The organism is Bradyrhizobium sp. WSM471 (genome assembly GCF_000244915.1).
Lineage (GTDB): Bacteria > Pseudomonadota > Alphaproteobacteria > Rhizobiales > Xanthobacteraceae > Bradyrhizobium.
This window is the reverse complement of record NZ_CM001442.1, coordinates 952,204-1,874,949: the sequence shown is the minus strand read 5'-3', so window position 1 is coordinate 1,874,949 and position 922,746 is coordinate 952,204. Positions and strand designations below refer to the sequence as shown.

At 61.7% G+C, this 922,746-nt stretch carries 735 protein-coding genes, 1 tRNA gene, 1 other RNA gene, 79 pseudogenes, 1 riboswitch and 1 other annotated feature (2 of these 818 cut by a window edge); of the genes and pseudogenes, 354 read left to right on the top strand and 462 right to left on the bottom strand.

Annotated elements, in window-relative coordinates; all coding sequences use genetic code 11:
• Both BRA471DRAFT_RS08240 and BRA471DRAFT_RS08235 read right to left on the bottom strand, forming a co-directional pair.
• On the bottom strand, positions 1–1,167 hold the 5' portion of the coding sequence (locus tag BRA471DRAFT_RS08240) for a carboxyl transferase domain-containing protein (RefSeq protein WP_007606149.1). Its footprint begins 2,232 nt before the window's first position; 1,167 of the gene's 3,399 nt are visible here — the first part of the coding sequence; the start codon lies at positions 1,165–1,167; its stop codon lies off the left edge, out of view.
• Between the two features lie 172 nt (positions 1,168–1,339).
• Entirely contained in the window at positions 1,340–2,914 is a 1,575-nt protein-coding gene (locus BRA471DRAFT_RS08235; RefSeq protein WP_007606148.1) for an ABC transporter substrate-binding protein, read from the bottom strand.
• A 609-nt stretch (positions 2,915–3,523) separates the two neighbouring features.
• Here BRA471DRAFT_RS08235 and BRA471DRAFT_RS39555 point away from each other — a divergent pair.
• From BRA471DRAFT_RS39555 to BRA471DRAFT_RS39550, 3 genes and pseudogenes are all read left to right on the top strand, one after another.
• Positions 3,524–4,145: pseudogene (locus BRA471DRAFT_RS39555) on the top strand (amidase).
• 171 nt (positions 4,146–4,316) lie between these two features.
• Positions 4,317–4,667: a hypothetical protein gene (locus BRA471DRAFT_RS36555; RefSeq protein WP_198287872.1), complete on the top strand. Its 351-nt coding sequence runs from the start codon at positions 4,317–4,319 to the stop codon at positions 4,665–4,667.
• A 145-nt stretch (positions 4,668–4,812) separates the two neighbouring features.
• Positions 4,813–5,067: pseudogene (locus tag BRA471DRAFT_RS39550) on the top strand (acetoacetate--CoA ligase); the annotation flags it as partial.
• Positions 5,068–5,462: 395 nt separating this feature from the next.
• Here the strand turns inward: BRA471DRAFT_RS39550 and BRA471DRAFT_RS36550 are convergent.
• From BRA471DRAFT_RS36550 to BRA471DRAFT_RS08145, 20 genes and pseudogenes are all read right to left on the bottom strand, one after another.
• A pseudogene (locus BRA471DRAFT_RS36550) lies at positions 5,463–5,661 on the bottom strand (ATP-binding protein); the annotation flags it as partial.
• A pseudogene (locus tag BRA471DRAFT_RS36545) lies at positions 5,638–6,148 on the bottom strand (IS21 family transposase); the annotation flags it as partial. The pseudogenes BRA471DRAFT_RS36545 and BRA471DRAFT_RS36550, both read right to left, overlap by 24 nt.
• Positions 6,149–6,376: 228 nt before the next feature.
• Complete coding sequence (locus BRA471DRAFT_RS08220; RefSeq protein WP_007606145.1) at positions 6,377–7,348, bottom strand: ABC transporter ATP-binding protein; 972 nt, start codon at positions 7,346–7,348, stop codon at positions 6,377–6,379.
• A gap of 5 nt (positions 7,349–7,353) precedes the next feature.
• Entirely contained in the window at positions 7,354–8,334 is a 981-nt protein-coding gene (locus tag BRA471DRAFT_RS08215) for an ABC transporter ATP-binding protein (RefSeq protein WP_007606097.1), read from the bottom strand.
• The gene (locus BRA471DRAFT_RS08210) at positions 8,331–9,218 is read right to left on the bottom strand and encodes an ABC transporter permease (protein ID WP_035973686.1); all 888 of its coding nucleotides are present in this window, start codon (positions 9,216–9,218) and stop codon (positions 8,331–8,333) included. Before BRA471DRAFT_RS08210 ends, BRA471DRAFT_RS08215 begins: the two co-directional genes overlap by 4 nt.
• Before the next feature lie 8 nt (positions 9,219–9,226).
• Positions 9,227–10,141 (bottom strand): ABC transporter permease, encoded by a 915-nt coding sequence (locus BRA471DRAFT_RS08205; RefSeq protein WP_007606092.1) that lies wholly within the window; start codon positions 10,139–10,141, stop codon positions 9,227–9,229.
• A gap of 241 nt (positions 10,142–10,382) precedes the next feature.
• Entirely contained in the window at positions 10,383–11,957 is a 1,575-nt protein-coding gene (locus BRA471DRAFT_RS08200) for an ABC transporter substrate-binding protein (RefSeq protein ID WP_007606144.1), read from the bottom strand.
• Between the two features lie 988 nt (positions 11,958–12,945).
• Positions 12,946–13,218, bottom strand: coding sequence for an IS66 family insertion sequence element accessory protein TnpB (gene tnpB, locus BRA471DRAFT_RS08195; protein WP_007606143.1), 273 nt, complete (start codon positions 13,216–13,218; stop codon positions 12,946–12,948).
• On the bottom strand, positions 13,215–13,646 hold the full coding sequence (locus BRA471DRAFT_RS08190; RefSeq protein ID WP_007606135.1) for a transposase: 432 nt from the start codon (positions 13,644–13,646) through the stop codon (positions 13,215–13,217). Before BRA471DRAFT_RS08190 ends, tnpB (BRA471DRAFT_RS08195) begins: the two co-directional genes overlap by 4 nt.
• 419 nt (positions 13,647–14,065) lie before the next feature.
• Positions 14,066–14,239: a Rieske 2Fe-2S domain-containing protein gene (locus BRA471DRAFT_RS40250; protein WP_341850299.1), complete on the bottom strand. Its 174-nt coding sequence runs from the start codon at positions 14,237–14,239 to the stop codon at positions 14,066–14,068.
• 531 nt (positions 14,240–14,770) lie between these two features.
• Complete coding sequence (locus BRA471DRAFT_RS08185) at positions 14,771–15,541, bottom strand: SDR family NAD(P)-dependent oxidoreductase (RefSeq protein WP_007606133.1); 771 nt, start codon at positions 15,539–15,541, stop codon at positions 14,771–14,773.
• A gap of 19 nt (positions 15,542–15,560) precedes the next feature.
• Positions 15,561–16,043, bottom strand: a complete 483-nt coding sequence (locus BRA471DRAFT_RS35670) for an HIT family protein (protein ID WP_007606132.1) — start codon at positions 16,041–16,043, stop codon at positions 15,561–15,563.
• Positions 16,033–17,052: a Gfo/Idh/MocA family protein gene (locus BRA471DRAFT_RS08170; protein WP_007606131.1), complete on the bottom strand. Its 1,020-nt coding sequence runs from the start codon at positions 17,050–17,052 to the stop codon at positions 16,033–16,035. The genes BRA471DRAFT_RS35670 and BRA471DRAFT_RS08170 overlap by 11 nt, the downstream gene beginning before the upstream one ends.
• Before the next feature lie 17 nt (positions 17,053–17,069).
• Positions 17,070–17,786: an FAD-binding protein gene (locus BRA471DRAFT_RS36535; protein WP_083843181.1), complete on the bottom strand. Its 717-nt coding sequence runs from the start codon at positions 17,784–17,786 to the stop codon at positions 17,070–17,072.
• 14 nt (positions 17,787–17,800) lie between these two features.
• The gene (locus BRA471DRAFT_RS08165) at positions 17,801–18,121 is read right to left on the bottom strand and encodes an FAD-dependent oxidoreductase (RefSeq protein ID WP_035973693.1); all 321 of its coding nucleotides are present in this window, start codon (positions 18,119–18,121) and stop codon (positions 17,801–17,803) included.
• A gap of 258 nt (positions 18,122–18,379) precedes the next feature.
• Positions 18,380–19,975: a 5-guanidino-2-oxopentanoate decarboxylase gene (locus BRA471DRAFT_RS08160; RefSeq protein WP_007606130.1), complete on the bottom strand. Its 1,596-nt coding sequence runs from the start codon at positions 19,973–19,975 to the stop codon at positions 18,380–18,382.
• A 282-nt stretch (positions 19,976–20,257) separates the two neighbouring features.
• Positions 20,258–20,521 carry a non-heme iron oxygenase ferredoxin subunit gene (locus BRA471DRAFT_RS08155; protein ID WP_231171057.1) on the bottom strand — a complete coding sequence of 88 codons (264 nt, stop codon included), beginning with the start codon at positions 20,519–20,521 and terminating at the stop codon, positions 20,258–20,260.
• A 375-nt stretch (positions 20,522–20,896) separates the two neighbouring features.
• Positions 20,897–21,349, bottom strand: coding sequence for a Rieske (2Fe-2S) protein (locus BRA471DRAFT_RS36525; RefSeq protein ID WP_007606127.1), 453 nt, complete (start codon positions 21,347–21,349; stop codon positions 20,897–20,899).
• Positions 21,350–21,362: 13 nt separating this feature from the next.
• Entirely contained in the window at positions 21,363–22,499 is a 1,137-nt protein-coding gene (locus BRA471DRAFT_RS08150; RefSeq protein WP_007606116.1) for an amidohydrolase family protein, read from the bottom strand.
• A gap of 627 nt (positions 22,500–23,126) precedes the next feature.
• Complete coding sequence (locus tag BRA471DRAFT_RS08145; RefSeq protein WP_007606114.1) at positions 23,127–24,332, bottom strand: NAD(P)/FAD-dependent oxidoreductase; 1,206 nt, start codon at positions 24,330–24,332, stop codon at positions 23,127–23,129.
• 397 nt (positions 24,333–24,729) lie between these two features.
• Here BRA471DRAFT_RS08145 and BRA471DRAFT_RS08140 point away from each other — a divergent pair.
• The 7 genes and pseudogenes from BRA471DRAFT_RS08140 to BRA471DRAFT_RS37390 all read left to right on the top strand — a co-directional run.
• Positions 24,730–25,347, top strand: a pseudogene (locus BRA471DRAFT_RS08140) (helix-turn-helix domain-containing protein); the annotation flags it as partial.
• A gap of 84 nt (positions 25,348–25,431) precedes the next feature.
• Complete coding sequence (locus BRA471DRAFT_RS08135) at positions 25,432–25,821, top strand: transposase (RefSeq protein WP_007591026.1); 390 nt, start codon at positions 25,432–25,434, stop codon at positions 25,819–25,821.
• On the top strand, positions 25,818–26,165 hold the full coding sequence (tnpB, locus tag BRA471DRAFT_RS08130; protein WP_007591027.1) for an IS66 family insertion sequence element accessory protein TnpB: 348 nt from the start codon (positions 25,818–25,820) through the stop codon (positions 26,163–26,165). Before BRA471DRAFT_RS08135 ends, tnpB (BRA471DRAFT_RS08130) begins: the two co-directional genes overlap by 4 nt.
• Positions 26,166–26,237: 72 nt before the next feature.
• Positions 26,238–27,837, top strand: a pseudogene (locus BRA471DRAFT_RS08125) (IS66 family transposase).
• On the top strand, positions 27,837–28,130 hold the full coding sequence (locus BRA471DRAFT_RS08120; RefSeq protein ID WP_007605829.1) for a hypothetical protein: 294 nt from the start codon (positions 27,837–27,839) through the stop codon (positions 28,128–28,130). The pseudogene BRA471DRAFT_RS08125 and the gene BRA471DRAFT_RS08120 overlap by 1 nt, the downstream one beginning before the upstream one ends.
• 49 nt (positions 28,131–28,179) lie before the next feature.
• Positions 28,180–28,524 (top strand): annotated as a pseudogene (locus tag BRA471DRAFT_RS36520) (integrase core domain-containing protein); the annotation flags it as partial.
• A gap of 711 nt (positions 28,525–29,235) precedes the next feature.
• Positions 29,236–29,952 carry an IS630 family transposase gene (locus tag BRA471DRAFT_RS37390; RefSeq protein WP_050992568.1) on the top strand — a complete coding sequence of 239 codons (717 nt, stop codon included), beginning with the start codon at positions 29,236–29,238 and terminating at the stop codon, positions 29,950–29,952.
• 277 nt (positions 29,953–30,229) lie between these two features.
• Here BRA471DRAFT_RS37390 and BRA471DRAFT_RS08110 read toward each other — a convergent pair whose 3' ends face one another.
• Positions 30,230–31,654 carry a PLP-dependent aminotransferase family protein gene (locus BRA471DRAFT_RS08110; RefSeq protein WP_245266045.1) on the bottom strand — a complete coding sequence of 475 codons (1,425 nt, stop codon included), beginning with the start codon at positions 31,652–31,654 and terminating at the stop codon, positions 30,230–30,232.
• Positions 31,655–32,079: 425 nt separating this feature from the next.
• Here BRA471DRAFT_RS08110 and BRA471DRAFT_RS39535 point away from each other — a divergent pair.
• Positions 32,080–32,646 (top strand): annotated as a pseudogene (locus tag BRA471DRAFT_RS39535) (SMP-30/gluconolactonase/LRE family protein); the annotation flags it as partial.
• A 156-nt stretch (positions 32,647–32,802) separates the two neighbouring features.
• On the opposite strand, the gene BRA471DRAFT_RS08100 reads toward BRA471DRAFT_RS39535, so the two are convergent.
• Complete coding sequence (locus BRA471DRAFT_RS08100; protein ID WP_007606109.1) at positions 32,803–34,233, bottom strand: aldehyde dehydrogenase family protein; 1,431 nt, start codon at positions 34,231–34,233, stop codon at positions 32,803–32,805.
• 208 nt (positions 34,234–34,441) lie between these two features.
• The gene (locus tag BRA471DRAFT_RS08095) at positions 34,442–35,404 is read right to left on the bottom strand and encodes a D-2-hydroxyacid dehydrogenase (protein ID WP_007606108.1); all 963 of its coding nucleotides are present in this window, start codon (positions 35,402–35,404) and stop codon (positions 34,442–34,444) included.
• Positions 35,405–35,492: 88 nt separating this feature from the next.
• On the opposite strand from BRA471DRAFT_RS08095, the gene BRA471DRAFT_RS38095 reads away from it, so the two are divergent.
• On the top strand, positions 35,493–36,239 hold the full coding sequence (locus tag BRA471DRAFT_RS38095) for a hypothetical protein (protein WP_157234014.1): 747 nt from the start codon (positions 35,493–35,495) through the stop codon (positions 36,237–36,239).
• A 171-nt stretch (positions 36,240–36,410) separates the two neighbouring features.
• Here the strand turns inward: BRA471DRAFT_RS38095 and BRA471DRAFT_RS08085 are convergent, their stop codons facing one another.
• The 8 genes from BRA471DRAFT_RS08085 to BRA471DRAFT_RS08050 form a co-directional block, all read right to left on the bottom strand.
• Positions 36,411–37,190 carry a class II aldolase/adducin family protein gene (locus BRA471DRAFT_RS08085; protein WP_007606107.1) on the bottom strand — a complete coding sequence of 260 codons (780 nt, stop codon included), beginning with the start codon at positions 37,188–37,190 and terminating at the stop codon, positions 36,411–36,413.
• A 1,560-nt stretch (positions 37,191–38,750) separates the two neighbouring features.
• Positions 38,751–39,926, bottom strand: coding sequence for an alpha-hydroxy acid oxidase (locus BRA471DRAFT_RS08080; RefSeq protein WP_007606105.1), 1,176 nt, complete (start codon positions 39,924–39,926; stop codon positions 38,751–38,753).
• Positions 39,927–40,549: 623 nt separating this feature from the next.
• Entirely contained in the window at positions 40,550–41,521 is a 972-nt protein-coding gene (locus tag BRA471DRAFT_RS08075) for an ABC transporter ATP-binding protein (protein WP_007606099.1), read from the bottom strand.
• A 5-nt stretch (positions 41,522–41,526) separates the two neighbouring features.
• Positions 41,527–42,507 carry an ABC transporter ATP-binding protein gene (locus BRA471DRAFT_RS08070; protein WP_007606097.1) on the bottom strand — a complete coding sequence of 327 codons (981 nt, stop codon included), beginning with the start codon at positions 42,505–42,507 and terminating at the stop codon, positions 41,527–41,529.
• Positions 42,504–43,391: an ABC transporter permease gene (locus BRA471DRAFT_RS08065; protein WP_035973686.1), complete on the bottom strand. Its 888-nt coding sequence runs from the start codon at positions 43,389–43,391 to the stop codon at positions 42,504–42,506. The genes BRA471DRAFT_RS08070 and BRA471DRAFT_RS08065 overlap by 4 nt, the downstream gene beginning before the upstream one ends.
• Before the next feature lie 8 nt (positions 43,392–43,399).
• Positions 43,400–44,314: an ABC transporter permease gene (locus BRA471DRAFT_RS08060; protein ID WP_007606092.1), complete on the bottom strand. Its 915-nt coding sequence runs from the start codon at positions 44,312–44,314 to the stop codon at positions 43,400–43,402.
• A 241-nt stretch (positions 44,315–44,555) separates the two neighbouring features.
• On the bottom strand, positions 44,556–45,950 hold the full coding sequence (locus BRA471DRAFT_RS08055) for an ABC transporter substrate-binding protein (RefSeq protein WP_231171054.1): 1,395 nt from the start codon (positions 45,948–45,950) through the stop codon (positions 44,556–44,558).
• 486 nt (positions 45,951–46,436) lie between these two features.
• Entirely contained in the window at positions 46,437–46,736 is a 300-nt protein-coding gene (locus tag BRA471DRAFT_RS08050; RefSeq protein ID WP_035973684.1) for a helix-turn-helix domain-containing protein, read from the bottom strand.
• Positions 46,737–47,093: 357 nt separating this feature from the next.
• On the opposite strand from BRA471DRAFT_RS08050, the gene BRA471DRAFT_RS08045 reads away from it, so the two are divergent.
• The 6 genes and pseudogenes from BRA471DRAFT_RS08045 to BRA471DRAFT_RS36515 all read left to right on the top strand — a co-directional run bounded on the left by BRA471DRAFT_RS08045 (position 47,094) and on the right by BRA471DRAFT_RS36515 (position 55,076).
• The gene (locus BRA471DRAFT_RS08045; RefSeq protein WP_007606084.1) at positions 47,094–48,377 is read left to right on the top strand and encodes an IS256 family transposase; all 1,284 of its coding nucleotides are present in this window, start codon (positions 47,094–47,096) and stop codon (positions 48,375–48,377) included.
• 804 nt (positions 48,378–49,181) lie between these two features.
• Positions 49,182–50,300: an amidohydrolase family protein gene (locus tag BRA471DRAFT_RS08040; RefSeq protein WP_007606090.1), complete on the top strand. Its 1,119-nt coding sequence runs from the start codon at positions 49,182–49,184 to the stop codon at positions 50,298–50,300.
• Positions 50,297–51,415, top strand: a complete 1,119-nt coding sequence (locus BRA471DRAFT_RS08035; protein WP_007606088.1) for an amidohydrolase family protein — start codon at positions 50,297–50,299, stop codon at positions 51,413–51,415. The genes BRA471DRAFT_RS08040 and BRA471DRAFT_RS08035 overlap by 4 nt, the downstream gene beginning before the upstream one ends.
• Positions 51,375–51,821: a Rieske (2Fe-2S) protein gene (locus tag BRA471DRAFT_RS08030; RefSeq protein ID WP_341850298.1), complete on the top strand. Its 447-nt coding sequence runs from the start codon at positions 51,375–51,377 to the stop codon at positions 51,819–51,821. Before BRA471DRAFT_RS08035 ends, BRA471DRAFT_RS08030 begins: the two co-directional genes overlap by 41 nt.
• A gap of 333 nt (positions 51,822–52,154) precedes the next feature.
• Positions 52,155–53,438: an IS256 family transposase gene (locus tag BRA471DRAFT_RS08025; protein ID WP_007606084.1), complete on the top strand. Its 1,284-nt coding sequence runs from the start codon at positions 52,155–52,157 to the stop codon at positions 53,436–53,438.
• A gap of 575 nt (positions 53,439–54,013) precedes the next feature.
• Positions 54,014–55,076, top strand: a pseudogene (locus tag BRA471DRAFT_RS36515) (IS630 family transposase).
• Positions 55,077–55,387: 311 nt separating this feature from the next.
• Here BRA471DRAFT_RS36515 and BRA471DRAFT_RS08010 read toward each other — a convergent pair.
• The 5 genes and pseudogenes from BRA471DRAFT_RS08010 to bioB (BRA471DRAFT_RS08000) all read right to left on the bottom strand — a co-directional run bounded on the left by BRA471DRAFT_RS08010 (position 55,388) and on the right by bioB (BRA471DRAFT_RS08000) (position 60,049).
• On the bottom strand, positions 55,388–56,260 hold the full coding sequence (locus tag BRA471DRAFT_RS08010; RefSeq protein ID WP_007606082.1) for an SDR family NAD(P)-dependent oxidoreductase: 873 nt from the start codon (positions 56,258–56,260) through the stop codon (positions 55,388–55,390).
• 477 nt (positions 56,261–56,737) lie between these two features.
• Positions 56,738–58,001 (bottom strand): annotated as a pseudogene (locus BRA471DRAFT_RS08005) (adenosylmethionine--8-amino-7-oxononanoate transaminase).
• A pseudogene (gene bioD / locus BRA471DRAFT_RS36510) lies at positions 57,998–58,623 on the bottom strand (dethiobiotin synthase). Before bioD (BRA471DRAFT_RS36510) ends, BRA471DRAFT_RS08005 begins: the two co-directional pseudogenes overlap by 4 nt.
• 11 nt (positions 58,624–58,634) lie before the next feature.
• Positions 58,635–58,811 (bottom strand): annotated as a pseudogene (locus BRA471DRAFT_RS39530) (8-amino-7-oxononanoate synthase); the annotation flags it as partial.
• Positions 58,812–59,053: 242 nt separating this feature from the next.
• Complete coding sequence (bioB, locus tag BRA471DRAFT_RS08000) at positions 59,054–60,049, bottom strand: biotin synthase BioB (protein ID WP_007606081.1); 996 nt, start codon at positions 60,047–60,049, stop codon at positions 59,054–59,056.
• A 994-nt stretch (positions 60,050–61,043) separates the two neighbouring features.
• On the opposite strand from bioB (BRA471DRAFT_RS08000), the gene BRA471DRAFT_RS07995 reads away from it, so the two are divergent.
• The 3 genes from BRA471DRAFT_RS07995 to BRA471DRAFT_RS07985 all read left to right on the top strand — a co-directional run bounded on the left by BRA471DRAFT_RS07995 (position 61,044) and on the right by BRA471DRAFT_RS07985 (position 66,000).
• Positions 61,044–62,528 carry an AMP-binding protein gene (locus BRA471DRAFT_RS07995; RefSeq protein ID WP_007606079.1) on the top strand — a complete coding sequence of 495 codons (1,485 nt, stop codon included), beginning with the start codon at positions 61,044–61,046 and terminating at the stop codon, positions 62,526–62,528.
• 261 nt (positions 62,529–62,789) lie between these two features.
• Positions 62,790–63,893, top strand: a complete 1,104-nt coding sequence (locus tag BRA471DRAFT_RS07990; protein WP_007606077.1) for a phosphotransferase — start codon at positions 62,790–62,792, stop codon at positions 63,891–63,893.
• Positions 63,894–64,677: 784 nt separating this feature from the next.
• A complete protein-coding gene (locus BRA471DRAFT_RS07985; protein ID WP_007606076.1) occupies positions 64,678–66,000 on the top strand; it encodes an acyl-CoA dehydrogenase family protein in 1,323 nt (440 codons plus the stop codon).
• 958 nt (positions 66,001–66,958) lie between these two features.
• Here BRA471DRAFT_RS07985 and BRA471DRAFT_RS07980 read toward each other — a convergent pair.
• From BRA471DRAFT_RS07980 to BRA471DRAFT_RS07965, 4 genes are all read right to left on the bottom strand, one after another.
• On the bottom strand, positions 66,959–67,789 hold the full coding sequence (locus BRA471DRAFT_RS07980; RefSeq protein ID WP_007606075.1) for an ABC transporter permease: 831 nt from the start codon (positions 67,787–67,789) through the stop codon (positions 66,959–66,961).
• A 5-nt stretch (positions 67,790–67,794) separates the two neighbouring features.
• A complete protein-coding gene (locus BRA471DRAFT_RS07975; RefSeq protein WP_007606074.1) occupies positions 67,795–69,045 on the bottom strand; it encodes an ABC transporter permease in 1,251 nt (416 codons plus the stop codon).
• A 66-nt stretch (positions 69,046–69,111) separates the two neighbouring features.
• Positions 69,112–70,161 (bottom strand): ABC transporter substrate-binding protein, encoded by a 1,050-nt coding sequence (locus BRA471DRAFT_RS07970; RefSeq protein WP_007606072.1) that lies wholly within the window; start codon positions 70,159–70,161, stop codon positions 69,112–69,114.
• 19 nt (positions 70,162–70,180) lie between these two features.
• On the bottom strand, positions 70,181–71,359 hold the full coding sequence (locus BRA471DRAFT_RS07965; RefSeq protein ID WP_198287894.1) for an ABC transporter ATP-binding protein: 1,179 nt from the start codon (positions 71,357–71,359) through the stop codon (positions 70,181–70,183).
• Positions 71,360–71,873: 514 nt separating this feature from the next.
• On the opposite strand from BRA471DRAFT_RS07965, the pseudogene BRA471DRAFT_RS07960 reads away from it, so the two are divergent.
• A pseudogene (locus BRA471DRAFT_RS07960) lies at positions 71,874–72,739 on the top strand (IS481 family transposase); the annotation flags it as partial.
• Positions 72,740–73,272: 533 nt separating this feature from the next.
• Here BRA471DRAFT_RS07960 and BRA471DRAFT_RS07955 read toward each other — a convergent pair.
• Positions 73,273–74,157, bottom strand: coding sequence for a MaoC/PaaZ C-terminal domain-containing protein (locus tag BRA471DRAFT_RS07955; protein ID WP_007606067.1), 885 nt, complete (start codon positions 74,155–74,157; stop codon positions 73,273–73,275).
• A gap of 1,263 nt (positions 74,158–75,420) precedes the next feature.
• Between BRA471DRAFT_RS07955 and BRA471DRAFT_RS38085 the strand changes: the two genes are divergently transcribed.
• From BRA471DRAFT_RS38085 to BRA471DRAFT_RS07940, 4 genes are all read left to right on the top strand, one after another.
• A complete protein-coding gene (locus BRA471DRAFT_RS38085; protein WP_157234012.1) occupies positions 75,421–75,690 on the top strand; it encodes a hypothetical protein in 270 nt (89 codons plus the stop codon).
• The gene (locus BRA471DRAFT_RS07950) at positions 75,677–76,858 is read left to right on the top strand and encodes an acyl-CoA dehydrogenase family protein (RefSeq protein WP_007606063.1); all 1,182 of its coding nucleotides are present in this window, start codon (positions 75,677–75,679) and stop codon (positions 76,856–76,858) included. Before BRA471DRAFT_RS38085 ends, BRA471DRAFT_RS07950 begins: the two co-directional genes overlap by 14 nt.
• Positions 76,859–76,861: 3 nt before the next feature.
• Positions 76,862–77,998, top strand: a complete 1,137-nt coding sequence (locus BRA471DRAFT_RS07945) for an acyl-CoA dehydrogenase family protein (protein ID WP_007606062.1) — start codon at positions 76,862–76,864, stop codon at positions 77,996–77,998.
• A 230-nt stretch (positions 77,999–78,228) separates the two neighbouring features.
• Positions 78,229–79,401 carry an acetyl-CoA C-acyltransferase gene (locus tag BRA471DRAFT_RS07940; RefSeq protein ID WP_007606056.1) on the top strand — a complete coding sequence of 391 codons (1,173 nt, stop codon included), beginning with the start codon at positions 78,229–78,231 and terminating at the stop codon, positions 79,399–79,401.
• 107 nt (positions 79,402–79,508) lie between these two features.
• Here the strand turns inward: BRA471DRAFT_RS07940 and tnpB (BRA471DRAFT_RS36500) are convergent, their stop codons facing one another.
• The 10 genes from tnpB (BRA471DRAFT_RS36500) to BRA471DRAFT_RS07890 form a co-directional block, all read right to left on the bottom strand.
• Positions 79,509–79,943: an IS66 family insertion sequence element accessory protein TnpB gene (gene tnpB, locus BRA471DRAFT_RS36500; protein ID WP_083843169.1), complete on the bottom strand. Its 435-nt coding sequence runs from the start codon at positions 79,941–79,943 to the stop codon at positions 79,509–79,511.
• Between the two features lie 513 nt (positions 79,944–80,456).
• Positions 80,457–80,813 (bottom strand): hypothetical protein, encoded by a 357-nt coding sequence (locus BRA471DRAFT_RS07930; protein WP_035973675.1) that lies wholly within the window; start codon positions 80,811–80,813, stop codon positions 80,457–80,459.
• A 271-nt stretch (positions 80,814–81,084) separates the two neighbouring features.
• A complete protein-coding gene (locus tag BRA471DRAFT_RS07925) occupies positions 81,085–81,975 on the bottom strand; it encodes an acyl-CoA thioesterase II (protein ID WP_007606048.1) in 891 nt (296 codons plus the stop codon).
• Positions 81,976–82,338: 363 nt separating this feature from the next.
• Entirely contained in the window at positions 82,339–83,823 is a 1,485-nt protein-coding gene (locus BRA471DRAFT_RS07920; protein ID WP_007606046.1) for a carnitine 3-dehydrogenase, read from the bottom strand.
• Between the two features lie 14 nt (positions 83,824–83,837).
• Positions 83,838–84,734, bottom strand: a complete 897-nt coding sequence (locus BRA471DRAFT_RS07915) for a 3-keto-5-aminohexanoate cleavage protein (protein ID WP_007606045.1) — start codon at positions 84,732–84,734, stop codon at positions 83,838–83,840.
• Positions 84,735–84,878: 144 nt separating this feature from the next.
• A complete protein-coding gene (locus BRA471DRAFT_RS07910) occupies positions 84,879–86,933 on the bottom strand; it encodes an ABC transporter ATP-binding protein (RefSeq protein ID WP_007606044.1) in 2,055 nt (684 codons plus the stop codon).
• Positions 86,926–87,783, bottom strand: a complete 858-nt coding sequence (locus BRA471DRAFT_RS07905; protein WP_007606043.1) for an ABC transporter permease — start codon at positions 87,781–87,783, stop codon at positions 86,926–86,928. The genes BRA471DRAFT_RS07910 and BRA471DRAFT_RS07905 overlap by 8 nt, the downstream gene beginning before the upstream one ends.
• The gene (locus BRA471DRAFT_RS07900; protein ID WP_007606041.1) at positions 87,776–88,732 is read right to left on the bottom strand and encodes an ABC transporter permease; all 957 of its coding nucleotides are present in this window, start codon (positions 88,730–88,732) and stop codon (positions 87,776–87,778) included. Before BRA471DRAFT_RS07900 ends, BRA471DRAFT_RS07905 begins: the two co-directional genes overlap by 8 nt.
• Positions 88,733–88,800: 68 nt before the next feature.
• Positions 88,801–90,465 (bottom strand): ABC transporter substrate-binding protein, encoded by a 1,665-nt coding sequence (locus tag BRA471DRAFT_RS07895; RefSeq protein WP_007606039.1) that lies wholly within the window; start codon positions 90,463–90,465, stop codon positions 88,801–88,803.
• 623 nt (positions 90,466–91,088) lie between these two features.
• Positions 91,089–91,778: a hypothetical protein gene (locus tag BRA471DRAFT_RS07890; RefSeq protein WP_007606036.1), complete on the bottom strand. Its 690-nt coding sequence runs from the start codon at positions 91,776–91,778 to the stop codon at positions 91,089–91,091.
• Between the two features lie 695 nt (positions 91,779–92,473).
• Here BRA471DRAFT_RS07890 and BRA471DRAFT_RS07880 point away from each other — a divergent pair.
• Positions 92,474–93,862, top strand: coding sequence for a M20/M25/M40 family metallo-hydrolase (locus BRA471DRAFT_RS07880; RefSeq protein ID WP_007606034.1), 1,389 nt, complete (start codon positions 92,474–92,476; stop codon positions 93,860–93,862).
• Between the two features lie 160 nt (positions 93,863–94,022).
• On the opposite strand, the gene BRA471DRAFT_RS38070 is transcribed toward BRA471DRAFT_RS07880, so the two are convergent.
• On the bottom strand, positions 94,023–94,211 hold the full coding sequence (locus BRA471DRAFT_RS38070) for a hypothetical protein (RefSeq protein ID WP_156948671.1): 189 nt from the start codon (positions 94,209–94,211) through the stop codon (positions 94,023–94,025).
• A 191-nt stretch (positions 94,212–94,402) separates the two neighbouring features.
• Between BRA471DRAFT_RS38070 and BRA471DRAFT_RS07875 the strand changes: the two genes are divergently transcribed.
• On the top strand, positions 94,403–94,879 hold the full coding sequence (locus tag BRA471DRAFT_RS07875) for an Lrp/AsnC family transcriptional regulator (protein ID WP_007606032.1): 477 nt from the start codon (positions 94,403–94,405) through the stop codon (positions 94,877–94,879).
• A gap of 566 nt (positions 94,880–95,445) precedes the next feature.
• On the opposite strand, the gene BRA471DRAFT_RS36495 is transcribed toward BRA471DRAFT_RS07875, so the two are convergent.
• Positions 95,446–95,820, bottom strand: a complete 375-nt coding sequence (locus tag BRA471DRAFT_RS36495) for a cupin domain-containing protein (protein WP_007606030.1) — start codon at positions 95,818–95,820, stop codon at positions 95,446–95,448.
• A 26-nt stretch (positions 95,821–95,846) separates the two neighbouring features.
• Positions 95,847–97,238, bottom strand: a complete 1,392-nt coding sequence (locus BRA471DRAFT_RS07870; RefSeq protein WP_007606028.1) for an FAD-dependent oxidoreductase — start codon at positions 97,236–97,238, stop codon at positions 95,847–95,849.
• 142 nt (positions 97,239–97,380) lie between these two features.
• Between BRA471DRAFT_RS07870 and BRA471DRAFT_RS07865 the strand changes: the two genes are divergently transcribed.
• Positions 97,381–97,857, top strand: a complete 477-nt coding sequence (locus tag BRA471DRAFT_RS07865; RefSeq protein ID WP_007606019.1) for an Lrp/AsnC family transcriptional regulator — start codon at positions 97,381–97,383, stop codon at positions 97,855–97,857.
• Positions 97,858–97,997: 140 nt separating this feature from the next.
• On the opposite strand, the pseudogene BRA471DRAFT_RS36490 reads toward BRA471DRAFT_RS07865, so the two are convergent.
• Positions 97,998–99,393, bottom strand: a pseudogene (locus BRA471DRAFT_RS36490) (ISL3 family transposase).
• 140 nt (positions 99,394–99,533) lie between these two features.
• Between BRA471DRAFT_RS36490 and BRA471DRAFT_RS07850 the strand changes: the two are divergent.
• Positions 99,534–100,556, top strand: a pseudogene (locus BRA471DRAFT_RS07850) (IS110 family transposase).
• A gap of 511 nt (positions 100,557–101,067) precedes the next feature.
• Here the strand turns inward: BRA471DRAFT_RS07850 and purU are convergent.
• The 9 genes from purU to BRA471DRAFT_RS07805 form a co-directional block, all read right to left on the bottom strand.
• Positions 101,068–101,931 (bottom strand): formyltetrahydrofolate deformylase, encoded by an 864-nt coding sequence (gene purU / locus BRA471DRAFT_RS07845; protein WP_007606018.1) that lies wholly within the window; start codon positions 101,929–101,931, stop codon positions 101,068–101,070.
• A gap of 46 nt (positions 101,932–101,977) precedes the next feature.
• Positions 101,978–104,485, bottom strand: a complete 2,508-nt coding sequence (locus BRA471DRAFT_RS07840) for an FAD-dependent oxidoreductase (protein ID WP_007606017.1) — start codon at positions 104,483–104,485, stop codon at positions 101,978–101,980.
• Positions 104,486–105,182: 697 nt separating this feature from the next.
• Positions 105,183–106,283: an ABC transporter ATP-binding protein gene (locus BRA471DRAFT_RS07835; protein ID WP_007606016.1), complete on the bottom strand. Its 1,101-nt coding sequence runs from the start codon at positions 106,281–106,283 to the stop codon at positions 105,183–105,185.
• 12 nt (positions 106,284–106,295) lie between these two features.
• Complete coding sequence (locus tag BRA471DRAFT_RS07830) at positions 106,296–107,096, bottom strand: ABC transporter permease (RefSeq protein ID WP_007606015.1); 801 nt, start codon at positions 107,094–107,096, stop codon at positions 106,296–106,298.
• Between the two features lie 4 nt (positions 107,097–107,100).
• Positions 107,101–107,967: an ABC transporter permease gene (locus tag BRA471DRAFT_RS07825; protein ID WP_007606014.1), complete on the bottom strand. Its 867-nt coding sequence runs from the start codon at positions 107,965–107,967 to the stop codon at positions 107,101–107,103.
• A gap of 91 nt (positions 107,968–108,058) precedes the next feature.
• Complete coding sequence (locus tag BRA471DRAFT_RS07820) at positions 108,059–109,111, bottom strand: PotD/PotF family extracellular solute-binding protein (protein WP_007606012.1); 1,053 nt, start codon at positions 109,109–109,111, stop codon at positions 108,059–108,061.
• Positions 109,112–109,636: 525 nt separating this feature from the next.
• Complete coding sequence (gene folD, locus BRA471DRAFT_RS07815) at positions 109,637–110,620, bottom strand: bifunctional methylenetetrahydrofolate dehydrogenase/methenyltetrahydrofolate cyclohydrolase FolD (RefSeq protein WP_007606010.1); 984 nt, start codon at positions 110,618–110,620, stop codon at positions 109,637–109,639.
• Between the two features lie 198 nt (positions 110,621–110,818).
• Positions 110,819–112,216 (bottom strand): aminotransferase, encoded by a 1,398-nt coding sequence (locus BRA471DRAFT_RS07810; protein ID WP_007606008.1) that lies wholly within the window; start codon positions 112,214–112,216, stop codon positions 110,819–110,821.
• An 11-nt stretch (positions 112,217–112,227) separates the two neighbouring features.
• Positions 112,228–113,706, bottom strand: coding sequence for an NAD-dependent succinate-semialdehyde dehydrogenase (locus BRA471DRAFT_RS07805; protein WP_007606005.1), 1,479 nt, complete (start codon positions 113,704–113,706; stop codon positions 112,228–112,230).
• Positions 113,707–113,892: 186 nt separating this feature from the next.
• Between BRA471DRAFT_RS07805 and BRA471DRAFT_RS07800 the strand changes: the two genes are divergently transcribed.
• Positions 113,893–114,369: an Lrp/AsnC family transcriptional regulator gene (locus BRA471DRAFT_RS07800; protein WP_007605998.1), complete on the top strand. Its 477-nt coding sequence runs from the start codon at positions 113,893–113,895 to the stop codon at positions 114,367–114,369.
• Between the two features lie 439 nt (positions 114,370–114,808).
• Positions 114,809–116,482 (top strand): MFS transporter, encoded by a 1,674-nt coding sequence (locus BRA471DRAFT_RS07795; protein ID WP_007605995.1) that lies wholly within the window; start codon positions 114,809–114,811, stop codon positions 116,480–116,482.
• Between the two features lie 319 nt (positions 116,483–116,801).
• On the opposite strand, the gene ald is transcribed toward BRA471DRAFT_RS07795, so the two are convergent.
• A complete protein-coding gene (gene ald / locus BRA471DRAFT_RS07790; protein ID WP_007605994.1) occupies positions 116,802–117,914 on the bottom strand; it encodes an alanine dehydrogenase in 1,113 nt (370 codons plus the stop codon).
• A gap of 325 nt (positions 117,915–118,239) precedes the next feature.
• Here ald and BRA471DRAFT_RS36485 point away from each other — a divergent pair, with 325 nt between their 5' ends.
• From BRA471DRAFT_RS36485 to BRA471DRAFT_RS07780, 3 genes are all read left to right on the top strand, one after another.
• Positions 118,240–118,962, top strand: a complete 723-nt coding sequence (locus BRA471DRAFT_RS36485; protein WP_007605993.1) for a LuxR family transcriptional regulator — start codon at positions 118,240–118,242, stop codon at positions 118,960–118,962.
• Positions 118,963–119,053: 91 nt separating this feature from the next.
• Positions 119,054–119,686: an acyl-homoserine-lactone synthase gene (locus BRA471DRAFT_RS07785; protein ID WP_007605992.1), complete on the top strand. Its 633-nt coding sequence runs from the start codon at positions 119,054–119,056 to the stop codon at positions 119,684–119,686.
• A gap of 69 nt (positions 119,687–119,755) precedes the next feature.
• Complete coding sequence (locus tag BRA471DRAFT_RS07780; protein ID WP_007605991.1) at positions 119,756–120,709, top strand: LysR family transcriptional regulator; 954 nt, start codon at positions 119,756–119,758, stop codon at positions 120,707–120,709.
• Here the strand turns inward: BRA471DRAFT_RS07780 and BRA471DRAFT_RS36480 are convergent.
• From BRA471DRAFT_RS36480 to BRA471DRAFT_RS07720, 13 genes are all read right to left on the bottom strand, one after another.
• Positions 120,682–120,924 (bottom strand): DUF2274 domain-containing protein, encoded by a 243-nt coding sequence (locus tag BRA471DRAFT_RS36480; RefSeq protein WP_007605990.1) that lies wholly within the window; start codon positions 120,922–120,924, stop codon positions 120,682–120,684. The genes BRA471DRAFT_RS07780 and BRA471DRAFT_RS36480 overlap by 28 nt on opposite strands.
• A 5-nt stretch (positions 120,925–120,929) precedes the next feature.
• Positions 120,930–122,135: a TrbI/VirB10 family protein gene (locus BRA471DRAFT_RS07775; RefSeq protein WP_007605989.1), complete on the bottom strand. Its 1,206-nt coding sequence runs from the start codon at positions 122,133–122,135 to the stop codon at positions 120,930–120,932.
• Positions 122,132–123,106, bottom strand: a complete 975-nt coding sequence (trbG, locus tag BRA471DRAFT_RS07770) for a P-type conjugative transfer protein TrbG (protein ID WP_007605988.1) — start codon at positions 123,104–123,106, stop codon at positions 122,132–122,134. The genes BRA471DRAFT_RS07775 and trbG overlap by 4 nt, the downstream gene beginning before the upstream one ends.
• A gap of 2 nt (positions 123,107–123,108) precedes the next feature.
• Positions 123,109–123,789 (bottom strand): conjugal transfer protein TrbF, encoded by a 681-nt coding sequence (trbF, locus tag BRA471DRAFT_RS07765; protein WP_007605987.1) that lies wholly within the window; start codon positions 123,787–123,789, stop codon positions 123,109–123,111.
• A 40-nt stretch (positions 123,790–123,829) separates the two neighbouring features.
• Positions 123,830–125,065: a P-type conjugative transfer protein TrbL gene (gene trbL / locus BRA471DRAFT_RS07760; RefSeq protein WP_007605981.1), complete on the bottom strand. Its 1,236-nt coding sequence runs from the start codon at positions 125,063–125,065 to the stop codon at positions 123,830–123,832.
• A gap of 3 nt (positions 125,066–125,068) precedes the next feature.
• Complete coding sequence (trbK-alt, locus tag BRA471DRAFT_RS07755; RefSeq protein ID WP_007605979.1) at positions 125,069–125,440, bottom strand: putative entry exclusion protein TrbK-alt; 372 nt, start codon at positions 125,438–125,440, stop codon at positions 125,069–125,071.
• A complete protein-coding gene (gene trbJ / locus BRA471DRAFT_RS07750; RefSeq protein WP_007605977.1) occupies positions 125,440–126,174 on the bottom strand; it encodes a P-type conjugative transfer protein TrbJ in 735 nt (244 codons plus the stop codon). The genes trbK-alt and trbJ overlap by 1 nt, the downstream gene beginning before the upstream one ends.
• Positions 126,171–128,612, bottom strand: coding sequence for a conjugal transfer protein TrbE (gene trbE, locus BRA471DRAFT_RS07745; protein WP_007605976.1), 2,442 nt, complete (start codon positions 128,610–128,612; stop codon positions 126,171–126,173). The genes trbJ and trbE overlap by 4 nt, the downstream gene beginning before the upstream one ends.
• A 10-nt stretch (positions 128,613–128,622) precedes the next feature.
• A complete protein-coding gene (locus BRA471DRAFT_RS07740; RefSeq protein ID WP_007600323.1) occupies positions 128,623–128,886 on the bottom strand; it encodes a VirB3 family type IV secretion system protein in 264 nt (87 codons plus the stop codon).
• Complete coding sequence (locus BRA471DRAFT_RS07735; RefSeq protein WP_007605974.1) at positions 128,886–129,212, bottom strand: TrbC/VirB2 family protein; 327 nt, start codon at positions 129,210–129,212, stop codon at positions 128,886–128,888. Before BRA471DRAFT_RS07735 ends, BRA471DRAFT_RS07740 begins: the two co-directional genes overlap by 1 nt.
• Positions 129,209–130,129, bottom strand: coding sequence for a P-type conjugative transfer ATPase TrbB (gene trbB, locus BRA471DRAFT_RS07730; RefSeq protein ID WP_198287870.1), 921 nt, complete (start codon positions 130,127–130,129; stop codon positions 129,209–129,211). The genes BRA471DRAFT_RS07735 and trbB (BRA471DRAFT_RS07730) overlap by 4 nt, the downstream gene beginning before the upstream one ends.
• A gap of 245 nt (positions 130,130–130,374) precedes the next feature.
• Positions 130,375–131,694 (bottom strand): nitrate/nitrite transporter, encoded by a 1,320-nt coding sequence (locus tag BRA471DRAFT_RS07725; RefSeq protein WP_007605970.1) that lies wholly within the window; start codon positions 131,692–131,694, stop codon positions 130,375–130,377.
• 10 nt (positions 131,695–131,704) lie between these two features.
• A complete protein-coding gene (locus BRA471DRAFT_RS07720; RefSeq protein ID WP_007605969.1) occupies positions 131,705–132,421 on the bottom strand; it encodes a hypothetical protein in 717 nt (238 codons plus the stop codon).
• Positions 132,422–132,835: 414 nt separating this feature from the next.
• Here BRA471DRAFT_RS07720 and BRA471DRAFT_RS07715 point away from each other — a divergent pair, with 414 nt between their 5' ends.
• Complete coding sequence (locus BRA471DRAFT_RS07715; RefSeq protein ID WP_007605968.1) at positions 132,836–135,268, top strand: hypothetical protein; 2,433 nt, start codon at positions 132,836–132,838, stop codon at positions 135,266–135,268.
• Here the strand turns inward: BRA471DRAFT_RS07715 and BRA471DRAFT_RS07710 are convergent.
• Positions 135,261–135,716, bottom strand: coding sequence for a hypothetical protein (locus BRA471DRAFT_RS07710; RefSeq protein WP_007605967.1), 456 nt, complete (start codon positions 135,714–135,716; stop codon positions 135,261–135,263). The genes BRA471DRAFT_RS07715 and BRA471DRAFT_RS07710 overlap by 8 nt on opposite strands.
• A gap of 61 nt (positions 135,717–135,777) precedes the next feature.
• Between BRA471DRAFT_RS07710 and BRA471DRAFT_RS07705 the strand changes: the two genes are divergently transcribed.
• Complete coding sequence (locus tag BRA471DRAFT_RS07705; RefSeq protein ID WP_157234009.1) at positions 135,778–136,716, top strand: hypothetical protein; 939 nt, start codon at positions 135,778–135,780, stop codon at positions 136,714–136,716.
• A gap of 277 nt (positions 136,717–136,993) precedes the next feature.
• Here the strand turns inward: BRA471DRAFT_RS07705 and BRA471DRAFT_RS07700 are convergent, their stop codons facing one another.
• The 10 genes from BRA471DRAFT_RS07700 to BRA471DRAFT_RS07650 form a co-directional block, all read right to left on the bottom strand.
• Complete coding sequence (locus tag BRA471DRAFT_RS07700) at positions 136,994–139,273, bottom strand: ATP-binding protein (protein ID WP_007605965.1); 2,280 nt, start codon at positions 139,271–139,273, stop codon at positions 136,994–136,996.
• A gap of 1 nt (position 139,274) precedes the next feature.
• A complete protein-coding gene (locus BRA471DRAFT_RS07695) occupies positions 139,275–140,498 on the bottom strand; it encodes a type II toxin-antitoxin system HipA family toxin (RefSeq protein WP_007605964.1) in 1,224 nt (407 codons plus the stop codon).
• Complete coding sequence (locus BRA471DRAFT_RS07690) at positions 140,491–141,069, bottom strand: helix-turn-helix domain-containing protein (protein WP_007605963.1); 579 nt, start codon at positions 141,067–141,069, stop codon at positions 140,491–140,493. Before BRA471DRAFT_RS07690 ends, BRA471DRAFT_RS07695 begins: the two co-directional genes overlap by 8 nt.
• Positions 141,070–141,113: 44 nt before the next feature.
• Positions 141,114–141,374: a hypothetical protein gene (locus BRA471DRAFT_RS38065; RefSeq protein ID WP_007605962.1), complete on the bottom strand. Its 261-nt coding sequence runs from the start codon at positions 141,372–141,374 to the stop codon at positions 141,114–141,116.
• A 261-nt stretch (positions 141,375–141,635) separates the two neighbouring features.
• Positions 141,636–142,085 (bottom strand): hypothetical protein, encoded by a 450-nt coding sequence (locus tag BRA471DRAFT_RS07680; protein WP_007605960.1) that lies wholly within the window; start codon positions 142,083–142,085, stop codon positions 141,636–141,638.
• Positions 142,086–142,094: 9 nt separating this feature from the next.
• On the bottom strand, positions 142,095–144,071 hold the full coding sequence (locus BRA471DRAFT_RS07675) for a conjugal transfer protein TraG (RefSeq protein ID WP_007605959.1): 1,977 nt from the start codon (positions 144,069–144,071) through the stop codon (positions 142,095–142,097).
• 92 nt (positions 144,072–144,163) lie between these two features.
• Positions 144,164–145,891 (bottom strand): VirD2 family relaxase/mobilization nuclease, encoded by a 1,728-nt coding sequence (locus tag BRA471DRAFT_RS07670; protein ID WP_007605958.1) that lies wholly within the window; start codon positions 145,889–145,891, stop codon positions 144,164–144,166.
• A 243-nt stretch (positions 145,892–146,134) separates the two neighbouring features.
• Entirely contained in the window at positions 146,135–146,827 is a 693-nt protein-coding gene (locus BRA471DRAFT_RS39525) for a lytic transglycosylase domain-containing protein (RefSeq protein WP_256379923.1), read from the bottom strand.
• Between the two features lie 207 nt (positions 146,828–147,034).
• Positions 147,035–147,541, bottom strand: a complete 507-nt coding sequence (locus BRA471DRAFT_RS07655; protein ID WP_007605956.1) for a S26 family signal peptidase — start codon at positions 147,539–147,541, stop codon at positions 147,035–147,037.
• Positions 147,541–148,005, bottom strand: coding sequence for a DUF2840 domain-containing protein (locus tag BRA471DRAFT_RS07650; RefSeq protein ID WP_007605955.1), 465 nt, complete (start codon positions 148,003–148,005; stop codon positions 147,541–147,543). The genes BRA471DRAFT_RS07655 and BRA471DRAFT_RS07650 overlap by 1 nt, the downstream gene beginning before the upstream one ends.
• Before the next feature lie 485 nt (positions 148,006–148,490).
• Between BRA471DRAFT_RS07650 and BRA471DRAFT_RS36475 the strand changes: the two genes are divergently transcribed.
• Both BRA471DRAFT_RS36475 and BRA471DRAFT_RS36470 read left to right on the top strand, forming a co-directional pair.
• On the top strand, positions 148,491–148,865 hold the full coding sequence (locus tag BRA471DRAFT_RS36475; RefSeq protein ID WP_050992564.1) for an IS110 family transposase: 375 nt from the start codon (positions 148,491–148,493) through the stop codon (positions 148,863–148,865).
• A complete protein-coding gene (locus BRA471DRAFT_RS36470; RefSeq protein ID WP_035973661.1) occupies positions 148,862–149,311 on the top strand; it encodes an IS110 family transposase in 450 nt (149 codons plus the stop codon). The genes BRA471DRAFT_RS36475 and BRA471DRAFT_RS36470 overlap by 4 nt, the downstream gene beginning before the upstream one ends.
• A gap of 587 nt (positions 149,312–149,898) precedes the next feature.
• On the opposite strand, the gene BRA471DRAFT_RS07635 is transcribed toward BRA471DRAFT_RS36470, so the two are convergent.
• From BRA471DRAFT_RS07635 to BRA471DRAFT_RS36460, 5 genes are all read right to left on the bottom strand, one after another.
• Positions 149,899–150,801 carry a replication initiator protein A gene (locus BRA471DRAFT_RS07635; protein ID WP_007605954.1) on the bottom strand — a complete coding sequence of 301 codons (903 nt, stop codon included), beginning with the start codon at positions 150,799–150,801 and terminating at the stop codon, positions 149,899–149,901.
• A 3-nt stretch (positions 150,802–150,804) separates the two neighbouring features.
• Entirely contained in the window at positions 150,805–151,083 is a 279-nt protein-coding gene (locus BRA471DRAFT_RS07630; RefSeq protein WP_007605953.1) for an AlpA family transcriptional regulator, read from the bottom strand.
• 124 nt (positions 151,084–151,207) lie between these two features.
• The gene (locus BRA471DRAFT_RS07625) at positions 151,208–151,738 is read right to left on the bottom strand and encodes a DUF2285 domain-containing protein (RefSeq protein ID WP_083843166.1); all 531 of its coding nucleotides are present in this window, start codon (positions 151,736–151,738) and stop codon (positions 151,208–151,210) included.
• A 49-nt stretch (positions 151,739–151,787) separates the two neighbouring features.
• On the bottom strand, positions 151,788–151,970 hold the full coding sequence (locus BRA471DRAFT_RS36465; protein WP_007605951.1) for a transcriptional regulator domain-containing protein: 183 nt from the start codon (positions 151,968–151,970) through the stop codon (positions 151,788–151,790).
• A gap of 158 nt (positions 151,971–152,128) precedes the next feature.
• A complete protein-coding gene (locus BRA471DRAFT_RS36460) occupies positions 152,129–152,407 on the bottom strand; it encodes a DNA -binding domain-containing protein (protein ID WP_007605950.1) in 279 nt (92 codons plus the stop codon).
• A 107-nt stretch (positions 152,408–152,514) separates the two neighbouring features.
• Between BRA471DRAFT_RS36460 and BRA471DRAFT_RS36455 the strand changes: the two genes are divergently transcribed.
• Positions 152,515–152,796, top strand: a complete 282-nt coding sequence (locus BRA471DRAFT_RS36455; protein ID WP_007605949.1) for a helix-turn-helix domain-containing protein — start codon at positions 152,515–152,517, stop codon at positions 152,794–152,796.
• A 162-nt stretch (positions 152,797–152,958) separates the two neighbouring features.
• Here the strand turns inward: BRA471DRAFT_RS36455 and BRA471DRAFT_RS07615 are convergent, their stop codons facing one another.
• Positions 152,959–153,279 (bottom strand): DUF736 domain-containing protein, encoded by a 321-nt coding sequence (locus BRA471DRAFT_RS07615; RefSeq protein WP_007605948.1) that lies wholly within the window; start codon positions 153,277–153,279, stop codon positions 152,959–152,961.
• Positions 153,280–153,904: 625 nt separating this feature from the next.
• On the opposite strand from BRA471DRAFT_RS07615, the gene ltrA reads away from it, so the two are divergent.
• From ltrA to BRA471DRAFT_RS39520, 3 genes and pseudogenes are all read left to right on the top strand, one after another.
• Positions 153,905–155,431, top strand: coding sequence for a group II intron reverse transcriptase/maturase (ltrA, locus tag BRA471DRAFT_RS07610; protein WP_007605946.1), 1,527 nt, complete (start codon positions 153,905–153,907; stop codon positions 155,429–155,431).
• A gap of 508 nt (positions 155,432–155,939) precedes the next feature.
• Positions 155,940–156,086: pseudogene (locus BRA471DRAFT_RS36450) on the top strand (DUF736 family protein); the annotation flags it as partial.
• A gap of 210 nt (positions 156,087–156,296) precedes the next feature.
• A complete protein-coding gene (locus BRA471DRAFT_RS39520) occupies positions 156,297–156,653 on the top strand; it encodes a hypothetical protein (protein ID WP_231171051.1) in 357 nt (118 codons plus the stop codon).
• Positions 156,654–156,722: 69 nt separating this feature from the next.
• Here the strand turns inward: BRA471DRAFT_RS39520 and BRA471DRAFT_RS07600 are convergent, their stop codons facing one another.
• The 7 genes and pseudogenes from BRA471DRAFT_RS07600 to BRA471DRAFT_RS07570 form a co-directional block, all read right to left on the bottom strand.
• Positions 156,723–157,646 (bottom strand): DUF2493 domain-containing protein, encoded by a 924-nt coding sequence (locus tag BRA471DRAFT_RS07600; RefSeq protein ID WP_007605944.1) that lies wholly within the window; start codon positions 157,644–157,646, stop codon positions 156,723–156,725.
• A 330-nt stretch (positions 157,647–157,976) separates the two neighbouring features.
• Positions 157,977–159,038, bottom strand: coding sequence for a toprim domain-containing protein (locus BRA471DRAFT_RS07595; protein WP_007605943.1), 1,062 nt, complete (start codon positions 159,036–159,038; stop codon positions 157,977–157,979).
• Positions 159,038–163,360, bottom strand: a complete 4,323-nt coding sequence (locus BRA471DRAFT_RS07590; protein ID WP_198287869.1) for a strawberry notch-like NTP hydrolase domain-containing protein — start codon at positions 163,358–163,360, stop codon at positions 159,038–159,040. The genes BRA471DRAFT_RS07595 and BRA471DRAFT_RS07590 overlap by 1 nt, the downstream gene beginning before the upstream one ends.
• 184 nt (positions 163,361–163,544) lie before the next feature.
• A complete protein-coding gene (locus BRA471DRAFT_RS07585) occupies positions 163,545–165,662 on the bottom strand; it encodes a ParB/RepB/Spo0J family partition protein (RefSeq protein WP_007605941.1) in 2,118 nt (705 codons plus the stop codon).
• Between the two features lie 107 nt (positions 165,663–165,769).
• Complete coding sequence (locus tag BRA471DRAFT_RS07580) at positions 165,770–166,726, bottom strand: ArdC family protein (protein WP_007605940.1); 957 nt, start codon at positions 166,724–166,726, stop codon at positions 165,770–165,772.
• A gap of 497 nt (positions 166,727–167,223) precedes the next feature.
• Complete coding sequence (locus tag BRA471DRAFT_RS07575; RefSeq protein WP_007605933.1) at positions 167,224–167,406, bottom strand: hypothetical protein; 183 nt, start codon at positions 167,404–167,406, stop codon at positions 167,224–167,226.
• 134 nt (positions 167,407–167,540) lie between these two features.
• Positions 167,541–168,061, bottom strand: a pseudogene (locus tag BRA471DRAFT_RS07570) (thermonuclease family protein).
• A 505-nt stretch (positions 168,062–168,566) separates the two neighbouring features.
• Between BRA471DRAFT_RS07570 and BRA471DRAFT_RS07565 the strand changes: the two are divergent.
• Positions 168,567–168,832 (top strand): annotated as a pseudogene (locus BRA471DRAFT_RS07565) (hypothetical protein).
• Positions 168,833–168,962: 130 nt separating this feature from the next.
• Here BRA471DRAFT_RS07565 and BRA471DRAFT_RS07560 read toward each other — a convergent pair.
• Entirely contained in the window at positions 168,963–169,148 is a 186-nt protein-coding gene (locus BRA471DRAFT_RS07560; RefSeq protein ID WP_007605926.1) for a DUF3606 domain-containing protein, read from the bottom strand.
• 109 nt (positions 169,149–169,257) lie between these two features.
• Here BRA471DRAFT_RS07560 and ligD (BRA471DRAFT_RS07555) point away from each other — a divergent pair, with 109 nt between their 5' ends.
• Positions 169,258–170,178 carry a non-homologous end-joining DNA ligase gene (gene ligD / locus BRA471DRAFT_RS07555; protein ID WP_007605925.1) on the top strand — a complete coding sequence of 307 codons (921 nt, stop codon included), beginning with the start codon at positions 169,258–169,260 and terminating at the stop codon, positions 170,176–170,178.
• 204 nt (positions 170,179–170,382) lie between these two features.
• On the opposite strand, the pseudogene BRA471DRAFT_RS39510 reads toward ligD (BRA471DRAFT_RS07555), so the two are convergent.
• Positions 170,383–170,998 (bottom strand): annotated as a pseudogene (locus tag BRA471DRAFT_RS39510) (cell envelope biogenesis protein TolA).
• Between the two features lie 143 nt (positions 170,999–171,141).
• Between BRA471DRAFT_RS39510 and ligD (BRA471DRAFT_RS07545) the strand changes: the two are divergent.
• From ligD (BRA471DRAFT_RS07545) to BRA471DRAFT_RS07540, 4 genes and pseudogenes are all read left to right on the top strand, one after another.
• Positions 171,142–172,088: pseudogene (gene ligD, locus BRA471DRAFT_RS07545) on the top strand (non-homologous end-joining DNA ligase).
• 330 nt (positions 172,089–172,418) lie between these two features.
• Positions 172,419–172,583, top strand: a complete 165-nt coding sequence (locus BRA471DRAFT_RS38060) for a hypothetical protein (RefSeq protein WP_007605917.1) — start codon at positions 172,419–172,421, stop codon at positions 172,581–172,583.
• Positions 172,584–172,650: 67 nt separating this feature from the next.
• The gene (locus BRA471DRAFT_RS38055; RefSeq protein ID WP_007605915.1) at positions 172,651–172,839 is read left to right on the top strand and encodes a hypothetical protein; all 189 of its coding nucleotides are present in this window, start codon (positions 172,651–172,653) and stop codon (positions 172,837–172,839) included.
• Positions 172,826–173,059 (top strand): hypothetical protein, encoded by a 234-nt coding sequence (locus BRA471DRAFT_RS07540; RefSeq protein WP_007605914.1) that lies wholly within the window; start codon positions 172,826–172,828, stop codon positions 173,057–173,059. Before BRA471DRAFT_RS38055 ends, BRA471DRAFT_RS07540 begins: the two co-directional genes overlap by 14 nt.
• 225 nt (positions 173,060–173,284) lie before the next feature.
• Here BRA471DRAFT_RS07540 and BRA471DRAFT_RS39505 read toward each other — a convergent pair whose 3' ends face one another.
• Entirely contained in the window at positions 173,285–173,845 is a 561-nt protein-coding gene (locus BRA471DRAFT_RS39505) for a metallophosphoesterase family protein (RefSeq protein ID WP_007605913.1), read from the bottom strand.
• Between the two features lie 35 nt (positions 173,846–173,880).
• On the opposite strand from BRA471DRAFT_RS39505, the pseudogene BRA471DRAFT_RS07525 reads away from it, so the two are divergent.
• The 3 genes and pseudogenes from BRA471DRAFT_RS07525 to BRA471DRAFT_RS07515 all read left to right on the top strand — a co-directional run.
• Positions 173,881–174,090: pseudogene (locus BRA471DRAFT_RS07525) on the top strand (hypothetical protein); the annotation flags it as partial.
• Positions 174,080–174,445, top strand: coding sequence for a DNA cytosine methyltransferase (locus tag BRA471DRAFT_RS40245; protein ID WP_157234008.1), 366 nt, complete (start codon positions 174,080–174,082; stop codon positions 174,443–174,445). The pseudogene BRA471DRAFT_RS07525 and the gene BRA471DRAFT_RS40245, both read left to right, overlap by 11 nt.
• Positions 174,446–175,118: 673 nt before the next feature.
• Complete coding sequence (locus BRA471DRAFT_RS07515; RefSeq protein WP_007605911.1) at positions 175,119–177,215, top strand: AAA family ATPase; 2,097 nt, start codon at positions 175,119–175,121, stop codon at positions 177,213–177,215.
• 864 nt (positions 177,216–178,079) lie between these two features.
• Here BRA471DRAFT_RS07515 and BRA471DRAFT_RS07510 read toward each other — a convergent pair.
• The 4 genes and pseudogenes from BRA471DRAFT_RS07510 to BRA471DRAFT_RS40235 form a co-directional block, all read right to left on the bottom strand.
• Positions 178,080–178,836: pseudogene (locus BRA471DRAFT_RS07510) on the bottom strand (hypothetical protein); the annotation flags it as partial.
• 436 nt (positions 178,837–179,272) lie between these two features.
• Positions 179,273–180,295 carry a cytochrome-c peroxidase gene (locus tag BRA471DRAFT_RS07505; protein WP_007605908.1) on the bottom strand — a complete coding sequence of 341 codons (1,023 nt, stop codon included), beginning with the start codon at positions 180,293–180,295 and terminating at the stop codon, positions 179,273–179,275.
• Positions 180,296–180,677: 382 nt separating this feature from the next.
• Positions 180,678–182,321, bottom strand: a pseudogene (locus BRA471DRAFT_RS40240) (PAS-domain containing protein); the annotation flags it as partial.
• 113 nt (positions 182,322–182,434) lie between these two features.
• A pseudogene (locus tag BRA471DRAFT_RS40235) lies at positions 182,435–182,671 on the bottom strand (hypothetical protein); the annotation flags it as partial.
• 329 nt (positions 182,672–183,000) lie between these two features.
• Between BRA471DRAFT_RS40235 and BRA471DRAFT_RS07495 the strand changes: the two are divergent.
• Together BRA471DRAFT_RS07495 and BRA471DRAFT_RS07490 are read left to right on the top strand one after the other, a co-directional pair.
• The gene (locus tag BRA471DRAFT_RS07495) at positions 183,001–183,456 is read left to right on the top strand and encodes a hypothetical protein (RefSeq protein WP_007605907.1); all 456 of its coding nucleotides are present in this window, start codon (positions 183,001–183,003) and stop codon (positions 183,454–183,456) included.
• The gene (locus BRA471DRAFT_RS07490; protein ID WP_007605906.1) at positions 183,429–184,715 is read left to right on the top strand and encodes a GMC oxidoreductase; all 1,287 of its coding nucleotides are present in this window, start codon (positions 183,429–183,431) and stop codon (positions 184,713–184,715) included. The genes BRA471DRAFT_RS07495 and BRA471DRAFT_RS07490 overlap by 28 nt, the downstream gene beginning before the upstream one ends.
• Positions 184,716–185,462: 747 nt before the next feature.
• Here the strand turns inward: BRA471DRAFT_RS07490 and BRA471DRAFT_RS07485 are convergent.
• Entirely contained in the window at positions 185,463–185,687 is a 225-nt protein-coding gene (locus BRA471DRAFT_RS07485) for a hypothetical protein (protein ID WP_035973652.1), read from the bottom strand.
• A 433-nt stretch (positions 185,688–186,120) separates the two neighbouring features.
• Here BRA471DRAFT_RS07485 and BRA471DRAFT_RS40230 point away from each other — a divergent pair, with 433 nt between their 5' ends.
• The 3 genes and pseudogenes from BRA471DRAFT_RS40230 to BRA471DRAFT_RS07475 all read left to right on the top strand — a co-directional run bounded on the left by BRA471DRAFT_RS40230 (position 186,121) and on the right by BRA471DRAFT_RS07475 (position 188,257).
• Complete coding sequence (locus tag BRA471DRAFT_RS40230) at positions 186,121–186,258, top strand: hypothetical protein (protein WP_198287867.1); 138 nt, start codon at positions 186,121–186,123, stop codon at positions 186,256–186,258.
• Positions 186,255–187,468, top strand: a pseudogene (locus BRA471DRAFT_RS07480) (CaiB/BaiF CoA transferase family protein). Before BRA471DRAFT_RS40230 ends, BRA471DRAFT_RS07480 begins: the two are co-directional and overlap by 4 nt.
• Before the next feature lie 189 nt (positions 187,469–187,657).
• Positions 187,658–188,257, top strand: a complete 600-nt coding sequence (locus BRA471DRAFT_RS07475; RefSeq protein WP_341850308.1) for an ABC transporter substrate-binding protein — start codon at positions 187,658–187,660, stop codon at positions 188,255–188,257.
• Positions 188,258–189,018: 761 nt separating this feature from the next.
• Here the strand turns inward: BRA471DRAFT_RS07475 and BRA471DRAFT_RS07470 are convergent.
• From BRA471DRAFT_RS07470 to BRA471DRAFT_RS38730, 6 genes are all read right to left on the bottom strand, one after another.
• Positions 189,019–189,801, bottom strand: a complete 783-nt coding sequence (locus BRA471DRAFT_RS07470; RefSeq protein WP_007605903.1) for a YggS family pyridoxal phosphate-dependent enzyme — start codon at positions 189,799–189,801, stop codon at positions 189,019–189,021.
• Positions 189,802–190,218: 417 nt separating this feature from the next.
• A complete protein-coding gene (locus tag BRA471DRAFT_RS38045) occupies positions 190,219–190,362 on the bottom strand; it encodes a hypothetical protein (RefSeq protein ID WP_157234005.1) in 144 nt (47 codons plus the stop codon).
• A 647-nt stretch (positions 190,363–191,009) separates the two neighbouring features.
• A complete protein-coding gene (gene panC / locus BRA471DRAFT_RS07460; RefSeq protein WP_007605901.1) occupies positions 191,010–191,861 on the bottom strand; it encodes a pantoate--beta-alanine ligase in 852 nt (283 codons plus the stop codon).
• 14 nt (positions 191,862–191,875) lie between these two features.
• On the bottom strand, positions 191,876–192,748 hold the full coding sequence (panB, locus tag BRA471DRAFT_RS07455) for a 3-methyl-2-oxobutanoate hydroxymethyltransferase (RefSeq protein ID WP_007605900.1): 873 nt from the start codon (positions 192,746–192,748) through the stop codon (positions 191,876–191,878).
• A gap of 420 nt (positions 192,749–193,168) precedes the next feature.
• On the bottom strand, positions 193,169–193,441 hold the full coding sequence (locus tag BRA471DRAFT_RS38735; RefSeq protein WP_035973649.1) for a phosphoribosyl-dephospho-CoA transferase MdcG domain-containing protein: 273 nt from the start codon (positions 193,439–193,441) through the stop codon (positions 193,169–193,171).
• A 5-nt stretch (positions 193,442–193,446) separates the two neighbouring features.
• Positions 193,447–193,755, bottom strand: coding sequence for a hypothetical protein (locus tag BRA471DRAFT_RS38730; protein ID WP_198287866.1), 309 nt, complete (start codon positions 193,753–193,755; stop codon positions 193,447–193,449).
• A 375-nt stretch (positions 193,756–194,130) separates the two neighbouring features.
• On the opposite strand from BRA471DRAFT_RS38730, the pseudogene BRA471DRAFT_RS36425 reads away from it, so the two are divergent.
• Positions 194,131–194,719: pseudogene (locus tag BRA471DRAFT_RS36425) on the top strand (IS5 family transposase); the annotation flags it as partial.
• Positions 194,720–194,925: 206 nt separating this feature from the next.
• Here BRA471DRAFT_RS36425 and BRA471DRAFT_RS40225 read toward each other — a convergent pair.
• Both BRA471DRAFT_RS40225 and BRA471DRAFT_RS07445 read right to left on the bottom strand, forming a co-directional pair.
• Positions 194,926–195,267 carry a transposase DNA-binding-containing protein gene (locus BRA471DRAFT_RS40225; protein ID WP_007605899.1) on the bottom strand — a complete coding sequence of 114 codons (342 nt, stop codon included), beginning with the start codon at positions 195,265–195,267 and terminating at the stop codon, positions 194,926–194,928.
• Between the two features lie 211 nt (positions 195,268–195,478).
• Positions 195,479–196,206, bottom strand: a pseudogene (locus tag BRA471DRAFT_RS07445) (outer membrane protein).
• A 644-nt stretch (positions 196,207–196,850) separates the two neighbouring features.
• Here BRA471DRAFT_RS07445 and sbmA point away from each other — a divergent pair.
• Positions 196,851–198,064: pseudogene (gene sbmA / locus BRA471DRAFT_RS07440) on the top strand (peptide antibiotic transporter SbmA).
• A 467-nt stretch (positions 198,065–198,531) separates the two neighbouring features.
• Here sbmA and BRA471DRAFT_RS07435 read toward each other — a convergent pair.
• Entirely contained in the window at positions 198,532–199,182 is a 651-nt protein-coding gene (locus tag BRA471DRAFT_RS07435; protein WP_007605898.1) for an N-acetyltransferase, read from the bottom strand.
• 340 nt (positions 199,183–199,522) lie between these two features.
• Here BRA471DRAFT_RS07435 and BRA471DRAFT_RS40220 point away from each other — a divergent pair.
• Positions 199,523–199,810: pseudogene (locus BRA471DRAFT_RS40220) on the top strand (aldehyde dehydrogenase family protein); the annotation flags it as partial.
• Positions 199,811–199,867: 57 nt separating this feature from the next.
• Complete coding sequence (locus tag BRA471DRAFT_RS39480) at positions 199,868–200,035, top strand: hypothetical protein (RefSeq protein ID WP_231171049.1); 168 nt, start codon at positions 199,868–199,870, stop codon at positions 200,033–200,035.
• 102 nt (positions 200,036–200,137) lie between these two features.
• On the opposite strand, the pseudogene BRA471DRAFT_RS07430 reads toward BRA471DRAFT_RS39480, so the two are convergent.
• From BRA471DRAFT_RS07430 to BRA471DRAFT_RS07390, 9 genes and pseudogenes are all read right to left on the bottom strand, one after another.
• Positions 200,138–200,368 (bottom strand): annotated as a pseudogene (locus tag BRA471DRAFT_RS07430) (type 2 isopentenyl-diphosphate Delta-isomerase); the annotation flags it as partial.
• Between the two features lie 19 nt (positions 200,369–200,387).
• Positions 200,388–201,290, bottom strand: a complete 903-nt coding sequence (locus tag BRA471DRAFT_RS07425; RefSeq protein WP_007605894.1) for a hypothetical protein — start codon at positions 201,288–201,290, stop codon at positions 200,388–200,390.
• Positions 201,287–202,837: a hypothetical protein gene (locus BRA471DRAFT_RS07420; protein WP_007605892.1), complete on the bottom strand. Its 1,551-nt coding sequence runs from the start codon at positions 202,835–202,837 to the stop codon at positions 201,287–201,289. Before BRA471DRAFT_RS07420 ends, BRA471DRAFT_RS07425 begins: the two co-directional genes overlap by 4 nt.
• A 280-nt stretch (positions 202,838–203,117) precedes the next feature.
• Positions 203,118–204,116, bottom strand: coding sequence for a polyprenyl synthetase family protein (locus tag BRA471DRAFT_RS07410; RefSeq protein WP_007605890.1), 999 nt, complete (start codon positions 204,114–204,116; stop codon positions 203,118–203,120).
• Positions 204,117–204,222: 106 nt separating this feature from the next.
• A complete protein-coding gene (locus tag BRA471DRAFT_RS07405; protein ID WP_007605888.1) occupies positions 204,223–205,566 on the bottom strand; it encodes a cytochrome P450 in 1,344 nt (447 codons plus the stop codon).
• Complete coding sequence (locus BRA471DRAFT_RS07400) at positions 205,566–206,411, bottom strand: SDR family oxidoreductase (protein WP_035974728.1); 846 nt, start codon at positions 206,409–206,411, stop codon at positions 205,566–205,568. Before BRA471DRAFT_RS07400 ends, BRA471DRAFT_RS07405 begins: the two co-directional genes overlap by 1 nt.
• A pseudogene (locus BRA471DRAFT_RS39475) lies at positions 206,398–206,705 on the bottom strand (ferredoxin). The gene BRA471DRAFT_RS07400 and the pseudogene BRA471DRAFT_RS39475 overlap by 14 nt, the downstream one beginning before the upstream one ends.
• Before the next feature lies 1 nt (position 206,706).
• Complete coding sequence (locus tag BRA471DRAFT_RS07395) at positions 206,707–207,996, bottom strand: cytochrome P450 (RefSeq protein ID WP_007605882.1); 1,290 nt, start codon at positions 207,994–207,996, stop codon at positions 206,707–206,709.
• A 94-nt stretch (positions 207,997–208,090) separates the two neighbouring features.
• Positions 208,091–209,293, bottom strand: coding sequence for a cytochrome P450 (locus tag BRA471DRAFT_RS07390; protein ID WP_007605880.1), 1,203 nt, complete (start codon positions 209,291–209,293; stop codon positions 208,091–208,093).
• Between the two features lie 265 nt (positions 209,294–209,558).
• Between BRA471DRAFT_RS07390 and BRA471DRAFT_RS36405 the strand changes: the two are divergent.
• Positions 209,559–209,648 (top strand): annotated as a pseudogene (locus tag BRA471DRAFT_RS36405) (recombinase family protein); the annotation flags it as partial.
• Between the two features lie 334 nt (positions 209,649–209,982).
• Here the strand turns inward: BRA471DRAFT_RS36405 and BRA471DRAFT_RS07380 are convergent.
• Complete coding sequence (locus tag BRA471DRAFT_RS07380; RefSeq protein ID WP_007605878.1) at positions 209,983–211,182, bottom strand: cytochrome P450; 1,200 nt, start codon at positions 211,180–211,182, stop codon at positions 209,983–209,985.
• A gap of 126 nt (positions 211,183–211,308) precedes the next feature.
• Between BRA471DRAFT_RS07380 and BRA471DRAFT_RS07375 the strand changes: the two genes are divergently transcribed.
• The 4 genes and pseudogenes from BRA471DRAFT_RS07375 to BRA471DRAFT_RS40215 all read left to right on the top strand — a co-directional run.
• Complete coding sequence (locus BRA471DRAFT_RS07375; protein ID WP_007605873.1) at positions 211,309–212,037, top strand: TetR/AcrR family transcriptional regulator; 729 nt, start codon at positions 211,309–211,311, stop codon at positions 212,035–212,037.
• Positions 212,038–212,612: 575 nt separating this feature from the next.
• A pseudogene (locus tag BRA471DRAFT_RS39470) lies at positions 212,613–213,223 on the top strand (DNA polymerase IV); the annotation flags it as partial.
• Between the two features lie 139 nt (positions 213,224–213,362).
• On the top strand, positions 213,363–213,563 hold the full coding sequence (locus BRA471DRAFT_RS39465; protein WP_035973643.1) for a hypothetical protein: 201 nt from the start codon (positions 213,363–213,365) through the stop codon (positions 213,561–213,563).
• Positions 213,564–213,579: 16 nt separating this feature from the next.
• A pseudogene (locus tag BRA471DRAFT_RS40215) lies at positions 213,580–213,832 on the top strand (hypothetical protein); the annotation flags it as partial.
• A gap of 403 nt (positions 213,833–214,235) precedes the next feature.
• Here BRA471DRAFT_RS40215 and BRA471DRAFT_RS40210 read toward each other — a convergent pair.
• From BRA471DRAFT_RS40210 to BRA471DRAFT_RS07335, 6 genes and pseudogenes are all read right to left on the bottom strand, one after another.
• A pseudogene (locus tag BRA471DRAFT_RS40210) lies at positions 214,236–214,633 on the bottom strand (TRAP transporter substrate-binding protein); the annotation flags it as partial.
• A gap of 223 nt (positions 214,634–214,856) precedes the next feature.
• Positions 214,857–215,600 (bottom strand): IS21-like element helper ATPase IstB, encoded by a 744-nt coding sequence (gene istB, locus BRA471DRAFT_RS07355; RefSeq protein WP_007605871.1) that lies wholly within the window; start codon positions 215,598–215,600, stop codon positions 214,857–214,859.
• Between the two features lie 11 nt (positions 215,601–215,611).
• Positions 215,612–217,144, bottom strand: a complete 1,533-nt coding sequence (istA, locus tag BRA471DRAFT_RS07350; protein ID WP_083843304.1) for an IS21 family transposase — start codon at positions 217,142–217,144, stop codon at positions 215,612–215,614.
• A 440-nt stretch (positions 217,145–217,584) separates the two neighbouring features.
• Positions 217,585–218,595 (bottom strand): transketolase family protein, encoded by a 1,011-nt coding sequence (locus tag BRA471DRAFT_RS07345; protein ID WP_007605868.1) that lies wholly within the window; start codon positions 218,593–218,595, stop codon positions 217,585–217,587.
• Positions 218,592–219,443, bottom strand: a complete 852-nt coding sequence (locus BRA471DRAFT_RS07340) for a transketolase (RefSeq protein WP_007605866.1) — start codon at positions 219,441–219,443, stop codon at positions 218,592–218,594. Before BRA471DRAFT_RS07340 ends, BRA471DRAFT_RS07345 begins: the two co-directional genes overlap by 4 nt.
• Positions 219,444–219,467: 24 nt before the next feature.
• Positions 219,468–220,216 (bottom strand): annotated as a pseudogene (locus tag BRA471DRAFT_RS07335) (SDR family NAD(P)-dependent oxidoreductase).
• Positions 220,217–220,326: 110 nt separating this feature from the next.
• Here BRA471DRAFT_RS07335 and BRA471DRAFT_RS07330 point away from each other — a divergent pair.
• On the top strand, positions 220,327–221,223 hold the full coding sequence (locus BRA471DRAFT_RS07330) for a LysR substrate-binding domain-containing protein (RefSeq protein WP_007605858.1): 897 nt from the start codon (positions 220,327–220,329) through the stop codon (positions 221,221–221,223).
• A 93-nt stretch (positions 221,224–221,316) separates the two neighbouring features.
• Here BRA471DRAFT_RS07330 and BRA471DRAFT_RS38030 read toward each other — a convergent pair whose 3' ends face one another.
• Positions 221,317–221,625 (bottom strand): hypothetical protein, encoded by a 309-nt coding sequence (locus BRA471DRAFT_RS38030; RefSeq protein ID WP_157234003.1) that lies wholly within the window; start codon positions 221,623–221,625, stop codon positions 221,317–221,319.
• A 406-nt stretch (positions 221,626–222,031) separates the two neighbouring features.
• Between BRA471DRAFT_RS38030 and BRA471DRAFT_RS07325 the strand changes: the two genes are divergently transcribed.
• Positions 222,032–223,564: a PLP-dependent aminotransferase family protein gene (locus BRA471DRAFT_RS07325; RefSeq protein ID WP_007605856.1), complete on the top strand. Its 1,533-nt coding sequence runs from the start codon at positions 222,032–222,034 to the stop codon at positions 223,562–223,564.
• Between the two features lie 281 nt (positions 223,565–223,845).
• Here BRA471DRAFT_RS07325 and BRA471DRAFT_RS07320 read toward each other — a convergent pair whose 3' ends face one another.
• Positions 223,846–224,490 carry an FMN-binding negative transcriptional regulator gene (locus BRA471DRAFT_RS07320; RefSeq protein WP_007605854.1) on the bottom strand — a complete coding sequence of 215 codons (645 nt, stop codon included), beginning with the start codon at positions 224,488–224,490 and terminating at the stop codon, positions 223,846–223,848.
• 62 nt (positions 224,491–224,552) lie between these two features.
• Complete coding sequence (locus tag BRA471DRAFT_RS07315) at positions 224,553–224,705, bottom strand: rubredoxin (RefSeq protein ID WP_198287892.1); 153 nt, start codon at positions 224,703–224,705, stop codon at positions 224,553–224,555.
• Between the two features lie 559 nt (positions 224,706–225,264).
• On the opposite strand from BRA471DRAFT_RS07315, the gene BRA471DRAFT_RS07310 reads away from it, so the two are divergent.
• Entirely contained in the window at positions 225,265–225,744 is a 480-nt protein-coding gene (locus tag BRA471DRAFT_RS07310) for a LysE family translocator (RefSeq protein WP_007605851.1), read from the top strand.
• A 689-nt stretch (positions 225,745–226,433) separates the two neighbouring features.
• Positions 226,434–227,632 (top strand): annotated as a pseudogene (locus tag BRA471DRAFT_RS07305) (diaminopropionate ammonia-lyase).
• Positions 227,633–228,658: 1,026 nt separating this feature from the next.
• Here the strand turns inward: BRA471DRAFT_RS07305 and BRA471DRAFT_RS39460 are convergent.
• The 3 genes and pseudogenes from BRA471DRAFT_RS39460 to BRA471DRAFT_RS07300 form a co-directional block, all read right to left on the bottom strand.
• On the bottom strand, positions 228,659–228,781 hold the full coding sequence (locus tag BRA471DRAFT_RS39460) for a helix-turn-helix domain-containing protein (protein WP_231171140.1): 123 nt from the start codon (positions 228,779–228,781) through the stop codon (positions 228,659–228,661).
• A gap of 122 nt (positions 228,782–228,903) precedes the next feature.
• Positions 228,904–229,304, bottom strand: a pseudogene (locus BRA471DRAFT_RS39455) (IS3 family transposase); the annotation flags it as partial.
• Positions 228,913–229,025: a sequence feature (AL1L pseudoknot), on the bottom strand. (Overlaps the previous pseudogene by 113 nt.)
• A gap of 740 nt (positions 229,305–230,044) precedes the next feature.
• A complete protein-coding gene (locus BRA471DRAFT_RS07300) occupies positions 230,045–231,283 on the bottom strand; it encodes a cytochrome P450 (protein ID WP_007605848.1) in 1,239 nt (412 codons plus the stop codon).
• Positions 231,284–233,453: 2,170 nt separating this feature from the next.
• Between BRA471DRAFT_RS07300 and hemN the strand changes: the two genes are divergently transcribed.
• From hemN to BRA471DRAFT_RS07290, 3 genes are all read left to right on the top strand, one after another.
• The gene (gene hemN / locus BRA471DRAFT_RS07295) at positions 233,454–234,812 is read left to right on the top strand and encodes an oxygen-independent coproporphyrinogen III oxidase (protein ID WP_007605841.1); all 1,359 of its coding nucleotides are present in this window, start codon (positions 233,454–233,456) and stop codon (positions 234,810–234,812) included.
• 264 nt (positions 234,813–235,076) lie between these two features.
• Positions 235,077–235,205 (top strand): hypothetical protein, encoded by a 129-nt coding sequence (locus BRA471DRAFT_RS39950; RefSeq protein ID WP_007605840.1) that lies wholly within the window; start codon positions 235,077–235,079, stop codon positions 235,203–235,205.
• A 1,295-nt stretch (positions 235,206–236,500) separates the two neighbouring features.
• The gene (locus BRA471DRAFT_RS07290) at positions 236,501–237,760 is read left to right on the top strand and encodes a carbohydrate porin (RefSeq protein WP_035973639.1); all 1,260 of its coding nucleotides are present in this window, start codon (positions 236,501–236,503) and stop codon (positions 237,758–237,760) included.
• 718 nt (positions 237,761–238,478) lie between these two features.
• On the opposite strand, the gene BRA471DRAFT_RS07285 is transcribed toward BRA471DRAFT_RS07290, so the two are convergent.
• Positions 238,479–239,408, bottom strand: a complete 930-nt coding sequence (locus tag BRA471DRAFT_RS07285; protein ID WP_007605838.1) for a TauD/TfdA family dioxygenase — start codon at positions 239,406–239,408, stop codon at positions 238,479–238,481.
• A gap of 424 nt (positions 239,409–239,832) precedes the next feature.
• Entirely contained in the window at positions 239,833–240,735 is a 903-nt protein-coding gene (locus BRA471DRAFT_RS07280) for a right-handed parallel beta-helix repeat-containing protein (protein WP_256379928.1), read from the bottom strand.
• An 850-nt stretch (positions 240,736–241,585) separates the two neighbouring features.
• On the opposite strand from BRA471DRAFT_RS07280, the gene BRA471DRAFT_RS07275 reads away from it, so the two are divergent.
• Complete coding sequence (locus tag BRA471DRAFT_RS07275) at positions 241,586–242,212, top strand: FMN-binding negative transcriptional regulator (protein ID WP_007605837.1); 627 nt, start codon at positions 241,586–241,588, stop codon at positions 242,210–242,212.
• 423 nt (positions 242,213–242,635) lie between these two features.
• On the opposite strand, the gene BRA471DRAFT_RS07270 is transcribed toward BRA471DRAFT_RS07275, so the two are convergent.
• From BRA471DRAFT_RS07270 to BRA471DRAFT_RS38725, 3 genes are all read right to left on the bottom strand, one after another.
• Positions 242,636–248,191, bottom strand: coding sequence for a trifunctional serine/threonine-protein kinase/ATP-binding protein/sensor histidine kinase (locus BRA471DRAFT_RS07270; protein WP_007605836.1), 5,556 nt, complete (start codon positions 248,189–248,191; stop codon positions 242,636–242,638).
• 511 nt (positions 248,192–248,702) lie between these two features.
• A complete protein-coding gene (locus tag BRA471DRAFT_RS07265; RefSeq protein WP_007605835.1) occupies positions 248,703–249,494 on the bottom strand; it encodes a HipA domain-containing protein in 792 nt (263 codons plus the stop codon).
• 63 nt (positions 249,495–249,557) lie between these two features.
• Positions 249,558–249,728 (bottom strand): hypothetical protein, encoded by a 171-nt coding sequence (locus BRA471DRAFT_RS38725; protein ID WP_198287865.1) that lies wholly within the window; start codon positions 249,726–249,728, stop codon positions 249,558–249,560.
• Positions 249,729–251,090: 1,362 nt separating this feature from the next.
• On the opposite strand from BRA471DRAFT_RS38725, the gene BRA471DRAFT_RS07260 reads away from it, so the two are divergent.
• From BRA471DRAFT_RS07260 to nolL, 5 genes are all read left to right on the top strand, one after another.
• Positions 251,091–251,774 carry a response regulator transcription factor gene (locus tag BRA471DRAFT_RS07260; protein ID WP_007605834.1) on the top strand — a complete coding sequence of 228 codons (684 nt, stop codon included), beginning with the start codon at positions 251,091–251,093 and terminating at the stop codon, positions 251,772–251,774.
• 84 nt (positions 251,775–251,858) lie between these two features.
• Positions 251,859–252,248, top strand: a complete 390-nt coding sequence (locus BRA471DRAFT_RS07255) for a response regulator transcription factor (protein WP_007605833.1) — start codon at positions 251,859–251,861, stop codon at positions 252,246–252,248.
• 258 nt (positions 252,249–252,506) lie between these two features.
• On the top strand, positions 252,507–252,710 hold the full coding sequence (locus tag BRA471DRAFT_RS07250; protein WP_035973637.1) for a hypothetical protein: 204 nt from the start codon (positions 252,507–252,509) through the stop codon (positions 252,708–252,710).
• 656 nt (positions 252,711–253,366) lie between these two features.
• Positions 253,367–254,629: a diaminobutyrate--2-oxoglutarate transaminase gene (gene ectB, locus BRA471DRAFT_RS07245; protein WP_007605831.1), complete on the top strand. Its 1,263-nt coding sequence runs from the start codon at positions 253,367–253,369 to the stop codon at positions 254,627–254,629.
• Between the two features lie 1,293 nt (positions 254,630–255,922).
• Positions 255,923–257,044 (top strand): nodulation factor fucose acetyltransferase NolL, encoded by a 1,122-nt coding sequence (gene nolL, locus BRA471DRAFT_RS07240; protein ID WP_371258305.1) that lies wholly within the window; start codon positions 255,923–255,925, stop codon positions 257,042–257,044.
• Between the two features lie 247 nt (positions 257,045–257,291).
• Here nolL and BRA471DRAFT_RS36370 read toward each other — a convergent pair.
• From BRA471DRAFT_RS36370 to bioB (BRA471DRAFT_RS07205), 9 genes and pseudogenes are all read right to left on the bottom strand, one after another.
• A pseudogene (locus BRA471DRAFT_RS36370) lies at positions 257,292–258,050 on the bottom strand (aminotransferase class III-fold pyridoxal phosphate-dependent enzyme).
• 191 nt (positions 258,051–258,241) lie between these two features.
• Entirely contained in the window at positions 258,242–258,535 is a 294-nt protein-coding gene (locus BRA471DRAFT_RS07235; RefSeq protein WP_007605829.1) for a hypothetical protein, read from the bottom strand.
• Positions 258,535–260,148: an IS66 family transposase gene (locus tag BRA471DRAFT_RS07230; protein ID WP_007605828.1), complete on the bottom strand. Its 1,614-nt coding sequence runs from the start codon at positions 260,146–260,148 to the stop codon at positions 258,535–258,537. The genes BRA471DRAFT_RS07235 and BRA471DRAFT_RS07230 overlap by 1 nt, the downstream gene beginning before the upstream one ends.
• 72 nt (positions 260,149–260,220) lie before the next feature.
• Entirely contained in the window at positions 260,221–260,568 is a 348-nt protein-coding gene (gene tnpB / locus BRA471DRAFT_RS07225) for an IS66 family insertion sequence element accessory protein TnpB (RefSeq protein WP_007591027.1), read from the bottom strand.
• The gene (locus BRA471DRAFT_RS07220; protein WP_007591026.1) at positions 260,565–260,954 is read right to left on the bottom strand and encodes a transposase; all 390 of its coding nucleotides are present in this window, start codon (positions 260,952–260,954) and stop codon (positions 260,565–260,567) included. Before BRA471DRAFT_RS07220 ends, tnpB (BRA471DRAFT_RS07225) begins: the two co-directional genes overlap by 4 nt.
• Positions 260,955–261,027: 73 nt before the next feature.
• Positions 261,028–261,410: pseudogene (bioD, locus tag BRA471DRAFT_RS38720) on the bottom strand (ATP-dependent dethiobiotin synthetase BioD); the annotation flags it as partial.
• Positions 261,405–262,056, bottom strand: a pseudogene (locus BRA471DRAFT_RS07210) (aminotransferase class I/II-fold pyridoxal phosphate-dependent enzyme); the annotation flags it as partial. The pseudogenes bioD (BRA471DRAFT_RS38720) and BRA471DRAFT_RS07210, both read right to left, overlap by 6 nt.
• Before the next feature lie 97 nt (positions 262,057–262,153).
• Positions 262,154–262,507, bottom strand: a pseudogene (gene panD / locus BRA471DRAFT_RS36365) (aspartate 1-decarboxylase).
• A gap of 53 nt (positions 262,508–262,560) precedes the next feature.
• Positions 262,561–263,305, bottom strand: a pseudogene (gene bioB, locus BRA471DRAFT_RS07205) (biotin synthase BioB); the annotation flags it as partial.
• Between the two features lie 2,504 nt (positions 263,306–265,809).
• Between bioB (BRA471DRAFT_RS07205) and BRA471DRAFT_RS07190 the strand changes: the two are divergent.
• The 5 genes from BRA471DRAFT_RS07190 (at position 265,810) to glmS (ending at position 274,951) form a co-directional block, all read left to right on the top strand.
• Positions 265,810–267,696, top strand: coding sequence for a hypothetical protein (locus BRA471DRAFT_RS07190; protein WP_231171048.1), 1,887 nt, complete (start codon positions 265,810–265,812; stop codon positions 267,694–267,696).
• A gap of 72 nt (positions 267,697–267,768) precedes the next feature.
• A complete protein-coding gene (locus BRA471DRAFT_RS38015) occupies positions 267,769–268,209 on the top strand; it encodes a hypothetical protein (protein WP_157234001.1) in 441 nt (146 codons plus the stop codon).
• Positions 268,210–270,864: 2,655 nt separating this feature from the next.
• Positions 270,865–271,950 carry a GDP-mannose 4,6-dehydratase gene (gene gmd / locus BRA471DRAFT_RS07185; protein WP_007605819.1) on the top strand — a complete coding sequence of 362 codons (1,086 nt, stop codon included), beginning with the start codon at positions 270,865–270,867 and terminating at the stop codon, positions 271,948–271,950.
• Positions 271,931–272,908, top strand: a complete 978-nt coding sequence (locus tag BRA471DRAFT_RS07180) for a GDP-L-fucose synthase (protein WP_007605818.1) — start codon at positions 271,931–271,933, stop codon at positions 272,906–272,908. Before gmd ends, BRA471DRAFT_RS07180 begins: the two co-directional genes overlap by 20 nt.
• Positions 272,909–273,124: 216 nt before the next feature.
• On the top strand, positions 273,125–274,951 hold the full coding sequence (gene glmS / locus BRA471DRAFT_RS07175; RefSeq protein WP_007605816.1) for a glutamine--fructose-6-phosphate transaminase (isomerizing): 1,827 nt from the start codon (positions 273,125–273,127) through the stop codon (positions 274,949–274,951).
• A 436-nt stretch (positions 274,952–275,387) separates the two neighbouring features.
• Here glmS and BRA471DRAFT_RS07170 read toward each other — a convergent pair whose 3' ends face one another.
• Positions 275,388–275,693, bottom strand: a complete 306-nt coding sequence (locus BRA471DRAFT_RS07170; protein ID WP_157234000.1) for a hypothetical protein — start codon at positions 275,691–275,693, stop codon at positions 275,388–275,390.
• Between BRA471DRAFT_RS07170 and BRA471DRAFT_RS07165 the strand changes: the two genes are divergently transcribed.
• A complete protein-coding gene (locus BRA471DRAFT_RS07165; protein ID WP_007605810.1) occupies positions 275,692–277,008 on the top strand; it encodes an MFS transporter in 1,317 nt (438 codons plus the stop codon). The genes BRA471DRAFT_RS07170 and BRA471DRAFT_RS07165 overlap by 2 nt on opposite strands.
• Before the next feature lie 548 nt (positions 277,009–277,556).
• Here the strand turns inward: BRA471DRAFT_RS07165 and BRA471DRAFT_RS07160 are convergent.
• Together BRA471DRAFT_RS07160 and nifA are read right to left on the bottom strand one after the other, a co-directional pair.
• The gene (locus tag BRA471DRAFT_RS07160; RefSeq protein ID WP_007605808.1) at positions 277,557–278,414 is read right to left on the bottom strand and encodes an electron transfer flavoprotein subunit beta/FixA family protein; all 858 of its coding nucleotides are present in this window, start codon (positions 278,412–278,414) and stop codon (positions 277,557–277,559) included.
• 416 nt (positions 278,415–278,830) lie between these two features.
• Entirely contained in the window at positions 278,831–280,636 is a 1,806-nt protein-coding gene (nifA, locus tag BRA471DRAFT_RS07150) for a nif-specific transcriptional activator NifA (RefSeq protein WP_157233999.1), read from the bottom strand.
• Here nifA and BRA471DRAFT_RS38010 point away from each other — a divergent pair.
• Positions 280,635–280,820 carry a hypothetical protein gene (locus BRA471DRAFT_RS38010; RefSeq protein WP_157233998.1) on the top strand — a complete coding sequence of 62 codons (186 nt, stop codon included), beginning with the start codon at positions 280,635–280,637 and terminating at the stop codon, positions 280,818–280,820. The genes nifA and BRA471DRAFT_RS38010 overlap by 2 nt on opposite strands.
• Position 280,821: 1 nt before the next feature.
• On the opposite strand, the gene BRA471DRAFT_RS07145 is transcribed toward BRA471DRAFT_RS38010, so the two are convergent.
• The 11 genes from BRA471DRAFT_RS07145 to BRA471DRAFT_RS07095 all read right to left on the bottom strand — a co-directional run bounded on the left by BRA471DRAFT_RS07145 (position 280,822) and on the right by BRA471DRAFT_RS07095 (position 292,902).
• Positions 280,822–281,658: an SDR family NAD(P)-dependent oxidoreductase gene (locus tag BRA471DRAFT_RS07145; RefSeq protein WP_007605802.1), complete on the bottom strand. Its 837-nt coding sequence runs from the start codon at positions 281,656–281,658 to the stop codon at positions 280,822–280,824.
• Between the two features lie 820 nt (positions 281,659–282,478).
• A complete protein-coding gene (locus BRA471DRAFT_RS07140; RefSeq protein ID WP_198287891.1) occupies positions 282,479–283,498 on the bottom strand; it encodes a nodulation protein NodZ in 1,020 nt (339 codons plus the stop codon).
• Positions 283,499–283,618: 120 nt separating this feature from the next.
• The gene (locus BRA471DRAFT_RS07135; protein WP_007605795.1) at positions 283,619–285,631 is read right to left on the bottom strand and encodes a carbamoyltransferase; all 2,013 of its coding nucleotides are present in this window, start codon (positions 285,629–285,631) and stop codon (positions 283,619–283,621) included.
• A gap of 132 nt (positions 285,632–285,763) precedes the next feature.
• Positions 285,764–286,552 carry an ABC transporter permease gene (locus BRA471DRAFT_RS07130; RefSeq protein ID WP_007605794.1) on the bottom strand — a complete coding sequence of 263 codons (789 nt, stop codon included), beginning with the start codon at positions 286,550–286,552 and terminating at the stop codon, positions 285,764–285,766.
• 3 nt (positions 286,553–286,555) lie between these two features.
• Positions 286,556–287,470, bottom strand: coding sequence for a nodulation factor ABC transporter ATP-binding protein NodI (gene nodI / locus BRA471DRAFT_RS07125; protein ID WP_007605792.1), 915 nt, complete (start codon positions 287,468–287,470; stop codon positions 286,556–286,558).
• Positions 287,471–287,474: 4 nt separating this feature from the next.
• Positions 287,475–289,187 (bottom strand): nodulation protein NodU, encoded by a 1,713-nt coding sequence (nodU, locus tag BRA471DRAFT_RS07120; protein ID WP_007605790.1) that lies wholly within the window; start codon positions 289,185–289,187, stop codon positions 287,475–287,477.
• Positions 289,188–289,198: 11 nt separating this feature from the next.
• Positions 289,199–289,828 (bottom strand): nodulation methyltransferase NodS, encoded by a 630-nt coding sequence (gene nodS, locus BRA471DRAFT_RS07115; protein WP_007605788.1) that lies wholly within the window; start codon positions 289,826–289,828, stop codon positions 289,199–289,201.
• Positions 289,829–289,851: 23 nt separating this feature from the next.
• A complete protein-coding gene (gene nodC, locus BRA471DRAFT_RS07110) occupies positions 289,852–291,210 on the bottom strand; it encodes a chitooligosaccharide synthase NodC (RefSeq protein ID WP_007605778.1) in 1,359 nt (452 codons plus the stop codon).
• A gap of 14 nt (positions 291,211–291,224) precedes the next feature.
• The gene (gene nodB / locus BRA471DRAFT_RS07105) at positions 291,225–291,884 is read right to left on the bottom strand and encodes a chitooligosaccharide deacetylase NodB (RefSeq protein WP_007605769.1); all 660 of its coding nucleotides are present in this window, start codon (positions 291,882–291,884) and stop codon (positions 291,225–291,227) included.
• Entirely contained in the window at positions 291,881–292,513 is a 633-nt protein-coding gene (locus tag BRA471DRAFT_RS07100; protein WP_007605764.1) for a NodA family N-acyltransferase, read from the bottom strand. Before BRA471DRAFT_RS07100 ends, nodB begins: the two co-directional genes overlap by 4 nt.
• Positions 292,510–292,902: a response regulator transcription factor gene (locus tag BRA471DRAFT_RS07095; protein WP_231171047.1), complete on the bottom strand. Its 393-nt coding sequence runs from the start codon at positions 292,900–292,902 to the stop codon at positions 292,510–292,512. The genes BRA471DRAFT_RS07100 and BRA471DRAFT_RS07095 overlap by 4 nt, the downstream gene beginning before the upstream one ends.
• Before the next feature lie 465 nt (positions 292,903–293,367).
• Between BRA471DRAFT_RS07095 and BRA471DRAFT_RS07090 the strand changes: the two genes are divergently transcribed.
• The 8 genes and pseudogenes from BRA471DRAFT_RS07090 to BRA471DRAFT_RS39450 all read left to right on the top strand — a co-directional run.
• A complete protein-coding gene (locus tag BRA471DRAFT_RS07090; RefSeq protein WP_007605762.1) occupies positions 293,368–294,312 on the top strand; it encodes a LysR family transcriptional regulator in 945 nt (314 codons plus the stop codon).
• Between the two features lie 2,280 nt (positions 294,313–296,592).
• Complete coding sequence (locus BRA471DRAFT_RS07085) at positions 296,593–296,796, top strand: hypothetical protein (protein ID WP_035973624.1); 204 nt, start codon at positions 296,593–296,595, stop codon at positions 296,794–296,796.
• 115 nt (positions 296,797–296,911) lie between these two features.
• On the top strand, positions 296,912–297,631 hold the full coding sequence (locus BRA471DRAFT_RS07080; protein WP_088930950.1) for a MerR family transcriptional regulator: 720 nt from the start codon (positions 296,912–296,914) through the stop codon (positions 297,629–297,631).
• 649 nt (positions 297,632–298,280) lie between these two features.
• On the top strand, positions 298,281–299,393 hold the full coding sequence (locus BRA471DRAFT_RS07075) for a branched-chain amino acid ABC transporter substrate-binding protein (protein ID WP_007605759.1): 1,113 nt from the start codon (positions 298,281–298,283) through the stop codon (positions 299,391–299,393).
• A gap of 671 nt (positions 299,394–300,064) precedes the next feature.
• Complete coding sequence (gene hisC, locus BRA471DRAFT_RS07070) at positions 300,065–301,141, top strand: histidinol-phosphate transaminase (RefSeq protein ID WP_050992558.1); 1,077 nt, start codon at positions 300,065–300,067, stop codon at positions 301,139–301,141.
• Positions 301,142–301,343: 202 nt separating this feature from the next.
• Positions 301,344–302,372 carry an LLM class flavin-dependent oxidoreductase gene (locus tag BRA471DRAFT_RS07065; protein ID WP_007605754.1) on the top strand — a complete coding sequence of 343 codons (1,029 nt, stop codon included), beginning with the start codon at positions 301,344–301,346 and terminating at the stop codon, positions 302,370–302,372.
• 1,275 nt (positions 302,373–303,647) lie between these two features.
• Positions 303,648–303,992 (top strand): hypothetical protein, encoded by a 345-nt coding sequence (locus tag BRA471DRAFT_RS07055; protein WP_007605750.1) that lies wholly within the window; start codon positions 303,648–303,650, stop codon positions 303,990–303,992.
• A 1,084-nt stretch (positions 303,993–305,076) separates the two neighbouring features.
• A pseudogene (locus BRA471DRAFT_RS39450) lies at positions 305,077–305,394 on the top strand (chitooligosaccharide deacetylase NodB); the annotation flags it as partial.
• Positions 305,395–305,619: 225 nt separating this feature from the next.
• On the opposite strand, the pseudogene istB (BRA471DRAFT_RS07045) reads toward BRA471DRAFT_RS39450, so the two are convergent.
• Positions 305,620–306,421, bottom strand: a pseudogene (istB, locus tag BRA471DRAFT_RS07045) (IS21-like element helper ATPase IstB); the annotation flags it as partial.
• Positions 306,418–307,965, bottom strand: a pseudogene (gene istA / locus BRA471DRAFT_RS07040) (IS21 family transposase). The pseudogenes istA (BRA471DRAFT_RS07040) and istB (BRA471DRAFT_RS07045), both read right to left, overlap by 4 nt.
• Positions 307,966–308,089: 124 nt before the next feature.
• On the opposite strand from istA (BRA471DRAFT_RS07040), the pseudogene nodC (BRA471DRAFT_RS07035) reads away from it, so the two are divergent.
• Positions 308,090–309,545, top strand: a pseudogene (gene nodC, locus BRA471DRAFT_RS07035) (chitooligosaccharide synthase NodC).
• A gap of 689 nt (positions 309,546–310,234) precedes the next feature.
• On the opposite strand, the gene BRA471DRAFT_RS07030 reads toward nodC (BRA471DRAFT_RS07035), so the two are convergent.
• From BRA471DRAFT_RS07030 to BRA471DRAFT_RS38005, 7 genes and pseudogenes are all read right to left on the bottom strand, one after another.
• The gene (locus BRA471DRAFT_RS07030) at positions 310,235–311,608 is read right to left on the bottom strand and encodes an IS30 family transposase (protein ID WP_007605747.1); all 1,374 of its coding nucleotides are present in this window, start codon (positions 311,606–311,608) and stop codon (positions 310,235–310,237) included.
• Between the two features lie 2,812 nt (positions 311,609–314,420).
• Positions 314,421–314,768 carry an IS66 family insertion sequence element accessory protein TnpB gene (gene tnpB / locus BRA471DRAFT_RS40205; RefSeq protein WP_083843144.1) on the bottom strand — a complete coding sequence of 116 codons (348 nt, stop codon included), beginning with the start codon at positions 314,766–314,768 and terminating at the stop codon, positions 314,421–314,423.
• Positions 314,769–315,011, bottom strand: a complete 243-nt coding sequence (locus tag BRA471DRAFT_RS39440; protein WP_035973622.1) for a hypothetical protein — start codon at positions 315,009–315,011, stop codon at positions 314,769–314,771.
• Positions 315,012–315,031: 20 nt separating this feature from the next.
• Positions 315,032–315,217: pseudogene (locus BRA471DRAFT_RS39435) on the bottom strand (transposase); the annotation flags it as partial.
• A 201-nt stretch (positions 315,218–315,418) separates the two neighbouring features.
• Positions 315,419–316,144, bottom strand: a complete 726-nt coding sequence (locus tag BRA471DRAFT_RS07015; RefSeq protein ID WP_007605739.1) for a LuxR family transcriptional regulator — start codon at positions 316,142–316,144, stop codon at positions 315,419–315,421.
• Between the two features lie 471 nt (positions 316,145–316,615).
• Positions 316,616–317,015: pseudogene (locus BRA471DRAFT_RS36350) on the bottom strand (transposase); the annotation flags it as partial.
• A gap of 707 nt (positions 317,016–317,722) precedes the next feature.
• Positions 317,723–317,875, bottom strand: a complete 153-nt coding sequence (locus BRA471DRAFT_RS38005; protein WP_157233996.1) for a hypothetical protein — start codon at positions 317,873–317,875, stop codon at positions 317,723–317,725.
• Positions 317,876–318,383: 508 nt separating this feature from the next.
• On the opposite strand from BRA471DRAFT_RS38005, the gene BRA471DRAFT_RS07005 reads away from it, so the two are divergent.
• Entirely contained in the window at positions 318,384–320,036 is a 1,653-nt protein-coding gene (locus BRA471DRAFT_RS07005) for a class I adenylate-forming enzyme family protein (RefSeq protein ID WP_007605738.1), read from the top strand.
• An 817-nt stretch (positions 320,037–320,853) separates the two neighbouring features.
• Here BRA471DRAFT_RS07005 and BRA471DRAFT_RS35645 read toward each other — a convergent pair.
• From BRA471DRAFT_RS35645 to BRA471DRAFT_RS06985, 6 genes and pseudogenes are all read right to left on the bottom strand, one after another.
• Positions 320,854–321,015 carry a hypothetical protein gene (locus tag BRA471DRAFT_RS35645; protein ID WP_157233995.1) on the bottom strand — a complete coding sequence of 54 codons (162 nt, stop codon included), beginning with the start codon at positions 321,013–321,015 and terminating at the stop codon, positions 320,854–320,856.
• Positions 321,016–321,817: 802 nt separating this feature from the next.
• Positions 321,818–323,002, bottom strand: a complete 1,185-nt coding sequence (locus BRA471DRAFT_RS06995; protein WP_007605737.1) for a Xaa-Pro peptidase family protein — start codon at positions 323,000–323,002, stop codon at positions 321,818–321,820.
• A gap of 316 nt (positions 323,003–323,318) precedes the next feature.
• Entirely contained in the window at positions 323,319–323,522 is a 204-nt protein-coding gene (locus tag BRA471DRAFT_RS39430; protein WP_231171134.1) for an oligopeptide/dipeptide ABC transporter ATP-binding protein, read from the bottom strand.
• Between the two features lie 275 nt (positions 323,523–323,797).
• Positions 323,798–323,953: pseudogene (locus BRA471DRAFT_RS39945) on the bottom strand (peptide ABC transporter substrate-binding protein); the annotation flags it as partial.
• Between the two features lie 89 nt (positions 323,954–324,042).
• Positions 324,043–324,102: pseudogene (locus BRA471DRAFT_RS39940) on the bottom strand (hypothetical protein); the annotation flags it as partial.
• A 206-nt stretch (positions 324,103–324,308) separates the two neighbouring features.
• Positions 324,309–325,184, bottom strand: a complete 876-nt coding sequence (locus BRA471DRAFT_RS06985) for a CmcJ/NvfI family oxidoreductase (protein ID WP_007605736.1) — start codon at positions 325,182–325,184, stop codon at positions 324,309–324,311.
• 75 nt (positions 325,185–325,259) lie between these two features.
• On the opposite strand from BRA471DRAFT_RS06985, the gene BRA471DRAFT_RS38000 reads away from it, so the two are divergent.
• From BRA471DRAFT_RS38000 to BRA471DRAFT_RS36340, 3 genes are all read left to right on the top strand, one after another.
• Positions 325,260–325,502, top strand: a complete 243-nt coding sequence (locus tag BRA471DRAFT_RS38000; protein WP_157233993.1) for a hypothetical protein — start codon at positions 325,260–325,262, stop codon at positions 325,500–325,502.
• A 386-nt stretch (positions 325,503–325,888) separates the two neighbouring features.
• Positions 325,889–326,206 (top strand): transposase, encoded by a 318-nt coding sequence (locus tag BRA471DRAFT_RS36345; RefSeq protein WP_007605735.1) that lies wholly within the window; start codon positions 325,889–325,891, stop codon positions 326,204–326,206.
• Positions 326,203–326,907: an IS3 family transposase gene (locus tag BRA471DRAFT_RS36340; protein ID WP_157234124.1), complete on the top strand. Its 705-nt coding sequence runs from the start codon at positions 326,203–326,205 to the stop codon at positions 326,905–326,907. Before BRA471DRAFT_RS36345 ends, BRA471DRAFT_RS36340 begins: the two co-directional genes overlap by 4 nt.
• Here BRA471DRAFT_RS36340 and BRA471DRAFT_RS06970 read toward each other — a convergent pair.
• The gene (locus BRA471DRAFT_RS06970) at positions 326,837–328,210 is read right to left on the bottom strand and encodes an IS30 family transposase (protein ID WP_007597145.1); all 1,374 of its coding nucleotides are present in this window, start codon (positions 328,208–328,210) and stop codon (positions 326,837–326,839) included. The genes BRA471DRAFT_RS36340 and BRA471DRAFT_RS06970 overlap by 71 nt on opposite strands.
• Before the next feature lie 46 nt (positions 328,211–328,256).
• On the opposite strand from BRA471DRAFT_RS06970, the pseudogene BRA471DRAFT_RS39225 reads away from it, so the two are divergent.
• Positions 328,257–328,526, top strand: a pseudogene (locus BRA471DRAFT_RS39225) (IS3 family transposase); the annotation flags it as partial.
• A 190-nt stretch (positions 328,527–328,716) separates the two neighbouring features.
• Here the strand turns inward: BRA471DRAFT_RS39225 and BRA471DRAFT_RS39935 are convergent.
• The 3 genes and pseudogenes from BRA471DRAFT_RS39935 to BRA471DRAFT_RS39415 all read right to left on the bottom strand — a co-directional run.
• Complete coding sequence (locus tag BRA471DRAFT_RS39935; protein ID WP_256379922.1) at positions 328,717–328,839, bottom strand: hypothetical protein; 123 nt, start codon at positions 328,837–328,839, stop codon at positions 328,717–328,719.
• A gap of 507 nt (positions 328,840–329,346) precedes the next feature.
• Complete coding sequence (locus tag BRA471DRAFT_RS37990; RefSeq protein ID WP_157233991.1) at positions 329,347–329,571, bottom strand: hypothetical protein; 225 nt, start codon at positions 329,569–329,571, stop codon at positions 329,347–329,349.
• 431 nt (positions 329,572–330,002) lie between these two features.
• A pseudogene (locus tag BRA471DRAFT_RS39415) lies at positions 330,003–330,346 on the bottom strand (transposase); the annotation flags it as partial.
• A 412-nt stretch (positions 330,347–330,758) separates the two neighbouring features.
• Between BRA471DRAFT_RS39415 and BRA471DRAFT_RS36330 the strand changes: the two are divergent.
• Positions 330,759–331,205, top strand: a complete 447-nt coding sequence (locus BRA471DRAFT_RS36330) for an SET domain-containing protein-lysine N-methyltransferase (protein WP_083843143.1) — start codon at positions 330,759–330,761, stop codon at positions 331,203–331,205.
• Between the two features lie 221 nt (positions 331,206–331,426).
• Complete coding sequence (locus BRA471DRAFT_RS06955; protein WP_007605733.1) at positions 331,427–332,155, top strand: hypothetical protein; 729 nt, start codon at positions 331,427–331,429, stop codon at positions 332,153–332,155.
• Between the two features lie 315 nt (positions 332,156–332,470).
• Here BRA471DRAFT_RS06955 and BRA471DRAFT_RS38715 read toward each other — a convergent pair whose 3' ends face one another.
• Positions 332,471–332,635: a hypothetical protein gene (locus BRA471DRAFT_RS38715; protein WP_198287918.1), complete on the bottom strand. Its 165-nt coding sequence runs from the start codon at positions 332,633–332,635 to the stop codon at positions 332,471–332,473.
• Here BRA471DRAFT_RS38715 and BRA471DRAFT_RS36325 point away from each other — a divergent pair.
• Positions 332,607–333,394 (top strand): annotated as a pseudogene (locus BRA471DRAFT_RS36325) (transposase); the annotation flags it as partial. The gene BRA471DRAFT_RS38715 and the pseudogene BRA471DRAFT_RS36325 overlap by 29 nt on opposite strands.
• A gap of 9 nt (positions 333,395–333,403) precedes the next feature.
• Positions 333,404–333,607 (top strand): annotated as a pseudogene (locus tag BRA471DRAFT_RS40200) (IS256 family transposase); the annotation flags it as partial.
• 45 nt (positions 333,608–333,652) lie between these two features.
• On the opposite strand, the pseudogene BRA471DRAFT_RS37380 reads toward BRA471DRAFT_RS40200, so the two are convergent.
• Positions 333,653–334,307 (bottom strand): annotated as a pseudogene (locus tag BRA471DRAFT_RS37380) (transposase); the annotation flags it as partial.
• 276 nt (positions 334,308–334,583) lie between these two features.
• Positions 334,584–335,072, bottom strand: coding sequence for a GNAT family N-acetyltransferase (locus BRA471DRAFT_RS36320; RefSeq protein WP_007605732.1), 489 nt, complete (start codon positions 335,070–335,072; stop codon positions 334,584–334,586).
• A gap of 267 nt (positions 335,073–335,339) precedes the next feature.
• On the opposite strand from BRA471DRAFT_RS36320, the gene BRA471DRAFT_RS06940 reads away from it, so the two are divergent.
• From BRA471DRAFT_RS06940 to BRA471DRAFT_RS40065, 8 genes and pseudogenes are all read left to right on the top strand, one after another.
• Complete coding sequence (locus BRA471DRAFT_RS06940; protein WP_007605725.1) at positions 335,340–335,858, top strand: GNAT family N-acetyltransferase; 519 nt, start codon at positions 335,340–335,342, stop codon at positions 335,856–335,858.
• Positions 335,859–337,061: 1,203 nt separating this feature from the next.
• Positions 337,062–337,229: a hypothetical protein gene (locus BRA471DRAFT_RS37985; protein WP_157233990.1), complete on the top strand. Its 168-nt coding sequence runs from the start codon at positions 337,062–337,064 to the stop codon at positions 337,227–337,229.
• A 338-nt stretch (positions 337,230–337,567) separates the two neighbouring features.
• Positions 337,568–339,013, top strand: coding sequence for a CoA-binding protein (locus BRA471DRAFT_RS06930; RefSeq protein ID WP_007605723.1), 1,446 nt, complete (start codon positions 337,568–337,570; stop codon positions 339,011–339,013).
• 223 nt (positions 339,014–339,236) lie between these two features.
• Entirely contained in the window at positions 339,237–339,380 is a 144-nt protein-coding gene (locus BRA471DRAFT_RS40195) for a hypothetical protein (RefSeq protein WP_371258304.1), read from the top strand.
• Positions 339,328–339,807, top strand: coding sequence for an IS66 family transposase zinc-finger binding domain-containing protein (locus BRA471DRAFT_RS40190; protein WP_371258303.1), 480 nt, complete (start codon positions 339,328–339,330; stop codon positions 339,805–339,807). The genes BRA471DRAFT_RS40195 and BRA471DRAFT_RS40190 overlap by 53 nt, the downstream gene beginning before the upstream one ends.
• 51 nt (positions 339,808–339,858) lie before the next feature.
• A pseudogene (locus tag BRA471DRAFT_RS40185) lies at positions 339,859–340,428 on the top strand (transposase); the annotation flags it as partial.
• A 69-nt stretch (positions 340,429–340,497) separates the two neighbouring features.
• Positions 340,498–340,842, top strand: a complete 345-nt coding sequence (locus BRA471DRAFT_RS40180) for a transposase domain-containing protein (RefSeq protein WP_371258335.1) — start codon at positions 340,498–340,500, stop codon at positions 340,840–340,842.
• Positions 340,843–341,160: 318 nt separating this feature from the next.
• A pseudogene (locus BRA471DRAFT_RS40065) lies at positions 341,161–341,481 on the top strand (tyrosine-type recombinase/integrase); the annotation flags it as partial.
• Between the two features lie 91 nt (positions 341,482–341,572).
• On the opposite strand, the pseudogene BRA471DRAFT_RS06920 reads toward BRA471DRAFT_RS40065, so the two are convergent.
• The 3 genes and pseudogenes from BRA471DRAFT_RS06920 to BRA471DRAFT_RS06910 form a co-directional block, all read right to left on the bottom strand.
• A pseudogene (locus tag BRA471DRAFT_RS06920) lies at positions 341,573–342,652 on the bottom strand (IS630 family transposase).
• A gap of 123 nt (positions 342,653–342,775) precedes the next feature.
• The gene (locus tag BRA471DRAFT_RS06915) at positions 342,776–344,044 is read right to left on the bottom strand and encodes an aminotransferase class I/II-fold pyridoxal phosphate-dependent enzyme (RefSeq protein ID WP_007605719.1); all 1,269 of its coding nucleotides are present in this window, start codon (positions 344,042–344,044) and stop codon (positions 342,776–342,778) included.
• 1,011 nt (positions 344,045–345,055) lie between these two features.
• Entirely contained in the window at positions 345,056–345,967 is a 912-nt protein-coding gene (locus BRA471DRAFT_RS06910; RefSeq protein ID WP_007605717.1) for a TauD/TfdA family dioxygenase, read from the bottom strand.
• A gap of 1,133 nt (positions 345,968–347,100) precedes the next feature.
• Here BRA471DRAFT_RS06910 and BRA471DRAFT_RS37980 point away from each other — a divergent pair.
• The 4 genes and pseudogenes from BRA471DRAFT_RS37980 to BRA471DRAFT_RS40170 all read left to right on the top strand — a co-directional run bounded on the left by BRA471DRAFT_RS37980 (position 347,101) and on the right by BRA471DRAFT_RS40170 (position 349,760).
• Positions 347,101–347,316 (top strand): hypothetical protein, encoded by a 216-nt coding sequence (locus BRA471DRAFT_RS37980; protein ID WP_050992691.1) that lies wholly within the window; start codon positions 347,101–347,103, stop codon positions 347,314–347,316.
• Between the two features lie 436 nt (positions 347,317–347,752).
• A complete protein-coding gene (locus BRA471DRAFT_RS36305) occupies positions 347,753–348,046 on the top strand; it encodes a hypothetical protein (RefSeq protein WP_007605714.1) in 294 nt (97 codons plus the stop codon).
• Positions 348,047–348,855: 809 nt separating this feature from the next.
• A pseudogene (locus tag BRA471DRAFT_RS40175) lies at positions 348,856–349,203 on the top strand (transposase).
• 338 nt (positions 349,204–349,541) lie between these two features.
• On the top strand, positions 349,542–349,760 hold the full coding sequence (locus tag BRA471DRAFT_RS40170; protein ID WP_035973607.1) for a hypothetical protein: 219 nt from the start codon (positions 349,542–349,544) through the stop codon (positions 349,758–349,760).
• Between the two features lie 157 nt (positions 349,761–349,917).
• Here BRA471DRAFT_RS40170 and tnpB (BRA471DRAFT_RS06890) read toward each other — a convergent pair whose 3' ends face one another.
• The 7 genes and pseudogenes from tnpB (BRA471DRAFT_RS06890) to BRA471DRAFT_RS39400 all read right to left on the bottom strand — a co-directional run.
• Entirely contained in the window at positions 349,918–350,283 is a 366-nt protein-coding gene (gene tnpB / locus BRA471DRAFT_RS06890; protein WP_371258302.1) for an IS66 family insertion sequence element accessory protein TnpB, read from the bottom strand.
• Positions 350,284–351,478: 1,195 nt separating this feature from the next.
• Positions 351,479–352,528, bottom strand: a complete 1,050-nt coding sequence (locus BRA471DRAFT_RS06885) for a 3-hydroxyacyl-CoA dehydrogenase NAD-binding domain-containing protein (protein WP_007605713.1) — start codon at positions 352,526–352,528, stop codon at positions 351,479–351,481.
• 13 nt (positions 352,529–352,541) lie between these two features.
• Complete coding sequence (locus tag BRA471DRAFT_RS06880; RefSeq protein ID WP_007605711.1) at positions 352,542–353,435, bottom strand: 3-keto-5-aminohexanoate cleavage protein; 894 nt, start codon at positions 353,433–353,435, stop codon at positions 352,542–352,544.
• Between the two features lie 1,370 nt (positions 353,436–354,805).
• Positions 354,806–355,858, bottom strand: a complete 1,053-nt coding sequence (locus tag BRA471DRAFT_RS06875) for a lysine 2,3-aminomutase (protein ID WP_035974709.1) — start codon at positions 355,856–355,858, stop codon at positions 354,806–354,808.
• Positions 355,859–355,979: 121 nt separating this feature from the next.
• On the bottom strand, positions 355,980–357,479 hold the full coding sequence (locus BRA471DRAFT_RS06870; RefSeq protein WP_007605709.1) for a condensation domain-containing protein: 1,500 nt from the start codon (positions 357,477–357,479) through the stop codon (positions 355,980–355,982).
• A gap of 1,779 nt (positions 357,480–359,258) precedes the next feature.
• A complete protein-coding gene (locus tag BRA471DRAFT_RS06865; RefSeq protein WP_231171045.1) occupies positions 359,259–360,305 on the bottom strand; it encodes a 3-hydroxyacyl-CoA dehydrogenase NAD-binding domain-containing protein in 1,047 nt (348 codons plus the stop codon).
• Positions 360,306–361,269: 964 nt separating this feature from the next.
• Positions 361,270–361,794: pseudogene (locus BRA471DRAFT_RS39400) on the bottom strand (IS21 family transposase); the annotation flags it as partial.
• Between the two features lie 477 nt (positions 361,795–362,271).
• Between BRA471DRAFT_RS39400 and BRA471DRAFT_RS36285 the strand changes: the two are divergent.
• The 4 genes and pseudogenes from BRA471DRAFT_RS36285 (at position 362,272) to BRA471DRAFT_RS06840 (ending at position 366,853) form a co-directional block, all read left to right on the top strand.
• The gene (locus BRA471DRAFT_RS36285; protein ID WP_007605707.1) at positions 362,272–363,297 is read left to right on the top strand and encodes a nitronate monooxygenase family protein; all 1,026 of its coding nucleotides are present in this window, start codon (positions 362,272–362,274) and stop codon (positions 363,295–363,297) included.
• Between the two features lie 382 nt (positions 363,298–363,679).
• The gene (locus tag BRA471DRAFT_RS06850; protein WP_035973602.1) at positions 363,680–364,180 is read left to right on the top strand and encodes a hypothetical protein; all 501 of its coding nucleotides are present in this window, start codon (positions 363,680–363,682) and stop codon (positions 364,178–364,180) included.
• A gap of 290 nt (positions 364,181–364,470) precedes the next feature.
• A complete protein-coding gene (locus BRA471DRAFT_RS06845; protein ID WP_007605702.1) occupies positions 364,471–365,643 on the top strand; it encodes an acyl-CoA dehydrogenase family protein in 1,173 nt (390 codons plus the stop codon).
• Positions 365,644–365,927: 284 nt separating this feature from the next.
• A pseudogene (locus tag BRA471DRAFT_RS06840) lies at positions 365,928–366,853 on the top strand (IS630 family transposase).
• A 145-nt stretch (positions 366,854–366,998) separates the two neighbouring features.
• Here BRA471DRAFT_RS06840 and BRA471DRAFT_RS39395 read toward each other — a convergent pair.
• The 7 genes and pseudogenes from BRA471DRAFT_RS39395 to BRA471DRAFT_RS06815 all read right to left on the bottom strand — a co-directional run.
• Positions 366,999–367,161: pseudogene (locus BRA471DRAFT_RS39395) on the bottom strand (DUF2274 domain-containing protein); the annotation flags it as partial.
• Between the two features lie 9 nt (positions 367,162–367,170).
• Positions 367,171–368,116 (bottom strand): annotated as a pseudogene (locus BRA471DRAFT_RS06835) (conjugal transfer protein TrbE); the annotation flags it as partial.
• 8 nt (positions 368,117–368,124) lie between these two features.
• Positions 368,125–368,377, bottom strand: a pseudogene (locus tag BRA471DRAFT_RS39390) (conjugal transfer protein).
• Positions 368,377–368,642 (bottom strand): annotated as a pseudogene (locus tag BRA471DRAFT_RS36275) (TrbC/VirB2 family protein). Before BRA471DRAFT_RS36275 ends, BRA471DRAFT_RS39390 begins: the two co-directional pseudogenes overlap by 1 nt.
• A gap of 46 nt (positions 368,643–368,688) precedes the next feature.
• A pseudogene (gene trbB / locus BRA471DRAFT_RS06825) lies at positions 368,689–369,600 on the bottom strand (P-type conjugative transfer ATPase TrbB).
• A gap of 626 nt (positions 369,601–370,226) precedes the next feature.
• Positions 370,227–371,522: a C4-dicarboxylate transporter DctA gene (gene dctA, locus BRA471DRAFT_RS06820; protein WP_007605698.1), complete on the bottom strand. Its 1,296-nt coding sequence runs from the start codon at positions 371,520–371,522 to the stop codon at positions 370,227–370,229.
• 529 nt (positions 371,523–372,051) lie between these two features.
• Positions 372,052–373,278, bottom strand: coding sequence for a TlpA disulfide reductase family protein (locus BRA471DRAFT_RS06815; protein ID WP_007605697.1), 1,227 nt, complete (start codon positions 373,276–373,278; stop codon positions 372,052–372,054).
• Positions 373,279–374,010: 732 nt separating this feature from the next.
• Here BRA471DRAFT_RS06815 and BRA471DRAFT_RS37965 point away from each other — a divergent pair.
• From BRA471DRAFT_RS37965 to BRA471DRAFT_RS06795, 5 genes and pseudogenes are all read left to right on the top strand, one after another.
• The gene (locus tag BRA471DRAFT_RS37965) at positions 374,011–374,178 is read left to right on the top strand and encodes a hypothetical protein (protein WP_157233986.1); all 168 of its coding nucleotides are present in this window, start codon (positions 374,011–374,013) and stop codon (positions 374,176–374,178) included.
• A gap of 169 nt (positions 374,179–374,347) precedes the next feature.
• Positions 374,348–374,659, top strand: a complete 312-nt coding sequence (locus BRA471DRAFT_RS06810; protein ID WP_007605696.1) for an IS3 family transposase — start codon at positions 374,348–374,350, stop codon at positions 374,657–374,659.
• Positions 374,660–374,858: 199 nt separating this feature from the next.
• Positions 374,859–376,111 (top strand): annotated as a pseudogene (locus tag BRA471DRAFT_RS40165) (IS110 family transposase); the annotation flags it as partial.
• Positions 376,112–377,076: 965 nt separating this feature from the next.
• Positions 377,077–377,709, top strand: coding sequence for an NYN domain-containing protein (locus BRA471DRAFT_RS06800; RefSeq protein ID WP_007605695.1), 633 nt, complete (start codon positions 377,077–377,079; stop codon positions 377,707–377,709).
• A gap of 2,348 nt (positions 377,710–380,057) precedes the next feature.
• Positions 380,058–381,404 carry an IS5 family transposase gene (locus BRA471DRAFT_RS06795; RefSeq protein WP_007605691.1) on the top strand — a complete coding sequence of 449 codons (1,347 nt, stop codon included), beginning with the start codon at positions 380,058–380,060 and terminating at the stop codon, positions 381,402–381,404.
• Positions 381,405–381,594: 190 nt separating this feature from the next.
• On the opposite strand, the gene BRA471DRAFT_RS06790 is transcribed toward BRA471DRAFT_RS06795, so the two are convergent.
• Positions 381,595–381,948, bottom strand: coding sequence for a hypothetical protein (locus BRA471DRAFT_RS06790; RefSeq protein WP_007605689.1), 354 nt, complete (start codon positions 381,946–381,948; stop codon positions 381,595–381,597).
• Positions 381,949–382,574: 626 nt separating this feature from the next.
• Between BRA471DRAFT_RS06790 and BRA471DRAFT_RS06785 the strand changes: the two genes are divergently transcribed.
• The 3 genes from BRA471DRAFT_RS06785 (at position 382,575) to BRA471DRAFT_RS40160 (ending at position 384,052) form a co-directional block, all read left to right on the top strand.
• Positions 382,575–383,036 carry a hypothetical protein gene (locus BRA471DRAFT_RS06785; RefSeq protein WP_007605687.1) on the top strand — a complete coding sequence of 154 codons (462 nt, stop codon included), beginning with the start codon at positions 382,575–382,577 and terminating at the stop codon, positions 383,034–383,036.
• A gap of 78 nt (positions 383,037–383,114) precedes the next feature.
• Positions 383,115–383,810, top strand: a complete 696-nt coding sequence (locus tag BRA471DRAFT_RS06780; protein WP_035973596.1) for a hypothetical protein — start codon at positions 383,115–383,117, stop codon at positions 383,808–383,810.
• Positions 383,807–384,052, top strand: coding sequence for a hypothetical protein (locus BRA471DRAFT_RS40160; protein WP_083843140.1), 246 nt, complete (start codon positions 383,807–383,809; stop codon positions 384,050–384,052). The genes BRA471DRAFT_RS06780 and BRA471DRAFT_RS40160 overlap by 4 nt, the downstream gene beginning before the upstream one ends.
• A gap of 573 nt (positions 384,053–384,625) precedes the next feature.
• Here the strand turns inward: BRA471DRAFT_RS40160 and BRA471DRAFT_RS37960 are convergent.
• From BRA471DRAFT_RS37960 to BRA471DRAFT_RS37955, 6 genes and pseudogenes are all read right to left on the bottom strand, one after another.
• The gene (locus BRA471DRAFT_RS37960; protein ID WP_231171042.1) at positions 384,626–385,225 is read right to left on the bottom strand and encodes a LysR family transcriptional regulator; all 600 of its coding nucleotides are present in this window, start codon (positions 385,223–385,225) and stop codon (positions 384,626–384,628) included.
• Positions 385,226–385,596: 371 nt separating this feature from the next.
• Positions 385,597–385,968 (bottom strand): alpha/beta hydrolase, encoded by a 372-nt coding sequence (locus BRA471DRAFT_RS40155; RefSeq protein WP_371258323.1) that lies wholly within the window; start codon positions 385,966–385,968, stop codon positions 385,597–385,599.
• Between the two features lie 58 nt (positions 385,969–386,026).
• Positions 386,027–386,416, bottom strand: a pseudogene (locus BRA471DRAFT_RS40150) (alpha/beta hydrolase); the annotation flags it as partial.
• A 113-nt stretch (positions 386,417–386,529) separates the two neighbouring features.
• Positions 386,530–386,946: a hypothetical protein gene (locus BRA471DRAFT_RS39375; protein WP_007605681.1), complete on the bottom strand. Its 417-nt coding sequence runs from the start codon at positions 386,944–386,946 to the stop codon at positions 386,530–386,532.
• A gap of 11 nt (positions 386,947–386,957) precedes the next feature.
• A complete protein-coding gene (locus tag BRA471DRAFT_RS39370) occupies positions 386,958–388,109 on the bottom strand; it encodes a serine protease (RefSeq protein ID WP_007605678.1) in 1,152 nt (383 codons plus the stop codon).
• Positions 388,110–388,129: 20 nt separating this feature from the next.
• Positions 388,130–388,504, bottom strand: a complete 375-nt coding sequence (locus BRA471DRAFT_RS37955) for a M12 family metallopeptidase (protein ID WP_050992552.1) — start codon at positions 388,502–388,504, stop codon at positions 388,130–388,132.
• A 115-nt stretch (positions 388,505–388,619) separates the two neighbouring features.
• On the opposite strand from BRA471DRAFT_RS37955, the gene BRA471DRAFT_RS37950 reads away from it, so the two are divergent.
• Both BRA471DRAFT_RS37950 and BRA471DRAFT_RS06745 read left to right on the top strand, forming a co-directional pair.
• On the top strand, positions 388,620–389,240 hold the full coding sequence (locus BRA471DRAFT_RS37950) for a helix-turn-helix domain-containing protein (protein ID WP_157233985.1): 621 nt from the start codon (positions 388,620–388,622) through the stop codon (positions 389,238–389,240).
• Complete coding sequence (locus BRA471DRAFT_RS06745) at positions 389,230–389,628, top strand: hypothetical protein (RefSeq protein WP_007605673.1); 399 nt, start codon at positions 389,230–389,232, stop codon at positions 389,626–389,628. The genes BRA471DRAFT_RS37950 and BRA471DRAFT_RS06745 overlap by 11 nt, the downstream gene beginning before the upstream one ends.
• A gap of 324 nt (positions 389,629–389,952) precedes the next feature.
• Here the strand turns inward: BRA471DRAFT_RS06745 and BRA471DRAFT_RS06740 are convergent, their stop codons facing one another.
• Positions 389,953–390,909 (bottom strand): response regulator, encoded by a 957-nt coding sequence (locus BRA471DRAFT_RS06740; protein ID WP_157233984.1) that lies wholly within the window; start codon positions 390,907–390,909, stop codon positions 389,953–389,955.
• A gap of 1,156 nt (positions 390,910–392,065) precedes the next feature.
• Here BRA471DRAFT_RS06740 and BRA471DRAFT_RS36245 point away from each other — a divergent pair.
• Positions 392,066–392,956 (top strand): radical SAM/SPASM domain-containing protein, encoded by an 891-nt coding sequence (locus BRA471DRAFT_RS36245; protein WP_007605668.1) that lies wholly within the window; start codon positions 392,066–392,068, stop codon positions 392,954–392,956.
• A gap of 91 nt (positions 392,957–393,047) precedes the next feature.
• On the top strand, positions 393,048–393,362 hold the full coding sequence (gene sugE, locus BRA471DRAFT_RS06730) for a quaternary ammonium compound efflux SMR transporter SugE (RefSeq protein WP_007600067.1): 315 nt from the start codon (positions 393,048–393,050) through the stop codon (positions 393,360–393,362).
• Positions 393,363–394,031: 669 nt separating this feature from the next.
• Here the strand turns inward: sugE and BRA471DRAFT_RS06725 are convergent.
• Complete coding sequence (locus BRA471DRAFT_RS06725) at positions 394,032–394,553, bottom strand: thermonuclease family protein (protein ID WP_007605661.1); 522 nt, start codon at positions 394,551–394,553, stop codon at positions 394,032–394,034.
• Positions 394,554–394,856: 303 nt separating this feature from the next.
• Complete coding sequence (locus BRA471DRAFT_RS06720) at positions 394,857–395,744, bottom strand: energy-coupling factor ABC transporter permease (RefSeq protein WP_007605660.1); 888 nt, start codon at positions 395,742–395,744, stop codon at positions 394,857–394,859.
• A 344-nt stretch (positions 395,745–396,088) separates the two neighbouring features.
• Between BRA471DRAFT_RS06720 and BRA471DRAFT_RS36240 the strand changes: the two genes are divergently transcribed.
• Positions 396,089–396,538 carry an RMD1 family protein gene (locus tag BRA471DRAFT_RS36240; RefSeq protein WP_341850307.1) on the top strand — a complete coding sequence of 150 codons (450 nt, stop codon included), beginning with the start codon at positions 396,089–396,091 and terminating at the stop codon, positions 396,536–396,538.
• A 772-nt stretch (positions 396,539–397,310) separates the two neighbouring features.
• On the opposite strand, the gene BRA471DRAFT_RS06715 is transcribed toward BRA471DRAFT_RS36240, so the two are convergent.
• The 4 genes from BRA471DRAFT_RS06715 to BRA471DRAFT_RS06705 all read right to left on the bottom strand — a co-directional run bounded on the left by BRA471DRAFT_RS06715 (position 397,311) and on the right by BRA471DRAFT_RS06705 (position 401,188).
• Positions 397,311–397,841 (bottom strand): hypothetical protein, encoded by a 531-nt coding sequence (locus tag BRA471DRAFT_RS06715; protein WP_231171041.1) that lies wholly within the window; start codon positions 397,839–397,841, stop codon positions 397,311–397,313.
• Positions 397,842–398,416: 575 nt separating this feature from the next.
• Positions 398,417–398,713: a ferredoxin family protein gene (locus BRA471DRAFT_RS36235; RefSeq protein ID WP_007600062.1), complete on the bottom strand. Its 297-nt coding sequence runs from the start codon at positions 398,711–398,713 to the stop codon at positions 398,417–398,419.
• Between the two features lie 40 nt (positions 398,714–398,753).
• Positions 398,754–400,061 carry an FAD-binding protein gene (locus BRA471DRAFT_RS06710; protein ID WP_007605657.1) on the bottom strand — a complete coding sequence of 436 codons (1,308 nt, stop codon included), beginning with the start codon at positions 400,059–400,061 and terminating at the stop codon, positions 398,754–398,756.
• An 11-nt stretch (positions 400,062–400,072) separates the two neighbouring features.
• Positions 400,073–401,188, bottom strand: coding sequence for an electron transfer flavoprotein subunit alpha/FixB family protein (locus BRA471DRAFT_RS06705; protein WP_007605656.1), 1,116 nt, complete (start codon positions 401,186–401,188; stop codon positions 400,073–400,075).
• Positions 401,189–401,921: 733 nt separating this feature from the next.
• Between BRA471DRAFT_RS06705 and BRA471DRAFT_RS38700 the strand changes: the two genes are divergently transcribed.
• Positions 401,922–402,197 carry a hypothetical protein gene (locus tag BRA471DRAFT_RS38700; RefSeq protein WP_198287863.1) on the top strand — a complete coding sequence of 92 codons (276 nt, stop codon included), beginning with the start codon at positions 401,922–401,924 and terminating at the stop codon, positions 402,195–402,197.
• Between the two features lie 137 nt (positions 402,198–402,334).
• Here BRA471DRAFT_RS38700 and nifW read toward each other — a convergent pair whose 3' ends face one another.
• The 3 genes from nifW to nifH form a co-directional block, all read right to left on the bottom strand.
• A complete protein-coding gene (gene nifW / locus BRA471DRAFT_RS06695) occupies positions 402,335–402,667 on the bottom strand; it encodes a nitrogenase stabilizing/protective protein NifW (protein WP_007605647.1) in 333 nt (110 codons plus the stop codon).
• A 695-nt stretch (positions 402,668–403,362) separates the two neighbouring features.
• On the bottom strand, positions 403,363–404,091 hold the full coding sequence (locus BRA471DRAFT_RS06690) for a nitrogen fixation protein NifQ (protein WP_007605646.1): 729 nt from the start codon (positions 404,089–404,091) through the stop codon (positions 403,363–403,365).
• Between the two features lie 66 nt (positions 404,092–404,157).
• The gene (gene nifH, locus BRA471DRAFT_RS06685) at positions 404,158–405,048 is read right to left on the bottom strand and encodes a nitrogenase iron protein (protein ID WP_007600043.1); all 891 of its coding nucleotides are present in this window, start codon (positions 405,046–405,048) and stop codon (positions 404,158–404,160) included.
• A gap of 529 nt (positions 405,049–405,577) precedes the next feature.
• Here nifH and BRA471DRAFT_RS06680 point away from each other — a divergent pair.
• Positions 405,578–406,132: a peroxiredoxin gene (locus BRA471DRAFT_RS06680; RefSeq protein ID WP_007605644.1), complete on the top strand. Its 555-nt coding sequence runs from the start codon at positions 405,578–405,580 to the stop codon at positions 406,130–406,132.
• A gap of 1,792 nt (positions 406,133–407,924) precedes the next feature.
• Here the strand turns inward: BRA471DRAFT_RS06680 and BRA471DRAFT_RS06675 are convergent.
• From BRA471DRAFT_RS06675 to BRA471DRAFT_RS06630, 10 genes are all read right to left on the bottom strand, one after another.
• A complete protein-coding gene (locus BRA471DRAFT_RS06675; protein ID WP_007605642.1) occupies positions 407,925–408,191 on the bottom strand; it encodes a hypothetical protein in 267 nt (88 codons plus the stop codon).
• Between the two features lie 10 nt (positions 408,192–408,201).
• On the bottom strand, positions 408,202–408,561 hold the full coding sequence (locus BRA471DRAFT_RS06670) for a hypothetical protein (protein WP_007605640.1): 360 nt from the start codon (positions 408,559–408,561) through the stop codon (positions 408,202–408,204).
• Positions 408,562–408,572: 11 nt separating this feature from the next.
• On the bottom strand, positions 408,573–408,812 hold the full coding sequence (locus BRA471DRAFT_RS06665) for a nitrogen fixation protein NifZ (protein ID WP_007600034.1): 240 nt from the start codon (positions 408,810–408,812) through the stop codon (positions 408,573–408,575).
• Positions 408,809–409,129 carry a nitrogen fixation protein NifZ gene (locus tag BRA471DRAFT_RS06660; RefSeq protein ID WP_035973589.1) on the bottom strand — a complete coding sequence of 107 codons (321 nt, stop codon included), beginning with the start codon at positions 409,127–409,129 and terminating at the stop codon, positions 408,809–408,811. The genes BRA471DRAFT_RS06665 and BRA471DRAFT_RS06660 overlap by 4 nt, the downstream gene beginning before the upstream one ends.
• A gap of 125 nt (positions 409,130–409,254) precedes the next feature.
• Positions 409,255–409,479 (bottom strand): 4Fe-4S binding protein, encoded by a 225-nt coding sequence (locus BRA471DRAFT_RS06655; RefSeq protein WP_007600032.1) that lies wholly within the window; start codon positions 409,477–409,479, stop codon positions 409,255–409,257.
• A 15-nt stretch (positions 409,480–409,494) separates the two neighbouring features.
• Entirely contained in the window at positions 409,495–411,048 is a 1,554-nt protein-coding gene (nifB, locus tag BRA471DRAFT_RS06650) for a nitrogenase cofactor biosynthesis protein NifB (RefSeq protein WP_007605630.1), read from the bottom strand.
• An 859-nt stretch (positions 411,049–411,907) separates the two neighbouring features.
• The gene (gene nifT, locus BRA471DRAFT_RS06645; RefSeq protein ID WP_007600030.1) at positions 411,908–412,132 is read right to left on the bottom strand and encodes a putative nitrogen fixation protein NifT; all 225 of its coding nucleotides are present in this window, start codon (positions 412,130–412,132) and stop codon (positions 411,908–411,910) included.
• Entirely contained in the window at positions 412,129–413,340 is a 1,212-nt protein-coding gene (gene nifS, locus BRA471DRAFT_RS06640; protein WP_007605628.1) for a cysteine desulfurase NifS, read from the bottom strand. Before nifS ends, nifT begins: the two co-directional genes overlap by 4 nt.
• The gene (locus BRA471DRAFT_RS06635) at positions 413,341–413,634 is read right to left on the bottom strand and encodes a NifU family protein (RefSeq protein ID WP_007605625.1); all 294 of its coding nucleotides are present in this window, start codon (positions 413,632–413,634) and stop codon (positions 413,341–413,343) included.
• Positions 413,635–413,673: 39 nt separating this feature from the next.
• Positions 413,674–413,994, bottom strand: a complete 321-nt coding sequence (locus tag BRA471DRAFT_RS06630; RefSeq protein WP_007605619.1) for an iron-sulfur cluster assembly accessory protein — start codon at positions 413,992–413,994, stop codon at positions 413,674–413,676.
• A gap of 325 nt (positions 413,995–414,319) precedes the next feature.
• On the opposite strand from BRA471DRAFT_RS06630, the gene BRA471DRAFT_RS06625 reads away from it, so the two are divergent.
• On the top strand, positions 414,320–414,910 hold the full coding sequence (locus tag BRA471DRAFT_RS06625) for a hypothetical protein (protein WP_007605617.1): 591 nt from the start codon (positions 414,320–414,322) through the stop codon (positions 414,908–414,910).
• Between the two features lie 742 nt (positions 414,911–415,652).
• Here the strand turns inward: BRA471DRAFT_RS06625 and BRA471DRAFT_RS37945 are convergent.
• From BRA471DRAFT_RS37945 to BRA471DRAFT_RS40145, 12 genes and pseudogenes are all read right to left on the bottom strand, one after another.
• Positions 415,653–416,515 (bottom strand): annotated as a pseudogene (locus BRA471DRAFT_RS37945) (Asd/ArgC dimerization domain-containing protein); the annotation flags it as partial.
• Positions 416,516–417,266: 751 nt separating this feature from the next.
• The gene (locus tag BRA471DRAFT_RS06615) at positions 417,267–418,427 is read right to left on the bottom strand and encodes a TlpA disulfide reductase family protein (RefSeq protein WP_083843299.1); all 1,161 of its coding nucleotides are present in this window, start codon (positions 418,425–418,427) and stop codon (positions 417,267–417,269) included.
• Positions 418,428–419,415: 988 nt separating this feature from the next.
• Positions 419,416–419,700, bottom strand: coding sequence for a ferredoxin III, nif-specific (gene fdxB, locus BRA471DRAFT_RS06610; protein ID WP_007605615.1), 285 nt, complete (start codon positions 419,698–419,700; stop codon positions 419,416–419,418).
• A 13-nt stretch (positions 419,701–419,713) separates the two neighbouring features.
• Positions 419,714–419,914: a CCE_0567 family metalloprotein gene (locus BRA471DRAFT_RS06605; RefSeq protein ID WP_007605614.1), complete on the bottom strand. Its 201-nt coding sequence runs from the start codon at positions 419,912–419,914 to the stop codon at positions 419,714–419,716.
• Positions 419,915–419,921: 7 nt separating this feature from the next.
• A complete protein-coding gene (locus BRA471DRAFT_RS06600) occupies positions 419,922–420,392 on the bottom strand; it encodes a NifX-associated nitrogen fixation protein (protein WP_007605612.1) in 471 nt (156 codons plus the stop codon).
• Positions 420,393–420,402: 10 nt separating this feature from the next.
• Positions 420,403–420,798 (bottom strand): nitrogen fixation protein NifX, encoded by a 396-nt coding sequence (gene nifX, locus BRA471DRAFT_RS06595; RefSeq protein WP_007605606.1) that lies wholly within the window; start codon positions 420,796–420,798, stop codon positions 420,403–420,405.
• Between the two features lie 22 nt (positions 420,799–420,820).
• Entirely contained in the window at positions 420,821–422,203 is a 1,383-nt protein-coding gene (gene nifN, locus BRA471DRAFT_RS06590) for a nitrogenase iron-molybdenum cofactor biosynthesis protein NifN (protein WP_007605605.1), read from the bottom strand.
• Between the two features lie 5 nt (positions 422,204–422,208).
• Positions 422,209–423,852: a nitrogenase iron-molybdenum cofactor biosynthesis protein NifE gene (gene nifE, locus BRA471DRAFT_RS06585; RefSeq protein WP_007605604.1), complete on the bottom strand. Its 1,644-nt coding sequence runs from the start codon at positions 423,850–423,852 to the stop codon at positions 422,209–422,211.
• A gap of 115 nt (positions 423,853–423,967) precedes the next feature.
• Positions 423,968–425,527, bottom strand: a complete 1,560-nt coding sequence (gene nifK, locus BRA471DRAFT_RS06580) for a nitrogenase molybdenum-iron protein subunit beta (protein ID WP_007605602.1) — start codon at positions 425,525–425,527, stop codon at positions 423,968–423,970.
• Positions 425,528–425,607: 80 nt separating this feature from the next.
• A complete protein-coding gene (gene nifD, locus BRA471DRAFT_RS06575; protein WP_007605597.1) occupies positions 425,608–427,110 on the bottom strand; it encodes a nitrogenase molybdenum-iron protein alpha chain in 1,503 nt (500 codons plus the stop codon).
• A 1,619-nt stretch (positions 427,111–428,729) separates the two neighbouring features.
• Entirely contained in the window at positions 428,730–429,083 is a 354-nt protein-coding gene (locus tag BRA471DRAFT_RS37940; protein WP_157233983.1) for a hypothetical protein, read from the bottom strand.
• 637 nt (positions 429,084–429,720) lie between these two features.
• The gene (locus tag BRA471DRAFT_RS40145; RefSeq protein ID WP_371258301.1) at positions 429,721–429,825 is read right to left on the bottom strand and encodes a hypothetical protein; all 105 of its coding nucleotides are present in this window, start codon (positions 429,823–429,825) and stop codon (positions 429,721–429,723) included.
• A gap of 2,171 nt (positions 429,826–431,996) precedes the next feature.
• Here BRA471DRAFT_RS40145 and BRA471DRAFT_RS40140 point away from each other — a divergent pair.
• Positions 431,997–432,134, top strand: a pseudogene (locus BRA471DRAFT_RS40140) (hypothetical protein); the annotation flags it as partial.
• 400 nt (positions 432,135–432,534) lie between these two features.
• Positions 432,535–433,602 (top strand): cytochrome-c peroxidase, encoded by a 1,068-nt coding sequence (locus tag BRA471DRAFT_RS06555; protein WP_007605594.1) that lies wholly within the window; start codon positions 432,535–432,537, stop codon positions 433,600–433,602.
• Positions 433,603–434,421: 819 nt separating this feature from the next.
• On the opposite strand, the gene metE is transcribed toward BRA471DRAFT_RS06555, so the two are convergent.
• The 3 genes from metE to BRA471DRAFT_RS06540 all read right to left on the bottom strand — a co-directional run bounded on the left by metE (position 434,422) and on the right by BRA471DRAFT_RS06540 (position 439,823).
• Positions 434,422–436,737: a 5-methyltetrahydropteroyltriglutamate--homocysteine S-methyltransferase gene (gene metE, locus BRA471DRAFT_RS06550; protein WP_007605592.1), complete on the bottom strand. Its 2,316-nt coding sequence runs from the start codon at positions 436,735–436,737 to the stop codon at positions 434,422–434,424.
• Between the two features lie 98 nt (positions 436,738–436,835).
• Positions 436,836–437,036, bottom strand: a riboswitch (cobalamin riboswitch).
• Positions 437,037–437,824: 788 nt separating this feature from the next.
• On the bottom strand, positions 437,825–438,028 hold the full coding sequence (locus tag BRA471DRAFT_RS36220; RefSeq protein ID WP_007600001.1) for a 4Fe-4S binding protein: 204 nt from the start codon (positions 438,026–438,028) through the stop codon (positions 437,825–437,827).
• 580 nt (positions 438,029–438,608) lie between these two features.
• Positions 438,609–439,823, bottom strand: a complete 1,215-nt coding sequence (locus BRA471DRAFT_RS06540; RefSeq protein ID WP_007605590.1) for an EAL domain-containing protein — start codon at positions 439,821–439,823, stop codon at positions 438,609–438,611.
• A gap of 617 nt (positions 439,824–440,440) precedes the next feature.
• Here BRA471DRAFT_RS06540 and BRA471DRAFT_RS06535 point away from each other — a divergent pair.
• Positions 440,441–440,899 (top strand): GNAT family N-acetyltransferase, encoded by a 459-nt coding sequence (locus BRA471DRAFT_RS06535; protein ID WP_231171040.1) that lies wholly within the window; start codon positions 440,441–440,443, stop codon positions 440,897–440,899.
• Between the two features lie 229 nt (positions 440,900–441,128).
• Here BRA471DRAFT_RS06535 and BRA471DRAFT_RS36215 read toward each other — a convergent pair whose 3' ends face one another.
• The 6 genes from BRA471DRAFT_RS36215 to BRA471DRAFT_RS06505 all read right to left on the bottom strand — a co-directional run bounded on the left by BRA471DRAFT_RS36215 (position 441,129) and on the right by BRA471DRAFT_RS06505 (position 447,126).
• Positions 441,129–442,157, bottom strand: coding sequence for an SMP-30/gluconolactonase/LRE family protein (locus BRA471DRAFT_RS36215; protein WP_341850296.1), 1,029 nt, complete (start codon positions 442,155–442,157; stop codon positions 441,129–441,131).
• 167 nt (positions 442,158–442,324) lie between these two features.
• Positions 442,325–443,152 (bottom strand): citryl-CoA lyase, encoded by an 828-nt coding sequence (locus BRA471DRAFT_RS06525; RefSeq protein ID WP_007605586.1) that lies wholly within the window; start codon positions 443,150–443,152, stop codon positions 442,325–442,327.
• Between the two features lie 55 nt (positions 443,153–443,207).
• On the bottom strand, positions 443,208–444,473 hold the full coding sequence (locus BRA471DRAFT_RS06520; RefSeq protein ID WP_007605584.1) for a CaiB/BaiF CoA-transferase family protein: 1,266 nt from the start codon (positions 444,471–444,473) through the stop codon (positions 443,208–443,210).
• A gap of 50 nt (positions 444,474–444,523) precedes the next feature.
• Positions 444,524–445,525: an ABC transporter substrate-binding protein gene (locus BRA471DRAFT_RS06515; protein WP_245266044.1), complete on the bottom strand. Its 1,002-nt coding sequence runs from the start codon at positions 445,523–445,525 to the stop codon at positions 444,524–444,526.
• Positions 445,526–445,577: 52 nt separating this feature from the next.
• The gene (locus BRA471DRAFT_RS06510) at positions 445,578–446,351 is read right to left on the bottom strand and encodes an ABC transporter permease (RefSeq protein ID WP_007605581.1); all 774 of its coding nucleotides are present in this window, start codon (positions 446,349–446,351) and stop codon (positions 445,578–445,580) included.
• Entirely contained in the window at positions 446,335–447,126 is a 792-nt protein-coding gene (locus tag BRA471DRAFT_RS06505) for an ABC transporter ATP-binding protein (RefSeq protein WP_007605580.1), read from the bottom strand. Before BRA471DRAFT_RS06505 ends, BRA471DRAFT_RS06510 begins: the two co-directional genes overlap by 17 nt.
• 163 nt (positions 447,127–447,289) lie before the next feature.
• Between BRA471DRAFT_RS06505 and BRA471DRAFT_RS06500 the strand changes: the two genes are divergently transcribed.
• From BRA471DRAFT_RS06500 to BRA471DRAFT_RS06490, 3 genes and pseudogenes are all read left to right on the top strand, one after another.
• Complete coding sequence (locus BRA471DRAFT_RS06500) at positions 447,290–447,979, top strand: IclR family transcriptional regulator (protein WP_007605579.1); 690 nt, start codon at positions 447,290–447,292, stop codon at positions 447,977–447,979.
• A gap of 428 nt (positions 447,980–448,407) precedes the next feature.
• The gene (locus BRA471DRAFT_RS06495; protein ID WP_007605578.1) at positions 448,408–449,271 is read left to right on the top strand and encodes a tyrosine-type recombinase/integrase; all 864 of its coding nucleotides are present in this window, start codon (positions 448,408–448,410) and stop codon (positions 449,269–449,271) included.
• A gap of 22 nt (positions 449,272–449,293) precedes the next feature.
• Positions 449,294–450,498 (top strand): annotated as a pseudogene (locus BRA471DRAFT_RS06490) (IS91 family transposase).
• Positions 450,499–451,112: 614 nt separating this feature from the next.
• Here the strand turns inward: BRA471DRAFT_RS06490 and BRA471DRAFT_RS36210 are convergent.
• A complete protein-coding gene (locus BRA471DRAFT_RS36210) occupies positions 451,113–451,418 on the bottom strand; it encodes a hypothetical protein (RefSeq protein ID WP_007605576.1) in 306 nt (101 codons plus the stop codon).
• Positions 451,419–451,826: 408 nt separating this feature from the next.
• On the opposite strand from BRA471DRAFT_RS36210, the gene BRA471DRAFT_RS06485 reads away from it, so the two are divergent.
• The 3 genes and pseudogenes from BRA471DRAFT_RS06485 (at position 451,827) to BRA471DRAFT_RS06470 (ending at position 455,619) form a co-directional block, all read left to right on the top strand.
• Positions 451,827–452,033, top strand: a complete 207-nt coding sequence (locus tag BRA471DRAFT_RS06485) for a cold-shock protein (RefSeq protein WP_007605570.1) — start codon at positions 451,827–451,829, stop codon at positions 452,031–452,033.
• A 1,191-nt stretch (positions 452,034–453,224) separates the two neighbouring features.
• Positions 453,225–453,534: pseudogene (locus BRA471DRAFT_RS36205) on the top strand (transposase); the annotation flags it as partial.
• 879 nt (positions 453,535–454,413) lie between these two features.
• Positions 454,414–455,619 carry an MFS transporter gene (locus BRA471DRAFT_RS06470; RefSeq protein ID WP_007605568.1) on the top strand — a complete coding sequence of 402 codons (1,206 nt, stop codon included), beginning with the start codon at positions 454,414–454,416 and terminating at the stop codon, positions 455,617–455,619.
• A gap of 1,259 nt (positions 455,620–456,878) precedes the next feature.
• Here BRA471DRAFT_RS06470 and BRA471DRAFT_RS37930 read toward each other — a convergent pair.
• Positions 456,879–457,103 (bottom strand): hypothetical protein, encoded by a 225-nt coding sequence (locus BRA471DRAFT_RS37930; RefSeq protein ID WP_157233981.1) that lies wholly within the window; start codon positions 457,101–457,103, stop codon positions 456,879–456,881.
• An 85-nt stretch (positions 457,104–457,188) separates the two neighbouring features.
• On the opposite strand from BRA471DRAFT_RS37930, the gene BRA471DRAFT_RS06465 reads away from it, so the two are divergent.
• Both BRA471DRAFT_RS06465 and BRA471DRAFT_RS06460 read left to right on the top strand, forming a co-directional pair.
• Complete coding sequence (locus BRA471DRAFT_RS06465; RefSeq protein WP_007605564.1) at positions 457,189–458,244, top strand: LysR family transcriptional regulator; 1,056 nt, start codon at positions 457,189–457,191, stop codon at positions 458,242–458,244.
• Positions 458,245–458,344: 100 nt separating this feature from the next.
• On the top strand, positions 458,345–459,745 hold the full coding sequence (locus BRA471DRAFT_RS06460; RefSeq protein WP_007605562.1) for an aspartate ammonia-lyase: 1,401 nt from the start codon (positions 458,345–458,347) through the stop codon (positions 459,743–459,745).
• Between the two features lie 828 nt (positions 459,746–460,573).
• Here BRA471DRAFT_RS06460 and BRA471DRAFT_RS37925 read toward each other — a convergent pair.
• The gene (locus tag BRA471DRAFT_RS37925; RefSeq protein WP_157233980.1) at positions 460,574–460,843 is read right to left on the bottom strand and encodes a hypothetical protein; all 270 of its coding nucleotides are present in this window, start codon (positions 460,841–460,843) and stop codon (positions 460,574–460,576) included.
• Between BRA471DRAFT_RS37925 and BRA471DRAFT_RS37920 the strand changes: the two are divergent.
• A pseudogene (locus tag BRA471DRAFT_RS37920) lies at positions 460,808–461,209 on the top strand (transposase); the annotation flags it as partial. The gene BRA471DRAFT_RS37925 and the pseudogene BRA471DRAFT_RS37920 sit on opposite strands and share 36 nt — an antisense overlap.
• A gap of 86 nt (positions 461,210–461,295) precedes the next feature.
• On the opposite strand, the gene BRA471DRAFT_RS06445 reads toward BRA471DRAFT_RS37920, so the two are convergent.
• Entirely contained in the window at positions 461,296–462,714 is a 1,419-nt protein-coding gene (locus tag BRA471DRAFT_RS06445) for an MATE family efflux transporter (RefSeq protein ID WP_157234121.1), read from the bottom strand.
• A gap of 706 nt (positions 462,715–463,420) precedes the next feature.
• On the opposite strand from BRA471DRAFT_RS06445, the gene queD reads away from it, so the two are divergent.
• The gene (queD, locus tag BRA471DRAFT_RS06440; RefSeq protein ID WP_007605559.1) at positions 463,421–463,783 is read left to right on the top strand and encodes a 6-carboxytetrahydropterin synthase QueD; all 363 of its coding nucleotides are present in this window, start codon (positions 463,421–463,423) and stop codon (positions 463,781–463,783) included.
• 1,374 nt (positions 463,784–465,157) lie between these two features.
• Here queD and BRA471DRAFT_RS06435 read toward each other — a convergent pair.
• Entirely contained in the window at positions 465,158–468,262 is a 3,105-nt protein-coding gene (locus BRA471DRAFT_RS06435; protein ID WP_007605558.1) for an efflux RND transporter permease subunit, read from the bottom strand.
• A 1,406-nt stretch (positions 468,263–469,668) separates the two neighbouring features.
• Here BRA471DRAFT_RS06435 and BRA471DRAFT_RS37915 point away from each other — a divergent pair.
• Both BRA471DRAFT_RS37915 and BRA471DRAFT_RS06425 read left to right on the top strand, forming a co-directional pair.
• A pseudogene (locus BRA471DRAFT_RS37915) lies at positions 469,669–469,829 on the top strand (IS256 family transposase); the annotation flags it as partial.
• Between the two features lie 765 nt (positions 469,830–470,594).
• Positions 470,595–472,298: a recombinase family protein gene (locus tag BRA471DRAFT_RS06425; protein ID WP_007605557.1), complete on the top strand. Its 1,704-nt coding sequence runs from the start codon at positions 470,595–470,597 to the stop codon at positions 472,296–472,298.
• On the opposite strand, the pseudogene BRA471DRAFT_RS39360 reads toward BRA471DRAFT_RS06425, so the two are convergent.
• The 7 genes and pseudogenes from BRA471DRAFT_RS39360 to BRA471DRAFT_RS06395 form a co-directional block, all read right to left on the bottom strand.
• Positions 472,280–472,351 (bottom strand): annotated as a pseudogene (locus BRA471DRAFT_RS39360) (acyl-CoA thioester hydrolase); the annotation flags it as partial. The gene BRA471DRAFT_RS06425 and the pseudogene BRA471DRAFT_RS39360 overlap by 19 nt on opposite strands.
• A gap of 77 nt (positions 472,352–472,428) precedes the next feature.
• The gene (locus tag BRA471DRAFT_RS06420; protein WP_007605556.1) at positions 472,429–473,346 is read right to left on the bottom strand and encodes a metallophosphoesterase; all 918 of its coding nucleotides are present in this window, start codon (positions 473,344–473,346) and stop codon (positions 472,429–472,431) included.
• Between the two features lie 128 nt (positions 473,347–473,474).
• Positions 473,475–474,527: a Holliday junction branch migration DNA helicase RuvB gene (gene ruvB / locus BRA471DRAFT_RS06415; protein WP_007605555.1), complete on the bottom strand. Its 1,053-nt coding sequence runs from the start codon at positions 474,525–474,527 to the stop codon at positions 473,475–473,477.
• Entirely contained in the window at positions 474,524–475,054 is a 531-nt protein-coding gene (locus BRA471DRAFT_RS06410; protein ID WP_007605554.1) for a hypothetical protein, read from the bottom strand. Before BRA471DRAFT_RS06410 ends, ruvB begins: the two co-directional genes overlap by 4 nt.
• The gene (ruvA, locus tag BRA471DRAFT_RS06405; RefSeq protein WP_007605553.1) at positions 475,051–475,668 is read right to left on the bottom strand and encodes a Holliday junction branch migration protein RuvA; all 618 of its coding nucleotides are present in this window, start codon (positions 475,666–475,668) and stop codon (positions 475,051–475,053) included. Before ruvA ends, BRA471DRAFT_RS06410 begins: the two co-directional genes overlap by 4 nt.
• Positions 475,665–476,192 carry a crossover junction endodeoxyribonuclease RuvC gene (gene ruvC / locus BRA471DRAFT_RS06400; protein ID WP_007605552.1) on the bottom strand — a complete coding sequence of 176 codons (528 nt, stop codon included), beginning with the start codon at positions 476,190–476,192 and terminating at the stop codon, positions 475,665–475,667. Before ruvC ends, ruvA begins: the two co-directional genes overlap by 4 nt.
• Positions 476,193–476,263: 71 nt before the next feature.
• Positions 476,264–477,010: a YebC/PmpR family DNA-binding transcriptional regulator gene (locus BRA471DRAFT_RS06395; RefSeq protein WP_007605550.1), complete on the bottom strand. Its 747-nt coding sequence runs from the start codon at positions 477,008–477,010 to the stop codon at positions 476,264–476,266.
• Positions 477,011–477,215: 205 nt separating this feature from the next.
• Here BRA471DRAFT_RS06395 and BRA471DRAFT_RS06390 point away from each other — a divergent pair, with 205 nt between their 5' ends.
• The 4 genes from BRA471DRAFT_RS06390 to BRA471DRAFT_RS37905 all read left to right on the top strand — a co-directional run bounded on the left by BRA471DRAFT_RS06390 (position 477,216) and on the right by BRA471DRAFT_RS37905 (position 481,329).
• Positions 477,216–478,964, top strand: coding sequence for a methyl-accepting chemotaxis protein (locus BRA471DRAFT_RS06390; protein ID WP_007605548.1), 1,749 nt, complete (start codon positions 477,216–477,218; stop codon positions 478,962–478,964).
• Between the two features lie 109 nt (positions 478,965–479,073).
• Positions 479,074–480,498, top strand: a complete 1,425-nt coding sequence (locus BRA471DRAFT_RS06385; protein WP_007605546.1) for a methyl-accepting chemotaxis protein — start codon at positions 479,074–479,076, stop codon at positions 480,496–480,498.
• A gap of 275 nt (positions 480,499–480,773) precedes the next feature.
• Positions 480,774–481,127, top strand: a complete 354-nt coding sequence (locus tag BRA471DRAFT_RS39355) for a hypothetical protein (protein WP_231171039.1) — start codon at positions 480,774–480,776, stop codon at positions 481,125–481,127.
• Between the two features lie 58 nt (positions 481,128–481,185).
• Entirely contained in the window at positions 481,186–481,329 is a 144-nt protein-coding gene (locus tag BRA471DRAFT_RS37905) for a hypothetical protein (RefSeq protein ID WP_157233978.1), read from the top strand.
• 534 nt (positions 481,330–481,863) lie between these two features.
• Here BRA471DRAFT_RS37905 and BRA471DRAFT_RS36185 read toward each other — a convergent pair.
• Together BRA471DRAFT_RS36185 and BRA471DRAFT_RS39350 are read right to left on the bottom strand one after the other, a co-directional pair.
• Complete coding sequence (locus BRA471DRAFT_RS36185; protein WP_083843135.1) at positions 481,864–482,112, bottom strand: hypothetical protein; 249 nt, start codon at positions 482,110–482,112, stop codon at positions 481,864–481,866.
• A gap of 108 nt (positions 482,113–482,220) precedes the next feature.
• Positions 482,221–482,484, bottom strand: a complete 264-nt coding sequence (locus BRA471DRAFT_RS39350; protein ID WP_007605545.1) for a hypothetical protein — start codon at positions 482,482–482,484, stop codon at positions 482,221–482,223.
• Between the two features lie 153 nt (positions 482,485–482,637).
• Here BRA471DRAFT_RS39350 and BRA471DRAFT_RS06380 point away from each other — a divergent pair, with 153 nt between their 5' ends.
• The 6 genes and pseudogenes from BRA471DRAFT_RS06380 (at position 482,638) to BRA471DRAFT_RS06360 (ending at position 489,818) form a co-directional block, all read left to right on the top strand.
• Positions 482,638–482,982: a hypothetical protein gene (locus BRA471DRAFT_RS06380; RefSeq protein ID WP_007605544.1), complete on the top strand. Its 345-nt coding sequence runs from the start codon at positions 482,638–482,640 to the stop codon at positions 482,980–482,982.
• A gap of 279 nt (positions 482,983–483,261) precedes the next feature.
• Entirely contained in the window at positions 483,262–485,151 is a 1,890-nt protein-coding gene (locus BRA471DRAFT_RS06375) for an ABC transporter substrate binding protein (protein ID WP_007605543.1), read from the top strand.
• A gap of 20 nt (positions 485,152–485,171) precedes the next feature.
• Positions 485,172–485,298 (top strand): annotated as a pseudogene (locus tag BRA471DRAFT_RS39345) (SOS response-associated peptidase); the annotation flags it as partial.
• Between the two features lie 529 nt (positions 485,299–485,827).
• Positions 485,828–486,292: a (2Fe-2S)-binding protein gene (locus BRA471DRAFT_RS06370; RefSeq protein ID WP_198287862.1), complete on the top strand. Its 465-nt coding sequence runs from the start codon at positions 485,828–485,830 to the stop codon at positions 486,290–486,292.
• 8 nt (positions 486,293–486,300) lie between these two features.
• A complete protein-coding gene (locus BRA471DRAFT_RS06365) occupies positions 486,301–488,478 on the top strand; it encodes a xanthine dehydrogenase family protein molybdopterin-binding subunit (protein WP_007605541.1) in 2,178 nt (725 codons plus the stop codon).
• Positions 488,475–489,818, top strand: coding sequence for a cytochrome c (locus BRA471DRAFT_RS06360; RefSeq protein WP_007605540.1), 1,344 nt, complete (start codon positions 488,475–488,477; stop codon positions 489,816–489,818). Before BRA471DRAFT_RS06365 ends, BRA471DRAFT_RS06360 begins: the two co-directional genes overlap by 4 nt.
• Before the next feature lie 158 nt (positions 489,819–489,976).
• Here BRA471DRAFT_RS06360 and BRA471DRAFT_RS06355 read toward each other — a convergent pair whose 3' ends face one another.
• From BRA471DRAFT_RS06355 to BRA471DRAFT_RS06340, 5 genes are all read right to left on the bottom strand, one after another.
• Entirely contained in the window at positions 489,977–490,801 is an 825-nt protein-coding gene (locus tag BRA471DRAFT_RS06355; RefSeq protein ID WP_007605532.1) for a TIGR00282 family metallophosphoesterase, read from the bottom strand.
• On the bottom strand, positions 490,779–491,375 hold the full coding sequence (locus tag BRA471DRAFT_RS06350; RefSeq protein WP_007605530.1) for a 5-formyltetrahydrofolate cyclo-ligase: 597 nt from the start codon (positions 491,373–491,375) through the stop codon (positions 490,779–490,781). The genes BRA471DRAFT_RS06355 and BRA471DRAFT_RS06350 overlap by 23 nt, the downstream gene beginning before the upstream one ends.
• 100 nt (positions 491,376–491,475) lie before the next feature.
• A non-coding RNA gene (gene ssrS, locus BRA471DRAFT_RS35875) (6S RNA) lies at positions 491,476–491,635 on the bottom strand.
• Between the two features lie 48 nt (positions 491,636–491,683).
• Entirely contained in the window at positions 491,684–492,067 is a 384-nt protein-coding gene (locus BRA471DRAFT_RS06345) for a cell division protein ZapA (protein ID WP_007599950.1), read from the bottom strand.
• Complete coding sequence (locus BRA471DRAFT_RS06340) at positions 492,064–492,384, bottom strand: DUF4164 domain-containing protein (protein ID WP_026232773.1); 321 nt, start codon at positions 492,382–492,384, stop codon at positions 492,064–492,066. The genes BRA471DRAFT_RS06345 and BRA471DRAFT_RS06340 overlap by 4 nt, the downstream gene beginning before the upstream one ends.
• Here BRA471DRAFT_RS06340 and BRA471DRAFT_RS37900 point away from each other — a divergent pair.
• The 9 genes from BRA471DRAFT_RS37900 (at position 492,353) to BRA471DRAFT_RS06300 (ending at position 502,255) form a co-directional block, all read left to right on the top strand.
• A complete protein-coding gene (locus tag BRA471DRAFT_RS37900; protein WP_156526966.1) occupies positions 492,353–492,499 on the top strand; it encodes a hypothetical protein in 147 nt (48 codons plus the stop codon). The genes BRA471DRAFT_RS06340 and BRA471DRAFT_RS37900 overlap by 32 nt on opposite strands.
• 184 nt (positions 492,500–492,683) lie before the next feature.
• Complete coding sequence (gene tkt, locus BRA471DRAFT_RS06335) at positions 492,684–494,669, top strand: transketolase (RefSeq protein ID WP_007605529.1); 1,986 nt, start codon at positions 492,684–492,686, stop codon at positions 494,667–494,669.
• A 146-nt stretch (positions 494,670–494,815) separates the two neighbouring features.
• Positions 494,816–495,823: a type I glyceraldehyde-3-phosphate dehydrogenase gene (gene gap, locus BRA471DRAFT_RS06330; RefSeq protein WP_007599946.1), complete on the top strand. Its 1,008-nt coding sequence runs from the start codon at positions 494,816–494,818 to the stop codon at positions 495,821–495,823.
• A gap of 150 nt (positions 495,824–495,973) precedes the next feature.
• Positions 495,974–497,170 carry a phosphoglycerate kinase gene (gene pgk / locus BRA471DRAFT_RS06325; protein ID WP_035973567.1) on the top strand — a complete coding sequence of 399 codons (1,197 nt, stop codon included), beginning with the start codon at positions 495,974–495,976 and terminating at the stop codon, positions 497,168–497,170.
• 67 nt (positions 497,171–497,237) lie between these two features.
• Entirely contained in the window at positions 497,238–498,305 is a 1,068-nt protein-coding gene (fba, locus tag BRA471DRAFT_RS06320; protein WP_007599942.1) for a class II fructose-bisphosphate aldolase, read from the top strand.
• 257 nt (positions 498,306–498,562) lie between these two features.
• Positions 498,563–499,588 carry a class I fructose-bisphosphate aldolase gene (locus BRA471DRAFT_RS06315; protein ID WP_007605527.1) on the top strand — a complete coding sequence of 342 codons (1,026 nt, stop codon included), beginning with the start codon at positions 498,563–498,565 and terminating at the stop codon, positions 499,586–499,588.
• Positions 499,589–499,591: 3 nt separating this feature from the next.
• Positions 499,592–500,281, top strand: coding sequence for a thiamine phosphate synthase (locus BRA471DRAFT_RS06310; RefSeq protein ID WP_007605526.1), 690 nt, complete (start codon positions 499,592–499,594; stop codon positions 500,279–500,281).
• An 8-nt stretch (positions 500,282–500,289) separates the two neighbouring features.
• Positions 500,290–501,384 carry a tetratricopeptide repeat protein gene (locus tag BRA471DRAFT_RS06305; RefSeq protein ID WP_007605525.1) on the top strand — a complete coding sequence of 365 codons (1,095 nt, stop codon included), beginning with the start codon at positions 500,290–500,292 and terminating at the stop codon, positions 501,382–501,384.
• An 85-nt stretch (positions 501,385–501,469) separates the two neighbouring features.
• Positions 501,470–502,255, top strand: coding sequence for an inositol monophosphatase family protein (locus tag BRA471DRAFT_RS06300; protein WP_007605524.1), 786 nt, complete (start codon positions 501,470–501,472; stop codon positions 502,253–502,255).
• Positions 502,256–502,279: 24 nt separating this feature from the next.
• Here the strand turns inward: BRA471DRAFT_RS06300 and BRA471DRAFT_RS06295 are convergent, their stop codons facing one another.
• From BRA471DRAFT_RS06295 to BRA471DRAFT_RS06280, 4 genes are all read right to left on the bottom strand, one after another.
• Entirely contained in the window at positions 502,280–503,431 is a 1,152-nt protein-coding gene (locus BRA471DRAFT_RS06295; RefSeq protein ID WP_007605523.1) for an AAA family ATPase, read from the bottom strand.
• A 298-nt stretch (positions 503,432–503,729) separates the two neighbouring features.
• Positions 503,730–506,888 (bottom strand): multidrug efflux RND transporter permease subunit, encoded by a 3,159-nt coding sequence (locus BRA471DRAFT_RS06290; protein ID WP_007605522.1) that lies wholly within the window; start codon positions 506,886–506,888, stop codon positions 503,730–503,732.
• A gap of 6 nt (positions 506,889–506,894) precedes the next feature.
• Complete coding sequence (locus tag BRA471DRAFT_RS06285) at positions 506,895–508,085, bottom strand: efflux RND transporter periplasmic adaptor subunit (RefSeq protein WP_088930948.1); 1,191 nt, start codon at positions 508,083–508,085, stop codon at positions 506,895–506,897.
• A 212-nt stretch (positions 508,086–508,297) separates the two neighbouring features.
• Positions 508,298–509,317 (bottom strand): cyclopropane-fatty-acyl-phospholipid synthase family protein, encoded by a 1,020-nt coding sequence (locus BRA471DRAFT_RS06280; RefSeq protein WP_007605520.1) that lies wholly within the window; start codon positions 509,315–509,317, stop codon positions 508,298–508,300.
• 195 nt (positions 509,318–509,512) lie between these two features.
• Between BRA471DRAFT_RS06280 and BRA471DRAFT_RS06275 the strand changes: the two genes are divergently transcribed.
• The 4 genes from BRA471DRAFT_RS06275 (at position 509,513) to BRA471DRAFT_RS06260 (ending at position 512,346) form a co-directional block, all read left to right on the top strand.
• Positions 509,513–510,535: a hypothetical protein gene (locus BRA471DRAFT_RS06275; protein WP_007605519.1), complete on the top strand. Its 1,023-nt coding sequence runs from the start codon at positions 509,513–509,515 to the stop codon at positions 510,533–510,535.
• A 4-nt stretch (positions 510,536–510,539) separates the two neighbouring features.
• Positions 510,540–511,568: a peptidoglycan -binding protein gene (locus BRA471DRAFT_RS06270; protein ID WP_007605518.1), complete on the top strand. Its 1,029-nt coding sequence runs from the start codon at positions 510,540–510,542 to the stop codon at positions 511,566–511,568.
• Positions 511,568–512,014 carry a GNAT family N-acetyltransferase gene (locus BRA471DRAFT_RS06265; RefSeq protein WP_007605517.1) on the top strand — a complete coding sequence of 149 codons (447 nt, stop codon included), beginning with the start codon at positions 511,568–511,570 and terminating at the stop codon, positions 512,012–512,014. Before BRA471DRAFT_RS06270 ends, BRA471DRAFT_RS06265 begins: the two co-directional genes overlap by 1 nt.
• A gap of 110 nt (positions 512,015–512,124) precedes the next feature.
• Positions 512,125–512,346 (top strand): hypothetical protein, encoded by a 222-nt coding sequence (locus BRA471DRAFT_RS06260; protein ID WP_007605516.1) that lies wholly within the window; start codon positions 512,125–512,127, stop codon positions 512,344–512,346.
• A 356-nt stretch (positions 512,347–512,702) separates the two neighbouring features.
• Here BRA471DRAFT_RS06260 and BRA471DRAFT_RS06255 read toward each other — a convergent pair whose 3' ends face one another.
• The gene (locus BRA471DRAFT_RS06255) at positions 512,703–513,272 is read right to left on the bottom strand and encodes an Ada metal-binding domain-containing protein (RefSeq protein WP_007605515.1); all 570 of its coding nucleotides are present in this window, start codon (positions 513,270–513,272) and stop codon (positions 512,703–512,705) included.
• A gap of 128 nt (positions 513,273–513,400) precedes the next feature.
• Between BRA471DRAFT_RS06255 and BRA471DRAFT_RS06250 the strand changes: the two genes are divergently transcribed.
• The gene (locus BRA471DRAFT_RS06250; RefSeq protein WP_007605514.1) at positions 513,401–513,820 is read left to right on the top strand and encodes a nuclear transport factor 2 family protein; all 420 of its coding nucleotides are present in this window, start codon (positions 513,401–513,403) and stop codon (positions 513,818–513,820) included.
• 118 nt (positions 513,821–513,938) lie between these two features.
• On the opposite strand, the gene BRA471DRAFT_RS06245 is transcribed toward BRA471DRAFT_RS06250, so the two are convergent.
• Complete coding sequence (locus BRA471DRAFT_RS06245; protein WP_007605508.1) at positions 513,939–514,310, bottom strand: nuclear transport factor 2 family protein; 372 nt, start codon at positions 514,308–514,310, stop codon at positions 513,939–513,941.
• Positions 514,311–515,017: 707 nt separating this feature from the next.
• The gene (locus tag BRA471DRAFT_RS06240) at positions 515,018–516,844 is read right to left on the bottom strand and encodes an ABC transporter ATP-binding protein/permease (RefSeq protein ID WP_007605505.1); all 1,827 of its coding nucleotides are present in this window, start codon (positions 516,842–516,844) and stop codon (positions 515,018–515,020) included.
• Between the two features lie 212 nt (positions 516,845–517,056).
• Between BRA471DRAFT_RS06240 and rpmE the strand changes: the two genes are divergently transcribed.
• Entirely contained in the window at positions 517,057–517,284 is a 228-nt protein-coding gene (rpmE, locus tag BRA471DRAFT_RS06235; RefSeq protein ID WP_007599895.1) for a 50S ribosomal protein L31, read from the top strand.
• A 154-nt stretch (positions 517,285–517,438) separates the two neighbouring features.
• Here the strand turns inward: rpmE and BRA471DRAFT_RS06230 are convergent, their stop codons facing one another.
• A complete protein-coding gene (locus BRA471DRAFT_RS06230) occupies positions 517,439–517,948 on the bottom strand; it encodes a DUF1465 family protein (protein ID WP_007605503.1) in 510 nt (169 codons plus the stop codon).
• Between the two features lie 558 nt (positions 517,949–518,506).
• Positions 518,507–518,698 carry a DUF1192 domain-containing protein gene (locus tag BRA471DRAFT_RS06225; protein ID WP_007605502.1) on the bottom strand — a complete coding sequence of 64 codons (192 nt, stop codon included), beginning with the start codon at positions 518,696–518,698 and terminating at the stop codon, positions 518,507–518,509.
• A gap of 111 nt (positions 518,699–518,809) precedes the next feature.
• Between BRA471DRAFT_RS06225 and BRA471DRAFT_RS06220 the strand changes: the two genes are divergently transcribed.
• Positions 518,810–519,808, top strand: a complete 999-nt coding sequence (locus BRA471DRAFT_RS06220) for an NAD(P)H-quinone oxidoreductase (protein WP_007605500.1) — start codon at positions 518,810–518,812, stop codon at positions 519,806–519,808.
• 154 nt (positions 519,809–519,962) lie between these two features.
• On the top strand, positions 519,963–522,839 hold the full coding sequence (locus tag BRA471DRAFT_RS06215) for an EAL domain-containing protein (protein WP_007605498.1): 2,877 nt from the start codon (positions 519,963–519,965) through the stop codon (positions 522,837–522,839).
• Positions 522,840–523,014: 175 nt separating this feature from the next.
• Here BRA471DRAFT_RS06215 and BRA471DRAFT_RS06210 read toward each other — a convergent pair whose 3' ends face one another.
• Positions 523,015–523,278, bottom strand: coding sequence for a hypothetical protein (locus tag BRA471DRAFT_RS06210; protein ID WP_007605493.1), 264 nt, complete (start codon positions 523,276–523,278; stop codon positions 523,015–523,017).
• A gap of 144 nt (positions 523,279–523,422) precedes the next feature.
• Between BRA471DRAFT_RS06210 and BRA471DRAFT_RS06205 the strand changes: the two genes are divergently transcribed.
• Positions 523,423–524,919 (top strand): diguanylate cyclase, encoded by a 1,497-nt coding sequence (locus tag BRA471DRAFT_RS06205; RefSeq protein ID WP_007605488.1) that lies wholly within the window; start codon positions 523,423–523,425, stop codon positions 524,917–524,919.
• A gap of 192 nt (positions 524,920–525,111) precedes the next feature.
• Here BRA471DRAFT_RS06205 and BRA471DRAFT_RS06200 read toward each other — a convergent pair whose 3' ends face one another.
• Positions 525,112–525,987, bottom strand: coding sequence for a UTP--glucose-1-phosphate uridylyltransferase (locus BRA471DRAFT_RS06200; RefSeq protein WP_007599884.1), 876 nt, complete (start codon positions 525,985–525,987; stop codon positions 525,112–525,114).
• Positions 525,988–526,190: 203 nt separating this feature from the next.
• Between BRA471DRAFT_RS06200 and BRA471DRAFT_RS06195 the strand changes: the two genes are divergently transcribed.
• On the top strand, positions 526,191–527,588 hold the full coding sequence (locus BRA471DRAFT_RS06195; RefSeq protein WP_198287861.1) for a lytic murein transglycosylase: 1,398 nt from the start codon (positions 526,191–526,193) through the stop codon (positions 527,586–527,588).
• 189 nt (positions 527,589–527,777) lie between these two features.
• Positions 527,778–529,466, top strand: coding sequence for an SGNH family hydrolase (locus BRA471DRAFT_RS06190; RefSeq protein WP_007605484.1), 1,689 nt, complete (start codon positions 527,778–527,780; stop codon positions 529,464–529,466).
• Between the two features lie 170 nt (positions 529,467–529,636).
• On the opposite strand, the gene BRA471DRAFT_RS06185 is transcribed toward BRA471DRAFT_RS06190, so the two are convergent.
• A complete protein-coding gene (locus BRA471DRAFT_RS06185) occupies positions 529,637–530,011 on the bottom strand; it encodes a CsbD family protein (protein ID WP_007605483.1) in 375 nt (124 codons plus the stop codon).
• A 73-nt stretch (positions 530,012–530,084) separates the two neighbouring features.
• Entirely contained in the window at positions 530,085–530,822 is a 738-nt protein-coding gene (locus BRA471DRAFT_RS06180) for an SDR family NAD(P)-dependent oxidoreductase (protein WP_007605482.1), read from the bottom strand.
• A gap of 98 nt (positions 530,823–530,920) precedes the next feature.
• Here BRA471DRAFT_RS06180 and BRA471DRAFT_RS06175 point away from each other — a divergent pair, with 98 nt between their 5' ends.
• Together BRA471DRAFT_RS06175 and BRA471DRAFT_RS06170 are read left to right on the top strand one after the other, a co-directional pair.
• Entirely contained in the window at positions 530,921–531,700 is a 780-nt protein-coding gene (locus BRA471DRAFT_RS06175; protein ID WP_007605481.1) for an SDR family NAD(P)-dependent oxidoreductase, read from the top strand.
• Positions 531,701–531,902: 202 nt separating this feature from the next.
• Positions 531,903–532,790 carry a TauD/TfdA family dioxygenase gene (locus tag BRA471DRAFT_RS06170; RefSeq protein WP_007605479.1) on the top strand — a complete coding sequence of 296 codons (888 nt, stop codon included), beginning with the start codon at positions 531,903–531,905 and terminating at the stop codon, positions 532,788–532,790.
• A gap of 147 nt (positions 532,791–532,937) precedes the next feature.
• On the opposite strand, the gene BRA471DRAFT_RS06165 is transcribed toward BRA471DRAFT_RS06170, so the two are convergent.
• Positions 532,938–533,582 (bottom strand): YqgE/AlgH family protein, encoded by a 645-nt coding sequence (locus BRA471DRAFT_RS06165; protein ID WP_007605477.1) that lies wholly within the window; start codon positions 533,580–533,582, stop codon positions 532,938–532,940.
• 142 nt (positions 533,583–533,724) lie between these two features.
• On the opposite strand from BRA471DRAFT_RS06165, the gene BRA471DRAFT_RS06160 reads away from it, so the two are divergent.
• The 3 genes from BRA471DRAFT_RS06160 to BRA471DRAFT_RS06150 all read left to right on the top strand — a co-directional run bounded on the left by BRA471DRAFT_RS06160 (position 533,725) and on the right by BRA471DRAFT_RS06150 (position 537,219).
• Entirely contained in the window at positions 533,725–534,564 is an 840-nt protein-coding gene (locus BRA471DRAFT_RS06160; protein WP_007605476.1) for a protein-disulfide reductase DsbD domain-containing protein, read from the top strand.
• A 265-nt stretch (positions 534,565–534,829) separates the two neighbouring features.
• Positions 534,830–536,197: a flippase gene (locus tag BRA471DRAFT_RS06155; protein WP_035974682.1), complete on the top strand. Its 1,368-nt coding sequence runs from the start codon at positions 534,830–534,832 to the stop codon at positions 536,195–536,197.
• A gap of 197 nt (positions 536,198–536,394) precedes the next feature.
• Positions 536,395–537,219, top strand: coding sequence for a sulfite exporter TauE/SafE family protein (locus tag BRA471DRAFT_RS06150; protein WP_007605473.1), 825 nt, complete (start codon positions 536,395–536,397; stop codon positions 537,217–537,219).
• A gap of 234 nt (positions 537,220–537,453) precedes the next feature.
• Here the strand turns inward: BRA471DRAFT_RS06150 and BRA471DRAFT_RS06145 are convergent, their stop codons facing one another.
• The 12 genes from BRA471DRAFT_RS06145 to cysG all read right to left on the bottom strand — a co-directional run bounded on the left by BRA471DRAFT_RS06145 (position 537,454) and on the right by cysG (position 548,741).
• Positions 537,454–538,242, bottom strand: a complete 789-nt coding sequence (locus tag BRA471DRAFT_RS06145; protein ID WP_007605472.1) for a 3-hydroxybutyrate dehydrogenase — start codon at positions 538,240–538,242, stop codon at positions 537,454–537,456.
• Between the two features lies 1 nt (position 538,243).
• Positions 538,244–539,419, bottom strand: coding sequence for a patatin-like phospholipase family protein (locus BRA471DRAFT_RS06140; protein WP_007605471.1), 1,176 nt, complete (start codon positions 539,417–539,419; stop codon positions 538,244–538,246).
• Between the two features lie 78 nt (positions 539,420–539,497).
• Complete coding sequence (locus BRA471DRAFT_RS06135; RefSeq protein ID WP_007605470.1) at positions 539,498–540,001, bottom strand: CAP domain-containing protein; 504 nt, start codon at positions 539,999–540,001, stop codon at positions 539,498–539,500.
• A 164-nt stretch (positions 540,002–540,165) separates the two neighbouring features.
• Positions 540,166–541,200, bottom strand: a complete 1,035-nt coding sequence (locus tag BRA471DRAFT_RS06130; protein ID WP_007605469.1) for a sulfate/molybdate ABC transporter ATP-binding protein — start codon at positions 541,198–541,200, stop codon at positions 540,166–540,168.
• The gene (gene cysW, locus BRA471DRAFT_RS06125; RefSeq protein WP_007605467.1) at positions 541,190–542,101 is read right to left on the bottom strand and encodes a sulfate ABC transporter permease subunit CysW; all 912 of its coding nucleotides are present in this window, start codon (positions 542,099–542,101) and stop codon (positions 541,190–541,192) included. The genes BRA471DRAFT_RS06130 and cysW overlap by 11 nt, the downstream gene beginning before the upstream one ends.
• 9 nt (positions 542,102–542,110) lie before the next feature.
• A complete protein-coding gene (gene cysT, locus BRA471DRAFT_RS06120) occupies positions 542,111–542,947 on the bottom strand; it encodes a sulfate ABC transporter permease subunit CysT (RefSeq protein WP_007605465.1) in 837 nt (278 codons plus the stop codon).
• Positions 542,948–542,983: 36 nt separating this feature from the next.
• The gene (locus BRA471DRAFT_RS06115) at positions 542,984–543,985 is read right to left on the bottom strand and encodes a sulfate ABC transporter substrate-binding protein (protein WP_007605463.1); all 1,002 of its coding nucleotides are present in this window, start codon (positions 543,983–543,985) and stop codon (positions 542,984–542,986) included.
• A gap of 120 nt (positions 543,986–544,105) precedes the next feature.
• Positions 544,106–544,837, bottom strand: a complete 732-nt coding sequence (locus BRA471DRAFT_RS06110; RefSeq protein WP_007605461.1) for a phosphoadenylyl-sulfate reductase — start codon at positions 544,835–544,837, stop codon at positions 544,106–544,108.
• Positions 544,834–545,349, bottom strand: coding sequence for a DUF934 domain-containing protein (locus BRA471DRAFT_RS06105; RefSeq protein WP_007605459.1), 516 nt, complete (start codon positions 545,347–545,349; stop codon positions 544,834–544,836). The genes BRA471DRAFT_RS06110 and BRA471DRAFT_RS06105 overlap by 4 nt, the downstream gene beginning before the upstream one ends.
• Positions 545,336–546,991 (bottom strand): nitrite/sulfite reductase, encoded by a 1,656-nt coding sequence (locus tag BRA471DRAFT_RS06100; protein WP_007605457.1) that lies wholly within the window; start codon positions 546,989–546,991, stop codon positions 545,336–545,338. Before BRA471DRAFT_RS06100 ends, BRA471DRAFT_RS06105 begins: the two co-directional genes overlap by 14 nt.
• Before the next feature lie 11 nt (positions 546,992–547,002).
• Positions 547,003–547,320, bottom strand: a complete 318-nt coding sequence (locus tag BRA471DRAFT_RS06095; protein WP_007605455.1) for a DUF2849 domain-containing protein — start codon at positions 547,318–547,320, stop codon at positions 547,003–547,005.
• On the bottom strand, positions 547,317–548,741 hold the full coding sequence (gene cysG, locus BRA471DRAFT_RS06090; RefSeq protein WP_007605444.1) for a siroheme synthase CysG: 1,425 nt from the start codon (positions 548,739–548,741) through the stop codon (positions 547,317–547,319). Before cysG ends, BRA471DRAFT_RS06095 begins: the two co-directional genes overlap by 4 nt.
• A 245-nt stretch (positions 548,742–548,986) precedes the next feature.
• Between cysG and cysD the strand changes: the two genes are divergently transcribed.
• The 3 genes from cysD (at position 548,987) to BRA471DRAFT_RS06075 (ending at position 554,282) form a co-directional block, all read left to right on the top strand.
• Positions 548,987–549,781 (top strand): sulfate adenylyltransferase subunit CysD, encoded by a 795-nt coding sequence (gene cysD / locus BRA471DRAFT_RS06085; RefSeq protein WP_035974680.1) that lies wholly within the window; start codon positions 548,987–548,989, stop codon positions 549,779–549,781.
• A gap of 19 nt (positions 549,782–549,800) precedes the next feature.
• Positions 549,801–551,738: an adenylyl-sulfate kinase gene (gene cysC / locus BRA471DRAFT_RS06080; RefSeq protein WP_007605440.1), complete on the top strand. Its 1,938-nt coding sequence runs from the start codon at positions 549,801–549,803 to the stop codon at positions 551,736–551,738.
• A gap of 378 nt (positions 551,739–552,116) precedes the next feature.
• On the top strand, positions 552,117–554,282 hold the full coding sequence (locus BRA471DRAFT_RS06075) for a malate synthase G (RefSeq protein ID WP_007605438.1): 2,166 nt from the start codon (positions 552,117–552,119) through the stop codon (positions 554,280–554,282).
• Positions 554,283–554,349: 67 nt separating this feature from the next.
• Here the strand turns inward: BRA471DRAFT_RS06075 and BRA471DRAFT_RS37355 are convergent, their stop codons facing one another.
• Entirely contained in the window at positions 554,350–554,505 is a 156-nt protein-coding gene (locus BRA471DRAFT_RS37355) for a Thivi_2564 family membrane protein (RefSeq protein WP_007599832.1), read from the bottom strand.
• A 275-nt stretch (positions 554,506–554,780) separates the two neighbouring features.
• On the opposite strand from BRA471DRAFT_RS37355, the gene BRA471DRAFT_RS06070 reads away from it, so the two are divergent.
• On the top strand, positions 554,781–556,874 hold the full coding sequence (locus tag BRA471DRAFT_RS06070; protein WP_007605437.1) for a methyl-accepting chemotaxis protein: 2,094 nt from the start codon (positions 554,781–554,783) through the stop codon (positions 556,872–556,874).
• Positions 556,875–557,034: 160 nt separating this feature from the next.
• Here the strand turns inward: BRA471DRAFT_RS06070 and BRA471DRAFT_RS06065 are convergent, their stop codons facing one another.
• Positions 557,035–557,703, bottom strand: coding sequence for a DUF2865 domain-containing protein (locus BRA471DRAFT_RS06065; RefSeq protein WP_007605436.1), 669 nt, complete (start codon positions 557,701–557,703; stop codon positions 557,035–557,037).
• A 17-nt stretch (positions 557,704–557,720) separates the two neighbouring features.
• Positions 557,721–558,527 carry a L,D-transpeptidase gene (locus tag BRA471DRAFT_RS06060; protein WP_007605435.1) on the bottom strand — a complete coding sequence of 269 codons (807 nt, stop codon included), beginning with the start codon at positions 558,525–558,527 and terminating at the stop codon, positions 557,721–557,723.
• Between the two features lie 209 nt (positions 558,528–558,736).
• Here BRA471DRAFT_RS06060 and BRA471DRAFT_RS06055 point away from each other — a divergent pair, with 209 nt between their 5' ends.
• The 5 genes from BRA471DRAFT_RS06055 to BRA471DRAFT_RS06035 all read left to right on the top strand — a co-directional run bounded on the left by BRA471DRAFT_RS06055 (position 558,737) and on the right by BRA471DRAFT_RS06035 (position 562,859).
• Positions 558,737–559,849 (top strand): AI-2E family transporter, encoded by a 1,113-nt coding sequence (locus BRA471DRAFT_RS06055; protein ID WP_007605434.1) that lies wholly within the window; start codon positions 558,737–558,739, stop codon positions 559,847–559,849.
• Between the two features lie 78 nt (positions 559,850–559,927).
• Positions 559,928–560,299, top strand: a complete 372-nt coding sequence (locus BRA471DRAFT_RS06050; protein WP_007599824.1) for a YqjD family protein — start codon at positions 559,928–559,930, stop codon at positions 560,297–560,299.
• 76 nt (positions 560,300–560,375) lie between these two features.
• A complete protein-coding gene (locus BRA471DRAFT_RS06045; RefSeq protein ID WP_007605433.1) occupies positions 560,376–560,831 on the top strand; it encodes a hypothetical protein in 456 nt (151 codons plus the stop codon).
• 189 nt (positions 560,832–561,020) lie between these two features.
• Positions 561,021–562,163: an OpgC domain-containing protein gene (locus BRA471DRAFT_RS06040; RefSeq protein ID WP_007605432.1), complete on the top strand. Its 1,143-nt coding sequence runs from the start codon at positions 561,021–561,023 to the stop codon at positions 562,161–562,163.
• 87 nt (positions 562,164–562,250) lie between these two features.
• A complete protein-coding gene (locus BRA471DRAFT_RS06035; RefSeq protein ID WP_198287889.1) occupies positions 562,251–562,859 on the top strand; it encodes a TetR/AcrR family transcriptional regulator in 609 nt (202 codons plus the stop codon).
• Positions 562,860–562,866: 7 nt separating this feature from the next.
• Here BRA471DRAFT_RS06035 and BRA471DRAFT_RS06030 read toward each other — a convergent pair whose 3' ends face one another.
• From BRA471DRAFT_RS06030 to urtA, 15 genes are all read right to left on the bottom strand, one after another.
• The gene (locus BRA471DRAFT_RS06030) at positions 562,867–564,525 is read right to left on the bottom strand and encodes an HWE histidine kinase domain-containing protein (protein ID WP_007605429.1); all 1,659 of its coding nucleotides are present in this window, start codon (positions 564,523–564,525) and stop codon (positions 562,867–562,869) included.
• Between the two features lie 296 nt (positions 564,526–564,821).
• Positions 564,822–565,445, bottom strand: coding sequence for an urease accessory protein UreG (gene ureG / locus BRA471DRAFT_RS06025; RefSeq protein ID WP_007605428.1), 624 nt, complete (start codon positions 565,443–565,445; stop codon positions 564,822–564,824).
• 158 nt (positions 565,446–565,603) lie between these two features.
• The gene (locus BRA471DRAFT_RS06020) at positions 565,604–566,332 is read right to left on the bottom strand and encodes an urease accessory protein UreF (protein ID WP_083843134.1); all 729 of its coding nucleotides are present in this window, start codon (positions 566,330–566,332) and stop codon (positions 565,604–565,606) included.
• Positions 566,313–566,924 carry an urease accessory protein UreE gene (locus BRA471DRAFT_RS06015; protein WP_035973561.1) on the bottom strand — a complete coding sequence of 204 codons (612 nt, stop codon included), beginning with the start codon at positions 566,922–566,924 and terminating at the stop codon, positions 566,313–566,315. The genes BRA471DRAFT_RS06020 and BRA471DRAFT_RS06015 overlap by 20 nt, the downstream gene beginning before the upstream one ends.
• Positions 566,925–566,938: 14 nt before the next feature.
• On the bottom strand, positions 566,939–567,238 hold the full coding sequence (locus tag BRA471DRAFT_RS06010; RefSeq protein WP_007599815.1) for a putative quinol monooxygenase: 300 nt from the start codon (positions 567,236–567,238) through the stop codon (positions 566,939–566,941).
• Positions 567,239–567,380: 142 nt separating this feature from the next.
• The gene (gene ureC / locus BRA471DRAFT_RS06005; RefSeq protein ID WP_007605426.1) at positions 567,381–569,096 is read right to left on the bottom strand and encodes an urease subunit alpha; all 1,716 of its coding nucleotides are present in this window, start codon (positions 569,094–569,096) and stop codon (positions 567,381–567,383) included.
• A gap of 37 nt (positions 569,097–569,133) precedes the next feature.
• The gene (locus BRA471DRAFT_RS06000; protein WP_007605425.1) at positions 569,134–569,673 is read right to left on the bottom strand and encodes an HD domain-containing protein; all 540 of its coding nucleotides are present in this window, start codon (positions 569,671–569,673) and stop codon (positions 569,134–569,136) included.
• A gap of 57 nt (positions 569,674–569,730) precedes the next feature.
• Complete coding sequence (locus BRA471DRAFT_RS05995) at positions 569,731–570,036, bottom strand: urease subunit beta (protein ID WP_007599812.1); 306 nt, start codon at positions 570,034–570,036, stop codon at positions 569,731–569,733.
• Between the two features lie 110 nt (positions 570,037–570,146).
• Positions 570,147–570,449: an urease subunit gamma gene (locus BRA471DRAFT_RS05990; protein ID WP_007605424.1), complete on the bottom strand. Its 303-nt coding sequence runs from the start codon at positions 570,447–570,449 to the stop codon at positions 570,147–570,149.
• Positions 570,450–570,473: 24 nt separating this feature from the next.
• Complete coding sequence (locus tag BRA471DRAFT_RS05985) at positions 570,474–571,304, bottom strand: urease accessory protein UreD (protein ID WP_007605422.1); 831 nt, start codon at positions 571,302–571,304, stop codon at positions 570,474–570,476.
• A gap of 30 nt (positions 571,305–571,334) precedes the next feature.
• A complete protein-coding gene (gene urtE / locus BRA471DRAFT_RS05980; RefSeq protein ID WP_007605420.1) occupies positions 571,335–572,030 on the bottom strand; it encodes an urea ABC transporter ATP-binding subunit UrtE in 696 nt (231 codons plus the stop codon).
• A gap of 3 nt (positions 572,031–572,033) precedes the next feature.
• Positions 572,034–572,795, bottom strand: coding sequence for an urea ABC transporter ATP-binding protein UrtD (urtD, locus tag BRA471DRAFT_RS05975; RefSeq protein WP_007605418.1), 762 nt, complete (start codon positions 572,793–572,795; stop codon positions 572,034–572,036).
• On the bottom strand, positions 572,792–573,970 hold the full coding sequence (gene urtC / locus BRA471DRAFT_RS05970; protein ID WP_007605408.1) for an urea ABC transporter permease subunit UrtC: 1,179 nt from the start codon (positions 573,968–573,970) through the stop codon (positions 572,792–572,794). Before urtC ends, urtD begins: the two co-directional genes overlap by 4 nt.
• Positions 573,967–575,574, bottom strand: coding sequence for an urea ABC transporter permease subunit UrtB (gene urtB / locus BRA471DRAFT_RS05965; protein ID WP_007605407.1), 1,608 nt, complete (start codon positions 575,572–575,574; stop codon positions 573,967–573,969). Before urtB ends, urtC begins: the two co-directional genes overlap by 4 nt.
• Positions 575,575–575,658: 84 nt before the next feature.
• Positions 575,659–576,981, bottom strand: coding sequence for an urea ABC transporter substrate-binding protein (gene urtA / locus BRA471DRAFT_RS05960; protein ID WP_007599797.1), 1,323 nt, complete (start codon positions 576,979–576,981; stop codon positions 575,659–575,661).
• A 479-nt stretch (positions 576,982–577,460) separates the two neighbouring features.
• Between urtA and BRA471DRAFT_RS05955 the strand changes: the two genes are divergently transcribed.
• From BRA471DRAFT_RS05955 to BRA471DRAFT_RS05945, 3 genes are all read left to right on the top strand, one after another.
• Positions 577,461–579,002, top strand: coding sequence for a DEAD/DEAH box helicase (locus BRA471DRAFT_RS05955; RefSeq protein WP_050992548.1), 1,542 nt, complete (start codon positions 577,461–577,463; stop codon positions 579,000–579,002).
• A 23-nt stretch (positions 579,003–579,025) separates the two neighbouring features.
• Complete coding sequence (gene infA, locus BRA471DRAFT_RS05950) at positions 579,026–579,313, top strand: translation initiation factor IF-1 (RefSeq protein ID WP_007599789.1); 288 nt, start codon at positions 579,026–579,028, stop codon at positions 579,311–579,313.
• 268 nt (positions 579,314–579,581) lie between these two features.
• On the top strand, positions 579,582–579,794 hold the full coding sequence (locus tag BRA471DRAFT_RS05945; RefSeq protein ID WP_007599788.1) for a cold-shock protein: 213 nt from the start codon (positions 579,582–579,584) through the stop codon (positions 579,792–579,794).
• 112 nt (positions 579,795–579,906) lie between these two features.
• Here the strand turns inward: BRA471DRAFT_RS05945 and BRA471DRAFT_RS05940 are convergent, their stop codons facing one another.
• The 4 genes from BRA471DRAFT_RS05940 to BRA471DRAFT_RS05925 form a co-directional block, all read right to left on the bottom strand.
• The gene (locus BRA471DRAFT_RS05940; protein WP_007605405.1) at positions 579,907–580,539 is read right to left on the bottom strand and encodes a TadE/TadG family type IV pilus assembly protein; all 633 of its coding nucleotides are present in this window, start codon (positions 580,537–580,539) and stop codon (positions 579,907–579,909) included.
• A gap of 5 nt (positions 580,540–580,544) precedes the next feature.
• Positions 580,545–581,117 carry a TadE/TadG family type IV pilus assembly protein gene (locus tag BRA471DRAFT_RS05935; protein ID WP_007605404.1) on the bottom strand — a complete coding sequence of 191 codons (573 nt, stop codon included), beginning with the start codon at positions 581,115–581,117 and terminating at the stop codon, positions 580,545–580,547.
• A 286-nt stretch (positions 581,118–581,403) separates the two neighbouring features.
• Positions 581,404–581,898, bottom strand: a complete 495-nt coding sequence (locus BRA471DRAFT_RS05930; protein ID WP_007605403.1) for a pilus assembly protein N-terminal domain-containing protein — start codon at positions 581,896–581,898, stop codon at positions 581,404–581,406.
• A 153-nt stretch (positions 581,899–582,051) separates the two neighbouring features.
• The gene (locus BRA471DRAFT_RS05925; RefSeq protein WP_007605401.1) at positions 582,052–582,879 is read right to left on the bottom strand and encodes a sterol desaturase family protein; all 828 of its coding nucleotides are present in this window, start codon (positions 582,877–582,879) and stop codon (positions 582,052–582,054) included.
• Between the two features lie 261 nt (positions 582,880–583,140).
• Here BRA471DRAFT_RS05925 and BRA471DRAFT_RS05920 point away from each other — a divergent pair, with 261 nt between their 5' ends.
• From BRA471DRAFT_RS05920 to BRA471DRAFT_RS05880, 10 genes are all read left to right on the top strand, one after another.
• On the top strand, positions 583,141–583,305 hold the full coding sequence (locus tag BRA471DRAFT_RS05920; RefSeq protein WP_007599783.1) for a Flp family type IVb pilin: 165 nt from the start codon (positions 583,141–583,143) through the stop codon (positions 583,303–583,305).
• Between the two features lie 67 nt (positions 583,306–583,372).
• The gene (locus BRA471DRAFT_RS38695) at positions 583,373–583,519 is read left to right on the top strand and encodes a hypothetical protein (RefSeq protein ID WP_007605397.1); all 147 of its coding nucleotides are present in this window, start codon (positions 583,373–583,375) and stop codon (positions 583,517–583,519) included.
• 122 nt (positions 583,520–583,641) lie between these two features.
• Positions 583,642–584,166 carry a prepilin peptidase gene (locus BRA471DRAFT_RS05915; RefSeq protein ID WP_035974674.1) on the top strand — a complete coding sequence of 175 codons (525 nt, stop codon included), beginning with the start codon at positions 583,642–583,644 and terminating at the stop codon, positions 584,164–584,166.
• Between the two features lie 127 nt (positions 584,167–584,293).
• Positions 584,294–585,091: a Flp pilus assembly protein CpaB gene (gene cpaB, locus BRA471DRAFT_RS05910; protein WP_007605393.1), complete on the top strand. Its 798-nt coding sequence runs from the start codon at positions 584,294–584,296 to the stop codon at positions 585,089–585,091.
• Between the two features lie 11 nt (positions 585,092–585,102).
• On the top strand, positions 585,103–586,578 hold the full coding sequence (locus BRA471DRAFT_RS05905) for a type II and III secretion system protein family protein (RefSeq protein WP_007605391.1): 1,476 nt from the start codon (positions 585,103–585,105) through the stop codon (positions 586,576–586,578).
• Between the two features lie 17 nt (positions 586,579–586,595).
• Entirely contained in the window at positions 586,596–587,333 is a 738-nt protein-coding gene (locus BRA471DRAFT_RS05900; protein ID WP_007605390.1) for a CpaD family pilus assembly protein, read from the top strand.
• Positions 587,330–588,598, top strand: a complete 1,269-nt coding sequence (locus BRA471DRAFT_RS05895) for an AAA family ATPase (protein ID WP_007605389.1) — start codon at positions 587,330–587,332, stop codon at positions 588,596–588,598. The genes BRA471DRAFT_RS05900 and BRA471DRAFT_RS05895 overlap by 4 nt, the downstream gene beginning before the upstream one ends.
• Positions 588,599–588,619: 21 nt before the next feature.
• Positions 588,620–590,083: a CpaF family protein gene (locus BRA471DRAFT_RS05890; RefSeq protein WP_007605388.1), complete on the top strand. Its 1,464-nt coding sequence runs from the start codon at positions 588,620–588,622 to the stop codon at positions 590,081–590,083.
• A 16-nt stretch (positions 590,084–590,099) separates the two neighbouring features.
• Entirely contained in the window at positions 590,100–591,077 is a 978-nt protein-coding gene (locus BRA471DRAFT_RS05885; protein ID WP_007605387.1) for a type II secretion system F family protein, read from the top strand.
• A gap of 9 nt (positions 591,078–591,086) precedes the next feature.
• The gene (locus BRA471DRAFT_RS05880; RefSeq protein ID WP_007605386.1) at positions 591,087–592,061 is read left to right on the top strand and encodes a type II secretion system F family protein; all 975 of its coding nucleotides are present in this window, start codon (positions 591,087–591,089) and stop codon (positions 592,059–592,061) included.
• A gap of 77 nt (positions 592,062–592,138) precedes the next feature.
• Here BRA471DRAFT_RS05880 and BRA471DRAFT_RS05875 read toward each other — a convergent pair whose 3' ends face one another.
• The 3 genes from BRA471DRAFT_RS05875 to BRA471DRAFT_RS05865 form a co-directional block, all read right to left on the bottom strand.
• On the bottom strand, positions 592,139–592,966 hold the full coding sequence (locus tag BRA471DRAFT_RS05875) for a tetratricopeptide repeat protein (RefSeq protein ID WP_007605385.1): 828 nt from the start codon (positions 592,964–592,966) through the stop codon (positions 592,139–592,141).
• 96 nt (positions 592,967–593,062) lie between these two features.
• Positions 593,063–594,598 (bottom strand): metallophosphoesterase, encoded by a 1,536-nt coding sequence (locus BRA471DRAFT_RS05870; protein WP_231171037.1) that lies wholly within the window; start codon positions 594,596–594,598, stop codon positions 593,063–593,065.
• Positions 594,599–594,830: 232 nt separating this feature from the next.
• Complete coding sequence (locus tag BRA471DRAFT_RS05865; RefSeq protein ID WP_007605381.1) at positions 594,831–595,034, bottom strand: hypothetical protein; 204 nt, start codon at positions 595,032–595,034, stop codon at positions 594,831–594,833.
• A 202-nt stretch (positions 595,035–595,236) separates the two neighbouring features.
• Between BRA471DRAFT_RS05865 and BRA471DRAFT_RS05860 the strand changes: the two genes are divergently transcribed.
• Together BRA471DRAFT_RS05860 and BRA471DRAFT_RS05855 are read left to right on the top strand one after the other, a co-directional pair.
• On the top strand, positions 595,237–596,610 hold the full coding sequence (locus BRA471DRAFT_RS05860) for a M17 family metallopeptidase (RefSeq protein ID WP_007605373.1): 1,374 nt from the start codon (positions 595,237–595,239) through the stop codon (positions 596,608–596,610).
• Positions 596,603–597,457 (top strand): C40 family peptidase, encoded by an 855-nt coding sequence (locus BRA471DRAFT_RS05855; protein WP_007605371.1) that lies wholly within the window; start codon positions 596,603–596,605, stop codon positions 597,455–597,457. Before BRA471DRAFT_RS05860 ends, BRA471DRAFT_RS05855 begins: the two co-directional genes overlap by 8 nt.
• Positions 597,458–597,463: 6 nt before the next feature.
• On the opposite strand, the gene BRA471DRAFT_RS05850 is transcribed toward BRA471DRAFT_RS05855, so the two are convergent.
• The 6 genes from BRA471DRAFT_RS05850 to BRA471DRAFT_RS05825 all read right to left on the bottom strand — a co-directional run bounded on the left by BRA471DRAFT_RS05850 (position 597,464) and on the right by BRA471DRAFT_RS05825 (position 605,952).
• Positions 597,464–599,101, bottom strand: a complete 1,638-nt coding sequence (locus BRA471DRAFT_RS05850) for an ABC transporter ATP-binding protein (RefSeq protein WP_007605369.1) — start codon at positions 599,099–599,101, stop codon at positions 597,464–597,466.
• 4 nt (positions 599,102–599,105) lie between these two features.
• Entirely contained in the window at positions 599,106–600,287 is a 1,182-nt protein-coding gene (locus tag BRA471DRAFT_RS05845; RefSeq protein WP_007605367.1) for an ABC transporter permease, read from the bottom strand.
• Complete coding sequence (locus BRA471DRAFT_RS05840; protein ID WP_007605353.1) at positions 600,287–601,396, bottom strand: microcin C ABC transporter permease YejB; 1,110 nt, start codon at positions 601,394–601,396, stop codon at positions 600,287–600,289. The genes BRA471DRAFT_RS05845 and BRA471DRAFT_RS05840 overlap by 1 nt, the downstream gene beginning before the upstream one ends.
• The gene (locus BRA471DRAFT_RS05835; RefSeq protein WP_007605352.1) at positions 601,393–603,273 is read right to left on the bottom strand and encodes an extracellular solute-binding protein; all 1,881 of its coding nucleotides are present in this window, start codon (positions 603,271–603,273) and stop codon (positions 601,393–601,395) included. The genes BRA471DRAFT_RS05840 and BRA471DRAFT_RS05835 overlap by 4 nt, the downstream gene beginning before the upstream one ends.
• 14 nt (positions 603,274–603,287) lie before the next feature.
• The gene (locus BRA471DRAFT_RS05830; RefSeq protein ID WP_007605351.1) at positions 603,288–605,189 is read right to left on the bottom strand and encodes an extracellular solute-binding protein; all 1,902 of its coding nucleotides are present in this window, start codon (positions 605,187–605,189) and stop codon (positions 603,288–603,290) included.
• Between the two features lie 208 nt (positions 605,190–605,397).
• Positions 605,398–605,952 (bottom strand): cytochrome c family protein, encoded by a 555-nt coding sequence (locus BRA471DRAFT_RS05825; protein WP_007605350.1) that lies wholly within the window; start codon positions 605,950–605,952, stop codon positions 605,398–605,400.
• Positions 605,953–606,170: 218 nt separating this feature from the next.
• Between BRA471DRAFT_RS05825 and BRA471DRAFT_RS05820 the strand changes: the two genes are divergently transcribed.
• Both BRA471DRAFT_RS05820 and BRA471DRAFT_RS05815 read left to right on the top strand, forming a co-directional pair.
• Complete coding sequence (locus BRA471DRAFT_RS05820) at positions 606,171–606,911, top strand: 3-deoxy-manno-octulosonate cytidylyltransferase (RefSeq protein WP_007605349.1); 741 nt, start codon at positions 606,171–606,173, stop codon at positions 606,909–606,911.
• 21 nt (positions 606,912–606,932) lie between these two features.
• Positions 606,933–607,778: a prephenate dehydratase gene (locus BRA471DRAFT_RS05815; protein WP_007605348.1), complete on the top strand. Its 846-nt coding sequence runs from the start codon at positions 606,933–606,935 to the stop codon at positions 607,776–607,778.
• A 45-nt stretch (positions 607,779–607,823) separates the two neighbouring features.
• Here BRA471DRAFT_RS05815 and BRA471DRAFT_RS05810 read toward each other — a convergent pair whose 3' ends face one another.
• Complete coding sequence (locus BRA471DRAFT_RS05810) at positions 607,824–608,837, bottom strand: LLM class flavin-dependent oxidoreductase (RefSeq protein WP_007605347.1); 1,014 nt, start codon at positions 608,835–608,837, stop codon at positions 607,824–607,826.
• A gap of 392 nt (positions 608,838–609,229) precedes the next feature.
• Between BRA471DRAFT_RS05810 and metF the strand changes: the two genes are divergently transcribed.
• From metF to BRA471DRAFT_RS05795, 3 genes are all read left to right on the top strand, one after another.
• Positions 609,230–610,150, top strand: coding sequence for a methylenetetrahydrofolate reductase [NAD(P)H] (gene metF / locus BRA471DRAFT_RS05805; protein WP_007605346.1), 921 nt, complete (start codon positions 609,230–609,232; stop codon positions 610,148–610,150).
• Positions 610,151–610,156: 6 nt separating this feature from the next.
• Entirely contained in the window at positions 610,157–614,020 is a 3,864-nt protein-coding gene (gene metH, locus BRA471DRAFT_RS05800) for a methionine synthase (RefSeq protein WP_007605343.1), read from the top strand.
• Positions 614,021–614,625: 605 nt separating this feature from the next.
• Positions 614,626–615,633 carry a DUF3592 domain-containing protein gene (locus tag BRA471DRAFT_RS05795; protein ID WP_088931321.1) on the top strand — a complete coding sequence of 336 codons (1,008 nt, stop codon included), beginning with the start codon at positions 614,626–614,628 and terminating at the stop codon, positions 615,631–615,633.
• Positions 615,634–615,849: 216 nt separating this feature from the next.
• Here BRA471DRAFT_RS05795 and BRA471DRAFT_RS05790 read toward each other — a convergent pair whose 3' ends face one another.
• Complete coding sequence (locus tag BRA471DRAFT_RS05790) at positions 615,850–616,479, bottom strand: glutathione S-transferase family protein (protein ID WP_007605339.1); 630 nt, start codon at positions 616,477–616,479, stop codon at positions 615,850–615,852.
• A gap of 154 nt (positions 616,480–616,633) precedes the next feature.
• Here BRA471DRAFT_RS05790 and BRA471DRAFT_RS05785 point away from each other — a divergent pair, with 154 nt between their 5' ends.
• Complete coding sequence (locus BRA471DRAFT_RS05785) at positions 616,634–617,581, top strand: threonine/serine dehydratase (RefSeq protein WP_007605338.1); 948 nt, start codon at positions 616,634–616,636, stop codon at positions 617,579–617,581.
• A gap of 166 nt (positions 617,582–617,747) precedes the next feature.
• Here the strand turns inward: BRA471DRAFT_RS05785 and BRA471DRAFT_RS05780 are convergent, their stop codons facing one another.
• From BRA471DRAFT_RS05780 to BRA471DRAFT_RS05745, 8 genes are all read right to left on the bottom strand, one after another.
• Entirely contained in the window at positions 617,748–618,353 is a 606-nt protein-coding gene (locus BRA471DRAFT_RS05780) for an N-acetyltransferase (protein WP_007605336.1), read from the bottom strand.
• A 265-nt stretch (positions 618,354–618,618) separates the two neighbouring features.
• The gene (gene glpK, locus BRA471DRAFT_RS05775) at positions 618,619–620,124 is read right to left on the bottom strand and encodes a glycerol kinase GlpK (protein ID WP_007605333.1); all 1,506 of its coding nucleotides are present in this window, start codon (positions 620,122–620,124) and stop codon (positions 618,619–618,621) included.
• Positions 620,125–620,346: 222 nt separating this feature from the next.
• The gene (locus BRA471DRAFT_RS05770; protein WP_007605331.1) at positions 620,347–621,120 is read right to left on the bottom strand and encodes an SDR family NAD(P)-dependent oxidoreductase; all 774 of its coding nucleotides are present in this window, start codon (positions 621,118–621,120) and stop codon (positions 620,347–620,349) included.
• Positions 621,121–621,266: 146 nt separating this feature from the next.
• Positions 621,267–622,409 carry a pimeloyl-CoA dehydrogenase small subunit gene (pimD, locus tag BRA471DRAFT_RS05765; RefSeq protein ID WP_007605330.1) on the bottom strand — a complete coding sequence of 381 codons (1,143 nt, stop codon included), beginning with the start codon at positions 622,407–622,409 and terminating at the stop codon, positions 621,267–621,269.
• Between the two features lie 132 nt (positions 622,410–622,541).
• The gene (pimC, locus tag BRA471DRAFT_RS05760) at positions 622,542–623,732 is read right to left on the bottom strand and encodes a pimeloyl-CoA dehydrogenase large subunit (protein ID WP_007605328.1); all 1,191 of its coding nucleotides are present in this window, start codon (positions 623,730–623,732) and stop codon (positions 622,542–622,544) included.
• A 139-nt stretch (positions 623,733–623,871) separates the two neighbouring features.
• On the bottom strand, positions 623,872–625,059 hold the full coding sequence (locus BRA471DRAFT_RS05755; protein WP_007605326.1) for an acetyl-CoA C-acyltransferase: 1,188 nt from the start codon (positions 625,057–625,059) through the stop codon (positions 623,872–623,874).
• Positions 625,056–626,750 carry a dicarboxylate--CoA ligase PimA gene (gene pimA, locus BRA471DRAFT_RS05750; protein ID WP_007605324.1) on the bottom strand — a complete coding sequence of 565 codons (1,695 nt, stop codon included), beginning with the start codon at positions 626,748–626,750 and terminating at the stop codon, positions 625,056–625,058. The genes BRA471DRAFT_RS05755 and pimA overlap by 4 nt, the downstream gene beginning before the upstream one ends.
• A gap of 205 nt (positions 626,751–626,955) precedes the next feature.
• Positions 626,956–629,052 carry a 3-hydroxyacyl-CoA dehydrogenase NAD-binding domain-containing protein gene (locus tag BRA471DRAFT_RS05745; protein ID WP_007605322.1) on the bottom strand — a complete coding sequence of 699 codons (2,097 nt, stop codon included), beginning with the start codon at positions 629,050–629,052 and terminating at the stop codon, positions 626,956–626,958.
• A gap of 128 nt (positions 629,053–629,180) precedes the next feature.
• On the opposite strand from BRA471DRAFT_RS05745, the gene BRA471DRAFT_RS05740 reads away from it, so the two are divergent.
• The 10 genes from BRA471DRAFT_RS05740 (at position 629,181) to BRA471DRAFT_RS05695 (ending at position 641,405) form a co-directional block, all read left to right on the top strand.
• Positions 629,181–630,047 (top strand): IclR family transcriptional regulator, encoded by an 867-nt coding sequence (locus tag BRA471DRAFT_RS05740; protein ID WP_007605319.1) that lies wholly within the window; start codon positions 629,181–629,183, stop codon positions 630,045–630,047.
• Between the two features lie 66 nt (positions 630,048–630,113).
• Entirely contained in the window at positions 630,114–630,911 is a 798-nt protein-coding gene (locus BRA471DRAFT_RS05735; RefSeq protein ID WP_007599710.1) for an ABC transporter ATP-binding protein, read from the top strand.
• Positions 630,908–631,621 (top strand): ABC transporter ATP-binding protein, encoded by a 714-nt coding sequence (locus tag BRA471DRAFT_RS05730; RefSeq protein WP_007599709.1) that lies wholly within the window; start codon positions 630,908–630,910, stop codon positions 631,619–631,621. Before BRA471DRAFT_RS05735 ends, BRA471DRAFT_RS05730 begins: the two co-directional genes overlap by 4 nt.
• Before the next feature lie 12 nt (positions 631,622–631,633).
• Positions 631,634–632,512 carry a branched-chain amino acid ABC transporter permease gene (locus tag BRA471DRAFT_RS05725; RefSeq protein ID WP_007599708.1) on the top strand — a complete coding sequence of 293 codons (879 nt, stop codon included), beginning with the start codon at positions 631,634–631,636 and terminating at the stop codon, positions 632,510–632,512.
• A 2-nt stretch (positions 632,513–632,514) separates the two neighbouring features.
• Entirely contained in the window at positions 632,515–633,531 is a 1,017-nt protein-coding gene (locus BRA471DRAFT_RS05720) for a branched-chain amino acid ABC transporter permease (RefSeq protein ID WP_007605316.1), read from the top strand.
• 31 nt (positions 633,532–633,562) lie between these two features.
• Entirely contained in the window at positions 633,563–634,798 is a 1,236-nt protein-coding gene (locus tag BRA471DRAFT_RS05715; protein ID WP_007605315.1) for an ABC transporter substrate-binding protein, read from the top strand.
• A gap of 120 nt (positions 634,799–634,918) precedes the next feature.
• Positions 634,919–636,145 carry an ABC transporter substrate-binding protein gene (locus tag BRA471DRAFT_RS05710; protein ID WP_007605313.1) on the top strand — a complete coding sequence of 409 codons (1,227 nt, stop codon included), beginning with the start codon at positions 634,919–634,921 and terminating at the stop codon, positions 636,143–636,145.
• Between the two features lie 239 nt (positions 636,146–636,384).
• Positions 636,385–637,614, top strand: a complete 1,230-nt coding sequence (locus BRA471DRAFT_RS05705; RefSeq protein WP_007605311.1) for an ABC transporter substrate-binding protein — start codon at positions 636,385–636,387, stop codon at positions 637,612–637,614.
• A gap of 192 nt (positions 637,615–637,806) precedes the next feature.
• Positions 637,807–639,090 (top strand): glycerate kinase, encoded by a 1,284-nt coding sequence (locus tag BRA471DRAFT_RS05700; protein ID WP_007605309.1) that lies wholly within the window; start codon positions 637,807–637,809, stop codon positions 639,088–639,090.
• A gap of 218 nt (positions 639,091–639,308) precedes the next feature.
• Positions 639,309–641,405: a bifunctional diguanylate cyclase/phosphodiesterase gene (locus tag BRA471DRAFT_RS05695; RefSeq protein ID WP_007605307.1), complete on the top strand. Its 2,097-nt coding sequence runs from the start codon at positions 639,309–639,311 to the stop codon at positions 641,403–641,405.
• A gap of 60 nt (positions 641,406–641,465) precedes the next feature.
• On the opposite strand, the gene BRA471DRAFT_RS05690 is transcribed toward BRA471DRAFT_RS05695, so the two are convergent.
• Complete coding sequence (locus BRA471DRAFT_RS05690; protein ID WP_007605305.1) at positions 641,466–641,987, bottom strand: MarR family winged helix-turn-helix transcriptional regulator; 522 nt, start codon at positions 641,985–641,987, stop codon at positions 641,466–641,468.
• 176 nt (positions 641,988–642,163) lie between these two features.
• Between BRA471DRAFT_RS05690 and BRA471DRAFT_RS05685 the strand changes: the two genes are divergently transcribed.
• Genes BRA471DRAFT_RS05685 through BRA471DRAFT_RS05675 form a run of 3 tightly spaced genes read left to right on the top strand, consistent with a single transcriptional unit; the run spans position 642,164 to position 645,709 of the window.
• Positions 642,164–643,204 (top strand): branched-chain amino acid ABC transporter permease, encoded by a 1,041-nt coding sequence (locus BRA471DRAFT_RS05685; RefSeq protein WP_007605304.1) that lies wholly within the window; start codon positions 642,164–642,166, stop codon positions 643,202–643,204.
• Positions 643,205–643,211: 7 nt separating this feature from the next.
• On the top strand, positions 643,212–644,981 hold the full coding sequence (locus BRA471DRAFT_RS05680) for an ATP-binding cassette domain-containing protein (RefSeq protein ID WP_007605301.1): 1,770 nt from the start codon (positions 643,212–643,214) through the stop codon (positions 644,979–644,981).
• Positions 644,978–645,709: an ABC transporter ATP-binding protein gene (locus BRA471DRAFT_RS05675; RefSeq protein WP_007605299.1), complete on the top strand. Its 732-nt coding sequence runs from the start codon at positions 644,978–644,980 to the stop codon at positions 645,707–645,709. Before BRA471DRAFT_RS05680 ends, BRA471DRAFT_RS05675 begins: the two co-directional genes overlap by 4 nt.
• Positions 645,710–645,894: 185 nt before the next feature.
• On the opposite strand, the gene BRA471DRAFT_RS05670 is transcribed toward BRA471DRAFT_RS05675, so the two are convergent.
• On the bottom strand, positions 645,895–646,530 hold the full coding sequence (locus BRA471DRAFT_RS05670) for a pyridoxamine 5'-phosphate oxidase family protein (RefSeq protein ID WP_007605296.1): 636 nt from the start codon (positions 646,528–646,530) through the stop codon (positions 645,895–645,897).
• A 120-nt stretch (positions 646,531–646,650) separates the two neighbouring features.
• Between BRA471DRAFT_RS05670 and BRA471DRAFT_RS05665 the strand changes: the two genes are divergently transcribed.
• Positions 646,651–647,535, top strand: coding sequence for a LysR family transcriptional regulator (locus BRA471DRAFT_RS05665; protein ID WP_007605294.1), 885 nt, complete (start codon positions 646,651–646,653; stop codon positions 647,533–647,535).
• A gap of 120 nt (positions 647,536–647,655) precedes the next feature.
• Here BRA471DRAFT_RS05665 and BRA471DRAFT_RS05660 read toward each other — a convergent pair whose 3' ends face one another.
• Positions 647,656–648,075: a PaaI family thioesterase gene (locus tag BRA471DRAFT_RS05660; protein ID WP_007605293.1), complete on the bottom strand. Its 420-nt coding sequence runs from the start codon at positions 648,073–648,075 to the stop codon at positions 647,656–647,658.
• A 252-nt stretch (positions 648,076–648,327) separates the two neighbouring features.
• Positions 648,328–649,497 carry a 4-hydroxybenzoate 3-monooxygenase gene (gene pobA / locus BRA471DRAFT_RS05655; RefSeq protein ID WP_007605291.1) on the bottom strand — a complete coding sequence of 390 codons (1,170 nt, stop codon included), beginning with the start codon at positions 649,495–649,497 and terminating at the stop codon, positions 648,328–648,330.
• 214 nt (positions 649,498–649,711) lie between these two features.
• On the opposite strand from pobA, the gene BRA471DRAFT_RS05650 reads away from it, so the two are divergent.
• The 11 genes from BRA471DRAFT_RS05650 to BRA471DRAFT_RS05600 all read left to right on the top strand — a co-directional run bounded on the left by BRA471DRAFT_RS05650 (position 649,712) and on the right by BRA471DRAFT_RS05600 (position 659,250).
• Positions 649,712–650,728, top strand: coding sequence for a TRAP transporter substrate-binding protein (locus BRA471DRAFT_RS05650; RefSeq protein WP_007605290.1), 1,017 nt, complete (start codon positions 649,712–649,714; stop codon positions 650,726–650,728).
• A 222-nt stretch (positions 650,729–650,950) separates the two neighbouring features.
• The gene (locus BRA471DRAFT_RS05645; protein WP_007605289.1) at positions 650,951–651,460 is read left to right on the top strand and encodes a TRAP transporter small permease; all 510 of its coding nucleotides are present in this window, start codon (positions 650,951–650,953) and stop codon (positions 651,458–651,460) included.
• 2 nt (positions 651,461–651,462) lie between these two features.
• Positions 651,463–652,782, top strand: coding sequence for a TRAP transporter large permease (locus BRA471DRAFT_RS05640; RefSeq protein ID WP_007599671.1), 1,320 nt, complete (start codon positions 651,463–651,465; stop codon positions 652,780–652,782).
• 12 nt (positions 652,783–652,794) lie between these two features.
• Entirely contained in the window at positions 652,795–653,256 is a 462-nt protein-coding gene (locus BRA471DRAFT_RS05635; protein ID WP_007605288.1) for a DUF3237 domain-containing protein, read from the top strand.
• Positions 653,257–653,323: 67 nt separating this feature from the next.
• Positions 653,324–653,620 carry a type II toxin-antitoxin system RelE/ParE family toxin gene (locus tag BRA471DRAFT_RS05630; RefSeq protein WP_007605287.1) on the top strand — a complete coding sequence of 99 codons (297 nt, stop codon included), beginning with the start codon at positions 653,324–653,326 and terminating at the stop codon, positions 653,618–653,620.
• Between the two features lie 3 nt (positions 653,621–653,623).
• Positions 653,624–653,923 (top strand): addiction module antidote protein, encoded by a 300-nt coding sequence (locus tag BRA471DRAFT_RS05625; protein WP_007605286.1) that lies wholly within the window; start codon positions 653,624–653,626, stop codon positions 653,921–653,923.
• Positions 653,924–654,103: 180 nt separating this feature from the next.
• The gene (locus BRA471DRAFT_RS05620) at positions 654,104–654,913 is read left to right on the top strand and encodes a crotonase/enoyl-CoA hydratase family protein (RefSeq protein ID WP_007605285.1); all 810 of its coding nucleotides are present in this window, start codon (positions 654,104–654,106) and stop codon (positions 654,911–654,913) included.
• Complete coding sequence (locus BRA471DRAFT_RS05615; RefSeq protein WP_007605283.1) at positions 654,910–656,796, top strand: feruloyl-CoA synthase; 1,887 nt, start codon at positions 654,910–654,912, stop codon at positions 656,794–656,796. Before BRA471DRAFT_RS05620 ends, BRA471DRAFT_RS05615 begins: the two co-directional genes overlap by 4 nt.
• A 20-nt stretch (positions 656,797–656,816) precedes the next feature.
• Complete coding sequence (locus BRA471DRAFT_RS05610; protein ID WP_007605280.1) at positions 656,817–657,578, top strand: SDR family NAD(P)-dependent oxidoreductase; 762 nt, start codon at positions 656,817–656,819, stop codon at positions 657,576–657,578.
• A gap of 10 nt (positions 657,579–657,588) precedes the next feature.
• Positions 657,589–658,020: a thioesterase family protein gene (locus BRA471DRAFT_RS05605; RefSeq protein ID WP_007605278.1), complete on the top strand. Its 432-nt coding sequence runs from the start codon at positions 657,589–657,591 to the stop codon at positions 658,018–658,020.
• Positions 658,021–658,098: 78 nt separating this feature from the next.
• Positions 658,099–659,250 (top strand): ABC transporter substrate-binding protein, encoded by a 1,152-nt coding sequence (locus BRA471DRAFT_RS05600; RefSeq protein ID WP_007605276.1) that lies wholly within the window; start codon positions 658,099–658,101, stop codon positions 659,248–659,250.
• Positions 659,251–659,519: 269 nt separating this feature from the next.
• Here the strand turns inward: BRA471DRAFT_RS05600 and BRA471DRAFT_RS05595 are convergent, their stop codons facing one another.
• Both BRA471DRAFT_RS05595 and BRA471DRAFT_RS05590 read right to left on the bottom strand, forming a co-directional pair.
• Positions 659,520–660,248: a glutathione S-transferase family protein gene (locus tag BRA471DRAFT_RS05595; protein WP_007605274.1), complete on the bottom strand. Its 729-nt coding sequence runs from the start codon at positions 660,246–660,248 to the stop codon at positions 659,520–659,522.
• 38 nt (positions 660,249–660,286) lie between these two features.
• The gene (locus tag BRA471DRAFT_RS05590) at positions 660,287–660,592 is read right to left on the bottom strand and encodes a hypothetical protein (RefSeq protein ID WP_007605273.1); all 306 of its coding nucleotides are present in this window, start codon (positions 660,590–660,592) and stop codon (positions 660,287–660,289) included.
• A gap of 112 nt (positions 660,593–660,704) precedes the next feature.
• On the opposite strand from BRA471DRAFT_RS05590, the gene BRA471DRAFT_RS05585 reads away from it, so the two are divergent.
• Positions 660,705–661,403, top strand: coding sequence for a YafY family protein (locus BRA471DRAFT_RS05585; protein ID WP_007605270.1), 699 nt, complete (start codon positions 660,705–660,707; stop codon positions 661,401–661,403).
• Between the two features lie 13 nt (positions 661,404–661,416).
• The gene (locus tag BRA471DRAFT_RS05580; RefSeq protein WP_007605268.1) at positions 661,417–661,746 is read left to right on the top strand and encodes a YkgJ family cysteine cluster protein; all 330 of its coding nucleotides are present in this window, start codon (positions 661,417–661,419) and stop codon (positions 661,744–661,746) included.
• 73 nt (positions 661,747–661,819) lie between these two features.
• Here BRA471DRAFT_RS05580 and BRA471DRAFT_RS05575 read toward each other — a convergent pair whose 3' ends face one another.
• Entirely contained in the window at positions 661,820–662,218 is a 399-nt protein-coding gene (locus tag BRA471DRAFT_RS05575; RefSeq protein WP_007599645.1) for a hypothetical protein, read from the bottom strand.
• A 276-nt stretch (positions 662,219–662,494) separates the two neighbouring features.
• Entirely contained in the window at positions 662,495–662,842 is a 348-nt protein-coding gene (locus tag BRA471DRAFT_RS05570) for a DUF3307 domain-containing protein (protein ID WP_018458457.1), read from the bottom strand.
• Between the two features lie 401 nt (positions 662,843–663,243).
• Between BRA471DRAFT_RS05570 and BRA471DRAFT_RS05565 the strand changes: the two genes are divergently transcribed.
• The 4 genes from BRA471DRAFT_RS05565 to BRA471DRAFT_RS05550 all read left to right on the top strand — a co-directional run bounded on the left by BRA471DRAFT_RS05565 (position 663,244) and on the right by BRA471DRAFT_RS05550 (position 667,212).
• Positions 663,244–664,689, top strand: coding sequence for a TAXI family TRAP transporter solute-binding subunit (locus BRA471DRAFT_RS05565; protein WP_007605266.1), 1,446 nt, complete (start codon positions 663,244–663,246; stop codon positions 664,687–664,689).
• A 266-nt stretch (positions 664,690–664,955) separates the two neighbouring features.
• The gene (locus BRA471DRAFT_RS05560; RefSeq protein WP_007605264.1) at positions 664,956–665,174 is read left to right on the top strand and encodes a hypothetical protein; all 219 of its coding nucleotides are present in this window, start codon (positions 664,956–664,958) and stop codon (positions 665,172–665,174) included.
• Positions 665,175–665,286: 112 nt separating this feature from the next.
• Complete coding sequence (locus BRA471DRAFT_RS05555; RefSeq protein ID WP_007605262.1) at positions 665,287–666,396, top strand: cyclic nucleotide-gated ion channel; 1,110 nt, start codon at positions 665,287–665,289, stop codon at positions 666,394–666,396.
• Between the two features lie 30 nt (positions 666,397–666,426).
• Positions 666,427–667,212 (top strand): enoyl-CoA hydratase/isomerase family protein, encoded by a 786-nt coding sequence (locus BRA471DRAFT_RS05550; protein ID WP_007605261.1) that lies wholly within the window; start codon positions 666,427–666,429, stop codon positions 667,210–667,212.
• Positions 667,213–667,303: 91 nt separating this feature from the next.
• On the opposite strand, the gene BRA471DRAFT_RS05545 is transcribed toward BRA471DRAFT_RS05550, so the two are convergent.
• The gene (locus BRA471DRAFT_RS05545) at positions 667,304–667,948 is read right to left on the bottom strand and encodes a glutathione S-transferase family protein (protein ID WP_007605259.1); all 645 of its coding nucleotides are present in this window, start codon (positions 667,946–667,948) and stop codon (positions 667,304–667,306) included.
• Positions 667,949–668,031: 83 nt separating this feature from the next.
• Here BRA471DRAFT_RS05545 and BRA471DRAFT_RS05540 point away from each other — a divergent pair, with 83 nt between their 5' ends.
• Together BRA471DRAFT_RS05540 and BRA471DRAFT_RS05535 are read left to right on the top strand one after the other, a co-directional pair.
• Positions 668,032–669,051 (top strand): YafY family protein, encoded by a 1,020-nt coding sequence (locus BRA471DRAFT_RS05540; RefSeq protein ID WP_007605257.1) that lies wholly within the window; start codon positions 668,032–668,034, stop codon positions 669,049–669,051.
• A 99-nt stretch (positions 669,052–669,150) separates the two neighbouring features.
• The gene (locus BRA471DRAFT_RS05535) at positions 669,151–669,384 is read left to right on the top strand and encodes a hypothetical protein (RefSeq protein WP_007605255.1); all 234 of its coding nucleotides are present in this window, start codon (positions 669,151–669,153) and stop codon (positions 669,382–669,384) included.
• A gap of 57 nt (positions 669,385–669,441) precedes the next feature.
• On the opposite strand, the gene BRA471DRAFT_RS05530 is transcribed toward BRA471DRAFT_RS05535, so the two are convergent.
• The 3 genes from BRA471DRAFT_RS05530 to BRA471DRAFT_RS05520 all read right to left on the bottom strand — a co-directional run bounded on the left by BRA471DRAFT_RS05530 (position 669,442) and on the right by BRA471DRAFT_RS05520 (position 672,380).
• Entirely contained in the window at positions 669,442–670,389 is a 948-nt protein-coding gene (locus BRA471DRAFT_RS05530) for a fatty acid desaturase (RefSeq protein ID WP_007605254.1), read from the bottom strand.
• A 15-nt stretch (positions 670,390–670,404) separates the two neighbouring features.
• The gene (locus BRA471DRAFT_RS05525; protein ID WP_007605252.1) at positions 670,405–671,421 is read right to left on the bottom strand and encodes an alpha/beta fold hydrolase; all 1,017 of its coding nucleotides are present in this window, start codon (positions 671,419–671,421) and stop codon (positions 670,405–670,407) included.
• 155 nt (positions 671,422–671,576) lie between these two features.
• Positions 671,577–672,380, bottom strand: a complete 804-nt coding sequence (locus tag BRA471DRAFT_RS05520) for a hypothetical protein (RefSeq protein WP_007605250.1) — start codon at positions 672,378–672,380, stop codon at positions 671,577–671,579.
• A gap of 191 nt (positions 672,381–672,571) precedes the next feature.
• On the opposite strand from BRA471DRAFT_RS05520, the gene BRA471DRAFT_RS05515 reads away from it, so the two are divergent.
• Positions 672,572–673,774, top strand: a complete 1,203-nt coding sequence (locus BRA471DRAFT_RS05515) for an MFS transporter (protein WP_007605248.1) — start codon at positions 672,572–672,574, stop codon at positions 673,772–673,774.
• Positions 673,775–673,919: 145 nt separating this feature from the next.
• On the opposite strand, the gene BRA471DRAFT_RS05510 is transcribed toward BRA471DRAFT_RS05515, so the two are convergent.
• From BRA471DRAFT_RS05510 to BRA471DRAFT_RS05490, 5 genes are all read right to left on the bottom strand, one after another.
• The gene (locus tag BRA471DRAFT_RS05510; protein ID WP_007605246.1) at positions 673,920–674,927 is read right to left on the bottom strand and encodes an NAD(P)-dependent alcohol dehydrogenase; all 1,008 of its coding nucleotides are present in this window, start codon (positions 674,925–674,927) and stop codon (positions 673,920–673,922) included.
• Between the two features lie 16 nt (positions 674,928–674,943).
• Positions 674,944–676,557, bottom strand: a complete 1,614-nt coding sequence (locus BRA471DRAFT_RS05505) for an acyl-CoA synthetase (RefSeq protein WP_007605245.1) — start codon at positions 676,555–676,557, stop codon at positions 674,944–674,946.
• 154 nt (positions 676,558–676,711) lie between these two features.
• A complete protein-coding gene (locus BRA471DRAFT_RS05500) occupies positions 676,712–677,200 on the bottom strand; it encodes a DUF2059 domain-containing protein (protein ID WP_007605242.1) in 489 nt (162 codons plus the stop codon).
• A 45-nt stretch (positions 677,201–677,245) separates the two neighbouring features.
• Positions 677,246–678,463 (bottom strand): OpgC domain-containing protein, encoded by a 1,218-nt coding sequence (locus BRA471DRAFT_RS05495; protein WP_007605241.1) that lies wholly within the window; start codon positions 678,461–678,463, stop codon positions 677,246–677,248.
• A gap of 316 nt (positions 678,464–678,779) precedes the next feature.
• Positions 678,780–681,722 carry an AAA family ATPase gene (locus BRA471DRAFT_RS05490; protein WP_371258300.1) on the bottom strand — a complete coding sequence of 981 codons (2,943 nt, stop codon included), beginning with the start codon at positions 681,720–681,722 and terminating at the stop codon, positions 678,780–678,782.
• Positions 681,723–682,113: 391 nt separating this feature from the next.
• On the opposite strand from BRA471DRAFT_RS05490, the gene BRA471DRAFT_RS05485 reads away from it, so the two are divergent.
• Complete coding sequence (locus BRA471DRAFT_RS05485; protein ID WP_035974672.1) at positions 682,114–682,605, top strand: hypothetical protein; 492 nt, start codon at positions 682,114–682,116, stop codon at positions 682,603–682,605.
• 171 nt (positions 682,606–682,776) lie between these two features.
• Positions 682,777–683,814 (top strand): thermonuclease family protein, encoded by a 1,038-nt coding sequence (locus tag BRA471DRAFT_RS05480; protein ID WP_007605236.1) that lies wholly within the window; start codon positions 682,777–682,779, stop codon positions 683,812–683,814.
• A 72-nt stretch (positions 683,815–683,886) separates the two neighbouring features.
• Here the strand turns inward: BRA471DRAFT_RS05480 and BRA471DRAFT_RS05475 are convergent, their stop codons facing one another.
• Positions 683,887–684,639 carry an SDR family NAD(P)-dependent oxidoreductase gene (locus BRA471DRAFT_RS05475; RefSeq protein ID WP_007605235.1) on the bottom strand — a complete coding sequence of 251 codons (753 nt, stop codon included), beginning with the start codon at positions 684,637–684,639 and terminating at the stop codon, positions 683,887–683,889.
• 95 nt (positions 684,640–684,734) lie between these two features.
• On the opposite strand from BRA471DRAFT_RS05475, the gene BRA471DRAFT_RS05470 reads away from it, so the two are divergent.
• A complete protein-coding gene (locus tag BRA471DRAFT_RS05470) occupies positions 684,735–685,046 on the top strand; it encodes a helix-turn-helix transcriptional regulator (RefSeq protein WP_035973552.1) in 312 nt (103 codons plus the stop codon).
• 118 nt (positions 685,047–685,164) lie between these two features.
• Here the strand turns inward: BRA471DRAFT_RS05470 and BRA471DRAFT_RS05465 are convergent.
• A tRNA-Met gene (locus tag BRA471DRAFT_RS05465) sits at positions 685,165–685,241 on the bottom strand.
• 311 nt (positions 685,242–685,552) lie between these two features.
• On the opposite strand from BRA471DRAFT_RS05465, the gene BRA471DRAFT_RS05460 reads away from it, so the two are divergent.
• Positions 685,553–687,034, top strand: a complete 1,482-nt coding sequence (locus tag BRA471DRAFT_RS05460; protein ID WP_007605231.1) for a coniferyl aldehyde dehydrogenase — start codon at positions 685,553–685,555, stop codon at positions 687,032–687,034.
• A gap of 98 nt (positions 687,035–687,132) precedes the next feature.
• Positions 687,133–688,731: a GMC family oxidoreductase gene (locus BRA471DRAFT_RS05455; RefSeq protein WP_007605229.1), complete on the top strand. Its 1,599-nt coding sequence runs from the start codon at positions 687,133–687,135 to the stop codon at positions 688,729–688,731.
• 189 nt (positions 688,732–688,920) lie between these two features.
• Here the strand turns inward: BRA471DRAFT_RS05455 and BRA471DRAFT_RS05450 are convergent, their stop codons facing one another.
• Entirely contained in the window at positions 688,921–689,682 is a 762-nt protein-coding gene (locus tag BRA471DRAFT_RS05450) for an SDR family oxidoreductase (RefSeq protein WP_007605228.1), read from the bottom strand.
• Positions 689,683–689,811: 129 nt separating this feature from the next.
• Here BRA471DRAFT_RS05450 and BRA471DRAFT_RS05445 point away from each other — a divergent pair, with 129 nt between their 5' ends.
• The 3 genes from BRA471DRAFT_RS05445 (at position 689,812) to BRA471DRAFT_RS05435 (ending at position 692,222) form a co-directional block, all read left to right on the top strand.
• Entirely contained in the window at positions 689,812–690,324 is a 513-nt protein-coding gene (locus BRA471DRAFT_RS05445; RefSeq protein ID WP_007605222.1) for a CvpA family protein, read from the top strand.
• A 129-nt stretch (positions 690,325–690,453) separates the two neighbouring features.
• Complete coding sequence (locus BRA471DRAFT_RS05440) at positions 690,454–691,236, top strand: SDR family oxidoreductase (RefSeq protein ID WP_007605221.1); 783 nt, start codon at positions 690,454–690,456, stop codon at positions 691,234–691,236.
• The gene (locus BRA471DRAFT_RS05435) at positions 691,233–692,222 is read left to right on the top strand and encodes an NADPH:quinone reductase (protein ID WP_007605220.1); all 990 of its coding nucleotides are present in this window, start codon (positions 691,233–691,235) and stop codon (positions 692,220–692,222) included. The genes BRA471DRAFT_RS05440 and BRA471DRAFT_RS05435 overlap by 4 nt, the downstream gene beginning before the upstream one ends.
• A 12-nt stretch (positions 692,223–692,234) precedes the next feature.
• Here BRA471DRAFT_RS05435 and BRA471DRAFT_RS05430 read toward each other — a convergent pair whose 3' ends face one another.
• Entirely contained in the window at positions 692,235–692,711 is a 477-nt protein-coding gene (locus tag BRA471DRAFT_RS05430) for a DUF3775 domain-containing protein (RefSeq protein ID WP_007605219.1), read from the bottom strand.
• 123 nt (positions 692,712–692,834) lie between these two features.
• On the opposite strand from BRA471DRAFT_RS05430, the gene BRA471DRAFT_RS05425 reads away from it, so the two are divergent.
• The 8 genes from BRA471DRAFT_RS05425 (at position 692,835) to BRA471DRAFT_RS05390 (ending at position 701,603) form a co-directional block, all read left to right on the top strand.
• Positions 692,835–693,683, top strand: coding sequence for an MBL fold metallo-hydrolase (locus BRA471DRAFT_RS05425; protein WP_007605218.1), 849 nt, complete (start codon positions 692,835–692,837; stop codon positions 693,681–693,683).
• 256 nt (positions 693,684–693,939) lie between these two features.
• Positions 693,940–694,782, top strand: coding sequence for a fumarylacetoacetate hydrolase family protein (locus tag BRA471DRAFT_RS05420; RefSeq protein WP_007599594.1), 843 nt, complete (start codon positions 693,940–693,942; stop codon positions 694,780–694,782).
• Positions 694,783–694,965: 183 nt separating this feature from the next.
• Positions 694,966–695,577, top strand: a complete 612-nt coding sequence (locus BRA471DRAFT_RS05415) for a glutathione S-transferase family protein (protein WP_007605217.1) — start codon at positions 694,966–694,968, stop codon at positions 695,575–695,577.
• 22 nt (positions 695,578–695,599) lie between these two features.
• The gene (locus BRA471DRAFT_RS05410; protein WP_245266043.1) at positions 695,600–696,796 is read left to right on the top strand and encodes a serine hydrolase; all 1,197 of its coding nucleotides are present in this window, start codon (positions 695,600–695,602) and stop codon (positions 696,794–696,796) included.
• 16 nt (positions 696,797–696,812) lie between these two features.
• Positions 696,813–697,682 carry an MBL fold metallo-hydrolase gene (locus tag BRA471DRAFT_RS05405; protein ID WP_007605215.1) on the top strand — a complete coding sequence of 290 codons (870 nt, stop codon included), beginning with the start codon at positions 696,813–696,815 and terminating at the stop codon, positions 697,680–697,682.
• Positions 697,683–697,707: 25 nt separating this feature from the next.
• Positions 697,708–698,859, top strand: a complete 1,152-nt coding sequence (locus BRA471DRAFT_RS05400; RefSeq protein WP_007605214.1) for an alpha/beta fold hydrolase — start codon at positions 697,708–697,710, stop codon at positions 698,857–698,859.
• Between the two features lie 62 nt (positions 698,860–698,921).
• Positions 698,922–699,893 carry an iron exporter MbfA gene (gene mbfA / locus BRA471DRAFT_RS05395; RefSeq protein WP_007605213.1) on the top strand — a complete coding sequence of 324 codons (972 nt, stop codon included), beginning with the start codon at positions 698,922–698,924 and terminating at the stop codon, positions 699,891–699,893.
• Between the two features lie 237 nt (positions 699,894–700,130).
• A complete protein-coding gene (locus tag BRA471DRAFT_RS05390; protein ID WP_007605211.1) occupies positions 700,131–701,603 on the top strand; it encodes an amidase in 1,473 nt (490 codons plus the stop codon).
• 142 nt (positions 701,604–701,745) lie between these two features.
• Here BRA471DRAFT_RS05390 and BRA471DRAFT_RS05385 read toward each other — a convergent pair whose 3' ends face one another.
• Positions 701,746–702,228, bottom strand: coding sequence for a CinA family protein (locus tag BRA471DRAFT_RS05385; protein ID WP_007605209.1), 483 nt, complete (start codon positions 702,226–702,228; stop codon positions 701,746–701,748).
• Positions 702,229–702,391: 163 nt separating this feature from the next.
• Between BRA471DRAFT_RS05385 and BRA471DRAFT_RS05380 the strand changes: the two genes are divergently transcribed.
• Genes BRA471DRAFT_RS05380 through BRA471DRAFT_RS05370 form a run of 3 tightly spaced genes read left to right on the top strand, consistent with a single transcriptional unit; the run spans position 702,392 to position 704,996 of the window.
• Positions 702,392–703,450 carry an amidohydrolase family protein gene (locus tag BRA471DRAFT_RS05380; protein ID WP_007605206.1) on the top strand — a complete coding sequence of 353 codons (1,059 nt, stop codon included), beginning with the start codon at positions 702,392–702,394 and terminating at the stop codon, positions 703,448–703,450.
• Between the two features lie 23 nt (positions 703,451–703,473).
• Positions 703,474–704,583, top strand: coding sequence for an amidohydrolase family protein (locus BRA471DRAFT_RS05375; RefSeq protein WP_007605198.1), 1,110 nt, complete (start codon positions 703,474–703,476; stop codon positions 704,581–704,583).
• Positions 704,583–704,996: a Rieske (2Fe-2S) protein gene (locus tag BRA471DRAFT_RS05370; RefSeq protein ID WP_007605196.1), complete on the top strand. Its 414-nt coding sequence runs from the start codon at positions 704,583–704,585 to the stop codon at positions 704,994–704,996. Before BRA471DRAFT_RS05375 ends, BRA471DRAFT_RS05370 begins: the two co-directional genes overlap by 1 nt.
• A 37-nt stretch (positions 704,997–705,033) precedes the next feature.
• On the opposite strand, the gene BRA471DRAFT_RS05365 is transcribed toward BRA471DRAFT_RS05370, so the two are convergent.
• Positions 705,034–705,933: a transcriptional regulator GcvA gene (locus tag BRA471DRAFT_RS05365; protein ID WP_007605195.1), complete on the bottom strand. Its 900-nt coding sequence runs from the start codon at positions 705,931–705,933 to the stop codon at positions 705,034–705,036.
• A 110-nt stretch (positions 705,934–706,043) separates the two neighbouring features.
• Here BRA471DRAFT_RS05365 and BRA471DRAFT_RS05360 point away from each other — a divergent pair, with 110 nt between their 5' ends.
• Entirely contained in the window at positions 706,044–706,247 is a 204-nt protein-coding gene (locus tag BRA471DRAFT_RS05360) for a DUF1127 domain-containing protein (RefSeq protein ID WP_007605194.1), read from the top strand.
• Positions 706,248–706,325: 78 nt separating this feature from the next.
• Positions 706,326–706,949 carry a GNAT family N-acetyltransferase gene (locus BRA471DRAFT_RS05355; protein ID WP_007605193.1) on the top strand — a complete coding sequence of 208 codons (624 nt, stop codon included), beginning with the start codon at positions 706,326–706,328 and terminating at the stop codon, positions 706,947–706,949.
• Between the two features lie 141 nt (positions 706,950–707,090).
• Here BRA471DRAFT_RS05355 and BRA471DRAFT_RS05350 read toward each other — a convergent pair whose 3' ends face one another.
• Both BRA471DRAFT_RS05350 and BRA471DRAFT_RS05345 read right to left on the bottom strand, forming a co-directional pair.
• Positions 707,091–707,921 (bottom strand): enoyl-CoA hydratase, encoded by an 831-nt coding sequence (locus tag BRA471DRAFT_RS05350; RefSeq protein ID WP_007605192.1) that lies wholly within the window; start codon positions 707,919–707,921, stop codon positions 707,091–707,093.
• A 123-nt stretch (positions 707,922–708,044) separates the two neighbouring features.
• On the bottom strand, positions 708,045–708,746 hold the full coding sequence (locus tag BRA471DRAFT_RS05345) for an SDR family NAD(P)-dependent oxidoreductase (protein ID WP_007605191.1): 702 nt from the start codon (positions 708,744–708,746) through the stop codon (positions 708,045–708,047).
• Positions 708,747–708,977: 231 nt separating this feature from the next.
• Here BRA471DRAFT_RS05345 and BRA471DRAFT_RS05340 point away from each other — a divergent pair, with 231 nt between their 5' ends.
• Both BRA471DRAFT_RS05340 and BRA471DRAFT_RS05335 read left to right on the top strand, forming a co-directional pair.
• Positions 708,978–710,762, top strand: coding sequence for an acyl-CoA dehydrogenase family protein (locus tag BRA471DRAFT_RS05340; protein ID WP_007605189.1), 1,785 nt, complete (start codon positions 708,978–708,980; stop codon positions 710,760–710,762).
• 43 nt (positions 710,763–710,805) lie between these two features.
• Positions 710,806–711,894: a Zn-dependent alcohol dehydrogenase gene (locus tag BRA471DRAFT_RS05335; RefSeq protein WP_007605188.1), complete on the top strand. Its 1,089-nt coding sequence runs from the start codon at positions 710,806–710,808 to the stop codon at positions 711,892–711,894.
• 21 nt (positions 711,895–711,915) lie between these two features.
• Here the strand turns inward: BRA471DRAFT_RS05335 and BRA471DRAFT_RS05330 are convergent, their stop codons facing one another.
• The 13 genes from BRA471DRAFT_RS05330 to BRA471DRAFT_RS05270 all read right to left on the bottom strand — a co-directional run bounded on the left by BRA471DRAFT_RS05330 (position 711,916) and on the right by BRA471DRAFT_RS05270 (position 726,812).
• The gene (locus BRA471DRAFT_RS05330; protein WP_007605186.1) at positions 711,916–713,295 is read right to left on the bottom strand and encodes a hypothetical protein; all 1,380 of its coding nucleotides are present in this window, start codon (positions 713,293–713,295) and stop codon (positions 711,916–711,918) included.
• Positions 713,296–713,534: 239 nt separating this feature from the next.
• Complete coding sequence (locus BRA471DRAFT_RS05325) at positions 713,535–713,810, bottom strand: DUF1488 family protein (RefSeq protein ID WP_026233404.1); 276 nt, start codon at positions 713,808–713,810, stop codon at positions 713,535–713,537.
• Between the two features lie 77 nt (positions 713,811–713,887).
• A complete protein-coding gene (locus tag BRA471DRAFT_RS05320; protein ID WP_007605183.1) occupies positions 713,888–715,366 on the bottom strand; it encodes an AMP nucleosidase in 1,479 nt (492 codons plus the stop codon).
• Between the two features lie 178 nt (positions 715,367–715,544).
• Positions 715,545–716,879, bottom strand: coding sequence for an HlyD family type I secretion periplasmic adaptor subunit (locus BRA471DRAFT_RS05315; protein WP_007605181.1), 1,335 nt, complete (start codon positions 716,877–716,879; stop codon positions 715,545–715,547).
• Positions 716,876–718,621, bottom strand: a complete 1,746-nt coding sequence (locus BRA471DRAFT_RS05310) for a type I secretion system permease/ATPase (RefSeq protein ID WP_007605179.1) — start codon at positions 718,619–718,621, stop codon at positions 716,876–716,878. The genes BRA471DRAFT_RS05315 and BRA471DRAFT_RS05310 overlap by 4 nt, the downstream gene beginning before the upstream one ends.
• A 260-nt stretch (positions 718,622–718,881) precedes the next feature.
• A complete protein-coding gene (locus BRA471DRAFT_RS05305) occupies positions 718,882–719,151 on the bottom strand; it encodes a GlsB/YeaQ/YmgE family stress response membrane protein (RefSeq protein WP_007605178.1) in 270 nt (89 codons plus the stop codon).
• A gap of 97 nt (positions 719,152–719,248) precedes the next feature.
• A complete protein-coding gene (locus BRA471DRAFT_RS05300) occupies positions 719,249–720,226 on the bottom strand; it encodes an ABC transporter ATP-binding protein (protein ID WP_007605177.1) in 978 nt (325 codons plus the stop codon).
• Entirely contained in the window at positions 720,223–721,638 is a 1,416-nt protein-coding gene (locus BRA471DRAFT_RS05295; RefSeq protein ID WP_007605176.1) for an Asp-tRNA(Asn)/Glu-tRNA(Gln) amidotransferase GatCAB subunit A, read from the bottom strand. Before BRA471DRAFT_RS05295 ends, BRA471DRAFT_RS05300 begins: the two co-directional genes overlap by 4 nt.
• Positions 721,635–721,832 (bottom strand): hypothetical protein, encoded by a 198-nt coding sequence (locus BRA471DRAFT_RS05290; RefSeq protein ID WP_007605175.1) that lies wholly within the window; start codon positions 721,830–721,832, stop codon positions 721,635–721,637. Before BRA471DRAFT_RS05290 ends, BRA471DRAFT_RS05295 begins: the two co-directional genes overlap by 4 nt.
• Positions 721,829–722,890: an ABC transporter ATP-binding protein gene (locus BRA471DRAFT_RS05285; protein WP_007605174.1), complete on the bottom strand. Its 1,062-nt coding sequence runs from the start codon at positions 722,888–722,890 to the stop codon at positions 721,829–721,831. The genes BRA471DRAFT_RS05290 and BRA471DRAFT_RS05285 overlap by 4 nt, the downstream gene beginning before the upstream one ends.
• Positions 722,891–722,892: 2 nt before the next feature.
• Positions 722,893–723,795: an ABC transporter permease gene (locus tag BRA471DRAFT_RS05280; protein ID WP_007605173.1), complete on the bottom strand. Its 903-nt coding sequence runs from the start codon at positions 723,793–723,795 to the stop codon at positions 722,893–722,895.
• 210 nt (positions 723,796–724,005) lie between these two features.
• Positions 724,006–724,959 (bottom strand): ABC transporter permease, encoded by a 954-nt coding sequence (locus tag BRA471DRAFT_RS05275; protein ID WP_007605172.1) that lies wholly within the window; start codon positions 724,957–724,959, stop codon positions 724,006–724,008.
• 194 nt (positions 724,960–725,153) lie between these two features.
• Positions 725,154–726,812, bottom strand: coding sequence for an ABC transporter substrate-binding protein (locus tag BRA471DRAFT_RS05270; protein WP_007605170.1), 1,659 nt, complete (start codon positions 726,810–726,812; stop codon positions 725,154–725,156).
• 211 nt (positions 726,813–727,023) lie between these two features.
• Here BRA471DRAFT_RS05270 and BRA471DRAFT_RS05265 point away from each other — a divergent pair, with 211 nt between their 5' ends.
• Positions 727,024–728,619: an ABC transporter substrate-binding protein gene (locus BRA471DRAFT_RS05265; protein ID WP_007605163.1), complete on the top strand. Its 1,596-nt coding sequence runs from the start codon at positions 727,024–727,026 to the stop codon at positions 728,617–728,619.
• Positions 728,620–728,817: 198 nt separating this feature from the next.
• On the opposite strand, the gene BRA471DRAFT_RS05260 is transcribed toward BRA471DRAFT_RS05265, so the two are convergent.
• Complete coding sequence (locus BRA471DRAFT_RS05260; RefSeq protein ID WP_007605161.1) at positions 728,818–731,049, bottom strand: CHASE2 domain-containing protein; 2,232 nt, start codon at positions 731,047–731,049, stop codon at positions 728,818–728,820.
• Positions 731,050–731,196: 147 nt separating this feature from the next.
• Positions 731,197–743,535: an Ig-like domain-containing protein gene (locus BRA471DRAFT_RS35615; RefSeq protein ID WP_007605159.1), complete on the bottom strand. Its 12,339-nt coding sequence runs from the start codon at positions 743,533–743,535 to the stop codon at positions 731,197–731,199.
• 728 nt (positions 743,536–744,263) lie between these two features.
• On the opposite strand from BRA471DRAFT_RS35615, the gene BRA471DRAFT_RS05245 reads away from it, so the two are divergent.
• Together BRA471DRAFT_RS05245 and BRA471DRAFT_RS05240 are read left to right on the top strand one after the other, a co-directional pair.
• Positions 744,264–744,995, top strand: coding sequence for a transglutaminase-like cysteine peptidase (locus BRA471DRAFT_RS05245; RefSeq protein ID WP_007605155.1), 732 nt, complete (start codon positions 744,264–744,266; stop codon positions 744,993–744,995).
• 213 nt (positions 744,996–745,208) lie between these two features.
• The gene (locus BRA471DRAFT_RS05240; protein ID WP_007605154.1) at positions 745,209–746,348 is read left to right on the top strand and encodes a lysozyme inhibitor LprI family protein; all 1,140 of its coding nucleotides are present in this window, start codon (positions 745,209–745,211) and stop codon (positions 746,346–746,348) included.
• 204 nt (positions 746,349–746,552) lie between these two features.
• On the opposite strand, the gene BRA471DRAFT_RS05235 is transcribed toward BRA471DRAFT_RS05240, so the two are convergent.
• From BRA471DRAFT_RS05235 to BRA471DRAFT_RS05210, 6 genes are all read right to left on the bottom strand, one after another.
• Positions 746,553–747,752: an ABC transporter substrate-binding protein gene (locus tag BRA471DRAFT_RS05235; RefSeq protein WP_007605152.1), complete on the bottom strand. Its 1,200-nt coding sequence runs from the start codon at positions 747,750–747,752 to the stop codon at positions 746,553–746,555.
• 79 nt (positions 747,753–747,831) lie between these two features.
• Entirely contained in the window at positions 747,832–749,670 is a 1,839-nt protein-coding gene (locus BRA471DRAFT_RS05230; protein ID WP_007605150.1) for a long-chain fatty acid--CoA ligase, read from the bottom strand.
• A 137-nt stretch (positions 749,671–749,807) separates the two neighbouring features.
• Complete coding sequence (locus BRA471DRAFT_RS05225; protein ID WP_007605149.1) at positions 749,808–750,596, bottom strand: ABC transporter ATP-binding protein; 789 nt, start codon at positions 750,594–750,596, stop codon at positions 749,808–749,810.
• A gap of 4 nt (positions 750,597–750,600) precedes the next feature.
• Complete coding sequence (locus BRA471DRAFT_RS05220; protein WP_007605148.1) at positions 750,601–751,359, bottom strand: ABC transporter ATP-binding protein; 759 nt, start codon at positions 751,357–751,359, stop codon at positions 750,601–750,603.
• Entirely contained in the window at positions 751,356–752,507 is a 1,152-nt protein-coding gene (locus BRA471DRAFT_RS05215) for a branched-chain amino acid ABC transporter permease (RefSeq protein ID WP_007605147.1), read from the bottom strand. The genes BRA471DRAFT_RS05220 and BRA471DRAFT_RS05215 overlap by 4 nt, the downstream gene beginning before the upstream one ends.
• Before the next feature lie 4 nt (positions 752,508–752,511).
• Positions 752,512–753,387, bottom strand: a complete 876-nt coding sequence (locus tag BRA471DRAFT_RS05210) for a branched-chain amino acid ABC transporter permease (RefSeq protein WP_007605146.1) — start codon at positions 753,385–753,387, stop codon at positions 752,512–752,514.
• Positions 753,388–753,650: 263 nt separating this feature from the next.
• Here BRA471DRAFT_RS05210 and BRA471DRAFT_RS05205 point away from each other — a divergent pair, with 263 nt between their 5' ends.
• The 5 genes from BRA471DRAFT_RS05205 (at position 753,651) to BRA471DRAFT_RS05185 (ending at position 758,588) form a co-directional block, all read left to right on the top strand.
• Positions 753,651–754,400: an ABC transporter ATP-binding protein gene (locus BRA471DRAFT_RS05205; protein WP_007605145.1), complete on the top strand. Its 750-nt coding sequence runs from the start codon at positions 753,651–753,653 to the stop codon at positions 754,398–754,400.
• Positions 754,397–755,953, top strand: coding sequence for a hypothetical protein (locus BRA471DRAFT_RS05200; RefSeq protein ID WP_007605144.1), 1,557 nt, complete (start codon positions 754,397–754,399; stop codon positions 755,951–755,953). Before BRA471DRAFT_RS05205 ends, BRA471DRAFT_RS05200 begins: the two co-directional genes overlap by 4 nt.
• Before the next feature lie 68 nt (positions 755,954–756,021).
• Positions 756,022–756,834, top strand: coding sequence for an MBL fold metallo-hydrolase (locus BRA471DRAFT_RS05195; RefSeq protein WP_007605143.1), 813 nt, complete (start codon positions 756,022–756,024; stop codon positions 756,832–756,834).
• Between the two features lie 65 nt (positions 756,835–756,899).
• Complete coding sequence (locus tag BRA471DRAFT_RS05190) at positions 756,900–757,421, top strand: hypothetical protein (RefSeq protein WP_007605142.1); 522 nt, start codon at positions 756,900–756,902, stop codon at positions 757,419–757,421.
• Between the two features lie 117 nt (positions 757,422–757,538).
• Positions 757,539–758,588 carry an amidohydrolase gene (locus BRA471DRAFT_RS05185; protein WP_007605141.1) on the top strand — a complete coding sequence of 350 codons (1,050 nt, stop codon included), beginning with the start codon at positions 757,539–757,541 and terminating at the stop codon, positions 758,586–758,588.
• A gap of 97 nt (positions 758,589–758,685) precedes the next feature.
• On the opposite strand, the gene BRA471DRAFT_RS05180 is transcribed toward BRA471DRAFT_RS05185, so the two are convergent.
• On the bottom strand, positions 758,686–759,141 hold the full coding sequence (locus tag BRA471DRAFT_RS05180) for a cupin domain-containing protein (RefSeq protein WP_007605139.1): 456 nt from the start codon (positions 759,139–759,141) through the stop codon (positions 758,686–758,688).
• A 235-nt stretch (positions 759,142–759,376) separates the two neighbouring features.
• Here BRA471DRAFT_RS05180 and BRA471DRAFT_RS05175 point away from each other — a divergent pair, with 235 nt between their 5' ends.
• The gene (locus BRA471DRAFT_RS05175; protein WP_007605137.1) at positions 759,377–759,931 is read left to right on the top strand and encodes a hypothetical protein; all 555 of its coding nucleotides are present in this window, start codon (positions 759,377–759,379) and stop codon (positions 759,929–759,931) included.
• 156 nt (positions 759,932–760,087) lie between these two features.
• Here BRA471DRAFT_RS05175 and BRA471DRAFT_RS05170 read toward each other — a convergent pair whose 3' ends face one another.
• The gene (locus BRA471DRAFT_RS05170) at positions 760,088–761,344 is read right to left on the bottom strand and encodes an aminopeptidase (RefSeq protein WP_007605136.1); all 1,257 of its coding nucleotides are present in this window, start codon (positions 761,342–761,344) and stop codon (positions 760,088–760,090) included.
• 113 nt (positions 761,345–761,457) lie between these two features.
• Complete coding sequence (gene pcaB / locus BRA471DRAFT_RS05165) at positions 761,458–762,819, bottom strand: 3-carboxy-cis,cis-muconate cycloisomerase (RefSeq protein ID WP_007605135.1); 1,362 nt, start codon at positions 762,817–762,819, stop codon at positions 761,458–761,460.
• Positions 762,820–763,093: 274 nt separating this feature from the next.
• Here pcaB and BRA471DRAFT_RS05160 point away from each other — a divergent pair, with 274 nt between their 5' ends.
• Positions 763,094–764,653, top strand: coding sequence for a winged helix-turn-helix domain-containing protein (locus BRA471DRAFT_RS05160; RefSeq protein ID WP_007605134.1), 1,560 nt, complete (start codon positions 763,094–763,096; stop codon positions 764,651–764,653).
• 45 nt (positions 764,654–764,698) lie between these two features.
• Here the strand turns inward: BRA471DRAFT_RS05160 and BRA471DRAFT_RS05155 are convergent, their stop codons facing one another.
• Together BRA471DRAFT_RS05155 and mddA are read right to left on the bottom strand one after the other, a co-directional pair.
• Positions 764,699–765,121 carry a GFA family protein gene (locus tag BRA471DRAFT_RS05155; RefSeq protein WP_007605133.1) on the bottom strand — a complete coding sequence of 141 codons (423 nt, stop codon included), beginning with the start codon at positions 765,119–765,121 and terminating at the stop codon, positions 764,699–764,701.
• A 226-nt stretch (positions 765,122–765,347) separates the two neighbouring features.
• Positions 765,348–766,133, bottom strand: a complete 786-nt coding sequence (mddA, locus tag BRA471DRAFT_RS05150) for a methanethiol S-methyltransferase (protein ID WP_007605132.1) — start codon at positions 766,131–766,133, stop codon at positions 765,348–765,350.
• A 134-nt stretch (positions 766,134–766,267) separates the two neighbouring features.
• On the opposite strand from mddA, the gene BRA471DRAFT_RS05145 reads away from it, so the two are divergent.
• Positions 766,268–767,818 (top strand): winged helix-turn-helix domain-containing tetratricopeptide repeat protein, encoded by a 1,551-nt coding sequence (locus tag BRA471DRAFT_RS05145; protein WP_007605131.1) that lies wholly within the window; start codon positions 766,268–766,270, stop codon positions 767,816–767,818.
• Positions 767,819–767,825: 7 nt separating this feature from the next.
• Here BRA471DRAFT_RS05145 and irr read toward each other — a convergent pair whose 3' ends face one another.
• Positions 767,826–768,308 carry a Fur family transcriptional regulator Irr gene (gene irr / locus BRA471DRAFT_RS05140; protein ID WP_007605130.1) on the bottom strand — a complete coding sequence of 161 codons (483 nt, stop codon included), beginning with the start codon at positions 768,306–768,308 and terminating at the stop codon, positions 767,826–767,828.
• Between the two features lie 178 nt (positions 768,309–768,486).
• Here irr and BRA471DRAFT_RS05135 point away from each other — a divergent pair, with 178 nt between their 5' ends.
• The 5 genes from BRA471DRAFT_RS05135 (at position 768,487) to BRA471DRAFT_RS05115 (ending at position 774,195) form a co-directional block, all read left to right on the top strand.
• Positions 768,487–768,798, top strand: a complete 312-nt coding sequence (locus BRA471DRAFT_RS05135) for a hypothetical protein (RefSeq protein WP_007605124.1) — start codon at positions 768,487–768,489, stop codon at positions 768,796–768,798.
• Between the two features lie 217 nt (positions 768,799–769,015).
• Complete coding sequence (locus BRA471DRAFT_RS05130) at positions 769,016–770,566, top strand: ABC transporter substrate-binding protein (RefSeq protein WP_007605122.1); 1,551 nt, start codon at positions 769,016–769,018, stop codon at positions 770,564–770,566.
• Positions 770,567–770,765: 199 nt separating this feature from the next.
• Positions 770,766–771,737 (top strand): ABC transporter permease, encoded by a 972-nt coding sequence (locus BRA471DRAFT_RS05125; RefSeq protein WP_007605120.1) that lies wholly within the window; start codon positions 770,766–770,768, stop codon positions 771,735–771,737.
• Positions 771,734–772,573, top strand: coding sequence for an ABC transporter permease (locus tag BRA471DRAFT_RS05120; RefSeq protein ID WP_018458168.1), 840 nt, complete (start codon positions 771,734–771,736; stop codon positions 772,571–772,573). The genes BRA471DRAFT_RS05125 and BRA471DRAFT_RS05120 overlap by 4 nt, the downstream gene beginning before the upstream one ends.
• Positions 772,574–772,575: 2 nt before the next feature.
• The gene (locus BRA471DRAFT_RS05115) at positions 772,576–774,195 is read left to right on the top strand and encodes an ABC transporter ATP-binding protein (protein ID WP_007605119.1); all 1,620 of its coding nucleotides are present in this window, start codon (positions 772,576–772,578) and stop codon (positions 774,193–774,195) included.
• A 15-nt stretch (positions 774,196–774,210) separates the two neighbouring features.
• Here BRA471DRAFT_RS05115 and BRA471DRAFT_RS39340 read toward each other — a convergent pair whose 3' ends face one another.
• Positions 774,211–774,480 (bottom strand): hypothetical protein, encoded by a 270-nt coding sequence (locus BRA471DRAFT_RS39340; RefSeq protein ID WP_007605118.1) that lies wholly within the window; start codon positions 774,478–774,480, stop codon positions 774,211–774,213.
• Between the two features lie 336 nt (positions 774,481–774,816).
• On the opposite strand from BRA471DRAFT_RS39340, the gene BRA471DRAFT_RS38690 reads away from it, so the two are divergent.
• Together BRA471DRAFT_RS38690 and BRA471DRAFT_RS05110 are read left to right on the top strand one after the other, a co-directional pair.
• Positions 774,817–774,981 carry a hypothetical protein gene (locus BRA471DRAFT_RS38690; RefSeq protein WP_007605117.1) on the top strand — a complete coding sequence of 55 codons (165 nt, stop codon included), beginning with the start codon at positions 774,817–774,819 and terminating at the stop codon, positions 774,979–774,981.
• Positions 774,978–775,187, top strand: coding sequence for a hypothetical protein (locus BRA471DRAFT_RS05110; RefSeq protein ID WP_007605116.1), 210 nt, complete (start codon positions 774,978–774,980; stop codon positions 775,185–775,187). The genes BRA471DRAFT_RS38690 and BRA471DRAFT_RS05110 overlap by 4 nt, the downstream gene beginning before the upstream one ends.
• Positions 775,188–775,233: 46 nt before the next feature.
• Here the strand turns inward: BRA471DRAFT_RS05110 and BRA471DRAFT_RS36160 are convergent, their stop codons facing one another.
• Positions 775,234–775,524: a hypothetical protein gene (locus tag BRA471DRAFT_RS36160; RefSeq protein WP_007605115.1), complete on the bottom strand. Its 291-nt coding sequence runs from the start codon at positions 775,522–775,524 to the stop codon at positions 775,234–775,236.
• A 209-nt stretch (positions 775,525–775,733) separates the two neighbouring features.
• Between BRA471DRAFT_RS36160 and BRA471DRAFT_RS05105 the strand changes: the two genes are divergently transcribed.
• The 6 genes from BRA471DRAFT_RS05105 to BRA471DRAFT_RS05080 all read left to right on the top strand — a co-directional run bounded on the left by BRA471DRAFT_RS05105 (position 775,734) and on the right by BRA471DRAFT_RS05080 (position 785,813).
• Positions 775,734–776,054, top strand: a complete 321-nt coding sequence (locus BRA471DRAFT_RS05105) for a hypothetical protein (RefSeq protein WP_007605113.1) — start codon at positions 775,734–775,736, stop codon at positions 776,052–776,054.
• A 223-nt stretch (positions 776,055–776,277) separates the two neighbouring features.
• Positions 776,278–777,003, top strand: coding sequence for an outer membrane protein (locus tag BRA471DRAFT_RS05100; protein WP_007605111.1), 726 nt, complete (start codon positions 776,278–776,280; stop codon positions 777,001–777,003).
• Between the two features lie 165 nt (positions 777,004–777,168).
• Positions 777,169–779,322, top strand: coding sequence for a methyl-accepting chemotaxis protein (locus BRA471DRAFT_RS05095; protein ID WP_007605108.1), 2,154 nt, complete (start codon positions 777,169–777,171; stop codon positions 779,320–779,322).
• 95 nt (positions 779,323–779,417) lie between these two features.
• Positions 779,418–780,479, top strand: coding sequence for an MBL fold metallo-hydrolase (locus BRA471DRAFT_RS05090; protein WP_007605106.1), 1,062 nt, complete (start codon positions 779,418–779,420; stop codon positions 780,477–780,479).
• Between the two features lie 200 nt (positions 780,480–780,679).
• A complete protein-coding gene (gene hemA, locus BRA471DRAFT_RS05085; RefSeq protein WP_007605104.1) occupies positions 780,680–781,909 on the top strand; it encodes a 5-aminolevulinate synthase in 1,230 nt (409 codons plus the stop codon).
• Between the two features lie 394 nt (positions 781,910–782,303).
• Positions 782,304–785,813: a PAS domain-containing hybrid sensor histidine kinase/response regulator gene (locus BRA471DRAFT_RS05080; protein WP_007605101.1), complete on the top strand. Its 3,510-nt coding sequence runs from the start codon at positions 782,304–782,306 to the stop codon at positions 785,811–785,813.
• A gap of 4 nt (positions 785,814–785,817) precedes the next feature.
• Here the strand turns inward: BRA471DRAFT_RS05080 and BRA471DRAFT_RS05075 are convergent, their stop codons facing one another.
• Both BRA471DRAFT_RS05075 and BRA471DRAFT_RS05070 read right to left on the bottom strand, forming a co-directional pair.
• Positions 785,818–786,849: an alpha/beta fold hydrolase gene (locus BRA471DRAFT_RS05075; RefSeq protein WP_007605099.1), complete on the bottom strand. Its 1,032-nt coding sequence runs from the start codon at positions 786,847–786,849 to the stop codon at positions 785,818–785,820.
• Between the two features lie 1,003 nt (positions 786,850–787,852).
• On the bottom strand, positions 787,853–788,524 hold the full coding sequence (locus BRA471DRAFT_RS05070; protein WP_007605097.1) for a response regulator transcription factor: 672 nt from the start codon (positions 788,522–788,524) through the stop codon (positions 787,853–787,855).
• Positions 788,525–788,868: 344 nt separating this feature from the next.
• Here BRA471DRAFT_RS05070 and BRA471DRAFT_RS05065 point away from each other — a divergent pair, with 344 nt between their 5' ends.
• On the top strand, positions 788,869–790,494 hold the full coding sequence (locus tag BRA471DRAFT_RS05065; RefSeq protein WP_198287860.1) for an MFS transporter: 1,626 nt from the start codon (positions 788,869–788,871) through the stop codon (positions 790,492–790,494).
• A 128-nt stretch (positions 790,495–790,622) separates the two neighbouring features.
• On the opposite strand, the gene BRA471DRAFT_RS05060 is transcribed toward BRA471DRAFT_RS05065, so the two are convergent.
• A complete protein-coding gene (locus BRA471DRAFT_RS05060; protein WP_007605094.1) occupies positions 790,623–791,102 on the bottom strand; it encodes a secondary thiamine-phosphate synthase enzyme YjbQ in 480 nt (159 codons plus the stop codon).
• A 30-nt stretch (positions 791,103–791,132) separates the two neighbouring features.
• Entirely contained in the window at positions 791,133–791,669 is a 537-nt protein-coding gene (locus BRA471DRAFT_RS05055) for a hypothetical protein (protein WP_007605091.1), read from the bottom strand.
• Between the two features lie 406 nt (positions 791,670–792,075).
• On the opposite strand from BRA471DRAFT_RS05055, the gene BRA471DRAFT_RS37895 reads away from it, so the two are divergent.
• From BRA471DRAFT_RS37895 to BRA471DRAFT_RS05030, 5 genes are all read left to right on the top strand, one after another.
• Positions 792,076–792,450, top strand: a complete 375-nt coding sequence (locus BRA471DRAFT_RS37895; RefSeq protein ID WP_007599457.1) for an AtpZ/AtpI family protein — start codon at positions 792,076–792,078, stop codon at positions 792,448–792,450.
• 114 nt (positions 792,451–792,564) lie between these two features.
• The gene (locus tag BRA471DRAFT_RS05045) at positions 792,565–793,314 is read left to right on the top strand and encodes a F0F1 ATP synthase subunit A (protein ID WP_007605089.1); all 750 of its coding nucleotides are present in this window, start codon (positions 792,565–792,567) and stop codon (positions 793,312–793,314) included.
• 53 nt (positions 793,315–793,367) lie between these two features.
• The gene (locus tag BRA471DRAFT_RS05040) at positions 793,368–793,598 is read left to right on the top strand and encodes a F0F1 ATP synthase subunit C (RefSeq protein WP_007599451.1); all 231 of its coding nucleotides are present in this window, start codon (positions 793,368–793,370) and stop codon (positions 793,596–793,598) included.
• Between the two features lie 60 nt (positions 793,599–793,658).
• On the top strand, positions 793,659–794,222 hold the full coding sequence (locus tag BRA471DRAFT_RS05035; protein ID WP_007605087.1) for a F0F1 ATP synthase subunit B': 564 nt from the start codon (positions 793,659–793,661) through the stop codon (positions 794,220–794,222).
• Between the two features lie 5 nt (positions 794,223–794,227).
• Entirely contained in the window at positions 794,228–794,713 is a 486-nt protein-coding gene (locus BRA471DRAFT_RS05030) for a F0F1 ATP synthase subunit B (RefSeq protein WP_007605085.1), read from the top strand.
• A gap of 196 nt (positions 794,714–794,909) precedes the next feature.
• On the opposite strand, the gene BRA471DRAFT_RS38685 is transcribed toward BRA471DRAFT_RS05030, so the two are convergent.
• From BRA471DRAFT_RS38685 to BRA471DRAFT_RS05005, 5 genes are all read right to left on the bottom strand, one after another.
• The gene (locus BRA471DRAFT_RS38685; RefSeq protein WP_007605083.1) at positions 794,910–795,584 is read right to left on the bottom strand and encodes a hypothetical protein; all 675 of its coding nucleotides are present in this window, start codon (positions 795,582–795,584) and stop codon (positions 794,910–794,912) included.
• 105 nt (positions 795,585–795,689) lie between these two features.
• A complete protein-coding gene (locus BRA471DRAFT_RS05020; protein ID WP_007605081.1) occupies positions 795,690–796,277 on the bottom strand; it encodes a GNAT family N-acetyltransferase in 588 nt (195 codons plus the stop codon).
• Between the two features lie 39 nt (positions 796,278–796,316).
• The gene (locus BRA471DRAFT_RS05015; RefSeq protein WP_007605079.1) at positions 796,317–797,606 is read right to left on the bottom strand and encodes a pitrilysin family protein; all 1,290 of its coding nucleotides are present in this window, start codon (positions 797,604–797,606) and stop codon (positions 796,317–796,319) included.
• A complete protein-coding gene (gene thrC / locus BRA471DRAFT_RS05010) occupies positions 797,603–799,021 on the bottom strand; it encodes a threonine synthase (protein ID WP_007605077.1) in 1,419 nt (472 codons plus the stop codon). Before thrC ends, BRA471DRAFT_RS05015 begins: the two co-directional genes overlap by 4 nt.
• Before the next feature lie 553 nt (positions 799,022–799,574).
• Positions 799,575–800,219, bottom strand: a complete 645-nt coding sequence (locus tag BRA471DRAFT_RS05005; RefSeq protein WP_007605075.1) for a response regulator transcription factor — start codon at positions 800,217–800,219, stop codon at positions 799,575–799,577.
• A gap of 85 nt (positions 800,220–800,304) precedes the next feature.
• Here BRA471DRAFT_RS05005 and BRA471DRAFT_RS05000 point away from each other — a divergent pair, with 85 nt between their 5' ends.
• Positions 800,305–801,645 carry a histidine kinase gene (locus BRA471DRAFT_RS05000; protein ID WP_035973549.1) on the top strand — a complete coding sequence of 447 codons (1,341 nt, stop codon included), beginning with the start codon at positions 800,305–800,307 and terminating at the stop codon, positions 801,643–801,645.
• A 93-nt stretch (positions 801,646–801,738) separates the two neighbouring features.
• Here the strand turns inward: BRA471DRAFT_RS05000 and BRA471DRAFT_RS04995 are convergent, their stop codons facing one another.
• The 9 genes from BRA471DRAFT_RS04995 to coxB form a co-directional block, all read right to left on the bottom strand.
• On the bottom strand, positions 801,739–802,104 hold the full coding sequence (locus BRA471DRAFT_RS04995) for a nuclear transport factor 2 family protein (protein WP_007605071.1): 366 nt from the start codon (positions 802,102–802,104) through the stop codon (positions 801,739–801,741).
• Positions 802,105–802,435: 331 nt separating this feature from the next.
• Positions 802,436–803,188: an SURF1 family protein gene (locus tag BRA471DRAFT_RS04990; protein WP_007605069.1), complete on the bottom strand. Its 753-nt coding sequence runs from the start codon at positions 803,186–803,188 to the stop codon at positions 802,436–802,438.
• Complete coding sequence (locus BRA471DRAFT_RS04985; RefSeq protein WP_007605067.1) at positions 803,185–803,586, bottom strand: DUF983 domain-containing protein; 402 nt, start codon at positions 803,584–803,586, stop codon at positions 803,185–803,187. The genes BRA471DRAFT_RS04990 and BRA471DRAFT_RS04985 overlap by 4 nt, the downstream gene beginning before the upstream one ends.
• A 100-nt stretch (positions 803,587–803,686) precedes the next feature.
• Complete coding sequence (locus BRA471DRAFT_RS04980; RefSeq protein WP_007599437.1) at positions 803,687–804,583, bottom strand: cytochrome c oxidase subunit 3; 897 nt, start codon at positions 804,581–804,583, stop codon at positions 803,687–803,689.
• Positions 804,584–804,661: 78 nt separating this feature from the next.
• The gene (locus BRA471DRAFT_RS04975) at positions 804,662–805,312 is read right to left on the bottom strand and encodes a cytochrome c oxidase assembly protein (RefSeq protein ID WP_007605063.1); all 651 of its coding nucleotides are present in this window, start codon (positions 805,310–805,312) and stop codon (positions 804,662–804,664) included.
• A 5-nt stretch (positions 805,313–805,317) separates the two neighbouring features.
• Entirely contained in the window at positions 805,318–805,494 is a 177-nt protein-coding gene (locus tag BRA471DRAFT_RS04970) for a hypothetical protein (RefSeq protein ID WP_007599435.1), read from the bottom strand.
• Positions 805,491–806,435, bottom strand: coding sequence for a heme o synthase (locus BRA471DRAFT_RS04965; RefSeq protein WP_007605062.1), 945 nt, complete (start codon positions 806,433–806,435; stop codon positions 805,491–805,493). The genes BRA471DRAFT_RS04970 and BRA471DRAFT_RS04965 overlap by 4 nt, the downstream gene beginning before the upstream one ends.
• Before the next feature lie 60 nt (positions 806,436–806,495).
• Positions 806,496–808,121, bottom strand: a complete 1,626-nt coding sequence (gene ctaD / locus BRA471DRAFT_RS04960; protein ID WP_007605061.1) for a cytochrome c oxidase subunit I — start codon at positions 808,119–808,121, stop codon at positions 806,496–806,498.
• Between the two features lie 87 nt (positions 808,122–808,208).
• Positions 808,209–809,048, bottom strand: a complete 840-nt coding sequence (gene coxB / locus BRA471DRAFT_RS04955; protein WP_007599432.1) for a cytochrome c oxidase subunit II — start codon at positions 809,046–809,048, stop codon at positions 808,209–808,211.
• A gap of 447 nt (positions 809,049–809,495) precedes the next feature.
• Here coxB and BRA471DRAFT_RS04950 point away from each other — a divergent pair, with 447 nt between their 5' ends.
• The 4 genes from BRA471DRAFT_RS04950 (at position 809,496) to BRA471DRAFT_RS04935 (ending at position 812,981) form a co-directional block, all read left to right on the top strand.
• Positions 809,496–810,041, top strand: coding sequence for an invasion associated locus B family protein (locus tag BRA471DRAFT_RS04950; protein ID WP_007605060.1), 546 nt, complete (start codon positions 809,496–809,498; stop codon positions 810,039–810,041).
• A gap of 118 nt (positions 810,042–810,159) precedes the next feature.
• Complete coding sequence (tldD, locus tag BRA471DRAFT_RS04945) at positions 810,160–811,587, top strand: metalloprotease TldD (RefSeq protein WP_007605058.1); 1,428 nt, start codon at positions 810,160–810,162, stop codon at positions 811,585–811,587.
• Complete coding sequence (gene lepB, locus BRA471DRAFT_RS04940) at positions 811,584–812,360, top strand: signal peptidase I (protein WP_007605057.1); 777 nt, start codon at positions 811,584–811,586, stop codon at positions 812,358–812,360. Before tldD ends, lepB begins: the two co-directional genes overlap by 4 nt.
• Positions 812,361–812,414: 54 nt before the next feature.
• Entirely contained in the window at positions 812,415–812,981 is a 567-nt protein-coding gene (locus BRA471DRAFT_RS04935; RefSeq protein WP_007605056.1) for a nucleotidyltransferase family protein, read from the top strand.
• Between the two features lie 124 nt (positions 812,982–813,105).
• Here the strand turns inward: BRA471DRAFT_RS04935 and BRA471DRAFT_RS04930 are convergent, their stop codons facing one another.
• The 3 genes from BRA471DRAFT_RS04930 to BRA471DRAFT_RS04920 form a co-directional block, all read right to left on the bottom strand.
• A complete protein-coding gene (locus tag BRA471DRAFT_RS04930; protein WP_007605055.1) occupies positions 813,106–813,678 on the bottom strand; it encodes a PAN domain-containing protein in 573 nt (190 codons plus the stop codon).
• A gap of 112 nt (positions 813,679–813,790) precedes the next feature.
• The gene (locus tag BRA471DRAFT_RS04925) at positions 813,791–815,161 is read right to left on the bottom strand and encodes a glutamate--cysteine ligase (RefSeq protein ID WP_007605054.1); all 1,371 of its coding nucleotides are present in this window, start codon (positions 815,159–815,161) and stop codon (positions 813,791–813,793) included.
• 99 nt (positions 815,162–815,260) lie between these two features.
• Positions 815,261–815,755 (bottom strand): MarR family winged helix-turn-helix transcriptional regulator, encoded by a 495-nt coding sequence (locus BRA471DRAFT_RS04920; protein ID WP_007599417.1) that lies wholly within the window; start codon positions 815,753–815,755, stop codon positions 815,261–815,263.
• A 126-nt stretch (positions 815,756–815,881) separates the two neighbouring features.
• On the opposite strand from BRA471DRAFT_RS04920, the gene gstA reads away from it, so the two are divergent.
• Positions 815,882–816,496 carry a glutathione transferase GstA gene (gstA, locus tag BRA471DRAFT_RS04915; protein WP_007605052.1) on the top strand — a complete coding sequence of 205 codons (615 nt, stop codon included), beginning with the start codon at positions 815,882–815,884 and terminating at the stop codon, positions 816,494–816,496.
• A 72-nt stretch (positions 816,497–816,568) separates the two neighbouring features.
• On the opposite strand, the gene BRA471DRAFT_RS04910 is transcribed toward gstA, so the two are convergent.
• The 4 genes from BRA471DRAFT_RS04910 to BRA471DRAFT_RS04895 form a co-directional block, all read right to left on the bottom strand.
• The gene (locus tag BRA471DRAFT_RS04910; RefSeq protein WP_007605050.1) at positions 816,569–818,782 is read right to left on the bottom strand and encodes an FAD-dependent oxidoreductase; all 2,214 of its coding nucleotides are present in this window, start codon (positions 818,780–818,782) and stop codon (positions 816,569–816,571) included.
• Between the two features lie 148 nt (positions 818,783–818,930).
• Positions 818,931–820,139 carry an acetyl-CoA C-acetyltransferase gene (locus BRA471DRAFT_RS04905; protein ID WP_007605048.1) on the bottom strand — a complete coding sequence of 403 codons (1,209 nt, stop codon included), beginning with the start codon at positions 820,137–820,139 and terminating at the stop codon, positions 818,931–818,933.
• Between the two features lie 68 nt (positions 820,140–820,207).
• Positions 820,208–821,998: an acyl-CoA dehydrogenase C-terminal domain-containing protein gene (locus tag BRA471DRAFT_RS04900; RefSeq protein ID WP_007605047.1), complete on the bottom strand. Its 1,791-nt coding sequence runs from the start codon at positions 821,996–821,998 to the stop codon at positions 820,208–820,210.
• 38 nt (positions 821,999–822,036) lie between these two features.
• Positions 822,037–822,423 (bottom strand): nuclear transport factor 2 family protein, encoded by a 387-nt coding sequence (locus BRA471DRAFT_RS04895; protein ID WP_007605046.1) that lies wholly within the window; start codon positions 822,421–822,423, stop codon positions 822,037–822,039.
• Positions 822,424–822,618: 195 nt separating this feature from the next.
• On the opposite strand from BRA471DRAFT_RS04895, the gene BRA471DRAFT_RS04890 reads away from it, so the two are divergent.
• The 4 genes from BRA471DRAFT_RS04890 (at position 822,619) to BRA471DRAFT_RS04875 (ending at position 828,998) form a co-directional block, all read left to right on the top strand.
• A complete protein-coding gene (locus tag BRA471DRAFT_RS04890; protein WP_007605045.1) occupies positions 822,619–823,209 on the top strand; it encodes a PadR family transcriptional regulator in 591 nt (196 codons plus the stop codon).
• A gap of 340 nt (positions 823,210–823,549) precedes the next feature.
• Positions 823,550–826,981 carry a tetratricopeptide repeat protein gene (locus BRA471DRAFT_RS04885; RefSeq protein ID WP_007605044.1) on the top strand — a complete coding sequence of 1,144 codons (3,432 nt, stop codon included), beginning with the start codon at positions 823,550–823,552 and terminating at the stop codon, positions 826,979–826,981.
• Between the two features lie 332 nt (positions 826,982–827,313).
• Positions 827,314–828,231 (top strand): sulfite exporter TauE/SafE family protein, encoded by a 918-nt coding sequence (locus BRA471DRAFT_RS04880; RefSeq protein ID WP_007605043.1) that lies wholly within the window; start codon positions 827,314–827,316, stop codon positions 828,229–828,231.
• Positions 828,228–828,998: a TIGR02186 family protein gene (locus BRA471DRAFT_RS04875; protein ID WP_035973546.1), complete on the top strand. Its 771-nt coding sequence runs from the start codon at positions 828,228–828,230 to the stop codon at positions 828,996–828,998. The genes BRA471DRAFT_RS04880 and BRA471DRAFT_RS04875 overlap by 4 nt, the downstream gene beginning before the upstream one ends.
• Positions 828,999–829,211: 213 nt before the next feature.
• On the opposite strand, the gene BRA471DRAFT_RS04870 is transcribed toward BRA471DRAFT_RS04875, so the two are convergent.
• Positions 829,212–829,985, bottom strand: coding sequence for an MBL fold metallo-hydrolase (locus tag BRA471DRAFT_RS04870; RefSeq protein WP_007605041.1), 774 nt, complete (start codon positions 829,983–829,985; stop codon positions 829,212–829,214).
• Positions 829,986–829,997: 12 nt separating this feature from the next.
• On the bottom strand, positions 829,998–830,909 hold the full coding sequence (locus BRA471DRAFT_RS04865) for a DMT family transporter (protein ID WP_007605040.1): 912 nt from the start codon (positions 830,907–830,909) through the stop codon (positions 829,998–830,000).
• A gap of 98 nt (positions 830,910–831,007) precedes the next feature.
• On the opposite strand from BRA471DRAFT_RS04865, the gene BRA471DRAFT_RS04860 reads away from it, so the two are divergent.
• The gene (locus BRA471DRAFT_RS04860) at positions 831,008–831,871 is read left to right on the top strand and encodes a LysR family transcriptional regulator (protein WP_007605039.1); all 864 of its coding nucleotides are present in this window, start codon (positions 831,008–831,010) and stop codon (positions 831,869–831,871) included.
• Between the two features lie 240 nt (positions 831,872–832,111).
• Here the strand turns inward: BRA471DRAFT_RS04860 and pdeM are convergent, their stop codons facing one another.
• From pdeM to BRA471DRAFT_RS04840, 4 genes are all read right to left on the bottom strand, one after another.
• A complete protein-coding gene (gene pdeM, locus BRA471DRAFT_RS04855; RefSeq protein WP_007605037.1) occupies positions 832,112–832,810 on the bottom strand; it encodes a ligase-associated DNA damage response endonuclease PdeM in 699 nt (232 codons plus the stop codon).
• Between the two features lie 115 nt (positions 832,811–832,925).
• Complete coding sequence (locus BRA471DRAFT_RS04850) at positions 832,926–835,502, bottom strand: ligase-associated DNA damage response DEXH box helicase (RefSeq protein ID WP_007605036.1); 2,577 nt, start codon at positions 835,500–835,502, stop codon at positions 832,926–832,928.
• A 210-nt stretch (positions 835,503–835,712) separates the two neighbouring features.
• Positions 835,713–836,942 carry an ABC transporter substrate-binding protein gene (locus BRA471DRAFT_RS04845; protein ID WP_007605035.1) on the bottom strand — a complete coding sequence of 410 codons (1,230 nt, stop codon included), beginning with the start codon at positions 836,940–836,942 and terminating at the stop codon, positions 835,713–835,715.
• A 114-nt stretch (positions 836,943–837,056) separates the two neighbouring features.
• On the bottom strand, positions 837,057–837,983 hold the full coding sequence (locus BRA471DRAFT_RS04840) for a methyltransferase domain-containing protein (protein WP_007605034.1): 927 nt from the start codon (positions 837,981–837,983) through the stop codon (positions 837,057–837,059).
• Between the two features lie 65 nt (positions 837,984–838,048).
• On the opposite strand from BRA471DRAFT_RS04840, the gene BRA471DRAFT_RS04835 reads away from it, so the two are divergent.
• From BRA471DRAFT_RS04835 to BRA471DRAFT_RS04815, 5 genes are all read left to right on the top strand, one after another.
• On the top strand, positions 838,049–839,086 hold the full coding sequence (locus BRA471DRAFT_RS04835; protein ID WP_007605033.1) for a ligase-associated DNA damage response exonuclease: 1,038 nt from the start codon (positions 838,049–838,051) through the stop codon (positions 839,084–839,086).
• On the top strand, positions 839,083–840,960 hold the full coding sequence (locus BRA471DRAFT_RS04830; protein WP_007605032.1) for an ATP-dependent DNA ligase: 1,878 nt from the start codon (positions 839,083–839,085) through the stop codon (positions 840,958–840,960). Before BRA471DRAFT_RS04835 ends, BRA471DRAFT_RS04830 begins: the two co-directional genes overlap by 4 nt.
• 321 nt (positions 840,961–841,281) lie before the next feature.
• Entirely contained in the window at positions 841,282–841,584 is a 303-nt protein-coding gene (locus tag BRA471DRAFT_RS04825; protein ID WP_007605031.1) for a DUF6460 domain-containing protein, read from the top strand.
• Positions 841,585–841,662: 78 nt separating this feature from the next.
• Positions 841,663–842,397, top strand: a complete 735-nt coding sequence (locus tag BRA471DRAFT_RS04820) for an MBL fold metallo-hydrolase (protein WP_007605030.1) — start codon at positions 841,663–841,665, stop codon at positions 842,395–842,397.
• Position 842,398: 1 nt separating this feature from the next.
• Entirely contained in the window at positions 842,399–843,730 is a 1,332-nt protein-coding gene (locus BRA471DRAFT_RS04815) for an MATE family efflux transporter (RefSeq protein ID WP_007605029.1), read from the top strand.
• Positions 843,731–843,829: 99 nt separating this feature from the next.
• Here BRA471DRAFT_RS04815 and BRA471DRAFT_RS04810 read toward each other — a convergent pair whose 3' ends face one another.
• Both BRA471DRAFT_RS04810 and BRA471DRAFT_RS04805 read right to left on the bottom strand, forming a co-directional pair.
• Positions 843,830–844,927 (bottom strand): quinone-dependent dihydroorotate dehydrogenase, encoded by a 1,098-nt coding sequence (locus BRA471DRAFT_RS04810; protein WP_007605028.1) that lies wholly within the window; start codon positions 844,925–844,927, stop codon positions 843,830–843,832.
• Complete coding sequence (locus tag BRA471DRAFT_RS04805; protein WP_007605026.1) at positions 844,924–845,268, bottom strand: DUF952 domain-containing protein; 345 nt, start codon at positions 845,266–845,268, stop codon at positions 844,924–844,926. The genes BRA471DRAFT_RS04810 and BRA471DRAFT_RS04805 overlap by 4 nt, the downstream gene beginning before the upstream one ends.
• A 289-nt stretch (positions 845,269–845,557) precedes the next feature.
• Here BRA471DRAFT_RS04805 and BRA471DRAFT_RS04800 point away from each other — a divergent pair, with 289 nt between their 5' ends.
• Positions 845,558–846,211: a helix-turn-helix transcriptional regulator gene (locus BRA471DRAFT_RS04800; protein ID WP_007605025.1), complete on the top strand. Its 654-nt coding sequence runs from the start codon at positions 845,558–845,560 to the stop codon at positions 846,209–846,211.
• Between the two features lie 139 nt (positions 846,212–846,350).
• Positions 846,351–847,103 (top strand): carbonic anhydrase, encoded by a 753-nt coding sequence (locus tag BRA471DRAFT_RS04795; RefSeq protein WP_007605024.1) that lies wholly within the window; start codon positions 846,351–846,353, stop codon positions 847,101–847,103.
• 132 nt (positions 847,104–847,235) lie between these two features.
• On the opposite strand, the gene BRA471DRAFT_RS04790 is transcribed toward BRA471DRAFT_RS04795, so the two are convergent.
• The 3 genes from BRA471DRAFT_RS04790 to BRA471DRAFT_RS04780 form a co-directional block, all read right to left on the bottom strand.
• Entirely contained in the window at positions 847,236–848,879 is a 1,644-nt protein-coding gene (locus tag BRA471DRAFT_RS04790) for a lysine--tRNA ligase (protein WP_007605023.1), read from the bottom strand.
• A gap of 179 nt (positions 848,880–849,058) precedes the next feature.
• A complete protein-coding gene (hrpB, locus tag BRA471DRAFT_RS04785; RefSeq protein ID WP_035974663.1) occupies positions 849,059–851,536 on the bottom strand; it encodes an ATP-dependent helicase HrpB in 2,478 nt (825 codons plus the stop codon).
• Between the two features lie 146 nt (positions 851,537–851,682).
• Positions 851,683–852,999: a UDP-glucose/GDP-mannose dehydrogenase family protein gene (locus tag BRA471DRAFT_RS04780; protein ID WP_007605020.1), complete on the bottom strand. Its 1,317-nt coding sequence runs from the start codon at positions 852,997–852,999 to the stop codon at positions 851,683–851,685.
• Positions 853,000–853,192: 193 nt separating this feature from the next.
• On the opposite strand from BRA471DRAFT_RS04780, the gene BRA471DRAFT_RS04775 reads away from it, so the two are divergent.
• The 3 genes from BRA471DRAFT_RS04775 to BRA471DRAFT_RS04765 all read left to right on the top strand — a co-directional run bounded on the left by BRA471DRAFT_RS04775 (position 853,193) and on the right by BRA471DRAFT_RS04765 (position 858,399).
• Positions 853,193–854,260 carry an acyltransferase family protein gene (locus BRA471DRAFT_RS04775; protein WP_007605019.1) on the top strand — a complete coding sequence of 356 codons (1,068 nt, stop codon included), beginning with the start codon at positions 853,193–853,195 and terminating at the stop codon, positions 854,258–854,260.
• 194 nt (positions 854,261–854,454) lie between these two features.
• The gene (gene polA / locus BRA471DRAFT_RS04770; protein WP_007605018.1) at positions 854,455–857,511 is read left to right on the top strand and encodes a DNA polymerase I; all 3,057 of its coding nucleotides are present in this window, start codon (positions 854,455–854,457) and stop codon (positions 857,509–857,511) included.
• A gap of 252 nt (positions 857,512–857,763) precedes the next feature.
• Complete coding sequence (locus tag BRA471DRAFT_RS04765; protein ID WP_007605017.1) at positions 857,764–858,399, top strand: LysE family translocator; 636 nt, start codon at positions 857,764–857,766, stop codon at positions 858,397–858,399.
• 122 nt (positions 858,400–858,521) lie between these two features.
• Here the strand turns inward: BRA471DRAFT_RS04765 and BRA471DRAFT_RS04760 are convergent, their stop codons facing one another.
• Positions 858,522–859,148 carry a glutathione S-transferase family protein gene (locus tag BRA471DRAFT_RS04760; protein ID WP_007605016.1) on the bottom strand — a complete coding sequence of 209 codons (627 nt, stop codon included), beginning with the start codon at positions 859,146–859,148 and terminating at the stop codon, positions 858,522–858,524.
• Positions 859,149–859,335: 187 nt separating this feature from the next.
• Here BRA471DRAFT_RS04760 and pyrE point away from each other — a divergent pair, with 187 nt between their 5' ends.
• Both pyrE and BRA471DRAFT_RS04750 read left to right on the top strand, forming a co-directional pair.
• Positions 859,336–859,899, top strand: a complete 564-nt coding sequence (pyrE, locus tag BRA471DRAFT_RS04755; protein WP_007605015.1) for an orotate phosphoribosyltransferase — start codon at positions 859,336–859,338, stop codon at positions 859,897–859,899.
• 297 nt (positions 859,900–860,196) lie between these two features.
• Positions 860,197–860,970: a DUF2865 domain-containing protein gene (locus BRA471DRAFT_RS04750; protein ID WP_007605014.1), complete on the top strand. Its 774-nt coding sequence runs from the start codon at positions 860,197–860,199 to the stop codon at positions 860,968–860,970.
• 122 nt (positions 860,971–861,092) lie between these two features.
• Here BRA471DRAFT_RS04750 and BRA471DRAFT_RS04745 read toward each other — a convergent pair whose 3' ends face one another.
• Together BRA471DRAFT_RS04745 and BRA471DRAFT_RS04740 are read right to left on the bottom strand one after the other, a co-directional pair.
• Positions 861,093–861,524: a hypothetical protein gene (locus BRA471DRAFT_RS04745; protein ID WP_007605013.1), complete on the bottom strand. Its 432-nt coding sequence runs from the start codon at positions 861,522–861,524 to the stop codon at positions 861,093–861,095.
• Between the two features lie 420 nt (positions 861,525–861,944).
• Complete coding sequence (locus BRA471DRAFT_RS04740) at positions 861,945–862,994, bottom strand: IS110 family transposase (RefSeq protein WP_007604958.1); 1,050 nt, start codon at positions 862,992–862,994, stop codon at positions 861,945–861,947.
• A 110-nt stretch (positions 862,995–863,104) separates the two neighbouring features.
• Here BRA471DRAFT_RS04740 and BRA471DRAFT_RS04735 point away from each other — a divergent pair, with 110 nt between their 5' ends.
• Complete coding sequence (locus tag BRA471DRAFT_RS04735) at positions 863,105–863,389, top strand: GIY-YIG nuclease family protein (protein WP_007605012.1); 285 nt, start codon at positions 863,105–863,107, stop codon at positions 863,387–863,389.
• A 62-nt stretch (positions 863,390–863,451) separates the two neighbouring features.
• Here BRA471DRAFT_RS04735 and BRA471DRAFT_RS04730 read toward each other — a convergent pair whose 3' ends face one another.
• Positions 863,452–863,685, bottom strand: coding sequence for a hypothetical protein (locus BRA471DRAFT_RS04730; RefSeq protein ID WP_088931313.1), 234 nt, complete (start codon positions 863,683–863,685; stop codon positions 863,452–863,454).
• A gap of 229 nt (positions 863,686–863,914) precedes the next feature.
• Here BRA471DRAFT_RS04730 and BRA471DRAFT_RS04725 point away from each other — a divergent pair, with 229 nt between their 5' ends.
• Entirely contained in the window at positions 863,915–866,431 is a 2,517-nt protein-coding gene (locus BRA471DRAFT_RS04725) for a glycogen/starch/alpha-glucan phosphorylase (protein WP_007605010.1), read from the top strand.
• Positions 866,432–866,525: 94 nt separating this feature from the next.
• Positions 866,526–867,341: an acyl-CoA thioesterase II gene (locus tag BRA471DRAFT_RS04720; protein WP_007605009.1), complete on the top strand. Its 816-nt coding sequence runs from the start codon at positions 866,526–866,528 to the stop codon at positions 867,339–867,341.
• 235 nt (positions 867,342–867,576) lie between these two features.
• Here BRA471DRAFT_RS04720 and BRA471DRAFT_RS04715 read toward each other — a convergent pair whose 3' ends face one another.
• The 3 genes from BRA471DRAFT_RS04715 to BRA471DRAFT_RS04705 form a co-directional block, all read right to left on the bottom strand.
• Positions 867,577–869,193 carry a phosphoenolpyruvate carboxykinase gene (locus tag BRA471DRAFT_RS04715; protein ID WP_007605007.1) on the bottom strand — a complete coding sequence of 539 codons (1,617 nt, stop codon included), beginning with the start codon at positions 869,191–869,193 and terminating at the stop codon, positions 867,577–867,579.
• 299 nt (positions 869,194–869,492) lie between these two features.
• Positions 869,493–872,087, bottom strand: a complete 2,595-nt coding sequence (locus BRA471DRAFT_RS04710) for a CHAT domain-containing tetratricopeptide repeat protein (RefSeq protein WP_007605002.1) — start codon at positions 872,085–872,087, stop codon at positions 869,493–869,495.
• Positions 872,088–872,151: 64 nt separating this feature from the next.
• Positions 872,152–872,901 (bottom strand): HugZ family protein, encoded by a 750-nt coding sequence (locus BRA471DRAFT_RS04705; RefSeq protein WP_007605001.1) that lies wholly within the window; start codon positions 872,899–872,901, stop codon positions 872,152–872,154.
• Between the two features lie 241 nt (positions 872,902–873,142).
• Here BRA471DRAFT_RS04705 and BRA471DRAFT_RS04700 point away from each other — a divergent pair, with 241 nt between their 5' ends.
• The 5 genes from BRA471DRAFT_RS04700 to BRA471DRAFT_RS04680 all read left to right on the top strand — a co-directional run bounded on the left by BRA471DRAFT_RS04700 (position 873,143) and on the right by BRA471DRAFT_RS04680 (position 877,136).
• Positions 873,143–873,844 (top strand): response regulator transcription factor, encoded by a 702-nt coding sequence (locus tag BRA471DRAFT_RS04700; protein ID WP_007597749.1) that lies wholly within the window; start codon positions 873,143–873,145, stop codon positions 873,842–873,844.
• Between the two features lie 116 nt (positions 873,845–873,960).
• Positions 873,961–875,766 carry a sensor histidine kinase gene (locus BRA471DRAFT_RS04695; protein ID WP_007604998.1) on the top strand — a complete coding sequence of 602 codons (1,806 nt, stop codon included), beginning with the start codon at positions 873,961–873,963 and terminating at the stop codon, positions 875,764–875,766.
• Positions 875,763–876,287, top strand: coding sequence for an HPr kinase/phosphorylase (locus BRA471DRAFT_RS04690; protein ID WP_007604997.1), 525 nt, complete (start codon positions 875,763–875,765; stop codon positions 876,285–876,287). The genes BRA471DRAFT_RS04695 and BRA471DRAFT_RS04690 overlap by 4 nt, the downstream gene beginning before the upstream one ends.
• 133 nt (positions 876,288–876,420) lie before the next feature.
• The gene (locus BRA471DRAFT_RS04685) at positions 876,421–876,822 is read left to right on the top strand and encodes a PTS sugar transporter subunit IIA (protein WP_007597752.1); all 402 of its coding nucleotides are present in this window, start codon (positions 876,421–876,423) and stop codon (positions 876,820–876,822) included.
• Entirely contained in the window at positions 876,819–877,136 is a 318-nt protein-coding gene (locus tag BRA471DRAFT_RS04680) for an HPr family phosphocarrier protein (protein ID WP_007604995.1), read from the top strand. Before BRA471DRAFT_RS04685 ends, BRA471DRAFT_RS04680 begins: the two co-directional genes overlap by 4 nt.
• 15 nt (positions 877,137–877,151) lie before the next feature.
• Here the strand turns inward: BRA471DRAFT_RS04680 and BRA471DRAFT_RS04675 are convergent, their stop codons facing one another.
• From BRA471DRAFT_RS04675 to BRA471DRAFT_RS04665, 3 genes are all read right to left on the bottom strand, one after another.
• Positions 877,152–878,777: a glycosyltransferase family 39 protein gene (locus tag BRA471DRAFT_RS04675; RefSeq protein WP_007604994.1), complete on the bottom strand. Its 1,626-nt coding sequence runs from the start codon at positions 878,775–878,777 to the stop codon at positions 877,152–877,154.
• An 86-nt stretch (positions 878,778–878,863) separates the two neighbouring features.
• Positions 878,864–879,634 (bottom strand): M15 family metallopeptidase, encoded by a 771-nt coding sequence (locus tag BRA471DRAFT_RS04670; RefSeq protein WP_007604992.1) that lies wholly within the window; start codon positions 879,632–879,634, stop codon positions 878,864–878,866.
• On the bottom strand, positions 879,631–880,989 hold the full coding sequence (locus BRA471DRAFT_RS04665) for a YARHG domain-containing protein (protein ID WP_007604990.1): 1,359 nt from the start codon (positions 880,987–880,989) through the stop codon (positions 879,631–879,633). Before BRA471DRAFT_RS04665 ends, BRA471DRAFT_RS04670 begins: the two co-directional genes overlap by 4 nt.
• Before the next feature lie 240 nt (positions 880,990–881,229).
• On the opposite strand from BRA471DRAFT_RS04665, the gene lepA reads away from it, so the two are divergent.
• Positions 881,230–883,041, top strand: a complete 1,812-nt coding sequence (gene lepA, locus BRA471DRAFT_RS04660) for a translation elongation factor 4 (protein ID WP_035973542.1) — start codon at positions 881,230–881,232, stop codon at positions 883,039–883,041.
• A gap of 254 nt (positions 883,042–883,295) precedes the next feature.
• On the opposite strand, the gene BRA471DRAFT_RS04655 is transcribed toward lepA, so the two are convergent.
• Positions 883,296–884,069, bottom strand: coding sequence for an SDR family NAD(P)-dependent oxidoreductase (locus BRA471DRAFT_RS04655; protein ID WP_007604978.1), 774 nt, complete (start codon positions 884,067–884,069; stop codon positions 883,296–883,298).
• 167 nt (positions 884,070–884,236) lie between these two features.
• Between BRA471DRAFT_RS04655 and BRA471DRAFT_RS04650 the strand changes: the two genes are divergently transcribed.
• Positions 884,237–884,575: a response regulator gene (locus tag BRA471DRAFT_RS04650; RefSeq protein WP_007604977.1), complete on the top strand. Its 339-nt coding sequence runs from the start codon at positions 884,237–884,239 to the stop codon at positions 884,573–884,575.
• A gap of 20 nt (positions 884,576–884,595) precedes the next feature.
• Here the strand turns inward: BRA471DRAFT_RS04650 and BRA471DRAFT_RS04645 are convergent, their stop codons facing one another.
• The 3 genes from BRA471DRAFT_RS04645 to BRA471DRAFT_RS04640 all read right to left on the bottom strand — a co-directional run bounded on the left by BRA471DRAFT_RS04645 (position 884,596) and on the right by BRA471DRAFT_RS04640 (position 886,467).
• Positions 884,596–884,805 (bottom strand): hypothetical protein, encoded by a 210-nt coding sequence (locus BRA471DRAFT_RS04645; protein ID WP_007604976.1) that lies wholly within the window; start codon positions 884,803–884,805, stop codon positions 884,596–884,598.
• 15 nt (positions 884,806–884,820) lie between these two features.
• The gene (locus tag BRA471DRAFT_RS38680; RefSeq protein ID WP_007604975.1) at positions 884,821–884,994 is read right to left on the bottom strand and encodes a hypothetical protein; all 174 of its coding nucleotides are present in this window, start codon (positions 884,992–884,994) and stop codon (positions 884,821–884,823) included.
• A gap of 72 nt (positions 884,995–885,066) precedes the next feature.
• Positions 885,067–886,467, bottom strand: coding sequence for a TAXI family TRAP transporter solute-binding subunit (locus BRA471DRAFT_RS04640; RefSeq protein ID WP_007604974.1), 1,401 nt, complete (start codon positions 886,465–886,467; stop codon positions 885,067–885,069).
• Between the two features lie 258 nt (positions 886,468–886,725).
• On the opposite strand from BRA471DRAFT_RS04640, the gene BRA471DRAFT_RS04635 reads away from it, so the two are divergent.
• The 5 genes and pseudogenes from BRA471DRAFT_RS04635 to BRA471DRAFT_RS04620 all read left to right on the top strand — a co-directional run bounded on the left by BRA471DRAFT_RS04635 (position 886,726) and on the right by BRA471DRAFT_RS04620 (position 893,071).
• Positions 886,726–888,351: an amidase family protein gene (locus BRA471DRAFT_RS04635; RefSeq protein WP_007604973.1), complete on the top strand. Its 1,626-nt coding sequence runs from the start codon at positions 886,726–886,728 to the stop codon at positions 888,349–888,351.
• Between the two features lie 162 nt (positions 888,352–888,513).
• On the top strand, positions 888,514–889,668 hold the full coding sequence (locus BRA471DRAFT_RS04630) for an acyl-CoA dehydrogenase family protein (protein WP_007604972.1): 1,155 nt from the start codon (positions 888,514–888,516) through the stop codon (positions 889,666–889,668).
• A 206-nt stretch (positions 889,669–889,874) separates the two neighbouring features.
• Positions 889,875–890,627, top strand: coding sequence for a hypothetical protein (locus BRA471DRAFT_RS04625; protein WP_007604971.1), 753 nt, complete (start codon positions 889,875–889,877; stop codon positions 890,625–890,627).
• A 48-nt stretch (positions 890,628–890,675) separates the two neighbouring features.
• Positions 890,676–890,904 (top strand): annotated as a pseudogene (locus BRA471DRAFT_RS37880) (acyl-CoA dehydrogenase); the annotation flags it as partial.
• A 202-nt stretch (positions 890,905–891,106) separates the two neighbouring features.
• Positions 891,107–893,071, top strand: a complete 1,965-nt coding sequence (locus BRA471DRAFT_RS04620) for a methyl-accepting chemotaxis protein (protein ID WP_007604970.1) — start codon at positions 891,107–891,109, stop codon at positions 893,069–893,071.
• A 40-nt stretch (positions 893,072–893,111) separates the two neighbouring features.
• Here the strand turns inward: BRA471DRAFT_RS04620 and BRA471DRAFT_RS04615 are convergent, their stop codons facing one another.
• The gene (locus tag BRA471DRAFT_RS04615) at positions 893,112–895,280 is read right to left on the bottom strand and encodes a bifunctional diguanylate cyclase/phosphodiesterase (protein ID WP_007604969.1); all 2,169 of its coding nucleotides are present in this window, start codon (positions 895,278–895,280) and stop codon (positions 893,112–893,114) included.
• Between the two features lie 466 nt (positions 895,281–895,746).
• On the opposite strand from BRA471DRAFT_RS04615, the gene mepA reads away from it, so the two are divergent.
• The 5 genes from mepA to BRA471DRAFT_RS04590 all read left to right on the top strand — a co-directional run bounded on the left by mepA (position 895,747) and on the right by BRA471DRAFT_RS04590 (position 900,365).
• Complete coding sequence (gene mepA, locus BRA471DRAFT_RS04610; RefSeq protein WP_007604967.1) at positions 895,747–896,691, top strand: penicillin-insensitive murein endopeptidase; 945 nt, start codon at positions 895,747–895,749, stop codon at positions 896,689–896,691.
• A gap of 229 nt (positions 896,692–896,920) precedes the next feature.
• The gene (modA, locus tag BRA471DRAFT_RS04605; RefSeq protein ID WP_007604965.1) at positions 896,921–897,703 is read left to right on the top strand and encodes a molybdate ABC transporter substrate-binding protein; all 783 of its coding nucleotides are present in this window, start codon (positions 896,921–896,923) and stop codon (positions 897,701–897,703) included.
• A gap of 11 nt (positions 897,704–897,714) precedes the next feature.
• Complete coding sequence (modB, locus tag BRA471DRAFT_RS04600) at positions 897,715–898,410, top strand: molybdate ABC transporter permease subunit (protein WP_007604962.1); 696 nt, start codon at positions 897,715–897,717, stop codon at positions 898,408–898,410.
• 2 nt (positions 898,411–898,412) lie between these two features.
• Complete coding sequence (gene modC / locus BRA471DRAFT_RS04595; RefSeq protein WP_007604960.1) at positions 898,413–899,075, top strand: molybdenum ABC transporter ATP-binding protein; 663 nt, start codon at positions 898,413–898,415, stop codon at positions 899,073–899,075.
• Positions 899,076–899,315: 240 nt separating this feature from the next.
• A complete protein-coding gene (locus tag BRA471DRAFT_RS04590; protein WP_007604958.1) occupies positions 899,316–900,365 on the top strand; it encodes an IS110 family transposase in 1,050 nt (349 codons plus the stop codon).
• A 290-nt stretch (positions 900,366–900,655) separates the two neighbouring features.
• Here the strand turns inward: BRA471DRAFT_RS04590 and BRA471DRAFT_RS40135 are convergent.
• The 3 genes and pseudogenes from BRA471DRAFT_RS40135 to BRA471DRAFT_RS04580 all read right to left on the bottom strand — a co-directional run.
• Positions 900,656–900,826, bottom strand: a pseudogene (locus BRA471DRAFT_RS40135) (GntR family transcriptional regulator); the annotation flags it as partial.
• Positions 900,827–900,844: 18 nt separating this feature from the next.
• On the bottom strand, positions 900,845–901,105 hold the full coding sequence (locus BRA471DRAFT_RS04585; protein ID WP_007604956.1) for a PepSY domain-containing protein: 261 nt from the start codon (positions 901,103–901,105) through the stop codon (positions 900,845–900,847).
• Between the two features lie 318 nt (positions 901,106–901,423).
• On the bottom strand, positions 901,424–903,217 hold the full coding sequence (locus BRA471DRAFT_RS04580; protein WP_007604954.1) for a potassium/proton antiporter: 1,794 nt from the start codon (positions 903,215–903,217) through the stop codon (positions 901,424–901,426).
• 435 nt (positions 903,218–903,652) lie between these two features.
• Between BRA471DRAFT_RS04580 and BRA471DRAFT_RS04575 the strand changes: the two genes are divergently transcribed.
• The 3 genes from BRA471DRAFT_RS04575 to radC all read left to right on the top strand — a co-directional run bounded on the left by BRA471DRAFT_RS04575 (position 903,653) and on the right by radC (position 906,734).
• Positions 903,653–904,969 carry a mechanosensitive ion channel family protein gene (locus tag BRA471DRAFT_RS04575; protein ID WP_035973541.1) on the top strand — a complete coding sequence of 439 codons (1,317 nt, stop codon included), beginning with the start codon at positions 903,653–903,655 and terminating at the stop codon, positions 904,967–904,969.
• 128 nt (positions 904,970–905,097) lie between these two features.
• Positions 905,098–905,916 carry a type I methionyl aminopeptidase gene (gene map, locus BRA471DRAFT_RS04570; RefSeq protein WP_007604952.1) on the top strand — a complete coding sequence of 273 codons (819 nt, stop codon included), beginning with the start codon at positions 905,098–905,100 and terminating at the stop codon, positions 905,914–905,916.
• 104 nt (positions 905,917–906,020) lie between these two features.
• Positions 906,021–906,734 (top strand): DNA repair protein RadC, encoded by a 714-nt coding sequence (gene radC / locus BRA471DRAFT_RS04565; RefSeq protein ID WP_007604951.1) that lies wholly within the window; start codon positions 906,021–906,023, stop codon positions 906,732–906,734.
• On the opposite strand, the gene BRA471DRAFT_RS04560 is transcribed toward radC, so the two are convergent.
• Positions 906,731–907,051 (bottom strand): glycine zipper domain-containing protein, encoded by a 321-nt coding sequence (locus tag BRA471DRAFT_RS04560; RefSeq protein WP_007604950.1) that lies wholly within the window; start codon positions 907,049–907,051, stop codon positions 906,731–906,733. The two genes, radC and BRA471DRAFT_RS04560, sit on opposite strands and share 4 nt — an antisense overlap.
• Before the next feature lie 163 nt (positions 907,052–907,214).
• Entirely contained in the window at positions 907,215–907,589 is a 375-nt protein-coding gene (locus BRA471DRAFT_RS04555; RefSeq protein ID WP_007604949.1) for a hypothetical protein, read from the bottom strand.
• Positions 907,590–907,840: 251 nt separating this feature from the next.
• On the opposite strand from BRA471DRAFT_RS04555, the gene BRA471DRAFT_RS04550 reads away from it, so the two are divergent.
• Positions 907,841–909,229, top strand: coding sequence for a peptidoglycan-binding protein (locus tag BRA471DRAFT_RS04550; RefSeq protein WP_007604948.1), 1,389 nt, complete (start codon positions 907,841–907,843; stop codon positions 909,227–909,229).
• A gap of 67 nt (positions 909,230–909,296) precedes the next feature.
• On the opposite strand, the gene BRA471DRAFT_RS04545 is transcribed toward BRA471DRAFT_RS04550, so the two are convergent.
• The 5 genes from BRA471DRAFT_RS04545 to BRA471DRAFT_RS04525 are packed head-to-tail and all read right to left on the bottom strand — an operon-like array spanning position 909,297 to position 913,656.
• A complete protein-coding gene (locus tag BRA471DRAFT_RS04545; RefSeq protein WP_007604946.1) occupies positions 909,297–909,989 on the bottom strand; it encodes an AprI/Inh family metalloprotease inhibitor in 693 nt (230 codons plus the stop codon).
• Complete coding sequence (locus BRA471DRAFT_RS04540; protein WP_007604945.1) at positions 909,989–910,978, bottom strand: 2-hydroxyacid dehydrogenase; 990 nt, start codon at positions 910,976–910,978, stop codon at positions 909,989–909,991. Before BRA471DRAFT_RS04540 ends, BRA471DRAFT_RS04545 begins: the two co-directional genes overlap by 1 nt.
• Positions 910,978–911,796 (bottom strand): ABC transporter permease, encoded by an 819-nt coding sequence (locus tag BRA471DRAFT_RS04535; protein WP_007604944.1) that lies wholly within the window; start codon positions 911,794–911,796, stop codon positions 910,978–910,980. Before BRA471DRAFT_RS04535 ends, BRA471DRAFT_RS04540 begins: the two co-directional genes overlap by 1 nt.
• Complete coding sequence (locus BRA471DRAFT_RS04530) at positions 911,793–912,623, bottom strand: ABC transporter ATP-binding protein (protein WP_007604943.1); 831 nt, start codon at positions 912,621–912,623, stop codon at positions 911,793–911,795. The genes BRA471DRAFT_RS04535 and BRA471DRAFT_RS04530 overlap by 4 nt, the downstream gene beginning before the upstream one ends.
• Positions 912,624–912,633: 10 nt before the next feature.
• Complete coding sequence (locus BRA471DRAFT_RS04525; RefSeq protein ID WP_007604942.1) at positions 912,634–913,656, bottom strand: ABC transporter substrate-binding protein; 1,023 nt, start codon at positions 913,654–913,656, stop codon at positions 912,634–912,636.
• A 138-nt stretch (positions 913,657–913,794) separates the two neighbouring features.
• Here BRA471DRAFT_RS04525 and BRA471DRAFT_RS04520 point away from each other — a divergent pair, with 138 nt between their 5' ends.
• The 3 genes from BRA471DRAFT_RS04520 (at position 913,795) to BRA471DRAFT_RS04510 (ending at position 917,364) form a co-directional block, all read left to right on the top strand.
• Positions 913,795–914,601 (top strand): creatininase family protein, encoded by an 807-nt coding sequence (locus tag BRA471DRAFT_RS04520; protein WP_007604941.1) that lies wholly within the window; start codon positions 913,795–913,797, stop codon positions 914,599–914,601.
• Positions 914,602–914,740: 139 nt separating this feature from the next.
• Positions 914,741–915,004, top strand: a complete 264-nt coding sequence (locus BRA471DRAFT_RS04515; protein ID WP_007597808.1) for a hypothetical protein — start codon at positions 914,741–914,743, stop codon at positions 915,002–915,004.
• Between the two features lie 395 nt (positions 915,005–915,399).
• Positions 915,400–917,364, top strand: coding sequence for a carbohydrate porin (locus BRA471DRAFT_RS04510; RefSeq protein ID WP_063826335.1), 1,965 nt, complete (start codon positions 915,400–915,402; stop codon positions 917,362–917,364).
• A gap of 21 nt (positions 917,365–917,385) precedes the next feature.
• On the opposite strand, the gene BRA471DRAFT_RS04505 is transcribed toward BRA471DRAFT_RS04510, so the two are convergent.
• A complete protein-coding gene (locus BRA471DRAFT_RS04505) occupies positions 917,386–919,461 on the bottom strand; it encodes a methyl-accepting chemotaxis protein (protein ID WP_007604939.1) in 2,076 nt (691 codons plus the stop codon).
• Positions 919,462–919,703: 242 nt separating this feature from the next.
• Here BRA471DRAFT_RS04505 and BRA471DRAFT_RS04500 point away from each other — a divergent pair, with 242 nt between their 5' ends.
• The gene (locus tag BRA471DRAFT_RS04500) at positions 919,704–920,999 is read left to right on the top strand and encodes a hemolysin family protein (protein WP_007604938.1); all 1,296 of its coding nucleotides are present in this window, start codon (positions 919,704–919,706) and stop codon (positions 920,997–920,999) included.
• Between the two features lie 214 nt (positions 921,000–921,213).
• Here BRA471DRAFT_RS04500 and BRA471DRAFT_RS04495 read toward each other — a convergent pair whose 3' ends face one another.
• Positions 921,214–921,456, bottom strand: coding sequence for a PilZ domain-containing protein (locus BRA471DRAFT_RS04495; protein WP_007604936.1), 243 nt, complete (start codon positions 921,454–921,456; stop codon positions 921,214–921,216).
• Positions 921,457–921,558: 102 nt separating this feature from the next.
• On the bottom strand, positions 921,559–922,746 hold the 3' portion of the coding sequence (locus BRA471DRAFT_RS04490) for an FMN-binding glutamate synthase family protein (RefSeq protein WP_198287859.1). Its footprint extends 534 nt past the window's final position; 1,188 of the gene's 1,722 nt are visible here — the last part of the coding sequence; its start codon lies off the right edge, out of view; its stop codon occupies positions 921,559–921,561.

The following is a 922,746-nucleotide window of genomic DNA, read 5'->3' as shown; positions in this document are numbered from 1 at the left end:
GAACCGCGGGTTGGTGCGATATCCGGCGTAGCCGTAAGCGTCCACGCGGATCCCGGGACCGCTCGGCGGCTCAAACACACTGAGCGTTCCACCACACGGACGCGCTTGTCCGTCGCCCGACATTGTCTCCATGTTGACGCGCATCTGGATGGCAATGCCGCGCGGTGAAGAAATTGACGCCTGATCGAGCCCGATATCGCCAAGCCGCGCACCACGCGCGATCTCGAGTTGCGCACGCACCAGATCGACGCCCGTGATCTCTTCAGAAACCGTGTGCTCGACCTGCAATCGCGCATTAGCTTCGATGAACGCAATTTTGGCAGCGCCTGAACCGTCGGACGCATCCACCAGGAATTCGAAGGTACCGACGTTGCGATACTTTACGGCCGAAGCCAGATTGACGGCCGCCTGTAGTAGCCGCTGCCGAACATCGCTATCAAGCGCCGGCGCCGGCGCGATTTCAATCAGCTTCTGCCGCTGCCGCTGCACGCTGCATTCGCGCTCCCAGATGTGACTGATCGCACCAGTGCCGTCGCCGACGATCTGCACCTCGACGTGCCGCGCCTTGGGAAATAGCTCCTCCACATACACGTCGGCATTGCCGAACGCCTGCAGCGCTTCCGCACGGCAGAGCTCATAGGCTTGCTCGAGCTCTTCGCGGCTATGCACTGGCCGCATACCGCGGCCACCACCACCAGCCACCGCCTTGATCATCAGGCCTCCGAGCGAGTCGAACATCCGACGCGCATCGGCCAATGTCGTCGCCTGCGACGTCCCGCGCATCACCGGCACGCCGCATTTCGCCGCCATCGTGCGAGCGGACGCTTTGTCGCCGAATACGTTCAGTGTCTGGGCCGATGGCCCGACGAACGTAATACCTGCATGACCGCAGGCGGCGGCGAAGTCGGCATTCTCGCTCAAGAAGCCATAGCCGGGATGAATGGCGTCGCAGCCCGCTTCCTTCGCAACGGCAATGATTTGCGTGGCATCGAGATAGGCCCTCGGCCCAGTACCCTTCAGCGCATGCACATCGTCGCATCGCCTTGTGTGCAGTGACGCTGCATCATCTTCAGAAAAGATCCCGACGGAACGGATTTTCAGGTCGGCAGCCGCGCGGGCAATCCGGATGGCAATCTCGCCGCGATTGGCGATCAGAAGGCTCTTCATATGGAGTACTCGATTTGTATCATGTATTCAGCACGGCATCGTTGCCAATCAGGCTCTGTTCGCTGAGTGCAATAAATTTCTCGACCGAAGGGCCGAGATCGCCGGCACGCGAAACGAGATGCGTACCGAACGCCGAACAGCATCCGGTACGCGCAGGTCGCAGGACCGTTAGCTACTTTTTGAAACTGACTTCCTGGAAAGCACGCCACTGTCCGGGCCATGGCCACGGTCGGAACGCGATGTTGTCCCGCCAGGCGAACGTGACGATCGGGCGATAGGTGGTCACGCCGCCGAGGACGTTGGCGTGCTTGTAGCGGGCGATCTGCTTGATCAGTTCCGCCCGATTCTCCGGGATCATGGTATTCTTCAAGTCCTCGATCATCGCGTCCGCTTTGGGATCGCTGGTATGGGAAAAGACGCCGAAGCCCTTGCCCGGGACGAAGCTGTGCACCATGCCGGTCCATGGCTCAGCCGGATCACCCGGCAGGCCGTGGCCCCACATAAACGGCAAGAGGCCGTCCATCTCGGGCGGGGCATGGCCGCGGCGGGCCAGAGCGACCCAGGCCGAATACTCAAGTCCTTGCACCTTGCAGCGAATGCCGACCGCGCCGAGATAGGCAAACACCGCCTCGCCCATTTCCTTTACGTTCGGCTCGCGCGGCGTGAGCAGGTTGTAGCACGGTGTCTCGAAGCCATTCGGATAACCCGCTTCGGCCAGCAGCTGCTTCGCCTTCTTCAGCTCGTAGGGATATGGTTTCAGGTCCGGATCGTAGCCGGTCTCGCCCTTGCCGACCTCGACATAGCGCTGGCCCTGCCCGAACAGTACGTTTTTGATGATGGCATCGACATCCACCGCGTGCGCCACCGCCTGCCGCACCTTCAGCTTACTGAAAGGCGACTCCGGCTTGTCGGCCGCCATATCGATGTAGAGGTTGTTGTTCGCTACGGGCGAGAAGGTCGTCACGCCCGGCATCTTCTTGAACTCGCCGACCGCCGACAGCGGCACCGTGTCGATCCAGTCAACAGCGCCGGACTTGAACGCCGCAACGCGCGTAAGGTCTTCCGGAATGACCTTCAGGACCAGGTTCTTGACCTTCGGCCGGGCATCCTTGTTCCAGTAATCCTCGAACGCCTCGAGCTTCAGATCTTCCTTAATCGAGCGCGAGACGAACTTCCACGGGCCGGTGCCGACCGGTGCCTTGGCAAAGCCATCCTCACCCACCTTCTCGAAATACTTCTTCGGAATCGCCCACAGCTGCAGCGCGTTGGGGATGTAGTTGCCGTCCGGCGCCTTGAAATGCAGCTTGAAGTGATGATCGTCGATGATTTCGAACTTTTCGATATTCGCCTGCGTGTAGGAATAGGGCGAGATCTTCGGATTCCTGAGCCGCTCATAACAGAATTCGAAGTCAGCCGAGGTCAATGGATCGCCATTGTGGAACCTCACCCCGTCACGAAGATGCACGTCGATGATCGGCTTGTCTGGTGTTCCCTCGATGGACCAGGATTCGGCCAGCCAGTTGACCATCTTCAAATCCGGATCATACCGGACCAGCTGCTCGTACATTTGCCCGATGTAATACTGATCGCCACCGCCAACCATCCTTGTGGGATCGAGCGTTGATGGTTCGGCGGCGAGCGCCGCGACGATCGTATCCCTGGTTTGTGCCGAGACTGTTGCATTGAGCGCGAGCAGACCCAATGCGGCCGCAAGAACACGCACGACGATCACACTTCTTTGCATCATGTTTTTTTCAATTCCCGATTTGTCGTACAAGCGTAAAGGCTGCTCAAGAATAAAAACGCCGAAGCTCGGCCCTGAATTAGAGAAATTCTGCAAAAACGAGGCTGCTCTTGAGAGTTAAACGCCCAGTCGCGTTTGCCAACTCGAATCCGAAAGCGCAGTCGATACGGCGTCGGTGCTGTCACGCCCGCGCCGCTCTAGCCGACCAGGTCTTGACTAAGGTAGAGCGTCGCAGGGCGACAGGGATCTATCTTGTGCCACCGGAAGCGAATGGCTCAGGCATTGCGGCTGCGTCGGTTGGTGTTTGCTGGTGAAATGAAGGCTGTCGACCCTGACGAAAACGTAATGCCGCCGGGCGAGGTCGGCGAGATCTACATGCACCGCCCGGAGGGCTCGCCGGCATGCCACCGCTCCACAGCGGCGCGACGGCTCGCAGCCTCCCAGGGGACGATCGTGGCAGGTGGATCGATCTTAAGAGCTTCGCGGTATCCGGTCTGTTATGCTAAGGAATTGACACCCGCAAATTAGCCCTGTGGTTGGATGACTCAATGTTTGTTGCGCCAACGGTGAATCGGTCGCGGTCGCACCGTAGGGGGAGAGGACGCGCTCTAAATGAAGGAACTCACCGCGCTCGATGCTGCTCGTTTGATCGCCCAGAGACAGCTGACGAGCGAAAGCCTGACGCGCGCGTGCCTCGAGCGTATTGAAGAGCGCGAGCCCGCCGTGAAAGCGTGGGAGTATCTCGATCCTGATCTCGCAATCGCGCAGGCCCGGCTGGCGGACCGATCGCCCATCCGGGGCCCACTGCATGGCGTGCCCCTGGTGATCAAGGATGTGATCGACACAGTGGATATGCCGACGACTTATGGCTCACGCATATATCGAGACTATCGGCCGGCGAGCGATGCGGCCTGTGTCGCCCTGGCCCGCGCAGGCGGTGCAGTCATTTTCGGCAAGACAGTCACCACCGAATTTGCGGGCGGCGCTCCGGGCAAGACCCGGAATCGGCACAACCCGCGGCACACCCCGGGAGGATCGTCCAGTGAGTCCGCGGCCGCCGTTGGATGCGATGGTGCCTTGGGCGCTCGGAACGCAAACCTACGGGTCCACGATCCGACCAGCTTCCTTCTGTGGCGTGGTGGGCTATAAGCCATCTTACGGTAAGGCAGAGGTGAGGGTATCAAGACCCTGGCCAGCGGCCTGGACACGCTGGGTCTTTTTGCCCGCACAGTAGCGGACGTCGCGCGCTGGTGTCGGTCGTTACAGGCGGTCGCGTTGGCGAGGTGGACGCATCGAGCGCACCCGTATCGGCTTTCTGAATACGTCGCCCTGGGGAGAGGTTGCGGATGCAACTCGACATCTCCTCGATGACTGCGTGCGCCGGCTGACTGGGGGCGGAGCGCAGGTGCGCGATCTTGCTTCGCCGTCCTGCATGGCGTCGTGGCGCGAGATCCAAGATGTCGTTTTCGGTTGGGAAATGCTGCAGGCACTCGCCTACGAACGCGTCTTTCGGCGCAACGACGTTGAACCACGAACGAAACAGATGTTCAAAGAGTACGAGCAGCGGTTGACGCCTAAAAACTACGAAATCGGTCTTGGGCACGCCCGTGAAGCTGGGAGGGAATGCGCCGACCTGTTCCACGATTGCGATGTGTTGCTCGTCCCTGCCGCGGTCGGAGAAGCCCCGGAAGGCATAGACCACACCGGTGACGGGCGTTTCAACGGGGTTGGTCGATGCTGCACTTGCCTTGCCTGACCCTGCCGATGGGCCGCGGCGCTGCAGGCCTACCGATCGGATTGCAGCTGGTCGCCCGACTAGGAAACGATGCGACGTTGCTACGCGCTGCCGCCTTCGTCGAGGCGTGTCTCGTAGCTTAGGGGCGGTCTTATTTGACCACTCCTGGCGCGGCGAGATCCAGGGGCATGGACTCGGTTTGGCGCTGAGCGGCAGGCTCGCGCGGCGAAAAGGGCGAACTCGGGCCTTTCCGTCGACGTCAATTATGTTCTGGAACGATCCCGAAGGAAGGAAATATCGAGCCGTCTACTTCGAGCGTCGACAATGTTGGTGCTATGACGATTTCGCTAAATGGACGAAGCACGACGGCATCATCTTGCACGGCCGGTCGGACGCGAGGCTCAATCCGGCCACCGTGCAATTTGTACTGCGCAGTTCGCACCGGTAGAGGAGCGGCGGCACCACGCGCGAGGCGAGACGCCGCAGTGGGTAGGGACCAGCGCCTGGCCCTCATCGACCGCGAGGAAGTTGGCCTAAATCGGCGGGGAAGGACGGGTCATCGAGCTTGACCGAGTGATGGACAGTATTAACCTTGGAGCTCCGCTGCGCAGCGACCTCTCCCGGCTTTATGTAGTGCATAATATAAAGCCGAGATTGGCACAGCCGGGGCGACGCTTTCAGAGGAAGGCCGCGACTACATTTTCGCTCAAGCTCCACGACCCGTCCTTCCTGGCGCCGATCTACGCGAACCTTTTGACCTACGAGGGTGGCGACGGTTACACCACACAGGAACGGGAAGTCCCCCCAGCCCCGCCAGATTGATCGGACGAGATCGGTGGTCCGGTGAAGAGGACGCGCGATCCGTTCTCGATTAGACCCAGGCCGATAGCTGCCGCCAAGTGGCTCTTTCCGCCACCGGGCAGCGGCGAGCGCGGTCACTTGCGCCTTGGAGAATCATCCGCATAGCCTCGAAGTCAAAGCTATCGAAGGTCTTTCCGGCAGGCAGCCGCGCCTCGGTTCGGCGATACGCATCGCGCGGGAACAGCCGATCACGGTAGACCAGATTGAGCGACGCCATTGGCTTGCGCCGCAAGGAATGTATCACGTGTCGATAATCGACGACCTGATCGTGCTTGCCGTTGGGATGCGGCCGCCCGCGCGGCAGGGTGACGAGATGGGTACCGCCGACGACCACATCGAGACGATCGGCGTAAATGTGTATCCGCAGCTGGTGGCCGATCAGGCGTGACGGCACGATGTAGAACACCTTGCGCAAGGTGAAGCCGCCGTTTGATCGCGCGGACAATCACCTCCGCGTAGTGCGAGGTGCGGCGATCTGGCAGCGGCTGCAGGGTGGCGCGCTCGTGCTCGATGCGCTTGGCATTGCGGGCATTGCGACGGCTGACGATCTCGTCGATGAAGCCGCGCTACGCGGCGAGATCATCGAAATCGGCAATGCCGCGCAACAGCAGCGCATCGGCGATCGACCGCTTGAGATGGCCTCCATCGCACAGACATTATGGACTTCATCAGCGAATGCCGATTCACGCCATTCCATTGTCCACCGACGGCATCCTCGCTAGAACGCTTGTGCTGTTACAGTACTCAAGCCGAGGCATCGTAATAGTCGTGAATTTCTGGTTCAGGACAGCTGTGTTCGCTGCCGACTTGATGGTGGAGGTGCAGCGAAAACACCTTCTGCATGGCAGATCTGTTTGTTTTCTGTTCTGTTATACTTGAGCCGGCGGCGGACCGCTGAGCAGATGGCATGCCGCCTCGCGGCCGTCGGCCAGTTTTATGAGCGGCGGGTTGTCGGTCTTGCACACCGCCATTGCGTGCGGGCAGCGCAGACGGAATTTGCAGCCGCTCGGCGGCTCCAGCGCGCTGCCGGTATCATCGAAACCCTCCGCCGCCTTCGGCACATAGTCCGGATCCGGGCGCGGCACCGCGTTCAACAGCGCCTGCGTGTAGGGATGCTTTGGCGCCGCGAAGATCTGCTCGCTCTCACCCGTCTCCACCACGCTGCCGAGATAGATCACCGCCACGCGGGTCGAGAGATGCTCGACCAGCGCCAGGTCGTGCGCGATCAGGAGGTATGTCAGGCCGAACTTTTCCTGGATGTCCATCAGCAGATTCAACACCTGCGCGCGGATCGACACGTCGAGGGCGGAGATCGGCTCATCGAGGATGATGATGCGCGGATTGAGCGCAAGCGCTCGTGCAATCGCGATGCGCTGGCGCTGTCCGCCGGAGAATTCATGCGGATAGAGATCGGCCGCCCTCGGCGGCAGGCCGACAATCTCCAGGAGCTCGGCGACGCGCGCGTTGAGCCTCGCGCGATCGCGCTTGTAGTGCGCAAGTATCGGCTCAGTGATGATCCGACGCACCGTAAGGCGCGGGTTGAGGGAGGCGTAAGGATCCTGAAACACCGCCTGCACCTGCCGTCGGTAATCCTTGATCTCCTTGCGCGACATCTCCTCGAGACTCTTGCCGTCGAAGGTCACGGCGCCGGAGGTCGGCGTTTCGAGTTTCAGCACGAGCTTGGCGATGGTGGTCTTGCCGCAGCCGGATTCTCCGACCAGCGCGATTGTCTGGCCCTCAGGAATATCGAGATTCACGCGCTCTACCGCACGCACTGTCGCCTTGCCGCGATCGCTGCGGACCGTGAAATGCTTGGAGAGGTCGCGAAGTTCGAGGCCCATGATCGTTACTGCTTCGCTGCGAGCCAGCAATTGACGACATGACGGTCGCCGAGGTCGGTCGCCGGCGGATAATCATCGCATACCGACATGCGTTTCGGGCAGCGCGGCGCGAAGCGGCATCCCTTAGGCAGATCCGTCAGGCTCGGCGGCTGGCCAGGGATGGCGGCAAGACGCCTGCGCTTCTGTCCAAGGTGCGGGATCGCCTCCAGCAGGGCTTGGGTATAGGGATGCTGCGGATTGCGGTAGATGTCGCGCACCTTGCCGGTTTCGATGATGCGGCCTGCATACATCACCGCGATACGATGGCAGAGACCGGCGACGATCGAAAGATCATGCGTGACCAGGATGATGCCAACCTTCGTGTCCTGTTGGATACTGCGCAGCAGGTTCATGATCTGGACCTGAATGGTGACGTCGAGCGCAGTGGTCGGCTCGTCGGCGATCAATAGACGTGGCGAGCAGGCGATCGCCATGGCGGTTACGACACGCTGGCGCATGCCGCCGGAAAACTGGTGCGGATAGTTCTTCAGCCGCCGCTCCGGTGAGGGAATGCGCACGCGACGCAAGCCTTGCGCGGCGGCAGCCATCGCCTCGCGAACGGTCCTGACCAGTTTGTGGTACAGGAACGGCCCGGAGACCTGGTCGCCAACGGGGTAGACCGGATTGAGCGAGGTCATTGGGTCTTGTGAGATCATCGCAACCTTCGGTCCGCGCACCCGGCTGGCCATGTCCTCTTCGCTGAGCTGCAGCAGGTCTTCGCCGTCGAGCTTCACACTGCCGTCCAGCCTGCCGTCACTGTGGATCGGCAGGAGGCGCAGGATCGATAGGCATGTCATTGTCTTGCCCGAGCCGGACTCGCCAACGATGCCTAGTGTCTCGCCTTCGTGCACTTCAAATGAAACGCCATCCACCGCCTTCACCACGCCGCGGCGTAGATGCAGGTGCATTTGCAGGTTCTCGACTTGCAGAAGGGGCGCCGCGGTCACAGTTGTCTCCGTTTCGGGTCGAGCAGGTCACGCAACCAGTCGCCGATCAGATTCGATGAGAGACAGGTGAGCATGATGGCGATTCCAGGTATGGTGATGCCCCACCACGCGTAAGTAATGTACTGCCGCGCGTCAGCGAGCATCAGTCCCCATGATGTGTCGGGCGGCTGAATGCCAACGCCCAGAAAAGAGAGCGAGGCCTCGAAGATGATCACTTGCCCGACCTGCAGCGTCATCAGCACCACGAGCGTGTTGAAGATGTTCGGCACGAGGTGCCGTAAGAAGATGGTCACCGGGCCGCAGCCGGCGACTTTGGCAAAGGCCACATAATCGCGCTCGCGCAGCGACAGGATCTCGCTACGGATAATGCGCGCGTACCAGCTCCAGTAGGTTAACACGATGACGATGATGACGGTGGAGAGCCCGGGATCCATTGTTGCGGTGAAAATCAACGCTAGCGCCAGGGTCGGAATGGCCATCATGATCTCGGTAATGCGGACGATGATCATATCGACGATGCCGCCGAAATAGCCGGCCATGATGCCAAGCATCGTGCCGATCGCACCGGAGAATCCGATCGCATACAGAACCACGATTGCGGATACCCGCGCGCCAGCAATGATGCGCGAGAAGATGTCGCGGCCGAGATTGTCGGTGCCAAGCAGATAGTCGTAACTACCGCCCGCTTGCCAGAACGGCGGCCGGAACGCCGCGCCGAGGTCCAGTCCGTTCGGGTCATGCGGTGCGATGCTTTCGCCGCCCATGGCTGCGACAATGATCAGCAACAAGATCAAAATCGGGATCCATGGCGTGCCCTTCAGGCGGAAACGGACCAAAAACGGTAGCTGCGGAGCGTCCGCCACGGTGACAGGTGTCGGTGCCAAGATTATAGTCACAGGCGGATTCTTGGATCAATAATGCTGTAGGACAGGTCGATAAGAAAATTGGACAGCACGAAAAGGATCGACGTAATGAGAACGCCGGCCTGCACCACTGGATAGTCGCGCGCAAATACCGCTTCGACGACCGTTCGTCCAAGTCCGGGCCAGGCGAACACCGTCTCGACCACGAACGAGCCGCTCAGCATATAGGCGAAGTAGACGCCCATGATGGTAACGAGCGGCAGCAGCGCGTTGCGGAAGGCATACTTCCAGATCAGTAGACGCTCCGGCGTGCCGACGGCACGCCCCATGCGAATGTAGTCGCTATCGAGCACCTCGAGCATGCCGGAACGGATGACGCGGGTCTGCGCTGCGACCGGATACCAGCCAAGCGCGATCGCCGGGAGGATCACGTGCTGGAAGCCGTCAGCACCGAAGGCGGGAAGCCACTGCAGGTTGACCGCGAACACCAGGATAAGGAGGAGCCCAACCCAGAACGACGGCACTGCCTGGCCCAGCATTGCAATGATCCGTGCGATTTGGTCGATCCACGAACCACGACGGACTGCCGACAGCACGCCGAGCGGAATCGCGAGCGCAAGGCTGAAGGCAAACGCCGCCATGGCCAGGTAGATTGTTGCCGGCAGCCGTTCGAACACGAGCTCTATCGCCGGCATCTGCCAGCGATAGGACCGGCCAAAATCGCCCTGGACCGCCTTCCACAGGAAGATCAGGTATTGATCCCACATCGGCCGATCGAGACCAAGCTCGTGCCTCATTACCTGCACCGCCGATTGCGGCGCGTCCATCGGCAGCAGCAGCGACAGGGGATCGCCGGACAGCCGCGACATGATGAAGATGATCAAACTGGCGCCGAGGATGCTGATCAGCGCATTGAGCAGTCCTTTGGCGAAGACGATTCTCATCGGCCGGCACTCCGGTTAGTGACAAACCTGTTGGCAGACACCGCCGCACGAGAAGCGGAGCCGCGACGCATCGCAGGCTTCCCCACCTGGGCGGCACCCGAGCGCCTGCCAGGGACATCTGCTGCCGTCATACTCATCACGTTTTTCACAATCATGTCCGAGGATCCACCCCACAAAGCGAAACGAGATGCGTACCGAACGCCGAACAGCATCCGGTACGCGCAGGTCGCAGGACCGTTAGCTACTTTTTGAAACTGACTTCCTGGAAAGCACGCCACTGTCCGGGCCATGGCCAGCCCCGGAACGCGATGTTGTCCCGCCAGGCGAACGTGACGATCGGGCGATAGGTGGTCACGCCGCCGAGGACGTTGTCGTGCTTGTAGCGGGCGATCTGCTTGATCAATTCCACCCGCTTCTCCGGGATCATGGTATTCTTCAAGTCCTCGATCATCGCGTCCGCTTTGGGATCGCTGGTATGGGAAAAGACGCCGAAGCCCTTGCCCGGGACGAAGCTGTGCACCATGCCGGTCCATGGCTCAGCCGGATCACCCGGCAGGCCGTGGCCCCACATAAACGGCAAGAGGCCGTCCATCTCGGGCGGGGCATGGCCGCGGCGGGCCAGAGCGACCCAGGCCGAATACTCAAGTCCTTGCACCTTGCAGCGAATGCCGACCGCGCCGAGATAGGCAAACACCGCCTCGCCCATTTCCTTTACGTTCGGCTCGCGCGGCGTGAGCAGGTTGTAGCACGGTGTCTCGAAGCCATTCGGATAACCCGCTTCGGCCAGCAGCTGCTTCGCCTTCTTCAGCTCGTAGGGATATGGTTTCAGGTCCGGATCGTAGCCGGTCTCGCCCTTGCCGACCTCGACATAGCGCTGGCCCTGCCCGAACAGTACGTTTTTGATGATGGCATCGACATCCACCGCGTGCGCCACCGCCTGCCGCACCTTCAGCTTACTGAAAGGCGACTCCGGCTTGTCGGCCGCCATATCGATGTAGAGGTTGTTGTTCGCTACGGGCGAGAAGGTCGTCACGCCCGGCATCTTCTTGAACTCGCCGACCGCCGACAGCGGCACCGTGTCGATCCAGTCAACGGCGCCGGACTTGAACGCCGCAACGCGCGTAAGGTCTTCCGGAATGACCTTCAGGACCAGGTTCTTGACCTTCGGCCGGGCATCCTTGTTCCAGTAATCCTCGAACGCCTCGAGCTTCAGATCTTCCTTAATCGAGCGCGAGACGAACTTCCACGGGCCGGTGCCGACCGGTGCCTTGGCAAAGCCATCCTCACCCACCTTCTCGAAATACTTCTTCGGAATCGCCCACAGCTGCAGCGCGTTGGGGATGTAGTTGCCGTCCGGCGCCTTGAAATGCAGCTTGAAGTGATGATCGTCGATGATTTCGAACTTTTCGATATTCGCCTGCGTGTAGGAATAGGGCGAGATCTTCGGATTCCTGAGCCGCTCATAACAGAATTCGAAGTCAGCCGAGGTCAATGGATCGCCATTGTGGAACCTCACCCCGTCACGAAGATGCACGTCGATGATCGGCTTGTCTGGTGTTCCCTCGATGGACCAGGATTCGGCCAGCCAGTTGACCATCTTCAAATCCGGATCATACCGGACCAGCTGCTCGTACATTTGCCCGATGTAATACTGATCGCCACCGCCAACCATCCTTGTGGGATCGAGCGTTGATGGTTCGGCGGCGAGCGCCGCGACGATCGTATCCCTGGTTTGTGCCGAGACTGTTGCATTGAGCGCGAGCAGACCCAATGCGGCCGCAAGAACACGCACGACGATCACACTTCTCTCCATCATGCCTTTTCCTCCCCGATTTGTCGGACGATCGTAAAGGGCCTCTCAAGAATAAAAACACTGAAAAGCGACCAAAAATTATGGAAATTCTGCAAAAATGACGCCACCCTTGAGAGTTAACCGCCGAGCGACGGTCGCTACTCGACTCCGACGCCGGGTGCTACCCGCAGCCGAAATAGCGCGTCGTCCCTGTGACAACACAGTCTCATCGGCTTGCGAGGTCTCCTCAACTAGCCGAACCTTCCCGTCGTAACTTCATCGGCGTCGACGTTCCGCGCCCAGTACGCTCACCTGCATTCGCCGCATGACGTTAAGGTTAGACTTAAGGCCATATCGTCGAATCAATTGCCACACCTCGCAAAGCGGTCCGACCGGCGTAGAGGCGATCTCCAAAGAACAACCGCCGGCATGGCATCCTGGCGGCCTTCGCGTGCTAGCCGGTGCCACGTGAACAACGGCTCGCAGAAACCCGTTGAGCCCCACCGTTACCGACACAAATCGTGGTCCGCTGTAGCTCTCGGGTACGCTCCGCTGCTTCTCTTCGAATGTCGAACGGCGCCGAGCGCCCGCAGGGCGGCATGGACCGCCGGCTGCCACAGCGTCCACCGCTGTCCTGATGCACCTGTCGGATCGCAGCCACGAGCGCGGCATTTCCGGGTGTGCTTGCACTCACTGGACGCGCCAAGCGCCGGCCGCCCAAAACCTCGAGCACGGCGCACATCAGCCGCACCGGATGAGCATCGCGATGGTCCTCGATGAAGCGAAAGCTTATGTCTGCCGTCCGGCAAACATCGCGATCGAGTTCCTAAGAAACAGCCGGATCGGAGGCGTCCGGAATGGCCTGTAAGACGAAGCCCAGAGATTTGGCTCGCGCTGAAGGTTAAAGAGGACGCGGCCACGATATGGTCCGCGCCGGGGTCTGTGTAGCTCTGAGTGCATGCCGTGCCGGAGGGTGTTTTAGAAAAGACTGCGATCTTGCGGGCGGTCGCGGTCACCGCCCTTGACTTGCCCGTACATCCTCGATCTTCGGCCAGCGGAAGACGCCGTCTTCGAGCCGCTTGGCGAACAGGCACAAACCCGTACGATCCCAGAAGATCAGCTTGATCCGGTCCGCCCGCTTGGCAGGGTACACATAAACAGCGCCCGAGAACGGATCGGCTTTCATGTGCTCACGTACCAACATAGGAAGCCCCTCCATTCCCTTGCAGAAGTCGACCGGCTTGGTTGCCGCCATCACCCGGACAGTTCCGGACGGGCCGATCACCGGCGTGCCTTCAGCGCATGGACGATGGCCGCAATCATCGCCACATCCGCGCCTCGGCCGACCCGGATAGTGACGCCCTCGGCTTCGATCTCGATGCCCCCGATATCCGGCTTGGCCTTGCGTCGCGCTGTCTTGCGCGCATGGCCAACAGCCACGGCCGGTACCAAGGCGTCTACCACCGCCGGTACAAACGGCGGATCGTCAGCCATCGTCGTCGGCAACCGGCGTGCTTGCCGGCGCCAGGTGAACACTTGTTGTGGGGTCAGCCGGTGTCGCCGGGCAATCTCGGAAACGACGGCGCCCGGGACCAGCGTCTCCTCGACGATCCGGGCCTTGTCGTCCTTCGAGAACCAACGACGGCGTCCCGTCTCCGTGATCACTTCCAGCCGGCGCGCCGTCACGTCCGATTTAAGCGTATGGTCAAGCATAGACACAAGCCGATCCCTTCAAAGAGATCGTGAAACTCGCCTATCCCATGTGCCGCGAGAAGGTGGGAGCGGAACGACGCTTACGATTTTGCTGCCGGTGCAGGAGCTAAAGTGCTTGGCGCTCGGCCATGCCCTCAGATCGCTGCCACACTCACCGACGATGAGACCGTGTCTAAGCTCACAGCGTGAGTACAATATAGTTGCGATCGATAGATACAGGAACCGTTTCGGCTACGTACGGTCCCTTAGCAAGGGATTCGCCCGATTCGACCGCAACTGCGAAAGTGCGTGCCTTCACAGTTTCAGGGTCGCACCATGACTGACCGGTGCGAATATCGAACTCCCAGCAATCTCAAGGACAGCGTAGCATTTCTCCATGGTGGGTCAGTTCATATTGGCCAGGCAGCTCCGATTCCGACCTACTGACAAGCATCCCCCTTGCAAAGCTCAGCCCCTTGATGGGGGCAGCGTTTTATCAATGCGAAAAACTCATCATGGATTCTGAAAACCCCTATCTCGCGCCCCCTAACGAGGACAATTTTGCAAGTGCCGTGCGCGATTTCATCAACCGTTGCAACAATATGGCTGCTCATCGGATGTCTAGCCCATACAGCGCACTAGCATTCTCGCGGAAAATCATCCGTTTCCAGTCTTCTGGAATAGCTATCTTGAACGCATAGCGTGGGTCATCTTGATCCCAGTGCGGAAAGAGGCTGACAATCCCCCTATGACCCGCCGCATGCTGCCGGCCGACGCGTCGACCTCACTGAAAAAGCGAACCTATCATCCCCGCCCGCCCCGTAATCGCAACAATGTTCTTGGCTTCGCAACATCGCTTCCGACAAATGTTTCTCTATAATCGTCCAAGGCTCGTCCTCCTGTGGTGAAGATCGGCTCGGCTCGCCGAGCAATCCTCACACGTGCAGTGTAGGGGAGCCGCCACCGGCAGAGGCGCAAATAAGCTCATACCAAACAAGCCTCCCGCGAGAATCATCACGAGAGTGTACCGTGCCCTTCACGGGATCGCAAAACACCGGGATTCAGCAGCCGTGGCAACGTCGATTGCGGCTCCGCCCTATCGAGATCGCATTCCCGGATCAATGAAAGCCGCTGCTCGCGAGTGACTACCGCTGGAGCCCCCAATCTGGAAACTCCAAAAGTTCTGCAGGTCGATCGGGTGACACCTTCATCGCTTGGCCAGCGAGAGTCTCATTTCCAATCAGTTCGACCGCTGCTGCAGCTATCCCTTCGGCGGGAATGAGCGTGAACGCCAAGTCTTTGGTTGAGGTGCCCGCAGCGCGATTGCGTAGCCGACTTTCCTGAATAGGTGGAGTATCCACCAGCTCAGGACACAAGCAGTTGACTGCGATGTTTGCAGATGTCTTTAAGGCTGAGAGCGATCGTGTAAAGCTGACAACGGCCGCTTTGGAAGCTGCGTAGATCGGCGAACTAGAGTAGGCCAGCAACCCCGCAACGGAAGCCGTCTGCAGAATTGCGCCGCCGCCGCGTCTTTTCAAAAGTGGTATTGCTGCATGAGTAGCGCGCACGACCGACAAAAAATTCACCTCGATCATCCGCACCCAGGCCTCAATGGGCTGATCTGCAAAGCCGCTTGGAAACATAACTCCAGCATTATTATGAAGTATGTCGAAGCCACCGTAGGTCGCTTCTGCATACGAAAACATCTCGGACAGAGATGTAGTCGAGGTGACATTTGCAACGAAGAAGCTGGCTTCCCCCCCCGCGTTTTCGATCTCGTCAGCAACTCGTTGTCCGATTGGATCAATGTCGACGACAACGATACGTGCGCCATTGGCTGCTAGTGCCATAGCTGTCGCGCGACCAATCCCTGAAGCAGCGCCAGTCACGATTGCTGTTCGGCCACCTATTTCCATCTTTCCTCCGATATCGCTATCAAGCCCTGACAAGCGTGGCAGGTGGCTCGATCTTAAGAGCTTCGCGGTATCGATCGGTCAGGCTTTTGACCGCGTCTGCATCAACCTGAATTTCGCCTGCGGCCGACGCACGAAAGAGGTCGAAGATTTCAAATCCCTGAGCATTCTTCGGCATTGTTCCGTAGCGCGGCACAAGGTGGCAATGGAAGTGGGGCACGCTTTCGTTCATCGAAGCCGTATAGATCCGCAAAGCGCCAGTTACATCCAATAATACTTTTTGTAAGTGTCGAAACGTTGGACCAAAGCTCAGCGCTTCGGCATCGTTGAAGAACGCTATGCCTGCAACATGGCGCTGAGTTTGAACCATCATCCAACCGGGCACCCCCCTGCCCGGCATCAAGTGGTGAACGAGCCAAAGATCGTCTTCATAAATGATTCCTCCTGGCACTGAGGAAACATCCATGTTGGCCTTGCAAATGGCACAGTTGGGATCATGCATCATCGCTTCGAAGTCCCCTATAATGTGCCAGTCGATAGGCGTCGTGGATTAGCGTGACAGCGCGAGCGCAGTCATGAGCTGTGATTGGGGGAGGCTTGCCGGCTGCCAAGCGCTCGAAGCACTCAACGAGCACGCGACGACAGCCGCCTACATAGCCAAGTGGCGCCGGGACCATTTCATCTCGATCTGGACCGAGAATGTGAACTCCACCAGCGACCTCGCGCACGATTGCGTTTTCTGCAGCAAGCTTTTGCTCGCTGTCAGTCGAATTATTCGGCCACGTCGGTAGTGTGTATCCGACTTCATTGTGAAAGATTATTCCTTTAGGCGTGCGTAGGGTTACGTGCGCATAGTCCTCGACTTCGGAGTTATGAACAACGTTGCTCAAGACCGCCGAAAGGACCGATGGCTCTTCCCCGGTGATGAATCGACAGATGTCAAAACCATGAGAGCCAAGGTTAAGCAGAGCACCGCCGCCAGCTTGATCCTTTCTGAGCATCCAAGGCGAGTCCCACGCGAGGTAACGTTTCATCGTGGGACGGATCATTCGGAAAACGATGTGTGAAATAGCTCCAAGCTCGCCGCTCTGTACCATTGAGCGTGCCATCTCTGCCCACTGCGTATAGCGAGTGAAGTAAGGTACGCTGACCCACGAATTGTGCCTTGATGCCAGGTCTGCAAGCTCCCTTACTGTTGTGTCATCAACGCCCCACGGCTTTTCCATCAAAAATGGAATCCCGGCTTCGACAAGATGGCGAAATATTTCCGGCATATCGACGTGGCGTCCTAGGGCGATGATAAAATCCGGTTGTGTCCGGTCAAGCATTTCCTTGTAGTCTCGAAATGGCTTAACCTCGAAACGCTCCGCGCGATTGCGAACAACTTTTTCGTTCTCGTCCGATATACCGACAACGTCCACATTCATAGCGCGCAGCAGCTCGACATATGCGGCATCATAGGTTGAATGCCAATGGCTCACTCCTATAACTGCTACACGCTTCGGATAGGACATCGGTCGCCCCGTTATAGCTAAGGTTTGTTATATTTTGCGTTGTACATTGCAGACGCTCCTGCAATCTGCCTTGTTACCAACGCTGTTGCTAAGCCGCCCAGATAACCACGAGTACTTATGCCGCCTAGATCGCAACCTGCGGCGTAAAGATTCGCCATCGGTGTGAGCGAGACTTCATCCCTATCCGCCTTTATCAGAGACAAGGTAGAAGACGTAAGCGACCTTCGCAGGACGCTCATATCAAGATCGGCTTGTAGCCCGCCGCAGGTGAAGGTGATGCCCGCTCGTACCATCACTGCGCTGAAGGGAGCGGTTACAAGGGGCACCGCATTCCTCTGTCTTGAGGGAAGAAGTGCCCTGCCGCGACCTTCGAGGTGGGAAAAACGAGCGGGAGGCGCCGCTAACGCATGGCCATAGAAACAGTTTAGATGTGTTGTGGCTGCTGCACCTGCCCTTGTGGCGGCAAGAAAGCCATCGCCGGTGCTCCAAGGATTGCTTCGAAGGTAGAGGGAGTCAGCGTGAGGTGTGATGTACTGTGTGATCAAACTCGTGTTGCCCTGAAATCCGCCGGTGGCAAGCACCGACGACTTCGCCTCGACGGCAAGAGGTCCTTCATCATCGAACGCAACCACACCCGCGACTTGATCGTCCGAAAGGAGCAATCTCTGCATGCCCGTCCGGAGACGGAGACGTCCACCTTTCTCGCCGAACCGCCGCATCAGCGTGGAGACCATGGTGCGAGGATCCGCTACTCGCCCCCGCCCGTACCACTCAAAGACGTTTCAGGCTCGAGTGGAACACCCAGCTCTTCTAGCCAAGTGTGAGCAGCGGTCAGGACATCTACGACAAATTCTTGGAGCGCTTCACTGCCGTCGGGAATCTCCTGCTTGAGTTGCCTCTTGTCGGAGAAGGTCCAGATTAGCCCATGTGAGAGCAGCATAGAGCCGCCGACCCTGCTCCCCTTTTCGAGGACGACAACGTCTGCACCCTCATCAATTGCGGTAAGCGCCGCGCAAAGGCCGGCCATGCCGGCCCCGACGACAACGACGTCTACCTGCTGCCTTCTCATCCTCTGCTCATCCTGTGACTATTGAATCTGCCAAGGTTTTCCAGGCTCGAGGGTGCGGGCTTTGCCGTTGAGGCCATCTTCCTGGATCAACATCATCACGGCCCGCGCGATATCGTCCGGTTCCAGAGCAGCCAGTGCTGCCCAAAGGGTCGGAATTCCCTGAACTTGCACCAGACCGGTCTGACTTTGAGCAGTCAGAAGAACGGGGCCGCCGCAACCAAGATCGCCCTCGAGGCTGGTCGTGCGAACCGCAGCTCTTCAGTCGACCACAATTTCAATGACGCGTGGCTTGCCGGCCGCTCGCGCGCGCTTCAGCGCATGGCCGAGGTCGCCAATGCTGGTCAGCCGCTCGCCCGCCATGCCATAAGCCTCGGCGAGCTTGCAGAAGTCCGGAGGCGCCGGCGACACGCCTACCGGCTCGACTCCCCGCTTGAGCATCGAGTTCTCGATCTCACGATAACCGCGATTGTTCCAGACGACGAAGATGACCCGCGCTTCTGCATCGAGCGCCGCGCCTAGTTCCGGCAATGTGAACTGAAAGCCGCCGTCGCCGGTCAGGCAAACGACCGGCGCTTCAGGTTCGGCGAGGGCCGCGCCGATCGCCGCGGGTGGGCCATAGCCCAGCGCACCGAAACCGGTTGCGGCATTGAACCAGCCAGCCGGACGGTCGTGGTCATAATAGAGATTGGCAGCGTAGATCGGCTGGGTCGAGTCGCCGACGATGATTGCGCCAGGCAGCGCGTCGCGGATTGCTTCCACCGCGCGAACTTGCGCAATATAGTCAGGCTTCAATTCAGCCAGTGCTGCGTCTCTTGCTGCGGCCGCGCGTGACTCGCCGTTTTTCGCAGCGACGTGAGCGGGATCAAGCTCGGTCAGCAGCGCACCAAGTGCCTCGGCGCAATCCGTCTGGATGGCAACGCTGATAGGATGACGGGCGATCTGATCGGCGCCAATATCGATGCGGATGAGGTTCTGCGGCAGCACGAACCCACCGTTGCCATAGGCGTCGTAGTCGGTCGGACCGAATTCGGTGCCGGCGGCTATCACTAGATCGGCGTCCGCCATCAGCGCGCGCACCGCCTTTAGGCTGGGACTCGCCGGCACGCAAAGGGGATGGCGATGCAGCAGGCCGCGCGCGTTGGCGGTCTCGACGACCGGCGCGCCGAGCGTTTCGGCGAAGCTCGTTAACGCCGCATCGGCCCGTTTAGCGCCACCGCCGGCGAGGATGAGCGGACGTCGGGAGGCCTTGATCAACCTTGCAGCTTCGGCGATCGCCGAAGCTGCCGGAGGCGGCGGCGCGGCATTGCTGAGTGCAGCCCCGATCCCACCGGCCGGCTTTACCATGACATCGGTCGGGATCTCGATGTGGACGGGGCCAGGACGCGCGGAGGAAAACAGCGCGAAAGCGCGGGCGAGCGCGTCCGGCAGTTCCGCGGCCTCGGTGACACGCTCGGAAAACAGCGCCACCTTCTCCATCATGCCGCGCTGGTCGGGCAATTCGTGCAGGAAACCTAATCCTTTGCCGAGCGTGCTGGTGGCGTTGACGCCGGAGATCACCAGCATCGGCACGGAATCGGCACGCGCCTGGCCCATGGCGGTTATTGTGTTCGTAAGCCCCGGCCCGGTGATGACGAAGGCGACGCCCGGCCGGCCGCTGGCACGTGCGTATCCATCGGCCATGAAGCCCGCCCCCTGCTCATGACGTGGCGTGATATGGCGGATCTTCGAACGCGCCAAGCCACGGTAGAGCTCAACCGTATGCACACCTGGAATGCCGAACACAGTGTCAACGCCATGCGCCTCGAGTAAGGTGATGAGCGCTTCGCCGAGCGTGGTCCCATGCATCTTGGTCATTGGCGCGGCACCTGACGTGTCAGACAGGTCGGGCCGCTCTCGCTGGAGATGCATAGCGCATCGGCTTCGAAGGTCGAGGCCATGCAGCCGGCGGGTTCGATGAGGACTGAAAGTCGTCCTCGGAGAATCGGTGAAAGATGCGGCTGTTCGCTCGAAGCAAACCTTGACGAACTTCGAGGCTGGGTCGCGTACACGCAGGATGGACGAAGGCGGCTCCCTCTCGCTAACTCAACCCGGCCAAAGTATAGATGCCCGCTCTCGGCAATTTGCATACCCTCACACTCAGTCATCAATCCGAACCTCGATAAGCCCATCCCGAATGCGGGTTTCGAAGACTGGAACTGCACAATCGGCAGGTCCTCTAACCACAGCTCCGGTCGTCACGTCGAACTGCGCGCCATGCAAAGGGCACTCGACGAGTCCGTCCTCAAGCCAACCGTCTGTCAGCAGAGCGAAAGCGTGGGTGCACACGTTGTCGGTCGCATAGACCTTCCCATCCAAGAGATAGACAGCCAGTTTCTTTGACCCAACCTCGTATGCGTACATTCCGTCGCCCGGCAAGTCGTCCAGGCGACATAGACCGATCCAATTTACTGTCATTGTCCTCACAAACGTTTATCCTCTTAACGTGGCGCGTCTGCCAACCCGGGGAATCCGCATCACGACGCCGACGCAGGCCCCGATTAGGGTAATCTCGTCGCTATAGTCGTCCTTGATGAGATCGATCTGATTCCTTTCGCCTCCGGACGAAATTCCCGGTCAGGGTTCGCCTGACAGTTCCTCCAAAGGAGACAATTGTCAGCTGATTGGGCCGAAAGTCCGAGCGGCATCAGCACCTTGTGATGAGACAGGTGACGGCGCCGACGACCTTCAACGGTGTCTGCATTCTTCCTTGATTTTTGTTCATTCTGGAACGCGTTTTCAGAGATGAATACAGAGAAGCCGCCGTTCGCCGGTATTGATTGCCTCGAGGGTTACTGGGTAGGTTTCAATCGATGGATCCGGCCCCTCGCAACTAGCGTTGGTCTGAACTGATTCCTCTGCATCGACACTGACAGCATATGTACGCACCCACACTTTGTGAGGGTTGAACACAGATTGACCCGTCTTGATATCGAACTCCCAGCCATGCCATGGGCAGCGAATGATCTCGCCTAATCGCTCGAATCGCGCATGACCGGGAGCGTCCCCCGTGACCATTCCGTCCAGCAATCCCCGGCAAAGCGGCGCGCCTTTGTGCGGACAGCTGTTGCGTATCGCAAAGTATTCATCGTTGACGTTGAATATCCCGACGCTGCGCCCAGCAATGTCGACGATCAGCCGACCGCCTGTAGGAATTTCGTCCGCGTAGCAGACCTGATACTTCTTGGACACTGACACGCGTCTCCTATGCGGCTTTTGAGATGGGCGGCAGACTCAGACGGAAGGTGTCAATTGCATTCTCCGAGAAGATGCGGCGCCGAAAGTCCTCGGGATAGTCGACAAGCGTTCTTGCTGGATCATCCCAGTCCCAGTGCGGGTAATCAGATGCAAACATCAGTACTTGCGATCCACCGATCCAGTCGATGATTTGCTTGAGCTGGCTGGGATGCTCTGGCTCTTCCATCGGTTGCGTAGCAAAGCGGATGTGCTCCTTGATGTACTGGCTGGGCAGCTTCTTGACCCAGGGCGTCTGCCTGCGAAGCCCCTTCCAGTCAAAATCCATTTTCCACATTAGTGGAGCCAACCACGAGAACCCTGCTTCGAGCATGCCGATTTTCAGGCTTGGGAACTTTTCGAAAACTCCCTCAAACACAAAACTCGCTACGTTGACGGAATACCAAGAGGACCGAATCTGACGCATCTCGATGTAGTGACTTGGGAAGCCCGCAGCTGAGATAGGCGGATTTACGCCCGTACCCTCCGCGCCGAAGTGCATCGCGACAGCTAACCCATTTCGGACGCAGGCTTCATAGATCGGATGGTAGAAACGATGCCCGAAGGGTCTCGGTGCGCCACAGCCCACCATCACCGAGCAAACCGCTGGGTGTGAGCCGAGCCGATCGATCTCGGCGGCGGCTCCATTCGGATCCTGCGAATTGATGTGAAGAGCAAGACGAAACCTCTCATCCTTGGCTATCCAATGCTCCAGCGAGAAGTCGTTAAACGCCCGGCACAGAGCGCTTGCGTAGTCCACATCAAACATTGCACTGGCGGCCTGACCTATCCCACCAGTAAGGATGGCCAAGTCGATGCCGCTACCATCTAGTAGTCGTACCCTAGTGTCCTCGACGTCGAAGGCAGAGGTGAAAAAGTTTTCCTTCGGAGGCGGGTTGTTTTCGTCCACCAATTCCGCACGACGCCCGCGGACGCCGCCGTTGAAGCCGAAACTAAACCCCGTCTCGATCCCGTATTCCGCAAACCGCTCCGCATTGAACTTACTCAAATACGGGAAGAGGTCCGACTTACTCCTGTAACCGTGATGCACATCGGTGTCCACAATGGTCATTTTTTTTCGATTCTTTTGATCGACCACGTTGTTCATTGCATTCTCCTCAGCTTACAGCGCACTGCATGTGAAACTCTATCACTCGCCTTCGGCAAACTAGAATAGACAGTTCGTTCCAAAGTTGGTCAGCACACGATGTGTAACCGCGCCACATCCTGCTTGATGTTTGCAGACTTGGACAGCCACGCAGCCCTTCATCGCAAGGATGGAGCGAGCCGGCATAGCCCTGAGCAGGGCGGCCGTTAGCGAGCGATATGTCAACGGCCTTGTCCTAATTCAGCGGTAAGCTCTTGGGCCAGCTAACCGGCGCCTGAAAAAAGCTCAGATGATCATGACCAGGATTCGCAATCATTCCTTGCGCACCGCAGGACTGCGGCGTCGGCCACTCGCGCCCCACTTGGAACTCGCGTAACCCCGCCCTCTTTCCCGGATCAGAACGGCCGCTATTGTGCGCCTGATCGCTCCTCTGCGGACCATGTGCAGCTGCGCAAGCGTTATCGCGCGAATCCTCTCAGCATAGCGAAGACATGGGTGGGAACATTATGTTGTCAGTGCCGAACGCGTGCATTCCGTGACGTAGAGGACACGGGCGAACGAGAACCTCGTTGTATTTGCGTCATGCACGTAAGTCGTCAAACCATGGTGCGGCTGCCCGCATGCGACTCATCGATTGACCGGCTCTATCCGAATCAACTGCTCGACAAGTGCTGCCGGAATCGATTGCCCGCTTCGACTAGCTCGTCGCAGTGCCGAAATGTCGCGCCCCCTGTTGACGCCCTCGGCCCCAATCACGTGGCCAGCGTCGTCAATTCCGACCTGGAGCCAGCTGTTGGAAGCCAAGTCGCCGATCTGAAGGAAGCGCGATGCCTTGGTTGGTAATCCTATACATTGGATATTGATGTCATACTGATCGGACCAGAACCATGGCAACTCGTTAAAGCAGCGATCTTGCCCCATCATGTTTTTTGCCGCAACGACTCCCTGAGCGCATGCCGAGCTCCACGATTCTGTGCGTGCCCGCAAACCATGCCGGCCAATCGGATAATTCGTCACTTCCCCGGCTGCAAATATTGCACCGTCGGAGGTCCGGCATTGTTGATCAACGAGAATTCCATCGGCCGTGGCGAGCCCGCACTGCGAACCAAGCTCCGAATTCGGAACAACGCCGATACCTACCACCAGGATGTCGGAACGGAGCTCCCCTCCGGGCCACCTCAAAATTATCTCACCGCTCTCTTCGAAAATCTCGCCCGCCTCGAGGTCAACCAAGACCTTGACGCCCCGTTTGATATGCAAGGCGCGCGCAAACTCTGAAAGCTTCGGCGTTGCTGCACGCGAAAGAAGCAGCGGCGCGCGTTCTAGAACTGTCACTGTACATCCGCGCACGCGTGCCGCCGCAGCTACTTCTAGTCCGATGAAGCCGCCTCCTATAATGGCAACACGTGGACTCTCACACAGAGCTCTTCTGAGCCGCTGAGCATCCTCAAGTGTGCGCAGGTAGAAAATACGCCTAGGGTCGACATGCGGAAGGTGAAGTTGTCGCAGACGGGAGCCCGTTGCAAGCAGCAACTTATCATAGTGAACCTGTGATCCATCCGCGAGAGTGACTGTCCGGTTCTGCCGATCAATGCTCGTTGCGCTTAGGCCGTCTCGCAGCGCCACGTTCGAGCCATAAATCTCGGACGGACGAAGCTCCGGGTGGACAGGTTCAGCTGTCAGTAGATATTCCTTGGAAAGCGGGGGCCTGTCATAAGGCCGGCCCAACTCTGCACCAACGACTTGGACATTGTGGCCAGGTGCCTTTCGGCAGAGCTCGGAAGCGGCGTGATGGCCAGCGATGCCACTGCCGATGATTATGAAATCGTCCATCCGTTCCGTTTCCGACTGCTCAAGTCATTTGGCATCAAAGCTCATCGTGTTCCTAGATACAGCTGATCTTAATTTTGATCAGCACAACCATCTTCATTTCGTACTCGTCTGATTGAAACCGTTCTGCTGCTGAGCGATGGTTTGGCGGAGCGTACGCAAGCGTCGCGCCGGTTTCTGCGACGACACGGAAAATTGGCCTCTCGCGCTCCTTGTTCAGTTGAAAAGCCTGGCTGGCATTTTGCGTTCGTGCGGCTGGATTGTCTTCGCGTAGATCCGAAAGGGGAAGTTGGTAGAGGCAGTAGTCCCGTTCTAGGTGTGGTCTCTCAGGAGGTTGTCCATCTGGTCTGAACCGAGGAAGCTGAGGTTGCGAAGCTTCAGTGTTCCAAGGAGAGACCAGATGAACGTCCACAAGAATGCGCCTTTGACGCCCAAAGGTCGAGAGGCGATGGTCCGAAGCGTGGTGGAGGGTGGGCTGAGCAAGGCCGACGCTGCCTACCAGTTCAACACGACACCGAAGACCGTTGCCAAGTGGGTCCAGCGGTTCCGCGAGGAAGGTGTGGATGGTTTGCGCGACCGCTCGTCGCGACCCCATTCATCGCCGAGCCAAACCCCGCCAGCCACGTGTGCAGCCATCGAGGCCTTGCGCCGGCAGCGCCACACCGGCAAGCAGATCGCAGCCGAGGTCGAGGTGTCGGCGGCCACCGTCAGCCGCGTCCTGCGCCGCTTGGGCTTGAACCGGATACGGGACCTGGAGCCGGCCGAGCCGGAACGCCGATACGAGCGCGACAACCCGGGCGAAATCATCCACATCGACATCAAAAAACTCGGGCGTTTCCAGCGTGTCGGCCACCGCATCACCGGCGATCCGAGTGGCCCGAACAAAAGCCGTGGCGCCGGTTGGGACTTCGTCCATGTCTGCATTGACGACCATTCCCGCGTCGCCTTCTCGGAGATCAAGCCCGATGAGACGGCGGAGAGTGCTGTTTCTTTCCTCAAGGCGGCTGTGGCTTATTACAGTATTCCTCCGGGGTGGGCCGCCTTGTTGAGTTGCAGGTATCCGACGAGGATCTAGCTTTAAGGCTAGCCTTAAGGTCGGTAGATGCGGGTAGAGGTCCTGGGCGGGGTTGAGCGTCGTCGTCGCTGGTCTCGCGACGATAAGATGCGGATCATCGAAGAGACGCTGGCGCCCGGCGCGGTTGTGACGGAGATCGCGCGGCGGCACGGCATTTCGACGAGTTTGGTGTTCACGTGGCGGCGGCGGGCGCGCCTGGCGAGTGTCGTTTCGGCGGGACCGAAGCTTGTCCCTGTTCAGCTCACCCCGGGTGCGACCGAAAGCGTTCCATCGATTGAAGCCCCAGCGGTGATTTCGCCCCGGAGGCGCCGGGGCCTGATCGAGATCGAACTCGGTGGCGGCAAGCGTGTCAGCGTTGACGAGAACGTCGATGCTGACGCGTTGGGGCGGGTCCTTGATGTTCTGAGCCGGCGATGATCCCGATACCGGGTGGCGTCAGAGTCTGGATCGCAACCGGCCACACCGACATGCGTCGCGGCATGCAGGGTCTGGCTTTGCAGGTTCAGGAGAGCCTGAAGCGGGATCCCCACGCCGGAGATCTCTATATCTTCCGAGGCCGGCGTGGCGATTTGGCAAAGATCCTCTGGCATGACGGGATCGGGCTGTCGCTCTATGCGAAACGCTTGGATCGCGGAAAGTTCATCTGGCCTTCGGCGTCAGGTGACGCGGTGTCGATCTCGGCGGCGCAGATGGCGTACATGCTCGAAGGGATCGATTGGCGCAATCCACAACTGACGTGGCGGCCGACAAGGGCGGGATGAGCGAAGAAAAATGTGGAAACCCGCGTATTTTGGGGTGCCGCAAATCACTAAAACTATGATTCACTTCGTCTCATGGATGCTGATCGCGCCGCTCTTGCCGAAGAAAACGCCGCGCTGAAAGCGGAGCTGGCGGTAGCGCGGGCAAAGGCGTCGGAGGACGCCGCGCTGATTGTGCAGCAGACCTTGCGGATAGCGAAGCTCGAGCGCCAGGTTTACGGCCAGAAATCGGAGCGCTCGGCGCGGTTGATCGACCAGCTGGCGCTTACCTTCGAAGAATTGGAAGCTAACGCGACGGAAGACGAATTGGCGGCGGAGCAGGCAGTCGCCAAAACGACTACGGTTGACGGATTTACGCGCAAGCGCGCTGAGCGCAACACGTTCCCAGACCACCTTCCGCGCGAGCGGGTGGTGATCGATCCGCCGACGGCGTGCGAATGCTGCGGCGGCAATCGCTTGCGCAAGCTCGGCGAAGATGTGACCCGAACGCTGGAATCGGTGCCGCGTCAGTGGAAGGTAATCGAGACGGTGCGCGAGAAGTTCTCTTGCCGCGACTGCGAGAAGATCAGCCAGGCACCGGCGCCATTCCATGTGATCCCGCGAGGGTGGGCGGGGCCTGCTGCTCTATGAGAAGTTCGGCCAGCATCAGCCTCTGAACCGGCAAACCGAGCGTTACGCGTTGGAAGGCGTGCCGATCAGTCTGTCGACCGCAGCCGACGCCGTCGGAGCGTGCTGCACGGTATTGGAGCCGCTGTTGCGTCTGTTGGAAGCCCACGTCATGGCATCCGAACGCCTCCACGGCGACGACACCACCGTGCCCGTGCTGGCCTTGGGCAAGTGCGATGTCGCTCGATGCTGGGTCTATGTAAAGGACGACCGCCCCTTCGGCGGCTCAGATCCGCCGGCGGCAATGTTCTATTACTCGCGCGATCGAAGGGGCGAGCATCCGCAGGCGCATCTGGCCAACTATAGCGGTATCCTGCAGGCCGACGCCTTCGGCGGATACACCAAACTCTACGAGCCCCCGCGAAGTCCTGGGCCTATCAGGGAGGCGGCCTGTTGGGTGCATGCCCGGCGCCCGTTCTTCGCCATGGCGGATCTTGAGGAAAACGCGCGACGTAAGGCTGCTGGCAAGAAGGAGATCGCCCTCTCGCCGATTGCGATCGAGATCGTGCGTCGCATCGACGCCCTCTTCGCAATCGAGCGCACGATCAATGGCCAAGGCGCCGACCACCGAGAGGCTGTCCGCCAGGCGCAGAGCGCTCCGTTGGTTGCCGATCTGGAAGCCTATATGCGTGAGCAGTGCGCCAAGCTCTCCCGCGGTCACGATCTGGCCAAGGCCATGAACTACATGTTCAAGCGCTGGGGCTCCTTCACACGCTTCCTCGACGATGGCCGCGTCTGTCTCTCGAACAACGCCGCCGAAAGAGCGCTGCGCGGCATCGCATTGGGCAGAAAGTCTTGGTTATTCTGCGGGTCCGACCGCGGAGGGCGTCGTGCCGCCGCCATGTATAGCCTCATCGTCTCTGCGAAGATGAACGACGTCGATCCTCAGGTCTGGCTTGCCGATGTACTCGCTCGCATCGCCATCCACCCCGCCCACAGGCTCGATGAGCTGCTGCCCTGGAACTGGAAGATTGCGCAACAGCAAGGCCTCGCGGCGCAGGCGGCTTGATGGGGCCCGTCAACAAAGTCAGCCACGTGTTTACCCTCGGCCATGTCGCCGAGATGCTTGGAGAAGACGAGGAATGGCTGTTCGAGGTCGCCGAAGAAATGGACCCCGAGGATGGCCAGCTATGGGTCGTGGGCGTCGATGAAGATGGGGTGATGGCGTTCACCGATGAGGGGATCGAGAACCTCAAAGAGCTGATCGCAATCCACAAAGAGGACCCTAGCATCATCGAAAAACGCCGCCAAGTGCTCGCTGCGACGATGAAGCCGAAAACCGAGGAGTCCGACGAGCTCTAACGGTTAACTGGAAAGATCAGCGCGCTGCGGCCTACCGCGTAGGGTTACTTATTACAAAACCCTCGGCGTCAACGTCACGCGCGTCATGACCGACAATGGGAGTTGCTACCAGTCCTTCGCATTCCGCGATGCTTGTCGGAATTTGGGCATCAAGCATATCCGCACCAAGCCCTACACGCCCAGAACAAACGGCAAGGCCGAACGCTTCATCCAGACCGCACTTCGGGAATGGGCTTATGCCAAAGCCTATCCAACGTCAGATCGGCGCGCCCAAGAACTGCCAATCTGGCTGCACCAATACAACTGGCACAGACCACATGGTGGTATAAACTCGCAGACGCCAATCAGCAGACTCGGTCTAACCGAGGACAACCTCTTGAGGCTCCACATCTAGGCCGCGCTAGTGATGAGGCCATGTTTCCTGGCGTTCTCTAAGACAGTATTGTGACTAGAGATGTACCTCGGCTTCTGCCGGTCGCGCCGAGCAGTGCATCAATCGCGACGGACGGCTGCCGTTGCTGCAGGTCGAGCTGACTTTGGGCAATGCGTTAGATATTTCCAGGTTTGCCACTCTTACATCCGTGACTGCTCGCGTTAGAGGCTGCGATCTATCCGCATAAGCATCGGGAATGCAGGCCAGTCAGTCCTCATTGTTTGGCGGACGATAAAATTCTTGGCGCCAATACTGCACCGCATAGTCGTTTACCCATAGACGCAAGCACCGGAGTCGCGCGCGCTGCGCCATCGATCGCATCAGCAGTCCGAAGACCGTGCACACTGTTGGTGCAGGCGAACGCTATTGACCTCGGAGCGCCGCTGCTCCGTCAAAACGTAGGTAGCCCATAACTAGACGACCGATTCCATGAACTTGGCGGTGATGGAACGGGACGTTTGTTTGTGGATTCCTCGTTTGCGATTGACTGAACGAGGAGTTTCATCATGGCAGGATGGCGGCAAGCGGTCGAGTTGGCGATGATGGATGAGGAGATCGAAACGTTGACGGCTCTTTCGCGGTCCAGGACCGAACCGGCGCGCCGGGTGTCGCGGGCCGCGATGCTGCTTGCCTACCGCGAGACCCCGTCGTTCTTTGCGGTGGGACAGAGACTTGGCGCTCGTCATCAGACGGTCCAGCGCTGCGTCGAGCGGGCGGCGGGCCGATGGCGCGCTGGCGGCGCTCGACGAGCGCCCGCGACCGGGCAAGCGGCCGGTGATCACGCCGGCGGCCAAGGCCTGGCTGGTGTCTCTGGCGTGCGACAAGGCCAGGGAGCATGGCTATCCGCACGAGTTGTGGACGACGCGGCTGTTGGCCCGCCATGCCCGCGAGCACGGACCAGAGGCCCGACATCAATGTCTCGCCCGTCTGGTTCAGGGCACGGTGTGCAAGCTTCTCGGTCAGGAGGACATCAAGCCGCACAAGGTGCGCTACTATCTTGAAAACCGCGACGCCGAGTTCGAGCAGATGATGGCGGAGGTTCTGTATGTCTATCGCGAGGTCCAGGTTCTGAAAAAAGCCGCTGGCCGGTCGAAGAAATCGGACACACCGGTCGCGATCGTCTCCTATGACGAGAAGCCGGGGATCCAGGCCATCGCGACGACAGCGTGCCGGGCGTGCACGCGACCTTCGCGCGATCATGAGTACAAACGTCACGGCACGCTCAGCCTGTTGGCGGGGATTGACCTGCTCACCGGGAAGGTCCACGCGCTCGTCAAAGACCGCCACCGCAGCCGAGAGTTCATCGAATTCCTCACGCTCCTCGATCCCGCTTATCCGGCCCGGACCGCAATCAAGTTCATTCTCGATACTCATTACGGGCATATCTAGAGAGAAACCAGAGCCTGGCTCGACACACGACCGGCAGGCCGCTTCCAGTTTACCTTCACGCCCAAACACGGCTCCTGGCTCAACCTCATCGAGGGCTTCTTCTCCAAGTCCGCCCGCTCCGTCCTGCGTCACATCCGGGTAACATCAAAGTATGAACTCAAAGAGCGCATAATGGCCAGAATTGACGACGTCAATCGCCATCCCGTCGTCCATACCTGGTCCTACAAACTCGCCGACGCCCCCTGATATGATTCGAACCAAGAAAACGCTGACCTAGTCAATGGGCGATTTCGGCAATTGAGTCGGCAATTTTGCCGATCTTGGCCTCATTGGTAGTCGTCCATGGAAAGGAGAAGTTCAGCGCGAATAAATTCTCGAAAGATCGTGCCGCTGCGGAAAATACCGGGCCGGGCAGAATGCTTACGCGTTGCTTGTGAAGCGCCCTTGCGGCTCTGCCTGACTTAAACCCTTGTGGAGCATGAACCCAGCACATATACCCGCCGTTCGGCCGGCTGATGGAGCAACCAGCTGGCAACCTCTCGCCAAGGAGCTGCAGCCCCCGCTCCATCCGCGAGGCGAGCGTATCCCGGATCCGGCGCAGGTGCCTGTCTTGGCTGTGGCACGATAGATATTCGGCAAGCGCCTGCTGAATCCGAAAGTCGTTGATCGCGTAACCTCCCAAACAAGAGGCGGCGAGAATGGGCTGTGCGTGTTTGCCCGCTATCACCCACCCAAGCCCGTATTCTGGGGCCAAGCTGCACTCAAAGCTGCTGAACTGCAGCACAGTCTCGCTCGAATCAAACTTTTTCAAGGACCTGGGATTGCTGATGCCGTAATAAAGATCGCCAAGCATATCATTTTCAATGATGGTGACGGTGTTCTTGTGCGCGGCGGCGACGATCCGCTTCATACCTTCCTCACCATAGGTGATGCCAGTAGGGAAGTGATTGTTCGCCATCAGCAAAGCAACCCTAATGTTGTTATTCTTAACTAGATATTCGAACTGGTCTGGATCGACGCCGGTTCTAGGATGGGAGTAGATCTCGACGACGCGGAGGTTCCGGTGTTTGATACTCGATAAGGCCGGGAAATATGATGGGCTTTCAACCAAGATGACATTACCGGGATCGGTCAGGGCGTCCAGGCAGAGATTGAGCCCCTGCGTAGCCGATCCCGTTACGATAATGTCCTGATATCGCGTAAATATGCCGCGCTGCGCGGCGCGCTTGGCTATCTGCAGGCGGAGATCAATATCGCCCATGACGGCGTCTTTGGCGGGCAGCTTCCGGCGGCGGAGAATGCGGCGCATCACGCTGTCAAGTTCTGCACAGTCGAAGAGATCGTCGCTTGGTTGCGGAGCACCGAACGCATTCAAGGTCCGATTCTGCCACGACAAAAGCAGGGCCTGCGGAAAGTCCCCGATGGAAATTGGTTCGACCGAGTTTTCGCCGTCTTGCGAGAAATCGCCTAGCTCCGACGAAATGCGCGTCAAATAATATCCTGATCGCGGGCGAGCCGTGCAGTAGCCTCGGCTCTCGAGCAGCTCATAACCGTGATGAATTGTAACTGCGCTGAATCCTGTCAAGAGGCTGAGTTGCCTAATCGATGGCAAACGGTCACCAACCTTGAGCGTACCGGCATCGACCCGCTTGCGGATGTGTTCAACGACGGCATTGTAGCGGTATGGCATATTGTTCAACAACGGCAGTGAACGTCACTCTCCAGCAGGACTGATAACAGAAAAGATCGCGGACCTGACAATGAGCCCTATTCCAGAAGCTCTGCTCCCTCACAGAGGGCCATCTTTTCACTATTTCGTAGACGAAGCATTAGGCGCATTCAATGCCGAATTCCTCTAATGTATGGACAGATTCAGCTGAAATTCTGCGTCCGATTAGAGCATCGCGCTGGGATCCGCGCGTTCTGCTCGCGCTCAGGACGCGCCACCGCGTGATCTCCTGTCTCGCTCACGTTCGCAATCCTTGGCGCGTGCGCTCGAATCTGCTCGACCATGGAGACTTTGCTCGCCATGAGCCGATCCGTATCAACGTACATCGCGCGCGAACGTTTGCCATTGGCGTGAGCCCGTTTTATCGGATTGTATTCACTCCTTCTGATGAACTCGTTGACGACAAGCGCCTGAACTCGCCGAACGACACCGTCGTGAAGTCCGACGGCTCGATTTGGTTCGCTGATCCCACCTTCGGCCCGCTCGGCAATTACGAACGCTACAAGGCCGAATCCGAGATTGATCCAAACGTGCAACGGCCCGATCCCGTGACCGGCAAGGCCACGATCGCCACCGAGGGCGGGCCGGGGCCGGACGGGCTCTGCTTCTCGCCGGACGAGAAGATCCTATGCGTCGCGGGATCCGGTGGCGTGCCGAACCGGAAGATCCTTGCGTATGGCGTGTCGCCGGCTGGCACGACGATTTCCAACAAGCGTGTGTTCATCGATGCCGGCCCGAGCACGCCGGACGGCATGTGTTGCGACGTCGATGGCAATCTCTGGTGCGGCTGGGGCATGGGTGATCCCGAGCTCGACGGCGTGGTCGGTTCGCGCCCGACGGCGTCATGATCGGCCGCATCGCGCTGCCCCAACCTCTGCTTCGGCGGACCGACGCGCAACCGTCTGTTCATGGCAGCGATCCAGTCGATCGATGCGCTCTATGTGAACGCCCAAGGCGCGCTAGGCGTTAGAGCGTTTTCAAGCGAAGTGGCCACCGGCTCGCGGGAAGATAACACGTCAGATCGAGAAGTCGCGATCCCGGTCAAGGGAAGTCCAGTCTCCAAACCTGACGCCGGAGCGGTGATCCGCCCGGCGCCAAAATCTTGTCAGTCGCGGATCGGCTTACGCCGCGTTGTGACCCGCGACGGCCTTGGCCTCGAGATACTCTTCCAGACCGTAGCGGCCCCACTCGCGGCCGTTGCCGGACTGCTTGTAGCCACCAAACGGCGCGGAGCTCTCGTTCGGCACGCCCTGCAGGTTGACGTTGCCGGCGCGGATCTGGCGGCCGACGCGGCGCGCGCTTTCCACGGTGTCGGCCGAGACGTAACCGGCGAGACCATAGGGCGTGTCGTTGGCGATCCTGACGGCGTCGGCTTCGTCCTTGGCGCCGATGATTGTCAGCACTGGTCCAAAGATTTCCTCCTTCGCGATCGTCATCTCGTTGGTGACGTCGGCGAAGATGGTCGGACGGACGTAGAAGCCCTTGTTGACGCCTTCGGGCAGGCCCGGACCGCCGGCGACGAGCGTTGCGCCCTCGTCGATGCCCTTCTTGATCAGAGCCTGGATCTTGTCCCACTGGCCGCGGTTGACCACGGGTCCGATCGTGGTGCCTTCGGCGCGCGGATCGCCCGCCTTGGTCTTGTCGGCGACCGCCTTCGCGATCGCGGCGACTTCCTTCATCTTCGAGGCCGGCACGATCATGCGCGAGGGCGCGTTGCAGGACTGGCCGGAGTTGTTGAACATGTGCATCACGCCGCCGGTCACCGCCTTCTGCAGGTCGGCGCCCTCGAGGATGACGTTCGGCGACTTGCCGCCGAGCTCCTGGCTGACGCGCTTCACGGTCGGCGCTGCGCGCTTGGCCACGTCGATGCCGGCTCGGGTCGAGCCCGTGAAGGAGATCATGTCGATATCGGGGTGCTCGCTCATGGCGGCGCCGACCTCGGGGCCGAGCCCGTTGACGAGGTTGAACACGCCCTTCGGCACGCCGGCTTCATGGAGGATTTCCGCAAAGATCAAGGCCGAGGTCGGGGTGAACTCCGATGGCTTCAGGATCATGGTGCAGCCAGCGGCGAGTGCGGGCGCGACCTTGCAGGCGATCTGGTTGAGCGGCCAGTTCCAGGGCGTGATCATGCCGACCACGCCGACCGGCTCGCGCAGCACCATGGCGGTGCCGACCGGTTCCTCGAAATGATAGTTCTTGAGCACGTCGAGCGTGGTCATGAGGTGGCCAAGACCGGCGCCGGCCTGCAGCTTCTCCGCCATTGGCAGCGGCGCACCCATTTCGTCGGAGACGGCGGCGCCGATCTCCTTGAGACGGCCCTTGTAGATCTCGATGACCTTGGTGAGCAGCGCAACGCGCTCGTCACGGCTGGTCTGGGAGAATGTCACGAACGCGCGCTTGGCGGCGGCGACGGCCTCATCCACGTCGGCCTTGGAGCCCAGCGCAAGCTCGTACATCGCCGCTTCCGTCGCCGGATTGACTACGGCGGTGGATTTCTTGACGGCGGGATTGACCCAGGCGCCGTCGATGTAGAATTGCATGCGATTGATCATAGTAAGCCTCTTCTTGAGTGAGCATTGGAGGGGCGCCTTTCGACCACGCCTAGGCTTCGCGGCCAAGCGGGCCGCGGTTCGGCATGCAGCATCGCGTTCGGCGTGGTCACATCAGGTTGCCTTTTGCCACGGAACACGATCGCGCCTGAAGGCTTAAGCGCCGCATGTCGCTGTGGCTGGCCGACCGCCCGAACCTGGAGCGCCGCAGTCAATAACCACGTCCCAGATCCACGACATTGGTCAAGGACTGTCCCCTGAGAAAACGTTCGATGTTATCGGCGAAGATGGAAAATACCCGCTCCGGATAGTTTGTCGCACTTCCTGAAACGTGCGGTGTCGCAATTACGTTCGGCATGTCCCACAACGGGCTTTCCTGAGGCAGCGGTTCCCGCTGGAACACGTCGAGCAACGCACCGGCGATCGTGCCCGCCTTCAGCGCCTGGATCAGTTCGGCCTCCACGACAACTTGGCCGCGGGCGATGTTGATCAAAAAAGCATTGCGGCGCATTCGCGCGATCTCAGCCGCACCGATGAGAGCCGCGGTGGTTGCCGTCGCCGGTACGGCCAGCACCACGAAATCGCAAAGCGGCAACATTTCGTCAAGGGCGCCCGAGGCAAACAGCCGGTCAACACCATCGACAGGCACTGAGGCATCCCGCTTCGAGCCGACCACAGTCATTCCCGCACTCTTCGCGCGTCGGCCGATCGTCGCCCCGATCGAGCCCAGACCCACGACGCCGAGCGTCTTCTCGGCCAATGGCGCGACAAAGCGCGGGCTCCATCTCCGCTCCGCCTGATCGCGCAGGAGTTTACGGAAATCCCAATGCAGCATGGTTACGCCGGCCATTACATAATCAGCGATGATATCACCATGAATGCCGCGCGCATTTGTTATGGTGATTTCCCCTATCGTTTCGCGAAACGGCATGATCGAATCGACGCCGGCGAAAGGGCATTGGATCCAACGCAGTTTTTTCGCGTGTTCAAATAGGTCGACGGGTAACGAAGATGCGAGGAGGGCATCCGCCTCGTTTATGCAGCGCGCGAGCTGATCAGGGCTTGGCGCGATGATCGTGCGAACCTGAGGGAAGCGATCCGCAACAAGCCGTGCATACAATTCAGCGTCAGGGTGGCACAGAACAATGGTAATGTCTGGTCTTTCAGCGGGCATGCTCATCTCCAAAGTAATAAGACTAGCTAAACCGAAGCTCTTCGAGATTGGTAGCAACGCAGCCGATTTGCCTACTTGTTAAGCGGTAATGATGAGCAAGTCGCTGCGCGTCCCAGGCATGCAGCAACAAACGATGTTCGACTGCCGCGTTTGCGAGATCCATATTCGTGACACTGTAGCGAACAACGTACGCGATTATCTCCCCAGTAGCCGGTCGACTAGAGTTTATTCGCTCATCCGCGCCCGTAACATCGAGAAGCCCGTTCTCAACGGCAAAATCGGGCGTGGCGGAGCCCTGCAGGCGCCCATCAACAAGATCAGAAGCAGCTGTGTCGAACAGTTTGGAGAGACCAATAAAGTTGCTGCGGGTCAATATTCAGCAAATAAACTCGCCGAGGGTTTCGCTGGTGCTTGCCAACTATGTCATCCTCGGCGGGTTGATCAGACAGGCGCGTGCCAACTCGGCGCTCGCCCTGCGGATCGAGAGAAGATCAACGACATGGTCGCGACCGCGCTTACTGATACTACTCTTGTCGAAACTAGGCGCCATCCGGATCGGGATCGGCAATTTCGGCCCGAAGGCGCGCACCGCGAGGTTGGGATCATCCGGCCGCTGCACGATCTGCGGCAACAGTTTCATGGCGTGAATTGTCATGCTATGGGCCTCTTCGCGATCGAACAAGCGCAAGATCGGCAACCAGCGAGGGCGACGTCATCATGGGTTTCGCCGGTACCGCAATTCCGACATGGCGACCAGGTGACGGTGCGCGTCGGCAACGAGGTGATGTCCAACGAGTTGAAAGCGCCGCACCGCCACATGCTGGAACTCGCCTGACTCAATCCGGCCTATGCCGACCGCAGGATGGAAGCATTGAGGCGCAGAGGCCCGCGCATCGTGTGAGCGAGCCAACAGCAGTCGGAACGTGGGTGGACGAAGCGCAGTGCCCACCACGTTTTGCGTTGCTCGGCATGGTAGCCGCCTGTCTTTCCACCCAACAATGCGCGGTTACGTCGCGTAATCGGGCTCTTTCCGGTCGAGTATCCGCTTCTGGGCATCGAAGTGCCGCTCGGCTGGGGACGGACTCGCTCGCACGACGCCAACACTGCGCGTCGTTTCGTCGATCACCTGTTGCGGGAGATGCTTCAGCGGCTGGTGGGTCCACATAGCGTAGAGCTGCACCTGTGCGGCACGCTCGATATAATAAAGCTTGTCGTAAGCCTCTGCGATTGTCTCGCCGACAGTCGTGATGCCATGATTGGCCATGAACAGCACTTTCTTCTCCCCAAGCACTTTGGCGAGCCGCACGCCCTCAGCTGGATCGCTCGCAGGCCCTGGGAAGGAATCATCATATGCGATTACCCCCGCCATCATGGTTTCGCCCTGACCGATTTGCTTAATGCGCGGATCTTCGAGGCGGGTAAGGGCACTGGCGAACGGCATATGGGTATGAAAGATCGCCTTCGATTTCGGCGCGGCTTTATGGATCGGCGCATGGATGCAATAGCAGGAGCGCTCGACCACGCCTTCTCCGCGCTTCACTTGGCCATCCTCGATGCCTACTTCCATGAATGAAGAAGCAGTTACTTCGGACCAATGCATCCCGAATGGAATCTGATAGTAGCGGTCGCTGCGGCCGGGCACCACATAAGTCAGATGATTGTAAATGCCCTCTGAGAAGCCCTGAAGGAAAGCTATTCGATGCGCAGCCGCTAGATCGACCCGCGCCTGCCACTCCTCGGCGCTGCAGCTCTCCCGCAGCGATTTCGGCGAAACCTTGAAGTCCATGCGCTTCCTCCTGTTTGTGCCGGCCCCTCGGAGACCGAGCAAATCAAGCTCCGGAGTCAATTTTAATCAGCACAAGCAAGCGAAAGGTTTCGAGTTTCCCCCGACAGCGCAGTTGAACTGCAAATAAATGCGATTATCGCAGGATTTGCGAACCGTTCCGTCACCCACGACTGGCTCCAGCGATTGCGACAGCGCGGAGCAATATCGAACTTAGATACACGCGCGAGCCTGAGGCGACCCAATAGAGAGAATGTAACCCTACCGGCGGTTATCCATTGGCAAGGCCTCCAAACACCTCAGGCCACGCCGCAGGTCCGGGTGCCGTCGACGCCTACATTACATCTCCAAGATAGACCATCGATCTCTTCGTCAGCAGGCGCAAACAGGAGACTGGCGACCGATGCGTAGCGCCGCTACCCCGCGTTCCGCCATACCAGACAACTGTGGAGATTGATTCGACAAATTTGGGGACCGTCCATTCGATGCTTACCTCGTGCTCTTTCGGTAGACATCGCACACCTCACCATCGCAACATCCTCGCTTGCTCCCCGCATGTGACCCACAACATGCGCAAATTGCCGGATGCGAAGGGGCTGTCCCAATATCCATGGATGGATGTTCATTATCATCAGGCGCGCGTTGCTTGTGCCGTCTTCACATATGCGGCAAGCAATCGCACTGTCCTAGACGACTCTCCGCACTCCGAGCCTTTCCATCCCAGAACGGTCTGGCCGACAGTCTCGGCAGGGCGTTTGATAGTGGACTGGTGAACGCGCGTTCCACCTCCTCGAACATGGCTCATCGATGAACATTTCACTGGAGAGGCCATGCCCGACGAATTCCGCTTCACCCGCCAAGCATTGGTCCACCAGCGGTCTGCCCGCCTGGCCACATCTAGGTCCATTGCAATCGTCGGTCGGACACCATTCCTACGAAGGACATCGAGTACTCTAAACCCGCCGACACGATTCCCATATTCATACGCGGACGTACTGTGGACGTCAGGAATCCGCGGGTACGGTGTGGCTTCAGCCGCGAAACTTGGAGGGACAACTACATCCGGACGTGGGTACCAATTGAAATGCTCGAAGTGCAGCATGAAGCAGACCGCTACCCCCTGGCCATTCGAGGCGAGGCCTGCTGGGATGGGCGACCAATCATAGTAGCCGTTGTCCATGCGAGCCACGGGCGATAGCTTGTCCGAGTTGCTCCTTCGGCGTCCTCTGGGATCAAACATCTAGCTCCCGTCTTCGGAGGGTGACGGGGACCGCTCCCGCGGTTGCCTTGAACGCGCAGCATCAAATCAGGCTGCTCAGATCCTCGAGCTCGTAGTCAGCGGGGGGTTTACGATGCCGAATTGCAGCGATAGGATCGGGGTGCTGGGCAAGGTCTGGCTCACAACGAGGCCTCCTGACGCGTGACTATTGTTTGCTGTCGTCGCTCACCACCAAACTAGTACGCGCCCTTCGCCTATTCTTCTCTGCCAGTTTTCGGCCGACGAGCCAATTATTAGGAATAGCGGCCGCTGAGGCCGGAATATAGGTCGATCGCCTAGATTCCTCAGCGCCCGTTGCGGCGCGAATCCTCCTCTTGTTTCCACATCAGAAAATGCGGGCCGAGATCGGCGATCTTGGTGGCTCCGATTTGAGCCATGCTGATGTCGATCTCGCGATGGAAGATCGCCAACGCCTTGGCTGCACCGGCTACTCCACTGGCAGTCACGCCGTAAAGAGTCGGCCGGCCTTGGAAGACGAACTTGGCACCCATGCAAATGGCGATCAGCGCGTCAACGCCACGGCGGATACCACCGTCGAGCATTACAGTCACTTTGTCGCCCACCGCGTCGCAGATCGCGGGCAGCACCTCCAGGGGGGACGGCGCCTTGTCGAACTGCCGCGCCCCGTGGTTGGAAACGATGATGCCGTCCAGGCCAAGCGAGCGCGCGCGGACTGCATCATCGGGGTGCATGATTCCTTTGAGCACGAAATTACCCTTCCACAGGTCTCGATAGCGCTCGACATGCTCCCAGGTCATCGGCGACTTTAACTGGTAGGCCACGAAATCGGCGACTTTTTCAGCGCTGGCCGTGGGTCCGGCGTACTTGACCCAGTTGTCAAAATAAGGACTGCCGTGCTGCAGCCAATGCATCATCCAAGTCGGATGGCGTAGCGCTTCGAACTTGATCTTCCATGTCGGCTTTGGCGGCCAGCCCCAGCCGTTCCTAATATTGCGCTCGCGGTTGGAGCCTTCCGGCGCATCGACAGTGAAGACCAGAGTCTTGAGCCTGGCGTCACTCGCCCGCTTGATGATGTCCTCAGAGATCGACGGGTCCTTGGCCGAGTAGAGCTGGTACCAGCCGTGGTCGGGTGCCAACCTGCCGAGATCCTCGATCGAGCCCGTGCTGGCGCCCGACATGACGAACGGCACGTTAGCTTCGCGCGCCGCCTCAGCCAGCATTATGTCAGCACCATGACGAAACATGCCTGCCAGGCCGGTCGGGGCGATGCCGATCGGACTAGAATAACTTCGGCCGAAGAGCATCGCAGACTGGTCGCGTACACTGACATCGATCAGGCGCCGCGGCACGATGCGCGCATGGCGAAAGGCCTGTTCGTTGGTGTCCAGCCCGACCTCGTCATCGGTACCGCCCTCGATGAAATCGTAAGCGGCCCTGGGGAGCCGCTTCTTCGCTAGCTTGCGCAGGTCGTCGATATTCACAACCCCTTTCATCGTCATTCTGCTTCCCCTTGAGAGACCATCGAGCCCATTTCTCATCCTCCGCGAAGTCGATATCTACTCGGCAGCAGGTCGCCCAGCAAAATGAATCCGGACCTGCCGCAAACAAGTTGTGCCTGTCCTAGAACCTGAGTGTAGAGAACTTTGCATATCGATCCGTGCACCGAGTAGCGTGCCGGCGCTTAAATACCGCGCTCGAAAGGTTATTTCCGATGGATTTCAACGGACTCTTTCTTGCAAAGGTCGATGAGGCGCGTAGAGCAGCGCTCGAGCGCAAAGCCGCCACGGGGCAGGCACGAACCTTGCGGAACAAGGTATCTCAATGCATGACGCACATAGAGCAGACGCAGGATTCGTCGATTTAATGGTGAAGGTGCAGCGGAGGCGCCTTCTGCTGGCAGATCTTGCTCAACCTAACGAGCAGGCCCACCCGTATCATATGACCGCGCGGAAGCGAAGCGAGGTAGTTCGATCGGGTCTCGACCTACCTGCTGAAGTTGCGCCGTGCGCTGCGAGCGGACATCCGCAGTAATGGGCCGCAATACGGTAGGGAGCTGAACGATTCATCAGCACGGAAAGCGCGCTGCTCATTGGAGCAGTTTCTCAATTGTTTTCTGTTCTCTTCATATTTGAGCCGGCGGCGGACCGCTGAGCAGATGGCATGCCGCCTCGCGGCCGTCGGCCAGTTTTATGAGCGGCGGGTTGTCGGTCTTGCACACCGCCATTGCGTGCGGGCAGCGCAGACGGAATTTGCAGCCGCTCGGCGGCTCCAGCGCGCTGCCGGTATCATCGAAACCCTCCGCCGCCTTCGGCACATAGTCCGGATCCGGGCGCGGCACCGCGTTCAACAGCGCCTGCGTGTAGGGATGCTTTGGCGCCGCGAAGATCTGCTCGCTCTCACCCGTCTCCACCACGCTGCCGAGATAGATCACCGCCACGCGGGTCGAGAGATGCTCGACCAGCGCCAGGTCGTGCGCGATCAGGAGGTATGTCAGGCCGAACTTTTCCTGGATGTCCATCAGCAGATTCAACACCTGCGCGCGGATCGACACGTCGAGGGCGGAGATCGGCTCATCGAGGATGATGATGCGCGGATTGAGCGCAAGCGCTCGTGCAATCGCGATGCGCTGGCGCTGTCCGCCGGAGAATTCATGCGGATAGAGATCGGCCGCCCTCGGCGGCAGGCCGACAATCTCCAGGAGCTCGGCGACGCGCGCGTTGAGCCTCGCGCGATCGCGCTTGTAGTGCGCAAGTATCGGCTCAGTGATGATCCGACGCACCGTAAGGCGCGGGTTGAGGGAGGCGTAAGGATCCTGAAACACCGCCTGCACCTGCCGTCGGTAATCCTTGATCTCCTTGCGCGACATCTCCTCGAGACTCTTGCCGTCGAAGGTCACGGCGCCGGAGGTCGGCGTTTCGAGTTTCAGCACGAGCTTGGCGATGGTGGTCTTGCCGCAGCCGGATTCTCCGACCAGCGCGATTGTCTGGCCCTCAGGAATATCGAGATTCACGCGCTCTACCGCACGCACTGTCGCCTTGCCGCGATCGCTGCGGACCGTGAAATGCTTGGAGAGGTCGCGAAGTTCGAGGCCCATGATCGTTACTGCTTCGCTGCGAGCCAGCAATTGACGACATGACGGTCGCCGAGGTCGGTCGCCGGCGGATAATCATCGCATACCGACATGCGTTTCGGGCAGCGCGGCGCGAAGCGGCATCCCTTAGGCAGATCCGTCAGGCTCGGCGGCTGGCCAGGGATGGCGGCAAGACGCCTGCGCTTCTGTCCAAGGTGCGGGATCGCCTCCAGCAGGGCTTGGGTATAGGGATGCTGCGGATTGCGGTAGATGTCGCGCACCTTGCCGGTTTCGATGATGCGGCCTGCATACATCACCGCGATACGATGGCAGAGACCGGCGACGATCGAAAGATCATGCGTGACCAGGATGATGCCAACCTTCGTGTCCTGTTGGATACTGCGCAGCAGGTTCATGATCTGGACCTGAATGGTGACGTCGAGCGCAGTGGTCGGCTCGTCGGCGATCAATAGACGTGGCGAGCAGGCGATCGCCATGGCGGTTACGACACGCTGGCGCATGCCGCCGGAAAACTGGTGCGGATAGTTCTTCAGCCGCCGCTCCGGTGAGGGAATGCGCACGCGACGCAAGCCTTGCGCGGCGGCAGCCATCGCCTCGCGAACGGTCCTGACCAGTTTGTGGTACAGGAACGGCCCGGAGACCTGGTCGCCAACGGGGTAGACCGGATTGAGCGAGGTCATTGGGTCTTGTGAGATCATCGCAACCTTCGGTCCGCGCACCCGGCTGGCCATGTCCTCTTCGCTGAGCTGCAGCAGGTCTTCGCCGTCGAGCTTCACACTGCCGTCCAGCCTGCCGTCACTGTGGATCGGCAGGAGGCGCAGGATCGATAGGCATGTCATTGTCTTGCCCGAGCCGGACTCGCCAACGATGCCTAGTGTCTCGCCTTCGTGCACTTCAAATGAAACGCCATCCACCGCCTTCACCACGCCGCGGCGTAGATGCAGGTGCATTTGCAGGTTCTCGACTTGCAGAAGGGGCGCCGCGGTCACAGTTGTCTCCGTTTCGGGTCGAGCAGGTCACGCAACCAGTCGCCGATCAGATTCGATGAGAGACAGGTGAGCATGATGGCGATTCCAGGTATGGTGATGCCCCACCACGCGTAAGTAATGTACTGCCGCGCGTCAGCGAGCATCAGTCCCCATGATGTGTCGGGCGGCTGAATGCCAACGCCCAGAAAAGAGAGCGAGGCCTCGAAGATGATCACTTGCCCGACCTGCAGCGTCATCAGCACCACGAGCGTGTTGAAGATGTTCGGCACGAGGTGCCGTAAGAAGATGGTCACCGGGCCGCAGCCGGCGACTTTGGCAAAGGCCACATAATCGCGCTCGCGCAGCGACAGGATCTCGCTACGGATAATGCGCGCGTACCAGCTCCAGTAGGTTAACACGATGACGATGATGACGGTGGAGAGCCCGGGATCCATTGTTGCGGTGAAAATCAACGCTAGCGCCAGGGTCGGAATGGCCATCATGATCTCGGTAATGCGGACGATGATCATATCGACGATGCCGCCGAAATAGCCGGCCATGATGCCAAGCATCGTGCCGATCGCACCGGAGAATCCGATCGCATACAGAACCACGATTGCGGATACCCGCGCGCCAGCAATGATGCGCGAGAAGATGTCGCGGCCGAGATTGTCGGTGCCAAGCAGATAGTCGTAACTACCGCCCGCTTGCCAGAACGGCGGCCGGAACGCCGCGCCGAGGTCCAGTCCGTTCGGGTCATGCGGTGCGATGCTTTCGCCGCCCATGGCTGCGACAATGATCAGCAACAAGATCAAAATCGGGATCCATGGCGTGCCCTTCAGGCGGAAACGGACCAAAAACGGTAGCTGCGGAGCGTCCGCCACGGTGACAGGTGTCGGTGCCAAGATTATAGTCACAGGCGGATTCTTGGATCAATAATGCTGTAGGACAGGTCGATAAGAAAATTGGACAGCACGAAAAGGATCGACGTAATGAGAACGCCGGCCTGCACCACTGGATAGTCGCGCGCAAATACCGCTTCGACGACCGTTCGTCCAAGTCCGGGCCAGGCGAACACCGTCTCGACCACGAACGAGCCGCTCAGCATATAGGCGAAGTAGACGCCCATGATGGTAACGAGCGGCAGCAGCGCGTTGCGGAAGGCATACTTCCAGATCAGTAGACGCTCCGGCGTGCCGACGGCACGCCCCATGCGAATGTAGTCGCTATCGAGCACCTCGAGCATGCCGGAACGGATGACGCGGGTCTGCGCTGCGACCGGATACCAGCCAAGCGCGATCGCCGGGAGGATCACGTGCTGGAAGCCGTCAGCACCGAAGGCGGGAAGCCACTGCAGGTTGACCGCGAACACCAGGATAAGGAGGAGCCCAACCCAGAACGACGGCACTGCCTGGCCCAGCATTGCAATGATCCGTGCGATTTGGTCGATCCACGAACCACGACGGACTGCCGACAGCACGCCGAGCGGAATCGCGAGCGCAAGGCTGAAGGCAAACGCCGCCATGGCCAGGTAGATTGTTGCCGGCAGCCGTTCGAACACGAGCTCTATCGCCGGCATCTGCCAGCGATAGGACCGGCCAAAATCGCCCTGGACCGCCTTCCACAGGAAGATCAGGTATTGATCCCACATCGGCCGATCGAGACCAAGCTCGTGCCTCATTACCTGCACCGCCGATTGCGGCGCGTCCATCGGCAGCAGCAGCGACAGGGGATCGCCGGACAGCCGCGACATGATGAAGATGATCAAACTGGCGCCGAGGATGCTGATCAGCGCATTGAGCAGTCCTTTGGCGAAGACGATTCTCATCGGCCGGCACTCCGGTTAGTGACAAACCTGTTGGCAGACACCGCCGCACGAGAAGCGGAGCCGCGACGCATCGCAGGCTTCCCCACCTGGGCGGCACCCGAGCGCCTGCCAGGGACATCTGCTGCCGTCATACTCATCACGTTTTTCACAATCATGTCCGAGGATCCACCCCACAAAGCGAAACGAGATGCGTACCGAACGCCGAACAGCATCCGGTACGCGCAGGTCGCAGGACCGTTAGCTACTTTTTGAAACTGACTTCCTGGAAAGCACGCCACTGTCCGGGCCATGGCCAGCCCCGGAACGCGATGTTGTCCCGCCAGGCGAACGTGACGATCGGGCGATAGGTGGTCACGCCGCCGAGGACGTTGTCGTGCTTGTAGCGGGCGATCTGCTTGATCAATTCCACCCGCTTCTCCGGGATCATGGTATTCTTCAAGTCCTCGATCATCGCGTCCGCTTTGGGATCGCTGGTATGGGAAAAGACGCCGAAGCCCTTGCCCGGGACGAAGCTGTGCACCATGCCGGTCCATGGCTCAGCCGGATCACCCGGCAGGCCGTGGCCCCACATAAACGGCAAGAGGCCGTCCATCTCGGGCGGGGCATGGCCGCGGCGGGCCAGAGCGACCCAGGCCGAATACTCAAGTCCTTGCACCTTGCAGCGAATGCCGACCGCGCCGAGATAGGCAAACACCGCCTCGCCCATTTCCTTTACGTTCGGCTCGCGCGGCGTGAGCAGGTTGTAGCACGGTGTCTCGAAGCCATTCGGATAACCCGCTTCGGCCAGCAGCTGCTTCGCCTTCTTCAGCTCGTAGGGATATGGTTTCAGGTCCGGATCGTAGCCGGTCTCGCCCTTGCCGACCTCAACATAGCGCTGGCCCTGCCCAAACAGTACGTTTTTGATGATGGCATCGACATCCACCGCGTGCGCCACCGCCTGCCGCACCTTCAGCTTGCTGAAAGGCGAATCCGGCTTGTCGGCCGCCATATCGATGTAGAGGTTGTTGTTCGCTACGGGCGAGAAGGTCGTCACGCCCGGCATCTTCTTGAACTCGCCGACCGCCGACAGCGGCACCGTGTCGATCCAGTCAACGGCGCCGGACTTGAACGCCGCAACGCGCGTAAGGTCTTCCGGAATGACCTTCAGGACCAGGTTCTTGACCTTCGGCCGGGCATCCTTGTTCCAGTAATCCTCGAACGCCTCGAGCTCCAGATCTTCCTTAATCGAGCGAGAGACGAACTTCCACGGGCCGGTGCCCACCGGTGCCTTGGCAAAGCCTTCCTCACCCACCTTCTCGAAATACTTCTTCGGAATCGCCCACAGCTGCAGCGCGTTGGGGATGTAGTTGCCGTCCGGCGCCTTGAAATGCAGCTTGAAGTGATGATCGTCAATGATTTCGAAGCCTTCGACATTCGCCTGCGTGTAGGAAAAGCGCGAGATCTTTGGATCCCTGAGCCGCTCATAGCAGAATTCGAAGTCAGCCGAGGTCAATGGATCGCCATTGTGGAACTTCACCCCGTTACGAAGATGCACGTCGATGATCGGCTTGTCTGGCGTCCCCTCGATGGACCAGGATTCGGCCAGCCAGTTGACCATCTTCAAATCCGGATCGAAGCGGACCAACTGCTCGTACATCTGTCCGATGAAGTACCGATCGGCGCCGCCGATAGATTTTGTGGGGATCTAGCGTCGTGACTTCCGTCGCAAGCGCTGCGACAACCGTATCCCTGGTTTGTGCCGAGACTGTTGCATTGAACGCGAGCAGGTCAAACAACGCGGCTGCAAGAACACGCGCGATGATCCCACTTCTTTGCGTCATGCTTTTCCTCCCCGATATGTCATACAATCGTAAAGGGCTGCTCAAGAATAAACGCGCTGAAAATCGACTCAGAATTAGGGAAATTCTGCAAGAATCAGGTCCTCTTGAGGGTTAAACGCCGCGCCACGGTCGCCAGCTTGAATCCGAAGGCGGCACCATTCGCAATCGACACGGCGCGTTCGGCGCTGCGACGCCCGCCCCGCTCTCGAAGAAGATCGCAACAACGTCGACCGGCTGGCGACGCCAGATGATTAGCGAGCCGAATGGCTGCCCGAGGCCGCGGCCGAAGGCTCGACAGCGCCTCACAGGCCGTCACCGGACGCCAAGCTGACGGGTGACTGGACCGTGGCCGGTGATACCTCGACCTCGGCCGCGATTTGCTTGCCGGTGTGGCGCTGCCGGCGCAACGTCTCGACGGCGGTGCAAGTGGCCGGCGGGATTTGGCTGGACGATGAATGAGGTCGCGACGAGCGGTCGCGCAAACGGTCCAGGCCTTCCCCGCGGAACCGCTTCACCCACTTCGCGATCGGCTTCGGCGTCGTATTGAACTGGTAGGCCGCGTCGGCCTTGCTCAGCCCGCCATCGACGACGCTTTGCACCATCGCCTCTCGACCTTGGGCGTCATAGGCGCATTCTTGTTGACGTTCATCTGGTCTCTCCCTGGAACACTGAAGCTTCGCAACCTCAGCTTCCTCAGTTCAGACCAGATGGGCAACCTCCTGAGAGACCACAGCTGGTGCGAGTCTGTTCGAGCGCACTGCGCGAAGCCTTGAACGTTTACAGCTTAGGAACTGCAGTTCATTATTGCGCAATGGTCAATACAAAAGGATCCAGCCGCACTCCTCGCTCCGAGATCGACCGGAGCTATCGCTGAAAGTTGGTGACGGCGGGAATCGGAAAGGCGGCATATCGTGGGGGTGCTTGACGCCTCCACTTCTCCACCGAAGGAGCGATATGCCGTGTCCAACGATAACGTCATCCAGCTGATTCAGCCAGGAATCTTCGACGATCAACTCACAGAAGTGTTGCGCAACGGGGCACGTGCCCTTCTCGCCAAGGCGATCGAGGCCGAAGTCGCGGACTTTCTCGGCCAGCATGCCGATTTGAAGACCGCGGACGGCCACCAGCGCGTCGTGCGCCACGGTCACCTGCCGGAACGCGAGGTGATGACCGGCATCGGTCCGGTCGCCGTCCGCCAGCCACGTGTACGCGATCGCGAGGCGGACGCCACCGACCCCGACCGCATCCGGTTCTCTCCGTCGATCCTGCCGCCCTACATGCGCCGCTCGAAATCGATCGAGACGCTGCTGCCGATCCTTTACCTGAAGGGTATCTCGACCGGCGACTTCTCGGAGGCGCTGGCTGCGCTGCTCGGCAAGGATGCTGCCGGGTTGTCGGCTTCCGCCATCGGTCGCCTGAAGGACGGTTGGCTCGATGAACACACCGCGTGGCAGAAGCGCGATCTGTCGGCAAAGCGCTACGTCTACATCTGGGCCGACGGCATCCATCTCGAAGCCCGCCTCGAGGACGAAAAGCAGTGCATCCTGGTGCTGATCGGTGCGACGCCGGAAGGCCGCAAGGAACTGGTCGGCTTCACCGATGGTTCCCGCGAGAGCGCGCACGACTGGCGCGAGCTGCTGCTTGATCTGAAGCGGCGCGGGCTCGCCGTGCCTCCGCGGCTCGTCATCGCCGATGGAGCGCTCGGCTTCTGGAAAGCTGCCGGCGAGGTCTGGCCGAAAACGCGCGAGCAGCGCTGCTGGGTGCACAAGACCGCGAACGTGCTCGCCAAGTTGCCGAAGAGCCAGCAGCCGAAAGCCAAGCGCGCGTTGCAGGAGATCTGGATGGCTGAAACGAAGGTCGCCGCCGAGCTGGCGTTCGACGCCTTCATCGAGAGCTACGCGCTGAAATACGAAAAGGCGGCCGACTGCCTGAACAAGGATCGGTACACGCTGCTGGCTTTCTACGACTTCCCGGCCGAGCACTGGAAACACTTGCGGACGACCAACCCCATCGAAAGCACCTTCGCCACCGTGCGCCACCGCACCATCCGATCGAAGGGCTGCCTATCCAACAAGACCGCGCTCGCGATGGTCTTTAAACTGGTCGAGGGCGCGCAGAGAAGCTGGCGCCGCCTCGACGGTCATAACCAGTTGTCAAAACTCGTTCTCGGTGTGACATTCAACGACGGGATCGAGGTCATCGCCAAGTCGACCGACCGCCAGCCCACAACCGCCGCCGCCTGACCGGCTCAGGCCGTCACCAAAATTTGGCGATAGCTCATCGACCGCCGGCCAACAACCAGATCTGGCTCACTAACTCTGCTGCAGTAGTCCCAATCCGGTGGGTCCAAGGTCAGCAGCCTCCCCAACTGGAGAGTTTTTCTGCGCGAATTGCAATGGTATCGTACAGGTACGGTAGTCAGTCACTCGGCAAGGAGCAACACTGCTGACACTGGCCAAGCCGCAACCTAAGCTTGGCTGCCGATATCGGGAAACGAAGGCCGGGTCGTTGATACGGCGTTCGTCGGAGATGGACAACATTGAACTTCTCAGCGGAGGTGGAAAAACGACCTTTCGCTGGTCACGCAATCTACGGCATGCCCGGAGATTTACAATCGACGGGGAACTAGGAAGTTCATTCGCCCAGACGCAGGAAAGTTGGCTAGACCGGCGTGCAGCACGAATTCAATCATAGTCCATGACAAACCAGAGTTCTCAGACCGCGTCAGCCTTAGAGAGGCTCAGAGCGCACATGGTGTTGGAGGGGGCGCGCAGTTGATGAAGACCTAGATCTTCATCGAGCCCGCCTACTTCCGCCCCTGCAGGCCCTTACCAATGCTCCGGGAACAAACATAAACCCGGCGCCGACGGATGGCGCGCCGAAGAAAGGGCGCATGCTTGAGGAAGCTTGTGCTAATCGTATTCGCTTTAACCTGTACATTGTGTCTAGGAGCAGCTTCGACGAAGCTCGCGCAGGTGAGAGCCGTCAGCATCTGTGTGTGGTCTTCTGGGGCGGCAGGTGATGCAACGTCTTACGGAGTTGTTATTATGCGATCTGATGGCCTTCCTTGCACCGCTGCTACGTCTAGCGTTGGCATGCCGGACATAGGTTGCATTGACTGCGACATTCACCCGGCAGTCCCGAATTTGAATTCCCTGCTCCCGTACATGGATGAGCATTGGCGAAGGCAAGTCGCCGAACGGGGACTTGAGCTTCAGGATTTTAATAGCTCAAGTTTCCCTCCGAACATCCCAGCTCTCTGCCGCTCTGACTGGCGTCGCTCAGGAGGGCTGCCAGGTTCACAGCCTGAGGAATTGATTACAAACGGAGTTGTGCCTTTCGGAACGCGGGCGGCGATACTGAATCCGCTATACGGCGTCCAGGCCATTGCAGATGAAGGAATGGCAGTCGCATTTGCGAGAGCCCTCAACGCGTGGATCGCGGAGGAGTGGTTGCCCTGCGATAACCGACTTTATGCGTCCATTGTGGTTACTCCGCAGGATCCCGGCGGGGCCGCCGAGGAAATCGAAAGATGGGCTCCAAATGAGCGTTTCGTTCAAGTGCTGATGCTCGCCTCGACTGAGCTGGCGCTTGGGCAAAAATTCTACTGGCCCATTTATGAGGCGGCGGCAAAGCACGGCCTGCCGATCGCGCTACACGCTGGGAGCAACTACAAACAAGCTCCTTCTTCTCTCGGATGGCAATCGTTTTTTCTCGCGGAATACGTTGATCATACCAGTATATTCCAGTCTCAGATATTAAGTATCATTACTCACGGGGTTTGTTCCAAATTTCCTGAGCTAAAGTTCGTGTGTTCTGAATCTGGCTTTCTCTGGCTGCCGGCTTTCATGTGGCGTGCGTTGAAATCTTGGCGGGGTATGCGGTGCGAGACTCCCTGGGTTGATAGATCCCCCGCTGACATTGTTCGCGACTGTTTTCGGTTCACGCTCCAGCCGATCGATGCTCCCCTCGAAGCTGCTATCTTTGATCGAGTCCTCGAGCAGCTTCGATCTGATGAGATGATCCTTTTTTCTACCGACTATCCGCATCATCATTTCGATGCCAACAGCGCGTTACCGGGAGGTATCTCGAATGAGTTAGCTAACAAAATCTGCGTCGACAATCCTTTGAAGACCTATCCTCGTTTGCGGAGACTTCAACAATGAACAAGCCGATCGAGCGGGCCGCTCTCCAAGGCGCTGCGAAGATCAAGCAGCGGCGAGTCGACTGTGACATCCATCCGGCGCTGCGCTCATACAGTGATTTGCATCCTTACCTAAGTCAGCGGTGGAAGCTGCATCTGGAAAATTATGGAATTCGCTTTCGGGTGCCTTTCGTCGGCGCGTCGAGGTTCCCGCAGGTAAACCCCGCCATTTCTCGGCGCGATGCCTGGCCCCCGGAAGGTGGACCGCCGGGATCGTCGCTATCCTTCATGCAAGAGCAATATCTCGACCCCTGCGGCATCGACTACGGCATTCTGTTCGTTTTGTCTCCGGACGGAATGATGGAAAGGAGTCTGGAGTTCGGAACGGCGCTGTGTAGCGCCGTCAATCAATGGCAGTATAGTGAGTGGACGCAAGAAGATCGGCGACTGAAGGGGAGTCTGCTCGTCAACGGCGAAGATGTAGAAGGCGCGATTGCGGAGATTGAGAGGTGGGCCGGTAAGACGGACTTCGTTCAGATCTCTATGACGTGCCGTGGGGTCGAGCCACTGGGCCGTAAACGCTATTGGCCAATCTATGAAGCGGCAGTTCGACATGGTCTGCCGTTGGGATTACATCTAAGTGGCGACAGCGGTTCTCCTGGCGGAGCCGGTTGGCCATCGTTCTATCAGGAGAGCCACCATCGGTTTAGCTTTGTTCATCGTGAGCTTCTTACGAGCTTTGTCTTCGAGGGAGCTTTCGAGCGCTTTCCGAAGCTGAAGGTGGTGCTCGTTGAGGGGGGATTTGCCTGGATTAATGCTTGGTGCTGGCGCGCAGATCGTCAGTGGCTTCGCATGCGTGATGAAGTACCGCATCTGAAGCGGCGTCCGTCCGAATACGTAAGGCAAGCGGTATATGTGACAACGCAGCCCATGGATGAGCCTGAGAGACCAAATGATCTGCGTGACGTGATGTCTTGGTTTGGTTGGGATCGGTTTCTGTTCGCATCTGATTATCCCCACTGGGACTGGGACGACCCCAATCAGGCGTTCAAATGTTCTCTCTCGGACTCGGAGCGCCGGATGATCTACTCCGCAAATGCGCAGGAGCTGTACCGGCTGGAGTTCGCCAATGACTAAGCATATCATCGGATCGGTGGGCGATATCCCCAATGGCGGGCGCCTCACAGTAACTGTCAGGGGCCGTCCAATCGTAGTCTTCAATCGAGACGGGCAATACTTCGCCTTGCTTGACCGATGCCCACACTCCGGGGCCAAATTGAGTCTGGGCCTACTTACAGGCATTCTTCAGTCCAACGCGCCGGGGTGCTTTCGATATTCGCGAGAGGGAGAAATCATCAAATGTCCCTGGCACGGCTGGGAGTTCGACATTCGCTCCGGACAGTCGTACTGCAGCCCACAATCTGTTAAGACGAGGTCGTATGATGTGAAGGTACAATCCGGCGCCGAGCTTGAGAACGGGCCGTATGTGGCAGACGCTTTCAGCGTCTCGGTGGAAAGTCAGTACATCGTTTTAGAAATGTAAACCAGTGCATTGCCAATTGGCAGAGGCAGAGCCTTAGCAATACTCTCTGATCAACATCTGTTTCCTCGTTTCCACCACGTAGTTTCCGCCCACGTCGCTGACGGAATCCCATGGGCAGGAAAGATTCAGCGCCAGAAATTGCGAAATGCGCCCGAATAAAGAGTGGCCCTGGAAGAATGCTTAGGTTGTGACAATGCGGCTTTGGCCTTGAGGCCATCGTAATCGGTATCCTTAGGAGCTATCGCTGAAAGTTGGTGACGGCGGGAATCGGAAAGGCGGCATATCGTGGGGGTGCTTGACGCCTCCACTTCTCCACCGAAGGAGCGATATGCCGTGTCCAACGATAACGTCATCCAGCTGATTCAGCCAGGAATCTTCGACGATCAACTCACAGAAGTGTTGCGCAACGGGGCACGTGCCCTTCTCGCCAAGGCGATCGAGGCCGAAGTCGCGGACTTTCTCGGCCAGCATGCCGATTTGAAGACCGCGGACGGCCACCAGCGCGTCGTGCGCCACGGTCACCTGCCGGAACGCGAGGTGATGACCGGCATCGGTCCGGTCGCCGTCCGCCAGCCACGTGTACGCGATCGCGAGGCGGACGCCACCGACCCCGACCGCATCCGGTTCTCTCCGTCGATCCTGCCGCCCTACATGCGCCGCTCGAAATCGATCGAGACGCTGCTGCCGATCCTTTACCTGAAGGGTATCTCGACCGGCGACTTCTCGGAGGCGCTGGCTGCGCTGCTCGGCAAGGATGCTGCCGGGTTGTCGGCTTCCGCCATCGGTCGCCTGAAGGACGGTTGGCTCGATGAACACACCGCGTGGCAGAAGCGCGATCTGTCGGCAAAGCGCTACGTCTACATCTGGGCCGACGGCATCCATCTCGAAGCCCGCCTCGAGGACGAAAAGCAGTGCATCCTGGTGCTGATCGGTGCGACGCCGGAAGGCCGCAAGGAACTGGTCGGCTTCACCGATGGTTCCCGCGAGAGCGCGCACGACTGGCGCGAGCTGCTGCTTGATCTGAAGCGGCGCGGGCTCGCCGTGCCTCCGCGGCTCGTCATCGCCGATGGAGCGCTCGGCTTCTGGAAAGCTGCCGGCGAGGTCTGGCCGAAAACGCGCGAGCAGCGCTGCTGGGTGCACAAGACCGCGAACGTGCTCGCCAAGTTGCCGAAGAGCCAGCAGCCGAAAGCCAAGCGCGCGTTGCAGGAGATCTGGATGGCTGAAACGAAGGTCGCCGCCGAGCTGGCGTTCGACGCCTTCATCGAGAGCTACGCGCTGAAATACGAAAAGGCGGCCGACTGCCTGAACAAGGATCGGTACACGCTGCTGGCTTTCTACGACTTCCCGGCCGAGCACTGGAAACACTTGCGGACGACCAACCCCATCGAAAGCACCTTCGCCACCGTGCGCCACCGCACCATCCGATCGAAGGGCTGCCTATCCAACAAGACCGCGCTCGCGATGGTCTTTAAACTGGTCGAGGGCGCGCAGAGAAGCTGGCGCCGCCTCGACGGTCATAACCAGTTGTCAAAACTCGTTCTCGGTGTGACATTCAACGACGGGATCGAGGTCATCGCCAAGTCGACCGACCGCCAGCCCACAACCGCCGCCGCCTGACCGGCTCAGGCCGTCACCAAAATTTGGCGATAGCTCTATCCTTAGCTACCCTAGGTATGTCCGGCCGAGACACTGAGCACGTTCTTGGGAAATGCTGACCGGTAAGGTTCATGGATCGCACCCGTTTTGACCGGGCAGGCAGCGTAGCTGGATAATGCATAGGCATACGCCTATGACTACGGGTATGCCGTCCGACCAGAATGCTTCTCCCCTCCACCGCGGGTCTAAGTGATCAACTCGGCGAGCGCCGACATCGGTGGCCGACTGCCGAGAAGATCCGACTGGTCGAGGAGATAATGCATCCGCCGCGCGGCACTCAGCCTTAGATTGTGCTCCACCCTAGTCCATGGCCACGCTCGAACGGCATCGCAGAAGCCTTCGTCAAACCTTCAAACGAGATTATGCGAGGGGTCCCGCTGGGCTCCGCGACAATGAATTGCTCGGCGTCGGATATCGGCAGCACGGAGGTGCTGTGGCGCATCCGAACCAAGGGGCAGAAAGAGAAGTGACCGAAGCCGCTGCTCAATGGCTAGTACCCACTTTTCTTGGAACGTGAGTCGTGATTCAAGGTCGGGATGATACCCGAAGCAAGAGAAGTCCACCTTTCGAGGAAAGATCGCAAGGTGCTTGAGGCGTGCTGCCGCTCACCGGTGACGTTGCAGCGCGATTTGAAGCGGGCACAGATAGTTCTGTTGGCGGCGGATGGGCGCAGCACCCGGTCGATCGCCAAGGAAGTTGGGGTCCAGCCGCGGATTGTCAGCCTTTGGCGGCATCGCTATGCCGACCATGGCCTTGAAGGGCTGCAAGACAAGCCGCGGCCTGGCAAGCAGCCGATCTATACGAAGACGACCGACAAGCGGATTCTGAAGCTGCTGGATAAGCCGCCACCACAAGGGTTTGCGCGCTGGACCGGCCCTCTGCTGGCCGAGGCGTTGGGCGATGTTGACGTCCAATATGTCTGGCGGTTCCTGCGCAGCCACAAGATTGACCTGGTGGCTCGCAGGTCCTGGTGCGAGAGCAACGACCCGAACTTTACGGCCAAAGCCGCCGATGTTGTCGGCCTCTATGTCGCGCCGCCGGCGAAGGCCATTGTGCTGTGCGTAGACGAGAAGCTCTCGATCCAGGCTTTGGAGCGAGCGCGGGGTTATCTGAAGTCGCCAATGGCCGCGCCTTGACCGGCCAAAGCCACGATTACAAGCGGCATGGCACCACAACATTGTTTGCGGCGCTCGAAGTCGCCACCGGAAAGATCATCGCGACCCCTTCAAAACGGCGGCGCCGCGTCGAGTTTCTTGATTTCATGAACAGCCTCACCGCGGCTTTTCCGGGCCGAAAGCTTCACGTCATCCTCGACAAGCTCAGCAACCACAAGAAGAATGAGACTGGCTCAAAGCCCATCCCAATGTGCAATTCCACTTCACGCCGACAAGTGCGTCCTGGCTCAACCAGGTCGAGGTATGGTTCTCAATCTTGCAGGGGCAGTCGCTCAGCGGCACCTCCTTCACAAGCCTCAAGCAGCTTCAGGAGCACATCGATGCCTACGTCAACGCTTACAACGACAAAGCCAAGCCATTCGTCTGGACCAAGAAAAAGGTCCATCAACGCCATTTCAAAGGCCGCCGTATCACTCAGCTCTGATTCCGGGTACTAGCTAGATCCGCAAGGCCTACGCCATCACTGAACTGAACATCGCCTCCTCGGCTGCCCAGAGCATCGCCACTATCGCAAAACTCATCGGTAAAGTGGCTGGACCCCGTTGATGCCTAACGCAATGTCGGCGAGAAGCTAGCAGCTCGTCGATGGCCATCGGCCGGGGCGTTGCCCCTTCACGCCAAGCGAATGGACAAGTCCTTCTGCGCCGCAGGATCTGTTGGCGAGCGCTCTGGTATGACGCAAGCGAGCGCCAGCGGACCTCCTTGCGGCCTCCGCCAGCGCCGGATTTTTCCACTCTAAGCCTTCGGGAGGGCCCGCTTCAGGTCTGCCGGAAAGAATACCGAGGACGAGCGCGCCGCAAGGTCCTGCGCTGTGTAGGGCCCTTTGGGATGGAAGCCCTCAGTCATGAGCATCTTGATCTCTGCGATCTCTTCGCCCGACACGGCGAGGACCTTGCCTGAATGGTCAGCCGCCAAATCGGAGGCCATGAAGAGCACGCCAGGAGCGACGTTCTCGGGACGCAGGACGGGATCGGGTTCGCCCTCCCGGGTGCTTGGAACGTCCGCCCACATGCGAGTGACCGCGTTTGGTGCCACCCCCATAACGCGGATTCCATATTTGCGGCCCTCGATGGAGAGAACTCGTATCAAGCCATAGATTCCCGCCTTGGCTGCTCCGTAGTTTGCTTGGCCGAAATTCCCGAAAAGCCCTGATGTTGAAGATGTCATAATAATCACACCCGGCCGACGATTATCTTTGAGCCAATTCCAAACCGGTAGCGAGCAGCAGTAGGTCCCCTTCAGATGAACCTTGACGACGAGATCCCAATCCTCCTCGGAGATTTTGGCAAACGTCCGGTCGCGCAAGATGCCTGCATTGCAGATCAAGATGTCGACGTGGCCAAAAGCATCGATCGCGGCTTTGAGGATATTTTCACCTCCGGCCAAGGTGGATACGTCGTCGTTATTGGCGACGGCGCGCCCGCCGGCCGCTACGATCCTAGCCACCACCTTTTCAGCTGCGCCGCTAGCGCCGGAACCATCCACTGAGCTGCCGAGATCATTGACGACGACAGCCGCGCCCTCATTGGCGAAAAGCGTTGCATAAGCCTCGCCAAGCCCGCCACCTGCCCCAGTGATGATCGCCACCTTGCCGTCCAACAATCCCATGCTGTGCTCTCCAAATCTCTGCAACGTGAGCGCGCGCGGCGCTACCGCTTAGTTATTCCTTGCTCGTCCGCTCTCGGCTCATACATACAAGCCCAAGCAGCTCGCAGGCGTGCAAAACACACCTTCATGCGAGAATTTCGCTAAGATAGAGCTGGCTCTATGAGCAAGCCTTCCAGCCTTTAAGACCGAAGCTGTGCCGTTTCAATTCCACCGACCCTCACTCGCGATGCTGAGCATTACGCCGCTCCATCGCAGTGTCGAAATTATAATCCGCCCACCTTGTCGCCACGTCTGCTGACTTGCTTGCCCGTCGCGCCCGCCGTACGCCGAGCACTTGCAGCAACAAAAGCTTACCTCTACCGCTAGGAAGAAAATCGGCCCAGTTTTGCCCAGGTGCGCGCATTCCGGACTATTTTCACGTTCTGGCGCAGAAGTTCATCGCGCAACTCAAACAGACAGCTGCCGATACAAGATCGGCTACACAGCGTCGGCGGCCTCGCTAATGGCGCAGTAGATTTCAGTCAGGTCTGCCGCCGTAACGCAATAAGGCGGCATCAGGTAAATCGTATTGCCGAGCGGCCGCAGCAGCAGAGATCGATCTTTGAAGAACGCTCCAAGCTTCGGACCGATGCCCGCCAGATAGCCCGGATCGGTCGTCTTCAGATCGAGTGCTGTAATGGTCCCGGTCCGACGAACATTTGCAAAGCGCGCGTCGGTGCGGAATGGCTCCAGTGCCTGCTCTTGCAACGTGGCGACCGACGCTGCGCGGTCGCGAGTGTTTTGGTGTCGCCAGAGATCTAGATTAGCCTTTGCGGCGGCGCAAGCGACTGGATTGGCGGTATATGAACTCGAATGAAAGAAAGTACGGGCACGATCCTTCGAATAATGCGCATCGAAAATGCCTGCGCGGCAGAGTGTCACTGCAAGTGGGAGCGCCCCACCGGTGAGACCCCTGGAATAGCAAGCGATATCGGGAGTGACATTGGCCTGCTCGCAAGCGAATAGTGTTCCAGTGCGGCCCCAGCCCGTCATGACCTCGTCCGCAATCAACAGAACGTCCGAGGCTTCGCAGATCTGCTTCATTTCTCTTAGCACCCAGGCTGGGTACATCAGCATTCCGCCCGCCCCCAATATTAGCGGTTCGACAATAAAGGCCGCCGGCCTTTCCTTTCGGCAAACAGAGTCGAGCGCATCGAGAGTCGCCTGCTCGCGGCTCTGCGCCGGGAATGGGATCTCGATGACGTCAAACAGGAGTGGGCTGTAAGCTGCATTGAACACGCCGCGGGCACCAACGGACATCGCCCCAATGCTGTCGCCGTGATAGGAATGTTCCATCACGACAATGCGCGATCGATGCTCGCCGATATTATGCCAATAGCCCAAGGCGATTTTTAGGGCGACTTCCACGCTCGTGGAGCCACTGTCAGAAAAGAAGACATGGTCGAGCCCGGCTGGTGTGAGTTTCAACAGCTGCGTCGCAACTTCTTCGGCCGGATCATGGGTATAGCCGGCAAAGATGATCTGGTTGAGCCTACCTGCCTGATCTTGGGCCGCGCTCACAATTTGCGGATGGCAATGACCATTTCGTTACTACCCACCATGATGAAATTGCATCGATAATGCGAGATCCATCTGCAGTGTAGAGGTAGGCACCGTCGCCGCGCACAATCCTCGTCATCTCGTCCTGAAGCGCGTGTTGCGTGAACGGATGCCAGACGGGCGACCTTTTCTTTGGTATCATCGCTTGAAATCATCTGGACGGAATGAGGCTTCGAATGCAGCCTGCAACGTGTCTGCCGTTAGAGGAGAAAGCCAGGGCAGCCGCCCTAAGCAACGCACTCTCCCGATCTCGCAAATTGCTCTCTCACTCTCAGAATTCTTTTCGCCGATGAATGCAATTCCGAGAATTCCGATCTGTCGCTTCTGCAGAGCCTCTATCGACAGGAGCGAGTGATTGATTGTGCCGTGCTCGCACAAAGGATGACCGGAAGCCGCCATCGCTCGAAGACGTCAATGTACAGAATATTCTGCGTCAGCGGCACCATCAACCCACCAGCGCCTTCGATCACGAGCGGCCGTTTCCCATTATCGGGGACATGGAGAGAATCTGTGTCGATCCGAACTCCGTCGAGTTCCGCGGATAGATGGGGCGAGGCAGGTGTTCTAAGGCAGTAGAGCTCCGGCACGATCTGATCGGGCGAGAGACATCCCAGGCGCGCGACGAGCTGGGTATCTGTTTCTCCTTCGAGGCCAGCCTGAACCGGCTTCCAATAGGTCGCGCCAAGGAGATTGGCGAGACCTGCAGAAAACACGGTTTTGCCAATTCCCGTATCAGTGCCCGTCGCCACGATGCGGTGGTCCACTGAGACCAGCTCCTCGACTCTTCTTTCAGCGCATCTAGCATTGATCGGACGTCGTCTTCCCCGACATTGAGTGTGATCGAAATTCGGAGGCGGGCCGTGCCCGCTGGCACGGTTGGCGGCCGGATACCGCGGATATCGAAGCCGCGAGCCTGCGACGCAGAGGCTAGGCCCATTGCACGGGCATTGTCTCTCGCACCGTTCAGACTTTGCACCATCCTGGAAGCATCGATCATGTAGAATGGCAAAGCGGTCTCTGGTTTCCATACTGCAGAGTTCGTCTCGTTTCTTGAGAGGGAAGCCTGTCGCATGCAGCATCGACCTTTAGATCTACGTCGGTCACGGAAGCGCTACCGATATTGGCCTTTCAGCGACGTGGTTTGCACCTTTGGACTAAGCTGAGGGTCCGCTGCGTACTTGTCGAGGTGCTTCGTTAAGCAAGACCGGAGGTGATACCGAGCCGGTGCAGCAAGTGCGCGTCGTGGTCGCGTTGCGGATTGGTGGTCGTTAATAACACATCGCCAATGAAGAGCGAATTGGCGCCAGCCAAGAAGCACAGAGCCTGGAGTTCATCGGTCATATATTGCCGTCCGGCCGATAACCGCACCACGCTCTTCGGCATCATGATCCGAGCCGTCGCTAGCAGCCGCACCAGCGCAATCGGATCGGGACGCTCCGCTGTCTCACTGACAGGGACGCCTTTGACCTCGCTCCATAGGTTAATCGGAACGCTTTCCGGATGGCTGGGAAGATTAGCCAGCAGCACGAGCATGGCGAGGCGATCCTCGACATGTTCGCCCATACCGAGAATGCCGCCGCAGCAGACCTTAATGCCGGCCCTCCTCACATGCTCAAGAGTGTCGATGCGATCCTGAAGAGTACGAGTGCTAATGATCTTGCCGTAGAACTCTGACGAAGAGTCGACGTTGTGATTGTAGAAGTCGAGCCCGGCATCAGCGAGTCGAGCGGCCTGCTTAGGTGTCAGCATGCCGAGCGTGACACAGGTTTCTATGCCGAGCCGTTTGACTGCCCTAATCATATCGCAGACTTGATCGAGGTCGCGATCTTTCGGAGTGCGCCAGGCCGCGGCCATGCAAAAGCGGGTCGCGCCAGCATCTTTGGCGCGCTGCGCGGCGGCGACAACATCGATCTGCTTCATCAGGCGGGTGGCTTTGACGCCTGTGTCGTAATGCGCGCTCTGCGAACAGTAGCCGCAGTCTTCAGGACAGCCGCCAGTTTTAATGCTGAGCAGGCTCGCGGTTTCCACGCGGTTGGGGTCAAAATTGTCGCGATGAACGCTCTGAGCCTGAAACATCAGGTCGGAAAACGGCAGAGTATAAAGCTCCCTGGCCTCCGTTATGTCCCAGTCACTACGCGCCCGCGCGCTCTTGCTACGATCGTCTTGCTGCACTCCAACCCCAGCAACCATAGGACTTATTCTCCAATCCACGTCCGATCGTAGCAATAGCTGATCATGGATCGAGGCTAGCGCTCGTGGCGGCTTCCAGTGACTTTCACCGACAGCCGCAAAGTAAAGCGGGTCGATACCTAAAGTTCGCGAAGATCAGTCCGAGGCTGCAGGAATCCTGCAAATTGAACGCCTCCTGAGATGTGGACATCGAACGGTCGCAGCGCATCGCTCGCCCGAGCCCGCCGATATCGAGTCCAAAGCAATCGTTCTTATCCTAGTAGATGATGACGGACGACGAGACCACGGCGATCGCGCGCCGCACATTGGGCTCAACCGGTGAGCGCGTTAGGCGGGGTGAGGCCGCAGTCACGCGCGGACCTGCTGCATCAGAACTCGCATTGCGCTTTCGCTCGACTTGCCAGCGCTACGCCAACCTACACTTCAGTGCACCACCATCTCGCGTGGTGATTGGTCCACACGACTTTTAGACCCATCGTCAAGTTCTTTAGTGGCGTTCAGAATGCGCGGCTGCCACATTGGCAATGCCATATTGCTAGTTGCAGACCGAGGTATTGATACGCTCGCGCTTGCGAGGCTCACCAACGATGCTATCTAGAGCCAACCGGGAGCACATGAGCCCGTTAGCTGTCTGGCTCTGGGCCACGACCTCGACGTCGGCTAAATCGTGGTTCGCCACAGGGGATATCTGTACTCAAACTCCATCGAGCCGCTACGCCGTCATCATCCCGCTCCGTTTGCTGGTTTGGCCAGTCCGGATGAGTAAGTGCCGACTTCCGAGGGAACGAACATTCGACTCCCCCATATCTGATCGGCGGCTCGATCCGGACGATAAGATTCTGCTCCAATCGCCGATATCCCGCCTGAAATATGCGTCGAACCGGAACAGGTTAGCGACTTTATTCTGAGCTTTGCGCTAATCACTCCGACGGTAGAGCAGGCGCAATGCTGACATGCTTTGGTCTGCCTGTAATATTTGCAGCGGAAACAGAAAATGGCTGAAAATCTGATTCCCTTGGGCGAGAAGCTTTTCCGCCGAGCTCGGATGACGCCGGATATCCCGGCGGTCAGTTGCTCCGAGGTCACCCTCACCTGCGAGCAGTTGGAGGCGCGAGCCAACCGCATCGCGCGGGCGCTAGAGGGGTTAGGGGTCAAGATCGGCGATCTTGTCACCATAGGGCTGCCAAACGGAGTCGAGTTCATTGAGGCGTCCTGGGGCGTCTGGAAGCTGGGCGCGACACCCCAGCCAGTCTCCTCCCGATTGACGAGCGTCGAGTTGGGGGCAATCGTCGACTTGGCCGACCCGCCAGTGGTTATCGCCTTGCCCGGCATGGAGGTTGACCGGCGACGGGTCACCGTCGAAGACCTCCTCGCACTGTCCGATGATGAGCGTCCGCTGGGGCCGCGCGTCGCTCCGGCGTTGAAGGCGATGACCTCGGGGGGCTCGACCGGGCGACCCAAGCTAATCCTTTCGAACTCGCCCGGCCTGACCTCGGCGGCACCGGTTGACCAGGGCGGCTGGCGCATCCGGGCGGGCGAGACGATGCTAATACCCGGGCCGCTCTATCACGCCGTCCCTTTCAGTTGCGCTCTAGAAGGCTTCGTCAACCACGCGCATGTGGTGCTGATGCCTCGCTTTGACCCCGAGGAGGTGCTGGCTGAGGTAGAGCGGCGCAGGGCGACTTGGATCTATCTCGTGCCGACGATGATGAACCGGATCTGGCGGTTACCGGAAGAGGTGCGAGGCCGGTATGATGTATCTTCGCTGAAAACGCTTTGGCACTTGGCCGCACCTTGCCCGCCCTGGCTCAAGGAAGCCTTCATCGGCTGGCTCGGGCCGGAGGTGATTATGGAGCTCTATGGCGGGACGGAGTCCCAAGCTTGGACCACCATCACTGGAAGCGAATGGCTCGATCATCGCGGCTCCGTCGGTCGTGTGATGGTTGGCGAAATGAAGGCCGTTGACCTCGACGGAAACGAATTGCCGGTGGGTAAACTCGGAGAGATTTACATGCGGCGCCTGGAGGACTCGCCGACACCCTACCAGTACCGCGGCGCGACGGCTCGCAGCCTTCCGGGCGGTTGGGAGAGTCTAGGCGATATCGGCTATTTTGACGCTGATGGTTATCTCTATCTCGCCGACAGGCGCTCGGATATGATCCTGGTCGGCGGCGCTAACGTCTATCCCGCTGAAGTCGAGGCCGCTATCGACGAGCACCCGCTCGTGCTCTCGAGCGCCGTGGTAGGCCTGCCGGACGAGGACATGGGTTCAACCGTTCACGCGATCATTCAGGCTCGACCAGGACTGACCGCGGACACGTTGCTAGCGCACCTCGAGCAGCGGCTGGTGGGCTACAAACGCCCGCGAACATTTGAGTTCGTGGATGAGCCCCTTCGCGATGATGCGGGGAAGCTCCGTCGGACCAAGCTGCGTGATGAACGAATTGCGCGAACAAAGTTGGCTGCTAGTCAAGGCTAGGCGGCTTCGGTTGGACCTACAATGTCCTACGGGAAGACTCGTAAGCGTCTTCGATTTGACGGGGCGCGTGGCAGTGATCCCGGGCGGTAATAGGTGGCACGAGACTAGCAGTCGGCGCAGGAAAGCGCGCAGCTGCTCGGGTCCCCGGCAGCGCGTCGACTAGGAATTAAGAGATGGAGCGCGAGCAAGTGATCCGCATGAGCGCGGCGGCTTGGCGGTCCGCAACAGCGAAATGCCAATGCGAATCGAGGAGACCGCCCTGTGAGCCAGTTAGACAATTTTGTGGGCACACGATCCGTGGCCGAGCAGCACCGCTTCGACGTCGAGGCGCTCACGGCGTGGCTGCACGCCAACATCGAGGGCTTCCAGGGGCCGCTCGCGGTGGAGATGTTCAAGGGCGGGCAGTCAAATCCCACGTACAAGTTGAACACGCCGTCGCGGAGTTACGTGATGCGCGCCAAGCCCGGGCCTATGGCCAAGCTGCTGCCATCGGCGCACGCCATCGAGCGCGAGTTTGCGGTCATGAGCGGGTTGGCGGGCACCGAAGTCCCCGTGCCGCGCATGTACGCCCTGTGCGAGGACGAGTCGGTTATCGGGCGCGCGTTCTACATCATGGAGTACATGCAGGGCCGCGTGCTATGGGACCAGTCCCTGCCCGATGCCACGCCTGCTCAACGCGGTGAGATTTACGAAGAGATGAACCGCGTGATCGCGGCGCTGCATACTGTCAGCATTGACGAGCGCGGCCTGGGGAACTACGGCAGGCCCGGCAACTACATCGAGCGTCAGATCGGCCGCTGGAGCAAGCAGTACAAGATGTCCGCCGACGGCGCGGGCCCAATGACACAGCCGATCCGCGAGATGGAGCGCCTAATCGAATGGCTGCCCACACACATCCCCGCTACTGCGCGCGGTGAAAGTAAAGTCTCGATCGTCCATGGCGACTTCCGCTTGGATAACCTGATGTTCCATGCCACCGAGCCACGGGCGATTGCCGTGCTCGACTGGGAGCTGTCCACGGTGGGCCACCCTCTCGCGGACTTCAGCTATCACTGCATGGCCTGGCACATCCCACACAGCTCCTTTGGCGGCATCGGCGATCTGAATTTGTCCGGGCTCGGCATCCCGCGTGAAGACAACTACATCCGCCGCTACTGCGAGCGCACGAAGCTGGCGACGCCCGATGCGCTCAAGGCGGACTGGAATTTCTACATGGCCTTCAACCTCTTCCGGGTGGCGGCGATCATGCAAGGCATCGCCAAGCGCGCCGAGGCCGGCATCGCCTCGAGCGCACAGGCGGCCTCTTCCGGCGCCAGCGCGCGAGCTTTCGCTCAGATGGCCTGGCGATTCGCCGAAAGAACCTGAACCGATTATTTCCAAGGAGAGCACGTTGGCTTTCGGCTACTCTCCCAACACCAAAGAAGTGAAAGCGAGCCTTCATCGACACATGGTGAGGGCCGTTCGCCAAGTTGTCCCGACAGCAGAGCGATTTGAAATCGGGGCTCTGCTCCCCAATCGTCTTGATGTGTGCGCGTCGGAGCTGGCCCAAGCGGGTGCCATAGCTGCGGCCGGTAATTGGGGGCGTGATACCAGCCCATTATCAACGGGTATCAGGCGGCGTTTTTTTCGGCGCTCGTCGGGCGTCCAGAGTGGTCAGGTGTCCCACGTCATCGTCGAGGCCGGCTTCTTGCGGGCGCATGTGAGTGCGTCGCGCGGCCCCCGGCCATAGGCCGCGCATCGATAAGGCTCGATGCGCGCCTGGACCCGTACCCCTCGGGTGGGGCTTTCAATTGCCCACACATTCAGCGGCCAAGCTTATGCCCAGGGCGATGTCGATCAGGCGTTTGAGCCTGCGCCAGACACGCTGTTGCCAGGCGGAGGGTCCGCTCTGCCGATGTGATAGCTACCGAGGCAAGCGGTCGCAGCGGGTTTGGCCTGCTGCAGGAGGTCCTGATATCGCCGGAAAAACCTGCAGACTGTGAGCGATGCCATTCGGCTGAAATTGAACAATGTCGCGGAAAATCTGGCGTGAACTCGCCGAATGAGACGATAATCGGCGTCTAAGTCTCAGTAGAATGACGGCTCACAATACCTCAAATTGCAGGCGATATGCCGCGTTGGGGCGCGTACTTTTTTTCAGAGGCAACTCATGACCATGAACGCCGAACGGCCGGAGACCGGCTTTGCCCTCAACCCGCAGGACGAGCTCAACGACCTGCGCATGTCCGACAAGGCGCTGCCGCTCTATAAGAAGGTCAAGCAGTTTATTCGCGAAGTGGGCGAGCCGGCGGATGCGGAGTTCCACCGCCTCGGCGAGGGCCGCGGCCCGGACATCTGGCAGTTCGCTCCTGGACAGCTCGAGGTGCTGGAGGCTGCCAAGGACAAGGCCAAGGCGCAGGGCCTGTGGAACTTCTTCCTGCCGAACGCCAAGACCGGGGAGGGCCTCTCCAACCTCGACTACACCTATATCGCCGTCGAGCTCGGCAAGAATCGGCTGACGTCTGAGATCATGAACTGCGCCGCGCCGGACACCGGCAACATGGAGGTGCTGGAGCGCGTCGGCACGCCGGAGCAGAAAGAGAAGTGGCTGAAGCCGCTGCTCGAGGGGAAGATCCGCTCGGCCTACTGCATGACCGAGCTGAACACCGCCTCTTCCGACGCCAAGAACATCGACACCCGCGCGGTCCGCGTCGGGGACGAGTACATCATCACCGGCGAGAAGCACTACATCTCCGGCGCCGGCGACCCGCGCTGCAAGGTGATGATCACCATGGTGCGCACCGGCGAGGAGAATGCCCCGCCGCACCTGCGCCAGTCGCAGATCCTCGTGCCACTGCCCTGCGAGGGCGTCGAGATCGTGCAGGGCCAGCAGGTGTTCGGCGATCCCCACGCGCCGCACGGCCACATGCACATCCGCTTCAACAACGCCCGCGTGCCGGCGTCGAATATGCTGCTCGGCGAGGGGCGCGGCTTCGAAATCAGCCAGCTGCGTCTCGGCCCGGGCCGCATCCACCACTGCATGCGCGCTATTGGCTTGGCGGAGAAGGCGCTCGACCTAATGGTCCAGCGCGGCATGAGCCGAGTGGCCTTCGGTAAGCCGATCATCCAGCTCGGCGGCAACCCCGAGAAGGTCAGCCGCGCGCGCATCGAGATCGAGGCCATGCGCCTGATGGTGCTGAAGGCCGCCAAGGCGATGGATGTGCTCGGCAACCGCGAGGCGCGGGTGTGGATCCATATGGTCAAGGCGATGGTCCCGGAGCGGGTGTGCCTGATCATCGACCAGGCGATCCAGATGCACGGCGCGCTGGGCCTCTCGCAGCACACGCCGCTGGCGCAGATGTACGCCTCGGCCCGCCACCTGCGCATCGCCGACGGCCCGGACGAGGTGCACCACATGGTAGTCGGCCGCAACGAGCTACAGCAACTCCGCGCCGAGGCCGACGCCTCCCTGGCGGCGGTGTTCCGGAATTAGAGTCGCTCGAGTTCTTCTCTCTTTACGGGCCCGTTCCGCAACGGCCGGGTGAGGCGGGCTCGCGCTTGGTAGCGTGGCGAGGCGGCGTCGGGCGGTCGATTTTGGAGCTCCTGACGGCGCGGAGTCTAGCGATGCGCCCGTCTCGGAGAGAGCTCGCTATGAACATGGGTCAAGGCTTGCTCTTCGTATCATGTAAATCGATCTGCACCTCAGCGGCCGCGGTCTCTTGGGAGGCCAACGTTGCACAAGCGGCGTGGGGCGAGGTAAATAGGCGAGGAAAAATCCGCGCGGCAGGTCTGGTGGCCAAGCGCGCAGGCCAATACCGGCAGAACCGATCAGAGATGAATTGCGGTCGAGGCCGCGTACGCTGTCTAAGAAGCGTCACTCCCGGACCGATAAGTTGATCCGCGCGGGCTCAATCGAGGAGATATTTGAGTTACCTCGGTCCTCTCTGCGAGAGGGCCGTGATGATGATTGCAGCGTAATGCACCCCGATAATTGATTTTCGGTTGCGGTGCGCCTAGCCGGTGCGGCTGCGCGATGACTTCGTGACAGTAAATATGACTTCTGCAAGGGATCCGGCTGGGCAGCAACCGTCAGGTGGTGCGAATGCCGCGCAGACGCTCTGAGCGCCGCGTCAACAGTTCGATTGTAGTTATCATGACGATGGAGAACAGGATCAGCACGGCAGAACCGATCAGAGATGAATTGCGGTCGAGGCCGCGTACGCTGCCTAAGAAGCGTCACTCCCGGACCGATAAGTTGATCCGCGCGGGCTCAATCGAGGAGATATTTGAGTTACCTCGGTCCTCTCTGCGAGAGGGCCGTGATGATGATTGCAGCGTAATGCACCCCGGTAATTGATTTTCGGCTGCAGTGCGCCTAGCCGGTGCGGCTGCGCGATGACTTCGTGACAGTAAATATGACTTCTGCAAGGGATCCGGCTGGGCAGCAACCGTCAGGTGGGGCGAATGCCGCGCAGACGCTCTGAGCGCCGCCTCAACAGTTCGATTGTAGTTATCATGACGATGGAGAACAGGATCAGCACGGTAGCGGCAGCCGAAATGGTGGGACTGATCTGCTCACGGATGCCGGAAAACATGACTTTCGGCAGGGTACGTTGCTCGGCGCTCGCGACGAAAAGAGCGATCACGACTTCGTCGAAGGAGGTGAGGAAGGCGAAGAGCGAACCAGAGATGATACCAGGAAGTATCAGCGGCAGGGTAACTTTGAAGAACGCGGTGATCGGCGGCGCTCCCAACCCGGCGGCTGCGCGGGTCAGAGCCTGATCGAAGCCTGTCAGCGTCGCGGTCACGGTGATAACGACAAACGGCGTGGCCAGCGTGGAGTGCGCCAGAATCAATCCTGCAAATGTATTGAGCAGCCCGACATCTGCATAGAAGAAATAAACCGCGACCGCTGTGATAACGACCGGCACGATCATCGGCGAGATCAGTACGGTCATCACCGCCGTTCGCCAGGGGAAGTTCGGCCGACTGAGCCCGAGCGCGGCTAGTGTACCCAGCAATGTCGATAGCAGCGTGACCGCTACCGCGACGAAAAACGAATTGTGCAGCGCGCCCTGCCATCGGTCAGTGAGAAAGAACTCCTGATACCAGCGCGAGGACACCCCCGGCATCGGGTAGGTGAAGAAGGGGACGGAATTGAACGAGAGCGGGACGATCACAAGGATCGGTGCGATCAAAAACAGCAGTACCGCCCCGCAGATTAGGCAGTGCAGGTAATACCAGCCCCTCTCCATTGGAGTAGCATAGGCCGAGACAGCCATTGTTTTCACCCCATCTTGATCCGGTCAATGCCGACCAGTTTGTTGAAGACAAAGTAGAGCAGCAGCGTCGCACTAAGCAGGATGGCGCCAAGAGCCGAGGCCATGCCCCAGTTAAGCTCCTCATTCGTATAATGGGCAACGAAGTAGCTGATCATTTGGTCAGCCGGCCCCCCGACGAGCGCAGGTGTTATATAATAGCCTAAGCATAGAATGAAGGTCAGCAGGCAGCCCGCGGCAATCCCCGGTAGAGTTTGTGGGAAGTAGACTTTCCAGAAGGCGTAGAACGGGCCGGCCCCGAGCGAGCGTGCTGCGCGGACATAACTTGGCGAGATCGTCTTCATCACGCTGTAAATCGGCAGCAGCGTGAAGGGCAACTGGATATGTGTCATGGCTACAATCGTCCCCACCCGATTGAAGATAAGCTCGGCCGGGTGTGAGATGACATGCAACGCGATCAACGTGTCGTTCACGACACCGTGCTGCTGCAGAAGTACGACCCAAGCGGTAGTGCGCACCAACAGCGAGGTCCAGAGCGGCAGCACGACCATGATCATCAGCAGATTGCTGGACCTGGGTGACAATGTCGCCAGGAGATGCGCCACTGGGAAGCCCAGCAGAAGGGTCGCGGCGGTTACGCTGATGCTAATGCCCAGCGTTCGCAAAAAGGCGTCGCGGAATATTGCGTTCTCCGGCGGCGATGCGACGATTTGGCTGTCCGGCCCGAACTCGTAATCGACAGACCGCAGCAGGTAAAAGGCCGTATAGGCCGAAGTTCCGCGCCTAAGCAGGCTCCATACGTCGTGCTGCCCCCAGAACGGATTGATCTCAATCAGGGCGGCCTTGTACGGGCCGGCTGAGAGCGTGCTCGCCTTCCGGGCACTCGACGCGACGAGGCTGCTAGCGCCGGGTAGCTCATAGTTTATTCGCTTACCGATCAGAGCCGAGGTCTTTTGAGTCCAGGACTCTTTCAGGTCGCTCGCGAGCGCAGCATAGACAGCCTCGTCGGGCAGGTCTTTGCCTTTCCAGGTGCTTAGAGCGGCCATCGTTCGCGGCATCAGCCTCAGCAGCGTCGTGTCATGGACCGCGTCGAGCATCATCCGGCCGATCGGAAAGACAAAGACGATCAGGATGAAGAGCAGAAGCGGCAGAACGAACGTGAAAGCCCTTAGCTTGCGACGGCGCTCGACCTGTTTCAGTTTGGTCCGCAGCGGAATATCATAAGGACTGCCGGCGATTTGGACGACAGTCGTCGCCATCGATTCTCTCCAAATTCAATGTTGGAGGCGACGAAGAGAAGCCTCGCCGCCTCATCTCCTTCGCCCTTACTTCGCGAGCCAGCCTGTAAAGCGTTGGCGCAACTCGTCGCCCTTCGCAGCCCAGAAGGCGGGGTCGACCTCGATGGCCTTGCCCATATGGTCGGGCGCAGTAGGCAAGTGGGGCAGAATCGCCGGATCGACAAGCGCGCTCCCATCTCTGTTGGCGGGTCCGTAGGTGATGAAGTGCGTCAGGTCTGCCTGCGCCTGAGGCGAAGCGGCGAATGCGATAAATTTGTAGGCATCGTCCAGCCGCGGACCGCCTTTGGGAATCGCCCACAAGTTAAAGCTTAGCGCCGCGGCATCCCACATGATCTCGAAATTCTTGCCGGAGTTCTTGACGGCGTCGTAGATTCGGCCGTTATAGGCCGCAGTCATGACGACCTGACCGTCAGCTAACAGCTGTGGCGGCTGAGCGCCGCTCGTCCACCAGACGACATCCTTCTTGATCGTATCAAGCTTCCTGAAGGCGCGGTCGACGCCTGCGGACGTGTTGAGGACCTTGTAGACATCCTTGATGGCTACGCCATCGGCGATCAGCGCCCATTCGACAATAGCGTATGGGTCCTTAAGCAGTCCGCGTTTGCCGGGGAATTTCTGCAAGTCAAAGAGGTCGGCGATGGTCTTCGGGCCGTTCGCGAGCTTGTCCTTGTCATAGGCGATAACCGTGGCGGAGACTTGATTCGGCAATCCGCAGTCCTGCTTTTCGGCCCCCATGAACTTGGCCCGGTCGAGGCCCAACTTCTTCCAGTCGATGGTCTCGAGGATGCCCTCGTCGCACAATCCTACGGCACCCGTTTGGGTAACATCGACCACGTCCCAGCTCACAGTCTTCGACTGGACCATGGCGCGGATCTTGGCGACACCATAGTCGTATTCGTCTTCAGTAATCTTGACCCCGGTCGCTCTCGAAAAGGGCTCGAATAAGGCCTTGCGCTCACTCATCTGGTAGGCACCTCCGCCGGAGGCGATCGTCAGTTGATCGCCCGCGAGAGCGGATGTTACCGGCATCAGAGCGCTCGTGGCCAAGCCTGTCACGGCCATTGCGCCAGCGATCATTAGGAATGTCCTCATCGACTTACTCTCTCCCCTGTAGCCCCCCAGATGGAGGCGCCGTTGCCGCAGATCTCACCTCGCTTGCGGTGAAGGCTCCACTCGTCGTCGCCGGCGCGTCGAGCGCGCGACAATCCTCTGCTTTCCAGCCGATAGTAATTTCCGCCCCGGGTTCGACCTGGACCACGCCATCCGAATTTGGCAGCTTGATCACGAAGTCATCATGACCGCACACCGAGACGCGGGTTCGCACATGGTCGCCCAGGTAAATCAGATCGGTAACGCGCGCGTTGAAAACATTCGGCAGCGAGCCCGGCACAGGATTCAGTGTTACCCGCTCCGGCCGTAACGACAGCACGGTCGGCCGGCCGACCGCCTGGACATTGATGGCTAGCGCCTGCACAATGCCGGCGCTCGGAATCTCCACGTTGCAGGTCGCCCCACTCATCGCCACGACGGTGCCGTTCAGTCGATTGTTCTCGCCGATGAACTGGGCGACGAACGCACTCTGCGGCCGCTCGTAAAGCTCGGCGGGGGCGGCCAGCTGCTGGATTACACCATCGTTGAACACCGCTACTCTGTCCGACATGGTCAGCGCCTCACCCTGATCATGCGTCACGTAGACAACGGTGACCCCGAGATCTTCGTGAATATGCTTGATCTCGAGTTGCATCTGCTCGCGCAGCTGCTTGTCCAGCGCGCCGAGGGGTTCGTCCATCAGCACAAGCTTGGGATCAAAGACGAGAGCGCGGGCGAGCGCGACTCGCTGCTGTTGTCCGCCGGAAAGCTGGCCGGGCCGGCGATTGCCGTAAGCGCGGAGCCGCACCATGTCGAGCGCCCGCTTAATTCGGGTTGCCGCCTCAGCCTTGCCGAACTTACGGACTTTGAGCGGGAACGCGAGGTTCTCCTCCACGGTCATATGCGGAAACAGCGCGTAATTTTGGAACACCATGCCGATGTCGCGCTTATGCGGCGGCATGTTATCGATTGGACGCCCGGCCAGCAGGATCGAGCCATGAGTGGGCGCCTCGAAGCCGGCGAGCATCATCAGGATCGTCGTCTTGCCGGAGCCCGAAGGGCCCAGCATCGTCAGAAACTCACCCCGAGCAATGTCCAGGTTGAGATTCTTAACAACCAGCGTTTCGCCGTCATAGGTCTTTTGAACGCCGGAAAACTCCACAAAGGCATTATTCGTGCCCGGGATCGCCCCTACTCCCGCGCGCCCTGGCGCTCCCGCAAGTGTGGCGCCCGCCGACGGCCGGATCAAGATCTTCTCCTTGATCGAAGTAGCTGCTTGCGCGTTTGAGATCGCATAGAAACGCGTGCGTGCGGCGCTTGCGGTTGACCCACTGTTCCCTCTGCTTGTATTTGACTCCGCGACCGTGCGATCGACATAATCTATTATCTTGCACGACAAAATGTATCGGGCTCACAGCGCTGGTTTTCACTTATATGGCCGGTCGGAGAGCCGAAATTCTGCGTAACTCAGGCAATACGAGCCATTGTCGCGGTCGCCTCTTCGACTGCAGAGGAGACCCAAAAGAAAGGGGCGCGAACTCGAGAGGACCTGTCTCGCTAAGCGGTTGCCCTTGCTGTTGATCGACCACATGTATGATTCGGTAAGATACTACGCATTTCGTGCGTTTCCTGGCCGCGCCGATCACATTTAAAAGGGCGTTTCGGCAGCGCCGCCCCTGACGCCCAAAGGTCGAGAGGCGATGGTCCAAAGCGTGGTGGAAGGTGGGCTGAGCCAGGCCGACGCTGCCTACCAGTTCAACACGACGCCGAAGACCGTCGCCAAATGGGTCAAGCGGTTCCGCGGGGAAGGTGTGGATGGTTTGCGCGACCGCTCGTCGCGACCCCATTCATCGCCGAGCCAAACCCCGCCAGCCACGTGTGCAGCCATCGAGGCCTTGCGCCGGCAGCGCCACACCGGCAAGCAGATCGCAGCCGAGGTCGAGGTGTCGGCGGCCACCGTCAGCCGCGTCCTGCGCCGCTTGGGCTTGAACCGGATCCGCGATCTGGAGCCGGCCGAGCCGGAACGTCGCTATGAGCGCGAGAATCCAGGCGAAATCATTCACCTCGACATCAAAAAACTCGGGCGTTTCCAGCGTGTCGGCCACCGCATCACTGGCGATCCGAGTGGCCCGAACAAAAGCCGTGGCGCCAGTTGGGACTTCGTCCATGTCTGCATTGACGACCATTCCCGCGTCGCCTTCTCGGAGATCAAGCCCGATGAGACGGCGGAGAGTGCTGTTTCTTTCCTCAAGGCGGCTGTGGCTTATTACAAAACCCTCGGCGTCAACGTCGCGCGCGTCATGACCGATAATGGGAGTTGCTACCAGTCCTTCGCATTCCGCGATGCTTGTCGGGATTTGGGCATCAAGCATATCCGCACCAAGCCCTACACGCCGAGAACAAACGGCAAGGCCGAACGCTTCATCCAGACCGCACTTCGGGAATGGGCGCTAACGAGTCCGGCGGGTGATCCCGAGCCGCGCGAGCGGATTCTTGATGGAAACATGTACATCGTTGGCAGCCTAGTGCCCGGAATCACGGTTTAGCGCTTACAGTAATTCCGGTAGTGCTTCATTCGACTCTCGAGTTTTCAGCGGCCATGAATCATGTTTCGACTAGAGCTGATTGCAAGCTACCCCATTGTCTTGAACAAAGGCCCGCTGCAACGAAATTCAGATTTGAAGGCCACGAATTTTCGGCAAGGCTGTGCCGCCCCCATCGACATGAGCGGGGCGAATGGATTTTCGGCGACAATTTACCCACTCGTGCGAGATGAATTTCCTGAGCTCGAGCTAAGAGTAAGTCTCCTGACAAAATCGGTCAAGCTTATCGCGGCTGTCGATCCGGGCGAAACGGCTCCTGAACTCGCCGCATCGACTTGATATCCCACTCTTCAAGGGCCATTCGGCGAAGATGGGGCGCCGTAGAGAGGCGTCGAGCTTGTGAGGGCTCGTGTTCTGCGCTTGCGGTTGCAGCCATAAGTAATGCCATTCTGGGATCTGCCTGCAAATCACGCCGTGCGATAGAACGACTAAGTCTCTTCTGCGACGGCAGCACGCGTTCACGCGGCATTTTGGCAGCCGCCGCCGTGCTGCGCGCCTAGACGCGCAGCACCGTCTTCCCGTTCTTGATCACAGTCGCATCGCGATCAATTACGCGAGCCTCGAAGGAGATCACACTGCGGTCTCGCCAGAGATCGATAGTGATGGCGTCGCCCGGGAACACTGGTGCCGAGAATCGGGCTTGGTGGCTCAGGATTTTTGCGGGATCGTAGTCGCAAAACTCTTGCAGCACGGCTCGGCAGGTGATCCCGAAGGTACACAGGCCATGCAGGATCGGTCGCGAGAAACCGGCCTGCTTAGCGACGTCGGGATCGGAATGAAGCGGATTGAGATCGCCGTTCAGTCGATAGAGCAGAGCCTGATCCGGTCGGGTCTCAATTAGGACTGATGATTCGGGCTTGCGTGTGGGCACACGGTGCGGTTCGGGCGCACCCTGCGACGGCCCGCCGAAGCCGCCGTCGCCGCGGGCGAAAGTGGACTCGGTGAGAGTGGCTACCTTCTCGCCTCCTTCGTCAATCCACACGGTCTCATCGACGACGACCGCACCTTTGTCCTTGCCCTTATCGTAAGCGCCGATCGTGCGAGTATTGGCTGTGATTGTGCCGGACGACGGCAGCGGCTTGTGCAGCTCAACCTTCTGTTCGCCATGAACCAGCATCAGGAGATTAAGCTCGCTGATCCGGAGGCCTGACTTCTGGTCCGACGCGGACGTGGCATACCCTCCCCTACCCGAAGCCAGCACTGTGGCCACTGTCGGCGCGACCTTGAGATTCTTCTCGTACACGAACGACAGCTCACGCTCATCCATTGGATCGCGGCCCATGCCAATCCCAAGCGCATACAGCATCACATCCTTCTCACCATAGGTAAAGGTACGTGGCTCGGTCTTCTGCTCCAGAATGTCAGGGTAATAGATCGGCATGGAATATCCTCCAGAATTTGGGTTAGATAAGGGTTTGATCAACCATGATTAGATCCGCCATTCGCTACGGCTCTGGAAATTCATGGGACATGTCTCGGCAGTCGGCGACTGCCGTTCGACCACTGCGGCGAAGACGGCCAATGCCATGTTCTTTGTGTGCACTTGTGCCACCATTTGCCATTACCCCGCCTAGGTTGACATGGCCGATACTTCGCGGCAGAGCCCGAGGCGAGAGAACCGAATGCTTTCCGGGAGAAACTGCCCAGCACTGTGACACAGCCTTCGCGGATCTGTTTAAGGATGCAAAGGCTGATGCCGACTTGAAGCAAGTGTCGTGCAGCAAAACGCGCGCGTATCGGCGAGATCGGATTAATATTCATCCCGCTCAAAGTGGCGGTCGACGACCAATATTCGTAAATGCCACGGTTGTGCACGAAGACTGAGCCCAACTCTGCTGGAGGCCTCCGAGGCGCCGCGGTCAACGTTCCCGGGTGTCAATGATGCGGCGAACGATGGCGAGTTGTGAGTCACGTCGCGGATAGCGCCGCGCTTGGCGCGAACAAGCAAGCCCCATCGCCAATCACTACAAATTTCGGTGCCTGAGAGGGTTGCACCCGAATACGACAATGGTGACCACAATACCTTCGACATCGGCCGGCCTTATCACTCGAAGCCGCAATTTGCGGTCAACTAGTGCAAAACGTCTCGCCCAACTTTGCTGACGCGAGCGCCCTCCTGTAAAGCGCTCGGCTCGTTCGTCGGAGCCTTTTCTGATCGCGACATTACCTTGCTTACCGCTCCGATATACCTCTTGGTTTTGAGCAGTTGGAGGGCATTCATGCATTCTTGGGACATAGATGCAGTTTTCCTGCTTAATTTCGGAGTGTCGATAGCCCAGCTTGGTTTTGTATCACTCTGCTTACGTCGGCACGGCAGGCACTCGCTTGCCACGGAGGTTGGCGTCAAGCTGAAGAACGGTAACGGGTTCAAACCACGCAAGCGCCGCCCCGAACCATCGTTGAAACCTAGGACCTATGATTAGAGAATCAAGCACGCTTGTGTCGGCTGGAATGCATCTTCTAGCAAGCGCGCAAGTCGGCTTCTGCTGCTATCTCGAGTAGCGCCGTGAAGCGCGACCGTCGGGTCTTTTTAGCCGGAAGGCTGCACGGAATCCCCAGAACTTAGCGATTTTCTTCACTGGGGTGCGGTAGCGTTGTTGATCCTAAGTTTCGATGTATTAGGCCAAGTGCAACGAGGCCATACTTGAAAGTCAAAGAATATCTGATGTTGAGCGAAGGATACGCCTTGCAGTGGGCCAGCCCCCAGAGTGCTATTGATGCCGAAATTGCTTCGACAAATCGCGATGGTTCGCCGTTCTACGTTTGGCGTTTGTTCTGCGACACGTTCTCCCTTCCGATGATTGCGCGCGGGCTGGAACGGCGCGCGCCACGGATTAGCAACACGCATAAAATGTCGAAGCAGCCGCTGAGCAGCCTCGCAAAGCGGAGGGACTTACAACGTGAGCGATCTTGAGACTTTCCGTCGGGAGACGCAAGCATGGCTCGAAGCGAACTGCCCGCCGGAAATGCGCCAACCGATTTGTTCGGAGGACGATGCCGTTTGGGGCGGCCGCCGAGCCGTTTACAAGGACCCCGCCCAAAAGGTCTGGTTGGACCTCATGGCTGAGAAGGGCTGGACAGCGCCGGACTGGCCCAAGCCATACGGTGGAGGTGGGCTTTCTCCCGAGGAGACAAAGATCCTCCGAAGCGAAATGAGCCGTCTCGGTTGCCGCATTCCGTTGAGTTCGTTCGGCCTTTACACGCTCGGTCCGGCCCTCCTCAAATATGGCAGCGAGGAACAGAAGCTTGAGCACCTGCCAAAGTTGGTCCGCGGCGAAGTTCTTTGGTGCCAAGGCTATTCCGAGCCGGGAGCTGGCTCCGACCTTGCGTCGCTGGCTACCCGGGCGGAGGATAAGGGTGACCATTTCTTGGTGAATGGCCAGAAGATTTGGACCAGCGATGCAGACAAAGCAGACTGGATCTTTTGTCTCGTACGGACAGATACCTCAAGCAAGCACAATGGCATCTCGTTTCTGCTGATCGACATGGAAACGCCTGGTGTCTCGGTTAAGCCGATCAGACTGATCTCCGGCTACTCGCCTTTTTGCGAGACGTTTCTAGACAACGTGAAAGTGCCGAAGAAGAACTTGGTCGGCGAGTTAAACAAAGGTTGGGATATCGCCAAATATTTACTCAGCCACGAACGTGAGAGCCTTTCTGGCACCGGTCTAGGGATTAGCCAGCTGTCGCTCGGGGAGATGGCCAAGCGGACGGTAGGTACGGAGGCGGACGGTCGGCTGGACGATCCCGTTTTGCGTGCTCGAATCGCTCTCTTCGAGGTCCGCGCTCAAGCGTTTGTGGCCACGTCGGAACGCGTTACCGACGAGTTGAAGCACGAGCGTGCGCACCCCGCCCAGGCTTCGGTGATAAAATATTTTGGGACCGAGCTGAACAAGCAGCGCTACGAGCTGATGATGGACGTCGGAGGCTCGGATTTTCTGGAGTGGGAGAGCGAGCGCTCTCTCGGCGGCGCCCACGCTCGCGCTTGGCTCCGCACCAAGGCCAATTCCATCGAAGGCGGCACCTCCGAGGTGCAGCTCAATATTATCGCCAAGCGCATACTCCAGTTACCCGGAGCCTAATACGTGCCCCTCTTCCACACCGAAGACCAGGCAATGCTCGCCGATACGGTGCGGCCGTTTCTTGCCGAGCAAGCGCCGGTCAGCCATATGCGCGCGCTGCGCGATGCGGACGACAGGACCGGCTTCTCGCCGGAGCTCTGGAAGCGCTTCGCTGAGCTCGGCCTGAACGGCGTCCTAATCGATGAGGCCGATGGCGGCTTAGGACTGGGTCACGTCGAGGCCGGGATAGTGCTGGAGGCGGTCGGCCGAAATCTCACGCCTTCGCCGTTCCTCGCAACAGCTGTGGGCGCGGTCACGATGCTAAAGGCCGGCTCGACGGCCCAACGGCAAGCCTGGTTGCCACGTATCCTTGCTGGCGAGGCGGTGGGCGTGCTTGCGGTCGACGAAACCGCCAGGCATCGGCCCGAGCGGATTGCGCTGCAGGCGCATCGGGTCGGCAACGGCTTTCGCCTGATCGGTGAAAAGCGTTTCGTGACCTACGGCCACGTCGCCGACTTCTTGATCGTCGCGGCTCGGACCAACGGCTCCTGTGACGAGGAGGTCGGCGTCACGCTCTTTCTAGTTGAGAAAGACGTAGCGAATCTCACGGCCGAGGCCGACCGGCTCACCGATGCGAGTCTCGCCGCGCGTCTGAAGTTCGATGGCGTGGAGGTCCTCAAGGAGGCAATCATCGGCGAAATAGATCACGGATTTCGCAGCCTGACGAAGACCCTGAGCTCATTGCGCGCCGGCGCGTCGGCTGAGATGGTGGGAGTGGGCTCGGCCGCCCTAGAAATGACCGTCGGTTATCTTAGGCAGCGGATGCAGTTCGGTCGCCTGATCGGCTCGTTCCAGGCACTGCAACATCGAGCCGCCCATCTATACTCGGAGATGGAAGTGGCTCGCGCCTGCGTGCTTAAAGCCCAGCAGCTGCTCGACTGTGGCGACGCCGGCGCGGAGCAGGCTGCGATGGTAGCCAAGGCTATGTCCGGTATGGCCAGCGCGCTCGCTGTTCAGGAAGGAATTCAAATGCACGGCGGCATCGGCATGAGCGACGAGTATGATATCGGCTTCTACATGAAGCGACAACGAGTCTTGGCTGAGCTGTTCGGCAACGCGGACTACCATGCGAACCGCTTGGCGAAACTTGCCGGGTACTAACGGCCGAAAATGCGGGCGACCAGATCGCCGCCAGACTCTGCGAGTCTGACTTGTCCTCGAGGCGAGCTTATGTACTAGGGGGTCAAATCGACTTTCGAAAATCGAGTAGGATCTTGCGCGAAACGCGGAACGCCTCGCTACGAACTTGGCGCGACTAGCCCAACTCGTACATGCGCCGCCAGCAGTAAGCATCCCCTGCCGCACCGATCATGATCAACAGGAGTTTTCGAATGCGCGAAGCGGTTATCGTTTCCACGGCCCGCACTCCAATAGGGCGAGCGTATAAGGGCGCCTTCAACATCACGCCTTCCCCCACTCTCGCAGCGCATGCGATTCGAGCCGCAGTTGAGAGGTCGGGAATCGATCCGGCTGAGGTTGATGACTTAATCTTAGGCTCCGCACTCCCACAGGGCGTGCAACAATCTATTGGACGAACGGCTGCCTTGCGCGCTGGCCTGCCGGTATCTGTCTCTGGCATGACAATTGACCGTCAGTGCTCCTCTGGGCTGATGGCAATAGCAACCGCCGCCAAACAGGTGATCCTAGATCGCATGGATGTGGTCGTCGCCGGAGGCGTCGAATCAATTTCCACGGTGGAAACCAAGGAGGTTCGCCTCGGATCGGACCCTGAACTGGTCGCGATGCATCCCGACATTCACATGCCCATGATACAAACAGCCGAGGTGGTGGCAAAACGTTATGGCATCTCCCGGGAGCGCCAGGACGCCTATGCACTGCGGTCGCAGCAGCTGACCGCGAAAGGGCAGGACACCGGTGCCTTTGATCGCGAGATCATTCCGGTTACGGCCACGATGGCTGTCGTCGACAAAGCGACTGGCGCGATCTCCAAGGAGGAAGTGTCGCTTACTAAGGACGAAGGTAATAGGCCTGGAACGACGTTCGAAGCGTTGGCATCGCTCAAGCCTGTTGTGGGGAACGGCGTTGTTACTGCCGGCAATGCCTCCCAATTGTCTGATGGCGCGTCAGCTTGTGTTGTGATGGAAGCAGAACTGGCCACTAAGCGTGGCATCGCTCCACTCGGACGCTATGTCGGCATGACCGTGGCGGGGATCGAGCCGGACGAAATGGGTATTGGTCCTGTGTTTGCCGTCTCCAAGTTGTTGCGCCTCTTTGGCCTGTCTTCTGACGATATCGGTTTGTGGGAGCTCAATGAGGCTTTTGCGGTCCAGGTACTCTATTGTCAGGATAAGCTCGGAATCCCCGATGAACGGCTCAACGTTAATGGCGGGGCGATCTCAATCGGCCATCCTTACGGGATGTCGGGCGCACGCATGGTAGGCCACGCGCTGCTTGAGGGCAAAAGGCGTGGCGCTCGATATGTCGTCGTGACGATGTGCATAGGGGGCGGCATGGGCGCTGCTGGACTGTTAGAAGTCTTGTAATGTGCAGATTTAAGGAGCTGCCGGAGGTGAACGACGGCAGCCTCTCGGAAAGCTTAATCTGCAGGCTTCGCGTTCGGTTTCCAGTCGTCGTGACGCGGCACATCGCATCAGGTGGGTGAATAAGTGGGATAAGCGCGGGCGAGCGGCCTTGTCAGAGAACTTGCGAGCGTCGGGAGCGACAGGGGCGCTCGTGGCGAAACCATCCACCGTACTGCCGAGGCCGTTGAATCGACGGCCACGCGCTCTTTGGCGAACAGCTTTGCATAGGTGGCATTGAAACCCGCCAGCGCCGGCAAAAGCCGCGACCTGCCATTCGACAACCCAGTCGATAGTTGCGCAACGCTGATCGTGACAACGCCATCAGCCAGCGATGGCCACAGAAAGCGGCCGCGCTCCAACCGCTTCATGAACAGGCACGCGCCCTGGCCGTCATGCCAAATGATCTTGATCAGGGTCGCCGCGGCGGCCCCTAAAAACATAGAGATCACCAGCGTGCGGATGAATCCGCGGAGCATATCGGTATGGCCGGTCGCAAGCCACACCCGCACATTACCCGGTATCGCAATCTTCGGCGTTCAAGCACCTCAATGACCCTCGCCAGCGCTTCCGGGTCAACGTGTGCATCCACCCGGATGCGTCGCCGGTTGCCAAGATCGATTTCGATAGAGTCCGTTGCGGGCGGCCGGTAACTGCCGCATCCACGGTGATCTTCGGACGGAGGCTTCGAATTCCTTCGGCCGTCTCTACCGCCGCGGCAATCTGCACCGGCGTAAGACATGGCACGACCCGCTGGGCCGTCCTTGCCTGTCGGCGCCAGGTGAACACCACGCTCGCCGCTACTCCATTGTGGCGCGCAACCTCCGTCACATTCGCCCTGGCGCCAATGTCTCCTCGACAATCCGCGCCTTGTCATCCTGGGACCAGCGCCGCCGCCGTTCCAACCCGCCCAAAACCTCGACCCGCATCGTCTGATGACCTTAAAGCTTGACCTAAGGTCACACGCTTCGCGAAATACCACGCGTCAGACAAGACGGCGCTCATCGGATGCGTACCTCTCAGGAGTTGGAGCCTCCGGCAAACCCGGGGCGGTTCATCGCCAGGTAAACCAGATCGGTAACTCGCGCGTTGACCGAATTCGGCAGTGAGCCCGGTACAGGATTCAGTATGACGCGTTCCGGCACGGTCGACCGCCCGAAGTGTTCGACATTAATGGCCAGCACCTGCAAGCTGCCAGCGCCCGGGATCTCCACCTTGCAAGTCGTCCCGTTCATCGGCACGACAGTGCCGTTCAGCCGGTTGTTCTCGTCGATGCACTGGGAGGCTGGCCTTCTGCTGGCGCGGTTAGCTGCTGGATTAAACCACCGTTGAACACCGCTATCCTGCACGACATACCAGCGCCCCACACTGTTCATGTGTCGGACGTATTGACCCAGAGATCCTCGTCAGTTCAGAGCCACGCCGTCAAGGCTGCGGATCGGGCGCAAAGTTCGAGCGGTGGCTACTGAACGGCAGTAGGCAACCAAGATCGACTCGGTTTCCAGACACTAACAGCCATATCAAGAGCGGCAACGCATTGCGCTTTAAGCAGACCGGCACAATGACCTTGGAGCCGTAGAAGATGCCTGACGCAAGAAACGGCACGCTCATTCGCTTCACAATCATTAGAAAATGTTCGTTGCTTAGTTAAGATCCGCGTCGCTCGCGCATCGACGCTTCCTGAACCACAGACGCAACTAACGTGCCATCGCGTTTGAATATCAGGCCGCGCGTGAAGGCGCGTCCGAGTTGCGCACTCGGCGAGTCTTGAGCGTAGAGCAGCCAGTCGTCGACCTGGAATGGTCGGTGAAACCAGATCGCGTGGTCGAGTGTTACCGGCAAGATCCGCCTGTCGAACAGCGAACGGCCACAACGTGCCATCGCCGCGTCTAGCAACGACCAATCCGAAGCATAGGCCAGCGCACCAAGATGGAAAGCCGGATCATCAGGCAGCTTCGCAGCAACTTTGAACCAGTAATGAACACGGCCATCGCCGCTCTTCTGTCCGATGTGGTGACCGATCTCGACCGGTCGCAAATCGATCGGGCGATCGGGAAGTTCCACGGGACTGCCTGGTTCATACCACCGGCGCATGCGTTCTGGCAGTTTGGCAAACGAGGGCTGCTTGGACAATTTCTCAATGGTCAAATCCTCCGGCGGGGGCACGCCGGGCATCGGGTCCTGGTGGTCAAGGGGGGGATTCTCATCCCCGGCATGAAAAGAGGCCACGGCAGAAAAAATCGGATTGCCATGCTGAATCGCGGTGACGCGGCGCATCGAATAGCTCTTGCCATCGCGCACGGCTTCTACCTTGTAGAGAATCGGCACGTGCGGCTCGCCCGGCATAATGAAATAGCCATGTAGCGAGTGCGCTATCCGGCTCTCTACAGTGCGACATGCTGCTACCATCGACTGCCCTATCAGCTGACCGCCGTAAACCGGCTGCAAGCCTGGATTCTGAGAGACACCGCGAAAACGATTTGCCTCGAGTGGCTCGAGATCTAAGATAGCGAGCAAGTCTTCTGAGAACTTGGACATTGATGTACTTTCAAGTTTTAATCGACGCCCCTGCAGGAGATGGCACAGCCGCGAACGCCAAAATCCCGAATGCTCGGGGCCGGCTTTTTCGAGCCTTAGTATGCGCGTGATGTGCGTTCGGTGGCGAGCAGCGCGCTCTATTTTGAAGTGCTTCGCCCAGACCAGATTTCGCGCCGCTTTGGTCCTAATTTGTGCACTAATAGCGAGGCGGTGGCTAGATCCTAGGTTTTGCGCTTTGATTGGTTCACGTGCTCCTTCTTACGGGGGGCGTCGGCCCCGGTGGCGACGGCGTGCACGCAATTTCGGAGGTCTGAGAAGGAGTACCGTCGCCGCCGTGGGTCGCGATCATTGCGTGCAGCCGGCTCAGCGCAGCCCAATGCTTGCGCCAGCGCGCTCCGGACGAGGCAACTCGGCATGCGATCGCGCGAGTTCGAGCAAGCGCTCGCGCACGTCTCCCTGCACCGACCCGCTCCGGCCGCTGCCCGACATAACGTGAACCAACATTTGTTCACCCGTGGCTGCTGGCTTGTCGTCCCCTTCGCGGGAGAGCACGTGAAAGAGATGCAGGCGCTTATCGTCGGCGCGCAGGACCTGCGTAACCACCTGCACGCGGTCTCCAGCGTGGAGTTCGCCGAGATGGGACAGATGCGTCTCGACAGTATAGTAGCTGCCGAATTTTGACCGGTATTGGGCGTCGATACCGACGTAAGTGAGCACATTGTCCGTGGCGATACCGCAGAGTTGTAGGTAGCGGTTCTCTGTGATGTGGCCGTTGTAGTCGACCCAGTCAGACGGCAATTCGAGTGCCGGCATCAGCAGCGGGCCAGACCCGCTGACGGCCTGCGGAATACGGTCGCGTAGCCCCTGTTCCCACCGCGCAAGCGTTTCGCCGGCACCATAGCGCTGTGAGCGCAACGCCTGCAGCACGGCAACGAAACAATCATCGCGCTGCCGTTCAAGCTCAGAGCCGGACGGGTTTTCGGTCCGCGCATCCGATTGCTCAGCAAGTTTGTTTAGGAACGTGTCCGTGAGATCTGGCACGTCGGTTAACTTCGACCACGGTCCCTTCAATTGAGGTCCCCATTTCTCGATGAAATGGCGCATGCCCTCCCCACCCCCGCCGACGCGGAAGGGGCCGATGATTGCCCGGCGCAGACCGAAGGAGTACCGGACTGCATCGTCGACCTCCTGCACCGTAGCCAAATCATCGTGGACAAGCCACAGCGCTTCGCGCCACATCGCTTCTTGCAGTCGGTTAGCAATGAACCCATCCACCTCCTTGCGTACAACGAGTGGATGCATCCCCACCGATTGGAAGATTTCTGCCGCGCGCGTCAGCATCTCGGGCGCCGTGCTCTGTGCGCCGCACAATTCAACCAGCGGCAACAAGTACACTGGATTGAAAGGGTGCGCGACGAGAAAGCGCTCGGGGTGGTCCATCCCCGCAGCCAGCAATGACGGCTTGAAGCCAGACGTTGAGGAACAGATCAGTGTCTCCGGCCGGGTCTCGCGACTGGCGGTCGCGAGCAGCTCCTTCTTGATATCCAAGCGCTCTGGAGCGGATTCTTGCACGAGATCCACATCGCGAACCGCGTCCGCGACTGAGTTTACCATCGTCAGCGAGCCCTCAGTGGGCAGCGGAACCCACGTTAGCCGTCTAAATGCTCGCCGCGCGCTGGCCAACGTCTCTTGGACGCGTTCGACTGCACCGGGAGCCGGATCATACAGCTTAACATCAAGTCCGTTGAGGACAAACCGAGCAGCCCAGCCACCGCCGATTACTCCACCGGCCAGCAGACCGATCGCTCGCGGTCGCCTCGCCTCGACTAATTTTGCATTCTTAGACATGAACCTTAACTCTCTCAGACATGAACCTTGAGGGCGAGCTTCTGGCGCACCTCTTCAGGTCTCATCACCCGCACTCCGATCCCGTCGAGAATCTCCGCCGCCCGCTTGACGAGTTCCGCGTTAGTCGCCAGCCGACCGCGAGAAAGGTACACATTATCCTCCAGCCCTACCCGCACGTTGGCGCCCACCAACGGTGCCAATGCCGCATAGGGAAGCTGCATCCGTCCGATCGAGAAGGCGGAGTAGACGGCTCGTGGCGGGAGCTGGTGGACCAGCGCCATCAGCGTGGTCAGATCGTCGGGAGCGCCGTAGCGAATTCCCATGCATAGCTGGATGAGCGGTGAGTCCCCGATCAGCCCTTCTTTCATCAGGTCGTGCACGGTGACCAGTTGTCCGGTATCGAAAACCTCAAGCTCAGGACAAACCCCGAGTTCTTTGACACGCGCTGCCATCGCGCGCAGCATTCCGTACGTATTGGTCATGATGTAATGCCCCCCGGCGGAGCTCCAATTCATCGTCCCGCAATCGAGAGTGCAAATCTCAGGACGCAATTCTTCGACGTGCGCCAGTCGCTCGATCACGCCTGGCAGATCCGTCCCCACCGGGTTCGGCGGCAAGGGAGTGTCGGCCCCACCGAGCGTAAGGTCGCCGCCCGCCCCCACGGTCAAGTTGATAACCGGATTGACATCCGACTTCCGTATGCGCTGGACCACTTCCCGAAACAGCGCTGGATTCCGCGAGCCTCGCTTGGTCTCGGGATCGCGGACGTGGAGGTGCACCACCGCCGCCCCCGCGCGCGCCGCCTCGATCGCCGAATCCGCAATCTGCTCCGGGGTCACCGGCACATGCGGGCTGCTCGGAGCCGGCCCTCCCCCTGTAACCGCACAAGTAATGAAAACCTCGGAAATCATTCTCGCCTTCTCCTCTTTGCCAAACGGCGATGCATTCCATTTGGCAGAAATAGTACCGGGCTCCCTATCTGAATTTGACTAATATGAGCTGCCGTGAAGGAGAAATTCGGCGCTTGATCGCCAGAACGCGAAGATTTTATCGCGTCAGTTGGCACTGACGCGAGCAGGCCAACCTTGCTCTCGACTTTGCGCCGCCTTTGTTTGCTGTTGAAGGCGCTCGAGGTCTGTGGGGCTGATGTGGCAGCGGATCACGTGGCCGGACCGCGCTTCTATCAGCGGCGGCTCGATGATCTCACAGATCGCTCCGATCTTACGCGGACATCGGCTCTGAAAGACGCAGCCCGACGGCGGATTCGCGGCGGAGGGGATTTCGCCCGTCAGACGGATGCGCGATTTGATGGTCCCGTCAAGGTCGGGGGCAGCTGAAAGAAGAGCTTCCGTGTAAGGATGGCTTGGACCTTCGAAAACCTGCTCTGATGGGCCCAGCTCCATGATGCGTCCGAGGTAAAGCACGGCAATTCTGTCGGAGAGATAGCGGACGACGCCGAGATCGTGCGATATGAAAAGGTAGCTGGTAGCGCGGGCGGTCTGAAGGTCGGCAAGAAGATTCAAGATCGCAGCCTGAACTGAGACGTCAAGCGCCGAGGTGGGTTCGTCGCAGACCACCACGCGAGGATCGCCGGCAAAGCTTCTGGCTATTGCCACCCGCTGTTTAAGCCCGCCTGAGAGCTGCCGCGGCCGGAGAGCTAGGTGTCGGGTAGTCAGCCGGACCGCCGCTACGAGTGCATCGAGCCGGTCCGCAAACTCGGTACCGCGCAAGCCCCCGAGCTTGCGCAATGCGCGACCAATGATGCGGCCGACAGAGTGGGAGCGATTCAGCGCCGCGTCTGGATTTTGGAAGATGATCTGTACCGCCTTCACCTCTTGATCCGTTCTGCGGTCGAGACTGGCAGCGAGGGGCTTGCCGTCGAGCTCGATCGTTCCGCCGGAATCGGGACGCACGAGGCCCAAAAGCATCCGGGCCAGGGTGGTTTTGCCTGAGCCGGACTCGCCGACCAGACCTAGTGTTTCTCCCTGGAGCAGGCTTAGGGAAACATCGACAACCGCGCGGACCGCATGGTTGCCTTGGCCATAAGTCTTCGAAAGATTGGCAATCCGCAGGACCGGCGCTGCCGCCAATGTGGGCTTTGGTACCCGCGCATCGGCCGGTGCGGCAGGGGGGTGATCAGCGGTCCGATCCGAGTAGTGGCAACGCACGAGCCGACCGTTAGAATCTCGCAGCTCAGGAATTTCCGTTCTGCAGCGATCGTCGGCGAGCAAACAGCGTTCGGCGAAGGGGCATCCCGGCAGCAGCGCGCCGGGCAAGGGTAGAAAGCCAGGAATCGTGTCGAGCCGTCCTTGGTCCTTGCGCTGCCCGCCTCGCGGCAGGCACCGCAGAAGCGCCCGAGTGTACGGGTGGCGCGGTGAACCCAGGATCTCTTGCGTCGGCCCTTCCTCGACCAGCATCCCCGCATAAAGGACACCGATGCGGTCGCATGTCTTCGCCACAACCGCGAGGTTATGGCTGATGAACAGGATCGAGGTACCAAACTCGCGCCGAAGATCGGTGATGAGGTCGAGGACCTCGGCCTCCACGGTAGCGTCCAGACCGGTCGTGGGCTCGTCCAGAATAAGCATTGCGGGATCGTTCGCCAACGCCATCGCGATCAATACACGCTGCAGCATTCCGCCTGAGAGCTGATGCGGATAGCGTTGCATGACTGAGCTGGGATCAGCGATTCGCACCTTTTTCAGCATCTCGAGTGCACGAGTTTCGCGTTGTGCCGGCGGGATGCGCGTCACCTCGAATACCTCGACCAACTGCCGCCCGACCTTCAGGGAAGGGTTCAGCGCTTTGCCAGGGTCCTGATAAACCATCGAGATTTTTTTTGCCCGCAAGTCCCTAAGCGCGTCGGGCCCGAGCCGCATCACCTCCGCGCCGTCGAGTATAACTGACCCGCCAGTAATTCGGCCGTTCCGGGGCAGATAGCGCACCGCTGTGAACGCCACAGTAGATTTGCCGCAGCCTGACTCCCCGACCAGCCCGTATGCTTCGCCGCAAGCGATCTCGAAACTTACGTCGCGCAGCACCGCACGGCTTTGCCCGCCAGCGCGATAGGCTACCGACAGTCGGTCCAGGCGAAACGCAGGCTCAACCATCGAGGGCTCCATGCAGCCCGTCGGCTAGCAAATTTACCCCAACTACGAGGCTAGCAATGGCCAGCGCGTCGAAAAGCACCGTCCACCAATATCCCCCGCTGGTCATCCCGTAGTTGGTCGAGATCGACAATCCCCAATCCGGCGAGGGTGGCTGCAGGCCAAATCCGATGAAGCTCAGCGTGGCGACGGCGAAGATCGCATAACCGAGGCGCACCGTTGATTCCACGAGAATGGGCGGGATTATGTTGGGTAGAATTTCGAAGAACATGATGTGTGCGGCATTCTCTCGGCGGAGAGCGGCCGCAGCGACGTAGTCGAGCTCCCGTTCCGATAGCACGGCAGAGCGGACGGTGCGGGCGATGAGAGTACCGAAGGAGAGGCCGATGACGATGATGACTGTCATATTGGAAGTCCCGAGCGCGACGATCGCAATTAGCGCGACAATGACCGACGGGATTGCCATCTTCGCCTCGATCAGTCGCGAGACGAGGTCATCGACGATGCCTCGGAAATAGCCGGCGAGAAGGCCAAGCACGGTTCCAACAACGGTGGCCAGGATCGTGGCGAGAGGCGCGACGGCGAGGATGTCGCGCGAGCCAACAATGACGCGGGAAAAGATATCGCGGCCGAGCTGATCGGTGCCGAACCAGTGTTCTTGCGAGGGGCGCCCGAGCGCATTCAGGATGTCCTCGGCTAAGGGATCGTAGGGTACGAAGCTGCGCCCGAAAAGGGCGCAGATCACCCAGAAAAGCACGATGGTCATGCCAACCAGAAACGAGCTCGAGCGGAACAGCCCGGAGAAAATCTCCTGGCGCCTGCTCGATGGTACAGCGGCGGCGAGGTTAGTCATTGGCATTCCCAATCCGAATGCGCGGGTTGAGAAGAGAGTAGAGGAGATCGGCGATCAAAGTCGCTACGGCATAGATAATGCCAATAGTCAGTACGCACGCCTCAAGCATCGGGAAATCCTTGCTCTTGGCCGCGTTGAAGATCAACGATCCGATTCCCTGGTATCGGAACAATGTCTCCACCACCACAAGTCCGCCAATGAGGTAGCCTGTTTGGCTGGCGATGACAGTGATTGTCGGCAGTAGGGCGTTCCTGAGGACGTGCCGCCAGATGACCCCTCGCCAAGGAAGGCCCTTCAGGACGGCGGTGCGGGTGTAGTCAGAGTCGAGCGCCTCGATCATTCCTGCACGTGCCATTCGGGCAATGTACCCAAACAGGACAAGGACGAGCGGCATCGCGGGCAAGATCAGATAGTAGACTTGGACCAAGGGCCCCGCGCCATCCGGCCAGGCGGCGGAGATTGGCAGCCAGCGCAGCCAGACGCCGAAGAGCAGGATCAGCACGATGCCGGTGACAAACTCGGGTAGTGCCGTCATCGACACACCCGCGATGCTGATAATGCGATCAATTGGCCGGTTCAAGTTCAGCGCAGCCAGCACCCCACCGAATATGCCGAGCGGCACGACGAAGAGAAAGGCCAGCGCCGCAAGTTTCAGTGAATGACCAAGCGCCTGCATTACGAAGGGCGCGACCGGGGTCCGATAGATGTACGACTCCCCCATGTCGCATTGAATAAGATGCCAGATCCACGTGCCATATTGTACGAGGAACGATCGATCGACCCCGAGCTGGTGGTTCAGCTCATCTACCGCAAGCTGATCGGCGAAGGGCCCGAGGATAGCGCGTCCAACGTTGCCGGGCAGAACCTGTCCGGCAAAGAAAACGAGCAGGCTCAGTAAGAAGAGAGTCATCAATGAAAACGCGAATCGTCGAGCAAGGAAGCGCTTCATGATGTTCTTTGGCTAAGTCGGTGGAACAATTGATCGTCGCTGGACCAATTCACGCGAGCCGAGCGAAGTTATCGCTTTCCCGCATTCTGAAGGAAGAGCTGCATCATGCCGGTCGGCTGGACCCCTGTGATGCCGCGCTTCACCACGGTCAATTTGTCGTAGAAATAACCGTAGAGCACCGGTGTTTCTTGCAGCAGTAGCCGCTGGATTTTCCCTGCGGCAGCTCGCTGCGCATCGAGGTCAAGTGCGGCGATATAGCTGTTGGCCAGGGTGTCAAACTCGGTGTTCTTGAAGTGTGCCGGATTCCAAGGGCCACTGCTCATCAACGATGATGTGAGGTAGACGTTTGGCACGCCGCGGTGGCCGAAGTCGGAGATGCTCATTGCTGAGTCCAAGTATGGCGATTTGCCGGGGACAAGACTGCCGTAAAAGGAGGCCCGGTCCATGACTTCGAGCTTTAGCTCGATGCCGATTTCCTTCACCCAACTCTGGATGAGCTGTGCGTAAGCCGGGACTTCAAGATATTGCATCGTGGTGAGCGTGACCTGGAAACCCTTCTCCATCCCCGCCGCCTTCATCAGCTCTTTTGCCTTGCTGATGTCCTGATTGCGTTGCCGGATCGTCGGGTCCATCGAGGGATAGATGGAGGCGAACGGGCTGTCATTGCCGACCACGCCGCGCCCCTTCAATAGACCTTTTGTAAGTTTTTCGCGATCCAGGCATAGCGCAACGGCCTGACGGACACGCGGATCTTTGAAGAATTCGCTGTCGCACCGCATATTAACCGGCTGATGCGCAACGGAATGTAGACTCATGACATCCACCGTCGGATCGTCCAGCAGCGCTACACCGGCAAGCGCGGAAACCGTATTAATGATATCGACCTGTCCGGCCTGAAGAGCAACGATTTGCGGCTGGATATCAGCAAAGAACGTGAATTCTGTCCGCGCTGGCAGCGCCTGCGCGCCCCAGTAATTTTCATTGCGCACAAAACTCGCACCAACGTTCCGGGTGTACTTGTCGATCTTGAACGGACCAGTACCGTCCCACGTCTCCTCAAAATTGCCGGAGTAGCTCGCGGGCAGGATAATAGCATTGGGGGTGTCAGACGAGACCAAGTAGGGGAAGTTGCCGTTCGGACTGTCGAGATGAAATTCTACGGTGTAGTCTTCCACCTTCCTGGCACCGCCGTTCTGGAGGATTCCCTTGAACGCCGAGAGCGCGCCTGAGGAATTTTTCGGATCGGTCAGCCGGTCGAAGGTCGCAACGACGTCGTCGGCCTTCATTTCGCCGCCCGAATGGAATTTGACGCCTTTGCGCAGCGCGAAGGTCCAGACGGTGCCATCCTCGTTAGGCTTCCAGCTTTTCGCAAGACAAGGCTTCGGCAGCAGGTCCGGTCCATCGATGCAGAGATACTCACCGACCTGCTGAAGCATCAGGTACAAGGGGGCGTTGGAAGCCTTCACAGGGTCGACGGCCGTCGACGGGGGGTAGCATGCGACCCGAATGGTGGCACCAGGCTGAGGGAGGGCGCCGGCTGCCGTCGGCGCTACACCGAAGCCAGCCGCCAATGCTACCCGCCCAAGGAACGGCAGCGACAGGCCAAGTAAGCTGCCGTGCCGCAAAAGCTCTCGACGGCTCACGCGGCCATCAACAAAACCGTCAATCAAATGGTTCTCGAGAGGCGTGAGGCCGGAGCGAAGATCGTCGAGCGTGGTGATAGCTCGGGTCATGGCGATTCCCCTTTCTGACAGAATGCGCTGCGCGTCATGCACATGAGATACGCAGCATCGGACGAAGAGAGCCTTTCGACCGAACTTTTCGATCTCTGCCCTCGACTTCGGCGTGACGGCGAACTGGGTAAAGCGACCCGACTAAGGGCCCGGAACCGTGCTAGTTTAAGATTAACCTGACGCTTACGCCTGAATCATGCGAATTCAGGCGTTGGCACGCATAATTGCCGCTCCATCTCGAAACGGAGCGCGGAAAGGCGGCAAGGTTTGGGTTTTTGATCTTCCTCGGTGCTTCCAATTATCTGAACGCGAACGTGTGATAAACGGGTTTACTTTTATTCAGAGCACTCATCTCCGACCGACGGAAACTTCATTCCGAAGGCACGCACAACACGCCTCGCTCGCTCCAGAGGAGGCCTCATGAAATCGCGTGGGTGCAGATGGCTTTCTGAGTCGCAAGGAGATTGGCATGCGCGCAGCTCTCGTGGTAGGTCAACCACAAGAGCTTCACGCCGCCAAATCGATGGCCGGGATCAGCCAGAGCGACCGACCCGCTCGCCCCCCCATACCGCATTGACAACTCAGAGTTCGCTTACGAACGTGGTTGAAGGGTCGGCTGAGACTTAGACTGGGACGTTGTATCTACTCATCAATAGCTTCGCGTTGGTAACGGCGTCATATACCGGCAGGCCGGTCTGCTCACGCACCTGCTGCGTCACTATTGGAAACCCCGCACATTCGAACAGGACGGCCTCGATATCGTCGTGTTGCTTTCGCATAAGTGCGATTGCGGCTCCCACGTCTCTGGCGACTTGTGGAATGGTGTAATTATTCTCAGGCCCCGACATGATGCGCCAGGTCTCAGAATTTTCAATGCCAGCAACCACGACACGATCGAGCGACACGACACCGGCGAGTTTTAGCAGATCAGTGCTCAGGGGCCTTGAATCGAACGTCATTACGCCGACTCGCCCCTTGATCGTGGCCATAAGATACGGCAGGAGCAGCAAAGAGGACATCGAAACAGGCACAGTTAGGGCCCGCGCCATAGCCTTCTGGTACTTAATCGTGAATCCGCAATTGCTCGTGATCGCGACCGCCCCCTCACGCACCAAATCCTTCGCTGCGCTTATGAATGCGGCTTCCATTTTGTCGTCCTCGCCACCGAAAACGACATTCTTCGTCCATGCGCCTGGAGCTTGGCGATAAAGCGTAGGAAACGGGAAGGTAGCAGGATTGCTGAGCGATCCCGCCATGGTCTGTGGAGTATTCTGTAACTGCAACACGCCAAGCGCCCCACTTTTCTGCGCCATGTCAGAATCTGCCTCCCTGAACCCTGGAATTCATTGCCGACTTCCACGTCACCAGCCATCTAGCAACGCCAAGCGGCAGTTATCTTCCTGTTGTCCATCCGTGAAACACCTGCCTGGAATCAGCTTGGCCAATTCACGAGATTCGGGCACGGATCTCAAGAAAGCATATTGCCGACCGGAGGTGCTTTTCTGTCGAATCAATCTACATTAGCGCCGAAATCCTGCACCAGTTCTCGAAAACGCGAAGACCTCATGAGATCGCACCCGCGATTCAAAATCAGAGGCTTGCGTGTAGTCAACAGTGACTATGGTCGCCAGCAAACTCGCTATGGGCGGCAACAAGCGCAGTGTTCGCGGCGTACGCCAAATGCAAAAACCACGCGCGCGGGACGAGCTTAAGGCAGATCCGTTGAAGAACTTAGGGGTCCGATCTCCGAACGATGCTCCAGGCGCTTCGGATCATTCACCTGAGTGGGCACCTGCTAAATCAGAGACAGTCAGCCCGCCCATTTACGTTCGATAGCATCTCGGTCAGCAACACCGAAAAACGGCGCAAGTCCGCTCGAATGTGCATAAATGTCGCTTTATATTGCGCCAACGAGATGATTTTCACCGCGTGATTGCCGCTATGATGAATTTCCTATTTAAGCAAAGTTGCGGTCGAATTTACAACTTTGAGAAAGCCATCGCCGCTCATGAATGCGCGCCCAGCAATGACGGTCGGCCCGGAACTATCCAGAGTGTTTGATCATATTGAGACGAACAAGGACAAGTTCGTCAGCCGTTTGCTTGAGTATTTGAGACATCCCAGTATTAGCGCCCAGAACGTGGGAATGGGAGAGGTCGTCGAGCTCCTCGTGAGCATGCTGCGCAGACTGGGGCTCGAAGCGAGCGCAATCCCCACCGCAGGGTATCCTGTGGTCATGGCAAGGTGGGAACGCGCGCCGGGAGCGCCGACGGTCTTGCTCTACGGGCACTATGACGTCCAACCTCCAGATCCCCTGGAAGCCTGGATTAGCCCTCCATTTGAACCGGTGGTTCGGGAAGAACGCGTCTATGCGCGCGGTGCCGGCGACAACAAGGGTCAACACTTCGCTCAGATCCTAGCCTTAGAGTCACATTTGGCCGTACATGGCTCCTTGCCATGCAACGTATTAGTTTTGCTAGAAGGTGAAGAGGAGATAGGAAGTCCGCACATTGCCGAGTTCGTTGACGCTCATCGGGATCTACTCAAGGCGGACTTAGTGATCACGGCAGATGGGCCTCTCCACGAGTCGGGACGCCCGATTATTGCATACGGAGTCCGTGGAATCGTAGCGTTCGAACTGCGGGCTCGTGCAGCCAGATCGGATGTTCATTCAGGCAATTTCGGCGGCCTTGTGCCGAACCCGATTTGGACGCTTGTGCACTTGCTAGCGACCATGAAAAATGCAGACGGAAACATTACGATTGATGGCTTTTACGATGATGTGGTCGCACCAACAGAGCTTGAGCGCGCCGCCGCAGCGCGATTGCCTCTAAATGCTGAGGACGTCCAGCGGGCTCTCGGCCTCGCAAAGCTCGATAATCCAACAGATCTGCCGCTCGCGGACAGGCTTATGTTTCGCCCGACATTGACCATTAACGGACTCCACGGCGGGTACGGCGGGCCCGGATCGAAAACAATCGTGCCGAATGAGGCCGTCGTGAAGTGCGACGCTCGGCTTGTCGATCGGCAAGATCCCGATGACATCCTTAGGAAGATAGAGGCTCACGTTAAGAGCCATGCTCCGGACGTGGAGTTCGTACGCATAGAGTCGACGCCTCCATCAAAAACCCGCCTCGACGCACCGTTCTCAACAGCTATTCAGTCCGCGGTACAGATTGCACACGGCGTAGAACCTCTGGTCTATCCCTCGCTTGGAGCAACCCTGCCCGACTACGTCTTTACAAAGATTCTAGGCACACCGTCCTTTGTGGTGCCTTATGCCAATGCCGATGAAGCCAATCACGCTCCGAACGAGAACATCGAGATTCGCTGCTTTCTGAATGGCGTTCGCACCGGAGCGGCCCTGTTGGATACGTTGGGGGGATCTGCACGCTGAAGCGGACATTCGCGCTCCCGTGGACAGTCGTCCAACCCACTTGTCACTCCAATGGCTCATGACCTGAAGCCGTATAGTTGCGGTGCTGGGCGAGGGCCGGCAGGAAGGATTTCCAAAATCTTATCAACGCAGAGTGACGACAACGTGAGAATTTCGGTCGTTAGGCGCAGTACGCAGCGAGCGCAACACCGGCAGCCACCGCCCCGCTGACGTCCAAAACGTTGGCCATTTCGTTGGCAGGCTGATCCTGAGGCGTTGAAGACCAGATTTCTTTCGTCTTTGAAGTCGAGTTGCCGATGACGAGCGCCGCCTCAGCTGCCTTTCCTTCGCGCCGCAGAACATCTTGCACGTACGTAGCAGCACCGAGCAGTGCCAGCGTCTGGAATGACCGACTTAAAAGTCGATTTGAAAGCGCATGCGGTTGGTTGAAATTGCTCGCCTATTCAGGATACTGCTATCACACAGATGTTTGCGCTGCACTTTATTGCCTGCATCGGGCGGGCATATTGCGGCGAAATAGACCTGAACTCTGGAGCGGATATGGAATACGATCGAATTGACGCCCGGATCCTTGAGATTGTGCAAAAGAACAACCGCTTAACTTCTGAGGTGATCGGTGAGTTGGCTGGGCTTTCCGCTACCGCGTGTCAACGAAGATTGAAGAGGCTCCGTTCGGAAGGCATCATCGAGGCTGATGTTTCCATCGTTTCGCCCAAGGCAGTCGGACGGCCTATTCAAATGCTCGTGCTGGTGAGTCTCGAGCGCGAGCGTTCAGATATCATCGACAAGTTCAAGAAGGCGATCAAATCATCAGTTGAAGTCGTGAATGGATTTTACGTTACAGGGGACGCTGACTTCGTCCTCTACATCACTGCGCGTAGTATGGAAGACTATGAACAGTTCACCCGCCGGTTCTTCTATGAGAACTCAGATATTAAGGGAATCAAAACGATGGTCATTATGGACCGCGTCAAGGCAGGGTTTGCCGTCCCCATTGAGGCTCCATCAGAAGATTAGTGTGTAATTTCAGCTTGCAAATCCGCGCGTCTACACGCTGTTTCGTCAGTCCCTCGTAAGAGATTGACTAAAGTTGAAGCGCTCGAACGTCTATTTTACACCTGGTCACGAATGGGTATTCGACCTCAAGCCCCAAACGGTAGTCTGTCTCGACAGTAGGCTCTGCCCGGGAGCTGAATGCTAACTAACGGAGGGTAGTGTCCGTGGCCACGTGCATTGCATAATGCTGGTGACCGAGACCCGTAACTCGAATACGCCGGGAGCACGGAGAGGTCTCAAGCTAACGCACGACGCGTTGCGACTAGACGCCCAAGCGGAGACCAACAATGGACAGCATGCGCCGCGAGATCGAGGCTTAGGTAAAGCGGATGTGCCGAGCGCCGCCTACTATAGCGCTCATACCGTGCGCGCAATCGGAACTTTTCATGCACTCTGTTGGTGAACAGGTGTCGGTTAGAGAAGCCGGTCACCTGTTTGATTCGAGACGCAGCCGAACTCTTATGGAGGCGACTAAGCGAAGGGCGCACGATCCCGACGTGGATTCTAGCTCTTCGTCCAGTGAGCGATCACACCGGCTGATGTGCTGTTGGAAGAATGACAAAGGCCTTCCGAACCGTTTCAATGATTTTCCATTCACCGTTGGTATTCGGGTGAAAATATATGGAATCGCCGGCTTCGAGGACAATCGTTGGCCCGCAGTCCGGCGTGAACGTACAGCGTCCTGACAGAAACGTTGAGAATTCCGCCTCAGCGACCTGACGGCGCCATTTTCCAGGCGAGCATTCCCAAATGCCGGCACTGGTTGAGTCGCTCGAAGACTTGAACGCGACTTTACTGCGCATAATGGAGACTGGCTCGCCGATCGGCCGGGCAACCGGGCTGATGCTATCGAGCTCATTGGTGGGAAGATTCGCGGACGCTTTGAGGACAACTGGGGTCATGATTGGTTCCTGTTCGGATCTTAATTTCAGTCACGCTTCGATGGCACATAGCCGACGGGAGCAAGGTTCGAGATCGCAAGAGTAAGCGGATCGGGGCGCCGGGAATGATCTTCCAGGCCCTCTTTGCGACGCAACGCTTCGCGGACAAGAACGGAGCCAACATATCGGAAGGGCTCGATCGGGAAATTGTCTACGCGCTCACGAACCAATCCGCAGTTGGACCAGTGGTCGTTTTGGTCAAGCGCGAGCGACGCAAGTATTTTTCCACCCAGAACAGTGGGCCCGACCCCCTGCCCAGAAAAGCCAATCCCGAAAAGAATGTCGGGGTGATTGTCTAGACGGCCGAAGAATGGCAGTCCGTCGACGGACCGATCAATCGGGCCAGTCCAGGACGATTCGATATCCATGTCATCAAGCATCGGGTAAAGCTTGCGGAAGCTTTCCTCGACTTCGCCAGCCCTATGCGACGGCCCCTCATAGTAGTTGGCGACCTGTCCTGCAAATGCGAAGTGTCCTAGCGATTTGCCGAAAACGATACGACCATCAGGCGTGTTCCGATAATAGTTCAGGAACATGCGAGAATCACATATTGCCATACCGTTTTCGAATCCAATCTCTCTCAGCTTGCCGGGGTTAGCCGTTGTCGCGATCATGTCACTGGAAACGATCGCCACCTTACGCCGAAGATAAGAGAACTTCGCTCCCCAGGCGTTCATGGCAAGAATGACTTTCTTGCTTGCAATTGAGCCTTGGTGCGTGATCACCTTTGGTGTTTTGGTCCGTTCCAATCTCACCATGGGTGAATGCTCGTAGATTGTCACACCCAGCTTCTGAGCGTGCCGTCGAAGGCCGAAGGCAAGGATGGCTGGCTGCACTGTGGCGGCATCTGGTTCGAACACGCCAGCCAAATTGCGACTAGTGCCGCTTAGCCGCGCCACATCCGCGTTGTCGACCACCTCGAAGGGCCGCACGTTGTGTTTGCCTAGTTCATCGATCAGGACGTTCCAGCAGCCAATTTGCGGAGGGGAAGTAGCGGTCCAAAGCCAACCATCGGCTCGGAAATCTGCATTTACGCCATTATCCCGACAGAAAGCTCCAATTTCCAATACTGCTTCCGCTGAGCTTTTCGCAATCCGGGTTGCTTCAGCTGTACCGCAAAGCTTGTGCAACGAGAGATACTTAGCCCAGAAGCTGGTGACAAATCCGCCATTGCGGCCGCTGGCGCCCGACCCGCACAGGTCTCTCTCCACTACCGCGACTTTTAACGAGGGCGACCGCTCTTTGATCCGGATTGCCGTCCATAGACCCAGATAACCGCCGCCGACGATCGTCACGTCGGCCGTGACGTGTGCCGATAAGGACTGCACTCGAGGCGTCCCTAACCGGTCGAACGCCTGTTTTAACCAAAAATTGTCCATTCTCCAGAGCCTATTGAAATTGCATTTACATTCAGAATAATGCGTTTGCTGGACTTTTTGCGTCGCACTTTCTTGCCGTTTGGACCATTTCCTGCATCATGCAGACATACCGCGGTGAAATTCACCTGAGGCCTGAGCCGACATGCAATACGATCGAATAGACGCCCGCATCCTCGAAATCGTGCAAAAGAACAACCGCTTAACTACTGACGTAATCGGGGAACTAGCAGGACTTTCAGCGACGGCGTGTCAACGACGACTGAAGAGGCTTCGTGCGGAAGGCATCATCGAAGCGGATGTCTCCATCGTTTCACCCAAGGCGGTAGGAAACCCGATTCAAATGCTCGTGCTAGTAACGTTGGAGCGGGAGCGTTCAGATATTGTCGACAGGTTCAAGAAGGCGATCAAAGCCTCAGCGGAAGTCGTCAATGGATTTTATGTCACCGGCGACGCCGACTTCGTGCTCTACATAACTGCGCGGAGTATGGAAGACTATGAGCAGTTTACGCGACATTTCTTCTACGAGAACCCGGATATCAAGGCGGTCAAAACGATGGTTATCATGGACCGCGTAAAGGCGGGCTTTGCCATGCCCATTGAAACTCCAACAGACGATTGATCTCGCGTGGGCTTCTGCCCGCTGTGCACTTTTTAGCGGTAGTTCGGTCCAGACGCCTCAAAAGTTGTCAATCGGCGTTCGACCGGGACCCCCTATCGGCATCCAAAAGGGGCTCTGACGCATTTTTGGTGCAGCACTGGTCACGTGGCGCCGATTAGCCGAGCCTGTAGCAAGTCGAGCTTGGCGCGTCCGTACATTTGGCGTTTGACCAGTTTGAGCTTGGTGATCTGGCCCTCGGTCTGTCCGTTGGACCATGACGTCGCGATCGCTGCGCTGACAGCGGCCTTGTCCTTGATGACGCCATTGGCGAAAGACATGACGAGGCTTGCGCGCCTCGTTCCAACCATGGTTCAAGCTCTACGTGAGCCTTCTTGCGGATCATCGCATGGAAAGCGGCTATGATCTCTCGAGCTTCCACCAAAAGAGGAACGCCTTGCTCGATCGCCGCAATGGTGACGGTTTCTGACTTTGATAGCGTATCGCGGCCATTGGTCATCAGGCGGGCGATCGTTCTCGCGGACGGTATGCGCTGCAGGCTCTCAGCATCGGGCATTTCGGCACGTCGACGGCGTGTCGTCCATTCGGTAAAGACCCGCAGCGAGCCTCTAAATCCCTGCGCCTTGAGGCAACGCCAAAGGTCGGCGCCATTACAATGGCCAGTAGCCCACTGAACGTCGAGCCACGGCAGGTAGTGCTCGAGCGAGCTCTCGCGGACCCTGAACACGTCGGATCGCTGACCTCGCAATACCTGCGGATGAGGCCCTGGCTATGGGCGGTGAGCCGGACGATCTCCTTTATGGAGATGCCCGTCTCAGCCTGTTTGAGGATTGCCGCGTTGGTGTCTTCTCGCCGAAGATAGCCCTCATATTGAATGCGCTCGGCGGCGGTCAACAAGCTGGGATTTATGGTGGCGGAGCCGACCGCGATGCGGACCTGGCGCATGGATCTGCGAACCGCATCCAGGAAGGCGTGGCTGGCGTTCTCCATGAGGTGCCAATGGTCGGCGACCTGGGTGGCGTGCGGGAGTGCCTTGACCGCAGCAAGGGCGTAACCACCGCCGCGGTCGCGCGCGACCACAGCGATCTGTGGCTGGCCCGCGAGCCAGGCCTGCGCAGTGGCTGGCTCTCTGTCGGGTAAGAGAGTGATCGGCCGTCGCCGCTCGAGGTCGCAGCGGCCCCCCAATGCAAGGCCAAGGTGATGGACGATTAGATCGAGCCGGGTCGTTCGCCGCGCCCACGGTGCTAGAGCGCCGTCATCGAAGCGCTCGGTGAAAATACGCCGACCGCAGAGAGCAGTAACGCAGCGGAAGCAGCGCGCCACGACCACCAGGCGAACCTGCCGCCCCGCCAGCGGCAGATCGGTGAGGCGCCGCTGATATCGGCTATGAATCCTCTCTGAACTGGTCCCGCAACCGGGACAGAGACTCGTCCTGCTCGTGGGATGTACGGTGATCACGGTTGTAGCGCCACTACAAAAGGCGCTTTCCACGTCAAATCCGCGAGGGACCAAGACCGACGGACGTAGGGCTCGCTGCATCATATTGATTCCTTTGTGAAACCAACGCGAGCCGGCCTTGAACTTCATTAAAAATGATGGTGTGGAACGGCCCTTCGGACCGGCATCAAAAGTGCCTAACGTAGTCGCGTAGAGAGGCGCCACAAAGGAAGGACCGTTCCATGGAGAAGATTATCACAGTGGGTTTGGATTTGGCCAAGTCGATCTTTCAAGTTCACGGCATCGCCGAAAACGGGAAAGTCTTGGTTCGTCGCACATTGCGGCGATCGCAAAGTTCTGCCCTTCTTTCGGAGCCTTCCAGCCTGCTTGGTAGGTATGGAGGCCTGTGCGAGTGCCCATCACTGGGCACGCGAGATAGCGGCGCTGGGCCACTCTGTCCGCATGATGCCGCCAGCCTACGTGAAGCCTTACGTCAAACGAAACAAGACCGACGCGGCGGATGCTGAAGCCATTTGTGAGGCGGTCAACCGCCCGACAATGCGGTTCGTGCCCGTGAAGACTGCCGAACAACAAGCAGCCAGCATGATTTTGCGAACGCGAGAGACGCTGATGAAGCAGCGCAGCCAGACTGCAAATGCCCTGCGTGCTCATATGGCCGAATTGGGCATTATCGCCGGCACAGGCATGGCAAGCATCGCAAAACTCCTGGTGCTTCTCCGGGACGAAAAGGACAATAGGATTCCCGGCGCCGCCCGCTTTGCCCTGATCCTATTCGCTGAACAGATTGAGCTGCTTATAACCCGCATAGAGAAGCTCGACAGAGAGATTTTGGTTGCCGTCAGAAAGGACCCTGATGCAAGGCGTCTGATGAGCATTCCGGGTGTCGGTTCTCTCATCGCGGCTACCGTTCGGACATCCGTCGTGGATGCTCGCGATTTTGCGACTGCACGAGATTTTGCGGCTTGGACGGGGCTCACACCGAGGGCACAGTCCAGCGGCGGGAAAGAAAGGCTCGGCGCGATATCAAAGCGTGGAAATCGGCAACTACGGACGCTCCTGATCGTTGGTGCGACCTCTATCATCAAGCTTGCTAGAAAGTCTCACTCTGGATTCGGACCATGCTGCAAAGACGGCCGGTCAAGGTCGTATCGGTCGCGCTCGCCAATAAGATTGCGCGCACGATCTGGGCCTTGCTGGTCAGAGGCGGCATCTATCAGGCTCCGGCCGCAATGCTGAAATCCTAATCTCAAGAGCTCTCCGGCGGAAGAAGAAAGCTGCCGAGGAGGCAAGGTGCAAATCTGGATGAACCCCGAATGACGTCATTCCCGGTCGCAATCAGACCGCCTGACTCACTGCGCTTCGAGCGCGAGAAATTGATTGGGCGATTGCTTCCGCGGATATCATCGTGGCCAGCGGCCAGGCGCCGCGTTCACAGGCCGAACATATGACCGCACCGTCATCCCTTGTTCTACCAGAGAAAGATCTTGCAGCCCGGGCCGTTCCACATATGAGTCAGAGCCCTTATTCCATGCCGAAACACAAAAGTTGTCACTTTCGCTTGCCGTGCCGCTTGCAACGAGGATCAGGAACTTTTCCTTTGGTGCTCGCAAGGGATATGGCGCTTCGTCACTCTTTCAGTCTGCAGGAATGACAAAAGTACTGGAGCGAGGGTCTGCGGCAGCTCCAAAGGATTTTCAGTCGGTGACAGCTGAGTAGACGCCAGTGTGCGTTGCATCAGACCATCAGACGTCCCGGTCAGCCGGTGAATACGACAGTTTTCTTTCCGTTCATCAACACGCGATCCTCGAGGTGATGCCTCACCGCGCGGGCGAGAACGCGCCGTTCAATATCACGGCCCTTCCGGACGAGATCTTCTGGCGTATCGCGATGCGAAATCCGTTCGACATCCTGCTCGATGATCGGTCCCTCGTCGAGATCAGAAGTCACATAGTGCGCTGTCGCTCCGATCAATTTGACTCCTCGTTCGTAGGCTTGGTGATACGGCTTGGCGCCTTTGAAGCCTGGCAAAAAGGAGTGGTGGATGTTTATGCAGCGACCCGACAGCTTGGCCGAAAAGCCGTCTGACAGAATCTGCATGTAACGGGCGAGGACAACAAGCTCTGTGTTGGTCTCCTGCACGAGTCCCCAAATCCGCGCCTCCTGCTCCATTTTGGTCTGCTTGCTAACCGGGAAATGATAGAAGGGCAGCTGGCCTAGATCTGTGGAAGCTAAGTGCTCGCGGTCATGATTGGAAACGATCGCGGTTAGTTCCATCGGCAGTTCACCGATTCGCCAACGGTAAAGTAAATCGGCCAGACAATGGTCGACTTTAGAGACGAGCAGCATCACACGTTTCTTTACGGAGCTCTGCCGCAGATTAAATGTCATGGAAAGACGCCCAGCGAGTTCGTCGATTGAGGCAGCGATGTCGGCTTCCGAGTTCGCATGCTCGAGGCGATTGAAGACAACGCGCATGAAGAATCGACCGGTCTCGTTATCATCAAATTGCTGAGCATCGATGATGTTGCAACCAGCTTCGAATAGGATCCGCGAGACTGCCGAAACGATTCCCGGGCGATCAGGGCAAGACAAGGTAAGAATCATGGAACGGTCGGACATGGCAGTCGCCGCCAGCGGCGGCCCTCGTAAAACACAGAGCTGAAAGTCATTTTTTAGAGCGTGCCATGAGCAGCTCCGGGGCGATTAAATCTTCGGCCTTTCGCAATTCGCCTTTCACTCGAGTGCGATTCGAATCGTAGAAAGGACGAAGCGATGCGATGGCAGCGTGCCTTTGGCCGGCGATCTCTATTTCGAAGTCTCCGTCAGACAGCCATTTGGCACTTACCCCACTCGCGCAATGCAAATATCCCATGCCGATACCGCAGCCAAGAGTATGGCCGAATCCCGCTGACCGCAGGTAACCAACGAGAGAACCATTGCGCCAAACGGGCTCTGTTCCAAACATGAGCGGCACCGCGCGGGGCGCAGCTAGCTGGACAAGGCGTCGGTGCGGGATTTGGCCGCGCTGAGACTCGAGAGCCGCGCGGCCGATGAAATCCTCCCCCTTGTCCCAAGCAATGGTGAAGCCCAGTCCTGCTTCGATCGGTGTGTCTTCATCACTTACGTCTGCCCCCCAGTCGCGGTAACCCGCCTCGAGGCGCAGCGTATTTAGGGCCACGTAGCCCGCGTGTTGCAGATTGAGATCGCGCCCAGCAACGATAAGTGCATCGTAGACACCCAACGCCTGCTCGGCAGGAATATGGAGCTCCCACCCGAGTTCGCCCACGAAGGTCATGCGGAACGCGAGCGCCATGCCATAACCAATTTCGATTTCTCGGGCCGTGGCGAACGGAAACGCAGCGTCTGAAAAGTCAGCTGGGCTGACGCGCATGAGCAGATCTCGTGAACGCGGCCCCATGACCGACAGACATGTGTAGCCCGATGACACATCGGTGACGAACACGTGGCCTGCATCTTTGGCATGGGTCCGCAACCACGCAAGATCTCGAATGCGCTGAACGGCTGCAGTTACGATGAGGAATTCGTTCTCGCCGGTTCGTGCGATCGTGACGTCTGACTCCATGCCGCCGCGGTCATTGAGCCACGGCGTATAGACGACACGCCCCACCGGAGCATCAATGTTGTTAGTCGAAAGGCGTTGAAGAAAGGTAGGTGCATCGCGGCCCTGCACAAGGAGATGTGCGAATGACGTCTGATCGAAGAGTGCAACTCCGGAACGAGCCGCCTCATGTTCCGCCCCGCTTGCCTTGAACCAATCATCGCGAGCAAATGTGCCGTGGCCGCTCGCCTCCATCCCGGGAGTACCAAACCACTGCGCTCGCTCCCACCCCGCGGCCTCGCCGAAGATCGCACCTGCGGCAGCTAGTCGATCATGCAGCGGCGACACTCGCACGTTGCGAGCTGTCATGGGGGATTTGTGAGGCCAGTGAAGGGCGTAAAGGAGTCCAACAGCTTCGCCTGTTCGGTCGCGCAAATATCGACGGTTGCGCTGGAAGGGCATGGCGCGTCGGACGTCCATTTCCCAATAGTCAGCCGCCGGCATACCGGTCGACATCCAGTCGGCCATCACTTTTCCCGCCCCGCCGGAGGATTCGATGCCACACGAGTTGAAGCCCGAAGCAACATAGAGGCCGGCGATATCGGGCGCAGGCCCTAGCAAAAATCGATTGTCGGGCGTGAAACTCTCCGGTCCGTTGAAGTTCAGTTGCAGTCCCACATCCGCAAGCGCCGGCATACGCCGCATTGCATTGATGAGGTGAGGCTCCATGTGATCGAGATCGTCAGGCAGAGACTCAAAACTGAACTTTGAGGGAATGCCTTCCATGCCCCACGGCTTGCCCTTCGGTTCGAAGAAGCCCACCAGCAATTTTCCTGCATCCTCCTTGGCATAGAAGCACGCATCAAGATCGCGCACTGTGGGAGTATCAGGCAGCAAGCCTGAAATGGCCTCGGTCACCACGTAGAAATGTTCTGCCGCATGGAGCGGCACGGTCCAATTAAGGTCAGCAGCCAGCGTCCGGGTCCACATCCCTGCGCAGATAACCACCTTTTCGGTACGCACGACGCCCTCGGCAGTTTCGACGCCGGCGATTCGCCCCTTCTCGACCAGGATACGGGTCACCGGCGTGCGTTCCAGGACTTTTGCTCCTCCCTGCCGCGCGCCAGTGGCGAACGCGCGCGCCGTGTCCACCGGATTCGTCTTTCCATCGGAGGCAATCCATGCCGCGCCAAGCACGTCGGTTACGTCGAGCAAGGGTACCCGTCGCCTAGCCTCCGCAGCGTCGATGATCTCAACATCGAGACCAAAGGAGCGCCCCATCGACGCGCCTCGCCTCAGCTCCTCGAAACGCGCAGGCGTCGCGGCGACGGTAATCGACCCACATTGCCGAAACCCGGTGTGCTGACCAGTCACCTGCTCAAGCTCTCGGAATAGGCCTGCGGTATACTGCGCCAGCTTCGCCATGTTTTCGCTGGCGCGCAGCTGGGTAACGAGCCCCGCCGCGTGCCACGTAGTACCGCAGGTGAGCTGGTCTCGTTCGAGCAGCAAAACGTCGCGATGTCCAAGTCGGGTGAGATGATAGGCGATGGATAGGCCAATGATGCCACCACCGACGATGACGTATTCAGCTTGGGAAGGCAGTTTGCTTTGCATTTGAACGACTCAGAGAAATGACCGCTGGCTGCCCGCGCCTTGCGCGGGATCAGCAGGTGAATAGCGCGGGATGTTTGGAGGCTTGGGCTGTGGGAGCCGATCTGCACATGCGCGAAATCAAACGTCGCTGTATCTTGTGTCTGATGGCTGATGCCGAGCGTGCAGCTATGCGCGATAACGGTAGGCTATCTTGAGCTTTGCAAATTCGGTCCCCCTCCCGCACGTTGTAATTCGGACTTGGTCAGCCGGAGCGTTCTATTTCTCACGCAAATAGTATCGGGCTGATGGAGTTGAATTAAACTGAAATGACGCTCTCAAAGCAGAAATACTGCACACTCTCCGCAAGGTCCGGCGATTTTATTCTGTCGACCTGACCTTACCTGAGCACATCAGACGCGATCCGGCGCGTGTAGCATGCCATGTTGGCTGCCACAGTTTCGCTGTGAGAGATCATCCTGACGAGAACGGAACCTGGCCGGCCAGTGCAAAACGGCGATGAGATCGTGCAGCGCGGCGTTCGCTTCACGCACGAGTTTACGGGCGTCTAGGCGAACATGGGGCCGTGCCGCCGATGAACCGGAGGCGAGTTGTTCAGACTACCCGTCGCCCACCGCATATCTGTCCCTCTGAATGGCACAACAGGGGCCTTTCTTGCACGCAGCAACAAAGACCACGGTATACCTCGTGCGATGATTGCCTATCGACGATCTTCTCCCGCGGGAATAACGCGAATGTCGTCCGTGCTTATTGCGACGTTGAGACGATCGCCGGTTTTCGGATGTTGCCCAAACGGAAAGCGCTCCTGCATCGTCAGCTGCTCTCCATTAAGGTCAAGCACGATTCGCGTCGCCCCACCGTAGTAGTGCGCCTGCAAGACGCGCCCTTGATAGGATGGTCCGCTACCGCCATCGGTCGATAGCCGGACGTGCTCCGGCCGGATCACCGCTGTAGCAGAACCAGCACTCCAATTTCCACCGAGGCGCAATCCAGCCGTCGACGTGAAACTGCCATCAGCCCCTACGGCTCCCTTCAAAAGAGAGCACCAGCCAATAAATTTGGCAACGAAAGGCGTTTCCGGCGACTCGTAAATCTCGCCAGGCGTGCCTATCTGCTCAACCTGACCGGCATTCATGACGACGATGCGGTCCGACATAGCCAGTGCTTCTTCCTGATCATGCGTCACAAACAGGGTCGTGACGTTGACGCTCCGCACTACTTCCCGCAACTCTTCTCGCATGCGTAGGCGCAGCTGCGCATCGAGATTTGAGAACGGTTCATCAAGAAGCAGTACTGCTGGTCGCATCGCAAGAGCACGCGCAAGCGCGATCCGTTGCTGCTGCCCGCCCGAAAGTTGCGCCGGAAGACGGTCAGCTAAATGAGGCAGCTCCACCAGCCTGAGCATTTCCTCAACCCGCGCTTTGCGCTTGTCACGCGGCCATTTGAGATTTTCGAGGCCAAATTCAATATTTTGCGCGACCGTCATATGCGGGAATAAGGCGTAGCTCTGAAATACCATTCCGGTATCTCGCCGATAGGGTGGCTGGCGCGTCATGTCGACGCCGTTTATCGTAATGCTACCCGACGTCGGTTCTATAAATCCCGCCACCATGCGCAGCGTTGTTGTCTTGCCGCAGCCTGACGGTCCAAGCAGGCAAAGTAGTTCGCCACGACGGACCCCAATCGAAGTGTTCGAAACTGCAGCAACGTCACCGTAGTATTTGGAAACAGAGCGCAATTCGACGACAAGATCATCTGCTTCAGGCACGAAGTTGTCACGCTCTTTCGATAAAGCCAGCATATTCACTCCTATCTACGCAAGTCTTTCCGCGCCAATCAGACGTTCAATTGTTAGGATAACGACCAATGTTACGACGATCATGAGGCTAGAGACGGCCGCCACTAGTGGGTCATAGCTGGTATCGACGTACGCAAAGATTTGTACCGGCAGAGTAACGTGGCCGCCGTAGGTGAGAAATGAGGAAACGGTCACGTTTCCAAACGATGTCACGAAAGCAAAGATCGAAGCAGAGAGTAAGCCGGGCATGATCAGCGGCAGCGTAATGCGTCGAATGACTCGGAATGGTGTAGCCCGGAGGTTCATTGCGGCCTGTTCGAGTTGCTGGTCGTGCAAAGTAAGGCTCGCGAGGATCGTACGTACGACGTATGGTATCGTAAGAACTAGGTGTCCCAGAAGTAACGGATACATTGTCTGTGTAAGATCGAGCCACGCGAACAGCTGCAACAATCCGATTCCGAGCACGACAGCCGGGACCACCAGCGGCGAGAACGCCAGGCCTTGCAAGAATGCCTTTCCTCGAAAAGAAAACCGGTTCATGGCGAATGCGCCGGCAAAGCCGACCAACAGCGCGACGATGGCAACTAGCACAGCCACGTAGGTACTCGTCCAGAGCGCGGCCATAAATAATTCGTTTGCAAATGCGACTTTATACCATCGTAGAGAAAACCCCATGGGAGGGAAGTTCATGGTGTCGCTGCTGGTGAACGATGATAGAACCACCAGGATCGCGGGCGAGGCAAGCATCAAGTAAACGAGCGCACGAATAAGCGTGCCGGACACGGCCATCAGACGATCAATTAGATCAGCGCGCATAGATTCATCCCCTGACGGTGAAACGCGAAGCAACCAACGCATTGAGCGCCACTGTGAAGGCAAGTCCGCTCACGAAAAGTACGAAAGCCATTGCCGCACCAAACGGCCAGTTCAGTTGCGCCATAATGGTCTCATAGATCAGGCTTCCGAGCATCGCGACGCGTGCTCCGCCGATTAGACGAGGCGTTATGAACGCCGAAATCGAGAGAACGAATACAATGTTAAAGCCAACGAGAATTCCAGGCACGGCAAGTGGAAGAATGACCTTTCGAAAAGTCACGAAGCGGTTGGCACGCAGATTCGAAGCTGCCTGCTCCAATACTGGATGTATTTGGGTGACTACGCTCATGACCGACAAGATCATGAATGGGAGGAACTGCTGTACCAAAACGATCAGCACCGCAGGTCGACTAAAGAGGAGCGTTTTTGGCGAGGAGAAAATGCCAAGGTATACGAATAGCGAATTGAGGAGACCATTACGACCAAGAATGATCAGCCAGCCAAATACAACGACGACGAGACTGAGCGTCAACGGGAGGATCACAACAATCATCCGCCACCTCCGCGCCGCAGACGTTAGACGGGCGAGCGAATATCCGGTGGGAAAGCCGATCAACAAGCAGACCAGACTGACGATAAGTCCGTCGACGAACGTCTCCACCAGAACAGACGAGTAGTAAGTATCTGAGAAGAAATGCACGTAGTGCTTAAGGCTGAAACCCGTACCATCTAGGAGATGGGTACTTGGCAAGAAGCTCGATCGCAGCAATCCTAGGACTGGAAGCACCAAAAAGCCTGCAAGAAGCAAGACCATTGGGGTCAGCAAGATCACCAGAGTTAGGCTTCGGCGCTTGAGCAATGACTGCTTCACGGCGTACCCTTCGTACTTCGATCGAGCGTTCTAGGTTGGCCCGGCGTTTGCGTACTCCCGAGAATCCGCGCCACACCGAGATGAAACACTCCTAGTTCCGGATCGTTTTATTGACCCGTTCGATCCAACCGCTGCGGTTTGCCCAGAGCTGTTGCCAATCGATCTGCTTTCTCAGGGCATTGCGCTCAGGAGAATTGAACAGGAGATCTCTGCGAAGATCTTCGGGCAGTTTGACATCCGTCGTTACTCCATACCGGAGCGCCTCAGGTATCGCGAGCATGCCTTGATCCGAGAGCAGCTGGTCAGCAAAGGCGTACGCGGCTTCCGGATACTTCATGCCCTTGACGACGTTGATATAACTGATTGTGGAGTAAACGCCTTGGGAGGGAAAAACCGTGACGATAGGAATGCCCTTGGTGCGCAATTCGTGAGCGCGGCCGTCCCAAAAAATACCGGCGTAGCCCTCTTCGCTTTGAAACATCTGCAGTTCGGCGACGTTCGTTTGTGCTAGCGCAACAATGTTGGGCTTCGCGGCACTTAGTATCTTCATCGCAGGCTCCATTTCCGAAATCGAACCTCCATTCTCCTCAGCCATGCCCAGAAGATATAAGCTGCTGGCGATTTGGTCCGGGGCAGGTAGGATCACGCGTCCGGTCAGGTCGGACCGGGCGATATCTGAGTATGAAGTAAGAGGCCGCTTGATATATTTGGAATTGAAAACCGGTACGACGGACGAAACGTTAAACGGAACACCATAGTCACCGAATTCGCGAAACCCCGGAAGAACACGTTTGATGTTGGGAACGTCTGACACCTTGATTTCTTCGACGATGTCGGCCTTAAGAAGCTCGACGACGTAAGAGCTGTCGCACATAAACAAGTCGTACGGCGGGCTGCTCTTATTCGCGATCAGTTTGACGAGGTCTGCTTGCGTCGCGCCAGCGGTAAATTGGACTTTTAGCCCGTACTTTTCTTCTAGCGGCCCGGCCACGCCTTTTCTAAGAGCTTCGTCGAACGCGCCGCCGAATCCGTTCACGCGCAACGTAACATTGGCGAATTTTTTCGTCTGAGCCTGGACGTAGGGAGCGGCCAGCACGCCAGCGGCAGCCGTAGTAGCAAATCTCAAAAATGCTCGTCTTTTCATTGCCGGATCTCCTCTCTTTTGTTCCCCTCAACAGATGATGAGTGGTTGTCCCTCAGTCTTTACGTTGGCCTTCAATACCGTGGAGAATGGGCCTCCAATTTAAGTATTGAGCCGTTCTCGAGCAGAAGATCACTGGTCGGTTTGTACGCAACTCGCTCCAAGCCTCTTTGCTCATTTCCTTGCGCCTCAGTCCGGAGCAATTTCGAGCGAAGTTCGCCGCCGCAGCATGCGGCGAACGCCCCCGGCTTCGCTAATGAGATCCGCGCGACTCCGCCGCTTTGATCTATTTCGTGGAAATAGTATCGGGCGATCCGCTCGAATATAACCAAAATTGCTCCTTTTGCGCATAAATTGCGCGCTCTGTCTGGTAAAGATGAAGCTTTCCTGCGAAGTTGAGGGCGAACATATTGGAACGCGGATTGGGCATTAGCCCTTATCGCCGACCGAGAGCATCTGTGCCGCGCCAGTGACAAGGGGATTCGCTTCATGAACCTTCGCATTCAGAAGCGATTGCCTAAAGCGCCGTCAACCGGCGGTGATGTCCAGCACCCTACGTGATTCCCGGTGCGGGTTGATTGTCGCCGGCCGATTCTCCAGCTCGGGCTGGTCGAATGTAAAACCCCCAGCATTCGTCAGCAGGGACAGTCCTCTGCGCGAAACTGCCGCAGTGATGGTGTTCGCGAGCAAGTAAGCGACAGTCATAGGCCCAACGCCCCCGGGCACTGGGGTTATGTAGCTTGCGCGCTTACTCGCTTCGACGAAAGCGACATCTCCAATAAGTCTGGCAGTGCCGTTCGAATCGATTGTACGGTTGATACCTACATCAATGACGATTGCGCCTGGTTTAAGCCAATCGCCCCGAACCAGTCCCGCGCACCCGGCGGCGGCGACGACAATGTCGGCCCTTCGACAGAGATCGGGTAGGTTTCGCGTCTGGAGTTGTGCACCTGTAACTGTGCATCCAGCATCGCCAAGCAAAAGCGCCAGGGGCTTTCCAACGACATTCGAGCGACCGATGACAACAACGTCCATTCCATTTAAATCGCTGACAACGGTCTTAATAAGATGAACAACACCGAGCGGAGTGCAAGGGGCGAGAGCGGGCCGACCCGCTGATAGTCTTCCAATGTTATACGGATGAAAGCCATCGACATCCTTGGCCGGATCAATGGCTTCTAGGACGCGCCAGTGGTCGATATGGCCGGGGAGCGGAAGCTGAACGAGTATGCCATCGATGGAATCGTTGGCGTTAAGCTCCTGGATTAATTTCAACAGCTCGTCTTCACCAATATGACTCGGCAGCACCAGTTGTTGCGAGTTGAAGCCTACCGCCTGCGCCTGTCTTGCCTTGGTCTTTACATAAATCGAACTCGCCGGATCTGTACCGACTAGCACCACAGCCAAACCAGGGGTGACATCACACCTGGATTGCAGCAATGCCACATTCTGCGTGACACGAGCCCGAATAGCCTCAGCAATAGCTTTTCCATCGATCTTGATGGCATCCATGGTTAGTTCCTGAGAGAGGAAATTGGGCAGCTTGTGGACGCGCCTGATTTGTCTCTCCAAGCGACATTCAATGCAACTTCAGGCCCGCTGGACGAGAGCAGTATCGGCCTGAACGAAAGTCTGTCAGTTGGGGCGTCGCGGGGCCGTCGAACATGGCTTACGAGTTAGCCGTCTCGGGCGCGACGTAACGAGAGTCTTTCAAGCAGCAGATTCCTTGGCGAGTTCGTCCATAACCTGCTTGGTCGCTCGATACGCTAGATCAACAATCTCGTCTATCTCAGCTTCGGATACGACTAGAGGTGGTGCAAAACCAAGAATGTCTCCGTGTGGCATCGCTCGCGCAATTAGCCCCCGATCACGGGCAGCTTTCGAAATGCGTGCTCCTACTTTGTGGTGCGGGTCAAATCGTCTTTTCGTCTGGCGATCTGCAACGAACTCAACGGCGCCAAGTAAGCCCACCCCACGAACTTCCCCGACGATCTCGAGCTGAGCGAATCGTTCCTTGAGTCGCTTCTGGAAATGCGAGCCGACGATCCTGGCGCGCTCGCTTAGTTGTTCCTTCTGGACGATATCAAGCACTGCATTGGCAGCTGCTGCCGCAATCGGATGGCCCGAATAGGTGTACCCATGCGAGAATGCCCCTACTCGTTCCGCAGCTTCCTCCATGACAGCGTAAACTCTCTCGCCAACGATGGCTCCCGAGAGCGGCACATAGCCGGAAGTCAGGCCTTTGGCGACCGTAACCAAGTCTGGCTCGATCTCGTACAGCGTGCTCCCGAAATCGGCGCCGGTTCGGCCAAATCCACAAATTACCTCGTCGGCGATGAGAAGAATGTCGTAGCGCCTGAGCACGGCCTGAATTTCACGCCAATAACCGGTCGGGGGCGGTGTGATGCCCCCCGTACCCAGCACCGGCTCGGCAATGAATGCGCCGATCGTTTCCGGCCCCTCTCGCAGGATCAGTGCTTCAAGCTCCGCTGCACGGCGCCGAGAAAAGGAGTCCTCTGTCTCACCTGGCTCTGCGCCCCAATAATGGTGCGGGGCGCCCGTATGCAGAATCCCGGCAAAGGGGAGATCCATGTGATCATGGTAGAACGACATGCCGGTCATCGAGCCGGAGACTACCGAACAGCCATGATAGCCTCGTTCGCGCGAGATGATCTTCTTCTTCTTGGGCTGACCACGTAGATTGTTGTAGTACCAGACGAGCTTGGCTTGGGTTTCATTAGCATCCGAGCCGGATAACCCGAAGAACACTTTGCTGGGCTTGCCAGGTGCCATGCGCACGAGACGATCTGACAAAATGGCGAGCTCTTCGGTCGTGTGGGCCGCGTACGTGTGATAGTATGCCAGCTTGTAGGCCTGTCGCGCAATTGCCTCGGCCACCTCGGTGCGACCGTAGCCGATATTTACACAGTAGAGGCCGGCAAAGCCGTCTATGTAGGTGCGCCCCTGGGCGTCTTCGATTCGAATACCTTTCCCTCCTGTAACGATCGTGGGATCGCCACTTTTGCCGCTAGCGAAATCCTTCAGCTGCGTGAAAGGATGCAAAACACTCGCCCGGTCTCGTTCGGAGATGGTCTTAATGTCTACCATATCGCTTCTCCCTAAGCCGCCAAATCGCCAAAGCAGACATATTTCAGCTCCATATACTCCGCCAATCCGTGCCGCGACCCTTCGCGACCGAGCCCAGACTGTTTCCAACCTCCGAACGGAATAGGAGGCCCTGTGAATGAAGCCGTATTGACGCCGACCATGCCGTACTCGATCTGCTCTGAAAGCCGGAGCGCGCGACGCAAGCTATCGGTGTAAATGTACGCCGCCAAACCCATTTCGCTGGCATTGGCTCGGGCGATGACCTCTTCCTCAGAGTCGAACGGAAGCACAGCAGCTACAGGCCCAAATGTTTCCTCACGTGCAATCAGCATGTCTTCGGTGACATCACTTAGCAACGTCGGCGGAACGAAATTCGGTCCCATAGCAACTCCGCGGGTTGCGGAAATAGCTCGCGCGCCCCTCTTCACTGCATCGTCGATTTGTGCCCTACACTTGTTGGCGACCGACAACTTAGTCATCGGACCAATTTCAGTGGCCGGTTCCAGACCATGGCCGACCCTGAGTTGCGCCACCGTCCTACCAAGCGCCTCGACAAAAGCAGCGTAGAGACCCCTTTGCACATAGATGCGGTTAGCCGCTAGGCAGTCCTGACCGGAAGTCGCAAATTTTGCGGCCATCACGCCTTTGACGGCCTTGTCAAGATCAACGTCATCAAAGATGAGGAACGGGGCATGCCCTCCGAGCTCGAGCGAGACCTTTTTCACCGTCTGCGCGCTGCCCCCAAGAAGCAGACGTCCAACTTCGGTCGACCCTGTAAACGAGAGAGCGCGTATTCTTGGATCACGCAAAAGCGGAGTCGAGAGATCGACTGGATCGCCAACGAGCACCTGGAGTACGCCGCGCGGCACGCCAGCCTCTTCGGCCAACCGAGCCAAGGCGAGAGCAGAAAGCGGCGTCTCCGGAGCAGGCTTTACAATTATCGGACAACCGGCCGCAAGAGCCGCACCCGCCTTTCGGGTGATCATAGCGACCGGAAAATTCCATGGCGTGATCGCCGCAGCGGCACCGATGGGCTGCATTCTGACTTGAAGCAGACTTCCATCTTTATGACTGGGAATCGTCTCGCCGTATGCACGCTCGCCCTCGGCCGCAAACCACTCAAGAAAGCCAGCACTGTACTTAATCTCGTAGCGCGCCTCATCGAGTGGCTTTCCCTGCTCGCTCGTAATCAGGATAGCAAGCTCTTCTGAGTGCTCGTTCATCAATGACGCCCAAGACCGAAGAAACGCTCCGCGCTGGGTCGGCAATAGTCCTCGCCACGTCTGGAAAGATCGTTCGGCGGCAGCGATGGCCAGATCCATGTGCGTAGGGTTGCAACGAACAACCTCCGCGATCCCTTCGCCAGTAGCGGGATCCACCACAGAGTCCCTCTCATCGCTCGCAATCCAGCGACCGTCGATGAGCGCGTTCCCCGCCAGAAAATCGCGACGACGGAGATTTTGCAGGTGCCTAGCAGCAATGCCGATCAAATCCGGACCCCTTGTGACGAGCAGCTTGAAAGTCCATTTGAACTCCATGCGGTCGCGTGGTGAAATCTCCGGTGCAGAATACTGTTGGCGCAGAGATATTTGCGTCGCAATTTCCGGCCATTTCGAGGATTTTCTGCAAGACGCAGGCGTTTGTGATGGAATGCAGCTGAAAGCTGGGAGCCAATTATGCCGTACGATCGAATAGATGCCCAGATCCTGAAAATCGTGCAAAAAAATAATAGGCTGACTTCTGGGATGATTGGCGAATTGGCGGGGCTTTCTGCTACCGCGTGTCAGCGACGGCTAAATAGGCTCCGTTCGGAGGGCATCATCGAGGCGGATGTATCCGTCGTGTCGACGAAAGCGATAGGACGTCCTGTTCAAATGCTCGTTCTCGTGAGTCTCGAGCGGGAACGCTTAGAAGTCATCGATAACTTCAAGAAGGCAATCAAATCGTCAGCCGAAGTGGTCAGCGGATTCTACGTTACAGGGGACGCTGACTTTGTTCTCTACATCACTACGCGCAGCATGGAAGAATATGAGCAGTTTACCCGACGCTTCTTCTATGACAAACCGGACATCAAGGGATTTAAGACCATAGTCATAATGGATCGAGCAAAGGCAGGTTTTGCCATCCCCATAGAGATTCCGCCTGAAGCTTGATACGAGTGCACGGTTCACAAAGCGGGCACATGTGTGTTTTTTCCTCGCTCGCCCGCGCGAAATGCAGAAAACAGGCAAGGTTCCTCCTTTACACTGTTCTCGATCAGAGAATCGAGGCGGGGCTTGCGCACCGAAGCGCGACGCAGCAACTTCCAAAAGGGAATTAGTGGACGTCGCCGCATCCTCGCCCGCGAGAACGGAGTTGCCATGCCGGCACAGTTCGGGGAGCGCGTGGAATGTCCGGCCACAGGCCGAGAGTCAAATTCCATCGCGCCGGGCCCTAATTCCGAACCTCGATCTGGCCCTCGGGAGCTTGGCGGAATCAATAAGCGCCCGGAAACGTGGTGCGCAAAAACGAAATCTGACAAGAAACGTTGGCCAGTATGAGAATCCAACTCTGCCTGGGCATGGCTGATGTGGTCTCGCCATGGGAGCAGAAGTGACGCATTCGTCCAAGTCCGTGCCGGCCAGTAGCGACGGCATCACCGCGCCGTTGCGCTATCCTGCCTTTCGTCGAATTTGGCTTGCGAGCTTGCTCACCAATCTCGGGATCCTGATCCAAGGCGTAGCCGCAGCCTGGGCAATGACACAGATGACATCTTCCGCGGATCAAGTCGCGCTGGTGCAGACCGCGCTCTTGCTGCCCGTGATGCTGATTTCGATGCCGGCTGGAGCGGTCGCTGACATGTATGACCGTCGGATCGTGGGGCTCGTTGCACTCTCGATTGAGCTTTGCGGCGCAACCGCGCTGAGCGTGCTCGACTGGTTCGGTCTCACCACTCCAAATCTCTTGCTGGTGCTTTGCTTTGCGGTCGGCAGCGGCATGGCGCTGATGGGGCCCGCTTGGCAATCCTCCGTGAGCGAGCAGGTGCCCTCCGAAGCACTTCCTGCCGCCGTGGCGCTGAATGGCATTAGCTACAATATAGCGCGCAGTATAGGGCCGGCCGTCGGCGGCATTGTCGTTGCGGCGGCCGGCGCGGTAGCTGCCTTCGCGCTCAATGCACTGCTCTATCTGCCGCTGATGTTCGCACTCTTCATGTGGAAGCGCATCTCCGAACCCTCTCGTTTGCCTCCTGAGAAGCTTAGCCGCGCCATCGTTTCGGGCGTGCGCTATATCGTCAATTCGCCCGCGATAAGGATCGTGCTCACCCGATCCATGGTCATGGGCGTGTTTGGCGGCGCGATTTTTGCACTGATGCCGCTAGTCACGCGCGATCTCCTGGGCGGTGGCGCCGAGACTTATGGCCTTATGCTCAGCGCCTTTGGTTTGGGCGCGGTGGTAAGTGCGCTCAACATCACTGAGGTACGTAAGCGCATGAGCGGAGAGGCAGCGATCCGCGCCTGTTCACTGTCTATGGGCGGAGCGGTTGCCGCAGTCGCTCTTAGTCGCGACTCCGCTATGACGGCGGTCGCACTGGTCTTGGCGGGAGCGGTGTGGATGATGGCCTGGGTTCTTTTTAGCATAGGCGTGCAACTGTCGGCCCCACGATGGGTCGCAGGGCGGTCGCTCGCGGCGTACCAGGCAGCGAGTTCGGGCGGGGTTGCCCTCGGTAGCTGGGGCTGGGGCCATCTGACGGATGTCGTCGGAGTTGATACTACGCTTTTGATCTCGGCTGGCCTGATGTTCGCTTCTCCGCTCTTGGGGCTTTGGCTACCTATGCCGCGTATCAGCGCTCGGAGCGAAGAGGCCGAGATGCTTGACGATCCTCAGGTGCGGCTGGCGCTGACTGGCCGCAGTGGCCCGCTTGTTGTGGAGATCGAGTATCGGATCGCGCAGGAGAATGCGCGCGCATTCCACATCCTGATGCAGGACATTCAGCTGTTTCGCAAGCGGAACGGTGCGTACGGCTGGTCGATTGCTCGCGACATCGCTGATCCCGAATCGTGGACTGAGCGCTATCAGTGCCCAACCTGGTTTGACTATTTGCGCCAGCGTAACCGCGCGACTCAGTCGGAACGCGCGCTGGACGAGAAAGCTTTGGCTTTCCACATGGGTCCCGAACCGGTGCGCGTCCGACGCATGCTGGATCGCCCATTCGGATCTGTTCGCTGGAAGGAAGACACTCCGGACAGAGATGTAAACCATGTCCTCCCCGGGAGGCTGTCGAGGTAGCGGGCGTTTAGAGCCACAGAGGGAATAATTGCGCTTGCAGCAAAGCGCCTCGCTCCATGCTTTGAATTTCAGCCAGTTCTCGCTTTCGCCACTGAGGACCGCGGCGATGCGGAAGTCAGCCAAGAGCGTGGCAGGAGCGACACCTCTCCCAGCACATCCTACCCTCTAGACTGCGCAAAAATGGGTCCGACCGAGCGGCGACCACGGCCCGTTTGAGGCCAGCCGCCTTGCGGACGCATCGAACAGAAAGAATGGGGCCACCCCGAAGAGTGACCCCATCAAGTCAGGGAGGAAATGTCCCAAGGAGGGACCTCTGGGATCAGGCTGCGGCCTGATCGATCGGTGAGAAGGGCAAACCGAGGCTCTCTGCCACGGCCCTGTAAGTGAGCCGCCCACGATAAACATTGAGCCCTGAGCGCAGGTGCGGACTTTCGAGCACGGCTGAGAATCCCCGGTTGGCGAGAGCCAGGCCAAAAGGCAGCGTCGCATTGTTCAGCGCTTGGCTTGAGGTGAGTGGAACAGCTCCCGGCATGTTTGCGACGCAGTAGTGAATCACGCCATCCACCTCATAGGTTGGATCGGCGTGCGTCGTCGGGCGCGATGTCTCGAAGCAGCCGCCCTGATCGATAGCCACATCAACCATTACGGAACCTTTGCGCATCGAGCTCAACATGTTCCGGCTTACAAGCTTCGGCGCGCTCGCGCCCGGAACGAGAACGGCACCGATGACGACGTCTGCCGCAAATACCTCCTGTTCAAGAGATTCTATAGTTGAGAATCTGGTACGAACTCGCCCGTTGAACACCTCGTCGAGTTCGCGAAGCCGAGGAATCGAACGGTCCAGGATAGTAACCTCAGCTCCGAGCCCCACTGCCATCCGGGCCGCGTGAGTGCCGACAACTCCCCCTCCGATCACCACGATGCGCGCGGGTTGCACCCCGGGCACGCCGCCAATCAGCAATCCTCGTCCGCCAGCGGACCGCTTCAGCGCCGCACCCGCTGCCTCGATCGCCAGCCTCCCCGCAACCTCACTCATCGGAGCAAGCAACGGAAGCCCACCCTGCGCGTCAGTGACTGTTTCATAAGCAATTGCGGTGCAGCCCGATTTGATGAGCCCTTTGGCCTGCTCCGGATCTGGAGCTAGATGGAGGTAAGTGAAGAGGATCTGGTTTTCGCGCAATTCTGTCCATTCGGACGGTTGTGGTTCCTTGACCTTCACTACCATTTCGCTCGACGCGAACACCTCGCGAGCAGATGCCGCGATGTTAGCGCCAGCTTTGCGATAGGCATCATCTGTAGCGCCAATGCCCGCACCGGCATTCGTCTCGACCAAGACGCTGTGGCCAGCGGCCACGTAGTCGCGAACGGCCCCGGGCGTCAGCCCCACGCGGTATTCGTGTGTTTTTATTTCCTTGGGAACGCCGACCTTCATTGCAATCTCCGTGGTGCGCGGCTCCTTGTAATCGGAAATGCGGTACAAACCTGCACCGCGGAGAGCCAAATGGCGCATTAATCCGGCGATCTTCGCCGCCTGCTTGCAGGATTTAGAACAGGAGAAGCGGGACCCGAGTTGCGGGGATGATACAACTGAGTGATCATGAGGTCCGCTGACCGATGCGGCCTTAACACCAGCAATTGTAGTGAGTTTGATCTAGCGGCAATCGGTCGACTTGTTCGTTGTTTTGCCCCATTCGCAGGGATGCTCAATTCGGCAATACGAGTAGCGCTTACGAGGGAGGCCCGCGGGTTCATCAACGATGGATCGGGTTTTTCAAATTTTTGCTGAGCGATTAACAGAAAGCAGACACCCAGATGCAGCTCAGCAGAGCATGGCTGATGTCACCGCTGCGCTGAACTTGTCTTGCTTCGCCTATCTTGCTCTTCCTCAAAGACGAGGGAGCAACCCCAACCTAATATCGACATATCCATCCTCTTGGACCGCCCTTTATTTGAAGCGCGGCTACGAATCCATCGATCCGGTAGTACGTCGGGCGATCCGCCAGTCTGACCCCTTCCGCTGGGGGCTTAATTTCGAAGCGCGAAATCGACCGGAATCTGAGCGTGAGCTGTTCGAAGAAGCTGCCGAATTCGGCATTCGGTGTGGGATCACCTTTCCAATCCACGATAACAAGGGCGCAACTGCCGCGCTGACCTTTGCGACTGATGCGCGTCGAACTGCTTTCGAACGCTCGATAGTCAAGCACGCCCAGAACCTGCGACTAATCGCGATTTTTTTCCATGCAAATGCGAGACGTTTCTGGACGTCCGATCGCGTTGTGGGTGGGGTTGTCTTGTCTCCTCGCGAGTTCGAATGTCTCGAATGGTCTTCTCGCGGCAAATCTGCGGGGGACATCGGGATTATTCTCGGCATCTCGGAGCGAACCGCTGGCTTTCACTTGGATAACGCTCGAGCGAAGCTCGGCGTTCGCTCGCTTCGTCAAGCCGCCGTGCTGTTAGCCGAATCTAAATTTCGAAGATAAGCGACGACACTTCATAAGCACCTGTGCAACTGCACAGGATGCGCTGCTTCGGCTTCTCTGCTTCATTGCCACCATAATCAGGGAGGCAAGAATGATGCAGCTCATCAGGCCAGAGTACTACGGCGAGTTCGTCGACGATCTCACCGAGATGCACCGGCTGCGGTATCGCGTTTTCAAACAGCGCCTGGACTGGAACGTCGAGGTCAGCGGCGAGATGGAAGTCGACGAGTTTGATGTCCTTCGACCCGTGCACCTCCTGAACCGCTCGAACGCTGGACGTATTCAGGGTTGCGTCCGACTTCTGCCTTCGACCGGCCCAACCATGCTGAGAGACACCTTCCCGATCCTTCTGGACGGGCAGCCGGCGCCACGAAGCGACCGGATTTGGGAGAGCAGTCGATTCGCGCTCGATGTTCCTCTGGATGCGCCGAAGTCAAGTGGTGGACTTGCTACTGCTACTTACGAGCTATTTGCGGGCATGATTGAATTCGGCCTTTCGATTGAATTGACCGAAATCGTTACCGTCACTGACGCCCGGATGGAACGCATTCTTCGGCGCGCGGGCTGGCCGCTCCGCAAAACCGGAAAAGCTCGTCCTCTCGGCAACACCACGGCCATTGCTGGATACCTGGAGGTCTCGCCCGATGCGTTGCGTCGCATCCTCAAAGCAGGACACATCTCAGGTCCGGTGCTCTGGGCTCCAGTCATCCGAGCGGCCGCCTAGGATCTGGAAGCAACTACAATCGGGGCATCGCTGCGCATGGAGCGGAAACCTATCTGCTTAAGACTTACGATGCACAAACCACGTCGATCAACACCCTCCGTTCAAGCCAGCAAGGCAATCGAACTGAAACACCTGCAATCGGTTGTGGCTGCGGCTGATTGTGGCAGCCTCCGTCAAGCGGCGGAATTGCTGAGAACCCAACAATCGAGTCTCAGCCGAAGAATCAGCGAGATCGAATATCACCTGGGAATTGCGGTTTTTGAGCGCTTCAGCGGTGGTGTGCGCCCCACGCAGGCAGGCCGCAGTGTTCTTCGCTTGGCAAGGACAATTCTGGAGGAGTTCGATGCGCTCATCGCGACCGCGAAGGCTGTACGGAACAGCGAGGCTGGCCGGCTGAGTGTCGGGCTCTGCACCTCACTTTCAATTGGAAACCTGCAGACGTCCTTGTTGGATTTCAAGCAGCGATTCCCGCAAATCGAGCTTGTGACGATCGAGAAATCGCGAACACGCCTCGCGACTGCACTTCGCAACGGCGTTCTCGATATCCTGATCGTCACTGGGAACCTGCCGTTACTCGACAACCGGGTGATGCCGCTGTGGAGCGAACGTGTTCTGGTCGCCTTACCCCATGATCATCCCCTCACCGCGCGCGACACAGTCTATTGGACTGACCTGCGCGGTGAGACGGTCCTGCTGAGCCATTACGATCCGGGAAAAGAGTTTGAAGATCTTCTCATTTCCAAGCTCGTGTCGCCTGAGGACCGTCCTAAACTCGAGCGCCACGACGTCAGCCGCGGTATCATCAAGAGCCTGATCAGGATGAACACAGGAATCAGCCTGGTGCTGGAATCCGACATGGGCATCAACTATGCAGGCCTCGTCTACCGCGAATTGCGCGATGGAGCGGGTCCGAGCCGATTCGACTTTTCGGCATACTGGCGAGACGACAATGAAAACCCTGCGTTGGCGGCCTTCTTGAACTTGCTTTCTGAGCGCTATCCCTCGCCTCCGCTCGGATGTTGACGGGCCCGTCGAGCCTTCCGAAAACTTCTGTCCGCTGCCATGAACCGTGCCAACATGGGTGCAATCAGTTTCGCCGGCTCCCCGATCGGCTGTCCGCTCTCTTGTGCAAGGATTTCGGAATATGCCACGAGATCCCTGTGCACGCTCGCCGGGAGTTCATGCGTAATCTTGATCGGCTTATCGTCTTCGATCGCTCCAAGTTTAAGCTTTGTCATCGTCTTCAGCCTCTGTATGGTTCGAGCACCAGGTCACGGTTGACGATCACCCGCACCGGAAATCCCGGACGAATCGTCAAAGTCGGCTGGATGTTGAGATTGCGGCGGACCACCTGCTGGCCCGTCTGGTTCATCGAGTCCCCCGCCCCGCGGCGGAGCGCAGCGATGAGGTCGCTGTTGATGCTACCCGTATCCGATCCGGAATTCACCTCGGTGCCGACGGCGAGCAGCGTCGAAAGCGCAGCGGCCCCCAACAGCTCCTTCCAATGGTTGTCGACCTCATCCTCAAGCCCAGAGTAGCCCGCGGCATCTGCGCCCGGCTGCCGCTCCAGCACGATCGACCGCCCATTTGGCATGATGAGGCGCGTCCACACCAGGAGCACGCGCGATTGGCCAAATGCGACTTGGCTATCATACGTCCCGATCAACCGGGCTCCTTGCGGGATAAGGCGAGCTCGTCCGGTAGGGGAATCGTATACCGCTTCTGTGACTTGGGCCGTGATCTGCCCAGGCAGGTCGGACCGAATCCCCGTGATAAGAGCGGCCGGAATGACCGTTCCCGCCTGGACCACAAAGGGAGAGACCGGTCTTGCCAGGCGATCGTGACTGGTGGTTCGACGGTCAACGGAAGCACTGACGAATGCAAGTTTTCGATCCTGACCATTCTGGGAAAATGCTTCGTCGGATGATGGCGCTGCATTTGATGGGGCTTCACTTGGCGATGTGACAGTGGCCTGTGCGCGGACGTTCGTGCTGGCAAACACCTTGCTGGTGCGTGCCGCCTCGCTCTCCTGATTGACGCGCTGCTGTTCCGCGTCAATACCCAGCGGGCTGGCCGTCGAAGAGCCCTGTGCTGCAACGATCGGCCGGCCAAGATCGCCGGGTAAAGGTGGTCCAAGGCGCGGCACCTCCTTCGGGATCTCAGCATAGTCCTTCGGCAAGGTTGCAAGCTGATCGGCGACGTTGTGGTGGTCGGTCGCGTAAAGCTCCTTGGCGGCCGGCGTGCGTGATCGCTTCTGCTGCAGAGCCCAGAAGACCGCACCAGAGATGAGCAGCAGCAAAAGGGCGCTACCACCCGCAAGCACCTTGCGCGATAGGCGCGTAACTTGCGGCCGTTCCGGCCGGAGCCGAAGGGTTTCGGCGATATCTTCCGGCGGTTTGACTCGCGGAGGGTTCTTGGGTGTGTCATTCGGCTGGCCAGTCTCTGTCATAGCGACCTCCCGTCGGTTCGGACGATCCTGACCTTCTGCTGGTGCTCCTCCCCCAACCTCAGTTCCGCGGCCGCGAACAGCCGATCGACGATCAGCACATTGCCGTAAGCGCGATAGTTGACGAGCTCGGTCTTGCCATCAGGCCCGATCACGAACAGCGGCGGCATCTCGCCCTGGCCGACGCCGGGCGAAAACTCGATGTAAACCTTGCGCCCATCGTCATAGGCATTGACAGGACGCCAGGGCGGGCTGTCTCCCTCGATGGCGTAGCGGTAACGGCGCTGCGCCTGATCCGGGATGACGGGTGTGGGCGGCAGAGCTCGACCACGCGCGGTCCGGTCCTCCGGATAGAACCACGCGACCTGTGGCATGTAGGGCTTTTCCCGGGAGCGCAGTTCCATCAGGTAAGTGCGGCGGTCGGTGTTGACGACGAGATTGGTCTCGATCGTCGGACGTGTCGGCTTCACCATGATGTGCACACGTCGCGTGTCGCCGCTGCCGCTTTCGGTGTCGCCGAACACCCAGCGGGCGGTGTCACCGGCGGCGACCGGTCCCGAGCCGATCAGCTGCTCACCGGGCTCCAGCGCAATGTCCGTGATCTGCCCCGGAGCGGCATAGACCTGATAGAGAGCGCCCGGACTATACGAAAACACCTGCACCGCATTGAAGTAGCCAGCCTTCCGCGGCTGCACACGTGCGGCGTCATTCGCGGTCTCAATCCGTTCAATCGGCTCCTTGGCTTCCGCGTTCTTGCCGCCGCGGGCCGCCTTCCAGGCCGGTGGGACATGCAGCGGCCGCGGCCGATCGTCGGCAAGCGCCGGCAGATCTGGAGCTGGCGGGACGTCGCTATCGTAACTAATTTGCGGCGGTTTGAACGTGGTGCAACCGCCAAGGGTGGACACACCAATCATGAGAGCCAGAGCCAGGCTCGGGCGGCCCCTCTGTGACGCAATAACGAGACCTGACGGCATGACTAGCCCAGCTCCTTCGACCAGTTGATGGCATTCACGTAGATGCCAAGGGGATTTTTGCGTAGGCGATCGAGATCGCGAGGCATCTCCACGATGACGCTGACGATCGCGCTCCACCGCTCGGTTGCAGCAAGCTGACCGTTGTCGTAGCGGCGTTCGACCCAAGCGAGGCGAAAGCTCTCAGGGGATGCCCGAATGACGCTCGAGACCTCGATCGCAATTTGCGTCTTGCCGAGCTTGGCGAATGGATCGTTGTTGCGGGCGTAGTCATTCAGTGCGGCCGCACCGCGATCGGTTGTAAAGTCGTAGGCGTGGAGCCAGTTTTCGCGCAGGACAATGGCGTCCATCGGCAGGCCACGCACATGCTCGATGAAGCGCGCCAGGTGAAAGGCTATTTGCGGATCGGTCGGTTGATAGCCTGCATTTGCCGGAGCAACGGCTTTCGCTTCCCCCAATTGATCGACCTCGACCACCCAGGGCGTGATCGTCCCGTGCGCGGATTGCCAGACCAGGGCGCCGGCAAAGCCGGCTGATAAGAAGAGGCAGCCAAAGGCCATCAGGCGCCAGTTCTTGGCCTGCACGCGCGCAGACCCAATGCGATCATCCCAGACCTGGGCTGCGCGTTGATAGGGAGTGATGGCTTCTGGCGTGCGGCCATAGTGAACAGCCGATCGTTTGAACATTGCTTGACCTCAAGAGATGGCGGGAATTCGAAAGGAGGCGTCAGTGATCCTCTTGCGAGAGGTCGACAGATCCGCCGCCGCCTCCGTGATCACCCGAACGGATCGCGTGCGTTGCCGCTGATGCGCCATGACTGATCGTCTGCGCTCTCTTCATGCGCCGAACCCAGGCGGGCGCACTGTCGGAAGCTCTCGAGGAATCCCCCTCCCCCTTACCGGCATCGCTCGCCGGTCCACCACGACCAGCTGCGACCGAACGCAAGGGACTTGCGGCGCCGGACGCGCTCGCCTCGGAGCCGGACTGACTTCCCGACCGAAACACGCTCATGGTGCCACTTGCAATCGCGCTTCCACCCCGTAGCGAGCCTGCAATCGCGCCGCCGGCGAGACCGGCAGCGCCGGCGGCAAGGCCAGCGCCAGCCGCGACGACTCCACCCGCGGCAAGTCCCGTCCCGACGGCGCTGCCTGCACCGAGCTGCGGACCTCCGGAGACGATGCCGTTGGCAATCCCGGGTCCGAAAATGCCGAGGCCCAACAAGGCGAGAGCGCCGAGCACCAGCGCCATCGCGTTCTCGATGCTCGGCTGATTGCCGCCGAAACCTGCCGTGAACTGCGAGAATAAGGTCGATCCGATGCCGACGATGACGGCGAGGACCAAAACCTTGATGCCGGAGGAGATGACGTTGCCCAGCACCCGTTCGGCCGCAAAGGCGGTCTTGCCGAACAGACCGAAGGGGATCAGGACGAAACCTGCAAGCGTCGTCAGCTTGAACTCGATCAGCGTGACGAAGAGCTGGATGGCGAGAATAAAGAAGGCCAGCAACACCACGATCCAGGCGAACAGCAGGACCGCGATCTGGACGAAATTCTCGAAAAAGCTGACATACCCCATCAGCCCCGAGATCGAGTCCAGGATCGGACGGCCGGCATCGAGCCCCACTTGCGCGATCCGGCCTGGCCGCAAGAAATCTGCCGATGACAGGCTCGTGCCCGAGGCCTTGAGGCCGAGACCAGCAAAGCTCTCGAAGATGATGCGCGCGAGGCTATTCCAATTGCTGATCAGGTAGGCAAAAACACCGACAAACAAGATTTTCTTGACGAGCCGGGCAACAATCTCCTCATCACTTCCGAGGGACCAGAACAGGCCGGCGAGGGTAAGGTCGATTGCAACCAAGGTGGTCGCGAGATAGCCGACTTCGCCCCCGACCAGGCCGAAACCGGAATCGATATAGCGGGTGAAGGTTTCCAGGAACTGGTCGATGACGGAGGTGCCGCCCATTGCTCACTCGCTTTGGCTTGGAATGGAGGGTGAGAGCGACGGGAGACGGCTTTCGTCCTTGCGCGGCACAGGCGAGGAAAATGGCGCGGCGCCTACCCCGCTATCACCGTCTACCGATCCACTTTTCCCAAAGAACTGGCTGCGCCGTTCCGCCCAGATCCTCTGGCATTCGAGCAGAGCCTCTCTCTGCTCGTAGGTGACGGAGCGGCATTGCTCGAGCTTTGCCGCCGTCGGATCGGGCTTCGCAGCGGGCGAGGCGGAAGATTGGGTCGCGCTATCGTCGCCGCGCAGGCGAATGGCGCAGGCGGCGACGACCAGGACTGTGAGGCTAACTGCCACCGCCATCGGCAGCCGTTCAAATCTGTTGTTCATCATCAGTGGAACATCTGCACGGTTGTCGGTTGATAGCCCTGACCTTGGGTCAGAAAGCGCCGCAGCTGCTCCCTGCCCTGATCCTGAGCGACGGCCCGTTGCGCGGATTCGAGCGATTGCGCACGCCCTTGCGCGGCAACGGTGGCCGTGAGGTCCGCAAGCTGCTGAGCTTGCAGCGCAAGGAGCTGGTTGCCGGCCTGACTTGCCTGCAGAGCCCCTGACGCGCTCTGGCTCGCCGTGACCAGGGCCGACATCTGGGTGCGGTTGGTATCGAGATTGCCGACGACGGTTGCCTGCACCCGCATGGCGTCCTGCAGGCCGGAAACCGCATTCTGCCAGCGTGTCTGGGCGTTGGCGACGAGGAGCCCATTGGACATGCTCGCGGATGCCGGCGCATAAGTTGTCGAGAACGCGCGATCGATCTGCTGGACATCGTAGGCAATGCGCTGCGCTTGACTAAGCAGCTGCTGCGTGCGCTGGACCGATTGCTCGAGCTGCTGCAAGGATGAGTACGGCAGGTTGGCCAGATTCTTCGCCTGATTGATCAACATCTGCGCTTGGTTTTGCAGCGAAGTGATCTGGTTGTTGATCTGCTGCAGCTCGCGCGCGGCCGTCAGCACATTTTGTACGTAGTTGTTGGGATCGAACACGATCCACTGTGCCTTTCCTTCCCGGGGCGCTTGGGTCAGGCTAATTGCGATGATACTTGCTGCCAGCAGCGGACGGAGACGTTTCATGACAAGCCACCTTCCTTGGCAAGCTGCGGAATGAGATTGCAGGCCCAGCCGAGGTCGCGCGCCTTGAGCCAGCCGGTGACGAAATCGTCTCGTCCGTGCTCCTCAAGAACCCGCTCGATGAGAGCCTGGTCGGTCTTGGACGACGCGGCCGCAAAAGCCAGCGCGATTTCGCCAAGACCAAGCTCGAACAGGCGGTTGCCCCGGCGCGACTGGCAGTAGTAGTCGCGCTTTGGCGTCGCGCGGGCGAGGATCTCGATCTGCCGGTCATTCAGTCCAAAGCGCCGGTAGACCGCCATGATTTGCGGCTCGATCGCGCGGTCATTGGGAAGCAGGATCCGGGTCGGGCAGCTCTCGATAATTGCGGGCGCAATTGCGGAGCCATCGATATCGGCCAGCGACTGGGTCGCAAATACGACGGAGGCGTTCTTCTTGCGCAGCGTCTTCAGCCATTCGCGGAGCTTGCCGGCAAAATCGGCATCGTCCAGCGCAAGCCAGCCCTCATCGATGATGAGAAGGGTCGGACGGCCGTCGAAGCGATCCTCAATCCGGTGGAACAAATAGGAGAGAACCGCCGGCGCGACACCGGTCCCGATCAACCCGTCAGTCTCAAACACCTGGACGGAGGTCTCTCCCAGCCGTTCACCTTCGGCATCCAGCAGCCGCTCAAATGGACCGCCGAGGCAATAGGGTTGCAGCGCGCGCTTCAAGGCATTGGACTGCAGAAGAACGGACAAGCCCGTCAGCGTCCGCTCCCGAACTGGCGCTGAGGCGAGCGAGGTCAAGGCCGACCAGACATGATCCTTGGTCTCGGGCGTGACCTCGATGCGCTCGCGCGCAAGAATCGATGCTATCCAATCGGCTGCCCAACCGCGCTCCGCGACATCGTCGATGCGCGCAAGCGGCTGGAGCGCCACGAATTCTGCCGAGTCTCCGCCAACCGCGCCGCCGAGATCATGCCAGTCGCCTCCCATGGCGATCGCCGCCGCGCGGATCGACCCGCCGAAGTCAAAGGCAAAGATCTGAGCGGCCGGATATCGCCGGAACTGCAGTGCCATCAGTGCGAGCAGCACCGATTTCCCGGCGCCGGTCGGTCCAACGATCAGAGTGTGTCCGACATCGCCGACATGGAGCGAGAAGCGAAAAGGGGTCGATCCTTCCGTCTTGCCGAAGAACAGTGGAGGCGCCTTGAAATGATGGTCCCTCACCTCTCCCGCCCAGACCGCCGAGAGCGGGATCATGTGGGCGAGATTCAGCGTCGACACCGGCGGCTGGCGCACGTTTGCATAGACCTGTCCCGGCAGGCTGCCGAGCCAGGCCTCAACGGCATTCACTGTCTCGGCCATTGAGGTAAAGTCCCGGCCCTGGATCACCTTTTCAACGAGGCGTAGCTTTTCGTCCGCCGCGTGCGGATCCCTGTCCCAAACCGTGACCGTTGCCGTCACAAAGGCCTCTCCAATCTGATCCGAGCCGAGCTCCTGGAGCGCGTGATCTGCATCCAAAGCCTTGTTGTGGGCATCGGTGTCCAGAAGCGTGGACGCCTCGTTCGTCATCACCTCCTTCAGGATCGCGGCAATCGACTTGCGCTTGGCAAACCATTGCCGCCTGATCCTGGTCAGGAGTTTTAGAGCATCGGTCTTGTCGAGCATGATCGCCCGCGTGGACCAACGGTACGGGAATGCGAGGCGGTTGAGATCATCGAGGATCCCGGGCGTCGTCGCGCTCGGAAACCCCACAACCGTCAGGACACGCACATGCGCGTCACCCAGCATCGGCTCAAGCCCGCCTGTCAGCGGCTGATCGGCAAGCAGCGCATCGAGATACATCGGGATTTCCGGCACCCGAACACGATGCCGCTTGGTCGACACCGTCGACTGCAGGTAGGTGAGCGTTGCCTCGTCATCGAGCCAGCCGCATTCCGGCATAAAGCCCTCAACGAGCTGCAGCACGCGGTTGGTCCGGTCGACGAAGCCACTCAGCACCTCGCGCGCATCCGCTCCCGCGCTGCGATGGCCGCCCTCGTACAGGAGACGCTCGGCCACAGCTGCACTCTCTGCAGGCGGCAGATAAAGGAAGGTGAGGTAGTAGCTCGATTCATAATGGCTGCCGGCCTCCTCGAATTGCGCTTTCCGCTCCGCATCCACCAAGGCGGATGCGACATCCGGGAATGTGTCGGGCGGATAGCGCCCTGCCGAATGCCGTTGCGCCTCGACGAAAACCGCCCAGCCCGATCCGAGACGCCGGAGCGCGTTGTTCAGCCGGCTTGCGACCGCAACAAGCTCAGCCGGCACGGAACTGTCGAGATCCGGTCCCCTGAACCGCGCCGTCCGCTGAAACGAGCCATCCTTGTTCAAAACAATTCCCTCGTCGACGAGCGCGGCCCAGGGCAGGAAGTCGGCAAGGCGCGTATTCGAGCGGCGGTATTCGGCAAGATTCATCATGGGACTATTCTCAAGCGCTGAGGTGACCGGGAACCCGAACGTGCCGGCGCACGACTTCGACGAATTCCGGATCGCGTTTTGCGGCCCAGACCGCGGCCATGTGGCCAATGAACGCCAGCAGGAGGCCGGCAAGCCACAAGCGCAGACCGAGGCCGAGTGCGGCGGCCAATGTGCCGTTGAGAATGGCAACCGATCGCGGTGCACCGCCCATCAGGATCGGCTCGGTCAGCGCACGGTGGACAGGGGCGACAAAGCCCGGGACTGGCTCATCCATCAGATCACCACCCCGCCGCCGAACGAGAAGAACGAAAGGAAGAAGCTCGAGGCGGCAAATGCGATCGACAGACCAAACACGATCTGGATCAGCCGCCGGAAGCCGCCCGAGGTGTCGCCGAATGCAAGCGAAAGACCGGTCACGATGATGATGATGACCGCGATGATCTTGGCGACGGGTCCTTCGACCGATTGCAGGATCTGGTTGAGCGGCTGCTCCCAGGGCATGTTCGAGCCGGCGGCCCAGGCCGGCACGCTGGCCAGGTACAGACAAGCGAATGCCGCAACTGATGTGAAACCTCGCCCGAGAGATGATCCTACGTTCATGATTGATCTCCGATTTTCGAAAGGGTGTAGTCGCCTGATGGTCCAAGCCCGGTGACAGAAGCGAGTTCGCTCAAATGCCGTTCGGCACCACGGCCAGAGAGCACGGCGATGACGTTGATGGTCTCGGCGATCAGCGCGCGCGGGACCGTGACGACGGCCTCCTGGATGAGCTGCTCGAGCCGGCGGAGCACACCAAGCGCGGTGCCGGCGTGGATCGTGCCGATTCCGCCGGGATGTCCAGTCCCCCAGGCTTTAAGCAGATCGAGCGCCTCGGCTCCGCGCACCTCGCCAATCGGGATACGATCAGGGCGCAGGCGAAGCGACGAGCGCACAAGTTCGGACAGTGAGACCACGCCATCCTTGGTGCGCAATGCCACGAGGTTCGGCGCCGTGCACTGAAGCTCCCGCGTATCTTCAATAAGAACGATGCGATCCGAACCTTTGGCCACCTCCGCCAGAAGCGCGTTCGTCAGCGTCGTCTTGCCGGTCGATGTGCCACCGGCGACCAGGATGTTCTTGCGCGCGGCAACCGCATCACGAAGCGCGTTCGCCTGCGCCGAGTTCATGATGCCGGCAGCGACATAGTCGTCCAGGCCGAAGACAGCGACCGCAGGTTTGCGGATCGCGAAGGCCGGCGCGGCGACGACCGGCGGCAACAAACCTTCGAAACGTTCTCCCGTTTCCGGCAGCTCAGCCGAGATTCGGGGCGAGCCGGCATGAACCTCAGCGCCCACATAGTGCGCGACCAGCCGTACAATTCGCTCGCCGTCGGCAGCTGATAGACTCTCGCCGGTATCGGTAAGGCCGCTCGACAGCCGATCGATCCACAGCCGGCCATCGGGGTTCAGCATCACCTCAACGACGGACGGATCTTCCAGAAAGCCTGCGATGGCCGAGCCCAGCGCTGTGCGGAGCATGCGCGCTCCGCGCAACTCGGCTTCCGAATGAAATGAATGGATCGCCACGACTGCCCCCCAGTTGAGTGAGGCAGCTAGCGTCTAGCCGCCTCACATGAGAACAACTAGAAAAAGCAGAACCTGCGCGACAGCAACAATGGGACCGTGTCAATCGTAGTCTGGCGTAGAAGAAGAAAGATTAGGGACGATCGCTTCTGACGCGCCGAGCATCATGACCGGGACATCAGCCCGGCGACAGGCGGGCTTCACCACTCCGCATGATCATCCGCCTCCAGGATGGCGAGCTCGGCTGGTGGAATAACGACCTCAACCGAGTTCCAGCCCCCAGCCGGTTGATGTGTGACCAAAGCGCCAGCCTTCCGTTTCCGGCGCTCGAGCCACGGGACGGTGGCGAACCAGACCAGCGCTGTCACCTGCAGCAAAACGTTCACACCGAACGCGGTCTGATAGGCCGTTAAAGGATAATGCCCCGTCTCTAGAGGCCATTGCCCCAGAATCAGTCCCGTCCCGTACTGCACGACGAAAGCCCAGCCAAATTGCAGGACATTCAGACCGCCATTGGCGCGCGCAACCAGCTCGGCCGGGAAATAATCCGCTATGATGGCGTAGGTCAGAGCAGTGGCTGATCCGCACACCGACACAACGCACCACGGCAGGAGTGATGGCCAGGGCGGATGCAGGATCAGCACAAGCTCCGCCACAATCAACATCGCCGCGACCAAGCCAAACAGAGCCTCGCTCTTCTTAGCCCGGCGGCGCACCCAGTTGGCAAGGACGCCCAAGACCAGAGCGCCGAGACTCAGAGCGACCGCCATCACGAACAACTCGTTGACGAGTCTCGTTCGATCCAGCCGCTCCACATCGGAAAGCCAGGGCGCCGCCCATAAGGATTGCAGTGCCCAAGCGGACCCGATGCAGGTCGCCGATAAGGGCGCCATTCTCCAGAACCGCGCATCCGAGTAGACGGTTTTCAGAGTGGCGGGCGTCCTGGTGCCCTGTGGCCCAGTGGTTCGTTCGGGAACCACGAGATAGATCAAAATGGCAGCAAGCGCGCTTGCGGCGGCCAGCACGCCGAATAGACCCCGCCATCCGATCCAGTCCAGCAGCACCTCGGCAGGAGCCGTTGCCGTAACGGCCCCCAATGAGCCCAGCATAATCATGTAGCCATTGATCAGCGCCATTCGTTCTCTTGGAAACCAGAGGACGATGATTTTCAGCCCGGACATCAGGGCTGCTGCACTCCCAAGTCCGACCATCGCGCGAGCAAAAAGAAGGGACAGGAATCCCGTCGATAGCCCAAAGAGCGCGGCCCCCCCTGCAGCAACAGCCAAGAGCACGCTCTGGACCCGGCGCGGCCCAAAGCGATCAAGTAACATGCCGATCGGAATCTGGGCCGCCATAACGACCAGAAAATAGATTGACGTGAGCAGCCCGATATCGGCAGCGCCAAGCCCGAGATCAGAGGCGAGGCGCCCAGCAATGAGCGTATTGATCGTCCGGAACAGGTACGAAAGGTAGTACCCGGCCGCGAAGGGAAGAAACACGCACGCGATGAGCCGCCACACAGGGATTGGCTCAACTCGTGCCACCGGCAATATTTGCGACCCAAGCTCCTTCCGCACGCTTCTGGCGGCCGGCGTAACAAAAGGAGTTGGGCAGGTTTCGAAAGTTTGGAGCGCTGCCGCCCTCCACGGCGGCAGCGCTCGGCTCGGAGTTTCCATCCGCCGCAACTGCTGACAGACCTTCCTGATGCTCTGCCGCGCGCTGTGACGCGCCGCCAAGAGCTTCACCGCCCGGTCGACTGCCCTTGCCCAGCCGATCGATCGTCTCCCGGATCAATGGCTGACCGAGCCGTACCCGCCGTTCGACCTGCTCCGCCAATACCTTGAAACGCTGCTGCCCGAGCAGGCACGCCTCTCGCTGGCCGGATGGCAGCATGGGCGGCGTCACGGTGAGGTGATAGCGCGCATGCAGGGCTACGATCTCGGCGATGATCGCGATCTCGTGCTCGAGCCTGGCCATCTGGCCACTTATCCGGTCCAGAGCCTGATGAACGCGCCCCTCGATGGGCGGTGAAGGATTCAGGAATCTTTCAAGCGCCGTCTCGACGACCATGCTCTTGCCGAGCCCCGGGCGTTCGGTCGCAACTTCAAGCCGCTGAAACATGCTCTCGGAGAGCTGAACGGTAACCTTCTTGGTTCGCGCTCCTTCGTTCGGGCTCGGCTGCGCATCGCTGTCGGCTTGATTCACAATCGAGTTAGGCTGGCCTCCAAGCTCTCCATCGACTTGCACTGCTTGTTCGCTCCCAATTAGCGGCCGCGACCTGCCCGCGCACCGCGGCACGCGCGGCGTCGATTTCGGAATCGAAACGGCTGAATCGCGCCCAGCGATGATGGACTTGACACAAGGGCCAATCCGAACGTCACTTCAACCGCACCGACTTCTGCGTCGTAGTGTGGCGTAGCCAAAGAAAGACAAGGCGGTCTCAAGAAGAGCTTGATTTGTAAGCCTGTGTCATTCGCGCGCAGCTAACGGGCTGTTGCAGCGGGCCCGGGCGCCTTGAGTGACGCGCCCATCGCTTGTTGCTTCATGGCGTGCTGCCGACCTGCAGTCTGCTTATCTGATTCAGCGCCGCACCCATTGCCAGGAACTGCCAGGGCGCATTGGGGCGCGCGTACTGATTACTCATGCTTGACAGAGGCGTGCATGTCGATGCTCACCTCTTTCAGGACGGTGGATCCGCTTGCAAGCCGCCGTCCGATCGCCTCAACAAAGCGATCGTACGTTCCGCGCCCTTGGCGCGCTCGGAGGGCGCTCGCATCTGCTGCGATTTCAACGACTTATCCCGATGATGCTGATCGAAAGGTTCCTTTCAATCACCAAAGGGGTTTTCAGCCCCGTTGCGCAAACCGTGGCATCAGCCGTTGCGCGGTCGCCTATTCAGGTTTAGTGGGTCGAACAATCTTGGCGCGCAGCTTGTCAGGATCGCCCGTAGAATGGTGTGGAATCTGCATGCCTTCCCGAACATTAAGCGAGAGTATCGTCAAGACGAGTTTAAAGAACTTGGATTGGCACAGACTTGAGCAACATCTTTCTACACTTGTATTGGATCAAGCTTGCGCGGCTCAGCTTCTCGGTCTTCTTCGCCGTAACGGCAACCTCTTTCAGAAGCGGCCGGCCCCGATCCGGAGCCGAGCTCGCGATGCGTTCCTAGCAAACGTCGAAGCGCACTTCTTAGAACATCTTGGGCAAGATTGGGCGCGCGAGGTCAATGAACTGACGGGACTTAGCCATCAGATAGAAGCGGGCTATGCAGAGATATTGAGGAGCCTTTCTGCGACCGACGCCGCCAAAATGGCTCCGGAGGTTCAGGCCGCGTCTGGGTTATCCTGGTCAGCTCATGCATTCGATGACATGATGAAGGAGTTTCACGCCGACCTGCTGCGCCGAAGACGCATAAAGTTGAGCCATTTCCGCGTACGGCGTCGGGATGGTACATCATTCAATCCGGACGGCGCGCTCGGCAATTTGGTCAACATGGCCACGATGACCCTGCTGTTGCTTGGCTACCAGCAGTCATGGTTCGACGTGGACGGGTTCCTTTTTTTGCCGGCGTTGCCGGAGCCCACGGATGTCGACAATGACCGGACCGCGGCCACTCTTGCGCTGGCGGCTTCTTGGCGTCTTTGGGAACGCTTGGAGCAACGTTGTCGATATTTTGGCCGCGGATTTCGTGTTATCGGCGAGCCCATGCCGAGATGGGTGCCGAAGGACGCCAAGCGAGCGATCGCGTATGAGCTCATTACGCCCGAAGAAGGACTCGACTACTACGCTAATGTACGTCTTACCGATCAGCTAGCGCGGACCTATCACGGGTTGCTGCAGAATACCAACTTGAAGACTTGGGCTTCAGGGATAGACGGTCCTCTTGAACTTCCGCCGAAAGGATACGTGTCGCCGGAGGAAGGCCATTCCTGTATTTCGCTCAGCGAAGTGCTTGGTTACTTTGTCCTCGACGATCAGGAGCGTCCGTGCGGGCTGAGGCTCGTCGAATGGATACGCGGATATTCTACGCTGCAAAGTCTAGCCGGCGAGCGCTACCGCACTCTCGGTTTGAAGGGACTATGCCACATCATCCCCCGCAGCGAGTTGCGCGCCCTTTTGGAGCGGGTCGGCCTGAAGAATGGCGCCGCAGACCTTTTTATCAACCAAGCATCAATGCGCAAAACCAGCCGCGATCTTTTTGACCAGCCGCTCGTGAGAATGCGAGACGGTTCCCTCATGCTCTTTGGCCCAGCGATCATATATTCTGAGCCTGGCCGCGTAACGCTTTCTGCTGTCGGAAAACAAGGCGAGCAGCTAGGGCGCAAAGGCAAGGCCTTCGAAAGGGAAATGTTGCGCTTTATCGCTGGTCAAGGATTGGCCGCGAAGGCCTTCAGGCTGAAGATCGCCGGAGAAGAGTTCGAGTACGACCTTGTCGTGCCTTGGAACGAATATCTTTTCGTCTTCGAATGCAAAAATCGAACATTGTCGGCCCATAATCCAGCGGCAGCTTACTATTTCGCCTTGGAGATGAACTCTGCCGTAAATCAGGTCACCCGTTTGGCTACTGCATTGCACGACCATGCTGACGCGGTTCGCGACGTATCTGGGATTGACGCAAAGAATATGATTATCGTTCCTTGCATTTTGAGTTCGTTGCCGTACGCAGCGGCTGACGCGCGGAATAACGTTCACATGACGGACGTGTCTCTTCTTAAGCGTTTCTTCTCCAACTCGCGTGAACCAGCGACAACCAAACGCAGAAGCTCTGCTACATCACTCTGGCTTGGGGATAAGCCCACGCCAGCCGACTTCCTTTCTTACCTGCAAGCGCCATCCCCACTACTGGCCTTAATCGCACGGACGCGCCACGCGCCGTTCTATTTCGATCTCGGCGAAGAGACCGCAGTCGCGGTGACGGACATAATGGACAAAGACACTCCTGTGATGAGCTTGGGAAGGCTCTTCTCAGCCGAATACGGATTCATCGAACGAGGCACCTCGCGTTCCGACTTAAACAAGAGGAGACTTGTGGAGCGACAAGCCGTTCGGGAGGCCGACAGAAAATGGCGGAAAGTTCAGACTCGCATCAAGTGAAACACTCGCAACCGGGGGGATCGATCCTCCCGTCGAAATCCACGTCGTAAAACGAGATGTCCCACCGCTGGTCCAAATTTCGATCCTCCGATACTCTGGCTGTCCGGCCCCCATAGATCTTCGCAGCTTTGCAGGTGGGCGGCGCCTTGACGTCAGGGATTGCCCGGCTTTGGCGAGAAAGGCTTGTACATCTGTGATGGAGATCGCGAAATTCAGCGCCTCCCCCTTGGCTCAATGGAAGCGCGACAAGGATGATCGGTTGTTTCTGCTGGAATGCCCAAGGCGACATCACGGGCTTGTCCTGCGCCGGAGCTTTTGGCGCTTCTTTGCCCTCAAGATAGAGGTCGATCAGCATTTTAAGCGCGAACATGTCGTCGCGCACCTCAACGGCCACTTTCTGCACGCAGACCAATTCCTGCGCCGGCCGCTCGCCCGGTGTGAAGCCCATAGCGACGACCTATCTCCGTTCTTGATTTATGGTGCGCTCGGAGGAACCGGACGGACTCAATTTGTCGCGTCGCGCAAAGATCATTTGGATCGTCGGAACGGCGCTGCTGCTGGTGCTGCTGCTGGTCCTCCGGTTTATCCCCTACCACGGCCAGATTTGCGAGCCAGCCGGGGAGGCCAAGGTCGCGAACTGCACCTCTTATCAGCTCCTTCCCTTCATCGTGTTCGAGGTTGCGCAATTCCTGGATAAAATGGGCGGCGCGATTACCGCCGTTGCGACCATTGCGATTGCCATCTTCACGTTCACGCTCAAGCGGGCGACAGACAAACTATGGGAGGCCGGAGAGCGCCAGCTACACCTGCTTGGGGAAACATCGGCCGCTCAGTCCCGGGACATGCAAGCCTCTATCCAGGCCGCCACCGACTCTGCGAACGCAGCAATCACGAGCAATCAGATCGCTGTGACCAATGCCGGACGGCAGTTACGGGCATACGTCACTGTGCAAGACATCAATATGGTGACCCACCGGCTTGCCGATCGCGTAGGCACCCTCCATGACAACATCGTTCCCGGCGCGGTACACACCTATCGATTTTCCGTCATTCTGAAGAACGGCGGCATGACTCCGGCGATCAACGCGCGAACCAACATAAGTCACAACACATTTAATAGCGAAATCCCAGCGGACTTTCATTTTCCTGATTCGACCACTTTCGGCAATGCTCTGATCGGTCCGCAACTGGTCTGGCACACGCCGTCGATTACAATCCAAGCGGCGGAGCTTGAAACACCCTTGGTAGGAGCGTTGCATTATCTTTGGGGATGGATCGAATATGACGATATCTTTTCCAGTACCACACGGCATCGAACGGAATTCTGCTTCAAGATAGAGTGCGAGCGCCTTCAGCCCACGAACGAGTTTTGGGTTAGCTTTGCTCCTCATTCCAAGTTCAACGCCGCCGATGAGGATTGTCTACGGCACATCGATCCTGCCGGTTAGCACCCAGAGGCTAATCATAATTAATCTTGAGAAGATTGAGCTGGTGAAGGCGAAACGTCGACTCTTCAGGCGCGTATCTCACTTCAAAGAATTCAAAATCGCTACGCCGTCCAGGCAGCATTTCTGGTCAATAATGCGCATGATCCTCAGCCTGTCCGCCAAATCGGTTCTTGCACCGAAGACTATCCCCGACAGATCTTCGAATTCGTATTGCAGGGTCCGCATCGGCTTCTCACGCAAATCGAAACCCGAATGCACTACGGCCACGTGGCGACAGCTATCGGCGAATGAGCGGCGCGAATAAATTCTGCAGGGCTGCATCGTCGAATTTGTCCGCTTCGGAAGTGGACGCGCGAACTGAAGGCGAACTTGATCTCGTCGATCTTCCTTCGACGACGGCGATCCGCTCCATTACCGTTTCCACTGCGCGAGAGACGACCGCTGTGCTTACACGCGTTCTAGTTGCTAATTTTTTAAGAGTCTCGATGTGCTCCGTAAGGGTCGATTCCGAGTCGATGCTTTCGACAGTCCTATCTATTTCATCGAACTCTCTTATAATGACCTCGTTAACAGCCTGAGGAATCTCGCTGCCTAAATGCAGCTTCCACTCTTCAACCGCATCTGAGATTTTCTCAAGATCGTCCGGAGCGCAATTGTGGATCATTCCAATCGCAGCGGTCTCAAGGCAATTGGCGAGCTCGCCTGCAACAGTGAACTCGTCAAAATAATCTCCGTCACGCAATTTGGCGATGAGCTCGATTACGTCGTCGCCGTCGCGCCAGGAGTCAAGCCCGTCTACCGGCGCGCGCGCAAGCGCGAGAGCAAGATCTGAAAATCGTTGATCGCCGCTGGATCGATGCCAGGCAATTAACAGCTCTATGCGTTGTGTGTTCGAGAGACCGGTTTGTTGCAACGAATCCCCGTGTTTTCCGGGCGTCTTGATCCATACCGGGAGGTGAAGAAAGTCACCCGCAATCTTGGCGAAGCACGTGGCCACAACTGCAAGGCTATCGGCTGGAAGCCTTATGGTCTTGCAATATGACCAGACCGCTCGTGCAAAGTCCGATTCGACGGCAGAGGCGGCGATCTCACGTAGAAGCGCATCGTCATTGAGATACTCCGTCAGATAATCTCGCAAAGAAGGATTCACAAAACTTACGAGCGGCCCGCTGATCTTAACGAACCCTCCCTCAAGGGTTCGCAGGGCCTCGTCAAAATCCTTGGGTCCGTGCTCTTCGCCATATTTCGCGCAGAGGCGCGGGTGTAGACTTTCATAGGAGAGCTTCAGCTCCTTGAGCCCAACCCCGTATTCGGAGCTAAAAAAGAGAGCGAGCAGGAGATGCTGGCACATCTTCGCGATGTGCGTGCGGAAGGCAATGTCCCATAACTGCTTCGGATTCGTGAGAGCATCGATAAACGCGGCCGGATAGATCTCCGGCAGAATGTCCCGCACACGGGTGCTATCCGTCATCCAATCGATAATGCGTGGGCTATAGTTCTTGTGATCGACGATCTTGGCGATATGACCGCTTCCGATGAGCGCGCTTATGTGACTCTGCGGCGTTCCCGCGACGAGCAGATGATTGTAGAGAATGCGCGCCTTGATCCGTCTGGTGTAAATGCCGACATCGAGCACATATTTGCTGATATCCAGGCGCTGATCGGCTAAGTACTCGGAAACCAGCCGGGCCTCCTCGAATATATAGGCCCGCGTGGTCAAAATGAACCGCGCATTTGGGGATTTCCGGACGCGCTTGATAAAGCGCGCGAGATCGGAGTCCTTGTGCGAAAGGGCACTCCGGTCTAGCGCCACCCTTCCGAGAAAATCATCGAAGAAGAAGACCTGTTTCTTCGAATCTTCGATGGCGGCAAAACCGTCATCGAGACTTCGGATCGCTACAAGCTCCCAATCCTCGGCGATATAGGCGTAAGATAGCATCTCGGCGAGCGTGGTCTTACCGACGCCCGGCGGGCCTGAAATGATCACAAGATGATGCGCTTCCAGCGTATCGCGGGCACCATTGAAGCTCGGGTTCGGCGCATAAACACGTACCTTGGCTTCGATTTCTTCACGGGTGATATTATTGACGGTATGCGCAGCCGACCGCAAGACGCGCTCCAATACACCCACGCCTGACAGCCAAAGCTTGATATGAGACTTCTCAGTATCAGGGTATTTCCTGATAAGCCCGTTCAGGTCCCCCGGCCCTAGAATGTCACCTTCGCTTTGGAGAGAGGGGCCTATCAGAGCCGCAAGTTCTGTTTTTCTGGGCGGCGTCAGCGCGCGCGATGTTGCAAGCACGTAGCGTTTAGGCGCGAGACGATCAATCGACGAACGCTCCCGTTTGAGTTCTGATTTGAGGCCGGGATAAGTTGAGCCAGCGTAATGTTTGGCCTGAAGGATGATCTTTGCGCCGCCTTTGGCGTGTCGGCCATCCATGCCGCCGTCTGGACCGGCCGCAAACGCCTCGAAACGGATACCAAGCTCGCGGCCGACGAGGTCACGGGCGAGGTCCTCGAAATCGGCTGGCGAAAGGTTTCCGAACTCGTAGGGCATCCTACAGCTCGCTGTAAATCGGGATGGAGACCGCGTGTGCATCGACGCTACCGACCACCTTTTTATCCAGCGGAAGCGTCTTCTTCTGGTCTGACCACACCTGCTTGAATCGCTGCACCGTTTCGGTGGCGGTATCGAGGACAAGCTTTTCAGAAATCTTCGCTTTCGCCGCAAGATGCTTGAGTTCATCTTTGGAAAACTCGGTCATTTTCTTGGTGCGTGAATAGTTCAACGCCATCTTGTCATCCGCAATATAGGGAATGGTCGAAAGCAGATCGTAAGCGGGCGACAATGCTGGCGTTCGCCGGTCGGGATAGATCAGCGACCAGTTCTTAAGGTGCATGTCGGTATTGCCGATCAGCGTACTGAAGACGAGCCTGCGAATAAATTCGGCGACGTCGGCATCACCGGTTTCAATGCCGAGCACACCTGCGATCCCCTTATAATTGACGTGCTCGTATTTCTCGTCCGGCGCGACGCCAAAGACCTGCGCGAAGTCTTCCATGTGAACAGGACCGTCGGCGGTCCGGTCAAACCGCTTGACGGCGAGCGCCTGTCCTTTGAATTCGCCGATGCCCTCGGGCAGTCCATCGATCGCGTTCACGTCGAGCAGCTGAAGGTCCGGTACGTCCATGCCCATGGCCTTCGCGATCGTCATCATCGAATATTCGTTCTCGGGCACGCCCGCGTACTGGTTGGACGGCAGTTTGACGATCCACGATCCGCCGACGCCTTCCACCGGGATGGTCAGGCCGCCCCTCTTGGAATTGCTCTTGAGCGCCGAGAATTTCAGCTGCACACCAGCCAGGGAAAACCGCAGCATGTTGTGCCGCTCGTCCGGCGTTAAGTCCTCTTCGACCTGCGGCGGCAGGGCCTCGCCTTCCGCCGGATGGACCGACAATGCGCCCGGAAGATCCTGACCCAGCATCCACAGCAGGAAGAATTCACGCTTTTCCTTTACGCCCGCGCGCTCTGCGAGATAACGGCGCAGCGGTCCTTCCGGCAACAGGTTAGAGAAAAACGGCGGAAGAACCATGCGGTAGGGCCTGAACGCGGTCAGGAGATTGCCGAACTGGTCTTTGAAAGACAGGCTCAGGGTCGGGCGATCTGGATCGTCGATATAGCTTTGATTGAAGGCAAAGAGCGTCCGGTCCCCCTGCACGAGCGTGAGGGTGGCGATGGGTTTGCCGTACAGATGAACGTCCAGAACCGAGACGTCAGGCATCGTCGTCCCCTCCATCAAAAGCATAGGCCGGACGCGGCGCTTCCACAGGATGCGCGATGCGGTTGCGAAGGCCCTGCAGTACGCCCGCAATATTATCTAGTACGGGCTTTGGTGGCGGGCTGGCCTTATCGTGACGCAAAGTCTCAATGACATCCGTAACGAGGGCGAGGTCGGACTTTGAAAGGCGGACTTGTTTTAGGAAGCGAAGATATTCTGCGATGCGGTCGAGCGCAGCTGAACTGCCGTACTGCTTCTTCTGTTTGGCGATGAGGCGTTCACCCTTGGCAAAAAGGACAGACTGCCCATCTTCCTGGAAGAATTCAGGGGCGGTCGAACGGAGTACACCCTCCACTGCGGGAAGAAGTTTTTTAGGCACAAGCACGACTTCGAGGTCGAGCGCCCGCGCCATTTGGATGAAGCTCGACAGGCCCGGTTCAAGGCGCCCGGTTTCGATCTGGGAAATGTGCGCCTGGGTCAATCCGGAGCGGGCGGCCAAAGCGCGCTGGCTGATAGCCTCCTTGACACGCTGGCCCTGCACTTCTCGGATAAGCTCCTCGCTTTGGTACGCCATGATAAGTATCCTGATCAAAATTGACTCTTGATAATGATATTATATCATTGTTGCAGCCGAGTCAAGGACCGATAATTATCCTTATCAAGAAGACTAAATGATAAGTATTCTATATCGCCTTGGTGAAAAATAGGGATATAGACCATGACGAGACCAGCGAGAAAGACACCAAAGCACAGCGCCGGAACGCCTTCAGGCCGGCCCTCGATGACGAGCATCTGATCGCAATAGGTCAGGTCGCCCTGCGTGGGGAGATGCTTGACAATCCGATCGATCTTACTGCCCAACAGGTGATCCAGCGCCACTCCCCGGTCGTCCGGAAAGAACTGAGCAAGTTCACGACCGCGAAGAAAATCGGCTTGGCCCAGGAAGCTCTACACAGGACATGCCCGAGAGCAGCAACGCGATTGCCGAGTTTTTCGGTGATCCGTCTGGGGCCGCAACACCGATGCTTCGCATGGATTGATGAGCAGTGACGGCGACAGAAAGGCAGCGACGCAACGATATCAAGCGACAGGAGACGGCGCTCGTGTTCTGGCGTAGGAAAAGAAAGGATGGTCGGTCGATCAATGAGAGCCGGGATCGCCTGTGACTGACGTCGTACTCCCAGGATCGCTTGATTCCATGCTCACTTCCTTAAGGACCGTCGATCCACTGGAAAGTCGTCGCCCGAGAGCTTCGACAAAGCGGTCGTAGCGCTCACCGCCCTTGGCACGCGCGGCTGGGCTCGACTGCTCGGGAAGGGCTGGGGTAGACGTCAGCCAGAAGCGGACGAACAACGCGATCGTCTCCAGCGTGACACCGTCATTCCGTTCGAGCCGTTCCAGTATGCGTACGATGCGGTCGAGCCGCTTGGCTATGGCCGCCTCCCGCCGGTCGGAGTCGTCCGGCGAGAGGAATGAAGAGATCGCGGCCTCGGCGACCAGAGACTTGGGCTTGCCGTGACGTTTTGCGAGAGCCTCGAGGCTACCGAAGATACCTTGATCGAGGTAGATGCTCAGCTGGACCTTTTTCATGACGACCGCTCAGAGGCCCATTTTGTCGTCAGGGTCGAGGCTGACAGTGCGTGCCATGCCCTGCATCGACCGGGTTAAGGCCGTTGCCTGCACGACCTCGGCGTCGGCATCATCCGGGGCAGTGTCGAACTCGTTTTCGGCAAGCGGGGAGCGGATCACAACTTCTTCATGCTGCGGTAGCTCAGGCTCGCGGCGAATACCGCCATTCGGATCGCGGGTCTTGCTCCTCAGCGAAGCGAGCAATTCGGCTGAAAGCGGAATCGGCTTCTGTCCCGACCATTCATCTGACCGTGTGGTCGATGTGACTGGCTTCGTGCGCGAGGGCGTCAGGATTCGGCGTTGGAGTTGTGGATCCTCATAATATCGAACCTTGCGGGCGCGTATCGGGTGCACCCCCGAAACCATCACAATCGCCTCATCGGGCGAGAGCTGCATGACCTCCCCAGGCGTGAGCAGCGGCCGGGAGGTCTCCTGCCGGCTCACCATGAGGTGGCCGAGCCATGGCGAAAGGCGATGCCCGGCATAGTTCTTCATCGCCCGCATCTCGGTCGCGGTCCCGAGCGCGTCCGACACCCGCTTGGCGGTGCGCTCATCGTTGGTCGAGAACGCGATCCGGATATGGCAATTGTCGAGAATGGCGTGGTTCGGGCCATAGGCACGTTCGAGCTGGTTCAGGCTCTGGGTGATCAGGAAGCTGCGGATGCCGTAGCCGGCCATGAAGGCGAGCTGGCTCTCAAAGAAGTCGAGCCGGCCGAGTGCTGCGAACTCATCGAGCATGAGGAGCAGCTGCTGCCGCCGCCGGCTGGGATCCAGGCTTTCAGTCAAGCGCCGTCCGATCTGGTTGAGCACGAGCCGCATCAAGGGTTTTGTGCGGGCGATATCGGATGGCGGCACCACCAGGTAAAGGGAGATCGGCCGATCCCCGTCCACGAGCTCGCGGATACGCCAGTCACATCTGCCGGTGACCTTGGCGACGACGGGATCGCGATAGAGCCCCAGGAAGCTCATCGTCGTTGATAGCACGCCGGAACGTTCGTTTTCGCTCTTGTTGAGGAGCTCCCGTGCAGCCGAGGCGACCACGGGATGACCCCGCTTTCCCAGATGCGGCGTCGCCAACATCGCGTTCAGCGTCGCCTCGATCGGGCGCGAGGGGTCCGACAGGAAGTTGGCGACACCGGCGAGCGTCTTGTCGGCTTCCGCATACAGGACATGGAGAATTGCGCCGACGAGCAGGGAGTGGCTGGTCTTCTCCCAATGATTGCGGCGCTCGAGGGCTCCTTCCGGGTCGACGAGGATGTCGGCGATGTTCTGTGCGTCCCGCACCTCGCAGTCGCCCTTGCGGATCTCGAGCAGCGGATTGTAGGCGGCACTTGCCGGATTGGTCGGATCGAACAGGAGCACCGGGCCAAAGCGGGCGCGCCAGCCCGATGTCAGCTGGAAGTTCTCGCCCTTGATGTCGTGGATGATGGTGGAACTCGGCCAGGTCAGAAGTGTCGGAATGACAAGGCCGACGCCCTTGCCCGAGCGCGTCGGAGCAAAGCACAGCACATGTTCCGGACCGTTGTGCCGCAAATAGTTGCGGCCAAAGCGGCCGAGCACGACGCCGTCGTGGCCAAGAAGCCCGGCACGCCGAATCTCCCGGGCATCCGCCCATTGCGCCGAGCCATAGGTCGTGACGTTCTGCGCTTCCTTGGCCCGCCAGACCGAGAGGAAGATGGCAACGCCAACGGCAGCTATTCCGCCTCCCGCCGCGATGCATGCGCCCTGCATGAAGATGACGGGCGCGTAGGCATCGAATTTGAACCACCAGATGAAAAACCCGGCTGGCTGATAGATTGGCCAGCGCCCGATCATGAACCAAGCGGGACCGAGCTGCGGCTGGAAGGCCAGACGCCAAGCCGTCCACTCGGTCGCTGTCCAGAGGAAGGCGAGCACGACCAACGAGACGACGATCAGTTGGCTCCAGACAATCTTTGTCGCGGACATGGACCGAGGCAATGCGGCAACGCCAGCTGGTAGCGCAACGGCGATCCGCTCGGCGTCGTAGTCGCGCGCAGATTGGCGCGGAGATCGGCGGGTCAGAGCGAGAGGTCGCGCTTGCGGCCGAAACTCCAATCCACCCCGCCAGGACCGGCGATGCCGCTCACCTGCCTGCCCAGTTCACGCTCCAGCGACGGTAACCAGGGCACGAGCTGGAAACCGAGGCCGTTGTCGATCATGGCGAAGCGGCCGGAGGCGAGCGATAGCCTCCGGCTGTAAACCCCCGAAACGGACTCTCCTGCCTCCGCGGGCAAATGCGCCAGCCCGGTTTCGGAGGCCAAGCGCCGCCCCACGGTCTCGAGCTCGCGGTTGCGTAGGGTGCCAATCAAGTTGCGACCGAGTGTGACCTTGTCGCCATCCCGGCTGGCGAGGCCCTTCTCTACGAGGGCGTCGATCCTGTGGTCGAGCGCGGCGCGGACTTCGGCGCCGAAACCGGCACGAGAGAAATCGGCGCCATCACGAGCGACCAGGCGCCGGTCGAGCCAGGTCGCCCCATCCGCCGTCACCTGCTGGTCAAGATTGAGGTCCGAGCGGACAGCCAGCGCGATCCGCTGCCGGCCCCTTGTATCCTCGAACCGCCGCAGCTCCATGATGCCACCGATAGGCCCGTCGCCAGCCGCTTCGACGTCCGGCAGCTTCAGATGATGCACGCGCCCATCGATCCCATCGACCACCGCGAAGGCCGTGCCCCTGAGCTCATCGTCAAGCCCACGGGCGATAAGGCGGCCGATCACGGGTTCGCCATGGCGCTCGCCTTCGAGTGCCCAGGATGACGGTGCGCGTGCGGCGCCATCCTTCGTGAGGCTCTTGTGCAGCCGCTTGATGATGTCGCCACGCTCGCCAAGCGCTCGCAGGCGCTGCTCCGCGTCAGCCGCCAGGACCCAGCGCGCCGGCCCCGCCGGCTCGGCCAGGCCCAGCCGCTCGAGGTTGCGCATCCTTCCGATCCGGATCTCACGCAACGGGTCGCGCGCGGCTTCCCGGTCCGGCCGCAGATCAATGACCCCGTCCGCCGCCCCTGCTTCCCGGGCCAGCACCCGATCGAGCCTGGTCCAACGTTCAGCCGTCACTTCCCTGTCCAGGTTTTGGCGGATCTCCAGCTCTGATCGCGGGCCGAGTTCACGCGTGACGAGATCCCCGGCTCGGGCGCGCAAGCCCTTCGAGATATAGTCCCGGCTGATGACAAGGTCCTTGTCGTCATCGCCACGGCCCCTCACGAGGACGTGGACATGCGGGTGCTCCGTGTTCCAATGATCAACCGCCACCCAATCGAGTTTGGTGCCAAGGTCCCGCGAAGCTTGATCCATCAGTTCGCGGGTGAAGGTTCGTAAGCTTTCCAGCTCAGTGGCATCATCGGGCGAGACGATGAATCGGAAATGATGCCGATCGTCCTCGCAGCGCTCGGCGAAGGCGCGGCCGTCGGCCTCATCGCCGCTAGCGTCAAAGAGCTTGCCGGGTGCTCCGTCGCGGGTGACGCCGTCGCGCTGGAGATAACCGATATGGGCACGCAGGGCGCCTGGCGAACGCATCCGGCGCACAACACGCGCCTTGACGATGGCGCTGCGGGCACGGTTGTTGAGGAGCCGGGTCGCGGCAAGGCTCGCCGCGCGGCCGCGCCCAAACGTGCTGCCATGGCTGCGGCCACCATGTGAGAGGCCGCCGGCCTTCTGCGCAGCTGTGAGGGCCTGCGCCAGGAACGGTTTTGTCCGAGCCGGGCGCGTCGAGCGGATGCGGCCGGGACGGATGCGGAAATCATCGTTACCGGCCATCGTCCGCTCCGAAGCGTGTCGAAAGCTGAACCAAAATAGCGCGTTGCCGAACGTCGCAAGGTTTGCTGGACATTGGCAATGTTTGCAGCGTGATTTGAATTTGCTGGAGATTCCTGCCCCGACCGACCGGCCGCACCTTGCGGCTTTTACCCTGCCTTCCCCGGTCGCTCACTCCCAGCTCTCTGCCGACCACTCTCAACGTTGCGACTGGCTTCGACATCATGCGACGAAATGCGATTGCGATCATCGGGACTGCACCTCGTCTGATCGCCGCGCAAACAGGCCCGTCCCGCGAGGCACGAGTGCAGTTGCACCCGCCCTAGGCGCTGCTTTCGACGAATTCATCGTGCGGATACCGGATGCCGAGTTGGTGTCAGCCGATAAGCTCTTGGACCGCTCAACAAGGAGTGGCGCTTGCTGCCACGCGGCGAAGCGTCTGCCAGCCGAACCACCGCTGTTGCGCTGCTCAATACCGATCAATGGTGCGAGTGTAGCGGTGTAGATCTGTGTTTCATCCGGAAGCGCTCGACCGGTGGCCAGATGCTCCTCGTACCGTCTTGGTCCAGCATTGTAGGCTGCGAGAAACCCTGCTGATCCGAAACGATCGAGCATCTCGCGAAGGTACGCTGTCCCAGCCATGATGTTGTCGTGAGGATCAAACGGATCGATACCGAGATCGTAACGAACGCTCAGTTCGACCCAGGTCGCGGGCATGATTTGCATCAACCCGAGCGCTCCGCGAGGTGATATGGAGTGCGCATCACCACCGCTTTCGGCCTGCATGACAGCACGGATCCAACGCTCCGGGATTGCGAACCGATGCGAGGCTTCGGTCACGAACGCGGCGTATGCAGGGCCTGGAAGCAGGTTTGAGGAGCGCGCAGCTTGTGCGCGCGATCCAGCCTCCGCTCTGCCGGCCGATGGCGCTCCGAACATCAGCAGAATTCCCAAGAAGCAAGCAGCGGCTCGAGATAGCAATGTGTGGACAGCCGCCAAGGACAGAGCTCTTCCCGGCCGGCACTGAGCCGGCGCGAGACGGCCGCGGCGCGCGCGGATTGCCGACAATTCGGCCGGGACGGAGGAATGACGGTGGGATCGGTCGAACAGAGAAACCGCAACCCAGTGGAGCAATGCCGGCATTTGTCAGTCCTCCCTGGTCCACGCCGGTACCGCTTGCCCGATGACGGCCGATATCGGGATCGGTCCGAAATATCTGCCGTCAAAGGACACCGCCGACTGCCAGTTCATGAGAAAGACCTCGTCCTCAGCGACGACGCGGCAGCCCTGCCAGGCCGGCAACGGCCTGCCACGGCCGTCGCGCTCACGTGCCTGACCCATTTCGATCCCGTCGACGACGATAGTGAGTCCCGTTCTGCAGACGGTTTGTCCGGGCAACGCCAGCACACGCTTGAGCATCGGAAGACCGCTCGGCAAATAGCCGTTGAAGTCGAGGAAGCTCGCAAGCGGCTCTGGTGGCCGAACGGCCACGAGCTCAGTGATGTGCAATCGTGCGGTCCCTTGCAAACGGTAGAGGCCGATCGGCACACTTTCGGAAGCGTTCCAGATGTACGACAGTGAGGTGTCGGTGACCGGCCAAAGCGCGAGCGTTGTGGCCCCACATATCGCAAGGATGATCCTTAGTCGTCCCATCAGAACACCAGCCTGCGCCGGTGGAGCCACGCCTGGTGGCGCGCACGCGTATAAGGTCGTGGCGTTTCGTTGACGGAAAGACGGTTGTGGATGTGATGCCAGTATTCGGGGGCTACATCGGCTGGATCGATACCGAGTGACTCCACGGCGTCGATCAACTGGAGAACGCGCTCGACCTTTCGCCAGCCAGCCAGTCGCAGCAGGCTTTCGCCGCCGGGGCTGACCCAAGGCACGGTCGAATAGCGCTGCCGCGGCGCGATCGCGCGCAGAATGTCGATGCGAGACAGGATGGTTCCGAAGTCATTGGAGGTCCAGCGCACGAACGCGAAGATGCTGCCGGGCACAAACGAGAGAATGCGCCGGTGCTGGTCAATGATCTTCTCCGATACCGGCTTGCCGAACCGGATTCGGTTCTCGATCCGCTTTTCGAGCCACAAGAGTTCAACAGTTGTGAGGTCGCTCACCTGGCCACTCCATAGTTTTGAGAGGAATTTTGGACATGCCAACGGGTGCGCTGTCGCCGGCGCATCGACGTCAGTGCCTTGGTTTCGGCAGGACGGTTGTGATGATGCGCCGATGATCGGCGTTGTCGAAGCGCCGCAACGTTCCTGCTGCTGCCGAGAATCGCAGCCGAGTAGCTCCAATTCGTTAGAAGGCGTCCGAAGGATTCCAGGCTTGCTGGGGTACTGACCGGCGCCCCATCGCCGGTCGCATTGCGACGATGATGCCTCGCGACAATTCGCGAACGGAACGCACGGTGCGTTCCGGCAGTCGGCAACGGAGGCGCATGATCGACTTCTATGTAGGGCTCGACGTGTCGCTGGAGGCGACGAGCATTTGTGTGGTTGACGGCGACGGCAATGTCGCCTGAGAGGCGAAGCTGGACACCGATCCGGATGCGATCGAACTGTTGCAGGCGGAATGACGAATTCATCTCAAGCGCGTCGGCGTGGAAGCGCTCTCGTTCAGCGCCTGGCTGTTCACGGCGGTTGCCGAAAAGGCCCTCCCGATGATCTGCATCGAGACCCGGCACGCTAAGGCGGCGATGAACGCGATGCTGAACAAGACCGCCCGCAACGACGCAAAAGACAATGCGCAGCTGATGCGCACTGGTTTGTTCCGCGCGGTTCATGTCGAGTCGGAGCGCGCACAGACGTTTCGGGCGCTGTTGGTCGCGCGCAAGGCGATGCTCGGCAAGGTGCTGGACATGGAGAACATGATCCGCGGCCTGTCGCGCCCATTCGGCCTCAAGGTCTCGGGGTTTTCTCGGTCGGGCGTTTTGATGCGTGGGTGCGCGATCGCTTGGCCGGGAAGAAGGATTTGAAAGCGATCGTCGCGCCGCTGTTGGACGCCCGCAGTGCCATGCGGCAGCAGTTGGCAGAACCGCACCGCGCGGCGCTGACGTTTCGCGCCACCGTCGATGATCCGCCGCGATTCAAGAAGTCCACGAACGTCGGCGCCCGTTTCGGGCTGACGCCGCGGTGCTATCAATCCGGCCAGACCTGCCGGATCGGCAGCATCTCCAAATGCGGCGATGAGCTGACGCGGGCGATGCTGTACGAGGCCGCGATCGCGATCCTGACGCGCATTCCGAAGAACTTTAAGCTGCGGCTGTGGGGCCTGCGGCTGGCCAGGAAGAAGGGTCTGAAGCGCGCGGCAACGGCCGTGGCGCGCGCCCTCGCCGTGCTGCTGCACAAGATCTGGATCGATGGCACCACCTTCCGCTTTGGCGCCGGCGGCAAGCGCGGCCGGGTCGCTGCGGCGCTGTAAGGGCCTCCGCGACCCGCCCGCTTCCACGCGCGCCTTTTCCTTCCGCCACGGCGGAGCGGCGTCTCCCGAGGAGACGGGGTTTTGGGTGAGATCGCAACTTTCCTTGCCGGCGGCTTCATGCACACCTTTGAAGCCATCATGCACGGCGCTGGTTAGCCTGACCGCCCATTCCTCAGATTCCGGCTTGTGGTGGTCATCGTGCCAACCACGGATGTTAGCGAGTTCTCCTCGACGAGCGAGCTGCCGCAAAGGAAAGCAACGATCGTGATGCGGTGCCCCCGTTTCCGATGATCGCGCAGATTTGCGCGCGATCGCGTGCGCGCGCATGCGTTGGCGAAAATAATCGTATTGCGGAGAAGTTTTACGCGTGAGAGAGTAGATGCATGCGGCATCCTCGTTGCACGCGCGGCCGACTTGTTCACAACGTACTGATTCACAACTGGAAGTTAGTGTCAGTATGTTAGTAAAGTTACGGGAGCAAAAAGTCTCGACGCCGCGGAAACTTAGCTCTGATTCCGGTCCCCGATAGCACGAGCATCGCGTCCCCGATGGCACGAGGGTTCTGGTCCCTGATAGCACGAGCGAATTCACAGCTTATCCCCAGCAGGAAGGACGACGCCGCGCTTGCGCAGTCGCTTGCTCGACGGGCCGATGAGGACTGGTGCGAAATTCAATCGCTCTGCGCCATTCCGATGATGCGTGATGATGAGCCGATAGCCTGGCAATGTCTGACGACGGACGATCTGACGCAGGTCGTAGGCAAAGTGTTTAAACGGCGACAGGCTCCCGGACTTCGCATGCAAGTGCACGAGATCGAAGCTCCAACCGCCATTCTGACGGCCGCCGTGCTTGCGGACGAGGCGATAGAGCCAGCGCTCCAGCCCGCCGGTCAGATTGAAATAGGTGCGGTCGATCGTCAGCACGAGTGCTTCATCGAGAACGCCCGTGTAGAACCAATCGGGCAGGATCAGCTCGATTCCACGGGCATGCCCGTGCAGATCGGCTGTCTCTTTCCATTCGTTGATCCAGGAGAAGCGATGCCGCCGCCGTTCGCTTGGCTGACGGATCGATGTCATCACAGTGGTCGATTGCAGCCGGTCGAGTGCGGCTTTCAGGCGGTCGTAGTCGCGCACGCTGGTGCCGCGGCCGACGAAGGTCAGGATCTCGTAAGGCGTCGCTGCCATCAGCCGGGACGTTTTCAGGCCGGCATCACGGGCTTCTACAATCTGCGAGGCAGCCCAGATCAGAACGTCCGCGTCCCAGATCGTCGCCATGCCATGTTCCGCCACGGCCTCAACACGAATGGTGACGGTGCCTGCGCGGAAATCGATCGGAACAATGCGCCTCGACTTTGCCAGCGAAAAGAACGGATACGCCATCAGGTCTTGCGCGTCCCGTGGCGCCAGATCGCCCGGGAGGGCGCGAAACAGATCGAGTTGGTCGCGCTCTGATCGCCGCCTGCTGCTTGCAGTGGAGTTGCTGTCCGGCATGGGTCAGCGCCGCTCCTTGCCGGCATACGGAATGGGTGTGTGCCGCTTCGCGGGCAGGACCGTGCCTGTGCCGGGATCGCTGGTGGACGTTTTGGCGCCACGGTCAACCCACGCCTTCAGGTCCTCGATCGCATACACAACGCGACCCCCGAGCTTGCGGTAGGTCGGGCCTGTTCCATAGGTGCGGTGCTTTTCCAGGGTTCGGCCGGAGAGTCCGAGAAAGCGCGCCGCTTCGGGCGTGCGCAGGTATCGCGGCGGCAGGCCGGCGTTCGGATCGGGCATTTGCGAGGCTCCGTGGTCGTCTGGAGCGCGGCCGGCTCGGCCCGCGCGTCGACGGTCACGATGGCGCACTCAGCGTGCTTAGAGGGATGCCGAAGATCGAGCGACGATTTTCGGCACCCCTGCTCTACTCCTTGCGAGATGAAGGACGTAGCAATGCGCTATAGCCGCCGCGCATCAGAGCCAAGCCCGCCTGCACGAGGCGGATGGTCCGGCTGCGCAATTCGTGGGTTTTCCAGGCGCGCTCAGGGATGCGTTTTCGGCCGAACAGCACCTCGGCGATGACGCGATAGGAAGCACCCTCCATGTGTCCATCGAGCGCTCGCAGCACCAAGACGAGTCGTTCGCGGCGCTGCGCCGAAAGCTGATGAAGGGGAGGTCCCGGCGGGCGGCCGTTGATTGCGCGCCACAGCCGATGTGAGGCGTGGGCGCGGATCTCAAAGTCCGCATCGAGCGGCAGTTCGGCCGCATAAGAGACACCAAACTGCGGCGCCTCTTTCAGCCAGAGATGATGTTGTGCCCCTTGAAGGCGCAATACGGCATGCCAGCCGTCAGATGCCTGTCTGATGGCGCCCGATGAAAGGTCGGCAAGCTGTAGCCCCGCGCCGACCGCTTTTGAGCCGGACGCGCTGCGAACGACCGGCACCACCGTCGGCAACGCCTCAGGAGCCCAGAAGATAGTCTGTTGGTGAAAGGACCCCTGCGGGTCATGGGCGAAAGCAGATGCCCCATCTCCTTCGGAATTCGGAAGTCATCTGCGATCGATTTTCACGATAGGAAGCCCGATAGTTGGAGCTGCGCCGCAGTGACTCCCAGGCGAAATCCGCCATCTCGCCCGACTTGATAGCGTGCTGATACGCCTCTGGTGAGCGCCAGTCGAACTCGGACATTGCTGTGATCCCCTGCTGTAAGACGATTGCGGCGCAATGTCTATGAAGCTTGGGATTGTTGGGGAAGTCGCCAATTATGCATTGCGTGATGCCCGCAGGCGATCACGCGTCAGCGGGGAAATCTGTTCTCGGGTGCGAATTCTTCATGACAGATTTTGCTATTTGGGCGCGCCGCCGCGAAGCAAGTCACGGTAGCCGTGGTCTGCCATCCATTTTGCGCGGGCCAGGTGACTATCAAACGCATTGCGGGCGCGAGCAGGTTCGCGATCCGGATCAATGTGCAACACGATCCGGGTCACCTCTTTCCAATCCGCGCCATCGGCTTCGGCATCAAGAAGTCGCCAATACGTCACGAGATGCTGCTCGTCATAGGTCGTCAACACCGGCTCATGCGGCGCGACATCCGCGACATCGGGATCTAATGGTGGCTTCGTCATGTAGGCTTATGCGCGCACTTCGCTAATCTGCATTGTACGCGAAACTTACCAAAATAGTTCGGTTATAGCCAGTGGTTTGATGGTCGGCCTAATGGCTGTTTGAGCGCATGAAAGCTCGTGCGCTCGTGGCCTGGAATGTGCGCCGGATCCGCGTGGATCGCGGTATTCCGCAAGAGCAACTGGCCTACGATGCCGGGATTGACCGCTCATATATGAGCGGCCTTGAGCGGCAATCTGAGAATCCGACAATTGATCTTCTCGACCGACTCTCCGAGACGCTGGGTGTTCATTTATCTGAATTCTTTGTTCAGCCACCCAAGGGAGCGGCGACACCCAAGACGTTGCCTAAGGGTCGCAAGTCAGCGCGTCCACGTTCCAAGAAGCAATAGCATTGGGCGAGTTCGCCACGCGGACAAGCGCCACGTAAGTGCGTGTCTTAAACTCGAAAATCAACTGACCAAGCCGGTCTAGCTGCAGCTTTGGTCAGTCGACTTTCCTCCAAGAGGAAGCCCCGCCCGAGCAGTTCGGGCGGGGCTTGGCGCTAATGAGTCTCACTCTCCGTTCTTGCGCGGCCGCGACCAGAGCAAGGTGTAGCCTTCGCCGCCTTCCTCATCGAACAGGTTCGCGTAGATCGGCGCGTTGAACGAGGGGTCGTCGAGCTTGAGCGAGAGGTAGTCGCGTCCCTCTTCGGAGCGCTTCGACCACGCTGCCCCGATCTCCGCCCGGCCCACATAGATGCGGTGGCTGGGAGCGTTGTCGTTGGAGCGGTTGGTCTCGGCGACGATGCGGACGCCCTTGGCCTGCAAGCTCAGGGTGATGATCTCGCCCTGGAAATCGTTACCGACCTTCTTGAAGGAACCGATGTTAGCCATGTCACTTCTCGTGCGCCAAGAGTGACGGGTGGAGTCCGTCACGCGCACTTGTTGCCCCTGCGGGGTGGGAGACCCCGCAGCCCACGTGCCGCAAGCACGGGGGTTGAAGCAGATGGGTGAGGTAAGCTGGGTGCCTCCGGCGAGCCATAAATGAGCAGAACCCGTCAAAGTCGGACGACCCGGGACTTCCGTCCGAGGCTGGTCCGGCGAGCGTACCTGCTACGGAAAGAGTTATCGAACCGATGTTTGAAGCCTCGTTGCAACATGGAATCCGCCGAACCGGAAGTGGGCGGATCGGTCGAAAGACCGGAGGAGTGCCGATCTCCGCTGAGTGGACGGAGATCAGGGACGTGCGTGATCGCGCACGTCAGTCAGCGGCCCAGCTTGCGGTGACCGTTGGCCGGAATCCTCACGGGGTAGAGTCGGTCCCTAAGGCAGGTGAAGGGACGACAGGTGAACTTGGGAACCTTGCCGTGTTCTCTCGCGCCGGATGGCGCGAGATGATCGAGGCGACCGATGATCGGCGCGGCAGGGGGCGGAGTCTTCGTAGTAGTCGGAGGGCGGGAAAGCCGTCCACATGGCGAAGGGAGACAGTGGGTGAAGCAAGCCGGCAGGAGGCGGGCCGATGAGGCCCGGCGCGGTGAATACCGCGTTCGTCCTCGACATGCAGCGCAAGCTTCACAGGTGGAGTGTCGCGAATGCCGAAAAGGTGTTCGCGGATCTGTTCAACATCGTATGCGACCGCAGGACGCTTTTGGAAAGCTGGCGTCGGTTGACCCGTAACAAAGGCAGCCGCACACCGGGTACCGATGGCGTCACGCGGAAGACGGTCGAAGAGCAGCTGGGCGGCGCAGTACGGTTCATCGAGGATATCCGCGGTGAACTACGTAGCGGCACCTATCGGCCCGAGCCTGTCCGGCAAAGGCTGATCCCCAAACCGGGTAAGCCCGGCAAGGTGCGTCCGCTCGGCATTCCGACGCTCAAAGACCGACTGGTGCAAATGGCTTTGAAGCTCGTGCTGGAGCCGATCTTCGAGGCGGACTTCTATCCGACCTCCTATGGCTTCCGGCCCGGCCGGAGCACCCATGATGCGCTGGCGAAAATCCAGCGACGACTGCACCCCACACCCAGCGGCACTTCCGAGTACCGCTTCGTGATCGAGGGTGACATCAAGGGCTGCTTCGATGCCGTCGATCATCATGTGCTGATGGAGCGTGTGCGCCGACGCGTCGGGGATCGCAAGGTCCTCAGGCTCGTGCTCGCCTTCCTAAAAGCCGGTGTCATGATCGAGGGCACCGTCCGCCACCCTGTTACGGGCACCCCGCAGGGCGGCATCATCTCGCCATTGCTGGCCAACGTCTATCTGGCGGCCATCGACGAGAGATACGGACGGTGGTCGATGCGCCCTCGCGAACGACCGCAGAATGCAGCCGACCGGCGGCTTTACGATCGCCGGAGAAACAGGCCTACATTCTACGCCGTACGTTACGCCGACGACTTCGTCGTGCTGACGGACGGGACCCGCGAGGAAGCAGAAGCTGAAAAGTTTGCGTTGGCGCAGTTCCTCAAAATGGAATTGCGCATGGAACTGTCGATGGAAAAGACCAGGATCACCGGTGTCGGGGAAGGCTTCGACTTCCTCGGCTATCGAGTGGTGCAGACCAAGGCACGCCGCACCGGTCGTATGGTCGGTAATCTCTTCATTCCGAAGAGCAAGCTGAAAGACCTGCGCCACAAGATCAAGGTCAGGGTGAGGGCGACGCCGACAGGCCAAGCCCTTGCCGATCTCATCGACGATCTCAACCCGGTCATCACCGGATGGCGAAACTACTACCGCTACGCCACGTGGGCCACGCGGGACTTCGCCAGTCTGGATTGGTGGCTGTGGGAGCGCATCGGGCGATGGCTGCACAGGAAGCATCCTAAGACGACGTGGCAAGAACTGCGTCGTCGCTTCCAGGCAACAGCGCCCGACAGCCGCTGGCGATGGGTCGACGGACCGAGATCGCTGCGGTTCTTCCGGGAAGGCGGATCACTCCACTTCCCACACCGGGGCATACGCATACCGAACGGATGGAACGATCCTGGCGAGAAGTTCCGTAAAGGAGCCGATCGCTTCTGGGCGTCGTTCAACACCCTCATGGACGCGTGAGGATCACACGCGGCGTAAGCCGCGCATGGAGAGCCGGTGGCTTGGAAACTTGCACGCCCGGTTCGGCGAGAGGGGCGCAGAAACCATCCGTCGCAAGACGGACAGGCGCTGTGCCCCTACTCTACCTGTTGTATTTCGAGCCCGCGACCACCGCGGCCTCGATGGCGATCTAAAGGCCGAGGACGATCGGCGACGCACCCGCTCGCGGGCCGCAGCGCAGCGGAGGACGTCGTTGTGGCGACTTTCTTGTCTCGCGAGGAATGGGCGAAGCCCAGGGGAAGAAAGTCGCATCAACGGCGTTGCGGCTCAGACGATCGAGGCGCAGCCGGTCTTCGGCCAGATCAAGCCATCAAAGAGGCCACGTGGTCTGCGTGCTGAACCGCAATCTTAAGGAGAAGACTGGCGAATCTCGGTTCTGCTGAACAAGGGTTGGTACGGTTCGGCGCAGAAAAAGAAACAATCTGCCGCAAAGGGCGGTATCGTCCTGGAACGAATGATCGAGCGCGGCGCGCCGCTCCACCGCAGCTATGTGGGCCAGACAGAGATTGGTAGGGCTCTTTTAAAGCGCTCCGAGGAGAAGCGCTGTTACTTCTCGCTCAAGCTCGACGACCCCTCGTTCAACGTGGCGCCCTGGGCGACCTTGCTCGACCGATGATGGCGACGAAGCGTCATAAATCATGCGTGGTGGTTGTGAGAACTGGTTGAGGCATATTCTCCACACCCCGCCCGACTCCGATGGGCGGGTTCCCGCGAAAACGGTCAAGCGCGTCCATGCCGTGCCGCCGATGCAAACCGCACCTCCGCAAGCGAAGGCCTCGCGCCAAGCCAGTGAAGGCACCCCGATCTGCGATAGGGCAAACACCACATGATAGCCGGCGATTACCGCAGGGATGGCGAATGCGGTCGCGATCGCGAACCGCAAGGTCAAGGACCGACTAAGTGCGACGGCGACCTGACCAGCGGCAAGCGTCAGCGCGCCAGAAGCAATTCCGATAAGCAGTGCGCCGAAGACGCCCGCGCCATCGCGAAACGCAAACATCCCGATGCTGAGTGCGGCAAAAAACGGCAAGGCATACACCGCGAGCGCAAAGATCGCCCAGCAGAACAAGCCAATGCCGAGTGTGTTGAGAACAAGCCCAAGCGCGAGCATGGTGGTGGCTCCATGTGCATAGATGTACCGGTCGCGCCTTCCACCACCACCACGGCGCAGTTTCGGTGGTAAAATCGAAACGAGGCGGAGTTGCGGCGTGCAACTCCGGCTCGGTTGTCTCGATGTCGAGTTCGACGGCGCTCACGCGCCGCCGAACCTCCAAACCGGGATGCCGAGGCGCTTCGCCTTATCGGCAAGGTTGTCCTGTATCCCTGTGCCTGGGAAGTGCATGACGCCGATCGGCAGGAGTTCGAGCATGGCATCGTTGCGCTTGAACGGCGCAGCCTTCGCATGCTTCGTCCAGTCGGGTTTGAAGGCGATCTGAGGCACCTTGCGGCTGGTCGCCCATTTCGAGGCGATCAGTTCAGCGCCCTTCGGGGAGCCGCCATGGAGCAGGACCATGTCGGGATGCTTGGCATGAACCTTGTCGAGCCGATCCCAGATCAGATGATGGTCGTTGAAATCGAGCCCGCCAGTGAGTGCGATCTTCGGCCCCGGCGGCAACATGACCTCAGTCTCGGCGCGGCGTTTTGCTGCGATGAAGTCACGGGAGTCGATCATTGCCGCGGTGAGCGTTCGGTGATTGACCAATGATCCAGACCGAGGACGCCAGGCCGAGCCGGTGTGGACCTCAAATCGCTCGATGGCCTGGTCGCGGAAGAGCTCCAGGCAGTTGCGGCGCTCGATCAGCGTGATCCCTTCGGCCGTCAGGCGCTCGAGTTCGACCGATCGCACTTCGGAGCCGTTCTGCTCGCGCTGGCTCTTGTGCTGAGCCTGCTCGTTGTCGTCGAGGTGGCGCTCGATGCGGTCGAGGGCCCGATGGAACAGGTTGACGGTCGACCAGAGCAGATCGTCAAGGTCCGGTTCAAGCCGCGTGTCGTTCAGGGTCGCAACAAGGGCGTCAAAGATATCGACCACGGCGCCGGCGATGATCTTGCCCTCGGGGAGTGGTCTTGGATCGGGCTGGTCGTCGAAGGGACGATGGCCGAAGAGTTGCAATTCGGTGAGGACGTGGTCGGTTGGGGAAGAGGCATGCGGCGGTTCGATGTCGTCATGGTCGGTCATGGGAAGAGGTCCTTTGCCGGATCGGCCGCGACCATCGCGGCCTTCGTGGCGATCCTCTGACGGCAGGAGGAACGGGCCAGAACCCGAAAGGGCCGCAGCGGCAGCGGAGGATGGCGGAGGCCGGCTATTTTGCTTCGCGATGCAAAGCGCGCTGCCAAACGCATGATGTGTCTTCACATCGCTGGCGCGCGGCGGAAAATAGCCGGACGCAGCCATTGCCGGCCCGGGCCGCTTGCCGTCCGATCGCCCTCTAGAAGGCCGAGGTCGCGTCCTCTTCCGGTATTGGCCTCGCCTATGACCGGCTTATCAACGTCGATCGAAGACCGGGAGCTATTCCGCGGCCACCGTCGACGAATGCAGGAAGCGAACGACGTCTTCTGGCACAAGCTGAAACCGCAAGGCTGCTCGGAGGGTATCGAGACCGAAGACATCCAGATCTTCGTTGAAGTCGCCCAGCCGCGGCGACAGCGCGATGGCTTCAATGCCGGCGTCTGCTGCGCGCTGGCTGAGAATAGCCTGCACCGCATCGCCGGCGGCATCGGCGTCGCGGGCGATATAGAGCCGACGCAGGCCAGATGGGAGCATCATGCCTGAGAGGTGATTGGCCGAAAGCGCAGCGGCCATGGGCATAGTCGGCAGCACGTAGCGCAACGACAGCATAGTTTCGATACCCTCGCCGGCAGCGAGCACGTCGTCCACCACGCTGAAGCGAACAGCGTTGCCGAGGAGATCGCCCATCGCGCGTCGTGGGGTATCGATCGGAGCCTTGCCGAGCCGAACACGATCAAAGCCATCCGGATCGAGCCATGTGCGGTGCACGCCAGTGATCCGTCCATCAAGGTCCGTGACGCAGGCGATCATCGCCGGCCAGGTCTCGGTCGGCAGATGATCGTCCGGTCGATAGTAGCAGCATGGATGGAAGCGCAGGCTGCCACCATGGTGGATGCGCCCTATTCCGCGACGCTGCAAATATGCCTCGGCTACTGTCCCCTCGATCGGGCTAGATATCGCAAAGAGCCGACGGGCAGCTTGCCGCGATCCGATCGGCACTATGGAACGAACAGGTTTCAGCGGCAGTTGCTGCTCGGAACGAGGCAGGTTCAAAAAGCGCCTCGCCTCCTCTGCGGCCTCATGAAAGCCTCGCAAGGCCAGACTTTCACGAATGATGTCGAGGAGATCACCATGCTCGCCGGTTGCGGCATCGGTCCACTTGCCCGCCGGCCCCTTCGGCGATTCCTTGAGCCGCACAAACAATGAGCGGCCCGGGGCGTTGTGGACGTCGCCGACCACCCAGTACCGGCCCGCCCGCTTGCCATTGGAGAGATAGTGTCGGCACACCGCCTCCGCCTCGCGCGCGAGGCGGCCTGCCAGTTCGGAAGCATCGCGGGGCATCAGGCGGCCTCCCGCTCACCGATGCGCGCAACCGGATAAGTATCGAGCACCTTCGACAGGATCTCGACGCCGCTTGCGGCCGTCGGCACGAACATGCGCAGCTTCCAGGAGATAATCTCTCCAAAGAGCCCGTAAGCCCGCAAGCGATCGCGCATGGTGTCGTTGAAGCCCGAGAGTTCGATGCGGTGTGCGCCCATCACTCGGACACGGCGAAGTTGGAGTCCCTCCGCAAGCTCGAGGACGGTCCGTCCCTCCATCAGCGCGGCGAAGGCAGCGTCCGGCGTCAACGCCGGCGCGTCCGCCGCAAGGGCGTTCGCGACCCAGGTCGCCGAGACCTTGCGACCGATGATGCGCTCGCCCGCGTCGGTCTGCAGCCGATAGACCCGGGTCGACTCGTTCGGCAGACGTTTCCAGATCGGCAGCAGCAAGCCGGCCACTATGTGGATCGTGCTTTCCGTGAACTCGGGTACGTCGGCAAGCTCCGCCAGCCAGGCCGCGGCGAAGCGTTCACGGTCCGCCTCGCCCCAATGGCTTTCCGCCATCATCTTCAAGGGAACGCTATGCTGCTCCATGGGGCGGATCAGGCGGACGCGCCGCTCGATCTCGCCATCATCAAGCATGAAGCTCGGAGCTGCGACTTGTACGGCGGCACGGCCCGAGCGCTCATTGATCATCAAGACAGCACGAAGATCGCAAAGACGACCGAGAGCGTCATCCAGGCTCACAGGATGATTGCGCTGGCGCTGGGTGATCGTGAGAAGCCGGGTCTCGGCGCTAGTGCCGGGATGGGTATAGATCGTCCGCCGGTCGATGACGGCAAAGCTCTCGGCGCGAAGCGTTTCCAGCCCGACGTCGTAGGTGCCGGAGGCGACCGCGCCTTCGATCCGGGCGGTCAATAGCTGCTCGAAGACGGTGAACAGGATATTCTGAAGCTCGATCGTGAGCGCCAGCAACCGGTTCAGGAAGGTCGTGATCGGCGGCAGGCCATCCCTGAGACCATTGGCATCCGTCAGCTTCAGGCCGGTCGCATCCTCAAACTGCTCCAGCGAGCAGCCCTCAACCTTGCCGCGCGCGAGTAGTGTATAGAGCTGCCGCAACGCGTCGCGGCCGTACTGGCTTTCGAGATTGTCCTCGGGCCGAAACAGGCCCTGCCCCCCGGTCTGGCGCTGGCCCCGCGTAATGGCTCCCAACGTATCGAGCCGGCGGGCAATGGTGCTGAGAAAGCGCTTTTCAGCCTTCACGTCGGTCGCGATGGGACGAAACAGCGGCGGCTGCGCCTGGTTGGTCCGGTTGGTGCGGCCGAGCCCCTGGATCGCGGCGTCCGCTTTCCAGCCGGGCTCGAACAAATAGTGGACCCGCAGGCGGCGATTCCGCGCCGACAGCTCGGCATGGTAGCTCCTCCCCGTGCCGCCCGCGTCGGAGAACACGAGGATCCGCTTGACGTCATCCATGAAGGCCGACGTCTCGGCGAGGTTGGCGGAAGCGGCCCGGTTTTCGACGACCAGCCGGTCTCCCTTGCGAACGATGCGACGCGAGCGGCCGGTCACTTCGGCGACCATGTCGGTACCGAAGCGCTGGACGACCTGGTCCAGCGCCCCAGGCACCGGCGGCAACGAGGCGAGCTTGTCGATCAACCGATCGCGACGTGCGACGGCTTCCCGGCTCTCGACCGGTTGGCCGTCGCGATAGACGGGCCGGGAGCAGAGATTGCCCTCCGCGTCCGTGAAGGGCTCGTAGAGCTGGACCGGAAAGGAATGGGCGAGATAGTCGAGAACGTACTCGCGTGGAGTGATGTCGACCTGGACGTCGCCCCAGTCCTCGGTCGGGATCTCGGCGAGCCTTCGCTCCATCAGCGCCTCGCCGGTCGAGACGATCTGGATAACGGCGGCATGGCCGGCGTCGAGATCGCGTTCCATCGAGCCGATCAACGACGGCGTTTTCATCGAGGTCAAAGGGTGGCCAAAGAAGCGCTGCTTGGCGCTCTCGAAGGCAGATCGCGCGGCCGATTTAGCCTGGCTGTTCAGCGTACCGGTCTCGCCGGTTATGTTGGCGGCCCGCATTGCCGCATCGAGGTTGTTATGGATGACGCTGAACGCGCCGGCATAAGCGTCGTAGATGCGAACCTGTTCGGGGGTGAGCTGGTGCTCGATGAGCTCGTACGCGACGCCCTCGTAAGATAGCGACCTCGCCGCGTAGAGACCGAGCGCCTTGAGGTCACGAGCCAGCACCTCCATGGCCGCGACGCCGCCCTCCTCGATCGCCTCGACGAACTCGGCGCGGGTGGCGAACGGGAAATCGTCACCGCCCCACAATCCCAATCGCTGGGCGTAGGCGAGATTGTGCACGGTCGTGGCGCCGGTCGCCGAGACGTAGACGACGCGAGCATTCGGCAAGGCGTGCTGGAGCCTGAGCCCCGCGCGCCCCTGCTGGGAGGCCGCCTGATCGCCACGCTCGCCTTTCTGGCCTGCCGCATTCTGCATCGCGTGGCTCTCGTCGAAGACGATTACTCCGTCGAAGTCGGAGCCCAACCATTTGACGATCTGCCGAACGCGCGAAAGCTTTTCGCCGCGCTCGTCGGTGCGCAGCGTAGCGTAGGTGGTGAATAGGACGCATTCGGCGAGCCGGATCGGTGTGCCCTGCCGGAAACGTGACAGCGGCGTCACGAGCAGCCGCTCCATGCCGAGCGCGGACCAGTCGCGCTGCGCGTCTTCGATCAGCTTGTCGGATTTACTGATCCAGACGGCACGGCGGCGGCCCTGCAGCCAGTTATCGAGCAGGATGCCGGCGACCTGCCGCCCCTTGCCAGCGCCGGTGCCGTCGCCCAAAAAACAGCCGCGGCGAAAACGGACAGCATTTTTCGCATCGTCCCGTGCGGCCGCGACAACATCAAAGGTCGCATCCACCGTCCAGGAGCCCGCAAGAAACTCGGAATGCGCCTCGCCGGCATAGATGATGCTCTCAAGCTGGGCATCGGACAGGATGCCATCCGCCGCGACATTGGCCGGCAGATGTGGCCGGTAAGACGGCTGCGGCGGCGCGACTGAGGCCATCGCGGCGGACTGCACGAGTTTGGTCGGATGCGCATGCGTGTCCGGAATACGGATCGCCTGCAGCGCGTATTCCTCATAAAGCGCGTCAGTCAGTCGAGCGCCTTCGGACGGCGTCCATCCGACCGTCTCGTAGGTGAGTTCGACGCCCTCGGTCTCGCCATCTCCCGAAGTCGACGATGGTCGTGGTGCAAAGGCGCCGGTCGGCCGCGACGTCGCAGGGCGCCTGATGACGTCGACCACGACAGGGGTGGCGATGGGCAACCTCGGCGGCACATGCTGGATCACCCAGCCGAGCAAGGTGGCGACATCGCTCGCGATGCCCAGTGAAGCGCCAAAGACCTTCGGGTCTGCGGCGGGCTGCTTGTCGATCACGACCAGCCTTGTGTCGGTCTGCGTTCCGTGTTTCGCGTAGACCACGCCGTCGATGGCGGCAGAAAACACCACCCGCCCGCATTGCTGGAGGCGAACGAAGGCATCTCGCCATGCCGGATTGTCCGGCGCAAGGCTGGCGCCGGTGATGGCCACGAGACGCCCGCCGTCGCAAAGCCGCGCCAAGGCTGATGCGATATGCCGGAGAGCCGCGTCCGCCATCCGCCGATCGACGTTCGCCAACGCCGAGAACGGAGGGTTCATCAGGACAACGCTCGGTACGACACCCGCATCGAGGTGATCATCGATCTGGGCGGCGTCGAATCGAGTGACCGTAACGTTGGCGAACAGTTGGTCGAGCAAGGCCGCGCGGGTCTCGGCCAGCTCGTTCAGTACCAAGGCGCCGCCGGCGAGCTCGGCAAAGATGGCGAGCAAGCCGGTCCCCGCGGACGGCTCCAGAACCCTGTCGGACGGCGTGATCCCGGCCGCGGTGCATGCAGCAAGCCCCAGCGGGATCGGTGTGGAGAATTGTTGAAGGGGCTGGCTATCCTCGGAGCGCCGCGTATGGGTCGGCAGACAGCGCGCGATTTTCGCGAGCATCGGCAGCATCGCGGCCGTTGACCCAGCCTTGGTCCGGAGAGCCGGGCCAAACTTGCAAAGGAACAGAACGGTTGCCGCCTCGCAGACATCATAGGCGGTCTTCCAGTTCCAGGCGCCAGTGGCGTCGGAAGCGCCGAAGGCAGCTTCCATGGCGCCGCGCAGGACAGCGGCATCGATGCGACGGCCGCGCTCGAGATCAATCACGAGCTGTCGCGCGGCCCTGACGGCGGCGGAGGTGAGACTTGCAGCGGCACGCATCGAGAGCGGCGCGGCGGCAGCGCCGCCAGCGAGAGATTCGGTCATGACCGGGTTCTTTCGGAGAGCAGGAATGGGTCGAACCATCAGGCGCTCTCCTTAAGACCCGACGGCTCAAACCCTTCCCGGCCCGGCTCTCCCTCTCAGCCCTCGCCCATAAGAATGGGGACCGGCGCGACACACCGGTCCCCAAGCAATTGCCGGACGGCCGGAGCCGTCCCTTTCTACGATGTCACTCAGCCGCGTCGAGCTGTTGCGGATCATCGTCGCCCGCGTTGTCCCGATCCTCGTCATCGGCGAGGAATTCGGGGAGCGGGCCCGCTTCACTCTCCTGCTCCCCTGACGCCGCATTGGGATCGACGAGACGCAGCGGCTCCGGCAACCAGCCCGAATCATCGAGCAGACGCTCAGCCTCCCTGGCCATGTCCGCCTTCTTCAGGTGGTCGATCAACTGCGCAGACGACTCGCCCTTGGCTTCCCGCACTGCCTCCAGAATGCGAGGCTTGGTGACCCGGCCGAGATAGTTGTCGACGGAGGCCTTCCACCCAGCCTGAACCATGTCGAGGCCGACCGCACGCGCCAGAACATCAGCTTGGTCGAGCCGGGTGCGGACGCCGTGGGCGGAGACGCGGCCCTGATTGTAGCGGCTGGCCGGCTCATAGACGGCGTTGACCGCAAATGACGCGCAGTGGGCGAACAGGGATGCCTGTGCGGCGTCGTCGAGGACTGTGAGCGCATCCCAGAGATCGTTCTCGCTGTCCGGCAATCGTGCTTTCCAGGATTCATGCCGCGCCTCAACGGACTTCGCGGACGCGCTATCCCTCAAGCCAGGCGCTTGAGCCGGAAAGGTCGGCGTGCGAAGTCCGATCTCAAGGCAGCTTCCGGATGAAGCGGACCGGTAAAAGGCCGTCAGCACGAAGTTGTGCAGCACCGCCTGGAACGCAATCGCAGGATTTTCCGCCAGCGCATCCCGCAACGCCAGCGTGCGATGCGCTGTCAGCTCGGTGATCAGCCGATCCGGCAGAGGTTTGGTCGCGTCCTCATCATCTTCTTCCGTGTCAGCAGCGCCGCCAGCCACCGCGATGACCGTGCGCTGGACGGAAGTACCAGCCGCCTTCCCCTCGATCGACTGTGTATCGGCGTCCTGCCCGACATCGGGCTCGGCCGCCGACACATCGTCTTCCGGCCGGACGTAACCCCGATCCACCGAGAGGCGCCCTTCGGAATCGATGCTGACGAAGACGCCAGCGCAGGCGATCTCGGCCGGCTCGTACATCATCGGCCGGTGTTCGAACGCGACCATCGCCGCCTCGATTTCGCCGAGGCGCCGATCGACCTCATCGGCCAACTCGTCCGCATCCTGATAATCGGATTCAAGCCTGGCTTGCTCCGCGTTAAGGGCGTCGATAGTGGCCTGCTCCTCGGGGGAGAGATCGACAGGTTTGCCATCGATTTCGCGCAGGCCCTCCGTGTGGCCGTAGGGGAATTCGACGGCGACCGAAATCCACTTCCAGCCTTCGGCTGCAATCGTCTCGGCTTCGGCTTTGAGCTTTTCTGTCACGAGACGGTCGAGCAAAGCAACGTCCTGAAGCCAGCCGCCATCATCGTGCTCGAACAGATCCCGCAAAACGCCGCCACCAGCCTGCTCGTAAGCATCCAGCCCAATGAACTGAACGCGGCGATCGGACGCGCGCACGGTATTTTCCGTGAGCATTCGCCGGATCTGATAGGGCTCATCATAGCCGGATCGGCTGACGTTCTCCCAGACTTGCTCCTGGCGGGCGTGATCGGCTGTGACCGAGAACGCCATGAGCTGCTCGAGCGTCATGCCGTCTTCGGCATAGACCTCATGCAGCTTCGGCGACACCGACGCCAGCCGGAGGCGTTGCTTCACGACGACCGGTGTCACGAAATGCCGGGCCGCGATATCCTCGTCGGACATGCCGGCGCTACTCAAGGTCTGGAATGCCCGGAACTGATCGAGCGGATGAAGCCCTATCCGCTCGTCATTCTCTGCAAGCGAGTCGTCTTCAGCGATGCCCCCCTCGCGCACGACACAAGGAACCGCCTGCGTCTTCGCCATGCGCTTCTGCTTTACGAGAAGCTCCAGCGCGCGATAACGTCGGCCACCCGCCGGCACCTCGAACATGCCGGTCTCATTGCCTTCGGCGTCCACAACCGCCCGCACGTTGAGACTTTGCAGGAGCGTACGCAGCGCGATGCTTTCGGCGAGTTGCTCGATGGAAACGCCCGCCTTCACATGCCGGACATTGGACTGGCTCAGGACCAGCTTGTTGAACGGAATGTCACGTGAGGGGGACAGCGTGATCTTTTGGACAGCCTTCGTCATATCGATTCTCCACGACGGGCAGCCGAGAGCCTCTCTCTCGACCTCCAACCCGTCGCGGAAACGCCCCTGCCCTCTCACTCTCGTGCTCGCGGTGACGGAGGAGAACCTCACGCCGCTTCCTGATCCGCTCTCTCCGTGGTGATGTCGACAACCACTTCCGGCAAGAATCCAAGGAGATAGTCCGCTACCTTGCTGGCCTGGGAAGCGGCCCGGACAATTGCACGATTGTCCTCGCGCAAGACTTCAAGCCACGAGCCGATATAGTCGGCGTGCCGCACCGTGGGCACCATACCGAGCGAGGCGCAACTGAACGCCGACGAGATTTCCGCAACCAACTCCTCGAAGGCGTACTTCCTGGTACCAAAGCTGCCCGACAAGTCGCGGTTGAGACGCGATGCATGGCCGCTGGCATGCGCCAATTCATGCAGGGCCGTTCGATGCCAATTGATCGGTTCGAAATAGGCTTGCGGCGGGGGCACCTGCACATAATCTTCCGTCGGCACGTAGAAGGCGCGGTTGCCGCCGATGCGGAAGTCGATGCCGGTCGCCTGGATCAGAGCATCGACCGTCGGCTCGATCATGCCGGGTGGCGGTGGTGGCGCAGCGGTTACGATGTCCGAAGCCAGCCCGTCGCATTGATCGAGATTGAAAACGTTGAAGCGCTTCAAGAACGGAACAGCTTGTGCCTCTTCGCCGGTCTCATGTGCGCGGCGCTTTTCGTCGACCGGCACAAAGCGGTCGGCATAGACGACGGTCGTGCCGCGTTCGCCCTTGCGGACGTGACCACCGAGCGACAGCGCCTGACGGAATGTGAGCCAGCTCTGCCCTGTGAATGCGCGCTCAGTGGCTGCTCCCCAGAGAATCAGAACATTGATGCCGCTATACTGACGGCCGGTCGCGGCGCTTTTCGGCATGGCCAAAGGCGCCTTCGCCGCCGCGGTACCCCAAGGCTGCACCCATGGCACTCGGCCAGCCTCCAGTTCGGCGATGATCTTGTTGGTGATTTCGTCATAAAGGTTTGCCCGGTCCTCACCGGTGCGCGCCCGAGTATGGTGTCTGGACATCGCGGATCTCCGCGACGGGCGCCGCGAGCTTCTCTCGCAGCCTGTAACCCGTCACGGCAAAACCCGGCCGACACTCTGACTCTCGCCTCTACCTGAGAGAATACGACATCTGCGAGGCAGCCCGCCTTCAATCGGTGTTCATGGGAATTGCGTTGAGCTCCCTAGGGCCGCAGGCCCGACCAGGCGTGCGCCAGGGGCGCATCGCCTCAAGGGAAAATAGCACCCGGAGAGCGTGAGCATAGCGACCCGAAGGGACACGCGGGTCCGAGTGCAGCGACGAGACCGGTTAAGAGGGCACCCGGGAACGGGGCAGTGATAGCGATCGCCGCAGGCGAGCCCCTTTTCCGAGTGCCCCGGCGAGGAGCTCCGCATCCCCTTGCGCGAGGGATTAAAGCCGGATGGCCGAGACGCAACGCGGCTCGGTTCACGAAAGCCCGATGCGGCGGAGCCGCACGCGCGCGAGCGGAAGAACTCCCCCAAAGCTTGAGTCGGAGAACCTAGATTTCCTCGCGCGCATGCGTCTGCGCGTCATAGATCCTGATCTGAAGCATGGGAAAACGCTTCTTCAGTTCTTCGCCTCCTGCCCTGGCGCCGTCTCTGGTTGTAAATTCGGCTTTGAGCCGGCCGTCGACTTCAAGCGCGTAACCAGAGGCCGGCAATTCACGGGTGGCAGCAACCATTTCATTCCCATTATGCAGTGAGGTGGTTCAAGAATGATGGGTAGCGTGAGTCGCCCAAACCGCGCCAGAGCCACCTGCGCAAGTGCGGTGATTGGCCAACGCACGTTGTGGATTGGCGCCTTGCCGGGATCGCATCAAGGATGGGCATTTGCATCATCCGAACAGGCGGACGGCTTTCCACTTGCGCGGATGCATGCACGATAGAGCCATGGCTCCACGTAACTGCCCTTCCAGAGACCCTGGCCGGTGCGCTCAGCCTCGCGCTGAGCTTCGCGATATCTGCCCTTCGAATATTGAGGCCAATCCAACGCAAGACCGTTGTGCACAAGCCATTCGCCGAGGTCCGTACCACCAACCGAGCAGGTCGCCACCGCGCGGCCATACGGGTCGAGGCTGACCGGGACACAATTGACGGGACGGCGGGCAATGAAGGCGTCAAGGTCGTTTGCGGCCTGCGCACCGCAACGGTATTGCAAGCTGTCTTCGCCGCGGCACAGCTGGCTGCTTTCCGGTGCATCAATGCCCAAAGCCGGATGCGCACGCCATGCATGTCCAGCGTGTCGCCGTCGATCACGCTGGCCTGTCCGACAAAATCATCGGCCAAGGCCCCGCTCGACAGAATTGTGAGAATCAATGCGACAGCGGTTCGACGCATTTCCAATGACCTTGTAGCTGCCGCAAATCTCGCGGATTGATTTCGGCCAGTTCTCAAGGGGGTTTCAGCGCCGGCGGAGCTCGGACCGCTCGGGATAGTGAAACTCCGCGCCGCGCAGCCAGCGTCCCTCGAAGCGAGCCCAGAACAGAATTGCATCCATCGGCCAGGTGGATTCATAAACCTTCCAGACCCATCATTCTCTAATAACTTCGCCGGTCGCGGTGAATGCCAGGCCCCTCAGCCGGCAAAAGCGCGTAAATTTCGTCCCGGCGCGCCCGTTGGGATGAGGCAAGGGCGCTGCAGCGCGCTTTGCCGGACAAGGCGCTGAAAGTCGTCATGCGCGAGGCGGACAAGGAAGACAAGATTGCAGCGTGCCTGGTTTTGCACAGGGCGGCGGAACAGGTAGAAAAGCACCTGCGCCGACGATATGGAATCCCTGCTCGGTATTAGCAGCCGGAACGAACCTAGGCTGCAAGGATTCGTCCCGCGCGGAGGAGCGATCTTGATGCTGATGACCAAGGAGAGGCGGGCGGCGATCCGCACGGTCCGGGGGTGGGCGATAGCCGCGCTGCAGGAAGCAGCCGCGATCCGCAAATGTGAGTACCACGGCTGGATGCAGGACCGCGCAGACCCGCACGCCCGTGAGCGGGTGTTCGAAATCGCCCGCCTGGATCCGCCACCGGGCTTTCGCCCGAGGCGGCCACCGGCGCGATGACCGAGGTCCTGGACTCTTCCGGCGATACCTGCCCCGAATGCCCGCCCGAGGTCTAGAGCCCCGTTCCGATGGAATCGGAACGGGGCTCTAGAGTCCAGTTTTGACGCGTTTTCTTTACGCGAACCGTTACCCACTTCGCTCGAAGACGCTCTAGGCAACGTGACGGACAATCGACGCGAGCAAAGATCAGCGCCCGAGACGCTTCTCGACCCGCTTCCGGCTGTTGCCGACCTTCTTGACAGCTTTCTTGACCGCCGACGCCGACCGACCTGTCTTCTTGGACTCGTACCCCACTTCATACTTTTGCCCGCCGGCCACACGGGCCCGGTCCTGCTTGCGCCCGCGCGCCATCTTCTTCTTCGCTGCCGCCATCGGCTCCTCCTGTCGGATTTGATGACAAACCAACGCGGCAAGGGATTCACGGGTTCCGGAACGATTCGAACTGTGTCAGTTTGAATCAGCTGTTGCGTGGAGTGCTTCAGTGGCGTTTCAGCGCAAAAGACCCGCGGCCATCGGCGTGAAGGCGCCGTTGCCCGGCTTCATCGAACCGGCCTTGGCGACCTCGATCGAGAGGGTACCCTCCGGTAGCCGATGGATTCACGAAATCAAGTTCGACGGCTACCGGGTGCAGGTGCATCTGGCCAACGAGGCGGCCAGGATCTTCACCCGGCGTGGCCACGACTGGACGCATCGCTTCAAGAAGGTCGCCGACGATGCCTGGCGCATCAAGGCGAGGTCCGCCGTCATCGACGGCGAGATCGTCGTTCCCGCCGCCGACGGCACGACCGATTTCTCGGTGCTGCAGAACGAGCTCAAAGGCAAGTCGACCAAGATCGTGCTGGTGGCGTTCGATCTGCTCTATCTGAACGGCCGCGATCTCCGGAAGCTGCCGCTCATTCAGCGCAAAGCCGAACTCAAGAAGATCCTAACCGGCACCGACGTCCAGTTCAGCGAAAGCTTCGAGATCGAGGGACGCGAGATGTTCGCGCACGCCTGCAAATTCGGCCTGGAAGGTGTTGTCTCGAAGGTGCGAGACGGTCCCTATCCGAAGGGCCGTACAAGCGACTGGGTGAAGAAAACCTGCATCCAGCGCGAGACGCTGACCATCGCCGGCTTCTCGCTCGACGAGGGAAAATGGGACGGCATCTATGTCGGCCGCCTCAAGGGCGACGATCTGATCTATGCGGGCAAGGCCGACCACGGCTTTGACAAGACGTTCGCCGCTGACCTCCAGAAAAGACTGAAGCCGCTGATCCGGAAGACGCAGCCGCACACCAAGCGGATCGCACATAAGGGCATCTGGGTCGAACCAAAGCTGCTCGCCGAGATCGAGTACCGCGCGAAGTCGGCCGAGGGAAAGGTCCGGCACCCGTTCTTCCGGGGCCTGCGGGAGGATTTGTGATGGATGCATTTGATCGGGCCAACAAGCCCCTGGAGAGTCAACTGACGATACCGGCCGAGCTACATCAGGCCGTCATGGAGCTCGCCCCTGAGAAGCGACGGGACCGCGCCGCAGTGAACCAGGCCGCAGCACGCGTATCAGATCCCGAACGATGAACGCTTGAAGGAGACCGCTGGCCTTTGCTCGTGAGTCCCACCACAGAAACTAACCCCGCGCCCGCCGCAACGCAGCTTCCAATCGCTCCTTCTCCTTATCCCAGCGGGCTTCTTCAGTTTGCGATCTCTTCTCAAGAGCCACGACCTCGACCTGGATGGCAGCCGCCCGCTTCGCGTGCTCCTGCTCGGCCTTGTCCAATGCAGCCTGCGCCTTATCGACCTCCTGCTGATGGCGTTCACGCTCCTTCTGCCTGGCGGCCTCTTCCTTCGCCCGTTCAAGCTCGCGGCGCCTTTGCTCCCGTTCGTAGGCGAGAGTGGCTTCCGCTCGGCAGCCCTGTCGACGGGGCGAGAGGAACGCTTCTTCGCCTTTGAGCCTTTCGACTTGCGGGCGGCTTTCGTTCGTTTTCCGCCCTCAAGATCGGTGGGCAGCACGGCATGCTCACTGAAAGGCCGGCCGGTTCCAACCGGACGTCTGAGAACGACGCCGGGCCTTGCCATAGTCGCGGCGATAACGTCCGGGTCGTCGCTCTCCTTCGCCGCGCCCTGATGGAAGAGATTGCTGTTAGCGCCCACGCCTCCAGCGCCACCTTCATCGATGGCGCGGCGATCGCCTGATCGAAGAAGCCCAGCGAAGTCTGGTAGTAGGTCTTCAGTTTTCTTGCCATCGGTTTGATCCGCCCTTTCCCGATCGATCGTCAACGTCGCGCACGCCACGGCGCCTGCGGAACACGACAAGGCCTCGAAGCGTTCCCTAATCCTTGAAGGACGTCCATGCATTTCGCAACGCGCTCTTAAGGATTGGCCTCGAATGAGCCGGACGTCGACCCTGCCCAAGCGCCTGCAGCCGATGCTCGCTACGCTCACCGACGCGCCGTTCGACGACCTCAGCTGGGTTTTCGAGGACAAGTACGACGGATTCCGAATGATCGCCGAAATCCGGCGGGGCAAGGTTGCGCTCTACAGCCGCAACGGCAAGATCATCAGCCGCAGCTATATCGAGGTTGCCAAAGCGCTGGAGGCGTGAAGGGCGACGCCGTGATCGACGGTGAGCTTGTCGCGATCGGTAAGGATGGCATCTCGCATTTCCAGTTACTTCAAAACGCGCTGCGCCACGAGGCCAAGCTGCTGTATTGCGCGTTCGATCTCATGTTTGAGAACGCAGCGGACTTGCGCAGCCACCCCCTCCTCGAGCGCAAAAAGCGATTGAAGGCAATTCTGCCGCGCGACAAGCTGATCGCCTTCAGCGCTCACCGTAAAGGGAACGGCACGAAATTCTTCGCCGAGGCCGAGCGGAAGGGTCTCGAAGGCATCATGGCGAAGCGCGCCGACAGCGCGTATGCGTCCGGAAGCCGGACCCCGGATTGGCTGAAGATCAAGACGGCAAAGCGACAGGAAGTGGTGATCGCAGGCTTCACGGCGCCCAGGCGCAACAGGCCGTTCTTCGGCGCCCTGGTCCTCGCCGTGCGCGAAGATGACGCTTGGCGCTACATCGGTCATGTCGGCACTGGCTTCAGTCACAAGGTCCTGGAAGACATCCATGCCAAGCTCATGAAGCTGACGGCCTCAAAATCACCCTTCCCTGCCAGAGTGAAGGATGAGGCCGCGACGACCTGGGTCAGGCCCTCGTTGGTGGCCGAGGTCAAATTTGCGGAATAGACCAGCAAGGGCGAACTGCGCCAACCCGTCTTCCTCGGGCTCAGGTCCGACAAGCGGGCGAAGGATGTCGTGCGCGAACGAGAACGTTCTCGAAAATAGCGCTTCCCTTCGTGCCCAACCGGCGAACGGAATTGAACCGGCGTCGCGTGAGCCGCCGCGAATCCGCCATGAATCGGGCGGACACAGAAGTCCGCATCAGAGCATAGTCAGACCCACAGCCCGGTGGCGACGATTGCTCGCACCTCGGATCGTAATACGGGGAGAATAGGGACTAGCGATCCCAACAATGGCTGCCGGCACGCCGCCGGCTCTAGAATGATCTTCCTGGTGCGCACGCTGTGCATCACGCGCAATGGGCCTCGATTGCGCAGGGATGATCCCAACACGTAACTCGCCTCGGCGAAAGCCTGGGCACGTGGGGATTGTCCTATGAAGACCATCGGCTGGGCTGCAATTATTTACACCATTCACGATGCCTACACCTTCGGAGCGCTCGTCCTTTTGGTCGCGGGCGAGCTTGCTGCTGCCTACGCGTCAGGCAAGCGGCTGAAACCGGATGTTCGCAAGAAATTAAGTTCTCGGCGTTTAAGTTGAATTTAACCATCTGCCCGTATGGTGATGGTGCCGAAATCCCGTTTCATCTGTAGTTTCAGAGGTATCGATGAGCGAATCACCAAAAAATGTCCAAAAAATTGACGTCCAAACATTGGACGTCATTCGCAAGGCGATGGCAAGCGGCCTGCACCGCCTGGTCGTGCGCACTCGTAAGGTCAAGCTGAATTGGTGGAGCGGCCATGTCGCCGCCGAGGAAACCGTCACGACGGTGGAGCCGACCGATGCTCGGCACTGAGCTCCCGGAATGGCGCAGCCGTAACCGATTCACCCAGGACACGTTGCGGATGGCGCTGGGCGTCAAATCGCGTCAGACCATCATCACCTGGGAGAAATCGACCGAGCCGCTGCCTCGCCTCGTTGAGCTGGCGTTGATGACGCTGGAGCGGTTTCCTGAGGAGCGGAAAGTGACGACGTTGGCGACGGTTCACCGAACCCCTCTCCCGGCGTCGTTTTAGCCTTTCTTGTTCGCGGCGAGCTTGGCTTCCGTAGCGATCACGATGAAGCCGCCGCAATGGCGCCAGCGGAATTCAAGAAGTACGATATCCGCCCTTCCGAGCCGGCGTCATGGCGGTCGTATCTGAAGGAGGCGCAATATCACCAGGCGCCTCCATCCGCGCGATCCTTCGCGACCGCCCTCACCTGTCTCTTCCTCAGCTGTGAATTCCCTCCCGGTCGTGTGTTCAGTCGCCTCCAAGGTCGTGGATTTCCGGTCGCATGCCCTCGGGCGTGACTTCGAGCGTCGCAAGCGTGATCGGCAGCTTGAAGCGTCGCCGTCCAGCGCTGCCGGGATTCAGGTAGAGAACGCCACCGACCGTGTTGATCTTCGGCACGTGGGAATGCCCGCAGACGATGACGTCAATGCCGGCACCAAGATCGTCCTGCAGCGTCTTCAGGTCGTGCAGAACGTAGATCGACTTTCCCGCCAAGCGCACGAGCGTCGTGTCGGGATATTGGCGGGCCCACTCGCCGCTGTCCACGTTTCCACGGATGGCCGTGACGGGCGCGATCCGGCGCCAGCGACGTCTTTCGGAAATCCAGCGCCACGTCCTGCGCATCTCCTGCCGCCGCTGCGAGCGGACCGTGGAAATCCAGACCGCCGATGCAGTCCGATTGTATGGCGGCAACGCGGTCTGGAAGGACGTCGCGCAGCGACTGCTCGACAACACCTGCCAGCAGCGCACCGGCAGGCATGAAGAAGATGGCTGCAGGCCGGCGCTCGACACGCCGTAACCCGCTTCCATATCGCCGATCCGATCTCTTGTGCCTGGATGTCCGGATGGCCCCGAAGTATCACCCTGCGCCCCTGCCGGGCGGCGATCGCAAGGCTCTGGCGAAAGAGCTTGGCAAAGCACGCGCGATGGCCAACATCCTGGCCGCCCAATCGGCCGAGATGCGGGCCAAAGGTGAGGCGATGATGCAGCAGGCCGACAGACTTCTTTGCGAAAGCTGGAACGAGCGGATGTGGAGCGACGGCGATGAGAGTGACTAAAGGCGACATGTGCGTGAACACCATCAAGTTGAAGCAAGGAAAGCAGGATGTGAAGCAAAGAGCTGCAGAGCCGAGCGGCATGTTCAAGAACTGGCGTGTCGTCGCCTGCAGGAATCCCGCCCGAGCTGCCACACAGAATGGGCTCGATACCCGCTTCTGCCGCACTCATGCTGAGCACTACGCCCGTCACGATATCTTGAACGCTGCGGACTGCGGAGTTCCTCAACTTCGACGAAGGATGTTCATTGTCGGGGCTCGTGACGGCGCCGCGTTTTGTTTCCCCGATGGGCTTGCGGACGAGCTGCTGCTTGGGGAGCCGCCGCGATCCAGACGAGTTATGGACGGTGGGTGATCGGTTCAAGACGGCTCGAGCTGTGGTCCACTGCTCCGAAGGGCGACCCCTCACACCTCCTTGGATAATGCCTGCTGGGGATCGTATCCGCATCGTTGGTGGGCACCATCGCCTTGCCGTATGCCGAGCGAAAAAGGCGACATCGATCCCGGTACTTGTTGAAAAGCGTCACTTGGATGAGGTCATGGCCATTCTCCGCCTGATACCTCATTCGTGAGCCTTCCCAGAACTACGTGCCAATTCTACATGAACGCCACAGCCGACGTGGGTACTCCGAGTGATTTCAGCTTGTAAATGAGGCGGCGGAGCGCCAGCATACTCAGGTACTCAGGTAGCCATCGGCCGCCTTCGTGGAATATTGGTTGAATAAGCCGCTGGTGAACAGCGGCGAACGCTTGGCAAACTTGCTGCCGACACTAGCAGACTATGCGCCATTTCCTCGTCAGCCAGGCTGAACCCGGTCCATTCCGCCTGTTGCAACTCGACAGGTCGCACAATGACCAGCGGAGCCAGCGTCAGCGCATACCTCGCTATGGCCGCCTGGCCGGCATTGAAAGGGGGGCTTATGCGCGGCTTCCTCTTGGACATACCAGATTGATGTTCTACACCCTTTAGTCGCGAGAACGTTTACAGCATTGAACGAAAATGCGCATTCTCAAGTGCCGGGGACCTTATGACTCAATTCAATATTGCCATCAGCAACTGCAACAGCGTGGACTGTGCCGAAGTAGTTCTCACGAAAGGCACGCTCAATATTAAGTATGGCCCGAATGGATTGGGCAAAAGCACATTGGCTAAGGCAATCGTCAGCAAGATCAGAGGGGACGGTGGCCTTCAAGACCTCGTACCATTCAAACACCGTGGCAATGCGGAGGCGGCACCTCCACAGGTTGAAGGCATCGACAGCTTGGCATCGGCCTTGGTCTTTGATGACGACTACGTTCAGCAGTTCGTATTCCAAAAAGACGAAGTTCTCAAAAATAGCTTCGACATCTTCATAAAGACCCCGGAATACGTCGCTGCGATGGTTGCTATCGACTCGCTGCTATCAGGGATTAAGCAGGCGCTGACGAACAACGCAGAGATCGAGCAGACCATCACCGATCTGAAGGAACTGCGCGATGCTTTTGGTAAGTCTAAACCAGGCAGCATTCCAAAAAGCAGCAAGATTCATAAGGCGTTCGGCACTGGCAACAAGATCGAAAACATTCCTGTGGCCCTTAAACCGTTCGAGACATTCATCCGGAGCAACGAGCCATCCAAGTGGATCGCTTGGCAGATCAAGGGCAACGACTTCTTGAAGCTGGGCGACACCTGCCCCTATTGCTCCACCGCGCTAGCAGGCGAGGGCCAGAAAGACACTGCTCTCGCTGTAGAGAAGGAGTACGATGCTACGGCGGTCGGCCATCTAAATACTCTGAAAGCGGTCATCGAAAGGCTCGGCAAATACTTCAGCGAGAAGTGCCGTGAAAACCTAGAAAAGGTCACGAAAACCAGGCTCGAGCTGACAGCGCAGGAACTCAGCTTCTTGACCGGACTAAAGGCTGAAATAGATGGGTTGATCACTCAACTGGAAGGCCTGCGGGCTATTTCGTTCTTCTCTTTGAGGGACGTTGAGCAAATCAGCGCACGGATTACGCCACTGAAGATTGACCTGGCGCTGATGGACAAGATGGACTCCGAGGACACAAGGAGCATCACGGATCCCGTCAATGCGCAGCTGGAAAGCCTCTTGTCGAAAGTTGGCGAATTGACCGGACAGATCAAAAAGCACAAAAGCAAAATCAAGAAGACTATTGAGTCTAATCAGGCAAGCATCAACGCGTTCCTAAAGTCCGCAGGTTATAAATACACGGTGGAGATCGTGCCGGAGGCCGAATCCTACAAAATGAAGCTGGTGCACCGTGATTTGGTTGGGCACCTCGAGACCGCCTCAAAACACTTGAGCTACGGTGAGAAAAACGCCTTTGCTCTGGTTCTTTTTATGTACCAGGTCTTCAGTGAGAATCCGGACCTAGTAGTGCTGGATGACCCAATATCCTCATTCGACAAGAACAAAAAGTTCGCCATTCTTCACGAGTTGTTCAAAGGCAAAGCCAGTCTCAATGGGCGAACGACCTTGATGCTCACGCACGATATCGAGCCTGCCATTGATGTCATAAAGAGCACTAAAGATGTTTTCCAAGCATCCAAGCCCTCGGCATCGTTTCTGTCGTCGCGGGGCGGTGTGGTGAGGGAAGTCCCCATTTCGAAGGAGGACATCCAAACGTTCGGGAAGGTCTGTAAAGCAAACATCGCCGCCCTGCAGGACCCGATTCTCGCAGCCATTTATTTGCGGCGCGATTACGAGCTGCGGGATGATGTCGGATTGGAATACAATCTTCTAGCTAGCCTGTTCAAGGGGCGAGCAGTGCCGACGCTGCAATCAAAAACCGAAAACCGGGATATGACGTCCGAGGAAAAGGGGGCAGCAGAAGCCAGCATCCGACAAGAGCACCTTCCCGGGTTTTCCTACGACGCACTTGTCGCGGAGGTGAACGATGTAAACTGCATCCGTGCGAAATTTTTGGCCACAGACGTCGGTTATGAGAAAATCCAGCTATTCCGGGTTTTCAACATTGATCACGACGACGACGTGATCCGGAAATTTATCAACGAGTCCTATCACATCGAGAATGAGTATGTGATGCAGCTCAATCCGCATAAGTTCGAGAGCATTCCTGAGTACGTCATCGAAGAGTGCGTACGACTGTTGCCCATGGCTAGCTAGTGATCACGACGATGGCGTTGCAGTGGCACACCGACATAGAAAAAACCATCATCAGAATATGACGGTCCCGCACCGAAAGTGTGCTGATACAGAACGAAGCTCTTTTTCGGAAATGAATCCAGAGCCAGAAGAAGAGGCGCTGGCGCCGAAATTAGGACGCAAGCTATCGGGCCGATAGAGCGTCGTCAGGCAACTCCTGCGAGAGCGGTGTCTCCCGAGCTGTCCAGCGGTTCAAGGACGGCTGGTACCCGATTGGTCATAGTGCGGTCCGTCTCATAGCGTGGATATCTGCTGGAACGTCGCTTAATACCGATATGGATTCCTGCAATGAGGCGCGCGATGAGCACAAATCCAGCGCTTGGATGAATTCTTTGACGAATTTCAACGCTTAATCGGGGCGATGGTGGTGCGGAGCACTCGCCTTGGTTCGTCAGCGTTCGCGGAACGCCGTCAGACGCGCGAGACGCCGTTTGCGTCTGGCCAGGGTTGCGGATTCCACTGCGTGAGCCGAACACAGCGCCATTAAGGCTTCGCAGAGAACATGCTGACGCCAGGCGAGCGTTCAATCATGCTCCCTATGTGCCGAAGTTCATTATTTGCTACGCGGATTTGTTCTGATGCCCTGCGGGCAATCAAACAATCTTTACTCAGCAGCTGATGCCATGAGGCTCCACTGTTTGTCTCCCCGCAAGGACGTGGCGACGACCGGCTATATTTGAGCTCAGACACCTTCGAATTCGATTCCGGCGATCAACAGCCGGGCAGCCAATTCGACGTCCTCTTTTCAGTGGCTGGTGATTACGCTGTGTTGTGCGGCATTCATCCCAAGATGAAGCTTGGCGTGCATGTCAAAAAGTAGCGCGCCTACAGAATTGAGGTATTGAAGATCACTGCATGCGACATAGTAGGCGAAGAGCGTAACCGTCAGCGCCGCACATAGGCCGGCCGGAGCGAGCCAGGGAGCGCGATAGTCGGCCTCACTCGGCTGGTTATCGGAAAGTATCGCGACCAGGACGACGATGATCGCCGAGTGCCCGATCAAATCAATCTTGCCGAATTCGAAGCACGCGCTGATGAACATTCCAAGCAGTATGGCAGCTGCAACGCGCCGGACCAGTGGCGTCCAAGCCAGGGCAAACGCGAGCGTGAATTCGACCATACCAGCGGCACGCATATAGAACTCACTGTCGAACCCAAGCGTCATGCCGGGGTGCTCGATCAGAAGTGGGAAGCTCCATTCCGGGTAGGCCCACTTTTCCACCGAGGCCCACATCAACGTGACGGCGGTTGCGTAGCGAACGACATCGAGCGGCGGAACGCCGAACAGATCTTTTTGCAAGCCAGTGAGCGCGAGGTAGGCCGCAAGGCCCAGAAAGATCGGATAATCAGCCAGCTGAAACGTTCCGTAGTCTCGAACGGCGAGCGCGAACAGCACGGCGATCCCCGCTGCGGAAAAGAGCATAGTGCGGCGCGATAGCAGGCCTGTGGCGATGGCGAGCTGCAAAGGCCCAACCATTGGCGAAGTCGTTTTCAATTCCGGAGTCAGCAAGATACCGCCCACCGCCCAAAGCGAGATGAAGAAAAATCCGCAGACAGCACGGATCATTTCCTCGGTGTTTAGCCAAAAAACTACCCCTCTTGGAAAAGCGCCCGCCTCTGACGATGTATTCAACTTAGCATAAGTTTTAAGGATATGACGGAGCCCGCATCCGACGGTTGTTCGCTGCGTAAATGGCGACACGCCAACAAGGATTTTGCGGCGAGACTATCGCAAGTCCCTTCAATTTTACCGATTTTGACGACGGGCCTTCAATGCAAGTGTCGTACTGAATGTAAGACAAAAACGGATGTCTGGAGTAGTCCATGTTCGGCGCGTTTCGTACGAAGAGAGTGCCCGTGGGCTCGGCGCTGGCCCGCACCGCAAAGCGGCTCACAGCATGCAGTGAAACCCTGGAGACGTGGGCGGGCGGTTTCCTCATCCTCGTGTTTGGCTTACTGGGAGCGGCATTGCCGCACTTTCCCTAAGAGCCTCCCCGACCGCGCGATCGGGGCGCCGGTCACCGCGCTAATTTGGGAAAAGGCGTATCCTTCGAGGATGCGGTGAGCGTCTGAAGAAAAGCGATCAAATCCGCTTTTTCGCTTTCCGTAAGAGATAGAGGCCTTATTGAAGGCGAGCGACTCGGACGGTCAATCCCACCCTTGTCATAGAGTTCGATGACCCCTTCGAGGGTCGCGACCGATCCATCATGCATGTAGGGAGCACGCCGCGCGACATCGCGCAATGTCGGCGTTTTGAATGCGTACCGCAGCTTTTGCGACGTCGGAAACAGCCGGCCGCGTCCAACGTCGTCGTTCTTTGCGACGCCAATATCGTGAAACGATCCGTCAGTAAAAGATGCTCCACCGTGGCAGTTTGAGCAATGGGCTTTGCCGTTGAAACTCTCAAACCCGCGTTTTGCCGCCGCGCTGATCGCTGTTTCGTCTCCCATGATCCATCGGTCGAATGGAGATTCGCCAGCAACGATGGTTCGTTCAAAAGTAGCCAAGGCGGCTTCGATCCTGGGTCGCGTGATCGCATCGTCCCCGAATGCGGCTGCGAATGCGTCAGTATAGGCCGGGATAGCGGAGAGACGCGCGATCAATTCTGATTCCGTCAAATTCATGTTGGCCCGGCCTGTGATCGGCCCGAGCGTGACGGCTTCGAGAGTCTTGAATTTGCCGTCCCACCCCAACGGTTCGGTGAACGCCACATCGATCAGGGTCGGCGCACGCAATGGCAGGCCCCTGGGATCCTCGCCGATCGCACGCGCAAGGCCATCCCCCCAGGAAAGCGACGGATTGTGGCATGTCGCGCAGGAACGGGTGCGGGACTTCGAGAGCAGCGCATCGAAGAAGAGTCTTTCCCCGAGAGCAGCTTTCGGCACCGTGTAGGGATTACGATCGGGAAAAGGGATCGCCGCCGGCCGACGATAGCTGGCGCGCGCCGTGGTATCGGCTGATGTCTCCGCCGCTACCGAGGCAAACGGCTGGCCCGGCGGAAAAAATGCCGCGAGCAAAGCTAAGCTGACCCAGACCCTCATCGGCTCCTCGACGATATATCGCCTTCTATATGGCCCCCCGGAAAAAAAGCCTTAATAGCAAGTATCGGGTACTGCCGATTTAGCGAACTCTCCTTCGGAAAACCTGTGCGCCTCCATGATTTGGGCGCGCCAACAATTGGTGCAGCGGATCCGTGTGAAGTTAAAATGGAAGCCTCGATGAGTTTCACTTCACAGCGCTCAACAAAACCGTAGGCTGGAGCTGCAGCGCGCTGATAGCGCCGCTGATTATGATCGCGCCCGACGATCGGAGTCTTTGTAGCCTCGGTCGCTAACATGCTACGCACGATGCGGATCCGGAACGCATTGAAACGCAACGGCGAGAGCGCACTCAGGACTGAACAAAAAGTCTTGGTTCGTCTTAGCCGGTCATCGCACTGCTCAACTGACGCTTTGCGAGGCCGCCTCTCAGGTTCAGGATCGTTGATGCTATTTCGGTAGCAGGGACCGGGCGGCTGAATAGGAATCCCTGCGCCTCGTTGCACCCTTCCGCTTTTATCTGATTCAACTGTTCAATCGTCTCGACCCCCTCCGCCGTTGTTGTTATGCCGAGACCTTTTCCGAGACTGGTAATGGCTCTTACGATTAATCTAGATCCATTTGTCGCTGTTGCGTCACGGACGAATGACTGATCGATTTTGAGCTTGTCAAACGGGAAGCTGCGCAGATAGCTTAGCGAGGAGTATCCAGTACCAAAATCATCTAAAGCGATGCTTAGCCCCTGCGCCTTCAACTTGTGCAGTGTTGCAATCGTCTCGGCGCTGTTTCCAAGGAGAACAGACTCCGTGATTTCCAATTCGAGCCTTTGCGGGGCCAGCGTTGAAGCATCAAGCGCGTTTGCGATAACCTCCGCAAATCTTGGATCGCGAATCTGAGTCGCCGAGACATTGACCGCAATCTTGAGCTCGCTCGGCCAACCGGCCGCCTGCTCGCAGGCGCGGTTGAGAACCCATTCACCCAGCGGAGTGATGAGACCAATGTCTTCTGCAATGGGAATGAATTGGTCAGGTGGCACCAGCCCACGCTTCGGATGAGGCCAGCGCAATAGTGCTTCGAAGCCGCTGATCCGGTCCATCCACAAGTCATAAATGGGTTGATAGAACAGAGTGAATTCGTCCTTGTCCATGGCCTCGCGAAGATCGAGTTCGAGCGCGCGGCGGCTCTGAAAACTTGCGTCCATCGCCGGTTCGACAAAGCGCCATGTTCCCCTGCCGCCCGCCTTGGACCGGTATAACGCCATGTCCGCATTTTTCAGGAGCATTTCGCGTGTCGTGCCGTCACCGGGCGCGAGTGCAATTCCGACGCTGCACCCGACGATGACGCGATGCCCATTTAGCTCATAAGGCGCTCCGATACATTCCACCACACGGCGGGCGAGACGTTCGGCATCTTCAGCGTTTTGGACATCAGATTGTATGATCGCAAACTCGTCGCCACCCAACCGGGCGACGGTATCAATCTCTCGGACGCACGCGCTCAATCGGTCGGCGACCGCGCAAAGCAGCCCATCACCGACCGGATGGCCAAGGTGTCATTGATCTGTTTGAAATTGTCCAGATCCAGGCAGAACACCGCAAAGCCAGAACCCCGGCCGGCCGCGGCGACGGCGTGTTCAATGCGCTCGGCGAACAATGAGCGATTAGGTAGTCGGGTCAGATCATCATGCCGCGCCATGAAGGTAATTTGAGATTGGGCTCTTTGTTGATCGGTCACATCTTCGCAACTGATGAGCCAGCCGCCGTCAGAAGTGAAGCGATGCCCAATAGAGACGACGGGTCCGTCGTTAAGGCGCTGGAGGTAGTTGCCGCGCTCGTGGTGAGCCAAACATTTCTCCCGCTCCGCCAGCAGATCGGCCACCGTCTGGCGCCCATGATTTCCAGCGGCAACACTCAAACCGAGTACTTCCTCGAAAGTCATGCCCGGAGCGACGAGCTCAGGCGAAAGATCAAAGATCTCACAGAAGCGTCGATTTACAACTTGCAGCCGTGCCTCACTATCGTAGAGGCAGAGACCATGAGACATGTGTGTCAGCGCCGCATCCAGTCTCAGATTCGTCGCATGCAACTCGGCTTTCTGACGCTTCAACCCGGTGATATCGCTATAAACGAGGATAACACCCCCCTCTTGGGTCGGGCTGCGGCTAACTCGCAGCCACCGTCCATCTGGGAGGCGGGCTTCGCCCGCCAATCCTTCGACGTCGTGAGAGACCTCTCGTTGAGTGATTTCCGCTCCGGTTGATTCATCGCTCGGCACCCGCTCGCCTCGAAAATCCGGATGAACAAGCTGCGAGGAGCAACCGATGAATTCGCTGGCTCGGGAATTGACCAATGCTATGTGCCCGTTCGCGTCCAGGAGCACGATGCCTTCTTGAGAATTTTCAAGCGCATCGGAAAGCCGCGCCTGCGCGGAGCGACGTTGCGCCACCTCTCGATCCGGTGGTGTGATGGGACGAGGCTACGTCTGCCATTGCCTTGCGACCAATATCGTGCGGCAGCGCAGCATGTCGCGACGACACTCCGGCCGCTTCGTCAGGACTCCTTTCAGACGTGACTGCTCGGCTTCCATGCGCTTCTTCACGCCGGAACGAATGAGAGAAGAAGCGCGGCCGGCAGATTGTGGGCACTCACGTTTTCGCTTATCTTTGGTTGCATATTTAATCCAGACAGGCAGGCTCGAGGAGTGTTGTCATGGGCGTATTTGATACTTTGGCCAAGCAACGCGGCGGCATTGAAAACACGACATTCAGTATGGACGCGATTGGAAGTCGGATTTGCAGTTCGTGGGATACAGTGGCTGCGCATCAGTTTGATGTGGTCATTATTGGAGCCGGCATGTTTGGCGCTTACTGTGCCGACAAGCTGTATCGGCGGGATGCCGACAATAAGATCAGAATTCTGGTGCTGGAGGCGGGCCCATTCTTTCTTTCAACCCATATCAACAACCTTCCTCTCGGCAACATGTCACAGGATGCTGTGTGGGCCCGCCCCTGGACGGGTGAGCCGCCCTTCGTGACAGAGGATGTTAATAACAAAAAAGCTTTGGCTTTCTGTGTAGGAGGCCGTTCGCTGTTCTGGGCGGGCTGGTCGCCGAAGTTAACGCCCGTTGATCTCGCGCAGTGGCCGGAAGATGTTCGGGATTCCTGAACAGCCCCGAGGGCTACGACCATACGGCAACTGAAATTGGCTCAAATCAAAAGACGGAATTCATTGAAGAGACAGACACCTACAAGACGTTGTACAAGGCATTTCAGACGGCCGAAGGAAAAGTCTTTGGCAAGGGCGGAAGCCGCATTGATCGCATCGAGCCGGCACCACTTGCCGTGATGGGCCGGCGGCCCACATCCGGCATTTTTACCTTCGATCAATACAGCAGCGTGACCTTTCTCATCGATGCGATCAATCAAGATGTAAATAACAACGCAAACACGCCATGGGACCGACGTTTGATGTTGCTTCCGCGCACGGAAGTCGTCGGCCTGACCCTTGATGACAAGAAACAAGCGGTAACGTCACTTGATCTGGAAGTAAGCGGAGATCGGAAGAGGCTTCGCCTCGCGCCCGGTGTTACCGTCGTCCTGGCCAACGGAACGGTCGAGGCTACTCGACTGGCTCTGGCGCATCTGGGGGTCGGCCAGCAAACCCAACCTCCCAAGGTAGGCAACTTCATGACGCATATGGGTAACAGCACCACGGTTCGAATTCGGCGCAAGGCACTCGGGCTCGGTCCGCCAAATCCGTCAGGGAACGACCTAGCTGCGTTCATGGCTCGCGGTGAACTACTTGGACGACGGTTTCATTACCAGATTGTCGCGGCCGCCCTTCGGCCCGAGAGCAGCAGCCCGTGGGATTTTGTGATGAGATTGATGCCGGACGTAGACCAGCTTGAGCGGTGGATAGGCGACCGTGACCAGGAGTGGATTTCGATCGTGTTTCGCGGGATCGGCGAAATGGAGGGCAATCGTCGCATAAAGCGACCGGATGAGTGGAAGAACTTTATCAGCCTCAAAGGGGATCTCGCTTACGCGAAGCTTGGCCCATCGCAGAGTGACACTCAGTTATGGGGGGCGCTCGACGAAGTGGCGATTGAGTTGGCCAAGCAACTTGCGGGAGACGCCGACAACATTCGGTACCCGGCAGAACCCAACCATAGCGACATTGGGACGATCTACCACGAGGGCGGCACCCTATTTATGGGCAATGCCGAAGAGTCGATAACGGACACGTACGGCAGGTTTCATCACCTTCCAAACGTCTACGTCGTCGGGCCTGCGGTGTTCCCGACTCTGGGCTCCGCAAATCCTTCACTCACTGGGCTCTCTCTGGCGCGCCGCACCGCCGACACCATTCTGCGGGCGCGCCGGACCACACCATCAACTTCCCAGGAGGAAATTCCTTCGGCGTGACATTGTCGAGGGAGGATGCGCGGCCGAGTGGCGGCTCTGCCGGCTGGCCATGAATCAATTGGGCAGCGCATGCAGATTGGCTGTACGCATCCGACGAGGCGGAGCTGCATCAGCTTCGGATGCGCATTCACCAAGGGGAGCGCCAGAAGGCAGCGCGGGGCGAACTGCGGCTGCCTCTGCCAGCGGGACTCGCCTACGATCGAGCGGGCATAATTCTTCCAAATCCCGATGAGGAGGTGCAGGCCCGTCTTCATCTCGTGTTTGCCAAATTCCGGGAACTGCAAAGCGCTCGCCGGAGTCGCGCAGTTCTCCGAACCGGATCGAAAGATCGACCCCCTCCTCCACTGGATCGACTATTCTGCGGTAAAGGTCACCACTAATCGCAAGGCTGGATAAGCTTTGGCTATATCGAGCAACAGAGGAAGCAGAACAAGCCTGCCAAAAGGCAGCTGGCATATCGATCCGTAACCTCCCGCTTGGTTTGCCATGCTTCGAGCTCAACGCGCGTTCAGCGTCGCCAGTTTCATCAAGGGCGTGAGCGCAACTGGCGAAGCACGCCTCACCGTCCGGCGTCAAACTGAGATGGCGGATGGTACGATAAAATAGCTCGATGCCCAGGCTGGGGCGGCGCCGACTTGCAGACGGCTGGGGCCGCCCGTGCGTCTTATATCGCAGCGCTCCAGGCGGCCGACAATCATGATCTCGGGCCGCTCATCGCTTTCGCACGATCATGAACTGGTCAAATCGTCACTCCGGCAAAACCTCGGCGAACTCTCGCATTGCAACGAAAAGCTCGTAACCGGATTTGTGCCAGAATGACTCGAAGGTAATCGCCTTGCCGTCCAGGTCAGCGGTCAAGGAAATGCCGCGCCAGGTGATCGGAAAATGCTCCGGCTTGTATCTTGAGAAAACCAAGCGGAAGTTGTGCGACACCGTATTTCGAATGGCGCGCGCGTAGTCGTACCAGTCCACATCGCGAAGCTTTTTGATCGCTTAGCAACTCGAACGGGACGCGAATGAAGGCATGAAGCTGGTTAAGTACAAAGTAGGTAGTGATCGAAAACCGCGACGCGTCTTGCTCAAGTAGCATTGCAAGATCGGAGTAAGGCGCCCACGTGTCGAGCACCTTCATCTGTAGGCCTCGCGCTTCTTCGACAGCACTTGGGTTATACTGAGCTCCGCCTTGAAGCCAATGGCTCGAGATGATGGCCAGCCGATAGGATCGGTCCTGCCCGGCGCAAACTCGTCGAGAATTTCCGATTTCATAAAGCGCATGACAACTCGGCTGACGATTGGCAGTATATTTGTGCCCCAATGACGCAGTGTCGGGCCTCGGCGGCTGCCCCTTTGCGCCAGGTGCACGCGGCAACATTGTTACCGAGGATCTCGTGTTCATGCTGGAGGCATGGGACTCTCCACCGGCATCGACCTCGATCGCCTGATGCAAACGCGCGAGATTCTCGCTCGCCATATCCCGGCAAAGCATCTGACGGGGCATCTGCATGAAACGGGCATTCCCAAGGTGCTGCGGAGGCCGGCATGACGGCGGCCGCGCCCGGGACCGCATCGGACCCGCGTCCGCTGGCCGGCCTTCGTGTCATCGAGTTCAGCCAGATGGTGATGGGGCCGAGTTGCGGCTTGATCCTCGCTGATCTCGGCGCCGACGTGATGAAGGTCGAGCCGCCCAAGGGGACCGCACCCGCTATTTCAAAGGTCCCGCCGCCGGCTTCTTCGCCACCTACAGCCGGAACAAGCGCAGTATCGCGCTGGATACGTCGACCGCGGAAGGCCGGGACATCGCACGCAGGCTGATCCAGAACAGCGACGTTCTGATCGAGAATTTCAGGCCGGGCTTGTTGAAGCGGATCGGTCTCGATTATGACACCGTCGCCGCCTTCGCGCCGCGCCTGATCTATTGCTCGCTCAAGGGCTATTTGCCTGGCCCTTACGAGAACCGCCTCGCGCTCGACGAGGTCGTGCAGATGATGGGTGGCCTCGCCTACATGACCGGCTCGCCCGACCGGCCGATGCGCGCCGGCGCCTCGGTCAACGATGTCATGGGCGGCATGTTCGGTGTGATCGCGATCCGGGCCGCGCTCGCCGAGCGGCAGCGGACCGGCCGAGGTCGCTATATCCAGAGCGCGCTCTACGAGAACAACGTCTTCCTGATGGCGCAGGCCATGATGTGCGAGGTGGTCAGCGGTCAGCCGTCGATCCCCTATTCGATCAAGGACAGCCCTTGGCCGGTCTACGACCTGTTCGACACCAGGGACGGCTCGAAGCTGTTCGTCACTATCGTGAGTGAAGAGCAGTGGGAGGCGTTCTGCCGTGCCTTCAATCGCGAATGCTGGCTTGCCGATCCGCGCTTTGCGACGAGCAACGACCGTGTCGATCAGCGCGATTGGCTGATCCCCGAAATCGTGAAGATATTCAGGCAATGGGACAAGGCCGATCTCGCCGCACGCCTCGACTTGCTTGACCTGCCCTACGCACCGGTGAACAAGCCCGGCGATCTCTTCGATGATCCGCATCTCAACCAGTCGGGCGGCCTGACCGACATTCGGCTGCCCGACGGCCGAACGGCAAGGACGCCGCTATTGCCGATTTCCATGGACGGCCGACGCCTGACCAACCGCTACGATCCGCCGCAGATCGGCGAGCAGACGAACGAGATCCTGAGCGAAATCGGCCTTTCTCCAAACAAAATCGAGACGCTGCGACAAGTAAGGACAATCAAAGTGGCGCCGTCCTGACCGATCGGCGCGATCAGAATAGAAGACAGGGACGAGCACATGAAATTTCACCAGGCGCTACGCGCTGATCGCGGGCTCCACATTGGCCGGCGCATCGCTGCTGCCGGGACGATTGCGCGCGGAGGCAAGCAGGTCTCGCTCGCCTTCGGACCGGTTTCGCCGGTCTACGCAATCGGCATGATCGCGGAGTTGAAGGGGTACTTCAAAGACGAAGGGCTCGACTCCAAGCTTATCACCAGCAATGCCGGCACGTTCGGTCGCCAGACACTGGCCGCAGGACAAGCGTTGTTCGCGCATGGAGATGCCAGCCATCCACTCCAGCTCAGCGCGCGTGGCAAGCCGTGCAAGATTCTGCTCGCCACCGAGATGATATGCTCCTATGCCAACATCATGGTCCGGCAGGACCTCTACCGAGAGCGGCATCAATTCCGTCGAGAAGCTCCCGAACTACAAGCGCGCAGATGGCGCCAAGCCGATCGTCGCCGCCACCGCACTGGGGTCAGGCACCTGGGTGTTCGGCACCTATGTGTTCGAGGTGCGCGGTCTCGGCCACAAGGTAAACTGGGTCGCCGGCGGCGGTCCCAACACGATGTTCCCATCGCTCCAGACCAAGCAGTTCGACGCCATCATGGCGCCGCCGAGCTGGATCGTCGAAGTCGAGAAGAAGGGTTTTGGCAGGACCGTCTACGACACCTCCAAGCCCGGCGTGTTCGAAAAGGATTTCAGCGGCACGCTACCCGTAGCCGCGGAGCTGCCGATGTATCGCGTAAACGGCGCCTTCGTGGCTAGGGCTGCCGCTGTCACAGGCGGCGGCCCCGCCCATGAGCGGACTAGTAAGCACGCCGTACTACTCGGGGCAGGACGGGCAGTCTCGGACAAACCGGTTGGCAAGCGCGAGCACTGCGGCTTCGTCGGTCTCGAGCGCGATCTTCTGAGCGAGCATCACGTCGCCGGCTACCGCGTTTGTTCGAGAACGAAACACCACCCGATCTTAGGCTGCATTTTTCATCAAGCTCCAAGACTATGGTGACCTGATGAATTTAATACCGTCGCCCGGTGTGCGCGAACAGAGCAGCGTCTCATCTGCAGTCGGATCAAATGCCCGTACGGGTTTAAGATCACCCGCCGCCGTCCGGTTGACAGCGATAATCCGCGGCCTGTCAGCTTGTTGAAGCGCGGCTCGGCCTAGCCAGACCCTTTAGGTCGCTTTGGTCAAAACAATGTCGACTGTCGCCTGTATGGTCCATCACGATCTGGATAGCCATGCAAGAGAACTTCGCAAGCCCTAGCCCTGACGCAGAAGAACCTCGCGGCGCACCTTAGGGTTCCTAGTCGCGGAGAAATTCGCCGTGTTTTCCGTTGGGCGGCCCGCCTGCAATCGGCGAGGCTCCGGCGTGTCGACTTAGAGTGGGTCCGCCATCGAGCCTGGTCAGCTCACAAGGGGCGTTATGCGGATCGTGACGGGGCGACTTGCTAGCATTGGTGTGGTGATTTCACTCTGCTGTTGGCAGGCGACGGACGCAACAGAACTCGCGGCAGGTCCCGCGGCCTCACTCGGATAGCGCGCTGGTGGGGAGAGGAAGCCCGGGCCAATACTGTCCGTCCTTGGTCGGCCGAGGTCCGAATATCGCCTGACCAACTCTTATGACATCGGCACCTTCCTCGATTGCTATCTCGAAGTCGCTTGTCATCCCCATTGAGAGGAGATCAAGTCGCGTCGATGTTCTATCGCGGAGTGCGTCTCGAAGCCCCCGCAGCAACTTGAAACATTCGCGAACCTTGTCCGCCTCTCCGCTCAGGACGGCGAGAGTCATCAAGCCGCGAGGGACAAGGGCTGGATAGTCGGACAGCCGAAGAACAAAATCCTCTACCTCGTTGGGCGGCAAACCGTATTTGCTCACCTCACCCGAGGTGTTGAATTGAACGAACACGTCGAGATGCCGGCCTTCGGCGCTCAGGCGGGCCTGGAGCGCTTCGGCCAATCTCAAGGTATCCAACGCATGAAACTCGTTCGCGAACTTGACCATCGATTTCACTTTGTTCGTCTGGAGGTGACCGATGACACTCCAGTTCAACGACAGGTCGGCCAAATCGCGGACCTTGCTCTCCGCCTCATGGACCTTGTTCTCGCCGAACTCGCAAAGGCCGAGTTCGGATGCGATACGGATAATTGCGGCGGGCACGGTCTTGCTGACAGGCAAAACACGAACTTCTGAGCGCCTGCGGCGAGCCCGCATACAAGCCCGATTTATGCGCTGCTCAAGCTCATCAAGATTGGCGCGCAATAACGAGCGCGGATCGTCCGTGAATCGGGCGCTATTCATCTGCGACATCGCGAATTCCTCGCTTCCACGTCCATGGTGTTTGACATGGCAAAGGCCAATGATTCGGTAGCACATAAAGCAGAGTCGAGTCCGGCTGGTTCGTCAGAACCTCTCCCATCGACGCATCATCCAGGCCGTATCCCCTCCTAGCGAGGATCCTAATCCCAGACAAGGTGCTCCGGATCTCGCGATCCGCCATCGCCCAACTCGCCGCTCTGGCTCAGGGAGGACAGCACGGAAAGTTCTGTGCTGCTCGGGAGAGACAATTCACGCCCCTCCATTCACGAGTAAGGCTCATATTCGTTCAAATCGGGGCAGTTCTGGTCTGACGATGAGCGCCTCACCATCAACGATGCAGAAACATGCGCTTGTCGGCAGGAACACCCACTACAATGGCGTCGAGAGCGGCCTTTATCGGTGCAGCCGTCACACCCGGACGACAATCGAGTATCTATGCGAGAGCCGCACTTCTTTCGGACGCAACATTTTCAGAAGCGGCCACCCCGATGGCAAAAAGGTCAGCAGCGCGCCGACCGCCGCTCCATACTGCACCGCATCGGCCTGCGCCATCACGCTCGTGCTGCAAATTGTTGGCAGGAGCTGGATGCGATCACCGAGTTTCGATAGGTTTCTCCGTGGAAAGCAGTTCGGGGATGTAGGCCGACAAAACGTGACCCGCCAGATCCGCCAAGGAGTTGGGCCAGCGGCGGTGTTTGACTCATACTTCCGACCCTTGAGATGGAGTGTGTAGTCAGTACGCTTTTGCGACGTCACCTGACCCGGGGCCTGCGTGTCCAGGGTCATCGCGATGTCGACTTCGCGCGTCGAGAGTGAATAAAGGCGCGGGAGGTAACAAGCTTGGTCCCAATGTGGAGTCGTGGATCCGAAGGCCGCGACTGTCATCTGACTGCTGTGCGCAAGTTGGAGATGGTCGACGGTGCCGAAGATGCTGGGAGCTGAGACGGCTTGCTTTTCGAGCGAACTAGCGGCGAATTCCGCAGAAGCACCGGGCGCGCACTCCATGTCCGACCCACATCCAGATGCTAAGGTTTGCGCTGCGTCGGTGGAACAAGGGTCGCGGAGTGCGCGACGCTCAAATCCCGGACCTGCACCGTCTCAAATCGCTGGGTTGGGCCCACGGCCTGAACAGGTGAATCGGTCGGCCGATCCGTGGTTTATAACGAAAAGATAGTTTATCGGTTTGGTTCTGAATTGCGCTACGGAGTTGGTAGTCCCAGTAGGACGTTGTCAATCAGTCGGGTCGAACCAACGTAGGCTGCGACACAGAGCGCCGCCGGAAACCGCAGGGGACTCTCGGCGCGCTTGAGCGTATCACCGTCGACAAGTTCAAGATATTGCAGCCGATCCACTGTCTCAAGTTGCCGCTCGGCGATCGCAATCAGCTTCTCCACCTCGCGCACTCCTGCGCGGAATTCTTCCGCCGCGGCGAACAGTCCACGACTGATGGCAACGGCTCGCCGACGTTCTTCCTTGCTGAGATACCGATTGCGGCTGCTCATCGCGAGCCCGTCCGGTTCCCGAACGGTTGGCACGGTGACGATCTTGATGGGAAGATTGAGATCTGTCGCCATGCGACGCACGACCGCGCATTGCTGAAAATCCTTTAGCCCGAAAAGCACGACGTCCGGATGCACCATGTTGAACAGCTTGCACACGACGGTCGCCACGCCCCGAAAATGCCCAGGCCTGAAAGCCCCGCAGAGTGGCTTCGCCAGTTCGCCCGGCTCGACGAAGGTCTCGAATTGAGCCGGATAGACTTCCTGTGCACCCGGCGCGAACACAATCTCAACACCGGCATCGCGGCACAATTTTTCATCGCGCACGAAATCGCGAGGATAGCTGCTGAGATCCTCGTTTGGTCCGAACTGAGACGGATTGACGAAAATGCTAACGACGGTGACATCGCATTGCGCTCGGCTCGCCTCGACCAGGGCCAGATGGCCATCGTGCAAATACCCCATTGTAGGCACTAACCCGACGCGTTTGCCCGCGCTGCAAGCCTTCGCTAGCTCACGACGAAGCTCAGCGACCGTGGTAATCGTCTGCATCGTTGCACCTTACATCAGGTTGGGTTGGGAGGAGCCCAGGTTGCGATAATGTCACTCAGGCTTTCAGGAAGCCGATAGCACTCCTGCGGCGCCGGGAACGCACCGGTGCGGACATCGGCAGCCCAGCGCGAGAGCGCCTCTTGTAACATCTGAAAACCATCTGCATAGGCGCGAACGAATTTGGGCCGATGACCTATGGTTAGCCCCAGCACGTCATGGAATACGAGCACTTGGCCCGAGCAGTCGGGCCCCGCGCCGATTCCGATGGTTGGTATCGATAGCGATTCGGTCGCTCGCTGGGCTAGCTCGGCCGGAATGCCTTCAAGCACCAACGCGAAGCATCCGGCCTCCTGCAGACGGTGAGCGTCATCAAGCAGCCGTAAAGCGTCATCGGCGTTCCGGCCCTGCACCTTGAATCCGCCCATGACATTGACGCTTTGCGGGGTGAGGCCGAGATGGCCCATGACAGGAATTTCGCTATCGACCAAGGCACGCACCATTTCCACGCGCTTGGCCCCGCCCTCGAGTTTCACGGCATCTGCGCCTCGCTGCAGGAACCCTCCAGCGTTACGTATCGTCTCCTCCGGACCAAGGTGAAAGCTAAGAAACGGCAGATCGGCCACGAGCAGAGCACGGGGCCTTGTGCGTGCAACAGCCTCCAGATGATGGTTCATCATTGCCATGCTGACCGGCAACGTGTTGTCGAATCCGAGACAGACATTGCCAACACTGTCGCCCACAAGAATGATGTCGACGACGGGGTCGGCGATGCCTGCCGTAACCGCATCATAGGCGGTGGTCATGGTGACACGCCGCCGCTCCTGCCTCCACCGCCGCAAGATTGGAATTGTGACCCGCTCAACTGACACTTCCGAAGCGTGGCTCATTTTTGATACGTTCCATCAACTAGGCGAACGGTAATCCGATGTTGCGAGCGACGCGGCTGAGTATTACGCGCATCCTGGGACCATGCTTTCGTATGGAGGACAAGAGAAAACTGTCAACAGTGAAAGGAAGAAAGAAACATATGTCTCCAAGGTCGCGACCGAGTGCACAAACATTCCAAATGGTCGCGCGACCACCAAGCAAGAATTTCCAAATTCAAATTGTCATGTGGAAGCACCTTGAGTCACGCCGCGCCTCAAGGCGCGCTGGGGCGGTCGGAGCCATTCCAGATGAGAGCGCACGGGACGACGCAGGGGGCGCTGATCTAGTCGTGCCGAAGCGCTGCGATTAGCTTATGGTCTTCCAGTGGCGGAAAGGTGAAGCTGTGGTCAGTCGGGGTCCGGGTCAGTGGTCCCGCGGACTCAGGTCATGCTGTCGACACCGCCTTGACGCTTCACCAGGAGTTCGGCCGTTTCCGCGGTTGTTGGCTCACGCCATTGCACGCTGCCCGCGGCACAAATGATCTCTTGGTCGAGCCGCATCAGCGCTTGGCGAGCGATGTCGGCGATGTCAGAGCGCAGGGTGCTGGCCTGCTTGGTTGCCGCCACCCTGCAAAGCAGGTCGAGGTCCGACCAACCCGCAAATGAATGACCCGCGATTGCGTTCTTCTTCACGTAGCCGAGGCCATTCTCCATCTTCTCTACGTGCGCGCCCGATACGTAGCGCGGGCGCGAGGACGGAAGCCCCAATGCTTCGCGAACGCAATGAGCTTGTTCTTAAATTGAACCGACCGACTCACTGCGTCATGGCGCACCACGAGCGCGCGTGGGTTACCGCACAAAAACGCCACCCATTCGTCGGCGCTGGCACCTACCGGATGTTGTAGTAGACGTGCGCTCTGCATGGCACCCGCGACTAATGCACGCGAGACTTCTTCTGACTTGTTATTTTTTGCATTTGTCGGCGCCTGGATAATGGTCTGGTGCTGCAGGTCGGCTGCGGCGCGCAAGCGATGACATCGATTGTGCAAGAACCGACCCAGATGCGTGGCCGGCGCTGTTCGCATGGCCGCTCAAGGCCAGTCGTCGAACATTTTGAGGCTCTTGCCTATACTGAGATAGATCGGGACTTAGCGGCACGTTGGGGATATTTCACAGGGCCGTGCAGTGTCGTGCTTGGCGTATTCGAACGTTCGATGGATTGCTGAATGTCCTTCAGTGCGGACTAGGGCTTGCAACATACTATGCCCCACCAACCCTAAGCCTCTTTCAGCAAGAGCAACGGCCCGATCAACCTGCGGCCGATCAAACCGCCTCCTCACCGCTCCGCCGATCGGTTGACCGCAGCCAACCATATTCGCACTTGCTGTTTTCTATTTTCCTTCCACAGCCCTTACACGACGATCTACAATCGCTTCATCGCTGGGCAAGCGAGGACGAGGGTGCGCAACTTCGAAGCGCTGGCCACGCCTGGCGAAGATGGGGTTGTGCTGTCGCTCGATTCGACCTCGATTAAAGCTCACCGGTGTGCCTCCGGCGGAAAAGGGGGAGCACAATCAAGCAATCGGCCGCTCGCGTGCAGGCCGTACGAGGAACCTCCATACGCTGAGCGATTCCTTTGCCGGCCAGTGGTCCTGCATCTGACGGCAGGCCAGGATGCCGATATCGCAGCGGCTCCCGATGTGCTGGCGCTCGCGCCACCTATGAGTGCGCTCCTCGCCGCAAAGGGTACGACGGCGACAAGCTTCGCGGCGAAATCATTCGTCGCGGCGCGAAACCCGTAATCCCCAATAAATCTAACCGTGTTGCCATCCAGCGCTTCAACAAATGCGCCTACAAAGGCCGAAACGTCTCGAACACTGCTTTTGCAGGCTCAAGGACTTCCGGCGCATCGCCCCGCGGTGCGACAAGCTCGGCCGGAATTTCTTGGCCGCTGCGCATCTTGCCGCTCTCGTCGCATATTGGCTCGATTGAATTTGGATCCTAGTCTTCTTGAGCGCGGCGGCCCCTTGAATTTCTTCTGGGTCCGGAATTTGACGGCGGCCAGCCCAAGCGGAGCCCTTCAGTCGTCACCGCCAGGCTCGAGTGCATCAGGATGCCGCAACCGTGTGCGAGCTCAGGCAGCCCGCCTTGTCCCCGGCCGCTGTTTATGCTCTTCGTGATTCGGATCGGTCGGAGTTCTATCTTTGATAGCTGAACTCGGTCGTATCATCGAGCACTAGAACCGGACCGCCGGCGGCAATCGTGCGCTCACGCGCCGATTGAAAGTGGCCCGCCAGAATGTCCGCTTCGCTGACCCGGTCATTAGAGAAGAAGCGATAAGCTGCCTTGGTATTCGCCCAATTGGCAGACGAGCGGAATACTTTGTCCGATGGCGCTTCCAATCTGCGTGAGCAGCGGAATCTGTCGCCGAGCCGCGCGTCCCTAAACTGGCATCCACTAGTCTCTCGATCAATCCAACATTCACCGCCTAAAAATCGCAAACGGCCTTTTGCCGATCGATCCCTCAATGTGAGCCCCATAGAGCACCCCCTCGCGCATCAGGTGCTCAGCAAGGAACACAAGTGATTCTTCAAGATTTTGCTGATCAGCGGATCAGCTCAAGCGGAGAAAGTTATGGGTAATTGAAAGCCGGTCAACCGCGCCAGTCGCGGCGCTCCGTGCCATGCCTGGCACACCAAAATAGGCCCCTGGCCATAGGCCAAGGCCTTATCCACCTTTTTGAACGATAGATCAATATTTGAGAAGAATCGGGCCGCCAAACTGATAGTTGAGCCGTGCAGTCATAAGATCGAGATCCTGGCGGATGCGGTCGACCCCACCAGCGGGCTCGGTGGAGCCGACCATGGTTGGCCGCATGAACAGGTGTGCGTACTCGAATCCAATCGAGGTGCGAAGCCGTACTCGAAACCGGCTGCCAACGCGGCGCCCCAAAGAACGTGCTTGCTTTCTCCACCTAAGTCGCCCGTCGTCCAGATGACCCGAAACGTATTGCTCGTCACCGCGGCGCCACCTTTGGCGTAAAGTAGTACGTTGTCGAAGGCATAACCGATCTGCCCCGTTACCAGGCCGAACGCATCAATCTTGGTCTGGTTGATATCCAAAAAAGCCACGCTGGGATTCCAACCAGTCAAATGAGCCCAGTTCCCCTGGCCTTCAACACCAAGCACGATCGGGCCCGTCTGCCATCGATAGCCGATCTGCCCGCCCACGCTTCCGCCGGTGGCATCATGGCAGCCCTCAGGCTTGCCACCATCGGAATCTCAGCAATTCGAGCTTGAACCAAAGCCGCCGTTCATACCGACGTTGTAGCCGCTCCAGTCGTAGATTGCAGCCGCGACGGGCCGCGGGGCATTAATGTAGAGAGGCTTGGCCGGCTGCGCAGCCAGATCCGCGCCGAATGCGGGCACCAACGCGCCAAGCCCCACAATGCTCACAGTCGCAAGCAACAAGTTCTTCATTTCTACTCTCATCTCTTCAGTGCCCCGAGCCTCATGCGTCTTAACCACGTCCGCGCGAATTGCTGTGACTGCATCGCAACATTTGCGCTGAAAGAAATGCGTGAACCGAACGCTGCGTCAGGTTGCGGTGCAGATCATCTCCAACAGAGTCGCAATCCACCTTCGCGTGCGAGCATAGATTGCGGCCGCTGATTTCAGCGGAGTAAGCGCACGCAAGTCAGATCGTCGCAAGCCACACCGCAAGTGAGAAGAGTGAAGCGGTTTGCAAAACTCTTGCTCTTGTCCCGTGCCGCCACTAAAGACCCCGTTACGACCATGCTCGTGTTGCACCCACCGGCTCCGAGAGATCAGATGAAGTCTATTCGATTGAATCAATGTCCTGCAGATGCTGACCCGTTCGTCGCAGATGCCGCTGTGTCCCACGGTCGACAGAGCATGCGAAACACAACCTCCGCCCTCGGCGGATGAAGGATGCGGCCCGAAGGATTTTGCTTATTGGTTGAGCGAGCCGTTCTCCACCCGAGGCTTCCTACCACACCGCCAATGCCCAGATCGCCGATAATGCTTGCCGACCGGTGGTGGCCAGCGGCCGCGGTGTGTTCATCTTCTGAGCTGAAGTTCTGAGTCGATAAAGGACAGCGAGCATGTTCGTTTCATTCTTCCCTCGACCAAAGTTGTTCTTTGCGTCGTCAATTCTTTGGACGGCGTTGGCGATGGCGTTTTGGTATGTATTTGCCGGCAATCTCTTTCAAGCCCCGGAGAAGCCGGTCGGGCTTGCGACGTTCTGGTCGGCCTCGGCGCTGTGGTTTGATCTCTATTTTGCGCTGGCCGTTACGGTGTTCGCGGCGGCATGGATGTTATTTGCCCCCCATCCCTGGGCGACGTGGTCCATTCTTGGTTCGGCGCTGATCCTGTTCACCTCTTACTTTCAGGTCCAGGTCTCGGTCGCGATCAACAGCTGGTATCGACCGTTCTACGACATGATCCAGGCTGCGCTTTCGAAGTCGGCGCCGGTCACAGTTGAGCAGTTCTACAACGAATTGTCGACCTTTGCCGGTATCGCGCTCGTGGCCGTCGTGGTCGGCGTGATGACGCGATTCTTCGTCAGCCACTACATCTTCCGCTGGCGCACAGCGATGAACGATTTTTATGTCGCCAACTGGCCGCGGCTGCGCACGATCGAAGGCGCCTCCCAGCGCATCCAGGAAGACACGATGCGCTTCGCCAGCACCATGGAAGGTCTAGGCGTCAACCTCATCAGCGCGGTGCTGACATTGGTGGCCTTCCTGCCGGTTCTGGTGAGGTTGTCCAGTAACCCACCGAGCTGCCTCTGTTCGGCTCGATTTCCTATCCGCTGGTGTTCGCCGCGGTGATCTGGTCGATCCTGGGCACCGGCGTTCTCGCGCTTATCGGCATCCGCCTGCCCGGAATTGAATTTTTCAACCAGCGGGTCGAAGCGGCCTATCGCAAGGAGCTCGTGCTCGGCGAGGATGATACGGCGCGTGCCAATGCGCCGACATTGAGCGTGCTGTTTAGCGACATTCGCAGGAATTACTTCCGGCTCTATCTGAACTTCATGTACTTCAATATCGGCCGGATCGTCTATCTGCAGACTGACGTCATCTTTCCTTATCTGCTGCTTGCGCCCACAATCATCGCGGGCAGGATCACCCTCGGCGCGATGAACCAGATCCTCAACGCGTTCACGCAAGTACGAACCTCGTTTCAGTATCTCGTCAACTCCTGGAGCACGATCGTCGAACTGATCTCGATCTGTCAGCGGCTGCGGAGCTTTGAGGCAAAGATCCACGGTGGGCCACTGCCGTCGATCGAGACACAAAAGGAGCCAGCCTCATGATTGGCGTAGCTGCAGGAGTTGACGAAACCCGGCCCTTGAGCCGCTTGCCGCACACCCTACCCGACGCCCCCACACTGCGGTCATCGCGTCCTTGATCGTAGCCCCATATCAACGCTTGTGCTCTCGCGGTGCCTCGACCGGCCTCGGTCCAACTGTTGCGCGTGCCCGAATTGCACGCACCGCATACTTGCGATGCCAGCCGGTCGTCGCGCATATCGCATCGAGATGCGCTTCTTTTCCGCCCGCGTGGCCGACCGGCAACGATCCCTTTCGGCCGACACCACCTGCCGCCGCGCGCCCATGCTGATCTTTCCCGCCATAGACGCCACCGGACCAATTCGATGGCAGCCACCCAATCACCCGCGAGAAGTTGTCCAGTAACAATCCGGATGGGGCAATGCGCTTCAGTTCGGCGTCTCCAAGGACGCTTCGGGAGCGGCAGCATGCGAAGCGTCTCCGAATTCCGTTCACCGCGTCTTTCGCAACATCGGCGTAAGTGGCGGTGAGCAACCGTGCTGTATCTCTCCAATGATCTTGAACCCGTGGCGTTGGTAAAAGGGAATGTTTTCAGGATTCGAGCTTTCGAGGTAGGCAGCGAGGCCCTGCTCATCACAGCGTTGAAGAGCGTACTTCATCAGAAATGTGCCAAGCCCTTGTCCGGCCCAGTTCGGATCGACAGCGATCAGGGGCAAATACCAATGTGGCTCGGAGGGATGATGTTCGGCCATTCCCTGGCGCAGGTGTGCCATATGTTCGCTGATTTCAGGGCGCAGGGACAGCGCCATGATTGCGTCCAGCGCATCCTCATCCTGCTGCACGCCCGGAGGCAGCCACAGGGCCGCCGCGCGAGTCTCTCCCGTGACGTATGCTGTGCCATGCTCGAATGCTCGTCCGCCACAGGCCTTGATGAACTGAGTCATGCTGCCAAGATATTGCCCAGGGTCCGGCCAACTCCAACGCATCAAAGGATCGGCCGCAAAGCCGAGGACAATCGTCCAGACGATTCTTGCCCGAATACTTGCGTTTGCCGAGGTGACGCCCGGCTCTCTTGTCATGATGCACCGCTTTTCGATCGCAGAGTTGAACGTGAGCGGAATGGATGTGCCCCGAACATTCATCCCCTTTAATTTCCCCCTCCGGCTCTCATCCCGCCTCAGAAGGCCGCCTTCGACGGCGGCTTCGGACGAAGGTTCCTCGCTGGGAGCCCCTGACCCTTGGACCTGCCGAGGACTTGTGCTTTTCGCCATGAGAGCGTCATCTGGATCCTGCCCTGTCCGAAAGGGCTCATTTTGTCGGCGTCGACAAGCCTGGCAGCCTTCCGAAGGAAGCGAGAAGGACGATTTGTGTTACAAGGTGATCTTGTTTCGCCAAACGTTGCGAGTTGCATTCGCTCGACGAGTCTAAGCACCGCAGTCTAATTTGGAACCTGCCAACCCAGGTAGGTGCTTGGGATTGTCTGCCGCAAGGATTGCCAACGACTTCCCCTTCAGCCTTGCCGCAGCGATCGCACCCGTGACGTCGCCCGCGCGGATCGAGTTGCCGCCTCCGTCGGCCGGCGTCGTCTGGGTCAACGATCATCACCGGCTCGACCCCGCCTCGCCCTGAGGCGGCCTCGCCGCCACCGGCCGCGAATGTGGCACCCAGACCTTCGACGACCACCTCGAGACCAAGAGCGTGATGATCGCCACGCACGAGCAGCCGTTCGACTGGTATCGCGACACGGCCAACCAGAAGCGGCTGAACTAACAGAACGACAAGCGGCAGACGTTCGAAGAAGGCGGGCCGCATCAATGGAGAGAGTCAATGTCGACATCCGTGAACGCAGGCACTCGTCTTGCTCGACTGCCGGTCGAGCCATTCTATCGCCGCATCATACTGCTGATCGGCATAGGAACGTTTTTCGACGGTTTCGACATCTACATTGCCAATACCGTGCTGAGCCTGATGCTGAAGACGAGCTTTTCGACCTAGCCCAGAATGCGGTCTTCATCTCCGCGACCTTCGTCGGCATGACGCTGGAAGGTTTGGTACCGGGTTTCTCGGTGACCGCTATAGACGCCGCGTCGCGCATAATCTTGCCAGCAGCCAGGCGGAGCGCTCGATCTGCGTCAGGTCCACGTCGGGCAATGCGCAGGGTTCGAAACCGATATACTTCCAGCCGCCGGCGAGCGTGGCCTTCGCCGTTCGCCGATCCAGCACGATGTCCAGATAGTCGTCCGTGCACCGGCTCAGGGCGGTGTCGCTCACGCTCGCTCCGTCGGGCGACGGCGTTGCGTCGGATCGGAGCGACGGCAGCGGGCGCACGCCGCCGCGTCCCGCAAGTTCAGCCCGGCGCACGCTGGCCTGCCCCCGCGGCGTCGCTGCGGTAGCGGCTGGTCGAGGTCTGGTAGTACTGCGCGCGGATGGCCACCATGGCCTCGATCAACGCTCCCCACGGCGCGGGAAAGCGTTCTTGCGCCATCAGGTGGTGCAGCATGCGCGTATGGCCGGCCAGCTCGTCCTTGAGGAACTCTACCACAGGCATAGCCGGATAGCGCTGCAGCAGCAGGATCGCCGCGTTGTCGGCCTCGCCGGCCGAGCTGTCCTTGTCGCGTCCATGCAGATCGTTCTGCAGACGCCCTATCGCGGAGATGAGCCGCAGGACTTGGCGAAACGCCGGACGCGCGCGCAAGGTCGCCATGTCCAGCCCCCACAGCAAAGACAGGCAACAGAACACATTCGCGTAGGCGATCGAATCGATGCCGTTGAGCAGGTACTCGGCGTAGGACCAGCGTTCCGCCCCTGCCGCCCGCACGTGTCCGGCGCGCAGCGCCGCGCAGTAGCGCCGGGTATCGTCGAGAAGCTGAGCATAGTCGCGATGATCGTAGGCGAGTGCGGCCAGAGAGGTGCGCAGCACAGCGCAGCCCTCGAATCCGGGGAGCGCGCACGGCACGCCCTGCCCCAGCGCCTGCTCCACAGCGGCGAGCTGCTCCGGCGCGATCAGGCCAACGTCGTTGCAATCGTCGAGCCAGAACAGCAGCGCCAGTTCGCGATAGAACGCCACGATCAGCGTTTCGTCGTGCGGATCGCGGCCGGTGCGGGCGCTGGTGTCGAGCAGGCTCGGGTGGATGCGCTGCAGGATGTACTGGCCGCCCCTGACCGCTTCCATGGCATGCTCGTCGGCGAACCCGTTCAGGGAATGCCCCCACTCCAGCACCCGCTGCAGCGCGCGTTCGGTCTGGATCATGGCGCCGCTCCTGCTCTCTCGGCCAGGGCGCGCCGCCCCCAATGAAGCGCCAGCCACAACCCGGCAAGTTCGGCCACACGCACGACCCGCGTGGGGCAATACAGTTCCTTACCGATCCACAGCGGCGTCTGCGGCAATGCATGCGCCGCATGGCGGGCGAGCATCCACTCCAGCGCATGCGCCACCGCCTCCGCGATGCGCCGGCGCCCTGTCGGCTGTTCGCTCCCGTCCATCACATGCAACGCGAACAGCGCATAGGCGGTTTCCTCGAATGTGGACGCGCGACCGGCGCCCCAGCCGCCGTCGTCGCGCTGCGCCTGCAGCAGCGCCGCCAGCGCGCGCTCGTCGCGCCACTGGGGGTTGCCTTGCGCCAGCGCAGCGATGGCATGCGCGGTGGGATACAGCCATGAAACGTGCCATTTTTCGTTGTCCCATACACCGTGCGGGTTGCAATTGGCCTCGACATAGTCGCTGGTGCCGGCGGCGGGCTTTCCCAACAGTCGCAACGCATGCAGGGCATGGATGTTGGTCGACACCGAGGCATTGCGCTCGCCGGGGAAGGTGACGAATAGCTCGCCGGTTTCGAAATGGCGCAAGGCATCGACCGCCGGCTCGCGGCCTGCAAGGCGCAGGACGCACAACGCAATGGCGGTGTCGTCCGCATCGGCCGCGAAATGCAACGCCGGGCCGAGACCGCGCACGCCCAGGCGGGCGTCGAGCTGCAAGACGATCACGCGCATCACCTCGGCGAGCGCGGGATGCGCGAACAGCCCGGCCAAATGCAGGGTGTACAGCGACCAGCATGGCTCGAACACATTGATCGGCCAGACGTTGGGAACGACACCTTCGATGCCGCTGCGCGTCGCCCGCGATGCTGCCTGCAGATACGCGTCGGCGCGCCCGACCTGCGTCGTGCTCCCCTGTGTCACGGCGTGCGCACGCCAGGCGGCGGTCGCCGCCGGACTGATGCCGATGCTGCCGTCGTCGTCCGGGCATGCGGTGGTCGGCGACGTCCCCCAACCTTCCCAGGAGTGCAGCAACGGATGGCCGCTCGGCAACCTCCCCAGCGCCCCCAGCTTGACCAGGCACGCTTGCCGCAACGGCACCAGCGCCGGGTGGCGCGGAAACGCCACGCCGCCCATCAAGGATGCGGCCTCGCCGCAAAATTGCGGCAAGATCAGCTCTGCGCCGATCGGCGCGTCTTCCGGCACCGCATGCGCGTAGGGATCGGGCTGGCGTTCGAGGAACCGGGTTGCAGCCTGGACTGCGTCGGCAGCGCCGGGAAGAGGATCGGCACACTGCAATGCCAGCAACGCCGCCCACGTGGGCGCATGACGAAACAGCGGGAAGTCCGCGCTTCCCCATCCACCATCGGCCTGTTGCTGCGAGATGAGCCACGCGTAGGCGTCCTGCCGACCGGTGACGTTGCCGTGGAATTGCAGAGCTCGCGCCGTGTCGTAGACGGACGGACCGACGCTGCCGCCATCGCTCATCTCGCTCAGCAGGTGGCGCAATTCGGAAAGGATCTGTTCGGACTGCGCGTTCACGCGAGATGTTCCTTCTGCAGACGGTTGACGAGAACCAGGATCGGGCAGACGCCGCGCACGTCGCCGCAGGTCCGTCGCGGCCCGGCCGATGGGCAGCGCCGGACGGCCGCACGCCACCGACGCTGGCGCCGGTCCGCCGCATAGGCTTGGCCGCAGCGCGCCGCGGCCGTGCAGGGCAACCGCTGCGATCGGCGCCGCGGACTCGGACACGGTGCAGCATGCACCGCTACCGCCGGCCGATCGCTGCGGCACAGGGGCGACTTCATGCGCACGGGCGCGCTCATGCGCATGGCGCGTGCTTGAAAAGGTGCGCGTTGGCCCGCTGCAGCATCTGCCCCAACCGTTCCGCACGCGGCCCCAGCGGGACGATGGCCTCTCCGGCGTCGCGTAGTAGATCGAGCGCGAACTGGCGCGCAGCCTGCAACCCCATGATCGACGCGCAGGTCGGCTTCTGCGCCGCCGCGTCCTTGCCGGGGGTCTTGCCGAGCGTCGCGGTATCCGCTGTCGCATCGAGAATGTCATCGACCACCTGCAACGCCAGGCCGAAACAGGCGCTGTAGCGATCGAGCGCACAATACAGCGCAGCGTGCGCGGCATCCTCCGCGATGGCGCATAGCGCGCCCATGCGAACGGACGCGCGCACTAGCGCTCCGCTCTTCATCCGGTGCATCGCGACGATCCTGTCCAGCTCGACGTGCTTTCCGACCAGCGACAGATCGATGGCCTGCCCGCCTGCGGCACCCTCGGCGGACACCGCCCGCGCCAGTTCGCGCACGAGCGCGATAGGATTGTCGCCCGGCGCATCCAGGCTCGCCAGGGTCAGGAAGGCGTGCGCCTGCAGCGCGTCGCCGACCAGGATCCCGGTGGCTTCGCCGAACTTGACGTGCACGGTCGGAAGGCCGCGGCGAAGCACGTCATTGTCCATCGCGGGCAGGTCGTCGTGGACCAGGGTACAGGCGTGCATCATCTCGATGGCGGCGCCGACGTCGTCGAGCATGTGCGCCGGCGTGTCGGCCAGTGCGCCGGCGGCCAGACAGAGCAAGGCGCGGGTGCGCTTCCCGCCATGCAAGGTGGCGTAGCGCATCGCCGCCATCAGCTCGGTCTCACCGTTGTCTTCGGCGCAGAGAAGGCGCGCGAGCGCTTGTTCGACCCGCTTTGCGCCGTCGTGCATCCAGATCTCCGGCAGCAGCCTGTCGGAAGCGCCGCGCGTCTGCGCGCCCAATCCGCCGAGCGCGGAAACGCCAGTTCGGTCGTCGTGTAGCGTGGAACCGGTCTGCATGCTGTTCATGTCCTTGTACCTGACAGGAGACGGCCACGGCGAGCGGCGGGCCGCCGCGGTGTTGCCGGTGTCGCTGCCTCGCCATACGGGCGCAAGCGATGCCAGCTCATGAGAATCCGATGCGGATTTTCATGGACGGATGTGCGGTCGGGTAATAGCGCCGGCCTTTTTCGGCGCTGCTCAACAACCGCGGCCGCACCCCGGCCTTGTGCATGGTCAGCGCCAAGGCGATGCAGAACTGCACCAGTTCGAGCCATACCAGGTGGTAGCCGATGCAGACGTGTGGGCCGGTACCGAACTGCAGCATGTCCACCCGCCGGATCGGCTCCGTGCGTTGCAGCCACCGCGCCAGGCGGAACTGATCAGGCGCCTCGTGCAGCAGCGCCGAGGTCGAGAAATGCAGCAGCGGGATGCACAGATGGGTGCCCGCGGGAATGCGCCGTTGGCCGAGTTGCAATTCCTGCAGCGCCCGCCGCGGCAGGAGCGTGGTTGTCGGATGCACGCGCAGCGTCTCGCGGAACAGGGCCTCGGCGACTGGACACTGCGCCAGGTCCGCGTGCCGGGTCGGCACCGCGCCCACGCGTTGCGCCTCCTCGACCAGGGCGTCCCACAGCACAGGCTGCCGCGCCAGCTCGATCACCATCCAGGCCATCGTCGAGGCGGTGGTGTCGTGACCGGCAAGCAGCAGCAATCGGATATTGGCGACCAGGACGTCATCGGAGAGCGCATCGTCGCTGCGATCGAAGGCGCTCACCATGTCGTTGATCAACCCGCTGCGCGCGGCATGCGCGCGCGCGTCGCGGACGAACTGGCGCAACTGCGCGTCGATCCAGTCGCGGGCGGCGCGGCCGCGCCGCAAGGGCAGACCGGGCAGGTCCACCGGGGGCGCGACGATCAACTGCAGCAGTTGCCGGTACTTGCGATGCCATCCCGGCAAGTCCTGCGCGGGGATACCCATGAGGCTGAAGATGAGATTGAGCATCAGGTCGCCGGTTTCGCGCAGGATGGTTACGTCGCCGCGGTCACGCCACGCCTGCACCCGCGCCCAGATGACGGGCGCGAACAGGTCGCCAATGCCGGCCTGAGTCAGCCCTTTGGGCAGGAACGCCGCCTTGATCGCATCGCGCGCCTGCCGGTGCGCGCCGCCGTCCTGGGCGACCAACGTTCCGCCAAGTAACTCGGGCGCGATCTCTTCGATCAGCGCCGAGGACACGTCCTTGTGCCGGAGCAGTGCGAACGCATCGGGATCCACGCACGTCATCAGGTGTCCGGCAGGGCCGAAATCCAGCCAGAAGTGGCTGCCCAGCATCCGTTCCGCGCGCCCCAGCAGGCGCGGCAGGTCGCAGACGATGGCGGGAAGATGCCCGACCAGGGGGAAAGCGCCGGGCACGACCGGGATGTCGTACCGCAGCCGGTGCCGACGAGCCAGGGGGTTGAGCAGCATGTCCATCAGCAGCGCGGCGCCGCAGGCGCTTCGGCGGTGTTGCCGGCAGGCCGCGCGGCGCGGCTGTTGCCACCGTCGGCGTACGTCGGCACATGCGCCAGCATGCCGCCGTCAATGCACACGACCTGGCCGGTGATGAACGCAGCATCCTCGGAAAGCAGGAACGCCACCAGCGCGGCCACGTCCTCGGGACGGCCGACGCGCGGCAGGAGCTGGTGCCGGCGCAGATGCCGCTGCATGCGCTCGTCCAGCTTGGCGAGGAGACGCTCGGTCATGATGAGACCCGGCGCAACCGCGTTGCAGCGGATCTGCGCATGACCGTACTGGGTGGCGAGCGAGGCCGATAGCATGTTCATCGCCGCCTTCGACGCGGCGTAGGACGTCTGCGCGGTGTCACCGCTGAGCCCCTGGCACGACGACATGTTGACGATGGCGCCGCCGCCGCGGGCGATCATCCGTGGGATGGCCTGCCGGCAGCAGAGCAGGCTACCGCGCAGATTGGTCGCCATGGTCTGATCCCAGACCGCCAGGTCCAGGTCGAGGATCGCTCGGTCGCGCGGGGTCAGATGCATGGCGCTCGCGTTGTTCACCAGCAGGTCGACCCCACCGAAGTGCCGCTCCGCCGTCTCGAACAGCGCTGCCACCGCCTGCGCATCGGCGATGTCCATCGCCAGCGCCAGCGCGTGGCCCGCTTCGGCCGCGATCTGCGCGGTGCAGGCGATGGCCGCCGAGCCATCAATGTCGGCCACCACCACTCTGCCGCCCTCGCGCGCGATGGCTAGGGCGCATGCCTTGCCGATGCCGGCGCCGGCGCCGGTCACCACGGCCACCTTGCCTTCAAACCGTCCGATCGTGTCCTCGTGGATTGCGTTGGTCTTTCGCGGCCTGCCGCTCGGCCTCGCCGGAGAAGGCGCGGGGTCGGCGGTGGCGCGCTCGTCATCGCCAGCGTCGCTTTCGATGACCCGAATGGCGGCGACCGGGCACTGGCTGGCCGCGAGCCGCACGCCGGCGTGCAGCACCTGCGGGACCGTCGCCACGCACACTTCGGCCACGCCGTCCGGTTCGCGCTGGCGAAAGGTGCCCGGCAGCGTCAGCACGCACTGCCCGGTGGTTCCGCACAGATCCTGGTCGACCACGACGCGCATCTCAGCCACCGTGCTCATGCAGCCGCACCGGCAGCGCGCGGAATGTCCTAAGGAACGCGGAGGGCTCCCGGGTGGGCTGCTCGGCCAATGCCAGCGTGGGGAAGCGCGCCTGGATCCGCGGCAGGCTCTCGGCCAACTGCACCCGGGCCAGTTGCGCACCGAGGCAGAAGTGGATGCCGTGGCCGAAGCTCAGCATGATCTTCCCGTCGGTCGACATGCCAGGACTGGTGCCGTAGAACCGCGCGGGATCGAAGCGGTCGGGGTCGGCGAAGGCGTCCGGGTCGCGATTGCCGGCCGCGATCAGCACGCGCACGTCCGCGTTCTTCGGGATCACCACGCCGCCTAGTTCGATGTCGCGCTGGGCGATACGCGGAATGGAGCTGAACATGGCGGGCGCGTCGCAGCGCAGGACTTCTTCGACGAATGCCTTCACCCCCGCGGCGTCTCCCTGCAGCCAGTGCCGCTGTTCGGGATACGCCAGCATCGCCAGGACCGCATGGTCGATGGTCGCGGCAGTGGTGGCGAAGCCGCCCAGCAGCATGCCCCACAGCATGCTGATCAACTCCGCATCCGACAGCGTGTCGGCATCGTGCTCGTGTGCGCCGACCAGCATCGACACGATGTCGTGGCGGGGATCGGTGCGCTTGCGCTCTATGAGGTCGCCGAAGTAGGCCTGCACGCTGGCGCTGGCCGCGTCCGCCGCGGCGAGCTGGGGATCGCTGGCGTGCGGGCTTAGGCCTTCCAGAATGGCGCCGATGCCGGCGGCGAGCCCGAACATGTCGTCTCGGGGCATGCCGAACAGTTCGGCGAAGATTAGCATGGGCAAGGCCAGCGCGAATTCCCGATGAAGGTCCACCGCCTCCCCGCGCTCCAGCGCGGGCGCCATGCCGTCCAGGCGCGCTGCGACGATGCGCGCGATGCTCGGCCGCAGGTTGTCGATCTGGCGCATGGTGAAATCGCGCGAGATCAGCCGGCGCAGACGCGTATGCGTCGGTGGGTCCTTCATCGCCAGCGTGGACGCCAGCAGATTGAGCGACAGGCTGGTCGCCGCGCGCGGGAAATAGCGCGCCAGTTCGCCGGGCGCCGGTCCCCGAAACGCATCCCCCGTGGCCTTGAGCGCCCAGTAGATGTCGGCGTGGCGGCTCAACAGAAAGAGGCCCGACGCCGCGCGATGCACCGGATCGTGCTCGCGCAACCATCGCAGGAACGGATACGGGTCGTCGATGCACGCTGGCGAAGCCAGTTCGGCGAAGGCGTCCCGGCATGCTGCTGTGGTTTCTTGCACGTCCATCTTGCTTAACTGTTGGCTGGCTGATCTGAACGGCGCGCGCCAGGCGCGCCGGCAAATTGCGGAGAAGATCGCGATTCCCGGGGGCGTCCGCGCATCACCAGAGCACCGGCAACTCTTCGAACCCGCCAGTGATGATCTCCTTGCGCAACTTCAGTTCTTCGGGCGCCACGGCCAGGCGCAGCGCGGGAAAGCGCTGGAAGATCGAACCGAACACCACTTTGAGTTCCAGCCTGGCCAGCGCCATGCCAAGGCAGTAGTGCGGACCGTAGGAGAACGCTAGGTGCGGATTTTCGTCGCGCCCGATATCGAAGATTTCCGGATCGTCGAAATGGCGCGGATCGAACGACGTCGCCGGCAGTCCGACCAGCACCTTGCTCTCCGCGGGAATATGCACGCCCGCGATGGTCACGTCGGTCCTCGGATAGCGCATGATGCCGTCCCAGCCCACGCCCACCGGGTACATGCGCAGGATTTCCTCCACCGCCGTGTCCACCAGGGATGGATCGCCGACCAGGCGTTCGCGCTGTTGCGGATGGCGGAACATGGCCAGCAGGCCGAATTCGATCTGCGCGACGGTGCTCTCGTGCCCCGCCACCAGCATGCCCGCGGCCAGGCCGATCGCCTCTTCCTCGGTCGCCTTGCCCTGGTCGACCGCCGCGAGCAAATCCGTCAGCAGGTTGTCGCCCGGATCCTGGCGCTTGTCCCGCATCTTTCCGCGAATGTAGGCGCGCAGTTCTTCCCAGGCCAGGCGCGACGCGCTGCGCGGGCCGCTTTCATGCTGGTGCGTCATTACCTCGTCGGAGAGCCCGGCGAAAAACGCGTGATCCTCGTAGAGCACGCCCATCAACGCGCTGATGACCATGGCCGGAAGCGGAAAGGAGAGGTGGCGCCGCAGGTCGGCGGGCTGGGGCTGGGCCGCCAGCGTCTCGAACAACTGCGCGGCGATCGCCTCGACCTGCTGCGCGAGCAGCTTCACCCTGCGGTCGCTGAAGGCCGGCGCCACGATCGTGCGTAACCGGGCATGCTCGCCCCCCTCGTGCGAGACCAGCCACCCCGGCGAACCGAGAATTACCGAATCCGGGGTGAATGCCGCGGGCGGCATTCCCGCGGGCCGGAACGCCGCGTCGGACAGCACCGCCTTGGCCTCGTCGTAGCCTGTCACCCACCAGCCTTCGTGCCCGGACGGGAAGCGCACGCGGTGGATCGGACCGTTGGCGCGTAGCGCCAACATCTTGGGCGAGGGCTCGATGTGATCGACGCGCCACATCGGCAGCGTCGGCAAGGGTTGTTCGGACATGGTGACACTTCAGTCTCTACGCGATGGAAGGGCGGAAGGTGACCGGCAGGCGCTGCGGGCTTCACGTGCGCTTGCGTTCACTTCTGTTCGTCGATGATAATCGGCGGGGAAGGCGGCCGGACCCTAGGGCCTCAAAGTGTCTTTAGCCAACTACCGAATCTTGTAGTGGCGTCCTAAACTAAACGCCTGGTGGCGCAAAAAACATGCGGAAACTCTGTCTCCACGCGCTGCAATACGGAAACCTATTTCCGATGCGTATTCGCCTATGTTGGCTGGCTACATACGCGTGTCGTCGGATTCCGAGCGCCAGAGCACGGACTCGCAGCGCGATGCGCTGCTCGCCGCCGGCGTTGATCTGGTGACCGGCCTGGGGTTCGCCACGACGACGAAGATGGCGCATTTCGCGAGACTTGATAGAGGGCCCGCGATTTTCGATGCAAACGTCAGCAAGGCGACCGTTGATCCTTCGGGCCCTTGGGGAAGCTCGTTTCCAAGAACAAGATCCCTTCTCGGCTCAACGAACTTCCATGCGAAAGGCGTGCTGAACTATAGCAACTACGTCGAGGAAGCAGCGAGGCTTGCACGGCGTCACAACACAACCCTTTCGGGACAATAAGCTCGCAAAGGAAGCAGGTCCTTCAGCCGTCCTGACGCGCAATGACAGCCGCTGCAAAGAGCCCGGGCTGGCGCTATTTCGTCGTAACGCGTACCGGCAGTGAGCTGAGGGCCCGCAATCCGCTGCTGTCGCGGTATACCGGCTCGCCCGTTGTCTCGATTGATGCGACGCTCGCCGCCAAGGCCGCCAGAACGGCTTCGCCTTCGAGCCGCGCGATCATCTGCCCCACGCAGCCGTGGATCCCGGTGCCGAAGCCGATATGCCCTGAAACGCGCCGGGTGATGTCGAACTGGTCGGGCCGTTCCCACCGCGTTTCGTCGCGATTTGCCGAACCAATCAGCAGTAACAGTTTCTCGTGCTTACCGATCGGCACCCCTGCGATCTCGGTTTCATGCGGTGTGGTCCGGAAGACGCAAGGTGCGGCGGAATCATAGCGCAGGCTCTCATCGAATGCCGCGCGCGCCAGCGAAGGATTGGCAGCCAGTACGGCCCACTGCTCCGGATGACGGGTCAAACTAAAGAGAGCCATGCCTATGGCACTGATTGTCGTATCCAGCCCCGCCGAGAGAAAGGACCGAACGAGCAGAGGCGCTTCGTCCTGGGTGATTTCGCCGCTATCGGCAGCCTCGTAGACCTGCGCGCCAAAACTGCCGGGAGCCAATGCCTCCCGTTGGCATTTTGCGGCGACCCAGGGCAAGACTTGAGGTGCCTGGGCCATGAGAGTTCGAAAGTAGTCGTTCTCGGGCCCCATGCCGGCAAAGACCATTGCGCCGTAGGTCAGAAAATTTTCGCGGCCTTCGTTGTCGATGCCCAGGGCGTCCGGAAATACGGTCACCGGAAATACTTCGGCAAGATCGCGGACTGCGTCGAACGATCTCTTTTCGATCAATTCATTGACCAGCGCGACAGCCTTGGCCTTGAAGCCGTTCTCGAGGCCCCGCATCGCACCCGGCGACATGATCCGCGCCAGCACCTTTCGGGTGCGTGTATGTAGCGGCGGGTCAGCTTCAAGGACAATGCTCGGCGGACGCCACGGCTTCTCCTTGAAATAATTGACGATGCCGGCCCCACCGGCATTACTGAAGTTCAGATGGTCCGCAAAGACCGCCTTGATCTCGGCAAAACGCGGCACGGCGAAGATGCCGTACTTCTCAAGGCGGACGATGGGCGCCTTCGCGCGAAGCGCGGCATAGGCCGGATAGGGGTCGATGCGAGTGTCCCAGGCGAACGGATCAAAATCGCTGCAGGCGTACTCCAGTGCCGATGCTGCCACCGCTTCCCTCCCACTGTCGTTTCGTGTAGTTAATTGACTATAGTCATTTATAATGAGAGTTGGCAAGCCCACGGTCGAAGGGCGTTTTTGCCATGTAGCTGCAGGAGACCCCGGGCGGAGATTCGGATGTCGGTCGAGAGATCAGGAAACCCTAAGGCGATGCGGCGCTTTCAGAAGCGCGCGCGCCAACAAGCTGACAAGCAAGCGTTGCAGGCTCGAATCCTTGAAACAGCGCGAAAGCAATTCGCGAGCGGCACACTCGAAACGGTTTCGATCCAGAAGATTGCCGATGCGCTCGGTTACTCGAAGGGCACGGTTCTCAAATACTTTCCGACCAAGATCCTGCTACTGATGGCAGTGAAGGAGAGGAATCTCGAGGAAATGGCGGATCGGCTCGAACAAGTCCGCGCGCTCCATTCCAGCGGCGAGGCCCGGCTGCGGCGCGTCATGCAGGCCTATATCGATTATTGGGTCGACAATCCCGATCATTTTCGATCGCTCTATTCGATGGCCGGCACGGTCGAGGATAGGCGTTTTCCCGACGGGGTTTATTTCGGGCAAACTGAGATCGCACGAAAGGGATACGGGCTCTTTGTGACCTCGATCGCGGAGTATCTTTCCGAATTGGGCGTGGAGGCGGCGCCAGGGCTGACGGAGCGCCTAGCGACCGCCCTGCTATCGGCGGCGCATGGGGTGATCTCGTTGCCACTGGGAACACCAACGATGAAATGGCCGGACATTCGCGGCAACGGGCGATTGGTCCTCGGCAGTCTCATCGACGCTTGGTCGGTGAAGATCAAAGCCGCTCGGCGGACCAAGACCTGGCCGAGAATTTCCATTGGTGATTTTCTTTAGCTCGGCAGCACCGGCTTGATGGCAGCCGTACGAACACCCCGTAACGCTCGTGCGCCTGGACGCGCCGCTCACGCAGAAGTTCTTCCAGCTTTCCGCTCTCAATCAACCGCATCACAGCCTCGGAGCAACAAACCAGGCACAGGCGTGCAGGAGGAGCTCAGTTTGAGCGATGTAGGCCGGCGGGACTGTTACTGTCCCGAGCCTGAAGGCTGGCGCAAGGCATTTGGAGTAGGACGTGATTTAGAAGGAGCGGGCCAGCACCAATGAGGCGATCGGCACAGGACGCTCGGGGAAGAAAAAGCCGTAAACGTCATCCTCTATGATGGCGAGATCGAGCTCCTCCGCGAATTCACCGATGCGCGGCCGCGGTCAAGACTCATCGTGCGAGCCGTGGGGCTCTGCAACGTCGGCAGGCAATAGAGCACTCGCGCTGGGACGCCCGGCAGGCTTTTTCAGCGCCTCAGGTGGTCGCCATCGGACAGCCGGCCGTCAGCGATGTCCCGCTCCAGAGCACTGACCAGGGCGAGCTAGCGCGGCCCCTCGGACGCGAGTTTCCGCGGCCGGCGCGTATCTGCAGGAAACCTGGCGCCGCAAACGGCCAGTACGTCATCACGCCGCAGATGAGCCCCGCCTTCGTGGAGGCACTCGCTGTCAGCAAATCCCACGGCATCGGTCCGGCGAGTTGCGCCAAGATGAATGCTCTCGGGCTGTACACTGCCTCGACCTCCGCAATCAGTCGCTCGACTCTGCAAGCCAATTCGGCAAGGCCGGCGCGTAATACTACTGGATATCGAGGGGCATTGATCACCGCGAGGTCCGCGCGAACCGGATCCGGAAGTCGGTTGGTGCGGAGAACACGTCCTCAACCGATCTTTAGCGCTTTCGACGCAATGGCCTCCGAGTTGGGCCCGCTGATCGAGAAGGTCTGGCGGCACTGGGAGGACAAGGACCGCGCAGGCCCGGACCGTCCGGCTGAAGGCTCAAGTCAACGATTTGGACATCATCACGCGCAGCAGGTCCAGGCCGATCGCGATTCATTTCGAACCACCGCGAGCTCGAACACTTCTCGATCGCGCTGCTTGAAAACGAGATGCCTGCTCGACAGCCGGTTCGGCTTCTTGGAGAATCGTTGTCCTCGCCCACGGTGAGGGGCAGGCTGAGCCGCGACTCGGCCTGGCCGATTTGAGAGGCGCAGTTTCGAGCAGGATTTCGGGAGGGGAGCAAGCCCAGGTCGTGTGCAGTGCGGCAGAGTTCATTAGTTCACATTAGTGAATCCCAAAATGGAAAGACTTGCGGTAGGATTTGGCTTTCCAAGGGGCGTACCCATGTTTGAACAAGCTACAACCGCTCTATTGCGAGCGGTACTTGACGAGGTCTGCGAAAAGCTACCCCGCGACGAGACGGGCGCTCGCACCCATGTCGCGTGCAAGATCCTCGAAGCCGCAAAGACCGGCGAAACGACACCAGACGAGCTGCGGCAGATTGGCCGGAAAGCCCTGACACAAGCGCCGAGGATGTGGCGTTGATCGGGCGAGGGGCGCAGTGAATTTCCAGGTCACGGTCTTAAAGATCCTGGTGAGTTACCCCGAGGGATTCGCCGTGATGGCGGACCTCAAGCGCGACATGGCCATCCTGGCGACCAGCGGCCCGGAATGGGCCGAGCGCACCAAGCGGATGGCGACGCGCGTACCGGGGCTCGACATTTTTTCGGACGGCCTCGTCGAGCGTCAAAACGGCGGCTGGAGGATTACTGTGAAGGGACGAGCCGTGCTCGAATCCATGGAGGCGCGCCGGACCGAACACGAACCAGTCGAGAAGGTGCCAGTCGAAACGGCCGGGCCACCAGTGCCCATCCTTGCCGCTGCCGGCAGAGCGAGCGAAGCGCCGACGCGAACGGCGCCAGCGTCGCCGCGAAGCCCGCGAACGCGCGCGAGCGCATGCATCTTAAGTGGACAGGGCGCGGCGGCAGCCCAACTCATCCAAAGAGTAGATAGCTCCGGTCGCTGCCGCGCCGACCCGCGTCTCGTCGGTCCAGCCGACAGCTCGGCGATAGCTGCCCGTCGCCGCGGTCCGCTTGAGTGCCTTGCCGTCGACGGGCGTGTTCTCATCGGCGAAGGGGGAGACCCAGTGCGCATCCTCGGGACAATAAAGCTCGCAAAACGAAGCATGTCGTCGTGACGGGCAATGACCGGAATTCAATAGGTGCCGAGGTTGCCGTGCATCGCCTTCCATAGGCTGTCGTAATCGGCGAATGCTAAGCCGGTGTTCACGATGCCCGCGCTCGGCACCAGGGTGGCAAGGATCGAGGACGATTAGTTGAAGAACTCACGCCGCTGCGTACCTGGTCAGGAGTTCGGTGTCGGAGCCGAGTCTGATTGGCCGGAAACAGCCTGATCTCCAGCCGGCCGCTCGTCGCTTCGCGGATACGGTCGATCGCCTCTTGCGCCCGAATATTCACCGGATGGGTCGATCCTGTCCGGTCTCTGAACTTCTAGACGAACTCGGCGGCAGACGCGAGACGGGTCAGAATCCTGCAGAGAGGTACGGCCGTAGCCGCCCTGCGGATTCCGACGAAGTCGCCCAGGCGTACCGATATGAAGTCGCCCGTGGATTCCGAGACGATGTCGCCCACCTTTCCGATTTGATCTCGCCCAGCGGCGAGGCGTTCTGGCCGGCTGGTTCTCTGGCATCGGTCAAGCCGCGTGGTCAATCTGGAATCGCGACTTCAACCTGTTTTTCTTCTTCTGCGGTTGCTGTGGGCATGTGGGCAACGCGATTGCGTTGTCCAAGCGCAGCGGCATGTCCACAGCGCCACGGGCTCAAGTCTTTCGGGCGGATTGCCGGGTTCGGCGCAGGCTCTCACCGGTGAGGTCGAGCCGATGGGCATTGTGGACGAGGCGATCGAGCACGGCGTCGGCATAGGTGGGATCTCCAATGAGCAGATGCCACTGGTCCACGGGGAGCTGGCTGGTGACGATGGTGGAGCGATGACCGTAGCGATCTTCGAGGATTTCCAGGAGGTCGTGACGGGCACCGGCGTCGAGCGGCTCGAGTCCCCAATCATCGAGGATCAGCAGATCGACACGGCCAAGGCCGCGCAACAGGCGTGGATGGCGGCCGTCGCCGCGGGCGAGCGCCAGATCGTCGAACAGTCGCGGGACGCGCTGATAGAGCACGGAGCGATTGTCGCGACAGGCCTTGTGGCCGAGCGCCGAGGCGAGCCAACTCTTGCCAACGCCGGCCGGGCCGCAGATCAGGAGATTGACGTGGTCGTCGATCCAGCGGCCCTCGACAAGCTTAGCGAACAGCGGGCGGTCGAGACCGCGCGGGGTGCGGTAGTCGATGTCCTCGACGCACGCCTGCTGGCGCAGCTTGGCGTAACGCAGGCGAGTGGCGAGCCGTTTGTCGTGCCGCAGCGAGGCTTCACGTTCGAGCAGCAGCGCAAGCCATTCGGTGTGACCGAGGCTTGCGGCCTCACCGGTGGCTTCGATGTCGGCGAAGGCCTTGGCCATGCCGTGGAGGCCGAGGGCGTTGAGGCGGTCGAGGGTCGGATGGGTGAGCAAGGGATGATCTCCTAATTGTAGTAGCGCGGTCCGCGGATGTTGGCATGCAGGATCGGCGCATCGTCCGCGGAACGCTGGTGAGCAGAACGCCGATCGAGATTGTTGGCGAGGATCGACTTGACCGAACCATAGGTGCGCGCGCCGATGTCGATTGCCCGCGCAGCCGCGGCGTCCAGCCGTTCGCGCCCATAGGAGGCGGCGAGCCTGAGGATGCCGAGGCAGGCGCGGAAGCCTTGCTCGGGGTGCGAGCGCTCGTCGAGAATGAGGTCGCACAACGCGCTGGTCGCCGGCCCGATCGCGGCGGCGTCCTGGCGGATACGCGCGATGGTCCAGCCGGCGTAGCGCCGATGGCTGGAGGCCATGTGCTCCGGCACGGTGGTGTGTTTGTGATTGCCGCTCATGCGCTGATGCGCGGCGATCCGCTCGCCCTTGTGGAAGATCTCGACGGTACGGGCCGTGAACCGCACCTCGACCTCGGCGCGGGCGAAGCGATGCGGAACGCTGTAGTAATGCTTCTCCACCTCGACGTGGTAATCGAGACTGACGCGGCGGATCCGCCACTCGGCGAGGACATAGGGGGACGCCGGCAATGGCTTGAGCGCCGGCCGGTCGACCTCCTCGAGCAACCGGCGGCGTGTCACGCCGAGCCGCCGGATCGGCCGTTCCTCATTCAGCCTCGTGAGCAGTTCGCCGATCGCCGCATTGACCTCGGCCAGGCTGTAGAAGGTGCGATGGCGCAGGCGGCCGAGCAGCCAGCGCTCGACGATGAGGACGGCCTGCTCGACCTTGGCCTTGTCGCGCGGCTTGCGCGGCCGCGCCGGCAAGATGGCGGTGCCGTAATGCGCCGCCATCTCCGCGTAGGTACGATTGATCTGCGGGTCGTACAGGCTCGCCTTAATGACCGCGACCTTGGTGTTGTCGGGCACCACCAGCGCCGGTATGCCGCCGATCGCCGCGAAGGCGCCAACATGGGCGCTGATCCAGTCGGCGAGCCCCTGCGTCCACGTCGCCTGCGCGTAGGTGAAGCTCGATGCGCCGAGCACGGCGACGAAGATCTGCGCCGTTCTGCGCTCACCGGTCAGGCGGTCGACCACCACCGGCACGCCATCGCCGGCATAGTCGACGAACAACTTGTCGCCGGCCGCATGGGCCTGGCGCATCGTCACCGACAGGCGGCCCTCCCAGGCGCGGTAGAGCTCACAGAAGCGCGAGTACCGGTATCCGCCGGGCTCGGTGGCGATATATTCCTCCCACAGGATCGACAGCGTCACGTGCTTGCGTTTGAGCTCGCGGTGCACGGTCGCCCAGTCGGGCTCGGCGATGCGGCGGTGACCCTGACGGTTGCCATTGCCGGTCTTCGCGAACAGGCGAAGTTCCAGAACCGTGTCGGTGACGTCGTCTGGCAACGGCCAGCTCAAGCCCGCGGCCTCGAACCGCCGGAGCGCCAGGCGCACCGTCGAGGGCGCCGCGCCCACCCGTCGCGCAATCTCGCGGCTCGGCAGCCCGGCCGCCTTCATTCTGATCACATCGCGCACACGGCGCATCGCAAGCCTCTCCGTCGGCATCCAGGGTCCCCTTCGCAAAGCCGAAAGAGTTGACCCTATGGGAGCCAGAAGAGGCCTCGTCACCCGGGCGACATCATCCCGGAATGGTGGGCGACATCATTTCGGAACGGGTGGGCGACTTCAAATCGGAATGGTGGGCGAGATCATCTCGGAATCCTGGGCGACATCGATCGGAATCCGCACCGCCCTCAAGAGCGAACGGCGGCTGATGATTCCGGGCTTCGAGACAATCATGTTTTCCTCCTGATCCTGCATTGACGTTGCTGCCGACTGCAAGCTGCGCTGGCGTGCAGCCTTCCGGGCTCTTCACCGGCTCTCGATCGCCGGCATTTGGGCAAGAGCCATCGCTCGCCGCCGCAATAAACGGCGGGAGTAGCTCCTCAATGGGCTTCCCTTGATTGGCGCTTAGCGCCGGTGCACTAAAGCCACTGTTTGATCTGCCTTGCGACCTCTGCGGTGGAAATCCCGTAACGGTCGTGCAGTGTCGGAAGTGCGCCAGCGTCAAGGAATTCGTCCGGCAATGCGATCTGGCGGAAACGCGGATGAACGCCTGAACGCATCAGAACCGCGGCAATTGCCTCGCCAAGGCCGCCAATCGTCGTGTGGTTCTCGGCAACGACGACAAGACGGCCCGATTTGCCGGCTTCACGCAAAATCGTCCCAGTCTCGAGCGGCTTGATGGTTGGAACATGCAGCACCGCAGTGTCGATGCTGTCGCCCTTCAAGGTTTGCGCGGCCTCGAGCGCGCGCATAGTCATGATGCCGGATGAGATGACCAGGGCGTCCTTCCCGTCACGAATCAGCTCGGCCCTGCCGAGCCCGAATTTGTAATCATATTCGTCCAGCACGAGCGGCACCTGGCCGCGCAGCAGGCGGGTGTAGATAGGCCCGTGATGGGCCGCGATGGCGGGCACCAGCTGCTCGATTTCGTGAGCATCGCAGGGATCGATGACCGTCATGTTCGGCATCGCGCGAAACAACGCGAGATCTTCGGCGGCCTGATGGCTCGGGCCGTAGCCCGAAGTCAGGCCCGGCAACGCGCAGACGATTTTCACGTTGCGGTCTTCCTCCGCGATCGTCTGGTGTATGAAGTCGTAAGCCCGCCGCGATGCGAACGCCGCGTACGTTGTTGCGAATGGCATGAAGCCTTCGGCGGCAAGGCCGGAGGCCGCGCCGAACAGCAACTGCTCGGCCATAGCCATCTGATAATAGCGGTCCGGAAATTCCTTCGCGAAGATGTGCAGGTCGGTGTATTTGCCGAAATCGGCCGTCATGCCGACCACCTCAGGGCGGCTGCGGGCGAGCTCGACGAGCGCATGTCCAAAGGGCGCCGGTTTCGTCTTCTGTCCTTCAGTCGCGATCGATGCGATCATGGCGGAGGTGGTCAGGCGCGGCTTGCCCGGCTGCGGTGCTGATCTGATGGTCCTCATGCCTGCCTCCCCGCTTCCAGCGCCGCAAGCGCGAGCTGCCATTCGTGCTGCTCGACGCGGATGAAATGATTCTTCTCGCGCTGCTCCAAGAACGGAACTCCTTTCGCCATCAGCGTGTCGGCGACGATCATCCGCGGCTTGGGCTCGGGATGGGACTTGGCGGTGTCGAACGCGGCAACCACGGCGTCGAGATCGTTGCCGTCGACACGCTGCACGAACCAGCCGAAGCCCTTGAGCTTCTCGACCAGCGGCTCGAAGGTCATGACTTGTGTGGAAGGACCGTCCGCCTGCTGATTGTTGACGTCGACGATGCCGATCAGATTGTCGAGCTTGTAGTGGCCTGCCGACTGGATCGCTTCCCAGACGGAACCTTCGTCGAGTTCGCCATCGGAAAACAACGTGTATACCCGTGCCTCGGATTTTTTGCGCTTGAGTCCTAGGCTCATGCCGACGGCAATGCTCAGCCCAATTCCGAGCGATCCGCCCGACATTTCCATTCCGGGCGTGTAGGAGGCCATGCCCGACATCGGCAGGCGCCTTTCGTCGCTGCCATAGGTTTCGAGTTCTTCCTCCGGGACAATTCCCGCTTCGATCAAAGCTGCGTAGAGTGCGATGGCATAATGTCCGTTGGAGAGCAGAAAGCGGTCCCGGCAGTCCCATGACGGATCTTCAGGCCGGTAACGCATGGCGTGGAAGTAGGCCACGGCGAGAACATCGGATATGTCCAGCGCCTGCGCGATATAACCCTGCCCCTGGACTTCGCCCATGCGCAACGCATTGCGGCGGATATTATAGGCGCGGTCCGCCAGCTTGGGCGCGTTGATAAGCGTATTGGTGGGCGTTTCCATCGATCTGGACCTTATCTCGCTGGCTCAGTGGATAAGTATGCCGCTGTTGACGTCGATCACGGCACCCGTGACGTAGGCAGATAGATCGGAGGCTAGGAAGGTGTAGATACCGGCAACGTCTTCTGCCGTGCCGAGGCGATTGAGCGGAATGCCTTCCAGAATTTTCGCTCTCATTTCATCGTTCAGCTCGCCTGCCGTAATAACCGTGCCGATCAGGCCGGGCGTGACGCAGTTGACGCGAATCCCATCAGGGCCGAACTCCCGCGCCATCGCCTTGGCGAGGCCAAGGACCCCTGCTTTCGCAGCCGAGTAGTCTGGGCCGCCGAAAATGCCACCGCCGCGCTGGGCTGAGACGGACGACATGCATGCGATCGACCCGGACTTTCGTGCACGCATATGCGGGATCACCGCCTGCGACAGAAACAGGATACCCTTGAGATTGACGTCCTGAATTCGATCCCAATCGGCCGGCGAAATGTCCAGGAACTTGACCGGCTGGGTGATCCCGGCATTGTTGATCAGGATATCGATGCGTGCGAAGGTTTCGATTACGCGGGCGACTGCCTGTTCGCAGAACGATTTGTCGGCGACGTTGCACGCCAATCCAATGTGGGACTTTCCAAGCGATGCCGCAGCGTCCGCCGCGGCGCCGGCGTCGATATCCAGAATGGCCACCCGAGCGCCCTCGGCGGCGAATCGCCGGGCGGTTGCGAGCCCGAGCCCCGCGGCGAGGCCGCGCCCGAAATGATTGCCGTCTTGCCGCTGAGCAGCATCAATTGCTCCCGCAAATTGTTCTTCCTTGCTGGATTCAGGAATGACCTGCGGAGGCCGTCCGTACAAACGCACAGTTGTCACGGATCGATGAGTCTGGCTCACTTATCGGATGCTCTCGAAGATCCCGATATCCTCAATTCGTGCCTTTGAAGCCGCAGCCCGGACCGGATCGTTTCGCGATGCGGCGAATGAGCTTCATCTGACGCCGAGCGCCGTCAGTCACGCGATCCGCAAGCTGGAGGCCACGCTTCGGACCGTTCTGTTCGAGCGCAGTGCGCGCTCTGTGCGGCTCACGCCTGCCGGCGAAAATCTGATGCGTCACACCGGGGCGGCGTTCGATCAGCTCCGCCGCGGCCTTGAGGAAGTCGCCGCGCGTGGACCGCAACTGGTGCGCGTCCACTCCGCCCCAAGCTTTGCTGCGCAATGGCTGGCACCACGGCTCGCACAGTTTCTTGCTGCGCACCCGAAGCTCGAGGTTCGATTGGCCGCAAGCACGGATTATGCGCGCGTCAGCAACGATGATTTCGATATCGATACCGTCTACGGTCCGCCGCGCGCGGAAGGCGTCGAGATTGTTCCTCTACCAGAGGAGACGGTCACGCCGCTCTGCTCTCCCCCGCTCGCAAAATCGATAAGGAAGGCCGCTGATCTGCTCGATCAGACGCTCATCCGCTCAGACGTGAAGCAGGTGCAGTGGCATCAATGGTTCGCCGCGAACGGATTGGAAGCCCCCGCGCTCCACAGCATGAGGTTCGATCGGAGCTTTCTTGCGATTGCGACCGCTGCGGAGGGATTGGGAGTGGCGTTGGAATCAACCCTCCTGGCCGGGCGTGAACTGGCCAATGGGCGATTGGTTGCCCCATTGGCGGGACGTGCGAACGATATCAGTTACGCCGGTCACCGTCTCATCTATCCGCCCGGCAGCCGACAAAGATCGGCCGTACGAGCGTTTGCAGACTGGCTGCTGGCGCAACTCGACGGCGAACACGCCCGCTCCTCGCGATGAACTGCAGGTCTGGCTGGAGCTTGGTTCAGCAAACCTCTGCTTGGCGCCGAACAGCAACCTTCGCCGCCGGGGCGTCCGCGCCTGCGGAGAACCTCAGATCATGCATTCTTCATTAGTCTGGCAGCGAGCTATCGCTGATGCTCGCCGATCCATCTCTACAAGTTGATCATCGATGTAGCGCCTGAGCGCCGCAGCCGCGTTCAACATATAGACACGCATTGAGATCACTTCCCACACCTCACGGCTCGCGCGCGCCTGCAAACCGTTGCAAGAGGCGCTCGACGCCAGCAGGCGCGAGCCGATCGCAAGCCCGCGGATTCTGCTCGCAGGAGGCGACGGCGAGCGCATCTTCTGTCCAAGCGATGCAACAGTGAAGCTCGCTTGCCAGGTCGCGCGGCTCATCGACTGGTCGGCGACCCTGGAGGCCCTGGCAGAGCTGGGGGTCAGCAGGGGTGCTGGATCTCGATCAGGGACATGCGCTCGCCGAATTGATGCAGGCCTTACTTCCGGACGTCCGCTGCTACGCGGCCGATGGATTTCACACTTTCGATAGCCTTCGAAACTGGATAGCCTCTCAACAACGAAGATGCTCAGCCCCTTGATTCAACGAGGCGATCTTCCACGGCCCTCGGGCCGGCCTACCTACGTCATGGGAAGATGGTAGCTGACCGGCAAGGCCATCGCTGCTCGGGGGCTGGGATGTCAAAGCCGAGCGGTAAAGCGGTATGTGACGATTTCTTTCAATGACTCACACAGTTGGTCTATTCTGGACTTCAAAGTACGAACGGACAGGTAGACCAGAACGGCAATGGCAAGGCGCCGAAACATCATCGCAATTCCCTCGCTGGGCTCTCTCGAGAAGACCGCAGGCCGGCTCGGACAACAACTCACGCAGGTACTTCGCGAGGCGATATCAAACGGGATGTTGAAGCCGGGCGAACGGCTGCCGTCCAGTCGCGCCCTCGCTGCATCGCTCCAATTCGCGAGGGGTACGGTCATCGAGGCGTTTGGTCAGCTACATGCGGAAGGCTACCTCGAGGCGCGCGCCAGAGGCGGCACGATCGTCGCCAACGTCAACGGCAATAGCGAACTCGTGAGTCCAGCGCAGGCATTCATTGAGCCGCCGCGGATCGGCCCTGTGTTGCGGGAGAACGTCGCCCGTCTTGCAGAGGTCGCGCAAACTCTTCGGCCCCAAGGGACGATGCCATTTGCAATCGCTCATCCGGCAGGCGCGGTCGCTCCGGATGACAAGTGGCGCCGTCTCGGTAATCGCGTCCGAGCGCTGCGCGTGGCTGCCCCGTCGGGATACATCGAGCCGAAAGGATTGCTTGATTTGCGGCTCGCGATTACTGACTACGTTCGTAAGGCCCGTGGAGTGAAATGCGAGCCCGGCCAGGTTGTGATCACGGCAGGTACGCAGCAGGGTCTTTTTGTGGCTGCAACCGTTCTTCTTGCGGACGGAGACGCAGTATGGGCCGAAGACCCCGCCTATCCCGGTATTGTCGCGGTTCTCGGAAACTTCAACGTCCAGACCTCTCGGATTCCCGTCGACGCGCAGGGCATCGACGTCCACGAAGGCCTCGTCCGATGCCCGAAGGCTCGGGTCACGTTCGTTACGCCATCGCATCAATATCCGCTCGGCATGCCGATGAGCATGGCGAGACGCACGGCTCTGCTGTCCTGGGCCCGTCAAAACAATGCCTGGATTGTCGAGGACGATTACGACAGCGAACTTCGCTACGCGGGACATCCATTTCCGTCCCTGCAGGGACTCGATCCTACACGTGTCGTCTACCTCGGCACGATGAGCAAGGTGCTGTTTTCCTCCATGCGGATCGGATACGCCATCGTTCCCCTTCCGCTGGTGGATGCGTTCGCGGGCGCCCGTGCTCTTATTGACCGCCATTCTCCGACAGCCGATCAATATGTGCTCGCGCAATATATGCGCGAGGGCTATTTCGAAGCTCACATACGGCGCATCCGGGGCGCTTACGCAGAACGGCGCGCGGCCCTGATCTCCGCCATCGAGACGGAGCTGCCGTCCTGGATAGCGCTCCAACCAAGCGACCAAGGTATGCACCTGGTGCTTTGGCTTCCTGTCGGCCTCGACGACGTCAAGCTTGCCGAGCAAGCACACAAGGCCGGGCTGGTTGTGCGACCGATCTCGCCCATGTACCAAAATGCTCCTGCTCGGTTCGGTCTAATGCTCGGCTTCGGCGGCTTTTCGGTCGCGGAATTGCAGGCGGCCGCAGTCCGCCTGAAAGGTGTCCTTGAGGCATCGGTCCGCGCGAACAGAAAGGCCAAGCTGTCCAAGCGCCCGCGGATGGAAACTGCCAGATAATATCTGGATGGCCGCGCTCAGGTCTCTTTCGAGGCAATCGGCGCTCGCCGCGAACTTGAACATTGGGTTCGGGTGCTCCGCAGCGCGCCGGGAAAAACGCGCACTGATCTCCAGTTTTGAGTCCAACTACAGCTTTCGCCAGCGGGAAACGATCGTAGGGCAAATGACATTATCCATGCTTGGGCAGGGCCGCCGATGGGTTTGGCCCCGCCATACCCGAGGATCACAAGTAGGTCGTTGCGCCACGATTTCTCCGAGCATGTCGCTCCGTCGGATATGAATCAGGCCTCCTCCGCTTTGGCCACAGCGGCGGCCAGCATTGCATCGCCGATCACATCGTTGCCCTGGGCCTTGAGCGCGTTCCCTGCACCGAGAATGTCCCGGACCTCTTTATTCTGACTAAGCTTCGACTTGCCAACGAGTCGTGTGATCTCGATCTCGATTCCGACGATCATCTTCAGCATCAGGTCGATGTAGTCCTTGGGGCTGTCAGTCATCTTCCAAGGATCGGCCTGCTTGGCCTCATGGATGCGCGTCAGCCGCGCGACCATGCCACGAACGTAACGCTCATCGTCGCGGATCGTCACGCGTCCGTACACATGAGCCACCATATAGTTCCAGGACGGCACCTGCTTCTTGAACTCGACCTTGCTGGGATACCAGTTCGGCGCGATGTAGGCATCCCCGGCGCGGAATACGATCAGCACCTCGCTCCCCGTGGCGATATCCTGCCAAATGGGATTTGCGCGAGCCACATGTGAATGAAGCACGCCCTGCTGCCCTTCCTTCGCATGCAACTCGAAAGGTAGGTGATTTGCGTCGAGCCCGCTCTTCCCGTTGGTAAAGAGGATACCGAGAGGATTTTTGTTGATGAGATCGTGAAGCGCCTCGGGGCGCGACTCGGCGAAATGTGGGGGGACGTACATGCTAGCTCCCTGGCAATTGATGAATGCCGCGCACGCTGCTCGCAGCATCAACGGGATTTCGTTCAGACCTCGGTCATCTGGAATTCACTCTTGTCTGCGCCGCAATCGGGGCAGATCCACTCGTCGGGGACGTCTTCCCAGCGAGTGCCCGGCGGAATGCCCTCGTGCGGCCATCCCTCCCGCTCGCTGTAAACAACCCCGCAGAGCGCGCACATCCAGGTCTTGTAAACCGGTGCGCCGATCGCTGTTTCAGAGTGCAGGTGAGCGCTTTCATTGCTCATCTCGGTCGCCTATGCTGTGGAGCATTCATGACACCGATGTAGGCCAGAACTGGTTCCTTCCATAGAGCCAGTCTGCGGCATTCTTGCTGTACCAGATTGACGTCCTCTGGTTCTGGTCAAGGCCGTCAACCCCGGCAGCAGGAATATCTCTCAGAGAAGACGTGCATTCCTTCTTCGAGCAGCCGAAACTGGTCATCCGACTGTTGGACAGCCATGACCGCGAAGCCTTGGGTCGCTCAGTCACGCGCCACCGCTTTCGTCGGCGCAAAGGCCTGCGAGGCGTCGGCTGTGCATTCCATCTTCCGACAAGAGCGCAAATGAGCCAGAACCGTCCAGCGGCCGGCCGGCCGGGTTACAAATGGCTTTGTAGCGAGCCACACGGCCGCTGCAGTCCTGAGCTTTCTGCAATTGCACTCGGGCGTGAAACGGGTCTAGCCATCATGCACGAAGATTGGCACCACTAACGCCAGTTGAAACGATAATGGGTCGAGCGATGTTCAACTCGCATACGTTCTTTTTGTTCCTGGTGGTGGCATTGTTTGTGGTGGTCACGCCGGGCCAGGTTCTCTTCTATATTGTGGCCCGCACGCTTGCTGGCGGCAGAAGTGAAGGGCTCGCATCGAGCGTTGGCCTGGGTACCGGAGGGCTTGTCCACGTTTTCGGCGGCACCGTCGGTCTGTCTGCCCGTGTTGTCGCAAGCGCACAAGCGTTCACCTTCCTAAAGATCGCCAGAGGCCTATATCTCATCTGGCTCGGGATTAAGGCGTGGCGCGAGGCAAGCGTCGATCCGATAGAATTGCAGACGACAGATGCGCATTCTGCTTTTCGCCAGGGCATCGTCGTAGAGGCGCCCGACCCCAAGACAGCCGCATGCTTTCTCGTGTTCATCCCGCAACTCGTCGATCCATCTGGGAGTGTCAACATGCAGTTCATCGTCCTGGGCTCATTTCGCTCGCACTCAACACGAGCGTAGACCTGATTGTGACCTATTGGGGACAGAAGACGAGGGATGGCTTTGCATAAAGGCCCTCATTCTTCGTTCAGGCGCGACAGGCATCAGGCGCCATCATCTGCGGGCTGGGGCCAACGCTACTCTTCGCACGGCGCACGAGTTCACGCTGCCGAACTTAAGCGCTCGAATAGCGCGCAGAGTCTCCATTCGGCTACGAAGGACGCCTTGCCATCGGAGGTCCTTGCTTCACCGTGCAACGGGATCACGACCAGCGTCGATGCTGGTTCGACTTCGGCCGCGCTTTGGCCGTCCGGGCCGGCAGAACATGAAGGCACGCATCAACCGGCCGGGAGCAAGGCCCGCCACTGCAATCCAACGCGCTTGCCTCTGCTGCCTTTTCTTCTCATGCTGCTGGATCTGGGTACGTGATGAGGACCGAGTTCGTGTCCACGGCCTAGAAATCGTCATCCTTCCTCGTGCTCGAAACGAGGAGTGCAGCCGGGAACGGGTGAGCGATGGCCGCAACGCCCTCCTGCCGGATCTTCAAACATCAGGCATCACCCGCCCGATCCTGAGCACCGTCAGGGTCGTCATCGAGAGCGGCCTCCCATTTCTTGCGGATTAGCGAGAAGGCGTGACATCGCTGGGATTGCCGCTAGTGTTTCGGCAAGCGCATCGCCGCGATGCTTAGATCTGCGCTAACTCGAACCATGTTGCTTCTTAACAATCGCACTGACCACCGGGCGCCTTTGGATAGTGCGGATGCGAACATGCTGAGTCGCGAAGCTGCGTGCGAGGTGGAGCGGTTTCTTAGATATCGCAATGGCCACAAGGAAACAGCGCTGATTTCTTTGCCGGGCCTCGCCAACGAGATTGGCGTGGGCTCGGTCCAATCACCGACGAGGGTCACCGGCTCGGCCTTGGCAGTTTCAAGGCTTTGGGCGGCTCCTATGCCGTCATCCGGCCCGTCTTAGAAGCAGCAACTCCGCGCCTCGGCAGGGCTATTGACATCTCGGAGCTTCACGCACCTGAGGTGAAGGCCGTAGCACGGGGGATGACGGTATCCTGCGCCAACGGACGGCCATCATGGCAGGTTCGTAGCGCACGGCGCTCAGCTAGTGGGGGGCGAACTGCGCTATATTCATTCACTCGGGCGTCAGCGATCAGCGTAGCGCAGCAATCGTCCGACATGGCGCGCAGATGATCCGCGTCAGCGGCAACTACGATGACTCCGTTGCCGAAGCATCCCGAGTTGCCGCAGAGAACGGCTGGATCACGGTGTCTACACGTCGTGGCCGAGCTACGAGTGTATCCTGATCTGGTAATGCAGGGATATACCGCGCTCCTGACTGAAGCACTACGACAGTTGCCCGAACCTCCGACCCACGTCTTCGCCCAGTCAGGAGTCGGTGGACCTGCCGCAGCGGTCGCCGGACCTTTTTCGGTGTTGTTAGGTGATAGTCGCCCGTCCTTCACGGTTGTCGATCCATCGCGCGCCGCGTGCCTGTTTGAAAGCGCTCGAACCGGGCATCGCGTCAAGGTAGCTCATGGGCAGCCGACAGTGATGGCGATGCTCGAGTGCTACGAACCTTCGCTCGTCGCTTGGCGCATCCTTTCGCGCGCAGCCGACGCTTTTATGATTGTCGATGACGAGGAGGCCGTCGGGGTTATGAACTGTTTGGCCAATCCCCAGGACGGTGATCCGGCTATCGTTGCAGGCGAAAGTGGCGGGGTTGGTCTGGCAGGGTTGCTGAAAGTTGCTGCCGATTCGACCTCGCGCGCTTGATTGGTCTTGAACCTGACGCACGGGTCTTTCTCATCAATACCGAGGCGCGACGGATCCTGGCGCTTACAACAGCTCGTGGGTCAGTCTCTGTCGCAAGTGGTCAGGAGAAGCTTGGAGGCCTAGACGCTCATGATCCGCGGCCCGTTCGGTGAACTCGTGACGGGGACGAAAGCCCAAGAGAAGGCCAAGAACGAAGGCATCCAGCGATTGATCCTACGATTGAAATCCGCCGCAGATTTCTGCTTCCAACGAGGCCCGTACGCACGTTTTCGGCACAAAAGGCATGGCTTTGCCGTCTTGCCGCAAGAACAAGCGCTATGACTTTGGCGCTTTGCAGTCCAACCGCGTTCGCCTCATCGAATGATACAACAGCTTCATTTTCTTCTTGATTCGGCACACCGGCTATGAGCCGTTTCATAATTGCGATACAGCTCTTAGAGTAATCTGTCGATATGCGTGGACTCCTGATCGTTCTCACGGCTTTCGCGATCATATTGGCGGCACCCGGCCACCACCAAAGCGCGTTCGTGCCGCGCCCGACGGCGCCCATGCCACCCGTCAATGTGCCCTAACGCCACGAGGTCTGTCGGGTACGCGGTTGCCTGCGAGCGAACGCAGGGCAGATCGGGCCGGCAACAAGGGACTGCTAGGCTGATTTCGGCGCATTCTTCAGATAGACGACAGCGCGACGTCCCGCAGAGGTCAGCTCCCCCAGAGTCGTTTTTCCCGCCCGCACCGCTTGGATCAGTTGCTCAGCCACATACCGACGGCTCTCGTGGTCACCGCCATTCGGCAGTCCCGCACAGACCTGATCCAAGACCAGCCCATATTCGCTTGAACCTCTCCCGTAAATTCGCTCACGCTCCATCTCTCCTTTCGAGGGATAATGCGATAAGGCTAGTGCCCTCTATGCAGTCGGTATAGCGCACATTTGTCGAGCGGTTAAAAGCCTCTCGCGTGCAGAAGTGAATTCATGGTTTGACGCGGCTTGGTATCCTCGCAATTTGCGCGGCGCTTGCGTTCGAAACGATCGCGCCGCGTTCGAATCGTCTCATTGCGAGGAGGACGGAATCGTCCCGTACGGCTCGGATTTCCGGGCTCTCGCCAACCGCATTTCCCTGAGCGAGCCTCACGCGGGCGCTATGGTCCTCACATGGGCGGCCATGGCCCTCTGGTTCGGCGCGGGCGGCCGTTGCGCCGCAGTTCACGCGAGACTGTCGAATCAGCCCGCACCAGGCGACGTCGAATCTGTTGGATCGATTGGCCCTGCACCTTGAGAGGCGCGATCTCCTCGCGCTCTACCAATGAGAGCTATTGCCCCGAGACAGCTTTTGCCGAAGATCTGAACACGCTGGTGGCATGTCGCCCGCCTTTCGGAATAATCTGCTTCCGCGGTAGGTCGAGGGGGCGATCGGCAACATCTTGCAGATCGGCTCAACCCCACGCGCCGCACGATCATCCTCGATGCGATCATGGCTTGAACCAGCGGTCGAGCTCCGCCGTCGCAAAATAGGCGCTTGCCTTGCGCAGGATCTCGTTGGCTGGCGACGCTCGCGGTTCTTCCAGTCCGGAGCCTTGGTCTTCTCGGCCAGCTCGGTCGGAACGCCGGCCCGCTGCCCACCGTCGATCTCGACCTTCTTGACTCAGTCATGCAAGGTCTGCGCGTGCAGCCAATCTTGGCCGCAATGGAAGTCACCGTCGTCCAGCGCGACCTGTGCTCGTTGGCCTGATACAGAGCTATACGAACCCCTCGGGCTCGGGCCTCGGGTGAACATTTGTCGTCTTTGCTTGTCACGCCTCCACCTTCTCAAGACTTGGAGCCTCCGCCAAACCCGCGGCGGCGGTTCAGATGGGCGCTCAATCCTGCAAGCGCTCAAACGCTGACGGCACGATTTGAGTGAGTTGTGCTGTCAAGATGCTCTGGTCTACTCAGCTTCTGGCGGAGCGATCCGTTTGCAACCACGGAAGCACAAAACGAGGATGCCCGCCGGAACGCGGCGAACTGTCGCTCGATCTTGCTGGAAAAGTGCGCTCTGCCCCGAGACCAGCAGGAATTATCCGGCTCATTTGAATAACAATGCCGAGATTGGCCAGAAAGGGAAGCGGAGCGGCGATTGCCGATCTCTATTCCTCGCCGCAGAGGTCGTTCATGGGCAGTCATGATCTTGTCTCCAGCAGTTTCCTCGGGCTGACCGCAGCCGGATTTGCGCTACTCTGCTCGAGCCTGGTTGTCCTCGTCTTCACATGAAGTGAGCCCCCCTCGTATGGCCCGTCTGGTCATTCAGTTCATCGACTGGACGGACTGCTTCCCTAGACTTTGAAACGCTGGCCCGGCTCCAGCAGGCCGTGATGAGTATCGTAGCCGCCCGGCCGAAATCTCGACGCGATAGCGGCCCCTGCCCGCAACCTTCGAAACAACCGTAAGCCCGTCACGCAACGCCGGTGAACTTAGCTAGAGAACTGGTCTCCAGAAAGTCGTTCCCAACCGCCGGCTCTGAACGGCATGACAGTGTTGAAGGTCGGCCGCAGCCGAGACTAACCTGGGATCTGCACCGGCAGTGCGGAATAACCGTGCACAAAATTCGATTGAACTCGCTCCGGTTCGCCGACCACATTTACCTCCAAACATCGATTCAGCATCTCCTCCCACAGGATTTTCAGCTGCAGCTCGGCAAGGCGCCTACCCACACAGCGATGAATCCCAAATCCGAAAGAGAGATGTTGCCGTACATTTTCCCGATCGATGATGAAGCTGTTGGCTCTCGCAATGACCTCGTCATCTCGGTTGCCAGAGATGTACCACATCACAACTTTGTCGCCTCGCCTGATTCGCTTGTGGCCTATCGTGAAATCGTCCACAGCGGTCCGGCGCATGTGTGCAATGGGGGTTTGGTATCGTATAATCTCGGATACCGCGCCGGACACCAGCGAAGCATCATCCCGGAGTTTTCGCATTTCGGATGGATTTTGGCTCATGAACAAGACGCCCCCGGTAATTGAGTTGCGCGTAGTATCGTTACCTCCAACAATCAGCAGTATGAGGTTGCCCAGGAACTCGCGGGGCTCCATGTTTCGGGTCGCCGGTGAATGCGCCATCATCGAGATCAGGTCACCGCGCGGCTCACAATTGACCCGTTCGCTCCAAAGCCGCGTAAAATAGTCCAGGCACTCCGACAGCACCACCTTTCGCTTTTCCCAGCTGTCGATCTGGTCGCCCATTTGTGGAGTCAAGGCAGCTACGTCCGACCAGTAGGTCAGCAACCAGCGATCCTGAAATGGAAAATCGAACAGCGTGGCCAGCATTTGGGTCGTCAACTCGATCGAGACCCTGTCGACCCAGTTGAAGGTATCGTTGCGCGGCAAACCGTCCAAAATCTTCTGAACCCGCGAGCGGATCAAGCCTTCAAGATTTGCCAAGTTCTCCGATGCCGCTATCGGACTGATAGTCTTACGCTGCTGAGCATGGAGAGGAGGATTCATTTTAATAAAACTGGGGGTCCAATACTCCTCCGGCGGGTCGACTATTGTGACGCTTCGCTCTGATGAGAATGTTGTGTGATTTGAGTCCACGGCTATGATGTCGCGGTATTTTGTTATCGACCAATATGGTCCGTATGGGCTGTTTTCGCAATAATGGACGGGATCTTCCCTTCGCAGCCGCTCGAAATGAGGCCAAACGGTATCATCCTCGAAGCGCTTGGGCTCGCTTACATCAAGGCGACTCAGCGGGATGTCAGTGCTCTCGCAGGCGCTTTCTGTCGATAACGCTGTCATGATTGTCTCGCTGACATTGGCCTGCAATTTTGCTGGATCAGCTGAGTGCGCTGTCTAGAGTTCGCGGGGAAGCTTGCTCGAACACGACGAGCTTGGGCGATGCACTAACGATGTGTCACGCATGTTCATGGCTGGACTTCGCGCGAGCTCCGAAATCTGAAATCATGTTACGGACTTTGGTTCGGTCCCTGTCGAAGAATAATGGAAAGACGAGCGAAGCTCCCCTATCAGGATTGGGAGGCGCGCGGACATGCCCTTTGTGGTAGTCAACATCAAGCCGCAAGCACTCGCAGCTGTGGCACCCAGACGCTTGTCGTCATTTTCTCGAGCAGGCAGCCCCTTTGCCACTCGACCACTTACATTGCGCGAGGCGACGGACGTCCGAACTGGCAACAAAGTATCTTCCATGCGCTGGAATAGAAGAGAATTGGCACACCTGAAACAGCTCTGGTCCGAGGGACAGAGTGCCGCGCAGATCGCGGGTCATCTCGAGTGCAGTCGCAAGCCGTCTGCGGCAGGCTGACTCGGTTGGGTCTCACTCGAGGTCACAAGCCACCAACAGCAAAACTCAAGATTAGATCGGTCCCCAAGCGAGGGCCGACGTCGATGGCTGCCCGCCGCGGTCGCGTCCGAAAGAAGCTGCCGCAAAAGGCGCTAGAAACGCGGCCTCAGGAAATGAGCAAGCGGCATCTTTACGCAATCCTAGCTGAGGCGGTCAGGAATACCGTCTAGAGCTATCGGCGCCGCGATCTCCCGGGTCTAGGCCGCCGTAGTCGGCTCATTGGGGCTATTTGGTTTCGCGCGATTTGTGCCTATCCGACGAACAGTGGCGTCCAGTAGAACGTTCGCGGCAGGAGGGCTCGATCGTACATCAAGTCATCCAATCTCAAGAGGCCGGATGCGCTGAATTGGAGAGAAGAGAGCGTTCTGCTTATTGAGCCTCGTTTTCGGGTATGCGTTGTTGGGAAGCGCCCGGCGTCCTCGTTTGCGCCGGTGTTTGGAACTTTCGGCACAATGCCGCGCCCAACGCACTACACGAGCCCGGGTGAAGCCGCTTGATCCTCAACCACTTTCGATATCTGCGACCGACGTGTGGAGAGCTGGACTGGGACTGAACACTCGGCAAATCATCGAGGTACGACGTGTCAGGGGGTGAGCCCGGTGGTGCTCCGACTGTGATCGGACCTTCTGGGTTAGACGAAGGCGCGAGTTTCCTCGCCGGCTTCGATAGGTTTGAGCTGACGGCGGAGATGAAACGGAAGAAGGTGAAGCGGTGAGTACCAGATAGCTCCACTATTCGATCGCTCGCCTGTTCTCCCGAAAGAACCTCCGATAAAATCGCCTGTCGTCGGGCGGCGCCATGCTTAGCGTTGGAGCGGCTTGACGAGCTGCCCTCGCGAGATATTGCCTGACGTCGCTTAAAAGGTCGGCTCCTGCGGTGCGCAGATACACGAAAACGGCTACCCCCAACGTAGGTGCCTTGACGTCTGTGCAAAACCGGCGGCGCCTCTGAGGCGGCCGGCTGTTCAATTGCACCCATCCGTTCTCGCTCACCCACCCGGCTCATTTCCTCACGCCAGCTGCGCGAGAGCCGCCGATAGGAAACGTTTCGCTCGTAGCAATATTGCCGCCGAGTAACGGACGCATGAAAGGACTTCTTCTGCGAGGGATCCACGAAGACGCCCACCGACAATCCCTTCATTGGCGAATTTCACTACATACCGGGACGGAGCCAAGCGGACCCATTATTCCTGGACCGATGGGGAATACGCCACGCAGAATCAACTACCAACCTTGTCAGTTGATGGAGAATACGGGACCGTATCAATGTTGGTCATTGAACCTCGCACGAGTCAAATCGTGGAGAAGTTCGAGCTCTAGCAGCTTAAACGGCCCTGGTGGGCATCTCGTTGCCGAAGATCAAAGATTATCGAGGCGGACGAATTGGGGACCCCGCCGTGGCCGTGTTAATTCGAGTATCTCGCTTGCAGAACTTGTTCTCTGTGTCCGAGGGGAGCGGATTGTTATCCGACAGCGCGTTTCTTCGGCAGATCGGCCGTCACGCAAGCTCCCAATTGTCTAGCGACAGTCCCGATCGCCCTTGGCAAGCAAAGGGATGCAAGACAATTCGCTTGCGACGGAAAACTTCGTAAACATGGGATAACAATCCTTGCAGACCTCGATCTTAAGCACGTATTACGATGCTCGCCTTCCTTGGTACACCATCTATCCAACTGTAGCCCAGTTCTCCAAAGCAGTCGGCGGCGACGCCTGTGAGAGATGGCTGCAGCAGCTGCCGCTTGATCAATCGGTGTCGCTCTATTTCCACATTCCGTTCTGTCGATCGATATGCTGGTATTGTGGCTTCGCTCGAAGCATCACTCGCCGGCATTCTGCTATCCTCGACTTTTTGGGGGTTCTTCGTAGGGAGATCGATTTGGTCGCGGCGCAGGTTGCGCAACCGCTGCCTGTGAGCGACGTCCACTTCGGCGGTGGAACGCCGACCCTCATCGAGCCAACGGAATTCCGGCGGTTGATGGAGCTTCTGCGCCGCCGCTTTGCGATTTCGAACACGGCCGCCATTGCTGTTGAGATCGACCCGCGCACGTTCACGCTCGCCACATGCGAAGGATTGGCGGCTGCCGGCGTGAACCGCGCGAGCCTCGGCGTCCAGAGCTTCGATCCAATTGTCCAAAAAGCCATCAACCGGGTCCAGAGTGAGGCACAAACAGAGCGCGTTGTCCAGTCGCTGCGGCAGCATGGAATAATGCGCGTCAACTTCGACCTCATCTACGGGCTGCCAAATCAGACGGTGCAGTCCTGCGTTCAGACCGCGACAACGGCGCTGGCAATGCGACCAGACCGGCTTGCGGTGTTCGGCTACGCGCACGTTCCTTCCTTCAAGAAGAATCAGCGCCTGATCGACGAGGCAGCGCTGCCAGACAGCCATGCCCGTGCAGAACAAGCAGCCGCGATGGCCAATACACTGACTGCAGCGGGCTACCGCCAGATCGGACTCGACCATTTCGCCTTGCCGCACGATGAGCTCGCGCTGGCGCAGAAAGCCGGTCGCCTGCGGCGGAATTCACTCGGTTACTCGGCCGACACCTGCCATAAAGTGATCGGCTTCGGACCGTCGGCGATCGGCCGGCTTGGCGAGGGCTACGTCCAGAACGAAGTTACGGCGGGTTCCTACAGCGGCCAAATCAACGCCGGCCGTCTGGCGACGTCAAAGGGCTACTGTCTCAGCCTTGAAGACCGCGTCCGGGCCGCGATCATTGAGCGGCTAATGTGCGATTTCGAGGTGGACGTGCCGGCAATTTGCGTTGCTCATGGATTTGACCCGGTCGGTTTGCTCGGTTCAGGCGAACGCTTGGCAATGCTCGCTGACGATGGGATCGTCGAAATGGAAAAGGGATTCCTCCGCGTGAGGCCGGAGCATCGTTTTCTCACCCGGGCCGTGGCAGCCGCATTCGATTGTTTCTTCGCGCCCCCTCTGTTCAGACCAGCCAACGCAATGATTGGATGAAATGATCACGTTTTGCTGCACGCGCCAGGAAGCCTGAGGAATGCGGTCGCTCACCTGGCACACTCACAACCAGCTCCAAATCGATCAACGACGCCGTGCGAAGCTGTGGGGCGGAGAGCCGCCCTGACCGCGCCGCAAAGACAAGCTGGACGCACTACTGCCGGGAAATGGACGCCCCGACAACAACGCTCCTCGCTAAAAGCAGCATGACCATACATCTCGACAAGTTTCATAGCCACGGACCTCGATGGGGACGACGATTGGATGCGCGACGCAGCCAATCAACTGGAGATCGAGAACGGACCATCTTATGTCGTCGGAGATGATGACCGTTTAGCGACTTCCGTATCGAAAACCCTCATCGAGCCCGTCCGGGTGGACAAGGACATCTGACCCTTGGCTCCGCCGGTGGCCGCCGAAATCATGCGTGATACGGCGCAAAGGATATTCGAGCGCCACAACTACAACCAGATCCGGCGGGATCACCGTCTTCGAAAAGATCGTTCCCTGTAAGAGCTTCGCGCGACGTGGATCGAAGCGAGCGCCTAGAATTCGCCCGCCGACGCTGCGATATCGATCGGCCGTGAACGCCGGGGCTGTGGGTTCGAGCGACACATTAGCTACGATTCACGCAGCGACAGCCGACCTCCCGCTCAGTCAACTACCAAACCTAGCAATTGATGGAGACGACGGACACATGCCAGTCAGTGGCGGTGAAATTCGCTCGGGCCACATAAGAAGTCGCCGCGCGATATAGATTTCATCGATCAATGGAGCTGATGGATGTTTTGCCTCGTTGTCTCCAGGTATCAAACTGTCTCCAATCGTGCCCTCCATCTTCCCATGAGAGCCACTCGAGGGTTTGGGGCGGCGAGCTTACGGGCCGCCAAGGATGTTAGCCCCTTCTGCCTGCCTGTGCTTCATCCCATCGACCGAGCTGCGAGCGGCGTTTCTTGGATCGGGCGTGTTGTTCTGCGAGCTCCGCTATTGCCGCTGCTCTCTGTTGAAAACAATTTTTCTTCGTTTTGGCAGAGGGTTTGTCGCAAGGTCCCTGGCCTCCGTGTATCGGCCACCAATCTCTTGCTAGCGAACGCGCACACCGAGCAGCCCGCTAATGTCGACACCGTCCAGCAGAAGCTCGCCTTGATTAGCGATCGAGCGACTGGGTTGTTTTGCGCTGTGTACCCACACGTAGGCCAAGCGGCGCCGCTGTGGTGATAGCGCGCAAGGTTGAGCGGTCTCGCTGACATAGAGAGGCCGCCTGGTGTCAAGCGTCTCCCACCGCATTCAGGGACAGGATTTGACATCCGCTCTAGGCCGTCAGGTGGAAGTGCACTTTATTCAAATCGATGGGCGCGAAAATCACCATGCATCGTTGCGTTATAACGCCGCTATCCACGCAAGCATATCTGGCTGGCGTCGTTGCTTTCATGTCTGAACCAACTGCGAAGCCAGGAGGCCGTATTGTCCTTTGTCTGATAGCTAGTCTCGCCAGCAGTTCGGCAGCGCCGAGCGGCGAGATCTCTGGCCCAAGAAGCCCCAGCCCTGATGAGCTCGCTGAGGCAACAAGCAGAACAATTTCGGATCCGGCCATGACATTCCGAAGCGGGCGGCCCAAGGGAGCAGCGCGCCTTTCTAGGAGCTCCTTGCCAAAAACAGCTACGACCACAACAAAGCGTGACGTCGCCATGAAGATGGCCAAGAGCAGAATTGAAAAGCCGATCGACCCATTCGCAAAATTCGAGAAGCTTCGCGAAAGAGGTGGCGCTTTCACTGCTCCTGGTCCTGCGGACACGATAGATCAGGATACAGCTTCTGTCAGATCCCAATTTTCGGATCTCGGGATTGGATTTGCTGGCTGGACGCTAAACACGTTTGTCGACAATGAACTCGGCAACGCCGCCAGAAGCACCATCGCCAATCAGCAATATGTCGGCCAGAATCCGACATTTAGTACGGTCAACTCTATGATCGTGACTTATGACCTCGCTCGGCTTGGAATTCCCGATGGTCAGATCGTGGTCGGAGCCGAGCATCAACACTGGACATGGCAGAGCGCTGGGCCAGATCGGCTGGGCCTCAATGCAGTTTCTTACTATCAAACGCTATTCGACAGAAGGATCGAACTGAAACTGGGCTACCTCAGGAACCAACATGAGTTTGCGGGCGCTGGAGACAAAGTGTTTGGACCCTCATCGAGAATGCTGTTCCAAGCCGGCATGAGCAACAATTGGGCGCCAACGCCGGCTCTTAATCTGAAGTACAATTTTGATGATCGCCTATATAACAAACTCTCAATCCAGCGCTCGGTCAGTCCAGCAGGACAATATGCGCATGTAAGCGAGAATCCCACTGGCTTGAACTGGAGCACGCGCGACGCAGGCATTCTTTTGCTTGATGAGCTTTCCTACAGGAACAAGCCTACTCCGGGTGTAATGGAGACTTGGCTGCGGGCTGGCGCGGGCTTCAACAACAGCAGCTACACGGACCTGCAGCATCCGACAGAAGCGACGACCAAGGCCAACAGCGTCTACTATGTAGGTGCGGACAGGCAATTCTGGCAGTCTGCCGTCCACGGCTCGGCATCTCGCGGAGTCTATGGCGGGCTCTCTGCAATGTATGCTCCGCCTGACCTAAATAGAGCTAGTCAATACTACGAGATTCGCCTTTATGCGAAGGGCCTATTGGACAGCCGGCCCACAGATCAGATGAGTCTTGTTGTCAGCAATACCATCTGGAGCCATGTCGCGGTGGACGCTGCACTGGCAAAAGAGCAGCTGGCGCACCGCGACAGTACAGCAATTTCAGGACTGTACACGGCGCATCTGGCGCCCGGGATATATACAACCGTCGGACTGACCTACATCAATCACCCAACAAGCATCACCTACACACCGCAAACCGGACACGCCCTGAATATATTAGTATCTACGTCGGTATTCTTCTAAAGGCTCAGGACTGGGCGTGAATTCACCGGCATGTAGTCGAAATCACAATCGTTCCCTTTCAACGGCTTGGGCCGCTGATCGCGGCGTTTTGCTATCTCTGTGCTCCTGGCGCGAGGCCGGGTACCGCGTGAATTTAGGCACGCCCAAGGTAGCCTGCTGTTGGGAATGGTAGCTTGGTCGGTCTAGAGCGCTAGACCGGCGCCGTATCGCGCAAAAGTCGTATCCTCTTGCGGCAGTGACATTGCTTCCCGTTCGCTGCTCCTGCAACTTGTCAGACTCGCGTCCGAGCTCTTACTCTGCCATGACAACGCCGAAATCGTGCCCTCGGAGATTCCCGCGAAGAGACTTGGTAAGTGGAACCGCGACACAGATGCCACAATTCAGCCAGCTCCGGCAATCGCGCCCTGTCTGTCCGACGGTCGTGCCGTCGTCCGAAGGGCGATGCGCAAGGTTGGCGGAAACGCACCCCCTTCCGTGGGCAAGTCAACCGGACGCGGCCAGATGACTTGCGCCCTCGGCGCTGAATCATTTTCGGCTGGACGAGATGAGCTTGAGCATCTTACTTCAGCAAGGAGGTCGCCTCCCGGGTCTGCGCGCGCGTTAGCTCCTCCCACCCAATTGCGCGTGGCGTTCTGCTTGGTTTAACTTCTCTTCGCAAACATCTATTCGCGCGAACATGCGACAAGGCCAGTGCATTATGTGAATTTGCCGCGCCCTGCTAGGCAACTTTCGTGGACGCGTGCTTCGTCGTCTTGAGGCGCGTCACACTGCATCGACCATCGACACTGACGGGCGCGTCACCATCGAGTGTGGCACGATGAACGACGCGATGCTGGTCACCGTAATCGTTAACGGCATAATGCTGTGTTGCGCGGTTGTCCCAAATCGCGACATCGCCTTCTTTCCAGGTCCAGCGCACGGTATTTTCGGGCGCCGTGATATAGGACTGGAATAGTTGAAACAGCTTCTGGCTGTCGCGTTTTGGGATATCAATAAACCTTTGCACCAAATCGCCGAGCACCAGCGCGCGCTCGCCGGTCTCGGGATGTACACGGACCACCGGATGCTCCGTCTCAAAGATCGTTTTGGTAAAGACCTCATCAAAATGCTTCTGATCGATTTCGCGAACACGGCAGGTCCCGGCGTAGTCGAAGGCGTTGCTGTGAACGGTCCAGAGTTCGTCGGCAAGCCGTTGGAGCGGCCGCGGCAGATCCAGGTAGGCCGCCACAGCATTCGACCAAATTGTATCGCCGCCCGACGATGGGATCACAATAGCTCTCAGCACCGCAGCTTTGGGATACGCCGCTAGAAAGGTTCCATCGGTGTGCCATACATCGGCTCGGCTACCTCCACGCGCGGAATCAAGCTCGATGATCGAGGTCGTTCCATTGATCGTACCGAGTGTTGGGTGCGGCACCAGCTTTCCCAAACAAGCGGCAAAGTGCTCCTGCTCCGCGTCATCAAGATGCCCCTGATTGCGGAAGAAGATCACTTTATGTTCGAGCAGCAGGCTATTGATTGCAGCGACGGTTTGGCTCGGCAAATCACCCGAAAGTTTGATATTTCTAATTTCAACACCGATGCGCGCGGCGCGCTTGACGACGTCGGTCGCTGGAATGACACGCTCGGTCGAAGCCGTTTCTTTCATTGCAATTTTTCCAAGTTTTGCGGATTGTTCAAGCAGACGAGGGCGCATCTCACTCGCTTTCGATGACGAAGCTCGCGCTGCGGGTACTCTTGAGCAAGCACCATGCCAGTCGGACACGAGCTGTGAACGTCGGGTCGATGATCCGAACAGCTTGCCAGGAGCTCGATGGCACCTCGATCCTCTTGCAATCCGAATCCGCGAATACACCAGAGGTGAAAACTCTGAGGCAAGCGCCCCGGGTCCGGGGGCGAAAGGCACGCAACACCGAGAGGAATTGTACCGCTCAGTACCCGAACAGAAACGCGCCATACGGCTTCGTGCAACTTTGAGCAGCGAGCCGTGCGTGCCGTTCTCGTGCAGTATGGCACCTTCCCAACTGTTTGCAGCAATCGGCCAAATACGAGCCGCGTATGCGAACGAGCCATCACCGGCTCTGAAGGTGTCCGGGACCTGCCCTGGCCGCGATCACTGCCGGAACTTCATCCGCTGGAAATGGAAGAGGAATAGATGACATTGGAAGAGCCCCAAATTGAATTATAATTACGGTTTCATCCACGCGAAAGCCATTGATCCGCGGCACTGGGATCGCGATGTTCTCGATGCACCGACGTCCGAGGGCAGTGAGGCAGATGCCCGGCATTGTCCCGGTGTCTTTGCCTAAGACGGCAAAGATATGCCCACTACCGATCGTTATAGGTGTTTCAATGTTGTCGAAGTAATTACCCTCGACGAGTGCTTGCACAGACGATCCAGCATCCACTGCATGGAAAAATCCGCCGCTGTGTTGCGCATTCGTGTTGTGGAAGTAATTGTTAACGAGATGGATAATGGCCTGCGCACCGTCAATGTGCGGCGCCCGCCCCGAGATCTCATGAAAATAGTTATTTGCGATAGTGATCGTCTGCGGGACACCAAGAAACAGGAGGTTCCAATAGTGCTCCCCGTTACAATAGGAGGAATAGATATCGCTGCCATCGAAGTCGTTCCAGGATAGCCTAATATTCGTCGTGGGGCCAAAGCCGCCGGCAATCATCTGACGCCCGATATTGTGAAATCGGTTGTGATCGATCCACACCAGGTCGGCTCGTGCAATTGCAATAGCATCGCCGGCAAATATCACGCCTTCATTGATATCACTGATGGTCAGGTTGCGAATAACGACGTTGCTGACCCCATTCAGGCGCAGCCCCTTCCCTTTGATTGTAGCGGTCGAGCCAATGCCGATCACCGTTTTGTTTGAGCCAATTTCCAGCGGGCGCCTGCCGGCCCTGTCGAAGACGACCGACGTCTTCTCCTTGCCATCGCAATGCGCGTCGTTTCCATCGATAAGAAGAAGGGACTCACGCTTGTAAGGTACCGAACAGGCACGGCCGTGTTGGCATCCCTGCCCTTCGCCTCGCCCCTCCGTACCGGTAAAGTCTATGGTTCAAATTACCTGGATCTCACGCGGAGTATGGTCATTGCACTGGCCGAAGCTGTACGACCGACATAACTCATAATTCAGAGCTTTGGTTGATCTGACCTGAACTATCTCGCCTCCCAGCCCGCCCGTCGCTGCAGAGCCAAAGCCCTTGATGGCCTCGCATCGCACATCGTTCGGTCCGAGCACGGACAAGACGCCGAGGACGGCAGCAAGCCCGCCGAGCACGCGCAACGACGCTTGATGTGCTCCACCGTGTGTTTCATAGGCATATGCTCTCTCTTACCTCCGCAATTCCGCACGACAACTTGAATTTTCGAGCCGAAATGCTGAACTAGACGGGGCCATCCGCATGCGGCGTTAACGCCATTAGATCGTCGTCAATAAGGCAGCTGGTAACATCGGAAGCATGCTAAACAACAGTCGAGGTGTGCAGCCGCAGGCAGTGTGCCAGGTGGAATCGACCTGGGTAGCCATTGAGCGGCTCACGGCCGATGGAGCGCGGTCAGAATGAAAGCAAGATCCTATCCCACGTTTCACCGTAACGCGCACGGCTCGAAAGCAACGGCTTGACCAGCTTGCAACCGCGCTTTTTGATTTGCGCCTTCGACGCTTGATGGGCTAGCTGCCCTCAGGGACCAGCACGCCCCGGAATGCAACTACCAAACCTGGCTGTTCCTGCGATCCCGAATGAGGCGTACCGCAGTTCAAATCATGAGTCGCCCGGTTTCCGTCGGGCTGCCTGGGAGCTTTACTGATGTACACGCCGTCCTGCTTCCAACTTCTCGATATCGCCGACCTTCAACGGACAATGCGCGAGGCACGGACGGCGACACTGATCACGGCCACTCACGACGGGCTTGTTGGAACGATGCTGCCCGTAGTACTCGACGAGAGCGCAGGCTCGATGGGGACGATTTACGCGCACGTGGCGCGTGCTAATCCGCAGTGGAAGCTGACACCAACCGGAGAGGCCATGGCAATCTTCGCTGGGGCGGAGGCCTATATCAGCCCTTCATGGTACGTGACCAAGCACGAGGGAGGCGAGGCCGTACCAACGTGGAACTATGTCGCTGTGCATGCCTACGGACCAGTTGAGTTCTTCGAGGATTCCGATCGGGTCCGCGAGGTAGTCACGCGGCTGACCGATGTACATGAGCGCTCAAGCAAACACCCCTGGGCGATCTCGGACGCACCTCCCGATTTCATCAAGGCGGAGCTCGAGGGGATTATCGGCCTGCGATTGCAAATTACACGGCTAGATGGCACACGGAAGATGAGCCAGAACCGCAATGCCGCGGATCGCGCCGGCGTCATCGAGGGCTTGTCCAAGAGCGAACGTGAGGAAGACCGTCGTGCGGCTCACCTCATTCCGAAAGGATGACGAACCCGATCGACGTATTGTAAATGACCCGGTGTCACGTGGATTTCCTCCACTTCCTCGACTGCTCTCCTTCTGCACAACCACGCACTTGCGGCGGGTTTCTGCTCCCGGCAGGTGCTTTACACAGGACAGGAACGCGCGGCGTCCGCGAGCGGCAACCGCGGACGCCCAAGCTGCTAGCCAATTCCAGCTTTTATGCCTTGCAAGTCTCAAGAGATTTGCAAGGAGCCCTCCAAACGTCTTCTGACATTGCGGTCAGATTGCAGATTCTCTGACAGTTCACGACGGTATGCGGTCGCGCACACTCCCCAACGGGCAGCAAGAAACGCGAATGTCTCACCTTTGCAAGGTCGCGCACCTCACTTCTGTCGCGATGATCGGGGCTCCCGACCGCCCTTCGACCTCGAGTTCGGCCTAAGACGTTCAAGAAACCTGTTTCCCCTGATCGACGCCCTCCGGCGCAACCGGCATGCTGAACTGAAAGACGGCCCCGTGAGGATCATTGGCGCCCGCCCACATCCGGCCCCCATGCGCCTCAATAATGGAATGGCAAATGGCCAGCCCCATGCCCATGCCTTCTGACTTGGTGGTGTAGAACGCCTCGAACATGCGGTCTGCGCTGTTTGGATCGAGTCCTGGACCTGTATCCCGAAAGCTGACCAATACATTATTCGAGCCATCTGTGCGCGTCGTTATCAGTAATTCGCGCTCGCCTTCGTTGATCTCGCTCATAGCCTCGATGGCATTCGTGATCAGATTAAGAATCACCTGCCGTACCTGAACGCGATCTGCCCGAACGAGCGGCAAAGCCTCAGGCCGTCGGGTTTGCACCCACACGTCATTTTGTACAAGTTCCGCGCGGACTAGGGCCAACACCTCTAAGATCAATTCGTCAATTGCAAGAAGCTCGGTTTGCATGGGCGCTTTGTTCATAAGAGCGCGGATCCGACGGATCACGTTTCCTGCGCGCATACTGTCACGAACAATCAAACCGAAGGTCTGCCGAACCTCTTCCAGATTTGGCGGTTGAGCACCGAGCCAATTTAGCCCCGCCCCCGCATTACTGCTGATCGCGGCAATCGGCTGGTTCACCTCATGCGCGATCGAGGCGGCCAGATGTCCCATTGTCGTGATCCGATTGGCGTGTGCAAGGCCCATCAGAGTCTCGCGATAGCGCCGTTCGCTTTCACGGGCCTCCGCTTCCGCTCTCTTTCGTTCTGTCAGGTCCAGGACGAAGCCAACACCTTGGTTCTCTCGCGCATCGAACACGGCGAGGCCAACGAGCACTGGCACGCGACTGCCATCCTTCCGAACATACTCTTTCTCGAACTGCTGAACAGCTCCGGTCCTTTTTGCTTCTGTGTGAGCATCCATTGTGCGCTCGTGCCATTCTGGAGGCGTCAGATCGAGACCGTTCACTCGGCCTGCGAGGAGATCTTCTTGCTCGTATCCAACCATCTTGAGGAAGGCTTGATTTGCTTCGATGATCTCGCCCCCTTCGTGAATGATAAAGATTCCGATGATGTTAGCGTCGAGCAAGCGCCGGATTTTCGCCTCCCGTTGCTGAACTTCGCTGTACAACCGGCTGTTTTCGAGCGCTGTTGCAGCTTGAGAGGCAAGCATTTTCTGCATTGATGTTCGGGCAACCGAGAATATGCGCGGGGCGAGATTATTCTCCAGATAAAGTACGCCGATCAGCTTGCCCTGCGTGATCAGTGGCAGGCAAAGAATAGAACGCGCTTTGCGCTCCCGGATATAAGGATCTTCGGCAAATGAAGGCTGGACGACAGCATCTTCGAGAACCACGTTTTCGCGGACACGTAGCACGAAATGCAGCACGGATTCGGGAAGAGCCATCGGAGTTACGGGCTGTTCATCCACCTTTATAACGAGCGCATCTGCTACCGTTTTGCCTTCCGCTTCGATCCGTGGCTCGCCGCCATGCAGCAGAATCAACACACCTCTTTCGGCGCCGGCCTGCTCAATGGTAGTCCGCATAAGCTTGTCAATTAGCTTCTGAAGCACAATCTCGCCGGAAATCGCCTGCGACACTTTGATCACCGTCGCCAGATCAAGTTGCTCAACCGGAGCTCCGATCGTCATGCCATTCACGGCAAGCGGGGGCTCCTGATGCATGAGATGCGGATGCAGCTCCTCGAGTTGACGCACTTTACCATCCGCTCCCCAACGAAGGTAGCCGCGCCGCGCGTCCTGCAGGTAAACCCGGGAGATCCTGGCAAAACCGCGTGCAGCATAAAAGCGCGCAGCAAGTTCACAAGCGATCCCCTCGTGGTGGGGGAAACCGTTACGTCCTGCGGTTTGGATTGAGTGTTCGTACAGTCGCATTGCGTCTGCATCCCGGCATTCTAACCTCGCAATTTCAGCGCCGACCAAGGCAGCCCGATTCTCGAAGTTGTCGGGGCAATTCGTCGCCCATGTCTGCAGTTGCCTGTAATGAGCATCAATGACATCTCGGTGTGGCTGTTGTTCGCCTTGGCCCAACCCGTCGCAATAACACGAGTGAGACAGCGCACCATAAAAGTGAAACTCCGCGGTCAAGGGCTCTGTTGGTATGGTCCATAGTTTGGGCTCGGCCTTCGAGCGAGCCTCAACAGCCGCAGCATAATCGCCGGATAGGAAGCGCGCCTGAAGTTTGCGGATCCAGTAAACGGTTTCGCTGGGTGACTCCGGACCTCCTGCCAACGATCGTTCAACGTCTAGCTCGTCAAATTGTTGGCCGTCGAAGCAACCGAGCGAGCGCGTGAGGCCGCGCATGGTTCTGACGATTGCGAGCTGAGCGGCTACCGCCTCAGCAGCAAATTGTACCTTTCTGTTCCGGATCGTAGCAGCGCTTTTCTCTAACTCGTTCTGTACCTCTTTCAGGTGATCTCCGGCCATCATCATACTTCCGGTTAGATGGACCGAACTGTACGCCTCATAGATGACATCACCGCTACTGACCGCGGCTTCGAGAGCTCGCCGGATCAAAACTCGGCCGTCTCTAAGCGGCTTCGTCCACGGGATCACGGTGCCTCCGACGGCCAAATAGACGTGAGCCCGAAAACGAGAGAACTCGCCGCGATCAACCAGGTCGCAAGCAAGACGACCAAATTTATCGGCCGCTTGGTAGTCACCGAAGCGTCCGGCCGAGATTCGGCCTAACCATGCGTAATGGGCGCAGGAAGCATCAGTGTTGCCGTATTCGAGGCTGATGCTGACCGCTCGGCAGATCACTAAAGCGGATAAATTGGCGTCCGTGAAACCTGCAGCCGGAAGAATCCGCGTCAACACGGCGAGCGTGGCAAGCGTGGCCTGGTCTGTCATTCGAGGCAAACCAGCAAGATCCTCGATTGCGTCGGGCAGCTGTGACCACATCCGCTGATATTCGGCCAGCATTTCCTGGTCCGTCGGACGCTGCGACCACTCGATCCCGACGTCGCGAAGATATTCGAGACCTATGAGCACTGCCCGGCCGTGCTGACCTAGCGTCAAGTAAAGATCGACCCGCAAACATGCGACCGTTGCTCGTTGTGGCCCGTTCAAAGCTCGCTTCGACAGTGCGGACAAGAGACGCTCTGCAATCTCCAGCTGTCCTACCAAGAATTCGCATTCGGCCCGGCTGGTCTCGAGTGCGAACGCGAGCTCGCGGCGCCTTTGCCAAAAATTGGGCGCGAGCAGCGCAGCACCGACGGTGAAATATGCTAGCGCCGAGGCGTAGGCCGCCGAGGCCTTGGCACGCTGCCCTGCGATCAAGTTCAACTCGGCGAGCTGCTCTCGCTCCTGACCGGAAGCGATTAGCGCGACGCCTCGATTGAGCTGACTGACAATGTCGAAGATGGCCTCTTCGCGTTTGTGCGCAGGGATGTGTGCCGCGAGCATCCGACCGATCCGCAGATGGGAAGGAGCGCGCGAGGATTCCGGCATCAGCAAGTAGGCCGCCTCTTGAACGCGATCGTGGACAAAGCGGTAGGCTGTCCCATGCCGCACGATCAGTTCCTGCCGGATTGCCGGCCACACGGTCGCGTGCACCTGCTCCTCTGGAATTTCGAGCACAATCGCAAGCTCCGCCGTCCCGGCGATGTTGCCGAAACAGGCCAGCTGTTGCAGAGCTTCCTGCGTTTCCTTGGGCAGCCGGATGAGCTTGCCGAGCATCAGATCGACGACGTTCTCGGTGTACGCTTTTGCGTGAATTCGCTGCAGATCCCAACGCCAGCGCGCCGACACGTGATCGAACGTCAACAGCTGCTCTCCGGCTAGTTCAGACAAGAATTGAACGGCGAAGAACGGATTGCCCATCGTCTTCTGATGCACCAACTTCGCAAGCGGGGCAGCGCGTTTTGGTCCGCAGCGAAGGGTATCCGCGACCAACTGCCCGACGTCATCTGCGCTGAGCGGCGATAGCGTGATCACCTGTAGATTTAGGCCGGCTCTCCCGATGGACTCGAGCTTGCGTTTGAGCGGATGATCTGCATCAACTTCGTTGCTGCGGTAAGCTCCAATAAGCAGCAGGTGCAGATCCGGCTGGGTCAGCAGATCCTCGATCAGGTCGAGTGTTGCAACGTCATACCACTGCAAATCATCGAGGAAGAGCACCAATGGATGGGTTCGCCGGGCGAACACGCCAATAAAGCGACGAAACACGAGCTGGAAACGGATTTGCGCTTGGCGGGCTGGAAGCTCAGCAACCGCGGGCTGCTCGCCGATAACAAGGCTCAAATCGGGGATCAATTCGACCATCAGCCGTCCATTCCCACCGAGCGCCTCCCGGAACGCCTGCCGCCAAGTCGCGAGTTCGCCCTCACTTTTGCTGAGAAGAGGACGCACAAGGCTCTGAAAGGTCTGCACTAGTGTCGCATATGGCACATCGCGCTTCACTTGGTCGAATTTGCCTGATGCCAAGAGCCCGCGATAGGGCACGAGTACTTTGTGTAGCTCCTGGACGAGCGAAGACTTACCGATGCCGGAATAACCGGCAACCAGCACCAACCTCGGCGCGCCGCTCTTCACCGCTCGATCGAAAGAGCCAAGCAAGGTCTCGATCTCGCGGGCTCTCCCATAGAGCTTCTCGGGGACGATCAACCGATCAGGTGTGTCGTCTGCGCCAAGTTCAAAAGGCTCGATGCGACCATGGTTGGCCCATGCTGCCAGACAGTGTTGCAGATCGTGTTCAAGGCCAGCGGCAGTCTGGTAGCGTTCCTCGGCGGTTTTCGCGAGGAGTTTCATCGCAATGTGAGAGATTGGCTCCGGGACATTTTGCGATTTCTCGAGGGGCGGTGTTGCTTTTCTTGCAATATGACAATGAATCCACTCCAACGGGTCTGAGCCCGTGAACGGCAGCGCGCCGGTCAGCATCTGGTAGAATATCACGCCAAGTGAATAGAGATCACTGCGAGAGTCGACCGAGCGATTCATTCGTCCGGTCTGCTCGGGCGCCATGTAGGGCAGCGAGCCGGCGATGAACTCGGCAGGCTCAAGCGGCACCCGCTCGCGGGAAAGCCGGGACGCCAGCCCGAATCCGGTGAGTCGCACTTGTTCGTCAGGACAATTGACCAGAATGTGACCGGGTTTCAGGTCCTTGTGGATTAAGCCGCGGCGGTGAAGCTTGCCCACGGACCTCGTGACACCGAGAGCAAGGCGCAGGAAGCGCTGAGGCTCCATGCCGACTCCAACTAAGTTTAGCAGCGGCTCGCCGCATGGATCCTCCAGGACCAGCATGGTACGACCAGCTTCCCGGATGAGTTCCAGAGGCCGCACCGCCCATGCCTCATCTAGCTCCTCTCTCAGCTCATACTCGTGGGCGAGGCACTCGATCGTGGCGGGGTGTTCCGCGGTGGGCCGCACGAGAAGCACGACAGCCTTGCTGCCGTTGATTTGCCGCCACGCACGGCAGAACACACGACCTCCGTCCCTCCACAGGGGCTGGATGTCGTTGTCGAGATTTGAGCCGAACACCGTTCGGCTGGGAGGGTCGCGCGGCATTTGCCTGACCAGACTAAGAAGACGCGCGCCAAATCTGACACATAAGAGGCGCCATTGTGAAGGAACTTCGCAAAATTCGCTGCAGGGTCCGGATCATGGCCGCCAAAGAGAGCCCGCAGCAAGCACAATATAACGGACGCACGCTATATGTTAGAGCCCGATCGTGTCGATCGAGCGCAGCCCTGCGCGCAGCTCGAGCCCGGGCGGCGGCTCCGGACTACGCAGCGCGCCGGCGCGGAAGGAGTCCTTCGCGATAGAGCGACTCAAGCCGAAGGCTTCCCACGCCAAGGACAGCGGCTCGATTGACGTGTGGCCGAAAATGCCGCCACTAACAATGAAGTTGTTTGGCACGTCTACTTTGAAGAGGAACAACTCGCCGGGCTGGAGCGCCCGAAACTGCGTGGTGCCGCTGGGTTGCCACGAAAACGTCCTTTGATCTGCTTCCGCTTCATCTCTTCCCTTTGGCAGGTTAAAGATAGCTGGAATACCGGGCCGCCCTCTGTTTCGTATTTCAAGGCGGCGGCACGGACAAAGCCTGGCAGCAATCCTCTTGAGGCAAATGTAGGGGACGGTTGTCGCCGGTCCAGCGGCGATCGAACCTCTCAACCACGAGCACACGGTTGCCTTCAAACTCCTCGATCGCGATGGCGGCGCTCGGAAGTCCGAGAGCTGCTGTCAGCTTGAGGCAGAAGAACTCATTCTCGACGCTGTAGGAAAGATTGAGGCCGTTCGGCAGTCGGTCAAGCTGCGGTTTGAGAATGTGCGTCGTGGCTGTAGTCGCCAGCGGCTTGTACCAACGCCCTTTCCAGAACAAGAGCGCGGTCTTTTCCTGGGCGCCGGCGATCGAGATCGGAAAGTCCTCGTCCTCACCAAGCTCAAGGAGGTCGCCGAGAAGCCGGGCGATTTCCTCGTCGTCAACGGGTCTGCCGTCAACAGCCCCGGCAGCGCCGGGTTCGATGCCGTCCGGCAGGAATTGCAATGGGCCGACGCAGTCCCGTCCGACACCAGTGAGTAGGTCGTAAGCGTCGATACCCTGAGCGTGGACTCGCTCCGCCATACGACGACGGATGGGCATGCTGTCGGGCAGGAGATTGTCGGAAACGGCGACGACGGCGGCACGGATATAGCGGTCCCTCACGCAGAGCAGAGATAGCGACAGGGGCAGCGCATGCTCCCAGGCAAGCCAGGACGGATCGTACTGAAAGTCGATTGCGCCGACGAATGGTGTCCTGCAATGCGCGTTCACCGGCTTCGGATCGAGGAGAGCACAAGGTTGGCTTTGTGGGCAATCTCGGATCGGCACATACTTTGATCCGTCATCTCCTCGACGAAGATGGGTGCGCTGCCTAAAACCCAGCGTCGCTCCTTACAAGCTCGGTTGCAGCGAACCCGTCTTCGGTACCCCTTTCGAACGAAGACGGCTGCGATCCTGAACAACGTGTTCCTTGCCCTGACCAAGGCCGGCCACCAGCCTTGGATTGGCGAACAACCCCGCAATGTCAGCATGACAGTGGGCCGTTAAGACGATCTCGTTCACGCTCGACCACCCCGGGGCCAGGACGCAGGCCGACGGACGACTCCAAATACCGCATGAAGCTTCCGAAACCCTCCGACTGGAGATCCCAGCCACTGAAGAACAGCGGAACGCCTTCTCGTCCCAGTCGCACTGCGACAGATCTAACTTGCCAACTACGAACTCCACCTAGTCGGCTCGAGAGATGCTAACTCGATCGATCTACAAGACATGTACAACGTGACCCTACGTACGATTTAAACCTTTCCCGTCCTGTGTGAAGTAGCAGGGAGTCACCATCTACTTTGGCTGCTAAACGAGTCTCAGTTTTGCCACGCGGGTCACATCATCTGGGACACCATCACCACGGATGTACTGGCGATGTGGGGCGAACCCGGCGCACTTCTTCTCAAAGGAGTGCGCCGGGCCGCCTTAATGAGTTTGCGTCGGAAGATTGATGAGCTAATGGGCGGTTGGCGGCTGCTCCAAGCGGACCGATCGAGCCAGTTTCAGCCCTATACTGCGGCATTGAGGAGCTAAGCTTCGAATCAGCGTGCTCGATACGCACCTAGGTGCCCGCCAATCCCGCGAATGCGCCCTCTCCATTTGAATTACACACATCATCTTCGGATACGAGCAGCGAAGCAATCGGCAGGACGCACGAACGTGGGCGCCCCGCAGCTCGAGACGATTACATTTCCTACAAAGCACGACCGAAAGGACTTGAATCGCACCATGCGTCAGGTTGTACGAAACCGATGCAAGGTGCTTTCCCAAGCTCGCTAAAGACGCAACTCACAGGCGCTCTGACGACGCAAAAAAGAATTTATGTGCTGATGCCGCTGCTACTCGTTCTGATGTCCATTTTCTTTACTGCGGGTGCGATAGTCTACGCCGCATGCCGATCTCAACAACGCCGGCGGGATCGGCGCATGAACAGGCACATTCGGCCCAATTCGCTCAGCTCGCGCCCCCGCGTGCAGCTACCGAGGCGGCGGGCATTTTGATCCGGCCGCTTAACGAGACTCCGCCGACGCCTCATACGCCTGAACGGGGATGCCAAGCGGCACCCGCCGCCAGCTAGAGCGAGCGCCTCAACTTGTGGATTCGGTACTTCTCCAGCGGCTGCTGATTGATTTGATCAATGCCGCCGGGCCGTTCCAACGGGACGGCGGACAGACAGAAGCCAGTTCTCGACCACTCGGGCCCTTTTTGCTAGACTTTCGTGATAATGTCTTACGCACGCAAACGGCTGGCCGTTCGCATACCTGGAAGATCTCAGAGATTTGCACTGCGCGAAAGCTCCTGAGAGAAGGCCGCCACGAGCAACCTTTGGTCGTGGTTCGACGGAACTTCTACCACGATTGCAAAAGTGAGGCTCTTATCGTGACCAAGCGCTCTGAACCGCGGAAGCAAGCCGTAACTGTCGAAGGGCCGGAGGTGAGACCGAGCGTGTTGGTCGTCGACGACGACCTCTCAATGCGCGAATCGCTCGTCAACCTGTTTCGTTCGATCGGTCTAGACGTTGTTGCTTTCGGATCGGCCCAGGAACTGCTCCAGACCGAGCTTCCTGATGTTCCCAGCTGCCTTGTGCTTGATATCAGACTGCCGGGCCTGAGCGGGCTGGAGCTCCAGATTGAACTAGCCAAACTGAAGGTTCACATTCCCATTATTTTCATCACCGCTCATGGCGATATTCCAATGACCGTCAAAGCGATGAAGAATGGAGCAATCGATTTTCTCGGCAAGCCGTTTCGCGATCAGGAATTGCTCGATGGAGTGGTCGCAGCGATCGAACAGGATCGCAAGAGACGAGCTATAGACAAGGTTGTCACGAAGCTGCAGTCCTTGTTCGAGGCTCTAAGTCCACGAGAGCAGGATGTCTTGAGACTGGTCGCCACGGGCCTCTTGAACAAACAGGTAGCCGCGGAACTCGGGCTTGCCGAGATTACAGTCAAAATCTACCGGGGGCACGTGATGAAGAAGATGGGGGCTCGATCACTAGCCGATTTGATTAGAATGGCGGAGAGGCTGGGAATTGGGACCGACCGTTTCAGAGTACAAACCTAAGTATGATTTTACAATTTCTTCGTACACGCGCACCCTTCAGCTGGCCGCCATGCTTCGGCCAGTGCCTTCGCCCAACCAGGACGGGTGGTCTTGTCTAACACTATTTCCGTTGTCGACGATGATCCTTCAATTCGTGTCGCGCTGAACAACCTCTTGAAATCACAGGGCCACATCGTTCATACGTTTGCTTCGGCTGAGGAATTCCTGGAGTCGTCTCAATTGAACGGCACGTCCTGTGTAATTGCAGACGTGCAGATGCCCACGATGAGCGGCTTTGAACTTTTAGAACAGATGCGGGCCCAAGGCCACGCTGCGCCATTCATTTTGATTACTGCCTTCGCGGATGATCGCACCCGAGCCCGCGCTTTGAGCGCCGGCGTGACCGGCTTTTTCGCTAAACCGTTTCCCGCTCTGGACTTGATGGCTTGCGTCGATGAAGTACTCCGCGAGCACCGTCCCGGAACAGACGCCTGAAAGCGGGGCAAGCAATCTGGACCAAGCCGCACCCGCGCAGCGCTCACGATGTCGATCAACGCGCGATTGCTCGTGCTTACCCCGTGCCAGTGGCGACCATCACCTTTCCATGTAGCCGCACTCCTGTCGCTGTTGTCGCACTTTCGACGTCTGGTTGAAGCACTTGCTATTTCGCGCTCCTGACAACATGCCTCTCGTATGATCGCGTAATCCGACGAGGCCGAAACGCTCGTCGCGTTAACCCAGGAGCGCGCGATCTTGAGTGCGACAACCATTGCTGAGTTCGGCGCGAAAGCGCCACGGGTCCGGCCGCCGAGTTGGGGGGAAAAGGAGGCGGCGATCGCGGCCAACATCACGGAGTTTGTCAAGACGTTCGCTGCGGAATTCCGAGAAGCCGCAAAGACGTATGTTGGCAGATCGAATGTTGGCGGATCGAACGTTTTGCACCGCCAGATCCGCTAAATTCGGTTCGATCCCAGCAACTCTTCGGACTGAAGCACCGGAAGCTTACGCATCCGTTGGAATGACAACACAAGTGCCGCTGGCAGATTCGATCTCAAGCCATGCTCTTGCTGCCGAACGCATCCACGCCGACGACTCCCCGGCGATTGTGTCGACCAAGCGCAAGGCCAAAACCGGTCGGGCGGCGGGCGTGTCCTTCTAGTCCCTGAGACCGTGGCCTGAGCATGTCGCTTCCGGCTCGCGGTCCATGTTTGCCCGGAGGGCGTCGGATCTTTCCGAGTCAGATGAACTTTTCGGATCACATCCTCCCTCCTTTCCACGATTTATCTATTTATCCTGATGCAAGGTACCGCACGCATGCGCAACGTCTTCGCGCGCGGCTAGGTAAACCTGTTCGCGAAAGGTGACTTAACACGGGGACCGTCGCTGGATGGGGACGAAGCTACTAGAGATGGTAGCTTTGTTCCGCCTGGTTCTCAGGTAACCCGTTGGAGCTGATTTTCAGATGCGCTACGCGCAACCCAAACGATGCCGAGAGGCGAGGAACCCGCGGTCATGGCCTGCCAGTCCTGCACGATGTTGGCCCGCGTTGTTTCATCGGGCAGATTGTCCGGTCGACGCGACGACCGCATGGTTGGAGTACACAGGGGCGCCGAATGAAGACAATTGAAACGCTAGAGTCCAATGTGCGCGCGTACTCACGTTCCTTTCCTGCTGTCTTCAATGGGGCGCGCGGTTCAATTATGTTCACAGAGGGCGGCCGAAAGGTCATTGACTTTCTGTCTGGCGCTGGAGCGCTAAACTATGGCCACAACAATCAGCAGATCAAAGCAGCAATCAGCGACTATCTGGAGTCGGACGGGGTCGTCCACGGCTTGGACATGGCCACTCCAGCGAAAGTCGAATTCATGGAGACCTTTAGCTCTGTTATTCTTCGGGAACGGAATCTTTCCTACCGCTTTCAATTCACCGGGCCTACAGGAGCTAATGCCGTTGAAGCAGCTCTAAAGCTCTCGCGTAAAATCACAGGGCGTCACAACGTCATTTCTTTCACGAACGGATATCACGGCCAAAGCTTGGGAGCCACAGCCGCGAGCGGTAACCGCTTTTACCGCAAAGCCAGCGGGATTCCCTTATCGGGCACAACTTTCATGCCCTATGATGGGTATCTTGGCTCCTCGTACAGTCCGGCGGATTACGTGCGAAAGCTGTTAATGGACGAGAGCAGTGGTACTGATCTTCCAGCCGCCATTCTCGTCGAAACCGTGCAAGGAGAGGGAGGCATTAACGTCGCCGGTAAGAAATGGCTGCAGTCGATGCAGGCTTTGGCAAAAGAGGTCGGAGCTATTTTCATAGTTGACGATATCCAAATGGGCTGTGGTCGCACGGGTGAGTTCTTCAGCTTCGAGTTCGCTGCATTGTCGCCAGACATTGTTGTGATGTCGAAATCGCTGAGTGGTTACGGCTTGCCGTTGTCGATGCTCTTGATCAAGGAAGCGATCGACGCATGGGAACCAGGCGAGCACACGGGAACATTTCGCGGAAACAACCTTGCACTCGTTTCTGGCAAGGCGGCATTGGATCTGTATTGGCGCAACCAGACGTTCTCGCAACAGATCCAACGCTTGGGTGCACTTATGCGGCGTCGACTCGATGCTATCGCGCATCAGCACGGAAACGAGTTTGCCGTTCGTGGACGCGGTATGGTATGCGGCTTCGATTGCAAAACGAGCGAGATCGCAGAGGCGACGTCACGGAGAGCATTTCTGAAGGGATTGATTATCGAGCGATGCGGACCGACGGATCAGGTTGTCAAGTTCCTGCCTGCACTTACGATCGCCGAAGAAACGTTGGGACAAGGGCTCGATATATTCGAGGAGTCATTGACTGAAACCTTGAAGTTGGCCCGACCAAGCTAACTTGCCGGCACACGAGAGACACTGGTCCTAGCGACAGCATCGCCGCCAACGACACTGGCGTGGGTCCTTGCTTCGCGCCGAAACGGTCAGGGGTTGTGAGGCAATAATGTGGAGCTAACGCCTGAACGCCAGCGCTGTTTGTGATCCGCTGAGTCGCTGGTGCGCGAAGAACGCCTTGCTCCCTGCTTGGTCCGCAACACGTGAGTGTGGAGCCCCCTTGGTCCGCCGAAGGCGACCTCGTTGGCGGAGCGGAGTCGAATGGTGTAGTAGGCCTTCAAAGTGCTGCGCGAAAGAGTCATTGAATGACGATCGCATCTAAGCCCGTCCACAACTGAGGAGAGTCCGCCCGCCGCTGCGATCTACCGCCTCATCCCCAGGCCAAGCTCAGCTGATATTGGTCGAGAAGCCTGCCTCGGCGACGTCGCGCACGCGCATCTGACCGTGCTCTTTCACGCACTCCTGCGTTAGATCCGGCCTCCTAGGAGCATTAGGTCATGTTGCTCGAACGCAGTTGGTCATCCGCCCAAGTACGATCAACCAGGCCTCCCCCGGATGCACATAAGCGACGAGCTTCAGCTAGAGATGGTACTCCACACGCGCAGCCCGTTTCACGCCTGGCCTTGATGAGCACGTGTCCATCACACGGGTGCGGGACATTCCGCAGCTGCGGTCCAGCCGAGCCGTTTCCACCATAAATGCGGCAGCAATCACTGCGGCGGCGGCTTTCGACAAAAGTCGTCACGGCAAGCGCGGCTCAGGCGTGAGTTGCACGAAGCCGAACGAGCAGCTCAATTCAAAAAGCGTTGGTCCTCGGCTTTTGCTCCACAACTCGGAGCACCGATATCCGTGTGCCCCGCAGCCCGATGCCATAGCCCCAAGTTGGCGTGATCGAGTTCAGCTAACAGACGCCCCGTTAGCTTGATCACCCCGGCGTCGACGGGACCAAATGTCAACTATGCTGGGCGAACCGAAGAAGCCCGACGCATCTGCCGGGTCCGAGATGCGTCGGGCTGAGTGGGAGACTGAGTGCGACAGTCTTCCTCCCAGAGCCGCGTCTGCAACTAGCATGCCGTGCCCGCACTGCTAGCCCAGCATCTCAAACCAAATATCGGCTCTCTGCCGCACAGTTTGCTGAGGCGTACAGAGACGCTCGGCCCACGGCTAGTTCCTCAAGGCCTAACCAGTTGAGCTTATTGCCCTTCCAAAAACTCCTACCATCACCTTTCGTCTGAACCAAAAATGAGGCAGAAGAGCGGACAACGGGCCGCCGGCTCATCAACAACAGATATCTAGATGTTTGGTAGATTGCAACGCGAGACTGGAATGATGGCCCCGAGCTCGCGCACGACCGGGGCAAGCGGTCGAGATCTGAGCTTAGATTTCGCGAAAGGTGCGCTCATTGTCTTGGTAATCGTTGGGCATCTGATCCAGTATGTCATCTATCGAGACGGCGGCTTTTGGTATTCGCCGTACTACAAAGCAATCTATATGTTTCACATGCCACTCTTTATGGCGATAAGCGGCTATCTTTCTTCTCGATCGTTGCTGCAGAAGTCGTTCACTCAGGCCGCCATCGCCCGTGCGACGCAGCTCTTACTGCCCATGCTGTTTTGGTGGGCGCTCATGGAGACAGCTAAGTCAGCGGCATTGTGGCGCGCGACCAGCCTAACTACCGGACTTTTGGAATTTGTAGACGATCTTGCTGGCACATACTGGTTCATCTGGGCCACGTTTGTTTCTTACCTTCTCATCAAGATACTCACCAGGCTGAGCCACCGATCGTTGGTCATATCTGGCTCAGCGATACTGATTGCACTCGCTCCTCTGACGTTCTCCATATCACCCTTGATCAGGTTCACTTACCCGTTCTTCTGCTTGGGATTCTTGTTTGCTCAATCGAACGAACGATGGACGACTACATCGCGATGTCAGAAGCCGCTCTTGATTTTATTTCTCTCGGTCTTGACTTGCGTATGTTTTCTAGCCTGGGGCAAGGACACTTATGTCTACAATAATCTTGGACTGATTTACGATTTTCGGTCGGCCAAAAACGTGCTTCTGATGTTTGTTGGCGCTGCAGCTGCCTCAGCAATCGCCATCGAACTCTTGCTGCAATGCTGGCGCTTTAGTCACTCAACCCGAATCGCCCGCTTTATAGCTATGGAGTTGGGCCAGACCACGCTGCTGCTCTACCTTATCCAGGGTACCGTGTTCCATCTAATGGATTTCATACAGCTCGGAGAACTTTGGGATCTCACGACCCGGTTGATCATCGCGGGTCTGCTCGGGGCCGCAATTGTTGCGATCGCGCTAGTGGTCCGCTCGACTGTTCGCGGCGTTCCATATCTGTCTCAGCTCGTCCTTGGAATGCCACCGCGGTCAGGTCTCCCGCGAGCGAAACCCGCAATGAACTAGCTGTATGGATTTGATCGTCCGAGTACGGCAGGATGTTGCGATGGCACCGCCTTGTGCTGCCGCCGGAATAGCGTTCGAAGCCCGATCGGGCGGCGTCGGCGTCCACCGGCCGAGCCGGTCGGCATAGAGTAACCTAACATGCGAGTAACCATCGTCCATTTCGGCACCTTATGGCAAGGCAGTCTCAACTCGTTCCGGAAGCCGACGACAACTCAGACTCCCTAGTCTTGCGGAGCCGCACGCGTCTTCAGGCCAGCGCATCGGCAGCGTCATAGACGACCGCATATATTTCGTGCAGGTCTCCTGGTGTTACACAATATGGCGGCATCACATAGATCGTATTACCGAGTGGGCGCAGCAAGAGATTGCGCACTTTAAAGAAGGCGTGAAGCTTCGGGCCGACGCCTGCGAATGGCCGGTATCCTTCGTCTTCAGATCGAGTGCACTGTGACGGTGCCGCTACGGCGAACGTTTGCAAAGCGCGGATCGCCGCGGAATGGTTCAATTGCCTGCTCTTGCATGGTTGCGAGCGCAGCAATGCGTCTGACTTGTCTTTCCACAGTTCCAGGTTAGCCTTCGGCGGCACAGGCCAGCGGATTTGCCGTGGACGAACTCGAGTGAAGGAATGTGCGTGTACGGTCTTTCGAGTAACGAGCATCGAAAATCCCTATGTTCAAGGGCGGCTTCACTGTCCGAGTAGAACACATGGTCCAAGCCTTGGGGTGAGCTTCAAAAGGAGCCGAGCGACCTCCTCGGCCGGATCATGCGTGTAGCCGGCGAAAATGACTCGCTTCAATTTGCCGGCCTGTTCGTGAATCGCGCTCACGATCTGCGGATGGCAATGGCCGTGAGTGACGATCCCACCAGGATGCGACTGCATCTATGATTCGATGATCATCCGCAGTGTGGAGATAAGCACCGTCGCTACGCACAACCTTGGTCATCTCTTGTGAAGCGCATGCTGCGCGAATGGATGCCAGATTGGCCACCGGTTGTTTGGCTTCATGGCTGGAAGTCGCTGGAAATGAACGAGTCTTTGAAGACGACCCGTAGGCTGTCTGCCGTCAGAGGAGAAATCCAGGGCAGCGGGCCTAACCAACGCACCCGCGCGATGTCACAAATTGCGCTTTCAGTTTCAGCACTTCTTTCGTAACCCTACGCGGTAGGCCGCAGCGCGCTGATCTTTCCAGTTAACCGTTAGAGCTCGTCGGACTCCTCGGTTTTCGGCTTCATCGTCGCAGCGAGCACTTGGCGGCGTTTTTCGATGATGCTAGGGTCCTCTTTGTGGATTGCGATCAGCTCTTTGAGGTTCTCGATCCCCTCATCGGTGAACGCCATCACCCCATCTTCATCGACGCCCACGACCCATAGCTGGCCATCCTCGGGGTCCATTTCTTCGGCGACCTCGAACAGCCATTCCTCGTCTTCTCCAAGCATCTCGGCGACATGGCCGAGGGTAAACACGTGGCTGACTTTGTTGACGGGCCCCATCAAGCCGCCTGCGCCGCGAGGCCTTGCTGTTGCGCAATCTTCCAGTTCCAGGGCAGCAGCTCATCGAGCCTGTGGGCGGGGTGGATGGCGATGCGAGCGAGTACATCGGCAAGCCAGACCTGAGGATCGACGTCGTTCATCTTCGCAGAGACGATGAGGCTATACATGGCGGCGGCACGACGCCCTCCGCGGTCGGACCCGCAGAATAACCAAGACTTTCTGCCCAATGCGATGCCGCGCAGCGCTCTTTCGGCGGCGTTGTTCGAGAGACAGACGCGGCCATCGTCGAGGAAGCGTGTGAAGGAGCCCCAGCGCTTGAACATGTAGTTCATGGCCTTGGCCAGATCGTGACCGCGGGAGAGCTTGGCGCACTGCTCACGCATATAGGCTTCCAGATCGGCAACCAACGGAGCGCTCTGCGCCTGGCGGACAGCCTCTCGGTGGTCGGCGCCTTGGCCATTGATCGTGCGCTCGATTGCGAAGAGGGCGTCGATGCGACGCACGATCTCGATCGCAATCGGCGAGAGGGCGATCTCCTTCTTGCCAGCAGCCTTACGTCGCGCGTTTTCCTCAAGATCCGCCATGGCGAAGAACAGGCGCCGGGCATGCACCCAACAGGCCGCCTCCCTGATAGGCCCAGGACTTCGCGGGGGCTCGTAGAGTTTGGTGTATCCGCCGAAGGCGTCGGCCTGCAGGATACCGCTATAGTTGGCCAGATGCGCCTGCGGATGCTCGCCCCTTCGATCGCGCGAGTAATAGAACATTGCCGCCGGCGGATCTGAGCCGCCGAAGGGGCGGTCGTCCTTTACATAGACCCAGCATCGAGCGACATCGCACTTGCCCAAGGCCAGCACGGGCACGGTGGTGTCGTCGCCGTGGAGGCGTTCGGATGCCATGACGTGGGCTTCCAACAGACGCAACAGCGGCTCCAATACCGTGCAGCACGCTCCGACGGCGTCGGCTGCGGTCGACAGACTGATCGGCACGCCTTCCAACGCGTAACGCTCGGTTTGCCGGTTCAGAGGCTGATGCTGGCCGAACTTCTCATAGAGCAGCATGGCCAGCAGGCTCGGCCCCGCCCACCCTCGCGGGATCACATGGAATGGCGCCGGTGCCTGGCTGATCTTCTCGCAGTCGCGGCAAGAGAACTTCTCGCGCACCGTCTCGATTACCTTCCACTGACGCGGCACCGATTCCAGCGTTCGGGTCACATCTTCGCCGAGCTTGCGCAAGCGATTGCCGCCGCAGCATTCGCACGCCGTCGGCGGATCGATCACCACCCGCTCGCGCGGAAGGTGGTCTGGGAACGTGTTGCGCTCAGCGCGCTTGCGCGTAAATCCGTCAACCGTAGTCGTTTTGGCGACTGCCTGCTCCGCCGCCAATTCGTCTTCCGTCGCGTTAGCTTCCAATTCTTCGAAGGTAAGCGCCAGCTGGTCGATCAACCGCGCCGAGCGCTCCGATTTCTGGCCGTAAACCTGGCGCTCGAGCTTCGCTATCCGCAAGGTCTGCTGCACAATCAGCGCGGCGTCCTCCGACGCCTTTGCCCGCGCTACCGCCAGCTCCGCTTTCAGCGCGGCGTTTTCTTCGGCAAGAGCGGCGCGATCAGCATCCATGAGACGAAGTGAATCATAGTTTTAGTGATTTGCGGCACCCCAAAATACGCGGGTTTCCACATTTTTCTTCGCTCATCCCGCCCTTGTCGGCCGCCACGTCAGTTGTGGATTGCGCCAATCGATCCCTTCGAGCATGTACGCCATCTGCGCCGCCGAGATCGACACCGCGTCACCTGACGCCGAAGGCCAGATGAACTTTCCGCGATCCAAGCGTTTCGCATAGAGCGACAGCCCGATCCCGTCATGCCAGAGGATCTTTGCCAAATCGCCACGCCGGCCTCGGAAGATATAGAGATCTCCGGCGTGGGGATCCCGCTTCAGGCTCTCCTGAACCTGCAAAGCCAGACCCTGCATGCCGCGACGCATGTCGGTGTGGCCGGTTGCGATCCAGACTCTGACGCCACCCGGTATCGGGATCATCGCCGGCTCAGAACATCAAGGACCCGCCCCAACGCGTCAGCATCGACGTTCTCGTCAACGCTGACACGCTTGCCGCCACCGAGTTCGATCTCGATCAGGCCCCGGCGCCTCCGGGGCGAAATCACCGCTGGGGCTTCAATCGATGGAACGCTTTCGGTCGCACCCGGGGTGAGCTGAACAGGGACAAGCTTCGGTCCCGCCGAAACGACACTCGCCAGGCGCGCCCGCCGCCGCCACGTGAACACCAAACTCGTCGAAATGCCGTGCCGCCGCGCGATCTCCGTCACAACCGCGCCGGGCGCCAGCGTCTCTTCGATGATCCGCATCTTATCGTCGCGAGACCAGCGACGACGACGCTCAACCCCGCCCAGGACCTCTACCCGCATCTACCGACCTTAAGGCTAGCCTTAAAGCTAGATCCTCGTCGGATACCTGCAACTCAACAAGGCGGCCCACCCCGGAGGAATACCTTCTTTCCCCCGATAATGCGATCCCAAGAATGTCAATCTGGCGCTTTCGCAATGCCTCAATCGGCAGCAGGGAGTGATTGATGGTCCCGAGTAGCGTGCGGGCGCGGAGCACGACGGGAAGCCGCCACCCCTCGAAGATGTCGATGTAGAGTGGGCTACGGTTCAGCGGCACCATCAGCCCGCGGGCGCCTTCGATGACGAGCGGTCCCTCCCCGGCCTGCGTCCCGATGAGCGAATTCCGTCTATCTCGGCCGAATGATGCGGGGAAGCGGGTATTTTAAGGCGGTAACGCTCCGGAAGTATCCGATCGGCCGGAAGACCGCTCAGCCGTGCAACCAGCTGGCCATCGGTCTCCCCTTCAAAACGATTCTCGCCAACGATATAGGGCAGGATCTGCGAATTCGAAGGACTTCTCTCGCCTCGCACAGCCATCTCCCGATGCGTGAACGCGACCAGCTTCGTCAGCCGTTCTTCGCTCCGGCTCCTCCTGCAGGATCAACAGAGACTCCCGCACGGCCACCGCCATAAACAGCGACCGAGCGGTCGCGAAGATGAACGGGCGACAGCGATTGATCGTGCGCAGCACGCCAGAGGCGGTGACAAGCGCGCCGGAAGCTCCCAGCGCCTTACCGCAGGTATGAACAACGAGGAGATTCTCGCGTCCTTCATAGGCCGCCGAGAGCCCTCGCCCTTGCTCGCCGTAAACGCCAGTTGCATGAGCTTCGTCGACAACCATGAACGAATCGTGCAGGTGCGCGATCCCGAGCAGGTCTCCAAGCGGTGCGACTTCGCCATGCATGCTGTAGAGGCTCTCGACTACGATCCAGACCCGCCCGGCTCCTGCGGAGGGGCGCCCGTCGCAAATTGCGCTTTCGATAGCCTGCGGATTGTTATGGGCACTGATTCGAAACGCTGCTCGGCCCGTTCGCGCTCCTTCATGAATACTGGCGTGAACCAGCGAATCAAGGACGAGCAGGTCGTCTTGTTGCGACAGCCTTGTCAGCACAGCAACATACCCGCAATGACGGAATTCATTCATCACTCGCTGAGCAACGATGGACGCCGCAAAACTCCCAACTGGCAGGACAGGGTCTTCCCGCGTTGGCTTGTTGGGTTCAAACTTGCAGGATGGGATTTTCTCGATCAACCGGCACAATGCACGGCCTGACGATGCTCGCATCCTCCTCGTCAAGTGACGCGTATGCAACGATACTTATCTTATCTGCGGGCATCGCCAGTCGCGCCGCCGCACCGTTTACGTCTACGGTGCCGGACCCTTGTGGCGCTTCTGTCACAAACGTTGCAAAGCGTGTTCCCGTCTCGAGGTTGTACAGTTCGACGCGAACGTTAATCGGATACCGGTCGCGTCCAGCAGCGCGCGATCAATCGAGATCGAGCCTTCATAGTGCAGGTCGGATTCAGTGATCGAGGCGCAATGATATCGTTCCCTTCATCAGGACAATCTGCATTTCTTTACCTAGGCTGATGGCTTGCGCGCGGCACGCCCATTGTTCTGGATGACTTAAAGCGGGTCAGACATAATACCGAGCCGGGCTAGCACACTTGCACCCGGTCAACTTGCGGATTTTTGGTCGTCAGCAACACATCGCCGACAAAGATGGAATTCGCACCGGCCAAGAAGCATAGGGCCTGGAGTTCATCAGTCATGTACTGACGCCCGGCGGCGAACCGTATGACGCCGTTGGGCATCATGCTCCGCGCGGTCGCCACCAGGCGCACCAGTGCAATCGGATCCGGACGCTCCGCCGTGAACCTCACTGGCACGCCATTCACCTCGTTCCAGAGCTTGATCCAGATGCTTTCCGGATGGTTCGGAAGATTGGCGAGCAGTAGCAGCATGCCGAAACGGTCCTCGGCGTCGTCACCGATGCCAATAATTCCGCCGCAGCAGATTTTGATGCCCGCCTGGCGCACGGGCGTAAGAGTGTCGACTCGCTCTTGCAAGGTCCGGGTCGTGATGATGCTGCGGTAGAACTCAGGCGAGGTGTCCACGTTGTGATTGTAGAAATCGGGGCCGGCCTCGGCGAGCCGTGCGGCGTGCTTTGGCGTGAGCATGCCGAGCACTACGCACGTCTCCATGCCACAATCTTTAACGGCGGCAATCATATCGCAGACCTGATCGAGGTCGGGTCCTTTGGATTGCGCCAGGCGGCCACGCAGAAGCGGGTCGCCCCGGCGGCCTTGGCCCGTTGCGCGGCGGCGACCACGTCAGACCGATCCATCAAGCGAGCCGCCTTCAGTCCAGTGGATACAAACACTCACATGCGCAGCTCCGGAAACTACACTCTTGCCCGCTATTGAAGGAGAAATATCGCGGAGTTGCGCGGGCCATCGCGCGCATATCAGGCTAATAGCCGGCCCGCCTTCCAGGATTTCATTCGCAGCATCGAGGCACGCGCAACAACGCTGCCCGACGCGCCTCACCCAGGTCACTAGCCGATTCGTACGTAGTTGCGCCCCGTAGGTCCTTTACTGATGCGAGGATTTGGCCGCCCGCAATGTGTACCGGATCGACCGATCCGCTCTAATTCGTCACCTGGCCGATTCCTCGCTGGCGTTGTTATGCGCGTCACATTGCGTACAATAGACGAGCCGATTCTGCGGCGTGCCTTGCCGCTTTGAGAAGCGCAGCGGCCTTTGGTGCGCAGAGTGGTGCCCGCGGGCCTTTGGCGGGCCTGTGGCCGGCTAGGCTCCAGCGCCACTGCGCTCTCGATTAGGTGCCGCCGCTCGACTTGGCATCGATGCGGCCGGATCCGTTAAGACATGGCACTCATCTGCGCAAACAGAATTGCCGCTTCAGACGGCCCCAGCCCGACGATGCCCACGAAGGGTGACGGAGGCATCGGAATGACCTGACGGGTCGGCCTCCAGAGATGCAGGCAATAACGACTGTTGTTCACATACTGTGACTGAGGAGGATGCAGCTGCATCACGCATTCCTCCTGATGCCAAAACAGATCTTTGGCGAGACACATCTCCTCCCAATTTGGAGATCGCCGTGGCGTCGACACAGAGACATGCTCCCAGCCCGGACGAACGAAGCCGATGATCTTGAGCTGGCAGCCACAAGGCCCCTGCACGAAGAAGAGACCCGAAGGACCAGATCCGGGTGCGGTGGCGAACTGGCCATCGGCGCACGCGTCCCGCTTCGAGCCTTTCTACAATTTGCTTCCTCACACCTCCTCCCTCTTTTGACCGATAGGGTCAAATCCGGCACCACTCGTGTTGTCCGACTCATACATAGACCGGCCGCCGCGCCGGCATGGGCAATCCCAACTACTGCGGACCATCTGCACCGAACTTAGTTGGAAGACGAACATCGGCTTTGTCCGGATCGTCCAGCGGAGAGTTTCTCCTGCAGTTTATCTTTCGACACCTGATCTTTCCTTGGATTTTCTCGTGATTCGAGCCTTCGTTGCGAACTTGCCTCATGCAGACAATCGGCACAGACATCCACGATGGTTGTCGCGGCAAGCCGGGCCTGCAGGAGCTGCTGCCGCCCCTTCGCCTAAACAAGTCCGCAAGGTATGGCGTTGGGCTAACCGTGCTTGATGCCAGAACCGACTGAAATGCCTCAGAGCAACAATGGCGGCGGAGGCCATTTGGCGCGGCATGATCCGGCGAACCGGCTAGTTTGGCACCAAACAAACGTCATCGGCTTCAGAATGCAAAACGATGCCAATGTATCGACAGCTCGTCAACGAGAGGCTTTGCTCTTGCGACGATCTGACGGTGGGCTTTCATCTCAGTCCTTTTCATGTCGAGCGGTAGCCGGCTTACCGCCTGAGACACCGTCAATGCGTCATCTATGTGGCCGGTCACAACGGATCCACGGCCAGGGAACGCGTGACGAAGTTTCGCAGTTCAGCCCTAGAGGGCCTCGAGCTCCAACACGGCGAGACTTCGGTGGCCGCAGTCACAGTTCGCTCCGGTAGCGATCAGAACTGCCCGTCAAGCTCGCTTCTTTGCCGCCCCTCCGCGAGGCGAGCCAGCTTGTCATATTCCTCAGCGACCTTGAGGAGCCTGCATCTAGATGTGCCGTCCTCGATCGACTCCGCTTTTAGTCGGGTCGCTTCCGCACGGCCTCGCCAATGTTTGGCGTCTGAGAATAGATTTTTCTGCTTCATGCAAAAGAGGATGCAATGTTTAGATCAAGAAAATGCGACACCGGCCCTACGTAAGATCCCGTAGGCTGGCTTTCGCAAAAGCACCTCATTTGCAGTTAGCGCTGCCACTCGCTTTGTTAATGTCCGACATGCGACAAGTCGCTGGCAAGAGACGTAAGCGCGGCGAGTAAGCTTCACTGCAATCCCTCGGTGTGAGACGGCCGATTGGAAAGGCCACGCGAACGGAGCATGATCGACGAGATTTGGCTTCACCGGCCGTTCACGCAGAATTCTGCGCGAAATGCGCGGCTCTCGACATAAATGGCTTGAATCGGACGTGGCGTCAGATTGTAGGGTCTTCTTGCGGGCGAGCGTCCACGATCGCCTGCCGATGGCTTGGGAGCGACGGCTTGCAGACGGGACGCACTTGGCCTGTGCAGCAGACATTACGGGCTGAGGGCGCCAGCGCTACCTATCCGCACTCCAGTCAGCTTGCGTGAGCAATGTCGCGATCCGATTGCAGTTCGAGACCCTGGCCAGGGAAGGGTCGACAGATGACGCGCCCTGGACAAGCAGTCTCACTCGACCGGCACCGCTTGGAGCAGCACGTTCGCGCGGAGCACTCAGAGCTACCAAATCGAACGATGGCCACCCTCGATGAGCTTCTCGCAACGATCAGCCACGCTTGCCGTTGTCAGGACGTGCGCGCATTCTCAGTTTCACTATTCGACGATTCCAAGCAACTCACGAGATCAAATCGCGCACGCTTCCTGCGAAAGGCCGCGACTGCGTTCAAGATCGCATTTGTTCCACGATTTGAGGAAGACATCCGCCTCAAGCTAGCATCGAAATACGCCACAATATGTGATGCGCTCAGCCGGCAGTCTGGCGGTCAGGCAGGTACCGATCTTTCCAAAGCTCTAGCGGCTCAGCTCTCCCGCTTTAATGACGCACTGATGGAACAAGTCGACTTCACATCACTTTCGCTCTTTGCGTGTTCATTCGGCCGCCATCCTGCGTCTTCCGACTGCCGCGATGGCGTGATCAGAATTGCTGAAGTTTGCCGCGACAAGAGCGAGCCGCTCCAGGACCTAACCGGCCAGCACCTATCATTGCTGATAAGCGGCCTTAGCAAGTGGCCGGATCAACCGGCGGTTCGTGAAGCCGCTCTCAGGATCGCGACTGAGATTTCTTGCCGTACGCGTTCGGATGATCGCCTCTCAGCGCTCACCCCGCGGCATCTATCAATGCTCGTGAACGGCGTCGGAAAATGGCTAGGAGAGGAACGCTTTCACACGGCAGTTGTGATCATCGCAGATGAGCTTGTGCGCCGAAGCGATCGACTCTCCGATTTTACCCAGGAACAGCTGGCGAATCTGATCAGCGTCTTTAGCAAGCGGCCGGAAAATTCCAGTTGTCGCAAGGCAGCGATCGCGATCAGCAACGAACTTCTCCGCCGCTCCGATCAGCTCCCCGATTTCAGTCAGCAGCGTCTGGCTAAGCTTGTAAACGGATTCAGCAGGTGGCCGGGCGAGCTCGCGCCTCGGCAAGCCACCGCCAAGATTGCAGGAGAACTCGTTCGTCGCGGGCTTTCCGTCGATCACCATGAGTTGGCGAGCCTGGTAAACGGCTTCAGCAAATGGACGGCGGAGGTTGCCTGTCTCGCGGCGAGCGTCGCGATCGCGGATCAAGTCATCCGCCACGCTCGCGGTGCCGAGCGCCTCTCTTATTTTCGTTACCAGGAACTCGGGGTGCTGGTAAACGGTTTCAGCAAATGGCGGCAGGACCCGAGCTGCCGCCAAGCCACAATTGAAATTGCCGGTGAAGTGCTCGCCCGCTGTGACCGCGCCGACGGCGTCTCCTGCATTACTGAACAGGCACTGGCGAACCTCGTAAATGGGTTCAGCAAGTGGCCACAACAGCTGTCTCTTCGCGACGCGACGGCTGCGCTCGCCCGGGAGGTCGTTTACCGTGCCCGACGGGCCGGTCAGCTCTGTGATTTTACGCAGCAAGGACTGGCTATTCTGTTGAACGGCTTCAGCAAATGGCCAACGGAAGTTCCGCTGCGCGAAGCTAAGACTGCGATCGCGAACGAGGTCCTTTCTCGGGCGTGCCGTTCCAACCGGCTTTCTCATTTTACGCGTCGAGCACTGGCGATCCTCGCCAACGGCTTCAGCAAATGGCGACAAGAGGAGATCTCTCGCCATGTGACGGTAGCCATCGCGCAGGAGATTCTTCGCCGCGCTTTCCAGGTTTGTGATTTTAGCGAGCAGGAGCTTGCTCAGCTCATGCGTGCGTTCAGTCACTGGCCGAAAGAGGTCACCTCTCGCGAAGTCGCAGTCGTGATCTCCCAGGAGGTCCTGCGCCGCCTCACCGGGACTGCGCGTTTCACCGAGCAAGAGTTCGCATACTTGGCGAATGGGTTAGCCAAGTGGCCCGAAGTGGCGATCTGTCGTCGAGCCGCTGCGGCTATACGCAATTGGACAGCGCAAGGTGACCGACGACGAACACCATGTCACGCGGCGTTTTGAAGCAAACGGAACACGGCTGCACACTGCTCGTAAGGCACGAAGGGCTGCGCTGCTCCAAAGGACGATAACTCAATGCAGGATCACGCGAGCAAGCGGCGCGACCAACGGCACCACACTTTTAGGCGCGAGGTGATCGTGATAGGCGACGAGATGGGCTCGCAACCTCGTTCAGCGGGGCGGATTTCTGGTCGTACTTTCAGCCATCGAGGCAATGATCAACGCGTAGTGAGTGGCGAGGTTTTGACCGGCGGCACTATGTCGAATGGTACATTGAACGGCCGCGGCAGATCTCTGCAGATGCTCGGCGCTCTGCGTTCCACTTTCCAGAAGAGCACGGAGGCGGCGTCATCGCCGCCGCTCTCGGCAGAGATGCATCAAGTGTTCGCTCACGCCGCAGCCCTTTCGGGCGGATTGCTTCCGAGCCCGCGTCCATCGTGTTTTTCGGGACGGCAACAGCGCCTCCAGAGTGCAGTGGCTTCTGCAGCTTTGGAAGCCAAGCAGTCGTTCAACTGACGACCATGTAGCGCGAGCTCAAACCACAGGGAACTCTCTAATTATGCTCTGCCAGAAATGTCACAGAGATAACTGGTGCGAGATCGCAATGCACGATCCCTGGACCGGCCGACCAGTGATCACCTGCAACACTTGCGGCGAGTATGCCGAGTACAACAGCCTCGAGCGCGAAACGGCTCACGCGGTTATGGCAGCTACCTTGGCCTGTAGCGTGAGCATAGAGGACCGGCGCGATCCCCGGGTAGTTGCTGATAGGATCTTGGATGCACTGGAGAATGCCGGCCTAACAGTCGCTCGCGCCTCAAGATGAATGGGGAGGGGCGCCGATCGGCGCCGCCTACGAGGCCCTGCCCGGCGATCAGAGAGCATGGGCTGCGCCGCTCGCTCCAACAGCCGTTTGATTGCCGGCAGACTTTCCGCCTTTTCCCTGGCCGCTCTGGAGTTGCACGCGCCCATAGCAACTGTTGGAGACCAGCCACGATTATAGCAAACGCACCAATCCGGACCTAAACCGCGATGCTCTGAACGGGTCCAGGGCTGAGCACCGCTGGGCGCCGTCTTCCAACCCATGACGGCCCCCACATGGATCGAACCCGCAATGATCGCTGACCTGACGCGGGCTGCACCTGATGGCGCCTTTCGAGGTCCATCGTTCAAAGTTTGTCTGGAACGGCAAAGTCACTGCTCAGTGCCTTGACGGGAATTGCACTCATTGACCAGAATAACCGCTGCCGATGGATCTCGTTCCCATTCTGCCCAGCGGCGCCAGCCCCGAGAAATCCCGGGAAACAGCCCCATCCAGACAGTGTAGCGGGAGAGCTCGGCCGGATAGACGAGGCGCCAATTCGCACAGATGCCACAGAGCATCCTCGCCATGGAGCTTCGATTCGGCCGGCGAGCCGCGCTCCTATTCCATGGACCTTACAAGAACTTCATTGACACGCGTGGTCGCTCGTTGCCACGACCAGCAGCCTCACCGCCGCGGCGTAGCTATGCCGGCACACTTGGGCAGACCCTGGCTGCGCAATTCCGCGGAGGACGAATAGCGAAAGCCAGCCGCTTTGGCGCAGCGCCTCCCGCCCTCCTCCCGTCGCGGCAGGCTCCTGGCGTGAGATATTCCCGCAATCACCCCCGCAGGGGATTGAATCGTACGTAGCGTCAGATTGTAGAGTGCCCCTGCTAGGTGGCTCCAATCTTCAGTCGCCCTAGAATTCCTGTGGACAAAAGCGGAGCAAGCCGATCGCGTGTGATGAGAGGTGTTCTGCCAAAGCGGCTGAGGAATCGCGCTGAGTACGAGGACGCTGTTCCTGTTCTGTCTACGCAAATCGTCAAGTCGCATGAGGTCACGATTGCCTAGATGTAAGAAGGACCAATCCAGCATTGGAGACTTCGAAATACGGTTGCGAGCGCCAAGTGCCAACAAGCCGCTGCGAGATTGATGCGCTATCCTGGAGCGGTGATGTGAGAAGACCCGATGGATCCAACACGGTGTTGCTCGTCGACCATTGTGAGGGCCAATGTCGGGCAATTGTTGGCTTCAAGAATGGCGATCCTGGAAGAGCGTATATGTGCGGGGAACCAATTGTGACGGGACTGCGCCAAAAGCCGTCATCATGGTGCGCTTATCACCATGTCCGAATGCACGTCATGCCATGGTCGGACGGACGCGCCCGTCCTTGAACGAAAGCAGACTAGAAGACAACGAGTAGTGCGGGACGAGGGCGCGGCATGGATAGCGGCTGATTGCGGCAGCAAGAGAGCTGCCGCTAGCTCCGCGAGCTGGGCCTGCTCGAGATGCAGGCCTGACGATTGCCCCGGGGCCGACGCCGATGCAGGCAACGAGCCCTTTAACACCCGACGAACGAGCATTGGAAACCTCATGTGATCGCCTTGGAACGGAAATGATGTGGAAGTTTAGACACGCGAGCGATCGAAGATTGATCTCGGCACCTTGATTGAGCGCTACGCGGCGTTCAAACCTGATAAGCCAGCGATCCATTTCGATGGCGCGCCTCTAAGCTCACGCCCGTTTTGGCGCATTCGAGCAGGCGGCGCGTGCTTAGATAGCCCTGGTCGGCTCCCTCCACGATCAGCTCCATCCCGCGTGTTTCTGCCGTGGGGCTGCAACATGCGCGCCTTCCCCTTTGCTTGTCCGACCACCAACACGATCGTCCAGGAATTGATCGATGATACGGACTGCGCGACAGAGAACAACTTTCAAGGATTTGCTTGCCCGGCTTGCTCGCAGTCGCACTGGATGAACAGCAAGACTAGAAAACTTCTAGGCAAGGACAAGGAATGAGGGACACTCCCTGGCTCGACGCGCAAGCTGAGCACGGAGAGACTGTAGAACGCTTCTCGGCCAAATGGTCTGCTACCTCTTAGCTGCCCCGCAATTCATTGGGCGCACCCAAGCAATAGAGAAGCGCCTGACGAAGGCCGAACAAACTCTGCCGGACTACAAACTTTCGTATAGTCCTTCAAAACTCTTTCGAGGTGGGAGGTTTACCTCCGTACAGTTGAGCAATCGACGCAATACCTGTAGAGGTCCACACTTCGGCAGTTCGAGAGCGTGACGCTTCCGCATTTCGAAGAGCCAGCCGCGATTGACGTCGTCGATCGGGGAACGACATTAGCCTGCGCAGAGAAATCATTTTGTTAAACCTAGAGAGCAAACGGCGGGTCGCTCTAATCACCGGCGTGACCGGCCAGGACGGCGCCTATCTTTCCGAACATCTGCTGTCGCTCGGCTATGTCGTGCACGGCATCAAGCGGCGCTCGTCCTCGTTCAACACCGCGCGCGTTGATCATCTCTACCAGGATCCGCATGTCGGCGACGTGCCGTTCCTGATGCACTACGGCGACATGACGGACTCGAGCAATTTGATCCGCCTGGTGCAGCAGATCCGGCCGACCGAGATCTACAATCTCGCCGCCCAGAGCCACGTCGCCGTCAGCTTCGAGAGCCCGGAATACACCGCCAACGCCGACGGCATCGGCGTACTCCGACTGCTGGAAGCGATCCGTATCCTCGGCATGGAGAAGGAGACGCGGTTCTACCAAGCCTCGACTTCGGAGCTCTACGGCCTCGTCCAGGAGATCCCGCAGAAGGAGACCACGCCGTTCTATCCGCGCTCGCCTTACGGCGTGGCAAAACTCTACGGCTACTGGATCACGGTGAACTACCGCGAAGCCTATGGCATGTTCGCGAGCAACGGCATCCTGTTCAATCACGAGAGCCCGATCCGCGGCGAGACGTTTGTGACCCGCAAGATCACGCGCGCTGTCGCCCGTATCGAGGTCGGGCTGGAGGAGACGCTCTATCTCGGCAATCTCGAAGCCAAGCGCGACTGGGGCCATGCGCGCGACTGCGTCGAGGGCATGCACAAGATCCTGCAAGCCGACAAGCCCGACGATTTCGTGCTCGCCACCGGCGAGATGCACTCGGTGCGCGAGATGGTCGAGCTGTCGTTCGCGCAAGTTGGCCGCCGCATCGCATGGCGCGGGGCAGGCGTCGAGGAGACCGGCGTGGACGAGACGAGCGGCAAGACGGTGGTGAAGATCGATCCGGCCTATTTCCGCCCCACCGAGGTCGATCTCCTGGTCGGCGACGCCAGCAAGGCGCGCGAGGTGCTCGGCTGGACGCCGAAGCGGAGCTTTGCAGAGCTCGTCGCGGAGATGATGGCGAGCGATCTGGCGGTAGCAAAATGGGACGCGACGAGTGGCAAACGCTCCGTTTGAGCTGACAGGCAAGAGTGTCTACGTAGCCGGCCATCGCGGCATGGTCGGCAGCGCGCTTGCGCGCCGGCTGGCGCGGGAGGACGTCAAGCTCGTCACCGTGGACCGGCGCGAGGTTGATCTGCGCAACCAGGCCGCGGTGTTCGACTGGATCGCGAGGACGCGGCCGCAGGTGATCTTCCTCGCCGCGGCAAAGGTCGGCGGCATCGTCGCCAACAACACGCTGCGCGCCGAGTTCATCTACGACAACATCGCGATCGCGGCGAACGTGATCCAGGCCGCGCATCGGAACGGCGCCGAGAAGCTGATGTTCTTGGGGTCGTCCTGCATCTACCCGAAGCTGGCGGCGCAGCCGTTGCGCGAAGATTCCGTGCTGACCGGCCCGCTCGAGCCGACCAACGAGCCCTATGCAATTGCAAAAATTGCCGGCATTAAGATGGCGGAGGCCTATCGCAGCCAGTATGGCAGCGACTTCATCAGCGTAATGCCAACCAATCTCTACGGCCCCGGCGACAATTATCACCCCGAAATGAGCCACGTGGTCGCGGCGCTGATCCGCCGCTTCCACGAGGCCAAAGTGTCGGGCGCGAAGAGCGTCATTGTGTGGGGCACCGGCACGCCGCGGCGCGAGTTCCTTTATGTCGACGACATGGCGGATGCCTGCGTGCACCTGATGAAGACCTATTCGAGTGCCGAGCTGGTTAATGTCGGCACGGGCGAGGACATCACCATCGCCGACTTCGCGCGGGTCGTCGCAGAAACCGTCGGTTACGGCGGCGAGATCAGTTTCGACAGCTCGCGGCCCGACGGCACGCCGCGCAAGCTGCTTGACGTCAGCCGGCTCGCAAAGCTCGGCTGGCGCGCGAGGACATGGCTTACAGATGGAATGCGGCAGACCTACCAGGACTTCTTAGCGGTATCGGCGAAATCGGACAAAAGGAGAGAATCATGCAGCTGTTAATTGCTGAGGGCGCTCATTCTCCGATTCCCAGAAAGTTGCTTCGGATCGTCTGGCGACTTCGATTGGGTTTCCGGTGTTGCTTTGAGCTCGCGCACGCCGAGTGACGCGTGCGCGATGGAAGGCCGGCACGACTACACCGGTCGATAAATAGCGAGCGAATTGGTCAGGCGCGTCTTGCGAGACGCTCTGTTTTGAAGTTGAGGTAAACTGGTTACCATGTGCGGAATTGTAGGCATCTTGGGGCGCGGTCCGGTCGCGGATCGCCTCATCGATTCACTTAAACGACTGGAATATCGCGGCTACGACTCAGCTGGCATCGGAACGCTCAAAGGAAATCATATCGAGCTTCGACGCGCCGAGGGAAAGCTGAAAAACCTTGAGACACGTGTTCGCTGCCATCCGCTTTCAGGCCATGTCGGGATTGGGCACACGCGCTGGGCTACTCATGGCAAGCCAACCGAACACAACGCTCATCCGCATGCAACGGACAATGTTGCAGTCGTCCATAACGGCATAATCGAGAACTTCCGGGAGCTGCGCACGGAGCTGAAACAGCATGGCGCCTGTTTCGCCTCTGAAACAGACACGGAGGTGGTGGCGCATCTCATCGAGTCTTATCTGAAGAATGGCAGCTCGCCGCAGGAGGCAGTAAAAGCGTCCCTGCCGCGGCTAGTGGGCGCGTTTGCGCTTGCAATTCTGTTCAAGGGCCGACACGACCTCATGATCGGTGCGCGCAAGGGCTCACCACTCGCGATCGGGCATGGCGAAGGCGAAATGTATCTCGGATCGGATGCTATCGCGCTCGCTCCCCTTACCGGCTTGATTACCTACCTTGAGGATGGCGATTGGGCTGTGCTCAACCGCAACTTCAGCGTGGTCTACGACGCACAAGGCACAGTCGTCCGCCGGGAGGCGGTGACCTCTGGCGCATCGTCGGTTCTCGTCGGCAAAGCACACTACCGCCACTTCATGGCGAAGGAAATCCACGAACAGCCAGAGGTGATCGGGCAGACGATGGCGCATTACGTCGATATTGCCAGCGAGAGCGTGGCACTGCCGCAGGAGCTTCCGTTCGACTTCAATGAGATCGGACATATCTCGGTCACGGCTTGCGGTACGGCAGGCTACGCCGGCCACATCGCCAAATACTGGTTCGAGCGGCTAGCTCGTATTCCGGTCGAGCTCGATGTCGCCTCCGAATTTCGGTATCGTGAGGCACCGATGCGCCAAGGAGATCTTGCGATCTTCATCTCGCAGTCCGGCGAGACCGCCGATACGCTGGCCGCGCTCCGCTACGCCAAATCGCAAGGTCTGCATACCCTCTCGATCGTGAACGTACTGAGTTCGACCATTGCGCGCGAAAGTGGGACAGTGTTGCCGACATTCGCGGGGCCCGAAATCGGCGTTGCCTCGACCAAGGCGTTCACATGTCAGCTCGTCGTCCTGGCGGCGCTTGCGGTCTCCGCGGGCAATGCGCGCGGTGAATTGTCGGAGGGCGACAGCATCGATCTGGTACGCGAGCTGATCGAAATTCCTCGGCTCGTTTCAGCGGCGCTGGCCAACGAGCCGCAGATCGAGAAGCTCGCACGCGACATCACCAAATCGCGTGACGTGCTATATCTTGGTCGCGGCACCTCGTTTCCACTGGCCATGGAAGGGGCACTGAAGCTGAAGGAGATATCCTATATTCACGCCGAGGGCTATGCGGCCGGGGAGCTCAAGCACGGCCCGATCGCCTTGGTCGACGAGAGTGTTCCCGTAATCGTCATCGCTCCTTCCGACCGGGTGTTCGAAAAGACCATCTCGAACATGCAGGAGGTCGCTGCACGCGGTGGCAAGATTATCTTGATAACCGACGCTAGGGGAGCCGCAGACGTGTCCATGGATTCACTCGCGACCATTGTGCTGCCGGAGATGGGTGCGACATTCACCTCGATTGTCTATGCGATTCCGGTGCAGCTCCTGGCCTACCACACGGCCATCCTCATAGGCACGGACGTCGACCAACCCCGAAATCTCGCGAAATCGGTAACCGTCGAATAAGGCAAAGTGATGCGACCTCGGTTGTCGTGGTCAGATTCCGAATGCGCAAGCCGCGGTCAGATCGAATCACGATGTGCCGCCCAGCTCCAGGCCCCGATGCCACCGCGAGGCTTGTGCCTGTTCTTGGTCCTGTTTACGGAGACGCCGGGTTTGGACCACATACGAACCGGAGCGCCCCTCGAAGTACGAGCGCGCCTCGAAGGACAACTTGGCTCTTTCCAAGCATGGCCATCGGCGCCGCGCTTGATCGCCAGCGCGCTCACAAAATCCTTTCCGGCGAACCTCCGGTTAACTTTGAGCATATCGACATCGCTGGAGATCGGGTGAGATAATAGCGCAGTTCGGCCCCAATCGCAGGCTCGCGAGCTGTTCTAGCACGACATCTCACGGAGCTCCTCGCTGCGGCTCGTATGCCACCGATCTCGTCCTTCCCCTTTCACTGCATATCGGTACGCTTGATGAGAACTTCGGCCACGCCACAGACAACAACCTTGTCGCCGACCTTGGCGCCGAGAATTGCCCCAGGGTTCAGTAGCTTGAGAGCCACTCCTGCTGCACGAGCGGAATGACGAGCGAAAATTGTGAGGGTTTGCGGCAATTGCCGAAAATATGCCGGAAACATCAGGCGCTTACGGCTTGGTCGATAGTGCCCTGATGGCCGATTCGCGGCCATGAAACTGCACGCGGCTGCGGTGAGATTTTCTCCGGAAGCGGCCATTTCAATCGAGAGGAAACTCGCCATGTCACCAGCGCCCATTGCGCACGCCTCAAATGCCAAATCGCGCATTGGCGCCATCTTACGTGCCACGAGCGGCAACTTCCTCGAGCAGTTCGACTTCTTCTTGTTCGGGTTCTACGCCAGTGCGATCGGAAACGCGTTCTTTCCATCAGGAAGCGAAACCGCTTCACTGCTTAACACCTTCGGTGTGTTCTGGCTGGGTGCCTTGATGCGACCTGTTGGTGCGATCGTGCTTGGAGCCTATATTGACCAGATTGGCCGTCGGCAAGGCCTGATCATCACGCTTTCGATCATGGCCATTGGCACCATCATCATCGCCTTTTGTCCGGGCTACGCGACGATCGGCATTGCCGCACCTGCGATCGTGCTGTTCGGACGGCTGTTGCAGGGCTTTTCTGCCGGCGTCGAGGTTGGTGGTGTTTCCGTTTACCTCTCCGAGATTGCCACTCCGGGCAACCGCGGCTTTTACACATCTTTCCAGTCCTCGAGCCAGCAGGTTGCGATCTTTGTCGCGGCTCTCATAGGATATTTTTTGAGCGAAGCACTTCCGGCCGAAATGGTTGCCGCTTGGGGCTGGCGGATCCCGTTCTTCCTTGGCTGCTTGATCGTACCGCTTATCTTCTTCCTGCGCCGGACGCTGGACGAAACTCCGGAGTTTCTGGTCATGAAGAACCACCCAACGGCCCGCGAGGTCTTTGCCTCCACACTTGCGAACTGGCGCATCGTCATTCTCGGCATGATGATCGCGATGCTGACGACCACGACATTCTATTTCGTGACGGTGTACACGCCTACGTTCGGCAGGCACGTATTGCAGCTGTCCACGCAGAACACGCTCTTGGTGACGCTTTTGGTCGCGGTGACGAACTTCATGTGGAACCCAATTGGCGGCGCGATTTCCGACAGAATCGGCCGGAAACCGGTCCTGCTGACCATTGCCGGCCTTGCCTTGGTGACTGCATATCCAGCGTTGTCTTGGCTTGTAACGGACCCAAGCTTTGGCAAGATGCTGATCGTGGAGATGATGTTCTCGTTTTACTTTGGCACCTATAGCGGCGCCATGTTGGGCGCTCTGGTCGAAATCGTGCCGAAGCACATTCGCACAACTTGCTTTTCTTTGGCGTTCGCACTCGCCGCGGCTCTGTTTGGCACGTTTACGCCGCTTGCATCGACTTGGCTGATCGACCGGACAGATGACAAGGCGTCGCCCGGTTTCTGGTTGATGTTTGCGGCTTTGCTCGGCATTATCGCCGCGCTCACGATTTATCCAGGAAACACCAAGAGAGTCGCGAAAGCCGTTGCGACCCGAGCGGCCTAACCCGGCGGTAAGCGCGCAATTTGCCACGCGTTAGCACGCGCGCCCGCGGGACGTTGGGGGCCCAAGGCTGAACTGAAGTTGGTGCGCGACTATCCCTGCGGTGATTTTCACGATGGTGCGCGGCCGTTCTGCCGATCACGGTTCTTCCTCTCGATTCCGTCCGGTGGTCGGACGGTGCGCTGCCCGCACTTGCAGTCGCGTGAAACACTGCGGATTTCGCGCGAGGACTGGGATCCCTCGCGCGAGCTCCACGCTCTGATATTCTGTGCGGCCGCCACAACACTCGAACGCGCACATCGTCGGGCTGCGTGAATTCCCCAGCGGACTGGTCGTCTCGAAGGTAGCGACAAACGTTAGCGTAGCGGGCCGTCTTGTATCCTGGTCCAATACCGACCTCTCGGCGCTCGGATACGCAGGTTGACGGCTCACCTTCTTGTCGCATCTGGCGGGGAGTGGTCGAGAAGTTTGGTCGCGCCTGTACAACGAGCGACGGGCCAATGCGTAACCAGACCCAGGCTGTTGCTCGCTGCGCTCGATCAGCCGTAACTTCACGCACCGCGAGCTTGCGCAGATGAGGCGAGCTGTGCGAGCTCCGTTTCGAGCATAGGGTTGCGCTTGAACATAGCGTCGATCAATGCTTGGGCCGGCTGCTCGGCCGCCTCCACCCACGTCGCCTTCTCCGCTCGCGCGGAGGGCGCGAACACACGCTTGACCACGGTCGGCGATCCCCTCAGACCGCAATTGGCCATGTCATCCACCCCAGCACTTTGGGCGCTCCATTTTACGATTGTGGTGCGGGCGGCACGCAACGCATCTATCATTGCGCCGCGGCGAATTTGATTTGTTGCCTCTAACATGCTGACGAGACACGGCAGCTTGGAACCCAACACCTGGACGCCCCCTTCGCAGCGCCGTTCGGCCTCGATGGTCCGTAGCTTGAGGTCCAACGCTTTGATCGTGGAAACATAAGTGAGCTGCTGGACCCCGAGCCGCCTTGCAATGCCAGGTCCCACCTGCGCCGTATCGCCGTCGATCGTCTGCTTGCCGGTGAATATGACGTCCGGTGGGCCATATTCCTTTCCGATGTTGCGAATCGCGCTCGCCAACGCGTAACTCGTCGCCAGCGTATCGGAGCCCGCGAAGCTACGGTCGGTGAGCAGGACAGCGCGATCGGCACCAAATGTCAGTGCCTTTCGGAGAGATTCTTCGGCCGACGGCGGTCCCATTGTCAGGACGGTGACTTCGCCGCCGAATTGATCTCTTAGCTCGAGCGCAGCTTCCAATGCGAAGAGATCATAGGGGTTGATGATTGTCGGCACGCCCTGGCGCATGATCGTATTCGTAACAGGGTGCACGCGGATTTGCGCGGAGTCGGGGACTTGTTTGATGCAGACGATGCTGTGCATGTACTTCTCCTAAGATGCCGAGCCGACTCCCGACGCAGCAAATGTCATACCATCCAAGGCATTTCGCCAACGAGGAATGAATGCAGGCTGACGACGAGCCGGTTGTCGCAACTGCGATGGTTTACGCACCGGCGTGATCTCAAGCTGATCGGAGTCAGGGGCGGCAACGGAGCCGCAGCGATCACGCGCCGCTTCGACGCCAAAGCCATTTTCAGGGCGCGTACGTTGCAAACAGACGATGACAAGACTGGCCGAAGCGAAGACGCCCTACGCGTCGCCGGCGAGTAAATCCCAACCCAAGGCACAACGCTACCATCCCCATCATGCATCCGAGCTGGCGACCGCCTCTTTTCCACGCTTTCCTATCCCAGTCGGCCGAGCGAGAGAGAGAGAGAGGAGCGAGCTCGACGCTTGGCTCAGAAGCGTTTGATCTCGATGCCGTGTCTTCGCAAGGCGTAGCCAATCTGGCGCGGGGTCAGTCCAAGCAGGCGCGCCGCCTTCGCCTGTACCCACCCGGATCTTTCCATGGCTGCGATGACGCGCTCGCGATCGGTGACTTTCGCGGCACCCACCACGGGGCGCCCCAGCGGTGTCAGCTCGCTGCTCACCGGCTGAATGGGTGTGGCGGCTTGTGTTGGCGGCATGCTCAGCCTCGCGGGCAGTGAGATTGTCGGGCTCGGCTGTCGGGCCATTTCCGCCGGTCCACACTTCCATAGCAAAGCCGACAGGCATTGCCCGTGGCAGCACGCAAAATCATCTCTTACGATCGACGATCCTCGCGCTAGCGTCGCGGTCCGCTGCACGCAGTTTTCGAGCTCACGGACATTACCGGGAAATCCGCAATTCATGAGGACCTCAATCGCACTTGAATCGAATACCAGAGTACGGCCGTTCTCATTGTTAAAGTTCCTCAAAAAACGAGCGGCGAGAAGCGGAATATCAGTGCGTCTTTCCCGCAGCGGCGGCAATAGCAGAGGAACAACGCTGATGCGGTAATAGAGATCGGCACGGAACTCGTTCCTTGCCACCGCCTCTTCAAGATTTTTGTTCGTGGCCGCAATCACGCGGACGTCGACTTTGATCGTCTGATTGCCGCCCACCCGCTCGAATTCCTGCTCCTGAAGCACGCGCAGAAGCTTCGCCTGGAACGAGCCCGAGATCTCTCCAATCTCATCCAGAAACAGCGTTCCCTTGTCGGCGATCTCGAAGCGCCCCTTGCGCGCGTTGAATGCGCCCGTAAACGCCCCCTTCTCGTGTCCGAACAATTCGGATTCCAGCACGGTCTCGGTGAGGGCTGCGCAATTCAGCTTGATAAAGGAGCGTTTGGCGCGCGCTGAACGCTCGTGAATAGCCTTCGCGACCAGCTCTTTGCCGGTACCCGATTCGCCACGCAACAAAACCGTGCTATTTGATTTTGAGATCACCTCGATCTTGTCAAGTAGCGCGCGCAGCGCCGGGCTGTCGCCGATCATCCCCTCGACTTGGACCTTCTTACGGTCCCGCCCATGAGGCTTGAGCTCGGAGAGTTGCTTCTGCAGCCGGAACTCCTCGTCCATAAGGCGCCCGCGATCGCGCACAAACGAGCAATGCAGCTTCGTCGTCTGGCCTAGCAGGCTGGCGACCATCGTCAGAAGGCGGAGGTCGTCGTCGAGCTGCGCACGCGTCCCATTGTCCGCGATGCGGTCAATGCTCAGCGTACCCACAACTTTGCCGTCAACGTCTATGGGAACGCCGATGAACGCAACACGCGTATGACCGCCGGCATTTAGCATATCGACCTCCGAAGAACTGAAGGCCGAATGCAGCGCTACATTCTCCACGATGAGCGGCTGCCCCGACGCGACGATTTGATCGATTGCTCCCTGCGGCAAGCGCACCCGGCAGCGGGCGTCGCGGTCTTCGCTCCTGCCGTCCTCTACGATGATCTCCGGCCCGCCGTCATGCTCGAACAGACATACGATGCCGCGCCGCATCTGCACGAGCGATCGCAGGCGCTCGATGACGCTCGCCAGCTTAGCCTCGAGCCGACATAGGCCAGTGAGCGTGTGCGCTATTTCAACAATCGTGCTTAGCGATTTCTCTTGGGACCGCACAATACAAGCGGAAGCATCCGCGTCGGAGGTTGAGTTTGGCTTTTCGCGCAGGGAAATGCTGTCTAGCATGACGACTTCTCCGTTCCTTTCTCGATCCTCCCCATCGGACTTGTTGGATTCGTGTTGCATGCCCGATCTGACATCCAGTTCTCAGGGCGGACGAGAGATTACCCCTCTTCATGGCACGTCGGCAGCACTTAGCGTAACTAGCTTTGCCGCTTTGTTTTCCAACTCGCTGCGCGGATTCACCCCGGCCAACATGCCTTCCATCGATGAAGCTCAGAACAGCCGGGGCTCTTTAGGGGTTGATTGAATTATAAGTGTTGCCCGCCATTGATCGGCACTTCGGCGCCGGTGACATAACTTGCCGCATCTGAACATAGGAAGAAAATGACCTTGGCGACCTCTTCGGGTGTACCCACTCGGCGGAGTGGGATCTTTGGCACAAGATGCGCTTCCGTGTCAGGCGACAAAATGTCCGTCTTGATTTCGCCGGGCGCGATCGCATTGACGCGAATGCCATGCGCGGCGTAATCGTGCGCCATTTCGCGCGTGAGACAAGCGAGCGCAGCTTTCGAAGTCGCATATGCCGAGCCTGCAAATGGATGCACCCGCGAGCCGGCGATCGACGTCACGTTGACGATCGAGCCTGACGCCCTTTTTAATTCGTCGAACAGGCCTTGAGCGAGTAGGATCGGTGCCACCAGATTGAGGTGGAACACGCTCATCCAGGTGTCGACTGAGGTCGCCAGCGATGTCAGCCTGGTACCGTTTGCCGCTTTTGGTGAGTTTCCGGCATTGTTTACCAGTCCGTGCAACGGTGCGCCAGCAAGGCGCTCCTTGATCTCGGCAATCACGCGCGGCAGCATCCGATGATCGCCCAGGTCGACTTCGATATAGCTGTCGCCCTCTGAGTCTGATGGGCGACGCGCCGCGTCCAATGGTTGGCGCGCGCAAGAAATGATGCGCCAACCGGCTTTCGAAAACAATTTTCCGGTGGCGCGACCGATACCGCGCGATGCCCCGGTCAATACCAGCGTCTTTCGCTCACGCAGGGGACGGCCCGCTCGATTGGCGTGAATTGGACCGCTAGGGTCCGTTTCCGACGATTGAGGTACGACCGCTTTGTCATCTGGTAGATCTAGATTCACACGCGGCTCCCTTCCGCTCCCATCGGCTGTGCACCTTGTGCAGGATCCGGGCCAAAGCGACGCAGGGCATAAGGGGCGCACTTTTGCGACAAATGACAGGTTCTGAACATCTGGCCTGTTTGCTTTTCGACAACAGCAACGCCGCGTCAAACCCCCGGGCGCGTTGACCGCGTCGCGCTCCAGGGGTGGTCTGTGGCTCATTCGAATTGGCGGAGATAGTTTAGCTGCCTTGTGCGGAGATCAGGATCGATGACCAGTTCGTTCAATTTCCTCGGTTGGACGCGCCGCCGCAGATGCGGCTCTGGTTCGACATCGGTGGGCTGGGGCTCGTGCCGTTGATCAGATGCGGTCGAAAGTATTTCGCAACCAGCGCATGAACAAGGCCGTCGTCCAGAAGACTAGCTGACCGCGAAGGGATTAACGCAGAAACGGCGATACGTCTCCCTGGCGCGCGTCCTTGCTGCTGGGACATTCTGACGTGACCGTCTGCTACGTCAGATTCCTCGGCGGCCCGGGCCACCATTGCCGTGCTCTTCACCGCGTGGCCACCAATGGCGGTTTCGGCCCGGCGATGCCGGGACCCTAACCTTTTCTCCGGCCAGTCGACTTACACGTCGCGGTCCGACGTATCCCGGGACAAGGCCGCCGACGCTCGCCGGCATTGGCCTACGCTTCGCCGGGCATTCGCTGTACCACTGAATCCCGGCAGTGCGTCGGTCAGCCCTCAGCTGCGGACGTTGCGAAACCCGATGCTGTGGAAGCCAGCAGTATCAGGCCGACGATCTAGGCGACGATTGCTCAGGTTCAGATTCGCGGCACCTCATGAAGCCGCGAAACGCTCGTATGGATTATCGACCAGGGTCAACTGCTCCGGATTGCTCAGATCGAATTCAATAATGCGTGGCACGAGCAGACGGGCATAGCGCGTAAAGGCGCTGGTGGGGGGAAAGCGGATCACGGTGGAGCATCGCGCAAGAAGATACATGTCGATGAGCGCGGAAGCTCCACCTTCAATTCCCATTTCCGCACTATGCAACGGCCCTGCCAGATCGGCCTGGAACCGTTTTGGTGCGGCGAAGATATCGGGAAACAGACCCGATATGTGATCGAGCACCTGTGCGCTATCCGTGCACAGGAAGATCTTAACAGGCTTTGGATATGGCAAAGCCATGGCTTTACGGATTGCCATGCAGACCTGACGAAGAGCGAGCTCCGAATCGGCCCAGTACGGAGCATGCCCCATGATATCTTCGCCATTGCCGTGCCGAACATGAACGCCGATGATACTATGGCCGCTAAAGTGTTGCTCATACAAGTCCTCGATCCGCGCTCGAATCTCAGACCTGAGTTTGATGTTTCGGAAGATCAGTCGTTCGGCTTCCTCACCACAACGCCACATCAGGCAAGCGTCACAGACAATGGTGTTGGCCTCGTTATCGTCTCCTGCTTGGAACAGCTCAGTCAGTTCGTCACGTTCTCGGAAGATCTGCTCGTCCGTACGATTGATACAGTCGATCGATGGCCTATTCCACCACGGCGGGAAGAACGGGCCGGGAAACGAGAGCTGGTTGAGCCTGTCATCGCAAATCACCGGCACGCCAGCGATCTCCTCAACCGGCTCGAAGAACACCGGAAAGGCGTTGCTGAACGGTTGGTCGACATAACAGGAACCGCGCCAGTCAATAACGAGCGTTCGCCCGGTCCGCTGCGCATACGACCAGGCTGATGCCAACGACCAGAGGCAATCACCAAAGCCGGTGCGCCTCCGAGAAACAACAAAGCGTTCCTTCGTCACGTTATCAAACCCTTCTCGTTGCGCGAGTGTGGCGCACCAACTCATCTGCGATGCCGATCCACGCCGGGCGCTGGTCACCTGGACGCAAGTCACCCAACCCGCAAACTCATCCTGCACGGCACTGCGATTGGCAGGTCATGCTGGAGGTGTCACATTACGCACCTTTTATGACGGCCCAGTCTGTGACGGATGCAGCCGAATACGACGCTGATCCCACAGCCCGCGCAGTTCGTTCAGGAGAGCTTCGCGCCTGGTCTTGTCAGAGGTGACCCTGGCGAGAAGATCGGCCAGAACAGCTTCCTTCTCGATTTGCATCAGCATGTCGAATAGGTCATGCGAGACGCGCACGCTGTCATGGCTGGAGTGACCCATGCGGATCTCGCAGATTGTCTCCTGGCGGTCTCGGCCCGCATGAGCGCGAACCCGGTAAAGAGATACATGGGGCGGCAGTGACACAGCGAGCGCGGTCCAATTTTCGAGCGTTGTTGCCCGCTTTTTGATGAGGAATGACCCGACCACAAGGCCATCCAGCTCGGTCGACAAAAACGCCGTAATCGCATCGGCAACCGAATCTACGATCGGTTCGGCATTATTGTTGAACGACGTATTAAGCAGAATCGGGACGCCCGTTCGAGCCTTGAACGCATTGATAAGTTCCCAATAGGCGGCATTGCTCGTGCGGGACACGGTTTGCAGCCGAGCCGTACCATCGATATGCGTGATCGCGCCCAGCAATGCACGCATGGATTCGCGCACGCGCACGACGAAATTCATGAAGAAATATTCTGCACGACCATCCGGCAACTCAAAGAACGCGCCCGCATCCTCCTCGAGAACCGATGGCGCGAACGGTCGATAACTCTCGCGCTTCTTGACCATCGCATTGATCCGGTCCTTGTTTGTCGCGGGCCTCGGGTCCGCAAGAATGCTGCGGTTGCCGAGCGCACGAGGGCCGAACTCGGACCGGCCCTGTACCCACCCGATCACAGCGCCATCAGCGATCCACTCGGCTGCTCTGGCTGCGACGTCAGCGGTCCGTTCAATCTCGAGGTGTCCGGCCCATCCCTTCAGTTCCTGTTCAATGCTGTCGTCGCTGCCGACATCGGGCCCCCAATAAACCGCCTGTAGTCGTTCGCGGGGCGGAGCCTGCCCGGCCTCGTTCGATACCATCAGCGCCGCACCCAATGCGCATCCGGCATCATGCGAGGCCGGCTGCACAAAAATCTCTTCGAACAGGCCTGAGTACAGCAGTTTTCCGTTTAGCGTGCAGTTGTGGGCCACCCCGCCAGCCAGGCACAACCGTTTCATTCCGGTCTGCTCACGATAATGCCGAAGAATGTGAAAGACGATCCGCTCCAGCGCCTCCTGCAATGAAGCGCTCACATCTCGGTGCTGTTGCGTGAACGGCATTCCCTTTCGCCGGACCTCGACATTGCGCAGCAATGCCGGGCCGATACGGTCGAGGTGAACGCGGTAGGCACCGTTGGGGGAGAGCTCATAAAATTGGGAGAAAAGCTCGCGATAGCGAGCGGGATCTCCATAAGGAGCCAATCCCATGACCTTATATTCGTCGAACAGGCCGTAGCCGAGGTATCGGATCGTTTCCAGATAGAACAGTCCGAGAGAGTTGGTTTCTGGAAACGTCATGAGCTCGGTCATTTCGGTGCCCGACCCCACCGCCAACAGACCCGAGAGGAAGTCGCCACAGCCGTCGATCGCGAGAACCAGGCTTTCTTCAAAACCGGACATTGCCAAAGCGCTTACGGCATGGGCCTGATGATGGCCTACGAATGACACCCGCGAAGGGTCAACTTGGGTACCGAACTCTGCCGCGAGAAGGTGCCGCAACAGGAGATTCGCATCCAGCGGAATTGAGATCTCAGGTTGTGAGATGAACAACCGTTCGAGCATCGAATTGCAGTAGGCTTCAGTCGCGTAGAACGCAATACGATCGACGTCGCGAAGCTCCACACCCGCGGCTGCTAGACAGTATTCAATCGCACTGCTCGGGAGCTTGTTCGAATGTTTGATGCGGTTGAGGCGCTCCTCTTCAACGGCGGCGATCACGCGTCCGTCCTTGACGAGCACCGCGGCGCCGTCGTGCAGAAACGTGCTCGGTAGTTGCAGCGGGTTTTCATAGACCCTGTCAAGCCCGCCACTCAATCCTAGACACAGCATCTTGTTCTCCGTTCATTTTGAGAGGCCTGTTGGCCTATTTCATATCGCTTGGTTGGCGAGTAGGCTGCACGTCGCCGCGGGGCCGCAGGCATCGCCAACACGCGCGACGCTTCGCTTTAGGTCTTGTTCCTCTCACCGCATCAGGCGTTGCCGAAGCAGCGCAGCTGAGACGATGAAGGGAATGGCTGCGTAGATGCAAAGTGCGCCCACATGCAAACCGACGCTGTCGACCGGCCGACCGAGCATTGCTGGACGAATGAGATCGACCGAATGTGTCAGGGGCAACAAAGCCGCGATGCGTTGAAATGAACCAGGCAGCTGGCTGATTGGGAAGATCGCCCCGCTCAAATACATCATGGGCGTGAGGATAAGTGATTGGTAGAAGATGAAATAGTCGTGGCTCGGTGCAAGAGCTGAAACGACCATTGCGAGGCTCGCGAAAGCAACGCCAGTGAGGGCGATGGCTGGTAACGCATAGGGAATGGACGACCACTCTGCATACCCCAGCGCGACGGCGACAATCGTGATCGCCGTCCCGGCGAGCAAGGCCTTGCTCGCTGCCCATGCCACTTCACCTAGAACAATGTCGCCGAGCGTAAGAGGCGTACAGAGCACCGCCTCCCACGTGCAACCTGTCTGCATGCGAGCGTAAACCCCATAGATGGTTTCAAAGGTTGAGGAGACCATTGCGCTTGTGGCGACCATACCAGCCGCCAGAAACGCAATGTATGAAGTCCCCTCAACGCCACCTACGATCATTCCGAGGCCAAAACCAAGACCGAACAGAGAGCTCATCGGCTCGGCCAGATTCCCAAGAATCGACGCCAGAGCGACTTTCCGCCAGACCAGAAAGTTGCGGCGCCATACCGCGATCCAATTCCATGGATTGGCAGGGAGCGCGGACGCAAAACGTTGCCACATCGTTCAGTCCTTCATCTCTCGCCCGGTTAGCCGTAAGAAGACATCCTCCAGATTTGGAGGACGCTGCAGAAGGCGGAGATCCGTACGGTTGCCAAGTCGGCGACGCACCTGCTCGGGATCCTTGACATAGCAAAACAGCGTCTCCCCGCTCACCTCAGCGTGCTGCACTTGGGTTCTGACCAGCGGCAGCAACTCATGCGGGTCACCACCGTAAATCTCGATCACCTGACACCCGATCTGCTGCTCGATCAGAGCATGAGGCTGCCCTTCGGCGATCTTGCGGCCGTGCTCAAGCACGCACAGGCGGTCGCACAATCGCTCCGCCTCTTCCATGAAATGGGTGGTGAGAAGAATCGTTTTGCCGCGCGCTAATAGCCAGCGCAAGCGTTCCCAGATGAGATGACGGCCGTGCGGATCGAGGCCAGTCGTCGGCTCGTCAAGTACCAATACCTGCGGGTCGTTAATGAGGGCACGTGCCAGCGTCAGCCGCCGCTTCATGCCGCCGGACAGTTCGGCGACGCGGGCGTCCGCCTTGTTCTCTAAGCGGGCGAATTCGAGCAGTGACGGCGTCACCGCGTTGACCTCGGTCGCGCTCATGCCGAAGTAGCGACCGAAAACGAGCAAGTTTTCGCGCACGGTGAGCTGAAGATCAAGGTTATCGAACTGTGGGACAACCCCGATGCCCCGACGCGCCAACGGCGCATGTGCCGGCACCGGCTCGCCAAGCACGTGGATCTTACCTGCGTCGGGCGATGCAACACCCAGGATCAATCGCGCAAGCGTACTTTTACCCGCGCCGTTTGGTCCCAGCAGACCGAAGCACTCTCCGGGCGAGACCGTAAACGAAAGAGCGTCCACGACGGTCCGGTCCTTGTAGGACTTGCTCACCTCGAAAAGGTCGATTGCCGGGGTTGACATTTGCTTACGCGATCGCGACGGACGTTGTTCGCACCGCGTCCTTGGTCGCGTGCTTTTTCGTCCAAAGCAGGCCGTCACACCACACGTGATCGATGCGTCCCCACTGGCACGCGGCGGCAGCATCCGGGAAAAAGCCGCGTCCATGCAAATTGGCGCTGGTATTGCAAAGCAGCGGAATGGCTGTGAGCTTCTCGTACGCGATGAGAAGCTCGACCACTTTATGCTGAGATGTTCTGGAAACCGTCTGTAGGCGAGCAGATCCATCGAGATGCACGACCGCGGGAATTTTGTCCCGCCATTCCGGTCGCGTCTGGTGATCGAACAGCATGTACGGATCGGGTACTCCAGGGCTAAAAATCTCCGCCGCACGATCCTCCAGGCATATCGGCGCTACCGGCCTGAAATGCTCTCTAAGCTTGACGTCGTTGAGATGGTCTTTCATTCCCTCCCAGCTCGCAGCCGCGAGAATGCTTCTGCCACCCAACGCACGTGGTCCGAGCTCGGCACGCCCGGCAAGGAAGATCACGGGCTTGTCACTCGCGAGGATTGCCGCAAGTTCGCCCATAGTGCAGGGCGCGCCGTCCCATCCGGGCGGGACTTCGCTGGAACGAACGGCCGGTCCACTGTAGACCGTCCATTCCAGAGCTCTAAAGCCTTGCTGTGCCGCCAGTGCACAGCAAGCAGCACCGATCGCTGAGCCACTGTCGTTCGGAAAGGGCGGCACCCACACGTCGTCGAACAGGCCGGTCGCACGAAATGCACTATTCCACTTGATATTCAGGCCACACCCGCCGGCTATGCAGAGGTTACGCACCCCCGCAAGATCCGAATGTCGCTGCACAACATCAGCGATTGTGCGAACCAGCAGGCGCTCTAGAAAGACGTGAAATGACGCAAGGATGTCTTCGGCTTGCTTGGCCTTCAATCGCAGTGCGCACGCATCGAAGAAGTCGTGCAGAGCTTCAAGTGGTGATAGTGAGCTGTTGATCTGTGCAAGCTTATGACAGGCGCCCTCAGCATCCGTGGCAAAGTGCGCCTGATAAAGCTCCTGAAACGTCTTAATAATCTCCTCGTCGGGAGCTCCGAGAGCGATATAGGCCATCAGCTTGCCGGCTATGCCGAGATCCCAGCTGGTCCGGTCTGCCCGCCTGTAAGGTCCAAAGTGATGTCCTGCCGTCGCATAGGCGTGGCCTATCATCGGAAACAGGCACTCGATGAACCGAATCCCGTGCGCCTCGACATAGTAGAGGCGCGGAAACATGCAGCCGTCCCACACCAAGCAGAAAGCAGATTGTGCGGATTTGGCAAACGAGCTGGTGCAGTATGCGGATGCTACGTGCCCGGTGACATGGGGATAGCTTTGATACGGATATAGTTTCCCATCAAGCATAAGGCCGATGCGATCGCGGGACGCGAGGGGGCTATCGCCTTGGCGTTCGACATACGGCGCGCCCTTGAGCTTGACGGTCGTCGTCCCACTAAGGACTTCAAACTGGGATTCGAGCTCTCCATCCCAGCCATCAATGACGAACTGATCGACATCGCTCGGATCGAGCCCGTGCTCCGCCAAGGCGCTAACAACGGAATCCAGGTTGTCGATGGTTTGATAACGCGGATTATTGTTCAGCTTCTCCTGCTCGACGCAGAACACCACTCGCCCGTCCTCAATCAGAGCGACTGCCCCGTCATGCGTCAACTTGATACCGCAGATACGCATAGTGGCTCCTTTCAGCCTCGGCCGTTGGGTGGGATCAAAGATGGCTCCGGATTCCGAAAGCGGACCAAAAGGCAGTCTTCGTCAGCCGACTGCCCCTGGCACTGCACGCGTTCGACCTCAATGAGGGCTTCAGTCAAAATCGTGATGACCGTCTCGGCGCCAGCGACATGCCCCCATCGCTTGCAGGTCGCATCACGTGCAGATCCGAAGACCAGATGCCCACCCGGAGCAAGCATCTTGACCATGTTGCCGACTGCAGTACGCATTTGTGTCATGTCTTCGAGATAATAGAGAACTTCGGCGACCACGATCAGATCGAACAGCTCTGCGGCCGAGAACTGCAGAATGTCAGTCGCCGCCCAGCTGATATGCGACCACCTCTTGGTCCGCTGGACCGCTCGACCGATCGCTCGCGGCATAACATCGATGACCGTGAGCCGTTTGCAGTGAGGAGCAAGCTTCTCTGTAAACGCACCGGCCGCGCACCCGATTTCGAGGCCATTTGAGACGGCGCTGTTCGACAGCGACAGCCGCAGCAATTGGGTGTGACGCTCACGTTCGAACGGATTGTCGTCGAGCCGCCACGGATCCTCATTAGACAGCTCCCGTTCCAACGATTGATATGTCTGGTGCACGTTCACGACCTAATCTCCTACAAAGCTGCTCACTCAGTCTCGGCCGCAATGCCATCCGGCGCGATCAGCTGCGATGGAGCGCGCGCAAGACCTGCCCTGCGAATTGCGCCAGGCATTTCCGATCCGGGGTTAAGGCTTGGTCCAGTTGTCGCGTCTTCGGTCGAGCCCTTCGATTCATCAACGTCTGGTGATTTCGCTATTTTGCGCGAGAGCCAATCGCTGTTGCTCAAGGTACAGAGCGCATAGGCTTTCATCGGGAGCAGGAGGAAGATGTTGATCGGGGTGTGCAGCGAGAAGCCGATAAATCGAAGCTCGCCGGCGCGCAGGGCTGCCACGCTGCATCGAATCAGGGTCATCGCGACGATGGTCAGACCGGTCCACCAGGGCACGGTGCCCGTGAGCGCGAGCTGAGCGAGCGCGGCAATCGATGAGATGGCGAGCAGCAGCGGGCCGAGGTTCTGTCCAACCACGTCCAGCGTGAGGTACCGGTCGAGGCCGGGCAGCAGGTGCAAACCGAGCAGGGTGTCGCGGTAGGTGCTGCGCGCCCAGCGGAGCTGTTGGCGCAGATACGGCAAGAGCGTGTCCGGGACCACCGTGGCGGCGATGGCGTCCGGAACGTACTCCGTTCGGAACCCTGCCTTGAGCATGAGGATGGTGAGATGACGGTCCTCACCGAAGTCGCTGGGTTTTCCCCGGAAGAACTGCGTCTCGTATTGCTCGAGCAGCAACAGCAGCGCGGAGCGCCGGTACATGGCGCACGGCCCACAGCAGCACATGACGGCACCAAACCGCGTCTGCGCCGCGCGCTCCTCGTTGCAAGCCAACCAGTACTCCATGTCGATCAATCGGGTCAGCCAGCTGTCGTTTCGGTTGCTGGCCTTCAATTGGCCCATGGCCGCGCCGACGGCTGGATTCTGCATCTTGCGCACCAGCTTGCTGACCACGTCGCTGTCGATTTCCGTGTCGGAGTCGACGTTGAGCACGAGATCGCCGAATGAGCGGCGAATCGCTGCGATCTGCGCCTTGCGTTTTCCAACATTGCTTGGCAGCAGAATGATAGTGAATCTCGGGTCATACGCGTAGCTCGCGTGGACCGCGGCCACTGCGCCGACATTTGCAGAGCCGTCGTCGACCACATAGACCTGTAATCGCCCTGGGTAATCCTGGCTTGCGATAGACTTCAGGCAGGCCGCCAGCGTGCGCGGGTCCTCGTTGAAGCAGGGCACGATGACATCGACGCTGGGCAGAGCATCGGCGTCGATCGGGTCGTACGGCGGCAGTGGAGCGTCGCTTCGCAGCGCATAAAGCGCCTGCGCGCTCTTGTGGACGCTGGAGAGCAACGCGTAGGAGGCAACAGCAGCGGTGCTGATGGTGGCAAGCAGGCTCATGGGAACCGATCTATTCAGTGAGGTTGAGGAAGCGACCGGATTGCAAATCCACGGTCATGCAGTGCTGGAATGAGTTGGGCGAGCGCCGTCACGGTCTGGTCGCGCCGACCAGCATGAGGGCAGCGTCCCAACTCGTCGGGAGGGCATCCGTCGTGCAGGAGCACGATTGAGCCCGGCCGGACCGAGGCCAGCACCGCGGCAACAATCGCCTCGACGCCGGGACGCGACCAGTCTTGCGGGTCGACTGACCAGTGCAGGGCTGCCAGTTCGGCCTTCGCCGACACGGCGAAGGCCTCCTTGCTCCAGATCCCGTACGGCGCACGCATGTGCCGCACAGAGGCCCCGGGGCAGGCCATTCCAATGACCTTATTCGTCGTGAGGATCTCGTATTCCACCTCATCCGCTATGCATTTGGCCAAGTCCGGGTGCGTCATTGTGTGGTTTGCGACCTCGTGCCCTTCTGCAATGATGCGCTGGATCAGCTGCGGCTGGGCCGCCGCGTATGCACCGATCACGCAGAAGGTGGCGGGCGTCCGATGCTGCGCCAGAACATCCAGGATAGCCGGCGTGCAAAGCGGGTTGGGACCATCATCAAAGCTCAGATAGACGCAAGGCTCTCCGCCGGCATCGGCGTAGTCGCTCCGCGCTTCAGTCGCGTCGTTTGTGGACCTCACAGTTCTGGCCCGTTCCGTTCGATCGTGTCACCCGCAGGCCATTCGCTCATGGGTCTCGCAATCGGCAGAACGAGGCCGACCACGTCCTCCACACGTGTCGGAGGCACATTGAGGTAGATGTCCGGACGCGCGGACCGGACGCGGAGCCCTGGCAGAACAGTCGCCAATCCCTGTCGCCCGAGCAGCCTGGTAATATGTTTCTGCAGGGCAGCTCGGACCGTGCCAAAGCCGAACGGCACGCCAAGATCTCGCAATACGGGATACATCGCTCGGATCGAGTGGGTTATCCCAAGCCCCTCCAGATCCGGGCGAACCCCGTACAATCCGAGTTCAGCCACGAGCAGATCGGTCTGACCAATTTTTATGAAGCGGCGCAGTGCCGCGATGTGAATCGCAACGCCACGATCATCGTAGCCGATTGCCCGAATTTCAGGCCTTGCGCCGGCCCAGCTTCGATGACCTTCAAAGGGCTTTGCATTGAATTCCCCCGTCGGACCATAGGTCTTCCGGAAGAAGTCGGATAATTCAATATGGTCAGCAAGTTCAAGGTCATTCTCCCAGCACAACCTCCAACGGACTGGAGGGCGCGCCGAAACACCTCGTGTGGATTCGGGCGCGATCATGTTCATAGGGCGTCATTCCTGTTCGCTATCTGGCTCCTGACGCAGGCCAGAAGTTCGCTACCTTCGAAAGGCTTGCTCATGAACTGGCGTCCAGGGCCTCGCCTCACATCGTGTTCGGAGTGGCCTGTGAGCAGAACGGTAGGAATCGCGCCTCCGGATGCAACCAGATGATCGAAGAGCTCGAGGCCACTCATCGCGCTCGAGTGCATGTCCGCGATCAAGCACGACGTGATCGAACGGCGGTCTGATTTCGAGAACCCCTCTGCGCTCTCGAATGGTTCAGGCACGTAACCTGCGGAAAACACCATATCCGTCAGATCTTCACGCACTGACTGATCTGCATTCACAATCGCGACCACATCGCGCGTGTGCGCAACTTTCATCAGATTCGCCAAGGACGCCTTCGCTTGCATGTTCCGCACGATTTCACCGTCGCAAGGACGCAATCCAATCGGATGCGACCAAGGCACATTTGGCACCCGCAACCGGAGGGGTGCGACCGGACGGCAATCTACGGCCTGGTTGAGGGTTCGCTCAATTCTACGGCGGTACACGGTGGATATAGAATGGATTGGCGAAGCCATACGATGGTTTGCTCGTCGTATACGCCCACGCAACTTTGCGGATTTCGATCGTTCTAGCTCACGGCGATATGGCTTGCGCAACACGCGCGAAACTGCGACCGCTCGATCGAGACGTCTTGATTGATACCTAGCGCTGGGCTGAGACGCGCAACGGTTTGTAACCATTCTGATGGATCTGACATCTCGCTAAACTATCGTTTGCTATCCTCATTCGGTACAAATGGTAAAATCGATTATATCGATAGAACACATTCACAGCGTGGATCGCTCCGGATTATGCGTTTCAAGGGCCTTGATCTGAATCTCCTCGTCGCGTTCGACGCCCTGGTGACGCAAGGCAATCTCACTACGGCGGCAAGAAGCATCAATCTCAGTCAACCTGCCATGAGTGCCGCCGTCGCGCGGCTTCGCACTTACTTTCGCGATGAGCTATTCACCATGAAAGGACGGAAGCTTGTCCCAACGCCGCGGGCTGAAGCGCTCGCAGCCCCGATTCGCGAGGCTCTCGCTCACATTCAGCACTCCATTATTTCTCCAGACGGCTTCGATCCGTCTCAATCGAATCGGCGATTTAGGATCATCCTGTCCGACTTCATGACCGTCGTGTTTCTTCGAGGGGTCGTGGACCGCGTCGCGCGGGAAGCACCAACAATCAGTTTCGAGTTGCTGCCGCCCGCAGAGGAACCTGATGAGCTTCTCCGGCGCGGTGAAGTCGATTTTCTCATGTATCCGCAGATGTTCATGTCGAGCGCGCATCCGAAGGCGGCTCTGTTCGAGGACACTTTCGTCTGCGTGGGCTGCCCCATGAACAAGCAGCTCGCTTCGCGTCTCACGTTCGAGAAATACATCTCGATCGGGCACGTGGAAGCCCAGTTCGGGCGCTCCCTGAGGCCCTCCTTCCACGAATGGCTCTTGCTCGAGCATGGTTTCAAGATACGCACCGAGGTCGCGGTGCAGGGGTTTGGCATGATTCCGCCTATGTTGTTGGGCACCAACCGTATAGCGAGCATGCCCTCAAGATTGGTCAGCCATTTCGCACAGACGATGCCGCTGCGGGTTGTCGAACCTCCCCTGCGACTTCTCACATTCACAGAGGCCGTCCAATGGCCCGCCATTCATAATACTGATCCTGCAAGCATGTGGTTGCGCAACATATTCTTGCAGCAGGCATCCACGATGGTCTCTCCGTCCGAGATCAGCCAATGTCACGGCCCGTCCTAGGACTGTTCGGGCCGGTTGCGGCCTGCTCCCGCTAACCGGACTTACGCCAGGCCCGAAGCCCCCGGTCCTCTGATTGACGTTTGGCATAGTGAAAAAAAGCGCGCTTAAGCGTAGTTTGGTCGGGTCGCAGCCGATTGACTCGCCGTGCCGTGACGATCCTGCGCATCACACAGCTCGCTTGGCGGCTAAGGACTTTCCGCTGATTCGGACGGGACCGCATCACAGGTGCATGCGCCAGCTTCAGAGTACGCAAAAATTATGTGGCGTGTCCGGCGAACAATGTTCGGCCTCAGCACCAAACTCGCTTGAATCGCACGCCGCGTCAGGTTCAAGGCCAGCACCTGCGATCGACGTTGCGGGCTTCACCTGGTAGCGAACCCGCATCGCTGTTTGCCTGAACTGGTGGATCTCATTGCCTTCAACAGCGATGGAGTTAGTCCCGAAGCGCGCCACTAGATACAAATGGCTGATGACCGGCAGAGGCGATTCCTGCTCGTTCAGGTCGAATCAACATGAAAGCTGAACGCAGACGCCGCCCACGATCGCGCACCCCAAAGCCAACCGCCAGCTCGCGCAAACCCGGATGGGCGGGGAAGACTGCGTGTCTTCGCACAATGTCACAATGGAAATTCGGAACACTTCCTCTCTCGACGGCGCTTATCTTCCTCTCGATGGGCGCGATGCCGCGTGATCGAGTGCAACCGCAAGCTTGCAGACCGCAGGATCAACCCGGATCAAGTGACATCAGCTGGCGGCACTTTTCCGGCTGCGCGCGTGTTGCGGTGAGGAGTGTTCATGATGAGAGGACCGCAACTGTGCCAAGGTGCGGCCGCGTAAGCGGTCGCCGCTCCCACTCGCCAAGCCTGCTCCTCCTCCAGCTTTCGATCATTTCGGCCGACATCCCCAGCCAAATCGGATGATCGGTGCCGGGTCCTTCTTTCCGATGTCGCGACAATCGCGTTTTTCGAAAGATCGCGGCGTGACTCACACCGCGCCACCGCCGTCCATCTCGAGCTGCTGCCTCGCACCGCTGACCCCGAAGGGCTCCTTTGCTGCGGCAAGATGATTTGCCTATCTTACCCGAAGCATCTATGTCCAGCGCGCATGCCAAAGCGATACTGTTAGAGGCTGGAATTGAGGTGTGAGCGGTTGCACGAGCAAGCCAATACGGTGATAGATCGCGCTCGAGCCTTGTGTTCGATGGGATATTTGCTGCGACTCCGCCAGCTGGCCCCCCAGATTTTGGAGTAGCTTCGAGTTGATGGCCTTAAGACGTGCATCAAACTCTCAACCACACTGTAGCATCGTCTCTTGCTATTGCGGACCCGTATAGCGAGGCGGCCAGCGGTTCGCCAAGTGATTGTACAGAGGCAAAGCCGCTACGGATCCTTGCACTTCGAGTGCATTGCATCTCCCGACGCCGTCCGATGTACGCGCTCCGCGACACTGATCCGGCGCACGCCTAAACATGCAAGTTATTGCTGCACGAGTTATGTCAGGTGTTTGCTCGGGCGCGAGCGCGTGGCGCCTGGGCGACCCTAGACGCGTGTGAGTTCCGCCACATGCAACGGATATGGCACGATCGTTCGAGACCCGGTCCTTAATTGCGAGCAACGTTTTGCCAGACGCTGAGGTGCACCTGCGTTGAGATGATGCCTTCAGGAATGGTCTTGAGCTTGCCTTCCGTCATACTCCCGACGTTCACGGCGGCGGACCTGCGCCGTTGAAGAGCAGCCATCGTCTTCCGGCACTCAAAACCTGGGCAGCGATCACGCGAGCAACGCCTTTGAGCCCACAGTGCCACAACAGGACTAGCGGACGATCGAAAAAGCTGTTAGGCGCCAAGCCCGCCACCGCGCCACGACTGGTGGTGCGACTGATCCGCGATGATCAACCCAATCAACCGCACCGCGCGCCGAGGTGATAGACGTCACGGCAAGGATTGCGACTGAAAGAGAGCCATCCGATGAGATCAGTGCTGTGTCTGGGTTCGCCGTTTCGGGAGGCCGTGTCTCAGCGGGCTGTCACGCACATCCTTTCGCTTTCCTGATGATCAGGCCGCAGAATAGCCACCGCTGCTGCAGGATCAGGAGACATTGCACACTTTGGGTTAGCGCACTGTCGGGCAGAGGAAGCAAACGCCATGTTGCACAACGGCATCACGTGGACGCACCTGTCACATTCTTTCACGCACGTCGCCGCTCCGTCTCCTTTTTGCCCCACCACAGCCAAACGGCTTCGTCACGTGCGGCGCGAGTGCAATCACCAAAGGAGGTTCTGTTGGAAACGCCGAGCGGAGTCTACGATCCGGATGATCTGGCGAGCTTGGGAAGGCTGTTCGATCAAGCGATCGCGTCTTTGCCGTCATGCATGCGAACCAGCGAGAATCGCGTGGCGATCGCCAGACTGGTGATGCAACGCGCAGCGAGGGACGAATTGGCGTCGCTCGCGTACTTGATGCTTGCACTTGTCTCGGCCGCTTGAGCACCGGCATGCACTCTAACCTTCTGGGGCCAGCAGCAAGAGACGCATCATCTAGATCATTGAAATAACTTGATTCTCACGTGACGTCAGGTTGTAGGCTTGCAAATTGAGGATCATGACAAACGCGATACCACGACGGCGCCGATGGCGCATTGGAGAGCTTGCAGAGGCGACCGGTGTAACCGTACGCACTCTGCATCATTACGAACATACCGGGTTATTGACGGTGTCGGAACGTACCTGTGGCGGTCACCGCATGTACGATCGGGAAAGCCTACAACGCGTCTCCCAGATTCGCGCTCTACGTGAGCTCGGCTTCTCGCTTCCTGAGATCCGCAAGGCGATCGAGGGGCGGACATCTCTCACGGACCTGTTGCGAAACCATCTGGAGCGGATTGAGCTTCAAGTCGCGCGCGCGACATTATTACGGGATCGATTGCGCACTATGACGACGCAAGGTGAGACAGAAGTCAGTGTCGACGAGCTGCCGGCGACGCTAGATGCCATGTCGCGGATTGAGGAGCGTGCCCCCTCTGCCATCTGCACGTGCGCCTCTAACGCTAGCCGCGAAGATCGGTGGCGAAAGATTCGGGACGAGCTGCGAAGCTGCATGGACCAGGGTGAGCCTCCGTGCTGCGAGCGGGCAAATGCAATCGCGCGTCAGGCCCGTTCGCTGCTGACTGAGATCGCAGGAGTTGATTCGACTGTCTCGATGATACTTAAGGTGCTGACGCGATTGACCGAACCACACAATCTCGCCGGCTGGGATGCGAGCCTCATGCGATACCTCGATCTCGCCCTCGCCGCGCTGGAGGACCAGCTGGGCCAGAGTTGAGCGCACCCGTCGCGACGCCCTCCCACTGGAATGTCGCCAAACCCAATGAGCTCATGGTGATCCTTGTCTGAGCCAGGATCGTTTGGTCCCTAGCAGTTCGCCTCCAAAGCTGCGTTGTCCCCACTATTGGTGTTTCGCTCTGCGGATCTTTGGCAATCAACATCGACGAGCACGCTTCAAAGTACTTGATTCGTACGTAGCGTCACATTGTACCTTCTAAAAGCATCGACGCAGCAGCGGGGCGACGGACAGAGCGTCGGCTAAATTAAGGGAGACTCCGATGACCGGCACCACTTACAGACGTTCTCGGTGAGAGTTCTCCACGAGAACCCGTCGCTCGATGATCGTCCCGCGCCGTCCAAGCGTCTCCTCGGCACATGTCTGTCGAGCACGGAAGATTGGCGCGAGTACCGGGTATCGGCGGGATGTTCGATATTGGTGCTGTCAGCCTTAGACCGCTTCTCCTGACTAGTTTCGGAACGTCCATTCGTCCGTGCCCGCTCCGATGCTTATGCGCAACCTGGCAACAACCTGAGCCCATTCGTACCCACCTGAGTTCGACTCAAACATCATTGCGCCGGACTGTTGGTCGCCGTCATCCAGGAGGCGAAGCAGACCAAGTCGTAGCGCGAGACATCGGGAGCCCTACATGTCGGTCCTTCGCGTTCACAGGCTTGCAGCTGCTGCGCTCGTTTCTTTAGCCCTGAGCTCGAGCGCCAGGTCAAAAGATGTTTACATTGCCATAGCCGGTCCAATGACGGGAAGCACTGCGGCGCTCGGCGCGCAGATACGCGATGGAGCGGCCGCAGCTGTGGATTCGATAAATGCATCGGGTCTGCTGCCTGACACAAGGCTCATATTGAGGATCGCGGACGATGCATGTGATCCCAAGCAGGCCGTCGCTGTTGCCAATCGCCTGACAAGTGACGGGATCAAGCTCGTCGTTGGTCACTTCTGTTCATCTTCGTCGATTCCAGCTTCAGACATATACGCCGAAGCCGAGGTAATTCAGATTTCGCCTGGGTCGACTAATCCCCGTCTGACAGAGCGCGGCCTAACGACCCTGTTTCGGATCTGCGGCCGCGATGACCAGCAAGGCAGAGTTGCCGCCGAATACATCGCGCGGCATCACCAAGGTGCAAAGCTCGCAGTCCTCGACGACAAGAGCACAGCAGGCAAGGGTATCGCCGATATCGTTGAATCGCGCCTTCGTGCAGCCGGCGAGCATCCCGTTCGACAAAGCTATGTTGCAGGCGAGAAGGATTACACCGCTCTCGTTTCGCGACTTAAGAGAGAGGGAATCCAGCTCGTCTATATCGGCGGCTATTACAACGAGATCGGCCTGATCGTGCGTCAAGCCGCGGAGGCGGGCTCACGTCTGACCGTGATCGCCAACGATCCGCTGATGACAACCGACTTTTTGGCCATTGCCGGCGAGGCCGCGAACGGCACGCTCTTTACCTTTATGCCGGATCCAACGAAGAATGCTGCAGGCGCAGCTGCTGTCGCCAAGCTCAAGGGTTCGAGCCTAACCGCCGCAGGTTACACGCTCTACGCTTATGCCGCGGTTCAAGCATGGGCCGACTCCGTCAAACGGGCCGGCACCTTAGATGCCACGCGGGTCGCTGCGGCCCTCCGCTCCGAGCCAATCGACACGGCTATTGGCACTGTTGCATTCGATTCGAAGGGAGACAATGCCGCTCCTGGCTTCATCGTTTACCGCTGGCGCGACAATACCGTCGAAGAGGTCGAGCAGAACTGACCGGCCCGTCCCAACACCGCACGGAGCGTTCGAATGATGAACCATCCTCGATATAGCGAGTACGCGCTGCTCACGTGCCTCGCAATCGCCGCAGTCGCAGCATTTCTCACCCTCGCAGCAATGCTATCACGGCTATCGTGCGCGCCCGCAGGGCCGCCCGAAGAGTACGTTCCCATTCGTCTGGTGCCACTGCAGTGAGCATCACTTCCACATTCGTAAGGGCGACGAATATCGGGGTCCTCTTCCAGCTAGTGAAATTGATGCGCGCCTCGCTCTCGGGAGTGAGCTGTCAGGGCCTCTTTCGAAAGAACGTACGTCGTGAAACGATGTCAGTGACGCGCAGTCCGCCTGCGGATTGCGCGAGTTCAAGCCGATCGTTAGCTGCGCTGTTCGGTCGAGGGACGTGGCGTTCCATCCCCTTCCTAGAAACAGCTATCGGCTCGGAAAACGCCGTGCGACGCCTGATCCGTGCTGATCGCTATCGACCTTGAGACGGAGTCTGATCCGGTACGGCCCTTAGCCAAGTCTGTCTTCCAACACTCACATTCACGCGGGCTCGCGCTTCACGGGTCCGAACAAAGCGCACGCACCTATGTAGGCTCGCCGAACGCCCTCAACTACTCTCGTCGACAAAAAGGGAGAACACCACTTTGGATGCAAAGTTGCAGACTATGCTTTCCTCGCTCTCGCCGGTGGCTCGCGAACTGGATGCTCTACCGTCCGGGCGGCCCACCACCGACAACAATTACGTGAAACTAAACACGAATGAGAACCCCTTTCCTTTGCCAGGCGTCGTGATGCGAAGCGCAATTGCAGCTCTCGAGCTGCAATACCGCTATCCAGAAGACGACAATGTCAGCTTGAGGCAAGCGGCCGCAGCTGCCTATGGCATTGCAACCGATCGCGTGATGGCTGGCAATGGATCGTCTGAACTGCTCAGCCTCATTTACAGAGCCTTTCTTGCCCCGGGCGACGACGTCGCAATGATGTCGCCTGGTTTTTCATTCAATCGCAAGCTTGCCATGTTGCAAGGGGCCCGCTTCATTGAAATTCCCTGGTCTGAACCGGACTGCTTGCCGATGGACGAGCTGCTTTTCGGTTCGGCTAAACATGCCAAGTTCATTCTGCTGGCCAATCCGAACAATCCGACCGGAACCTTTGTTCCGCTCGCCGAGATCGAACGCCTCGTTACACGATCTGACCGATTGATCGTACTGGACGAAGCTTACGTCGATTTCGCACCCGAGGACGGCCTACGCCTCGTTGAGCGACATTCGAATCTTGTGGTCCTGCGCACATTTTCCAAGAGTTATTCCGCCGCTGGCATCCGCGTCGGATTCGGTTTGGGCCATCCCGAGCTGATCGGGAGGCTTCGCAACATCCAGAATGTCTTCAATATGAATGTGGTCGCTCACGCCGTGGGGATGAGCGTCCTTGCGCATCGCGACGCTTATGAGGAGAACCATCGCCACGTCAGGCTTGAGCGCCAGCGCGTAACGGCCGCCCTCTCTGAATTTGGATTCTGCGTAACGCCTTCCCACGCGAACTTCCTCCTCGCCCGTGTGCCGGTAGGCCAGGGTGGCAGATGGTGGCAGGCGGCGTTGCAAGACCAGAGAGTCCTTGTTGCCTTCTTTCCGGATGCCGGCCTGGAAGAGTGCATTCGGGTTAGCATCGGTACAAAGCGCCAGATGGATGCGTTTCTTGCCGCCGTCGGCAGCATTCTTAGGAAAGTGGGATGTCGTGGCTAATGGTCCCTTCGTCTGTCGTAATCGATCCGGACCCACACATGATGCAGCTTCGCGAGGCAGCCCCGAGCCAGTTTGTTCTCCAGTCGCCGCATTACGACCCTTTGTGAACGGCTTCGCAGTAATACAGCGCATTGCCAGCGAGCGCCTCTTGCACTCCCAAAACCCGGTGGACTCCGGTCCTCTCTATATAGGAGATAGTTGAGTGAGAAACGTGGTTCCCTCAAATCTGACCTGCGGCATCTTTGACCATCTTGACGAGGACGGCCGCGATATCGCACGGCAATACGCGGACCGCCTTACGCTGGCGGAGGCCTACGACCGGCTCGGTTTCTATGCCTATCATCTGGCGGAGCATCATTGCACTCCGCATGGACTGGGTCCGTCGCCGAACTTGTTTCTGTCAAGCGTCATACAACGCACACGGCGACTTCGCGTCGGTCCTTTGGTCATGCTGCTCAACCTCTATCACCCGCTGCGTGCGTTCGAGGAGATCTGCATGTTGGATCACCTGAGCGGCGGCAGGGTTGAGGTCGGCCTTGGTCGCGGCTCTCTGCCGATCGAATTGAGCTATTTTGGCGTTGGAGCCGATGTGGCCTCGAGCCGTTACGAGGAAGCTTCCCAAATCTTCGTTGGCGCGATGAATGGGGGCCCGCTCTCATACGAAGGGCAGCATTTTGCGCTGAGCGAGGTCCCTTTGACGCTTTCACCTCACCAGCGTCCTTGTCCCCCAACGTGGATTGCGACAAATCGGCCAGACTCCGCCCGCTGGGCGGCGGCAAATGGCGCCAATCTCGCGTGCATGGGCGCTTCTTCTGCCGTTCGTAAGATAACCGATGTCTATCGCGCTCATCAAAACGCCGAGGGTGACGCCAACAGTTCAGCACCATTTCTCGCGTTGCTCCGCATGGTCGTGATTGCCAGCTCTGAAGCAGCGGCCCGTTCCCTCGCCGCGCCTGCCTACGAAACATGGCTCAAAAGCTTTAAGTTCCTGTACGAACTCAATGACATCCCGCCTCCATCTAACCTGCCCCTGTCCTTGGATGCCGCAATCGACAGTGAACTGTGCGTTGTCGGAACGCGCGCTTCGGTGCGCCAAACTCTTCTCGATCACCTGGATGAGGCAGGCGCCAACTATCTCCTTTGCCAGCTCGCCTTCGGATCTCTGTCACTGGATGCCTGCCTCCATACGGCAACTGCGATTCACTCCGAACTCATAGCGGCAGACCGCTGACAGTGAGCCACAGCGAATTCCAATAAATTCGCTCTTGACCAGGCAATAAATGGCAACGCCGAGGCCGATGAGTACCGGACGCGAATGCATTGGCCATGCCGCTCTTATAGTTCAAATGGCTTTTACACACATGAGACCCTTTCAACTACATCAGCAGACAGGAGGCTTAACGGCAATAAATGGCCTGTCTCTCATTTTCCGTGCGTTGACGTCGCCCGAGCAGTGGTTTGCATGGACAGGTGAGCTGGCTCACGTTCATTCCGCTTTGCCGCGCCAGTTCGTCGATCGCATTCCACACGAATCCAAGATGTGGCTTATCGCCCGAGCGGGCCTGTCGTGACGCGGTCCCGGCAGCGGTCCGACCGGAAGGAGGAGCTCGCGCGTAAGCTCGAGATCGTGCTGGCGGAGTTGGCTTCGCTGCGCATTCTACTGGCAGCGCACGGCATTAGCACCCCTCCACCTCTGCATGAGGACTACCTCACTGTTCAGCGGTTCGCAGCGATGAACCACATAAGCCCCGAAGCCGTGCTCTCTCGGATCCGCCGCGGCAAGTTGCGCGCGGAGAAACGCGGTGGCCGCTGGTGGGTGAAATGCACGGTTTGCACAGCATAGCCGTGCAGTGATGAGAACAGTAAGAGAGACGGGAATGAATCAATCCGAAATACGGAATCCGGCACAAGAAAATGATATGTGTGTTTAAGTTGGCATCTCTTCTGAGCTCGATCAGACGGCCGATGGAGAGTCAAGAGATCGATCGAGGTCGACGTAGCGCGCGACCAACACACCATCGCCAGATCGGGAGGCTCGATCTCGATGCACCCATGCAATCAAAAAACGCGCGGGCGCCCCGGGCAACGGGATATCGAAAGGCCAACTTTCGCGTGACCGGGATCACTCAGTCATTCGGCCTGGCTAACAGAGCCATCCAGTGAACAAGCGGAAAAGCATAAACGCCTGGCACGAGAAGTCCAACTCCGATGCCGCTGGCAGTATTGTGGCAAACAGAAACACCCTCCATGTCAGTTTTGGACGTGAGCCGCCGCACGCGCCTGGTACGGCCCGGAGCAAAGGAAAGATAAATGCCTTACTCGCAAATCGCACGCTTTGCGAGCTCCCCTGAGCAACCTGCGTCTCTCAGCCCCTGCGGCGTAGCAGAGAAGTTGTATCCCAGTCATTCGCCTGTCTCAGGGCCGCCTCGCGCGCCGGTGTCACACGGGAACAGATCTGATTTCGCTGGGATGGTCGCCTGAATCTGACTGGAGAAGGAGATAGTCAATGATGTCGCCAGTACTGATGTCAGTCCTCGGGTCGATGGTAGCAGTCGAGCGTATGTTTTGGAAATTTCGAGAGTTGATCGATGGCGACAGCTCGATCTTACCTGACGTTAGAGAGATGCTTCATGTAATGTTAGACGCGAAGCTTCTTGCCGCAAAAGATAAGATTATGAGCGACGCGCGCGCCGCGATCGACGCGACTCCTGACTTGCCGCAGGCGGGTCGCGACCGAGCATACAGGTCGCTCGATTTTGCCATGAAAATGTTCATGATCGGCGAGCCGCGCCGCACTCAGGTTCCTCTTAGCGAAGTCGGTATCTGCAGCGCTAATTCCAAGATGCATTGATGCATGCCCGCTCCACCGATCGCCTGCCGCGACACTTGGCTGTGCACGGTCGATGTTAGCCGCGGCGCTTCGATTGAGCTCCGGAGGAGCTATGAAGCTGGTGGAATGGAGCGACAGCGCCTCGCTAGTTGATGAATCGAATCTGTCTCCTGGCGGCCGGCAGGCTTGGTTGGGACCTGCCACAATGCTGCAGGCTCGGGTTTGTCTCAAGCATCCGGAGGCAGGCTCTCTCCGGTCATCTTTAACGTCCTCTGCGTCGAGCCAATATGCGATTCCCCTCAGCTCTGTAGCTTATTCATCGAAAGGGCCGGCCGCTCGTCGTCATCGGGCAGTGGCGTGGGCTCGACTCTGTTCGTCAGAAGCAGTGCTTGAGCTAATTTAGCTCAAGCATCATGGTTCGCGTTTTCGCGCGATGGCTTCGATGCTTGGCGATGACCTTCACCGGACCGAAGGTGGCATGTTTGAGCCATTCTTCGGTATGCGCCTGATCAATTGAATCGAGAGGATCGGCTCACCCAGCCGACCTTGATGGATTCATCCTGGCCCTTCCGCTGCATGGATACCTCCCATCAAAACAATAGATTTTACCAATATTCTCAGAATCCACATAGCTAGCCGCCGGCTATAGCAAGGATGATTCAGGATAAGGCGCGTGACGACGTATTCGCGATCTTCAATGCAATGTGCGGATGGCGAGCAAGCCGTCAGCACATGATCACTCCTTTGCGTCTAGATAGAGGCAAGTCTTGGTCTCGCTACCGGACAAGGGCGGCGCAGTGCGACACGTCCCATTGCGTCAGCAGCGGACCACCGGCGCGCGCAAGCTGCTTGCATGCGTCAATTTGGCTCCAGCATCAGCCATGAGACAGCATGGGCAGCTGGCCTTCAAATCTCTGGCCAACCTTAGCAGCAGCGACGCAGCAATAGCCAATAGCGACAAGGGCGGCGTGGCATCGTTGGGTGCAGCGCTCTGGCAGCCTGATCCCGGATGGATGCGCTTACGCGCACCCGTACGGCGTCGCGTCGATCGTGAGTGCTTTGCGAGTCAACAAGGAACTGGGGTGTCTTTGCGGGCTCGTGGCCACGGCACATGCGTGCGCCGTATGGGATATGGACCAGGAAGGCCCTCGCCGCATCGGCGAAGGCCGAACTGCAGCCCTGCACTGGTCAGTCGATCCGCAAGATTGGGCTCGTCCCGGCGTCGAGGCGATCGTTGCCGCAGTGCTGGCTTCGGTCCGGCCGGGGGCAATCGTGCTCCTGCACGACGGATGCCCTCCCGACGAGTTGGGACGCCGCCCTCATGCTGGTCGGCGCGACCAGACTGTGTCGGCGCTCGCCCGGCTCATTCCCGCACTGGAGTGACCGTGGCTTTGCAAGCCGGTCGCTTCCTCAACCTCACTGAATAGATCAACTCCCATGAGCCTGCTTGCCACCATCAGCACCACTGCTGTTGCCTCCTACGCGTTGCTCTCCAGCGTCCATAAGTATAGCGCGACAATCTGGATGGGAAGCGCGCGACAATCAGGATGGCGAGTCGGTGTCGCGGCGAAGTGATGATTGCCGCTATGATTGTCGCGCGCAAGAGTTTTGTTCGCTCTGATTGTCGCGGAGCGTCAATCAGCGAGTGTTTTAGTGTCGTGTGCGAGGGTGGTCGCCCTGGACCACGCTTCCGTTCGAGCGCGATGCGCCTGCGATAGCTTTCGACGTTCATCTCGACGATGGTGGCGTGGTGGACGAGGCGATCGATGGCGGCGAGCGTCATAGCAGGGTCCGGGAAGACCCTGTTCCATTCGCCCGAAGGGCCGATTGGCAGTGATCAGCATGGAGCGCCGCTCGTAGCGCGCGCTGATGAGCTCGAACAGCACACTGGTCTCGGCCTGGTCCTTGGTCACATAGGCCAGATCGTCAAGGACAAGAAGATCAAAGCGATCGAGACGATTGATGGCGGCCTCGAGGTTGAGCTCGCGCCGCGCCCTGGAGCTTCTGCACGAGATGGGTGGTGCGGGTGAAGAGGACGCGCCGTCCGTTCTCGATAAGGGCCAGGCCGATCGCTGCCGCCAAGTGACTCTTGCCGCCGCCGGGCGACCCGAACAGCAGCAGATTGGCGCCCTTGCCAGGCCAACCATCGCCGGCGGCGAGCGCGGTCACCTGCGCCTCGCCTTGGAGATCATCGGCACAGCCTCAAAGTCGAAGTTGTCGAAGGTCTTTCCGGCGGGCAGCCGCGCCTCGACGAGATGGCGCTCGACGCGACGGCGGCCGCGTTCGGCGATCTCATGCTCGGCGATGGTGGCGAGGAAGCGGGCCGCCGGCCAACCTTCCTTATCGGACTGTTCGGCGAATTGTGGCCATAGCACCTTGATGGCGGGTAGCCGCAGCTCGTTGAGCAACAGATTGAGGCGCCCAGTGTCGACTGTGTTGCCCGTGTTCATGCGGCGTCACCGATCTGGGCGGCGCCGATGAGGCACTCATAGGCGGCGAGCGGTGCAAGCTGCACCATGACCTGCGGCACGCAGGCAGGATCGGGCGCGAAGTGTGCGCGCAGCCCCCCGATGTCGGGCCGTTGGCCAGCGTTAAGGTCAGCCGCGAGCTGATCAGCGAGGTCGGCCTCGCAGCCGCGCTCATGCGCCAGCGCGAGCAGATCGACCATGAGCCGGCAAGCCTTCTTGTCGGCAAGCCGTTCGCGCAAGGAGTCGAAGGTTCTCCGATAGGCCTCGCGCGGGAACAGCCGATCACGGTAGACCAGATTGAGCAGCGCCATCGGCTTGCGCTGCAGCGAATGGATCACGTGCCGATAATCTACGACCTGGTCGTGCTTGCCGTTGGGATGGGGCCGCCCACGCGGCAGGGTGACGAGATGAGTGCCGCCGACGAACACGTCGAGACGATCGTCGTAAAGGCGCACCCGCAGCTGGTGGCCGATCAGGCGTGACGGCACGGTGTAGAACACCTTGCGCAAGGTGAAGCCGCCGCTTGACGTCAGCGGACAATCACCTTCTCGTAGTCCGAGGTGCCGCGATCTGGCAACGCCTGCAGGGTGGCGCGCTCGTGGTCGATCCGCTTGGCGTTGCGGGCATTGCGGCGGCTGACGACCTCGTCGATGCAGCCGCGGTAGGCGGCGAGATCATGGAAATCGGCGGTGCCGCGCAACAGCAGCGCATCGGCGATCGTCCGCTCAGGTTGGCCATGTGAGCTCTCGATCGCCCCGTTCTCGCGGGCGATGCCGCGATTGTTGCGGGAGGGTCGCATGCCGTAATGGGCGCAGAGGTCCTCGTACCGCCGGGTCAGATCGTCCCCCCGCATTGCGATCGAAATTGCAGAAGGCGGCGGACAGGATGTCGGTCCGATGCTCCCGTGGTGCCCCACCGAGCGACCACAGGGCGTTGCAGCCCTTCGGCCAAAGCGACGAAGCTCTCGCCAGCGAGCACGACATGGGCGTGCTCAAACCCGCAATAGGCCAGCCGGAAGTGATAGAGGCGATGATCGAGCGGCACGCCCGCGATCGTGATCCCGAGTTCGCCCATGCCGGTGAAGTCGGACAGGCCGACTTGGCCCACTTCGTGGGTCTGGCGGAAGATGATCTCCTGCTCCTCGCCGTGGATCGCCCACGAGGCGCGGATCCGGCGCTCCAGCGTGCGGCGGATTCCAGCCCCCAGCTCAGGATGGCGTCGAAGCATCTCCTCGGAGATGGCCACGGACCGCACGCCGGAGGCGGCCTTGAGCATCGGCACCACTTCTGTCTCAAACACGTCGGCCAACGGGTCCGGCCGGCGACGGCCGCGCCCAACCTTCTGTGATGGCAGGCGGGGATGCTTCTCGATCCGATACGCAGTTGACGGACTGAACGACGGCTTGGCAGCGGCCACTGGCGGGCTATCGATCTGACGGTACTTCATGTAGAGCCTCATCTGGTGATCATTGATGTGTCGGCCGGGCACACGCGAGTGATTCCTCTTGGCGGAAGAACCACTTGCATAACCGGCCGGCCGCGATCACCAGTCGGCGCGGCCCCTGTTGGATCGCGCCGACGCCGGGCTCGTAACTCCGGTCGGGCTACGCCCTCCCTGCGTCACGAGCCCGGCGAAGCTCTCTCATCCTGATTGACGCTACGCTTCCATCCTAATTGCCGCGCGGCACATAAGAGCGCGCAGGCGCTTTATGCGCTGCGAAGCGACGCTCCACTGCCGCCGTACGACCCGCTCGACGCCGATGCTCTGCCCAGCGTGGATGTCATCGTGCCTTGCTTCAACGAGGACCCGCGCACGCTGGCGGCCTGCCTGAAGTCTATCGCAAGCCAGGACTACCCAGGGCGATTACAGGTCTATGTGGTCGATGACGGCTCTGCAAATGTCGGCGCGGTGGCCGCGGTCCATGCGAGCTACGCGTATGACCCGAGATTCACTATCATTCTGCTGCCAAGCAATGTTGGAAAACGCAAGGCGCAGATCGCAGCGATTCGCCGCTCATTCGGCGATCTCGTGCTCAACGTCGACTCCGACACGGAAATCGACAGCGACGTGGTCAGCAAGCTGGTGCGCAAGATGCAGAATCCAGCCGTCGGCGCGGCCATGGGCCAATTGAAGGCCAGCAACCGGGACGACAGCTGGCTGACCCGATTGATCGACATGGAGTACTGGTTGGCTTGCAACGAGGAGCGCGTGGCGCAGACGCGCTTTGGTGCCGTCATGTGCTGCTGACGGCCGTGTGCCGTGTACCGCCGTTCCGCACTCATGTTGCTGCTCGAGCAATACGAGACGCAGTTCTTCCGGGGAAAGCCGAGCGACTTCGGTGAGGACCGCCATCTGACGATCCTCATGCTCAAGGCAGGGTTTCGAGCCGAGTACCTTCCGGACGCCATCGCCGCCACGGTGGTCCCGGACAAGCTCTTGCCCTATCTGCGGCAACAGCTCCGCTGGCGCGGAGCACCTACCGCGACACGCTGCTCGGTTTGCACCTGCTGCCCGGCCTCGACCGATACCTCACACTCGATGTGCTCGGACAGAACCTTGGGCCGCTGCTGCTCGCCATCTGATCGATTGCCGCGCTCGCACAGCTCGCGCTCGCGGACAGCGTGCCCTGGTGGACCGGTCTGACCATCGTCGCGATGACCATGATTCGATGCAGCGTCGCGGCCCTTCGTGCCGGCGAGCCTCGATTTCTCGGGCTTCTCGCTGCACACCCCCGATCAACATCTTCCTGTTGCTGCCGATGAAAGCCTATGCGCTCTGTACCTTGACCAACAGCGACTGGCTCTCGCGCAGACCGCCAGATTTGCCCGACGAAAATGGAAGGCATGGCACATTTTTGTACTCCGCCCCCAAAGCCGATAAACCGAAGGAGATTGTTTGCACGTCGCGCATTCAGCACCTTGAGCACCGCATCGCTCTCCAATTGGAGGTCGTGGCTCAACTAATCTGCCAGGACAAATTCGCGCTCGGAGCGGTCAAGCTGCTCGACGAACTCACAAGCGAACTGGTCGCGGCAAAACTGGAACTCGGCGCAATAGGCGAGGCGAGCGCCGGCAGGCGAACAGTCCCCAGCAGAAAAACGCGGTGACCTCGGCTAAGCATTTCGACGAGGCAATCGCAGCTTTACCGCCAGATCGCCGTACTATCGCCAATCGTACGCAAATCGCCAAACTTGTTCTAGCTCGGGGAACGACACGTGAAGTCAAGTCCGACCCAAATCATGGCGCCTGCGTTCTTGGCTCTGATCACACGTTCAACTCTTCCTCTTCAAATCAAATCGAGGTTCCGCCTAGCGCCTGGCGGAATTCTGCTTAAGGCGCAGGTTAAGTTTGCCCGAACGGGTGTTAAGAAGACATCGCCCTAGTTTTGATAACCGGCGGTCCCTGATCGCCGAGCGATGTCTATACAGGCAGCCTCCTTTTCCTACAGATTCGTCTCGTCAACTGGCAGGCCGCGGGACAGGTTGCAGGACCACTTCTTTGGCATCCTCAAGGTAAGAATCCTGCACTTCAGGCCCTCGGTCCCAGCGGATGAGTGCGGCATCCCTTGCACTGCAATGCGACCGCCTGCGGCTGCCACGACGCAAATAGTCCAGGCGTTGTAACAGCGCGCCGACTGCGCAGTGAGATGGCTAGTCTCGTCCACGTTTCAGCTCCGACAGAAAGTCTTCTCCGTTGCGCCCCGGCGGATGAGGCAAGCCGCCGAACGAAGCGCACCACTCTGACCAAACCCCACAGGGCGGATTCAAACGGTCGTCGCAACACCAGTTACTTTCACTCATAACAGAAGATCGTCAAGCGCCTCCGCCGGCGTTTTCCAGCCTAGTGTCTTCCGCGGTCGGGCATTGAGGGCCGCTGCCACAGCGGATATCTCTTCGGCGCTGTGGATGCTCAGGTCCGTGCCTTTCGGGAAGTACTGCCGCAGCAGCCCGTTGGTGTTCTCGTTAGTGCCGCGCTGCCATGGGCTTTGCGGGTCGCAGAAGTAGACCTGGATACCCGCATCGATCTTGAGACGATCGTGCTGAGCCATTTCGGCTCCCTGATCCCAGGTTAGCGAACGGCGCAGCTCTTCGGGCAAAGTGATGATGGTGCGCGTGATCGCGTCGCGCACGGCTTCGGCCCCATGTCCCGCAAGGGCTGGCCCGTTCTTCGCGCGCGGAGCTTCGCCATGCCCCGCCAACCGTGGAAGGTGCAAGAGCATCGTAAAGCGCGTCGTGCGCTCGACCAGCGTGCCGATTGCCGAGCTGCCAAGACCGAGGATAAGGTCCCCCTCCCAATGTCCCGGCACTGCTCGATCGGCAGCTTCAGCAGGGCGCTCACTGATCATGATCTCCGGCGAGACAAAGCCCTTGCCTCGCCTGCGTACGCGCGCTCTGGGCATCCGTAACACACGCCCTGTTCGCAAGCAGGCCGTCAGCTCGCGGCGTAGCGCGCCACGGCCCTGAACGAAGAGGGCTTGATAGATAGCTTCGTGGCTGATGCGCATCGTCTTGTCGTCCGGGAAGTCGATCGGCAAGCGTCGAGCAATCTGCTCAGGGCTCCAGGCTTTGGCCCATCGCCGATCCTTGCGCTGGCCATGCCGCCGCCCCTTCCACGGAACGGCGGGACCAGGAACGGGAGCGCCGGTCGGGGCTACGACGCCGCCAGCAAGTCTTTCCTCCACATAAGTGCGCAAGGTTGCATTGAGCGCAAGCTTGGTCGGCTTAGGCCGGCGGGCGGATCGATCCGCATGCCATTGGGCAGTTATTGCCCGATACTCCAACCCGCCGCCGCGAGTGGCCGCGTTGCGCCGCAGTTCACGGGAGACTGTGGAAGCAGCCCGCCCCAGGCGACGTCCAATCTCCTGTATGGAATGGCCCTGCACCTTGAGAAGTGCGATCTCCTCGCGCTCATTCAACGAGAGATACCGCCCGGACAGTGCCTTTGCCGAAGATCTGAACATCGCTGGTGGCATGCCGCCCGCCTTTCGGAATAATCTGCTTCCGATAGGTTGTGACAATCCGGCTTCGAGTGCAGCATCTTCGCTGCTTAACCCAGCGGCAATCGCCCGCCAAAATTTATTCTGTTCATCGCGCCCGGCAACAGAGGGCCGTCCTGGCGACGGCAATGGGGCTCGTCCTGACCGCGCCGATCTGCGCCTTACAACGTTCATCGCAACCTCCAAACTCCTGGTGTTGCGACGACCGTTTGAATCCGCCCAGGTATCAGCCATAACTAATGTGGTTTCCTGCAACGATCATGGCGTCGGCCGCTCCGCGCATCAGTCTATGTCTGGCTCGCGCAGCACTGCTGCTCCAGGGCAACTCGCGTTAGGATACATTTTGGCTGGAGTAGCCGAAGGGACTTGAATCGTACGTGGCGTCACGTTGTAGGAAGTAGGGATCCGCCGCCTCGCGCCGACCAACTAGTTAACCACCGATGGCCGGAGTGCGGCGTAACACATCAAAGCAATCCTCTGGTTTAGACATCAAGATGACGACAGCACTCCTCTTTCTGACTATGATCTTCCTTCGGCGGCTTTGGATTAGGCTACAGTGTGCGCAGCTGGCGGTCCCGCAAGCGACGTGAGCGCGCCCGGCTCAATGGTGCTCTCTTTCATTCCGGCACTTCTGCTCCGCCGCCGCTCCGAGTTCCCGCACGCCGTGGTTCCTAACGCTGCATTCGGCCCTGCTCAAAGAAGGAAGTTTCCGATCCGCCACGCGAGTGCGAACGCTCTCCGCCGCCACAGATTCGCAAGGCAGAGTGGCGGCGACGCGCGTGCTCGCGCGGAGACAATCCCAACAGCACGGGTAACTTGTGACTGATCGCAACTCTTGACCCGGGACACTGAGCAGTGAAGACTGCGAGGCGTCCGTTCACGGACCGTCGAATCGGCGGCGGTGGTTTCGCAACCGGCCCCCGGCCTAACAACGTACATCTGTGTGATCTTAGCAAGTGCGGAAGCCACTGTCGGACAGAATTCCAATTAGCGGCGATGCGCAAGGCGGAGACGATAGGTCTTGCACGCGAACTAGCGCTTGAACTTCATGCGACGGCTATCACGATTGCGGCAGCGTCGACAAGGAGCACCTTTCACTCTGCTAGCGCGTCTGCAGCGCTTCGATGCCCGTCGCGGTCCGCACTGGACGAGAAGAGAGATCCAGAGCCCTGCATGGCTTTCGAACTTCATCTCGCGTCAGACTCAACGCCGCGTTGACCGTGACCAATGCATCCTGCCGAGTTCGATTCGCTGAACAAGCCTACCTAAACTGAGAGGTTTCGAAGGTGAGGCTTCCTTCCTAGAACTCGATCCGCGATAGTCAGTACAGCGGATGCATCATGAGACCTGACGAGCGCCTCGCCGACGTCCTTGAGAATAGCGCGTGTTTTGATGATGAGGCATGGGAGGTGTGGGCACAGTGCCTCTCACCCACTGAGCGGCTTGCGTATATTCGCAAGCATCGCTGTCACTTCCGGTTCACAGATTACGATGAAGTGATAGCTGTTGTACGGGGTCGGCGCTTCACCGGTTGCCCATCGCAGCTCCTTCGATGGCGTCACAGGATAAGAGCAAGAACGCTGCAAAGCGCTTTGCTCTTCTCGGTTGCGGTGTGGCTGGGCATCATCTGGCTTGCGGTGCGCTTAATCCGCTGAGATCAGCAGCCCGCTTTTCTTCAACACGTAAGCTATCTAGTATCTATGTTCCCACGCGACCAAGCGTTACGACGCGGTTGGAGATGATCTGCAAAGCCGCAACCTGACGCAGCGTTCGATTCGAACATTTCTTTCGCCCGAATATTGTGATGCAGTTACAGCAATTCGCTCCGACGTTGTTAAGACACACGAGGCTCGGGGCACTGAAGAGATGAAAGTAGAAATGCAGAACTTGTTGCTTGCGACTGTGAGCATTGTGGTGCTTGGCGCGGTGCGCCCGCATTCGGCGCGGATCTGGCTGCGCAGCCCGTCCAGCCTCTCTACACCACAGCTCCGCTGCCTGTCGCGGCTGCAATCTACGACTGGAGCGGCTACTATCTCGGCGTGAACGGTGGCTTGGGGTCAAGCGCGAATTGCTGGGATTACCTTGGCGGCACGCCCGAGGGCTGCCATGATGCGACAGGCGGTAGCGGGGGCGGCCAGATCGGCTATCGATGGCAGATAGGCCAGATCGTGTTGGGTGTTGAACGCCAGGGGAACTGGGCTGATTTGACCGGATCCAATCAAAGCATCCAGTTTGCCGATATCCTCCAGACCAAGATTGATGCGTTCGGTCTGATGACGCGCAGATCACTATACCGTCGATAACGTACTGCTTTACGCCAAAGGCGGCGCCGCAGTCACGAGCAACACCTATCAGATCACCTCGACCCTCTCGGGGGCGCAGGTTCGGAAGAGTAGACGTTCTTTGGGGCGGCATGTTGGGGGTGGGGATCGAGTACGGCTTCGCACCGAACTGGTCGGTTGGTTTCGAGTACGACCGCCTGTTCATGCAGCCCGGCACGGAGATTTCAGCGAGCCCTTTGGTGGGACCGATCGCATCCGCCATGATTTCGATCTTATGACGGCACGGCTCAACTATAAGTTTGGCTCGTCCGGCTCTTCTCAAATATTGATCTGTCGTTCAAACGGCGGATCGAAAGCCCCGGCCCATAGGCCGGGGTGCTTTTGACCTGCTCCTCTGCTGTACAGGAGCCATACACGACCTTATGCATTCTCGGGAAGGCCCGCTTGCTGCATCAAGCAAAAGCGTTCTCCTGGGCTAGTATGTCGTCGCTATCAATCCGCCCCCAAAAAGCTCACTTGCGCGAGGATGTCATAAACCGAAACGGAACCAGGCAGATCAGGCCGTATCTTGTGAAGCTGCTGTTCGAGTTGGCACCTGGCGCTGAACGGGCCTCTTTGCTCTGGGGCCACACTCAACCTCACGTTCACAGAGACTGCCCCTAAAGGGCGCGTCTGCGCCTGTGCCGTTCAAAATAGCTCCCGAGTCAATCTGCCGCAGTTATCCAGCCTCCTGGGGACGCCGCGCGTCTTCCGGGCGGACTAACCTCCAATCCAGCCCTTCGAACAGGGCTGCGAACAGGGCTGCGAACACCGCTGGCGATATGCGCATCACGCCGTCTGCGATCGTTTGGCCAAACGAACTTGCAGCCTTCGAGGCGCTTGTGAACTAACACCAGGCCCGTTCGATCCCAGACCAAAATCTTGATCCGGTCCGCTCGTTTCGATCGGAACACGAAGGCTGCGCCGCGGAGAGGGTCGAGGCAAAGCATCTCCTGCGCCCTCGCCGCAAGTCCATCGTGGCCACAGCGGAAGTCGATCGGCCGCGTCGCGATTTAAATCTTCAGATCGGCACCGGCCGCGATCATCGTGATGCTCGCACTGCGGATCACCCGGCACAGCTGCTCGCCATCTTTGGCTGTGTCCGTCCGCAGCACGACGTCGCCGATCGCGATCTCAAGCTTGATCGCCGGAACGTGCCCCCCTCCAACGCGCTTTCCAAGACCAGCGGCGCGAATGTCGACTGCGAGGCCTCGCACGGCGCCAACATGCCTCGCTGTCGAAAGCGTCGTCGCCAATCGCAAATCTGCCAGCGTGTCGCTCCGTGCTTGCGCGCCACCTCGGACACCTGGGCACCGGGTAGCAGACTCTCGGCGACGATCCGAGCTCTCTCAGCCTCCGAACGCACGCGGCGTCCCGACGGTCCTTGAAGGACCTCCAGCCGGCTCACCGGCCCTCCCGATGAGCCGGCCAAATGGACGTCCTTTTTGCTGTCCAATCCCATCCCAAACCTTAGTCCAAGCCGGAGGCTTCTTCGCACGTCCATTCGAATTCTGAAGTAAGGGTATCGGCTTCGCCGCTTACCACTTGCCAGCCTATTAATGTCAACAGCGGCTGCATCTAAGGCGATATCGGAATGAACACGCCGCTCGCAGCCGTTGTCCAGAGGTGACATTGCTCGCCTCCCCGCGTCGCGTAGGTCAATTCAAATAAGACCGTGGCGAATCGCCTTGACGACGCAGTGGGTACGGCTGTTCGTCTCTAGCTTTCGCATTGCGTTCTTGAGGTGGAAGTTGACCGTATTCTCGCTGACCTTCAGAATTACCCCGATTTCCCAGGATGATTTTCCCTCCTCGACCCACCGGAGGCAGTCCTTCTCTCGCTCGGATAGAGCCACTTGCATTTGGCATGTGCCCTCCGATGAAGGCGCGATCTCTGCAAACGCATGATGAAACTGCCAAGCCAATGCGTTCAGATGACTGAGACGATGCTCAGGGTCGGCATCGTCGAAGCTGGACGCAAACGATACGACGGATAGCCGTCCAAATGGTCCAAACAGTGGTACGGTCACGCCATGCTTCAGGCCGGCCTCTCTGGCCTCATTCAACACACGCGTTTCGCCCGGTTGCAATTGATGTTGCTCGGCGAGTCGATCCCATAGAAACGGCGCCGATAGCATAGTCGTCCGCCGAACCACGGGATCGATGGCATTGTACCTGCGTTCAGAATAGCGCTCACACCAATCGGAAGGAAAGTTCACCGTCACCGCGGCTCGGAGATACTCTGGCAGGCGAGCCGGCCCCGTGTCGGTCAGTGACCCGTAAGCCACTTGACTGAAGCCCTGTTCGCTCGAACAGCTCACAAGAAGATCGAATAACGCCTTGAGAGATCGCGTTTGTTTTGCACATTCGACGAAGCTAAATAAGTCCATTTGGCGCCTCGCGCCGCCGATTTAGGCAGGCCGGTACTGCGTGGTTTGACTGAACTTGTCGGGGGGGATTTCGGCGCCACTTCGGGTCCCTCTTGCTTGCGAAGTTCTCGACCGAATGCAACAAGCATACTTTTCGTCACGCGCTGCGAGGCGCTCTTTCTCCCGGTCGGATACTCGCTTGATGGAGCGACTGTGCATGTGCTTCTTTCCGGGCGGACGGACCTGAAGCAATCCAGCAAGTGTCGTACCAGTCACTGCGATCACGAAATCTCGCACAGTGACAAGCAATTGAGACATCCGCAGATCTAATGCCAACGCAACGAACACTGTTGGAATCGCGACATTCGTCGTGAATGCGACAGCCTCGCTGTTAGTATTGGCAAGGGATCATATCCAGCACCAGCAACTGCCCACCTAAGATGTTTAACTTTACCAGTCTCCCGCCTTTGCCTAAGACATTGCTGCTGGACGACGGTTGACCTGGTTCGTGGAGATGCCGATCATGCCCATGGCCTGTACCAGATCGTCGACCGAGCGGGTCGAGCGCCCTGCACATAACCCTCCTGCACCACGGCGGTGAGCGCCTTCTCGGCCATCCGGCGAGCCTCCCGGAAGCCCGGGAAGTAGGAGCCCTTGCGCAGCTTGGGGGTGCGCAGCTCGACCGCGCCGGCACCGGTCTCCCAGATCCGGTCGCGGTAACCGTTGCGCTAGGCCAGGCGTTTGGATTTTTCTCGCCGTAAGCTGCGTCGGTCTGGCTTTCGATTTTCAGCTCCATCAGGCGCTGGGCGGCAAAGCCAATCATCTCGCGCAGCAGATCGGCCTCGGGGGTCTTCTCTACAACCGTGCGCAGGTTCATCATATCGTCGGTCATTGGTGGGGTCCTCGGTTGCGTTGGCCTGTCGCAACCCGATCCTACCAGAGAACTGCGGGTGACTACCGCAGCCGCCCGCCCGCTGGGCGCTATCGGTAACGCGCGTCCGGGCGGCTTTGCTCCACCGAGCTACAACATCCCTGGGGACACGACCAATTGTTTGGTGCAAGCCTCGCAACCAGCTTGGTGAACTGCGGAATGTTTGTGGTATCGTTGTGCATCAGCACTATGTGCGCAACCTGCTTGATAACTTCTGGCGCGTTAAGTGGCCCTTATGCGCCAGTTAATGGTGATCGGAACTCCGATCTCAATTTGCCGTCCTGGTCGGCTAGAGCCTATTCTCAGCAGCCGCGCTGCTGGTCGGTCTAATCGGTGCCAGCGTACTTGCCGCGCACCAAATCGCGGTTCATCTCGCTAATTTCTGCAAATTGCCACTTTCGGTATCAGCGCGACGGCGACAGTGCGCCCTGGCCAAGCGGCCGCCACTCTGACAGTCCACTCACCCCGGAAATCCGATCCAAATGCTTTGGCCAGGATCGTTTGGGAGGGCAAGATGCAGTACTCGGCAGACCTCAGATGTTTTTCTTCCAGCCCTTGAGCAGCTTCAGACGTTCGTAATGCTGCCTCACGCGGACCACCAGCACACGCAGTCCACGGAAGGGCAAATAGATATCATCTGGCCAGCAATCCCGTGAAATGATGAGTACTCAGCCGCAGGAGCGGCCACGATTCTTCGGCTGGTCCGAAGTATTGGCGTTCTGCTTGCCGGTCATGGGGCCGAGGCGCAGCCGTTTAATCTCCTGCTGCTTGGGGTTTATTCTGATGATTACCGGGAAACGCCTGCGGCGGATCGACGTCACAGGGCTTCATCCAATGTGGAGAATGTTCATGTCGACGTGCTGGTTACGCGCGTCCTAAGCGGCCATCGGCCTCTCCTTCAGATGTGAGACCGCTTCGACCTTGAACTCACGGCGCCTCTTCATCGCTCATTATTGGCTACATGAAAGAGCAACTTCATGCTCCTCGCCAGAGTAGGTAGTGTCTCGATCCTCCGTGATGATGTACTCGCCTAGTCGTGCCCACTATGAGGCTGATGATTACGATCAGGTGCAGCAATGGGAAGTTAACTTGAATGGCGGTGCTCTGGACGGTCCAAAAACATTCGCATCATTCCGGTGCGCCGTTCCACCCGGTGCGAGCTATGCGCTATAATGTTAAGGCGCATGCTGCGGTGGCGTTATCCAAGAGCGCTTCTCCGTCACCCGGCTGCTGGACCGGCTTATTCAGCCCTCGCGATCGGAAGCTTGTCACCGTAGAGGGCACGCGCGTTCTCAGTATTCTTTGCCCCTGAAAAGAAGGAGTCCATTGATGATCCCTCCAAAGTTGAGGTCGCCGGAGCTGCAAAAGTGCGTCGCAAATGTGTTGTCGAAGTTAGAGGCCATGGAAACGGCGTATGAAACTATTACTATTGGTCAGCTGGTTTCGACGCGGGCGAGAACGCACGGGCCAACAACTGCCATCGATGTTTTCGAGAGCGGCAAGCGCGCGACTTACTCGGAGATGGACAAGTTGTCCAACAAACTCGCGCATGCGCTGCGTGCGTTTGGCGTACGCAAGCGCGATCGCATTGGGGTAATGTTGCCAAACTGCATCGAATTCCCCATCCTGTGGTTCGCGATTGCGAAACTCGGTGCGGTCATGGTCCCGATTAACATGCGATACACACCGCGGGAGATCGAATACGTTCTCACCGATACACAGTCGAGCTTCGCCGTTGTCCAAGGGAGCCTGTGGCCGGTATTTTCGTCGATGGAGCCTTGGCCGGAACACCTCGCGAAGGGTCGAATAATACTGGCAGGAGAGCCCCCCTCTGAGAGCACGACCACTCTCGAGAAACTGCTTAAGAGCGCTGATGACTCTCCGATAGATGAGGACATCCGCCCAGATGACCTATTGAACATTCAGTATACGTCGGGAACGACGGGCTTTCCGAAGGGCTGCATGTTGACCCACGACTACTGGGGCGTGAGCTCGTATCAGGGGCTGTGCTGGGACGAGCAGCCATACCGAAGGTATTTATCTGCGAAACCCTTCTTCTATGGCGATCCGCAAGGGGATCTTCTGAGATCGTATCGACAGGGTGGGACGCTCTTCTTGGCTCCGCAGCTCAGCTCAACGCGCTTCATCGGTTGGGTCAAGCAGCACCATATCGAATGGTGCCAAGTTACCGAGCTCATCGCGCGCCAGGCCGAAGTCGCTGGCGAAGCCGGGCCAACAAGCCTGAAGCACACCTTGAATTGGGGCTCCAGTCCTGAAACCACACGTGACTTTCGAAAGCGCTTTCGGGTGCGCACTCAAGATGCTTACGGGATGACGGAAATCGGCTTCGGCACACTAACGACGAGCCAGCTCGACGAATTGGCGCCCTTTGGGTCCGTGGGTATTCGCGCGCCCTTTAGGGAACTGCGCCTGATGAACGAGGGCGGCAACCCTACGTCAATCGGTGAGATTGGTGAGTTGTGGGTGAGAGGGCGTGGGATTTTTGAGGGCTACTGGAATAAGCCGGAAGCAAATGCCGCCTTGTTTGAGGGCGAATGGTTTAAAACGGGTGATCTGATGCGCCGAGATGACCTCGGCTTTCATTGGCTGGTGGGCCGCATTAAGGACATGATCCGCCGCTCGGGCGAGAACATCGCGGCACGCGAGGTGGAGGCTGTCATCCGCGAAATTCCAGAAGTTGCCGATGTGGCTGCCGTGCCCGTTCACGATCTCAAGCGCGGGGAGGAGGCTAAGATTTTCGTTGAACTGAGGAAAGGGATCACGCCGGACGATCTGATCATGCACCGCATTCTCGATCATGCTCGTGCGCGACTTGCTTCCTTCAAGGTGCCGCGGTACATCGCCTTCACTCGCGCACTACCCCGAACTACCTCCAGCAACAAAGTGCTCAAACGAGAGCTGACCGCCGTGAAAGATCCGTGTGCCGGCGCCTATGACACTGAAGAGAAGCGCTGGCGCTGAAGCTCGCCTGCATCTCAGATTTAGCAGGCGTGCTTTGTCAGCTCGACACTTCAAATGACCGAAACGTCCAATCCGCCCGACGCTTAGCATGAGATCGGGCTTAGTAGCGCTGAAATATGCGAGATCTTCCTCCCGGCAATCATCTGGCGCCGGGCTAGGGAACCCCGGCGCAATCAAGCTCGCGCTCGGCCTCCGCAACGTTGTGCTTTTCGATTTCGATCCGTATTGCTGCTGCTCTGATGCGAATTGACGTGTGGCTCCCGGCTTCCGAGCTCCGCGTCCACCCGACGACGTTTTTGAGGGCAGGACCGAGTTCTTGCTTCGACAGTTAAACGGCTCATGGAACGAGTTGGCATTCAACCGATGCACGCACGTCTTAGCCAAACGCCAGGCGCGACGCAGGTGCGTCGAGCCAATCATTCGCAAGCGCGACGCGCACGACAATTTGCCTCAATCAGCGACCAAGCTGCTACGCCGCTAGTCTTGCAGGGTACGATCGCTCGTAGGTATTGGTAGCCGCACAGTGTTCGCCGTCCTTAGCACGCCGGAACTACAGGTCGACCTTCAAGGCAAATGGTGGCGTTAGCCTCTCTCTTTGGCGATCGGACGATAGTTCCGGCAGCCGACGAGCAGTTCGACGTCCGCCTCAATTGATCAGGGCGAAAACGCAGCAGGCGGCAGCGGCCGAAGTGGGCAGTCCGGCGTGCTGCCGTCAAAAGTCTCGAGATGTACATCCATCGAAGCTGCGCGTCTCGATCACTGTCATAAGCCCCGGAATCCGCATATCTGACTCTGCTTCATGGCCGCTCGCGACCCGCTATGTGTCCCCGTCCTCCATGCTGATGGCGATGCCGCAGTTAGCGAGCGCGCTGATGAAAACTCGTAATTGCCAGCTTGAGCGGTGTTGGGCGCCGCCCAGTCCAGCACCCAAAGCGATATAGACGAATCCGCACGCCGTCGGGATATAGGTGATGTCCATCGCCCAAACTTGGTTCGATTGCGTGATCTCGAATCCGCGCAACAGGTTCGGTTAGATCTTGGGATCTTGGGCCGGCTCGGGCTTTGTTATGCGGGCCGGCATCGAGCCGCATCCGCCGCGTCAGCGTCCTTACATGCCGGCGGGACAGCTCGATGGGCAGATCTTTCAGCATGCGGCGAACCGTAACCCCATGCAGCCGGTTGAGCCGCCGCCTGATCGCGAGATCGGCATCCTGCACCGATCGCGGGGCCGATCCTAAACGGTGCCGCTGGCCGATCTGTAAGACCTCCATGCCTGGTCATCGACAGATTATGCTCGCGATCCATCATAGCTTACCGGTGAGCAATCCCGCCTCTGGTGAGGGCTCGTTCTAAAACCCCGTTCTCCGAGCCGCCCTATCTCAGCGCAATCAAAGTTTGCCGCATGTCATGGAGCGACTTCACATCCATCGCAGGCACGTCGCAGCGGCCCAAAGCCCAGGGCGCTGTCGCTGTTGGCATTCAGGGCCCAGCCTCCCTGGCTGGTGACGTTCAAGCTGTTAAGCGATCCACACTTCGTGGCCAAAGTGAGCGACGTCTGCGTCTTGCCGCCGGAGCACGCTGTCGTCCGATGTTGGGTGAGACGCCCAATCCAGGCGCCGGTTCGCAGTCAGCCCGACGCTGCCAATGCGTCCAGATCAGACGCGCATCCAACTCAGCCGATGGACCAAGTCCGCCGATGACATGCGCGCTTCCATCCAACCTTCCAGCAGTACGATGCCCCAGCAAACACGACGTGATCCTGGAACTTCTGGTTCAGGACACTAGAGTACAAAGAGCTCGCGCGGCGCACAAGTCAGCGCCTCAACACCCGTGTCAGTTACGCGGATTGTTTCGCTCACCGTAACGCCGAACTCCTCCTCAACCCAGTTACCGAGCATCAGATGAAAGGTCATGTTGGTCTGGAGAACAGTCATATCTTCCCTGCCAAAACTTGCGGTCGGTTCAATCCAAGCAGTGAATTGATTTTCGATGCCAATGGAATAGCCACATCGCGATTCCTTCGGAAAGCCGTGCTTCTCAATCGCGCTGTACATGGCGTGCGCGACCTCACTGCAAGTGCGTCCAGGTCGGATGAGATCGAGTGCCGTTTCGATAGCAGCGACCTGCGCATCATGTAGACGGCGTACGCGGTCGGCAGGCGCACCGATTGAGAAGGTACGCATAAGAGCTGCAAGATAGTTATACCGATTTCCGCTGACTTCCGAGTTGATCTGCATGCCATCGCAGAAGACACTCTCGCTCCACAATATATGGGGCGTACCCGTGCGCGGGGTTGAGGAAATCAACGGCGGCCGCAATCCGGTCGCAGCGGGACCGCCCTTAACGCCATTAACCTGCGCCGCCATGATCTCAACTGCTGCATCGGCTTCTCGCACACCAGGGCGGATAACGTCTCTAGCCCGCATAACGGCCGCGTCAGCAAGCGCGGCAGCCTCGCGCATAACCGCGATCTCCAGGTCTGATTTGACGCCGCGGATCCAGTCCACCACTCTCGTGCAATCGACGATCCGGGCCTGCGGCAATTTCCCTATGAACTTCTCTACGGCCGGGGCCATTAGGTTGCCCTGTTCAAGGCCAATCCCGCCCTGCGCCACACCGACGTCATGGAGGAAATCAATCACCGCATCGTAGCCGTCGGTATTTGCCTTACTTACCAGATTTTCCGAGTAGCCGATAATCTTTTCTCGGGCCATGAAGCTCTGGTGAGCTGCTCCTGGCGCGCACATCTTGCGTACGATAAGAGTCGGCTCTTCATCTTGGATCGAGACGACAAGCGCATGCACAGCCAGCATACGCGTCACGTTGCCGGTCAGATAAGTGATATTGCCCCAACTCGAAATGATAAGTGCATCGATTTCACGCCGGGCCATTTCCGATTTCACTGCTGCCAATCTGCGCAGATATTCTGTTCTTGGGAAGGCCTGCGGCGCTTTTGCGACTGCCATCGTTGTAGGCTCCATGTTGTCGCGTAACTTCTACTTTGCGGAACAGAACGGAAAGGTCGCTGGGCGATGACACATGGTACAACAACTGAGCTAACGAATTTACTCCATATTACCAAGACCACCAAGTATTCTTGCGGGCCCCTGTCATATTTGGCAGTTTATCGACTCGGAATCGAGTGCGCCGCAGTCGGGAAATCAGGCTGTCATCCGCCTTGAGCTTACTTGGTCCTTCCAATGCCTGATCGGAATGAATGTGAAAATGCAAGCGGATGGCACGTGCAGATCCGTTGCACCGTGGCGAGCTTCGCACCTCTACTCAGTTCGTGAGCTCACAGACTGCCTCGCGGCCGTCAGTGAGTTTCACGAGTGCCGGATTCACCGACTTGCAGACCGCCATCGCATGTGGACAGCGCGGGTGAAACTTACAGCCGCTGGGCGGTTCGAGCGCGCTGCCGCTATCGTCGAAGCTATCGGCTGCTTTTGGTATGTAGTCCGGATCGGGACGTGGAACAGCGTCCAGCAGCGCCTGCGTGTAAGGATGCTTCGGAGCGGTAAAGATTTGCTGCTCTGGCCGTATTCGACCACGGTGCCAAGGTAGAGCACTGCCACACGCGACGACAGATGTTCGACCAGTGCGAGATCATGCGCGATCAGGAGGTATGTCAGGCCGAACTTTTCCTGGATGTCCATCAGCAGATTCAACACCTGCGCGCGGATCGACACGTCGAGGGCCGAGATCGGCTCATCGAGGATGATGATGCGCGGATTGAGTGCAAGCGCTCGTGCAATCGCGATGCGCTGGCGCTGTCCGCCGGAGAATTCATGCGGGTAGAGATCGGCCGCCCTCGGCGGCAGGCCGACAATCTCCAGGAGCTCGGTGACGCGCGCATTGAGTGTCGCGCGATCGCGCTTGTAGTGCGCAAGAATCGGCTCAGCGATGATCCGCCGCACCGTAAGGCGCGGGTTGAGGGAGGCGTAAGGTCCTGAAACACGGCCTGCACCTGCCGGCGATAATCCTTGATCTCCTTGCGCGACATCTCCTCGAGACTCTTCCCACCGAAGCTCACGGCGCCGGAGGTTGGCGTTTCGAGCTTCAGCACGAGCTTGGCGATGGTGGTCTTGCCGCAGTCGGATTCTCCGACCAGTGCGACCGTTTGGCCCCATGATCGTTACTTCTTCGCTACGAGCCAGCAATTGAGGACGTGACGGTCGCCGACGTCGGTCGCCGGGGGATAGTCGTCGCAGACCGACATGCGCTTCGGGCAGCGCGGCGCGAAACGGCATCCCTCCAGCAGACCTCAACCGCTCAAGCGAAGTACACCAGGAAGCGACCCTCGACACTCACTCGAGGCTTTGCATTAGGATAGGCGCGACGATTGTCGAATGCCGCGTGAGCCGCCATTGAGTTGCAGCAAACCTCGGAATCATACCCCTTAAACAGAATGAACTCGTCTGCGGTCATCTCTGGAAAGTAATACCAGCGCTGCGCTGGATCGAAATGCATGACCGACAACTTAGTTGTGGTATTGAAGAAACGGTAGTTTACGACAACACTATCGGTATCCTGAATGGAGGCGCCGTCGCAGAACGCTAAGGGAAAATCCTGCGGAGGCGGCGAGAGAGCATGCCAAGTTTGAGCGATCATCAATCGAGAATACGGCCTTGTCGGAACGCCCTCCGACTGGTCCACAAGGGCGGCAAACATAGGACCAGCGACCGGCGCGAAATCAAGATGAGCCCATACAATCGGTTCGCATCCTTCCGGACTTGATTTCCCACTGCCATGACGAACAACAAACGATTGTTGGTGAGCCACAACCCACGACGCGTTGAAGTAATCTTTGATGAAAGGAACCATTTCTTTCTGGTAACTCTCGCGTAAAACAGCTGGATCGCGCTCGTTTACGCAAGATATTTTGCGCTGAATTAGCGTGAAGCCTTCCTCGTCGAGCGATAGTTCGCGCACGATCGACCGCGCGTTGCGAATAGTAACATTGTGGCCCACCAAGGGCGGCAGGACGCAATGCCTGATTGGACTGGCAGCCGAGTCGAGTCCCGACAAAACAACTTCGGGAGCTCTTTCGTCAGGTGTGCGTCGAGCAAAGACAATTTGACTTTGGACATGGTCTAAGTGATCACGGTTCACACGTGCTGTTGATGAGGTTCGTTTCGGATCTTCCATGGGCGCGTTTTTTCCTTGCAGGTATCACGCCTATCGGGTTATCGGCACGTACAAAATGGGGCCCTTCGAGAACCGATGGCCCCTGAAGAGTACAGCAAAAGAAAAGAAAGCCTTCCTGCCGATTCTGGTAGGAAGTACAAGATCGCGGCTACTTTACCAATTTGTTCGATCATTGATCCTGGACATGATGAGGGAACGGTTCCTGTCACTGCCGTTTTTGATGCTGAAGTGATCGCATCATTTTCACTGAGCACGATGGAAAGACGCATCAAAGAAATGCGGCATGCATGTCTCACAGTCCAGCCGTCGGTCATTTAGGCCAGGACTCCGCTGCGACCGGAAAAGGAGAACCCGACGAAGTTGGCCTCGTAGACGGCGCTCAACACTGCGACTACGCGCTTTGGGATGGTTTTGTCCTTTAGCACCGCACACCAGAGGTTCGCTTACTGCGATCACCTTGGGATCATGCAATGATCGCGTGCAGTTATTCCGATCTGATGCCGCGCAGCGTTCCAATCTGATCGCGCCCATGCGAAGCTACCGATGAAGGCAATTGGCACTATCGCTGCCAGTGGTCAAGCGGCTGCCGAAGAGACCACGTTTAGTTTGATGGTGCCGTTCGACGGAGCGAAGCTGACCGGAGGCGCCCCTGAGCCTCCCCTAAATCGGTGGACACCTATAGCTTACACAGCAAGAGGTGTCAGATGACGAAACGGCAGCGACGTTCTTATTCGGACGAGTACAAGCGGCAGGCAGTTGATCTGGTTTTGTCGAGCGGCCGCTCGGCGAAGTCGGTATCGAAGGAGCTTGGGCTTGACGGCTCCGTGCTGAGCCGATGGGTGGCGGAGCAGGGTACGGTGAGAGCCGGCGGCAGCGCCGTGGCGCCCACATCGCAGGCGGCGGTGCCGTCGGCGGACCAAGCTGACGTGATTGCGCGGTTGCAGCGGGAAAACGAACAGCTGCGCTTGGAGCGCGACATTTTAAAAAAGTCGATCGCGATCTTTGCTGGACCCCGGACATGAGGTTCCGTTTTATCGAGGATCGCCGCACGGACTATCCGGTTAAGATCATGTGCCGTGTGCTCGGCGTCTCGCCCGCGGGCTACTATGCCTGGCGGTCGCGCCCGGAAAGCCTCCGGGCCTTGGCTAACCGAGCGCTGCTGGAAGGCATCCAGCGGGTTCATCGCGATAGCCATGGCCGCTATGGCAGCCCGCGCATTCATGTCGAACTCAAAGCCCAGGGACATCATGCAAGCCGTGGCCGGATCGAGCGGCAGATGCGCCATCATGGCATTCGAGCCATCTCGGCCGGGCCGCGACGATGCCGCACCACCGACAGCGGGCATGGCTTGCCGATCGCGCCGAACCTGCTCGGCCGGAACTTCTCGGCCGCCATGCGCAATCAGGTCTGGCTCGCCGACATCACCTTTGTCTGGACCGGCCAGGGCTGGTTGTATCTGGCGGCCGTCATGGATCTGTACAGCCGCCGTATCGTGGGCTGGGCGATGGAGGACCATCTGCGCGCAGAACTGCCGCTCGCCGCATTACGAATGGCGATCAAGGGGCAAAGACCAGGTCCCGGGCTGATCCATCATTCCGATCGCGGCACACAAGGCGGGTTCAAACGGTCGTCGCAACACCAGTTACTTTCACTCATAACAGAAGATCGTCAAGCGCCTCCGCCGGCGTTTTCCAGCCTAGTGTCTTCCGCGGTCGGGCATTGAGGGCCGCTGCCACAGCGGATATCTCTTCGGCGCTGTGGATGCTCAGGTCCGTGCCTTTCGGGAAGTACTGCCGCAGCAGCCCGTTGGTGTTCTCGTTAGTGCCGCGCTGCCATGGGCTTTGCGGGTCGCAGAAGTAGACCTGGATACCCGCATCGATCTTGAGACGATCGTGCTGAGCCATTTCGGCTCCCTGATCCCAGGTTAGCGAACGGCGCAGCTCTTCGGGCAAAGTGATGATGGTGCGCGTGATCGCGTCGCGCACGGCTTCGGCCCCATGTCCCGCAAGGGCTGGCCCGTTCTTCGCGCGCGGAGCTTCGCCATGCCCCGCCAACCGTGGAAGGTGCAAGAGCATCGTAAAGCGCGTCGTGCGCTCGACCAGCGTGCCGATTGCCGAGCTGCCAAGACCGAGGATAAGGTCCCCCTCCCAATGTCCCGGCACTGCTCGATCGGCAGCTTCAGCAGGGCGCTCACTGATCATGATCTCCGGCGAGACAAAGCCCTTGCCTCGCCTGCGTACGCGCGCTCTGGGCATCCGTAACACACGCCCTGTTCGCAAGCAGGCCGTCAGCTCGCGGCGTAGCGCGCCACGGCCCTGAACGAAGAGGGCTTGATAGATAGCTTCGTGGCTGATGCGCATCGTCTTGTCGTCCGGGAAGTCGATCGGCAAGCGTCGAGCAATCTGCTCAGGGCTCCAGGCTTTGGCCCATCGCCGATCCTTGCGCTGGCCATGCCGCCGCCCCTTCCACGGAACGGCGGGACCAGGAACGGGAGCGCCGGTCGGGGCTACGACGCCGCCAGCAAGTCTTTCCTCCACATAAGTGCGCAAGGTTGCATTGAGCGCAAGCTTGGTCGGCTTAGGCCGGCGGGCGGATCGATCCGCATGCCATTGGGCAGTTATTGCCCGATACTCCAACCCGCCGCCGCGAGTGGCCGCGTTGCGCCGCAGTTCACGGGAGACTGTGGAAGCAGCCCGCCCCAGGCGACGTCCAATCTCCTGTATGGAATGGCCCTGCACCTTGAGAAGTGCGATCTCCTCGCGCTCATTCAACGAGAGATACCGCCCGGACAGTGCCTTTGCCGAAGATCTGAACATCGCTGGTGGCATGCCGCCCGCCTTTCGGAATAATCTGCTTCCGACAGGTTGTGACAATCCGGCTTCGAGTGCAGCATCTTCGCTGCTTAACCCAGCGGCAATCGCCCGCCAAAATTTATTCTGTTCATCGCGCCCGGCAACAGAGGGCCGTCCTGGCGACGGCAATGGGGCTCGTCCTGACCGCGCCGATCTGCGCCTTACAACGTTCATCGCAACCTCCAAACTCCTGGTGTTGCGACGACCGTTTGAATCCGCCCAATACGCTTCAACCGAGTACCGCCAAGCACTGCAAGCCGCCGGCTTCCGGCCTTCAATGAGCCGCAGAGCCGACTGCTACGACAATGCCCCGATGGAAAGCTTCTTCCACACCCTCAAGTCCGAACTGATCCATCACCGTCAATATGAGACCCGCAATGAAGCCGAGCGCGACATCTTCGCTTACATCGAAGGCTTCTACAATCAGACCCGAAGACACTCGGCCATCGGCTATATCAGCCCGGTCGAGATGGAGCTAAAATCGGCTTGATCCATGTCCACTTTTTTGGGGGAAGATCACCCCCAAACAGTGCCGTAGCGGCCGGTCAACTTCGCTGCAGTCTCGAACTTCATCGGCCGACAATGTAATCAAGGCCGAGGAGGAACCGGGGGGCGAACGAATGGAGTCACCGTTCAGTTAGAGCCTGTGAGCGTTCTGAAGCAGGCGATCAAGCACGGCATCAACGATCGTCGGCCGTAGCGGTCTTCAAGGATTTCGAGCAGATAATGACGGCATTGGCGTCGATGGCCTGGAGGCCCTCGTCGTCCAAAATCAGGAGCTCGTGGCGATGCTCTTTATCCACGACGCGGGTCGGCCGTAGCCCCGCGGGTCCAGTTCTGCGAACAGTCGCTGCAGCCGGATCTAAAGTACAGAGTGGTTGTCCCGAAACGCCTTCTGATCGAGCGCACAGCGAAGCCAACTTTTCCCGACGAGGGTTTGGTCGACAATGGCTCAGTTTTCGTGGTATTGATCCAGTCTCCGTTGAGCAGGATGTCAAACAACTTGTGGTCGAGCCCACGTGCCGACCCTTAGTGGACCTGCTCGGGCACGGCGTGATGACGCAATTTTGCCTTGCGAAGACGAAGCGCCAAGCGCCGATTGTTACGCCAAGTCGCTCCATCGTGCAGCAGCAACGCCGCGAGACAATGGACCTCCTCGGTGTCGGCGAGGCTCGTTGCCTCGGCCATGCCGACAAGGCGGAGCGGGTAAGCAAGTGGAGTGTGGGGCGGGTCAGCCGATGGCAGTATTCCGAGCCTCTAATGTTGCTGTGTATGATTGGGTTGCGCTCGGGGGAGCGCGCATTGAAACGCTATCGAGCCCTTCTCGAGGATGGGTTTGACGCTCGACAATTGCGAGCCTGGATCTCAATCGCGCGCAGCGCGGCCGTGTCGAGGCGCTCGCCGCCAATGCGCTTCTCGAGCCGGATGATCCCCAGGCACGTACGATAGCCCTGTTCTGGATGCGGCCGATCCCCAATGATCCGGTCGATCAGCGGGCGCAGCATCGGGCCGATCCGGCTTGCCTCGGCGTCCACGCGCCATAACGCCGCTGGCTGGAGGCACGTGGGCGCCGATCCTCGTGTGCCGCCCGTTGCCGCTGCCGCGCATGTGCGCGCGCGATCCACTCGCCCCCGAGGATGCGTTCAACCTTCACGCACAAATCCGCACTTTATCTCGGACGGGCGAAGCGATAGGGCAGCGATTGGTAGTCTCGTTCGATCTCGTATCGCCGGCATTCGGAACGGACCCACGGCTCGCCGGGAGCGGCTTATGATTCGGCGCGTTAAATCCCTTGAACGGCTGACGCCGTGTGCGGCCATACCGGCGCAGCACACCTCCGTCATTGAGCTTGCCCAGCCATTCGGCGATCGCATCGTTGCGTTCGGCCAGTCTGTAAAAAGTTGGGGTCCGCAGCCGCCCTACCAGCCAGCGTTCGACGATTCCGACGCAGGCCTCAGCTTTCGGCTTATCCCTCGGGTTTCGCGGCCGTGCCGGGAGTGACGGGAGCTGGCGTGGAGCCTTCGGCATACCGCAGCGCAGATCCCGGCGCGGTTGGGAAGTGGTCGCGAACACGGACGGGGTCTTCCATCCGGGCCTGCGCGTGCGGTCGTGTGTTGTTGTAATCGGCCCGCCAATATCCGAGTGTGATACCAGGCCAGCGAGGTGAACAGCGTCTCGTTCAATAATTCATCCCGCAGCCCTTCGTTGAAGCTTTCGATGAGCGTTAGCATGGGCTTGCCCGGGCGATTTATTCCCATGGGGCGCGACTCTGGTCGCCCAAGTCAGGATGGCGTGGTTGGTGAACTCGCTGCGGGGAGGACCACATCTGCATCGGCTCAACGAAGCGGGTCGGCTGCTCTATCTGGCTTCTCAACTTTTGTCATCCGCAGCTAAGGTTGCCTACGCATCTTGGCAGCCCATCTACGTAGGTGGTTATCAAGCGCCTGGAATCAGCTATATGCTCTTGTTGAGAGTGGAGGCAACTGAATGAACGTTTCGAATTTCGCAATGGAGAAGATGCGTCCGCTCGTTCATCCAGCAATGTGCGGGTCGCGTTCCGTACCCACGATTCTTGGCGGAGACAAGGGCCAACGCAATGTCGGGTACCTGGCACCCCGCGCGCTCGGCTCGTTTGAGGTCAGTATTCCAGAGCCAACTCCGCTTGCGAACGCCAGACCATCAATGGGTACTCCAGGAATGGTGAAACAATAGAGGCGGCTTAATGCCCGGCACTGAAAAGAACGACATGATGGCGGAGAGCGTCTTTGACCGCAGCGGTACTGTGTATGTCAAAACTGCACCACGAAAGGGCCGCGGTGTATTTGCAAATATTCCGTTCAAGATCGGAGATGTAATTGAGCGAGCTCCAACGTGGGGATTTGATCATGCTCAAGCCCAGCTCCTAAATCGCACAGGCCTCTTCGAGTACTACTTCGTTCGGCCTGATCGAGAAGTCAAATGTGACCCGCTGGCAGGCTACGTTGTTTTCGGATTAATCTCGATAGTAAATCACTCATCCAGCCCGAATGCACAAATACTGTGGGCCGATACAGCGTCTGGAGTGTGGGCGAGCATTGTGGCGATAGACGACATAGCAGTAGATGACGAAATAACGCATCGGTATGCGAATGTGTCCGATTATCCGCATGCTACTAGATTCGTCGACTAAGTACTGGACAGTATCGACTGATTGGACCCCGGCATGGATAGCTGTCCGCGAAGAACCTTACATCCCTCGGAACGAAATGAACGTCTCAGCGGCGCCGCAAGAGAATTTGGAGCAAGATCTCCAGCTGGCGGATGACGCGCCAGAACTGGTGTGGCGCTGCGATCTTGGTCGCAGGCCGGAGCTAGAATGAGTTGGGATTTTTTGCGGGAGCCGGATTTGAAATGACCCATACCAGCGGCGCACTTGGTATACTGCAGCTACAGAATACGCCACAGACGATGGCCGGGTCGCTCAGCAATCCTAATACTTTTCCATTTCCCACAATTTATCGGCAGGTTCCAGGTGCTTGGACCAGGAACGTGGTTTTTGGTGGTGAGGACGACACATTGAAAGAGGCGTTCATAGGGGCAGCAAAAGAGTTGGTGGGTGATGGAGCAGTCGCGATCACGAGCAATTGCGGTTTCACGATCAAGTATCAGAACGCAATGATGCAGGCCGTACCAGTGCCAGTTTCGACCTCCTGCTTGCTGCTCCTGCCCTATCTCATGGCGACTGTGAAGGGACGTGTCGGCATATTGACATTCGACTCAAGAGCATTGACGTTCGATCTGCTAAAATGCGCCGGTGTTGAGTCATACGATCGAATAGCAATCGGCGGCATCGAACATTCCGAGACATGGAAAGCCATGTCGGGGCCCGAAAATAACTACACGACTCTGCAGGTATCCTATGATCTGCAGGCCGCAATCGCACTTATGTGTAGGCGATATCATGACGTCGAGGTCATCTTATTTGAGTGCGCAGGTTTTCCAATAGTGACGCAACATCTGCGCGAGCAGATGCAGCTGCCGGTGTATGATGCCGTCACCAATGCGAATCTCCTAATGAGCCGATATAATATTGGAGCTCCAAAGATGATATCGAGAGGAGGCTTGGTGTCCCCGTTGTAATGCTCATTCCCTAGCGGGCGACTATTTTCGAGGATTGCGCCTGCGGATTGTAGTTCTCCAGGTATCCATAAGAGCGCTCTTGAGCTCGGCTACGCGCGTGGTGCAACTGGAAGCGGGCATACGCCTTGAGACGACGCCCTTGTGGCAGACGTCGCATGAATAGTTGTCGACGATTAGGTGCGGGTCGAACCGGGGTGGTTCATGGTGGAATGGACGGTCGCAGGGCGGCTGCGCTATTCCGCTTCTCATTGCGAGCGCACCGCCCAATAGCTGCGTAGCTCTGCCGGGCTTAGGCTGCCATACGGAGCGGTAGCTTCATTTGGCGATGTCCCGGGTTCTGTTGAATTTCTCAAGAGGCCGGCGTTGCCCACCTTGAGCCAATAGGCTCTGGGTGCTGATTCCACGAAGGAGAGCAACGCCATGACGATAAATATCACGCCGGGCCTGAGCGATCGGCACGATGATGGAGGTGGATGTCACGGCAGCCTCCGGGCCGCGCCACGGTCGTGACGCGGCGTGGGGGCGCACCGTTTGGCGCCGACGCGGGAACGGGGCGGCGGCGGCAAGATCGAGCTCGAGCGCCCGCGGGCCCGGGGCGTGGACGGCCGCGAGGTCACGATCCCGAGCTGGGAAACGGCCGCGCGCGCCGGTTCGGCCGCGCTGTCCGGCAGCCCGAAGGTGACGTGCCGGCACCGCCCGGATCGGAGGTTGCGAAGTCGGCGGCCTCGCCGAGGTTCGTGGCGCTATCGGCCGGGCGGCTGGCCGACGTCATGGCTGCCGATTTGTCCGCGCTCGCCCCTCTGGTGGTCGAAATCGACGGGCTGTATCTCGGCGACGATCTCATGCTGGTAGCCGCGATCGGGGTTGACGCCGAAGGCAACAAGCATCCGCTGGCTCTGGAAGGGGAAACCGAGATGCCGCAACGGTTCAGGCACTGCTGGACAACCTGATCTCGCGCGGCCATGACCCAACGTCCCAAGACATAGCCGATTGCGCGAAAGCCTTGTCGAAGGCGATCCGCCGCGCCTTCGGTTTCGGTCGCTGCGATCCAGCGCTGCAAGATCCACAAGGCGCGCAACATCATGGAACGCCTGCCGAAAGAGCATCATGCGGCCACCGGTCGGGCACGCCTGGGAGCTCGATGACGCCGACAAGGCTGAAGACTTTATCCGCAATCTCGCACGTCGACTCGACCAGCATTGGCCCGGCGTAGCGGCCAGCATCCTCGAAGGCCTCGACTGGCCACCATTTCGCCGCGTCACGCGCAACGTCAAACGCTGGCGGATGCCGGTATGGCCTTGCGATGGATCGCAGCTGGCATGATCGAGGCCAACGAAGGGCTTCCGGCGATTGACGGCACATAAGCAATTGTCAGTTCTGCGTGCGGCCCTTCAAGCTCACCACGATCGCATGACGATCAAACCCCTTATCCACCTCACGACGGCCGCCTAACATTCATTTCGGCAACGTTTTCCGACGTCGCCTTCTCTTATTCAGCGTGTAGCTCTCGATGAACGCGACGAACGCCGCTCGGCTTTGGCATCCGGATCTAATGCAACACGCGTTCATTCGTTTGCCTCGGGTGGTGGCTCTTCGGCAGGTTGGCAAGAACGTTGGCGGTTTTGTGCACCCAGCAGCGCTGCTCGCGCGTTTGCAGCCAGACCTCACCGGCCGCCTTCCAGAACCCGAGTGCGCCATCGGCGATGACGAGCTGCGGGACCACCTCGAGCCCGCGCCGCTTCATATCGAGCAGCAGATCGCGCCAATGGAGCGCGTTCTCCGGGGCACCACCGGTGAAGCCGACCTGTTTCTTGCGGTCGCCGGCGTAGCCGATCAGCACGAGCTGCATTGCTTTTCATCTTCCAGGCGAGCTTTGAGATGGAAGCCATCAACCCAAATATAGCCGTATAGACGTAACGCTTGGCCAACGCATCGCGCTTCTGCCAGGCGGCATAACTCGTCGAGCCAGCCGTTCCTCAGGCCGCCGATGCCGGAGGCCGACAACCCGGCAGCATTACCTCGAGCGGCGCATTTAGGACGGCAGAATCGGCGGCGAAAACCGATGCGGCGGCCTGGCGATTGCGTGCACGCGACCGGTAGACGGCGACCGGACGATACCGGTCGACACCTCGCGCCGCGATAGCTGGCCGTGAGAGAGGCCAAGGCAGTGACAAAGCCGTGCGGTCCCGAAATGGAGTACTTCGATCCGCACTTCCTTCTGCATAACGTGTATCGGTCACAGGTGATCGATCATGTCCATCGGCGCGCCAATCCTTCGGAGCCGCTTCGCAGCTTCAGCTCTCTGGTGTCCAACGATCTCTTATCGATAGCGCTGACAGGTCGAAACTCTCCGGAACTCAAGCTTGAGCTGCGCTATCCACGCCGCAATCTGACGTCAAATTTCCGCAGGCCCTTTGCAGATCAGGGCTCAACGTAATTTATTCCAGAACCATGCAACGTTCTGCCATTCACCGTGCACGCGTGCCACTTCATGTAACACTGCGACGCGCTGAAAGACAGGAGCAATACTTTTTATACTTCCGATATTCCTTTCATATGCGTTTGAGACTAGTAGTCGCAGTCCCACATTGGCAGCCGTTTCAATCAAATGTGCAAGCATCAGTCCGCCGAGTCCTTTCCCTCGATGATTCTCATCAATGTAGCGGGATATCTCGGCGACGCCTGTATATTCGGGGCGCAGAGAAAATCTACTCAAGGAGCACCAGCCAATCACTCTATGATTTTCGTTCTCATAGACGAACACTGGATAGGGATCTTGATGTTCCTTCAGCCAGATGATCCTTTCGTTGTGAGTGTCTGGAGCGATTGGATTTATAGCAAAGATGCCCGGCTTGATCGCCTGATTGTAGATCCTTGCGATATCGTGGGCATCAGCAAAAGTAGCGCGTCGGAACATTCGCCTGACCGTCCGTTCTTGTCTGTGCGTGCGTCCTGGGCGTCGCAACGTGCCATGCGCTCCAAGAGTCCAGACGCCGCTGCTTTTCTCGTCCTCTGCATCAAAACAGTCGTTTACATGCGAAGACTCGCCTGTGTGCTCAAACGCGGAACAAGCCACAATCGCATGTGTCCGCACAAGCTACGGAATCTCGTAGGTTGCCGCGTTGCTCGCAGACCGGCACTCAGATAACTATCCATACAGCGTAATGAGACTGGAGGACCTCTGATGTCGTACCAAGTGCGCCGGTTACGAGCAGGTGACCTTCCAAGCGTGACAGAGATCTACAACGCAGCATGTCGCGCAAGGGAATCAACGCAAGGAATGCGTCCCTGGAGCGTCAAGGAAATGGAGGAATTCATAACCGAATCCCATTTAGGAGTTGAGGCGTATACTTGCGCAAGTAATGGCGCCGTGGTTGGTTGGGCGGCATTCACGCCGTATCGCGTCAGGGAAGACGTTAGGCATACAGCCGAGATGTCGATCTATGTTCAGCATTCCGCTCGTCGTAAGGGGGTCGGCTGCGCGCTTGTCCGTACTCTTTTAAATCGAGCAAAAATCCTTGATCTGCACTGCGTTTTGGCAATGACGTTTGAAGATACGCCCGACGTTGTTTCCTTCATAGAGAAACATGCGTTCTCACGCGCCGGCTGCTTTCCAGAGATCTTCTCGAATGGCGGGAAGTATTCCGACATTTTGATCTTTGAAAAGCTTATTACCGTAGCTGATCGCCGCCGTCGCTTCTGATTTGCATTAGGGTCGCACATGCGCTGCCGTGGGGCGAATGACGTCCGCTGTTGTCGCGAGAGAGGAATCTCCGCACTGCCGATTTATGTGCAACTTTCCGACTTCACCTATCGAAGAGCTAACAGCATACCTGCTGATCCTGCATACTATCCCCACAAAAGCGTCTTTAGCAGCTATTGAAGAGCCGCTCTCCAGAGAGGCCGCTGCGGTGATCCATTGGCTCCGAGAAGGTCGGCGATGATGCCATCGAGCGCAGCTCTGCGAGAGGGGACGAACGACCCGCCACGATAGCTATCCCAAAGTAAGCGCATCCCCAAGCGCTCGAGCAGGCATTTGGCTTGATCAAGACGGTCGCGCGACAAGAGAGGCGACCCGATGCCGTGGTCCTAGCCGCGTCGAATGGCCTTTGTCCGCGCTGCCAGCGCCTACAATCCGGTGCGACTTCCGAAGTTACTGGCGCAGGCAGCCGGCCGCAACTTGCCAGGCTTCGGCAACGGGTTTGCCGATCCCTATGCGTATGATCGGGTGGACCTCTGGGACAAGGCTTTTCTGCAAGCTCGTGAGAGACCCATCTCAGGGTCTTGCGGGTGCGATGGCGAAATCGCCTTGTGGGGGTTCTCAACGGCGCCTTTGAACCGCGAGAGAGTCCGCATGGGCATCACGCGCTTTGTCCGGAATGGCGCGACAGTGGCGCGACAAAGCTCAAGCGACAGGGCGGCGAAGATCGCTCGCAGTGCATCTGGAACTCATGATGTCCTTATGAGTGTGATCGACGCAAGTCGTACATGACCTTGATTGAGATCGCCGAGATGCTCAAATCGGGATTTGAGCTCGTTTGAACCGAGCTCGATTAGGCGCTTGCTCGGCCGCGATGAGGCGTAACGTTCAAAAAAAGGCGCTCACAGCCGAGCGGCATAAGGCCGACGTTGCGGCGGCGGGCCAGAATCGGCGCGAACTCCCGCCGCGGCTTGATTCCGACAAGCTGGGCTTTATCGACGAGACCGGCACAAGCGCGGCTTTACTGCCGCCGAAACGCGGTCCGACGTCGCCACGCCCCAGTCCCGCATGGTCATTGGCTGACCACGACCTTCTCCGCTGGTGTACGCTGCACTACCGTTACCGCATCGCGTCGGACCTATGAACGGCCTTGGCCCTAGTCGCTATGTCGGACAGGTATTGGTACCCCCTCACTGCGGGCGAATCATGGTGTTGAACAATCTGACGGCACGCAAAAGTGCCACCGTCCGGATCGCCATTGAGGTCCGCGGCGCCAGCGTCCTGCTGTCGACGCCCTGCTCGCCCGATTACAATCTGCTTAAATTCAAATCGCGCTTGCGCAAAGTCGAAGCCAGGACGGTCGAAACACTCTAATCTGCCACCACCGAGCCTTGAAGGTATTTCCCTGCCGGAGGATAGATCAAGAATCTAGCTGTCTCGCAGACCAAGTTGAGCGGATCTCCTGCAAGCTTCAATGAGAGTGAGAATGCTGTCCAGCGCGGCTGAGGCATCGCCGCGGCATTTGTCGTTATCGCGCGCAACTTGGCGCTGGTCGTTGTCTACCTTCTGACAGGGATGGGGCGGCTGTAGGGCAGAATCGGCACCCCTGTGGCGCGAACCTCTCTCAAAAAAACGGCTCAGAAGCTTAATAGCTCCGTTGGCACATTAGTTGCCATGTGAAATGCGGAAACATGCAGTGACAGGAGAGCGGGATGTATTCACACGCGCAGGAGTCTGACAAGCACGAGACGACCAATGTTAAACGTAATCTTCGATCCCTCTTCGAACCGGACGGAGTTGCCGTGATCGGTGCCTCACCGAAACCGAGCCTCGCGAAAAATATTCTTAACAGTATTGTGTCTTCCGGCTTTGCTGGAAACATTGCTGCCGTTAACCCGAACTACGCAATGGTTGACGACGTGGACTGCTACAGCTCCATCTCAAATGTTCCCTTCCACATCGACCTTGCCGTGCTATGTGTTCGGGCCGAGAACATTCTTGCTGTGCTGGAAGAATGCAAGCAACAATTTGTCGGTGTCGCACAAATCATCTCGAGCGGATTCGCGGAACTCGGCTCTGAGGAAGGCCGCACAAGGCAGCAGCAAATTCAGCGCTGGGCAAGTGACTCGACGACACCAGTCGTCATCGGTCCCAATACTCTAGGAGTGATCAATCTGCATCGGCCGATAATTGCCGTAGGAGACAGTAAGACACCCGAAATCGTGCCAGGAGCCGTTAGTGGTGTCTTTCAAAGCGGACAGATGATCACGATGATGCATCCGCTAATGGGAAGGGGTATTGGGATCAGCAAGATCGCGACCACTGGTAACGAAGTCAGCGTCACGACAGCCGAACTAATCGATTTTTTCGCTGACGATGTGCAAACCAAAATTATCGTTAGCTACTGCGAGGGCATTAAGGATCCAGAAAACTTCGCCATTGCCTGCACGCGCGCAAGGCAACAAGGAAAGCCCGTCATTATGTTGCGCGTCGGCGCTCATCCCGAGGTGCGAAAGGGAATAAACCGACATACGGCAACAGAGGCCGCGAACACCTACGAACGTGACATCCGTTTGTTGGACGACCTAGGCGTGATCACGGTTGATTCCGCCGAGGACTTGGTCGAAACCGTCGTGGCATTCAACGCGTGCCGCAGGCCGCGTGGCAATCGCGTAGCATTTGCAAGTTTTTCAGGTGGAATGGGCAATATCATGGCCGACCTGATCTTGTCGACGCGCAGCTTGAAACTCGCTTCATTCTCCGACCAATTGCGCATGCAACTGGCAGAGGTTCTTCCGAGATTTGCGAACTGCTTCAATCCGCTGGATCTGAGTGCTCAGAGTGCTTTTGACACTGAAATCCTGATCCGTTGCATGCGGCTGCTCGGACAGAGCGGTGAGTTCGACATCCTGATTTGGGGCAAGGACCTGCCGATGAGCATCGAAGACGAGTCTCCGGTTGGCCTCGCTCTTAGTCAGCTAATGGCGCAGTATCCGGAAGTTATTGTTATGCCAGTCTCCCAAATGACCGGACCCTATCGCGACAGAGAGATTAATAGAGGCCCGCCCATGTTCGCCGGTCGAGCGATTTTGCAAGGTACGGCGGTCTCGGTTCGAGCCCTGGGCAAAGTGATCGCGTGGCATGCCTTAGCGACTTGACCGGCGCTGCCGAAAGCATGCGGCAGGTTCAGCAATGAGGAAGGGCTACGTTCCTCTTTGTCACGGGTCGGATGAGCACAACCGAGTTTGCCCTCGAATGCGACGAAGATAATCTGCTTCAGCAAAGTCGATCATCGGGTCGGATCATGTTCAGCAGGCGAAGCAATCGCGCACTGAAGGGCTGATCGCCCACCTCAAGCTCGAGATCGAGAAGCTGCCGCGGATGTTCTATGGCACGCGCTCGGAGCGGTCGGCGCGGCTGCTCGATCAGCTAGAGCTGGAGCTTCAGGAGCTTGAGGCGGCTGCAACTGAGGATGAACTTGCAGCCGAGAAGGCAGCGGGCAAGACGCAGACGTGCGCTCGTTGAGCGCAGGCGGCCCGTCCGCCAGGCCTTCCCCGACGACATCGTGCGAGAACGCGTGGTCCTGCCGGCTCCGACGCAATGCCCCTGCTGCGGGTCGGCGCGGCTGTCGAAGCTCGGCGAAAGCGTGACCTCGACGTTGGAGGAGATCCCACGCCGGTTCAAGGTGATCGACACGGAGCGGGAGAAGTTCAGTTGCCGGGACTGCGAGGCAATCACACAGTCACCGGCACCGTTCTATGCCACGCCGCGGGGCTATATCGGACCGCAGCTTGTGGCGACGATCCTGTTCGACAAATTTGGTCAGCATCAGCCGTTAAACCGACTTAAACCGACAGAGCCAGCGCTTCAAATGCGAGGGGATCGACCTGTCGGACTCGACGCTGGCGGACCAGGTTGCCGCCGGAGCGTTCGCGGTCAGCCCTATCTTTGAACTGATCGAAGCCCATGTGCTCTCCGCCGCGGAAAGACGGACACCGGGCGGATTTGGACCTATGTCCGCGACGATCGGCCATTTGGCGGGCAAGGTCCGCCGGGGGCGCTGTTTTACGCCTCGCGCGATCGGCGCGGCGAACATCCAGCGCGGCATCTTCAGAACTTCGCCGGCATCCTTCAAGCCGACGCCTATAACGGGTTCAACGCGCTCTTCGATCCCGGGCACAAGGCGGTGCCCGCCACGGCCGCCTTCTGCTGGGCGCACGGCCGCAGAGCATTCATCGAACTGGCCGATATCGCCCAGAACGCGCGGCGCGGGCGGGCGGCGACGGCGATCTCGCCCATTGCGCTGGAAGCGGTCCGTCGAATTGACCAGCTGTTCGAGATCGAGCGCGAGATCCAAGGGTTGAGTGCTGCGGAGCGGCTGCGGGTCCGCCAAGACAGAAGCGCGCCGCTGCTGAGCGATTTTGAGGTTTGGCTACGGGCGGAATCCACCCGGCTCTCGCGTTCGTCCAACGTGATCAAAGCCGATCGATTATCTGCTCAACCGATGGGATGGCCTTGCTCGCTTTGTCCATGACGGAAGGATCTGCCTGACCAAGCGGCCGAGCGAGCGTTGCGCGGTTTTGCGCTGGGAAGAAAGGCATGGTTGTTCGCCGGCTCCGACCGCGGGGCCGAGCGAGCCGCCATGATGGCGACGCTCATCATGACGGCTCGTCTCAACGACATCGACCCGAAAGCCTGGTTTGCCGACGTCTTCGCCCCGACATGCCGCAGAAGCGCCTGCACGAGTTGTTGCCCTGGAACTGGACGCCTCTTGCGTCGAGGTCCTCCGCCCAGGCGGCGTAGCCATGCACGTCAACAAGGTTACGCCGTCGTCACCATCGTTCGCGTCGCAAAAGACCTCGGCGAAGACGAGGAATGGCTCTGGGACGTGGCCAACGGAATGGACACAGAGGATGGCGTCATCTGGGTTTACGGCATAGGTGACGACCAGGTCATGGCGTTCACCGACTTCGACATCAAAACCTGACGGAGCTCATCAGGATGCACAAGGAGGACGCCGAACTCCTCAAGCGGTGGAATCGGTGAGCCCCTGTCCGCGGCCTAGCTCGGATGGATACGCCACATAGACCTAGAGCTTTAGTCCATCTGAATGAATGCTTGTGGATTGAAGGAAGCCGCTGCCGCGGTGTAAGGGGAGGTGGCGTAGAGCGCCCCCTTGCTGAGAGGATGTGTGTGTTAGCCCTCTCAGACACGAGTATCGAGATGACTGATTTGAGCCCAGTTCAGCCGCTATTTGGCCGATCGCCTGACTGATTAGGGCTGCTAGACGTCCGCGCCCTCCAGATACTGGTGTCTCGCCCGGTCGCGGCTTTATCTGGCTCCTGGACGAGACGACAATCATGCGATCAGACGGTGTTGCACGCCGCCTGTCGGTTGCCGTGAAGGCTGCAGGCCTGACCAAGCGCGTCACGATCCACACGCTGCGTCACAGCTTCGCGACACAGCTTCTCGAGAACGGAACCGACATCCGAATCAGCCAGGCTTGCTAAGGCACAATAATTTGTCGTCGACAGCTCGATACGCGCGGGTCGCCGTCGATTCGATCCGGGCGGCGCAGAGCCCGCTCGATCGCCTGTCGATGGAGGTGACGCCACCTGAGACATAGATGGTTCCGCTCCGTAACGTTTGGCGCGCTTCCATCCTCCAAGTCCCGCATCAACCGGGAGCGGTCCAGTACTAGTGTCCTGAACCATAAGTTAGCGACATTGGGTCGTGTTTGCCGGGGCATTATATTGGCAGAAGCGTTCGATGGAAGCAAGGATGTCATCGGCGGACTTAGTCCATCGGAACGGTTTTGGATCGGCATTGTGTCGGTCGATAAACAAGTGATGTCAGCCCTGAGAGCGGCGACGCTGCGATAGATGCCGCGCCTGATCTTCTTGTCGGTGAGGAGCGCGAAGAAGCGCTCGACCTGGTTGAGCCATGACGAACTGGTCGGGGTCAGGTGCACTGCCAACGCTGCCGTGTAGCCAGCCATTTTCGGATCAAGGGGGTCTTATGCGTGGCATAGTTGTTCATGATGAGATGGACGTCGAGTTCACGCGGCACCGCAGCCTCGATCTCGTCAAGGAACTTGCGGAACTCAGCAGCACGGTGGCCTCCGTAGCACTTGCTGATGACCCGGCCGCTCGTAACGTCGACGGTGTGGTGCCGTGCCTCGTGTAGTCATGGCTTCTTCGGGCCGGCTGGCCGGGACGCATCGGCAGCATGGGCTGACTGCGGTCCAGCGCCTGGATTTGGGAGCTCGTCCACACATAGGACGATAGCGTGCTCCGGTGGCGAGACGTAGAGGCCCACAACGTCGCGCTCCTTGGCCACGAAGTTGGATCGGTCGAGAGCTTGAACGTCTTCATCCGGTGCGGCTGGAGCCCGAAGGCCCGCCATATGCGTTGTACCGTCGACACCGATAGGCCGCTGGCCTTCGCCGCGTCGCGGAACTCCAAAGGGTGGCGTTCTCGGGGCAACTCTCCAACGTCCTCGCGATCACGGCTTCGATGCGAGCATCGTCAACCGTACGTGGCGCTCCCGGAGCGCGGCTCCTCGTGCAGCCCGTCCATGCGCCGCTCCACAAAACGCCGCGGCCACTTGCCTACCGTCGATCGGTCCAGACCCAGCTTCGCTGCCACTTCCTTGTTCTAACCGCCTTCCGCGCAGGTCAGCACGATCCGGGCTCTCTGAGCCAGCGCCTTCGCCGTCTTCCGCCGCATCGTCAGCGACCTCAGTTCGGCACGCTCTTCATCGCTCAATGTCAGGGAAGCAAGTTGCTGGACCGCCATCAGATCCTCCGTCGCTGCTGCAGCCTCCATCCTTGGCACAGCGATGCGAATCTACTGGGAATCTACGATTGCGAACTTGTGACTCGGGACATTAGATGGAGTGCCCCAGCGCTGGACGTCATGTCACCTCAAGGGGTAAGGTTTTCCGGTCGTCGCGGCGACTGTATCCAAGATACAGTCGCATAGTTGCTCTATGTTCCCAAGCTCGTGCTCTGCTGTAATGCGTACCCGGATGCTCGCTGTTCCTGGTGCGGTCTTTGGAAGGAATGTGGCCTGGGTATGAAACCCACGATTGAGAAGAGTTCTTGCAATTGCAATCGCATTGGTCTCCGATCCGGCGGAGATCATTCTGATCGGAAGTAAGCTGCCGTGCTCGGCGGTTGCGATACGATGGTCAAAAACCTTGATTCTTTCCGCTATGCGCCTCTGTCGTTCGCCAAGCTCTGCCGAGCGGTGAATCTTGCAGGAGCCGAGCGCTGCGCCAACTGCGGCCAGATTCAGAGGCGACGAAAGTGCATACGGAACGCAGTGCTGCCGAAACAGCGCCTCTTGTCGGGTTGTTCCGAGCATCAACAGCCCGCCCGACGCGCCGAAGCCCTTGGCCAGTGAGCCTGCTATGATCGTTCTCTCACCGAGGACTTGTGAAAACCGAGAGCGAGCAAATCCTTCACCATGATGTCCGACGATTGATATGCTGTGAGCATCGTCGATATAGAGAAAGAGCCCGTAACGTTCCTGGAGTTGACGCAGTCCCTCAAGCGGCGAAGAGCCTGCCATCGAGCAGAGGTCATCGCACACGTAGGCGACCACCGCGTTCTCGCGGCACAACCGTTCAAGCGAACGAAGATCGTTGTGTGGGATCGTTTCTACCCTCGTCACATCAGCGACCACGGGCTTGTGATAGCCGAGCGAAATGTGTGCAGAGCTATCAAATATAAGCAGGGGCTTTGTTCCGCCAGTTAAACGACCCGAAGCAAGAATGGGCATCGCGCCAAGATTGGCGAGCATGCCACTCGAGAAAACGAGTACTCGCGCGGAGAACAGTTCGGAGAGATCTTCTTCAAGTGCTCGCAGAAGATCGAGAGCGAGGCGCGCTCGAGCAGACGATAAATACAGCGATTGCTGCGCTTCGATCGCTTCAGCGATAACTACCGGATGATTGTCCAACCCTAAGTAGGAGCATCCCACAAAATCCAGCACCTGCGGACAATCTTTAGGCGGACGGTTCACCGAAGGAATGGTTATTGCGGTCCTGCAATCTTCGGTGGTCGTCATGAAATCAGCTAGGTATGACGCATCGAAGGACGGCTTGCTCTGTCCAATTACGTAAGCGTTGTTCCGAAGGTCTGTGACAGGACGGCTACGGTCGGAGTGAACTGTCCGCCATTGCATGTCATTCTCCAGTGTGATTTGGTGACACAGTGCGGTCAACGGCTGAGCAGAATGCGTAAAATTGTGCAGGCAGTTCCATTGCTCCACTAGTCCAACTGAAGTAAAGCATTGCTCGCCTTGCTTGTGCAGCTACTAGATTAAACAGTCGTCTGGAGCGGATCAGGGACATTCTTGTGTCACCGCTTTCGCCTACAGAGAAGTAGACGGTGTTGCACTTATGACAAGCGCGGCAGCGGCGTATGAGGTCTGTATCGCTTGGTCGTGCTCGCGTCGAGACATGGAGCGGAGCGACGCCCGATCTGAAATGGTGGCAGCGACCCCGTGCTCGGCTACTCGCTGCTTTCGGCAGATCAGGTCCGTGTGCACCGGAGACAAAACGGGATTGTGATCGGGCTGACCTTGCCCCCAAGTTTTATCGAAACTTGAGGCGGCCAAGGTCGCCACTTCTCGCCTGAACGCGCGCAAACCAAACGCGATCATTCCTGGGCGCGCTGGCCGGTGCGGTCGCCGATGATGCACGGCCGGCGCACTCAACACGACCGATCTTTTTATGTCGATGTGAAAGATCTCGCCTGGGCTCGGGCTCACAGCGGCGGTCGGGCATGGATAGCTCCAGATCGCCTATCCACCTTAGTCCCAGCAGCGTACGAAGACGCTGCTAGGGCCGGCTAAGACCTTCACCCCGGCGGGACGCTGGGTTGCCGGTGTGTGGTGCCCCGGCGCAACGTCTCGATCGAGTCTCTGCCAGAAGTTCTGGACGTGAGAAGCGGCCCGGCACTGCCTGACCCGTGTTGGCAACCATGGTGTGTCTTGAACTGGTCGACCGCACGACCTTGCTCACCCTACTTGCCAGCACCGTAGGGATCACCGCCTCTTTATCTTTGGGGTTCCAAAATGCGTTCTTGCATTCATCTGTTTCTGTTAGTTCACTGAACCTGGGCACCTCAGCTTCCTCGGGGCCGACCAGAGGACGAACTCGTGAATGCGTATTTACGCGATGTGCGCGGGCGACTATTTGGTCGTCTTGACCCGCATAACGCTGCTGTGCCGGCCGTCGACGCTGACTGGCACGTCGCCATGGACGGTGGCGCGGCGAACGACGCGATGCTGATCGCCGTAATCAGTTACTGCATAATGCTGGGTAGCCCGATTGTCCCAGATCGCGAGATCGCCTGCCTTCCAGTTCCAGCGCACAGTGTTTTCGGGCGCGGCGATATGAGCCTGCAGCAAATCGAACAGCTTCTGGCCGTCATATTTCGGAATCCCAACAAAACGCCGCACCCGATCACCGAGTACAAGCGTCCGCTCGCCAGTCTCGGGATGGACACGCACAACCGGATGTTCGGTTTCATAGACCGTTTTCGTGTAAACTTGGTCAAAATGGTTCTTGTCGAGTTCGCTGGCGCGGGGCATTATGGCATGATCGATTACGTTGCTGTGAACAGCCCAGAGCTCGTCAGCAAGCCGTTGCAGCGGCTGCGGTAGGTCAAGATAAGCAGCCACCGTGTTTGACCACACTGTATCGCCGCCGAATTCTGGGACCACAACCGCTCTCAGCACCGTAATCTTGGGATAGGCATCCACGAACGTATGATCAGCGTGCCATAAGTCTGCCCGCATTCCGGCCCGGGCGGAATCAACATCAAGGATAGAAGACGTTCCCTTCGTGGCACCTAGGATCGGATGCGGCACAAGCGTTCCGAAACGACGAGCAAAGCTCTCCTGCTCGCCGTCATCGAGATGATCCTGGCGGCGGAAGAAGACCACTTTGTGCTTTAGCACCAAGTTGTTGATCGCAGTGATCATCGGCTCCGGCAAATCACCCGCAAGCTTGACGTTCCGGATTTCGGCGCCAATTCGGGCTCCACGTTTGAGGACATCAGCGGAGGCAACGATATCATTCATCAACGACGTTTTAGTCATGGCGGTGATCTCCCAACTTCGGTCTGTACGCCGGATAATGCTATTCAGGCGCAAACGAATGGATTGCGACAGCAAAAGGGAGAGCAAGCTTGTCCTGCCTGTCTGCGCTCACTCAGACCCGTTGCTGCGGCATCTGGTTAGCAACCATCGTGCCAACGGAGTCGGCGCGCATAGCTGAATCTGACGTTCCTTCCGGCGGATGTTGGACACGGATCACCTGTCGTACGGTTGGCGTGTCGAGCTCACCCCGCATGTTCGGGAAACGCCACGATCAGATCGCGCTCGAGAAGCAGCCCGCAACACACATCATCATCTTCAATCAGCCGCGCTGCATCATGTTAAGGTTGCTCGTTTCGTCGCAACTTGTCCTATTGACAACGTCAGTAACGGAAAAGCGACAATGCGCCAAACTTGCCACTGCTTCGCACTTTTGCGTAATTGTTTGTCTCTCGCCGTCGTGCCTCGATGACGTCGCAGTCTCGACCTTTCGTCCCTGCATCTTAAGGGATTCGTGAATCGTTCCGGCCCTTTTATATTCAACCTCTGCAGATTTATTCGCTGGGGTGAGATATTCAGCGGCTTTAGAGTCACCAGCTTCTGTCCTGGAAACGGACCCGCACCAACGATGTTTGAGCTGGTCCCGTTTGTCTGAACAGAATTTTCGCGTCGATAGGTGGAGCTCTGCCGGGGTTTAGGCTGCCATGCGGAGTGGCCGCGGGGTGAAGCTTGATCCAGCGTGGTGCCGTCAAGACTCGAATGGAGACGCCTGCTGTTATACAACACGTCGACGGAACGCCCACGGGATCACGGAGTACGAGCTTCTTTATCCGTGGCATCCTTGGGCCGGATGCCTGGTCCATATTCATGAGGTGGTTGAGAAGGCTGGCAGAGAGGTTTTCCGTTGCAGCCTCTCTGGTCGGGGATCTGCGCGATGGCTGGAGATTCCGGCCTGGATGTTTGATCGGGCGGCTCGCGCGACATGGCGTGTTGGCGCCACTCCCTATGTTGACATTGCGGTCCTCACCGCCTTGGCAACGCTGCGGCAGGATGTGACGTCGGTTTCTGGCCCACCATCGCAATTGCGGATTCAAGCGCAGCATAGGGCTCTCACGACGCGAAGCGGGGAGATGTCCATGCGCCCGCCTACCGCTCACCGCCATTCTCACAGCAATGCACGTCAGTTCGATCTGTTCTGCGACCCGCCCACCGCCGCGGCGCAGACGCCGCAATGGCAGGCGTTGCCCGCGGAGACGCGCCATACGCTGACGAAGCTGATGGTCCACATGATCTTCGGTCACGCCGACGGCGACCTCGCTCGGGGACGGGAGGAGATGCGTCATGATGTCTGAGAAGATCAGGCCGCATCATTCATGGAATCGGTCGTATAGAGCTAGTCCTGTTTGCGGCCTCAGATCAACTCATGATGAACCTCTACTATTTCTTGGAGGAGATTCAGGCGCTCAGGCTAGTTAGAGATTACTTGAGGCTGACAGTCATGAAGGCGCCTCCTGTATGAGGTTGGGAGGACGAGGATCGCAGACCCTGTAACTTTTAGGAGTGGCTGTCTTGCAATGGCCGGCAGAGACGACAGCACGAGAATACGCTTGAGCGATCGGCCCGCTACAGACCGCTCGTTTGGAGCCTCTCTGGTGCTGCCATCGCCGGATGGACACGCGTTGCGAGCAAATACGAAAAGCTCGATCGGCAATCGCGCAGCAGCATGACCTTCAACGGGACAAGCGGCCGGATTGTGCTCCACCTTTGCTGTTCGAAGGAGGTTAAAGCATGGGTCTTGTCAGACTTCCCTTAGCTTACCGTGCACCATCAACCGTCATTTTTGTTGGAAGGAACAGTCGCGGAAATTGGGTCGCGCGCGAACGAAATGGCGTTTTTGGCGGTCTGTTCGTGAGCCGCGCTCAAGCGTTCAAATACGCGATGTTTGAGAGTGGTAATCGTCCCGAAGCGATACTGGAGGTTTTACGCGAAATCGAACTCGATATTCCCGCCAGTACGTACGCCCCTATCAGAACACCTCCCAACCAGGTGCCTCGGGGCAATTTGCCGGAATCGAATGGCTGAGCTCTGCCTCCACCGACGATCAGTCGCCGAACATCACGTTTGCCTCCACCGAACCCAGTCCAGTGTGGATCGATTAAATCGACGAGAACACGAGTGTCGATGCCTTTCTAAGAAGGCCCGAGTCTCAGCACAGCGACGGCACGTACGGCCCGACTGCGGGCCGAGAAGCGACGCGGGTATGTTCGAAATCAAGATCGGCGTTCTCGACGGAATGTCTCGGTCGACACCATGGACAAAGCCGCCCGGCTGATCTCCGAGACAGCTGCTTTGAAGAACTGCCGCCAAACAAAGCGCCTGCGTGAGACGGCTGTTCACAATGGGGGATTCGCGCCAAGAAGCGCGTAGCGAAGTCAGCCAAATCGGGCCAAGTTTATGAGCCAAGAGTCTGTTTCGGAGTGCTAACGTTTTCGGTCGTCAGCGCGGTCCATGTGTGCAGGCCACCTTCCGGGAGGAAACCACTGTACGACGAGCACTGTTGGCGAGCTTTTCTCCGGCAGGAAGCTGAAAGCAGACGGTCGGGAACTTTCGTTGCGCAGCCAGGGCCGTCCTGCAAACTGGTGCGCGGCAAGCCCAAGCCGTGATGGTGTTGTGCGGGAGGTTTCGCCAAATTCAGCGGCGGGAGCGCTCATGGTAAGTCCGGTGGTTTCGAAGATCGCCCCTCGGAGGTGAGCAGGGACCGGAATGACAGCGGCGAATATTAGGACGGATGTCTCTGCCGTCAACAACTGTCGCTTTGGGTAAGGAGCTCCTCAAACCGCTGATCCAGGCTGCGGTGCAGGAGACGCTTGAAGCTGAGATGACGGAGACGCTTGGCGCGGAGAAAGGCGGAGAAAGGGGAGCGCACCGAAGCGCGGCTTGGCTATCGTCGCAGCTACACGCGCTCACTGATCACTCGGGCTGCCAAGTTCGAGCTGAAAGGTGCCCAGGATTGCCAGGGGCGGTCCTCGACCGAGCTGTTCGAGGCCTATCAGCGCTCGGAGAAGGCGCTGGTCGTGGCGTAGTCCGACATGTACGTGCAAGGCGTCTCGACGCAGAAGGTGAAGCAGGTCACCAAGGAACTTGGGGGGCATGCCTTCTCGGCTGCGCGATCACCGCCACCAACAAAGCGCGTGGATGCGTCGGTGAAGGTGCCGCCGCGGCAATCAGCATGGCACTGAGTCCTAACCAACCTGCCGCGCTTATTGAAAGCTGAAGGAACGGCTCCGCTACGTGATTCTGAACTCCCGGCATGAGCGCGCTATTAGATCTATGACCGGCGCGACCTCGCGGAGGTACGGTGCGGTCTGGCCGCCTGGCTAGCCGAACGGTGGAAAGACCGGGAAGAAAAACGAGCGTTGCTGATCGCCATTGGCGTTGGCTGGGAACGCACCCGTCTCGCCGTCGAGCTTTCAAATCGGGAGAGGTTCTCTCAGGCATATTCAAGCATATTCAGGCATATTCAGGCATATTCAGGCATATTCAGGCATATTCAGGCATATTCAGGCAGCGCTGCTATTTGCACCTTCTGCGCAATGCGCTCGACTATGTGCCGCGTAAGGTCGATGACAATTGCCCGCTCAAGCAGCGCTGGATGCATGACCGGCGCTGCGTTGCAGAGGTGTCACGATCTCGCCAGCACATGAAGTCGACCAACATGCTGGAGCGGCTAGGACTGACGGACCTATGCGGTGCGAAGCCCAATGTCGAGATCTGTCTGCGGCTCGTCGGGGGCTGACCGTCGACCGCCACTGGGCGTGGCTCCAGGACCATTGTTAGGGCATTGGCCGCTTCAGCAAGCTTGGCTTCCGTCGCAAGCCTTGCGGCGCGCTCGGCCAGGATCATTGCATGTGCGGCGGTGAAATCGGACGGCAGTCCGTCAGCAACAGATTCCATCACCAGATGGAATCACATTCACCGCCAAATTCAAGACAAACTCTCGGCCCACGCTCGTCGGACGCCAAGCCTATTGAGGATTGCGCCAATCGATGCCGGACAAAAGGTAGCTCATCTGCGCCTGCGAGATCGACACCACGCCGGTCCGCCAGCGACGGCCAAACAAAAGGACCTCTCTCGAGTTTCTTCGTAAACAGGCATGCTCCCTGGCCGTCCTGCCAGATCACTTTCAACAAATCACCCCTACGTCCGAGGAAGCAGAACAAATGACCACTCAGCGGATTGCGGCGCAGCAGCTCTTGCACCTGCAACGACAATGAGGCGAAGCCTTTGCGCATGTCGGTGTGGCCCGTCGCCAACCACACCCGAACTCCCGTAGGGATCGGAATGATCGCGGGTCCAGAGCCCCGATGATCCGGCGAAGCGCCTCAACGTCGACGCCAGCGTCGGCAATGACGCGCCGCCCGCCAGCCAGCTCGATCTCAATCCGACGCTCCGTCGAATGTGCTGGCGCGCTCTCCGATGAGGCCGCCACCGACGTCACGGGCGGACCCTCGGCCACAACTGCCCTGAGAAAACCAGCCTCGGATTTGGTCCGGTTCGCTGCGAAGGCTTTTCGTCAGTCACCAGCAGAGAACGTGATAAGCCGTATCGCCGCGCTGTCGCCGCACCAGGCGCGGCTCGGACAGGCTCTCCAAAACGATCCGTGCCTTCTCCTCGTCAGACCAACGCCGTCGCCGGCCCGTGTCCACCACTTCTAGTCGATTCAGCGCACTGATCGTATGGCTGTCCATACGTGCAGTTCTCAACCATCAGGCCAGTCCGTCGCAAGACGTCCTTCCTCGGAAGCTTACTATGCGGCTGCGGTGATCGAACTGTTCTCACTCCGGGGGTGGCCGATGATTGTGCCAAATGGCACAGCTCGTATAGACGCTTTTTGATTCCCATCTCGTGCGTCAGGCGCGCCGGAGCCTCGTTTGTGCACCGCCCGACTGGGCAGGGTCACTACACGACGAGCAACTCCAGCGCCCAGGGCGTCTTTTTACGCGCGATGTTGTGACGCCCGAACAAGCGGCGGATCGCGCCATAGAAGGAAGAGGCTTGTTTGCTTCAGCTCTGACGAGATTTCTCATGATGAGATCGGGCGAGGCGTCGAGCACGGCAATGCGCGCAAAACCAAACATTTGCATCGTGTTCCAGGGGGCAGTTCCGAGTGTAGTCCTGCGAGCTCGAAGGAGTTCGCAAGTTGTCTCCCCAAATTCGCGGCGTCCGCGGCGAGCTTGGCGTGAAGCCGCATCGGCTCGCCCGTGGCCACCGGTCTCTCGTCAGGCCTCCCACATCATTTGGAACAGATGGAAAGCACCTGTCTACACGACAGGTCAGCGCGAGTGCTTGAACGCGAGCCCGGCGTACAGCTCACGGAGTTTGTGCTAGTACATCTCGATCTAACTGCCACTGCCTGAGATGATAGTCGTGGCCGATGCTGATGCAATCAAGCGGAGCATTTATCGCATCAATGTTTCACTAGGTATGTCGGGATTGAGAGACGTTAGAGTTCAATCAATCGGACGGCAGCTGCAGTGTGGGAGACCGAAGCGGGTTTGAATCGCCTGCCGCGAGCTGTAGAGCGTTGTCGCGCAGCCGCTGCTCCCAGCTCGCGACCGTTTCGCCCGCTCCGTGACGCTGTGACCGTAGTCCCTGCAGCAACGCAACGAGGCAGTCGTCGCGTGCTTGCTCAGTAAACTTGCTTGTCTTCGCCTGCGCTTCCGCCTGTCCGGCGAGTTTGTCCAGGAAGGCATTGGTCAGCTCGGGCACGTCAGTGAGCTTTGAGAGTGGCCACTTCAGGTACGGTCCAAGTCGCTCCATGGCTTCGCGCATGCCCGTCCCGCCGCAGGCCATGCGGTAGGTCAGAAGAGGACCCATGATCGGTCGGCGTAGCCCAAAGGAATAGCAGACCGCATCATCGACCTCCTGCACGGTAGCCAGATCGTCATGCACCAGCCATAGCGCCTCGCGCCACAGCGCCTCCTGCAGCCGGTTCGCAATGAAGCCATCGACCTCATTGCGCACCACAAGCGGATGCATTCCGATTGCTCGATAGATCTCAGCCGCTCGCACTAGAGCCTCGGGTGCAGTATGCCGTCCGGCACACAGCTCAACAAGCGGCAGCAGATATACGGGGTTGAACGGATGCGCGACCAAGAGGCGCTCGGGATGATCCGCGCCGTCCTGGAGCAACGAGGGCCGAATAGAGGACGTCGAGGAGCAGATTAGGATCTCAGATGCCGCCGCCCTACTGGCGGACGCTAGCAGCTCGCGCTTGAGATCGAGCCGCTCGGGTGCCGATTCTTGCACAAGGTCAACGCCGTGCACAGCGTCCGCGACCGAGTGCACAACTGTGAGTGCTCCCTCGGCCGGCAGGGTGACTTGCGTCAGCTGGCGATAGGCCCGCCGCGCGCTACACAACATCTTCTGCACTCGCTCGACCGCAATAGCCGACGGGCCATACAGTCGCACATCAACCCCATTTAGGAGGAATCGCGCGGCCCAGCCGCCGCCGATCACTCCACCCCCAAGTAGCCCGACAGCGCGCGGTAGCCTCACAGACATGATTCTGGACCTCTCAGGCACGAACTGAAAGCGCGAGCTTCGTTCGCACCTCGTCCGGGCTCATCACGCGGACATCGATGCGCTCGAGTATCTCGACAGCTCTCTGCACAAGATCAGCGTTCGTCGCCAAACGCCCACGGGAAAGGTACACATTATCCTCCAGTCCTACCCGCACGTTCGCGCCCACCAATGGCGCCAGCGCCACGTACGGGAGCTGCATCCGCCCGATGGAGAACGCTGAGAAGATGGCGCGAGGTGGTAGCCGATGCACGAGCGCCATCAGCGTAGTCAGATCGTCGGGCGCGCCGTAGCGAATCCCCATGCACAACTGGATTAGCGGCGGATCGTCGATAAGCCCCTGCCCGATGAGATCGTTCACCATGACCAGCTGACCAGCATCAAAGACCTCAAGCTCAGGGCGAACACCGAGCTCCTTCAAGCGCGCAGCCATCGCGCGCAGCGTCGCCGCGCTGTTGACAAAGACGTAATTGCTATCGGTGCCCCAGTTCATTGTTCCGCAGTCCAGCGTACAAATTTCGGGATGCAGCTCCTCGACGTGCACGAGTCGCTCGAGCGCGCCCGCCATATCCGTTCCCGCAGGATTAGGCGGAAGGGGGGCATTTGCCCCACCGAGCACGAGGTCGCCGCCCATCCCTGAAGTTAGATTGATAAGCGGATTAACGTCTGAGTTACGGATGCGCTCGACGACTTCACGATACAGTGCTATATCGCGCGACCCCCGCTTGGTTTCCGGATTGCGCACGTGAATGTGCACCATAGCTGCCCCAGCGCGCGCCGCCTTGATAGCAGAACTGGCGATCTCCTCGGGAGTTATTGGTACCAGCGGACTACGCAGGGTGCCTGCACTACCTGTAACGGCACACGTAATGAATACCTCAGAAATCATCCTACTACTTTCCTTTCTACTGAAAGCTCGATCCGTCCGGAGCCGGACCAGGTCGGCAATAGCTTTGGTCTCATCATGTTCACTCATTTCGATGCGGGGAGCGCGGCCACGCATGGGCTATAATTGATCGAGCCGCTCTCGTGGGACTCCTGCGACACCCTCTCTGCGAACGCACTCGCTCCGGTGTCTTCATCGTAGCAATCGGCGTGCCGCTCTCGGAATTGCTTGCGCAACTTGTCTGAAGAGAGAGAGGACACGTTTCTGGCGGCTTGCTCCTAGACTCACCAAGCGACTTGTCGGACTTCCGACTTCGCCGGAGTCAACCGGACACGGTCGGCACTACACGTAGGCTCATGTGAGACGGTCGCCACCTTATTCGCCGAGCTCACAACTGTTGACGATGAATCACCAGATACCCGAGCTCACAGCCGATGCTCGCGAATATGACTCCATCATCTTTTATCCGATTGTGATTCAATCTTCTGCGTCCGGCTGACCGAGCATGCCGGCTCTTTCAAGCGTCGCGTTCACGAAAATGCAGCAAAGTGTAGGCGATTGGGAGCTACAGCTCTCGCCGCGCGCCAACCTCAATGAACGCGGGCGCTGCAGCGGTCATCCACAAGTCGACTGCGCCGGTCGCGCCTCCTCACGACGGGCGGATCCACAAATACGCGACCTGGTCTTCTCCTATTCTGTCTTACCCTCGCCAGCATGCTGGTGGCTCAATGATGGTGGAAACAACAATCGGATATGCGAAATCTCGGAGATCCTATCGCCATCGAACAACCTTGATGTTGCATCTTTCGCGGAAACACGATGTTCGACTGCCTAAAAGCCTCGCGGAATATCTTGCCAGGGGCGCCCGTGTGCACGATCCACAGCACACCCTCGAGGAAGATCAGTTCTCGAGGCCTCAGGCCGGGCCATCATCATAGGTGCCAGCCGCTGCCACGCCCCGTCGCTGGATACCATCCGATCAATCACGGACAAGCATAGCCTCTCCAAAACAGCCTTTGATTAGATTGCGGCTGAAAGGCACTCGTTGGAGTCCACGCCACCTACCGCTTGATCGAGGTCTTATTCTTAGATCTCGTAATCGGAGCCCCTCCGCGAGCTCGCAACACTGAGGTCCGCGCCAAGCGGCATTCGATATCCGCGAAATGGACGAGCAACACGACTTCGCGGACCAGCTTAATGCACTCGGGTCAGAACAGCCAGAGTGTGCACGTCAAGCGCCGCTTCTATTACATCACGCAAGCGAAAAGGATTTCAACCAGAGCGGCGCGCGGAGTGTCACCACTAATCGTGCGTTGGGTGGAGGGGCAGAAGTCCGTCTTCTACACGGTCCGACATTGCAGTGCGGTTCGATCTCACTCTTCGGGCAAGTCGTCCAACCAGCAAGCAGCGTCGACGTGCTGCCGAGAAAAGATTCTTCCTATCTTTTCGGAAGTCTTGTTTTGGTGGTACCGCATATACAGGCGACCATCTGCTCCCAAGTCGAGGATCTCGATCTTTCCCGTGTAGTGAGACATGATGTATTTGAATGTCTTTTGAATTCCACTGAGACGTTGATTGACGCTGCGCGCAATTTCAAGCCCACGACGGAGAGGCACTTGAAAATGCGATGCACCTTTTACAGGCCTAGCCTGAAAGAGGTAATATGGGCGGACACCCATTTGGTGACATTTTGCGAAGGTCGCCGCCAGGATCTCGGCATCGTCATTGACTTTCGCGAGAAGTACAGACTGGTTGAAGAACTGCACGCCCAGTGCGCGCAAAGACCGAACCCGCCACTCGGCATCAACCGAGATTTCACCGATGTGATCAAAATGTGTAACTATTGCTGCGGACTTACCGGATTCATGTATCCTTCGGAACAAATCCGCTAGAGCTCGATCTTCGAACCGCTTGGGCGCAAAAGCGAACATTTTTGTGCCGAATCGAATTGTCTCCAAGTGCGGGATCGGCAGCAGATGATCGAGTATTCTGTCGAGCTTGGCACTACTGAGCACGAATGGGTCGCCTCCCGATAACAGCACGTTAGTCATCTCAGGGTGAGCGCCGATGTACTGCGCAATCAGGGAGAAATCAGGTGCGATTTCGTCGGAATCTTTGCCTACAATGCGTTTACGGAAACAAAAACGACAATATGACGCGCAACGGTCCGTTACCAGCAACAACCCGGTCTGCGCGTACTTGTGCTGTAGTCCAGGGGTGACCGTATTGTCGTGCTCGCCGCTCGTGTCCAAACTGCCATGGCTCTCAAACTCCTTTGCTGAAGGTTCCACAATATGCTTAAGCTGCTCGTAGTAACGGCTATTGGTGATCCGTTCGCGATAGAACTTTGTGACCTGATAGCGCGTGATGCTGCTGGCTTGCAACTCATGTTTACCAAGGGCGCGCGTCCCCTCCATGAATTTCATGATCTTAGTGTGGCAGCGTGACTCCAATTCTGCGGGCAATGATTCAGGTCGGCGAATGGAAGCTGCCGGCGAGTTCACCCGTGCGTTCAGATCGGTCTTGGTTGAATTCTGGTCCTTGTCGTCAATCATGATTGCCTCCGGGTTGCGCTGTGCGTCGATTGGCTCCTGGATACATGGATCGTGCGGATCGGCTTCGCTCACATTCCACACATTCCAAAGATCTTGACATCTCTGCGACGACCAAACTCCGCGTCCGAAAGCCTCGGTCCATCTGGCTCACCGCCTGGTGGAAATTATCCGCAAACCGATCGATTGTGCTCCTCTCAAGCAGTGCCGTCGCGTAAAATAGCCGACCGCGACACTCGGCGTTGACCTCATTAACGTCGAGCGCAAGATCATGCTGCTCGAAGCGGACGCAAGGGTTCACGCATTCGAGTTTCAGCCCCCCTAGCTGCGCCGGCCCGACAACATTGTTTTCACATGCAAACGCTCCCTGGAAGATAGGGCTGTGAGCCAAGGTGCGCGACGAATTGACGAGCTTCAGCATCTGGTCGGAAGGTAGATCTTGGTGCGCCTTCGCCCCCACCGCGGCGGCCTGCCCGCGCTCCACTAAAATCTCCAGCGTTGGATCACTCGACAAATCGATGCGCAGCGCCAAAGGATTCATAAATAGGCCGATCAGCCTTATTTCGGAGTACGCCCGGTTCGCACCCGGCGTGCCGATCACCAACTCATCGCGACACGACAGCCTCGCTAGTACCAACACCGAGGCTGACAGCAGCATCACGAACAAGCTCGTGTTAAGATTTCGGCTCAGCGCTTTGATTTGGTCTGTAAGAACCGGGTGCAGCGTAAACTCGACATCGCCACCGTAGTAGTCCGGCCGGGATGAACGCGGCCGATCCGTGGGCAGCTCCAGCACTGCTGGTGCGCCCACCAGTATCCGGTGCGAGTATTCCGACTGACGCTGCAACGCCTGGCCCGAGAGCCAACGGTGCTGCCAAAGCGCATAGTCCGCATACTGCACCGGCGACACCTTGAATCGAACCGCGCAGTTTTCCCTAATCGCATTATAAAACTCGCTGAGATCCCGCGTGAGGATATTCCTTGACCAAGTGTCCGAGACCATGTGGTGCATAGTAATGGCGAGCGCATGGTCATCCACCGCCAAGCGCACAAGCCGCGCGCGGATCAGCGGACCAAGTTCCAGATCAAATGGCACCTCCACCTCGCGGCGCACGAGCTCGGAGAGCGCGGCCTCCAGGTCTACCGCCCACGTCAGATGATCCCGTCTCAACAGAAGTCCGGTACGCGCCCGACCGACCTTCTGAAATGGCTCGCCGTCCTGCGCGGCGAAGGTGGTGCGCAGCAGTTCATGGTGTGCCACCAGTCCATCGAGAGCCGACTGCAATACAGCCTTATCCAGCTGGCCGCGAAGCCGAAGCATCGTCTGCACGTGACAATCTTCGCTACCGCCCTTCAGACGCGAGACAAACCAAAATTGCTGCTGACGCAGCGACAAGGGCACGCTCGCACGACGCGGTACAGCTGAAATTCCCGGAAGCGCACCTGACTGTATACCGGCGGCCGCGTCGATTTGGATCACCCCGAACACTTTCATGTGAACCTCTGGCCGTTGAGATTGACACTGGTAACGGACTTTCAGCGGGTCTCAGCAATCGGCGTGCCAACAAGGAATTGGACTGACCTGCGTTAAGGGGACAAATCCAGCGCCGCGTAGCAGCACTCTTGTGCCCTAGTCTGTCGGATTCGGAACTTAGATGTCTTGAACTGGACACCGCCCGCTCGGCCGCCTCCTGGCTTTGGCGCCGGCACGCGCTTGCGCCGCTGTATCCAACGGTGATGGCTCTCCAACAATTCGCGCCGCGCGATTCGCCTCGCAAACCAGCATTGCGGCCAAAGGCGCGAGTGTCCCGATCTGCTGATAAGCGAGCTGTCCACGGCTGACAGACGATTCACAATCAGCGCGCCTCTTTGAGGCTACGCCAAAAATCGACCGAATGCTTTCAGCGTGGTCGATAACGAACCATTTGAGCGGCTACTTTGAGACCGAAAGAGGCCGCGGAAGGTGGTTTGGAAAGCAGCGATCGTGCTGCTGGTGAGCGATGGACTTGACGGCGGAGGCTGCGGCGCTTGGCAATAGCCTGTTGCCCATCCTGCACCGACGCCAGGGTGAAGGCCTAGACTGACTGCTGAAGGACGTGACCAGCCGTGCTATCAAGCTGCTGTCCTGAAACGATCAAGGAGCTGGTATCGGATCAGGCCGGAAGAGCTCGCCGGCGAAGGCGATCTTTTCAGACAGCTGAAGAAGGCGTTTCTAGAGCGTGCATTGGGCGTAGGGCTCACGCCCGCATCTAGAAGGGCTGCCGACGTCCGTGGCTCGGGGAAAAGCCGCGACCGCACGAGCACTAAAGCATTGTTGACAGACGAGGGCGAGATCCGGATCGCGTGCCGCGCGGCCGTGCCGGCACCTCCGAACCGATGATCGTTGCCAAGGGCCAACCGCTCCAACACGCTCGACGAAAACATCATCAGTGTTGCATGGGCTGGACATGAGCGGCTGGAGATCCAGGCCTTCTGGCCGGCTGAGCCCCTAGGGCACGACGGATCCCACCTATCTGATCGGCAAACTCAGCCACTCGATCTTCGATGACGCCCGCGAATGCAAAACTGACCTCTGGAATCGATTTATCCGTTGGTCTTCTTCGACACCCCCAGGGTTAAAATCCGGGAGACGGGATCAAGAACGAGGCGGCCCTCGTCATGTTGGGGTGTTACCCCGTCGTGCGATAAACATGTGTTCCGGCTGTGAATCGAGTCGATCGGAGGCGCCGAATTCTGGCTCACGGTTATGAGTGATCTGAGCAAAGGCGGCCATATCCTGATCGCCGCGGTCAACGGCTTGAAGCGCTTCCCGACTCGATCAACAGACAAAACGATGGTTCAGGCCTGCCGTGCATTTGACCCGCAAGGGCATGTGTCCTGAAATCATCGGAAGAAGTGGATCCAGCCCGCGATCAAAGGTGATCTACGAAGTCCGGAATGCCGAAACTCGCTCTGCTCAGGCTCGAGGTTTCAAAGCCGAGTGGGGCCGGCGCTGTTCTTGGCACCGGGCATATGAATGTGTTCCGTTCTTCGCCTTCACTCCAAGATTTCGCAAATGCTCTACGCTACGAATGCCCTCGAGGCGCAGAATCGTTCGGGCGCAAGATGAGCCAGCTTGCGATCGCTTTGGCGAGGGTTTTGCGGAATCAGCGGACTTAACTCGCGGGCGCAATCCGCTAACCCGACGTGCCCAGAGGCGCTCTCTTACACCTGATTCTGACGATACCTCTGCGGCCTTTTTGACCTACCGGGTCGTGAGCTCCTAGACATGCATTCAGATTGAGGTTGTTGGGCAAGTCTCGCCACCGTCGAGCTGGGGCGCGCGGTCGCGCAACCTCTGTTCCCAGTAAGCGATCGTCTCACCCGCGCCGCAGCGCTGTGTTCGCAGCGCCCGCAGCACGGCCACGAGCGCGTCGTTCCTCCTATCTTCGAACTCAGCTACCGTCCAATTGTCCGTCCGTGCATCTGACTGTTCGGCGAGTTTGCACAGGAAGGCATCATTGTGCTCTGGCACATCGGTGAACTTCGTCCACGCTGATCTCAGCTCGGGTTGCCATTTCTCCATCAACTCGCGCATGCCGGTCGCACCCCCGCCGACGCTGAAGGGGCCCAAGACGGCGCGGCGTAGTCCGAATGAATAGCGGATTGCGTCATCGATCTCTTGTGTGGTGGCCACATCGTCGTGCACTAACCATAGTGCTTCGCGCCACAGCGCCTCCTGGAGCCGGTTCGCGATGAACCCATTCACCTCCTTGCGCACCACGAGTGGGTGCATTCCGACGGCCCGGAAGATCTCCGCCGCGCGCTCCAGCGAATCGGGCGTGGTGCTCGCTCCCCCGCAAAGCTCAACGAGCGGAAGCAGATGCACGGGCGTGAACGGGTGCGCGACAAGCAGTCGTTCGGGGTGTCTCACTCCCGCCGCGAGTAAGGACGGCCGTAGCCCTGAGGTCGAAGAGCAGATTAGGACACCAGGTGCCGCTGCTTGACTGGCGGCCGCCAGTAGCTGCTGCTTGAGCTCCAGTTTCTCTGGAGCAGACTCCTGGACGAGCTCTACTCCGTAAACGGCGTCCGCGACCGAGCTTACCGCTGTGAGAGTCCCTTCGACCGGCAAAGAAACCTGCGTCAGCTGCCGGTACACCCGCCGCGCGCTGCATAGCACCTTCTGCACGCGTTCGATGGCAGCATTAGAAGGACCATACAGACGCACGTCGACTCCGTTGAGGATGAACCGTGCGGCCCACCCGCCGCCAATGATCCCGCCTCCCAACAGCCCGACCGCTCGCGGCCGCCTGTCAGACGTTAATATTGTTTTCTCAGACACCAGAATTTTCCTCCTCAGACATAGGCCTTTGGGTGCGGGCCCCTTGCGCCCCTCATCCTCCACCGCATTCCTCCCGTAACCGCACAGGCTATTGACGGTCAGAGAGCGTTCTCATTGCTTCCGTTCCCTGAAGTCTCGATCTGTGCCAATTAGGCAGATCGGGTGTAAGTTTCACTTCATGAGTTTACTCCTTTCGGCTATCGAGGGCGGCCTCAGCACATCCAGGTACCCATCGATTGGATCTCTTGGGAACACCTGGGGCATCGCGCTGGCCCGGGCTCCTCATTCTAGCAATCCGCGTGCCGCACGCGATCCTTGCACGAGACGAGAGAGAACACGTGTAGCTCGCAGCTCGCTCTTGGAATCGCGCTGAGGAGCGGGTGCGGCAGATCCCTTCATCCGTTGGAGTCGCCGACCTATGCCGACGTTGAACACTGCTTGGACGCCCAGCCCTATAGCGGCCACACAGCTGACGCTCTCGAACATCAGTGGCGCGTTCTCCACCCAGTCGTCTAGCCTATTCGGTTCGGTAGTTGCACGAGCGGGGTGGATAATAGCTTGTTTCGCTTTCGGATCCTCCAATCGAAATGCGCTTTAAAGTTGGAAGATAGTGGTGAATGCGGGAGAGTTTTAAGTGACAAGCAATGGAGCCGAAACCGCGGCCCAATCGTACGCTCTTGCCGCCGCCGGGCTGTCCGTACAGGAGCATATGGCGCCCTTGCCGAGCCAACCATCGTCAGCGGAGATCGCGGTCACCTGCGCTTTGGAGATCATCGACACAGCCTCGAACTCGAAGTTGTCCAAGATCTTTCCACGGGGCAGCTGCGCCTCGACGAGATGGCGCTGGACGCGGCGGCGGCCGCGTTCGGCGATCTCGGTCGCTGCCGCGGCACATTAATGGCTAGCAGCCGCAATTCGTTGAGAAACAGATCGAGCCGCGCGGTGTCAACGGTGTTGTTTGTCCTCATGCGGCACCTCCGATCTCGCCGGCACCGACGAGGCACTCATAGATGGCGAGCGGTGCGAACTGCACCGCGACTTGCGGCACACGCGCCAAATCGGGAGCGAACCAAGCAAGCAGCCGGTTGAGCTCGGGCCCTCGGCCAGCAAAAGCTCGGTCGCGAACTCATCGCGAGTTCACCTTCACAGCCGCGGTCATAGCTGATGCGAGCAGACGGAGCATGACCCGGCAGGCTTTGCTGTCCGGCAGCGGTTCGCGCGAGCAATCGAAGTTTCGGCGATAGGCACGCGCGGGAACAGCCGATCACGGTAGACGAGATTGAGGAGCGCCATTGGCTGGCCGCAAGGTATGGACCACGTGCCGATAATCGACGACCTGGCCATGCTTACTGTTGGGATGCAGCCGCCCAAGCGGCCGGGTGGCGAGATGGGTGCCGCCAACGAAGACGTCGAGACGATCGGCGTAGGCGCCCCCAGTTGGGGCCTGATCAAATGCGACGAACACGTTGCGCAAGGTGAAGCCGCCCGCGACGCAACAGCAGCGCATCGGCCATCGCGCGGTTGGGATGTTCAAACCCTTAGTAGGCGGATCCGACGCTCTCCTACTTCCGGCCGTCGAGGTACTGAACGACGCATTGGCGTCTGCGCCAAACCCACGAACTGGGCCAGGTGTTCCTAGTCCGCGGGCGAGCCTGGAGTCACCAGCAGCGCATAAGGCCGTACCAAGCAGTGTTCCGATGGTCGCTCAAGCTCAACCGGCCCAGAGGGATCGGTGATTGCCCTACAATATGCGGCCCCGTCAACTACCAACGTTAGTGATGGAATTAATCCCGTAAGCATGTCACGGATTGTCGCGTCGTTGATCAAGGGTGACTTTGAGGAATTCGCGATGCAAACCGACGATCCTTTCTGGGCGCCGCAAATGCCGAATGCGCATACTCGATAAGCGTTATGATTCCCAAAGACATTTGCTGCGAGCGCGTTCAAGACTAAGGAACTAAATGCCGTGACTGCACTGTTCGAGAGTGACAGACTGCCGGGCGCTCTCTCTTCCCGACTGGCGGTGCCCTTGATCGTCGCGCCCATGGCCAATGTCTCTGGGGTGGACCTTGTGACTACCGTCTGCCGGGCGGGAGCAATCGGCGCGTTTCCGACAGCAAACGCCCGATCCGTTGAGGAGCTTGATTCTTGGCTCGGCCGGATTGAGCATGATCTCGCTCACCTGGATAAGGCTGTCGCGCCGCACTGCCCAACTCTCATGATCCGCCACCCACGATTCAAGGATGATCTTGCCTGTCTCGTACGTCACAAGCCGGACATTGTCATAACTAGTGTGGGATCACCCGCTGCTGCAATCGATGCCTTGCACGAAGTCGACTGTCTCGTGTTCGCGGACATCGCCTCCTTGCACCACGCGGAAAGAGCCATCGAAGCCGGTGCGGACGGTTTGATTTTGCTCGCCGCCGGCGCAGGAGGCCATACCGGGTGGGTCAATTCGTTTGCTTTCGTTCGCGCCGTTCGCGCCATGTTCGATGGTCCGATTGTACTTGCGGGCGGTATTACAGACGGAACTTCGCTAGCGGCAGCGCGCGTGCTTGGGTGTGATCTCGGTTGCATGGGCACTCGCTTCGTAGCCACCTTAGAAAGCATGGCAAGCGATACCTATCGTCAGATGCTACTTGATAGCACCTTTGATGACATTATCTTGACGAGCTCATTTTGGGGACTCCCAGCGAACGTGCTGCGCAGCTCAATCGTAGCGGCGGGTCTCGACCCCGCAGCACTTGACAAGTCAGTGTCCGAGGCGCGAGCAACCCAAACCGGTAAGACCTCTACCGGAGGGGGGCCGCGCTGGAGCAATATTTGGTGCGCCGGCCACTCCGTTTCTGGCGTGCACTCCATCCTCGCTGCTGCTGAGCTTGTGAAAGAGATCGCAGGAGAATACGAAGCGGTGTCAACGGGCGCCGCTTGCACTCGCAATCGGCCAGCACGACCACTTCCCAATCAGCGGAATTGGTCGGGAGCCGAGTGAACCTGATGATCTCGGTCAGGCGGGGAACGGAACCTCACGACCGCCTACGGCGGTTGCGCGGTCGGCCGCGATGTCTCGGTCGAGCGCATTCCGGAAGGCGGGGTCGGAGATTCAGCGCGGTATTTTTGGACGCGGTGCGGCGTCCCTGAGAGGCTGATCGATGCATAAAGTGGAACGCGTTCCGCGCCCGAACTTGCACGCTGTTTGTGCTGGCCGACAGGCAGCCGTTGCAGTCGCGCATCAACTGAATGGAGCTCCGCCGGCAAGAATTGGCCGGTGCCGCTCAACAGAGGCGACGTTGCCGACTGCAAGTCCTACCATTCAGCAGCCGACCTGCCCGCTTTGCCTGAGGCCGCTTGGGTCAGCATCAACCCGGCACCTGATGGTTGAGCAGGTCAAGATACGGGCAACGAGCGGCGCCGGCGAGGCCTTGTGCCATCGGCCAGCTTCCTCGAAGCTGCAGGCCATGCCAATCATTGTATCGGGTGCCTTCGAATTCGACATGCTGGCGCTTGAGCTTCCGCGTTCGGACTGCTGCTCAAACCGCGTGCGGTTACCGACCGCTTGCGCACTCAAGTCGGCCCTCAAGATGTGCAAAGTGCTGGTTGCAGTCGCTTCCTCGCTGCCCAAGAAAATGCCGGACGAGTACTCAACCGACCTGATAGGGCGGCGCATCACGCCGCCGTTCGGTATATCAGAAGGAATGAGCGCAGTTCAAACGTCGGTAATTTATCGCAAGAGATGTATCAAGCCGCAGACGCAGCCCGCCATGGCCGCGGGTACATCCAAGGGCGAACCTGTGACGCTAGGTAACGATCAGACCACGGCTGGGTTGATGAACGCCATCCTTCCCGTGTCGAACGTAAGCGCACTAGCAATGTAGTTGGGGCGTGATGCCGTGCCGGGCGCTGGGCTGTGCGCTGAGATAAAATGAAACAAACATCGGAGCTCGCGGCTGTCGCTATGGAGTCCTCGGTGCAACGACCTTGGGTAAGAGGACGCTGCACAACCGCTGCCGCTGTCGTGCTGAGGTTTGACAACGGCTGAGAATCCCGAGGAGCACACGCAATTCGGCAGCAGCAGATCATCAACCTGGGGCTCGGCGCCCGAAGGTGACATACGGTCGAGGCACAACCATTCACCTTAGACAATCCGTCCACAGGAACGAAAATCATGATCGATTTTTCACTCAGCGACGAACAGCATATGGTCCGGACCTCCATCCGCGCGTTCATTGACAAAGAGATCATTCCCCTTGAGGCCCAGGTTCTCCGCAATGAGCGCCAAGGCGGTCGTGGTCTCGAACCCGGTCAGCTGCGAGACCTACAGCTGAAAGGAAAGAGCGCCGGTTTTTGGGGCATCACCACCCCGAAGCAGTACGGCGGCAGCGGACTCGGAGCGATCATGAACTCCATCGTCTATATCGAAAACGGACGCACTTTCGTTCCGTTCAGGTTCGGCGGATCAGCTGACAACATCCTGTTCTCCGGCACGGAGGACCAGAAGCAGGAATATCTCCTCCCAACCATCAATGGCGAGCGAGTCGGCTGCTTCGCGATTACCGAGCCTGATGCCGGCTCGGACGCCACGGCAATTCGCACGCGGGCTGTGCGCGACGGCGACGACTGGATCCTCAACGGCGAGAAGACGTTCGTCTCAGGCGGAAGCGAGGCCGACTTCGTGATACTGTTCGCCGTCACCGATCCGAACAAGGGCGCCTCGGGCGGCATTACCTGCTTCCTCGTTGACCGCAACATGGGTTGGCGTTCTCAACCCATCCCGACAATGGGCCAATGGAGCGCGGCATCGCTCGTTTTCGAGGACGTCCGAGTTCCAAATCGGAACATCCTTGGCGAACTGGGATGGGGCTTTAAGCTGGCGATGGAATGGATTGGCGCCAGTCGCTACGAGATCCCGTCAGTGGCCGTGGGCGCATCGGAGCGCCTGCTCGAGATGGCGATCGAATACTCCAAGCACCGCGTATCCATGGGACACCCTATCGCGGAATACCAGGCCATCCAATGGCAGATTGCCGATTCACACGTCGAAATCGAGGCCGTGAAATACCTGACGCTCCTCGCGGCATGGCAAGCGGAAAACGGACATGACGCGCGGCACGCATCCTCGATCGCAAAACTGACCGGATCGATTACGGCTAACAAGGTCGTTGATCGTGTCATGCAGATCCACGGCGCGATGGGCTACAGCAAGGAGCTACCGATCGAACGGTGGTACCGCAATCTACGTGTGTACCGCATTTACGACGGTTCTGACGAGATCCAGCGACGCACGATCGCGCGAAACCTTTTCAGAGGTCACGCCAAGCTCGGCGTGATCGGCGCCTAAATAGCGCGGCAAATCGGCCGGCGAGATAGGAGCCATACTCAGCATCTCCGAGCGAACCGTGGGCTTCACTTCGATACACCAGCACGAAGCTCGAAGTTAGCTCGCTTCGCGATTCATCGTCCTGTCGGCGCCTTCCGAGATTCTGATTCGGCTGGGTCATCATCGACCTTATCAGGATGAACACAGAGATCTGTCTAAATCAGTGCTGCTAACTAGGCTGAATCGATTTGAAATTCTCAATCAGTCTGTTTCTGAATCACCATGCTGGCTGGGCGGAGGCTAGCATGGATGGCAAGCCTTATTCTCTCAATCTGCGCGAGCGCGTGGTGGCGGCGATTGAGTGCGGAATGTCCCGCAACAAGGCCGCCAAGCAGTTTGGAGTAGCGATCAGCACAGCGATCGGCTGGATGAAGCGGGTCGATGAGACCGGCAGCGTTGCTCGCCAGATGGGCGGTCACAAGCCGAAGGCGGTTTCGGGAGACGACGCGGTCTGGCTGTCGCAACGGATCAAGGACGGCCGCGGGCTTGTTGCCGAACTTGCCGGTCGCGGCCTGAAGGTCGACTATCACTCGGTGTGGGACTTCGTGCATGCCGAGAAGTTCAGCTTCAAAAAAAGCTTGGTGGCTGGCGAGCGCGATCGTCCCGACGTGGCACGGCGGCCAGCCCAGTGGGCAAAGTACCAAGGTCGCGTCAAAGCTGAGCGGCTGGTCTTCATCAACGAGACCTGGACCCGGACAGACATGGCGCCCTTGCGGGGATGGGCCCCGCGCGGGCACAGACTCAGCGCCAAGGTTCCTCACGGCCGCTGGAAAACCATGACCTGCGTGGCGGCCCTGCGCCATGACCGGATCGATGCGCCATGGTTCATCGACGGACGAATCGATGGCGTGAGTTTCCGGATCTATGTCGAGACGGTTTTCCTGCCGAGCCTTCGTCCGGGCGATATCGTCGTCCTGGACAATCTCGGCAGCCACAAAAGCAAAGCGGTGCGCCAGCTCATCCGCTCCGCCGGAGCCAAGCTGTTCTTGTGCCCAAATACTCACCCGACCTGAACCGATTGAACGGGTCTTTGCCAAACTTAAACAGCTGCTTCCGCAAGGCAGCCGCACGAACCGTCCATTCGGTTTGCGCTGCCATCGGCGAACTCCTTGACGCCTCCACCCCCGAAGAATGCGCCAACTATCTCAAAAACTCAGGGTATCGAAGCTAATGCCATCACGCTTTCGAATCCGAGATGGAGATCGATCATGCGGTCTTGCCTATCGCGAGCTGCGTGAGGGTGCCGCAGCGAATCGGCATACTGGCGAACGTTAAACTCCTGCCCTGACCGCGTTCCTCAAGTTGTTCTCCGACCGCTATCCATCACCTCCGCTCGGTTGACGCGTCCGTCGAGCATTCCGGAAATTTCTGTCGGCTGCCATGAACCGATCCCCGACCGGTTGGCCCTGTCTCTTTTGCGAGGATATCGGCGTGGGCTACGAGATCGCGGTGGATGCTCGCCGGCAGTTTGTGCGTGAGGCCTCACCGATCTGATCCGAGCGCGCTATCTGCATCAATCGCCTTGTTGTGAGCATCACTATCGAGAAGACTTGAAGCCTCATTCGTCATCACCTCCTTCAGGATCGCGGCGATCGACTTCCGCTTGGCGAACCATTGCCGTCGGGTCCGAGTCAGGAGCCTTAAAGCATCCGCTTTGTCGAGCATGATGGGCCCGGGTCGACCAGCGATATGGAAAAGGCAACCGATTGAGGTCGTCGAGAATCCCGGGAGTGGTCGCGGTCGGAAAGCCCACGATCGTCAGAACGCGCAGATGCGCCTCGCCCAGCATCGGATCGAGCCCACCCGTGAGCGGCTGTTAGGCAAGTAGCGCGTTGAGATACATGGGGATCTCAGGGACACGAACCCGATGCCGCCGGGTCGAGATCGTCGAGTGCAGGTAGGTCTGCGTTGCCTCATCATCGAGCCAGCTGCATTCCGGCATAAACACTTCCACAAGCTGCGAGACGCGGTTGGTCCGGTCGATGAAGCCGCCCAGCACCTCTCGTGCATCCGCGGCGCCCGTGCGATAACTGCCCGCGTGGCGCCCCCCTCCGCCGGCGGTAAATAAAGAAAAGTCAGGTAGCGCTTCATTCAAAATGAGCACCCGCCTCTTCAAATTGCGCTTTCCGCTCAGCGTCGACCGGGCTTGACGCCGCATTCGGAACAGTACTCGCAGGATAAAGCCTGGCCGAATGACGCTGCGCCTGGACGAAAATGGCCCAGCCAGAGCCTAGCCGCCGGAGCGCATTGTGGAGTCGCCCGGCGACGGCGACGAGTTCAGCCGGAACAGCACTATCTAGATCTGGTCCAGGAACCTTGCCGTCCGGCGAAACGAGCCATCCTTGTTGAGAATGATGCCCTCATCCACCGGGGCCGCCCAAGGCAGGAAGTCGGGAAGACGTGAGTTTGAACGGCGATATTCGGCAAGATTCATAGGCGTCTCTAGGAGCTGAGGTGGCTTGGAATGCGAACGTGCCGGCGCACGACTTCCACGAAATCAGGATCGCGTTTTGCGGCCCAGACGTCGGCCACGTGGCCGATGAGCCAGAAAAGAAGGCCGGAAACCCACAGGCGCAGCCCAAAACCGAGTGCAGCCGCTATCGTGTCGCCACCGCGCGCGGCGCACCGCCATCAGGATCGGTTCGGTGAGCGCACGTTGCACGGGCGCGACAAAGCCTGCGGTAGGCTCCTCCATCAGATCACCACGCAGCCGCCGAAGGAGAAGAAGGACAGAAAGAAGCTTGATGCCGCAAAGGCAATGGACAGACCGAAAACGATCTGAACCAGGCGACGAATGCTACGAGACGTGTCGCCAAAGCGAGCGATACGATGACAATGATGACGGCGATAATCTTGGCGGCGGGACCCTCGACCGACTGCAAAATCTGATTGAGCGGCTGCTCCCACGGCATGTTTGAGCCAGCGGCCCAAACCGGGAGACTGCTCAGCCAAAGGGCCACATGGCCGTGGCCGGAATGCTGGCGCGGCGGAGAAATGAAGGCATCGTCATGACCGGTCTCCAATTGCAGAAAGGCTGTAATCACCTGATGCTCCTAAGCCTGTTAACGAGGGCGAGCTCGCTCAAGCGGCGCTCGGCGCCGCGGCCGCTGAGCACCGCGATCACGTTGATTTTTTCGGCGATAAGCGGACGCGGGACTGTGACAACAGCTTCTTGGACGAGCTGCTCAAGACGACGCAACGCCCCGAGCGCCGTTCTGGCATGGATCGTACCGATTCCGCCAGGATGTCCTGTGCCCCAAGCCTCGAGCAAATTGGGCGCTTCGGCTCCGCGCACGTCACCGATGGGAATTCGATCGGGGCTCAGACGGAGCGACGAACGGACCAGGTCGGAGAGCGAGATCAAGCCGTCCTTCGTGCGGAGCGCCAGAGGTTTGGCGCCAAGCACTGAAGCTCACGCGTAGCTTCGATGAGACCGACCCGATCAGTCGTTTTAGCGACCTTGGCGAGAAGGGCATTGGTCAGTGTCGTCTTGCCGGTCTGGGTGCCGCCGGCGACCAGAATGTTGTCGCGCGCGCGAACTGCATCCCTCAATGCACCGGGCTAATCCGGCGGTATGATGCCGACCGCGACGTAATCCTCGAGGCTGAACACGGCAACCGCCGGCTTTCGGATCGCGCGCGGCAACGACCGGCGGCAGCAGCCCCTCGAATCGCTCTCCCGTCTCGGGCAGCTCGGCAGAAATCCTTGGGCTCCCCGGATGAACCTCGGCACACACGTAGTGACCCACCACGCGGATAATTCGCTCTCCATCAGAGGGGATATATTCTCGCCAGTATCCGTAAGCACGCTCGACAGTCGGTCGATCCACTATCGGCCATCGTGATTGAGCATCACCTCGACGGTTGCCGGATCTTCCAAATATCCTGCGATCGCACGCCCCAGCGCGGTACGCAGCATACGCGCTGCGCGCAAGTTCGCTTCTGAATCAAAAGAATGGATCGCCACGATTGCCCCCACGCCGAGGCAATAAAAGCTAGGTCTTAGATTACCGCAACAAAGGGAATGTGCCGTTCGTAGCCTAGCGTAGAAGAAGACGTATTTGAAAAGAGCTGGCTTGACACGCCGACCCGCCGACGGCGAGGCGAGAAATCAGCAATGACTGATGACCCGCTTTTACGATTTTTACGCCTCTCGCGGTAACGACCTTTGCTCAGGCTTGTTGCTTCTCCTGAACCACTGTCGTTCGCCCACGTGGGCATCGATTGAGATCCCACCCGCAATCTTTTGAGGAAGCTTAGCCCGCAAACACCCACGTCGAAAGGCTGGTCTGGTACACCACCGCAAGCGTAGTAACACCTGCACCATTTCCCCAGAATCAGGCAGGCCCACTACTGCACGAAATTGTCAACGCAATATGCAGGAGTTCAAATAGTGAGTTTCTGGTCCGCAATTGCAATAAGCTCGGAAAATCTCAACGGCTTTTGCTAGCTTTCCCGGACCGGATTGAACAGCGACTCTTCTGGCCCGAAGCATTCTGTAGGCGACGGCATTGGCCGTCGCAGGGCCGAGCTGAGCTCGCGCATCTACTTGAGTTGCGCGTGTAGCGAAACATGGTCGAGTTCGCCTTCCCACCAAGACACAAATACCGCGGCAATACCGTTCCCGATAATGTTCGTAAGCGCGCGCACCTCGCTCATAAACTTGTCGATCGAGAATACGATCGCAATGCCTGGGACAAGCTCAGGACTGACCACCGTCAACGTTGCGGCCAGGGTGACGAAGCCAGCACCGGTAACACCGCTTGCGCCCTTCGAGGTGAGCATTGCCACAATGAGTATCGTGAGCTGCTGGCCGAAGTTGAGATCGACCCCGAGCGCCTGCGCGATGAACAACGTCGCCAACGTCATGTAAATGTTGGTGCCATCCAAATTGAAAGAGTATCCTGTCGGCACCACCAGGCCAACGACCGCCTTCGAACAGCCGAGCCGTTCCAGTTTTTCCATCAACTGCGGCAGCGCGCTTTCGGACGACGATGTTCCGAGCACGATCAGCAGCTCATCCTTGATGTACCTGATGAACTTTAGAATAGAAAAGCCTACCAACCGCGCGATCAGGCCAAGCACAATGATCACGAAGAGCCCGGCTGTCACATAAAACAGGGCAACCAATCCGAGGAGTTTACCGAGCGCGGACGGTCCGAATTCGCCGATAGTGTAGGCCATGGCGCCGAACGCCCCGATTGGCGCTGCCTTCATTACGATCCTAATGACTCCAAACACCGCTTGTGCAGCATCGTCAACCAGACCGCGCATCCGCTCACCCCCCTCCCCAAGCGCCATCAGCGAGAACCCGAATAGGATGGCAAACAGTAGCACCTGGAGCACGTCACCTCGGGCCAAGGCGCCAACTACACTATCCGGAATGATATTGAGGAGGAAATCGACCGTCTTCTGCGCTTCCGCCGTCTTAACGTAGTTGGCTACGGCCGCGGCATCCCCCTTGGGAGCGAGCCCATGACCGACCTGAGCGAGATTGCCCATCAAAAGACCCAGGACGAGCGCGAAGGTTGATACGATCTCGAAGTAAAGTAGCGCCTTGACGCCGACTCGGCCGACCTTTCGTGCATCCTGAACATGCGCAATTCCGGAGACAACAGTGCAGAAGATGATCGGTGCGATCACCATCTTGATCAGCTTGATGAACCCATCACCAAGCGCTTTGACCCAGCTACTCGTCCCCACAACGGGCCATAGCCAGCCAACGAGAATGCCAATCAGGATCGCTATGAGTACCTGGACGTAAAGCACTTTGTACCAGGGCCCAGATTTCCGGAACAGGGCGGCGGCTTTGACAGAGCGGCGCTGGCGCTGATTGTACATCATGCTCGACCCGGCGCCGTGCTCGCAAAGAGGCCGCTCAATGAAGGTACAGCTTCGCTCAGTGTTCCTTCACTGGCGGGCGCAGGGGAATCTGACGGCTCCGAACAGCACAGTCCAGAGCCACGGACTGGCGCCTCTCCCGAATCGGCTTGCCCTCCAAGCAGAACGAAGTTCTGAACCGCTTCCGAGAGCAGCGATAGAAAGTTGAGAAAGCTTCCTTGAGAGCTGGAAAGCATCAGCGTCACCACCCATTTCTATCTTTTTAGTTGTTCGAAGATGCCATCCAGCATCTTCTAGGACGCCAATCTTAGCAGCCGCCGACCACTCTTCACTTCAGCAGGCACTCTCACCGCTATCGCGTCGGAGCGCGACCAACCTTTAGGAAACATTCGCCATAAAGAACTTATGGTGGTGCGGCCTCGCCTGCGTTCACCGGCTCGCGCCTCCTGTCCTCACTTCATGTGAATGCCCCGACATTCCCAAGAGGCTTCGATTTCGATCGCAAAAACCACGAGGCCGAAAAGACATGTCAAGCATTGCTCACGCCGCCTCCCTTGGCGATCTCGGTTCCGGTTTTTTCGAGAGCCGTGTTTTGCGGGGCTGAACAGCACTCCTCGTAAGAGAGCTTCTCACTCCTGTAGCTCGCCAAAGCCTGGAGATAGCACTGCACGACGTCCCGTTTCGCTAGATCCGAGGCAGGCGCTGCATCCAGCCACTTCAGCGCCACCTCGACCAATTCGATCGCGCGGTCCCTCTTACCGGTCTCGTAATAGTACTGAGCGACCGCCCCGTACGACAGGAACTTCGCGCCGTCGCTGCCTCGGGGCGGATTCGCCGTCAGGATGTGTTCGGAGAGCTCCTTGCCCATGGCAAAGCGCTCCGCATGTGGAAAATCGGAGTAGTCTTTCGCGGGGTCGAACAGTTGGCGGATCGCGACGCTCATCCAAACCACGGACTTCTTCTCGATCGCGTCGCGAACTAATTCGCGCAACACCGGCAGGCCAGCCCCCAGGTCGTGTATCTTGTGAAGCAACAATTCCGCGTGAAGCCCACGGAAGGTGACCTCGTCCGGCATCGCCGCGAGGGCCTCCTCGATAGCTGAAAGGGCTGTCGGCCAATCCTTTCTCTTCATGGCGGGCTCAAGTCTGGCAAAGATCGGCTCCACCAGAGCTCTCTTCTGCGATAGTTCACGCTTTCGGCGTCGGCCCGTGTTTATCCTTTCCGCATCCAGCGCTTTGGCGTCATCGCTCATTGCCCAGGATCCGTTCAGAATTTTGGGCAAGGCATGATCGAGCTGCGTCGGATGGCCAATGAAGGCGATGTGGCCGTCACGGTCAACGACGAATGACGTGGGAATCCCGACAGAAAAGCTTGGATCCAGCCAAAGCTTGTTCATTTCGCCGGCGTAGTCGAATGCGATCGCGTAGTTCAGATTTGACAAGCTTTTTGTCAACCAGGCGTCCAAGCTGGCTCGCGCTTCATTTTCCGTCGAAGCTTGTTCGTGAGCCGCGATGCCCACCACCTCAACTCCGTTGTTCCTGTATTTGTCTTGCAGGACCACCAGATTTGGCATCGAGGCGATACATGGTCCGCACCACGTCGCCCAAAATTCGAGGATATATACTTTCCCACGTTCGAACTTTCTAACGGGCTGGCCGCGTAGCCAGTTCTCGATTTTGATCGAGGGGGCCCGCGAACCGACGCTCAGCAGGTTCGCCGCACCGACTTGACTTGCGCTCTCAGTCAGACTGGTCATTGCTCAAGCTCGCTTTACCTGGCTCTGCGGAGAAAATAGCAAGTCGCATGCCAGCCAGCGCTCATTGAAATTACGCATTTTTGTATCGTTCCTGTCGAGCTCGCGACGCATGTCGCATATCCGACCAGCTGCTTGGAGCTTCTCAGGCAATCAGTCGGTTGGAGGTTCTTGACGCGCCTGTTGACCGACGAGGCGGGAAGTCAGCCAGCACAAGGTCGAGTTCACCAGTCCACGTCCTGATCGGCTTCCAGGATGACCATTTCGGCGCTCGGGATCACGACGTGAACTGACCTGCTTTGGCCCGTCGACTTGCGCTTGCGTGCGATCTGATATTTCTAATATAACTTTTTGAGCCAAGGGGGATTGAGGGATAGTGTCCTTCCTTCCGGCCATTGCTCGAGAATTCACCCCGTCCCGTACCGGACGAGGAAAGCCCACCCGAAATGCAGAAGTTGAGCACCTGCTCATTCCGATCGATGGCCGCGTAAACAAAAGCATCCATAGGCGGCCCGATCCAGGAAGCGCTCAAGAGCCGCCTGGGCGACGACGCTCTCGCGCATCCCCGGGCGGTCAGCAAAATGCTGTCTGAAACTTGAACCGCTATCTTTCTGGTCCGCGGAGCTTCGCTTGGGCTCAGCTGCGCGTCCACCTCAGCTTCATTCCGACTTGAGCTCGGTTTTTTGCGGCGCTCGGCGCCAATCTGCATACTCCAGCTTGCTTCTCTGCGAAAGCATGATGGAGCTGCTGGCGTCGATCGCGCCGCGCTTTCTCAACCACTTTGCATTCGAAACGTTTCCAACGATCACGGGCAACACACTGCAGCCCTTCGATAAAGGCTGGGCCTTCGAACAGCCTTGGTACCAATGCGGTGGAAAAACCCTGCACATAGGAGAACTATAGTGGACAGGCTAAAGCGCATAACTGAACTCGTCGCTGAAAAAACATCGATAGATAACGAGCTTAAAAGCTGAAGGAGCAGATCACTCAGGAGACTGCGGCACTCAAGAAACTGAACCTCCTCCGAATGGGTGGACACCTGTAGTAGGCTCGTTGAGCCCGGAGGTGTCGAATGGAACGTCAACGTCGGTCGTTTACTGAGGAGTACAAGCGCCAGGCCGCCGAACTGGTGGTGTCGAGCGGTCGCTCGATCGGGGCGGTTGCCAAGGAGCTCGGTCTGCGCGACTCGGTATTGCGACGCTGGGTAGATAAGCTCCGGCAGGAGCCGGCATCGGCGGCGTGGCACTCCACCACGCAGGCGACGCCGATGTCGGCGGACCAGGCTTCGGAGATCTCCCGCCTGCGCCAGGAGAACGAGCGGCTGCGTATGGAGCGCGACATTCTAAAAAACTGTCCAGAGCCGTTGCACGCCTGCGCGGGGTAGAAACGACCTTGTGCTATTCTCTGCGGCAGGGAGGGTAGCGGCCGTCAGCTTATTGGAGGCGCAATCCCCGTTAAAAAACGTGGTCCATGGGTTCATGCGGGCTTGAGAGTGGTGACGCCGCTCCGGCGACGATCCCGATTAGGAAGATGACGATTGGCATAACCCAGACCCTCCTGCTCACGATTGAAGGGAGGATGCTATGCCCAAGACGACGACTGATAACCGCCCGGAGTTGAAGCCGGTCAACTCTGGTGCCGCAGCCATCGACATTGGTTCGAAGATGCACATGGCCGCGGTGAACCCGGCCAGCGTGGACATCCCGGTGCGCACGTTCGGGACGTTCACTTCAGACCTGCATGATCTGGCGGACTGGTTTAAGGCTTGCGGCGTGACCAGTGTTGCGATGGAATCGACTGGGGTCTACTGGATCCCGGTCTACGAGATCCTAGAGCAGCGCGGCTTTGATGTCATTCTGGTCAATGCGCGGTACGCCAAGAACGTGCCCGGACGCAAAACCGATGTGAGTGATGCCGCGTGGTTGCGCCAGCTTCATGCCTACGGCCTGTTACGTGTCAGCTTCCGACCTGATACCGAGATTGCGACCCTGCGGCCTATCTGCGCCAGCGGGAGCGGCTTGTGGAATATGCTGCCGCCCACATCCAGCATATGCAGAAGGCCCTGATGGAGATGAACCTCCAACTCCATCATGTCGTCTCGGATATCACCGGTGCGACGGGCATGCGGATCATTCGCGCCATTGTTGGAGGCGAGCGCAATCCCGACGTGTTGGCAACCTACCGGGACGTCCGGTGCCATTCTTCGACTGAGACAATCCGCGCAGCATTGGTTGGCAACGACCGGGAGGAACATGTCTTCGCCCTGACTCAATCGTTGGAACTTTACGACACCTATCAGGCAAAGATGTTGGATTGCGACCGCGAACTCGAAGTCCTAATCGCAGGGCTGAGCCCCAAAACGGAAAAACCTGTCGCAAAGCTATCCAGAGCACGCATCAAGACCAAGCAGGTCAACGCGCCCACCTTCGATGTCAGAGCCGCGCTGTACGGCGTGGTCGGCGTTGATTTGACTGAGATCCATGGGTTGGGTCCGTCACTCGCATTGAAGCTCATCGGCGAGTGCGGGACGGACCTGAAGGCATGGCCAAGCGCTAAGCACTTCACCTCCTGGCTCTGCCTCGCACCTGGCAACAAGGTCTCTGGTGGTAAGGTACTGTCCTCGCGTACACGGAGGTCCTCCAGTCGAGCAGCCGCGCTGTTGCGGCTGGCAGCCACTACGGTTGGGCGAAGCGATACGGCGCTCGGGGCATTCTATCGTCGGCTGTCCTCACGTGCGGGCAAGGCGAAGGCCGTGACGGCGACCGCTCGCAAGATCGCGGTCCTATTTTACAACACCCTTCGGCACGGGATGAGCTACAAGGATCCGGGCGCGGACCTGCTTTGGGGCAACCCTCGACAGTCGTCGCGAGCGTTGCTCCGAAGCCTCTGGCCAGATGGTCGGACGGGGCCCAGTCCGCGGAGTTTTCAAGCAGGCGTTCTCCGACCATCCAAGCAGATGTGACTGTGACCGGCTCGATAGAGCCCAGAGCGCCTCTCACACCCTCGCCGGACACAACGCCGACGACGATTGAGGGGTGGACCATTCTAGATGTTCGAGGTGGGACGGCGGTTCTCGCTGGGCCTGCTGGCGTTCGGATCGGAATGCGCGGCGACACAGTCCTCGGCATTGGGCGCATCGACTCTATCGTGCGTTGGGGCAACCGCTGGATAGTGGCGACGGATAGCGGATTGATCACGACGCCATGAATGCCGCGCGGATCGTGCGTTCGTCTACAGCGTATGCGGCGTTTTGAGTTCGTTGCTAGGAGGCCAGCCTTCGTCGCTGGGATTGGTCGGACGACTGTTTTGCTCGTTCAGCCGCTCCTCCGGTGGAAACCTTCGATCTCGCCGATCGATAGGGAGCCGAGAGCAGCATCAGGAAAAGCGCCCTGGCTGCTTTGTATCTGGCGGCGGCTCTGCTGGTCTCCCGTCCTGACATCACGGTCGTCTCTTCGCGGGTGCACACGCGCCAAGTCCACCTTCGGCCTCGCCGTTCAAAGGCGATATCAAAGACTTCGAATTGGTCAGGCATTGCGGTGCACAACAATTCCGGGCAGGTCTAGAATAGTCGAAAGCGCTGACCCAATCCACAAGTGACTAACATGCCCCTCAACGCCCCCAGCCGGAATTTGCTCGTCTTTGAGGGGTACGAGTTGGAGTGGTCGAGGAAAACTGTTTGAAGGTTAAAGGACCCCGGTATAGCATCGGCAAACCCGGCTTTGATGAAAGCTTTGGAAGTGCCGCCTCATTGGCGGGTTCATATTCCCGCAGCATGGTACTTCGTCCTTCCGAGATCACAACATGTCGTCTCCAAGCAAGATTGCGCTCTTCATTGATGGAGCCAATCTCTATGCGACAGCGAAGACGCTCGGCTTCGATATCGATTACAAACGCCTGCTGACCGAATTTCAGAGCCGCGGTACGCTTCTGCGCGCGTTCTACTACACCGCCACTATCGAGGACAAGGAGTTCTCCTCGATCCGTCCGCTGATCGATTGGCTTGATTATAACGGGTACACGGTCGTCACCAAGCCGACCAAGGAGTTCATTGACGCTGGCGGTCGACGCAAGGTCAAGGGCAACATGGACATTGAGCTCGCTGTCAATGCCATGGAGCTCGCCGCGCATATCGACGAGATGGTGCTATTCTCCGGTGACGGCGACTTCCGGTCCCTAGTTGAGGCGGTGCAGCGCCACGGCGTTCGGGTCACCGTCATTTCCACGATCGCGAGCCAGCCGCCGATGATCGCCGACGAGCTGCGCCGCCAAGCCGACGTGTTCACCGATGTTATCGAGCTCCAAGCTAAGATCGGCCGGAATCTGTCCGAACGCCCAATTTCCCGCGAGCGCGAGTCGCGCTATCGCCCGCAGCAGGTCCCAGAGCGTCAGACCATCGCGGGACCGAAGGGAAACGATAGCGTTCTCGAGGAGTAATCCCGAGCGAGGCCGCTAGTAAATCCCAGGCATCGCTAAGACTTGGTCGCCTCGGCACTTGGTCGTTCGTTCAAGCTGGTCCCGCGGAATGAGCCTGACGAATGAGCCCGGCATTTGCGCCGGGCTGATCGCCAGTAAGGTTCAGGTGCTCAGCAACCGGCCAACTAGAAAAGACCCTCCGCGGTCGGTCGGTTCGGCTTCCGACATTGCATGCCTACTCAGGCCGCTTCGCATGCATGTTGCTGCCGCAGCATATTCCATGGCGCTGCGGTCGATTGCGCCGAGCTACGCAATGCGCGCGCGATTATCCCGCACCAACTCGGATTCGAAACCAACGTGAAGCATAAAGCGAAAATAGTTCCGCTTTGACCCACCGGCGGAACTTAACTCGCTGCCGCTGAACGAGAAATTTAGTTATGCGCAATAATCATGATGACTCTACCGCAATAATAAAAAATAAGGTTGGGGAAAACAGAAGCAGGGAGTTTTGCGATGGAAGCTATGCGCCGCTTTCGCGCGATGGCGTTGCTATGCCGACAGGCCGCTGTGCGTGATCCCGAGAGAAGCTGGAAGCTGCTCGCAGAGGCAGAGTACTGGGAGCATCTGGCGGCTACAGCTCTAGCCCACTAAGCGCACGAAGTAGCGATTGCGCAATTGTTCTGTTCTATCGAAGCTGCTTAATTCAAATCATATTTCGGGGCAGGTAATGACCAATATTCGCGAGGGCTATAGCTGTGCTGTTGTGCACGCACGCCTCCAAACGCTCATCGCCGAGCTTAGAGAGGTGGAGAAGCTTCGAAATAGGCTTCGAATCGTAGAGGCGAGAACAATCGGCAGAAGACGGCGGGCCGGAGCGGGCAGCAGAGCAACAGCCGTTTGGAGACGATGTTAGATGCACCCGAGCATTGATCCGCATCAGCTCATGCGCGGCCCGGGCTGGGGCCTTTCTCTGCCTGGTACAGCCCCGAGTCTACCTTCCCCTCAACAGCGCAACAGCACAACTTTCCGAAGCACGCGGCTCGAGCTTAAGACGGAGACGATACCCAACGCCATTAGCAGCACGCCTATCCAGGACGGCGCCCAGCCGCTTCCCTCAACGTCCACCTTTGCGGCCGCGCGCCGGCCGGCATAGCGGGAGGCACCCAACCAGCGACCGCTCGGTAGCCGCTGGCGCGCCGGCGAGGACCTTCTCCAACTCGACTTGCCACAGGACGGAATGATCAGGCGTGACCTGGCCGGGCGAAAGATCGGTGACGGGTGCCGCCGGCATCAGGGCCGTCGTGCCTGTACCGAAAACGAAAGCGCGCGCTCTGCAGTTAATCCTAAACGCATACATGGCGCTCCTGTTGCGACGACGCAGCCCGCACATTTCGCGCATTGGGAAACAGCGGGGGCAGCGGATCGCGCTCGTCCCTGTAACGAAAGTGTAAGTGAACCAAAGGCACACAACGGCGAGCGATACAAGATGGCGGGCCTACGGCGTAAAGAATGAGAAATAGCCGGGCACGGGGAGGCCAATCTCTTCCCAAAATCCTGGCCACCTATTCGCCTCGCCGGTGCAGCGGCAACCGAAGTTTGTGCACTCCATCCAGTCATAGATAGCCACGAGACGAGCTTGCCATTTGTACGCTGTCTTGGGCTGCAGCGTCACGGCTGTTGCCCCTACAAGTCGAGAGCAATCGTTTGGAAGACATCCTGCTACCGGAGACGGTATATTGGGTTGATACGTAAACTGTTCGTGCCCTTCTCTGATTTCGAATTCGACGATCCCCCTCGGCGGGCAAATATTGGGCGAAGGATCTGGATCGCCACCTGCTCGCAGAACTACTCGATTGGTCTTTGCGGTGCCCGCCCAAGGAATCCGTGTCCCATCATGGCTCATTTGCTCCACAGACACATTTTTCGGCTCGTGCCTTAAGAGGGTAATCCCGAAAAAATATCTTTGCCGTTCAAGCAATTTGGGCGCGTCCGCCGACCGGCGAGGTTGCTCGGCGAGAACCGGCCAGCAGCCAAGTGCGATTAGCGAGAGTAAGGTTGCTATGGAAAACGGCTTAGCGACAGTATGCCCTCGAAGCATTTTTTGATCTTCTCGACAAATTGGATCGACAACAACTGAAGCTAGGAAAATCCACGGCCCAAAAGCCACGCCTATCCTATAACGATGATCGTGCGACTACCAAGTCGTCCGTGAACAAGGCTCTAAGCGATTGAGCAGGAGTCAGTTTTCCGGTTGCGGCGGCATTTGAGATTGCAGGGATTGGGGGCTTGAGGCCCCCAAATCTTGCAATTGTCGTTTGTGGATTCCCTTTCGCTGCGGACCATGATTCTGTGGTGCATCGGAGGGGCCGATGCGACCGAAGAAGCACAGGACGACGGGATCGAACGATCTGTTCCGGGCGCGGCTGGACCAGATCATCAACATGAAGCACGAGCTGGTTCAGCTCGCCGGCAAGATCGATTGGGACTGGATCGACGGCGAGGTCGCGCCGCTCTACAGCGAGAATGGCCGGCCCGGGATCGAGACCCGGTTCATGATCGGGCTGCTGTTGCTCAAGCACACTTACGGGCTGTCCGATGAGGGTGTTTGCGAGCGCTGGGTTCACGACCCGTATTTCCAGTTCTTCACCGGGCAAGAGTTCTTTCAGCATGCCTTCCCGCACGAGCGCTCGGACCTGAGCCATTGGCGCAAGCGGCTCGGCGACAAGTTGGAGCTGCTGCTGGCGGAGAGCCTGCGGGTGGCGCACGAGGCCGGCGCGTTACGCGGCCAGGACCTCAAGCGCGTCACCGTCGACACCACGGTGCAGCCGAAGGCCATCACCTTTCCGACCGATGCCAAGCTGCTCCATGCGGCTATCAAGGGGCTCAACCGCCTGGCGAGAAGGCACGCCGTCAGGCTGCGGCAATCCTATTCTCGTGTGGCCAAGGCCGCCGCGATGATGGCGGGCCGCTACGCCCATGCCAAACAGTTCAGCCGGCATCAGCGGCAGTTGCGCATTCTGCGCAGCCGGCTCGGCCGCATCATCCGCGACATCCGCCGCAAGATCGAGGGCCAGCCGGCATTGGAGGAGGCATTCGCCCTCCCGCTTGGCCGGGCCGTGCAAATCCGCTCGCAGCAGCAGCGCCAGCGCGGCTGGAAGCTTTATTCCTTCCATGCCCCGGAGGTGGAATGCATCGGCAAAGGCAAGGCCGCCGCGCCTTACGAGTTCGGCGTGAAGGCCTCCATCGTCACCAACAACCGCCGGGCGCCCGGTGGCCTGTTCGTACTGCACGCCAGGTCGCTGCCCGATAATCCCTACGACGGTCATACCCTGCGGGACGTCATCGACCGCACCGAGGCGCTCACTGGCTGTCCGATCGAGCGGGCCTATGTCGACAAGGGATATCGCGGCCACGACACGCAAAATCCCCGTCGCGTCTTCATTTCGGGCCAGAAGCGCGGCGTGTTCGGCGCCATCAAGCGCGAGCTCCGGCGCCGCTCCGCCATCGAGCCCATCATCGGACATCTGAAGGCCGAAGGTCACCTTGGCCGCTGCTATCTCAAAGGCCGCGCCGGCGACGCCGCCAACGTCGTGCTCTCAGCAGTCGGCCACAACTTCCGCCGTATCCTCGCCTGGCTCAGAGAACTCTTGTGCCTCTTCCTGATCCAGCTATCGCATACGCTTGCCTGTCCGCTCCCGCTCAATTCGGCTTCTTAACGGACGACTACCAATGGGTGTTTTTATTGCAGAGTAGCATCTGTTGCAGCGCTTTGAGGTTTCATCAATGTCAGCCGCTGGGGGCCGTGGAGTCAACGCGCTCTGTGAGCGCTGACAGCAAACGACCACTATGAGTACGGCCATCATTACTGTGACGCTGCCAGGGCAGCGGACAACGGCGGTCGCGTTGTCATATTGTGCGAAAATTAGAAATCATTCCAGCGAGATCGCCGTCGTGCGCCCAATCGAGAGATTGACCATGCGATCTGAAGAATTCCAGCACGTGAGTGTATTCAAGCGTGTCCTCGTCTTCGTTCTTGAAACCGGGCCCCTCCACATGCCGACGGAAATAGTTCAAAGCGCGCGCTGCCCCGTCCTCGTCCATTTGCCAGCCTTCGCAAATATAGCGGGTCCGCAGCACGTCGACGATTTGCTCAACCCGGGCCAAAATGCCCTGGTGGTCGACGACAGGCTCATGGGGAGCCAAGTTCATGGCGACGGCTGGCGCGCCCGCCGCTGCCGCAGACGAGACGAACATCTTCATAAGGAGCCTCCGACTCAAAGTTGGTGATCCAGTCCCGATCAACGAAGCCGCGGACCCGGCACCCGGTTCGGTGCGCTCGCGGGCGGGCAGGGATGCGTCTGGATAGCTGGTCGGAATCAGCGGAGGGGATGACAATCTGGCGGCGCCTGGGGCGCTGTACGGTCGTTTGCTGATCATGATGGTGCTCTGTGGCTCAGGGCTTTCGACGCCCCTTCTACGCAGCGGGACAGCCGCTGCAGCCGGGGGGGCGAAACTCGCCAAAGCGACGAGCCGAGCGCTTTTAAGGGTTGCGCCTCTGGGCAGCACGCCCGACCCCGGCCATAAAGGCAGGGTTCGGAGCCGCACCGCCAAGTGCATCCGTCGCAAACGTCCCGACGGGATGTCTGCATTCAGCCGTCACCCCCGACGCCGATCGGGAGCATCCTGACCAAAGATGTGCGGCTATAGCTCTGGTCCGGGTTTCGACGCCCCCCGGACACCCTACCCCGCTAACCAAATCACCCCTTTTGAGGGGCGCTTCGGCGCGTCTGTGCACCCGTACTTTTTCCCAGGGTACGAACGGGCTGTGCTGCTTGCGCCGAATCGTTTCGGAGCTAGGGTCTGTCTTTCGCTCGATTGGACATTCCGTGCCCTATTTCCACTGCTCCTCGACGATGCTCGAACCCGGCGCTGTCATACTCCCCGGCAACTGGGGGCGCATTGTTCGCCTAACCGGCTGGCCTTACAACCAGGCGTTCCGGGAGGCGGTTTTTGAGTACGTCAGGGACCAAGAGTTCGCACAAAAGCCATCGCGCCTCGACTCGCTCTTTTTCTTTGACGACGAATATGAGGCACGCTTTTACGCCACTTCGGATGCCCGACAGGCCACGATGCTGCCCTATGAGATTGAGCTGCTCGACGCCCAAGCCCCGAAGCACTTTGCTGACTGGCGAAATCTCCAACCACAAACGCCTTTGGTCGACCGCAACCGGGTCCGTGACCATTGGTCGGGGCAAATGCTTCCTCTGCACCGGATTGACGACAACGCGACTGCAGCGTTCCGTGAAGTCATCGCTGTTACCCCGGCGCGGATTATTCGGCGTATTTAGCGCGTAGTCTTGCGCTCGCGCTTTGGTTGCGATCTGATGCCTGCTTTCTAGATATGGCATTTTGCGCCGGAGGATTTCATGTCAGTAGCGGCCGACGCGACAGAAGCAATCATGCGGGTGATTCGTCGAGAGCTCGCAGACGTTCAAAACCACATCGAGAGTAAGGAGACTGACGAAGCGCAAAGCGCGCTCGATGACGCCATTCGCAAGTTGAAGCGGATAGCGAATGAGTCGGATGAGGGTATGGATCGAAATCAACGTCGCCTAGCGAAGAAGCAAGCGCCAAAAGCCGTCGCGCGCGGGATCGACCCATCCGCGCTCAACGAGTTTATTATCGCGGAGTTGGCGCGACAGATTCATGGCCATCTCGGTCGCGCCAAGCAGAGCTTCAGCGTCGATGAAACGCTGGAGTATTTGTTCTCGAAGACCGATTTGACGGTGAAGGGTATGGCCGACATTCCTATCGCTTGCGGTCGCGGATGCTCCCACTGCTGCAACATTTGGGTGAGCGCCACAGCACCTGAAGTCCTTTTTCTTGCAAAGCGTCTATCGTCGCAGGCCGGCGCTCGCGTACGGGAGGCGCATGAAATCACCAAGTCGTTCTCGCACGAGCAACGCCCCTACAATCCTCACCGTGTCCTCTCCTCGAAGCTGATGAGTTCTCCGTCTACCAGGACCGACCCCTGTTTTGCAGGCTGGCTTCGTCTGCCGACGCAGAGATTTGTCGGCGCTCGTACACCAACGTCACCGACGAGAACATTCCCACCGCGATGATGTACATCGTCGGGCGCGATGCTTACTCAACTGCACTTTCTGTCGCATTAAAGGGAGCAGGCCTTTCGCACATCTGCTACGAGCTCAACAGCGCACTCCACATCGCGTTAAATACGCCAGACGCAGAGAGAGCTTGGCTATCCGGGGAGGACATCTTTGCGGCAGCACTCACTCAAGAGGACGCCGTCCCCTTCGAAGAATCGCCCGGCCATACCATGCTTTATGAGATGGTCTTCAAATAGCGGATGACGAAGAGAAACGCGCCTTGCACATGCGGCTCTGGCAAGAAATTTAAGCATTGTCACGGGTGCCAGGGGACAGACGAGCGAAATGAAGTCCTCCGCCGCCGGCGCGAGGCAGAGATGCGGGATAGGCAGGCTCAACAAGGGCTGCCAAAGCGGGATGCAGGCCGCGAGGAACGTAGCCTCTTGTTCCGGAAGTTCGTTGGCGAAATGGACAGCCCATACCAGCTTGCAGATCGCGTCGAGATGGTCCGGCGATTCGCAGCGCGCAATGTCGGCATACGGCTTCACCGCCGCCGCGGTCTGCAGCGTCGCGCCGGGCGCGATCTCCTCCGCAACCGTCATTGCGGCACCGCCCGGCCAAAGGCGAGTTCCGCAACGGCTGCCGCAGTCGCTGGCGGCAAATGGAAGTCCGCCCTCAGGCGACGCGCCTGCAACGCTCGTAGGGCCTGCGCGGGGGTGCTATTTGTGTCGGTGCTGAAGTTGAATTTGCGATTGGGGGCTGCCTTTGCCGAGCGGCCCTTCGCATTTCAGGAGGCGGCATGCGGCGCCTCCATTCCAGCTTCAGCGAAGCTACGCGTGTCGAACGGACCGAGGGCGCCATCGCTCACCCCGATCTGGAGAATTCCGCCGTCGCGCTGGACGATCAGCGCTCGGTTTTTGCGAGCACTGCGTAAGGTATTGATGGGATTGGGGCGAATTGGCGCTGGTTTTGCAGCTAACACTTTGAATGTCCTTGAGAACATCGAGCTTCCCGAGCTGAGTACTGGCTTTTGGCTGTCCATAAGGACTGCTACGCGCCAATTGGACTAATCCAACAAGGCGGCCCTCGCCGGAGGGAGACTCGGCCTCGATGAAATCGGGATAGCGGTTGGCCGCGATGATCTGGACGTCGAGCTTGGGGTAGAGCTTGCGAAATGCCGGCAGGATCGGCGCCATGTAGATCATCGCAAACGACAGCGAACTCGTAACGCGCAGCATGCGCTTGGGCGACAACGTGCGGTCCCTGACGCCATCGTCGGCTTTGGCGTCGTTCAGGAGCGGCCTGCAACGCTGCAACAGATCCTGCCCTGCCTCGGTCAGCCATTGCCGGCGCATGTTGCGCTCGATCAGCCGCACCGCGAGCCGCTCCTCCCATCCGCTCAGGTGTCGGCTCGCGGCCGCGTTCGACATCCACCGAATGTCCGCAGCCCTTGGACAGGCTGCCGAGCTCGGCGGTCTTGGCGAAGATCTCTAGCTGGAGCAGCCGATCCAGTTTTGGCACATATCGGAAAAGAGACTTACGAATTTGCTTGCCGCTTTCCGCAAGGCAAATTATCGACACGCCGAACTCAGACGGACTCGAGCCAATGGCGCGCCAGTAACTGCCGCCCGTTATTTTGATGGACGCACCAGACTCGAACCTGGGACCCGCTGATTGAGAAACCACATCCGCCCTACAATCAATCAGTTTTCGCCTCCGTGCGTTTTAATTTTCGCGTTGAACGCGCACACATCTGCCAGGTTTGTGGCCCACAACTCTGCAAACAGCCGAAGAGCGATTCTTAATATGGATACATCCAATAAGTCGTATTCGAATCGTCGGGCATCGATCGCAGGGTCGGGGTCCGCTGCGGGGGTTTAAGATGCGTCGAAGACGAGATGATACGGCCTATGTCATCGAGAACCGCGCGGCTGGTTGAGTACGTACTGTGATTTAGAGCAAACATTTCGCTTCCCACAGCAGAAACATCGACCATTTCGATACCGGACACGAGAGTTGGCCCGCTCTTGGTTACGAATGCCATTCGCGACGTGGATTGCGCTTTCTTCATGCAGGTGAGCAAGGCGAGATCCGTCGAGGACGCGTATAGCGTCACCGCGCCCGCCGCTGCCTTGATTTGGCTCGCGCGCTGTAGATAGACGTCGCGATCCACGTCCGGGGCCGCAAAAATCAATCAATTCAGTAATCCCGAGCGCCGTCTGGCTCAGCACGGCTTGCTGCAAGGCGCCCAAAACCACCTCGCTGCCCAGACTATGCGCAATCACGATTATCCGTGAGACTTTGCCCGCCGTTTTAATGAGCTGGAGGAGATCGAACAAGCCATCCGGAGCGTACAAAGCACTCTCCCGATCGTAGTCATAGTCCTTCACTCCGCCCTTGGACGGCCAGGAGTACATCATGACACGGCCTTTGTAGTTTGCGTCGAAAGCAATTTGAGCCGCCCTGAAGGCTGCGTCCGAAAAAGCAACGTTGTAGCCGTGCACAAATAGCATCAGGCTGTCGGCCGGATTTGCGATAGCGGAAGCAAACTCCTCACGGGAAAGACGATCGAGCTTCTGAATTCGGAAATGCTTTCCATCGGCCTCCGCCTCCTTGCGCATCCCGAACCAGCTTGTCTTCGGCGTTTCGACTTCTCCCATCTTGTGAACGATGGGAATGCTAACCGTCACGCAGCCAAATGTGTTGGTGGCCGCACGACTATAGGAGATCTGGGTCATTCCAGACCGGACCCACCGGTCACCACGCGATTGGTGGCGAAGTAGACGGGTACCAACCCCTTGATTACAGATCTATTGACCACCACCGCGGCTCCGGTGCTGCGTTTGTCGGGAGGCGCCTCCTCGCTCGCCTCACCGGTTGTCCGTCGCCACGGCCGGTAGGCATGATAGTGCCGGACATGGTGGTAGTACCCGGGGCCATAGCGATAGCCGTATTTCTTGAACGCGCTCTCATGTTTCTGGGGCGCCTTCTGTATATGCCGGTTGGCCTGCTGCGAGGCCGGACCCTGGTGGGCGCAACCGGTCGCGAGCGCGCAAAACAAGACAATGAGCACTGTTCGAAGCTGCTGGAAGGCGTGGCCGAGCCGATGCAACCGGTTCGAACCTCGAATTGGCAAGACGAGCATGACCATCGATCAGCTACCTACTTTGCAGGGGTTTGGGAAACGTTGACCGTAGCGCCCAGCCATCCGCGATACCTGTCGACAGCAGGTACGCTGGTAAGCCTGTAGGTGAAGCGAACCTCCGCCCCGCCGCCGTTGATCGCGCAACCGATATTGCTCGCACCATTGGCGGTCTCAACGTGCCACGTGCACCCTGTGATGCGGTAGCCGGGCTCAGCAGGGAAAGTCTCGGCATAGTCCGCCGAATGCTCCGCAAATACGACCGGGTGATCGTCCTTGGTTTTGTCCACCGTATACGCCCGCTCGATCAGCTTCGGGTCGATGAGCTGCGACACCGGGACGTTCACGATGAGGCGGCGGTCTTCGGGCAGTAGCGTATGGATCGCTCCGGAGAGGATTTCGGGGATCTTCACGCCGGCATTGGCTTGCGTCTGCACATGCGTGGAATTCAGTTTCGTCCAGTTCTCAAACGAGATCGTTGTCTCGACCCACTTGGTCCAGCAAACAGACGGCTGCGGAATGGCCGCGATCATGCTGTACAGGGGGCTTGCAGTAATCACGGTGGCGGGAATGATGAAGTTGACGCCAAAAACATCCGCCTCGTTCCACTTGACGATGCCGCCAACTGCGATCCCCAGCAGGGCGCCGAACTCGTTGAATGCGGGGCCACCGCTGCCGACGTTCACAACCGTGTTCGTTTGCCAGCGACCGTTCGGGCTAGTCTGGTTGCTTATCAGACCGCTCGATATGCTCAGATCCAGATCGAGCGGATAACCGAGCAGATAAAGCTGGGTCCCCATCGGGGCTTGCTGGTTGTCATCGATCACGGGCATCGGACAACGAGAGGCGCCTCCGCTGTTTCCGGCGGGCTGCGACAGATCGAGAAGAGCCAAGTCTCTGGCATCGTCGCGATGAACCGCAGGGACTTTGATCGGGTTCGCATTGCGCGGCCCGAGATGGGCATTGACTTCGAAGCTCTTATAGTTCTCCTCGCGTCCGATCACATGGCTGTTGGTCAGCACGAGGCTGTCGCCGATGAGCAGCCCGGAGCTGCCGCCGACTTCCTGCTTGCCGTTGTACATCACGCCAACGAACTGGACGTGAACCGTCCTGACGTTGTAACGCGCAGCAATTTGCACTGCCGCGCGATCCGCCTGCGCGGGAGCGCTCATGGATACCAAAAGACCGAGTGTCAGGACGGATAGAATGTCCTGACAGCGGCGATATCGAGAGGGCTGAGCTGTCCGTTCCCGTTCCATGCTGGATTACAATAGTTCATTATGGAATTGGGGTCGTACTTCGTGAATTTATAATCGCCGACCGAGCCAGAAGCTTTCTCGTTGCGGCACTGCTCCGGCGCATCGTCGCGGTTCTGTTCATGCGTAAAACCAAGAGCATGTCCGAAGTCGTGGACTGCAACCGCACGGATGCAGAACTCGCGTCTATGCCGACAGCCTTTGCTCCAATGATCGAAACTGAAATTGAGAGTCATGCCCCATGGCTTGCCGTCGAGATACCTGCCGATGACGTCGGTGTGGGCGCCTTCATCAGCGACCCGCACGTGCATACCTGGCGCGCCGCCCGTACAGGACGGCCAAGTATTCGCAAACCACACGCCACCTTGCGCCGCAGTCTCCCATGTTTCCGCAACCGCTTTTCGAACAAGATCGGCATACTTTTTGTTGAGCGTTCGCCCCCCAGCAGAACAAGAGGACGAGCAACAGGACGAGTCTAAGGCGGCGCTCGCAAAGAGGTTGTCTCTGAGCGATGCAAATCTCAGCCGCATCCTCCGCCTCATGACGAATGCGCGTTTCGTGGAGCGAACAACACAGGGCAAATTCGCTCATTTCGCGCTGACGCGTGACGGCTTGCTTGCGTTAGAAAAGCGCGAAGCGAAGGAGCGTGGCGGGTCAACCCGCTCCGTTCGAGACAAATTTCCGGTAGCCGCCCACCCGCCCCACTTAACGGCAGATGCAGACACGGTTCTTCGTACCTTTATTGATTTGGGAATGCAGGGCTCGTCGCACCCCAACACAGCCTGGACGCTGACGCGAGCGCTGCAGGCGTCCGACGAGCCATGGAGGATTTCTGCTCCACTTTCATGGGCCGGCACCTGCCGCGCTCGGATATATGAAGGCGAGGACGAAAAGCTCCTATCAAGCCCTTACCGTCGCTGTCGTACAGGCGAAAAGGCCGAAGCGCACGGGTCCTACACGGTAGAGCCGATGAACAGTCCCAAAGCCGTCTCATTCCCGGTGGGGATCCTGCATTTGCAGGGACAGGAGACCGAACATGTCGAATGAAGATCCTAGTGCTTCGAAGCCGGATGAGGTGCAAAGCGATCCCGACGCCGTCATGTTGTACGGAAGCGCCCTGGTCGACCGGCTTACATACATCTCGGCGACATTCAGCTCGCCGGTCATGAGTATGGGCAGAGCTGCGCGTGACAATCGCAATGTCCTAGTCCCACTCGTTGAGGTGAAGTTCGAGGGGCCGACCGGCCAGGACGACACTGTATCCAAGACCTTTTTTGCGGAGCTAGTGCCGCTCGAAAATATAGCTTTCGTTCTCGAGGATATTTCGAACGATCTCACGACTGTTTGCCATCACCTGAGCGCGGTGGGTGCCGGCCCGGTGAAACCTGACTTCAAGCGACTGGGCGAGACGAAGAGGCTTTTAAGCCAAGGATAACCTCGAAAAGTGTCTCGCCGATCTGGAAAGGATCGGCTGACGCTCGCGAAAGCGACGGCTCAAGGCGGTCGCCTGCCAGCTAGGCACCAGGCAAAACCACCTACTTCTTCGAATGGCAACGAGAGTGGTGGCACGTCGGCGACCTAAACTTTATACAAGAGGACGCCGCTTTCCTGATCATACCTGAGGAGTCTCATGGTGCGGCTCGGATCTTCTTTGATGACGCCGGGAGGGGATATATCGGACTCAACTACAAGTGCCCGTTAATCGATCCGTATTGGGATCTTCAAAAAAATGAAACTACACTCAAGGCGCCATAACAAACTAGAAGGAGAACACTTCTTCAACGTCCAAGAGCTTGTAAATCCCCGTTCGCCCTTGGGGAACCAAGTCGATCATGTTGTTCAACTTGGCGCGAAGCCTTGGCACGAAGACGTCCAGTCGAACGTGCTTATCACCTTTCTCTCTACGCAGCACCTCGATGTTGAAGACTTCGCTATCGATAGCATGACCCTCCACCGCACAGAGATGGCGCAAGAAGATGTGTTCGGTTATCGAAAGCCGCTTGGAGATCCCCAAACGATCGGTAATCTGACGATCACCAATCGTGAACATCCAATTCCCGATCCGAAACCTCCGGCCGGAATGCGATTGCTTGGAACGCCTCTCGGTATGCGTTCTTCGCCAGACCGACATTGCCCGGGGTGCGATTGCCATGAAGCCGTAGGATTTTTCGACGTAATCATCTGCTCCATACTCGATGAGAGGTGGCGCCTCCTCGTCAATCGGCAGATTAGAACATACGATGATGCCAGCATTCGTATTGTTAATTACAGCTTTCACGAAAGCTTTGCCCGTTTCCTTGTCGGTCGGCTTTCCCCAGTATTCCGAGATATCAAGGTCAAGTAAATACAAGTCGATATCATCTTTCTCGAGATATTGGCGAGCGCTTGCTACGTCGTTGACCCACTCTATCTTGCAATCAAGCTGCCCAATTTTCGTCAGGGGATTTTTCAATGCCGTTCCAATGCGATCTGCATCAGCCTTGTCGTCATCGACGATTAGGATGCGGGGGGCGCGCATCACATCGGCCGGACCGGAAGGACCCTTGTCTGCGAGATCGGTAGGCTTTTTGGTCGAAGCCATCACTCGGTCAGCCGCCCCTGCATCAGCATCGACAACAGAAAGCACGGCATGATCGCGATCTCCGGCTTGTACCCAGCGTGAAGCAAAGCCGTGGAGAGCGTGATTACCGTCAAGAAGGCGATCAGCATCTTCCAAGATGGCTCGTCCGCAGTCATGACGACCTCCACAGTTGGGGCACATAGCCCACATACCCTACATAACGCACAATTTCTTACCTGAGATTGGTAAACGAAACACTAAGCTGCCGGCGCATCGAGGACATGACCAAGCGGCAAGCGTGCGGCTATCGAAGTCGGTTGAGGATGTCGTTGTATGCGATACCGAGCGAGAAGCGTATCAAGGTCGGGAGGACGCTCGGAGTCGAAGAGAAATTGCGCGTGCCACTCGAGTTTTGTCCGATGAACACCGCAATGGGTTGTCGGTGAACTGATCCCCCGTGAAAGACGATGAGCGAACCGCGCCCGAGCCAAACGTGAAACTGCTCATCGCGATACCGTAGATATAGGTGAAGCCGCCCGTGCCCTACTAGCGCCGCCGACTTGCTCCAGCGGTTTAGAAAAGTCGGAAGCCAGTAGGGCGGAACATTCGTACGCAAGGCCAGCGCGGCCCCACTCCTGTTCTGGACCCATCATCGAGAAGACGCATCGCAAGTCCGACCGTAGCCTCGGCGCCCGGATATTTGTTCAGCCGCCCTCCCGAGCATACGAAGAGCATGACGACGCCGCTCGTGGTGCATGAAGTGGCGGTAAAGAATTCGCACTCTTGACTGCGACGAAGTGCATTCCCAGTCGGCACTTCGCGCGGCCGATCCCGATGCACGTCGATGATGATGACATGGCCCTTGGAGCGGCGGCAACGGCCTCACATTTCATAGGAAGGCTGCCATTCAACTCATTTCGAGAGAGCTTGAATCGTACATAGCGTCATATTGTACGCTTTCGATCGCAGTTGCGCCTCCGTTGTGCCATTGCGAAGATAGTGATCGCGGATGTGTCGACTTATGGACAATACCGCCAATGGCATGAGTGATGCTTGTTGGAACAAGCGAGAGGTTAGATCGACGCCGTCGATACATGTGCACTCGGCAGCCACCGGATCCTGCTGGACTGGGGACGCTAGGGTGAGTGAGCCGTCGGCGCGGTCTTCATCTATCGCGGCCGCGGCTTGCGACCGTGAAGTGTCGCGGTGATGGGCGACGAACCGAGGATGATGCATGAGCGAACCGACATGAGGGATGCAACGCGAGGGTGCCCCCTCAAGATCTCTTTGTTCCCAATGGCGGAGCGCGGACGTGGATAATATACAATCGATGACTGCACAGGAGCTGCGCTCTGCAATTAGTGGCGGCAGGGTCTTGGAGGTAACCACGACAACGGGCTGTGTCGTCGGATGTTCTTATTGCCCGCAGGACAAGTTCGCCGAACGGCAAAGAGCTATATCCGACGTGAAGCATCTGTCTTTGCTAGATTTCAAGCGATGCCTGGCGCGCGTACCAGCAACTGTGGACATCAGCTTTTCCGGGTATTCGGAGCCTTGGCTTAATCCGGCTTGCACCGAAATGGTTGAGCATGCCTACGCGTGTGGCCATGGAATCCGGATTTTTACAACCCTGGTAGGAATGAATGGGCGGGATCTAAGACGCTTGCGTGCGTTGCAGTTCCGCGTTTTCCTGGTGCATGTTTTTGATAACGGCACGCATATGGACAGTGCTCTCGTCAGGCGCAACTATGTCGATTTGATGCGCCAACTTGTTGATGCCGGCATTCCGTCACTGCTCTTCATAGTCATGGGCGAGGTGCATCCCGAATTAGTCGACATAATACCTGACGAAGCGCTCGTTCGCGCGCGTCCCCCGCGCAGCAGGCCTGGGAGCGGCAATCTTAGGGTGGTTCAAGCACGACAGCCAATCGTTGGAGCGCTGAAATGTCCTGACGAACGGCAATATCGGAATGTTCTTCTCCCAAACGGCGACGTTACTTTCTGCTGCATGGATTTTGAGCGACGGCACGTTCTGGGCAACCTTCTCCGCGACAGACACAAGGATCTCTTCGAAGGGGCGACATTTGGCAAGATTGCCAGTCGCATGAACGGCGCGGACGGTTTTCTGCTTTGTCGAACATGTGAATTCGCCGAGCCACTGAGGTCGGAATGCTCATCCTTGAGAGCAGTTGACCCTGACTGATCGAAACGAATCGGGAGCCCAGGCGAGGACGGCCTTGCCGCTCATCATCACATCAGCCGCGGGGACGACCCCGCCATGAACGGAGGTCGCCATGGCCTGGAGCATTTTGTTGGTCGCCGGCCTCCTGGAAGTCGCCTGGGCAATTGGCCTCAAATACACCGAGGGCTTTACCAAGCTCGTTCCGTCCGTGCTCACGCTCGTGGCCATGGCTGGCAGCGTGATCCTGCTCGGCCTCGCTCTGAAGACGCTGCCCATTGGAACTGCCTATGCGGTCTGGACCGGCATCGGCGCGGTCGGCACCGCGGCGCTCGGCATCATTCTGTTCGGGGAGCCGGCCGCCGCGTTTCGCTTTGCCAGCATCGGACTGATCGTGGCCGGCATTGTCGGGCTGAAGCTCGTGTCCTGACGAAAACGTCGAAAGCATTGACCCCACCAGGTCAACGCCGCAAGGATCGGAGACTTGCCGCCGTGATTGTCCGGCATGGACAATTGAGCTGGGCGCGTTCCAGCGCACCGCCGAGGGCGCTGCGCCGACAACGGCCCCGTGATACTGTGGCCGAAGAAAGTCGCCGTGAACCAGATGCCGATGCAGGCCCTCTGGGCCGAGACCCGTTGACCGCTAGCCTCAGTGTCGCAACGCGAACGCCCATGGTGAGGACGATACGCCCGTCGGCAACCGGCGTGCCCACGGCCATGGCGTCTGGCACGATGTACCACGCGGAGCGGCACGAACAATTCGCCACCGAACTCGCGAATACGAATAGAACAGTTGGATCCCAGGTATGCCGCTGGTGCTCCGGGGCGCCGGCTAAGAAAGTTCGCTTGCCCGAGTCATACGATGTCTGCCCTACGGAGCTGCAGGGGAGAAGATGCATCACAGAACGATATGATCGGCAGAGCGTCTTCGTTTGCTCCGAACTGCTTCCGACCATCCCGCCCAAGAGTACGAGACCATCCTACTCGTTGAGCATGGTTGGGCGGAAGTGGTGAGCTTGACTCACTCCCGATCGAGCCAGCTCGCCCGTGACTGTCACCTCACGCGGAGCAACCGCGTATTCTGGTGTAGGGGTAGCCATCAAGGATGTGCGTTCGCGTCGTCAGAACAGCTGGCTGGTCGACCACCCAACCGAATGCACGCTCGATATAACCAAGGTACGGCAAAGCTGCCCGCCCATAAGCCCAGCCCGGCACGATCGGCCGCGCGTTGCGCAGCATAGTATCGTCCCCTGGAGTATTGCTTCCAATCGAGCACGAGACCGTTGCGCACCAACCATTCTCCAATATCGGTGCCACCAGCTGAACAGGTCGCTATCGTCCGTCCACACTCATCCTCCAGGACTGGCACGCAACTGACTTCGCGATCTTCAACGAAGCTTTCAAGATCGCGCGCGGCCCTGAGGCCACATTGATATGGATTGCCCTTGATATCTCGGCACATTTGGGTCTCATCCGGCGCGTCAATGCCCCAGAGTCGAACGCGCGTTCTGTTGATTTCAAGGGTGTCGGTACTGATGACCTTTGCCGGCCCCGTCAGCCCGCCGGCCAGGACGATGCTGAACAGTGCGAGCATGGTCAACACCACGATCAAGCCTGGCATGGCGATTTTCTTTGTCGGACCGCAACCATTCCCAACGAGCGCAGCAGAGCGCTGCGAAGTGGCCAAAGGCGCTCGATCGCAGTGCCCAGAAGGGTGCTAATGTTGAATAGGTAAGCTCGCTCGACAGATGAATGTCCCTGAATGAGCAGCGCAACACCTCCCTCGCGTCCAACCTCGCCCACGATGCTGTGTGACCCGCCTGCTGCGCTGACCGAATGAGGCCATTGTTCCACGTCGTTGCGGCAGTCCGCCTCGACTGCATCGCGCGCCGGCAGGACGAAATCCGTCGTGCGCGTCCGCTGATTAGCCATCAAGCAGGCGCAGACGGCCGGCCGCAAGTTGGCATGATATGAATTCCTGGTGGCCTTGTCGGGAATGAGCATAAGCTCGGCCGACTTGCTGGCACCGATAGCTAGCACGCGCCGTCCGCGGTCGCTGCTCACGGCAACTATAAGGGAAAGCGTATGCATCGCTTAGCAAAACGGGCGCTCCGACGGCCATCGTTGTTACCAACGGCAACATGCCTTCTACAGGCGGTTGGCGACAACTCCTCCCGCAGTCACGCTGCCCAACTTGTTTCGCGAGCGCCAACACAGCCAGGTCAACCTCTAGTTGGACCAGGGCCACAAGTGCGTAGGAAACCGCGAACCATGCGATGTTATAGAGATTGGCGGCGCCGAAGCCCGCGCCGTAGAGGGCCCAAAACGTGACGCAGACAACGATGCCACACTGATACGCAGTCGAGAGGGCAAGCGCCTTGCTGTACTGCAGATCGCGATGCGCGGTGTTGGACGGGATGAGCCGATTGGCGAGCGCCTGGATCGCAAACAGCGGCACTAGAAGCGTCGTGGCATTCATACCAAATCGCGGCAGGTCGGCCGGAACAAAGAGTATGTTTTGCAGCAACAGGCCGAGCGCGAGACCAAACGCAGCCGCCGCCGCGCCGAACAACAGAAACAGCATCGAGCCGGGGACGAAGCGCACCTCGGAGACCCCAACCGCAAAGTGCGGCAGGATCTCGAAGAACATGAACACAAGCGTCGCAGCGATGGCTTGCAGAGCAAATGACGGAGCGCCCCGCTCGCGCATAGTCTCGACCAGAAGCTTGGCGGCGACGCAGCACGTCGCAAGGCCTATCGCGTAGCTTAACACAAGCTTGGCGCCTGTTACTATTCCCGGTTCGATATGCATGGTCTCAGGTCCCTCTTGCCTTTGTACTCGGGCCTTGTGTGGTAGACCGCTCGAAACCGCATTTCAGTTTCCGCACCTCGGTCCACCGCTAAACGTCCTGCTTTCCCCATCTCGGACGGGGTGTGCACTCAGCCTCCGCTCGGTCTGCGAGATTTCGATAGCAACAGCTATGCCAGCCCCGTCACCGCGCTTAAGCCTCTGATTGCGCGTTGAAACGTTCCGCCCCCGCAAGGCTCGCCGTGTGAGCTAGCTGACATAGTCTGGGTGAAATCGAACACACATTGGGGGCCCCGTCTTTGCTCAACCTGTGCCGTTTCGAACAATCGTTCTACCTCCCCTCTTGAATCGGAAACCCTGCGGCCGCCGGCGCGAAGAGACCCTTTGCACGCGAACTATCCGAGCGCGGCCGACCGCGCGGGGGGCCCAAGGGCATTCTCCAGCTGATCGGCGATGCGCTCCTGGTCGAGCAGCGTGTCGCGGAGCGCAGCCATTGCCGAGAAGCCCGCGCACTCTGGGGTAAGCCGGAGCTGGAGCGGCTCTATTCGTGTCTGAAAGACGAATACGAATTGAAGGAGCGTCTTGAGATGCTCCAGCGCAAACTGCGGGCCATCTCCGGAGCGGCCAACGCGCCGACGGACATCATCGAGACACGGCGCTCGCTGCGTCTGGAGGGTTATAGTCGTGCTGATCGCGACGAAAGTTGCGATCGGATGCGGTCAGATTATTGCGGCAGCTCAGTGAAGTGCGGCTGGTCACGCACGCGAGGCGATTTCCTGGCCTTTGAGCGGGCTTAGTAGCGTATCAGGCACGGTAGTTGCGCGGAAACGCGCTGTTCGGCGCACGCAGCGGCGTGTTTTGGCCAAGCCTTCGCCGTGCTCGTGCACGCGAGGTTCGACGAAATCCCGGTGCGGCTCGCGACCGAGCAAATAGGCGACGCGACTTCCGGCGCAATTCTCCGGAGATCGATCAACGATCATGCGTGTATGGCAGACGCACGGCAGAGCGTTCACCCCGACGATCCAGCGTGACCCCGAGAAGACCCTTTGTCAGGTTGCCTCGGACTGCCACTGAGCTTGTCCGCTGTTGCCGAGTAGCTCGCGGGATACTTGCCTGGCCTTCCCCGTCGTCCGCCAGCGCGCGGCCAGTGACGATCGGAACAAGGACGGCCGATTTCACCAGAGCGCCTCGTTATGAGCGAACGCCTTTCGCCGCTTTGACACATCGCCGCGGCTCGGTCGACGTCACCTCCGGTGATTTCCCTTGCTTGGCTGTTAGCGAAAGGCTCCAGGATCGACTAGCGCAGCGCACCGCGCGGGCTACAACTGAACATGAAAGCTCCGAACCGCGGTCCTCGGGTTCACTAACGCGACGGTCGCCGAGCTATACCCGCTCGGGACTGCAATGGAGCGTGCATGGCAGCTCCGCGTCAGCGATAAACGGACGACAAGGAACCGCGCCGCGATTTCAAGCGGTTTTGACCTCGCAAGCAGGCGCCGAGATCTCCGACGTCCCTGTTGCCTGTAGACATTCCATCTGCAGGAATTGTCCTCAAAGCGCCCTCGCCACTCACGTGCGGGCGGCAACTTCCCCCAAATCCACTTCTGAACAGAACCCGCCATGGCGATGCTTAGCTGGCTCGTTCAGAAGGCCGGCGAGCCTGAGGCCTTCAAGGACTCCTTCGAGCCGCTGTTCGCGAACGATTGCGGCGAGCAGCGAAACGGCCTCCTCCCGATGGACGGTGAAACCCACGTCAGGCGCTCGCTGAACCAAGAGGTCCAGCAAGGTCGGAAGTTCCGCAACGTGGTCGCGTAAGGTCGAGACCACATCATTGGCGAGATAGGTCGCCAAATCCCCTTTCGCCGGCGGATCAAAGTCCAACTCGACCGCGGCGCGCTTCTCGATTGCCTCTCGTATCAACTGGCGCTGGCTTCGTGCATTCATCGAGAGCATAAACGCCGCATCCGCGAGCTTGTCGCGCGGCAAGCTTCTCAGTTCGACTATGCGAGCCTGGATGTCGCCAACCGAACTCTCACGCCCTGCATCTGCTCGCCGCGCGTTAGCGGCTGCCCTGCTCTTTTGCACCCGAACCATCGTCATGCTCTCCGGCGGACGATATATCCCGGCAATACAGCGGAATGAAAGTGCAAAGTTGTGTGGTGCATGCGCGCAGTCCGCCTGACGAACGCGGAAACGGCGGTCGCGCGAAGGAGTCAGAATGCGCTATTTTCGTGATGCGCCCGTGCTTTTCTCGTCTACAAGGCGCGGGATGGCATGTTGTCGGGTCGGTGGCTCCGGCCGAGCGAAGGCCTGCTTCCAACATTCCGTCAGTAGGTGATAGGCAGCGAGGTGGTGGGCGGCGGGCGGATCACCGCCACCTTCCAGGGAGGACGAAACTGGCCAGATATTCCGGAAGACAACCAGGCCGTGGACCAGATCCGAGACGGACGACGTTGCGTTTGCACCCTTGCATCGGATCCGGCTCGCTTTGGCTATCTTCGGGAATATTATAGTGGAAACCGGAAACTGCGTTTGTGCACCATGCAAGGGCCCGCCGGGTAGATGGAAAGATTGGGACACCGGTTGAACGTGCCCGGGTTAACCCCGATTCACGCGTGATCTCGTTGGATCGCGAGAACGACGCAGCCGCCGTGGCAGGGCCCTCACCCGAAGTTTTAACCGAACTTAAATAGGACACCGTAACCGCCGCGTGGGTAACTCCACTCGATATCACCACTTTCTTCGCAGATCACCCTGCAGGTGCCGCATTCGATACACCCGTCGACTGTCACCTCAACATGACCTTTATCGCTGAGCTCGTAGCACCGTGCAGGGCAGGCCTTCAACATCGACAAGAGCCGCGAGGATGGCGTGGTGTGCGGACGCACCTTGATATGGGCACGGCCGGAATCGACAAGATAACGGTTGTAGAATAGTTTATCCTCGACACGTTGGGATGGCTCGCTCGGCATTGTTTCTGGCTCCGTCGTTCGTCGTTGTCTTAGGTTTGGATCACCGCCAGGCCCGGGCAATGCGCACGGCATCGCTAAACAGCCCACTCCAAGACCGCGCCTTGATGAACGAGCTCAGCATCAGCTTCTCTTTCTCGAGCTTTGGTGTGCCGTCGACGCGCACGTAATCCTGCATCGCCTTGGAGAAGAGCTGCGGATATGTGAGAAAGAAGTTCTGCGAGTGGGTATGCATGAGTGCCGGCATATCCTTGTACTTCTTCAGGTCCTTGATCACGAAAGAATCAGTTAGCATTTTCTTGTAAAGTGAAAGATTTTTGGCCGTCATCGGATCTTTTCGCGATCTGATAAGGCAGATCGCTTCCGCCGCGATACGGCCCGACGTCATCGCCAAATTGGACCCCTCGCGATGGATGGCGTTGTTAAGTTGGGCGGCGTCTCCGACGACCACCCAGCCCTCCCCGCAAAGCTGCGGGATTGCCCTGTACCCACCTTCGGGGATCAAGTGCGCGGAATATTCCTTGACCTCCGAACCTTCGATGAGCGGCGCGACGGATGGATGACGCTTGAAACCCTCGAGCAGGCCGTAAGGCGTCTCGCCGGTACGCTGGAAGTCGGCAACAAGACAGCCAATACCGAGCGAGATGCATTCCCTATTGGAATAGATGAAGCCCATACCGGTCATGCCGCGGGAGATGGTTCCGACCGCTTCGATGACGAGCCCCTCGTCGCCTTTGAGATTGAAGCGAGCGTCGATTGTCTCGCGTGACAAAAAATGCATCTCCTTAACCGCGAGTGCGACCTTGTCCGGTTTCGGCCGCCCCCTTAAGCCCGCGCCCGTCCCGAGCACTCCGTTCACCCCCTCGGCCAACACGACAACATCTGCATGGATTTCACCCCCATCGCGGTCTGTGCGCACCCCGACGACCCTGCCATGGGAATCCTGGAGGAGCTCGGTCACCGTGGTCTCGCACAGCACCGTAGCGCCGGCCTCGCGGACCTTCTGGGAGAACCATCTATCGAACTGGGCACGGATGATGGTGTAGCGGTTCGGCTTCTCCTCGTTGAAATCATCGGATCGATAGTGAATCCCGGTGTGCGAACGCTCGTCCACGATCCAGAAGCGTTGCTCGACTAGATGCCGCTCAAGCGGCGCATCTTCTCGGAAATTCGGGATCAGCTTCTCCAGCATGTCGGCATAAAGGATGGCCCCTTGCACGTTCTTGGACCCGGAATACTCGCCGCGTTCCAGCTGCAGCACTTTCAGGCCCCGCTCGGCCATTGTAAGCGCCGCCGCGTTCCCGCCCATGCCAGCACCGACGACGATGGCGTCGAATCTTTCCTGAATCATAACAAGCTCCCCTAGCCAGCGATGCGGTCGTGCGAGTGCGGCGATAGCTGCGCGCGGAATGCAGAGGTCAACGCCGGCAACAGTCGAATGGCGTCGGTGACGATGCCGATATGGGCGAAGTCGAAGATCGGAGCATTCTTGTCAGTGTTGATGGCAACGATGAGGTCGCCGCCCTCGACGCCGACGCGATGCTGGATAGCGCCGGAAATGCCGGCCGCGATATAGAGCTTTGGCCGGATGGTTTTCCCGGTCTGGCCGATTTGTCGGTCCGAGGTGGCCCAGCCCTTCTGGACCAGCGGCCGCGAGCAGCCATATTCGGCGCCAAGCACGTCCGCGAGCTGGTGTACCAGTTGGAAATTTTCAGGCGATCCCAGACCGAGCCCTCCAGCGACGACCACGTCGGCATAGGCAAGGTTGGACTTTGTAGAATCGCGGTCTGGCAGGAATGACAGGACCTTTGTGACGATATCTTCTTCTACAAGTCCGAGCGGATGCGAGATGACGCGCGAGACGGCGCCTGTCACGCGCTCGGGCATCGGCATCACGCGCGGACGGACGGTTGCCATCTGTGGACGATAGTTGAGTGTGTAGATCGTGCACAATAGTGAGCCGCCAAACGTCGGCCGGGTCGCTGCAAGCGAGCCGTCGGCATCGACATCGAGCTCGGTGCAGTCGGCAGTTAGGCCGGTGAGCAGTGTGGTCGCCACTGAGCCGGCGAGATCACGGCCGAGTGTTGTTGCCCCTAGGAGTAGGATTTCCGGCTTGTAAGTGTTGACCAGCTCTGACAGGGCCTTGGTATAGGACTGGTTGCGATAATCGGCCAAGAGATTGTCCGCGACGATATAGGCCAGGTCGGCGCCGTAGCAGAACGATTCGGCGACCGCCTGCTGCGTTGTCTCCCCGACCGGGCCGATGACAACCGCAGCGAGGTCAACATTGAGCTTGTCGGCGAGCCGGCGGCCGGCACCCATCAGCTCCCATGAGACGGGGTGCACGACCCCGCGTTCCTGCTCGATGAAAACCCAGACGTGCTTATACGGCTTAAATCGCTCGGGCAGCTCCCTCTTGGTCGCCGCGCGACCACCACCCGCGGCCGGAGCTGCACTTTTCGGTGTGGTGCTCATCATCTGTACTCCCATTTTCCTTCAGTTGCGGCTCGCCAGCGCAGCATGCTCCGCCTCCAGGTTGGAATTCGCGTTGAAGTTTTTTCAGTTAAGCGTCGGGCCGGATGCCGGCCGGCATCGCGACAGCACCGCCTGGCAGCAGCGCGGGGCCGACACAGCCGTTGCTGGATCTTGACGACGAACCCGGAAGCATGCGCTTCGGGTTCGTTCCGGATGCGGCATTCTGGGAGGACGGTTTGGTTCCGGGCAATGCTAAGGCACCGACCGGGCCGGTCAGGCGTGCCGGTCGATTGGTCCTCCTCATCTTAGAGATGCAACCGAGGTGCAACAGATTGAGGACCTGCGAGAGGCTCGGCTGGTAAGATTGTCGGCCGCGTCGTTGCCGGTGGAAGCGCGATCCCATTGCTCCGAGTGCGCTTGTTTCTTCCCGATCATAGCGACAGGCCCGCAACTCCTGGCGAGGACAGGAGGGGCGGCGCTCAAGGCGCCCAGCCAACAGCGCCGCGCGGCCGGCGCTGTTGAGCAACGGCTCCCCCCGCGAAACCTCGGCCAAGGATCGGCCAACGGGGGCGCACGAATCAAACGCACCTTTCAGCTCAGCCAAGTATGCGACCATCGCTTTGGCGTCGCGACGCATTATGGTGCCGGCAGGCAGCGCGCGCGAACCTGCGCGGCGTCAAAAATACAATCGATGCGGACCAAGACGTGCATGCGCTGCTCCAGACTAGCTGAGCATATGACAGCAATTGTCGTACCAATTGCGCAGGCGCTGAAACTTGACCGCTATTTCACAATCTTACTGAAGAACGAAGTCGGATTGGCGGCCTCTCACGAGGTCGAAACATTCGAGATCGTACTGACCCGTGTCCGGAATACGACAGAAGACACTCATCTGAACATTGCCGAGTTTTCCGCGCAACATGTGCGGTCCCGCTGCCGGCACATGATTGCAGGAGATAGCTACACCTGCGTACCAGCTCGAAAGGATGGAAATATCGGCGGTGAGTCGTGATTGGCCCCTAAGGAGCCGTGGTGATGAACTGCGGATCCGCGAGGCGCAACTGCAACTTTCCGCTTGAATTCGAAGCCATGGCTTGCTGTGAGGCTCTTCGGACCTTCACGGTCCAGAGCACGACATATAAGCTCAATTCACTCCAACAAATCGAGCTGGACCAATGCGGGATGCTTGTTCGCTTGTGGTGCGGTCGCATCCTTTAGCACCTTGAATATGCGCTGTTCGATCGGCGAGGACGTGACGAAGTCGGCATAGGCGCGCTCAAGCGTGGCCCTGCAACGCGCGGCGATCTCAGGATCAGATGCACCGGTCAACTCCTCGCCTGCGAGATATTGGCCCATGCGGCGCAGGATATGAAGCCGCGCCACATCGACGATTTTCGCATCGTACTCGACGCCGAGCAGTGCAAAAAAATCCTCTGCCGCAGAGGCCTTGTTCAATCGCGCAAGGATCCCATCCGTCGTCATTCTCAACCTCCATCTCGATCCGCGCCCAGAAACGACCAGGCTGGAATGTTTCAACCCGATCGCGCGACGCGCGTGGCTGATTCGCTGGTGACGAGCGAGCTCTCGTGAATGTCGCGCCAGATCGCCACCACCGTTCCTGCGCAACCAGACCTTGGTGCTCGATGGCATGCTTGCGGACGGGCGCGGAGATGGTTTCGCTTTGCTCGGCGCCGAAAGAAAGTTGCACGACAGCAGCAAGGTGATCGCGGCGAACCCTGAATGCTTGCCATTACAATCCGGAGGGAGCGCTCGGGCGGCCCCGAGTCGAGCCCTTCGTAGCTGCGCCGGGTCCTTTAACAGCCCGTGGACGTGGATGCCGGATTCATTGGTAAAGACATGCTCGTCGACAATCGCCTTGTTAAGCGGCACGGTACGGGACGCAGGGGCTGTACCGACGACCGCGGTTTTTTCCAGTTCGGATAGCAGCACGCCGGTATCACCGCAACGGAGCTGTCTGAGTGCGACGGCAACTTCCTTCAGCGGCGCATTGTCGGCTCCTCGAGCTATCAACCCACGATCATCAGACGCCGCCTCGACCCTAGGTCGGGTGCGCGCAATCGTTTGCCCCGACCTGTTTTCACCCCCCATGCGACAGGTGGCCGAAAGCTCGTAGGATATACCCGCAATGGCGCCAAAGAGGGGTATCAATAATGAACTCAGCCTCTCAAGCTTGGGACGGCTTGGACGGCGTCATCAAGGCGGCGCAGATGATCCCGCCGACGTCCGGCCATCCGGCTCTCCCCGCTCTCTTCGCCGAAGCAAAGATCAAAATCATTGCATTCCGTGCAGACCGGCGTGGTACACATCACCAGGCCGTCATCTTCGCATAGCATGCGATAGAAGAAGCGCTTCCAGCGCATGTTTTTCGTATTGCGAGCCGCCAGCGGCCCGAAATGGCGCATGAGGACACGGGACAATTCATCCCGCTTCCGCAGGCCGAGATCTTCCCACAAGTGATTAGGCTCCATGGCGCGCCGCGCGATCATCGTCGCGAGCCAGCCGCCAACCTCGCCACGAGTGGAACGTTGCGCAAGCAGGAGGTCGCGTACCATAACTGTCTCGTCAGGCGCCGGTAAGGCGGACTGATCGCGCCAGGTATAGCTCCTGACCGGGGTGGATGGGAAGTATTGCACCAACAGCGCATTGAGCTCCTGGTTGGTCAAGCCAGCCCGCTCGGGAAGTTGGCCGCCATCCATGGCTGATGTGGCCAGAATGCAAGCGAGCACATGGTGATCGAAGTCATCATTGTCGCTGATGTCGACTTCTGCCGGATGGCGCCCGGTCAGAAGCTGGTAGAGCTCACTCGCGTCGCGCTGCTCGGCGGCGTGAGCTACCGATACGCGAGATGAGATCGTGTCGGCCGTTTTTCCTTGTGTGCCGATCATAACTTTCGCACAGCTTCTGAGTGGACGATGTCGGCCTTCCCGGATCGAGAAGGCCGACAACATGAACTATGCCGAAATAGCGGCAAGCTCGGCAGCGGTCTTGCCGACCTGGCTCTCGTCGACGGGCTTGATGATGCCGTGCTCCATGAGCATATCTTCGAGCTCGTCCATGCTGATTGGCGTCGGGATAGCGCCTTGTCCGGCATTATTGTGGATCTTGGTCGCGAGATTGCGATAGTGATCCGCCTGCTTGGAGTCCGGCGCGTATTCTAGCACGGTCATTCGGCGCAGCTCCGCGTGCTGCACGACATTGTCGCGCGGCACGAAGTAGATCAGCCGGCTGCCGAGCTTCTTGGCAAGAGCATCGGCAAGCTCCAGCTCCTTGTCGGTCTGCCGCTCGTTGCAGATCAGGCCGCCGAGACGCACGCCGCCGGAATTCGCATACTTCAGAATACCCTTCGAGATGTTGTTGGCGGCATACATCGCCATCATCTCGCCGGACATCACGATGTAGATTTCCTGTGCCTTATTCTCACGGATAGGCATCGCGAAGCCGCCGCAGACGACGTCGCCGAGCACGTCGTAAGAGACGTAGTCAATGTCCTCATAAGCGCCATTCTCTTCCAGAAAGTTGATGGACGTGATCACGCCCCGTCCGGCGCAGCCGACCCCCGGCTCCGGACCACCGGACTCGACGCATCGAATGTCCCTGTAGCCGAGCTTGATGACGTCCTCGATTTCGAGGTCCTCGACGCTGCCGGCATTCGCCGCCAGGCTCAGAATGGTGTCTTGCGCTTTGGCGTGCAGGATGAGGCGAGTCGAGTCCGCTTTGGGATCGCAGCCGACGATCAGAATCCTTTGTCCCAGCTCAGCAAGGGCCGCCAGCGTATTTTGCGACGTCGTCGATTTGCCGATGCCACCCTTGCCATAAAACGCGATTTGTCTCAGCGAAGACATGTTGCTCTCCATCAACCGATTGCTAATTTTTCGCGCCGAATGCGCGAGCCTGTTTCTCTCGTAGAAACCATGGGCACACGAGTTTCGGGAAGGAGGCCATCGCTCGCCATCAGCGTCGGCGTGCCCTCAGCCCTCGCTCGTTGTTGCTCCATGCAGTTAGCAACTGGCGTGCCATTTCCTTCGCACCTGCATTAAGCCTCTGATCACCCTCGACTAACAGCGTGGCCTCGGACGCCAGCGTGCTGTGGCGGACCGGACAGCTGCAAGGGCTCTGACAGAAACCCGACAAAGCCTCGGCGCTCGGATTCCACTGCGAGCGCCGGCCAAGGAGCACAAACGGGAAATCCCGCGCCTTACGCCCGAGACAATTGAGGAGACGACATGTTGCAGATCGGGCTCGAGGACGTCGCCAACATCAAAGGCGAATGTTCCACGAGGGCATGGCGGGCACTTGCCGCCAGATCGGGTGGCATATTGCTTGCTCAGTCGCTGAAGGCTGTTCCGTGAGACCCGATGTTGTGAGGACAATATGCTTGGAATTGGAAGTAAGTTGCCGCCGTTCGACATCATAGGCGTGAAGCCCGGCTTTCACCTGCAGGAGGAGGACGGGCAAAGCGCTTTCGAGACGCTGACTGAGAGAAGTTTCCCCGGCAAATGGAAAGTCATCTTCTTTTACCCGAAGGATTTCACATTCGTCTGCCCGACCGAAATCGCCGAGTTTGCCCGCCTGACAAAGGATTTCGCCGATCGCGAGGCAATCGTGCTTGGTGGGTCGACCGATAACGAGTTTTGCAAGCTCGCCTGGCGGCGTGACCATAAGGACCTGCACCGTCTATCCATCTGGCAGTTTGCCGACACCAAGGGCGCACTGGTCGATGGCCTTGGAGTGCGCTCGCGTGATGGCATCGCACATCGCTATACCTTCATCGTCGATCCTGAGAACACGATCCAGCATGTCTACGCGACTAGCCCCAATGTCGGCCGCAGCCCCACCGATACGTTACGTGTTCTGGATGCGATACAGACTGATGAGCTCTGCCCTTGCAACCGCGAAATCGGCGGCGACACGCTTAAAATTGCCTGAGGCAACATATCGATCGTGCAGTTGGACGAGCGTTCCGGCCGCGGGACGTCAGACGCAATCGTTCTTCGATGATTTCAGGTGAGACGATGCTGCCGCAAACACTGCTAGCGAGTGCGACCCGCAATTCAGTTCTCTTTACCGGTCATGAACTCTGACGCCGCCGCCGCGATATTCGCGCGGCGGTCGCGGCGGCGATATCCACGGTCTCGATCACGACGATGAACATCGTTCACGGCCGCTTTGCTCACCTCACATCATCCGAACACAAGCGGATGCCGGCGCGGCTGCCCATGAACATACAAACGCTTGTACGCTTCTGCGCCTGCCGGACGCACATCTCCCGCCGGAGTTCCTTATACTTCGTCGTGGGCCGGACCGCGGTCTCTTTTGTCTGCGGCTTACCGGCATGCAACTTCAAGGCGTCGATCCAGCGCCCACGGGTCGGAAAGAGGGTACCAATCTCTCCTCTTGGGGCATTCTAGGTTTCAGTCGCCGCGCCTTGAGCAGGGTGGACGCAGCGGCAGATGGCTTAGCGGCGAACGAGGTGTGCCTGCCGTCGATCGACGCGCTCGCACACCGTATTTTCCGGGCCCGGCAAATCTATATTCAGCGCCTAAGCAACACGTTGCGACGAGCGATTCGCTTGAGTCGCTGATTGAACACGACAATCGGTCGGGTTTAGGTCAAGTAACCGGACGACGGAGAAACCGGTCAGCTCGTTCGCCGCACGACCTAACCGTCGGCGCCGAGCCTGAGACGACCAACTGGCCGGCAATCGCACGCCGCCTGACGATCTCGATCATCACGCCGGTCGATTTCCGAAGCTGAATCCCATCTCAGCGCTGGTGGCCCAAGCCAATCCCCAAGGTAGACGCTTTCTGCCTTAGGGAGCCTTCGGATCGCTTCATAAGCTTTGAAACCCTAGCTACAGGAGTGCGGGCCCTTGAGTGGGCCTTGAGCAGCTTGACCTCGTCCTTACTATATTCTTTGCGCTTGGTGCTTTTCGCCACGTCATGTTCTCCGATTTCGCTTTGCACATCTATCTGCAGCGCCTTGTTTTTGAAAAACGCCGCAACTGCTTCCCATTACCATATCAATGACCATCGGCAACTATTCAAGCTGGCTTTTATCTTCCAGATAAGAACATGAACTACACGCGAATTTGTTCTCTGTCCTTCTGTATCTTTGTCCGCGTGACAAACCCGATTCCCGACGCACGCCAGGCGGTTCAACATGGAAGCACGCTATCGAGACAGGGATGATCGTTTCGGTCCTTCAAAAAACAACTCGAAAGCGCTTCTTGCTTAAATACATCAACTTCACTCAAGAAGACGTTTCGCAGAGCAATATTCAGGCGTGGAGTAGCGCTGGATCGGCCAGGACGATCGTTGTGCTCCCGCGCATGATAAACCGGCCTTCACGAGTGTATGGCGTTACCGCGCGAAGAACGAACCTCCTCTCATACCTGCTGGGGTTCTGCGGAACTAGGTCGAGTAGTCACAAATGCGAATCCTGCGACGGCTGAGGTTTTCTTCGTCAGCAGATCGAGCACGGCTTTCTCTTCCTCATTTGACCGCCGCAGTATTCTTGATCGAAGGGGCCACGTAGAGATAGCCAGGAAATTCCATCCCTAGCGAACAAGATGCGAAACCATCGCCTGCCCCATGTCATGGACCCGATGAACGAGCGAGCGACCTGATCGTGATGTTTCGCCAGGCCGGCCACGACGGCATGGCAAACAACCCGCGGGCCTAGCGCCCTGTGAGCCTGGCACCGGCAGGCGATTGCTTGATCATGACATGGCAGAGCGCTTGGCCAGCACAATGCCGCTGGCGCGCCGCGGATCATTCGTGATCTGTGCACATTGATCTCCGCAGTCGAGTAAATGCAGGTCGAACTGGCCAAACCGGCGGAACGGAGTGTGCGTCATGTCGGAGGCGTCGCAACAAATCCAGGCAAGATGTGGAAATTTCTGCCGGAGCGTCAGGCAGGGCTCAGAGCCTGTGTCAATAGCGGCGAGCGTCTGCTCGATCATGGTCAATTCGTCTTGGCGCACCATCCACAAATCCTCATCGCCAGAATAAACGTTCAGGATCGACATTCAGAACCGTTGTCGCCAAGCCAAGCCGTTGATGGGTCGAATGCCACTCCCAGACGTCCTTACCGTGATCTTTGCGGAACAGCTGCCATGCCGCCCCCGTCCTGTCGTGGCGCAGCAGCGCGATCTCGACGAGGCCGCCCTCCGCATTGATATTGCCTGAGCAACACGGGCTCTCGACTAGATAGCCGCCAGGAACCGCAGTCACCTCTGGCGAGACATATCGGTAGCGCTCGCGCTTCGTGAGTGCGCGCACGATTCGCCACCGGTCGAGCTCGTTGGGATGGGCAGGCAAGCCGGCATGATGTCTTCTGATGATTGCCGCGTTCATTGCGCAATCTCCTAGAGTGCAGAGATTTCTGCCTCGATGCAGCCAACCACCAACTGCTTGCCGAAATCGACCATATAAATGAATAGGTTCGCTTCCGTATGGCGACCGATCTGGACGATCTCACCAACGTGCCCGACGCTGACCAGACACTCTTCCGGCGACGCGTCGGGAAAGGAACCGTCGTTGAGCAGATCTATCGCCGCCTTGACACGTTGGCCTGACTGGTATCTTGGCAGTCTTGGTTCGATCATCGGGATGCCGCTCCTGGCAAGGAAGGCTCCTCGCCTTCGCGGCTTCGCCTGACTAGATCGAGCTCCTTGCCTTTCATGCCGACGCGATAGCCGGAGCCGAGGAATTCGACGCCATAGATATAAAATTGTTGTAGGAACGTGCCGATCGAGACGACATAGCCAAGCTCACCTTTCTTGACCAGAACCTCACCAATCTCCTTGCCCACATAAGTGCCGTCGTTGCGGATGGTGCGGTTGGCCCGCACCTTGTCGCCATAGTCAAACAAGGGGGCGTCCGTCAGCTCGACGATCTCACTATCGCGGGTGATGTTGCTCATGCTGTCGTCCCGTTCCACAGTTCGATACAACGTCTCGCACAGCCGCGGCCGCCGCCCGTCAATGCGGAGCATCAACCGCCCGAGTTTCTGAACCGCTAGTGTCGTCATGACATCCATCGTGGCCCTCAAGCAGGCTCCTGGTGACGCGGCAGCGCCGCGTCGAGCACGCATGTATTGTCAACGGGGCAAACCGCCACGCATTGTGGCTCGTCAAAGTAGCCGGCGCACTCGGTGCACTTCTCAGGATCAATCAGGAAAACGCCGGCTCGCTCGGAAATAGCGAGGTTCGGGCATTGCGTTTCGCACGCCGAACAGCCCGTGCATTGCGACGCGATGATCTTGAACGGCATCACTTGAACCCATCCTCAGGCGGCGGAAGTCAGCGCGTTGGAGCGAGCCGCTGCATCGACCCTTTCAACGTGATGGATCTTCCCCTCGTTGACTTTATCGAGATAGAGTTTGAACCAGGCGGTGACCGAGCCATCGATGAACTCGCAGGCGTACCGATCGACCGGCTCTATGCCGGCCTTGATCAATTCCGCCTTCGGGCAGCCGCCGATCTTTGACACGAATATGGCGTGGCAATCCTTGATGGCGCCGATGGCCATTTCGAGCTTGCTGTCCTCGCCATGACCACCTTGGCAATAGGAATGGATTGCTCGATGACCAACGTATTTTGCGCCTGAAGTCGAGAGCTCGTAGACCTGGAACTCCTTGGCATGACCGAAGTGCTGGTTGATCAATCCCGAGCCCTTGGTTGCAACCGCCACCAGCACCTTGATTTCGCTGGACGCGCTGGCGAGCCGCGCAAGCGCCTCCTGCTTGGCCACAAGGTTCGCGGTGCGCGCCTTCTCAACCTTAGCCTGATACTCCTTCCGGGCCTGCTCGCCGTATTTGATGTCCATCGCCATGATTTTTTCCATGGTGAACTCCGCGCCGCGGTCCTCCCCGAGCAGTCCGACGGCGTCGGCCCGGCACTGGCGACAGTGACGCATCATGTTCATCTCGCTTTCGCAGCTATCCTGCAATGCTGTCACTTCCTGTGCAGTCGGGCCGCGTTGCCCCCTGAGGCCGAAGACGGTCCCATGCTCCGGCGACGATATCAGCGGCATCACGTTATGCAGGAAGGCGCCGCGCGACTTCACGGCCTTGTTGACCTCGACCAGATGCTGATCGTTAATCCCGGGGATCATCACCGAGTTGACCTTGCACAGGACGCCGCGCGCGGTGAGCATCTCCAGCCCTTGGAGCTGTCGATTGCTGAGTATTCTTGCGGCTTCAATGCCGGTGCAGCGCTTGTGGCCGTAAAAGATCCACGGATGGATTTTTGCACCAATTTCGGGGTCGATCATGTTGATCGTGATCGTCACGTGGTCGACCTTGAGTCTCGCGATTGTGTCGACATGATCGGGTAGCGCAAGGCCGTTCGTCGAGAGGCACAGCTTGAGATCTGGCGCGAGCCTATTGACGAGCTCGAATGTCCTGAATGTCTTGTCCGGGTTCGCGAGCGGATCGCCAGGACCGGCAACGCCGACCACGCTCATCTGAGGGATCGCGGAAGCGACCGCCAGCACCTTCTTGGCGGCCTGCACCGGCGTCAACTTTTCACTGACAATGCCAGGACGCGATTCGTTAGCGCAATCGTACTTACGATTGCAGTAATTGCATTGGATATTGCAGGCGGGTGCGACGGCGACATGCATGCGGGCATAATGGTGGTGCGCCTCCTCGCTGTAACACGGATGGTTCTTCACCTTTTCCCAGATCTCAATTGGCAGATTGGCGATGCCAGCCTGAGATCCGCAACTTGCCTTACCGCTGCCACCGGTCGTACCGCAGCCCTTGTGCGTCGCCATGACTTGCATGGTCTCGCTGACCTCGCCGCCGCAGGATACCTGGTGTTGCGCTGAAGTACTCATTGTTCCAATTCTCTTCGCAAGCCGAACCCTTTCGGCAAGCATCCCCAGAGTCTTTCTGGAAAGCCAAGAGCAACTGGCGTGCCATTCCTGCAGGATGAATTTAACATTTCGCTTTCAAGCACTTAGCTAAGCCCTGGTCGATTGTTAGCTTTATCAATTCATGTTGGAAAGCTGACAGGGGTTGCGATCACAACAGCGCTGACACCATTGTTTTGAGGCCCGGCAGGCTGCTTCAGCTATGGCTTCGGCAAACGGCAGGCGGGTGGCGTCGTTTGAAAGTTGATCTTCCGTCAGAACGTGACGCCTAGGCAAAGCACAATCCGCAAAAGACGTCCGGGGCGCTTTGAAGGACAGGTTGATAAGGCGAGCCTAGAAGCAGAGAAAGCAGTCCTGTGACTGACCTATGCCATGGAAGATCACGCGAACCCTGCGTGATGCTCCGGAAGGGCATTGTCAACCAGGTGAAGAGAAACGCCCGCTCGCCAGGGTCAGGGATCATCACGAAGGTTGATACTTCTGAGCCTGCGATCTGGGCCGGCGCGCGACTCAACCATTCAAAGCTGAACCTTATGGAGTCCAGCCATTGGCCTGACGCTGTTAAGCCGCGCGGAATGCAACGAGCGGCCTGGCGGTCGCCGAAAAGGGGAGGTCGCGAAGGCCTCCCCACCAACGCCATCCCGCTGGCCGGATGCCTCGATGCTGCGCCCCGGCCAAGATACTGCCATTGGCAGCGCGCGGCAGCACGATCTTGGTTCCGAACAAGGCTGCATGGGCTGTCGCGTTGACCGGTACGCGCTCACCGCGCCCGCCAAGACTTCCCTGGACATCCCAGTTTGACGACGTCCATAGACACGGAGTTTCATTTTTCGGTTGCTTCGCCGCCGCGCTTCTTGGCGTTTATGGTGATTGGTAGGGTGGTGTCGCTCGCCATCGCCGGTAGGTCGAGCACCCAGCCGTTTGCGATTTTAATCCAACCACCCCACAGCGTCTCGTGCTCCCAGCCGACGATCGGCTCCTCAAGATCTTTCTTGGGTACATAAATCGAAAGGCCTGTCTCAGGCGAACGACGAATCATGACCTTCATAGGGGCTCTGCAGGTTGCGAACTCTCGCCCGCACGCTCCTGACACGCACGCAACAAGGCTCTCTGTTCGGAAGTAATGTGCGCCAGGACTTGCAGCACACGATCGATCTCATCCAGCGCCGTCTCTCGCGAGAGCGAGAAGCGAACCGCACCCCGCAAAAACGCCGGCGCTACTCTCATCGCGCGCAGGACATGGGACGGCTCCATCGAGCCGCACGCGCAGGCTGAACCGAGTGAGGTGGCAATTCCGTCACGATTCAGGTGGTGGACGATGGCCTCCGCTTCGAGACGCTCGAAGGCAATGTTAGAGGTATTTGGCAGGCGGTTTTTGATATCACCAAGCACGATGCAACCGCCGAGCGCGAGAATGCCGCGCTCCAGCCGGTCGCGAAGGGCGCAAATCTGGATCTGATCTTGTATGAGGTGTGCCGCCGCGAGTTCCGCCGCCTTGCCGAGCCCAACAATGCCTGGGACGTTTTCGGTGCCAGCGCGGCGACGCCGCTCTTGCACGCCGCCGAAGATCAGCGGCCGGAACTTAATGTCCTTGCGCACATACAGCGCGCCGATGCCCTTCGGACCATGGAGCTTGTGGCCGGAGAGCGACAGCATATCGATGTCCGTCGTCTTCAGGTCAATGGGAATCCGCCCGACGGCCTGGACTGCATCGGTGTGAAAGAGCGCGCCGACTGAGCGCGCCATCTTGGCGAGGGACTTCACCGGAAAGGTCGTACCGGTCTCATTATTGGCCCACATGATCGAGGCGACTGACGTACGCTCCGACAAGGCATTGCCATAACTCTCGATGTCCAATCGACCGTTTGCATCGACCGGAATGACATGGATCTTGATTCCTCGTCGGCCCAGCTCCTCGGCAAGAGAGAGCACGGCCGAATGCTCAACGGCGGTTGTGACGATCTCGTCGCGTCCTTCCTGCACGGCGAGCGCGGACAGGATCGCAGTGTTGTCAGATTCCGTCGCGCCGGAGGTGAAAACGATTTCGTGATCGAATGCCGCGCCAATGAGAGCCTGCACATTTCGGCGCGCCTGCGTCAATGCGGGTGCAACCTCAATGCCGAATGCATGCCCGGACGACGCATTGCCGAATTGCCCAGAGAAGAACGGCAGCATCGCGGCGACCACCAAAGGATGTGCAGGGGTCGTGGCGTTATTGTCCAGGTAAATCGGCCGCACGGAGAGTTCGCTCTGCATTTAAGCCCTCACTTTGGCAGCTCCGGGGAACGGGATCAGGCGGGCAAACTTTCCGAGCCGCTCGATCAGGCGCGCCTGAATAGCCGCGAGCGTCGTGCCCGCAAGCTTGCATACCCTGCAAGCGCCGGTTAGCCCGACCATGATCTTGTTGCCGTCTATTGCGACGAGCTCACAATGTCCCCGATCGCGCCTGAGGCTTGGCCGACTCTCATCGAGCACGGCGCGGACAATCCGCTCGCGATCGGAAGGCTCGATAGTCCAAGACTGCTTCGTAGGTTCAGCCTTCAGGCCCATGTTCGATGCTCATTCCATTGCCAAGCGTACCAAGGCGACTCAGCTGAACGATTTGCCGCATGAACAGCTCGATTTGGCATTTGGGTTATCGAAGCGGAATCCTGATCCTTCGAGCGACACCACGAAATCGATCGTGGTGCCGTTGAGATGCACCCGGCTCGCGTTGTCGACAAAGACTTTAATCCCGCCTTGCTCGAACACGGTCTCATCGGAGCTTGGCTCATGAGCAAGACCCATTTTATATGTGAATCCCTGGCAGCCGCCGCCTTCGATCATGATCCGCAAACCGCTTGCCGGCTGCGCAGTCGAGGAGATTGCGGCCTTCAGTGCGTTGATGGCGCTATCCGTTAGGTTGATCATCTCTGACTCGTTCTCAGTTCTCTCGCAAAGCACAAATGGCAAATCCCATGCCAGTTGAGATGCAGATGAAACCAGCTTTCTGTTGCAGAGGCCCACCATTCGATTTGCGACCTGTCGGGTTCGCGACAGGCGGTTTTCCGGCAGCAGGATGTCATGCGTGCGAGGCCTCGTGATGGTGGCAGCAGGTATCCACGCAAATCGTGCCAAGCCGCCGTTTACGCTCTACGTCGCTGTGGACATAGCGGACGGCAAACAACTTGCAGGAAGGTAGGGGCACGTCGCATTGGGCGACCCGTGCACACCACAAATTGATGAGGAGGCTTCCATGACCTCGATCGACAACACCGCTCTCGGCCCGCTGGACAAGGAGGGGCGATTGCTGAATGCGGTGCTTAAGAGTGAAACAACGAAGTCGGGGCGATTTGGATTTCGAGGCGACATCGCGCTGAAGTTCCAAGCCCAGCTCGCCGACGAGAAACGACCGCCGGATTATTCCATCGAACAAGTTCTTGCAATTGCACAGGAAGGCGAACCAGCCATCCCAGTCCTTGCCGGATACCTGCATTCTTTCGCTTATCTGCCCGAGGCCGCGAAGGTGCTGGATGGCAGGCTGAGCCCCAACGGCAGCTATTTCATCTTCTGCAACAACATTGATCTGCTCGCGAAGTACCGCACAAAAATAGGCGACATCACCTTCCGCATTCTGCCTTGCAACGAATCAACCGTATGGAAGGAGATGATGGACCTCGCCGGCATTGACAAGAACGACCTCAAGAAGCTCGGTACCGCCGCGAGGCTCGACTACTTGCTTGATGCGGCCAAGGAAATCGATGGATCATACACGGAGATCTCATACGAGGACGGCCTAGCCAAAATGGAGCCGGTGAAGAACAGAAGCGAAAACCGCCCAGTCTGAGGCATCGCCTCAGACCCCTTTTCTCGCCAGCTCGACAGTCCGCCGCAAGGAGATTCACTGCAAACGCTTCGCCTGCGGCGGGCTCTTTCAAACTTTGGCCATGCACTTCCGGCCCCGCTTTTCGAGCAGATGACAGGCCCACTCTGCTGGTCGTGTGTTGGCCAAGAGCACTGTCGTCATCACGCTGAGGCCAGCTTACCGCGACGGTCCGACTGAGCGGGTCTATCGTGATCAGGACATTCCAAATCTGACCGGTTCATGGTCGCGGTCACACTTCAAAGGCTGATCGACGGTGTGTGGATTGGCTTTGGCGTTGCGCTCCAGGCCTTTGCCGGCCTGAGCGGCGCTGAGATGTCGCGCGAGGAGCGGTCACTATGCTGATGTTCACGGAAGGGCCGCCGGTGATCCGGACATTCCGGGGCTGCGCGATGTCCGTGCTGCGGAAGCCGGCGGCATCCGCGACTGCAGCGACCACGGCTGGATGCAGAACTCGCGCCGACCCGGATGCGCGGTAGCGCACGTGCGAAATCGCCCGATAGAATCCGCCGCAGGGAGTGTGGAGGACGGAGTGGTCGCCAAAGGGGTGGAGGTGCTGGCAACTGTGTAGCAGTGCCCGAGTACCCGTCGCGGTAATCAGCAGCACCCGCGAGGTCGAGCAGGCGGGTGGATTTCCCGTCAGCCTCGGCTTCGGCCACCCAGGCTTAGACCTATCGTCTCGGCGTGCGCCTGATGACAGGTCCAGCAACAGCCCTGCGATCTGCATGGCGTTCAACGCCGCGCCTTTGAGCAGTTGATCCGCCGCAACGAACATCGAGATCGGATGCCCTGAGGGATCGCTGAGGTCCTTGTGGATGCGGCCGACCAGAACATCACCCTGGTCAGCGGCGGCGATTGGTATCGGACCTCGTTTTTGGTGCGGTCGGACGACCTTCACGCCGGGCGCTTGCGCCATGAACGGGCGCACATGCTCCTCGCTGATCGGCTTCTCGCCTTCGAAGTTGATGGGCGCGCAGCACGGGTACGCGCATGCAGGTCACACCAGTCACGATTATCCCGTCCTCGAAGAACTTGAAAGTTGGCAATTGAGATTGACAGGCGTGAATTTCAGGAACGCCTTCCTACAGCGGCGCCGGCCCCGCTGGCGGCCCGGTAAGTTGCGCTTATCATGCGCTTGATGCGGTTCTTCTGGTGGATTGACCAAAGCAGCACCAGCGCCTTGGTCGCGGCGTACTTCGGGTTGGCGATGAGCCCCTTGCGGTCGCGGACGCGGGCCGCATTGATCTCGAGGATCACCAGCGGGAGGTTCGGATCCATTCGGAAAGCGGAGGAGTTGTCGACCACGACAGCGCCTGCCCTAACCGCGATCGGCGCGTCGTTTTGGAGATGCCGTTGCCATCCGAGAACAGGGCGATGTCGTCAGCTCCTCGATCACGACGCCCTTACTCCAGAACGACATCGTCTTGCCGGCCGAGCGGGGGCTGGCCAGCGCTTCAGCCTGCCGGGGCGAAAGCCGCGGTTGTCCGTGAAGGCGTGAATTCGGCGCCCCCCGCGGCGGTGACCGCCGACAATCGCGAGCACGGGGTCGTTACTCACATTTTCCTCCATTTCGGTTTGAGCATGATCTGGTCGGAAACTCGGATTCCACTCTTCCGGATCAGGCTGTGCAGACAACAAAAAAAGTACGCGAGCAACGGCAGCGGGCTTCGGTGGAGCTGGTGCGTTCAGTCGACGAAGTAGGCGCGCATGCCTCCCCGGGCCCCGGAGGCCGTGGTGGTCTTGGTCGCGCGTTCGGTGGTCGCGAACATGACCGCTACTTGTGCGGTATGCTTCGCAAGAATTGATGTTGAGGAGTCACGGATCTATGGCTTGAAGCATTCGAGATCGGACACTCTCAACTCGCCTTCAGCATTTTCTGAACTGGCCACCTCATCTTTTTTACGAACAACAAGTTCTGTTCACTATGATAGCCCAATAGAGCATGGAATCCACGTCTGCGGCGGCGCAACCGGTAGAAGACTGCCGGATCGAACCTCGATGCTGCATTTAAGTTCTTCGAAGGGGCGGTTTGTGCCGGCAAGGCGAACATAACTGCGTGAGTAACGCTCGATGTGAGTAGCAGATCATAATATCGAGCTACAAACCAGAGCATGTAAAAACGGCGGAGCCGGCATCCCTTGAATACAAGCACTAACGAGACTCCAGCAACGAAGGGCCGCAGGGCGTGGCATCGCTCGTTGTCGGCTGGGTTTTCCTTGTGACCTGCATGTCGCAATCACCCTGAATGATTCTGCTGGTCGCGAGCGTTTCGAAGGCGCTTAATTGGGCCCGATGGTGCGTCTTCTGATTAACATTTCTCTCATGTCTCCTCCTGCGGCCGGACGTTGGGAGCTCCAGGAGACTTCTCTCGCGGAACCGAACAAGACCCGCCGCAAGAAACCTTCTCGTCCCTGTAGTTGGCCAAGGCTTGGAGCAGCCGCGGCATATAATACTTCTTCGCACGCTCCGCCGCCAATTCCGGCATAGCTTTCGGATCGTCTAGCCACGTCATCGCCCGCTCGATCAGCTCGATCGCATGTTGCTTGTCACCACTCTCGTGGTAGTACTGAGCGACCACCATATAGGAAGAGCAGTTGAGGCCGCCGAAGGCCTGCCCAGGATTGAGGATATGTTCCGAAACATCCCTGCCGATCGCAAAGCGTTCCGCACCCGGAAGCTGCGTATTGTCGTTCTCCGCATTAAAGAGTTGCCTCATCGCGCCAACCAGGCCACTCAACGCCTCTGACTGTTTCTCAATCGCATCTCGAACCAGTTGGCGTAAGACCTGGAAACCAGTCGCCGTGTCGCGCATTTTGTGAAGCAACAGATGCGCATGAATCTCCCGGAAGTGGAGATTGTCCGGCGTCGCGGCAATGCCCTCTTCGACGGCTAATAGCGCTGTCGGCCAGTCCTTTGCTTCCATCGCCGCTCCAATTCTCCGGTGCATTGAGCGTTCGCGCGCTAGGCGCTGGCCTTCCGCAATCCGTTTCGCATCAGCGGATTTAGCTTGATAGCTGCTGCGCCAAGTGCCGTTTATTATTTTCAGCAAGACGTCGTCGAGTGTGATCGGATGACCGATAAAGGCAATGTGGCCGTCGCGGTCGACGACGAACGATGTCGGAATCCCAACAGATGAGCTGGCATCCATCCAAAGCATGTTCATTTCGCCCGTACTGTCGAACCCGATTCGATAGTTCAAATTTGAGAACTTCTCAGTCAACCATACGTCCAACTTGGTGCGAGCCTCATCCGCCGTTGGTGCTCGTTCGCTAGCTGCGACTCCGACGACCTCAAGCCCCTCGTCTTTGTATTTTGCTTGCAGCTCAATGAGATGGGGCATCGCCTCCTCACATGGACCGCACCAACTTGCCCAAAATTCGACGATGTACACTTTCCCTGGCTGGAAGTTCGTAATGGGGTCGCCACGCAGCCAGTTCTCGACTTTGAGCGAAGGAGCCGGGGTCGCCATGCACAGCACCATCATTTCTTCTCCAAGTCAGTTGTTGCGAGAGCTTGTCTCAAAACTAAGTTAGCAACCACCGTGCCAGGCGCTCCGCGCGCACTAAGCACATGAAAACGCTTTGAAAAACATCCACACGCCCAATAGGTCCACTGTAGACTGACATGCTTTGCGTGAGCGTCAGATTTCGGGCACGCATCGCGCCCTTCCGGTCGCCAAAACGCGAATGCGCATCCGCGAGCCGCGACGTAGGCTTCGCCGTAACCCTCGGCGGCGGGCTCGGGGCGCTGAGCGAGTTAAGGATCACCCCTTACTGCCGCGCGATCTAGCTGGGGCGCCCAAGGCCGCTCACATCTCCTGCCGAGTGTCTCTTGATCTGGCGCAAAGGCGGAGACTGCGCGCGCAGCCCTGAACAAGGCTATGCTAGCCAGCCGACAGGCTACTCACGAGCATTTCTGCCGCACTGATGGGCGGTGACCTGTCCATTGATTGGCACGTGCATTGATCAGTTCGACCCAGCGCTCCCGTGTTATGCGGGTTGCCTTGGACGTGCGGTTCCGGACAATCTCAAATAGGGTGGCCGCGTACTGGCTGCTCCAACCTGGCTGGGGGCATGGTGGAGCAGAGTTAGCCGCGCGTAATCAATACAGTGAGAACGACGTGAAACCATGCAGAATGTCGCAACCAAAGTCACCTGGCCCATCAACTCCTTGCGCCGTGCTTACTGTGGTCCGCGAGCACGAGACGGCGCGGTCGTGTCATTTGATCATTTGACCGGTCCCCCCGAAGGACAGCCAAGAGTCCATGTTCGGGCACGGTCAGCTCAGGAAAGCTGGGTTGGCGCCAACAGAGCAGGTTGGATGTCGCACGTTGGTGAATAGCAAATGAATCTCCGGCTGGGCTTCTATATTTGAACATCGCACCGTAGATGTAGTCGGCTCGATACCGGATCTCCCGACTTGCCTTCGTCTCTGGCAAAGCAGCCCTATTGATACCGGAGAACGTCGCTTCAAGCCCGTGGCGCGTGCGTCTGACAGTTTGTCGGACACACCCGCGCGCAGGCGCTGCAGCCGATGCAAGCGCCTTCGTCATTCAGCACCATGACCTTTTTTTCGAGCTCATCGTCCTCCTCATCGAGATCGATGATTTGGCCAGCCTCGCTTAGCCCCTTCAGCGTCATGACCTCGCGGCCGCAAACCTTATAGCAGCGGCCGCAGCCGATGCACTTCTTGAGATCGATAGAAACCAGGTAATCCGGTTCCCAACTGCGGCCGTCGCGGGTCCTAAATGACATGGCTCGAGATCCGCTATGCTTTGTCTAGCGCTTGGAGATTTTGGCGCTTGCTTTCGAGCTCGCTGAAGGCAACGTGGGCTTTCTGCGCCACACTCAGGATCGAGCACCAGTTGACCGGCAGCTCCTCGGAGAGGTCGTGGAGGTCCATCTTGGCTTGGGTCGCCTTCGCCGAGAGCTTCTTTATTTCCGCTTTCAGCGCGTCAACATCGTTCATGCTTGCCTCAATAATTCGCCACTTCCGGGAACTTACGGATCATCTCAACGCCACTGTTGACGAATTTGTCGCCTTGATCAGCGAGATCAGAGAAATGGTTGAAACCAAAGCGATGCACGTCGCGCAGCTGCTTGCTCACGACAACGAGCCGACCGCCGATCAACACGATCCGACCGAACCCTTCGTTGTGCATCTTCAGCATTGGCGAGATCATCACTCCGGTCGCCTTCTCGATCGAGAGCGCAACCGCGTTAAAGAACAGCTCCAGCCGCCATGTCGTCTTGGGGTCGGGATTGCCGACAATAGGCAGCGCACGGCGCTTGTGCTTGTCGAGGACGTAGGGTTCGAGCAAATCGATATCCTTCTTGCCCTCCCAGGCACCGTGGGAGTCCTGGGCGCGCCAGATCTTGACGAGCTCTTTCAGAAATGGCCGCTCCGCCGCCGCGGCGGCTGGAGTGACTTCGGATGTATCTCCCATCCTCGTTCCTTCAGGTTTCGAAATCCACTGTACGTTCCGGGTCTTTGGCGAGCAGCTTCCGCAGCCAGGGCGGCGGCGAGCCCTTCAGCACGGTTTCGAGTTTGACGCAAAGTTCGTCGATGGGCTCTGGTTGCAGCACCTTCATCGGATGGATCTTGCTCGCGACGACTCGTGCAGCACCCGAGCCGCCGATCGCCGCAACATAGAGGATTGCGCAGTTCCTGATCGCCTCGATCTTGGGCGCTAGCTTATCCTCATTGCCGTCTTCCGTGAGGTCACCACCGAACTGGATCGCCTCAATAAACCGATGCCCCTCCGGGCCGACCTCGTAGATCGCGATGTTCTTGGCCCAGCCGAAGTGCGCATCGACATGCTTCAAGTCCTGAGTGGCAAATGCAACTTTCATCCGTGTTATTTTCTCTCCCTGCTCAATGCAACCCAGGCGAATCGACCTGCAGGCCAGAGTTGGTGAATCGCCAGCTGTCAGGCGTCGGCCGATGGTTGATCTCTCGGTCGGTGATGATGAGATTGGCGATATCAAAGATCAGGTCGCGCGTGCCGCGATAACCAACGATTGTGAGGTGCGCAGCCCCAAGGCGATCGAACATGGGAAAGCCTACCCGGAAGAATGGAACATTGAGTCGCGAAGCCGCCTGGCGACCATGTGAATGGGACATCAAGAGGTCGCAGTCACGCGACCTGGCAAGCTCTTCAAGATCCTCCAGATCGCCGATCAGGACGTCCGCGGTCCTGACCCGCTGCAGCACCGGTGAGTTCGTCGTCGTCACCGCAGCAGTGACCTGCGCCCCCATCTCGTGGAGCGAGCTGGAGAGATCAAATAACAAGTCCGGCTCGGCGCCGATCGCGAGCTTGCGGCCGCCGATGTGGAAATGAGCATCCAGCATGGCGTCTGCCAGCTGTCCACGCTGCCGGCGATACTTCGAGGGTACTGACCGGCCGGTGATCTGGCTCAAGAACGCCATAAATTCGTCGTTTGGGATAAGGCCACAGAGCCGCTCGAATAGACGGAACGGCGCGCCTGTCCGCACCTGCATGGTCTCGGCCGCACGGCGCATTTGCGCGCCGATCGCGATCGTCCAGGCCACCTGCCCCATGGTCGCAATTTCGTCCACTCCAATCCCCCCGATCGTAGTCGGCGTGAATTCGTCGGGGATGTGGCCGTCCAGCGAACCTGCAAGGTCCGGCAGGAAGGAGGGCTTGAGACCGAAATCCTCAAAGATCGTGCGAAGCTCGTCGAGGTCGCCGGGCGTGAGGTGGCAACCAGGTAGCACGTTAACGCGGGACGCATCGCGCGGTCTCGCTGGATCGAACGGAGTCACAAGCACCTCGATCATCCGCGCCACCGTCTTGCCCCAGCCATCCTGAAAGGCATCCTTGAAATCCGGAGTCGAGACGTAGACAAGGGGGAGCTTTTCGAGCTGCGGGTGCTTCTGTCGGATCAGCCGGATGAAGGCTTCGACGTCATCGCCGTTGGTTTCGGTGACCCCAGTCGAATTGATGCCAACGATCTCGGGCGCGACGCGATTGTAGATGTTGAGGATTGCCTGTTCGAGATTCTCGTGGCCGCCGAGCACGGTCGCAACCTCGCTCATAGCAGTTGTCTGCATCGGCACGGCTTCATTGAAATGGCGCACGAACAGCGTCAGCCCAAAAGAGGCGCAACCTTGCGGGCCGTGCAAAAGCGGCATCGCGCCGCGCAACCCCATGAAGGCAAATGAGCCGCCGATCGGCTGGCTCATCTTGAGCGGATTGACCGAACAGGCTTTCTTCGAGGTAGTGACGATCGCCATGTCCCCTACTCCGCCGCCTGCAGTGCCGCCGGCTGGAGATCGGAAGGAATGTCCTTACAAGCAATGCAACGCCCGCTGGAACTGGTGAACGGCTTGGTGGGCTCGCCGAGCTTCGGGCCATGCGGCGCAATCGCGCTCTCACCCTCACTGGCCTCAGCTTGATTGGAAAAACTTATCGTCCTGACGCTGTTCCTGCTCGGGTCCCGAACTGGATCCGCGGCTTGCGCATGCATCTGCGCAGCCGTCCTTGCCTGAAGATTCCGGTCGAACTCATCCCATGGCGCGGCTTGGCGGAGCTGATCCCATATCGGATTGTAGAGCGCCTTCTCGATCTCCTCCATGAGCTTGAGAATCCCGACATAGCCCATATAGGCGTGGCAGCGCTCCTGGTTGATATCGAGCCACGGCATCGCCGCCTTTAGCGCGACGAATTGCGACTTGCCGCCCGAGAGCATGATATCGGCTTTTGCGTCCTTGAGCATCTTGTAGATCTCGCGAGGCGACATGTCCTCGATCATATGGGCGTCCTGGCCCATTAATTCCTTGATACGTTCCTTGTCCTTCTTGGTCGATTTCTTCACGGACGTGCCGACGATCTCGAGCCCGGCCTCCTGCAAGGCGGCCACCATCGACCAGGATTTCACACCGCCGGTGATGAGAACAACCCTCTTGCCGGCAAAGCGCGGCTTGAAACGTTCAATCGCAGCCCAGGCCTTGGTCTCTTCGCGTGCGATCAGGGCTTGCGTGCGTTCCATCAGCTCAGCCGGCGCACCACTCTCGATCAGCATGCGCGCGATCTGGCGGAGTGAATCGCTGGTATCCTCAATACCGTAGAAGGAGCCTTCAAAAAACGGGATGCCGTAGCGCTGCCTCATCTTGCGTGCGACGTTGATCATTGCCCTTGAGCAAACCATCATCGCGGCTTTAGCTCGGTGCGAATAAGCGACCTCGCGATACTTGCCGTCCCCCGAGATGCACGACAGGATCCGAATTCCGAGCTCATCGAGCAGGGGCTTGACCTGCCAGAGCTCGCCGGACAGATTGTATTCGCCGATGATGTTGACATCATACGGCGTCGTGTAATCGGGCTCTCCGGTACCGATGACATGCTCCAGCAGTGCTTCGCCAGCAAGCTTGTTACCAAGATTCTTCGACCCGACAAATCCCGGTGAATTGATGGGAATGACCGGTTTGCCGAATTTGGCGGAGGCCGCCTTGCAGACCATATCGATGTCGTCACCGATCATTGCGGGCACGCATGTCTGGTAGACGAAGATGGCCTGCGGGTCGTATTTCTCTGTGATCTCCTTGACTGCCCTGTACAGCCGCTTCTCGCCGCCGAAGACGATATCGGTCTCGCTCATGTCTGTGGTGAAGCTTCTGCGCCACAGATCGGAGCCGGACGAGACCGAACCACGATTGTCCCAGGAATTGCCCTCACAGGCGATTGGACCATGCACAAGATGGGCGACATCGGTGAAGGGCTGCAGCGCGACTTTGGCGCCATCGAAGGCACATCCGCCGGCGGCGCCGCCCGGCTTGAGCTGCTTGGTACAACCATTCTTACGCTCGACCTTCGACTTGCTCGCGTTCTTGGCGCAGCCCGGTTCGTTAAAGACGTCGTGTATGGTCGTGGGAAGCGAAGTCATGGTGTCTCTCTCGGGGATGTCAACACACCGCAGACCACAAGGATGGCCGGCGGACAACCTGTGATCCCCGCCGCAGCGCCGCTGTTTCTGCGGACGATGAGGCGGGGAGCTCGCCTTAGCGTATGATGTCGAAGCTGTAGTCTGTCTTGCCAACCGAGCTGGTCTTTCGATCGATCTCATCAAAGATCTTGTCGAGAATCTTGACCAGCACATTCATGCTCCCCTGATAGCCCCACACTGGATAACGATGGTGATGATGGCGATCGAAGATGGGAAAGCCGATGCGGATTAGCGGCGTTCCGGTGTCACGCTCGAGATACTTGCCGTAGGTGTTACCGATCAGGAAATCGACCGGCTCTGTGAACAGGAGCGATCGCATGTGCCAGAGATCCTTGCCTGGGAAGGCGCGGCAGTTTTTACCGAAGGGCGAGCTCGCGAACAGCGCCTGCATCTTCAGCTCCCACGCCTTACTCGCGTTCGTCGACAGCACGTGGATCGGCTCAGCGCCGAGCTCCAGCAAGAATGCGGCCAGGCCATAGCAGAGGTCTGGATCGCCGTAGATCGCGAACTTCTTGCCGTGAACATGCGCGCTGGAGTCAGCCATTGCGTCTACCAGACGCCCACGCTCCTGCTCCAGTGCATTTGGAATTGCCTTGTTGGTGATACGCGACAGTGTCATCAGGAAATCGTCCGTGGCGCTGATGCCCAGCGGGTGATTGAAAGCGACGACCTCCTGATCGTGCCCTTTGATGAAGGACAACGTCTTCTCCGTGCAATATTGCTGCATGGAAATGGTTGCCTTGGCGTGGACAGCGTTCGCGGCATCCTTTAGTGTAGTGCCCCCATCATACATGCGGAACTCGCCGTCCGTGGGGGTATCGAACACGTCACTGTTATCCGCGAGGATGGTGTAGCCGATCCCCATCAGCTCGAAGATGCGCTTTATCTCACGGATGTTTCCGACAGTGTAGCCGTCGAAGCCACCGATGAAGTTGATCGTGTTGTTCGCTTTACGCTCGAGTTTTGGGCCCGTGCCGGCTTTGCCATCCCAGAAATGCTCGAGGATGCCCTTGAGCGTATTGTCGTAGCCAGTAACGTGGCTGCCGACGAACGCAGGAGTGTGAGCGAATGGTACGTCGTAGTCCGCTGGGACTGCACCTTTTTCCTTTGATGTTTTGATGAAGGCATTGAGGTCGTCGCCGATGACTTCCGCCATGCAGGTCGTGGCGACCGCGATCATCTTCGGCTTGTACATGCTATAGCTGTTGGCAAGCCCGTCCGTAAGATTGTTAAGCCCCCCGAACACGGCCGCGTCTTCCGTCATGGACGAGGAGACGCACGAGGTCGGCTCCTTGAAGTGCCGTGACAGATGGCTGCGATAATACGCGACGCAGCCCTGTGAGCCGTGGACGAACGGCAGTGTGCGCTCGAACCCGAGGGCGGCGAACACCGCACCCAGCGGCTGGCAAGCCTTCGCCGGATTAACGGTTAGCGCCTCGCGGGCGAAGTTCTTCTCGCGGTACTCGGACGTCTTGGACCATTCTTTGATGCGATCGACTTCGGCGGGATCATGCGGATTCTCAAATAGCGCCTTCTTCTTGGCCAGCATCTGCTGGTATTCGTCTCCCCGGAAAAGCTCGGCGTGGTCGAGTATGTATTCGGCGTTCTGTGTCATCATAGCACTCTTTGGGTTCTTGCGTTCGTTCTCCTGCCCTTCCCCTCCTCTGCGGAAAGAAACGGCCCGGGGTCGGCCTCCTATTCCGCGGCCATGAGGCTCGGCTGCGGAGCGTCCTTCCAAGGTGCCGTGGTCTTCCCCCAGATCGGGGAGTTAATCGCCATGTCCATGTCGCGGGCGAAGATCGCGAAGCCGTCATAGCCGTGGTAAGGACCCGAGTAGTCCCAGGAATGCATTTGGCGGAACGGCACACCCATTTTTTGGAAGACGTATTTTTCCTTGATACCGGAGCCGACCAGGTCTGGCCGGATCTTTTCGACGAAGCGCTCGAATTCGTAGCCGGTGACATCGTCGTAGATCAGCGTGCCATCTTTGACGTAGTGCTGGGCGGTGCGTTGGTAGTCATCGTTATGCCCGAACTCATAGCCCGTGCCGACAACATCCATGCCGAGGTCCTCATAGGCGCCGATGACGTGGCGAGGACGTAAGCCGCCGACGAACAGCATTACCGTCTTGCCTTCAAGCCTCGGCCGGTATTTCGCGATCACAGCATCGACAAGCGGTTGATATTTCGCGATGACGCGTTCGGCGCCTTGCTTGATCTTGTCATCGAAGAAGCTTGCAATTTTTCGCAGCGACTCCGCTATTTTGGAGGGACCGAAGAAGTTGTACTCGCACCAGGGAATCCCGAATTTTTCCTCCATGTGCCGTGAGATGTAGTTCATCGAGCGATAGCAATGCAGTATGTTGAGCTTTGCCTTCGGCGTCGCCTCCAATTCAGCGAGAGATCCATCCCCGGACCACTGGGCGATGACGCGTAGGCCCATTTCTTCCAGCAGGATTCGTGACGACCATGCGTCGCCGCCGATGTTGTAGTCGCCGATGATCGCAACATCATATGGCGTCGGCTCAAATTTAGGGCTGGTCTCTGGGGCGCTCTTGTCAAAGATCCAATCCCGAACGGCGTCGTTCGCGATGTGATGGCCGAGCGACTGCGACACGCCACGGAAGCCCTCGCACCGCACAGGCACGATGGTTTTGCCGCCATATTCCTTCGATTTTTCTCGGGAGACCGCCTCGATATCGTCACCGATCAAGCCAATCGGACATTCGGACTGAATGGTGATGCCCCTGTTGAGAGGAAATAGCTCCTGGAGCTCATCGATGAGTTTCGTGACCTTTTTATCGCCGCCGAACACGATGTCCTTCTCCTGAAAATCGGAGGTGAACTGCAGTGTCACGAACGTGTCGATGCCGGTCGTCCCGACGTAGTAGTTGCGCCGCGAGCCCCACGAGTACTGACCGCAGCCGACCGGACCGTGGCTGATGTGGATCATGTCCTTGATGGGTCCCCAGACCACGCCCTTGGAGCCCGCATAGGCGCAGCCGCGGATGGTCATCACGCCGGGAATGGACTTGATATTCGACTTGACGCCACAATCCGACTTCCCCGCCTCGTGAACACTGAGATGCTTGGCGCGCCTTTTGGCGGTCTTCTCGGGGTAGACCGTCAACACCTCATCGATTAGCTGCTTGTTGCGCGCCTTGATCTCTGCAACGCTTTGGGTAGGTGCTCGGCTCATACAGGTTTCCTTTTCGATTGTGGTCTCAACAAGAAGCGACGCCTTTGCGGTAGACCGACGGATTATCCGATCCGGCGTTCAGGTAAGCGTGCAATCTGCGTGGGCGGTCCTACCGATCGCAACTTCGCGACGTTCATGCCGCAGCGGTAGCTCATCTCGGCTGAGCGGTTAGGAGCGCCATGTGTGACGCTGTCTATCGACGACCATGACGCTTCTCGGTGAAGTCATGCCTGCTCTCCAGCGGTTGGTCATATCGGCTTCTTTATTCACTCGCGTGCGATCACGGGGCATGTCCCTGTGCACGGGATGCAAAGGACTAACAGCCGCCTCCTGCGCAGGGGTCTGCAACGAGTGTGCCAGCGCCGGTCGAATAGAAAAAGCAACGTTTATAGAGCTAGATAGCTGCCGGATGCGGATTGTTATAAACCTGACCCTGTCTGCCACCGACAAGCGTAGCCGCAACGCCCTGTCTGAAACAAAACAATCGGTTACGCTCTCCACCAGCGGCGTGGCTGGAGTCTGGCCGCGCCGACGTCACTCCGATGCGCAGCCTGCTTCGTACGCGCCGATCCAGCGATCGCAAACACCATCCGTTCGAAGCGGTTTCAGCGGGGTTAGATGTGCCCATCGTGCTCGCGATCCAACCCCGAGCAAGAATCGCATCGAGCGCTCCACCACCTGCTGCAGATGTCTCCACAAGAACTCAGTTGCCCAGCAGCAGTCCTCTTCCATTTCCGTGTGGTATCTCGCTCCGGCGTTCTTTTATTTGATACTGCGGAGAGGCGCGCTCGGAGGGGCGAACAGCTGACGCCGTGGAGAGCACGTAAGCTGATCAATTCCCAAGCAGCGCGGTAGCTTAAAATCCGCAAACGGTCACCTTGGGCTTGCCCGGATTCGAATTTGCCGGCTACGACACAGGGCGCTTCCGCATCAAACAATCTGCAGGTTTTTGCGTTCGGCGTAGTTCGACGAAGGGGAAGATCGGATTCTGACGCGTCAGACAGTTTGAGCGGATTCACGGAAAGGCCGGCAGCTTCGCAAGTATCGGCAGTCGAGATAGGGCAGGTCGAATGCGGACCACTGGTCGATTTATCCTTTCTCGTTCCAGGACAGGATCGATTCCTTACGCTTACCTCCGTTGCTTGGTATATCAATCGCCATTGAAACCAGTTTTGCTAACGCGCTCCGCCAGCATTTTTGCAGAACAGCATGCCGAGGGTCCACTTGAACGGTATTTTTCTTGCCTAGGTAATTTATGGTAAAAAGGGCCAAGACCTCGGAGCGAAGTGCTCAGGTGCGGATTTCACGCATTGCAACGTTTGTAAATTGGTGCATCACCACTGTTACGGGATAATAGCGCTTGGGTTCGTGGGACTTGCGCTCAAGGACATACCCATCACGGCGCTGTCGAATGCAAATCCTGAAATTATTCAGGTTGCCATTCTGAGGGTTTATATTTCGTGCTGGGCTTACGGGACCAGCATCGACCCGAAAATCCAGGGTGGAAGCTATGCGGACGACCCACAGGGAGGACGTGTCCGGACCGGATCAATTGCTGCTCTCGCCTTTCTCGCGGTTGTTTCAGTCATTTTGCGTCCTGAATGAGATGGAGGAGAAGTTCACGTTAGAACCGGCCATCGGGCGTGAGCGATCCCGAAAGCCCAGGGGTCGGCGGCGGCGTTCTTCAAGATGATCAGCTTCGGCTTCCGTGACGGACCCTGTTCGTCGATGCCGCGCTTCGCGAGGAGTATGAACGGCTCCACTTCGAAAATCGACGCCGCCAAAGATCGGTTACTTGCCGCATTGAAGCTCGAGGGAGGGACGAAGAAAGTATCGCCCAATCGCTCACCTTGAACATCACCGAGCACCGGCAGTTCGGGATCGGACTCATCGCTGCCATCGTCGCGCTTTCCGCTTTGATCAGCATGTCCGCTGGGCTGGTTGGACTGATCCCACTTGGTACCTTCTCCCAACCATCACCGCCTTCTAGGTTCGGCATCACTACGCCTGGGGCCATCCTGAACGTCGTCATTCGCTTGACCGCGCTCAGCTAAATTGATTCTCCGTGTCAGTGCCGATTGTCCTCGAAATCAGCATTGGACGCCATGTCACGGCATTCGGTACTTGGGCTGGCGAAGACTCCAGCCGGGATCCCGCTCCAACGATGTCTGCCCTCTGGATGGAAGATGCCCGTCGAGCAAGCGGAGATCATCTCCTCCGAATCGATCGCTCTGCCTCGCGCACCTTTCGCTTCTGTAGGGACGAGTTGGCTGCTGCACTAAGCCGCCGCGCCGGTTCACGACCTAGCGTTCGACCCGTTAATCTTCCCTTTTGAGCTTCTCGCGCTCCTGCTGAAGCGCTTCGGTCTCTCGGGCGACTTCGCGTCCTTCCCAGTTGGTCCTGGAAATGCTGGCGGGTCTCGGCGAGAACAGCGGGGGCGAAGGATTCAGTCAGCCGAATCTCGATTGCAGATCGGGCACTGCAGGGTGAGTTCATGAGCGCTTTTGCCGCCGTCGGGTTAGATGTCATGAACCCTCCGTTTCGGCAGCTCTTAGGCCCGAATAAACGTGATCCGGCCCCCTTCGCCACGCTTCCGATGTGGCTTTACCTTTATTTCGACGTCCTGATCGAACGCCGCCAGCATGCGCAGCAGCTTTCCACGGAAACCAACTTGAACTGCCCTCGAAGCAGCTTGGAGATGTTGGGCTGCTTCACGCCGACGAGCTTCGCGGCTTCGGTCTTGAGTGATCTCCCGCTCCGCCATCAACCGCTTCAGTTGTACAATGAGGGCTGCCTTGAGTTGGTACTCGTCGGCGTTCGGGAGGCGGTTGGCCGGCAACTTCTTCTTCGTGCTCATGATCGAGCTGCGTTTATTCCGTGTTGATAGGTTCCGTGTCGCGCTGGCGCTGCCATGCGAGGCCAGATCGTCCCATATGCGGATCGGCGGCCAAAAGAGCTGCTGATCGGACCGCGTGAAGGTCAATTTGAACGCTCTACCGCGCTCGAGTGTCTTCGGAGTTTTGGCTTAACCTGTTGCGCGTGTGCTCGTCTTGGGGAACCGCATATATAGGCCGGGGAGCACATATACGTGTGCTTAAGAGTATGGAGCCTGCGGAATTCAGCGTACGACACGCGTCACTTCCATAGAAGAGATTCTGGCCAATCTGCGAACTCCAACTCGAAGCTACGTAGGCCGGTGGGTTTTGTCGTGAATTTAAGGGTCTTCCCTGAAAGGTCGGCCAATGAACCAGATGCGAATGTGAAAACTGTCGTGCCGGAAGTTGCGACCCCAATGTCTTGCTCGCCTTCCATGCTAGAGAAGTCGGTCGCCTCGGAGAGTTGCCCAAGTGCAACTCCCTCCAGCGCGTGGTGAAATTCCATGGAGGCCAAGTATGTCCTTTTGTCAGCAGCCCACTCGCTGACTGACACTGCTGTGATCCCCGCGTCGGTCAAGAGACCACCTGCGATCCGGCAGCCATATTGAACGGTGAGAATAACCCGCTCATTCCGAACTCCGGCCGGCTCTCGATCGGCGGCAGTGATCGTGCACGCGTACCGCCTAGTTTCCGCAACCGCCCCCATGCCTAGCCCGATCCACTCGAGAGCGGAACATAGTACAAAAGCGAGAGCGGGTCTTATCATTCGACTGCACCTGATCTGAAATATCGTTCCCTGCTCTGTACAATCTGACGCTACGGGCGATTCAAGCTCCTTCGATCGCTCTGCCGGATCAACGTTACTCAGGTGACTGCGGTGTCGCAGAAGCGAGGCGAGCGGTATCCCCCGGCAGTGCCCTTGGATGGGGCCGGAACGATTTCATTATCGGTGCGCAGCGGGCAGAACGTCGGTGAACCAAGGCTATGGGCCGAGCTTTTCAGGTCGGCGGCGGCCATGAGGGGCGCGACGGCCCGCGGCGCCGGAGCGCTACATTCCTGACCCAGGCGCAGGCGCTCTGTGAGCGGACGCTATTTAACGCGGAATGCTCCCGCGGCACAGGTCCCGAAATTTTGCTTCACAATCTCAATGTAAAAGGAAATGTGGCCGAGACGAGCCGTTCAAAGGCAGACTGCCGCTCAAGCAGACGCTCTTCGAGCATCTTACGCTGGAGATCATCTAGCTCGCTTTGAAGCCTTCTGCGACAACGCCAAATGTCATTCCGTACAGATCTGATCTCATTCAAGCGCTCGTCAATCGAAGCCATCACGGATACCGTATCCAACTTAAACCAGCCATGGACGAGTGCTCAATCACGTCCTTCCTCGCTAACACGCCGATAGATCTCAGGACTTGGGCCATCCGCGGACATGATGTCACGATCTCCTCCCAACGTGTCCTCTTGTATCGGCGTCTTTCAACGCAAGAGCACGAAGTAGCGGTTGCTCCTGCAGAAGTTCAGCTTATTTCGCCCTCAGCCCGCAGGATTTCAAAAGCTACCAGCAGCCCGTGAGTGGGCCGACTAGGTAATCCAACCAACACCCGCCGGATCAGGGGTCAGGCCAGTCCCTGTCGAATTGGAGTAGCGATTAATCGGACGGTCGCACCGTCAAACTCTGGGCAGCCGCGCCTTTCAGACTTGAGCACGGCAATTGCCATGCCAGCGAACCTCAGGTGGAATTGAAACAAGCCATGTTCGGTTCTGAGGCTCGTCCTTACAAACGAGCCGGGCTTCGTGGTGACGGCGCGCCAGAGCGGCCTGGATATAAGTCGGAGAGGCTTCAGTCGGCTGGCTCGGCGAAATCGTGAACGATGCGCACCGCCGGGCGCCTCTCAGTGTCTCGCCCAGCTGCGTAGGTCTTGTTACCGCCGTTCCCGCGTGCGGCCGGCAAGCTAGCAAGCGAACCTCACCACAATAGTATCTACGATCACCTCTAGCCGGGCCTGGCGCTTGTGGCATCTGTGACACTGAATGTAGTGATCACACCAAGACATCAGACTTTGTTTGTTCGTCCGGACCCGTTCTACAACTAAATCAGCAACTTGCATCTCGGACGCAACTGGCATCGCAGTTGCTAATTGTCCAATGACACCGTGAGCGCTGAGCCCGGCCAGCGGAGTAAGACGGATACATCGATTTTGCGGGAGGGTATTGGCCACCCAATCGCTTGATGGAGCACCGATGCGTCCACCGGACAGCTTACTGCTTGCGGCACACTTGTTGTTGTCAGATGGACCATCACGCCGAACGTTGAGGCGCTAGGCTGATCAACCAACAGAAAGGCCGCGATCTAAGCTCAAAGCGAACTCGCGAATCACGTAAGCCCCTCAAGCCCGTGCGTGAACGCCGGCGGCCAGCTGCAAAGTCGCACATTTTGATGCAGGCTCGCTTCAGATGATCCGCTGCATGCTGCGCCGGACCGTCGAGGAACGCGTGGCATCGCTTTCGACGGTTTCCTTGTTTAACAATCAGAACTAATGAGGCGGTGTATGAACATGTCAATCTCGGAGCTTCGGCTTGTCGCTGAAGCATCTATTTTAGCTATTGGGCTGCTGATGTCGTCAGGAGCTAACGCCGACGATGATCTGATGAGAAACGCCAAGCAGATCTTCCATCCAATACCCTCGGTCATTCCTGCAGTAAAAGACAATCCGGTGACGCATGGAAAGGTCGAGCTTGGCAAGATGCTGTTCTTCGATCCGCGGCTATCGGCGAGCGGAATCATTAGCTGCAATACGTGCCACAATCTCGGCACCGGCGGAGTCGATGCCGGTCCGACCTCCATTGGTCACGGCTGGAAGGTCGGCCTGCGCCGGGCCCCAACTGTCTACAACGCAGTGTTCAATGCGGCGCAATTTTGGGACGGACGCGCCGCGGACCTCAAGGCGCAAGCCACCGGCCCTGTGCAGGCGAGTGCCGAAATGAATGCGACTCCAGATCATGTGCTCGGTCTCTTGAACTCAATGCCCGGCTATGTCGTCTTGTTCAACAACGCTTTTCCGAACGAAGCGAGACCGGTCACCTTTGAAAATTTTGCGAAGGCGATCGAGGCTTTTGAAGCGACTCTCATTACACCTGGGGCTCCGTTCGACCAGTATCTGGAGGGCAATACACGTGCTCTCGATGATCAGCAGAAGTCAGGGTTGGCACTGTTTATGGCGAAGGGATGTTCCTCTTGCCACAATGGAATCAATCTCGGTGGACAGGCCTACTTCCCGTTCGGCGTGATGAAAAAGCCGGACGCCAGCGTGCTTCCGGACGCCGATAAGGGCCGATTCGCGGTTACCAGGGCGGCTGGCGACGAATATGTCTTCCGCGCGGCGCCATTGCGGAACGTCGCGTTGCGAGCCCCTTACTTCCATTCGGGCCAGGTTTGGAGCCTGAAGCAAGCTGTTGCCCTAATGAGTGACATCCAGCTCGGCGCCAAGCTTAGCGATAGGGAGGAAAACGACATTGTCGCATTTCTGAATTCGCTGACCGGTCGGCTGCCTAAGATCGAATATCCGATACTGCCGACGCGCACCAACACGACACCAAAGCCTTCAATAGACAGATAGCCTTAGCAGCACCGGCCTCATTCCCTGCCGAACAGCAACAGAAGCGCTCCAAGAACCGGGGGTCCCGCAATGACGCCAAAATGAATGATCCCCTGCTGTCACTGATAAGCAGGCACATAAAAAGCCGCCCGGCCTCAATGCGAGGCCGGGCGAAAGTCACGCGGGAGCGACGCTGCTTTCCGCATCGTTCCAGCTTTCGTCGGTAGGGAGGACTACCGGCGATCGACTTACGACGAGGGCATTCGCCGTCAAACAAGGAGAAGCGGATATCGCTCTGCACAACTTAGCGAGCCGCTTGCCTTCCGCTCCTGTCGTAAACTTCAGGACTTGCTCACCACTTGCCAGCTGTCCGGTTGGCACGGGCAGCGCCTTGATGGAGCTGGGATCCATCGCGCAGGCGGTTTAACTGCCGAGCTCTGAAACTCAACCGTCAGTTTGCCGTCACGCGCCAGTATTTTGGCACCGCCGAATACCAGCAAATCTTCCCGAAGACCGCGCGAAGGCGCAAATTAGGTATGAAATTCCGCAAGCGCGGTAAAATAGATTGTTGTGATGGGACGCATCCATGGGATGGATAAATGAAGCGATAGGACCGTGGTTCGCGTCGAGCGTAAGTGACTTGGAATATGTCACCTAATCGGTATGGCCGGCATGCGGTCGTCCGCCGGATTCGAGCTTGTCGCCGCTGTATGCGATCGCCTCCGCCGGGGCAAACCGGCATTCGTAGGCGCTGGACACTTTGGAAGCTCGCAAGGATATCGCGAGCTCCCAAAGCGCGTCATCTTATTCACAGATACGTTGGCGACACGCTCCGTACGATCATGCCTCGGCCCGCAACTCGCGTGCGGCGGCCACCATATTGATGAGCGCGGGACGCACCTCCTCCCATCTTCGAGTTTTCAGTCCGCAGTCGGGATTGATCCAGAGCTGCCGATCCGAAACCCGCTGCCGCGCCAACACAATCAGCTGCTTGATCTCGGCTGCTGCGGGAATGCGCGGTGAATGAATGTCATAGACGCCCGGCCCAATTTCATTAGGATAATTGTAGCTCTTGAAAGCGTCGAGCAATTCCATTTTGGAGCGCGACGCCTCGATTGAAATGACGTCGGCATCCATTGCTGCGATCGCATCGATGATTTCGTTAAACTCGGAATAGCACATGTGCGTATGGATCTGAGTTCCGTCAGCGACAGCGGAGGAGCAAACACGGAAACTGTCCACTGCCCAATCGAGATAGTCCTTCCACTGCGATTTGCGCAGTGGCAATCCCTCCCGCAACGCAGCCTCGTCGATCTGGATCATGGTCGCTCCAGCCGCCTCAAGGTCGATGACCTCGTCTCGGATCGCGAGAGCGATCTGTCGGCATGTCTCGCTCCGCGGGATGTCGTCACGGACAAACGACCAGTTCAGGATCGTCACCGGTCCGGTCAGCATAGCCTTGACGGGTTTTTTGGTCAGAGACTGCGCATGTCGCCACCATTTAACGGTCATGGGCTTCGGGCGGGAGACATCTCCAAACAGGATAGGAGGACGAACGCACCGCGAGCCATAAGACTGAACCCAGCCGTGCTTGGTGAATGCGAAACCCAACAGCTGCTCGCCAAAGTATTGAACCATGTCATTGCGCTCGAACTCACCGTGTACGAGCACGTCCAGGCCGATATCTTCCTGCCAATGCACGGTATGGGCTGTCTCCGCTTTCAGAAGCTGCTCGTACTGCGTGTCATTCAGCGCTCCCCGCGCATGAGCTGCACGCGCATTGCGGACGTCCGCCGTTTGCGGGAAGGATCCGATGGTTGTGGTTGGAAACATCGGCAATGCGAAGGCGACGCGTTGGACGTCGGCGCGCTGGGTGAACGCACTGCGACGGCGACGCATGCTATCGTCGATCGCGGCCATTCGTCCGGCGACGTTCGCACTGTGGATCTTCGGCGATGTTTCGCGGGTGACGGATGCATCCTCTGAGAGCGTGAGTTCATCGGCCACGTCGGCAGCATGGCCAGCCAGCGCTTTGCCCAATATCGAAAGTTCCTTGATCTTCTGCACTGAGAACGCCAACCACGTCTTCAGATTGGGATCGAGATCGATCTCTAGTTCAATATCGGTCGGAACATGAAGCAGCGAGCAGGAGGGGGCAATCTGAACACGGTCCCTGCCCAGTTTTTTGACCATAGGAGCAAGTTGGTCGAGTAGCGCCGGCAGATTAGAGCGCCACACGTTGCGACCATCAACGACACCGAGCGAGACCACTAGATCTCTACCTGCTCTGGCGACAATCGCGTCCAACTGGTCAGGTGCACGAACCAGGTCGACATGAACCCCGGCAACGGGCAAGGCCAATACTGTTTCAAGATTGTCGCCGACAGCCCCGAAGTATGTGGCCAGCATGATTTTAAGCGCCGGCACGGCCTTAGCGAAATGAGCATAGGCCCGGCGGACAGCGGCCCGAGATGCTTCGTCGACGTCCATCACTAGGCATGGCTCGTCGAGCTGAACCCATTCAGCGCCGCGCGAGGCTAGTTCGCGGAGAACATCGACATAGACGGGGAGGAGTCGATCAAGCAGCGACAGCGGATTGAATGCGGGATTTACGCTTTTGCCGAGCTTCAGGAAAGTGACTGGGCCCACTAGGACGGGCCGCGTCTGATAACCGAGGCTTCTTGCCTCCTCATATTCCTCGATCGGCTTCCGAGAGGCATACTTAAAGATCTGATCCTGGTGAAATTCCGGCACCATGTAGTGGTAGTTCGTATCGAACCACTTCGTCATCTCCTGTGCGGCTACGCCGGGCCCATGCTGAGCGTGACCACCGTCTTGAGCGCCACGCGCCATGGTGAAGTAGGTTTTGAGCGACACAGGACCTTCGTTCCAGCCGTAAACGTCGGGAATCGCGCCGACCATTAGGCTGGTATCGAGCACATGGTCGTAGAGCGAGAAGTCATTCGAAGGAATGACGGTCGCACCGCGGGATTTTTGCCGTGCCCAATTAGCGGCACGAAGTCCACTCCCCGCCTCGAGGAGCTCGGCTTCGCTAGATTTTCCCGCCCAGTAGCTCTCGAGCGCGAATTTGAGTTCGCGTCGTGGGCCGATGCGTGACGTCCCCAGTGTGGCAACGGGAAGCGAAAGGATTGACATAGCTTAGACCCCATGTTGGGGCAAAGGCCATGGCGGACGCAGACAGCGAACATCGCGTGAGCGACAACTGCTTGGCGCACACCGGGACGCCCCGCCCGTGGACGATATCTTGTCGAGGCAGGTCTCCTGGCTCACGGGTCGTCGCTGCTGTCCGGCCTTCCCGAAGCCGCATGGCTTCAGTGACTTCGTTGGACAGCGGCTCGCCGCTTACAGTTGCGGGGGCAGCGCCGGCATTGCACCGGCTTCCCTCTTAGCTCCGGATCAAACGAAATCCGGAGACCGCGACGGCTTGGATTATGCGCACGAGGATCGATGCGTCAACCTACCGATTCTCGCTGCGACATTGCCCAAGCGATTACGAGCGCACTAGGCAGGTAAGACGGTCTTGCTCGCGGCCTAGTGAACACGCCCGGATCTGTGGAGGCTCCGCTTTTGAAATGCATTCGCTCCCTGCTCGCGTAACGGTTGAGCTCCACCACCGGAACGAACCCGGGCGGCTTTCGGTATCTGTGTGATCGCGAGGAGGCGACCTTTTCCGTCAGCAGCTTTTCGAACCTGCGCGTCAGGAAGGTGCGATCATCCTCGGCCGGCATCCGTTTGGTCACAGCCCACGAGGCTCCCTAGACATTTCGAAAGCCGGATTGCTCCAGGACCGAACGGATGATCAGGTCGGCTCCTTGGTGTTCGGCGGGCCCGCGACCAGGCACGAGGTCGTCCGCCTCCGTGAGGTTGGCCAAGATGATCTTCTCGGTGCACTAGGTGTTCACGTGCTCAGCGACTTTTGCGCCGGCTTCGATGCGTCCGTGGCCGCTCGACGCCGGGTCTGCCTCGCCTCGACTCGCCGCCAGCGAAGATAGGCCGTAACGCGGCCACTGAGCATCGAGGGCCTTGTCCTTGTTCGTGACAAATTCGACGGTGTCCTCCGACAGAGCCCTTTGAGGGGTTCCTCGGCGTCGCTCAGCGTCTTAAGCTCATAACGATGTTAATCGACCTCGATGCGCCCCATGCGGTCGTGGTCTCCTCAAGGTCCCACATCTACAACTTCGTTCGCGAAATCGAGCGATGAGGCCTTTTGGTCGCGGGCTGCCTATCCTGTCTTGGACGGGACACAGGTGTCAGGGACCGGACAGACCACCGCGCATTGCGGCGTGTCGCAATGGCCCTCGCACTCCGTACATTTTTTGGCATCGATAACGTAAATGTCACGCTTCAGACTGATCGCCGCGTTGGGACACTCGAACTCACATGCGCCACAAACGGTGCATTGCGAAGCGACGATCTTGTAAGCCATGCCTTCCGACTCCTTAGGCGAGCGATGCCATGGGCGATCCCTTTCAAATGCCGTGCCAAACGCAGACGCGCTCAATGTTGGGCAATTTGCCCAATTCGGCTGTCCCGGGTCTGAGACCATGTTGCGTCTGCGACAGCAACAGGTCGCTTCAATTTCAGGCTACGAGCCATCGGGCCCTCTTGCGAGAGTCAGTCGCGACTTGAAGCTGGAAGCGTCCGTCGGTTTGTTTGGCACGTCAGCGCGGGGGCAAGCGAGGCTGACGCTTCCTCCACCGGCGGCGACAAAACCCGCGAACGGACGCAGGTCTAGGTCGGATCTCGGCAAACCTCCGGTCACACACCCCGACTGGAGGTTTGTGCAAGCCTCGCTCATGGCTGCAACGCTAGCTGCGCGGAGGACTCGCTGGAGGCTTGCCAAAACGGGCTTGTGGTATAACAAGCTTCGGAGGGAAATGAAGTGGCGGCGGGACGAGCGACACTGGCCTTGCAGACCGACTGAATTGCACTCAGCCTCATGCCTGGTGCCGAGTAGGCATGGCGGTGCTCGCGAGCGTCGCTTGGCCGCACTCAGCCACTCGCAACTATTTTGGACGAGCTGGAGCAGGGTTGAAAGATGACTGTGCAAATTGCTTCAGTGGCATGGCTTTTCCGAACAGATGGCCCTGCGCAAGGTCGAAGCCGAGTTCGGCCACAGCGATTAGGTCAGCCTGGCTCTCCACACCTTCGGCGACGGTGCGCACATTGTACTCTTTGGCTAGATCGACGATATGGCGGCACACCGTTCGCTTGAGGGGCCCATTCGCGCAGCCGCCGACGAACTGACGATCTACTTTCAATTTCATGAACGGGAATTTTGTCATCCCCATCAGCTGCGGCCAATTGGCACCGACATTGTCGATTGCAAGGCCAATGTTGTGAAAGCGAACCTCACGCGCAACCTCGACCAGGAGATCTAGGTTCTGGATCGCTTCCACGCTCTCGATTTCAATCGTCAAACCGCCGAAAGCGGCGTGCGACGGCATGCGCCGACAGAGATCGCGTACCGCCTGCGGGTCAATCAGGAATGCTGCCGGGAGATTGATGGAGAGATCGATCGAAGTTTGCTGCTCCAGAAGATACTGCCAATCCTTGATCGCGCGGTCGATCACGAACTGCGACAAGTTCCTAAAATGCGGATCGTGAGATTCCGGGATGAAATAGGCCGGTGGAACAACGCCCCAGGTCGGGTGCCGCATTCGCACATGAGCCTCGGCGCCGCGGCGGCTAAGGGTACACGCGTCAAACTTCGGCTCATACCAGAGCTCAAGCCAGCCAGCGTGTAAGGCTTCTCCGACATGGACCGCGGGACGGGGCGCCGGCTCTCTTGGCAAGAGCATGCCGATCCGATCGCGCAACGTCTCGGCTGCAAACGGCGCCCTGAGCGGCGGCAGCATAGCAAGTCCATATTCACTACCGACCTGCTGCACTGCCGCCATGATGATCGACTCGCGCGCTCCGAACGCCAGCACTCGGCCTGCAAATTCTTCGCGTACCAGTATCTCGAGCAATCGTCCAGGCTCGATGCGATCCGAGCCAATGCCGAGCAGGATCAGATCAGGGAACTCCGTGCGGAGTACGTGCGGCAACTCGTCAGCAGTCCTGCATTCGCTGATAACAAACCCCATATCCTCCAGCACATCCCGTAGAAAGGCGCGCAGATGCCGCTTGCCGACGGCCAGGCACGCCCGCGGCCGCACCTTACGTTGCCCGAAGATTACAGGTTTCCCTCCGACCAGTTCGGCCTGCCCATGTTCCATCGCAACCACTCCTGTTCCGTGACGGTGCCTTAAACGAGGAGCGAAGGTCCAAACAAGCTGTGCTTCCCGATATCTTTCGATTGTTCGAGATAAGCTTAAGATAGTGCATTGGTGTGCAAAATCTTTCGCGATCTTGCTCAGACGATTTTATCGGACGCACGCGTATGATACCTGTCGCGCTTCGCGCAAGTACGAGTGACGCACGCGACGTGGGAATCTCTCCTTCGGACGCACCGAGCTGACGCTCTATGGCGCTGCGATCATCGTGGCGCACGATTTGTTGAAGCGAGTAGTTCGTGAGCGACGATCGGCAATCACTCTTACGAATGTTTGATCGGCATGACCGGCGTGTGCCGTGATATGTTTTCCAATCGAAGGCAGTCCATCATGAGTTCGCAGCTGCTCAAGCCGCAGTCGATTCTGAGAACGGCAATGGCTTGCAATTACCTCAGCTCTGTTGCCTATAGCGAGTGTGGACGTGCTGCTTCCTACCGAGCCTGATAGTTGCTCTCAATTGCGTTTTCTGTATCCTCCTGAGCATGAATTTCCCCCAGAGGGCCAGGTCGGGTGTTCGTGTTGGTGCTGAAGGGCAAGGCACGTCCAGCGCGGGCACGGCTTTGCGCAAGAGCGTGCCAGGAGATGAGAACGCGGTCGCAAAAGCGGTCGAAGAGCTACTTTCCGAGTTAGGTGGCCCCGGACCGGAGTTCAGCCTTCAAGGCGCGAAGCAGGCGGCGTTGCGCCTGATTCAGGATCCCGAACAGGGCTTCATTTTTGTCGTTGAGGAACAAGGCACCGGGCAGATTGTAGGGGTAGCTAGCATCTCGGCCGTACAGGCCGTGAGAGCAGCCGGAGCGTACGGCGTGCTTCAGGAGCTATGGATTTCTCGTGACTTCCGGAGCTCTGACTGCGGTCGGCATCTGCTCGAGGCGGTAGATTCGGAGGCGAAGCGACGCGGCTGGCAGATGATTGAGGTTGCGTTGCCTCCGGATGGTTATCCGGCCCTAGAACGGGTACGCCACTTCTACGAGGAGAGGGGATATCGGGTTGGAGGATTGCGCGCGCGCAAGAGGCTCTGACAGTAGTACGACCTCTGCGCCACACACTTGAAGCGCTCTGGGCTAGCGTGCTATCGGTAAAGTCCTTCAAGCAGTAAATCCTGGGCTTGTTCCTTCTCAAAACGAACGCTTCACGCGTGCGTCGCGGCCAAGCATGATCGAGAACCTTGACGCTGATGCGGTGCTGACTCCCACCGCGAGCGGTTACCTCTTCGGCCTTCTTGGCGAGAACGTTCGAAAATATCGGCGATCAATCATTCTGCGTTGTGGGAAGCGATACCGCGACCCGCCCGACCAAAAGGCGACAGGTCGGCGGCGGCCCGTTCCGGGCGGAGCCCGACCCAGCATTACGAATCCTTCTTTTGCGCTTCCCATGCAGTGCGATTACCGGCTCTGGTTTGAGATCACCGCACACAAACGCCATCCATTCGTCACCAATTACATTCTCTCGGCGACTGGCTAGCCAGTCGTCTACCACACTCATTCCTGCAGCTTGGTGCGGCGGACCGGCGCGTGAAAAGATTCCGCACCACCTTGCCACTCCGGCTGGCGAATTTCGAGGAAGGTGAGCGAGATCAGCCATCACACTGATCCGGTAGAAGATTCCGTAATGAGCAATGCGCCGAGTGCCGCGTCCAATACGACATTCGTGCAGCTTCCACCCTGCGCAGGACTGGATGCAAGCGGACCGCTTTCGCCGTTTGGCCCCACCGAAGACGTGGCCGAGGGAATCATGCGCGACAAAGAGCCTCCCTTTTTGATCGACCGTCAGTCCGTCAGGACCGCTCGTCGCGAAGAACCAGCTGAATCGTCCGACTTTCCCCACGCCATCACGCATCAGCGGTACGCGCCAGATGCAATTGTCGCGCGTCATTGCAACGTACATTACGGTCTCGTCCGGACTGAGCACCAGGCCATTCGGGCCCGGGCCATTAGAAATCAAGCAGTCGATCCGGCCGTCAGGGCACAGTCGAAATGCCCGGCCGGTACGATCGTGCAATCCAGTCAGGCCCTGATCGGTGAAATAGATGTCGCGTTTGGTCGCGATATGCAGGTCGTTGCAGCCTCTGAAGGACTCGGAATTGCGGTGGCCCAGCAACGGCCGGATGGTCCCTCTCTGTCGATCGAGCTCCAGGAGACCGTTGATATAGTCGGACACGAGCACCCGGCCGTCCGGAGCAACCTTCAGACGTTCGGCCAGCCGTCGTATTCGATGATCAAAGACCAGACGCCCTCCGGTGAAATCCGGAAATGCGGCCGAAGGGGATCTCGACGACATAGAGATTCCCGGACTGGTCGAACGACGGTCCCTCGATGAAACAATCTACTGGATATGCCCCGCGGTTCGCGTCTGCCCATTCCGAAGAAACACCCGGGCGACGAAACTCCGCCGGCATCGACGAGAACACGCTGGTCTCCATCAGCTTGGGCGGGTTTTCGAGATGCTTATGATGCGCCTTCCAGCCTGCGACGCGGCTGGCCCTCGTATTTGTAGCCGAACTGCTTGGGCATTGGGCCCTTGTTGCGATCGTTGCGCCCAGTTTGCTCCCAGGCGTGAGCCAGGATTCCGACCGCGCGCGACAAGCAGAAGATCCCCCGCGCGAGCGGAGAGGCGAAGCCCAGTTCGCCGTAAATGACCGCCGTCGCGCCATCGATGTTCATCGGAATGAGCATGCTCTTGCGCTGTTGCATCACCCGCTCGATCGCGCGAGCGGCCTTGGCATAATCGCCGCCGACACTGCCCTCGTCAGCTGCGGCATCCACCAGCGCCAATAGCGGGGCCGCGCGCGGGTCGACTGGATGAAACCGGTGGCCGAAGCCCGGCAGATATTTGCTGCGGGTTGCGGTGAAATGGTCGATTGCAGCGCCAGCGGCCTGCTCGATCTCTCGCCCTTGGCGCCGTCGCAGCACATCCTCGTAGAGTTCGATAGCCTGCTCCCCTGCTCCGCCATGCACGTCATCGAGCGTGTTGATTGCCGAGGCCATTGCGCCATTCAGGGGCAGGCCGCAGCTCACCGCCATTTGGGCAATTGCAATGGAGGGCGCGTGCGGACCATGGTCAACGGATCCAACCAGCGCAGCTTGCAGCAGCTGCTCCTGTGCTGGCGTCGGCAGATTGCCACGCAACATCAGCCAGATCATGGCGGGAAAGGAAACGCGGCCTATCAAATCTTCAATTGGATAACCCCGATAGGCGATGCGACCTGGCGCGATATCGCAAATGGAGGTTCGCCACCAACTGGCCGCTTGCTGTCTCAGTTCTTCTTCGCTCATTTCCAGTTCCGTCCTTTCAACCTGCCGATTGCCAACCGACGCAAGCCGTCGGATGTCATGATATCGGTCCGTCCGTGGCTACGCGGACGGGCAGGAAATCAGCCTCTCCTTGCTTTGGCGTCCCGACGGCTCGGCTTGAGACCAGTTGCTCAACCTCCGCATACGAATAGCCGAGCCGCTGCAGCCATCGCTCAGTGTCTGCTCCGAGCGTCGCAGGTGGTGAAGGCACCGAAAACTCCTCATCCAGCCGGAACCCCGGCCGCGTGATTCGTAACGGCTGCGCACCGTCTTGTTCTGGCGCCAAAGTCTCGACGAATCCGCGCTCAAGGACCTGTGGCTGCTGCAACACTTGCGAGACCGTCAGCACACGGCCGGCAGGGACACCAGCCAGATTCATTTGGGCCTCCCATTCCTCAGCGGGCTTGCAACTCAATGCCTTGTTCAACTCCGCGCTCAGCGCAGCGCGGTTGACCTTGCGCATCTCGCGTCCAGCAAAGCGTGGATCCGCCTTCAGGTCCGGTCGGTCGATCAGGTCGCATAGGGCTTGGTACTGCTTCTGCTCGTTGGCGGAAATGTTCAGCGGGCCCGTCGCGGTGCGAAACGTGCCGGAGGGAGCCGCGGTAAAGTTCTCGTTGCCGATGGGCTGCGGCTCGACCCCGGCGTTCAGGTGGTTGGAGACGACCCATCCCATCGCCGCAACGGTGGCCTCGAGCAGGGACACGTCGATGAACCGACCCCGTTGCCTATGCCGCTGGTCGACCAGAGCCGCGGCGATGGCAAACGCAGCAGTCAGTCCCGCAATCGTGTCCGAGATCGGAAAGCCCGTGCGCAGGGGAGCCGAGGTTATATCGCCGGTGACGCTCATCGCTCCGGAAAGACCCTGGACGATCTGGTCATAGGCCGGACGGGCGGACCACGGTCCGCTCTGCCCAAAGCCGGAGATCGCGCAGTAGACCAGACGCGGGTTCAGCCTGACAAGCACATCAAAGCCGAGGCCAAGGCGTTCCATCACCTTCGGCCGGAAGTTTTCGAGCACCACGTCGGCTTCCTTGACCAGTCGCAAGAACACCTCGCGGCCCGCTTCCGATTTCAGGTCCAGTGCAATCGATTGCTTGCCGGCGTTCACGGCGACAAACGAGAGTCCCTGCAGGCGCTCCGCTCTTTGCGGATCCGCGCCGAGGCGCCGCGCCAGGTCGCCGCCGTTCGGATTTTCCACCTTAATGACCTCCGCGCCAAGGCGCGCAAGATGGTAACCGCAGAACGGACCCGCCAACACGTTTGACAGGTCGAGAACGCGGATACCGGTTAGCGGCAGAGACATCTGAAGAGCCTTCTTGTAGGTGATCCGATAGCGAGCGCTTAGTACGCAACTTATTTCAGTTGCTGCGCAGCACGTTCCGCGAATCGATTCGTGAAGGTCTTGATGAGGTCGATCTTTGCGGCTGCGATCTTCGGATCAAAGTCGCCTAGGACAGCGAGCGGGACCTTGGCCGCGTCGATGTCCATCTGACCGGTTGGCGAGAACAGCGCTTTCGACGCGTTCATGATCTCGATGTTCACCTCGCGATTGTCGGTCTTGTATGCAGGAGGCATCGCGTCGACGAGTTGTTCCGTCGACGCCGTGTTGATCCAGCGGTGGGTTTTGAGCAAGGCGTTGACGAGGCGCTGGACCGTTTCTGGATTTTTGTCGATGAAAGTCTGCTGCAGGTAGAGACAGGCGGTCGGATAGATTCCGCCAAAGGCCTGTTTTGAGCCTTCGAGTGTGCGCGCGTCGAACAGCGGCGTCGCACTCTTTTTGCGCGCGAGAAGGGTCGCAATCGGGTCGAAATAGACGAGCGCGTCGATATTCCTGGCCTCGAGCGCCACCATGCCGGGTGCCCCGCTGCCGACCGCGATAATGTTCACGTCGCGCGGACCCAACCCAGATTTCTTGATGTAGTAGCGCGCCATGGTGTCGGTCGATGACCCCGGCGCCGTGATCCCGAGCTTGAGGCCCTTCAGGTCGGCACCGGACTTGACCTTGTCAGCGAGGCCGCTGCGGACACCGAGCAACACGCCGGGAATGTCATTGAGCAGGAACACGCAGGAAATCTGTTTGCCCTGCGCCTGCATCTGAATGGTGTGATCGTAAAAGCCGACTGTCCCGTCCACCGAACCGCCGACCAGCGCCTGCAAAGCCTTCGAACCACCGGCCTGGAAGTTTTCGACGCTCACCTCAAGGCCCTGGTCCTTAAACGAACCGAGCTTCACACCAAGCTCGAGAGGCATATAGTTGAGGATCTGTGATCCCACTGCGATCTTCAATTTTGTCTTCTCCGGCTCGGCGGCATGCGCTGAAATGAGCGGCAATACAGCTGCCGCGATAACCACCATCAGTCTCGGAAAAGCGTGCATGGGAACCTCCGTGAGAATGGGAGCGCTACGATCAAACTTCGTGGGCAGGTGCCGGCCGCCAGACCAGCAGCCGCTTTTCCACCCGGTCGACGATGGCATCGAGCGCGATGACGAAAGCGGAGAGGACGATGATCCCTGCGAAGACACCGGCGGCATCAAGGACGCCCTCGGCCTGCGCAATCAGGTGCCCCAATCCTGCGGACGAACCGAGATATTCGGCGACCACCGCTCCCATCACGGCCATGCCGACAGATACCCGCAGACTCGACAGGATCCACGTGGTGGCGGACGGCAGGTAGACATGGCGCAGCAGGGAGGACTTCGATGCACGTAGCAGGCGCGCATTCGCGAGCACGACCGGATTGACCTCGCGAACGCCCTGAAAGGTGTTGAAAAAAGCGACGAAGAGAACCAGCGTCACGCCCAGCGCGACCTTGGAGGTGAGGCCCAATCCGAACCAGATGACAAAAATGGGCCCCAGCAAGATGCGCGGGATCGCATTGAACATCTTGATGAAGGGCTGAACGACCTCGGCCGCAAACGGGCTTAAGCCCAACCAGATACCAAGCGCCGTGCCGATCCCGATACCAGCCAGGAAAGACAGGACCGTCTCCAGCAGTGTTATGCTGACATCGGTCCAGAAGTCGGCCGTTGACATCCACTCTCCGATCCTTGCGATGAGTGTCGACGGGGCCGGAAAGAAGAACGGGTCGATCAACCCGGCCCGCACGCCCAATTCCCAGATCAGGATCAGCCCAAGCACGATGGCGAACTGCGTGAGAGCGACCTTACCCCTGCGTGGCATAGCTTTTCTCCACTTCGGCGCCGAGCAGCGACCAGATTTCACGGTAAAGCGCGACGAACTCGTCGGTGGTCTGTAGCGCCGAGACGTCGCGGGGACGAGGCAGCGTGATCCTGACATCGCCAACCATGCGGCTCGCGGGACCGGCAGACATCACAACGACGCGGTCCGCCAGCGTGATCGCCTCATCGAGGTCATGGGTGATGAAAACGAGTGAGCGCCGGTCCGCCTGCCATAGCTCGAGCAGGATGCGATGCATGAGGCGGCGCGTGTGAACGTCCAGCGCGGAGAAAGGCTCATCCATCAGGACGATCTTCGGCTCCATGATCAGGGTCTGCGTCATGGCGACCCGCTTGCGCTGGCCGCCGGACAATTGGTGCGGATAGCGCTCCTCGAACCCTTTCAAGCCAACCTTGGCGAGCCAGGGCCGCGCCTGCTCGCGCGCTTTCGCGATCGAGCTTCCCTGAAACACCAGCCCGAGGCCGACATTGTCCTGGGCTGTTTTCCAGGGCAGCAGCCCTTCCTGTTGCAGCATGTAGCCGGACTGACCGTTCAGGCCCCTAAGCGATTTGCCGAAAATGCGAACCTCGCCGGCGGCCGGCTTCAGCAGTCCGGTGACAGTATTGAGAATGGTCGATTTTCCGCAGCCGGTCGGCCCGACCACTGCAACGAATTCGGTTTCGCCGACCTGGAGGTTCATGCTTTTCACGGCGGTGAAGTCGCCAAAGCGAATCATTACGTCGCGCAGGTCGACGGCAAGTGCCGGCTGCCCTTCCATTGTTTCGCTCCGCAGAACCTGTTCTAAGCCTCAAAACAGGTAACTTTTGCTCTATCCGGAGTCAATTGCATTCTGCAACACAGAACGCAGATGAGCATGGGACACTGGACTTTCTATCCATTCTGGATATCTGTTCTGCAGAACAGAACACGAGGCTGTATCAATGGCAAAGACAGGGGTTGATGCGGTCGGGCGCGCCCTGGCGATCCTCAAGGCCTTCGGTCCTGATTGCGCAGCTATGACGCTGACCGAGATTGCCGAGGCGACGGACTTCTACAAGAGCACGGTCCTTCGCCTTGCCGCATCCCTGGAAGCGGACGGATTCCTGGTGCGGGGGACCGACCGCCTATTTCGACCCGGACCGGAGCTATGGCGCCTTGGGGCGCTCTATCAGCGTGGGCTGGACCTCGGTGACCTGATCAGACCCTCGCTCCATCGTCTGGTCGAAGCAACCGGAGAGACCGCATCCTTCTACATCGCGGAGGGCGACGAGCGCATTTGCCTTTATCGCGTTAATTCTCCGCGTTCCGTCCGGCATCACCTCGAAGAAGGACAACGATTGCCGATTGATCGTGGCGCTGCGGGCCGCGTTCTTACCGCTTACCGCGATTTTGCATTAGCTGGTGGAAAGAAGATCAGAGATCGTGGCTTCTACGTCTCGATCGGCGAGCGTGATCCTGAGGTTGCGGCCGCAGCGGTGCCCGTAATCGATGTCTATGGCAAATTGCGGGGCGCGCTCTCAGTCTCCGCCATTCGCACTCGCTTTGATGCAGATGCTCGGAAATCTGCCGTTGACGTGCTGAAGTCCGAGGCTAAAGCGCTGATTGGTTTGCTGCCTGCAACTGAGCGCTGAGCTACAATGGCAGCGTTCTGTTTATAACGCACAGCTCAGCGGGTGCCGCAATGGCCTCTCCTGAGCGTAGCGCGCATTTCTCGCATTGTTGAGGCCTGCAGATCATCCTCGATCTCGACGCCACCCATCCCTACACGGACATCAGGAGGGAGGCTTCTTCAAGGCTATTACGCTGCTCGTGTGATGTGTGCTGGTGCGCGTGTTCTGGAGCCGTCATGGCCTGACGGCCAAGCTGCGGCGCGCCGACATCGATGCAAGCGCGGTTAGGACGTTTCGCGGATTGTGCGGCCTAAAGCCGGATGGGGTTAGACCGAATCGATTTGGGATTGAACGAAGCCGCTGTCTCAGCGTGCGTGGCGAGGTGGCGTAGATCGCCTCCTGGCGGAGAGGATGTGGGTGTTGGAGCCCCCCTCAGACAGGGTATTGAGATGGCCGATTTGAGCCCTCTTCGCCGCCGCATGATCGAGGATATGACAGTCCGCAATCTGTCGCCGGCGACGCAGCGATCCTGCATCAGCGCGGTTTCGAAGTTCAGCCGCTATTTCGGCCGATCGCCTGAGCGGTTGGAGCTGGAAGACGTCCGGGCCTTCCAGGTGCATCTGGTCTCGACCGACATCTCATGGCCGGCGCTGAACCAGATCATCGTCTGTGCGCTACGGTTTTTCTACGGCGTCACGCTCGGCGAGGCGCTCATCCCCGAGCGCATTCCCTATGCGCGAGAGCCCCGCAAGCTGCCGGTCGTTCTCAGCGCCGACGAAGTGGTGCAGTTCCTCGAGGCGGTGTCGAGCCTGAAGAGCCGCGCCGCGCTCACCACCGCCTATGCGGCCGGCCCCAGGGCCTCCGAGGTCGCGGGACTGCGGATCGAAGACATCGACAGCACCCGCGGTGTCATCCAGGTGCGCCACGGCAAAGGCGCGAAGGATCGCAACGTGATGCTGTCGTCCCAACTGCTCGGCATCCTGCGCACCTACTGGCGGCTCGCCCGGCCGCGGCTTTATCTGTTCCCTGGGCGTGACGAAGGTCACCCGATTGATCCGACCGTGTTGCATGCCGCCTGCCGCTCGGCGGTCAAGGCTGCGGGCCTGACCAAGCGCGTCACGCTGCACACGCTGCGCCACAGCTTCGCGACACATCTTCTGGAGAACGGAATCGACATCCGGATCATCCAGGTACTGCTCGGGCACAATAATCCGTCGTCGACGGCGCGCTACACGCAGGTCGCCACCCATACGATCCGGGCGACGCAGAGCCCGCTCGACCGCGTGTCGCTGGAGGTGACGCCACCGGCATGACAACGGCTCCGGGATCCGGCTTATGACCCGCCCCGACGTCCGCCCGCACCGACCCGCCATCGAGATTGCCGATATCTTGCGCCGGCATGGCGACGCCTATCGTCGTGACCATGCCGGTCATCTCGGTCGCGTCGAGCGGCGGGTGATGAACCAAGGCGCTCGGCGGCCATGTCGAGGCCTGCAATGACTGCGGCATGACGCGGATCGCCTATAATTCCTGCCGGAATCGGCATTGTCCGAAGTGTCAGGGGCCAGCCCGAGCCGCGTGCCGTGCCGCGCGAGAAGCCGACCTGCTGCCGGTTCCCTACTTCCACGTCGTCTTTACGCTTCCTGCACCGATCGCCGCGATTGCTTTCCAAAACAAGGCGGTCGTCTATGCCATCCTGTTTAAGGCCGCCGCCGAGGCGATGACCGACGCTTGCTGCCAATCCGCGCCGGCTCGGCGCGGAGATCGGCGGCGTCGCGGTCCTGCACACCTGTGGACAAGCGCTAACGCATCATCCCCACATTCACTGTGTCGTGCCGGGCGGCGGCCCGTCACCTGATGGAACACGCTGGATCGCCAGCCGACCGAACTTCTTCCTGGCCGTCAAACCGCTGTCCCGGCTCTTTCGCTGGCTTTTTCTCAAACGCCTGATCGGGGTCTTCAACGCCGGCGCCTTGCGCTTCTTCGGCGATCTTGCTTCTCTTGCCGAACTCGACGCTTTCGCTGGTCGCATCAAAGCCATGCAGCGCGTCAACTGGATCGCTTGCGCCAAGCGGCCCTTCGGCGGACCCGCACAGGTGCTGGCCTATCTCGGCCGCTATACCCATCGCGTCGCGATCGCCAGCAGCCGGCTCGTCGCACCCGACAACGATCATGTTGCCTTCACATGGAAGGATTACCGCCAGGACGGCGCGACAAAGATCATGAAGCTCAAGCCCGACGAGTTCATTCGCCGCTTCCTGCTTCATACGCTGCCCGACGGTTTCCATCGCATCCGCCACTTCGGCTTCATGGCCAACCGCCATCGCGCTGCCAAGCTCGCCTTTTGCCGCGAACTTCTCGATCATGAGACAGCCCCAAACGACAGCGAGCCGCCGCCTGTGGATTTGGAAGCTCAAACCTGGGCCGAAGTTCCTGCCTGGCCCGATTGTGGTGGCGTGATGCGCATCATTGAGCGCTTTCGACACAGCTTCAGATGCTCCAGCCCTCGAACATCACCGTTCCGATGCGACACATCGTGAGCCAAGTCATGCCGTGCACGACGATCATCATTCGTCATTTCGCTCCCAGCGTCTCGATCATCGCGGACGATGTCGACTCCGTGCTTTCACACTCCGCGACAACAACGGTCCGATGCAGCAAAATGCCTATCGCGATCTCCAGTGAAGCGCGTCTGATCTCAACTCTTCCCCGACGCGCACATCTCGCGTCTCTGCCTCACGCGCCGAGCCAGCAGATCGGGCCTTCCGATCTCGAACGTGCTGCATGCTCTGGTCCTCGTCTTCGGCCAGAACGAACGTCAATCTGGATTAAGCCTGAGGGGTAGGGTCAACACCCACGCCTTCCTCGGCGGTGCAAAATCCATGCGCCAGATTCGTGTGGGCGTCGGCGGCGCCACTACAACGATCGCGTGGTTGCCCCCAGCGCATCCAGTACGAGAGCAACCTATGGCGTGAGGACACGACGCGGCAATCCTCAGCGCGCGGCAATCCTCAGATGGGCTGTGACGGGCGTCTTTTGGAGCCTCGTACGACTCTCACGGCTACTCGCCGTTCCCAGCCGGTGGTCGGCCGCAGTCGACTCTTCTGGCGCGATTTGGCGGATTGTTAGCAAAGTTGCGCGACTGTCCGACCGCCTACATCTGTTCGTCGGAGCCGTGGCCTCTCGCGAGATCTCGTGTCCGTTGCATCGTGCGGGAAAAATATTCGTCGCGCTCGCGGCGCACGCGCTCTTGATGCGCCCTGAAATTCGCAACTCGTTTGCTGATGTGCTCTCGCTCGGAGGTGTTCCAGCTCAACCGCCGGGCAGAATCGGGCGGGGAAGCTTTTGCGATTGGCGCGATGGGTGCTACAAGCTTTGGAATAGGCGCTACGCTCCGTGCGCGTTCTACGAGTGCCGCGGATTGTTGAACCAGCGCCTCCAGTTCGTTCTTCCAGTTCATCTTCTATGTTCTCCGAACAGTCATGGGAGCATGCTAATTTGGTGCGGTACGCTCGTCCAGCTACCCCTTTTGGTAGTTGCGAGGCCGCTGCTTGTCCTCAAAATAGTGGCCGATGAGCCATCTGGGCCGATGAAATTCGCGGCTTCCCTGCTAGGAGAACCCCCCACGTAACCTTCGTCACCCAAGTGACGCAACAGGATGGAAGATCAGAACGATGCGACCTGGGTCAAACCCGTCGGCTGTGCCTGGTCTCTGGCATGAAAGCATGATCGCCCAGGCTCGCCATACTCGAACTCCTCAAGCGAACTACGCTGACGCCGAAGCAGCGGAGATTGTGCGTCAATGCGCGAATCGCCCGAATGGTCCGACCAGAACTACCCTACAGTATTGCTCAAATAGGAGATGGGAGTGGCGAGGGGTGTTGTGAAATGGTTTAACGCGACGAAGGGTTTCGGCTTCATTCAGCCGGATGGGGGCGGCCAAGACATTTTTGTACACATAAGCGCCCTGGAGCGCGCTGGCCTCTCTGACCTGCGGGAAGGGCAGGCAGTCTCTTACGAGCTTAAAGTCGACCCGAGGCGCGGTAAAAGCAGTGCGGAAGATCTGCGTGTCTGATTTCATGTCGTAGGCGTCTGGCCTCAGCCCCCCTCCCAAGTCTGGCGCTTACCTCGGAACGACCCCAGCCGCTTTAAGCACTGGGGTCGTTTCATTTCTCGCCAATTTTCGACGTTTCGCGGGTCCGAATACAAGAGAACGTAGCTAGCGATGCTCGCTAGCGTAACGCCTCTTTGTCCCGTTTGGTAGACGGGTAACAGTCAGTCCGCCCGCTCGTCATAGCGCGATTTGAAGGCGCTCGCGAGCGGCTTATTGGTCGGAAGGTCATCCTCGCCGATCATCCTGGACTGGAGGTGGTGGCGCCGGCGCTGATCAAACCCGATACCATGCTGCGGCGCGAGTTCAACAGTGTGGACCAACGAAGGGATGGGAAAGCTAAGCAAGGACTCTCGAGCGGTTCGAGAGGGCTACGACATAAGGCTATTGCTGCGCGAGCTCCCTTCGCCGGACGTTGGATCCGGTCAAGGTCGCCAGCCTCGAGGGCTCACAAGCAGGCAATTCGTAGATTGTGGGCAGGCTCCTCAACGCCCTCCATCAGGAGCCTTCGGGGATCACGACGCCGCACCTGCGGCCGCGGTTGTGCATGCGGTCGCCGCGTTCTTTGCTCAGCCACACGCCTGGCGCGTACGCTGAAGCTGAAACCGCGTAGTCGCCCTTCAAGTGCTGGATGATCTCGCCGAGAAATGATACGCAGCGGCGATGATCGTTTACCTTCACATCAATAAGTGTCGGGGCAGGGCTGGATTGAATTTACCTTAATTGGGCGGGGCCATCTTTGGTGAGTGCTCGTCCAGTCGCCACGCCATTATGGGATCGCTCTCCGCCCTAGAGCCTCTCGTCGTGGAGGTTGGCAATCCTCTTGGCGCAGCGAACCGGCTAGAACTGAAAATCGAATTTTGAGATGCGCGAAGGCAATGCCGAACTCACCTATCGGAATTCCAAGGGGATTTTGCTGAGCCGGGACATTTCGGGCGTCCACCACCGATCCGCGCCCCTCGTAGTCTAATTTATGTAACCGCGGAACGCTTCCGTCCATCATTCGGGCTTCGCACGGACCAACATACGGCCCGTTGGCATCGCGCGTTGAAGCCCACTTGAGGATTCAAAGCCGGAGCGGCTGCTAGCATCAATGCTAAAGCTCGATCCGTCCTCCTAATGAACCAGCGCATGCGACGGCACCTTGAAACATCGCGCTTCCGATCGGCATCAAGCGTCGGCGCCTATCTGGGTCTTACGCCTCGACGCAACCACTCTGGCGAAACTGGGCAAGATATCACGATGGGGCGACCGTCTTCTCCCAACCTACCTGTACGAGGCGGCGATCGTCCTGCTTCATCGAACGAAGAAATGGTCCTCTCTTAGGGCTTGGGGCATGAAGCTCGCTAAGCGGATTGGCATGCGAAAGGCAAAGGTCGCCATCGCGCGCAAACTCGCCATCCTTCTTCACTGTATCTGGGTCTACGGCACATCGTTCGACTGGGGCCAGGGGAAGGAAGCCTGATCCGATCTTGTAGAGTTCCTGGTCCGGTCTGCCGGATTGGCGATGTCTCGCTGGGACGGTGTTGTGGCGGCCTCGGTCAATCAGGCGGTGGCGGCTCGTCCGCACTCCGCTGCAAACGTTGAGGCGCCCGACCCCGACATCATCATGAGGCGCTGCGCGACTTGGAAAGGACCATGATCCCAGCGAAGACCTCAACCAGCCCCGGCGATCCAATGCACGTATCAGCCGGCCCGCGCCGTCTCCGCAATCCGGACCACCTCCGACGGCGCGAGCACTACCACCGTGCCGTGGGCGAGTTCAGAAATGTAAGTTTGACAACAAACCGCAATTAAAGGGCCGATTGACACCCAGCGCGCGCGTACGCAGGCGAGGCAATCGCGGCTCCCCGGAGATCATGATCCGCGAGCGCCCTGCTAAAGCTGCCGAAGCAGTGCCGGGACATCGTGAGTGAGACCTCCTCCTCGGTGTTGGCAGCTCGGCAATCTGCAGGCCGTCCGAACGCACGAAAGGCATCACGATGCTATTGCACCGTTCGTTTGGCGGGGTTGGCGAAGCGCAGCGCCTGGTGGCGAGCGACGCAGCTCTTCGAGTAAGGTCAGGCCCTCTTTCACGACCCCGGCCGGAACGACAGTCCCACTCAGGACGCCAGTCGAGGACACCGAGTGCCGTTTGTCGTGTGTCAACTATCAACTCTCGCAGTTGATGGAGAGAACGACCCATGCAACCGTAACGATCGGATACCACCGATGCAGGTCGATTAACATCCGGAGAGACGCCCGTGCCATGCGGCGCCACGTCCATGGATGAAAAATGCGTACAAGCAGCGGCTGATCATCGACAAATCAAACGGGCGGATCCTTCGTACAGTGATGTTTAATAATGACGAGTGACGGCACAGAATCTTCGCTCCGCATCTGGCTCGCCGTCATCGTGCTAGGCATCGCCTCGTTTCACATCGTCTTGGCAGAGATAGCACCTATCGGGCTGTTGTCTCAGATTGCTCGCGACCTCGGACGAGATCAGGCAGCGGTCGGGCTCACGGTGGCCCTCTATGCCTGGATCGGTGCTGCCAGCGGTCTGTTGTCACCTGTTCTGCTTCAGAAGTTTCCTCGCAAGCCGCTACTCATCGCCTTGACTCTTATCCTTTCCGCAACAACGTTTGCGGCGACGATGTCTCACACTTTCGAAGGGTTGTTGCTGGCACGCACGGTGGGCGCTGTCGTTCACGGTTTCTATTGGGCCATGGCGGCTGTGGTTGCGTCTAAGATTGCGCCGTCCCGCAGTATGGGTGTTGCGACGGCAATCGTATTCGGCGGGATCTCGATGGCGACCGTTGTTGGCGTGCCGCTCGCGAACTTCGTCGGTCAGGTGAGCGGATGGCGTGCAGCGTTCAGATTAATTGGCGCCATCGGACTGATCACCTCAGCCCTGATGGTGGCAGTTCTTCCGAAAATGCAGGCCGGGACGCCAGCGGGATGGAGAGAGCTTGGATCAGTCTGCCGCAGGCATGACCTGTTGGGGATCTATGCCGTAACGACATTCATGGCGGCGGCGCATTTCGGGGCGTACACATTTATAGAACCATTCCTCAACGAGATTCCAAATGTTGCCCAAGTCATGATTGGCGCGCTGTTGTTCGGGTTTGGCGGAGCAGGATTCCTGGGGAACATCCTGGCGGGCGTCCTCATCGACCGCTTCATGAAGCCCATCATCACTGCGGGGCTGCTTGCTCTGTGTCTGGCGCTCGTTGGCCTTGGATGGTTTGGTCCCCAGTTGGGGACAGGCCGGGTCCTTGTCTTGCTGGTCATCTGGGGCGCGGCCGTCGCGGCGCTGTTCGCGGGACTCCAGACCTGGATCCTGCGCGCCGCCGGTTCGACAGTGATGACTGCTGCCGCGATGCACTCGGCGGTCATCAATTCGGCCATCGGCTTCGGAGCCGTCCTTGGCGCCCAGGTGTTGACTGTAGCCGGCCCATCAGGAGTGATGCTGGCAGCTGGTATGGTCATCATCATCCCTCTGCTGATAGTTCTCCCGCAAGCGGCCCCAGAGGGTGACCTAAAAAAGGGGGCGTTGCTTGATGGATAACGCCGCAGCCGTGCGCACGGCGCGGATCGCCGCGTGCCCTACCACGAATGTCGCACGAAACCTTCCGCTGGTACGCGAGCGTTGGACCAAAATGTTCGTGCAGCCCGGCGGACCGGCCGAAGGGGGTGAAACACCACGCCAGGCCTTGCCCGAGAACTCGTTGAGGAACTCGGCATCGAAGTTTTTGGCGATGTACGCGAACATCTCGGGGGATTGCGCCGTTGCGGCATTGCGAGGAGCATTCGGTCGAGCGGTCTACCGCACTGCGGGACACTTTTGCATTCTTTCCACAACAATGTCTCTGTCCTGAGATTACCCCGCATTCTAGCATCATAATTGACGCTACCGGACAGACGGGCAAGCTCGCCTTCTTCATCCCGTGAGCGTCCTCACGCTGGCGTGTGACGCGCTTCTCGATGATCGGTCCTATCGCGCTCAACCGAAGGCGCTCTTTGCTGGCTCTTCCGAGGCGCTGCCGAGCAGCTGAGCCATCATCGCCTTCCTGCGCGAAATGAGCAAGCTGATGACGTCTACTTGCGTGCTTTCCTGATTGAGCGCTCACCAGCATCACAATGGCATTCCAACCAGCGACTCGATCAATTGCGTCCTTAGACCCACTGGGATCTCAAAGCCATGGTCTAGAACTGGGCTTACTGTCAATGAACTCGCATGATGGTGCCGAAGACGAGACTCAAGATCGGCGCGGCCTCTAGATCAAGATTACGCTCTTGAGCGCATTGTGGCAGGTCGCTTCACTCGTTTCGGGATGGCCGTCGCATTGGATCATCGGCCGGTGGTCGGACGTATCTGCGGATACCCATATCCGCGAACTCGCAGGCACCTACACATCGATGCCCGCGTCGGCCAAAACCACAGGCTCAAGAGGGAGCTCATGCGCGGCGGCCATCGCGTCAACTTCTGACCTCATGGACAAAGGCGGCGCACTCATCGTTGATAAGAGAGAAGGCGCGGCTACGTCCATGATCCAATAGGTGCGTGCACGAAAATCGAGCTGTTCCAGAAGCTCCTAAAATCGGGCTGCAGTGCGGAGGACTCAAAACTGCGGACCGCGGAGCGGCTCGCTAGTTTGATGGCGGTCGTCTGCCCTCTCAGCTGGCGCGTCCTCTGGCTCATCATGCTCAATCGTACGGCCCGGACGCATCACCGAAGATCGCCTTCACAGACACCGAGATCGTATTGCTCGATGAACTCATCAAGGACGTCGGCATTCGACGAGGTCGCCTTGGAGCCCCCGCATTCTACTTGACCGAACTTGCACTATTGGGTGGCGACCTGGCCAGGGCCGCCGATCCGCCACCCGGAAATGTTGTCATCTGGCGCGGACTCTCCAGACACACCGGATCGAACTCTGCGCCGAAATTGGAGCGGTTGGAAATGTGGATAAATGAAGTGTCGTCGAACAGTTCCACCGCTGCGGCTTTGGAATCGGCTGTTTGCGCAGCAAGCGCGAGTTTCCGGTGCACCAACCTGTCGAGTAGATTGACTCGCCGCAACTGAGAAAACGGACTAGTGGCTCACCCGATAAAAATCCATTAGCGTAGGCTTCCTATGTTTAGTTTGCCTGATTTGCGTGTACTGGAAGTCGCGGCCGTCGTCATCGAAGAGGGCAGCATGAGCGCGGCCGGCCTCAGACTTGGCATCACTCAATCGGCCGTTTCACAAGCGATGAAGCGCGCGGAGGCGCATATTGGCGCGTCCCTCGTCCGTCGCGATCGTCGTCCCCTTGAGCCCACGGAGGCGGGGCAAGCTCTGCTCACCCACATGCGCGAGATAACCCAGCGCGTCGGACGAGCTGTCGAGGAAATGCGGGCCGCCGCAGCGCGTCCCGAACGCGAGGACCTTCGGCTCGGGATGATCGACACGTTCGCGTCCACAGTGGGACCACTGTTGGTCCGCAGCCTCATGGCGGGTTCAATCGCGCTTCGCGTGAGCGCGTATTCGGGGCTGGTACCCGCGCACGCAGAGGCATTGATGCGCAACGAGATCGATGCAGCTGTCACATCGGATCCAATGGAGGGCGTTGACGAAGTTACCCACTTACCCCTATTGCGCGAGCCATTCCTCCTGGTAGCACCGATTGCTTGGGCGGATACTCTTCGCGATCGTCCACTGGACGACCTACTACTCGAGCACCGACTTATCCGCTACACCGCGCGTTCGCACATGGGAACGCAAATTGAACGTCATCTCCGGCGTCTAATGATAGAGCATCCGCAGACGATGTCGTTCGACACGTCGGACTCGCTACTCTCGATGGTCGCCAATGGCATCGGCGTGGCGATTACAACACCCCTGTGCATATTGCAGGCTGCCGTCCATCGGCCGGCGCTCGAAGTCATGCCATTGCCGGCGACCGGCCTCTCGCGCACGATCGCGTTGGTGACTAAGCAAGGCGGATTAGACACGTTGGCTGCGCGAATAGCGGATGATGCTCGTGTGCTCCTGCGGAACTGGACCTTGCCCCAGATCGCGGCTCAAATTCCTTGGATGGCTCGTTCCGTCGGCAGCATCGTGTTGGATCCGCTCGCTCACGAGGACGCCGCCTGCCGGTGCGTTGCGGGTCGCCCACCCGGAGACTCTCGACGAACACATAACCCTAATTAATCATACTTATTAGCCTCCATAACATCTCCGATTTTAGCTTTAACTCTCGCCCGTGTTCGGAGAAAGTTGTTTGCGTAGCGTCCGGAACCCGGGATCAGAGATGTCAGCGACTCGCACCGAAATAGACAGTCTAGGAACGCGCGAGCTGCCGCTGCGCGCCCTGTACGGATTGGCCTCCCTACGTGGGAGCGAGAATTTCGACATCTCACTCCAGAAGCTCGGTGATCAGCCGGCACTTCTTCGGGCACTAGCGCGCATCAAGCGCGCTGCCGCGGCGGCGAACCGTGAGCTCGGAGCCCTCGACGCCAAAGTAGCAGGAGCACTAATCGCGGCTGCGGACGAGGTCATTGCTGGTAAACACGATGGGCAGTTTATCATCGATTTGCTCGAAGGCTCCGGCGGCACATCAATCAACATGAACATGAACGAGGTTCTGGCGAACCGGGCCCTGCAAATTGTCGGTGAAAAGCCCGGCCGGTACGACGTGATCCACCCAAATGATCACGTGAACCTTTGCCAGTCGACGAACGACGTGCTGCCCTCGGCGCTCAAGTTGGCGGCGCACGAAAAGTCCGGCGATCTGGTGGGTGCGCTGGAACAGGTGGCGGCCGCTCTTTCGGAGCGGGCCATTGTATTCGCTGACGTATTGCGCGTCGGCCGCACATGCATGCAGGCCGCCCAGCCGATGACGCTCGGTCAGGCGTTCGGCGGTTACGCATCAGCGATCAAGCGGCTCTCCTTGAAGCTGTCCGTAGCGCGCCAGGAATTGATGGTGCTTCCCCTCGGAGGCACTGCGATTGGCACCGGGCTCGGAGCAGTGCCGGGCTATCGCCGTGCCGTCTATGGACATCTTGCGGCAATCTTGGGCCACGCGGTACGCCCAGGCGACGACATGTTCGATGCCATGCAGAACGCCGACGCCTTCGCACGCGTGTCGTCGGAAATCCGCATCGCAGCAGAGGTAATGGCGAAAATCGCCTCTGACCTGATCATCCTTTCCTCTGGGCCAAATACGGGGCTTGGCGAATTGCGGTTGCCCGCTCTCCAGCCCGGTTCTTCGATCATGCCAGGGAAACTCAATCCAGTCCTACCAATGATGATCCAGCAAGTTGCGTTCGCTATCGTGGGCAACGACGCCGCAGTATCTCTCTCAGCGTTGAACGGCCAACTCGAAATCAATCACTTCGAGCCAGTCATCGCCTCGCGCCTGTTCGATTCGATCGAGCTTTTGACGCGATCGGCCAGAATATTTGCCGACCAATGCATCTCGGGGATCCGGGCAGACCGGGAACGGTCGCTCAGCAATTTGATGCAATCTTCGGCTCTTGCGACCGTGTTCGTACCGCGCCTTGGTTATGAACAGGTATCGACACTTGTGCTTACAGCCGCTGAGCAAACGCGGCCCTTCATCGAAATCGCGATCGACCGCGGGCTTCTGAACCGTAGCGCGGTTTTGCAGATGCTGCACGAGAGCACCCGTTATCGCGAGAATGCCGCATGAGCCGCGATTCTGCACTTGCCCTTGTACGCGAAGGGCTCACGAGCATGCCGCGAGTCGATGCACAAGGCCAGAGGATCAACCTACGAAGGTCATGCCACAGCCAACTCGCCATCGCACTGTCTCCAACCCGATGCGGCGGATGAGACGATGCGCCGCGATCGAGAGGCCGCTTGTTCATAGGTCAGTGCTCCGGCCTCTCTTCAAGTCGTGCTTATACGGACGCGCCTGGCCGAAGTGCCAGGGGCAGTGATCGGCAAAGTCAGCAAACACGTAAGACATTGTCGATAACGTATTCAAACCATTCGCGGGGGCCGTCCCGGCCTCCGCCAATCTTCACATCCTGTTCGGCCGGTAGCCCGATCAAGATGTGCAAGTTCTCCGATAGCTGGTTACGGCCTGATTCACCTGATGATACATTCACGATGCGTGATCGAGTCCCGCAGGTTCGAACACGGGCCCAACATTTTTTCGTTCGCTGCCGTACTCAAGACGGCACTGAGGCACGCGAAATCCATCCGATGCCGAGAGGCAGCTGCGCGCGTCAGAATCTCATCCGTCGTCTCGACTGGGCCCAGCTGAAGTTTCCCCACTCCCAGCCGTTGTTTATGTCGTATGCGACATTCGGTTTGAGTATAAGGTAGGTCAATCAAGATGCTCTGGCTGTAGGCCTTGTCGATGACCGTGCCCGTGTTTACCTGGTTTGTAGCAAAAGTTAGCATCACCTTTTGTATTGGCGCCATTGCATTTAGCTGCTTGCCATAGAGTGGCAAAGCGCAAAGGGGGGTCCATTCACCAATTCGGAAACGCCGCATGTTACTGGTATGACAGTCAGTTCTCGATTGAGATCACCCCCGCTTCACGGCCGACCACATTGCCGCTGCCTTGGGCCGTTTCGACTTCCAGCCTTTGGCCGATATCAATGCCGTAAGAGCTGACGCCCTTAATTTGGCCGGTAGGGCGCGCAATCGGGCCGCCAAGCAGTTTGGAGTGGCGATCAGCACGGCGATCGGCTGGATGAAGCGGGTCGATGAGACCGGCAGCGTTGCTCGGGGCCAGATGGGTTGGAAAACCATTACCTTTCTGGCGGCCCTGCGCCATGACCGGATCAATGTGCCATGGTTCATCGAGGGACCAATCATGGCGTGAGCTTCCGATCTATGTGGAGAAGGTTCTCCTGCCGACCCTTCGGCCCGGCGACATCGTCGTCCCGGACAATCTCGGCAGCCACAAAAGCAAAGCCGTGCGCCAGCTCATCCGCTTCGCCGGAGCAAAGCTCTTCTTCCTGCCAAAATACTCACCCGACCTGAACCCCATCGAACAAGTCGTGCCAAACTCAAGCGTTTGCTCCGCAAGGCAGCCGCACGAACCGTCGATGCGGTCTGCGCCGCCATCGGCGAACTCCTTTATGCATTTACACCCGAAGAATGCGCCAACTACCTCAAAAACTCAGGCTATCGAAGCTAGTCCCATCACGCTTTAACGGCGAGCCTCCCAGGAGGCTAGCGCCCAATGCTCTGTGCCTCGATCATATCCGTTCTCAGCTCAACCCGCTATCCCGATCGCTCTTGAGGACCGTGCCGGAGCGCTCGTCTGAGCTCGCCGAACTGGTTGAACATGACGATGAGAGCGATTATTCCGGCGCCAAGCTCTGCGAGCGCTTGACTGGCTAACAGTCCGTTAAAACCCGCTACCAGCGGGAATAATAGTACGGCCGGTATGAAGAGATACCCCTGCCTGGCCAAGGACACAATTGCACTGAGGCGCGCTCTCCCAAATGACTGAAGCATTGCCGTCACGAAACTCTGAACCCCAAACAGTCCAAAGAAGAGATGGAACACGATGCAGGTCGAGACGGCAATTTCGGTGACGTACTCGTTATCGCTAAATAGGCTCACCAAAGGCCTTGCAAAAATCACAACGGCCGCAGAATACAGCACCGAGAATGCGATCGTCACGAAGAGCATGAACTTCGCAGCTCTCAATATATGAGCATAGTCGCGTGCGCCCCAACCGAAACCCAGGATAGCTTGAGCGCCAATACAGAACCCGGTGATAGGCAGTGCGCCGACCATCAAGATACGCACAGCTATTCCAACCGCGGCGATGGAATCGTCGCCGAACGGCGCAGCAGCTCCGTACAAGAGCATAACGGCAAGAGCAGATAAGATACTCGTCATTGTCGCCGGCGCGCCTACCAACGCGAGCTGTCTGATGCGATCTGCTCGCAATGATATGTGAGATATCCTGACGAGAACCGTCCCGCCAAGCTTCGTAAAATACACGATATACAGTCCGACAGCAGAGATCTGAGACACCAGCGTTGCGAGGGCTGCGCCTCGCACGCCAAGGTCAAGTGAAAATATGAAGACGGGATCAAGCACAGCGTTCAGGATAAACGCGGTCATCATCACCCACATGCTAAATCGTGTATAGCCTTCGGCTCTTACAATGAACCCGCTGACGGTATTTAGTAGCATCGGGGTGTACCCCAACAAAACCGTTCCCGCGTAGTCGAGCGCCACGGGCATGATGGTTGGGGTTGCTCCGAGCGTTGCAAATATCCCTGGCAGATTTGGAAGCAGAGTGAGGGTGACTATGATACCGATCGGAGCGGCCAGCGCGAGTGCCGTGCTTGCGCCTCGACTCGCTTCTAGGTACTCACGAGCGCCCAGATGACGAGATATGAACGACGCTGCTCCAACACCGATCCCCTGTCCGGCTGCGGCGAGCAGGACCACGATCGGCAAGGTCATGCTAACAGCTGCGATCGCCTGCGCGCCTAGGGCGCCAACAAAGATCGCATTGACGACCTGCTGCAGCGCATGGATCGATAATCCAACAACAGACGGAATGGCGAGCCGCAGGATAAGACTCAAGAGATTCTGGTCCGATAGATCGACGTGCTGTTTTTTCTTTGGCATCACATTGCGCTTGCTGTCGAGGGCGAATTCTGTATTCGGTCCATTCACGGACAAGTGAACTTTTCCAAATTCGACGATGGCGTACTCAGCGCAATCCTCTCCGGATCTGCTCTGGCAAGCCGTGATCGCCTGGATAGGTTGACGTTTTCAAAGCTGATTTTTGCCTGGGCATACGCCTCCCGTCAGTTGTAGCGAATACTGACTGAGGTGTTCGAGGGTAGCCCCCAGGTTCTGCTAGTCATATTGTGCCGTTCCGCCCTTTGGTTGAGCATCGTGCCGGTTGCGTTCACTTCTCGGGATGATGATCGGCGGGGAAACGCGGCCAGACCCTAGAGCCTCAAGTTGGTTTTGGCATCTACCGGATCTTGTAGTAGACGCTCCATCATCTGCATGGCACAAGCAATGAACGTGCTCAGAACCACTGTGGTGGTTCGATGATGTCCTGCAATCTGTACACGATATCGGGTTCCTCAGCGCGATCGAGACGAACGGCAGGCTGCCGGCCCCGGCCAGCGTGGTGACTTGATTTGCGTCAGTAAATCGCGCCGCGCTGGCCGTCACTCGCGGACACGAACTGAAAATTCGTATGGCCGCAACCGGCAGCCTGCCAGACCGGTTCGATGAGCGTGGCTTGGACAATTTCTGCTTCGATCGAAAGACCACCCTGACGCCGTCGAGCGGCGGGCTATCGCGTACTGTCTGGCTCAGCCGAAATGGCGGCTTAGCGTGCAGTCCCACAAACACTCGGCATCACATGAAGATATCCCAAGCATTTAAGTTCGAGGCAGCGCACCGACTTCCAAACGTCCCGCAGACACATCGCTGTCATCGGGTGCATGGTCATTCCTATCGCGTCGAGGTCGTGCTGAACGGGGCCGTCGATCCGCACACCGGATTCGTAATGGATTTCTTGAACTTGGAGGAAGCGTTTGGCCTTCTTATAAAGAAGCTCGATCACCATTGCCTGAACGACGTCCCGGGACTGGAAAATCCGACGGCGGAAAATATCGCCATCTGGATCTGGGAGCACGCGAAACCGCGCCTCGCCCAACTCTCGAGCGTGAGGGTGTACGAGACGACGGATAGTTGGGCGGAATATGACGGGCCCGATCGCTGAATTCGGCGCTCATTTGGGACTGTGTCGATGCGGCGCGCCTGTCGTTCTTCGGCTCAGAAGCGGACTTGCTCGATCTGCGATTCGGCTCTTCATCCGCCACGCCCGCGGCCAGATTTCCGCGCTCACAGAAGAGCCCTTGGATCCGACCGGAGCGCCCGGTTTGGCTATGAGGACACCCATCACGTGACCGCATTCGAAAGGCTTCCGGCCAAACGATTCGGAATCCCGCGTTGTGCTAACCGCGGAACGATCTGAGGGATTCGTCCTCAGGAGCGAATTCGATGCTGATTGTACCGGCGAGACGACCCGCCATCCCGGACGCTGCGGCTGGGCGACTTGGTGCTGCAGCAGGTCGGCGCTAGCCGCCAATGCGAGGAGCACGGGTGGATGCAAGATCGCGCAAGCCCGCATGTGCGCGAGCGTGCCATAGACATCGCCGTCAATACCCCCCGTTCGACGCTTCGACGGGCGAAGCCTCAATTGACGCTGGCGAGGTGCCGGACTCGAGCGTCCGCGCTGACTGGTCACGGATGCATCCCTTGGCCGACTGGTTATTTCCACCCAACCAATAGCTGCGGACGTAAACCGGGCGAACAGCTGTCCACAGGAACCGATGCCTCGCCCCGCCGCATCCGATAGAGTGCAGTCAGGCCCGCACCGACCGCGGGTTCATCCCGGGAACCTCCGATCCCCAAACCTTAGCCGAAATGGCGGCCGCGCTCGAGTAATCGCCGGACTATCGCGTCTTGGCCGGCTCGTTTCGCGCCCAAAATTGGCGGGGACTGAATTTCTTGGCAACTATCTAAGCCTGCAGCACATCAGCGGTCTCTTTTCAGACAGCAATTGCAGCGCGGTCAGGAAGTGAATAATTCTCCACCAAGAACCAATTGAAAAATGGGTACACCACCCATTCGGGGAACATGGATTCTGTCCCTGTCCCGGGCGACGTCAATCTTGCGAGTTATGCTGCCGTGATGTCCGGCAAATCACGTGGCGGTGGCCTGCTCGGTCAGGTAACAACAGCATCCGCCTGTCGGAGCAGAAACGGATCCGTGACGCGCTCTTCGCCGAACACATGATTCCCCCCAAGCTTCGCACCACCGGCTTGAAGCTCCGGACGCGCAAGGGACCGTGAAACCCTCCCAGGCATCCGTCGCTCACCACATCTGCACAATGAAGCGGCCGTATTTGGTCGCGATGTAGTCCTTCACCTCGGGCAAGCAGTAGATCGAGACGAAGCGCAGCAGCCGCGGATCATCCTTCCTGTCCGCCGCCATGAACTGCAGGCACCCAGTGCGATCAAGTTACCGCGGTCGGCGAGCAGCGCCGCTACGCTAGCGGCGCGATCGAGCAAACCCGAGTTGATCGTTAGGATCATCGCTTGGCCAGGTGGGCATCGGATGCTCCGATGAAGGTGAGCTCGGCGGCGTTCTGGACGTGATCGGAACTCGCGTCGGCGCGGTGATCCGACGCGATCGCGACATAGAGCGCCGGCAGCACGAAAAGCGTGAACAGCGTGCCGATGGACATGCCCGCGACGACCACGAGCCCGATCGAGAAGCGGCTCGCGGCGCCAGCACCCGTTGCGGTCAACAAAGGTAAGAGGCCCGTGACCATCGCCGCGGTGGTCATCAAGATTGGGCGGAGGCGGACGCGCGCCGCCATCTCGATGGCCGAGCGGGAATCGAGTCTCTCCTTGAGCTGCAGCTGATTGGCGAACTGGACCATCAGAATACCGTGCTTGGATATCAGCCCAGCCAATGTCAACAGTCCGATTTGGGTGTAGATGTTCATCGTCGCCAAGCCAAAGAATAGCGGGATTAAGGCGCCGGCGATTGCCATGGGAACGCTGAACATGATGATGAGGGGATCGCGCAGACTTTCGAACTGCGCCGCGAGCACCAAGAAAATGACGATGAGTGCAAACGCAAAGGTGATGACTAGTTTGTTACCCTCCTGCACATATTGACGGGCGTCCCCGAGGAAGTCGTGGCTGAACTCTGCGGGCAGTTTCATTGCCTCGACGTCGAGGAAGTCCACAGCCTGACCGATCGTGACTCCGGGCATCGGTACGGCTTGGAAGGTCGCGGAGTTGAGCTGGTTGTAGTGGGTGAGTGCGTTCGGATTGGTCGCAGTCTCGATGGAGACCACGGTCGATAGCGGCAGCATCGAGCCCGCCGCTGTCTTGACATAATAGCTCCCAAGTGATTCCGGCGTCAGGCGTTTCTCGCGCGGCACCTGCGGGATCACTTCGTAGGAGCGGCCCTGCAGGTTGAAGCGATTGACGTAGTTTCCGCCAAGGAGGGTCGCGAGCGCGCTACCGACGTTCTGCATGGTGATGCCAAGGTCGCTCGCCTTGGATCGATCGACCTTGATTCGCACCCCCGGCTGGTTGAACTCAAGGTCAGAGTCGCTGACCATGAACAGACCGCTCTTGCGCGCGGCATCCTTCAGCTCCGACATCTGCTCGTAGATGTACTGGAAACCGAGCGTCGACTTGATCACCATCTGCACTGGTAAGCCGCCGGAACCGCCCGGAAGCGGCGGCAAGCTAAAGGCAAATGCGTTGATGCCTTCCAGTTTGGACAGCTCGGCCTGGACCAGCGATTTCAGCGCGATCGATGAGCGCTTGCGCTCGGCCCAAGGCTTAAGCAACATCCCGGCCATGCCGCCCTGCGGACCGCTGATGCCGTTGAGCACGAAGCGAAAATCCGTCTCGGGAAACTTCTGGAGTGCCTTGTCGAGCTTGGCGCCGTAATAATCCAGGTAATCAATATTGGCGTATTTCGGCGCTTTTGTCAGTGCGAATACGATGCCCTGATCCTCCTCGGGTGCGAGTTCCTTGGAAGTGTGCATATACAGAAAGGCGACGAGGCCCAGCATGGTCAGCGCAAACAGCCCGGTAATCGGGCGATAGTCGAGCGAGCGGTCGAGCTTGCGGCCGTACCAGCGCGTCATAGCGCTGAACACACGATTCACAAACTTTGCAAACCGCCCCTCTTCAGCGCTCTTCAGGAAGACCGCGCACATCATGGGCGACAGCGTCAACGCGATCACGCCCGACACGATCACCGAACCCGCCAGTGTAAACGCGAATTCGCGGAACAGCGCGCCGGTGAGGCCGCCGAGAAAGCCGATGGGCGCGTACACGGCGGCCAACGTAATCGTCATGGAGAGGACGGGGCCGACGATCTCGCCCGCGCCGTTCGTAGCGGCCTGCGCGGGCGACGCACCTTCTTCCATATGGCGATGAACGTTCTCCACCACGACAATTGCGTCATCAACCACAAGACCGATCGCAAGCACCATCGCAAGGAGGGTCAGCAGATTGAATGAGAACCCCAGCGCCAGCATCATACCGCAGACGCCAATAATGGACAGCGGAATGGTGACGACCGGAATGATGACAGACCGCAGGGAGGCCAGGAACAGGAAGATCACCAACACCACGATCGCGACCGCCTCAAGGAGCGTCTTCTCCACCTCGTCTACCGATGATTGGATGAACTTGGTGGAGTCGTAGGCCACTTCCATCTTCAGCGATGGCGGCAGGCTGCGCTTCATTTCTGGAAGCAGTGCCCGAACGCCTCGCGCTATGTTCAGTGGATTACCTTCTGGGCTCGCCTGCACGGCGACGAAGATCGCGTGTTCGCCGTTCATCGCGACGCTGGCGTTTGTGCTCTGCGCCGCAAGCTCGACTGTCGCGATGTCCTCCATGCGCACAAAGCCGCCGTCGTTGGCTTTGACGATCATGCGCTTGAAGTCATCAACACTCCGCAGATCAGTGTTGACCGTGACGTCGGAGAGAGTGAAATAGCCCTTAGTCTGGCCGGCCGCAGCCTGGAAGTTGTTGGCCGCGATTGCAGCCGAAACATCAGCTGGCGACACGCCGTGGCCCGCCATTCTCGCGGGATCGAGCCATAACCGCATCGCAAAACTCTGGCCGCCGAGGATGTCTGCCGCTGCGACGCCGTCTACAGTTGACATAATCGGTTGCACCACGCGCGAGAGATAGTCGGAGATCGCGCTGGCCGTCAGTTCTTCGCTGGAGAAGGCGATATACATGACAGCTGTAGTCTGACCGGCAGATTTGGTGACGACCGGATCGTTCGATTCCTTAGGGATTAAATATTTGACCGAGTTGACCTTCGAGAGCACTTCAGTGAGCGCCTCGTTGGGCTCGAAATTGAGCTTGATATAGACCTGGATCGTCGAGGCACCGAGCACCGACGAGGACGTAATGTAATCAACGCCTTCGGCCGAAGCGAGCGCTTGCTCAAGGGGCGTGGTGATGAACCCCTGGATCATGTCGGCGGAGGCGCCAGGATAAGAGGTTGTGATATTGACGACCGTGTTGGTCAGCTTAGGATACTGCCGGATTGGCAAAACGGTGGCCGCACCAATGCCGGTCAGCAGGATCAGGAGACTGACGACGATAGACAATATCGGACGTTTGATGAAGAGCTCGGTAAATGCCATCGCGATGCTCGCATTCAATAGACTGACGGAAATTCGCCAGTAAGCCAGGCTACAGCAACAGTCATCAACGCGGCGACTGTGGCTAGGGGCACCTTCTCAGGGTAGAGCCCCATGTTTCTCTTAAGCTAGCAACCGCCCCGGGGGGTCCGGCTCGAACCAGTAGAGCTGAGCCTCTGGGCAAAGCCGCAGACAATGTAAAGAGTCAGCTCCGTCGTAGCAGCCGATGTCCAAGATCACTGGGTCTTGCTTCTGGAGGAAGCACACAATGTGCTGATGGACCTCCAACACTTATCAACTCAGCTTAGGATTTCGCGCCGCCCCACCCTTCGGACGATCCAGCTTCGACGCTGAAACTACAGACAAGCCGACGGGCAGCTCAACTCTACAGAGGTAAGCGGGGGATATAGAACGGGTTGCATAACCTATACCAACGTTTGTCGACGAGCGGCGCCCGCATGAGCCGCGCGAGACTTGTGATGTTGTTCGAGAGCACAGGCGTTTTCCTTCGGTCTTGTGCTTCACGATGAACCGGCCATCTCGGGTCCGCCCGCAAAGTAAGTGAACCCCAGGAAGGCGAAGGTCTCGGCCACCGCTCGCTGCGCGGCTGACGCGGGAGGGCCGCGAACCGCGCCAAACTCGATCAACCGGGTTTTGTCCGCATGGAGCGCCGGCCAGTCGCGCCTTGAGGGCCAAGAGCATTTCCTGGGCATCTGCCTTGCTCTCGAAGCCGATGACGAAGTCGTGCGCAAAGCGCACGGTCACAACGCGACCGCGTGCATGGCGACCGCTCCAGTGGTCGACCCAGCGATCGAGGAGGTAATGCAGGAAGATGTTGGAAAGGAGCGGACTGATCCTGCCCTTTGCGGTGTGTGTCTTGCTTCTCGCCGCTCTCAAGAACGCCAGCTCGCAGCCGCAGCTCGATGAGTTGCAGGATACGAGGATCGGCAATCCTGTGCGCCACCATCCGCAGCAGCCACTCGTGGTCGACCGAATCGAAGACACTGGATATGTCATGATAGCCGGATGCAGGGCATCAAGCTCCATCTGAGGATTCCGCCCCGGCCGGAAGCCGTAGGAGAACCCGAGGAATTCGACCTCATAGGCGGCGCTCAACACCTCGGCCACCGCGCTTTGGACGATCTTGTCCTCTAGCGGCCGGCACACCGAGAGGCCGCCTACCCCGTCGGCTTGGGGATGTAGACGCGCCGCACCGGCTGTAGCCGGTAGGGACAGTGTGGACCCGTGCGCAGAGATCGCGGATTGGTCCGTGAGCCCCTCTTCGTACTTTGCCTCCCTTATCCCATCGACCTCCGCGCCGGCCTGCGGGCTTTTGTCGTCGAAACGCCCGAAGCAGAGCGTCTTTCTCGATGTGGTGCAGCAGGGCTGTGAACCGGTTTGGACATATGGTCGGCATGTTCCCCAAGGAGAAGGCCATGGTTCGCCTCATTGGAGCGGTCCTGCTCGAACAGAACGACAATGGGCCGTCCAGCGCGCCCGTTACATGACGCTGGAAACCATCGCGCCTTTGAGCGATGATTCGAGCGTCAGCCTTCCGGCCGCCAGCTGAGCGGCCCGGCCCTCTTGCCGGCGAACCGGTTGCCCGAGCGCCAGTTACAGCATGCTGAGGAACACGAGTATTTCTGACAGTGCTTTTCGCGCCTTACTGCGGAGCTCACGAAGACGCGATTGCTAGCTCTTGGAGCCTCGACGCAAGAGCGATCGAACAAGCGGAATAAGAAAAGACCCAATCATCGAAGGCTCCTTGGGCTCGGACCACCGCCTCTGGGCTGAACGTTACAGTTCGCCGGGGCTCTGCGGCAGCCACTACAATCTGTGGGGAACCGAGGACGGCTCCTACGCACCGGGCACCCGCACCCGCACCCGCACCCGCACCCGCACCCGCACCCGATAACAAACTTACGCCGCCGCCACCCGCAAGTATTTTTACTCTGCTTTGCTTAGCATTTCTGCTCTGGACTACGCGCCTCATCGCCAGGAATGCCCTCACGCACGCTGCGGCACTTGACGAATTTCATTTTCATTCGACGCTGCCGAAGCCAGCATGAGGGACGCGTTGCGAGTAATCGCTGCGGCTTGGCCGTAGCGCAGCGCGGAAATTTACGCTAGCTTCCGCTCGCGAGTTTGCAAATGCCTACCCGCATCCGATCTTTCCGAAGACAACGAGCGACCATTCGACCGCTTGCCCCCTCCCATCCTCAGAGCTGGGATAATCCGGACAATGAGGAAATCTGGTTTGAGTTGGCGCGCGCCATCGGACGTCAGATCGCACGGGATGAAAATCATGGCTCGGGGCAGCCGATAGAGGACCGGCATGACGACACCGTCATCGAAGAAAACGGCCGTAATATACGCGCGCTATTCGAGCGACATGCAAAAGGCGAGCTCGATTGACGGTCAGCTGTTACTCTGCCGCAAGGTCGCATTGCGCAACAACCTCGATGTCGTCGGCGAGTTTGTGGATGCCGCAAAATCTGGTCTTACCGAAGGTTCGCGGGACGGCTATCAGCGCTTGCTCAACGGTGTGCGAAGCCAGCAGTTTGACGTAGTCGTCGTTGAGCATTTCGACCGCTTGTCGCGCGATCCCGCAACCATCCAGCGTCTCAAGCAGGTTTTCGAGTTCAACGGCGTTGAGTTGATGGATCAGAAAGGAGTCTACGCGACCGCCACTGACATTAGCATCGCAAGTCTGTACAACACGATTTACAAGCCGCAGCTCGCCGAAAAGGTTCGGCGCGGCCATGACAACGCTGTTGCGAACGGAAGAATTCCGGGCTCATACGCCTATGGTTATCGGCCGAGGCCGGGCGCGCCCGGCGAGCGCGTAATCGATGAGAACGAAGCAAAGATTGTGCTCCGCATCTTCAAAGAATATGCAGCGGGCCGCTCGACCCGAACTATCGCCGCTGACCTCACCCGCGAAGGCGTGCCCTCACCAGGGGCAACTCGTCACAAGAACAAGGCGGGTCGCACCACCTGGAACCATCAGTGCATCACAGGCGGTCGGCATGGTCGCGGCATTATCGGCAACGAACTATACATCGGCGAGATACATTGGAACGTTCGCTCGACAATTCTTAACCCAGAGACGCAGAAGAAACAGAAGCGCCGCAATCCAGCAGAACGCCACATTATCGTCAAAAAGCCAGAGCTGCGGATCGTTCCGCAAGGGCTCTGGGATCTAGCGCAGAAGGTTCGTAGGGTGCGCGCGGTATCTATGTTCGGACCGACTGGCCAGCCGCGGCGTCGCGCCGTGAGTCCGCGCAACAATGAGCACCCGCTTGCCGGTGTGCTCCGGTGTGGCGTCTGCAATGGCCATATGCGAATCGCTCAATCCTCGCGTAACGGTGCGCCGCGCGCGGCATGCGCGAGCGCGCATCAGCGGGGCACCTGCGAGCACACCCGTAGCTTTGATATGGACGTTCTGCTCGAGGATGCCTCCGAAAAAATCCAGGTGAAATTGCTTTCGCCGAAAGCCATTGAAGAGGCGATGCGTACTTGGAAGGAGGAGCGCAAAAACGATCGGAACAATGGCAGCGAACACAATAAGCTAGAGCGTCGACGCCGCGTATTGACTACCGAGATCGAACGCCTCTCTTATGCCATCGCAAATAGCCGCCGCAAGCCGGACGAATTGCTCAAGCGGATCGATGAGTGCGACCTGGAGCGGGAAAGCGTTGAAGAGCGCTTGCGGCTGCTGGGCGGTGGCGGCGAAAATATAGTTGGCTTCGATCGCCCGAAATTCAGTGACCGATACTCCTCGGAGGTTAGAAGGCTTATCACCGCGCTCAAAACCAATCCGAAGGCGATCGAAACTCGCATTGCCTTCCGCAACTTGATTGAATGCATAGTAGTGCATCCGGTTCGCAAGCGGATGCCCTACGAATATACGCCCTACCTGAACAGCTCCGCGCTTTACGGAAGGAACCTTTTTCCCGAAAACCGCAGCAAGGAGCGAGAGATCAGCACGTTTGCATACTACGACAATGGCAAGTCAGGGAAATCCGTGTCCTCGTAGTAGACGCGGACCTGCATGTGGTGGCGGCCGTCGCGGATCTCGCCGTCGAGATGAGCTGTCACGTCGCGAGCCTCTTCGCTTTCAGATAGAGGCCCGTTTTGCGCAAAAACGGCCGGCCGCGCAAGCTGGACTACGCGACCGCCGGCCCCCGTCCCAGCCTGACCTCGACGATCTCAGGCGGCACGCCGACGCGGAGCGGCATGATGCTGCAACCGAGGCCGCCGGAGATGATGACGTCGCATTTCAGCCGGACATGACCATAGGCGAGCCGGAGGCCGTGCTGCGGTGGAACCGCCGGCGACCAGCCGAGCAGGCGGACCTGGCCGCCATGGGTGTGGCCGGACAGTTGCAACGCGACTCGGGCGGGCACACGCGGCGCGATATTGGGCTCATGCGCGAGCAGGATGATCGGCGCGTCGTCGCTGACCTTGGCAAGCGTCGCGTCGAGATCATCGGCGCCGAAGCGCCCCGTGCTCCGGAAGCGTCGCGCCGGCAGAAAGGCGAGCTGATCGCCGAGGCCCGCGAGCCAGAACGCGCGGCCGTCCTTGGCGAGCCGCACGACGTCGTTCTCGTAGACGGGAATGCCGGCCGCCTCCAGCGCGCGATGCGCGACCGTCGGCCCGTGCCCCACCTGCTGCACGGTCCTGTCCACCCAATAGTCGTGGTTGCCCATGACGGCATGGACGCCGAGCGGCGCTTTCAGGCCGGCCAGCACCTTGGCCCATTCGTTCGCCGGAATGATGCGCGTGACCTGGTGCAGGCCGGCGACATAGTCGCCGAGCAGCACGATGATATCCGCGTTGAGCGCATTGGTGCGATCGACGATGGCCTCGATCCGCTCCAGCGACATCCAGGGATCGCAGGCATGGATGTCGGCGATCACCGCGATCTTCAGCTGGAAATCCGCCGGCCATTGCCGCGGGGTTGGATGATAGCGGGTGACGCGAAGCCGCAGCACCGGCTCGACGCCGACGCCATAGGCCGCGGTCGAGACGCCGAGGGCGGACAGGGCGCCGATGGAACGGATGAGATGACGACGCGTGATCATGGAAGCTCGATGGTGATGCAGCTCCTTGATGCGACCCTATTGGAGCGGAAATGGGGTGCGTTTGTGCAGACCCTCTGCACGAGATGACCGGAAATTAATGACGGCCGAGCAGCCCGTACTTGCGCAGATCAGTCGTCGCTCTCGTCGGTGCCAAACAGGCCGAACTGTGCCGCCGCATCGCGCGAGGGCTCGGCGATCCCGAGATGGCGGAAGGCGTGCGAGGTGAGCAGGCGGCCGCGCGGGGTCCGCTGCAGATAGCCACACTGGATCAGATAGGGTTCGATGATGTCCTCGATCGCATCGCGTGGCTCCGACAGAGCGGCGGCCATCGTCTCGACGCCGACCGGGCCGCCGCCATAGTTCTGCGCGATGGTCGTGAGGTAGCGGCGGTCCATGGCATCGAGGCCGGCGGCATCGACCTCAAGCGCGCTCAGCGCGTGGTCGGCAATCTTGCGATCGATCCTGTCGGCATCGGCCGCCGAGGCAAAATCGCGCACGCGGCGCAGCAGCCGGCCGGCAATACGCGGCGTGCCACGGGCGCGGCGCGCGATCTCGTTGGCGCCGTCCGCGCTCATGCCGACATTGAGCACCCGGGCGCCACGGGTGACGATGCTTTCCAGCTCTTCGATGGTGTAGAAATTGAGCCGGATAGGAATGCCGAATCGATCGCGCAAGGGATTGGTGAGCAGGCCGGCGCGCGTGGTGGCGCCGACGAGGGTGAATTTCGACAGCTCGATCTTGACCGAGCGCGCCGCGGGGCCCTCGCCGATGATAAGGTCGAGCTGGAAGTCCTCCATCGCGGGATAGAGCACCTCTTCCACTGCCGGGCTCAGGCGATGGATCTCATCGATGAACAGCACGTCACGCTCTTCGAGATTGGTGAGCAGCGCGGCAAGATCGCCAGCCTTGGCGATCACCGGGCCCGACGTGGCGCGAAAGCCGACACCGAGCTCCTTGGCCACGATCTGCGCCAGCGTGGTCTTGCCAAGGCCCGGCGGACCGACGAACAGCACGTGATCGAGCGCTTCGCCGCGCTTGCGCGCCGCCTCGATGAAAATCGAGAGGTTCTTGCGCGCCTGCTGCTGGCCGACGAAGTCGGATAGCGATTGCGGACGCAACGCAGTGTCGCCGACATCATCGCTGCGGCGCTCGGGCGTGACCATGCGGGGAGGAGTGCTCATGCGGGCAGGATAACACGGTGCAGCGGTTTCGCGAGCCACCAGCACAGGCTGGCCGGCATGACAGCGACGATAGCGAGCAGGGCGGACAGCTTCAGCGCCTCAGGCGCGGAACCGACACTCGGCAAGATCACTGCGGAGTTTTCGGCGGGCACAACGAACATGCCAAACCCGACGAAGCCGGCGGCGGCCACGGCTGCGGCGAGCCACGCCATCCAGATCATGTTGAGCTCGGCGTAGACCGCGGCCAGCGCGAAGATCAAGCCGGCGGCGACTGCGGGAAAGAACGAGGCGAGAATCGTGGCGATGGCCAGCAGCACGATCGCGACCGAAACCAGGGTGCGCAGTGCCTCCAGCTCAAGGAGCGCAAGAAACATCTGCAGCACCGCGGCACCGAGCGTCGTCACCATCACCGAAACCAGCGCGGCGACCGTCAGCGGCCCCACAACGGCGAAGATCACGACGATACCGGCCACGCGCGAAAGGCGACGGAAAAGAACGGCGACGGGATTGGCGCGGGCCGCACTCACTTCGACAGCTCCTTCAGGCCCAGCCGGATGAGCTGCGCGGTCTCGGCGCTCTCGCCCGCGCTGCGCGAGGCCGATGCGATCGCGGCCGCAGCCTGCGGCTGGCCGTAGCCGAGATTGACCAGCGCTGAGATCGCGTCCGCCACGGGCCGGGGCGCGCGCTGGTCGTCCATGGCACCGGCGAGATGCACGACCGCCGGATCGACATTGGCAAAGGCCGGCGCCTTGTCCTTCAGTTCGGTGACAATGCGCTCCGCGACCTTGGGGCCGACACCGGGCGTGCGCGCCACCGCAGCCTTGTCGCGCAACGCGATGGCGTTGGCGAGGTCGGACGGCTGCAGCGTTCCGAGCACGGCAAGCGCGACCTTGGCGCCGACACCCTGCACGGTCTGGAGCAGGCGAAACCATTCGCGCTCCTGGTCGCTGCGGAAGCCGAACAGCTTGATCTGATCCTCGCGCACATAGGTCTCGATCGACAGCACGGCGGCCTCGCCCGGCGAGGGCAGATGCTGCAGCGTGCGCGTCGAGCAATGCACCTGATAACCGACACCGCCGACGTCGAGGATGACGAAATCCTCGCCGTAGGAATCGATCAGGCCCTTGAGCTTGCCGATCATAAGCCTGCCACCTTCAGCCGCAGCGCGGTGCTCTGGCGATGATGGGCATGGGTGATGGCAATGGCGAGCGCGTCGGCGGCGTCCGCGGACGGCGGATCGGCCTTGGGCAGCAAAATCTTGAGCATCATCGCGATCTGCTGCTTGTCGGCGTGGCCGGCGCCGACCACCGTCTTTTTCACCTGGTTCGGCGCGTATTCGGCAACACTGATGCCGAACATCGCAGGCGCGAGCATGGCGACGCCGCGGGCCTGGCCGAGCTTCAGCGTCGCGACTCCGTCCTTGTTGACGAAAGTCTGTTCGACCGCGGCTTCCATCGGCTTGTGACCGGACAGGATGGCGGCGAGCCCCTCATGGATCGCGAGCAGCCGGCTCGCCAGCGGCAAATCGTCCGGCGGTTCTACCGAGCCACAGGCAATGTAGATCAGGCGGTTGCCCTCGGCCTCGATCACGCCCCAGCCGGTGCGGCGCAGGCCAGGGTCGATGCCGATGATGCGAACGGGGCCACGAATCGGGAGCGTCGTCATGGGCCAGTGATAGCGGCTGGCCGCCGTGGGGGAAACAGAAACAGAACGGAAGTAACAGGGGAAGTGGCCCCCTACCCGCCCATCTTCGCCAGCAGCGCGTCCGACACCTCGAAATTGGCGTAGACGTGCTGGACGTCGTCGTGCTCGTTGAGCAGGTCCATCAGCCTGAGCAGCTTCTCGGCGGTCTCGTCGTCGACCGCGACGGTGTTCTGCGGCTTCCAGATCAGCGCGGCCTTACGCGGCTCGCCGAACTTGGCTTCCAGCGCCTTGGCGACGTCGCGATAGCCTTCAGTCGAGGCGTAGATCTCGTGGCCGCCTTCGCTCGAGATCACGTCGTCGGCGCCGGCCTCGATCGCGGCATCCAGCACCGCATCGTCGGAGGCGACGCTGCGGTCGTATTCGACGATGCCGGTGCGGTCGAACATGAAGGACACCGAGCCGGTTTCACCGAGATTGCCGCCGGACTTGGTGAAGAAGGAGCGGATGTCGGAAGCCGCACGGTTGCGATTGTCGGTCAGCGCCTCGACGATGACGGCAACGCCGCCGGGGCCGTAACCCTCGTAGCGGATCTCGTCATAATTCTCGCCGTCATTGCCGAGCGCCTTCTTGACGGCGCGCTCGATATTGTCCTTCGGCATGTTCTCCTGACGCGCCGCGGTGATCGCTGCCCGCAGGCGCGGGTTCATGTTGGGGTCGGGCGTCCCCAGCTTGGCCGCAACGGTGATTTCCCGCGCCAGCTTGCCGAACAGTTTCGACTTCTGGGCATCCTGCCGCCCCTTGCGGTGCATGATGTTCTTGAATTGGGAATGTCCGGCCATGCGTGATCTTCTCTAGGGACTCGTGCGCCAAGGTGAGCGTGGGAAGCGCGGCCTTATAGGCCGCCACCCCCCTGGAAAGAAAGAGGCTCTACGACTTTAAGGTAACACCGTATGGGCCCGTGCCTAGATGTCAGGCACCGTTAACCCTGATTTCATTCCAGCCTGCGAAAATAGCGCCCGACCGTCCCCCGACAAGAGAGACCTGATGGCATTCGGACTATTTCGGAAGCGTCTGCCGGACATGGCTGCAACTGCGGCTGCCCCGCAGGCTGCGCAGCCGGCGGCCCATTCCGAGCCTGCCGCGGCCGTCGAGAGCGATTCGGCCAAGGAAATCCTGGAACTGCTGGAACTCGAGCTGGGCGCCATGATTCGCCAGCTCGAGCGCGCCGCCAATTCGGTGGCCGGCGGCGCCGAGGCGACCGCCACGACGCTTGCCGCCATCCGCGACCGCACCGACGCCCTGACCGGCCGGACCAACGCCGCGCAATCGAACGCCTCCACCTTCGCCCATGCCGCCGACAAATTCACCCAGTCGGCGCTGGGCATCGGGGCACAGGTCCGCGAGGCCGGCAAGCTCGCCGACGAGGCCAGCGCCGCGGCACAGGAAGCCCGCGCCAATGTCGATCGCTTGCGCGAATCCTCGGCCGCCATCGGCAACGTCGTCAATCTGATCGCGCAGATCGCGCGGCAGACGACGCTGCTCGCGCTCAACTCGACCATCGAGGCCGCGCGCGCGGGCGCTGCGGGAAGAGGCTTTGCGGTCGTCGCCACCGAGGTCAAAGCACTCGCGGTGCAGACCCAGGGCGCGACGGAGGAGATCACCAAAAAGATCGACGCGCTGCAGCGCGACGCAGCCGGCTCCGCGGATGCGGTGCACCGCATCTCGCAGGCGATCGAGGCGATCCGCCCGGTCTTCGAGACCGTCAACGGCGCCGTCGCCGAACAGAACGCCACCACCAGCGAAGTCTCCGGCAACGCGACAAGCGCGTCGGAGTTCATCATCTCGGTCGGCGAAAGCGCAGCCGAGATCGATGCTGCGACCAAGGCAGCCGAGAGCCACGGCGAGAACGTCGCCAGCGCGGGCAAGGCCGTGACCGCCTTCGCACAGAAACTGAAATCGCGTTGCGCCGTGCTGCTGCGCCAGAGCGAGCACGACGACCGCCGCAAGACCGAGCGGCTGCCCTGCCATCTCAAGCTCGAAACCGCCCGGGGCGTGCTGCCGGTCTACGAGATAGCGATGGACGGCGTGCTGATCGGCGGCGCGGACGCGGGCCGCCTTGCGTCGCAAGCCATGGTCGAAGGCACCCTCGAAGGCGTCGGCGCCTGCCGCCTGCGCGTGGTCGAGCAATCCAAGGCCGGCGCCCGCGCGCAATTCGTCAATCCCGATGCTGCGCTCAGCGAGAAGATCGAGGACCGGCTCTGGTCGATCCACGAAGAAAACACCGAGTTCGTCACCCGCGCCATGGAGGCGGGTAACGCGCTGACCGCGATCTTCGAGCAGGCGGTTGCCCGCGGCGAGGTGAAGATCGACGACCTCTTCGACACTGACTACGCCGAAATCGCCGGAACCAATCCGCAGCAGTACCGCACCAGATATCTGGACTGGGCCGACCGCGCGCTGCCGGCGTTCCAGGAGGCTTTTCTGGCAAAGGACCCGCGCTTGGCGTTCTGCGCCATGGTCGACCGCAACGGCTTCCTGCCGGTGCACAACAGGATCTATTCGCATCCGCAGCGGCCGGGCGATGCTGCCTGGAACACGGCCAACAGCCGCAACCGGCGGATGTTCAACGATCCCGCGGGGTTGGCCGCCGCGCGCAACCTGCGCTCGTATCTGGTCCAGAGCTATGCACGCGACATGGGGAACGGAAATACGGTGATGATGCGCGAGATCGACGTTCCGATCCGCGTGCAGGGCCGGCACTGGGGCGGATTCAGGACGGCCTACAAGCTCTAGTGCGCGCTCAGGCAAGACGCCAAAGCGCGAATCACCTCTTAAGACCGGAATTGGAATGGGAATGCCGCGGTGAGCCGGCGAACGGCTCTGACTGGAGGACTCTCAAGACATGTCCGTCGTACAACTTGCAGTACTGGACACCGGCTCCAACCGAACGCTTGCCGAACGGCTGATCGATCAGCTCGCCGACCGCATCGGCGGCCTCGGCGTGGAACTCGCTGACATCGCCGGCAACGTCCAGGAAGTCGCAAGCCGCGTCGCGAACCAGTCGGAGCGGTTCCATCACCTCCAGGAAACCGCCGAGACGATGGTGTCGGCCAATCACGACATCGCCAATGCGTCGCAGGCAGTGCAAACGACCACGTCAGCGGCGGTCGGCGAGATCGCGCAGTCGCGCGGCGCAGTCGATGCCGCGGTCAGCCACATCTCCGAGCTCGTTGCAGCCGTGGAGCGGATCGAGGCGCGCCTGAGCGCCGTCGGCTCCGCGCTGGCACAAGTCGCAAAAGTGTCCGGCTCGATCGAGGCGATCGCGAAGCAGACCAACCTGCTCGCGCTCAACGCCACCATCGAGGCAGCACGCGCCGGCAATGCCGGCCGCGGCTTCGCGGTGGTGGCAAGCGAGGTCAAGAACCTCGCGGAAGCCACCCGCCAGGCCACACACCAGATCTCCGACACCGTGCGCGATCTCGACGGCCAGATCGAAGGCCTGATCGGCGAGAGCAGCGACGCCTCGCAGCGTGCGAAGACGGCCGGCGAAGGCGCCCAGCGCATCTCCGGCATCATCTCGCGGGTCCAGCAGGGCTTCGCCTCCGTGGAAGCCGAGATCGGCAGCGTCACGCGCGCGGCGACCTCCAATCTCGGACATTGCGACACCGTCATCAGCGAGCTCAACGAACTCGCCAGGGGCGTCGACCTCTCCTCGCGCGATCTCAAGAACGCCGATCAGCGGGTGACGAAGCTGCTCGACACGTCCGAAGGCCTGATCGCGCTGATCGCCGACAGCGGCGTGGAGACATCCGATGCACCGCTGATCCGAACCGTCGTCGAGACCGCCAAGCGGATCTCCGACGAGTTCGAAGCGGCCATCGGCCGCGGCGAGATCACGCTCGACCAGTTCATGGACGAGAACTACCGGGAAATCGCCGGCACCGATCCCAAGCAGTACAACACTGACTATGTCGACTTCACCGACCGCTTGCTGCCCGCGATCCAGGACCCGATCCAGAAGTCCGATCCCCGCATCGTGTTCTGCGTCGCCTGGGCCAAGGGCGGCTATCTGCCGACGCACAACCCGAACTACCGCCTGCCGCAGGGCAAGGACCCGGTCTGGAATAACGCCAATTGCCGCAACCGCCGCCTGTTCACCGATCGCGCGGTGCAGAAGGTCGCTGCCAACACCAAGCCGTTCCTGCTGCAGACCTATCGCCGCGACATGGGCGGCGGGCAGTTCGTTCTGATGAAGGATCTGTCCTCGCCGATCATGATCCGCGGCAAGCACTGGGGCGCCTTCCGGATGGGCTTTCGGCAGAGCTGACGGTCGTCGCGACGCGCTTACGGCGGCGGCGCATGGCGTCCTTGAATCAAAACCTCGAAAACAACCCCATGCACAGTAGCCGGGGCGAGCAGAATCAAGGACTTAAGCGCCTGATGAATCCGTCGATCCAGTAGGTGCCTGTTGAGGCCATTGCGCCGTCGGGCAAAACAGGCGTAGAGTGCTATTATTCCGAAATCCGCACCCTCCTTGCAGAGGGCCATGAGGCGTGAAACTATTTACGTTTCATACAATGCGTGCAGAGGCGAAGAACAGCCATGCGCTATTGCCCCGGCAAGGACCTCGAAGAAAGCCACCGCAGCACACTTGACGAGCATCCGCACGCAACGGGCGCCGTGCAGCAGCAGATAAAACGCTCACGCGCACAGATGGCCGCATCTGAAGAACTTCTGCGTCGACCAGCAATCAGCGGCACCGGACCTGCTGCGATGCCCACGGCCGCAGCTTGCCGGGAATTCGCCGCTGCGTTCAGATGCAGGGCCGCTGAACCCGGCACACCCGAGCGAACACTGAACGTCTTGAAGAATATATCCCGCAGTTTTACCGGCCTCGCGAGCCAGCTTGCGATACTGGAGGCTGCGGATAAGGCAGATCGCAGCGCCTCTATTTAGGGCACGCTGTTGTCCATTTTGATAAAACCTTTTCCCGGTACGCCGCGTACTAAGAGGAATGGACGATCCTGACGAACGCCCTGCGGGCAACGACGCGCCGGAGCGGAAACAATCACGTATAGAGCAGGCGCGGCAGCTACTTGCCGAACACATTGACGACCTGCGCGCCCTCGTTGAGAAGCTCCGGCGCAGGATGAATTAAGGTCGTTCTTCAGGCTGGATACGATAGGGGCTCGGCAGCTGTCTGGTAGCCCGGCGCTGGCGGCGCGCTGTAGGGCCTTCCGGGCCTCCGTTGAGGCGGCCCGGTCGCTGTGCTTTGCCCGATGAACGGCCTACTTTTTCTGCTCTGTGGTCGTCGTGGCGGCCGGGGTGCCGTCGCGAGCGTCCCGTCGCTCGTCGCGTCCTGTACGCCTCTCTTGGCGCCGCTCTGTGCGTCCCGTGCGGCGTTCCTGTCGCCGCTCGGTTCGCCCGCTGCGCCGCTCCTGTCGGCGTTCTGTGCCTGACTTCGGCACGTCCGCTGGCGGCGTGGTAGGCGCGGCGGCTGGCGCGGTGGTTTGAGCAACAGCCTCTGAGGCCGCAAAAATTGCGGACGAAGCCAAAAGCCCAAACACTCCTGCGTATCCAAGGAAGGTTAGTGCGTTGCGACGACAGACCTGTTTCGGCTCCGAACGTTCATTCATGTTCAGGCTCCCGGTTGCTGCCCCCTCAGAGGATGTCACCAGCGTCGGTGGCCTCCTTATTGATCTGGATCAACTTGGCTCGGTGCTTCAAGCCACGTTGGGATTTCGGTCGATGGGATCGACACTCTCGGAAAGTGAGGGATGATGGTCCCTGCAGTGACGATCAGTCCGTCGTTGAATTTGGTTCGCGCAAAATCCTTGGCTGCCGCTTCGGTTTCAAACGTGTTGGTCAGGCGCGGATGTCGCCGTCTTGACAGTGTGCCGTCCGGCGGCACTTCAAAAGTGACGTACCAAGTGTGTTTCATGCCCTAATGCCGCCCCGGCGGTACCAATGGCCTATCCTCGCCAGACAAAGAAAAACCGCCACCGGGACGAAACGATGACGGCTTCCTCCTGGCTTGCGAAATCGGCCTTTACCGCCTGGCTCCGACGCGATTGACGCCACCATTCGCATTGCCACCGGCGTTATGACGCACTGCGGCGCGCGCCACCGGGCGCGGCCTGAGCACGACGCCTGCCCGGGCAACGCAGCCCACCGGGTAAGCAGTGTACTGGCAATACACGACCGCATTGGCTGGGCCTGGAGTTAGCGTGAGACCTGCAAGGCCCAACAGGGCGCTAGCAGCAATCCCGGCAACAGTCGCTGACCTGATCGAAAGAAGCTTTCTCGAATGCATGGCGGACCTCCCTTTTCGCACTTGCGTCACCGAAAGTGACGGAAGCCGCCTCAGGTGCGGCCGAACACAGCGTAGGCGTCGCAGTGCGCGGGTTCGATTGATCTACATCAACCTCACGCGCGGAGTGAGCCGCAATCTCGCGAGCGGGGCTCAATGAATTCATGGAAGGGTTCCATCATGCTCCGCTATATTCTCGCTCCTCTTGCCGCTTTCGTTTTGCTCATCGTCTGCTTGACCCCCGATGATGCCGAGGCTCGGCGCGGCGGAGGTGCCTATCGGGGTGGCGGCGGTTACCGCGGCGGTGCGGTCGCAGTTCGAGGACCGCGGGGCGGCGGCGCTGTTGCAGTGCGCGGCGCAGGTTATCGGGGCGGCTATCGCGGCTATGGCTATCGCGGCTACGGTGTGGGAGCGGCAGCGGTCGGCGCGGCTGCCGTTGGCGCTGCTGCGTACCGCCGCAGTTGCTACGATTATTACGGAAACTATATTTGCGCCTATTGATCCGTAGCGACGCGCGATAGCGCGGCTTGGCCCTCTGTGCGCGCAAGCAAGCGCTGGCGGTGACCGTCCGACGATGGCGACCCAGCGCCATCGGTCTGCAGGTACGATCTGCAGGTACTCTTGGCGACGTGGCCTATCGCGGGACCGCGCGACGCCCCGCTATGAACTCTTGCGGACCTGCTTGTGTCAGAATTGCCCCGGAGTTTCCCCTTGTCTCCGCTTGTTGATAATCTAATCGAGCGGATACGGTACTCCACTTGGATCGGGGCTCGGGCTGCGATGCTTTTCTGGCTGCCTCGCTCATGGCGAACCTGTCGGGTGCGGAGCTTCACCGCGGCGATGACCATCGCATTGTTGATCGCGACGACAGGCCAAAGTCCGGCAGCCGATCCACAGCCAAAGCGAGTATTGATGCTGCATTCATTCGGTCTCAGGTTCAGGCCTTGGACCGATTATTCGGAAGCCCTTCGCGCCGAGCTGAGCCGACGGGCATCCATTGAATTTCAAGACCAGTCGCTGCTGAATGCCCGGCGAAGCAGCGACAAGTCAGACGCCCCTTTTGTCGAGTATCTTCGTTCCCTCAATATAGACCAGCCGCCCGACCTGATCGTCGCGATCGGTGCGCCTGCTGCCAATTTCGTGCAGGCGCACCGCAAGGACCTCTTTGCAACTACGCCGATGCTGTACACTCTGGTAGAGCGACGCCGCGTGGACTTCGATAAATTGACCAAGTACGACACCGTCGTGGCAATCACGAACGACGATCCTGTTTTCTTTGAAAATATCCTGCAGGTCCTACCTCAAACAACTACGATTGCCATCGTAGTCGGTGCTTCGCCGAGCGAAACCTGGTGGCGTAACGAGGTCGCCAAGTCCACCGCGCGGTTCACGGATCGTGTCCAGTTTCGATGGTACAATGAACTTTCCTTCGAAGACATGCTCAAGGATGCGGCCAACCTTCCGCCGCACAGTGCGATTTTCTGGATTGGTTTGAATGTCGATGCGGCGGGAGTGGCGCATGAGGGTAACACTGCGTTTACCCGATTTTACAGCGTAGCCAATGCACCCATCTTTTTTCACGACGAAAGTTTTTTCGGAGAGGGCATCGTCGGTGGACCAATGCAGGTCGTCGCCAGACAAAGCAAGCAGGCGGCGGAAGTCGCGCTTCGCATCCTCAACGGCGAAAACGTTGCCGACATCAAGCCGAGTTTTGTCCAGCTGGCCGCGCCTATGTTTGACTGGCGACAACTGCAGCGCTGGGGAATTTCCCAAAGCAGACTGCCGCCTGACAGCACGGTTTACTTCCGGGAGCCCAATTTGTGGGAGCGATATTGGTGGCAAATCACGTTCACTATCGCGCTTGTCCTCGCGCAAGCGGGACTGATCGCACTTTTGCTATTTGAGCATCGTCGTCGTCAATTCGCCGAAGTACAGTCGCGGCAGCGCATGACTGAACTGGCCCACGTCAATCGCTTCGCGACCGCTGGCGAACTGACCGCCTCGATTGCTCACGAGATCAACCAGCCGCTTGGGTCTATTCTGACGAACGCCGAAACCGCAGCCGCGATCCTGCAATCGCAGCGTTCCGATATCGCCGCGCTTTCTGATGTTGTCGAGCTCAGGGAAATTGTGAACGACATTTTGCAGGATGACCGGCGTGCCACCGAGGTCATTCGCAGGATGCGCAGCCTCCTCAAAAAGGCGCCGTTCGAATTGAAGCGATTGGACCTCAATGAAATTGTGCAAGAGACGATCAGGTTTCTTTCGGCGCTGACCGTCAGCCGAAAATTCGAAATGGCCAACGTGATCACGGCGGAGGCTCTACCGATCCTCGGCGACCGCATTCAGCTTCAACAAGTCATTTTGAACCTTGTGCTGAACGGGGTCGAGGCTATGAAGGACACGCCTCACGAAAGCCGCACTATCACCATCCGGACTGCGCGCGCCGATCAATTTGCCGAGCTATCCGTATCAGATCGCGGGCCCGGCATTCCAGAAGACAAATTGAAACAGGTTTTCGAGCCGTTTTACACCAGCAAAGCCGAAGGCATGGGCATGGGCTTGTCCATTGCGCGCACCATTATCGAAGCGCACAACGGGTCCATATCAGCGAGCAATCGGGAGCACGGCGGTGCCTCGTTCACGATCAGGCTTCCCTTTGCCGGGTGATCCAAGACGGCGCCCGCGGGCCGAACGCCGTGGTTGAGCCGATCCCCTCCAAAGGCTATGTCGGTGATCCTGACAACCGCCGAAGAGCGCGAGGTGTGGATGCGCGCGCCGCGGGATCAGGCCAAGACATTGCAGCGACCGCTGCCGGCGCCAACGTTCTTACCCAATTTGCGAATCTCCCCTGCGGCCATCCTTCGAGACGCCCGCCTCCGGCGGGCCCTCAGGATGAGGACGGAGCACGTGGCAGCAATTTCGACAGGCACAGTTGCCAGTCAGCCTCATCCTGAGGAGACCGCGAAGCGGGCGTCTCGAAGGACGAGGCGCTCGCTCAGGGTCAGCCGAGCTCATATGCGATAATCCGCGCCGTCGATCGACTTCCACAATCGCACGACTTTCGTCATCGCATGATTTTGCGCATTCGCACGATCATCTGCGGCGATCAATGACGCGCACGAAGAAAAAGCGTCAGAAAATGACGCTTATCATATCAATTAGCCTAAAATCACTGCAGCGATCGCCGCACAAATTCGTGAACGTCATGGCCTGACGCGCTCGCTGCGCAAAAATGCATTGCCGGACATGTCGACGCTTCATCGTTTCGCATCGATATGATTATTGTGCGCGCGAATTCGCTGACTAGATCGCCGTAAGCGATCGAGCGAGCAAGGGGATGCATATGGCAACTGTTCTCACCATCAACGGCGAAACGAAATCGTTCGACGCGCCACCTGACATGCCGCTGCTGTGGGTCCTGCGCGACGTCCTCGGGATGACCGGCACCAAGTTCGGCTGCGGCATCGCACAGTGCGGCGCCTGCACCGTGCACGTCGATGGCAAGGCAGTGCGCTCCTGCGTCTTGCCGGTCAGCGCGGTCGCGAACCGCGCCATCACCACGATCGAGCATGTCGGCAGCACACCGGCCGGCGCAAAAGTGCAGAAGGCCTGGCTCGATGCCGAAGTGATCCAGTGCGGTTACTGCCAGTCCGGCCAGATCATGGCGGCCGCGGCACTGCTGGCGGCAACGCCCAGCCCTGACGATTCCGACATCGACGCGGCGATGGCCGGCAACATCTGCCGCTGCGGCACCTATGTGCGCATCCGCGAGGCCATCAAGCAGGCCGCCTCCGGCCGGCCGTCGTGAGGTTCGCCATGATCACTGAAAAGACTGTTCCCGCGGTTTCCCGCCGCTCGCTGCTAACTGGCGGTCTCGCCACCGGCTTTCTGCTTGCCTTCCACCTGCCGCTGCGCGCCGCCGTCAACGAGCCGGAGCAGCCGAAGGACACCACCGACGGCAAGTTCGCGCCGAACGCCTTCATCCGGATCGAAGACACCGGCCGCACCGTCCTGATCATGCCGCAGGTCGAGATGGGCCAGGGGATCTACACCTCGATTGCGATGATCCTCGCCGAAGAGCTCGATGCCGATTGGACGAAGGTTGCGGTGCTGCACGCGCCTCCCAACGACCAGCTCTACGCCAATCCCGCCTTCGGCCTGCAAGCGACCGGTGGTTCCACCTCGGTCCGTGCGTGGTGGAAGCCTCTGCGCACTGCCGGCGCCAGTGCGCGGGCGATGCTGGTGCAGGCCGCAGCGGCGCAATGGCAGGTCGAGCCTGCAAGCTGCACGACGTCGAAAGGCGAAGTCGTGCATGCCGCAAGCGGCCGCAAGCTCGGCTATGGCGAACTGGCACTGGCCGCACAGGGCCAGACGCCACCGAAGGACGTCCCGGTCAAGGACCCCAAGGATTTCGTGATCATCGGCCAACCGCTGAAGCGGCTCGATACGCCGGACAAGGTCAACGGCAAGGCCGTCTACGGCATCGACGCGATCCTGCCCGGCATGAAGATCGCCGCGATTGCCAATTGCCCGGTCTTCGGCGGCAAGGTCGGCAAGGTCGACGACAGCGCGGCGGTGAAAATCCCGGGGGTGCGCAAAATCGTGGTGCTCGAGGACACGGTCGCCGTGATCGGCGACCACATGTGGGCCGCGAAGAAAGGCCTCGATGCGCTCGAGATCGAGTGGAACGAGGGACCGAACGCGAAGCTCAGCACGGAGGACATCTGGCAGCATCTGCGCGCCGCCAGCGCGAAGGACGGCGTGGTCGCGAAATCGGTCGGGGACATCGCCAAGGGGCTCGCCAGCGGCGACAGGTTCGAGGCGAGCTTCGAACTGCCGTTCCTGGCGCATGCCTCGATGGAGCCGATCAATGCCACCGTTCACGTCAGGCCGGACGCCTGCGAGATCTGGACCGGCACGCAGATCATGACGCGCGTGCAGTCGGAGGCGGCGAAAGCCGCGGGCCTCCCGGTCGACAAGGTGATCGTCAACCAGCATCTGCTCGGCGGCGGCTTCGGCCGCAAGCTCGAGCCGGACATGGTGGTGGCCGCCGTGAAAATCGCAAAACAGGTCGACTATCCCGTCAAGGTGATATGGACGCGCGAGGAGGACATCCAGCACGACGTCTATCGGCCGGTCTATCGCGACCAAATCACGGCGTCGCTGGTCGACGGCAAGGTGGCGGCCTGGAAATACAAGGTCGCCGGCTCGGCGGTGATTGCGCGCTGGCTGCCGCCGGCATTCCAGAAGGGTATCGACATCGATGCGGTCGATGCCGCCGTGGATGCGCCCTACGACTTCGCCAACTTCCACGTCGAATATGTCCGCGCCGAACCGCCGGCGGTGCCCACCGGCTTCTGGCGCGGTGTCGGTCCGAACAACAACGTGTTCGCGGTCGAATGCGCGATGGACGAGCTGGCGCGCAAGGCCGGCAAGGACCCGGTCGAATTCCGCCGCTCCATGCTGACCAAGAATCCGCGCATGCTCGCGGTGCTCAATCTCGCGGCCGAGAAGTCCGGCTGGGGCCAGGCATTGCCACCACGGGTCGCCCGCGGCGTCTGCGTGCAGCCGTCGTTTGCGAGCTTCCTCGCCACCGTGGTGGAAGCGGAGATCGACGATATCGGCGAGATCGTGCTCCGCCGCATCACCTCAGCCGTCGACACCGGCATTGCGGTCAACCCCGATACGGTGAAAGCGCAGATCGAGGGCGGCCTGGTGTTCGGCCTCACCGCAGCGCTCTATGGCGAGATCACCATCGAGAAGGGCCGCGTGCAGCAGTCTAACTTCCACGACTACCGCATGATGCGCATCAACGAGATGCCGAAGATCGAGGTCGTCGTCGTCAAGAGCGGCGAGGCGCCCGGCGGCATCGGTGAGGCCGGCGTCAATGCCGGACCGCCGGCGCTGCGCAACGCCATCTACGCGGCAACCGGCGTGGCGCTACGGCGCCTGCCGATCGATCGGAAACTGCTGGCTGCGGGGAAAAAGGCATGAGCGGCAAGATGCGTATCTTCACTGGCATCGTAGTGATCGCCATCGTCGTGGTGGCGCTCGGCGTCTGGATCATCCGCGGGCCCGGCCCGCTCGACTTCGCCGGCGGCCCCAAGGTGGCGCTGGCGGATTACCGCGCCGGCAAGCCGACCGGCGTGCCGGCCAGGCTGGAGAAGGCGAGCCTGGTTGAACGCGGCGAATACCTCGCGAAGGCGGCCGACTGCATGGTCTGCCACACCAAGCCCGGCGAAAAGGACTATTCGGGCGGGCTCGGCTTCAAGCTGCCGTTCGGCACGCTGTATTCCACCAACATCACGCCGGACAAGGACACCGGCATCGGCAATTACAGCGACCAGGATTTCCTCAACGCCGTCCAGCGCGGCAAGCGCCATGACGGCGCCCGGCTTTATCCGGCGATGCCGTACACGTCCTACACCTATATGACGGACGAGGACGTGCTGGCGGTGAAGGCCTATCTGTTCAGCCTGCCTGCGGTGCGCGCGAAGCCGCCGGAGAACACGCTGTCGTTCCCGTTCAACCAGCGCTGGGCGATGATTGTCTGGTCGGCCGTGTTCAATCCCGACACGCGCTTTGCGCCGGATACGTCGAAGAGCCCGGAGTGGAATCGCGGCGCCTATCTCGCGGAGGCGCTGGCGCATTGCGGCGAATGCCACACGCCGCGCAATCTCGGCTTCGCGCTGGACAACCGCAAGAAATTCGCAGGTGCCATCACGGCCGGCTGGCGCGCCTTCAACATCTCCTCCGACAAGGCCACCGGCCTCGGCAGCTGGCGCGACGAGGACCTGGTCTCCTATCTGTCGCTCGGCCATGCGCCGGGCCACGGCTCGGCGTCGGGTCCGATGGGTGAAGCGGTCGACCACAGCTTCAGCCAGTTCGCGCCTGAGGACATAAGCAGCATCGTCGCTTATTTGCGCAGCGTGCCGCCGCAGCCCTCGCCCGACCTGCCCGCAACCACCGCGCCCGTTGCGCCCGCCTCGCACAAGGACGGTGTTACGGCGGACGCGCGCGGCAAGAATATGTTCGCCAGCGCTTGCGCCAGTTGCCATGGCTGGAGCGGCGAGAGCCCGGTCTCGCCGATGGCGACGCTGACCGGCACCTGGGCCGTCAACGACCCCGCCGCCACCAACGTCGCGCAGATCGTGCTGTCAGGCACCAAGCGCCACACGCCCGACGGAGCGCTCTCGATGCCGGCGTTCGGCAACGCCTATAGCGATGACGAGATCGCGGCGGTGGCGAATTACGTCACGGCAAGGTTCGGGACGAAGGGCTCGAAGCTGACGGCGAAGGATGTTGCGGAGTTGCGGGAGCAGACGGCGGAGTAGGTCCCAATGTCGTCCTGGCGAAAGCCAGGACCCATTTTTCCCAACTGCCTGTTTGGCGCGACACGCTCGACCACGAGCCTGCCCATTACCATCGCCGGTGGTAATGGGTCCTGGCTTTCGCCAGGACGACACTGAGTGTGTGGCGAGCTACGCGCCAACTAGCTCAACCAAAACTTCGGCGTCGTCGGCTCCAGCCGGCCGCCTGCGCGCACCGGTGCAATCCGCAGTGCGAGTCCGGTCGCGTCATCCGTCTCCACGGCCACGCCGCTGAGCGTCGCAGCGCCCGCCGCCGGCTCGAAGCGGCCTGACGGGATCCCGGAGGTGAACCTGCGCAGCGGCTCCTCCTTCTGCATGCCGATGATGGAATCGTAGTCGCCGGTCATGCCGGCATCGGTCATGTAGGCGGTGCCGCCCGACAGGATCTGGTGGTCGGCCGTCGGCACATGGGTGTGGGTGCCGACGACGAGGCTGGCGCGGCCGTCGCAGAAGAAGCCGATGCCCTGCTTCTCGCTGCTCGCCTCGCAATGAAAGTCGACGACGATGGCGTCCGCCGCAATGCCGAGCGGACAGGCCCCGAGCTCGCGCTCGAGCGCAGCGAAGGGATCGTCGAACGGGGTCATGAAGACGCGGCCGAGCGCGTTGACGACGAGCGCGTGCTTGCCGTTCTTGGTTTCCACCAGCGCAGCGCCGCGGCCGGGCGTGCCGCGCGGATAGTTCGCCGGCCGCACCAAACGCTCGGCGCGCTCGATGAACACCAGGGCTTCGCGCTGGTCCCAGGAGTGATTGCCGAGCGTCACCGCGTCGGCGCCAGCGTCGAGAAATTCCTGATAGATCGCTTCCGTGATGCCGAAGCCGCCGGCGGAATTCTCGCCATTGACGACCACGAAATCGAGCGACCAGTCCTTGACCATGCCGGGCAGATATTCGGCGATGGCATTGCGCCCGGCACGGCCGACGACATCACCCACGAACAGAATGCGCAACTTCAGAACTCCGGAAATCGAATACGTCCGATTCCGTTAGCACATAATCCAGCGCCACGTCGTGGGCTAGTGCCGGAACCGCCTTGATCTCCTGCGCTGCAAAAGCGAGCCCGATGCCGACGATATTCTTGGCTTTTCGCAGATGCGCGAAGGTGTGGTCGTAATGCCCCGCGCCATAACCGATGCGATGGCCGAGACGATCGAAGGCAGCGAGCGGCGTCAGCATGATGTCGGGAATAACTTCAGCGGCCCCAGGTGACGGCTCGGGAATGCCGAGCGGGCCGAGCATCAGGCGATCGTTCGGATGGAAGACGCGGAAGATCAGCGCCTGGCCGCGCGCGGTGACGCAAGGCAGTGCCAACCTGGCGCCCTGCTCGGCGAGCTTCTTCATCAGCGGCATCGGATCGATCTCGCTGCGGATCGGCGAATAGCCGGAGACGACGCTGCCAGGCAGGAGCTGGAATGGCAGCCCGCGCTTGGCGAGCTTGGCGGCGGCGGCGGTGCGTTTCTTTTCGCTCAGCGCATCGCGCGCCGCGAGGGCTTTGGCGCGGAGTTCGGCTTTGGTGTTGGTCATGCGCTTGCCCCCGAGGCAGAGCTACCCCCGCTGTCATCACCCGCAGCGTGTCGGGGACGCAATTTCGACAGGCACGAACCAGAAGGAAGAACAACAAAAGTGCGAAGCCGCGAACGCCGTTGAAGCACTCGATCCCGGAGTTCCCTACGAAAGTAGGTGGGCACCATATGTCCGAGCCCACGGGCCCGGCCAGGGACAGTTCCCTAAAGGATCGATAAGGCCCCGGGGATAATGGCTCCTGACGCGCGTCGCAGCCCCGCTCGGGCAATGTAACAACGATGCTGACGAATCGCCAGCCCGGTGAACGGTCAGCCGATGGCGATCCCGTTGCCCACTGTCCGGTTCAGGACCTGGGTCGACTTCTCGATGCGCTCGGCTGCTGAGTTCAGTGCGTTCACGACCGCGGTCTGGGTCAACCGGGCGCGCTCGACGGCGGCGTTGCGGAAATCCCGCAATTCGGTCAGCTCCTGCTCCATGGTGCGGATGCGATTGCCGGCATCGACCAATTCGTCGCAGACGGTCAGCGCCGCCATCACGGTGAGCCTGGCATCACCGATCTCGCCGAACTTTCCGCGCAGCGACTGGATCCGCGTCTCCAGGCTTTCGGCGAGCTTGAGCAGCCGCACCTCCTGGCCCTCCTCGCAGGCCATGCGGTACTGCCGGCCGTTGATGGTGACGTTGATGTGGCTCATCCATCCTCTCCGGTATCGAGCACCGAGCGTATCGTGACGATCGCGGAATCCAGCCGATCGGAGATCTCGCGGCTGGAGCGCTCGAGCTTGCGCGCCTTCACCAGCGCGCCGTCGAGCTCGTCGGCAAGGCGCGAGCGGTCCGCGCCCAACGCCTGGATTCGCGCGGCGAGCTCGTTCTCGTCGCGATCGGCATCGCGCCGCCGCTCCACCGCGCTTTCGAGGGAGTCGAGCGCCGCCATGAGCCTGCGGGTCGCGATCTCGATCTCGACGGCCGAGGACTCGGTCATGGCAGAGCTGTTGGATACGCGATCGTTCATGCAGTCAGCGGCGGAACCTGTGGCCTATCTGGTGGCATTTACCTTGGAGCTTGCCGTCCGGCAAAAGACTCGGTTCGGCAAGCGGTTAGAAGCAGAAATTTACGTGGCAAGCTAGCGGAGCGCAACGCCGCCACGAAACTATGCACCGTTAAGCAACTTTTGCCGCCAAACCGGCGTTTGATTGCCTTGGCCTGCCGGAACCGAGATGCTATCCCAGCCGCGACCCCAGCGGCCGAAAGGCTCCTTCCGGCGCGGCCAAATCCAGCCACAAGCGCCTCATTTCAGACGGATTTTCAGACATGACGCAGGTCGATCACAACCGTATGGCCAATGCGATCCGCGGCCTTGCCATGGACGGCGTCGAGAAGGCGAAATCGGGTCATCCGGGCCTGCCGATGGGCGCCGCCGACATGGCGACCGTGCTGTTCACGCAATTCCTGAAATTCGACGTCGCCGCGCTGGACTGGCCGGACCGCGACCGCTTCGTGCTCTCGGCCGGGCACGGCTCAATGCTGATCTATTCGCTGCTGTATCTGATCGGCAGCCCCGAGATGACGATCGACCAGCTCAAGGACTTTCGTCAGTTGGGGTCGCTGACACCAGGACATCCCGAGCATGGCCACACCAAGGGCATCGAGACCACCACCGGTCCGCTCGGCCAGGGCATTTCCACCGCCGTCGGCATGGCGCTCGCCGAGAAGATGCTCGCCGCCGAGTTCGGCAGGAAGATCGTCGATCACCACACCTATGTGATCGCTTCCGACGGCGATTTGATGGAAGGCGTGTCGCAGGAAGCGATCGCGATGGCCGGTCATTGGAAGCTCAACAAGCTGATCGTGCTGTATGACGACAACGGCATTTCGATCGATGGTCCGACCTCGATCTCCGATTCCGTGGACCAGGTGAAGCGCTTCAAGTCGGCGGGTTGGGCGGCCGAAAAGATCGACGGCCACGACCAGGCCGCGATAGCAGCCGCGATCACGCGCGCGCAGAAATCAAACAAGCCCACGCTGATTGCTTGCCGCACCACCATCGGCTTCGGCGCCCCGCACAAGGCCGGCACCAACAAGGTCCACGGCGAAGCGCTCGGCGCCGACGAGCTCAAGGCCGCCAAGGAAAATCTCGGCATTTCGCTGGAGCCGTTCTCGGTGCCCGACGACGTGCTCAAGGCCTGGCGCGCAGCCGGCAGCCGTGGCGCGGCGGCACGACAGGAATGGGAAGCAAGGCTCGGTGAACTCGGCAGCCGCAAGCGCGCCGAGTTCGAGCGTCGCCTGCGCCACGAGCGCCCGGCAGCGCTGGCAAAGGCGTTCAAAGGCTACAAGAAGGAGCTGCTGGAAAAGCCGATGAATGCGGCGACCCGCAAATCCTCCGAAGCCGTGATCGAAGTGATTGCCGGCGCGATGCCGATGGAGTTTCTGGCGGGCTCGGCCGACCTCACCGGCTCCAACAACAACAAGGCGAAATCGGCAACCGCGTTCTCGGCCAAGACGCCGAAGGGCCGCTTCATCCATTACGGCATCCGCGAGCACGGCATGTGCGCGGCGATGAACGGCATCTTCCTGCACGGTGGTTTTGCGCCGAACGGCGCGACCTTCCTGGTGTTCACGGATTATGCACGGCCGGCGATGCGGCTCGCCGCGTTGATGGGGACCGGGGTCGTTTATGTCATGACCCACGATTCCATCGGCCTCGGCGAAGACGGCCCGACCCACCAGCCGGTCGAACATCTCTCGGCGCTGCGCGCCATTCCCAACATGCGCGTGTTCCGCCCGTGCGATTCCATCGAGGTTGCCGAGTGCTGGGAGCTCGCGCTCAACCGCATCGACGGCCCGACAGTGCTGGCGCTGACCCGGCAGAACCTGCCGCAGCTGCGCACCGCCGCACCGAACGAGAGTCCCTGCCGGTTTGGCGCCTACGAGCTGGTGGCCGCCCAGGGCGAAGCCAAGGCGACGCTGTTCGCCTCGGGCTCCGAAGTGGAGATGGCCGTGGCCGCCCAGAAGCAGCTCGCCGAGCGCGGCATTCCGACCCGGGTGGTTTCGGTTCCCTCGCTCGAGCTCCTGCTAGCGCAACCAAAGGAACGCCGCGACGAGATCATCGGCAACGCCCCCATCAAGGTCGCGATCGAGGCCGCCGTGCGCTGGGGCTGGGACGCCGTGATCGGCCAGGATGGCGAATTTATCGGCATGCACTCCTTCGGCGCCAGCGCCCCTCTCAACAAGGTATTCCAGCACTTTGGCATTACCGCCGAGGCCGCGGTTAACGCCGTTCTGAAACGCGTTTCCTGAGAGTTGAGATTGCCGAAAAAAAGGACTACCTAACTCCCATATGATCAAGCCCCGCCCGGCCGAACCGGGCGTCCGCCCTAAAAAAACCCTCGCAGGCGCGCTAGCGCGTTGTGCGGGATGACAACGGTCATTGAAGGAGACGAAACATGGCAGTCCGCGTCGGAATCAACGGTTTTGGCCGCATCGGCCGCAACATCCTGCGGGCCATTGCCGAGTCCGGCCGCAAGGACATCGAGGTCGTCGGCATCAACGACCTCGGCCCGGTCGAGACCAATGCGCATCTGCTTCGCTTCGACAGCGTTCATGGCCGCTTCCCCGGCACCGTGACCGTCGATGGCGACACGATCAGCCTCGGCGGCAACAAGATCAAGGTGACCGCCGAGCGCGATCCCTCGAAGCTGCCCTGGAAGGATCTCGGCATCGACATCGCGATGGAATGCACCGGCATCTTCACCTCGAAGGACAAGGCCTCCGCGCATCTGACCGCCGGCGCCAAGCGCGTGCTGGTCTCCGCGCCCGCCGACGGCGCCGACGCCACCATCGTCTTCGGCGTCAACCACGACACGCTGACCCGGGAACATCTGGTCGTCTCCAACGGCTCCTGCACCACCAACTGTCTTGCGCCGATCGCCAAGGTGCTGAACGACCTCGTCGGCATCGAGACCGGCTTCATGACCACGATCCACGCCTACACCGGCGACCAGCCGACGCTCGACACCATGCACAAGGATCTCTATCGCGGCCGCGCGGCTGCGATGTCGATGATCCCGACCTCGACCGGCGCCGCCAAGGCGATCGGCCTCGTGCTGCCGGAACTCAAGGGCAAGCTCGACGGCGTCGCGATCCGCGTGCCGACCCCGAACGTCTCGGTCGTCGACCTCAAGATCGTGGCGAAGCGCGCCACCGATCCGAAGGAAATCAACGAGGCGATGAAGCGTGCCTCCGAGCAGCAGCTCAAGGGCATCCTCGGCTACACCACCGCGCCGAACGTCTCGATCGACTTCAACCACGACCCGCACTCCTCGACGTTCCACATGGACCAGACCAAGGTGCAGAACGGCACGCTGGTGCGCGTGATGTCCTGGTACGACAACGAGTGGGGTTTCTCGAATCGCATGGCGGATACCGCCGTCGCGATGGCGAAGGTGATCTAAGCAAGGTCTCGTGTCCCGGACGCGGTGCAGCGCCGAAGCGTTGCTCCGCAGAGCCGGGACCCATTCAGCCGCGGGACTCGCTGCATGTGGGTCCCGGTTCTGCAGCGCACCGCTTCGCGCTGCGCCGCGCCCGGGACGAGAGAGCCAGAGATGACCGACAAATTCCGCACCCTCGACGACGTCGACGTGAAGGGCAAACGCGTGCTGCTGCGCGTGGATCTCAACGTGCCCATGGAGAACGGGCGCGTCAGCGACGCGACCCGGCTCGAGCGCGTCGCGCCGACCATCACCGAAATCTCGGACAAGGGCGGCAAGGTCATCCTGCTCGCGCATTTCGGCCGGCCGAAAGGGCGCGATGCCAAGGACTCGCTCAAGCCCGTGGCCGAGGCGCTCGCCAAGGTCGTGAAGAAGCCCGTCGCCTTCGCCGACGACTGCATCGGCGAGCCCGCGGCCACGGCCGTTGCCGGCTTGAAGGATGGCGACATTCTCTGTCTGGAAAATACCCGCTTCCACAAAGAGGAAGAGAAGAACGATCCCGCCTTTGTCGCGGAGCTCGCAAAACTCGGCGACATCTGGGTCAATGACGCGTTCTCGGCCGCGCACCGCGCCCATGCCTCGACCGAAGGCCTCGGCCACAAGCTGCCCGCCTATGCCGGCCGCACGATGCAGGCCGAGCTGGTTGCGCTGGAGAAGGCGCTGGGCTCACCGACCAAGCCCGTCATCGCGATCATCGGCGGCGCCAAGGTCTCGACCAAGATCGACCTGCTCGAAAACCTCGTGACCAAGGTCGACGCGCTCGTGATCGGCGGCGGCATGGCCAACACCTTCCTGCACGCCCAGGGCGTCGGCATCGGCAAGTCGCTGGCCGAGAAGGATCTCGCCGCGACCGCGCTGCGCATCATGGAAAAGGCGGAAGCCGCCAACTGCGCCATCATCCTGCCGGTCGACGCCACCGTCGCCTATCATTTCGCGGCCAACGCGCCGTCGCACGCCTATGGCCTCGACGCGATCCCGGCCGACGGCATGATCCTCGACGTCGGTCCGCAATCGATCGCACGTGTGCACGCCGCGATCGACGATGCGGCGACGCTGGTCTGGAACGGACCGCTCGGTGCGTTCGAAATGCAGCCGTTCGACCGCGGCACGATGTCCGCCGCCAAGCATGCCGCCGAGCGCACCAAGGCCAAGAAGCTGATCTCGATCGCGGGCGGCGGCGACACCGTCGCGGCCCTCAACCAGGCGCATGTGGCCGGTCAGTTCACCTATGTCTCGACCGCCGGTGGCGCATTTCTTGAATGGATGGAAGGCAAGCCCCTGCCCGGCGTCGAAGTTCTGCGCACCAAGTAATCGGTCGGCAAGTCGTCAGCCGCGTTCAAGCAGTGGCCTAGCAGGCCCAAACGGGAGAAAAACACAGATGGCTCGGATCACGTTGCGTCAATTGCTCGACCATGCGGCGGAGAACGATTACGGCGTCCCGGCCTTCAACATCAACAACATGGAGCAGGCACTGGCGATCATGGACGCGGCCAACCAGGTCGACGCGCCCGTCATCATCCAGGCCTCGCGCGGTGCGCGCTCCTACGCCAACGACGTCATGCTCAAGCACATGATGGACGCGGTGACCGAGATTTATCCGCACATTCCGGTCTGCGTGCATCTCGACCACGGCAACGAGCCGGCAACCTGCATGACCGCGATCCAGGCCGGCTTCACCTCGGTGATGATGGACGGCTCGCTCAAGGCCGACGGCAAGACCCCCGGCGACTGGGGCTACAATGTCGGCGTGACCAAGACCGTGACCGACATGGCCCATCTCGGCGGCATCTCGGTCGAGGGCGAGCTCGGCGTGCTCGGCTCGCTCGAGACCGGCATGGGCGACAAGGAAGACGGCCACGGCGCCGAGGGCAAGCTCAGCCACGACCAGCTCCTGACCAATCCGGATGAAGCCGTGAAGTTCGTGCAGGAGACCCAGGTCGACGCGCTCGCGATCGCGATGGGGACGTCTCACGGTGCTTACAAATTCACCCGCAAGCCCGACGGTGACATCCTCGCCATGAACGTGATCGAGGAGATCCACCGCAAGCTGCCGAACATGCATCTCGTCATGCACGGCTCCTCGTCGGTGCCGCAGGACCTCCAGGACATCATCAACGCCTATGGCGGCAAGATGAAGCCGACCTGGGGCGTGCCTGTTGCCGAGATCCAGCGCGGCATCAAGAACGGCGTGCGCAAGATCAACATCGACACCGACAACCGCATGGCGATGACCGGCCAGATCCGGAAGGTGCTCAAGGACAATCCGGAAGAGTTCGACCCGCGCAAATACCTGAAGCCCGCGATGGAAGCGATGACCAAGCTGTGCAAGCAGCGGCTCCAGGAATTCAATACCGCCGGCCAAGCCTCCAAGATCAAGAAGGTGCTGACCACGGCCGAGATGGCCAAGCGCTACGCCAAGGGCGAGCTCGCCCCGAAGGTGGCGTGATCTATCCCTCCCTCTCCCCGTTCTTATGGGGAGAGGGTTGGGGTGAGGGGCTCGCTCCGCGAGTTGTGCCCTATCAATAGACCTGTACCCCCTCACCCGGATTTTACGCGGCGCGTAAAATCCGACCTCTCCCCGCAAGCGGGGCGAGGTAACAGGCCCCCTCCCCCCTTACCCTGCGACGAACGTTAACTCGGCATTTGCCCGAGAACGGTCTATTTTCACCGGCAAGGGCAGAATCGTTTTGGGAGGACATCTCGATGAATCTGACTGAGCTCAACAGGATCGCGACTGCCATGGTCGCGCCCGGCAAGGGCATCCTTGCCGCCGACGAATCCTCCGGCACCATCAAGAAGCGTTTCGACGCGATCGGCGTGGAATCGACCGAGGAGAACCGCCGCGACTATCGCGAGATGCTGTTCCGCTCGAACGAAGCCATGAGCCGCTATATCTCCGGCGTCATCCTCTACGACGAGACGATCTGGCAGAACGCAAAGGACGGCACGCCCCTGGTCAAGCTGATCGAGAGCAGCGGCGCCATTCCCGGCATCAAGGTCGACGAGGGCACGCAACCCCTGCCGATGTGCCCGGGAGAGCTCGTCACCGTCGGGCTCGACAAGCTCGCCGAACGGCTGAAGAAATATTACGAGCGCGGCGCACGCTTCGCCAAATGGCGCGCGGTGATCGACATCGGCAGCGGCATTCCCTCGATGACCGCGATCAGCGTCAACGCCCACGCGCTGGCGCGCTACGCAGCGCTGTGCCAGGCCGCGCAGATCGTGCCGATCGTCGAGCCCGAAGTGCTGATGGACGGCGACCACGACATCGATCGCTGCTATGAGGTGACGAGCCGTGTGCTCAACAAGACGTTTCAGGAATTGCGCGTGCAGCGCGTCGCGCTCGAGGGCATGGTGCTGAAGCCGAACATGGCCATCTCCGGCAAGAAATCCGCGAAGCAGGCTTCCGTCGGGGAGGTCGCGGAGAAGACGATACGGCTGCTCAGGGCATGCGTGCCCGCGGCGGTGCCCGGCATCGCCTTCCTCTCCGGCGGCCAGTCGGATGAAGAGGCAACGGCGCATCTCAACGCCATGCACAAGCTCGGCCCGCTGCCCTGGGGCCTGACCTTCTCCTACGGTCGCGCACTCCAGGCCGCGCCGCAGAAGGCCTGGTCGGGCAAGGCCGAGAACGTCGCGGCCGGACAAAACGCATTCAGTCACCGCGCGCGCATGAACGGTCTCGCCTCCAAAGGCGAATGGCAAAGCAGCCTGGAACAGAAAGCGGCCTAGATCTTGTCGAACAAATCTCCTCCGCCGCGCCCGGCGCCGCGCCTTTATCTCGCGACGCCCGTCGTCGACGATCCCGCTTCGCTTCTGGCCGAGCTGCCCGGCCTGCTCGCCGCCGCCGATGTGGCGGCCGTGCTGTTGCGGCTGAAGGAAACCGATCAGCGCACCATGATCTCGCGGATCAAGGCGCTCGCGCCGCCGGTTCAGAAAGCGGGCGCCGCGCTGCTCGTCGACGGCCATCCTGAGCTCGTCGCGCGCGGCGGCGCCGACGGCGCGCACCTGCCCGGCATCGCCGCGCTGAAAGAGGCGCTGCCATCGCTCAAGCCCGATCGCATCGCCGGAGTCGGCGGGCTGACGACGCGGCACCATTCGATGGATGCGGGCGAGATCGGCGCGGATTATTTGCTGTTCGGCGAGCCCGACGCAAAGGGCCAGCGGCCGTCGTCGCAAGCGATCGCCGAGCGGCTGGACTGGTGGGCCGAGCTGTTCGAGCCGCCCTGCGTCGGCTTTGCCATGTCGCTGGAAGAGGCCCACGAATTCGCCGCCAACGGCGCCGATTTCGTGCTGGTGGACGACTTCATCTGGGCCGATCCGCGCGGACCCAAGGCCGCGCTGGTCGAGATCGACGCTGCGATCAAGAAGGCCCATGCGACTGCGCTTGCGGGCCAAAATCCTGCGGGTCAAGAGCACGGCTAGTGCCCGACATGAAGCTCCCGCGCATCACCATCCTGGCCACGCTGCTGCTCACAGTGCCCGCGGCCGCGCAGCTCCAGATCACGCCGCCCGTGGCAACGCCGAACCCTTCGGCCGAGAAAACCAAGGACAAGCCGAAGGCCACGCCGCACACCATCACCAAGAAGAAGGAAGCGGCGCCGGCACCCAAACCGTCAGCCTCCCCCAAACCTTCAGCGTCCCCAAAGCCTGCACCAGCGGCGACCGTGATTCCGGCGCCTCCGACCGACAATCCCAACGTCGATCTGGTGTACGGCGCCTATCAGCGCGGCCAGTACAAGACCGCCTTCGAACTCGCCACCGCCCGTGCCGAGACCGGCGATGCCAAGGCGATGACCATGCTGGGTGAGCTCTATTCCAACGCCATGGGCATCCGGCGCGACTACGCCAAGGCGCTGCAATGGTACAAGCGCGCATCTGATGCCGGCGACCGAGAGGCGATGTTCGCGCTCGCCATGCTCAGGATGACCGGCCGCGGCGGCCCGGTCGACAAGAACGAGGCGGTCAAGCTGATGGCGTCCGCCGCCAAGCTCGGCGAGCCCAAGGCGGCCTATAATCTCGCGCTGCTCTATCTCGACGGCCAGACCCTGCCGCAGGACGTCAAGCGCTCCGCCGAGCTGCTGCGCCAGGCGGCTGATGCCGGCCTGCCGGAGGCGCAATACGCGCTCGCGACCTTCTACAAGGAAGGCACCGGCGTTCCGAAAGACCTGGAACGGGCGGTGCGTCTGCTCCAGGTCGCCACGCTGACCGACAATGTCGATGCCGAGGTCGAATACGCCATCGCGCTGTTCAACGGCACCGGCACGCCGAAGAACCAGCCGGCGGCCGTAGCCCTGCTCCGCAAGGCGTCCCGACAGGGCAGCGCGATCGCGCAGAACCGGCTGGCCTGGGTGCTGATCAACGGCATGGGCACGGCCGTGGACAAGGTCGAGGGCTTCAAATGGCACCTGGTGGCCAAGACCGCCGGCAAGGGCGATCCGGAGCTGGACAAGCAATTGTCCGATCTGCCGGCCGAGGACCGGGCCAAGGCCGAGGCCGCCGCCAGGAAATGGCTCGGGACCAAATGACTTGACCTTAGGCCCCTCGCAGGGCACCCCATCCCTCAAACACGCGCGATTTCGCGCCATTTCCCCCGATCAAGACCGGAAGCTCATGCTGTATTCCGCAACTATCAACGTCATGGTCAAGGCCGCGCGCCGCGCCGGCCGCAGCCTCAAGCGCGATCTCGGCGAGATCGAGCATCTCCAGGTCTCGCTGAAGGGGCCGGCCAACTTCGTCTCACTGGCCGACAAGCGCGCCGAGGAGATTCTCTACCAGGACCTCGCCAAGGCCCGGCCCGGCTACGGCTTCATCGGCGAGGAAGGCGGCACGCGCGAGGGCTCCGACAAGAGCCACACCTGGATCGTCGATCCGCTCGACGGCACCACCAACTTCCTGCACGGCATCCCGCAATTCGCGATCTCGATCGGGCTTTCGCGCGAAGGCACCATCATCGCCGGCGTGATCTACAATCCCGCCAATGACGAGCTCTACATCGCCGAGCGTGGCAAGGGCGCCTTCCTCAACGACCAACGCCTGCGCGTGGCCGGCCGCCGCCAGCTCAACGAATGCGTGGTGGCCTGCGGCCTTCCCCATATCGGCCGCGGCGACCACGAGGAATTCCGCCGCGAGATGACCGCGATGCAGGAGCGCGTCGCCGGCCTGCGCCGCTTCGGCGCCGCCTCGCTCGACCTCGCCTTCGTCGCCGCCGGCCGCCTCGACGGCTATTGGGAACGCAATCTGCAATCCTGGGACATCGCGGCGGGCATCATCATGCTGCGCGAGGCGGGCGGCACGATCACCGACATCGACACGCCCGGCGATGCGCTGGTGACGGGCAATGTCGTGTGCGGGAATGAATTCGTGCACGGGGAATTGGTGAAGATTTTGCGGAAGTAGGCCGCAGCAGTTCGACGGCGACGTTCAAGAATCCTCGTCCTCGTCCTCGTCCTCGTCCTCGTCATCCTCTTCCTCGTCGCGATATTCACCGCCGATGGTCAGGCCCTCGATGGCCGTGGCGCCTTTCGACTTGATCACCCGGCGAAGCGGGACCGAACTCTCGCTTCGCAGTGCGTCCATCAGCTGTTCCGAATGGGTGACAATCCAGATATCGGCGCGGCGTGATGCCTTGGCGATGAGCCTGGCCAGTGGCGCCAGCAACGACGGATGCAGGCTTGTCTCGGGTTCGTTCAGCGCAATGAACGGCGGCAGCCGGTAACCCATGAACACTGCGAGCAGGCAGATATATTTCAACGTCCCGTCGGATAGTTCATGAGCCCTGAACGGCCGCGGCATATCCGGCAATTGCAGATCGAATTCACACCTGCCGTTTTGTTCCCATGCACGGAGTTCGGCGCCCGGGAATGCATCCTGGATCGCGTCCTGCAGGTCGTTGGCGTCTTCCCGAATGACGTAGAGGGTCGCCAGGGTGGCAGCCAGATCGATGCCATCGGCGCTGAGCGAGGGCGTTGCGATTGCGAGACAAGGCTTTCGTATCGGTGACGCCGGATCAGTGCGGAAGTCATGATAGAATCGCCAGCCCAGCATCGCATTTCTGATCAGGTCGATTTCCGGGCATTGCTTGCCATCGGAAAAAGCCGCAAGCGCGGTCTCTGACGGCAGCACCGCATCCTTGTGGCTGCTCCAGGCGCCGCTCTCGCCGCGGACGCTGATGAGCGAATTGATGCGCTCCATCAGCTTGACCGTTCGTTTGCCGCGCGTCGTTTCGATCATTTCGGTCTTGATCATCGGCTCGCCGGAAAACGCGGCCTGAAGCGGGCTCGGAAACCCGAGCTCGATGGAATAGCTCATGCTGTCGAATGTGGCCGACAGCCGCAGCCGACCGTCTTCGCCTCGTTTGCGTATGCCGGACCAGCAGACCGAATTCAACCCGCCTTCATCGGCGATCGTGCGGGTGATCTGACCGGTCGCCGAGTCGCGCAGCAGCGACAGGGACTTGTACAGATTGGATTTGCCGACTCCATTTTCGCCGACAAACACGGACAAGGGATGGATGGGTATGGAGAGCCGCCGAATGGAGCGATAGTTCGAGATCGCAATTTCGGTCGGACGCATGACATGCTCTCAATCGGCAGGCGCCTGTGCATTCGCGGGGCGGTGCGAACACGTTGTTTCAATCCAGGGATGCAGTCTGGATTGAGGCCTCCGAGAAATCAAGCCGACCGATCCGGTGTTCACAGCAGTCGCATATGGATGACACGAGGACCGCGCGGCGGGTGAGGGCTCTCACCACACGGGGGCATCCTCCGCAATTCTCGGCAATCCCGACGTGGAGACACCCTCTCCCCAACCCTCTCCCGCAAGCGGGAGAGGGAGCCCACTATCGATGCTGCCCCATCTGCAAACCATAGGTTCAGTGACCGGCCCTTGCCGGCGCCGGCGGCCCGTACGTCTCGGTCCCCTCCGCCACCTTCTCCCGATCGCCGCCCAGCACGCGCTGCACCGAGACGAAGAACACCGGCACCATCAGCAGCGCCAGGATCACGACCGCGATCATGCCGCCCATCACGATGCTGCCGAGCGCCTGCTGGCTGGCGCCGCCGGCGCCATGGGCGATGGCCATCGGCAGCACGCCGCAGATGAAGGCGAGGCCGGTCATCAGGATCGGGCGGAAGCGCAGGCGGCAGGCCTCGATGGTGGCGTCCACCAGCGGCTTGCCTTCTTTCCGCAGATCCTTGGCGAACTCGATGATGAGGATCGCGTCCTTGGCCGCCAACCCGATGATGGTGATCAGGCCCACGGTGAAATAGACGTCGTTGGGCAGCCCGCGCAGCATCGCCGCAACCACCGCGCCGACGATGCCGAGCGGCACGGTAAGCAGCACCGCGAGCGGGATGGTCCAGCTCTCGTACAGCGCCGCGAGACACAGGAACACCACGAATACCGAAAGCCCGAGCAGGAACGGCGCCTGCGAGCCCGACAGCTTTTCCTGCAGCGACTGCCCGGTCCATTCATAGCCGAAGCCGCGCGGCAGCTTGCCGGCGAGCCGTTCCATCTCGGCGATGGCATCGCCCGAGGTGAAGCCGGGTTTCGCCTCGCCCGAGATGCGCACCGCCGGATAATAGTTGAAGCCGGCGATCTGCGTCGGTCCGCGCGCCCATTCCACGGTGGCAAAGGACGAGAACGGCACCAGCTGGCCGCGGCTGTTCTTGACGTTGTAGTTGAGGATGTCCTCGGTCCGCATGCGGTCGCGGGCATCGGCCTGCACCACGACGCGCTGCATGCGGCCGCGATTCGGGAAGTCGTTGATGTAGTTCGAGCCGAGATTGGTCGAGATCGTGTTGTTGATGTCCTCGAAAGTGACGCCAAAGGCGCCGGCCTTCTCGCGGTCGATCACGAGATTGACCACGCCGGCCTCGGGCAGGCCTTCGACATAGACCTTCTGCAGCACGGCGCTGGCATTGGCCTCCGCGATCAGCTGGTCGGCGGCGCGCATCAACGCCGTATAGCCCTTCTGGCCGCGGTCCTGGAGGCGGAACGAGAAGCCCGAGGAGTTGCCGAGATTGTCGATCGGCGGCGGCTGCAGCGCGGAGATTTTTGCGTCGCGGATCGACGACGACAAATCGCGGTTGATGTCATTGACGATCGCCGCAGCCGAGTCCTTCGGCCCGCGCTCCGACCAGTCCTTCAGGGTGATGAAGGCCTGCGCGGTGTTCATGCCCTGGCCGGAGAAGCTGAAGCCGGTGAGAAAGGTGACGTTGTCGACGCCGGGCCGCTGCGCCAGGTATTTTTCCACTTTCTCGATCACCGCCTCGGTCCGGCCATAGGACGAATCCGACGGCGTCTGCACGTCGGTGGTGACGAAACCCTGGTCGTCGATGGGCAGGAAGCCGCCGGGCAGGTTGACGAAAGCCCATGACAGGCCGGCGAGCAGCGCGACATAGACCAGCATCAAGCGTCCCGTGCGCTTCAGCGAGAAGCCGACGGTGCTGGAATAGCCCTCCTTGCTGCGGTCGAGCATGCGGTTGAACCAGCCGAACACGCCCCTCTTGGCGTGACCGTGGCCGGCAGCGACGGGCTTGAGCAGCGTCGCACACAGCGCCGGCGTCAGCGACAGCGCGAGGAAGGCGGAGAAGCCGATCGCGGCGACCATGGTCACGGAGAACTGGCGGTAGATGATGCCGACCGAGCCCGGGAAGAACGCCATCGGCACGAACACCGCCATCAGAACCAGCGTGATGCCAATGATGGCGCCCGATATCTGCGACATCGCCTTGCGCGTCGCCTCCTTCGGCGGCAGCCCCTCCTCGCTCATGATGCGTTCGACGTTCTCGACCACGACGATGGCATCGTCGACGAGGATGCCGACGGCGAGCACCATGCCGAACATCGAGAGCATGTTGATGGAGTAGCCGGCGAGCAGCAGAATGGTACAGGCGCCCAGCAGCGCCACCGGCACCACGATGGTCGGAATGATGGTGTAGCGGATGTTCTGCAGGAACAGGAACATCACCACGAACACCAGCACCACGGCTTCGACCAGCGTCGACAGCACCTTCTTGATCGAGGCCTCGACCACGGGCGTGATGTTGTAGGGGATCTCGTACGAAATGTTGGCCGGAAAGAAGCGCGACAGCTCCTTCATCTTTTCTTCGACGGCGCTCGCGGTCGCCAGCGCGTTGCCGGTCGGCGACATCAGCACGGAAAGACCGGCGGTCGGCTTGCCGTCGAGACGGGTGTTGAACTGGTAGCTGAGGCCGCCGACCTCGATGCGCGCGACGTCGCGCAGGCGCACGGTCGAGCCGTCGGCATTGGCGCGCAGGATGATGGTGCCGAATTCATCCGGGGACGAGAGCTGGCCCTTGACCAGCACCAGCGCGGAGGTGCGCTGGGTCGAGGTCGACGGCTCTGCGCCGATGCTGCCCGAGGCGACCTGCGCGTTCTGCGCGGCAATGGCCTTGTTGACGTCGTCGGCGGTCAGCCCATAACCGACCAGCTTGGCCGGATCGACCCAGACGCGCAGCGAACGTTCGGTCGAATAAAGCGTGGCGCGGCCGACGCCGGGGATGCGGCGGATCTCACCGAGCACGTTGCGGATCATGAAGTCGCCGAGCCCGACCTCGTCCAGGCTGCCGTCGGTCGAGCTCAGCGTGATGATCTGGAGCACCGCACTGGAGGCTTCCTCGACCAGGATGCCCTGTTGCATCACCGCGCGCGGCAGGCGCGCCTCGACCCGCTTGATGCGATTCTGCACCTCCACCGAGGCGTCGTTGGTGTTTGTGCCCGGCTGGAAATTGGCGATGATCTCGACCTGGCCGAGCGAGTCGCTGGTCGATTCGAAATTGAGGATGCCGGAGGCGCCGTTGAGCTCCTCCTCGATCAGCCGCGTGACGCTGTTGTAGAGGTTCTCGGGCGAGGCGCCGGGATAGCTGGTCGAGATCGAGATCGAGGGCGGCGCGATGATCGGATATTGCGCGATCGGCAACAGCGGAATCGAAATGGCGCCGACCAGACAGATGAACAGCGCGACGACCCAGGCGAAGATCGGCCTGTCGATGAAGAAGCTCGCCATGATGCTTTACTGCATCATCTGTGCGCGTTGACTTTCCACGATGGCTTCGGCCTCGGCCCAGGATTGCGGCTTGACCTTGTCGCCAGCTGCGAACTTCTGGAAGCCTTCCACCACGACCCTGTCACCGGCCTTCAGGCCCTCGGTGACGAACCAGAAGCCGTCTTGCGCCGAACCGATGCGCACCGGTTGCACCGCGACGCGGTGATCGTCCTTGACGACGAAGACTTCGCTGCCGCCGCCGCCGTTGCGCTGGATCGCCTGCTGCGGCACCGCGATCGCGTCGCTGTCGATGCCCTGCTCGATTCGTACGCGAACGTACATGCCAGGCAGCAATTCACGCTTCGAATTGGGAAATTCACCGCGCAAGGTCACCTGACCGGTGTTGGCGTCGACCTTGGCATCGGAGAACAGGAGCGTGCCGTTCAGCGGATAGATCGTGTTGTCGTCGAGCACGAGACGCACCTTGACCGCACCGGGCGCAATACGTTCGAGATCGCCGCTCTCGAAGGCGCGGCGGAGCTGATGGAGCTCGTTCACCGACTGGGTGAAGTCGGCGTAGATCAGATCGAGCTGCTGAATGGTGGCCAGGTTAGTCTCGTTCTGGACCACGAGCGCGCCCTCGCTGACCAGCGCGGCGCCGACCACGCCGTCGATCGGCGCACGCACCGTGGCATAATCGAGATTGAGCTTTGCCCGCGCAAGGTCGGCCTTGCGGCCCTCGACCTCGGCATGAGCCTGGCGCTCGGCCGCGATCGCCTTCTCGTTCTCGGCTTCGGGCGCGGCGCGCTGGGCTGTGAGCGTGGCGATGCGGCGCGCCTGCTGCTGGGACTGCATCAGCCCAGCCTCCGCTTTAGCGAGCGCGGCTTCGTTGGCCGATACCTCGACCTCGAACGGGCGCGGATCGATACGGTAGAGCGGATCGCCGGCTTTCACTTCGCTGCCTTGGTGGAACAGGCGCTCAACAACGATACCCGAAACCCGGGGCCGAACATCGGAGACTCGCGTCGGCGCGATTCGGCCAGGGAGTTCCCGCACGACCGCGCGGGGCTGCGGCCTTACGGTCACGATGCTCACGTCGGGTTCGGTCGGTTGCGCCTGGACGATCGCAGAGTTTGATTCATCGCAGCCCGCAAGAAGCGGTGCCGCGACCGCGAGCATTATGGCCATGCAGGCGGATCGCGCGTGAAGTGCTGACATAAGGGTAGTTGCCCCGTTCTATCGCTGGTCTTCCGAAGAAGTTCCGGACAGTCTGATTTGAAAAGGAAAATAATCGGTGTTTGCTGCGACGCAATGAGAGCTTGGGCGGCTCATTGTCACACGAGCTATCCCGTTCAAAAAACGAGTGTTTTAATAAGTCACTGGATCGTGAATCGAGTTCCCTCGCGGCGTGCTGCGACGGAACAGCGCAATTACCCCGCCGCCTTCATGCGGTAGTGGCTGACGCCCCACTCGGTTCCATCGGCGTAGCCGAACAGGCCCGAGGTCGCGAGCAAGAACCAGCGCCAGCGTCGCATCCGCAGGCCTGTCTCCTCGCCATGGATGTTGCGCAAGGCCGCTTCGATGAAACAGCGATGCGTGTCGAAATTCCCGAGCCAGTCGTTGGCGGTGCGCTGATAATGCGTGCCGCTCCAGCACCATTCCTTCTCGACCGCGAAGAGATCGTCGAACTGCCTGATGAGATGATGGCTCGGCATCAGCCCGCCAGCGAAGACGTGCTGTGCGATCCAGTCGTCGCGATCGGCCCGGTTGAACAGGTGAGAGCCGGAGCGATGGGCGACGATGTGCATGAAGAACCGCCCCTCCGGCGCGAGCCATGATCGCAGGCGCGTCATCAGCTTGCGCCAGTTCATCACGTGCTCGAACATCTCGACCGAGACGATGCGGTCGAATTGGCCCTCGGGCGCGAACACGTTGATGTCCGCGCAGACCACGCGCAGGTTGAGGAGACCGCGCAGCCGCGCCTCTTCCTCGATATGGGCGCGCTGCGCCTGCGAGCTCGACACCGCCGTCACCTTGGCGTGCGGAAACTGCCGCGCCATCCACAGCGACAGCGAGCCCCAGCCGCAACCGAGCTCGAGGATGATCTGACCATCGGCGAGAGCGGCATGCTCGGCGGTCTGGCGCAACGCCTCCTCCTCGGCCTCTTGCAAGGTGGTCGCGTCGGTCTTGTAGAAGCAGGACGAGTATTTGCGGTTGGGACCAAGCACCTTCGCAAAGAACGAAGCGGGCACCTCGTCATGGCCGACATCCGGGTCCTCGGCGATCGGCCGCAGCATCATCCGCCCGGCGAAGGCGGCATCGTCGGCCCCGCCCAGCGCGGACAGGCGGGACACCGTGCGCGAGCACAGGCGCTGGATCGCCGCGCGGATCACGACATCAGGCAGCGGCACCCGTTCGGCAGTCCCGAGGATCGCGGACACGACGCTCATGCGACGACTCCGTCTTTTGGGCGGCAGGGGGAAAAGCTGTGGAATGCCGACGATTTGGAAAGTACGTCCGTACCAAAGCCCCGTTTCAACTCTGGGTTCCCCAGCTCTCCCCGAAATCGGCGCATCCGGCGCTTTTTTTGGGCTGGCGCTGTGCCATAGTGCGCCCCGCAAGCAAGTTAACGGATGATACCGGCCATGCCGCCAGGCGCCTCGCCCCGCTCTTCCCTCGACATCGAATACACCAAGCTATCCTCGCCCAGCGTCTTTCTGGTGCGGATGCTTGTCTTTCTGGTGCTCTGCGCCCTGGTGGGGGTGGTGCTCTACAAGCAGATCATCCAGGCCTTCTTCGCCAATCCCGGGCTCAATGCCCTGATCGGCGGCGTGCTGTTCATCGGCATCATCCTGGCCATCCGCCAGGTGATCCGGCTCTACCCCGAGGTCTCCTGGGTCAACAATTTCCGCATTGCAGATCCGGGCCTTGCGCCGGCCCGTCACCCCAAGCTGCTGGCCCCGATGGCGATGATCCTCGGCGGCGAGCGCACCGGGCGGATGTCGATCACCCAGACCACCATGCGGCACCTGCTCGATTCGATCGCGACCCGCCTGGACGAGGCCCGCGACATCTCCCGCTACATGACCGGGCTTCTGGTGTTCCTCGGCCTGCTCGGCACCTTCTGGGGCCTGATCGAGACGGTCGGCTCGGTCGGCAAGGTGATCGACGGGCTCAAGGTCGGGGGCGATTCCGGCGCCCTGTTCGACACGCTGAAGGAGGGGCTGGCCGCTCCGCTCGGCGGCATGGGCATTTCGTTCTCGAGCTCGCTGTTCGGCCTCGCCGGCTCGCTGATCCTGGGCTTCCTCGACCTGCAATCGAGCCAGGCGCAGAACCGTTTCTACACCGATCTCGAAGACTGGCTTGCCACCACCGTGCGCGAATATGGCAACGGCGAGGTGGCTGTCGCCGCCAGCGGTGGCGGCGGCATTGCCAGCGGCGAGCTTCAGGCCGTCGTCGAGCGCTTGCGCTCGGTGCTCGAGGAAGGCAGCGGCAGCCGCGGCACCACCGCGGCGATGGCGAGCCTTGCCGAAGCCATCCAGGCGCTGGTCTCGCACATGCGGACCGAGCAGCAGATGATCCGCGAATGGGCCGACGGCCAGGGCGAGCAGAACCGCGAGATCCGGCGCCTGCTGGAGCGCATCGCGCGTCAGCCCGAGAAGGGTTAGCGACATGGCACTGGCGCGCGGCCGCCGCGGCGATACCTCCTTCAACTACTGGCCCGGCTTCGTCGACGCGCTGTCGACGCTGGTGCTGTCGATCGTGTTCCTGCTGTCGGTGTTCCTGGTCGTGCAGTTCTTCCTGTCACAGGAGGTCACCGGCAAGGACAAGGCCCTGGAGCTGCTCAACGCCAAGATCGCGCAGCTCAACGAGCTGCTGTCGCTGGAGAAACTCGGCAAGCTCACGCTCGACGACCAGGTCTCGTCGCTGAAAGCCGGCCTCGCTTCGGCCGAGAGCGAGCGCGACCGCATCAAGGGGCTCTATGAGGGGCTCGCCGCCGCTGGCAACGACGCGCAAGGCAAGACCTCCGAACTCGGCAAGGCGTTGGACTCCGAAAAGGCGGTTTCGGCCCGCGCGCTGGCGCAGATCGAGGTGCTGAACCAGCAGATCAGCGCGCTGCGGCGGCAATTGGCGGCACTGGAAGAAGCGCTCGACGTCTCCGAGAAGCGCGACAAGGAATCGCAAAATCGAATTGCCGATCTGGGCTCTCGGCTGAATGTCGCCCTGGCGCAGCGGGTGCAGGAATTGTCGCGCTATCGCTCGGAATTCTTCGGCCGCCTGCGCGCCATCCTCGGCAACCGCCCCGACATCCGCATCGTCGGCGACCGCTTCGTGTTCCAGTCCGAAGTGTTCTTCGACACCGGACAGGCGGTGCTGCTGCCCGAAGGCCGCGCCGAGCTCGACACGCTGGCGACCGCGCTGATCGACCTCGACAAGAAGATCCCGAACGAGATCCCCTGGGTGCTGCGCGTCGACGGCCACACCGACGTGCGCCCGGTCAACGGGCCGAACTTCAAGTCGAACTGGGACCTCTCGGCCGCCCGCTCGATCTCGGTGGTGCAGTACCTGATCTCGCTCGGCGTGCCCGCCCAGCGCCTGGTCGCCGCCGGCTTCGGCGAATTCCAGCCGCTCGACACCGCCAACACCGAGGAAGCCTACAAGCGCAACCGCCGCATCGAGCTGAAGCTGACGGAGCGGTAGTGAGCGCCCTCCACCTCCGCCCTTACCGTCCCGAGGACGAGGCCGCCTCCATCGAGCTGTGGCATCGCACCTGGCAGCAGGCCTATCCGCAGATCGACTTCGCGGCCCGCCTGGACTGGTGGCGCGAGCGCTGGCGCAAGGATCTGGTGCCGAAGGCTTCCATCGTGGTCGCGGAGCAGGACGCCGCGCTGACCGGCTTCGTCACCATCGACGGCGACGGCTATCTCGACCAGCTCGTGGTCGATCCCGCGCATTGGGGCTCGGACGCGGCACGGCTGCTGGTGGATGAGGCCAAGCGCCTGTCACCGACAGCGGTGACGCTGCTCGTCAACAAGGACAACAGCCGCGCCATCCGCTTCTACGAGCGCAACGGCTTTGCCCATGCCGGCGACGAGGTGAACCCGACCTCGGGCCGGCCGGTGCTGAAGATGATGTGGCAACCTTAGATTCTGGCGATCTTATTCTGGCGGGCGTGACGCCCGTCACGTCGGGATCCCGGGAGGTCAGCTAGTCGTTGTGCCCGGGAGTTGCGCCGGCAAGCGGATGGAGATGCCCCATGAAACTGAGCGATCTGGCCAAGGGGTCTTCGGTCCTGCTCGGCGTCATCGTCGCCGGATATGTCTCGACCAGCTATGTCGACCAGCGCCTCGTCACGCCGGTCAAGACGACGAGTGCTCCGACGAATGGCCTTGGGCCATCGGCCTGCGTCGGTGAGGACGGGAGCTGGAAGAACTGGCCATGGCCGAATGTGCCGGCGCTGTCGCCGAAGTGTCGATGAGCGGCGCTGTCGCGTAACTCGCCGCGAGGCACTCTCGGCTCAAGCGGAGTTCAAGATCGAACTGCCAGCCTTCGGCTTGGGTGATCGCGCGTTGGCTGTCTTCGCGAAGCCGGATCGACTCCTCGATCGCTCGCTGCGCCCGCTCTAAAAGCTCGAGGGTCTCTTTGCTGAATGGCGGGGCCATGAGGCGCACTCCCGTTGAGGCGGGAGCACAAATCATCTCTCAGGCACCGACGCCTACGGACGAGCCTTTGGCCGGCGATACTCGATTAGGCGCCACATCCGGGGGAACTGCAAGGTTCATCCGCGCGGCTCAGGGGCGCAGGCTGTCAAATCCAACGTTCGCGATGCCTGTCTCACGCGGATACTTTGCGGCGGTGGCGAATGCTGGACGGGGAGCGTCCATAGAGCTCACGAAAGGCGGCGTTGAACCGGCGCACGCTGCCAAAGCCGGCCCGGTAGGCGATCTGGGCCAATTGATCATTTGTCTCGTCGATTAGGCGCTTCGCCCGTTGTACACGCCTGGTCTTTGCTACCTGCTGGGGGCTGGCCGCGACATAGCGCTCGAACAGACGCGCAAGGTGGCGCGAGCTTACCCCGAGCTGATCGGCGAGTGCAGCAACCGAACCGTCGTCCAACGCGCCACCATCGATCAATTTCAAGGCGCGCGCGACTGTCGAGCGCGTGCCATTCCACGCAGCACAGAAGGGCGCGGTCTCCGGACGGCAACGCAAGCAAGGCCGGTATCCCGCAGCTTCGGCAGCCGCCGCAGTTTGATAGTAGGCCACGTTACGGGTCAACGGCTGCTTCACCGGGCAAACGGGGCGGCAGTAGATTCGCGTGGTCCTGACTGCCGTGTAGAAACGGCCGTCATAGCGCGGATCGCGCTGCAAGCGCGCGGTGTTGCATACCTCAAAACTGAGCATGACTCATTTTACCGTAGACCGCCGCCAAAAGAACAGCCTTGGGATGATCAGGTCCGATTCCGGCCAGCGAGTCGATGCGCTTTTCTTATAAGAGAGCCCAGATCCGCTGAGCACTTGGAGAAACAAAGATGAACAGCACGAATCCTAAAGAGATCGTCATCAATGCCTGGAAGACTTTCAAAACCCGTGATGCCAGCTTGATCGCGGAGCTGTTTACTCCCGATGCCGAATGGATCGCGCCGGCCGGAAATGCCACCGCAGTCGCTCTCAAGCACACCGACCACATGATCGGAGCGGACCAAATCGCACGCTTCATTGCCGCGGAAATGCATCATCTGTTCTCGAACGTCGAGATCTCGTTTCTGGGCCTTCATGCCGATGGTGACACTGTGGTCGTCGAGGAGCGGATGCGAGCCACTCTTCCTGGAGGCAAGCCCTACGAGAATGACTATTGCTTCGTCTTCGTCCTTTCGGGCGACCGCATCAAACTGGTTCGCGAATATATGGACACCCGAAAGGGCTGGCAGATGATCTTCGAGCAGCTTTGAAAACTGCTTTGGCTCAGAAGCCGATGTCTATCGGGGGAAGCCAGCGGCGGTTATCGCACTCGGGACCTTGCAAAAAGCGCGTCCTCGCCCCCCAATCCTGCCAAGCATGACCCTCGCATCATTTTTCGATGAAGCCGCCCTTCGTAGCTTTGTGAGGTATGTCCCATCCAAAGTAGACTTCCACCCGAACGATCTTGTCTCCGTGAGCGGTGGTTACCTCACAATTGCGAAACCTGTGACCTCCAGAAGCAGCTGCCTCATAGACGATGACTGCTCGGTTTCCATCCTCGGTCGCGAGAACTTCATCGAACGAACTGGTTTTTTCGCTGTTCGGCCAGCAGCGGCGCAGATAAGTCGCACGATCCAACTCATTGTCGATTGGACTTGAGAAGTGATAATCATCCGCAAGAAGCGCTTCGATCGCTGTCCGATCCTTATCGACGTATGCCTTTAGCCTGGCACGTGCCAGATCGAGGGTGCTTTTCGTCATGCCATTTTTCCTTTTGAAGTTCGACCGAACGAAAGCCGACCGCCATCTCATCGACGAAGAGCTCGGGGGCTAAAGCTGGACGAAGTGCCCTTCCTGTCGGGCCTCATGCCAGGATAGAAGCGACATCAGATAGCTTGAGCCTCTAACAACCTTCGGTAAAATTCGTTGCGGGCTCACGCTGTGCGCGCTTGGCCAGAATTCCGTGACGAAATTTCGAGGCTTCTGTTGGATGTCCGCTAGTGGCCTCTTGCCGGAGGCGGCCCGGAAAGACCGGGGTCAACAAGTCGACGCTCAGCCGCCAGTTCGAGAGCGGCGCGGTGCGGTACGGTCCCACGGTGGAAAAGTTGTCTTGGCTGAAGTGGTTGCGGGTCACGGCGCCGACCGGCCGAACCGAAAGCCGGGAAGGAAACAGCCCGGCCGACCTTGCGATGCGGCAATCCGGATCGTACCGCTCGATCAGATGGACGAATATCCGCTATCGACCGGCTACGAAGGGAGACCATGTAGCGCGACGCTCTCGCCACACGTGATTGCGAGGAGCTCTTGCGACGAAGCAATCCAGAATCTTTCCGGAGAGGCAGTCTGGATTGCTTCGCTGCGCTCGCAATGACGAGATTAAGGGACGTGTTCGCAACAATCTCGCTGTCAGCGCCCGCCTTCGCGGGCGATGACACTGTGAGTGGGGTAGCAGTCCGGGCTACTCCGCCTCACGCCCCCTCGAACTGCAACCTCGCCAGCCTGGCATAGAGCCCGTTCGCGGCCACGAGCTCGGCATGCGTGCCCTGCTCGACGATCCGGCCCTGGTCCATCACCAGGATGCGGTCGCACGACAGGACGGTGGCGAGGCGGTGCGCGATGACGAGCGTGGTGCGGTGGCGCATCAGCTCTTCCAGCGCGGTCTGCACCAGTGTCTCGCTTTCGGCATCGAGCGCGGAGGTGGCTTCGTCCAGCAGCAGCAGCGGTGCATCGCGCAGGATCGCGCGTGCGATCGCGATGCGCTGGCGCTGGCCGCCTGACAGCGTCACGCCGCGCTCGCCGAGCGGGGTGTCGAAACCTTCGGGCAGGCGGCGGATGAACTCGGCGGCGTGCGCGAGCTCGGCCGCGCGCTCGACCTCGGCGTCGGTGGCATCGGGTCGGCCGAAGCGGATGTTGTCGCGGGCGCTGGCCGCGAACACATTCGATTCCTGCGGTACCAGCGCGATGCGCGAGCGGAAATCGCGGGGATCGGCGGATTTGACCGGCACGCCGTCGAGCGAGATCGCGCCGCTGCGCGGATCGTAGAAGCGCAACAGCAGATGAAAGATCGTGCTCTTGCCGGCGCCGGACGGACCGACGATGGCAACCTTCTCGCCGGGGCGCACGGTGAACGAGACGGCATCGAGCACATTGACGTCGCGCCGCGCCGGATAGGCGAAGCTGACGTGGTCGAAGCCGACTTCGCCGCGCGCCGGCACCGGCAGCGCGCGCGGCGAGGTGGGCGCGGTGATGTCGGGCTGCACATGCAGGATCTCGAACAGGCGCTCGGCAGCGCCGGATGCCGCCGAGATCTCGCCCCAGACCTCGCTGAGCTGGCCGAGGCCGGCCGCGGCAAAGGCCGCATAGAGCACGAACTGGCCGAGTCGGCCCGGCGTGATGGTGCCGGTCAGCACGTCGTGCGAACCGATCCAGAGAATCGCGACCACGCTTGCGAACACGATGAAGATGATGATGGCGGTGAGCACGGCACGCGCCTGCGTGGACGTGCGCGCGGCTTCATAGGCCTGCTCGACCTCGCCGCCGAAGCGCCTCTCGGCGAGGCTCTCGCTGGTATAGGCCTGCACGGTGCGGATCGCTCCGACCAGCTCGCTCGCATAGGCGGAGGCCTCGGCCAGCGTGTCCTGCGCATTGCGCGACAGCCGCCGCACCCAGCGCCCGAAGGCGACCAGCGGCAGCACGATCAGGGGAATGGCCAGCAGCACGAAGCCTGACAGCCGCGGGCTGGTGATCACCATCATCGCCGCGGCACCGAAGAACATCATCAGATTGCGCAGCGCGATCGAGACCGAGGCGCCGACGGAGGATTTGATCTGGGTGGTGTCGGCGGTGAGGCGCGACACCAGCTCGCCGCTGCGCGCGGAATCGAAGAAGGCCGGCGAGAGCGAGAGCAGATGGGCGAAGACGTCGCGCCTGAGATCGGCGACGATGCGCTCGCCGATCGTCATCACGAGGTAGTAGCGCGCAGCACTCGCCAGCGCGAGCACGGCGACCACCGCGATCATCACCGAGAAGTAGCTGTTGATCAGCTCGATGCCTTCAGGCGTCAGGCCGAAATCGATCATCCTGCGCACCGCGACCGGCACCAGCAGGGTGGTCAGCGCCGCGATCGTCAGCGCGACAAAGGCCAGCGCCGCCCGGCCGCGATAGCGCGCCACATAGGGCGCAAGCGCCAGCAGCGGCCGCAGCTTCGCGCGGCTCTTCGCCGGCGCCTCGATCAGGTCGGCTTCGATCGACGGGGCTTCCGCGGGCCCGGTTTCAAGCCGTTCAACTGCGCTCATGAGATCCGACCAAAAGACAAAGAGAGGTGCTCCGCTCCAGATAGGCCGGGCGAGCGGGAGTGGCAAATCCGGGATGTCCCTTAGGGGGCCGCCCGGTCCCCTACTAAGGCCCTGCAATGGCTTGTTTTACAGGGCCTCGTGGGGTATAGACCGCGCCAAATCCGTCATTCGATAGCCACTCAAGTGAGGCGCCGGGGCGCCGAGGAATTGCCATGAAAGCCGAAATTCACCCGAACTATCATACGATTAAGGTCGTGATGACCGACGGAACCGAGTACCTGACCCGCTCCACCTGGGGCAAGGAAGGCGACACGCTGAACCTCGACATCGACCCCAAGTCGCACCCGGCCTGGACCGGCGGCAACGCCCAGCTGATGGATCGCGGCGGCCGCGTCTCGCGCTTCCAGAAGAAGTTTTCGGGCTTTCTCAAAAAGGATTGATCCGGCCCCTCGAGGCTGGAGACGAAAACGCCCCCGGAGAGCCGGGGGCGTTTTTTGTTTTCTATCGCTGTCATTCCGGGGCGGCTCGGAGAGCCGAACCCGGAATCTCGAGATTCCGGGTTCGCGCTTCGCGCGCCCCGGAATGACGGAGGCCCTACCGCTCGAACGCCGCCTTCAGCGCGTTGAGATGCGGCACCAGCGGATTGCCGATCGAGGAATGATCGACCGGCGGGGTGTGGATGGTGGTGTCCAGGCGACGCACGCGGGTCTGGAGGCTCATCGAGCGATGGATCAAATCCTGGAGCTGCGACGGCAGCTTCTCGATGGTGTCGGTGGAGCCGGGATCGGCGGCGGAGAGCTTGACCTTGGTTTTTTCGCGATTGGCCTGGCCCAGCGTCATCTCGCCTTCCTTCACGGCGCGGTGCAGCAGCAGCCACGAGGCGAGCTGCATCAGGCGGGTGGTCAGGCGCATGCTCTCGGTCGCATAGGTGAGGCTGACGGCGCGATCGAGCGCCTTGGCCTCGGTACGGCCGGCGCCATCGAGATAGGCCGCGGTCTCCTCGACCAGGTCCATGCCCTCGCGGAACAGGACGCCGAACGCCGCAGAATTGGTGAACCGCTCACTGAGTTGAACGAGAGCGCCTTCGGCTTGCAAACGTTCCATGGTTAACGCCCCTTACGCAACTGTCTGACTGCCCGGCTTGGCGCCGGCTTATGATGAACAAATCATTGCGCGGGCGAGACGCCGAGTCCAGTGACAAGCGCGGATATGGTTTCCGCGGGTCCTTGCCCGGAATTCAACCGGGGCGAGACGCAAAAAGGCGGGAGCTGGGCGCAAAACAAAAAAAGAGCCGCCGGAAAACCGGCGGCTTTGAAAGTTGATAACAGGGAGGCGTCAAACAGAGTGGACAGGAGCCACTCGGTGTCCAAACAAGGACAGTTCCAAGTCATAAACTCGAAAGCTTAATGTGGAGTAAACGAGCGATTATCTTGAGGGTTCGTTAGCCATGTCGGTCAGTGGCCGAGTGGGCTTCTCGTGCCCCGGACGCAGTGCGGCATCAGAAGCGCGTTCACGCGCGTCTTCGACACGCTATGGTGCTGCACTGCTGAGCCGGGGCCCAGGGCCTTTAGCTGACGTGTTTGGAGACGCATGGGTCCCGGCTCTGCGGAGCGTCACTGCGTGACGCACCGCGTCCGGGACACGAGAGTGGAGCGTCGATGCCTACTTCTTGAAAACGCTGTTGGCCGCATCGCGCGAGGCGCGCTTCTTTGTTGCGGCTTCTTCCAATCTTGCGATCTCGCCCTTGAGCAGCGCGATACGCTCGGTCAGTTCCTCCACTGACAAGAGTGAGAGATCCTGTCCGATGTCATGGCTGATCTTCTTGCGCGGACGGTCGTCGTCTTCCATCGCCATCCTTGTTCCTCCTGCGTTCGCATCACAAGCGGCTGAGGCGGTTGCAAGCCTGCACCGCGCTGGCTAAGCAATGGCCTCGTTCCATCCCGCACCTTTGCTCAAGGACACATCATGGACAAGCTGCCCGCGCAAATGACCGTGGTCGCCATCTCGAAACCCGGCGGACCGGAAGTGCTGGTGCCGGAACAGCGGGCGCTGCCGCAGCCCGGCCCCGACGAGATCCTGGTCAAGGTGCAGGCCGCCGGCGTCAACCGGCCCGACGTCGCGCAGCGCTCCGGCGCCTATCCGCCGCCGCCCGGCGCCAGCGACCTGCCCGGCCTCGAGATCGCCGGCGAAGTGGTGGCCGTCGGCAGCAACGCCAAGCGGCACAAGATCGGCGACAAGGTGATGTCGCTGGTCGCCGGCGGCGGCTATGCGCAGTACTGTATCGCCCAGGATGGTCAGGCGATGAGCGTGCCGCCGTCGCTCTCGATCAAGGAAGCCGGCGCACTGCCGGAAACGCTGATGACGGTTTGGCACAACGTGTTCGAGCGCGGCGGCCTGAAGGCCGGCGAGACGCTGCTGATCCATGGCGGCTCTTCCGGTATCGGCACCATGGCGATCCAGCTCGCAAAAGCGTTCGGCGCCAAGGTGATCGTCACCGTGGGATCGCAGGACAAGATCGATGCCTGCCTCAAGCTCGGCGCCGATCGTGCCATCAACTACAAGACGGAAGACTTCGTCGCCGTGGTCAAGGCGGAGACCAACAATGCCGGCGCCAATCTGATCCTCGACATGGTCGCCGGCGACTATGTCGATCGCAACTATGACGCCGCCGCGCTCGACGGCCGCATCGTGCAGATCGCGACCCTCAACGGGCCCAAGGTCACCGTCAACATCGCCAAGGTGATGGTGAAGCGCCTGACCCATACCGGCTCGACGCTGCGCCCCCGTAGTAATGCGGACAAGGCGGCGATGGTGGCCGCGATCGAGGCGAAAGTGATGCCGCTTTTGCGCGAAGGCCGGGTCAAGCCGCTGATGGACAGCACTTTCCCGCTGGAAAAGGCATCCGACGCGCACCGGCGGATGGAGACCTCGGCACATATTGGCAAAATTGTGTTGGAGGTCTAGGCCAACGGCCCACAGGCCAAGCCGGAAACCCTTTGATTTTCCTTGCTTTCGTGGCATCTATCGCGACGCACCGAACCCCCTTGTTCCGTTCGGAAAACGCCGTGCACCGAAGAGCCTGCACCGAAGAGTTTGCGTCGAACGCGGAGAACTGACCTTGCGTCTGATCAGGTGCCTCGCGCCCATAGCGCTGGGCCTCATGATTCTCGTCTGCGCGTTCCCGGCGCGCGCGCTCGACGCTGTCAGCGTCCGCGGTGACGCGCCCGCGATCGACCTCACCGGCGTGCTCGAGCATCAGCGCAGCGACGCCGACCGCATCCAGGTCTCCACCGCGCCCGGCACCGACGGCATCGTCCGCCGCATCGAGGTGCGCGCCCGCGAGGGTGGCCAGAACTGGGTGGTGTTCGCGCTCGCCAACAACACCGACGACCAGCTCGACCGCCTGATCGTCGCCCCGCATTATCGCATCGTCTCCTCGGGGCTGCTCTGGCCCGATCTCGGGCTGTCGCGCATCGCGACCATCACGCCCTCGATCGGCGACCGGCCGGAGCGGCAGGAGAGCCCGACCGCCGACGTCTTCCGCATCACCCTCGATCCCGGCGCCGTCGTCACCTTCGTCGCGGAGCTGCGCACCGACAAGCTGCCGCAGCTCTATCTGTGGGAGCCGGAATCCTACAAGGACAAGGTCAACTCGTTCACGCTGTACCAGGGCATCGTGATCGGCATCTCCGGCTTGCTGGCGCTGGTGCTGACCATCCTGTTCGTGGTCAAGGGCAGCATCATGTTCCCGGCCGCCGCGGCGCTGGCCTGGGCGGTGCTGGTCTATATCGGGGTCGATTTCGGCTTCTGGGGCAAGGTGCTCGACATGTCGAACAACGCCGAGCGCATCTGGCGCGCGGCGGGTGAGGCGATCCTGGCGGCGACGCTGCTGGTGTTCCTGTTCGCCTATCTCAATCTCAGTCGATGGCACGTGCGCTATTCCCATATCACGGTGGGCTGGCTCGCGTTCCTGGGCTCTCTCGTTGCGCTGGCCCTGTTCGACCCCGCGGTGGCCTCCGGCATCGCGCGCATCTCGCTGGTGCTGATTGCCTTCGCCGGCTTCGCGCTGATCGTCTATCTCTCCACCCATGGCTTCGACCGCGCGGTGCTGCTGATCCCGACCTGGTTCCTGCTGGTGGTCTGGGTGGTCGCGGCCGGCATGACCGTCGCAGGCTCCGTCACCAACGACATCGTCGGCCCCGCTCTGCTCGGCGGCCTCGTGCTGATCGTGATGCTGATCGGCTTCACGGTGATGCAGCATGCGTTCGCCGGCGGCGGCGCCACCACCGGCGTCGTCTCCGACATCGAGCGCCGCGCGCTGGCGCTGGCCGGATCCGGCGATTTGATCTGGGACTGGGACGTTTCCGCCGACAAGGTCTTCACCAGCCCCGAGACCGAGGCCCTGCTCGGCCTCAAGCGCGGCACACTGGAAGGCCCGGCCGCGTCCTGGCTGGAAGTGCTGCACCCGCTCGACCAGGACCGTTTCCGCGCCGCGCTCGACAGCGTGCTCGACCAGCGCCGCGGCCGCCTGGTGCAGGATTTCCGCCTGCGCACGCCGGACGGTCACTTCATGTGGTTCGCGCTGAAGGCGCGCCCGGTGGTCGGCTCCGACGGCGAGGTCTCGCGCGTGGTCGGTACCCTCACCGACGTCACCGAGCTGCGCAACGCCGAGGAGCGCCTGCTGCACGATTCCGTGCATGACAATCTCACCGGCCTGCCCAACCGAAAGCTGTTCATGGACCGGCTCGGCGCCGTCGCGCATTTCGCCAAGACCATGCCGACGCTGCGGCCGACGCTGATGGTGATCGACCTCGACCGCTTCAAGCAGGTCAACGATTCCGTCGGCATCGCGGTTGGCGATTCCATCCTGCTGACCTTGGCCCGCCGCCTCACCCGCATCCTGAAGCCGCAGGATACGCTGGCGCGGCTCGCCGGCGACCAGTTCGGCCTGATCCTGCTCTCGGAGCAGGACCCCGCCCGCATCACCGCCTTCGCCGAGACCATCCGCAAGACCATCCGCGCGCCGATCGCCTTCAACGAACGCGAGATCTTTCTCACCGCCTCGATCGGCCTCGCCTTGTCCGATCCGCAGGTTCAGCTCACGGACGAGATCATCAAGGACGCCGAGCTCGCGATGTATCACTCCAAGCGCATCGGCGGCGACCGCATCGACGTCTACAAGTCCGCGATGCGCGCGCGAAAAACCGACCGGCTGACGCTGGAGAGCGAACTGCGCCGCGCCATCGAGCGGCAGGAGCTCACGATCCTGTACCAGCCGATCGTACGGCTCGAAGACCGCTCCGTCGCCGGCTTCGAGGCGCTGGTGCGCTGGGATCATCCCAAGCTCGGACGCATGGCGCCGTCGGAATTCATCACCATCGCGGAAGAGACCGGCCTGATCATCGACCTGGGCATGTTCGTGCTCGACCAGACCGCCAAGCAGCTCTCGATTTGGCAGCGCGCGATGCGCTCGCGCGAGCCGATCTTCGCATCGGTCAACGTCTCCTCGCGGCAATTGCTGCGCCACGATCTGATCCACGACATCCGCACCGTGCTGTCGCGCTCCTCTGTCGCGCGCGGCACGTTGAAGCTGGAACTGACGGAATCGCTGGTGATGGAAAATCCGGAGCACGCGGCGCAGATGCTGACGCGGATCCGCGAACTCGGCACCGGGCTGTCGCTCGACGATTTCGGCACGGGCCATTCCTCGCTGGCCTATCTGCAGCGCTTCCCGTTCGACACCATCAAGATCGACCAATCCTTCGTGCGCACCACCACCCGCGGCACCCGCCCGGTGATCCTGAAGTCGATCATCGCGCTCGCGCACGACCTCGGCATGGACGTGGTCGCCGAAGGTGCCGAGACCGATTCCGACGCGGTCGAGCTCTACCAGATGGGCTGCGAATACGCGCAAGGATTTGCCTTCGGCGAACCCATGGACGCCGACGCCGCGATGCGCCTGCTCACGGAAGTGCGCCTGGAAGCGGCGAGCTGATCCTTCTCCCCTTCTCCCCTTGTGGGAGAAGGTGGCGCGAAGCGCCGGATGAGGGGTTGTCTCTACGAATTGAAACGCTGACGTGAGGACAGAGACCCCTCACCCGTCTCGCCGCTACGCGGCGAGCCACCCTCTCCCACAGGGGGAGAGAGGAAGAGCGCACCTCTCCTCGATATCAACGCCGCCGGTCACTCTTCCGCTTCGTGAACCGCACGCTCTCGCCGTCCGGCATCCGCATCGCCACGAAGCCCGCGGCGAGGCAGGCTTCGCGCTGCGGCATCTGGATGTCCGGGCTGCGCAGAGTGTCCCACCATGAGGCACGATTCGCCGCGCGCGGCAGGGCCGCGCCGATGATCTCTTCGATCTGTTCATAGGTCAGCACGAATTCCGCCTGCTTCTGCCGCATCAGATAATCGCGCAACGCGTCGTAGTCGTTCACCGCTGTCCTCTTCGCTGGTCGAAGTCCCGCTTTGCCCAAAACCGTCAGCCGCGGAAACCAATTTTTAACTCATTCCGGCAGCGCCGTCCCGGCTTAAACACTGCTCAAGCTTTCGGGCGCATTCACTAATGTCGGGAGCAAACGATGTTGTCTCGATGGCGCGACGTCACGGCCCGCCGGCCATGGCGGCTTTCGGCGAAGCTGCTGATCATCTCGTCCGTGGTGACGGTGATCGGCTTTTCCGCCATTTGCGTCAACGTCATGCTGGACATGCGCCACGGCGAGGAGGCGCTCGCCCGCCAGACCTTGGAAAACCTGGCGACGACCATCGACTCCGACATCAGCCGCAACATCGAGATCTACGACCTGGCCCTCAAGGCGGTCGCCAGCAACATGCTGCTGCCGGAGATCGCCACGGTCTCGAAGCCGATCCGTCAGCTCATCCTGTTCGACCATGCGACCACGGCGAGGCATTTCGGCGCGATCCAGGTGTTCGACGCCGAGGGCAGGCTGACCATCGACGCTTCCACGCTCGATCCCGTTGCCGAAAACCGCATCGACGAGGATTACTTCAAGGTCCATCGCGATAATCCGCAAGCCGGGCTCTTCATCAGCCGGCCGATGCTGTTCCGCGGCGCCTATTCGATCGTGCTGAGCCGGCGCATCAGCGACACCGACGGCGGCTTCCTCGGCGTCGTCGCCGGATCGATCCGCTTCAGCTATTTCCACGAATTGTTCGAGCGGCTGAGCCTCGATCCCGACGACACCATCACCGTGCTCAAGCGCGACCGTACCGTCATGATGCGGCGGCCGTTTGATCTCGATGTGATCGGCACGAATCTGGCCGCCCGGCCGGTCTGGAAGGCCGATAATCTGAAGGTCGGCGGCGCATTCGCCGGACAGGGGCCGATCGACGGCACGCCGCGGCTCTATGTCCGCAGCAGTGGGACCAGCCCACTATTCGTGGTGGCGGGCAAACCGCTCGCCGCCGTGTTCGAGCTCTGGCAGAGGGAAGCCTACCGCATCGGCGCCGTGGTCCTGGCGCTCAGCCTGTTCATGCTGGCATCGACGCTGGTGCTCGCGCGCGAGATCGGCCGGCGCGCCGAGGCCGAGCGCAAGCTCGAGGAGATGGCGACGACCGACGCGCTCACCGGCCTGAAGAACCGCCGCAAGTTCGACCAGGTGATCGACGTCGAATGGCGCCGCGCGATGCGGCAGCAGACGCCGATCGCGCTCTTGATGATCGATGCCGATCACTTCAAGGCCTACAACGACACGTTCGGCCATCAGGCCGGCGACCAGGTGCTGGTCGGCATCGCCATCTGCATTTCCGATTCGGTGAGCCGCGCCGGCGACTGCGCCGCGCGCTATGGCGGCGAGGAATTCGCCGTGCTGCTGCCGGGTACTTCGGTCACCGACGCCCTCACAGTGGCCGAGAAGATCCGCGCCAAGGTGCAGGGATGGTCCGACGACCACACGAACTCGACGGTGTCCTGCGGCATCGCGAGTCTCGTTCCCACCGCCGGAATGGACTGGCCGCTCCTGGTCGCCGCCGCCGACAAGGCCCTCTACGCCGCAAAAGCCGGCGGCCGCAACCAGTCGGTGGTCGCAAGCCCGCCGAAGCTGTCGCTGGTGGCGTGAGTCTCGGCATCGGAGCGTGTCGCTCGCCACAACTTCAGTGTCGTCCCGGCGAAGGCCGGGACCCATACCGCGAGGTCTATCGATCGCAAACCGATAGAAGTACCGAACGACGAGTCTTCGCCAAACTGCTCCCTGGGGGTATGGGTCCCGGCCCCCCGTGCGCAATTGCGCACTAGGCCGGGACGACAGAGACTACTGCCCCAAATACTTCTTCATTTCCGCAATGAGCCCGTCACGCAGTTCCGGCCGCTTCAGGCCGTAGGCGATGTTGGCGCGGAGGAAGCCGGGCTTGGAGCCGCAATCGTGGCGCTCGCCCTCGAACTCGACGCCGTAAAATTTTTGCGATCTGGCGAGGCCGATCATGGCGTCGGTGAGCTGGATCTCGCCGCCGGCGCCGCGCTCCTGGGTCTCCAGGATCTTGAAGATCTCCGGCTGCAGGATGTAGCGGCCGGTGATCGAGAGGTTGGATGGCGCGGTGCCCTTGGCCGGCTTCTCGACCATGCCGTCGACCTCGAACATCTTGCCGGTGCGTTTGCCGACGCCGCAGATGCCGTATTGATGGGTCAGATGATCGGGCACCGGCTCGACCGCGATGACGTTGGATTTTTCCCCGAGCTTGCTGGCGGTGTCGATCATCTGCTTCAGGCAGCCGGGCGAATTGAGCACGAGTTCGTCGGGCAGCACGACCGCGAACGGTTCGTTGCCGACGATGTCGCGCGCGCACCAGACCGCGTGACCGAGGCCGAGCGGCGCCTGCTGGCGGGTGAAGCTGACGGCGCCGGCTTCGGGCTGGTTCTGCGCTAGAACGTCCTGCTCGGTCTTCTTGCCGCGCGCGGCCAGCGTCGCATCGAGCTCGAACATCCGGTCGAAATGATCTTCGATGACGCTTTTGTTGCGGCCGGTGACGAAGATGAAGTGCTCGATGCCGGCTTCCCTGGCCTCGTCATAGACGTACTGGATCAGCGGCTTGTCGACGATCGTCAGCATTTCCTTCGGCATCGCCTTGGTGGCGGGCAGGACACGGGTGCCGAGGCCGGCAACGGGAAATACGGCTTTGCGGATTTTCATGGGATTGATCGAATACCTGAGGAACACGTGAAGGGAGCAATGCCATCTTGCTAGCTTGTTTGCAGCCGCCAACAAAGGCGGATGTGGGGCCTCATCCTCACAGAGTTAAGAAAAAGGCCACCATCAAAATTTCACCTTTGTTAAGCTGTTGGCAACCGTAACCAGGCCTCCTGAGGGCGGATTTTGGCCAGACGGGTGAGGACATGATGCAATCAATGGCAGAGCTGGCGAAACGGGGCGGGTCCGTGATCGGTGCGACGATGATTGCGGCCGCCCTGCTGTTCCCGCTTCCCGCCCGCGCACAGGCTCAGAACGGTCTGTCCAATCTGTTCGGCGGTATTTTCTCCGGCCCGAACCCGGCGCCTTCGCAAGCAGCGCCCGGGCCCGGCGGCGCTCAAACGGGAGTTCAACCCTGGACCGGCGAGGACGGCGCCTCCGGCCATCCGCTGATGACAGCCGCCGCGATCCGGGAGGCCGCGGGTAACTTCAACAATTGCGTCGCAGGCATGTGGCCCGATGCCGCACGGCGCGGTATCACGCCGGAAAATTTCCAGCGCTTCACGGCAGGCCTCGCGCCCGATCTGCGCATCATGGACCTCATGGACTCGCAGCCCGAGTTCACCAAGTCGATCTGGGATTATCTCGACATCCTCGTGAACGACAACCGCCTCGCCAAGGGCCGCGAGGTCCTGGCCAAATACAAGGCGCAGTTCGACGCCACTGAAAAAGCCACCGGCGTCGACCGCTACATCATCGCCTCGATCTGGGGCATCGAGTCCAACTACTCGACGCAGATGGGCGACCGCAGCGTGCTGCAATCGACCGCGACGCTCGCCTGCATCGGGCGCCGCCAGGCCTACTTCAAGGACGAATTCCTCTCGGCGCTGGAGATCCTCAACCGCGGCGATCTCAGGCCCGAACAATTGCGCGGTTCCTGGGCCGGCGCCTTCGGTCCGACCCAGTTCATGCCGACCGCGTTCAAGCGCTTCGCCGTGGACGGCGACGGTGACGGCCGGCGTGACGTCGTCGACAATCCCTCCGACCTGATCGCGTCGACCGCCAACAATCTGAAGAAGGACGGCTGGCAGGCCGGCCAGACCTGGGGCTATGAGGTCGTGGTGCCCCAGGGCTTCAACTACATGCTGGCGGATCGCGCCAAGGCGATGACGGTGGCGCAATGGGAAAAGCTCGGCCTCAAGCGCCCGGCCAACCAACCGTTCCCGCATCCAACCGAGAAGGCCTATCTGCTGGCGCCGGCCGGTGCCCAGGGGCCGGGCTTCCTGATGCTGCAGAATTTCCGCGTGATCATGAAGTACAACCCGGCCGAGGCCTATGCGCTGGCGATCGGCCATTTCGCCGATCGCCTCCGCGGCGGCCAGCCCTTCGTGCAGCCTTGGCCGCGGCAGGAACGGGAATTGTCCCGCACCGAGCGGCTGGAACTGCAGCAGCTTCTGGCCCAGCGCGGCTTCTACAAGGGCACCCCGGACGGCCAGTTCGGCGGCCAGACCCGGGAGGCCCTGCGCAGCTTCCAGGCCTCGATCGGGGTCCCCGCGGACGGATTTGCCTCCTCCGACGCGCTGGAAAGGCTGCGCGGGCGGTAAAATCGCGCTGAAAGTAACCCTGAACAGGGATTTTGGCCGGCAGCCTTGACCGGGACGGCGGTTCACCGTGTATGGGCCGAGGGTCCCAGTATCTGAAGAGAATCCGAAAAGAGAATCTGCCCGTTTGGCGCCCGATTCCGTTATTATATTCGAGCCTGTCCCGATCCCCATTGCACGTGCCGAGATCGCATGTCGAAGAAGTCCCTATTCAAGGTGCTGACCGAGACCGGCCCGCTGATCGCGCTGGGGACGGCGCTTGCGATTCTGGTCTCGGTCGCGGGACCCGCCTCGGCGCAGTTCTTCAACTTCCCCGGCTTCGGCGGCCCGCCGCAGCGCGCGGCTCCGCCGCCGCCGCGGAACGGCGGAGGTGGAGGCGGCGGATGGTTCGGCGGCGACTTCTTCGCGCCGTTCCAGCAGCAACAGCCGCAAGCACCGCGTCAGGACTTTTCGCGCGCGCCGGCGCCGGCCAAGCGCGACACCATTCCCGACAGGAACGTGCTGGTGATCGGCGACGCCATGGCCGACTGGCTCGCCTATGGCCTGGAGGACGCCTACACCGAGCAGCCCGACATGGGCGTGATCCGCAAGCACAAGACCACGTCCGGCCTGATCAAGTATCAGCCCAAGGGTGAGCCCTCGGACTGGACCGCTGCTGCGAAGGGCATTCTCGAGACCGAGAAGCCCGACGTGATCGTGGTGATGCTCGGCCTCAACGACCGCATTGCGATCCGCGAGGCGGCAGCACCTGAGAAATCGGACAAGGCGACGGACAAGGACAAAAAGAACGACAAGGGCGCACGCGGCAAACCACCGGCCAAGCCCGGCGATGCCAAACCCGGCGACACCGCGGCGAAGCCTGACGACAAGCCGGCCGATGCCGACCTGCCGCAGGATGATGCCGACAACGCCGACGCACCGGCGGTCGCGGCGCCCGAGAAGACTGCGCGCAACCCGAACGGCCTCTACGAATTCCGCGACGAGCGCTGGGTCGAGCTCTACGGCAAGAAGATCGAGGAGCTCGCCAACGTCCTCAAGTCCAAGGGCGTGCCGGTGCTCTGGGTCGGCCTGCCCGCGATCCGCGGTCCCAAGGGCACCGCGGACATGCTGTTCCTGGATTCGCTCTATCGCGAAGGCGCGGCCAAGGCCGGCATCACCTACGTCGACGTCTGGGACGGCTTTGTCGACGAGGCCGGCCGCTTCCTGCAGAAGGGCCCGGACTTCGAAGGCCAGATCCGTCAGCTCCGCAGCGGTGACGGCGTCTATTTCACGAAACCCGGCGCGCGCAAGCTCGCCCACTATGTCGAGCGCGAGATCACCCGCCTGCTCGCCGGGCGCTCCGGCCCGATCGCGCTGCCGAGCGAGCCGGCGACCCCCGACACCAGTGCCGAACCCGGCAAGCCCGCGCCGCGGCCGCTGGCCGGCCCGATCGTCCCGCTGGTTGCGGCCTCGATCTCGACCGATCAATTGCTAGGTGGGCCGGGCTCGCGTCCTGCCGCCGTCGATGCGCTCGCTGCGAAGACGATGGTGAAGGGCGAGCCACTGGCTGCGCCCGCCGGCCGTGCCGACGATTATGCCTGGCCGCGCCGCGAAGTCGGCCGCGAGCAGGCCAAGGGCGATACGCCGGTCGCCGCGACGACGCCCGATGGCGGTACGCCGGGTGCGGCCGCAGCGATCGCTCCACCAAAGCTTGCGCCGAAGAAGCCACCGGCGCCGCAGCAACCGGCACAGGCCGCGCCATCGATGCGCGATTTCTTCGGCTTTGGCTCGCCGCCGCCCCCGCCGCGTCAATTGGCACCGGCGCCGCGCAATCCGAATCCCAACCCGGCGATCCCGCGTCCGCCTGGCAATGTCGGGCGATCGGCGGAAGTGTTCCGATAATTTTTCTAAGCTGAGGTCTCGTGTCCCGGACACGCTGCAGCGTGAAACGCTGCTGCGCAGAGCCGGGACCCAGCACGTCCGACAGTCACAAAAAGAATCGGCCCCGGCTCAGCAATGCGGCGTTTACACGCCGCATTGCGTCCGGGGCACGAGAGATCGAGTTACAGCAACTAGCCGTAATAGCGCCAGCGCGGCGGCTGACGGCGGGCGGGGCGCGCCATCAGCAGCGCGAGGGCAAAGCCGATGCCGCCCGCGACCAGCAGTGCGCCAAGCGGGTTGTCCTGCACCTTCTGGGCAATCGCCTGCGAGCCGTCGCGCAAGGTTTCGGCCGGCTTGTCGTAGGCGTCCTTGGCATAGCTGGCCGCGGTGTCCGTGGCGTCACGTACGGCATCCTTGGCCTGGCCGTAGAGATTTTGCACCGTGCCGGCGGCCTCACGCGCCTTGCCCGACGCCTGTGTCTGTGTATCGCTGGCCATGTCTCCGATGGCGCCTTCCGCGCGTCCGGCGAATTCCTTGGCCGATCCGACAATCCGATCCTTATCCATGATGCTCCTCCTCGGGGGTCAGCCCAAGTAACCGATCAGGAGCGGCACAGTTCCATCTGACTTGAAATTGGACTCAAAGAATAAGCCCGCCGTCGACGACCAATGTCTGGCCGATGATGTAGGACGACAGCGGCGATGCAAGAAACAGCGCCGCGCCCGCCATGTCAGCCGGCGTGCCCAATCGCCGCAGCGGAATGCGTGAAAGTGCACCTTCGAGCCGCTTGGGATTGTCGGTCGTGACCTTGGTCATCTTGGTATCGACAAGACCGGGCGCGATGCCGTTGACGCGGATACCATCTTCGGCCCAGGCCTCGCCCAGCGTCCGTGTCAATCCGACCGCGCCGGTCTTCGACGCGTTGTAAGCGGGATTGCCCATGGTGGAATGATAGGCCGCGGTCGAGGACACCATGATCAGCGATCCCCGCGCGTCCCGCAGCATGGAATGAAAGCGCGTGGCACAGGCCATCAGGCTCATCAAATTGACCTCGACGACCTTGCGAAAGCCCGCCATCTCGAACTCGCCGCGGCGATAGAGCACCGCACCCTGCGCGAGCACCAAAATATCGAGCCGATCGAACGGCGGCTTGAACGCTTCGACCGCTCCGGCATTGCCGACGTCGAGCTGCGCGTAGGAGAGACCGGTGAGATCCGAGCCCTCCTCTTGCGAATATTCCTTCGCGTGGGCACGCGTGCCGCAGACCGCAACTTGCGCGCCCCTGACACGAAAGGCTTGCGCAATACCGTTGCCGATGCCGCTGGATCCGCCGACAACCAGCACCTGCTTGCCTGAGAAATCGAGCTCGTTCGTCATTGCTGGCCTCCCCGATCGTCTTGCTTGTTTGACCTGTCTGCGGATCGATGCCAGCCTTGTCAATCACAACAAGAACAAGCAAGGCACGAGGAAACAGCATGTCCGATTTCAAGCAGCTCAGCCGATCCGTGAAGGGCCTGACCGTTCTCGTCACCGGCGCGGCCAGCGGCATGGGACGCGCGACGGCACGCGTGTTCGCCGCTGAGGGCGCCAACGTCGCCGTCACCGATTATGACCAGCAGGGCGCGCTGGCCGTCGCGAACGAGATCGCGGCAAGCGGCGGAGCCGCGAAAGCCTGGAAGCTCGACGTTGCCGACGGCGATGAGATCAAGCGCGTGGTCGGCGACGTCGCCGCGCATTTCGGCGGGCTCGACATCATCGTCAACAATGCCGGCATCTCCGTGCGCGTCGCGATCGACGACGAGGCCTATGAGGACGCATGGGCCAGGGGCCTCGCGGTGATGCTGACGGCGCATCCGCGCATCATCCGCGCCGCGCTGCCTCACTTGCGCAAGTCGAACAGCCCACGCATCGTCAACATCGCCTCGACCGAGGCGCTCGGCGCCACCGCATTGCACAGCCCCTATTCAGCGGCGAAGGGCGGCGTCGCCAGCCTCACCCGTTCGCTCGCAGTGGAGCTCGGCCGCGAAGGGATCACCGTCAATTGCATCTGCCCGGGGCCGGTCCGCACCGCCATCACCGACCGGATCTCGGAAGAGCACAAGACCATCTACGCCAGACGCCGCACGGCGCTGGGCCGCTACGGCGATCCCGAGGAAGTCGCGCACATGACGCTGAGCCTGTGCCTGCCGGCAGCGTCCTTCCTCACCGGTGCGGTCATCCCCGTCGATGGCGGCCTGATGGCGCGCAACGCGTGAGCGGCATCAAAGGGCGGTAGCCCGGATGGAGCGCAGCGCAATCCGGGCTTCTCACCTCGCGGGAAGACTCCCCCGGATTGCGCTTCGCTCCATCCGGGCTACGGGCAGCCATGCGCGCCCAGCGTTGACATCGCCTGTTACGGGAGTAACTTTTTCCACGACAGAGCGGGACCAACCGCTCGCACGCCCGGGAGAAAACGCCATGACGATCGCCATCCGGCAGCTTCACAAACATTTTGTCGGCGAGGTCTCGGGCCTCGACCTGCGGCAACCTCTCACCGAGGCCGAGGCGCGCGAGATCGAAGCCGCCATGGACAAATATGCGGTGCTGGTGTTCCACGACCAGGACATCACCGACGAACAGCAGATGGCCTTTGCGCTGAATTTCGGCCAGCGCGAGGACGCGCGCGGCGGCACTGTCACGAAGGAAAAGGACTACCGGCTCCAATCAGGACTGAACGACGTTTCCAATCTGGGCAAGGACGGCAAGCCGCTGGCAAAGGACAGCCGCGCGCATCTGTTCAACCTCGGCAATTGCCTCTGGCATTCCGACAGCTCGTTCCGCCCCATCCCGGCTAAATTCTCGCTGCTGTCGGCGCGCGTGCTCAACCCGAAGGGCGGCAACACCGAATTCGCCGACATGCGCGCGGCCTATGACGCGCTCGACGACGAGACCAAGGCGGAGATCGAGGACCTCGTCTGCGAGCACTCTCTGATGTATTCGCGGGGATCGCTCGGCTTCACCGAATACACCGACGACGAGAAGGCGATGTTCAAGCCGGTGCTGCAACGGCTCGTGCGTACCCATCCCATCCATCGCCGCAAGTCGCTCTATCTCTCATCGCATGCCGGCAAGATCGTCAGCATGAGCGTCCCCGAGGGCCGGCTGCTGCTGCGCGATCTCAACGAGCACGCGACGCAAAGCGAGTTCGTCTACGTCCACAAATGGACGCTGCATGACCTCGTGATGTGGGACAACCGCCAGACCGTGCACCGTGTCCGCCGCTACGACCAGTCGCAGCCTCGCGACATGCGCCGCGCGACGGTGGCGGGCACGGAGCCGACGGTGCAGCAGCAGGCGGCGGAGTAGCTTTTTGTCGCCCCGGCCTGCGCCAGGCGAAGGCCGGGGCCCATATTCCAGAGACGAAGTTATCGGACGAATCTGATAACTCCGAATCATCGCCAAACCTCGTTCGGTGGTTATGGGTCCCGGCCTTCGCCGGGACGACATACAAGGCTACGCGTGGCCCGCCTCGTTCGACAGCATGCCGGGATCGATGCCGATCTTGCGCAGTGCGCGCCCGTATTTTTCGTCGACGTCGTCGCCGAAGATCAAATCCGAATCCGCGTCGCAATGCAGCCAGCCATTGCTCTGGATTTCGGTCTCGAGCTGGCCCGGCGCCCAGCCTGCATAGCCGAGCGCGAGGATGGCGTGCTTGGGGCCGGAGCCGTTGGCGATCGCACGCAGGATGTCGACAGTCGCGGTGAGGCAGACGCCGTCGTCGATCCGGAGCGTCGCGTTCTCGATGTAGAAATCGCTGGAATGCAGCACGAAGCCGCGGCCGGTATCGACCGGACCGCCGCGCAGCACCTTCATGCTTTCGGCGTTCTCCGGCAGCTTGATGTGCTCGCCCTTGTTGATGATGCCGAGCTGCTGCAACAGCTCGGGGAAGTCGATGCTGCCGGCCGGGTGGTTGACGATGATGCCCATCGCACCCTCGGCGGAGTGGGCGCAGAGATAGATCACCGAGCGCTCGAAGCGCTCGTCGCCCATCACGGGCATGGCGATCAACAGCTGGCCGTCGAGATAGCCCGCCGAACTCGGGAGCGCGGGGGCTGACTTGCGGGTGCTTTCGCCCGTCCTCTTGCCTGTGGGAGCCATCGGTGAAGCACTCCGGTTTCAATTCCTATCCTGATGTCGGGCCGGCCGGCTGTCAAATCAAGGCTTGCAGGGACTTGATTCAAGTGCATCCATCACAAGCAATTCAATGGTTTGCCGCGGGGCGACCCTGTAAAGACGTACCATGCTGACAAGAGTTCCCCGGCGTGCGGCGATTGGCGTCGCGACAACCCTGCTCGCGTCGTCGCTGGCGCTTGCGGCCCATGCCGACGACGCATCGCCGTGGCAGCGCGACGGACATTCCGCGGTGCGGTTGCTGGCGGGATCGCGCAGCGGCGCCGTCCTGCTCGGCGGTATCGCCTTCCAGATCCAGCCCGGCTGGAAAACCTATTGGCGCATGCCGGGCGATTCCGGCGTTCCGCCGCGCTTCGATTTCTCGAAATCTGACAATGTCGAAGCGGTGACGGTGATGTGGCCGGCCCCGCAGAAATTCGACGACGGCGCGGGCGGCCATTCGATCGGCTATCACGACCAGATCGTGCTGCCCTTGCGCATCATCGCCAAGGCGGCGGACAAGCCGGTGACGTTGCGCGCCGAGATCAATTATGCGGTGTGCGAAAAGCTTTGCATTCCGGTCGAGGCCCGCGCCGAGCTTGGCTTCAACAGCGTCGCCTCGACCGAGGACGCCAATCTGCGTGCAGCGCTCGACACCGTGCCCAAGCCTGCGACCATCGGCGATCCCAACCCGCTCACCATCCGCGACGTCAAGCGTGACGGGCCCAAGAATGTCGTCGTCGACGTGGTCGCGCCGGATGCGCACACCGTCAATCTCTACGTGGAAGGCCCGACGCCCGATTGGGCGTTGCCCATCCCGGCACCGGTCGAGCCCAGCCCACCGGGCGTGAAGCGGTTTTCTTTCGAACTTGACGGACTGCCGCCGGGCGCCAAGGCCGACGGTGCTGCGCTGAAGTTCACGCTGGTCGGGCGGGAGAAGTCGTACGAGTTCAATACGAATTTGGAATGAATGCGCTGCTGGCGCCGCGCGTTCAGCTGTCGTCCCGGACAAGCGCAGCGAAGTGGAGCGCCGATCCGGGACCCATAGCCACAGGGAGTGGTTTGGCGAAAACTCGGAGCCATCAGCGAGCGCAACAACTTCTCACTGCGGCTATGGGTCCCGGCCTTCGCCGGGACGACACCGAGGATGGGACGTCCACCCAACCGAATCTTAACGAATGGTTGCTAATCCCCAAGGTTATCGCCGCATGCAAGACGCCTGGGGATCCTTCGAATTGGCCGTAATGGATGCAGAACCCGCAACGACCGGACCTGCCGGCCTCATCGCGCGGCTGCGCGAAAAATTGACGGGCGGGTCGAGCGAGGCATCGCTGACGCGGCGGCTGGCCGGCACCATCTTCGTCATCCGCGTGATCAGCGCCGGCCTTGCCTATTTCTCGCAGGTCCTGCTCGCGCGCTGGATGGGGACGTCGGACTACGGCATTTATGTTTATGTCTGGACCTGGGTTCTGCTGCTCGGCAGCATGATGGACTTTGGCATCTCGGCCTCCGCGCAAAAGATCATTCCGGAATACCGCGCCCGTGGCGAGCATGCGCTGCTGCGCGGCTTTCTCTCGGGCAGCCGCTGGCTGACCTTTGCCGTTTCCGCACTGGTGTCGCTCGGCCTCGCCGGTCTCGTCAAATTGCTGTCACCCTGGATCGATCCGGCCGAGGTGCTGCCGCTCTATATCGGCTGCATGACGCTGCCCGCTTTCGTCGTGGCCAACACCCAGGACGGCATCGCGCGCTCGCATGACTGGATGCAGCTCGGCCTGATGCCGCAATTCATCATCCGCCAGGCCCTGATCATCGGCATCACGGCCTGCGCCTTCCTGCTCGGCTATCCTCTCGGCGCGGTCGCCGCGATGATCGCGAGTGCCGGCGCGGTGTGGATCGCGATGACCGGACAGATGGTGGTGCTGAACCGCAGGCTCACCGATCACATCGAGCCCGGCCCCAAGGCCTACGACGTCGGCGGCTGGCTCGCCGTGTCGCTGCCGATCCTGCTGGTCGAAAGCTTCTACCTGCTGCTGTCCTATACCGACGTGCTGGTGCTTCAGCAGTTCCGCCCCTCCGACGAGGTCGGCGTCTATTTCGCCGTGGTGAAGACACTGGCGCTGGTCTCTTTCATCCACTACGCGATGTCGGCGACGACCGCGCATCGCTTTGCCGAATACAACGCAAGCGGCGACAAGGCGCGGCTGTCGGCTTACGTGGCGCATGCCATCAACTGGACGTTCTGGCCGTCGCTGGCGGCGACCATCGTGCTGCTCGCGCTCGGCAAGCCGCTGCTCTGGCTGTTCGGGCCGCAATTCGTGGTCGGCTACGACATCATGTTCGTCGCCGCCATTGGCCTCGTGGTGCGCTCCGCGATCGGCCCCGTCGAACGGCTGCTCAACATGCTCGGCCAGCAGAAGATCTGCGCGCTAGCCTATGCGCTGGCCTTTGCGATGAACCTGGTGCTCTGCATCGCGCTGGTGCCGCGCTTCGGCGGCCACGGCGCTGCGGCCGCGACCTCGATCTCGCTCAGTTTCGAGACGGTGCTGCTGTTCTGGATCGTGCGACAGCGGCTCGGCCTGCACGTGCTGGCGTTCGGGAAATAGGACCAGCGCCCCTGCTCTTCCGCGCTTCCGCTGGGGAACAACCGTTTCGCGGCACGCTGGGGAGCGCGGCTAAACCCCTGCCCGTTCAGCGAGGACAGCACGATTTTTCTTATTGCTCCCAAACAGTTGCTCTGCAGGGAAAGTTTATTCTACGTCATGTTGCCCAACTGACGAGATAAACCTAAGATTCCCTGGACATGATAGATCCACTCTACGTCGCCTCCGGGTTCGGCGTCGGCCTGCTGGTTGGAATGACCGGCGTCGGCGGCGGTTCGCTGATGACGCCGCTGCTGATCCTGCTGTTCGGCATTCACCCATCGACCGCGGTCGGCACCGACCTGCTCTATGCCGCTGCCACCAAGACCGGCGGCAGCGTGGTGCATGGCTGGTCGCGCAGCGTGCACTGGCCGGCGGTGCTGCGGCTCGCCTGCGGCAGCCTTCCGGCGAGCGCGCTGACGCTGCTCGTGCTGTGGAAGCTCGACCTCAAGAGCGATTCCGAGCGCAATCTCGTCAACCTCGTGCTCTGCTTCGCACTGCTGCTGACCGCGACCTCGCTGATTTTCCGCAGATCGATCATGGAGCGCTTTCGCCGGCGCCTGGAGCAGGTCGATGACCGCACCACCGCGATTGCGACAGTCGTCACCGGAATCGTGCTCGGCGTGCTGGTTTCGATTTCATCGGTCGGCGCCGGCGCGGTCGGCGTCACCGTTCTGCTGCTGCTCTATCCGCGCCTGCCGGTGGCGACCATCGTCGGCTCCGACATCGCCCATGCGGTCCCGCTGACGCTGATCGCCGGAATGGGGCACTGGGCGCTTGGCGACGTGGATTGGGCGCTGATGGGCGTGCTGCTGTTGGGCTCGCTGCCCGGTATCGTCGTCGGCAGCTTCAGCGCGACGCGCGTGCCTGAGACGGTGCTCCGCCTGACACTTGCCTGCGTGCTGTTCGTGGTCGCCGGCAAGATCATGTTCGCGGAGCTGCACCTGTCCTCGGCGTTCGAGACGGCGCTGGCCTGGACACATTAGACAGAGAACGGCCGCACCACTCTCACTGTCATCGCCCGCCTTGTGCGCAATTGCGCACTGGGGCGGGCGATCCAGTACGCCGAGACCGTTGTGATTGGCCGAGAAGCTGCGGAGTACTGGATGCCCCGCCTGCCGCCTACGCTAAAGCTTCGGCGCCCCTAGACCTCAGCCCCGGCGAAGCCTTGGCGTAGCCGGGTCGCGGGGCATCACCGAGAGTTGTTGGGTTGACGCGAACTACTCCGCGGTCCAGCCGCCGTCGATCGACAGGTTGGTGCCGGTGATCTGCGCGGCATCGTCGCCGCACAGGAACAGCGCGAGGGCTGCGACCTGCTCGGAGGTGACGAACTCCTTGGTCGGCTGCGCGTCGAGCAACACGTCGTTGATGACCTGCTCGCGCGTGAGGTTGCGGGCCTTCATGGTGTCGGGGATCTGCTTCTCCACCAGCGGCGTCCAGACATAACCGGGGCTGATGCAGTTGCAGGTGATCTTGTGGGTCGCGACCTCCAGCGCCACGGTCTTGGTCAGGCCGGCGATGCCGTGCTTGGCCGACACATAGGCCGACTTGAAGGGCGAGGCGACCAGCGAGTGCGCGGAAGCGGTATTGATGATGCGGCCCCAGCCCTTCTTCTTCATGCCGGGGACGGCGGCGCGAATGGAATGGAAGGCCGAGGACAGGTTGATCGCGATGATCTGGTCCCATTTCTCCGGCGGGAATTCCTCGATGGGCGAGACGAACTGGATGCCGGCATTGTTGACGAGGATGTCGACCGAACCGAAACTCTTCTCGCCGAGCGCGATCATCCCGGCGATCTCGGCCGGCTTGGTCATGTCAGCCGGCGAATAGACCGCCTTAACGCCGAAGTCGGACTCGATCTTGGCGCGCTCCTTCTCGATGTCCTCCGGCGAGCCGAACCCGTTGATGACGACATTGGCACCGGCGGCGGCGAAGGCGCGCGCATAGGCGAGGCCGATGCCGCTGGTCGACCCGGTCACGACGGCGTTCTTGCCTGACAGACTACCCATATTAGTCGCTCCTTTTTGCCGGGGGCGCAGTGACGTCCCCCGTGAGATCGTAGGTCACCATGGTCTCGCCGGATTGCGGCCGCTCGAGCCAGTCCTTGTGGCGCATCGACAGATGCACGTCACGCACGCCGGCTTCCCAATGCTCGACCATGGCGACATGCGAGAAATCGTAATCCTTGGACGAGGATTCGTAGTTCTTGCTGCGGTAGATCAAGTGCACCACAGTCACGGTGCTTTCGCGCGATACCTTGGCAAGGAATTCCACGGAAGGGTCGTTCTTGAGATAATCGGGCAATTTGGAAATCAGGTCGCGCACGGCCCTGCGGGCGTTGTGCACCTGCTTGTTCTTGTCGGTGTTCATCCGCGTGCGGCTGGAGAAGCGGATGTCCTTCTCGCGCTCGGTCGCCTCGAGCAGCGAGGTCGGCAGATCGCCGCGGGCGCTGAACAGGTCGATCTGGAAGATCAGGAGATCGCGGTCGGTCTCGGCGTCCAGCACGAAGTCGAGCGGCGTGTTGGAGGCGATGCCGCCGTCCCAATAATGCTCGCCGTCGATCACGACGGACGGAAAGCCGGGCGGCAGCGCGCCGGAGGCCATGATGTGCTCGGGGCCGATTTTCTTGCCGAGCTTCCTGAACTCGAAATTGTCGAAATATTTGAAGTTGCCGGAGGTGACGCCGACCGCACCGACCGACAGCCGCGTTTTCAGATCGTTGATGCGGTCGAAGTCGACCAGACGCTCCAGCGTCTTCTTCAGCGGTGCGGTGTCGTAATAGCTCTCGGCCTGCGGGCTGCCGGGCGGCCAGAGCGGCGCGGGCGGAATGCGCGGCGTGAAGAAACCGGGGACGCCGAAGGTCGCGATCAATGCGGCGCTGGTCGAGTTGAACAGCTCGCGGCTGTGGTCGCTCTTGCCGATCGGCTTCCATGGCACCGGCGCGGAGACCATCTCCCAGAATTCCTTCAGCCGCTTGACGCGCGTCTCCCCTTCGTTGCCGGCGATGATCGCGGCGTTGACAGCGCCGATCGAGATGCCGGCGACCCAGTCCGGCTCGAACCCGGCATGGCAGAGCGACTGATAGGCGCCGGCCTGATAGGAGCCGAGCGCGCCGCCGCCCTGGAGGACCAGGACACGTTGCGCGTTCGCGGGGATCGTTGCGACTTGTGGACTATGATCGGTCATGCGGGAACAATAGCAGATGGCGAGCGACCGTGGCGACAGTCTGCCGCGGCGTCAATGCATCCCGGGATCAAGTCTGGCTTATCGGGCGTCCGTCGAGGCCAGGATCATGGTCCAGAACACCTTGTATTTGGTGCCGGGAGCATAGCCCGCCGCGATGCCCAATTTTGTGACACCGCTCTTGAGCATGTTGGCGCGGTGCGGGGGCGAGTCGCGCCAGCCGGAAAACGCTTCCGCCAGCGTATGATAGCCGGCCGAGACGTTCTCGACCGCAACGGTCGCCGGATAGCCGCCGGCGCTGAGGCGCTTGGCCAGCGGTGCGCGGACGTCATGGTCCATCTTGTTGGCGGCAGCCATGGCCTGGGACTGAGATTCGGCGAGACTCATCAGGGCAGGATCGATCACGACGGTGCCGAGCCCGTTGTTCTGGCGGTATTGCGAGATCATGATCGCTGCCGCCTGCGCATCGAGCTTTGCGCCCGGGACAGCCATATCGGCATACATCGAGGGCTGCTGGACCGGTGCCTCGTTGCCAGCACAGCCGGCGAGCAGCAAAAGGATTGATATCGCGGCCGCGACGCGCATGAACAGGAGCCCCCAAATCACGGCGGTTGTTGCATACCAACCGTGGCTGAAAGGTGAATATTGAGGAAAAACGACCAAGTCGTTCCGGGGCGATGCGAAGCATCTAACCCGGAATCTCGAGATTCCGGGTCCGGTCCTGCGGACCATCCCGGAATGACGGGGATCTAGCCCGCAAATATCCGGTAGCGCCGGGGCTCCAGGCCGATCGTGTCGCCGGCTCGCAGTTCCCTGCCGCGGGGAGCGTCGATCTCGATGGTCTCTCCGCCTGATAGTGCCACCTCGGCCCGCTGCACGGGGCCGAAATTCCGGACATGCCGCACGGCGCCCTCGAAGGCGCCGCTGCCGGGCGGGCCGACCAGCATGTCGTGTCGCCGCACGAACAGTCTTGACGCGCCAGGCGCAAGGCCATCTGCCGCGAGCCGCAGCGGCCGGTCGCCGAGCGTGATGAGACCGCCGGCGATCAGGACAGGAAGCTCGATGGATTCGCCGATGAAGCTGTGGACGAAGGCGGTCGCCGGGCTCTCATAGACGTCATCGGGCGAGCCGATCTGCTCGATCTTGCCCTTGTCCATCACGACGACGCGGTTGGCGACTTCGAGCGCCTCCTCCTGGTCATGGGTGACGAAGATCGAGGTGACGTTGATCTCGTGGTGCAGCGAGCGCAGCCATTTGCGCAGCTCCTTGCGCACCTTGGCATCAAGCGCGCCGAAGGGCTCGTCGAGCAGCAGGATACGTGGCTCGATCGCGAGCGCGCGGGCCAGCGCGATGCGCTGGCGCTGGCCGCCCGAGAGCTGGCTCGGATAGCGGTCGGCGAGCCAGTCGAGTTGCACGAGATCGAGCAGCTCCTTGACGCGCGCACGGATGGTCGCTTCATCCTTGCGGATCGCGCGCGGCTGCACGCGGAGCCCGAAGGCGACGTTCTCGAACACCGTCATGTGGCGGAACAGCGCGTAGTGCTGGAATACGAATCCGACGTGCCGCTCGCGCGCGCCCTGCGCCAGCGCGTCCTCGCCGTTGAAAGACACCTCACCGGAATCGGGCCAGTCGAGCCCGGCGATGATCCGCAGCAGCGTCGTTTTGCCCGAGCCGGACGGCCCGAGCAGCGCCAGCAGCTCGCCGTCATTGACCTTGAGGTCGACGCCGTCGAGGGCTGCGAAGCTGCCGAACTTCTTGACGAGATTCCTGACTTCAATGCTCACTTGCGTCATGTCCTTCGTCGAGGTGATTTTCGAGAACGGTTTTCGCGATCAGCGTGATCAGCGCCAGCATCGCCAGCAGCGAGGCGATCGCGAACGCCGCGACGAACTGGTATTCGTTGTAGAGAATCTCGACCAGGAGCGGCATCGTGTTGGTCTCGCCGCGGATATGGCCGGAGACGACGGACACCGCGCCGAACTCGCCCATCGCGCGCGCGTTGCAGAGCAGGACGCCGTAGAGCACGCCCCATTTGATGTTGGGCAGCGTGACGCGGAAGAAGGCCTGCAGGCCTGAGGCGCCGAGCGAGATCGCGGCCTCCTCCTCCTGCGTGCCCTGCTCCTGCATCAGCGGGATCAACGCCCGCGCCACGAAGGGGAAGGTCACGAAGGTGGTCGCAAGCGCGATGCCGGGCACCGCGAACAGGATCTGGACGTCATGATCGCGCAGCCAGCCGCCGAAATAGCCCTGCGCGCCGAACAGCAGCACGAAGACGAGGCCCGAGATCACCGGGCTGACCGAGAACGGCAAATCGATCAGCGTGATCAGGAAGGTCTTGCCCCTGAACTCGAACTTCGCGATGGCCCAGGCCGCGACCAGGCCGAAGACGAGATTGAGGCCGACCGAGATCGCCGCCACCACCAGCGTCAGCCTGATCGCGGACAGCGCCTCCGGGTCGGCCAGCGCGGCGAGATAAGCGAGAATTCCCTTCGAGAAGGCCTGCGCGAACACCACGACCAGCGGCAGCACGACGAAGACTGAGAGAAAGGTCATCGCCAGCGCGATGATGACGATGCGAACCGCCCTCGGCTCGGTGCGCAGGTTGTTCCGCGCGGCCGCCGCATGGGCGCGTGCCTTGGCTTCGGGGGCCGAGAGTGAGACGGAATCTGCGATCTGCATCGTCATGATCCGCCCTCAGCGTGCCGGGATCCGGCTCTGCGCCCAGCGCTGAAGCCGGTTGACGGCGAAGATGATGACGAAGGAGACGACCAGCATGACCACCGCGATGGCGGTCGCGTCGGCATAGCGGAATTCGGACAGCCGGATCACGATCAGCAGCGGCGCGATCTCGGAGACGTTGGGCAGATTGCCGGCGATGAAGATCACCGAGCCGTATTCGCCGACCGCGCGCGCGAAGGCGAGCGCGAGCCCCGTCAGCAGGGCCGGCCCGAGCGAGGGCAGGATCACGCGAATAATGGTCTGCCAGCGGCTCGCGCCAAGGCTGCCCGCGGCCTCCTCGATCTCAGGGTCGAGATCCTGGAGCACCGGCTGCACCGTGCGCACCACGAACGGGATGCCAATGAAGATCATGGCGACGAAGATGCCGACAGGTGTGAACGCCACCTTGATGCCGGCCGCCGCGAGCGGCGCGCCGAGCCAGCCCTTCTCGGCGAACAACGCGGTCAGCGCGACGCCGGCGACCGCCGTCGGCAGCGCAAAGGGCACGTCGACGATGGCATCGAACAGCCGCCTTCCCGGGAAGCGGTAACGCACCAGTGCCCAGACGATGATGCTGCCCATCACGAGATTGACCCACGCCGCCGCGAAGGCGAGGCCGAAGGAGACGCGGAGGGCATTCAGGGTGCGGCGGCTGGAGAGGATGTTCCAGAACTGCTCGGGGCTCAGCTCGAGCGATTTCAGGAACAGCCCGGCGAGCGGAATCAGGATGATGATCGACAGCCAGGACAGCGTCAGCCCCATGGTGAGACCGAAGCCCGGCAATGTCCGGCGTCGTGCTGCGATTGCGCTCACCAGGCCCCCTGTTTAAGCCCCGCCGACAGCGCCCGATCAGTTCTTGTAGATCTGATCGAAGACGCCGCCGTCGGCAAAATGTTCCCTCTGCGCCTTGGTCCAGCCGCCGAAAAATTCGTCGATCGTGAACAGTTCGACCTTCGCGAAGGAGTTTTCGTGTTTTTTGGCGATCTCGGGATCGCGCGGACGATAGAAGTTGCGCGCCGCGATTTCCTGACCTTCCTTGGTGTACCAATATTGCAGGTAGGCGTCGGCGGCGTTGCGGGTGCCTTTTTTATCGGCAACCTTCTCGATGATCGTCACCGGCGGTTCCGCCAGGATCGAGAGCGGCGGCGCCACGATCTCGAATTTCTCCGGTCCGAATTCCTTGAGCGCCAGGTACGCCTCGTTCTCCCAGGCGAGCAGCACGTCGCCGACGCCGCGCTCGACGAAGGTCACGGTCGCGCCGCGCGCGCCGGTGTCGAGCACCGGCACCTGCTGATAGAGCTTTCCGATGAAATCCTTGGCCCTGTCCGCCGAGCCGTATTTCTTCTGCGCAAAGCCCCATGCCGCGAGATAATTCCAGCGCGCGCCGCCTGACGTCTTCGGGTTCGGCGTGATCACGGCGACACCCGGCTTGAGGAGATCGTCCCAATCCCTGATGCCCTTCGGATTGCCCTTGCGGACCAGGAACACGATGGTCGAGGTGTAGGGCGACGAATTCTGCGGCAGGCGCTTCTGCCAATCAGCCGTCGTGAGGCCTTTGCCCGCGATGGCGTCGATGTCGTAGGCGAGCGCAAGCGTCACCACGTCGGCCTGCAATCCGTCGATCACGGCGCGCGCCTGCGAACCGCTGCCGCCATGCGACTGCTTGATCTCGACGCTCTTGCCGGTTTCTTTCCGATAGGCACTCGCGAACGCCTTGTTGAACTCGACATAGAGCTCACGCGTCGGATCGTACGATACGTTCAGCAGATTGATGTCGGCGGCGAGAGCCGAGCTTGCCAACATGCCTGTCACGAGTAGTCCTGCAGCGAGCGGAACGATACGACGCATCATGTCCATCTCCATTCACATCAATGACGTCGGCGTCATCGATGGCAGGCATAACTCGGGTCGAAACACGCTTAAGTCAACGGAACCGGATTTTCTTGTTCGTAGCCGGGCAGCGTAACTTTGCTACGAAATCTTCATCGTGTGGATGCCGCATTCCGTCTTGGCCCGGCCGCGCCAGCGACCCGCACGCTCATCCTCGCCCTCAGTCGTTCTGCTCGTGCATGGCATACACCCAACCGACAGAAATCCCGACGCAACCAGAGGATGACGCGGCAATTTGGCGCGGGCGAAGATCGCCTCGAGTTCCTCGCGCGAAACATTGGCGAAGGGATTGAACTTCAACCGCGCGCCGTCGTCCTCGACCACCGGGATGTCGGCGCGCGAGTTGCCCTGGAAGCGCTTGCGGCCGTTGAGCCATGCGTCGAACGGCTTCAGCGCCCGCGCCAGCGGCTCGACCTTGCGGATACGGCAGCAGGCGTCGGGATCGGAGAACCAGAGGTCGCGGTCGGGATCTTCGCGCGACAGCGTCTCCTCGGCGGGCGTGATCGAGCGGACATCCTTCAGGCCGAGCATCGCAATCAGCGCATCGCGATAGGCCAGCGTCTCCTCGAACAGCCAGCCGGTGTCGAGGAAGATCACCGGGATCGCCGGATCGACATCCGCCATGACCTTGAGCAGCGTCGCCGATTCCGTGCCGAAGGACGACACCAGCGCAAGCTTGTCGCGCCCGACCGCCTTCAGCGCATCGGCGATGATTTCGGCGGGCGAGGCATCGCGCAAGGCACGATCGAGCTCCTCCGCCGAGGGCAGCGCAGAGGCGGAGATTGACGAAACTGGGGGCGCGATTGCGTTCACGTGCCGACACCTTCGGAGTGACGCAGTTGCATGCGCCGGTGCAGCGCCGTGATGCGGCCGTCACCGGTCGGCTGGTAGAACACCGAATAGCGCTTCGCGGTCTTCATGAAGGCTTCGGCGTCAGCCTGCTTCTTGACGTCGAAGGAATCGAAGCCCGCACGCAGCATGAACACGAACTGGTCCCGCAGGATCTGGCCCGTCGCACGCAATTCGCCGCGGTAATTGTAGCGCTCGCGCAGCAGCCGCGCCTGGCTGTAAGCGCGTCCGTCGCGGAAGGTCGGGAACACCAGCGCGACGACGGCGATCTTGCCGAGATAGGGCACCAGCTCGGCGATGTCGCGATTGTTCGGCCAGATCACACCGACCTTGCCGGTCCGCTTGAGCAACGCATCCGCCTCGGCGACGAAGCGCTCGGCCGGCACCAGGATGTCGCCGCCCTCGGGCAGCGGCGTGTCGACGGCGAGCTTGACGAAGCTGTCGTCGGCGATCTTTCCGCCGTTAACGAGTGGCATAAACGCGCTCCTTGAAGGGTTCGACGCCGAGGCGCTTTACGGTGTCCATGAACAGCTCTTCGGGCCGCTCGCGCAGCGCCAGATAAGCTTCCACGATGTCCTCGACGACGTCGGCGACCTCGTCGAACTTGACGCCGGGGCCGATCAGATTGCCGAGTGCGGCACTCTCGTCGGCGCGACCGCCGATGGTGATCTGGTAGACCTCCTCGCCGTTCTTCTCGACGCCGAGAATGCCGATGTGACCGACATGGTGATGGCCGCAGGCGTTGATGCAGCCGGAGATGTTGATGTGGAGACGGCCGATCAGATTAGCCAGCTCGTGATTGGCGAAGCGCCGCGTCAATTCCTGCGCGATCGGGATCGAGCGCGCATTGGCCAGCGAGCAATAGTCGAGACCCGGGCAGGCGATGATGTCAGTGATCAGATTGACGTTCGGGGTCGCCAGCCCGAGCTTGTCGAGCGCCTTCCACAGCGCCGGCAGGTCGCGCTTGGCGACATGCGGCAAAGCGAGGTTCTGCTCGTGGCCGACGCGGATCTCACCGAACGAATATCTGTCGGCGAGATCGGCAAGCGCATCCATCTGCTCGGCGGTAGCGTCACCCGGAGGCGCCCCGATCGGCTTCAGCGAGATCGTGACGATGGAATAGCCCTGGACCTTGTGCGGGGCCACCGAGTTCTTGCGCCATGCCTCGAAATCGGGATCCGCCGCGGCCTGCCGCAGTTCGTCCGGCATGTGCGGCAGCTTCTCGTAGGCGGGATAGGTGAAGCGCGAACGGATGTCCTCGACAACCTCGTCATCGATCAGGAGCGAGGAGTTGCGGATGTGCTGCCACTCCTCCTCGACCTCGCGCGAGAACTTCTCGATGCCGAGCTCGTGCACGAGGATCTTGATGCGCGCCTTGTAGATGTTGTCGCGGCGGCCGTACTGATTATACACTCGCAGGATCGCCTCGATATAGCTGAGAATGTCGCGGCCATGCACGAAGTGCTTGATGGTCTTGCCGATGAACGGCGTGCGCCCGAGCCCGCCACCGACCAGCACCTCGAAGCCGGTCTCGCCCTTCTCGTTCTTGATCAGCTTCAGCCCGATGTCGTGGATCTTGATCGCGGCGCGGTCGTGGTCCGACGCGGTGATCGCGATCTTGAACTTGCGCGGCAGGAACGAGAATTCCGGATGCAGCGTCGTGTGCTGGCGGATCAGCTCCGACCAGATGCGAGGATCCTCGATCTCGCCGGGCGCGACGCCGGCCCACTGGTCCGAGGTGACGTTGCGCATGTTGTTGCCGGAGGTCTGCATCGCATGGATGCCGACCTCGGCGAGATCGGCCAGCGCATCCGGCAGCTCGGCAAGCTTGATCCAGTTGAACTGGATGTTCTGCCGGGTCGTGAAATGGCCGTAGCCGCGGTCGTATTTGCGCGCGACGTGGGCGAGCGCGCGCAACTGGTTCGACGCCAGCGTCCCGTAGGGGATCGCGACGCGGAACATGTAGGCGTGCAGTTGCAGATAGACGCCGTTCTGAAGCCGCAGGATCTTGAACTCGTCCTCGGTGAGCTCGCCGGACAGGCGGCGCTTCACCTGGTCGCGGAATTCCGAGACGCGCTCGTTGACGAGCGTACGGTCGATTTCGTCGTAAGCGTACATGAGAGAATGCCTTAAACCTGGACCGGCTGTCCGATGGTCACGCCGGTGCGGCGGATCTGTTCGCGCAGATTGCCGGGCTCGATCTTGCCGTCCGCGCCGACCTGCACCGGCGCGATATAGGGACCGATTGCGCCGACGTCATCGGCCACGGACTCCGCAAGCAACGCTTTCGCCTCGTCGGAGTTGCGCACGATCGCGGCTTCCGACAAGTCCGCGGACCAGCTCTTGGCGGCGGTGCGGTAAACCACGATGCCGTCCCAGGTGCGGTTGGCGGTCACGACCGAGGGGCCGGCGATCTTGATCTTCTTCTGTTCAAGCGGGGAGGTCATTCGGCTGCATCCAATAGGTCAGAGATGATTTGCTTTGGGGTTTGGCGACGAAGCGAACCGGCATGCCGGAGCACATCGCCGATGATGAGAATGGCGGGACCGCCGTTGGTCCGGCGGACCAGCTCAGGCAGGTCGCGCAGCGTGCCGATCGCGCCTTGCGCATCGAGCCGCGTGACGCGGGCGAACACGCCGACCGGCGTCTCCGGCGAACGACCGGCGGCCAAGAGGCCGGCGCGTATGGCCGGCGCAGCCGTCATGCCCATGTAGACCACGACGGTCATCCTGGCGTCGGTCAGCGTCGACCAGTCCACGACTTCCGCGTCGCGCGCCTTGTGCGCGGTGAGGAAGGTGATGCGGGTCGCTTCGTTCCGATAGGTGAGCGGCACCTCGAAATCGGCGGCACCGCCGAGCCCTGCGGTGATGCCGGGAATGATCGAATAGGCAACGCCGGCGGCACGCAACGCTTCGACTTCTTCGCCGCCGCGGCCGAACACGAAGGGATCGCCGCCCTTCAGCCGCACCACACGCTGGCCGGATTGCGCGGCCTCGATCATGCGCGTGTTGATGGCGTCCTGCCCGATGCCGGGCTTGCCGACGCGACGGCCGACCGGCACGCGCGTGGTGTCACGGCGGATGCGGTCGAGAACTTCAGGCGAGACCAGTTCGTCATGGAAGACGATGTCGGCGTCCTGGAGCGCGCGCAGCGCCTTGATGGTGAGCAAATCCGGATCCCCCGGACCGGCGCCAACCAGCGCGACCGAGCCTTCCGGCTTGTCGGCGCGCGCGAACGCGGATGGATCGGAAATCGCCTTGAGCGCTGCGTCCGCCTCGCCTTTGCGGCCGGCCAGAACGGCGGCGCCGATCGGACCGTCGATGACGCGCTCCCAGAAGCGGCGGCGGAGCGGAAACTCGGCAATACGTTCGTTGATGGATTTGCGGAAGCCGCCGATGAACTCGGCGAGCTCGCCGATGCGCGCCGGCAGCAGTGCCTCGATCTTCTCGCGCACGCGCCGCGCCACCACCGGCGACGTGCCGCCAGTGCCGACGGCGACGACGACATCGCCGCGATCGACGATCGCCGGGAAGATGAAGCTCGAATGCTCGAGATCGTCCATGACGTTGACGGGCAGGCCGAGCGCCTTGGCGCGGACCGACATCGCCACGCCGACATCGCCAGCGCCGGCGCAGACGACCGCGATGATTCCCGAGAGATCGGCTGTCAGCGGATCGGCGGCCGCGATGTCGATACGCGCGGCGTGCCCGGAGCTCAGACCCAGGTCCTGATTGCCGTCGGTCGCATGCACGCGAATGCGCGCACCGGCCGCAGCGAGCACGCGCAGCTTGGCGCGCAGAAGCTCACCCGCGCCGATGAGGACCACCGGACCGGCCTTGAGATCGAGGAACACCGGCAAGAACCGCATACGATACTCGCTCCCCCCAGATCCGGGGTTGACTGGAATTATTTTCTATATATGTGTCGTTTCGAGCGCGCAAAGAGAAAATTTTTTCTTCTCTCTTGCACCGCAACTATAGAATTTTCGCCTTCAAACGCAAAGTGGCAGAGATGCATCTTCTCAAGGACAATTCCACTGCTGTCGGGTTGGGCAGCCCGGCCGCGGCCGAGCGCGCGCGCACGCAAGAATTTTCTGTCGACCTTGCCCCGAGCATGGACCATCTCGACCAGCTCGAGGCCCAGAGCATCTATATCTTCCGCGAAGCCTTCGGCCGCCTCAAGAAGATTGCCCTGCTGTGGTCGCTCGGCAAGGACTCCAACGTCATGATCTGGCTGGCGCGCAAGGCGTTCTTCGGCCGTCTGCCGTTCCCGGCCCTCCATGTCGACACCGGCAAGAAGTTTCCGGAGATGTATCGCTTCCGCGATCACTACGGGAAGGAATGGGATCTCGATCTGCGCGTCGAGCCCTGCCCGCCGATTGATGCCGTCGACCCAACGCTGCCGCCGGCTGCCCGTTCCGCGGCGCGCAAGACCGAGGGCCTCAAGATGGCACTCGGCAAATACGGTTTTGACGGCCTGATCGCCGGCATCCGCCGCGACGAGGAGGCGACGCGTGCCAAGGAGCGCGTGTTCTCGCCACGTGGGCTCGAAGGCAATTGGGACGTGCGCGACCAGCCGCCGGAATTCTGGGATCACTTCAACGCATCGCCGCCGCAAGGCGCGCATTTGCGCATCCATCCGATCCTGCATTGGACCGAGTCCGATATCTGGGCCTACACCAAGCGCGAGAACATCCCGATCATCCCGTTGTATCTGTCGCAAAACGGCAAGCGCTATCGCTCGCTGGGCGATCAGGACATCACCAATCCGGTCGCCTCAAACGCGTCGACCATCGACGAGATCCTGATCGAGCTCGAGCAGACCAAGGTGCCGGAACGTTCCGGCCGCGCGCTCGACCACGAGACCGAGGATGCATTCGAGCGCCTGCGTGTCGCCGGCTATCTCTGATCAAGGACGCGAGCGTCGTATGAACATGATCGTCACCCCCGCTTCGCCCGCCACTCCGAACGGCACCACGTCGATGCCAAATGGCACGACGCGACCGCAGGTCCGCATCGTCATTGTCGGCCATGTCGATCACGGCAAGTCGACGCTGGTCGGCCGCCTCTTGCACGAGACCGGCAGCCTGCCCGACGGCAAGCTCGAGATGCTCAAGGCCGTCAGCGCGCGGCGCGGCATGCCGTTCGAATGGTCGTTCCTGCTCGACGCGCTCCAGACCGAGCGTGACCAGGGCATTACCATCGACACCACGCAGATCCGCTTCCGCACCAATTCGCGCGACATCGTGCTGATCGACGCACCCGGCCACGCCGAATTCCTGCGCAACATGATCACCGGCGCCTCGCAGGCCGACGGCGCGGTGCTGATCATCGACGCCCTCGAAGGCGTGCGCGACCAGACGAGGCGGCACGGCTATCTCCTGCATCTGCTCGGCGTGAAGCAGGTCGCGGTCGTCGTCAACAAGATGGACCGCGTCGACTTCTCCGCCGAGCGCTTCAAGGAGATCAGCGACGAGATCTCGGCGCATCTGCAAGGGCTCGGCGTGAAGCCCACGGCCGTGATTCCGATTTCCGCCCGCGACGGCGACGGCGTCGCCGAGCGCACCGACCGGATCGGCTGGTACAAGGGCCCGACCGTGGTTGAGGCGCTGGATCGGCTCGAACCGGCGCGGCCGCTGGAAGCGCTGGCGCTGCGCTTGCCGGTGCAAGCGATCTACAAATTCGACGATCGCCGCATCGTTGCGGGCCGGATCGAATCCGGCAGCCTCGTCGCCGGCGACGAAATCGTGATCATGCCGGCCGGCAAGATCGCCAGGATCAAGACGGTCGAGAGCTGGCCGGTGACGCCGGTCGCGGGCCGACAGGGTGCTGGCCGCTCGGTCGGCATCACGCTCGACCGCGAGCTGTTCGTCGAACGCGGCGATATCATCGCGCATACCAACAGCGCGCCGCGCGAGACGCGGCGGCTGCGCGCGCGGATCTTCTGGTTGCACGACAAGCCGCTGGCCAAGGGCGACCAGCTCCTGGTTCGCTGCGGACCGAAGGAAAGCCGCGCCACGGTCGTCGCAATCGAGAAGGCGGTCGATCCGGGCGAGCTGTCGAGCGTCGAGAACAAGGCAATCGGCCGCAACCATGTCGGCGAGATCGACATTTCCCTTTCGAATCCGATTGCCACCGATCCCTACACGGAAAATCCGCGCACCGGCCGTCTCGTGATCGAGGTGTCCGGGCGCATCGCCGGCGGCGGTCTGGTGCTGTCGGTCGATGCCGGCCAGCGCGCCGTGCCCGTCGACATCGTGCCGGTGGAATCCGCGCTGCGGCCCGACGAACGCTCCGCGCGCTATCGTCACAACGGCGCCGTGGTCTGGCTCACTGGCCTCCCCGCCTCCGGCAAGTCGACTCTCGCAAAAGCGCTGGAGCGGCGGCTGTTCAGCAATGGCGGCTCACCGATCCTGCTCGACGGCGACACGCTGCGCGCCGGGCTCAACAGCGATCTCGGCTTCTCCGCCGCCGATCGCAGCGAGAACATCCGCCGTCTCGCCGAAGTCGCGACACATCTCGCCCGTAACGGCCACATCGCCATTGTCGCTGCGGTCTCGCCCGCCCGCGAGGACCGCGCCACCGCGCGCCGCATCGCCGACACTTCGTTCCGCGAGATCCACGTCGCGACGCCGGCGGAAATTTGCGAGGAGCGCGACCCCAAGGGCCACTACAAAAAGGCCCGCGCCGGCACGCTCGCGTCGTTCACCGGTATCCTCAACAACTACGAGACGCCGCAAGCAGCCGAGCTCGTGATCGACACCTCGACGCGGACGGTCGCCGAGGCGGCGGACGAGATTGAACAGATGCTCAAGACGACCGGCGTGCTGTTCGACGAAGTCGTGGACCTCGCCGCGAATATTTGACGGCGCCGATTATCGCGCCACATCATCGGAGTCGTCCCGGCGAAGGCCGGGACCCATACCGCGCGATCTGTCGGTGGGGATGGGGCGCGAATCCCGGACTACTAATCTTTGTCAAATTTCTCCCTGTGGTTATGGGTAACGGCCTTCGCCGGGACGACGCCGGGGAGAGATCACGCTCATTGCTTTGGCATTTGACGCTTAGGTGCCTTCCTCGCCGGCCTGCCCCACCGCCTTGACATTTTGACAACTTTTGGGGGCCTTCTCACGGCCCCGATTTTGGGGCTAATAAGATCCTGAAAGCCGCCCCTTATGGGCGCATTTTGCTGCTGTCGGGTCAAAAGCAGCCAAAAACAGCCATTTCCAACGAGAAAGCCCATCATGAAACGCGTCGATGCCCACGGATTGAAGATCGCTCCCGTCCTGTTCGATTTCATCGCCAAGGAAGCGGCCCCGAAGACGGGAATCGCGCCGGATGCGTTCTGGGCCGGGCTCGCCGCCATCATCAAGGAGTTGGGGCCGAAGAACCGCGCGCTGCTGGCGGAGCGCGACACGCTGCAGACCAAGATCGACGACTGGCACCGCGCCAACAAGGGCAAGGCGTTCGACCTCAATGCCTATACCGCCTTCCTGAAGGAGATCGGCTATCTCGTCCCTGAGCCGGCGACGCAGAAGGTCGAGACCGCCAATGTGGACGAGGAGATCGGCACGATCTGCGGCCCGCAGCTGGTCGTGCCCCTGACCAACGCACGCTATGCGCTGAACGCGGCGAATGCGCGCTGGGGCTCGCTCTATGACGCCTTCTACGGCACCGACGCGATCCCGCACGATCCGTCCGAGAGCGGCAAGGGCTACAACAAGGCGCGCGGCGACAAGGTCATCGCCAAGGCAAAAGCGTTCCTCGATTCCGCGGTGCCGCTGGCGACCGGCAGTCACACCGACGTCACCGCCTATAGCGTGGTCGCGGGCCAGCTCGCGGTGAAGCTGAAGAGCGGCAATGCCACCGCGCTGAAGAACGCCGCGCAATTCGCAGGCTTCCAGGGCGATACGGCCGCACCGAGCGCGGTGCTGCTCGCCAACAACGGCCTGCATGTCGAGGTGAAGATCGACCGCACCAGCGCGATCGGCAAGGACGATCCGGCCGGCGTCGCGGACATGGTCATGGAGTCCGCGGTCTCAACCATTCTCGACATGGAAGACTCGGTCGCGGCGGTCGACGCCGAGGACAAGGTGCTGGTCTATCGCAACACGCTCGGCCTGATGAACGGCACGCTGTCGGCCGATTTCGAAAAGGGCGGCAAGACGTTGACGCGCTCGCTCAATGCCGATCGCAGCTACAAGACGCCTGACGGCAAGGGCGAGGTCAAGCTGCACGGCCGCAGCCTGCTCCTGATGCGCAATTGCGGTCACCACATGTTCACCGACGCGGTGCTGGACGACAAGGGCGAGGAGATTCCGGAAGGCTTGCTCGACGCCGCCGTCTCCGGGCTTCTTGCCGTGCACGACTTGAAAGGCAACTCCAAGGTCAGGAACAGCCGCACCGGCTCGGCCTATATCGTCAAGCCCAAGATGCACGGCCCCGACGAGGTGTCGCTGACCTGCGAGATCTTCGACCGCGTCGAGAAGATGCTGTCGCTGCCCGAGAACACGCTCAAGGTCGGCATCATGGACGAGGAGCGGCGCACCACCGTCAACCTCAAGGCCTGCATCCAGCGCGCCTCCAAGCGCATCATGTTCATCAACACCGGCTTCCTCGACCGCACCGGCGACGAGATCCACACATCGATGGAAGCGGGTCCGATGATCCGCAAGAACGAGATGAAGGCGCAGCCCTGGATCAAGTCCTATGAGGACTGGAACGTCGATATGGGCCTGACCTGTGGCCTGCCCGGCCATGCCCAGATCGGCAAGGGCATGTGGGCCGCGCCGGACAAGATGGCGGACATGCTGGCCCAGAAGCTCGCTCATCCGCAGGCCGGTGCCACCACCGCGTGGGTGCCTTCGCCGACGGCCGCGACGCTGCACGCGCTGCACTACCACCAGGTCAACGTCACCGCGCGCCAGCAGGAGCTCGCCAAGGGCGGCCCGCGGGCAAAGCTCGAGGACATCCTCACCATCCCGGTGTCGAAGTCGAACCGGGCGCCCGACGACGTCAAGCAGGAGATCGACAACAACTGCCAGGGCATTCTGGGCTATGTCGTGCGCTGGATCGACCAGGGCGTCGGCTGCTCCAAAGTGCCTGACATCCACGACGTCGGCCTGATGGAAGACCGTGCCACCTTGCGCATCTCCAGCCAGCACCTCGCCAACTGGCTGCACCAGGGCGTCATCACCGAAGCGCAGGTGATGGAATCGCTCAAGCGCATGGCGGTCGTGGTCGACAAGCAGAACGCCGGCGATCCCGTCTACAAGCCGATGGCGCCCGCCTTCGACGGCACAGCCTTCAAGGCGGCGAGCGACCTCATCTTCAAGGGACGCGAGCAGCCCAACGGCTACACCGAATACATCCTCACCGCCCGCCGCCGCGAGGCGAAGGCGGCGGGATAAGCCCGAATAAGCGAGCACCAAAAGCCCCGGCTCACGCCGGGGCTTTTTTGTTGGAGCAGTAGCCCGGCTAGAACACTGCCAAATATTTCAGCAGCGACACGATACCGATGATGATGACGACAACGCGCGCGATCTGCTTGGCGCGGCCGTCCATCGGCAGCATGTTGATGAGGTAAAGTACGAGAATGACGACGAGAAAGGTGACGAGGACGCCGACCAACATTGCTAGGACCCCCCTTTTAGGCCAGTTGCGGACGCTCTCTCAACGCACAACTCCCGTGCCGGTTCCATTGATGCAACCCTCTGCAACTTCTAGTAATTCCGTACTTCTACCGTCAGTCGGCCTGCCTAAAACTTTACCCTTTTCCTTTCAGATGCAGTCACCGTTTGGGCCCTGAGCCACAAACGGCATGCGATTGCCTGGTCTTGCGTGCCCCTCTTTTCCGATGTTGCCCGGGGCGATTTCACGAACTTTGTCATGGGAATTGGGGGACTTCGATGCTGAATCGTCTGACCGTATCCGCGCTGCTGAAGGCGGTGATCGCGATCACGTCGGTTTGCGTGGTGATCGCACTCTCGCTCACCGCCTACGAGTCCTGGGATCGCCTGAAGACCGCCAACCGCATCTCGCAGATCGCCGTCACGTCCGCCGATCTGTTCAAGGCGATGCACAATCTGCGCACCGACCGCTCGACGACCAACCGCCTCCTGAACGCGACCGAGCCGATGGACGGCGAGATCGAAAAATACCTGCGCGCCTTGCGCGATGCCCAAATGCCCGCCATGGCGCGCGCGCTCGAGCTGCTGCCCAGTATGGACTTCCCACAGTCGGGCACCCTGGTACCGGAGCTCGCGCGTCTGTTCAAATTGTTGACCGAAGAGCAGAAGCAGTTCTGGGAGGATGTGGCCAAGCCGAAGGACCAGCGCCGCGCCGGCCTGCCCAAGGAATACATGGAGACGACGCAGGGCCTGCTCGACACGCTCGACAAGCTCTCGAACACGTTGGCCGCCACGGTCAATCACCTGGACGCCACGATCGACCAGCTCCTGTCGATCAAGCAGAACGCCTGGCTGCTCCGCAACACCGCGGGTGAGGCGTCGCTGATCGTCTCGACCGGGTTGGCCGCCGGCAAAATCACGCCGGAAGGCCGCTACGCCTATACCCAATATGTCGGCGGCACGAGCGCAATGTGGAAGGCGCTGGAGTTGTCGACGTCCGGCATGCAGTTGCCGGCGGGGCTCGCCTCCGCGATGGCCTCCGCCAAGACCTCCTATTTCGAGCCGCAATATCTGGCCTTGCGCGACCGTCTCGCCGACGCGCTGGTCAAGGGTGAGAAGCCCGAGATGACGGCGAACCAATGGAGCCCGGTCACGGTCGGCCGCATGGCGAGCGCGGTCGCAGTAGCAGAAGGTGCGCTCGATGCTGCCAAGATCCACACCCAGGAACAGCGCGGCGCCGCAGAGCGCGCACTGTTCGTGCAACTGACGCTGCTGGCGCTGGCCGTGGGGCTTGCCGTCGGCGCGATCATGCTGGTCAGCCGCCGCGTCATCACTCCGCTCAATACCATCCGGGACGCCATGCTGAAGGTCGCCGGCGGCGACCTTGCCGTCGACAGCGGTTATCTCGACCGCAGCGACGAAATCGGCGCGCTTGCCGGCGCGCTGGAGACGTTCAAGCAGCAGGCCAACGAGAAGCTCAAGATCGAGGCACAGGAGCGCGAACGCAATGCGGGCGCCTCCGCGCGCCAGCGCGCGGTCGAGACCTATGTCGGCGAGTTCGAGGGCGCGGTGCGCAAGACGCTCGGCGAATTGAGCGAAGCCTCCGGCGAAATGCGCAAGACCTCGGGCGATCTCTCCGCGGTGTCGCGGCAGACCAACGACCGCGTGCAGGTCGCGGGCAAGGCCTCCAATGACGCCTCCATGAGCGTCGACAGCGTCGCCGCCGCAGCCGAAGAGCTCAGCGCCTCGATCAACGACATCAGCCAGCAGGCCGCGCATGCCGCGGGCATCGCCAGCCGCGCCGTGACCCAGGCGCGCGACACCGACGGCACGGTGCAGGGTCTTCAAAAGTCGGCCGGCCGCATCGGCGAGGTCGTCGGCCTGATCAACACCATTGCGCAGCAGACCAATTTGCTCGCGCTCAATGCCACGATCGAGGCGGCACGCGCCGGCGAAGCGGGGCGCGGCTTTGCCGTGGTCGCCTCGGAGGTGAAGTCGCTGGCGAGCCAGACGGCCAAGGCGACCGAGGAGATCTCCGAGCAGATCGCCGATATCCAGAAGGTCGCGGGCGACGCCATCAGCGCGATCCAGACCATCGGCGGCATCATCGGCGAAGTGAACGAGGTCGCGACCGCAATCGCTGCCGCCGTGCAGGAGCAGGGTGCGGCCACGCAAGAGATCACCCGCAGCACGCAGTTTGCGGCGCAGGGCACCAGGAACGTCTCGGACAACATCACCGGCGTCAAGTCCGATGCTGACGCTGCGGCCGCCGCCGCCGACAACGTGAAGCACGCCTCCGAGATGCTGGAGAGCCAGAGCCGCCAGCTCGGCCATGAGGTCAGCGACTTCCTCGGCAAGATCCGCGCGGCGTAGGGTAGGTATCTAGAGCCACACAGGCCTCGATGTCGTCCTGGCGAAAGCCAGGACCCATAACCACCGCCGTCCGCAATAGGCAGGCTGGTGGTTAGCGGTGCGGGCCCACATCGGCATTTGGGGTAATGGGTCCTGGCCTTCGCCAGGACGACGTTGAGGGCTACTCCTTCGCCACCACCGGCACTTGGCGGAATCTTGCGCGCACCGAATCCGGCAGCGGCGAGAAATTCATCGCGACGCCGCGGCGGTCATTGGCATTGCGGCTGGCGACCACCAGACCGTCGGCGCCCGCGACGATGTCGCCCTTGCGCAAGGTGGGATCGTCGTCGATCTTGACCTGGGCGAGCCCGACCGGATCCTTGCCGTTGCAGGTGCAGCCCGCCACGATCTCGTTGCGGTACCGGAAGGCGTTCGGCAGGTCGGAATAGGATTTCCCCTTGTCCGTCGTCGCGTCGTCGATGTTGCCGCCATAGACCAGCGAGGTCTCCGAGGCCGGGCAGAAGCTCTTGCAGGATTGCGCCTTGCTCTCGGAATCATTTCCCTGCGCCGGGAAATAACGTCCGTCGCAGCCGCGCACACAATAGGCCGTGCCACCGCCATAGGAGGCCCGCTGGCGCGGCGTGTCATAGCGCGGCGTGTCGTAGCGCGGCGCGTCATCGGTCTGGAACGGCATGCGGATCTCGGGCGCCGCCCGCCCGCGGAAGCCGCCGAATAGCGCCGAGAAAAAGTCCTCCGCATGGGCCGATGGCGTCAGCGCGAGGCCGAAGGAGGCAACGGCGACGAATGCCGCCGCGCCACCGGCGAGTTTGCCGATCGAACGTCTCTTCATGTGACCTCGCTCGACCCTTAGTTCACGGCCGAATTCGAAATGTTCAGCGCCTGCCGGCCCGAGGGCAGCGCCGTCACTGCCGGACGCTTGCGCACGGAATCGCCGCCTTTCGCCATCAGCGGCGCGTTCTTCGGCAGCACGACCACCTTGGCGCCGACATTGACACGTCCGAACAGGTCGGTGACGTCCTCGTTGGTCATGCGGATGCAGCCGGACGAGACGAATTTGCCGATCGTGGTGGGATCATTGGTGCCATGGATGCGGTATTCGCTCGACCCGAGATACATCGCACGCGCGCCGAGCGGATTGCCGGGGCCGCCTGCGACGAAGCGAGGCAGATAGGGCTGGCGCGCAATCATCTCAGCCGGCGGATGCCAGTCCGGCCACTCCGCCTTGCGGCTGACGCTCTGCACGCCCGACCAGGTGAAACCTTCGCGCCCGACGCCGACGCCATAACGGATCGCGCGGCCCTGGCCGAGCACGTAGTAAAGATAAGTATTGTTGGTATCGATGACGATGGTACCGGCCGGCTCGCTCCGGTCGAAACTGACAATCCGCTTCCGCAGGCGATCGGGCAGCGCGGCATCCTCGTCGGCGGCCTGCGCGCTCTGGCTTGCATAGCCTTGGTTCGCATAGCCTTGGTTTGGATAGCCCTGGCCTGGATAGCCCTGGTCCTGCGGGTAGGCCTGGTCCTGCGAATAGGTGTAGCCCAGCGTCTGTGCGCTTGCGGCGCCGAACGGCACCGCCAGCAAAGCGGTTGCGAACGCGAAAGCGGTGATGCGGCGCGGCGATAAGCGGCGTCGGACTGGAGAGAACTTCGTCATGTGCTGCCCCGTTGGATGCCTGCATCAGGGTGATGCGCTGGTTTGATCAACGCGGTCGAACCGCCACAAGTTCCGCGGTGCGATGCAGCAGCCACGTCACAGTCAAGAGAGCGCTTCTTCACGAAGCCGCGATGGAACCCTCAGGGCACTTTGACGTTCTCTCCTGATCATGGGCGCGAGGACCGAAGACTCCGTGCCGGAGAGGTACTGTGCGCGTCCTTCCCAGTGAACGTATGACTTCCGGCAACGGCGAAGGCACTCCGCTTCCCGAGAGCCACGGCGAACTCCCGCCGGTGATCCGCCGCACCGAGCTCGTCGCCTTCTCGCTCGCCGGACTGCTCCTCATCGCAATCGTCGCGGTGCTCTATGTCGGAAAGGCGTTCTTTCTGCCTGTGGTGATGGCGTTCGTCACCGGCACGATGCTCTCGCCGGCAGCGACCTTCCTGGAGAAACAGAAAGTGCCGCGGAGCCTCGCCGCCGCGCTGATCGTGTTCGCGGTGACCGCCGTAGTCGGCTTCATCGTCGCGCTGATCGCCTCGCCAGCGATGGAATGGAGTTCGCGCCTGCCCGAACTCGGCGCGCAGTTGAAAGACAAGGTCCACGTGTTCGACCGGCCGCTGGCGCTGTGGCGAGAGCTGCAGTTGATGCTCGGCGGCTCGGAGGGATTGCCGAGTTTCCAGATGCCGAAATTCGATTGGGTGCAGCCGACGATCGAATTCCTGTCACCGACCTTTACCGAATTTCTGCTGTTCTTCGTCACCCTGATCCTGTTCATCGCCAGCTGGCGCGACCTGCGACGGGCAATGATCATGACCTTCAGCGATCATGACGCACGGCTGCGCACGCTTCGCATCCTCAATGAGATCGAGGTCCATCTCGGCAACTATCTTTTGACCGTGACCCTCATCAATGTCGGCGTCGGCGTCGCCGCCGGCATCGTCTGCGCGCTCACCGGAATGCCCAATCCGGCTGGCCTCGGCGCGCTCGCGGCCACCCTCAATTTCATTCCGATCATCGGACCGGTGGCCATGTTCGCCATTCTGGTCGTGGTGGGACTGGTCACCTTCCCGACCGTCAGCGGCGGCCTGATGGCGGCGCTCGCCTTTGGCGGCATCACCTTCCTGGAGGGACATTTCGTCACGCCGACCATCATCGGCCGGCGGCTGGCGCTCAATGCGCTCGCGGTGCTGCTGGCGCTGGCGTTCTGGACCTGGCTGTGGGGCCCGATGGGCGCGTTCCTGTCGTCGCCGCTGCTGATCGTCGCCCTGATCCTGAAGGAGCATCTGTTGCCGCAGGATTCGCCGCAGCTCCCGCAGGACTGACCGGTTTCCGTGAACGGAACTTACCCGACGACGAAACGTTTCCCGGCTGTCTCAACCGTCAACAGCTCGGAGCCCCTGATGTCCACCACCAATGCCGAAGCCGGGATGAGAGACTGGACCGACAAAGCCACCCGAGAACGCCTCGAGAAGGATGTAGCAGCCGTGAAAAGCGATATCGCCGCCCTCACCGATCAGATCACTGACGCGCTCAATACTTTTGCCAACTCGTCCGGCAAGCAGGCCCGCCGCGGCTATCGCCAAGCGCGCGAAAACGTGGATTCCGCGATCGACGACATGTCGGAGCGCGGTAGCGCGATGATGGGCGCGGCACAGGAGGCCTACGGCTCGATCGAGGAGACGCTGGAGGACGCGATCAGCCAGCGGCCGCTCGCGACCGTCGGGCTCGCGCTCGGCATCGGCTTCCTTATCGGCGCGGCCTGGCGCCGCTGAGGTCGCGAACTTGTATCGAGACGGTGGCGCAGCGGCGCCGCCGGTGCCGGCTTGTGGGGATTTGAGGAGCAACGCCATGTTTCAGCGCATCATCGACGGGATCAGCGCATCCACCGGCACCACTGTGCGGCTGACCTCGCTGGCAGCAGGCGCGGCGTTCGCACTGTTCATCACCACGTGCTTCCTGTGCGCGGCGGCATTCATCTCGGTGCTCAACAAATATGGTCCGGTGCAGGCCTGCCTTGCCGGTGCAGGCGTTTTCTTTCTGCTGACCTTGGCCGCGGCGGTGAGCTATTGGGTCTACAAACGGCAGTTGCGCAAGCAAGCTCATATCGCGGCCGAGCGCGCCACGAAGTCGGCGGCCTCGAGCATGCTCGCGGATCCCATGCTGCTCGCCACCGGACTCCAGATCGTTCGCGCCGTCGGGATTAAGCGGCTGTTGCCGATCCTGGCGATCGGCGGCGTCGCCCTCGGAATCATGGCGAGCCGCGCCGGCGCACCCGACGAGGTCTCGGCTGAACCTGCCGAGTAGCGGCTAGCGCGCGTTAGAATATTTCGTCGTAGGTCCCGCAAGCGCAATCTTTCGGAATTCGACGCTGGCGGCGCCGCGCCAAATTTCCGTCGCCCGGCGCGAATGTCCCCCACTCACGCAAACGCTACTCGGGATAGGCAGGCGGTTGCCGCTAAAAGCAGCGCCCCTGATTCCAAAAGTCATTTTTCGATGAAACCGTCCGTCCAGGCGAACCTCGCCGCATTCCATCACGACCCCCGGCTCTATTTGACGCTTGGCATCGCCAACTGGTCGGTTTTCGTCGACCACATCCCGAACAACGTCGTCAATTTGCTGACGCTGCGCAACTTCGGCTTCAGCGGCGCCGCAGACTTGTTCGTATTCGTGGCCGGCTATGGCATCGCCATCATTCACGGCAAGATCGCCCTGGAGCGCGGTTACGTCGTCGCGGCGACGCGCATCTTCCAGCGCATGTGGCGGCTCTACGCCGCCTATGTCGTCCTGTTCGTGATCTATATCGACACCATCGCCTATGTCGCCTCGCAATCCAAGGCGCCCGAAATCATCCACGAATACAACATATCGGGAATTCTCGAGCACCCGCTGCGCATCCTGGTGCGTGGCCTCGTGCTCCAGGAGGAGCCGCTGAATCTCGATCTGTTGCAGCTGATGATCCCGCTGATGGCCTTCTTTCCGTTCGCGCTGTGGGGGCTGTTGCGGCGGCCGAACCTGACGCTTGCGGCATCGGTCGCGCTGTACGTCGCGGCGCGCTGGTTCGACTGGAATTTCCATGTCTATCCGGACCAGGAGTGGACCTTCAACCCATTCTGCTGGCAGATGCTGATGGTGCTGGGCGGCTGGTTCGCCGTGACCGGAGCGTCGGGCCGCGCGCTGCACGGCCTGTCCTGGCTGCGCGTGCTTGCAGGCGCCTATCTCGTATTCGGGATGGCGATCACGCTGATGCGCCACTCGCCGGCGCTTGCCGCCTACCTGCCGGACATCGTGCTCGACAACATCACGCCGACCGACAAGGAAAACCTCGCACCGTATCGCGTGGTCCACTTCCTCGCGCTCGCTTTCATCGCGACACATCTCGTCCCGGCCGATCATCCCGGCCTGCAATGGAGATCGCTACGGGCGGTCATCCGATGCGGCGAGGAATGGCTCGCGGTGTTCTGCGTCGGCGTATTGCTGTCCCTCGCCGGCCATCTCATCCTGATCACCGGCGCCAATCTGGTGGTGATGCAGATCGCCGTGAGTCTGGGCGGCTTCGCGGCGATGGCCGCGGTCGCATATTACATCGCCTGGTCGAAGCGGCAGGACCTGCCCGCGGCCTTGCGGCAACAGGCCTAGCCCGGCACCTTCCGATTCCGCTAGGCCCGCCATCACGGCTGGGCTATGCGGAGCGGCAGCGGATTGCGCGAGGAGGCCGGCGTGGTGATGGCGAATGGCGGGGGTGAGGGAGCCGACACCGCGCCCCGGCGCGGCCGGCCAAGGTCGATCGAGACCACCAACGCCATTCTCCAAAGCGCCTATGCGTTGATGGCCACCACCGGCCTTGCCGCCACCACCATCGACGCGATCGCGCGCCACTCCAGCGTCTCCAAGATGACGATCTACAAATGGTGGCCGTCCCGCGAAGCCTTGCTGATCGACGCCTTTCTTCACCATGCCGCGCAGATGCTGCCGCTACCGCCTGCAAGCTCGGGCAGCCCCGCCGCGCGCGCACGCCGCCATGCCGCCGCCTATGCCGAAGCCCTCCAGGGCGAGTTCGGCAAGGTCCAGCTCGCCGTCATCTCCGAATGCATCTCCAAGACCGGCTCGGCGGAGCTGTTCTACGCCCGCTATCTGCAATTCCGCCGCGACGCGCTGGTCGAGATGATCGCCGCAGGCCAGAGCGACGGCAGCATTCTGGCGGAAGCACCGCCGCAGGATCTCTACGATGCGATCTATGGCAGCCTGTTCTACCGCTACGTCTTCGGCATCGCGCCGATCACGCCGGCCTACGCGCGGACTCTGGTTGACCTCGTGCTGCGGCCGAAGAGCTAGCCTGGAATTACCGCGCCGGCCGGATCGGTGCTGACAGCTTGTCGGTGCGGTCGCGCTCGGTCATGTCCTCGACCGTCTCCATCGGCGCGGTCAGCTCGTAGACATAGGAGACGTCGGTGAAATAGCGCTTGGCGGTGCCGCCGAGCGCCTCGGGCGCGACGCGGTCGAGCAGGATCAGGCCGAAGTCGGAATCGGGGCGGCGCGTCGCTTCGCTGGTGTTGAACTCCTCCCAGCGGAAATAGAAGACCTCGCCGGCCCCCTCGTTCGTGACCGTCCAATTGGCAGTGATGTGCGGATGCTTGCCGACCAGCGACAGGCCCTCGTCGGAGTGCGAGGCGAGCTCGAAGAACAGCAGCGACAGGCTCTGCGCCGCGCGCGCGCTGACTGCGATATCAGGGCCGGTGACGGCGATGCGGTCGGCATGCGGGATGGCGCGCGCCTCGAACAGGCCCTTCAGCTTGACACCCTGCCACTGGCTCTCGCTGAGCAGCGAGACGACGTTGGACATGGCGTGGATGCGGCCGATCAGGAGCTCGCGCGCGACATCGATGTCGGAGCCATGGCGCAGCGTGCGGGTCACGATCGACTGGATCACCGCCAGGATGTTTTTGACCCGGTGGTTGAGCTCGTCGATGACAGCCGTCAGCCGGCGCTCGAAACCGATTCTGACCTGGATTTCCCGGCTGAGCCGCAAATTGTTGTAGGCGACATAGCCGAACAGGCCGCACACCATCGCGGTGATCGCAAGGCCGATCGCCGCCACGATGATCGCAGTCTGCTCGGCGCGGCGCGCCGAATTGGTCTTGGCGTAATAGCCGAGCTGCCAGTCGCGACCACCGAAGCTCACCGTGCGCGTCGCCGACGGCGCCGGCCCATCCGCCGCCGTCGGGCGGGCCGAGACCACGCCTTGATCGTTGGCGACGAGCTCGCCACCCTCCCGGCGCGGATCCTTCAGCGCGACCGCGAACAACGACATGTCGTCGTTGGTCAGCATCAGGGAAGAGAGCTCGTAGGAAAATGTGATGAAGCCCGCCGGCTCCGTTGCGCCCTCGGGGATGACGGGAGCGGCCACAATGATGCCGATCGGCCCGCCGCTACGCAGGAGGGCAACCGGTTCTGAGGCAACCGACCTCTTCTCCACTCTGGCGCGCGCCAGCATGGCGCCGCGCACCTGATCCTGGTCGTAGCTGCGGCCGGGCAGCCCCTTGGTCTCGTTGCTGCGCGGCTCGAGATCCATCAGCACGTCGATCGGCTGGGTGACACCTGCCGGATCGATAGGCTTGTCGTCATAGCTGCGGATTCGCGGATTAGGGAAGCCGGCGCTCGCGATGGCGGCCTGCGCTGCGGTAAGCTCGTTCGGCTTCAGTCGGGCGATCCAGCCCGCCACCACGAAATCGGTCTTGAAGGCGTAGATGGCCGAGCGCAGCGGCTCTAGCATGTTGGGCTTGAGCACCGACGGCGCCCGGAACAGCCCGGAGGCAACCCGCGCGAGCAATTCGCGCTCGGTGAGCCGGTCCTGGACCAGGCTTGCATGGACATCGATCGCGCGTGCCAGCGCGATCCGGTCCAGCGCCAGCTCCTGGTCGTGGACGCGATAAGCCGCAAGCCCGGAGAGCAGGGCTCCGAGCAGAGCAATGAAGCCAATGATGAAACCCAGCCTGACCACGCGACTACTCAGGCGAAAGCAGGAGGTCGGCAATAAACACGGAGCATATGGACGCCGCTCGAACGGGCACGTGCCGAAACAGGGTGAACCCCAATGGCCGGGATAATGAAGGAGGAGGCATCGGTACGCAACTTGGTCGCCTGAGAAGCTTAAATCGGCCCGCCGATGGTCGGGCCGGGATGGATTTGCTCCGGGCACCGGAGGTAATCAATTGCCGTGACCGAAATTTGTTCCGCGGACACGGCTTTGCCCAACGCGTTAACGGGGAAAACGCCTGCGTTAGGTCGTCGCGGCGGTCAGCCGGCCCGTTTCAAGCCGCCTTTGGCCTCAATGAAGCCGATGATGCGGTCCAGCCCCTGGCTCTTCTTCAGGTTGGTCATGACGAACGGCCGCTCACCGCGCATGCGCCCGGCGTCCGTCTCCATCTTTTCCAGGGAGGCGCCGACATGGGGCGCCAGGTCGATCTTGTTGATGACAAGGAGGTCGGACCGGGTGATGCCGGGGCCGCCCTTGGACGGGATCTTGTCGCCGGCCGCCACGTCGATGACGTAAATGGTGAGATCGGCGAGCTCGGGGGAAAAAGTGGCAGCGAGGTTATCACCGCCGGATTCGATCAGCACGAGATCGAGCCCGGGAAACTTGGCGCGCATATCCGCCACCGCGGCGAGATTCATCGAGGCGTCCTCGCGGATCGCGGTGTGCGGGCAGCCGCCGGTCTCGACCCCGGCAATGCGATCCGGCGTCAGCGAGCCGGAGCGGACAAGAAATTCCGCATCCCATTTGGTGTAGATGTCGTTGGTGATCGCGGCGATGTCGTAGCGCTCGCGCATGGTCTTGCAGAGCAGGTCCATCAGCGCGGTCTTGCCCGATCCGACCGGACCGCCGATACCGACACGCAAGGGGCCGTGAGATTTCGACATGTAACTCACTCTCTCTTAACGTCGTCCCGGCGAAGGCCGGGACCCATAGCCACCGAACTCAGTTGATGTGGCGGGCTGTGGCCACATCCCTCCATCGCCACAAAGATTCGTGGTTATGGGTCCCGGCCTTCGCCGGGACGACAGAGTGAGGCTCGTGCTCAAGATCTGAACAGCCGCGTATATTGCGTCTCGTGCCGCAGGCTGGCGAGGTCGGCGCGAAATGCCGCGCCGCCGACATCGTCCAACGTCGCATTCAGCGCACGATTCGCCGTCGCCGCAACCGCGGCTTCCAGCCTCACCAGCACGCGCTGGCTGTCGGTCTGGCCGAGCGGAATGAGCCGGCTGGCCGCGGAAATCCAGTTCGAGACCAGCGCATGCAGGAAGGCGTGCAGCGTCGGCGCCAGCGGCACGCCGTGCATCGCGGCGACCACGCCAACAGCAACTGGATAGACCAATGGGGTGCAGCATGCCGAAACCATGGCATCCAGCCCATCGGCATCCCATGCGGCGCGGGCGATGTCGATGAAGGCACGGCCCTGCGATGTCGTCTCCAGCTGCCGCTCGCGCGACGGCACGAAGGCCGCGGCGAGCTCGGCGATATCGCTCAGGGTGTCGCCCTCGCCCGCTTCAGTGGCGCGATAGGCGTGGACCAGAAACGTCGCATCGCAGAAGCCAGAGCCATCGCGAAGCATCGCATCGAGCCAGTCCGCCAGCGACGCGGTGTCGGCTATGTCGCCAGCCTCGACCGCCCATTCGATGCCGCTGGAGTAGGAAAAGCCCCCGACGGGAAACGCGGGCGACAGCCAGGTCATCAGCCGGTAAAGCGCCGCCGCCTCGCGCTCCGCGAGGTCGCGGGCCGCGAGCGGCTCATTTGTGGTCATGAGCATGCTTGTGGCCGTGGTGATGATCGGGGTGATCGCAATGCTCGTCGTGGTGGTGAGCGTGACCGTCGCCATGTGCGGCATGATCATGGTGGTGATCATGACCGTGATGATCATCGTGGCCATGATCGTGATGCGCGTGGCCGTCGTGTCCATGTGCATGACCGGCATCGGCATAGGCGCCGCCTTCGGGATCGAACGGCGCCTCGATCTCGATCACGCGTGCGCCGAGGCCCTTCACCATGGCTTCGATGACGTGGTCGCGGCGGATGCGCAGGCCCTTGGCCATGATCTGCGTCGGCAGATGGCGATTGCCGAGATGCCAGCCGACGCGAATAAGGTGGTGCGGATCGTGGCCGCGGATCTCGAGCAACGGCTCGGGCGCGGCGACCACCTCGATCAGCCGGCCGTCCTCCAACACCAGCGCATCGCCGCCGCGCAGCGCGACGGCATTCTCCAGGTCGAGCAGGAATTCGAGCCCCCGCGTCCCCGTCATCGCCATGCGGCGGCGGTGTCGATCGTCGAAATCGAGCACGACCGTATCCGCCGGCGCTTCCGCGAAGCGGTGTTGTCCCCTGACCTGCGTCGCCCGGATCATGCGCTTTTACCCCGTTACCGTGTCTCGACCTTCTCGGGCGTGATCACTTCGATCTTCGGTGGCGCCGTAAAACACTTCACCGCGACGCGGCCGAACGTCTTCATGTGCTCCATGGCGCGATGCGGCACCAGCGCCTCGGCATTCTCCCACTGCTCGACGAACACCATCTTGGCGGGATCGGTGACGCTCTCATGCAGATCATAGGCGATGTTGCCGGGCTCTTTCCGCGTCTCCTTGATGCAGGCGGTGGCGGCTGCAATGAATTCGGCGCGCGTTTCGGGCTTGATGGTCAGGGTGGCAACGACGTAGATCACGAGAAATCCTCCCGGCTTTTCTTCTGGGCTTCAGATACCGGGCGGGACCTTAGACCAAGCGCGATCGAACGCAAAACCCGGAAAAGCTGCTCCCGGATATGCGGCCAGGACATATTCCTGAGACATGCGTCGAGGCGCTATTTCAGTACATGAAATATCGCTGCGCCATCGGCAGCACCTCGGCGGGGGCGCAGGTCAAGAGCTCGCCGTCGGCGCGGACCTCATAGGTCTCCGGATCGACCTCGATATTGGGCGTAGCGTCGTTGTGGATCATGCTCTTCTTCGAGATCCTGCCGCGGGTGTTCTGGACCGCATAGAGCTTCTTGTCGATGCCGAGCTTTCGCGCGAGGCCGCCCGTGATCGCGGCCTTCGAGGTGAACACCACCGAGGATGCGGTCATCGCCTTGCCGAAGGCACCGAACATCGGCTGGTAATGCACCGGCTGCGGGGTCGGAATCGAGGCGTTGGGATCGCCCATGGGAGCCGCGACGATCATGCCGCCCTTGACGACGCAATCCGGCTTGACGCCGAAGAAGGCCGGCGACCACAGCACGAGATCGGCGAGCTTGCCCTTCTCCACCGAGCCGATCAGCTTCGAAACGCCATGGGCGATCGCGGGATTGATCGTGTATTTGGCGATGTAGCGCTTGACGCGGAAATTGTCGTTGTCCTTGCCCTTGTCCTGCGGCAGCGAGCCGCGCTGCTTCTTCATCTTGTCGGCAGTCTGCCAGGTCCGGATGATGACCTCTCCCAGGCGGCCCATGGCCTGGGAGTCCGACGAGATCATGGAGAGCGCGCCAAGATCATGCAGGATGTCCTCGGCCGCGATGGTCTCCTTGCGGATGCGGCTTTCAGCAAACGCCAGATCTTCCGCGATCGAGGGATCGAGATGGTGGCAGACCATCAGCATGTCCAGATGCTCGTCGATGGTGTTGCGCGTGAAGGGCCGCGTCGGGTTGGTCGAAGACGGGAGCACGTTCTTCAGCCCCGCGACCTTGATGATATCGGGGGCGTGACCGCCGCCGGCGCCCTCGGTGTGAAAGGCGTGGATGGTGCGGCCCTTGAAGGCCTTGATGGTATCCTCGACAAAGCCGGATTCATTCAGCGTGTCGGTGTGGATCATCACCTGGATGTCGTAGTCGTCGGCGACCGACAGGCAGGTGTCGATCGCGGCCGGCGTGGTGCCCCAGTCCTCGTGCAGCTTCAGCGCACAGGCGCCGGCCTTGATCATCTCGACCAGCGCGGCGGGCCGCGAGGCGTTGCCCTTGCCGGAGATGCCGAGATTGACCGGGAATGCGTCGAACGACTGGATCATCCGCCCCATGTGCCACGGCCCCGGCGTGCAGGTGGTGGCGAACGTGCCGTGCGAGGGCCCGGTGCCGCCCCCTAGCATCGAGGTGACGCCAGACATCAGCGCGTGCTCGATCTGCTGCGGGCAGATAAAGTGGATGTGGCTGTCGAAGCCGCCGGCGGTGAGGATCTTGCCTTCGCCGGCGATCACGTCGGTGCCGGGGCCGATGATGATGGTGACACCGGGCTGGATGTCGGGATTGCCGGCCTTGCCGATGCCGGCGATCATGCCGTCCTTGATCGCGACGTCGGCCTTCACGATGCCCCAGTGATCGACGATCAGCGCATTGGTGATGACGGTGTCCGCCGCGCCCTGCTTGTTGGTGACTTGCGACTGGCCCATGCCGTCGCGGATCACCTTGCCGCCGCCGAACTTCACTTCCTCGCCGTAGGTGGTGAAATCCTTCTCGACCTCGATGATGAGGTCGGTGTCGGCCAGCCGCACCCTGTCGCCGGTGGTCGGACCGAACATGTCGGCATAGACGGAACGCTTTATTTTGACGGACATCACAAGCCCCGTTTGCGTTTGAATTTGGGATCGGTGCTCACAGCGAGGTCCTCGCTGTGAGCACCATGTCGTCGAATGTCATATCGAGCCAAGAGTTGGCGCCGCGGCAACCGGCGACAACCTGCTCGGCCCAGTCGGTGTAATCGACGAGGTCGTCACGTTCCTCGGCCGTCGGATCCGAATGTACGCGCGCGCCGATATTGCTGATCTTGTCGGCGATCTTGATCAGCCTGGCGCCAGCCGATTTTTTCGGTGCGTCGAGCACCTGACGCCGCCGCCGCTCCGGCTTAGGCAGGCTCATATCGTCGGTGCACTCGTCGACAAGCGACGCGACACGGTCAGAGAATTTTTGCGCGAGTTCCTCGCGCGTGGTGTCGGTGTCCTCGATCGCATCATGCAGCCAGCCGGCGGCAACGAGTTCGGCGTCGGCGCCGTCTGTCGCAGTGGCAAGCAGGTTCGCGACCTCGGCGAGGTGGTTGATGTAAGGCTCATGACCGCGGCCCTTGCGCGTCATCCCGTTGTGACGGCGCGCGGCGAGTTCGGCGGCTTCGGAGACGAGGCGGACAGGTGACAGCATGGCAAAGTCCTCCGTTTTCGCCTCAACCATGCCGCGCCACGCTCGTTCCTGTGGATTTCACAGCTTCCCCATCACGTCGCCGCGGAAGCCGTAGATGGTCTTCTTGCCGGCCACCGCGACGAGCTGGACGTCGCGAGTCTGGCCCGGCTCGAAGCGAACGGCGGTGCCGGCGGCGATGTCGAGGCGCATGCCGCGAGCTTTCTTGCGGTCGAACTTCAGCGCCGGGTTGGTCTCGAAGAAATGGTAGTGCGAGCCGACTTGGATCGGGCGGTCGCCGGTGTTGGCAACCGTCAGCGTCACGGTCTTGCGGCCGGCATTGAGCTCGATCTCGCCGTCCTGGATGAAGAGTTCGCCGGGGATCATTCTATCCTCCTCGTCATTCCGGGGCTCGCGCAGCGAGAACCCGGAATCTCAATCAACAACTCTGGATTCCGGGTTCGCCCTTCAGGCGCCCCGGAATGACGAATTCAAAACTACCTGATCGGTTCGTGCACGGTGACGAGCTTGGTGCCGTCCGGAAAGGTCGCCTCGACCTGGATGTCATGGATCATCTCGGGAATGCCCGGCATCACCTGGTCGCGGGTGAGGACCTGCGCACCCGATTGCATCAACTCGGCGACGGTGCGGCCATCCCGCGCGCCTTCGAGGATGAAGTCGGAAATGATTGCGATCGCCTCGGGATGGTTGAGCTTGACGCCGCGATCCAGCCGGCGGCGGGCCACGATCGCCGCCATCGAGATCAGAAGCTTGTCCTTTTCGCGGGGAGACAGGTTCATACAAAATCTCTTCCGTTCACTTCGTCAATTCAACCAGAGCCGCGGCAGCGCCGCACCGGTGCGCGCCAACACGGCCATCATGTCGGCGCGCAGGCGCGCCGCATCTTGGGCACAGAACCGCGCCATTGCAAAGCCATTCCAGGCGGATATCCCGACCTCGCCGACGAAGGATTCCGACGCCTCGCGGATGCGCTCGATCAGGGCCTCGTCGCCGGGCACGATCAGCGCCGTCCCGATCGCAGCGCCGCCCTTCGCCACCGCCGATCGCGCAAGCTTTGCGCCGATATTGCCGTCGAGCCTGACGGTCTCGGCGAACACCAGCCTGCCGCCACGACGCAGCCGCCAGCGGTCGACGAACTCGCCCTGCGCCATCCGTTCACCCATCGCGGTACGGCCGAACACCACGATCTCGCACAGCAGGAGCGAGGCAGTCGCATCGAGGTCTATGTCGAAGCGGCGCTGCACGCGCGCCCGGTCGAACAGGATAGTCTCCTGCGGCAGCCAGCCGAGATGCGCGCCTGCGGCAACCTTCAGCGCTATATTGAGCTCCGCCGCCTGCCCTGGCGCGCGATAGACCTTTTCCGCGGCCGCCGTCGTCAGCGTCAGCTTCGAACCATCTGCGGCAGCGATCTCGATGTCGAAGCGATCGCCGCCGGCGACACCGCCGGCCGTGTTGACGAACACGCCGGAGAGCCCTTCGTCCTCCGGCGAAGGGAAGCGTACGCGCAGGGAGCCGGACTCATGCAAGATCCCGCGACGCGTCACACCGTCGCGCGCGTGGACGTCGAAGCGCACCGCGCCGCGGGCACGGTTGGCGTCGAACACCGAAGATGTCGCTGAAACGTCGCTGCGCATCCGCCTCCCCAGCCGGTCGCGGCAGAATGCCTACAGCGCCATCTGGCGGCTGATTTCGCTCGCGTCGAGATTGGAGCGGTCGCAGGTGAACTTCACCGCGCCGCGATCCATCACCGCAAAACTGTCGCCGAGTTCGCAGGCAAAGTCGAGATATTGTTCGACCAGCACGATGGCGATGTTGCCGAGGTTGCGCAGGTACGAGATGGCACGGCCGATGTCCTTGATGATCGAGGGCTGGATGCCCTCCGTCGGCTCGTCGAGCAGCAGCAGCTTTGGCCGCATCACCAGCGCGCGCCCGATCGCGAGCTGTTGCTGCTGGCCGCCGGAGAGATCGCCGCCGCGCCGTCCGAGCATGGATTGCAGCACCGGGAACAGTGAGTACACGTCGTCCGGAATGTGCTTGTCCTCGCGCCTGAGCGGGCCGAAGCCGGTCTTGAGATTCTCCTCGACCGTCAGAAGCGGAAATATCTCGCGCCCCTGCGGCACGAAGCCGATGCCCTTGCGCGCGCGCTCATAGGGCTTCAGGCCCGTGATATCACTGCCGTCGAGCACGATCGCGCCCGAAGAGATCGGGTACTGCCCGACCATGGCGCGCAGGAGCGAGGTCTTGCCGACTCCGTTGCGCCCGAGCACGCAAGTCACCTTGCCGGGCTCGGCCGCGATCGACACGCCGCGCAGCGCCTGCGCCGCGCCGTAGAACAGGTTGATGTCCTTGACCTCAAGCATCGCTCACCGCCCCAGATACACTTCGATGACCCGCTCGTTGGACGAGACCTGGTCGATGGTGCCTTCCGCGAGCACGGTACCCTCGTGCAGGCAAGTGACCTTGACGCCGAGCTCGCGCACGAACGTCATGTCGTGCTCGACCACCATCACGGTGTGGGTCTTGTTGATTTGCTTGAGCAGCTCGGCGGTGAGATGCGTCTCGACGTCGGTCATGCCGGCGACCGGCTCGTCGACGAGGAGTAGTTTCGGATCTTGCGCCAGCAGCATGCCGATCTCGAGCCACTGCTTCTGGCCATGGCTGAGGCTGCCGGCGAGACGGTTGCGGGCATCGGTGAGGCGGATCGTCTCCAGCACCTTGTCGATCTGTTCGGATTCCGCCCGGCTGCCGCGCCAGAACAGCGTGCCCTTGACGCTGTGGTCGACATTGAGCGCGAGCAGCAAATTGTCCTGCACGGTCTGGCTCTCGAACACGGTCGGCTTCTGGAATTTGCGGCCGATGCCGAGCTCGGCGATACGGGTTTCGTCCAGCCGCGTCAGATCGGTGACGCCGTCGAACAGCACGGTGCCTTCGTCGGGCTTGGTCTTGCCGGTGATGATGTCCATCATCGTGGTCTTGCCGGCGCCGTTCGGGCCGATGATGGCGCGCATCTCACCGGGCTCGAGCGTCAGCGAGAGGTTGTTGATGGCGTGGAAGCCGTCGAACGAGACGTGCACGCCGTCGAGATACAGCATTGCGGAGGTCGCGCGGGTGTCCATGACGTTCATTGCACCTCCTCCGCCATTTTGGGTTCGGCGACGCCATCTTCGGCCGCTGCGCTCGCAATGGTCGCGGCGTCGCGCCTTTCCTTCGACGAGTCCCACCAGGCATTGAAAGTGCCGACGATGCCCTTGGGCAGCAGCAGCGTTACCAGGATGAACATGGCACCCAGCATGAACAGCCAGTAGGGCGCGAGCATGCCGGAGGTGAAGAACGTCTTTGCGTAGTTGACGACGACGGCACCGAGCGCGGCGCCGACCAGCGTACCGCGGCCGCCGACCGCAACCCAGATCACCGCCTCGATCGAATTGCCCGGCGCGAATTCGCTCGGGTTGATGATGCCGACCTGCGGCACATAGAGCGCGCCGGCGACGCCGGCCATGCAGGCCGACACCGTGAACACGAACAGCTTGTAGGATTCGACGCGGTAGCCGAGGAAGCGCGTGCGCGATTCCGCATCGCGCACCGCGATCAACACCTTGCCGAGCTTGGACGAGACGATGGCGCGGCAGATCAGGAAGCCAGCGATCAGCGCCAGGCAGCTCAGCGCGAACAGCGCGGCACGCGTGCCCTCGGCCTGCACGTTGAAGCCCAAAATGTCCTTGAAGTCGGTCATGCCGTTGTTGCCGCCGAAGCCGAAATCGTTGCGGAAAAAGGCAAGCAGCAGTGCATAGGTCATCGCCTGGGTGATGATCGACAGATACACGCCCGTGACGCGGGAGCGGAAGGCGAGCCAGCCGAAGCAGAAGGCGAGCAGCCCCGGTACGATCAGCACCATCAGCGCGGCAAACCAGAACATGTCGAAGCCGTACCAGTACCAGGGCAGCTTCGAATAATTCAGAAACACCATGAAGTCCGGCAGGACCGGGTTGCCGTAGACGCCGCGGCTGCCGATCTGCCGCATCAGGTACATGCCCATCGCGTAGCCACCGAGGGCGAAGAAGGCACCGTGGCCGAGCGAGAGGATGCCGCAATAGCCCCAGATCAGGTCGATCGAGAGCGCCAGGATGGCGTAGCAGACATATTTGCCCCAGAGCGCGACGAGATAGGTCGGCACTTGCAGGAACGAACCCGCGGGCAGCAGCAGGTTGGAGAGCGGGATGAGGATGCCGCAGGCCACGACGATGGCAAGGAAGATGGTCGCGCCGCGATCCAGCGATCGCGTCAGCATGTGAGGGGTCATGCTTCCACCGCACGGCCCTTGAGCGCGAACAGGCCGCGCGGCCGCTTTTGAATGAACAGGATGATGAGAACGAGGATGGCGATCTTGCCGAGCACGGCGCCGGCGACCGGCTCCAGGAATTTGTTGGCGATGCCGAGCGTGAAGGCGCCGACCAGCGTGCCCCAGAGATTGCCGACTCCGCCGAACACCACGACCATGAAGCTGTCGATGATGTAGCTCTGGCCGAGATTGGGGCTGACATTATCGATCTGCGACAGCGCCACACCGGCGATGCCGGCAATGCCCGAGCCGAGTCCGAAGGTCAGCGCGTCGACACGCGAAGTCGCGATGCCCATCGAGGCCGCCATGCGGCGGTTCTGCGTCACCGCGCGCATTTCGAGCCCGAGTGCCGTGTAGCGCAGCATCGCGAGCAGAATGACGAACACCGCGAGCGTAAAGACCAGGATCCAGAGCCGGTTGTAGGTAATGGTGATCTGGCCGAGCTCGAACGCGCCGCTCATCCAGGAGGGGTTGCCGACCTCGCGGTTGGTCGGGCCGAACATGGTACGCACGGCCTGCTGCAGCACCAGCGACAGGCCCCACGTCGCCAGCAGCGTCTCCAGGGGACGGCCGTAGAGAAAGCGAATGATGCTGCGCTCGATCACGACGCCGAGTGCGCCCGCCACCAGGAAGGCGAGCGGCACGGCGATCAGCAGCGAATAGTCGAACAGGCCGGGATAGCGGGTGCGGATCACCTCCTGCACCACGAAGGTGGTGTAGGCCCCGATCATCACCATCTCGCCATGGGCCATGTTGATGACGCCCATCACGCCGAAAGTGATGGCAAGCCCGATCGCGGCAAGCAGCAGCACCGAACCGAGCGAGAGGCCGTACCAGGCATTCTGCACCATCGACCAGACCGCGAGCGAACTCTGGATCGAACCGATTGCGCTCGCCGCAGCCTTGGTCACCGAGGCCGGTTGGTCGCCCATGCCGGTGAGCAGCGCCATCGCCTCCTGGTCGCCGCGCGCCTTGATGGTGGCAACAGCTTCGAGCTTCTCGACCTCGGTGGCATCAGGCTTGAACAACAGGATCGCTGCGCGGGCGTCACCCAGCGCAACCTTGACGGATCGGTTAGTTTCCTTGGCGAGCGCGCCATCGACGGCTTCGAGCGACGTCTCCTCATGCGACTTGAAGACGGATTGCGCGGCCTGGAGCCGCGCTCCGATGTCCGGTGACTGCAGAGTCAGGCTGCCGATCGCGGCATCGACGCTGCGGCGCAGGCGGTTGTTGAGGCGGACCGCGCTTGCACTGTCGGGCACGCTGGCCACGGCCTGGCCGGTCGCGGCATCGATCGACTTGCCGTCGGTGCCGGTGACGTAAACCTTCTTGCTATCGGGGTCGGCCATGAGCCGGCCGTCCTGGAGCGCGCTGATGATCGGAAAGGCCAGCGTATTGCCGCTGCTTGCGACCACGCCGATCGCCTCTTCCGTGTCGGAATAATCATCGTTGGCGAATTTGGCGACCGCATCCTCGAACGGGCCGGCCAAGGCCGGCAGTGCGAACGCGATCAGGAACAACGAGAGCAGGAGCGAACATAGGCGGGCGGACAAATTGGCTGGCACTGTGAAAGACCCCGGCAGAAAAGGGTGGAGAAGGCGGCGGGATCGCCGCCTTCTCCGATCGTGCAATGGAGCGTCAGATCCGGATCAGGAGCCCGAACCGAGGCACTTGTTGGTCTTGGTGTTGAAGTTACCGCACTTCTTGCCGACCCAGTCGCCGACCAGGTCCTTGGAGCCGTCGAGCTCCTTGGACCAGGCGTCGCCCGCGACAAGACCCGGGGTCTTCCACACCACGTCGAACTGGCCGTTGGCTTTGATTTCGCCAATGAACACCGGCTTGGTGATGTGATGGTTCGGAAGCATCTTGGAGGTGCCGCCGGTCAGGTTCTTGGCTTCGATGCCCGGGAGCGCATCGATCACCTTGTCCGGATCGGTCGACTTCACCTTCTCGACCGCCTTGACCCACATGTCGAAGCCGATCACGTGCGCTTCCATCGGATCGTTGGTCACGCGCTTCGGATTCTTGGTGTAGGTCTGCCACGCCTTGATGAACTTCTCGTTCTCCGGCGACTTGATCGACTGGAAGTAGTTCCAGGCGGCGAGATGGCCGAGCAGCGGCTTGGTGTCGATGCCGGCGAGTTCTTCCTCACCCACCGAGAACGCGACGACCGGGATGTCCTTCGCCTTGATGCCCTGGTTGCCGAGCTCCTTGTAGAAGGGAACGTTGGCGTCGCCGTTGATGGTCGAGACCACCGCGGTCTTCTTGCCGGCCGAGCCGAACTTCTTGATGTCGGCCACGATCGTCTGCCAGTCGGAATGACCGAACGGCGTGTAGTTGATCATGATGTCTTCCTGGGCGACACCCTTGGACTTCAGGTAGGCTTCCAGGATCTTGTTGGTGGTGCGCGGATAGACGTAGTCAGTGCCCGCGAGCACCCAGCGCTTCACCTTCTCGTCCTTCATCAGATAGTCGACGGCAGGGATCGCCTGCTGGTTCGGCGCGGCACCGGTGTAGAACACGTTGCGCTCGCTCTCCTCGCCCTCGTACTGCACGGGGTAGAACAGGATGCTGTTCAGCTCCTTGAACACCGGGAGCACCGACTTGCGCGACACCGAGGTCCAGCAGCCGAACACGACCGAGACCTTGTCCTTGGTGATCAGCTCGCGCGCCTTCTCGGCGAACAGCGGCCAGTTCGAAGCGGGATCGACGACCACGGCTTCGAGCTTCTTGCCGTTGACGCCGCCCTTCTTGTTCTGCTCGTCGATCAGGAAGAGGATGGTGTCCTTCAGCGTGGTTTCGCTGATGGCCATGGTGCCGGAGAGGGAATGAAGCACGCCGACCTTGATGGTGTCGTCCGCGGCCTTCGCACCAGAAATGGAAGCCAGACCAAGCATCAGTCCGGCGGTCGCGGCGAGAACGCCACGGCGGCTAAATGGCGCCGCTATATCGTGAGTGGATTTGCTATGCATGAGTGTCTCATCTCCCTGACGCAGACGTGAAAAACGCTGCGAAACGGCCCCAACGGCCGCCTGCGATTAACGGATTCGCAAGAACCGTGCCATGGATTAGACACATGGCAAGCCATTGATTCTAATTGCAAAATTGACATAAAACGAAGTATCGCATGGACTGCATCGCCTAAACATTAAGCAATTCAAATGTATGCGAATGCGGCAGGCAGGCTATTTTCTGAGCAAATTTATCACTCTGGCTAAATTTCCGGCATAACTATTTCTGCACCGCGATCGCCGATTGTGTGGGGCGTGCCTTGAAAGCGCCGCCTCAATGTTCCATATGAAGTCGAGGTCTCCTGCGAATCAGGCGACCGTTGCGAGCCGCGTGTTCTTAAGCCCTTACGGGCGTCTGGCTTGCCCCATCCCATCAAGCCATCCGACACCCCAAACACGCAGGTGTCCCTCTCGACACCCTTTTGCGCGCGCCGCGCCGAATGCGCCGGGCGCCCGCTTATGACATGGAAAGAACCCATCTTTTGACTTCGTTTCAGGATTTCGGCCTCGCCGAGCCCATCGCCCGTGCTCTCACCGAAGAGAATTACGTCACCCCCACCCCCATCCAGGCCCAGACGATTCCGACCGCGCTGACCGGCCGCGACGTCGTCGGCATCGCCCAGACCGGAACCGGCAAGACCGCGTCCTTCGCGCTGCCGATCCTGCACCGCCTGCTCGAAAATCGCATCAAGCCGCAGCCGAAGACGGCCCGCGTCCTGGTGCTGTCGCCGACCCGCGAGCTGTCCGGCCAGATCCTCGACAGCTTCAACGCCTATGGCCGCCACATCCGCCTGTCTTCGACGCTCGCCATCGGCGGCGTGCCGATGGGCCGTCAGGTCCGCTCGCTGATGCAGGGCGTCGAGGTGCTGGTCGCCACCCCCGGCCGTTTGCTCGACCTCGTGCAGAGCAACGGGCTGAAGCTTGGAAGCGTCGAATTCCTCGTGCTCGACGAGGCCGACCGCATGCTCGACATGGGCTTCATCAACGACATCCGCAAAATCGTCGCCAAGCTGCCGATCAAGCGGCAGACGCTGTTCTTCTCGGCCACCATGCCGAAGGACATCGCCGAGCTGGCCGACGCCATGCTGCGCGACCCCGCCCGCGTCGCCGTGACCCCGGTCTCCTCGACCGTGGAGCGCATCCAGCAGCGCATCATCCAGGTCGACTTCTCCGCCAAGCCGGCGTTCCTCGCTCAGCTGTTGAAGCAGGAGCAGGTCAACCGCGCGCTGGTTTTCACCCGCACCAAGCACGGCGCGGACAAGGTGGTGAAGACGCTCGAGAAGGCCGGCATTCCCGCCAGCGCTATCCACGGTAACAAGTCGCAGAACCATCGCGAACGGACGCTTGCCCAGTTCCGCACCGGTGAAATCCGCACGTTGGTCGCCACCGATATCGCCGCCCGCGGCATCGATGTCGACGGCATCACCCACGTCATCAATTTCGACCTGCCCAACGTGCCGGAGACCTATGTGCATCGGATCGGCCGCACCGCGCGCGCGGGTGCCGAGGGCACCGCGATCTCGCTGGTCGCAGGCGGCGAGGAGCTCAGCTATCTCCGCGACATCGAGCGGCTGATCAAAGTGGCGCTGCCGCGTGAGGATCGCCGCACCGACGCCGGCCGCCGCGATGCGGGCCCTCCCCCGCAGCAGCAACGACAGGGTCGGCCGGGCCGCCCGGGCCAGCGTCCGCAAGGCGCAAGACATGGTGAGGGACGCCACGCTGACGGCCGCCGCGCCGACGAAAGGCATGCGGACGGGCGCCACCACAGTGCCGCCAAGCAGGGCGACGGAAGGCCCGGCAGTGGCCCGAAGGCAGCTCCTCGTGGCCGCTCCGGAGGCAAGGCGCATTCTTCGCCAAACGGCCGTCCGGAACAGCGTTCCGCGCATAGCGCCGGGGCGTCTGATGGGATACAAGGCGTTGCCTTTTTGCGCCGCGAGAGTCGGCCGAATGGCCAACCGACCCGCAAACCCCATTCGCACTAGCCGTCCACGACCTGGAGAAATTCATGGCTAAGGAAGAGCTGATCCAGTTCGAAGGACTGGTCACCGAAATCCTCCCCGACGCGCGCTACCGCGTGCAGCTCGACGCCGGACACGAGATCGTCGCCTACACCGCCGGCAAGATGAAGAAGAACCGCATCAAGACTCTGGCGGGCGACCGCGTGACGGTAGAGATGTCGCCCTATGACCTCGAAAAGGGCCGGCTGATTTTCCGCCACAAGGACGAACGTCCGAGCGGGATGGGCGGACCTCCGCGTCCCGGACAGCGTGGCGGTCAGTTCCGCCGCCGCTAGTCGGGGCCAGCGCGCGAGCGCAGACCCGAAATTCCGACGTGTATGCTGATCCGCCGTGACCATCACGGCGGATCAAAAAATCGTGCACGTCAGCATTGTTTTGGGGTTCTGTTTCCAATAAAATGAATTAATCGATTTTCGGCCGGACGACATTAGCATCCACCGGTACAGCCGGTTCAGACACGCTGACGACCCTTCCAAAAATTCGATCTAACCTGTCCGCGCAAGCGGGCTCTGACATTGTGTTATCTGAGAAGGGACTACCCCCATGAGCATGGGAACCGTGAAGTGGTTTAACGCGACCAAAGGCTTCGGCTTCATCCAGCCTGACGATGGCGGCCAGGACGTGTTCGTCCACATCAGCGCTGTGGAGCGTGCAGGACTCGGCACGCTGCGCGAAGGTCAGAAGATCTCCTACGAGATCGTGGCCGACCGCCGTTCCGGCAAGTCGGCAGCGGACAACCTCCGCTCCGCCGGCTGAGCTTGCCGCTTACGGCCCCGATCGGCTCAAGCGAACAAATCAACGAAAAGGCCGGGCGCGATGCCCGGCCTTTTTCATCCCGCTATCTGCTCGCAGACCTCAACACCTACGGCTAACACGCTGCATTGTTGTAACGAACGCAGGTGACCTGGCGCGGCCGCGTGTAGGAGACATCGCTCATCGTGATGCCCGACTTCAGGACGAACTTGACGGAAGGCGTGTAGAGGTAACTTGCCTGACTGAAGATGAGGTAGGTCGACGGGATCAAGAGCGTCGGCGGAATCATCGAGGTGACCGTGGTACCAGCAGCCAGAGCCGGGGGCGGCGCCGTCAGCGTGGCCTGCGTCGCACCGTTGGCAATGGTGGCGGACTTGCTCCATTGGATCTTGGCGACACTGCTTGAATCGATTTTGATCTGAACCACCGTGCCGTTCACGAGCGTAGCGTCGTAAGGCATGATCATCGATATGCTTGCGGTGAACGTGTCCTGCATGTCGCCATCGTCGACCCCCGTCGACTGCGACGTCAAATCGGACAGAGTCCGTGCAATCATTGTGACTTTGCGATTGATCGCCACGGCCGATGAAAATTCGACGGTCCCGAAGAACATCACAAGCATCAGCGGCACGATGACCGCGAACTCGGTCGCCGCGATCGCACGCCTGTCGGCGAGGAAGCCGCGCACGGAGCTACGGGCATTCCTCCAGATATTCGCAATCGCCTGCATCTGTCCGCCCGGGTCCATCTGTCTCAGAAGGGTTCATTCTTGAAGGCCGCGGTCGCAATCAGCAGCCGCTTGTTGCCGCAGCCCATGTTGAAGCCAAGGCCAGTGACGAAGAGCGGCCACTGATAGAACAGCCGCACCACGACGACCTGGTTGGCGGCCCCGGCACTGTACTGCACGCCGGTTGGATTGAAGCTGCAGGAATTGCCATAATTGGTGAGGCTTAGCGCTCCGAACGAGTTTGTACTCACCACGTCGACGTAGAGCTTGCTGCAATCAAACAGAGCCGGGATCTGGCTGCAGACGTAAGCCTTGAACGTCGTTTGCGAGCAGGGTGTACTGACGCCGGAGACCGCGCAGGCCGTTAGCGTGCCGCCTTGCGCCTGCCCGGTCAGCAGCACGCGCGCAGAATTCTGCGAGGCACTCTCGAGCACCTGGCTCGCCAAGAACATCAGCGCCGACTCGATGATGGCGAACAGCAACGCGAAGAACATCGGCGCGACCAGCGCGAACTCGACGGCTGCGGAGCCGCGGCGGCTGCCACGAAACCGGCGCAACGTGGCGAGGAGCGTGAATCTCGTAGGTGCAGGCGAAGGCATCAAATTCCCCAGCAGCAGCAATCATCTGCCATGTTCAATAGCGGAAACTGATTGTTTAAGTGTTTCAGGCGATCCGCACCCGGCGGCCCGGGCCGTTAAGGCCGCGTTAACCGCGAACGACCCAGACCATGGAGACGAGAGCATGGAGACGAGGACGCGGAGAGAGAAACTCGCGCGCGTGCGGCGGGCGAGGACGATCCTTGCCCCGGCAAACCCGCCAATCAAACTCGCTGGTTGGTCTTACTTGGTTGGTCTTGGTCAGTTCGTCTTGGTCAGTTCGTCTTGGTCAATTCGTCTTGGCGCCCGCACCGGCACTGCCGCTGGCCGAGCTGCTCAACGAACCGGCCTGGCTCATCGCGCTGTTGAAGTAGGTGTCGCTGTCGCCGAGCGTCACGCGGCGCTGGCAAAGCGGCGCGCAGCTATAGGACTCGCGTTCGATCCCGCGATAGACGGTAACGAGCCGATCGCTCGGACCTTCGACCTGGATCTGGCGGTCGACCAGGATCTCGCCGCCCCGGTCGAGCGCGATGAAATTGGTGGCGCCATAACCCTTTCCGGTGACGACGATCATGCCGCCGGGCTGGAGCGTGACGTCGGCGATCAGGGGATTGCCGACCACGATGGTTGCCACCTTGCCAGGCAGTCGCACCAGCTTGGCCTGGTCGACATTGACGGCGATGGCATCGGCGGACTCGGCAACGACGGCAGCCGGCGATGCCAGCACCGCGGCCGCAACCAGAAGACAGACGCGCGCATGACGGCGCAGCAGTTGTTTACGCATACTCTTACCCCCGGGACGTCACAAACCGGCAGAAGCGATCAGATAACAGCCGAGCCGGTGCCCGACCCGGCTAACCTGCCCTCAATTCGTGAACGTTCCGCAAATTCGCCGACTATTGTTTGAACGGACTGGCGTTTCGCGGCCCTCGAGAACCTAGCGGCGGAACGGATAGGCAAGCTGCCCTCCGATTTCCTTCGGCATGGTGGCTTCATCCTTGCCGTAATCCTGCGGCAGTTGCCCCTCAGGCATGCGGAAAGTGCCGAACAGCACGTCCCAGATCGGGAACGTGCCGGCAAAATTGGTGTCGCCGCCCTCTGCGAGCGCGGTGTGGTGCCAGCGGTGGAACACCGGCGTCGCCAGCACATATTTGAACGGCCCGAAGGTCCAGTTCAGGTTGGCGTGCACGAAGGCCGAATGGAAGGTCGTGAACGGGGCGAGCCAGACCATGGCGTTCGGCGAAATGCCGGCCATCAGCAGCACGACGTCGACCGCGATGGTACCGAGCACGAGATTGACGGGATGGAAGCGGGCCGCAGAAATCCAGCTGATCTCCTCCGAGGAGTGATGGATCGCGTGGTACTTCCAGAACCCGCCGCCGTGGAACAGCCGGTGCAGCCAGTACAGCATGAAATCGGATAGCACCAGGAACAGCATGGCCTGGACCCAGAGCGGCAATAGCGCCAGCGGGCCGTGGCCATTGTCGTAGAAGGCGATGAGCCCGTCGGCATCATGGATGTTGAAGACGAAGCTCGCACCGACGATCAGAAGGCCGATCCGCATGACGCGTGCGAACACCGGAACGACAAACCAGTAGCAGATGTCCGTGACGATCTCCCGCTTGCGCCACCAAGGCACGCCGGGATTGCAGGCCCAGACATGCTCCAGCACGGTGAAGACCACCGCGAGTGCGAAGGTCGTGGGGATCACCTTCGCGATGGTCTCGCCGAGCATCAGGGCGATTTCCATGGGCAGGCTCGACATTGTCGCCTCTCTTGCGAATTGCTGGTCCCGCCTACGCGTACTCCCCCAAATTTAAGGGACGGTGAAGCCGGTGCTGCGCTTGCTGCACATCCGGAACCGGAACGAATTGCAGCTGGTTGCCTTAAGGGGAAATTCACTCTGGCCAGCGGCAAGCGGGTTTGCCCGATCGAATTAACTCTCCCGAAAGAGCTCGGATCTCATGGTCGTTGCGTCAAGCACAGCGCCGAACGAGGCGATCCCACCCCAGATGGAGTTTTGTTCATGAAGAACCTGATTGCGCGTTTCGCGAAAGATGAATCCGGCGCCACCGCCATCGAATACGGTCTGATCGCCGCCGGCATCGCGCTGGCCATCATCACCGTCGTCAACAATCTCGGCACCACGCTGAACGCCAAGTTCACCTCGATCAGCAGCTCGCTGAAGTAGGCGATCGACGAACGACTGCAAAAGCCCCGGGCCTCCGGGGCCTTTGTTTTTCAGACGGCGAGTTACAGTGGCGTTCAGCAAGTACAGAACCGATGCCGCGGTCGCGGCAAACGCGGCGGAGGCGGCGCAGACCGGCTCGCCGGCTTACTGGGTCTGTCTGGCACTGCTGCTTGCGACCGTCGCGCTCGCCGCACGCATCGCCTGCCTCTGGTGAGCACGCATTCGGCTGGTTCCGCCCCTCGAGACCGCCGCCGCCGTTTTCGGTTTGTTTAGCACTGCCGGCTAGAATCCGGCGACGCCAGCTCCGCGGCAAACCCAGGCCTCATGACGCAGCCCATGATCCTCGACCTTGCGCGCCTTCTGCTCTTCCCGGCCCTGATGGCGTTTGCCGCCGCAAGCGATCTCTTCACGATGACGATCTCTAACCGCGTATCGCTGGCGCTGGTCGCCGGCTTTTTCGCGCTCGCTCTCGCCGGTGGCATGGCACCTTACGAGATGCTGAGCCATGTCGGCGCCGGCGCGCTCGTCCTGGTCGTGGCCTTTACCTGTTTTGCGATGGGCTGGGTCGGCGGCGGCGATGCCAAGGTGGCGGCCTCCGTCGCGCTTTGGTTCGGGTTCGCACAGCTGATGAACTTCCTGCTCTACGCCTCGCTGTTCGGCGGGGCGCTGACGCTGCTCCTGCTCCAGTTCCGGCAGTGGCCGCTGCCTTACGGGCTGGCGGGCCAGACCTGGCTCGCGCGGCTGCACGCCAAGGAGAGCGGCATTCCCTACGGCATCGCGCTCGCACTGAGCGCGCTGATGGTCTACCCGGAGACCGAATGGGTGAAGGCGATCGACCTCGCTCACCTCGCATTGCGCTGAACGCATCGGGTAAACCCGGCGTTAAGCCGATTTAGATACGCCTCATTAACCATGCTTTGACGAATAGCTGGTCAACTGCCGATTACGGCGGCGTCAGCGTCGCGGCGTTTGTTGGAAAGTGAAGCGTATGAATAGGGCACGCATTGTCGTCCTGACGGTCGCCATCTGCGCCGGCGGTGTCGCCGCGTATCTGGCGAGCGGCTCGGACAATTCTGCACCGCCTCCGGCTCCGGTCGCGCAGCTTCCCACCGTCGACGTCCTGGTCGCGAAGAACGACATCGGCCTCGGCCAGACCGTCAAGCCGGAAGACGTGCAATGGCAGACCTGGCCGTCCGCGACCGCCAGCACCACCTTCATCCGCCGCAACGAGCGCCCCGAGGGGGTAACCCAGGTCACCGGCTCGATCGCACGATCCCCCTTCATCCAGGGTGAGCCGATCCGGGACCAGAAGCTGGTCAAGGCCGAAGGCTCCGGCTTCATGGCGGCAATCCTGCCAACCGGCATGCGGGCGATCTCGACCGAGATCTCGCCGGAAACCGGCGCAGGCGGCTTCATCCTCCCCAACGACCGCGTCGACGTGCTTCTGACGCGCCGTCTCAAAAACCCGGACCAGAGCAGCGGCGCTCCCGATGTCATCACGTCCGAGATCATCCTGGCCAATATCCGCGTCCTGGCCATCGACCAGGCTCCCAAGGAGAAGGACGGGCAGAACGCGGTGGTCGGCAAGACCGTCACCCTCGAACTCAATCCGGCGCAGACTGCGACGCTCTCCTCCGCACGTCAGAGCGGCACGCTATCGCTGGCGCTGCGCAGTATCGTCGACGTCAAGCTGAGCGAGATCACGCTCGATGACTCCGCACAGAAGCGCGAGGGCGTTTCGATCATTCGGTACGGTATCCCAAGCTCGACGGCGAAGGCACGATGAGGACTGTCGACATGAAATGCAGGGCGAATTTGGCGACGATGCGAACCCATGTGGTCCGCGCCCTGTCGTTTTCGGCCGCCGTCGCGCTCGCGCTCAACCCGGTGCTGACCCCTGTGGTCGCCGCCGACTATCGCCCTGTCGCGCAGGCTGCGGCCGACGGTCAGATGAACGCGCGATTCCTCTCGCTCGGCATCGGCAAGTCGATCGTGATCGACCTTCCGCGCGACATCAAGGACGTGCTTGTCGCCGATCCGAAGATCGCCAATGCGGTCGTCCGCTCGGCGCAGCGTGCCTACATCATCGGCGCCTCGATCGGGCAGACCAACATCGTGTTCTTCGATTCCGCCGGCCAGCAGATCGCGGCCTATGACATCGCGGTCAAGCGCGACCTCAACGGCGTGCGGGCCGCGCTGAAACAGGTCCTGCCGAACTCAGACATCCAGATCGACGGGCTAGGCGACGGCATCATCTTGACCGGCTCGGCGGCGAATCCAGCCGAAGCCCAGCAGGCCAACGACCTCGCAGTGCGCCTCGCCGGCGGCCCCGAGAAGGTCGTGAACTCGATCGTGGTCCGCGGCCGCGATCAGGTCATGCTCAAGGTGACGGTCGCGGAAGTCCAGCGCAGCATCGTCAAGCAGCTCGGAATCGACCTCACCGCCAACCTCAGCTACGGCACCTCGGTCGTCAGCTTCAGCAACTCCAATCCGTTCACGGCTCTCGGCCACAACCTCGTCGACGGCAATAACCTGACCACGAAGTTCGGCGCGGCCCCGTCGGTGCAGGCCACACTGCGTGCGATGGAGACCGCGGGCGTGATCCGGACGCTGGCCGAACCGAATCTGACCGCGATCTCCGGTGAATCGGCAACGTTCATTGCCGGCGGTGAATTTCCGGTGCCTGCGGGCTATGCGTGCGACCCCACCACGCACGTCTGTACCACCCAGATCAGCTTCAAGAAGTTCGGCATCTCGCTCAACTTCACCCCCGTCGTTCTCACCGAGGGCAAGATCAGCCTGCGGGTGATGACCGAGGTGTCCGAGCTCTCGAACGAAAACGCGATCACGCTGTCCCAGGCCGTGACCTCGACCTCGGTCAACTCGCTCACGGTGCCCTCGATCAAGACCCGCCGCGCAGAAACCTCGCTGGAAATTCCCTCAGGCGGCGCGATGGCGATGGCCGGCCTGATCCAGCAGCAGACCAAGCAAGCGGTCAGCGGACTGCCGGGTCTGATGCAGCTCCCGATCCTCGGCACGCTGTTCCGTAGCCGCGACTTCGTCAACAACGCGACCGAGCTGGTCGTGATCGTGACGCCCTACATCGTTCGCGCAGTTGCGCAAAAGGATCTATCGCGGCCGGATGACGGCTTCTCCGCGCCGGCTGATCCGCAGGCCGAACTGCTCGGCAACATCAACCGCATCTACGGCGTGCCCGGCCGGACGGAACCGGCCAAGAACTACCGCGGCACCTACGGCTTCATCACCGACTGAGGCGGAACGGGGACTTCATGAAGATTACTAGACCACCCCAGATTCGCAGACGCGCCATCCACCTCGGCGGCGCGCTCGTCGGCGTGGCGCTCGCCCTTGGCGGTTGCCAGCACGACGAAGCGGTCACGGCCTCCATTCCCGACGACTACAAGCAGCGCCATCCGATCGCGATCGAGGAGCAGAATCGCTCCATCGTCGTCTTCGTCGGCCATGCTCGCGGCGGCTTGACCGCCGCCCAGCGCGCCGACGTGATGGGCGTCGCGTCGGCCTGGATGCACGAAGGCACCGGCGCGATCCGGATCGACGTACCGTCCGGCACGCCCAACGCGCGTCCGGTCGCGGATACCATGCGCGAAATCCAGGCAATGCTGTCGGCGGCGGGCGTTCCGCCGCGCGGCATCAGCGCCCGCTCTTACCAGCCGGAAGACAAGCGCTTCCTGCCGCCGATCCGGCTCACCTATTCCAAGATCGCTGCAGTCGCGGGTCCCTGCGGCCTGTGGCCGGAAGATATCGGCCCTTCGATGAAGAACAAGAGCTGGTTCGAGAACAAGGACTATTACAATTACGGCTGCGCCTATCAGCGCAACCTCGCAGCGATGGTCGACAATCCGTCGGATCTCGAGCAGCCGCGGCCCGAAACGCCGTCCTACACGCCGCGGCGGACCGCTGCGTTCGAGAAGTATCGCAAGGGAATGCCGACGGCGGTCGCCTATCCTGAGGCCGACAAGGCCAAACTCAGCGACACCGGCAGATGATCAGCTACGCTCGCCAGCCCCAAGAAGAACAGTCCGAGGCATCGCTCCCGCCGGTCGAGGAGCATATTGCACCGGCGCCCCGCGTTTCCGTCCAGGCTTTCTGCGAGACCGTGGAAACGGCGGCCGCCGTGCAGTCGGCCGGCGAAGATCGCCGTCTCGGCAAGGCTCATCTGAAGATCCAGATGGGCGGTATGGCGGCTGCGGTGGAAGCCTACCGCTCGGCACCCACGCCGAACGTGATCGTGCTCGAAAGCGACGGCCGCAACGACCTCCTGGGCGGGCTCGACCATCTCGCGACCGTCTGCGACGCCGGCACCCGCGTGGTCGTGATCGGCCGCATCAACGACGTCATGCTCTACCGCGAGCTGGTGCGCCGCGGCGTCAGCGACTACGTGCTCGCGCCGGTCGGCGCGATCGACGTCGTGCGCTCGATCTGCAACCTGTTCTCGGCGCCGGAAGCCAAGGCCGTCGGCCGCATCATCGCCGTGGTCGGCGCCAAGGGCGGCGTCGGCGCGTCAACCATCTCCCACAATGTCGCCTGGGCGATCGCCCGCGATCTCGCGATGGACGCGGTCGTCGCCGACCTCGACCTCGCCTTCGGCACTGCCGGACTCGACTACAACCAGGATCCACCGCAGGGCATTGCCGACGCCGTGTTCTCGCCCGATCGCGTGGACACCGCCTTCATCGACCGCCTTCTGTCGAAATGCACCGACCACCTCAGCCTGCTGGCGGCGCCGGCGACGCTCGACCGGGTCTACGATTTCGGCGCCGACGCCTTCGATGCCGTGTTCGACACGCTGCGCTCCACCATGCCCTGCATCGTGCTCGACGTTCCGCACCAATGGTCGGGCTGGACCAAACGCGCCCTGATCGGAGCGGACGACATCCTGATCGTGGCGGCGCCCGACCTCGCCAATTTGCGCAACACCAAGAACATGTTCGATCTCCTGAAGGCCGCGCGCCCCAACGACCGGCCGCCGCTCTACTGTTTGAACCAGGTCGGGGTACCGAAACGGCCCGAAATCGCCGCGGCGGAGTTCGCCAAGGCGATCGAGAGCCAGCCGGTCGTCTCAATCCCGTTCGAGCCGCAGATCTTCGGCTCGGCGGCCAACAACGGCCAGATGATCGCGGAGATCTCGGCCAACCATAAGTCGATCGAGATGTTCCTTCAGATCGCCCAGCGCCTGACCGGCCGCAGCGAAACGAAGAAGCAAAAGTCGTCCCTGCTTTCACCCCTGATTGACAAGTTGCGGGGAAAATAGGTCGCCGCATGGAGTTCTTAAGTGTTCGGTAAGCGTAGCGGAACAGACGCCGACGTCCGGGCCCCCAAGCCCGGTGCCGTGTCGCCAGAGCCTGCACAGGTTCAGGCGCCCGCCGTGTCGCGCGTGCCGCCGCCGCCGGCAGTCTCCTCGCCGCCGCTCGCCCCGGCGAAGCCTGCGCCGACCATGGAAGCCCGCCGCTCGGACAATTATTACGAGGTCAAGGCGACCATCTTCGGCGCGCTGATCGAGGCCATCGACCTCGCCCAGCTCGCCAAGCTCGATTCGGAGTCCGCGCGCGAGGAAATCCGGGACATCGTCAACGAGATCATCGCGATCAAGAATATCGTGATGTCGATCGCCGAGCAGGAAGAGCTGCTTGACGACATCTGCAACGACGTCCTCGGCTACGGTCCGCTCGAGCCGCTGTTGTCGCGCGACGACATCGCCGACATCATGGTCAACGGCGCCGACACCGTCTACATCGAGGTCGCCGGCAAGATCCAACGCACCGGTATCCGCTTCCGCGACAATCAGCAGCTCCTCAACATCTGCCAGCGTATCGTCAGCCAGGTCGGCCGGCGCGTCGACGAATCCTCGCCGATCTGCGACGCGCGCCTGGCCGATGGCTCCCGCGTCAACGCCATCGTGCCCCCGCTGTCGATCGACGGCCCCACGCTCACGATCCGCAAGTTCAAGAAGGACAAGCTGACGCTCGATCAGCTCGTCAAGTTCGGGGCAATCTCGCCGGAGGGCGCGGAAATCCTCCAGATCATCGGCCGGGTCCGCTGCAACGTGCTGATCTCCGGCGGTACCGGCTCTGGCAAGACCACGTTGCTTAACTGCCTGACCAACTACATCGAACACGACGAGCGCGTCATCACCTGCGAAGACGCCGCCGAACTCCAGCTGCAACAGCCGCACGTGGTGCGACTGGAAACCCGCCCGCCCAACATCGAGGGCGAGGGCCAGGTCACCATGCGCGAGCTGGTGCGCAACTGCCTGCGTATGCGTCCCGAGCGCATCATCGTCGGCGAAGTCCGCGGACCCGAGGCGTTCGACCTGCTCCAGGCCATGAACACCGGCCATGACGGCTCGATGGGCACGCTGCACGCCAACAATCCGCGCGAAGCGCTATCGCGCTGCGAATCCATGATCACGATGGGCGGCTTCTCCCTGCCTTCACGCACCATCCGCGAGATGATCTGCGCCTCGATCGACGTCATCGTCCAGGCCGCGCGCCTGCGCGACGGTTCGCGCCGCATCACCCACATCACCGAAGTGATGGGCATGGAAGGCGACACCATCATCACCCAGGACGTCTTCCTCTACGACATGGTCGGCGAGGACGCCAACGGCAAGATCATCGGCCGGCACCGGTCGACCGGAATCGGCCGCCCGAAATTCTGGGAACGCGCCCGCTATTACGGCGAAGAGAAGCGCCTTGCCGCGGCGCTCGACGCCGCGGAAGTGGCGCCCCCGACGTGAGCAGGTCAGCGCAGCCATGAACATGCAAGCCCTTGCCCTCGCCTTCCTTGCCACCGCGACTGTCGGCGGCCTCGCCTGGGTCTTCCTTTATCCAATGCTGTCCGGGGAACGGAAGGCCGAGAGCCGCCGCGCCTCGATCGCGCGGGCCGAGGCGCCCACGGCCCGCGCGGCCGAGAAGACGCAGCGCTCGCGGCGCGAGCAGGTCGAAACCTCGCTCAAGGATCTCGAGGCGCGGCGCCAGCAGGAGAAGAGCGTACCGCTCAGTGTTCGCCTGTCGCAGGCCGGCCTCGACTGGGCGCCGCAGAAATTCTGGATCGTGTCCGCCGTCGTGGCGGGCGTGCTGTTCGCAGTCGCCTTGTTCATCGGCGGCGGCCTGCTCGGTGCCGCCGGCTTCGCTTTTGCCGGCGGGCTCGGTCTGCCCCGCTGGGCGCTCAGCTTCCTGAAGAAGCGCCGTGAAAACAAGTTCCTGGCCGCCTTGCCCGATGCCGTTGACGTCATCGTCCGCGGCATCAAGGCGGGCCTGCCGCTGTTCGAATCGATCAAGGTGGTCGCCGCCGACGCGCCAGAGCCGCTGCGCTCCGAGTTTCTGTCCATCATCGAGACGCAGGCGATCGGAATGCCGCTCGGCGAGGCCTGCACGCGACTCTACGATCGCATGCCGCTGCCCGAGGCCAATTTCTTCGGCATCGTCATCTCGATCCAGCAGAAATCGGGCGGCAACCTCTCCGAAGCGCTCGGTAACCTGTCCAAGGTGCTGCGCGACCGCAAGAAGATGAAAGAGAAGATCCAGGCGATGTCGATGGAAGCCAAGGCCTCGGCCGGCATCATCGGTTCGCTGCCGCCTATCGTGATGTTTCTCGTCTACCTCACGACGCCGGGATATATCTCGATGCTTTGGACTCATCCCACGGGCCAGCTCATGCTGGTCGGCTGCGTCGTCTGGATGTCGATCGGCATCATGGTGATGAAGAAGATGATCAATTTCGACTTCTGATGGTGCCTTATGGTAGAGTTCCTCGTAGCGAAACTTCACGATGTCCATTTCATGACGATGCTGCTGGCGGCCATTGCCGCCAGCGCCACCGTCTATACACTGGTGATGCCGCTGTTCGCAGGCGAAGGCCTTTCCAAGCGCATGAAGGCGGTGGCGAACGAACGTGAGCGCATCCGGCAGCGCGAGCGCGAGCGCCTCCACAAGAGTGAGAAAGTCTCGCTGCGCCAGACGCCGAAGCAGCTCGTCTCGAAGGTCGTCGATGACTTCAACCTGACCAAATGGCTCGCGCAGGAAGCTGCGCGGGACAAGCTCATCATGGCGGGCTATCGAGGCCAGGCGCCCTACATCACCTTCCTGTTTGCCCGCCTGGTTGCCCCGATCGTGCTGTTCGTCGGTTCGGTCGTCTACGTGTTCCTGATCGCGCACATGCAGCAGTCGATGCCGATCAAGATCGGCATCTGCGTCGGTGCGGCCTATCTCGGACTTCAGGCGCCGATGCTGTTCCTCAGGAACGCGATTTCCAAGCGCCAACTCTCGATCAAGCGCGCCTTTCCCGATGCGCTCGACCTGCTCCTGATCTGCATCGAATCCGGCATGTCGGTCGAGATGGCGTTCCGGAAGGTCGCGGTCGAAATCGTGACCCAGTCGATCGCGCTGTCGGAGGAGTTCACCCTGACCACGGCCGAGCTGTCCTATTTGCAGGATCGCAAGGTCGCCTACGAGAACCTTGCGCGGCGCACCGGGCTCGAGGGCGTGAAGTCGGTATGTCTCGCGCTCCAGCAGGCGGAGCGTTACGGAACCCCGCTCGGCCAATCCTTGCGAGTGATGGCGCAGGAAAACCGGGACATGCGCATGAACGAAGCCGAGAAAAAGGCCGCAGCACTGCCGCCGAAGCTGACGGTACCGATGATCCTGTTCTTCCTGCCGGTGCTGTTCGTCGTCATTCTCGGACCTACGGGCATCAAGGTCACCGAGATGCAGTGACGCTAGACGTGGACCGGCGTACGGTCCGCGGACGCCCCTTCAAGACTGGAAACCAAGATTGGAAGATTCACGTCTGATCAGTCGGACTGGCCGAGCGAGGCGACCGGCGTCCGCTTCGGCGCACCACGCCGGACGTCGCTGCGGGTCAGCATTTCCTTGAGATAGGCGACATTGGCCGCAGCCTGGTCCGGCGGCAGGTCCGCCTTCACGATGGTCTCGGCTTCGGCGAAACGGCCCTGGAGACCGACGACCAGACCGAGATTCTGCCGCACCCGCGCGCTTGCGTGCGGCGAGGCATAGGCTTGCCGCAGCGCGTCTTCGGCCTTCGGCAGATCTCTCGACAACATGTAGGACAGGCCGAGATTGGAGAGCACTCCGGGATCGCCAGGCGCGATCTTGAGCGCACTCGCGTAATAGGAGCGCGCTTCCTCGTGACGGCCCATCTGATCGAGTGCGGTACCCTGCACCGAGAGCAGGCGCCAATCCGGATTATCGGGCGAATGCGCCTTCGACAGCACGTCGAAGGCTTGCTGGAAATTGCCGTTGTCGGAGAGCGCGCGGCCGTATTGGGCCATCAGCGCCTTGTTGCCGGGATTGGCGATGGTCGCCTGCTCGAGCACGGCGGCGGCCTGGGCACGCTGGCCGTTGGCGCGCAGGGCTTGGCCGTAGGCCAACGCCGCGTCGGCGTCCTTGGGATTGGCGCGATAGCGCTCGCCATAGACTTCAGCGGCGCGCGCGGGATCGGTGGGAGCGGCTTCCGCCCGCGGCCCGACCGAGCCCGTGACGTCGGAGAGTTTCGACATTGCCGTGCAGCCGCCGAGGCCCATGGCCACCGCCGCGACGAGCGAGGTGGACGCAAGAAGCCGGGCAAGACTTAATCGCTCACGACTGAACCGTTGACGCATGACGCTTTGACTCTCGAGCCGATTGATCGAGCCGAACGCGCCAGCAATAGACTGTTAACCCTAACGGCGGGTTAATGCCCCGATCCGCGCCCGTCACTACGGCGTCTGCGGAGGCATCTTGCCGCCAAGACCCGGATCGAGGCCGAGCGCCTTCGCCTGCTCGTTCAGGTCCCGCAGCAATTGCAGTCGTTGCCGCGTCTCGATCTCGACATCGATGTCCGGGCGCACGCCCCTCGGCAATTCGCGTCGAAGATCGTCACGATTGACCAGACGCCTCGTGCGGAGCTCGTCGAGCTGCACGTCGTCGATGCCGAGCACATTTGCAGATTGCTCGATCAGTCGGCGCAGTAGTGATGTCACCGCGGCTGCGGCCTCGACCTCATGCTTACGTGCAGATCTCGAGAACTTGCTTTCCAGATCGGCCCAGACATGAGAGGTGACGAGATAAACGTGGAGCAAATTGGCCCAATCCACCTCGCCGTCGGCATAGAAGGCGCGGCGCAGCAGGAGCCGGCGCGCGAATGCTGCGACCTGATCCGGTTTCAGCGTCGTGCATGCGTCGATCTCGATGCCCGACTGGACGGCCGGATCTCGGGAAAAATCCCGTCCAGCCGGCAGCCTGACGACGCCGTGCGGCAGGTTGGAATCGAGCGGCCTGAAGACAGCATCCTTGCGCGGACGTGAGTAGCGGGCGATCGCGAAGCGATACTCGGTGCGGTCGCCATGGGACATCGGGCCGAAATGGATGACGTTGAAGCCGGCATCGTCACCGGCCTGCCCGGTCGACGACGGACAGGACAAGACGTAGATCGTGCGCCAGAATGCTTCATCGCTCTCACTCGACGTGACGCGCGGATCGGGAATCGAATAGCGCGTCAGCCCTTCGACATGCCGGTGTCCGTGCAGAACCAGATCGACATTGAGCGATGTCGCCGCTTCGAGGAAGGTCGCGGGGGCGGCGAGATACATCAGCGGCTCGTCGGGCACACCGAGAAACCGCTTTCCTTCTCCGGTCGCCTGCGGCAGTGGATGATGGTGCAGCGCCAGCACGCGCACGAGATTTTCCACCGGCTCGGCATAATCGGCGCGGCCGCCCGACCCGAGGCTGCCCGCGAGCTCGACGCTCAGCCGCGCGGAATCCGAAACCATGGCGTTATAGGCGCTCTGGTCGACGTTGCCGCTCGCGAGCGTCGTGAGGCTCGCGCGGTTGGAATCCAGCAGCACCAGATCTAGGCCGGCCTGACGGTAGTAGACGCTCTTCGAGGTGCGCGGCAAGTGCAGGTAATCATAGACGTCGTGGCGGCCTGCACGCTGGCTCGGGCGCTTGACGTCGTGATTTCCGGCAATTGCCTGGATGTCGGTGAACAGCCCGGTCTGCCGGAAGGACGCAATGACGGCGAGCGCTTCGTCGAGCGCAGGCGGCGTCGGATCGTCCACGATATCGCCGGTGATCAGCAGGATGCGATCGGGAACATCCGCGAAGTCCGCCATCCTCTCGCGAATTGCGGCATTGAGCGTCTCGATGGTCGCAAGCAGTCGACCAGACCCGTCCAGATGCAGGTCGGAAATCTGTACGATGACGAACGATCTATCCATTTTGCGTCGCTTATTCGCGAATGCCGCGCCGCGCAAACGATGAGAAAAATGCCTTCGACGATCAGGTTCAATCCGGTATCAGCCCGGGCCATGATGAGCCGGGGTATGAATCGACTCTCGCCACGTACAGAACCGCACGACACAATCTAAAATATTGGCCAATAATGCCACAACCGCAACGCTAGTAAAGCCCTGTGGCCGCTCTTGCGCGAACGGCAGCTCTCAGCATGAGATACGGGCCTGCCCAATGGAGGTTTCGCTCACCCGATCAATATTCGATGGCGAGCCGTTTGCGGATTTCGTCAATGCGCTTGTCGAGCGCATCGAACCGCGCGTGAACGGAGCGGTCGTGGAGATAGAAGACGTAACCACCGGCTAGGAACGCGAATATCCAATGATGATGCTCGACATAGCCAAAGATCGCCTCGACCGCCTGGCCGACGAATGTGACCACGCTCCACACAAATTCCATTGCATTTCCTCCCGGCCGGCTTTGTCGGCGGCCGCCGGAGATCTCCGCACCTGACGGCCGTTGCCGGAACCTAGCATGGCCCCCTTGCTGCGAGTAGCGGATCGCCGAACGGTGGCAGCAAAGCTGATTGCAGCGGCGGCGAAACTCTGCGAAATCTCGTCCGTTCGTATGACCCGCTCGATCTCACGATCCGGACCCGCCAATGCCTTCTGTCTTCGAGACGTCGCCTACCGCCATCCCGATCACCTTCGTCACCAAATCGAGTTGGGATCAGGTCGCCGAGCGGCTACCGGCGGCGCAACGCCAGTTCGCCACCGCGAACGCCTTTACCGCAAAGCCGGGCGGCTATCTCGCGCTGCCCGCGCCCGATGGCTCGATCGCGCAAGTGCTGTTCGGCCTCGAGGAGGAAGGTGCAGGATCGAGCGACCTGTTCCGACCGGGCGCCCTGCCCGGCCTGCTGCCGCCGGGCATTTATCGCTTCGCCAATGCGCCGCACGATGCACGGCTGGCCGCACTCGCCTTCGCGCTCGGCAGCTACCGCTTCGCCCGGTACCGCAAGGCGGATCGCCCCGAGGTCCGCCTCGTGCCCCCCGACGGCGTCGACGCGACCGAGATCAACCGCATGGCGGACGCCGCAATGCTGGCGCGCGACCTCATCAACACGCCGGCCAATGACATGGGGCCGGAGGAGCTGGCCGCAGTTGCGCAGGATCTCGCCGCCCAATTCGGTGCAAGCTTTGCCTGCACCATCGGTGATGACTTGAAGACGAATTTTCCGCTGATCCACGCCGTCGGCATGGCCTCGGACCGCGCGCCGCGGCTGATCGACATCGGCTGGGGCGACCCGGCTCATCCCAAGGTGACGCTGGTCGGCAAGGGCGTCTGCTTCGACACCGGCGGGCTCGACCTGAAGCCGTCGAGCGGCATGCTGATCATGAAGAAGGACATGGGAGGCGCCGCCAACGTGCTGGCGCTGGCCCGCATGGTGATGGATGCGAAGCTGAAGGTGCGACTGCGCGTGCTGATTCCGGCCGTGGAGAACGCGGTCGCGGGCAATGCCTTCCGCCCGCTCGACATCTTCACCTCGCGCAAGGGCATCACGGTCGAGATCGGCAATACGGACGCGGAGGGGCGGCTGGTGCTCGCCGACGCGCTGGCGCTGGCGGACGAGGAAAAGCCGGACCTGCTGATCGATCTCGGCACGCTGACGGGAGCGGCACGCGTCGCGCTGGGGCCGGATTTACCGCCGTTTTACACCAATGATGAGACGCTTGCCGCCGACGTCGCACGATGCGCGGTGAGGGAGAACGATCCGTTGTGGCGCATGCCGCTGTGGCCGCCTTACGATGCGTGGCTGGACTCCAAGACGGCCACCATCACCAACGCACCATCCGGCGGCTTTGCCGGCTCGATTATCTGCGCGCTGTTCCTGCAACGCTTCGTCGAACAGGCCAGGAGCTGGCTGCATGTCGACATCTACGGCTGGACGCCGTCGGCGAAGCCCGCACGCCCCGAGGGCGGCGAATGCCAGGCCGCGCGTGCGATCTACACATTGCTGAGCGAGCGCTATGCCTGATCCAGGACATGACCCAAGGCTGACACCGGCGCGGGGCGACCTCGCCGCGAAATATCTCGAAGGCAAGGTGCAGGCGCATCGCTTCGTCACGGGCGAGGAATTCGAGATAGTCGAGGCGATCGCGCCCGTGCGCGAACAGCCGTCGCCGAACGCGATGCTGATGACACAAGCGTTGCGCGGCGAGCGCGTCACGGTCTACGACCGCAACGGCGAAGGCTGGGCGTGGGGTCAGCTTTCCGGTGACGGCTATGTCGGCTGGCTGCCGGACGCAGCGCTCATGAAGCCCGCGGCCGCGCCGACCCACATGGTCAGTGCTTTACGAACCTTTGCCTTCCCGGGTCCCTCGATCAAGCTGCCGCCGGCAGAGACGCTGGTGATGGGGTCGAAGATCGCGGTTGCACGCGAGGACGGCAGCTTCGCCGTGACGCGCGACGGACAATATCTGCCGAAGGCTCATCTCGTCCCGCTTGGCCATCGCGAGCCCGATTTCGTCGCAGTCGCCGAGCGTTTCGTCGGCACGCCCTATCTCTGGGGTGGCAAGAGCAGCCTCGGCGTCGATTGCTCCGGTCTCGTCCAGGTCTCGCTGACATCAGCGGGCATCGGCTGCCCGCGCGACAGCGACATGCAGCAGGCCGGCCTCGGCCGTGCGCTGGAACCGCATGAGCGAAGCAGCTTGCTCCGCGGCGATCTGATCTTCTGGAAGGGGCATGTCGCCATCGTCCGTGATGGCAGCACCATGGTTCACGCCAATGCGCATCACATGGCGACGGTGATCGAACCGGTCGAGCCGGCCATCGCAAGGATCAGGCAAGCCGGCAGTGAGGTCACCGCGATCAAGCGGCTCTGACGGACGCTATGTCGCCGCCGACCCGTTCCCCGCCGTCTCCAGCCGGAACGCCGCCGCAAACAGCGCGCGGGTGTAATCCGTCTTCGGGTTCTTGAAGAGCTCGGCGGCCTGGCCTTCCTCGACCACCTTGCCGCCGCGCATCACGATCAGATGGCTGGCGAGCGAGGCGACGACGCGCAGATCGTGCGAGATGAACATGTAGGTGAGATCGCGACGGCGCTGCAATTCACGCAGCAGATCGACCATTTGCGCCTGAATCAGCATGTCGAGCGCACTGGTTGGCTCGTCCAGCACGACGAAATCCGGCTCCAGCACCACCGCCCGCGCGATGCTGATGCGCTGGCGCTGGCCGCCGGAGAATTCATGCGGATAACGGTGACGGGTATCCGGCTTCAGTCCGACGTCCTCGAGCGCCTTGACGACGCGCTCCTCACGCTCGCCGCGCGAGAGCTGCGGCTGATGCACGGTGAGGCCTTCGGCGACGATGTCGGCGACCGACATGCGCGGGCTGAGCGAGCCGAACGGATCCTGGAACACGATCTGCATGTCGCGCCGGAACGGCCGCATCTCCTTGAAGCGCAGACCCTGGATATCTTTTCCCAGGAACACAATGCGTCCGTTCGAGGAGATCAGCCGCAGCAATGCGAGCCCCAGCGTGGTCTTGCCGGAGCCGGACTCGCCGACGACGCCGAGTGTCTCGCCCTTGCGCACGGCGATGCTGACACCGTCCACCGCCTTGATGTGACCGACCGTCTTGCGCATCAACCCGCGCTTGATCGGAAACCAGACTTTCAGGTCGTCGGCCGACATCACCACTGGCGCGTCCGGCTGCGGCGGCGCCGGATCCGGCTTCGGTTCCGCGGCAAGCAGGTCGCGCGTATAGGGATGCTTCGGGCTTTTGAAGACCTGCTCGACAGGTCCTTGCTCGACGATCTCGCCGCCTTTCATGACGCAGACCTGGTCGGCGATGCGACGCACGATGCCGAGATCGTGGGTGATGAAGAGCAGACTCATGCCGAGCCGGCCGCGGATCTCTGCGAGCAGCGTCAAGATCTGCGCCTGCACGGTGACGTCGAGCGCCGTCGTCGGCTCGTCCGCGATCAGCAGGTCCGGCTCGTTGGCGAGCGCCATCGCGATCATCACGCGCTGGCGCTGGCCACCGGAGAGCTGGTGCGGATAGCTCTTCAGCCGCGTTTCAGGCTCGGGAATGCCGACCTGCGTCAGCAATTCCAGCGTCCGCCTGCGCGCCTCGGCATTGCTGGTCGGATTGTGCAGCTGGATGATCTCGCCGATCTGCGCCTCGATCGTGTGCAGCGGGTTGAGCGAGGTCATCGGCTCCTGGAAGATGATGGAGATGTCGCTGCCGCGAATCTCCCGCATCTCCTGCTCCGACCGGTCGATCAGTTCTTGGCCTTTGAAATGGATGCTGCCCGAGGGATGCGAGGCGTTCGGATAGGGCAGGAGCTTGAGGATCGAGAGCGCGCTGACCGACTTGCCGGAGCCGGACTCGCCGACCAGCGCCACGCACTCGCCGCGCCTGATCTGGAACGAGACCTTGTCGACCGCGAGCGTGGTGACGCCGCCCTGGTGGAAGGCCACCGAGAGCTCGCGCACGCTTAGCAAAGGCTGGTTGATCGCGTCCATTAGCTTACCTGAACGTCTTGCGCGGATCGAAGGCGTCGCGCACGGCCTCGCCGATGAAGATCAAGAGCGACAGCATGATCGCGACCGAGAAGAAGCCGGAGAAACCAAGCCAGGGCGCCTGCACGTTGGACTTGCCCTGCGACAGCAGCTCGCCGAGCGACGGCGAGCCGGGCGGCAGTCCGAACCCCAGGAAATCGAGCGCCGTCAGCGTCATCACCGAACTCGACACGATGAACGGCAGGAACGTCATGGTCGCGACCATCGCGTTCGGCAACAGATGCCGGAACATGATGACCTTGTTCGACACCCCGAGCGCCCGCGCCGCCTGGATGTACTCAAAATTGCGCCCGCGCAGGAATTCCGCGCGCACGAGTCCGACCAGCGACACCCAGGAAAACAACAGCAGGATGCCGAGAAGCACGAAGAAGCCGGGCACCAGCACCGACGACAGGATCAGCAGCAGATAGAGCGATGGAATCGCGGTCCATATCTCGATGAAGCGCTGGAACAACAGGTCGATCCAGCCGCCGAAATAGCCCTGCACCGCGCCGGCCGCGATGCCGACGACGGAAGAGACGATGGTCAGGCAGAGGCCGAACAGCACCGAGATGCGGAAGCCGTAGATCAGCCGCGCGACCACGTCGCGGCCTTGATCGTCGGTGCCGAGCCAGTTGTATTCGAGATCGCGGCAGCTCTTGAGACCCTTCTTCTCGACGACGGGCTTGCACTGCGCTTCCGTCAACATCCATGTCGGCGGCGACGGCGCCGGCGTCGGCAGATCGAGATTGTGGGTGTCGTAGGAATAGCGGATCAGCGGCCAGACGATGCTGCCGCCCTTGTCTCTGATCAGCTTCTGCAAATAGGGATCGCGATAGTCGGCCGCCGTTTCGAAGTCGCCGCCAAAAGTGGTTTCCGAATAGGTGACGACGGACGGCCAATAGAGGTGGCCATCATATTTGATCAGGAACGGCCGGTCGTTGGCGATCAGCTCGGCGAACAGCGACACCACAAACAGGATCAGGAAGATCCAGAACGACCAATAACCGCGCCGGTTCGCCTTGAAATTCTGCCATCGGCGTCTGTTGAGCGGCGATGGCACGAACGGTTTGCGCGTGATCGGCACGGCATTGCCGAGCGGCGACTTCGCAGTGGTTTCGATCGGCGTGGTGGGGGCAGCCAGCGTCATCAGACCTCCCGCGCCTCGAAATCGATTCGCGGATCGATCCACATATAGGTCAGGTCAGAGATCAGGTTGATCACGAGGCCGACGAGCGAAAAGATGAAGAGCGTACCGAACACCACGGGATAGTCGCGGTTGAGAACGCTCTCGAAACTGAGTAGTCCCAGCCCGTCCAGCGAGAAGATGGTCTCGATCAGAAGCGAGCCCGAGAAGAAGGCGTGAATGAAGGTGCTGGGAAAGCCGGCGATGACGATCAGCATCGCGTTGCGGAAGACATGACCATAGAGCACCCGGTTCTCGCTGCAGCCTTTCGCCCGCGCGGTCATCACATATTGCTTGCGGATCTCATCCAGAAACGAGTTCTTGGTCAGGAACGTCATGGTGGTGAACGCACCGAGCCCCATGGCGATCAGCGGCAGCGTCAAATGCCAGAAGTAATCGATGATCTTCCAGTACCACGGAAACTGCGACCAGCCGTCTGACGTCAGTCCGCGCAGTGGGAACCAGTTGAAGAACGAACCGCCGGCAAACAGGATGATCAGGAGGATCGCGAACAGGAAGCCGGGTATGGCATAGCCGAGCACGAGCACGCTCGACGTCCAGGTGTCGAAGCGCGTCCCGTCCCTCACCGCCTTGCGGATGCCGAGCGGAATCGAGATCAGGTAGGTCAGCAGCGTCAGCCAGATGCCGAGCGAGATCGAGACCGGCAACTTCTCCTTGACGAGCTGCAGGACGCTGACGTCGCGAAAATAGCTCTTGCCAAAATCGAAGCGAGCGAAGTTCCAGACCATCAGCGCGAAGCGCTCCGGGGCCGGCTTGTCGAAGCCGAACTGCACTTCCAGCTTCTTGATGAAATCGGGATCGAGGCCTTGCGCGCCGCGATATTTCGAATTGATGGCGTCACCGCCGGCCCCCAGCTGCCCCGGGGCGCGCTGCGCAAAGTCGCTGCCGCCGGAAATGCGCGAGGTGCCGCCGGTGTCGGCGCCCGAGAGCTGCGCGATCACGCGCTCGACCGGCCCGCCCGGCGCGAACTGCACGACGATGAAGGAGACGAAGAGGATCCCGAGCAAGGTCGGGATCATCAGCAGGATGCGGCGGGCGATATAGGCGCTCATGGCTGCTTCGCCTGCTCGAGCCTAGCGGCCTTGCCGCCATCGTACCACCAGATATCGGGGGCGCCGACGCCGTTGGCATAACGCGGCAGCTTCTGCGGACGGCCGAATTGGTCCCAATAAGCAAGCCGGTGCGTCTTGTTATACCATTGCGGCACCCAATAACGGCCGGCTCGGAACAGGCGGTCGAAGGCGCGGCAGGCGACGGTCAATTCCTCGCGGCTGTCGGCCGCCATGATATTCTCGATCATGGCATCGATGGCCGGACTGGCGACGCCCGCGAGATTGTACGAGCCCTTGGTTGCCGCGACCTGCGACGAGAAGAAGGAGCGCATGGCATCGCCCGGCGTGGCCGACATGCTGAAGCGCTGGATGGTCAGATCGAAGTCGAAATCTTCCTGGCGCGCCTTGTGTTGCACGGCATCGACGAGACGCACGCTCGCTTCGATGCCGAGCGTCGCGAGATTCTTGATGTAGGGTCCATGGTGCGGCTGGAACGAAGGCTCATCCAACAGGAATTCGATCCTGAAGATCTCGCCATTTGGCAGCACCCGCTTGCCCTCCTTGATCGGCAGGCCGGCGTCGCTAAGCAATTGCTGCGCCTTGCGCAACAGGCTGCGATCCTGCCCGGAGCCGTCGGAGACGGGCGGCGTGAACGGTGCGACGAACACCTCGTCGGGAACCTGGCCGCGAAACGGCTCCAGCAGCTTCAGCTCTTCCGGCGGCGGAGGCCCGTCGCTCGCCATGAGGTCCGAGTTCTGAAATGGCGACACCGTGCGGGCATAAGCACCGTACATGATGGTCTTATTGGTCCACTCGAAATCGAAGGCGTCGATCAATGCCTCGCGCACGCGAGGATCCCTGAACTTGTCGCGCCGCGTGTTGATGAACCATCCTTGCGCGCCGGAGGGCGTGTCGTCGGGCACGACCTCCATCTTGACGCGACCGTCCTTCACGGCAGGAAAATCATAACGCGTCGCCCAGAGGCGGGAGGTGAACTCCTCGCGGTAGAGATAGTTCTTGCCGGTGAAACCCTCGAAGGCGACATCGCGGTCGCGGTAGAATTCGTAGCGCACGACGTCGAAATTGTAGCTGCCACGACAGGGGGGCAGATCAGTAGCCCACCAGTCCTTCACCCGCTCGTATTCGATGTAGCGATTGACCTCGAACTTGCCGACCTTGTACGGCCCCGAACCCAGGGGGATCTCCAGAGACGTTTCGTCGAACGGACGGGAGGCATAGTAGGCTTTCGAGAAGATCGGCAGCCCCGCGACATAGAGTGGCACGTCGCGCGCGCGTCCCTTGGCGAAGGTCACAACAAGCGTCGCGGCGTCAATCGCTTCCGCGCTGACCATGTCGCGCATCTGCACGATGATCAGCGGATGGCCTTTCGTCTTCAGCGACGTCAGCGAAAACGCCGCATCGTGAGCAGTGAGCTTGGTGCCGTCATGGAATTTCGCCTCGGGCCGCATGGTGAAGTGATAAACCAGCCTGTCTGCCGATATCTTTACAGACTTGGCGGCAAGCCCGTACATCCCGTCCGGTTCGTCATAGGCGCGCAGCATCAGCGGCGCAAAGGTCATGTCCATGCCCTGCGCGCCATCGCCTTTGAGGATGAAGGCATTGAGCGAGTTGAAGGTCTGGTAGGACTGGTTGTAGGCGCGCACGGACGGGATAAGCGAGAAAGTGCCGCCCTTCGGCGCGTCAACATTGACGTAGTCGAAGTGATGGAAGTCGGCGGAATATTTGAGGTCGCCGAAGGCCGACATGCCGTGGGCCTCGGCAGGCATCTCGGACGCTGCCGCACCCCGGAGCCAGCCGGCGCTGAACGCGCCACCGGCACCCAAGGCCAGCACATGCCGGCGTGAAAGCTGCGCCATGCGAGAAATGTCCTTCACGACTTCTTTGCGATCCGCGCCGCCTTGTCCGCGTCGTACCACCAGATGAACGGAAAGCCGGACTGACCGTATTTGGGCAACTCCGCCGGCCGGCCGAACCGATCCCAGCGCGCGGTGCGGACTTTCGTATAAGTCCACTGCGGTACGACGTAGTGATTCCACAGCAGCACGCGGTCGAGTGCCTTGGTTGCCGCGACGAGATCGTCGCGACCCTTGGCGTAGATCACCCGCTCGATCAGCTTGTCGACCGCCGGATTCTTGATGCCGGTAATGTTGCGCGAACCCGCGATGTCGGCCGTCTTCGACGACCAGAATTCGCGCTGCTCGTTGCCCGGCGACTGCGACTCGCCCCAGGAGTTGGTGACGATGTCGAAATCCCACTCGCGCGTCCTGTTCTCGTACTGGGTGGGATCCACCGTCCGCACGCTGACGGCAATGCCGAGCCGTTCCAGCGACGGCTTGTAGAACAGCGTGATCCGCTCGAAGCTCGGATCCGAGTTCAACAATTCCAAGGAGAACTGCGTGCCGGTCTTCACGTCGACCAGCTTGCGGTCGCGCACCTCATAGCCGGCTTCCTTGAACAGCCGCAGCGCCTCGCGCAGATTGTCGCGCACGGCTTCCGGACTGCCGCCGACCGGGTTGGTATAGGCCGTGGTGAAGACTTCGGGCGGGACCTCGGCGCGGACCGTATCGAGAATCTCGAGCTCTTTTCCCTGCGGCAGCCCGGTCGCCATCAGCTCATCGATGCCGTCGAAATAACTGCTGATACGCTTGTACTGGCCGTAGAAGATCTGCTTGTTCATCTCCTCGAAGTCGAACGCGTAATTGAGCGCACGTCGCACGCGCGGATCTTTGAACTTGGCGCGGCGCAGGTTCGGCACGAAGGCCTGCATGACGCCCGAGCTGCGATTGGCGAACTCCTCGAGAATCACGCGCTTGTCGGTGACGGCCGGGAAGTCGTAGGCCGTCGCCCAATTTTTCGCGCTGTTCTCGGTGCGCCAATCGACCTGATCGGCCTTGAACGCCTCGATCGCCACGGTAGCGTCGCGGAAATACTCATAGCGCAGCTCGTCGAAATTATTACGGCCCACATTGACCGCGAGGTCGCGCCCCCAATAATCCTTGACGCGCTCCAGCACGATCGACCGTCCGGCAACGAATTCCTTGACCCTGTAGGGGCCCGAACCCAGCGGCACTTCGAGCGTGGTGGCGGAGACATCGCGCTTGCGGCCCTGCGCATCCGTGCCCTCCCACCAATGCTTCGGCAGGACCGTGAGCTGCCCGACGATCTGCGGCAATTCGCGATTGCCCGGCGCGTCGAACACGAATTTTACCTCGCGCTCCCCGACCTTCTCGGCTTTCACCACATGGCTGTAATAGGCCGAGTACATCGGGTGGTGCTTCTTGAAGGAATCCAGCGAGAAGATCACGTCGTCCGCGGTAACAGGCTTGCCGTCATGCCATTTGGCTTGCGGCCGCAAGCGGTAGGTCACGAACGAGAAATCATCCGGATGGCTGACGGCCTCGGCCAGCGCGCCGTATTCGGTCGAGACTTCGTCGAGCGCGGCCGTCGTGAGGGATTCGTAGATGAATGCTACGGCACCGGCGACTTGCCCCTTCACACCGGAGACGACGATGTTGAAATTGTCGAATGTGCCGACGGCGATCTGGCGTGCGACGCCGCCTTTTGGCGCTTCCGGATTGACGTAGTCGAAGCGCTTGAAGTCCGCTGGGTATTTGACCTGTCCGAACAGCGACAGCGCGTGTCGCCAGGTGGGCTCGCCGGCGGATTGCGCGTGTGCCGCGCCGACGCCGGGAAGACCCCCTACGGAACCAAGGGCGGGGAGCGTTGCGGCAGCAGTGCCAGTGAGCAGGAGATCGCGTCGGGTAAGGGCCAAATCAACATTCCTGTCTTGAAGGAGGCTACTCCTTTAAGTTCCCAATATAGGCGAGGTTTCGACGGAATATGTTGCTTTTTCCTCATCTTGGAAGGCCGGCTGGCTGATGGCTGCGGCCAAACGCCCCGATAACAACGCCGCGAGGCCCGGATAAGCAAACGGCCAGGCTTTTCAGCCTGGCCGCTACGAAGATCGAAGTCGATAGGCCTTACTTCGCCGCGGTGGGCAGCGGCTTCGGGCTGTCGGAGAGACTGTTCAGGTAAGCGATCACGTCGGCGCGCTCGCTATCCTTCGGAATGCCGGCAAAGCCCATCGCCGTGCCCGGCACAGCCGCCTTGGGGTTGGCGATGAACTTGTTGAGCGCATCGAAGTCCCAGGTGCCGCCCTTGGCCTTCATCGCGGCCGAGAAGTTGAAGCCACCGCGGCCCTCGCCAACATGGTCGCCGACAACGCCGTAGAGGTTCGGACCGACACGGTTCGGGCCGCCCTTCTCGAAGGTGTGGCAGGCGCCGCACTTCTTGGCGGCGGAGGCGCCCTTCTCGACCGAGGCGGTCTGGAGCAGCTTTTCGATCGGTTCGGCGGCTGTGGGGGCAGCGCCGCCTTCCTTGCCGTGACCGGCGTCTTCCTTCACCGCGATCTCGAAGCCCGGCTTTTCCGGCATCTTGGGCGAGAACAACGCCTGGGCGGTGAAGCTCGTCACCAGCAGAAGGAGACATGTGCCAAGCACGGCACCGAGAATCTTGTTCAGTTCGAAAGAGTCCATTTCCGGCAAGGCCCCACACCGCAAGAAGGATCGAGCGGCCCAATGCGGCCGCCAGGACGAGACTCGGAGAATCAACGTTCCTTACTGTTTCCCCGAGTTTTGCCATTGAGATATCGGTTTGCCCGGGGTCTGGCAACCCGTATAAGCGAGCGGGCTTCACGCCCGTCCCCACCCCATTTCTCGGCGCGGAAAACGCCCCGTTTCCAGGCCCTTGAACCATGATCGATCCCCGCATCCTGGTGCTAATTCCGGCCCGCATGGCCGCCACCCGCCTGCCCGGCAAGCCGCTCGCCGATATCGCGGGGCAGCCGATGATCGTGCACGTGATGCGCCGCGCCGAGGCCGCCGGCATAGGTCGGGTCGCGGTCGCAACCGACACCGCGGAGATCGCGTCCGTCGTGACCGCCAATGGCGGCGAGGCGGTGATGACCCGCCCGGAGCACCCGTCCGGCTCCGATCGCATCCACGAGGCCATGCAGAAGCTCGATCCGGACGGCAAGGCCGAAATCGTGGTCAATCTGCAGGGCGATTTCCCGACCATCACGATCGACAACATCCGCGAGGTGCTGCCGCCGCTGCAAGACCCTGACGTGGATATCGCGACGCTGGCTTCGCAGATCCATACGGAGGAGGAGGACCTCGCGCCGAGCGTCGTGAAGGCGATCGGGACCTCGCTCGGCGGCAGACGCATGCGCGCACTTTATTTCACCCGCGCAACGGCGCCGACCGGCGACGGGCCGCGTTACCACCATATCGGCCTCTACGCCTATCGCCGCGCCGCGCTGGAGCGCTACGTCCGGCTTCCGCCTTCGCCGCTGGAACTGCAGGAGAAGCTCGAGCAGCTCCGGGCGCTCGAGGCCGGAATGCGCATCGACTTCACCATCGTCGATACCGTGCCCCGCGGGGTCGACACGCCGGCGGACCTGGAAACGGCCCGCAGCATCCTTTCCAAATCCTGAGCCGCTGTTACAAGACCGAGCATGAGCAAGCTGAAAATCGCATTCCAGGGCGAGCCTGGCGCCAATTCCCACATCGCCATCGTCGAGGCCTATCCTGACGCCGAGCCGATGCCCTGCGCCACCTTCGAGGACGCCTTGTCGGCGATCTCGTCGGGCGAAGCCGACCTCGGTATGATCCCGATCGAGAATTCGGTCGCGGGCCGCGTCGCCGACATCCATCATTTGCTGCCGGCCTCCGGCCTCTTCATCATCGGCGAATGGTTTCTGCCGGTCCGGCATCAGCTGATGGCGGTGAAGGGGACCAGGCTCGAAGACATCAAGAGCGTCGAGAGCCATGTGCACGCGCTCGGTCAATGCCGGCGCATCATTCGCAAGCTCGGCATCAAGCCGATCGTGCACGCCGACACCGCCGGCAGCGCCCGCGACATTTCCGAGCGCAACGACAAGACCGTGGCTGCGATCGCCTCGCGCCTCGCCGCAAAAATCTACGGCCTCGACATTTTGGCCGAGGACATCGAGGACGAGGCCCATAACACCACGCGCTTCGTGCTGCTCGCGCGCGAACCGAAATGGGCCGCACAGGGCTCCGGTCCGCTGGTCACGACTTTTGTATTCCGGGTGCGCAATTTGCCGGCCGCGCTCTACAAGGCGCTCGGTGGCTTTGCCACCAACGGCGTCAACATGACCAAGCTCGAGAGCTACATGGTCGACGGCAATTTCTTCGCCACCCAATTTTACGCCGACGTCGACGGCCACCCCGAGGACAAGGGCCTCGCGTTCGCGATCGAGGAGCTGAAATTCTTCTCACGCGAATTCCGCATCGTCGGCGTGTATCCGGGTCACCCGTTCCGCGCGACGATGGAGTAGTTTCGCGTCCCGGGCGCGCGAAGCGCGAGCCGGGGCACGAGAGCTTTATCCGACCGCCTTAAGCCCGAACGCCTCCGCCAGCAGCGAATACGATTTCTTGCGTGCCTCGTGATCATACACAGCGGTGATCACCATCAACTCGTCCGGCTTGCTCGCGTCGATCAGTGGCTGGAGCGTCTTCCGCACGGTTGCAGGGCTGCCGACGAACAGGCGCGAGCGGTTGCGCTGGATCGAGGTGCGCTCCGAGTCGGTATAGGGATAGGCCAGCGCCTCCTCGACGCTCGGCAGTGGAAGATACTGGCCGCGGTCGCGGCGCAGGCGGTTGAGGTCGAAAGACGCGGCGAGCTTTTCGGCTTCGTCATCCGTATCGGCCGTGATGACGGCGACCGCGAGGATCGCGCGCGGGATCGCGCTCCAGGCCGAGGGCTGAAAACGATTGCGATAATGCACCATCGCATCGATCGCATCATGGGACGCAAAATGATGGGCGAATGCGAAGCCCATGCCGACCTGCGCAGCGAGCTCCGACGAATAATCGCTGGAGCCGAGCAGCCAGATCGGCGGCAACGGCGTATCGTCGGGCATCGCGACGACATTGTGGTAGGGATGGCCCGAGGGAAATTCACGGGTCTGCCACAGGATCAATTCGTGCAGTCGCTCGAGGAAATCGTCGCCTTCGCGACGGTCGAGCCGGCTGCGCAGCGCATAGGCCGTGGCACCGTCGGTGCCGGGGGCGCGGCCGAGGCCGAGATCGATGCGGCCGGGAAACAACGCCTCCAGCATCTTGAAGCGCTCGGCCACGACCAGCGGCGCGTGATTGGGCAGCATCACGCCGCCGGAGCCGACGCGAATGTGCTTGGTCACCGCCGCGATCTGCCCGATCATCACGTCGGGCGCCGGACTCGCGACGGAGGCGAGGTTGTGATGCTCGGCGAGCCAGTAGCGGACATAGCCGAGTCCGTCGACATGGCGCGCCAGGTCGATGCTGTTGCGCAGCGCCGCGGCGGGCTTTGTGCCAGTTGTGACGACGGAGAGGTCGAGGACTGAGAGCGGGATCATGGCGCGCTAACGTAGTGGAGAGCGGCGCAGCGGCAATGGGCAGGGCGCGCAGGTCTGACGTGCAGGCCGCGGGCTCGCGCGCCTTCGCCGCAGCGTTGGGACAGTGACCGCGCCGATAGTATGACTTTCATATTGCCCACGGATAAATTTGCACCGAACAAGCCTCCATCTTATGTTATCTACCTGATGTAACGTATAATTTATTCTAGACCGGCCTTCCCACCTCGACCTCTGACCTCACACGTTTTTTAATCGATGTGCAGAAAGTGGGCAATTTCCCATCTCTGATGGGCTGTCGAGTGCGGCCGTTTTGGCTTATCTTAGCCTCTCCCAATCTAGACCTGACCGCCGGCCGCCAACGACCCGGCGAGCCCTTGGAGTGAGTGGTGCCCATGACTGACGTGACGACGACTGCCCATACCGACGGGCAAGACGGGCACCTGAAGCGGCCTGCGATTTCCTTCGAGTTCTTTCCGCCCAAGACCGAAGATATGGAGCGCAATCTCTGGGACACCATCAACCGGCTGGCCCCGCTCGACCCGAAATTCGTCTCGGTCACCTATGGCGCCGGCGGCTCGACCCGTGAGCGCACCCACTCGACCATCTCGCGCATCCTCAAGGAGACCGCGCTGCTGCCGGCCGCGCACCTGACCTGCGTCGGCGCCTCGCGCGGGGAGATCGACGAGATCGTCGACCGCTATCACGAGGTCGGCGTCCGCCACATCGTGGCCTTGCGCGGCGATCCCGCGGGCGGCATCGGCACGGCCTATTCCAGCCATCCCGATGGCTACCAGAGCTCCGCCGACCTCGTCGCCGGCATCAAGAAGCGGCACGGCGATATCGAGGTGTCGGTCTCGGCGTACCCTGAGAAGCACCCCGACGCGCGCGACTTCGACGATGACATCGACACGCTGCAGGCCAAGGTCGATGCGGGTGCGACCCGTGCGATCACGCAGGTGTTCTTCGATAACGACCTCTACTTCCGCTATCTCGACCGCGTCCGCGCGCGCGGGATCAACATTCCGATCGTGCCGGGCATCATGCCCATGCATAATTTCAAGCAGGCTCGCAATTTCGTCACCCGCAACGGCACCTCCGTGCCGGACTGGTTCGCGGCGAAATTCGAGGGCCTCGATGAAGACGCCGAGACCCGCAAGCTGGTGGCGGCCACCGTCGCCGCCGGCCAGGTGCAGAAGCTGGCGAAGCACGGCGTCGACACCTTCCATTTCTACACCATGAACCGCGCCGATCTCGTGTTCGCGATCAGCCATTTGCTCGGCATCCGCGCCAAGAGCGCGCAGAAGGCGGCTTAAGACACCATGACCGTATCCACCTCTCCCAAGCGAACCGCCCTGCTCGACGCCGCGCGTGAGCGCATTCTCGTGCTCGACGGCGCCATGGGGACGATGATCCAGAACCTCCAGTTCGACGAAGCCGCCTTCCGCGGCGAGCGCTTCAAGAGCTTCCATCGCGATCTGCGCGGCAACAACGACCTCCTGATCCTGACCCAGCCGCAGGCGATCGAGGACATCCACGCCGCCTATTTGCGGGCCGGCGCCGACATCGTCGCCACCAACACCTTCTCCACGACCTCGATTGCCCAGGCCGATTACGATCTCGCCGACATCGTCTACGAGATGGCGCGCGAAGGCGCCCGCCTGGCCGGCAACGCCGCACGCCGCGTCGAGGCCGAGGACGGCAAGCCGCGCTTCGTCGCCGGCGCCATCGGACCGACCAACCGCACCGCCTCGATCTCGCCCGACGTCTCCAATCCCGGCTACCGCGCCGTCACATTCGACGATCTGCGCAAATCCTATGGCGAGCAGATCAATGGCATGCTCGACGGCGGCGTCGATCTGCTGCTGGTCGAGACCATCTTCGACACGCTGAACGCCAAGGCGGCGCTCTACGCGATCGCCGAGATCACGGAAGAACGCGGCATCGACATGCCCGTGATGGTGTCGGGCACCATCACCGACAAGTCCGGCCGCCTGCTGTCCGGCCAGTTGCCGGAAGCGTTCTGGCATTCGGTGCAGCACGCCAGGCCCGTCACCATCGGCTTCAACTGCGCGCTCGGCGCGAAAGATCTGCGCGCGCATATCGCCGACATCGGCCGCGTCGCCGATACGCTTGTTTGTGCCTATCCCAATGCCGGCCTGCCCAACGAGTTCGGCCAATATGACGAGACGCCGGAATACATGGCCCGCCTGGTCGGCGAGTTCGCGCGCGATGGCCTCGTCAACATCGTCGGCGGCTGCTGCGGCACCACGCCGGACCATATCGCGGCGATTGCGGCTGCGGTCGCGCCGCACAAGCCGCGCATCGTGCCGGAAATCGAACCTCGCTTGCGGCTCTCCGGCCTCGAGCCGTTCATCCTGACCGACGCCATTCCCTTCGTGAACGTCGGCGAGCGCACCAACGTCACCGGCTCCGCCCGCTTCCGCAAGCTGGTCACCGCCGGCGACTACACTGCCGCGCTGCAGGTCGCCCGCGACCAGGTCGAGAACGGCGCGCAGATCATCGACGTCAACATGGACGAGGGGCTTCTGGACTCGGAAGCCGCGATGGTGACCTTCCTCAACCTCGTCGCCGCCGAGCCCGACATCGCCCGCGTCCCCGTCATGGTCGATTCCTCGAAATTCTCCGTGATCGAGGCCGGCCTGAAATGCGTGCAGGGCAAGCCGGTCGTCAATTCGATCTCCATGAAGGAAGGCGAGGACAAGTTCATTCACGAGGCCAAGGTCGCCCGCCGTCACGGCGCGGCTGTCGTGGTGATGGCGTTCGACGAGGTCGGCCAGGCCGATACGTTCGCCCGCAAGACCGAGATCTGCAAGCGCGCCTACGACATCCTTGTGAACCGCGTCGGCTTCCCGCCGGAAGACATCATCTTCGATCCGAATATCTTCGCGATCGCAACCGGCATCGAGGAACACAACAATTACGGCGTCGACTTCATCGAGGCTACGCGCTGGATCCGCAAGAATCTGCCGGGTGCGCATATCTCGGGCGGTGTGTCCAATTTGTCGTTCTCGTTCCGCGGCAACGAGCCGGTGCGCGAGGCCATGCACTCGGTGTTCCTGTATCACGCCATCAAGGCCGGCATGGACATGGGCATCGTCAACGCCGGGCAGATGATCGTCTATGACGACATCGATCCCGAATTGCGCCAGGTGTGCGAGGACGTCATCCTCAACCGCGACCCCGGTGCGTCCGAGCGTCTGCTGGCGCTCGCGGAGCGATTCCGCGGCAACAAGACCCAGACCAAGGAAGCCGATCTCGCCTGGCGCGAATGGCCGGTGGCGAAGCGGCTGTCGCACGCCCTGGTGCATGGGATCACCGAGTTCATCGAGCAGGATACCGAGGAGGCCCGCAAGGCCTCCAAGCGCCCGCTCGACGTGATCGAGGGCCCGCTGATGGCCGGCATGAACGTGGTCGGCGACCTCTTCGGCGATGGCAAGATGTTCCTGCCGCAGGTGGTGAAGTCGGCACGCGTGATGAAGCAGGCTGTCGCCTGGCTGATGCCGTTCATGGAAGAGGAGAAGGCGCGCAATCTCGCCAACGGCATCGGCACGGAAGGCTCCTCGTCCGCCGGCAAGATCGTGCTCGCGACCGTCAAGGGCGACGTCCACGACATCGGCAAGAACATCGTCGGCATCGTGCTCCAGTGCAACAATTACGAGGTGATCGACCTCGGCGTGATGGTGCCCGCAGCCAAGATCGTCGAGACCGTGAAGGCGGAGAAGGCCGACATCGTCGGACTGTCCGGCCTGATCACGCCCTCGCTCGACGAGATGGCGTTTTTCGCCGGCGAATTGCAGCGCGAAGGCCTCAAGCTGCCGCTCTTGATCGGCGGCGCCACCACGAGCCGCGTGCATACCGCGGTCAAGATCGACCCGAGCTATCGCGCCGGTCCCGTCGTGCATGTCAACGACGCCAGCCGTGCGGTCGGCGTCGCCTCCGCGCTGCTGTCGCCCGAGAGGCGCGAGGCCTATGCCGCCGAAGTGCGTGCCGAGTACGCAAAGATTTCGGACGCGCATATGCGCGCCCAGGCCGACAAGAAGCGGCTGAAGCTGGCGACCGCCCGCGCCAACCGCGTGCCGGTCGATTTTGCCGCCAACAAGCCGGTGAAGCCGACCTTCCTCGGCACCAGGAGCTTCGACGACTACGATCTCGCCGAGCTGGTGCCCTATATCGACTGGACGCCGTTCTTCCAGACCTGGGAGCTCGCCGGGCGCTTCCCCGCCATCCTTAACGATGTCAAGGTCGGCGAAGTCGCGCGCTCGCTCTACGACGACGCGCGAAAGATGCTCGACCTGATCGTCAAGGAGAAATGGTTCCGCGCGCGGGCCACCGTCGGCTTCTGGCCCGCCAATGCGCAGGGCGACGACATCGTGCTCTATGCCGACGAGAGCCGGACCAGGACGATCGCGACGCTGCACACGCTGCGCCAGCAGCTCGAGAAGCGCGAGGGCCGTTTCAACGCCGCACTCGCCGACTTCGTCGCGCCTGCCGGCACCGGCGTGCCCGATTATGTCGGCGGCTTCGTCGTCACCGCCGGCATCGGCGAGGATGTGGTCGCCGACCGTTTCAAGATGGCCAATGACGACTATTCCTCGATCCTGTGCAAGGCGCTGGCCGACCGCCTTGCGGAGGCCTTCGCCGAGCGCATGCATGCCCGCGTCCGCCGCGAGTTCTGGGCCTATGCGCCGGACGAGACGCTCTCGACCGACGATCTGATCCTCGAAAAGTATCAGGGCATCCGTCCCGCCCCCGGCTACCCCGCGCAGCCCGATCACACCGAGAAGGCGACGCTGTTCGAACTGCTCGACGCCGAGAACACCGCCGGCGTGAAGCTGACCGAGAGCTTTGCGATGTGGCCGGGCTCTTCCGTGTCGGGGCTCTATCTCGCCAATCCCGAGAGCTATTATTTCGGCGTCGGCAAGATCGAGCGCGATCAGGTCGAGGACTATGCTGCGCGCAAGGGCATGAGCCTCGCCGAGGCCGAGCGCTGGCTCGCGCCGATCCTGAACTACATCCCGGCGCGAGAGAGCGCGAGCGACAAGGCGGCGTTCGCGGCAACACCGGCCAACGACGAAACGTCGAAGGAGCTTGCCTCGCATCCGCCGGGCTGCACCTGCGCGGTGCACCTGGTCTGGCAGAAGAAGCGTGCGGGGGCGGGTTAGGCGCCCTCCAAACAAAAAAGCGAAAATCAACCCCATGCACAGTAGGCATGGGGTTGAAGATGCTCGATAATTTTCGGTCTTGCCGAAATGACTTGCGGCGTCGGGCAAAACACCTGTAACATTCCATCATTGCCGACCGCGTCCGTTTGATACTCGCTGCCTCGTCCGCCGCGATCATGGGCGCATGCCACACGTTCGGTCGAACGTTCTGTGTCGTCCTGGCGAAGGCCAGGATCCATGCGGGCAATGACGGATCAACACACTCCGTCGTTGCGAGCGCAGCGAAGCAATCCAGACTGTCTCCGCGGAGGGATTCTGGATTGCTTCGCTGCGCTCGCAATGACGAGAAGGAAAAAGCCCGTGACCGACAAAGACCTGCACTTCTATGAGCCCGCCAAGGGCCGGGTGATCCATCGGTGACCATCGCAGGCGATACCGAACGACCAGTCTTCGGCAAATGACCCGCTAGGGCAATGGGTCCTGGCTTTCGCCAGGACGACATTGGTGAAGCAACGCCTGGCATGTGCTGGGCAACGCACAGCATCGAACGCAAAGCGTGTTGGCTGCGACCAATGGCGGTCGCCGCCGAAGCGCAGGGGAATCGGATGCTGAACGCCCAACAATTGATGTGGACCCAGATTGCCGCCGGCATCGCCGTGCTGCTGTTTGGATTGACGCTGTTCAACCTGGTCCGCATGCGGGGCCGGATGGTGGCGGCGCGGAGCTGGGACAAGGTGGAGGGCATCATCACGGTCTCCCGGGTCGACCAGCCGGCGACGCATTCCTCGGACGACCGGAACGACGCCAAGCCCATCATCCGCTATCGCTATCAGGCCGGCGGCCAGGAGCTGGAGAGCGACAAGGTCTTTGTCGGCGGCACCGTCATCACGACGAGGGTCCTGGCCGCAAAACTGACCGGACGCTATCCGGTCGGCGCCCATGTCGAGGTCCATGTCGATCCGAAGCAACCGACCGAGGCGCTGCTGGAGCCCGCTGCCGCGCAGAACGTCGCGGCGCTGGTGGCGTTCACGATGGTGTTCGGCGTCATCGCCGCCACCCTGACCGCGCATTCGTTCGCAGGCCACGTGCTCTACGCCGACAATGGCATTCCGCTGTTCGCGTTCGCGGTGCCGATCATCGTGCTCGTGGGCGGGGTGTTCCTCGCCGCCGATTATGTCCGGACGCGCCGGCTGGCGAGCGCCAGCCTGCGCTGGCCGACCGCATCGGGCAGGGTCACCCATTGCGACGTGATCGAGGAAATCGTCGAGGAGAAGACCGAGCACGACAATCGACCGACGACTTCAAAGCTCGTGCACCGCTATCAGGTCGACCTGCGCTACGCCTACAGGGTCGGCAAGCGCGACTTCATCGGCACCGAAGTCGATTGGAACGGCACCATGATCTCCGGCCTGCGCGAGGTCGCCGAAGAGGCCGCGGCGAAATATCGACCTGGGAAGAGCGTCCAGGTCTATTACGATCCGGACCGGCCCGGACAAGCCGTGCTGGAGCCAGCAAGCCGGGAAGGCGCGCTGGGGCCGCTGATCGGCGCCGCGGTCTGCGCGGTTGTCGGCGGCCTTTTTCTGATGATCCTGATCAAGGTCGGGTTTGCGTAGCGGCGCCCTGCGGCAACGCGTGGGGGTCTCTCCGCGTCGGGATTGTCGAGAATTGCGGAGGAAGTCCCTGGGTCGTGAGAGCCCTCACCCGCCGCGCGCGGGACGATGCTGCGCATCGCCCGGGGCGCGTCGGCCTCTCCCGCAAGCGGGAGAGGCGGAGCAAGCCGCGCGGTCCTCGTGAAATCCTCTGCAATTGCGGGAGAGCCTGAAAAAGCCTCACCCCTTCGGTGGTGCCAGCGGTTGCACGATCTCCTTGAACGGCGCCAGCGCCTCGCAGGCGTCGGCGTGCGCCGACAGCGCCGGATACCGCGACGGCTCGAACAATTGAGGGTGCGCCTCGCGGGTGAAGCGGACGACGCAGGCGACCACAATGTCGGCGTGACCGATGCGCTCGCCCAGCCAGTAAGGCGTGGTCACCTTGGCGCGCTCGGCCTCCAGCGCTTTCAGCACGTCCGCGATCTGCGCCTCGCAGCGCTCGACCCACAGCGCAAGCTGCTCCTTTCGCAACACGCGCTCGTAGAGCAGGCTGACCGACTTGTCGCCAAGGCCGGAAGCGAGCGCGCAGATGCGCAAATGATGCCGGCGCTCGGCGCCGGAGCGCGGCAGCATCGCCTTCTCCGGCCCTACCAATTCGTCGAGATAATCGAGGATGACCGTGCTCTCGATCAGCGCCTCGCCGTCGTCGAGCACCAGCGTCGGCACGCGTCGCAGCGGGTTATATGGCGCGATCTTCGCGGCATCGCCGAAGGTCGACCACGGCTTGTGCTCGAAGGCGAGGCCGTAAAGCCGCAGCGCGATCGCGACACGGCGGACGAAGGGGGAGTCGTATTGGCCGATCAGGAACATGGTTTGCGCTCTTCTGGCTTTTGGACGAGGCAGGGCGGATCAGTTTCCACGGCAAGGCCGCAGTGGCGCAAGCAAAATCATGGAAGCGGAGCATTGCGCCGGATGCAACGACGCCGCGACAGCGTCTGCCGGATGCGCTATCAAGGACGGCATCATGACAGCAACAATGGACATCAATCGGGAGCGGATCGCGGCGACTGAGGCCGTCATCCGTCCGCACATACGGCGCACGCCACTCCTCCAGGCCGATCTCTCCGATTTCGGCCTGCCGGCTTCACCCGTCATTTTCAAGCTCGAGATGCTGCAGCATTCCGGATCGTTCAAGGCGCGCGGCGCCTTCGCCAACCTGCTGTTGCGGCAGCTGCCGGAGACCGGTGTCGTCGCCGCATCGGGCGGCAATCACGGCGCGGCGGTAGCTTATGCGGCGCAGCGGCTCGGCGCTCCTGCCACGATCTTCGTGCCCGACATCACCTCGCCGGCCAAGGCCGAGCGGATCAGGGGCTATGGCGCGAAACTCGTGATTGCGGGCAGCCGCTATGCCGACGCGCTCGCCGCGAGCGAAACCCATGTCGCGCAGACCGGCGCCATGGCCGTGCATGCCTACGATCAGGTCGAGACCTTGCTCGGTCAGGGCAGCGTCGGAATGGAGCTGGAGCAGGATGCACCGGGTATCGACACGGTGCTGGTTGCAGTCGGCGGCGGCGGCCTGATCGGTGGCATGGCGGCCTGGAGTGCCGGCAGGACGCGCATCGTCGCGGTCGAGCCGGAGCAATCGCCAACGCTTCACGCCGCCTTCGCGGCGGGCGCGCCGATCGATGCGCCGGCGGGCGGCATCGCCGCCGACAGTCTTGCCCCGCGACGTGTCGGACAATTGATGTTTCCGATTGCGCGGGCCCATGTCGAAAAGGTCGTGCTGGTCGCCGACGATGCGATCAGGCAGGCGCAGGCAGCGTTGTGGTCGAGCCTGCGCCTGGTGGCCGAGCCCGGCGGCGCAGCGGCATTTGCCGCCTTGCTCTCCGGTCGCTATCGTCCGGCACCCGGCGAGCGGGTCGCGGTGCTGGTTTGCGGGGCGAACACCAACGCGGTCAATTTCAACAGCTAGCGAGCTTCGCATGATCGGGAGCGCGTAGCCCGAATGAAAGGCGACGACGGCGCCACGCTCCGTCATTGCGAGCGCAGCGAAGCAATCCAGTATCTCTCGGCGGAAACAGACTGGATTGCTTCGTCGCAAGGGCGCCTCGCAATGACGGGTAGGAGGCAGCTACGCACTATTCGATGATCGGCACATGCTTCGCCGCCGTCCGGGGCAGCGTGCCGTCGAGGCGCGGGTCGTCGGCGACCTCGATCTGGCGGTGGAACGGACGGAAGCCGGAGCGCTGGTAGAACGCCACGGCGGACGGATGATCGAAGGTGCAGGTGTGCACCCAGACGCGGGACAGGTCGCGGGACCATGCGAGCTCAAGTGCACGGTTCATCATGAAGCGGGCGGCACCGCTGCCGATCAGCTTTGCGGTGACACCGAAATACACGAGCTCGCACTGGCCGTCCTCGCGAAAGTCCAGCTCCAGCAGGCCTTCATCGTGGCCGTCCACGACCAGTGCATAGACCTCGACGCCCGGTGCGTGGATAATTGCGGCGAGCTCCGGGTCGTTCATGCGCGCCCGCGAAAACCATAACCACTCCTCACCGACGCGGCGATGGAGATCGCGATACCAATGCAGCGCGGGGGTATCGACCTTGCGCAGGATCCGAGGACCTGATGGAGCGTCAGGCGGATCGTTGCGGCGCGCAGGCGTCGCTGTCATCTCGAGATGGGTGACGACGGCAGCGATCTTGCCGGCGGAGATGTCGGAATAACCGTCGGGGAGGATCATGGGATGCGTCCCTTTGAAGCTGAGCGCCGGCCACACATTCCGGGTCGTCCTGGCGAAAGCCAGGACCGATAACCACAGCTGGTCGCTGTCGCGGCAGGCTGAGGCCGCCAGCGGTCCAAGGCAATTTAGCTCGGTGGTTATGGGTCCTGGCTTTCGCCAGGACGACGGCGGAGTTTGTGGATAGGCTTCATTCACCACGGCGTCAGGGTAATCGCTTCCAGAGAACCCCGGATTTCGCTGCGCTCCATCCGGGCTACGAGACGGCCTACCCCTCCCCCTCGTCGCTCGCGAGCACGCCCTTCACTGCCCTCGTCCAGCCCGCCAGCTTCCGCTCGCGCGTCGCCTGGCTCATGTTGGGCTTGAAGCGGTGCTCGAGGCGCCAGTTGTCGGCGAATTTTGTTGGTTCGGGATAGACGCCGGCCTGGAGACCGGCGAGATAGGCGGCACCTAACGCGGTGGTCTCCTGGATCACGGGGCGGTCGACCGGTGCGTCCAACAAATCGGCGAGGCGCTGCATGGTCCAGTCCGAGGCGGTCATGCCGCCGTCGACGCGCAGCACGACGCTGGCGGTTTCCGAGCTCGGCCAGTCCGCGCGCATCGCGGCCCACAAGTCAAAGGTCTGGTAGCAGACGCTTTCGAGCGCGGCGTGGGCAAGCTCGGCCGGGCCGGTGTTGCGGGTGAGGCCGAACAGCGCGCCGCGCACGCGCGGATTCCAGTAGGGCGCGCCCATGCCGACGAAGGCCGGGACGAGATAGACGCTCTGCATGGTGTCCGACTGATCGGCAAGAGGTCCGGTCTCGGCGGCGTGCTTGATGATGCCGAGGCCGTCGCGCAGCCACTGCACTGCCGAGCCCGCGACGAAGATCGAACCTTCGAGCGCGTAGGTGCGTTTGCCACCGAGCTGGTAAGCGATGGTGGTGAGCAGCTTGTTCTTCGAGGCCACCGGCGTGGTGCCGGTGTTGAGCAGGGCGAAGCAGCCGGTGCCGTAGGTGGATTTCATCATGCCCGGACGAAAGCAGGCCTGGCCGATGGTCGCGGCCTGCTGGTCGCCGGCGATGCCGGAGATCGCAATGGCGCCGCCGAACAGGTCCGGCGTGCTCTCGCCGAAGCGGGCGGAGGAATCCTTCACCTCGGGCAGCATCGAGCGCGGCACGCCGATGATCTCCAAGAGCTCGTCGTCCCACTGGCCGGTGTGGATGTTGAACAGCAGCGTGCGCGAGGCGTTGGTGGCGTCGGTGGCGTGCACCTTGCCGCCGGTGAGGCGCCACAGCAGATAGCAATCGACGGTGCCGAACATCAATTCGCCGCGCGCGGCACGCGCCCGGGCGCCGGGGACGTGGTCGAGAATCCAGGCGACCTTGGTGCCGGAGAAATAGGGATCGATGATCAGGCCGGTCTTCTGCGAGATCACGGGCTCGCGGCCGTCGGCTTTCAGTTTCGCGCAGATGTCAGCGGTGCGGCGGTCCTGCCAGACGATGGCGCGGTGCACGGCCTGCCCGGTGGCGCGGTCCCACACGACGGTGGTCTCGCGCTGGTTGGTGATGCCGATCGCGGCGATGTCCTTGGGCCCGATGCCCGCCTGCGCGATCGCCTCGCGGCAGACCGTCACGGTCGATGTCCAGATGTCCTCGGGCTCGTGCTCGACCCAGCCCGAGGCGGGGAAATGCTGCGGAAACTCGGCTTGCGCCTTCGCCGCAATGGAAATGTCGCCGCGAAACACGATCGCGCGCGAGGAGGTGGTGCCCTGGTCGATGGCGAGGACGAAAGACATGGCGGCGAACCTTGGGGTTTCTTTGGCGCTGTCCCGGCGTTGTCCGGTGATGGGAGATTGTGTCGGCTCAAAGGGAGCGGATTGGGGCGGGAAGGTCAAGACGGCTGTCCTCCCACCCTCCCCTGGAGGGGCAGGGTGGGCTCGCATGCAGCGAAGCGACCCTCCCCCTCCGGCGGAGGATAAGTGAAACGCGCCCGGCGTACAATTAAAGTAGAGCAGGAGTTACGGCGCCGCCGTGGTCACGCCACCGTCGATGACGATCGTTTGTCCCGTCATGAAGCTCGACGCATCGGAGGCGAGGTAGGCGACCGCGCCTGCGATTTCGTCGGGTTCGCCGATGCGGCGAAGTGGGGTGGTTGCGGTGCGGCGTTTCAGATTCGCTTCGTCCTCCCACAGCGCGCGGGCGAAGTCGGTCTTGACGAGGCCGGGCGCGATGCAATTGACGCGAACGCCTTTCGGGCCCCATTCGCCGGCGAGCGAACGACACAGCGCGAAATCGGCGGCCTTGGAGATGCCGTAGGCGCCGATCACGGTCGAGCCGCGCAAGCCCCCGATCGAGGAGATGATGACGACGGAGCCGTTGCCGCGCTCAGCCATCTGCGGGATCGCCAGCGCGGAAAGCCAGATGTTGCTCTTGACGTTGCTGCCCATGATCTTGTCGAAGGCCTCGTCGGTGATGTCGAGCAGCGGGCCGTAATACGGATTCACCGCGGCGTTGCAGACGAGGATATCGATCTTGCCGTAGTGCTTGGTCGCACCCGCGATCAGCGCCTCGACCTCCTGCTTGCGCGCGATGTTGCAGGGGATGACGGTGGCGTCACCACCGGCCGCCTTGATGCCGTCGGCGACGTCCTGGCAGGCGTCGGCCTTGCGCGAGGAGACCACCACTTTGGCGCCGAGCTTTGCGAGCAGCTCGGCGGAGGAGCGGCCGATGCCACGGCTGGAGCCGGTGACCACGGCGACCTTGCCGGTGAGATCGAACGGGGTGTTTTTCATTCTTGTTGCTCCGTTGAGGCCACTCATTCAGACGTCATCGCCCGGCTTGACCGGGCGATCCCGTATTCCAGAGACGGCGCGGCTAGAACCGAGAAGCCGCGGCGTACTGGATCCCTCGCTTTCGCGGGGGACGACAGCTGCCGCGGCTAGATCAACCCGCCACCGTCCGCCACGCGGCGCTGGTGGTAGTCGGTGTCGCCGAACGAGTTCTCGATCATGGTCAGGCGCTTGAAATAGTGGCCGATCTTCGCCTCCATGGTCATGCCGATGCCGCCGTGGAGCTGGATCGCCTGCTGTCCCACGAACTTCAGCGACTTGCCGATCTGCACCTTGGCCGCGGCAACGGCGTTGCTGCGCTCCTTGGCGTCCTCGAAATCAACAGCCATGGTCGCGAACATCGACATCGATCGCGCCTGCTCGGCGGCGACGAACATGTCGGAGGCGCGGTGCTGCAGCGACTGGAACGAGCCGATCGGCACGCCGAACTGCTTGCGCGTCTTGATGTACTCGACTGTTGTCTTCAGAGACTCGTCCATCAGGCCGACCGCTTCGGCGCAAAGCGCGATGCGGGCTTCGTCGACCACACGCTCGATCAGCCCGAGCGAGTCGTCGGGATTGCCGAGCACGGCATCGGCACCGATTTCGACGCCGGTGAAGGTGATGTCGGCGGCGTGCAGGCCGTCCTGGGTCGGATACGACTTCTTGGCGACGCCCTTGGCATCGGCCGGCACCAGGAACACGCCGATGCCGGTCTTGTCGCGGCGCTCGCCCTTGGTGCGCGCGGTCACGATGAGGGTGTCTGCGTTCTCGCCGTTGAGCACGACGAACTTCTCGCCGTCGATGACCCAACCCTCACCCTTCTTCTTCGCCGTCGTGGTGACGTCGAAGAGATCGTAGCGCGAGTTCTTCTCGAGCTGGGCAAAGGCGAGCGTCTTGCTGCCGTCGACGATGCCGGGCACATGCGCGGCCTTCTGCGCATCGCTGCCCGCATGGCGCAGGAAGCCGCCGCCGATCACGACGGTTGCGAGATAAGGCTCGAGCACCAGTGCCTTGCCGAGCGCCTCCATCACGATCATGGTCTCGACGCCGCCGCCGCCGAAGCCGCCATCGGCCTCCGCGAAGGGCAGACCGAGCAGTCCCTGCTCTGCGAGCTTGCCCCAGACCGCTTTGCTCCAGCCGCCCTTCTCCTTCATGTACTTCTTGCGGCTCTCGAAATCATAGGAATCGGTCAAGAGGCCGTCGATGCTTTCCTTGAGAAGCCGTTGCTCCTCGTTCAGATCAAAATCCATGTTCTTTGCTCTCCGGTATCGATGTCGTCATGCCCGGCCTTGTGCCGGACATCCACGTTCTTTCGTGGCGCTAGGCGTGGATGGCCGGGTCAAGCCCGGCCATGACGGTGAGTGCGTGTTGATAGTGTACGATCAAAGCCCCAGCACCGCCTTGGCGATGATGTTGCGCTGGATCTCGTTGGAGCCGCCGTAGATCGAGACCTTGCGGTTGTTGAAATAGCTCGGCGCGATCTGGGCGGTCCAGTCCATGGCTTCGTTCGAGCCGTCATCGCCGTGCACGTCATAAGGTGCTGCGAACGGACCGATCACCTCCATCAGCAGCTCGGTGGTGGTCTGCTGGATCTCGGAGCCCTTGATCTTCAGCACGGAGGAAGCCGGATTGGGCTTGCCCTTGCCATGCTTGCCTTCGTCGGCGACGACGCGGAGCTGCGTCAGCTCGAGCGCCTTGAGCTCGATCTCGCAGGCCGCAAGCTTGTCACGGAAGGCCGCGTCCTGGATGATCGGCTTGCCGCCGGATTCGACCTTACCGGCCAGATCGCGGATGCGGCGCAGCCGCTCCTTGGAGACGCCGACCCGGGCGATGCCGGTGCGCTCATTACCGAGCAGGAATTTCGCGTAGTCCCAGCCCTTGTTCTCCTCGCCGATCAGGTTCTCGTAGGGCACTTCGACGTCGTCGAAGAAGACTTCGTTGACCTCGACGCCGCCGTCGATGGTCTGGATCGGGCGCACGGTGACGCCCTTCGACTTCATCGAGAACACGATGAAGGAGATGCCCATCTGCTTCTTGGCGGTCGCATCGGTGCGGCACAGGCAGAAGATCATGTCGGCGTGCTGGGCGAGCGTCGTCCAGGTCTTCTGGCCGTTGATGATCCACTTGTCGCCCTTGCGCTCGGCCTTGGTCTTGAGCGAGGCGAGGTCGGAGCCGGAGCCGGGCTCGGAAAAACCCTGGCACCACCAATCGTCGACATTGGCGATGCGGGGCAGATACTGCTTCTTCTGCTCTTCATTGCCGAAGGTGTAGATGACAGGACCGACCATGCTGACGCCGAAGGCGAGCGGCTGCGGCGCCGGATAGGACTGCAGCTCCTCGTTGAAGATGTAGTGCTGCACGGAGGTCCAGCCGGTGCCGCCATATTGCTTCGGCCAGTGGCTGACGCCCCAGCCCTTCTTGTTGAGGATGCGCCACCACGTCACCATCTCGTCCTTCGAGAGGTGGCGGCCCTCGACCAGCTTGCGCCGCGTATCCGGCGGCACGTTGTCGCGGAAGAATGACCGCACTTCCTCGCGAAACGCCTGCTCTTCTTTCGTGAATGCGAGATCCATCGGATCCTCCTACCCTTGTCGTCCCGGCGAAGGCCGGGACCCATAACCACAACCCTTTGTTGTCTTGCACAGGCCATTATTGTCTGCGCCCCAAACGCCTGCTGCGGCGTATGGGCCCCGGCCTTCGCCGGGACGACGGTTACTGCAACACCTCAAAAAGCCCCGCCGCGCCCATGCCGCCGCCGACGCACATGGTGACGACCGCGTACTTCGCCTTGCGGCGGCGGCCTTCGATCAGAGCGTGGCCGGTGAGGCGCGCGCCCGACATGCCGTAGGGATGGCCCACCGCAATCGCGCCGCCGTCGACGTTGATCTTGTCGGGGTCGATGCCCAGCTTGTCGCGGCAATACAGCACCTGCACCGCGAAGGCTTCGTTCAGCTCCCACAGGCCGATGTCGTCGACGGTCAGGCCATGACGCTTGAGCAGGCGCGGCACGGCGAACACCGGGCCGATGCCCATCTCGTCCGGCTCGCAGCCGGCGGAGACGAAGCCGCGGAAGATGCCGAGCGGGTTCAGCCCGCGCTTTGCCGCTTCCTTGTCGCTCATGATCACGGAGGCGCTAGCCCCGTCCGAAAGCTGGCTGGCATTGCCGGCGGTGACCGAAAAACCGTCGCCGCGCACGGCCTTGAGGCCGGCGAGACCTTCAGCGGTGGTCTCGGGGCGCGGGCCCTCGTCCTGCGACAGCGTGACGTCCTTGAACGAGACCGCACCGGTCGCCTTGTCGGTCACCGCCATCTTTGTGGTGATCGGCGCGAGTTCGTCCCTGAACTTGCCGCCCTGCTGGGCCGCAGCCGTGCGGCGCTGGCTCTCGAGCGAATATTCGTCCTGTTTCTCGCGCGAGATGCCGTAGCGCTTGGCCACGATTTCGGCGGTGTCGATCATGGGCATGTAGACCTCGCCCTTGATCTCGAGCAGCGCCGGGTCCTGCGCATGGAAGCCGTTCATCTTGTCGTTCTGCACCAGCGAGATGGACTCGCCGCCACCGCCGACCGCGATCTCGACGCCGTCGAAAATCACCGAACGTGCGGCGAGCGCGATTGCCTGCAGGCCCGAGGCGCATTGCCGGTCGATGGTGGTGCCGGCGACGGTGACGGGGAGACCGGCACGGAGCAGCGCCTTGCGCGCGATGTTGCCGCCGGTCGCGCCCTGCTGGAGCGCTGCGCCCATCACGACGTCCTCGACCTCCCTGGGGTCGACCTTGGCGCGCGCGACGGCTTCGCCGATGGCGTGGCCGAGCAGGGTTGCGCCCTCGGTGGCGTTGAGCGCGCCGCGATAGGCCTTGCCGATCGGGGTGCGGGCGGTGGAAACGATGACGGCGTCGGTCAAGAGCGATCTCCTGATGCAAGTCGGGTGGCAAGTTGGGCGGATTGTGATGGTTTCTGCTGCTGGCGCAACTCATGGCGCGACAGCTTTCCTACCGGCGTGCGCGGCAGATCGTCGACGAATTCGACCTCCGCCGGCAATTCGTGCTTGCCGAGCTTGCCGGCGAGCTGCGCGCGCAGCTCGTCGAGCGAGAACGGCTTTGCGTCCGGCTTCAGCTTGATGAAGGCTTTGGCGGCCTCGCCGCGATACGAGTCGGGAATGCCGAGCACGATCACCTCGTGCACGCCTGGTAGGGTGTAGATCGCCTGCTCAATCATTTGCGGATAGACGTTGAAGCCGCCGGAGATAATCATGTCCTTCTTGCGGTCGACCAGGAAGAAATAGCCGTCGGTGTCGACATATCCGATGTCGCCGGTGACGAAGCGGCCGTCGACGAAGGCCTCCGCGGATCCCTCGGGCTTGTTCCAATAGCCCCTGGTGACGTTCGGGCCCTTGATGCGGATTTCGCCGACTTCGCCCGGCGGCAATACGCGTGTCGGATCGTCCAGCGCGACGACGTCGAGTTCGATGCCGGGCAGCATCAGGCCGATCGAGCCGGGCTTGTCGGGACCGGTGGGCGGATGGCCGGTGCCGGGCGAGCAGGTCTCGGTCATGCCCCAGCCGCTCTTGAGCTTCTTGCCAACCTTGCGCTCGAAGAAATTTGCGACCTCCACCGGCAGCGGCGCGCCCCCGGAGCCGATCGTCGCGAGCGAGGAGAAATCGCGCTTGTCGAGATCGGGAAGGGCCGCGATCGCGATCCACATGGTCGGCACGCCCGGGAAATAGGTCGCGCGCTTGATTTCGATGTCGCGCATCACCGCTTCGACATCGAAACGCTGATGCAGCGAGATCAGATAACCGCGACTGAGTGAGGACAGCAGCACGACCGTGAGCGCATAGATGTGGAACAGCGGCAGCACGCAGATCACGCGCTCGACGACGTCGCCGCGCGTCGCGCGCGACGGCTTGCCCCAGACGTCGTAAATCGACACGGCCGAAGTGAGATTGCCGTGGGTCAGCATCGCGCCCTTGGGCAACCCGGTGGTGCCACCGGTATATTGCAGCAGCGCGACGTCGTCCGCCGTCACCGACGGCCACTGCGCTGGCGCGGTGGCGCCCTCGACGAAGGCCTTGAAAGTGACGATGCGGGGATCATCGGGGATCGGTGCCTGCGGCGTGCCGACCTTGCCCCAATTGTCGTCCTCGCAGACGACCAGGCGATCGATCAGGCCCTTCTCCAGGAATTTCAGCGCGGTCGGCAGCAGCGCCGCGAGGTTGGAGGTGACGAGCAGGCGCGAACCGGAATCGGAGACCTTGTGCGTCAGCGCGATTTCGCCGTCGAGCGGTGAAAGATGCGCGACGCGGGCGCCGGCCTTCAGCGCGCCGAAGAAATTGACGGGATGGTCCGGCGTATTGCCGAGGAACAGGGCGATGGACGTATTCTTGCCGTAGCCGGCGCGCAGGAACGCGGCAGCCGCACGCTCCGCCATCGCGGCGAGTTCGGTGTAGCTGATCGGACGATCCCGGAATTCCAGTGCGGTGCGCGGGCCGTACTCCGCGGCGGCTTTTGCCAGCAGGTCAGGCAGCGTGCCCTGGACGATGGTGTCGTCCCAGCGCACGCCCTCGGGATAAAACTGTTCGCCGGGATGGGTCATTAACGATCAATGCTCTGCAAACGTAAGGCGGGTACGGACAGACCGGCTCCCTTCCCCCTTGTGGGGAAGGGTTGGGGAAGGGGGTGCCACGAACTCTGACCTCGCCCGGGGCTACCCCCCTCCCTGACCCTCCCCCACAAGGGGGGAGGGAACGGAGAGAGCCTTGCCCTGGCAAAGGTGTTCGCAATCACCGAGCCCAATCCAATCACGCGGCTTTCGAGCCGGCCGCGAGCGAGGCGAAGGTCTTGCCTTCGGCTGCGAGCTTCTTCAGCAGCGGCGCGGGCTCGAGGCTGGGATCGTTGGTCTCCTTGGCATAGAAGGAGAGACGATCGGCGATGTGCTTGAGGCCGACGGTGTCGGCCCAGAACATCGGGCCGCCTCGGTAGATCGGCCAGCCATAGCCATAGAGCCAGACCACGTCGATATCGGACGGGCGCGCGGCGATACCTTCCTCCAGGATCTTCGCGCCCTCGTTGATCATCGGATACATCATGCGCTCGAGGATCTCGTCGTCGCTGACGACGCGCTTCTTGCGGCCCAAACGAAGCAGCGTCTCGTCGATCAGCTTCTCGACTTCGGGATCGGGCAGCGCCGAACGGGAGCCGGCCTCGTATTTGTAGTAGCCCTTGCCGGTCTTCTGGCCGAAGCGGCCGGCTTCGCAGAGCGCGTCGGCAATCTCCGACTTGATGCCGCGGTCCTTGCGCGAGCGCCAGCCGATGTCGAGCCCGGCGAGGTCACCCATCGCGAACGGCCCCATCGGCATGCCGAATTTCGTCACGACGGCGTCGACCTGCTGCGGCAGCGCACCTTCGAACAGCAGCTTTTCGGACTGCTTGCCGCGCTGGGCCAGCATGCGGTTGCCGACAAAGCCGTCGCAGACACCGACCACGGCCGGCACCTTTGCGATCTTGCGGGCGATGTTGACAGCAGTCACCAGCGCATCCGGCGCGGTCTTGTCGGCGCGCACGATCTCGCACAATTTCATGACGTTGGCGGGCGAGAAGAAGTGCATGCCGAGCACGTCCTGCGGACGCTTGGTCGACTTCGCGATCTCGTCGATGTTCAGGTAGGAGGTGTTGGAGGCGAGCACGGCGCCCGGCTTGACGTATTGGTCGAGCTTGCCGAACACTTCCTTCTTCACCGCCATGGTCTCGAACACGGCTTCGATGACGAGGTCGGCGTCGCCGACGTTCTCGATGCCCACGACGCCGTTGATCAGCGCCATGCGCTTGGCGGGCGCGTCCGCCGGGATGCCGCCGCGCGCCGCGGTCGCTTCCCAGTTCTTCTGCATGATGCCCATGCCGCGCTTGAGCTGCTCCTCGCCGGTCTCGATCAGGGTGACGGGAACGCCGGCATTGGCAAAGGACATCGCGATGCCGCCGCCCATCGTGCCGGCGCCGAGGATGGCGACGCGGTTCACGGGCCGCGGCTTGGTCCCTTCAGGAACGCCGGCGATCTTGCTGGCCTCGCGCTCGGCGAAGAAGGCATAACGCTGCGCCTTGGACTGATCGCTGGCGACGAGCTTCAGGAAGCCCTCGCGCTCCTTCTTGAGGCCTTCGTCGAACGGCAGGTCGATGGCGTAGCCGACGGCGTCGGCCGCCGCGAACGGCGCTTCCAGGCCGCGCGACTTCTTGGTCATGGCGGCGACCGCATTGGTGAAGATCGAGCGGTCAGCCCTGGCCGCTGCGATCTTGGAGTCGTCGTCACGCAGGCGGCGCAGCGGACGCTTTTCAGCCAGCAGCTTTCGTACGAAGGCTTCGCCTCCGGCGGCCGGGCCCTCGACGATCTCCTCGATCAGACCGTTCTTGAGCGCTTCCGCCGCACCGATCGGATCACCGCCGACGATCATCTTGACCGCGAGCTCCGGTCCGACCGCGCGTGGCAGACGCTGGGTGCCACCGGCGCCCGGCAGCAGGCCGAGCTTCACCTCGGGCAGGCCGAGCTTGGCTTCCTTCACCGCGACGCGGAAATGACAGGCGAGCGCGACCTCGAGACCGCCGCCGAGCGCGGTGCCGTGGATCGCGGCCACGACCGGCTTCGGCGAGTTCTCGATCTCGGAAAGCACGTCGTTGAGGGCGGGCGGCTTCGGCGGCTTGCCGAATTCGGTGATGTCGGCGCCCGCGATGAAGGTGCGGCCGGCACAGGTCAGCACGATGCCCTTGATGGCGGGATCGGCGACTGCGGCCTTGATGCACTCCAGAATTCCGCCACGAACCGCGGCGCTCAGCGCGTTGACCGGAGGGCTGTCGACCGTGACGATCCCGACTTCGTCATGACGCTCAAGCTTGACCACTTCGCTCACGGTGTCCCTCCTTGGTGGGGTAACTTTTGTTCAATTTCGCATTGCGGAATTTAATTCCGCATCTTGACGGCAGGGTTATTTTGAAGCACGTGGCTTGTCAACGACTCCGCGCAAGAAGCAGATCAGGGATGAAGCGTACAGGAAAGAAGACAGCGACCGACCGGAATTTCGTCGTCGCGCTTTCCCGCGGACTCGACGTATTGCGTGCATTCCAGCCCAGCGACGGACTTCTTGGCAATCAGGAAATCGCGGCCCGTACCAATTTGCCCAAACCGACCGTTTCGCGGCTGACCTATACGTTGACGAAGCTCGGCTATCTGACGCCGGTTCCCCGCTTCGAGAAATATCAGCTTGCGCCGGCCGCGATGGCGCTCGGCTACGCCGCGTTATCCAATCTCGGCGTTCGGCATTTGTCCGAACCGTTCCGCGAGGAAATGATGCGTGCGACCGGCGGAGCCGTTGCCGTCGGCGGCCGCGACCGTCACAGCATGATCTATTTCGGGCAAAGCCGCGGCAGCGAGACGGTCGGCGTTCAACTTGACGTCGGCTCCCGCGTGCCGATTGCAACCAGCGCGATGGGCCGTGCCTATTTCTGGGCGCTCGAGGAGAACGATCGGGCGGAACTGTCTCGTGTCTTGCGCGAACATTACGGCAGCCGCTGGCCCAAGATGCGCGACGGTTTGGAACGCTCTGGCGAGACGGTCGCTAAATACGGATTTGCGATTTCGGTCGGCGACTGGCACGACGATATCGGTGCTGCCGGCGTCGCGCTCAGGCTCAACGACGGAACCGGTCCCTACGCATTCAATTGCGGCGCGCCGGCATTCCGCTTCACGGAAGAGCGTTTGATCACCGACATTGGACCGCGTCTGCTTGCGATGGTAAGGAACATCGAAGCGGCACTTGGAGGTCTGATGCCGCATTCCAAAAAAGACGTCAGCAAAAAGCTGAAATCAGGAGGGAAAGTTGCGCGTGTGGCCGAGGGGATCAGATAGCCTTTGTCGTCATCGGGAGCGGTTCACATCGCCCCTTCGCTCACTGAACACAGTGGGCGAGACGAGATGACGCAGGCACAGCTCGCGCAGGGGACATCGCCCCTGCTCGCGGTTCGCGACGTCAGCGTCGTGTTCGGCGGCATCGTTGCGCTCAACGGCGTGTCCTTTGACATGCACAAGGGCCAGATCCTCGGCTTGATCGGCCCTAACGGCGCCGGCAAGACCACGCTCTTCAACTGCCTGTCGCGGCTCTACCAGCCGTCGTCCGGCGACATCCTGATGGAGGGCGCCAGCATCCTGACGCGCCCGCCGCACCGGATCGCGGAGATCGGCATCGGCCGCACCTTCCAGAACGTGGCGCTGTTTCCGAATTTGTCGGTGATGGACAATGTCCGCGTCGGCACCCATGCCCGCACCTCCAGCGACATCATCAGCGACTCGCTGCGGCTGGCCTGGGTTCGCCGCAGCGAGAGCGACGTCAACAAGAAGGTGCATGAGATCCTCGCCTATCTCGACCTCGAGGACGTCGCCCACACCGTCGTGTCGGGCCTGCCGTTCGGCACGCAGAAGCGCGTCGAGCTGGCGCGCGCTCTCGCTGCCGATCCGAAGATCCTGCTGCTCGACGAGCCCGCCGGCGGCCTCAACCACGAGGAAGTCTACGTGCTCGGCGACCTCATCCGCCGCATCCGCGACGAACGCCATATGACCGTGCTGCTGGTCGAGCATCACATGGGCCTCGTGATGTCGATCGCCGACCACGTCGTCGCGCTGAATTTCGGCAAGAAGCTCGCGGAAGGCACGCCGGCCCAGGTGCAGGCGGATCCCGACGTCATCAAGGCCTATCTCGGGAGCAAGGACCAATGACGACGCTGCTCAACGTCAAGGACCTGCGCGCCTATTACGGCCAGGTCCAAGCGCTCCACGGCCTGTCCTTCTCGCTCAGCGAGGGATCGCTGACCACGCTGCTGGGGGCCAACGGCGCCGGCAAGACCACCACGCTACGCGCGATCTGCAACATGGTGCGCTCGACCGGCGGCATCGAGTTCGACGGCAAGCCGCTGAACAACCGCTCCACGGAGAGCATCGTGCGGTTCGGCATCGCCCATGTGCCGCAGGGCCGCGGCACCTTCACCACCATGACGGTGGAGGAAAACCTCCAGCTCGGCGCAATCACCCGCAAGGACAGCGCCGGCATCGTCTCCGACATCGAACGCATGTATGCGCATTTCCCGGTGCTCAAGCAGCGGCATACCCAGCAGGCCGGCACGCTCTCGGGCGGCGAGCAGCAGATGCTCGCGGTCGCCCGCGCCCTGATGCTGCGGCCGCGGCTGATGCTGCTGGACGAGCCTTCGTTCGGCCTGGCGCCGCTGGTGGTGCGCGACCTGTTCGGCATCCTCGGCAAGATCAATCGCGAGGACAAGGTGTCGATCCTGGTGGTCGAGCAGAACGCCCAGCTCGCGCTCGAGCTCGCCGACCAGGCCTATGTGATCGAGACCGGGCGCATCGTGATGTCGGGCAACGCCAAGGACATCGCGAACAACGAAGAAATCCGCAAATCCTACCTGGGTTACTGAGGAGCCGGCACGATGGAGCTGTTCACCAACCAAGTGCTGGCCGGCATCGCCACGGGCGCGATCTACGCCTGCATGGCGCTCGCCGTGGTCATGATCTACCAGGCGATCGACCACCTCAACTTCGCGCAGGGCGAGATGGCGATGTTCTCGACCTTCATCTCCTGGCAGCTGATGCAATGGGGCATCCCCTATTGGGCCGCCTTCGTGATCACGCTGGCCTTGTCCTTTGTCGGCGGCATCGCGATCGAGCGCATCCTGTTCAAGCCGCTCGCCAAGGCGCCGGTGCTGACCAACGTCGCCGGTTTCATCGCGCTGTTCGCGATCATCAACTCCTCGGCCGGCCTGATCTGGGACTTCACCATCAAGCAGTATCCGACCCCGTTCGGCTCCTCGCCCTTCCTCGGCAGCCAGCTGATCTCGACCCACCAGGCCGGCATGATCGGCGTCACCGTGCTGCTGCTGCTCGGCCTCTACTTCTTCTTCCAGTACACCAAGATCGGCCTCGCCATGCGCGCGGCCGCCTCCGTGCCTGAATCGGCGCGGCTGGTCGGCATCAACACCAGCTGGATGATTGCGCTCGGCTGGGGCATGGCGTCCGCGATCGGTGCGATCGCCGGCATGCTGATCGCACCGGTCGTGTTCCTCGAGCCCAACATGATGGGCGGCGTGCTGATCTACGGCTTTGCCGCGGCGGTGCTCGGCGGACTGACCAGCCCGTTCGGCGCCGTGGTCGGCGGCTTCCTGGTCGGTGTCTTCGAAAACCTCGCCGGCACCTACATTCCTGGCGTCGGCAACGAGTTGAAGCTTCCGATCGCGCTCGCGCTGATCATTTCCGTCCTGGTCGTCAAACCCGCTGGCCTGTTCGGCCGGCAAATCGTCAAGCGAGTTTGATCATGAGCGCTGCAGAAGACGTCGTCACGGAAGCCACGGCAGTCGAGGCGGTTCCGAAGCGGGCAATGACGCTGGGCACGGGCACCTCCCTGTTAGTACTGGCGGTGCTGTTGGTCGTGCCGATGTTCGTCAAGAACTTCATCATCTTCCAGATGACGATGCTCCTGATCTACGGGCTCGCGGTGCTGGCCTTGAACATCCTGACGGGCGGCTCCGGCCAGTTCTCGCTCGGCCAGAGCGCCTTCTACGCCGTGGGCGCTTATACCTCGGCGGTGCTGATGGAATACTTCAACGTCAACTATGCGCTGACAATTCCGATTTCCGCCGCGGTCTGCTTCGGATTCGGCTACCTGTTCGGCAAGCCGGCGCTGCGGCTGTCGGGCGTCTATCTCGCGCTCGCGACCTTTGCGCTTGCCACCGCGATGCCGCAGCTGCTGAAGCTGAACTTCCTCGAGCACTGGACGGGCGGCGTGCAGGGCCTCGTCGTCACCAAACCCGACGCGCCGTTCGGGTTGCCGATGTCACAGGACACGTGGCTCTACTACTTCTCGCTTGCCGTCGTGCTCGCGATCTACATCTTCTCGGTGAACCTGCTGCGCTCCCGGTCGGGCCGCGCCTTCATGGCGATCCGCGACAACGAGATCGCGGCCTCCTCGATGGGCGTCAACGTCGCACTGTACAAGACGCTGGCCTTCGGCGTGTCCGCCGGCATCACCGGCGTTGCCGGCTCGCTTGGCGCCATCGCCGTGCAGTTCGTCGCGCCCGACAGCTACACGATCACGCTCGCGATCTCGCTGTTCCTCGGCATGGTCGTCGGTGGCGTCGGCTGGCTGCCCGGCTCGTTCGTCGGCGCAGCCTTCATCATCTTCGTGCCGAACATGGCGGAGGGCATCTCCAAGGGCCTCTCCGGCGCCGTGTTCGGCGTACTCCTGTTCGCCGTCATCTACCTCGTGCCGCACGGCGCGAGGCAGATCGCGATCATGGGCCAGCAACTCGTCGGCCGGCTCAGAAACAACTGACAACCCGTTGATTAAGCCAAGGAGACCCGAATTGCTTTTTGAAAGAACACTGCGAACCGCTGCGCTGGTAACGGCAACGGCGGTCATCACTCTCACCTCGGGCGCCGCATTCGCCCAGAAGAAATATGACACCGGCGCCTCCGACACCGAGATCAAGATCGGCAACATCATGCCGTACAGCGGTCCGGCGTCGGCCTATGGCATCATCGGCAAGACCGAAGAAGCCTATTTCAAGATGATCAACGACAAGGGCGGCATCAACGGCCGCAAGATCAACTTCGTCACCTATGACGACGGCTATTCGCCGCCGAAGGCCGTGGAGCAGGTCCGCAAGCTGGTCGAGAGCGACGAAGTGATCGTCGTGTTCAACCCGCTCGGCACGCCCTCGAACAGCGCAATCCAGAAGTATTTGAATGCCAAGAAGATCCCGCAGCTGTTCGTCGCCACCGGCGCCACCAAGTGGAACGACCCGAAGAACTTCCCCTGGACCATGGGCTGGCAGCCCTCCTACCAGAGCGAAGCGCAGATCTACGCGAAATGGCTGCTGAAGGAGAAGCCGGACGCCAAGATCGCGATCCTCTATCAGAACGACGATTTCGGCAAAGACTACCTCAAGGGCACCAAGGACGGCCTGGGCGCCAAGGGCGCGTCCATGATCATCATGGAAGAAAGCTACGAGGTGTCCGAGCCCTCGATCGACGGTCACATCGTCAAGATCAAGGCGGCCAATCCCGACGTCCTGCTGATCTACGCGACGCCGAAGTTCGCGGCCCAGACCATCAAGAAGACCGCCGAGCTGAGCTGGAAGCCGCTGCAGATCCTCACCAACGTGTCGATCTCGGTCGGTAGCGTGATGAAGCCGGCCGGCTTCGAGGCTGCGCAGGGCGTGCTGTCGGCGGCCTATGCCAAGGACTCCACGGACCCGCAGTGGGCCAACGACCCCGGCATGAAGAAGTGGAACGAGTTCGTCGACAAGTACATGCCGGGTGCCGACAAGTCCGACACCAGCATGGTCTATGGCTACGGCGCCGCGTCGACGCTGGCCAAAGTCCTGGAGACGTGCGGCGACGATCTGACCCGGGCCAACATCATGAAGCAGGCGGCCTCGTTGAAGGACTTTGCACCGGACACCCTGCTGCCCGGCGTCAAGATCAACACCGGGCCCACCGACTTCGCCCCGATCGCGCAGCTTCAGATGCAGCGCTTCAAGGGCGAGAAGTGGGAACTCTTCGGCGAGATCATCAGCGGCGACATCGCCACCGAGTGACGCCCTGACGCCATAGTCCGACACATCGAGAGGCCCCCGCGAACGATCGCGGGGGCTTTTTGTTGACGTCCCGCATCAATCTTGTTCAATGCGGCGGCGATCCGTTCCGGGTGGAGAAAGATGACTGCCGTTCGATTTCAGGTTGCGGGCGTTCTGGCTGCATTCGCGTTGTGCACTGCGATGAGCGACCCAGCCCTGGCGCAGAAGAAATATGATAGCGGCGCTTCCGATACCGAGATCAAGATCGGCAACATCATGCCCTATAGCGGCCCGGCCTCCGCCTATGCGGCGATCGGCAAGGCCGAGGAAGCCTATTTCAACAAGATCAACGCCGAGGGCGGCATCGGCGGCCGCAAGATCAAGTTCATCTCCTACGACGACGGCTATTCGCCGCCGAAGACGGTGGAGCAGGCCCGCAAGCTCGTCGAGAGCGACGGGGTGCTGCTGATCTTCGGCTCGCTCGGCACCTCCACCAACGGCGCCATTCGCAAATACATGAACGAGAAGAAGGTGCCGCAATTGTTCGTGGCGAGCGGCGCTTCGAAGTGGAACGATCCAAAGCAATATCCCTGGACCATGGGCTGGCAGCCGAGCTACGCCAGCGAGGCACGCATCTACGCCAAGTACATCATGAAGGAGAAGCCGGACGGCAAGATCGGCGTGCTCTACCAGAACGACGATTTCGGCAAGGACTATCTGAAAGGGCTGAAGGAAGGCCTCGGCCCCAAGGCCTCGATGATCGTGCTGGAGGACAGCTACGACACTTCGGAGCCCGCGATTGACGAGCATGTCGTGAAATTGAAGGCTTCCGGCGCCGACATCTTCGTCAGCATCACAACGCCGAAATTTGCAGCGCAGGCGATCAAGAAGGCGGCCGAGATCGGCTGGCATCCGGTCCACATCATCTCCAACGTTTCGGCCTCGGTCGGCGGTGTGCTCGAGCCGGCGGGGCTCGAGATCTCGCAAGGCATCCTGTCGGCGACCTACACCAAGGACGGCTCCGACCCGCAATGGAACGCCGACGACGGCATGAAGAAATTCTACAATTTCGTCGCGCAGTACGATCCCAAGGCCAACAAGCTCGATGCCGGCGTGGTGTTCGGCTACGCGGCTGCGCAGACCATGGTGAAGGTGCTGCAAATGTGCGGCGACGACCTCACCCGCGACAACGTCATGAAGCAGGCGGCCAGCCTGAAGGATTTCGAGCCCGACACGCTGTTGCCCGGCATTAAGATCAACACCGCAGCCGATAATTTCGCTCCGATCGAGCAGCTCCAGATGATGCGGTTCAAGGGCCGGAAATGGGAGCTGTTCGGGGACGTCATCTCAAGCGAGCTTGGCCACTGAAGCCGCGCAACTCAAACTCGCTCCTGATCTGTTCATCAACTCAGACGGATGCACCTTCTCGCAGTCGCACACGAGCGCGCGCCCGTCCCTGACTACTAAAGAAGCAGCCCCTGCCCCCCGGCCGCGGGGGCTTTCTATTGAAGGCACCAGGTAAATCGTATTGAATTGCGGTTGCGTCACCAAGAACAGGCAACACAAGAAAAGGGACGCGCACACACCAAGAAAATAGGGAGATAGGAATGCCCGCTGTCACCGGCAAACTTGCGGCCGCGTCACTCGCGCTCGCGCTCATTGCGGCCTCGGCCTCCACTGCATCGGCCCAGAAGAAATACGATACCGGCGCGACCGATACCGAGATCAAGATCGGCAACATCATGCCCTACAGCGGACCGGCCTCCGCCTACGGCATCATCGGGCGGACGGAAGCTGCCTATTTCAAGAAGATCAACGACGAAGGCGGCATCAACGGCCGCAAGATCAACTTCATCTCGTACGATGACGCCTACTCGCCGCCGAAGACGGTGGAGCAGGCGCGCAAGCTGGTCGAGAGCGACGAGGTGCTGTTCATCTTCAACTCGCTCGGCACGCCGCCGAACTCGGCGATCCACAAATACATGAACTCGAAGAAGGTGCCGCAGCTCTTCGTCGCCACCGGCGCAACCAAATGGAACGACCCGAAGGATTTCCCCTGGACCATGGGCTGGCAGCCCAACTACCAGAGCGAGACGCAGATCTATGCGAAATGGCTGCTCAAGAACAAGCCGGATGCCAAGATCGCCGTGCTGTTCCAGAACGACGATTACGGCAAGGATTATCTCAAGGGCCTGAAGGACGGCCTCGGCGCCAAGGCCGCGTCGATGATCGTCATGGAGGAGAGCTACGAGACCTCCGAGCCGACCATCGACAACCACATCGTCAAGCTGAAGTCGACCGGCGCCGACGTCTTCATGAACATCACGACGCCGAAATTCGCGGCGCAGGCGATCAAGAAGAATGCCGAGATCGGCTGGAAGCCGCTGCACTTCCTCAACAACGTCTCGGCCTCGGTCGGCAGCGTGCTCAAGCCCGCCGGGTTCGAGAACTCGCAGGACATCATCTCCGCCGACTACCTGAAGGACATTTCGGATCCGGCGTGGAACAGCGATCCCGGCATGAAGGACTTCGTCGCGTTCATGAACAAGTACTTTCCGGAGGGCGACAAGCTCGACCACGGCACCATCGTCGGCTACGGCGTGGCGCAGACCCTGGTCCAGGTCCTGAAGCAATGCGGCGACGATCTCACGCGCGCGAACATCATGAAGCAGGCCGCCAGCCTGAAGAACTTCCGCACAGAGGTGTTGCTGCCGGGCGTGCAGATCAACACGTCGCCGACCGATTTCGCGCCGATCAGCCAGCTCCAGCTCGAGAAATTCAAGGGCGACAAGTGGGAGCTGTTTGGTGACGTGATCAGCGCCGACGTCGGCGGCTGATCGCCTGACACCCACGACCACGAAACCCCCTGCGAACCATCGCAGGGGGTTTTTGCTTGCGCGTCGATTATGATCACGCGATTGCACAATCGAATGATGGCAAAGCCCGCTTACGCTTTGGCGCATGATGCGGTAGGCAGGTGAGCGGCGCGTTTGCCGCCAGTCTTTTCTGTCCGCTCAAGGCCCTTCGTCATGACCGACCGACGCCCCCTGCTCCGCGCGCTCTACGACGCCGCCGTTGCCGCCGCTCATCCGAGCACCATACTGGCGCCGCACCTGCGGCCCGCGCCGAGGGGACGCGTGATCTGCCTCGCCGCCGGCAAGGGCGCGGCCGCGATGGCCGCCGCCGCCGAGCGGCACTACCTCGACACGCTCGGGCTCGCACCGGAGCGCCTCGTCGGCATCGCCACCACCCGTCATGGCTACGGCGTGCCGACCCGCCGCATCCGCGTGGTCGAGGCCGGTCATCCCGTGCCTGACGAAGCCGGACTGAAGGGCGCGGCCGATACGCTCGCGCTCGCAGCCGAGGCCGGGCCGGACGATTTGCTCTTGGTTCTGCTCACCGGCGGCGGCTCGGCGAACTGGATCGCGCCCGTCAACGGCATCAGCTTCGCGCAGAAGCAGGCGGTCAATAAGGCGCTGCTGCGCTCCGGCGCGCCGATCGGCGAGATGAATGTCGTGCGCAAGCATCTGTCGCGGATCAAGGGCGGCCGGCTGGCGCGCGCGGGCAAAAATGCCGCCGAGATCGTGACGCTCGCGATCTCCGACGTGCCGCATGACGACCCCTCCGCGATCGCCTCCGGTCCGACCGTGCCCGATCCAACCACGCTCAATGATGCGCGCGCCATCGTCGCCAGGTACAAGCTCGACATTGACGATGCCGTCCGCCGCGCGCTGGACGACCCCGCCAACGAGAGCTGCAAGCCCGGCGACGCCGCGTTCGCGCGCGCGCATTTCGAATTGATCGCACGCCCGAAGCAATCGCTCGACGCTGCGGTGAGGCTGGCGCATGAGGCCGGTTACGAGACGATCGATCTCGGCGCCGACCTCGAAGGCGAGGCCCGCGAAATTGCCGCCGATCACGCCAGGCTGGCGCTTCAGGCCCGCGCGCAGCGCAAGCGCGTCGCGATCCTCTCCGGCGGCGAGCTCACGGTCACCGTGCGCGGCCAGGGCCGCGGCGGCCCGAACCAGGAATATGCGCTGGCGCTCGCCGGCCTCTTGAAGGACGCGCCTGACATCTCCGCGCTCGCCGGCGACACCGACGGCGCCGATGGCGGTGCCGGCCATCCCACCGACCCCGCCGGCGCGCTGATCGACGCGGCGACGTTCGCGAAGATGACGGCGCAGGGGCTGCAGCCGCAGGTCTATCTCGACAACAACGACGCGACGACGTTCTTCGAGGCGACGGGCGACCTGTTGCTGCCGGGGCCCACGCTGACCAATGTGAACGACATCAGGGTAATCCTGGTCGACTGACACGGCGGCATCGCCGTCCCGCCGGCGCCGCGCGCGTTCGGCGGGACGACATGGTTAACGATCTCTGATTCTCGCCGGCGTTCTCTTTTCCAGAGGCGGCATCGCCGCCTTTAACCTCGCATTCGCCGCAGTTTCAGGAACACGTCCCGAAACTGGACGAATTGTTGGGCTGATTCACCACCGCCTGCTCTAATCGCGTCGTCCCGGGGGCAACGCGCATGGCGGAAAGTGATCAGGAGGTCGCAAGCATTGATCCGCTCGTGCTCGGCGAGCTGCTCAAATGCGCCGCCAATAATCTGTGGCTTGGGATCATCCTGTTTGGCAGCGACCGCAGGGTCATTTTCTGCAATCCGCGCTACCGCGAGATGTACGCGCTCTCGCCCGACCAGGTGCACCCGGGCACGCCGATCAAGGACCTGATCGAGCATCGGCTCAAGCTGGGCCTGAACATCGGCGGAGAAGCCGGCGCCTATGTCCGCGCCCGCACCGAAGGTTCGGTCGTCAGCGAGCAGACGGTCCAGCAGTTCGCCGATGGACGAATCATCGCCTACACCATCCATCCCCTGCCCGACGGCGGCGGCATGGCGACCCACGAGGACATTACCGAGCGCGAAGAGCTCAGTGCGCGGCTACAGGAGCGCAATTTTCAGTTCGACATCGCGATCAACAACATGTCGCACGGACTCTGCTTCTTCGACGCCGGCCATCGGCTGGTGGTCTGCAACACGCACTTTATCGAGATGTACGGCCTGCCGCCGGACCGCGTTCGTCCGGGCACGCCGCTCCAGGAGATCCTCGACCTGCGCTACGAAGTCGGCAGCGTGCCCGCGATGACGCGGGAGGAATACGCCAAATGGCGGACCGATGTCGCGACGTCGGCCGAGGCCATGGACAGCATCGTCGAGATGCGGAACGGGCGAACCTTCAAGATCAGGCACCGACCGATGCCCGATCTCGGGTGGGTCGCGACCCACGAAGACATCACCGAGCAGCGCAAGACGGAATTGCGGATCGCGCATATGGCGCACCACGACGCGCTGACGGATCTCGCCAATCGCGCCCTGCTCGGTCAGCGCCTCGAGCAGGCCCTCGAACAGGGCGGGATGTTCGCGATCCACCACATCGACCTCGACAAGTTCAAGGCCGTCAACGACACCCTGGGCCATCAGGCCGGCGACATTCTGCTGCAGGATGTCAGCCGCCGCCTCAAGCTGCTCGCCCGCGACAGCGATACCGTCGCGCGCATGGGTGGCGATGAATTCGTGATCCTCCAGTCGTCGATCTCCGATTCGAGCGAAGCTGACCTGCTGGCGCGCGATGTGGTCAGCACGCTGAGTGCTCCGTTCGGGCTCGACGGACATCAGGCTATTGCGGGCGCGAGCATCGGGATCGCCATCGCGCCCGGCGACGGCTCGACGCCCGAGCAACTCCTGCACAATGCCGATCTGGCCCTGTATCGCGCGAAAAGCGACGGCCGCGGCATGCACTGCTTCTTCGAACCGGCCATGGGCGAAGAAGCGCAAAGCCGCCGCGCGCTGGAGCAGGACCTGCACAACGGCCTTGCCGCCGGCGAGTTCGAACTGCACTACCAGCCGGTCGTGAAGAGCGACGGCGGCGAGATCAGCGGCTTCGAAGCCTTGATCCGTTGGCGACATCCACGGCGCGGACTGGTCGCGCCGAACAGCTTTATCCCGCTTGCGGAAGAGATCGGCCTGATCGTGCCGATCGGCGAATGGGTGATCCGGCAGGCCTGTGCCACTGCAAGCCGGTGGCCGGACCATCTGCACGTCGCCGTCAACATCTCGGCGGTGCAATTCCGCCAGCCGGGCCTGACGGAGGTGATCGTCGGCGCGCTCGCGGCCTCCGGCCTAGATCCGCGGCGGCTGGAGATCGAGATCACGGAAAGCGTTTTGCTGCAGGACAGGAACGGGACGCTGGCGACGCTGCACCAGCTCCGCGCGCTGGGCATCAAGGTCGCCATGGACGATTTCGGCACCGGTTATTCGTCACTGACCTATCTGCAATGCTTCCCCTTCGACAAGATCAAGATCGATCGGTCTTTCGTCAGCGGCGTGGAAAACAATGCGGCATCCCTCAGCATCGTGCGCGCGGTGGCGGCACTGGCGCGCGGAATGGGCATGACGACGACGGCGGAGGGCGTGGAGACCGAGGAGCAAAGGGACCGGATCGCAGCGGAGGGCTGCACGGAAATGCAGGGCTACTTGTTCAGCCCTCCGTTGCCCGCCGAGGAAATCGAGCGCCGTTTCCTGTTTGAGAAAACACCTGCCAGGCCCGACCGGTTCGCGGCGGCGTAACCGCCGCCAGCCCGCCTGCGATTCCGCGTTCGATGCTCCGTCGCCGGAGCAATGAATCCGTCAAAACTCGTTGGCGATCTTCGAGAGCATCCCGAGCAGGGCTTCGCGGTTGGACGGCCCGAGCAGTTCGTTCAGCCGGGCCTCGTGCTTGGTGGCGACGAGCTTCTTGGCGCGGGCCAGCACGGCCTTGCCCTTATCGGTCAGCACCAGGATGTGCGAGCGGCGGTCGTTGGTGGAGCGGATCCGCGCGCAAAGATCGCGGCTCTCGAGATTGTCGAGCATGGCGACGAAATTCGGGCGCAGGATGCCGAGGGTGGAGGCGATCTCGGTCTGGTTACGGCCCGGGTTTTTCTCGACCAGCAGCAGCACGGAGAACTGCGCCGGCGTGAGCTGGAGCGAGGCCATGCAGCGGAGAAAGTTCTCGAACACCTTGAGCTGTGCCCGCTTCAGGACATAGCCGAGCTGCTCCGAGAGTTCGCCCAGCTGGAGGGCTTCGCCAGGCCCGTCGGCCGCGTCCTTGCGGCCCTTGGCGGTCTCGGCGGGTTTTTCAGAGGACTTTTCAGCGGTTTTGGAAACGGTCATCGCCTCATGCTCGTAATCCCGCTAAGTTCGGGAGGGTCGTCCGTCACCCTTGAAGTTATATTTGATAATTGTTATGGACCATATCAAATATCGTCAGCGTATTTCAATGGCTGTGAACGGACCGTCCACGACTATCAGGGGACCGGTCCTGAATCTTTGAGGGGGAGCGTCCGGTCTTGAATACCACCATCATGCTGTTCCTGCTGCAGGACGGCATCACCAATGGCGCGATTTATGCGCTGCTCGGCCTGGCGCTGGTGCTGGTGTTCGCCGTCACCCGCGTCATCCTCATTCCCCAAGGCGAATTCGTCACCTATGGCGCGCTGACCTACGCCTCGCTGGCCGCGGGCCAGATGCCGGGCACGGCGAAACTCGCGCTCGCCCTGGGCATCGGCGCCTTCGCGTTCGACCTGTTCGCGGCGCGCAAGGCGCTGCACGGGCGCCTGATCCTACGCAGCATCCTGACCAACATCGTGCTACCGGCCGTCGTGCTGGCGCTGACCGTCTACTACGCCGCCGAGAAGCCGCCGGTTGCGGTCTGCATCGCGCTGTCGCTGGTGATCGTGGCGATGATCGGCCTGTTTCTCTACCGCATCGCATTCCAGCCGCTGGCGCACACCTCGGTGCTGGTGCTGCTGATCGCCTCGGTGGGCGTCCACCTCGCACTTCAGGGATTGGGCCTATTGTTCTTCGGCGCCGAAGGTCAGCGCGGACCTGCCGTACTGTCCGGCTCTTTCACCACCGGCGCGCTGCGCTTCACAGGCCAGAGCATCACCGTCTACGGCATTACCATCGCCTTTATCGTCGGGCTGTGGCTGTTCTTCGGGCTGACCCTTTACGGCAAGGCGCTGCGCGCGACCGCCGTGAACCGGCTCGGTGCCCGGCTTGTCGGCATCCGCACCACGCTGTCCGGGCAGATCGCCTTCCTGCTGGCGTCCGTCATCGGCGCACTGTCGGGCATCATGATCGTGCCGATCACGACGCTGTATTACGACTCGGGCTTCCTGATCGGCCTGAAGGGCTTTGTCGCCGCCATCATCGGCGGGCTTGTCAGCTATCCCCTCACCGCCGTCGCGGCGCTGGTCGTCGGCATCGTCGAGGCGTTCTCGTCCTTCTATGCCTCCAACTACAAGGAGGTGATCGTTTTCATGCTCTTGATTCCCGTGCTGCTGCTGCGCTCGCTCGCGGCGCCTGCGGTCGAGGAAGAGAAGGACTGACGCCAAGATGCAGAGCCGGCTCCCCATCCTCATCTTCGCGCTGATCATGGCGGCGATCCCGTTTGTTCCGGGCATGCCCCCGTTCTGGATCGTGCTGCTCGACAATATCGGCCTCGCGGCCCTGGTCGCGATGGGTCTCGTGTTGCTCACCGGCGTCGGCGGCCTGACCTCGTTTGGACAAGCGGCCTTCGTCGGCTTCGGCGCCTACACCACTGCGGTGCTGTCGACGACCTACGGCATGTCGCCCTGGCTGACGCTGCCGCTGTCGCTGGTGGTCAGCGGATTGCTGGCGGTGCTACTCGGCCTCGTCACGGTCCGTCTCTCCGGCCATTATCTGCCGCTCGGCACGCTCGCCTGGGGACTCGGCTTGTTCTATCTCTTCAGCAAGCTGGAATTTTTGGGACGAAACGACGGCATCTCGGCGATCCCGCCGCTGTCGATCGGCTCCTTCAAAATGCTCTCCCCCGGCTCGATCTACTACGCGATCTGGGTCGCCGTGATCCTCTCGGCGCTGCTCACGATGAACCTGCTGGACTCCCGAACCGGCCGCGCCATCCGCGCGCTCCGGCGCGGCCATGTCGCGGCCGAAGCATTCGGCGTGCACACGCCGCGGGCAAAAATGCTGGTGTTCATCCATGCCGCCGTGCTCGCCGGCCTCTCCGGCTGGCTCTACGCCCATCTTCAGCGCGCGGTGAACCCGACGCCGTTCGGTGCGCAGGCCGGCATCGAGTATCTCTTCATCGCCGTGGTCGGCGGCGCCGGCTATGTCTGGGGCGGCGTCCTGGGCGCAGCGCTCGTCGTGGTCCTGAAGGAAGTGCTGCAGAGTTACCTGCCGCTGATCCTGCCCGGCTCCGGCCAGGTCGAAACCATCGTGTTCGGCATCATGCTGGTGGCGCTGCTCCAGCTCGCACCCGGCGGCGTCTGGCCCTGGCTGATGTCGTTCCTGCCCCAGCGCACCAATGGCAAGAAGCCGGACACTTCGTTGAAACTGGAGCAGCGCACCCGCTCCCCCGGCCAATCCAGCGTCCTGCTTCAGGTCGAGAAGGCGCGGAAGCAATTTGGCGGCGTGGTCGCGGTGAACAACGTCTCCTTCGACGTTCAGGCTCGCGAGATCGTCGCGCTGATCGGTCCCAACGGCGCCGGCAAGAGCACCACCTTCAACCTGATCACCGGCGTGCTGTCGGCCAGCTCGGGCTCGATCTCGGTGCTCGGCAACAAGGTCGACAGGGCGCCACCGCAGGAGATCGTCAAGCTCGGCATCTCCCGCACCTTCCAGCACGTCAAGCTGGTGCCCGACATGACCGTGCTGGAAAACGTCGCGATCGGCGCCCATCTGCGCGGCCATTCGGGGCCGATCTCGTCGATGCTGCGGCTCGACCGCACTGATGAGGCAAAGCTGCTCGCCGAAGCCGCCCGCCAGATCGAGCGCGTCGGACTTGGCGAGCAGATGCATCAGCTCGCAGGCTCGCTGTCGCTGGGACAGCAACGCATCGTCGAGATCGCCCGTGCGTTGTGCGTCGATCCGATGCTGCTGCTGCTCGACGAGCCGGCGGCCGGCCTGCGCCACATGGAGAAGCAGCAGCTCGCGACGCTGCTGCGGGAGCTGCGCGACGGCGGCATGAGCGTGCTGCTTGTCGAGCACGACATGGGCTTCGTCATGAACCTCGCCGACCGCATCGTGGTGCTCGATTTCGGCACCAAGATCGCGGAAGGAACGCCGGCCACGATCAAGACCAATCCCGAAGTGATCAAGGCCTATCTCGGAGTGGCGGCATGAGTGCGCTGTTGTCCGTCGCCGACGCCCATGTCGCCTATGGCAAGGTCGAGGCTGTGCGCTCGGTCTCGCTCGAAGTCGGCCAAAACCAGATCGTCACCATCGTCGGCGCCAACGGCGCCGGCAAGACCACGCTGCTCTCCGCCATCATCGGCATCTTGCCGCTGAAGGGGCGCGTTTCATTCGCGGGTCAGGACCTGTCGCGGCTCGACATCGAGGACCGCGTTGCCATGGGGCTTGGCCTCGTTCCCGAGCACCGCGAATTGTTCGTGACCATGAATGTCGAGGACAATCTCGAGTTAGGGGCCTTCCGCATCGAGAGAAGCAAGGCGAAAACCTCGATGGAGCGGGTCTACACGCTGTTTCCGCGGCTCAAGGAGCGGCGCAAGCAGCTCGCCGGCACGCTCTCCGGCGGCGAGCAGCAGATGCTCGCAATGGGCCGCGCACTGATGGGCGATCCCAAGCTCCTGATGCTGGACGAGCCGAGCCTCGGCCTCGCCCCGATCATCGTCGCCGACATTTTCCGCATCGTCACCGAACTGCGCGCCGCCGGCGTCTCCGTGCTGCTGGTCGAGCAGAACGCCCAGGCCGCGCTCAAGATCGCGGATCAGGCCTACGTCATGGAGCTCGGGGAGTTCGTGCTCAGCGGCAAGGCCAGCGACATCGCGGCGAACGAGCGCGTCGCCGCCAGCTATCTCGGCTTCCAGCACGAAGCCGCGAACGGGTTGTAACGTCGCCGCGAACTCGCCTTCCTTCTCCCATTGCGGGAGAAGGTGGCGCGAAGCACCGGAGGGGTTCTCTCCGCGAATGACGACGTGGGACCATCGGCTGCGGAGAGAGACCCCTCACCCGCCTCGTCGCTCCGCGACGAGCCACCCTCTCCCGCAAGGGGAGAGGGTGCACCGCGCCAGCCGCTCTAGCTTTCACTGGATGGTGACTTCGTCTCCCCCTTCAGCGCCGCGACCTCCGCTTCCAGCTCCGCGATTTTCGCATCCCTTGCCGCCAGCGCCGCCGCAACATCCGACGCGTCGAACTTCTGCGGGATGTGCTGCGGGCAGTTCGTGTCCCACGCTTCGATCTTGAACAGGATCACCTGCTCGGGCCGGGCGCGATACCCTTTCGGCATCAGCGATGTCGTCAGCGCCTCGTCGTCCTCGACCACCCGCGCCTCGCCCCAGATCTTCACTCGACGGCGACGGGCGTAGTCCATCACGAAGATGTAGGCCTTGGGATTTTCGGACAGGTTTCCCTGCGTGATGTATTGCCGATTGCCGGCGTAGTCCGTGAAAGCCAGCGTCTGCTTGTCCAGCACCCTCAAGAAGCCCTTCGGGCCGCCGCGATGCTGGATGTAGGGCTGGCCGTCGGCCGAGGCGGTGGCGAGATAAAAGCTGTTGGCGTCGGCCAGAAACGCCGCGAGGTTCTCATCGACCTCGGTGCGCCAGCCGCGCTGCTCGGCATGCGCATAGCCTTCGCGTGATCCCTTTCGGGTCTGGATCGACTTCACCGCCGGCGTGAATGCCACGTCGCTGGCGTAGGTGTGAGTTGCCGTCATCGGACCATCTCCTGAAATCCCGGCGCATCCCTGCGTCCTCGCGACCTAAAATGGACTTTTCACGGGCTAAAACAATCGGTCCGCTTGACACTTCATCATTGCGGTATATGCAACAATGCCATGGACCGCCTTGAAGCCATGCATGTTTTCGTCACCGTCGCCGACCTGCGCGGCTTCGCACCGGCGGCACGAAAGCTGCGGCTGTCCCCCTCCGCGGTGACGCGGCTGATCGCGGCGCTGGAGGAGCATCTCGGCGCGCGGCTGTTGCAGCGGACCACCCGGCAGGTGGGGCTGACCGACGTGGGCACGCGCTATCTTGAGCGTGCGCGTCGCATCCTCGCCGATGTCGAGGAGGCCGACGGCTCTGCACGGGAGGAGCGCAACCGGCCGAGCGGGCGGCTGGTGGTGTCGGCGCCGGTCGGCTTCGGCCGGCTCCATGTCGGGCCTGTCATGATCGCCTACCTGAAGCGCTATCCCGAGGTCGCCTGCGAATTGCGGCTGTCGGACAACATGGTCAATCTCGTGGAAGATGCCGTCGACGTCGCGGTGCGGATCGGCCATCTCTCCGACTCCTCCCTCGTGGCGCGCCAGGTCGGCGAGATGCGGCGGATCGTGGTGGCGACGCCAGGCTATCTCAAGCGGCATGGCGAGCCGAAAACGCCGGAGGCATTGCTTACGCACGAGACCATCGCCTTCGGTGCATCTGCGAACTGGCGGTTCGTGCAGGACGGCCGCGATATCGAGGTGGCGCCGAATCCACGGTTCGCCAGCAACAGCGCCGACGCCGCCCTGCAATATGCCGAGGCCGGCGGCGGCCTGACCCGGGTGCTGGCCTATCAGGCCGCCGAAGGCTTGCGGCGCGGGAGGCTCAAGATCGTGCTGGCGAACTACGAGCAGCCGGCGCTGCCGATCCACATCGTTTACCCGACCTCGCGCCTGCTCTCCGCCAAGGTGCGCGCCTTCGTCGATCTCGTGGTGGAGACCGCGGAGTGGAGGTTTGGGTAGATCTCGTATCCCGGACGCGCGCAGCGCGAGCCGGGACCCAGTTCTTTGCGCGTGGATGAATGGGCCCCGGCTCTGCAGCGCAACGCAAGAGCGCTGCGCTGCGTCCGGAGCACGGAGACGTCACCCCTTCTTCGGCACGACGCGAAAGGTGCCGCTGGCACGCGCGATCACGGCGCCGTCGGCCTTCGCGAGGCACTGCGCGAAGCAGATGGTGCTACCGGTCTTGATCGCCTCACCCTCGACCGCGAGCCATTGGCCGATCTCGCCGGCGCCGACATAGTCGACCGACAGCGAGATCGTGACCAACGAGGTGGTCCAGCCCGTCGCCTGCGCGCAGCTGTAACCCATGGCGGCATCGGCCAGCGCGGCGATCAGGCCACCATGGATCAGCCCGCGCGCGTTGGTGTGCGGCTTTGCCAGCCGCAATCCCACGGTGACGCCGTTGTCGGTCTTCCTGGAGTAAAGCGGCTCCCAGGGGTCGGTGAGGGGCGCTTTGCGGAAATGCGGCTCGAAGCCGGCGGGAATGTCGATGCTGGTCATGTCTTGTCTCGCAATGGTGGCTGCCGCCATTGAACGCGGTGGACGTGACGGTTGCATCACCTACAAAGTTTTAAACGACATTTGCGCGGGCGTTTGAAATGGTGCCCCCCTGTCATTGCGAGGAGCTCGCGACAAAATTGCAAAGCAATTTTGCGCTGATGCGACGAAGCAATCCAGACTGCCTCCTCGGAGGGACACTGGATTGCTTCGCTACGCTCGCAATGACGGGAGTATGCGGTACCAGCCGCGCCTCTAAAACGGCAGCCCCACGTAATTCTCCGACAGCGACGTCATCGCGGCCTGCGAGTGCGTGACGTAATCGAGCTCCGCGAGCTGGATGCGCGCGCCGATCGTGCCGGTGTCGGGGAATTTGTGCAGCATCGAGGTCATCCACCAGGAGAAGCGCACGGCCTTCCAGACCCGCGCCAGTGCCTTCGCCGAATAGCCATCAATGCCGGCGCTGGATTTTTCATCGTAGAACTCGCGGAACGCACTCGACAGATAATGCGCGTCGCTCGCGGCCAGGTTCAGCCCCTTGGCGCCGGTCGGCGGCACGATATGGGCGGCGTCGCCGCACAGGAACAACTTGCCGAAACGCATCGGCTCGGCGACGAAGCTGCGCAGCGGCGCAATGCTCTTCTCGATCGAGGGGCCCGTGACGAGGCTGTCCGCGGCGTCCTGGTCGAGCCGGCGCTTGAGCTCGTCCCAGAAACGGTCGTCCGGCCATTGGTCGACATGGTCGTCGAGCGCGCACTGCACATAGTAGCGGCTGCGTCTGGTCGAGCGCATGGTGCACAGCGCAAAGCCGCGGGCGTGGTTCGAATAGATCAACTCGTGGCTGACCGGCGGCGTCTCCGAGAGGATGCCGAGCCAGCCGAACGGGTAGATGCGCTCGAACTCCTCGATCGACGAAGCCGGAACGCTGGCGCGGCTGACGCCGTGAAAGCCGTCGCAGCCGGCGATGAAATCGCAATCGATGGTGTGGGTGACGCCATCCTTCACGTAGGTTACGCGCGGGTGACTGCCGTCGAAATCATGCGGCTGCACGTCCCTGGCCTCGTAGACCGAGGTGAGACCGGCGGCGTTGCGCGCATTCATCAGATCCAGCGTGACCTCGGTCTGGCCGTAGATCATGACCGTCTTGCCGGTCGCAGCCTTCATGTCGATGCGGTGCCGGCGCCCCGAGAAGGCGAGCTCGATCCCTTCATGCACCAGCCCTTCGGCATGCGCCCGTGCGCCGGCGCCGATCTGGTCGAGCAGCGCAACGGTTCCCTCCTCCAGCAGCCCGGCACGGATGCGGCCGAGCACATAATCCGGGCTCTGCCGCTCCAGAATGACATTGTCGATGCCGTAACGGTGCAGCAGTTGCCCAAGCAACAATCCAGCCGGCCCTGCCCCGATGATTGCGACTTTTGTCCGCAATACTTGCTCCTCCCGATCCTGTAGGCTTTCGTCGCGGCTCGCTTGTCGCAGCCGTCCGCGCACGATAATTATATCATATAACGGTTGGGCAAAAGGGAGTGCGCGGCGGCACGCCGCGCCAGTTCCGGCTTGAACGCGCCGGCCAATTAGATAACATGTTAATTAATGAGACCGGGCCATCGAAGCCCGCCGTCAAAAGAGGGAGAGACGCGTGATGAGGAAAGCCTGTCTGGCGTTGCTGCTGGCAGCAAGCGTGAGCCCTGCGTTCGCGCAGGACAAGACCTTCGATTTGAAGATCTCGCACTGGGTGCCGGCCTCGCATCCGCTGCAGAAATCGCTCGAGGACTGGGCAGCCGCGGTCGAGAAGGATTCTGGCGGCACCATCAAGGGCAAGGTGTTCCCGGCCCAGCAGATGGGCAAGGCCTTCGACCATTACGATATGGCGCGCGACGGCATTGCCGACGTCACCTACGTCAATCCCGGCTACCAGCCCGGCCGTTTCCCGATCATCGGCGCCGGCGAGCTGCCGTTCCTTATCTCGGACGCCAAGGGCGGCTCGATGGGGCTGGATGCCTGGTATCGCAAATACGCCGAGAAGGAGATGAAGGACGTCAAATACTGCCTCGCCTTCGTCCATTCGCCGTCCTCCTTCCACTCCCGCACCAAAAAGATCGTGATGCCGGAGGACGTGAAGGGCCTCAAGATCCGCCCCGCCCACGCCACCATGGCGAACTTCGTCACCTCGCTCGGCGGCACCAATGTGCAGTCCTCCGCGCCCGAAGTGCGCGACATCATCGAGCGCGGCGTCGCCGACGGCGTCACCTTCCCCTGGGGATCGCTGGTGCTGTTCGGCATCGACAAGGTGACCAAATACGACATGGAGGCGCCGCTCTACACCACGACCTTCGTGTTCGTCATGAACAAGGACAAGTACAATGCGATGTCCGACAAGCAGAAGGCGGCGATCGACAAGAATTGCACGGTCGAGATGGCAGGCGTGGTCGGCGAGCACTGGGGCAAGTTCGAGGATGCCGGCATCGACAAGGTCAAGGCGGAGACCAGCCACGAGGTCTACAAGCTGACGCCCGAGCAGACCGCCGCCTGGAAGAAGGCCGCCGAGCCGCTGGTGAAGACCTGGTCCGACGGCGCGAAGAAGGCCGGCGTGGATCCGGACGCGGCGCTTAGCGAGCTGAAGGCCTCGCTGAAGAAATACAACGCGCTGGCGGAGTGACGCTGCGACGCGATCGGTCTCTCCTCCCCTCTGCCCGTCCTTACGGGGAGAGGGTTGGGGTGAGGGGCCGCTTCCGCAAAAATAGCGAGAGATGGACTCGCGGAGAGTCCCCCTCACCCGCATCGCATCTACGATGCGGTGCGGCCTCTCCCCGCACGCGGGGAGAGGCGAAAGAGCAGCAGCCGGGTCGAGAACGAGAATGACATCGCCTAGGAAGCTCCCATGAAGCGCAGCTGGATGGATCGCGTTATCGATTCGATTGAATGGATCGCCGCGGCTTTCGTCGGCATCGTCGCGCTCGACATCTTCCTGTCGGTGCTGCTGCGCAACACGCTGAACTATTCGATTCCCGATAGTTTCGACATCGGCCGCATGCTGCTCGGCATCCTCATCTTCTGGGGCATCGCCGCGACCTCCTATCGCGGCACCCACATCACGGTCGATCTGGTCTGGGGCAATGTCGGGCCGCGCTACCAGCGCTGGATCGACGTGTTCGCGACACTGGTGCTGCTGTTCGTCGTGACGGTGCAGACCTGGACGCTGTTCGACAAGGTGCGCGGCACCTACAACGACAACGTCCAGACCTTCGACATGCACATGCCGACCTGGCCGTTCTTCGCGATCGCCTGGATCGGCGACGTCTCCGCCGTGCTGCTGATCGCGATCCGCACCTACCGGTTGATCTTCCATCCCGAAGAGATGCACGACCCCAAGCTGAAGGCGACGGAGTAATCATGAGCACCGATGCCGTCGCCGTTATCGGCTTTGTTTCCCTGTTCGCCCTGATGCTGCTGCGCGTGCCCGTTGGCATGGCCATGGGCCTCGTCGGCGTCTCCGGCTTCTCCTATCTCGTCGGCGCCACGCCGGCGCTGAAGCTGGTCGGCCAGACCTCGATGCGCACGGTGACCGACTACACCTTCGGCGTCATTCCGATGTTCTTGCTGATGGGCTCCTTCGTCAGCAATTCCGGCATGAGCCGTGAGCTGTTCCGCGCCGCCAACGGCTTCGTCGGCCATTTGCGCGGCGGACTCGGCATCGCCACCGTCGGCGCCTGCGGCGGCTTTGCCGCGATCTGCGGCTCCTCGGTCGCGACCGCCGCGACCTTCTCAGCGGTCGCGTACCCCGAGATGCGCCGTTTCGGCTATCCGCAATCGTTTGCCACCGGCGTGATCGCGGCCGGCGGCACGCTGGGCGCGATGCTGCCGCCGTCCACCGTGCTCGCCGTCTACGGCATCATCACCGAGCAGGACATCGGCAAGCTGTTCATCGCCGGCATCATCCCGGGCATCCTGGCGATGACCATGTACATGATCACGATCTTCCTGATCGGCTATTTCCGGCCGGACTTCCTGCCCAAGGGCAAGGTGCTGCCGTGGCGCGAGCGCTTCGCCGGTCTGAAGGACATCTGGGCGCCGGTGCTGCTGTTCGTGTTCGTGATCGGCGGCCTTTACGGCCTGCCCTATCTGCCGCGCTTCACGCCGACGGAAGCGGGCGGCGTCGGCGCTGCCGGCGCCTTCATCATCGGCGTGGCGACCGGCCGCCTCGACCGCGAGAAGATTCTGGCCTCGCTGCTCCAGGCGACGCGCACGGCGGCGGCCGTGTTCACCGTGCTGATCGGCGCACTGATCTTCGGCTATTTCCTCACGGTGACGCAGACCCCGCAGAAGGTGACGGAATTCCTCACCGGCCTCGGTCTCGGCCCCTACGGCGTGCTGGCGCTGATCATGGTGATGTATCTCGTGCTCGGCTGCCTGATGGACGCCATGGCGATGATCATTCTCACCGTGCCGATCATCTTCCCCGTGATCATGCATCTCGGTTTCGACCCGATCTGGTTCGGCGTCATCATCGTCATGACGGTCGAGCTCGGACTGATCCATCCGCCGGTGGGCATGAACGTCTTCGTCATCAAGAGCGTGGTGAAGGACGTCTCCTTCTCCACCATCTTCAAGGGCGTGATTCCGTTCGTGGCGACAGACCTCGTGCGCCTGGTGATCCTGATCGCCTTCCCGCTGCTGGCGACGTGGCTGCCGACGCGGATGATGGCGCATTGATGAGGTGAAGCGATGACCATACCCGTACTGGAAACCAAATACGTCTTCACCGTTACCGCACGCATCGGCGACGTTGTCACCGCCGGCGAGACCGGCATCGGCATTCGCCGCATCATCCCGATCATCGGCGGCGAGGTCTCGGGCGCGATCACCGGCAAGGTGCTGCCGTTCGGTGCCGACTTCCAGACCATCCGCCCGAATGAGCTGATTGATCTCGAAGCGAAGTACGCGTTCGAAACCGACGACGGCGCCGTCGTCTATGTCGAGAACAAGGGCATGCGCTTCGGCCCGGTCGAGCTGTTGCAAAAGCTCAAGCGCGGCGAGCCGGTGGATCCAAAACTGATCTATTTCCGCACCGTGCCGAAATTCGAAACGGGGCACGAGAACTACCGCTGGCTGATGCAGCACATTTTTGTCGGTTCAGCAGCGCGGCATGCGGATCGCGTCGTGATCGACGTGCATCAGGTGATGTGAACGCGCGCCGCACCCAAGTACCCGCTAGTCCATTGACAGTACGGCATCTGTAGCGTATACGCTACAAATGCCAACGATCAAGAGAACCGACGAATTCTCTGACTGGCTTAGAAACCTGCGAGACCGGAGAGCGAAAGCAAAAATCCTCGCCCGGATTGATCGGCTGACGCTCGGCAATCCCGGAGACGTTGCTCCGATCGGAGGCGGCATCAGCGAAATGAGAGTCCATGAGGGCGCCGGCTACCGGATCTACTACGTTTTCCGAGGCGAGGAGATCATTGTTCTCCTTTGCGGGGGCGATAAAGGCTCTCAGCCGGCGGACATAGCGTTGGCAAAGAAGATCGCGAGCGAATTGGAGGTCTGAGCAATGGCAAAAGTGAAATCATTTGATGCTGCGGAGTACCTCGACAGCCCCGAGATGATTGCAGCCTATCTCACCGAAGCCTTCGAATCCGACGATCCGTCCGCAATAACGATGGCAATCGGCGCCGTAGCCCGCTCTCAGGGCATGGGCGCCATTGCCGAAAAGGCCGGTCTATCCCGTGAGAACTTGTATCGCTCGCTTGGCGGCGAGGCCAAACCCGAATTCGGCACTGTGATAAAAGTTCTCCACGCCATGGGTATCAATCTTGTGGCGCAACCCCAAAGCGGAACCAAGGCGGCGTAGCGGCCGGATAGCATCGGCGTCGGCGATATTCATCCCAATCTTGCGCATCGGCATTCGGGTACGGGCGCTGCACCCGGACTGTCGTCCCTTTTGCGGACTATGGATCGGCTTCCCCGCTGTCAGCCGTATTGACTCCCCCTGAATTCGTTATACAACATAACTATTCTGACAAGGACGCAAATGACACAGGGAAACGCCGAGACCGCTGACGCGGGCGCCTCCGGGCTATTGAAGATCGAGCGGGCGGATCGGGTTTTGACCGTCGGCCTCAATCGGCCGGCGAAGCGCAATGCACTCAACGACGGCATCATCCTGGAGATCGGCGAGTGTTTTGCGTCCCTGCCCGAGGATATCGGCGCGGTCGTCATCCATGGCATCGGCGACCATTTTTCCAGCGGTCTCGATCTCTCCGAACTGACCGACCATGACGCCACCGGCGGCCTTCTCCATTCCCAGATGTGGCACCGGGTGTTCGACCGCATCCAGTACAGCCGGGTGCCCGTGATCGCGGCGCTCAGAGGCGCCGTGATCGGCGGCGGGCTGGAGCTTGCCTGTGCGGCGCATATCCGCGTCGCCGAACCCTCGACCTATTTCGCGCTGCCGGAGGGGCAGCGCGGCATCTTCGTCGGTGGCGGCGGTTCGGTGCGCCTGCCGCGCCTGATCGGCGTCGCCAGGATGATGGACATGATGCTGACCGGCCGCGTCTATTCCGCGACCGAAGGCACCTCCTACGGCTTTGCGCAATATGTCACGGAAGCCGGCAACGGCCTCGGCAAGGCGATGGAGCTTGCGACCAAGGTCGCCTCCAACGCGCCGCTAACCAATTTCGCCGTGCTCCAGGCGCTGCCGATGATCGCGGAGGCCAATCCGCAGACCGGCCTGTTGATGGAATCGCTGATGGCGACGGTGGCGCAGAGCGACAAGGAAGCCAAGCGCAGGATTCGCGAGTTCCTCGAACACAAGACCGCAAAGGTGAAGCCGAAATCATGAGCGCGCAGCCGTCGTCCTCTTCCAGCATGGAGCGCGGCGCGAGCACTTCCCCGCTGCGGCCCATTTCATTCGGCGATCCCGTCGTGAACATCGAGCGGCGCGACGACGGCACGATTTATCTGCGGCCCCAACAGCCGCTCGGAGACTATCCGGCCCGCATCACCGACCGCCTGCATCACTGGGCGAGCGCGACGCCGGATCGCGTCTTCATGGCCGAGCGCGAAGGCGGCCGCTTCTGGCGCAAGATCAGCTACGCCGAGCTGCTCGCCGCGAGCCGGCACATCGCCTCAGGACTCATTGCGCGCGGGTTGTCGGCGGAACGGCCGGTCGTCATCCTCTCCGGCAATTCGATCGACCACGCATTGCTGGCGTTCGGCGCGTTCTATGCCGGCATTCCGTTCTGCCCGGTGTCGCCGGCCTATTCGCTGGTGTCGAAGGATTACGGCAAGCTCTCCTATTTGATGAACCTGCTGACGCCCGGCCTCGTCTTCGCCGAGGACGCCGACAAGTTCGCCGACGCGCTCGCGGCCAACGTCTCGCTCGGCACCGAGATCGCGGCGTCCTACGGCCGCGTGCCGGGCCGCGACGTCACCTTGCTCGCCGACCTCATGGCGACGCCGATCCGCGCCGATCTGGAGGAGATCCACGGCAAGATCGGCCCCGACACCATCGCGAAATTCCTGCTGACCTCGGGCTCGACCGGCAACCCCAAGGCGGTCATCAACACCCAGCGCATGATCTGCGCCAACCAGGTGATGCTGCGCGAGACGCTCGCCTTCCTCAAGGACGAGCCGCCGGTCATCATCGACTGGCTGCCCTGGAATCACACTTTTGGCGGCAACCACAATATCGGGCTGACGCTCTACAATGGCGGCTCGATGTATCTCGATGCCGGCAAGCCGGTGCCTGGAGGCATCGAGGAAACCGTACGCAATCTCCAGGAGATTTCGCCGACGGTTTATTTCAACGTCCCCAAGGGCTACGAGTCGCTGCTGCCTTATCTGCGCGACGACCAGGGCCTGCGCGCAAAATTCTTCGACCGGCTGCACGCGATGTTCTTCTCGGGCGCGGCGCTGTCGCCGTTCGTCTGGAACAGCCTCGACGAGCTCGCGGTGAAGGAAAAAGGCTACCGCGTGCCGATGCTGACCGGTTTAGGTGCGACCGAGACCGCGCCGTTCTTCATGTCGGTCAACCCGCGCACCAGCCGCTCCGGCCATGTCGGGCTTCCCGTATCCGGCAACGACGCCAAGCTGGTGCCGAACAACGGCAAGATGGAAGTTCGTTGCAAAGGGCCGAACGTGATGCCCGGCTACTGGCGCCAGCCCGACATCACCGCAAATTCGTTCGACGAAGAGGGCTTCTACAAGCTGGGCGATGCCCTCAAGCCCGTCGATCCCGACGATCTCAACGCCGGCTTCGATTTCGACGGCCGCATCGGTGAGGATTTCAAGCTCGGCAGCGGCACCTGGGTCAGCGTCGGCCCGTTGCGCGCGCGCTTCGTTGCGGCCTGCGCACCGCTGGTGCGCGACGTCGTCATCGCCGGCATCAACCGTGACGAGGTCTCCGCGCTCGTCGTGCTCGATCTCGACGGCTGCCGGCTGATCAACCCGACGCTGCCGACCGACGACCTCGTCGTCGCGACCCGCGACCGGCTGGTGCGCGAGGCATTTCGTGAACGGCTGACCCGCTTTCTCGGCGCGGCTACCGGCTCCTCGACGCGGATCACGCGCGCGATCCTCATGGACACGCCACTCTCGATCGACAAGGGCGAAGTCACCGACAAGGGCTCGATCAACCAGCGCGCGGTGCTCGAGCATCGCAGCCTGCTGATCGAGGAGCTCTACGCTGCCAATCCATCGGACCGTGTGATATCGGTCGGGTAAGAAAACTACAGGGGAACGCCATGTTGTTGAAGGATCAGGCTGTCATCGTCACGGGCGGCGCGTCGGGACTGGGCGCGGCGACCGCGCGAAAGCTGGCGGCGCAGGGCGCCAAGGTCGCAGTGTTCGATCTCAATGCCAAGCTCGCCGAGACTGTCGCCGCCGAGATCAAGGGCGTGGCCGTGGCTTGCGACGTCTCCGATGCCGCCTCGGCGGAAGCTGCGATCGCGCAGGCGACCAAGGCCCATGGACCCGCGCGCGTGCTGGTCAATTGCGCCGGCATCGGCGTTGCCAAGCGCGTCGTCGGCCGCGACGGCCCGATGGCGCTCGCCGATTTCGAAAAGGTGATCAAGGTCAATTTGATCGGCACCTTCAACATGCTTCGCCTTGCCGCGACCGAGATGTCCAAACTCGAGCCGCAGGCAACCGGCGAGCGCGGCGTCATCATCAACACGGCGTCCGTTGCCGCTTATGACGGCCAGATCGGGCAATCGGCCTATTCGGCCTCGAAGGGCGGCATCGTCGGCATGACGCTGCCGATCGCGCGCGAGCTGGCGCAGTTCGGCGTCCGCGTGCTGACGATCGCGCCCGGCCTGTTCCTCACGCCGCTGCTCGCCAACCTGCCGCAGGAAGCCCAGGACTCACTCGCCGCCGCAATCCCGTTCCCGCGCCGGCTCGGCCACGCCGACGAGTTCGCCGCGCTCGCCCTGCACATGGTCGAGAATTCCTACCTGAACGGCGAAGTGGTGCGCCTCGACGGCTCGCTGCGCATGGCACCGAAATAGGGCGCGACATATGTTCGTGAACCGGCGCGACGTCCAGATCCAGTGGGGTGACTGCGACCCCGCCAACATCGTCTATTACCCGCGTTATTTCGCGATGTTCGACGATTCGACGTCGACCCTGTTCGAGGTCGCCGGGTTCTCCAAGCAGGACCTGGTCAAGAAATACGGCCTGGTGGGCATTCCCATGGTCGACACGCGCGCCAAGTTCTACATCCCCTCGACTTACGGCGACTGGATCACCATCGAAACGAAGGTCGAGAGCATCAAGCGCTCGAGCTTCGAGGTGAAGCACAGCGTCTACAAGGGCGAGGCGCTGGCGATCGAGGGTTTCGAGACCCGTGTCCTGGTCGGCCGCGACCCCGTTAACCCCGACAAACTGAAATCGGCACCGTTTCCTGCGGAAATGGTAACCAAATTCACGGGGAGCGAGGCCCGGAGCTAAATCGCCACATCACCAAAAGAGGGGGCTGAATTACCCCCCGATTTCTGCTTTCAAAGAAACACATAAAGGGAGGAATAGATGAAACGCTTTTACCTGACCGCTGCCGTCACCGCGGCCGCGCTTGCGCTGCCGGCCGTGCCCGCGCTGGCCCAGACCGCCGAGGTCACCATCGGCATCACCACCACCACGACCGGCCCGGGCGCAGCGTTGGGCATTCCCGAGCGCAATGCGCTGGAGTTCGTGCCGAAGGAGATCGGCGGCGTTCCGCTGAAGGTGATCGTGCTCGACGACGGCGGCGATCCCACCACCGCGACCACCAACGCCCGCCGCTTCGTGACCGAATCCAAGGCCGACATCATCATGGGCTCGGCGCTGACGCCGCCGACCATCGCGGTGTCCAACGTCGCCAACGAAGCCGGCATTCCGCATTTCGGCCTGGCGCCGTTCCCGATCACACCGGAGCGCATGAAGTGGTCGGTGGCGATGCCGCAGCCGATCCCGATCGTGGGCAAGGTGCTGTACAACCACATGAAGGCCAAGGGCGTGAAGACCGTCGGCTATATCGGCTATTCCGACTCCTATGGCGACCTCTGGTTCAACGATTTGAAGGCGCAGGCCGTGCCGATGGGCATAACCATCGCCGACGAGGAGCGCTTCGCTCGCCCCGATACCTCGGTGACCGGACAGGTGCTGAAGCTCGTGGCGGCGAATCCCGACGCCATTCTGGTCGGCGCTTCCGGCACCGCCGCCGCGCTGCCGCAGACCGAGCTGCGCGAGCGTGGCTATCAGGGCCTGATCTACCAGACCCACGGCGCCGCCAGCATGGACTTCATCCGCATAGCCGGCAAAGCGGCGGAAGGCGTGCTGATGGCCTCTGGTCCCGTCATGGATCCCGAGGACCAGCCGGACGAAGCCGCCACCAAGAAGCCGGGCCTCGCGCTCAACTCGGCCTATGAAGCCAAGTACGGCCCGAACAGCCGCAGCCAGTTCGCCGGTCACTCTTACGACGCGTTCGAGATTCTCAAGCGCATCATCCCGGCGGCACTCAAGACGGCGAAGCCCGGCACGCCGGAATTCCGCGAAGCGATCCGCCAGGCGCTGCTGTCGGAGAAGGAGCTTGCGGCGAGCCAGGGTGTCTACAATTTCACCGAGAAGGATCGCTACGGCCTCGACGAGCGCTCGCGCATCCTGCTCACGGTGAAGAACGGCAAGTACATGCTGGTGAAATAGACGCAGCGGCAGGATTGAGACGACGAGAGCCGGCCCGATGGGCCGGCTCTTTTGTTTTGGCTGTATGAGCGAGCCGCACCTCCGGTGTCGCTGCGCCCCCTCTCCCGCTTGCGGGAGAGGGTTGGGGTGAGGGTGCCTCCGCATTGGGATTGTCTGAGTCTACGGGCAAAGCCCCCCAGAGGAGATAGCCCTCACCCGCCACGCTCTGCGAGCGTGTCGACCTCTCCCGCAAGCGGGAGAGGTGCACCGAGCCTGCGGGCGCGCTGTCATCAGGCCGCCTGCCGCAGCGGGGTCCAGGCGAACTCCGGATAGTAAATGTCCATCATCCGGTCGACATAAGCGGTGAGGTTCGGAAATCCTTCGGCGCGACGGCGCAGCGTGGATTCGAAAAACGGCGTCAGGATCCCGGCGAGTGCACCGAAGGCGGTGGCATCGACGCCGCAGGGCTTGTTGCCCATCAGATAGGACTTGTCGCCGAGCTGCACCGAGAGCGCAAACAGCGAGCGCACGGCGAGATCGACGTCGTCATCGGGCGCGTGCCGGCCTAATCCGGAGAGCAGGTAGTTCTCGGCGACACGGAATTGCGCGTCCTCGCGCAACTTCTCGCGATTGTGCTCCGGCGCGCCGTCGAAGAAATGCGCAGGCCCCTTGGCGAAGTTGACCGGGTCGACCCAGCGCGCCCCGACCAGCGCAAAATAAACGTGGTGCTCGATCATGCGCTCGAATGCCCAAGCCTGCGCGCGCTCGACGAGCGACAGACCGGCGTCGAAATCGAAGCCGTAGCGGCGCTCGATATGGGCGCGGATGAAGGTGGAATCGGCCACCGCCTCGCCGCCATCGTCGATGAAAGGCAGCTGCCCCTTGGGAGAGGCGGGCGGCATCGCCCGCTCCTTCCGGTAGGGCAGTCCCGCCATCTTGAGCTGCACCTCCGTCTTGGTGACGAAGGGGCTGATTTCCGGCAGGCCGAAGCCGGCGCCAAAGCCGTAAAGCGTGATCATGAAGGCTCTCCTGAAACGACCGAAAGAGTTGAGGGAACTTAGCCGCGGGCTGCTGCCACCATGGTGGCAGCAGCCGTGATATCTTCTGCGAAACGGGCCCCCCGCCAGGCGCGGGCCATGACATGACGGACCAGCGCGTCCGCGGCCTGGACCAGGAAGCGAGCCGCCACGGTCGCGAGCGCAAGGCGGAGGTCGACGACCATGAGATCAAGGGATACGAGGCGGCCGAACGCCCATGCGTACCAAGCTCGGACTTGCAAACGCAGGACTTGCAAAGGCGGGACTCGTAAAGGCTGGGTCCGCCACAGCGCAGCGGCCGGGCCGAAATGAGTTGGAATGATCATGGACAAATCCTCTTCAGTCGACGTGTTGACCCGGTATAGAACTCCCCTGCTGCCAACATCCTGTCAGCAGCCGCGCGCCGCCTTCTGAAAAACCACCGACAAGAGACCCCTCATGAGACGCGCCGACCGGCTGTTTCAAATCATCCAGGTGCTGAGGCGCACGCGTAAGCCGCTGACGGCGGACGCCATCGCGGCCGAGCTCGAGACCTCGAAACGCACGATCTATCGCGACATCGCCACGCTGATGGGCCAGCGCGTGCCCATCCGCGGCGAAGCCGGCATGGGCTACATCCTGGAAAAGGGTTTCGATCTGCCGCCTTTGATGCTGACACCCGACGAGATCGAGGCGGCGGTGCTGGGCGCGCAATGGGTCGCCGGCCATGCCGATCCCGCGCTGGCGCGTGCGGCTGAAGACTTGATGGCCAAGATCGCCGACACTGTTCCTGAGCGCCTGCGTCCCTTCGTGCTGGAGCCGGCAAGCCGGGCCCGGCCGAGCTGGAACAGGGAGCCGGACCGCCTGGACATGGCACGCACGCGCACCCAGATCCACGAAGGCAAGAAGATCATGCTGCGCTATCGCGACGAGCAGGGCCGCGCCAGCGAGCGCATGATCTGGCCGATTTCGATCGGCTATCTCGAAGCCGTGCGCCTGCTCGCGGCCTGGTGCGAGCTGCGCGGAGACTTCCGCAGCTTCCGCACCGACCGCGTGGTGGATGCGAGCTATCCCGACGAGAGATATCCTGAAAGGCGCGACGTGCTGCGCGCGAAATGGCGCCAGAGCCTGGTCTGGGGCCCACCCAAGGATACGTGAAGGACACGTGACGATGGATGAGAACGCCCCCATCGACCTGTCGAGCTGTTGCCAGAGTTGCGGCGCCTGCTGCGGCTATTCGGCGAACTGGCCGCGCTTCTCGATCGAAAGCGACGAGGAGCTTGCCGCGATTCCCGAAGCGCTCGTCAACGACCGTCAATCCGGCATGCGCTGCGAAGGCGATCGCTGTTCAGCGTTGCAGGGGGAGATCGGACAAGCGACCGCGTGCGGCATCTACGCAGTGCGGCCGGAGGTGTGCCGCACCTGCATGCCGGGCGATGCCGAATGCGCGATGGCGCGACGGAAATTCGGGCTGCCGGTGATCGAGGCGACCAGCGCATGATCCGGAAAAGTGTGCAGCGGTTTTCCGCCGAGATCATGCGCCAATAGAGAGCTAAAGCGCGATCGATCGCGCTTTAGGCCGGGACGGCTTCGCTGATCTCGTCGTCGATCTCGTCGTCCAGCGGCGCGAGCACCGAGAGCGGCTTGGTCGACAGCGTGATCGGCTTGCGGCCACCGGACAGCGACGGCGAGGATTTCGCCGCGCCTTCGCGCGCAAGCGCGTAGAGCGTCGAGCCGACACGGCCGCCATTCTCGATCAGGTCGCGCTCGTTACAGCTGCCGGCGATCGCGACCGCCAGCGAGTGCAGATGGCTGCGGCGATAGCAGAACAGCGCCAGCCTGGCGCGCGCGTCAGGGGAAACACTTTCAACCAGCCTCGGCAGGCCACTCTCGCTGGCGCGGTACATCTCGCCAAGGAGTTCGTCGCGGACCGGGCACGAATCGCCTTCAAAGGTATCGCGGCTTGAAAACATTGCAGTTCTCCCTCGTGGAGGAAGATGCAGTGCAATTCTCTAACGAAAGGTTAACCACGCTGCCCGGTAGTCACCCGGGGTCATTGCGCGTGGCCCACGAATCAATGGGCTGGAAAGGGCTTTGTCTCTGGCCATCCTTCGAGACGCCCGCCTTCGGCGGGCCCTCAGGATGAGGTCTGTTCCTGCTGAAAGATTCTCACCGCTCATGGTGAGGAGGCGCGAAGCGCCGTCTCGAACCATGCAGGCCCGGCAGCCACTCCAGAGGGTTGCCGTCCCTCAGTTCGCCGCCATGAAGATGGAGAGGCCGAAGCCGGTCAGATGGTGCAGGGCCTGGTCGACACCGATCAGGGTCCAGAACCAGGGATGCGCAAGATCGACACCGAAATTGGCCGAGACGAGGCCCTTGGCGCGGTCGATCGTGATGTGGATCACGAAGTCGATCAACGCCACAAACCAGAATTTCGGCGCGACGATCAGGATCAGCGGCAGCGCAACCGCAAGGTGAACCAGGCAGTGCACCAGGAGCGGCAGGGCCCAGCCGTGCTTCTGGTCCTTGCCGTGCGCCATCCACGCGGTCTGGAGGACGAAATCGGCGATGATGTGCTTGAACGTCAGCAGCAACATCCAACCAATGAGGGCTTCGACCGGGACCGCCGATGACAGGGGTGGAAACGACAAGGCGCCCTCGTTGACGTGACAAGAAGAATTGGAGCGTTCAGCGCAATCTCTTCCTGGACCGGTCAAATCGCCGGGACCTGCGATTTATGACACCTCCCGCGGCGGAATGCAGCCGGGGGGAACCGGAAAATCGCCAACTGTGGCTAACTGGTGATAGGATGGCTAATCGCCGCGGCCGAGTTGAGTAAGGTTACCTTCGGCTCGGAATTTGCATTCCGCGGCCTGCGCGCTATCATCGCCAGTAGAGAATATCGTTCTTTTTTCAGACGTTTACGAATTACAGGGCGACCGCAGCGATCACATCCGCGAGCCGCCCGCCACCGAAAGCATAAGGCCAGAGTGCTGCCATGAGTACTGAGGGCCCGACCTCATCGCCGATCGAGCCACCGCCCCGGCGACCCAAGGTGATCAAGACCAATCAGCAGCAGGTCTTCCTCTACGTCGTGCTGACCCTGCTGTTGTCGCTTGCCACCGTCTGGGGCGGCCGCATGCTGGTGCACAATTCGGAGACGCTGACCTTTGCCGTCGGCGCCCCCAACAGCGACGAGGCGCTGTTCGCAGCCAAGCTCGCCGCCGTCCTGAAGAACAACGCCTCGCGCTTCCGGATCAAGATCGTCAACAACGCCGACAACGCCAAGGCGATCGCCCAGTTCGACCGCAAGCAGGCCGACCTCGCGGTGCTGCGCACCGACGCCAAGGTGCCGCTGCGGGCGCGCACGCTCGCGATCCTCGAGCACGATCTCGTGCTGCTGCTCGGGCCGGGAAACAAGAAGATCAAGTCGCTCGCCGAGCTGAAGAAGAAGAAGGTCGCCGTCCTCGCCGAGAACGAATCCTCGCTCGCCTTCGTCCGCGGCATCCTCGACATTCCCGACGGTGCGGACGCGGCGAAGATCCAGATGGCGCCGCAGGGCGCAACGCTCGACAAGCTGTTCGCGCCGGCAAGCGGTTTTGGCGCGGTCGTCGCCATCGTCCACGCCTCGCGGGCGGTGCGGGACAAGGCGTATGAGCAGGTCGCCAGGCGCGGCGGCTTCACTCTGAACGCGATCGACGAGGCGAAAGCGCTGGCACGCAAGATCCCCGGCATTTCCAGCGAGACGCTGACGGCGGGCACGCTGTCTGCATCACCGGAAATTCCCGACGACGATCTCGACACGATCGGTCTCGAATGGTTGCTGGTCGCCCAATCCCGGATGTCGCCGACGGCGGCCGGGGAGCTCGCGCGCACCGTCTATGAGAACAAGTCCGCGCTCGGGCTCGACGGCGGCTTTGCCAGCAGAATCGAGCCCGCCTCCGTCGAGAAGGACGCCTTCGTGATGGCGCACCAAGGGGCGGCCGACTACATCAATGACGACACCAAGTCGTTTATGGATAAGTACAGCGACCTGATGTATCTGGGCGCTGCCGCGCTCAGCGTCATCGGTTCGATCTTCGCCGCGATCTACGCCAAGATCACCCGGATCGCGCCGGAGAAGGCCAGCGAGCTCTCCACCGCCATCCTCGACATCGGCGAGCGGATCGAACACGCGCATTCGCTCGACCAGCTCGAATGTCTCCAGGACGAGCTGGAAGGCATTTTACGCGGCGCCGTCATCGGCCTCAGAGACGGCACGATCAGTACCGACGGGCTCGACACGTTCAAGCTCGGCTACGAATTCGTCCGCGACGAGATCGGCATGCGCCGCGACTACCTCAAGCGCCATGCCGGCGAGGGCGCGAAGGCCGCACAGGATGTGGCCCCTCCCCAGCACGACGAAAGTAACATCGTGGTGGTGAAGACAGCTCAGAGTGCCTGACCTATCGAAGCTCGGCTGCGGCCATCCTTCGAGACGCCCGCCTGCGGCGGGCCCTCAGGATGAGGGATGAGTATGCGGCAGCATTGAACGCAGATGCTTGCAGCTGAGCCTCATCCTGCGGAAGCCGCGAAGCGGTCGTCTCGAAGGACGAGGCGCTCGCTCAGGCGCCGCTGAGACGTCATTCCCCCACAAGCGACCCGGGGCCCTAGTCAGGGAACCGTCCCCGTCCACAACCGTTTGTTCTCGGATCAACCGGAGACCGCGCGATGCGTGCACTCCTCATCATCTTCCTGCTGGGAATGTTGGCAGCGGTTGGCTATTTCGCTTATTCCGCGATGGCGGTCGAGGGCGAGCCGATCCCGACGGAAGGCTATGTGGCGCTGGCGCTGGGGGCCGGTTTTTCCGTTCTTGTCGGCATCGGCTTGATGGTGCTGCTGTTCTTCAGCAGCCGTCGCGGCTACGACGAACCGCCGCATTTCAAGTAGCGGCGCGTGGCCCACGGCCGCGCCCGTCGTTGACGGCCTCGGCCCGGGCAGGCACTTTGGCACCGAGGTTCCAGCCGGGGACCGTAAAGACCAAACCGAGCCGCCTGCCCGCATGTCCAAGCCGCTGATCTCCGCTCTGGCCCAGTTCGCGGCCGCCACGGCCGGCCGCAACATGACCAGGGCGGCCTATGTGGCCGTCACCGTCGGCGTGCTCGCCATGGTGCTCCTGACGGTCAACCCGGCCTATGAGACGGCGCATAGCTGGGTCGATGCCCTGCTTTGGACCTGCCTCATCTACTTCGTGTTCGAATGGGTGGTCCGGCTGCGCCATATGGCACGACAGGGGCGCCTGGCACTCTACATGTCCTCCTCCGCCGGGCTGGTCGACGCAGTCGGAGCGTTGGCCGTGCCGGCCGCGCTGATTCTGGGGATCGAGCCCAGGACGGCGTGGCTGCTCAGCGTGCTCTGGGTGCTGAAGGTGGTGCCGGGCATTCCCGGCCTGCGGCAGCTCCGCCGCGTGCTGGTGCTCGAATCGGGACCGCTGGTCAGCGTGCTCGTGATCTTCCTGATGGTGGTCTTCCTGGCCTCGGTCGCGGAATATTTCCTGGAGCGGGACGTGCAGCCGCAGACGTTCGGCAGCGTGCCGGCCGCGCTGTGGTGGGCCGTCGCGACGCTGACGACGACGGGCTATGGCGACGTCGTGCCGGTGACGCCGCTGGGCCGGATGGTGGCCGCGCTGGTGATGATCTCCGGCCTCGGCGTGTTCGGCCTCTGGACCGGCATCCTGGCGACCGGCTTTGCCGCGGAGACCCGGCGCGACAATTTCCTCAAGACCTGGGAATCGGTCAGCAAGGTGCCGTTCTTTGCGGCGCTTGGACCGGCCGCCATCGCCGACGTCACCCACATGCTGCGGACCATGGAGCTGCCGGCGCGCACCATGATTATCCGCAAGGGTACGCAGGGCGACTGCATGTATTTCATCGCCGCTGGCGAGGTCGAGGTCGACCTGCCCGGCAAGAAGGTGCAGCTCGGCGACGGCGCCTTCTTCGGCGAGATGGCCTTGCTCGGAAACAATTTGCGCGGCGCCAATGTCTCGACCACCAAGGTGTCGCGGCTTCTCGTGCTCGACCTCGTCGACTTTCGCGTGCTGATGGCGCGGCATCCCGATCTCGCCGAGACCATCGATGCCGAGGCGAAGCGGCGCACGCTTGAGAACAAATAAATGGCGATAAGCAAATAAATGGAGACAAGAATGTCGGACACAGCCGACGCAGCCACCGGCCCGGTGCTCGAACTCATTGGCGCACGCGCCACCATCCGCCTCAACCGGCCCAAACATCTCAACCGGCTCCAGGCCGAGGACCTCGGCGAGCTGGTCAAACTGTTCGGTCGGGTCGAGGCCGATCCTGCTATCCGCGTGCTGGTGCTGACCGGCACGGGGCGCGCCTTCTCTGCGGGCTATGACCTCAATTCCGTTGCCGAGCGCGCGGTCAGCGCGAGCGAGCAGCAGAGCGCGGGCTCCGCCTTCGAAGTGGTCGTCAACCGGCTTGAGGATCTCGGCGTACCCACGATCTGTCGACTCAATGGCGGCGTCTATGGTGGCTCGACCGACCTCGCGCTCGCCTGCGATTTCCGCATCGGCGTCGACACCGCGGAGATGTTCATGCCCGCGGCCCGGCTCGGGCTGCACTATTACAGCAGCGGCATCAAACGCTATGTGACGCGGCTCGGCGTGGACAATGCAAAAAAACTGTTCCTGACCGCGCAAAAGATCAGCGCGCCGGAGATGCTACGGATCGGCTATCTCACCGACATGGTGGCGATGGAATTTCTGGACGAGGAGGTCGACAGGCTCGCCGACATCCTCGCCGGCAACGCGCCGCAGGCGATGCGCGGCATGAAGCGCGCCATCAACGAATTCGCCCGCGGCGAATTGGACGCACAAGCCGCCGATCAGCGCCACCGCGACAGCATGCGCGGCGACGAAATCAAGGAAGGCATCAAGGCGTTCGCGGAAAAGCGACCGCCGCGGTTTTGAATGAGCGGAGCTGCAGCCGCTATTCGTCGGTGTCGTCCCGGCGAAGGCCCGGCGAAGGCCGGGACGACACAGAATGTGAGGCTCGTGCGCCTTACCCACCGGCAGCCGCGGCATGCTGCGCGGCCATCTCGGCATCGGCCGCAGTGATCCGCTGGAACGCGGGCCGCGAGGTCATGCGTTCGGCGTAGCGGACGAACACATCTTTCTTCGGCACGATGCCGAACATCATGGTCCAGCTGAACGCAACACCCCAGAGAACATCCGCGGCCGTCATGCGATCGCCGAGCAGATACGGTCCCTTCGACAGCTGCGCCTCGAGCGCGCCGAGCATGGTGTCATAGTCGGCATACGGCGATTGCGTGATCGGCGCCGGCTCGCGCTGCATGAACTTGTCGATCAGGGCCGGCTCGAACGAGGCGCCGTAATAGGCGATCCAGCGCAGATACGGGCCGCGCAGCGGATCGTCCAGCGCAGGCGTCAGCCCCGCCTGCGGAAACAGATCGGCGAGATAGATGGTGATCGCGACCTGCTCGGTCACCAGATGCCCGTTATGGCGGATCGCCGGCACCTTGCCGAGCGGGTTGATGGCGAGATAGACCGGCTGGCGCTGCCCGCCGGCCTTCATGTTGAGGACATGAAGATCATAAGGCGCCCCCAGCTCCTCCAGCAGCACCCGCGTGCCGGTGGCCCGGGTTTGCGGCGAATAATACAGCGTGATGCGGTTCGGATCGGTCATGGCAGGTCTCCATCTGGCCGGCTGGCGATGGCGTTGTAGCGGACCATACCTGACATCCTGTGTCAGGTATGGTTTAAGGGATCATGCGCGCGAGCCGGATGCTGTCGATCCTCACCACCCTCCAGGCCAGGGGGCAGGTTACCGCGCCTGAGCTCGCCGAGGCCTGCGAAGTCTCGGTGCGCACGATCTACCGCGACATCGACGCGCTCGCGGCGTCCGGCGTCCCCGTCTATGCCGACCGCGGCGCGGAGGGCGGCTATCGCCTGCTCGACGGCTATCGCGTGCGGCTGAACGGTCTGTCGCAAAGCGAGGCGGAAGCGCTGTTTCTGACGGGATTGCCGGGCCCGGCGGCGGCGTTCGGGCTGGATGCGGCGATGATCGCGGCACAGAACAAGCTGATGGCCGCTCTGCCAGCCAATTTGCGTAAAGACGCCGGACGGATGCAGGAGCGTTTTCATCTCGACGCGCCGGGCTGGTTCGGCGAGGCGGAACAACCAAGGCACCTGCGCACCATCGCCGGCGCGACCCTGCGCGGGACACTGATCAAGATTCGCTACCAGAGCTGGCGCGCCGAGAAGCAGCGCCGCGTCGCGCCGCTTGGTCTCGTGCTGAAAGGTGGCAGCTGGTATCTCGCAGGTCTGGTCGACGGCAGCGTGCGGACCTATCGCGTCGCGCGCGTGCTCGACTGCACCGCGCTCGACGATCGCTGTGAGCGGCCCGCCGGCTTCGATCTCGCCGCCTATTGGCGGGACGCAACGCTGCGTCTCGAGGCCGAGATGCATCCCAATGTCGCGATCGTTCGGCTGTCGCCCTTTGGCGTGAAACTGCTCGACGCGCTGAGCCAACCTTACGTCAAAGCGCGGACGCAGCTTGAAGAGACCGCTGATGCAGACGGCTGGCGCATCGCCAGAGTGCCGACCGGCAAGACGTCATGGCATGCCGCCGCCGAATTGTTGCGGCTCGGTCCCGAGGCCGAAGTGCTGGAGCCGGCCGATCTGCGCGAGAAGATGGCGGAACTGACAGGGGCGATGGCCGTGCGCTATCGCGCGGCGCGGAAAACAGGACCGCGGCGCAACCGGCCGCGACCGACGAAACACTCCTGAAACACGATTCTCTACTCGCCGCGTGAACGCATTCGCGTTTCGGCTCGACCGAGATGCAGGGACACAACAACGGCCCTTGCGCCATTCTGGAGAATGAAGATGTTTCGTAAGCTTGCACTTGGTCTGATCGCCGCCGGCTCGCTCGGCATTGCCGCTCTCGCTCCCACCGCCGCGTCGGCCCACGGCTTCCACCATCACTGGGGTCCCAGCTGGGGCTTTGGCGGCGTCTACGTCAACAGCGGCGTCAACAATTGCTATCAGGAGCGCGTCGTCCAGACCCGCCACGGCCTGCGCGTCCGCGTCGTGAACGTGTGCGCGTACGGGATCTACTGATATCCAGCATTCACGACAAAGCCCCGATCGCACCGCGATCGGGGCCTTTGCGTTTGGCTAACTGCCCTGCCGCTGCCGGCGAAACCAGGCCCAGGTCTCCCGCGTCGTCCTGATATAGCCGCGGCCACGATGGACGATCTCACCGTCGACGATTCCGTTCAGCTTTGGCAGCGCGTGGAACGGGATCGAGGGATAGGCGTGGTGCTCGACATGGTAGGGCATGTTCCACGCGATCCATTTGACGATCGCGCCGGTGTAGGTGGTGCGGGTGTTCTGGAATGCACTGCGGGTGCGCTCGCAGCCGGTGTGCTCGGCGTAGAGATAGGGCCGCAGGAAGAACTGCCCAATGATCAGCGGCACGATCCAGACCCAGAGCAGCAGCGGCGACGAGAACCATAGCGACAGCACGAGCAGCAACGCATAGAGCGCGGCATAGGCGCGCGCCTCGGTGACGATGATGGGCCGCCTGTTCTCGGGGATCCAGGGCACGACGACCTTGCCGGTGACGGCATGGCCGAGCATCAGCCGCAGGCGTCCGGCGACCTGAAGCAGGCCGCTATAGGCGATCGCGAGCTGCGTGTCCGATGTCGGCTTCACGCCGACGATCAGTTCGGGGTCCTTGTCCGGATCCTGGGTGTAGCGGTGATGGTCCCAGTGAAACAGGCAGTAATATTCGTAAGGCAATCCGATGATGAAGCCTGAGAGATAGCCGACGGCGAGATTGAGGCCGCGGCTTTTGAACGCGGTCTTGTGCGCGGTCTCGTGCACGGCCATGAACAGGAAGGCGACGAGATAGCCCTGCACCGCCATCAGCGGCAACGCCCAGAGGACGCCATGGCGCGAGGCGACCATCCAGATCAGCGCGCCGACGAGCAGGATCACGCCGTAATGGCCGAGGCTCTGCATCGCGCCCCTGAGGTCGGATCGCGCTGACAATTCGCGCAGCATCGCCGGCGCCAGCGGCTTCAGCCGATGGCCGGATTCTGAAACGGTTGCGTCGCTCATGATCGGATGTCTGCCCTACTTGCCGAGAAGCCCTGCGATCTCGGCCTTGATGAAGGCCCGATCGCGCGGATTGTTGACGGGGTTGCCGGCGCGATGGCCGTGCAGCGACGGGATCGGGTGCAGCACCGCAGAGCGCGCATTGACCAGCCGGCCGAGTTCGTCCTCGTTGTCGCGAACGTCGAAATAGCGGTCGGTCGCACCGGGCATCAGCAGCATGTGGGCGGTGATCGCACCGAGCGCGCGATCGAAATCGCCGTTGAATGTGACGCAGCGACTGATATCGCCGTTCTGCCAGATCCCGATCTGAGCCAGGAGATCGCTGGCGTCGCGCCGGGCAAACGCCGCGTCCCAGGTGCGGACGAGATAGTCGTCCAGCGAGGTGAAGCCCGCTTCGCGCCAGATCTCGTCGCGATAGAAACCGTGCGACATCGCCCAACCCGCGTAGACGCGCCCCATGGCGCGATAGCCCGCGACCGGCTTGTCGACGAAGCGACCGTCGCGGAAGGCGGGATCGGCGGTCAGCGCGGCCTTCACGCTTTCCAGGAAGACGTAATTATAGGGCGCGCAACGGGCGCTGCCGCAGACGACAGCCGCCCGCTCGACCATATCGGGATGCAGCGCCGCCCAGTGATAGGCCTGCATGCCGCCCATCGACCAGCCATAGACCAGGGCAAGCTTCGAAATGCCGAACCGCTCGGCAAGCAGCCGGTGCTGGACCGCGATGGCATCGTGATAGCTCAAGATCGGGAATGGCGCGGCGGTATTCGACGGCGAGGACGACAGCCCGTTGCCGAACAGGTTCGGGATCACGATGAAGTAGCGTGTTGGGTCGAGCACCCCGTCGGGGCCGATCAGCCAGTCGGTGTCGGTGTGCTGCGCGCTGAACGAGGTCGGATAGAGAATGACGTTGTCCTTGTCCGGACTGAGCGTGCCGTAGGTCTTGTAGGCGAGCTTGAGCGAAGGGAATACGGCCCCGGACCGGAGCGTGACGTCGCCGGCCTCGAATATCTGGTAGTCGCGCCCTGCCGTCATGGACCGAACTCCCGCTCACGCGGCAAGCGCGCCGCGGAAACAGCGATGCATCGATCATGCCGGTCCCGCAGACGCATCGTCTGCGTCACGCTCAATAACTGTACTTATAGTCCATTTATTGCGGATCAGCAAGATAGATCCGGTCGCGAGCCGGCTCAGGAGATGGCTGCCAGATAGCGCGCGACAGAGGCAGCGAATGCGGCCTTGGCGCCTGCGGCGATGTTGCGACCCCACCAGGCGCCGTAGATGCGGTCGAAGGCCAGTGGCTCGACGGCAGCCGCGATCCGTCGCACCGCGGCGGCATTGAGCGGCGTGTAGTTCGGATAGGAGTACATGAAGCTGACGAAGCGGCGATCCATCGTCACCTGCGCGATGTCGCCGGTGAGCAGCGCACCCCTGCCGTCCGCACCGCTCGCATGGTGCAGCATGGTGGCGCCGGCGAAATGACCGCCGGTGCGCAGCAGCAGCACATCGTCGGAGATGCGATGGCTGTCGCCGGTCCAGTGCTCGATCGACGCATGCGGACGCGTCACCCATTGGCGATCATCGGCGTGCAAATAGACCGGCACCCCGCCGAACGCCTCGCTCCAGTCGGCAAGCGCGCCATAGTAATGCGGATGCGAGATCGCGATCGCCTTCAGGCCGCCGCGTGACCGCACATGCGCGATCGCCTCCGGCGTCGCCAGCGGGACGCAGTCCCACATCAGCCAGCCGTCCGCGAGCGGCACCAGCAGCGCGCGCTGGCCGATGGCAAAGCTTGGCTCGAGTGCGATGCCGGTCAGGCCGAGATCGTCGCGCCAGACCATGCGGTGACGTTCCGAGAGCGCCTCGCGCGTAAGGAAAGTCTGCCCCTTCCAGCCGACGTATTGCCGTTCGTCCTCGCAAATTTGACAGGACGTTGGCGGATTTTCGCCATCCGGGAATTGCGCGCCGCAGGTTTCGCAGGTCCAGAGGGGCATGCCGTACTCCCAACAGAGACGATCCAACTTCAATAGGGACTCGCTGGCCATAACCGCAAGGCCCGCCGCCCGGGTAAGGGTTGGAACCAACCCGAGCAGCGCTCGTTAAACTCTCGTCCGCGCCAGAATGATTGGCTGAAAGGATACTGTCCCATCCGCCGTTTCCCGGCTGAGACCACGTTTTGGTATCGATGACATCGCGGTCCCCCTCCTCGTCTCGTATCTGGCCCCTGTTCGCTCTCAACTTCTTCATGGCCGACATGCAGTCGGGCATCGGCCCCTTCGTCGGCGTATTTCTCCAGGAGCGCGGCTGGGCGAGCGGGTTGATCGGTACCGCGATGACGATCGGCAATGTCGCGGGCATGCTGATCACGACGCCGATCGGTGGCTTCATTGACGCCAGCCGCAACAAGCGCATGTGGGTCGTCATTCCCGGCATTTGCGTGGTGCTCGCATCCGCGATCATCCTGATCTCGCAGAATTTCTGGGCGGTGACGTTCTCGCAGGTCGCACAATCCCTGGCGAGCGCCGCGATCGTGCCGGCGGTTACAGGCATCACGCTCGGCATCGCCAAGCAGAAGGGCTTCAACGCGCTCAACGGCCGCAACCAGGCGTTCAACCACGCCGGCAACATGGTCGGCGCCGCGCTGTCGGGCTATCTCGGTTACAAGTTCGGCTATGTCGCCGTGTTCGTGCTGGCGGCGGTGTTCGGCGCCATCGCGATCGCCTGCGTGATGATGATCCCGGCTAAGGCGATCGACGACCGCGCCGCGCGCGGCAGCAAGGAGGACGATCCCGACAGCGCGCCGGACGCGTTCACGATGCTGCTCAAGCACCGCGCGCTGCTGGTGCTGGCACTGGCGCTCGCACTATTCCATCTCGGCAATGCCGCCATCGTTCCACTCTATGGCCTGGCGGCGGTCGCCGAAGGCCAGGCCAACGGCCCGAGCTTCGTCGCGACCACCGTGGTGATCGCGCAAGGCGTGATGATCATCACGTCGCTGATCGCAATGAAGGCGGCGAGCAAGCGCAACTACTGGCCTGTCATCCTCGTCTCCTTCATGTTCCTGCCCATCCGTGGCGTGCTCGCCTTCTTCGTCACGGGATGGTGGGGCGTTGTGCCGATGCAGGTGCTCGACGGCATCGGCACGGGACTCCAGACGGTTGCCGTCCCCGGCATGGTCGCGCGCTCGCTCAACGGCACCGGCCGCATCAATCTCGGCCAGGGTGCCGTGATCACCGTGCAGGGCGTCGGCGCGAGCCTCAGTCCCGCGCTTGGCGGCTGGATCGCGCAATGGATCGGCTACGGCCCGACTTTCCTGCTACTCGGCGGTTTTGGCCTCGCGTCCATGGCGCTGTGGTTCGCGTTCGGCGCGGCTGTAAAGAAGTATTGAGGCCAGCCTTCTCAGCCGTCATTGCGAGGAGCGAAGCGACGAAGCAATCCAGGCTGTCTCTGCGGAAAGATCCTGGATTGCTTCGCTGCGCTCGCAATGACGATGTAGGGGCGAGTTGCGCGCTACAGCTCTCGCCGAATTCCGCTCAACTAAACTCCACCACGATCTTGCCGAAATGGCCGCCTTGCTGCATCAACCGCAACGCGTCGGGCACGGCATCGAAGGCAAAACTGCGGTCGATCACCGGCTTCATGCCATTGCGGCTGATCGCTGCCGTCATACCCTCGAACATACGGCGGCTGCCGACAGAGAGGCCGACGACGTGCAAATTCTTGGAGAACAGGCTTGGAATCGCGATCTGCTGCGAGAAGCCGGAGAGCACGCCAATCACCAGAATGGTACCGCCGATCCGCGCCGCCTCGAGTGACTGCGAGAACGTATCCTTGCCGCCGACCTCGACGACGTGGTCGACGCCGCCGCCGGTCCACTCTGCCGCGGCCTTGCCCCACTCAGGAACCGAGCGATAGTTGATCGTGTGATCGGCGCCGAGCGCACGAGCGCGTTCGAGCTTCTCGTCACTCGATGACGTTACGATCACGCTCCCGCCTGCAAGTTTGGCAAATTGCAATGCGAAGATCGACACACCGCCGGTACCCTGCACCAGAACGGTGTCGCCGGGCTTCACCTTGGCCTCCTCGAACAGCGCGCGCCAGGCGGTTAGCCCGGCGCAAGGCAGCGTCGCCGCTTCCTGGAAAGAGAGATGCGACGGAATGCGGCTGACACCCTCCGCGTCCAGCAACAAGACTTCCTGCAACACACCCGGACGTGTGCCACCGAGCGCGTAGCGCCGGCTCGCGGTTGAAACCGCTCCGTCGATCCACGATTGGAAGAACATCGGGCAGACGCGGTCCCCGACTGCTACGCGGGAAACGCCGTCGCCGGCGGCGATCACCTCGCCGGCGCCATCGGAGAACGGGATCAACGGCAATCTGGTGACGCCACCCTTGCCCTGCACCGTGAGCAGATCGCGATAATTCAGCGACGCCGCCCGCATGCGCACCGCGACCTGCCCCGGACCGGGCTTGGGCTCGGGTAGATCGGCGAGCTCCATTCCCTCGATCGACCAGTCCCGCGCGATTTGCCAGACTTTCATGGTCGGGCGCTCCGCTTCAGGTCCCAAAATTCTTCTGGATCGCCTTGTCGAGCGTTTCGCCGCCGACGAAGCGCTGGCGCAGCTCGCGCTTGAGCAGCTTGCCGCTCGGGTTCTTGGGCAGGGCATCGACGAAGATGACGCGCTTGGGCACCTTGAAATGCGCCATCTGGCCGGCGCAATGCTTGATGACGGACTCCTCGTCGAGCTTCTCGCCGCTCTTGACCACGACAATCGCAGTCACCGCCTCGATCCAGCGCGGATCGGGCAGGCCTACCACCGCAACCTCGGACACGGCGGGGATGCGGTAGACCATCTCCTCGACCTCGCGGCTGGCGACGTTTTCGCCACCGGTCTTGATCATGTCCTTGACGCGATCGACCACGGTGATGTGGCCCTCGTCATCGACGGTGGCGAGATCGCCGGAATGAAACCAGCCGCCGGAGAACGCCGCCGCCGTCTTGACCGGATCGTTGTAATAGCCGGAGAGCAGATGCGGCGAGCGGTGCACGATCTCGCCCACTTCGCCCACCTTCACATCCTCCATCGAGCTGTTGACCACGCGGGTCTCGACATTGAGCACGGGCTTGCCCGCCGAACCGGCCTTGCGCAGCTGGTCCGCAGGACCCAGCACGGTCGCGAGCGGCGCGATCTCGGTCTGGCCGTAGAAATTCCAGAATTTCACGCTGGGCAGGCGGCGCTGAAGCTCGAGCAGCACCTCCACCGGCATGATCGAGGCGCCGTAATAGCCCTTCTGCAAGGTCGACAAGTCCGTCTTGTCGAAATTGGGCGAGCGCAGCATCGCGATCCAGATTGTCGGCGGCGCGAAGAACGACGTGATCTCGTGCGTCTGGATCAATGACAGAATGTTTTCGGCCGCCGGCTTGCCCGTGATCACGCCGGAGGCGCCGAGATAGATTTGCGGCCCCAGGAACACGTCGAGCTGCGCACAATGATAGAACGGAAGCGCGTGCAGGAATTTGTCGTCCACGCTCATGCCTCCGTCGATGATGCAGCTGACATACTGCCACATCACCGCTTCATGGGTCAGCATCGCGCCTTTGGGCAGCGACTCCGTGCCGCTGGTGTAGACGATCTGCGCTAGATCGCGGCTGTCGACGGACGCATCGAGGTACGAGTCGTTGGCGTCGAGGAGATCGTCGAAGGTGGTGAGGCCCGCGGGCGCCGCGGCGGGATCCTCACCCGGCAGCCAGATCATCTTCTCGACCGCGCAATCCCTGGCGCTGGCCGCGCGCGCGGGCTCGACGAAATCAGGGCCGGCCGCGAGCAGCTTTGCGCCGGAGCTTTTCAGGATGAAATTGATCTCGTCCGGATTGAGCATGAAGTTGATCGGCACCAGCACCGCGCCGATCCGGGCCAACGCGAACCGGAGTGCCGCAAAGGTGTGCGAATTACGCGAGAGCACGGCGAGGCGGTCACCCTTTTTCACGCCGAGGCCAAGCAGGCCGCGGCCGAGCCGATTGCAGATTGCGTCCATCTCGGCAAAGGTCCAGCTGACATTGCCGCAGCTCACCGCGAGCTTGCCCGGATCGCGGCTGCCTGCGCGGCGCAGGAGGTCGCCGATGGAATGCTCGCGGGCCTTCGAGATGGTGGCTGCGATGTCGCCGGTCATTTCCGTTCCCCTGAATTTTTCTCTTGGCGCGAGCGCCGCCCCGAGCACAGGTCAGCCCACGGCATTCACGCGTTTCTTGTCTTTGCAAAAGCGTAGTCGGCGCGAACGGCCGCGTCAAATCAGCGAGCGCGGCGCCGTTACGCAAGAGTTGAGCTCAGAGCTTGTGCCCTTTTTTGCGCAGCGCCTCGATGAGGCGCAGCTTCAGCTCGTCCGCCGTCTTCTGGCTGACGTCCTGGGCGATCTGCGCGCTTGCCTGTGCCAGCGCATCCGACTTCTCCAGAAGCTTCTTCCCGGCCGGCTGGGCATAGAAGGCCTCGATCTGGCGCAGCTCGTCGACGCTGAAGCTCTGGGCATAGAGGGCGGCGACCTGGTCGACCATCGAGGTGAGGGCCGGGGTGTAGATCTCGGAGCCGGGTGCCGTCACAGCGTCATAGTCGCGCTCGATCTCCGGCCTGTCCTGCGCGACCACGGGCCTCAGCTTGAGCAGGAGTTGCGGCAGCAGCGCGCGATACTGCTCCCCGATCTTCAAGGTGACCACGAGCTTGCGCGCCGCGCTCATCGCCTCCGGCGAGGGTGCTTGCGCCGATGCACCCGAGATCAGGAGCAGGAGGGTGCCGGCGATCGTCAACACAAGTCTGGACATAAACCTCTCCGTTGGACCTCTCGACGAAATGCGGGCCGGCGATACTCAATGACCCGCGGGCGCCACGGCAGACCTGTCCGCAGGCGCGCTTTCCAGGGCGGTGTCGGCCTCCTCGACCTCCGTCACCTTCACGAACAGGTTCGGCACCCGTTCGGCCCGGTCGAGCAGCCAGGCGGCTGCGATCATGATGACGATGCCGACGGCGGAGACCGCGAGCTGCTCCCAGACGCCCCTGGTGTATTGCGTCAGGATCCAGTGCGCCGAGAACGACAGGAAGACGCCGAGGCAGAAGATCGGCAGCGAATGCTGACCGCAGAGGATCACGGGGCGCAGCCAAGCCCCGTGCAGGGTCCGCCATTTGCGCGAGATGAGATGCGTCACCCAGATCGCCAGCGCCAGAAAATGCGTGAAGCGCAGCATGTCGAGGTCGGTCTTGTCGATCGGGTAGATCGCCTTGATCATCCATTTCGGGATCAGGGCTTCGAGCGCGGGGACGTGCCAGGTCATCACGATCAGCAGCGCGAAGGCGAGCCAGGCCGCGGCCAGCGTCAGCGCCGCCTTCGACCACACCCATCTCGCGATCTTCTCGATCTGGCCGATGCCGCACCAGGCCGCGAACACGAACATCAACTGCCAGCAGAACGGGTTGAAGTACCAGGTCGTGCCGGGCGGATAGGAGGCGATGTTCCAGTTGAACCAGCGCGACAGCACGTAGAGCACCACGGACGCGGCGAGCGTCAGGTTCGGCCGGCGCACCAGGCACCACACGATGAAGGGCGCAGCGAACACCAGCGTGATGTAAAGCGGCAGCACGTCGAGATTGACCGGCTTGTAGCGCAGTGAGAGCGCCTGCCCGATCAGAACGTCCGGATGCTCGAGGAAATTGTGAACGTTGAACTCGTGCTCGTACATGGGATTGTCGAAGCGGCGCACGGTGCGGGCGATCTGCGCCGTGAACAGCAGGAACAGCATGATGTGGGCGACATACATCTCGGCCGCGCGCCGCCACAGCCGCTTCAGCGCGGCGACAAACCAGCCGCCCGCGACGATCGGCCCGTAGATCCAGCCGACCAGATAACCGGAGATGAAGACGAAGAATTCGGCGGCGTCGCTGAAGCCGTAATTGCGCAAGGTCAGCCAGGCCACGACGTCGTGCGGGATGTGGTCGAGGAAGATCATCCACAGACCGATGCCGCGGAAGAGATCGAGCCGCAGGTCGCGCTCGACCGGAGCGAGCAGCGCCGACTGGTCCCGTATGATCATGGCCCCGCCTCGTTCGGTGGGCGTCGCGCCGTCGCGGCGCCGAAAAATCGGATGCTAAAAAATTGAAATCAAAAGTCGCCTGGCCGTGTGGCCAGGGCTGACGGTAGCCGACCTTGCTGCGCGTGCAAGGGCATAGTCATCGGAGCGCCGCACAAGCGTGCCGTCCTCCGCGCTGCACCATGAAGGGCCCTTCAAGATAAAAGGGCAAAAACAACCCCATGCACAGTAGCTAACTCCTTGCGGCGCCTGCTGAATTTATTTGACGCGTCGGGCAGATTTCGGCCGCGACGGCGGCCCGGCCGCCGCCGCCGTCAGCTTAGCTCGTCACCGTCGCCTGCATCTCGTTGAGCATCGCCTCGGCCTTGTGCCGCAGCGGCAGCGCGCCGCTCTCGGCGGCGATCGCGATGGTCGCGCGCAGGGCGGCGAGGATGGCCGCCTTGGCCTGCGCATCCGACGGCGGCGTCACCACGGCCTCGCCAAACAGGGCCTCCGCCTCCAGCCCGGAGAACCCCTGTTGCCGCGCGGTGTTGCGCGCCTCGCGCAGCATGTTCTGCGCGGCCTGGGCGTCGCCGAGACGGTGGGTGGCGAGCGCCAGGTAGATCGAGCTGCGCAGCACCGCCGAGGTATAGCCGACCGCCTTGGCCTCCTCACGCGCCTCCGTCAGCATGCCGCGCGCCCGGTCGAACAGCCCCTGCTCCAGATAGGCCATGCCGAGATGGCAGGCGAGCACCGGCACGAACAGCCGGATGCCGTGCTTCTGCGCCAGGACAAAACCATCCTCGAGAATGGCGGCGGCCGCCGCCGGCTCGCCGCGGCCGAGCTTCAGCCAGCCGCCGCTATAGGCAGCGGCGACGCGGTCGTAGGGGCGGCCGGTCTCCTCCGCGATCGCGGCGGCCTGTTGCTGGAGCTGCTCGGCGGCCTCGAACTCACCCATCACGGTGTGGGTGAAGCTTTTCATCATGCAGCAGAGCAGGAGGGTGTATTTCGGGGGCGTGCCGAACGGCGCACTCGCGTCCGGGCCCATCAGATGGGCACGGGCTCGTGCGATAGTCCGCTCCGCCTCGCGATAGCGCCCGGCAAGAAAATAGGCCTGCCCGAGATTGTATTGCGCAAGGTTGCGCCAACCGGGATTGCCGGATTCTTCGGCAAGACCAACGACCTCCTCGCCAAGCGTAACGGCCTCCGTAGGTGTCCCATAGAAGTTCTGCCCACCCGCCATGACCGTCTTGGCGGCAACCCTTCTGCCGACATCATTGATCTCGCTGGCCCGTTGGTCGGCTTCCTTTCCCAGATCGATCCACTCGGCAACCCGACCGGACCAGATGAACGCCATGCGCGCCTCCATCCGGAGATCAATGGCATTCGTCTCCCTCGAACTGGTTATTGGCGTCTTATCGAGTGAACTCATCGCTGTCCGGAAGTAGTCGACCGCGTCTGCATATGCCGAGCGCAAAAGACACTTCTGTGCGGCGATTCTCCCATAGTTGAACGCCTTGGGCCAGTCCTTGGCACGCATTGCGTGGTAGCAGAGGGCGTCAGGATCATCTCTCGATATGTCGTCGTTCTCGAATGCCGCGAGAACCCGCGCATGTACGCTCTCGCGGACCTTTTCGACCATCGTCTCGTAGGTCACCTGGCGAACCATCTCGTGTCGAAACTCAAGCGAGTCCGCGATGTCGCTGTCGATCTTGACCAGCAGCTCGGCCCGATCGAGCGCTGCAAGGCAGTCCCGCAGGGCGTCTTCGGGCAACTCGGAGACTTTCCGCACGACGGCTTCGCTGGATCGCGGCCCCAATGCTGCAGCGACCTGCAAAACCAGGCGCTCCTGCCTCGACACCCGATCGAGCCGCGCCGCAATCACACCTTGGATACTTGTGGGGATACCTAGCTCTTCTATCGGACGCACCAAGGCCAGATCACCCCACTGGCCGCGAAGTGTGCCGTTATCCTTCAGACCACGGCAGACCTCCTCGATGAACAGCGGAACGTTGGCGGTGTGAGAGATGATCCGGTCCTTCAAGCCTGCATTTGTCACGGACGTGCCGAGCATGTCGGCCAACATGGCCATTCCGGATTCATCATCCAATGACCGCATCGCGATCACTTCTGCATGACAACGCGCGATCCATTCCGGCATTCCGTTCGGCCTGCTCGTGAGGAAAACAAACAGATTCGGCACCTGTAGCGACGCTATGGCGGCAATAACTGTATCGCTGGCTCGATCAACCCAGTGCAGATCCTCGATGAGAAGAACGGTGCCGCTGTGACGGGCCACGCCTTCCAGGATTGCGCAGCTGGCCTCCGAAATCGCCCGGCCCCGCGCGTAGGGCTCCAATTCGCTCCAACGCGGATCGGAAATAGGCAAATCCAGCACCGCGTCGATTGCAAACTGATGGACCGCCGACAATTCCTTTCGAGGGTCTGCCAGGCGATCTGAGTCCTTGGAGACTGCCTCCAGGAGGGAAAGCACCAGTCGCTTCAGGGTGCTAAATGGCGCGCCCTGAAGATTTGGGCTGCACTCGACGTCGAGCAACCGCCAGCCGTCAGCCCTGAGGTCCTGCGCAAATTCGTGCGCAAGCCGCGACTTCCCAATGCCCGCATCCCCCATCAGCAGAACCGTCTGCCCGCTGGTGACAACCTTCTCCGCAGCGCGCCATAGCAGCGCCCGCTCCGTCGTCCGGTCGACAAACCGGGAGACGCTACGAGCGCGTCGCACCCGCCAGCTCGAAAGATCGCTTGCTCCAATGATCCGATAGACCGGCAGAGCTTCGTTAAAGCCGCGCAGAGTCTTGCGGCCAAGAAAATCAAAGCGGACATGTCCGTCCGCAAGCTTCTGACAGGCTTCGGACACGTAGATCTGGTTCGCCTCGGCCGCTGCCTCCAGCCGCGCCGCCAGGTGCTGGGCGGCGCCGCCGATCTCGTAGACCTTGGAAAATTCGCTCGCGACCATGTAGGCCACCACATGACCCGAGTGGATGCCGACCCGGACTTGAAGTCCTGGATCGCCCAGACTGCCAACGCGCCGAACCAGCTCGATGGCCGCGTGGCAGGCCAGGGGGGCGTGGTTGTCGTCGGCGATCGGGGCGCCGAAGACGGCGGCCAACCCGTCACCCAACTCCTTGCTGACGATGCCGCCGAACTGGCGCACCGCGCCTCTCATCGCCGCAAGAGCCGGTTCGAGGCGCGATACCGCCGCCTCCGGCTCCAGCTCGGCAACAAGACCCGTGGAGTCGACGACGTCGGCGCGCAGAATCGTCACAAACCTTCGTTCGCTGTCGGGATCGACGCGCTGGCGGACCGCCGCCCCGCATTTGGAGCACCAGCTATCATCCGGACCGATCGCAGACTGACACGTGAAGCAATTCATTCCTGCGCCTCAAAGGCCGCGGTCATTCTGTCGACCAGAACCGCAAGCACCTCTCGATAAGAATACCTATCGAGAACCGCTTAGCAATCGGGCTCAGCCTTCACCATGAGCGGGGCATGGCGCGGTTGGCGATCTGGACGAAACACAGTCCTGAGTGGTAGCGTAACTAAATCCCAGCAAAGATGGGTCATATGTTCGGCGGCGCGAGGTTTGGCCAAACTGACCGGCGCCGCGGAGCTGCATGTATTTTGGCAAGGCCACGGACATATTGAGGGAAAAGGCGATGGGCTCGAGGACTTACAACGGCAAGCAGTTCAGAGACTTGATGAACAGCAATTACTACCCGCTGGCGAACATGAAAAAGAGCGTGGCGAAGCTCAAAGCGTCGGACGACATCGATCTGCCGACCCTGGAGTATGGCCAGTACCACCTGATTCTGACGCCGGCGTCGAGCTGGCCGCAGGAAAGCGCCAAGTACTGGCACAAGGAGAAGGGTCGGGCCCGTCTCGACCTCAGCACCCAGCCGAACACAGTTCCCCTGTCCAGGGATGAGCCGGGCGTCATTCCCCTGACGCGATGCGATCTGCTCGATGCCTGCGTCCGGAAATGCTTCAACTCCGAGCCGCCGATCCCGATGAAGACGAAGATCATCACCCACGAAGCCAGCGACGCTTTCGCGCACCGGCACGAGATCCGGCTGGAGTGGGACTACAAGACGGGCTCGGACAAGCCGACGCTGCTCAATTTGACGATGGTCTGCCCGCACAGATCCTGAGCTGAAGATACATTCTGCTTCGTTCGGAAGATCGTCTCCGCCCGCGGGCTACAAGCGCGCGGGTTAGAACCTCCGGCGCGTCCGCGAGGTGTCGTTCCTGTCGCATCTTCCGTCATGGGCTTGTCGTGCGAAAATGATTCGCTGTCTCCTGAACCATGACAGGAGCGGCCGATGCCCGTTGGACTGCTGGAGGTCGAAGGCACCATCGAGGTCAAGCAGTTCTGGCCGGAGGGGCGGTCGGACGCCGACACCACCAAGCTCGTGGTGGCCGTCGCGCCGGACGCGATCCGCTTCCGGAAGAACGACAGCTCGCCGTTCCAGTCGACCCACGTGTTCGACAACGCCAAGGTCAAGGGCCGAACCAACACGGCGCCGATCAAGAACGGCAAGCTCACCATCCGCCTCCAGGGCATTGACGCGCCGGAGCTGCACTACCAGCCCTCGCCGCTCTCGTCCGCGGAGAAGAAGGGGCTGACGGACGCCAAACGGCAGGCCTATCACGCGGTCACCCATTCCTACCGGCAATTCCTCGGCGCCACCGCGAGCAAGGCGCTGCATGATTTCCTCAGCAGCGCCGGCGAAGCGACGCTCGCCTGCCGGGTCTTCACCCATGTCGATGCGCCGAACGAGGTGTTCGACACCTATGGGCGGCTGGTCGGCGACATCGAGGTGACGGTCAGCGGCCACAAGGTCGACATCAATCAATGGCTGGTCGAGCAGGGCTTTGCCTATCCGACGTTCTACTCCTCGATGAACGACGACGAGATCAAAGCTTTCCTCGCGCTGGCCAAGACCGCGCGAACGAGGAAGCTGCCGGTCTGGAAGCACCTCGCCAAGACCGTCCCCGCCTTCGACTTCGACCTGCGCGAACCCAAGACAAACGAGACCGGCGTGCTGGCGAGCGACAAGGGCCCGGTGATCATGCCAAAGCTCTACCGCCGCTACGCCAATTGGTCGGCGCGCAAGAAGGCCAAGGTGACGAGCCAGAGTTTCCAGAAGTTCTTGGGCGAAGGCTCCGGCGGCAAGCCCGACACCTGCTACGAGATCGACGACTTCCTGGAGAACGGCGTGCACTCGGCGACACCGCGCAATTTTGCGGAGTTCGTCGAGGGCGGAAAGACCATCAAGTTTCAGCCGGAGGGACTGGTGTTCGGCGAGGCGCCGTCGAGTTTGGTGGGGGCGGACGGGAAGGCGATTAAAGAGTTTTGAGAGACGCGCGATAAAGATGGCCCGCACGACGCGGGCCATCTCCTCATAGAACCCCTTAAGCTTCGCGCTCCGTCAGCGCAGGCCGCCTGTCACATGCAGCGTCTCGCCCGTGACGTACGACGCGTCGTCCGAAGCGAAGAAGGCCACTGCGGCAGCGATCTCCTCGACCTTGCCGATGCGGCCGAGCGGGGTGGTGGATTCGATCCAGTTGCGCATGTCACCTTCGTGCAGGCCGGCCGAGACGACGCCTTCGGTCGCGATCATGCCCGGGTTGACGGCGTTGACGCGGATCTTGCGCGGCGCCAGCTCCTTCGCCAGGACGGCGGAGATTGCATCCACCGACGCCTTGGTCGCGGTGTAGACGGCTGTGTTCGCCGGCGCGATGGTCGATACGCCGGAGCTGATGTTGATGATGCTTCCGCCATTGGCGTTGAAGTGCTTCGAAGCTTCGCCCGAGACCAGCAGCAGGCCAAGCACATTGAGGTCGAATTGCCTATGGAAATGCTCAGGCGTGATGGCCTCGAGCGGGGCGAATTCGTAAATGCCCGCGTTGTTGACGAGGATATCGATCGCGCCGAACGCCTTTACGGTCTCTGCGACCACGTTTGTCACGTCCTTGGCGTCGGCCAGATTGCCGTGGACCGCGACGGCTTTGCCACCCTTGGCGACGATGGCGGCGACCACGCGGTCGGCGGCCTGCTTGCTGGAGCTGTAGTTGACGGCGACCGCCGCGCCCTCGGCCGCGAGCCGAGCGGCGATTTCGGCGCCGATGCCTTTGGAAGCGCCGGTCACGAGCGCAACTTTTCCTTCGAGTCTCTTGGTCATCACATATTCTCCACCGTCCGGCACGACGCCGATATTCAATAGTTCAATACTAGTGAACTATTGAATGAGTTCAAGGGAGGTGCTATATTTTGTTCATGGTGCAGTTCGTTCACCCACCGCGGAGCGAGATTTCACTGGCTGGGGTGCTGGGAGCGCTCGCGGACCCGATGCGGCTGCGTATCGTCAAGAGCCTGGCCGCGCAGAACGATTGCATGTCGTGCACCGAGGCGGCGCCCTGCCCTGACATGGCGAAGTCGACCCTGTCGAACCATTTTCGCATCCTGCGCGAGGCCGGCCTGATCCGGACCTCCAAGCAAGGCGTCCAGCACCGCAATGTCCTGCGCGAGGAGGACATCAATGCGCGGTTTCCGAAGCTGCTGAAGATGATCCTTAGCTATCCGGAGTGAGGGCTTCCCCCACTCTTGCGCAAGGTGCGGCCAACGTTTCCGCCGCAGCGCCTCCCAAAACAAAAATGGCCCGCGTGATGCGGGCCATTTTCGGATCGGGACCGGTAAGGTCCGAACTTGGTTGCGGGGATAGGATTTGAACCTATGACCTTCAGGTTATGAGCCTGACGAGCTACCGGGCTGCTCCACCCCGCGTTAACCGTTGCTTTGCCTTCGTGAAAGTGCCGGGGACGGTGAATGAAGGGCCGGCGCTGTTCGCGTGGCTTGCTTCGTCCGTCCCAAAGGCTTCCTTGGAAGGCAACCCCGGGCAAAGCCCTTGGGTGCGGGCGGTATGTACCAACCCGGGGTGGCTTTGGAAAGGGCTGTGGGGACGTTTTTTTCGACTTTATGACAGCGCAGTGGACGAATTTGTGGCCTGTTTGGCCCGCCCTTGCCAGAAGTTCCACGAGGGGCCAGCTTGCGGCAACAAAACCAGGCGGAAACGCCACTTAAAGAGGGAGAACGCCATGGACCACGCCTTGGACCGCCCCTCCGATCGCCCTTCCGATCGCCCCTTGGACCGCCCCCCGCCGAGCGCCCCGCTTCGGGCCGTCGAAGACGCCTTCCATACCATGGTCGCGCGGTCGCGGGCCGAGCCGGCGCCTGGCCTCGCCGAGCGGCTCGACCGGCTGGCGCGGCTGCGCACTGTCGTTGCCGACAACGAGGAGCGCTTCCGGCAGGCGATCTCGGCCGATTTCGGCCACCGCTGCGCGGTCGAGACCAATATCGCCGAGACCATGATGGTGTTCTCCGAGATCCGTCATGCCACGAAACACCTCAAGAGCTGGATGGCGCCGCAGCGCGTTTCGACGGCGCTGCAATTTTTGCCCGCGCGCAATCGGCTGATGCCGCAGCCGCTCGGCGTCGTCGGCATCATCGCGCCCTGGAATTATCCGCTGCAGCTGACGCTCGCGCCCGCGATCGGCGCGCTCGCCGCCGGCAACCGTGTCATCATCAAGCCGAGCGAGCTCGTGCCGCATTTCTCAGCGCTGCTGAAGGAGACGGTCGCGCAAAAATTCGACGCTGCGGAGCTGCTCGTCACCGGCGTCGAGGACGAGATCGCGAAGGCCTTCGCACACCTGCCGTTCGATCATCTGGTGTTCACCGGCTCGACCCGGGTGGGGCGGCTGGTGGCGGAGGCAGCGGGGCGCAATCTGACGCCCGTCACGCTCGAGCTCGGCGGCAAGTCGCCTGTTGTCATCGACGCTTCGGCCGATCTCGACGAGGCCGCCGAGCGCATCGCCTACGGCAAGCTGCTCAATGCCGGGCAGACCTGCATCGCGCCCGACTATGTGCTGGTGCCCGAGCGCGCGTTGCAGGCCTTCGCCGAAAAAGTCCGTGCGCAGATGCGGCGCATGTTCGGCACCGATCCCGCCAACAAGGACTACACCTCCGTGATCTCCGACCGGCATTATGCGCGGCTGGAAAATCTCGTCGCGGATGCGGCAAGCCGCGGCGCCAAGATCCTGCAGCCGGCAAAGGCGGACGATCCCAACTGGAAGGCACACCGCAAATTCCCGCCGACGCTGATCGAGGGCGCGACCGAAGACATGGCCGTGATGCAGGAGGAGATTTTTGGACCGGTGCTGCCGGTGCTCGGCTATCGCGAAGCGGCCGACGCCATCGCCTTCGTCAACGCCCGCGACCGGCCGCTGGCGCTGTACTGGTTCGGCAAGGACCGCAATGCGCGCGACGAGGTGCTGGCGCGCACCATCTCCGGCGGCGTCACCATCAACGACTGCCTGTTCCACTTCGCGCAAATCAACCAGCCGATGGGCGGCGTCGGCGCATCCGGCACCGGCGCCTATCACGGCGAATGGGGCTTTCGCACGTTCAGCAAGCTGAAGCCGGTGTTCTATCGTTCGAAATTCAACCGGCTCGCCGACCTCTATCCGCCCTATGGCGGCAAGATCGCGCGGCTGGAGAAGATGATGCGGTTCATGTCGTAGGGGCGGTCGTTCCGGGGCGCGTAGCGAACCCGGAACCTCGAGATTCCGGGTTCGATGCTCCGCATTGCCCCGGAATGACGATAACGGGGGAAACATCAGTGACTGACACATTCGATTTCGTCGTCGTGGGCGCGGGCTCCGGCGGCTGCGCGGTGGCGGGGCGGCTGTCGGAGGATGCGGGGACATCCGTGGCGCTGCTCGATGCCGGAGGTTCGAACGACAATTGGCGGATCACCACGCCGTTCGGGCTCGCTTTGCCATACAAGGCCGCGAACTGGGGCTTCGATACGGTGCCGCAGAAGGGATTGAACGGTCGTATCGGCTATCAACCGCGCGGCAAGGGGCTCGGCGGGTCCTCGGCGATCAATGCCATGGTCTATATCCGCGGCAACAAATGGGACTACGACCACTGGGCCTCGCTCGGCAATGCCGGCTGGTCGTATGCGGACGTGCTGCCCTATTTCAAGGCTTCCGAGAACAACGCAGATTTCGACGGCGCGTATCATGGCAAGGGCGGCCCGCTGCATGTCAACAGGCTGCGCTCGGACAATCCGATCCATGACGTCTTCCATCAGGCCGCCCGCGAGGCGCAGTTCCGCATCCGCGAGGACTTCAATGAAGACGACCATGAAGGGCTCGGCAGCTACCAGGTAACCCAGCACAATGGCGAGCGCTGGAGCGCGGCGCGCGCCTATCTGCATCCCCATATGGACAAGCGCGCGAATCTGCGTGTCGAGACGGGAGCGCATGCCACGCGCATCCTGTTCGAAGGCGGGCGCGCCGTCGGCATCGAATACATCCAGGGCAAGCAGACAAGGCAGCTGCGCGCGCGGCGCGAGGTGATCCTCGCATCCGGCGCCTTCCAGTCACCGCAGCTATTGATGCTGTCGGGCATCGGCGACGGCGAGGCGCTTGCCGCGCACGGGATCGGCGTCGTGCATCATTTGCCGGGCGTCGGACGCAATCTGCAGGATCATCCGGATTTCGTGTTCGTCTACGCCTCCGACTATCCGCACTTCGTCCACTCATCGCTCGGCCAGCTGCCATCCCTGCTCCGCGCCATCCAGCGCTACCGCCGGGAGCGGCGCGGCCTGATGACCACCAATTTCGCCGAGTGTGGCGGCTTCCTGAAGACCCGATCCGACCTCGATGTGCCCGACATCCAGCTGCACTTCATCGTCGCGATGCTCGACGATCACGGCCGCAAGAAGCACAAGGAGGCGGGCTTCTCATGCCATGTCTGCCTGTTGCGACCGAAGAGCCGTGGCAGCGTCTGGCTGAAAAGCGCCGATCCGCTGGCAGCGCCGATGATCGATCCGAATTTTCTGGGCGAGGCGGAGGATCTCGAGGCGATGGTCGCGGGCTTCAAGACCACGCGACGGCTGATGGAGACGCCCGCGATGCGCGCGTTGCAGAAGAAGGACATGTTCACGTCCGATGTGAGAACGGACGACGACATTCGCGCCATCCTGCGCGCGCGTGTCGACACCGTCTATCACCCCGTCGGCACCTGCAAGATGGGCACCGATGCGATGGCCGTGGTCGATCCGGCGCTGAAGGTGCACGGCGTCGAGGGCCTGCGCGTCGTCGACGCTTCGATCATGCCGACGCTGATCGGCGGCAACACCAATGCCCCGACCATCATGATCGGAGAGAAGGCGGCGGACATGATCAGGGCGGAGATGCTGGCGAATTGAAGCACACTCTCGCTCCATTGTCGTCCCGGCGAAGGCCGGGACCCCAGGGAGTAGTCGTGGCACGAGATGGTAACCACGAGTCTTCGCCAAACTTCTCCCTGTGGTTATGGGTCCCGGATCTGCGCTCCGCTTCGCTGCGCTTGTCCGGGACGACGCCTGAGTGAACTCGCTTGTCCGGGACGACGGTAATCAATTCAGCAAGAACCCGCCGTCCACCGTCACCACGCTGCCCGTCATGTACCGCGAGGCCTTCGAGGCCAGCAGCAGGATCGCGCCGTCGAGATCGGATTCGGCGCCGATGCGGCGCTGCGGAATGCGCTTGGTCAGGCGCTCGCCCGGCGGCGTCGACCAGAACGCGTGGTTCATCTCGGTGTCGATATAACCGGGTGCCAGCGCGTTGATGCGGATGTTCTGCCCCGCGAGCTCCAGCGCCATCGCCTTGGTCGCCTGGATGATGCCGGCCTTGGAGATCGCGTAAGGCGACACCGCCTTCAGCACGCCGGTGCCGAGCACGGAGGCGATGTTGACGATGTTGCCGTCCTGCTTGCGCGCGATCATGCGGCGCGCGATCTCGGTCGCGAGGAAATAGGCGCCCTTGAGGTTGGCGCCGATCACCGCGTCCCAATCGGCCTCGGTCTGCTCGGTCGCGAGCTTTTCGATGGCGATGCCGGCATTGTTGATCAGCACCGTGACCGGGCCGAGCGCGGCTTCCGCTTCATCGACGGCCCTGGCGATCGATGCGGTGTCGGTGACGTCGAGCGCGACCGCGACGGCACGGCCGCCCTTGCCGCGGATCTCGTCTTCCAGGCTCTTCAGCTTGTCGGTCTGCCGCGCCGCGAGCGCGACCGCCGCGCCATGCGCCGCCAACACCCGGGCAAATTGCCGCCCCAGCCCCTGGCTCGCACCCGTGACGAGGATGGTTTCCTGACTGACATCGAATAGGTCTGACATGACGTTTTCCTTGACGCTTTCCTTGGGCGCTTTCCCTGAGCTTTGGCGCCATCAATACAGACGATTTTAACGATCTGAAACCGGAATGATCGGTTCTGCGTTGACTCGTTCCATGGCAGGCTCCCGCGCATGAACAGTTTCGATCTCGCCGTCTATGCGGCGCTCGCAATCGCGATCGGCTTCGGTTTCAGGACCGGCCTGCTCGGCAGCGCCATGACGATCCTGGCCTATCTCCTCGCCGCCCCGATCGCGGTTGCGCTGATGCCGCTCATCGTCCCGCAGGTCGCGGGCAATCCGAATGCGCCGCTGCTGCAGAACTGGATCTGGTTCTTCGGAATCTTCGTGGTGGTCGGCATGCTGTTTGGATATCTCGGCCGCCTGGCGCTGAGCGACACGATACGGCAGGCCGGCATCGGCGACCGGGTCGGCGGCGCAGCCCTCGGCGCCATCAGGGTCGGCCTCGTCGCCACCACCTTGGTGCTGGTGTTCGACCAGATCGTGCCGGCCAACCGGCAGCCGCCGTTCCTCGCCGGCTCGCACCTGAGGCCGCTGTTCTCGACGGTGGGCCGGATGGGCTTCAAGTCGCTGCCGCCGGAGGCGGCCTCCGCGATCGACCGTCTCAAGCAGGAGCGGCGCATCTGATGAGGCGCATTTGCATCGCCGGGCAAGTGCGCATGCATTTTGATGCGAGCCAATCCCTTATCAGCGGTGCCAAGGTTGGCTAGAATGGCGGCTTCTTAAAAACCTGCATGACATTACGGGAGTGAAACAGTGGATCTTGGGATCAAAGGCCGCCGCGCCATCGTCTGCGCATCCAGCAAAGGCCTCGGACGCGCCTGCGCCATCTCGCTGGCCGAGGCCGGCGTACACGTCACGCTGACCGCGCGCGGCGCCGAGGCCCTGAAGAAGACGGCCGACGACATTCGCAAGGCCTATCCTGATGTGACCGTGACCGAGATCGTCGGCGACATCACGACGCCGGCGGGCCGCGAGGCCGTGCTCAAGGCCTGCCCCGAGCCCGACATCCTGATCAACAATGCCGGCGGACCTCCGCCCGGCGATTTCCGCAACTGGACCCGCGACGACTGGATCAAGGCGATCGACGCCAACATGCTGACCCCGATCGAGCTGATCAAGTCGACGGTGGACGGCATGATGGCGCGCAAATTCGGCCGCATCGTCAACATCACCTCGGCGGCGGTGAAGGCGCCGATCGACATCCTCGGTCTCTCCAACGGCGCCCGCGCCGGCCTCACCGGCTTCATCGCCGGCCTGTCGCGCAAGACCGTGATCAACAACGTCACCATCAACGGCCTGCTGCCGGGCCCGTTCGAGACCGACCGCCTGCGCAGCACCGCGAAGGGGGAATCCGAGAAGCGCGGCATCACGCCGGACCAGGTTCTGGCCGAGCGCGCCAAGCTCAATCCCGCAGGCCGCTTCGGCGATCCCGAGGAGTTCGGCTATGCCTGCGCATTTCTGTGCGGCGCCAAGGCGGGCTTCATCACCGGACAGAACCTCCTGCTCGATGGCGGTGCCTTCCCGGGAACGCTGTGAGGGCGGTCTGGTACGAGGAGACAGGACCGGCGGCGGACGTCCTCACCTATGGTGAGATGGCGACGCCGGTCGCAGGTCCAGGCGAAGTTCGCATTCGCCTGGAAGCCTCCGGCGTCAATCCGGCCGATGTCGGCCGGCGCGGGGGCAGCTATCGCGCCAAGGAATTTTCGCGCGTCATTCCGAACAGCGATGGTGCGGGGTTTATCGACCAGATCGGCGATGGCGCGACGCGGTTCAAGATCGGCGACAGGGTCTGGCTGTTCAACGGCCAGCGCAACGGCCGCGCCTTTGGCACGGCGGCCGAACATATCGCGCTTGCCGAGCATCTGGTGACGCCGTTGCCGGACAATCTCTCTTTTGCGGAAGGCGCGACGCTGGGCATTCCCGCAATGACGGCGTGGTGCTCCCTGTTTGCAGACGGGCCGATCGTCGGCAAGTCGGTGCTGGTCACCGGCGGCGCCGGTGCAGTCGGGCATTACGCCGTGCAACTCGCGAAATGGGGCGGCGCGCAGGTGATCGCGACCGTCAGCTCGGCGATGAAGGGCGAGCAGGCGCGACAGGCTGGTGCCGATCTCGTGGTCAATTACAGGGACGAAGATGTCGTTGCCAAGGCCATGGCCTTCACCGGCGGACGCGGGCTCGACCACTTGGTCGATGTCGATTTCGGCGGCAACATCGCGACGACCCTGAAGTTGATGGCCATGAATTCGACAATCGCGGTCTACGCCACGAACGGCAACCGCACGCCGACCGTGCCGATGCGCGAGTTGATGGAGAAGTGCATCACGCTCCGCTCGCTCGTCTTGTTCGCGCTGCCGCCCGCGTTGCTTGCGGCGGCGCAGGCCGACATCTCGAAATGGCTGGCGGCGGGGCCGCGAATCCACAATGTCGCGGCGCAGTTTGCGCTGCCGGAGACGGCGCAGGCCCATGTCGCCGTCGAGAAGGGCGACAAGCTCGGCACCGTGATCGTCGACTGCACGCGCTGATATCGGCCGGGATCACCGCTGCTTGGTGATCTCGTCTTCGTCCCGCTGGCTCGGACTGGATGAATCGGCGACTGGGTTTCCGTCGGTCCAGTCGACGCCGAATTCATCGAGCCCGTCGGCGAGCAGGTCGCCCAGCATCGGCTCACCGAGCAGATAATGCGCCGTCTCGCGCCGGGGACTGCGATATTCGGCGCGCGCCTCCACGGCGCGTGCGCGCAGATCGTCCCAATCGTCGATCGTGCCGTCGCCGCGGCCGAGCCAGGTCAGCGTGACGAGATCGATCTGCTCGTCCTCGTTCATGGCCACGATGAAACTTCCGAGTTCGTTGACGACCGGATCGGAGCCGTCATCCTCGAGGACGTCGACCGCATCGTCATCCGTCGCATTCGAGCCGGAATCCGGATCGGAATCCGCCTGCTTGACGTCGAATTCACGCGCCTTTTCGATGATGAAGGCGACCTTCTCCGCGGAAATCGCAAGCTCTGGCATGGCTGGCCCTTTGTCTTTCCCTGGGTTCCCGCGATAACGCCGCACCGCGTCAGATGATCCATTGCGCCTGACGGCGAAACTGCGCATGTTCCCCGCCAAAGCAAGAACATGAGGATGCGCCGGATGCAGTGGAAGGTCGGCAGGGTCAAAATAACCAAGGTCGTGGAATTGGAGACGGTCGGCTCGACCCGCTTCATTCTGCCCTTGGCAAGCAATGCAGAAATCCAGAAGCTGCCCTGGCTGATCCCGCATTTCGCCACCGAAGAGGGCCGGCTGAAAATGTCGATCCATTCGCTGGTGGTGGAGACGCCGACGCGCCGCATCGTGGTCGATACCGGGCTTGGCAACGACAAGCAGGGCCGCAACGTCCCGACCTGGAACAATCGCACCACGCCATTCCTGGAGACGATGATTGCGGCGGGCTTTCCGCCCGAGAGCATCGATACCGTGCTGTGCACGCATCTTCATGTCGACCATGTCGGCTGGAACACGAAATGGGTCGACGGCAAATGGGTGCCGACCTTCCCTAACGCGCGCTATGTGTTCGGCAAGACCGAGTATGAGCATTGGCGCGACCACTCCACCGAGCCGGACAAGCAGGCCGTGTTTGGCGATTCCGTGAAGCCGATCGTCGATGCCGGCCGGGCCGAGTTGATCCCGAGCGACCACCGGCTCAGCGACGAGATCAGCATGATCCCGACCCCCGGCCACAGCCCCGGACATATGAGCATTCTGGTCCAGTCGGACGGCGAGCAGGGAGTGCTGACGGGCGACGTCGCCCATCATCCCTGCCAGATGGCGCATCTCGGCTGGTCCTCGACCGCGGATTCCGATCAGAGCCAATCGGCCGCGACGCGGCGCGAATTGTTCGGCCGGTTTGCCGACACCCCGACGCTGGTGATCGGCGGGCATTTTTCGGCCGGGCATATCAGGCGGGACGGGGACGCATTCAGGTTCGAGGCGCTGGGGTGAGCTCCGTGTCCCGGACGCGGTGCAACGTGCAACGTTGCGCCGCTGAGCCGGGACCCAGAATGCCGCAACATGGGCCCCGGCTCAGCAGCGCAGCATTTCATGCTGCGCAGCGTCCGGGGCACGAGACCCGCAAGCCGGCACATTCGCCCACCGAATCGAGAGGGCTGCAATGCGCCCTCTTTGAGCGGTTGAATTTCCCGCCGCCCTGTTCCATGAAGCTGTTCAACCGATCGGTCCATTCCAGGGAGAAACGAGAATGAAGCTTGTTCGTTATGGCGAGAAGGGTGCGGAAAAGCCCGGCCTGATCGACAAATCCGGCCAGTTGCGCGACCTGTCGGCGCATGTGAAGGACCTGACCGGCGAGGCCTATTCGCCCGAAAGCCTGAAGAAGCTGGCGGCGCTCGATCCCGCCTCGCTGCCCGCCGTCTCCGGCAAGCCGCGGTTCGGCGCCCCCGTCACCGGCATGTCGAAATTCGTGGCGATCGGCCTCAACTACAGCGACCACGCCAAGGAGACTGGCGCGGAGATCCCGAGCGAGCCGATCATTTTCATGAAGGCCAACACCTCGCTGTCCGGCCCGAACGACGCCGTCGAGAAGCCGCGCGGCTCGACCAAGCTGGACTGGGAAGTCGAGATCGCTGCGATCATCGGCACGCGCGCAAAATACGTCTCGGAAGCCGACGCGCTCAACCACGTCGCCGGCTACTGCGTCTGCAACGACGTCTCCGAGCGCGCCTTCCAGATCGAGCGCCTGGGTCAGTGGACCAAGGGCAAGTCGCACGACACGTTCGGCCCGCTCGGCCCCTGGCTCGCCACCAAGGACGAGATCAAGGACGTGCAGAACCTGCCGATGTGGCTCGACGTCAACGGCCAGCGCCGCCAGACCGGCTCGACCAAGACCATGATCTTCTCGATGGCCAAGTGCATCTCCTATGTCTCGCAGTTCATGACGCTGCTGCCGGGCGACATCATCACGACAGGCACCCCGCCCGGCGTCGGCCTCGGCATGAAGCCGCCGACCTTCCTCAATGTCGGCGACGTCATCACCCTCGGCATCGAGGGCCTCGGCGAGCAGCGGCAGGAGATCGTCGCGGCGTAAGCCGCGGCCCTCATCCTGAGGAGCGTGCAACGCGCGCGTCTCGAAGGATGTGCCAAGACCACGGTCGCCCGACGTTCACGCCGGGTGACGAGAGAGCGCCTCCCGTTGCCATCCTTCGAGACGCACGCCAAGCGGCGCGCTCCTCAGGATGAGGACTGTGTGTCTGGATAAAGGTTATTTCCCATGAAGCTCACCTTCTCCCCCGCCTCGCCCTTTGCCCGCAAGGTGCGCATTGCCGCGATCGAGCTTGGGTTGATCGACAAGATCGAGTTCACGCCGGCAGCAGTCGCGCCGGGCACGGCCAACGAGGACTATTCGAAGATCACGCCGCTGAAGAAGCTGCCGGTGCTGATCACCAATGACGGCGATGTCATCCTGGACTCCTACGTCATCGTCGAATACCTCAACGAGATGGCTGGCGGCAGCCTGATCCCCGATTACGGTCCGCGGCGCTGGAAGGCCAAGACCAATCATGCCCTGATCAACGGCATGCTCGATTCCATGCTGCTGTGCCGCTACGAGAAGATGGTGCGGCCGCAGGGCCTGCAATGGCAGGCGTGGTCCGACGACCACTGGAACCGGGCCTGGACCGGCATGGCCCGCTTCGAGAACATGCCTGAAGTGCTGAGCGGCCCGTTCGACATCTCGCAGATCGGCCTGGTCTGCGTGCTCGGCTATGCCGACTTCCGCTTCGCCGATTGCGGCTGGCGCAAGGCCTATCCGAAGCTCGACGCCTTCCACCAGAAAATGCTGGAGCGGCCCTCGGTGAAGATCTCGGTGCCGCCCGCGGCGTAGTATCGCGACGGCGGGGAGAAGGATGATGCGCGATCGCTTCCCCGGCCTCGGTATTCTCGGCGCGAGCCTCGTGCTCGCGTTGACCGTCTCAGCCACTCCCGTGCGAGCCGACGGCACGGTGCCTGGACAGCGAAACTTCGCCTGCGAACCGCCATCGTCAACCGACGACGGCTGGACGACTGCGCCGCCCGACAGCGTCGGCATGGACGGCGCACAACTCTGCGGGATCGCCGCTCGACTCGAACAACGCGCGACTTCGGTCCATTCGGTTGTCGTCGCGCGCCACGGCAAGCTCGTCTTCGAGCAATACTTCGCCGGCTACGACCAACCCTGGGGACAACCGGAAGGCCAGCACGAGTTCACCGCGACGACGAAGCACGACATGCGTTCGGCGTCGAAGAGCGTCGTTTCGCTGCTCGTCGGCATCGCGATCGATCGCAAGCTGATCGAAGGCGTCGACGAGCCTGTGCTCAAGTTCTTCCCCGACCATCAGGCGGTGAAGCAGGCGGGCTGGGAGGCCATCACGCTGCGCCATCTGCTGACGATGTCCTCGGGAATGAAATGGGACGAGGCGCGGGCATGGACCGATCCGAACAATGACGAGCCGCATCTCGGCTTTGAAGTCGATCCGATCGGCTATGTGTTCGCAAGGCCGATCACCGCACCGCCGGACATGCTCTGGACCTATAATGGCGGCGGGACTGAACTGCTCGGCAACATCCTCGAACGCGTCTCCGGCAAGCCGCTGGAGACGTTTGCGCGTGAGGTGCTGTTCCAGCCGCTCGGGATCACCGATTTCGAGTGGAAGGCCTACTCGAAGAACGGCAAGATCGCGGCGGCCGCCGGCCTGCGCTTGCGTCCGCGAGATGCCGCCAAGCTCGGCCAGATCGTGCTTAATGGCGGGCAGTGGAATGGCCAGCAGATCGTCTCGGCCGAGTGGATCGTGCAATCGACGACGCCACGATTCCAGGCGATCGGCAATTTCGGCAGCACACTGTTCTATGGCTATCAGTGGTGGATGGGCCGCTCGCTGGCCGGCGGGAGGGAAATCAATTGGGTTGGCGCCTTTGGCTGGGGCGGACAACGCATTTTCATCGTGCCCGAGCTTGATCTCGTCATGATGACCACTGCTGCCCAATACGGCCAGCCGAAGGAAGGGCTCGCCGCGATCGACGTCCTCTCCAACATCGTCATTCCGTCCGTGCGTGACGCACGCTGAGTGCAAGGAAGCGAGCATGAGCCTCAAATACGCGGTCGGCGATCTCACCATCGATCGCATCATCGAGCAGGAAACGTCGTTCGTGCCGGCGCTGGAGATGCTGCCGGGACTGACACCGGAGCTGCTGGCCGAGAACCGGGCGTGGATGAGGGAGGCGAAAGCCCTGGATGACAGCGATACATTGATGCTGTGCTTCCAGTCCTATGTGATCAAGACGCCGCATCACACCATTCTGGTCGACAGCTGCATCGGCAACGACAAGCCGCGGCCGCAGCGTCCGAAATGGAACATGAAGACCGACGACACCTATCTGAGCGGGCTCGCCGCCGCAGGTTTCTCAGTCAACGACATCGATTTCGTGATGTGCACGCATCTGCATGTCGATCACGTCGGCTGGAACACGCGGCTGGAGAACGGCCGCTGGGTGCCGACCTTCCCGAAAGCGCGCTACGTCTTCGCCAAGCAGGAATTCGACCACTGGACCGAGCAGAACGCGAAGGCGGAGGTGCCGCCCTTCGCCGACAGCGTGCTGCCGGTGGTCGAGGCCAAACGCCACGAACTCGTCGGCAACGATCACCAAATCGGCGATCACGTTCGCATCCTGCCGACGCCGGGCCACACGCCGGGCCATATCGCCATCACGATGGGCCACGGCAAGGACGACGCCGTGTTCTCCGGCGACCTCATGCACTCGCCGATCCAGACGCTCTATCCGGAGCTGTCGGTCAAGTTCGACCTCGATCAGGCCAAGGCGGCAACGACGCGCCGCAGCTTCCTGGAACGCTATTGCGACACCGACACGCTGTGCTGCACCGCGCATTTCCCGTCGCCGTCGGTTGGGAAAATCCGGCGCAAGGGCAGCGGCTTCGTCTGCGCGGCGGCGTAGCGATTCCACCGAGTGGAGAGACACGATGACAGCGCTCCCCGAGATCCCGCTCCCCGCCGGCATTCGCTCACGCTATGTCGACGACATCAACGGCCTGCGCATGCACGTGCTGGAGGCCGGCTTTGAGACCAAGGGGCGGCCCTGCATCCTGCTGCTGCACGGCTTTCCGGAGCTCGCCTTCTCCTGGCGCAAGGTGATGCCGGCGCTCAGCTCGGCCGGCTATCACGTGATCGCGCCGGACCAGCGCGGCTATGGCCGGACGACGGGATGGAGCGCGGAGTACGACGGCGACCTCGCGCCGTTTTCGCTCTTCAACCTGGTGCGGGATGCGCTCGGGCTGGTGTCGGCGTTCGGCTACAGGCAGGTCGATGTGGTCGGACATGATTTCGGCAGTCCGGTCGCCGCCTGGTGCGCGCTGATGCGGCCTGACGTGTTTCGTTCGGTCGCGATGATGAGCGCGCCGTTCGGCGGAGCGCCGCCGCTGCCGTTCAACACGGTCGACGCGCCGGCAAAGCCACCGGCCGAAGACCCCGTGCATCGCGAGCTCGCGGCCTTGCCGCGCCCACGCAAGCATTATCAATGGTACTATGCGACACGCCCGGCCAATGCCGATATGCACCGCGCGCCGCAGGGCGTGCATGATTTCCTGCGCGCCTATTATCATCACAAGAGCGCGGACTGGACCGACAACAAGCCATATCCGCTGAAATCGTGGTCGGCGAACGAGTTGGCGAAGCTGCCGACCTATTATGTGATGGACCTGAACGAGACCATGGCCGAGACGGTCGCGAAAGAGATGCCCTCGCCGGCCGCGATCGCGGCCAATCAATGGCTCCCCGATCGCGAGCTCGCCTACTACAGCGCCGAATATGGTCGCACCGGATTCCAGGGCGGCCTGCAATGGTATCGCTGCGGCACATCGGGTGCATTCAACAGCCAGCTCGAATTGTTGGCCGGCCGCAATATCGACGTCCCCTCCTGCTTCATCTCGGGCAAGCAGGATTGGGGCACCTATCAGCGTCCCGGCGTGTTCGAGGCGATGCAGGCGCGAACCTGTACGAAGCTGCTCGGCTGCCACCTTGTCGACGGCGCCGGTCACTGGGTGCAGCAGGAGCAGCCGGCCGAGGTGAGCCGCCTGCTGCTCGATTTCCTGGCGAAGAGCCGCGGCGTGATTTGACCCGGGAACTTCGGCGCCCTATATAGTTTAGAATTATTCTAAACTAATCAGACAGGGCCGCCGTGAAGAATTTTGCCGATCTGACCGAGCGCGAGGTGCTTGCTGTCGCGATCTCCTCCGAGGAGGAGGACAGCCGCATCTATATGAGCTTCGCCGAGGACTTGAAGGAGCGCTATCCGGACTCGGCCAAGATCTTCGAGCAGATGGCCGAGGAAGAGCGCGGCCATCGTCACATGCTGCTGGAAATGTACGAGCAGCGCTTCGGTCCGCATTTGCCCCCGATCCGCCGCGAGGACGTCAAAGGATTCCTGCGCCGTCGTCCGGTCTGGCTCACCAAAAACCTGCCGCTCGACACCGTCCGCAGGGAAGTCGAGACAATGGAATTGCAGGCCGAGCGCTTTTACGTGAAGGCCGCCGAGCAGGCGCAGGATGTCGGCGTGCGCCGCCTGCTCGGCGATCTGGCCGAAGCCGAGAAAGGCCACGAAGAGGTGGCGGCGAAGCTGACGGACCAGATCCTGAGTTCAGACGTGCGCGCCGAGGAAGACCGAACCAACCGGCGCATGTTCGTGTTGCAATATGTGCAGCCAGGTCTCGCCGGCCTGATGGACGGCTCGGTTTCGACGCTGGCGCCGCTGTTTGCGGCTGCCTTCGCCACGCATCAGAACTGGCAAACGTTTCTGGTCGGCCTCGCCGCCTCGATCGGCGCCGGCATCAGCATGGGTTTTGCGGAGGCGCTGTCGGACGACGGCTCGCTCACCGGTCGCGGTTCGCCCTGGCTGCGCGGTCTCACCTGCGGCTTGATGACCACGCTCGGCGGGCTTGGGCACACGCTGCCCTATCTCGTGCCCGATCGCTGGGCCAACGCATTCTGGATCGCGACCGGAATTGCCGGAATTGTCGTGTTCTTCGAATTGTGGGCGATCGCCTTCATCCGCGCGCGCTACATGGACACGCCGTTCCTCCAGGCCGTGTTCCAGATCGTGCTCGGCGGCGCGATCGTGCTCGCGGTGGGGATATTGATCGGAGCGGCGTAGGCTTCCCTCTCGGTGTCATGCCCCGCGAGGCGGGGCATCCAGTACGCCGCGGCCTCTCCGTGTCCGATCGGCCTCGCTGGAATACTGGATCGCCCGGTCAAGCCGGGCGATGACTGCGAGTGGTTGCTTGGCTCGCCGCGTTCCGCTTTGCTCACATGTCAATCGCGATCAAGCGGCGGTTGCGGTGCTGGGCCAAACTGCGCATCATCGTTCGACAATAAGAACAGGAGATGCGCCATGGCCAAATCCGAATGGAGCTTCAAGAGCGCGGTCGAGCTGTCGGCCGCGTTGACCGCGAAGAAGGTCTCGTCGGTCGAGCTCACCCAGGATGCGATCGACCGCATCGAACGGCACGACGGCAAGGTCAACGCGATCTGCATTCGGGATTTCGACCGTGCGCTGGGCGCCGCGCGTGAGGCGGACGCCGCATTGGCGCGCGGCGAGCGCAAGCCGCTGCTCGGCCTGCCGATGACGATCAAGGAATCCTTCAACATCGGCGGCCTGCCGACGACCTGGGGATTCGTGCCGCAGAAGGATTTCAAGCCCGCTGAGGACGCCCTGGCGGTCGCGCGTATCAGGCAGGCCGGCGGGGTCATCCTCGGCAAGACTAACGTGCCGGTGGGACTGGGCGACTGGCAGAGCTACAACGACATCTATGGCACCACGAACAACCCCTATGATCTCGGCCGCACACCGGGTGGATCCTCCGGAGGATCGTCGGCAGCCCTCGCCGCGGGCTATTGCGCGCTCGCGACCGGCTCCGACATCGGAGGCTCCCTGCGTGTGCCCGCTTTTCATTGCGGCATCTTCGCCCACAAGCCGACCATCAATCTCTGCCCCGCGCGCGGCGAGACCCCGCCGCCGTTTCCAGCAATTCCGCGCGAGGGCGACCTCGCCGTCATCGGTCCGATGGCACGCACGGCAGCAGATCTGTCCTTGCTGCTCGACGTCATGGCCGGACCGGACCCGCTGGACGCCGGTGTCGCCTACAAGCTCGACTTGCCCGTTGCGCGGCATCAATCATTGCGGGACTTTCGTGTCCTGATGATCGACAGCCACCCGCTGCTGCCAACCGACCGGGACGTCCGTGGCGCGATCGATAGGCTCGCCACCGATCTGTCGAAGGCCAGCGTGACGATCGCCCGCGAGAGCGTCCAGTTCGTGGACTTCGCGGAGACGTCGCGGCTCTACATGCGCATGCTGCTGAGCTTTCTCGGCGCATTCTTCCCGCCGGCGGAGTTTGCGGATTCACAGACCCGGGCGAGTCAGCTTGCGCCCGAGGATCGCAGCCTCAGTGCGGAGCGGCTGCGCGGCATCACCGCGAGCCACCGCGCCTGGGTACTCGACGCTGGCGCCCGAGCTGGCCTGCGCGCGCAATGGCGCGCGCTGTTCAAAAGCTTCGACGCGGTCATCTGCCCGATCCTGCCGACGCCGGCCTTTCCGCATGACCATTCGCCGCAGCAGGACCTGCGACTCATCAGCATCGACGGCAAGGACTATCCATATTCGGATCAGCTCGCCTGGCCCGGCCTTGCGACGCTTCCCGGCCTGCCGGCAACGGCCGTTCCGCTCGGCCTGTCGAAGGACGGCCTGCCGGTCGGCGTGCAAATCATCGGGCCCTTCCTCGAGGACCGCACACCGCTGAAGCTCGCCGAGCTGATCGAACGCGAGTTCGGCGGGTTCGTGCCGCCGCCCCTATTCAATGACTAGTCCTTCGCGTCATTGCGAGGAGCACTTGCGACGAAGCAATCCAGAAATCCGCCCGCGGCAACAATCTGGATTGCTTCGCTTCGCTCGCAATGACGGGCAAAACAACTACTGGATCTGGCGCGATGCTTCGCACGCCGCGAGGTCACCGCTCCAGATTCTTCAGCAGCAATTTCAGCGCTGTCGTTGCAAACATCTGCATATTGGCCAAGCGGTCATTGCCGCCCGTCTCCAGCGTCATGACCTCGACTGCGGGCCCGGCGACCGCCATGCAGCTGTGGCCCGCCGCATCGCCATAGCGATTACCAGTGGGACCGGCGGCGCCGGTCTCGGACAGACCCCAATCGCAATTGAAGCGGCTGCGCATCCGCTCGGCCAGCAATTGAGCGTAGGGCTCCGACGAAGAACGAAAGCCCTTCATTCCTTCGTCCGAAATATCCATCAGCACGCGCCTGGCATCGCGGGTGTAGACCACGGCGCCGCCGAGGAAATAGGCCGACGCGCCGGGCACCGCGAGAAGGCTGGCCGAGATCAGGCCGCCGGTCGAGGATTCCGCCACGGCAATGGTCTGTTTGCGCGCGATCAGTTTCGCTGCGACCTGTTCCGCAATGCCGACGAGCTCTTTCATGTCCTGTACCTCTGATCCTCGCAACCGAGCTGTGCCTTCCTAGCATATGGCAGCGCCGTTGGCCGAGTTGCGGACGACGGGCAGGCCTGCTTCAATGGCAGGCGCAAGACGGCGCGGGCAAGCGCTGCGCAAACCGCAAGAGGAAACGTAAAAGGGAGACGTCATGGCGTCCCTGATCGCCGGCGGGGTGGATTGCGATGTGCATCCGGCCGTGCCGCATCTGACCAGCCTGCTGCCGTACCTGAACGACTATTGGCGCGATCAGGTGACGACGCGCGGCATGGTCGATCTCATCTCGCAATCCTACCCGCAGAACTCGCCGATCACGGCGCGGCCCGACTGGCGCCCCGAAAGCGGCAAGCCGGGCGAGAGCCTTGCGGACATGCAGCGCCATGTGCTCGATCCCTTTCAGCTCTCCCATGCCATCTGCAATCCGCTCTACGGCGTGCAGATGGTGTTTTCCGAGGATCTGCAGGCCGCGTTCTGCCGCGCACTGAATGACTGGCTCGTGAAGGAATGGCTCGATCGCGATCAGCGGCTGCGCGGCTCGATCGTGATCCCCACCCAAAGCGTCGAGAAGGCGGTCGCCGAGATCGAGCGCTGTGCGACGGACCGCCGCTTCGTGCAGGTGCTGATGCTGGTGATGGGCGATACGCCGCTCGGCAAGCGCGCGCTCTGGCCGATCTACGAGGCGGCGGAACGGCTGGACCTGCCGATCGGCATTCATGCGGGTTCCGCCTATCACAATCCGCCGACCGCCGTGGGCTGGGGTTCCTACCACATCGAGGATTATGCCGGTCAGGCCCAGGCGTTCCAGACCCAGCTCACCAGCCTGATCGTCGAGGGCGTGTTCGCCAAATATCCGTTGCTGAAGATGGTGATGCTGGAGTCCGGAGTGTCCTGGATCTCCCCCTTTCTGTGGCGCCTGCACAAGTTCTGGCGTGGGGTGCGGATGGAGACGCCGTGGGTTGATCGCGCGCCGCTGGAGATTGTGCGCAGCAACATCCGCTTCTCGTTACAGCCGTTCGATGCGCCGCCCGACGAGGCGACATTAATTCGCCTGTTTGATCATATGCAGTCGGACGAATTGGTCCTATTCTCCACCGACTATCCGCACTGGCAGTTCGACGGCCAGGAGGCGCTGCCCGCAGGTCTCACCCCCGATCTCGTGCGCAAGATCATGATCGATAATCCGCATGCGACCTATCCCCGCCTGACTTAGCCGCTGCCAAAGGAGGCAAGGCGATGAATATTCAGTTCCGCGAAAGCTCCGAAGCCGCTTCCCCATTGGCCGTCAAAACCGCGATCGCGGACTGCGACATCCATCCGGCACGCGCGACCCGCGCCGAGCTCTATCCCTACCTGGCCAAACGCTGGCAGCATCATCTCGAGGTCTACGGCGTCCATGCCTATCAGGGCATGATGGAAGGTCCGCCCTATCCGAAGGCCCAGCCCAACGCCTCGCGCCGCGACGCCTATCCGCCGGAAGGCGGGCCGCAGGGCTCCTCGCTGTCCTTCATGCAGAAGCAACTGCTCGATCCCAACAACGTGCAGCTCGGCGTGCTCAATCCGCTCAACACCGGGCAAGGCATCCGCAACCACGAGCTTTCGGCCGCCTTGTGCTCGGCGATCAACGATTGGCAGATCGACAAATGGACCAGCAAGGACAAGCGGCTGAAGGCGTCCATCGTCGTCGGCAATGAGGACGGGCTGTCGGCCGCAGCCGAAATCCGCGAGCGCGCCGGCGACAAGAATTTCGTGCAGGTGCTGCTGCTCAGCCGCAATGTCGAGCCGCTCGGCCAGCGTCGCTACTGGCCGATCTATCAGGCCGCGGAAGAGGCCGGCCTTCCCGTCGGCGTCCACGCCTTCGGCTTCGGCGGCAACCCGATCACGCCGTCGGGCTGGCCCTCCTATTACATCGAGGAGATGGTCGGCCATTCGCAGTGCCAGCAATCGGCGCTCGCGAGCCTCGTGCTGGAGGGCGTGTTCGAGCGCTTCCCGAAGTTGAAGATGGTGATGATCGAGGCCGGCTTCGGCTGGGCACCGTCGCTGGCGTGGCGGCTCGACAAGGTCTGGCAGCGGCTGCGCAGCGAGGTGCCGCATGTCAAACGGCCGCCGTCCGAATATATCCGCGAGCAGGTGTGGTGGACGACGCAGCCGATGGAGGATCCGGAGCGGCGCGAGGATCTGTTCGATGTCATCAAGTGGATCGGCTGGGACCGGCTGCTGTTCGCCACCGACTATCCGCATTGGGATTACGACGAGCCGTCGCGCGTGCTGCCCCCAGGCGTCAGCGACGATGACCGCGAGGCCTTCTATCTGGGCAATGCGAAGAAGCTGTACGGGATCAGTTGATGGCGCGGCATGTGATTGCCGCGGTCGATGAGCTTCCGCCCGGCACGCGAAAATTTCTGGAGATCGACGGACGGCCGATCGCGGTCTTCAACATCAAGGGTGAATATTTCGGCCTGATGAACCGCTGCCCGCATCAGGGCGCGGCGCTGTGCGAGGGACCGCTGATCGGGCTCGCGCAATCGAAGGATCCGGGCGAGATCGAATACACCAAGCTCGGCGAGATCATTCGCTGCCCCTGGCATGGCTGGGAGTTCGACATCCGAACCGGCCAGTCCTATTGCGACCCCCGCCGCTTCCGCGTGAAGGCCTACCCGGCCCATGTCGAGCCGGGTACGAGCGTGGTGAAGGGGCCGTACGTTGCCGAGACAATTCCGGTGAAAGTCGAGAGCGATTACGTCGTGGTGGACCTGTAGCGAGAAGCAGGTGGCGCGGACATGCGCCGGCACGATCTCAGGCTTTATTCTGCGTTGCAGCGATCATCCAGTCGCGGAATGCGGCGAGCTTCGGCGCCTCGCGGCGGCCCTCCGGCGCGACCAGGTAGAAGCCGGCATCGGCCGGCAGCGCGATCTTGAAGGGGACGACCAGCCGGCCCTTTGCGATGTCGTCCCGGACGTAGGAGGTCCGCCCCATCGCCACGCCGATGCCGTCGATCGCAGCCTGGATGGTCATGAAGATCATGTCGAAGGTGATGCCGGGCTGCCTGGCGATGTCGGCCGGCTGACCCGCCGCCGTCAACCACAGCCGCCAGTCGTCGCTGTTGGCATTGGAGGTGTGCAGCAGCATGTGGCTCTTGAGGTCCTCGGGACAGCGCAAAGGCTTGTCACCGCGCAAGAGAGACGGGCTGCAGACCGGAAACAGCTCGTCCGCCATCAGCCAGTCGGCGCGCAGACCCGGCCATTGGCCGCGGCCGTAGCGGATCGCGGCATCGACATTGTCGCGCTGGAAGTCGACGAGGCCGGTCGAGGTGGTGATGCGGACGTCGATGCCGGGATGGTGCTCCTGGAAATCGGTCAGCCGCGGCAGCAGCCATTTTGCGGCAAGCGAAGCCAGCGTCGAGACCGTCAGCACCTTGTCGTCGTCCTTGCGCAGCAGCCGGTCGGTGGCGAGGCGAAGGTCGTTGAAGGCGGCGCGGACGCCGGGCAAATAGTCGCGCGCCTCCGGCGTCAGCGCCAGCGCGCGGTTCTGCCGGACGAACAGGCGGATGCCGAGCTCCTCTTCGAGCCTGCGGATCTGATGGCTGATCGCGGTCTGGGTCACGTTCAGCTCGGACGCCGCCAGCGTGAAACTCAGATGGCGCGCGGCGGCCTCAAAGGCCCGCAATCCGTTCAGGGAGGGCAATCTGGCAGTCATCTGGCAGCAGGAAGCATGACGTTATTTCATGCGAAAGAGTACAAATTGTCGTTTGTCGCAGCGCATCGGCAGGCAGATATTAGCGGTCAAGTTAGCTCAAGGAGCTGAAAATGTCTACTTTGACCGAGAATTCGATGACAAATCATCATGCGCCCGGCCTGATCCACCAGATCGGCGAGACCCTTCACGTCTGGCACGAGCGCTACCGGACCCGCCGGGAGCTTACCAACTGGTCCGCGCGTGACCTTCAGGACGTCGGGCTGTCCTGGAGCGATGTGGCCTACGAGGCCGACAAACCCTTCTGGCGGGCCTGATTGGCCGCCAGGCCGGCGCCGCCTGACTGTGGGGCGCCGGCGGTCCCTTTTCCCTTTGGTCCCCTTGGGGCGCGTGTCATGAGCATCCTTCGCCCGGAAGATCTGAAGCAATATTCGGACACGCTGCGCACCCGACAGGGCGAGGCGCTGGGCGTTCGTTTCGTGGAGCCGCGCGACACCGAGGAGCTCCAGCACTATTTTCGCTCGCTCTCGACGCGGTCCCGCTACAACCGTTTCTTCGGCGCGATCAGCGAACTGCCGCAGGGCCTGCTGCACGAATTCCTCCAGGTCGGCGAGCGCGAACGTTTTACCGTGGTCGCGACCATGATGGTCGACGGCTTCGAGACCATCGTCGCCGAAGCGCGCTACGCGCTGCATGCCGAAACCGCGACGCTTGAATTCGGCCTGTCGGTTGCCGACCGCTGGCAGGGCCACGGCATCGCCACCGTGCTCATGAAGAATCTCGAATGCCGCGCCGCCGCGCTTGGCGCCGACCACATGTTCGGCGACACGTTGCGCTCCAACGCGGCCATGATCTCGCTCGCGCGCAAATCGAGATTCGCCTTCGTCAATCATCCGGACGACTGGAAGCTGGTGCGCTTCGACAAGGAGATCTCCGTCGCACCGAAAGACATTCCCTGCGCGAGCTGGCGCCTCGTCGCCCTTTCCCGTCAGGCCGATAGCCCCTCAGCCTCGGCCTGACACCACTCGAACCCGGCTCTGGTCAAACGAGCCGGGTTCTTTTTATTCTTCGTAGCCCGGATGGAGCGAAGCGCAATCCGGGATTTGGGCCGCAGTTGAAGCGTCCCGGATTTCGCTTCGCTCCATCCGGGCTACAGGTCCCTACTTCCCCGTGAACACCGCCTTGCGCTTCTCGATGAAGGCCTGCACCGCTTCCTTGTGATCGGCGGTCGTGGTCAGGCGGACCAGACGTTCGGCTTCGTGGTCGCGCGCGGTCTCGAAATCGAACAGCAGGGCCTCGTCGAGATTGTCCTTCATGTAGCGCAGCGCAAGGCGCGGACCCCCGGCCAGGGACTTCGCCAGTGCAAAGGCCTCGGCCTGTAATTTGTCGTCGGGCACCACGCGATTGACGAGGCCGATGGCCTCGCACCTGACGGCATCGACCCGATCGCCGGTGAACAGCAGCTCGCGCGCCCGCGCGGTGCCGACGAGGCGCGTCAACAGCCACGCGATGCCATAATCGCCGCTGAGCGCAATGCGCGCATAGCCGGTGGCCACGAAGGCCGATTGCGCGGCGATGCGGATGTCGCAGGCCATGGCGATGGCGAGCCCCGCGCCGACCGCCGGCCCCGGCAGCGCGGCGATGGTCGGCTTGCGCACCGACACCAGCGCGCCGGTGAGCAGTCGCTGCCGCTCCTGGAGATCGGCGATGCGATCTTCCAGCGACATCTCCAGCTTCTTCGGGTCGCGATGCGCGCCCATGCCCTTGACGTTGCCGCCGGCGCAGAACGCTTCGCCCGCGCCGGTGATCAGCAGCGCGCCGACATCGGGGTTCTCGCCGCAGGTGCGGATCATCGTGCGCAGCGCCGGGGTCAGCGCGTCCGACAGCGAGTTGCGCGCCTCAGGCCGGTTCAGCGTGATCAAAGCGACGCGATCGCGGATCACGCAGAGGAGTTCACTGGTGCCGGTATCGATGGTGGTTTCCGTGGTCATGCCGCTCCCTCTGTTTCGGCATTGCGAGGAGCGAATCGACGAAGCAATCCAGCCTTTTTCAGTGGAGGCATTTCTGGATTGCTTCGCTTCGCTCGCAATGACGGTGGTTGTGAATTTATCGCCTCAAAACTTCTCCACCCACGGCCGCAGCTCCAGCTCCCAGCTCCAGGCGCTGCGCGGCTGCTGCAGCAAATTCCAGTAGCTCTCCGCGATGGCATCGGGATCGAGCATTGAATCCGGCTTCTCCGGCACTTCCGTGCGCGCTGCGCTCCTGATGCCGCCATCGATCACGAAATGCGCGACATGGATGCCTTGCGGCGACAATTCGCGCGCCATGCTCTGCGCGAGCCCGCGCAGTGCGAACTTGCCCATCGCAAATGGCGCGGACTGCGCATAGCCCTTGACGCTTGCCGAAGCGCCGGTGAACAGGATCGCGCCGTGCTGGTTCGGCAGCATGCGCCTGGCCGCCTGCTGCGCCACCAGGAAGCCGCCATAGGCGCTGACCGCAACGGCGTTCGCCACGTCGGCCGGAACGAGATCGACGAACGGCCCGCGCGCGCGGCCGCTGGCGTTGTAGACGACCAAATCGGGCGTGCCGATCTCGCGTTCGACCAGGCCGAACAGACGCTCGACTTCATCAGAGTCGGTGGCGTTGCAGGCATAGGCCTTGGCGCCGGTCTCGCTGCAGAGCGCGCCAAGCTTCTCGATTTTTCGCGCGGCCAGTGCGACGCGGATGCCCTGGGCGGACAATAGTCGCGCCAGCGATGCGCTCAGGCCTTCGCCGGCGCCGACGATGAGGGCGATCTTGTATTTGGGGTGTTCCATGACGTGATCTCTCGAAGACGGGAAGCCGCTGATCTATGCACGGTCCGCGCGGACAACCACCCGGGACGATCACAATTCCGCAGGGCGAATTGCTCCCTCACGGCGATCATGCCTCCCTGACAATTTGCGGCTTTATCCGCTTTCGCGACTGGAGCATGATCGACATCATCTCAAGCGGCAAGCGCCAAATCAGCGCAAAATGACCGCAAGGCGGAAACGAAGAGGACGATCATGCACAAGCCGGCCCCCGCGCAGGCAAAACAGGTCGCGGCCGCACCATCCGGACTGCTGGCTCCCGACACCACCGGCATGAATTTCTACCGCGCCGACCAAGCCCTCACCGACCTCCTGCGCATTCATCTGCCGGAGACGCTATTCCGCCACATCGAGCCGCATCTCGATCGCCTGGGTGAACTCGCCGGCGGACATCTCGACGACTGCGCGCGGCTCGCCGACCGGCACACCCCGGTGCTGCACCAGCGCGACAAGTTCGGCCGCGACGTGCAGTGGATCGAATACCATCCCGCCTATCGCGAATTGGAGAACGCGGCCTTCGGCGAGTTCGGCATCCACGCGCTCTCGATCCGCAAGGGCATCATGGGCTGGCCGGACAAATATCCCGTCGTCGCCAAGCACGCCTTCACCTTCCTGTTCAACCAGACCGAATTCGGCATGGGTTGCCCGATCAACGTCACGGATGGCTGCGCCAAGCTGCTCGCGAATTTCGGGAGTGACGAACTGAAGGCAAAATATCTCGATGGCCTGACCCAGACCGACATGAGCAAGCTGACGCAAGGCGGCCAGTTCATGACCGAGAAGGAAGGCGGCTCCGACGTCGGCACGCTGACCACGACGGCGGTGCAGGAAGGCGACCATTGGCGCCTCTCCGGCGAAAAATGGTTCTGCTCGAACGCCGACGCGAAAGTCGTGATGCTGCTGGCGCGCCCCGAAGGCGCCGGCCCCGGCACGCGCGGCGTCGGTCTGTTCCTTATGCCGCGCTTCCTCGACGACGGTGCGCAGAACCACTACCGGATCGTGCGTCTGAAGGACAAGCTCGGCACGCGCTCGATGGCCTCGGGTGAAATCAAGCTCGAAGGCGCGATCGCCTACGCGGTCGGCAAGCTCGACCGTGGCTTCGTGCAGATGGCCGAGATGGTGAACTCGTCGCGGCTTTCAAATGGCGTCAAATCCACCGCGCTGATGCGCCGGGCCTACCATGACGCGATGACGGTGGCGAAAAACCGCGTGGTGTTCGGCAACCGCATCATCGACCTGCCGCTGGGCCGGCGCCAGATGCTGAAGATCATGTTGCCGGTCGAGCAGGCGTTGTCGATGAGCTTTCTCACTGCGGACGCGCTCGACCGCGCCGAGGCCGGCAGCCAGGATGCGGCCGCACTGCTGCGCATCCTGACGCCGACCTTGAAATTCCGCGCCACCCGCGATGCGCGAAAGGTCTGCGGCGATGCGATCGAGATGCGCGGCGGCATCGGCTATATCGAGGAATTCGCGACCGCCCGCCTGCTCCGCGACGCGCATCTCGGTTCGGTCTGGGAAGGCACCGGCAACATCGTCGCGATCGATGCGCTGAGGCGTGCGGTCGGCCGCCACGGCGCCGAATCCGCGCTCGCCGCCGATCTGCACGCCCGCCTCGATGACAGCCCCTCGGTGCCGCAGGCCTGGCGCGACCGGCTACACACCCTCACCGACCGCGCGGTGGGCTTCGCGCGCGAGGTTGCGGGAAAGGCCGACAATGAGGCCGATGCGCGCCGCGCCACGAGCCTGCTCTATCATGTCGCCAGCGCCGTCGCGCTCGCCTGGGAGGCACATCGTATTCACGACATGCGCGGCGATGCGCGAAGGCTGTTGTTGTCGCGGCTGGTGATCGATCACCGGGTGTCGCCGAGCGATCCGTTCCGGCTGACGGAAAATGCCGCGCAGCAGAAGATCGCCGCGCTGCTGCTCGGCGATCGTGATGCCGGCATGAGCGAGGTTGGCGAACTGGTCCTGGCAGCGTAGGCTGCACCCGCGTTCAAAGCAAAAAAGCGATAGGGAGTGCTCGATGAAGGCCGCCGTCCTCCATGAAGTCAACAAGCCCCTGGTCATCGAGGATGTCAGCCTGCCGAAGCCCGGCCCGCGCGAGGTCCTGATCCGGACCTCGGTCGCAGGTCTCTGCCACTCCGATCTGCACTTCATGGAAGGCCTTTATCCGCATCCGCTGCCCGCGGTGCTCGGGCACGAGTCCGCCGGTGTCGTCGAGCAGGTCGGCTCCGACGTGACCTATGTGAAGCCCGGCGATCATGTCGTCACCTGTCTTTCGGTGTTCTGCGGCACCTGCGACAATTGCACCACGGGCCGCACGGTGCTCTGCACCGACACCACGGTGAAATTGCTGCCCGGGGCTTCCAACCGGATGCAATGGGCCCGCTCCGAGAAGCTGCATCAATTTCTCAACCTGTCGTCGTTCGCCGAGCAAATGCTGGTGCACGAGAACGCGATCGTCAAAATCCGCAAGGAGATGCCGCTCGATCTCGCGGCGCTGATCGGCTGCGGCGTCATTACCGGCTACGGCGCGGTCGTGAACACGGCGAAGGTGACGGCCGGCGAGACCGTGGCCGTGATCGGGTGCGGCGGTGTCGGCATGGCTGCGATCAACGGCGCGCAGATCGCGGGCGCCGGTCGCATCATTGCCATCGACACCAATCCGGCCAAGCTCCAGCTCGCGACCAAGCTGGGCGCCACCGATATCATCAACCCCGCAGACGGCGACGTCGTGAAGCAGGTGCGCGATCTCACCAATGGCGGCGTGCATCATTCCTTCGAGGTACTCGGCCGCAAGGAGACCGCCGAGCAGGCCTTCGGCATGCTCGCTTCGGGCGGCACGGCCACCATCGTCGGCATGATTCCGTTCGGCCAGAAAATCGAGCTGCATGGCTTCGATTTCCTGCGCGAGCGCAGGATCCAGGGCTCCTCGATGGGCTCGAACCATTTTCGCGTCGACATGCCGCGGCTGGTGGATTTCTATCTGCGCGGCCGGCTGCACCTGGAAGACTGGATCTCGGCCAAGCTCAAGCTCTCCGAGATCAACGAAGGCTTTGCCAACATGAAAGCCGGCAAGACGCTGCGCAGCGTGATCATCTTTGACAGCTGATGGCTGGATGAAGCGGGACGCTCAGGATTGAGGCGATCGGTCCGGACCATCAGCCAGGTCGCAACGCGATTCTTTCAGGAGCAGCAGCGCCGCAGCTGTGACGAGACCCGTGGTGAGCAGGTACACGGGCGATATGCTCAAACCGGGCCCTTCGAAAACCAGATATGAGAACAATCCCGCGGTCGACACGATGAAGCCGAGCCAGACAAGCCTCGGAAAGCGAAATCCTCGTTCGCCGCGCCAAAGATCAAGCACGAGGTAGTACACGAGGAAGGTGTTGCAGAGTGACGCCGGCAGCACGCCCAGGACGATTCCGGCTTCGAACGCGAGATAGGATAACACGCCATCAACCTGAGCAATCACCGCGAAGGGCAAATAGCGCGGATTGAGGCAGGCCAGGGCGATGGACGCAAGCTCGAACGCGTAGAAGTACCGCTCGTGCATCTTCGGGAGCAGATACGGCATGAGCATCAGCGATACACACGCGGCGAGCAGAATAAACTCCGGCCCCGTCCGTCGAGAGCGCGCGATGAAGATCGACAAGGCGAGCCCGCTCGCCGCCGCGAGCACCATGCCGACGGCAACTCCGATCGCGTACGGCATACCCCCGGCCAAGACCCAGATGTTCGCTGCGTTCATGGTGAGGCGATCGAATGTATGGGCTTGGTCCAAATAGACCGCGAGCACGGACGCCAAGGATCTGCCGGCGACGACAACCGGAATGGCGAGAACCAGATAGATCCCGGGAACGGTGGCGAGCCATGCCAGGTAGATCCTGCGGCGCAGAATCATGCCGAGCACGAAGGGTCCCAGGAACACGCCCTGAGCTTTCACCGAAAAGGCCATCGCAAATGACGCAACGCCATTTCGGTCACGCATGAACAGCGCCACGGAAACCAACGTAAAGAAGGTCCAGATCGAATCACTCTCCGCCCACATTGCGCCGTTGAAGATCACCGTCGGTGCAAGCCAGATAGCGCAGAAGGCCAGGGAGGCGCGCAATGGTAGCCTTGTCGCTCGCCAGACGATCTGGGCCACAACGGTCGCGCAGCCCAACTCGAACACTGCCGAGATCGCTTTCACATGGGAAAGTGGCTCGCCTAGCCAATCAAATCGGGCGGCAATCAGCAGGAGATAGCTGTAGAACGGCGTGTAGTTGGTAAAGGCCTCGGCCAGCCCGGCGACACCGTGATCGCGCGCAAAGACATACCAGGGGATCAGATGCTGAATGGCGTCGTCGGTCGCGTGCTTCCGGGCAAAGTAGCGGAGCGCAAGGCCCACGAGTCCGCATCCGATCGCTACGGCAATTGCGAGCCGCCAACTGTTTGGCGGCGTCTTGTCCGGGTTGACGTCATGACCGGGCCCGCGGATCGCGTCGATTTCAACAATGTCCTTTGTCACGCGATCACTCGTGAGGCTCCATTTTCGTGACCTAATCTCTACGGGTCATCAATTCATAGTCGTATAACGTCTGGTTTCGCAGGTCTTAAGATTGCCGCGAAAAGCTTGCTTGGTTAGCGAATGCTTTAGAGGAATGACGCTCATCGAAATGGCTGGCAGCGGGAAGGTAAGCCAGCAAGACCAGATCTCGACCACCCGATGAACTGCCCCGGAGCACGATTGCGGAGGCTGGAGCGGAACTACCGCTGCAAATGTCGCGTAAAGATCCGCACCACATGACCCCTGACCCGCGGCGCCTCGTCGTAGAGGTCTGAGGCGAGCCGCTCGATGGTCTCGCGTAGCGACAAGAACTGGGCCTGCCGCGCGCTGCTTTCGGTGCCCTGCATGCCCGCAAGCTCATCCATCGCGGCGTCGCTGATCTGGCATTGCACGACCTCGCCGTCGTTCAGCATGGTGAAGCGAAAGGCGAGCCGTTCGAGATCATGGCCAATGATCCTGTCGCGCATGAGTGGCATCACTTCGTCCCGGTCGACCCCCGCGCCGAAAATGCTGAAAATCCCGCTGCTTGTCAGCGGCAAAGGCAATCCTTCGCCTACTGGAACGCAACTTCGGCGAAACTGCGGAGCTTTCGCGAATGCAGCCGCTCGGATTCCTGCTGCTTGAGCCGTTCCAGCGCCTTCAAGCCGATATCGAGATGCTGGCCGACGCGGCGGCGGTAGAATTCGCTGGCCATGCCTGCGAGCTTGATTTCGCCGTGCAGAGGCTTGTCGGAGACGCACAGCAGCGTGCCGTAGGGGACGCGAAAGCGGTAGCCGTTGGCGGCAATCGCGGCTGATTCCATATCGAGCGCAACCGCGCGCGATTGCGACAGGCGGCGAATGACATCGGGCCCGCTGATCTCCCAATTGCGGTTGTCGACACTCGCGACGGTGCCGGTGCGCATCAGGCGCTTGAGCTCGAAACCTTCGAGCCCGGTGACGTCCTCGACCGCCTCCTCGAGCGCCACCTGCATCTCCGCGAGCGCCGGGATCGGCACCCACAGCGGCAATTCACGATCGAGCACGTGGTCCTCGCGCACATAGCCATGGGCGAGCACATAGTCGCCGAGCCGCTGCGTGTTGCGCAGGCCCGCGCAATGGCCAAGCATCAGCCAGGCATGGGGCCGCAGCACGGCAACATGGTCGGTGACGTTGCGCGCGTTCGACGGACCGGTGCCGATGTTGATCAGGGTAATGCCGCGATAACCCGGCGCGACCAGATGGAACGCTGGCATCTGCGGTGCGCGCGCGGGCGCAACGCCCGTCGTCGTGCCGCCGCTGCGCGTGATCACGTTGCCCGGAGCGACGAAGGCATCGAGGCCGGCCTCGCCAGCCTGAAGCCGCTGCTGGCAGAGCTGAGCGAAAGCGTCGACGTAGAACTGGTAGTTGGTGAAGATCACGAAGTTCTGGAAATGCTCTGGATCCGTGCCCGTGTAGTGGTAGAGCCGGCGCAGCGAGTAGTCGACACGAGCTGCCCGAAACAGCGACAGCGGCTCGGGCGCGCCGGGCTGAAGCTCGAAAGTGCCGTCGGCAATGGCATCGTCCATGGTGGCCAGATCGGGCACGTCGAACGCATCGCGCAGCGACCGTGTGACGGGCGAGTTCTCGCTGGTGGTGATGGCGGCTTCGATGTTGATGTCGCGGCGATAGGCGAAGTGAACGGGGATCGGTTCGCTGGACTCGCCGATTTCGACCGGGACGCCGTGGTTCTGGATCAACAGTCCGATCTGCTCGGTGAAATAGGTCCGGAACAGATCCGGCCGCGTAACGCTGGTCTCGTGCACGCCGGGCCGCGCGACGAAGCCGTAGGCGAGACGCGAATCCAGCCGCGCATGCGTCGCGGTGGTGACACGGACGAAGGGGTAGAAGGCCCGCACCCGCGTCGTGATCGCCTCGCCGTTGACGTAAGCTTCGAACCGGTCGCGCAGGAACTTCGTATTGCGCTCGTAGATCTCTTCGAGGCGAGAGACGGCGAGGCCAGCGTCGGAAAAGGACTCGGTCGCGACGGAGGGTGGGGATTGGATGGATTGCATTGTTCGACGCCGGGTTGCTGGGGCTGAATCGAACTATAGCAAGAAAACCAAAGCAAGAAAGAAGCCGCCCGTCATTGCGAGCGTAGCGAAGCAATCCAGAAATCTCGCCGCGGAGGCAACCTGGATTGCTTCGCTACGCTCGCAATGACGAAAGGAGGCGCGGATGCGCCTTCGCGCGTCACTTCTCCCGGAACGCCCGCATGAACTGGTCGTGCAGCGGCTTCATCAGATAGGACAGCATGGTGCGGTCGCCGGTCTGGACGAAGGCTTCCGCCGGCATGCCGGGAATCAGCCTGGAGTCACCGAGCTTGGCGACCTCTTCTGCCGAGAGCGAGACGCGGATGGTGTAGTAGCTCTGGCCGGTGCGCTGATCGGTGGTGACGTCGGGCGAGACGCGGCTGACGACGCCGTTGAGCTCCGGGGTGGTGCGCTGGTTGAAGGCGGACAGGCGCAGCAGCGTCTTCTGGCCAATCTGGAGCTTGTCGATATCGACCGGATTGACCTTGGCCTCGACCTGGAGATCGTCGGCCTGCGGCACGATCAGCATGAGGGCGTCGCCGGCGGTGATGACGCCACCAACGGTATGCACGGTCGATTGCAGCACCATGCCGTCCTGCGGCGCGCGGATGTCGACGCGGCGAAGCTGGTCCTCGGCAGCGACCTTGCGCTCGATCATTTCGCCGATCTTGTCGTTGGTCTCGCGCAGATCCTTGGAGACCTCGCTGACCATATCCTTGTCGACCTGGATGATCTGGAGCTCGGTCTCGGTGATCTTGCCCTTGGCCTGCGCGCGCGAGGCGATGTATTGCGCGCGCTCGCCGTTGAGGCGGGCACTATCGCGTTCGAGCGTGGTCAGACGGGAGATCTGCACCAGGTGTTTGTCATAGAGATCGCGGACACCGATCAGCTCCTGCTGCACCAGCGAGATTTCCCTGTCCTTGGCCCGCTCCTGCGCGGAGAGGCCCTCGATCTCCTCGTTGAGCTGCTGGATGCGCTCGCGCAGCTGCGCCTTCTGGCCGGCGCGCCCGTTGACGCGGACGTCGAACAGCTTGGTTTCGGCCGAGAGCAGCGCCTTGACGTCGGGATCGTTGCCGCGATCGAGCAGCGCTTGCGGGTAGTCGATCCTGTCGATCCCGCGCTGCTCGGCCTGGAGCCGCGCCGCACGCGCCTGCGCGGCGTCGAGATTCTTGGTGACGATGGCGAGATTGGCCTTGGTAACGGTGTCGTCGAGCCGCACCACGATGTCGCCGGCCTTGACCACGTCGCCGTCGCGAGCACGGACCTCGCCGACGACGCCGCCGGTTGGATGCTGGACCTTCTTCACGTTGGATTCGACCACGATCTGACCCGGCGCGATCAGCGCGCCGGAAATCTGCACCGTCGAAGCCCAGCCGCCGAGGCCGACCAGGAGGACCAGCACGATCCCAAGCCCGAGCATCAAGTGGAACCGGATCGACTGCCGTACGGTCCGCTTCGCGGCAGGCTTCGCGCCGCCGAGCGCCATCGTGCTCATGCCTTGGCTCCGCCTTCGCTGACGATCTTGATCGGAGCCGGCGGTGTCACGCGCGGCTGGAGCACCTGGGCGAGCACCTGTTCCTTCGGCCCGAAGGCCTGCATGCGGCCGTCGCGCAGCACCAGGATCTGGTCGACCGCTTCCACGCCGATCGGGCGGTGCGCCACCACGACGACAATGGCGCCGCGCTCGCGCGCCGCGCGGATGGCGCGGGTCAGCGCTTCGTCGCCTTCGGTATCGAGATTGGAATTGGGCTCGTCGAGCACGATCAGGAACGGGTTGCCATAGAGCGCGCGCGCCAGCGCCACGCGCTGCGCCTGGCCCGCGGAGAGCGCCGTGCCCTGCTCGCCGACCTGGGTGTTGTAGCCCTCGCGCATCTTGATGATCATCTCGTGCACGCCGGCTTCCTTGGCGGCGGCGATGATACCATCGGAGGTGGCCTCGGGATCGAAGCGGCTGATGTTCTGCGCGATGGTGCCGCCGAACAATTCGACGTCCTGCGGTAGATAGCCGATATGGCGGCCAAGCATGTCCGACGACCACTGGTCGAGCGCCGCGCCGTCGAGCCGCACCTTGCCGCGGACCGGCTGCCAAACGCCGACCAGCGCGCGGATCAGCGACGACTTGCCGGAGCCGCTCGGTCCGATCACGCCGAGGCCGTTGCCGGCTTCGAGCGCGAAGGTGATGTCCTGCACGATGAGGCGCTGGTCGCCCGGCGGCACCATGGCGACGCCTTCGACCGAGAGGCGGCTGGTGGGCGCCTGCAGCTGGGTCGGCATCGTCTGCGCCGGCATCTGCTCCAATAGGCGGGTCAGGCGGTGCCAGCTCTGGCGTGCCGCGACAAAGGATTTCCAGTGCGCGATCGCGAGGTCGACCGGCGCGAGCGCACGGGCCGAGAGAATCGAGCCGGCGATGATGATGCCGGCGGTAGCCTCCTGGTGAATGACGAGATAGGCGCCGACCGCGAGCACGGCCGATTGCAGCATCATGCGCAGCACCTTTGCGACCGCGCCGAGACCGCCGGCGACGTCGCTCGCACGCTGGTTGCCGTCGAGATATTTTTCGTTGGCCTCGCTCCAGCGCGCGTTCATCCGGCCGGCCATGCCCATCGACACCATGACTTCGGCGTTGCGGCGGCTGGCCTGAGCGAGATCGTTGCGCTGGGCCGCGAGCCCCATCGCCTCGCGCGCCGGCTGGCGGGACATGAACTCGGTGACCAGCGTCAACCCGACCAGGATGACGGCGCCAACCAGCGCGGTGACGCCGATCATGACGTGGAAGGCGAAGCAGATGGCGAGATAGAGCGGCAGCCAGGGCAGGTCGAAGAACGCGCTCGGGCCCATGCCGCCGAGGAAGGAGCGGACATTGTCGAGATCGCGCAGCGGCTGAAGCCCCTCGTTGCGGCTGCCGACCAGCAGCGGCAGCCGCACGATGGTGTCGAACACCCGCTTGTTCAAGGCTTCGTCCAGGGCGGTGCCGACCCGGCCCAGGATCCGGTTGCGGATCATGTCCAGCACGCCCTGCGCCATGTAGAGGAAACTGGCGAGGACGATCAGGCCGACCAGGGTCGGAATGCTGCGGCTCGGCAGCACCCGGTCGTAGACCTCCAGCATGAAGATCGACCCGGTCAGATAGAGCAGGTTGATCATGCAGCTCATCAAGCCGACGCCGACGAACGCCGTGCGACAGGCGCGCAGCGCATCACCGAGCTCTGAGCGGCGGACGCCGGGAACGGCTGCCATCAGTCTGATCTCTTTCGGGTAGGGGCCAAAGTCCCTGATTTCAAAGGCAAATTCAGGAGTAATTGACCCGGATTAACATCGCGTTTGCGCTCATCGCCCAACGCAGTCGAACACCCGGGACCCCTATAGCCCACATCACCCCCGACCGACCTTGCACGCAAGTCCGGAATCTCACGATCTTGCGGCTTTTTCTTGCAGACATGTCACCTCTCCCCGGGCGGGGAGAGGTCAAAAGTTCGATCAATTGAACCCGGGCGTCATTAGAACCGGCCGCCGCCGCGGACCAGCCGCACCACCAGCAGCAGGATGACCGCGCCGATGGCGGAATAGATGATCTCCGATATCAGCCCGGTGCCGATGTGAATGCCGAGCTTCGGAAACAGGAAGCTTGCCACCAGCGCGCCGGCGATGCCGACCACGATATCGCCGATGATGCCGAACCCGGTTCCGCGCACCACTTTGCCGGCCAGCCAACCAGCGACGAGGCCGACGAACAGGATGACAAGCAAGCCTTCATTCGAAATGTACATAAGTGAGGTCCCTCTCCGTGAACGGTTCCATGGAAGCGGAACCGGGATGAACGAGGTCTGAATGCTGTTCCCCCGTTCCCCGCTTGCGGTCCAGGTATCACGACAGCGCGGTGACCGGCTCCGCCAGCACGCACCGGGCCGCCCGGCCCGGCCCGACCTCCACATTCCCTGGCAGCTGCTCCAGGCAGCTCGGCTGGGCAGCGGGGCAGCGGGGCGCAAAGGAGCAGTTGTGCGGCCTCTCGCCAAGCGACGGCGGGGTGCCGGGGATGGTCTCGAGCCGCTGTCCCCGCTTGGCCCCGTGGACGGTCGAGGCGAGCAGGCCCTTGGCATAGGGATGCACCGGCGAGCGGACGATGTCGCGAAGCATGCCCTGCTCCACGATCTGGCCGGCATACATCACCGCGACCCGATCGCAGATCTCGATGGCGACGCCGATGTCGTGGGTGACGAAGATGACGGACATGCCGAACTCGCGCTGCAGCTCGCGCAACAGCAGCAGGATCTGGATCTGGACGGTGGCATCGAGCGCAGTGGTCGGCTCGTCCGCGAGCAATATCTTGGGACGACACGCGAGCGCCAGCGCGATCATCGCGCGCTGACGCATGCCGCCGGACATTTCATGCGGATAGGCATCGAGCCGGCGTTTTGCGGAAGGAATGCGCACGACCTCGAGCATTTCGAGTGCGCGCGCCCTGCCCTCCGCATACGACTTGCCTTCGTGACGCACCACGCTTTCGGCGATCTGCGCGCCGATGGTGTAGACCGGATCGAGCGCGAGCGCCGGCTCCTGAAAGATCATCGACACGGTCTGGCCGCGGAACGACGACAGCTGCTCGTCGTTCATGGCGAGCACGTCGCGGCCCATGACGTTGACCTTGCCCGTGATCTGCGTGCGCTTCTTCGGCAACAGGCGCATCAGTGCACGCAAGGTCACGCTCTTGCCCGAACCGGATTCTCCGAGCAGGCCCAGCACCTCGCCGTCGCCGAGCGAGAGGCTGAGATCGTTCACGGCATAGACCGTGCGCTCGCCGGTGAAGCGGATGTTGAGGCCTGAGATCTCGACGAGCTTTGTCATGACGGAAGTTTCGGCAGCCTGTCGTGGTAGTCGGTGGCGCGCTGGAACGCGGCGCCGATTGTGAGCAGCGTCGCTTCATCGAAGGATCGGCCGATCAGCTGCATGCCGATCGGAAGGCCGCTTTTGGTGAAGCCCGAGGGCACCGTGAGCGACGGCAGGCCGAGGTAATTCACCGGACGGGTGAACAGCGTCAGCCGCTGCAACAGCGCCGGCGCGTTCGGCCCGCCGCCGACGTCGCTCTCCTCGATCGTCGGCGCCGGCACCGGGGACGCCGGTGCGATCATCACGTCGACACCTGACGTCGCAGCATTGTGCGCGGCGAGCGCAGGTCCGCGCCAGCGCATCGCCTCGAGGTAGGTGATGGCGGGGACCGCGAGCCCGTTCTGGAGCCGCATCAACACCTGAGGACCATAATCCTGCGGCCGCTCGATCATCCAGCGCTTGTGGAAGGCGGCGGCTTCGGCTGCAAGCACGAGCTGGCTTGCCGCGGACAATTGCCGCTGGTCGGGCAGCTCGACGGTGACGATGTCGGCGCCTTCGCGCTTGAGCACCGCAATGGTCTCGTCCAGCACGCGCGCGACCTCGCCGTCGAGATCGTCGACATAGAAGGACGAGGGGACCCCGACCTTGAGGCCCTTCAACGAGCCCTTGGTCGCGCCGACATAGTCGGACAGCGGCTCATGACTGCAGGTCGAATCCTCAGGATCGGGGCCGGCCATCAGCGCCAGCAGCAGCGCGCAATCCTCGGCGGTGCGGGCGAGCGGGCCGACCGTGTCGAGCGACTGCGACAGCGGCATCGCGCCGGCGCGGCTGACCCGGCCGACGGTGGTCTTCAGTCCAGTGACCCCGCAGAAATGCGCGGGCATGCGGATCGAGCCGCCGGTGTCGGAGCCAAGCGCGGCATAGGTCAATCGCGCCGCGACCGCCGAGCCCGAGCCAGACGACGAGCCGCCGGTAATGTGCGCGACGCTCCAGGGATTGCGCACCGGACCGTAATGGGCGTTATGGCCGGTCGGGCCATAGGCGAATTCCGCGAGATGCAGCGTGCCGAGGCGAACCTGGCCGGCGTCCTTCAGCCGCTGCAAGGCGGTGGAGGTCACTGTCGGAACGAAATCGCGGCGGATCAGCGAGCCGCAGGTCGCGATGTGGCCTGCGTCGTAGTACATGTCCTTGTGCGCGAGCGGCACCCCGTGCAACGGACCGCGGACTTCGCCCTTGGCGAGTTCGGCGTCGGCGGCTTCGGCCGCCTTCAGCGCCGCCTCTGCCTCGATCGACATGAAGGCGTTGAGATGCGGCTGCCACTGCGCGATGCGATGCAACAGCGCGCGCGTCACCTCATGCGAGGACACCTGCTTCATCGCGATCGCGCGCGCGACCTCGGTGAGCGTCATCAATGCGGGCTCGGTGCTCATTTCGAGAGCTTCGCAGTCTGCGCGATCGGATAGAGCGCGGGCTCGAGATCGAACGGCAACGTGCCGGCAATGGCCGCAAAGCCCTCGAAGGCCGGTCCGATGGAATTGGAGATGCGCGCCGCGATCTCGTCGTCGACGGGAACGCCGGCGACCTGTGCCGTCGCCTTGATCTCTTTTGTCGTCGGTCTCGTCATGCGGTTTCCTCCTTCGGCGCGCGGCTATGGCCTGACCCCGGGATCGCCATGTAGCACGCGGCCTCGTGGCCCATTCTATCGAGCGCGGTGAGTTTTGGTGTCGCATTTGCGCAGAGCGGCTCCGCAAACGGGCAACGGGTGTGGAAGCGGCAGCCCGATGGCGGATCGATCGGATTGGGCGGATCGCCCGTGATCGGCGGCGTCTCGGTGCGACGGTCCGGATCCGAGGACGGCATCGCGGCAAGGAGTGCGCGCGTATAGGGATGTGCCGGCTGATCCCAGACCTGGTCGACCGGGCCGAGCTCGACGACCTCGCCGAGATACATCACCAGCACGCGATCGCTGATGTAGCGCACGACGTTGAGGTCGTGACTGATGAAGAGATAGGTCAGGCCGAACTCGCTCTTGAGATCGGCAAGCAGATTGAGAACCTGCGCCTCGACCGATTTGTCGAGCGCGGAGACCGCTTCGTCCAGGATCACCAGACGCGGCGAGAGTGCGAGCGCCCGCGCGATGTTGACGCGCTGACGCTGGCCGCCGGAGATCTCGTGGGGGTAGCGGTTGGCGAAATTTGCCGGAACCAGGCCCACCTTGCCCAGCAGCTCGCGCGCCAGCGCGCGCGCGGCGCCGTCGGCCATGCCATGCACCTTCGGACCGAAGGCGATCGATTCCTCGACGGTCAGGCGCGGATTGAGCGAGGCGTAGGAATCCTGGAACACCATCTGCATGCCGCGGCGCAGCTCTCGCAGAGAGAGCGACTGGCCAACGCTCATGCCGTCATAGATGATGTCGCCGGTGTCGCGCGGCATCAGATGCATGAGCAGCCGCGCGGTGGTCGACTTGCCGCAACCGGACTCGCCGACGATGCCCACGGTCTCGCCCTTGGCGACGGTGAACGAGACATTATCGACCGCACGCACGGTACGCTTTGCGGCGAACAGGCCGCCACGAACCGGAAAATGCTTGGTCAGGCCGTTGACCTGGAGCAGCGGCTGGGCGACGCCGCCGAGGTCTTCGATCGGCTCCAGCATTGCGACCGACGTATTGGTTTCGCTCATGGCTAGTTCCTGATGTCCATGGCGCTACGCAGGCCGTCCGAGAGCAGGTTGAAGCAGATCGAGACCGCGAAGATCATCGCGCCGGGGAGCGCGGCGACCCAGGGGTTGACGTAGATCGCGGTCCGCAGGGTATTCAACATCAGGCCCCATTCCGGCTCCGGCGGCTTGGTGCCGAGTCCAAGGAAGGACAGGCCTGCCGCAAGGATCATCGAGACCGAGATCAGGCTGGTCGCGTAGACGAAGATCGAACCGAGCACATTGCCGAGGATATGAACGCGCATGATGGTGAACGGCCCCGCACCCGAGGCGCGCGCGGCATCCACGAAGTCCATGTTGCGCACGCCCGTGGTGACGCTTTCAGCGACGCGGGTGATCTGCGGCACGAACACGACGGTCAACGACACGATGGAATTGAGGATGCCCGCGCCCAGCGCGCCCGAGATCGCGATCGCCAGCAGCACGGACGGAAAAGCATAGAACACGTCGATCGTACGCATGATCGCGGTGTTGAGCTTGCCGCCGACATAGCCGGCAACGAGGCCGAGCGAGGTGCCGATGCAGAAGGCGAGGATCACAGGCAAAATGCCGATGAGAAGCGACAGCCGCCCGCCATAGATCAGCCGCGCCAGCATGTCGCGACCGAGCTCGTCGGTGCCGAGCGGGTAGCCTGATGTGCCGATGTGCCGAAGGCGCCGGATCATCGAGCCCTTGTAGGGATCTTCCAGACCGAGCCACGGCGCAACGATCGCAGACAGGAAGATCAGCAGCAGCACCAGCGCGCAGACCATGCTGACCTTGTCGCGCCGGATACGACGGCCGACGGTCGCCCAATAGCCGCGCGCCTTGGTCGCGGGCGCGGACTGAAGCGCCGCATCGCTGGCGACGGACAACGGAAGCTCGGTCATCAGCGAGCCTCCGTTAAGCATCGCCGAATTCGATGCCCATCAAGACGGCGGAGCACCTCTCCCGCGTGCGGGAGAGGTCGGCGCGCAGCGCCGGGTGAGGGTTCTTTCCTCTTGGGGGTTCTCGATTGAGGAGACACCCTCTCCCCAACCCTCCCCCGCAGGCGGGGGAGGGAGCGCACCGTTTGCTCGGCTACCACTGGGCTCATCCCGCTAGCCCCGCTTGATGCGCGGGTCGATCGCGGCTTGCGCGATGTCGACCAGCAGATTGAGGAAGACGAAGAACAGCGCCAGGATCAGGATCGTGCCCTGGAGCAGCGGCAGGTCGCGCTGGAAGATCGCCGAGTTGAGCAGGAAGCCCGAGCCCGGCCAGGAGAACACGGTCTCGATCAGGATCGAGCCGCCAAGCATGTAACCAAGCTGAAGTCCCATCACCGCGAGCGCGGTGGGCGCGGCGTTCTTGATGACGTGACGGAACACGCCGCGCTCATGCAGGCCTTTTGCACGCAGCGCCTCGACGAAGTCCTGGCTGAGAATGTCGCCGGTCAGCGCGCGCACCGTGCGGGTGACGATGCCCATCGGGATCACCGAGGTCGTGATCGCCGGCAGCACGAGATATTGCAAATGCGCCCAGTCCCAGGCCCAGGCGGCGGAGCCGCCGGATCCTGCGCCGACGGCGGGCAGCCAATTCAACTGGACCGAGAAGATGATGACGAGCACCATGCCAAGCCAGTAATGCGGCACCGAAACGCCGGCGATGGCAAAGGACGTCGCCAACTTGTCGATCCAGGTCTCGCGGAAATAGCCGGCGATCAGGCCGAGCAAGACGCCCATGGTAAAGCCGATGATGGCCGCCGCAATCGCCAGCGTGACGGTGTTGCTGACCGCGCGCATGACCTCGGCCAGCACCGGGCGGCCCGTGGCGATGGAATTGCCGAGATCGCCATGAAGCGCGCGGAGCAGCCAAAGCCCGAACTGCACCGGCAACGGGCGATCGAAACCGTAGGCGGTGCGGAGCTGGGCGGCGAGCTCCTGCGAGGCGTCGGCCGGCAGCACGGCCACCAGCGGATCGCCCGGCGTGATGTGCACGAGCAGAAAACACACCAGCGCGACGCTGATGACGATCGGGACGACGTAGACGATGCGTCTGGCGATATAGGCGAGCACGTTGTTTCTTTTCTTCCCTTCTCCCCTTGTGGGAGAAGGTGGCGCGAAGCGCCGGATGAGGGGTTGTTTCCGCGAATGATACTGCGTCAGTTGAGAGGTCCGCTTTCGCGGAGACAGACCCCTCACCCGGCTTCGCTAAGGCGAAGCCACCCTCTCCCGCAAGGGGAGAGGGTGCAGCGAGTGCGCGGCGCGAATTATTGCATCGATACCAGCGAGAAGTCGATGAACCAGCTCTTCGGCTGCACGACGCCTGTCACCTTCGGGCTGATGGCGCGGGGGCCGACGTCGTGGGCGACGTAGAGGAAGGCTGCGTCGTCCACGGAGGCCGCGTGCAGTTCGGCGAGCGCGGCGTCACGCGCGGCGGGATCGAAGGTCTGCCGTGCCTTCTTCACGAGCTCGTCGAATTTTGGGTTGTTGATGAAACCCCAATTGTTCGAGACCGGCGGGGCCATGCCCGATTGCAGGAAGCGCACCAGTGCGAAGAACGGATCCATCGCCGCGTAGGTGACGTTGGTCGCGTTCGAGCCGTTGGCGCTGGGATCCTTGGCACCGCGGCGCCAATTGGTGAACAGCGTATTCCATTCGATGACGTCGAGCTGCACGTCAAAATAGCATTCGGCCAGCGCCTGCTGCAGATATTCGTTCATCGGCAGCGGCTGCATCTGGCCCGAGCCGGACGCCGAGGTCTGGGTCTTCACCGTCAGCTTCTTGTTCGGGCCGAAGCCTGCCTCCTGCATCAGCTTCTGCGCAGCCGCCTTGTCGTACTTGATCTCGAAGGTCGGCTTGCCGCGCCAGGGATGGCCGACCTCGAAGGTGCCGGTCGCCGGCACCATCAGCCCCGCGAGCAGGCCGTCCTTGAGGCCTTCGCGATCGACGCAGAGGTTCGCGGCCTTGCGGACGCGGATGTCGTTCCAGGGCGAGCCCTCGACGCGCGAGAACTGCCACGGCCAGACATGCGGCTGCTCGTTGGCGTAGAGCTTGAAGCCGCGCTGCTTCAATTCAGGCAACGCGTCCGGCGCCGGGGCTTCGACCCAATCGACCTGCCCGGAAAGCAGCGCTGCGGTGCGCGCATTTGCTTCCGGCATCGGCAGGAGCACCATCTTGTCGACCTTGGGCACGCGGTCCTTGTTCCAGTAGCTCGCATTCTTGACCAGCTCGAGCCGCTCGCGCGGGGTGAACGCGGCCATCTTCCAGGGACCGGTGCCGGCTGCATCCTTGGCGAACGCGGTCCAGGCCGCCTGCGACTTCGCCTTGGCGTCAGCGCCTTCTGCCTTGTCGTAGAAGTGCTGCCATTTCGCCGGGCTCGCCATGAAGAGGTTGGTGAGGTTGATCGGCAGGAAGCTGTCGGGCTCCTTGGTGGTGAGCTCGATCGTCATGTCGTCGATCTTCTTCGCGGATGCCAGCGTCGGCATGCGCGAGGCAGTGACGCCGACCTGGCTCGGATCGAATTGCGGCGCGTCCTGCTTCAGCACCTTCTCGACATTCCACACCACGGCGTCTGCATTGAACGGCGAGCCGTCATGGAAGGTGACGCCCGGCCGCAGCTTGAAAGTCCATTTGGTCTTGTCGGCATCGTCGACCTTCCACTCGGTGGCAAGGCCGGGGATCACCACGCTGGCCTTGTCGGCCGAGGACAGGTCCCAGCCGGTGAGCGCGTCGTACATGGTAAGGCCGGTGAAGCGGTTGCCCTCAAAGCCCTGATCGGGCTGGCCCAGCGTGCGCGGAATATCGGCAGCAGTCATGGCGATGCGCAGCACGGTTTCGGCACCGGCCGCGCGCGGCCACGCAGCTGCGCTACTGAGCGCCAGCAACGCGATCAGCGCCGCGCGGGTCTTGTTTTTGTTGATCAGCATTGCCTCAATCCTTTTTCCGGCTTCGATGACTAATTTTGATGCAAACGTATGCAACGGCTATGCCAATGGGGAAACTTTTTCTGCAAATTGCCCCTGCGACGACAAGTCCTTGTGATCGCACGTCGGCGAAGGCAACGCACTGCCTATTCTGGCATCAAGATTGCAGGTTGGGCTCCGATTGTCCTTGAAGTCTTCCCTGGAGCTTTGGCCTATGCGTATCCGACTATCGACCTGTTTCGCCGTGCTTGCACTGGCGTTGTCCGCGATTCCGGCGGGCGCCGAAACGGTGCTGCGCTACGGCATCTCGATGGCGGACATCCCGCTGACCACCGGCCAGCCCGATCGCGGCGCCGGCGCCTACCAGTTCACGGCCTACACCATCTACGATCCGCTCGTGGCGTGGGAGATGGACGTCGCCGACCGGCCCGGCAAGCTGGTGCCGGGACTGGCCACCGAGTGGAAGGTCGATGACGAGAACAAGACCAAATGGCGCTTCACCTTGCGCAAGGGCGTGAAGTTTCACGACGGCAGCGAGTTCAACGCCGATGCCGTGATCTGGAATCTGGACAAGGTGCTCAACGACAAGGCGCCGCAATTCGACAAGCGCCAGAGCGCCCAGGTCAAGACCCGCCTGCCTTCAGTCGCGAGCTACGCCAAGATCGACGACTCCACAGTGGAGATCACCACCAAGACGGTCGATTCCTTCTTTCCCTATCAGATGTTGTGGTTCCTGGTGTCGAGCCCCACGCAATACGAAAAGCTCGGCAAGGATTGGGACAAGTTCGCGAGCCAGCCTTCGGGGACTGGCCCGTTCAAATCGACCAAACTGGTGCCGCGCGAGCTCGCCGAGCTCACGAAGAATCCCGACTATTGGAACAAGAAGCGCATTCCAAAGGTCGACAAGCTCGTGCTGGTGCCGATGCCGGAAGCGCTGACGCGCACCAATGCGCTGCTCGCCGGGCAAGTCGATCTGATCGAAACGCCGGCCCCGGATGCCGTGCCGCAGCTCAAAGCTGCCGGCATGAAGCTCGTCGACAACGTCACGCCGCATGTCTGGAATTATCATCTGAGCGTGCTGCCGGGTTCGCCCTGGACCGACATCCGCCTGCGCAAGGCGCTGAACCTTGCGGTCGATCGTGAAGCCGTGGTGGGCCTGATGAATGGGCTTGCAAAACCCGCCAAGGGACAGGTCGATCCGTCGAGCCCCTGGTTCGGCAAGCCGAGTTTCGAGCTGAAATACGATGTCGCCGCCGCCAAGAAGCTGGTCGAGGAAGCCGGCTACTCCAAGGCGAAGCCGTTGAAGGCCACCTTCATCATCGCACAGGGCGGCACCGGCCAGATGCTGTCGCTGCCGATGAACGAATTCTTGCAGCAGAGCTTCAAGGAGATCGGCATTGACATCGATTTCAAGGTCGTCGAGCTCGAGACACTCTATACGCACTGGCGCAAGGGCGCGGCCGACGAGATGAACGCCGGCATTACCGCCAACAACATCGCCTACGTCACCTCCGACCCGCTCTACGCCATCGTCCGCTTCTTCCATTCGAGCCAGATCGCGCCGGTCGGCGTCAACTGGGGCGGATACAAGAATCCGAAGGTCGACGCGCTGATCGACGAGGCCAAGCAGACCTTCGACAGCACCAAGCAGGACGAGCTGCTGGCGCAGGCGCACGCGTTGATCGTCGACGACGCCGCGCTGGTGTGGGTGGTGCACGACACCAATCCGCATGCGCTGTCGCCCAAGGTCAAGCAGTTCGTCCAGGCCCAGCACTGGTTCCAGGATCTGACGACGATCGGGGCGGAGTGAGGCTCAAGGCCGGCACTCAGCTTCAGCAAACACCACTGTCGTCCTGGCGAAAGCCAGGACCCATAACCACCGGCTTTGGTTTGACGACGACTGGTGGCTAGCAGCGCGGCGCCGCAACTGTTCCCTGGGGTAATGGGTCCTGGCGTTCGCCAGGACGACACCTCTTGTTGAGGCAGCAGCGAGAGCCTCTCGCGCCCCTCACTTCGTCAGCAGCGCATAGGCCCCGGTCCAGCCTTCCGGCGGCGGATTGATCTGGAATTCCTTGATGCGCACTTCATAGAGCTTGAACAGCTTTTCCAGCGTGTCGGCATCCTCGCTCCTGCGGCCGCGTTCGATCGCGTCCAGCGCGCCGTGCCAGTCGCGGCTGCGATAGCAGGCGAGCATTTCGATGGTGACGTTGCGCAGCCGCTGGAACGCGCCCGAATGCATCACGTCCGCGCGGCCGGCGATGGCGTAGATGACTTCCGGTTCGGTCTTGCCCTTGACCATGATGAAATCGAGCTCGAGGATCGCGAACTTGTCCTTGGCAGCGAGCGCGGTCCTGGAGCCGACGATGATGGGAAAACCGTATTCCTTCGACTGGCCTTCGAGGCGCGAGGCCAGGTTCACGCTGTCGCCGAGCACCGAATAGTTCTTCTTCAGGTCGGAGCCCATGTTGCCGACCACGCCGATGCCGGTGTTGAGACCGATACCGACATTGAGTGGGATGTAGACGTGACTGCCATCAATGGCCTCCTGCTCGCGGTCCTTGTTCACCGCGTCGATCTTCTCCAACATCTGGATCGCGGCCTCACAGGCGTTGACCTCGTGTTCGGCATCGTCGAGCGGCGCGTTCCAGAACGCCATGATGGCGTCGCCCATGTATTTGTCGATATAGCCTTTCTGATCGATGATCACGTCGGTCAGCGGAGTCAGGAAACGGTTCATCAGCGCGATCAGGCCCTGCGGATCGTGCTTGTAGGTCTCCGATATGGTGGTGAAGCCGCGCACGTCGGAGAACATGATCGTCATCTCGCGCTCCTCGCCGCCGAGGACCAGCTTTTCCGGCGACTGCGCGAGTTGCTCGACCAGCACCGGCGACATGTATTGCGCGAACATGCCGCGGATCTGCACGCGCTGCCGCTGCTCGCGCACGAAGCTGGCAAAGATCAGCGTCAGGTAGATCGCCGTGGTCGACAGCAACGGATAAGTGAAGTCGATGAGATAGCGGTATTGCACGTAAAAGAACCAGGACACTCCGATCAGGATCGCGGCGAAGGTCGCGCCAGCAAGCACGAGGCGGACCGGTCCGAGGTTCGGCGTGAAGATGATGACGAGCAAGCCGATGATGAGCGCGGCGAGCAGCTCGACGCCGAGCGCATAGTTCGGCTGGGATATCACTGCGCCGCTCAGCACGCTCTCCAGCACCTGCGCATGGATCTCGACGCCCGGCATGTTCGAGGACACCGGCGTGGTCTTGATGTCATTGAGCCCAACCGCGGAGGTGCCGACCAGCACCAGCTTACCGGCGATCTTGTTCGGCGGCACGGTGTTATCGAGCACGTCGGCGGCCGAGACGTAGATCGAGGGATCCTGGCGGGCGTAATGCACCCAGAGCTGACCGTTCCTGTCGGTTGGGATCTCCACGCCCTTGAGACGCACGGCTCGCACGCCGGTCTTGTCGGTCCGAACCAGCAAGGTCGGCGTGCCCGTGACGACACGCAAAATTTCGAGGCTGAGCGAGGGCATGACCATGCCCTGGGCGCGCATAATCATCGGCACGCGGCGGATCAGGCCGTCGCGCTCGGTCTTGATCGAGAACAGGCCGCGGCCGGCCGCGACCTTCTCGATCTCTGGCACGTTGCGCAACAGCCCGGGAAATTCGAACAGGAAGCGCTCAGCCCCCTCCTCGCCGACCGTTGCGACGCCGGTAAAGGGCAGCGACTTGTCGACCTCGGACGAAATCGCCCGCTGGCCGGTCTCGCCCAGGATCACACGCGAGCGCTTGATCGCTTCGGAGAGGATCTGGTCGTTGCTCGGCAGCTCGCGCAGCTTGGCGCGGGTGGCGTCGTCGAGATAGCGCATCTGGCTCGCGACCAGATCCGGGTTGAGCCGATCGGCCTCCGAGAACACGACGTCGAAGCCGATCGCGACTGCGCCGTGACTGGTGAGGTTCTGGATCAGGTCGGCGATCCGCGTCCGCGGCCACGGCCACTGGCCAAGCTTGGCGAGGCTCTTGTCGTCAATGTCGACGATGGTGACCGGCCGCGCCGTCTTGTGGCGCGGATCGATCAACTGAAACATGTCGAAAGTGCGCAGCCGCAGTTCCTGGATCGGCGGCGGATCCCAGAGGCGAGCGCCGGCAAACACGACCAGCAGCGCAAGGCACATCAGCCGCGCAAACCCCAACTTGCGCGCAAACCACCGCCGCAGGATCTTGAGACGTTTCATTTCAGTAGGACTTCCTGCAAACCCGCGCCGCGCCGTGCGCACCGATCATGCAGCGTCCGTGCGCGATTGGCCATTCCCGGATGCGAAGGTCGATGGATTTTTGTGACGATCAAGCGGCGGGCCAGCTGGCGAGCCCCACGGGGCGCATCACAGAATGGCGTGGTTGGTAATAATGAAATCGCTTGCCTGTAGCGTTCCAACGACGTTTTTCAGCAGGATCGCTTCGTGATTGTCGAGCGTAATAAGAGCGCCGCCGGACTGCGGCGCAATACCGAGGTCCTCGAACGAGCTGATGCCGCCGAACTGCCGCAGGTCGATCTTGTCCAGGCCAATCTCGAAATCGATCACCGTGTGCAGGACCGAATCCTGCGACGACGCCGGCGCGAACACGAATTGGTCCTTGGCGCCGCCGCCGATCAGCGTGTCGCTCGATTCGCTGGCGAAAATGACGTCCTTGCCGGCCGTTCCCGTCAAAAACACCGGGCCTTCGCCGCTTTCGTTGAAGATGAAGTTGACGGTATCCTTGATGCCGTGACTGTCGGTCACGGCGAAGGTGATCATGTCATTGACCGGCGGCATTTCTCCGGGCGTATAGGTCACGCTGGCCAGATCTGCATTTACGTCGTCCAGCGAGAGATCGTCGTCCTGCGACGGGGATACTGTGCTGCCGTCGATCGAGCCTGCGGTCACCGCGCTCAGGCTGTAGGTCTCGGTCGAAGACCCCGAGACGGACAGGCCTGTCACCGTATCGCTGTTGTCCTCGTTATGGGTGTGGGCGAAATGCGTCGTGTCAATCACCGGCGATTGGTCGACGGCGAAGGACACCATTGCGGTCGCGGTCTTGACGCCGTCGGAGATCGTATAGGTGAAGCTGTCTGCGCCGAAATAGTCCGTGGCCGGCGTATAGGTGATGATGTTGCCGTTGAGCGCGACCGTGCCGCCATGGAGGCTTTGACCGGAGAGATCGCCGACGGACGTCACGGTGATGGGATTGCCCGCGGAATCGGTGTCGTTGGCCAGCAGTTGCGCCGTGGTCAGCGTGGTCCCAACATTCTCCTTGAATGCGACCTGACCGCTTTGGCCACCCCATTCCTCTATGAAGTACCGGCCGACCGCGTCGCCTGGTGCATCATTCCAGCCACCGTTCGCGGCATCGTCGACGCCTTCAATATGGACGTGCTGCGTGCTCGAACCAAAGCCGCCGTTCGGCTCGTTGCTATCGAGACGCCAATGCGTGTAGCCGAATGCCGAGCCCGACTCGGGACCGGTCAGCCAGGAGAAATGGGCGCCGGCCCCGTCGGTATCGTCGGTGCTCCCGCCGCCGATCCAGGCGCGGTAGCCCACGGAAAGTCCCTGGACGATATCTTGCTCGCCTTGGCCGGTGATGGTCGCCAGATAGGCACCATCGGATTCAGCCTGCACTTTCGCATCATCCCAACTCAGCTCGGTGGTCACGAGCCGATAGTAGTGGCCGTTGTCAGTGTCGAGTACCCAGCCGCCATCGGTCGAAGGCGGCGTCGCGTTGTCCAGCGCATCGTCGTTCGCAACCAGCACATCCGGCGGAACTGTCACATCGATGCTGACCGAAGCGGCGTGGTCCGACACCGGCGTGGTGCCGCCGTGGCCGATGCCGGCGCTCGTGATATCGATCGAGACCGGGGAGCCGGCGCTGATCCCGCCGGTGTAGGTGTCGTCGAGCGCATGAACGTCGAGCGAGCCGGGCGTGCCGCTGAAGCCGTTAGCCGGGACAAAGCGGACCAGCGTATCGGTGCTGAGCACGAGCGCATTGGTGTCGCTGACGCCGGCAATGTCGACCCACTGGTCGGAGCCGGCGATTTCGTACTGCCAGACTCCCTGATCCGAAGTGGCGTTGTCCGCGCTGACCGCGATGGCCTGGAAGCTCGCGCCGTCGTCGGCGTCGTGGAACTTGCCAGCAAAGAGATCGCTGACTGTGGAGCCAACCGGATCGCTGTTATCTCCACTGACCGAGGCCAGCGTCGCGTCACCCAGAGTCGGCGCATCGTTGCTGCCGGCGATGTTGAAAGTGAGGACGCCGTTACCGGTTCCGGTCGGCGTATGGCCATCGTCCGGCACGATCGTGTACTGCAGCGACAGCGTGTGGCCGGCGGCAAGGAAGTCGAAGGCCTCGCTGCCTGAATTGAAATCCCACGTAAACGCGGCGTGGGTGGCGGTGCCATCGAGAACTTCTCCGGGCTGCACGGCCAGATAGTTGAGCAGCGTCTCGTTCGAGGGCTCGCCGACATAGCCGGTCTGGAGCACATCGTCCAAATAGATATCGAGATGATCGACCGCGACCGTCACATGATCGGTGGCATCGGCATCCGAAACCGTCAGCGTACCATGCTTCACCAGCGGCGTATTCGTCTCGGGCAGGTCCGCGCCGGAATGGTCGTTCGTTTCCGCCGTGATCGCGGGTGCGTCGTTCTTGCCCGTGATCGTGATTGTGACGTCGGTTGTGGCGGTCTTGCCGTAATCGTCCGTGATCGTGATGGTGGAAACCACCTTCGCGGTCTGGTCCTTGGCGAGGAAGTCCAGCGCGCCGTCGGCGATCGAATAGCTCCAGGTGACGGTGCCATTGTTCAGTCCGGCCTGCGGCAGAAGGGTCAGTCCGGTCTTGAGCGCCGCGATCTCGTCAAGCGTGAGCGACGAGGTGAGAATAGTGCTGTGATCGGCGCCAAGCGAGGTCACGACCTGGCCGGTGATCTGTGCCGTCGGCAGGTCGGTCAAGTCGACGTCGGTGAAGTGAATCGCGCCGGTCGCGGGCGTTGACGTATCGGACGTGGCGAAGTCGCCGGTGGCGTCCGCCTGCTCGGAGACGCCTCCCGCCAGCACGCCGCCGGCGGTGAAGGCCGGCGCGTGGTCATCGGTCGTGGTGATCAGCGTGTGGCCAGTGCCGTCGTCACTACCGGCGAAATGGGCATTGCTGTAGTCGGCACCGGACAGGGTCAGGCTGATGTGATTGCCGTCCGCATCGGTTACCGTCAGCACGCCGCCGGTGGAGGGGTTGCTGTTGGCGACATAGACTGCGCTGGTACCGAGCCCATACTTGATGGTCGACAGGTCGATCGTGTCGTTCGTGGACAGCGCGCCGATAGAGCCGCCGAACGCCGACGTATCGATCTGAAGATGGGCGCCGTCGCCGTCGAGTGTGATCGTCTGCGTGACCGTGCCGTCGAGCTTCAGCAACGCGCCGGCGTCGACGGTGACCGAGCCCGAGCCCGACAGTGAGCCGAACAGCGTCAGCGCCCCGTCATGGATCTCGATGCTGCCGGCATTGGCGATGGTGCCCGTGATCGACGCCGTGCCCCAACTGTCGATGGTCGCGTAATTCTCGACGCTCAGCCCGGTCCCGGAGATCGACGCGCCATGCAGGTCGATGGCACCGTGGTTGACAATCGACGACGCGTTGCCGAAGACGCCCGAGCCGGCGACCGTCCAGGTGCCGCCCAGCTCATTGTTGAACGTCGCGGTGGCGACCGAGATATTGCCGTTGATGTGACCGGCATTGTTGATCGTGACGTGGCCGCCGGTCTCGACGATGGCGTAGGTCGCAGCGGTCACGGACGAGGCGAGGGCGGGTCCGATCGTTCCGGTGGCGGAATTGTCGATCTGCGCGATGCCGGTCGCGTTCTCCTGGATGAAGATCGCCGCATGGGCGCTCGGGGCCACGATCGATCCGGTATTGGTGATATGGGTCGAGCCGGTCGCGCCCGCTTCGTTCTGGGTGACGCTGATGCCGGCGAGGCTCGTGCTGGTGATAGCACCGTGATTGACGATTGTGACGTCGCCGCTGCCGTTGGCGATGGCAGACACGCCGACCGCGCCGGTAGTGGAGCCATTATTGGTGACGCTGACGTCGCCGCCACCGTGATCGAAGGCACCGATCGCGGTACCTGCGGCCGAAATCGAGGAGGTCGCCCCGGTCGTGACTGTGAGGTTGCCGGCACCCCAGGTGAACGCCTCGATGCCGTAGCCCACATCGGCGATAATCGTTGCATCGCTCGTAACGGTGACGTCGCCCTTGACCGCATTCGAGAACGTGCCGGTCCCGCCGGGCTTGTAGCCGGCGATGATCCCGCCGGGAATGGTGCTGTCGTTGTTCGAGGTCGAGCCGGAGTGGATCGTGCCGTGCGCCTCGACGGAGATCGTGCTCCCGATGCCGGCAGCGATCGCAGTGGCGTAGTTGACCGCCACGATGCCGGTGCTGCCAGACGTGATACTGTCGCCGTTCGCCATGGTGACGCTGATGTCGCCCGCATCGATGCTGTAGGCCCTGATGCCGTAGCTCGTCGCACCCGAGATCGTAACATTTTCGCCAAGCGTGACCGTCACGTCGCCAGCGCCACCGCTCAATGCCGACGCGTTGATGCCGACGCTTTGGGCACCGGAGACCGAAATCGTGGTCCCGGCGAAGCTGGTCACCCTGACGTCGCCGTTGCCGTAATTGTAGGCGTCGATGCCATAGCCCGCCGCGGCGGTAATGTTGGCGTGATTGCCGATGGTGACGGTGCCGTTGACGTGGGTATTGGCGGTCGATCCGGTGATGGCACCGGTGTAGCCGGCCTGGATGCCCGCCGGCGTGTTGCCGCTCTGGTTCAGGCTGCTGCCGGAATTGATCGTGCCGTAGGTGGTGACGGTGATGGTGCTGCCGTCCGACGCGTCGATCGAATTTGCTCGATTGACCGCAATGATGGCCGAGCTGCCCGAGGTGACGGCGCTGCCGGCCTCGGTCGTGACGGTCTCGCTGCCGCTGCCATAGCTGCGCGCACGGATACCGTAGACGGAGCTGCCTGTGATGGTGCCACCGGCGTCAATGGCAATGTCGCCGTGGCCTAGCGTAACCGCGTCGATGCCGTATGCGCCGCCAACTGCGCCGCCGAGCTGGGTGATCGAGATGCCGCCGGCGCTCGCGCTGTTCAAATTCTCGACAAGAACGCCGACCGAATTCGCGCCGGCGCCGGTCGCCTTGCCGGTGAGATTGTTGACGGTGATATCGCCAGCGCCGGTCGCGCTGTCGCGCAGCCAGATGCCGTGGCCGGCGAGGCCCTTGATGTCGCCGGTCGCCGTGAACGAGATATCGCCGGTACCGTTCTGGGTGACGGCGACGCCGTTGGCCGCGCCCGTCAGTGCACCGGTGGGCGCGAGAACGATGTTGGCGGGCGTTGCAGATGTGCCGCCCGATGCGGTGAAGTCGAGTGCGTCGCCGCTCGATGTCGTGATATCGGCCGCGCCCTTGATCGTGAACGTGCCGGCTTTCGTCGACTGACCGGCAATGGTGCCGGTGAAGCTCTGGCCCGCCACCTTGTCGAGCTGGAGCGTATCGGCGCCACCGGCGAAGGCAATGGTCTGCGCCGTCGCCCCGGCGAGTTCGAGCGTCGCACCATCGTCGATGATCACCGAGCCGACACCGCTAAGGCCGCCGGCGAGGTCGAGCGTGCCGGCCTGCACCTCGATGGTGCCGGTGTTCGTGACCATCGCCGAAACGGTGTTGGAGCCGGATACGCCGTAGAGATTGCCGGCATTGCTCAGGCTGCCGCCGTTGATCGAGACGTCGGTCAGATAGAGCTTCGAGGTGCCGTCGACCGTGATCGACCCGCCGGAATTGGTGACGATGACGCTCGCAAGCTTCAGCGTGCCGCCATGCACCGCCATGATATCGGCGGAGTTGACGATCAGGTCACCGGAAATATCGAGTTCACCGCCATTCGCCTGAATCAGATTGTGATTGGTGATGGTGTGGAGGATGGCGGGATCAATCGTCAGCGTACCGCTGGTCACCGTGATCGTGCCGGTGTTGGTGATGTCGGCGTTGTTGATCGCGCTCGTGCCAGTCGATTCCAGCGTACCGGCAATCGTCACCGTGCCGCCGTCGATGGTGGCGCCCTGGAGATCGAGTGTAGAGCCGGACTCGACCGAGACACTACCGCTGCCGGTGTCGGTCACCGTCGTCCCGATCAGCTTCAGTGTCCCGTGATCAATCGCCGCCAACGTGCCGGTGTTTGCGATGGTTTCGCCGTTGATGTCGAGCTCGGCGCCATTGGCCCGGAGGATGCCGCCATTCGCGATCGAGGTTGCGGAGGTCGTCGCCAGCAGGGTCAACGCGCCCAGGGTTGCCTCGATCAGGTAGTTGTTCGAGATGTTGGCGTCGGTAATCGTAGTTGTGCCGGTCGAATTCAGCGTACCCGAAACGGTGAGCGCGCCGCCTGTCAGGCTTGCACCGTTCAATGTCAGCTTGCTGCTTGCATCGACCTTGACCGTGCCATGATTGGCGATTGCGGTGCCCGCAACAGTCACGTCATCCAGCGTCAGGATGACGCCGCTCTCAACCGTCACGGCAGAGGTGCTCAGCGTCGCTGATTGATCGATCTTGCTGCTGCCGATGACATCGATCGCCCCGGCGCCGTTGACGGCTCCGCCCGAAATCTCCGTGCCGGACAGTGTCAGCGTCTGGCCGCCATCGACCGACACCGTACCGGTATTGGTCACGACGTCGTTGAGCAGCGTCGCAGCGCCGGTGATCTTCAGCGTGCCGGTATTGGCGACCGCGCCGCCCTGGATGCTGGCGCCGTCCTTGAGCTTGACGGTGTTGTCGAGCTCGATGCCTCCATTGTCCGTGATCGTCGAGCCCGACACCGTGATGCCGTCCAGCGTCAGCTTGGCATCGGCGGTAACTGTGGCCGTGCTCAGCGTCGCGCCGCCATCGATCTTGCTGGCGCTGGTGACATCGATGGTGCCGAGACCGTCGATCGTACCGCCGCTGATCGTGGCGCCATTGACCGTCAGCTTGCCGTTGGCATCGACCGTGACGTTGCCGGCATTCGCAACCGTCGAGCCCTGGTCGACCGTCAGCGCGCCATTCGCCAGCACTTCGATCGTGCCGGTCGTCGCATTCGTGACCGTCTCATGGTCCAGCGCGTTGCCGGTGCCGCTGACCTTGAAGGCGGCATTGTTGTTCAGGATGCCGCCGCTCAGCACGGCATTGCCGGTCAGGTCGATCTCGCCGTTGTCCGTGACCGTACCAGCACCGCTGATCGTGGCACCGTTGACCGTCAGCTTGCCGTTGGCATCGATCGTGACGTTGCCGGCATTGGCGACTGTCGAGCCCTGGTCGATCGTCAGCGCGCCGTTCGCCAGCACTTCGACCGTGCCGGTGCTCGCATTCGTGACCGTCTCGTGGTCGAGCGCGTTGCCGGTGCCGCTGACCTTGAAGGCCGCATTGTTGTTCAGGATGCCGCCGCTCAGCACCGCAGCGCCGGTCAGATCGATCTCGCCGTTGTCCGTGACCGTACCAGCACCGCTGATCGTGGCCCCGTTCACCGTCAGCTTGCCGTTGGCATCGACCGTGACGTTGCCGGTGTTGGCGACGGTCGAGCCCTGGTCAACCGTCAGCGCGCCGTTCGCCAGCACTTCGATCGTGCCGGTGCTCGCATTCGTGACCGTCTCATGGTCCAGCGCGTTGCCGGTGCCGCTGACCTTGAGGGCCGCGTTGTTGTTCAGGATGCCGCCGCTCAGCACGGCATTGCCGGTCAGGTCGATCTCGCCGTTGTCCGTGACCGTACCAGCACCGCTGATCGTGGCACCGTTGACCGTCAGCTTGCCGTTGGCATCGATCGTGACGTTGCCGGCATTGGCGACTGTCGAGCCCTGGTCGATCGTCAGCGCGCCGTTCGCCAGCACTTCGACCGTGCCGGTGCTCGCATTCGTGACCGTCTCGTGGTCGAGCGCGTTGCCGGTGCCGCTGACCTTGAAGGCCGCATTGTTGTTCAGGATGCCGCCGCTCAGCACCGCAGCGCCGGTCAGATCGATCTCGCCGTTGTCCGTGACCGTACCAGCACCGCTGATCGTGGCCCCGTTCACCGTCAGCTTGCCGTTGGCATCGACCGTGACGTTGCCGGTGTTGGCGACGGTCGAGCCCTGGTCAACCGTCAGCGCGCCGTTCGCCAGCACTTCGATCGTGCCGGTGCTCGCATTCGTGACCGTCTCATGGTCCAGCGCATTGCCGCTGCCGCTGACCTTGAAGGCAGCATTGTTGTTCAGGATGCCGCCGCTCAGAGTGGCGCCTCCCGTCAGGTCGATCTCGCCGTTACCCGTGACCGTCCCGGCACCGCTGATCGTGGCCCCGTTCACCGTCAGCTTGCCGTTGGCATCCACCGTGACGTTGCCGGTGTTGGCGACGGTCGAGCCCTGGTCGACCGTCAGCGCGCCGTTCGCCAGCACCTCGATCGTGCCGGTCGTCACATTCGTGACCGTCTCGTGGTCCAGCGCGTTGCCGGTGCCGCTGACCTTGAAGGCCGCATTGTTGTTCAGGACGCCGCCGCTCAGCACCGCAGCGCCGGTCAGGTCGATCTCGCCGTTACCCGTGACCGTGCCGGTGCCGCTGATCGTGGCCCCGTTCACCGTCAGCTTGCCGTTGGCGTCCACCGTGACGTTGCCGGCATTCGCAACCGTCGAGCCCTGGTCGATCGTCAACGCACCGTTCGCCAGCACCTCGATCGTGCCGGTGCTCGCATTCGTGATCGTCTCATGGTCCAGCGCGTTGCCGGTGCCGCTGACCTTGAAGGCAGCATTGTTGTTCAGGATGCCGCCGCTCAGAACGGCGTTGCCGGTCAGATCAATCTCGCCGTTGTCCGTGACCGTCCCGGCACCGCTGATCGTGGCCCCGTTCACCGTCAGCTTGCCGTTGGCGTCCACCGTGACGTTGCCGGCATTCGCAACCGTCGAGCCCTGGTCAACCGTCAGCGCGCCGTTGGCAAGCACTTCGATCGTGCCGGTCGTCGCATTCGTGATCGTCTCATGGTCCAGCGCGTTGCCGGTGCCGCTGACCTTGAAGGCCGCATTGTTGTTCAGGATGCCGCCGCTCAGAACGGCGTTGCCGGTCAGATCGATCTCGCCGTTGTCCGTGACCGTCCCGGCACCGCTGATCGTGGCGCCATTGACCGTCAGCTTGCCGTTGGCATCGACCGTGACGTTGCCGGCATTCGCAACCGTCGAGCCCTGGTCGATCGTCAGCGCGCCGTTCGCCAGCACTTCGATCGTACCGGTGCTCGTATTCGTGATCGTCTCATGGTCCAGCGCGTTGCCGGTGCCGCTGACCTTGAAGGCCGCATTGTTGTTCAGGACGCCGCCGCTCAGAACGGCGTTGCCGGTGAGGTCGATCTCGCCGTTGTCCGTGACGGTACCAGCACCGCTGATCGTGGCCCCGTTCACCGTCAGCTTGCCGTTGGCATCGACCGTGACGTTGCCGGTGTTGGCAACCGTCGAGCCCTGGTCGATCGTCAGCGCGCCGTTGGCAAGCACTTCGATCGTGCCGGTGCTCGCATTCGTGACCGTCTCATGGTCCAGCGCATTGCCGGTGCCGCTGACCTTGAAGGCCGCATTGTTGTTCAGGATGCCGCCGCTCAGAACGGCGTTGCCGGTGAGGTCGATCTCGCCGTTGTCCGTGACCGTGCCGGCACCGCTGATCGTGGCGCCATTGACCGTCAGCTTGCCGTTGGCATCGACCGTGACGTTGCCGGTGTTGGCGACGGTCGAGCCCTGGTCGATCGTCAGCGCGCCGTTCGCCAGCACTTCGATCGTGCCGGTGCTCGCGTTCGTGGCCGTCTCGTGGTCCAGCGCGTTGCCGGTGCCGCTGACCTTGAAGGCCGCATTGTTGTTCAGGATGCCGCCGCTCAGAACGGCGTTGCCGGTGAGGTCGATCTCGCCGTTGTCCGTGACCGTGCCGGCACCGCTGATCGTGGCGCCATTGACCGTCAGCTTGCCGTTGGCATCGACCGTGACGTTGCCGGTGTTGGCGACGGTCGAGCCCTGGTCGATCGTCAACCAGCCATTCGCCAGCACCTTGATCGTGCCGGCGGAGACGTTGGAGACGGTCTCGTGGGCGAACTCCGCAGTGCCCTTGACGTTGACCGCTCCTGAATTGTTCAGCGTGCCGTCCTCGAGGACGCTGCTGCCATCGAGTTCCAGCGTGCCGGCGATGGTGACCGTGCCGCCGCTGATGGTGGCGGTGTCGACGATCAGCGTCGTGCCGGCATCGGCCTTCAGCGTGCCGCCGGCATTGTTAATTCCTGCAAGCGTCTTCAGCGTGCCGCCGAACAGCTCGATCGTGCCGGAATTGGTGATCGTGGTGCTCTTGGCAAAATCGCCGCCACCCTTGAACGTCAGATAGCCGGCATTGGTGAGCACGCTACTGTCCAGGAACTCGGCCTTGCCACCAACGGAGATCGTGCTTGCCGTGAAATTGGTGAGCTTCGAATCGGCCTTGAGGCTGATCTTGCCCGCAATCGTCAACGCACTTTTGTTGATGACTTCCGGTGCCTTGTGGCCGATCGCGGTGTCGTAATCGTTCATCGTGATCGACTTGGCGTAGGCTGCCGTGTCGATCGTCACCGGATAGGACGGCGTCAGCCCATGCAGCTGGTCGGTGATGACGATGACGTCGTCATTGATGGTCGGGACCGTGCCGGTTGCCCAGTTGGCCGCATCCTTCCAGAAGCCGCCGGAGGGAGCGCCGGGCTTGTCGGTCGCGATCCACACCACGGCGGGAGCGTCGGTGCCGGTGATCGTGACGGTGATGGTCTGCTGCGAGATGGCGCCTTGCGCGTCCTTGAGCGTCACGGTGTAGACCAGCGTCAGCACCTCACCCTTGGGGATGAAGTCGGCGAGATAGACCGGCAGGTCAGCCAGCGACCAGTTGATGGTGCCGGTGCCGTCCCCGGTGCTATCGGCGCCCGCCGCGATCGCGACCGACATCGCGCTCTGGAACGCCGCAAGCGGCCCCGGCGGAACGGTGCCGTCAGGCAGGGTCGCGCTGGTCAACGCCACCGAGACCGTATGTTTGTCGGTGAGGTCGACGTCGGTGAAGTCCAGCGTGCCCGTCGTCGGAACATCGCTGGTGAGCGGGCCACCCGGCACGCTGGTGCCGCCTTCGAAGATGATGACCGGAACGCTGGTGGTGATCACCGGCTTGTCGTTGGTGCCGGTGATCGTGATGGTGATGTCGATGGTCGACGTTTCGGGATTGACCGAGAAATTATTGTTGACGCGCACCTTGTAGGTCAGCGTCAACGTTTCGCCCGCCGCGAGGAAGTCGAAGACGTGGTCGGGAATCGCGTAGGTCCAGACCGCCGAGCCGTTGTTGTTGTTACCGGCGGCTGCGGCGACGCTGATCTGGATCTGCGTTGCCGCGATGTCCTGCTTCTGGAGTGCAGAGAGCGCGCCGGTGACATCCTGCTGGCTGGCGTTCTTGTAGACAAAGTTCGGCGTATCGCCGAGGTCTATGCTCACCGTCGGCAGATCGGCCAGGTTTTGATCGACGAAGGTGATGCGACCGGAGATGGTATCGTAATGCGTTGTGTCGCCGGTCGTGTCCGCACGCTCGGTAATCCCGAACGCCGTCTTCACATTGCCGTTGAGATCGAGGCTTTGACGAACGGGCGGGCCGGGAATGCGGGTGCTGGTCGACGGATTATGGCCGGGCGCCTGCGATCCCGGGTCAGGGAGATGCGTGAAGGTCGCGGTCGCGGTGGCACCGGTATCCGTCTTGATGAAGACAATGTTGCCTGTCTGCGTGATCGAGTCGGTGAAATTCTGGGTCAGCTTGGTGTTGCTGTTGTTGTCCGTGAACTTCAGCGTGAACACGTCCGTGATCAGCTTCTGGATGTCCGGCGACATCAGCGCATTGGAGATCGAGACGTTGCCGCCGCTGATCTGGATCATCTGCCCGGCCTGGTTGACCGTCGCGATCGGAAGCAGCGTGACCTTGTCGAACAGGATGTAGGAGCCCGTCGTGCCGTTCGGCTCGACCAGCACCTGGAAGCTTGCCTGCGGCTGCGGATCGCCGCCGCCGGCGGGAACGACGAAGTTGATCTGGCTCAGCACCGCCGTGCCGCGGATGCCCATGGTGGCGACCGGCGTGTCGACCTTCATGTCGCCGTGCTTGGCGGTCTCGCCGGCAACGAAAGTGATGGTGCCCGCGACCAGACTAAGCAGCGAGGAATTGTTCGACCCGTTGGGGTCGTAGACCATCTCGTTCAGCACCATCCGCGCATTGGAGGACAGGCCGAACACGGTGCCGTCGATGAACGTGATGCCGAGCGTCGAGTCGCCACCGGTCGAGACCACGTCGCCCTTCTCGACATTGTCGCCGTTGTTCAGGATGACGGAGACGCCGTTACGGACCGCAGTCGCGCTGCCGGAGAGCTTGGTGACGTGGCCGATGACCTGCGCGGCGGCAATGCCGGAGGCGGCCTGCGCATATTGCACATGGCCGGTGAGTGCGTTGACGACGTCCCCGGTGAGGTGCGCGCCGTCGGGTGAGGCGATCGCCGCGCACTTGTCGCCCCTGAAATAATCGTGAACGACGAAATCGTGCCCATCATGGGACAGCACGAGGTCGAGACCGGCGCGCTTAAAATCGCCGTTGAAGATCAGGTTCGGGTCGGGAACGACGAATGCGCCATCAGGCACGTGACCGCGGGCCTTTGCGGTAAAAGAATCGACATGGCCATCGGCGGGCGATCGGGAACCCAAGCCGTCCAAGGAAATCGCGGCGTCAAATTTGCCAGCGTAATTCAATCCGGGCACCAAAAAAGGAGTTAAAATCTAAGTAAGTATCGCTCGCCTAAACTTGCATATCATTACCAAGTCCTTAGCGAAACCACCTATTGCTTGTGTGATTTGGCATCACCAAGCAGTCGATGCTCTCAGGCGGCTGGGCGTCCGCAGAGAAGCCGAAGTAATTTTTGAAATACTCATAAGTAAAGTGGCGATTATTTTCGCTCATTTTCAGTAACCCCATGTATTCCATTGTAGAAATCCCACAATCGATACTTCTGTCATCTTTTGTTCGTGGTGCCCCGCACCACACTGCGGCAAATACGGAGCCAAATCTGTGATCCAACTAACAGAACTCGCGAAATAGCGACCCGTTAGCCATAAGGCGCAGAATCAGTTCCACGACAACTTCTGCCTGCAATCGGTCCTTCCTCGCGGCAGCTGCCGCGCTCCTAGCCGGCGAATCGTAAAATTTTACGCAATTTGAGCAGGCCCGTTTCAGCCTGTTGCCCGGTTTTGGGACCCCAGCCGGGCGCGTTAAGCAGAACAAAACCGCCTGCCTCCCACTATCTCCGCGAAAGCAACAAAGCCCGGCACGTGCAGGTCGAGGGGGACCTGGCGAAGCTGGAAGGGGATGTCAGATGGAGACCGCTGCTCGTTCGCGCGCTTGGCGCGCAATCCTTGTGCTGTGCGGATTGATCCTGTTCGGATCGGCCGCCGAGCTTCGCGCTGGCACGCTGCTGTCACCGGGAGCCGGCGTCCTCGTGCGCAAATCCGCCGAGCCGTTCGGCGTGTTCGCCTTCGCCATCTCCGCCGGCAGCCTGCAGCAGAAATGGCTCGCGTTGAGGTCCAGGCTCGACGATGACATGGTACAGCTCGCGCTGTGCGACGGCGACCGGGACAATTGCGCATCGCCTGCGGCACTCAAGCTGCTCGCCATCGTCGACCAAGCCCGCGCCCGCGACGGCCGCGCTCTGCTGGGCGAAACCAATCGCGCCATTAACCTCGCCATCCGTGCGGCCGACGATGGCTCTGACGACGTCTGGAGCTCGCCGCTCGCGACTTTCGCGCGTGGCGCCGGGGATTGCGAGGACTATGCCATTGCCAAGCTCGCCGCCCTTAAGCTCGCGGGCGTTGCCGCCGAAGATCTCCGCATCGTTGTCGTACGCGACATCCGTGCCGGCGAAGAGCATGCGGTTGCCGCTGCACGGCTCGACGGCCACTGGCTGATGCTCGACAACCGCCGCATGGCAATGGTCGAGGACGACGCCGCACGGAGCTACCAGCCGCTGTTCGTGCTCTACCGGTCGGCCGTGATGAAATATGTCGACGAACCCGTGCGGTTCTCGATGATCGCCGCCGAGGCGCGTTGATTTTCTTGCAGCCCGGATGGAGCCACCGGGTCGGCGCACAGCGCCGCCCGATGACGGGCTCCGCGAAATCCGGGGCTGCCGCCTGTCGCACGAATCCCGGATTGCGCTGCGCTCCATCCGGGCTACCAGTATAAAGTACGGCTTGCCCACAAAGCCATTTCGCCGCGCGATCCGGGACGCTAGCATGCCCGCGGCTATGCGGGGGCGACTGGAATGCGGTTCATCGTGCTGACTATGCTTGCGCTGCTGGCCTTGCCGGCGGCTCCACGTTTCACGCAATCCAGCTTCGCGCAATCCGGCCCGTCCGACCGCTCCGTCGCAGACAGGCTGCCGCTGTTCGCCAGGAACAACTGCCAGCAGATCCGCGATCCCGGCAATCAATTGTTCTGCGGTGATGCCGAGCTCGCCGCCGCCGCCGAGAGGCTGAGCACGGGAATCGAGGCGCGGCTTGCCCGCCTGCCCGATCGCCTGCCTGGAATCGAGGAGAACGCGATCTGGATTCGCCAGCGCAACCTCGGTTGCGGCATCGTCAGCCAGACCGCGATCCGCGCCGACGATTTCGACCGCGTGAAGGCATGTCTTCTCAAGGTGACCGATGAGCGCGCCGCGATCGTGCGCGATCCGGATTTCGATTGTCTCGCGGCCAACACCGCCGCGGGCGCGCTGATCTGTGCGGACCCGTCGTTGGCGCTTGCCGAGACCGAGTTGAACAGCCAGGTCCTCGGCCTGATCCGCAAGCTCGATCCGACCGCGGCACGCTTTGCCTTCGCCGAATATGGCCGGTGGACGCGGGAGCGCGACCGCAAATGCAATCTGGTCGGCAAGGAGAACGTGCCGCTCGGGGAGCTCGAGACTGCGGAGGACTGTCTGGCCGGTTATCTGAAGCACAAGGCCGACGAGATCGGCGCGGCGAAAGGCGATCCGAAGAAGGTGTTCGGCCGGCAGGTCACAGCCCGCGCGCCCGACACCGATGCCGTCGACTTCTGCGCCGCGCGAATCCACGCGGCCAATTCCTGCGGCAACTTCCTCCGCATCAACCGCGTCTACGCGCTCGACAGCCAGGTGGCCGAGCAGGAGGCGCAGGTCACGGGCGAGATCGAGATGGCCGTGCTGGCGCCCTTCGCCACCTGCAGCAAGATCGCCACGACGTGCACGGGCACCTGCTGGGACGCCAGAACGGGTCGTCCGCAGCCTGGTGTCGGCAACAAGGAGCGCTCCGCAGACGCCTTCAACGTCACACGCCGCCTGCGAATCCAGCGCACTTTTGCGTTTGTCAAAGCCGCCGATGGCTGGCGCTGCCGGGAAGACGAGTTGGCCCCGGTGAATTCAGGCACCGCGGGCGGGGGATCGTAGATTCTATCTCGGTGTGTCGCGCCTTCTCCCTTCTCCCTTCTCCCCTTGCGGGAGAAGGTGGCGCGAAGCGCCGGATGAGGGGTTGTCTCCGCGAGTTCTACCGAGAGAGATTCACGCCCGGAGAGAACCCCTCACCCGGCTTCGCTCACGCGAAGCCACCCTCTCCCACAAGGGGAGAGGGTGCAGCGCGCGGGCGGCAAGCGATCAAAACATCAGATTGTCCTTCACCAGAACCCAGCGGCCGCCCTTGACCTGCTGCACCTGGGTGATGGTGTTGGCGAGGTGGTCGGTCTTGGAGAATTTGGTCGGCGGCGAGTTGAAGATGTCGAGGAACTTGTCGCCCGATTCCAGCGCGTCCAGCATCTTCTGGCCGGTCAGATCCTTGCCTGCCTTGTTGGCGTAGAACGCGAATGTCATCACCGCGTTGTAGCCGATGATGGCCTGCGTGTTGGCGTCGGTGCTGAACATCTTCTTGTAATTGACCAACCAATCTTTCACCTTGCCCTTTGCGGTGTCCTCGTAGGGGATCTCGAATCCGGACGCCGCGTAGAGCCCTTCCACGGCCTCCTTGCCGAGCATGGGCACCTCCATCACGTTGGTTGGCGTCGCGCCGAGGAAGGTGACGTCCCAGCCGAGCTTCTTGGCTTCCGTCATCGCACCGATGGGCTCACGGAGCACAGCGCCGAGCACGACGAGGTCGCAGCTGTCGGACTTCATCTTGGCGATCTGCGCGCTAAAGTCGGAGGCACCGCGCTTGTAGCTCGTGATCGAGGCCGGCTGGACCTTCATGGCAGTGAGCTGCTGGTTGAAGCCGTCGAGCACGTTCTTCCCGTACTCGTCGTCCTGATGCATGATGCAGGGCTTCTTGAAGTTCTTCCACTCCATCATGTATTTCAGCGCCGCCCGCGTGCTCTCGACATAGGGCAGCAGATTGTTGAACTTCAGCCGCTCCTGCGGCTTGGCGGGATCGAACTTGAACGTGAACTCCGCTGCCGTCAGCGGGAACAGCTGAAGCACGCCGGCGTCGAGCAGGATATCCTGCGCCGCCAGGACGGTCGGCGAGCCCATTGCCCCCACCATCGCGAAGATCTTGTCGCGCTCGATCAGCTTCTGCGATGCGAGCACGGCCTTCTTCGGATCGTAGCCGCTGTCCTCGAGGACAAGCCGAATCTTTCGCCCCTGGACGCCGCCGGCGGCATTGATCTCCTCGACCGCCATCTTCATGCCGTTCGAGACCGGCACGCCCCAGCCTTTGATCGGCCCCGACAAATCTTGATGGGTGCCGATGACGATCTCGGAGGCCGAGATGCCTTCATTGGTGACCTTGGTTTGCGCGACGGCCGGCAAACAGGTGAGCACCACCGCGCCTGCCGCAAAGCCGAACGTTCTCAACGATCTCGACATTGACGTCTCCTCTCCTTGGGGCCCTTATGGTGCGAAGGGTGGGGCCATCACTCCTTCGCTGTTGTTCAAACAAGATTGTTCAAGCCACCGCCCGCGCCGGGTACATCGCGTCGATTTCGGCGGCGTAACGCTTGTTCACGAAGCCGCGCTTCAGTTTCATGGTCGGCGTCAGCTCCTCGTCCTCCGGAGTGAGCTGGCGTTCGATCAGATAGAATCTCTTGATGGTCTCGACACGGGCGAAATTGGCGTTGACCGCTTCGATCTCGCGCCAGATCAGGTCCTGGATCTCTGTCGCGCGGCACAGGCTGGCATAATTGGTGAAGGGGATGTCGTGGTCTTGCGCGTATTTCTCGACATTCTCCTGGTCGATCATCACGAGGCAGGTGAGGTATGGCCGCTTGTCGCCGATCACCACGGAGTCCGAGATGTAGGGCGAGAATTTCAGCTGATTCTCGATCTCGGACGGCGTGACGTTCTTGCCGCCGGAGGTGATGATGATGTCCTTCATCCGGTCGGTGATGCGGACGAAGCCCTCATTGTCGATGGTGCCGACGTCGCCGGTGTGCAGCCAGCCACGATGGTCGATGGTCTCAGCTGTCCTCTCCGGCTGGTTCAGATAGCCCATGAACAGGAAGTCGCCCCTGATCAGGATCTCCCCCTCGGGCGACAGCGCGACCTCGCCCCAGGACACCGCCTTGCCGACCGAGCCGAGCTTGATCCGCTCCGTCGGCATCATGGTGGCGACGCCGCAATTCTCGGTTTGGCCGTAGACCTCGTGGATGTCGATGCCGAGAGCGAGAAACCAGCGGATCAGCTCCGGTGCGATCGGCGCCGCGCCGGTGAAGGCGATGAGGCATCGGTCGAGCCCGATCATGCGGCGAATGTTGCGGAATGCGAGCCGATAAGCGATGCCGTTCGCGATCCGCAACGACAGCGGCGGCGGTTTCCCTTCGATCCTGTAATCGACCATGCGATAGCCGACGTCGATGGCGCGCCGGTAGACCCATCGCTGCAGCGGGGTCGCGTCCTTCAGCGCGATGGTGATGGCGGAATAGAATTTTTCCCAGATGCGCGGCACCGCGAGGAAGATGGTCGGCTGCACCTCGCGCAGATTGTCCGGCACGGTCTCCGGACTCTCGGCAAAATTCATCACCGAGCCGAGCGCGACCGAGATGTAATAGCCGCCGATCCGTTCGGCGACGTGGCAGAGCGGCAGGAAGATCAGCCGGTCCTCATCCTCGCGCGCCGGAATGAAATCGTTGGCGTGCCGCATCTGGTGCGTGACGCTGCGGTTGGCGTGCATGGCGCCCTTGGGCGGACCCGTGGTGCCGGACGTATAGACGAGGACCGCGAGGTCGCTCGCGCTGCGACTGTCGACCATCTCCTGCCACAGCGCCTCGCGGCCGGCCATGTGGTTGCGCCCGAGCGCGCGGAACTCGTCGAGCGACATCACCATGTCGTCGGAGAAGCCGCTGAGCCCCTCCATGTCGAACACGATGATCTTTCGCAGAGACGGACAGCGTGCGCGGCAGGCCAGGATTTTGTCGAGCTGCTCCTCGTCCTCGGCGAAGATCACTTTGGTCCGGGAATCGTTGACGAGATATTCGACCTGGGATGAGGCATCGGTCGGATAGATCCCGGAAGAGACGCCGCCGGCGCACAGAATGCCCATGTCGACATGGACCCATTCCGGCACGGCGTTGGCGATGATGGAAGCGACGTCGCCGGGCCTGAAGCCGATGGCGTGCAGAGCGTAGGCAACCTCCTTCGAGATCTCCAGCCATTCGCGCCAGCTGGTCGGCTGCCAGATCCCGAATTTCTTCTCGCGTATAGCCGGCCTGTCGCCCCGCGTCTCCGCGGCGCGCAAAAAGCTCTTCGCGATCGTATCTGCGACCGTCAGCACCGCCGGTCGGGCCATGCACGTCTCCTCCTTCGCGCTCCCCTCCGCTGCCTGCCTTGCCGGCGGTCTAGTGTTGCGGACGGGTCTCCAGATCTAACGCCAAGTCTTCCTTCAGCGCCAAGTCTTCCTTCAATTCAAAGTCTTCCTTCAATTCCTTAGCGCCAAGTCTTCTTCTTTTTCCAGCGCCGCTCGCCTCGTGCGCCGGCTTCCTTGGCGCCAAGGTAGAATTCCTGGATGTCCTTCGAATGCATCAAGCGGTCGCAGCTGTCGTTCATGACGATCCGGCCGATCTCCAGCACATAGCCATAGTGCGCCGTCTCCAGCGCCACCTTTGCGTTCTGCTCGACCAGCAGGATCGACATGCCCTGCTCCTCGTTGACCCGGCGGATGATGGCGAAGATCTCCTTCACCAGGATCGGCGACAGTCCGAGCGAGGGCTCGTCGAGCAGCAACAGCGTCGGCCGGTTCATCAGCGCGCGGCCGATCGCGAGCATCTGCTGCTCGCCGCCGGAAAGCTGTCCGGCCGGCTGGTTGATGCGCTCCTTCAACCGCGGGAAATAGCCGTAGACGCGCTCCAGATCGTCCGCGACGCCGTTACGATCCTTGCGCGGATAGGCGCCCATCATCAGGTTCTCGCGCACGGAGAGGAACGGGAACACCTCGCGTCCCTCCGGCACGTGGCTGAGGCCCAGCCGCACGATCCTGTCCGCCTCCATACGCTGGATCGACTTGCCCATGAACTCGATGGCGCCCTTCTGCGGGTCGAGAATGCCCGAGATCGTCTTCAGCACCGTGGTCTTGCCGGCGCCGTTGGCACCCAGCAGCGTGACGATGCGGCCGCGCGGCACTTCGAGCGAGATGCCGCGGATCGCCATGATCGGCCCGTAATAGCTCTCGATGTTGGAGAGTTTCAGGATGATGTCCGGCGTCATCACGGCATCCATTGCGTCAGGCTCCCAGATAGGCGGCGACGACATCGGGATGCTCTTGCACTTCGGCAGGCGAGCCCATCGCCAGCACCCTGCCGTAGTTCAGCGCGATGACGCGGTCGGAGACGCGGTTGACCAGCGACATGTCGTGCTCGACCATGAGCACGGTGACGCCGAGCTCGCTCTTCAGGTCGCGGATCCAGAACGACATGTCGTCGGTCTCCTCCACGTTGAGGCCCGAGGACGGTTCGTCGAGCAGGATCAGCTTCGGCTCCGAGCACAGCGCGCGCGCCAGCTCGATCACCTTGCGCACGCCGTAAGGCAGACCCGAGATCAGCTTGTCGCGGTAGGGCTCGAGATCGAGGAATTCGATGACCTGCTCGACCCTGCGTCGATGCAGCTTCTCGTCGGCGCGTACGCCTGGCAGAAACAACAGCTCCTGCCAAAGCTGCGTGGTCGAATGCCGGTGGCGGCCGACCAGCAGGTTCGACAACACCGTCGCGTTCTCGAACAGCTCGATGTTCTGGAACGTGCGGGCGATGCCGAGCCTTGCGATGTCATGGGGCGGCTGCTCCGTGATGTCCTGATCCTCGAAGAAGATGCGGCCCGAGGTCGGCCGGTAGATCCGCGAAATCAGGTTGAAAATCGAACTCTTGCCGGCGCCGTTCGGCCCGATGATCGAGAGGATCTCGCCCCTCTCGACCGCGAACGACACCGCATCGACGGCCTTCAGCCCGCCGAAATGCAGCGACAAACTCTCGGCGCGAAAATAGCTCATCGGTTGCGCTCCGACTTCACGTAGATCTTCTGCCGCTTGAAGGTAGCGCGCTTGTAGAGCGGGAACAGCTGGAAGAAGAGTTTGATCTTGAGCCAGCGGCCGTAAAGCCCGAGCGGCTCGAACAGCACGAACAATACGATGATGATGCCGTAGATCGCGCCTTTCAGGCCGTTGAGCGAGGCAAAGGCCGCGACCTTGGACTGGACATTGGCTGCGGTTTGCGTGCCCGCTCCGAAGGTCGCTGCAATGCCGGCGATGATGCCGGGCAGGTCGTCCTTGAGATAGGTCAGGAACGGATCAATCATCACGATGAAGATCGCACCCAGCACCGCGCCGTGCAGGCTGAAGGTGCCGCCGATCAGGATTACGATGATGAACTCGATCGAGAGCTGGAGCGTGAACATCTCCGGCGAGATGAACGAGAGCTTGTGCGCGAACAGGACGCCGGCGAAGCCGGTGATCGCCGCGGAGATCGCAAAGGACTTCACCTTGTACAGCGCGACATTGACGCCCATGCTGCGCGCCGCGGTCTCGCTGTCGCGGATCGCGACGAAGGCGCGCCCGGTCGGCGAACGCAGCAAATTGAGCGTGCCGACGATGGTCAGCACCAGCACGGCGAGGCAGAGGAAATAGAAGGTCGGGCTGTCGCGCGAGACTGTGACCCCAAACAGCGACACCGCCTTGATTCGCATGCCCTCGTTGCCGTTGGTGACGCTCTCCCAGCGCGCCAGAATCTCCTCGACGATGAAGGCGAAGGAGATGGTGGCAATGACGAGATAGATGCCTTGCAGCCGCAGCGCGGGGAAGCCGACCAGCGCACCGATCAGCCCGGTCAGGAGCCCGGCGGCGAGAAAGTAGACCGGAAACGGCACACCATATTTCTGCAAATAGGCCGCCGTATACGCACCGATCGCGAGAAACGCCGCATGCCCGAGCGAGGCCTGCCCAGTGAAACCCGTCAAGATCAACAGCGCCACGCCGACGGTCGCATAGATGCAGACGAATACGAGCTGGCTCATCAGATAGCTGGAGAGCACATAGGGCGCGATCAGCAGCACGGCCAGCAGGAGACCGTAGGAGACGTAATAGCCCGAATGCGGAAACAGCCTGATGTCGTCCTCGTAGTCGGTCTTGAACAGGAAGCGCATGCGTTCAGACCTTCTTGCGGACGTGAAGGCCGAACAGGCCTTCGGGCTTGAGCAAGAGCACGGCGAGCAGCACGATGTAGGGCGCTACGTCCTTCCAGCCCTCTGCCAGATAGAAGCCGGCCATGCTCTCGATGACGCCGATCAGGACGCCGCCGACGACGGCGCCGGGGATCGAGCCGAAGCCGCCGAGCACGGCGGCCGGAAACGCCTTCAGGCCCAGCACCAGACCGACATTGGAATGGATGAAGGTGATCGGCGCCAGCAGCACGCCGGCGCAGGTCGCAACCGCCGCGCTGATCGCCCACACGATCGACACCACGCGCTTGACCGGGATGCCCATGTAATAGGCGGCCAGCATGTTCTCGGAACTGGCGCGCATCGCGGTGCCGAGCGTGGTCTTGTTGAAGAACAGCCAGAGCAGCGCGCAGAGGATGACCGTCGCCGCGATTACCGAGAGCTTGTCATGGGCGAGCACCAGCGAACCGATGCGCAGCACGCCCTGGCTGAACGGCGTGTCGATCTTGAAATCGTCGGTGCCCCAGATCATGCCGGAGACCGAGCGCAGGAAATAGCCGAGCCCGATGGTGGCCATGATGATGGAGAATTGCGGATAGCCGAGGATCGGCCGCACCACCACGCGCTCGGCCAGCATGCCGAACAGCGCCATCGCCGCCACCGCGCCGGCAAAGCCGACCCAGTAGTTCAGCCCCATCATGCCGATGAAGGTGAAGGCAAAGAAGCCGCCCAGCATCATCAGATCGCCCTGGGCAAAATTGACGACCTCGGTGGCCTTGTAGACAAGCACGAAGCCGAGTGCGATCAGGCCGTAGACGCAGCCGAGCGCAACACCGCTGACCAGCTGCTGAACGAAATCCAGCATCGTCGCGCATCCTCCCGATACAACTGGCGGTTCTTCATGACCGCCTTGCCGCATCTTGTGTTCAGTCGCTACGCAGTCGTTTCGCTGCGCTCGCGCCATTCGTCCCTTCGCCAATTCAGCCTGAACCGCCAAGCGCTGTCAACAAACGGTGACTTGCCATTAGTCCAATCCGGATGACGGAATTTACGGCAGCGCGATTCACGGTGCCGAAACATCTTCGGGGCATGGTCGCGAGCGATGCAAAACCGCAAGGTGTGGCCGTGATGAAGCGGGACGACTCGGCGCTCGAAGTCCTGGGGTTAACGAAGTGTTTTGACCGTCTGGCGGTCGATAACCTCGATCTCACCATCCATGCCGGCGAATTCTATGCGCTGGTCGGCCCCAACGGCGCCGGCAAGACCACCACTTTGCGCATGGTTGCAGGCCTTTTACGGCCCGATGCCGGCACGGTCTCCATCTTCGGCGTCGATGCGCTCCAAAATCCCGTCGCCGCCAAGCAGGTGATGGCATGGGTCTCCGACGAACCCATGATCTACGACAAGCTCACGCCGCTCGAATATCTCGAATTCGTGGCCGGTCTGTGGGGCATCGCACCATCGGCCTCGGAACCGGTTGCCGCGGAGCTCCTGAACTCGCTCGGGCTCGAACCGCACCGGCACGAACGCTGCGAGGGTTTTTCCAAGGGCATGCGCCAGAAGGTCGCCCTCGCCGGCGCACTGGTGCACGATCCCCGCCTCATCATCCTCGACGAGCCGCTGACGGGACTGGACGCCGTCTCCGCCCGCCATGTCAAGGGACTCCTCAGCGAGCGCGTCCGCGCCGGCTGCACCGTCATCATGACCACGCATATCCTCGAGGTCGCCGAACGCATGGCCGACCGCATCGGCGTGATCGCAGCCGGCCGCCTGGTTGCCGAGGGCACGTTGACCGAGCTGCGCCAGCAAAACGGGCACGCCGATACCAGTCTGGAAGATCTCTTCATCGCGCTGGTGACGCTCCAGGAAGCCGCATGAGCTCGGCCACCGCGCTGTCCTGGTTCGCCCGCCACGAGCTCCGGCTCGCCTGGCGCGAATGGCTCGCCATGATGACCGGCGGGCGGCGCAAACGAACGCGTGCCGCGGTGATCGGCCTGCTGTTCTTCGCGGCCCTCCTGCACGTGCCGGCCTGGGCGGTGATCGGCCGCTTCGCCGACCTGCAATTGCCGCTCGACAAATCCTCGCTGATCGTGATCTCGGCGACGATTTTTCTCGCCTGGACGCTGATGCTGTCGCAGGCGATCGAATCGGTGACCCGGGTGTTTTACGCACGCGCCGATCTCGACCTCATCATGTCCTCACCCGCGACGCTGGCCAATCTGTTCTCGGTGCGCATCGCTGCGATCGCGCTAGCCATCACGGTGATGGCGCTGCTGTTCTCGACGCCCTTCATCGACGTGCTCGTATTCGGGGGCGGCGCGCGCTGGCTCGCAGCGTTCGGCGTCGTCGTCGCGATGGGCCTGTCGGCCGCAGCGATCGCGATCGCCGTCACCATCCTGCTGTTCCGCCTGATCGGTCCGGCGCGGACACGGTTCGTCGCCCAGATCCTCGCCGCCATCATCGGCGCGGGCTTCGTGATCGCGCTCCAGGTGGCCGCAATCATATCCTACGGCACGCTGTCGCGCTTCACCATCCTGACCTCGGGCACGATCGCCAACTACGCGCCCGATGCCGATAGCATCTGGTGGTGGCCGGCGCGGGCGGCGATGGGCGACGCCGAAGCGCTGCTGCTGCTCCTGGCGCTCGGGCTCGTGCTGCTCGGAAGCGTCATGGCAATCTTCTCGGGCCGCTTTGCGGACACGGCGATCGATGCCGCCGCCTATGCCGCGTCCGGCCGTCGCAGCGCGAAGGAGCGCCCGTTCCGCGGCGGATCGCGGCAGCATGCCCTGCGGCGCAAGGAATTTTCGCTGCTCTGGCGCGATCCCTGGCTGATCTCGCAGACGCTGATGCAGCTGCTCTATCTGGTGCCGCCGGCGTTGCTGCTCTGGCGCAACTTTGCCGACAGCTCCGCGGCGCTGACGCTGATCACGCCCGTCATCGTCATGGCGGCGGGACAACTCGCCGGCGGGCTTGCCTGGCTGACGATCTCGGGCGAGGACGCGCCCGACCTGGTTGCAACCGCGCCGCTGACGCCGTCCAGCGTCATCCGCGCCAAGATCGAGGTGGTGCTGATCGCGATCGCCGTGATCTTCTGCCCGCTGATCGCGGCGGTAGCTTTCGCCTCGGCGTTCCAGGCCGCGGTCAGCGCCGGTGCGGTCATCGTCAGCGCGGCCTCCGCGACCGCAATTCAGCTCTGGTTCCGGGTGCAGGCCCGGCGCAGCCAATTCCGCCGCCGCCAGACCTCGTCGCGGCTTGCGACCTTCGCCGAGGCGTTCTCCTCGATCGGCTGGGCTGCCAGCGCCGCGCTGGTGCTCACGCTGCCCATCGTCGGTCTCGTCAGCGGCCTGATCACCGCGGGCCTCGTCGCCATCACCTGGAAGTTCAGCCCGATAAAGGGCCGGCGTGAGGGTGCGACACTGACGCGCTGTTGATCGCGCGTCGTTGGCCACGCGCTGCATTGCAAGCTAGACTTTCCCCTGAAGTCATCGGGGATGGATTCATGCGACGACTGGTTTCGGCGGCTCTGGCGCTGTTCGGCGCATTCCTCTCGCCTGCCCTCGCCCAACAGCCACAACGCAGCGAATGCCTGGCGATGGCGAATGCGGCGCCGCGCCTCATGTCGGTCGCGTTCAGGCAGGCGGCGGCCGCGCCCGAGGTCGAGATTACCTATGCCGGCCATTCCACCTATTTCATCGACACGCCCGGCGGCTTGCGCATCGCCACCGACTATAGCGGGGCCTACCAGGTGGGCCGGCTGCCCGATGTCGTCACCATGAACCGGGCCCACAGCACGCACTATTCTCTATATCCCGACAAGCGCATTCCTCGTGTGCTGCATGGCTGGGGCGAGGACGGCAAGCCGGCCATCGTGTCGGAGCGCATCGGCGACACCTTCATCCGCAATGTCACCACCGACATCCGCCGCTATTTCGGCGACGATTCCGGCGCCGACATGATCCGCGACGGCAATTCGATCTTCATCTTCGAGGTGGCCGGCCTCTGCATCGGCCATCTCGGCCATCTCCACCACAAGCTCGACGACAGCCACTTTGCCCAGATCGGACGGCTCGACATCGTGATGGTGCCGATCGACGGCACCTACACCATGTCGCTCGACGGCGTCTCCGAGATCACCAAACGGCTGCGCGCCTCGGTCGTGCTGCCGATGCACCGCTTCGCCACCCCGCTCGACGATTTCATGCAACGCATCGGCCAACAGTTCGAGATCGACCAGCGCATGGAGCGAAGTTTCCGGATGTCCCGGGATGCGTTGCCGTCGAAGCCGACCGTGATCATCCTCGACGGCGTGTGACGCGCAATTTTCTCCAAGTCGGCTGCCCGCCGGTCGTGCTGATCTCTTCGCAACAGGAGATCGACATGACCGATTTTGCGAGATTATTGCACGCGGACGGACCGAACCCCGAGCACGCGGCGGCGCTCCAGCTTTACGGCCGCTTCGTCGGCGATTGGGACGCCGAGATCACTGCCCATGGCCCCGATGGAACGAAACACACCGCGCCCGGCGAAATCCATTTTGGCTGGGTGCTGGAGGGCCGCGCCGTCCAGGACGTCTGGATCATTCCGCGCCCGGCCGGCAGCCCGGCCTTGCCGATCGCCGGCAATTGGTACGGCACGACGCTGCGGGTCTACGATCCGACCATCGATGCATGGCGGATTTCCTGGTTCGATCCTGGCCGCTGCATATTCCGCCAGCAGATCGGCCGTCCACGCGATGCCGACATCGTGCAGGAAGGCACGACCGAAGCCGGCGACCTGACGCGCTGGAGTTTCACGGAGATCACCGAGGATTTCTTCCACTGGCTCGGCGAGGTCAAGCCGACCAGCGCAACCGATTGGCGGCTGATGGTCGATGTGAGGGCGAAGCGGCGCAAGGGATGACGACGGCGCCGCTGTGCCCGCGATGACGGGTGCGGTTGCGCAACGCGCGCTGCTGCGTGCGAGGACGAGGTGCTAGGCTCCCCAAACAAGAAGCGTACGTAAAGGGAGTGCACGCCGATGGCTGCAAGCGGTCTGCCCGCCAACACGAGCGGGCTATTCGTCGAGCCGCGCGAGGACTGGCTCGCGCTGCATCAGGAGGAGATCATCGATCCCGCGCGGCCGATCGTCGATCCCCATCACCATCTCTGGGATCGCGGGCACCGCTACCTGATCGAGGAGATGGCGGCCGATGTCGCCTCAGGCCACAACGTCATCGCGACCGTCTATGTCGACTGCCGCTCGATGTATCGCGCGCACGGACCCGAGGCGTTCCGGCCGGTCGGTGAGGTCGAGTTCGCCAACGGCGTCGCCGCGATGAGCGCCAGCGGCGGCTACGGCAGGGCCGCGATCTGCGCCGGCATCGTCAGCCACGTCAATCTGCTGCTCGGCGATGCCGCAAAACCGGTGCTGGAGGCCGAGATCGCGGCGGGCAACGGTCGCTTCCGCGGCATCCGGCATTCCTCGGCCTGGGACCAGGATCCTGCTGTCGCCGGCATGTATGCGAGCCGGCCGCAGGGATTGCTGCAGGACCCGGCCTTCCGCAAGGGCTTCGCCTGTCTGGCGCCGCTGAACCTGAGCTTCGACGCCTGGCTGTTCCATCCGCAGATCGGCGAGCTGACCGAGCTCGCCCGCGCATTTCCCGACATCAGGATCGTGCTCGACCATTGCGGCGGACCGGCCGGAATCGGCCGCTTTGCCGGGCGACGCGAGGAGGTGTTTCCGCAATGGCGCGCCTCGATCCAGGAGATCGCCAAATGCGAGAACGTGATGGTGAAGCTCGGCGGGCTCGCGATGTGCCTGCTCGGCTACGACTTCCATTTGCGCGAGAGGCCGCCGTCATCCGAGCAGCTTGCCGCGGCGTGGCGGCCTTACGTCGAAACCTGCATCGAGGCGTTTGGACCCAAGCGCGCGATGTTCGAGAGCAATTTCCCGCCCGACAAGGGCCAGTGCAGCTACCAGGTGATCTTCAACGCCTTCAAGCGTATCGCGGCGCCCTTGAGCGAGACCGAGAAGACGGCGTTGTTCTCGCAGACCGCGAGAAATTTCTACCGGCTCGATTTGCCTTAAAAAGGCTTGCTGTCATGACGAGAACAGGGGCCGGGATGTTGATCCCGGCCCCTGTTCCGTCGTGACCGCTGGGAAGCGTCGTAGAACTGTTTGAACTCTAATTAGCGCCCATCAGCGAGGCCGGACGGCGCTCGCCGGTGGAGACGAAGATCTTCTTGAGCTTGTTGACGACCCGGATCAGGAAGCCGATCATCACGGGATTGGTCTTGCGGCAGAAAGCGATCTTCTTGACGTGGCCTTCGACATGCCATTTGGCGTGCGCGCCGTCGCGGAAGAAGATGACGTCGCCCGGGCCATAGCGCTTCGGCGGCATCCCGTCGCTTTCGAGCACGATCGACCCTTCCATGATCATGATCGTCTCGTCGATGTCGTAGTACCAGTTGAAGCGGCCTTCGGTGCAGGCCCAGATGATGGTCGAAGCGGTGCCATCGGCGCTGGTGGATAGGATGTGCGAGCGCGACACCGGATTGCCTTCAATGATCCAGGACGGTTCGATCGGCCGCAGCTCGAGGTCTACATTGCAATTACCGATTTCAATCAACGCACGCGACATCTGCTCCCCCAGGGGATAAAATATGATCCGCCGGGTCTCGGCCCGGATTGTTCAAAGATGGCGGGAACGCTAGTAGCCGGCTTTTAATTCTTTCTTACGCGGGGCCCGACAATCAGCCGCAAGTTGCAGACGCGAAACGGTTAACGTCGCGATTCCCCTGCAATTTCGTGCACATGAACCCTTCTTTTCCGGGGTGCGACAAAGTGCGCGAAGCTACTGAAAGGAGCCAATGCCGATGCCCCTCACCCCGGAGGTTCTCGCAGCTGAAGGCGAGGTCGTGGCCTGGCTCGGCAGCCTTGATGTCTCCTTCGCAACCGACGAGGAGCCCTGGTTCACCGTCGACGGCATCGAAAGCCCCCGGCAGATCGGCAGTGACGGCTCCGGCGGCGCGCTCGTGCTGCTGCCCTCTCAGAACGTGCTCTACGTTTCGTCGGAAGGCCGCGCGGGAATCATCGCGGAGAGTTTCGAGGCTTTCGCCCAGCTCGTTGTGGCGCGCCCCTATTGGCTCGACATCCTCAAATTTTCCGCCGGCGGTGACCTCCATGAGATGCGGCGGGCGGCGGACGCGCTGGAGGCCGCACTCGACGACGAGGACGACGTCAACGAGGCCCGCGAGCAAATCCGCGGGAGTCTCGACCTGCCCGAGGCGAATGATCCGGTCGGTGCGCTCTACGACGCGGTGGCGGCCTCCGACACCATCGTGCGGGCTACCGACGGCAGCCCGTTCACGACGCTGTTCAACCGCTTCAGCATCGACAACAGCCCGATGCTGCGCAATGCGGCGGCGTAAGAGGTGCCTTGAGGATCCTTGCTCGGCCTGCATGGTTCGAGACGCGCCGTAACCGGCGCTTCTCACCATGAGGATCCAAGATGTCGCAACGAATCAAGACCTCATCCTGAGGAGCCCGCCAGCGCGGGCGTCTCGAAGGATGGACAGCAAGACGCACTACTTCGCCCATTCGCCCTTGCGAAACACCGGCACTTTGCTGCCGTCGGCCAGAATGCCGTCGATGTCGGTCTCGGCCGAGCCGATCATCCAGTCGATATGGATCAGGCTCTGATTGCCGCCTTGCGCCGCGATCTGCTGCGGCGTGAGCTGGGCGCCGTTGACGAAGCACTTCGAATAGCACTGGCCAAGCGCGATGTGCGAGGCCGCGTTCTCGTCGAACAGCGTGTTGTAGAACAACAGCCCGCTCTGCGAGATCGGCGAGGAATGCGGCACCAGCGCCACTTCGCCGAGACGCCGCGCGCCCTCGTCGGTGTCCAGCACCTTGTTGAGCACCTCCTCGCCGCGCGAAGCCTTCGCGTCCACGATCCTGCCGTCCTCGAAACGCACCGCGATGTTGTCGATCAGCGTGCCCTGGTAGGACAGCGGCTTCGAGCTCACGACATGGCCGTAGACGCGCCGGCAATGCGGCGTGGTGAAGACCTCTTCGGTCGGGATATTGGCGTTGCAGCTGATGCCGTTCTTGGACAGCGAGGCACCGCCCTCCCATTCATGGCCGTCGGCGAGGCCGATCGTGAGGTCGGTGCCCGGTCCCGAGTACTGGAGCGCGCGGAAACGCTGGCCGTTGAGCCAGTTGGTGCGCTCGCGCAGCACCGCGTTGTGGCTCGCCCAATTGGCCGGTGCGTCGTCGCGATCGACGCGGGACGCCGCGAAGATCGCGTCCGCCAGCTTGCCGATCGCAACCTCTTCAGGATCGTTCGGAAAGACTTGCTTCGCCCAGGACGGGCTCGGATAGGCAATGATGTTCCAGTTGATGTCGAAATTGACGATCTTTTCCAGCGCGGGCTGATAGGCCATGGAATTCGCCTTGCTGGCGCGCGCGACCTTGGAAGCATCTTCGCCCGAGAGCAGCATCGGATTGTCGCCGACGATGGCGAGACGGGCGGTGTTGTTCGAGAACGCCTTGGCCATGCCCTCATAGAGCCAGTTGGCGGCGCGATCGAAGCTGTCGTCGTGGCCGTGGCGATAGCGCGCCAGCGTCATCTCTTCGTCGGAGAGAATGGGCGTCACGATGCCGGCGCCGGCCTTGTAGGCATGCACGGCAATCCGCCGCACCAGCGGCAACGCGATCGCAGGTGCCGTCAAGAGCAGATCCTGGCCCGGCCGCAAGCCCAGGCCCACCTTCACCGCCACCTCGGCCAGCCGGTCGAGCTTCACGGGATCGATGGGAGTGGAGGTGATGCGTTGATCAGTCATGCCGGGTCCTCTGCCGAACGTCTCTTGCTCAATTTAAGTCTAGCATCGCGAGACACAAGTGCGCGAGTGCCTTGCAACACCCCAAATATACGCAGTTTCGCGCATTTTGGTTTTCAACGTGTTGCCGATTTCAGCACCCGGTCGACCATGGCGGGAGCAAGGCCGAGGTAATTTTTCGGTGATGTCAGCGCCTCGATCGTGGCACGGTCGATTCTGACAGAGACGCGGGAATCGGACGACAGCGCGTCCGCCAGTGTCAGGCCGTTCTCATTGGCGAGCCGGCAGGCGTCGTAGACCACGTCATGGGCCTCCTGCCGCCCGATCTCAGGCGCGAGCCCCATCATGACGGCTTCGGCCACGATCAGACCGCGGCTGACGGCGAGATTCTCGTTCATCTTGCTTTCATCCACGATGAGGCCGGCGAGCGCGAACTTCGCCTGATGCAACGCGCCGGCGGTCAGCACGAAACTCTCTGGGATCGCCATCCATTCGGCGTGCCAGGGCCCGGTGGCGCGCTCGAAATCCTGCACCATGGCATCCAGCATGAGGCCGGCGTGCTGGCGCACCGCCTTCGACGCGGCGAGCATCAGTTCCGAGGAGATCGGGTTGCGCTTCTGAGGCATGGTCGAGGAAGCACCGCGTCCCTTGACGAAGGGCTCGTAGACCTCGGCGAATTCGGTCGAGGCCATGATCATGATGTCGAGCGCGATCTTGCCGAGCGAGCCGGTGACAAGCGCCAGGAAATTCACGGCCTCGGCAAAACCGTCGCGTGCGACATGCCAGGTCGAGGCGGGAACGCCAAGCTTCAGTTCGGCGCAGAGCGCTTCCTGCACCTCGAACCCCTTGTCGCCGAGGGAGGCCAGCGTGCCGGCGGCGCCGGCGAACTGGCCGACCAGGACGCGCGGCTTCAATTCACGGATCCGCTCGGCATGGCGGTCGAACATCGCGAGCCAGATCGCTGTCTTGTAGCCGAAGGTGACCGGCAGCGCCTGCTGGAGATGGGTGCGGCCCGCCATCGGCGTGTCACGGTAGCGCTTCGAGAGGTCGGCGAGGATTGTGCGCAGCGCGGCGATGTCCTGTTCGACGATCTCGAGCCCGGCGCGCAGTTGCAGCACCACGGCGGTGTCCATGATGTCCTGCGTGGTCGCGCCCCAATGCACATAGCGGCCGGCATCGCCGCATTGCTTCACTATCTGATGCACGAGCGGCAGGATCGGATAGCCGACGACATCGGTCTCCTGCCGCAACAGGTCGAAATCCAGCGCGGCAGCGTCGGTCCGCGCCGCGATCTGATCGGCGGCATCCTGCGGAATCACCCCGCACTTCGCTTCCGCCTTCGCCAGGGCCACCTCGACCTCGGCATAGCGCGCGACCGTCGCGATATCGGAAAACACCTCCCGCATCTGCGGCGTGCCGAAGGCATCGCGGAACAACATGGAATCCAGCACGGTGGTCGAGGCATGAAAAGCGGGCATGGGCGTTTCTTCGTGGTTGGTGTTTTGTGCGAGGGCAGCTTACGCACACGGAACTGTTCGGCAATGGACATTCACTATTCGTCAGGTTTTCAGACGTCCCAACTGTCGCCCCGTCATGTTCTTACCCGGGCTGCATTCCTCCCCATAAATCGCATGCCTGCCATCACTCGATCGTGGTGAACCGGACAGGCCCTCCGGCGCACTCACAGAGATCAGCCGAAATCCGTTTGCTTTCATCATTGCCCGATATTGCCTTGAGGTCTGAGTTTTCGCCGTGCAGTTTCTGTTCCGGGATCACCTGCTCGATACCGACTTGCGCGAGCTGAGCCGCGAGCAGGTTCCCGTTGCCGTGGAGCCGCAGGTCTTCGATCTCGTCGTCCACCTCATGGAGAACCGCGATCGGGTGGTCAGCAAGGACGAGCTCATCGACAAGATCTGGCACGGGCGCAGCGTCTCCGAATCCACCCTGACCAGCCGGATCAATGCGGCACGCAAGGCGGTCGGCGACACCGGCGCGAGCCAGGCACTGATCCGCACCATCTCACGCAAGGGTTTTCGTTTCGTCGGCGACGTCGAGACCAAGCGGGGGGCAACCGCGCCGGAATCCGATTTCGGAGCGAAGCTTCTGCAGGCCTCTCTGCAGCTACCGGACCGGCCGGCGATCGCGGTGCTGCCCTTCACCAACATGAGCGGCGACCTCGAGCAGGATTATTTCTCCGACGGGATCAGCGAGGACATCATCACCGCGCTGTCGAAGCTGCGCTGGTTCTTCGTCATCGCGCGCAACTCCTCCTTCGTCTACAAAGGCCGCGCCGTGCACATGCACGAGGTCGCGCGCGAGCTCGGCGTGCGCTACGTGCTCGAAGGCAGTGTGCGGCGGAGTGGCGATCGCGTGCGCATCTCCGCGCAGCTCAACGACGTCTCGACCGGCAGCCATCTCTGGGCCGAACGATACGACCGCGAGCTCGCCGACATCTTCGCGGTGCAGGACGAGATCACCGAGGCGATCGTCGCCGCGATCGAGCCGCAGCTCTATACCGCCGAGAGTTTTCGCGCCCAGCAGAAGCCGCCGGGAAGCCTGGATGCCTGGGACCTCGTGATGCGTGCATTGTCGCATTACTGGCGCATCACCCGCGAGGACAATGCCGCCGCGCAAGGATTGCTCGAAAAGGCCGTCGCGCTCGATCCCGCCTATGGCAAGGCGCTCGGCCTGCTCGCGACCAGCCACATCTTCGGCGCGCATATGGGCTGGTCCGACATGGCCGCGACCGTGCCGGTGGCCGAGCGCGCCGCGCTCGCGGCGGTGGAGGCCGATCGTGAGGATGCCTGGGCCCATCACGGCCTGGCATACACTTATCTATTCCGCCGCCGCTTCGACGACGCACTGGCGGAATTCGAGCTGGCGCTGAACCTCAATCCGAACTTTGCGATGGCGCACGCCTTCTACGGCGTGACGCTGTGCTACGCCGGACGATGGCAGAACGGCGATGTCGCGGCGCGCCGCGCGCTGCGGCTGAGCCCGCGCGACCCGCTCGCAGCAATCTATTGCGGCGTCGCGGCCTATGCCCGGTTCATCGGCCGCGATTACGAAGGCGCCGCACAGATGGCGCGCGAGTCGATGCGGCAGCGCGCCGATTTCGTCGGCGCGCATCGGGTGCTGACGGCCGCTGCCGGAATGTCAGGGGATCCCGCGCGCGCGGCTTCCGCCCTGGAAGGCTTGCGCCGCGCCCAGCCCGGCATCTCGCTCGCCTGGATCACGCGTGAGCTGCCGATGCTGCGGGACGAGGATCGCGAGCATTACCTCGAAGGATTGCGGCGCGCGGGGATGAGGTAGCTAATTTCTCCTCTCCCCGCTTGCAGGGAGAGGAGAAGGGCGCCGCTACTCCTGCATCATCTCGCCGCTGCCGCCGAACTCGGCCGGGAAATCCTTGAGCTTGGGCAGGCCGTCGCGCATCGGCAGCACCGTCTCGGCGTAATTGACGTGGACGCCGGGCGCAAACGCGAGCGTGGGGATGGTGGCAGTGAAGACGTCGACCAGGCCGAGCGGCGGATGGTTGGTCATGAGATGACCGCCGCACTTCTTGCAATATTTGCGCTGGCTGAGCGGCGTCTTCGCAAAGGTCTCGACATTCTGAGCACCTTCGGTGATGCGCACGGCCTCGGGCTTCCACAGACTGAAGGCGTTCACCGGACCGCCCGACCACGAGCGGCACGAGCTGCAATGGCAATAGCCCATCGCTTCCGGCGCGCCTGTGACCTCGATCGTGATCGCGCCACAGAAGCAGTTTCCAACATGTTTCATTAGGTCGTCTCCGTTGATGATTGTTTAGATTCCTCTCCCCGCTCCTGTTTGCCGATAACTCGGCAAAACGAATGCGGGGTCGCGACGAGCTTCGCTCGCGCAGGTAACGTCGGGGTGAGGGGATCACCCCGAGAAGCGTTGAAGGTTGCGTCCGGCAAGTTCCGATACGCGCCTCGGCGCCGCCGCGCATCCTCCTTTCGGCGGACGCGACGGAAAGACGCGCAAGCTATACCGACTTGCGCCAGGGAATAAGCATCGACACCCGTTGTTTGTACTGCCGGTACTCGTCGCCGAAGAGATCGATGAGATCGTGCTCCTCCAGCGCGATGCCAACGAAGATGTAGAGCGTGGTCACGGCGGCGAACAGCAGATGGCCCGCGGTCATGACCGGCGCCGCCCAGAACGCGATGATGAAGCCGAGATAGATCGGATGACGGACGAATTTGTAGAGCAGCGGCGTCTTGAATCGCGGCGGCGACGCTTCCTTGCCGACGAGATGATTGGTCACCTGATGCAATCCGAACAGCTCGAAATGATTGATGATGAAGGTCGAGGTAAACACCAGGACCCAGCCTACCAGCGACAGCGTGACGATCGTCACAGCAAGATCCGGGTTCGCGACCTCCCATATGACCGTGGGCAGCGGGCGCCACTGCCAGAACAGGAGGAGCAATGACAGGCTCGCAAACAGCACATAGGTGCTGCGCTCGACCGGCTTGGGGACGTACTGCGTCCACCAGGCCTTGAATTGCCGCCGCGCCATCACGCTGTGCTGGACCGCAAACAGGGCCATCAGGAGCAGATTGATGATGACGGCCTCGGCCACGGGCGTGTCGGTCCCGGTGTCGATGGTCTTCGGCACCACCAGCCCCATGACGAAGCCGATGGCGTAGAGAATGGTGACGAAAAACACGAGATACGCCGCAATTCCGTACAGAAAGGCGATGAACTTGAAAATGCGTGAGCCCGCAACCGGGCCGATGGGATGAACCTGATGATCAATTTGGGTCATAAACAGCTCCGTTGTGCCAAAACGCCGGCACTTCATTGGTCGCTGCACCATGCCGCACCGGAGGTCCCAAGACTTTCGCGGACGGTTGATTTTCGCCTGAGACGACTTTGATTTTTGCTTGAGACGACAAAAACGTGCGATTTTGCTTTGAAAACAACGTGCTCGACGGCGACCTGCGGGAACTCACCTGCAGCGGAGCCACCGTGCCGTTGCAGCCGCAGGTGTTCGATCTCCTGCTCTATCTGGTGGCGCAGCGCACCCGTGTGGTCAGCAAGGATGACCTGATCAGCCAGATCTGGAGCGATCGGATCATCTCGGATTCCGCCCTGAACAGCCGGATCAACGCCGCCCGCAAGGCGCTCGGCGACGACGGTGCGAGCCAGCGGCTGATCAAGACCATTCCGCGGAAAGGCTTTCGTTTCGTCGGCGAAGTCCGGGAAGAAGCGGCAGCCGCGACGGCGCCCGCGCAACCCGTCGCTGCCCTGCCGCGCGCCCTGGCGGACCGTCCGGCGGTCGCGGTGCTCGCTTTCGAGAACATGAGCGGCGATCCCGCACAGGACTATTTCGGCGACGGCATCAGCGAGGACATCCTCACCGCGCTGTCGAAGCAGCGCTGGTTCATGGTGATCGCCCGCAACTCGTCCTTTACCTACAAGGGGCGCGCGGTCCACATCCGGCAGATCGCCGAGGAACTCGGCGTCCGCTACGTCGTCGAAGGCAGCGTGCGCAAGTCGGACAACCGGGTGCGCATCACGGCGCAGCTCAACGACGCCACAACCGGCAGCCATCTCTGGGCCGAGCGCTACGACCGCGAGCTGGTCGACGTGTTCGCCGTGCAGGACGAAATCACCAACGCGATCGCCGCGGCGATCGAGCCGCAGATTCATGCGGCGGAAAGTTTTCGCGCCCATCGCAAGCCCCCCGCGAGCCTGGATGCCTGGGATCTCCTGATGCGGGCGCTGTCGCATTACTGGCGCGTGACGCGGCAGGATCACGAGGCCGCGCAGGCGCTGCTCGAACGCGCGATCGGGATCGATCCGAATTACGGCCAGGCGCTGTCGGTGCTCGCGGCGAACCACATGTTCGGCGTGCATCTCGGCTGGGCCGAGCTTGCCGTGGTGGCGCCGGTGGCGGAAGCCGCCGCGCTCGCCGCGGTGCGCTGCGACCACGAGGACGCCTGGGCGCACGCCGCGCTCGGCAGCGTCTACTTCTCGACGCGAAGGCTTGCGGACGCACTGTCCGAGTTCGAGCAGGCGCTCGCGCTCAATCCGAACTTCTCGCTGGCGCAGGGCTATTACGCGCTGGCGCTGTCCTATGCCGGGCGACCGAAGGATTCATTCGAGGCAGCGCAGAAGGCAATGCGGCTCTCGCCACGAGATCCATCCCTGGCGATCTATCACGGCATCGCCGGCTATGCCCGCTTCACCGAGCGGCGCTATGGCGAGGCCATCGCGCTTGCGCGGGAGGCGATCCGCCACCGCGGGGACCTCACCGGCGCCTACCGCGTGCTCGCGGTTTCTGCCGGCATGACCGGCGACGGCGTGCTTGCGGAGATGGCGCTGGGCGAGCTCCGCCGCACCCAGCCCAACATCTCGCTGCACTGGATTTCGACGCAATTGCCATGGGCCAACGAGGCCGACCGCGAGCACTATCTGGAAGGATTCCGGCGGGCCGGCTTGCGCTAGACGATCGTCATGCCGGGTCTAGGTCGCGCTTCCGCCGCAGATGGACGACAACGTCGAGTCGCGCGATCTCGTGACCCGGGAGCGCTTCGGGGATCCTGGTGAAGGTCAGGCCGTCGGTGACGTCGACCAGCACATCCTCGCCTTCGAGGTAGAAATGCGGATGCACGGACGTGTCGGTGTCGAAGAACGACTTGATGCCGTCGGCTGCGATCCGGCGCAACAGGCCGGCTTCGGTGAACTGGTTCAGCGTGTTGTAGACGGTCGCAAGCGACAGCCGCAGATTGGCGGCCGTCGCTTCTTCATAAAGCCCCTCCGCTGTCACATGACGATGAGGGCGGAGAAACAGCATTTGGCCGAGCGCCAGGCGGTGGCGCGTCAGCCTGAGGCCGGCATCGCCGAGCAATTGCGCGCAACGTGCCGACGCCTCGTCCGCGAGAGAGATGTTGATATCGCCTGAATCGGCTTCGGGAATGGTGGAACGGACGTTCATTGCCGATGCACTCGCGGTTGACCGGGCACGCGGAAAGTTCATGCGTCCTGCCATCAGATCGCAGAAGCCGCAGCCCGGCTTTGATCCGAATCAAATCGGGAGCGAGCCCGCCTCTGACCTATCGCAAGGTGGCCAGGTTTATTCCCGGCCAGAATAGCCTGACATCAATGAGGCTCACATGTCCAAGCCGGTTCCCGACAAGGCAGAGATCGCGCTCGAATATCCCGACAAATTCTATGTCGGCACGTTCGGGCATTCATCGCGGTTCGAGGCACGACTCGACGGCAGCGGCGTTGCGCTGGTGCTGCAGCAACCGGGCACGGCGGACGAACGCAAATCGGTGCACCTGCACCTCAATTTCGGCTTGCTCGCCGGGATCCTGCGCGAGCTCGCGGGCAGTGTCGCGGCCATCCCCAAGGACGACATCGCGCACCGGGAGCAACTCGCGGATGCGCTTGCCGAGTTGCAACGGGTGCTGCGGCCCTCCTGAAGCCGCGCGGCGCGGCGGCGCCGGTTTGGCCGTCAAACGCCATAACAGGACGCGCTGTACATTTTTTGTGCGAACATTGTCGAGACTTTCATCTTGCGGCGCCGAATGAGACCGTGTGAGCCTCGATCCCGGATGGGGACTGGGATGGGCCGGCCGTAGCTTTACGCGCCACGACGTGCGAAGCGATTGCGCTGGTCTCGCTTGAGAAAGATACGACATGTCAAAACGAGTGTTGCTTGGTGTCCTCCTGGCTTGCGGCCTCGCGGCCCCGGCGCTGGCGCAAGAGCCGAAAGCGGGTGGAGCGATCAACGCCGTGATTCAGCCCGAGCCGCCCGGCCTGATGCTGGCGATGGTCCAGAACGGCCCGGTGCAGATGGTCTCGGGCAACATTTTCGAGGGCCTGCTTCGCTACAGCCCCAAGCTCGAACCCCAGCCGGAGCTCGCCGAGAGCTGGAGCGTCAGCGAGGACGCAAAAACCTATACGTTCAAGCTCAGGAAGGGCGTGACCTGGCATGACGGCAAGCCCTTCACCGCCGCCGACGTGCTGTTCTCGCTCGAGATGCTGAAACAGACGCATGCGCGCGCCCGCAACAACCTCGCGCAGGTCGACAAGGTCGAGGCTCCCGACGACTACACGGTGGTGTTCACGCTGAAGCAGCCGTTCGGTCCGTTCCTCGGCATCTTCGAGGTCGGCTCGATGCCGATGGTGCCGAAGCATCTCTATGAGGGCACCGACTGGAAGACCAATCCCTACAACAACGCCCCTGTCGGCACCGGCCCCTTCATGTTCAAGGAATGGCAGAAGGGCTCCTTCATCCGCCTGGTCAAGAACCCGAACTATTACGAGAAGGGCAAGCCCTATCTCGACGAGATCTACTGGCAGATCATTCCCGATGCCGCGGCGCGCTCGGTGGCATATGAGACCGGCAAGGTCGACGTGCTGCCCGGCGGCTCGGTCGAGAATTTCGACGTGCCGCGGCTGTCCAAGCTGAAGGACACCTGCGTCACCGGCGCCGGCTGGGAGTTCTTCTCGCCGCTGGCCTGGCTGTGGCTCAACAACCGCCAGGGTCCGCTCGCCGACAAGCGGGTGCGGCAGGCGGTCATGTTTGCGATCGACCGCGACTTCGCCAAGGACGTGATCTGGAACGGGCTCGGCAAGGTCGCGACCGGCCCGTCGGCCTCGACCATCAAATACTATACCAGCGACGTGCCGAAATATCCGTACGATCCGGCCAAGGCCAAGGCGCTGCTGAAGGAAGCCGGCTACAAGGGCGAGAAGATCCGTCTTCTGCCGCTCGCCTATGGCGAGACCTGGCAGCGCTGGGGTGAAGCCGTGAAGCAGAACCTCCAGGACGTCGGCATGAACATCGAGACCATCGCCACCGATGTCGCCGGCGGCAACCAGAAGATCGGCGACTGGGACTACGACATCGCCTTCACCTATCTCTACCAGTACGGCGATCCCGCACTCGGCGTCGGCCGCAACTACGTCTCCAGCGCCATCGCCAAGGGCCAGGTGTTCAACAACGTCGAGGGTTACTCCAACCCGGAGATCGACAAGCTGTTCGCCGACGGCGCGGTGGCGACGCCCGACTCCAAGCGCAAGGAGATCTACGAGAAGGCGCAGAAGATCCTGGTCGAGGACGTGCCTGTGGCCTGGATGCTCGAGCTGCAATTCCCGACCATCATGCGCTGCAAGGTCAAGAACCTGATCACCACCGGGATCGGGGTCAATGACGGCTTCAAGGACGCATGGCTCGACAAGTAATGACGGGCGTTCCAAGCTCCCCTTACCTCTCCCGCGTGCGGGAGAGGTCGCTACGCTCTTCGAGCGTAGCGGGTGAGGGTTCTCTCCACTTGGCAATCCCTCTGCGGAAATACCCTCTCCCCTACCCTCTCCCGCAAGCGGGAGAGGGGGCGCACCGCAACTGCCGCTGCGTTCAACCTGATTTGATCGCCACCTAACAATGCTCTCCTTCGTCGCTCAGCGTGTCGTGAAGGGCGTGATCGTCCTGCTTGCGATCGTCGTCCTCAATTTCTTCCTGATCCGGCTCGCGCCCGGCGATCCCGCGGTCGTGATGGCGGGCGAGGCCGGCGCCAGCGACCAGATCTTCGTCCAGCAGCTCAGGGAGAAGTTCGGCCTCGACAAGCCGCTGCCCGAGCAGCTCTTCGTCTACGTCAAGGGCGTCGTGACGCTCGACCTCGGCTTCTCCTTCCGCCAGCAGGCGCCGGTCGCGAAGCTGATCCTGGAACGGCTGCCGGCGACGCTTCTGCTCACGCTGACGGCGTTCGCCATCTCACTGGTGCTCGGCATCCTGTTCGGCACATTCGCGGCGCGCTTCGCGGGGACCTGGCTCGATACCGCCATCACGATCTTCGCGCTGATCTTCTACGCCATGCCTATTTTCTGGGTGGCGCTGATGGGCATCCTGCTGTTCTCGGTCACTGTCGATTGGCTGCCGAGCTTCGGCTACGAGACGGTCGGAGCCAATCTCACCGGCCCTGCCCATGTGGTCGACGTCGCAAGGCACCTGGTCATGCCGGCAATGACGCTCGGCCTGTTCTTCATGGCGACCTACACCCGCATGACGCGCGCCTCGATGCTGGAGGTGAAGCGTCTCGACTTCGTCAAGACGGCGCGCGCGAAGGGTCTGTCCGACGCCGTGATCCAGCGCCGTCATGTGCTGCGCAATGCGCTGCTGCCCGTCGTGACGCTCGCCGGCGTCCACTCCGGCACCCTGATCGGCGGCGCCGTCATCACCGAGACCGTGTTCGCCTGGCCCGGCATCGGGCGCCTGATGTACGACGCCCTGCTGCAGCGCGACTACAATCTGCTGCTCGGCGTCTTCGTGATCTGCTCCGCCATGGTGCTGATCTTCAACCTCATCACCGATCTGGTCTATCGGCTGGTCGACCCGCGCATCGAATTCACCACATGAAACAGTTCTGGAAATCGATGCTGAGGAGCCCGAGCGGCGTCATTGGGCTCATCATCCTGCTCCTTGCGATCTCGGTCGCCTTGTTCGGTCCGATGCTGTTCCCGAACTCGCCCTGGCGCATGGTGCAGCGGCCGTTCCTGCCGCCGTTCACGCTCGCGACCGTGCCGCTCGGCACCGACGCACTCGGTCGCGACGTGTTCGCCGGCATGATCTTTGGCGCACGCGTCTCGCTGCTCGTCGGCATGGTCTCCACCCTGGTGGCGCTGGTCGTCGGCGTTCCCATCGGCGCCATGGCCGGCTATTTCGGGGGTAGGGTCGACGACGCCCTGATGCGCTTCACCGAGTTCTTCCAGACCATTCCGAGCTTTGCGCTCGCGATCGTGCTGGTCGCGATCCTGCAGCCCTCGATCTATTCGATCGTCGCCTCGATCGCGCTGGTAAGCTGGCCGCCGGTCGCGCGCCTCGTCCGCGGCGAGGTGCTGTCGCTGCGCACGCGGGAGTATGTGCAGGCCGCCGTCGTCACGGGCCAGAGCAACACCTGGATCATCCTGCGCGAAATCCTGCCGAACACGTTGTCGCCGGTGATCGTGCTGGCCTCGCTGATGGTAGCGACCGCGATCCTGCTGGAATCCTCGCTGGCATTCCTCGGCCTCGGCGATCCCAATCTGATCTCCTGGGGCTACATGGTCGGCGCCGGCCGCACCGTGATCCGCCAGGCTTGGTGGATCACCGTGTTTCCTGGTGTCGCGATCCTGATTTCGGTGCTCGGGCTCAATTTGATCGGCGAAGGCCTCAACGACGCGCTCAATCCGCGCCTGTCGCGGGAGGGCCGCTGATCATGACCGCACCGCCCGCCGTCTCCATCAAGAATCTGCGGATCGCATTGCCCAAAGGCGCGGAACGGCCATTCGCGGTCGACGGCGTCTCGCTCGATCTGCGGCCCGGCAAGATCGTCTGCGTCGTCGGCGAATCCGGCTCCGGCAAATCGATGTGCGCGCATGCGCTGATGGGCCTGTTGCCTGACACGGTCACCGTCACCTCCGGCGAGATCCAGTTCGAAGGCCGCGACCTGCTCAAACTCGATGACGACGGCTGGCGCGATCTGCGCGGCCGACGGCTGGCGATGATCTTCCAGGAGCCGATGACCGCGCTCAATCCGTTGATGCGGATCGGCGACCAGATGGCGGAGATGTTCGAGGCGCACGGCCTGCTCACGCCGAAGGAGCGGCGCGCCAAGGCGCTGTCGCTGGCGCGCGAGGTCGGCCTGCCCGACCCCGAGCGCATCGTGCGCGCCTATCCGCACCAGCTCTCCGGCGGCCAGCGCCAGCGCGCCATGATCGCGATGGCGCTCGCGCTCGAACCGGCGGTGCTGGTCGCGGACGAGCCGACCACCGCGCTCGACGTCACCACGCAGGCGCAGATCCTCAAACTGATCCGCAACCTCCAGCGCAATCGCAACATGGCGGTGATGTTCATCACCCATGATTTCGGCGTCGTCGCCGACATCGCCGACCAGGTCGTCGTGTTGCGCCATGGCAAGGTGGCCGAGGAAGGCCCCGCCTCGGCGGTCTTCAACGCGCCGCAGCACGACTACACCAAGGCGCTGCTCGCCGCCGTGCCCTCGATGGACCCGCCCGCCCGCGCCCCCCTCGACGACCAGGCCAAGGCGGTCGAGGTGATCGGACTGGACAAGACCTACGTCACCTCGGGCGGCTGGTTTCGCGAGGACCGCCGCGTCGATGCCGCGCGCGAAGTCAACTTCACGATTCTCAAGGGCGAGACGCTCGGCCTGGTCGGCGAATCCGGTTCCGGCAAATCGTCGGTGGCCCGCCTCGTGATGCGGCTGATCGAGGCCGACCGCGGCACCGTTCGGATCGGCGAGACCGATCTCACAAAGCTCGCTGGCAAGGCGCTACGCGCCGAGCGCCATCGCATCCAGATGATCTTCCAGGATCCGTTCGCTTCGCTCAATCCGCGCCGCAAGGTCGGTCATATCATCGCCGACGGCCCGATCGCGGCCGGCACCGATCCGAAAGTCGCGTTCGACCGCGCCCGCGATCTCCTCAAGATGGTCGGCCTCGATGCCGGCGCGCTCGAGCGCTATCCGCATGAATTCTCCGGCGGCCAGCGCCAGCGCATCGGCATTGCGCGCGCGCTCGCGCTTGAGCCCGAGATCATCGTCGCGGACGAGGCCGTCTCCGCGCTCGACGTCTCCGTGCAGGCGCAGGTCCTGAGGCTCCTCGAAGACCTCAAGGCCCGCCTCGGCCTCTCGATGCTATTCATCACCCACGATCTACGCGTTGCGGCGCAAATCTGCGACCGCATCGCCGTGATGCAGCGCGGCGTCATCGTCGAGTTGAAGCCGACGGCGCAGCTGTTCGCCGCGCCCGAACATCCCTATACGCGCGAACTGCTCGCGGCGGTGCCGGGGCGCAAGGAGCGCGCGCCGGCAGCGTAAGTCAGCCGATCGCGGCTACTTCGGTCGGGGATTCGTGTTGTTCCAGGTGGGGACTGAGTTCGTTACGCCGACGGAGGGCTGGTTCGACGTTCCGACCGACGGCGCTGTCACGGTCCCGACAGTCTGCCCGGAACTTCCAATAGTCCCTTGCTGTACCGGCGCTCCGGTGCGTCCGCTCGTGCTGCTTGGTGTACCCGTCCCCGATGTTTGTGCGTTTACAGCAAGTGGCGCGGCGGCCAAGCCGAGCGCAATAAGTGCAGCAATGAACCGTTTCGTTCTTGTCATGGCTGATCCTTTCGGGCGCGTTTCTCAATGTCGTCAAGGCGCCCGTGCACTGAGTGACCTTACAACTCCACGCGCTAGAAAATGTGCCGCAGTGCCATCATCCCGCGGGGCTCAACTCTTCATCACGATGCTGCGAAGCGGTCCCGGCCGAACGGATGCACCGTGAGATCGGCGCGGCGCTGAAGGTATCCCGCTCCACCTCAGGAACGGAATGCTCACGGCCTTTTTATCCCACGTGACCGCCCGCACGGCTGCAAAGCCGAAGCCGGCACCCCACATCCGTATGAAATGATTTCCATCATGTGATGATGGATTGAGGATCTAATTGGAGCCGACATGGGCCAGGTTATTGAGTTTGTCTCGAAATCCGAGCGCGAGCGCATTCGCCTCATCCAGGAAGCGCGCGCGATCTACGACAGCATCTTCCCACCGACTGATCCGGTGAGCGAGCAATCAAGCGGAGCCTCTGCACGTCGCGGCGACGGAGGCAACCTCGCGTGATCAAGATCATCGCCGTGCTCTGCAACCTCGCCTCTCCAGCGAACTGTCATGAGCAAACCGTCACCACATCCGACTTCGCCGACGTCTCGATGCAATCGTGCCTGATGGGTGCGCCACAGCTCGCCGAATGGATGAACCAGCATCCGGCCGAGCGTCTCGCCGGGTGGCGCTGCGTGATCGGCCAACAGGCCGGCCGGGGAATTTAGGATCGGGGCCGCGCTGTCCCTGAACGATCCGAAATGCCTGGAGCGCCTACCTCACGGGCGGGTTGGTGTTGTTCCAGGTCGGGACTGCGTTGGTCACGCCGACCGACGGCCAATTATACGTGCCGATCGATGGCGCCGTGACCGTCCCGACCGACTGTCCGCTCGACCCGTAGGCTCTGGGCTGTGCTGCCAACGATCCGGCGCTCCCATAGCCCGGAGCCACCACGCCGGTGCTGTAAGATCGGCTTGACCGGTGCTTCTTGGCTTCAGCCGCGAACGGCGCGGCAAGCAACCCGACGGTGACGAGGGCGGCAATGGCGGATTTGATGCTTGTCATGGCTGATCCCTTCATTCTGTGGGCCCCTTGCCATCTGTTCATTCCGTGGAGGATTCCTATAGGCAGCCGTTCATAACGCCGTGCGCGGGCGCAGGTGCCGGGGAGCGGTCGCACGACTAGCACGCGCGCCCGCTCGCATGCCTCGCCTTCGGATGGACCCGAATCAGCGCTAGTGCATTCACCTCATCGACTTCGCGTATTGAGGCGACATGACCGGCCCCGAACTGAAGCAACTCCGCAACGATCTCTCAGACGTCCTTGAGCGCAAGCTCACCGCTGCCGACATGGCCCGGCTTTGCGGATTGCCGGAGAAGGGCGGCGCCGACACTATCCGGCGCTGGGAAGTGAGCGGCCCGACACCGTCGGCGACCAAAGTGCTGCGCGTGCTGGCAATGGCGAGCGAGCGCTATCCAATCCTGGAGAAGTTCGACGTGTTCGATCGTCATGACGTGCGCGAGGAAGACCGGCCCGCAAAGCGCGCGGCATTCCGCGAACAGATGCGCGATGAGGCACTGCGCCGTCTTGGTTAACGAGATGCGCGCACAAGTTATCCTGATAGCGCTGGGTTAAGCGTTCCTTCACCACTTCTTAAGCCGCCATTAAGCACGAAAATCATTTACGGCCCAATAAGTTAGGTTGGCTGCCGTTGTGCCATGCATGTGACAGCATTTTCGTCAAAAGCGAGCTATCTGCAGAACCAACGACGGCGCGGAAAGCGCGCCTGCCGGGGACCTAAGTGTTGGAGTTTGGACTATGAAGAAGATTCTGTTTGCGACCGTTGCGCTGCTCGTGGTGGGCGCTGCCGCACCGGCGGTCGGTGCCGATCTCGGTAACCGCAATTACTATAAGTCGCCCGCGCCCGCCTATGCCGCGCCGATCTACAACTGGACCGGCTTCTATATCGGCGGCCATGTCGGCGGCGCGTTCTCCAGCGACAACAATTTCAGCGGCCTCTCCACCGGCAATAACGGCAACGGCCGTTTCCTCGGCGGCTTGCAGGCCGGTGCGGACTGGCAGTTCAACCCGAACTTCGTCGTCGGCGTCGAAGGCCAGTATTCCTGGCTCTCCGGCAGCGTCGGCGCGGTGTTCCCGGGTGGCGTCGCCTACACCAACGACCAGCGCGGTCTCGGCTCGATCACCGGCCGCGTCGGCTACACCTGGGGTCCGGGCCTGGTCTACGTGAAGGGCGGCTACGCCTATTCTGACAACAACGAGAAGGTGACCGTCGGCGGCGTGCCGACCGGCTTCATCATTAGCGGCGACCACCGCAACGGCTACACCGTCGGCGCCGGCCTCGAATACATGTTCGCGCCGAACTGGTCGGCCAAGGCCGAGTACCAGTACTACAATTTCGGCGACGCGCACTTCACCGCGGGCCCGCTGGCGGGAACCGGCAACTTCACCACCGACGACCACACCATCAAGGCGGGCGTCAACTACCGCTTCAACTGGGCCAACTCGGCGGTCGCGCGCTACTGAACGGTTACCAAGACCTTATCGTGATGGAAGGGCCGGCATCATTGCCGGCCCTTCTTTTTTCGCTGTGCGGAACGCACCCAAGCGATTGAGCAACTTGCGATTTTTTAACCTGGCCCGAGGATACTCCGCGGCGAAAACATAAAGATCACGCGTGGGGGAATTTCGATGGCGATCCGTCTGGGCCTTGGCCGTTTGCTTGGTGGTATCCGGCCTCGTTTCAAAATGCCGACATGGGGCGTGCGCGGCAGCCTGTTCACGGCCTTCGCGGTGATCGCGGGCATGGGCCTCGTGATTGCAGCCGGCGCCGGCTTCGTCTTCAACCATCTCGGCAGCACCATGATGGACCTGAGCGGCCGCGACATCCCGCGCCTTTCCGCCAGCCTTCAACTCGCATCGCAAAGCGCAACGCTCGCGGCGCAGGGGCCGGGCCTCCTGGCGTCGCCGTCCGACGAGGCGCTGAACGAACGCACCAAGAAGGTGCAGGAGATCCAGCAGCTTGCCATGGCCAAGCTCGGCGAGATCATCGAGCTCGGCGCCGACAAGCAGGTCGCAACCGCGTTGCGCGACACCGCCAAGAGCATCGACGAGGCGACCCAGAGCCTGGTGTCGGCCGCGCGCGAACGGCTCGATGCCGGCGCGCTGCATGACAAGCAATATGAAGCGCTCCGCAAGGCACAGCTCACCTTCGTCGGTGCGGCCGGTCCTGCCATGCTGGATGCGCAGACGCGCCTGAACGCGATCCTCGGCGCGGCGGAAGTTTCCGCCGACGATGCCACCGAAGCCGCCCGCACCGTCTCCCAGGTCGCGACCATCTCCGCCAACGGCAATCTGATGGCCGCCGACATGATGGCGGCGCTGTCGGCCAACAACAGCGATACGCTGGAGGCGATCGAGAAAGAGTTCAAGGCGACGCGCGACCGCGTCAAGTCGAACCTCGAGGACCTGCCGAACATGGCCTCGATGCAAGCGGTGCGCGACACCGTGCAAAAGCTATTCGCCTTCGGTGAAGGCAAGTCCGGCGTGTTCAAGATCCGCCAGAAGGAGCTCGACGCGATCGACTACGGCCAGACGATCCTGGACGAGACCCGCAAGCTCAATGTCGGCCTCGGCATCAGCGTGCAGCAGCTGGTCGAGGGTGTGCAGAAGGAGACCAACGCGTCGACCTTCCAGGCGCGGCAGGAGATCTCGCTCGCGACCACCGCGATGCTGGCGCTCGGCGCTCTGACGCTGGTCGGCTCGGCGCTGTTCGTCTGGCTCTATGTCGGCCGCAATATCCTCCGCCGCATTCGCGAGCTTCAACGCGCCATGCAGTTGCTCTCGGCCGGCGACCTCGACACCGAGATCGTCCGCTCCCGCCAGAACGACGAGATCGGCGCGATGAAGGAAACGCTGACGGTGTTCCGCGACAGCATGATCGAAGCCCGGGCGCTTGCGAGCGAGCAGGACAGCGATCGCGTCGCCAAGGCCGAGCGTGCGGCGCAGATGGAGGCGAAGATTGCAGACTTCGAGAGCACGGTGCGCTCCGCACTCGACAATCTCGCGCAGTCAGCCAATTCGATGCAATCGACCGCGCAGAGCATGTCGACCACGGCAGACCAGTCCAATGCGCTGGTGAACGCGGTTGCCTCCGCGGCCGAAGAGACCTCAGTCAACGTGCAGACCGTATCGTCAGGCACCGAGCAGCTCTCGTCCTCGATCGAGGAGATCAGCAAGCAGGTCGTCACCTCGGCCGCGATCGCCAGGAAGGCGGTCGACGAAGCCGGCGCGACCGACGCCACGGTGCAGAGCCTCGCCGACAGCGCGAGCCGCATCAGCGTCGTGGTCGACCTGATCCAGACCATCGCCTCGCAGACCAATCTGCTCGCCCTCAACGCCACCATCGAGGCGGCGCGCGCGGGCGAAGCCGGCCGTGGCTTCGCGGTGGTCGCCTCCGAGGTGAAGAGCCTCGCGAGCCAGACCGCCAAGGCGACGGAGGAGATCCGTAACCAGATCGCCAGCATGCAGTCAGTAACGACTTCGGCAGTCGGCGCCATCCAGGGCATCGGCCGGATCATCGGCGAGATCAACGACGTCACCACGACGATCGCCGCCGCGGTCGAGGAACAAGGCGCGGCCACACGCGAGATCGCCCGCAACATCCAGCATGCCGCCGGCGGCACCAGCGAGGTCTCCAGCAACATCGTCGGCGTCTCCACGGCTTCGGCGGAAGCCGGCGCAGCGGCGAACGAAGTGCTCGGCGCCTCCGACGCGCTCCGCCGCGAAGCCGACATGCTGCGCGGAGAGATCGACGCGTTCCTCAACAACATGCGGGCGGCGTAAGAGGTCGTTCCGTAGCCCGGAATGACCGCTATGCGGGCCGCGCCAGCGTCCTTTTTCGGCTGGCGCGCCGGGACGAGCGGGTTTAAGCCGGTAGCATGAACGCAAAGACCGACACCGTGCAGTCCTCCGCCGACGCCCTGCGCTATCCCTGGGAACAGCATCCCGGCCCCGAAGAGGTCGTCGAGGTGAAGCCGGGCGTGTTGTGGGCGCGGTTGAAGCTGCCGTTCCGCCTCAACCATGTGAACATCTACCTGCTCGCCGACGGCGACGGCTACGCCATGATCGACGCCGGCTTCGGCAATGAGGAGACCATCGAAGCCTGGACGAAGCTGTTCGACGGGCCGTTGAAGGGCGTCAACATCACTCGCCTGATCGTGACCCATTCCCATCCCGATCATGTCGGTCTGGCCGGGTGGATCGTCGAGCGGTTCAACTGCCCGCTGGTGATGTCGCAGGTCGAATATCTGCAATCGGTCTATCACCAGAACCGCGGCACCGAGGAGCGGAAGGAGGCGCAGCGGCTGTTCTTCCGCCGCCACGGCATGGACGAGTCGCTCACCGAAAAACTGCTCGGCCGCGGCCAGGACTATCTCAAGCGCGTCTCGGTGTTGCCGCCGTCCTACCGCCGCATCTCGCATGGCGAGGACGTCGTGATCGGCACGCGCCGCTTCAAGGTGATCACCGGCGGCGGTCACGCGCTCGACCAGGTGATGCTGTATTGCGCCGACGACAAGCTGTTCCTCTCTGCCGACCAGGTGCTGAGCAAGATCTCGCCAAACGTCAGCGTGTGGGCGGTCGAACCCGACCAGAACTCGCTCGGCGAATATCTGGCCTCGCTCGCCAGCCTCACCACCACGCTGCCCTATGACGTGCTGGTGCTGCCCGGCCACGGCGTGCCGTTCTACGGACTGAAGACCCGCATCAAGCAACTCGCCGATCACCACGAGGAGCGCTGCCGCCTGATCGCGGAAGCCTGCCGCGAGGTGCCGCAGACCTCGCGCGCCTTGGTGCCCGTGGTGTTCAACAAGCACGTGCTGGACGAACACCAGATGGGTTTCGCCGCCGGCGAACTGGTCGCCCACGTCAATTACATGATCGTCGAGGGCCGGCTGACGGCCGAGACGACGGACGGCGTGTTGCAGTTCAGGACGACCTGAGCGCCGACTTCAATTCAGCGGATGGTGCAGAGCAACATTGCATCTCGCGCGAACTTGATCCGGATCAAGTTTCAAATCGCACGATAGGGCATTTTGCCCAAATGCCCCGCAGGTCCAAATGTGGGATAGCGCATAGACATTGGAGCTGGAAAAGCTCTAAGCATATGCGGGTCTTTGTCGGTTCCGCTGCAGGTTTGACGATGGATTACGCCCAGTTCTTCAATTCCGCCCTTGATCGTCTCCACACCGAGCGGCGCTACCGCGTGTTCGCCGATCTCGAGCGCATCGCGGGCCGGTTCCCGCATGCACTCTGGCACTCGCCCAAGGGCAAGCGCGACGTCGTGATCTGGTGCTCCAACGATTATCTCGGCATGGGCCAGCACCCGAAGGTGGTGGGCGCGATGGTCGAGACCGCGACCCGCGTCGGCACCGGCGCCGGCGGCACCCGCAACATCGCCGGCACGCATCATCCGCTGGTGCAGCTCGAGGCCGAGCTCGCCGATCTCCACGGCAAGGAAGCCTCGCTGCTCTTCACGTCCGGCTACGTCTCGAACCAGACCGGCATCGCGACCATCGCGAAGCTCATTCCGAACTGCCTGATCCTGTCGGACGAGCTCAACCACAATTCGATGATCGAGGGCATCCGCCAGTCCGGATGCGAGCGGGTCGTGTTCCGCCACAACGACCTCGCCGATCTCGAAGCGCTGTTGAAGGCTGCGGGCCCGAGCCGACCCAAGCTGATCGCCTGCGAGAGCCTTTATTCGATGGACGGCGACATCGCACCGCTCGCCAAGATCTGCGACCTCGCCGAGAAGTACGGCGCGATGACCTATGTCGACGAGGTCCATGCGGTGGGCATGTACGGCCCGCGCGGCGGCGGCATCGCCGAGCGCGACGGCGTGATGCATCGCATCGACATTCTCGAAGGCACGCTCGCCAAGGCGTTCGGCTGCCTCGGCGGCTACATCGCCGCCAACGGTCGGATCATCGACGCGGTGCGCTCCTATGCGCCGGGCTTCATCTTCACCACCGCGCTGCCGCCGGCGATCTGCTCGGCCGCGACCGCCGCGATCAAGCATCTGAAGAATTCGAGCTGGGAGCGCGAGCGTCACCAGGATCGCGCCGCCCGGGTCAAGGCGATCCTCAACGCCGCCGGCCTGCCGGTGATGTCGAGCGACACCCATATCGTCCCGCTGTTCATCGGCGATGCCGAGAAGTGCAAGCAGGCCTCCGACCTCCTGCTCGAGCAGCACGGCATCTACATCCAGCCGATCAACTATCCGACGGTCGCCAAGGGCTCCGAACGCCTGCGCATCACGCCCTCGCCCTATCACGACGACGGCCTGATCGATCAGCTCGCCGAAGCCCTGCTGCAGGTCTGGGACCGCCTGGGTCTGCCGCTCCGCGAGAAGTCGCTGGCGGCGGAGTAGGATTCTTCGCCTTCTCTTCGATCTAAGTTTCACCGTCACCGGAGCTACCCCCCTCCCCACCCTCCCCCACAAGGGGGGAGGGAGCGAGGAGTTTGGCCTCCCTTACGTCGGTAGCCGCACAGTGTAAGGGTCGGTCTCGAATTTCCTGCAACGCGGACGCTCTCTCCGTTCCCTCCCCCCCTTGTGGGGAGGGTCAGGGAGGGGGGTAACACGCAGGGACTCTCTCGGTGAGCCCGAGGCAGCGCAGCTTTTGGGGCAGCACCGCTTAACGACAACCCCGGTTCCCGCACCCACACGGCATTTCGCTGTCGCCTCCACCCGTCCAACGCGCTAGATTTACAGCGAAAATGAGATCGGGCGCGGCCAGCGCGCCACCGGGAGAAGCACGCTCGTCATGCTGCACGATTGGGGCGTGATCGCCGCCGCCTTCGGCTATATCGGCTTTCTGTTCCTGGTGGCGAGCCATGGCGACCGCCGCAGGCCGGCCGGGCGCGGCCGCGCCTCGGGGCTGATCTATCCGCTGTCGCTGGCGATCTACTGCACCTCCTGGACCTTCTTCGGCTCGGTCGGCTTCGCCACCCGCACCTCCACCGACTTCCTCGCGATCTATGTCGGCCCGATCCTGATGATCGGGTTAGGGGCCGGCGTCCTCCGCCGCGTGATCCAGCTCGCGAAGGCCCACAACATCACCTCGATTGCCGACTTCATCGGCGCGCGCTACGGCAAGAGCCAGGCGGTGGCGGCAACCGTCGCGCTGATCGCCATCATCGGCTCGGTGCCCTACATCGCGCTCCAGCTCAAGGCGGTCGCCTCCTCGCTCGAAACCATCCTGAGCGAAGACCAGGCCTTCTCCCACATCCCGATCTTCGGCGACGTGGCGCTGATGGTGACGCTGGCGATGGCGGCCTTTGCCGTGCTGTTCGGCACGCGGCAGACCGACGCCACCGAGCACCAGCACGGCCTGATGCTGGCGGTCGCGACCGAATCCATCATCAAGCTGGTCGCCTTCCTCGCCGCGGGCATCTTCGTCACGTTCTGGATGTTCTCGCCGCACGAATTGATCGAGCGCGCGATGAAGACACCGGAGGCGGTGCGCGTCATCAACTATTCGCCGTCGATCGGCAACTTCCTGACCATGACGCTGCTGTCGCTGTGCGCGATCATGCTGCTGCCGCGCCAGTTCCACGTTAGCGTGGTGGAGAATTCCTCGGACGCCGAAGTCGGCCGCGCGCGCTGGCTGTTTCCGCTCTATCTCGTCGCCATCAATCTGTTCGTGATCCCGATCGCGTTCGCCGGCCTCGTCAGCTTCCCGTTCGGCGCCGCCGATCCTGATATGTACGTGCTGGCGCTGCCGATGGAGGGCGGCGCGGATCTGCTGAGCGTCGCCGTCTTTGTCGGCGGCCTGTCGGCGGCGACCGCGATGGTGATCGTCGAATGCGTCGCGCTCTCCATCATGGTCTCGAACGATCTCGTGGTGCCCCTGGTACTGCAACGACGGCCCGAGGGGCGCACCGGCGGCGCCGATTTCAGCGACTTCCTGCTGCGCTCGCGCCGGCTCGCGATCTTCGCCATCATGGTGATGGCCTATTTCTACTACCGCGCGCTCGGCAACACCCAGCTTGTGGCGATCGGTCTGCTGTCTTTTGCCGCCATCGCCCAGCTTGCACCGAGCTTCTTCGGCGGACTGCTGTGGCGGCGCGCGACCGCGCGCGGCGCGATCGGCGGCATGCTGGTCGGCTTCGCGGTGTGGCTCTACACGCTGTTCATCCCGAGCTTCATGGATACTTCGACGGCCGGCATCCTGCTGCTCCAGCACGGCCCGTTCGGAATCGAGGCGCTGCGGCCGCAGGCGCTGTTCGGCGCCGATTTGCCGCCGCTGATGCACGGGGTGGTCTGGTCGCTGTCGCTCAACGTCCTCACCTATGTGCTGCTGTCGCTGGCGCGCCGGCCGTCTTCGATCGAGCTAGTGCAGGCCGATCTGTTCGTCCCCAACACGCTCGCGCCGATTTCCCCGAACTTCCGGCGCTGGCGCACCACCGTCACGGTGCAGGACATCCAGACCACGGTGGCGCAATATCTCGGGCCTGACCGCGCGCGGCATTCGTTCGAGGCATTCTCCGCGCGGCGCAATGTGCGGCTGGAGTCCGGGGCACCCGCCGATTTCGAGCTGCTGCAGCACGCCGAGCACCTGATCGCCTCCTCGATCGGTGCGGCCTCCTCGCGTCTGGTGATGTCGCTGCTGCTGCGCAAACGGACGGTCTCCGCCAAGGCTGCGCTCAAGCTGCTCGACGATTCCCATGCGGCGCTTCATTTCAACCGCGAGATCCTTCAGACCGCGCTCAACCATGTGCGCCAGGGCATCGCGGTGTTCGATGCCGATCTGCAACTGATCTGCTCCAACAGGCAGTTCGGCGATCTCCTCAACGTTCCCCCGCATTTCATCCAGTTCGGCACGCCGTTGCGTGAAATCCTGGAATTCATGAGCGTGAGCGAGCCGGCCGATCCCATCGACCGCGAGGCCATGCTGGCGCGCAGGCTCGCGGCCTACACCACCGATGGCGAGCCTTATCTCGAACGCCTGCCCGATCGTCACATGGTCATCGAGATCTTGACCAACCGCATGCCCGGCGGCGGCTTCGTCATCACCTTCACCGACGTCACGCCCACGTTCGAGGCGGCCGAAGCGCTGGAGCGCGCCAATGCGACGCTGGAAAAGCGGGTGCGCGACCGCACCGAGGAGCTGACCCTGCTGAATTCCGAGCTGGCGCTGGCCAAGAGCGCGGCCGAAGACGCCAGCATCTCCAAGACGCGCTTTCTCGCCGCCGCCAGCCACGACATTCTCCAGCCGCTGAACGCGGCGCGGCTCTATGTCACGAGCCTGGTCGAGCGTCAGCACAGCGGCGAGGAGACGCGGCTGGTCGAGAACATCGACGAATCGCTCCAGGCGATCGAGGAGATCCTCGGCGCGCTGCTCGACATCTCCAGGCTCGACGCCGGCGCGATGACGACCTCGATCTCGAGCTTCAAGATGGCCGACCTGATGCGCTCGCTGGAGATCGAGTTCGCGCCGATCGCACGCGCCAAGAATCTGGCGCTCGTGTTCGTGCCATGCTCGCTGCCGGTCGAGTCGGATCGTCTGCTGCTGCGGCGGTTGCTCCAGAACCTGATCTCCAACGCGATCAAATATACCCCGCGCGGACGCGTGCTGGTCGGCTGCCGCCGCCGCGGCGCCTCGCTCAAGATCTGCGTCTACGACACCGGCGTCGGCATCCCGGCGGTCAAGCGCGGCGAGATCTTCAAGGAATTCCACCGCCTCGAGCAGGGCGCGCGGATCGCCCGCGGCCTCGGCCTTGGTCTGTCGATCGTCGAGCGGTTGGCGCGCGTGCTCAACCACGGCATCGCCATCGATTCCAATGTCGGCGGCGGCTCGGTGTTTTCCGTGACGGTGCCGACGGCGAAGGCGATCACCCACACCGCGGCCGTGACCAGTGCGACGCCGCTCGCACGCACCTCGATCTCGGGTACCCTGATCGTCTGCATCGAGAACGACGCCGCGATCCTCGACGGCATGCGCACGCTGCTGAAGGCCTGGGACGCCGAAGTGATCGCGGTGGCCGATCCCGAGGGTGCGATCGCCGCGATCGAAACTGCCGGTCGTCGCGTGACCGGCCTGCTGGTCGATTATCACCTCGATCGCGGCAACGGCATCGCGGCGATCCGCGACATCCGCCGCCGCTTCGGTGATGGCATCCCCGCGATCCTGATCACCGCCGACCGCAGCCCCGCCGTGCAAATGGCTGCGCGCGACGAAAAGGTCGCGGTGCTCAACAAGCCGGTCAAGCCGGCTTCGCTCCGCGCCCTGCTCGGCCAGTGGCGCACGCAGCAGATGGTGGCGGCGGAATAGCGGGTCAGGCGCCGCCGTCGGCGTCGATGACGGCCTTGGCAAACGCTTGTGGGGCTTCCTGCGGCAGATTGTGGCCGATGCCGCCGGTGATCAGGCGATAGTCGTACCGGCCGGAGAACTTCTTGGCATAGGCGCTTGGGTCGGGGTGTGGCGCGCCATTGGCGTCGCCTTCCATCGTGATGGTTGGGACGCCGATCACCGGAGCTGCCGCGAGTTTCTTTTCGAGCTCCTCGTATTTCGCTTCGCCCTGGGCGAGCCCGAGCCGCCAGCGGTAATTGTGGATCGTGATCGCGACGTGATCCTTGTTGTCCAGCGCCGCCGCGCTGCGGTCGAAAGTGGCGTCGTCGAACTTCCACTGCGGCGAAGCCAGCTTCCAGATCAGCTTGGCGAAGTCATGGGTGTATTTCTCGTATCCGGCGCGGCCGCGCTCGGTCGAGAAATAGAACTGGTACCACCACAGCAGCTCGGCCGACGGCGGCAGCGGCGCGTTGCCCGCGGCCTGGCTGGAGATCAGATAGCCGCTGACCGAGACCAGCGCGCGGCAGCGATCCGGCCACAGTGCGGCGATGATGTCGGCAGTGCGCGCGCCCCAATCGAAACCGGCGACAACAGCCTTCTTGATGTCGAGCTTGTCCATCAGCGCGATGATGTCGGCGGCCATTGCCGCCGGCTCGCCGTTGCGCGGCGTCTCGGCGGAGAGGAAGTGGGTCGAGCCGTAGCCGCGCAGATAGGGAATGATGACGCGATAGCCGGCCTTTGCCAGGATCGGCGCGACGTCGACGAAGGCGTGAATGTCGTAGGGCCAGCCGTGTAGCAGGATCGCGACCGGACCGTCCGCAGGACCGGCCTCCGCGTAGCCGACGCTGAGGACGCCGGCGTCGATCTGCTTGATCGCGCCGAACGACGCATTCGTCGCGGCCGAGCGCGGCGCTTCCGATTCGGCGCGGGCGAGGCCGATCACGCCGAGGCCGGCGGCGACAGTTCCCCCGGCGACGCCGAAAAACCGGCGCCGGTGCTGGTCAATGATCTGTTTCATGGTGCTGCTCCCTCTTTGATCGGTCGTGCACTGACTAGCAGCGGCGACCGCGAGACACCCGTTTGGAGTTGTGAGAAGTTGTGAGGTTCCGGCTCCAGCATCTGCGACCCGATTTTGAGGCGGCAAGCTGGAATCCAGTACGCCGGGGCGTCTCGATTCCATCACAGGCGTCTCTGGGATACGGGATCGTCCGCCTGCGCGGACGATGACACCGAGCGCGAGGCGACAGACATGCGTTCGCATCCTCGCGGCGCGTTTCGCCCGAGCCTTGATTGGTCGCTCCACCCTCAAATCCAAGAGGGCGCAGGGAAGGCCGGGTGCTGACCTCGCACCCGCGGTCCGCTGCGCGAAAAGCACACGCAGGAAAACCGCACAGCAGCATACAGGTGGTGCCAATCACTCGGCCTTCCCTGCGCGATGGTTGGACGGCTTATGCCGTGCTCTCCCGGGAGCCGAGTTCCTGCTGGCCTCCCTCGCCTTCGCGAAAGTCACCGGCACCGCGCCGGTTGACGCGCATGCCGCATCCGCAAAGGCTTGACCGTAGCAACGACGGCCAGGACCACACGGTTTTGCCGTACGCACGGCCCGCCATTTCGCCGCAGTTTTTCCAGCCCTGTCGACGGAGCCGGAAACTTACAGACGAGACGAACCTAACAGCGCCGCTCGTCGGAACGAAGCCATGGGCTCACGGAGAGCAATCCGCCCTGCCCCTAGCTCTCGCACCCGAACGCTGCCGCGTCCACCGCAAGCCCGGCTCGCGAACGTGACGACCACAAGATCGCCCCTCAAGGATGAGCCGGGATGAGCGACACATACGCCAAAACCGAATTTCGGTAAAGTGGAATATTTTTGCGGCGGCGGATTGACAGGGGGGCGACACAGAGGAGGTCCGGTAGCCCGGATGAGCGAAGCGATATCCGGGGCTTTCGCCAGCTAGCCGCACTGCGGTCCCGGATGTCACTTCGCTCATCCGGGCTACAGGCGAGAGGCCCTCGCTACAGCCTCACCCCGCCGGGGTGCCCTGCTTCCACTGGCCGCCGGCAATTTTTGCGGCGGCGATCACGGCCTGGGTCCGGCTTTCGACGCCGAGCTTTTGCAGGATCGCCGAGACGTGCGCCTTGATGGTGGCCTCGGAGACGCCGAGCTCATAGGCGATTTGCTTGTTGAGCAACCCCTCCGACAGCATCATCAGGACCCGGACCTGCTGGGGCGTCAGCGTCACCAGCCGGTCACGCAGGCGCGTCATGTCGGGATCGGCGACGGCCGACAGATCGGTGTCGGCGGGAACCCAGACCTCGCCTTCCATTACCTTGAGAATGGCGTCGCGCAGGGTCTCGACGCCGAATCGCTTCGGAATGAAACCGGAAGCGCCGAAATCGAGCGAGCGGCGGATCGTAGCGCTGTCGTCGGAAGCGGAAACGATCACCACCGGGATCGCCGGATATTGCGCGCGCAGATAGATCAGGCCTGAAAAGCCGGAGATCCCGGGCATCGAGAGGTCGAGCAGGATCAGGTCGACGTCGGAGGTCTGTTCCAAAAGCTTGGTCAAATCCTCGAACGATCCAGCCTCGTCGATCCTGGCCGAGCTCAGGACGCCCGCCACCGCCTGCCGCAGCGCGTCGCGGAACAGCGGGTGGTCATCGGCAATGACGAGATGGGTCGAGGGAGCGTTCATCGTTCTCTTGCTGGCAATCGCACCGGGCCAGTAAGCCGGCGCAGGCCCTTGGGTCAATTGTTTCCCGACCAGCCGTGGCATGCAAGTGGACATTATCCCTTTGCGGCAACGGGGTTAATCCACAGGTCGGCACTATGTTGCCGAATGGAACGCCCGCGGCGTCAGGTGCGCGTCAGTGCGAAAGGCCGAAAGTCGTATTGGGGCGGGTTTCACGGCAATGTTACCTTGGGGGCAAGGCTTGGGTTGATCCGGCATGACCGGACATCCAAGGCGCGAGGAAACGATTTTTCGGGGAGCGACTCAACATGTCGACAATGGCTGTGTCTCAAGCAGGCGCGGGAGGGATGACGAAGGACGAACGGTTCGTCATTCTCGCCTCCTCGCTCGGTACCGTCTTCGAGTGGTACGATTTCTATCTCTACGGTTCGCTGGCCGGCATCATCGGCGCGCAGTTCTTCTCGGCCTATCCGCCGGCAACCCGCGACATCTTCGCGCTGCTGGCCTTCGCGGCGGGCTTCCTGGTGCGCCCGTTCGGCGCAATCGTGTTCGGCCGTGTCGGCGACATCGTCGGCCGCAAATACACCTTCCTCGTCACCATCCTGATCATGGGTCTGTCGACCTTCATCGTCGGCCTGCTGCCCAATGCGGCGACCATCGGCATCGCGGCCCCGATCATCCTGATCGCGCTGCGTCTCGCTCAGGGCCTCGCGCTCGGCGGTGAATATGGCGGTGCGGCCACCTACGTCGCGGAGCATGCTCCGAACGGCAAGCGCGGCTACTACACCTCCTTCATCCAGACCACGGCGACGCTCGGCCTGTTCCTGTCGCTGCTGGTGATCCTGTTCACGCGCTCCGCGCTCGGCGAACCCGACTTCGCGGCCTGGGGCTGGCGCATTCCGTTCCTGGTCTCGGTGCTGCTGCTCGGCGTCTCGGTCTGGATCCGGCTTCGCCTCAACGAATCCCCGATCTTCCAAAAGATGAAGGACGAGGGGAAGAGCTCGAAGGCCCCGCTGACGGAAGCCTTCGGCAACTGGCAGAACGGCAAGCTCGTGCTGCTGGCGCTGCTTGGCGGCGTGATGGGCCAGGGCGTGGTCTGGTACACCGGCCAGTTCTACGCGCTGTTCTTCCTGCAATCGATCCTCAAGGTCGACGGCTACACCGCCAACCTGCTGATCGCCTGGTCGCTCCTGTTCGGCACCGGCTTCTTCATCGTGTTCGGCATGCTCTCCGACAGGATCGGCCGCAAGCCGATCATCCTCGGCGGCTGTCTGATCGCGGCGCTGACCTTCTTCCCGATCTTCAAGATGATCACCACCAACGCCAACCCGGCGCTGGAGAAGGCGATCGAGTCGATCAAGGTTGACGTGGTGGCAGATCCGAAAGGCTGCGGCGACCTGTTCAACCCGGTCGGCACCCGCGTCTTCACCTCGCCTTGCGACACCGCACGTGCCTACCTGTCGCAGTCGTCGGTCAAGTACGGGACCACGCCAGGCGCGGCCGGCTCCGGCGTGAAGGTGATGGTCAACGGTAAGGAAGTTCCCTACGCCAACGCCAAGGACGGCAATCCGGCGGTCCTCGCCGCCGTGCAGGCAGCCGGCTATCCGAAGGCCGGCGATGCGGGCATCGTAAAGATGGCGCATCCGTTCGACATCTTCCGTCCGCAGGTGGCGGCGGTCGTCGGACTGCTGTTCGTCCTGGTGATCTTCGTCACCATGGTCTACGGCCCGATCGCCGCGATGCTGGTCGAACTGTTCCCGACCCGCATCCGCTACACCTCGATGTCGCTGCCCTACCACATCGGTAACGGCTGGTTCGGCGGCCTGCTGCCGGCGACCGCCTTCGCCATCGTGGCCTCGACGGGCGATATCTATGCGGGCCTCTGGTATCCGGTCATCTTCGCGTCGATTACCGTCGTGATCGGCTTGTTCTTCCTGCCGGAGACCAAGGACGTCGATATCAAGTCGACCTGATCGACGCAGATCGAGATCAACACTAACCGGCCGCGGTCTCCGCGGCCGGTTTTGTTTTGAGCTCCGGAATTGCTTGTTTTGACGCGTTTTCTTGACGCGAACCGGGATCCACTTCGCTCGAAGACGCTCTACTGATTGCCGCCGATGAATTGCAGCACCACCTCGCGCCGGTGCGGGCGGGCGCGATGCTCGATCAGATAGATCGCCTGCCAGGTGCCAAGCGCGAGCCTGCCGTTCAGCACCGGCACCTGGAGCGATGTCCCCGTGAGCATGGTTTTGATATGCGCCGGCATGTCGTCCGGCCCTTCGGTGTCGTGAGTCCAGCCCGCATCTTCATCGTCGGGCGCGAGCCGCGCCAGCACCGTAGTGAGGTCGACCAGCACCGACGGGTCGGCATTCTCCTGAATTGTCAGAGACGCCGAGGTGTGACGGATGAACAGCGTGAGCACGCCGTCCCGCGCATGAACGTCGGCGATGAACCGCGCCGCCTCGGCGGTGAGGTCGCTGAAGCCGCGCCCCGGCGTCTGCACGGTCAGCAGCGACGATGCGATGGTGGTGGCCGGCCCTGACGACGGCGCCGAGCGCGAGATGGATTTGGCTGATGTCATGGGGACTCCGTTACGATACCGAGGGAGCCGCTAAATCTTCCCCGACACGTCCTTCTGCACGCGGTTGGCCATGTCGATCAGCCGACGCCAGGCCCTTTCCAGGAATGACATCACGCGATCGACGTCCTGGTCGCTCGGCAGCGGGATCTCGATCCTGCGCTCGCCCTCGGCGGCCTTTGGTTCTCGTGCTTGCGGCTCCGCCTTCTTGAGCGGATCGGTTTTCGGCAGTGCCTCGTCGATCTTGCCCGACACGGTCGGCCCCGCCGCAAGCCGTCCCTTCAGCGTCTCGACTTCGGCCTGGAGCCTGCCGATCTCGGCGTCGAGCGCGGCACGTTCATCGGGTACCGCGTAGCAGGCCCAGCCGGCGCTGCTCTTGGTGCACGTCGACACCGTCCCGGTGCGGGTGTCGAGCCGCAGCACGCCCTCGGGGATGGGGGTCATGCTGTAGCGGCCGTTTTCGCTGTCGGGCGCGGATTCCGCGGCAAGGCAGCCGGCGCTGATGGCCATCGCCGCGGCGAACGCCGCCGCCGCGAGCCATGATGCTGTGGATGAATTCGCTGGTCTCATCGCGTTCTCCGCCACGACGCGCAGGTAGCACTCTTGAAGGTGGCACTCATAAAGGTGGCGCTCATCAAGGTGGCGCTTCTCGCAAATTCTACACCCCGGCGAGGCGATCCGCCGCCCAAAACGCGCCTTTGACATGAACGATCGCGGCGCCCCCTTTGATCCCGGCAGCCGGGCAAAATGGCGACGGCGTCCGCCGATCAAGCGGAGACCTGCTGCGGTGCGGCGTCACGCTGTGTGCAGCGCTGCCGTTCGCGCCGATATTTCCAAATAAATCAGACACTTAACGGGAATGGACACAATCGTGACTTGGCTTGACTTGATTATGGGCCATCAGTATGGTCCGCGCGGCTTTTGAGGGTGGCGGGCGTAATTTCCATTCAGCCGCGGCGTTTCGGGTCTTCGTTGCATGACACAGGGCACGGGACACGGCGAGAATGGAGATCGCGATAGATCGCCCGAGGAAGCTGCGCTTTCCGATCGGCTCGGAAATCTTGATCAGCGGTTGTCCGAATTTCGCGGCCGCCACGTCAAGACCGAGCAACCCGCAGGTGACGGTGAGGACAGAGCGGCCAGAGCCTCGGCGATGGCGCTTGGTTTTCGGTTATCCTCCGAGTTGGTCGCCGGGGTCGTTGTCGGAGCGGGGATTGGCTGGGGTTTCGACCGCTTGCTGTCGACGTCGCCTTTCGGATTCATCGTGTTCCTGCTGCTGGGCTTCGTCGCCGGCGTGGTGAATGTGGTGAGAACGGCAGGTGCGGGTCAGAACAGGCGCGGTGGTTCTTAAGCGATCCACTCCAGGAGAGGAATGATCGTGCCGGCTCGTGCCGGTACGGGCCGGGCCCGACCGGCAGACCGAGACCCGCCGGCATCGCCCGGCAGACCAAGAGATGCCGCGCTGATGAAAATCGATCCGATCCACCAGTTCAACATCGAGCCTCTCTTCACCCTGGGCCATATCGGCAACCACACGATCGCCTTCACCAATTCGTCGCTCTACATGCTGGTGGCGGTCGCGATCATCTCGATCCTGATGCTCGCCAGCGGCACGCAGCTGGTTCCCGGCCGCCTGCAGTCGGTCGCCGAGATCTCCTACGAGTTCGTGGCCTCGACCATCCGCTCGACGGCCGGCGCGGAAGGCATGAAGTTCTTCCCGCTGATCTTCTCGCTGTTCATGTTCATCTGCGTTTCGAACCTGGTCGGCATCATCCCCTACACCTTCACGATCTCGAGCCATCTGATCGTCACCGCCGCGCTCGCGCTGCTGGTCTTCTTCACGGTGCTGATCTACGGCGTCGCCAAGAACGGCCTGAAATTCTTCTCGATCTTCGTGCCCCACGGCGTCCCCGGCTACATCCTGCCGCTGGTGATGTTCATCGAGATCCTGTCGTTCTTCCTGCGGCCGGTCTCCCACAGCGTCCGTCTGTTCGCCAACATGCTGGCCGGCCACATCGCGCTGAAGGTGTTCGCGGGCTTCGTCGCCATGCTCGGCTTCTCGCTCGGCGCCCTCGGCTGGGTCGGCGGCGTGCTGCCGCTGGCGCTCACGGTCGCGCTGTACGCCCTCGAGATTCTGGTCGCGTTCCTGCAAGCCTATGTGTTTGCGATCCTGACCTGCATCTACCTCAACGACGCCATTCATCCGGGACACTGAGCGGTCCGGGGAATTTCCACCCAAAACCCAATCTTTCTTCCAAGGAGTCTAAAATGGATCCGGCAGCAGCAAAACTTATCGGCGCGGGCATCGCATGCATCGGCATGGGCGGCGCGGGCGTCGGCGTCGGCGTGATCTTCGGCAACTACCTCGCCGCAGCCGTTCGCAACCCCTCGGCCGCTCAGGGCCAGTTCGGCAATCTGATCTTCGGCTTCGCCGTGACCGAAGCGCTCGGCATTTTCTCGCTGCTGATCGCGCTGCTGCTGCTGTTCGTTCCGCTCTGAGGACGATTTTTCGCGCCGCTTCAGCCGAAGCGACGCGCATGACAGCAACAGGAGTAATCCATGGCTGAAAGTCATGGCGGCGCAAAAGGTCCGGCGACGGGCGCCCACACCGGGTCCGAAGGCGGTCACGGTGGCGGTTTTCCGCCGTTCGAGAGCGGCACCTATGCTTCGCAGCTGGTGTCGCTCGCGATCTTCTTCGTCGCGCTTTACGTGATCGTGTCCAAGCTCGCTCTGCCGCGCGTCGGCGGTGCGATCGAGGCGCGTCAGAACAAGATCGAGGGCGACCTCGCCGAAGCGCAGAAGCTGAAGGACCAGTCCGAAGCGGCGCTGAAGGCCTATGAAAGCGAGCTTGCTTCGGCACGCTCGCGCGCGCAGGCCATCGGCAACGAGTCCCGCGACAAGGCGAATGCGCAGGCGGACGCCGAGCGCAAGGCGCTGGAAGAGCAATTGGCGGCGAAGCTCGCCGAGGCGGAGAAGACCATCGCCTCGACCCGTGCGACCGCCATGAGCAACGTCCGCGGCATCGCGGCCGATGCGGCAGGCACCATCGTGCAGCAGCTCACCGGCGTGGTTCCGGACGCGGCGTTGGTCAATGCCGCCGTTGATGCGTCCTTGAAGGGTTAATCGATATGTTCTTCGATCCTGAAACCTGGGTCGCCATCGCCTTCGTGATCCTCATGGTCGTGTTCGGCTATCTCGGGGTCTTCAAGAAGGCCATGACTGCGCTCGACCATCGCGCCGATCGCATCAAGGCCGAGCTCGACGACGCGACGCGCCTCAAGCAGGAAGCCGCCAAGGTGCTCGCCGACTACAAGGCGCGCACCGCCTCGGCCGAACGCGAGGCCGCCGACATCATCGCGAACGCGAAGAGCGAAGCCGAGCGCATCGCAATCGAGGCCAAGGCCAAGGTGGAAGATTTCGTCGCTCGCCGCACCAAGACCGCGGAGGGCAAGATCGCGCTCGCCGAGGCCCAGGCGGTGGCCGATGTTCGCGCCGCAGCCGCGGAAGCCGCCGTCCAGGCCGCCTCCACGATCCTGTCGCAGTCGGTCAAAGGCCAGGTCGCCGACGATCTGCTCGCCAAGGGCATCACCGAAGTCAGGCAGAAGCTGAACTGAGGGGCTTCGCCCTCACCCATCAAAAAGCCGGCGCGATGAGCGCCGGCTTTTTTGTTTGTGGGCACTGCATCGGCAAATCTGATGTCATCGCCCGCGAAAGCGGGCGATCCAGTATTCCAGAGACAGTCCTGATCAGTCGAGAAGCCGCGGTGTACGGGATGCGCCTTCGCGGGGCATGACGACTATCCTTACGTGGTTACTTCTTCTTCGCCCGCGCCTTCGGCGCGGGCGAGAGCGCCTGCGGATCGAAGCCGACATAGAAGATGTAGCTGTCGGCGTCCTTGGCCGAAGGCATCGGATAGACCAGATCTTCAGCCACGAAGGTGAACGGCACGCTGCCGCCCTCCGACATTCCGACCGTGGTCCGGTAGGCCTTGGAGGCGATCACCTTCTCGCCGATGCCGCCCTGCACCACGGCGACGCGCAGCGGTACCTCGACGCTCGCAGGCGCGCCGGCGGGACCGGCAATGACGCGCCCCTGGATGCCGATCCGGGCCGTGATATCGCCGCCATTGCGGGCGCATTCGCGCGCCATCTTGGTGATGGTGGCCTGGAAGCGGATCTCATTGCCGATGGCCGGCTTGCCGGTGGCACCGACCGCGTAGGTGGAAGCTCCGGCACGCACCGTGACCTGCGGGCAATCAAGATCGTCATCAGCCGCCGGCTGGCCTGGCGCAGGCGCCGGCTTGGGTTGGGCCGGCTCGTCCGACTTGCCGCCGAACAGGCCCTTGAATCGATCGGTCAGCGACTGCGCCGCAACCGGCGAGACGGAGACAAGCGCAACCGACAACGCCAGCGCGACCGCTGCCCCCCGCCGCAACGCATTTCGCGATGACCGAAGCTCCTGCACCCTCAACGCCCCATACTCCATGACGACATCCCGGCCGATCACCGGCCGGCTTGCGCCGTTATATCGTCAAAACCGGCGAACCCAAGGCAGGCACACAGCAGACTTTGGTCACATGAATGAACGGGCTCAGCCGCGGAAATCCTCGTGCAGCAGACCGAACAGCAAATGGTCCTGCCAGATCCCGTTGATGCAGAGATAGCGGCGCGCCAGCCCCTCACGGGAGAAACCGCACTTCTCCAGCACCCGGATCGAGGGCGCATTGGTCGGGATGCAGGCGGCCTCGACCCGGTGCAGATTGAGCTCGCCGAACAGCGTCGGCAGCAGCACCCGCAGCGCGGCCGTCATGTAGCCGCGCTGGGCGTGGGGCTTGCCGACCCAATAGCCGATGGTGCCGGCCTGGACGATGCCGCGGCGGACATTGGCGAGCGTGATGCCGCCGACCATGGCGCCGTCGAGCTCCCGGAAGATCAGAAAGGGATAGGATCGGTCCGCCGCGATGTCCTCGGAATAGCGCCGCAGGCGACGGCGGAAACCGGAGCGCGTGAGATCGTCCGACGGCCAGATCGGCTCCCAGGGCGTCAGGTAATCGCGGCTGGACTCGCGCAGATGGGCCCATTGCAGGAAATCCGACATCTGCGGCGCGCGTAGCAACAGGCCGTTGCCGCGCGGCGCGAGAGCGGCGGGTCCACTGGATGGCAGGCGAAAGAGGGCCATGGTGATGCTTCCCGGGACGGATCAACCCGTGCGCGGCTCCTAATGCAGCCGCGCCTTGGCGCGTGCCCGGGTCAATCCTTCCGCAAAAGACACCGCCGTGTCCAGACCCCTGCCACTGCCCAATGCGACAACCGCAGGGCGGCTGCGCGAAAGCAGCGCACGCGCCGCATCCCGGGTCGATTCGACGCTGACGGCGTCGATCCGGGCCACCAGCTCCTCGGCGGTCTGGGGCCGGCCATAGGCCAGCACATGCCGGGCGAGCTGCTCGGCACGGGACGAACAGCTCTCCAGCGCCATCAGCAGACCCGCCTTCATCTGCGCCTTGGCCCGCGCGATCTCGACCTCGGTCAGGGTCTCGACCGAATCATTCATGATATCGACCACGACCTCCATCATCTCGGGGGCATCGGCCGGATCGGTGCCGGTGTAGAGGCCGAAGAAGCCGGTGTCGGTATAGGGCGCGTGGAACGAGTAGATCGAGTAACAGAGGCCGCGCTTCTCGCGCACCTCCTGAAACAGCCGCGACGACATCCCGCCGCCGAGGATATTGGTGAAGACCTGGAGCGAGAACAGCGACAGATCGGTCTGCGGCACGCCCTCCAGCGCCAGCGTCAGATGCGCCTGCTCGAGCTCGCGATGCACCACCTTGGTGCCGCCCTTGCCGAACTGTGCGGGTTGCGGCTTGGGACCCGCTGTCCCGTCAAAACTGGCAAAGCGCTGCTCGACCTCGGCGACCACCTGCTTGTGATCGACCGCGCCGGCTGCCGCCACCACCATGTCCGGCCCGCGGTAATGCGTCGACAGATAGTCGCGCAAGGAGTCGCGGCTGAAGGCGCGCAAGGTCTTCGCGGTGCCGAGCAGCGAGCGGCCCATCGGCTGGTCGGGATAGCAGAGCTCGTTGAGATGCTCGAAGACGACGTCGTCTGGCGTGTCCTGCGCCGCGCCGATCTCCTGCACGATGACGTTCTTCTCGCGCTCGAGCTCGTCGGGCTCGAAGGCGGGATTGGCCAGGATATCGGCGAGCACGTCGAGCGCGAGCGGCACGTCGGCCTTCAGCACCCGCGCATAATAGGATGTGGTCTCGGTCGAGGTGCCGGCATTGAGGTCGCCGCCGACCGCCTCGATCTCCTCGACGATCTCGCGCGAGGAGCGCTTCGTGGTGCCCTTGAACGCCATATGTTCCAGAAGATGCGAGATGCCGTGCTCGTTGGGCTTCTCGTCACGCCCGCCGACGCCGGCCCAGACGCCGAGCGCCGCGGTCTCGAGATGAGGCATCTTGTCGGTGACGACAGTCAGGCCGGACGCAAGCTTGGAAATCTCGACGCTCATCCGGCAACTCCCTGTTTCGCGGCGCGGCTGACCGACAGCACGAACCGCTCGACCTCGGCCTGGTCGTTCTTCATCACCTTCATGTGTTCGGATTTGGTCATCAGACCATCGAGCCAGGCCGGCAGTTGCGGCCGCTGGCCGCAGGCCGCTTCGACCGCATCAGGGAATTTGGCCGGATGGGCAGTGGACAGCACGATGCTGGGAACCGTCCGGTCCGTGGTGTCGCGGTCGGCGACCGCAAGCGCGACCGCGGTGTGGGGATCGACCAGCTCGCCCGCCTCGCGCCAGGCGGCGCGGATCGCGGCCGCGGTCTCGGTCTCGTCGGCCCGGCCTGCGTCGAATCCCTCGCGGATCGCGGCCAGCGTCGCATCGGGCAGCACGAAGCGGCCCGACTGCTTCAGCGAATCCATCAGACGGCGCACGCTGGCGGCATCGCGCCCGCCAGCCTCGAACAGCAGCCGCTCGAAATTCGAGGAGATCTGGATGTCCATCGACGGCGACGCCGTCGCGTGGACCTCGCGCACCTCGTAGATCCCGGTCTTCAGCGTACGCGCCAGGATGTCGTTGACGTTGGCGGCGATGCCCAAGGTCCGCACCGGAAGACCCATGCGCTTGGCGACATAACCGGCAAAGATGTCGCCGAAATTGCCGGTCGGCACGACGAAGTCCACCGCGCGCGCGGGTGCGCCGACGGCAACGGCGGAGGTGAAATAGTAGACCACTTGGGCGACGATGCGCGCCCAATTGATGGAATTGACGCCGGACAGCGCCGTCGCATCGCGGAAGCGATGGTTGTTGAACATCGCCTTCACGATGGCCTGGCAATCGTCGAAATTGCCCTCGACGGCGAGCGCATGGACGTTGGCCGCGCCCGCCGTCGTCATCATCCGCCGCTGCACCTCGGAGATGCGGCCATGCGGGAACAGCACGATGAGATCGACATTTTCGAGCCCCGCAAACGCGTCGACCGCAGCACCGCCGGTGTCGCCCGAAGTCGCGACCACGATGGTGGTGCGCTGGCCGCGCTTGGCGAGCACGTGGTCCATCAGCCGCGAGATCAGCTGCATCGCCACGTCCTTGAAGGCGAGCGTCGGACCGTGGAACAGCTCCAGCACGAACTGGTGCGGCGCCATCTGGCGCAGCGGCACCACCGCCGGATGGCGGAAGGTGGCGTAGGCCTCGTTCGCCATGCGGCCGAGCTCGGCGTCCGAGATCTCGCCGGCGACGAAGGGGCGGATCACCTCGACCGCGACCTCCCAATAGGGACGACCGAAGAAGCCGGCGATGGCGTCAGTCGAGAGTTGCGGCCAAATGGCCGGCACATACAGGCCGCCGTCGCGGGCGAGCCCGGTCAGCATCACGTCGCAGAAGCCGAGTTCGGGGGCCTCGCCCCGGGTCGAGATATAACGAGTCAAACTGCCCTCCAAAGGCCGGCCAAGCCTGGGCTCGATCCGCAAGCCTTTGATTTTACGAAATTACTTGTCAACAGCCAGAGGCTTTGAGCCACCATAAAGTGTTTTGCGGCATCAGGAAACCGCTTCGCAACTGAGCCCTTCCCAACGAAAAGGGGTGCCAACGAAAAGGGCTGCGGCAATGCCGCAGCCCTCTCTTGGAAGGTCTGTCGTTGTGTGCAGACCGGTTTAGCCTCTTGGGGTCACCGACCCGCTAAAACTGTTCGCACAAGCTTTCGTCGCCTGTCATGAGATCGTCAAGGGTCAAAACGGGATGCGCGAGAAAATGTTCCTGTTTTTCCCGATGCGTTTCGGCGCAAGCAAGCGCTCACCAGCGTCCATGCATCACGCATTGCTGTTATTTCCCGCCGGAGAGTTCGGGAACGAACGACGGCTCGGCTCATTGTGTCGGCGGATGGTGTCGGCGCTATCCATGCATTGCCCGGCGGAGCGCCGAGACCGGTCCGCCCCGCCGAACCGGCAGCATCCTGGAGCAGCCGGTTCGGCGCCCCGGGCGTCAGTTCATCCCGATTTCCACCGCGATCCGGATCAGGTCGGAATGGTTCTTGGCACCGAGCTTCTGCTTGAGCAGGGAGGTGGTGTTGGCGACGGTCTTGTAGGAGATGCCGAGCGCCTCGGCGACCTCGACGATCTTGTCGCCTCGCCCCAGCAGACGAAGAATCTCGAGCTCTCGCGGCGTCATCAGCGAGGCAGGATTGGCCTTGATCGCCGCGCCGGAAAACGTCACGGCTTCCGCGAGCTGCGGTGAAATGAAATTGTCACCCGCAACCACCTTGCGCACCGCCTTGAGCAGGATCCGGGGATCGTCGCCCTTGGAGACGTAGCCCTGCGCCCCCAGCTCGACCGCCCGCACCACGAAGGCCGGATCGTCGTTCATGCTGAACATGATGATCTTGGCGTCGGGATCGTCCTTGCGAATGCGTCGCATCAATTCAAAGCCGGAGACGTCGGGCAGGCTGATGTCAATCACGGTGACGTCGGGCCGCTTGCTGACATAGGCGCGATGCCCGGATTTGGCGTCGGTCGCCTCGTCGATCCGGATCGAATGGTCGGAGGCGAACAGGGTGCGGCAACCGGACAGCACCACGGGATGGTCGTCGACAATCAGGACGCGGGTCGCCGGCTTGGCAGTATCTTGCATTGTAACTCTCTAGTTTTTCGACTCATAAACCGACGGGAACAAATGGAAAGAGCAAATCCGACCGATGCGCGTTAGAATTGACCTAATGTGGCGCCGCTTCTCGTTCAGGACCCAACTGTTTCTGCCGCTCGGGATGAGCTTCCTCGCCGCGCTGATCATGAGCGGCGTGCTGCTCCAGATCTTCGCGACCGACCAATTGGCGGACGAGAACGAGCCGGGGCGGCGTTCGATCCAGACCGTTGCCGCCGCGCTCAACAACACCCTGCGCACCTCGAACAATCCGCGGCAGACGCTCGACGCCTTTGTCCATTCTCTGGACACCTCCTCCGATATCCAATTCCGTGCCGCGGAGATGGGTCCCGCGTCCTCAGCGAGGGACGGCCCGCGCAAGCCGCATGGCGTCCCGCAATGGTTTGTCGACCTGCTCACCGTTCCGGACATGGAGGCAGCAGCTCCGGTGACGATCGACGACAAGCGTGTCGGCGATCTCGTCTTCCGGCCGGACCTGTCGGCCGACCTGTTCGAGAAGTGGATCGGCTTTCTCGCGTTGACCATCCTCCTTGCCATGCTGATGGTGCTCACCGGCACCATTGCCTATGTTTTCGCGGGATCGGCCCTGCGCCCACTGCAAGATCTCGGCGTAGGCCTCACGCGGATGCGGCGCGGCGACTACGCAACGCCGATCCCGGTCGGAGGACCGCCGGAAATCCGGCAAAGCTGCGAGGAAGCCAACGCGCTGGCCGAAACGCTGGCGCAATTGAGCCGGGACAATCGCGACCTGCTGCATCGGCTGGTGTCGCTCCAGGACGATGAGCGGCGCGATCTCGCGCGCGAACTGCACGACGAACTCGGTCCGCTGCTGTTCAGCATCCGCGCCGGCACGATCGCATTGGCCGACGCCTCGCCCCCGGCGGGAAATCCCGGCAGTTCGGCGCAGGATGTGTTGCAATCGGTCGAGGCGCTCCAGCAGACCAACCGCCGCATCCTGGACCGGTTGCGACCGCTCTACATCGAGGAATTGGGTCTGGAGACCAGTGTGCAGACGCTGCTCCGGAATTTTCGCAAGCAGGCGCCGTCCATCAACCTGACGGACACGATTGATCCGGATCTCAACGCGATCGACGGGCCGCTGGCCCAGACCGTCTATCGCGTGATTCAGGAAGCGCTGACCAACGTGCTGCGCCATGCCGGCGCCAGCAATGCCCATGTGCAGGCGACCTTCGCCGGCGAGACGATCGTCATCGAGATTTCCGACGACGGCGGCGGCTTTCCCGAAGGCAATGTGTTCGGCCGCGGCCTGACCGGCATGCATGAGCGCGTGCGCGCGCTCAGCGGATCGCTGTCACTGCTGCGCGTGGACGCCAGGACCTATGTGCGCTGCCGCCTTCCCGCCGCACCGGCACGCGAGGCGCCGGTCAACGATTGAAGCGCTTCGAACGAAGTGGATACCGGTTCGCGTGAAGAAAACGCGTCAAAACAGAATCTAGAGTTCGGTTCTGATTCAATCAGAACCGAAACTCTAGCACGCGCAGCCAAGCTGCGCGTTCTGTCGCGCCGGCTCGCACAAGGTGGTGCGGATCTTGCCGTCGGGGCTAAAACAAAATGAGGCGCGAATGCGCAGCGCACCGGCGACGGAATATTCGAGATCGACGCCGTGGGGTGCAGGATGGATTTCCTCCAACCCGAAACCGGCCGACGAGAAAGCGCTGAGCCGCGGCTGCCAATAGGCTTCGAGCTCGCTCCGGCCGCGATAGCGCTGCGTGCCGTTACACGTGCATTCGACCTGGGCGTCGTCCGCATAGAGGTCGAGAAGCGTCGCGAGGTCGCCCTTCCTGCAGGCATCCACCCAGTCGATGACAATTCCCATCTGGTCGAAATCGCTCACGCTGCAATCCTGTCTGCCGCGGAAAAACGATGGCGGCTTAGGACCACACTCGTGAATGTCCAGTGAATGGTAAACCCCGGGCGATACCGGGTTCCCTGGCAGGGCTGTCGCATATGAAGAAAAATATGGCTGGAAGCTCGACTGCGGCCATCCTTCGAGACGCCCGCCTGCGGCGGGCCCTCAGGATGAGGACGGAGTATGTGGCGGCAATTTCGACAGGCACAGCTGCCAGTCAGCCTCATCCTGAGGAGGCCGCGAAGCGGTCGTCTCGAAGGACGAGGCGCTCGCTCAGGCGTCCGATAGCCTTGGGCTCCCTGCGAGACCTCGCAGTTCAACCCCGTCGCCGCCCTCTTGCCCATACGGCGAAGGCGATGAGCACGGCGCCTGCAAGCGTGAACCAGGTGATGGCGTATTGCAGGTGATCGTCCCTGAGATGCACGTCGAGCGGTCCCGGCCGCGGAATGCCGTTCTCGGGTGCCGGCTGCTCGAGATCGACATAGAACGGCGCAACCGCGCCCCAGCCCAGCGTGCTCGCGATCGCCACGTGATCGCGCACGAACCACAGCCGCTTGTCGCGGTTCGCCGCCGGGGTCAGCCAGCCAGGTGACTCGGGGAAGCGCAGATAGCCGGTGAACGAGACCGCCTGCCCCGTGACGAGCTTCTTGACCGCGCGATCCTCGACGCTGCGATCCTGCATGGTGTTTTCGACGAAGCCCGCATCGATGACCACTGTCTCGCCGCTCGGCAGCCGGGCCGGCACGAACGCCCAGGTGCCGGGGCCTGACGCATCCTTGCGTACGGCGGATCCGGGGGAATAGACCATCGCATCGGGTAACGGCGCATAGGTCGCGGTAAAGCTGACACGGCGGAATTCATCACGCGCGGGGCTTAGCGCGGGCCATCGTGCCGGCGGCGGCAGAGCGATCGGTGCCTCCGCGAGACGCTCGGTGAGGGCGGCGATCAGCTCGTGCTTGGCGAGGCGGCGCTGCAATTGCCAGATACCGAGCACGATGCAGACCGCGGTCAGGAATAGCGTGAACAGCGCGAAGCCGGCCACGCGGGGCTTGCGCACGGTCTCGTTCATTTCGCGCGGTCGACCAGCCGGCCCGGCGCCGCCTTATGGTGGAATTGCAGCGCGATCAGCAGCGACTTCATCGCGCGCAACGGCAGCAGGGTGGTCGCGAGGATCAGCGGCAGCCACAGCACCGCGTGCAGCCAGTACGGCGGCTGGTACTTGACCTCGACGACGAGCGCGCAGCCGACCACGATCGCGCCGGCCAGCATGATGATGAAGATCGCCGGACCGTCACCGGAATCGATGAAGGCGTAGTCGAGGCCGCAACGCTCGCAGGACGGCGCAAGCGTCAGGAAGCCCGCATAGAGCTTGCCCTGACCGCAACGCGGGCATTTGCAGGCAATCCCGCGCAGCGCGCTCTGCAGGACGGTGGCTTGCGACTCGGACGTGTCGTCGGCTTTGTTCATGATGACAGGGTCTATCACAGTTTCTGCCGAAACCCCTGCGCGCAAAAAAGCAAAGGGGCGGCCCCGGGGCCGCCCCTTTCTAGATCCGAAGTCAGCCCGCTCAGTGCGCGCCGTGGGCCATGGTCTCGGCGCCGTGTCCCCAGACATAGATGCAGAGGAACAGGAACAGCCAGACCACGTCGACGAAGTGCCAGTACCATGCGGCGAACTCGAAGCCGAGATGCTGGGTCGGCGTGAAGTGGCCGGCATAGGCGCGGAACAGGCACACCAGCAGGAAGATGGTGCCGACCAGCACATGGAAGCCGTGGAAGCCGGTCGCCATGAAGAAGGTCGCGCCGTAGACGTTGCCGCCGAAGGAGAATGCCGCGTGGCTGTACTCATAGGCCTGCACGCAGGTGAAGAGCGCGCCGAGCACGACGGTGAGGATCAGGCCGTATTTCAGGCCCTGGCGATCGTTCTCGAGCAGCGCATGGTGGGCCCAGGTCACCGTGGTGCCGGAGGTGAGCAGGATCAGCGTGTTCAGGAGCGGCAGATGCCAGGGATCGAAGGTCTCGATGCCGTGCGGCGGCCAGGTGCCCGGCACGGCGCAGGCGCCGGCCGCGGTCCCGAGACCACAGCCGAACACCGCATCGCGGGTGGCGTGGACGGCGTCGGCCGGGAATAGCGCCGCGTTGAAATAGGCCCAGAACCAGGCAACGAAGAACATCACCTCCGAGGCGATGAACAGGATCATGCCGTAGCGGTGATGCAGCTGCACGACGCGGGTGTGGTCACCCTTGTACTGGGCTTCCCTGATCACGTCGCCCCACCAGCTCGCCATGGTGTAGAGCACACCGACGGTGCCGACACCGAAGATGATCGGCGCAGCCGAGAACATGTGGTGCATCCAGGTGATCGCGCCGACCGCCATGATGAAGGCGGAGATGGAGCCGACGACGGGCCATGGCGAGGGATCGACCAGGTGGTAGTCGTGATGCTTGGTGTGCGCCGTTGCCATTTGCGGTCTCGCTCCTCAATCCCGTGCCTGTCAGGCACTTATCCCCTTATTTCCAACCCCGGCGCGTGAGCCCGGAGATCAGAGATTTCCCTTGCGTTTGTCGTTTTCGCTGGCCGCGAGCGGCTTCACCACCGGATCCTTCACCGGATAGAACGTGTAGGACAGCGTGATCGTGTTGAGACCGTCGTTCTCGTGGTCGTCGGCAATCGACGGATCGACGTAGAACACGACCGGCATCTCGCGCTTCTCGCCGGGCGCCATGGTCTGCTCGGTGAAGCAGAAGCAGTTGATCTTCTGGAAATAGGATCCGACCGTCAGCGGCGCGACATTGTAGGCGGCCTGGCCTGCGGTGGTCCGCGCGGCCTGGTTGGTCACCGTGTAGAAGACGGTCACGACCTGGCCGATATTGACCTCGATCTCGCTCTGCTCGGGCTCGAACTTCCAGGGCAGGCCGGGCGCGACGTTGGAATCGAAGCGCACCGCGATCTTCCGTGCGATCGGGCCACTGGCCGGCGCCGAGGTCGCGACCTGAGTCGTGCCGTTGAAGCCGGTGGCGCGGCAGAACCAGTTGTAGAACGGCACCGCCGCGTAGGAGGCGCCGACCATCAGCGCGACCACGCCGCCGCAGATCGAGGCGACCACCACGTCGCGGCCAAGCCCCTTGGCGGGCCTGCGCCCCCTAGTGGCCGTCCGGCTCTGATCCTGCGATATGGCGGGCTTCTGATCCATATTTCCTACATCGGCCGGACGAGCACGGCCGGCCCCTTGACCATGGTCACGGCGAAGAACAGCACCACGAGCACGCCGAGCGCGAGTGCGATCGCGATCGAGCGCTGACGACGGCTCTTCTTCTGCGCCTCGGTGAGGACGATTCCATCTATCTCGGGTTTGTCGGCCATTCCTGCGATCATGCGCCCCCTACCATCGGCGCAAGCGCCCGGAACACGACCTCGGCCAGCAAGGTCGCAAACAGCGCGAACAGATAAAGGATGGAGAACGCAAACAGCTTGCGGGTCGCCCGCAGCGATTGGCTGCGCTCGCGGCGGACATAGACGTTGATGGCGAACGCGAGCATGCCGGCGCCGAGGATCAGCGAGACGATGCCGTAGATGGCGTCGAAATAGCCGAGCGCCCAGGGCGCAGCCGCGACCGCGATCAGCACGATGGTGTAGAGCAGGATCTGAAGCCGCGTCGCGTCGGGGCCGGCGACGTTGGGCAGCATCGGAATGCCGGCGCGCGCGTAATCGTCGGAGCGGAACAGCGCAAGCGCCCAGAAGTGCGGCGGCGTCCAGAAGAAGATGATGGCGAACAGCAGCAGCGGCTCGACGTCGACCGTGCCCGTGACCGCGGCCCAGGCCACCACCGGCGGCAGCGCGCCGGCGGCACCGCCGATCACGATGTTCTGCGCGGTCCAGCGCTTCAGGCCGATCGTGTAGATCACGACGTAGAAGAAGATGGTGAAGGCGAGCAGCGCGCCCGCGATCCAGTTGACGAGGATGCCGAGCGTCATCACCGAGAAGAAGGCGAGCGTCATGCCGAAGGTCATCGCCTCGGGGCGGGTGATGCGGCCGCGCGGAATCGGCCGGTTCGCCGTGCGCGACATCTTGGCGTCGATATCGCCTTCGAGCGCCATGTTGAGCGCTCCGGACGCGCCGGCGCCGACCGCAATGCAAAGCAGCGAGGTGAAGGCCAGCACCGGGTGGAAATGCCCGGGCGCCATCGCCATTCCGACCAGCGCAGTGAAGATCACCAGCGACATCACCCGCGGCTTCAGAAGCGCGATGTAATCGCCAACCTCCGCTTCGGAGATGCGGGGATTGATGTCGATGGCGTTGTGGTCGAGGACGGACACTAGACTGACTCGCTTCGTTGTCGAGCCGCGGCGCCCGTCACGGGCGCCGCGAGCACTGGCTTACTGCACGCGGGGCAGCACTTCGAACTGGTGGAAGGGCGGGGGCGAGGGCAGCGTCCACTCCAGCGTGGTCGCACCTGCACCCCACGGATTGTCGCCAGCCGGCACTTTCTTCGCGAAGGCGTCGATCACGCAATAGAGGAAGATCAGCACGCCGAAGCCGGAGATGTAGGAACCGACCGACGAGACCAGGTTCCAGCCCGCGAACGCGTCGGGATAATCGACATAGCGGCGCGGCATCCCCGACAGGCCGAGGAAGTGCTGCGGGAAGAACACCAGGTTCACGCCGATGAAGGTGACCCAGAAGTGCGCCTTCGCGAGCCCTTCATTGTACATGTAGCCCGACATCTTCGGGAACCAGTAGTACCAGCCGGCGAAGATTCCGAACACCGCGCCGAGCGACAGCACGTAGTGGAAGTGCGCGACGACGTAGTAGGTCTCCTGGAGCACGCGGTCGACGCCGGCATTCGCCAGCACCACGCCGGTGACGCCGCCGACGGTGAACAGGAAGATGAATCCCACCGCCCAGATCATCGGCGCGCGGAACTCGATCGAGCCGCCCCACATCGTGGCGATCCACGAGAAGATCTTCACGCCGGTCGGGACCGCGATGACCATCGTGGCGGCGACGAAATAAGCCTGCGTCGCCGAGGACATGCCGACCGTGTACATATGGTGCGCCCACACCACGAAGCCGATGCCGCCGATCGCGACCATGGCGTAGGCCATGCCGAGATAACCGAACACGGGCTTGCGCGAGAAGGTCGAGACGATCTGGCTGACCATGCCGAAGGCGGGCAGGATCAGGATGTACACTTCGGGGTGACCGAAGAACCAGAACAGATGCTGGAACAGCACGGGATCGCCGCCGCCTTCGGGGTTGAAGAACGTCGTGCCGAAATTGCGGTCGGTGAGCAGCATCGTGATCGCACCGGCGAGCACCGGCAGCGACAACAGCAGCAGGAACACCGTCACCAGGATCGACCACACGAACAGCGGCATCTTGTGCAGGGTCATGCCCGGAGCGCGCATGTTGAAGATGGTGGTGATGAAGTTGATGGCGCCGAGGATCGAAGAGGCGCCCGCCAAATGCAGCGACAGGATCGCGAAGTCGACGGCCGGGCCCGGATGGCCCGAGCTCGACAGCGGCGCGTACATGGTCCAGCCGGCGCCGACGCCGTTGGCGCCCGGCTCGCCCTCGACGAAGGTCGACATCAGCAGCAGCGCGAACGAGGCCGGCAGCAGCCAGAACGAGATGTTGTTCATGCGCGGGAACGCCATGTCGGGCGCGCCGATCATGAGCGGCACGAACCAGTTGCCGAAGCCGCCGATCATCGCGGGCATGACCATGAAGAAGATCATGATCAGGCCGTGGGAGGTCACGAACACATTGTAGGTGTGCGTCTCGTGGAAGATCTGCACGCCCGGATACATCAACTCGGCACGGATCGCGATCGACATCGCGGCGCCGATGACGCCGGCGATGACCGCGAAGATCAGGTACATCGTGCCGATGTCCTTGTGGTTGGTCGAATAGACGTAGCGCCGCCATCCGGTCGGATGGGCGTGCTCGTCATGTCCGTGGTCTTGCGCGTGATCGCCGTGTGCCGCTGCGCTCGTTGCCATTTTCTAATCCTGCCTTGCGTCCCGATCGGACCTCTGGAGGTCCCGCCTTATGTCGCTTTCAGTTTCCTCGAACCCTTCGCCCGGCGCTCACTGCGTCGGGCCGGCGGTGGAGGCGTAGGTGCTGGTGCCGCCGCTCGCGTACTTCTTCTTCGCGGTCTCGACCCAGGAGGCGAACTCCTGGTCGCTCACCACGCGGATGGCGATCGGCATGAAGGCGTGGTCCTTGCCGCACAACTCCGAGCACTGGCCGTAGAACATGCCGGTCTTGGTGGCCTTGAACCAGGTCTCGTTGAGCCGACCCGGAATGGCGTCGATCTTGACGCCGAAGGACGGCAGCGCGAAGGCATGAATCACGTCGGCGCCGGTGACCTGGACCCGGACCACCTTGTTGACGGGCACCACCATCTCGTTGTCGACGCCGAGCAGACGGGGCTGCTTGTCCTGGGCCATCAGCGAGTCGAACTCGAACTTGCCGTTATCCGGATAGGCGTAGGACCAGTACCACTGCTTGCCGGTCGCCTTGATGGTCAGATCCGCCTTCGGCACGTCGAGTTCGAGGAACAAGAGGCGGAACGACGGCACCGAGATACCAACCAGAATCAGCACCGGAACGAGCGTCCACGCCACCTCGATCAGCGTGTTGTGCGTGGTCCGCGACGGCACCGGATTGGCTCTCGCGTTGAACTTCACGACCACGATCACGAGCAGCGCCAGAACGAACAGCGTGATCAGCGTGATCAGCACGAACAGGAAATTGTGGAACCAGACGATGTTGTCCATCACCGGGGACCCGGACTGCTGAAGCGTCCACTCCCACGCAGCCGGTTGCCCGAGCTCGGCAAATGCCGCACCGCCCGTCGCCAGCGTCAGACCCGCCACGGCCAATCCCAGCAAGTGCCGGCCCACCGGGCCCATCGACATCTTCATGCCGTTCGCGCTCCCCTAACGAAATCACCCCAAGTGCATTCCCCTATTTTCGGGAAACGCTTTATTCGATCCCCCCGTCTGACAAACCGCCGCGCAAGAATACCTCTAAGAGGAATTGGGCCAGATCGCTAGAACGCCGAAATCAAGCCTCTCAAACCATAATTCTTGATCTATCGCAATGCAGTCTTGAGCCTCGCCTGTCAGCCATCACCCGCAAGATATTTCCTAGTAACATCAGACAAAAATACCGTTTCCCGAGATGCTGCGCCTTGACAGCGGAATTGCCCGCGGTAGGCACTGGCAGACAGCCGCACCGGAACCTGATTCGTGCGGGCAACGGCGGCCGTGGCGGCGTGGAATTTGCTTGCGAATCGCCTTCAAGACGCCGTCATTCCCGTATCAGTCCGCCGGGTGCGAGCGACCCAGGCGAGCAGAGGGACCGACCCGATGGGGTTTTCGAGATCCATGGCAAGGCGGGCGACAAGGCGGGCTGGCGGCCTGACGATGCGGGCTGGCCTGCTGGCGGCGGTGGTCGTCCTGGCGCTTCCGCGCCTCGCCCATGCGCAGGGCGCGGTGCGCTCCGTCCATGGCGACTGGCAGATCCGCTGCGACACCCCGCCGGGCGCCCAGTCCGAGCAATGCGCCCTGATCCAGAGCGTGGTGGCCGAAGACCGCTCCAACGCCGGCCTGACCGTGATCGTCCTCAAGACCGCCGACCAGAAGAGCCGCCTGATGCGGGTCGTCGCCCCCCTCGGCGTTCTCCTGCCCTCCGGCCTCGGCCTCAAGCTCGACAACCAGGATGTCGGCCGCGCCGGCTTTGTCCGCTGCCTGCCCAATGGCTGCGTCGCCGAGGTCGTCATGGACGACAAGCTGCTCGGTCAGCTCCGCACCGCCAAGACCGCGACCTTCATCATCTTCGAGACCCCGGAAGAAGGCATCGGCTTCCCGCTCAGCCTGAACGGGCTCGGCGAGGGATATGACAAGTTGCCGTAGGGTGAAGGGCGGTTAGCCCCGCGATTCCTATTGTTTCCGTAATGTGAGACTTGGCGCCCTCGCGGAACTGCCGGGAAACCATTATCTTGCCTCACATCCCCCGATAATGGACGGACGCATGACCAACCCTGCCACAACCTCCCTGCTCGACCGCGCCAATCTCGACCGCGATCAGGTTCGCAACGAGCTCGCGCGCGGGCTTGCCGGTGCCGACGACGGCGAATTGTTCCTGGAATACAGCCAGACCGAAGCGCTGATGTTCGACAATGGACGGCTGAAGCAGGCGACCTACGACACCTCGCAGGGTTTTGGCCTGCGCGCCGTCAAGGACGACGCCGTCGGCTACGCGCATTCCTCCGACGTGTCGCTGCCGGCGCTGATTCGCGCCGCGGACGCGGTCGCGGCCGTGCGCGGTGGTTATTCCGGCAGCTTCGCCGCGCCTCCAGCGCATACCAACGTGCGGCTTTACAGTGACGACAATCCGCTCGATGCCCCCGGCTTCGAGACCAAGGTCAAGCTGCTCGCCGAGATCGACGCCTATCTGCGCGACAAGGATCCGCGGGTGCGGCAGGTCAGCGTCAGCCTGGGCGCGACCTGGCAGGTGGTCGAGATCCTGCGGCCCGACGGCGAGAGCTATCGCGACATCCGCCCGCTCGTGCGGGTCAACGTCTCCGTCGTCGCCGGCCAGGGCGACCGCCAGGAGAGCGGCAGCAAGGGCTATGGCGGCCGCGCCGGCTACGCCGAATTCATCGAAGCTAAGTCCTGGCGCGACGCCGCCGACGGCGCGCTGCGCGAGGCCCTGGTCAATCTGGAATCGATTCCCGCCCCCGCCGGCGAAATGGACGTCGTGCTCGGGGCCGGCTGGCCCGGCGTAATGCTGCACGAGGCGGTCGGCCATGGCCTCGAAGGTGACTTCAACCGCAAGAAGACGTCAGCGTTTGCCGGCCTGATGGGCCAGCAGGTCGCGGCCAAGGGCGTGACCGTGGTCGATGACGGCACCATTGCCTCGCGCCGCGGTTCGCTGTCGATCGACGACGAGGGCACGCCGACCAACCGCACCGTGCTGATCGAGGACGGCGTCCTGGTCGGCTACATGCAGGACCGTCAGAACGCGCGCCTGATGAACATGAAGCCGACCGGCAACGGCCGCCGCCAGGGCTATGCCCACGTGCCGATGCCGCGCATGACCAACACCTACATGCTCGCGGGCGACCGCGATCCGGCCGAGATCCTGGCGTCGGTGAAGAACGGCGTCTTCGCCGCGAATTTCGGCGGCGGCCAGGTCGACATCACCTCGGGCAAATACGTGTTTCAGTGCACCGAGGCCTACAAGATCGAGAACGGCAAGATCGGTGCGCCCCTGAAGGGCGCCATGCTGATCGGCAACGGGCCGACCGATTTGCATCGCATCCGCATGATCGGCAACGATCTCGCGCTCGATACCGGCATCGGCACCTGCGGCAAGAACGGTCAGGGCGTGCCGGTCGGCGTCGGCCAGCCGTCGCTGTTGATGGAACGCATTACGGTGGGTGGAACAGGCGGATGAGCGTCGAGAAGATAACTGCCGCCACCAAGCGGAAGAGCAGCGGCTGGGCAGGCCAGCTCGTGCAGCTCGCCGGCATCGTCGCCGCGGTGTTCATCGCCAAGGGCGCGCTAGCCGAGCCGTTCTATGTGCCGTCGGGCTCGATGGAGCCGACGCTGTTGATCGGCGACGCCTTGATCGCCTCGAAATTCCCCTACGGCTACGGCACCTCATCGCTGCCGATCCAGATCAACCTGCCCGAGAGCGGCCGCGTGTTCGCGGAGACGCCGAAGCAGGGCGACGTCGTGGTCTTCCGCTGGCCCGGCGACCGCTCGCAGGCCTGGGTCAAGCGCGTCGTGGGCCTCCCCGGCGACCGCATCCAGCTGCGTCAGGGCCAGCTCTTCGTCAACGACCGCCCCGCCGAGCTGAAGCCTGACGGCGTTGGCGCCGCCGAGGACGACAATGGCGGCAGCGAACCCGCCTATCGCTATGTCGAGACGCTGCCGAACGGCGTCTCGCATCTGATCTTCAAGATGCGCGACAACGGTCCGCTCGACAATACGCAGGAAGTGACGGTGCCGGCAGGCCATCTCTTCGTGCTCGGCGACAACCGCGACAACTCCGCCGACAGCCGCGTGCCCTTGCGCTCCGGCGGCGTCGGCATGCTGCCGATCGACAATCTGGTCGGCCGTGCGGATGCCGTGCTCGGATCCTGGGATCTCGGCATCCGGGGCCAGCCGGTGTGGACCTGGCTGTCCGGATTTCGCATGGCGCGGTTTTTCACCGCCGTGCATTGAAGGCCGGAACGTCCTCACCTCTCTCCCGCACGCGGGAGAGGGAGCGCAATAGTGATGGTCCGCGACGAATTTCTGGCTCTCGCCCTGCGAAATCCGTTCAACGCAGCGATCCTCGATGAAATCCATCGCCTCGCGCTGCCGGATGCGTGGCTCGTCGCGGGCTGCCTGGTGCAGACGGTGTGGAACGTGCTCACGGGCCGCCCAATCGATCACGGCATCGCCGATTACGACGTGTTCTATTTCGATTCCGACACCTCATGGGAGGCGGAAGACGCGGTGATCCGCAAGCTGCACGCGCAGCTCGCGCATCTCGGCCCCAAGGTCGAAATCCGCAACCAGGCGCGCGTGCACCTTTGGTATCCCGGCAAGCACGGTCTGCCCTATCCGCCCTTGATGCGCGCGACCGACGGTATCGACCGCTTCCTCACTGAGAATACGCAGGTGGGCATCCGCCCTGCCGGTGGGGATTTCGACGTCTACGCGCCGCACGGGTTCGACGACGTCGCGAAGCTGATCGTGCGACCCAATCGGGCGCCGAATTTTTCAGCCGCCAGTTACGCGGCGAAGGCGGCACGCTGGAAGACGCTGTGGCCCGAGATCACGGTGATCGCGGCAGAGTGAGATGTCCGCTTTACCCTCCTCGTCATTGCGAGGAGCGAAGCGACGCAGCAATCCAGACTGCCGCCGCGGAAGCAATTCTGGATTGCTTCGCTACGCTCGCAATGACGGTGGTGAGAGCTGCATGCTATCTCACCACGCCCGACGTGAACCCCGCCTTCCGCCGCGGCGGCTTGATTTCCTTTTTCAGGAAGCAGCGCGCTTCGCGTCCGGTGTAGCCGGGGCGCGCATAGGTGAAAGCGCGGCATTTATTGTCGGCGGTGCAGGCGGCCTTGCAGCCTTCTTCGCCTTCGCCGTCCTTCATCTCGAAATTGCGCAAATCGCCGCCGGGGCGGTCGATCGAGGTCTCCACGCCTTCGACACGCGGCTCGATCACGCCGGCGCCGCGCACACCGGAGATGCAGCAGCTTCCCGGCACCCGCGCAGGCACCGTGTTCTTCAGCCAGCACACGGCCGAGCCGCCTTCAACGTCAGGATAGCTGAAGCTCCACGAGCGGCAACGGCGGTCGCGCTCGCACAGCAGTGCGCAATCCTCGGGATCGCCCGACGTGACCGGGGTGCTGAAATAGTCTCCGCCTGGCCGATCGAACGCCGTCTGGGCGCGCGCAGGCCAGCTCGCAAACGCGAGCGAAAGCAGCGCGGCGCAGGCCACGACGCTTGCCAGGACGCTTGCCATGACGGCCAGGCGGCCCTTCCCCATCGGAACAGCTTTCGAGTTATTGACGACGCTCGGGTTTTTCAGCCGGCCATTTGATCGCCGCAAACCTGTACGGGCGATGAACGGCTCGTGCTCCCGATCGCTGGCCTTGTGTCTAGAAAGCGTATTCCGCGTAGGCTGGTTCCACCGAGCCGTTCCAGGGACCCTTGAACTTATCGAGCATCTCCTCAGCCGGCGTGCGGCCGGAATCGATGATGCGATCGAGCGGCTCCAGATGCCTGGTCTCGTCGCGGCCGAGCTGGTCGATCCGGCCGCGCCGGCGCAAGCCGGCATGTGCCAGAACGAGGCACTCCTTGGCGATCTCGAACAGATAGCGGTCCTTGATCCGCGACTTGAAGCCGAAGCGCGGCACGTCGTCGCGCAGGGCCTGACGCTCATGCGCGCTCCAGTGCTTCACAAGGTCCCAGGCGGCATCGAGCGACACATCGTCGTAGAGCAGCCCGGCCCAGAACGCCGATAGCGCCGGCAGTCGGCCCCACGGGCCACCATCGGAGCCGCGCATCTCGAGATAGCGCTTGAGCCGCACCTCCGGGAAAATCGTCGAAAGATGGTTGGCCCAATCCGACAGCGTCGGACGTTCCCCGGGCAAATTGTTGTTGCGGCCATCGAAGAAGGCGCGGAACGAGGAGCCCGAGACGTCGATGTAGTCCTCGTCGCGCTTGACGAAATACATGGGCACGTCGAGCGCGTAGTCGACATAGCGCTCGAAGCCCATGCCGTCCTCGAATGCCCACGGCATCATGCCGGCACGCGCGTTGTCGGTGTCGCGCCAGATCTCGGACCGGAAGGAGAGGAAGCCGTTCGGCTTGCCCTCGGTAAACGGCGAATTGGCGAACAAGGCGGTTGCGACCGGCTGGAGCGCGAGCGAAACACGCAGCTTCTTGACCATGTCGGCTTCGGAGGAGAAGTCGAGATTGGTCTGTACCGTGCAGGTCCGGTACATCATGTCGAGGCCATACTGGCCGACCTTCGGCATGTAGTTGGTCATGATCTTGTAGCGGCCCTTGGGCATCACCGGGATGTCGGCGCGCGACCAGGACGGCGTCATGCCGAGCCCGAGGAAGCCGATGCCGAGCGGCGTTGCGATCTCGCGCACCTGCGCCAGATGCGCCATCAGCTCGCTCTGGGTCTGGTGCACGTTCTCGACGGGGGCGCCCGAAAGCTCGAACTGCCCGCCGGGCTCCAGCGAGATCGCGCCGCCGCCCGTGACGTCGTAGAGGCCGATGATGTTGCCCTTCTCCATGATCGGCTCCCAGCCGAGCAGGAGCTTCATGCCTTCGAGCAGCGCGCCGATACCGCGCGGGCCTTCGTAGGGCACCGGACGGTGGCCTTCGAGCGTAAACGGCGTCTTCTCATGCTCGGTGCCCATGCGGAACTCGGACGGGTCCTTGCAGCCTTCCTCGAACCACTTGACGAGCTCGTCGCGCGATTGCAGGGGCGTCATATCGATCTGGTCTCGCGCCATATCAGACTCTAATCAAAAGCGCTTCGATCGAACGCGCGTGGGTGACAGGGACGGTCCGCGCAGCCACCGGCTGCACGGACGAACTGGTGTGCCGCGCGATCATCGCAACGGTGTGGTTTCGTTGACGTGGGCAGGCGGCAGTTTCATCTCGCCGCACGAGCAGCCCAGACGGTCGAGCAGACCGCTGAGCTTGACGGCATCCGCATCGGACAGTTTCGAACCGACATATTTCTCGATCGCGGCCGAATAGGCGCCCCACATCCGCTTCTGCAATTCGCGGCCGGCTTCCGTGATCTCCACGAACTGGCCGCGCTTGTCGATCTTGCATTCGCGCCGCGAGGCGAGACCTTCGTCGACCAGGCGGTCGATCAGCCGCGATGTCGAATATTGCGGGATCAGCATCTGCCGTTCGAGTTCGACCGGCCGGAGCTCGCCCGAGGGCGCCCGTGACAGTTCGAGCAGCGCGTCATACCATGCCAGCGGTGGGAAGCCGGCCTTCTTCAGGTCCTGCTCGACGCAATTGAGCACACGGCTCTGCACCCGCATCAAGCGGATCCAGGCGGAAGTCGCCTCGGTCGATGGTTTGCGTTTCATGGTCCCGCTCAAGCTTGTCGCCCGTCTCTTACCCTATTCGATGCACCTGCATCAATCTTGACTATTTCAAGCAGATGCATGTAGTCGTTCTTTCGCCTGAACCAAGCAACAAGAGGAGGAAATTCCATGAAATTGTACTATTCGCCCGGTGCCTGCTCGCTATCCCCCCATATCGCGCTCCTGGAAGCCGGCCTGCCCTATGAACTGGTCAAGGTCGATATCCGGGCCAAGAAGCTCGAAAACGGTGAGGATTATCTGAAGCTGAACCCCAAGGGCCAGGTCCCTGCGCTGGGCCTCGATAGCGGAGAGATCGTGACCGAAGGCCCGGTGATTGTCCAGATGATCGCCGATCAGGCCTCAGCCAAGGCGCTGGCGCCAGCCCACGGCAGCGCCGAGCGCTACAAGCTGCTCGAATGGCTGAACTTCCTCACCTCCGAGGTGCACAAGAGCTTCGGCCCGATGTTCGCGCCGGCGCTGAACGACGAGGCCAAGGCCTTCTTCAAGGACCGCGTCATGGGCAAGCTGAAATACATCGACAGCCAGCTCGCCGGCCGCGACTACCTCATGGGCAAGCAGTTCACGGTGGCCGACGGTTATCTCTTCACGATGCTGACCTGGGGCGACCGGATGAAGTTCGACCTCTCGGCGATGCCGAACCTTGCCGCGTACAAGACCCGCGTCGCGGCGCGGCCGCAGGTGCAGGAAGCGATGAAGAAGGAAGGGCTGATTCAGGCCGCCTGAGGCGCACATGTGAAAGGCCGGATCGAGAATCCGGCCTTTCTTTTTTTCATCCCGGCTAGGGGGTTCAGAGAATCACGCCGCCGCCTTGTTCGGAGCGAAGCGGCCATAGAAGGTTTCTCCCTTCGCGGCCATCTCCTCGAGGAGTTTCGGCGGGGTGAAGCGCGAGCCGTATTTCGCCTCCAGCTTGTGGCAAAGTTCGACGAATTTCTTCGTGCCCATGAAGTCGATGTAGGACAGCGTGCCGCCGGTGAACGGCGCAAAGCCGAAGCCGAGGATCGAGCCGACGTCTGCTTCGCGCGGATCGGTGATGACGTGGTCCTCCACCGTGCGCGCGGCCTCCACCGCCTGCACCACCAGGAAGCGCTCCTTCAACTCCTCGACGTCGAGCGTATCAGGATCGAGCTGCTTGGGCTGCAGCGCGGACAAGCCCGGCCACAGGCTCTTCTGACCCTTGCCCTTCTCGGGGTAGTCGTAGAAGCCCTTGCTGTTCTTGCGGCCCAGACGGCCCTGCTTCTCGACCATTTCCACCATCAGCTTCTTCTGATCGGGATTGATGGCGTTGGGGCCGAGGTCGGCTTCCGTCGCCTTCATGATCTTGAGCCCGAGGTCGAGCGCGACCTCGTCCGACAGCGAGAGCGGACCGACCGGCATGCCGGCCATCTTGGCGCAGTTCTCGATCATCGCGGGCGGCACGCCCTCGAGGAACATCTCGTTGCCTTCGGCGACATAGCGGCCGACGCAGCGATTGGCGAAGAAGCCGCGGCTGTCGTTGACGACGATCGGCGTCTTGCCGATCTGCCGGACGTAGTCGAGCGCGGTCGCGATCGCGAGATCGCCGGTGTTCTTGCCCTGGATGATCTCGACCAGCATCATCTTCTCCACCGGCGAGAAGAAGTGGATGCCGACGAACCTGCCCTGGTCCTTGAAGGATTCCGCCAGCGAGGTGATCGGAAGCGTCGAGGTGTTGGACGCGAAGATCACGTCCGGCTTCATATGCTCCTGCGCCTTGGCAAAGGTATCAGCCTTGACCTTGCGGTCCTCGAACACGGCTTCGATGACGAGATCGACGTCCTTCAGCGCGGAATAGTCCGCGGTCGGCGTAATGCGCGCGAGCAGGGCTTCTGCGTCGCCGGGCTTGGCGCGGCCCTTCTTGATCTGCTCCTCGATCACCTTTTGCGCATGCGCCTTGCCCTTGTCGGCGCTCTCCTGGTCGCGATCGATCAGGACGACGTCGAGGCCGGCACGGGCCGAGACATAGCCGACGCTCGCACCCATGAAGCCGGCGCCGATCACGGCGATCTTCTTCACCTTGGTCGGCGGCACGTCCTTCGGACGGCGCGCACCCTTGTTCAATTCCTGCATCGACAGGAACAGGCTGCGGATCATCGCCGCCGCTTCCTTCGAGCGCAGCACCGAGGTGAAGTAGCGCGATTCCACCCGCAATGCGGCGTCGATCGGCAGCTGCAGGCCCTCGTAGACGCAGCTCATGACCGCGCGTGCGGCCGGATAATTGTCGTAGGTCTCGCGGCGATAGATCGCGTTGCCCGCCGGGAACATCATCATGCCGGCCTTGGAGAACACCGGGCCGCCCGGCAGCTTGAAGCCCTTCTCGTCCCAGGGCGCGACAGCCTTGCCGCCGCCCTTGATCCAGTCCTTTGCCGCCTTGATCAGATCGGCGGCGGGAACGACGGCGTGGATCAGATTCAGCGCCTTGGCTTTCTCGACCGTGACCGGATCGCCCTTGAGCAAGATGGTCATCGCGTCCTGCGGCGGCACCAGGCGCGGCACGCGCTGCGTGCCGCCGGCGCCTGGGAACAGGCCGACCTTGACCTCGGGCAGGCCGAGGCGGGTCTTGGGATTCTCCGCCGCCACGCGATAGTGGCAGCACAGCGTGATCTCGAAACCGCCGCCGAGCGCGAGACCGTTGATCGCGGCCGCCCACGGCTTGCCGGAGGTCTCGATCGAGCGCAGCACCTGCGAGAAGCGCCGGCTCTGCTCGAACAGCATCTGGTTTGCCGCCGTCTCGCCCTTCTCCTTGAACACTTTTGCGTAGGCCTGGTTCATGCTTTCGAGCATGGACAGATCGGCACCCGCGCAGAACGCTTCCTTGGCGGAGGTGATGACGACGCTCTTCACTGCAGCATCCGCCGTGGTCGCCTTGACGATCGCGTCGAGCTCGCTGGTCGAGGTCTCGTCGAGCACGTTCATCGAACGGCCCGGGATGTCCCAGGTCACCAGCGCGATGCCGTCGGAATCGGTCTCAACCTTGAAGTTCTTGTAAGCCATGCTGGTTGCTCCTCGGTGCCGTCTTCGGCGCGGCGGTTGACGGTGATCTCGTAGGGTGGGCAAAGGCGCTCTTGCGCCGTGCCCACCATCATTCGCGAAGGCAGCAGTGGTGGGCACGCTTCGCTTTGCCCACCCTACGGGCTGCTCGTTACACCCGCTCGATGATGGTCGCGGTGCCCATGCCGCCGCCGATGCACAGCGTCACCAGTGCGGTCGCCTTGTTGGTGCGCTCGAGCTCGTCGAGCACGGTCCCGAGGATCATGGCACCGGTCGCGCCGAGCGGATGGCCGAGCGCGATGGCACCGCCATTGACGTTGATCTTGGCGTTGTCGATGTCGAAGGCCTGGATGTAGCGCAGCACGACGGAGGCGAAGGCCTCGTTGAGCTCGAACAGGTCGATGTCCGACTTCTTCATGCCGGAGCGCGCAAACAGCTTTTCGGTGACGTCGACCGGGCCGGTCAGCATCATCGCGGGCTCAGAGCCGATATTGGCGAAGGCGCGGATCTTTGCGCGCGGCTTCAGGCCGTACTTGCCGCCGGCTTCCTTGCTGCCGAGCAGAACCGCGCCGGCACCATCGACGATGCCCGATGAATTGCCGGCGTGGTGCACGTAATTGACGCGTTCGATTTCCGGATGCGACTGCACCGCGACGCCATCGAAGCCGCCCATCTGCGCCATCATCGTGAACGCCGGCTGCAACTGCGCCAGCGACTGCATCGTCGTCGAGGGACGCATATGCTCGTCCTTGGCGAGGATGGTGAGGCCGTTGATGTCCTTCACCGGGACGACCGACTTGTCGAAGCGGCCTTCATCCCAGGACTTCGCCGCACGCTGCTGGCTCTGCACCGCATAGGCGTCGACATCGTCGCGCGAGAAGCCGTATTTGGTCGCGATCAGATCGGCAGAGACCCCTTGCGGCATGAAATATGAGGGCACCGCCATCGACGGGTCCATCGGCCAGGCGCCGCCGGAGGCGCCGATGCCGACGCGGCTCATCGATTCGGCACCGCCGCCGATCACGAGCTCGTGCTGGCCGCTCATCACCTGGGCTGCGGCAAAATTCACGGCATCGAGGCCGGAGGCGCAGAAGCGGCTGATCTGCACGCCCGGCACGGCTTCGCCGAGGCCCGCCTTCAGCGCGGCAAAGCGCGCGATGTCGGAGCCCGCTTCGCCGACGGGATCGACCACGCCGAGAATGACGTCATCGACGGAATCTTCCGGCAGGTTGTTGCGGTCCTTGAGCGCCTTGAGCGGCACGGTCGCGAGCGCGAGCGCGGTGACCTCGTGCAGCGCGCCGTCCGCCTTGCCCCGGCCGCGCGGGGTGCGGACGTGGTCGTAGATATAGGCATCTGCCATGGGAGCCTCCTGATTGCAGTTATTGGTCGCGACCGCCGCGCGGTCGCTATCATTGGTGGGCGGAATCCTCAGAACGCTTCCGCCGGCAGTTCCATGATGGTGGAGCAGCCGGCCTGGATGCGCGCAAGGTTGGCGGCGGTCTCCGGCAGCATCCGCTCCATGAAGAAGCGGCCGGTGACGAGCTTGGTCGAGAGATAGGGCGTCGTCCCGCTCTCGGCAATCTTGGCTTGCGTCACCTTCGCCATCTTCGCCCACATGTAGCCGAGGGCGACGAAGCCGAAGAGATTCAGGTAATCGGTTGCGGCGGCGCCTGCATTGTCGGGTTTGGCCATCGCGTTCTGCATCAGCCACGTGGTGGCCTGCTGGAGATGGCCGAACGAAGTCGAGAGCGGAGTGATGAAGGGCTTCATCGCCTCGTCGCCGCCGTTCTCCTTGGCGAAGGCCATGACCTCGCCGAAGAACGCCATGATGGCGCGGCCGCCATCGCGCGGCAGCTTGCGGCCGACGAGGTCGAGCGCCTGGATGCCGTTGGCGCCTTCGTAGATCATGGCGATGCGGGCGTCGCGCACGAACTGCTCCATGCCCTGCTCGGCGATGTAGCCGTGGCCGCCATACATCTGCTGCGCCTGCACCGCATTGGCGAAGCCGTAATCGGTGAGGAAGCCTTTTAGCACCGGCGTCATCAGGCCCATGTGATCGTCGGCGGCCTGGCGGTCCTTGGGATCCTCGGAGCGATGGGCGACGTCGCTCTTCAGCGCGGTCCACATCACGAAGGCGCGGGCGGCCTCGTTGAAGGCGCGGATCGACAGCAGCGTGCGGCGCACGTCGGGATGGACGATGATCGGATCGGCCGGCTTGTCCGGCGCCTTGGCACCGGTGAGCGAACGGCCCTGGATGCGATCCCGGGCATAGGCGACCGCGTTCTGATAGGCGACTTCCGACTGCGCGAGACCCTGCACGGCGACGCCGAGGCGGGCCTCGTTCATCATCACGAACATGCCCTGCATGCCCTTGTTCTCTTCGCCGATCAGCCAGCCGACGGCGTTGTCGTAGTTCATCACGCAGGTGGAATTGCCGTGGATGCCCATCTTGTGCTCGATCGAGCCGCACTCCACGCCGTTGCGCTGCCCCACCGAACCATCGGCATTGACCATGAATTTCGGCACCACGAACAGCGACACGCCCTTGATGCCGGCGGGCGCGCCCTCGATGCGGGCAAGCACGAGGTGGATGATGTTGGGCGCGAGGTCATGCTCGCCGGCCGAAATGAAGATCTTGGTGCCCGTGATCTTGAAGCTGCCGTCGGGCTGCCGCACCGCCTTGGTGCGGAGCATGCCAAGGTCCGTGCCGCAATGCGGCTCGGTCAAATTCATGGTGCCGGTCCACTCGCCCGCCACCATCTTCGGCACGTAGGTCTGCTTCTGCTCCGGCGTGCCGTGGACGATCAGCGCCGCGGTCGCGCCCATGGTGAGGCCGCCATACATCGAGAACGCCATGTTGGCGGAGATCTGGAATTCGTTGACGGCCTGCGAGAGCGTCACCGGCAGGCCCTGGCCGCCGAACTCGGTCGGTGCCGACAGGCCGAGCCAGCCGCCCTCGGCGACCTGCTTGAACGCCTCCTTGAATCCCTTGGGCGTGGTGACGCTGCCGTCATCGGCGCGCTTGCAGCCCTCGAGATCGCCCACGCGATTGAGCGGCTGCAGCACCTCTTCGGCAAGCTTGGCGGCTTCGCCCAAAATGGCTTCACGCACGTCGCTCGACGCATCGGAGAAGCCGGCCAGATTGTCGTAGCGGTCGATCTGGAAGACGTCGTTGAGCAGGAAGTTCACGTCTTCGACGGGGGCTTTGTAGATCGGCATGGTGGTCTCCCGGCAGGCCTTGAAGTGATGATACTGGCTTAGGATTGAGCGGCTGCAAGCTGCTCCGCCATCAGGCGATGCAGCATGTTGATCGCCTTGAGCGGCCGCACCATCACCTTGAAATGCGTGATGCGTCCCTCGCCGTCGAAGCTGATGATATCGACGCCGTTGATCTCGATGCCGTCGATCATGGTCTTGAATTCGAGCACGGCGCCGCTCTCACTCTTCCATTCGCCGACATAAAGGAAGCCGGGACCGCCGAGCACCTTCTCGGCGCTGGCGAGATATTTGAAGGTGATGTCGCGGCCGCGCTGCGGCGCGTGCACGACGGGGCTTTCGAACACGGCGTCGGGATGGAGCAGGTCCCAGAGCGCTGCCTGGTCATGCGACTTCATGTAGCCGTACCAGGACTCGAGGCCGGTCATTCAGCTGCCTCCCTAAAGGCTTCGGCAAAAAAAACGCGAAAACAACCCCATGCACAGTAGCGCGAAGGTTGATTCCGTTGGGGTTTTCGGGGCGGTGTTTGCCCTCGTTCTTGGATCACCTCATATGCACATTGACGCATATGCGCCGATGCGCATAAAGTCAAGCCAATTGGTTAAGAACAGGAGGACCGGGTCATGGCTTTGGGCGACGCAATCCTCGCATGCCTGACGGAACGTCCGATGACGGGCTACGAGCTCGCCAAGACATTCGATTCCTCGATCGGCTTCTTCTGGAAGGCCGACCACCAGCAGATCTACCGCGAGCTCTCCAAGCTGCGCGACCGCGGCTACATCCAGGGCCGCGAGGTCGTGCAGACAGGCAAGCCCAATAAACTGATCTATACGCTCACTCCGGAGGGCCGAACAGCGCTGCGGCACTGGGCCGCGCGGCCAAGCACGCCCCCTTCCATCAAGGACGACCTCCTGGTGCGGCTGCATGCGCTCGACAGCATCGGGCTCGAGCCTATGCGCACCGACCTGATGGCCCGGCTCGAACACCACCGCGATCGCCACGAGAACTACGAGCGCATCCTGAAGAAGCGCTTTCCCGAAGGGGCGGCGTCCGGCGTGCTCGACCTCGGTAACCTGCTGCTGCTTCAGCTCGGCGCCCGGCACGAGCAGATGGTCGCCGACTTCTGCGAAGAGGCGCTCGAGGCCCTGTCGGCGATGAGCGCAAACGGCACCGTGGTGCCGCTGGAGGATGGCAAGCGCGAGGGCAAGGGCTAGACCGGCTTCGGCGGTGCTCGTCGCCTCTCCCGCTTGCGGGAGAGGTCGCGCCGAAGGCGCGGGTGAGGGCTCTCTCATCTCGGGGGTTCTCGATTGTGGAAACACCCTCTCCCCAACCCTCCCCCGCAAGCGGGGGAGGGAGCGCACCTGCTCTCGTCTTGGAAGGCCGCCCAACTTTAAGACACCGTCAATGGGTTCCTTAACCCGTTATTTACCGTAACAGACAAAAGTCGGTTTTCGAGGCAGACGACCCGCGCCAAATCCGATTGTCTTTCAACCGGCACGCGAGGGGAGACTGGAGGCGCCGGGTGGGGCGCCGGAGTCGGGACCGGACAGAGTCATGAATTCGCGCGTATCGTGGAGTGTTGACGGCATCGATCCCTCCGTCCGGGAGCGGGCCGAAGCTGCTGCGCGTCGCGCCGGCATGTCACTCAACGATTGGCTGAACTCCACGCTCGGCGAGACCGCCCCGCCAAACTTTCGCGGACTTTACGACCAGCGTCCGCAAGCCCAGCACGTCCCGAGCCAGGTACCGACTCAAGGACCGAGCCAGGAAAGCCGCGAAGTCGCCGACATCCACCAGCGGCTCGACGCCATCACCCAGCAGATCGAACGGATTTCAAAGCCCGCGCCGCGGCAGGACACTTCGCGACAAGACGCTTCCCGGCAAGACGTCTCGCGCGAGCAGGGCGTTGCGCGCCAGCTCAACGACGCGATCTCGCGGCTCGATGCAAGGCTGTCGCAGATTTCGAAGCCGCAGCAGGCTCCGGCACCGCGACAGGCGCCCGTTGAAATGCGCCAGCGCCAGGCCGATGCGGTCGAGCGCGCGGCAGCGCAGGTCTATCGCAGCTCACCGCCCCTGAGCCCGGCTTCGTTCGACGTCGCGGTCGCCGAGATCACGGCACGGCAGAGCGAGCTCGACGGCTTTGCGCCAAGGCAGATGCCGCCGCGCGCAGCACCCTCGATCGCGCCTGCGGCAGCTCCTTACGCGCCGCCCGCGCCTGCCTACGCTCCGCCGCCACCGCAGCCGGGGCCGGATTTCTCTGCACTCGAGCGCCATCTGCTCAAGATCACGAGCCAGATCGAATCGCTGCAGCGCCCCGACAATACCGAGCAGGCGATCAACAGTTTCCGCAGCGAGCTTGCGGAGATCCGCAACGCCATCACCGAGGCGATGCCGCGCCGCGCGATCGAATCGATCGAGAACGAGATCCGCTCGCTGCATCGGCGCATCGACGAGACCCGTTCCAACGGCACCGACGGTCAGGTCCTGTCCGGGATCGAGCACGCGCTGTCCGAAATCAAGCAGGTGCTCCGCACGCTGACGCCGGCCGAGCAGCTCACCGGCTATGACGAGGCGATCCGCAATCTCGGGGCCAAGCTCGATCTGATCCTGCGCGCCAATGACGATCCCTCGACGGTCCGCCAGCTCGAAGGCGCGATCACGGCGCTGCGCGGCATCGTCTCCAACGTCGCCTCCAACGAAGCGCTGGCACGGCTCTCGGACGACGTGCAGCTGCTGTCGTCCAAGGTCGACCAGGTCACCCGTGCGTCCGGCCAGGGCGACAGTTTTGCGGTGCTGGAGCAGCGCATCGCGGCGCTCACCGCCGCTCTGGAAACGCGCGAGCGCCCTCAGCCCTCCGAGAGCAGCGAGCAGCTCGAAAGCGCGATCCGCGCCCTGTCCGACCGTTTCGATCGCATGCAGGTCGGCAACGATTCGGCTTCGACCTTTGCTCATCTTGAACAGCGGGTCTCGTATCTGCTGGAGCGGCTCGAGGCCGCCTCCGATCCGCGCAACGGCAATTTCAGTCGCGTCGAGGACGGGCTGCACGACATTCTGCGCCACCTGGAGCGGCAGCAGGCGACCTATTCCGCGCTGGCCGAGAGCCGCAATTCCGCGCCGCCTGCCGAGTCCGGCATGGTCGATCTCGTCAAGCGCGAGCTCTCCGACATCCGCTTCAGCCAGGCCGAGACCAACCGGACCACCCAGGATTCACTGGAGGCCGTCCACAACGCACTCGGCCACGTCGTCGATCGTCTCTCGATGATCGAGGGCGATTTGCACAATGTGCGCACCGCGCCGCCCGCCCCTGCGCCGATGCCGCAGCCAACGCCGATGGCTGCTCCCATGGAGACCGCGCCGATGGCGCGCGATCCACGGCCGCAGCAACAGCAGCATCCGACATACGATCCGAAGCCCGAGCTGCCCAATCCGGCCGCCGCGCAGGCGGCGCACGCCGCCTTCGCCGCCGCGCCGCGCGAATTCCACGCCGCCGCGCCGGCAGCGCCGCCGCCGATGCCGATGCCGATGGCACCGCCGGTTCCGCCACGCGCGATCAGCGAAATCCTGGAGCCGCATACGGCGCCCACGCGCGCCGCGCTTGCGCCCGAACTGCCGCCGGATCATCCGCTCGAGCCGGGCACAAGGCCGGGTGCACGGCTTGCCACGCCGTCGGAGCGCATTGCTGCGTCCGAAAGCGCAATCAGCGACATCCCGGCCGCGCCCAAGGAGCCGGTGTCGTCGTCGAGCTTCATCGCCGCCGCGCGCCGCGCCGCGCAGGCCGCCGCCGCGCAGCCGACCGAGAAGCCGGCCCGTGGCGCCAAGGCCGCAATCGCCCGCGCCAAGGAAAAGGGCCAGGAAGGTGGCTCGACCATCACCTCGAAGATCCGCTCGCTGCTGGTCGGCGCGAGCGTGGTCGTGATCGTACTAGGCACCTTCAAGATGGCGATGAACCTGCTCGATGGCAGCACCTCGTCGCCGTCGCCGCAGGCGATGGAGACTTCGTCGCCCGCACCCGCGCCACAGGCCCCGCTGCCGGTCGAGAACAAGCCCGCCACGCCCGAGCAGGTCACACCGTCGATGACCTCGCCGACCCCGATCGGGCGGCAATCCCAGAACAATGCCGCGCCGGCTCCCGCCGCCAATTCCGGCAACTCGGCCTCGGTCGAAATTCCGCCGGTCCCTGCCGCAGCGCCGCAGCCGGCCTCCAGCGACGTCACCGGCGCGCTGTCGGGCACGAGCCGCATGAAACTCGCGATGATCCAGGTGCCGCCGAGCGAAAAGCTGCCTGACGGCATCGGTGGCCCCGGCTTGCGTACCGCCGCGATGAAGGGCGATGCGACCGCGGCCTACGAGATCGGCGTGCGCTTTGCCGAGGGCAAGGGCGTGGCCGCGAATTACGACGAAGCCGCCAAATGGTACGACCGCGCGGCGCAGGCCGGCGTGGTGCCCGCGACCTTCCGCCTCGGGACACTCTACGAAAAGGGTCTTGGCGTGAAGAAGGACGCCGACATCGCCCGCCGCTACTACACGCAGGCGGCCGAGCGCGGCAACGCCAAGGCGATGCACAATCTCGCGGTGCTCGACGCCGACGGCGGCGGACGCGGCGCCAATTACAAGAGCGCGGCACTGTGGTTCCGGAAGGCCGCCGACCGCGGCGTCGCCGACAGCCAGTTCAACCTCGGCATCCTCTATGCCCGCGGCATCGGCGTGGAGCAGAACCTCGCCGAGTCCTACAAATGGTTTACCCTCGCCGCCGCCCAGGGCGACGCGGACGCAGCAACCAAGCGCGATGACGTCGCCAAGCGTCTCGACCCGCAATCGCTCGCCGCCGCCAAGCTCGCGATCCAGACCTTCAGCGCCGAGCCGCAGCCCGACGACGCCGTCAACGTTGCGGCCCCGAACGGCGGCTGGGACAGCGCGCCGCAGGCCAACGCCAAGCCTGCGCCGAAGCCGGTCGCGAGCAAGAAGTCGGCGTCGGCGGTGCGCTGAGAGCGGTCGCTCAATCGTCTCTGAGGAAAAATCCCACCTGGTCGTCCTGGCGAAAGCCAGGACCCATTACCACAAGCAGCCGTTGTTGAAGGACGCTGTGGCCACAGCCTGCCGCGATAGCAACCAGTCGGGATGATGGGTCCTGGCTTTCGCCAGGACGACATCGGAGAAGCCACGGCGCCTCGATCACCCTCCTCACCCCCATTCACCACGCCCGAAATTCCTGGTCCCGCCCGCCGTCGAATTCCGCTATTGAGGGGCGCGGCAATCGTTCTGCCCTCCTGCGAGCATTCCGCGCAACCGATCCGTCTCGTGGGAAGCGTGGTCTCTCGATGCAGCTCTATCTCCCGATCGCCGATCTTCCGGTCAACGTCTTCCTCGTGCTGGCGATGGGCGCGGCGGTCGGCTTCGTCTCCGGCATGTTCGGGATCGGCGGCGGCTTCCTGATGACGCCGCTTTTGATCTTCATCGGCATCACGCCGGCGGTCGCGGTCGCCTCCGTCGCGAGCCACATCGCCGCCTCGTCCTTTTCCGGCGCCCTCGCCTATTGGCGGCGGCGCGCGATCGATCCGGCGCTGGCGAGCGTGTTGTTGTGCGGCGGCGTGACCGGGACGGCGCTGGGCGTGTGGACCTTCACGCAGCTGCGCGCGCTCGGCCAGCTCGATCTGATGATCGCACTGTCCTACGTCGTGCTGCTCACCACCGTCGGCAGTCTGATGTTCTCCGACGGCCTGCGCGCCCTGATGCGGACCCGGCGTGGCGCGGTGCCGCCGCGACGCACGCATAACTGGATCCATGGCCTGCCGCTGAAGATGCGGTTCAAGCGCTCCAAGATCTACCTCTCGGTGATCCCGGTCGTGATCGTCGGCATCGTGATCGGCTTCATCGGCGCCATCATGGGCATCGGCGGCGGCTTCATCCTGGTGCCGATCATGATCTATCTGCTGCGGGTGCCGACCTCGACGGTGATCGGCACCTCGATGGTCCTGACGCTGGTCACGATGCTGTTTGCGACCCTGCTGCACGCGGTGACAAATCATCTGGTCGATGCGGTGCTGGCGCTGATCCTGATGGTCGGCGGCGTCACCGGCGCCCAATTCGGCGCACGCGCCGGCCAGAAGATTCGCGGCGAGCAATTGCGGCTGCTGCTTGGCCTCTTGATCCTCTCGGTCGGTGTTCGTTTCGCGATCGAGCTGGTGATCCGGCCCGAAGACCTCTTCACCATCCGCGAACTGGGGGTGAACGGATGATGCGCGCAGCTCTCGCGGTCCTGCTCGTTCTGCTGCTCGGCTCCGCTGCACGCGCCGAGCGGCTGATCGTGTCGGTCTCCAACCATCGCGTCACGGTGACGCCGAACTATTCCGGCGAGGAGCTGGTGCTGTTCGGCTCGGTCGAGAAGGACGGCTCCGCGCCCGTCGACCGCAAGACCTACGATCTCGTCGTCACCGTGATGGGCCCGCGCGCCGACATGGTGACGCGGCGCAAGGAGCGCACGTTCGGGATCTGGATCAACACCGACTACCGCCAGTTCCTGGAGGTGCCGAGCTATCTCGCGCTGTTCGCCAACCGCTCCTTCGATGTCATCACCTCGCCCGAGATCGCGCGGCGCCAGCAGATCGGGCTCAACAACGTGCTGTTGACCCAGCGCGTCAGCGGCGACTATGCCGACGTGGTGCCGAACGACGCGTTCCGCTCCGCCTTCATCCGCCTGCGCACCCAGCGCGGTCTCTACCGCGAGGACCCGAGCGCGGTGACGTTCCTGACACCGACCCTGTTCCGCACAGGCATTCCACTGCCGGCGGAGGTGCCGATCGGCACCTATGAGGTCGAGATCAAGCTGTTTGCCGACGGCGCGTTCATCGGCAAGACCGAGACCGCGTTCGAGATCGTCAAGGTCGGCTTCGAGCAGTTCGTCGCGACGACGGCGCGGCAGAACGGGCTGATCTATGGACTGGTTACGGCGGCGATGGCGCTGATGACGGGCTGGATGGCGTCGATTGTGTTTCGGAAGGATTAGCCGCCGTCATTGCGAAGCGCAGGCGCTCTCTCCGAGTCGTCCTGGCGAAAGCCAGGACCCATAACCACAGGCAGTGATGATTACGGGGATTCGGAGTTACCACTAAGCGTCAAACTGCTCCCTGGGGTAATGGGTCCTGGCTTTCGCCAGGACGACGCTGGAAAACTACGACGCTGGAAAACTGAAACGCTGGGAAATTACGGCGTTGGAAAACTACGGCGCCTGCACCACCGTGGGCACGCCGGGCTCCAGCAATCGCAACCGCGTCCCGAAGCCGAGCACGTCAAACGTCTTGCGCAGATCCTCGCTGTTCTGGCGGAAATGCGCCCAGCCCTCCGTATGAACCGGCACGATCATCGCGTCGGGGAAGGCGCGTGCGGTTTCGATGGTGTCGTTGGTGTCCATGGTGAGATGGAACGGGCCGCGCGTTTGCGCGGCGCCGGCGAAAGGCATCACCACGCCGCATTTGAAGCGGCGCGCGACCTCGGCGACGCCGTCGAACCAGGTGGTGTCGCCGCTGATATAGACCGAGGTTGTATCCTTGCGGCTCGACGACACCACGAAGCCGATGACGTCCCCTGACAGCGGCTCAATGCCGGCCGGGCCATGGCGCGCGGGTGTCGCCGTGATCGTCAGCGTGTTGCCGTCACCGTCTTTCAGATGCGAGGTCGCCCATGGCGCGAGGCCCTCGACATGGCCGCCGAGACGCTTGGCGCCGGCCTCAGTCGTCAGCGCGCGCGGCGCTTTAAGCAGATAGTCGCGGCCGGAATTGTCGAGATTGTCCGAATGCTGGTCGTGGCTGAGCAGGACCGCATCGATCGGACCGACCGCATCGGCCTTCAGCGCAGGTCCAATCGTCTTCTCCAGCTTCACATGCGGCAGTTGATAGGCGCCCGGCGCATCGAAGGTCGGGTCGGTGAGCAGGCGAAAGCCATCGATCTCGATCAGCGCAGTGGGACCGCCGATCAGGGTGATGGAAATGGGCATGATGGACTCCTCTTACGAGACGGATTTGGCGGGCCGCGTCACCAGATAGATGCCAAGTGCGACCGGGATGATTCCGAGCAGATCGCGGGCCTCGACATGCTCGCCGAGGACGAGATACGCGAACAGCATGCCGAGCGGCGGCATCAGGAAATGATAGGCACTGGCAGCCGTCGCGCCACACACTTTCAGGAGATGAAACCAGAGCCAGTAGGCCATGATCGAGCCGCCGAGCACGAGGAAGGCGAAGGCGCCGATCAGGCCCGGCGTGAAGTCGATGGCACGAAGATCGGCGAAGGTCAGCGCCACCGGCGTCAGCACGATGCCCGCGGCGAGATTCTGCACGCCATTGCCGATCCACAGGCTTCCCTTCGGCGCGAGCAGCTTGAACAAAATGGTGCCGGCGACGAGAGAGGCGAGCGAGGCCAGCGTGAACACGATGCCGTGCCATGAATCCGTGCCGACCGACAGCCGGTGCCAGACGATCAAGGTCACGCCGATGATGCCGAGCAGGAGGCCGCTCGCCTTGCGCCAGGTCATGCCTTCGCCGAGCAGAAGCGCGGCGAGGCCCGCCGTGAACACCGGATTGGCCGACACGATCAGGCCGCCGAGGCCTGCGGAGACCGATTGCAGGCCGGTGTAGCCGAGGCCGAGATAGAGCGCGTTGTTGGCGACGCCGAGCACGGCGAAGATCGCGGCATCGCGCCAGGACAGCGACCAGTCGTCGCCGCGGGCCAGCGTGGCACCGAGGATCAAGATGCCGGCGAGCGAAAAGCGCGCGGCGAGCAGGATCAGCGGCGGGCAATGGGTGACGCCGATCTTGCCGGCGACGAAGGCGTAGCTCCAGAGCAGGCAGAACAGGCCGATCGCGAGCGGCAGCGTGTTGAAGCGGCTGCGGGGAACGGCAAGCGAGGGAGCGAGCGACATGTGGGCATTCTCCTGTGCCCTCGATCTAGGGACCCGGCTTGTCATTTGGAAATTAAATGATTAACTTCCCATCAGTGGATTTTCGAATGGAGACGCCGATGCTCGATCTGGAGCTCCTGCGCAGCTTCGTCTCGGTGGTCGATGCCGGCGGCTTCACTCGCGCCGGCGAGCGCGTCCATCGCACCCAGTCGACCGTCAGCCAGCAGATCAAGCGGCTGGAGGAGGATGTCGGCCAAGTCCTGCTGCATCGCGACGGCAAGGAGGTGCGCCCGACGGAGGCCGGCGAACGGCTGCTGTCCTATGCGCGGCGGCTGTTGTCGCTCGCCGAGGAGGCGCGCGACGTGCTGAGCCAGCCCGACGGCGAAGGCGCGATCCGGCTCGGCATCCCCGAGGATTTCGCGGCGTATCGGCTGGCGAAACTGCTCGGCGCCTTCTCACGCTCGCATCCGGGGCTCCGGCTCGATGTGCGCGCCGACCAGAGCAAGCATCTTGCCCGCGACCTCGATCGCGGCGAGCTCGACCTCGCACTGTTCAAGCGCGCAGCGGGTGAGAAGGGCGCGATCGCGGTGTGGCCGGAGCAGGTGCACTGGGTCACCAGCAAGAGCCACCCGATCCATGCGGAGGTCGCCTCCGTGCCGCTGATCGGCTTTCCGCTCGGCTGCCTCTACCGCGCCGGCGCCATCCACGCGCTGGAAAGTGCGGGCCGGCCCTGGCACATGTCCTATACGTCATCGAGCCTCGCCGGCATCCAGGCCGCGGTCGCCGCCGGCATGGGCTTGAGCATCCTGTCGGAGATGGCGATCCAGTCCGACCACCGCGTGCTGACCGCGAAGGACGGCTTTGCGCCGATCAACCGAACCGAGGTGGCGCTGATGGCCGCGCCGGGCGCGAGCCCCGCGACCCTGCGGCTCGCCGATCGGCTCGCGGAGTTCTGCGACGACGTGCAGGCGAAGGCGGCGTAAATCGTTGCGATAGTCGCGATCTGTCGCCGCGACACCGGTGCGTTCCTTCCCCCTTGTGGGGGAGGGTTAGGGAGAGGGGTACCACACGGGGACTCTCTCGAGGAGCGCGCGCCGCACGAGCGCAGATGGATAGACCTTTTCCTGGGCTACCCCCCTCCCCCGCCCTCCCCCACAAGGGGGGAGGGAGCGCAGCGTGCGCGTGGTGAGAGTGTGTTCAGCCCCGATTGAAGCGATAGCTAATCAATAACACCGTGACGCGGCAATCGCATGCACGCGGCGGTCGCCGAGCAAATGCGCGACAAAACCGTTCTTCGGAAAGATTTTTGCAAACGCCACATCGCGGATGCTGAGGCCGCCGGCATAGGCGCCGAAGGCGGGCATCACGGCGCGCTCGCCGTCAGAGGCGAAGCAGCGGCGCTCCATCGAGCGGCCACGCGCGGAGACGCGGGCCTTGGGATGGAGATGGCCGGCGATCTCGCCGCATGCGCCGGTCGGCTCGTGGCGGAAGGTGATCGGGCCGATCGCGACTTCGTCGGCGATCGTGCCGCCGAGATCGCTCGGCAGCGCCGGATCGTGGTTGCCTGAGATCCAGATCCAGTCGCGGCCAGCCTGCAAGGCGGCGACCGCGTCGCGATCCTCCGCCGACAGCCGTCCGTGCGCGGTGCGATCGTGAAAACTGTCGCCGAGCGCGATGACGATTCGCGGATCATGGCGGGAGATGACAGCAGCGAGCCGGCCAAGGGTCGCGATGGTGTCGTAAGGCGGCAGCAGCACGCCGCGCATGGCGAAGCTGGAACCTTTTTCCAGATGCAGGTCGGAGACGACGAGCAGGCGCTGCTCTTCCCAGAACAGCGCACCGGAGAGATCGGCGGCGAACGGAATACCTACGACGTCAACGCTGCGCGTCGTCGTAACCGAAATTGCCACTTGCTCCGTCATGGCCGGGCTTGTCCCGGCCATCCACGTTCTTGCCACGGAGACAAAGACGTGGATGCCCGGGTCAAGCCCAGGCATGACGGTGTGGATGGATCAGCGCGCCTCACTGGAAAATTCTCTATCCCATCGCCTCTTTGACGAGCTCGTCGGCGGCTTCGGCCAGGAGCTCGTCTCCAGCTTCGCCATAGACTGACTCGCGGCCGATTTCCAGCATCACGGGGACCGCGAGCGGCGAGACGCGATCGAGTTCCCGGTGCGTGATGCGGCCCTGGATGCGGGTGAGCATGTCGCTCAGCCGGCGCAGATCGAGCAGGCCGGTGGCGGCATCGGCGCGGGCGGCACGCAACAGCACGTGGTCGGCCTGGTGTTTTCGCAAGACGTCGTAGACGAGATCGGTCGAGAACAGCACCTGGCGGCGGCTCTTCTCCTCGCCGGTGTGCCGGCGCGCGATCAGGCCGGAGATGATCGCGCAATTGCGGAACGTGCGCTTCATCAGCGCGGATTCGGCAAGCCAGGCCTCGAGATCGTCGCCAAGCATGTCGGGGTCGAACAGCGCGTCGAGGTCGATCCTGCCGTCCCGGATCATGGCGGACATGTTGCCGAGCCCCCAGACCGCGATCGCATATTCGTTGGCGACGAAGCCGAGCGGCCGCGCGCGGGCGCGCTCCAGCCGGCGCGTCAACAGCATGCCGAGCGTCTGATGCGCGAGGCGGCCCTCGAAGGGGTAGCAGACGATGTAATGCTTGTTGGCGCGAGGAAAACTCTCGACCAGTAGCTCGCGCACCGCCGGCACGCGCGAGACGTCCTTTTGCAGCGACAGCCAGTCGCGCACCTGCTCCGGCAAGGCGCCCCACGCGCGCCCGTCGTCGAGCAGGCGGCGAACGCGTTCGGCCAGATAGGTCGAGAGCGGAAACTTGCCGCCCATATAGGACGGTACTTTCGGGTCTTTGTCGTTGGCGCGCGAGACATAGACCTGATCCTCGACCAGCGTCTCGTAGCGCACCACCTCGCCCGAGAACACGAAGGTGTCGCCTGGACTGAGGCCCTCGATGAAGGCTTCCTCGATCTCGCCGAGCAGCCTGCCGCCGCGCGCGATCACCCCTGTCGATCCGCCTGCTTTTCCTTGACCACCGCCGCGCGAGCGCACCAGCCGCACCTTCAACATGTCATCTTCGACGATGGTGCCGACATTCATGCGGTAGCTCTGCCGGACCTTCGGATTGGCGACGCGCCAGCGCCCTTCCTTGTCCTGCTTGATGCGGGCGAAGCGCTCATAGGTCTTCAGCGCGTACCCGCCGGAGGCAACGAAATCGACCACGTCGTCGAAATCCTGCCGCGTGAGATCGGCATAGGGCGCGGCGGTGCGCACTTCGTCGTAGAGCTCGTCTGAGAAAAACGGCTCGCCGCAAGCGCAGCCGAGCACGTGCTGGGCCAGCACGTCGAGTGCGCCGATGCGCAGCGGCGGCGTGTCCTGCGCATTCTCCGCGATGGCGTCGATCGCGACGCGGCACTCCAGCACCTCGAAGCGGTTCGCCGGCACCAGCACCGCGCGCGAGGCTTCGTCGAGCCGGTGGTTGGCGCGGCCGATGCGCTGCATCAGGCGCGAGGACCCCTTGGGCGCGCCGATATTGACGACGAGATCGACATCGCCCCAGTCGACGCCGAGGTCGAGCGAGGAGGTGCAGACCACGCCGCGCAGTTTGCCCGCCGACATCGCGTCTTCGACCTTGCGGCGCTGGGCGACGTCGAGCGAGCCGTGATGCAGCGCGATGGCAAGGTTGTCGTCGTTCATGCTCCAGAGATTCTGGAACAGCATCTCGGCCTGGCTGCGGGTGTTGACGAAAACCAGCGTGGTCTTGTTCGCCTTGATCAGCTCGTAGATCTCGGGAAGCGCATGGCGCGCGCTGTGGCCGGCCCAGGGCAGGCGCTCGCGCGTGTCCATCATCTCGACCAGCGGCGGCGCGGCGCCGCCGGCAATGACGATGTCGGCCGCCGCTTCCTTGCCGCCGGGCTGCGGCACCAGGAAGCGCGCCAGCGATTCCGGCTCGGCCACGGTCGCCGACAGGCCGATCGCGCGCATCTGCGGCGCCAGCCGCCACAACCGTGCGAGCCCGAGCGACAGCAGATCGCCGCGCTTGGACGTCACCAGCGCGTGCAGCTCGTCGAGCACGATGCGCCTCAGTGAGGAGAACAGGAACGGCGCATCGTCGGAGGACAGCAGCAGGGCGAGTTGTTCGGGCGTCGTCAGCAAAATATCAGGCGGATAGCGCCGCTGCCGCTGCCGCCGCGACGTCGGCGTGTCGCCGGTACGGGTCTCGATCTTGATCGGCAGCGCCATCTCGGCGACGGGACGCTCGAGGTTGCGCGCGATATCGACGGCGAGCGCCTTGAGCGGCGAGATGTAGAGCGTGTGCAGGCCGCCGGTGCGTTGCAGACTGCGGCCGGTCGAGACAACCGATTTCGCCGAAGCTGTGGGCGCAGAACTCAGCTCGACCAGCGTCGGCAGAAATCCCGCCAGCGTCTTGCCCGCGCCGGTGGGCGCGATCAGCAATGCGGAACGGTCCTCGCGCGATTTCTCCAGCAGCGCCAATTGATGCGCGCGCGGCGACCAGCCGCGGGCTGCGAACCACGCCTGGAAATGGTCGGGCAGCAGCGCGGCAGGCTCGGCCGGGATTTTGCGGATGCGGGGCGGCACGGCATCACAGGTAAGCCGTGGGTGTGGGTTCGTCGAGGGGGCTTACTTCGCCTCTCCCGCTTGCGGGGAGAGGCCGGAATGCGCGCGTAGCGCGGATTCCGGGTGAGGGGGAGCCTCCGCGAGTCCAACTGCCTCCGTTCCCGCAGAGGCTCCCCCTCACCCTACCCTCTCCCCGCGCGCGGGGAGAGGGGAAGAGAGAGCGGAGAGCCCCTACTCCGACATCGGCTTGTCGGAGATGTCCCAGTCCTTACCGGTGAAGGTGGAGATGAAGAGCGTCTTCATCGGTGTGTAGTTCTCCGGCGTGTAGCTGTAGGTGACGCCGTCGAGGAAATAGGGCGAGTGGAAACCCGCGAGGGTCGAGGCCTGCTTCAGCACGTTGGCGCGGGTGAGCTCGTCGCCGCAGCGGCGCAGGATCTCGCCCATGGTGACGGCCTGGCCGTAGCCGGCGAAGGCGATGGTGTTGTCCTGATCGATCGCCGGCGTGTACTTCTTGCGCAGCTCCTCGAACGCCATCACGTCGGGGTCCTTCTCCCATTTGGGCAGGCCGACCTCCTTGTTGTAGCGGATGGCGACGATGCCGGCGGCGTTCTCCAGGCCCGCGGCATTGAGGATCGAGCGGCCGGTCGAGCCGGCCGACAGCAGCTGCAGCGGCTTCCAGCCGAGCTCGGCCACTTTCCGGATCGACTGCGACGACGCCTTGCCGGTGGAGATGTTGTAGAAGACGTCCGCACCCGATTTCGAGAGGTTGATGAGCTGGGAATCGACGGTCGGATCGGTCAGATCGTAGGTCTGCTCCATGATCACCTTGGCGGTGCCGCCGGCGTCTTCCAAGACCTTCTTGAAGGGGCCGAGGAAGTCGCGGCCGAAATCGTCGTTCTGGTAGAGGATGCCGACCTTCGCGTTCGGCTTCACGCTGACGACGTGACGCGCCAGGATGCGCGCCTCGGTCGGATAGAGCGGCAGGCCCGCCATGGTCCATTTGAACTCTTTCGGGTTATTCCACTTCGACGCGCCGGTGTTCAGCAGCAGCTGCGGCACGCCCTTCGAGTTCAGGTATTTGTGCACGGCGGTCTGCGGGGCGGTGCCGAGCGAGCCGTAGAGCGCGAGCACCTCCTCCTGCTCGACCAGGCGCCGCGTCGCCTCGACGCATTTCGGCGCGCTGTAGGCATCGTCCATGGTGAGGAATTTGACCGTGCGTCCGTTGATGCCGCCCTTCTCGTTCAGCATCTGGAAATAGGCTTCGCCGACGCGCCCGAGCACGCCGTAGAGCGAGCCGGGGCCGGAATGCGGCACGGTCTGCCCGATCTTGATCTCGGTGTCGCTGGCGCCGGCGTCGTATTTCTTCTCCGCGGCCCAGACGTAGGGCGCGGGCAAGGTGGATGCCGCGATGGTGGCGAGCGCGGCGGCGCTGAAATCGCGCCGCGATGGATTCTTCGTCATTGTGTGTTTCTCCCTAGCGAGGACATTGTGCTGGCATCGCGGCACGTGTCGCAAGTGGGAAGTCACGGCTTTGCGACGCAATGACGCTCAAAGCCTCGCGTATAGCGCCTAGACTCAAGTTTTCTCGGCGACCACGACGAGACCCCGCACCGGCTCGTTGTTCTCGGTGCGTGGCGAGGCCCGCTCCAATGTGAGGAGCTTGAGGCCGGCCCGCGCCATCGCATCGCGCACATATTCCGCCGAATGGGCATAGCGCAGGCCTTCGCCGAGAACGATCCCGCTGCCGTCATGGGTCTCCAGCGTGAACGCGAGCACGCCACCGGGCGCGAGCACGCGCCCGGCCTCACTGAGCACCGGCGCGAGATCGGGGAGATAGACGAACGCATCGGCGGCGACGACGAGGTTCGCGCTCGCATCGCCCTTGCTGCGCAGGCCTTCGATCATGTCGGCGACTTCGAGTTCGGCATAGAGGCCCGTTGCGCGCGCCTCCTTGACCATGCCGGGCGACAGATCGATGCCGATGAACTGGTCGACCTGTTTTGCGAAGGCGGCGGCCGCAAGCCCCGTACCGCAGCCGAGATCCATGGCGCGCTTGAACAGGGCGGGCTTCTTCGCGGCGACGCGGGCAGCCACCACCGCCTTGAAGATCAGCGACGGGGCGCGATAGCCGAGATCGTTGATCAGCACGTGCTCGAAGCGCGGCGCGTATTGATCGAACAAGGCCTGCACATAGGCCTTGGGCATCTCGGACAATTGCGCGTCGCCGAGGCGTATCAGATGCAGATGAGCGCCGTGCTGATCGCTCGGATCGGACTCGCGCGATTTGCGAAAGGCCGCAATGGCCTTTTGGCGCTCGCCGAGTTGCGCGCGGATCTCGCCGAGCGTGAACCAGGCCGAGGTGAAATTCGGCGCAAGCTCGATGGTCTGCTCCAGCAGGTCGGCCGCCGCCGCCAGATCGCCCTTGAGCTGGAGGTCGCGCGCGAACTCGAAGCGGCGGTCGGCCATCAGGTCGCCGGAGGTCAGGAACAGGCGCAGGGGCATTGGGGGAACCAGGGAACGAAGCGGTGATGACTCGAAGATGCGGGGTCGCAACCTATATAACAGGCATGCGTCCGCAAGACATCCTGCTGCCAGTTGCCGCCGGCCTATGCTGCAAGCCCGGCGGCTTCCATATCGACCCTGTCCGGCCGGTGGAGCGGGCCGTGATCACCCACGGCCATTCCGACCACGCCCGCGCCGGCCACGGCGCGGTGCTGGCGACGCAGGAAACGCTGGACATGATGCGGCTGCGCTATGGCGAGAATTTCGCCGGCTCGACGCAGGCGATCCGCTATGGCGAGGAGATCCGGCTCGGCGATGTCCGCGTGAAGTTTCACCCGGCCGGCCATGTGCTCGGTTCGGCGCAGGTCGCGGTGACCTGCAAGGACACCTGCATCGTCGCCTCCGGCGACTACAAGGACGCGCCAGACCCGACCTGCACGCCGTTCGAGCTGGTGCCTTGCGACGTCTTCATCACCGAGGCGACGTTCGGCCTGCCGGTGTTTCGCCATGGCGATGCGGCCGACGAGGTCAAGAAGCTGCTGGCGTCGGTGCCGCTGTTTCCGGAGCGCGCGCATCTCGTCGGCGCCTATTCGCTCGGCAAGGCGCAGCGCATGATCGCGCTGCTGCGCCAGGCCGGTTACGACGCGCCGATCTATCTGCATGGCGCGATGGAGAAGATCACGCACTACTATCAGAGCCGCGGAATCGAGCTGGGCGAGTTGCGGCCGGTGAAGGGCGTGAAGAAGGCGGCGCTCGCCGGCACCATCACGCTGGCCCCGCCCTCTGCGACATCCGATCTCTGGACCCGCCGGTTTCCCGATCCGGTCACGGCCTTCGCCTCCGGCTGGATGCGGGTACGCGCCCGCGCGCGGCAACGCGGCATCGAGCTGCCGCTGGTGATCTCGGATCACGCCGATTGGGACGGCCTCACCGCCACGATCGCCGCGACCGGCGCCGGCGAGATCTGGGTTACCCATGGCCAGGAAGACGCGCTGGTGCATTGGTGCCAAAGCAACGGTTTGCGGGCGCGACCGCTCGATCTGGTCGGCTATGGCGACGAGGAGGAGACCGAGACGCCGCTCGCTGACGAGGCCGAAGCATGAACCGCTTCGCCAAGCTTCTCGACCGCCTCGCCTACGAGCCCGGCCGCAACAACAAGCTGCGGCTGATCACCAGCTATTTTCGCGAGGTCGCCGATCCCGACCGCGGCTATGCCCTGGCGGCGCTGACCGGCGCGCTGAGTTTCAAGCACGCAAAACCTTCTCTGCTGCGCGATCTTATCGCCCAGCGAACTGACCCGGTCTTGTTCGGCCTATCCTGGGACTATGTGGGCGATCTCTCCGAGACGATCGCGCTGATGTGGCCGAAGCGCAGCGCAAACAACGGCGAGTCTTTTCCGAGCCACCCCTCTCCCCCGCCCTCCCCCACAAGGGGGGAGGGAGCGCAGTTGCGCGCGCCGCTGTCAGTGAGCGCGACAACTGACAGCCATTCCCAAAGTGATGGACGCACGGCTCTCTCCGTTCCCTCCCCCCTTGTGGGGGAGGGTCAGGGAGGGGGGTACTCCGGGCGAGATGCTGGAGAGTCCTTCCGCCCGCGCAACCACAACAACCCGCCGCCGCCGACGCTGACCGAGGTCGTCACCACGCTGCGCACGCTCGGCAAGACCGAGTTGCCGAAGCAGCTCGAGCGCTGGCTCGACGAGCTGGACGAGACCGGTCGCTGGGCGCTGTTGAAGCTCGTCACTGGGGCATTGCGCATCGGTATCTCCGCGCGCCTGGCCAAGACCGCGGCCGCTGCGCTCGGTGACAAGGATCCGCATGAGGTGGAGCTGATCTGGCCTGGTCTCGCGCCGCCCTATCTCGACCTGTTCGCCTGGCTGGAAGGCCGCGGCGACAAGCCGGTCAATCGCGATCCCGCGCCGTTTCGCCCGGTGATGCTGGCGCATGCGATCGAAGACACGGATTTCGCCGCGCTCGATCCCGCCGACTACATCGCCGAATGGAAATGGGACGGCATCCGCGTGCAGGCGGTGGCCGGCCGCGACGAGCACGGCCGCATCACCGCGCGGCTCTATTCGCGCACCGGCGAGGACATCACCGGAAGCTTTCCGGACCTCGTGCCGTCGCTGCGGCTACCCGGCGCCATCGACGGCGAGCTTCTGATCCTGCGCGAAGGGCGCGTGCAGAGTTTCAATGTTTTGCAGCAGCGGCTGAACCGCAAGGTCGTGTCTCCGAAGCTGATCAAGGAGTTTCCGATTCATCTGCGCGCCTACGATCTGCTCGGCGACGACGAGAACGATTTGCGCGAATTGCCGTTCGCGGAGCGTCGCGAGCGGCTTGAGACCTTCATCGGCAAGCTTGACGATCCCCGCATCGATCTCTCGCCCACCGTCGCCTTCGCAAGCTGGGAGGCGCTGACCGCCGCACGCGCCGATCCCGCGAGCGCCGGTGCGGGCGAAGACGCGGACGCCGTCGAAGGCGTGATGCTGAAGCGGCGCGATGCACCCTATTTGCCGGGACGGCCGAAGGGACAGTGGTGGAAGTGGAAGCGCGATCCGCACATCATCGACGCCGTGCTGATGTATGCGCAGCGCGGCCACGGCAAGCGCTCGTCCTACTATTCCGACTACACTTTCGGCGTCTGGACCGCAGGCGCGGGCAGTGACGAACTGGTGCCGGTCGGAAAAGCCTATTTCGGCTTCACTGACGAGGAGCTGCTCCAGATCGACCGCTTCGTCCGTCGCAATACCACCGAAAAATTCGGCCCCGTCCGCCACGTCGTGCACGAGCCCGACAAGGGCTTGGTGCTGGAGGTCGCCTTCGAGGGCCTGCAGCGTTCGCCGCGGCACAAATCCGGCGTCGCGATGCGCTTTCCCCGCATAAGCCGGCTGCGCTGGGACAAGCCGCCGCGGGAGGCCGACCGGCTGGAAACGCTGGAGAAGATGCTGAAAGCGGAGGCGGCGGAGATTGAGGCGTGAGGGGAGACGGAGTTAGAGCCCAGGTGCAGCCACCCTGCAGGTGCGCTCCCTCGCCCGCTTGCGGGAGAGGGTCGGGGAGAGGGTGCCTCCACATTGGGAATCCCCAAGAAGAGAGAGCCCTCACCCGCGCCTTGCGCGACCTCTCCCGCAAGCGGGAGAGGTCGCAGCGAGCTTGCGAGCTTGCGGCACGATCATCCCGCAACCAAGGCGTACCCGCCCTGCCCGAATTAAAATCCCGTAAGCTGATTGACGCGCCGTTGCGGGTTCCCCATGTCCCCCGCCTTGCCCTATGATAGGGTCGAATCCCCTGAGGAGTTTGAGATGGCCCACGACGTCAGAGATTTGCCGGCCGGCCGCAGTGACGGCCTGAACCGCTTTCTCGGCGGCTCGCCGCTGGCGGTCGCATTTCGCCTGGTGCTGCTCTCGATCCTCGTCGGCGTCGTGCTGGCGGCGATCGGCTTCGATCCCTGGAATATTCTCTATAGCATTCGTCTCTTGTTCCAGCGGTTGTGGGATCTCGGCTTCGATACCGTGAACTGGCTGTGGCGCTACTTCCTGCTCGGCGCTGTCATCGTGATCCCGATCTGGCTGCTGATGCGCGTTTTCGGCGCGCCGCGCAGGTAAGTCGTTAGTTTTGAGCATGATCTTGTCGGAAAACCGCTCCACACTTTTCCGGATCATGCTCTAGGGAGCCAGCGGCCGATGCAATTGCGCTTTGTCGGCTGCGGCGACGCCTTCGGATCCGGCGGCAGGCTCAACACCTGCTTCCACGTCTCGGGGCGCGAGGCCAACTTCCTGATCGATTGCGGCGCGTCGGCTCTACCGGCGCTGAAGCGACTGGAGATCGACCGCAATGAGATCGATCTCATCCTGATCACGCATTTCCACGGCGACCATTTTGCCGGGCTGCCGTTTGTCCTGCTGGACGCGCAATTCTCGCGGCGGACGCGGCCGCTCACGATCGCCGGCCCCAAGGGCATCGAGACGCGGCTGCGTGCGGTGATGGAGGTTCTGTTCGAGCACTCCTCAACGACGAAACAGCGCTTCGAGCTGTCCGTCGTCGAGCTCGCGCCGGAGCAGAGCCAAAGCTTCGGCGCGGTGACGGTGACGCCCTATCCCGTCGTGCACGGCGAATCCGGCGGACCGTTCCTCGCCTATCGCGTCGAAGCGGAAGGCCGCGTCCTGGCCTACAGCGCCGATACCGAATGGACGGAGCCGCTCATTCCGCTGGCGCATGGCGCCGACCTTTTCATCGCCGAAGCCTATATGTACGAGAAGGTGGTCAAGAATCACCTCAGCCTGAAGACCTTGGAACAGCACCTTCCCGAAATCGGCGCAAAACGCCTCGTGCTCACCCATATGAGCGACGACGTGCTGTCGCGCCTCGACGACATCGCCCACCTCGCCGCCGAAGACGGCATGGTGCTCGTGTTCTGACATGCACGCACCCGTTCACTTGAAGATCGGTTCCCGTCAGGTCTTCGCCATCGCGGGCCCCGCGATGGTCGCGAATCTCACCACGCCGCTGATCGGGGTGGTCTCGACCACCGCGATCGGACGGCTGGACGATGCCGCGCTGCTCGGCGGCGTCGCCATCGCGTCCGTCATCTTCGATTGCCTGTTCTGGCTGTTCGGCTTCCTGCGCATGAGCACGCTCGCCTTCACCGCGCAGGCGCTCGGCGCCGGCGAGACGCGCGAGCTGACCGCGATCCTGGTGCGCGGCTTCATCGTGGCCGGCCTGATCGGCGTAGCCCTGATCGCGCTGCAACTGCCACTGGCCTCCGTGCTGCTCGACCTGATGGGCGGCAGCGAAGGCGTCACGCGCGCGGCGAAAACCTACTTCGTGATCCGAATCTGGTCGGCGCCGCTGGCGCTCGCCAATTACGTCATCCTCGGCTGGCTGGTCGGCCAGGCTCGCGCCAATCCGGCGCTCGCGCTCCAGGTTGTCATCAATCTCGTCAACGCGGCGGCGACGATCCTGCTGGTGCTGGTCTACGACACCGGCATCGCGGGTGCTGCGATCGCCGCGCTGCTGTCTGAAGCGGCAGGATTCGGGCTCGGCATGATCGTCTGCCGCCGTTATGCGGACGGCGGGTTCGCGGTGCCATACGCAGAGCTGTTCGACCGGGCCAAGCTGATGCGGCTGCTGGCGGTGAACTCCGACATCCTGATCCGCACCGCGGCGCTGATCGCGGTGTTTCTGTTTTTCACCGCCAAGGGCGCGCGGGCCGGCGACGTCACGCTGGCCGCCAATTCCGTGCTCAACAACTTTCTGCTGGTCAGCGCCTTCTTCCTCGATGGTCTTGCGAACGCAGCCCAGCAGCTTTGCGGCCGTACGCTCGGCGCACGCGACGCCAGGGGATTTGCGGATTCGACCCGGCTGGTGCTGCTATGGGGGCTCGGCTTCGCGCTGGTCGTGTCCGCGCTGTTTGCGCTGTTCGGGCCGAACTTGATCGATTTCATGACGACGAGCGAAGCCGTCCGTCGCGGCGCGCGGGAATTCCTGCCCTTCGTCGTGCTCGCGCCGATTCCCGGCGTGTTCGCCTTCGGCTTCGACGGAATCTATATCGGCGCGACCTGGGCGCGCGAGATGCGCAATCTGATGCTGGCCTCGCTCGCGATCTTCCTCGCCGCATGGTGGGCGCTGCAATCGTTCGGCAATGCCGGGCTGTGGAGTGCGCTGATCGCCTCCTACGTCTCGCGCGGCGGCTTGCAGGCCGCGCGCTATCCGGCGCTGTACAGGAAGACGTTTTCGAAGCAGTCGCTGTAACGCGTAGCCCGGATGGAGCGAAAGCGTAATCCGGGGCCTTCGCGTCCGCGGATAGAATCCCGGATTGCGCTGCGCTCCATCCGGGCTACGCGGCGCGAACTACATTCCCGGCCAGTCTTCCGCCGTCAGCGTGGCGGCGTCGGAGCCGACGATCTCGGAGAGAGAATCCCGCCCCGTCCGCAGGAGCGTCGAGGCGAGATCGCGCTTGATCTCGTCGACGAGGCCGAGGCCCTTGTAGACCAGCGAGGAATAGAGCTGGATCAGGCTCGCGCCGGCGCGGATCTTCGTCAGCGCGGCGCCGCCAGAATCCACGCCGCCGACGCCGATCAGGGGGAATGCGCCCTCGACGCGCACATAGGTCTCCGCGACCATCCGCGTCGACAGCCGGAACAGGGGCCGGCCGGACAGGCCGCCCTGCTCCTTCGCGCGCGTCTCCTCGCGCAGCGTGCTCGGCCGCGCGATCGTCGTGTTCGACACGATCATGCCGTCGACCCGGCGCGAGCGCGCGACCTGCACGACGTCGTCGAGCTGGGCGAGGCTCAAATCCGGTGCGATCTTGAGCAGCACCGGCGTGTCGCCGGCGCTCTCGCGCACCCGCTGGCGCGCGTCGATCACCCTGGCGAGGAGATCGTCGAGCAGCGCCCCTTCCTGCAGATTGCGCAGGCCCGGCGTGTTCGGCGAGGAGACGTTGACGGTGAAATAGCTCGCGACCGGCGCAAAGGTCTCGATCAGCTTGACGTAATCGTTGACGCGATCGGGCGAGTCCTTGTTGGCGCCGACATTGACGCCGACGATGCCGCCATGCTGCGCGCGCGCCGCGAGCCGGCGCAGGGCTGTCTCCGCGCCGTCATTGTTGAAGCCCATGCGGTTGATCACGGCCTCGTCGCGCTCCAGACGAAACAGCCGCGGTCGCGGATTGCCGCTTTGCGGCTTCGGCGTCACCGAGCCGATCTCGACAAAGCCGAAGCCGAGCCGCAGCAGCGCATCCGGCACTTCGGCGCTCTTGTCGAAGCCCGCGGCCATGCCGATCGGATTGGGGAAGTTGAGCCCGAACGCACGCACCGCAAGCTTGGGATCGTCAGCGTGCGGCTTGCCCGGCGGCAGGAAGCGCAGGCCCTGGATCGCGAGGCGATGCGCATCCTCGGGATCGAGCCAACGCAACACCGGCAGCGAGAGAGCGTCGAAAGCGCGGATCACGGGGCAAGCTCCGGAACATCGTGGCCGCCGTCGGAGCGCGTGTTGAGGTTCATCACGGCAATCACCGCGCCGAGATCGAGCTCGCCATAGAGATGCGGAAACAGCTCCTCATTGCGCGAACGCTCCCAGCGCAATGCGCTGCCGAGTGCGTCGCCGTCGACCTCGACCAGGAACAACGCGCGCTGCCCGAGATAATGCTTGCGCAGTGTCTCGGGAACCTGGGCGGCGGTCGAAAAATGGATGAATCCGTCGCGCAAATCGTCCGCGCTGCCGCGGTAGACACCCTGCCGTTCCGCCTCGCGCCAGGCCGAGGCCGGACAGATTTTGTAGATCTTGACCACCGCTTACGCAGCCCTGTTTGCTCGTTGAGTCTTTTGGGGTTTTTGGGTCGTGCGGGTCCCTGAAACCCGGGCGCGACCGTAATGGCCGCCCCCTCCGAACTCAAGACTTAGAGCCATTTCCGCTCCGATGAAATCGAAGCAGGGCTCCAAATTCCTGTTTTGACGCATTCCTGGCGCGAACCGGTACCCGGTTCGCTTGAAAACACGCTCACTGCGCCCCTTGCGCAAAAAGCGGAAAACCGGTTGATTCGCGGATAGTTTTCCTGAGTTGCGACGGGCTGGACCTTTCATGGTCAGGCAGGCCAAAGCGCAGAGGATGCTCACTCACGACCGGATCTGGGGTGCACTGGATCGGCTGGCGGCGCGCGCCGGCCTGTCGCCGTCGGGCCTCGCCAAACGCGCCGGGCTCGATCCCACCACCTTCAACAAGTCCAAGCGCGTCACCTCCGACGGCCGCGAGCGCTGGCCCTCGACCGAATCGATCGCGAAAGCGCTGGCGGCGGCAGATTCCTCGATCGACATTTTTGCCAGGCTGGTCGGCGACGAGGCAGGCGGCGGCCGCTCGGTGCCGCTGCTCCGCTTCGCGCTGGCAGGCGTGAGCGGCGCCTTCGACGAGTCCGGCTTTCCCATCGGCAAGGGCTGGATCGAATTTGCCCTTCCCGCCGTCGAAGGCAACCACAGCTTCGCGCTGCAGATTACCGGCGAAGCGCTTGCGCCTGCCTATCGCGACGGCGACATCATCCTGGTCGCGCCCGGCGCGCCGATCCACAAAGGGGATCGCGTGGTGGTGAAGACCAAGACTGGCGAGGTGACGGTGGCGACGCTGAAGCGCCGCACGACAAAGGCTCTGGAGTTGCAGCCGCTCGATGCCTCCCAGGCCGAGCGCAGGATGGCGGCGAGCGAGGTCGGTTGGATCGCCCGGATCGTGTGGGCAATCCAGTGATCGCGTCTCCCTTGCGCGTCGTGACCGGCGATGATTTCAGCCGCGCCGCATCCGCCGCAGACAGCCTTGCGACTCAACATCTCTCTCGCATAGGTTGCGGCCACTTATTGCCGAGCAAGTTCATGTTAGGGGGAATATGATGAATCGCCGTCACGCATTGAAGGCCCTCGCGGGTCTTGCGCTTTGTCCGCTCTGCAAGCCGGCCTTCGCCGCCGAAGGTGCGCATTGGAGCTATGAGGGCGTCGGCGCGCCGGCCAAATGGGGCGATCTCGACGCGGCCAACAAGGCCTGCGCAGTCGGCCTGCAACAATCGCCGATCGACATCGAGGCGACGGTCAAATCGCAATTGCCCGCGCTGAAGCTGAACTGGGGCAAGAGCGCCGACACCATCGTCAACAACGGGCACACGATCCAGCTCAACTTCACCGAGGGCAGCACGCTCACGCTCGGCGACGTCAAATACAAGCTGCTCCAGGTGCATTTCCACCGCCCGAGCGAGCACATGATCGGCGGCAAGAATTTTCCGATGGAGGCGCATTTCGTTCACCGCAACGATGCCGGCGGGCTCGCCGTGGTCGGCGTGCTGATGGCCGAGGGCAAGCCGAACCCGGCCTTCGGCAAGATCGTCAAGACCATGCCGGCCGCGGAAGGCCCCGCGGTGAAGGCGGACACGACCATCGATCCCCACGCCATGCTGCCCACGAGGCTCAGCTACTTCCGCTATCCCGGCTCGCTGACGACGCCGCCCTGTTCGGAGGTCGTCGAATGGCTGCTGCTGACCAACCCGATCCAGGTGTCGGCCACCGATGTCGCCGCGTTCGCAAAGCTCTATCCGATGAACGCGCGCCCGGTGCAGAAGGACAACCGGCGCTACGTGCTGCGGTCGATCTGAGCGGGGGCTGAAGGTCCGTAGCCCGGATGAGCAAAGCGACATCCGGGACCGCTGGTGCGGCTAGCTAGCGAAAACCCCGGATGTCGCTTCGCTCATCCGGGCTACGAGTTCGCTACAACGGAAGCGGTCGCCTCACGCACTCCGCGCCAGCGCGCCGTCGATCATGTTGACCGCGTTCTGCACGCCATACACCGCGACAAAGGAGCCGAAGCGCGGGCCCTTTTCCTGGCCGAGCAGCACCTGGTAGAGCATGTTGAACCAGTCGAGTGTCACGCCGGGACGGCCGTCCTTGCCCTTCTTGACCTGGTCGAGGAACGGCTCGCGGCGGCCGATCTCGTAGACGACGTTCTGGATGTCCTCGGCCGAGGCGTCCTGCGGAAGCTGCGATAATGCATCCCGCAAATCCTGCAGCGCCGCGCGCTCGGTCTCGGTCGGTTCGCGGAACGTCTTCGTCGGCGCGACGAAGTCGCGATAGTAATTGATGGCGTAGCCGACCATCGCGTCGAGCTTGGGATGCGTCTGTGGGCTCACGCCGGGCCGATAGCGGCCAATGAAACCCCACAGCGTCTCGGCATTCTCCGCATTCGACGACGACACCAGCGTCAGCAAGAGCTGGAACGTGACGGGCATGTCGAACTTCGGCGGATGGCCGCTGTGAACGTGCCAGACCGGATTGCCAAGCTGCTGCTTGGCGTCCTGCCTGGCAAAGCCGTCGATGAACTGCTGGTAGTCGTCGACGTTGCGCGGGATGACGTCGAAATACAGCCGCTTGGCCGCCTTCGGCTCGCGGTACATGAACAGCGACAGCGATTCCGGCGAGGCGTAGCGCAGCCATTCGTCGATGGTCAGCCCATTGCCCTTCGACTTCGAGATCTTCTGGCCCTTGTCATCGAGGAAGAGCTCATAGTTGAAGCCCTCCGGCGGCGTGGCGCCGAGCGCCCTCGCGATCGCGCCGGAGAGTTTGACCGAGTCGATAAGGTCCTTGCCGGCCATCTCGTAGTCGACGCCGAGCGCGACCCAGCGCATCGCCCAGTCGGCCTTCCATTGGCACTTGACGTTGCCGCCGGTGACGGGCGTCTCGACTTCCTGGTTGGTATCGGGATCGAGATAGGTCACCGTGCCGGCTGCAACGTCGCGCCGGATCATCGGCACTTGCAGCACGACGCCCGTGGTCTTGCTGATGGGCAGGAACGGCGAATAGGTCGCGCGGCGATCGGGTCCGAGCGTCGGCAGGATGATCGCCATCACCTTGTCGTAGGCAGCCAGCATCTTGAGCAGCGTCGCGTCGAAACGGCCGGACGTATAATAGTCGGTCGAGCTCGCGAACTCGTAGTCGAAGCCGAAATGATCGAGGAAGGCGCGCAGCCGCGCATTGTTGTGGTGCCCGAACGACGGGTACTCGTTGGAGAACGGGTCCGGCACGCGCGTCAGCGGCTTGCCGAGATGCGCGGCCAGCATCTCCTTGTTGGGGACGTTGTCGGGCACTTTCCGAAACCCGTCCATGTCGTCGGAGAACGCGAGCAGGCGGGTCTTGATCTTGTTCTCGGTCAGCACATGGAAGGCGTGCCGCACCATCGAGGTGCGCGCGACCTCGCCGAAGGTGCCGATATGCGGCAGGCCTGATGGCCCGTAGCCGGTCTCGAACAGCACCTCGTCCTTCGGGCTTTTCTTCAGCCGCGCGACAATGGCCTTCGCCTGCTCGAACGGCCAGGCGTTGGATTGTTCGGCGAGCGCACGCAGATCGCTCGGGTTCGCGGCAAGATCGATAACGGACATCTAAGGGGCCTCCGGGCCGCGGAAAATAGCGATTTCCGGGCAGAATGCAATTTTGTGAGACCCTCATCCTGAGAGCTGTGACGCTTTCGCTCGTTCGGAGCGCCTCCGCAGCGCATAAACGAGAGCTCATCGACGAACCCAGAACCGCCATTTACCGCGATAAACAGCCCCACTCCGCCTCACGTCCCGCGCGGCTTGACCCGCCGGGTCGGCAGCGCATTCGCCGGATCTTCCGGCCAGGGATGGCGCGGGTAGCGGCCGCGCAAATCGGAGCGCACGGCACTGTAGCTGCCGCGCCAGAAACCAGGGAGATCGCGCGTCACCTGCACCGGGCGCTGCGCCGGCGACAGCAGTTCCAGCACCAGCGGCACCTTGCCGGCGGCGATCGAGGGATGGGTGTTGAGGCCGAACAATTCCTGGAGCCGTACCGCGATGGTCGGCCCCTGCTCGGCTTCATAGTCGATGGCGAGCACGCTGCCGGTCGGCGCCTCGAAATGCGTCGGCGCCTCGCGGTCGAGCCGCGCGCGCATCTCCCACGGCAACAATGCCGTCAGCGCGTCGGAGAGATCGCCGGCGGAGATATCCTTCAGCGCGATCTTGTCGTAGAGCGCCGGCACCAGCCAGTCGTCGCGCCGCGTGATCAACCCGTCGTCCGAGAGGTCGGGCCAGCTGTCGCCCTCGGCCTTGCGCAAAAATATCACGCGATCGCGCCATTGTTTGGCGGCCTTCGACCAGGGCAGCCGGTCGAGGCCGGCGGCAATGAGTCCGTCGGCGAAGATGCGCGCAGTGTCCTCCGAGGGCGATACGGCGAGTGTCGCCTCGGAGAGCGTGATCGCGTGCAGCGCGCGCTTGCGCCGCGCCCGCAGCGCCATCGCGCCGCGATCGAACGATATCTCCTCGACGGATTCGATATGCTCGGCGAAATGCCGCTCGATCTCGTCCTGCGAGATTTGCGCTGCGAGCAGAATGCGTCCGCTCGCCGCCGTGCCTGTCATCTCGCCGATCGCGATATAGGGGGCGCGCGCGAGTGACGAGGTCTGATCGACGGCGGCACCACGGCCATTGGCGAGCACGAAGCTGCCGTTGCCGCGGTTGCGCGCGACGCGATCCGGGAAGGCGTAGGCCAGCATCAGGCCGGTCGAGAGGCCAGCTTCTCCGATCGCCGCCTTCTCTGACGCCGCCACCTGCGAGGCCCAGCGCCGCGCGAGGTCGCGCGCGCTTGCGGCACGCGGGGAACGGTCGCGGCGGAACTGATCCCGCCGGTGCTCGAGATCGACGCTGTCGCCGCCGAGCCCGCGCTCGGTGATGATGGCAGCTATCTCGGCGGCGGCTTCGCCCTCGCCGGCACGATGCGAATCCACGATCATGCGCGCGAGCCGCGGCGGCAGCGCCAGCGCGCGCAGGCTCTTGCCTTCCGCGGTGATGCGGCCATCGCCATCGAGCGCGTTGAGCTCGGAGAGCAGGCTTTTTGCTTCCTTCCAGGCCGGCTGCGGCGGCGGGTCGAGAAACGACAGTGCGGCAGGATCGGCGACGCCCCATTGCGCGAGATCGAGCACCAGCGAGGACAGATCGGCGCTGAGGATCTCGGGCTGGGTGTAGGGCGCGAGCGAGGCTGTCTGAGGTTCGTCCCAGAGCCGGTAGCAGACACCGGGCTCGGTGCGGCCGGCGCGGCCGCGGCGCTGGTCCGCCGCCGCGCGCGAGACGCGCACGGTCTCGAGCCGGGTCAGGCCGATGTCGGGCTCGTAGCGCGGCACGCGGGCAAGACCGGAATCGACCACGATGCGCACGCCCTCGATGGTGAGCGAGGTCTCCGCGATCGAGGTCGCCAGCACCACCTTGCGCGTGCCCTTGGGTGCCGGCGAGATGGCACGATCCTGCACGGCGGCGTCGAGCGCGCCGAACAGCGGCACGATTTCGATGCTGGAATCCTGCACGCGCTCGGCGAGGAGGCTCTGGGTGCGGCGGATTTCGGCGGCGCCCGGCAGGAACGCCAGCACCGAGCCGGCATCGGCCCGCAGCGCCGAGGCGATCGCGTCCGCCATCTGCCGCTCCACCGGCACATCCGCCTTGCGGCCGAGATAGCGCGTCTCGACTGGAAAGGCGCGGCCCTCGCTTTCGACGACGGGCGCTTCGCCGAGCAATTTTGCCACGCGGGCGCCATCGAGCGTGGCCGACATCACGAGGATGCGCAAATCCTCGCGCAGGCCGGTTTGTGCATCGCGCGCCAGCGCGAGGCCCATGTCGGCGTCGAGCGAGCGCTCGTGGAATTCGTCGAACAGGACGGCGGCGATGCCCGACAGCTCGGGATCGTCGAGGATCTGGCGGGTGAAGATACCCTCCGTCACCACCTCGATGCGGGTCGCGCGCGATATCTTCGAGCCGAAGCGGACGCGATAGCCGACAGTCTCGCCGGCGCGTTCGCCCAGTGATTTGGCCATGCGGTCGGCGCTGGCGCGCGCCGCGATGCGCCGTGGCTCCAGCACGATGATCTTCTTGCCCATGGCCCAGGGGGCATCGAGCAGCGCCAGCGGCACGCGCGTAGTCTTGCCGGCCCCCGGGGGCGCCACCAGCACGGCGGCATGATGCGCCTCCAACGTGCGCGAGAGCTCGTCGAGCACGGCATCGATCGGGAGCGGCGTGTCAAAACTGCGGGGCAAGGCCTGTCCATTCGTCATGCCCGGGCAAGAGCGCGAGGCGCGTCTGCGCACGGAAGCCGCCGGGCATCCACGTCGTCACACTAGAAAACAGACGTGGATGGCCGGGACAAGCCCGGCCATGACGGAATCGTTGCGACGTTGGATCGCTAGCCCTGCACCGGCGGCCGTCCAACGCTCTCATAGACGAAGCCGGCCGCAGCCATCTCCTCGGGGCGGTAGATGTTGCGCAAGTCGACGATGACGGGCTGCGCCATGGTCGCTTTCAGCCGGTCGAGGTCGAGCGCGCGGAACTGCACCCATTCGGTGACGATCACGATCGCATCGGCGCCTTCCGCGCAGGAATAGGCGTCCTCGCAATAAGTGATGCTGGGCAGCTCACCCTTCGCCTGCTCCATGCCGACGGGATCGAAAGCCTTCACCTTGGCGCCCATGTCGATCAGGCCCGTGACCAGCGGGATCGACGGCGCATCGCGCATGTCGTCGGTGTCAGGCTTGAAGGTGAGGCCGAGCACAGCGATGGTCTTGCCGCGCAGCGAGCCGCCGAGCGCCTGGCTCACTTTGCGCGCCATCGCGCGCTTGCGGTTCTCGTTGACCGCCAGCACGGATTCGACGATGCGAAGGCTCACATCGTAGTCCTGCGCGATCTTGATCAGCGCCTTGGTGTCCTTCGGAAAGCACGAGCCGCCGAAGCCCGGGCCGGCATGCAGGAACTTGGTGCCGATACGGTTGTCCAGGCCAATGCCGCGCGCGACCTCCTGCACGTTGGCCCCCACCTTTTCCGAAAGGTCCGCGATCTCGTTGATGAAGGTGATCTTGGTCGCGAGGAAGGCGTTGGCGGCGTATTTGATCATCTCGGCGGTGCGGCGTTCCGTGAACATCAACGGCGCCTGGTTCAGCGACAGCGGCCGATAGATGTCGCTCATCACCTTGCGGCCGCGCTCGTCGGAGGTGCCGACGACGATGCGGTCGGGGAATTTGAAGTCGCGGATCGCCGCGCCCTCGCGCAGGAATTCGGGATTCGAGGCGACGACGACGTCGGCCTTGGGGCTGGTTTCGCGGATGATGCGCTCGACCTCGTCGCCGGTGCCGACCGGCACGGTCGATTTGGTCACCACGACGGTGAAGCCGGACAGCGACTGCGCGATCTCTTTCGCAGCCGCATAGACGTAGGACAGATCGGCGTGGCCGTCGCCGCGGCGCGACGGCGTACCGACCGCGATGAAGACAGCATCGGCATCCGCGACCGGCTTGGACAAATCGGTGGTGAACTCCAGCCGCTTGGCCTTGACGTTGGTCGCCACCAGCTCGTCGAGCCCGGGCTCGTAGATCGGGATCTCGCCGCGATGAAGGGCCGCAATCTTCTTCTCGTCCTTGTCGACGCAGACGACGTCGTGACCGAAATCCGCAAAGCAGGCCCCGGACACCAGTCCCACATAGCCCGTTCCGATCATCGCAATGCGCATGAGAAACCCTGTTTGGCTTGGTTAACGAAACCGCAATTCCAAGGCGGTTTAGCATTTTCCCGGGGTGAGGGAACAGCCCGCGTGCAAAAATCGGCACGGCAATTGTACCAGTTAAGCAATCGTAAGCCGCAAGGCGCCAAACTGCTCCGCGTTCACACAGATCCCGGCGGAACACGCCTCGAAAAGAGACACCATGGCACTATCAGGCACAATCGCCGCGAGCGGGGGACTCAAGGCCCCGTCTGCTGCGCGTGTCGATTGGGTCGATTACGCCAAGGGCATCTGCATCGTCATGGTCGTGATGATGCATTCGGTGCTGGGGGTCGAGCTTGCCGCCGGCGAGACCGGTTTCATGCATGTCGTGGTGGCTTTCGCAAAGCCGTTCCGGATGCCGGATTTCTTCCTGATTTCGGGCCTGTTCCTGCCACTGGTGATCGACCGGGACTGGCGAACCTATCTCGACCGCAAGGTGGTGCATTTCGCCTATTTCTATGTCGTCTGGGTGACAATCCAGTTCGGCTTCAAGGCTCCCGCCTTCGCGGCGGAAACGAGCTGGCGCGACGCCGGCTTGCTATATCTGGAATCGTTCGTCGAGCCGTTCGGCACGCTGTGGTTCATCTACCTCCTGCCGATCTTCTTCGTCGTCACAAAACTGACACGGCTGGTCCCGCCGCCCGCGATCTGGCTGATCGCGGCCGCGCTGGAGACGGCGCGTGTCGCAACCGGCTGGACCGCGATCGACGAGTTCTGCGCGCGTTTCGTCTATTTCTATTCGGGCTATCTGTTCGCGCCCTACGTGTTCGCGCTGTCGGACCGCGCGCGCAATCATCCGGCATGGGCGCTGGCAGCGCTCGCGGCATGGGCGCTGGTCAATGCCGGCCTCGTTACGCTTGGGGCCAGCGAGTGGAAATTCGTATCGCTCGTGCTCGGCTTCGCCGGCGCCTGCGCCATCATCACGATGGGCACGCTGCTCGCGCGCGCGCAATGGCTGAACGTCTTCCGCTTCTGCGGCGAGCATTCGATCGTGATCTATCTCGCCTTCTTCCTGCCGATGGCGGCGACACGGACGCTGCTATTGCGCACGGGCATCATTCCCGACATCGGTGCGGTATCGCTGATCGTGACCATCGCCGGCGTGATCGGCTCGCTCGCGATCTGGCAGGTCGCACTGCGCCTTGGCGGCAATTTCCTGTTCGAGCGGCCCGATGCGTTCTGGATCGCGCCGAAGAAGACAGGGCCGGTGCTGCAGGCGGCGGAATAGCCGCCCTCTCGATGTCGTCGCCCGGCTTGACCGGGCGACCCAGCACGCCGAGACGTCAGTGATTGAGCCGAGAAGCCGCGGCGTACTGGATTCCCCGCTTTCGCGGGGAATGACAGTGGGGATAGCAGCGCCACGGGTCCAAAAATCCCCCTCCCAAGGCTGTCAAAGTCCGCAAAAATTCATACATTGCGGCCATGCCCAAGACATCTCCCAAGACATCCCCGAAGACCAAGGCCGAAACAAAGCCGGCTGCTGCGACAGCTGCTGCCAAACCAATCGGCGCCAAGGCCGCCGGCAAGGGCGACCATGTCTTCCTGGTCGACGGTTCCGGCTACATCTTCCGCGCCTATCACGCGCTGCCGCCGATGAACCGCAAGTCCGACGGCTTGCAGGTCAATGCCGTGCTCGGTTTCTGCAACATGCTGTGGAAGCTGTTGCGCGAGATGCCCGAGGACAACCGGCCGACGCATCTGGCGATCATCTTCGACAAGTCGGAAATCACCTTCCGCAACAAGATCTATCCTGAGTACAAGGCGCACCGGGCGCCGGCCCCGGACGATCTGATCCCGCAATTCGCGCTGATCCGCGAAGCGGTGCGCGCCTTCGACCTGCCCTGCCTGGAACAGGTCGGCTTCGAGGCCGACGATCTGATTGCGACCTATGTGCGGCAAGCCTGCGAGCGCGGCGCGAGCGCGACAATCGTGTCCTCCGACAAGGACCTGATGCAACTCGTCACCGATTGCGTCACCATGTACGACACCATGAAGGACCGCCGCATCGGCATCCCCGAGGTGATCGAGAAGTTTGGCGTACCGCCGGAGAAGGTGGTGGAAGTGCAGGCGCTGGCCGGCGATTCCACCGACAACGTTCCTGGCGTGCCCGGCATCGGCATCAAGACCGCCGCGCAGCTGATCGTTGAATACGGCGATCTCGAGCAGCTGCTGTTCCGCGCCACCGAGATCAAGCAGCCGAAGCGGCGCGAGGCGCTGATCGAGAACGCCGACAAGGCGCGCATCTCCCGGCAGCTCGTCTTGCTCGACGATAAGGTCGACCTCGAAGTCCCGCTGGACGATCTCGCCGTCCACGAACCCGATGCGCGCAAGCTGATCGCGTTCCTGAAGGCGATGGAATTTTCCACGCTGACGCGCCGCGTCGCTGAGTTCTCGCAGATTGATCCGGCCAACGTCGATGCCGATCCAGGCTATGCCAGCGGTGCCAGCGTCTTCTCGCCGCTGCCGCCTTCGGACGTCGTGCCGGCCCCGGGAACCGGCGCGCCGCCGCAAGCGCCAGTGGGCCAGCGCAACGCATCGGCAACCAAGGAGGACAAGGCCGCGAGCCCGAAGGGCGCGCCGATTTCTCTCGCCGCCGCGCGCGAAGAGGCTTTGCGCAAGCTCCCGGTTGACCGCAGCAAGTACCAGGCCATCAAGACGCTCGCGGAATTGAACGCCTTCATCGCGCGCATCCATGATGCCGGCCATGTCGCGGTCGAAATCCGGGGAAACTCGATCGACCCGATGCAGGCCGATCTCTGCGGCATCGCGCTCGCACTGGCGCCCAACGATGCGTGTTACGTGCCGCTGGCGCACAAGCAGTCCGGTGGCGGTGCCGGCCTGTTCGACGCGGGCCTCGCGCCCGACCAGGTCAAGCATGCCGAGGCGATCGAGGCGCTGCGGCCGGTACTGGAATCACCAGGCATTCTCAAGATCGGCTTCGACGTCAAATTCACCGCGGTGATGCTGGCGCAGCACGGCATCACACTGCGCAACACCGACGATGCGCAGCTGATCTCCTACGTGCTCGACGCCGGCCGCGGCTCGCACGCGCTAGAGCAGCTGTCCGAGCGCTGGTTCGGCCACGCCATGCTCAAGGAGGGCGAGCTGCTCGGCAGCGGCAAGGGCAAGATCACGTTCGACCAGGTGCCGGTCGACAAGGCCGCGCCGCTATCGGCGGAAGGCGCCGACGTGACCTTGCGCGTCTGGCGCGTGCTGAAGCCACGCCTCGTCGCCGAGCACATGACCACAGTCTACGAGACGCTGGAACGGCCCCTGGTATCGGTGCTCGCGCGGATGGAGCGGCGCGGCATCTCGATCGACCGCCAGGTGCTGTCGCGCCTCTCCGGCGACTTCGCCCAGACCGCGGCGCGCGTCGAGGCCGAGATCCAGCAGATCGCGGGCGAGCCGGTCAATGTCGGCAGCCCGAAGCAGATCGGCGACATCCTGTTCGGCAAGATGGGACTGTCCGGCGGAACCAAGACCAAGACCGGCGCGTGGTCCACCACCGCTCAGGTGCTCGACGAGCTCGCCGAGCAGGGCCACGACCTCCCGAAGAAAATTCTGGAGTGGCGCCAGGTCTCGAAGCTCAAATCGACTTACACCGATGCGCTGCCGACCTACGTGAATGCCCAGACCCACCGCGTCCACACGACCTACGCACTGGCCGCCACCACGACGGGCCGGCTGTCGTCGAACGAGCCGAATTTGCAGAACATTCCGGTGCGCACCGAGGACGGCAGAAAAATCCGCCGCGCCTTCATCGCAACGCCGGGGCACAAGCTGGTCTCCGCCGACTATTCGCAGATCGAGCTACGGCTGCTCGCCGAGATCGCCGACATCCCGGTGCTGCAGCAGGCGTTCCGCGACGGTCTCGACATTCACGCCATGACGGCATCGGAAATGTTCGGCGTGCCGATCAAGGGCATGCCGAGCGAAATCCGGCGCCGCGCCAAGGCGATCAATTTCGGCATCATCTACGGCATTTCGGCGTTCGGCCTCGCCAACCAGCTCGGCATCGGGCGCGAAGAAGCCTCTGCCTACATCAAGAAATACTTCGAGCGCTTCCCCGGCATCCGCGCCTACATGGACGAGACGCGCGACTTCTGCCGGAGCCACGGCTACGTCACCACGCTGTTCGGACGGAAGATGTACTATCCCGACATCAAGGCCTCGAACGCCTCGGTGCGCGCCTTCAACGAGCGCGCCGCGATCAACGCGCGGCTCCAGGGCACCGCCGCCGACATCATCCGCCGCGCCATGACGCGGATGGAGGATGCCCTGGTCCTGAAGAAAGTGTCTGCGCAGATGCTGCTGCAGGTGCATGACGAATTGATCTTCGAGGTGCCGGACGCGGAGGTCGAGGCCACGCTCCCCGTCGTGCAGCACGTGATGCAGGACGCACCGTTCCCGGCCGTGCTGCTCTCGGTGCCGCTGCACGTCGATGCACGCGCGGCGAACAATTGGGACGAGGCGCATTGATTTTTTTCTTACCTCGCCCCGCTTGCGGGGAGAGGTCGGATCGCTCTTGCGATCCGGGTGAGGGGGTACAGGTACCACGGCCATCTCATGTGTGGAGAGAGCCCCTCACCCCAACCCTCTCCCCGTAAGAACGGGGGCGAGGGAGCGCACCGAGCGCGCGGCGGCGAATCGAATTGTCCTCCGAGCAATTGCGCGATGGCCCCACTGCGCCACCCATACTAGAAACATACCATCTCCCGCGCCGGTTCAGCCATGCCCCACACCTCCGCCCTGCTCGGCTTCGCCCTCGTCTGCCTCGGCCTCGTGCTCACGCCCGGGCCGAACATGATCTACCTGATCTCGCGTTCGATCACGCAGGGCCCAGTGGCGGGCATCGTCTCGCTCGGCGGCGTGGCGCTTGGCTTCGTGTTCTACATGCTGTGCGCGGCGTTCGGCATCACGGCGCTACTGCTCGCCGTTCCCTTCGCCTATGACGCGCTGCGCTTTGCCGGCGCCGGTTATCTGTTGTGGCTGGCTTGGCAGGCGGTGAAGCCGGGCGGGCGCTCGCCGTTCCAGGTGAAGCAGCTTGCGATCGACAGTCCGCGCAAATTGTTCGCGATGGGCTTCGTCACCAATCTGCTCAACCCGAAGATCGCAATGCTTTACCTCGCGCTGCTGCCGCAGTTCATCGATCCCGCCGCCGGCAGCCTGCTGGCGCAGTCTGTGGTGCTCGGCGCGATCCAGATCGCGATCAGCGTCAGCGTGAACGCCATGATCGCGCTCGCGGCAGGATCGATCGCGCTGTTTCTCGCAAGCCGGCCAAGCTGGATGCTGGTCCAGCGCTGGCTGATGGGCACGGTGCTGGCCGGGCTTGCGGTGCGGATGGCGGTCGAGGCGCGGAAGGTGTGAGGCGCGACGCTGTCATGCCCCGCGCAGGCGGGGCATCCAGTACGCCGCGGGTTCTCGGCTCAATCACTGGCGTCACAGAGTACTGGGTCACCCTCCTTCGCGGGTGACGACAGCCTCCCCCCTCAATCCAGCTTCGCCTCCATGCCCCGCTTCACCGCCGGGCGTGCCATCAGGGCCTCGTACCAGCGCTTCACATTGGGGAAGTCGGCCAGGTCAACCTTGTGGCGAGGGTGACGCCAGGCCCAGCCCAGGATGGCAAAATCGGCAACCGAGAGCCCGCCGGCGACGAAATCGCGGCCCTCCAACCGGCGGTCGAGGACGCCGTAGAGCCGTCGCGTCTCCGCCATGTAGCGCTTGAGGCCGTAGGCGCGGTCCTGCTCGTTCTCGAGCGCGATGAAATGGTGCACCTGGCCCGGCATCGGCCCGAAGCCGCCCATCTGCCACATCAGCCATTCATAGACGGGGATGCGGCCCGAAAGCGATTTCGGCAGGAATTTGCCGGTCTTTTCGCCGAGATACAGCAGGATCGCGCCCGACTCGAAGATGCTGACCGGCTTGCCGTCCGGGCCATCGGAATCGAGGATCGCGGGAATCTTGTTGTTGGGCGAGAGCTTCAGGAACTCCGGCGCCATCTGTTCGCCCTTGCTGATATTCACCGGGATCACCTTGTAGGGCAGTCCCATCTCCTCCAGCGCAACCGAGACCTTGCGGCCGTTCGGCGTGTTCCAGGTGTGCAGCTCGATGGTCATTTGTCGCGTTTCCTTGCCCAGTCTTCTTGCCCCAGATATCCCGCATCCACCTACTCCAGAACGTTGCACCCCCACAACCGGCGGGCCGGGATGGCCGATCCCTGTTGACGGGGGAAGCCCCCTCTGGAATGTCGGGGCCGTCGCGGATAAATTCCGCCACTTCCAAAAACGCTCCCGAGGGCCCGCCGTGTCTAAATCAGCCTCCCGCGCCCGCCTGTTCGAGATCATCCGTCGGCGCTCCTTCGGCCGCGGCGAGGTGACGCTCGCGTCGGGCCGCAAGAGCGACTTCTATTTCAACCTCAAGCCGACCATGCTCGACCCGGAGGGTGCGACCCTGCTGGCCGAGCTGACCTATGAGGCGCTCAAGGACGACAATCTCGATTTCATCGGCGGGCTCGAGATGGGCGCGGTGCCGCTGGCCGGCGCGCTGGCGCAGATCTCCTGGATCAAGGGCCATCCGATCGCAGCCTTCTTCGTGCGCAAGAAGCCGAAGGAGCATGGCGCGAAGCTCGCGATCGAGGGGCTGCCCAGGGGCGAGACGCTGGAGGGCAAGCGCGTCGTGATCGTCGAGGACGTCACCACCACCGGCGGCTCGGCGATGAAGGCGGTGGAAGCGGTGCGCGAGACCGGCGCGGAAGTGGCGCTGGTGCTGACCATGGTCGACCGCGAGGAAGGCGCCGACGACACCTTTGGCGCGGCCGGCCTGCCATTCCGCTCGCTGTACAAGGCGTCGGAGTTCTTGAAGGCTTGATACTTCTCGTGTCCCGGGCGCGGCGCAGCGTGTAACGATGCGCCGCAGAACCGGGACCTGGCCTTGCTCCCCCATCGACATAGGCCCCGGCTCTGCAGCGCACCGCTCAAGGAGCGCTGCGCTGCGTCCGGGGCACGAGAGTCCGCGCTAAGACCTCCCCCCTCAACCGCTCATTTACCATCCCGCCTTATGGTGAATCATGTGCTGAGACCTGATGGTCCCGGCCGGTTGGTTAGCGTCGGGTGGAGTAAGCGTTTGCGTACAGTCATGTCCCATGCGCGCCGGCGGCGTCGCGCGATGCTCGTAGCCGCCACACTGGCAGCACCGCTGCTTGCGGCTCCGGCCCCGGTTTCGGCCGAAGGCCTGTTCGACTTCTTCTTCGGCGGAATGCAGCAGCAGCGGCCGCAGCGTGAGGTGCCGCAGCAGGCGAGCTCCTACGCCGATCCCTTCACCGGCCAGCAGAATGCCGCATCCCCGCAATACGTGCCGCCGACACGTTCGGCCGCGGCCGGCGGCTCGGGACCGGCGTTCTGCGTGCGCAGCTGCGACGGCAAATATTTTCCGCTGATGCGCGGTCTCACCTCGCCCGCGCAGATGTGTCAGGCCTTCTGTCCTGCGAGCGCCACCAAGATCTATTTCGGCTCCTCGATCGACGGCGCCGCGTCGCAGACCGGCGAGCGCTATGCCGATAGCGAGAACGCGTTCGCCTATCGCAAGGCGCTGCGCGCCGACTGCACCTGCAACGGCCGCGAGCCGGTCGGACTTGCTCCGGTCGATCTGGCGCTGGATTCGTCGCTCAAACCCGGCGACGTGATCGCCACCAGCGACGGCCTGGTTGCCTATACCGGCATCCGCGTCGGCAACGACCAGGCGGCGGACTTCACCCCGGTCGCCTCCTATCCCGGTCTCACTGCGCAAGTCCGCGCACGGCTCGGCGAGATGAAGGTGGCGCCGGTGCGCGCCGACACGGTGGCGGCGGATGGCCCCGCCGCGGAGATCGTGCGCGAGACGCTGCCCGACGTGACGGTGCCGAAGACACAAAAGCCGGCAAAGCGCGCGGGGCTGGATTGAAATCCTCATGGTGAGGAGCGCGGAACGCGCGTCTCGAACCATGAAGGCCCGGCTGCTGCGGCTCGGCCTTCATCCTTCGAGACGCTTGCTGCGCAAGCTCCTCAGGATGAGGGTTGAGACCGTCACCGTCCGATGATCACGCCGATCACATTCGGCGCCGCCAGATATTTCTCCTCGATCGCCGCGCGCGCGGCGGCGCGGTTATCTGCCGTGAGCAGGCCGCGCTTCTCGGCCAGGATCATCCAGCAAAACCCCCACCAGTCGGTGAGCATGCCCTGATCGTCGACGAGGTCGTAACCCTGCTCGGCGGCGAAGATGCGCGCATGCGCTTCGTCCAGCGTGTCGAGGAACAGATGGTCCTCCGACGAAAACAGATCGTCGCTGACGTCGTCGATGGTGTAGCCCCAGATCGACTGGCACACCGCGTTGAACTCGCGGTCGAACTGGTCGTCGTCGACGGCGTAGCGCCGCGCCGCCTGATGCAGCCGCGACAGCGAGCGCGCGAAATCGGCGATCCTGGTGAGGGCAAATTGATCGAAGGCAATGGTGGACATGTAGTCCTCGCGAAGTCTGGCGGACGCTAGATATTGTGTCGGCAACGCGCCGAATCACAATGATATATCAGAGACTTGCTAAAGTGTTCTTAATTTGTTCTGATGCTGGCGCGATTGTTGGAGAGCGTCGTCCTGGCGAAAGCCAGGACCCATATGTGGACGGCCCCCGTGGCACAAGAGCTTAGTGAGGTTTGATCGGATCGCTTGCATCCATATGTCCGGCCTGTTGATGCGGCTTTGTCGGACCGCTGGCCAAGATGGTTTTCGCGACACGAGTTCCAATCACCCATGCGACCTTATTCGGCCAATGGGTCCTACGGATTTGCTCGCATCTCGAACGATCGATCGCACCATCTCCTCTGCTCTTGCAGCTCCGGTTCGGCCGGTGGGGCTAACCCGCCGGTCGGCCGAATCTTTCGATCACACGGCAGCGGCCGTTTGGGCCTCGTTTTGCGCCCCTAGCCGCGCGCGATCGTATTGCTCTCCCGTCGTCATCAGCTTCCAGGCGATGCGGGCCATCTTGTTGGCCAGCGCCACCGCCGCCAGCTTCGGTGTTTTGCGCTTCAAAAGCTCGATCAGCCAGCTCGGCCCACGAGCTTTCGATTTGGCGATCTTGACCACCGAAGTTGCCCCAAGCACCAGCAGCTGACGCAAGGTCTCATCGCCTGCACGGGTTATCTTGCCGAGCCTGGTCTTTCCCGCGGTGGAATGGTCCTTTGGGGTCAGGCCGAGCCAGGCGGCAAACAGCCGTCCCGAGCGGAAGGCGTGAGGATCGGGTGCCTTCATCACCAGTGCTGCGGCGGTGACCGGACCGATCCCCGGGATCTGAGCCAAACGACGGCTCAAGGCATTGGCACGGTGCCAGGCGAGAAGCTTCGCCTCCACTGCCTTCAGCTCGACCTGCACCTGATCATATTGGCGGGCAAGCGTCGCAAACAGTTCGCGGGCCAGCGTCGGCACCCTTTCATCGTGCTCGATTGCGGCCAGGAACGAGACCAGCTTGTCCAGCCCCTTGGCCTCGATCAGACCGAACTCCGCCGCATAGCCGCGGATCATGTTGGAAAGTTGAGTGCGTCGCACGACCAGTTGTTCGCGGATGCCCAGCAGCATCAGCGCGGCCTGTTGCTCGGCGGTTTTCACCGGCACATAGCGCATCCGCGGCCGGCTCGCCGCCTCGCACAGCCCCTCTGCATCGCGCCCATCGTTCTTATTGCGCGCCACGTAGGGTTTCACCAGCTGCGGAGCGATCAGCTTGGCTGTGTGTCCCAGCTTACCTAGCTCTCGCGCCAGGACGTGAGCCGCCCCACACGCCTCGATCACCACCACCGTCGGCGGCAGCTTGGCAAAGAACTCCAGCATCCCCTTGCGGCCAAGCCGTTTGCGCAGCACGACCTGCTCCGAGGCATCCACCCCATGCAGTTGAAAGATATACTTCGACGTATCCATCCCAATGCGGATAATCTGGCTCACGGACGGCTCCTGTGAATGAGTTTCTGACAACCTCATTCTGGCACACTGATGCCGTAGGGGGCCGTCCACACCATCACCCCGGTCAGCGTTGCTTTTTGCGAGGTTGGGCCATGAGCAGCTACTTCGTCTACATTCTCGCAAGCCGCCATCACGGCACGATCTATATCGGAATCACCAATGACATCCGCGCACGGCTTGAGCTGCACCGTTCGGGTCGCGGTTCGAAGTTCGTTCTGAAATACAAGATCTTCCGCCTGGTGCACGTCGAAGTATTTGCCACTCCGCAGGAAGCTATCGCGCGCGAGAAGCAATTGAAGTTCTGGAAGCGGGACTGGAAGATCAAGCTGATCGAGGTGAAGAATCCCGACTGGAATGACCGGTCGGGCCTTCTCTGACGGTCGGGGTAATGGATCCTGGCTTTCGCCAGGACGACACCTTACTTCGTTGCACGAGCCACTCAATTCGCCGCCGACATCAACTTTTCCCCACACGCGCTCGCATAAAACTTGCCGCCGCATTGGCGCTTGATGGCGGCGCAGCGGGCGGCGGGGGATGCGTTTTGCGGGAGCGAAACCGCGCAGCTCAGGCCGTCGGCGCTGCGGCCGATCTTGCCGGCGGCGAAGGCGGCGCTGGAAGCGGTGATGCAGACGACGAGGAAGGTGGCCGCGGCGATTTCGATCAGCCGTCGCATCACAGGTCTCATCAGAGCTTTCATGGACGTCTCCTCCACACTGATGGCTGAATTGGCCGCCATTCTAGCACCTAATCCAGGTTTCCCCGTATGCGTCCGGGTTCCCAAATCGGCCCGTTCCTTGCATAATTTTACGCCAGCGCAGTGCACGGTCGCACCAGCAATGGTTCCGGTACAGAGGCAAGATGCGTAGGGTCAGTAGTGTTCTCGCGACCAGGAAGTGACGACTTTGCAAGATTCATCGTTCCAGCCCAATTTCCCCGCCCCCAACCAGCCCATCGACGAACTCGCGCTGGCTGAGATCAAGGGTGCGATCCTGGCGAAGCTGCGCCTTGCCATCGGCAAGGATGCGGGCATGGCGACCAAGCACGACTGGTACCAGGCCGCGGCGCTGGCGCTGCGCGACCGCATCGTGCATCGCTGGCTCACGGCGGAGAAACACAGCTACGATGCGGGGCGCAAGCGCGTCTATTATCTCTCGCTCGAATTCCTGATCGGCCGCCTCTTCAGCGACGCGCTGAACAATATGGGGCTGCTGAAGATCTTCGAGGTCGCACTCGGCGATCTCGGCGTCTCCTTGCCGGAGCTGCGCAAATGCGAGCCGGACGCGGCGCTCGGCAATGGCGGTCTCGGCCGCCTCGCCGCCTGCTTCATGGAAAGCATGGCGACGCTGTCGATCCCCGCGATCGGCTACGGCATCCGCTATGATTACGGCCTGTTCCGCCAGATCATCAATCAGGGCTGGCAGCAGGAATATCCGGACGAATGGCTCGGCTTCGGCAACCCCTGGGAATTGCAGCGGCCCGAAGTGATCTATGACATTCGCTTCGGCGGCGGTGTCGAGCATGTCGAAGACAAGGGTCGGGATCGCGCGATCTGGCATCCGTCCGAGACCGTGCAGGCGATGGCCTATGACACGCCGATCGTCGGCTGGCGCGGCCAGCACGTCAACGCGCTGCGGCTGTGGTCGGCACGCTCGCCCGATCCGTTGAAGCTCGACGCCTTCAACACCGGCGATTATGTCAGCGCCAGCGCCGAGCAGTCGCGCGCCGAAGCCATCTGCAAATTCCTCTATCCGAACGACGAGAGCCCGGCGGGCCGCGAGCTGCGCCTGCGCCAGGAATATTTCTTCGTCTCGGCTTCGCTGCAGGACCTGATCAAGCGGCATCTAGCATCCGACGGCCAGCTCCGCAGCCTGTCGAGCAAGGTCGCGGTGCAACTCAACGACACCCATCCGAGCCTCGCCGTCACCGAGCTGATGCGGATCCTGATCGACGATCACAATTTCCGCTGGGACGAGGCCTGGAAGATTACGGTCGCCACGCTGTCCTACACCAACCACACCCTGCTGCCCGAGGCGCTGGAGACCTGGCCGGTCGAGCTGTTCGAACGGCTGTTGCCGCGGCATCTCGAGATCATCTACCGCATCAACGTGCAGCATCTCGCGCTCGCGGAGGCGCGCGCCCCCGGCGACATCGACTTTCGCGCCTCGGTCTCGCTGATCGACGAGAGGAGCGGGCGGCGCGTGCGCATGGGCCAGCTCGCCTTCGTCGGCTCGCACCGCATCAACGGCGTCTCCGCGATGCATTCGGACCTGATGCGCGAGACCGTGTTCCACGACCTCAACCATCTCTATCCCGGCCGCATCACCAACAAGACCAACGGCATCACCTTCCGCCGCTGGCTGATGCTGGCGAACCCGAAGCTGACCGATCTATTGCGCGAGACCTGCGGCGATGCCGTGCTCGACGATCCGACGCAGCTCAGCCTGATCGAAGCCCGGGCCAGCGACGTCGAATTCCAGAAGAGGTTCCGCGCAGTCAAGCTTCACAACAAGACCGCGCTGGCCCGCCTAATCGGCGAGCGGCTCGGCATCAAGGTCGATCCGACCGCGCTGTTCGACGTGCAGATCAAGCGCATCCACGAATACAAGCGCCAGCTCCTCAACGTCATCGAGACGGTCGCGCTGTACCAGGCGATCAAGGACGATCCCAACGGCAACTGGGTGCCGCGGGTGAAGATCTTCGCGGGCAAGGCTGCGGCGAGCTACCGCTACGCCAAGCTGATCATCAAGCTGATCAACGACGTTGCGGAAGTCGTCAATAACGATCCCGCCATCGGCGGCAAGCTCAAGGTCGTGTTCCTGCCCGACTACAATGTCAGCCTCGCCGAAGTGATCATTCCCGCGGCCGACCTCTCCGAGCAGATCTCGACCGCCGGCATGGAAGCCTCCGGCACCGGCAACATGAAGCTGTCGCTGAACGGCGCCCTCACCATTGGCACGCTCGACGGCGCCAACATCGAGATCCGCGACCATGTCGGCGCGGAGAACATCGCGATCTTCGGCATGGAAGCCGGCGACGTGATGATCCGGCGCAAGCAGGGGCTGGACGCCTCCGACGTGATCCGCAATTCGCCAAAGCTCCAGCGCGCCATCAACGCGATCGGTGTCGGCGAGTTCTCGCCCGGCGATCCCGGCCGCTTCGAATCGATCGCGCATGCGCTGCGCTATCTCGACCATTACATGGTCAGCGCCGACTTCGATTCCTATTATGAGGCGCAGCGCAGCGTCGATGCGCGCTGGCAGGTGGCGCCGGCCTGGACCCGCGCCTCGATCCTCAACGTCGCGCGCATGGCATGGTTCTCCTCGGACCGCACCATCCGCGAATATGCCGAGGAGATCTGGAACGTGCCGGTGAATCCGACCACACCGCTGCTGCCGACCCTGCGCGACGTCGCAGGCTGAATTTCCGCGAGGTGAAATCGGTTACCCACGAGGTAATTGCACAAGCCGGCGGCGGACGTGATATGACGTTCGTCATTGGAAGCCGGATTGAACGATGCACGCCAAACTCCCGCACCCTTTCGACGACGCCACCCGCGTCACCGCCGGCGACTCGAGCTGGCAGGGACATACCAGCGACGACTATTGGGCCTTTGTCGGCCCGTTCGGCGGCGTCACGGCTGCGACCATTTTGCGCGCGCTGATCGAGCATCCGGAACGTGCCGGCGATCCGCTGGCGCTCACCGTCAATTACTGCGCGCCGATCGCGAAGGGGCCGTTCGATCTGGACGTGCGGCTGGTGAAGGCCAACCGCTCCAGCCAGCACTGGAGCGTCGAACTGTCGCAAGGCGGCGGCGAGGTCGCAACGCTCGCCACCGCCGTATTCGCCGAACGCCGGCCGTCCTGGGAGCACAGGGTGGCGCAATATCCGGATGCAAAGCCGTTTGAACAGACGATGCCGTTCCCGAAGATCGCGGCGTCCTGGGCCAACCAGTATGAATTCCGCTTCGTCGAGGGCGAGATGCGGATCGGCCCGCCCAAGTCCGAGCTCGCCGGCACCTACTCAAAGCTCTGGATCAGTGATCGCGAGCCGCGCAAGCTCGACATGCCGTCGCTGATGTCGATGTCGGACGCCTTCTTCGGGCGCATCTTCCACGCCCGGCGCGAGCTGGTGCCGTTCGGCACGGTGTCGCTGACGACCTATTTCCACACCGACAGCGAAGAGCTCGCGGCCGAGGACATCACCCGCGTGCTGGCGACCGCAGATTCAAAGATCATGCACAAGAGCTACGCCGACCAGAACGCCGAGCTGTGGTCGCCGAACGGAAGGCTGCTCGCGACGACCACGCAGATCGCGTATTTCAAGGCGTGAAGTATCATCCCAGCGTCGTCCCGGCGAAGTCCGGGACCCATAACCACAGGGCTTGGTTTGGCGAAGGCTCGTAGTGACGTCCTCTTCGCCGGTATCTGCACCGCACTCCCTCGATAGATCACGCGGTATGGGTCCCGGCCTTCGCCGGGACGACACCGAGTATGTGCTTGCAGTCGCGCACAAACAAAAAGGGCGGCCTCGCGGCCGCCCTTTTGCGATCAAAGACAGAACAACCTTACTCCGCCGCGAGCTTCACGTCCGGTGCGGCGGCGCGGACCTCGGCGTCGACCTGGGCTTCGAACTTGGCAAAGTTCTTCTGGAACATGCCGACCAGCGCGCGGGCGGTCTTGTCGAACTCGTCCTTGTCCTTCCAGGTGTTGACCGGATTGAGGATCTCGCTCGGCACGCCCGGCAGCGCGGTCGGGACCGCGAAGCCGAAATATTTGTCGGTGCGGAATTGGACGTTGCGAAGCGAGCCGTCGAGCGCGGCGGTGAGCAGCGCGCGCGTCACCTTGATCGGCATGCGCGAGCCGGTGCCGTACTTGCCGCCGGTCCACCCGGTGTTGACCAGCCAGCAATCGACATTGTGCTGGGCGATCAGGTCGCGCAGCATGTTGCCATAGACGCTGGGGTCGAGCGGCAGGAAGGGCGAACCGAAGCAGGTCGAGAATTCCGGCTGTGGCTCGTTGCCGAGACCGCGCTCGGTGCCCGCGACCTTCGCGGTGTAGCCCGACAGGAAGTGATACATCGCCTGCGCCGGCGAGAGCTTGGCGATCGGCGGCAGCACGCCAAAGGCGTCGGCGGCAAGCATCACCACGTTCTTCGGCTGCGGCGCGCGGCCGGTGCGCGAGGCGTTCGGGATGAATTCGAGCGGATAGGCCGAACGCGTGTTCTCGGTCTTGGAGCCGTCGTCGAAATCGACCACGCGGGTGTCTTCGTCGAGCACGCAATTCTCGAGCACTGCACCGAAGCGGGTCGAGGCGGCGTAGATCTCGGGCTCGGCTTCCTGCGACAGCTTGATGCACTTGGCGTAGCAGCCGCCTTCGAAATTGAAGACACCGTTCGGGCCCCAGCCGTGCTCGTCATCGCCGATCAGCGTGCGGTTCGGATCGGCTGACAGCGTGGTCTTGCCGGTGCCGGACAGGCCGAAGAAGATTGCGGCATCGCCCTTGGCGCCGACATTGGCCGAGCAATGCATCGGCATCACGCCGCGCTCAGGCAGATAGTAGTTCAGCGTGGTGAAGACCGACTTCTTCATCTCGCCGGCATAGTAAGAGCCGCCGATGAGCACGATCTTGCGGGCGAAATCGATCGCGACGACGTTCTCCGACTTGCAGCCATGGCGCTTCGGATCGGCGCGGAAGCTCGGCATGTCGATGATGGTGAGCTCGGGCACGAACGCCGAGAGCTCGATCGCCTCGGGACGGATCAGCAGCGTGCGGATGAACAGCGAGTGCCAGGCGAGCTCGGTGAAGACGCGGGTCTTGATGCGATAAGCCGGATCGGCGCCGCCATAGAGGTCCTGTGCGAACAGCGACTTGCCTTCGGCATGCTTGAGGAAGTCCTGGTAGAGCGTCTCGAACTGCTCTGCGGTGATCGACTGGTTGCCGGCCCACCACATCTTCTTGTCGGTGGTGGCGTCACGCACCGTGAATTTGTCCTTGGGGCTGCGGCCGGTAAACTCGCCGGTGTCGGCGCAGAGCGCGCCATCGGCCGACAGCACCGCCTCGCCCGCCGAGAGTGAGTATTGATAGAGTTGCGGCGCACCGAGGTTCCAGTGAACCTGCTTGAGATTCTTTAAGCCGAATTTGTCGGCGCCGAAGGCACCGTTGCGCACGCCCGTCTCTTGCACGAAAAATCCTCCTAGAACCCACTCAGCGCGATCATGCTTGGCGCCGCCGCGGTCACCGTGATTACAGGCCGTTCGGCCTCGGTTGGACGACCTAATACTGATGAACGCTGGCGTTGCCAAGCTGATCCCTTAGGATTTGGTTTATTCAAGGACCGCGCCAAACGTCGCGCATGTCAGCTCTGAGCAGGCGCATCAAAAATCAACAATGATCGCGCAACCAAATGTGCGTTTCGGCGTTTCCCGAGGTTATTGCGACGCACAATGCGATAGACAGTCTCAATGTAAATTCCAAGTCCACCCTATCTTACCTCGCCTTCGCCGATGAGCTCGAAGGGCCCCCACATCGCGGGATAGGCGTTGCGCGGTGACGAGGTGTCGTCAACATAGGTTAACATCGCGCGGCGCAAGGCTTCAGCACGCCCGATCTTTGGTTCGTTTTTGAGCAGCTCGAAAGTCGATGTGGTCAAGCGGGTGGCAGCTTCCGAATCCACGGCCCAATGCGAGACCAGGAGAGCGCGCGCACCGGCGTAGAAGAACGAGCGCGCCAGTCCCGACAGGGCCTCGGCGCCGGGCTTATCGCCTGCGATGGTGTTGCAGGCCGACAGCACAACCCAATCCGCATTGAGCTTGAGCTGGGCGACTTCACTTGCGGTGAGCAGACCGTCGTCGAGCTCCGTGGGCTGATCGGGAATGGAGAGCGCGAGCGAGGGCTCACCCAGTCCCTTGATGTCGCCGGCAACGAGGCCGTGGGTGGCAAAGTAGATGATGCCGTATTGAGCAAGCGCTGCTCGCTTGAGCGTCGTCTCGCTGGCGTCGCGGCCGAGATGAATATCGGCCGCGGAAGCCCCGACATCCCTGGCCACCGCGTTCAACTCATCGGCGGTGTCGGGCAGTTGCGGCAGCGCGTGCGCAAGCCGCGCGCGATCGACGCCGGCACCGCGCCAGAAATCGCTATAAGCAATGGTCGCGATGCTGCGCGCGGCGACCTTGCCGCTCGCGGCGCGTCGCTCGGCGGGCGCTTCCAGTGCGGGATTGAACACGGGATCGCCGAAGCCGGTCATCGGCTTCACGCTCTGGTCCCGGCGCGCGAAGGCGCGCAGCGATTTCAGGCTCACGACCGATGGCAGCACCGAGACGGCCTGACGCCGCAGCAGCCAGGCGGCGCCGCGATAGCCTTCGAGCGTGTCCGGGATCGCAGCCTGCGGCTTCTCGGTGACCAGCAGATGAAACGGCAATGCGGTCAGCGCAGCCGACGGCACCACCAGCAGGCTGCGCTTGTCCTTTGTCAACGCCTCGACCGGACCAAGCAGCGCGACATGGAGTTCGTTGGCGAGCGCGAGATCGAACAATCCGGATTTGCCGGAGGCATCGCGCGCTTTGCCGACGTCGAGTCCCTTGCGGAATGCCGTCACCTTCTGCGTCAGCGCATCGGCGCCGAGCGAAATGGCCTTCCAATCGACGCCCTCGCGCGTGATCGCGACGACATAGCTCTGCTTGTCGACGACGGAGTAGAGCACCATCGCCTCGTCGGCCGACAGCAGCAGCTGGATGTCCTTTATCGTCAACGGCAGGGGATTGGAGAGCGACGCGTAGTCGGGAAACTCGACCGCGAGCGTCTTCTGCAAGCCCGCACGCTCGTTCGCAATCGTTGCAATCCGCGCGCGGCTGCGCTGCTCGGTTGCGAGATCGCGCTGCGCGGATTGCTTCGACACCGCGGTGACGATCGCCTTGTCGAGTGCCTCGGACTCAGCCGCGAGATCCTGGTCCCGGCGCACCAGCTCCGCGAGCCGGTCGCTGCCGGCGGCAAGCCGCACCGCAAGCTTGTTCACGGCGGATGCGGCGGAGGATTGCGTGCCGCGCTGGATCGCGGCGAGCGCTTCGTCCAGCGCCTTGTCGCTGGGCAGCAGACCTTGTTGGCGCGCGGCGAACAGGACCGGCAACACGACGCGCAACTGGGCGCGATCGCCCCGAAGCGTTGTTTCCGCGAACGGCAATGCGTCCGCGGTGCGCCCGGCCACGTAGAGGAAATAAGCGAGATTGCTGGTCGAGGTCATGACCTCAGGATGATCAGGCCCAAGCGCGCGTTCGCGGATGACCAGCGCACGGCGATAGAGCGGCTCGGCGTCGCCGTAGCGCTGCTGGTGCTCGTAGAGGCCGGCGAGATTGTTCAGCGAGCGCGCGACGTCGGGATGATCCGGTCCCAGCACCTTCTCCCGGATCGCGAGCGAGCGCTTGATCGGCGCTTCCGCATCCGAATCGCGGTTGAGATCGCGATAGACCTGGCCGAGATTGTTCAGGACCGTGGCCACTGCCGGATGCTCGGGGCCGCCGGCCTTCTGATAGATCGCGAGCGCCCGCTGAAACAACGGTTCCGCGTCGGCATAGTGCTGCTGTTTCACGTAGAGCGTGGCGAGATTATTGAGCGACTGGCCGACATCGGGATGCTCGCGCGACAATCCCTTCTCGCGAACGGCGAGCGCGCGCCTGAACAGCGGCTCGGCCTCGGCATAGCGGCTCTGCCGCTGGTAGAGCGCGGCGAGATTGCTCAGTTCGGCGCCAATCAACGGGGTTTCGAGACCGAGCGACCTTTCCATCAGCATGATGGCGCGCTTGTAGAGCGGCTCTGCCAGATCGTCGTGGCCCTGACCGGCATGAACCTGGCCGAGGTTGTTCAGCGCGGCGGCGAGTTCGCGACCGGTGTCGCTCTTCTCCAGGCTCGCGACCATGCCTTGCGCCAAGGGCAGTGCTTCCGAATATCTGCCGGCGCTCATCAGTGCGTTGATCCGCGCGCTCTCCGCGGCGAGACCTTTCTGGGCAAGGCTGGGCGTGACAAGCGATGCGGTGATCGCGAGCGTCAAACCCGCAACCAGCGTTAGTTTATTCCATTCTGCCATGACGCTCTCGCCGGCCGCCTTCTGACCAATTATGGTCTTGGGTCGCCGCGATCGGCAGCAGCGTTCAATCTGTTGCGCTCTCGTCCATCCTGGTGCGCGCTTCGCCGGCGAGGCGAACCAGCATCTTGCGCAGCGCCGTGCCATCAACCACGCGCTCCGGAAAATCCAACCGCAAGGCGGTCTGGCCGTCCTGCATGTCGAGGCCCTCCGGATCGCAGCCGGTGCAGCGCCAGTCGCCTACGGCAGCGCCGAGCAGCTTTGTTGCATAGAGGCCCATGGCGTCGCGGTGGTCGGCATTCATGTGCGCGACCGCCCCCTCCTCCGCCGCCAGCAAGTCCTCGGCCCCCGTGAGGTCCGTGAGGAATTGGTCCGGCTTGAGGTCGACGATCCGGCCGAAGCCGGCGACCAGATGGGTTCCCGTGGGTCGAATCCGGAAGAAGGAGAAATCCTTAAAGGAAACAAAAGCTTCCGCCGAGGGATGGGCATTGAGATACCGTCGCTGGAGCAGATCCTTGTCGGCATCGGCCGGCTCGGCACGGCCGGACAGCATGATCCGGGCGCCTTCCAGCGGATCGCCCGCCGCCCGCTCGTCCAGCATCAGGGACACCCGGCTGTCGGCCAGGATGTTCCTGGTGTGCAGGGCCAATCCCGAGATCAGCAGGATCGGAGAGCCATCCGGATGGCTCGCCAGATTGACCAGGGAGCAATAGGGATCGCCGCTGCCTGCCATCAACGTCGCCAATGCCCCCTGCCGTGACCGCCGCAGCAGCGATTTGGCGAGCTTTCCGGGGTCGAAATCGGAGGTCGGTTGCATCGGCTTTCTCGGGTCAGGTGGTTGCATGGAGGGCCTTTTTTCGGGTAAACCGGGGCCCGGTTATGGGTCGAGATGCGGCGAATCTGCCGTGTTTCGTGGAACTTGGTCACACTTCAGCCTAGCTTGCATTGCTCGGTGACAAAGTTCGAATGCCAACATCGGCACCCATGTATGCGGCGCATCAGTGGATTGCTCGCCGTTTCAAGCCACGACCCAAACGGAAAGCAGAAAGCAGAGGCTCATGCCCACAATCGCTTTGGTCGACGACGACCGCAACATTCTCACATCCGTCTCGATCGCGCTGGAGGCCGAAGGCTACCGCATCATGACCTATACCGACGGCGCCTCGGCGCTCGACGGTTTCCGCACCACCCAGCCCGATCTCGCCATCCTCGACATCAAGATGCCGCGCATGGACGGCATGGAGACGTTGCGCCGGCTGCGGCAGAAATCCGACCTGCCCGTGATCTTCCTGACCTCCAAGGACGAAGAGATCGACGAACTGTTCGGCCTCAAAATGGGCGCCGACGACTTCATCCGCAAACCGTTCTCGCAGCGCCTGCTGGTCGAGCGCGTCAAGGCGGTGCTGCGCCGTTCGGCGCCGAAGGATCCGACCGTCACGCCGAAGGAGAACGACGCCAAGGCGCTCGACCGCGGCCTGCTGCGCATGGATCCTGAACGGCACACCTGCACCTGGAAAAACGAGCCTGTGACGCTGACCGTCACCGAATTCCTGATCCTGCAGGCGCTCGCGACCCGGCCCGGCGTGGTGAAGAGCCGCAATGCGCTGATGGACGCCGCCTATGACGACCAGGTCTATGTCGACGACCGCACCATCGACAGCCACATCAAGCGACTGCGCAAAAAGTTCAAGGTCGTCGACAACGAGTTCGAGATGATCGAGACGCTCTACGGCGTCGGCTACCGCTTCAAGGAAGCCTGAGGCGCGCGCGCCTCCACCAAAGACCGAGAGCATCGCCGGTTCTGATTCCATCGGGACCGGGATGGCTCTAGGATGCGGAGACCTTCGCACGAGCTGTCCTAACGCGGGCGTGAGCATTGCTTGACCGAACGCAGCCTGACGAGAACCAGAACGCCGAGGACGTCACCGCCCGCGGCGCTCCGGATCAATTGGCCGAGGACAAGCCGGCCGTGCGGGGCTGGCGTCCGCTGAACTGGCTGAAGCGCGCCGGGCAGTTCTTCTTCGCGCTGTCCTTCTCGAGCCTGACCCGCCGCATCGTCTCGCTCAACCTCGCCGGCCTGGTCGCGCTGGTGGCGAGCATCCTCTATCTGTCGCAATTCCGCGCCGGCCTGATCGACGCGCGCGCGCAGAGCCTGCTGGTACAGGCGGAGATCATCGCCGGCGCGATCGCGGCCTCCGCGACGGTGCAGACCAATGCCATCACCATCGATCCCGACCGGTTGCTCGACCTCAAGCCCGGCGAGACCTATGGCGGGTCGGACGAGTATTCCCCGCTGGATTTTCCGATCAATCCGGAGCGCGTGGCGCCGGTGCTGCGCACGCTGATCTCGCCGACCAAGACGCGCGCCCGCATCTACGACCCGAACGGCAGCCTGCTGGTCGACAGCCGCAGCCTCGATACCGTGGTGCGCTTCCCCCTGCCGTCGGTCTCCGCCGAGAAGCCGGGAGTAGTCGAACGCGGCATGGTCGCGGTCCGTACCTGGCTCAATCGCGGCGACCTGCCGCTCTATCGCGAGCTCGGCCCCGAGAACGGCAATGGCTATGCGGAGGTCGGCGACGCGCTCCAGGGCCAGAAGCGCTCGATGGTGCGGGTCAATGCGCGCGGCGAGGTGATCGTCTCTGTCGCGGTCCCCGTGCTGCGCTCGCGCGCCATCCACGGCGCGCTGATGCTGTCGACGCAGGGCGACGACATCGACCAGATGGTCACCGCCGAGCGCCTCGCCATCCTCAAGGTGGGCGGCGTCGCCGCCGCGGTCATGATCATGCTGTCGCTGCTGCTCGCCAGCACGATCGCAGGTCCGGTCCGCCGACTCGCCGACAGCGCCGAACTGATCCGCCGCCGCATCAGGACCCGGGTCGAAATTCCCGACTTCACCCGTCGTCGCGACGAGATCGGCCATCTCTCCGGTGCGCTGCGCGACATGACCAGTGCACTCTACAGCCGCATCGAAGCGATCGAGATGTTCGCCGCCGACGTCGCGCACGAATTGAAGAACCCGTTGACCTCTTTGCGCTCCGCGGTCGAGACGTTGCCGCTGGCGCGCAACGAGAACAGCCGCGCGCGCCTGCTCGAGGTGATCGAGCATGACGTCAAGCGGCTCGACCGGCTGATCTCGGACATCTCCGATGCCAGCCGTCTCGATGCCGAACTGCAGCGCCAGGATGCCATCCCGGTCGACCTGCGCCGCCTGCTGACGACGCTCGTCTCCGTCGCCAATGAAACCAAGCTCGGCCATGACGTCGCGGTCGAAATGCGTTTCGAGGGCCGCAGCACGACCGACAATTTCGCCGTGACCGGCCACGATTCGCGGCTCGGACAGGTCGTCTCCAACCTGCTCTCCAACGCACAGTCCTTCTCCGAGCCCGGCAAAAAGGTGCGCCTCACCTGCCGCCGCGTGCGCGGAGAGATCGAGATCGTGATCGACGACGACGGCCCCGGAATCCGCGACGACGCGCTGGAGCGCATCTTCGAGCGCTTCTACACCGACCGACCTCATCAGGGCTTTGGCCAGAACTCCGGCCTCGGCCTGTCGATCTCCAAGCAGATCGTCGACGCGCATGGCGGACGCATCTGGGCCGAGAACCGCCCCGGCCCGGCGGACGAGGACGGCGCGCCTACCGTGGTCGGCGCGCGCTTCGTGGTGAGGCTGCCGGCGCTATGAGCGACGGCGGCCCCAGCATTCACGCCTCGGCGGTCAAGGTGGGAGATCTGGCGGTGCTGATCCGCGGGCCCTCGGGCTCCGGCAAGTCGCGCCTTGCCTTCGATTTGATCATGGCGGGACGTAGCGGCGTGCTCGAAAGGGCCGTTCTGGTCGGTGATGACCGTGTCCATCTGGCGACAGTCGGCCGCGAAATTGAGGTCCGCCCCGCCCCGGTCCTGGCCGGCCTGATCGAGATCCGGGGGCTGGGAATCCGCCGCTGCGACTTTGTGGAGCATGCGACCGTCGGCCTCGTGGTCGATCTGGACGCCGCGGACGCGGAGCGGCTCCCGCCGGGCGAATCCCTGAAAACAGGCATTTTAGGTGTTGAAATACCGCGAATCCCCATCGGCCGCGACTATTCGCCCCTTCCTCTGGTTGTCGCCGCCTTGACCACTACCAAGAGTTCATCTTCCGTTAACCCTTCAGGCGATTGTTTGAAGGGAAATGGTAACCATATGAACCCCACACTCGCGACCGAATAGACCGGCGCAACTCCCCTTATCCATCCGTCTAGATTCAGGGAGATACGCAACATCCCCTCTTGCGCGGGGGCTCTGGATGGTCAAAGTGGCGCGTTCGTGCGGTGCACCAAAAGCGCCCGCGAGGAGTTTTCCGATGATTGGTCTAGTACTTGTGACCCACGGGCGCCTTGCCGACGAATTCAAGGCAGCGCTTGAACATGTCATGGGCCCACAAAAGCAAATCGAAGCGATCACGATCGGTGCCGAAGATGATTCCGATCTCTGTCGAAGCGACATCATCGAGGCGGTTAACCGCGTCGATTCCGGCGATGGCGTCGCGATCCTCACCGACATGTTCGGCGGCACGCCATCCAACCTGGCAATATCCTGCATGAGCCGGCCGAAGGTCGAGGTGCTCGCGGGCATCAACCTTCCCATGCTGGTGAAGCTCGCCAAGGTCCGCGAAGAGCGTCCGCTCCCCGACGCGATCGCGATGGCCCAGGAAGCCGGCCGCAAATACGTCACCATCGCCAGCCGCGTCCTCGCCGGCAAATGAGCGACGAGGCGCCGCAAGCCGGGACGGGCGTGCCCGCGGGCGCGATCTCCAAGGACCTTCTGATCATCAACAAGCGCGGCCTGCACGCGCGGGCCTCCGCAAAGTTCGTCCAGGCCGTCGAGCGCTTCAGCGCGCAGGTCTGGGTGACGCGCGGCGGCGAAACCGTCGGCGGCACCTCGATCATGGGCCTGATGATGCTCGCCGCCGGTCCGGGCACCACCATCACGGTCGCCGCTGCCGGCGATGATGCCGAAGCAGCGCTCGCGGCGATCACCGAACTCGTTGAAAGCAAATTCAACGAGGAAGGGATCTAGGCGGCCTCGCCTCGATCAATTCCCCGGCGGCGCGATGTAGATGTTCCAGCTCATCGACGGACCGGCCTTGCCGTGGGTGAAACGGCGCGTCGTCATCACGATGCGCTCGGCGTTCGGCGCGACCTCGGACACCCATTTCTCGAAGGCCGGCAGGCGGCCGTCGGCCGGATCGAACACGCCGATGAAGCCGTATCGCTTGACGTCATCGGGCGAAATCAACCCGGACCCCCAGGCTTCGAGCGGCGTGAACGCGGCCGGATGATCCGGGCTGTAGAACACCATCGGCTGGATCGACTCCATGGTGCCGGCGACGACCGCCCAGCGCGAGGCGAAGCGCGCGTGCCAGGCCTGCGTCAGCTCGCGCGCGAGATCCGAGCGCGCGCCATAGGTCGCCGTGTTGCCCGCATTGGCCGCCATCTCGCGCGCGGCGATCCAGGGCGAGGCAATGAGCGTGGCGACGTTGAGCACGAGCCAGATCGCGACAATGTTGAACAGCGCAGCGCTCTGCACCCGCAACGCCGGGATCGCGACCAGCGAGAGCGGCACCAGAAAGAACAGCGAGATGCCCCAATCGGTCTTCATGTAGATGCTGAAGGCCAGCGCGCCGAGCGCGGGGCCGACCGCGACGATGATCTGAATGAGCCAGACGTTGCGCGCCTGCGAAAGGTTCACGCTCGCATTCGCGCCGCGCGCCCAGGCCCGCGTGACGATGCGCGAGGGCGCACGCAGGAGCAGCCTGAACCAAGGCGGCACCAGCGCCATCGCCAGCGCGGCCAGCGCCACCGGCAATGCCAGCAGCGCGACGTTGTGCAGGGCATAGCCGGCCACGAGCTGATGCACCTGGCCGCTGTCCTCGAGGCTGTAGGTGTCGCCGGCATAGGTCAGCGGCACGAAATGCGCGTCCGCCAGCCAGACGATGTGCGGGATCATCGCCGCCGCCATCGTCGCGATCGCAACCCATGGCGCTGGCGATGACAGGAATCTCATTCGCTCCGGATGGATCAGCGCGGCAAGCCCGATGGCGCCGATCATGGTCAGCACCCAATATTTGGTCATCAGCGCCAGCGCGCCGGCAAGGCCGAGCAGGACTCCGGATTGCCAGCTCCGCTTCTCGAACGCATTGAGATAAGCGAGCACGAGGAGCGGCAAGGTGACGAGCTGGAGCAGGTCGGGATTGTACTTGAAACCCTTGAAATTGAAGATCGGATAGAGCGCGACCATCACCACGACCAGGAACGCGCGCCGCGCATCCACGACGCGCAGCGCAATGAGCCAGCAGATCACCATACCGGTGCCGACGGTCGCCATCGCCAGCGCATAGGTCGCCCAATCCGTCGGCGGGAACAGTGTGAACCAGAGGCCGGCGACCCAGCCCGACAGCGGCGGGTGCTTGCCATAGCCCCAGAGGAATTTCTGGCCCCAGCCCCAGGCTTCCGCGACGTCCATGTGAACGTCCTGCGCGGCCTTGAGATTGATCAGGATGAAGGTCCAGAGCACCGCATGCAGGATGGCGAGCTGGATCACCAGCCAGAGGCGCGCCTCGGGGCGGGTGGCGCTGGCAACCAGCCAGGCCCGGAAACGCTTGAAACTCACCCGGGCTTTTGCGCGTGTCCGGGTGGAGGGGATCGAGGTTGTAGACATGGCCGCTTGGGTAGCGCGTTTCGCGCTTGAGTGAAATCAGCTTGGCGTGAATGAATGACGGCCTGGAGCACGGAAACGATACGGAATCACCGGGCCAGTAGTTCCGGGCGATATTCAAAGTGCATCGTGTCGTAATGATACCATTTGCCTCCCCAGATGAACCCGTGGCGTTCGAAGATATCGACGATCTCCCGCGGCATCCTGTTCTTGTACGGGATCGACTTTCCGCGGCCCGCCCACAGCCAATAGTCGGAATATCGCAGGTTCAGATCGATCGCGACGGCATAGCCATGCATGCTCATCTTACCGGTATCGGCGACCGGCCGGCACGACAGCACGCCGGCAATGGGAAAGGCTGCGGCCCTCAGCGCTGGTTCGAGCTTGTCGATTTCCGCCGACACCTCCTTGAGCCGATCCGCGACGCCATTGATCCGCGTCACCTGGACCGCCTTCCCCCATGATCGCGGCAACCAGGTGATGGTCACGAGATTCCGCTGCACCGCTCCAGCACGGCAGTCACCATACATCTTCGTGAAAAACGCTTCGTTCCGGAATCTGCCGGGATCGGCGTTCAACGCGGGCGGCGCAGAAGCCCCTACGGGATAGGCCAACCGGAGCTGGTCGATGATCGAGGCATTGCGCAGCCGCTGGTCAAACGATTTGTCGTCGACACCATCGTCCACCGGCATCTTAGTGCCATCGCGCCACGAAATTTGCTTGCCATCGTGGCCGGTCAGGAAATCGGGATAGGCACGCACCAGCTGATCCAGAAGTTCGGTTCTGGTTTGAGCGTCCGCCGGCACGGACGCAGCCACCAAGGCGACGACGATCTGTGCTGCCCGCAATGCGATTGTCATCGACGCCTGCCGGCCTGATCGAGCAGCGCGGCATTCGTCTCCTCGATCGAATTGAGTTTCGGATTCCACGTGTTGGGAGCGTACCACGGGAAGCGTTCAAAACGGGCCTTGAGATCTGCCGCCTCGAAATATCGCCCCCGCCGCGCGTAGATCTCGTTGCGTGCGATACGGATTTCCTCGTTCGACAGCCCGCGCAGATCCGCCGGCGTGAGCAGGCGTCGATCTGAATCGGGAAAGATGAGGCTGCCTTGAGCCGGGCCGCCGGATTCATAGCGGTCGATCAAGGCGACATTTGCCTTCTCGATGGCGTTCAGCGGCGGGTCCCAGGTGCGCGGTACATACCAGGAGAACTTGCTGAACCTCGCGGTCAGTTCGGGCGAGTTGAAGTAGCGCCCTCGCCGCGCAAAGATTTCGTTGCGGGCGAGGCGCAGCTCTTCCTTGCTCAGCGTCTTCAAATCGCCGTCGGCAAGCAGCCGGCTATCCGAATCCGGGAAAAGGAAATCCGATTGGGTTCTCGCAACCGGAGGTGTGGAAGGCGGAAGGTTCGCAGGGGGCGACGCGACCGTTGCCGGCACGTTGACCGGCGCGACCTGCACTGCAGGCGCGCCTGAAAAGTAGAATGATCCATCGATCGGCGAGCTGGAGACCCAGGGTTGCTGCGAGCTACCGGTCGAGCGCTTCACAATGAGCCCCACCTGATTGAACGCCTGGAGCACGTCGAGCCCGGGTCTCTGCATCGTCTCGACCAGCGCGCGCGTGTAGGGACTGTGCCCATCGGATCCGTCGAGCGCGACGTTGCCCGGTTGCGTGGCGTAGGAGAGCAGCGTTCCCTCCGGCGCCCGGATTTGCGCCAAACCTCCGTCGGAGCCACGGAGGCCGCGACCACCGAACGGATTGTTCCTGCATGCATCGAGAATGACGATGTTCAGCTTGGTTCCTGCGCCGTCCATCTGCCGCAGCACCAGCGCGGCGTCGACCATTTGGAAATCCACATCGGACTCGCGCGTCGGATTCGCCGAGACCGGAACGAGATAGTTCGTGCCGCGGACCTGGATGCCGTGTCCGGCGTAATAGAACAGGGCGACATCTGCGCCGATCAGCTGGTTGCCGAAACGTTGGACCGCATTGTCGAAGCCTGCCTTGTCCAGCTCGACCTGGGCGCCGCCGCCGACCAGCGTGAAGCCGAGCCTATGCAAGGTATCGGCCACCAGCAGCGCGTCATTCCTGGGATTTTCCAGCCGCGACACGTTCTGGTAGGCGGAATTGCCTATGACGAGGGCCACGCGTTTTTCAGCAGCGGCCGGGAAGGCGAAACACGCCGCAACCAACAAAGCGGAAAGGCGCTTCCAATGCATTGCCTGTTTCCATGACAGAAAGCCGGAAAACTAGCAGAGGCGGTCGCTGAAATCGATGGCAGGGAGGCCGGAGATCGCAGCGGCTGGCGGATCGATGCCGTCCACCCTCTGGTCCCGCGGGAGGCAGGGCCGGCTGCCCCGTCCCGGACGCGCAGGCGCACTGCCGGGCGTGCCTTCTGGGGGCGCAGCAGGACCAAGTGAATGGTTGCCGCACGGGGGTGTGAGTGGTATCCCGCGCCCATGACGACCGTCCCCATTTCCAACATCCGCAATTTCTCCATCGTCGCCCATATCGACCATGGCAAATCGACGCTGGCCGACCGCCTGATCCAGATGACCGGCGGCCTCACCGACCGTGAAATGGCGGGCAAGGAGCAGGTGCTCGATTCCATGGACATCGAGCGCGAGCGCGGCATCACCATCAAGGCGCAGACGGTGCGCCTCGCCTACCGCGCCAAGGACGGCAAGGATTACATCTTCAACCTGATGGACACGCCCGGCCACGTCGACTTCGCCTACGAAGTCTCGCGGTCGCTGGCGGCCTGCGAGGGTTCCCTGCTGGTGGTGGATGCCAGCCAGGGCGTCGAGGCACAGACACTCGCCAACGTCTACCACGCGCTCGATGCGGGGCATGAGATCGTTCCGGTCCTGAACAAGGTCGACCTTCCCGCCGCCGAGCCGGAAAAGGTCAAGCAACAGATCGAGGACGTCATCGGCATCGACGCGTCCGAGTCCGTGATGATCTCGGCCAAGACCGGCCTCGGCGTGCCCGACGTGCTGGAGGCGATCGTCACCCGCCTGCCGCCGCCGAAGGGTGACCGCGAGGCGACGCTGAAGGCGTTGCTGGTCGACAGCTGGTACGACGTCTATCTCGGCGTGGTGGTGCTGATCCGCGTCGTCGACGGCGTCATGAAGAAGGGCAGCCGGGTCCGCATGATGGGCACGGGCGCGGCCTATGACATCGAGCGCGTCGGCTTCTTCACCCCGAAGATGACGCAGGTCGACGAGCTCGGCCCCGGCGAGATCGGCTTCATCACCGCCGCGATCAAGGAAGTGGCCGACACCCGCGTCGGCGACACCATCACCGACGACAAGAAGCCGGTGACCGAGATGCTGCCGGGCTTCAAGCCGGCCATTCCCGTGGTGTTCTGCGGCCTGTTCCCCGCCGACGCCGACGACTTCGAGACCTTGCGCGCGGCGATGGGCAAGCTGCGCCTCAACGATGCCAGCTTCTCCTACGAGATGGAGACCTCGGCCGCACTCGGCTTCGGCTTCCGCTGCGGCTTCCTCGGGCTGTTGCACCTGGAGATCATCCAGGAGCGGCTGTCGCGCGAATTCGATCTCAACCTGATCGCGACCGCGCCCAGCGTGATCTACAAGATGAGCCTCACTGACGGCCAGGAAATCTCGATTCACAATCCTGTCGACATGCCTGATGTGGTCAAGATCGCGGAGATCCAGGAGCCCTGGATCGAGGCCACGATCCTCACCCCCGACGAATATCTCGGCAGCGTGCTGAAGCTGTGCCAGGACCGCCGCGGCGTGCAGAAGGAGCTGACCTATGTCGGCTCCCGCGCCATGGTGAAATACGATCTGCCGCTCAACGAGGTCGTGTTCGATTTCTACGATCGCCTGAAGTCGGTCTCCAAGGGCTACGCCTCGTTCGACTATCATCTCACCGACTACAAGCCGGCCGATCTGGTGAAGATGCAGATCCTCGTCAACAACGAGCCGGTCGACGCGCTCTCGATGCTGGTGCATCGCACCCGTGCCGAAGGCCGCGGCCGCGCCATGGTCGAGAAGATGAAGGATTTGATCCCGCCGCACATGTTCCAGATCCCGATCCAGGCAGCGATCGGCGGCAAGGTGATCGCGCGCGAAACGGTCCGCGCGCTACGCAAGGACGTCACCGCAAAGTGCTACGGCGGCGACATCACCCGTAAGCGCAAACTTCTGGAGAAGCAGAAGGAAGGCAAGAAGAAGATGCGGCAGTTCGGCAAGGTCGACATCCCGCAGGAAGCCTTCATCGCCGCGCTGAAGGTGGATAGCTGAGGCGAGGCCTTTAGGCCGCCGCGAGCGCGACGAGACAGGTCTGGTCCGCGCTTCTCGGGGCCGGAAAATAAAAATCGCGAAAACAACCCCATACACAGTAGCGAAGGGCTTGTTGATTTTCAGAATTTCGTTTGACTCGTCGGGCAAAACAGGCGCATGATGGCATCATGCAGCACGTGGCAATGCCGTGCGCATGAGGGGCAGCATCGTCCTCCGAACGCTTTGAGAAGATGTGGACTTCAGGCGAATTGCTTCTACGCCGGAGGCAGCGTCACCCCTGTCAACTCGCCCAGCTTGTCCAGAAGTCTCTCCTGAAAATCGGGATCGGTCGCTTCGTGGGCCGGCTCTTGTTGCCGGAGGTCGTGCCAGTAACGACCGCTGACCAGAGCGGCGGGATCATCGCTCACCGCCAGCCAGGTCTGCGTCCGTTGTCCGGTGGCCACGCCGACCGGCGCTCCGGCACCGCCCATTTTGGTGCGTGCCCAGCCGGGATCGACGGCGTTGCTCAGCACCTGCGGCCAACGCCGCGCCAAGGCAAAGGCCAGTGCGACCATGTGCAGCTTGCTCTCCGCGTACGCCTTGGCCGGATCCCAGGTTCGCCTGGTCCAGTCGAGATCGCCTAGCGATCCCTCTCCGCCGCGATGTAGTCCGCTGCTGAGATACACCAGCCGATCGGGGCGCTTCATCAGGGCGGTGAGCAAATAGGGCGCGAGCGTGTTGACCGCCAAAGTGGAGGCGTGGCCTTCGGGCGTCGGGCCGCGGCTGCGCTCGGTATAGACCCCGGCGTTGTGGATGACCGCGTCCATTCGTCCGATTGCGTTGACCTGATCTGCCAAATGTCTGGTCTGGGCGGCGCTTTTGAGGTCGCCGATCACGACCCGTGCGGATTGCGATTCAAGCCCGGCGATTGCCGCCGCACGTTCCGCCGATCGTGCGTGCAGGACGATTTGGTGGCCTTGTTCGAGGAGAGACTGGGCAGCTGCGCGGCCCAGACCGTCCGTGCTGCCCGTGATGAAGATGATTGCCATTGCCGCTCCTGTCCGGTCCCCGCTTCGGCGCCTCCGTCGAAAGCTCAAGGAGAAATGCGACATGTTCGACTGATCATGCCGTGGCGCAAGGAGCGCCGAACGAAGACATCACAACCGAACAATCTTCCAGGACGCGCATTAACATTCGATAAGTGGGGAATGACCGCATGTCGAATTTCGTCATGCTGCTGGTCGAGGACGACTCGCTCCAGCGCGAAGTTCTATCCGACCTTCTCAAGGACGAAGGGTTCGAAGTTGTCGAATGTGCCACCGCGGAAGCGGCGGAGCTTATCGTCGCGTCTACGGGCAGTGAGCTACGGGCGCTCATTACCGATCACAACCTCGCGGGAAGAATGACCGGGCTCGAGCTCGCAGAGTACGCTCGCAGTGCTCATCCGGGGCTCAACATCGTGCTGATGTCGGGGACGGTGATGGCGCCGCTGCCGCCCAATACGACCTTTTTGCGCAAGCCGTTTGCGCCCGCCCATTTGCTGGCGGCCGTGTAGAATCAGAATGCCCTTGAGGGTCATCCGCCCGAATTTTCCGCGCCGACGGCGTTCTCGCTTTCCGGCACCGTCAGCCGGACCGAGTGACCCTGCCGCATGGCGAGCGATGCCGCGGCCACAGCCGCCTCGAAAGCGGCTTCCTTGGTCTGGTAAGTGTTCCGGATTTCGCCATCGTGGTCGACATGCCAGGCACCATCCGTGCCAACGATATCATAGGCTGCGAGGCCCATAGTCTATCCCTCCTTTCATGCGTCCGGGGTCGCCTTGGACGCCTGGGTGCTGCTCACCGGGTCCGACGCCGGGAAACTGTCCTTCAAGCCCTTGTCCAACTCGTCGTCCCTGGCCTTGTCGCGTCGGATGCCGCGCTTGAGATCTTCCGCGTTCTTGTCCGGCGGTGCCGGATCGAATTTCTCGGTCATGCAAGTGTCCTTTCATGGCTCAAACGCCTTGAGCGCCCAACCGTTCCTTTCCAGGAACCAAAGCCAGTATCGCTACCGCCGCGCGGCGAGCACGTTCGAAGGAGAAATTTGCAACGCTGCGCGCCTCTCGCTGAGGGCATGATCGAACAGTTCGAGCACCAGGCCGAAGGCTGCCAGCTCCTCCTCCTCGATGGCGCCGTCATCGTAGCAGCCAAGTGTTTCGACGATGATGGCGTCGACCTCCTGCTGCATCGCCAGCAGTTCGTGGTCGAACTCCGCAGTGCGCACCTTGGAAACCAGCGCCAGGATTCTGTTGCGATGGCCAGTGTTCTCGTCGCGTTCATCCCGATTCAGATATTGACGCAGCCAGGCGCCGGCCGAACCAATGCCGGAGAGAAGCAGGAGCGCAAACCAGAAATAGTCGCCGTATCTGTCGAGGAAGGTGCGCTCGGTCCCGTCGATCACGGCCGCCGCTCCCCGGTGAACCGGCAGCTCGGCTTCTTTCTCGGTGTCCGGCTTGGTGATCTGCGCAGCGCCAGGCACCTGCCTGGCAATCGCCTGGCGGAGGGCGAACTGCTGGCGGTAAAACGCCGCCACTGTCGTTTCGGACAAGGCATTCCGCGCGACGATCAAATGGCTGACACTGACGGTCTCAACCTTGTCATCCGGCCGGGCTGGACTCGCATTGAAAATGCTTGGCGGAATTTCCTCCGATTCGTAACGAGGATGCTTCAGGGCGATGGCTTCCGATGCGTCGATCGCGAGAAATTTCGGCTCGCCACGCGTCCGGGCGGTCGCGGCAATCGCGTCGGCGGTTATCTTGCTATCGAGCGGGCCGACAGCCATGAAGGCGTCGAGGCTCGGGTCACGCGCCAGCTCCTCAAGCTGGCCCGTGCCGAATTGAGCGACCGTGACCTTGTCCGGCTCCACACCGGCGGCGCTCAGGATGACTCTCAGCAACGCGGCGTTCGCCGGGGTCGCGCCAATCACCCCCACCTTGTGCCCCGCGAGATCGGCGACCTCCTTGATTTTCGGCGCCGGCCTTCGCTTGGAGCCCTTGCCTGCAACTCCCGAAGAAGACCACAGCACGACGAAGTTCTTGCGCAAGATGACGACTGTTTGCGCGTCGGCCGGCATTTCCAGATCGCCGCGACCCACCGCAAGGTCGGCCTTGCCGGCACCGAGCAGAGCGAGAGCTTCGGCAGCCCCGGCGGTCGTGATCGGAGACAGCCTCACGGTCCTGCTTTCGTTGGCAAATGCCTCGGTCATCGCCTCGATCACTTTGTGATCGTTGCTTCCCGGCGGTCCGACGGCAATCCGCAGAGTTATCGGCCGCAGCGCGTAATACAATGTACCCGCAGCGGCACCGAAAGCGAGAAATCCGATGGCTAAAATCAGCAGCAGGGTCTTCGTCTGTCTCCGCCCTCGGCGGGCTGCGTCACTGCGTTTCATCGGAGCATCAGACGAGGACATTTGCCGCTTCCGGTTGGAGGCCAAAATCGCTGCCTGTTTCGGAAGAGTATCATGCTGTTCTGGAAAACGATAATATCCGAGCAGCGCCAATAATTTCTTGGGGCCGGCGTGAGCTCTTCGAGCTCGCGCCATCATCTCTGATTCCGCACTTCACGTAGCGATTGCCGGATTGACGGCACACCACCTTGATCGTCTTCGCCAAATAGACCACCATCGCGCGATTGACCGCTCACGGCAGAATGGGGCGAGGAAACGCGAATGTCCGAGCTTCCTGGATCTGGCCTGACTGAACGGATGCCGTCGGCGCTGACCATGCAGATGCTCGCGCACGCGCCGATGAGCGACATCATCGATGCCTTGGCCGGCGGGCGGATCACCGCGAGGGCGCTGGCCGAATTCTATCTCGCGCGCATCGCGGCCTATGACCGCGACGGGCCTAAACTCAACTCGGTCCGCGCACTCAATCCCGATGCGCTCGCGGGCACGCTCGACGGCACGAGGCCGTCGGCCCAGCGGCCGCTGGCGGGCGTGCCGATCCTGCTGAAGGACAATATCGCGACGGGCGACGAACAACCGACCACGGCGGGCTCGCTGGCGCTGGAGGGCGCGCGCGCCAGGGATGACGCCACCATCGTCAAGCTGCTGCGGAGCGCCGGCGCGGTGATCCTGGGCAAGGCGAACCTGACGGAGTTCGCCAACATGCTCGCGATCGACATGCCCTCGGGCTATTCATCGCTGGGCGGCCAGGTGAAGAACCCCTACGCACCAGGGCTGATGGACGAGCACGGCATCCCGGTTCTGACCCCAGGGGGCTCAAGCTCGGGTTCGGCGGTCGCGGTGGCGGCCGGACTGTGCGCGGCCTCAATCGGCACCGAAACCTCGGGCTCGCTGCTGTTTCCCGCCAGCCTGAACGGACTCGTCACCGTGAAGCCGACGGTCGGGCTGATCAGCCGTGCCGGCATCGTGCCGCTCGCGCACAGCCAGGACACCGCCGGGCCTATGACGCGCACGGTGCGCGATGCGGCGATGCTGCTGAATGTGCTGGCTGCCAAGGACCCGCTCGACCCAGCGACGCAAGATCAGCGGCGGCCGGCCGACTACACCGCCGGCCTCGTCACCGACGCGATGAAGGGCGCGCGCATCGGCGTGCCGAGCGATCCCGCTGACCCGCTGAACGATTGCTATTACGGCAAGCTGCCGGCCAAGTCGGCCAAGCTGATGGCTGGGGTGATCAAGGTGCTGGAAGATCTCGGCGCCATCATCGTGCGCGCCAGCATGCCAACTCTTGGCTGGATCGGTGGGCCGGGCACGACCATGTCCGTGCTCAACCGCAATCCGCTGAGCGCCCACAAAGGCACGGTCGCAAGGCCGCCGGTCGTCTTTCTGTACGAGCTGAAGCACGATCTCAATCTCTACCTGAGGGATTGGGCGACCAACACTGACATCAAGACCATGGCCGACATCGTGGCCTTCAACGCCGCGAACGCCGACAATGCGCTGCGTTTCGGACAGGACCACTTTCTCGCCGCTGACTTGACCAGGGGCGATCTCAGCGAGCCCGAATACAAGTCCGCACGTGCCATGGACCTGCTCTCCGCCAGGACGCGCGGTATGGACGCCTATATGAACCAGCACGAGCTCGATGCGGTGCTATTCCCCGGCGCCTATGGCGCCGCAATCGCCGCCAAGGCAGGGTATCCCAGCGTCATGGTGCCTGGCGGCTTCGTCTCGGGGACAGACGACGGCAAAGACACACCCGACTATCCGCTCGGCGTCACTTTCGCAGGGCGCGCCTGGAGCGAGCACAAGCTGCTGCGGCTGGCGTATGCCTTCGAGCAAGCAACCGACGCACGCAAGCCGCCGCCGGCTTTGCCCGAGCTGTGATGTCGCCCGCGTCAGCGCGAGCTTGCGAGATCGAACCGTCATTCCGGAGCGCGCCAATTGGCGCCGGCCCGGAATGACGGTGGGACCAGCTTGATCCTCCCCGCCAGATAGACCACCATTGCCTCCTTACCGCTCACAGCAAGAATGGGCGAGGAAACGCGCATGAACGCAACTCCCGGATTTGGCCTCGTCGAGCGGGCACTGGCGATCGCGCCGCTCGTCACCAGCGAGGCTGACGAGATCGAGCGGACGCGGCGGCTGACGCCGCCCGTCGTCGACGCGCTGATCGAGAACGGGCTCTATCGCGCGCTGCTGCCGCAGAGCCTTGGCGGCGTCGAAGCGCCGCCGGAAGCGTTCATGCAGATGCTGGAGGAGATCGCGAAAGCCGATGCCTCCACCGCCTGGTGCCTTGGTCAATGCGCGGTCTGCGCGATGATCGCGGCCTCGCTCGACCACGACACCGCGCAGGAGATCTTCAACACGGCGCCCGGCATCCTCGCCTGGGGCGCGATCGCGCATGAGGCGCGCATCGTCGAGGGCGGCTATCGCGTCACGGCGCGCTGGGAGTTTGCCTCGGGCTCGCGGCAGGCGAGCTGGCTCGGCGCGCATGTCCGCATCGTCGGCGCCGACGGCGCGCCGCGCAAGAACGTAGACGGCTCGGCGGAGCTGCGCACCATCCTGTTTCCGGTCGCGAGCGCCGTGCTGCACGATGTCTGGCGGGCGATCGGGCTCGCCGGTACCGGCACCGATTCCTACGAGGTCGCCGACCTGTTCGTCCCCGAGCGCTTCACGGCATTTCGTGACGTGCCGTCCGCGCTGCGAGAGCAGGGTCCCCTTTACAGGATCGGCACCGGCTCGACCTTCAGCCTCGGCTTTGCCGCGGTGTCGCTCGGCGTGGCGCGCGCCACGCTGGATGCCGCAATCGCGCTGGCGCGCGGCAAGCATCAGTCGCTGGCGGCCAACGCCATGCACGACAACCAGGCGGTCCAGGGCCTGATCGGCCGCACCGAGGGCGATCTTCGCGCTGCGCGCGCCTATCTCTATGCGACGGCAAGTGCGATGTGGCGCGATCTCTGCGCGACCGGCGCGTTCAGCGCGGCGCATCGGAGCTCGGTTCGCCTCGCCGCGACCTGGACCATTCACCAGGCGGCCAAGGTGGTCGACGCCGCCTATCACATGGCCGGCGCAACCGCCGTATTCCGCAGCAATCCGTTCGAGCGCCGGTTTCGCGACATGCACGCCATCGCCCAGCAGATCCAGGCGCGCGACACGCATTACGAAGATGTCGGTAAGATGATCCTTTCAGGGGATCGCTGACGTCGACCAGTTTGCGAAAGTGCACGCACGCTGACCTATATTGAGTTCGCCATCCGCGTCTTCGTCGCTGAACCTTTGGGGATTTTCCCGGACCAATTTCTATAGCTGCAGAAACGACGGCTTTCCGCTGTGACCGCGCCGACCATTTGGAAGTGATAATTCTGAATTTTTTGTAGCGCGCTGCCTTTGCGCAAGAGAGGTCCATTATGGGCCGAACAGCTGGCAAGAAAGTCAGTTGCCATGCCATACGGCGCCATTCGCCGGGATGGTATCAACCTAGCATTCTCATTGTTGCCATCGTCTGCATCGCATGCACTGTCCTGTTCGCGAGCGAAGCTCTGGCTCAATGCTCGGCGCGAGACGTCCTGCGGAATCACCTGAAGCTCAAGCAAGCGCCGTCTGATGGGCCGCAAGTCCCGATCAAATCCGCCGTCGATCACCCCGTGTGGAAGACGATCAGGATCGGGACGTTTGCTAACTTCTTCGCCCTCAGCAACGCTTTGGATGCGGCAGGTTGCGGCATCGGAAACTCGGCCGGCGAAATTCTCGCGCGACCGACGTTTACCGTTAGCGCCAAGACAACGAGCGTAGAGCTTTTCACGGTGTCGGCGGCCGACCTGGGCTTTCGGACCGACACAGCGTTGCTGGCGGACATTTATGCGCGGGCCAGACAGTTGGGTTTCGGCCTTGCGGCTGCAGAAGTGGGACCACAACTGAGGCTTCAATATTTCGACCAGCCGATCGGCGAGTTTCTCATCATCGGAATGGAGCCAATCAGGACCTGGCAGGGCGCCCCCGTCATCTTGAATGTCGCCAACGGCGGCGCGGGACTCATTCTCATCGGCCAGGATGGCGGCGCCGACGCACAGATCCCCGCGGCATCCCGTTTTGTATTCGTGCGGAGCAACCAAACCGCTCCTGCCGAGGGGCATGAGGCCGTATCGCTTGTCGGTCACTGAACTTTCAACTGTGCGCAGCTCGAGTAGCAAGGCGGCTCCTCCAGCGTGACCGGAGAAGGCGCCGTGAGGCGCAACGCGGCTCGTCTCGCCGCGACCTGGATCATCCATCAAGCTGCGAAGGGCGTCGACACCGCCCAGGGTCGGCGCGACCGCCGTGTTCCGCAGCAATCCGCTCGAGCGCCGCTTCCGCGACATGCATGCCATCGCCCAGCAGATCCAGGCACGCGACACGCACTATGAGGATGCCGGTAAGATGACCCTTGCCGAATACCGATAGTCGAGAGCGAATGACGCTGCGGCGCTTTGTCTCTCGTGACGACGAACGGCCGGGTCATGCTCTGCCCATGCGTTCACTGCATTGAGTCATGCAAACGGGCCGTAGCGATTTCCGTGGAAACACGGAGGCCAGCCGCCTTGTTGTTAAGCAATTTCTGGGACCGTTTCGCAAAGCAAGTTTTGGAAATGCCTGGGAATTTCAGATGTTCAAACTCAAGTCGATTGCGGCCCGCCTCGTTCTCGCCATCGCGCTCACTGTCGCGGTGGCCTGCGCCATCCTCTCCGGCTTTTCGATCACCCAGCAGCGGGCACTGACGCAGATGGCGCTCGATCAGCAGCTCAAGCTGCAATATGAGAGCGTGATCGCGGCGATCGACTACGAGGGGCGTTCGGCGCTGGCGGTCTCGTCCGTCATTGCGGCGCTGCCGCCGGTCGGCGACGCCATTGCCAGGGGCGACCGTGACAGCCTGACCACCCTGCTCGGCGATGCCAACAAGGCGCTGAAGGCGCAGGGCATCCCGCTGATCACCTTCCAAGTTCCGCCGGCGATCTCGTTCTTCCGCGTCCACATGCCCAAGTCCTTCGGCGACGACGTCTCCGGGCGCCGCGCCACCGTGGTCGAGGCGCTCAAGACCGGCCGCCAGATCGTCGGCGTCGAGCCGGGCCGCGAGGCGCTCGGCATCTTTGGCATGACGCCCATCGTACGGGACGGAAAAAATCTCGCCAACGTCGACGTCGGCGCCGCCTTCGGCAAGGAATTCGTCGAACGCGCCAAGAAGCGCTTTGGGATCGACCTCGCGGTCTATTCCGTCGACGGCAATAATCTGAACAAGCTGTCCTCGACCTTCGGCGAGAACGCGGTCGCGAAGCCAGACGAGTTGAGAGCCGCGATCGACGGCGCGCCGCTGCAGCGCGAGGCCGAGCTCGACGGTCATCCGGTCGCGGTCTATGCCGGGCCGATCAAGAACTATGCCGGCGCGCCGGTCGGCGTGGTCGAGATCATCAAGGATACGACCGAATACGAGGCCGCCTTCGCGGCCGCAGAGCGCCATCTGATCCTCGGCACGGTGGCGATCCTCGCCGCCGCCATCCTGTTGGCATTCCTGCTCGGACGCGGGCTGTCGCGGCCGCTCACCGCGATCACAGCCGTGATGAACCGTCTGTCGAGCGGCGATACAAGCGTCACAATTCCCGGCAGCGAACGCCGCGACGAGCTCGGCACTATGGCCAAGTCGGTCGACGTGTTTCGCCGCAACATGCTCGAATCCGTCGCGATGCGCGAGGCGCAGGAGGCCGACAAAGCCAAAGCGGAGGTCGAGAAGCAGGTGCTGCAGCGCCGGATGGCGGATCGTTTCGAGGCCGACGTCAAGGGCGTGGTCGCAGCGGTCGCCAAGGCGACCGAGGGCATGCAGAACGTCGCCGGAGAGATCACGTCCAGCGTCAACGGCACCTCACAGCGAGCCTCCGCGGCGGCAACCGCCTCCGAAGAAGCCTCAACCAGCGTCAACGCGGTCGCGGCCGCGACCGAAGAATTGGCCTCGTCGGTCAACGAGATCGGCCGTCAAGTCACCCATTCCAGTCAGGTTGCCAGCGGCGCGGTTGTGAAGGCCGCGGAGACGACGGAGATGGTCACGAGCCTTGCGACGGCTGCCGAGCGCATCGGCGACGTGTTGCGTCTCATCAGCGAGATCGCGAGCCAGACCAATTTGCTGGCGCTCAATGCCACGATCGAGGCCGCGCGCGCCGGCGAGGCCGGTCGCGGCTTTGCGGTGGTTGCGTCCGAAGTAAAGGGGCTCGCCAGCCAGACCGCAAAGGCTACCGATGAGATCGCAAGCCAAGTCACCGCGATCCAAGCCGCCACCGGCAATTGCGTCACGGCAATCTCCGGCATCAGCGACACCATCCGCGAGATCAGCGGCATCGCCACCACCATTGCCGCCGCGGTCGAAGAGCAGGGCTCGGCAACGCGGGAGATCGCTCGCAGCGTACAGCAGGCCTCCGCCGGCACCACCGACGTCTCCGCCAATGTCGCCGGCGCAAGCCAGGCGGCGGACCAATCGCGGGAGCTGGCGGGGAATGTGATGGTGGCCTCAGGTGAGCTTGGCGAGCATGCGTCGGCGCTGATGAAGAGCGTGGACACGTTTTTGGCGGGGCTGCGGGCGGCGTAAGGGACCCCGCAAGCGGGGGCAGCGCCGCTGCAGCGACCGATCACGCCACCAGCGCGGCGTCCTCGTCTAATCCATCGATGCCGCGCTGCGCGGCGAGCAGGCTGATGATCTCGGCGTTCGGCCGGGCCTTGCTGAACAGAAAGCCCTGGCCTTCGTCGCAACCTTCGGCGCGGAGGCAGCTCAGCTCGGCTTCGGTCTCGACGCCTTCGGCGGTGATGGTGACGCCGAGGCCTTTGCCGAGGCTGACGATGGAGCGGATGATCGCCTGGGCCTCGCGATTGGCGCCGAGATCGCGCACGAAGGACTGGTCGATCTTGATCTTGTCGAACGGGAAGCTGCGCAGATAGCTCAGGCTGGAATAGCCGGTGCCGAAATCGTCCATCGAGATGCGCACGCCGAGCGCGCGCAACGCGTGCAGCGTCGCCAGTACCTGGGCGCTCTTCTCCAGCAGCAGCGTCTCCGTGATCTCGAGCTCGAGCCGCCGCGGCGGCAGGCCCGAATGCTTCAGCGCATCCGTCACCATCGAAAGCAGATTGCCGCTGCGGAACTGGAGCGGCGACAGGTTGACGGCGACGCGGACGTCGTCAGGCCAGGTCGCAGCGTCGTGACAGGCCCGGCGCAGCATCAGACCGCCGAGCGGATTGATCAGCCCGGTTTCTTCCGCGACGGGAATGAACTCGGCCGGCGAGACCATGCCGCGCTCGGCATGCGGCCAGCGTACCAGCGCCTCGAAGCCGGTGATGCGGCCGCTCTGGAGGTCGATCAGCGGCTGGTAGTACGGCCGCAGCACGTCGTTCTGGATCGCGTCGCGCAGCTCGACCTCGATCTTGCGGCGGGTCTGCGCTTTCGCATCGAGCGCCGCCTCGAAGAACGCGAACGAGCCGCGCGCATCCAGCTTGGCGCGCGACAGCGCCATGTCGGCGCTCTTGAGCAGCTTTTCGGAATCGTCGCCGTCGCCCGGCGCCATCGCGATGCCGATGGAGGCGCTGATCACCACGGAATGGCCGTCGAGCAGATAGGGATCGGCGATGGCTTCGAGCAGGCGCTTGGCCAGCAGCACCGCATCCTCGGGACGCGTCAGGCCGCTCTGCACGATTGCGAACTCGTCCGAGTTCAGCCGCGCCAGCGCGTCCTCCTCGCGCAGGGTCGAACGCAGCCGCTTGCCGACGCCGCGCAGCAGCTTGTCGCCGACCGCGTGACCCAGCGTGTCGTTGACCGCCTTGAAATTGTCGAGCCCCAGCATCAGCAAGGCGACCTTGTCGGTACTGCGCCTCGTATGCAGCAGCATTTCGTCGACCTGCTGGCGCAGCAGATTGCGGTTTGGCAGACCGGTCAGCCCGTCATGCTGGGCCATGAAGGAGAGCCGCGCCTCGGCGCGCTTGCGCTCGGTGATGTCCATCAGCGCGAGCAGCACCGCGGGCCGCTCGGCATAGGTCAGTTCGCGGGAATAGATTGCAAGGTCGATCAGGGCGCCGTCGGCCTTGACGTGCTTCCAGGTGCGTCCGGCCTGCTCCTCGCCGGCCGAATCGGCGGTCCAGGGCGGCTCGCTGTCGAAAGCCTGAAGGGAACGGATCGTCAGCTGCTCGAACTCGGCGCGGCTGTAGCCGTAATGGGCGACCGCGGCATCGTTGACGCCGAGGATGCGCTCGTCGTCCAGTGCGCAGACGATCATGGGGACGGGATTGCCGTCGAACAGCAGGCGGAACGAGGCCTCGCGCTGCTTCAACTCGGTGATGTCGACGCGCAGGCCGACGACGCCGCCGTCGTCGGTCAGCCGCTCGTCGATCAGGATGACGCGGCCGTCCGCCAGCTTCTGCTCGTGGCGCGAGCCGGGCTGATAGAGCTTTTGCAGCCGCTCGGCGATCCATTCTTCCTCGTGGCCGGCGGCTTCCGGATAGTCGCCGCGGGCGACGCCAATGCGGAGCGTGTCCTCGAGGCGCGCGCCTTCCTCGAACAGATCGGCGGTCTTGCTGTAGATCTCCGCGTATTGCTTGTTCCAGAGGACGTAGCGGCCCTCGGCATCGAGAAACACGATGCCTTGCGGCAGGATCTCGATGGCCTGGCGCAGGCGTTCATGGGATTTTCGCGCTTCCGCGATCGCGGCCTCAGCTTCGGCACGGCTGCGCAGAACTTCGTCGCGTTCGGACGGAAGATGAGGGGCGCGCGCAAAGCGCGGCTTGCGCGGGTGCAGGCCGGACCTGCCAAGCACGCTTCCCTTTCGCTTTTTTGGTTTTCGAGACCCCAAACTCAACTTCACTCGTCCCAGTCGCACCCAGCGACCGCAACTCTTGGGGCAAGTGTCTGAAAAAAAAGTAATCTTGGGTGGCATGGTGATTGGACGCACGGTCTGGCAGCCACGAAAAAGCAGCCCTTGTTGCCCATTTGCAAGGCGCGGCAGCGCCGATGGGCGCTCCAAGCGCATCGCATCGTCGTGATCGGAGCACGAGATGGCGCAAAATTGCGCGCCGCCTTGAATCATTTCCGGGATCGCGCGGGATTGCATGCAGAAGGGAGTGAGCACGCGTCCGGCGCACGAATTTTGGTCAATGCACGAGAGGGTTATCGCGTCGTTAAAAATCGGCCGGCCGCGTTGGGAACCGCAACTTTTGAACGAAATTTCAGCGGAAGGACTGTTTCTTAACCCTGGCGCGGTGTTGGGCTATAAGGATGTCAGCATGAGTCCCCGCCGCCTCGCCCCTCTCCTCCTCGTCATGACGCTCCTGGCCGCCGGCGACGCGCTGGCCCAGGACAAGGGCAGCGTCAACCCAAAACCGCTGCCGCCGCTCGCCAATCCGAACGATCCCAGTATTGGCGCCAAGGAGCTGTTCGCGCGAAAGCTGCTGCCGTCGAAGGGACCGGCGCACGTCATCGGCTCCTACACCAAGGGCTGCATCGGCGGCGCCGAGCAGATGCCGCTCAACGGCGACAATTGGCAGGTGATGCGGCTGTCGCGCAATCGCAACTATGGTCACCCCGCGATGATCGCGCTGATCAAGCGGCTTGCGGCGAGGGCGCACAAGGACGCGGGATGGCCAGGCATCCTGGTCGGCGACATCGCCCAGCCGCGCGGCGGGCCGGCGCTGTCCGGCCATGCCAGCCACCAGATTGGCCTCGATGCCGACATCTGGCTGACGCCGATGCCCGACCATCGGCTCTCGCGCGAGGAGCGCGAGGACATGTCGGCGGTGATGATGGTGCGCCCGGATCGGCTCGACATCGATCCAAAGGTGTTCACGCCGGGCCATGTGCTGGTGCTGCGCGACGCGGCGCAGGAGCCGGCGGTGCAGCGCATCTTCGTCAATGCCGCGATCAAGAAGGCGCTGTGCCGCGACGCCAAGGGCGACCGTTCCTGGCTGTCGAAGATACGGCCGTGGTGGGGCCACGACTATCATTTCCACATCCGCATGCGCTGCCCGGCGGGCGCGAGCGACTGCGAGGGCCAGCCGTCGCAATCCGACGACGAAGGCTGCAAGCCCTCCGATCTCGCCTATTGGTTCAGCGACGGCGTGCTGCACCCCAAACCGCCGCCGGAGCCGCCGAAGCCGAAACCGCCGATGACGCTGGCGCAGATGCCGGCGGCGTGCAAGGCCGTGCTGCACGCGGGCAATGCGAAGCCGTAAAGCCTCCGCGGTCGTCCCCGGGATGACGAATCCCTGGTTGGCGCCATGCGAACCGTCGCCTTTGACCTGTTCCGCCACCCTGTTATGATGACGCAGCGATCGCTTGCCGGACCGTAAGTCCGTCGGGCTTGCCGGAACAGCGCTTCCGCCGGTCGCAAGCCTCATTCAACCAACGCCGTCTTGCGCGCGCCGCCTTGCGTGCCCTGAGCGCGCGCATGGAGCGCTTCCGATGTCCCGCCTTTCCGTGCTTTTTTCAGCTTTATTCCTTCTGGCCGCGGGCCTTTCGCCTGCTAGAGCCGAGGACAAGACCATCACCGTGTTCGCGGCAGCCTCGATGAAGAACGCGCTCGACGAAGTCGACGCCGCCTACACCGCCAGGACCGGCGTCAAGTTCAGCGTCAGCTATGCCGCAAGCTCCGTGCTCGCCAGGCAGATCGAGCAGGGCGCGCCGGCCGATGTGTTCGTCTCCGCCGACACCGACTGGATGGACTACGCGATCTCCAGGAAGACCATCAACGAGCCGACCCGGGTCAATCTGCTCGGCAACAGCATCGTGCTGATCGCGCCGAAGGATTCCAGGCTCGACAACGTCCCCATCGCGCAGGGGTTCGACCTCGCAAAACTCGCCGGCGACGGCAGGATCGCGACCGGCGACGTCAAATCCGTGCCGGTTGGGAAATATGCCAAGGCGGCGCTGACGAGCCTGGGGGCCTGGCAGGCGGCCGAGCCGAAATTCGCCATGGCCGAGAGCGTGCGTGCCGCGCTGACGCTGGTCGCGCGCGGCGAGGCCAACCTCGGCATCGTCTATTCCACCGATGCCAAGGTCGAGCCCGGCGTGAAGATCGTCGGCACCTTCCCGGCGGATTCGCATCCCGCGATCATCTATCCCGTCGCTGCGACCACGACTGCAAAGGGCGAGACCGGCGACTATCTCGCCTTCCTGCGCTCGACCGCCGCCAAGACCATTCTTGAAAAATTCGGTTTCAAGTTCCTGATCAGCCCCTCGACTTGATTTGCGATTTGATGCTCGACATCTCTCCCGCCGAATGGACGGCGATCCTGCTCTCGCTCAGGGTTGCCGTGATCGCTACGCTAGTGGCAACGCCGTTCGGCATTGCGCTGGCATGGCTGCTCGCGCGGCGTGATTTCTGGGGCAAGTCGGTGCTCGATGCGCTGGTGCATCTGCCGCTGGTGCTGCCGCCTGTCGTCACCGGCTATCTGCTGCTGCTCACTTTCGGCCGGCGCGGGCTCGTCGGCGGTTTCCTGGCGGACCATCTTGGCATCGTCTTCGCCTTCCGCTGGACCGGTGCTGCGCTTGCCTGCGGCTTGATGGCGTTTCCGCTGCTGGTGCGTCCGATGCGGTTGTCGATCGAGGCGATCGACCGCCGGCTCGAGCAGGCCGCCGAGACGCTCGGCGCCACTCCTTTCAAAGTGTTTTTCACGGTGACGCTGCCCTTGGCGCTGCCCGGCGTGCTCGCCGGCATGGTGCTCGGCTTTGCGAAAGCGATCGGCGAGTTCGGCGCCACCATCACCTTCGTCTCCAACATTCCCGGCGAGACCCAGACGATTTCGTCCGCGATCTATTCGCTGATCCAGACCCCGGACGGCGACGCCGCCGCGGGACGGCTCGTGATCGTCTCGATCGTGCTGGCGCTCGGTGCGCTGATTGCCGCCGAATGGTTCGCCCGCCGCGCCACCGCGCGCCTGCACGGGAATTGACCATGCTGCGTGTCGACATCGAAAAGCAGCTCGGCGAGTTCTCGCTGTCCGCCGCTTTCGCGAGCGAGGGCCGCGTCATCGGCCTGTTCGGAGCGTCGGGCGCCGGCAAGACCTCGCTGGTCAACATGATCGCGGGACTGCTGCGGCCCGACCGCGGCACTATCGTGATCGACGGCGAGACCGTCGACGACAGCGCGGCCGGCATTCATGTCCCGACCTGGCGCCGCCGCATCGGATATGTGTTCCAGGATGCGCGGCTGTTTCCGCATCTCAACGTCGCGCAAAATCTCGACTATGGCAGGCGGATGAACGGCCTCGCGCCCGATCCGGCGCAGCACAAGCGCGTCATCGAGCTGCTCGACATCGGCGCGCTGCAGGGTCGCCGCCCCGGAAAGCTCTCCGGCGGCGAACGCCAGCGCGTCGCGCTCGGTCGCGCGCTGCTGTCGAGGCCGCGCCTGCTGCTGCTCGACGAGCCGCTCGGCGCGCTCGACGAGGGTCGCAAGCTGGAGATCCTGCCCTATCTGGTGCGGCTGCGCGACGAGGCCAACGTCCCCATGGTCTATGTCAGCCACGACGTCGCCGAGCTGCGCCAGCTCGCGACGCAGATCGTGATGCTGAAGCAGGGCCGCGTGACGTCGTTCGGCGGGGTTAAGGTGTTGACGTGAGGGGGGCGTTGAGCAGGCAACGGTTGAGGCAAGCCGCCGGCCCACCCTCCGCCGTCGTCCTGGCGAAAGCCAGGACCCATACCGCGTGATCTATCAGCGGCCGGTGGTGTGCGTACCAGCGAAGAAAACGTGACTGCCGGTGTTCGCAAAACTACTCCCCGGGGTGATGGTGTGGACGGCCCCCTACGGCATCAGTGTGCCAGAATGAGGTTGTCAGAAACTCATTCACAGGAGCCGTCCGTGAGCCAGATTATCCGCATTGGGATGGATACGTCGAAGTATATCTTTCAACTGCATGGGGTGGATGCCTCGGAGCAGGTCGTGCTGCGCAAACGGCTTGGCCGCAAGGGGATGCTGGAGTTCTTTGCCAAGCTGCCGCCGACGGTGGTGGTGATCGAGGCGTGTGGGGCGGCTCACGTCCTGGCGCGAGAGCTAGGTAAGCTGGGACACACAGCCAAGCTGATCGCTCCGCAGCTGGTGAAACCCTACGTGGCGCGCAATAAGAACGATGGGCGCGATGCAGAGGGGCTGTGCGAGGCGGCGAGCCGGCCGCGGATGCGCTATGTGCCGGTGAAAACCGCCGAGCAACAGGCCGCGCTGATGCTGCTGGGCATCCGCGAACAACTGGTCGTGCGACGCACTCAACTTTCCAACATGATCCGCGGCTATGCGGCGGAGTTCGGTCTGATCGAGGCCAAGGGGCTGGACAAGCTGGTCTCGTTCCTGGCCGCAATCGAGCACGATGAAAGGGTGCCGACGCTGGCCCGCGAACTGTTTGCGACGCTTGCCCGCCAATATGATCAGGTGCAGGTCGAGCTGAAGGCAGTGGAGGCGAAGCTTCTCGCCTGGCACCGTGCCAATGCCTTGAGCCGTCGTTTGGCTCAGATCCCGGGGATCGGTCCGGTCACCGCCGCAGCACTGGTGATGAAGGCACCCGATCCTCACGCCTTCCGCTCGGGACGGCTGTTTGCCGCCTGGCTCGGCCTGACCCCAAAGGACCATTCCACCGCGGGAAAGACCAGGCTCGGCAAGATAACCCGTGCAGGCGATGAGACCTTGCGTCAGCTGCTGGTGCTTGGGGCAACTTCGGTGGTCAAGATCGCCAAATCGAAAGCTCGTGGGCCGAGCTGGCTGATCGAGCTTTTGAAGCGCAAAACACCGAAGCTGGCGGCGGTGGCGCTGGCCAACAAGATGGCCCGCATCGCCTGGAAGCTGATGACGACGGGAGAGCAATACGATCGCGCGCGGCTAGGGGCGCAAAACGAGGCCCAAACGGCCGCTGCCGTGTGATCGAAAGATTCGGCCGACCGGCGGGTTAGCCCCACCGGCCGAACCGGAGCTGCAAGAGCAGAGGAGATGGTGCGATCGATCGTTCGAGATGCGAGCAAATCCGTAGGACCCATTGGCCGAATAAGGTCGCATGGGTGATTGGAACTCGTGTCGCGAAAACCATCTTGGCCAGCGGTCCGACAAAGCCGCATCAACAGGCCGGACATATGGATGCAAGCGATCCGATCAAACCTCACTAAGCTCTTGTGCCACGGGGGCCGTCCACATATGGGTCCTGGCTTTCGCCAGGACGACGTTGGGGCGGGTTCGTAGACCGAGACCATCACCGAGGACCGGCTGAGCAGATCGGCGAGGAAGTGCGTCAGCTCAGAATTGCCGAGCGCCTCGACGAGATGAACGTGGAGCGCGCCCGACAGCCGCACCGAGGCGGCGCGGTCCCCGCGCGTTGCGGCGGCGCGCTCTGCTACCGAGACCCGCCACTACCAACCGCGATCGACGTTACGCACCTCGCCCGTTCGAGCGTCCACATCGACCTCCATCCAGCGGCCGGCGCGATCACGGCCTTCGATCTGCCATTCATCGCCGAGGAACTCGGTGTGCGAGACGGTCATGACGCCGATGTCGGTGGCGACGTCGAGTGCGACCTGCATCGAGATCTGGTCGCCGGTGTCATAGGCCATCGCAGGCGCTGCCGATCCGAGGCCGATCGCAATGATCGCCGGCAAGATGAACTTTTGCATGGATTACTCCTGTCAGGTGCGTTTACGCCGCTAAGAACGAGCGGCAGCACGGAGCGTTCCGGGAGCAGCCGTCACGAAGACGCGCAAATCTTCGGCGGTTGCGGCGATTTGGTGGCGGTTCCCGCGCCGTCGCCACCGCTCTCCGCCGTCGTCCTGGCGAAAGCCAGGAACCCCCAGGGAGGAGTCGTTGGAACAGATCATCACCACCAGCATTCGCAAAACAGCTGGCGGTGGTTATGGGTCCTGGCTTTCGCCAGGACGACATCGGGGAGGCATGTCGCTTCAACGATTCTCACGGCCACGACGCGCGAAACGCCGCTAAACTCCCGCCACCGAGCTCCACAAATCCGCCAGCTTGCGCCGCAGCGCCTGCCTGCGCGTAAGCGGCGGGGGCGTTTCCTCGTCTTCCGGCAGGCGCAGGCCGACGACGTTGACTCGGCCACCGGAGATGGAGCGCGCCACAAGCACGATCGGATCCAGCACGAGCTCCGCCCCCTCTTTCGGCGCGCGGTCGAGATGCACGTCGAAATAATCAGCGAGCGTGTGCCCGCTCTCGTCCTCGCTCACCTTCACGCCGTAGATCTCCGCGAGCTCGGCGAGCGTGTGCTCGCCGGAGACCATGAAATCGCCCAGCAGATGCGGGTCCGGCGCCGAGCTCGGCTGCATGTCGACGAAGAAGCGGTCGAGCGATTCGGCCTTTTCCGGCGGCGCCAGCAGATAGATGTAGTCGCCAGGCGCGATGGGCTCGGCTTCAATCGGCGTCAAAATGCTCTCGTTGCGTATCACCAGCGTGGGCTTCGACCAGGACGGGATCAGGCCGCGGCGAAAATACAGGCTCTTCGGCCGCACCGGATAGCCGACGAGCTGCTGCTCGAGCTGCCCGGGCAGATCCAGTTCGACACGGCGCGGGCCGCGCTCGGCGCGCGGCAGCGCCACGTGCAGCTTGCGCGCGGCCGGCGCCAGGGTCCAGCCTTGCAGCAGGAGCGAGATGATGACGACGACGAAGGCGACGTCGAAATAGAGATAGGCCTTCGACAGCCCGACCAGCATCGGGATCGAGGCCAGGAAGATCGCGACCGCGCCGCGCAGGCCGGTCCAGGCGATGAAGATCTTTTCACGCCAGTTGAAGCGGAACGGCGCCAGGCACACGAACACGGCGATCGGCCGCGCCAGCAGCATCAGGACGAATGCGATCCCGACCGCCGGCAGCACGCTGCCGCCGAGCCGGCTCGGCGAGACCAGCAGGCCCAGCAGCACGAACATCACGATCTGCGCCAGCCAGGTCGCGGCGTCCAGGAAGGCCACCACCGAATTATGCGCGCGCGTCGGGCGGTTGCCGATGATGATACCCGCGAGATAGACCGCGAGGAATCCCGAGGCGTGCATGATCTGCGAGCCGCCGAAGATGACGAGCGCGGCGGTGGTGACGAACGGCGCATGGAGGCCCTGCGGCAGCGCGACCTTATTGAGCGCGATGACGACCAGACGCCCGCCGATGACCCCGACGACGGCGCCCAGCACGGCCTCCTGGGCGAACTCCATCATCACATGCGCGGCCGTGCCCGTTCCCAGCGAGATGTATTCGACCAGCATCAGGGTCAGGAAGATCGCGAAGGGATCGTTGGTGCCGGATTCCACCTCCAGCGTCGCGCCGACGCGCGGGCGCAGGCGCAGGCCCTGGGTATGCACGAGCAGGAACACTGCGGCCGCGTCGGTCGAGGCCACCACGGCGCCGACCAGCAGCGACTCCGTCCAGTTGAGGTCGAGCGCATATTTCGCGAACGGCGCCGTGATCAGGGCGGTCAGCAGCACGCCGACGGTCGCGAGCACCATGGACGGCGCCAGCACGGTGCGGATGCTGGCAAAGCGGGTCCGCAGGCCGCCGTCGAACAGGATCAGTGCGAGCGCGACCGAGCCGACCAGATAGGTGGTTCGGACGTCGTCGAACTGCAGCTGTCCGGGACCGGAATCGCCCGCGAGCATGCCGATCGCGAGGAAGACGAGCAGAAGAGGCGCGCCGAAGCGCAGCGCAAGCAGGCTTGACAGGATCCCGGCCAACACCAGGACGGCGCCGAGCAATATGGCGAGGCTGACAGTGTCGAGGGAAGCCATGCGGTGCTGCGGTTACTCCGGGAGATCGACGATTTCAGTCAGGCGGCCACCGGCCGGGCACTCCCTCGCCCCGCTTGCGGGGAGAGGGTGGGGTGAGGGGGAGCCTCCGCGGGGGTGGTGACAGTGGGACTCGCGGAGAGTCCCCCTCACCCGAAATTCAAGCTGCGCTCGAATTTCGACCTCTCCCCGCAAGCGGGGCGAGGTGAAGTGTGCCGCGACCAACAGATTTGCCCGTCTCGAAAACATGCGCTTCAGCATCCTTATCGTCGCTGCCCCTGCACGCCAACCCATTTTCTCCCGCTCGCGGCAATCTGCCCGCGTTTTGCGGCCTTAACGCACTTCACTTGGCGGTGTATCGGTGGTCCGGCCGGCTCCTTTGTGGGATTCTCCGGCGCGCTCGAATCAACACCTCCCGCCCGCTTCCCGACGAGACCGATGGACATGGACCTCAAAGACTTCATGGAGTTCGTGCAGACCACCGCGCGCAGCGTCGGGGCCGAAATCTCCTCGCCCTGGTTCTACCTGCAATTCGGGCTCATTCTGGCCGCGGCCGGCATCGCCTATGCCACGGAAGCCGCCGTCCGCAGCCGCGTCGACATGACCTCGCTGGCGATGCGCTGGCCGCTGCCGCTCCGGCACTTCGCCCGGGTGATGGTCGCCAGCGCCTCGACGGCGGCGTTCACGCTGCTTGTGATCGTCTCCCGCGTGGTCATGTACCACGCGACCTGGCCGAGCCGCAGCTATCTCCTGATGGTCGCCGCCAAGCTGGGGTTGGCCTGGCTCGCGATCCGGCTCTTGACCTCGGTGCTGCGCAACGCCTTCATCGTCAAGCTGGTGTCGATCACGGCCTGGTTCGTCGCGGCGCTCTCGATCCTCGGCGAGCTCGATGCGACGGTCGACCTGCTCGACTCCTTCGCCATCGTGCTCGGCGGCCTGCGGCTGACGCCGCTGCTGGTGATCAAGGCCGGCGCGCTGCTGCTCATCGCGCTCTGGCTCACCAACATCGCCAGCAATTTCGCCGAGAGCCGGATCAACTCGACCACCGATCTGACGCCATCGGTACAGGTGCTGCTGGTCAAGATCATCCGCATCGGCCTGCTTGCGGTCGCGATCGTGATCGCGCTCGGCACGGTCGGCATCGATCTCTCGGCGCTCGCGGTGTTCTCCGGTGCGGTCGGCGTCGGCATCGGTATCGGCCTGCAGAAGATCGTCGCCAATTTCATCTCGGGCATCATCCTGCTCGCCGACAAATCGGTGAAGCCCGGCGATCTCGTCACCATCGGCGACAACACCGGGCGGATCAGCGCGATGAAGACGCGCTATATTTCCGTCGCCGCCGGCGATGGCCGCGAATTCCTGGTGCCGAACGAGGATCTGGTGACGCAGAAGGTCGTCAACTGGACCTACACCGACAAGAACACGCTGGTGAAAATCGCCTTCGGCACCAATTACGACGCGGACCCGCGGCTGGTCTGCAAGCTCGCCGCCGAGACCGCGGCCGCGCATCCGCGCGCACAGAAGGGCAAGCCGCCAAACTGCATCCTGACCGAATTCGCGGAAGCCGGGATGAAGTTCTCGCTGACCTTCTGGATCGCCGACCCCGACGGCATGGACAACGTCAAGAGCGACGTGATGCTGGCGCTGTGGGACGCCTTCAAGCGCGAGGGCATCCGGGTTCCCTATCCCGTGCGCGAAATCCGCGTCCGCGGCGGTGCCCTCCCGGTGGAAACCACCGTAGAAGTCCCGAATTGAGCCGGCTTTTCGGCGCATGCGCGCCAAGCTTGGCTTGCATGAAGGCTCGCGATCATTAAATTAGGGCCTTAAATCAGACCCTTGCGCCCACCTCGATACCGGCCCCGTGCCGAGAAGACCGCATCCGCATGAGCTACGTCGAAGCTACCGATACCTCGCTGCGCAAGACCGGGCAGATCAAGCTGCATGGGCCAAGCGCCTTTGCCGGCATGCGCAAGGCGGGAGCGCTGGTGGCGAAGTGCCTCGACGAGCTCACCGACATCGTCGGGCCGGGCGTTCCGACCGAGCGCATCGACCAGTTCGTCCGCGACTTCGCCTTCAGCAACAATGCCTATCCGGCGACGCTGATGTATCGCGGCTACCGCTATTCGACCTGTACCTCGCTCAACCACGTGGTCTGCCACGGCATGCCCGGCGACCGTCCGCTGAAAGAGGGCGACATCGTCAACATCGACGTCACCTTCATCGTCGACGGCTGGTACGGCGATTCCAGCCGGATGTATGCGGTCGGCCCGATCGCCCGCAAGGCCGAGCGGCTGATCGAGGTGACCTATGAGGCGATGATGCGCGGCATCGCCGCGGTGAAGCCCGGCGCCACCACCGGCGACATCGGCCACGCCATCCAGAGTTTCGTCGAGCCGCAGGCCATGAGCGTGGTGCGCGATTTCTGCGGCCATGGCCTCGGGCGCATGTTCCACGACGAGCCGAACATCATCCATATCGGCCGGCCCGGCGAAGGCGTGCAGCTCAAGCCCGGCATGTTTTTCACCATCGAGCCGATGATCAATCTCGGCAAGCCGCATGTGAAGATCCTGTCCGACGGCTGGACCGCCGTGACCCGCGACCGCTCGCTGTCGGCGCAGTTCGAGCATTCGGTCGGCGTCACCGCCACCGGCGTCGAGATCTTCACGCTGTCGGAGCGGCACGGCGAGAAGCAGATCGGGTGATTGCGGCTGACGGCTGACCTTCGGGTCGCCGGCTGGCGTGAACCGGGTTCATCGCCGCAATTGACGGTTGCAAAAACGATTGCCCGCGGCAATGCTGGCGGCCGATGCCCGCCAAGACCGACCACGACAAGAGCAAGCCCGAAGAAGCGCCGCACTATCTCGGCCATCGCGAACGGCTGCGCGAGCGCTTCTACAGCGCGGGTGCGGACGCGCTCAGCGACTACGAGCTGCTGGAGATGGCGCTGTTTCCGGCGCTGCCGCGGCGTGACACCAAGCCGCTGGCGAAGTCGCTGATCAAGACCTTCGGCTCGTTTGCCGAGGTCGTGCATGCGCCGGTGGCGCGCCTGCGCGAGGTGGACGGCATCGGGGAATCCGCGATCCACCAGCTCAAGCTGATCGCGGCGGCGTCGCATCGCGTCGCCAAGGGCGGGGTCAACAGCCGCAACGCGCTGTCGTCCTGGAACGAGGTGATCGACTATTGCCGCACCAGCATGGCGTTTGCCGAGAAAGAGCAGTTTCGCCTGCTGTTTCTCGACAAGCGCAACCAGCTCATCGCCGACGAGGTGCAGCAGACCGGCACCGTCGATCACACCCCGGTCTATCCGCGCGAGGTGATCAAGCGCGCGCTGGAATTGTCCGCGACCGCGCTGATCCTGGTGCACAACCACCCCTCAGGCGATCCCTCGCCGTCACAGGCCGACATCCAGATGACCAAGGCGATCATCGACATCGCCAAGCCGCTCGGCATTTCGGTGCACGACCACATCATCGTCGGCAAGAGCGGGCATGCGAGTTTGCGCGGGATGCGGTTGATCTAGTAGCAATATCGCGGGTCGACCGGGACATAGGAGCCGTCCCGGCGCTGCATGTAGCAGCCGCGCTGATAGGCATAATAGCCAGAGCGGCGGCGTTCGCCCTCGGAGGCGATCGCAGCCCCCGTGCCGGCACCGACGACCGCGCCGATGGCAGCGCCGCGGCCTCCGCCGATGGCGCCACCCACGATCGCTCCGCCGACGCCGCCGAGGATGGCACCGCCAATTGCGTCCTGCGCCGCCGCCTCATGAGCAGGCATCGCCATCACGACTGTCAGACATGCCGCGATAGCGAAACTTCCAATGCGAAGACCTCGAAGCATGCTCGCCCTCCCCTGTGGTCAGACAAGTGATAGCGCCGCAGCCGGATTCGGACCAGAAGAATCACCACGCCGGGACCCGGCACTTCTCGCGATGGCGTCGGAGGCTCGGCTGGAAGGCGGCTCAGGCCAAGCCGCGCGCGCGCCGCGGGCCAGCCGATTCATCTCAAGCATCGATCCAGCGCTGCACGGCCTCGGCGGTGTCGGCCGGCGTGGTGTTGAAGCAGATCGCGGCGTCAGGCGCCAGGCGGTGGACGAGGTTGAGCACCTTCTCGAACAGCAGCAGGCGCTCCCTAGGCTCGCGCAGCCCCGCGCCGATCACGATGCAGTCGAAATTCTCCTCGCGCAACGCTGCCGTCACAGCGGCTTCCGCCGCGGCATCGAGATCGATCAGGCAACTCGTGACTTCGTAACCGAGATCGCGCAGGCGCAGCAGCTGCGCATCGATATAGTCGCGCACGAGCGCCGGCGTGAGCTGCGGGAATGCACTGTAGTCCGCGTTGCCGGGTTCGATGCCGATCGCGAGGACGCGCGTGGTCATGCTGAGCTCCTTGCCGGACTGCCTCGCGTCGCTAACCGAGCAGCGGCCCTCTCGGTTCCCTCACCGGCGGTCGCCCTAATCCCGGTCCTGTCGCTCATTTTCCCGGCGAGGTTGTAACCCACTTCACACGCGGCGGCGCGGCGGCCTGCCAGACTTGCGGGAGATCACGCTGGCCTCGCGCCCTGATCACGGCACTGGTCCATTTCGACTGACGCGCAGTTGCGAAAATCCATTCATTGCGGGAGCGGAAAATGATTTCATTCGAGAGTCTGAAAAGCGAATACGAGGGCAATTGGTCCAATCTCGAGATCCGGCCTTCACGCCTCTCCGACGCGAACGCGGTCGCGCGCAAGGCCATCAACGGCAAGGCGACCTATCAGCAGATCGAACGGCTGACCGGCGTCCCCTGGTATTTCGCTGCCCTCTGCCACTACCGCGAGTCCAATTTCGATTTCGACACCTACCTCGGCAACGGCGAAACGCTTCATCGCGCCACGACCATCGTTCCGAAAGGGCGCGGCCCGTTTGCCACGTTCGTGGACGGCGCCGTGGACGCCTTCAGAATCGAGAATTTCATCGGCGCTCACGACTGGGGGATCGCGCGGATTCTGTTCCGGCTCGAAGCGTTCAACGGCTTCGGCTATCACGCCAAGGGCTGCAATTCGCCCTATCTCTATGGCGGTTCGACGCTGTATGGCCCGCCCGAGGCAAGGGCTGGCAAATTCGTCCGCGATCATGTGTTCGATTCGAACCACGTCGATTCCCAGCTGGGCACCGCGGTGATCCTGCATGCCATGATGTCGCTGGATTCCTCGATCACCCTCGACTGCAGCCCGCAATTCGCCAGCCGCGCGGAGCCGGAGGACGACGCGGCGTCGACGATCGTTCTCATGCAGCAGGCGCTCAACAAGCTCGGCGCCAATCCGCCGCTCGCCGAGGACGGCATCAGCGGACCAAAGACCAGAACCGCGGTCTCGCAGTTTCAGCAGCAGAACGGCCTGAGGGATACCGGACTTCTCGACGGCGCCACGGTCGCCGCCCTCACGCGCGCTGTGCAGTCGGGCCCCAGCGGATCGAGCGGCGATGTGTCCAGGATCATGAAGCGGCTGGAGGATCTCGCGCAATTGCTGAGGCCACCGGTCGGCGCCGTGATCCCGGCAACGACGACATCGGGCAATACGCTGCCCGCCACCACGGATCCGATCAGCCTGTTCGAACGGCTCTTCTCCCTCGTCAACAAGACCGCCCCCATGCCAGGACCCCTCACCCCGACCAGCCCCGCTCCCGTCGATCAATTGAAGCAGGTCGTCGACCTGCTCGGCACCTTGCTCAACCGGGACGGCAAGCCCGTCCTCGGCCAGGTCAATGGCGCGCTCGGCGATACCATCGGCAAGATGCTCGACGGCAAGAAGACCGCGCTCGGCATCGGCGGCTCGCTGATCACGGCGCTGCTCTCGTCAGTGACCGCGAGCCCCAACGCAGGCGGTATTGCCGGACTGCTCGGGACGCTCGTGTCGGCCGTGCCGGGCCTCGGCCAGTTCGCGATGCCGATCTCGCTGGCGCTCACGGCCTGGGGCGTGCTTGGCAAAATGGAGAAGTGGGCCCAGGGCACCGCGCCGCCGCCCAGGCCGACGACGTAGCCTGAGGTCATCCTTCGAGACGCCCGCCTATGGCGGGCCCTCAGGATGAGGTCGGGCTTCGCGGCGCCTACTGCCGCAGCATGATCAGAGGATCGGCGGTATCGGGCACGCGCCGCCATTGCGCGTTGTCGTCGGCCTCGAACTGCCAGGCCTCGCCGGCCTTCGACAGCAGGATGATCTGGCCGCGGTCGAGCCGCCATTGCGTCGGGTTGAACTGCGCGATGGCTGCATCGCATTTCGGCTTGAGGAAGACCTGGAAATTGTCCGGCCCGGCTTCCGTGTTGGTCAGCGTCAGCCCGCAGACCGGCTGGCCGTTGCCGCGCACGATCGACCAGTCGCCGATCATCTGGTCCATCGACTTCGCCATCGAGCGGGCGGCGGCGAGGTCTTGCAGGATGTAGACGCCCTCGCCTTGGCGCAGGCCCTCGAAGATGCCGGCCTCGACCTCGGTGAAGTCGATCACGGCTTCACCGCTCGCATCCTGCAGGCGGACGATGTCGAGACCCCTGACGCTCCAGGCGACGATGTCCTTGGTGAAAGGCAGCGCGGCCTTGCAGGCCGGCTCCAGCTCGAGCTTGAAGCCTTGAGCAGCAGTGTCGGCCTTGAGCGTGACCACGCAGGTCTTGCTGCGCTCGGTGGTCGAGAGCTCCCACTGCCCGGGCATTTCCTTCTTCAGGGTCGTCGTATCCTGCGCCAACGCGATGCCGATCGCGGCCAAGTAGGCCGCGACGGCGAATGCAACGACCCGAAGAGCTCTCATCAGCGCCCCTTGAAAGGCGTTTCCGCAACCGGCGTCAACGGCGCCTTGCCTGAGAACCAGGACTTGAGATTGTCGACCACGAGCTGGTCCATCGCGTTGCGCGTCACCACCGACGCCGAGCCGATATGCGGCAGCAGCACCACGTTCTGCATGGTCTTGAGCTCGTCCGGCACATTCGGCTCGGCCGCGAACACGTCGAGACCGGCGGCAAGGATGGTGCCGGACTTGAGCGCCTGGACCAGCGCAGGTTCGTCGATCACCGAGCCGCGCGCGACGTTGACCAGCACACCGCGCGGGCCGAGCGCCTTCAGCACCTCGGCGTTGATCATCTTGTTGGTCGAGGCGCCACCGGGCACGATTACCATCAGCGTGTCCACGGCCTTCGCCATCTCGATCAGGTCGGGGTAATGTTTGTAGGAGACGTCCTTGGACGGATTGCGGGTGTGATAGACCACCGGCACCAGCGAGGCATCGAGCCGGCGCGCGATCGCCTGTCCGATCCGGCCCATGCCGACGATGCCGACCTTGCGATCGCGCAGCGAGCCGACGCTGAGCGGATAGTTCTGGGTCTGCCAGAGACCGGAGCGCACATAACGGTCGGCCTTGATGAACTCACGCACCGTGGAGATCAGAAGCCCCATCGCGACGTCGGCGACCTCCTCGGTCAGCACGTCGGGCGTATTGGTGACGATGATGTTGTGCTCGGCGGCGTATTTCGCGTCGACGTGGTCGTAGCCGACGCCGAAGCTCGCCACCATCTCGATCTTCGGCAGCTGCGACAGCGAATCCCTGTCGGCGCGCACGGTGTGATAGGTCACCGCCACGCCGCGGATCTTTTCGCGGATCGCCGGCGTCAGCCGCTCGAGATCGCCCCGCGTCTCTGCCTTGTGCACGACGAAATGATCGGAAAACCCGTTCTCGAGGATCGGCCGGACCGGCCCATAAATCAGAAGGTCGATCTTTTCGGACGAAATCGAACCGGTGGTCATCAGTTGTCCTTTCCAAGCGCGCTCTCGTGCCAGCGCCGTAAAACGAGGTGGGAAACTAGCGCCAGCACCCCATAGATGACAATCCCGGCCAGCGACAACAGCAGCAGCGCTGCGAACATGCGGGGTATGTTCAAGCGGTAGCCGGATTCTGCGATCCTGTAGGCGAGCCCGGAGCCGGCGCCGGCCGTTCCCGCCGCGATCTCGGCCACGACCGCGCCGATCAGCGACAGGCCGCCGGCAATGCGCAGGCCGCCGAGAATATAGGGCAGCGCCGCGGGCAGCTTGAGAAAGCGCAGGGTCTGATGCGGCGAGGCGCCATAGAGCTGGAACAGGCCGGCGAGGTTGCGATCGACCGAATTGAGCCCGAGCGTGGTGTTCGACAGCACCGGGAAAAAGGCGACGATGAAGGCGCAGACCACGACCGCGGTCTGTTGCTCCAGATAGATCAGCAGCAGCGGCGCGATCGCGATGACCGGCGTGACCTGAAGCACTACGGCATAGGGGAACAGCGATGCTTCTACCCATTTGGACTGATTGAACAGCAGCGCCAGCGCGATGCCGCCGATGCTGGCCGCGACAAAACCTTCAAGCGTGGTCAGCAGCGTCGCGGCGAGCGACTGTGACAGCACCGCCCAATCCTTGATCAGTGTCACGAATATGACGGAGGGCGCCGGCAGCACGTAAGGCGGGATGTCCTTGATGCGGACCACGAGCTCCCAGGCGAGCAGGCCCGCCGCGAACACGATGACGGGCAGCACGAAGCGCACCGCGCGTTGCGCGCCGGACGGCTTCGCAGTGACGGAAGCTTGCGCGTTCATAGCGTCGACTGCCCTGCATAGGACGGCGCCAGCGCCGCCGACACTTTGCGGCAATAATCGGAATAGGCGACTGAAGTGCGAAACTCCTCGCCACGCGGCTCGACCGTCTCGATGCGGAAGTCGGCCTGGATGCGGCCCGGCCGCGCCGTCATGACCACCACGCGCTGCGACAGATAGACGGATTCGAACACCGAATGCGTGACGAAGATGACGGTCTTGCCAAGCCTGCGCCACAGCGCGAGCAAATCGTCGTTGAGGCGGAAGCGCGTGATTTCGTCGAGCGCGGCGAACGGCTCATCCATCAGGAGGATGTCAGGGTCGGTGACGAGCGCGCGCGCCAGCGACACCCGCATCTTCATGCCGCCGGAGAGCTCGCGGGGAAAGGCGTCGACGAAATCGGCAAGCCCGACGCTTGCCAGCGCCTCGTCGGCACGCGCGCGCGCCTCCGCCTTAGGAACGCCTGCGAGCTTCAGCGGCAATCGCACGTTCTCGCGTACGCTGGTCCAGGGCATCAGGGTTGGTTCCTGAAACACGAAGCCGATGCCATGACCTGGTTGAACAAGACCTGGCTGGGGTCCGCGCTCGCGACGCGCCAGCCTCACGATACCGGATGACGGCGCGCTGAGCTCCGCGATCAGCCGCAGCGCCGTCGACTTGCCGCAACCTGACGGACCCAGCAGCGAGATGAACTCGCCCTTGCGCACCGCAAGATCGAGCGGACCGAGCGCCAGCACGCCGTTGTCATAGGTCTTCGTCACGCCGCGCAGGCTGACAGCCAGGGCCGTCAGGCCGGTCTCGACCCCCGCCGACGTTTGGACTGATGACATCGGCCTTGCGCTACGGCTTGCTCGGGCGCAGCTCGGCGCCGACGCCCTTGTTGACGAAGCGCAGCGTATAGGATTTGCGGAAATCGAGGTCCGCCTTCACCACGCCTGCCTTCACCATCTTGTTGAAGAAGGAGGTGTAGCGCTCGTCGCTCATCGCACCGATGCCGTTCTTCAGCGAATCGCCGGAATCAACGATGCCGTATTCCTTCATCTTGGCGACGGAATAGGCGAGCAGCTCGTCGGTCATCTCCGGATTGAGCTTCTTGATCATGGCGTTGCCGGCGGAATTGTCGCGGTAGATGTAATTGTACCAACCGACCATGGAGGCATCGACAAAGCGCTGCACCAGGTCGGGTTTCTTCTCGACCACGTCGCGGCGGCTCTCGATCAGGGTCGAATAGGTGTTGAAGCCGTAATCGGCGAGCAGCAACACGTTGGGCTTGAAGCCGGCGGCCTTCTCGACCGCGAAGGGCTCGGAGGTGACGTAACCCTGCATCGCGCTCTTGGGATTGGCAATGAAGGGCTGCGGATTGAAATTATAGGGGCGAACGTTCTTCTCGCTGAAACCGTATTCGGATTTGAGCCACTGGAAATAGCTGGTCATGCCCTCCTTGGAGACGAACAGCGTCAGCGGCTTGAGGTCCTCGATCTTGGCGACCTTGGCATCGGGCTGCGTCAGCATCACCTGCGGATCCTTCTGGAACACCGCGGCGATGGTGACGACTGGGACGTTGTTGGCGACCGCGTCGAACGACATCAGCGTGTTCGCGGCCATAAAGAAATCGATCTTGCCGGCGATCAGGAGCATCCGGTTGTTCTCGTTGGGCCCACCGGGAACGATGGTGACGTCCAGCCCATATTTCTTGTAAGTGCCGTCGGCGACGGCCTGGAAAAAGCCGCCGTGCTCGGCCTCGGCGACCCAATTGGTGCCGAAGGTGACCTTGTCCAGCGTCTCGGCGCGCGCCGGGGCCACCGAGACGAAAGCGGCCATCAGGCCCGCCGTTAAGGCTCGCCGCAGATGAGAGGGGCTCATGGTGGGACTCCGTCGATCGCTGCTGGCCGATGTCCAAGCAACGCGATAAAACCGCAAGACATTCAGGGACGCGAGCCGGCCTGGCCCGCGTCCCCTGATAACCCAAATTACGCGACAATTTCGGGCAAAGAAACCTTGATGACGCCTTCCCGCGACTGGACCGAGATCCGCTGGGCCGATACCAGCCCCGACGAGGTTTCGCGCTGGATCGCGGTGCTGCCGCTGGCGGCGACCGAGCAGCACGGCCCGCATCTGCCGCTCGAGACCGACGTGCTGATCGCGGACGCCTATCTCGCGCGGATGCGCGAGCTCCTGCCCGAGAGCACTCCGGCCACTTTCCTGCCCGTTGAACCGATCGGGATTTCCACCGAGCATATCGATTATCCGGGCACGCAGACGCTGCCGACTGAAATCGCGCTGAAGCGATGGACAGGGATCGGCGAGGACGTCGCGCGGCGCGGATTAAAGAAGCTCGTCATCATCACCAGCCATGGCGGCAACAGCGCGGCCATGATGCTGATCGCACAGGATTTGCGCGCGCATCAGAAGCTGTTCGTGGTGACGACGTCGTGGTCGCGGCTGTCGGGCGCGGACAAGCTGTTCCCGGCCGACGAAGTGCGTCACGGCATCCACGGCGGCGCGATCGAAACCTCGATCATGCTGGCGCGCTATCCCGATCGGGTGCGCGGTGATGCGATCGCGGATTTTCCCGCGAGCAGCATCGCGATGGAGCAGCAATATCGCTGGCTGTCGACGCAGCGACCCGCACCATTCGCCTGGCAGGCGCAGGATCTCAACCCCAGCGGCGCTATCGGCAATGCGACGCTGGCCGTGGCCGCGAAGGGCGAGCAACTGATCGACCAGGGCGCCCGCACTTTTTGCGAGCTGCTTGCCGAGGTTGATAACTTCGACGTGAACAGGCTCGCCACAGGCCCGCTCGGCTAGCTCTTATCCTCCTGGAATCATTCGGAAAAGATCCAGACTCGACCTCCGCTTTTGCCGGATTCGAACCGGGCGCGCGGAGCCTCCGTCCAACTCGGTACGCGGGCCACAACGGACCGCCTCAACCCGGATGGAGTTTCACATGTCGATCAAGACCAAGATTTTCGCAGTTGCCCTCACCGCGCTCACCCTGACCGGCAGCGTCGTGGCCACCACCTCGCAGGCGCAAGCCAAGCCGCTGGGCTGGGGCGTCGGCGTCGGCCTGGGCATCGCCACCGCCGCCGTCGTCGGCTCCGCGATCGCCGCCAGCAACGACCCCTATTACAACGGATATCACCGCTGTGGCTGGGCCGCCCAGTACAACGCCTTTGGCCAGTACGTCGGCCGCGTTCGTACCTGCTTCTGATTTGAGTCCCTGAGGCCGATCTCACGTGGATCCTGCGTCCGACACGGGCGCCTCATCCACCCCGTGTCGTGCCCCCGACCCCGCCCGGATGTCCCCCCGGGCGGGGTCAACCGTTTTGGGACCTTGGAATTTGTTGCAGTCCCGTCACATCGCGATGCGAACCATCCCCTGCGGCAATCTGCACTAGTTGCTATTGCGAATTAATCGCAATAAGGTTCGCAACGGGCTCAGGAACTTGGGAGGAAGTCGCGCCGAATCGGGATCATCTGGTCCGATCGCGGAGCGCCTAAGCCTGATGACAGGGTCGCCGCGAATCGGCAGGGATAGTGCGGCGAGTGGACACATTCGCGTTGGGGGCGTGCGTTTTGACGTTGAGAGCTCACCGTTACAGGTATTTGCGAACGGCCGCGGCGATTGCCTCGGGCGTATTGGCTTTTCCCGCCACCAGCCGCGCGGCCGATCTGCCGCTGAAGGCACCGGCCTTGAAGGCGGTCTATGACTGGACCGGCCTCTATATCGGTGCGCATGCCGGTTTCACCCGCGGCACGTCCTCGGCCACGCTGACCGATCCCACGGTCGCGACCGACAATCATGTCTTCACCGGCGCGACCGGCGGCGTGCAGGCCGGCTACAATTGGCGCCTCAATTCGGGCTTCCTGCTCGGCGTCGAAGGCGACATCTCCTTTCCGAACTATCTGCCTTCGAACCATGTGGTGTCGTCGGCTGCGACCGCCCTGTCGAGCGCCGAGGAACGTTGGGACTATGTCGCGAGCCTGCGCGCGCGGCTCGGCTACACCACCGGCCCCTTTCTGTTCTACGCAACCGGCGGCGCCGCGTTTGCCGGCGAGCGCTTCCTCTCGACACCGACCGGCGGCACTGAGGAGAAGGTGTTGAACACGCGGTTCGGCTGGACCGCCGGCGGCGGCGTCGAATATGCCTTCGCGCCGCACTGGAGCGCTCGGCTGGAATATCTCTACAGTAAATTCGAGAACGCCCACGTCACCTTCCCCTCCGGCGCGCAATATTCGTCCTCGATGGATTTCCAGAGCCTGCGGATCGGCCTCAATCGCAAGATCGACTGGCCGGGCCTGCCGACTTACAACCCGAAGTCGGATGTGACGGACACCGAGTCCAGCCGCTGGGAGATTCACGGCCAGTCGACCGTGCTGGGGCAGGGCTACCCCGCGTTCCACGCGCCCTATACCGGACCGAACAGCCTGCTCCCGTCGCCGGATTTCCAGCAGACCTGGAGCAACTCGCTCTATCTGAATGCGCGGCTGTGGGATGGCGGCGAGGTCTACTTCAATCCCGAGCTGCTGCAGGGCTTTGGCTTCAATAACACGACGGGCGCTGCCGGCTTTCCCAATGGCGAAGCGCAGAAGTCCGGCTTCCCCTATCCGCACTTCAACGCCTCGCGGCTGTTCGTGCGCCACACCTTCGGCTTCGGCGGCGAGCAGGAGGAGCTTCCCAGCGGCCAGTTTCAGCTTGCCGGCAAGGCCGACGTGTCGCGTCTGACCTTGCAGGTCGGAAAGCTCTCCGTGGTCGACGTGTTCGACGGCAATTCCTATGCGCACGACCCGCGCAAGGACTTCATGAACTGGTCGATCTGGGCATCCGGCGCCTTCGACTACGCCGCCGACAAGCTCGGCCTCGGCTATGGCGCAACGGCCGAATTGAATCAGAAGCAATGGGCGCTACGCGCCGGCTACTTCCTGATCGACGCGCAGTCCAACTCGAACAATTTCGACATGAATATCGGCCGCCGCGGCGAATATGTCGTCGAGCTCGAGACCCGATATTCGCTGTTCGGCCAGCCCGGCAAGCTGCGCACACTCGGCTTCGTCAACAGCGCCTATTCCGGCAGCTATCGCGAGACGCTGGACAATCCCCTGCTTAACCTCGACATCAGCCAGACCCGCCGCGGCCGCCTCAAATACGGCTACGCTTTGAACGTCGAACAGGCGATCACCGACGACGTCGGCGTGTTCGGCCGCTGGAGCTGGAACGACGGCCGCAACGAGATCATGGCCTTCACTGACATCGACCGCAGCCTGTCCGGCGGCGTCTCGGTCAAGGGAGCGAAATGGGGCCGACCCGACGACGTCGTCGCCATTGCCGGCGCGATCAACGGCCTCTCGCAGGACCATCGCGACTTCATCGCCGCCGGCGGTCTCGGTCCGCTGATCGGCGACGGCCAGCTCAACTACCGCAGGGAACGCGTGCTGGAGACCTATTACGCCTACGCGCTGAACAAGGCCCTGACCTTCACCGCGGATTACCAGCTCATCGTCAATCCCGCCTACAACGCCGATCGCGGCCCGGTATCGGTATTCTCAGGACGGTTGCACGGAGAGTTCTGAGCGCTCCCCGCGGCGCGTTTTCTAGGCCGCCCGGATCGCGTCCAGGAACTTCCTGACCTCGAGCTTGAGGCGGCTGCTCTCGCCGGACAGCGACTTCGCTGACGCGAGCACGGTGGAGGAGGCCGATCCGGTCTGGCTCGCGCCGCGCTGCACGTCGACGATGCTGGCGGAGACCTGTTGGGTGCCGCGCGCCGCCTGCTGCACGTTGCGGGAAATCTCCCGCGTCGCCGCGCCCTGCTCCTCGACCGCGGAGGCGATCGCCGATGCGATCTCGGACATGCGGGTGATGGTGTCGCTGATCGACTTGATGGCGCCAACGGAATCCTCCGTCGCGCTCTGGATTCCCGTGATCTGCTGGCTGATCTCGCCGGTGGCCTTGGCGGTCTGCTCGGCGAGTGCCTTGACCTCGGAGGCGACCACGGCGAAGCCGCGTCCGGCCTCGCCGGCGCGCGCCGCCTCGATCGTGGCATTGAGCGCCAGAAGATTGGTCTGGCCCGCGATCTGGCTGATGAGTTCGACGACGTCGCCGATCCGGCCGGCAGCCTTGGCGAGCTCGCCGACATAGTCGTTGGTCCGCGCAGCCTGCTGCACCGCTTCGCTGGCCACCCGCGCGGAGTCCTGGACCTGCCGGCCGATCTCGTCGACCGAGGACGCCATTTCCTCCGCGGCCGCGGCAACGGTCTGCACGTTGCTGGAGGCCTGCTCGGAGGCGGCCGCGACGGTTGCGGTGACCTTTTCCGATTGATCGGCGGTGCTCGTCAGCGTTCCCGCCGACACTTCCAGCTCCGACGATGCCGACGAGACGGTGTTGATGACCTCGCCGATCAACGCTTCGAAATCGCGCGCGATCTGGTCCATGCGCTGGCTGCGCCGGAGTTTCGCCTCGGCTTCCACCGCGGCGGCCTCGTCGGCGGCCTTCTTGGCCGAGAGCGAATCCTTGAAGTGCTGGAGCGAGCCCGCCACCTGGCTGATCTCGTCATTGCGGCCCGTCACGGGAATCTCGACCTCGTGCTGTCCGGCGGCGAGCGTTGCGATCACGTCTGCGAGCCGGCTGAGCGGCGACACCACGCGCCTGCGCAGCATCATGGTCACGCCACCGAGTGTCCCCAGCAGCGCCAGCACCGCCACGCCCGCGAGCGCGAGCATCGCCAGCGCGCCATCGCGCGCGGCCGAGGCGCGCTCGGCAGCTTCCGCGAGCGCGGCATCGCGCACGCCGTAGAACATCTGGATGGCGGGCACAATGACTGTGGCCAGCTCTTCGGCGTTGATGCCGTACTTGCCGTCGCCACGTGCCGCAGGCATCTCCTTGTCCACGGCAGCGGCTGCTTTCCCAAAATAAGAATCGATCGCCGCTTTCAGCGCGGTGGCGATGCGAGGCGGGCTTCCGAGCTGGTCGATGCCGGCCTCGATGCGCTCGCGGTCCGCCTCGACACGCCCCTGCATACGATCCATCAGCGAGAATTCGGCTGCCGTGAGCGGTCGGCGTGCGCTCAGCGCCGGCGACAGCGTGGCGGCCCGGCTGCCGGCCGAGACGCGCAGATCCTGTGCGGTTCGCGCCAGGCCCAACAGTGCCGCAAGCGAGGAATCGGCATTGATGACCTTCGCTTCGAGCCGGTTCATGATCGGCTCGATATTGCCGATGACCTCTGCAACGCCCGGTAGGAAGCCCTTGACCACAGCGCTGTCGCGCGCCGCCAGGGGCACGCTCATCGCGCGGTCTGCAGCGGTGTAGATATCCTTGAGCCGCCGGGCGGTACGGTCCAGGTTTTCGATCATCGGTCCGGAATCATCCAGCACAAGGATGGCGCGCCTTGCCCCCTCGAATGCGGCATCGGCCGCTTTCGCGGCTTTCGCGGCGCCGTCGATCTGGGCCTGCGTCGCAGAATTCTCCTGGAAGATCGGGGAAATGTAGGGGGCACGAAGGCCGGCAACGTGCTGACTGACCATCAAGGTCGCACCAAAGGCGTCTACTGTCTTGATCGCGTCGGAGCGGTTCGTGAAGATGCGCGCCTGGGGTATGAGCACCTCGGCGCCAAGGATGACTGCAAACACCGTCACCGTCAGCATCGACAGCGCAAAAAGTTTCCCGATCCGCATTCTGATCCCCCGAATACATTCCTGCAAATGTCGAGAACCTAGCTGGTCGCCGCTAAGAGCCCGTTAAGCAACGGCATGCCCGTAGTTCCGCGGGGTATGGGCTTCGAGCACCTTCCGGGACGGCGTCGCCGAGGTTCCCTCGCGGTGACGGATGCGACAGAATCGTCGGCATTTCGTCCTCGAATACCTATATCAAGGCCTGTGCTGCCATACGCGCCACACTCCCTTACCTCGGAACATCAATGCTCTCCGCCGAACTCGCCATCGTCGTCGTCCTGATCGTCATCAACGGCTTGCTGTCCATGTCCGAGCTGGCCGTGGTCTCGTCACGCCCGGCCCGGCTGTCGATGCTCGCCGCCAAGGGGGTCCGCGGCGCCGAGCGGGCGCTGACGCTCGCAGCCGATCCCGGCAAATTCCTCTCGACGGTGCAGATCGGGATCACGCTGGTCGGCGTCCTCTCCGGCGCGTTTTCGGGCGCGACGCTCGGACAGCGGCTGACGCAATGGCTGCTCGAACTCGGCCTGTCCGCAGGAATTGCCGACATCGTCGGCGTGGGCCTGGTTGTCACGCTCATCACCTACGCCACCCTGATCGTCGGCGAACTGGTGCCCAAGCAGGTGGCGCTGCGCGATCCCGAAAGCATCGCGGTTAGGGTTGCACCCGCGATGCACGTGCTTGCGAAGGTCTCGCTGCCGCTGGTCTTCCTGCTCGATCTCTCCGGCAAGCTGATCCTCACGCTGCTCGGCCATGGCGGCAAGTCCGAAGAGAAGGTCTCGGAAGACGAGATCCATCATCTCGTCAGCGAAGCCGAAAGCGCGGGCGTGCTCGAGTCAGGTGAAAAGGAGATGATCGCGGGCGTGATGCGGCTCGGCGACCGGCCGGTCGGCGCGATCATGACGCCGCGCACGGAGGTCAACGAGATCGACCTGAACGATACGCCGGAGAGCATTCAAGCGACCATCGCCAAGAGTCCGCATTCGCGCTTTCCCGTGTCCGACGGCGACCGCGACAAGCCGATTGGCGTGCTCCAGGCCAAGGACCTGCTGGTCGCCTTCATGAACGAGCGCACGCCGGATTTGCGCGTGCTGGTCCGCGAGGCGCCCGGCATTCCCGCCTCGGCCGATGCCCGCGACGTGCTGGCGATCCTGAAGGCTGCGCCGGTGCATGTCGGCCTCGTCTACGACGAATACGGCGCCTTCGAAGGCATCGTGACGACGGCTGACATTCTGGAATCCATCGTCGGCGCCTTCCATTCCGAGGAAGGTCCGCCGGAACCGGCCTACGTTAAGCGCGCGGACGATTCGCTGCTGGTGTCAGGCTGGATGCCGGTCGACGAATTCGGCGAGCTGCTCGGCATCGAACTGCCGCCGCACCGCTACAACACCGTCGCCGGCCTCGTGCTGCAACAGTTCAACGTGCTGCCTGATGTCGGCGACGCCTTCGACTTCGGCGACTGGCACATCGAGGTGGTCGATCTCGACGGACGGAGGATCGACAAGATTCTCGCGAGCCGGCGGAGCGAAGTAGAGACGGGGTGAGCCACTCTCGTCGTCCCGGACAAGCGCAGCGAAGCGGAGCGCAGATCCGGGACCCATAGCCACAGGATTGAGTTTGGCGAAGACTGGCAGTTGCGCGGTACTGCTGTCTGCGCATGATCGACAGATCACGCGGTATGGGTCCCGGATCTGCGCTGGCGCTTGTCCGGGACGACGGCGGAGTTTGTGGTTAGAGCCTGCGCCAAACTCAAGCCCCTCACCCGAACCTCACCCCGATCCGCTTTTCCTTGCGCCAGATCACGGTGCAGCCGAGATGTGTTCCGTCGGCCTGGACCAACAGGCTGAAATGATCGGGGATGCCGACGGGACTGCTGACGTCGAGCGCGGCGCCGGTATCTGACAGGTTGCGGATGGTGCAGTCGATCGCGCCGCCGCCGCCGAACTCGATCGTCCCGGCCTTCAGCACGCGATGCCTTGCCTTGTCGCGCCGCTCGTCCATGGCGACAATCTACACCCAAAGTTGAACCAAACGTTAAACGCAGCCCTCGCTGCGATGCCTTTACGCACGGGGGGCCTGCGGCCTTGCAAGTGGACCGGCGTCCTACAGCGCCGGCTGGAACGTCTCCGTCCGCGCCATCCGCCAGGCGTCGCGGAAGCGCGGGTCTTCGGTGCCTTCGAGCAGCTCGCCCGGACGCAGCGACGGATAAAGCTGCGCGAAGGATTTCACGTCCGTCGTCGAGGTGCGCTGGGAGAAGTGGATCGGGCGCAGCTGCTGCGGATGCTCGAGACCGGCCGCGGCGATCAGCTCGGTCAGCGAGTGCAGCGTCGCCAAGTGATAATTGTGCACGCGGTCGATCTTGAGCGGCACGTAGAGCGCGCGCGCCCGCGTCGGGTCCTGCGTCGCGACGCCGGTCGGGCAGCGGTCGGTGTGGCAGCTCAGCGACTGGATACAGCCGAGCGAGAACATGAAGCCGCGTGCCGAATTGCAGTAGTCCGCGCCGATCGACATGGCGCGTGCCATGTCGAACGCGGTCGCGATCTTGCCGGAGGCGCCGATCTTGATGCGGTCGCGCGCGTTGATGCCGATCAGCGCGTTGTGGACGAAACTGACGCCCTCGCGCATGGGCATGCCCAGATGGTCCATGAACTCCAGTGGCGCGGCACCGGTGCCGCCCTCGTTGCCGTCGACGACGATGAAATCGGGATAGATGCCGGTCTCTATCATCGCCTTGCAGATCGCCAAGAATTCCCAGGGATGGCCGATGCACAGCTTGAAGCCGGTCGGCTTGCCGCCGGAGAGCTTTCGCATCTCGCCGATGAACTGCATCATGCCTGTTGGCGTCGAGAAGGCGCGATGCGAGGCCGGCGAGATGCAATCCTCGCCCATGGCGACCCCGCGGATCTTGGAGATCTCCTCCGAGACTTTCGCCGCCGGCAGCACGCCGCCATGACCGGGCTTGGCGCCCTGGCTGATCTTGAGCTCGACCATCTTGATCTGGTCCTGGCTCGCGACGCGCGCGAAGGCTTCGGGATCGAAGGTGCCGTCGAGATGGCGGCAACCGAAATAGCCCGAGCCGATCTCCCAGATGATGTCGCCGCCCATCTCCGCGTGATAGGGGCTGAAGCCGCCCTCGCCGGTGTCGTGCGCGAAGCCGCCCTTCTTGGCGCCGGCATTCAGCGCGCGCACGGCGTTCGGGCTGAGCGCGCCAAAACTCATGGCGGAAATGTTGAACACCGAAGCCGAATACGGCTTGGCGCAATCCGGTCCGCCGATGGTGACGCGGAATTT

What these genes read in the sequence shown, in the direction of transcription:
- BRA471DRAFT_RS08235 (WP_007606148.1), bottom strand. Translation starts at nt 2,914, where the DNA reads ATGATGCAAAGAAGTGTGATCGTCGTGCGTGTTCTTGCGGCCGCATTG.
- BRA471DRAFT_RS08220 (WP_007606145.1), bottom strand. Translation starts at nt 7,348, where the DNA reads ATGGGCCTCGAACTTCGCGACCTCTCCAAGCATTTCACGGTCCGCAGC.
- BRA471DRAFT_RS08205 (WP_007606092.1), bottom strand. Translation starts at nt 10,141, where the DNA reads ATGAGAATCGTCTTCGCCAAAGGACTGCTCAATGCGCTGATCAGCATC.
- BRA471DRAFT_RS08200 (WP_007606144.1), bottom strand. Translation starts at nt 11,957, where the DNA reads ATGATGGAGAGAAGTGTGATCGTCGTGCGTGTTCTTGCGGCCGCATTG.
- BRA471DRAFT_RS08190 (WP_007606135.1), bottom strand. Translation starts at nt 13,646, where the DNA reads ATGCTTGACCATACGCTTAAATCGGACGTGACGGCGCGCCGGCTGGAA.
- BRA471DRAFT_RS40250 (WP_341850299.1), bottom strand. Translation starts at nt 14,239, where the DNA reads ATGAGCAGCCATATTGTTGCAACGGTTGATGAAATCGCGCACGGCACT.
- BRA471DRAFT_RS08185 (WP_007606133.1), bottom strand. Translation starts at nt 15,541, where the DNA reads ATGGAAATAGGTGGCCGAACAGCAATCGTGACTGGCGCTGCTTCAGGG.
- BRA471DRAFT_RS35670 (WP_007606132.1), bottom strand. Translation starts at nt 16,043, where the DNA reads ATGATGCATGATCCCAACTGTGCCATTTGCAAGGCCAACATGGATGTT.
- BRA471DRAFT_RS08170 (WP_007606131.1), bottom strand. Translation starts at nt 17,052, where the DNA reads ATGTCCTATCCGAAGCGTGTAGCAGTTATAGGAGTGAGCCATTGGCAT.
- BRA471DRAFT_RS36535 (WP_083843181.1), bottom strand. Translation starts at nt 17,786, where the DNA reads ATGGTCTCCACGCTGATGCGGCGGTTCGGCGAGAAAGGTGGACGTCTC.
- BRA471DRAFT_RS08165 (WP_035973693.1), bottom strand. Translation starts at nt 18,121, where the DNA reads ATGAGAAGGCAGCAGGTAGACGTCGTTGTCGTCGGGGCCGGCATGGCC.
- BRA471DRAFT_RS08160 (WP_007606130.1), bottom strand. Translation starts at nt 19,975, where the DNA reads ATGACCAAGATGCATGGGACCACGCTCGGCGAAGCGCTCATCACCTTA.
- BRA471DRAFT_RS08155 (WP_231171057.1), bottom strand. Translation starts at nt 20,521, where the DNA reads ATGTACGCATACGAGGTTGGGTCAAAGAAACTGGCTGTCTATCTCTTG.
- BRA471DRAFT_RS08150 (WP_007606116.1), bottom strand. Translation starts at nt 22,499, where the DNA reads ATGAACAACGTGGTCGATCAAAAGAATCGAAAAAAAATGACCATTGTG.
- BRA471DRAFT_RS08145 (WP_007606114.1), bottom strand. Translation starts at nt 24,332, where the DNA reads ATGGACGATTTCATAATCATCGGCAGTGGCATCGCTGGCCATCACGCC.
- BRA471DRAFT_RS08135 (WP_007591026.1), top strand. Translation starts at nt 25,432, where the DNA reads ATGCGGGTAGAGGTCCTGGGCGGGGTTGAGCGTCGTCGTCGCTGGTCT.
- tnpB (WP_007591027.1), top strand. Translation starts at nt 25,818, where the DNA reads ATGATCCCGATACCGGGTGGCGTCAGAGTCTGGATCGCAACCGGCCAC.
- BRA471DRAFT_RS08120 (WP_007605829.1), top strand. Translation starts at nt 27,837, where the DNA reads ATGGGGCCCGTCAACAAAGTCAGCCACGTGTTTACCCTCGGCCATGTC.
- BRA471DRAFT_RS08100 (WP_007606109.1), bottom strand. Translation starts at nt 34,233, where the DNA reads ATGATCAATCGCATGCAATTCTACATCGACGGCGCCTGGGTCAATCCC.
- BRA471DRAFT_RS08095 (WP_007606108.1), bottom strand. Translation starts at nt 35,404, where the DNA reads ATGCCCGCTGAAAGACCAGACATTACCATTGTTCTGTGCCACCCTGAC.
- BRA471DRAFT_RS38095 (WP_157234014.1), top strand. Translation starts at nt 35,493, where the DNA reads ATGATGAGCAAGTCGCTGCGCGTCCCAGGCATGCAGCAACAAACGATG.
- BRA471DRAFT_RS08085 (WP_007606107.1), bottom strand. Translation starts at nt 37,190, where the DNA reads ATGGACTTCAAGGTTTCGCCGAAATCGCTGCGGGAGAGCTGCAGCGCC.
- BRA471DRAFT_RS08080 (WP_007606105.1), bottom strand. Translation starts at nt 39,926, where the DNA reads ATGACGATGAAAGGGGTTGTGAATATCGACGACCTGCGCAAGCTAGCG.
- BRA471DRAFT_RS08075 (WP_007606099.1), bottom strand. Translation starts at nt 41,521, where the DNA reads ATGGGCCTCGAACTTCGCGACCTCTCCAAGCATTTCACGGTCCGCAGC.
- BRA471DRAFT_RS08060 (WP_007606092.1), bottom strand. Translation starts at nt 44,314, where the DNA reads ATGAGAATCGTCTTCGCCAAAGGACTGCTCAATGCGCTGATCAGCATC.
- BRA471DRAFT_RS08055 (WP_231171054.1), bottom strand. Translation starts at nt 45,950, where the DNA reads ATGTACGAGCAGTTGGTCCGCTTCGATCCGGATTTGAAGATGGTCAAC.
- BRA471DRAFT_RS08050 (WP_035973684.1), bottom strand. Translation starts at nt 46,736, where the DNA reads ATGGTGCAAAGCGTCGTCGATGGCGGGCTGAGCAAGGCCGACGCGGCC.
- BRA471DRAFT_RS08040 (WP_007606090.1), top strand. Translation starts at nt 49,182, where the DNA reads ATGCGATCTGATGGCCTTCCTTGCACCGCTGCTACGTCTAGCGTTGGC.
- BRA471DRAFT_RS08035 (WP_007606088.1), top strand. Translation starts at nt 50,297, where the DNA reads ATGAACAAGCCGATCGAGCGGGCCGCTCTCCAAGGCGCTGCGAAGATC.
- BRA471DRAFT_RS08030 (WP_341850298.1), top strand. Translation starts at nt 51,375, where the DNA reads ATGCGCAGGAGCTGTACCGGCTGGAGTTCGCCAATGACTAAGCATATC.
- BRA471DRAFT_RS08010 (WP_007606082.1), bottom strand. Translation starts at nt 56,260, where the DNA reads ATGGGATTGTTGGACGGCAAGGTGGCGATCATCACTGGGGCAGGTGGC.
- bioB (WP_007606081.1), bottom strand. Translation starts at nt 60,049, where the DNA reads ATGGTTGCTGGGGTTGGAGTGCAGCAAGACGATCGTAGCAAGAGCGCG.
- BRA471DRAFT_RS07995 (WP_007606079.1), top strand. Translation starts at nt 61,044, where the DNA reads ATGGCTGAAAATCTGATTCCCTTGGGCGAGAAGCTTTTCCGCCGAGCT.
- BRA471DRAFT_RS07985 (WP_007606076.1), top strand. Translation starts at nt 64,678, where the DNA reads ATGACCATGAACGCCGAACGGCCGGAGACCGGCTTTGCCCTCAACCCG.
- BRA471DRAFT_RS07980 (WP_007606075.1), bottom strand. Translation starts at nt 67,789, where the DNA reads ATGGCTGTCTCGGCCTATGCTACTCCAATGGAGAGGGGCTGGTATTAC.
- BRA471DRAFT_RS07975 (WP_007606074.1), bottom strand. Translation starts at nt 69,045, where the DNA reads ATGGCGACGACTGTCGTCCAAATCGCCGGCAGTCCTTATGATATTCCG.
- BRA471DRAFT_RS07970 (WP_007606072.1), bottom strand. Translation starts at nt 70,161, where the DNA reads ATGATCGCTGGCGCAATGGCCGTGACAGGCTTGGCCACGAGCGCTCTG.
- BRA471DRAFT_RS07955 (WP_007606067.1), bottom strand. Translation starts at nt 74,157, where the DNA reads ATGCCGATCTATTACCCTGACATTCTGGAGCAGAAGACCGAGCCACGT.
- BRA471DRAFT_RS07940 (WP_007606056.1), top strand. Translation starts at nt 78,229, where the DNA reads ATGCGCGAAGCGGTTATCGTTTCCACGGCCCGCACTCCAATAGGGCGA.
- BRA471DRAFT_RS07930 (WP_035973675.1), bottom strand. Translation starts at nt 80,813, where the DNA reads ATGAACAGTGTGGGGCGCTGGTATGTCGTGCAGGATAGCGGTGTTCAA.
- BRA471DRAFT_RS07925 (WP_007606048.1), bottom strand. Translation starts at nt 81,975, where the DNA reads ATGTCCAAGTTCTCAGAAGACTTGCTCGCTATCTTAGATCTCGAGCCA.
- BRA471DRAFT_RS07920 (WP_007606046.1), bottom strand. Translation starts at nt 83,823, where the DNA reads ATGTCTAAGAATGCAAAATTAGTCGAGGCGAGGCGACCGCGAGCGATC.
- BRA471DRAFT_RS07915 (WP_007606045.1), bottom strand. Translation starts at nt 84,734, where the DNA reads ATGATTTCCGAGGTTTTCATTACTTGTGCGGTTACAGGGGGAGGGCCG.
- BRA471DRAFT_RS07910 (WP_007606044.1), bottom strand. Translation starts at nt 86,933, where the DNA reads ATGGTTGAGCCTGCGTTTCGCCTGGACCGACTGTCGGTAGCCTATCGC.
- BRA471DRAFT_RS07905 (WP_007606043.1), bottom strand. Translation starts at nt 87,783, where the DNA reads ATGACTAACCTCGCCGCCGCTGTACCATCGAGCAGGCGCCAGGAGATT.
- BRA471DRAFT_RS07900 (WP_007606041.1), bottom strand. Translation starts at nt 88,732, where the DNA reads ATGAAGCGCTTCCTTGCTCGACGATTCGCGTTTTCATTGATGACTCTC.
- BRA471DRAFT_RS07895 (WP_007606039.1), bottom strand. Translation starts at nt 90,465, where the DNA reads ATGACCCGAGCTATCACCACGCTCGACGATCTTCGCTCCGGCCTCACG.
- BRA471DRAFT_RS07890 (WP_007606036.1), bottom strand. Translation starts at nt 91,778, where the DNA reads ATGGCGCAGAAAAGTGGGGCGCTTGGCGTGTTGCAGTTACAGAATACT.
- BRA471DRAFT_RS07880 (WP_007606034.1), top strand. Translation starts at nt 92,474, where the DNA reads ATGAATGCGCGCCCAGCAATGACGGTCGGCCCGGAACTATCCAGAGTG.
- BRA471DRAFT_RS07875 (WP_007606032.1), top strand. Translation starts at nt 94,403, where the DNA reads ATGGAATACGATCGAATTGACGCCCGGATCCTTGAGATTGTGCAAAAG.
- BRA471DRAFT_RS36495 (WP_007606030.1), bottom strand. Translation starts at nt 95,820, where the DNA reads ATGACCCCAGTTGTCCTCAAAGCGTCCGCGAATCTTCCCACCAATGAG.
- BRA471DRAFT_RS07870 (WP_007606028.1), bottom strand. Translation starts at nt 97,238, where the DNA reads ATGGACAATTTTTGGTTAAAACAGGCGTTCGACCGGTTAGGGACGCCT.
- BRA471DRAFT_RS07865 (WP_007606019.1), top strand. Translation starts at nt 97,381, where the DNA reads ATGCAATACGATCGAATAGACGCCCGCATCCTCGAAATCGTGCAAAAG.
- purU (WP_007606018.1), bottom strand. Translation starts at nt 101,931, where the DNA reads ATGTCCGACCGTTCCATGATTCTTACCTTGTCTTGCCCTGATCGCCCG.
- BRA471DRAFT_RS07840 (WP_007606017.1), bottom strand. Translation starts at nt 104,485, where the DNA reads ATGCAAAGCAAACTGCCTTCCCAAGCTGAATACGTCATCGTCGGTGGT.
- BRA471DRAFT_RS07835 (WP_007606016.1), bottom strand. Translation starts at nt 106,283, where the DNA reads ATGCTGGCTTTATCGAAAGAGCGTGACAACTTCGTGCCTGAAGCAGAT.
- BRA471DRAFT_RS07830 (WP_007606015.1), bottom strand. Translation starts at nt 107,096, where the DNA reads ATGCGCGCTGATCTAATTGATCGTCTGATGGCCGTGTCCGGCACGCTT.
- BRA471DRAFT_RS07820 (WP_007606012.1), bottom strand. Translation starts at nt 109,111, where the DNA reads ATGAAAAGACGAGCATTTTTGAGATTTGCTACTACGGCTGCCGCTGGC.
- folD (WP_007606010.1), bottom strand. Translation starts at nt 110,620, where the DNA reads ATGGATGCCATCAAGATCGATGGAAAAGCTATTGCTGAGGCTATTCGG.
- BRA471DRAFT_RS07810 (WP_007606008.1), bottom strand. Translation starts at nt 112,216, where the DNA reads ATGGTAGACATTAAGACCATCTCCGAACGAGACCGGGCGAGTGTTTTG.
- BRA471DRAFT_RS07800 (WP_007605998.1), top strand. Translation starts at nt 113,893, where the DNA reads ATGCCGTACGATCGAATAGATGCCCAGATCCTGAAAATCGTGCAAAAA.
- ald (WP_007605994.1), bottom strand. Translation starts at nt 117,914, where the DNA reads ATGAAGGTCGGCGTTCCCAAGGAAATAAAAACACACGAATACCGCGTG.
- BRA471DRAFT_RS36485 (WP_007605993.1), top strand. Translation starts at nt 118,240, where the DNA reads ATGGATCGGGTTTTTCAAATTTTTGCTGAGCGATTAACAGAAAGCAGA.
- BRA471DRAFT_RS07785 (WP_007605992.1), top strand. Translation starts at nt 119,054, where the DNA reads ATGATGCAGCTCATCAGGCCAGAGTACTACGGCGAGTTCGTCGACGAT.
- BRA471DRAFT_RS07780 (WP_007605991.1), top strand. Translation starts at nt 119,756, where the DNA reads ATGCACAAACCACGTCGATCAACACCCTCCGTTCAAGCCAGCAAGGCA.
- BRA471DRAFT_RS36480 (WP_007605990.1), bottom strand. Translation starts at nt 120,924, where the DNA reads ATGACAAAGCTTAAACTTGGAGCGATCGAAGACGATAAGCCGATCAAG.
- BRA471DRAFT_RS07775 (WP_007605989.1), bottom strand. Translation starts at nt 122,135, where the DNA reads ATGACAGAGACTGGCCAGCCGAATGACACACCCAAGAACCCTCCGCGA.
- trbG (WP_007605988.1), bottom strand. Translation starts at nt 123,106, where the DNA reads ATGCCGTCAGGTCTCGTTATTGCGTCACAGAGGGGCCGCCCGAGCCTG.
- trbF (WP_007605987.1), bottom strand. Translation starts at nt 123,789, where the DNA reads ATGTTCAAACGATCGGCTGTTCACTATGGCCGCACGCCAGAAGCCATC.
- trbL (WP_007605981.1), bottom strand. Translation starts at nt 125,065, where the DNA reads ATGGGCGGCACCTCCGTCATCGACCAGTTCCTGGAAACCTTCACCCGC.
- trbK-alt (WP_007605979.1), bottom strand. Translation starts at nt 125,440, where the DNA reads ATGATGAACAACAGATTTGAACGGCTGCCGATGGCGGTGGCAGTTAGC.
- trbJ (WP_007605977.1), bottom strand. Translation starts at nt 126,174, where the DNA reads ATGAAACGTCTCCGTCCGCTGCTGGCAGCAAGTATCATCGCAATTAGC.
- trbE (WP_007605976.1), bottom strand. Translation starts at nt 128,612, where the DNA reads ATGATGAATCTTGCCGAATACCGCCGCTCGAATACGCGCCTTGCCGAC.
- BRA471DRAFT_RS07740 (WP_007600323.1), bottom strand. Translation starts at nt 128,886, where the DNA reads ATGGATGAGCCAGTCCCGGGCTTTGTCGCCCCTGTCCACCGTGCGCTG.
- BRA471DRAFT_RS07735 (WP_007605974.1), bottom strand. Translation starts at nt 129,212, where the DNA reads ATGAACGTAGGATCATCTCTCGGGCGAGGTTTCACATCAGTTGCGGCA.
- trbB (WP_198287870.1), bottom strand. Translation starts at nt 130,129, where the DNA reads ATGCTCCGCACAGCGCTGGGCTCGGCCATCGCAGGCTTTCTGGAAGAT.
- BRA471DRAFT_RS07715 (WP_007605968.1), top strand. Translation starts at nt 132,836, where the DNA reads ATGTCGATGCTCACCTCTTTCAGGACGGTGGATCCGCTTGCAAGCCGC.
- BRA471DRAFT_RS07710 (WP_007605967.1), bottom strand. Translation starts at nt 135,716, where the DNA reads ATGGGCTTCACACCGGGCGAGCGGCCGGCGCAGGAATTGGTCTGCGTG.
- BRA471DRAFT_RS07700 (WP_007605965.1), bottom strand. Translation starts at nt 139,273, where the DNA reads ATGCCCTACGAGTTCGGAAACCTTTCGCCAGCCGATTTCGAGGACCTC.
- BRA471DRAFT_RS07695 (WP_007605964.1), bottom strand. Translation starts at nt 140,498, where the DNA reads ATGCCTGACGTCTCGGTTCTGGACGTTCATCTGTACGGCAAACCCATC.
- BRA471DRAFT_RS07690 (WP_007605963.1), bottom strand. Translation starts at nt 141,069, where the DNA reads ATGGCGTACCAAAGCGAGGAGCTTATCCGAGAAGTGCAGGGCCAGCGT.
- BRA471DRAFT_RS07680 (WP_007605960.1), bottom strand. Translation starts at nt 142,085, where the DNA reads ATGAAAAAGGTCCAGCTGAGCATCTACCTCGATCAAGGTATCTTCGGT.
- BRA471DRAFT_RS07675 (WP_007605959.1), bottom strand. Translation starts at nt 144,071, where the DNA reads ATGTCCGCGACAAAGATTGTCTGGAGCCAACTGATCGTCGTCTCGTTG.
- BRA471DRAFT_RS07670 (WP_007605958.1), bottom strand. Translation starts at nt 145,891, where the DNA reads ATGGCCGGTAACGATGATTTCCGCATCCGTCCCGGCCGCATCCGCTCG.
- BRA471DRAFT_RS39525 (WP_256379923.1), bottom strand. Translation starts at nt 146,827, where the DNA reads ATGTTCGGAGCGCCATCGGCCGGCAGAGCGGAGGCTGGATCGCGCGCA.
- BRA471DRAFT_RS07655 (WP_007605956.1), bottom strand. Translation starts at nt 147,541, where the DNA reads ATGGGACGACTAAGGATCATCCTTGCGATATGTGGGGCCACAACGCTC.
- BRA471DRAFT_RS07635 (WP_007605954.1), bottom strand. Translation starts at nt 150,801, where the DNA reads ATGCCGGACAGCAACTCCACTGCAAGCAGCAGGCGGCGATCAGAGCGC.
- BRA471DRAFT_RS07630 (WP_007605953.1), bottom strand. Translation starts at nt 151,083, where the DNA reads ATGCCCGATCCGAACGCCGGCCTGCCGCCGCGATACCTGCGCACGCCC.
- BRA471DRAFT_RS36465 (WP_007605951.1), bottom strand. Translation starts at nt 151,970, where the DNA reads ATGTCCGAGTTCGACTGGCGCTCACCAGAGGCGTATCAGCACGCTATC.
- BRA471DRAFT_RS36460 (WP_007605950.1), bottom strand. Translation starts at nt 152,407, where the DNA reads ATGACGAAGCCACCATTAGATCCCGATGTCGCGGATGTCGCGCCGCAT.
- BRA471DRAFT_RS36455 (WP_007605949.1), top strand. Translation starts at nt 152,515, where the DNA reads ATGAAAGCTCGTGCGCTCGTGGCCTGGAATGTGCGCCGGATCCGCGTG.
- BRA471DRAFT_RS07615 (WP_007605948.1), bottom strand. Translation starts at nt 153,279, where the DNA reads ATGGCTAACATCGGTTCCTTCAAGAAGGTCGGTAACGATTTCCAGGGC.
- ltrA (WP_007605946.1), top strand. Translation starts at nt 153,905, where the DNA reads ATGAGGCCCGGCGCGGTGAATACCGCGTTCGTCCTCGACATGCAGCGC.
- BRA471DRAFT_RS39520 (WP_231171051.1), top strand. Translation starts at nt 156,297, where the DNA reads ATGATAGCCGGCGATTACCGCAGGGATGGCGAATGCGGTCGCGATCGC.
- BRA471DRAFT_RS07600 (WP_007605944.1), bottom strand. Translation starts at nt 157,646, where the DNA reads ATGACCGACCATGACGACATCGAACCGCCGCATGCCTCTTCCCCAACC.
- BRA471DRAFT_RS07595 (WP_007605943.1), bottom strand. Translation starts at nt 159,038, where the DNA reads ATGCCCCGCGATGCTTCCGAACTGGCAGGCCGCCTCGCGCGCGAGGCG.
- BRA471DRAFT_RS07590 (WP_198287869.1), bottom strand. Translation starts at nt 163,360, where the DNA reads ATGACCGAATCTCTCGCTGGCGGCGCTGCCGCCGCGCCGCTCTCGATG.
- BRA471DRAFT_RS07585 (WP_007605941.1), bottom strand. Translation starts at nt 165,662, where the DNA reads ATGACGAAGGCTGTCCAAAAGATCACGCTGTCCCCCTCACGTGACATT.
- BRA471DRAFT_RS07580 (WP_007605940.1), bottom strand. Translation starts at nt 166,726, where the DNA reads ATGTCCAGACACCATACTCGGGCGCGCACCGGTGAGGACCGGGCAAAC.
- BRA471DRAFT_RS07575 (WP_007605933.1), bottom strand. Translation starts at nt 167,406, where the DNA reads ATGGTTGCTGCCACCCGTGAATTGCCGGCCTCTGGTTACGCGCTTGAA.
- BRA471DRAFT_RS07560 (WP_007605926.1), bottom strand. Translation starts at nt 169,148, where the DNA reads ATGGCGGCAGCGAAGAAGAAGATGGCGCGCGGGCGCAAGCAGGACCGG.
- BRA471DRAFT_RS38060 (WP_007605917.1), top strand. Translation starts at nt 172,419, where the DNA reads ATGAAGACCATCGGCTGGGCTGCAATTATTTACACCATTCACGATGCC.
- BRA471DRAFT_RS38055 (WP_007605915.1), top strand. Translation starts at nt 172,651, where the DNA reads ATGAGCGAATCACCAAAAAATGTCCAAAAAATTGACGTCCAAACATTG.
- BRA471DRAFT_RS07540 (WP_007605914.1), top strand. Translation starts at nt 172,826, where the DNA reads ATGCTCGGCACTGAGCTCCCGGAATGGCGCAGCCGTAACCGATTCACC.
- BRA471DRAFT_RS39505 (WP_007605913.1), bottom strand. Translation starts at nt 173,845, where the DNA reads ATGGAAGCGGGTTACGGCGTGTCGAGCGCCGGCCTGCAGCCATCTTCT.
- BRA471DRAFT_RS40245 (WP_157234008.1), top strand. Translation starts at nt 174,080, where the DNA reads ATGAGAGTGACTAAAGGCGACATGTGCGTGAACACCATCAAGTTGAAG.
- BRA471DRAFT_RS07515 (WP_007605911.1), top strand. Translation starts at nt 175,119, where the DNA reads ATGACTCAATTCAATATTGCCATCAGCAACTGCAACAGCGTGGACTGT.
- BRA471DRAFT_RS07505 (WP_007605908.1), bottom strand. Translation starts at nt 180,295, where the DNA reads ATGAGGGTCTGGGTCAGCTTAGCTTTGCTCGCGGCATTTTTTCCGCCG.
- BRA471DRAFT_RS07495 (WP_007605907.1), top strand. Translation starts at nt 183,001, where the DNA reads ATGGGCGTATTTGATACTTTGGCCAAGCAACGCGGCGGCATTGAAAAC.
- BRA471DRAFT_RS40230 (WP_198287867.1), top strand. Translation starts at nt 186,121, where the DNA reads ATGGGACTCTCCACCGGCATCGACCTCGATCGCCTGATGCAAACGCGC.
- BRA471DRAFT_RS07470 (WP_007605903.1), bottom strand. Translation starts at nt 189,801, where the DNA reads ATGTCGCAGATGAATAGCGCCCGATTCACGGACGATCCGCGCTCGTTA.
- BRA471DRAFT_RS38045 (WP_157234005.1), bottom strand. Translation starts at nt 190,362, where the DNA reads ATGGCGCAGGCCGATGCGGTGCAGTATGGAGCGGCGGTCGGCGCGCTG.
- panC (WP_007605901.1), bottom strand. Translation starts at nt 191,861, where the DNA reads ATGCAGACGATTACCACGGTCGCTGAGCTTCGTCGTGAGCTAGCGAAG.
- panB (WP_007605900.1), bottom strand. Translation starts at nt 192,748, where the DNA reads ATGAGCCACGCTTCGGAAGTGTCAGTTGAGCGGGTCACAATTCCAATC.
- BRA471DRAFT_RS38735 (WP_035973649.1), bottom strand. Translation starts at nt 193,441, where the DNA reads ATGGAGAATGGCCTCGGCTACGTGAAGAAGAACGCAATCGCGGGTCAT.
- BRA471DRAFT_RS40225 (WP_007605899.1), bottom strand. Translation starts at nt 195,267, where the DNA reads ATGGGGCTCACATTGAGGGATCGATCGGCAAAAGGCCGTTTGCGATTT.
- BRA471DRAFT_RS07435 (WP_007605898.1), bottom strand. Translation starts at nt 199,182, where the DNA reads ATGAATGTTCGGGGCACATCCATTCCGCTCACGTTCAACTCTGCGATC.
- BRA471DRAFT_RS39480 (WP_231171049.1), top strand. Translation starts at nt 199,868, where the DNA reads ATGTCGACATCCGTGAACGCAGGCACTCGTCTTGCTCGACTGCCGGTC.
- BRA471DRAFT_RS07425 (WP_007605894.1), bottom strand. Translation starts at nt 201,290, where the DNA reads ATGATCCAGACCGAACGCGCGCTGCAGCGGGTGCTGGAGTGGGGGCAT.
- BRA471DRAFT_RS07410 (WP_007605890.1), bottom strand. Translation starts at nt 204,116, where the DNA reads ATGCAGACCGGTTCCACGCTACACGACGACCGAACTGGCGTTTCCGCG.
- BRA471DRAFT_RS07405 (WP_007605888.1), bottom strand. Translation starts at nt 205,566, where the DNA reads ATGGACATGCTGCTCAACCCCCTGGCTCGTCGGCACCGGCTGCGGTAC.
- BRA471DRAFT_RS07395 (WP_007605882.1), bottom strand. Translation starts at nt 207,996, where the DNA reads ATGGACGTGCAAGAAACCACAGCAGCATGCCGGGACGCCTTCGCCGAA.
- BRA471DRAFT_RS07390 (WP_007605880.1), bottom strand. Translation starts at nt 209,293, where the DNA reads ATGTCCGAACAACCCTTGCCGACGCTGCCGATGTGGCGCGTCGATCAC.
- BRA471DRAFT_RS07375 (WP_007605873.1), top strand. Translation starts at nt 211,309, where the DNA reads ATGTCGGTCGAGAGATCAGGAAACCCTAAGGCGATGCGGCGCTTTCAG.
- BRA471DRAFT_RS39465 (WP_035973643.1), top strand. Translation starts at nt 213,363, where the DNA reads ATGTTTGAACAAGCTACAACCGCTCTATTGCGAGCGGTACTTGACGAG.
- istA (WP_083843304.1), bottom strand. Translation starts at nt 217,144, where the DNA reads ATGCGCCGTGTGCGCGATGTGATCAGAATGAAGGCGGCCGGGCTGCCG.
- BRA471DRAFT_RS07345 (WP_007605868.1), bottom strand. Translation starts at nt 218,595, where the DNA reads ATGAGGACCATCAGATCAGCACCGCAGCCGGGCAAGCCGCGCCTGACC.
- BRA471DRAFT_RS07340 (WP_007605866.1), bottom strand. Translation starts at nt 219,443, where the DNA reads ATGGAAACGCCCACCAATACGCTTATCAACGCGCCCAAGCTGGCGGAC.
- BRA471DRAFT_RS07330 (WP_007605858.1), top strand. Translation starts at nt 220,327, where the DNA reads ATGCTCTCGAAGATCCCGATATCCTCAATTCGTGCCTTTGAAGCCGCA.
- BRA471DRAFT_RS38030 (WP_157234003.1), bottom strand. Translation starts at nt 221,625, where the DNA reads ATGAGCCGCGCGACCTGGCAAGCGAGCTTCACTGTTGCATCGCTTGGA.
- BRA471DRAFT_RS07325 (WP_007605856.1), top strand. Translation starts at nt 222,032, where the DNA reads ATGGCAAGGCGCCGAAACATCATCGCAATTCCCTCGCTGGGCTCTCTC.
- BRA471DRAFT_RS07320 (WP_007605854.1), bottom strand. Translation starts at nt 224,490, where the DNA reads ATGTACGTCCCCCCACATTTCGCCGAGTCGCGCCCCGAGGCGCTTCAC.
- BRA471DRAFT_RS07315 (WP_198287892.1), bottom strand. Translation starts at nt 224,705, where the DNA reads ATGTGCGCGCTCTGCGGGGTTGTTTACAGCGAGCGGGAGGGATGGCCG.
- BRA471DRAFT_RS07310 (WP_007605851.1), top strand. Translation starts at nt 225,265, where the DNA reads ATGTTCAACTCGCATACGTTCTTTTTGTTCCTGGTGGTGGCATTGTTT.
- BRA471DRAFT_RS07300 (WP_007605848.1), bottom strand. Translation starts at nt 231,283, where the DNA reads ATGACAGCGTTATCGACAGAAAGCGCCTGCGAGAGCACTGACATCCCG.
- BRA471DRAFT_RS39950 (WP_007605840.1), top strand. Translation starts at nt 235,077, where the DNA reads ATGCGCGACGCAGCCAATCAACTGGAGATCGAGAACGGACCATCTTAT.
- BRA471DRAFT_RS07290 (WP_035973639.1), top strand. Translation starts at nt 236,501, where the DNA reads ATGAAGATGGCCAAGAGCAGAATTGAAAAGCCGATCGACCCATTCGCA.
- BRA471DRAFT_RS07285 (WP_007605838.1), bottom strand. Translation starts at nt 239,408, where the DNA reads ATGAAAGAAACGGCTTCGACCGAGCGTGTCATTCCAGCGACCGACGTC.
- BRA471DRAFT_RS07275 (WP_007605837.1), top strand. Translation starts at nt 241,586, where the DNA reads ATGTACACGCCGTCCTGCTTCCAACTTCTCGATATCGCCGACCTTCAA.
- BRA471DRAFT_RS07270 (WP_007605836.1), bottom strand. Translation starts at nt 248,191, where the DNA reads ATGCCGCGCGACCCTCCCAGCCGAACGGTGTTCGGCTCAAATCTCGAC.
- ectB (WP_007605831.1), top strand. Translation starts at nt 253,367, where the DNA reads ATGAAGACAATTGAAACGCTAGAGTCCAATGTGCGCGCGTACTCACGT.
- nolL (WP_371258305.1), top strand. Translation starts at nt 255,923, where the DNA reads ATGTTTGGTAGATTGCAACGCGAGACTGGAATGATGGCCCCGAGCTCG.
- BRA471DRAFT_RS07235 (WP_007605829.1), bottom strand. Translation starts at nt 258,535, where the DNA reads ATGGGGCCCGTCAACAAAGTCAGCCACGTGTTTACCCTCGGCCATGTC.
- BRA471DRAFT_RS07230 (WP_007605828.1), bottom strand. Translation starts at nt 260,148, where the DNA reads ATGGATGCTGATCGCGCCGCTCTTGCCGAAGAAAACGCCGCGCTGAAA.
- tnpB (WP_007591027.1), bottom strand. Translation starts at nt 260,568, where the DNA reads ATGATCCCGATACCGGGTGGCGTCAGAGTCTGGATCGCAACCGGCCAC.
- BRA471DRAFT_RS07220 (WP_007591026.1), bottom strand. Translation starts at nt 260,954, where the DNA reads ATGCGGGTAGAGGTCCTGGGCGGGGTTGAGCGTCGTCGTCGCTGGTCT.
- BRA471DRAFT_RS07190 (WP_231171048.1), top strand. Translation starts at nt 265,810, where the DNA reads ATGGCCACCCTCGATGAGCTTCTCGCAACGATCAGCCACGCTTGCCGT.
- BRA471DRAFT_RS38015 (WP_157234001.1), top strand. Translation starts at nt 267,769, where the DNA reads ATGCAGGATCACGCGAGCAAGCGGCGCGACCAACGGCACCACACTTTT.
- glmS (WP_007605816.1), top strand. Translation starts at nt 273,125, where the DNA reads ATGTGCGGAATTGTAGGCATCTTGGGGCGCGGTCCGGTCGCGGATCGC.
- BRA471DRAFT_RS07165 (WP_007605810.1), top strand. Translation starts at nt 275,692, where the DNA reads ATGTCACCAGCGCCCATTGCGCACGCCTCAAATGCCAAATCGCGCATT.
- BRA471DRAFT_RS07170 (WP_157234000.1), bottom strand. Translation starts at nt 275,693, where the DNA reads ATGGCGAGTTTCCTCTCGATTGAAATGGCCGCTTCCGGAGAAAATCTC.
- BRA471DRAFT_RS07160 (WP_007605808.1), bottom strand. Translation starts at nt 278,414, where the DNA reads ATGCACAGCATCGTCTGCATCAAACAAGTCCCCGACTCCGCGCAAATC.
- BRA471DRAFT_RS38010 (WP_157233998.1), top strand. Translation starts at nt 280,635, where the DNA reads ATGCCCGATCTGACATCCAGTTCTCAGGGCGGACGAGAGATTACCCCT.
- nifA (WP_157233999.1), bottom strand. Translation starts at nt 280,636, where the DNA reads ATGCAACACGAATCCAACAAGTCCGATGGGGAGGATCGAGAAAGGAAC.
- BRA471DRAFT_RS07140 (WP_198287891.1), bottom strand. Translation starts at nt 283,498, where the DNA reads ATGAGTTGGTGCGCCACACTCGCGCAACGAGAAGGGTTTGATAACGTG.
- BRA471DRAFT_RS07135 (WP_007605795.1), bottom strand. Translation starts at nt 285,631, where the DNA reads ATGCTGTGTCTAGGATTGAGTGGCGGGCTTGACAGGGTCTATGAAAAC.
- BRA471DRAFT_RS07130 (WP_007605794.1), bottom strand. Translation starts at nt 286,552, where the DNA reads ATGTGGCAACGTTTTGCGTCCGCGCTCCCTGCCAATCCATGGAATTGG.
- nodI (WP_007605792.1), bottom strand. Translation starts at nt 287,470, where the DNA reads ATGTCAACCCCGGCAATCGACCTTTTCGAGGTGAGCAAGTCCTACAAG.
- nodU (WP_007605790.1), bottom strand. Translation starts at nt 289,187, where the DNA reads ATGCGTATCTGCGGTATCAAGTTGACGCATGACGGGGCAGTCGCTCTG.
- nodC (WP_007605778.1), bottom strand. Translation starts at nt 291,210, where the DNA reads ATGAGCCTGCTTGCCACCATCAGCACCGCTGCTGTTGCCTCCTACGCG.
- BRA471DRAFT_RS07100 (WP_007605764.1), bottom strand. Translation starts at nt 292,513, where the DNA reads ATGAACATGATCGCGCCCGAATCCACACGAGGTGTTTCGGCGCGCCCT.
- BRA471DRAFT_RS07090 (WP_007605762.1), top strand. Translation starts at nt 293,368, where the DNA reads ATGCGTTTCAAGGGCCTTGATCTGAATCTCCTCGTCGCGTTCGACGCC.
- BRA471DRAFT_RS07080 (WP_088930950.1), top strand. Translation starts at nt 296,912, where the DNA reads ATGACAAACGCGATACCACGACGGCGCCGATGGCGCATTGGAGAGCTT.
- BRA471DRAFT_RS07075 (WP_007605759.1), top strand. Translation starts at nt 298,281, where the DNA reads ATGTCGGTCCTTCGCGTTCACAGGCTTGCAGCTGCTGCGCTCGTTTCT.
- hisC (WP_050992558.1), top strand. Translation starts at nt 300,065, where the DNA reads ATGCTTTCCTCGCTCTCGCCGGTGGCTCGCGAACTGGATGCTCTACCG.
- BRA471DRAFT_RS07055 (WP_007605750.1), top strand. Translation starts at nt 303,648, where the DNA reads ATGATGTCGCCAGTACTGATGTCAGTCCTCGGGTCGATGGTAGCAGTC.
- BRA471DRAFT_RS07030 (WP_007605747.1), bottom strand. Translation starts at nt 311,608, where the DNA reads ATGAACGTTGTAAGGCGCAGATCGGCGCGGTCAGGACGAGCCCCATTG.
- BRA471DRAFT_RS07015 (WP_007605739.1), bottom strand. Translation starts at nt 316,144, where the DNA reads ATGGACTTATTTAGCTTCGTCGAATGTGCAAAACAAACGCGATCTCTC.
- BRA471DRAFT_RS07005 (WP_007605738.1), top strand. Translation starts at nt 318,384, where the DNA reads ATGATCCCTCCAAAGTTGAGGTCGCCGGAGCTGCAAAAGTGCGTCGCA.
- BRA471DRAFT_RS35645 (WP_157233995.1), bottom strand. Translation starts at nt 321,015, where the DNA reads ATGGACATCACCTATATCCCGACGGCGTGCGGATTCGTCTATATCGCT.
- BRA471DRAFT_RS06995 (WP_007605737.1), bottom strand. Translation starts at nt 323,002, where the DNA reads ATGGCAGTCGCAAAAGCGCCGCAGGCCTTCCCAAGAACAGAATATCTG.
- BRA471DRAFT_RS06985 (WP_007605736.1), bottom strand. Translation starts at nt 325,184, where the DNA reads ATGGAAGATCCGAAACGAACCTCATCAACAGCACGTGTGAACCGTGAT.
- BRA471DRAFT_RS38000 (WP_157233993.1), top strand. Translation starts at nt 325,260, where the DNA reads ATGGCCCCTGAAGAGTACAGCAAAAGAAAAGAAAGCCTTCCTGCCGAT.
- BRA471DRAFT_RS36345 (WP_007605735.1), top strand. Translation starts at nt 325,889, where the DNA reads ATGACGAAACGGCAGCGACGTTCTTATTCGGACGAGTACAAGCGGCAG.
- BRA471DRAFT_RS36340 (WP_157234124.1), top strand. Translation starts at nt 326,203, where the DNA reads ATGAGGTTCCGTTTTATCGAGGATCGCCGCACGGACTATCCGGTTAAG.
- BRA471DRAFT_RS06970 (WP_007597145.1), bottom strand. Translation starts at nt 328,210, where the DNA reads ATGAACGTTGTAAGGCGCAGATCGGCGCGGTCAGGACGAGCCCCATTG.
- BRA471DRAFT_RS36330 (WP_083843143.1), top strand. Translation starts at nt 330,759, where the DNA reads ATGCCCGGCACTGAAAAGAACGACATGATGGCGGAGAGCGTCTTTGAC.
- BRA471DRAFT_RS06955 (WP_007605733.1), top strand. Translation starts at nt 331,427, where the DNA reads ATGACCCATACCAGCGGCGCACTTGGTATACTGCAGCTACAGAATACG.
- BRA471DRAFT_RS36320 (WP_007605732.1), bottom strand. Translation starts at nt 335,072, where the DNA reads ATGTTCCGACGCGCTACTTTTGCTGATGCCCACGATATCGCAAGGATC.
- BRA471DRAFT_RS06940 (WP_007605725.1), top strand. Translation starts at nt 335,340, where the DNA reads ATGTCGTACCAAGTGCGCCGGTTACGAGCAGGTGACCTTCCAAGCGTG.
- BRA471DRAFT_RS37985 (WP_157233990.1), top strand. Translation starts at nt 337,062, where the DNA reads ATGGTGTTGAACAATCTGACGGCACGCAAAAGTGCCACCGTCCGGATC.
- BRA471DRAFT_RS06930 (WP_007605723.1), top strand. Translation starts at nt 337,568, where the DNA reads ATGTATTCACACGCGCAGGAGTCTGACAAGCACGAGACGACCAATGTT.
- BRA471DRAFT_RS40195 (WP_371258304.1), top strand. Translation starts at nt 339,237, where the DNA reads ATGTTCTATGGCACGCGCTCGGAGCGGTCGGCGCGGCTGCTCGATCAG.
- BRA471DRAFT_RS40190 (WP_371258303.1), top strand. Translation starts at nt 339,328, where the DNA reads ATGAACTTGCAGCCGAGAAGGCAGCGGGCAAGACGCAGACGTGCGCTC.
- BRA471DRAFT_RS40180 (WP_371258335.1), top strand. Translation starts at nt 340,498, where the DNA reads ATGATGGCGACGCTCATCATGACGGCTCGTCTCAACGACATCGACCCG.
- BRA471DRAFT_RS06915 (WP_007605719.1), bottom strand. Translation starts at nt 344,044, where the DNA reads ATGCAATGGCGGACAGTTCACTCCGACCGTAGCCGTCCTGTCACAGAC.
- BRA471DRAFT_RS06910 (WP_007605717.1), bottom strand. Translation starts at nt 345,967, where the DNA reads ATGACTAAAACGTCGTTGATGAATGATATCGTTGCCTCCGCTGATGTC.
- BRA471DRAFT_RS37980 (WP_050992691.1), top strand. Translation starts at nt 347,101, where the DNA reads ATGCGCCCGCCTACCGCTCACCGCCATTCTCACAGCAATGCACGTCAG.
- BRA471DRAFT_RS36305 (WP_007605714.1), top strand. Translation starts at nt 347,753, where the DNA reads ATGGGTCTTGTCAGACTTCCCTTAGCTTACCGTGCACCATCAACCGTC.
- BRA471DRAFT_RS06885 (WP_007605713.1), bottom strand. Translation starts at nt 352,528, where the DNA reads ATGTCTGTGAGGCTACCGCGCGCTGTCGGGCTACTTGGGGGTGGAGTG.
- BRA471DRAFT_RS06880 (WP_007605711.1), bottom strand. Translation starts at nt 353,435, where the DNA reads ATGATTTCTGAGGTATTCATTACGTGTGCCGTTACAGGTAGTGCAGGC.
- BRA471DRAFT_RS06875 (WP_035974709.1), bottom strand. Translation starts at nt 355,858, where the DNA reads ATGAAATTCATGGAGGGGACGCGCGCCCTTGGTAAACATGAGTTGCAA.
- BRA471DRAFT_RS06870 (WP_007605709.1), bottom strand. Translation starts at nt 357,479, where the DNA reads ATGAAAGTGTTCGGGGTGATCCAAATCGACGCGGCCGCCGGTATACAG.
- BRA471DRAFT_RS06850 (WP_035973602.1), top strand. Translation starts at nt 363,680, where the DNA reads ATGGTTGAGCAGGTCAAGATACGGGCAACGAGCGGCGCCGGCGAGGCC.
- BRA471DRAFT_RS06845 (WP_007605702.1), top strand. Translation starts at nt 364,471, where the DNA reads ATGATCGATTTTTCACTCAGCGACGAACAGCATATGGTCCGGACCTCC.
- dctA (WP_007605698.1), bottom strand. Translation starts at nt 371,522, where the DNA reads ATGTACAATCAGCGCCAGCGCCGCTCTGTCAAAGCCGCCGCCCTGTTC.
- BRA471DRAFT_RS06815 (WP_007605697.1), bottom strand. Translation starts at nt 373,278, where the DNA reads ATGACCAGTCTGACTGAGAGCGCAAGTCAAGTCGGTGCGGCGAACCTG.
- BRA471DRAFT_RS37965 (WP_157233986.1), top strand. Translation starts at nt 374,011, where the DNA reads ATGATGGAGCTGCTGGCGTCGATCGCGCCGCGCTTTCTCAACCACTTT.
- BRA471DRAFT_RS06810 (WP_007605696.1), top strand. Translation starts at nt 374,348, where the DNA reads ATGGAACGTCAACGTCGGTCGTTTACTGAGGAGTACAAGCGCCAGGCC.
- BRA471DRAFT_RS06800 (WP_007605695.1), top strand. Translation starts at nt 377,077, where the DNA reads ATGTCGTCTCCAAGCAAGATTGCGCTCTTCATTGATGGAGCCAATCTC.
- BRA471DRAFT_RS06795 (WP_007605691.1), top strand. Translation starts at nt 380,058, where the DNA reads ATGCGACCGAAGAAGCACAGGACGACGGGATCGAACGATCTGTTCCGG.
- BRA471DRAFT_RS06790 (WP_007605689.1), bottom strand. Translation starts at nt 381,948, where the DNA reads ATGAAGATGTTCGTCTCGTCTGCGGCAGCGGCGGGCGCGCCAGCCGTC.
- BRA471DRAFT_RS06780 (WP_035973596.1), top strand. Translation starts at nt 383,115, where the DNA reads ATGTCAGTAGCGGCCGACGCGACAGAAGCAATCATGCGGGTGATTCGT.
- BRA471DRAFT_RS40160 (WP_083843140.1), top strand. Translation starts at nt 383,807, where the DNA reads ATGATGTACATCGTCGGGCGCGATGCTTACTCAACTGCACTTTCTGTC.
- BRA471DRAFT_RS37960 (WP_231171042.1), bottom strand. Translation starts at nt 385,225, where the DNA reads ATGTCGAACGCGGCCGCGAGCCGACACCTGAGCGGATGGGAGGAGCGG.
- BRA471DRAFT_RS39375 (WP_007605681.1), bottom strand. Translation starts at nt 386,946, where the DNA reads ATGGTCATGCTCGTCTTGCCAATTCGAGGTTCGAACCGGTTGCATCGG.
- BRA471DRAFT_RS39370 (WP_007605678.1), bottom strand. Translation starts at nt 388,109, where the DNA reads ATGAGCGCTCCCGCGCAGGCGGATCGCGCGGCAGTGCAAATTGCTGCG.
- BRA471DRAFT_RS37955 (WP_050992552.1), bottom strand. Translation starts at nt 388,504, where the DNA reads ATGCACGTGCGGGTCGCTGATGAAGGCGCCCACACCGACGTCATCGGC.
- BRA471DRAFT_RS06745 (WP_007605673.1), top strand. Translation starts at nt 389,230, where the DNA reads ATGTCGAATGAAGATCCTAGTGCTTCGAAGCCGGATGAGGTGCAAAGC.
- sugE (WP_007600067.1), top strand. Translation starts at nt 393,048, where the DNA reads ATGGCCTGGAGCATTTTGTTGGTCGCCGGCCTCCTGGAAGTCGCCTGG.
- BRA471DRAFT_RS06725 (WP_007605661.1), bottom strand. Translation starts at nt 394,553, where the DNA reads ATGCCAGGCTTGATCGTGGTGTTGACCATGCTCGCACTGTTCAGCATC.
- BRA471DRAFT_RS06720 (WP_007605660.1), bottom strand. Translation starts at nt 395,744, where the DNA reads ATGCATATCGAACCGGGAATAGTAACAGGCGCCAAGCTTGTGTTAAGC.
- BRA471DRAFT_RS06715 (WP_231171041.1), bottom strand. Translation starts at nt 397,841, where the DNA reads ATGACGATGGTTCGGGTGCAAAAGAGCAGGGCAGCCGCTAACGCGCGG.
- BRA471DRAFT_RS36235 (WP_007600062.1), bottom strand. Translation starts at nt 398,713, where the DNA reads ATGCCGAGCGAGCCATCCCAACGTGTCGAGGATAAACTATTCTACAAC.
- BRA471DRAFT_RS06710 (WP_007605657.1), bottom strand. Translation starts at nt 400,061, where the DNA reads ATGATTCAGGAAAGATTCGACGCCATCGTCGTCGGTGCTGGCATGGGC.
- BRA471DRAFT_RS06705 (WP_007605656.1), bottom strand. Translation starts at nt 401,188, where the DNA reads ATGATGAGCACCACACCGAAAAGTGCAGCTCCGGCCGCGGGTGGTGGT.
- BRA471DRAFT_RS38700 (WP_198287863.1), top strand. Translation starts at nt 401,922, where the DNA reads ATGACAGCAATTGTCGTACCAATTGCGCAGGCGCTGAAACTTGACCGC.
- nifW (WP_007605647.1), bottom strand. Translation starts at nt 402,667, where the DNA reads ATGACGACGGATGGGATCCTTGCGCGATTGAACAAGGCCTCTGCGGCA.
- BRA471DRAFT_RS06690 (WP_007605646.1), bottom strand. Translation starts at nt 404,091, where the DNA reads ATGATCGGCACACAAGGAAAAACGGCCGACACGATCTCATCTCGCGTA.
- nifH (WP_007600043.1), bottom strand. Translation starts at nt 405,048, where the DNA reads ATGTCTTCGCTGAGACAAATCGCGTTTTATGGCAAGGGTGGCATCGGC.
- BRA471DRAFT_RS06680 (WP_007605644.1), top strand. Translation starts at nt 405,578, where the DNA reads ATGCTTGGAATTGGAAGTAAGTTGCCGCCGTTCGACATCATAGGCGTG.
- BRA471DRAFT_RS06675 (WP_007605642.1), bottom strand. Translation starts at nt 408,191, where the DNA reads ATGGTGCGCCAAGACGAATTGACCATGATCGAGCAGACGCTCGCCGCT.
- BRA471DRAFT_RS06670 (WP_007605640.1), bottom strand. Translation starts at nt 408,561, where the DNA reads ATGAACGCGGCAATCATCAGAAGACATCATGCCGGCTTGCCTGCCCAT.
- BRA471DRAFT_RS06665 (WP_007600034.1), bottom strand. Translation starts at nt 408,812, where the DNA reads ATGATCGAACCAAGACTGCCAAGATACCAGTCAGGCCAACGTGTCAAG.
- BRA471DRAFT_RS06660 (WP_035973589.1), bottom strand. Translation starts at nt 409,129, where the DNA reads ATGAGCAACATCACCCGCGATAGTGAGATCGTCGAGCTGACGGACGCC.
- BRA471DRAFT_RS06655 (WP_007600032.1), bottom strand. Translation starts at nt 409,479, where the DNA reads ATGCCGTTCAAGATCATCGCGTCGCAATGCACGGGCTGTTCGGCGTGC.
- nifB (WP_007605630.1), bottom strand. Translation starts at nt 411,048, where the DNA reads ATGAGTACTTCAGCGCAACACCAGGTATCCTGCGGCGGCGAGGTCAGC.
- nifT (WP_007600030.1), bottom strand. Translation starts at nt 412,132, where the DNA reads ATGAAGGTCATGATTCGTCGTTCGCCTGAGACAGGCCTTTCGATTTAT.
- nifS (WP_007605628.1), bottom strand. Translation starts at nt 413,340, where the DNA reads ATGCAGAGCGAACTCTCCGTGCGGCCGATTTACCTGGACAATAACGCC.
- BRA471DRAFT_RS06635 (WP_007605625.1), bottom strand. Translation starts at nt 413,634, where the DNA reads ATGGGCCTGAAGGCTGAACCTACGAAGCAGTCTTGGACTATCGAGCCT.
- BRA471DRAFT_RS06630 (WP_007605619.1), bottom strand. Translation starts at nt 413,994, where the DNA reads ATGATCAACCTAACGGATAGCGCCATCAACGCACTGAAGGCCGCAATC.
- BRA471DRAFT_RS06625 (WP_007605617.1), top strand. Translation starts at nt 414,320, where the DNA reads ATGACCTCGATCGACAACACCGCTCTCGGCCCGCTGGACAAGGAGGGG.
- BRA471DRAFT_RS06615 (WP_083843299.1), bottom strand. Translation starts at nt 418,427, where the DNA reads ATGGTGCTGTGCATGGCGACCCCGGCTCCTTCGCTCAAAGTCGAGAAC.
- fdxB (WP_007605615.1), bottom strand. Translation starts at nt 419,700, where the DNA reads ATGTCATTTAGGACCCGCGACGGCCGCAGTTGGGAACCGGATTACCTG.
- BRA471DRAFT_RS06605 (WP_007605614.1), bottom strand. Translation starts at nt 419,914, where the DNA reads ATGAACGATGTTGACGCGCTGAAAGCGGAAATAAAGAAGCTCTCGGCG.
- BRA471DRAFT_RS06600 (WP_007605612.1), bottom strand. Translation starts at nt 420,392, where the DNA reads ATGGGAGATACATCCGAAGTCACTCCAGCCGCCGCGGCGGCGGAGCGG.
- nifX (WP_007605606.1), bottom strand. Translation starts at nt 420,798, where the DNA reads ATGAAAGTTGCATTTGCCACTCAGGACTTGAAGCATGTCGATGCGCAC.
- nifN (WP_007605605.1), bottom strand. Translation starts at nt 422,203, where the DNA reads ATGGCGATCGTCACTACCTCGAAGAAAGCCTGTTCGGTCAATCCGCTC.
- nifE (WP_007605604.1), bottom strand. Translation starts at nt 423,852, where the DNA reads ATGACTTCGCTTCCCACGACCATACACGACGTCTTTAACGAACCGGGC.
- nifK (WP_007605602.1), bottom strand. Translation starts at nt 425,527, where the DNA reads ATGACACAGAACGCCGAATACATACTCGACCACGCCGAGCTTTTCCGG.
- nifD (WP_007605597.1), bottom strand. Translation starts at nt 427,110, where the DNA reads ATGAGCCGAGCACCTACCCAAAGCGTTGCAGAGATCAAGGCGCGCAAC.
- BRA471DRAFT_RS06555 (WP_007605594.1), top strand. Translation starts at nt 432,535, where the DNA reads ATGAACATGTCAATCTCGGAGCTTCGGCTTGTCGCTGAAGCATCTATT.
- metE (WP_007605592.1), bottom strand. Translation starts at nt 436,737, where the DNA reads ATGTCAATCCTTTCGCTTCCCGTTGCCACACTGGGGACGTCACGCATC.
- BRA471DRAFT_RS36220 (WP_007600001.1), bottom strand. Translation starts at nt 438,028, where the DNA reads ATGGCTTACAAGATCGTCGCTTCGCAATGCACCGTTTGTGGCGCATGT.
- BRA471DRAFT_RS06540 (WP_007605590.1), bottom strand. Translation starts at nt 439,823, where the DNA reads ATGGAACATGGGCAGGCCGAACTGGTCGGAGGGAAACCTGTAATCTTC.
- BRA471DRAFT_RS36215 (WP_341850296.1), bottom strand. Translation starts at nt 442,157, where the DNA reads ATGTCGTCGAGATCCCCTTCGGCCGCATTTCCGGATTTCACCGGAGGG.
- BRA471DRAFT_RS06525 (WP_007605586.1), bottom strand. Translation starts at nt 443,152, where the DNA reads ATGAGCGAAGAAGAACTGAGACAGCAAGCGGCCAGTTGGTGGCGAACC.
- BRA471DRAFT_RS06520 (WP_007605584.1), bottom strand. Translation starts at nt 444,473, where the DNA reads ATGTCTCTGCCGCTAACCGGTATCCGCGTTCTCGACCTGTCAAACGTG.
- BRA471DRAFT_RS06515 (WP_245266044.1), bottom strand. Translation starts at nt 445,525, where the DNA reads ATGGTGGTTATCGCGGCAGCTGTATTGCCGCTCATTTCAGCGCATGCC.
- BRA471DRAFT_RS06510 (WP_007605581.1), bottom strand. Translation starts at nt 446,351, where the DNA reads ATGCCACGCAGGGGTAAGGTCGCTCTCACGCAGTTCGCCATCGTGCTT.
- BRA471DRAFT_RS06505 (WP_007605580.1), bottom strand. Translation starts at nt 447,126, where the DNA reads ATGGAAGGGCAGCCGGCACTTGCCGTCGACCTGCGCGACGTAATGATT.
- BRA471DRAFT_RS06500 (WP_007605579.1), top strand. Translation starts at nt 447,290, where the DNA reads ATGGCAAAGACAGGGGTTGATGCGGTCGGGCGCGCCCTGGCGATCCTC.
- BRA471DRAFT_RS06495 (WP_007605578.1), top strand. Translation starts at nt 448,408, where the DNA reads ATGGCCGATTTGAGCCCTCTTCGCCGCCGCATGATCGAGGATATGACA.
- BRA471DRAFT_RS36210 (WP_007605576.1), bottom strand. Translation starts at nt 451,418, where the DNA reads ATGAACTGGAAGAACGAACTGGAGGCGCTGGTTCAACAATCCGCGGCA.
- BRA471DRAFT_RS06470 (WP_007605568.1), top strand. Translation starts at nt 454,414, where the DNA reads ATGACGAGTGACGGCACAGAATCTTCGCTCCGCATCTGGCTCGCCGTC.
- BRA471DRAFT_RS06465 (WP_007605564.1), top strand. Translation starts at nt 457,189, where the DNA reads ATGTTTAGTTTGCCTGATTTGCGTGTACTGGAAGTCGCGGCCGTCGTC.
- BRA471DRAFT_RS06460 (WP_007605562.1), top strand. Translation starts at nt 458,345, where the DNA reads ATGTCAGCGACTCGCACCGAAATAGACAGTCTAGGAACGCGCGAGCTG.
- BRA471DRAFT_RS37925 (WP_157233980.1), bottom strand. Translation starts at nt 460,843, where the DNA reads ATGGCGCAGGGCCGCCAGAAAGGTAATGGTTTTCCAACCCATCTGGCC.
- queD (WP_007605559.1), top strand. Translation starts at nt 463,421, where the DNA reads ATGAAGATATCCCAAGCATTTAAGTTCGAGGCAGCGCACCGACTTCCA.
- BRA471DRAFT_RS06435 (WP_007605558.1), bottom strand. Translation starts at nt 468,262, where the DNA reads ATGGCATTTACCGAGCTCTTCATCAAACGTCCGATATTGTCTATCGTC.
- BRA471DRAFT_RS06425 (WP_007605557.1), top strand. Translation starts at nt 470,595, where the DNA reads ATGACGACACCGTCATCGAAGAAAACGGCCGTAATATACGCGCGCTAT.
- BRA471DRAFT_RS06420 (WP_007605556.1), bottom strand. Translation starts at nt 473,346, where the DNA reads ATGATCACGCGTCGTCATCTCATCCGTTCCATCGGCGCCCTGTCCGCC.
- ruvB (WP_007605555.1), bottom strand. Translation starts at nt 474,527, where the DNA reads ATGAGCACTCCTCCCCGCATGGTCACGCCCGAGCGCCGCAGCGATGAT.
- ruvA (WP_007605553.1), bottom strand. Translation starts at nt 475,668, where the DNA reads ATGATCGGCAAGCTCAAGGGCCTGATCGATTCCTACGGCGAGGATTTC.
- ruvC (WP_007605552.1), bottom strand. Translation starts at nt 476,192, where the DNA reads ATGACGACGCTCCCGATTCGTGGCCCCGTTCGCATCATCGGCATCGAC.
- BRA471DRAFT_RS06395 (WP_007605550.1), bottom strand. Translation starts at nt 477,010, where the DNA reads ATGGCCGGACATTCCCAATTCAAGAACATCATGCACCGCAAGGGGCGG.
- BRA471DRAFT_RS06390 (WP_007605548.1), top strand. Translation starts at nt 477,216, where the DNA reads ATGGCATTCGGACTATTTCGGAAGCGTCTGCCGGACATGGCTGCAACT.
- BRA471DRAFT_RS06385 (WP_007605546.1), top strand. Translation starts at nt 479,074, where the DNA reads ATGTCCGTCGTACAACTTGCAGTACTGGACACCGGCTCCAACCGAACG.
- BRA471DRAFT_RS39355 (WP_231171039.1), top strand. Translation starts at nt 480,774, where the DNA reads ATGCGCTATTGCCCCGGCAAGGACCTCGAAGAAAGCCACCGCAGCACA.
- BRA471DRAFT_RS37905 (WP_157233978.1), top strand. Translation starts at nt 481,186, where the DNA reads ATGGACGATCCTGACGAACGCCCTGCGGGCAACGACGCGCCGGAGCGG.
- BRA471DRAFT_RS36185 (WP_083843135.1), bottom strand. Translation starts at nt 482,112, where the DNA reads ATGAAACACACTTGGTACGTCACTTTTGAAGTGCCGCCGGACGGCACA.
- BRA471DRAFT_RS39350 (WP_007605545.1), bottom strand. Translation starts at nt 482,484, where the DNA reads ATGCATTCGAGAAAGCTTCTTTCGATCAGGTCAGCGACTGTTGCCGGG.
- BRA471DRAFT_RS06380 (WP_007605544.1), top strand. Translation starts at nt 482,638, where the DNA reads ATGAATTCATGGAAGGGTTCCATCATGCTCCGCTATATTCTCGCTCCT.
- BRA471DRAFT_RS06375 (WP_007605543.1), top strand. Translation starts at nt 483,262, where the DNA reads ATGCTTTTCTGGCTGCCTCGCTCATGGCGAACCTGTCGGGTGCGGAGC.
- BRA471DRAFT_RS06370 (WP_198287862.1), top strand. Translation starts at nt 485,828, where the DNA reads ATGGCAACTGTTCTCACCATCAACGGCGAAACGAAATCGTTCGACGCG.
- BRA471DRAFT_RS06365 (WP_007605541.1), top strand. Translation starts at nt 486,301, where the DNA reads ATGATCACTGAAAAGACTGTTCCCGCGGTTTCCCGCCGCTCGCTGCTA.
- BRA471DRAFT_RS06360 (WP_007605540.1), top strand. Translation starts at nt 488,475, where the DNA reads ATGAGCGGCAAGATGCGTATCTTCACTGGCATCGTAGTGATCGCCATC.
- BRA471DRAFT_RS06350 (WP_007605530.1), bottom strand. Translation starts at nt 491,375, where the DNA reads ATGACCAACACCAAAGCCGAACTCCGCGCCAAAGCCCTCGCGGCGCGC.
- BRA471DRAFT_RS06345 (WP_007599950.1), bottom strand. Translation starts at nt 492,067, where the DNA reads ATGAGCCACATCAACGTCACCATCAACGGCCGGCAGTACCGCATGGCC.
- BRA471DRAFT_RS37900 (WP_156526966.1), top strand. Translation starts at nt 492,353, where the DNA reads ATGGCAGAGCTGTTGGATACGCGATCGTTCATGCAGTCAGCGGCGGAA.
- BRA471DRAFT_RS06340 (WP_026232773.1), bottom strand. Translation starts at nt 492,384, where the DNA reads ATGAACGATCGCGTATCCAACAGCTCTGCCATGACCGAGTCCTCGGCC.
- tkt (WP_007605529.1), top strand. Translation starts at nt 492,684, where the DNA reads ATGACGCAGGTCGATCACAACCGTATGGCCAATGCGATCCGCGGCCTT.
- gap (WP_007599946.1), top strand. Translation starts at nt 494,816, where the DNA reads ATGGCAGTCCGCGTCGGAATCAACGGTTTTGGCCGCATCGGCCGCAAC.
- pgk (WP_035973567.1), top strand. Translation starts at nt 495,974, where the DNA reads ATGACCGACAAATTCCGCACCCTCGACGACGTCGACGTGAAGGGCAAA.
- fba (WP_007599942.1), top strand. Translation starts at nt 497,238, where the DNA reads ATGGCTCGGATCACGTTGCGTCAATTGCTCGACCATGCGGCGGAGAAC.
- BRA471DRAFT_RS06315 (WP_007605527.1), top strand. Translation starts at nt 498,563, where the DNA reads ATGAATCTGACTGAGCTCAACAGGATCGCGACTGCCATGGTCGCGCCC.
- BRA471DRAFT_RS06305 (WP_007605525.1), top strand. Translation starts at nt 500,290, where the DNA reads ATGAAGCTCCCGCGCATCACCATCCTGGCCACGCTGCTGCTCACAGTG.
- BRA471DRAFT_RS06300 (WP_007605524.1), top strand. Translation starts at nt 501,470, where the DNA reads ATGCTGTATTCCGCAACTATCAACGTCATGGTCAAGGCCGCGCGCCGC.
- BRA471DRAFT_RS06295 (WP_007605523.1), bottom strand. Translation starts at nt 503,431, where the DNA reads ATGCGTCCGACCGAAATTGCGATCTCGAACTATCGCTCCATTCGGCGG.
- BRA471DRAFT_RS06290 (WP_007605522.1), bottom strand. Translation starts at nt 506,888, where the DNA reads ATGGCGAGCTTCTTCATCGACAGGCCGATCTTCGCCTGGGTCGTCGCG.
- BRA471DRAFT_RS06285 (WP_088930948.1), bottom strand. Translation starts at nt 508,085, where the DNA reads ATGTCAGCACTTCACGCGCGATCCGCCTGCATGGCCATAATGCTCGCG.
- BRA471DRAFT_RS06280 (WP_007605520.1), bottom strand. Translation starts at nt 509,317, where the DNA reads ATGAGCGTCGTGTCCGCGATCCTCGGGACTGCCGAACGGGTGCCGCTG.
- BRA471DRAFT_RS06275 (WP_007605519.1), top strand. Translation starts at nt 509,513, where the DNA reads ATGCCGCCAGGCGCCTCGCCCCGCTCTTCCCTCGACATCGAATACACC.
- BRA471DRAFT_RS06270 (WP_007605518.1), top strand. Translation starts at nt 510,540, where the DNA reads ATGGCACTGGCGCGCGGCCGCCGCGGCGATACCTCCTTCAACTACTGG.
- BRA471DRAFT_RS06260 (WP_007605516.1), top strand. Translation starts at nt 512,125, where the DNA reads ATGAAACTGAGCGATCTGGCCAAGGGGTCTTCGGTCCTGCTCGGCGTC.
- BRA471DRAFT_RS06255 (WP_007605515.1), bottom strand. Translation starts at nt 513,272, where the DNA reads ATGCTCAGTTTTGAGGTATGCAACACCGCGCGCTTGCAGCGCGATCCG.
- BRA471DRAFT_RS06250 (WP_007605514.1), top strand. Translation starts at nt 513,401, where the DNA reads ATGAACAGCACGAATCCTAAAGAGATCGTCATCAATGCCTGGAAGACT.
- BRA471DRAFT_RS06245 (WP_007605508.1), bottom strand. Translation starts at nt 514,310, where the DNA reads ATGACGAAAAGCACCCTCGATCTGGCACGTGCCAGGCTAAAGGCATAC.
- BRA471DRAFT_RS06240 (WP_007605505.1), bottom strand. Translation starts at nt 516,844, where the DNA reads ATGAGCGCAGTTGAACGGCTTGAAACCGGGCCCGCGGAAGCCCCGTCG.
- rpmE (WP_007599895.1), top strand. Translation starts at nt 517,057, where the DNA reads ATGAAAGCCGAAATTCACCCGAACTATCATACGATTAAGGTCGTGATG.
- BRA471DRAFT_RS06230 (WP_007605503.1), bottom strand. Translation starts at nt 517,948, where the DNA reads ATGGAACGTTTGCAAGCCGAAGGCGCTCTCGTTCAACTCAGTGAGCGG.
- BRA471DRAFT_RS06225 (WP_007605502.1), bottom strand. Translation starts at nt 518,698, where the DNA reads ATGGCGATGGAAGACGACGACCGTCCGCGCAAGAAGATCAGCCATGAC.
- BRA471DRAFT_RS06220 (WP_007605500.1), top strand. Translation starts at nt 518,810, where the DNA reads ATGGACAAGCTGCCCGCGCAAATGACCGTGGTCGCCATCTCGAAACCC.
- BRA471DRAFT_RS06205 (WP_007605488.1), top strand. Translation starts at nt 523,423, where the DNA reads ATGTTGTCTCGATGGCGCGACGTCACGGCCCGCCGGCCATGGCGGCTT.
- BRA471DRAFT_RS06200 (WP_007599884.1), bottom strand. Translation starts at nt 525,987, where the DNA reads ATGAAAATCCGCAAAGCCGTATTTCCCGTTGCCGGCCTCGGCACCCGT.
- BRA471DRAFT_RS06195 (WP_198287861.1), top strand. Translation starts at nt 526,191, where the DNA reads ATGATGCAATCAATGGCAGAGCTGGCGAAACGGGGCGGGTCCGTGATC.
- BRA471DRAFT_RS06190 (WP_007605484.1), top strand. Translation starts at nt 527,778, where the DNA reads ATGTCGAAGAAGTCCCTATTCAAGGTGCTGACCGAGACCGGCCCGCTG.
- BRA471DRAFT_RS06185 (WP_007605483.1), bottom strand. Translation starts at nt 530,011, where the DNA reads ATGGATAAGGATCGGATTGTCGGATCGGCCAAGGAATTCGCCGGACGC.
- BRA471DRAFT_RS06180 (WP_007605482.1), bottom strand. Translation starts at nt 530,822, where the DNA reads ATGACGAACGAGCTCGATTTCTCAGGCAAGCAGGTGCTGGTTGTCGGC.
- BRA471DRAFT_RS06175 (WP_007605481.1), top strand. Translation starts at nt 530,921, where the DNA reads ATGTCCGATTTCAAGCAGCTCAGCCGATCCGTGAAGGGCCTGACCGTT.
- BRA471DRAFT_RS06170 (WP_007605479.1), top strand. Translation starts at nt 531,903, where the DNA reads ATGACGATCGCCATCCGGCAGCTTCACAAACATTTTGTCGGCGAGGTC.
- BRA471DRAFT_RS06165 (WP_007605477.1), bottom strand. Translation starts at nt 533,582, where the DNA reads ATGGCTCCCACAGGCAAGAGGACGGGCGAAAGCACCCGCAAGTCAGCC.
- BRA471DRAFT_RS06160 (WP_007605476.1), top strand. Translation starts at nt 533,725, where the DNA reads ATGCTGACAAGAGTTCCCCGGCGTGCGGCGATTGGCGTCGCGACAACC.
- BRA471DRAFT_RS06150 (WP_007605473.1), top strand. Translation starts at nt 536,395, where the DNA reads ATGATAGATCCACTCTACGTCGCCTCCGGGTTCGGCGTCGGCCTGCTG.
- BRA471DRAFT_RS06145 (WP_007605472.1), bottom strand. Translation starts at nt 538,242, where the DNA reads ATGGGTAGTCTGTCAGGCAAGAACGCCGTCGTGACCGGGTCGACCAGC.
- BRA471DRAFT_RS06140 (WP_007605471.1), bottom strand. Translation starts at nt 539,419, where the DNA reads ATGACCGATCATAGTCCACAAGTCGCAACGATCCCCGCGAACGCGCAA.
- BRA471DRAFT_RS06135 (WP_007605470.1), bottom strand. Translation starts at nt 540,001, where the DNA reads ATGCGCGTCGCGGCCGCGATATCAATCCTTTTGCTGCTCGCCGGCTGT.
- cysW (WP_007605467.1), bottom strand. Translation starts at nt 542,101, where the DNA reads ATGACGATGCAGATCGCAGATTCCGTCTCACTCTCGGCCCCCGAAGCC.
- BRA471DRAFT_RS06115 (WP_007605463.1), bottom strand. Translation starts at nt 543,985, where the DNA reads ATGATGCGTCGTATCGTTCCGCTCGCTGCAGGACTACTCGTGACAGGC.
- BRA471DRAFT_RS06105 (WP_007605459.1), bottom strand. Translation starts at nt 545,349, where the DNA reads ATGCCACTCGTTAACGGCGGAAAGATCGCCGACGACAGCTTCGTCAAG.
- BRA471DRAFT_RS06100 (WP_007605457.1), bottom strand. Translation starts at nt 546,991, where the DNA reads ATGTACGCTTACGACGAAATCGACCGTACGCTCGTCAACGAGCGCGTC.
- BRA471DRAFT_RS06095 (WP_007605455.1), bottom strand. Translation starts at nt 547,320, where the DNA reads ATGACCTCCCCGCTTGAACAGAAGAAGATCAAGATCGCCGGCCCCTCG.
- cysG (WP_007605444.1), bottom strand. Translation starts at nt 548,741, where the DNA reads ATGCGGTTCTTGCCGGTGTTCCTCGATCTCAAGGCCGGTCCGGTGGTC.
- cysD (WP_035974680.1), top strand. Translation starts at nt 548,987, where the DNA reads ATGGACCATCTCGACCAGCTCGAGGCCCAGAGCATCTATATCTTCCGC.
- cysC (WP_007605440.1), top strand. Translation starts at nt 549,801, where the DNA reads ATGAACATGATCGTCACCCCCGCTTCGCCCGCCACTCCGAACGGCACC.
- BRA471DRAFT_RS06075 (WP_007605438.1), top strand. Translation starts at nt 552,117, where the DNA reads ATGAAACGCGTCGATGCCCACGGATTGAAGATCGCTCCCGTCCTGTTC.
- BRA471DRAFT_RS37355 (WP_007599832.1), bottom strand. Translation starts at nt 554,505, where the DNA reads ATGTTGGTCGGCGTCCTCGTCACCTTTCTCGTCGTCATTCTCGTACTT.
- BRA471DRAFT_RS06070 (WP_007605437.1), top strand. Translation starts at nt 554,781, where the DNA reads ATGCTGAATCGTCTGACCGTATCCGCGCTGCTGAAGGCGGTGATCGCG.
- BRA471DRAFT_RS06065 (WP_007605436.1), bottom strand. Translation starts at nt 557,703, where the DNA reads ATGAAGAGACGTTCGATCGGCAAACTCGCCGGTGGCGCGGCGGCATTC.
- BRA471DRAFT_RS06060 (WP_007605435.1), bottom strand. Translation starts at nt 558,527, where the DNA reads ATGACGAAGTTCTCTCCAGTCCGACGCCGCTTATCGCCGCGCCGCATC.
- BRA471DRAFT_RS06050 (WP_007599824.1), top strand. Translation starts at nt 559,928, where the DNA reads ATGTCCACCACCAATGCCGAAGCCGGGATGAGAGACTGGACCGACAAA.
- BRA471DRAFT_RS06045 (WP_007605433.1), top strand. Translation starts at nt 560,376, where the DNA reads ATGTTTCAGCGCATCATCGACGGGATCAGCGCATCCACCGGCACCACT.
- BRA471DRAFT_RS06040 (WP_007605432.1), top strand. Translation starts at nt 561,021, where the DNA reads ATGAAACCGTCCGTCCAGGCGAACCTCGCCGCATTCCATCACGACCCC.
- BRA471DRAFT_RS06035 (WP_198287889.1), top strand. Translation starts at nt 562,251, where the DNA reads ATGGCGAATGGCGGGGGTGAGGGAGCCGACACCGCGCCCCGGCGCGGC.
- ureG (WP_007605428.1), bottom strand. Translation starts at nt 565,445, where the DNA reads ATGTCGAAATCTCACGGCCCCTTGCGTGTCGGTATCGGCGGTCCGGTC.
- BRA471DRAFT_RS06020 (WP_083843134.1), bottom strand. Translation starts at nt 566,332, where the DNA reads ATGCTCATGACCACAAATGAGCCGCTCGCGGCCCGCGACCTCGCGGAG.
- BRA471DRAFT_RS06015 (WP_035973561.1), bottom strand. Translation starts at nt 566,924, where the DNA reads ATGATCCGGGCGACGCAGGTCAGGGGACAACACCGCTTCGCGGAAGCG.
- ureC (WP_007605426.1), bottom strand. Translation starts at nt 569,096, where the DNA reads ATGTCCGTCAAAATAAAGCGTTCCGTCTATGCCGACATGTTCGGTCCG.
- BRA471DRAFT_RS06000 (WP_007605425.1), bottom strand. Translation starts at nt 569,673, where the DNA reads ATGCTGTCACCTGTCCGCCTCGTCTCCGAAGCCGCCGAACTCGCCGCG.
- BRA471DRAFT_RS05995 (WP_007599812.1), bottom strand. Translation starts at nt 570,036, where the DNA reads ATGATCCCCGGCGAACTCTTCATCCAGGACGGCGAGATCGAGCTCAAT.
- BRA471DRAFT_RS05990 (WP_007605424.1), bottom strand. Translation starts at nt 570,449, where the DNA reads ATGAACCTGTCTCCCCGCGAAAAGGACAAGCTTCTGATCTCGATGGCG.
- BRA471DRAFT_RS05985 (WP_007605422.1), bottom strand. Translation starts at nt 571,304, where the DNA reads ATGCGCAGCGACGTTTCAGCGACATCTTCGGTGTTCGACGCCAACCGT.
- urtE (WP_007605420.1), bottom strand. Translation starts at nt 572,030, where the DNA reads ATGCTTGAGGTCAAGGACATCAACCTGTTCTACGGCGCGGCGCAGGCG.
- urtD (WP_007605418.1), bottom strand. Translation starts at nt 572,795, where the DNA reads ATGAACGTCATGGACACCCGCGCGACCTCCGCAATGCTGTATCTCGAC.
- urtC (WP_007605408.1), bottom strand. Translation starts at nt 573,970, where the DNA reads ATGACCCCTCACATGCTGACGCGATCGCTGGATCGCGGCGCGACCATC.
- urtA (WP_007599797.1), bottom strand. Translation starts at nt 576,981, where the DNA reads ATGCATAGCAAATCCACTCACGATATAGCGGCGCCATTTAGCCGCCGT.
- BRA471DRAFT_RS05955 (WP_050992548.1), top strand. Translation starts at nt 577,461, where the DNA reads ATGCGCCGGGCGCCCGCTTATGACATGGAAAGAACCCATCTTTTGACT.
- infA (WP_007599789.1), top strand. Translation starts at nt 579,026, where the DNA reads ATGGCTAAGGAAGAGCTGATCCAGTTCGAAGGACTGGTCACCGAAATC.
- BRA471DRAFT_RS05945 (WP_007599788.1), top strand. Translation starts at nt 579,582, where the DNA reads ATGAGCATGGGAACCGTGAAGTGGTTTAACGCGACCAAAGGCTTCGGC.
- BRA471DRAFT_RS05940 (WP_007605405.1), bottom strand. Translation starts at nt 580,539, where the DNA reads ATGGACCCGGGCGGACAGATGCAGGCGATTGCGAATATCTGGAGGAAT.
- BRA471DRAFT_RS05935 (WP_007605404.1), bottom strand. Translation starts at nt 581,117, where the DNA reads ATGCCTTCGCCTGCACCTACGAGATTCACGCTCCTCGCCACGTTGCGC.
- BRA471DRAFT_RS05930 (WP_007605403.1), bottom strand. Translation starts at nt 581,898, where the DNA reads ATGCGTAAACAACTGCTGCGCCGTCATGCGCGCGTCTGTCTTCTGGTT.
- BRA471DRAFT_RS05925 (WP_007605401.1), bottom strand. Translation starts at nt 582,879, where the DNA reads ATGTCGAGCCTGCCCATGGAAATCGCCCTGATGCTCGGCGAGACCATC.
- BRA471DRAFT_RS05920 (WP_007599783.1), top strand. Translation starts at nt 583,141, where the DNA reads ATGAAGAACCTGATTGCGCGTTTCGCGAAAGATGAATCCGGCGCCACC.
- BRA471DRAFT_RS05915 (WP_035974674.1), top strand. Translation starts at nt 583,642, where the DNA reads ATGATCCTCGACCTTGCGCGCCTTCTGCTCTTCCCGGCCCTGATGGCG.
- cpaB (WP_007605393.1), top strand. Translation starts at nt 584,294, where the DNA reads ATGAATAGGGCACGCATTGTCGTCCTGACGGTCGCCATCTGCGCCGGC.
- BRA471DRAFT_RS05905 (WP_007605391.1), top strand. Translation starts at nt 585,103, where the DNA reads ATGAAATGCAGGGCGAATTTGGCGACGATGCGAACCCATGTGGTCCGC.
- BRA471DRAFT_RS05900 (WP_007605390.1), top strand. Translation starts at nt 586,596, where the DNA reads ATGAAGATTACTAGACCACCCCAGATTCGCAGACGCGCCATCCACCTC.
- BRA471DRAFT_RS05895 (WP_007605389.1), top strand. Translation starts at nt 587,330, where the DNA reads ATGATCAGCTACGCTCGCCAGCCCCAAGAAGAACAGTCCGAGGCATCG.
- BRA471DRAFT_RS05885 (WP_007605387.1), top strand. Translation starts at nt 590,100, where the DNA reads ATGAACATGCAAGCCCTTGCCCTCGCCTTCCTTGCCACCGCGACTGTC.
- BRA471DRAFT_RS05880 (WP_007605386.1), top strand. Translation starts at nt 591,087, where the DNA reads ATGGTAGAGTTCCTCGTAGCGAAACTTCACGATGTCCATTTCATGACG.
- BRA471DRAFT_RS05875 (WP_007605385.1), bottom strand. Translation starts at nt 592,966, where the DNA reads ATGCGTCAACGGTTCAGTCGTGAGCGATTAAGTCTTGCCCGGCTTCTT.
- BRA471DRAFT_RS05865 (WP_007605381.1), bottom strand. Translation starts at nt 595,034, where the DNA reads ATGGAATTTGTGTGGAGCGTGGTCACATTCGTCGGCCAGGCGGTCGAG.
- BRA471DRAFT_RS05860 (WP_007605373.1), top strand. Translation starts at nt 595,237, where the DNA reads ATGCCTTCTGTCTTCGAGACGTCGCCTACCGCCATCCCGATCACCTTC.
- BRA471DRAFT_RS05855 (WP_007605371.1), top strand. Translation starts at nt 596,603, where the DNA reads ATGCCTGATCCAGGACATGACCCAAGGCTGACACCGGCGCGGGGCGAC.
- BRA471DRAFT_RS05850 (WP_007605369.1), bottom strand. Translation starts at nt 599,101, where the DNA reads ATGGACGCGATCAACCAGCCTTTGCTAAGCGTGCGCGAGCTCTCGGTG.
- BRA471DRAFT_RS05845 (WP_007605367.1), bottom strand. Translation starts at nt 600,287, where the DNA reads ATGACGCTGGCTGCCCCCACCACGCCGATCGAAACCACTGCGAAGTCG.
- BRA471DRAFT_RS05840 (WP_007605353.1), bottom strand. Translation starts at nt 601,396, where the DNA reads ATGAGCGCCTATATCGCCCGCCGCATCCTGCTGATGATCCCGACCTTG.
- BRA471DRAFT_RS05835 (WP_007605352.1), bottom strand. Translation starts at nt 603,273, where the DNA reads ATGGCGCAGCTTTCACGCCGGCATGTGCTGGCCTTGGGTGCCGGTGGC.
- BRA471DRAFT_RS05825 (WP_007605350.1), bottom strand. Translation starts at nt 605,952, where the DNA reads ATGGACTCTTTCGAACTGAACAAGATTCTCGGTGCCGTGCTTGGCACA.
- BRA471DRAFT_RS05820 (WP_007605349.1), top strand. Translation starts at nt 606,171, where the DNA reads ATGATCGATCCCCGCATCCTGGTGCTAATTCCGGCCCGCATGGCCGCC.
- BRA471DRAFT_RS05815 (WP_007605348.1), top strand. Translation starts at nt 606,933, where the DNA reads ATGAGCAAGCTGAAAATCGCATTCCAGGGCGAGCCTGGCGCCAATTCC.
- BRA471DRAFT_RS05810 (WP_007605347.1), bottom strand. Translation starts at nt 608,837, where the DNA reads ATGATCCCGCTCTCAGTCCTCGACCTCTCCGTCGTCACAACTGGCACA.
- metF (WP_007605346.1), top strand. Translation starts at nt 609,230, where the DNA reads ATGACTGACGTGACGACGACTGCCCATACCGACGGGCAAGACGGGCAC.
- metH (WP_007605343.1), top strand. Translation starts at nt 610,157, where the DNA reads ATGACCGTATCCACCTCTCCCAAGCGAACCGCCCTGCTCGACGCCGCG.
- BRA471DRAFT_RS05795 (WP_088931321.1), top strand. Translation starts at nt 614,626, where the DNA reads ATGCTGAACGCCCAACAATTGATGTGGACCCAGATTGCCGCCGGCATC.
- BRA471DRAFT_RS05790 (WP_007605339.1), bottom strand. Translation starts at nt 616,479, where the DNA reads ATGTTCCTGATCGGCCAATACGACTCCCCCTTCGTCCGCCGTGTCGCG.
- BRA471DRAFT_RS05785 (WP_007605338.1), top strand. Translation starts at nt 616,634, where the DNA reads ATGACAGCAACAATGGACATCAATCGGGAGCGGATCGCGGCGACTGAG.
- BRA471DRAFT_RS05780 (WP_007605336.1), bottom strand. Translation starts at nt 618,353, where the DNA reads ATGATCCTCCCCGACGGTTATTCCGACATCTCCGCCGGCAAGATCGCT.
- glpK (WP_007605333.1), bottom strand. Translation starts at nt 620,124, where the DNA reads ATGTCTTTCGTCCTCGCCATCGACCAGGGCACCACCTCCTCGCGCGCG.
- BRA471DRAFT_RS05770 (WP_007605331.1), bottom strand. Translation starts at nt 621,120, where the DNA reads ATGAAAAACACCCCGTTCGATCTCACCGGCAAGGTCGCCGTGGTCACC.
- pimD (WP_007605330.1), bottom strand. Translation starts at nt 622,409, where the DNA reads ATGGATTTTGATCTGAACGAGGAGCAACGGCTTCTCAAGGAAAGCATC.
- pimC (WP_007605328.1), bottom strand. Translation starts at nt 623,732, where the DNA reads ATGGATCTCGCATTCACGAAAGAAGAGCAGGCGTTTCGCGAGGAAGTG.
- pimA (WP_007605324.1), bottom strand. Translation starts at nt 626,750, where the DNA reads ATGACCCATCCCGGCGAACAGTTTTATCCCGAGGGCGTGCGCTGGGAC.
- BRA471DRAFT_RS05740 (WP_007605319.1), top strand. Translation starts at nt 629,181, where the DNA reads ATGAAGCGTACAGGAAAGAAGACAGCGACCGACCGGAATTTCGTCGTC.
- BRA471DRAFT_RS05735 (WP_007599710.1), top strand. Translation starts at nt 630,114, where the DNA reads ATGACGCAGGCACAGCTCGCGCAGGGGACATCGCCCCTGCTCGCGGTT.
- BRA471DRAFT_RS05730 (WP_007599709.1), top strand. Translation starts at nt 630,908, where the DNA reads ATGACGACGCTGCTCAACGTCAAGGACCTGCGCGCCTATTACGGCCAG.
- BRA471DRAFT_RS05725 (WP_007599708.1), top strand. Translation starts at nt 631,634, where the DNA reads ATGGAGCTGTTCACCAACCAAGTGCTGGCCGGCATCGCCACGGGCGCG.
- BRA471DRAFT_RS05720 (WP_007605316.1), top strand. Translation starts at nt 632,515, where the DNA reads ATGAGCGCTGCAGAAGACGTCGTCACGGAAGCCACGGCAGTCGAGGCG.
- BRA471DRAFT_RS05710 (WP_007605313.1), top strand. Translation starts at nt 634,919, where the DNA reads ATGACTGCCGTTCGATTTCAGGTTGCGGGCGTTCTGGCTGCATTCGCG.
- BRA471DRAFT_RS05705 (WP_007605311.1), top strand. Translation starts at nt 636,385, where the DNA reads ATGCCCGCTGTCACCGGCAAACTTGCGGCCGCGTCACTCGCGCTCGCG.
- BRA471DRAFT_RS05700 (WP_007605309.1), top strand. Translation starts at nt 637,807, where the DNA reads ATGACCGACCGACGCCCCCTGCTCCGCGCGCTCTACGACGCCGCCGTT.
- BRA471DRAFT_RS05695 (WP_007605307.1), top strand. Translation starts at nt 639,309, where the DNA reads ATGGCGGAAAGTGATCAGGAGGTCGCAAGCATTGATCCGCTCGTGCTC.
- BRA471DRAFT_RS05690 (WP_007605305.1), bottom strand. Translation starts at nt 641,987, where the DNA reads ATGACCGTTTCCAAAACCGCTGAAAAGTCCTCTGAAAAACCCGCCGAG.
- BRA471DRAFT_RS05680 (WP_007605301.1), top strand. Translation starts at nt 643,212, where the DNA reads ATGCAGAGCCGGCTCCCCATCCTCATCTTCGCGCTGATCATGGCGGCG.
- BRA471DRAFT_RS05675 (WP_007605299.1), top strand. Translation starts at nt 644,978, where the DNA reads ATGAGTGCGCTGTTGTCCGTCGCCGACGCCCATGTCGCCTATGGCAAG.
- BRA471DRAFT_RS05670 (WP_007605296.1), bottom strand. Translation starts at nt 646,530, where the DNA reads ATGACGGCAACTCACACCTACGCCAGCGACGTGGCATTCACGCCGGCG.
- BRA471DRAFT_RS05665 (WP_007605294.1), top strand. Translation starts at nt 646,651, where the DNA reads ATGGACCGCCTTGAAGCCATGCATGTTTTCGTCACCGTCGCCGACCTG.
- BRA471DRAFT_RS05660 (WP_007605293.1), bottom strand. Translation starts at nt 648,075, where the DNA reads ATGACCAGCATCGACATTCCCGCCGGCTTCGAGCCGCATTTCCGCAAA.
- BRA471DRAFT_RS05650 (WP_007605290.1), top strand. Translation starts at nt 649,712, where the DNA reads ATGAGGAAAGCCTGTCTGGCGTTGCTGCTGGCAGCAAGCGTGAGCCCT.
- BRA471DRAFT_RS05645 (WP_007605289.1), top strand. Translation starts at nt 650,951, where the DNA reads ATGAAGCGCAGCTGGATGGATCGCGTTATCGATTCGATTGAATGGATC.
- BRA471DRAFT_RS05640 (WP_007599671.1), top strand. Translation starts at nt 651,463, where the DNA reads ATGAGCACCGATGCCGTCGCCGTTATCGGCTTTGTTTCCCTGTTCGCC.
- BRA471DRAFT_RS05635 (WP_007605288.1), top strand. Translation starts at nt 652,795, where the DNA reads ATGACCATACCCGTACTGGAAACCAAATACGTCTTCACCGTTACCGCA.
- BRA471DRAFT_RS05630 (WP_007605287.1), top strand. Translation starts at nt 653,324, where the DNA reads ATGCCAACGATCAAGAGAACCGACGAATTCTCTGACTGGCTTAGAAAC.
- BRA471DRAFT_RS05625 (WP_007605286.1), top strand. Translation starts at nt 653,624, where the DNA reads ATGGCAAAAGTGAAATCATTTGATGCTGCGGAGTACCTCGACAGCCCC.
- BRA471DRAFT_RS05620 (WP_007605285.1), top strand. Translation starts at nt 654,104, where the DNA reads ATGACACAGGGAAACGCCGAGACCGCTGACGCGGGCGCCTCCGGGCTA.
- BRA471DRAFT_RS05615 (WP_007605283.1), top strand. Translation starts at nt 654,910, where the DNA reads ATGAGCGCGCAGCCGTCGTCCTCTTCCAGCATGGAGCGCGGCGCGAGC.
- BRA471DRAFT_RS05610 (WP_007605280.1), top strand. Translation starts at nt 656,817, where the DNA reads ATGTTGTTGAAGGATCAGGCTGTCATCGTCACGGGCGGCGCGTCGGGA.
- BRA471DRAFT_RS05605 (WP_007605278.1), top strand. Translation starts at nt 657,589, where the DNA reads ATGTTCGTGAACCGGCGCGACGTCCAGATCCAGTGGGGTGACTGCGAC.
- BRA471DRAFT_RS05600 (WP_007605276.1), top strand. Translation starts at nt 658,099, where the DNA reads ATGAAACGCTTTTACCTGACCGCTGCCGTCACCGCGGCCGCGCTTGCG.
- BRA471DRAFT_RS05595 (WP_007605274.1), bottom strand. Translation starts at nt 660,248, where the DNA reads ATGATCACGCTTTACGGCTTTGGCGCCGGCTTCGGCCTGCCGGAAATC.
- BRA471DRAFT_RS05590 (WP_007605273.1), bottom strand. Translation starts at nt 660,592, where the DNA reads ATGATCATTCCAACTCATTTCGGCCCGGCCGCTGCGCTGTGGCGGACC.
- BRA471DRAFT_RS05585 (WP_007605270.1), top strand. Translation starts at nt 660,705, where the DNA reads ATGAGACGCGCCGACCGGCTGTTTCAAATCATCCAGGTGCTGAGGCGC.
- BRA471DRAFT_RS05580 (WP_007605268.1), top strand. Translation starts at nt 661,417, where the DNA reads ATGGATGAGAACGCCCCCATCGACCTGTCGAGCTGTTGCCAGAGTTGC.
- BRA471DRAFT_RS05575 (WP_007599645.1), bottom strand. Translation starts at nt 662,218, where the DNA reads ATGTTTTCAAGCCGCGATACCTTTGAAGGCGATTCGTGCCCGGTCCGC.
- BRA471DRAFT_RS05570 (WP_018458457.1), bottom strand. Translation starts at nt 662,842, where the DNA reads ATGTTGCTGCTGACGTTCAAGCACATCATCGCCGATTTCGTCCTCCAG.
- BRA471DRAFT_RS05565 (WP_007605266.1), top strand. Translation starts at nt 663,244, where the DNA reads ATGAGTACTGAGGGCCCGACCTCATCGCCGATCGAGCCACCGCCCCGG.
- BRA471DRAFT_RS05560 (WP_007605264.1), top strand. Translation starts at nt 664,956, where the DNA reads ATGCGTGCACTCCTCATCATCTTCCTGCTGGGAATGTTGGCAGCGGTT.
- BRA471DRAFT_RS05555 (WP_007605262.1), top strand. Translation starts at nt 665,287, where the DNA reads ATGTCCAAGCCGCTGATCTCCGCTCTGGCCCAGTTCGCGGCCGCCACG.
- BRA471DRAFT_RS05550 (WP_007605261.1), top strand. Translation starts at nt 666,427, where the DNA reads ATGTCGGACACAGCCGACGCAGCCACCGGCCCGGTGCTCGAACTCATT.
- BRA471DRAFT_RS05545 (WP_007605259.1), bottom strand. Translation starts at nt 667,948, where the DNA reads ATGACCGATCCGAACCGCATCACGCTGTATTATTCGCCGCAAACCCGG.
- BRA471DRAFT_RS05540 (WP_007605257.1), top strand. Translation starts at nt 668,032, where the DNA reads ATGCGCGCGAGCCGGATGCTGTCGATCCTCACCACCCTCCAGGCCAGG.
- BRA471DRAFT_RS05535 (WP_007605255.1), top strand. Translation starts at nt 669,151, where the DNA reads ATGTTTCGTAAGCTTGCACTTGGTCTGATCGCCGCCGGCTCGCTCGGC.
- BRA471DRAFT_RS05530 (WP_007605254.1), bottom strand. Translation starts at nt 670,389, where the DNA reads ATGAGCGACGCAACCGTTTCAGAATCCGGCCATCGGCTGAAGCCGCTG.
- BRA471DRAFT_RS05525 (WP_007605252.1), bottom strand. Translation starts at nt 671,421, where the DNA reads ATGACGGCAGGGCGCGACTACCAGATATTCGAGGCCGGCGACGTCACG.
- BRA471DRAFT_RS05520 (WP_007605250.1), bottom strand. Translation starts at nt 672,380, where the DNA reads ATGCCCCTCTGGACCTGCGAAACCTGCGGCGCGCAATTCCCGGATGGC.
- BRA471DRAFT_RS05515 (WP_007605248.1), top strand. Translation starts at nt 672,572, where the DNA reads ATGACATCGCGGTCCCCCTCCTCGTCTCGTATCTGGCCCCTGTTCGCT.
- BRA471DRAFT_RS05510 (WP_007605246.1), bottom strand. Translation starts at nt 674,927, where the DNA reads ATGAAAGTCTGGCAAATCGCGCGGGACTGGTCGATCGAGGGAATGGAG.
- BRA471DRAFT_RS05505 (WP_007605245.1), bottom strand. Translation starts at nt 676,557, where the DNA reads ATGACCGGCGACATCGCAGCCACCATCTCGAAGGCCCGCGAGCATTCC.
- BRA471DRAFT_RS05500 (WP_007605242.1), bottom strand. Translation starts at nt 677,200, where the DNA reads ATGTCCAGACTTGTGTTGACGATCGCCGGCACCCTCCTGCTCCTGATC.
- BRA471DRAFT_RS05495 (WP_007605241.1), bottom strand. Translation starts at nt 678,463, where the DNA reads ATGATCATACGGGACCAGTCGGCGCTGCTCGCTCCGGTCGAGCGCGAC.
- BRA471DRAFT_RS05485 (WP_035974672.1), top strand. Translation starts at nt 682,114, where the DNA reads ATGGGCTCGAGGACTTACAACGGCAAGCAGTTCAGAGACTTGATGAAC.
- BRA471DRAFT_RS05480 (WP_007605236.1), top strand. Translation starts at nt 682,777, where the DNA reads ATGCCCGTTGGACTGCTGGAGGTCGAAGGCACCATCGAGGTCAAGCAG.
- BRA471DRAFT_RS05475 (WP_007605235.1), bottom strand. Translation starts at nt 684,639, where the DNA reads ATGACCAAGAGACTCGAAGGAAAAGTTGCGCTCGTGACCGGCGCTTCC.
- BRA471DRAFT_RS05470 (WP_035973552.1), top strand. Translation starts at nt 684,735, where the DNA reads ATGGTGCAGTTCGTTCACCCACCGCGGAGCGAGATTTCACTGGCTGGG.
- BRA471DRAFT_RS05460 (WP_007605231.1), top strand. Translation starts at nt 685,553, where the DNA reads ATGGACCACGCCTTGGACCGCCCCTCCGATCGCCCTTCCGATCGCCCC.
- BRA471DRAFT_RS05450 (WP_007605228.1), bottom strand. Translation starts at nt 689,682, where the DNA reads ATGTCAGACCTATTCGATGTCAGTCAGGAAACCATCCTCGTCACGGGT.
- BRA471DRAFT_RS05445 (WP_007605222.1), top strand. Translation starts at nt 689,812, where the DNA reads ATGAACAGTTTCGATCTCGCCGTCTATGCGGCGCTCGCAATCGCGATC.
- BRA471DRAFT_RS05430 (WP_007605219.1), bottom strand. Translation starts at nt 692,711, where the DNA reads ATGCCAGAGCTTGCGATTTCCGCGGAGAAGGTCGCCTTCATCATCGAA.
- BRA471DRAFT_RS05425 (WP_007605218.1), top strand. Translation starts at nt 692,835, where the DNA reads ATGCAGTGGAAGGTCGGCAGGGTCAAAATAACCAAGGTCGTGGAATTG.
- BRA471DRAFT_RS05420 (WP_007599594.1), top strand. Translation starts at nt 693,940, where the DNA reads ATGAAGCTTGTTCGTTATGGCGAGAAGGGTGCGGAAAAGCCCGGCCTG.
- BRA471DRAFT_RS05415 (WP_007605217.1), top strand. Translation starts at nt 694,966, where the DNA reads ATGAAGCTCACCTTCTCCCCCGCCTCGCCCTTTGCCCGCAAGGTGCGC.
- BRA471DRAFT_RS05410 (WP_245266043.1), top strand. Translation starts at nt 695,600, where the DNA reads ATGATGCGCGATCGCTTCCCCGGCCTCGGTATTCTCGGCGCGAGCCTC.
- BRA471DRAFT_RS05405 (WP_007605215.1), top strand. Translation starts at nt 696,813, where the DNA reads ATGAGCCTCAAATACGCGGTCGGCGATCTCACCATCGATCGCATCATC.
- BRA471DRAFT_RS05400 (WP_007605214.1), top strand. Translation starts at nt 697,708, where the DNA reads ATGACAGCGCTCCCCGAGATCCCGCTCCCCGCCGGCATTCGCTCACGC.
- BRA471DRAFT_RS05390 (WP_007605211.1), top strand. Translation starts at nt 700,131, where the DNA reads ATGGCCAAATCCGAATGGAGCTTCAAGAGCGCGGTCGAGCTGTCGGCC.
- BRA471DRAFT_RS05385 (WP_007605209.1), bottom strand. Translation starts at nt 702,228, where the DNA reads ATGAAAGAGCTCGTCGGCATTGCGGAACAGGTCGCAGCGAAACTGATC.
- BRA471DRAFT_RS05380 (WP_007605206.1), top strand. Translation starts at nt 702,392, where the DNA reads ATGGCGTCCCTGATCGCCGGCGGGGTGGATTGCGATGTGCATCCGGCC.
- BRA471DRAFT_RS05375 (WP_007605198.1), top strand. Translation starts at nt 703,474, where the DNA reads ATGAATATTCAGTTCCGCGAAAGCTCCGAAGCCGCTTCCCCATTGGCC.
- BRA471DRAFT_RS05370 (WP_007605196.1), top strand. Translation starts at nt 704,583, where the DNA reads ATGGCGCGGCATGTGATTGCCGCGGTCGATGAGCTTCCGCCCGGCACG.
- BRA471DRAFT_RS05365 (WP_007605195.1), bottom strand. Translation starts at nt 705,933, where the DNA reads ATGACTGCCAGATTGCCCTCCCTGAACGGATTGCGGGCCTTTGAGGCC.
- BRA471DRAFT_RS05360 (WP_007605194.1), top strand. Translation starts at nt 706,044, where the DNA reads ATGTCTACTTTGACCGAGAATTCGATGACAAATCATCATGCGCCCGGC.
- BRA471DRAFT_RS05355 (WP_007605193.1), top strand. Translation starts at nt 706,326, where the DNA reads ATGAGCATCCTTCGCCCGGAAGATCTGAAGCAATATTCGGACACGCTG.
- BRA471DRAFT_RS05350 (WP_007605192.1), bottom strand. Translation starts at nt 707,921, where the DNA reads ATGACCACGGAAACCACCATCGATACCGGCACCAGTGAACTCCTCTGC.
- BRA471DRAFT_RS05345 (WP_007605191.1), bottom strand. Translation starts at nt 708,746, where the DNA reads ATGGAACACCCCAAATACAAGATCGCCCTCATCGTCGGCGCCGGCGAA.
- BRA471DRAFT_RS05340 (WP_007605189.1), top strand. Translation starts at nt 708,978, where the DNA reads ATGCACAAGCCGGCCCCCGCGCAGGCAAAACAGGTCGCGGCCGCACCA.
- BRA471DRAFT_RS05335 (WP_007605188.1), top strand. Translation starts at nt 710,806, where the DNA reads ATGAAGGCCGCCGTCCTCCATGAAGTCAACAAGCCCCTGGTCATCGAG.
- BRA471DRAFT_RS05325 (WP_026233404.1), bottom strand. Translation starts at nt 713,810, where the DNA reads ATGCCACTCATGCGCGACAGGATCATTGGCCATGATCTCGAACGGCTC.
- BRA471DRAFT_RS05320 (WP_007605183.1), bottom strand. Translation starts at nt 715,366, where the DNA reads ATGCAATCCATCCAATCCCCACCCTCCGTCGCGACCGAGTCCTTTTCC.
- BRA471DRAFT_RS05315 (WP_007605181.1), bottom strand. Translation starts at nt 716,879, where the DNA reads ATGAGCACGATGGCGCTCGGCGGCGCGAAGCCTGCCGCGAAGCGGACC.
- BRA471DRAFT_RS05310 (WP_007605179.1), bottom strand. Translation starts at nt 718,621, where the DNA reads ATGGCAGCCGTTCCCGGCGTCCGCCGCTCAGAGCTCGGTGATGCGCTG.
- BRA471DRAFT_RS05305 (WP_007605178.1), bottom strand. Translation starts at nt 719,151, where the DNA reads ATGTACATTTCGAATGAAGGCTTGCTTGTCATCCTGTTCGTCGGCCTC.
- BRA471DRAFT_RS05300 (WP_007605177.1), bottom strand. Translation starts at nt 720,226, where the DNA reads ATGACAAAGCTCGTCGAGATCTCAGGCCTCAACATCCGCTTCACCGGC.
- BRA471DRAFT_RS05295 (WP_007605176.1), bottom strand. Translation starts at nt 721,638, where the DNA reads ATGAGCACCGAGCCCGCATTGATGACGCTCACCGAGGTCGCGCGCGCG.
- BRA471DRAFT_RS05290 (WP_007605175.1), bottom strand. Translation starts at nt 721,832, where the DNA reads ATGACGAGACCGACGACAAAAGAGATCAAGGCGACGGCACAGGTCGCC.
- BRA471DRAFT_RS05285 (WP_007605174.1), bottom strand. Translation starts at nt 722,890, where the DNA reads ATGAGCGAAACCAATACGTCGGTCGCAATGCTGGAGCCGATCGAAGAC.
- BRA471DRAFT_RS05280 (WP_007605173.1), bottom strand. Translation starts at nt 723,795, where the DNA reads ATGACCGAGCTTCCGTTGTCCGTCGCCAGCGATGCGGCGCTTCAGTCC.
- BRA471DRAFT_RS05270 (WP_007605170.1), bottom strand. Translation starts at nt 726,812, where the DNA reads ATGCTGATCAACAAAAACAAGACCCGCGCGGCGCTGATCGCGTTGCTG.
- BRA471DRAFT_RS05265 (WP_007605163.1), top strand. Translation starts at nt 727,024, where the DNA reads ATGCGTATCCGACTATCGACCTGTTTCGCCGTGCTTGCACTGGCGTTG.
- BRA471DRAFT_RS05260 (WP_007605161.1), bottom strand. Translation starts at nt 731,049, where the DNA reads ATGAAACGTCTCAAGATCCTGCGGCGGTGGTTTGCGCGCAAGTTGGGG.
- BRA471DRAFT_RS05245 (WP_007605155.1), top strand. Translation starts at nt 744,264, where the DNA reads ATGGAGACCGCTGCTCGTTCGCGCGCTTGGCGCGCAATCCTTGTGCTG.
- BRA471DRAFT_RS05240 (WP_007605154.1), top strand. Translation starts at nt 745,209, where the DNA reads ATGCGGTTCATCGTGCTGACTATGCTTGCGCTGCTGGCCTTGCCGGCG.
- BRA471DRAFT_RS05235 (WP_007605152.1), bottom strand. Translation starts at nt 747,752, where the DNA reads ATGTCGAGATCGTTGAGAACGTTCGGCTTTGCGGCAGGCGCGGTGGTG.
- BRA471DRAFT_RS05230 (WP_007605150.1), bottom strand. Translation starts at nt 749,670, where the DNA reads ATGGCCCGACCGGCGGTGCTGACGGTCGCAGATACGATCGCGAAGAGC.
- BRA471DRAFT_RS05225 (WP_007605149.1), bottom strand. Translation starts at nt 750,596, where the DNA reads ATGGATGCCGTGATGACGCCGGACATCATCCTGAAACTCTCCAACATC.
- BRA471DRAFT_RS05220 (WP_007605148.1), bottom strand. Translation starts at nt 751,359, where the DNA reads ATGAGCTATTTTCGCGCCGAGAGTTTGTCGCTGCATTTCGGCGGGCTG.
- BRA471DRAFT_RS05215 (WP_007605147.1), bottom strand. Translation starts at nt 752,507, where the DNA reads ATGCGCTTCCTGTTCAAGACCGACTACGAGGACGACATCAGGCTGTTT.
- BRA471DRAFT_RS05210 (WP_007605146.1), bottom strand. Translation starts at nt 753,387, where the DNA reads ATGCTGGATTTCGTTCAGCAGCTGGTCAGCGGTGTTGCGCTCGGCTGC.
- BRA471DRAFT_RS05205 (WP_007605145.1), top strand. Translation starts at nt 753,651, where the DNA reads ATGAAGCGGGACGACTCGGCGCTCGAAGTCCTGGGGTTAACGAAGTGT.
- BRA471DRAFT_RS05200 (WP_007605144.1), top strand. Translation starts at nt 754,397, where the DNA reads ATGAGCTCGGCCACCGCGCTGTCCTGGTTCGCCCGCCACGAGCTCCGG.
- BRA471DRAFT_RS05195 (WP_007605143.1), top strand. Translation starts at nt 756,022, where the DNA reads ATGCGACGACTGGTTTCGGCGGCTCTGGCGCTGTTCGGCGCATTCCTC.
- BRA471DRAFT_RS05190 (WP_007605142.1), top strand. Translation starts at nt 756,900, where the DNA reads ATGACCGATTTTGCGAGATTATTGCACGCGGACGGACCGAACCCCGAG.
- BRA471DRAFT_RS05185 (WP_007605141.1), top strand. Translation starts at nt 757,539, where the DNA reads ATGGCTGCAAGCGGTCTGCCCGCCAACACGAGCGGGCTATTCGTCGAG.
- BRA471DRAFT_RS05180 (WP_007605139.1), bottom strand. Translation starts at nt 759,141, where the DNA reads ATGTCGCGTGCGTTGATTGAAATCGGTAATTGCAATGTAGACCTCGAG.
- BRA471DRAFT_RS05175 (WP_007605137.1), top strand. Translation starts at nt 759,377, where the DNA reads ATGCCCCTCACCCCGGAGGTTCTCGCAGCTGAAGGCGAGGTCGTGGCC.
- BRA471DRAFT_RS05170 (WP_007605136.1), bottom strand. Translation starts at nt 761,344, where the DNA reads ATGACTGATCAACGCATCACCTCCACTCCCATCGATCCCGTGAAGCTC.
- pcaB (WP_007605135.1), bottom strand. Translation starts at nt 762,819, where the DNA reads ATGCCCGCTTTTCATGCCTCGACCACCGTGCTGGATTCCATGTTGTTC.
- BRA471DRAFT_RS05155 (WP_007605133.1), bottom strand. Translation starts at nt 765,121, where the DNA reads ATGAAACATGTTGGAAACTGCTTCTGTGGCGCGATCACGATCGAGGTC.
- mddA (WP_007605132.1), bottom strand. Translation starts at nt 766,133, where the DNA reads ATGACCCAAATTGATCATCAGGTTCATCCCATCGGCCCGGTTGCGGGC.
- irr (WP_007605130.1), bottom strand. Translation starts at nt 768,308, where the DNA reads ATGAACGTCCGTTCCACCATTCCCGAAGCCGATTCAGGCGATATCAAC.
- BRA471DRAFT_RS05135 (WP_007605124.1), top strand. Translation starts at nt 768,487, where the DNA reads ATGTCCAAGCCGGTTCCCGACAAGGCAGAGATCGCGCTCGAATATCCC.
- BRA471DRAFT_RS05130 (WP_007605122.1), top strand. Translation starts at nt 769,016, where the DNA reads ATGTCAAAACGAGTGTTGCTTGGTGTCCTCCTGGCTTGCGGCCTCGCG.
- BRA471DRAFT_RS05125 (WP_007605120.1), top strand. Translation starts at nt 770,766, where the DNA reads ATGCTCTCCTTCGTCGCTCAGCGTGTCGTGAAGGGCGTGATCGTCCTG.
- BRA471DRAFT_RS05120 (WP_018458168.1), top strand. Translation starts at nt 771,734, where the DNA reads ATGAAACAGTTCTGGAAATCGATGCTGAGGAGCCCGAGCGGCGTCATT.
- BRA471DRAFT_RS05115 (WP_007605119.1), top strand. Translation starts at nt 772,576, where the DNA reads ATGACCGCACCGCCCGCCGTCTCCATCAAGAATCTGCGGATCGCATTG.
- BRA471DRAFT_RS39340 (WP_007605118.1), bottom strand. Translation starts at nt 774,480, where the DNA reads ATGACAAGAACGAAACGGTTCATTGCTGCACTTATTGCGCTCGGCTTG.
- BRA471DRAFT_RS38690 (WP_007605117.1), top strand. Translation starts at nt 774,817, where the DNA reads ATGGGCCAGGTTATTGAGTTTGTCTCGAAATCCGAGCGCGAGCGCATT.
- BRA471DRAFT_RS36160 (WP_007605115.1), bottom strand. Translation starts at nt 775,524, where the DNA reads ATGACAAGCATCAAATCCGCCATTGCCGCCCTCGTCACCGTCGGGTTG.
- BRA471DRAFT_RS05105 (WP_007605113.1), top strand. Translation starts at nt 775,734, where the DNA reads ATGACCGGCCCCGAACTGAAGCAACTCCGCAACGATCTCTCAGACGTC.
- BRA471DRAFT_RS05100 (WP_007605111.1), top strand. Translation starts at nt 776,278, where the DNA reads ATGAAGAAGATTCTGTTTGCGACCGTTGCGCTGCTCGTGGTGGGCGCT.
- BRA471DRAFT_RS05095 (WP_007605108.1), top strand. Translation starts at nt 777,169, where the DNA reads ATGGCGATCCGTCTGGGCCTTGGCCGTTTGCTTGGTGGTATCCGGCCT.
- BRA471DRAFT_RS05090 (WP_007605106.1), top strand. Translation starts at nt 779,418, where the DNA reads ATGAACGCAAAGACCGACACCGTGCAGTCCTCCGCCGACGCCCTGCGC.
- hemA (WP_007605104.1), top strand. Translation starts at nt 780,680, where the DNA reads ATGGATTACGCCCAGTTCTTCAATTCCGCCCTTGATCGTCTCCACACC.
- BRA471DRAFT_RS05080 (WP_007605101.1), top strand. Translation starts at nt 782,304, where the DNA reads ATGCTGCACGATTGGGGCGTGATCGCCGCCGCCTTCGGCTATATCGGC.
- BRA471DRAFT_RS05075 (WP_007605099.1), bottom strand. Translation starts at nt 786,849, where the DNA reads ATGAAACAGATCATTGACCAGCACCGGCGCCGGTTTTTCGGCGTCGCC.
- BRA471DRAFT_RS05070 (WP_007605097.1), bottom strand. Translation starts at nt 788,524, where the DNA reads ATGAACGCTCCCTCGACCCATCTCGTCATTGCCGATGACCACCCGCTG.
- BRA471DRAFT_RS05065 (WP_198287860.1), top strand. Translation starts at nt 788,869, where the DNA reads ATGACGAAGGACGAACGGTTCGTCATTCTCGCCTCCTCGCTCGGTACC.
- BRA471DRAFT_RS05060 (WP_007605094.1), bottom strand. Translation starts at nt 791,102, where the DNA reads ATGACATCAGCCAAATCCATCTCGCGCTCGGCGCCGTCGTCAGGGCCG.
- BRA471DRAFT_RS05055 (WP_007605091.1), bottom strand. Translation starts at nt 791,669, where the DNA reads ATGAGACCAGCGAATTCATCCACAGCATCATGGCTCGCGGCGGCGGCG.
- BRA471DRAFT_RS37895 (WP_007599457.1), top strand. Translation starts at nt 792,076, where the DNA reads ATGACACAGGGCACGGGACACGGCGAGAATGGAGATCGCGATAGATCG.
- BRA471DRAFT_RS05045 (WP_007605089.1), top strand. Translation starts at nt 792,565, where the DNA reads ATGAAAATCGATCCGATCCACCAGTTCAACATCGAGCCTCTCTTCACC.
- BRA471DRAFT_RS05040 (WP_007599451.1), top strand. Translation starts at nt 793,368, where the DNA reads ATGGATCCGGCAGCAGCAAAACTTATCGGCGCGGGCATCGCATGCATC.
- BRA471DRAFT_RS05035 (WP_007605087.1), top strand. Translation starts at nt 793,659, where the DNA reads ATGGCTGAAAGTCATGGCGGCGCAAAAGGTCCGGCGACGGGCGCCCAC.
- BRA471DRAFT_RS05030 (WP_007605085.1), top strand. Translation starts at nt 794,228, where the DNA reads ATGTTCTTCGATCCTGAAACCTGGGTCGCCATCGCCTTCGTGATCCTC.
- BRA471DRAFT_RS38685 (WP_007605083.1), bottom strand. Translation starts at nt 795,584, where the DNA reads ATGGAGTATGGGGCGTTGAGGGTGCAGGAGCTTCGGTCATCGCGAAAT.
- BRA471DRAFT_RS05020 (WP_007605081.1), bottom strand. Translation starts at nt 796,277, where the DNA reads ATGGCCCTCTTTCGCCTGCCATCCAGTGGACCCGCCGCTCTCGCGCCG.
- BRA471DRAFT_RS05015 (WP_007605079.1), bottom strand. Translation starts at nt 797,606, where the DNA reads ATGAGCGTCGAGATTTCCAAGCTTGCGTCCGGCCTGACTGTCGTCACC.
- BRA471DRAFT_RS05005 (WP_007605075.1), bottom strand. Translation starts at nt 800,219, where the DNA reads ATGCAAGATACTGCCAAGCCGGCGACCCGCGTCCTGATTGTCGACGAC.
- BRA471DRAFT_RS05000 (WP_035973549.1), top strand. Translation starts at nt 800,305, where the DNA reads ATGTGGCGCCGCTTCTCGTTCAGGACCCAACTGTTTCTGCCGCTCGGG.
- BRA471DRAFT_RS04990 (WP_007605069.1), bottom strand. Translation starts at nt 803,188, where the DNA reads ATGAACGAGACCGTGCGCAAGCCCCGCGTGGCCGGCTTCGCGCTGTTC.
- BRA471DRAFT_RS04985 (WP_007605067.1), bottom strand. Translation starts at nt 803,586, where the DNA reads ATGAACAAAGCCGACGACACGTCCGAGTCGCAAGCCACCGTCCTGCAG.
- BRA471DRAFT_RS04980 (WP_007599437.1), bottom strand. Translation starts at nt 804,583, where the DNA reads ATGGCAACGGCGCACACCAAGCATCACGACTACCACCTGGTCGATCCC.
- BRA471DRAFT_RS04975 (WP_007605063.1), bottom strand. Translation starts at nt 805,312, where the DNA reads ATGGATCAGAAGCCCGCCATATCGCAGGATCAGAGCCGGACGGCCACT.
- BRA471DRAFT_RS04970 (WP_007599435.1), bottom strand. Translation starts at nt 805,494, where the DNA reads ATGATCGCAGGAATGGCCGACAAACCCGAGATAGATGGAATCGTCCTC.
- ctaD (WP_007605061.1), bottom strand. Translation starts at nt 808,121, where the DNA reads ATGGCAACGAGCGCAGCGGCACACGGCGATCACGCGCAAGACCACGGA.
- coxB (WP_007599432.1), bottom strand. Translation starts at nt 809,048, where the DNA reads ATGAAGATGTCGATGGGCCCGGTGGGCCGGCACTTGCTGGGATTGGCC.
- BRA471DRAFT_RS04950 (WP_007605060.1), top strand. Translation starts at nt 809,496, where the DNA reads ATGGGGTTTTCGAGATCCATGGCAAGGCGGGCGACAAGGCGGGCTGGC.
- tldD (WP_007605058.1), top strand. Translation starts at nt 810,160, where the DNA reads ATGACCAACCCTGCCACAACCTCCCTGCTCGACCGCGCCAATCTCGAC.
- lepB (WP_007605057.1), top strand. Translation starts at nt 811,584, where the DNA reads ATGAGCGTCGAGAAGATAACTGCCGCCACCAAGCGGAAGAGCAGCGGC.
- BRA471DRAFT_RS04935 (WP_007605056.1), top strand. Translation starts at nt 812,415, where the DNA reads ATGGTCCGCGACGAATTTCTGGCTCTCGCCCTGCGAAATCCGTTCAAC.
- BRA471DRAFT_RS04930 (WP_007605055.1), bottom strand. Translation starts at nt 813,678, where the DNA reads ATGGGGAAGGGCCGCCTGGCCGTCATGGCAAGCGTCCTGGCAAGCGTC.
- BRA471DRAFT_RS04925 (WP_007605054.1), bottom strand. Translation starts at nt 815,161, where the DNA reads ATGGCGCGAGACCAGATCGATATGACGCCCCTGCAATCGCGCGACGAG.
- BRA471DRAFT_RS04920 (WP_007599417.1), bottom strand. Translation starts at nt 815,755, where the DNA reads ATGAAACGCAAACCATCGACCGAGGCGACTTCCGCCTGGATCCGCTTG.
- gstA (WP_007605052.1), top strand. Translation starts at nt 815,882, where the DNA reads ATGAAATTGTACTATTCGCCCGGTGCCTGCTCGCTATCCCCCCATATC.
- BRA471DRAFT_RS04910 (WP_007605050.1), bottom strand. Translation starts at nt 818,782, where the DNA reads ATGGCTTACAAGAACTTCAAGGTTGAGACCGATTCCGACGGCATCGCG.
- BRA471DRAFT_RS04905 (WP_007605048.1), bottom strand. Translation starts at nt 820,139, where the DNA reads ATGGCAGATGCCTATATCTACGACCACGTCCGCACCCCGCGCGGCCGG.
- BRA471DRAFT_RS04900 (WP_007605047.1), bottom strand. Translation starts at nt 821,998, where the DNA reads ATGCCGATCTACAAAGCCCCCGTCGAAGACGTGAACTTCCTGCTCAAC.
- BRA471DRAFT_RS04895 (WP_007605046.1), bottom strand. Translation starts at nt 822,423, where the DNA reads ATGACCGGCCTCGAGTCCTGGTACGGCTACATGAAGTCGCATGACCAG.
- BRA471DRAFT_RS04890 (WP_007605045.1), top strand. Translation starts at nt 822,619, where the DNA reads ATGGCTTTGGGCGACGCAATCCTCGCATGCCTGACGGAACGTCCGATG.
- BRA471DRAFT_RS04885 (WP_007605044.1), top strand. Translation starts at nt 823,550, where the DNA reads ATGAATTCGCGCGTATCGTGGAGTGTTGACGGCATCGATCCCTCCGTC.
- BRA471DRAFT_RS04880 (WP_007605043.1), top strand. Translation starts at nt 827,314, where the DNA reads ATGCAGCTCTATCTCCCGATCGCCGATCTTCCGGTCAACGTCTTCCTC.
- BRA471DRAFT_RS04875 (WP_035973546.1), top strand. Translation starts at nt 828,228, where the DNA reads ATGATGCGCGCAGCTCTCGCGGTCCTGCTCGTTCTGCTGCTCGGCTCC.
- BRA471DRAFT_RS04870 (WP_007605041.1), bottom strand. Translation starts at nt 829,985, where the DNA reads ATGCCCATTTCCATCACCCTGATCGGCGGTCCCACTGCGCTGATCGAG.
- BRA471DRAFT_RS04865 (WP_007605040.1), bottom strand. Translation starts at nt 830,909, where the DNA reads ATGTCGCTCGCTCCCTCGCTTGCCGTTCCCCGCAGCCGCTTCAACACG.
- BRA471DRAFT_RS04860 (WP_007605039.1), top strand. Translation starts at nt 831,008, where the DNA reads ATGCTCGATCTGGAGCTCCTGCGCAGCTTCGTCTCGGTGGTCGATGCC.
- pdeM (WP_007605037.1), bottom strand. Translation starts at nt 832,810, where the DNA reads ATGACGGAGCAAGTGGCAATTTCGGTTACGACGACGCGCAGCGTTGAC.
- BRA471DRAFT_RS04845 (WP_007605035.1), bottom strand. Translation starts at nt 836,942, where the DNA reads ATGACGAAGAATCCATCGCGGCGCGATTTCAGCGCCGCCGCGCTCGCC.
- BRA471DRAFT_RS04840 (WP_007605034.1), bottom strand. Translation starts at nt 837,983, where the DNA reads ATGCCCCTGCGCCTGTTCCTGACCTCCGGCGACCTGATGGCCGACCGC.
- BRA471DRAFT_RS04835 (WP_007605033.1), top strand. Translation starts at nt 838,049, where the DNA reads ATGCGTCCGCAAGACATCCTGCTGCCAGTTGCCGCCGGCCTATGCTGC.
- BRA471DRAFT_RS04830 (WP_007605032.1), top strand. Translation starts at nt 839,083, where the DNA reads ATGAACCGCTTCGCCAAGCTTCTCGACCGCCTCGCCTACGAGCCCGGC.
- BRA471DRAFT_RS04825 (WP_007605031.1), top strand. Translation starts at nt 841,282, where the DNA reads ATGGCCCACGACGTCAGAGATTTGCCGGCCGGCCGCAGTGACGGCCTG.
- BRA471DRAFT_RS04820 (WP_007605030.1), top strand. Translation starts at nt 841,663, where the DNA reads ATGCAATTGCGCTTTGTCGGCTGCGGCGACGCCTTCGGATCCGGCGGC.
- BRA471DRAFT_RS04815 (WP_007605029.1), top strand. Translation starts at nt 842,399, where the DNA reads ATGCACGCACCCGTTCACTTGAAGATCGGTTCCCGTCAGGTCTTCGCC.
- BRA471DRAFT_RS04800 (WP_007605025.1), top strand. Translation starts at nt 845,558, where the DNA reads ATGGTCAGGCAGGCCAAAGCGCAGAGGATGCTCACTCACGACCGGATC.
- BRA471DRAFT_RS04795 (WP_007605024.1), top strand. Translation starts at nt 846,351, where the DNA reads ATGAATCGCCGTCACGCATTGAAGGCCCTCGCGGGTCTTGCGCTTTGT.
- BRA471DRAFT_RS04790 (WP_007605023.1), bottom strand. Translation starts at nt 848,879, where the DNA reads ATGTCCGTTATCGATCTTGCCGCGAACCCGAGCGATCTGCGTGCGCTC.
- BRA471DRAFT_RS04780 (WP_007605020.1), bottom strand. Translation starts at nt 852,999, where the DNA reads ATGCGCATTGCGATGATCGGAACGGGCTATGTGGGACTGGTGTCCGGG.
- BRA471DRAFT_RS04775 (WP_007605019.1), top strand. Translation starts at nt 853,193, where the DNA reads ATGGCACTATCAGGCACAATCGCCGCGAGCGGGGGACTCAAGGCCCCG.
- polA (WP_007605018.1), top strand. Translation starts at nt 854,455, where the DNA reads ATGCCCAAGACATCTCCCAAGACATCCCCGAAGACCAAGGCCGAAACA.
- BRA471DRAFT_RS04765 (WP_007605017.1), top strand. Translation starts at nt 857,764, where the DNA reads ATGCCCCACACCTCCGCCCTGCTCGGCTTCGCCCTCGTCTGCCTCGGC.
- BRA471DRAFT_RS04760 (WP_007605016.1), bottom strand. Translation starts at nt 859,148, where the DNA reads ATGACCATCGAGCTGCACACCTGGAACACGCCGAACGGCCGCAAGGTC.
- BRA471DRAFT_RS04750 (WP_007605014.1), top strand. Translation starts at nt 860,197, where the DNA reads ATGCTCGTAGCCGCCACACTGGCAGCACCGCTGCTTGCGGCTCCGGCC.
- BRA471DRAFT_RS04745 (WP_007605013.1), bottom strand. Translation starts at nt 861,524, where the DNA reads ATGTCCACCATTGCCTTCGATCAATTTGCCCTCACCAGGATCGCCGAT.
- BRA471DRAFT_RS04735 (WP_007605012.1), top strand. Translation starts at nt 863,105, where the DNA reads ATGAGCAGCTACTTCGTCTACATTCTCGCAAGCCGCCATCACGGCACG.
- BRA471DRAFT_RS04730 (WP_088931313.1), bottom strand. Translation starts at nt 863,685, where the DNA reads ATGCGACGGCTGATCGAAATCGCCGCGGCCACCTTCCTCGTCGTCTGC.
- BRA471DRAFT_RS04720 (WP_007605009.1), top strand. Translation starts at nt 866,526, where the DNA reads ATGCACGCCAAACTCCCGCACCCTTTCGACGACGCCACCCGCGTCACC.
- BRA471DRAFT_RS04710 (WP_007605002.1), bottom strand. Translation starts at nt 872,087, where the DNA reads ATGGCAGAATGGAATAAACTAACGCTGGTTGCGGGTTTGACGCTCGCG.
- BRA471DRAFT_RS04705 (WP_007605001.1), bottom strand. Translation starts at nt 872,901, where the DNA reads ATGCAACCGACCTCCGATTTCGACCCCGGAAAGCTCGCCAAATCGCTG.
- BRA471DRAFT_RS04700 (WP_007597749.1), top strand. Translation starts at nt 873,143, where the DNA reads ATGCCCACAATCGCTTTGGTCGACGACGACCGCAACATTCTCACATCC.
- BRA471DRAFT_RS04690 (WP_007604997.1), top strand. Translation starts at nt 875,763, where the DNA reads ATGAGCGACGGCGGCCCCAGCATTCACGCCTCGGCGGTCAAGGTGGGA.
- BRA471DRAFT_RS04685 (WP_007597752.1), top strand. Translation starts at nt 876,421, where the DNA reads ATGATTGGTCTAGTACTTGTGACCCACGGGCGCCTTGCCGACGAATTC.
- BRA471DRAFT_RS04680 (WP_007604995.1), top strand. Translation starts at nt 876,819, where the DNA reads ATGAGCGACGAGGCGCCGCAAGCCGGGACGGGCGTGCCCGCGGGCGCG.
- BRA471DRAFT_RS04675 (WP_007604994.1), bottom strand. Translation starts at nt 878,777, where the DNA reads ATGTCTACAACCTCGATCCCCTCCACCCGGACACGCGCAAAAGCCCGG.
- BRA471DRAFT_RS04670 (WP_007604992.1), bottom strand. Translation starts at nt 879,634, where the DNA reads ATGACAATCGCATTGCGGGCAGCACAGATCGTCGTCGCCTTGGTGGCT.
- BRA471DRAFT_RS04665 (WP_007604990.1), bottom strand. Translation starts at nt 880,989, where the DNA reads ATGCATTGGAAGCGCCTTTCCGCTTTGTTGGTTGCGGCGTGTTTCGCC.
- lepA (WP_035973542.1), top strand. Translation starts at nt 881,230, where the DNA reads ATGACGACCGTCCCCATTTCCAACATCCGCAATTTCTCCATCGTCGCC.
- BRA471DRAFT_RS04655 (WP_007604978.1), bottom strand. Translation starts at nt 884,069, where the DNA reads ATGGCAATCATCTTCATCACGGGCAGCACGGACGGTCTGGGCCGCGCA.
- BRA471DRAFT_RS04650 (WP_007604977.1), top strand. Translation starts at nt 884,237, where the DNA reads ATGTCGAATTTCGTCATGCTGCTGGTCGAGGACGACTCGCTCCAGCGC.
- BRA471DRAFT_RS04645 (WP_007604976.1), bottom strand. Translation starts at nt 884,805, where the DNA reads ATGGGCCTCGCAGCCTATGATATCGTTGGCACGGATGGTGCCTGGCAT.
- BRA471DRAFT_RS38680 (WP_007604975.1), bottom strand. Translation starts at nt 884,994, where the DNA reads ATGACCGAGAAATTCGATCCGGCACCGCCGGACAAGAACGCGGAAGAT.
- BRA471DRAFT_RS04640 (WP_007604974.1), bottom strand. Translation starts at nt 886,467, where the DNA reads ATGTCCTCGTCTGATGCTCCGATGAAACGCAGTGACGCAGCCCGCCGA.
- BRA471DRAFT_RS04635 (WP_007604973.1), top strand. Translation starts at nt 886,726, where the DNA reads ATGTCCGAGCTTCCTGGATCTGGCCTGACTGAACGGATGCCGTCGGCG.
- BRA471DRAFT_RS04630 (WP_007604972.1), top strand. Translation starts at nt 888,514, where the DNA reads ATGAACGCAACTCCCGGATTTGGCCTCGTCGAGCGGGCACTGGCGATC.
- BRA471DRAFT_RS04625 (WP_007604971.1), top strand. Translation starts at nt 889,875, where the DNA reads ATGGGCCGAACAGCTGGCAAGAAAGTCAGTTGCCATGCCATACGGCGC.
- BRA471DRAFT_RS04620 (WP_007604970.1), top strand. Translation starts at nt 891,107, where the DNA reads ATGTTCAAACTCAAGTCGATTGCGGCCCGCCTCGTTCTCGCCATCGCG.
- mepA (WP_007604967.1), top strand. Translation starts at nt 895,747, where the DNA reads ATGAGTCCCCGCCGCCTCGCCCCTCTCCTCCTCGTCATGACGCTCCTG.
- modA (WP_007604965.1), top strand. Translation starts at nt 896,921, where the DNA reads ATGTCCCGCCTTTCCGTGCTTTTTTCAGCTTTATTCCTTCTGGCCGCG.
- modB (WP_007604962.1), top strand. Translation starts at nt 897,715, where the DNA reads ATGCTCGACATCTCTCCCGCCGAATGGACGGCGATCCTGCTCTCGCTC.
- modC (WP_007604960.1), top strand. Translation starts at nt 898,413, where the DNA reads ATGCTGCGTGTCGACATCGAAAAGCAGCTCGGCGAGTTCTCGCTGTCC.
- BRA471DRAFT_RS04585 (WP_007604956.1), bottom strand. Translation starts at nt 901,105, where the DNA reads ATGCAAAAGTTCATCTTGCCGGCGATCATTGCGATCGGCCTCGGATCG.
- BRA471DRAFT_RS04580 (WP_007604954.1), bottom strand. Translation starts at nt 903,217, where the DNA reads ATGGCTTCCCTCGACACTGTCAGCCTCGCCATATTGCTCGGCGCCGTC.
- BRA471DRAFT_RS04575 (WP_035973541.1), top strand. Translation starts at nt 903,653, where the DNA reads ATGGACATGGACCTCAAAGACTTCATGGAGTTCGTGCAGACCACCGCG.
- map (WP_007604952.1), top strand. Translation starts at nt 905,098, where the DNA reads ATGAGCTACGTCGAAGCTACCGATACCTCGCTGCGCAAGACCGGGCAG.
- radC (WP_007604951.1), top strand. Translation starts at nt 906,021, where the DNA reads ATGCCCGCCAAGACCGACCACGACAAGAGCAAGCCCGAAGAAGCGCCG.
- BRA471DRAFT_RS04560 (WP_007604950.1), bottom strand. Translation starts at nt 907,051, where the DNA reads ATGCTTCGAGGTCTTCGCATTGGAAGTTTCGCTATCGCGGCATGTCTG.
- BRA471DRAFT_RS04555 (WP_007604949.1), bottom strand. Translation starts at nt 907,589, where the DNA reads ATGACCACGCGCGTCCTCGCGATCGGCATCGAACCCGGCAACGCGGAC.
- BRA471DRAFT_RS04550 (WP_007604948.1), top strand. Translation starts at nt 907,841, where the DNA reads ATGATTTCATTCGAGAGTCTGAAAAGCGAATACGAGGGCAATTGGTCC.
- BRA471DRAFT_RS04545 (WP_007604946.1), bottom strand. Translation starts at nt 909,989, where the DNA reads ATGAGAGCTCTTCGGGTCGTTGCATTCGCCGTCGCGGCCTACTTGGCC.
- BRA471DRAFT_RS04540 (WP_007604945.1), bottom strand. Translation starts at nt 910,978, where the DNA reads ATGACCACCGGTTCGATTTCGTCCGAAAAGATCGACCTTCTGATTTAT.
- BRA471DRAFT_RS04535 (WP_007604944.1), bottom strand. Translation starts at nt 911,796, where the DNA reads ATGAACGCGCAAGCTTCCGTCACTGCGAAGCCGTCCGGCGCGCAACGC.
- BRA471DRAFT_RS04530 (WP_007604943.1), bottom strand. Translation starts at nt 912,623, where the DNA reads ATGTCATCAGTCCAAACGTCGGCGGGGGTCGAGACCGGCCTGACGGCC.
- BRA471DRAFT_RS04525 (WP_007604942.1), bottom strand. Translation starts at nt 913,656, where the DNA reads ATGAGCCCCTCTCATCTGCGGCGAGCCTTAACGGCGGGCCTGATGGCC.
- BRA471DRAFT_RS04520 (WP_007604941.1), top strand. Translation starts at nt 913,795, where the DNA reads ATGACGCCTTCCCGCGACTGGACCGAGATCCGCTGGGCCGATACCAGC.
- BRA471DRAFT_RS04515 (WP_007597808.1), top strand. Translation starts at nt 914,741, where the DNA reads ATGTCGATCAAGACCAAGATTTTCGCAGTTGCCCTCACCGCGCTCACC.
- BRA471DRAFT_RS04505 (WP_007604939.1), bottom strand. Translation starts at nt 919,461, where the DNA reads ATGCGGATCGGGAAACTTTTTGCGCTGTCGATGCTGACGGTGACGGTG.
- BRA471DRAFT_RS04500 (WP_007604938.1), top strand. Translation starts at nt 919,704, where the DNA reads ATGCTCTCCGCCGAACTCGCCATCGTCGTCGTCCTGATCGTCATCAAC.
- BRA471DRAFT_RS04495 (WP_007604936.1), bottom strand. Translation starts at nt 921,456, where the DNA reads ATGGACGAGCGGCGCGACAAGGCAAGGCATCGCGTGCTGAAGGCCGGG.